Annotated in this window: 829 protein-coding genes, 13 tRNA genes, 6 rRNA genes, 2 other RNA genes, 9 pseudogenes and 7 riboswitches (2 of these 866 only partly in view); of the genes and pseudogenes, 589 read left to right on the top strand and 270 right to left on the bottom strand. The window is 68.2% G+C overall.

The window, feature by feature from the left end; all coding sequences use genetic code 11:
- From H7F30_RS06300 to H7F30_RS06325, 6 genes are all read left to right on the top strand, one after another.
- Positions 1-7, top strand: partial view of a serine/threonine-protein kinase gene (locus tag H7F30_RS06300; protein ID WP_187037442.1) — the end only. 1,976 nt of this gene lie to the left of the window's left edge; only the last 7 of its 1,983 coding nucleotides appear in the window; the start codon falls outside the window, past its left edge; its stop codon occupies positions 5-7.
- A gap of 86 nt (positions 8-93) precedes the next feature.
- Entirely contained in the window at positions 94-1,647 is a 1,554-nt protein-coding gene (locus H7F30_RS06305; RefSeq protein WP_187037444.1) for a threonine/serine exporter ThrE family protein, read from the top strand.
- 202 nt (positions 1,648-1,849) lie between these two features.
- Positions 1,850-2,021, top strand: a riboswitch (cyclic di-AMP (ydaO/yuaA leader).
- 8 nt (positions 2,022-2,029) lie between these two features.
- On the top strand, positions 2,030-2,746 hold the full coding sequence (locus H7F30_RS06310) for a transglycosylase family protein (RefSeq protein WP_118913477.1): 717 nt from the start codon (positions 2,030-2,032) through the stop codon (positions 2,744-2,746).
- 204 nt (positions 2,747-2,950) lie between these two features.
- A tRNA-Thr gene (locus H7F30_RS06315) sits at positions 2,951-3,023 on the top strand.
- A gap of 127 nt (positions 3,024-3,150) precedes the next feature.
- Positions 3,151-3,465 (top strand): hypothetical protein, encoded by a 315-nt coding sequence (locus tag H7F30_RS06320; RefSeq protein WP_047312313.1) that lies wholly within the window; start codon positions 3,151-3,153, stop codon positions 3,463-3,465.
- A 112-nt stretch (positions 3,466-3,577) separates the two neighbouring features.
- Entirely contained in the window at positions 3,578-4,519 is a 942-nt protein-coding gene (locus H7F30_RS06325; protein ID WP_187037446.1) for a phosphatase PAP2 family protein, read from the top strand.
- On the opposite strand, the gene H7F30_RS06330 is transcribed toward H7F30_RS06325, so the two are convergent.
- Genes H7F30_RS06330 through H7F30_RS06355 form a run of 6 tightly spaced genes read right to left on the bottom strand, consistent with a single transcriptional unit; the run spans position 4,479 to position 9,514 of the window.
- Positions 4,479-5,243: an SDR family NAD(P)-dependent oxidoreductase gene (locus H7F30_RS06330; protein WP_187037448.1), complete on the bottom strand. Its 765-nt coding sequence runs from the start codon at positions 5,241-5,243 to the stop codon at positions 4,479-4,481. The two genes, H7F30_RS06325 and H7F30_RS06330, sit on opposite strands and share 41 nt — an antisense overlap.
- 60 nt (positions 5,244-5,303) lie before the next feature.
- Positions 5,304-6,374, bottom strand: a complete 1,071-nt coding sequence (locus H7F30_RS06335) for an ABC transporter ATP-binding protein (protein ID WP_187037450.1) — start codon at positions 6,372-6,374, stop codon at positions 5,304-5,306.
- A complete protein-coding gene (gene modB / locus H7F30_RS06340; RefSeq protein ID WP_187037452.1) occupies positions 6,371-7,216 on the bottom strand; it encodes a molybdate ABC transporter permease subunit in 846 nt (281 codons plus the stop codon). Before modB ends, H7F30_RS06335 begins: the two co-directional genes overlap by 4 nt.
- 5 nt (positions 7,217-7,221) lie before the next feature.
- The gene (gene modA / locus H7F30_RS06345; RefSeq protein WP_187037454.1) at positions 7,222-7,974 is read right to left on the bottom strand and encodes a molybdate ABC transporter substrate-binding protein; all 753 of its coding nucleotides are present in this window, start codon (positions 7,972-7,974) and stop codon (positions 7,222-7,224) included.
- The gene (locus tag H7F30_RS06350; RefSeq protein ID WP_047312309.1) at positions 7,971-8,843 is read right to left on the bottom strand and encodes an SGNH/GDSL hydrolase family protein; all 873 of its coding nucleotides are present in this window, start codon (positions 8,841-8,843) and stop codon (positions 7,971-7,973) included. Before H7F30_RS06350 ends, modA begins: the two co-directional genes overlap by 4 nt.
- Positions 8,840-9,514 (bottom strand): uracil-DNA glycosylase, encoded by a 675-nt coding sequence (locus tag H7F30_RS06355; RefSeq protein ID WP_187037456.1) that lies wholly within the window; start codon positions 9,512-9,514, stop codon positions 8,840-8,842. Before H7F30_RS06355 ends, H7F30_RS06350 begins: the two co-directional genes overlap by 4 nt.
- Positions 9,515-9,716: 202 nt before the next feature.
- Between H7F30_RS06355 and H7F30_RS06360 the strand changes: the two genes are divergently transcribed.
- The 8 genes from H7F30_RS06360 (at position 9,717) to H7F30_RS06395 (ending at position 20,066) form a co-directional block, all read left to right on the top strand.
- Complete coding sequence (locus tag H7F30_RS06360; RefSeq protein WP_047312307.1) at positions 9,717-9,995, top strand: DUF3263 domain-containing protein; 279 nt, start codon at positions 9,717-9,719, stop codon at positions 9,993-9,995.
- A 244-nt stretch (positions 9,996-10,239) separates the two neighbouring features.
- Positions 10,240-11,877 carry a chaperonin GroEL gene (gene groL, locus H7F30_RS06365; protein WP_047312306.1) on the top strand — a complete coding sequence of 546 codons (1,638 nt, stop codon included), beginning with the start codon at positions 10,240-10,242 and terminating at the stop codon, positions 11,875-11,877.
- 397 nt (positions 11,878-12,274) lie between these two features.
- Positions 12,275-13,903 (top strand): ABC transporter substrate-binding protein, encoded by a 1,629-nt coding sequence (locus H7F30_RS06370; RefSeq protein WP_187037458.1) that lies wholly within the window; start codon positions 12,275-12,277, stop codon positions 13,901-13,903.
- Positions 13,904-13,907: 4 nt separating this feature from the next.
- Positions 13,908-14,912: an ABC transporter permease gene (locus H7F30_RS06375; RefSeq protein WP_129665613.1), complete on the top strand. Its 1,005-nt coding sequence runs from the start codon at positions 13,908-13,910 to the stop codon at positions 14,910-14,912.
- The gene (locus tag H7F30_RS06380) at positions 14,909-16,567 is read left to right on the top strand and encodes an ATP-binding cassette domain-containing protein (RefSeq protein WP_187037460.1); all 1,659 of its coding nucleotides are present in this window, start codon (positions 14,909-14,911) and stop codon (positions 16,565-16,567) included. Before H7F30_RS06375 ends, H7F30_RS06380 begins: the two co-directional genes overlap by 4 nt.
- On the top strand, positions 16,564-17,208 hold the full coding sequence (locus H7F30_RS06385; protein ID WP_187037462.1) for an ATP-binding cassette domain-containing protein: 645 nt from the start codon (positions 16,564-16,566) through the stop codon (positions 17,206-17,208). Before H7F30_RS06380 ends, H7F30_RS06385 begins: the two co-directional genes overlap by 4 nt.
- An 84-nt stretch (positions 17,209-17,292) precedes the next feature.
- Positions 17,293-17,919, top strand: coding sequence for a PadR family transcriptional regulator (locus tag H7F30_RS06390; protein ID WP_118913491.1), 627 nt, complete (start codon positions 17,293-17,295; stop codon positions 17,917-17,919).
- On the top strand, positions 17,916-20,066 hold the full coding sequence (locus H7F30_RS06395) for an NADPH-dependent 2,4-dienoyl-CoA reductase (RefSeq protein ID WP_187037464.1): 2,151 nt from the start codon (positions 17,916-17,918) through the stop codon (positions 20,064-20,066). The genes H7F30_RS06390 and H7F30_RS06395 overlap by 4 nt, the downstream gene beginning before the upstream one ends.
- Positions 20,067-20,152: 86 nt before the next feature.
- Here H7F30_RS06395 and H7F30_RS06400 read toward each other — a convergent pair whose 3' ends face one another.
- Positions 20,153-20,449, bottom strand: a complete 297-nt coding sequence (locus H7F30_RS06400) for a WXG100 family type VII secretion target (protein ID WP_047312300.1) — start codon at positions 20,447-20,449, stop codon at positions 20,153-20,155.
- 282 nt (positions 20,450-20,731) lie between these two features.
- Between H7F30_RS06400 and H7F30_RS06405 the strand changes: the two genes are divergently transcribed.
- The 3 genes from H7F30_RS06405 to H7F30_RS06415 are packed head-to-tail and all read left to right on the top strand — an operon-like array spanning position 20,732 to position 24,439.
- Positions 20,732-21,481: an ABC transporter ATP-binding protein gene (locus H7F30_RS06405; RefSeq protein WP_187037465.1), complete on the top strand. Its 750-nt coding sequence runs from the start codon at positions 20,732-20,734 to the stop codon at positions 21,479-21,481.
- 2 nt (positions 21,482-21,483) lie between these two features.
- On the top strand, positions 21,484-24,024 hold the full coding sequence (locus tag H7F30_RS06410) for an ABC transporter permease (protein ID WP_187037467.1): 2,541 nt from the start codon (positions 21,484-21,486) through the stop codon (positions 24,022-24,024).
- A gap of 19 nt (positions 24,025-24,043) precedes the next feature.
- Positions 24,044-24,439, top strand: coding sequence for a cupin domain-containing protein (locus tag H7F30_RS06415; protein ID WP_187037469.1), 396 nt, complete (start codon positions 24,044-24,046; stop codon positions 24,437-24,439).
- On the opposite strand, the gene H7F30_RS06420 is transcribed toward H7F30_RS06415, so the two are convergent.
- The 4 genes from H7F30_RS06420 to H7F30_RS06435 form a co-directional block, all read right to left on the bottom strand.
- A complete protein-coding gene (locus H7F30_RS06420) occupies positions 24,384-26,525 on the bottom strand; it encodes an AAA family ATPase (RefSeq protein WP_187037471.1) in 2,142 nt (713 codons plus the stop codon). The genes H7F30_RS06415 and H7F30_RS06420 overlap by 56 nt on opposite strands.
- 140 nt (positions 26,526-26,665) lie before the next feature.
- Positions 26,666-28,213 carry a S1C family serine protease gene (locus H7F30_RS06425; protein ID WP_255464981.1) on the bottom strand — a complete coding sequence of 516 codons (1,548 nt, stop codon included), beginning with the start codon at positions 28,211-28,213 and terminating at the stop codon, positions 26,666-26,668.
- 42 nt (positions 28,214-28,255) lie between these two features.
- Positions 28,256-29,707, bottom strand: a complete 1,452-nt coding sequence (locus H7F30_RS06430; protein ID WP_187037473.1) for a cell wall metabolism sensor histidine kinase WalK — start codon at positions 29,705-29,707, stop codon at positions 28,256-28,258.
- A 166-nt stretch (positions 29,708-29,873) separates the two neighbouring features.
- A complete protein-coding gene (locus H7F30_RS06435; protein ID WP_129665629.1) occupies positions 29,874-30,569 on the bottom strand; it encodes a response regulator transcription factor in 696 nt (231 codons plus the stop codon).
- Between the two features lie 132 nt (positions 30,570-30,701).
- Here H7F30_RS06435 and H7F30_RS06440 point away from each other — a divergent pair, with 132 nt between their 5' ends.
- Both H7F30_RS06440 and H7F30_RS06445 read left to right on the top strand, forming a co-directional pair.
- Complete coding sequence (locus H7F30_RS06440) at positions 30,702-31,577, top strand: hypothetical protein (protein ID WP_187037475.1); 876 nt, start codon at positions 30,702-30,704, stop codon at positions 31,575-31,577.
- Positions 31,578-31,672: 95 nt separating this feature from the next.
- The gene (locus tag H7F30_RS06445) at positions 31,673-33,013 is read left to right on the top strand and encodes an MFS transporter (RefSeq protein WP_187037477.1); all 1,341 of its coding nucleotides are present in this window, start codon (positions 31,673-31,675) and stop codon (positions 33,011-33,013) included.
- An 87-nt stretch (positions 33,014-33,100) separates the two neighbouring features.
- Here the strand turns inward: H7F30_RS06445 and pepN are convergent, their stop codons facing one another.
- Both pepN and serC read right to left on the bottom strand, forming a co-directional pair.
- Positions 33,101-35,683 (bottom strand): aminopeptidase N, encoded by a 2,583-nt coding sequence (pepN, locus tag H7F30_RS06450; protein WP_187037479.1) that lies wholly within the window; start codon positions 35,681-35,683, stop codon positions 33,101-33,103.
- Between the two features lie 74 nt (positions 35,684-35,757).
- Positions 35,758-36,894, bottom strand: coding sequence for a phosphoserine transaminase (gene serC, locus H7F30_RS06455; protein WP_255464982.1), 1,137 nt, complete (start codon positions 36,892-36,894; stop codon positions 35,758-35,760).
- A 37-nt stretch (positions 36,895-36,931) separates the two neighbouring features.
- On the opposite strand from serC, the gene pdxH reads away from it, so the two are divergent.
- A complete protein-coding gene (gene pdxH / locus H7F30_RS06460) occupies positions 36,932-37,609 on the top strand; it encodes a pyridoxamine 5'-phosphate oxidase (RefSeq protein ID WP_047312295.1) in 678 nt (225 codons plus the stop codon).
- Positions 37,610-37,850: 241 nt separating this feature from the next.
- Here pdxH and H7F30_RS06465 read toward each other — a convergent pair whose 3' ends face one another.
- Complete coding sequence (locus H7F30_RS06465; RefSeq protein WP_187037482.1) at positions 37,851-38,609, bottom strand: DUF305 domain-containing protein; 759 nt, start codon at positions 38,607-38,609, stop codon at positions 37,851-37,853.
- 14 nt (positions 38,610-38,623) lie between these two features.
- Positions 38,624-39,277: a DUF3105 domain-containing protein gene (locus tag H7F30_RS06470; RefSeq protein WP_187037484.1), complete on the bottom strand. Its 654-nt coding sequence runs from the start codon at positions 39,275-39,277 to the stop codon at positions 38,624-38,626.
- 107 nt (positions 39,278-39,384) lie between these two features.
- Between H7F30_RS06470 and H7F30_RS06475 the strand changes: the two genes are divergently transcribed.
- Positions 39,385-40,086: a metal-dependent transcriptional regulator gene (locus H7F30_RS06475; protein ID WP_129665643.1), complete on the top strand. Its 702-nt coding sequence runs from the start codon at positions 39,385-39,387 to the stop codon at positions 40,084-40,086.
- A gap of 216 nt (positions 40,087-40,302) precedes the next feature.
- Positions 40,303-40,474: riboswitch (cyclic di-AMP (ydaO/yuaA leader) on the top strand.
- A 3-nt stretch (positions 40,475-40,477) separates the two neighbouring features.
- Positions 40,478-41,524 (top strand): C40 family peptidase, encoded by a 1,047-nt coding sequence (locus H7F30_RS14895; RefSeq protein WP_187037487.1) that lies wholly within the window; start codon positions 40,478-40,480, stop codon positions 41,522-41,524.
- Between the two features lie 74 nt (positions 41,525-41,598).
- On the opposite strand, the gene H7F30_RS06485 is transcribed toward H7F30_RS14895, so the two are convergent.
- Positions 41,599-42,363 (bottom strand): hypothetical protein, encoded by a 765-nt coding sequence (locus tag H7F30_RS06485; RefSeq protein WP_187037489.1) that lies wholly within the window; start codon positions 42,361-42,363, stop codon positions 41,599-41,601.
- A 309-nt stretch (positions 42,364-42,672) separates the two neighbouring features.
- On the opposite strand from H7F30_RS06485, the gene H7F30_RS06490 reads away from it, so the two are divergent.
- Entirely contained in the window at positions 42,673-43,248 is a 576-nt protein-coding gene (locus tag H7F30_RS06490) for a hypothetical protein (RefSeq protein ID WP_118913507.1), read from the top strand.
- Here H7F30_RS06490 and H7F30_RS06495 read toward each other — a convergent pair.
- Both H7F30_RS06495 and H7F30_RS06500 read right to left on the bottom strand, forming a co-directional pair.
- Positions 43,232-44,437, bottom strand: coding sequence for an MFS transporter (locus tag H7F30_RS06495; protein ID WP_187037491.1), 1,206 nt, complete (start codon positions 44,435-44,437; stop codon positions 43,232-43,234). The genes H7F30_RS06490 and H7F30_RS06495 overlap by 17 nt on opposite strands.
- A gap of 270 nt (positions 44,438-44,707) precedes the next feature.
- Positions 44,708-45,217, bottom strand: a complete 510-nt coding sequence (locus H7F30_RS06500; protein ID WP_047312289.1) for an FBP domain-containing protein — start codon at positions 45,215-45,217, stop codon at positions 44,708-44,710.
- A 257-nt stretch (positions 45,218-45,474) separates the two neighbouring features.
- Here H7F30_RS06500 and H7F30_RS06505 point away from each other — a divergent pair.
- Positions 45,475-45,547 (top strand) — tRNA-Arg (locus tag H7F30_RS06505).
- A gap of 93 nt (positions 45,548-45,640) precedes the next feature.
- On the top strand, positions 45,641-46,618 hold the full coding sequence (locus H7F30_RS06510; protein WP_187037493.1) for a zinc-binding dehydrogenase: 978 nt from the start codon (positions 45,641-45,643) through the stop codon (positions 46,616-46,618).
- A gap of 22 nt (positions 46,619-46,640) precedes the next feature.
- Here the strand turns inward: H7F30_RS06510 and H7F30_RS06515 are convergent, their stop codons facing one another.
- Positions 46,641-47,207: a sugar O-acetyltransferase gene (locus H7F30_RS06515; protein ID WP_187037495.1), complete on the bottom strand. Its 567-nt coding sequence runs from the start codon at positions 47,205-47,207 to the stop codon at positions 46,641-46,643.
- A gap of 102 nt (positions 47,208-47,309) precedes the next feature.
- Here H7F30_RS06515 and H7F30_RS06520 point away from each other — a divergent pair, with 102 nt between their 5' ends.
- Positions 47,310-47,945 (top strand): endonuclease, encoded by a 636-nt coding sequence (locus tag H7F30_RS06520; RefSeq protein ID WP_187037497.1) that lies wholly within the window; start codon positions 47,310-47,312, stop codon positions 47,943-47,945.
- Between the two features lie 15 nt (positions 47,946-47,960).
- On the opposite strand, the gene H7F30_RS06525 is transcribed toward H7F30_RS06520, so the two are convergent.
- Positions 47,961-48,596, bottom strand: a complete 636-nt coding sequence (locus H7F30_RS06525; protein WP_187037498.1) for a hypothetical protein — start codon at positions 48,594-48,596, stop codon at positions 47,961-47,963.
- A 562-nt stretch (positions 48,597-49,158) separates the two neighbouring features.
- On the opposite strand from H7F30_RS06525, the gene H7F30_RS06530 reads away from it, so the two are divergent.
- From H7F30_RS06530 to H7F30_RS06580, 11 genes are all read left to right on the top strand, one after another.
- The gene (locus H7F30_RS06530; RefSeq protein ID WP_187037500.1) at positions 49,159-50,070 is read left to right on the top strand and encodes a hypothetical protein; all 912 of its coding nucleotides are present in this window, start codon (positions 49,159-49,161) and stop codon (positions 50,068-50,070) included.
- The gene (locus H7F30_RS06535) at positions 50,067-51,245 is read left to right on the top strand and encodes a GNAT family N-acetyltransferase (protein ID WP_187037502.1); all 1,179 of its coding nucleotides are present in this window, start codon (positions 50,067-50,069) and stop codon (positions 51,243-51,245) included. The genes H7F30_RS06530 and H7F30_RS06535 overlap by 4 nt, the downstream gene beginning before the upstream one ends.
- Before the next feature lie 248 nt (positions 51,246-51,493).
- Positions 51,494-52,897 carry a sugar transferase gene (locus H7F30_RS06540; RefSeq protein WP_222617863.1) on the top strand — a complete coding sequence of 468 codons (1,404 nt, stop codon included), beginning with the start codon at positions 51,494-51,496 and terminating at the stop codon, positions 52,895-52,897.
- Positions 52,872-54,998 carry a glycosyltransferase gene (locus H7F30_RS06545; RefSeq protein WP_187037506.1) on the top strand — a complete coding sequence of 709 codons (2,127 nt, stop codon included), beginning with the start codon at positions 52,872-52,874 and terminating at the stop codon, positions 54,996-54,998. Before H7F30_RS06540 ends, H7F30_RS06545 begins: the two co-directional genes overlap by 26 nt.
- Positions 54,995-56,440 carry an oligosaccharide flippase family protein gene (locus H7F30_RS06550; RefSeq protein ID WP_047312282.1) on the top strand — a complete coding sequence of 482 codons (1,446 nt, stop codon included), beginning with the start codon at positions 54,995-54,997 and terminating at the stop codon, positions 56,438-56,440. The genes H7F30_RS06545 and H7F30_RS06550 overlap by 4 nt, the downstream gene beginning before the upstream one ends.
- On the top strand, positions 56,437-57,702 hold the full coding sequence (locus H7F30_RS06555) for an O-antigen ligase (RefSeq protein WP_187037508.1): 1,266 nt from the start codon (positions 56,437-56,439) through the stop codon (positions 57,700-57,702). Before H7F30_RS06550 ends, H7F30_RS06555 begins: the two co-directional genes overlap by 4 nt.
- Positions 57,699-58,331: a hypothetical protein gene (locus H7F30_RS06560; protein ID WP_129665675.1), complete on the top strand. Its 633-nt coding sequence runs from the start codon at positions 57,699-57,701 to the stop codon at positions 58,329-58,331. The genes H7F30_RS06555 and H7F30_RS06560 overlap by 4 nt, the downstream gene beginning before the upstream one ends.
- Complete coding sequence (locus tag H7F30_RS06565; protein WP_129665677.1) at positions 58,328-59,107, top strand: polysaccharide deacetylase family protein; 780 nt, start codon at positions 58,328-58,330, stop codon at positions 59,105-59,107. The genes H7F30_RS06560 and H7F30_RS06565 overlap by 4 nt, the downstream gene beginning before the upstream one ends.
- Positions 59,104-60,135 (top strand): glycosyltransferase family 4 protein, encoded by a 1,032-nt coding sequence (locus H7F30_RS06570; protein ID WP_165357941.1) that lies wholly within the window; start codon positions 59,104-59,106, stop codon positions 60,133-60,135. The genes H7F30_RS06565 and H7F30_RS06570 overlap by 4 nt, the downstream gene beginning before the upstream one ends.
- A 62-nt stretch (positions 60,136-60,197) precedes the next feature.
- Positions 60,198-64,124: an AAA domain-containing protein gene (locus H7F30_RS06575; protein WP_187037510.1), complete on the top strand. Its 3,927-nt coding sequence runs from the start codon at positions 60,198-60,200 to the stop codon at positions 64,122-64,124.
- Between the two features lie 122 nt (positions 64,125-64,246).
- Positions 64,247-64,435 carry a hypothetical protein gene (locus H7F30_RS06580; RefSeq protein WP_118914367.1) on the top strand — a complete coding sequence of 63 codons (189 nt, stop codon included), beginning with the start codon at positions 64,247-64,249 and terminating at the stop codon, positions 64,433-64,435.
- 130 nt (positions 64,436-64,565) lie between these two features.
- On the opposite strand, the gene H7F30_RS06585 is transcribed toward H7F30_RS06580, so the two are convergent.
- From H7F30_RS06585 to H7F30_RS06605, 5 genes are all read right to left on the bottom strand, one after another.
- Positions 64,566-64,925 carry an MscL family protein gene (locus tag H7F30_RS06585; RefSeq protein WP_047312278.1) on the bottom strand — a complete coding sequence of 120 codons (360 nt, stop codon included), beginning with the start codon at positions 64,923-64,925 and terminating at the stop codon, positions 64,566-64,568.
- 119 nt (positions 64,926-65,044) lie between these two features.
- The gene (locus tag H7F30_RS06590; protein ID WP_047312277.1) at positions 65,045-65,545 is read right to left on the bottom strand and encodes a hypothetical protein; all 501 of its coding nucleotides are present in this window, start codon (positions 65,543-65,545) and stop codon (positions 65,045-65,047) included.
- Positions 65,546-65,637: 92 nt separating this feature from the next.
- Positions 65,638-65,856, bottom strand: coding sequence for an FmdB family zinc ribbon protein (locus H7F30_RS06595; protein WP_129665682.1), 219 nt, complete (start codon positions 65,854-65,856; stop codon positions 65,638-65,640).
- Between the two features lie 93 nt (positions 65,857-65,949).
- Positions 65,950-67,509: a potassium/proton antiporter gene (locus tag H7F30_RS06600; RefSeq protein WP_187037512.1), complete on the bottom strand. Its 1,560-nt coding sequence runs from the start codon at positions 67,507-67,509 to the stop codon at positions 65,950-65,952.
- A 44-nt stretch (positions 67,510-67,553) separates the two neighbouring features.
- On the bottom strand, positions 67,554-68,141 hold the full coding sequence (locus H7F30_RS06605) for a 5-formyltetrahydrofolate cyclo-ligase (RefSeq protein ID WP_187037514.1): 588 nt from the start codon (positions 68,139-68,141) through the stop codon (positions 67,554-67,556).
- 19 nt (positions 68,142-68,160) lie between these two features.
- Here H7F30_RS06605 and galU point away from each other — a divergent pair, with 19 nt between their 5' ends.
- The 7 genes from galU to H7F30_RS06640 all read left to right on the top strand — a co-directional run bounded on the left by galU (position 68,161) and on the right by H7F30_RS06640 (position 73,720).
- Entirely contained in the window at positions 68,161-69,108 is a 948-nt protein-coding gene (gene galU / locus H7F30_RS06610; RefSeq protein ID WP_129665688.1) for a UTP--glucose-1-phosphate uridylyltransferase GalU, read from the top strand.
- Positions 69,109-69,211: 103 nt separating this feature from the next.
- Positions 69,212-70,420: a gephyrin-like molybdotransferase Glp gene (gene glp / locus H7F30_RS06615; protein ID WP_187037515.1), complete on the top strand. Its 1,209-nt coding sequence runs from the start codon at positions 69,212-69,214 to the stop codon at positions 70,418-70,420.
- Position 70,421: 1 nt separating this feature from the next.
- Positions 70,422-70,889, top strand: coding sequence for a cyclic pyranopterin monophosphate synthase MoaC (gene moaC / locus H7F30_RS06620; protein ID WP_129665692.1), 468 nt, complete (start codon positions 70,422-70,424; stop codon positions 70,887-70,889).
- Positions 70,882-71,376 carry a molybdenum cofactor biosynthesis protein B gene (locus H7F30_RS06625; protein WP_187037517.1) on the top strand — a complete coding sequence of 165 codons (495 nt, stop codon included), beginning with the start codon at positions 70,882-70,884 and terminating at the stop codon, positions 71,374-71,376. The genes moaC and H7F30_RS06625 overlap by 8 nt, the downstream gene beginning before the upstream one ends.
- A gap of 17 nt (positions 71,377-71,393) precedes the next feature.
- Positions 71,394-71,975, top strand: a complete 582-nt coding sequence (locus H7F30_RS06630) for a GNAT family N-acetyltransferase (protein WP_255464983.1) — start codon at positions 71,394-71,396, stop codon at positions 71,973-71,975.
- 84 nt (positions 71,976-72,059) lie between these two features.
- On the top strand, positions 72,060-73,010 hold the full coding sequence (locus tag H7F30_RS06635; RefSeq protein WP_187037519.1) for a hypothetical protein: 951 nt from the start codon (positions 72,060-72,062) through the stop codon (positions 73,008-73,010).
- A 233-nt stretch (positions 73,011-73,243) separates the two neighbouring features.
- Complete coding sequence (locus H7F30_RS06640) at positions 73,244-73,720, top strand: hypothetical protein (RefSeq protein ID WP_187037521.1); 477 nt, start codon at positions 73,244-73,246, stop codon at positions 73,718-73,720.
- 387 nt (positions 73,721-74,107) lie between these two features.
- Here H7F30_RS06640 and H7F30_RS06645 read toward each other — a convergent pair.
- The 3 genes from H7F30_RS06645 to H7F30_RS06655 form a co-directional block, all read right to left on the bottom strand.
- Positions 74,108-74,180: transfer RNA gene (locus H7F30_RS06645), tRNA-Ala, on the bottom strand.
- A gap of 135 nt (positions 74,181-74,315) precedes the next feature.
- A complete protein-coding gene (locus H7F30_RS06650) occupies positions 74,316-75,773 on the bottom strand; it encodes an amino acid permease (RefSeq protein WP_187037523.1) in 1,458 nt (485 codons plus the stop codon).
- Between the two features lie 112 nt (positions 75,774-75,885).
- On the bottom strand, positions 75,886-77,577 hold the full coding sequence (locus H7F30_RS06655) for a dolichyl-phosphate-mannose--protein mannosyltransferase (RefSeq protein ID WP_082128857.1): 1,692 nt from the start codon (positions 77,575-77,577) through the stop codon (positions 75,886-75,888).
- 121 nt (positions 77,578-77,698) lie between these two features.
- Between H7F30_RS06655 and rsmI the strand changes: the two genes are divergently transcribed.
- The gene (rsmI, locus tag H7F30_RS06660; protein ID WP_231579605.1) at positions 77,699-78,535 is read left to right on the top strand and encodes a 16S rRNA (cytidine(1402)-2'-O)-methyltransferase; all 837 of its coding nucleotides are present in this window, start codon (positions 77,699-77,701) and stop codon (positions 78,533-78,535) included.
- Here the strand turns inward: rsmI and H7F30_RS06665 are convergent, their stop codons facing one another.
- The 3 genes from H7F30_RS06665 to H7F30_RS06675 all read right to left on the bottom strand — a co-directional run bounded on the left by H7F30_RS06665 (position 78,536) and on the right by H7F30_RS06675 (position 80,428).
- Entirely contained in the window at positions 78,536-78,940 is a 405-nt protein-coding gene (locus H7F30_RS06665; protein WP_187037526.1) for a hypothetical protein, read from the bottom strand.
- 2 nt (positions 78,941-78,942) lie between these two features.
- Positions 78,943-79,551: a DUF4126 domain-containing protein gene (locus H7F30_RS06670; RefSeq protein ID WP_047312263.1), complete on the bottom strand. Its 609-nt coding sequence runs from the start codon at positions 79,549-79,551 to the stop codon at positions 78,943-78,945.
- 106 nt (positions 79,552-79,657) lie between these two features.
- Positions 79,658-80,428 (bottom strand): hypothetical protein, encoded by a 771-nt coding sequence (locus tag H7F30_RS06675; RefSeq protein WP_187037528.1) that lies wholly within the window; start codon positions 80,426-80,428, stop codon positions 79,658-79,660.
- A gap of 360 nt (positions 80,429-80,788) precedes the next feature.
- Here H7F30_RS06675 and metG point away from each other — a divergent pair, with 360 nt between their 5' ends.
- The 8 genes from metG to H7F30_RS06715 all read left to right on the top strand — a co-directional run bounded on the left by metG (position 80,789) and on the right by H7F30_RS06715 (position 90,308).
- Positions 80,789-82,714 (top strand): methionine--tRNA ligase, encoded by a 1,926-nt coding sequence (gene metG, locus H7F30_RS06680; protein ID WP_187037530.1) that lies wholly within the window; start codon positions 80,789-80,791, stop codon positions 82,712-82,714.
- A 31-nt stretch (positions 82,715-82,745) separates the two neighbouring features.
- Positions 82,746-83,597, top strand: a complete 852-nt coding sequence (locus tag H7F30_RS06685) for a TatD family hydrolase (RefSeq protein ID WP_187037532.1) — start codon at positions 82,746-82,748, stop codon at positions 83,595-83,597.
- A gap of 325 nt (positions 83,598-83,922) precedes the next feature.
- The gene (locus H7F30_RS15005; protein WP_187037534.1) at positions 83,923-84,810 is read left to right on the top strand and encodes a resuscitation-promoting factor; all 888 of its coding nucleotides are present in this window, start codon (positions 83,923-83,925) and stop codon (positions 84,808-84,810) included.
- 77 nt (positions 84,811-84,887) lie between these two features.
- Positions 84,888-85,796, top strand: a complete 909-nt coding sequence (gene rsmA / locus H7F30_RS06695) for a 16S rRNA (adenine(1518)-N(6)/adenine(1519)-N(6))-dimethyltransferase RsmA (RefSeq protein WP_118914394.1) — start codon at positions 84,888-84,890, stop codon at positions 85,794-85,796.
- Positions 85,797-85,805: 9 nt separating this feature from the next.
- The gene (locus H7F30_RS06700) at positions 85,806-86,732 is read left to right on the top strand and encodes a 4-(cytidine 5'-diphospho)-2-C-methyl-D-erythritol kinase (protein ID WP_187037537.1); all 927 of its coding nucleotides are present in this window, start codon (positions 85,806-85,808) and stop codon (positions 86,730-86,732) included.
- 51 nt (positions 86,733-86,783) lie between these two features.
- On the top strand, positions 86,784-88,607 hold the full coding sequence (locus H7F30_RS06705) for an ABC-F family ATP-binding cassette domain-containing protein (RefSeq protein ID WP_187037539.1): 1,824 nt from the start codon (positions 86,784-86,786) through the stop codon (positions 88,605-88,607).
- 109 nt (positions 88,608-88,716) lie between these two features.
- Complete coding sequence (locus tag H7F30_RS06710; RefSeq protein WP_187037541.1) at positions 88,717-89,382, top strand: TetR/AcrR family transcriptional regulator; 666 nt, start codon at positions 88,717-88,719, stop codon at positions 89,380-89,382.
- Positions 89,379-90,308, top strand: coding sequence for a TIGR01777 family oxidoreductase (locus tag H7F30_RS06715; protein WP_187037543.1), 930 nt, complete (start codon positions 89,379-89,381; stop codon positions 90,306-90,308). The genes H7F30_RS06710 and H7F30_RS06715 overlap by 4 nt, the downstream gene beginning before the upstream one ends.
- 10 nt (positions 90,309-90,318) lie before the next feature.
- On the opposite strand, the gene H7F30_RS06720 is transcribed toward H7F30_RS06715, so the two are convergent.
- From H7F30_RS06720 to H7F30_RS06730, 3 genes are all read right to left on the bottom strand, one after another.
- Entirely contained in the window at positions 90,319-90,723 is a 405-nt protein-coding gene (locus H7F30_RS06720; protein ID WP_187037545.1) for an MmcQ/YjbR family DNA-binding protein, read from the bottom strand.
- A gap of 2 nt (positions 90,724-90,725) precedes the next feature.
- A complete protein-coding gene (locus tag H7F30_RS06725) occupies positions 90,726-91,247 on the bottom strand; it encodes a MarR family winged helix-turn-helix transcriptional regulator (RefSeq protein WP_047312254.1) in 522 nt (173 codons plus the stop codon).
- Between the two features lie 76 nt (positions 91,248-91,323).
- Positions 91,324-92,040: a TetR/AcrR family transcriptional regulator gene (locus tag H7F30_RS06730; RefSeq protein WP_255464984.1), complete on the bottom strand. Its 717-nt coding sequence runs from the start codon at positions 92,038-92,040 to the stop codon at positions 91,324-91,326.
- A 113-nt stretch (positions 92,041-92,153) separates the two neighbouring features.
- Here H7F30_RS06730 and H7F30_RS06735 point away from each other — a divergent pair.
- Positions 92,154-92,232: transfer RNA gene (locus H7F30_RS06735), tRNA-Gln, on the top strand.
- A gap of 227 nt (positions 92,233-92,459) precedes the next feature.
- Here the strand turns inward: H7F30_RS06735 and H7F30_RS06740 are convergent.
- Positions 92,460-92,882: a hypothetical protein gene (locus tag H7F30_RS06740; protein ID WP_187037547.1), complete on the bottom strand. Its 423-nt coding sequence runs from the start codon at positions 92,880-92,882 to the stop codon at positions 92,460-92,462.
- A 111-nt stretch (positions 92,883-92,993) separates the two neighbouring features.
- On the opposite strand from H7F30_RS06740, the gene H7F30_RS06745 reads away from it, so the two are divergent.
- The 7 genes and pseudogenes from H7F30_RS06745 to H7F30_RS06775 all read left to right on the top strand — a co-directional run bounded on the left by H7F30_RS06745 (position 92,994) and on the right by H7F30_RS06775 (position 99,124).
- The gene (locus H7F30_RS06745; protein ID WP_187037549.1) at positions 92,994-93,176 is read left to right on the top strand and encodes a hypothetical protein; all 183 of its coding nucleotides are present in this window, start codon (positions 92,994-92,996) and stop codon (positions 93,174-93,176) included.
- A 33-nt stretch (positions 93,177-93,209) separates the two neighbouring features.
- Positions 93,210-93,464 carry a hypothetical protein gene (locus H7F30_RS06750; protein WP_187037551.1) on the top strand — a complete coding sequence of 85 codons (255 nt, stop codon included), beginning with the start codon at positions 93,210-93,212 and terminating at the stop codon, positions 93,462-93,464.
- A 334-nt stretch (positions 93,465-93,798) separates the two neighbouring features.
- Positions 93,799-94,569, top strand: a complete 771-nt coding sequence (locus tag H7F30_RS06755) for a hypothetical protein (RefSeq protein WP_187037553.1) — start codon at positions 93,799-93,801, stop codon at positions 94,567-94,569.
- Between the two features lie 1,288 nt (positions 94,570-95,857).
- On the top strand, positions 95,858-96,550 hold the full coding sequence (locus tag H7F30_RS06760) for an IS30 family transposase (protein WP_187037555.1): 693 nt from the start codon (positions 95,858-95,860) through the stop codon (positions 96,548-96,550).
- Between the two features lie 96 nt (positions 96,551-96,646).
- The gene (locus tag H7F30_RS06765; RefSeq protein WP_074045819.1) at positions 96,647-97,954 is read left to right on the top strand and encodes an ISL3 family transposase; all 1,308 of its coding nucleotides are present in this window, start codon (positions 96,647-96,649) and stop codon (positions 97,952-97,954) included.
- Positions 97,955-97,972: 18 nt separating this feature from the next.
- A pseudogene (locus tag H7F30_RS06770) lies at positions 97,973-98,335 on the top strand (IS30 family transposase); the annotation flags it as partial.
- A gap of 303 nt (positions 98,336-98,638) precedes the next feature.
- Positions 98,639-99,124, top strand: coding sequence for a hypothetical protein (locus tag H7F30_RS06775; protein ID WP_187037557.1), 486 nt, complete (start codon positions 98,639-98,641; stop codon positions 99,122-99,124).
- A gap of 330 nt (positions 99,125-99,454) precedes the next feature.
- On the opposite strand, the gene H7F30_RS06780 is transcribed toward H7F30_RS06775, so the two are convergent.
- A complete protein-coding gene (locus H7F30_RS06780; protein ID WP_187037563.1) occupies positions 99,455-100,243 on the bottom strand; it encodes a hypothetical protein in 789 nt (262 codons plus the stop codon).
- Between the two features lie 860 nt (positions 100,244-101,103).
- Here H7F30_RS06780 and H7F30_RS06785 point away from each other — a divergent pair.
- The 4 genes from H7F30_RS06785 (at position 101,104) to H7F30_RS06800 (ending at position 105,506) form a co-directional block, all read left to right on the top strand.
- Entirely contained in the window at positions 101,104-101,322 is a 219-nt protein-coding gene (locus H7F30_RS06785; protein WP_187037564.1) for a hypothetical protein, read from the top strand.
- 188 nt (positions 101,323-101,510) lie between these two features.
- Positions 101,511-102,365: a hypothetical protein gene (locus H7F30_RS06790; protein WP_187037566.1), complete on the top strand. Its 855-nt coding sequence runs from the start codon at positions 101,511-101,513 to the stop codon at positions 102,363-102,365.
- Entirely contained in the window at positions 102,362-102,727 is a 366-nt protein-coding gene (locus H7F30_RS06795; RefSeq protein ID WP_187037568.1) for a GntR family transcriptional regulator, read from the top strand. Before H7F30_RS06790 ends, H7F30_RS06795 begins: the two co-directional genes overlap by 4 nt.
- 220 nt (positions 102,728-102,947) lie before the next feature.
- The gene (locus H7F30_RS06800) at positions 102,948-105,506 is read left to right on the top strand and encodes a glycogen/starch/alpha-glucan phosphorylase (RefSeq protein ID WP_187037570.1); all 2,559 of its coding nucleotides are present in this window, start codon (positions 102,948-102,950) and stop codon (positions 105,504-105,506) included.
- Between the two features lie 99 nt (positions 105,507-105,605).
- On the opposite strand, the gene H7F30_RS06805 is transcribed toward H7F30_RS06800, so the two are convergent.
- The 3 genes and pseudogenes from H7F30_RS06805 to H7F30_RS06820 all read right to left on the bottom strand — a co-directional run bounded on the left by H7F30_RS06805 (position 105,606) and on the right by H7F30_RS06820 (position 107,683).
- Positions 105,606-106,259 carry a response regulator transcription factor gene (locus H7F30_RS06805; RefSeq protein WP_187037571.1) on the bottom strand — a complete coding sequence of 218 codons (654 nt, stop codon included), beginning with the start codon at positions 106,257-106,259 and terminating at the stop codon, positions 105,606-105,608.
- A 147-nt stretch (positions 106,260-106,406) separates the two neighbouring features.
- A pseudogene (locus H7F30_RS15115) lies at positions 106,407-107,456 on the bottom strand (alpha/beta fold hydrolase).
- Between the two features lie 2 nt (positions 107,457-107,458).
- Complete coding sequence (locus H7F30_RS06820; RefSeq protein ID WP_187037576.1) at positions 107,459-107,683, bottom strand: hypothetical protein; 225 nt, start codon at positions 107,681-107,683, stop codon at positions 107,459-107,461.
- A gap of 353 nt (positions 107,684-108,036) precedes the next feature.
- On the opposite strand from H7F30_RS06820, the gene glmU reads away from it, so the two are divergent.
- The 15 genes from glmU to H7F30_RS06890 all read left to right on the top strand — a co-directional run bounded on the left by glmU (position 108,037) and on the right by H7F30_RS06890 (position 124,071).
- Positions 108,037-109,557, top strand: a complete 1,521-nt coding sequence (glmU, locus tag H7F30_RS06825; protein WP_187037577.1) for a bifunctional UDP-N-acetylglucosamine diphosphorylase/glucosamine-1-phosphate N-acetyltransferase GlmU — start codon at positions 108,037-108,039, stop codon at positions 109,555-109,557.
- An 8-nt stretch (positions 109,558-109,565) separates the two neighbouring features.
- The gene (locus H7F30_RS06830) at positions 109,566-110,537 is read left to right on the top strand and encodes a ribose-phosphate diphosphokinase (protein ID WP_047312561.1); all 972 of its coding nucleotides are present in this window, start codon (positions 109,566-109,568) and stop codon (positions 110,535-110,537) included.
- A gap of 320 nt (positions 110,538-110,857) precedes the next feature.
- The gene (locus H7F30_RS06835; protein ID WP_187037580.1) at positions 110,858-111,556 is read left to right on the top strand and encodes a 50S ribosomal protein L25/general stress protein Ctc; all 699 of its coding nucleotides are present in this window, start codon (positions 110,858-110,860) and stop codon (positions 111,554-111,556) included.
- A gap of 113 nt (positions 111,557-111,669) precedes the next feature.
- Positions 111,670-112,260: an aminoacyl-tRNA hydrolase gene (gene pth / locus H7F30_RS06840; RefSeq protein ID WP_187037581.1), complete on the top strand. Its 591-nt coding sequence runs from the start codon at positions 111,670-111,672 to the stop codon at positions 112,258-112,260.
- Complete coding sequence (locus H7F30_RS06845) at positions 112,250-113,830, top strand: hypothetical protein (protein WP_187037583.1); 1,581 nt, start codon at positions 112,250-112,252, stop codon at positions 113,828-113,830. The genes pth and H7F30_RS06845 overlap by 11 nt, the downstream gene beginning before the upstream one ends.
- A 137-nt stretch (positions 113,831-113,967) precedes the next feature.
- Positions 113,968-117,594: a transcription-repair coupling factor gene (gene mfd, locus H7F30_RS06850; RefSeq protein ID WP_187037585.1), complete on the top strand. Its 3,627-nt coding sequence runs from the start codon at positions 113,968-113,970 to the stop codon at positions 117,592-117,594.
- Positions 117,591-118,595, top strand: coding sequence for a MazG family protein (locus tag H7F30_RS06855; protein WP_255464985.1), 1,005 nt, complete (start codon positions 117,591-117,593; stop codon positions 118,593-118,595). The genes mfd and H7F30_RS06855 overlap by 4 nt, the downstream gene beginning before the upstream one ends.
- 131 nt (positions 118,596-118,726) lie before the next feature.
- The gene (eno, locus tag H7F30_RS06860) at positions 118,727-120,010 is read left to right on the top strand and encodes a phosphopyruvate hydratase (protein WP_187037587.1); all 1,284 of its coding nucleotides are present in this window, start codon (positions 118,727-118,729) and stop codon (positions 120,008-120,010) included.
- Between the two features lie 5 nt (positions 120,011-120,015).
- Complete coding sequence (locus H7F30_RS06865) at positions 120,016-120,597, top strand: septum formation initiator family protein (protein WP_187037588.1); 582 nt, start codon at positions 120,016-120,018, stop codon at positions 120,595-120,597.
- Positions 120,594-121,118: a DUF501 domain-containing protein gene (locus H7F30_RS06870; protein ID WP_187037590.1), complete on the top strand. Its 525-nt coding sequence runs from the start codon at positions 120,594-120,596 to the stop codon at positions 121,116-121,118. The genes H7F30_RS06865 and H7F30_RS06870 overlap by 4 nt, the downstream gene beginning before the upstream one ends.
- A 2-nt stretch (positions 121,119-121,120) precedes the next feature.
- Positions 121,121-122,059, top strand: coding sequence for a Ppx/GppA phosphatase family protein (locus tag H7F30_RS06875; protein WP_187037910.1), 939 nt, complete (start codon positions 121,121-121,123; stop codon positions 122,057-122,059).
- Positions 122,060-122,189: 130 nt separating this feature from the next.
- Positions 122,190-122,265, top strand: a tRNA-Leu gene (locus H7F30_RS06880).
- Between the two features lie 23 nt (positions 122,266-122,288).
- Positions 122,289-123,209: a Bax inhibitor-1/YccA family protein gene (locus H7F30_RS06885; RefSeq protein WP_187037592.1), complete on the top strand. Its 921-nt coding sequence runs from the start codon at positions 122,289-122,291 to the stop codon at positions 123,207-123,209.
- On the top strand, positions 123,202-123,525 hold the full coding sequence (locus H7F30_RS14790; RefSeq protein ID WP_222617864.1) for a hypothetical protein: 324 nt from the start codon (positions 123,202-123,204) through the stop codon (positions 123,523-123,525). Before H7F30_RS06885 ends, H7F30_RS14790 begins: the two co-directional genes overlap by 8 nt.
- A gap of 123 nt (positions 123,526-123,648) precedes the next feature.
- A complete protein-coding gene (locus tag H7F30_RS06890) occupies positions 123,649-124,071 on the top strand; it encodes a VOC family protein (RefSeq protein WP_187037594.1) in 423 nt (140 codons plus the stop codon).
- Positions 124,072-124,142: 71 nt separating this feature from the next.
- Here the strand turns inward: H7F30_RS06890 and H7F30_RS06895 are convergent, their stop codons facing one another.
- Complete coding sequence (locus H7F30_RS06895) at positions 124,143-125,366, bottom strand: acetyl-CoA C-acetyltransferase (protein WP_187037596.1); 1,224 nt, start codon at positions 125,364-125,366, stop codon at positions 124,143-124,145.
- A 610-nt stretch (positions 125,367-125,976) separates the two neighbouring features.
- Between H7F30_RS06895 and H7F30_RS06900 the strand changes: the two genes are divergently transcribed.
- From H7F30_RS06900 to lysX, 4 genes are all read left to right on the top strand, one after another.
- Positions 125,977-127,499: ribosomal RNA gene (locus tag H7F30_RS06900) — 16S ribosomal RNA — on the top strand.
- 385 nt (positions 127,500-127,884) lie between these two features.
- Positions 127,885-130,989, top strand: a 23S ribosomal RNA gene (locus H7F30_RS06905).
- An 87-nt stretch (positions 130,990-131,076) separates the two neighbouring features.
- Positions 131,077-131,194: ribosomal RNA gene (rrf, locus tag H7F30_RS06910) — 5S ribosomal RNA — on the top strand.
- The 16S, 23S and 5S rRNA genes sit together here, the layout of an rRNA operon.
- 199 nt (positions 131,195-131,393) lie before the next feature.
- Positions 131,394-134,789: a bifunctional lysylphosphatidylglycerol synthetase/lysine--tRNA ligase LysX gene (gene lysX / locus H7F30_RS06915; protein ID WP_255464986.1), complete on the top strand. Its 3,396-nt coding sequence runs from the start codon at positions 131,394-131,396 to the stop codon at positions 134,787-134,789.
- A 210-nt stretch (positions 134,790-134,999) separates the two neighbouring features.
- Here lysX and H7F30_RS06920 read toward each other — a convergent pair whose 3' ends face one another.
- Positions 135,000-136,307, bottom strand: coding sequence for an ISL3 family transposase (locus H7F30_RS06920; RefSeq protein WP_074045819.1), 1,308 nt, complete (start codon positions 136,305-136,307; stop codon positions 135,000-135,002).
- A 102-nt stretch (positions 136,308-136,409) separates the two neighbouring features.
- Here H7F30_RS06920 and H7F30_RS06925 point away from each other — a divergent pair, with 102 nt between their 5' ends.
- Positions 136,410-138,080, top strand: coding sequence for an alpha/beta fold hydrolase (locus tag H7F30_RS06925; protein ID WP_222617865.1), 1,671 nt, complete (start codon positions 136,410-136,412; stop codon positions 138,078-138,080).
- A 79-nt stretch (positions 138,081-138,159) separates the two neighbouring features.
- On the opposite strand, the gene H7F30_RS06930 is transcribed toward H7F30_RS06925, so the two are convergent.
- The 7 genes and pseudogenes from H7F30_RS06930 to H7F30_RS15130 form a co-directional block, all read right to left on the bottom strand.
- Positions 138,160-138,837, bottom strand: coding sequence for a methionine ABC transporter permease (locus H7F30_RS06930; RefSeq protein WP_187037598.1), 678 nt, complete (start codon positions 138,835-138,837; stop codon positions 138,160-138,162).
- A complete protein-coding gene (locus H7F30_RS06935) occupies positions 138,834-139,895 on the bottom strand; it encodes a methionine ABC transporter ATP-binding protein (protein WP_187037600.1) in 1,062 nt (353 codons plus the stop codon). Before H7F30_RS06935 ends, H7F30_RS06930 begins: the two co-directional genes overlap by 4 nt.
- Positions 139,892-140,857: a MetQ/NlpA family ABC transporter substrate-binding protein gene (locus H7F30_RS06940; protein WP_047311757.1), complete on the bottom strand. Its 966-nt coding sequence runs from the start codon at positions 140,855-140,857 to the stop codon at positions 139,892-139,894. Before H7F30_RS06940 ends, H7F30_RS06935 begins: the two co-directional genes overlap by 4 nt.
- Before the next feature lie 220 nt (positions 140,858-141,077).
- A riboswitch (SAM riboswitch) is annotated at positions 141,078-141,189 on the bottom strand.
- 229 nt (positions 141,190-141,418) lie between these two features.
- Positions 141,419-142,072 carry a peptide-methionine (S)-S-oxide reductase MsrA gene (gene msrA / locus H7F30_RS06945; RefSeq protein WP_187037602.1) on the bottom strand — a complete coding sequence of 218 codons (654 nt, stop codon included), beginning with the start codon at positions 142,070-142,072 and terminating at the stop codon, positions 141,419-141,421.
- A gap of 91 nt (positions 142,073-142,163) precedes the next feature.
- Positions 142,164-142,331, bottom strand: a complete 168-nt coding sequence (locus H7F30_RS15120) for a hypothetical protein (protein WP_322613496.1) — start codon at positions 142,329-142,331, stop codon at positions 142,164-142,166.
- Entirely contained in the window at positions 142,312-142,539 is a 228-nt protein-coding gene (locus tag H7F30_RS15125; protein WP_322613497.1) for a hotdog domain-containing protein, read from the bottom strand. Before H7F30_RS15125 ends, H7F30_RS15120 begins: the two co-directional genes overlap by 20 nt.
- Before the next feature lie 253 nt (positions 142,540-142,792).
- Positions 142,793-143,197: pseudogene (locus H7F30_RS15130) on the bottom strand (acyl-CoA thioesterase); the annotation flags it as partial.
- Here H7F30_RS15130 and H7F30_RS06955 point away from each other — a divergent pair.
- Positions 143,181-144,212, top strand: coding sequence for a GNAT family N-acetyltransferase (locus H7F30_RS06955; RefSeq protein WP_187037603.1), 1,032 nt, complete (start codon positions 143,181-143,183; stop codon positions 144,210-144,212). The pseudogene H7F30_RS15130 and the gene H7F30_RS06955 sit on opposite strands and share 17 nt — an antisense overlap.
- Before the next feature lie 71 nt (positions 144,213-144,283).
- Positions 144,284-147,343: a glycine--tRNA ligase gene (locus H7F30_RS06960; RefSeq protein ID WP_370563122.1), complete on the top strand. Its 3,060-nt coding sequence runs from the start codon at positions 144,284-144,286 to the stop codon at positions 147,341-147,343.
- Here H7F30_RS06960 and H7F30_RS06965 read toward each other — a convergent pair.
- A complete protein-coding gene (locus H7F30_RS06965) occupies positions 147,249-148,313 on the bottom strand; it encodes a ribokinase (RefSeq protein ID WP_222617866.1) in 1,065 nt (354 codons plus the stop codon). The genes H7F30_RS06960 and H7F30_RS06965 overlap by 95 nt on opposite strands.
- 95 nt (positions 148,314-148,408) lie before the next feature.
- Between H7F30_RS06965 and H7F30_RS06970 the strand changes: the two genes are divergently transcribed.
- The 4 genes from H7F30_RS06970 (at position 148,409) to H7F30_RS06985 (ending at position 151,854) form a co-directional block, all read left to right on the top strand.
- On the top strand, positions 148,409-149,599 hold the full coding sequence (locus H7F30_RS06970; protein WP_129666899.1) for a cystathionine gamma-synthase: 1,191 nt from the start codon (positions 148,409-148,411) through the stop codon (positions 149,597-149,599).
- The gene (locus H7F30_RS06975; RefSeq protein ID WP_187037606.1) at positions 149,596-149,940 is read left to right on the top strand and encodes a hypothetical protein; all 345 of its coding nucleotides are present in this window, start codon (positions 149,596-149,598) and stop codon (positions 149,938-149,940) included. The genes H7F30_RS06970 and H7F30_RS06975 overlap by 4 nt, the downstream gene beginning before the upstream one ends.
- Before the next feature lie 109 nt (positions 149,941-150,049).
- Positions 150,050-151,036: an ATP-binding cassette domain-containing protein gene (locus H7F30_RS06980; protein ID WP_255464987.1), complete on the top strand. Its 987-nt coding sequence runs from the start codon at positions 150,050-150,052 to the stop codon at positions 151,034-151,036.
- Positions 151,036-151,854 (top strand): ABC transporter permease, encoded by an 819-nt coding sequence (locus H7F30_RS06985; RefSeq protein ID WP_187037610.1) that lies wholly within the window; start codon positions 151,036-151,038, stop codon positions 151,852-151,854. The genes H7F30_RS06980 and H7F30_RS06985 overlap by 1 nt, the downstream gene beginning before the upstream one ends.
- Before the next feature lie 78 nt (positions 151,855-151,932).
- On the opposite strand, the gene greA is transcribed toward H7F30_RS06985, so the two are convergent.
- Both greA and H7F30_RS06995 read right to left on the bottom strand, forming a co-directional pair.
- Positions 151,933-152,427 carry a transcription elongation factor GreA gene (greA, locus tag H7F30_RS06990; RefSeq protein WP_047311771.1) on the bottom strand — a complete coding sequence of 165 codons (495 nt, stop codon included), beginning with the start codon at positions 152,425-152,427 and terminating at the stop codon, positions 151,933-151,935.
- Positions 152,428-152,606: 179 nt separating this feature from the next.
- A complete protein-coding gene (locus H7F30_RS06995; protein WP_129666906.1) occupies positions 152,607-152,996 on the bottom strand; it encodes a DUF4307 domain-containing protein in 390 nt (129 codons plus the stop codon).
- A 98-nt stretch (positions 152,997-153,094) separates the two neighbouring features.
- Here H7F30_RS06995 and mca point away from each other — a divergent pair, with 98 nt between their 5' ends.
- The 5 genes from mca to H7F30_RS07020 all read left to right on the top strand — a co-directional run bounded on the left by mca (position 153,095) and on the right by H7F30_RS07020 (position 157,333).
- A complete protein-coding gene (gene mca / locus H7F30_RS07000) occupies positions 153,095-154,039 on the top strand; it encodes a mycothiol conjugate amidase Mca (RefSeq protein ID WP_240730254.1) in 945 nt (314 codons plus the stop codon).
- The gene (locus tag H7F30_RS07005) at positions 154,039-154,272 is read left to right on the top strand and encodes a hypothetical protein (RefSeq protein ID WP_118913297.1); all 234 of its coding nucleotides are present in this window, start codon (positions 154,039-154,041) and stop codon (positions 154,270-154,272) included. The genes mca and H7F30_RS07005 overlap by 1 nt, the downstream gene beginning before the upstream one ends.
- Before the next feature lie 120 nt (positions 154,273-154,392).
- Positions 154,393-155,154 carry an isoprenyl transferase gene (locus H7F30_RS07010; protein WP_187037612.1) on the top strand — a complete coding sequence of 254 codons (762 nt, stop codon included), beginning with the start codon at positions 154,393-154,395 and terminating at the stop codon, positions 155,152-155,154.
- 154 nt (positions 155,155-155,308) lie between these two features.
- On the top strand, positions 155,309-156,736 hold the full coding sequence (locus H7F30_RS07015) for a PhoH family protein (RefSeq protein ID WP_187037614.1): 1,428 nt from the start codon (positions 155,309-155,311) through the stop codon (positions 156,734-156,736).
- 171 nt (positions 156,737-156,907) lie between these two features.
- Complete coding sequence (locus H7F30_RS07020; RefSeq protein WP_118913299.1) at positions 156,908-157,333, top strand: hypothetical protein; 426 nt, start codon at positions 156,908-156,910, stop codon at positions 157,331-157,333.
- An 81-nt stretch (positions 157,334-157,414) separates the two neighbouring features.
- On the opposite strand, the gene coaA is transcribed toward H7F30_RS07020, so the two are convergent.
- The gene (coaA, locus tag H7F30_RS07025) at positions 157,415-158,377 is read right to left on the bottom strand and encodes a type I pantothenate kinase (RefSeq protein ID WP_047311776.1); all 963 of its coding nucleotides are present in this window, start codon (positions 158,375-158,377) and stop codon (positions 157,415-157,417) included.
- A 124-nt stretch (positions 158,378-158,501) separates the two neighbouring features.
- Here coaA and glmS point away from each other — a divergent pair, with 124 nt between their 5' ends.
- The 10 genes from glmS (at position 158,502) to H7F30_RS07075 (ending at position 170,629) form a co-directional block, all read left to right on the top strand.
- On the top strand, positions 158,502-160,355 hold the full coding sequence (gene glmS / locus H7F30_RS07030; RefSeq protein ID WP_187037618.1) for a glutamine--fructose-6-phosphate transaminase (isomerizing): 1,854 nt from the start codon (positions 158,502-158,504) through the stop codon (positions 160,353-160,355).
- Between the two features lie 835 nt (positions 160,356-161,190).
- On the top strand, positions 161,191-162,726 hold the full coding sequence (locus tag H7F30_RS07035; protein WP_187037620.1) for an HNH endonuclease signature motif containing protein: 1,536 nt from the start codon (positions 161,191-161,193) through the stop codon (positions 162,724-162,726).
- Between the two features lie 99 nt (positions 162,727-162,825).
- Positions 162,826-163,176, top strand: coding sequence for a holo-ACP synthase (locus tag H7F30_RS07040; RefSeq protein ID WP_187037622.1), 351 nt, complete (start codon positions 162,826-162,828; stop codon positions 163,174-163,176).
- Between the two features lies 1 nt (position 163,177).
- Positions 163,178-164,860 carry a bifunctional ADP-dependent NAD(P)H-hydrate dehydratase/NAD(P)H-hydrate epimerase gene (locus H7F30_RS07045; protein WP_255464988.1) on the top strand — a complete coding sequence of 561 codons (1,683 nt, stop codon included), beginning with the start codon at positions 163,178-163,180 and terminating at the stop codon, positions 164,858-164,860.
- 17 nt (positions 164,861-164,877) lie between these two features.
- Entirely contained in the window at positions 164,878-166,092 is a 1,215-nt protein-coding gene (gene alr, locus H7F30_RS07050) for an alanine racemase (RefSeq protein ID WP_187037624.1), read from the top strand.
- Positions 166,089-166,574 carry a tRNA (adenosine(37)-N6)-threonylcarbamoyltransferase complex ATPase subunit type 1 TsaE gene (tsaE, locus tag H7F30_RS07055; protein WP_047311780.1) on the top strand — a complete coding sequence of 162 codons (486 nt, stop codon included), beginning with the start codon at positions 166,089-166,091 and terminating at the stop codon, positions 166,572-166,574. Before alr ends, tsaE begins: the two co-directional genes overlap by 4 nt.
- Positions 166,575-166,651: 77 nt before the next feature.
- Positions 166,652-167,335 carry a tRNA (adenosine(37)-N6)-threonylcarbamoyltransferase complex dimerization subunit type 1 TsaB gene (gene tsaB, locus H7F30_RS07060; RefSeq protein ID WP_187037626.1) on the top strand — a complete coding sequence of 228 codons (684 nt, stop codon included), beginning with the start codon at positions 166,652-166,654 and terminating at the stop codon, positions 167,333-167,335.
- On the top strand, positions 167,332-167,829 hold the full coding sequence (gene rimI, locus H7F30_RS07065; RefSeq protein WP_187037628.1) for a ribosomal protein S18-alanine N-acetyltransferase: 498 nt from the start codon (positions 167,332-167,334) through the stop codon (positions 167,827-167,829). The genes tsaB and rimI overlap by 4 nt, the downstream gene beginning before the upstream one ends.
- The gene (tsaD, locus tag H7F30_RS07070; protein ID WP_187037629.1) at positions 167,826-168,884 is read left to right on the top strand and encodes a tRNA (adenosine(37)-N6)-threonylcarbamoyltransferase complex transferase subunit TsaD; all 1,059 of its coding nucleotides are present in this window, start codon (positions 167,826-167,828) and stop codon (positions 168,882-168,884) included. The genes rimI and tsaD overlap by 4 nt, the downstream gene beginning before the upstream one ends.
- Entirely contained in the window at positions 168,881-170,629 is a 1,749-nt protein-coding gene (locus H7F30_RS07075; RefSeq protein ID WP_187037631.1) for a glycoside hydrolase family 3 protein, read from the top strand. The genes tsaD and H7F30_RS07075 overlap by 4 nt, the downstream gene beginning before the upstream one ends.
- A 99-nt stretch (positions 170,630-170,728) precedes the next feature.
- Here H7F30_RS07075 and H7F30_RS07080 read toward each other — a convergent pair whose 3' ends face one another.
- Positions 170,729-172,006 (bottom strand): class I SAM-dependent methyltransferase, encoded by a 1,278-nt coding sequence (locus H7F30_RS07080; protein ID WP_187037633.1) that lies wholly within the window; start codon positions 172,004-172,006, stop codon positions 170,729-170,731.
- A 287-nt stretch (positions 172,007-172,293) separates the two neighbouring features.
- Here H7F30_RS07080 and groES point away from each other — a divergent pair, with 287 nt between their 5' ends.
- Both groES and groL (H7F30_RS07090) read left to right on the top strand, forming a co-directional pair.
- Positions 172,294-172,587, top strand: a complete 294-nt coding sequence (gene groES, locus H7F30_RS07085; protein WP_047311785.1) for a co-chaperone GroES — start codon at positions 172,294-172,296, stop codon at positions 172,585-172,587.
- A gap of 144 nt (positions 172,588-172,731) precedes the next feature.
- Positions 172,732-174,342 carry a chaperonin GroEL gene (gene groL / locus H7F30_RS07090; RefSeq protein ID WP_129664772.1) on the top strand — a complete coding sequence of 537 codons (1,611 nt, stop codon included), beginning with the start codon at positions 172,732-172,734 and terminating at the stop codon, positions 174,340-174,342.
- 279 nt (positions 174,343-174,621) lie between these two features.
- On the opposite strand, the gene H7F30_RS07095 is transcribed toward groL (H7F30_RS07090), so the two are convergent.
- On the bottom strand, positions 174,622-174,843 hold the full coding sequence (locus H7F30_RS07095; RefSeq protein ID WP_118913313.1) for an RNA-binding S4 domain-containing protein: 222 nt from the start codon (positions 174,841-174,843) through the stop codon (positions 174,622-174,624).
- A gap of 194 nt (positions 174,844-175,037) precedes the next feature.
- Here H7F30_RS07095 and shbA point away from each other — a divergent pair, with 194 nt between their 5' ends.
- From shbA to H7F30_RS07160, 13 genes are all read left to right on the top strand, one after another.
- Complete coding sequence (gene shbA, locus H7F30_RS07100) at positions 175,038-175,613, top strand: RNA polymerase sigma factor ShbA (RefSeq protein ID WP_255464989.1); 576 nt, start codon at positions 175,038-175,040, stop codon at positions 175,611-175,613.
- 5 nt (positions 175,614-175,618) lie between these two features.
- The gene (locus tag H7F30_RS07105) at positions 175,619-176,854 is read left to right on the top strand and encodes a hypothetical protein (protein ID WP_187037637.1); all 1,236 of its coding nucleotides are present in this window, start codon (positions 175,619-175,621) and stop codon (positions 176,852-176,854) included.
- A gap of 66 nt (positions 176,855-176,920) precedes the next feature.
- Positions 176,921-178,444, top strand: coding sequence for an IMP dehydrogenase (guaB, locus tag H7F30_RS07110; RefSeq protein ID WP_187037638.1), 1,524 nt, complete (start codon positions 176,921-176,923; stop codon positions 178,442-178,444).
- A 184-nt stretch (positions 178,445-178,628) separates the two neighbouring features.
- Positions 178,629-179,750: a GuaB3 family IMP dehydrogenase-related protein gene (locus H7F30_RS07115; RefSeq protein WP_047311790.1), complete on the top strand. Its 1,122-nt coding sequence runs from the start codon at positions 178,629-178,631 to the stop codon at positions 179,748-179,750.
- Positions 179,751-179,888: 138 nt separating this feature from the next.
- Positions 179,889-181,463, top strand: a complete 1,575-nt coding sequence (locus tag H7F30_RS07120; protein ID WP_047311791.1) for a succinic semialdehyde dehydrogenase — start codon at positions 179,889-179,891, stop codon at positions 181,461-181,463.
- Positions 181,460-183,181, top strand: a complete 1,722-nt coding sequence (locus H7F30_RS07125; RefSeq protein WP_187037640.1) for a GMC family oxidoreductase — start codon at positions 181,460-181,462, stop codon at positions 183,179-183,181. The genes H7F30_RS07120 and H7F30_RS07125 overlap by 4 nt, the downstream gene beginning before the upstream one ends.
- A 30-nt stretch (positions 183,182-183,211) precedes the next feature.
- Complete coding sequence (locus tag H7F30_RS07130; protein ID WP_052946999.1) at positions 183,212-184,063, top strand: SURF1 family protein; 852 nt, start codon at positions 183,212-183,214, stop codon at positions 184,061-184,063.
- The gene (locus H7F30_RS07135; protein WP_047311793.1) at positions 184,060-184,416 is read left to right on the top strand and encodes a DUF3817 domain-containing protein; all 357 of its coding nucleotides are present in this window, start codon (positions 184,060-184,062) and stop codon (positions 184,414-184,416) included. The genes H7F30_RS07130 and H7F30_RS07135 overlap by 4 nt, the downstream gene beginning before the upstream one ends.
- Positions 184,417-184,465: 49 nt before the next feature.
- Positions 184,466-186,043 (top strand): glutamine-hydrolyzing GMP synthase, encoded by a 1,578-nt coding sequence (guaA, locus tag H7F30_RS07140; RefSeq protein WP_187037642.1) that lies wholly within the window; start codon positions 184,466-184,468, stop codon positions 186,041-186,043.
- 10 nt (positions 186,044-186,053) lie between these two features.
- On the top strand, positions 186,054-186,959 hold the full coding sequence (locus tag H7F30_RS07145) for a phosphatase PAP2 family protein (protein WP_187037644.1): 906 nt from the start codon (positions 186,054-186,056) through the stop codon (positions 186,957-186,959).
- 8 nt (positions 186,960-186,967) lie between these two features.
- Positions 186,968-187,819 carry a hypothetical protein gene (locus H7F30_RS07150; protein WP_187037646.1) on the top strand — a complete coding sequence of 284 codons (852 nt, stop codon included), beginning with the start codon at positions 186,968-186,970 and terminating at the stop codon, positions 187,817-187,819.
- Positions 187,820-187,828: 9 nt separating this feature from the next.
- Complete coding sequence (locus H7F30_RS07155) at positions 187,829-189,148, top strand: Mur ligase family protein (protein ID WP_187037648.1); 1,320 nt, start codon at positions 187,829-187,831, stop codon at positions 189,146-189,148.
- Positions 189,145-189,969, top strand: coding sequence for a type 1 glutamine amidotransferase (locus H7F30_RS07160; RefSeq protein ID WP_370563138.1), 825 nt, complete (start codon positions 189,145-189,147; stop codon positions 189,967-189,969). Before H7F30_RS07155 ends, H7F30_RS07160 begins: the two co-directional genes overlap by 4 nt.
- 87 nt (positions 189,970-190,056) lie before the next feature.
- Here H7F30_RS07160 and H7F30_RS07165 read toward each other — a convergent pair whose 3' ends face one another.
- Together H7F30_RS07165 and H7F30_RS07170 are read right to left on the bottom strand one after the other, a co-directional pair.
- Positions 190,057-191,175 carry a lysylphosphatidylglycerol synthase transmembrane domain-containing protein gene (locus H7F30_RS07165; protein WP_255464990.1) on the bottom strand — a complete coding sequence of 373 codons (1,119 nt, stop codon included), beginning with the start codon at positions 191,173-191,175 and terminating at the stop codon, positions 190,057-190,059.
- A gap of 2 nt (positions 191,176-191,177) precedes the next feature.
- Positions 191,178-192,056 (bottom strand): PIG-L deacetylase family protein, encoded by an 879-nt coding sequence (locus H7F30_RS07170; protein WP_255464991.1) that lies wholly within the window; start codon positions 192,054-192,056, stop codon positions 191,178-191,180.
- Positions 192,057-192,091: 35 nt separating this feature from the next.
- Here H7F30_RS07170 and H7F30_RS07175 point away from each other — a divergent pair, with 35 nt between their 5' ends.
- The 3 genes from H7F30_RS07175 (at position 192,092) to H7F30_RS07185 (ending at position 194,483) form a co-directional block, all read left to right on the top strand.
- Positions 192,092-193,210 carry a glycosyltransferase family 4 protein gene (locus H7F30_RS07175; RefSeq protein WP_187037652.1) on the top strand — a complete coding sequence of 373 codons (1,119 nt, stop codon included), beginning with the start codon at positions 192,092-192,094 and terminating at the stop codon, positions 193,208-193,210.
- 146 nt (positions 193,211-193,356) lie between these two features.
- Entirely contained in the window at positions 193,357-193,914 is a 558-nt protein-coding gene (locus tag H7F30_RS07180; protein WP_222617867.1) for an NUDIX hydrolase, read from the top strand.
- The gene (locus H7F30_RS07185) at positions 193,911-194,483 is read left to right on the top strand and encodes a hypothetical protein (RefSeq protein WP_187037656.1); all 573 of its coding nucleotides are present in this window, start codon (positions 193,911-193,913) and stop codon (positions 194,481-194,483) included. Before H7F30_RS07180 ends, H7F30_RS07185 begins: the two co-directional genes overlap by 4 nt.
- Here H7F30_RS07185 and H7F30_RS07190 read toward each other — a convergent pair.
- A complete protein-coding gene (locus H7F30_RS07190) occupies positions 194,465-194,770 on the bottom strand; it encodes a hypothetical protein (protein ID WP_129664746.1) in 306 nt (101 codons plus the stop codon). The genes H7F30_RS07185 and H7F30_RS07190 overlap by 19 nt on opposite strands.
- 67 nt (positions 194,771-194,837) lie before the next feature.
- Complete coding sequence (locus tag H7F30_RS07195) at positions 194,838-196,247, bottom strand: PspC domain-containing protein (RefSeq protein WP_187037658.1); 1,410 nt, start codon at positions 196,245-196,247, stop codon at positions 194,838-194,840.
- A gap of 125 nt (positions 196,248-196,372) precedes the next feature.
- Between H7F30_RS07195 and H7F30_RS07200 the strand changes: the two genes are divergently transcribed.
- Positions 196,373-197,596 (top strand): ATP-binding protein, encoded by a 1,224-nt coding sequence (locus H7F30_RS07200; protein WP_187037660.1) that lies wholly within the window; start codon positions 196,373-196,375, stop codon positions 197,594-197,596.
- The gene (locus H7F30_RS07205; RefSeq protein WP_187037661.1) at positions 197,593-198,288 is read left to right on the top strand and encodes a response regulator transcription factor; all 696 of its coding nucleotides are present in this window, start codon (positions 197,593-197,595) and stop codon (positions 198,286-198,288) included. The genes H7F30_RS07200 and H7F30_RS07205 overlap by 4 nt, the downstream gene beginning before the upstream one ends.
- A gap of 183 nt (positions 198,289-198,471) precedes the next feature.
- Here H7F30_RS07205 and H7F30_RS07210 read toward each other — a convergent pair whose 3' ends face one another.
- Both H7F30_RS07210 and H7F30_RS07215 read right to left on the bottom strand, forming a co-directional pair.
- Positions 198,472-198,819, bottom strand: a complete 348-nt coding sequence (locus tag H7F30_RS07210; RefSeq protein WP_047311801.1) for a hypothetical protein — start codon at positions 198,817-198,819, stop codon at positions 198,472-198,474.
- A gap of 73 nt (positions 198,820-198,892) precedes the next feature.
- A complete protein-coding gene (locus H7F30_RS07215; protein WP_129664736.1) occupies positions 198,893-199,561 on the bottom strand; it encodes a DedA family protein in 669 nt (222 codons plus the stop codon).
- A 147-nt stretch (positions 199,562-199,708) separates the two neighbouring features.
- On the opposite strand from H7F30_RS07215, the gene pcrA reads away from it, so the two are divergent.
- From pcrA to H7F30_RS07255, 8 genes are all read left to right on the top strand, one after another.
- Positions 199,709-202,351 carry a DNA helicase PcrA gene (pcrA, locus tag H7F30_RS07220; protein ID WP_222617868.1) on the top strand — a complete coding sequence of 881 codons (2,643 nt, stop codon included), beginning with the start codon at positions 199,709-199,711 and terminating at the stop codon, positions 202,349-202,351.
- Between the two features lie 134 nt (positions 202,352-202,485).
- Positions 202,486-202,917 (top strand): cobalamin B12-binding domain-containing protein, encoded by a 432-nt coding sequence (locus tag H7F30_RS07225; RefSeq protein WP_187037663.1) that lies wholly within the window; start codon positions 202,486-202,488, stop codon positions 202,915-202,917.
- A 101-nt stretch (positions 202,918-203,018) separates the two neighbouring features.
- Positions 203,019-204,203, top strand: a complete 1,185-nt coding sequence (sucC, locus tag H7F30_RS07230) for an ADP-forming succinate--CoA ligase subunit beta (RefSeq protein WP_187037664.1) — start codon at positions 203,019-203,021, stop codon at positions 204,201-204,203.
- 16 nt (positions 204,204-204,219) lie between these two features.
- Entirely contained in the window at positions 204,220-205,119 is a 900-nt protein-coding gene (gene sucD / locus H7F30_RS07235; protein WP_047311806.1) for a succinate--CoA ligase subunit alpha, read from the top strand.
- A gap of 217 nt (positions 205,120-205,336) precedes the next feature.
- Positions 205,337-206,026 carry a DUF4352 domain-containing protein gene (locus H7F30_RS07240; protein ID WP_187037666.1) on the top strand — a complete coding sequence of 230 codons (690 nt, stop codon included), beginning with the start codon at positions 205,337-205,339 and terminating at the stop codon, positions 206,024-206,026.
- A gap of 78 nt (positions 206,027-206,104) precedes the next feature.
- Positions 206,105-206,776, top strand: coding sequence for a DUF4352 domain-containing protein (locus tag H7F30_RS07245; RefSeq protein ID WP_187037668.1), 672 nt, complete (start codon positions 206,105-206,107; stop codon positions 206,774-206,776).
- 404 nt (positions 206,777-207,180) lie between these two features.
- Positions 207,181-208,314, top strand: a complete 1,134-nt coding sequence (locus H7F30_RS07250; RefSeq protein WP_187037671.1) for a DUF6350 family protein — start codon at positions 207,181-207,183, stop codon at positions 208,312-208,314.
- 52 nt (positions 208,315-208,366) lie between these two features.
- Positions 208,367-208,753: a hypothetical protein gene (locus tag H7F30_RS07255; protein WP_047311810.1), complete on the top strand. Its 387-nt coding sequence runs from the start codon at positions 208,367-208,369 to the stop codon at positions 208,751-208,753.
- Between the two features lie 68 nt (positions 208,754-208,821).
- Here H7F30_RS07255 and H7F30_RS07260 read toward each other — a convergent pair whose 3' ends face one another.
- Positions 208,822-209,706 carry an endonuclease domain-containing protein gene (locus H7F30_RS07260; protein ID WP_187037673.1) on the bottom strand — a complete coding sequence of 295 codons (885 nt, stop codon included), beginning with the start codon at positions 209,704-209,706 and terminating at the stop codon, positions 208,822-208,824.
- A 170-nt stretch (positions 209,707-209,876) separates the two neighbouring features.
- On the opposite strand from H7F30_RS07260, the gene H7F30_RS07265 reads away from it, so the two are divergent.
- From H7F30_RS07265 to H7F30_RS07275, 3 genes are all read left to right on the top strand, one after another.
- Positions 209,877-210,542, top strand: coding sequence for a phosphoribosylglycinamide formyltransferase (locus tag H7F30_RS07265; RefSeq protein WP_255464992.1), 666 nt, complete (start codon positions 209,877-209,879; stop codon positions 210,540-210,542).
- Positions 210,535-212,145 (top strand): bifunctional phosphoribosylaminoimidazolecarboxamide formyltransferase/IMP cyclohydrolase, encoded by a 1,611-nt coding sequence (gene purH, locus H7F30_RS07270; RefSeq protein ID WP_187037675.1) that lies wholly within the window; start codon positions 210,535-210,537, stop codon positions 212,143-212,145. The genes H7F30_RS07265 and purH overlap by 8 nt, the downstream gene beginning before the upstream one ends.
- A gap of 99 nt (positions 212,146-212,244) precedes the next feature.
- Positions 212,245-213,216, top strand: coding sequence for a DMT family transporter (locus tag H7F30_RS07275; protein ID WP_187037677.1), 972 nt, complete (start codon positions 212,245-212,247; stop codon positions 213,214-213,216).
- On the opposite strand, the gene H7F30_RS07280 is transcribed toward H7F30_RS07275, so the two are convergent.
- On the bottom strand, positions 213,194-213,895 hold the full coding sequence (locus H7F30_RS07280) for an SGNH/GDSL hydrolase family protein (protein ID WP_187037679.1): 702 nt from the start codon (positions 213,893-213,895) through the stop codon (positions 213,194-213,196). The two genes, H7F30_RS07275 and H7F30_RS07280, sit on opposite strands and share 23 nt — an antisense overlap.
- Positions 213,896-213,996: 101 nt before the next feature.
- Between H7F30_RS07280 and H7F30_RS07285 the strand changes: the two genes are divergently transcribed.
- The 6 genes from H7F30_RS07285 to H7F30_RS07310 all read left to right on the top strand — a co-directional run bounded on the left by H7F30_RS07285 (position 213,997) and on the right by H7F30_RS07310 (position 219,137).
- Complete coding sequence (locus tag H7F30_RS07285; protein ID WP_187037680.1) at positions 213,997-214,854, top strand: bifunctional methylenetetrahydrofolate dehydrogenase/methenyltetrahydrofolate cyclohydrolase; 858 nt, start codon at positions 213,997-213,999, stop codon at positions 214,852-214,854.
- The gene (locus H7F30_RS07290; RefSeq protein WP_187037682.1) at positions 214,851-215,114 is read left to right on the top strand and encodes a DUF3017 domain-containing protein; all 264 of its coding nucleotides are present in this window, start codon (positions 214,851-214,853) and stop codon (positions 215,112-215,114) included. The genes H7F30_RS07285 and H7F30_RS07290 overlap by 4 nt, the downstream gene beginning before the upstream one ends.
- Before the next feature lie 75 nt (positions 215,115-215,189).
- Entirely contained in the window at positions 215,190-216,527 is a 1,338-nt protein-coding gene (locus H7F30_RS07295; protein WP_187037684.1) for a UDP-glucose/GDP-mannose dehydrogenase family protein, read from the top strand.
- 85 nt (positions 216,528-216,612) lie between these two features.
- Positions 216,613-217,407, top strand: coding sequence for an exodeoxyribonuclease III (locus H7F30_RS07300; protein WP_187037686.1), 795 nt, complete (start codon positions 216,613-216,615; stop codon positions 217,405-217,407).
- Between the two features lie 72 nt (positions 217,408-217,479).
- Entirely contained in the window at positions 217,480-218,325 is an 846-nt protein-coding gene (locus tag H7F30_RS07305) for an HAD-IIA family hydrolase (protein ID WP_187037688.1), read from the top strand.
- A complete protein-coding gene (locus H7F30_RS07310) occupies positions 218,322-219,137 on the top strand; it encodes a hypothetical protein (protein WP_187037690.1) in 816 nt (271 codons plus the stop codon). Before H7F30_RS07305 ends, H7F30_RS07310 begins: the two co-directional genes overlap by 4 nt.
- On the opposite strand, the gene H7F30_RS07315 is transcribed toward H7F30_RS07310, so the two are convergent.
- The gene (locus H7F30_RS07315) at positions 219,103-219,567 is read right to left on the bottom strand and encodes a hypothetical protein (RefSeq protein WP_187037692.1); all 465 of its coding nucleotides are present in this window, start codon (positions 219,565-219,567) and stop codon (positions 219,103-219,105) included. The genes H7F30_RS07310 and H7F30_RS07315 overlap by 35 nt on opposite strands.
- A 335-nt stretch (positions 219,568-219,902) precedes the next feature.
- Here H7F30_RS07315 and H7F30_RS07320 point away from each other — a divergent pair, with 335 nt between their 5' ends.
- The gene (locus H7F30_RS07320; RefSeq protein ID WP_187037694.1) at positions 219,903-220,214 is read left to right on the top strand and encodes a hypothetical protein; all 312 of its coding nucleotides are present in this window, start codon (positions 219,903-219,905) and stop codon (positions 220,212-220,214) included.
- Between the two features lie 263 nt (positions 220,215-220,477).
- Entirely contained in the window at positions 220,478-221,665 is a 1,188-nt protein-coding gene (locus H7F30_RS07325; protein ID WP_187037697.1) for an O-antigen ligase, read from the top strand.
- An 84-nt stretch (positions 221,666-221,749) separates the two neighbouring features.
- Here the strand turns inward: H7F30_RS07325 and H7F30_RS07330 are convergent, their stop codons facing one another.
- The 8 genes from H7F30_RS07330 to H7F30_RS07365 form a co-directional block, all read right to left on the bottom strand.
- On the bottom strand, positions 221,750-222,994 hold the full coding sequence (locus H7F30_RS07330; RefSeq protein WP_187037699.1) for a hypothetical protein: 1,245 nt from the start codon (positions 222,992-222,994) through the stop codon (positions 221,750-221,752).
- Positions 222,994-223,863 carry a glycosyltransferase family 2 protein gene (locus H7F30_RS07335; protein WP_187037701.1) on the bottom strand — a complete coding sequence of 290 codons (870 nt, stop codon included), beginning with the start codon at positions 223,861-223,863 and terminating at the stop codon, positions 222,994-222,996. Before H7F30_RS07335 ends, H7F30_RS07330 begins: the two co-directional genes overlap by 1 nt.
- Complete coding sequence (locus tag H7F30_RS07340) at positions 223,860-226,031, bottom strand: glycosyltransferase (protein WP_187037703.1); 2,172 nt, start codon at positions 226,029-226,031, stop codon at positions 223,860-223,862. Before H7F30_RS07340 ends, H7F30_RS07335 begins: the two co-directional genes overlap by 4 nt.
- 150 nt (positions 226,032-226,181) lie before the next feature.
- Positions 226,182-226,817, bottom strand: coding sequence for an acetyltransferase (locus tag H7F30_RS07345; RefSeq protein ID WP_187037704.1), 636 nt, complete (start codon positions 226,815-226,817; stop codon positions 226,182-226,184).
- Positions 226,810-227,484, bottom strand: coding sequence for a sugar transferase (locus H7F30_RS07350; RefSeq protein WP_187037706.1), 675 nt, complete (start codon positions 227,482-227,484; stop codon positions 226,810-226,812). The genes H7F30_RS07345 and H7F30_RS07350 overlap by 8 nt, the downstream gene beginning before the upstream one ends.
- The gene (locus H7F30_RS07355; protein WP_187037708.1) at positions 227,484-228,620 is read right to left on the bottom strand and encodes a DegT/DnrJ/EryC1/StrS aminotransferase family protein; all 1,137 of its coding nucleotides are present in this window, start codon (positions 228,618-228,620) and stop codon (positions 227,484-227,486) included. The genes H7F30_RS07350 and H7F30_RS07355 overlap by 1 nt, the downstream gene beginning before the upstream one ends.
- Positions 228,617-230,554, bottom strand: coding sequence for a nucleoside-diphosphate sugar epimerase/dehydratase (locus H7F30_RS07360; RefSeq protein ID WP_187037710.1), 1,938 nt, complete (start codon positions 230,552-230,554; stop codon positions 228,617-228,619). Before H7F30_RS07360 ends, H7F30_RS07355 begins: the two co-directional genes overlap by 4 nt.
- A complete protein-coding gene (locus tag H7F30_RS07365) occupies positions 230,551-232,023 on the bottom strand; it encodes a polysaccharide biosynthesis tyrosine autokinase (RefSeq protein ID WP_187037712.1) in 1,473 nt (490 codons plus the stop codon). Before H7F30_RS07365 ends, H7F30_RS07360 begins: the two co-directional genes overlap by 4 nt.
- A 298-nt stretch (positions 232,024-232,321) precedes the next feature.
- Between H7F30_RS07365 and H7F30_RS07370 the strand changes: the two genes are divergently transcribed.
- Positions 232,322-233,545: an NADP-dependent isocitrate dehydrogenase gene (locus H7F30_RS07370; protein ID WP_187037715.1), complete on the top strand. Its 1,224-nt coding sequence runs from the start codon at positions 232,322-232,324 to the stop codon at positions 233,543-233,545.
- Positions 233,546-233,670: 125 nt separating this feature from the next.
- Here H7F30_RS07370 and H7F30_RS07375 read toward each other — a convergent pair whose 3' ends face one another.
- From H7F30_RS07375 to rfbB, 3 genes are all read right to left on the bottom strand, one after another.
- Positions 233,671-234,189: a hypothetical protein gene (locus tag H7F30_RS07375; RefSeq protein ID WP_187037717.1), complete on the bottom strand. Its 519-nt coding sequence runs from the start codon at positions 234,187-234,189 to the stop codon at positions 233,671-233,673.
- A 433-nt stretch (positions 234,190-234,622) separates the two neighbouring features.
- Entirely contained in the window at positions 234,623-235,468 is an 846-nt protein-coding gene (rfbD, locus tag H7F30_RS07380) for a dTDP-4-dehydrorhamnose reductase (protein ID WP_047311822.1), read from the bottom strand.
- The gene (gene rfbB, locus H7F30_RS07385) at positions 235,465-236,472 is read right to left on the bottom strand and encodes a dTDP-glucose 4,6-dehydratase (protein ID WP_047311823.1); all 1,008 of its coding nucleotides are present in this window, start codon (positions 236,470-236,472) and stop codon (positions 235,465-235,467) included. The genes rfbD and rfbB overlap by 4 nt, the downstream gene beginning before the upstream one ends.
- A gap of 77 nt (positions 236,473-236,549) precedes the next feature.
- On the opposite strand from rfbB, the gene rfbA reads away from it, so the two are divergent.
- From rfbA to H7F30_RS07435, 10 genes are all read left to right on the top strand, one after another.
- Positions 236,550-237,437, top strand: coding sequence for a glucose-1-phosphate thymidylyltransferase RfbA (gene rfbA / locus H7F30_RS07390; RefSeq protein ID WP_047312156.1), 888 nt, complete (start codon positions 236,550-236,552; stop codon positions 237,435-237,437).
- A 3-nt stretch (positions 237,438-237,440) separates the two neighbouring features.
- A complete protein-coding gene (locus H7F30_RS07395; RefSeq protein WP_129664681.1) occupies positions 237,441-238,043 on the top strand; it encodes a dTDP-4-dehydrorhamnose 3,5-epimerase family protein in 603 nt (200 codons plus the stop codon).
- Positions 238,044-238,113: 70 nt separating this feature from the next.
- A complete protein-coding gene (locus H7F30_RS07400) occupies positions 238,114-239,169 on the top strand; it encodes an NAD(P)-dependent oxidoreductase (RefSeq protein WP_187037719.1) in 1,056 nt (351 codons plus the stop codon).
- An 11-nt stretch (positions 239,170-239,180) separates the two neighbouring features.
- Positions 239,181-240,089, top strand: a complete 909-nt coding sequence (locus tag H7F30_RS07405; RefSeq protein ID WP_187037721.1) for a nucleotidyltransferase family protein — start codon at positions 239,181-239,183, stop codon at positions 240,087-240,089.
- Entirely contained in the window at positions 240,086-240,358 is a 273-nt protein-coding gene (locus tag H7F30_RS07410) for a PqqD family protein (protein WP_129664675.1), read from the top strand. The genes H7F30_RS07405 and H7F30_RS07410 overlap by 4 nt, the downstream gene beginning before the upstream one ends.
- Positions 240,359-240,450: 92 nt before the next feature.
- Positions 240,451-241,737 carry an O-antigen ligase gene (locus H7F30_RS07415; RefSeq protein ID WP_129664673.1) on the top strand — a complete coding sequence of 429 codons (1,287 nt, stop codon included), beginning with the start codon at positions 240,451-240,453 and terminating at the stop codon, positions 241,735-241,737.
- Entirely contained in the window at positions 241,734-242,636 is a 903-nt protein-coding gene (locus H7F30_RS07420; RefSeq protein ID WP_187037722.1) for a glycosyltransferase family 2 protein, read from the top strand. The genes H7F30_RS07415 and H7F30_RS07420 overlap by 4 nt, the downstream gene beginning before the upstream one ends.
- Before the next feature lie 17 nt (positions 242,637-242,653).
- Entirely contained in the window at positions 242,654-243,178 is a 525-nt protein-coding gene (locus H7F30_RS07425) for a DapH/DapD/GlmU-related protein (RefSeq protein WP_187037724.1), read from the top strand.
- A complete protein-coding gene (locus H7F30_RS07430) occupies positions 243,175-244,182 on the top strand; it encodes a glycosyltransferase (protein ID WP_187037726.1) in 1,008 nt (335 codons plus the stop codon). The genes H7F30_RS07425 and H7F30_RS07430 overlap by 4 nt, the downstream gene beginning before the upstream one ends.
- A 182-nt stretch (positions 244,183-244,364) precedes the next feature.
- Positions 244,365-245,045 carry an alpha-1,2-fucosyltransferase gene (locus tag H7F30_RS07435; protein ID WP_222617869.1) on the top strand — a complete coding sequence of 227 codons (681 nt, stop codon included), beginning with the start codon at positions 244,365-244,367 and terminating at the stop codon, positions 245,043-245,045.
- Here the strand turns inward: H7F30_RS07435 and H7F30_RS07440 are convergent.
- The 6 genes from H7F30_RS07440 to H7F30_RS07470 form a co-directional block, all read right to left on the bottom strand.
- The gene (locus H7F30_RS07440) at positions 245,001-246,899 is read right to left on the bottom strand and encodes an ABC transporter ATP-binding protein (protein WP_187037730.1); all 1,899 of its coding nucleotides are present in this window, start codon (positions 246,897-246,899) and stop codon (positions 245,001-245,003) included. The two genes, H7F30_RS07435 and H7F30_RS07440, sit on opposite strands and share 45 nt — an antisense overlap.
- Positions 246,896-247,819, bottom strand: coding sequence for a glycosyltransferase family 2 protein (locus H7F30_RS07445; protein WP_187037732.1), 924 nt, complete (start codon positions 247,817-247,819; stop codon positions 246,896-246,898). Before H7F30_RS07445 ends, H7F30_RS07440 begins: the two co-directional genes overlap by 4 nt.
- Positions 247,816-249,918, bottom strand: coding sequence for a glycosyltransferase family 4 protein (locus H7F30_RS14795; RefSeq protein WP_222617870.1), 2,103 nt, complete (start codon positions 249,916-249,918; stop codon positions 247,816-247,818). Before H7F30_RS14795 ends, H7F30_RS07445 begins: the two co-directional genes overlap by 4 nt.
- A gap of 67 nt (positions 249,919-249,985) precedes the next feature.
- On the bottom strand, positions 249,986-251,878 hold the full coding sequence (locus H7F30_RS07460) for a hypothetical protein (protein ID WP_187037734.1): 1,893 nt from the start codon (positions 251,876-251,878) through the stop codon (positions 249,986-249,988).
- Positions 251,869-254,142, bottom strand: a complete 2,274-nt coding sequence (locus H7F30_RS07465) for an N-acetylneuraminate synthase family protein (RefSeq protein ID WP_187037735.1) — start codon at positions 254,140-254,142, stop codon at positions 251,869-251,871. The genes H7F30_RS07460 and H7F30_RS07465 overlap by 10 nt, the downstream gene beginning before the upstream one ends.
- 131 nt (positions 254,143-254,273) lie before the next feature.
- A complete protein-coding gene (locus H7F30_RS07470; RefSeq protein WP_187037737.1) occupies positions 254,274-254,981 on the bottom strand; it encodes a cytidylyltransferase domain-containing protein in 708 nt (235 codons plus the stop codon).
- Positions 254,982-255,003: 22 nt separating this feature from the next.
- Here H7F30_RS07470 and H7F30_RS07475 point away from each other — a divergent pair, with 22 nt between their 5' ends.
- Positions 255,004-255,981: a glycosyltransferase family 2 protein gene (locus H7F30_RS07475; protein WP_187037739.1), complete on the top strand. Its 978-nt coding sequence runs from the start codon at positions 255,004-255,006 to the stop codon at positions 255,979-255,981.
- On the opposite strand, the gene H7F30_RS07480 is transcribed toward H7F30_RS07475, so the two are convergent.
- Positions 255,939-256,967 (bottom strand): hypothetical protein, encoded by a 1,029-nt coding sequence (locus H7F30_RS07480; RefSeq protein WP_187037741.1) that lies wholly within the window; start codon positions 256,965-256,967, stop codon positions 255,939-255,941. The two genes, H7F30_RS07475 and H7F30_RS07480, sit on opposite strands and share 43 nt — an antisense overlap.
- Before the next feature lie 229 nt (positions 256,968-257,196).
- On the opposite strand from H7F30_RS07480, the gene H7F30_RS07485 reads away from it, so the two are divergent.
- Positions 257,197-258,063, top strand: a complete 867-nt coding sequence (locus H7F30_RS07485) for a prephenate dehydrogenase (protein ID WP_187034314.1) — start codon at positions 257,197-257,199, stop codon at positions 258,061-258,063.
- Positions 258,060-259,175 (top strand): glycosyltransferase, encoded by a 1,116-nt coding sequence (locus H7F30_RS07490; protein ID WP_187034316.1) that lies wholly within the window; start codon positions 258,060-258,062, stop codon positions 259,173-259,175. Before H7F30_RS07485 ends, H7F30_RS07490 begins: the two co-directional genes overlap by 4 nt.
- 129 nt (positions 259,176-259,304) lie before the next feature.
- On the opposite strand, the gene H7F30_RS07495 is transcribed toward H7F30_RS07490, so the two are convergent.
- Both H7F30_RS07495 and H7F30_RS07500 read right to left on the bottom strand, forming a co-directional pair.
- Positions 259,305-260,993, bottom strand: coding sequence for a polysaccharide biosynthesis tyrosine autokinase (locus H7F30_RS07495; RefSeq protein WP_052947016.1), 1,689 nt, complete (start codon positions 260,991-260,993; stop codon positions 259,305-259,307).
- Positions 260,994-261,123: 130 nt separating this feature from the next.
- Positions 261,124-261,894: a DeoR/GlpR family DNA-binding transcription regulator gene (locus H7F30_RS07500; protein WP_047311836.1), complete on the bottom strand. Its 771-nt coding sequence runs from the start codon at positions 261,892-261,894 to the stop codon at positions 261,124-261,126.
- 137 nt (positions 261,895-262,031) lie between these two features.
- Between H7F30_RS07500 and trpS the strand changes: the two genes are divergently transcribed.
- The 6 genes from trpS (at position 262,032) to H7F30_RS07530 (ending at position 268,328) form a co-directional block, all read left to right on the top strand.
- A complete protein-coding gene (trpS, locus tag H7F30_RS07505) occupies positions 262,032-263,075 on the top strand; it encodes a tryptophan--tRNA ligase (protein ID WP_047311837.1) in 1,044 nt (347 codons plus the stop codon).
- A gap of 11 nt (positions 263,076-263,086) precedes the next feature.
- Positions 263,087-263,608 (top strand): 2'-5' RNA ligase family protein, encoded by a 522-nt coding sequence (locus H7F30_RS07510; RefSeq protein ID WP_187034318.1) that lies wholly within the window; start codon positions 263,087-263,089, stop codon positions 263,606-263,608.
- 125 nt (positions 263,609-263,733) lie between these two features.
- Positions 263,734-264,441: a succinate dehydrogenase cytochrome b subunit gene (locus H7F30_RS07515; RefSeq protein WP_047311839.1), complete on the top strand. Its 708-nt coding sequence runs from the start codon at positions 263,734-263,736 to the stop codon at positions 264,439-264,441.
- 33 nt (positions 264,442-264,474) lie between these two features.
- Complete coding sequence (locus tag H7F30_RS07520; RefSeq protein ID WP_047311840.1) at positions 264,475-266,520, top strand: fumarate reductase/succinate dehydrogenase flavoprotein subunit; 2,046 nt, start codon at positions 264,475-264,477, stop codon at positions 266,518-266,520.
- A complete protein-coding gene (locus H7F30_RS07525) occupies positions 266,517-267,257 on the top strand; it encodes a succinate dehydrogenase/fumarate reductase iron-sulfur subunit (RefSeq protein ID WP_047311841.1) in 741 nt (246 codons plus the stop codon). Before H7F30_RS07520 ends, H7F30_RS07525 begins: the two co-directional genes overlap by 4 nt.
- A gap of 162 nt (positions 267,258-267,419) precedes the next feature.
- Complete coding sequence (locus H7F30_RS07530; RefSeq protein WP_047311842.1) at positions 267,420-268,328, top strand: glycosyltransferase family 2 protein; 909 nt, start codon at positions 267,420-267,422, stop codon at positions 268,326-268,328.
- Positions 268,329-268,343: 15 nt separating this feature from the next.
- On the opposite strand, the gene H7F30_RS07535 is transcribed toward H7F30_RS07530, so the two are convergent.
- Positions 268,344-269,336, bottom strand: coding sequence for a glycosyltransferase family 1 protein (locus tag H7F30_RS07535; protein WP_187034319.1), 993 nt, complete (start codon positions 269,334-269,336; stop codon positions 268,344-268,346).
- Positions 269,337-269,574: 238 nt separating this feature from the next.
- Between H7F30_RS07535 and H7F30_RS07540 the strand changes: the two genes are divergently transcribed.
- Positions 269,575-270,429 carry an alpha-1,2-fucosyltransferase gene (locus H7F30_RS07540; RefSeq protein ID WP_187034321.1) on the top strand — a complete coding sequence of 285 codons (855 nt, stop codon included), beginning with the start codon at positions 269,575-269,577 and terminating at the stop codon, positions 270,427-270,429.
- A 419-nt stretch (positions 270,430-270,848) separates the two neighbouring features.
- Here the strand turns inward: H7F30_RS07540 and H7F30_RS07545 are convergent, their stop codons facing one another.
- The gene (locus H7F30_RS07545) at positions 270,849-271,979 is read right to left on the bottom strand and encodes a glycosyltransferase family 1 protein (RefSeq protein WP_187034323.1); all 1,131 of its coding nucleotides are present in this window, start codon (positions 271,977-271,979) and stop codon (positions 270,849-270,851) included.
- A 147-nt stretch (positions 271,980-272,126) separates the two neighbouring features.
- Between H7F30_RS07545 and H7F30_RS07550 the strand changes: the two genes are divergently transcribed.
- From H7F30_RS07550 to H7F30_RS07610, 13 genes are all read left to right on the top strand, one after another.
- Positions 272,127-273,233, top strand: coding sequence for a mannose-1-phosphate guanylyltransferase (locus tag H7F30_RS07550; RefSeq protein WP_129664634.1), 1,107 nt, complete (start codon positions 272,127-272,129; stop codon positions 273,231-273,233).
- Positions 273,234-273,278: 45 nt separating this feature from the next.
- Entirely contained in the window at positions 273,279-274,397 is a 1,119-nt protein-coding gene (locus H7F30_RS07555) for a quinone-dependent dihydroorotate dehydrogenase (protein ID WP_129664632.1), read from the top strand.
- A 62-nt stretch (positions 274,398-274,459) separates the two neighbouring features.
- Entirely contained in the window at positions 274,460-276,058 is a 1,599-nt protein-coding gene (locus tag H7F30_RS07560) for a methylmalonyl-CoA mutase (RefSeq protein ID WP_187034325.1), read from the top strand.
- A gap of 39 nt (positions 276,059-276,097) precedes the next feature.
- The gene (locus tag H7F30_RS07565) at positions 276,098-276,625 is read left to right on the top strand and encodes a ribonuclease domain-containing protein (RefSeq protein WP_240730152.1); all 528 of its coding nucleotides are present in this window, start codon (positions 276,098-276,100) and stop codon (positions 276,623-276,625) included.
- Entirely contained in the window at positions 276,622-277,101 is a 480-nt protein-coding gene (locus H7F30_RS07570; protein WP_052947017.1) for a barstar family protein, read from the top strand. The genes H7F30_RS07565 and H7F30_RS07570 overlap by 4 nt, the downstream gene beginning before the upstream one ends.
- A gap of 169 nt (positions 277,102-277,270) precedes the next feature.
- Positions 277,271-278,326, top strand: coding sequence for a BMP family protein (locus tag H7F30_RS07575; protein WP_187034327.1), 1,056 nt, complete (start codon positions 277,271-277,273; stop codon positions 278,324-278,326).
- 67 nt (positions 278,327-278,393) lie between these two features.
- Positions 278,394-280,028 carry an ABC transporter ATP-binding protein gene (locus tag H7F30_RS07580; RefSeq protein ID WP_187034329.1) on the top strand — a complete coding sequence of 545 codons (1,635 nt, stop codon included), beginning with the start codon at positions 278,394-278,396 and terminating at the stop codon, positions 280,026-280,028.
- Positions 280,025-281,119 (top strand): ABC transporter permease, encoded by a 1,095-nt coding sequence (locus tag H7F30_RS07585; protein WP_047311850.1) that lies wholly within the window; start codon positions 280,025-280,027, stop codon positions 281,117-281,119. Before H7F30_RS07580 ends, H7F30_RS07585 begins: the two co-directional genes overlap by 4 nt.
- Positions 281,116-282,363 carry an ABC transporter permease gene (locus H7F30_RS07590; protein WP_187034331.1) on the top strand — a complete coding sequence of 416 codons (1,248 nt, stop codon included), beginning with the start codon at positions 281,116-281,118 and terminating at the stop codon, positions 282,361-282,363. The genes H7F30_RS07585 and H7F30_RS07590 overlap by 4 nt, the downstream gene beginning before the upstream one ends.
- Positions 282,360-282,878 carry a cytidine deaminase gene (locus tag H7F30_RS07595; protein WP_255464704.1) on the top strand — a complete coding sequence of 173 codons (519 nt, stop codon included), beginning with the start codon at positions 282,360-282,362 and terminating at the stop codon, positions 282,876-282,878. The genes H7F30_RS07590 and H7F30_RS07595 overlap by 4 nt, the downstream gene beginning before the upstream one ends.
- Positions 282,875-284,188 (top strand): thymidine phosphorylase, encoded by a 1,314-nt coding sequence (locus tag H7F30_RS07600; RefSeq protein WP_187034333.1) that lies wholly within the window; start codon positions 282,875-282,877, stop codon positions 284,186-284,188. Before H7F30_RS07595 ends, H7F30_RS07600 begins: the two co-directional genes overlap by 4 nt.
- Before the next feature lie 151 nt (positions 284,189-284,339).
- The gene (locus H7F30_RS07605; protein WP_118913383.1) at positions 284,340-284,708 is read left to right on the top strand and encodes a cupin domain-containing protein; all 369 of its coding nucleotides are present in this window, start codon (positions 284,340-284,342) and stop codon (positions 284,706-284,708) included.
- Positions 284,705-285,877 carry an adenosine deaminase gene (locus H7F30_RS07610; protein WP_187034335.1) on the top strand — a complete coding sequence of 391 codons (1,173 nt, stop codon included), beginning with the start codon at positions 284,705-284,707 and terminating at the stop codon, positions 285,875-285,877. Before H7F30_RS07605 ends, H7F30_RS07610 begins: the two co-directional genes overlap by 4 nt.
- A 69-nt stretch (positions 285,878-285,946) precedes the next feature.
- Here H7F30_RS07610 and H7F30_RS07615 read toward each other — a convergent pair whose 3' ends face one another.
- Positions 285,947-286,774, bottom strand: a complete 828-nt coding sequence (locus H7F30_RS07615) for an RDD family protein (protein ID WP_187034338.1) — start codon at positions 286,772-286,774, stop codon at positions 285,947-285,949.
- A 42-nt stretch (positions 286,775-286,816) separates the two neighbouring features.
- On the opposite strand from H7F30_RS07615, the gene H7F30_RS07620 reads away from it, so the two are divergent.
- The gene (locus H7F30_RS07620; protein WP_047311857.1) at positions 286,817-287,809 is read left to right on the top strand and encodes a stage II sporulation protein M; all 993 of its coding nucleotides are present in this window, start codon (positions 286,817-286,819) and stop codon (positions 287,807-287,809) included.
- Positions 287,810-287,815: 6 nt separating this feature from the next.
- Here the strand turns inward: H7F30_RS07620 and H7F30_RS07625 are convergent, their stop codons facing one another.
- From H7F30_RS07625 to H7F30_RS07660, 8 genes are all read right to left on the bottom strand, one after another.
- The gene (locus tag H7F30_RS07625) at positions 287,816-289,111 is read right to left on the bottom strand and encodes a DUF58 domain-containing protein (protein WP_255464705.1); all 1,296 of its coding nucleotides are present in this window, start codon (positions 289,109-289,111) and stop codon (positions 287,816-287,818) included.
- Between the two features lie 64 nt (positions 289,112-289,175).
- Complete coding sequence (locus tag H7F30_RS07630) at positions 289,176-290,234, bottom strand: MoxR family ATPase (RefSeq protein ID WP_129664608.1); 1,059 nt, start codon at positions 290,232-290,234, stop codon at positions 289,176-289,178.
- Positions 290,231-291,250, bottom strand: a complete 1,020-nt coding sequence (locus H7F30_RS07635) for a DUF4350 domain-containing protein (protein ID WP_187034340.1) — start codon at positions 291,248-291,250, stop codon at positions 290,231-290,233. Before H7F30_RS07635 ends, H7F30_RS07630 begins: the two co-directional genes overlap by 4 nt.
- Entirely contained in the window at positions 291,247-291,897 is a 651-nt protein-coding gene (locus tag H7F30_RS07640) for a hypothetical protein (RefSeq protein ID WP_187034343.1), read from the bottom strand. Before H7F30_RS07640 ends, H7F30_RS07635 begins: the two co-directional genes overlap by 4 nt.
- 21 nt (positions 291,898-291,918) lie before the next feature.
- Positions 291,919-293,265, bottom strand: a complete 1,347-nt coding sequence (locus H7F30_RS07645; protein ID WP_187034345.1) for a glycerophosphoryl diester phosphodiesterase membrane domain-containing protein — start codon at positions 293,263-293,265, stop codon at positions 291,919-291,921.
- A 72-nt stretch (positions 293,266-293,337) separates the two neighbouring features.
- A complete protein-coding gene (locus H7F30_RS07650; protein ID WP_047311861.1) occupies positions 293,338-293,961 on the bottom strand; it encodes a uridine kinase in 624 nt (207 codons plus the stop codon).
- A complete protein-coding gene (locus tag H7F30_RS07655; protein ID WP_187034347.1) occupies positions 293,958-295,661 on the bottom strand; it encodes a phospho-sugar mutase in 1,704 nt (567 codons plus the stop codon). The genes H7F30_RS07650 and H7F30_RS07655 overlap by 4 nt, the downstream gene beginning before the upstream one ends.
- Before the next feature lie 31 nt (positions 295,662-295,692).
- The gene (locus tag H7F30_RS07660; protein ID WP_187034349.1) at positions 295,693-296,541 is read right to left on the bottom strand and encodes a purine-nucleoside phosphorylase; all 849 of its coding nucleotides are present in this window, start codon (positions 296,539-296,541) and stop codon (positions 295,693-295,695) included.
- Positions 296,542-296,670: 129 nt separating this feature from the next.
- Here H7F30_RS07660 and H7F30_RS07665 point away from each other — a divergent pair, with 129 nt between their 5' ends.
- Both H7F30_RS07665 and H7F30_RS07670 read left to right on the top strand, forming a co-directional pair.
- Positions 296,671-298,077, top strand: a complete 1,407-nt coding sequence (locus H7F30_RS07665) for an NAD(P)H-quinone dehydrogenase (RefSeq protein ID WP_118913394.1) — start codon at positions 296,671-296,673, stop codon at positions 298,075-298,077.
- Between the two features lie 6 nt (positions 298,078-298,083).
- A complete protein-coding gene (locus H7F30_RS07670; protein WP_187034351.1) occupies positions 298,084-298,689 on the top strand; it encodes a TetR/AcrR family transcriptional regulator in 606 nt (201 codons plus the stop codon).
- A 100-nt stretch (positions 298,690-298,789) separates the two neighbouring features.
- On the opposite strand, the gene H7F30_RS07675 is transcribed toward H7F30_RS07670, so the two are convergent.
- On the bottom strand, positions 298,790-300,574 hold the full coding sequence (locus H7F30_RS07675; RefSeq protein WP_187034352.1) for a biotin carboxylase N-terminal domain-containing protein: 1,785 nt from the start codon (positions 300,572-300,574) through the stop codon (positions 298,790-298,792).
- Between the two features lie 118 nt (positions 300,575-300,692).
- Here H7F30_RS07675 and H7F30_RS07680 point away from each other — a divergent pair, with 118 nt between their 5' ends.
- Positions 300,693-301,553, top strand: a complete 861-nt coding sequence (locus tag H7F30_RS07680; protein WP_047311866.1) for an aldo/keto reductase — start codon at positions 300,693-300,695, stop codon at positions 301,551-301,553.
- A gap of 271 nt (positions 301,554-301,824) precedes the next feature.
- Complete coding sequence (locus tag H7F30_RS07685; RefSeq protein WP_187034354.1) at positions 301,825-303,009, top strand: serine/threonine-protein kinase; 1,185 nt, start codon at positions 301,825-301,827, stop codon at positions 303,007-303,009.
- A gap of 78 nt (positions 303,010-303,087) precedes the next feature.
- Here H7F30_RS07685 and H7F30_RS07690 read toward each other — a convergent pair whose 3' ends face one another.
- From H7F30_RS07690 to H7F30_RS07710, 5 genes are all read right to left on the bottom strand, one after another.
- The gene (locus tag H7F30_RS07690; RefSeq protein ID WP_187034356.1) at positions 303,088-304,404 is read right to left on the bottom strand and encodes a hypothetical protein; all 1,317 of its coding nucleotides are present in this window, start codon (positions 304,402-304,404) and stop codon (positions 303,088-303,090) included.
- A 62-nt stretch (positions 304,405-304,466) separates the two neighbouring features.
- On the bottom strand, positions 304,467-305,129 hold the full coding sequence (locus H7F30_RS07695; RefSeq protein WP_187034358.1) for a nucleoside triphosphate pyrophosphatase: 663 nt from the start codon (positions 305,127-305,129) through the stop codon (positions 304,467-304,469).
- Positions 305,130-305,156: 27 nt separating this feature from the next.
- Positions 305,157-307,037 carry a Na+/H+ antiporter gene (locus H7F30_RS07700; protein ID WP_187034360.1) on the bottom strand — a complete coding sequence of 627 codons (1,881 nt, stop codon included), beginning with the start codon at positions 307,035-307,037 and terminating at the stop codon, positions 305,157-305,159.
- A 74-nt stretch (positions 307,038-307,111) separates the two neighbouring features.
- On the bottom strand, positions 307,112-308,491 hold the full coding sequence (locus tag H7F30_RS07705) for a hypothetical protein (RefSeq protein WP_052947023.1): 1,380 nt from the start codon (positions 308,489-308,491) through the stop codon (positions 307,112-307,114).
- Positions 308,492-308,645: 154 nt separating this feature from the next.
- Entirely contained in the window at positions 308,646-310,331 is a 1,686-nt protein-coding gene (locus tag H7F30_RS07710) for a DUF885 domain-containing protein (protein ID WP_187034362.1), read from the bottom strand.
- Between the two features lie 59 nt (positions 310,332-310,390).
- Between H7F30_RS07710 and H7F30_RS07715 the strand changes: the two genes are divergently transcribed.
- Complete coding sequence (locus H7F30_RS07715) at positions 310,391-311,077, top strand: MOSC domain-containing protein (RefSeq protein WP_187034364.1); 687 nt, start codon at positions 310,391-310,393, stop codon at positions 311,075-311,077.
- A gap of 47 nt (positions 311,078-311,124) precedes the next feature.
- Here the strand turns inward: H7F30_RS07715 and H7F30_RS07720 are convergent, their stop codons facing one another.
- Positions 311,125-311,400, bottom strand: coding sequence for an acyl-CoA carboxylase epsilon subunit (locus tag H7F30_RS07720; RefSeq protein ID WP_222617783.1), 276 nt, complete (start codon positions 311,398-311,400; stop codon positions 311,125-311,127).
- Positions 311,397-313,025 carry an acyl-CoA carboxylase subunit beta gene (locus H7F30_RS07725; RefSeq protein ID WP_222617784.1) on the bottom strand — a complete coding sequence of 543 codons (1,629 nt, stop codon included), beginning with the start codon at positions 313,023-313,025 and terminating at the stop codon, positions 311,397-311,399. Before H7F30_RS07725 ends, H7F30_RS07720 begins: the two co-directional genes overlap by 4 nt.
- A gap of 65 nt (positions 313,026-313,090) precedes the next feature.
- Here H7F30_RS07725 and H7F30_RS07730 point away from each other — a divergent pair, with 65 nt between their 5' ends.
- From H7F30_RS07730 to H7F30_RS07755, 6 genes are all read left to right on the top strand, one after another.
- Positions 313,091-313,915, top strand: a complete 825-nt coding sequence (locus tag H7F30_RS07730; protein WP_187034366.1) for a biotin--[acetyl-CoA-carboxylase] ligase — start codon at positions 313,091-313,093, stop codon at positions 313,913-313,915.
- Positions 313,915-314,916, top strand: a complete 1,002-nt coding sequence (locus H7F30_RS07735) for an adenylate/guanylate cyclase domain-containing protein (RefSeq protein ID WP_187034368.1) — start codon at positions 313,915-313,917, stop codon at positions 314,914-314,916. The genes H7F30_RS07730 and H7F30_RS07735 overlap by 1 nt, the downstream gene beginning before the upstream one ends.
- An 89-nt stretch (positions 314,917-315,005) precedes the next feature.
- Positions 315,006-315,776 (top strand): winged helix-turn-helix domain-containing protein, encoded by a 771-nt coding sequence (locus H7F30_RS07740; protein WP_052947026.1) that lies wholly within the window; start codon positions 315,006-315,008, stop codon positions 315,774-315,776.
- A gap of 38 nt (positions 315,777-315,814) precedes the next feature.
- Positions 315,815-317,011, top strand: coding sequence for a 5-(carboxyamino)imidazole ribonucleotide synthase (locus H7F30_RS07745; protein WP_047311873.1), 1,197 nt, complete (start codon positions 315,815-315,817; stop codon positions 317,009-317,011).
- An 8-nt stretch (positions 317,012-317,019) separates the two neighbouring features.
- The gene (purE, locus tag H7F30_RS07750) at positions 317,020-317,547 is read left to right on the top strand and encodes a 5-(carboxyamino)imidazole ribonucleotide mutase (protein WP_047312177.1); all 528 of its coding nucleotides are present in this window, start codon (positions 317,020-317,022) and stop codon (positions 317,545-317,547) included.
- A 137-nt stretch (positions 317,548-317,684) separates the two neighbouring features.
- Positions 317,685-318,854, top strand: a complete 1,170-nt coding sequence (locus H7F30_RS07755) for an acyl-CoA dehydrogenase family protein (protein WP_129664544.1) — start codon at positions 317,685-317,687, stop codon at positions 318,852-318,854.
- Between the two features lie 124 nt (positions 318,855-318,978).
- Here H7F30_RS07755 and H7F30_RS07760 read toward each other — a convergent pair whose 3' ends face one another.
- Positions 318,979-320,538 (bottom strand): LCP family protein, encoded by a 1,560-nt coding sequence (locus H7F30_RS07760; RefSeq protein WP_255464706.1) that lies wholly within the window; start codon positions 320,536-320,538, stop codon positions 318,979-318,981.
- 147 nt (positions 320,539-320,685) lie between these two features.
- Between H7F30_RS07760 and H7F30_RS07765 the strand changes: the two genes are divergently transcribed.
- The 3 genes from H7F30_RS07765 to H7F30_RS07775 all read left to right on the top strand — a co-directional run bounded on the left by H7F30_RS07765 (position 320,686) and on the right by H7F30_RS07775 (position 323,483).
- The gene (locus H7F30_RS07765) at positions 320,686-321,750 is read left to right on the top strand and encodes a glycosyltransferase family 2 protein (protein WP_370562223.1); all 1,065 of its coding nucleotides are present in this window, start codon (positions 320,686-320,688) and stop codon (positions 321,748-321,750) included.
- An 88-nt stretch (positions 321,751-321,838) separates the two neighbouring features.
- Complete coding sequence (locus tag H7F30_RS07770) at positions 321,839-322,705, top strand: ABC transporter permease (protein WP_047311877.1); 867 nt, start codon at positions 321,839-321,841, stop codon at positions 322,703-322,705.
- Between the two features lies 1 nt (position 322,706).
- Complete coding sequence (locus tag H7F30_RS07775) at positions 322,707-323,483, top strand: ABC transporter ATP-binding protein (RefSeq protein ID WP_047311878.1); 777 nt, start codon at positions 322,707-322,709, stop codon at positions 323,481-323,483.
- Positions 323,484-323,561: 78 nt separating this feature from the next.
- Here H7F30_RS07775 and H7F30_RS07780 read toward each other — a convergent pair whose 3' ends face one another.
- From H7F30_RS07780 to H7F30_RS07790, 3 genes are read right to left on the bottom strand one after another with little or no spacing between them, the layout of a single operon-like run.
- Positions 323,562-324,275 (bottom strand): TIGR03089 family protein, encoded by a 714-nt coding sequence (locus H7F30_RS07780; protein WP_187034370.1) that lies wholly within the window; start codon positions 324,273-324,275, stop codon positions 323,562-323,564.
- The gene (locus H7F30_RS07785) at positions 324,272-325,807 is read right to left on the bottom strand and encodes an aldo/keto reductase (protein ID WP_052947027.1); all 1,536 of its coding nucleotides are present in this window, start codon (positions 325,805-325,807) and stop codon (positions 324,272-324,274) included. The genes H7F30_RS07780 and H7F30_RS07785 overlap by 4 nt, the downstream gene beginning before the upstream one ends.
- Before the next feature lie 47 nt (positions 325,808-325,854).
- Positions 325,855-326,937 carry a PseG/SpsG family protein gene (locus tag H7F30_RS07790; RefSeq protein WP_187034372.1) on the bottom strand — a complete coding sequence of 361 codons (1,083 nt, stop codon included), beginning with the start codon at positions 326,935-326,937 and terminating at the stop codon, positions 325,855-325,857.
- Between the two features lie 172 nt (positions 326,938-327,109).
- Between H7F30_RS07790 and pseB the strand changes: the two genes are divergently transcribed.
- Genes pseB through H7F30_RS07805 form a run of 3 tightly spaced genes read left to right on the top strand, consistent with a single transcriptional unit; the run spans position 327,110 to position 330,133 of the window.
- Positions 327,110-328,099: a UDP-N-acetylglucosamine 4,6-dehydratase (inverting) gene (gene pseB, locus H7F30_RS07795; RefSeq protein ID WP_047311880.1), complete on the top strand. Its 990-nt coding sequence runs from the start codon at positions 327,110-327,112 to the stop codon at positions 328,097-328,099.
- Positions 328,100-328,107: 8 nt separating this feature from the next.
- A complete protein-coding gene (locus H7F30_RS07800; protein ID WP_187034374.1) occupies positions 328,108-329,241 on the top strand; it encodes a DegT/DnrJ/EryC1/StrS aminotransferase family protein in 1,134 nt (377 codons plus the stop codon).
- 1 nt (position 329,242) lies between these two features.
- Positions 329,243-330,133 carry a hypothetical protein gene (locus H7F30_RS07805; RefSeq protein WP_187034376.1) on the top strand — a complete coding sequence of 297 codons (891 nt, stop codon included), beginning with the start codon at positions 329,243-329,245 and terminating at the stop codon, positions 330,131-330,133.
- A 103-nt stretch (positions 330,134-330,236) separates the two neighbouring features.
- Here H7F30_RS07805 and H7F30_RS07810 read toward each other — a convergent pair whose 3' ends face one another.
- The 6 genes from H7F30_RS07810 to pseH form a co-directional block, all read right to left on the bottom strand.
- A complete protein-coding gene (locus H7F30_RS07810) occupies positions 330,237-331,259 on the bottom strand; it encodes a hypothetical protein (protein WP_187034378.1) in 1,023 nt (340 codons plus the stop codon).
- Positions 331,259-332,974, bottom strand: coding sequence for a hypothetical protein (locus H7F30_RS07815; protein ID WP_187034380.1), 1,716 nt, complete (start codon positions 332,972-332,974; stop codon positions 331,259-331,261). The genes H7F30_RS07810 and H7F30_RS07815 overlap by 1 nt, the downstream gene beginning before the upstream one ends.
- 104 nt (positions 332,975-333,078) lie before the next feature.
- Positions 333,079-334,110: a hypothetical protein gene (locus H7F30_RS07820; protein WP_187034382.1), complete on the bottom strand. Its 1,032-nt coding sequence runs from the start codon at positions 334,108-334,110 to the stop codon at positions 333,079-333,081.
- Complete coding sequence (locus H7F30_RS07825) at positions 334,022-334,876, bottom strand: hypothetical protein (RefSeq protein WP_187034384.1); 855 nt, start codon at positions 334,874-334,876, stop codon at positions 334,022-334,024. The genes H7F30_RS07820 and H7F30_RS07825 overlap by 89 nt, the downstream gene beginning before the upstream one ends.
- A gap of 2 nt (positions 334,877-334,878) precedes the next feature.
- Positions 334,879-335,943, bottom strand: a complete 1,065-nt coding sequence (gene pseI, locus H7F30_RS07830) for a pseudaminic acid synthase (RefSeq protein ID WP_187034386.1) — start codon at positions 335,941-335,943, stop codon at positions 334,879-334,881.
- Positions 335,944-335,990: 47 nt separating this feature from the next.
- On the bottom strand, positions 335,991-336,485 hold the full coding sequence (gene pseH / locus H7F30_RS07835; RefSeq protein ID WP_047311886.1) for a UDP-4-amino-4,6-dideoxy-N-acetyl-beta-L-altrosamine N-acetyltransferase: 495 nt from the start codon (positions 336,483-336,485) through the stop codon (positions 335,991-335,993).
- A 266-nt stretch (positions 336,486-336,751) separates the two neighbouring features.
- On the opposite strand from pseH, the gene H7F30_RS07840 reads away from it, so the two are divergent.
- The 7 genes from H7F30_RS07840 (at position 336,752) to H7F30_RS07870 (ending at position 342,797) form a co-directional block, all read left to right on the top strand.
- The gene (locus H7F30_RS07840; RefSeq protein WP_047311887.1) at positions 336,752-337,006 is read left to right on the top strand and encodes a phosphopantetheine-binding protein; all 255 of its coding nucleotides are present in this window, start codon (positions 336,752-336,754) and stop codon (positions 337,004-337,006) included.
- A gap of 2 nt (positions 337,007-337,008) precedes the next feature.
- Positions 337,009-338,295 carry an AMP-binding protein gene (locus H7F30_RS07845; protein WP_187034388.1) on the top strand — a complete coding sequence of 429 codons (1,287 nt, stop codon included), beginning with the start codon at positions 337,009-337,011 and terminating at the stop codon, positions 338,293-338,295.
- Positions 338,288-339,040 (top strand): SDR family NAD(P)-dependent oxidoreductase, encoded by a 753-nt coding sequence (locus H7F30_RS07850; RefSeq protein ID WP_047311889.1) that lies wholly within the window; start codon positions 338,288-338,290, stop codon positions 339,038-339,040. The genes H7F30_RS07845 and H7F30_RS07850 overlap by 8 nt, the downstream gene beginning before the upstream one ends.
- A 315-nt stretch (positions 339,041-339,355) precedes the next feature.
- Positions 339,356-339,841, top strand: coding sequence for a hypothetical protein (locus H7F30_RS07855; protein ID WP_129664523.1), 486 nt, complete (start codon positions 339,356-339,358; stop codon positions 339,839-339,841).
- Between the two features lie 70 nt (positions 339,842-339,911).
- Complete coding sequence (locus tag H7F30_RS07860; RefSeq protein WP_255464707.1) at positions 339,912-340,814, top strand: glycosyltransferase family 2 protein; 903 nt, start codon at positions 339,912-339,914, stop codon at positions 340,812-340,814.
- Between the two features lies 1 nt (position 340,815).
- Positions 340,816-341,820 (top strand): hypothetical protein, encoded by a 1,005-nt coding sequence (locus H7F30_RS07865; RefSeq protein ID WP_187034390.1) that lies wholly within the window; start codon positions 340,816-340,818, stop codon positions 341,818-341,820.
- A complete protein-coding gene (locus tag H7F30_RS07870) occupies positions 341,817-342,797 on the top strand; it encodes a DNA-3-methyladenine glycosylase (protein WP_187034392.1) in 981 nt (326 codons plus the stop codon). Before H7F30_RS07865 ends, H7F30_RS07870 begins: the two co-directional genes overlap by 4 nt.
- 61 nt (positions 342,798-342,858) lie before the next feature.
- Here the strand turns inward: H7F30_RS07870 and H7F30_RS07875 are convergent, their stop codons facing one another.
- Positions 342,859-343,701, bottom strand: a complete 843-nt coding sequence (locus tag H7F30_RS07875) for a 2-phospho-L-lactate transferase CofD family protein (protein WP_187034394.1) — start codon at positions 343,699-343,701, stop codon at positions 342,859-342,861.
- A gap of 338 nt (positions 343,702-344,039) precedes the next feature.
- Between H7F30_RS07875 and H7F30_RS07880 the strand changes: the two genes are divergently transcribed.
- The 3 genes from H7F30_RS07880 to H7F30_RS07890 are packed head-to-tail and all read left to right on the top strand — an operon-like array spanning position 344,040 to position 348,991.
- The gene (locus H7F30_RS07880; RefSeq protein WP_182434746.1) at positions 344,040-344,300 is read left to right on the top strand and encodes a WhiB family transcriptional regulator; all 261 of its coding nucleotides are present in this window, start codon (positions 344,040-344,042) and stop codon (positions 344,298-344,300) included.
- Positions 344,301-344,304: 4 nt separating this feature from the next.
- Entirely contained in the window at positions 344,305-347,577 is a 3,273-nt protein-coding gene (locus H7F30_RS07885; protein WP_187034396.1) for a glycosyltransferase, read from the top strand.
- Positions 347,578-347,590: 13 nt separating this feature from the next.
- Positions 347,591-348,991 carry a DUF5719 family protein gene (locus tag H7F30_RS07890; protein WP_187034398.1) on the top strand — a complete coding sequence of 467 codons (1,401 nt, stop codon included), beginning with the start codon at positions 347,591-347,593 and terminating at the stop codon, positions 348,989-348,991.
- Between the two features lie 52 nt (positions 348,992-349,043).
- Here H7F30_RS07890 and H7F30_RS07895 read toward each other — a convergent pair whose 3' ends face one another.
- Together H7F30_RS07895 and H7F30_RS07900 are read right to left on the bottom strand one after the other, a co-directional pair.
- On the bottom strand, positions 349,044-349,862 hold the full coding sequence (locus H7F30_RS07895) for an SDR family oxidoreductase (protein ID WP_187034400.1): 819 nt from the start codon (positions 349,860-349,862) through the stop codon (positions 349,044-349,046).
- Entirely contained in the window at positions 349,859-350,185 is a 327-nt protein-coding gene (locus H7F30_RS07900; protein ID WP_187034402.1) for a metallopeptidase family protein, read from the bottom strand. The genes H7F30_RS07895 and H7F30_RS07900 overlap by 4 nt, the downstream gene beginning before the upstream one ends.
- A 234-nt stretch (positions 350,186-350,419) precedes the next feature.
- On the opposite strand from H7F30_RS07900, the gene H7F30_RS07905 reads away from it, so the two are divergent.
- From H7F30_RS07905 to H7F30_RS07915, 3 genes are read left to right on the top strand one after another with little or no spacing between them, the layout of a single operon-like run.
- Positions 350,420-350,857 (top strand): DUF3499 domain-containing protein, encoded by a 438-nt coding sequence (locus H7F30_RS07905; protein WP_187034404.1) that lies wholly within the window; start codon positions 350,420-350,422, stop codon positions 350,855-350,857.
- 10 nt (positions 350,858-350,867) lie between these two features.
- Entirely contained in the window at positions 350,868-352,316 is a 1,449-nt protein-coding gene (locus tag H7F30_RS07910; protein WP_222617785.1) for a phosphomannomutase/phosphoglucomutase, read from the top strand.
- Positions 352,313-352,531, top strand: a complete 219-nt coding sequence (locus H7F30_RS07915; protein WP_047311899.1) for a Trm112 family protein — start codon at positions 352,313-352,315, stop codon at positions 352,529-352,531. The genes H7F30_RS07910 and H7F30_RS07915 overlap by 4 nt, the downstream gene beginning before the upstream one ends.
- Positions 352,532-352,618: 87 nt before the next feature.
- Here the strand turns inward: H7F30_RS07915 and H7F30_RS07920 are convergent, their stop codons facing one another.
- Positions 352,619-353,818, bottom strand: a complete 1,200-nt coding sequence (locus tag H7F30_RS07920) for a glutathionylspermidine synthase family protein (RefSeq protein ID WP_118913667.1) — start codon at positions 353,816-353,818, stop codon at positions 352,619-352,621.
- Positions 353,815-354,231, bottom strand: coding sequence for a hypothetical protein (locus tag H7F30_RS07925; RefSeq protein ID WP_052947033.1), 417 nt, complete (start codon positions 354,229-354,231; stop codon positions 353,815-353,817). The genes H7F30_RS07920 and H7F30_RS07925 overlap by 4 nt, the downstream gene beginning before the upstream one ends.
- Positions 354,232-354,336: 105 nt before the next feature.
- Between H7F30_RS07925 and H7F30_RS07930 the strand changes: the two genes are divergently transcribed.
- Positions 354,337-355,509 (top strand): SIS domain-containing protein, encoded by a 1,173-nt coding sequence (locus tag H7F30_RS07930; protein ID WP_047311901.1) that lies wholly within the window; start codon positions 354,337-354,339, stop codon positions 355,507-355,509.
- Positions 355,510-355,587: 78 nt separating this feature from the next.
- Positions 355,588-356,289: a deoxyribose-phosphate aldolase gene (deoC, locus tag H7F30_RS07935; protein ID WP_187034408.1), complete on the top strand. Its 702-nt coding sequence runs from the start codon at positions 355,588-355,590 to the stop codon at positions 356,287-356,289.
- A gap of 101 nt (positions 356,290-356,390) precedes the next feature.
- On the opposite strand, the gene H7F30_RS07940 is transcribed toward deoC, so the two are convergent.
- The gene (locus tag H7F30_RS07940) at positions 356,391-357,983 is read right to left on the bottom strand and encodes a GAF domain-containing sensor histidine kinase (RefSeq protein WP_187034410.1); all 1,593 of its coding nucleotides are present in this window, start codon (positions 357,981-357,983) and stop codon (positions 356,391-356,393) included.
- A gap of 96 nt (positions 357,984-358,079) precedes the next feature.
- Here H7F30_RS07940 and H7F30_RS07945 point away from each other — a divergent pair, with 96 nt between their 5' ends.
- A complete protein-coding gene (locus tag H7F30_RS07945) occupies positions 358,080-358,724 on the top strand; it encodes a response regulator transcription factor (RefSeq protein WP_047311904.1) in 645 nt (214 codons plus the stop codon).
- A gap of 95 nt (positions 358,725-358,819) precedes the next feature.
- The gene (gene mtr / locus H7F30_RS07950; RefSeq protein ID WP_129664501.1) at positions 358,820-360,205 is read left to right on the top strand and encodes a mycothione reductase; all 1,386 of its coding nucleotides are present in this window, start codon (positions 358,820-358,822) and stop codon (positions 360,203-360,205) included.
- A 267-nt stretch (positions 360,206-360,472) separates the two neighbouring features.
- On the opposite strand, the gene H7F30_RS14800 is transcribed toward mtr, so the two are convergent.
- Positions 360,473-360,712, bottom strand: a complete 240-nt coding sequence (locus H7F30_RS14800; RefSeq protein ID WP_222617786.1) for a hypothetical protein — start codon at positions 360,710-360,712, stop codon at positions 360,473-360,475.
- 240 nt (positions 360,713-360,952) lie between these two features.
- On the opposite strand from H7F30_RS14800, the gene H7F30_RS07955 reads away from it, so the two are divergent.
- The 11 genes from H7F30_RS07955 to secA all read left to right on the top strand — a co-directional run bounded on the left by H7F30_RS07955 (position 360,953) and on the right by secA (position 375,313).
- Positions 360,953-361,582, top strand: a complete 630-nt coding sequence (locus H7F30_RS07955; protein ID WP_187034411.1) for a TetR/AcrR family transcriptional regulator — start codon at positions 360,953-360,955, stop codon at positions 361,580-361,582.
- Positions 361,583-361,620: 38 nt separating this feature from the next.
- Entirely contained in the window at positions 361,621-362,661 is a 1,041-nt protein-coding gene (locus tag H7F30_RS07960) for a cation diffusion facilitator family transporter (protein ID WP_047311907.1), read from the top strand.
- Positions 362,662-362,766: 105 nt separating this feature from the next.
- Entirely contained in the window at positions 362,767-363,741 is a 975-nt protein-coding gene (locus tag H7F30_RS07965; RefSeq protein ID WP_187034414.1) for a DUF808 domain-containing protein, read from the top strand.
- A 184-nt stretch (positions 363,742-363,925) separates the two neighbouring features.
- A complete protein-coding gene (gene ahcY / locus H7F30_RS07970; RefSeq protein ID WP_129664493.1) occupies positions 363,926-365,389 on the top strand; it encodes an adenosylhomocysteinase in 1,464 nt (487 codons plus the stop codon).
- Positions 365,390-365,862: 473 nt separating this feature from the next.
- Positions 365,863-366,546 (top strand): MtrAB system response regulator MtrA, encoded by a 684-nt coding sequence (gene mtrA / locus H7F30_RS07975; RefSeq protein WP_187034416.1) that lies wholly within the window; start codon positions 365,863-365,865, stop codon positions 366,544-366,546.
- On the top strand, positions 366,527-368,305 hold the full coding sequence (gene mtrB, locus H7F30_RS07980) for an MtrAB system histidine kinase MtrB (RefSeq protein ID WP_255464708.1): 1,779 nt from the start codon (positions 366,527-366,529) through the stop codon (positions 368,303-368,305). The genes mtrA and mtrB overlap by 20 nt, the downstream gene beginning before the upstream one ends.
- Positions 368,302-370,101: an LpqB family beta-propeller domain-containing protein gene (locus tag H7F30_RS07985; protein WP_047311911.1), complete on the top strand. Its 1,800-nt coding sequence runs from the start codon at positions 368,302-368,304 to the stop codon at positions 370,099-370,101. The genes mtrB and H7F30_RS07985 overlap by 4 nt, the downstream gene beginning before the upstream one ends.
- A gap of 96 nt (positions 370,102-370,197) precedes the next feature.
- The gene (locus H7F30_RS07990; protein WP_187034418.1) at positions 370,198-370,959 is read left to right on the top strand and encodes a ComF family protein; all 762 of its coding nucleotides are present in this window, start codon (positions 370,198-370,200) and stop codon (positions 370,957-370,959) included.
- 203 nt (positions 370,960-371,162) lie between these two features.
- A complete protein-coding gene (hpf, locus tag H7F30_RS07995) occupies positions 371,163-371,807 on the top strand; it encodes a ribosome hibernation-promoting factor, HPF/YfiA family (RefSeq protein ID WP_187034420.1) in 645 nt (214 codons plus the stop codon).
- A 94-nt stretch (positions 371,808-371,901) separates the two neighbouring features.
- Positions 371,902-372,468, top strand: a complete 567-nt coding sequence (locus H7F30_RS08000; RefSeq protein ID WP_187034422.1) for a response regulator transcription factor — start codon at positions 371,902-371,904, stop codon at positions 372,466-372,468.
- 94 nt (positions 372,469-372,562) lie between these two features.
- Complete coding sequence (secA, locus tag H7F30_RS08005) at positions 372,563-375,313, top strand: preprotein translocase subunit SecA (RefSeq protein ID WP_187034424.1); 2,751 nt, start codon at positions 372,563-372,565, stop codon at positions 375,311-375,313.
- 17 nt (positions 375,314-375,330) lie between these two features.
- On the opposite strand, the gene H7F30_RS08010 is transcribed toward secA, so the two are convergent.
- Positions 375,331-375,867 (bottom strand): Rv3235 family protein, encoded by a 537-nt coding sequence (locus H7F30_RS08010; protein ID WP_187034426.1) that lies wholly within the window; start codon positions 375,865-375,867, stop codon positions 375,331-375,333.
- Positions 375,864-376,673: a LysM peptidoglycan-binding domain-containing protein gene (locus tag H7F30_RS08015; RefSeq protein ID WP_222617787.1), complete on the bottom strand. Its 810-nt coding sequence runs from the start codon at positions 376,671-376,673 to the stop codon at positions 375,864-375,866. The genes H7F30_RS08010 and H7F30_RS08015 overlap by 4 nt, the downstream gene beginning before the upstream one ends.
- A gap of 216 nt (positions 376,674-376,889) precedes the next feature.
- Here H7F30_RS08015 and H7F30_RS08020 point away from each other — a divergent pair, with 216 nt between their 5' ends.
- A complete protein-coding gene (locus tag H7F30_RS08020; RefSeq protein WP_052947038.1) occupies positions 376,890-377,465 on the top strand; it encodes a hypothetical protein in 576 nt (191 codons plus the stop codon).
- Positions 377,466-377,472: 7 nt separating this feature from the next.
- Here H7F30_RS08020 and H7F30_RS08025 read toward each other — a convergent pair whose 3' ends face one another.
- Positions 377,473-377,685, bottom strand: a complete 213-nt coding sequence (locus H7F30_RS08025) for a helix-turn-helix domain-containing protein (RefSeq protein ID WP_047311915.1) — start codon at positions 377,683-377,685, stop codon at positions 377,473-377,475.
- A 126-nt stretch (positions 377,686-377,811) separates the two neighbouring features.
- On the opposite strand from H7F30_RS08025, the gene H7F30_RS08030 reads away from it, so the two are divergent.
- The 3 genes from H7F30_RS08030 to H7F30_RS08040 are packed head-to-tail and all read left to right on the top strand — an operon-like array spanning position 377,812 to position 380,291.
- Positions 377,812-378,543: a hypothetical protein gene (locus tag H7F30_RS08030; protein WP_187034430.1), complete on the top strand. Its 732-nt coding sequence runs from the start codon at positions 377,812-377,814 to the stop codon at positions 378,541-378,543.
- Complete coding sequence (locus tag H7F30_RS08035; RefSeq protein ID WP_187034432.1) at positions 378,540-379,850, top strand: hypothetical protein; 1,311 nt, start codon at positions 378,540-378,542, stop codon at positions 379,848-379,850. The genes H7F30_RS08030 and H7F30_RS08035 overlap by 4 nt, the downstream gene beginning before the upstream one ends.
- Before the next feature lie 39 nt (positions 379,851-379,889).
- Complete coding sequence (locus H7F30_RS08040; protein ID WP_187034434.1) at positions 379,890-380,291, top strand: hypothetical protein; 402 nt, start codon at positions 379,890-379,892, stop codon at positions 380,289-380,291.
- A 34-nt stretch (positions 380,292-380,325) separates the two neighbouring features.
- Here the strand turns inward: H7F30_RS08040 and H7F30_RS08045 are convergent, their stop codons facing one another.
- Entirely contained in the window at positions 380,326-380,913 is a 588-nt protein-coding gene (locus H7F30_RS08045) for a hypothetical protein (RefSeq protein WP_187034436.1), read from the bottom strand.
- A gap of 184 nt (positions 380,914-381,097) precedes the next feature.
- Between H7F30_RS08045 and H7F30_RS08050 the strand changes: the two genes are divergently transcribed.
- Positions 381,098-386,026, top strand: a complete 4,929-nt coding sequence (locus H7F30_RS08050) for an NAD-glutamate dehydrogenase (protein ID WP_187034438.1) — start codon at positions 381,098-381,100, stop codon at positions 386,024-386,026.
- A 2-nt stretch (positions 386,027-386,028) separates the two neighbouring features.
- Positions 386,029-387,555: a sensor histidine kinase gene (locus H7F30_RS08055; protein ID WP_187034440.1), complete on the top strand. Its 1,527-nt coding sequence runs from the start codon at positions 386,029-386,031 to the stop codon at positions 387,553-387,555.
- A 6-nt stretch (positions 387,556-387,561) separates the two neighbouring features.
- Here the strand turns inward: H7F30_RS08055 and H7F30_RS08060 are convergent, their stop codons facing one another.
- Positions 387,562-387,810: a WhiB family transcriptional regulator gene (locus H7F30_RS08060; protein WP_006943843.1), complete on the bottom strand. Its 249-nt coding sequence runs from the start codon at positions 387,808-387,810 to the stop codon at positions 387,562-387,564.
- Positions 387,811-388,058: 248 nt separating this feature from the next.
- Between H7F30_RS08060 and H7F30_RS08065 the strand changes: the two genes are divergently transcribed.
- Entirely contained in the window at positions 388,059-388,514 is a 456-nt protein-coding gene (locus H7F30_RS08065) for a hypothetical protein (protein WP_187034442.1), read from the top strand.
- Positions 388,515-388,537: 23 nt separating this feature from the next.
- Here H7F30_RS08065 and H7F30_RS08070 read toward each other — a convergent pair whose 3' ends face one another.
- Both H7F30_RS08070 and H7F30_RS08075 read right to left on the bottom strand, forming a co-directional pair.
- Positions 388,538-389,326 (bottom strand): hypothetical protein, encoded by a 789-nt coding sequence (locus tag H7F30_RS08070; protein WP_187034444.1) that lies wholly within the window; start codon positions 389,324-389,326, stop codon positions 388,538-388,540.
- Entirely contained in the window at positions 389,323-392,706 is a 3,384-nt protein-coding gene (locus tag H7F30_RS08075) for an FtsK/SpoIIIE domain-containing protein (RefSeq protein ID WP_187034446.1), read from the bottom strand. Before H7F30_RS08075 ends, H7F30_RS08070 begins: the two co-directional genes overlap by 4 nt.
- Positions 392,707-392,896: 190 nt before the next feature.
- Between H7F30_RS08075 and H7F30_RS08080 the strand changes: the two genes are divergently transcribed.
- The gene (locus H7F30_RS08080) at positions 392,897-393,406 is read left to right on the top strand and encodes a hypothetical protein (protein WP_187034447.1); all 510 of its coding nucleotides are present in this window, start codon (positions 392,897-392,899) and stop codon (positions 393,404-393,406) included.
- A gap of 287 nt (positions 393,407-393,693) precedes the next feature.
- Complete coding sequence (locus tag H7F30_RS08085; RefSeq protein WP_187034449.1) at positions 393,694-394,494, top strand: hypothetical protein; 801 nt, start codon at positions 393,694-393,696, stop codon at positions 394,492-394,494.
- Between the two features lie 657 nt (positions 394,495-395,151).
- Here the strand turns inward: H7F30_RS08085 and H7F30_RS08090 are convergent.
- On the bottom strand, positions 395,152-396,582 hold the full coding sequence (locus tag H7F30_RS08090; protein ID WP_187034451.1) for a helix-turn-helix domain-containing protein: 1,431 nt from the start codon (positions 396,580-396,582) through the stop codon (positions 395,152-395,154).
- Between the two features lie 347 nt (positions 396,583-396,929).
- Here H7F30_RS08090 and H7F30_RS08095 point away from each other — a divergent pair, with 347 nt between their 5' ends.
- The gene (locus tag H7F30_RS08095; protein ID WP_187034453.1) at positions 396,930-397,988 is read left to right on the top strand and encodes a hypothetical protein; all 1,059 of its coding nucleotides are present in this window, start codon (positions 396,930-396,932) and stop codon (positions 397,986-397,988) included.
- A 159-nt stretch (positions 397,989-398,147) separates the two neighbouring features.
- Here H7F30_RS08095 and H7F30_RS08100 read toward each other — a convergent pair whose 3' ends face one another.
- The 3 genes from H7F30_RS08100 to H7F30_RS08110 form a co-directional block, all read right to left on the bottom strand.
- The gene (locus H7F30_RS08100; protein WP_187034455.1) at positions 398,148-398,876 is read right to left on the bottom strand and encodes a hypothetical protein; all 729 of its coding nucleotides are present in this window, start codon (positions 398,874-398,876) and stop codon (positions 398,148-398,150) included.
- Between the two features lie 74 nt (positions 398,877-398,950).
- On the bottom strand, positions 398,951-399,754 hold the full coding sequence (locus H7F30_RS08105) for a hypothetical protein (RefSeq protein ID WP_187034457.1): 804 nt from the start codon (positions 399,752-399,754) through the stop codon (positions 398,951-398,953).
- Between the two features lie 282 nt (positions 399,755-400,036).
- On the bottom strand, positions 400,037-400,972 hold the full coding sequence (locus H7F30_RS08110; RefSeq protein ID WP_255464709.1) for a YafY family protein: 936 nt from the start codon (positions 400,970-400,972) through the stop codon (positions 400,037-400,039).
- A gap of 111 nt (positions 400,973-401,083) precedes the next feature.
- On the opposite strand from H7F30_RS08110, the gene H7F30_RS08115 reads away from it, so the two are divergent.
- Together H7F30_RS08115 and H7F30_RS08120 are read left to right on the top strand one after the other, a co-directional pair.
- Entirely contained in the window at positions 401,084-401,455 is a 372-nt protein-coding gene (locus tag H7F30_RS08115; RefSeq protein ID WP_187034461.1) for a VOC family protein, read from the top strand.
- 384 nt (positions 401,456-401,839) lie between these two features.
- Positions 401,840-402,469 carry a LysE family translocator gene (locus H7F30_RS08120; protein WP_255464710.1) on the top strand — a complete coding sequence of 210 codons (630 nt, stop codon included), beginning with the start codon at positions 401,840-401,842 and terminating at the stop codon, positions 402,467-402,469.
- A 75-nt stretch (positions 402,470-402,544) separates the two neighbouring features.
- Here the strand turns inward: H7F30_RS08120 and H7F30_RS08125 are convergent, their stop codons facing one another.
- Positions 402,545-402,793: a hypothetical protein gene (locus H7F30_RS08125; RefSeq protein ID WP_187034465.1), complete on the bottom strand. Its 249-nt coding sequence runs from the start codon at positions 402,791-402,793 to the stop codon at positions 402,545-402,547.
- 129 nt (positions 402,794-402,922) lie between these two features.
- Positions 402,923-404,362, bottom strand: a complete 1,440-nt coding sequence (locus H7F30_RS08130; protein ID WP_187034467.1) for a PLP-dependent aminotransferase family protein — start codon at positions 404,360-404,362, stop codon at positions 402,923-402,925.
- A gap of 34 nt (positions 404,363-404,396) precedes the next feature.
- Here H7F30_RS08130 and H7F30_RS08135 point away from each other — a divergent pair, with 34 nt between their 5' ends.
- The gene (locus tag H7F30_RS08135) at positions 404,397-405,263 is read left to right on the top strand and encodes a DMT family transporter (protein WP_222617788.1); all 867 of its coding nucleotides are present in this window, start codon (positions 404,397-404,399) and stop codon (positions 405,261-405,263) included.
- 222 nt (positions 405,264-405,485) lie between these two features.
- Here H7F30_RS08135 and H7F30_RS08140 read toward each other — a convergent pair whose 3' ends face one another.
- Complete coding sequence (locus H7F30_RS08140; protein ID WP_187034471.1) at positions 405,486-405,803, bottom strand: hypothetical protein; 318 nt, start codon at positions 405,801-405,803, stop codon at positions 405,486-405,488.
- A 79-nt stretch (positions 405,804-405,882) separates the two neighbouring features.
- Positions 405,883-406,491 carry a CGNR zinc finger domain-containing protein gene (locus tag H7F30_RS08145; RefSeq protein WP_187034473.1) on the bottom strand — a complete coding sequence of 203 codons (609 nt, stop codon included), beginning with the start codon at positions 406,489-406,491 and terminating at the stop codon, positions 405,883-405,885.
- A 75-nt stretch (positions 406,492-406,566) separates the two neighbouring features.
- On the opposite strand from H7F30_RS08145, the gene H7F30_RS08150 reads away from it, so the two are divergent.
- Both H7F30_RS08150 and H7F30_RS08155 read left to right on the top strand, forming a co-directional pair.
- Entirely contained in the window at positions 406,567-407,853 is a 1,287-nt protein-coding gene (locus H7F30_RS08150; RefSeq protein WP_255465012.1) for an MFS transporter, read from the top strand.
- Between the two features lie 26 nt (positions 407,854-407,879).
- On the top strand, positions 407,880-408,239 hold the full coding sequence (locus H7F30_RS08155; protein WP_187034477.1) for a VOC family protein: 360 nt from the start codon (positions 407,880-407,882) through the stop codon (positions 408,237-408,239).
- A 364-nt stretch (positions 408,240-408,603) separates the two neighbouring features.
- On the opposite strand, the gene H7F30_RS08160 is transcribed toward H7F30_RS08155, so the two are convergent.
- The 4 genes from H7F30_RS08160 to H7F30_RS08175 form a co-directional block, all read right to left on the bottom strand.
- Positions 408,604-409,365: an SDR family oxidoreductase gene (locus tag H7F30_RS08160; protein WP_187034479.1), complete on the bottom strand. Its 762-nt coding sequence runs from the start codon at positions 409,363-409,365 to the stop codon at positions 408,604-408,606.
- Positions 409,366-409,460: 95 nt separating this feature from the next.
- Positions 409,461-410,603 carry an IS30 family transposase gene (locus H7F30_RS08165; protein ID WP_187034481.1) on the bottom strand — a complete coding sequence of 381 codons (1,143 nt, stop codon included), beginning with the start codon at positions 410,601-410,603 and terminating at the stop codon, positions 409,461-409,463.
- Between the two features lie 264 nt (positions 410,604-410,867).
- Positions 410,868-411,317 (bottom strand): hypothetical protein, encoded by a 450-nt coding sequence (locus H7F30_RS08170; protein ID WP_187034483.1) that lies wholly within the window; start codon positions 411,315-411,317, stop codon positions 410,868-410,870.
- A gap of 65 nt (positions 411,318-411,382) precedes the next feature.
- Positions 411,383-411,700 (bottom strand): hypothetical protein, encoded by a 318-nt coding sequence (locus H7F30_RS08175; protein WP_187034485.1) that lies wholly within the window; start codon positions 411,698-411,700, stop codon positions 411,383-411,385.
- Between the two features lie 120 nt (positions 411,701-411,820).
- Here H7F30_RS08175 and H7F30_RS08180 point away from each other — a divergent pair, with 120 nt between their 5' ends.
- Both H7F30_RS08180 and H7F30_RS15135 read left to right on the top strand, forming a co-directional pair.
- Positions 411,821-412,630: a hypothetical protein gene (locus H7F30_RS08180; protein ID WP_187034487.1), complete on the top strand. Its 810-nt coding sequence runs from the start codon at positions 411,821-411,823 to the stop codon at positions 412,628-412,630.
- Positions 412,631-412,716: 86 nt separating this feature from the next.
- Positions 412,717-413,316, top strand: coding sequence for a D-alanyl-D-alanine carboxypeptidase family protein (locus H7F30_RS15135; RefSeq protein ID WP_370563181.1), 600 nt, complete (start codon positions 412,717-412,719; stop codon positions 413,314-413,316).
- A gap of 135 nt (positions 413,317-413,451) precedes the next feature.
- Here the strand turns inward: H7F30_RS15135 and H7F30_RS08190 are convergent, their stop codons facing one another.
- The gene (locus tag H7F30_RS08190; protein ID WP_187034491.1) at positions 413,452-414,345 is read right to left on the bottom strand and encodes a serine hydrolase; all 894 of its coding nucleotides are present in this window, start codon (positions 414,343-414,345) and stop codon (positions 413,452-413,454) included.
- Complete coding sequence (locus tag H7F30_RS08195) at positions 414,338-415,162, bottom strand: LysR family transcriptional regulator (protein ID WP_187034493.1); 825 nt, start codon at positions 415,160-415,162, stop codon at positions 414,338-414,340. Before H7F30_RS08195 ends, H7F30_RS08190 begins: the two co-directional genes overlap by 8 nt.
- A gap of 124 nt (positions 415,163-415,286) precedes the next feature.
- Here H7F30_RS08195 and H7F30_RS08200 point away from each other — a divergent pair, with 124 nt between their 5' ends.
- Positions 415,287-417,182, top strand: a complete 1,896-nt coding sequence (locus H7F30_RS08200; protein ID WP_187034495.1) for a penicillin-binding transpeptidase domain-containing protein — start codon at positions 415,287-415,289, stop codon at positions 417,180-417,182.
- Between the two features lie 25 nt (positions 417,183-417,207).
- Here H7F30_RS08200 and H7F30_RS08205 read toward each other — a convergent pair whose 3' ends face one another.
- Positions 417,208-418,002, bottom strand: a complete 795-nt coding sequence (locus H7F30_RS08205) for a MerR family transcriptional regulator (RefSeq protein ID WP_255464711.1) — start codon at positions 418,000-418,002, stop codon at positions 417,208-417,210.
- Between the two features lie 38 nt (positions 418,003-418,040).
- On the opposite strand from H7F30_RS08205, the gene H7F30_RS08210 reads away from it, so the two are divergent.
- From H7F30_RS08210 to H7F30_RS14915, 3 genes are read left to right on the top strand one after another with little or no spacing between them, the layout of a single operon-like run.
- Positions 418,041-418,607: a putative immunity protein gene (locus H7F30_RS08210; RefSeq protein ID WP_187034499.1), complete on the top strand. Its 567-nt coding sequence runs from the start codon at positions 418,041-418,043 to the stop codon at positions 418,605-418,607.
- On the top strand, positions 418,604-419,149 hold the full coding sequence (locus H7F30_RS14910; protein ID WP_255464712.1) for a hypothetical protein: 546 nt from the start codon (positions 418,604-418,606) through the stop codon (positions 419,147-419,149). Before H7F30_RS08210 ends, H7F30_RS14910 begins: the two co-directional genes overlap by 4 nt.
- Positions 419,150-419,182: 33 nt before the next feature.
- Positions 419,183-419,488, top strand: a complete 306-nt coding sequence (locus H7F30_RS14915) for a hypothetical protein (RefSeq protein WP_255465013.1) — start codon at positions 419,183-419,185, stop codon at positions 419,486-419,488.
- Between the two features lie 273 nt (positions 419,489-419,761).
- Here H7F30_RS14915 and H7F30_RS08220 read toward each other — a convergent pair whose 3' ends face one another.
- The 3 genes from H7F30_RS08220 to H7F30_RS08230 form a co-directional block, all read right to left on the bottom strand.
- Positions 419,762-420,148: a VOC family protein gene (locus H7F30_RS08220; RefSeq protein WP_187034501.1), complete on the bottom strand. Its 387-nt coding sequence runs from the start codon at positions 420,146-420,148 to the stop codon at positions 419,762-419,764.
- Positions 420,149-420,158: 10 nt separating this feature from the next.
- Entirely contained in the window at positions 420,159-420,956 is a 798-nt protein-coding gene (locus tag H7F30_RS08225) for an AraC family transcriptional regulator (RefSeq protein ID WP_187034503.1), read from the bottom strand.
- 157 nt (positions 420,957-421,113) lie between these two features.
- Positions 421,114-421,350 carry a helix-turn-helix domain-containing protein gene (locus H7F30_RS08230; protein WP_255464713.1) on the bottom strand — a complete coding sequence of 79 codons (237 nt, stop codon included), beginning with the start codon at positions 421,348-421,350 and terminating at the stop codon, positions 421,114-421,116.
- Between the two features lie 99 nt (positions 421,351-421,449).
- Between H7F30_RS08230 and H7F30_RS08235 the strand changes: the two genes are divergently transcribed.
- From H7F30_RS08235 to H7F30_RS08245, 3 genes are all read left to right on the top strand, one after another.
- Entirely contained in the window at positions 421,450-421,944 is a 495-nt protein-coding gene (locus H7F30_RS08235) for a hypothetical protein (RefSeq protein WP_187034507.1), read from the top strand.
- Between the two features lie 857 nt (positions 421,945-422,801).
- A complete protein-coding gene (locus H7F30_RS08240; protein ID WP_370563183.1) occupies positions 422,802-423,131 on the top strand; it encodes an ArsR/SmtB family transcription factor in 330 nt (109 codons plus the stop codon).
- The gene (locus H7F30_RS08245) at positions 423,128-423,724 is read left to right on the top strand and encodes a cadmium resistance transporter (RefSeq protein ID WP_006947316.1); all 597 of its coding nucleotides are present in this window, start codon (positions 423,128-423,130) and stop codon (positions 423,722-423,724) included. Before H7F30_RS08240 ends, H7F30_RS08245 begins: the two co-directional genes overlap by 4 nt.
- A 2-nt stretch (positions 423,725-423,726) precedes the next feature.
- Here H7F30_RS08245 and H7F30_RS08250 read toward each other — a convergent pair whose 3' ends face one another.
- The 4 genes from H7F30_RS08250 to H7F30_RS08265 form a co-directional block, all read right to left on the bottom strand.
- The gene (locus tag H7F30_RS08250; RefSeq protein ID WP_187034511.1) at positions 423,727-424,785 is read right to left on the bottom strand and encodes an IS630 family transposase; all 1,059 of its coding nucleotides are present in this window, start codon (positions 424,783-424,785) and stop codon (positions 423,727-423,729) included.
- A gap of 62 nt (positions 424,786-424,847) precedes the next feature.
- Positions 424,848-425,288: a DUF6262 family protein gene (locus H7F30_RS08255; protein WP_187034513.1), complete on the bottom strand. Its 441-nt coding sequence runs from the start codon at positions 425,286-425,288 to the stop codon at positions 424,848-424,850.
- Positions 425,285-427,240, bottom strand: a complete 1,956-nt coding sequence (locus H7F30_RS08260) for a tyrosine-type recombinase/integrase (protein ID WP_187034515.1) — start codon at positions 427,238-427,240, stop codon at positions 425,285-425,287. Before H7F30_RS08260 ends, H7F30_RS08255 begins: the two co-directional genes overlap by 4 nt.
- 278 nt (positions 427,241-427,518) lie before the next feature.
- A complete protein-coding gene (locus H7F30_RS08265; RefSeq protein ID WP_187034517.1) occupies positions 427,519-428,739 on the bottom strand; it encodes a tyrosine-type recombinase/integrase in 1,221 nt (406 codons plus the stop codon).
- A gap of 905 nt (positions 428,740-429,644) precedes the next feature.
- Between H7F30_RS08265 and H7F30_RS08270 the strand changes: the two genes are divergently transcribed.
- Positions 429,645-430,802, top strand: a complete 1,158-nt coding sequence (locus tag H7F30_RS08270; protein ID WP_187034519.1) for an ImmA/IrrE family metallo-endopeptidase — start codon at positions 429,645-429,647, stop codon at positions 430,800-430,802.
- A 516-nt stretch (positions 430,803-431,318) separates the two neighbouring features.
- On the opposite strand, the gene H7F30_RS08275 is transcribed toward H7F30_RS08270, so the two are convergent.
- Positions 431,319-431,846, bottom strand: coding sequence for a TetR/AcrR family transcriptional regulator (locus H7F30_RS08275; RefSeq protein WP_187034521.1), 528 nt, complete (start codon positions 431,844-431,846; stop codon positions 431,319-431,321).
- A 53-nt stretch (positions 431,847-431,899) separates the two neighbouring features.
- Between H7F30_RS08275 and H7F30_RS08280 the strand changes: the two genes are divergently transcribed.
- Positions 431,900-432,727, top strand: coding sequence for an SDR family NAD(P)-dependent oxidoreductase (locus H7F30_RS08280; protein WP_187034523.1), 828 nt, complete (start codon positions 431,900-431,902; stop codon positions 432,725-432,727).
- Positions 432,728-432,879: 152 nt separating this feature from the next.
- A complete protein-coding gene (locus H7F30_RS08285; protein WP_187037941.1) occupies positions 432,880-433,917 on the top strand; it encodes an IS481 family transposase in 1,038 nt (345 codons plus the stop codon).
- Here the strand turns inward: H7F30_RS08285 and H7F30_RS08290 are convergent.
- Positions 433,851-434,552, bottom strand: a complete 702-nt coding sequence (locus tag H7F30_RS08290) for an AbiV family abortive infection protein (protein ID WP_187034525.1) — start codon at positions 434,550-434,552, stop codon at positions 433,851-433,853. The two genes, H7F30_RS08285 and H7F30_RS08290, sit on opposite strands and share 67 nt — an antisense overlap.
- A 472-nt stretch (positions 434,553-435,024) precedes the next feature.
- Here H7F30_RS08290 and H7F30_RS08295 point away from each other — a divergent pair.
- The 13 genes and pseudogenes from H7F30_RS08295 to H7F30_RS08355 all read left to right on the top strand — a co-directional run.
- Positions 435,025-435,840: pseudogene (locus tag H7F30_RS08295) on the top strand (CpaF family protein); the annotation flags it as partial.
- Positions 435,837-436,709 carry a type II secretion system F family protein gene (locus tag H7F30_RS08300; protein ID WP_187034527.1) on the top strand — a complete coding sequence of 291 codons (873 nt, stop codon included), beginning with the start codon at positions 435,837-435,839 and terminating at the stop codon, positions 436,707-436,709. The pseudogene H7F30_RS08295 and the gene H7F30_RS08300, both read left to right, overlap by 4 nt.
- On the top strand, positions 436,706-437,596 hold the full coding sequence (locus H7F30_RS08305; RefSeq protein WP_187034529.1) for a type II secretion system F family protein: 891 nt from the start codon (positions 436,706-436,708) through the stop codon (positions 437,594-437,596). Before H7F30_RS08300 ends, H7F30_RS08305 begins: the two co-directional genes overlap by 4 nt.
- A gap of 50 nt (positions 437,597-437,646) precedes the next feature.
- Positions 437,647-437,859: a hypothetical protein gene (locus tag H7F30_RS08310; RefSeq protein ID WP_047311926.1), complete on the top strand. Its 213-nt coding sequence runs from the start codon at positions 437,647-437,649 to the stop codon at positions 437,857-437,859.
- Positions 437,856-438,269, top strand: coding sequence for a TadE family protein (locus tag H7F30_RS08315; protein WP_129664459.1), 414 nt, complete (start codon positions 437,856-437,858; stop codon positions 438,267-438,269). The genes H7F30_RS08310 and H7F30_RS08315 overlap by 4 nt, the downstream gene beginning before the upstream one ends.
- Positions 438,266-438,727 (top strand): pilus assembly protein, encoded by a 462-nt coding sequence (locus tag H7F30_RS08320; RefSeq protein ID WP_118913694.1) that lies wholly within the window; start codon positions 438,266-438,268, stop codon positions 438,725-438,727. Before H7F30_RS08315 ends, H7F30_RS08320 begins: the two co-directional genes overlap by 4 nt.
- Positions 438,728-438,789: 62 nt before the next feature.
- Positions 438,790-439,224 (top strand): hypothetical protein, encoded by a 435-nt coding sequence (locus tag H7F30_RS08325; protein ID WP_222617790.1) that lies wholly within the window; start codon positions 438,790-438,792, stop codon positions 439,222-439,224.
- A gap of 50 nt (positions 439,225-439,274) precedes the next feature.
- Positions 439,275-440,387, top strand: coding sequence for a peptide chain release factor 2 (prfB, locus tag H7F30_RS08330; RefSeq protein WP_187034533.1), 1,113 nt, complete (start codon positions 439,275-439,277; stop codon positions 440,385-440,387).
- Positions 440,388-440,422: 35 nt separating this feature from the next.
- Positions 440,423-441,190 carry a cell division ATP-binding protein FtsE gene (gene ftsE / locus H7F30_RS08335; RefSeq protein ID WP_187034535.1) on the top strand — a complete coding sequence of 256 codons (768 nt, stop codon included), beginning with the start codon at positions 440,423-440,425 and terminating at the stop codon, positions 441,188-441,190.
- Complete coding sequence (gene ftsX, locus H7F30_RS08340; protein ID WP_047311932.1) at positions 441,187-442,098, top strand: permease-like cell division protein FtsX; 912 nt, start codon at positions 441,187-441,189, stop codon at positions 442,096-442,098. The genes ftsE and ftsX overlap by 4 nt, the downstream gene beginning before the upstream one ends.
- A 5-nt stretch (positions 442,099-442,103) precedes the next feature.
- Positions 442,104-443,333, top strand: a complete 1,230-nt coding sequence (locus H7F30_RS08345; protein WP_047311933.1) for a M23 family metallopeptidase — start codon at positions 442,104-442,106, stop codon at positions 443,331-443,333.
- A gap of 51 nt (positions 443,334-443,384) precedes the next feature.
- Entirely contained in the window at positions 443,385-443,861 is a 477-nt protein-coding gene (smpB, locus tag H7F30_RS08350; RefSeq protein ID WP_047311934.1) for an SsrA-binding protein SmpB, read from the top strand.
- Between the two features lie 52 nt (positions 443,862-443,913).
- Positions 443,914-445,779, top strand: a complete 1,866-nt coding sequence (locus H7F30_RS08355) for a DUF2207 domain-containing protein (protein ID WP_187034537.1) — start codon at positions 443,914-443,916, stop codon at positions 445,777-445,779.
- 85 nt (positions 445,780-445,864) lie between these two features.
- Here H7F30_RS08355 and H7F30_RS08360 read toward each other — a convergent pair whose 3' ends face one another.
- Complete coding sequence (locus H7F30_RS08360) at positions 445,865-449,245, bottom strand: pyruvate carboxylase (protein ID WP_187034539.1); 3,381 nt, start codon at positions 449,243-449,245, stop codon at positions 445,865-445,867.
- A gap of 371 nt (positions 449,246-449,616) precedes the next feature.
- Between H7F30_RS08360 and ssrA the strand changes: the two genes are divergently transcribed.
- Both ssrA and H7F30_RS08370 read left to right on the top strand, forming a co-directional pair.
- Positions 449,617-449,983, top strand: a transfer-messenger RNA (tmRNA) gene (ssrA, locus tag H7F30_RS08365).
- Between the two features lie 364 nt (positions 449,984-450,347).
- A complete protein-coding gene (locus H7F30_RS08370) occupies positions 450,348-450,701 on the top strand; it encodes a VanZ family protein (protein ID WP_129664445.1) in 354 nt (117 codons plus the stop codon).
- A gap of 289 nt (positions 450,702-450,990) precedes the next feature.
- On the opposite strand, the gene H7F30_RS15010 is transcribed toward H7F30_RS08370, so the two are convergent.
- The gene (locus H7F30_RS15010) at positions 450,991-451,872 is read right to left on the bottom strand and encodes a hypothetical protein (protein WP_304511088.1); all 882 of its coding nucleotides are present in this window, start codon (positions 451,870-451,872) and stop codon (positions 450,991-450,993) included.
- Between the two features lie 21 nt (positions 451,873-451,893).
- On the opposite strand from H7F30_RS15010, the gene H7F30_RS08375 reads away from it, so the two are divergent.
- From H7F30_RS08375 to H7F30_RS08400, 6 genes are all read left to right on the top strand, one after another.
- Positions 451,894-453,690, top strand: coding sequence for a DEAD/DEAH box helicase (locus tag H7F30_RS08375; protein WP_304511089.1), 1,797 nt, complete (start codon positions 451,894-451,896; stop codon positions 453,688-453,690).
- 117 nt (positions 453,691-453,807) lie between these two features.
- A complete protein-coding gene (locus tag H7F30_RS08380; RefSeq protein ID WP_240730148.1) occupies positions 453,808-454,371 on the top strand; it encodes a YqgE/AlgH family protein in 564 nt (187 codons plus the stop codon).
- A gap of 68 nt (positions 454,372-454,439) precedes the next feature.
- Positions 454,440-454,775, top strand: coding sequence for a DUF3039 domain-containing protein (locus H7F30_RS08385; RefSeq protein WP_047311938.1), 336 nt, complete (start codon positions 454,440-454,442; stop codon positions 454,773-454,775).
- A 154-nt stretch (positions 454,776-454,929) separates the two neighbouring features.
- Positions 454,930-456,090 (top strand): MFS transporter, encoded by a 1,161-nt coding sequence (locus tag H7F30_RS08390; protein WP_187034543.1) that lies wholly within the window; start codon positions 454,930-454,932, stop codon positions 456,088-456,090.
- Positions 456,091-456,175: 85 nt separating this feature from the next.
- Positions 456,176-457,945, top strand: coding sequence for a DEAD/DEAH box helicase (locus tag H7F30_RS08395; protein ID WP_187034544.1), 1,770 nt, complete (start codon positions 456,176-456,178; stop codon positions 457,943-457,945).
- Positions 457,946-457,989: 44 nt separating this feature from the next.
- The gene (locus H7F30_RS08400; protein ID WP_187034546.1) at positions 457,990-458,814 is read left to right on the top strand and encodes an RDD family protein; all 825 of its coding nucleotides are present in this window, start codon (positions 457,990-457,992) and stop codon (positions 458,812-458,814) included.
- A 70-nt stretch (positions 458,815-458,884) separates the two neighbouring features.
- Here the strand turns inward: H7F30_RS08400 and H7F30_RS08405 are convergent, their stop codons facing one another.
- Both H7F30_RS08405 and H7F30_RS08410 read right to left on the bottom strand, forming a co-directional pair.
- A complete protein-coding gene (locus H7F30_RS08405) occupies positions 458,885-459,481 on the bottom strand; it encodes a nicotinamidase (RefSeq protein ID WP_187034548.1) in 597 nt (198 codons plus the stop codon).
- The gene (locus tag H7F30_RS08410; RefSeq protein WP_187034550.1) at positions 459,478-460,791 is read right to left on the bottom strand and encodes a nicotinate phosphoribosyltransferase; all 1,314 of its coding nucleotides are present in this window, start codon (positions 460,789-460,791) and stop codon (positions 459,478-459,480) included. Before H7F30_RS08410 ends, H7F30_RS08405 begins: the two co-directional genes overlap by 4 nt.
- 24 nt (positions 460,792-460,815) lie before the next feature.
- On the opposite strand from H7F30_RS08410, the gene clpS reads away from it, so the two are divergent.
- The 5 genes from clpS to H7F30_RS08435 all read left to right on the top strand — a co-directional run bounded on the left by clpS (position 460,816) and on the right by H7F30_RS08435 (position 463,898).
- Positions 460,816-461,127 carry an ATP-dependent Clp protease adapter ClpS gene (gene clpS, locus H7F30_RS08415; protein WP_187034552.1) on the top strand — a complete coding sequence of 104 codons (312 nt, stop codon included), beginning with the start codon at positions 460,816-460,818 and terminating at the stop codon, positions 461,125-461,127.
- Positions 461,127-461,885, top strand: a complete 759-nt coding sequence (locus tag H7F30_RS08420; RefSeq protein WP_187034554.1) for a DUF2017 family protein — start codon at positions 461,127-461,129, stop codon at positions 461,883-461,885. The genes clpS and H7F30_RS08420 overlap by 1 nt, the downstream gene beginning before the upstream one ends.
- A gap of 30 nt (positions 461,886-461,915) precedes the next feature.
- Positions 461,916-463,460, top strand: coding sequence for a glutamate--tRNA ligase (gene gltX, locus H7F30_RS08425; RefSeq protein ID WP_187034556.1), 1,545 nt, complete (start codon positions 461,916-461,918; stop codon positions 463,458-463,460).
- 171 nt (positions 463,461-463,631) lie between these two features.
- A tRNA-Gln gene (locus H7F30_RS08430) sits at positions 463,632-463,703 on the top strand.
- Positions 463,704-463,825: 122 nt separating this feature from the next.
- Positions 463,826-463,898, top strand: a tRNA-Glu gene (locus tag H7F30_RS08435).
- A 146-nt stretch (positions 463,899-464,044) separates the two neighbouring features.
- Here H7F30_RS08435 and H7F30_RS08440 read toward each other — a convergent pair.
- Positions 464,045-464,803 (bottom strand): IclR family transcriptional regulator, encoded by a 759-nt coding sequence (locus H7F30_RS08440; RefSeq protein ID WP_187034558.1) that lies wholly within the window; start codon positions 464,801-464,803, stop codon positions 464,045-464,047.
- Between the two features lie 120 nt (positions 464,804-464,923).
- On the opposite strand from H7F30_RS08440, the gene leuC reads away from it, so the two are divergent.
- The 3 genes from leuC to H7F30_RS08455 all read left to right on the top strand — a co-directional run bounded on the left by leuC (position 464,924) and on the right by H7F30_RS08455 (position 467,546).
- Positions 464,924-466,315: a 3-isopropylmalate dehydratase large subunit gene (gene leuC, locus H7F30_RS08445; RefSeq protein WP_187034560.1), complete on the top strand. Its 1,392-nt coding sequence runs from the start codon at positions 464,924-464,926 to the stop codon at positions 466,313-466,315.
- A gap of 20 nt (positions 466,316-466,335) precedes the next feature.
- Entirely contained in the window at positions 466,336-466,929 is a 594-nt protein-coding gene (leuD, locus tag H7F30_RS08450; RefSeq protein WP_187034562.1) for a 3-isopropylmalate dehydratase small subunit, read from the top strand.
- A 290-nt stretch (positions 466,930-467,219) separates the two neighbouring features.
- Positions 467,220-467,546: an HU family DNA-binding protein gene (locus tag H7F30_RS08455; RefSeq protein ID WP_047311948.1), complete on the top strand. Its 327-nt coding sequence runs from the start codon at positions 467,220-467,222 to the stop codon at positions 467,544-467,546.
- Between the two features lie 79 nt (positions 467,547-467,625).
- On the opposite strand, the gene H7F30_RS08460 is transcribed toward H7F30_RS08455, so the two are convergent.
- Both H7F30_RS08460 and H7F30_RS08465 read right to left on the bottom strand, forming a co-directional pair.
- A complete protein-coding gene (locus H7F30_RS08460; protein WP_118912768.1) occupies positions 467,626-467,853 on the bottom strand; it encodes a cold-shock protein in 228 nt (75 codons plus the stop codon).
- Entirely contained in the window at positions 467,850-468,452 is a 603-nt protein-coding gene (locus H7F30_RS08465; protein ID WP_187034564.1) for a hypothetical protein, read from the bottom strand. The genes H7F30_RS08460 and H7F30_RS08465 overlap by 4 nt, the downstream gene beginning before the upstream one ends.
- Before the next feature lie 144 nt (positions 468,453-468,596).
- Here H7F30_RS08465 and H7F30_RS08470 point away from each other — a divergent pair, with 144 nt between their 5' ends.
- Both H7F30_RS08470 and H7F30_RS08475 read left to right on the top strand, forming a co-directional pair.
- Complete coding sequence (locus tag H7F30_RS08470; RefSeq protein ID WP_129664425.1) at positions 468,597-469,364, top strand: 1-acyl-sn-glycerol-3-phosphate acyltransferase; 768 nt, start codon at positions 468,597-468,599, stop codon at positions 469,362-469,364.
- Positions 469,361-470,362, top strand: coding sequence for an NAD(P)H-dependent glycerol-3-phosphate dehydrogenase (locus tag H7F30_RS08475; RefSeq protein WP_187034566.1), 1,002 nt, complete (start codon positions 469,361-469,363; stop codon positions 470,360-470,362). Before H7F30_RS08470 ends, H7F30_RS08475 begins: the two co-directional genes overlap by 4 nt.
- A 19-nt stretch (positions 470,363-470,381) precedes the next feature.
- Here H7F30_RS08475 and H7F30_RS08480 read toward each other — a convergent pair whose 3' ends face one another.
- Positions 470,382-471,473, bottom strand: a complete 1,092-nt coding sequence (locus H7F30_RS08480) for a PLP-dependent aspartate aminotransferase family protein (RefSeq protein WP_187034568.1) — start codon at positions 471,471-471,473, stop codon at positions 470,382-470,384.
- Positions 471,474-471,547: 74 nt separating this feature from the next.
- On the opposite strand from H7F30_RS08480, the gene H7F30_RS08485 reads away from it, so the two are divergent.
- Positions 471,548-472,669 carry a D-alanine--D-alanine ligase family protein gene (locus H7F30_RS08485; RefSeq protein ID WP_047311954.1) on the top strand — a complete coding sequence of 374 codons (1,122 nt, stop codon included), beginning with the start codon at positions 471,548-471,550 and terminating at the stop codon, positions 472,667-472,669.
- An 81-nt stretch (positions 472,670-472,750) separates the two neighbouring features.
- Positions 472,751-473,809, top strand: a complete 1,059-nt coding sequence (locus H7F30_RS08490; protein ID WP_187034570.1) for an IS630 family transposase — start codon at positions 472,751-472,753, stop codon at positions 473,807-473,809.
- Between the two features lie 2 nt (positions 473,810-473,811).
- On the opposite strand, the gene H7F30_RS08495 is transcribed toward H7F30_RS08490, so the two are convergent.
- From H7F30_RS08495 to H7F30_RS08505, 3 genes are all read right to left on the bottom strand, one after another.
- Complete coding sequence (locus H7F30_RS08495) at positions 473,812-474,408, bottom strand: cadmium resistance transporter (protein WP_006947316.1); 597 nt, start codon at positions 474,406-474,408, stop codon at positions 473,812-473,814.
- Positions 474,405-474,764 carry a helix-turn-helix transcriptional regulator gene (locus H7F30_RS08500; protein WP_006947315.1) on the bottom strand — a complete coding sequence of 120 codons (360 nt, stop codon included), beginning with the start codon at positions 474,762-474,764 and terminating at the stop codon, positions 474,405-474,407. Before H7F30_RS08500 ends, H7F30_RS08495 begins: the two co-directional genes overlap by 4 nt.
- 74 nt (positions 474,765-474,838) lie before the next feature.
- Positions 474,839-475,306: a DUF3515 domain-containing protein gene (locus H7F30_RS08505; RefSeq protein ID WP_165357925.1), complete on the bottom strand. Its 468-nt coding sequence runs from the start codon at positions 475,304-475,306 to the stop codon at positions 474,839-474,841.
- A gap of 82 nt (positions 475,307-475,388) precedes the next feature.
- On the opposite strand from H7F30_RS08505, the gene thiL reads away from it, so the two are divergent.
- The 3 genes from thiL (at position 475,389) to H7F30_RS08520 (ending at position 478,546) form a co-directional block, all read left to right on the top strand.
- Positions 475,389-476,384, top strand: coding sequence for a thiamine-phosphate kinase (gene thiL / locus H7F30_RS08510; protein ID WP_187034572.1), 996 nt, complete (start codon positions 475,389-475,391; stop codon positions 476,382-476,384).
- A 138-nt stretch (positions 476,385-476,522) separates the two neighbouring features.
- Positions 476,523-478,202 (top strand): sodium:solute symporter family protein, encoded by a 1,680-nt coding sequence (locus H7F30_RS08515; protein ID WP_047311957.1) that lies wholly within the window; start codon positions 476,523-476,525, stop codon positions 478,200-478,202.
- A gap of 11 nt (positions 478,203-478,213) precedes the next feature.
- Positions 478,214-478,546, top strand: coding sequence for a hypothetical protein (locus tag H7F30_RS08520; protein WP_187034574.1), 333 nt, complete (start codon positions 478,214-478,216; stop codon positions 478,544-478,546).
- Positions 478,547-478,723: 177 nt separating this feature from the next.
- On the opposite strand, the gene rpmB is transcribed toward H7F30_RS08520, so the two are convergent.
- Positions 478,724-478,918 carry a 50S ribosomal protein L28 gene (gene rpmB / locus H7F30_RS08525; protein WP_047311958.1) on the bottom strand — a complete coding sequence of 65 codons (195 nt, stop codon included), beginning with the start codon at positions 478,916-478,918 and terminating at the stop codon, positions 478,724-478,726.
- Between the two features lie 296 nt (positions 478,919-479,214).
- Between rpmB and H7F30_RS08530 the strand changes: the two genes are divergently transcribed.
- The 16 genes from H7F30_RS08530 to ffh all read left to right on the top strand — a co-directional run bounded on the left by H7F30_RS08530 (position 479,215) and on the right by ffh (position 499,365).
- Positions 479,215-480,660 carry a DAK2 domain-containing protein gene (locus H7F30_RS08530; protein WP_187034576.1) on the top strand — a complete coding sequence of 482 codons (1,446 nt, stop codon included), beginning with the start codon at positions 479,215-479,217 and terminating at the stop codon, positions 480,658-480,660.
- Entirely contained in the window at positions 480,653-482,833 is a 2,181-nt protein-coding gene (locus H7F30_RS08535; RefSeq protein ID WP_187034578.1) for an ATP-dependent DNA helicase RecG, read from the top strand. Before H7F30_RS08530 ends, H7F30_RS08535 begins: the two co-directional genes overlap by 8 nt.
- Positions 482,833-483,471: a 16S rRNA (guanine(966)-N(2))-methyltransferase RsmD gene (gene rsmD, locus H7F30_RS08540; RefSeq protein ID WP_187034580.1), complete on the top strand. Its 639-nt coding sequence runs from the start codon at positions 482,833-482,835 to the stop codon at positions 483,469-483,471. Before H7F30_RS08535 ends, rsmD begins: the two co-directional genes overlap by 1 nt.
- Entirely contained in the window at positions 483,471-483,956 is a 486-nt protein-coding gene (coaD, locus tag H7F30_RS08545) for a pantetheine-phosphate adenylyltransferase (RefSeq protein ID WP_047311961.1), read from the top strand. Before rsmD ends, coaD begins: the two co-directional genes overlap by 1 nt.
- Before the next feature lie 114 nt (positions 483,957-484,070).
- Positions 484,071-484,652 (top strand): DUF177 domain-containing protein, encoded by a 582-nt coding sequence (locus H7F30_RS08550; RefSeq protein WP_187037943.1) that lies wholly within the window; start codon positions 484,071-484,073, stop codon positions 484,650-484,652.
- Between the two features lies 1 nt (position 484,653).
- A complete protein-coding gene (rpmF, locus tag H7F30_RS08555; RefSeq protein WP_047311963.1) occupies positions 484,654-484,848 on the top strand; it encodes a 50S ribosomal protein L32 in 195 nt (64 codons plus the stop codon).
- A gap of 20 nt (positions 484,849-484,868) precedes the next feature.
- Positions 484,869-485,681 carry a ribonuclease III gene (rnc, locus tag H7F30_RS08560; RefSeq protein ID WP_187034582.1) on the top strand — a complete coding sequence of 271 codons (813 nt, stop codon included), beginning with the start codon at positions 484,869-484,871 and terminating at the stop codon, positions 485,679-485,681.
- The gene (mutM, locus tag H7F30_RS08565) at positions 485,674-486,546 is read left to right on the top strand and encodes a bifunctional DNA-formamidopyrimidine glycosylase/DNA-(apurinic or apyrimidinic site) lyase (protein WP_187034583.1); all 873 of its coding nucleotides are present in this window, start codon (positions 485,674-485,676) and stop codon (positions 486,544-486,546) included. The genes rnc and mutM overlap by 8 nt, the downstream gene beginning before the upstream one ends.
- 633 nt (positions 486,547-487,179) lie before the next feature.
- On the top strand, positions 487,180-487,947 hold the full coding sequence (map, locus tag H7F30_RS08570; RefSeq protein WP_187034585.1) for a type I methionyl aminopeptidase: 768 nt from the start codon (positions 487,180-487,182) through the stop codon (positions 487,945-487,947).
- 9 nt (positions 487,948-487,956) lie between these two features.
- Positions 487,957-491,499, top strand: coding sequence for a chromosome segregation protein SMC (gene smc, locus H7F30_RS08575; protein WP_187034587.1), 3,543 nt, complete (start codon positions 487,957-487,959; stop codon positions 491,497-491,499).
- A 100-nt stretch (positions 491,500-491,599) separates the two neighbouring features.
- Positions 491,600-491,878, top strand: a complete 279-nt coding sequence (locus H7F30_RS08580; protein WP_129665195.1) for a hypothetical protein — start codon at positions 491,600-491,602, stop codon at positions 491,876-491,878.
- A gap of 55 nt (positions 491,879-491,933) precedes the next feature.
- Positions 491,934-493,313, top strand: a complete 1,380-nt coding sequence (gene ftsY / locus H7F30_RS08585) for a signal recognition particle-docking protein FtsY (RefSeq protein WP_047311968.1) — start codon at positions 491,934-491,936, stop codon at positions 493,311-493,313.
- A gap of 203 nt (positions 493,314-493,516) precedes the next feature.
- Positions 493,517-494,938, top strand: a complete 1,422-nt coding sequence (locus H7F30_RS08590; protein ID WP_187034589.1) for an ammonium transporter — start codon at positions 493,517-493,519, stop codon at positions 494,936-494,938.
- On the top strand, positions 494,935-495,273 hold the full coding sequence (locus H7F30_RS08595) for a P-II family nitrogen regulator (protein WP_187034591.1): 339 nt from the start codon (positions 494,935-494,937) through the stop codon (positions 495,271-495,273). Before H7F30_RS08590 ends, H7F30_RS08595 begins: the two co-directional genes overlap by 4 nt.
- Before the next feature lie 34 nt (positions 495,274-495,307).
- Entirely contained in the window at positions 495,308-497,665 is a 2,358-nt protein-coding gene (locus H7F30_RS08600) for a [protein-PII] uridylyltransferase (RefSeq protein ID WP_187034593.1), read from the top strand.
- Positions 497,666-497,751: 86 nt separating this feature from the next.
- On the top strand, positions 497,752-499,365 hold the full coding sequence (gene ffh, locus H7F30_RS08605; RefSeq protein ID WP_187034595.1) for a signal recognition particle protein: 1,614 nt from the start codon (positions 497,752-497,754) through the stop codon (positions 499,363-499,365).
- Positions 499,366-499,465: 100 nt separating this feature from the next.
- Here the strand turns inward: ffh and H7F30_RS08610 are convergent, their stop codons facing one another.
- Complete coding sequence (locus tag H7F30_RS08610; protein WP_187034597.1) at positions 499,466-500,194, bottom strand: alpha/beta fold hydrolase; 729 nt, start codon at positions 500,192-500,194, stop codon at positions 499,466-499,468.
- Between the two features lie 133 nt (positions 500,195-500,327).
- On the opposite strand from H7F30_RS08610, the gene H7F30_RS08615 reads away from it, so the two are divergent.
- On the top strand, positions 500,328-501,419 hold the full coding sequence (locus H7F30_RS08615; RefSeq protein WP_187034600.1) for an amidohydrolase family protein: 1,092 nt from the start codon (positions 500,328-500,330) through the stop codon (positions 501,417-501,419).
- The gene (locus tag H7F30_RS08620; RefSeq protein WP_222617791.1) at positions 501,412-502,320 is read left to right on the top strand and encodes a GNAT family N-acetyltransferase; all 909 of its coding nucleotides are present in this window, start codon (positions 501,412-501,414) and stop codon (positions 502,318-502,320) included. The genes H7F30_RS08615 and H7F30_RS08620 overlap by 8 nt, the downstream gene beginning before the upstream one ends.
- 17 nt (positions 502,321-502,337) lie before the next feature.
- On the opposite strand, the gene H7F30_RS08625 is transcribed toward H7F30_RS08620, so the two are convergent.
- The 3 genes from H7F30_RS08625 to aceA form a co-directional block, all read right to left on the bottom strand.
- Entirely contained in the window at positions 502,338-502,658 is a 321-nt protein-coding gene (locus H7F30_RS08625) for a putative quinol monooxygenase (protein ID WP_187034601.1), read from the bottom strand.
- Between the two features lie 80 nt (positions 502,659-502,738).
- On the bottom strand, positions 502,739-504,379 hold the full coding sequence (gene aceB / locus H7F30_RS08630) for a malate synthase A (RefSeq protein ID WP_047311976.1): 1,641 nt from the start codon (positions 504,377-504,379) through the stop codon (positions 502,739-502,741).
- A 197-nt stretch (positions 504,380-504,576) separates the two neighbouring features.
- The gene (aceA, locus tag H7F30_RS08635) at positions 504,577-505,872 is read right to left on the bottom strand and encodes an isocitrate lyase (RefSeq protein ID WP_129665214.1); all 1,296 of its coding nucleotides are present in this window, start codon (positions 505,870-505,872) and stop codon (positions 504,577-504,579) included.
- Positions 505,873-506,068: 196 nt separating this feature from the next.
- Between aceA and H7F30_RS08640 the strand changes: the two genes are divergently transcribed.
- The 4 genes from H7F30_RS08640 (at position 506,069) to H7F30_RS08655 (ending at position 509,095) form a co-directional block, all read left to right on the top strand.
- Positions 506,069-507,580, top strand: a complete 1,512-nt coding sequence (locus H7F30_RS08640) for a helix-turn-helix transcriptional regulator (protein WP_047311978.1) — start codon at positions 506,069-506,071, stop codon at positions 507,578-507,580.
- 227 nt (positions 507,581-507,807) lie between these two features.
- On the top strand, positions 507,808-508,293 hold the full coding sequence (gene rpsP / locus H7F30_RS08645) for a 30S ribosomal protein S16 (RefSeq protein ID WP_047312203.1): 486 nt from the start codon (positions 507,808-507,810) through the stop codon (positions 508,291-508,293).
- Positions 508,294-508,298: 5 nt separating this feature from the next.
- Positions 508,299-508,541: an RNA-binding protein gene (locus H7F30_RS08650; protein WP_047311979.1), complete on the top strand. Its 243-nt coding sequence runs from the start codon at positions 508,299-508,301 to the stop codon at positions 508,539-508,541.
- Positions 508,542-508,657: 116 nt separating this feature from the next.
- Positions 508,658-509,095 (top strand): DUF2752 domain-containing protein, encoded by a 438-nt coding sequence (locus H7F30_RS08655; RefSeq protein ID WP_082128826.1) that lies wholly within the window; start codon positions 508,658-508,660, stop codon positions 509,093-509,095.
- A 61-nt stretch (positions 509,096-509,156) separates the two neighbouring features.
- Here the strand turns inward: H7F30_RS08655 and H7F30_RS08660 are convergent, their stop codons facing one another.
- Entirely contained in the window at positions 509,157-509,585 is a 429-nt protein-coding gene (locus H7F30_RS08660) for a DUF4190 domain-containing protein (protein WP_187034603.1), read from the bottom strand.
- Positions 509,586-509,683: 98 nt separating this feature from the next.
- On the opposite strand from H7F30_RS08660, the gene rimM reads away from it, so the two are divergent.
- From rimM to H7F30_RS08710, 10 genes are all read left to right on the top strand, one after another.
- Positions 509,684-510,229, top strand: a complete 546-nt coding sequence (rimM, locus tag H7F30_RS08665; RefSeq protein WP_047311981.1) for a ribosome maturation factor RimM — start codon at positions 509,684-509,686, stop codon at positions 510,227-510,229.
- Between the two features lie 3 nt (positions 510,230-510,232).
- On the top strand, positions 510,233-511,414 hold the full coding sequence (gene trmD / locus H7F30_RS08670; protein WP_187034605.1) for a tRNA (guanosine(37)-N1)-methyltransferase TrmD: 1,182 nt from the start codon (positions 510,233-510,235) through the stop codon (positions 511,412-511,414).
- 278 nt (positions 511,415-511,692) lie between these two features.
- Positions 511,693-512,058: a 50S ribosomal protein L19 gene (gene rplS, locus H7F30_RS08675; RefSeq protein ID WP_118912716.1), complete on the top strand. Its 366-nt coding sequence runs from the start codon at positions 511,693-511,695 to the stop codon at positions 512,056-512,058.
- Positions 512,059-512,087: 29 nt separating this feature from the next.
- Positions 512,088-512,735 carry a signal peptidase I gene (gene lepB, locus H7F30_RS08680; protein ID WP_187034606.1) on the top strand — a complete coding sequence of 216 codons (648 nt, stop codon included), beginning with the start codon at positions 512,088-512,090 and terminating at the stop codon, positions 512,733-512,735.
- A gap of 26 nt (positions 512,736-512,761) precedes the next feature.
- A complete protein-coding gene (locus H7F30_RS08685; RefSeq protein ID WP_255464715.1) occupies positions 512,762-513,505 on the top strand; it encodes a ribonuclease HII in 744 nt (247 codons plus the stop codon).
- A complete protein-coding gene (locus tag H7F30_RS08690; protein ID WP_047311985.1) occupies positions 513,502-513,822 on the top strand; it encodes a DUF2469 domain-containing protein in 321 nt (106 codons plus the stop codon). The genes H7F30_RS08685 and H7F30_RS08690 overlap by 4 nt, the downstream gene beginning before the upstream one ends.
- A gap of 127 nt (positions 513,823-513,949) precedes the next feature.
- The gene (locus H7F30_RS08695) at positions 513,950-514,348 is read left to right on the top strand and encodes a YraN family protein (RefSeq protein ID WP_118912713.1); all 399 of its coding nucleotides are present in this window, start codon (positions 513,950-513,952) and stop codon (positions 514,346-514,348) included.
- On the top strand, positions 514,345-515,877 hold the full coding sequence (locus H7F30_RS08700; protein ID WP_187034610.1) for a YifB family Mg chelatase-like AAA ATPase: 1,533 nt from the start codon (positions 514,345-514,347) through the stop codon (positions 515,875-515,877). The genes H7F30_RS08695 and H7F30_RS08700 overlap by 4 nt, the downstream gene beginning before the upstream one ends.
- On the top strand, positions 515,874-517,025 hold the full coding sequence (dprA, locus tag H7F30_RS08705; RefSeq protein ID WP_187034612.1) for a DNA-processing protein DprA: 1,152 nt from the start codon (positions 515,874-515,876) through the stop codon (positions 517,023-517,025). Before H7F30_RS08700 ends, dprA begins: the two co-directional genes overlap by 4 nt.
- Positions 517,026-517,073: 48 nt before the next feature.
- Positions 517,074-518,051: a tyrosine recombinase XerC gene (locus tag H7F30_RS08710; RefSeq protein ID WP_187034614.1), complete on the top strand. Its 978-nt coding sequence runs from the start codon at positions 517,074-517,076 to the stop codon at positions 518,049-518,051.
- 7 nt (positions 518,052-518,058) lie between these two features.
- Here H7F30_RS08710 and H7F30_RS08715 read toward each other — a convergent pair whose 3' ends face one another.
- On the bottom strand, positions 518,059-518,607 hold the full coding sequence (locus H7F30_RS08715) for a M23 family metallopeptidase (protein ID WP_187034616.1): 549 nt from the start codon (positions 518,605-518,607) through the stop codon (positions 518,059-518,061).
- An 81-nt stretch (positions 518,608-518,688) separates the two neighbouring features.
- On the bottom strand, positions 518,689-519,864 hold the full coding sequence (locus H7F30_RS08720) for an aminotransferase class I/II-fold pyridoxal phosphate-dependent enzyme (protein WP_187034618.1): 1,176 nt from the start codon (positions 519,862-519,864) through the stop codon (positions 518,689-518,691).
- A 333-nt stretch (positions 519,865-520,197) separates the two neighbouring features.
- Here H7F30_RS08720 and rpsB point away from each other — a divergent pair, with 333 nt between their 5' ends.
- The 8 genes from rpsB (at position 520,198) to purU (ending at position 527,661) form a co-directional block, all read left to right on the top strand.
- Positions 520,198-521,121: a 30S ribosomal protein S2 gene (gene rpsB, locus H7F30_RS08725; RefSeq protein ID WP_047311991.1), complete on the top strand. Its 924-nt coding sequence runs from the start codon at positions 520,198-520,200 to the stop codon at positions 521,119-521,121.
- 117 nt (positions 521,122-521,238) lie between these two features.
- Positions 521,239-522,063 carry a translation elongation factor Ts gene (gene tsf, locus H7F30_RS08730; protein ID WP_047311992.1) on the top strand — a complete coding sequence of 275 codons (825 nt, stop codon included), beginning with the start codon at positions 521,239-521,241 and terminating at the stop codon, positions 522,061-522,063.
- Positions 522,064-522,260: 197 nt separating this feature from the next.
- Positions 522,261-523,157, top strand: a complete 897-nt coding sequence (locus H7F30_RS08735) for a D-hexose-6-phosphate mutarotase (RefSeq protein WP_187034620.1) — start codon at positions 522,261-522,263, stop codon at positions 523,155-523,157.
- A gap of 74 nt (positions 523,158-523,231) precedes the next feature.
- Positions 523,232-523,987, top strand: a complete 756-nt coding sequence (pyrH, locus tag H7F30_RS08740; RefSeq protein WP_047311994.1) for a UMP kinase — start codon at positions 523,232-523,234, stop codon at positions 523,985-523,987.
- Between the two features lie 43 nt (positions 523,988-524,030).
- On the top strand, positions 524,031-524,591 hold the full coding sequence (gene frr, locus H7F30_RS08745) for a ribosome recycling factor (protein WP_047311995.1): 561 nt from the start codon (positions 524,031-524,033) through the stop codon (positions 524,589-524,591).
- A 24-nt stretch (positions 524,592-524,615) separates the two neighbouring features.
- Positions 524,616-525,494, top strand: a complete 879-nt coding sequence (locus tag H7F30_RS08750; protein ID WP_187034622.1) for a phosphatidate cytidylyltransferase — start codon at positions 524,616-524,618, stop codon at positions 525,492-525,494.
- A 21-nt stretch (positions 525,495-525,515) separates the two neighbouring features.
- Positions 525,516-526,679 carry a 23S rRNA (adenine(2503)-C(2))-methyltransferase RlmN gene (rlmN, locus tag H7F30_RS08755; RefSeq protein ID WP_187034624.1) on the top strand — a complete coding sequence of 388 codons (1,164 nt, stop codon included), beginning with the start codon at positions 525,516-525,518 and terminating at the stop codon, positions 526,677-526,679.
- 118 nt (positions 526,680-526,797) lie between these two features.
- Positions 526,798-527,661 carry a formyltetrahydrofolate deformylase gene (gene purU, locus H7F30_RS08760; RefSeq protein WP_187034626.1) on the top strand — a complete coding sequence of 288 codons (864 nt, stop codon included), beginning with the start codon at positions 526,798-526,800 and terminating at the stop codon, positions 527,659-527,661.
- A 12-nt stretch (positions 527,662-527,673) separates the two neighbouring features.
- On the opposite strand, the gene H7F30_RS08765 is transcribed toward purU, so the two are convergent.
- Complete coding sequence (locus H7F30_RS08765; RefSeq protein WP_187034628.1) at positions 527,674-528,771, bottom strand: LOG family protein; 1,098 nt, start codon at positions 528,769-528,771, stop codon at positions 527,674-527,676.
- Positions 528,772-528,840: 69 nt separating this feature from the next.
- Here H7F30_RS08765 and H7F30_RS08770 point away from each other — a divergent pair, with 69 nt between their 5' ends.
- Positions 528,841-530,751 carry a propionyl-CoA synthetase gene (locus H7F30_RS08770; protein WP_187034631.1) on the top strand — a complete coding sequence of 637 codons (1,911 nt, stop codon included), beginning with the start codon at positions 528,841-528,843 and terminating at the stop codon, positions 530,749-530,751.
- 5 nt (positions 530,752-530,756) lie between these two features.
- Here the strand turns inward: H7F30_RS08770 and H7F30_RS08775 are convergent, their stop codons facing one another.
- The gene (locus H7F30_RS08775) at positions 530,757-531,998 is read right to left on the bottom strand and encodes a trans-acting enoyl reductase family protein (RefSeq protein WP_187034632.1); all 1,242 of its coding nucleotides are present in this window, start codon (positions 531,996-531,998) and stop codon (positions 530,757-530,759) included.
- A gap of 112 nt (positions 531,999-532,110) precedes the next feature.
- On the opposite strand from H7F30_RS08775, the gene H7F30_RS08780 reads away from it, so the two are divergent.
- A complete protein-coding gene (locus H7F30_RS08780) occupies positions 532,111-533,490 on the top strand; it encodes an L-serine ammonia-lyase (protein ID WP_187034634.1) in 1,380 nt (459 codons plus the stop codon).
- Between the two features lie 229 nt (positions 533,491-533,719).
- On the opposite strand, the gene H7F30_RS08785 is transcribed toward H7F30_RS08780, so the two are convergent.
- On the bottom strand, positions 533,720-534,043 hold the full coding sequence (locus H7F30_RS08785) for a transcriptional regulator (protein ID WP_187037947.1): 324 nt from the start codon (positions 534,041-534,043) through the stop codon (positions 533,720-533,722).
- 5 nt (positions 534,044-534,048) lie between these two features.
- A complete protein-coding gene (locus H7F30_RS08790; protein WP_187034636.1) occupies positions 534,049-534,531 on the bottom strand; it encodes a hypothetical protein in 483 nt (160 codons plus the stop codon).
- Between the two features lie 116 nt (positions 534,532-534,647).
- On the opposite strand from H7F30_RS08790, the gene dxr reads away from it, so the two are divergent.
- Positions 534,648-535,844 (top strand): 1-deoxy-D-xylulose-5-phosphate reductoisomerase, encoded by a 1,197-nt coding sequence (dxr, locus tag H7F30_RS08795; RefSeq protein ID WP_187037949.1) that lies wholly within the window; start codon positions 534,648-534,650, stop codon positions 535,842-535,844.
- On the top strand, positions 535,844-537,166 hold the full coding sequence (locus H7F30_RS08800) for an RIP metalloprotease (protein WP_187034638.1): 1,323 nt from the start codon (positions 535,844-535,846) through the stop codon (positions 537,164-537,166). Before dxr ends, H7F30_RS08800 begins: the two co-directional genes overlap by 1 nt.
- Before the next feature lie 14 nt (positions 537,167-537,180).
- Here H7F30_RS08800 and H7F30_RS08805 read toward each other — a convergent pair whose 3' ends face one another.
- Positions 537,181-537,921, bottom strand: a complete 741-nt coding sequence (locus tag H7F30_RS08805; protein ID WP_187034640.1) for a pirin family protein — start codon at positions 537,919-537,921, stop codon at positions 537,181-537,183.
- Between the two features lie 103 nt (positions 537,922-538,024).
- Between H7F30_RS08805 and ispG the strand changes: the two genes are divergently transcribed.
- Genes ispG through H7F30_RS08820 form a run of 3 tightly spaced genes read left to right on the top strand, consistent with a single transcriptional unit; the run spans position 538,025 to position 540,450 of the window.
- Positions 538,025-539,176: a flavodoxin-dependent (E)-4-hydroxy-3-methylbut-2-enyl-diphosphate synthase gene (gene ispG / locus H7F30_RS08810; RefSeq protein WP_187034642.1), complete on the top strand. Its 1,152-nt coding sequence runs from the start codon at positions 538,025-538,027 to the stop codon at positions 539,174-539,176.
- 8 nt (positions 539,177-539,184) lie between these two features.
- The gene (locus H7F30_RS08815; RefSeq protein WP_187034644.1) at positions 539,185-540,024 is read left to right on the top strand and encodes a GNAT family N-acetyltransferase; all 840 of its coding nucleotides are present in this window, start codon (positions 539,185-539,187) and stop codon (positions 540,022-540,024) included.
- A gap of 9 nt (positions 540,025-540,033) precedes the next feature.
- On the top strand, positions 540,034-540,450 hold the full coding sequence (locus H7F30_RS08820) for a DoxX family protein (RefSeq protein WP_187034646.1): 417 nt from the start codon (positions 540,034-540,036) through the stop codon (positions 540,448-540,450).
- A 27-nt stretch (positions 540,451-540,477) separates the two neighbouring features.
- On the opposite strand, the gene folP is transcribed toward H7F30_RS08820, so the two are convergent.
- Positions 540,478-541,434, bottom strand: coding sequence for a dihydropteroate synthase (gene folP / locus H7F30_RS08825; protein ID WP_255464717.1), 957 nt, complete (start codon positions 541,432-541,434; stop codon positions 540,478-540,480).
- A 103-nt stretch (positions 541,435-541,537) separates the two neighbouring features.
- Positions 541,538-542,260: a TIGR00266 family protein gene (locus H7F30_RS08830; RefSeq protein WP_187034648.1), complete on the bottom strand. Its 723-nt coding sequence runs from the start codon at positions 542,258-542,260 to the stop codon at positions 541,538-541,540.
- Positions 542,261-542,375: 115 nt separating this feature from the next.
- Here H7F30_RS08830 and H7F30_RS08835 point away from each other — a divergent pair, with 115 nt between their 5' ends.
- Both H7F30_RS08835 and H7F30_RS08840 read left to right on the top strand, forming a co-directional pair.
- Entirely contained in the window at positions 542,376-544,136 is a 1,761-nt protein-coding gene (locus H7F30_RS08835) for a proline--tRNA ligase (protein WP_187034650.1), read from the top strand.
- Between the two features lie 128 nt (positions 544,137-544,264).
- A complete protein-coding gene (locus H7F30_RS08840; protein ID WP_118912799.1) occupies positions 544,265-545,056 on the top strand; it encodes a TSUP family transporter in 792 nt (263 codons plus the stop codon).
- A gap of 4 nt (positions 545,057-545,060) precedes the next feature.
- Here the strand turns inward: H7F30_RS08840 and H7F30_RS15140 are convergent.
- Both H7F30_RS15140 and H7F30_RS08855 read right to left on the bottom strand, forming a co-directional pair.
- Positions 545,061-546,295, bottom strand: a pseudogene (locus H7F30_RS15140) (CapA family protein).
- Entirely contained in the window at positions 546,295-547,290 is a 996-nt protein-coding gene (locus H7F30_RS08855; RefSeq protein WP_187034656.1) for a hypothetical protein, read from the bottom strand. Before H7F30_RS08855 ends, H7F30_RS15140 begins: the two are co-directional and overlap by 1 nt.
- Positions 547,291-547,406: 116 nt before the next feature.
- Between H7F30_RS08855 and H7F30_RS08860 the strand changes: the two genes are divergently transcribed.
- The 24 genes from H7F30_RS08860 (at position 547,407) to H7F30_RS08975 (ending at position 575,330) form a co-directional block, all read left to right on the top strand.
- Positions 547,407-549,089, top strand: a complete 1,683-nt coding sequence (locus H7F30_RS08860) for a nitrite/sulfite reductase (RefSeq protein WP_047312014.1) — start codon at positions 547,407-547,409, stop codon at positions 549,087-549,089.
- Entirely contained in the window at positions 549,086-549,787 is a 702-nt protein-coding gene (locus tag H7F30_RS08865) for a phosphoadenylyl-sulfate reductase (protein WP_047312015.1), read from the top strand. Before H7F30_RS08860 ends, H7F30_RS08865 begins: the two co-directional genes overlap by 4 nt.
- Positions 549,784-550,329 (top strand): adenylyl-sulfate kinase, encoded by a 546-nt coding sequence (cysC, locus tag H7F30_RS08870; RefSeq protein ID WP_255464718.1) that lies wholly within the window; start codon positions 549,784-549,786, stop codon positions 550,327-550,329. Before H7F30_RS08865 ends, cysC begins: the two co-directional genes overlap by 4 nt.
- Positions 550,326-551,252, top strand: a complete 927-nt coding sequence (cysD, locus tag H7F30_RS08875) for a sulfate adenylyltransferase subunit CysD (RefSeq protein ID WP_129665264.1) — start codon at positions 550,326-550,328, stop codon at positions 551,250-551,252. The genes cysC and cysD overlap by 4 nt, the downstream gene beginning before the upstream one ends.
- Complete coding sequence (locus tag H7F30_RS08880) at positions 551,252-552,676, top strand: sulfate adenylyltransferase subunit 1 (protein WP_187034659.1); 1,425 nt, start codon at positions 551,252-551,254, stop codon at positions 552,674-552,676. The genes cysD and H7F30_RS08880 overlap by 1 nt, the downstream gene beginning before the upstream one ends.
- 1 nt (position 552,677) lies before the next feature.
- Entirely contained in the window at positions 552,678-553,748 is a 1,071-nt protein-coding gene (locus H7F30_RS08885; protein ID WP_187034661.1) for an ABC transporter substrate-binding protein, read from the top strand.
- A 1-nt stretch (position 553,749) separates the two neighbouring features.
- The gene (locus H7F30_RS08890) at positions 553,750-554,559 is read left to right on the top strand and encodes an ABC transporter ATP-binding protein (protein ID WP_082128831.1); all 810 of its coding nucleotides are present in this window, start codon (positions 553,750-553,752) and stop codon (positions 554,557-554,559) included.
- The gene (locus H7F30_RS08895; RefSeq protein WP_187034663.1) at positions 554,546-555,490 is read left to right on the top strand and encodes an ABC transporter permease; all 945 of its coding nucleotides are present in this window, start codon (positions 554,546-554,548) and stop codon (positions 555,488-555,490) included. The genes H7F30_RS08890 and H7F30_RS08895 overlap by 14 nt, the downstream gene beginning before the upstream one ends.
- A gap of 136 nt (positions 555,491-555,626) precedes the next feature.
- Positions 555,627-556,178: a ribosome maturation factor RimP gene (gene rimP / locus H7F30_RS08900; RefSeq protein WP_129665272.1), complete on the top strand. Its 552-nt coding sequence runs from the start codon at positions 555,627-555,629 to the stop codon at positions 556,176-556,178.
- Positions 556,178-557,191, top strand: coding sequence for a transcription termination factor NusA (gene nusA, locus H7F30_RS08905; protein ID WP_187034665.1), 1,014 nt, complete (start codon positions 556,178-556,180; stop codon positions 557,189-557,191). The genes rimP and nusA overlap by 1 nt, the downstream gene beginning before the upstream one ends.
- 114 nt (positions 557,192-557,305) lie before the next feature.
- Positions 557,306-557,698, top strand: coding sequence for a YlxR family protein (locus tag H7F30_RS08910; protein ID WP_255464719.1), 393 nt, complete (start codon positions 557,306-557,308; stop codon positions 557,696-557,698).
- A gap of 81 nt (positions 557,699-557,779) precedes the next feature.
- On the top strand, positions 557,780-560,668 hold the full coding sequence (gene infB / locus H7F30_RS08915; protein ID WP_187034667.1) for a translation initiation factor IF-2: 2,889 nt from the start codon (positions 557,780-557,782) through the stop codon (positions 560,666-560,668).
- Between the two features lie 381 nt (positions 560,669-561,049).
- Positions 561,050-562,150 (top strand): TRM11 family methyltransferase, encoded by a 1,101-nt coding sequence (locus H7F30_RS08920; RefSeq protein WP_255464720.1) that lies wholly within the window; start codon positions 561,050-561,052, stop codon positions 562,148-562,150.
- Between the two features lie 165 nt (positions 562,151-562,315).
- Positions 562,316-562,750, top strand: coding sequence for a 30S ribosome-binding factor RbfA (gene rbfA, locus H7F30_RS08925; RefSeq protein ID WP_187034669.1), 435 nt, complete (start codon positions 562,316-562,318; stop codon positions 562,748-562,750).
- Positions 562,747-563,676 carry a tRNA pseudouridine(55) synthase TruB gene (truB, locus tag H7F30_RS08930; protein ID WP_129665278.1) on the top strand — a complete coding sequence of 310 codons (930 nt, stop codon included), beginning with the start codon at positions 562,747-562,749 and terminating at the stop codon, positions 563,674-563,676. The genes rbfA and truB overlap by 4 nt, the downstream gene beginning before the upstream one ends.
- A gap of 94 nt (positions 563,677-563,770) precedes the next feature.
- Entirely contained in the window at positions 563,771-564,871 is a 1,101-nt protein-coding gene (locus tag H7F30_RS08935) for a HoxN/HupN/NixA family nickel/cobalt transporter (RefSeq protein ID WP_205744884.1), read from the top strand.
- 9 nt (positions 564,872-564,880) lie between these two features.
- On the top strand, positions 564,881-565,831 hold the full coding sequence (locus H7F30_RS08940; protein ID WP_047312025.1) for a bifunctional riboflavin kinase/FAD synthetase: 951 nt from the start codon (positions 564,881-564,883) through the stop codon (positions 565,829-565,831).
- Positions 565,818-566,948, top strand: coding sequence for a rod shape-determining protein RodA (rodA, locus tag H7F30_RS08945; RefSeq protein ID WP_255464721.1), 1,131 nt, complete (start codon positions 565,818-565,820; stop codon positions 566,946-566,948). The genes H7F30_RS08940 and rodA overlap by 14 nt, the downstream gene beginning before the upstream one ends.
- A 65-nt stretch (positions 566,949-567,013) precedes the next feature.
- Positions 567,014-568,849, top strand: a complete 1,836-nt coding sequence (locus H7F30_RS08950) for a long-chain fatty acid--CoA ligase (RefSeq protein WP_370562314.1) — start codon at positions 567,014-567,016, stop codon at positions 568,847-568,849.
- Between the two features lie 162 nt (positions 568,850-569,011).
- A complete protein-coding gene (locus H7F30_RS08955) occupies positions 569,012-570,448 on the top strand; it encodes a DUF6421 family protein (RefSeq protein WP_187034672.1) in 1,437 nt (478 codons plus the stop codon).
- Positions 570,441-571,121, top strand: coding sequence for an SDR family oxidoreductase (locus tag H7F30_RS08960; protein ID WP_187034674.1), 681 nt, complete (start codon positions 570,441-570,443; stop codon positions 571,119-571,121). Before H7F30_RS08955 ends, H7F30_RS08960 begins: the two co-directional genes overlap by 8 nt.
- A complete protein-coding gene (locus tag H7F30_RS08965) occupies positions 571,118-572,185 on the top strand; it encodes a low specificity L-threonine aldolase (RefSeq protein WP_187034676.1) in 1,068 nt (355 codons plus the stop codon). Before H7F30_RS08960 ends, H7F30_RS08965 begins: the two co-directional genes overlap by 4 nt.
- Before the next feature lie 86 nt (positions 572,186-572,271).
- Positions 572,272-574,275 (top strand): TIGR03960 family B12-binding radical SAM protein, encoded by a 2,004-nt coding sequence (locus H7F30_RS08970; RefSeq protein ID WP_047312031.1) that lies wholly within the window; start codon positions 572,272-572,274, stop codon positions 574,273-574,275.
- Positions 574,275-575,330 (top strand): hypothetical protein, encoded by a 1,056-nt coding sequence (locus tag H7F30_RS08975; protein ID WP_129665293.1) that lies wholly within the window; start codon positions 574,275-574,277, stop codon positions 575,328-575,330. The genes H7F30_RS08970 and H7F30_RS08975 overlap by 1 nt, the downstream gene beginning before the upstream one ends.
- Before the next feature lie 22 nt (positions 575,331-575,352).
- On the opposite strand, the gene H7F30_RS08980 is transcribed toward H7F30_RS08975, so the two are convergent.
- Positions 575,353-576,648, bottom strand: coding sequence for an MFS transporter (locus tag H7F30_RS08980; protein WP_129665295.1), 1,296 nt, complete (start codon positions 576,646-576,648; stop codon positions 575,353-575,355).
- A 49-nt stretch (positions 576,649-576,697) separates the two neighbouring features.
- Between H7F30_RS08980 and H7F30_RS08985 the strand changes: the two genes are divergently transcribed.
- Together H7F30_RS08985 and H7F30_RS08990 are read left to right on the top strand one after the other, a co-directional pair.
- Positions 576,698-577,435, top strand: coding sequence for a TIGR03936 family radical SAM-associated protein (locus H7F30_RS08985; protein ID WP_082128832.1), 738 nt, complete (start codon positions 576,698-576,700; stop codon positions 577,433-577,435).
- 388 nt (positions 577,436-577,823) lie between these two features.
- Complete coding sequence (locus H7F30_RS08990) at positions 577,824-580,880, top strand: Rne/Rng family ribonuclease (RefSeq protein ID WP_129665296.1); 3,057 nt, start codon at positions 577,824-577,826, stop codon at positions 580,878-580,880.
- Positions 580,881-580,950: 70 nt separating this feature from the next.
- Here H7F30_RS08990 and H7F30_RS08995 read toward each other — a convergent pair whose 3' ends face one another.
- Complete coding sequence (locus H7F30_RS08995) at positions 580,951-581,487, bottom strand: DinB family protein (RefSeq protein WP_129665298.1); 537 nt, start codon at positions 581,485-581,487, stop codon at positions 580,951-580,953.
- Positions 581,488-581,675: 188 nt separating this feature from the next.
- Between H7F30_RS08995 and rplU the strand changes: the two genes are divergently transcribed.
- The 5 genes from rplU (at position 581,676) to H7F30_RS09020 (ending at position 586,766) form a co-directional block, all read left to right on the top strand.
- Entirely contained in the window at positions 581,676-581,981 is a 306-nt protein-coding gene (rplU, locus tag H7F30_RS09000) for a 50S ribosomal protein L21 (protein WP_047312036.1), read from the top strand.
- A 49-nt stretch (positions 581,982-582,030) separates the two neighbouring features.
- A complete protein-coding gene (rpmA, locus tag H7F30_RS09005; RefSeq protein WP_047312037.1) occupies positions 582,031-582,297 on the top strand; it encodes a 50S ribosomal protein L27 in 267 nt (88 codons plus the stop codon).
- Between the two features lie 148 nt (positions 582,298-582,445).
- Complete coding sequence (gene obgE / locus H7F30_RS09010; protein ID WP_118912672.1) at positions 582,446-583,966, top strand: GTPase ObgE; 1,521 nt, start codon at positions 582,446-582,448, stop codon at positions 583,964-583,966.
- A 41-nt stretch (positions 583,967-584,007) separates the two neighbouring features.
- On the top strand, positions 584,008-585,144 hold the full coding sequence (gene proB, locus H7F30_RS09015; RefSeq protein WP_047312039.1) for a glutamate 5-kinase: 1,137 nt from the start codon (positions 584,008-584,010) through the stop codon (positions 585,142-585,144).
- A gap of 350 nt (positions 585,145-585,494) precedes the next feature.
- Entirely contained in the window at positions 585,495-586,766 is a 1,272-nt protein-coding gene (locus tag H7F30_RS09020; protein ID WP_255464722.1) for a glutamate-5-semialdehyde dehydrogenase, read from the top strand.
- 44 nt (positions 586,767-586,810) lie between these two features.
- On the opposite strand, the gene H7F30_RS09025 is transcribed toward H7F30_RS09020, so the two are convergent.
- Positions 586,811-587,809, bottom strand: a complete 999-nt coding sequence (locus tag H7F30_RS09025) for a glycosyltransferase family 2 protein (RefSeq protein ID WP_129665302.1) — start codon at positions 587,807-587,809, stop codon at positions 586,811-586,813.
- A gap of 101 nt (positions 587,810-587,910) precedes the next feature.
- On the opposite strand from H7F30_RS09025, the gene H7F30_RS09030 reads away from it, so the two are divergent.
- The 7 genes from H7F30_RS09030 (at position 587,911) to H7F30_RS09060 (ending at position 591,024) form a co-directional block, all read left to right on the top strand.
- On the top strand, positions 587,911-588,144 hold the full coding sequence (locus H7F30_RS09030; protein ID WP_047312042.1) for a hypothetical protein: 234 nt from the start codon (positions 587,911-587,913) through the stop codon (positions 588,142-588,144).
- Positions 588,141-588,749 (top strand): nicotinate-nucleotide adenylyltransferase, encoded by a 609-nt coding sequence (nadD, locus tag H7F30_RS09035; protein ID WP_255352627.1) that lies wholly within the window; start codon positions 588,141-588,143, stop codon positions 588,747-588,749. Before H7F30_RS09030 ends, nadD begins: the two co-directional genes overlap by 4 nt.
- Entirely contained in the window at positions 588,750-589,121 is a 372-nt protein-coding gene (rsfS, locus tag H7F30_RS09040; RefSeq protein ID WP_129665304.1) for a ribosome silencing factor, read from the top strand.
- Positions 589,121-589,786: a histidine phosphatase family protein gene (locus H7F30_RS09045; protein WP_129665306.1), complete on the top strand. Its 666-nt coding sequence runs from the start codon at positions 589,121-589,123 to the stop codon at positions 589,784-589,786. Before rsfS ends, H7F30_RS09045 begins: the two co-directional genes overlap by 1 nt.
- 108 nt (positions 589,787-589,894) lie before the next feature.
- A complete protein-coding gene (locus H7F30_RS09050; protein ID WP_129665308.1) occupies positions 589,895-590,440 on the top strand; it encodes a DUF4442 domain-containing protein in 546 nt (181 codons plus the stop codon).
- 73 nt (positions 590,441-590,513) lie between these two features.
- Positions 590,514-590,586 (top strand) — tRNA-Ala (locus tag H7F30_RS09055).
- A 362-nt stretch (positions 590,587-590,948) separates the two neighbouring features.
- Positions 590,949-591,024: transfer RNA gene (locus tag H7F30_RS09060), tRNA-Ala, on the top strand.
- A 135-nt stretch (positions 591,025-591,159) separates the two neighbouring features.
- Here the strand turns inward: H7F30_RS09060 and H7F30_RS09065 are convergent.
- Positions 591,160-592,395: an acyl-CoA dehydrogenase family protein gene (locus H7F30_RS09065; RefSeq protein WP_187034680.1), complete on the bottom strand. Its 1,236-nt coding sequence runs from the start codon at positions 592,393-592,395 to the stop codon at positions 591,160-591,162.
- Between the two features lie 46 nt (positions 592,396-592,441).
- Positions 592,442-593,782 carry an acyl-CoA dehydrogenase family protein gene (locus H7F30_RS09070; protein WP_187034682.1) on the bottom strand — a complete coding sequence of 447 codons (1,341 nt, stop codon included), beginning with the start codon at positions 593,780-593,782 and terminating at the stop codon, positions 592,442-592,444.
- Between the two features lie 185 nt (positions 593,783-593,967).
- Here H7F30_RS09070 and H7F30_RS09075 point away from each other — a divergent pair, with 185 nt between their 5' ends.
- A complete protein-coding gene (locus H7F30_RS09075) occupies positions 593,968-594,450 on the top strand; it encodes a GNAT family N-acetyltransferase (protein WP_047312049.1) in 483 nt (160 codons plus the stop codon).
- A 67-nt stretch (positions 594,451-594,517) separates the two neighbouring features.
- Here the strand turns inward: H7F30_RS09075 and H7F30_RS09080 are convergent, their stop codons facing one another.
- Positions 594,518-595,138 carry a type II toxin-antitoxin system PemK/MazF family toxin gene (locus H7F30_RS09080; protein WP_240730187.1) on the bottom strand — a complete coding sequence of 207 codons (621 nt, stop codon included), beginning with the start codon at positions 595,136-595,138 and terminating at the stop codon, positions 594,518-594,520.
- Between the two features lie 102 nt (positions 595,139-595,240).
- On the opposite strand from H7F30_RS09080, the gene H7F30_RS09085 reads away from it, so the two are divergent.
- A complete protein-coding gene (locus H7F30_RS09085) occupies positions 595,241-596,488 on the top strand; it encodes an MFS transporter (RefSeq protein ID WP_240730188.1) in 1,248 nt (415 codons plus the stop codon).
- Positions 596,489-596,507: 19 nt separating this feature from the next.
- Here H7F30_RS09085 and H7F30_RS09090 read toward each other — a convergent pair whose 3' ends face one another.
- On the bottom strand, positions 596,508-597,104 hold the full coding sequence (locus tag H7F30_RS09090; RefSeq protein WP_187034684.1) for a rhomboid family intramembrane serine protease: 597 nt from the start codon (positions 597,102-597,104) through the stop codon (positions 596,508-596,510).
- Positions 597,105-597,257: 153 nt separating this feature from the next.
- Between H7F30_RS09090 and lepA the strand changes: the two genes are divergently transcribed.
- From lepA to H7F30_RS09110, 4 genes are read left to right on the top strand one after another with little or no spacing between them, the layout of a single operon-like run.
- Entirely contained in the window at positions 597,258-599,102 is a 1,845-nt protein-coding gene (gene lepA / locus H7F30_RS09095; RefSeq protein WP_047312050.1) for a translation elongation factor 4, read from the top strand.
- Positions 599,099-599,920: a tRNA (guanosine(46)-N7)-methyltransferase TrmB gene (trmB, locus tag H7F30_RS09100; protein ID WP_240730189.1), complete on the top strand. Its 822-nt coding sequence runs from the start codon at positions 599,099-599,101 to the stop codon at positions 599,918-599,920. Before lepA ends, trmB begins: the two co-directional genes overlap by 4 nt.
- Position 599,921: 1 nt before the next feature.
- Positions 599,922-600,671: an SDR family NAD(P)-dependent oxidoreductase gene (locus H7F30_RS09105; protein WP_129665316.1), complete on the top strand. Its 750-nt coding sequence runs from the start codon at positions 599,922-599,924 to the stop codon at positions 600,669-600,671.
- Between the two features lie 34 nt (positions 600,672-600,705).
- Positions 600,706-601,179 carry a hotdog fold domain-containing protein gene (locus H7F30_RS09110; RefSeq protein WP_187034686.1) on the top strand — a complete coding sequence of 158 codons (474 nt, stop codon included), beginning with the start codon at positions 600,706-600,708 and terminating at the stop codon, positions 601,177-601,179.
- Positions 601,180-601,190: 11 nt separating this feature from the next.
- On the opposite strand, the gene H7F30_RS09115 is transcribed toward H7F30_RS09110, so the two are convergent.
- A complete protein-coding gene (locus H7F30_RS09115) occupies positions 601,191-602,090 on the bottom strand; it encodes a LysR family transcriptional regulator (RefSeq protein ID WP_187034688.1) in 900 nt (299 codons plus the stop codon).
- A gap of 86 nt (positions 602,091-602,176) precedes the next feature.
- On the opposite strand from H7F30_RS09115, the gene H7F30_RS09120 reads away from it, so the two are divergent.
- Both H7F30_RS09120 and hemW read left to right on the top strand, forming a co-directional pair.
- Positions 602,177-603,208: a YeiH family protein gene (locus H7F30_RS09120; RefSeq protein ID WP_187034690.1), complete on the top strand. Its 1,032-nt coding sequence runs from the start codon at positions 602,177-602,179 to the stop codon at positions 603,206-603,208.
- A gap of 33 nt (positions 603,209-603,241) precedes the next feature.
- On the top strand, positions 603,242-604,474 hold the full coding sequence (gene hemW / locus H7F30_RS09125) for a radical SAM family heme chaperone HemW (protein ID WP_187034692.1): 1,233 nt from the start codon (positions 603,242-603,244) through the stop codon (positions 604,472-604,474).
- Positions 604,475-604,546: 72 nt separating this feature from the next.
- Here hemW and H7F30_RS09130 read toward each other — a convergent pair whose 3' ends face one another.
- The 4 genes from H7F30_RS09130 to H7F30_RS09145 form a co-directional block, all read right to left on the bottom strand.
- On the bottom strand, positions 604,547-605,005 hold the full coding sequence (locus tag H7F30_RS09130) for a DUF4870 domain-containing protein (RefSeq protein WP_118912656.1): 459 nt from the start codon (positions 605,003-605,005) through the stop codon (positions 604,547-604,549).
- A gap of 122 nt (positions 605,006-605,127) precedes the next feature.
- The gene (locus H7F30_RS09135; protein WP_129665326.1) at positions 605,128-606,009 is read right to left on the bottom strand and encodes a DUF3097 domain-containing protein; all 882 of its coding nucleotides are present in this window, start codon (positions 606,007-606,009) and stop codon (positions 605,128-605,130) included.
- A 77-nt stretch (positions 606,010-606,086) separates the two neighbouring features.
- Complete coding sequence (locus H7F30_RS09140; RefSeq protein ID WP_255464724.1) at positions 606,087-606,263, bottom strand: LuxR C-terminal-related transcriptional regulator; 177 nt, start codon at positions 606,261-606,263, stop codon at positions 606,087-606,089.
- A 17-nt stretch (positions 606,264-606,280) separates the two neighbouring features.
- The gene (locus tag H7F30_RS09145; protein ID WP_187034695.1) at positions 606,281-606,667 is read right to left on the bottom strand and encodes a sensor domain-containing protein; all 387 of its coding nucleotides are present in this window, start codon (positions 606,665-606,667) and stop codon (positions 606,281-606,283) included.
- A gap of 185 nt (positions 606,668-606,852) precedes the next feature.
- On the opposite strand from H7F30_RS09145, the gene hrcA reads away from it, so the two are divergent.
- The 9 genes from hrcA to leuA all read left to right on the top strand — a co-directional run bounded on the left by hrcA (position 606,853) and on the right by leuA (position 616,410).
- Positions 606,853-607,878 carry a heat-inducible transcriptional repressor HrcA gene (gene hrcA / locus H7F30_RS09150; protein WP_187034697.1) on the top strand — a complete coding sequence of 342 codons (1,026 nt, stop codon included), beginning with the start codon at positions 606,853-606,855 and terminating at the stop codon, positions 607,876-607,878.
- A gap of 45 nt (positions 607,879-607,923) precedes the next feature.
- Positions 607,924-609,057, top strand: a complete 1,134-nt coding sequence (dnaJ, locus tag H7F30_RS09155) for a molecular chaperone DnaJ (RefSeq protein WP_187034699.1) — start codon at positions 607,924-607,926, stop codon at positions 609,055-609,057.
- Between the two features lies 1 nt (position 609,058).
- The gene (locus tag H7F30_RS09160; protein ID WP_187034701.1) at positions 609,059-609,805 is read left to right on the top strand and encodes a 16S rRNA (uracil(1498)-N(3))-methyltransferase; all 747 of its coding nucleotides are present in this window, start codon (positions 609,059-609,061) and stop codon (positions 609,803-609,805) included.
- A 22-nt stretch (positions 609,806-609,827) separates the two neighbouring features.
- Positions 609,828-610,892, top strand: coding sequence for a PhoH family protein (locus H7F30_RS09165; protein WP_052947054.1), 1,065 nt, complete (start codon positions 609,828-609,830; stop codon positions 610,890-610,892).
- A complete protein-coding gene (ybeY, locus tag H7F30_RS09170) occupies positions 610,889-611,395 on the top strand; it encodes an rRNA maturation RNase YbeY (RefSeq protein ID WP_187034703.1) in 507 nt (168 codons plus the stop codon). Before H7F30_RS09165 ends, ybeY begins: the two co-directional genes overlap by 4 nt.
- 18 nt (positions 611,396-611,413) lie before the next feature.
- Positions 611,414-612,724, top strand: a complete 1,311-nt coding sequence (locus tag H7F30_RS09175; RefSeq protein WP_187034705.1) for a hemolysin family protein — start codon at positions 611,414-611,416, stop codon at positions 612,722-612,724.
- Positions 612,724-613,653: a GTPase Era gene (era, locus tag H7F30_RS09180; RefSeq protein WP_047312063.1), complete on the top strand. Its 930-nt coding sequence runs from the start codon at positions 612,724-612,726 to the stop codon at positions 613,651-613,653. The genes H7F30_RS09175 and era overlap by 1 nt, the downstream gene beginning before the upstream one ends.
- Positions 613,654-613,681: 28 nt before the next feature.
- Entirely contained in the window at positions 613,682-614,416 is a 735-nt protein-coding gene (locus tag H7F30_RS09185; RefSeq protein ID WP_187037959.1) for a class I SAM-dependent methyltransferase, read from the top strand.
- Positions 614,417-614,661: 245 nt separating this feature from the next.
- Positions 614,662-616,410 (top strand): 2-isopropylmalate synthase, encoded by a 1,749-nt coding sequence (gene leuA / locus H7F30_RS09190; RefSeq protein WP_129665344.1) that lies wholly within the window; start codon positions 614,662-614,664, stop codon positions 616,408-616,410.
- A 193-nt stretch (positions 616,411-616,603) separates the two neighbouring features.
- Here leuA and H7F30_RS09195 read toward each other — a convergent pair whose 3' ends face one another.
- The 3 genes from H7F30_RS09195 to H7F30_RS09205 are packed head-to-tail and all read right to left on the bottom strand — an operon-like array spanning position 616,604 to position 617,905.
- Positions 616,604-616,924: a hypothetical protein gene (locus tag H7F30_RS09195; RefSeq protein ID WP_187034707.1), complete on the bottom strand. Its 321-nt coding sequence runs from the start codon at positions 616,922-616,924 to the stop codon at positions 616,604-616,606.
- A complete protein-coding gene (locus tag H7F30_RS09200; protein ID WP_129665347.1) occupies positions 616,921-617,214 on the bottom strand; it encodes a hypothetical protein in 294 nt (97 codons plus the stop codon). The genes H7F30_RS09195 and H7F30_RS09200 overlap by 4 nt, the downstream gene beginning before the upstream one ends.
- Positions 617,215-617,263: 49 nt before the next feature.
- Entirely contained in the window at positions 617,264-617,905 is a 642-nt protein-coding gene (locus H7F30_RS09205) for an alpha-ketoglutarate-dependent dioxygenase AlkB (RefSeq protein ID WP_047312067.1), read from the bottom strand.
- 129 nt (positions 617,906-618,034) lie between these two features.
- Between H7F30_RS09205 and H7F30_RS15145 the strand changes: the two are divergent.
- The 3 genes and pseudogenes from H7F30_RS15145 to H7F30_RS09220 form a co-directional block, all read left to right on the top strand.
- Positions 618,035-618,154: pseudogene (locus H7F30_RS15145) on the top strand ((4Fe-4S)-binding protein); the annotation flags it as partial.
- Positions 618,155-618,308: 154 nt separating this feature from the next.
- A complete protein-coding gene (gene recO / locus H7F30_RS09215) occupies positions 618,309-619,106 on the top strand; it encodes a DNA repair protein RecO (RefSeq protein WP_129665351.1) in 798 nt (265 codons plus the stop codon).
- On the top strand, positions 619,103-619,999 hold the full coding sequence (locus H7F30_RS09220; RefSeq protein ID WP_187034709.1) for an isoprenyl transferase: 897 nt from the start codon (positions 619,103-619,105) through the stop codon (positions 619,997-619,999). The genes recO and H7F30_RS09220 overlap by 4 nt, the downstream gene beginning before the upstream one ends.
- A 35-nt stretch (positions 620,000-620,034) precedes the next feature.
- Here H7F30_RS09220 and H7F30_RS09225 read toward each other — a convergent pair whose 3' ends face one another.
- The 5 genes from H7F30_RS09225 to H7F30_RS09245 are packed head-to-tail and all read right to left on the bottom strand — an operon-like array spanning position 620,035 to position 623,609.
- Positions 620,035-620,445 carry a Fur family transcriptional regulator gene (locus H7F30_RS09225; protein WP_118912642.1) on the bottom strand — a complete coding sequence of 137 codons (411 nt, stop codon included), beginning with the start codon at positions 620,443-620,445 and terminating at the stop codon, positions 620,035-620,037.
- Positions 620,432-621,439: a metal ABC transporter permease gene (locus tag H7F30_RS09230; RefSeq protein ID WP_047312071.1), complete on the bottom strand. Its 1,008-nt coding sequence runs from the start codon at positions 621,437-621,439 to the stop codon at positions 620,432-620,434. Before H7F30_RS09230 ends, H7F30_RS09225 begins: the two co-directional genes overlap by 14 nt.
- Positions 621,432-622,277, bottom strand: a complete 846-nt coding sequence (locus H7F30_RS09235; RefSeq protein ID WP_129665359.1) for a metal ABC transporter ATP-binding protein — start codon at positions 622,275-622,277, stop codon at positions 621,432-621,434. The genes H7F30_RS09230 and H7F30_RS09235 overlap by 8 nt, the downstream gene beginning before the upstream one ends.
- The gene (locus H7F30_RS09240) at positions 622,274-623,236 is read right to left on the bottom strand and encodes a metal ABC transporter substrate-binding protein (RefSeq protein WP_255464725.1); all 963 of its coding nucleotides are present in this window, start codon (positions 623,234-623,236) and stop codon (positions 622,274-622,276) included. Before H7F30_RS09240 ends, H7F30_RS09235 begins: the two co-directional genes overlap by 4 nt.
- A 43-nt stretch (positions 623,237-623,279) precedes the next feature.
- Entirely contained in the window at positions 623,280-623,609 is a 330-nt protein-coding gene (locus H7F30_RS09245) for a DUF6703 family protein (protein WP_047312074.1), read from the bottom strand.
- A 71-nt stretch (positions 623,610-623,680) separates the two neighbouring features.
- On the opposite strand from H7F30_RS09245, the gene dusB reads away from it, so the two are divergent.
- Both dusB and mqo read left to right on the top strand, forming a co-directional pair.
- A complete protein-coding gene (dusB, locus tag H7F30_RS09250; protein WP_118912637.1) occupies positions 623,681-624,889 on the top strand; it encodes a tRNA dihydrouridine synthase DusB in 1,209 nt (402 codons plus the stop codon).
- A gap of 98 nt (positions 624,890-624,987) precedes the next feature.
- Positions 624,988-626,490 carry a malate dehydrogenase (quinone) gene (gene mqo / locus H7F30_RS09255; protein ID WP_255464726.1) on the top strand — a complete coding sequence of 501 codons (1,503 nt, stop codon included), beginning with the start codon at positions 624,988-624,990 and terminating at the stop codon, positions 626,488-626,490.
- Between the two features lie 82 nt (positions 626,491-626,572).
- Here the strand turns inward: mqo and H7F30_RS09260 are convergent, their stop codons facing one another.
- Entirely contained in the window at positions 626,573-627,436 is an 864-nt protein-coding gene (locus tag H7F30_RS09260) for a sulfurtransferase (RefSeq protein ID WP_047312077.1), read from the bottom strand.
- Between the two features lie 68 nt (positions 627,437-627,504).
- On the opposite strand from H7F30_RS09260, the gene H7F30_RS09265 reads away from it, so the two are divergent.
- The 5 genes from H7F30_RS09265 (at position 627,505) to H7F30_RS09285 (ending at position 631,616) form a co-directional block, all read left to right on the top strand.
- Positions 627,505-627,780: a DUF2277 domain-containing protein gene (locus tag H7F30_RS09265; protein ID WP_187034715.1), complete on the top strand. Its 276-nt coding sequence runs from the start codon at positions 627,505-627,507 to the stop codon at positions 627,778-627,780.
- On the top strand, positions 627,780-628,193 hold the full coding sequence (locus H7F30_RS09270) for a DUF3806 domain-containing protein (protein WP_187034717.1): 414 nt from the start codon (positions 627,780-627,782) through the stop codon (positions 628,191-628,193). The genes H7F30_RS09265 and H7F30_RS09270 overlap by 1 nt, the downstream gene beginning before the upstream one ends.
- Positions 628,190-629,413: a deoxyguanosinetriphosphate triphosphohydrolase gene (locus tag H7F30_RS09275; RefSeq protein WP_255465014.1), complete on the top strand. Its 1,224-nt coding sequence runs from the start codon at positions 628,190-628,192 to the stop codon at positions 629,411-629,413. The genes H7F30_RS09270 and H7F30_RS09275 overlap by 4 nt, the downstream gene beginning before the upstream one ends.
- A 62-nt stretch (positions 629,414-629,475) precedes the next feature.
- Positions 629,476-631,446 (top strand): DNA primase, encoded by a 1,971-nt coding sequence (dnaG, locus tag H7F30_RS09280; protein ID WP_187034719.1) that lies wholly within the window; start codon positions 629,476-629,478, stop codon positions 631,444-631,446.
- 97 nt (positions 631,447-631,543) lie between these two features.
- A tRNA-Asn gene (locus tag H7F30_RS09285) sits at positions 631,544-631,616 on the top strand.
- 116 nt (positions 631,617-631,732) lie between these two features.
- Here H7F30_RS09285 and H7F30_RS09290 read toward each other — a convergent pair.
- From H7F30_RS09290 to H7F30_RS09305, 4 genes are all read right to left on the bottom strand, one after another.
- Positions 631,733-632,650, bottom strand: a complete 918-nt coding sequence (locus tag H7F30_RS09290; RefSeq protein ID WP_187034721.1) for an amino acid ABC transporter permease — start codon at positions 632,648-632,650, stop codon at positions 631,733-631,735.
- Positions 632,647-633,327, bottom strand: a complete 681-nt coding sequence (locus tag H7F30_RS09295) for an amino acid ABC transporter permease (RefSeq protein WP_047312081.1) — start codon at positions 633,325-633,327, stop codon at positions 632,647-632,649. The genes H7F30_RS09290 and H7F30_RS09295 overlap by 4 nt, the downstream gene beginning before the upstream one ends.
- Before the next feature lie 75 nt (positions 633,328-633,402).
- Complete coding sequence (locus tag H7F30_RS09300; RefSeq protein WP_047312082.1) at positions 633,403-634,230, bottom strand: glutamate ABC transporter substrate-binding protein; 828 nt, start codon at positions 634,228-634,230, stop codon at positions 633,403-633,405.
- Between the two features lie 34 nt (positions 634,231-634,264).
- On the bottom strand, positions 634,265-635,053 hold the full coding sequence (locus H7F30_RS09305) for an amino acid ABC transporter ATP-binding protein (RefSeq protein WP_187034723.1): 789 nt from the start codon (positions 635,051-635,053) through the stop codon (positions 634,265-634,267).
- A 206-nt stretch (positions 635,054-635,259) separates the two neighbouring features.
- Between H7F30_RS09305 and H7F30_RS09310 the strand changes: the two genes are divergently transcribed.
- A tRNA-Ile gene (locus tag H7F30_RS09310) sits at positions 635,260-635,333 on the top strand.
- A 161-nt stretch (positions 635,334-635,494) separates the two neighbouring features.
- Positions 635,495-636,004 (top strand): DUF3145 domain-containing protein, encoded by a 510-nt coding sequence (locus tag H7F30_RS09315; RefSeq protein ID WP_370563187.1) that lies wholly within the window; start codon positions 635,495-635,497, stop codon positions 636,002-636,004.
- Between the two features lie 79 nt (positions 636,005-636,083).
- On the opposite strand, the gene H7F30_RS09320 is transcribed toward H7F30_RS09315, so the two are convergent.
- From H7F30_RS09320 to H7F30_RS09345, 6 genes are all read right to left on the bottom strand, one after another.
- Positions 636,084-637,499 (bottom strand): acyl-CoA carboxylase subunit beta, encoded by a 1,416-nt coding sequence (locus tag H7F30_RS09320; protein WP_047312084.1) that lies wholly within the window; start codon positions 637,497-637,499, stop codon positions 636,084-636,086.
- Positions 637,496-638,746, bottom strand: coding sequence for a beta-ketoacyl-ACP synthase II (fabF, locus tag H7F30_RS09325; protein ID WP_187034726.1), 1,251 nt, complete (start codon positions 638,744-638,746; stop codon positions 637,496-637,498). The genes H7F30_RS09320 and fabF overlap by 4 nt, the downstream gene beginning before the upstream one ends.
- A 94-nt stretch (positions 638,747-638,840) precedes the next feature.
- Positions 638,841-639,089, bottom strand: coding sequence for an acyl carrier protein (locus tag H7F30_RS09330; protein WP_047312086.1), 249 nt, complete (start codon positions 639,087-639,089; stop codon positions 638,841-638,843).
- A 93-nt stretch (positions 639,090-639,182) separates the two neighbouring features.
- Positions 639,183-640,163 (bottom strand): beta-ketoacyl-ACP synthase III, encoded by a 981-nt coding sequence (locus H7F30_RS09335; protein WP_187034728.1) that lies wholly within the window; start codon positions 640,161-640,163, stop codon positions 639,183-639,185.
- Positions 640,163-641,338: an acyltransferase domain-containing protein gene (locus H7F30_RS09340; RefSeq protein ID WP_129665379.1), complete on the bottom strand. Its 1,176-nt coding sequence runs from the start codon at positions 641,336-641,338 to the stop codon at positions 640,163-640,165. The genes H7F30_RS09335 and H7F30_RS09340 overlap by 1 nt, the downstream gene beginning before the upstream one ends.
- A 78-nt stretch (positions 641,339-641,416) precedes the next feature.
- On the bottom strand, positions 641,417-642,607 hold the full coding sequence (locus H7F30_RS09345; protein WP_187034730.1) for a CdaR family transcriptional regulator: 1,191 nt from the start codon (positions 642,605-642,607) through the stop codon (positions 641,417-641,419).
- A gap of 96 nt (positions 642,608-642,703) precedes the next feature.
- Between H7F30_RS09345 and H7F30_RS09350 the strand changes: the two genes are divergently transcribed.
- On the top strand, positions 642,704-643,837 hold the full coding sequence (locus tag H7F30_RS09350) for a glycerophosphodiester phosphodiesterase (RefSeq protein WP_255464727.1): 1,134 nt from the start codon (positions 642,704-642,706) through the stop codon (positions 643,835-643,837).
- An 85-nt stretch (positions 643,838-643,922) separates the two neighbouring features.
- On the opposite strand, the gene aceE is transcribed toward H7F30_RS09350, so the two are convergent.
- On the bottom strand, positions 643,923-646,685 hold the full coding sequence (gene aceE / locus H7F30_RS09355) for a pyruvate dehydrogenase (acetyl-transferring), homodimeric type (RefSeq protein ID WP_187034734.1): 2,763 nt from the start codon (positions 646,683-646,685) through the stop codon (positions 643,923-643,925).
- Between the two features lie 282 nt (positions 646,686-646,967).
- On the opposite strand from aceE, the gene H7F30_RS09360 reads away from it, so the two are divergent.
- The 7 genes from H7F30_RS09360 (at position 646,968) to H7F30_RS09390 (ending at position 652,254) form a co-directional block, all read left to right on the top strand.
- Complete coding sequence (locus H7F30_RS09360) at positions 646,968-647,387, top strand: DUF3052 domain-containing protein (RefSeq protein ID WP_082128838.1); 420 nt, start codon at positions 646,968-646,970, stop codon at positions 647,385-647,387.
- 26 nt (positions 647,388-647,413) lie between these two features.
- The gene (locus tag H7F30_RS09365) at positions 647,414-647,866 is read left to right on the top strand and encodes a peroxiredoxin (RefSeq protein WP_047312091.1); all 453 of its coding nucleotides are present in this window, start codon (positions 647,414-647,416) and stop codon (positions 647,864-647,866) included.
- A 75-nt stretch (positions 647,867-647,941) separates the two neighbouring features.
- Positions 647,942-648,014 (top strand) — tRNA-Val (locus H7F30_RS09370).
- Position 648,015: 1 nt separating this feature from the next.
- Positions 648,016-648,867, top strand: coding sequence for a Nif3-like dinuclear metal center hexameric protein (locus H7F30_RS09375; RefSeq protein ID WP_187034738.1), 852 nt, complete (start codon positions 648,016-648,018; stop codon positions 648,865-648,867).
- On the top strand, positions 648,864-649,601 hold the full coding sequence (locus tag H7F30_RS09380) for a zinc ribbon domain-containing protein (RefSeq protein WP_047312092.1): 738 nt from the start codon (positions 648,864-648,866) through the stop codon (positions 649,599-649,601). Before H7F30_RS09375 ends, H7F30_RS09380 begins: the two co-directional genes overlap by 4 nt.
- Positions 649,602-649,693: 92 nt before the next feature.
- On the top strand, positions 649,694-650,905 hold the full coding sequence (locus tag H7F30_RS09385) for a bifunctional RNase H/acid phosphatase (RefSeq protein ID WP_187034740.1): 1,212 nt from the start codon (positions 649,694-649,696) through the stop codon (positions 650,903-650,905).
- Between the two features lie 155 nt (positions 650,906-651,060).
- Positions 651,061-652,254, top strand: a complete 1,194-nt coding sequence (locus tag H7F30_RS09390) for an O-succinylhomoserine sulfhydrylase (RefSeq protein WP_187034742.1) — start codon at positions 651,061-651,063, stop codon at positions 652,252-652,254.
- Between the two features lie 13 nt (positions 652,255-652,267).
- Here the strand turns inward: H7F30_RS09390 and H7F30_RS09395 are convergent, their stop codons facing one another.
- Together H7F30_RS09395 and H7F30_RS09400 are read right to left on the bottom strand one after the other, a co-directional pair.
- Positions 652,268-653,401 (bottom strand): SLC13 family permease, encoded by a 1,134-nt coding sequence (locus tag H7F30_RS09395; protein ID WP_187034743.1) that lies wholly within the window; start codon positions 653,399-653,401, stop codon positions 652,268-652,270.
- Positions 653,362-654,120, bottom strand: coding sequence for a YaaA family protein (locus H7F30_RS09400; protein ID WP_187034745.1), 759 nt, complete (start codon positions 654,118-654,120; stop codon positions 653,362-653,364). The genes H7F30_RS09395 and H7F30_RS09400 overlap by 40 nt, the downstream gene beginning before the upstream one ends.
- Before the next feature lie 104 nt (positions 654,121-654,224).
- Between H7F30_RS09400 and H7F30_RS09405 the strand changes: the two genes are divergently transcribed.
- From H7F30_RS09405 to H7F30_RS09415, 3 genes are all read left to right on the top strand, one after another.
- Entirely contained in the window at positions 654,225-655,694 is a 1,470-nt protein-coding gene (locus tag H7F30_RS09405) for an RNB domain-containing ribonuclease (RefSeq protein WP_187034747.1), read from the top strand.
- A 24-nt stretch (positions 655,695-655,718) separates the two neighbouring features.
- Positions 655,719-656,088, top strand: an RNA gene (gene rnpB, locus H7F30_RS09410) — RNase P RNA component class A.
- A gap of 85 nt (positions 656,089-656,173) precedes the next feature.
- On the top strand, positions 656,174-657,388 hold the full coding sequence (locus tag H7F30_RS09415) for an MFS transporter (RefSeq protein WP_187034749.1): 1,215 nt from the start codon (positions 656,174-656,176) through the stop codon (positions 657,386-657,388).
- A gap of 102 nt (positions 657,389-657,490) precedes the next feature.
- On the opposite strand, the gene H7F30_RS09420 is transcribed toward H7F30_RS09415, so the two are convergent.
- The gene (locus H7F30_RS09420) at positions 657,491-658,948 is read right to left on the bottom strand and encodes a GuaB1 family IMP dehydrogenase-related protein (protein WP_187034751.1); all 1,458 of its coding nucleotides are present in this window, start codon (positions 658,946-658,948) and stop codon (positions 657,491-657,493) included.
- A 129-nt stretch (positions 658,949-659,077) separates the two neighbouring features.
- Here H7F30_RS09420 and H7F30_RS09425 point away from each other — a divergent pair, with 129 nt between their 5' ends.
- The 4 genes from H7F30_RS09425 (at position 659,078) to H7F30_RS09440 (ending at position 662,613) form a co-directional block, all read left to right on the top strand.
- Positions 659,078-659,731, top strand: coding sequence for an MBL fold metallo-hydrolase (locus H7F30_RS09425; RefSeq protein ID WP_187034753.1), 654 nt, complete (start codon positions 659,078-659,080; stop codon positions 659,729-659,731).
- A 63-nt stretch (positions 659,732-659,794) separates the two neighbouring features.
- A complete protein-coding gene (locus H7F30_RS09430) occupies positions 659,795-660,988 on the top strand; it encodes a peptidoglycan bridge formation glycyltransferase FemA/FemB family protein (RefSeq protein ID WP_187034755.1) in 1,194 nt (397 codons plus the stop codon).
- Positions 660,989-661,117: 129 nt separating this feature from the next.
- Complete coding sequence (locus H7F30_RS09435; protein ID WP_222617792.1) at positions 661,118-661,795, top strand: MerR family transcriptional regulator; 678 nt, start codon at positions 661,118-661,120, stop codon at positions 661,793-661,795.
- The gene (locus H7F30_RS09440) at positions 661,792-662,613 is read left to right on the top strand and encodes a hypothetical protein (protein ID WP_187034759.1); all 822 of its coding nucleotides are present in this window, start codon (positions 661,792-661,794) and stop codon (positions 662,611-662,613) included. The genes H7F30_RS09435 and H7F30_RS09440 overlap by 4 nt, the downstream gene beginning before the upstream one ends.
- A 4-nt stretch (positions 662,614-662,617) precedes the next feature.
- Here H7F30_RS09440 and H7F30_RS09445 read toward each other — a convergent pair whose 3' ends face one another.
- From H7F30_RS09445 to map (H7F30_RS09460), 4 genes are all read right to left on the bottom strand, one after another.
- Positions 662,618-663,292, bottom strand: a complete 675-nt coding sequence (locus H7F30_RS09445) for a 4a-hydroxytetrahydrobiopterin dehydratase (RefSeq protein ID WP_047312101.1) — start codon at positions 663,290-663,292, stop codon at positions 662,618-662,620.
- 86 nt (positions 663,293-663,378) lie between these two features.
- Positions 663,379-663,912, bottom strand: coding sequence for an Lrp/AsnC family transcriptional regulator (locus H7F30_RS09450; protein ID WP_370562349.1), 534 nt, complete (start codon positions 663,910-663,912; stop codon positions 663,379-663,381).
- A 296-nt stretch (positions 663,913-664,208) separates the two neighbouring features.
- Positions 664,209-664,973 carry a polyphosphate--glucose phosphotransferase gene (gene ppgK / locus H7F30_RS09455; protein WP_129665412.1) on the bottom strand — a complete coding sequence of 255 codons (765 nt, stop codon included), beginning with the start codon at positions 664,971-664,973 and terminating at the stop codon, positions 664,209-664,211.
- A gap of 113 nt (positions 664,974-665,086) precedes the next feature.
- Positions 665,087-665,959, bottom strand: coding sequence for a type I methionyl aminopeptidase (gene map, locus H7F30_RS09460; protein WP_187034761.1), 873 nt, complete (start codon positions 665,957-665,959; stop codon positions 665,087-665,089).
- Positions 665,960-666,036: 77 nt separating this feature from the next.
- On the opposite strand from map (H7F30_RS09460), the gene H7F30_RS09465 reads away from it, so the two are divergent.
- Positions 666,037-666,216 (top strand): methionine aminopeptidase, encoded by a 180-nt coding sequence (locus H7F30_RS09465; RefSeq protein WP_118912781.1) that lies wholly within the window; start codon positions 666,037-666,039, stop codon positions 666,214-666,216.
- Between the two features lie 138 nt (positions 666,217-666,354).
- Complete coding sequence (locus tag H7F30_RS09470; protein WP_187034763.1) at positions 666,355-667,593, top strand: MFS transporter; 1,239 nt, start codon at positions 666,355-666,357, stop codon at positions 667,591-667,593.
- 85 nt (positions 667,594-667,678) lie between these two features.
- Here the strand turns inward: H7F30_RS09470 and panB are convergent, their stop codons facing one another.
- Complete coding sequence (gene panB, locus H7F30_RS09475; protein WP_129665420.1) at positions 667,679-668,515, bottom strand: 3-methyl-2-oxobutanoate hydroxymethyltransferase; 837 nt, start codon at positions 668,513-668,515, stop codon at positions 667,679-667,681.
- A 270-nt stretch (positions 668,516-668,785) separates the two neighbouring features.
- On the opposite strand from panB, the gene H7F30_RS09480 reads away from it, so the two are divergent.
- The 10 genes from H7F30_RS09480 (at position 668,786) to H7F30_RS09525 (ending at position 681,489) form a co-directional block, all read left to right on the top strand.
- Positions 668,786-671,107 carry an immune inhibitor A domain-containing protein gene (locus H7F30_RS09480; protein ID WP_187034765.1) on the top strand — a complete coding sequence of 774 codons (2,322 nt, stop codon included), beginning with the start codon at positions 668,786-668,788 and terminating at the stop codon, positions 671,105-671,107.
- Between the two features lie 84 nt (positions 671,108-671,191).
- The gene (gene glnA / locus H7F30_RS09485; RefSeq protein WP_129665424.1) at positions 671,192-672,526 is read left to right on the top strand and encodes a type I glutamate--ammonia ligase; all 1,335 of its coding nucleotides are present in this window, start codon (positions 671,192-671,194) and stop codon (positions 672,524-672,526) included.
- Positions 672,523-675,513, top strand: coding sequence for a bifunctional [glutamine synthetase] adenylyltransferase/[glutamine synthetase]-adenylyl-L-tyrosine phosphorylase (locus H7F30_RS09490; protein WP_187034767.1), 2,991 nt, complete (start codon positions 672,523-672,525; stop codon positions 675,511-675,513). The genes glnA and H7F30_RS09490 overlap by 4 nt, the downstream gene beginning before the upstream one ends.
- Positions 675,514-675,571: 58 nt before the next feature.
- A complete protein-coding gene (hisD, locus tag H7F30_RS09495; RefSeq protein WP_187034769.1) occupies positions 675,572-676,930 on the top strand; it encodes a histidinol dehydrogenase in 1,359 nt (452 codons plus the stop codon).
- The gene (locus H7F30_RS09500; protein WP_047312110.1) at positions 676,927-678,042 is read left to right on the top strand and encodes a histidinol-phosphate transaminase; all 1,116 of its coding nucleotides are present in this window, start codon (positions 676,927-676,929) and stop codon (positions 678,040-678,042) included. The genes hisD and H7F30_RS09500 overlap by 4 nt, the downstream gene beginning before the upstream one ends.
- A 1-nt stretch (position 678,043) precedes the next feature.
- Positions 678,044-678,697 carry an imidazoleglycerol-phosphate dehydratase HisB gene (gene hisB, locus H7F30_RS09505; protein WP_047312111.1) on the top strand — a complete coding sequence of 218 codons (654 nt, stop codon included), beginning with the start codon at positions 678,044-678,046 and terminating at the stop codon, positions 678,695-678,697.
- Between the two features lie 4 nt (positions 678,698-678,701).
- Entirely contained in the window at positions 678,702-679,355 is a 654-nt protein-coding gene (locus H7F30_RS09510; protein WP_187034771.1) for a hypothetical protein, read from the top strand.
- Positions 679,352-679,963: an imidazole glycerol phosphate synthase subunit HisH gene (hisH, locus tag H7F30_RS09515; protein WP_047312113.1), complete on the top strand. Its 612-nt coding sequence runs from the start codon at positions 679,352-679,354 to the stop codon at positions 679,961-679,963. Before H7F30_RS09510 ends, hisH begins: the two co-directional genes overlap by 4 nt.
- Before the next feature lie 18 nt (positions 679,964-679,981).
- Complete coding sequence (gene priA / locus H7F30_RS09520; protein WP_118912595.1) at positions 679,982-680,722, top strand: bifunctional 1-(5-phosphoribosyl)-5-((5-phosphoribosylamino)methylideneamino)imidazole-4-carboxamide isomerase/phosphoribosylanthranilate isomerase PriA; 741 nt, start codon at positions 679,982-679,984, stop codon at positions 680,720-680,722.
- Entirely contained in the window at positions 680,722-681,489 is a 768-nt protein-coding gene (locus H7F30_RS09525; RefSeq protein WP_187034773.1) for an SseB family protein, read from the top strand. Before priA ends, H7F30_RS09525 begins: the two co-directional genes overlap by 1 nt.
- A gap of 84 nt (positions 681,490-681,573) precedes the next feature.
- Here H7F30_RS09525 and H7F30_RS09530 read toward each other — a convergent pair whose 3' ends face one another.
- The 5 genes from H7F30_RS09530 to H7F30_RS09550 form a co-directional block, all read right to left on the bottom strand.
- Complete coding sequence (locus H7F30_RS09530; protein ID WP_047312116.1) at positions 681,574-681,867, bottom strand: DUF3349 domain-containing protein; 294 nt, start codon at positions 681,865-681,867, stop codon at positions 681,574-681,576.
- A 7-nt stretch (positions 681,868-681,874) separates the two neighbouring features.
- The gene (locus tag H7F30_RS09535) at positions 681,875-682,168 is read right to left on the bottom strand and encodes a hypothetical protein (RefSeq protein WP_187034775.1); all 294 of its coding nucleotides are present in this window, start codon (positions 682,166-682,168) and stop codon (positions 681,875-681,877) included.
- A complete protein-coding gene (locus H7F30_RS09540; protein ID WP_187034777.1) occupies positions 682,165-683,430 on the bottom strand; it encodes an inorganic phosphate transporter in 1,266 nt (421 codons plus the stop codon). Before H7F30_RS09540 ends, H7F30_RS09535 begins: the two co-directional genes overlap by 4 nt.
- A 268-nt stretch (positions 683,431-683,698) precedes the next feature.
- Positions 683,699-685,099, bottom strand: coding sequence for a dihydrolipoyl dehydrogenase (lpdA, locus tag H7F30_RS09545; protein WP_129665440.1), 1,401 nt, complete (start codon positions 685,097-685,099; stop codon positions 683,699-683,701).
- Between the two features lie 47 nt (positions 685,100-685,146).
- On the bottom strand, positions 685,147-686,124 hold the full coding sequence (locus H7F30_RS09550; protein WP_047312120.1) for a sugar-binding transcriptional regulator: 978 nt from the start codon (positions 686,122-686,124) through the stop codon (positions 685,147-685,149).
- Positions 686,125-686,360: 236 nt separating this feature from the next.
- Here H7F30_RS09550 and H7F30_RS09555 point away from each other — a divergent pair, with 236 nt between their 5' ends.
- From H7F30_RS09555 to argH, 15 genes are all read left to right on the top strand, one after another.
- Positions 686,361-686,846 carry a hypothetical protein gene (locus tag H7F30_RS09555; RefSeq protein WP_370563189.1) on the top strand — a complete coding sequence of 162 codons (486 nt, stop codon included), beginning with the start codon at positions 686,361-686,363 and terminating at the stop codon, positions 686,844-686,846.
- A gap of 116 nt (positions 686,847-686,962) precedes the next feature.
- The gene (gene infC / locus H7F30_RS09560) at positions 686,963-687,619 is read left to right on the top strand and encodes a translation initiation factor IF-3 (protein ID WP_047312122.1); all 657 of its coding nucleotides are present in this window, start codon (positions 686,963-686,965) and stop codon (positions 687,617-687,619) included.
- Between the two features lie 105 nt (positions 687,620-687,724).
- A complete protein-coding gene (gene rpmI, locus H7F30_RS09565) occupies positions 687,725-687,919 on the top strand; it encodes a 50S ribosomal protein L35 (protein ID WP_047312123.1) in 195 nt (64 codons plus the stop codon).
- 72 nt (positions 687,920-687,991) lie between these two features.
- Positions 687,992-688,366 carry a 50S ribosomal protein L20 gene (rplT, locus tag H7F30_RS09570; RefSeq protein WP_047312124.1) on the top strand — a complete coding sequence of 125 codons (375 nt, stop codon included), beginning with the start codon at positions 687,992-687,994 and terminating at the stop codon, positions 688,364-688,366.
- Positions 688,367-688,408: 42 nt separating this feature from the next.
- The gene (locus H7F30_RS09575) at positions 688,409-689,221 is read left to right on the top strand and encodes an RNA methyltransferase (protein WP_187034779.1); all 813 of its coding nucleotides are present in this window, start codon (positions 688,409-688,411) and stop codon (positions 689,219-689,221) included.
- Positions 689,222-689,267: 46 nt separating this feature from the next.
- The gene (gene pheS / locus H7F30_RS09580) at positions 689,268-690,365 is read left to right on the top strand and encodes a phenylalanine--tRNA ligase subunit alpha (RefSeq protein ID WP_187034781.1); all 1,098 of its coding nucleotides are present in this window, start codon (positions 689,268-689,270) and stop codon (positions 690,363-690,365) included.
- A 4-nt stretch (positions 690,366-690,369) separates the two neighbouring features.
- Complete coding sequence (gene pheT, locus H7F30_RS09585; RefSeq protein ID WP_187034783.1) at positions 690,370-692,904, top strand: phenylalanine--tRNA ligase subunit beta; 2,535 nt, start codon at positions 690,370-690,372, stop codon at positions 692,902-692,904.
- Positions 692,905-692,994: 90 nt separating this feature from the next.
- Positions 692,995-694,044: an N-acetyl-gamma-glutamyl-phosphate reductase gene (gene argC / locus H7F30_RS09590; protein ID WP_187034785.1), complete on the top strand. Its 1,050-nt coding sequence runs from the start codon at positions 692,995-692,997 to the stop codon at positions 694,042-694,044.
- Positions 694,044-694,454 carry an ACT domain-containing protein gene (locus H7F30_RS09595; RefSeq protein WP_118912585.1) on the top strand — a complete coding sequence of 137 codons (411 nt, stop codon included), beginning with the start codon at positions 694,044-694,046 and terminating at the stop codon, positions 694,452-694,454. The genes argC and H7F30_RS09595 overlap by 1 nt, the downstream gene beginning before the upstream one ends.
- The gene (gene argJ, locus H7F30_RS09600; protein ID WP_187034787.1) at positions 694,451-695,602 is read left to right on the top strand and encodes a bifunctional glutamate N-acetyltransferase/amino-acid acetyltransferase ArgJ; all 1,152 of its coding nucleotides are present in this window, start codon (positions 694,451-694,453) and stop codon (positions 695,600-695,602) included. Before H7F30_RS09595 ends, argJ begins: the two co-directional genes overlap by 4 nt.
- Positions 695,599-696,540: an acetylglutamate kinase gene (gene argB, locus H7F30_RS09605; protein ID WP_187034789.1), complete on the top strand. Its 942-nt coding sequence runs from the start codon at positions 695,599-695,601 to the stop codon at positions 696,538-696,540. Before argJ ends, argB begins: the two co-directional genes overlap by 4 nt.
- Entirely contained in the window at positions 696,537-697,751 is a 1,215-nt protein-coding gene (locus tag H7F30_RS09610) for an acetylornithine transaminase (RefSeq protein WP_255464728.1), read from the top strand. Before argB ends, H7F30_RS09610 begins: the two co-directional genes overlap by 4 nt.
- On the top strand, positions 697,748-698,680 hold the full coding sequence (argF, locus tag H7F30_RS09615) for an ornithine carbamoyltransferase (protein WP_187034791.1): 933 nt from the start codon (positions 697,748-697,750) through the stop codon (positions 698,678-698,680). The genes H7F30_RS09610 and argF overlap by 4 nt, the downstream gene beginning before the upstream one ends.
- Positions 698,677-699,213, top strand: coding sequence for an arginine repressor (locus tag H7F30_RS09620; protein ID WP_187034793.1), 537 nt, complete (start codon positions 698,677-698,679; stop codon positions 699,211-699,213). The genes argF and H7F30_RS09620 overlap by 4 nt, the downstream gene beginning before the upstream one ends.
- Before the next feature lie 90 nt (positions 699,214-699,303).
- On the top strand, positions 699,304-700,737 hold the full coding sequence (argH, locus tag H7F30_RS09625; protein ID WP_047312134.1) for an argininosuccinate lyase: 1,434 nt from the start codon (positions 699,304-699,306) through the stop codon (positions 700,735-700,737).
- A gap of 85 nt (positions 700,738-700,822) precedes the next feature.
- Here the strand turns inward: argH and H7F30_RS09630 are convergent, their stop codons facing one another.
- Entirely contained in the window at positions 700,823-702,067 is a 1,245-nt protein-coding gene (locus tag H7F30_RS09630; protein WP_187034795.1) for a globin domain-containing protein, read from the bottom strand.
- A 176-nt stretch (positions 702,068-702,243) separates the two neighbouring features.
- Between H7F30_RS09630 and H7F30_RS09635 the strand changes: the two genes are divergently transcribed.
- The 19 genes from H7F30_RS09635 to mnhG all read left to right on the top strand — a co-directional run bounded on the left by H7F30_RS09635 (position 702,244) and on the right by mnhG (position 725,633).
- On the top strand, positions 702,244-702,891 hold the full coding sequence (locus H7F30_RS09635) for a DNA-3-methyladenine glycosylase (RefSeq protein ID WP_255464729.1): 648 nt from the start codon (positions 702,244-702,246) through the stop codon (positions 702,889-702,891).
- Between the two features lie 75 nt (positions 702,892-702,966).
- Positions 702,967-704,229, top strand: coding sequence for a tyrosine--tRNA ligase (tyrS, locus tag H7F30_RS09640; protein WP_187034799.1), 1,263 nt, complete (start codon positions 702,967-702,969; stop codon positions 704,227-704,229).
- A 483-nt stretch (positions 704,230-704,712) separates the two neighbouring features.
- Positions 704,713-706,235: ribosomal RNA gene (locus tag H7F30_RS09645) — 16S ribosomal RNA — on the top strand.
- A 385-nt stretch (positions 706,236-706,620) separates the two neighbouring features.
- Positions 706,621-709,725: ribosomal RNA gene (locus H7F30_RS09650) — 23S ribosomal RNA — on the top strand.
- Between the two features lie 87 nt (positions 709,726-709,812).
- A 5S ribosomal RNA gene (gene rrf / locus H7F30_RS09655) occupies positions 709,813-709,930 on the top strand.
- A gap of 238 nt (positions 709,931-710,168) precedes the next feature.
- Entirely contained in the window at positions 710,169-712,142 is a 1,974-nt protein-coding gene (locus H7F30_RS09660) for a tetratricopeptide repeat protein (protein WP_187034801.1), read from the top strand.
- The gene (locus H7F30_RS09665) at positions 712,135-713,106 is read left to right on the top strand and encodes an HAD-IIA family hydrolase (RefSeq protein ID WP_047312661.1); all 972 of its coding nucleotides are present in this window, start codon (positions 712,135-712,137) and stop codon (positions 713,104-713,106) included. Before H7F30_RS09660 ends, H7F30_RS09665 begins: the two co-directional genes overlap by 8 nt.
- Positions 713,103-713,324 carry a hypothetical protein gene (locus H7F30_RS09670; RefSeq protein WP_047312662.1) on the top strand — a complete coding sequence of 74 codons (222 nt, stop codon included), beginning with the start codon at positions 713,103-713,105 and terminating at the stop codon, positions 713,322-713,324. Before H7F30_RS09665 ends, H7F30_RS09670 begins: the two co-directional genes overlap by 4 nt.
- A complete protein-coding gene (locus tag H7F30_RS09675; protein ID WP_047312663.1) occupies positions 713,321-714,145 on the top strand; it encodes a TlyA family RNA methyltransferase in 825 nt (274 codons plus the stop codon). Before H7F30_RS09670 ends, H7F30_RS09675 begins: the two co-directional genes overlap by 4 nt.
- Positions 714,142-715,047 (top strand): NAD kinase, encoded by a 906-nt coding sequence (locus H7F30_RS09680; protein ID WP_129663251.1) that lies wholly within the window; start codon positions 714,142-714,144, stop codon positions 715,045-715,047. The genes H7F30_RS09675 and H7F30_RS09680 overlap by 4 nt, the downstream gene beginning before the upstream one ends.
- 80 nt (positions 715,048-715,127) lie before the next feature.
- The gene (recN, locus tag H7F30_RS09685; RefSeq protein ID WP_187034803.1) at positions 715,128-716,888 is read left to right on the top strand and encodes a DNA repair protein RecN; all 1,761 of its coding nucleotides are present in this window, start codon (positions 715,128-715,130) and stop codon (positions 716,886-716,888) included.
- Between the two features lie 19 nt (positions 716,889-716,907).
- Entirely contained in the window at positions 716,908-718,545 is a 1,638-nt protein-coding gene (locus tag H7F30_RS09690; protein ID WP_187037968.1) for a CTP synthase, read from the top strand.
- A gap of 76 nt (positions 718,546-718,621) precedes the next feature.
- Entirely contained in the window at positions 718,622-719,287 is a 666-nt protein-coding gene (locus H7F30_RS09695) for an NUDIX hydrolase (protein ID WP_118912543.1), read from the top strand.
- 117 nt (positions 719,288-719,404) lie between these two features.
- Entirely contained in the window at positions 719,405-722,275 is a 2,871-nt protein-coding gene (locus tag H7F30_RS09700) for a Na+/H+ antiporter subunit A (protein ID WP_187034805.1), read from the top strand.
- Complete coding sequence (locus H7F30_RS09705; RefSeq protein WP_047312668.1) at positions 722,272-722,709, top strand: Na(+)/H(+) antiporter subunit C; 438 nt, start codon at positions 722,272-722,274, stop codon at positions 722,707-722,709. Before H7F30_RS09700 ends, H7F30_RS09705 begins: the two co-directional genes overlap by 4 nt.
- Positions 722,706-724,397, top strand: a complete 1,692-nt coding sequence (locus tag H7F30_RS09710; RefSeq protein ID WP_187034807.1) for a Na+/H+ antiporter subunit D — start codon at positions 722,706-722,708, stop codon at positions 724,395-724,397. Before H7F30_RS09705 ends, H7F30_RS09710 begins: the two co-directional genes overlap by 4 nt.
- Entirely contained in the window at positions 724,394-724,981 is a 588-nt protein-coding gene (locus H7F30_RS09715; protein WP_187034809.1) for a Na+/H+ antiporter subunit E, read from the top strand. Before H7F30_RS09710 ends, H7F30_RS09715 begins: the two co-directional genes overlap by 4 nt.
- Entirely contained in the window at positions 724,978-725,262 is a 285-nt protein-coding gene (locus H7F30_RS09720) for a monovalent cation/H+ antiporter complex subunit F (RefSeq protein WP_047312671.1), read from the top strand. The genes H7F30_RS09715 and H7F30_RS09720 overlap by 4 nt, the downstream gene beginning before the upstream one ends.
- Entirely contained in the window at positions 725,259-725,633 is a 375-nt protein-coding gene (gene mnhG / locus H7F30_RS09725) for a monovalent cation/H(+) antiporter subunit G (RefSeq protein WP_187034811.1), read from the top strand. Before H7F30_RS09720 ends, mnhG begins: the two co-directional genes overlap by 4 nt.
- Here mnhG and H7F30_RS09730 read toward each other — a convergent pair.
- The gene (locus H7F30_RS09730) at positions 725,624-726,616 is read right to left on the bottom strand and encodes an asparaginase (protein WP_187034813.1); all 993 of its coding nucleotides are present in this window, start codon (positions 726,614-726,616) and stop codon (positions 725,624-725,626) included. The genes mnhG and H7F30_RS09730 overlap by 10 nt on opposite strands.
- A gap of 96 nt (positions 726,617-726,712) precedes the next feature.
- Between H7F30_RS09730 and H7F30_RS09735 the strand changes: the two genes are divergently transcribed.
- Positions 726,713-727,114 carry a YchJ family protein gene (locus H7F30_RS09735; protein WP_187034816.1) on the top strand — a complete coding sequence of 134 codons (402 nt, stop codon included), beginning with the start codon at positions 726,713-726,715 and terminating at the stop codon, positions 727,112-727,114.
- Here H7F30_RS09735 and H7F30_RS09740 read toward each other — a convergent pair.
- Entirely contained in the window at positions 727,087-727,896 is an 810-nt protein-coding gene (locus H7F30_RS09740) for a hypothetical protein (protein WP_187034818.1), read from the bottom strand. The genes H7F30_RS09735 and H7F30_RS09740 overlap by 28 nt on opposite strands.
- Before the next feature lie 300 nt (positions 727,897-728,196).
- Here H7F30_RS09740 and aspS point away from each other — a divergent pair, with 300 nt between their 5' ends.
- Both aspS and H7F30_RS09750 read left to right on the top strand, forming a co-directional pair.
- Entirely contained in the window at positions 728,197-730,020 is a 1,824-nt protein-coding gene (gene aspS, locus H7F30_RS09745; protein ID WP_187034820.1) for an aspartate--tRNA ligase, read from the top strand.
- Between the two features lie 76 nt (positions 730,021-730,096).
- Positions 730,097-730,696, top strand: coding sequence for an HAD-IA family hydrolase (locus H7F30_RS09750; protein ID WP_187034822.1), 600 nt, complete (start codon positions 730,097-730,099; stop codon positions 730,694-730,696).
- A 60-nt stretch (positions 730,697-730,756) separates the two neighbouring features.
- Here H7F30_RS09750 and H7F30_RS09755 read toward each other — a convergent pair whose 3' ends face one another.
- Entirely contained in the window at positions 730,757-732,934 is a 2,178-nt protein-coding gene (locus tag H7F30_RS09755; protein WP_187034824.1) for an MMPL family transporter, read from the bottom strand.
- On the bottom strand, positions 732,931-733,503 hold the full coding sequence (locus H7F30_RS09760) for a PH domain-containing protein (protein ID WP_187034826.1): 573 nt from the start codon (positions 733,501-733,503) through the stop codon (positions 732,931-732,933). The genes H7F30_RS09755 and H7F30_RS09760 overlap by 4 nt, the downstream gene beginning before the upstream one ends.
- Positions 733,504-733,578: 75 nt before the next feature.
- Here H7F30_RS09760 and H7F30_RS09765 point away from each other — a divergent pair, with 75 nt between their 5' ends.
- The 15 genes from H7F30_RS09765 (at position 733,579) to H7F30_RS09835 (ending at position 751,200) form a co-directional block, all read left to right on the top strand.
- On the top strand, positions 733,579-734,940 hold the full coding sequence (locus H7F30_RS09765) for a replication-associated recombination protein A (protein WP_187034828.1): 1,362 nt from the start codon (positions 733,579-733,581) through the stop codon (positions 734,938-734,940).
- A gap of 254 nt (positions 734,941-735,194) precedes the next feature.
- The gene (locus tag H7F30_RS09770) at positions 735,195-736,184 is read left to right on the top strand and encodes an ABC transporter permease (protein ID WP_187037970.1); all 990 of its coding nucleotides are present in this window, start codon (positions 735,195-735,197) and stop codon (positions 736,182-736,184) included.
- An 84-nt stretch (positions 736,185-736,268) separates the two neighbouring features.
- Positions 736,269-737,984, top strand: coding sequence for an ABC transporter substrate-binding protein (locus H7F30_RS09775; protein ID WP_227484882.1), 1,716 nt, complete (start codon positions 736,269-736,271; stop codon positions 737,982-737,984).
- Between the two features lie 125 nt (positions 737,985-738,109).
- Positions 738,110-739,126 carry an ABC transporter permease gene (locus H7F30_RS09780; protein WP_187034830.1) on the top strand — a complete coding sequence of 339 codons (1,017 nt, stop codon included), beginning with the start codon at positions 738,110-738,112 and terminating at the stop codon, positions 739,124-739,126.
- A gap of 11 nt (positions 739,127-739,137) precedes the next feature.
- Positions 739,138-740,466 (top strand): ABC transporter ATP-binding protein, encoded by a 1,329-nt coding sequence (locus H7F30_RS09785; RefSeq protein ID WP_231579607.1) that lies wholly within the window; start codon positions 739,138-739,140, stop codon positions 740,464-740,466.
- A complete protein-coding gene (locus H7F30_RS09790; RefSeq protein ID WP_047312683.1) occupies positions 740,463-741,509 on the top strand; it encodes an ABC transporter ATP-binding protein in 1,047 nt (348 codons plus the stop codon). The genes H7F30_RS09785 and H7F30_RS09790 overlap by 4 nt, the downstream gene beginning before the upstream one ends.
- Before the next feature lie 153 nt (positions 741,510-741,662).
- Complete coding sequence (locus H7F30_RS09795) at positions 741,663-742,040, top strand: DUF948 domain-containing protein (RefSeq protein ID WP_047312684.1); 378 nt, start codon at positions 741,663-741,665, stop codon at positions 742,038-742,040.
- A 106-nt stretch (positions 742,041-742,146) separates the two neighbouring features.
- Positions 742,147-744,861, top strand: a complete 2,715-nt coding sequence (alaS, locus tag H7F30_RS09800) for an alanine--tRNA ligase (protein ID WP_187034832.1) — start codon at positions 742,147-742,149, stop codon at positions 744,859-744,861.
- A 16-nt stretch (positions 744,862-744,877) separates the two neighbouring features.
- The gene (gene ruvX / locus H7F30_RS09805) at positions 744,878-745,390 is read left to right on the top strand and encodes a Holliday junction resolvase RuvX (protein ID WP_047312686.1); all 513 of its coding nucleotides are present in this window, start codon (positions 744,878-744,880) and stop codon (positions 745,388-745,390) included.
- Positions 745,383-746,651 (top strand): endolytic transglycosylase MltG, encoded by a 1,269-nt coding sequence (mltG, locus tag H7F30_RS09810; protein WP_129663277.1) that lies wholly within the window; start codon positions 745,383-745,385, stop codon positions 746,649-746,651. The genes ruvX and mltG overlap by 8 nt, the downstream gene beginning before the upstream one ends.
- Positions 746,651-747,490: a shikimate dehydrogenase gene (locus H7F30_RS09815; RefSeq protein WP_222617888.1), complete on the top strand. Its 840-nt coding sequence runs from the start codon at positions 746,651-746,653 to the stop codon at positions 747,488-747,490. Before mltG ends, H7F30_RS09815 begins: the two co-directional genes overlap by 1 nt.
- A gap of 8 nt (positions 747,491-747,498) precedes the next feature.
- Complete coding sequence (gene aroC, locus H7F30_RS09820; RefSeq protein WP_187034836.1) at positions 747,499-748,722, top strand: chorismate synthase; 1,224 nt, start codon at positions 747,499-747,501, stop codon at positions 748,720-748,722.
- Between the two features lie 5 nt (positions 748,723-748,727).
- Positions 748,728-749,360 (top strand): shikimate kinase, encoded by a 633-nt coding sequence (locus H7F30_RS09825; protein WP_187034838.1) that lies wholly within the window; start codon positions 748,728-748,730, stop codon positions 749,358-749,360.
- Positions 749,357-750,421: a 3-dehydroquinate synthase gene (gene aroB / locus H7F30_RS09830; protein ID WP_187034840.1), complete on the top strand. Its 1,065-nt coding sequence runs from the start codon at positions 749,357-749,359 to the stop codon at positions 750,419-750,421. The genes H7F30_RS09825 and aroB overlap by 4 nt, the downstream gene beginning before the upstream one ends.
- Positions 750,422-750,516: 95 nt before the next feature.
- On the top strand, positions 750,517-751,200 hold the full coding sequence (locus tag H7F30_RS09835) for a class I SAM-dependent methyltransferase (RefSeq protein WP_187034842.1): 684 nt from the start codon (positions 750,517-750,519) through the stop codon (positions 751,198-751,200).
- A 141-nt stretch (positions 751,201-751,341) separates the two neighbouring features.
- Here H7F30_RS09835 and H7F30_RS09840 read toward each other — a convergent pair whose 3' ends face one another.
- Positions 751,342-752,937: an FMN-binding glutamate synthase family protein gene (locus H7F30_RS09840; protein ID WP_187034844.1), complete on the bottom strand. Its 1,596-nt coding sequence runs from the start codon at positions 752,935-752,937 to the stop codon at positions 751,342-751,344.
- Positions 752,938-753,196: 259 nt separating this feature from the next.
- Here H7F30_RS09840 and efp point away from each other — a divergent pair, with 259 nt between their 5' ends.
- The 27 genes from efp to H7F30_RS09975 all read left to right on the top strand — a co-directional run bounded on the left by efp (position 753,197) and on the right by H7F30_RS09975 (position 780,715).
- A complete protein-coding gene (gene efp / locus H7F30_RS09845; protein ID WP_047312690.1) occupies positions 753,197-753,757 on the top strand; it encodes an elongation factor P in 561 nt (186 codons plus the stop codon).
- 3 nt (positions 753,758-753,760) lie between these two features.
- Complete coding sequence (gene nusB, locus H7F30_RS09850) at positions 753,761-754,177, top strand: transcription antitermination factor NusB (RefSeq protein WP_047312691.1); 417 nt, start codon at positions 753,761-753,763, stop codon at positions 754,175-754,177.
- A gap of 241 nt (positions 754,178-754,418) precedes the next feature.
- Entirely contained in the window at positions 754,419-755,054 is a 636-nt protein-coding gene (gene pyrR, locus H7F30_RS09855) for a bifunctional pyr operon transcriptional regulator/uracil phosphoribosyltransferase PyrR (protein WP_187034846.1), read from the top strand.
- A complete protein-coding gene (locus H7F30_RS09860; RefSeq protein ID WP_187034848.1) occupies positions 755,051-755,986 on the top strand; it encodes an aspartate carbamoyltransferase catalytic subunit in 936 nt (311 codons plus the stop codon). The genes pyrR and H7F30_RS09860 overlap by 4 nt, the downstream gene beginning before the upstream one ends.
- Positions 755,986-757,290: a dihydroorotase gene (locus H7F30_RS09865; protein ID WP_187034850.1), complete on the top strand. Its 1,305-nt coding sequence runs from the start codon at positions 755,986-755,988 to the stop codon at positions 757,288-757,290. Before H7F30_RS09860 ends, H7F30_RS09865 begins: the two co-directional genes overlap by 1 nt.
- Positions 757,287-758,477 (top strand): glutamine-hydrolyzing carbamoyl-phosphate synthase small subunit, encoded by a 1,191-nt coding sequence (carA, locus tag H7F30_RS09870; RefSeq protein ID WP_187034852.1) that lies wholly within the window; start codon positions 757,287-757,289, stop codon positions 758,475-758,477. Before H7F30_RS09865 ends, carA begins: the two co-directional genes overlap by 4 nt.
- Positions 758,477-761,782, top strand: coding sequence for a carbamoyl-phosphate synthase large subunit (gene carB, locus H7F30_RS09875; RefSeq protein ID WP_187034854.1), 3,306 nt, complete (start codon positions 758,477-758,479; stop codon positions 761,780-761,782). The genes carA and carB overlap by 1 nt, the downstream gene beginning before the upstream one ends.
- Positions 761,783-761,958: 176 nt before the next feature.
- On the top strand, positions 761,959-762,672 hold the full coding sequence (locus H7F30_RS09880; RefSeq protein WP_255464731.1) for a hypothetical protein: 714 nt from the start codon (positions 761,959-761,961) through the stop codon (positions 762,670-762,672).
- The gene (locus H7F30_RS09885) at positions 762,669-763,658 is read left to right on the top strand and encodes a nitronate monooxygenase (protein ID WP_187034856.1); all 990 of its coding nucleotides are present in this window, start codon (positions 762,669-762,671) and stop codon (positions 763,656-763,658) included. The genes H7F30_RS09880 and H7F30_RS09885 overlap by 4 nt, the downstream gene beginning before the upstream one ends.
- Positions 763,659-763,686: 28 nt before the next feature.
- Complete coding sequence (pyrF, locus tag H7F30_RS09890) at positions 763,687-764,556, top strand: orotidine-5'-phosphate decarboxylase (protein WP_187034858.1); 870 nt, start codon at positions 763,687-763,689, stop codon at positions 764,554-764,556.
- A gap of 108 nt (positions 764,557-764,664) precedes the next feature.
- Complete coding sequence (gene gmk / locus H7F30_RS09895) at positions 764,665-765,225, top strand: guanylate kinase (protein WP_047312697.1); 561 nt, start codon at positions 764,665-764,667, stop codon at positions 765,223-765,225.
- A gap of 17 nt (positions 765,226-765,242) precedes the next feature.
- Positions 765,243-765,506 carry a DNA-directed RNA polymerase subunit omega gene (gene rpoZ / locus H7F30_RS09900; protein ID WP_047312698.1) on the top strand — a complete coding sequence of 88 codons (264 nt, stop codon included), beginning with the start codon at positions 765,243-765,245 and terminating at the stop codon, positions 765,504-765,506.
- A 10-nt stretch (positions 765,507-765,516) separates the two neighbouring features.
- Complete coding sequence (gene coaBC, locus H7F30_RS09905) at positions 765,517-766,791, top strand: bifunctional phosphopantothenoylcysteine decarboxylase/phosphopantothenate--cysteine ligase CoaBC (RefSeq protein ID WP_187034860.1); 1,275 nt, start codon at positions 765,517-765,519, stop codon at positions 766,789-766,791.
- A gap of 62 nt (positions 766,792-766,853) precedes the next feature.
- Positions 766,854-768,071, top strand: a complete 1,218-nt coding sequence (gene metK, locus H7F30_RS09910; protein ID WP_047312700.1) for a methionine adenosyltransferase — start codon at positions 766,854-766,856, stop codon at positions 768,069-768,071.
- A gap of 116 nt (positions 768,072-768,187) precedes the next feature.
- A complete protein-coding gene (locus H7F30_RS09915; RefSeq protein ID WP_187034861.1) occupies positions 768,188-770,452 on the top strand; it encodes a primosome assembly protein PriA in 2,265 nt (754 codons plus the stop codon).
- A 25-nt stretch (positions 770,453-770,477) separates the two neighbouring features.
- Positions 770,478-771,212 (top strand): HAD-IA family hydrolase, encoded by a 735-nt coding sequence (locus tag H7F30_RS09920; protein ID WP_187034863.1) that lies wholly within the window; start codon positions 770,478-770,480, stop codon positions 771,210-771,212.
- Between the two features lie 79 nt (positions 771,213-771,291).
- Complete coding sequence (gene fmt / locus H7F30_RS09925; RefSeq protein WP_187034865.1) at positions 771,292-772,230, top strand: methionyl-tRNA formyltransferase; 939 nt, start codon at positions 771,292-771,294, stop codon at positions 772,228-772,230.
- Complete coding sequence (locus H7F30_RS09930; RefSeq protein ID WP_370562384.1) at positions 772,223-773,872, top strand: RsmB/NOP family class I SAM-dependent RNA methyltransferase; 1,650 nt, start codon at positions 772,223-772,225, stop codon at positions 773,870-773,872. Before fmt ends, H7F30_RS09930 begins: the two co-directional genes overlap by 8 nt.
- Positions 773,873-773,920: 48 nt before the next feature.
- Positions 773,921-774,577 (top strand): ribulose-phosphate 3-epimerase, encoded by a 657-nt coding sequence (gene rpe, locus H7F30_RS09935; protein WP_187037977.1) that lies wholly within the window; start codon positions 773,921-773,923, stop codon positions 774,575-774,577.
- Between the two features lie 57 nt (positions 774,578-774,634).
- Positions 774,635-774,764: riboswitch (FMN riboswitch) on the top strand.
- Between the two features lie 138 nt (positions 774,765-774,902).
- Positions 774,903-775,970 (top strand): bifunctional diaminohydroxyphosphoribosylaminopyrimidine deaminase/5-amino-6-(5-phosphoribosylamino)uracil reductase RibD, encoded by a 1,068-nt coding sequence (gene ribD / locus H7F30_RS09940; RefSeq protein ID WP_187034867.1) that lies wholly within the window; start codon positions 774,903-774,905, stop codon positions 775,968-775,970.
- 5 nt (positions 775,971-775,975) lie between these two features.
- The gene (locus H7F30_RS09945) at positions 775,976-776,608 is read left to right on the top strand and encodes a riboflavin synthase (RefSeq protein ID WP_187034869.1); all 633 of its coding nucleotides are present in this window, start codon (positions 775,976-775,978) and stop codon (positions 776,606-776,608) included.
- Entirely contained in the window at positions 776,605-777,297 is a 693-nt protein-coding gene (gene pnuC / locus H7F30_RS09950; RefSeq protein WP_129663317.1) for a nicotinamide riboside transporter PnuC, read from the top strand. The genes H7F30_RS09945 and pnuC overlap by 4 nt, the downstream gene beginning before the upstream one ends.
- Positions 777,297-778,550: a 3,4-dihydroxy-2-butanone-4-phosphate synthase gene (gene ribB, locus H7F30_RS09955; protein WP_187034871.1), complete on the top strand. Its 1,254-nt coding sequence runs from the start codon at positions 777,297-777,299 to the stop codon at positions 778,548-778,550. The genes pnuC and ribB overlap by 1 nt, the downstream gene beginning before the upstream one ends.
- Positions 778,547-779,023: a 6,7-dimethyl-8-ribityllumazine synthase gene (gene ribH, locus H7F30_RS09960; RefSeq protein WP_187034873.1), complete on the top strand. Its 477-nt coding sequence runs from the start codon at positions 778,547-778,549 to the stop codon at positions 779,021-779,023. Before ribB ends, ribH begins: the two co-directional genes overlap by 4 nt.
- 67 nt (positions 779,024-779,090) lie before the next feature.
- Complete coding sequence (locus H7F30_RS09965; protein ID WP_047312873.1) at positions 779,091-779,354, top strand: phosphoribosyl-ATP diphosphatase; 264 nt, start codon at positions 779,091-779,093, stop codon at positions 779,352-779,354.
- Between the two features lie 14 nt (positions 779,355-779,368).
- Positions 779,369-780,214 carry an ATP phosphoribosyltransferase gene (hisG, locus tag H7F30_RS09970; protein WP_047312706.1) on the top strand — a complete coding sequence of 282 codons (846 nt, stop codon included), beginning with the start codon at positions 779,369-779,371 and terminating at the stop codon, positions 780,212-780,214.
- 39 nt (positions 780,215-780,253) lie between these two features.
- Positions 780,254-780,715: a PH domain-containing protein gene (locus H7F30_RS09975; RefSeq protein WP_255464734.1), complete on the top strand. Its 462-nt coding sequence runs from the start codon at positions 780,254-780,256 to the stop codon at positions 780,713-780,715.
- Between the two features lie 34 nt (positions 780,716-780,749).
- On the opposite strand, the gene H7F30_RS09980 is transcribed toward H7F30_RS09975, so the two are convergent.
- Positions 780,750-781,361: a hypothetical protein gene (locus tag H7F30_RS09980; RefSeq protein WP_187034875.1), complete on the bottom strand. Its 612-nt coding sequence runs from the start codon at positions 781,359-781,361 to the stop codon at positions 780,750-780,752.
- A gap of 51 nt (positions 781,362-781,412) precedes the next feature.
- Between H7F30_RS09980 and hisF the strand changes: the two genes are divergently transcribed.
- Positions 781,413-782,165, top strand: coding sequence for an imidazole glycerol phosphate synthase subunit HisF (gene hisF / locus H7F30_RS09985; RefSeq protein ID WP_187034877.1), 753 nt, complete (start codon positions 781,413-781,415; stop codon positions 782,163-782,165).
- Between the two features lie 80 nt (positions 782,166-782,245).
- Here the strand turns inward: hisF and H7F30_RS09990 are convergent, their stop codons facing one another.
- Positions 782,246-782,890 (bottom strand): TIGR03085 family metal-binding protein, encoded by a 645-nt coding sequence (locus tag H7F30_RS09990; RefSeq protein ID WP_129663327.1) that lies wholly within the window; start codon positions 782,888-782,890, stop codon positions 782,246-782,248.
- 48 nt (positions 782,891-782,938) lie between these two features.
- Between H7F30_RS09990 and H7F30_RS09995 the strand changes: the two genes are divergently transcribed.
- Positions 782,939-784,789 carry an ABC transporter ATP-binding protein gene (locus H7F30_RS09995; RefSeq protein ID WP_187034879.1) on the top strand — a complete coding sequence of 617 codons (1,851 nt, stop codon included), beginning with the start codon at positions 782,939-782,941 and terminating at the stop codon, positions 784,787-784,789.
- Positions 784,786-786,561 (top strand): ABC transporter ATP-binding protein, encoded by a 1,776-nt coding sequence (locus tag H7F30_RS10000; protein WP_187034881.1) that lies wholly within the window; start codon positions 784,786-784,788, stop codon positions 786,559-786,561. Before H7F30_RS09995 ends, H7F30_RS10000 begins: the two co-directional genes overlap by 4 nt.
- Positions 786,562-786,565: 4 nt before the next feature.
- On the opposite strand, the gene H7F30_RS10005 is transcribed toward H7F30_RS10000, so the two are convergent.
- On the bottom strand, positions 786,566-787,177 hold the full coding sequence (locus H7F30_RS10005) for a CoA pyrophosphatase (protein WP_187034883.1): 612 nt from the start codon (positions 787,175-787,177) through the stop codon (positions 786,566-786,568).
- 269 nt (positions 787,178-787,446) lie between these two features.
- Between H7F30_RS10005 and H7F30_RS10010 the strand changes: the two genes are divergently transcribed.
- The 18 genes from H7F30_RS10010 to H7F30_RS10095 all read left to right on the top strand — a co-directional run bounded on the left by H7F30_RS10010 (position 787,447) and on the right by H7F30_RS10095 (position 806,846).
- Positions 787,447-788,481, top strand: coding sequence for an HNH endonuclease signature motif containing protein (locus H7F30_RS10010; protein ID WP_187034886.1), 1,035 nt, complete (start codon positions 787,447-787,449; stop codon positions 788,479-788,481).
- Positions 788,482-788,656: 175 nt separating this feature from the next.
- Positions 788,657-789,121 (top strand): phosphoribosyl-AMP cyclohydrolase, encoded by a 465-nt coding sequence (gene hisI, locus H7F30_RS10015; RefSeq protein WP_187034888.1) that lies wholly within the window; start codon positions 788,657-788,659, stop codon positions 789,119-789,121.
- Positions 789,118-790,665, top strand: coding sequence for an anthranilate synthase component I (locus H7F30_RS10020; RefSeq protein ID WP_187034890.1), 1,548 nt, complete (start codon positions 789,118-789,120; stop codon positions 790,663-790,665). The genes hisI and H7F30_RS10020 overlap by 4 nt, the downstream gene beginning before the upstream one ends.
- Positions 790,662-791,237 carry a Trp biosynthesis-associated membrane protein gene (locus H7F30_RS10025; protein ID WP_187034892.1) on the top strand — a complete coding sequence of 192 codons (576 nt, stop codon included), beginning with the start codon at positions 790,662-790,664 and terminating at the stop codon, positions 791,235-791,237. The genes H7F30_RS10020 and H7F30_RS10025 overlap by 4 nt, the downstream gene beginning before the upstream one ends.
- Before the next feature lie 135 nt (positions 791,238-791,372).
- Positions 791,373-791,597, top strand: a complete 225-nt coding sequence (locus tag H7F30_RS10030; protein WP_047312717.1) for an HGxxPAAW family protein — start codon at positions 791,373-791,375, stop codon at positions 791,595-791,597.
- A 55-nt stretch (positions 791,598-791,652) separates the two neighbouring features.
- Positions 791,653-792,462, top strand: a complete 810-nt coding sequence (trpC, locus tag H7F30_RS10035; RefSeq protein ID WP_187034894.1) for an indole-3-glycerol phosphate synthase TrpC — start codon at positions 791,653-791,655, stop codon at positions 792,460-792,462.
- Positions 792,459-793,730, top strand: a complete 1,272-nt coding sequence (gene trpB / locus H7F30_RS10040; RefSeq protein ID WP_187034896.1) for a tryptophan synthase subunit beta — start codon at positions 792,459-792,461, stop codon at positions 793,728-793,730. The genes trpC and trpB overlap by 4 nt, the downstream gene beginning before the upstream one ends.
- Positions 793,727-794,518 (top strand): tryptophan synthase subunit alpha, encoded by a 792-nt coding sequence (trpA, locus tag H7F30_RS10045; protein WP_187034898.1) that lies wholly within the window; start codon positions 793,727-793,729, stop codon positions 794,516-794,518. Before trpB ends, trpA begins: the two co-directional genes overlap by 4 nt.
- A complete protein-coding gene (locus tag H7F30_RS10050) occupies positions 794,515-794,994 on the top strand; it encodes a MauE/DoxX family redox-associated membrane protein (RefSeq protein ID WP_047312721.1) in 480 nt (159 codons plus the stop codon). The genes trpA and H7F30_RS10050 overlap by 4 nt, the downstream gene beginning before the upstream one ends.
- A gap of 37 nt (positions 794,995-795,031) precedes the next feature.
- Positions 795,032-795,790, top strand: coding sequence for a thioredoxin domain-containing protein (locus H7F30_RS10055; RefSeq protein ID WP_187034900.1), 759 nt, complete (start codon positions 795,032-795,034; stop codon positions 795,788-795,790).
- Positions 795,790-796,743, top strand: a complete 954-nt coding sequence (gene lgt, locus H7F30_RS10060; RefSeq protein ID WP_187034902.1) for a prolipoprotein diacylglyceryl transferase — start codon at positions 795,790-795,792, stop codon at positions 796,741-796,743. Before H7F30_RS10055 ends, lgt begins: the two co-directional genes overlap by 1 nt.
- A 199-nt stretch (positions 796,744-796,942) precedes the next feature.
- Positions 796,943-801,487 (top strand): glutamate synthase large subunit, encoded by a 4,545-nt coding sequence (gene gltB / locus H7F30_RS10065; protein WP_187034904.1) that lies wholly within the window; start codon positions 796,943-796,945, stop codon positions 801,485-801,487.
- A complete protein-coding gene (locus H7F30_RS10070; protein WP_187034906.1) occupies positions 801,480-802,937 on the top strand; it encodes a glutamate synthase subunit beta in 1,458 nt (485 codons plus the stop codon). The genes gltB and H7F30_RS10070 overlap by 8 nt, the downstream gene beginning before the upstream one ends.
- Positions 802,938-803,081: 144 nt before the next feature.
- On the top strand, positions 803,082-804,539 hold the full coding sequence (pyk, locus tag H7F30_RS10075; protein ID WP_187034908.1) for a pyruvate kinase: 1,458 nt from the start codon (positions 803,082-803,084) through the stop codon (positions 804,537-804,539).
- A gap of 135 nt (positions 804,540-804,674) precedes the next feature.
- Positions 804,675-804,755, top strand: a tRNA-Leu gene (locus H7F30_RS10080).
- Positions 804,756-804,840: 85 nt separating this feature from the next.
- On the top strand, positions 804,841-805,200 hold the full coding sequence (locus H7F30_RS10085) for a hypothetical protein (protein ID WP_187034910.1): 360 nt from the start codon (positions 804,841-804,843) through the stop codon (positions 805,198-805,200).
- A 182-nt stretch (positions 805,201-805,382) separates the two neighbouring features.
- The gene (locus tag H7F30_RS10090; protein WP_187034912.1) at positions 805,383-806,195 is read left to right on the top strand and encodes a shikimate 5-dehydrogenase; all 813 of its coding nucleotides are present in this window, start codon (positions 805,383-805,385) and stop codon (positions 806,193-806,195) included.
- A gap of 48 nt (positions 806,196-806,243) precedes the next feature.
- Positions 806,244-806,846 carry an ANTAR domain-containing response regulator gene (locus tag H7F30_RS10095; RefSeq protein ID WP_255464737.1) on the top strand — a complete coding sequence of 201 codons (603 nt, stop codon included), beginning with the start codon at positions 806,244-806,246 and terminating at the stop codon, positions 806,844-806,846.
- 13 nt (positions 806,847-806,859) lie between these two features.
- Here H7F30_RS10095 and H7F30_RS10100 read toward each other — a convergent pair whose 3' ends face one another.
- The gene (locus H7F30_RS10100) at positions 806,860-807,309 is read right to left on the bottom strand and encodes a PaaI family thioesterase (RefSeq protein WP_187034917.1); all 450 of its coding nucleotides are present in this window, start codon (positions 807,307-807,309) and stop codon (positions 806,860-806,862) included.
- A 47-nt stretch (positions 807,310-807,356) separates the two neighbouring features.
- On the opposite strand from H7F30_RS10100, the gene polA reads away from it, so the two are divergent.
- The gene (polA, locus tag H7F30_RS10105; RefSeq protein ID WP_187034919.1) at positions 807,357-810,026 is read left to right on the top strand and encodes a DNA polymerase I; all 2,670 of its coding nucleotides are present in this window, start codon (positions 807,357-807,359) and stop codon (positions 810,024-810,026) included.
- A 30-nt stretch (positions 810,027-810,056) separates the two neighbouring features.
- On the opposite strand, the gene H7F30_RS10110 is transcribed toward polA, so the two are convergent.
- Both H7F30_RS10110 and H7F30_RS10115 read right to left on the bottom strand, forming a co-directional pair.
- Complete coding sequence (locus tag H7F30_RS10110; protein WP_187034921.1) at positions 810,057-811,031, bottom strand: NDP-sugar synthase; 975 nt, start codon at positions 811,029-811,031, stop codon at positions 810,057-810,059.
- Positions 811,028-812,947: an acyltransferase gene (locus tag H7F30_RS10115; RefSeq protein ID WP_187034923.1), complete on the bottom strand. Its 1,920-nt coding sequence runs from the start codon at positions 812,945-812,947 to the stop codon at positions 811,028-811,030. The genes H7F30_RS10110 and H7F30_RS10115 overlap by 4 nt, the downstream gene beginning before the upstream one ends.
- A gap of 94 nt (positions 812,948-813,041) precedes the next feature.
- Between H7F30_RS10115 and H7F30_RS10120 the strand changes: the two genes are divergently transcribed.
- The 4 genes from H7F30_RS10120 to H7F30_RS10135 all read left to right on the top strand — a co-directional run bounded on the left by H7F30_RS10120 (position 813,042) and on the right by H7F30_RS10135 (position 818,653).
- Positions 813,042-813,626 (top strand): hypothetical protein, encoded by a 585-nt coding sequence (locus H7F30_RS10120; RefSeq protein WP_129663369.1) that lies wholly within the window; start codon positions 813,042-813,044, stop codon positions 813,624-813,626.
- 99 nt (positions 813,627-813,725) lie between these two features.
- Positions 813,726-815,729, top strand: a complete 2,004-nt coding sequence (locus H7F30_RS10125; RefSeq protein WP_187034925.1) for an acyltransferase family protein — start codon at positions 813,726-813,728, stop codon at positions 815,727-815,729.
- Positions 815,726-817,714: an acyltransferase family protein gene (locus tag H7F30_RS10130; RefSeq protein WP_165357852.1), complete on the top strand. Its 1,989-nt coding sequence runs from the start codon at positions 815,726-815,728 to the stop codon at positions 817,712-817,714. Before H7F30_RS10125 ends, H7F30_RS10130 begins: the two co-directional genes overlap by 4 nt.
- Positions 817,715-817,807: 93 nt before the next feature.
- Positions 817,808-818,653 carry a class I SAM-dependent methyltransferase gene (locus H7F30_RS10135; protein WP_187034927.1) on the top strand — a complete coding sequence of 282 codons (846 nt, stop codon included), beginning with the start codon at positions 817,808-817,810 and terminating at the stop codon, positions 818,651-818,653.
- Between the two features lie 55 nt (positions 818,654-818,708).
- On the opposite strand, the gene H7F30_RS10140 is transcribed toward H7F30_RS10135, so the two are convergent.
- Positions 818,709-819,995 carry a lipopolysaccharide biosynthesis protein gene (locus tag H7F30_RS10140; RefSeq protein WP_129663377.1) on the bottom strand — a complete coding sequence of 429 codons (1,287 nt, stop codon included), beginning with the start codon at positions 819,993-819,995 and terminating at the stop codon, positions 818,709-818,711.
- Between the two features lie 135 nt (positions 819,996-820,130).
- Here H7F30_RS10140 and H7F30_RS10145 point away from each other — a divergent pair, with 135 nt between their 5' ends.
- The 5 genes from H7F30_RS10145 to H7F30_RS10165 all read left to right on the top strand — a co-directional run bounded on the left by H7F30_RS10145 (position 820,131) and on the right by H7F30_RS10165 (position 828,452).
- Entirely contained in the window at positions 820,131-824,417 is a 4,287-nt protein-coding gene (locus H7F30_RS10145) for an alpha-(1->3)-arabinofuranosyltransferase family protein (RefSeq protein ID WP_129663379.1), read from the top strand.
- Complete coding sequence (locus tag H7F30_RS10150) at positions 824,410-825,297, top strand: glycosyltransferase family 2 protein (RefSeq protein WP_129663381.1); 888 nt, start codon at positions 824,410-824,412, stop codon at positions 825,295-825,297. The genes H7F30_RS10145 and H7F30_RS10150 overlap by 8 nt, the downstream gene beginning before the upstream one ends.
- Positions 825,294-826,385: a glycosyltransferase family 4 protein gene (locus H7F30_RS10155; RefSeq protein ID WP_240730105.1), complete on the top strand. Its 1,092-nt coding sequence runs from the start codon at positions 825,294-825,296 to the stop codon at positions 826,383-826,385. Before H7F30_RS10150 ends, H7F30_RS10155 begins: the two co-directional genes overlap by 4 nt.
- A 73-nt stretch (positions 826,386-826,458) precedes the next feature.
- A complete protein-coding gene (locus H7F30_RS10160; RefSeq protein ID WP_187034930.1) occupies positions 826,459-828,189 on the top strand; it encodes a hypothetical protein in 1,731 nt (576 codons plus the stop codon).
- A 110-nt stretch (positions 828,190-828,299) separates the two neighbouring features.
- Positions 828,300-828,452 (top strand): hypothetical protein, encoded by a 153-nt coding sequence (locus H7F30_RS10165; RefSeq protein WP_165357853.1) that lies wholly within the window; start codon positions 828,300-828,302, stop codon positions 828,450-828,452.
- A 122-nt stretch (positions 828,453-828,574) separates the two neighbouring features.
- On the opposite strand, the gene H7F30_RS10170 is transcribed toward H7F30_RS10165, so the two are convergent.
- Positions 828,575-829,822 carry a glycosyltransferase family 4 protein gene (locus tag H7F30_RS10170; protein WP_255464742.1) on the bottom strand — a complete coding sequence of 416 codons (1,248 nt, stop codon included), beginning with the start codon at positions 829,820-829,822 and terminating at the stop codon, positions 828,575-828,577.
- Between the two features lie 181 nt (positions 829,823-830,003).
- On the opposite strand from H7F30_RS10170, the gene H7F30_RS10175 reads away from it, so the two are divergent.
- Genes H7F30_RS10175 through H7F30_RS10185 form a run of 3 tightly spaced genes read left to right on the top strand, consistent with a single transcriptional unit; the run spans position 830,004 to position 835,032 of the window.
- The gene (locus tag H7F30_RS10175; protein WP_187034932.1) at positions 830,004-830,765 is read left to right on the top strand and encodes a class I SAM-dependent methyltransferase; all 762 of its coding nucleotides are present in this window, start codon (positions 830,004-830,006) and stop codon (positions 830,763-830,765) included.
- Positions 830,762-831,478 carry a class I SAM-dependent methyltransferase gene (locus H7F30_RS10180; RefSeq protein WP_187034934.1) on the top strand — a complete coding sequence of 239 codons (717 nt, stop codon included), beginning with the start codon at positions 830,762-830,764 and terminating at the stop codon, positions 831,476-831,478. The genes H7F30_RS10175 and H7F30_RS10180 overlap by 4 nt, the downstream gene beginning before the upstream one ends.
- Positions 831,475-835,032, top strand: a complete 3,558-nt coding sequence (locus H7F30_RS10185; protein ID WP_187034936.1) for an alpha-(1->3)-arabinofuranosyltransferase family protein — start codon at positions 831,475-831,477, stop codon at positions 835,030-835,032. Before H7F30_RS10180 ends, H7F30_RS10185 begins: the two co-directional genes overlap by 4 nt.
- Here H7F30_RS10185 and H7F30_RS10190 read toward each other — a convergent pair.
- Positions 834,941-836,020 (bottom strand): acyltransferase, encoded by a 1,080-nt coding sequence (locus H7F30_RS10190; protein ID WP_187034938.1) that lies wholly within the window; start codon positions 836,018-836,020, stop codon positions 834,941-834,943. The two genes, H7F30_RS10185 and H7F30_RS10190, sit on opposite strands and share 92 nt — an antisense overlap.
- 73 nt (positions 836,021-836,093) lie before the next feature.
- On the opposite strand from H7F30_RS10190, the gene H7F30_RS10195 reads away from it, so the two are divergent.
- The 5 genes from H7F30_RS10195 to H7F30_RS10215 all read left to right on the top strand — a co-directional run bounded on the left by H7F30_RS10195 (position 836,094) and on the right by H7F30_RS10215 (position 840,516).
- Positions 836,094-837,197: a GHMP kinase gene (locus H7F30_RS10195; RefSeq protein ID WP_187034940.1), complete on the top strand. Its 1,104-nt coding sequence runs from the start codon at positions 836,094-836,096 to the stop codon at positions 837,195-837,197.
- Positions 837,197-837,820, top strand: coding sequence for an SIS domain-containing protein (locus H7F30_RS10200; RefSeq protein ID WP_165357856.1), 624 nt, complete (start codon positions 837,197-837,199; stop codon positions 837,818-837,820). The genes H7F30_RS10195 and H7F30_RS10200 overlap by 1 nt, the downstream gene beginning before the upstream one ends.
- 2 nt (positions 837,821-837,822) lie before the next feature.
- A complete protein-coding gene (locus H7F30_RS10205; RefSeq protein WP_165357857.1) occupies positions 837,823-838,401 on the top strand; it encodes an HAD-IIIA family hydrolase in 579 nt (192 codons plus the stop codon).
- A gap of 88 nt (positions 838,402-838,489) precedes the next feature.
- Positions 838,490-839,527: a DUF3068 domain-containing protein gene (locus H7F30_RS10210; RefSeq protein WP_255464743.1), complete on the top strand. Its 1,038-nt coding sequence runs from the start codon at positions 838,490-838,492 to the stop codon at positions 839,525-839,527.
- Between the two features lie 2 nt (positions 839,528-839,529).
- Positions 839,530-840,516 (top strand): UDP-glucuronic acid decarboxylase family protein, encoded by a 987-nt coding sequence (locus H7F30_RS10215; RefSeq protein WP_129663399.1) that lies wholly within the window; start codon positions 839,530-839,532, stop codon positions 840,514-840,516.
- Between the two features lie 113 nt (positions 840,517-840,629).
- Here H7F30_RS10215 and H7F30_RS10220 read toward each other — a convergent pair whose 3' ends face one another.
- A complete protein-coding gene (locus H7F30_RS10220) occupies positions 840,630-841,466 on the bottom strand; it encodes a class I SAM-dependent methyltransferase (RefSeq protein WP_129663401.1) in 837 nt (278 codons plus the stop codon).
- Between the two features lie 389 nt (positions 841,467-841,855).
- Between H7F30_RS10220 and rpsA the strand changes: the two genes are divergently transcribed.
- On the top strand, positions 841,856-843,355 hold the full coding sequence (rpsA, locus tag H7F30_RS10225; protein WP_047312744.1) for a 30S ribosomal protein S1: 1,500 nt from the start codon (positions 841,856-841,858) through the stop codon (positions 843,353-843,355).
- Between the two features lie 110 nt (positions 843,356-843,465).
- Positions 843,466-844,209 carry a cobalt-precorrin-6A reductase gene (locus H7F30_RS10230; RefSeq protein WP_187034942.1) on the top strand — a complete coding sequence of 248 codons (744 nt, stop codon included), beginning with the start codon at positions 843,466-843,468 and terminating at the stop codon, positions 844,207-844,209.
- Between the two features lie 19 nt (positions 844,210-844,228).
- Here H7F30_RS10230 and cbiB read toward each other — a convergent pair whose 3' ends face one another.
- From cbiB to H7F30_RS10265, 7 genes are read right to left on the bottom strand one after another with little or no spacing between them, the layout of a single operon-like run.
- The gene (cbiB, locus tag H7F30_RS10235; RefSeq protein WP_129663406.1) at positions 844,229-845,167 is read right to left on the bottom strand and encodes an adenosylcobinamide-phosphate synthase CbiB; all 939 of its coding nucleotides are present in this window, start codon (positions 845,165-845,167) and stop codon (positions 844,229-844,231) included.
- Complete coding sequence (locus H7F30_RS10240) at positions 845,164-845,697, bottom strand: bifunctional adenosylcobinamide kinase/adenosylcobinamide-phosphate guanylyltransferase (protein WP_129663837.1); 534 nt, start codon at positions 845,695-845,697, stop codon at positions 845,164-845,166. The genes cbiB and H7F30_RS10240 overlap by 4 nt, the downstream gene beginning before the upstream one ends.
- Complete coding sequence (locus tag H7F30_RS10245; protein ID WP_255464744.1) at positions 845,694-846,458, bottom strand: adenosylcobinamide-GDP ribazoletransferase; 765 nt, start codon at positions 846,456-846,458, stop codon at positions 845,694-845,696. Before H7F30_RS10245 ends, H7F30_RS10240 begins: the two co-directional genes overlap by 4 nt.
- Positions 846,451-847,440: a uroporphyrinogen-III C-methyltransferase gene (gene cobA / locus H7F30_RS10250; protein WP_129663408.1), complete on the bottom strand. Its 990-nt coding sequence runs from the start codon at positions 847,438-847,440 to the stop codon at positions 846,451-846,453. Before cobA ends, H7F30_RS10245 begins: the two co-directional genes overlap by 8 nt.
- Positions 847,437-849,899, bottom strand: a complete 2,463-nt coding sequence (locus tag H7F30_RS10255; protein WP_240730108.1) for a cobyrinate a,c-diamide synthase — start codon at positions 849,897-849,899, stop codon at positions 847,437-847,439. The genes cobA and H7F30_RS10255 overlap by 4 nt, the downstream gene beginning before the upstream one ends.
- Before the next feature lie 26 nt (positions 849,900-849,925).
- On the bottom strand, positions 849,926-850,540 hold the full coding sequence (gene cobO, locus H7F30_RS10260) for a cob(I)yrinic acid a,c-diamide adenosyltransferase (RefSeq protein ID WP_129663412.1): 615 nt from the start codon (positions 850,538-850,540) through the stop codon (positions 849,926-849,928).
- Positions 850,540-852,651: a VWA domain-containing protein gene (locus H7F30_RS10265; RefSeq protein ID WP_129663413.1), complete on the bottom strand. Its 2,112-nt coding sequence runs from the start codon at positions 852,649-852,651 to the stop codon at positions 850,540-850,542. The genes cobO and H7F30_RS10265 overlap by 1 nt, the downstream gene beginning before the upstream one ends.
- 55 nt (positions 852,652-852,706) lie before the next feature.
- Positions 852,707-852,833: riboswitch (cobalamin riboswitch) on the bottom strand.
- A gap of 81 nt (positions 852,834-852,914) precedes the next feature.
- On the opposite strand from H7F30_RS10265, the gene cbiE reads away from it, so the two are divergent.
- Entirely contained in the window at positions 852,915-854,144 is a 1,230-nt protein-coding gene (cbiE, locus tag H7F30_RS10270) for a precorrin-6y C5,15-methyltransferase (decarboxylating) subunit CbiE (RefSeq protein ID WP_222617794.1), read from the top strand.
- Positions 854,141-854,893, top strand: coding sequence for a cobalt-precorrin-4/precorrin-4 C(11)-methyltransferase (locus tag H7F30_RS10275; RefSeq protein WP_129663417.1), 753 nt, complete (start codon positions 854,141-854,143; stop codon positions 854,891-854,893). The genes cbiE and H7F30_RS10275 overlap by 4 nt, the downstream gene beginning before the upstream one ends.
- Before the next feature lie 25 nt (positions 854,894-854,918).
- On the opposite strand, the gene cobJ is transcribed toward H7F30_RS10275, so the two are convergent.
- From cobJ to H7F30_RS10290, 3 genes are read right to left on the bottom strand one after another with little or no spacing between them, the layout of a single operon-like run.
- On the bottom strand, positions 854,919-856,460 hold the full coding sequence (gene cobJ, locus H7F30_RS10280; RefSeq protein WP_129663419.1) for a precorrin-3B C(17)-methyltransferase: 1,542 nt from the start codon (positions 856,458-856,460) through the stop codon (positions 854,919-854,921).
- Entirely contained in the window at positions 856,457-857,119 is a 663-nt protein-coding gene (locus tag H7F30_RS10285) for a precorrin-8X methylmutase (protein WP_129663421.1), read from the bottom strand. Before H7F30_RS10285 ends, cobJ begins: the two co-directional genes overlap by 4 nt.
- Positions 857,116-858,216: a cobalamin biosynthesis protein CobG gene (locus tag H7F30_RS10290; RefSeq protein ID WP_240730109.1), complete on the bottom strand. Its 1,101-nt coding sequence runs from the start codon at positions 858,214-858,216 to the stop codon at positions 857,116-857,118. The genes H7F30_RS10285 and H7F30_RS10290 overlap by 4 nt, the downstream gene beginning before the upstream one ends.
- Before the next feature lie 17 nt (positions 858,217-858,233).
- A riboswitch (cobalamin riboswitch) is annotated at positions 858,234-858,352 on the top strand.
- 56 nt (positions 858,353-858,408) lie between these two features.
- Here H7F30_RS10290 and cobN point away from each other — a divergent pair.
- Together cobN and bluB are read left to right on the top strand one after the other, a co-directional pair.
- A complete protein-coding gene (cobN, locus tag H7F30_RS10295) occupies positions 858,409-862,062 on the top strand; it encodes a cobaltochelatase subunit CobN (protein WP_129663425.1) in 3,654 nt (1,217 codons plus the stop codon).
- A gap of 89 nt (positions 862,063-862,151) precedes the next feature.
- A complete protein-coding gene (bluB, locus tag H7F30_RS10300) occupies positions 862,152-863,810 on the top strand; it encodes a 5,6-dimethylbenzimidazole synthase (RefSeq protein ID WP_129663427.1) in 1,659 nt (552 codons plus the stop codon).
- Positions 863,811-863,816: 6 nt separating this feature from the next.
- Here bluB and H7F30_RS10305 read toward each other — a convergent pair whose 3' ends face one another.
- Positions 863,817-864,374 carry a DUF664 domain-containing protein gene (locus H7F30_RS10305; RefSeq protein ID WP_129663429.1) on the bottom strand — a complete coding sequence of 186 codons (558 nt, stop codon included), beginning with the start codon at positions 864,372-864,374 and terminating at the stop codon, positions 863,817-863,819.
- Positions 864,375-864,467: 93 nt separating this feature from the next.
- Here H7F30_RS10305 and H7F30_RS14920 point away from each other — a divergent pair.
- Positions 864,468-864,641: pseudogene (locus H7F30_RS14920) on the top strand (HTH domain-containing protein); the annotation flags it as partial.
- A gap of 42 nt (positions 864,642-864,683) precedes the next feature.
- A complete protein-coding gene (locus H7F30_RS10310; RefSeq protein ID WP_240730124.1) occupies positions 864,684-865,514 on the top strand; it encodes a YafY family protein in 831 nt (276 codons plus the stop codon).
- Here H7F30_RS10310 and cobF read toward each other — a convergent pair.
- Together cobF and H7F30_RS10320 are read right to left on the bottom strand one after the other, a co-directional pair.
- Positions 865,469-866,260 (bottom strand): precorrin-6A synthase (deacetylating), encoded by a 792-nt coding sequence (cobF, locus tag H7F30_RS10315; RefSeq protein ID WP_129663432.1) that lies wholly within the window; start codon positions 866,258-866,260, stop codon positions 865,469-865,471. The two genes, H7F30_RS10310 and cobF, sit on opposite strands and share 46 nt — an antisense overlap.
- Entirely contained in the window at positions 866,257-867,699 is a 1,443-nt protein-coding gene (locus H7F30_RS10320) for a cobyric acid synthase (RefSeq protein ID WP_187034944.1), read from the bottom strand. The genes cobF and H7F30_RS10320 overlap by 4 nt, the downstream gene beginning before the upstream one ends.
- A gap of 101 nt (positions 867,700-867,800) precedes the next feature.
- Here H7F30_RS10320 and H7F30_RS10325 point away from each other — a divergent pair, with 101 nt between their 5' ends.
- The 6 genes and pseudogenes from H7F30_RS10325 to H7F30_RS10345 all read left to right on the top strand — a co-directional run bounded on the left by H7F30_RS10325 (position 867,801) and on the right by H7F30_RS10345 (position 874,685).
- A complete protein-coding gene (locus H7F30_RS10325) occupies positions 867,801-868,976 on the top strand; it encodes an aminotransferase class I/II-fold pyridoxal phosphate-dependent enzyme (RefSeq protein WP_129663436.1) in 1,176 nt (391 codons plus the stop codon).
- A gap of 126 nt (positions 868,977-869,102) precedes the next feature.
- A complete protein-coding gene (locus tag H7F30_RS10330) occupies positions 869,103-870,908 on the top strand; it encodes a BCCT family transporter (RefSeq protein WP_255464746.1) in 1,806 nt (601 codons plus the stop codon).
- 12 nt (positions 870,909-870,920) lie between these two features.
- Positions 870,921-871,469 (top strand): annotated as a pseudogene (locus tag H7F30_RS14925) (dephospho-CoA kinase); the annotation flags it as partial.
- A 16-nt stretch (positions 871,470-871,485) separates the two neighbouring features.
- Positions 871,486-872,121, top strand: coding sequence for a dephospho-CoA kinase (gene coaE / locus H7F30_RS10335; protein WP_129663440.1), 636 nt, complete (start codon positions 871,486-871,488; stop codon positions 872,119-872,121).
- 95 nt (positions 872,122-872,216) lie between these two features.
- On the top strand, positions 872,217-874,319 hold the full coding sequence (gene uvrB / locus H7F30_RS10340; RefSeq protein ID WP_047312764.1) for an excinuclease ABC subunit UvrB: 2,103 nt from the start codon (positions 872,217-872,219) through the stop codon (positions 874,317-874,319).
- 42 nt (positions 874,320-874,361) lie between these two features.
- Positions 874,362-874,685: a DUF3817 domain-containing protein gene (locus H7F30_RS10345; RefSeq protein WP_165357858.1), complete on the top strand. Its 324-nt coding sequence runs from the start codon at positions 874,362-874,364 to the stop codon at positions 874,683-874,685.
- Between the two features lie 87 nt (positions 874,686-874,772).
- Here H7F30_RS10345 and H7F30_RS10350 read toward each other — a convergent pair whose 3' ends face one another.
- Together H7F30_RS10350 and H7F30_RS10355 are read right to left on the bottom strand one after the other, a co-directional pair.
- On the bottom strand, positions 874,773-875,444 hold the full coding sequence (locus tag H7F30_RS10350; protein WP_129663444.1) for an MBL fold metallo-hydrolase: 672 nt from the start codon (positions 875,442-875,444) through the stop codon (positions 874,773-874,775).
- Positions 875,441-877,285, bottom strand: coding sequence for a glycoside hydrolase family 15 protein (locus tag H7F30_RS10355; protein WP_187034946.1), 1,845 nt, complete (start codon positions 877,283-877,285; stop codon positions 875,441-875,443). The genes H7F30_RS10350 and H7F30_RS10355 overlap by 4 nt, the downstream gene beginning before the upstream one ends.
- Before the next feature lie 128 nt (positions 877,286-877,413).
- On the opposite strand from H7F30_RS10355, the gene uvrA reads away from it, so the two are divergent.
- From uvrA to secG, 10 genes are all read left to right on the top strand, one after another.
- Entirely contained in the window at positions 877,414-880,461 is a 3,048-nt protein-coding gene (gene uvrA / locus H7F30_RS10360) for an excinuclease ABC subunit UvrA (protein WP_187037989.1), read from the top strand.
- Complete coding sequence (locus tag H7F30_RS10365; protein ID WP_047312769.1) at positions 880,458-880,868, top strand: Rieske (2Fe-2S) protein; 411 nt, start codon at positions 880,458-880,460, stop codon at positions 880,866-880,868. The genes uvrA and H7F30_RS10365 overlap by 4 nt, the downstream gene beginning before the upstream one ends.
- The gene (gene uvrC, locus H7F30_RS10370; protein WP_129663448.1) at positions 880,868-882,871 is read left to right on the top strand and encodes an excinuclease ABC subunit UvrC; all 2,004 of its coding nucleotides are present in this window, start codon (positions 880,868-880,870) and stop codon (positions 882,869-882,871) included. Before H7F30_RS10365 ends, uvrC begins: the two co-directional genes overlap by 1 nt.
- Positions 882,872-882,888: 17 nt before the next feature.
- On the top strand, positions 882,889-883,761 hold the full coding sequence (rapZ, locus tag H7F30_RS10375; protein ID WP_225910766.1) for an RNase adapter RapZ: 873 nt from the start codon (positions 882,889-882,891) through the stop codon (positions 883,759-883,761).
- Entirely contained in the window at positions 883,758-884,735 is a 978-nt protein-coding gene (yvcK, locus tag H7F30_RS10380; RefSeq protein WP_129663450.1) for a uridine diphosphate-N-acetylglucosamine-binding protein YvcK, read from the top strand. The genes rapZ and yvcK overlap by 4 nt, the downstream gene beginning before the upstream one ends.
- A 141-nt stretch (positions 884,736-884,876) precedes the next feature.
- Entirely contained in the window at positions 884,877-885,854 is a 978-nt protein-coding gene (gene whiA, locus H7F30_RS10385; protein WP_187034948.1) for a DNA-binding protein WhiA, read from the top strand.
- Between the two features lie 236 nt (positions 885,855-886,090).
- Positions 886,091-887,098, top strand: coding sequence for a type I glyceraldehyde-3-phosphate dehydrogenase (gene gap, locus H7F30_RS10390; RefSeq protein WP_047312774.1), 1,008 nt, complete (start codon positions 886,091-886,093; stop codon positions 887,096-887,098).
- A gap of 7 nt (positions 887,099-887,105) precedes the next feature.
- On the top strand, positions 887,106-888,302 hold the full coding sequence (gene pgk / locus H7F30_RS10395; RefSeq protein WP_187034950.1) for a phosphoglycerate kinase: 1,197 nt from the start codon (positions 887,106-887,108) through the stop codon (positions 888,300-888,302).
- Positions 888,303-888,404: 102 nt separating this feature from the next.
- The gene (tpiA, locus tag H7F30_RS10400) at positions 888,405-889,205 is read left to right on the top strand and encodes a triose-phosphate isomerase (RefSeq protein ID WP_187034952.1); all 801 of its coding nucleotides are present in this window, start codon (positions 888,405-888,407) and stop codon (positions 889,203-889,205) included.
- Between the two features lie 149 nt (positions 889,206-889,354).
- Complete coding sequence (gene secG / locus H7F30_RS10405) at positions 889,355-889,597, top strand: preprotein translocase subunit SecG (protein ID WP_047312777.1); 243 nt, start codon at positions 889,355-889,357, stop codon at positions 889,595-889,597.
- A 103-nt stretch (positions 889,598-889,700) separates the two neighbouring features.
- Here the strand turns inward: secG and pgl are convergent, their stop codons facing one another.
- From pgl to tkt, 6 genes are read right to left on the bottom strand one after another with little or no spacing between them, the layout of a single operon-like run.
- Positions 889,701-890,444 (bottom strand): 6-phosphogluconolactonase, encoded by a 744-nt coding sequence (gene pgl / locus H7F30_RS10410; protein WP_187034954.1) that lies wholly within the window; start codon positions 890,442-890,444, stop codon positions 889,701-889,703.
- On the bottom strand, positions 890,437-891,369 hold the full coding sequence (locus tag H7F30_RS10415) for a glucose-6-phosphate dehydrogenase assembly protein OpcA (protein ID WP_187034956.1): 933 nt from the start codon (positions 891,367-891,369) through the stop codon (positions 890,437-890,439). Before H7F30_RS10415 ends, pgl begins: the two co-directional genes overlap by 8 nt.
- Positions 891,366-892,913 carry a glucose-6-phosphate dehydrogenase gene (zwf, locus tag H7F30_RS10420; RefSeq protein ID WP_187034958.1) on the bottom strand — a complete coding sequence of 516 codons (1,548 nt, stop codon included), beginning with the start codon at positions 892,911-892,913 and terminating at the stop codon, positions 891,366-891,368. Before zwf ends, H7F30_RS10415 begins: the two co-directional genes overlap by 4 nt.
- Complete coding sequence (locus H7F30_RS10425) at positions 892,910-894,541, bottom strand: glucose-6-phosphate isomerase (protein WP_187034960.1); 1,632 nt, start codon at positions 894,539-894,541, stop codon at positions 892,910-892,912. Before H7F30_RS10425 ends, zwf begins: the two co-directional genes overlap by 4 nt.
- The gene (tal, locus tag H7F30_RS10430) at positions 894,538-895,659 is read right to left on the bottom strand and encodes a transaldolase (protein ID WP_187034962.1); all 1,122 of its coding nucleotides are present in this window, start codon (positions 895,657-895,659) and stop codon (positions 894,538-894,540) included. Before tal ends, H7F30_RS10425 begins: the two co-directional genes overlap by 4 nt.
- A gap of 8 nt (positions 895,660-895,667) precedes the next feature.
- A complete protein-coding gene (gene tkt / locus H7F30_RS10435; protein WP_187034964.1) occupies positions 895,668-897,818 on the bottom strand; it encodes a transketolase in 2,151 nt (716 codons plus the stop codon).
- Positions 897,819-897,953: 135 nt separating this feature from the next.
- Between tkt and H7F30_RS10440 the strand changes: the two genes are divergently transcribed.
- On the top strand, positions 897,954-898,916 hold the full coding sequence (locus H7F30_RS10440; RefSeq protein WP_255352633.1) for a heme o synthase: 963 nt from the start codon (positions 897,954-897,956) through the stop codon (positions 898,914-898,916).
- Positions 898,917-899,006: 90 nt separating this feature from the next.
- Here the strand turns inward: H7F30_RS10440 and H7F30_RS10445 are convergent, their stop codons facing one another.
- Positions 899,007-899,951, bottom strand: a complete 945-nt coding sequence (locus tag H7F30_RS10445; protein WP_187034966.1) for a heme A synthase — start codon at positions 899,949-899,951, stop codon at positions 899,007-899,009.
- A 170-nt stretch (positions 899,952-900,121) separates the two neighbouring features.
- On the opposite strand from H7F30_RS10445, the gene H7F30_RS10450 reads away from it, so the two are divergent.
- Positions 900,122-900,529 (top strand): FAD-dependent monooxygenase, encoded by a 408-nt coding sequence (locus H7F30_RS10450; RefSeq protein WP_187034968.1) that lies wholly within the window; start codon positions 900,122-900,124, stop codon positions 900,527-900,529.
- An 11-nt stretch (positions 900,530-900,540) separates the two neighbouring features.
- The gene (locus H7F30_RS10455) at positions 900,541-901,356 is read left to right on the top strand and encodes an FAD-dependent monooxygenase (RefSeq protein ID WP_187034970.1); all 816 of its coding nucleotides are present in this window, start codon (positions 900,541-900,543) and stop codon (positions 901,354-901,356) included.
- A gap of 99 nt (positions 901,357-901,455) precedes the next feature.
- Here H7F30_RS10455 and H7F30_RS10460 read toward each other — a convergent pair whose 3' ends face one another.
- The gene (locus tag H7F30_RS10460; protein ID WP_255464759.1) at positions 901,456-902,226 is read right to left on the bottom strand and encodes an ABC transporter permease; all 771 of its coding nucleotides are present in this window, start codon (positions 902,224-902,226) and stop codon (positions 901,456-901,458) included.
- A complete protein-coding gene (locus H7F30_RS10465; protein ID WP_255464760.1) occupies positions 902,223-902,975 on the bottom strand; it encodes an ABC transporter ATP-binding protein in 753 nt (250 codons plus the stop codon). The genes H7F30_RS10460 and H7F30_RS10465 overlap by 4 nt, the downstream gene beginning before the upstream one ends.
- Before the next feature lie 161 nt (positions 902,976-903,136).
- Here H7F30_RS10465 and H7F30_RS10470 point away from each other — a divergent pair, with 161 nt between their 5' ends.
- Genes H7F30_RS10470 through H7F30_RS10505 form a run of 8 tightly spaced genes read left to right on the top strand, consistent with a single transcriptional unit; the run spans position 903,137 to position 909,824 of the window.
- Positions 903,137-903,880, top strand: a complete 744-nt coding sequence (locus tag H7F30_RS10470) for a metalloregulator ArsR/SmtB family transcription factor (RefSeq protein WP_118912419.1) — start codon at positions 903,137-903,139, stop codon at positions 903,878-903,880.
- Positions 903,877-905,295 (top strand): Fe-S cluster assembly protein SufB, encoded by a 1,419-nt coding sequence (gene sufB, locus H7F30_RS10475; RefSeq protein WP_118912418.1) that lies wholly within the window; start codon positions 903,877-903,879, stop codon positions 905,293-905,295. Before H7F30_RS10470 ends, sufB begins: the two co-directional genes overlap by 4 nt.
- Complete coding sequence (gene sufD, locus H7F30_RS10480; protein ID WP_187034972.1) at positions 905,295-906,515, top strand: Fe-S cluster assembly protein SufD; 1,221 nt, start codon at positions 905,295-905,297, stop codon at positions 906,513-906,515. Before sufB ends, sufD begins: the two co-directional genes overlap by 1 nt.
- Positions 906,512-906,841, top strand: a complete 330-nt coding sequence (locus tag H7F30_RS10485) for a non-heme iron oxygenase ferredoxin subunit (RefSeq protein ID WP_187034974.1) — start codon at positions 906,512-906,514, stop codon at positions 906,839-906,841. Before sufD ends, H7F30_RS10485 begins: the two co-directional genes overlap by 4 nt.
- A 38-nt stretch (positions 906,842-906,879) precedes the next feature.
- Positions 906,880-907,650 carry a Fe-S cluster assembly ATPase SufC gene (gene sufC, locus H7F30_RS10490; protein WP_047312788.1) on the top strand — a complete coding sequence of 257 codons (771 nt, stop codon included), beginning with the start codon at positions 906,880-906,882 and terminating at the stop codon, positions 907,648-907,650.
- A 2-nt stretch (positions 907,651-907,652) separates the two neighbouring features.
- Positions 907,653-908,948, top strand: a complete 1,296-nt coding sequence (locus H7F30_RS10495; protein ID WP_187034976.1) for a cysteine desulfurase — start codon at positions 907,653-907,655, stop codon at positions 908,946-908,948.
- A 1-nt stretch (position 908,949) separates the two neighbouring features.
- Positions 908,950-909,432, top strand: a complete 483-nt coding sequence (gene sufU / locus H7F30_RS10500; RefSeq protein WP_187034979.1) for a Fe-S cluster assembly sulfur transfer protein SufU — start codon at positions 908,950-908,952, stop codon at positions 909,430-909,432.
- The gene (locus H7F30_RS10505; protein WP_255464761.1) at positions 909,429-909,824 is read left to right on the top strand and encodes a metal-sulfur cluster assembly factor; all 396 of its coding nucleotides are present in this window, start codon (positions 909,429-909,431) and stop codon (positions 909,822-909,824) included. Before sufU ends, H7F30_RS10505 begins: the two co-directional genes overlap by 4 nt.
- Positions 909,825-910,053: 229 nt before the next feature.
- Here the strand turns inward: H7F30_RS10505 and H7F30_RS10510 are convergent, their stop codons facing one another.
- Positions 910,054-910,527: a C40 family peptidase gene (locus tag H7F30_RS10510; protein WP_187034981.1), complete on the bottom strand. Its 474-nt coding sequence runs from the start codon at positions 910,525-910,527 to the stop codon at positions 910,054-910,056.
- Between the two features lie 4 nt (positions 910,528-910,531).
- Positions 910,532-910,719, bottom strand: a riboswitch (cyclic di-AMP (ydaO/yuaA leader).
- 113 nt (positions 910,720-910,832) lie between these two features.
- The gene (locus tag H7F30_RS10515; protein ID WP_187034983.1) at positions 910,833-911,801 is read right to left on the bottom strand and encodes a neutral zinc metallopeptidase; all 969 of its coding nucleotides are present in this window, start codon (positions 911,799-911,801) and stop codon (positions 910,833-910,835) included.
- 164 nt (positions 911,802-911,965) lie between these two features.
- Between H7F30_RS10515 and H7F30_RS10520 the strand changes: the two genes are divergently transcribed.
- Both H7F30_RS10520 and H7F30_RS10525 read left to right on the top strand, forming a co-directional pair.
- Positions 911,966-913,564 (top strand): ABC-F family ATP-binding cassette domain-containing protein, encoded by a 1,599-nt coding sequence (locus tag H7F30_RS10520; protein ID WP_187034985.1) that lies wholly within the window; start codon positions 911,966-911,968, stop codon positions 913,562-913,564.
- Between the two features lie 51 nt (positions 913,565-913,615).
- Positions 913,616-915,473, top strand: a pseudogene (locus tag H7F30_RS10525) (ABC transporter ATP-binding protein).
- Between the two features lie 149 nt (positions 915,474-915,622).
- Here the strand turns inward: H7F30_RS10525 and H7F30_RS10530 are convergent.
- The 4 genes from H7F30_RS10530 to H7F30_RS10545 form a co-directional block, all read right to left on the bottom strand.
- Positions 915,623-916,393, bottom strand: a complete 771-nt coding sequence (locus H7F30_RS10530) for an SDR family oxidoreductase (RefSeq protein ID WP_187034987.1) — start codon at positions 916,391-916,393, stop codon at positions 915,623-915,625.
- A gap of 12 nt (positions 916,394-916,405) precedes the next feature.
- Complete coding sequence (locus tag H7F30_RS10535) at positions 916,406-917,254, bottom strand: SURF1 family protein (protein WP_187034989.1); 849 nt, start codon at positions 917,252-917,254, stop codon at positions 916,406-916,408.
- Positions 917,255-917,327: 73 nt separating this feature from the next.
- Positions 917,328-917,567, bottom strand: a complete 240-nt coding sequence (locus H7F30_RS10540; RefSeq protein ID WP_187034991.1) for a hypothetical protein — start codon at positions 917,565-917,567, stop codon at positions 917,328-917,330.
- A complete protein-coding gene (locus tag H7F30_RS10545; RefSeq protein WP_187034993.1) occupies positions 917,545-917,880 on the bottom strand; it encodes a DUF3099 domain-containing protein in 336 nt (111 codons plus the stop codon). Before H7F30_RS10545 ends, H7F30_RS10540 begins: the two co-directional genes overlap by 23 nt.
- Positions 917,881-918,014: 134 nt before the next feature.
- Between H7F30_RS10545 and fabG the strand changes: the two genes are divergently transcribed.
- Genes fabG through H7F30_RS10560 form a run of 3 tightly spaced genes read left to right on the top strand, consistent with a single transcriptional unit; the run spans position 918,015 to position 921,497 of the window.
- Positions 918,015-918,725, top strand: a complete 711-nt coding sequence (gene fabG, locus H7F30_RS10550; protein WP_187034995.1) for a 3-oxoacyl-ACP reductase FabG — start codon at positions 918,015-918,017, stop codon at positions 918,723-918,725.
- Between the two features lie 56 nt (positions 918,726-918,781).
- Positions 918,782-919,543, top strand: coding sequence for an enoyl-ACP reductase FabI (gene fabI, locus H7F30_RS10555; protein ID WP_047312797.1), 762 nt, complete (start codon positions 918,782-918,784; stop codon positions 919,541-919,543).
- Positions 919,544-919,601: 58 nt separating this feature from the next.
- Entirely contained in the window at positions 919,602-921,497 is a 1,896-nt protein-coding gene (locus H7F30_RS10560) for a Mur ligase family protein (protein WP_255464763.1), read from the top strand.
- Between the two features lie 84 nt (positions 921,498-921,581).
- Here H7F30_RS10560 and cphA read toward each other — a convergent pair whose 3' ends face one another.
- Positions 921,582-922,746, bottom strand: the 3' end of a protein-coding gene (gene cphA / locus H7F30_RS10565; protein WP_187034997.1) for a cyanophycin synthetase. The gene runs 1,685 nt beyond the window's last position; 1,165 of the gene's 2,850 nt are visible here — the last part of the coding sequence; the start codon falls outside the window, past its right edge; the stop codon is at positions 921,582-921,584.

Below are 922,746 nucleotides of genomic sequence, written 5' to 3' on the forward strand. Positions count from 1 at the left end.
CAACTGATCCGTTGACGCTTCGGGCCCCGTTCCACAGCCCACCCACAGCGCGGGCCCACGGTCGGTCGAGGCCCACGAACTATTCTTCGAGGCATGGCGCAGTACGGACGGGATCAGTCGAGCACGGGGCCCAACCCCTCGAGGGACTCGTCCAGCACGCCGACCCCGGGGTTGCCGCCACGGATGCGCTTCCTGCGCAGCGAGCCGGTCACCGAGCCGCTGCCCATCGCCGACGCGCTCAAGCGCACGCCCTATCGCGACCCGAACGTCATGGGCGGGCCGGACGACGACACCGAGCAGCAGAAGGCGCTCGACATCGCCGCCCGTGTGGGCGAGTTGCTCCTCCGCTGTGGCGCGAGTACGCGTGACGTCGAGGCGAGTGTCCTCGCCGTCGCGGCATCCGCGGGTCTGCGCCGCCTCGAGGTCGACATCACGAACCAGTCCTTGTTGTTGCAGAGCCCGTCGACGAACGGCCGTCAGCCCCTCACGATGTTGCGTGTCGTGCGCTCCTCGACGCGCGATTTCTCTCGGCTCATGGCCGTGCACCAGTTCGTCGAGTCGCTCGTGTCCGGTGGCCTGGATCTCGACGAGGCGACGAAGGAACTGAAGCGCATCCAGAGGATGCCGCGCCTCTACCCGCGGTGGCTCGTCTCGGTAGCCTTCGGTGGTCTCGCGGCATCCGTCGCGACGATCCTCGGCGGCGGGTGGATGGCCGTCGTCGTCGCCTTGGTCTCGGCCGTGCTCGTCGACCGCGTGGGCCGCCGCCTGAGCAACGCCGGCGTTCCCGCGTTCTACGGCGCCGCCGCCGGCGGTCTCATCTCGACGGCGCTCGCGTGGTTCGCGTACATGTCGCACCAAAGCCGCGTCGTGGGGGAGTTCGTCGCCCACAACCTGCCCGGCACGATGTCGACGGCCGACTTCGCCTATGCCATCTCGGGCGGCATCGTCGCGCTCCTGCCCGGTCGTCAGATGGCCTCCGCGGTCGAGGACGCCGTCACCGGCTACCCCGTCACGGCGTCGGGTCGTGTTCTCACTGTCATCCTCGACTGCGCGGGAATCACCGTCGGCGTCGGTGCCGGTCTGGCGCTGACGCTGAACCTCGACCGGGCGCTCGACCTCAGCCTCCAATCGCCCGGCTCCCTGCGCTTCGACATGCCGCCCACGGTCCTGCTCCTGCAGGTGGCGTGCGGTGCCATCGGTGCGGCGTGTGCCGCCGTCACGATGCGCTCCCGCGTGCGGATGCTCCTGCCGACAGCTGCGGCGGGAGCCCTCGGCGTCGTCGGGGTTGCGCTGCTGACGCGTTATGTCGGGATCGGGGCGACGACGGCCACGGCGGTCGCTGCCGTCAGCGTCGGGTTCTCCGCGCGGCTCGTGGCGCTGCGCCTCGGTGCGCCCGCCCTCGTCATCGTCATGCCGGCGGTCTCGCCGCTGCTGCCGGGCCTGCGGATCTTCCGGGGCATGTACGAGTCGGTCTCCGGGTCGGTCATCGGCGCCACCAAGGTGGCCCAGTCCGGCGTGGGTGTGACGACGATGCTCGGCGCCGTCGGAGTGGCCCTCGCGATCAGCACCGGACTGGTGCTCGGCGACGTGCTCTCGGCCCCGCTCGACAAGCCGCTGGTACGCCGTCGACGAGCCCGCCGGCGCTGACATCACGCCGATTTTGTGTGATATGCATCACAGATCAGGCCCGAAAGGCCTGATCTGTCAAGAAGTTACCGCGACCTGATTGTTACGTAGGTCTCTCGTCCCGTAACGTTCCCTTCGCTGTGCACGATGTATTTCTCGTGTCGTCACGGCGACATGAGAACTCAACACCATTTATTCAGTGGGCGGTGCACACGCCAAACCTCGTCTGGCACCGCCGTTTCACCCGCAGATCGCGGGCTGAAGACGAGGGTGGGGGACCCACTTCCGACGCTCGCCGCACGGTGAGCGTCTCGGGGTGAAGCCGGTCCTCGCCGGCCGGGCACCTGACTGCCCGAACCCGACAGCTCACCTCACAGGCGTACGTCAGGAAAGGACACTCTCCATGGGTTACACCCCCAAGCACGTCGCTGCTTCCGAAAGCACCACCGGCCGCAAGGTCGCCGGCGTGGCTCTCGCCGGTGCCGCCACCGTCGGTGCCGGTCTCACCCAGGCCTCCTCGGCCTCCGCCGCCTCGGTCTGGGACCGCGTCGCTCACTGTGAGTCGACGGGCAACTGGCACATCAACACAGGTAACGGCTTCTACGGCGGCCTCCAGTTCACGCAGCAGACGTGGCGTGGCTTCGGCGGCGGTCAGTACGCCTCGTCCGCTCACCTCGCCACCCGCGAGCAGCAGATCGCGATCGCTCAGAAGGTTCTGCGCGTGCAGGGCCCGGGCGCATGGCCGGTCTGCTCGGTTCGCGCCGGTCTGACCCGCGCGACCGGTGGCGCATCGGCCGCTCCGGCCGTGACGCAGACGTCGCGCTCCACCGCCCGCTCCGCGGTCGTGTACTCGCAGGGTGGCAAGCTCGCCGTCGACGGTGTTCTCGGCCCGCGCACGGCCCGTGAGCTCCAGGCCTGGGTCGGCACGTTCCGCGACGGTGTCGTCGGCGTCCAGACGAAGAAGGCCCTGCAGCGCAAGGTCGGCGTGTACGCCGACGGCATCGTCGGCCCGCGCACCGTTGCTGCGCTCCAGACGAAGGTCGGCATCTCGCGCGACGGCGCCAGCTACCTCAACGCCCGCACGGTTCGCGCTCTGCAGGCTTACCTGAACAACCACTGATCGGTTGATTCAGGGCTGACGGGCCCCGCCGCTTTCGAGCGGCGGGGCCTGTCGGCGTTTCCTGATGCAGATCTGTCGATCTGGCCGCGATGTTTCGTCACCGGGACCACCGAATTGCACTGGAGAGCGGGCCTGGTCGTGGCCTGGCGGGCAGGCCCCGTGCAGGTTCGGTAGGATCGCGTGGTCGCCCGGCACGGGCGGCGTGCTGGAGTGGCGCAATTGGTAGCGCACCTGTCTTGTAAACAGGTGGTTGTGGGTTCGAGTCCCATCTCCAGCTCTGTGAATTCCGCTCGCAGTGTGCCCATCGGTGTGCCCATGTCCGCGAGATCCTCTGGGTGACGCGTGCCTTCTGGTGAGCTGGGGGCGTCAAGGCACGGTTCAGACTCGTTTCCTACGATGTCGTCATGAACCTCAAGCCCGCAGCAGACGTCCAGACCGCACCCCTCGCAGCGCTCGGCCTCCTCGGGGGCTACGTCACCGCCCGCGAGACGCAGATCCGCCCGCTCGGCGGCGTGGTCCTCGCCCTCGCCGGTGCTTACGCCGGACGCACCTGGGTCGCCAAGGCCGGTGCCGCCAAGGCCGCCGCCCTCGGCGCCGTGTACCTCGGCGGTTTCGGTGCGTCGCACCCCCTCGCCAAGAAGGTTGGCGCCTGGCCTTCCGTCCTCGGTGTTGCGGCGGCCTCCGCCGCTGCGTCGTACGCCCTCGTCGACCGCAGCTGATACCCGTGCGCACGCGCCGCCCGCACCGTCTGTTGACGCGATGCGGGCGGCTCGTCGTGACCCTGCCCGATAGACTCGGGCGATCCGTTCTCCGGCACGAGGAGGTGCCCACGTGAGTGCCGAGCGCCCCTCGTCGGAGGCATCCGCCTGCCCCCGCGAGCGCATCGGGGCCTCGGACGACGAACTGCTCGGCGAGGACACCGCCGCACCGCCACGCTGGGTGCGCAACCTCGCGAAGCCCGTCGGCGGGCGTCCTGCGCTGCTGCTCGAGCTGTTCATCTTCTGGATGTTCTTCCAGTACTTCAGCTACGCGCAGGAGCACATCCGCGGAGGCCCGATCGAGTCCGTGCGCCACGCGCACGAACTGTTCGATCTGGAGAAGACGCTCCACATCGACGTCGAACTCTGGCTCAACGCCGGCCTCGCCGCAGTGCCGCCGCTCGCCATCGCCGCGGGCTACTACTACGGCATGGTGCTCGCCACCGTGCCCATCACCCTGGCGCTCGTCTGGTGGTTCAACCCCCAGGGCTTCCGACGGCTACGCAGACTTCTCATCGCGACGACGCTGCCCAGCCTGCTCGTCTTCTGGCTCCTGCCCGTGGCGCCGCCGCGCTTCGCGGTGCCCGGCGTCGTCGACATCAACGCCGTCTACAACATCCTCGGGGGCGCGCTCGCGCGCGACCCGTCACGCTCGGCCAACCTCTACGCGGCCATGCCCAGCCTGCACTGCGCGTGGTCGACCTGGGTGGCCTACGCGCTGTGGGAGACGTGGCGTCACACCCGTCCGACGTGGGCGCGCCTCGCGTGGCTGTTCCCCGCCATGACCTACTGGAACGTCATGGCCACGGGCAACCACTTCGTGCTCGACATCGTCGGCGGCGTCGCGCTGTTCCTCATCGCCCTCGTCATCGTCCGTGTGGTCAAGGGCGCCGAGGAGCGGATCTGGCGCGACGACGCCGACAGTCGGGTTGGTGTCGTTGCGCCAGCAGTCACAGCTGACGCCGGCGGCGTCGCTACTTCGGCGGCATCCGCAGAGCCCCGTCGAGGCGGATGACCTCGCCGTTGAGCAGTCCGTTATCGACGATGTGGGCCACGAGCGAGGCGTACTCGTCCGGGCGGCCCAGACGCGACGGGTGCGGCACGGCCTGACCGAGCACCTCACGTGCAGCCTCTGGGAGTCCGGCGAGCATCGGCGTCTCCATCGTGCCGGGAGCGATCGTCATGACGCGCACGCCGAGATCGGCGAGGTCGCGCGCGGCCGGCAGCGTGAGGCCGACGACGCCGCCCTTGCTCGAGGCGTAGGCCGCCTGGCCGATCTGGCCGTCGTAGGCGGCGGCGCTGGCCGTCATGACGACGACGCCGCGGTCGCCGTCGACCGGCTCGTTCTTCGCCATCGCCTCGGCGGAGAGGCGAAGCACGTTGAACGTGCCGACGAGGTTGATGTCGATGACCGTCTTGTACTGCTCGAGTGCGTGCACGCCCTTGCGGCCCAGGATGCGGCCCGGCGTGGCCACGCCGGCGCAGGCCACGGTGATGCGCAGTTCACCGAGCTCGGTGGCGGCGGTGACGGCGGCCTGAACCTGGGCCTCGTCGCGGACGTCGGTGGCGACGAAGCGGGCGCGCTCGCCCAACTCTGCGGCGAGTGCTTCGCCCTTCGACGAGGGCAGGTCGACGATGACGACGCCCGCTCCGGCGTCGTGCAGGCGGCGGGCGGTGGCCTCCCCGAGGCCCGAGCCGCCACCGGTGACGAGGGCGACGGTGTTCTGCGTGATGTTCATGCCTCGAACCCTATCGACTGGCGAAGCGGCTTTGTGGGCTGCGTCACGCCCGCCCGAACCTCAGTGGTAGAGGGTCACCTCGGTGGCCTTCACCGTGGCGTGGACGGGTACTCCGGGTGCGAGTGAGAGGTCGGCGACGGCGTCGAGCGTCACGTCCGCGACGAGGTCCGCGTCCCCCGTGAGGTGCACGCGCGCCGAGGTGCCGGTGTGCTCGATCTGCGCGACGCGCACCGCCCACGTGTTGCGCGGGGAACCCTCGGGACGGCTCGGCCACAGAGACACGGAGCTCGGCGCGAATGCGGCGAGGTGCTCAAGATCGCCTGCCGGGGGGTGCTCGCCCCCGGCGGCCGTGATGCGTGCACCGTCAGCGGTGACGAGCGTCGCGCCGTCGACGACGCGCCCACGCCACAGGTTGAGCCCCACGAAGCGCGCAGCGAACGGGCTGCGCGGACGGCGCACGACCTCGCTCGGCGTGCCGCCGTCGCTGAGGTGACCGCCGTCGAGGAAGACGAGGCGATCGGCGAGGGTGAGCGCTTCGACGGCGTCGTGCGTGACGAGAAGGGTCACGACATCCTGTTGGTCGCGCAGGCGCTCGCCGAGGAGCGCCCGTAGGTCGTCGCGGCCCCATGGGTCGATGGCGGACAGCGGTTCGTCGAGCAGGAGGACGCTCGGGTCGAGCGCCAGAGCACGCGCGAGCGCGACTCGCTGGGCTTGGCCGGAGGAGAGTGCGTCCGGACGTCGCCCGGCGAGGTCAGCGGCAAGGCCTACGCGGCTGAGTTCTTCACGCGCTCTCGCTCGCGCAGCCTCTTTCGAGGCCCCGCGGGCCCGCAGCCCGAACGCGACGTTGTCGAGGGCGCTGAGGTGGGGGAACAGGTCACCGCGAGCCGTCATCATCCCGACGCGGCGGGCGCGTGGCGGAAGGTGCCGTGCGCCGTCGTCCCAACGCTCGCCGCCGACGTGGAGGGCGCCCTCGGCGAGGGGCGTGAGTCCGGCGAGCACCTCGAGCAGCGTCGTCTTGCCGCTGCCGTTCGGCCCGAGAACACCGATGACCTCACCGGGTGCGGCGTCGAGCGCAGCGTGGAGGACGAAGTTGCCGCGACGGGTGGTGCCGGCAAGCGAGAGGCCGGTCATCGGCGCTCACCTCCCGCGCCCACCCAGTGACCCCGCAGCAGGGCGAGCAGGACAACGCAGAGGGCGAGCATGAGCGCAGCGAGCGCCGTCGCGGCGTCCTGGCTGATGTCGAGGGCTTGGTAGACGGCGAGCGGCCCCGTCTGAGTGCGCCCGGGGTAACTGCCCGCAAACGTGATCGTGGCCCCGAACTCGCCGAACGCGCGCGCCCACGCGAGCGTCAGCCCGGCGAGGAGGCCGGGCAGCGTCATCGGCACGAGGACGTGGCGCAGCGTGAACCAGCGGGAGGCGCCGAGCACCTCGGCGGAGCGGCTCCAGCGCGCGTCGAGGCCGCGGAACGCGCCCTCGGCGGCGAGGACGAAGAACGGCATCGCGACGAACGTCTCCGCCATGACGACGCGGACCCACGAATAGGGCACCGGCTCGCCCGTCACAGCCGTCACGGCGCGCCCGAGCAGCCCCGAGCGCCCCCACGCATCGAGCAAAGCAACGCCCGCGACGACCGGCGGCAACACGAGGGGCACGGTGACGACGGCCCGCGTCCAGGCGGCGGCGCGACCACGCAGGCGGGAGAGCCACCAGGCGAGCGGAGTGCCGAAGAAGGAAGCGAGCAGCGCCGACGTCACGGTGGTGCGTAGCGAAAGCCACAAAGCCTCGCGGGCACCGGCAGTCGTGAGGTCGTCGAGGAGGCTGCCCCAACGCACCTGCGTGAGCAGCGCGACGAGGGGGAGGACGATCAAGAGCAGAGCGACGACGGCGAGTATCACGAGCACGATCCCGCCGCGGTCACCCGTGCCTGCGCTCCTGCGTGCAGGCGGGGGAGCGCTTGCCGTCTCGTCGCTCATCGTCGTCAGCCGGGCAGGCCGAAGCCGTTGCCCTGCAGGACTCGTCGCCCTTCGTCGCCGCGCACGAACTGCGCGAAACCCTTCGCGTCGGCAGTGTCGCTCCACGCCGTGATCGGCAGTGTCGTCGTGACGTTCGAGGCCGTCGGTACCTCGACGCCGCTCACCTTCGAGCGTGCGCTCGAGGCGTCGGTGGCGTACACGAGCGCCGCCTCCGCGTCACCGGCGACGACCTTGGCGAGCGTTGCCTTGACGTCCTTCTCGTAGCTGACGATGTGTGGCGCGACCTTCGCCTTGGTGAGGGCCTTGTGGGCAGCGCGCCCGCACGGCACCTCCTTGGCGCACAGAACGGTGTCGACCTTCGCGAGGTCGGCGAGACCCGTGACGTGCGCTGGGTTTGCGCGGGGCGTGACGATCTCGAGGCGGTTCGTGGCGAACGGCGTCCACGCCTTGCCCTCGGCCAGATCCTTCGGCAGCTTCTTCGGTGCCTCTGTGTCGGCGAGAGCCACCACGTCGGCCGGGGCGTCGTGGGAGAGCTGGGTGACGATCGTCGAACTGGCCGCGAAGCTCACCTCGACGTGGGTGCCGGGGTGAGCCTTCTCGTAGGCGCGCGCCAACGTCGTGAACGACTCCGTGAGCGACGCGGCGGCAAGCACCGTGACGGTCTTGTCGTCGCCCTCCGACGCACGGCAGCCGCCGGCACCCATGGCGAGCGCTGCTGCAACCGGCACACTCATGAGGCGCCATGCCCGTGCCGTCACGCCTCGTCGTCGACCATCAACGAGCGGGCCGTCAGAAGATCCACGGGCGTGAGTTCGGGACGCTTCGGGAGGCGACCGTCACCGGAACTCGTGCCCTTGATACGACGTTCCACCCACGGCGCGAGGTACTGACGCGCCCACTCGGCGTCCTCGGCGACGCGCTGGCGCACCGGCTTCGGAGCCTGCGCCGGCAGGTGGGCGAGCCACTCGCCGGTCGTCGGAAGCCCGAGCGTCCATGCCGCCTGCTGCGCGACGCGCTTGTGGCCTTCGGCGGAAAGGTGCAGACGGTCGACGGACCACATGCGCGGATCGCGCAGAGGGGTCATCGACCACAGATCGAGCACGTAGCAGTCGTGCCGCTGCGCGATACCCCACAGGTTCGCAAGGTGCCACGTGATGCGCGGGCGCAGGCGCGTCATGATCTTCGACGCGGCGGGGTTGACGAGCGTCGCCAGCAGGACGTCGGAGCCGGCCTCCTTGAGGCGGACGACGGCGTCCTCGATGCCGGCCGCGAGATCGTCGAGGTTGACCGACGGGCGCATGATGTCGTTGCCGCCACCCACCATGCTCACGAGGTCGGGCTTCATCGCGAGGGCTGCGTCGAGCTGGGGGCCGATGACGTCCGCGAGTAGTCTGCCGCGCACCGCGAGGTTGGCGTACTCGAGCTTCGCGCCCCGCTCCTCCTGCTGCATCGCGATGTCGACGGCGAGGCGATCAGCCCACCCGAGGTAGGCGTCGTCCTCGCGGGGGTCGTGGTCGCTCATGCCCTCGGTGAAGGAGTCACCGATGGCGACGTACCGGTGCCAGAGCAGACCGTGGTGCGTCTGTTCGGATGCCTGAGCCCCGGGCGCGGGGAGGTCGTTCGTCATGCAATACGCCAATCGATCGTGTGGGTTCCGAGCTGCTCCAACAGCTCGTTCGTGCGGCTGAAGGGCTTGCTGCCGAAGAAGCCGCTGCGCGCGGAAAGCGGTGAGGGATGCGCGGATTCGACGGTCGGGGTGTCGCCGAGGTGCGGGGCGAGCGAGCGGGCGTCGCGACCCCAGAGAATGGCGACGAGGGGCTGCTTGCGCTCGACGAGCGCCGTGATGGCCTGCCCCGTGACGTTCTCCCAGCCGTGACCGCGGTGGCTTGCGGGCTTGCCGGGCTGAACGGTGAGGCAGCGGTTGAGCAGGAGCACGCCCTGGTCGGTCCACGCGCTCAGGTCACCGTGTTCCGGCGGCTCGATGCCGAGGTCGTCCTTGAGTTCCGCGTAGATGTTCTGCAGGCTGCGCGGGATCGGGCGGACGTGCGCATCGACGGCGAAGCTGAGCCCGATCGGGTGCCCAGGCGTCGGGTACGGGTCCTGGCCGACGATGAGGACGCGCACGTCCTCGAACGGCTGGGTGAACGCTCGCAGGACGTTCTCGCCCGCCGGCAGGTACCCGCGCCCGGCGGCCACTTCGTCGCGCAGGAACTGCCCGGCAGTGGCGATGTGGTCGGCGACCGGCGCGAGGGGTTCCACCCAGCTGGGATGTACGAGTTCGTCATACGGCTGCGGCATGCCGCCAAATCTATCGCGAGTCGATTCACCGCGCGGCGTGCTCCGAACGGGCCGGAGGCTCGAGCGTCTTGCACGTGGATGGTCGGTTTGGGTGAAGATGCGCGCGACGTCGGCGTCATCTTCAGCCAAACCCGCCATCCACGCGCCTTTGTCCTGGCCCTGGTGTTCGGGCGGGCAGGAGGCGACGATCTACCCTGGTCGCATGCCCGTCATCGAGACCCCTGCAGGTGCCCGCGTCCCCGGTGACGACGAGGCGCCCGGGCTGAGTGAACGAGACCGCGCCATGCTCGCCTTCGAGCGCGAGTGGTGGAAGCTGCCCGGCGCCAAGGAAGCCGCCATCAAGGAGCGCTTCGGCATGAGCGCGACGCAGTACTACCAGCAACTCAACGCCCTCGCCGACACGGCCGAGGCGCTCGCGGCCGACCCTCTGCTCGTCAAGCGCATCCAGCGCCGTCGCGCCTCACGCCGTCGCACGAGCTGAGCGCCCACCCCGACGTGCGTCTGCCGCTGTGAGCGAACACGGCGGTCGCAGCCCCGTCGCCGTTTGCACTCGCAGGGGGCGAGTGCTAATCATGGCCTTAGCACTCTGAACATGAGAGTGACAAAGACCTGACTGCATGAGTGAGGGTTCGGGGCTCGCGCGACATGACCGCGCGAACGATCGGGCTCGTCCGTCGCGGGCGCTGGTGCGGTCACTACGTACGTCACGTGGAGGAGCCACGCACATGGCCAAGACCATTGCTTTCGACGAGGAGGCCCGTCGCGGCCTCGAGCGCGGCATGAACACCCTTGCCGACGCGGTGAAGGTGACGCTCGGCCCCAAGGGCCGCAACGTCGTCCTCGAGAAGAAGTGGGGCGCACCCACGATCACCAACGACGGTGTCTCCATCGCCAAGGAGATCGAGCTCGACGACCCGTACGAGAAGATCGGCGCGGAGCTGGTCAAGGAGGTCGCCAAGAAGACCGACGACGTCGCCGGTGACGGCACGACGACGGCCACCGTCCTCGCGCAGGCCATGGTGAAGGAGGGCCTGCGCAACGTTGCGGCCGGCGCCAACCCGATGGCGCTCAAGCGCGGCATCCAGCAGGCCGTCGACGCCGTGAGCAAGCAGCTGCTCGACCACGCCAAGGAGATCGAGACGAAGGAGCAGATCGCTGCTACCGCGTCCATCTCCGCCGCTGACCCGCAGATCGGTGAGCTCATCGCCGAGGCCATGGACAAGGTCGGCAAGGAAGGCGTCATCACCGTCGAGGAATCGAACACGTTCGGCCTCGACCTCGAGCTCACCGAGGGTATGCGCTTCGACAAGGGCTACATCTCGGGTTACTTCGTCACCGACACCGAGCGTATGGAGGCCGTACTCGACGACCCGTACATCCTCGTCGTCAACTCGAAGATCTCGAACATCAAGGACCTGCTGCCGGTTCTCGAGAAGGTCATGCAGTCGGGCAAGCCCCTCATGATCATCGCCGAGGACGTCGAGGGCGAGGCCCTGTCGACGCTCGTGGTCAACAAGATCCGCGGCACGTTCAAGGCCGTTGCCGTCAAGGCTCCGGGCTTCGGTGACCGCCGCAAGGCCATGCTCGGCGACATCGCCATCCTCACGGGCGGCCAGGTCATCTCCGAGGAGGTCGGCCTCAAGCTCGAGACCACCGAGCTCGACATGCTCGGCCGCGCCCGCAAGGTCGTCGTCACGAAGGACGAGACGACGATCGTCGAGGGCGCCGGCGACGACGAGCAGATCAAGGGCCGTGTTGCTCAGATCCGCGCCGAGATCGAGAACTCCGACTCCGACTACGACCGCGAGAAGCTCCAGGAGCGCCTCGCGAAGCTGGCCGGTGGCGTCGCCGTCATCAAGGCCGGTGCCGCGACGGAGGTTGAGCTCAAGGAGCGCAAGCACCGCATCGAGGACGCCGTTCGCAACGCGAAGGCCGCCGTCGAGGAGGGCATCGTCGCCGGTGGTGGCGTCGCGCTCATCCAGGCCACGAAGGACGCCGAGTCGGCCTTCGCCGGTCTCGAGGGTGACGAGGCCACGGGTGCGAACATCGTGCGCGTCGCCGCTGAGGCTCCGCTCAAGCAGATCTCGCTCAACGCGGGTCTCGAGCCGGGCGTCATCGTCGAGAAGGTGCGCGGTCTGACGCCGGGCCACGGTCTCAACGCCGCCACGGGCGAGTACGTCGACATGATCTCCTCGGGCATCATCGACCCCGCCAAGGTGACGCGTTCGGCTCTGGAGAACGCTGCGTCCATCGCGGCGCTGTTCCTGACGACCGAGGCCGTCATCGCCGACAAGCCCGAGAAGAACGCAGGCGGCGACGCTGCGGGTGCGGGTATGGACGGCATGGGTGGCATGGGCTTCTGACGAAGCGCGCATGCGTAGGTTGAGGGTCGTCCGAGCGAATGCGAGGGCGGCCCTCGGCCGTAGCGGAGTGCGAGGAAGAAGCCCAGATAGACATGGGCTTCTGACCCTGGGAGGCGAAGGTTGGGGGCTCGGCGAGCGAAGCGAGCTCAGCCTCCGGCCGTAGCCGAGCGGGTGTCAGAAGCCCGAGAAGGAATGGCTTCTGACACCTGCAGGGCTCATCTCTGACGAAGCGGGCGATCACCTTCGGGTGGTCGCCCGCTTCGCTGTGCGCGTCGACCGGCGTGGTGGCGGCACAGTGACGCGTGCCTCACGGCCTATGTGCGACGTCGTCGCACCAGGGCGTTAGGGTAGGCCTGCGCCTCGGCGCTGGGGATTCTGGATCACAAGGAGTACGCACATGGTTCGCACGGCGAACAGGACGACCATCGCTGCGGCAGCGGCTGCGCTCGGAGTGGCTCTGGCGGGGTGCTCGGCGCCCGGGGGCTCCGACGGTGACAAGGCGTCGTCGTCGACGAACCAGATCACGCTGGCAGATGCCGAGCCGGTCGGTCAGTACTACCCGGTAGCCGGTTACGGCGCGACGGGCGTTTCACCTGTGTTCGAGGGTCTCCTGCGTCCGTCGGCGCCGAACGACAAGGAGCTTCCCGACCTCGCGCCCGCGCTGGCCGAGTCGAAGCCGAAGGTGAGCGACGGCGGCAAGACGTGGACGGTGCGCCTCAAGAAGGGCGTGACGTTCCACGACGGCAGCGCCTTCGACTCCAAGGACGTTGCGGCCACCTACCGCGCGGTGCTCGACCCGAAGTCGGCGTCGCCGATCGCCGACGACTACCGCCTCATCGACAAGGTGGAGACGCCGGACGCCTCCTCGGTCGTGTTCCGCCTCAAGGCGCCGAACGGCGGCTTCGCCTCGCGCCTGCTCCTCGGCATCGCGCCGAGCGAGAAGGTCACCTCGGGTGACGCGGCGAACTCCGAGCTCAACACCAAGCCCGTCGGCACGGGCGCGTTCAAGCTCCAGAGGCTCGCGCCGAACGAGGCCACGTTCGTCGCCAACGACAAGTACCGCAGCGGCAAGCCCGAGGTGGACAAGGTCGTCATCCGTCACGTCGAGGACGACAACGCCCGCATGCAGCAGGTCGTCTCCGGGCAGGTCGACGGCTCCGCTCTGCCGCCGCGCCTGGCCAAGAGCGTCGAGGGGCGTGACGGCCTCAAGGTCACCGGTGTGCGCTCCGCCGACTGGCGTGGGGTTTCGCTGCCGGTGTCCGTGCCGATCACCTCCCAGCCCGAGACGCGCCGTGCGCTCAACATCGGGGTGGACCGCGAGGCGCTCGTCGAGAAGGTGCTCGCCGGGCGCGGCACCCCGGAGGTCTGCCCCATCACGAAGGTCTTCCCCCAGCACGCCGACGTCGACTTCACGAAGGCCAAGGGTGCAGCCCGCAAGGCCGAGGCCGAGAAACTCCTCGACGAGGCGGGGTGGAAGAAGGGCGCCGACGGTGTCCGCACGAAGGACGGCAAGCGCGCCGAGCTGACGCTCGCCTACCCCGCGTCCGACACCCTGCGCCGCGAACTGGCCTCCGCCTTCGCCGACCAGTTGCGCGGCCTCGGCGTCAACGTGAAGCTGTGGGGCGGCAGCTGGGACGACATCGAACCCAAGATGCGCACGACGGCCGTCATGCTCGGTGGTGGCGACAACCCGTACACCGTCGACACCCAGGCCCACCGCGCGCTGCACTCGCGCGGTTCCGCGTCCGGGCCGTTCGACAACCCCGGCAACTACAAGAACGCGAAGGTCGACGCAGCTCTGGAGGCGGCACAGTCGACCTCCGACGAGACCGAAGCGACGAAGCAGTACCGCGCCGCGCAGGACGAGTACGTCAAGGACCCGGCGTACGTCGTGCTCGCCACGCTGCACCACACGTACGCCTCGCGCGACAAGGGTTTCTCCGGCCCGGCGCCGATCGTCGAGCCGCACTCTCACGGCACGACGTGGGGCCCGTGGTGGTCGCTGGGCGCATGGAAGAAGAACTGATCGCGTGAAGGAACTTCGTCGTCGGTTCGGGGAACGGCGTCACGAGATCGGCGTGCTCACGGCACGCCGTGCCCTCGCGACGCTGTTCGTCGTGCCCGCGGTGACGCTGGCAACTTTCGCGCTCGCGGCGCTCTCGCCGCTCGACCCGCTCGTCACCTACCTCGGGGACGGCTTTGAGCACACGGGTCGCGCCGAGCGCGACGCGATCAGCGACTCGCTCGGGCTTGACGTGCCGTTCTGGCAGACGTGGTGGAACTGGATGGCGAACGCCTTCACCGGCGACTTCGGTGCGAGCCACAGCCTCAAACAGCCCGTGACGACGGTGTTCGCCGAGCGCTTGCCGTGGACGCTGGGCCTGTCGGTCGTCGCGCTCGTCATCGCGCTGCTCGTCGCGTTCGGCGTCGCCGCTGTCGCCGCGTTGCGCCCCGACGGTCTGCTCGATCGCGCGCTCGAACGGGTGACGCTCGCCCTCACCGGAATGCCTCCGTTCGTCATCGGTCTGCTCGCCGTCGCGCTGTTCGCGGTGACCCTGCGCTGGTTCCCGGTCGGCGGGCTCACCGAGCCCGGGCAGCCGGTGACGTTCGGCGGCGTGGTGCACCACATCGTCATGCCCGCGGTCGTGCTCGCCCTGAGCCAGGTGCCCTGGTTCGCCCTGGCCCTGCGCGAGTCCGTGCGTGAGGCGCTCGGGAGCGGCGCCGTACGTGAGGCCCAGGTGCGCGGCCTCTCGCGCGGTGAGGTGCTGCGCGGCCACATCGCCCCGGTCTCTGCGGCCGCTCTCATCGCCCTCATGGGGGCGCGGCTGCCCGAGCTCGTCGTCGGCGCCCTCGTCGTCGAGGAGGTCTTCAGCTGGCCCGGCCTCGCCGACGCCACCGTGGAGGCGGCCCTGACGGCCGACTTCGCGTTGCTCGCCGCGGTCACCGCTGCCACGACGCTCGTCATGATGCTCGGCTCGTGGCTCTCGGACTGTGCCCTGCTCGTCGTCGACCCGCGAGCGCAGGTGGAGCGATGAGCCCCCGAAGCGTCTCTGCTGGTTTGCGGCCACGGCGCGGCCCGGCGATCGTTCTCGCCCTCATCGCGGCCTACGCCGTGTTGTGGCCGCTGCTCGCGTCGTCGGGGATGCGCGAGTCGAACTACGACACCGCCCGCACGGCCCCCGGCTGGCCGCACGTCATGGGCACCGACACGCTCGGTTTCGACGTGTCGGTCCAGGTGGCCGAGGCGCTGCGGGTCTCGCTCGTCGTCGCGCTGGGTGCGGCGCTCGTCGCGACAGTGCTCGGTCTTGCCGTCGGGACGGCGGCGGCCAGCCTCGGCGGGCGGGCGGATCGTCTGCTCATGCGCGTCACCGACGCCGTGGCCTCCGTGCCGCACCTTCTTGCGGCGATCGTCGTCGTCGCCATGTTCCGTGGCTCCGTCACGGCCATCCTCATCGCGCTCGCGCTGACGCACTGGCCCACCGTCGCCCGCGTGGTGCGGGCCGAGACCCAGGCCGTGCTCGCGTCCGAATACGTCGCGTGCTCCCGCGTCGCCGGAGCATCGTCGACGCAGATCGTGCGCCACCACGTGCTCTCCGCGGTGGCCCCGCAGACGGCGCTCGCCGTGACGATGCTCGTGCCGCACGCGATCTGGCACGAGTCGACCCTGTCGTTCCTCGGCATCGGTCTGCGCCCCGAACAGGCCAGCCTCGGCACGCTCATCGCGACCTCGCGCGCGGGGCTGCTCACCGGGCAGTGGTGGCCGCTCGTCTTCCCGTCGATCTTCCTCGTCGTGCTGACGTTGGCGCTGTCGTCGTTGTACGCGAAGCGCACACGTGGGGCTTCTGCGCCGCCCGCTCTGGTCGAGGCCGAGCAGGCCGGGTCGGAAGAGCCTTCTGACGAGGCGTCCGGCGCTCGCGATTCAGGCCACCGCGCTGCGCTGCGCCTCGAGCACGTCAGCGTGCGTCGTAGCCGCGGCGAGCAGACGACGCTCGCGTGCGACGACATCAGCTTCGCGGTCGCGGCGGGGGAGGTGGCGGCCCTCGTCGGTGAGTCCGGTGCTGGCAAGTCGACGCTCGTGGCGGCCTGCTGCGGTTTGGTGCCGCGTGACGCGCGCGTCGAGGGGCGCATCGTCGCGGGTGATGTCGTCGACCCGCACCGTCCGGGTTCGGCCTCCGCGCAGGTGGGCCACGTTCCGCAGGACGTCTCGGATGCGTTCACCCCGACCCGGCGCCTTCGCGGGCAGATCGAGGAGGTGCACCGCCGTCATGACGGTGCACGCGCCCTGGCCGAGCTCTGCGAGCTCGTGCACCTCGACGAGAACCTGCTCGAACGCTTTCCGCACCAGCTCTCCGGCGGTCAGCTGGCCCGCGCGGCGCTCGTCGCAGCGCTCGCCTCCGAACCGCGGGTGCTCGTGGCCGACGAACCGACGGCCGGCCTCGACCCCGAACTCGCCTCGCAGTTGCTCGCCGTGCTGCGCGGCATTGCGGACGACGCCGGCGTCGCCGTCCTCGTCGTGACGCACGAGATCGACGCCGTGCTGAGCGGCGACCTCGTCGACGGCGTGGCGGTGCTGCGTGACGGCGTCCTCGTGGCGCACACCGAGCCTGCAGCGTTGGCCGCCGAGACGTCCGACGACTACCTGCGGGCACTCACGGCGACGGCGGCGCGCGTCGGGCAGGGGGAGCGATGAGTCTCGTGGCACGCCAGGTGGCGTACACCTACCCGGGCGCGAACGGCGCGCAGGTCGGTCCGCTCGACCTCGAGGTGCTCCCGAGCGCCGTCACGGCCCTCGTGGGCCCCTCGGGTAGCGGCAAGTCGACACTGACGCGACTGCTCGCCGGGCTCCTCGCCCCGAGTGTCGGTGAGGTGCGCTGCGACGACGAACCCGTGCGTGCCGGGGGGCGGTTGAGTGGCCACACCGCGCTGCTCACCCAACACCCGCTCGCGGCGGCCGATCCGCGCATGCGCCTTGGCGACGCGATCCAGCTGGCGGCCCGTCTGCGCGGTCGGCAGGTCGATGCCGTGGCGCTCGCGGAGGAGGTGGGCCTCGACGGCTCGGTGCTCGACCGGTTGCCTCGTGAGGTTTCCGGAGGGCAGCTCCAGCGGCTGCTTCTCGCCCGAGCCCTCGCTCAGGGGCCGCGCTACCTCCTCGCCGACGAGGCCACGGCCCACCTCGACCCGATCACGTCGACGGCCATCGCTGACGCTCTCCGGCGCCGCGCGGCTGACGGGTTGGGCATCCTGCTCGTCACGCACGATCACGCGCTCGCCGCGTCGCTCGCCGAGTACCGCTACGCCCTCGACGCAGGGGGCCGCACGCTCTCGGCGTGAGTCGCTGAACCCTTCAACCCAGCCCTTGGGTGGCTTCACGCTGCCCGCGTTGACATGCACCTGCGCGCATATGAAACTAAGTGCATGTCGTTGCAGCACGCGCTCCTCGTCTCCCTCGCGGAGCAGGAGGCCACCGGGTACGACCTGACGCGTCGCTTCGACCGCTCGCTCGGCTTCTTCTGGCGAGCCACGCACCAACAGATCTACCGCGTCCTGGGGCGCATGGCCGAGGACGGCCTGCTCGCCGTCCGCATCGAACCGGGGGAGGGGCGCCCGGATCGACGGGTTTACGCCGTCACCGATCTCGGTCGCGAAGAGTTGCTGCGCTGGACGCGGGAGCCCACCCCGAGCGAACAGCTGCGCTCGGAGTTCGCCGTCAAGATCCGCGGCATGGGCTTCGGTGACGAGGACGCCGTCGTCGCCGACATTCGACGCCGGCGCGCCGAGCACGCCGAACAGCTCGCCTACTTCGAGGCGAACCGTGCCAAGCACTACCCGGACGTCGAAGCGCTCACCGACGAGGAGCGCCCGCTCTACGCGGTGCTGCGCGGCGGCATCCTCACCGAGCAGTCCCTGCTCGCGTGGTGCGACGAGATGCTCGACCTGTTCGGAGCCTCCGACGTTCCCGTCGCAGACACCCCACCGACTGACATCCGACACGAGACCACCGAGGCGCCCGAGGCGTCACGTACATCGAGGAGAACCGCATGAGTTACGAGCACCTGCTCAGCCCGCTCGAGGTGAGCGGCGTGACGCTGAAGAACCGCGTCATGATGGGCTCGATGCACACCGGCTTCGAGGACAAGAAGCGTGACTTCCCGCAGCTGGCGCGCTACTTCGCCGCCCGCGCCGAAGGTGGCACCGCGCTCATGGTGACGGGTGGTTTCGCGCCGAACACAACCGGTCAGCTCAGCCCGTTCGGGTCGATGCTCACCGCGAAGCGTCAGGTCGATCGCCACAAGATCGTCACCGACGCGGTGCACGAGCACGACAGCCGCATCCTCATGCAGATCCTCCACGCGGGTCGTTACGGCTACACGCCCTGGAGCAAGAGCGCGTCGAACAAGAAGTCGCCGATCACGCCGTTCCGCCCCAAGGCGATGACGACCAAGGACGTCGAGCGTACGATCCGCGACTACGCGACGTCGGCGCGCCTGGCGAAGGAAGCCGGCTACGACGGCGTCGAGATCATGGGTTCCGAGGGCTACCTCATCAACCAGTTCCTCGCCGCGCGCACGAACGACCGCACGGACCGCTTCGGTGGCAGCGCCGAGGCGCGTATGACCCTGCCGCGCGAGATCGTCCGTGCCGTGCGTGACGCCGCGGGTGAGGACTTCATCGTGCTGTACCGCATCTCGGTGGCGGACCTCGTCGACAACTCGCAGACGTTCGAGGAGATCGCGACGCTCGCGCAGCACCTGCAGGCCGACGGCGCGTCGATGTTCAACTCGGGCATCGGCTGGCACGAGGCTCGCATCCCGACGATCGTGACGTCGGTGCCGCGCGCCGCGTTCGCGTGGGCCACCGGCAAGCTGCGCGCCGAGGTCGACATCCCCGTCATCGCGAGCAACCGCATCAACACGCCCGAGGTGGCCGAGCAGCTGCTCGCCGACGGCCTGGCCGACATGGTCTCGATGGCGCGCCCGCTGCTCGCCGACCCGGACTTCGTCAAGAAGACCGAGGCCGGGCGTACCGACCTCATCAACACCTGCATCGCTTGCAACCAGGCCTGCCTCGACCACACCTTCGGCGGCAAGAAGGTGAGCTGCCTCGTCAACCCGCAGGCCGGGCGCGAGGGTGAGCTCGTGCTTCTGCCGGTGCCGAAGCAGCGCACCAAGAGCGTTGCCGTCGTCGGCGCCGGCCCCGCCGGCCTCGCCGCAGCGACGAACCTCGCCGAGCGCGGCCACGCCGTCACGCTGTTCGAGTCGCGCGATCACCTCGGTGGCCAGTTCCGTCTTGCGATGAACATCCCCGGCAAGGAGGAGTTCGCCGAGACCCTGCGCTACTTCACGCGTCGCCTCGAGGAGCTCAAGGTCGAGGTGCGCCTCGGCACGAAGGCCGACGCCGACGTGCTGGCCGAGTTCGACCACGTCGTGCTCGCCACGGGCGTCGTGCCGCGTCGCCCGCAGATCGAGGGCCTCGACCACCCGAAGGTCATCATGTACGACGAACTGTTGCGCGGCGAGAAGACGGCCGGCGCGAGCGTCGCCGTGGTCGGCGCCGGAGGCATCGGTTTCGACGTGAGCGAGTTCCTCCTGCACGAGCCGCACGAGACGCTCAAGCACTGGATGGAGCGCTGGGGCGTCACCGACTCCGAAACGGTGCCGGGCAACATCACCGAGAAGGTGATGGAGGATCCGCGCCGCCAGGTCTACCTCGTGCAGCGCAAGCACACGGCGCTCGGCAAGGGCCTCGGCAAGACGACCGGTTGGGTGCACCGGCAGACGCTCAAGGACTCGAAGGTCGAGTTCATCGGCGGCGCCACGTACGACCGCATCGACGATGACGGCCTCCACCTGACGCTCACCGCCGCGCCGCCGCGCCCCGTGGGCCCGGTGACGAAGCTGTCGAAGAAAACCGGCCTGCCGCTCGGCATGGTGCCGCAGCTCAAGGCGCTCGACAAGCGTCTGGGCAAGGTGTCGAGCGAGGCGCAGGAGAAGTTCGACGCCAGCGAGCCGGTCACGCGGGTGCTCGACGTCGACACCGTCGTCATCTGCGCCGGCCAGGAGTCGGTGCGCGACCTCATCCCCGGCCTCGACGAGAGCAAGGTGACCGTCATCGGCGGCGCCGATGTGGCCGCCGAGCTCGACGCGAAGCGTGCCATCAAGCAGGCGACGGAGGTTGCCGCCGCCTTGTGAGCCTGCAGGTCCGAAGCGCGCCCGCACGTTCTTCCACGCTAGGTCGTGGAGGTTCGCGCGGGCGCGCTTCGTGCGTGAGTGGGCTGTCAGGCGCTGATCCAGCGACGCATGTTGGTGTCCTCGGCCGTCGAGTACTCGTTGCTCGTGAGGTGAAGCGTCGAGCTGATCGAGCTGAGGGTGCCCTTGAGCTTCGTCATGTCGGTGTGCCACGTCGTCATGAGGGACGAGAAGTTGGTCGACGCCGAGCCCTTCCACTGCGTCTGCAGGGTCGTCAGCTTCGTGTTGAGGTTCGTCAGGGACGTCTCGAGCTCGGTGACGAGGGTAGCCGTGTCGGTGCCGTGGGTGGAGATCGCGTCGGAATCGACGGTGTACTGCGATGCCATGGTGCTGCCTTTCGAACGGGGGAGGCGAGGGGGTTCGTCTCCTCGAGTTCGACGGTAGGCAGGACGCTTCGAGCGGTGCGTTCGGTCATCCACAGGCGCGCCCAGCCGTCACACCTGTGGACGGTTGCGCACCCCCGACACGTGACTGCCCCTACCTTCTCTTGCCCCGGGTATCCCGTTGATGCCGTAGCCCATTGCCTTGTCTGTGACCACCGCCGGCTCGTGGTCTCGACGGCGCGGCCGTTTCCACCCCTTGTCAGTGCGGCGCGCTAGGTTGGCGGCATGAGCGAACGCACGATCGCGGCGGAGGCCGACGGCCTGACGATGGCGTACGGCGAGGGCGACGCGCGTGTCCTCGCGCTCGACGGGGTGAGCCTCGATCTTTACGAGGGCGAGTTCACCGCCGTCATGGGCCCGAGCGGATCGGGCAAATCCACCCTCATGCACTGCCTCGCTGCGCTCGAGACGCCCACCGACGGCAAGGTCTACATCGGTGACGCCGAGGTCAGCGGCCTCGACGACAAGCGCCTCACCGCGCTGCGCCGCGACCGCATCGGCTTCATCTTCCAGTCGTTCAACCTCGTGCCGACGCTCACAGCGCGCGAGAACATCCTGCTGCCCGCCTCGATCGCCAGGCGCAAGGTCGACCAGGAGCTGTTCGACGACGTCATCCACGCCGTCGGGCTCGAATCGCGCCTCGGGCACCGCCCCAGCCAGCTCTCCGGTGGCCAGCAGCAACGCGTCGCATGTGCGCGTGCCCTCGTCACGCAGCCCGACATCATCTTCGCCGACGAACCCACCGGCAACCTCGACTCCCGCTCCGGCGAAGAGGTCCTGAGCTTCCTTCGTCGCAGCGTCGACCGGCTCGGGCAGACCATCGTCATGGTCACCCACGACGCCTTAGCTGCCGGTTTCACCGATCGTGTCGTCTTCCTCGCCGACGGCCGCGTCGTCGACGAGATGCGCGACCCCACGTCGGAGCGCGTGCTCGACCGCATGAAGCAATTCGAGTCCCGCGCCGGGCGGCGATAAGGATGCTCGCCACCTCGCTCAAGACGGTGTGGGCGCGCAAACTGCGCCTGCTCATGAGCACGTTCGCCATCGTGCTCGGCGTCGCCTTCGTCGCCGGCTCGCTCATGTTCACCGACTCCCTCGGCAAGGCCTTCACCGGCATCATGAACGGCACCGTCGGTGACGCCAACGTCCGCCTCGCCCAGGAGAGCGGCGGCCACGGCTCGCGCCTCGGCGCTCGCATCATCCCGCGGAGCGCGCTCGAGAAGGCCCGAGCCACCGACGGCGTCAAGCAGGTCGACGGAGTCGTCACCTCCATTTCGGCCACCGTCCTGGCCAAGGACGGCAAGGTCATCGGCGGGCAGGGGGCGCCTGCGTTCGGCGTCAACTTCCACACAGCCAAGGCCGCCGAGGGCGCCGAGGGCCTCCACATCACCGAGGGCCGGGCACCGACGAAGAACGGTGAGATCGCGCTCGATCCGAAAACGGCAGAGCGCGGCGGCTACCGAATCGGCGACACCGTGAGCATCCTCACCACCGGTGAGACGCCGCGCTACTCCGGCAAACTCGTCGGCTTCGCCTCCTACGCCAACGGCTCGATGGTCGGCACGACGCTCGCCGTCGTCGACACGAAGACCTCCCAGAAGCTCTTCCTCGACGGGCGCGACGGCTACACCTCGCTGTGGGTCGAGGCCGAGCCCGGCACGTCCCAGGACGACGTCGTCAAGGCCCTCAAACCCACCGTTCCGGAGGGCTTCGAGGTCGTCACCGGCAAGCAGGCCTCAGACGAGGCGGCCTCCGGAATCCAGGACGCGCTGTCGTTCATCACGACCTTCCTCCTCGTCTTCGCGGGCGTCGCGCTGCTCGTCGGCTCGTTCCTCATCGTCAACACGTTCGGCATCCTCGTCGCGCAGCGCAGCAAGGAATTGGCGCTCATGCGCGCGCTCGGCGCGTCGCGGCGTCAGGTCTTCGGCGGCGTCGTCATCGAAGCGCTCGTCGTCGGTTTCATCGGTTCGGTGCTCGGCATCGGCGTCGGCGTCCTGCTCGCCAAGGGCATCTCGGCCCTGCTCGCTCGTCTCGGCGCCGAGATCGACATCGGTGGCCTCACACTCGAGCCCCGCACCATTATCGTGTCGCTCGTCATCGGCCTCGGCGTCACGACGCTCGCGGCCTGGCTTCCGGCCCGCCGTGCCTCCCGCATCTCACCGATCGCTGCCATGCGCGACGACCAGGTCGAGCCCGAGCAGACGGTCTCCCGTCGCGCGTGGTTCGGTGCGCTCCTGTTCGTCATCGGCGTCGCGCTCGTCGTCGCACAGCTCGTCACCGACTCGAGCATTTGGGTGTTCGTCACCGGCATGGTGCTCATGCTCTTCGGCACCATCGCGGCCACACCCGTGCTCGCCCGCCCGGTGGTACGCGGCATCGGTGCCCTCGCCCGGCGTCAGGGCGTCGTGGCACGCCTCGCCGAGGAGAACTCGCTGCGTAACCCGCGCCGCACCGCGGCCACGACATCGGCGCTCATGATCGGGCTCGCGCTCGTGTCGATGATGACGGTGTTCGGCGCCTCGGCCTCGGGCAGCATCGATGCCCTCATCGCCAAGAGTTTCCGCGGCGACTTCGTCGTGAGCGGCCAGCGCTCGGAGCCGATGTCGCAGAGCATCGCGCCGTCGATGAAGAAGGTCGACGGCGTCCGTGAGGTCTCACGCCAGCGCTACGGCGACGGCACGGCCAACGACGCTCCCGCCACCTTCCTGGCCGTCGACGCGGCCACGCTCGACGACGTTGCACCGATCACGGTGACGCAGGGTTCGAACGCGCTGGACGACTCGAAGCTCCTCGTCTCGACGGACGTCGCGAAGGCCTTCAACTGGAAGCCGGGCACTCAGGTGCGCATCACGGTCGACGGCTCGCACACCCGCGCGGTCAACGTCGCGGGTGTCTTCGACAAGGAGGACAACGACCGTCAGGACGACTACGTCGTCACCATCCCGACGTTCGAAGCAATCGGCGGTGCGGAGAAGGACAACATGCTCCACGTCCTCGCAGCCGACAGCGCCGACCGGAAGAAGGTGCAGGCCGGGCTCGAAGGTGTCGTCAAGGACATCCCGACGATCACGGTGAAGGACCAGGAGGGCTACGCGGCCGAGCAGCGCGCGCCGATCGACTCGATGCTCACCCTCATCTACGGCCTGCTCGGTCTCGCCATCGTCATCGCCGTGCTCGGCATCATCAACACGCTCGCGCTGTCCGTCATCGAGCGCACCCGCGAGATCGGGCTGCTACGGGCGGTCGGTCTGAGCCGCCGTCAGCTGCGCTCGATGGTGCGCCTTGAGGCCGTGACGATCTCGCTCATCGGTGCTCTCATCGGCGTTGTCCTCGGCACGATCTTCGGGGTGCTGTTCCAGCGCACGCAGGCCGATTCGGGTGTTGACGTCCTCGTCATTCCGTACGGGCGCCTCGCGCTCTTCCTCGTGCTCGCGGCCCTCGTGGGTGTGCTCGCCGCGTGGTGGCCGGCCCGACGCGCGTCGAAGCTCAACATCCTGTCCGCCATCGCCACAGAGTGATCAATCGAAGGAGAAGGCCGTGAGCGACACCGACCCCAGGATCGATGTTCTGTCCCAAGCGAACGTCGAACACGTGCCCGGCCCCCCAGACGTGACGACGGTGCTCGTCACGCTCCCGCCCGGCAGCGCGGGCAGCCCGCCGCACCGCCACCCCGACCCCGTCTTCGGCTACCTCATCTCCGGTGAGATGCGCTTCGAGGTCGAGGGTGAACCCGAGCGCATCATCCGCGCGGGGGAGGCGTTCTGGGAGCCGGGCGGCGACCTCATCCACTACCAGGACGCGAATAACCTCGACGACGCCGAGACCGTCTTCACCGTCACGGCAGTGCTGCCGCCGGGCGCCGACCTGCTCGTTCCCGTCAGCGACGAAGAACTGGCCGAGCGGGCTCACCTGCGGGCGCCGCGCTCGAACTGAGCTGCGGCGGCAGCCCTTGGGCGTGCACGATCGTCAGGGCGCTGACGGCACGCGTCAGGACGACGTAGAGGCGCCGTAGCCCCGTCAGCTCGTCGGCTTCGGCAGCCACGATGTCGGCCGGCTCCACCACGACAACGCGGTCGAACTCGAGGCCCTTCGCCACGTCGGAGGGCACGAGTTCGATCTGGTGATCCTCAGCATCGCCGTGATCGCTGCCCAGTCGTCCGTAGGCCAGCCCTGCCTCACGCAGCGCTGATTCGAGTGCGTCGAGCGTCGATCCGACGGCGATGACGCCAACCGATCCCGGCTCATTGGCCGCGCTGCGGATCGCGTCCAGCGTTCCTGCGGGGAGGGCCTGCGCGCCGTCGACCTTGAGGTGCTCGAGGCGCCCACGGTTGGAACGCACCGACTCCGGCGCTGCGAGCCCCGTCGCGATCGTCGGCAGGAGGAGCGCTGCGAACTCGATGACGGCCGCCGGCACACGGAATCCCTGACGCAGTTCCTCGAGGTGGAACTCGGGCTTGCCGAGGTGACCCATCGAGGCGTCCCACGAGCCGGGCGCCCACGGCGTCGTCGCCTGCGCGATGTCGCCGAGCACGGTGGCCGAGCCCGTCGAACAGCGACGGCCGACGGCGCGCAACTGCATGGCCGAGAGGTCCTGGGCCTCGTCGACGATGACGTGCCCGAGGCTCGTCGTGCGCTCGATCGCGTCCGCGGCTTCGTCGAGCAGCCCGAGGTCCGCGACGCTCCACCGCGCCGAGCCCTTGGCCCGCGGCGGCTTCGCCCACAGGGCGAGAGCCTGCTCGTCGGCGTCGAGGTCCTCGCGCGCGCATTCGGTGAGGAAGTCGGCGTCGGACAGGAGCCGGTGGACGACGCCGGCCGCGTCGATCTTGGGCCACAGCGCCTTGATGTACGCCTTCACCGGGGCGCTGCGCGCGATGGCGTCCTGCACCCGGTCGTCCGGCGAATCGCCCGACGCTTCGAGCTTCACCATGACGGCGTGCGCCAGCCGCTGCGCCAGCATGGCGCGGGCCGCTTCGTAACGCACACCCCGCGTACGCAGTTCGTCGACGATCTCCGCCACCTCGTAGGCGGCCACGCGCCACCGACGGGAGCCGCGCGGTACGACGAGCGCTTCGGTCGGTTCGCCGACGTGTGCCCAGACGGCACGGTGGATCACGGGCGCCCAGCGCGCGTCCCCCTTGAGCACGGCGACAGCCACGTCATCGGTGCCACGCACGACCCAGCGGCGTTCCTTCGGGGTTTCGGGGTCGGCGTCGCCCGAGAGGAGGGTCGCGATCGTCGCGTGGCGTACCCGCGCCTCGCCGAGCGACGGGAGCACGGCGGAGATGTGGTCGAGGAACGCCGCGTTCGGGCCGACGACGAGGACGCCGGCGCGATCGAGCCGTGCCCGGAAGGTGTAGAGCAACCACGCGGCGCGGTGCAGACCGACGGCGGTCTTACCGGTGCCGGGCGCTCCCTGGATGCAGACGGTGGTCGTCACGTCCGCGCGCACGAGAGCGTCCTGCTCGGGCTGGATGGTCGAGACGATGTCGCGCATCGGGCCGGAGCGCGGTCGCTCGATCTCTTCGGCGAGGATCGCGCTGCGCAGGTCGCCGTCGACGCCGTCGCCTTCGTTGGGGCGGCTGAGGTGCTCGTCCTCGTAGGCGGTCAGTTCGCCGCGCTCGACGCCGAATCGTCGCCGCAGGCTGACGCCCATGGGCTCGGCGGGCGAGGCCCGGTAGAACGCCGTCGAAACCGGTGCGCGCCAGTCGATGACGAGCGGGTCGCCGTCCTCGTCGGAGACGTGTCGGCGCCCGACGTAGAGCTGTTCCTCGTGGGCCGTGGCCTGCGTCGGGTCGGTGTAGTCGATGCGACCGAAGAAGAGGGTTGTCGACGGGTCGTCGGTCAGGGCCGCCACGCGCCGGGCAAGCGTCGCTCCGAGGGCCTCACCGCTGACGGCGTCGCTCGCCTTCGACGCATCCAGGGCCAGTGTCGCCTCCCGCATCCGGGCGAGGTTGGCGCGCGCCCGGGCGAGGTGTTCGCGTTCGTGGGTGAGGACGGCGTCCGACGTGGGTGCGGGCATGGGTGACTCACCTCGGGTCGCGAGCGGCGGGGGAGAGCCAACAATAGCGGGCTCGGCCGCACTGCTCGGTGCCGCTGTCGACGCGCACGGCCCACCCCGATGTTGCCGGGATGGGCCCTGCGAACTGACGCGTCCTCAGGTCACTTCTTGGCGGGCTGGGCTCCGAGCGTGACCTGGACGTTCTGCTGCTTGCCGTCGCGGATGATCGTCAGTTTCACCGTGCTGCCCACCGTGCGTGAGCGCACCTGCGCGACGAGCGCGTTCGCCGACGTGATGGGCTGACCGTCGAGCTCGATGATGGCGTCGTTCTCACGCAGGCCGGCCTTTTCGGCGCCGCTGCCCTTGCTCACGGACGAGACCTTCGCCGCGGTGAGCGTGGCCTTTCCGTTGCTCACCTCTGTGGGCTGAGTGGAGATGCCGAGCAGTGCGTGCTCGGCCTCGCCCTTGTCGATGAGCTGGTCGGAGATGTTCTTCACGACGCTCATCGGGATGGCGAAGCCGATACCGATGTTGCCGCTCTGGCCGGAGCCGCCGCCGGAACTCAACGACGCGATCGAGGAGTTGATGCCGATGAGACGGCCGCTGCCGTCGACGAGCGCACCACCGGAGTTGCCCGGGTTGATGGCGGCCGAGGTCTGAATCGCGTTCGTCACGACGGTGTCGTTCGACGTCGACGACCCCCCGGAGTTTCCGCCGCTCGTCGTCACAGGACGGTTCATCGCGGAGACGATGCCCGTCGTCACGGTGCCCGCGAGGCCGAGGGGGTTACCGACGGCCATGACGGGCTGGCCGACGACGAGCTTCTTGTCGTCGCCGATCTCCACCGGGGTGAGCGACGGCACGTCCTTGATACGGATGACGGCGAGGTCGGTGGACGGGTCGGTGCCCACGATGTCGGCCTTGTAAGTGCGGTTGTTGTGCAGCGTCACCTGCACCTCGGCGTCGTCCCCGCGATCGCCGCCCGCGACGACGTGGTTGTTCGTGACGATGTTGCCCTGCTTGTCGAGGATGACGCCCGAGCCCTGCCCGCCGTTGTCGCCGGAACGGACCGAGATCGAGACGACGCTCGGGTTCACCTTCGCCGCCGTCGCCGACCAGTTGACGGTGCCCGCGTCGGCGAAGTCCTTCGGGTCGGCCTTGATGACGGTGGAGTTACCGCTCGTGTAGCCGGTGCCGTCGTCGCCTGCCTTCACGACGCCGTAGGTGCCTGCGGAGGCGAGCGCCGCTGCGAGGACGGCGGTGGCGCCGACCGCAGCGAACAGGCCCTTGCGACTCTTCGCCTTCTCCTGGTCGGTCGTCGAGAACGCCGAGGCCGCGGGGCCCTGTGCCGCCGGACCGCCGGGGTGGGCGTTCATCGCGGCGTACCCGCCCGCCGGAGCGCCCCAGGGCGCTTGCTGTTGGGGGTTCGGAGCCTGCGCCGGTTGCTGGCGTGGCTGCCCGGCCGTGCCCTGGTGGCCCGCTTCCTGGCTGTTCGGGTGGTCACCGGGGCCGTACGGACGTGCCGGTTCGGGACGGATCTCCTGCGTGGCGTCGACGGGGCGCGAGCCTCCCGAGGGAGTGGAGGTGTCACCCTGGCCGGGACGGCCCGAGTCGGAAGCGCCGGTGGCAGGAGCCTGATGCTGACCGGGCAGCGGGCGCCGCATCCCGCCGTCCGGGCGGTCTGGCGTGGCGTTCGGGTGGTCGGTCATGTCGAGACTCCTGCTGTCGCGTGGTCCTTCTTCGAACCGAGGTTAGTGGGTCGTGTGCGCTGGGTGCGCATCGGTTGAGCGGGCCTGGCCTGTCTGTGGATCCGCTGTGCGGCCGGAGGGCAGACGGAGAGTGAACGTGGCTCCGCCGCCAGGAGTTTCGTCGACCGACGCGGTGCCGTGGTGGGCCGCTGCGATGGCGGCCACGATGGACAGGCCGAGGCCGGTGCTGCCCTGGGTGCGGCTGCGGGCCGGGTCGGCGCGGTAGAAGCGGTCGAACACGCGCTCGCGCATCGACTCGGGGATGCCGGGGCCGTGGTCGACCACTTGGAGCACCGCATCGCGCCGTCCGTCCGGGCCGGGCAGGTACCCGACGCGGACGTCGACCTCGGTGCCCTCGGGCGTGTAGCGCTCGGCGTTCGTCACGAGGTTCGTCACGACCTGCCGCAGGCGCTGCTCGTCTCCGCGCACCGTGACGGGCCCGAGCGGTCCGTCGATGCCGCGCACTCGGAAGCGCTGTGAGGTGACGCGGGCCTCTGCGTCGGCGACGGCGTCCGCAGCGATGACGGTGAGATCCACGTCGGAGACGGGGCGTGCGGTCGCGGCCGAGTCGGAACCGACCGTCGCGGCGCGCTGTTCGGTCTCGAGGCGCGAGAGCAGGAGCAGGTCGTCGACCATGGCGCTCATCCGCTTGGCTTCGTTCTCGATGCGCCCGAATCCGGCGGACACGTCGGCCGGGTCGGTGACGGCGCCGACGCGGTACAACTCCGCATAACCGCGGACGGTCGCGAGGGGAGTGCGCAGCTCGTGGGAGGCATCTGCGACGAAGCGTCGCATGCTCTCCTCACTGCGATCCTTGACGGCCATCGAGCGCTCGATCTGGCTCAGCATGACGTTGAGGGAGTGCGCGAGGCTCTCTACCTCGTCGGTCGTTTCCGGGTCGGGCACGCGGCGCGTGAGGTCACCGGCTGCGATGGCCGCGGCTGTGTCCTCGATGTCGCGCAACGGGCGCAACGCGCGGCGCACGGCCCACAGGCCCGCGCCCGTCGCGATGAGCAGTGCGAGGGAGCTGACGGCGATCGTCATGATCTGCATGCGGCGTACGACAGTGCGCACGTTCGCCAGGCTGACGGCGACCGCATAGGGGCGGCCCGAGGCCTCGTCGATGCCTTGCACCATGCGCCACTTCGTCGTCGACGAGCCCTGGGAGCCGATCGTTTGCGGCGTGCCTTCCGACGTGCGGGCCGTTCGGGCCGAGACGACGGGGAAATCGGGGCGCGGGCCGGTGGCCGGAACGTAGTCGTGGGTGCGCCGGGAATCGACGATGCGGGCCGCGTAGACGTTGAGCGGCACCGCGCGCGTCATGTACGGCTCTTCGGATTCCTGCTGGATCGTTGAGGAGACGAGGGTCGGCGCGGCGGCCTGGAGGTCGGCGTCCTCTCGCTGCACGAGGTAGGTCTCGAGCTGCCAGGAGCCGGCGGTGCCGACGACGAACATCGCCGCACCGAGCAGGCTTGCGAGTACCGCGATGATGCGTGCACGAAGAGGCCAGCGGTGAATGCCGCCCCGCAACCTGGCGTACTGCTCGCGGGCCGTGCGGCCGGGAGTTGAGAGCGTCGACGGCGTCGGACGCGGCGACTGGGAGGTCAGAGCGTGGCCTCGTTCAGCGCGGTTCGCGCAGCACGTACCCGACGCCGCGCTTGGTGTGGATGAGCGGCTCGGAGAAGTCCGCGTCGATCTTGCGGCGCAGGTAGGAGATGTACGACTCGACGATGCCCGCCTCGCCGCGGAAGTCGTAGTCCCACACGTGGTCGAGGATCTGGCTCTTGCTCACGACGCGGCCCGCGTTGAGCATGAGGTAGCGCAACAGCTTGAACTCGGTGGGGGAGACATCGATGACGCGTCCGGCGCGGCGCACCTCGTGGCTGTCGTCGTCGAGTTCGAGGTCGGCGACGCGCACCGTGGGGCCGTCGGTGTCGTCGGCCTTCGTGCGACGCAGCACGGCGCGGATGCGGGCGACGACCTCCTCGAGGCTGAACGGCTTGGTGATGTAGTCGTCACCGCCGACGGTGAGGCCCTTGACCGTGTCGTCGACCGAGTCACGGGCGGTGAGGAACACGATCGGCAGCTCACGGCCGCCGTCACGCAGCTGTTTCGTCACGGTGAAGCCGTCCATGTCGGGCAACATGACGTCGAGCACGGCGAGGTCGAAATCCTGCGTGGCGGCGAGCCCGAGGCCTTCGCTGCCGCTGCCGGCAACCGCGACGTCGAAACCGGCGAACTTCATGCTCGTGGCGAGAAGGTCGCGGATGTTGGTGTCGTCCTCGACGATGAGGATGCGTGCCTCGGGTGTGCTCATACCGACCATTCTGATCGTCGAGTCTGGAAGTTTTCTGGATGTCTGCTGGATGGGTTTGCGTGCTGGACGCGGCGTCCTGCGGTGCAAGGCGTTCCTAGGATGGGGGACAGGACGAACGAAGGGGGAGGTGTCATGAGCCTGCGGTTCTACGCCGACGATTCGGCTCGGCGGACGCGTCAGCTCGTTGCGGACGCGCTGCTCGCGCTGTGGTGTCTGCTCGCCGTGTGGGCGGGCGTCATCGTGCACGGCCGTGTGCTCGTGGCCGAGGACGGCGCGACGAAGCTGGAAACCGGCAGCGGTTCGCTCGCTCAGAACATGACCGACGCTGCGAGCGCCGTCGCGAAGATCCCGTTCGTCGGCCAGGAGGTGCGCACCCCCTTCGACAACGCGGCGACGACGGGGCGCAACCTCTCCGCGTCGGGCCACGACCTCGCCGACGGTCTCGGCAGGCTCTCGTTGACGCTCGGAATCCTGACGGCGCTCGTGCCCATCCTGTTCGCACTCATTCCGTGGTGCTTCACCCGCCTTCGCTACGCCCTGCGGGCCGGGCGCGTCGCGCGCCTGCGCGCGATGCCGGGCGGTGAACGTCTCCTCGCGCTCGAAGGCCTGACGACGCTGCGTCCCAGCGTCCTCGCATCGCTCGATCCGGACCCCGCTGCCGCGTGGCAGGAGGGCGATCGCACCGTCACCCGGGAGCTCGCGGCGCTCGTTCTGGTCGCGTTCGGGCTGCGCGGGGGAGACGTGAGCCCAGAGAGAAGGCGCGGGGCTGCGCTGCCGACGACGCCGGGTCGCGATGAACCGTCCGACGCAGGGTCGCCGACCACTGAGTCGCTCGATGCTCGGGCGGCCGATGAGCCGGTCGACACCGACCCGCCCTACGACCAGTTGGGCGACGACGATCTCGACGACGACATCACCCTCGTCGACGGGCCTCAGGACGACAGGGACGACCACGGCGACGACGACGGTTTCGACCCCGAGGGCGAGACGCGCGTCACCAAAGCATAGGTACGGAATATTCCGCGGCATTCCGGCGTTGACGCACGTGATCGCCCGCCCGTCCCGCGAGCCGAGGAGGTACCACGAGCCCCACATTCGCCTCGTTGTCCATCCGTAACTACCGTCTGTACGCCGCCGGCGCACTCGTGTCGAACGTCGGCACATGGGTCGGACGCGTCGCCCAGGACTGGGTCGTTCTCACCGAGCTGACCGACCACGACGCCGCTGCCCTCGGCCTCGTCACTGCGCTGCAGTTCGCGCCCGTCGTCCTCCTCGCCCCGCTCGCCGGAGCGTTCGCCGACGCCTACCCGAAGCGTCGCCTCCTCATGCTCAGCCAGAGCGCGCTCGCGCTCACCTCGGCGCTGCTCGCCGTTCTGCTGCTCACCGACACCGCGAGCCTCGGCGCCGTCATGGCCATCGCCTTCGCCCAGGGCATCGCGACCGCGCTCGACAACCCGACGCGTCAGGCCTTCGTCTCCGAGATGGTTCCCGAGAGCCGCCTGACGAACGCCGTCGGTCTCAACTCGGCCTCGTTCAACGCGGCGCGCCTCATCGGCCCCGGCGTCGCCGGCCTGCTCATCGCCAGCATCGGCGCGGGGTGGTCGATGGTCGTCAACACGCTGTCGTTCGTCGCCGTTCTCGTGGCACTCGCCGCGATGAACCCCCGCGAACTACGTCCGGCGCCCCGGCGCAAGGGCCGCGGTGGAGTGCGCGAGGGGCTCGCCTATGTCCAGGGACGGCGCGACCTGCAGCTCATCATGGGGCTCGTCTTCGTGCTCGGCACGTTCGGTATGAACTTCCAGATCACGACGGCCCTCATGGCGACGACGGTCTTCCACGCCGACGCCCGCGCCTACGGCGTCATCTCGTCGGTCATGGCCGTCGGCTCGCTCGCAGCCGCTCTGCTCGCCGCACGCCGCAAGGCGCCGTCGCTGCGCCTTCTCATGCTCGCGCTCGTGTCGTTCACGGTGTTCTCGGCGCTCGCCGCGATCGCTCCGAACGTCTGGCTCTTCGGCATCTTCCTCGTGCCCGTCGGCCTCGCGTCGCTCACGGCGCTGACGACGGCGAACGCCACCGTTCAGCTGAGCGTCGCACCGGCGCTGCGAGGTCGCGTCATGGCGCTCTACATGGCGATCCTCATGGGCGGCACGCCAGTTGGCGCTCCGCTCATCGGCTGGATCGGCAACACGTTCGGCGCCCGCTGGACCATCCTCGTCGGCAGCATCGCCGTCGGCCTTGCAACCCTGGTCGCGGGGGTGGCGCTCATGCACGCCCGCCACTACGACTCGCGTGACGTCATGGCAATGCGTCCACGGCTGCACCGCAGCGAGCGCGACCTCGACAACACCGACGACGAGCGCGTCAGCGCTGTGGCGAGCGTCTTGGCCGGCCAGAGCGGCGACGCCGCGGTGCGCGAACCCGCAGTGAGAGAATCGGCGGCATGACCCCGAAGACCCGTCGCCTCATCGTTCTCGTCGCGCTCGCGGCTTTCGTGCTCGTGCCGATCCTCGCCCAGCTCGCGAGCCTCTGACTCAGACGGAGGCTGCGGCGCTCGCGTTCTCGCGGGCACGCTCGGCGCGGCGTAGCTGGTCGACCTCCTCGACGACGATGCGGCGCAACGCTCCCGGCGCCTCGATGTGCCCGTCGAGCCAGGCCTGAGCGGCCTCGGCATCGGTGACGACACCGAACAGCCCACGGGCGAGTTTCGAGGCGATGACCTGGCTGCGTCCGTTCCACCACCGCTCCAGCGAATCGAGGTAACGCGCCTGCAGGGCGACGCCCTGAGCGCAGTGCACTGACGCAGGGTGCGTGAGGCCGGCGACGAGGGAAGCCACCTCCTCGTTCGTCAGTGACTCGTCATCGGTGCGCTCCCACGCGGTGAGCTTCGCCTGGGGTGTCGCCAGCGCGGCGCGCACGGCAATGGCCTGTGCGATGCCGCGTTTCGTCGTATCGCGCTCGAGTTCGCGAGCCAATTCGGCCCGCACATCGTCGACCTCGTGCTCGCCGGCGTGTGCCGCGCGCGAGACGAGCAGGGCCCAGCGTTCGTCGGCGTCGGGGTGGAAGAGACCGTCGGGGCCGTCGAGCATCGCGCGCACTTCGTGCTGCGCCGTGGGCGCGATGCCGGCAGCCCACGTGAGGACGCGTCGCCACGCCAGCGCGAGATCGAGGCGTGCGGTCGGTTGTGCGAAGGCGTCGTACAGGTCACCGTCGAGGGCCGTGGTGTAGGCATCTCGCGCGACATGCCACAGCGCGTCGCCCCACTCGGTGCGCATCGTCGTCGGGAGGTACGCCGTGACGGCCGTGACGTACTTGAGGCACACGCCGTCGACGACGGCGGGGGAGCGCTCTGCCGGGATGTGCGCGAGCACCGTCCGGCAGAACGTCTGCGTCGGAAGGTGCGCGTCGCGGCACGCGTGCCACAGCTGACCCCACGCGACGGCACGCGAGTTCGTCGGCTCGAGCGCCGCGAGATGACCCGTCAACGCGTCGAACGTGGCGGCGTCGGGCACGATGCGCGCGTACGTCCAGTCGTGGTCGTCGACGAGCGTGACGGCGCCCGTGTTGGGCAGGGGAGTGCGTGCGTCGGTGACGTCGATCCACTCCGAATCGAGGGGCGTCCAGCCCTCGTCCGTGACGGAGAACGACGTCACCTGGAGGCGGTGCGGGCGTGCCGCCGGGGCGGCGGGCGGTTCGTCGGCGCTCCAGTCGAGGCTTTCGCGCACGAGCTCGCCACCGTCCACCGAGAGGGTGTCCGGGCCGGCCGTGCGCAACCACGCCTCGGCCCACGCGCTCATGTCACGTCCGCTCGCGGTCGACAGGGCGGTGAGGAAGTCGGTGAGCGAGGCGTTGTCGAACGCGTGGTCCGCGAAGTACGCCGAGACTCCTGCGTAGAAGGCGTCCTCGCCGACGTAGGCAACGAGCTGACGCAGCACGGAGGCGCCCTTGGCGTAGGTGATGCCGTCGAAGTTGGCCCGCGCGGCCTCGACGTCGGGGATGTCCGCGACGATCGGGTGCGTCGTCGGCAGTTGGTCGGCGGAGTAGGCCCACATCTTGCGGCCGAGCCCGAAGGTCACCCAGGCGTCGGCGAACTCGGTGACCTCTTCGCTCGCCTGGGTGCCGATGAAGTCGGCGAAGGACTCCTTGAGCCACAGGTCGTCCCACCACGGCATCGTGACGAGGTCGCCGAACCACATGTGCGCCATCTCGTGCAGAAGCGTGTTGGCGAGTGCCTCGCGCTCGCTGCGGGTGGCGTCGCCGCGCTTGAGGTAGCGCTCGTTGAACGTCACGAGGCCGGGGTTCTCCATGGCGCCGATGTTGTACTCGGGCACGAAGATCTGCTCGTACTTGCCCCAGGGGTACTCACGGCCGAACCGCTCCTCGCACCAGGGCAACCCGGCCTTCGTCCAGCGCAGCAGGTCGGCGCTCGGCAGACGTGACGCCATCGCGGGGCGGCACATGAGCGACAGCGGCACGCGGCGGCCGTCGTCACTCACCCACTCGTCCTCGACGAGGTGGTACGGGCCGGCGATGACGCACACGATGTACGTCGAGATCGGCAAAGTCGGGGCGAAGTCGGTCGTCGTGACGGCGCCCTCGCTCGCGCTGTGCTCGGCTTCGGCGTTGGAACGCACGAGCCACCCTGTCGGTGCGCTCACGCAGATGCGGAACGGAGCCTTGAGGTCGGGCTGGTCGAAGCACGCGAAGACCCGGCGGGCGTCAGTCGGCTCGAAGTGCGTGTAGAGGTAGGTCTCGCCGTCCTCGGGGTCGTGGTAGCGGTGCAGGCCCTCACCCGTGTGGCCGTACACGCACTGCGCGGTGATCGTAACGGTGTGTTCGCGCCCCGGCGTGAGCCCTTCGACGCGCACGCGCGAGTCCGCGTACGTCGCTCGGGCGCGCTCACCGTCGAGTTCGACCTGCGGTTCCCCTACCGCGACGAGGTCGATCTCGACACTCGACTCGCTCGAGACGAGCGTGATCGTCGAGGTCGACGTGAAGGTCGACTGCGTCGAATCCGGCGCCCCCGTCAGATCGAGGTGAATGGCGTGGTCGGCGAGTTCGACGGTCGCGGAACGGTGTTCGGCGACGGCGCGAGTGAGGTTCGCGGCCGAGGGCATGAGCGTCCTTCCTGGGAATGCAGCCTGGGAAATGCTAGCGGCGCGGGCTCGGCCCGCCCGCTTGAGCAGTGACGTCAGAGACGTTCGATGACGTGGTCGATGCAACGCGTCAGGGCCTCGACGTCCGAGGGGTCGACGGCCGGGTACATGCCGATGCGCAGCTGGTTGCGGCCCAACTTGCGGTAGGGCTCGACGTCGACGATGCCGTTCGCGCGCAGCGTCGCGGCCAGCTTGGCGGCGTCCACGGTGTCGGCGAAATCGATCGTGCCGATGACGAGTGAGCGGTGCTGGGCTTCGCTGACGAACGGGGAGGCCAGTTCGTGCGCGTCGGCCCAGGTGTAGAGCGCCTGCGACGACGCGGTCGTACGGCCCACTGCGAAGTCCATGCCGCCGCCTGCGAGGAGCCAGTCGAGCTGCTCCTTCATGAGCGCGTACGTCGCGAGGGCCGGCGTGTTGTACGTCTGGTGGGCGCGACTGTTCGTCACCGCGGTGTCGAGGTCGAGGAACGGAGGAATCCAACGTCCGCTCGCTTTGATGCGCGCGACGCGTTCGAGCGCAGCGGGGGACATGAAGGCGAACCACAGGCCGCCGTCGCTCGCGAACGACTTCTGGGGCGCGAAGTAGTAGACGTCGGTCTCGGTGAGATCGACGGGCAGGCCTCCGGCCGCCGACGTCGCATCGATGACGACGAGTGCGTCCTCGGCGATGCCGTCGGGGCGCTGCACGAGTGCCATCGCGCCGGTCGAGGTCTCGTTGTGCGCCCAGGCGTAGGTGTCGATTCCGGCCGTTGCGACGGGGGAAGCGACACTGCCCGCAGGTGCCTCGATGACATGCGGAGCCTCGAGGAAGGGTGCCGCCGCAGCAGTGGCGAACTTGGCGGTGAACTCGCCGAAGACGAGGTTCTGCTGACGCTTCTCGATGAGGGAGAACGTCGCGACGTCCCAGAACGCGTTCGAGCCTCCGACGCCCATGACGACCTCGTAGCCCTCGGGCAGGGAGTAGAGCTCGGTGAGGCCCGCCTGCACGTCGGCTACGAGGTTCTTCACCGGTGCCTGACGATGGCTGGTTCCCATGACGGGCGCCCAGCGCGAAGCGAGGGCCTGGAGGGCTTCCGGGCGGATCTTGCTCGGGCCGGAACCGAAACGTCCGTCGCTCGGCTTGAGCGAATCGGGGATGACGACGGTTTCCGCGGCAGAGGTCTCGGCACTCACTCGGAGCAGTCTAGGTGTGCGGGTGCAAGATGGGGGCATGACTGAGGTGCGAATCGACTACGACGGTGAAGGTCTCGACGAGTCGCAGGTGCCCCCGGCGCCCTACGACCTCGTGCGGCAATGGGTGGGCGACGCGCGCCGCCGCCAGGACGCTTCGGGTGACGTGCCGGAGCCGGAGGCCATCAGCATCGCGACGGCGAACGCTCAGGGCGCACCCCACGTGCGGACGGTGCTCATGCGCTACCTCGAGACCGACGGACCCGGTTTCTACACGAATCTCGAGTCGGCGAAGGCATCCGATCTTGCGGCCAACCCTCAGGTGGCGGGCGCGCTGACGTGGCCCATGATGTTCCGCGCGATCCGCTTCACCGGCACGGCTCGGGAGCTGCCGCGTGACGTCGTGCGCACATACTTCGACTCACGCCCGTGGGGTTCGCGCGTCGGTGCGTGGGTCTCGAAGCAGTCGCGCCCGCTCGACTCACGCGCCGAGCTCGAAGCGGCGAACGCCGAGATGGCTGCGCGCTACCCCGACACCGGCAGCCCCGACGACGTTCCGTTGCCCGACTTCTGGGGCGGCTACCGCATCGACTGCGATGAGATCGAGTTCTGGGCGGGTCGCCACTCGCGCCTTCACGACCGTCTTGTTTTCGTGCGAACCGCCGAGGGGAACCTCGACGACCCTTCGGCGTGGCGTCTCGAACGTCGTTGGCCGTGAACGAGATTCGCTGACGCGAAATCCCCTGCCGGGACGATGCGACCTACCTCACGCGCGGTGGGTGTTCCTTCGGGAACGAAGTCGACCCGTTGTAGCGTTGACCATGACGAAGCGCGCCGCGTTCCCTCCCCCTGGTGGCGTGCTTCGTTCTGTTCGGCCGCAGCGCCTTCGGGTGCGCGCCGAACGGCGAAGGGCCGGACTCCCACGTGGCGTCCGGCCCTTCGTTTTTGCGTGCTGATGGCTATTTCTGACCTGCTTCGGCATCGCTCCACGGTTTGGCGCCGCGCTTGGCGAGCATGCTCGTCATGAGGTTGATCTCGCTCTTCTGGCCCTCCACCATGGTTCTGGCCAGGCGGACGGTCTGTGAGTCGCTCGCCGCAGCCTGAGCGGCCTCTGCCATCTCCACGCCGGCGCGGTGGTGGACGATCATCAGCCGCAGGTAGAGGATCTCTGCTTGCTTGCCGCGGCTCTCGCGTAGCTTCGACAACTGCTCGCCGGACGCCATGCCCGGCATCCGGCCGTCCGCGAGGAGCATTTGTCCCTTCGGAAGACCAGCGTGCTGGTGGCCGGTCCGCGCCATCCACGCCATGCGCTCACCGGACACCGCGAGGGGCAGCTCCCATTCCTGCAGCCACGCCATCATCTGGCCGCGCTGGTTCTCCTGCGTCGTCGCGATGTCGTAGGACAGCGTCTGGATGTCGGCTGCGGTGCTGCGCGAGCGCACCGTCATCGACATGTCGACAGCCTGCGCGTGGTGCGCCGACATGTCGCGCGCGAACCCGGCGTCGACGCTGTCGGCTCCCGGGTGACGTGGCTGCGCCGACCACATGCCGACGAGTGCGGCGAGCGCGAGGGCCACGAGTGCGACCAGCGTGATGGCCGCCGGGCGGCGTACCTGTGCCCAGGTGAGGTCGTCGCGACGCTCGTCGTCCGACGCGGGCTCCGGGCTTCGATGACGCTCGGGGCCCCCACCGTCGTGCGGTTTCTTTTCGTCCGTCATGGAAGGTCCGAGCGTCACATCTGGCCGGCGAGCTTGCCCGTGTTCGGGTCGTACGCGCCGCTGCAGGCTGCGCCCGGCTCAGGCGTCTGGGGGCCCTGCAGGTAGGCGTCGATGAACTTCTTGATGCGCGGATCCGAAGCGTTGTCGACCTTGAGCTGGTGGCCCCAGGCCGTCAGGACGATCTTCGAGCCCTGACCCGGGTACTGACTCATGAGCATGTAGTCCTGGCCGGCCAGCTTCTTCAGCTTGGAGATGTCACCGCTGCTCGCCTTGTCGGTGGTGATCCACACGGCGCCGTGTTCGAGGCTGTGGACGGCGTACTTGTCCGGGATCTTCTTGTCGTAGACGCCGCAGTTGGCCCAGGCCTGGTTGTGGTTACCGCCTGCGGGCGGCGTCATGGGGAACGTGGGGTCGCCCTCCACGTGGTCGCGGCCCAGGTTGCTCCACGTCTTCATGCCCTTGATGTCGGAGCTGGCGGTGCCGCCGTCGCCTCCGTCGCCAGAGTCGCGCGTCGCGAGGAAACCCACACCTGCACCGAGCGCGACGACCGCGGCGACTCCGCCCGCGATCAGGGCCATGCGCTTCTTCTTCTCCGAGCGGCGCTGCTCGGCCTGCATCTGGGCGAGGCGCTCGCGTCCACTCGCCGTATCGCGATCGCTGCGTGCCATGGGGGTACTCCTCGTGGGGGTCGTGCTGTGCGGTCGGCGCTCATTATGGCCGTACAACCTTTGCGCACGGCTACGCAGGAGGCCGTGGAGGTGGCACTCTTGTCCTCGTGAGTGACCTCATCGATACCACCGAGATGTATCTGCGCACGATCTATGACCTCGAGGAAGAGGGCATCCCTCCGCTGCGCGCACGTATCGCCGAGCGCCTCGGCCACTCCGGCCCGACCGTCTCGCAGACGGTCGCGCGCATGGAGCGTGACGACCTGCTGCACGTCGGTGACGGTCGGCGGATCGAGCTGACGGATAAGGGGCGCACGCTGGCGACCCGCGTCATGCGCAAGCATCGCCTCGCCGAGCGCCTGCTCGTCGACGTCATCGGGCTCGAACTCGAGTTCGTGCACGACGAGGCATGCCGCTGGGAACACGTCATGAGTGAGCGCGTGGAGCGCAAGATTCTCGAACTCATCGCCGACAAGGGCCTGTCGCCCTACGGCAACCCCATTCCAGGTCTCGCAGAGCTGGGATGGGAAGGGGAGGCGATCGGCTTCCGTGACGGCGTGCAGTCGCTGGTCGAGGTCGCCGGCCAGGAGCCCGTCGAGGTCATCGTGCGGCGCATCGGTGAGCCGGCCCAGGCGGACGCCGAGTCGCTCGCTGTTCTGACGAGCGTCGGCCTCGCGCCGCAGGTGGCCCTGATCGTGCGCGCCGAGGGTGAGCGTGTGCACGCTGCGGTGCTCGACCGGCTGGACGACGCGGTGTCGCTTCCGCACGACCTCGCGTCCCACGTTTTCGTGGAGGTTCGTCAGGGCTGACGCGTGTGATGTTTGTCACATAATCGGCCTGTAACGGTTTTGCGGATTTCGGCGGTGGCGGGGAGCGTCATGCCCCCACGGGTGGAGTTCGCGTTTGCCGCGCCGTGACGCGGCGAACACCAACTCCACGTGCCCGTGATCTTTCCGTTACGGTCGGTTGCGGTTCGGTTCGAGAACACTCGTTCGCCCTTCGCGCCCAGCCCTGTCGGGGCGTACGAGTCTTATCCGCGAGATCGCAGTGACAGGGGCGGGGGACCCACTTTTCGTCCGAGGCCATGAGCCACGGACTTGGGGTGAAGTCACGCACGAGACCGCACAGGTCGGCGTGACCGGGCTGAGCAACTGGCCCGAACCCGACAGCTCACCTCGTAGGCGCTCGAGAGGTTGCACATTGTCCACTCAGAAGACCATCGGTCGTCACGCCCAGTCGAAGAACCCCCGTAGCCTGACCCGCGTCTCCGCGGCCGTCACTGTCACCGGTGGTCTCGTCGCAGGCCTCGCCGCGACGGGCTCGTCCGCAGGCGCTGCTCCGACGACGCCGCGTCAGGAGGCCGTGCGGGCCGCCACGACGCCGCTCGAGCTCAAGACGGTCACCCCCGCCAAGTCGCTCGTCGTGAAGCAGGCCAAAAAGGCTGCGGCTACCAAGAAGTCCACTGTCAAGAAGGCCTCGCGCACGCAGGTCCGTCAGGCCCTGACGCAGCGCAACGAGCGCGCCACGCAGGCCCTCGCCGCTCAGCGCAAGGCTGCGCAGGAGCGTCGTGAGGCTCGCGCCGCCGCGAAGGAGCGCGAGGAGCGTCAGCAGCTCAGCCGCACGCAGGTGCGCCGCACCGTCACGCAGCACCGCACGCCGAACCAGCAGAACGCCTACGGCCAGCAGCGTCAGCGTCCGGCCGCTACGGCGACCACGCAGCGTCAGCGTCCGGCCGCTACGGCGACCACGCAGCGCACGCGTCCGGCCGCTACGGCGACCACGCAGCGCACGCGTCCGGCCGCTACGGCGACCACGCAGCGCACGCGTCCGGCCGCTACGGCGACCACGCAGCGCACGCGTCAGTACACGGTCAACACGGCCGCGACGCGCATGACGAACCAGAAGGCCTCGGCTGCCACGCCGTCGCGCTCCGGTGTCGTCGCCATCGCGTCGCGCTACACGGGCATCCGTTACACGTGGGGCGGCAGCACGCCGGCCACGGGTCTCGACTGCTCCGGTTTCGTCGCCTACGTGTTCAAGCAGATCGGCGTCAACCTTCCGCACCAGTCCGGTGCCATCCGGGCCATGACGACGCCGGTCTCGAACCCGCGTCCGGGTGACCTCGTCTACTCGCCGGGCCACATCGGCATCTACGCCGGTAACGGCATGTCGTACGAAGCCCGCCAGGCGGGCATGCCGTCGGGTCTCTACCCGGTGGTTCGCGGATCCTCCTACGGCCGCCTCTGACAGAACCGGTCGCACGACAAAGGCGCCGCAAGCCCTCGGGCTTGCGGCGCCTTCGCGCGTTGGTGGACCCGGGCTTACTTGAACTCTCGGAAGAACATGGCCGCTGCGCCACCGACGCCGAGGAGGACGACGCCGAGTCCGATGGCGAGCGTGAGGTTGCTCGGGCCGTCGGAGTCGTCGAACGCGGGCGCGGCGAGGCTCGACGCGCTGCTGCTCGGCGTCCGTGACGACGTCTTCGAGCTCGAGGAGGACGTGGAGGACGACGACGAGGAGGACGCGCTGCTGCTCGGCGTGGAGGTGGCCGTCGGGCTCATCTCGTTGGAGCGGGTGGTGGAGGGCTTCGTCGGTGCCGGAACGTCGCTCGTCGCGCTCGGCAGGCCGGGTGCGGGCACGTTGTCCGTGGTCGGTGCGGGAGCACTGTGCGTTCGCGTCGGCGTGGAGGTCGGGGTGGACGTCGACGGCTCCGGCGCCGGAGCGCACTGGTCGAGCGGGAGCGAGCCGACGCCGACTCCGCCGGCATTGATGTAGACGGCGCCGGCGCCCGACGGGATGGACAACGTCACCGTCGTCGACGTGTACGGAGCCACGGTGGTAGCCGCCGGGGAGACGGGGGAGCCTCCCGCTGAGGCGGTGAACGTCTGGACGAGTTCGCTGCCGTTGGTCAACGTGACCGTGACGAGCGTTCCGTTCGCGCCGCAGGTCGGCGACTGGAAGATGGCGCTGCTGCCTCCCGGCGCCATGGGGAGCGCGGACGCGGCGGACGCGCCGGTGACAGCGATGACGCCGAGACCGGCGGCGCCGGCGAGAGCGCGGGCGGAGGAGAAGGGGCGTGCAAGCATCGGGAGCGACCTTCGGAAGACGTCGAGCGGCGTGGTGCCCGTCGATTCTTCCACGAACCGAGCCGAACAGCAGGACGATCGGTCTTCGATTGCCCGGCTGGGGTCGACGAATCAGATGAAACTCGAGTGCAACCAAATACTCGCCTCGTGCGTCTTTCCTCGTGAACGCTCGAAAACGGAGCGGTCCGTCACATTTGCGCCGCAGCGCACATGGGGCAGAACGCTCGCGGTAGCGGGGTCGGTGGGGTCTTGGGGGCTCGATCGCCCCCGCACCGGCGAGCGGGCGTTAGGTCTGATTGACTTGGCGCCGTGACGATCAACGCAGCTGCTGTGGCCTACCTGCGCCACCACCTGTGCGAATTTCTCCTCTTCGTCGTACTGGCCACGCCGGTGCTCGTCATGCGTCCGTTCCTCGGCAACGTTGTCGTCGTCGTCCTCTTTTTCGTCATGTACTTCGGTTTCTCGTACCAGAGTGAGCGCGCGGTTCGTCTGCGCGTGGACGACGACGGTGTGCAGTACCTCGCGGGCGGGCGGGATCGCTCGTTCATCGCCTGGAGCGAGATCGGAGCGATCGTGCCGCGTCGGTTCCGCGGATGGCCCGCCGAGGATGCTCTCGTCGTCCTCGATCACGCGGACAAGCCGCTTCTCGTGGCTGGTGTCGCGATGTTCGGTGATGCGGACCTGCGGCGGGTGAAGGCCTACGCCGGGCAGCGCGTCGAGGTGCGTGAGCCTGTTGTTCTGTCGGCGCTCACGGGTCGAGCGGGCGGACACCGTCGGCCCGATCTCGTGCCGGAGCGCACGTCGGAGCGGTTCCTCGCGTCGTCGATCGGCGGCATGGTACTCGCCGCGCTCGTGGCGGTGGCGCTGTTCAGCTTCGTGCGCTGAGGCGCTGTTCGCGTCGATCGGAGAGGACGACGACGGCGAGGCACGCGGCGGCCATCGCGGCGCCGAAGAGGAACATCACGGAGTAGTGGATGCCCGCCTGTTCCGCGACCAACGCCATGATGGCCGGCACCGCGAAGCCGAGGTAGGTCACGGAGTAGAAAACGGCGGTGAGGCCGGCGAGGTCGCGCGGGCCCGCGATGCGCTGCACCTCGAGCAGGCCGCTCACCATGGCGAGGCCGTAGCCGGCGCCGAGGACGAAGCTACCGAGAATCGCGGTGGCGATCGCCAGCTCTGACGCGGCGAGAGCGCCGAGCAGCATTCCGGCGACGAGAACGACGAGCGCCGCCGTCACGGCCCGCGCGGAGCCGGGGCGGTCGATTTTGCGCCCGAGGGATTGCACGAAGAAGCCGCACGTGAGGCCGACGACGCACAGGAGCGCGGAGAAGGCGATGGGTGCGTTCGTCACGCGGGAGCTCATGAGGGCGGGCAGGACGGCGTACGCGCAGGCGGCTGCGCCGAAGACCCAGGGCGCGACCGGCAGGACGACGGTGAGGAAGCGTCGGTGACCGAGCGCGGGGATGCGCAGGTCGTCGCGCAGGCGCCCGGTGTTGCGGTTCGTCAGGTCAATGGTTTCCGGGGTGCCGCGCAGGCGGATCGCTGCGCTCAGCGTGACGAGGATGTTGACGACGTACGCGAGTTCGTCGGGGTAGGGCGCCCACTGAGCGAGGCAGCCGGCGACGCCCGCACCGATGCCGAATCCGGCGGTGAGCGACATGGCGGCGCGCTTGGCGCCGGTGCCGTCGGGTACGTCGTCGTGGGGGCGGGAGGAGAGTTCTTTGACCCATGACGTGCCGACGGCCATGACGAGGCCGAGCGCGATGCCGGACAGGACGCGTCCGGCGAAAAGCGCCGCGACCTGACCGTGCGCGAGCGCGAGGGTGGCGCTGCCGGCCATCGCGATCCAGGGGGCCGGAGCGAGGAGCTTGGCTCGCCCGTACCGGTCGGAGAGCGGGCCGCCGATGAGCAGCGACGGGATGATGCCGAGCACGTAGGCGAAGAGCAGGATGTCGACGGTGACCGCCGGCAGGTGGTGCTGCGACTTATACATGACGAGCAGGGGAGTGAACTCGTTGCCACCCCAGGCCACGGCGAGCATGGCGTGGGCGGGGCGGGTCCACGGCTTCGTCATGGGGCTTCCTCCAGGTGCTCGGCTACTGGCAGGTACCCATGCAATCACGCGGCTGGCGCGGTGGTGCGGTGTGTTTCGGGGAGTGAGCGACGTCATCGTGAGCGGCGTGTGGTGAGGGGTGCGGGCCTCGCGCGGTCGGGCGTGTGTGGTGCCGAACTGACGCGGTGCCCCGTTGTGTTCCGACGGGGCCCGGTTCAGGTGCGAAGGCGGCGTGACGACGCGCTGAGTGCCGGGTGAGCGCGAGCCTGCTCGACCCGGTGAACCGGACGACTATGCCGTCTCGCTGATGAGGTCGAGAAAGTGTCGGGAGCGCTCGCGCAGTTGGGCGACGCGCAGTTCTTGCCAGGCGACGCGTTCGGCTTCGTCCTGAACCTCCATGGCGTTGGGGACGCGGCGGGCGTTCCTCGAGCAGGAGAAGTCGGTGCAGATGGACGTGCCGACGGTGTTGCCGACGCGGCCGCTCGCTCCGGCGCGCGGCGCGACGTAGAGGGTGACGTTGTCGGTGGCGGTGATGTCCTGACACCAGGAGCACAGCAGCTTGCGGCGCTCCTTGGGTGGGGTGGCGCGGCGCAGGAGGAGGGTGCGCACTGCGTCGCCGTCCTCGGTCTCGACGACGAAGGTGGCGTACGACTGCTGCTCGCGCTTGGGGTCGATCCAGCCGAAGTAGTCGCGACCGTCCCACTCGATGCCGTCGAGGTCGGGCAGGTTGGCGCGCTTCGCCTCGCCCTTGGAGGCGTTGACGAAGGACGCACGGATCTCTGCTTCGGTGACGGCTCGCATGGGTTCCATCCTCTCGGAGCGCTTCTGCGGGCCGCAAACGAATTCAGTCGGGGAGCAGCAGTCGCGCCCGCTCGGGCCAGAACGTGACGGGGCAGTGGCCGCACAAGGGGGCGCCGCGCAGGCGCGGCGCCCCGCGACTACAGCAGCCCGCCCGACAACAGTTAGGCTGACCGCTGCGCGTGCAACCCCTCGGGCGGAGCACGTCGCGACGTTCACGCGAGTGCGTCACCGCCTGGTCGGCGCGATGCGAGGACGACGCTCCCGTAGCTCAGGGGATAGAGCACCGCTCTCCTAAAGCGGGTGTCGCAGGTTCGAATCCTGCCGGGAGCACCGATCGGCCCTCGGGCAAGAATGTGTGGCGCCGGCCAACCTCGGCATCCGGTTCGGCCCACGTCGGGCGTTGGTGATGCCAGGATCGAAGGCATGATCGCTGCTGTTGCCGTGTCCCAGAACGCCGACGACCCGCTCGCGGGCCTCGAAGTGCGTGAGATGCCCAAGCCCGACGTCCCGCAGGGATGGTCGCTCGTCAAGGTCGTCACGAACTCCATCAACATGCACGACGTGTGGACCCTGCGCGGCGTCGGCCACCCGCCTGAGCTGCTGCCGCGCATCCTCGGTTGTGACGCCGCGGGCTACGACGAGGACGGCAACCGCGTCGTCGTCCACGGGATCATCGGCGACCTCGACCGCGGACGCGGCGACGAGACCCTCGACCCCAAGCGCTCCCTGCTCTCCGAACAGTACGAGGGCACCTTCGCGGAGTACGTCGCGGTGCCCGCCCGAAACCTCGTCCCCCTGCCCGACGGCATCTCCTTCGAGGACGCCGCCTGCCTGCCCGTCGCGTGGGGCACCGCCTACCGGATGCTTGCCACCCAGGCGAAGCTGCGCGCCGGCGACACCGTGCTCGTGCAGGGCTCCGCCGGGGGAGTGAACTCGGCCGCCATCAAACTCGCCGTCGCCATGGGCGCCACCGTGTACGCCACCTCGCGCACAGACGAGAAACTCGCCCTCGCCGAGAGCTGGGGCGCTCGCGGCATCGCCGACGGCGCGCGCCTGCCCGAGCAGGTCGACTACGTCATCGACAACGTCGGCGAAGCCACCTGGTCGCACTCCGTCAAGTCACTGCGACCCGGCGGCGCCATCGTCACGTGCGGCGCCACCACCGGCATGAACCCCTCGGCCGATCTCGGCCGCATCTTCTACCAGCAGAAGCGCGTGCTCGGCTCCACGATGTGCACGCTCACCGAACTCCAGCAGCTCGTGCGGGTCATGGAGAACACCGGCGTCCGCCCGCTCATCGACTCCACCGTTTCGCTCGAGAACATCCGCGACGGCTTCGAGACGATGCTCGGCGGCGACGTGCGCGGCAAGATCGTCGTGCGAGTCGCCGACGGCGACTGACGCGGCGGTCAGGGGAAGCGGCTCAGAGTTCCTTGATGACGCGTGCCGGCGAACCGACGGCGACGACGTTCGCGGGCAGGTCCTTCGTCACGACAGCCCCCGCACCGACGACGGTGTTCTCACCGATCGTCACGCCCGGGCAGACGACGACCCCGCCGCCGAGCCACACGTTGTTCTCCAGCGTGATCGGCTCGGCGGCCTCCCACTTGTCACGCCGCTGATCGGGGTCGAGCGGGTGCGTCGCCGTGAGCAACTGGACGTTCGGGCCGATCTGCACGTCGTCACCGATCGTGACGCGGGCGACGTCGAGCGACGTGAGGTTCCAGTTCGCGAACGTGCGCGCCCCGATCGTCGTGTTGTAGCCGTAGTCGCAATGGAACGGCGGGCGCACCTCGGAATCCTCGCCGAACGCGCCGAGCAGTTCCTCCATGACGGCGCGGCGCCCGGCAGAGTCCGTCGGGTCCATCGTGTTGTAGCGGTGTGACAGCGACTGGGCGCTCGCCGACTCCTCGCCGAGCACCGGATCGTCCGCGATGTACAGCTCGCCGGCGAGCATCCGCTCGCGCATGGTCTTCGTCGATTCCGTCATGGCGTCCAGGCTAGGGCGCCTCATCGATCGCACGTTGCCCCTGTCCATGCGCAGGGGTCGCCCGGCGGCTGCGCGCACCGGGAAGGGGCATAACGTCGAGCCATGAGCTCTACACAGCAGGAGACGGTACGGAAGCTCCTCGCGGAGCACGGCACGACCTTCGCGGCCGACGCCGACATCACACTGCGTGACGAACCTGCCTCCCTGTGGCAGCTCCTCGTCCTCGCTCAACTGCTCTCGACCCGGATCAGCTCCGACATCGCCGTGGCCACCGCGCGCGAACTATGGAAGGCCGAATGGCGCACGCCCGCGAATCTGCGCAGGAGTACCTGGCAGCAGCGCGTCAACGCCCTCGGACGTGGCGGGTACCGCCGTTACGACGAGTCGACGGCGACACGACTCGAGGCCAACGTCGTCCTGCTCGACGAACGGTGGAACGGAGACCTACGCGAGTTGCGCGACGAGGCGGACGGTGACGCCGCAGGCATCGAAGAGCTCCTTCAGACGTTCGACGGCATCGGTCCCACGGGAGCGGACATCTTCCTTCGCGAAGTTCAGGATGTGTGGCCGAGCGTCGCGCCGTACGCGGACAAACTGGTCGTGCGCGGAGCGAAGGCTGCAGGCCTCCCGACGACGCCGGACGAACTCTTCGCGCTCTGCCCGAGCGTCCGCGCAGCCCATCTCGCTGCAGCGCTCGTCCGCGTCGCCCGCAAGCCGAGCATCCTCGAGCGCTTGTAAGACAGGCGGGCGACGTCAGCTGACGCCGTCGTCGGGCCAGGTCCAGCGGATGCCGACGAGGCCCGGCCCGACGTCCTGCACCATGAGTTGGAGCAGTCGGTTCGGGCGGACGTCGAGGCGATAGCCGATCGCGCCCTCGCCGAGGTCGACGTACTCCTCGGCAGTGGCGGGCAGCTCGCCTGCGAACTCAACCTGGATGAGCACCTCGCGCGTACGCCGCGGGACGCTGTAGGTGGCCTCGACCGCGCGTAGCGCGCTCGGGGGCAACTGGATGCGGTGATCGACGACGGCGATGTCACCCCGACGTGCGTCCTCGGCCAAGATCAGTTCTGCGCCCATGAGCCCGTGCTCCGGCCACAGCACCGTCCGTCCGAGTTTGCACCCCGCGACCGCCTCGAAGTGATCCTCGATCGACGTCGAGAACGCGGCCGGGTCAACTTCGTCGACGACATGGATCGACGGCAGTCGGATCGGGCCGGGGGAGAGAGCGCGCACGATGTGACGAAACTCAAGCGTCCGCTCCACGCCGACGGCGTCGACGAGGAGCTTTTCGTGGACCGTCTGCTCGTACGGCAGTTCGTCGTGCTGCATGAACCCCAGCTCGCCCAAGGCCTTGGCCACGAGGCCGGTCTCCGGCATTGCCTGCGACACCGGAACCACCCGGGGATTGCGCCCACGCGGGCGCGGGGGCCCAACGAGATCGGTGAGCTCACCCGACCCCAGGCCCAGCAGGTCTTCGAGAATCGTGAGGGCCTCGATACTTCTGGCCTGCTCAGGCTGTCGCCTGCCCGAAGACCAATGGCTGAGCGCCGACACACTGACAGGAGTGCCGTTGGCGCTCAACTGATGTGACAAGGCCGAGAGCGTGATTCGTCGGGCCGAAATGGCCGATCGCAACGTAGTCGAGAACGGAGTTGCGGTCTCTCCATGGCTGGGCGCCACAATGTCCCCCTCCTTCCACCCCTTCATGCGGAAACACCGCCAGGCAGGCTAGGCAGTGGTTGTTTACGGATTTGATTTAAATACTGGAAAAGGCGGCTCCTATGGTCAAAAAGCTCCACATATCTGGGCACGGGCGTAAATGTCTGCCCCATTCGTCGCCGCAGAGTATTGGACGGTCGTCCGGTTTCTCGGGTGCCTTGGAATTCACCTCGTGCTGACGAATCGCGTGGAGCGAGACAGACATGATTCTTGCCGAAAGGGTGGGCCGACGATGGCACCTTCACTGATCAACTGGGGCGAGGGCGAGGCACGTGCCTGGGGGGAGCGCACCCACGTTGCCCGCCATGACCTCGACGGCCTCGACCTCTTCGCACGAAAGGGTATCGCCCGCATCATCGATGCGATGCCGCGTTCAGCGGTCCATGCCTACACCATGGGTGACGACCCCTGTGACGGCGCGACGTGGCGTCGTGGTGACGTGGCAGATCTCACGGGTCTCCAACTGCTCGACATAGTCGACCAAGGTCGCCTCTGGCTGAATATCGTCGGGGCGGGCCAGCATGTGCCAGAGCTCGGAGCAACTGTAGACGAACTCTACGGAGAAGTTTCGTCCACTGTCGGTGACGCCTGGAGCACGCTCAAGGCGACCCTCCTCGTGTCTTCTCCGTCCGCGCAGGTTTTCTATCACGCCGACAATCAGCCGAACGCTCTGTGGCATATCCGCGGTGAAAAAAAGGTATTCGTCTATCCCTGTCGCGAGCCGTATGTTTCTGTGCGCCAACTGGATTCAATCGCGGCCGGGTATGCGGACGAGCAACTGCCGTACGACCCTGCGTGGGATGCGTCCGCCGAGGTGATCGACCTGCAGCCGGGCGAGGTTGCGTGGTGGCCGCAGAACAGCCCGCACCGTGTCGTGAACGCGCCCGGCGAGCCGAGTGTCTCGCTCTCCGTCGAGCACCGGACCACTGCCTCCACGCGCACCGAGCGTCGCCAACGGGCCGACTTCCACCTTCGGCGAACCTTCGGGCTCACCCCGCCCCCCGGCAAGTGGCTGGATCCGGTGACTCTCGTGGCCGGCTCCGCCCTCGCGAAGGTGGCACCCAAGCAGCGGGCTCGCAACGAGCGTGCCGTCTCCTTCGTCGTCGATCCTGAGGCGGAAGGCGGGGTGAAGAGCCTCGCATGAGCACACTTCTCGCCGTCCGAGGCCATTACACGGCCCACCGTCTCGACCATGACGAACTCGGCTACACATCCCTGAGCGACGACGTCGACGCCGTTCTCAGGAGCGAAGCTCCCGTCACCCACCTGCCGATCGACGAACTCGCGAAGCAGGCGCGTGCTCGGCACGCGGACCTCGTGGTCATCGTCGTCGGTCGCCAAGGGGAAGAATCGTTCCCCCGGCCACTCGGTTTTGCGCTCCTCGAGCGCCGACCAGCCAGCCCGTGGCGACCGGTCGACATCCGCCTGGCGGGTGAGGGAAAGCTCGACCGTCAGAGTTTCCACCTCGTGGAACCCGAGGTCGCTGCCACGCTGGCACTCGGTGTCGCCACCTTTGTGCGCCGGCACCGCGTGTGGCGCCTGCACCTCGACCAGGTCTCGCCGAACGATCCGACCCTCGCCTACCTCGTGCGATGCCTACCGCGGCTGCGGGCGCAGGCCGGTGACCCGATCCCACTGCTCCGCTGGCCCGACGAGCGTCGGCCCGGCCGGTGGGCGTCGAAGAAAACCCGTGCCAAGCACCGCACCGCATGCCGGAGGCTCGACGAGTCCGGCTCTGCCTGGAGGGTACACCGGTTGCGGAACGCCGGCGAGATCCGCGCAGCTCTGCCCAGGACGCTCGAGGTGCGCGCAGCTCGCGAGCGTCAGCTCGCCCGGCGCGACGCGTTTGCCGATGCGGCAGGGCAGCGTCACGTGCAGCGCGTTCTCGATCTTGCCACCGAGGGCAATGCCGAGGTGTGGCTCCTCACTCTCGACGGCACGCTCGTCACCTATGTCGTCGTCGGGTGTGACGACGGCAAGCGCGTCCTCGTCGACAGCAGGATGCGACCGGGCTACGAGCGCCGCTCACCGGGGCTCGTGCTCTTCGGCCACATGCTCGCCACGTGGTACGTCGACGACGCCGTCCGGGTCGTCGACTTCGGACGTGGCATCAACGACTTCAAGCGCGGCCTGCGCAACGAGGTGGAGGAACGCCTGTGCGTGCGTGCGTGGTCGAACCCTGCCCTTGAGTACGCGGACCGCGGCCGGCACGTCGCCGACGCACGTCTTCGAGCGTGCGCCCGATCAGTGCGTGATCGATCACCGCTTGTCGCGGGGGTCGTGCGCCGCTGGCGCGCTCACCCCTTCACGCATCCCTGACCCCGAGGACGACCGGCCGAAGCGCCGTAGGAAAGCAGGAAAGCATGTCCACCCGAGCACCCGAGGAGACGACCACACGGTGCGTCGCCCACGTGTGCGACTCCGTCGCGGCCGCGGAGGAGTGCGCCTCGCGACGGGCGTGCCACGGGCGGAGTGCGCTTCCGGCCGGTCGCCCACCTGCGTCGCGGCGGGCCGCGCGTCGTGCCGCAGGCCGACACGACCGCGTCGAACCGAGGCGTCGACCCTCGATGTCGCGCGGCGCCGGCGCTGCAGCCGAGGACGCCCGTGCGGCCCGTGACCGCCGGGCGCGCACGCGCCGGGCCCGGGACGTCAGTGGATTGCTGGCCATCGACCTCGCCGTCCCCGCAGGCATGGGGTTCGCGACCCCGGTCAACCCGTTGGCCGTACTGGGTCTCGCATTCGGGATGGTCACCACCTACCGCTGGGCCGGGTTGTACCGACGCCGATTCAGTCAATCGGTGCTCGACGAACTGCCGTATCTCGTGCTCGGAATCCTCGTCGGTTTCGGCCTCGGTGCCCTCGCGCTTCTCGTCGACGACGCCCCGACGTGCGGCGAGTTGTTCGCGGGGCTCGTGCTGACCGTGACCGTCGTCATCGCCGGACGCACGCTCGTGTACCGCCTACGTCGCCGCCGCGCGCCCCGTCACGCCCAACGTGGCGGCACCCGGGTCCTCATCGTCGGTACGGGCGCCGGAGCCCGCGAGTTGGCCCGCCGCATCACCACAAGCGGTCAAGGCGCGGCGCTCGTGGGATTCCTCGGCGCCGAGCCGGACGGCGGTGCGCTCGTCGAGCAGACGATCACCGCTCCCGTCATCGGCGACTACGCCGACTTCGGCGAGGTCGTCGAGACGTTCGGCGTCAACATCGTCGTCTGCGCCTTTCCCGAACTGCAGGAGTGGCAGCTCGCACACCTGCTGCGCCGCGATGCGCCGCCCGACGTCGAGGTGTACACCGTGCCGAACGGGTACAGCATGCGTCGCTGGGGCGGGCCGTGGGCCGACCACATCCGCGGTATCCCGATCATCCCTGTCGCCCCGGCCCAGATGCGGTGGGTGGACGTCGTCAGCAAGCGGGTTCTCGACATCGTTCTGGCGCTCGTCGCGCTCGTTCTTCTCTCGCCGGTACTGCTGGCCGTGGCGCTCGCGGTGCGTATCGAGCTCGGACGCGGAGTCATCTTCCGCCAGGAGCGCATCGGCAAGGGCGGAGCAACGTTCACCATGCTCAAGTTCCGGTCCATGCACCCGGCGCGCGAGGGGGACTCGCAGACCCGCTGGAGCATCGCAGGCGATCAACGCATCGGTGCCGTCGGCCGTTTCATCCGCGCCACGTCGCTCGACGAACTGCCGCAACTGTTCAACATTCTGCGCGGCGACATGAGCTTCGTCGGCCCGCGTCCCGAGCGCCCCTACTTCGTGGAGCGCTACTCGCAGATCTACCCCGACTACGAGGACAGGCACCGCGCGCCGGCCGGGCTCACCGGCTACGCGGCGGTGCAGGGCTTGCGCGGCGACACCGACATCGCCGAGCGGGCGCACTTCGACAACCTCTACATCGACAACTGGTCGATGTGGCAGGACCTCAAGATCATCGTGAGGACGGTGGGCAGTGTTTTCGGACGCCACGGCAGTTGACGACGACGCGCGTTTCCCACGCCCCCTGCGGGTCGGCATCGTGTTGCCGACGCGCACCCGCGGCGGCGCCGAGGTGTGGCAGGAGCGGCTCGTCCGGGAAGAGGCGACGGCGGATGTCACGGTTCTCGCACCGCATGGCAGCGACGCCCTGCGCCGCTGGCAGGAACGTTCGGCGCGCACGCTCGACCTTCGCTCGGGGCGACGCTTCCGCGGTGCTGCGGCGAGCGTCGTCGACCTGCGTGAATACCTGCGCACCTCCCGTCCCGACGTCGTCGTCGCGCACGGCGTGAAGGCCGCGCTGCTCACCCTGACCGCGGCCGCCGGCGCCGGAGCGCGCGTCGCCTGGGTGCGCCACGACGACAGTTTCCCGCGCCTCTCGCGCATCGTGAACACGCTGGCGGACGCTCGGCTCCTGGGCTCCGAGGGGGCCCGGCTCGCAGGTGACACCCGTGCAGTTGCCATCCAGGGGCCGCTTCCCGGTGCGCCACTGACGCGGGCGGCCGCGCGGCGGACCCTCGGGTTCGACGAGGGCTCCAGCGGCATCAGGCGTGCCGTCATGGCCACGCGACTCGCGCCCTACAAGGGGGTCGATGTCGCCATCCGTGCCCTCGCGTGCCTGCCGACGTGGAAGCTGCACGTCTTCGGCGTCGTCGATCACGCCTACCCGCAGGAGGCCGAGCGACTCACCGCACTCGCGGAACAACTCGGCGTGGGGGAACGGTTCGTGCTTCACCCTGCCCGTGACGACGCCTGGTCCCTCCTCGGTGCCTTCGATGCTGCGCTGATGCTCACGCGCACCGACGCGGGAGCCCACCTCAGCCGCGAGGCGTTCGGGTTGACGGCGTACGAGGCGGTGCGCGCGGGAGTGCCGGTCGTCGCGGCGTCACCTGTCGCCGAACAGCTCGGCGCTGCAGGCATTCTCGTCGGCTCCGAGGACGTCGACGCCGTCGTTGCCGCCCTGCGTGACTGCGTGCGACCCGAGCGCCGCCGTGAACTGCTCGCCGCAGGCCCCGGTGTGCTCGCGACCACCGTTCTCGAACCCGACGAAGCCGCCGACCGCTTCACCCGCCTCCTCGCGGGGACCGCCCGCCGACCGGGGGCGGGCGTGCGAGGCGCCGAGCCGATGTCGGTCGTCACGACGGTGCTCGACGAGGCCGAGGCTCTCGCGCGCCTCCTCGACGACGTGGTGCCGCTGCTCGGTCCTGACGACGAACTCGTCGTCGTGGACGGCGGCTCACGCGACGGCACGTTCGAGGTGGCGCAGGCGGCCGGCCGCCGTGATTCACGGGTACACGTGTTGCGGGCCGAGGGCGCCGGAATCTCCGAGGGCAGGAATGCCGGGATCGCCGCCGCCGCCCACGAGCTCATCGCGTGTACCGATGTAGGGTGCACACCGGCCCCGACGTGGCTCGAGGCCTTCCGCAGCGCAGCGAGCGAGCACCCCGAGGCCTACCTCTTCACGGGTGTCTACACCGCGACGGCGAGGAATGCCGTCGATGACGCGTTCGCCGCCTGCGGCTACCCGGACGTCGCTGAACTGCACCACCCGAGCGCCGGTCAGCGCCTCTACGCGCGAGCGTTCGGCCGCGCGTTCCGCCCCGAGATGCCCACGGGGCGTTCCGTCGCCTTCAGGCGAGCCGCCTGGGCCGAGGTCGGCGGTTTCCCCGAGAACCTCCCGACGGGTGAGGACGTCACGTTCGGCATGCGGATCGCGGCCCGCCACCCGGCGCTGCTCGTCGCCGATGCCGCCGTCGAATGGGAGCAACGACCGAGCGTGCGCTCCACCCTGCGCATGTACTACCGGTACGGGCAGGGCTCGGCCGACTCGGGCAACACCCGGCTCGTCGTGCGTGACGGCCTGCGTCTGCTCGCCTACGGGGGTGGCGCCGTTCTCGTGACCAGAGGGCCCCTTGCCCGAACGGCACTCGCCGTCGGTGCGGTGGGCTATCTCGGCGTGCCGGTGCGGCGCGCGCTGCGGCGTCCGGGCGGCGTTCGCGCCGCAGCGCTCGTGCCCTTCGCGACGGCGGCTCGCGATGTCGCGAAGGTGGCCGGAGCACTCGAAGGCATGACGCGCCAGGCAAAGCGGGGCGCTCACTCGTGAATCGTGCACCCGCGACGCGCAGCTCGGCGCGGCGCCTCACCGTCGGAGCGCTCACCCTGAGCGTCGGCGAAGTCGTCGGCAAGCTCGGCACCCTCGGCATGCTCGGGCTGATGGCCCGGCAGCTGGGCGCGGCCGACTTCGGCCTCTTCAGCCTCGGCCTGGGCCTCGGACTGTTGCTCGCGTCGGTCGTGACGCTCGGCTTCGACCAGCGCCTCGTGCAACTCGTCGGCGCGGAACCGGAGTCGCTCGACGCCCGCCTGTCGGCCCTGCTGACACTGCGGATGGCGCTCGCGATCACCGTCGTCACCGTGTCTGCGATCGTCCTCATGACGCTCGACGAACCGGCCGCCTCCCGCGAGGTCATCGCCGTGCTTGTGGTCGCGGGATGTAGCGACACGCTCGTCGAGGCCTTCCGTACGGCTGCGAACGTGCGTGCCGTCCAGGTCGTGCCCGCCGCGGTGCTTGTCGTGCAACGGCTGCTGGCGCTGGGCCTCGTCGCCTGGGTCCTGGCCGAGGGACACGGGGTGGTCGCGGTCGCGTGGGCCTACTGCGCCGCGTCCCTCGGGAGTCTCGTCGTCATGGCGGGGGTGAGCCGTGTCGTGGCCGACGTCCGGCCGCGGGCGGCTCTCGTCACGCGTCACCACCTCGGCGACTTCCTCCGCGCCGTGCGGGTCACCGGGATCAATGACCTCGTCTCCATGACGCTCTTCCGCCTCGACGTCGTGTTGCTGGCCGTTCTGGCCGGTGAGGTCGCCGTCGGCCACTACACCGCGGCCTACCGGCTGCTCGAGACAGTGCTCTTCGTCAGCTGGTCGCTGTGCCGCGTCGTGCAGCCGAGCCTCGCCGACACCTCGGCCCCGATTGCGTCGCGCGCGGGCATCGTGCGCGCCTGCATCGTGCTGGTCGCAGCGGTCTACGTGCCTTACACCGCGCTCCTCGTGGTGCGCGGCGAAGACCTCATGCACCTGCTGTTCGGCGCCGAGTTCGCCTCGGCCCACGTGCTGTGGGGTCTGTGCCTCGCGCCCCTCGCATTCGGACTGGCACAGGTCGGTGCCACCGCGCTACTCGCCCTGCGTCCCGATCCCGCTGTGCTGTGGGCCAGCACCGCAGCCCTCGCGACCAACGTCGGGCTCAACCTCGCGCTCATTCCCGCGTTCGGCGCCGTGGCCGCCGCCGTGACGACGAGCCTGTCCTACGTCGTCCAGGCAGGCGTGACGGTGACGGCGCTGCGCCGTGTCATGCCGGTGCATAGCGCGAGTCGGCCCCTCGCAGTCGTCGCGCTCGCCGCGTTCGTGGCGGCCGCGGTCATGCTCGTCCCCATGGCGCCGCTCGTCGCGATGGCGTTCGGCGTGGGCGTCTACGTCCTCGTGTGGGGCGTCCTGACGTCGGTGTGGGATCGCCCCACGCTCGGTTTCCTCCGCTCTCTGGCGAGGCCGGCATGAGCGCCCAGCCACGAACCCGGCGCGAGGCACGCGAACACCGCACCGCAACCCGCCTGCGTAGCCTGCTTGCCGCGGCCGTCGCGACGACCGTCGCCGTCGCTCCCTGGTCGGAGCGGGCCGTGGCGCCCCTCATGGCTCTCGTCTGCGTTTTCGCCGGAGTCGTGGTGCTCTTCGAGCGTCACGTGCACGTGCCCATGACCCTGCGCGCGTGCGCACTCGTGCCGATCGGCCAAACGCTCACGCTGCCGCTCGCCCCCGACCTGCCGTGGTCCTGGCGTCTTGTGGCCATGAGCTGGATGGGGTGGATCTGCGCCCTCGGTGTCGCCCAACTCGACGCGCGTCGCCGTGCCTGGATGCTCGTCGCTGTGAGCGCGTCCGCCGCCGTCGTGGCACTCGGGTCGCTCGCAGATCTCGGCGCGCTCTCGAGCCACGAGGGCGGCGGCGTCATCAACGGCCGCCTCCAGGGGCCGCTCGCGCAGCCCAACGAATTCGGTTCGCTCATGCAGATGGCCTTGCCGTTCGTCCTCCTCACGACGTTCGCCGCCTGGGCCCCGCGTGACGGCCGCATTCGTGCCCGGACGTGGCGAGTCACGAGCGTCGTCGGCCTCGCCGGCGTCGTCGCGGCACTCGTCTTCAGCCTCTCGCGCGGTGCTTGGATCGGAACGCTCGTCACGCTCACCCTGGTGGCGCTCGTGCGTCCCGCCGCCCGCCGCGGACTCCTGACGTTCGGGCTCGCGCTCGTCCTCGTGGGGGCGCTCGCAGCCGCAGCGGGGGGATCGTTCGTCAGCGCCGTCAGCGCGCGGTTCGACTCCCTCACCTCGCCGACGCGCAGTGCGTCGGACGAGCGCCCGGCGATCTGGGCGTATGCCGGCGAGCTCGTCGACGGTCGTCCGTTCACCGGGGTCGGCGTCGGTGGCCTACCGGAAACCGCCGGCGACGCAACCTTCGGCATGACGAACGTCGCGCCGCTGCACGCGCACAGCATCGTGCTCACTGCGCTGGCCGAAGGCGGACTTCTCGCACTCGCGACCCTCAGCGTGCTGCTCGTCGTCGGCGTGCGCGTACTCGCGCGCATGAACGCGCGTGGTGCGCCGGTGGTCGAGGTGGCCGCCGCAGCCGCGCTCGCCGGCGCCTTCGTGCACGGCGTCATCGACTTCCCTTGGCGCGCACCGGCACTCACCGCCACCACCTGGCTTCTTGTCGGGCTTCTCCCGGTCGGCGTGACGCGCTCGCGCCGTTCCTCGACGAAAGGAAACCCATGACCGACCATCGCGACCCGACGGACCTGCCCGCTGCGGAAACCCGCGGCTCAGGTTCGTCACCGACCTCCACGGACACTGATGGCGCGTCCCGCACGGGCATCGGACGGTGGCGCCTGCCGCTCGCCATCGTCGTCCTCGGCACTCTGGTCGTCGCTCTGACGGCGCTGCTCCTACCGGGTCGCTACGACGCGACATCCGTCGTCGGGCTGCGCGCCGCATCCGAGGGCGGGAACCAGGCCGACATCGCGGCCAGCGCCGACAGCCTCAAGCAGGTGGCCCAGCAAGAAGCGGTGGCGAGCGGTGCGCCCGGACACGTCGAGAGCATCGGTCGCTCCATCCCCGTGTCGCGTGACGCGAAGGCCACGGCCAACCTCGACCCCGACTCGACGACGATCCGCATCGTCGCGCAGGGCGTGAGCGCGCGTGAGTCCTCGGCTCTGGCCAACGCGCTCGCCGATGACGCCGTCAAGCGCATCGGACGTGACGGCACGGCGCGCGCGGTGGTCCTCGAACGGGCTGATCCGACCTATGCCGAGAAGAAGCCGAACCGCCTGCTCGTGGCCGGGGCGGGGGAGGCGGCCGTCCTTGCAGCGGCCGCGCTCGCCGGTGCAGCGAGGGGGCGGCCATGACGGGCCCCACGCCGCTCGTGCTCATGTACCACGGCGTGGCCCAGGTGCCGCGCTCGCTGGATCCTGCGAACATCTTCGTGACGAAGGAAGCGATCTCCCACCAGATCGCACGCCTCACCGAGCGTCACGGGTTCCGTCCGCTGACCGAGGCGCAGTACCTCGCTGCGCTGGCCGGTGAGCGCAGCGTGCCCTCGAACAGCTGCCTCGTCACCTTCGACGACGGCTACGCCTCCGTGCTCGACGAGGCGGCGCCGTTGCTTGCCGCCGCGCGTGTCCCGGCCATCTGTTACGTCTCACCCGGGTTGCTCGGCGCGCAGCCCGACCGCAGTGAACCGGCCGCCTCGGCCCGCCTCGATCGCGACGGCGTGCAAGCACTGCGCGAGTACGGGATCGAGATCGGTTGCCACAGCGACCTGCACGCGTCCATGCGGGGGATGAGCGCCGAGCGGCTCCGTGCTGCGACGAGCGTCGCGCGTGAGGAGATGGAGGCGCTGTTCGGCCACACCCCGCGCACGTTCGCCTACCCCTACGGCGATCACGACGCGGCGGCGCGAGCTGCTGTGCGCGAAGCCGGCTTCGAGTGCGCCTTCGCGACCTACGAGGGATACGGACGTTTCGCCCTGCCACGGGTCGACATCAACGCCACCGACACCCCGTTCACCTTCGACCTCAAGCTGCGGCGGCTGTACCCGTTCGTCCGTCGTTCGCTGGGGCGCGTTCCCGTGGTGCGACGAGCGACGCACCACGTCGTCGGCTACGCCCCGAGGCAGCCGTGACCCGGATCCTTCACGTCACCGAATGCTTCAGCACCGGAGTTTCGCGCGCCATCCGCACGATCGCGCAACTCGCGCCGGAGCACGAACACCACCTGCTGTACACCGGCCTCGACGAGCCGGGCGAGTCCACGTTCGCCTCCTGCCGCGAGCTGCCGGACGGAACCTCGGCGCGCATTCGGGCGGTGCGTGAGGTTGCCGGCGCGCTCGGTGCCGATGTTGTTCACGCACATTCGAGTTGGGCCGGCGTCTACGCGCGGGCGCTGCCGTTGTCTGCCCGCGTCGTCTACCAGCCGCACGGGTACAAGCTCTCCGACACGAGTGCGTCACGGCCGGCGCGTTTCGCTGTGGCAGCCGCCGAGAGCCTGCTGGGGCTGAGGAGCGATGCCGTCGTCGTTCTCTCACCGCAGGAGGCACGGCTCGCCCGACGGCTGACGCCGAGGGCGCAGGTCGTCGTCGTGCCGAACGTGCCGACGCTGCCGGTTCGTGAAGAATCACCGGAGAGCTCGGAGGCCCCGCGGGGCGGTGGCGAGATGGCCCATCCGACGATTGTCATGAGTGGCCGGGTCAGCCGGCAGAAGGATCCGGAGTGGTTCGTCGCCGCCGTCGAGCTCGTGCGTCGAGAGCGTCCGGACGTGCGGGCGGTGTGGCTCGGCAGCGACGACGACAAGGGCTTGACCGAGCGCCTCATGGCCGCCGACGTGACGGTGACCGGTTGGGTCGACGCCGACGAGGTGCGGCGCTTGGTGGGTGCGGCGGGCGTCTATCTCCACACGGCGCGGTACGAGGGGTTCCCGCTCAGCGTTCTCGACGCGCTCGCGCTCGGTACGCCGACGCTCGTGCGTGACATCCCCGCGTTCGAGGGAACACCGCTGTGGGCCGTCGACTCACCGACGGCAGCCGCCGGTCGTGCCCTGGCCCTGCTCACCTCGCGTGAACAGCGGGAGGCCAACCGTCGTGCGGGAGCACAGCTGCTGACCACCATGTCGCCGGACGCCCAACAGGCGGCCCTGGCCCAGCTCTACGGGTGAAGTCGCACCCCGTCACGGCGAGGCGAGGCGAAACAGCCCCTTCGTCTCGATAGCCTTCCGGGGTGACGAACGACGACCGCAGCGCTCCCGAGGCCCACGCGAGCGTGCTCGACACCGAGCGCGCCCAGGCCGTGCGTGACGCTGCCGCCCTTTGGCAGCGTCACCTCGTCGACCTCGGCGGACGCAACTCGCTTCTGTGGCAGCGCACCGACGACACGGTCGAGCTCGACCTCACGACGGCGCACCCGGCCGGCGTCGCGAAGTTGCTCTCCGGTCGCAACGTGCTCTTGTCCGAGATCGTGCGCGAACCCAGCGCCTACCGTGCCGCGTACGAGCGGGCCATCGCCGTGCGCGATCTCTCGCGTGAGCTGCTCGAGGAGCGGGGCATCATCAGTTGCTTCCTCGCCCTTGGGCGTGCGACCTGGCAGCTCAGCGGTGACGCCGTCCCCGCCGCCCCGATCCTCCTGCGCCAGTGCGACATCCACTTCGGTGGTCGCGACGGTGACGACCTCGTGCTCGAGGTGTCGCGCACCGTCGAACTCAACTCGGCGCTGTCGACCTATTTCGCCTCGCGCGGCATCAACATCGACCAGGACTACCTGACGTCGCTCGCGTCCGGCCCCCACGGCTTCGACCCTGCTCCGACCTACGACATGATGCGCCGGGCCGGCGCGAGCATCCCCGGCTTCCGTGTCGACGAACGTCTCGTCGTCTCGACGTTCAGCTACGCCAAGCTCTCCATGGTCCGCGACGTCTCCGACCAGTCGGCGTGGTTGCACCAACACCCCGTCATCGCTGCCATGGCGGGTGACGAGCAGGCCACCTTCGACGTCGGCGCGCAGATGCCCGAACCCGGCCTCGACGCCGACCCGCGCGAGGAGTTCCTCGTCCTCGATGCCGACGCGCAGCAACAGGCGGCGATCGACGCCGTCATGGGCGGCCAGCACCTCGTGCTCATGGGCCCGCCCGGTACGGGCAAGAGCCAGACGATCGCCAACCTCGTCGCCACGCTCACCGCACACGGCCGCAGCGCTCTCTTCGTTGCGGAGAAGCGCGCCGCGATCGATGCGGTCATCGGCCGGCTCGAGGGTCCCGGGCTGCGTGACCTCATGCTCGACGCCCACGCGGGCTCCGGCACCGCAGCCGACCTCGTCGACGCTCTCGCGCGCCGCCTCGTCACAGCGCCTGCCTCGGGGGCACCGCACGTCGGTGATGCCCTTCGTTCGAGTCACGACACCGGCCCGGGCCAGGACGCTCCTGACGAGGCCGTCATCGAGACGCTCGAGGAGCACCGCTTCACCCTGCTCGAGCACGTGCGCGCGCTGCACCGCGTGCGTGACCCGTTCGGCGTCAGCGCCAACGACGCGCAGGATCGCATCGCCGAACTCAACGCCCTGCCGGTGGCGCCGCGTTCGCGCGTGCGCCTCGAGGGCGAGCCGTTGCGGCGCCTCGACGAACAGGGCCGTGACGAGGTGGGCCGCCTGCTGAGCGACCTCGCGCGCCGCAACGCCTGGCGTGACGACGGGCAGCCCGACCCCTGGTTCGGCTCGCGCGTGCGCGGGCGTGACCACATGGAGCGCGCGAAGGCACTCGTCACCCGCCTCGCCGGCGAGAACGGGAACGACGGCGATCTCGCCGCTCACCGATCCCAACTCGACGAACTCTTCACGAAGGCGGGCCTCCCGCTGCCGGAATCGGCCACGCGTGCGGCCGAGGTCCTGGATCTCATGGAACAGGTGAACAAGACGCTCGACGTCTTCACCCCCGAAATCTTCGGTGTTCCGCTCGACATCGCCATCAAGGCGAGCGCCACCCGCGCCCAGCGCAAGGAAACGGGCGAGGCTCCAGGTGTCCTCGAACGACGCCGTGTACTCAAGCAGGCCCGTGCCACGCTGCGGCCGGGACGGCCCCCGGCCGATCTGCACGCCGCGCTCGAGCGGGCGTGTGTGCAGCAGACCCGCTGGAAGGAGCTCGGTGGTACCGGGCGCCCCAACGTTCCCATCGGTACGGAGGAGGCCCGCAGCGCCCACGCCCGCCTCACCGAGGAGCTCGACTGGCTCGGTGTGCGGCTCGAGGGCACGGCGGGCGCCACCGAACTGCTCACCACACACTTCGACGAGCTCGCGGAGCGAGTTGCCGATCTTGCCGCCAATGTCGATCGACTCGAGATCGTGCCGACCGTCGGAGGCGATCTCGAGCGCCTGCGCGCCCAGGGTCTCGGCGCCGTCATCGACGACTTCGCCGCTCGCGGTCTCGGCCCTGACGCGGTCGGCCCCGAGTGGGAGTTCGTGTGGTGGACGAGCGTTCTCGGTCGTGTGCGCCGTCACGATCCGGCCTACGAGCAGCACCGCGGCAACGAACTGCGTGCGTCTGCGGTGAAGTTCGCCGACGCCGATCGCCAGCACCTTGCTGCAGCCCCCGAGCGTGTGCGCGCCCGCGCCTACCGACGCATCGACGCCGTCGCGGAACACTTCCCCGAGCAGGTCGAGGCGATGGAATCGGCCCTCGTCTTCGGTCATCACGCAGGCAGCGCCGACGCGCTGCGCCACGCGTTCGCCGGCGCCCCCGACCTCATGACGGCGCTCGCTCCCTGCTGGGCCATGAGCCCCCTCGTCGTTGCGCAGACACTCCCGCCGGGGCAGTGGTTCGACGTCGTCATCTTCGACGAGGCGAGCCAGATCCCGCCGGCCGAGGCGATCTCCGCCATCAGCCGTGGTGCACAGGTGGTCGTCGCCGGAGACACCCAGCAGCTTGCGCCGACGAGCTTCTTCCAGCGCACGGCCGCGGGTGAGGACACGGCACACACGGGGGAGTCTGTGCTCGACGTGCTCTCCGCACTCCTGCCGGTGCGCCACCTGCGTTGGCACTACCGCTCGCTCGACGAGCGCCTCATCGCGTTCTCCAACGACGCGGTCTACGACGGTGAACTCGTGACGTTCCCGCGGGCACGTACCGAGAACGTTCTACGCTTGCACGTCGTCGGCGCGAACGCCGTGGCCTCCGACGACCTCCCGGTCGCCGCAGCTCAGGCAGCCTCGGTCGACGAGAACGCACCGGAGGTCGCGGCCGTCGTCGATCTCGTCTCACAGCACGCCCGTCAGCGGCCCGAGGAAAGCCTCGGCGTCATCGCGCTCGGTCTCACGCACGCACGCCGCGTCGAGCGCGCCGTGGCGACGGCAGCCCGCACCGACGAGGCGCTCGCGGCCTACCTCGAGGCGCACGTCGACGAGCCGTTCTTCGTCAAGAACCTCGAACGCGTCCAGGGCGACGAGCGCGACGCGGTGGTCCTCACCCTGGGTATTACCCCGACGAGTGGCAGCCTCGTGCGCCGCTTCGGGGCGCTCAACCACGTGGGTGGCGAACGACGCCTCAACGTTGCCATCTCGCGCGCCCGTCGCCGCATGGATGTCGTGAGCACGTTCGCCGGCGAGGACCTGGAACCCACGACTCTGCGCTCGCGCGGGGCGACGCTGCTCCGCGATTTCCTGCTCTACGTCGCCGAGTGCGACGAACGCCTCGAACCTCGTGCCGAGGACGTCGACGGGGTCACCGTGGTCGGCGGCAAGCGTCGCCGTGCTGCAACGTCCGGATCCGTCGCGTTGCGCCGGGTCGGGGCCGACGCGGAGATCGTGCCCGTGCCGTTCGTCGTCGAGGATTTGGCGCGGCGCCTTCGCGCCGAGGGGCTCACGGTGCACACCGGCTACGGCCATTCGCGCATGCGCGTCGACCTCGCGATCGAGCATCCGCGCGAGCCGGGGCAGATGCTGCTCGCCGTCGAGAGCGACGGCGAGCACTACGCGGCGATGAACAGCGTGCGCGAACGCGACCGGCTCCGTCCCGACGCGCTGCAGCGTCTCGGCTGGGCGCACGACAGGGTGTGGACCGTCGACCTCTTCCGTGACCCGGCGCGCGACACCGCCCGCATCGTCGAGTTGGTTCACCGTCTCGCGGCGCAGGTCGACGTCGCAGGTGAAAGCGTGCCGCAGTGACCGACGTGTCAGGGCCCGACGGCGCTGACCGCCCGAAGGCTGCGGGAGGCGAGCGGCAGAGGAGTGGGCGGCCACCGCGTCGCGGTCCTCGTCGCGCCACGGCTGCCCAGACCGGATCGGTCATGCCCGCCGCCTCCGCCACGCCGGAGGCGGATTGGGCCGAGTGGCTCGCTCGCCGGGAACCCGAGACCCAGACGCCGCCTTCGCCCGTGAGCACGGACGAATCCGAGGCGAAGGGGGCAGCCGAGAAGCCGCGCCTGAACGAGCGGGATCGGTGGTTCCTCGAGCAGCGTCCACCGCACTGGGACTGAGTGGCCCGGGCGTCGCGAACGAGTCGCGAAACGATCCGAGCGCGCGGTCACGAGAAAGGGCGTCGACACCGTGATGGTGTCGACGCCCTTTCGCGTCAGAGGGTCAGTGACCTCGGGATGAGCGTGAAGCTCAGACGCGACGCTGCGCGCGCAGCTCGTCGCGGATCTCGGCGAGGACGGAGATCTCCGTGTCCTCGACGTCGGCCGGCTTCTCGAAGCGGGCCTTGGCAGCCTCGTACGGCTTGACCATGAAGAAGTACACGACGAAAGCGAGGATGAGGAAAGCGACGAGAACCGTGAGGAACGCGCCCACCGGAACGTCGCCCGGCTTCCAGTTGTTGAAGTCCGGCGTGCCGCCGAGCTTGCCGATGAGGCTCATGACGACGTTGACGAAGGCCTCGACGACCTTTGCGAAGGCGCCCGCCATAATGAACGCGACGGCAAGCTCGATGAGGTTGCCGCGCATGATGAAGTCCTTGAAGCCCTTCATGGCTTCTCCTTACTACTCAGTACCAGTGAAAAGGTGCGAGGTGAGCGTACCCATCCAGGTGAGACACAAAGAAACGCGGGAATCCCCCAGCGTGTCGGAATTCGTGATAACCGGGCGGGTCAAGGACTGACCGTGACGAACAGATCTGACCAGGACGAGTGTCCATCATTGGTATGACGCGCAATTTTCATCACGTCGGGCGGCGTGAGGGCCACGAGAACAGGTGCTCGATCGACTCGATTCGACACGTCCGCGCTGCGGGACTTTGTCTCGAATGGTGGTACGACTGGCGCCGCCGAGGTGAGGCGCGTGCCGTCCGGTGCCCAGACGTCGACGCGTGAGGTGCGAGTCAGTCGGTCCGCTAGTGCGGCGTCCGCGTCGATCGTCACGAACTGTCGGCCGCGCAGCTCAGGGCGTTCGGAGTTGTCGGTTGTCGACGCGCCGGACGAGGGGGACGAGGAGGCAGGGACGTCGTGGGTTCCACCGCCGGTGGCCACGAGGGCGGCAGCGGCGAGGCAGACGCAGGCGCCGAGTTTGCGGAGTCGACGTCGCCTCGTGGCGGCGGCTCGGGTGGGCGCATTGAGGCGGTGGACGACGTCGAGATCGCGCAGGCTGGGCATATGTCGACGCTAGGCGCGTGGCAGTTGCGGGTCACGCGGGACGCCCCGTGCCCTGTGGAAGAGGCTTACCGGCCGTCAGGGTTGGGGAAAAGTCAGTCGCTGGACGAACTCGACGAACTGCCCTCGCCCGAGCCGGAACGGCTGTCCGTGCGGTAGAAACCGCTGCCCTTGAACGTCACGCCGACGCCGTCGAACACCTTGCGCAGGTCGCCCGAGCACACCGGGCACGTCGTCAACGCCGGGTCGGAGAAGGACTGCCGCTCCTCGAAGCGGTGGCCACAGTTCTTGCAGGCGTAGACATAGGTGGGCATGGTCTCCTCCAACAGGGCGAACGGCGGGCGCTCGTTCTTTCGAGCGTCATCGTAGGGCAGGGGGCGGGGGTGGCCGCTCTCGCCCCGCGAAGCTCAGGAGTGACCGGTCCCGGCATGCTCGGTGTCCGGGCCGGTGTCGGTACGCCAACCGGCCAGGCGGCCACCCGCGCTCACTTCACGAATGCGCTGGGCGGCGAGACCACGCACCGACTCCTTCGTCACGACGAGGAGTTGGTCGCCGGCGCGCAGGACGCTGCGCTCGTTCGGGACGTATCCCTCGTCACCGTTGACGACGAGGGTGACGTTGGCTCCGACCGGCAGGCGCAGTTCGTAGACGCGCACGCCGATGAGGCGTGAGGTCGGGCCCACCTTGACCTGGAGCATGTCGGCACCGAGGTCCGTCAGGGGCGTGTTCTCGACCTCCAGCTCGACGGTGTGGGCCTGCTCGTCGATGCCGAGGCGTTTGGCGACGAACGGCAGGGTCGGGGCCTGCAACAGGGTGAAGACGATGACGAGCACGAAGACGAGGTCGAAGATCCATCGCGTGTCGGACGCGCCGAGCGTCAGCGGCACGGTCGCGAGAACGACGGGTACCGCGCCGCGCAGTCCGGCCCAGGACAGGAAGACCTGCTCGCGCCACGAGAAACCGAACGGCGTCATCGACACGAGAACAGACGCCGGGCGCGCGATGAGGAGGAGGACGAATCCGACGACGATTGCCGGCACGAGCTGGTCGGCGAGGCGTGACGGCGATGCGAGCAGCCCGAGGAGAACGAACAGACCGATCTGTGCGAGCCACCCGAGGGCCTGACCGAACCCGCGTACCGCCTGACGGTGTGGGATGTTCATGTTCCCCAGAACGAGCGCGGCGAGATAAGTGGCGATGAAGCCGCTCGTGTGGACCGTCGCGGCTGCGGCGTACGCGAAGACGCCACCCGCGACGACGCCGATGGCGAACAGGCCGGACGAGCCCGGCGCGATGCGTTGCGAGAGTGAGCCCAGCACCCAGCCGACGAGCAGGCCGACGAGCGCGCCGCCAGCAAGTTCGAAGACAGCCGTTCCGGCGAGTTCGAGAATGGTGTGGTGCTCGCCGCCGGGTACGACCTCGCTGGCCAGCGCCACCACGAGGAGGACGACGGGGGCGTCGTTGAAGCCCGACTCGGCTTCGAGCACGCCGGTGAGGCGGTGCGGGAGAGGGACCTTGCGCAGCACGGAGAAGACGGCCGCGGCGTCTGTGGAGCTGACGATGGTGCCGAGCAGGAGCGAGGTCGACCACCCCAGGTCGAGCAACCAGTGGGTGAGTGCGCCGACCACGCCGACGGACACGAGGACGCCGAGCGTCGACAGGAGCAGTGCCGGGGCCACGGACGAGCGGATGCTGCGCCATTCCGTCGTCAGGCCGCCCTCGATGAGAATGAGCACGAGTGCGGCGTAGCCGAGAACCTGAGTGAGGTTGTCGTTGGAGAAGTCGATGCCGAAGCCGCCCTCGCCGAGCACGACGCCGATCGCGAGGTAGATCAGCAGGGTCGGCAGCCCGGAGCGGTTGGCCAGGCGCACCGCGGCGACCGCGACGAGGAGAACCAGAGAACCGACGAGAAGAACGAAGGGAAGGTCGTCGGTACCGAAGCCCGTGCCGGCCGCTGATGCAATCATGCGCCGCCCCCTCCTACCCGCTCACCGTTCGTCGTCGCTCGGCATTATCTCAGGGGCTCGCGCAACCACGTGAGCCCGTTCACGGTGAGCACGGCGTCGACGCGCTCGTCGTGGGCCTGCGTGGGGAAGTCGACGCCGAACTCGTCCGGAAAGACGACGGCGATGACGGGCGTTCCCTCACGGCGCCGGGGGAGCGCTCGGTCGTAGCAGCCGCCTCCTTGCCCGAGCCGCTCCCCGCACGCTCCGATGGCAAGGGCGGGTGCCACGACGACGTCGGCGAGCGCAATGGCGTCCTTGCCGAGATCCTCACCGGTTGCGAGGTCGCGCCACGACAGATCGAGGTCCTCGAGGGTGATGGGGACGATGACTCGGCCGTTCTCCAACAGGCGCGCGTTGAGCGGTTCGAGATTCGACTCGGTGTCGAGCGGCTCGAAGGTGGCGACGCACGACGCGGCGCGCAACGCCGGTTCCGCGAGACGGAGCAATCGCCGCCCGTCGGCCTCACGCTCGGATGTCTCACCCATGTCACGGCGGGCCCGTCGCGCGGCGCGCAACGTGCGCCGGACGGCACGCTTAGCCTCCCGTGACGCCGCGTTCACCTCCGGTTTCGTGGAAGCGTCGTTGTCACCCATGACGAGTAGCCTAGGAGACATGACTGAATCGACGACGCCCGCCATCCGACGCCGTGCGCGCAAGGCCGTCATCCCGGCCGCCGGCCTCGGTACCCGCTTCCTGCCCGCCACGAAGGCCATCCCGAAGGAGATGCTGCCGGTGGTCGACAAGCCGGCCATCCAGTACGTGGTGGAAGAAGCCGTCCGTGCGGGCGTGCCCGACATCGTGACGATCACCGGCCGTTCCAAGGCCTCCCTGGAAGATCACTTCGACCGCCACTGGGAGCTCGAGCAGGCCCTCGAGCGCAAGGGCGACGAGAAGCGCCTCAAGCGCGTGCGCAAGTCCAACGATCTGGGCGACGTGCACTTCGTTCGTCAGGGCGAGCCGAAGGGGTTGGGCCATGCCGTGCTCATCGGCAAGAACCACGTGGGTGACGAGCCGTTCGCCGTGTTGCTCGGTGACGACCTCATCGACGAGGGTGATCACCTCCTCGAGGAGATGATCGAGGCGCAGCTCAAGCACGGCGGTTCCGTCGTGGCCCTCATGGAGGTTCCGGCCGAACAGATCAACCTCTACGGCTGTGCCGAGGTGGAGCAGATCGACGGTGAGACCTCGGGCGTCGTGCGCGTCAAGGGCCTCGTGGAGAAGCCCTCGCCCGAGGAGGCACCGAGCAACCTGGCCATCATCGGCCGGTACGTGCTCGACCCGTCGATCTTCGAGGTGCTCGAGCGCACCGAGCCGGGCCGCGGCGGCGAGATCCAGCTCACCGACGCTCTGCAGGAGCGTGCGAACGCCACGGGTGACGGCGCGGGCGTGGTCGGCGTCGTGTTCAAGGGCAACCGCTACGACACGGGTGACCGTCTCGACTACCTCAAGGCCGTCGTGCGACTCGGCGTTCGTCACCACGACTTCGGTGACGACTTCCGGTCGTGGCTGCAGGAGTGGGTCACCACGGACGAGGGCAAGGGCAACGAGAAGCGCGCCTGACCCCCTGCTTCGAGCCGCCCCGGCAGCGCCCCCCGCGAGGGACGCCGCCGGGGCGGATCTCTTCGTGTGGCCGGTTGTCGGTGATGAGCGGCACAATGTCGGGGTGATCTCCCACGACGACCATCGCGCGCGCATCCTCGCGGCGGCGCCTGCGCCGCGGGTGGAGCGTCTCGCTGTGTCCGGCGGATCGCTGCTCGGACGTGTGCTCGCTGCGGACGTGAGGAGTGCCGTCGAGCTCCCGGCGTTCACCAACTCGGCGATGGACGGCTACGCCGTGCACTCCGCCGACGTGAACGAGCCCTGTGAGCTACCCGTCGTCGGTGACATCGCTGCCGGAGACACTCGCTCCCTGAGCTGTGAGCCCGGTTCGACCTGGCGCATCATGACGGGCGCACCCATGCCCGAGGGAGCGGACGCCGTCGTGCCGGTGGAGCTGACCGACGGTGGCGTGGAGCGTGTGCGGTTCGAGGCGGCGGCCACGCCGGGCAACCACATCCGTCATGCCTGCGAGGACGTACGGGTGGGCGACCTGCTCCTGCCGCGGGGTACGCACGTGGCGCCGCACCACGTGGCGGTGCTCGCATCGAGCGGCGTCACGCAGGTAGATGTCGTCGCGCGGCCGCGCGTTGTCGTCGTCTCCACCGGTGACGAACTGCGGGCGGCCGGAAGCGAACTCGCCCACGGCCAGATCCACGACTCCAACGGCCCGATGCTCGCCGCGCTCGTCGAGGCCGCGGGGGCGCAACTCGTCGAACAGGCACACCTGCCCGACGATGCCCGGGCCGTCTCGGACCTGCTTGAGCGGGTCGTGGAGAGCGCCGACGTCGTCATCACGACAGGCGGCGTGAGCGCCGGCGCGTTCGACGTCGTCAAGGAGGCGCTCATCGAGGCCGGCGACGTGACGTTCGACAAGGTTGCGATGCAGCCGGGCAAGCCGCAGGGGTTCGGGCTGCTCGGCGAGCGCCGCGTGCCCGTCTTCACCCTGCCCGGCAACCCGATGAGCACGCTGGTCTCCTTCCACGTCTTCGTCCTTCCGACGCTCGACGCCATGGGTGGGCGCCCTCCCCGCGAGTGCGAGCGCGCCGTGGTCGAGCGCGGGTGGACGTCGCCGCCCGGGCGTGCGCAGTTCGCGCGGGTCGCGGTGCGTCGTGACGATTCGGGGCGCCTCGTCATCCACCCGAACTCACGCCAAGGCTCGCATCACCTCGGCGAACTGGCCGAGGCGAACGCGCTCGCCCTCGTACCTGCCGACGTCGACGTGGTTCAGGCGGACGACGAGCTCGACATCCAGATGCTGCTGACGAAGGAGTGACATGAGCGATCTCACGCACGTGCGGGCCGACGGCAGCGCGCACATGGTCAACGTGGCGGGCAAGGCCGTGACGCAGCGCTCTGCCTCGGCCGCCGGGCGGGTGCTCCTGCACCCCGACGCCATTGCCGCTCTGCGGGACGGCGCAGTGCCCAAGGGTGACGCCATCGCCGTCGCGCGCATCGCGGGCCTTCAGGCGGCCAAGCGCACGCCGGAGCTCATCCCGCTCGCGCACCCCATCGCTGTGCACGGCGTCGAGGTCGATCTGGACGTGGCCGACGACGGCGTCGACATCCGCGCCACCGTGGTCACCGCGGACCGCACCGGCATCGAGATGGAGGCGCTCACGTGCGTCAGCGTCGCGGCGCTCGCGCTCATCGACATGGTCAAGGCGGTCGACAAGCACGCGCGCATCACGGACGTGCGGGTCGTCGCGAAGTCGGGTGGCCGAAGCGGTGACTGGCATGAGTGACGCCCGCGCTGTCGTCGTGACGTGCTCCACGCGCGCCGCGGCTGGGCAGTACGAGGACGAGACGGGGCCGGCCATCGTGAGCTGGCTCGAGGGCCGGGGATTCGAGGTCGCCTCCCAGGTCGTTCCCGACGGCGACGCGGTGGGCACCGCGATCGGCGCGGCCCTCGGCGTGGGCGCCGACGTCGTCATCACCACGGGTGGCACCGGCGTCGCGCCGAGCGACGCCACCCCGGAGCAGACGCGCCCCCACCTGTTGGCCGACCTTCCCGGTCTCGCCGAGGCGGTGCGCGCTCGCGGTGTTGCGGCGGGCATCCCGACGGCGGTTCTGTCGCGCGGTCTCGCTGGCGTTGCCGCGTCGGCCAACGCGACGGGCCGGGCGCTCGTCGTCAATCTGCCCGGGTCGAAGGGCGGCGTGAAGGACGGTCTCGCCGTGCTCGACGGCGTCCTCGACCACGTTCTCGACCAGTTGCACGGCGGTGCGCATTGAGCCGACGTCCGTGGCCTGTGACGATCGGTGGCGCCTGGAGCGGTTCGCGCATCGAGTTGCGGCCCCTACATCCTCGTCGTGACCGCGAGGAGTGGAGCGCGTTGCGCCGCGAGAGCAGCGCGTGGACGGGGCCGTGGGATTCGACGAACCCCTACCCGCAGCAGGCGTTGAGCTACCGCAAGGCCATCGCCTTCCAGGATGCCGAAGGGCGCGCGGGACGTCTGCTGCCGTGGGTCCTCACCGTCGACGGGCGCCTGGCGGGTCAGGTGCACGTGTTCAGTATCGTGCGCGGCGCCCAGCAAGGCGGCACCATCGGGTACTGGATCGCCGAGCGATACGCGGGCAGAGGCATCACGCCGGCCGCGGTGGCCATGGCGATCGACCACTGCTTCGGCGTCGAACGGTTGCACCGCATCGAGATCAACGTGCGCCCCGAGAACGTGAATTCGCTTCGGGTGGTGGAGAAACTCGGACTCCGCGACGAGGGCGTGCGCCGTTCTTTCCTTCACATCGCGGGGGAGTGGCGTGATCACCGCACCTTCGCGGTGACGGCCGACGAGGTCGGTGCGGGCGGTCTCGTGGGGCGACTTTCGGGCTGATACCCGAAACCCGTCAGGAACGAGGCGCGACACGCCCGGCGTGTCTCACTCGTTGTGATGTGTTCGACCCATAGCCTTTGTGACGTGAGATCCAGCAGCCTGATTTTCTTCGTCATCTTTGCCGTGTGGGCTGCCTACATGCTCCAGCACTGGGTGCGGCGCCGCGAAGACCTCGCAACCGCCCGCACCGTCGACCGATTCTCGGAGGCGATGAGGATGCTCGAACGTCGAACGCCGGTGAAGGCGCAAGCGACTCGTCGCGACGAGGAGGCGAAGCCGACGCTGCTTCGCCCCCAGGTCTCGGTCAAGGGTGCCAAGCCCGCTGCTGACGCTGCTGGCACCGAATCGGTCGCTCCTGCTGCCGCTTCCACGTCGAAGGCGACGAAGCGCGTCGGTGGTCTTTCCCTCTCTTCCCCGGAGGTGAAGGCCGGCGCGCTCCTCGCCGCTCTGGCACTCCTCGTGCTCACCGTCGTGCTCGCGCCGTTCGGTGTCGTGCCGGCGTGGACGCCGCTGCTCGGTCTCGCTGCTGTCGGTGGCGTCGTCGTGTGGCTGCGCCGCAGCGCCATCGCGGCACGTCAGGCTCGCGCGGCCAAGCCGGCCGCTCGTCCGGTGCGCGCGCCCAAGGCGTCCGCCGAGGGTCCGACGAAGTCCGCCACCGCGGCGCCGACCGCGAAGGCTGCCGCTCCGGCTGCCACCTCGACGAAGCGTTCGCCGCTCGTTGCGCAGACGCCGGTCGAGCGTGAGGAAGCTGTCGAGGTCGTCGAGACCGAGACGCACACGGACGCCGTCGCGAAGGCCGAGGCCGAGGTGTTCGACGCACGCCAGTGGGCGCCGGTCGACGTCCCGCGTCCGACGTACACGATGAAGGCCAAGGCAGAGCGCGAGGAGGTTGCGCCTGCGGCCACGGTCGACGAGACCGACACCCGCCCGCTCGCCGCCCGCTACGAGAACGCACCCGTCGACGAGATTCCCTTCGATGGCATGGCCCTCGACGAGGACTACGACGAGCTGCCCGAGGTCTACCGCGCCGGCTGACCCCGGCGCAACGTCCTGACGAAGGCGCCCGTCGCTGTGAAGCGGTGGGCGCCTTCGTCTGTCGCGGGCTGGCTGCTGCGTGGGTCGCCCTGTGGCGGCGGAAAACTCCCAAGGTTGGGCCTTGTAGGCCTGCCGACGGCCATGCTCGGCGAACAAGGCCCAAGGTTGTGAGTTCTGCAGACGAGGGGTGCCTGAGTCGGGTGTCCGCGTCCAGGATTCGCACGATTTCGGCCATGTCATCGCGCACGACGACCGACCGACCGATGAAGCGATCGGCCGCAGTGTTCCTCATCGGGTTGCTCGCCGTCGCCACCGTGGCGTTCTGCGGCATCGGAGCGATGGCCTGGCGTCAGGCCGTGCAAGACCGCGCCACCGAGCCGGTGAAGGTGCACGGCGTGGTCACGGACCGGTTCTCGGGCGGCGGGGCAGGAAAGTCTCCGCGGCTGGCGATCTATTTCGATGATCGCCGGCTGGGGTTCATCGAGGGTGACAGGCGGATGGGGGAGGAAGTCGAGGTGTACCGCCTCGGCTCCGGCCAATACAGCTGGGACCGGCCGAGTGCGTACGGCCACCTGCTTCATCCCGCTGGCGCTACTCGCCTGGCTGATCCTCGTGACGTTCGCCGTGAGGAGCATCGTGCGCGGCCAGCGCGGGGCGGCGTCCACGCGAATGTGACGCGGGTGTCTCGGAGATGTCGACCGGGTGCCTGACGCTCGCCCTCGCAGCTCCTGCACAGGGCGGGAAGGATCCTTCCCTTGTGGTGTCCAAGGGGCCGGGTTGCGCGCAAGAAGGGAAGTTTCGGCCCTTCTTGCGGGAGGCGGCCACTGGGGTGGGTTCCCCTCCGCGAGCTATGGGGACTCCGTCGGGCTCGCTGGCGCTCGCCCTCCTCCTCGAATCACAGAGTTCGATAAACGTCAGAACGGCCAGGACGGCCAGGACGGCCAGGACGAGAAGCGTGTCCTGGCCGTTCTGACGTTGGTGGAGCTATGGGGACTCCGCCGACCTCGCTCCGCTGCGGCGGCTCCTCGAATCGCCATGTCGATGGGTACGCCGAAGGGGCCGGACGAAAAGCGTGTCCGGCCCCTTCGGCGTACCTGTGGAGCTATGGGGATTCGAACCCCAGACCTTCTCATTGCGAACGAGACGCGCTACCAACTGCGCCATAGCCCCTTGAAGCGAGTGACACGTTACCACCGAGGTGAACACTCGGCCAACCGGTGTCGGCGAGCCGAAACCTCGCGCACACAACGGGGCCCGCCCTCCGCGAACGAAGAGCGGGCACGCCCGCACGAGCAACCCCGAGCGTCAGACCCTCGGCGGCCCGGACGGCGCGACGTCGTCGGCCACATGGGCAGTATCGGCCGACTCGACGGCCCTGATGATCTCGTCCTCGCTGCCCCCACGGAAGCCGTGCTTCGCCACACCGACCCCGATGACGACAGCCGCGAGGCCGATCGTCAGGAACAGGTTGAGCTGCTGGTCCTCGCGCAGCGCCATCGCGCCCAGCGTGAACACGATGAACGCGATCGTCACGTACGTCAGCACAGGGAACGCCCACATGCGGACGGCCGGGCGCGCGCCCGCCTTGTCCATCGCCGCGCGTGCGCGCAGCTGCGTCACGGCGATGACGATGTAGACGAACAGTGCGATCGCGCCAGACGTCGACAGCAGGTACGTGAAGATCTTCTCGGGCAGCAGATAGTTGCCGAACACCGCGAGGAAGCCCACCGCCACGGACGCCAGGATGGCCACCTGCGGCACGCCGCGCTTGTTCGTCGAGGCGAAGGCCTTCGGTGCGTCGCCGCGCTGACCGAGGCTGTAGGCCATGCGGCTGGCCGTGTAGAGCGCCGAGTTCAGACACGACGCAACCGCCGTCAGGATGACGAACGCGAGCACCGTCGCCAACTTGCTCAACCCCATGTTGTTGAGCGCCTCCTGGTAGGAACCGTTCTCCTGCAGCGAAGCGCTGTTCCACTTCGTCAGCGCGATGACGACGAAGATCGAGCCCAGGTAGAACAGCGAAATACGCCAGATGACGGAGTTCACGGCCTTGCGGATGCCCTCGACGGGGTTGTTCGACTCCGCCGCGGCGATCGTCACGATCTCCGTGCCCATGAAGGTGAACATCGTTGTGAGCATGGCCGCGAGCACGCCGCTCCAGCCGTCGGCGAAGAAGCCGTAGTCGGTGAAGCCGCTCAAGCCGGATGTGTGTGAACCGGGGAGCAGGCCGAGGATCGCAAACACACCGAGGCCGATGAACCCGACGATGGCGAGCACCTTGACGAGCGCGAACCAGAACTCGAACTCGCCGTAGTTCGCGACGGAGAACAGGTTCGTCACCGTGAGCAACGCCGTGATGATGAACGCGAACACCCACTGGGGCCAGTCGATCCAGCCGGAGAGGATCTTCGCGCCGGCCGTGGCCTCGACCGGGATGACGAGCACCCAGAACCACCAGTACAGCCAGCCGATCGAGAACCCGGCCCAGCGCCCCAGCGCGCGGTCGGCGTAGACGGAGAAGGAACCCGAGTCGGGGTTCGCCGTCGCCATCTCGCCGAGCATGCGCATGACGAGGACGACGAGCGTCCCGGCGAGCGCGTAGGAGATGAGAACCGACGGGCCTGCCAGCTTGATCGCTGCGGCCGAACCGACGAAGAGGCCGGCGCCGATGACGCCCGCGATCGAGATCATCGTGACGTGCCGCGGCTTGAGGCCGCTGCTCAGGGCCGACGGACCGTCGGAGTCAGGCTGGGGTGCGTTCATGCGTCGCACTCTGCACCCGGCACCTGCCCCACGGCAATATGCACAATCGAAGTCTCGGCGATCGTGCCGGGATCGTGACCTGACGTGCTCGGGCCCCGAAGCCGAGGGCCCGTCAGATCCAGGACGGTAGCCACATCCGCCAGCTCCAGTGACTGTGCGGGATGACCTGGGCCGTGTAGATCGGCCAGAAGAAGATGAAGACGCCGACGGCCAGCACGACGTACGCGCCGACCACCCCCGCGCCGATACGTCGACGCTTGAGCGAGGCGTGCGCCGGGCCGAGGATGAGGCCGAGACAGTACGTCACCGCGAGGATGACGTAGGGCGCGAAAACGACGGCGTAGAACGTGAAGATCGTGCGCTCCTGGTAGCCGAACCAGGGCAGCCAGCCGGCCGCGATGAGGGCGAGCAGGACGCCGGGGCGCCAGTCGCGGCGCAACGCCCACATGAACAGGCACACGAGGATGGCGCCGATACCGGCCCACCAGATGCTCACGTTGCCGAGCGACGTGATGGCCTTCGAGCACTCGTTGACACCGCACCCCTCGACGCCCCTGGCCGGGCTCTCGTAGAAGAACGACGTGGGGCGCGTCTGCGCCATCCAGGTCCACGGGTTCGACTGGTAGGTGTGCGGCGAGGTGATGCTCTTCGCCGAGTCGTACATCTGGATGTGGTACTGCCACAGGCTCCGCAGGGCGTCCGGCATCCACCCGAAGAGGCTCGAGTCGGGCGAGAAGCCGGTGTCCTTCGTCGCAGGGTTCTGTTCGGCCCAGTGACGACCCCAACCGTCGGTGGAGCGCAGCCAGCCGGCCCAGGTGACCAGGTACGTCAGGCAGGCCACGGGCACCATGATGAGCGCGCCGGTGAAGCCGTCCTTGACGATCGTGCTCGAGAACCAGCGGCGCGCCCCGATGGCGCGGCGGGCGCCCAGATCCCAGAAGACGCTCACGAGCCCGAGGGCGACGAGGTAGAAGCCGTCCGACCACTTCGTCGCCATGCCGAGGCCCAGGCAGACGGCGGCGACCCAACGCCACGGACGCAGACCGAGCGACGGCCCGCCGAGGCGCAGCCGCTGGCCGATCTTGTCGTCGCCGTCCCACGTGCCGTCGTTCTTGAGCGTGGCGACCTTGTGGGCGAGCAGGCGACGGGTGCGGTCACGGTCGGCGAGGATCGCGACGAACGCGGCGAGCGCCCAGAAGCTGACGAGCCCGTCGAGCACCGACGTGCGCGACATGACGAACTCCATGCCCTCGAACGCGGTGAGGATCGCGGCGATCGTCGCGAGGGTGGCGGAACGGAACAGGTGCCAGGCGGCACGCCCGACGAGGAGCACCGCAAGCGTGCCGGCGAGCGCGACGGAGATGCGCCACCCGAACGAGGATGTGATGCCGAACAGGTGCTCACCGGCGCCGATGACCCACTTGCCGAACGGCGGGTGGACGATGAAGTCCGGCTCCGGCCCGTAGACGGTGGCGACCTGGTTGTGCGTGAAGAACGCGTCGGGCTCGGGCATGTTCTCGGGCACCTTGCGCTCGTGCCCGTAGAGCATCATCGACCAGCCCTGCTTGACGTAGTACGTCTCGTCGAACACGAGCTGGTGCGGTCGCCCGAGATCCCACAGGCGTAGGAACCCGGCCAGAACGGTGACGATCAGGGGGCCGATCCAGCCCCACAGCTTCGCCTTCGCGGTGAGCGGTTCGCCGAGCAGACGGCGGCGCAGATCGAGTTCTTCGCGCGAAACGTCGGTGGCGGGCTCGGCAGTCGCCGATTCGTCGTCGGGCTCGACGCTCGTGCTCGCATTCACCGTGGGCCGTCCTCAGAGGTCGTCCGGCGGCGTGCGCCGGGCCTGGAACCTTGCGCCCCGAGCCTAATCGGTGCGACCGGAGCGCGTGCACGAGCCGTGACACGATGGGCCGGTGAAGCAGATCTCGTTGTCCGAGGGCGCCCTCGTCTTGGCCGCCACCCCGATCGGTGACCCCGCAGACGCCGCGCCGCGCCTCGCGCAGGAACTCACCGATGCGCCGGTCGTCCTGGCCGAGGACACGCGCCGCACGAAGCGACTGTGCGACGCCCTCGGCGTCACGCCGAGCGGCACGATGCTGAGCTACCACGAGCACAACGAAGCCCGACGCACGCCGGAGATCGTCGAGCGCATCGCCGCCGGCGAGCGCGTCCTGCTCGTCACGGACGCCGGTATGCCGAGCGTCTCCGACCCGGGGTATCGCCTCGTCGCGGCGTGCGTCGAGCGCGACCTTGCGGTGACGTGTGTGCCCGGGCCGTCGGCCGTGCTCATGGCGCTCGCGGTGTCGGGCCTGCCCGTCGACCGGTTCTGCTTCGAGGGGTTCCCGCCGCGCAAGGCGGGGGAGCGTTCGCGCATGCTGGCGGGCCTCGCGGACGAGCAGCGCACGATGGTCTTCTTCGAGGCGCCGCACCGGTTGGCCGCGACGCTCGAGGCGATGGCGGAGGCGTTCGGCGGCGAGCGTCGCGCCGCCGTCTGCCGTGAGCTGACGAAGACGTACGAGGAGGTGCGCCGCGGCGCTCTCGCGGAACTCGCCGAATGGGCCGTCGAGGGGGCGCGGGGTGAGATCACCGTCGTCGTCGAAGGCGGTGCTGCGAAGGAGGTCTCGCTCGAGGACGGCGTCGCCACCGTGCTCGATCTCGCGAGTGGCGGCGTGCGCCTCAAGGACGCGTGTGCCCAGGTCGCGGAGGCCACGGGCCTGTCGAAGAAGGCGCTCTACGACGCGAGCATCGCGGCGCGCTGATCAGTCGAGGTTCTTGACGAAGTTCGTGCAGTCGGGGTCGAGCGGAGTGCGCAGTTCACCGCGGTCGGGGTCGCTCGGCGGGTAGCACGCCCACAGCACCTTCGTCAGGTTCCACGTCGACGCCGGCACGACGCCCTCGAGTTCGTGCGAGGTGCCCGCAGGTGACGGCGCGTCGAGGCGGGCGCGGACGTGAACGTCGTCGCCCTTGCGCTCGGCGGAGATGACGGTGACCGTCTTCGTCGCCACGTGCGCCGTCGACTTCTCGTGGGTGACGTTGCGCCACGTCTGCACGCCGGCAATGACGGTGACCGCCAGGACGGCTCCGATGAGGACGTTGCGGATACGCCGACGGCGTCGGATGCGACCTTCGATGTCCGGGTCGAGGTCGAGTCGGGGGAAGGCCATCGTCAGACCACCCCGGCGGCGCGGCGCCGATCGGCTCGTCGCTCACGCATGCGCACGACGCTGCGCCACGCGCGCCAGAGCATCCACGCGACGAGGAGCAGCAGGACGAGAGCCAGCACCGGCGCGAAGACGGCGGCGAGGCTCAGGGTGACGGCGGCGGCGTCCTCGGCGGTGGACAGGACAGGGGCGGCGAAGCCCGCCGTTCCGGCGTTCGCGACGGGTCGGGCCGCAGCCTTGCCGGTGTGGAAGATGCCCGCGACGATGGCGCCGCCGATGAGGCCGGCCCACGGGTGATCGGTCATCCAGGCGGAGCTGTCGAGGTCGGCGGCCGCGGCGGTGGCGGCGAACACGACCGCGCCGGACGCGGGACGCACGACGGTGCCGAGGGCATCATTGACGGAGTCGAGGGCCGGGATCTTGTCGACGACCACCTCGCCGATGAGAAGGACCGCCCCGATGACGATGGCCCACGTGCTCTCGACCCACTCGAACCCGGCCGGCAGGTTGACGACGTCCGTGAAGCGCGCGAGGAGCGCCACGAGGAGGAACGGGATGTAGGCGTTGAGGCCTGCCGCAGCGGAGAGTCCCGCACCGGTCAGTGCAGCGAACATGGGCGTCCCTTGTCGTCAAAGCGTCAAAACATTGCGACAACTGTGGCACATGCACCCCTATTCCCCGATTCTGTAGACGTTCGGCGTCATATATGACGCGCAACGTCTACAGAATCCCTCGGTCCGTGAGGATCCGTTCGATCTGGGCGAAGAACGGTTCGGGATTGACCCGGAGCGCCAGGCGCGGGATGCGTAGCACCGTGAGGTTCTGGAGCGTCACGTCGTTCTGACGCAGCGCGTCCGCAATCGGGGCGTCGCCGACGAAGTGGTGCGCGCCGTCCACCTCGACGACGAGACCGGCCTCCTCCCAGAGCACATCGAGGTAGATCCGGCCGCCGGCGCCGTGACGCGTGACCTGACGGCTCGGCACGGGCAACCGTCGGCGGCGGCATGCGCGGACGAAGTCGAGCTCACCCATCGATTCACTCCCGCCCGTGATGTCGGCAAGGACCCCCGTGATGAGCGCACGACGCGGCAGCTTCGGTAGGAGCGTGAGGGCGTTGACGAGCTGATCGGCGCGGACGATGCGCTGCTGCACCGTCATCGCGAGGAGCGTTGCGGCTTGCCGATCGCTCGCAGCCCACGCTGCAGCACGGAGTGCGGCAACGGACGGGTGCGCCCGGGCGACGGGGTGCGGCAGGAGTCGCGGAACGGCTGCCAGGCAGTGGTGGTGGATCGTCGCGCTGCGCGGCCCGCCGCGCGAGAACCCGGACTCGACATCCGGCGGAACAGCGCCCTCGGCGCGCCCTCGTGAGCCTCGCGGAAGCCCGACATCAATACGCGACGAGCGCCATCCCTCGAAGCCCGCGAGGACGAGGGCCGCCTCACCGTCGGCCCACGCCGAGGCGCCGGCATTGAGAACGCTGCTAATGATCACGCTCCGCACCGGGCACCACGGTGCGTCGTGGATTCGAAGGGCGTGGGCGCCGTGGGGTGCCCACCGCCCGGCACGAACCTGCGTCCGTATCGCGTGACGATCGATGCCGGCGGCGTTCAGTTGCCGCCGCGACACGACGCCGAACGGGGCATCGCCAACTCACGCGCGAGTTCGGCGACCAGCCGGGACGAGGACTCCATGCACCCCAGAGTGACCCGAGCAGCGGCCCGCCCGCAGAGCCCCTGTGGACAACCCGATTCTGTAGTCGTTGCGCGTCACCTATGACGCGCAACGACTACAGAATCGGCCTGTCGTGAACGCCACGGGGCTGATTTGTCGGCGCCTCCTAGACTGGCCCGCATGACCAAGGTGCTTTCCGCTGTTGCCTGGCCGTATGCCAACGGCCCCCGTCACATCGGGCACGTCGCCGGTTTCGGTGTGCCCTCCGATGTCTACAGCCGCTACATGCGGATGGCCGGCCACGACGTCCTCATGGTGTCGGGTACGGACGAGCACGGCACCCCGATCGTCATCATGGCGGAGAAGGCGGGCAAGACCCCGCAGGAGTTCGCGGACGAGAACGCGAGCATCATCGTCGACGACCTCGTCGGCCTCGGCCTGTCGTACGACCTGTTCACCCGCACGACGACGGCCAACCACTACGACGTCGTGCAGAAACTGTTCCTCGCCCTGCACGAGAACGGCTACATGGTCGAGCAGACGACGAGCGGCGCCATCAGCCCGTCGACCGGCCGCACGCTGCCCGACCGCTACATCGAGGGCACCTGCCCGATCTGCAAGTACCCCGAGGCGCGCGGCGATCAGTGCGACAACTGCGGTAACCAGCTCGACCCCACCGATCTCATCGACCCGAAGTCGAAGATCAACGGCGAGACGCCGGAGTTCATCGAGACGCAACACTTCTTCCTCGACCTTCCGGCCCTCGCCGACGCCCTCGCGGCATGGCTCGACGGCCGTGAGGCGGCGGGCTCGTGGCGCCCGAACGTCATCAAGTTCAGCCAGAACATCCTCAAGGAGATCCGTCCGCGCGCCATGACGCGCGACATCGACTGGGGCATCCCGGTGCCGCTCGACGGCTGGCGCGACCTGCCGACGAAGCGCCTCTACGTGTGGTTCGACGCCGTCGTCGGCTACCTGTCGGTGTCCATCGAGTGGGCGCGCCGCCTCGGCGAGCCCGACAAGTGGCGCGAGTGGTGGAACGCCGACGTGGCGCGCCAGCTCGTCGACCAGACCGCGGCCGCGAGCGAAGCGAGCACCGGTGACGCGGCGAGCGCAGCGAGGAGCGGCGCCCAGAAGACATCAGAAGTACTTCGCGATGATCGCGACGAAGGAGCGATCATCTCGAAGTACTTCATGGGGAAGGACAACATCACCTTCCACAGTCAGATCTGGCCTGCGGAGCTTCTCGGTGCGAACGGTGAGGGCTCGAAGGGCGGTTCGGTGAGCGAGTTCGGTCGCCTGGAGTTGCCCAGCGAGGTCGTGAGTTCCGAGTTCATGACGATGGAGGGCAAGCAGTTCTCCACGAGCCGCGGGCACGTCATCTACGTCAAGGACGTCGTGGAGCGTTACGGCCCGGATCCGCTGCGCTACTTCATCTGTGCGGCCGGGCCGGAGGCGCAGGACGCCGACTTCACGTGGGCGGAGTTCGTGCAGCGCAACAACTCCGAGCTCGTCGCGGGCTGGGGCAACCTCGTCAACCGCACGGCGAACATGATCCACAAGAACTTCGGTGAGATCCCGTCCCCGGGCGAGCTCGAGGGCGTCGATCGCGCCGTGCTCGAGCAGGTGCGCGGCGGCTTCGCCACCGTCGGATCGCTCATCGAGCGCAACCGACTCAAGGCGGCGCTCACGGAGACGATGCGCCTCGTCGGTGAGGCCAACCGCTACGTCACCGTGACGGAGCCGTTCAAGCTCAAGGGCGACGATCAGCGCGAACGTCTCGCGACGGTGCTGCACACGCTGGCTCAGTGTGTCGTCGACCTCAACACGATGATGGCGCCGTTCGTGCCGTTCTCGGCCAACCTCGTGCACGAGGTCATGGGCGGCGAGGGCGAGTTCATGCCGATGCCGGTGGCGAAGGAGGTCACCGACCTCGACGACGGCCGCCCGTACCGCATCATCACGGGCGAGTACTCGAACACGCCGTGCTGGCAGCCGCGCGACATCACGCCGGGCACGCCGGTCGCCAAGCCGAAGCCTGCGTTCAAGAAGTTCGACCCGTCGGTCGTCGACGAGGAACTCGAGCGGATGAACGCCTCGGCCTGAGCCGAGGGCGAACACCCCGCGAGGAGGGGCGATGAACGACGAGAACCGCACGTACCGCGACAAGCCGGAGGCGCCTCAACCGTTGCCGCTGGCCGTCGTCGACAACCACACGCACCTCGACATCAGCCGTGACGGGGCGCCGACGCCCGACGTTCGCCGCACGATCGACGAAGCGGTGGCGGTCGGCGTCGACCGCATGGTGCAGGTCGGGTGCGATCTCGACGGAGCGCGCTTCACCGAACGCGTCATCGACGAGCACCCCGAGCTTCTCGGCGCGGTCGCGCTGCACCCCAACGAGGTGCCGAAGCTCGCCGAGGCGGGCGAGTTGGACGCGGCGTACGTCGAGATCGAGCGCATCGCCCAGCACTCCCGTGTGCGCGCGGTGGGGGAGACGGGCCTCGACTACTTCCGCACCGGCCCCGACGGCATCGCCGTGCAGCAGAGCGGTTTCCGCTGGCACATCGCCCTCGCGAAGAAGCTCGGCAAGGCACTGCAGATCCACGACCGTGACGCGCACGACGACGTCATGCGCATCCTCGCCGAGGACGGCGCGCCGGACGTGACGGTGCTGCACTGCTTCAGCGGTGACGTCGAGATGGCGCGCGAGTGCGTCGAGCGCGGCTACTTCGTTTCGGTGGCGGGCGTCGTCACGTTCAAGAACGCGCGTGATCTGCGCGACGTCCTGGCCCAGGTTCCGCTCGAGAACCTGCTCGTCGAGACGGACGCTCCGTATCTGACGCCGTCGCCGCACCGTGGCGCGACGAACGCCCCCGCGCTCGTGCCCCTCACCGTCCGGGCCCTGGCCGAGGTCAAGAACGTCGACGTCTCAACGCTCTGCGCGGCCCTGAGCGAGAACTCGGAGCGCGTCTACGGACCGTGGTGAACGCCTCGTACCCCGGCAGGTCCGAGTCGCTCGAGGCATCGATAGGAGCCGATGATATGACGAACGCCACACGCACGGCTTTTCGCCTGCGATAGCGCGTGTTTCAGAGTGGCCCTGCCCGCCTCGCGTTACATTTTCGTTACCTTGGTTTGATCCGTGCCCGTGCTTTCGGCAAGGTGTATCGGGTTCGCCCGAGTCTGGATCACCGGACGCGCCGCCCCTCGAAGGGGGCTTCGGCCACGTTCTCATCAGGAACGTCAGCCTTCCCGCTGTTACCGCAGCGTGCGCGTGCGCCCAGTGCCGGGACCTACGACATCGGAGCATGATGACCAACCTCACCAGCCGCACCACGTCCCGCTCGCTCGCCGCCGTCGCTGCTGTTGCGGCAGCCTCGACGCTCGCTGCCTGCGGCACGTCCGACTCGAACACGGCGTCCGACGTTCCCACGATCAGCTCGAGCTCGTCGAGCACCTCCTCCTCCACGCCGTCCCCGAGCACGTCCTCGGCGAAGCCGTCGGAGAGCGCCACGTCCAAGCAGACGCAGGCCACCAAGAACGACTCCAAGCGCGCTTCGCGCTCGCAGGCCCGCCAGGCCGCCCCGGCTCTCACGTACGTGAACTGGACCCAGGTCGAGGCCGTCCCGAACAAGACGGTTTACGTCTACAGCAAGGACATGCCCAAGGGCACGTCCAAGGTGACGCAGGCCGGCCGCGACGGCGCCGCCACCGTCACGTACCGCTCCGCCAAGAAGGGCGAGCGTGTCGTCTCCTCGAAGGCGATCGACTCCAAGGTGACCAAGAGCGCCGTGCGCCGCGTCATCACGATCGGCACGGGTCAGGCCCAGGCCGCCCAGCCGCAGGCTCAGAAGCAGGTCTCGCGCTCGCAGGCCCGTCAGGCTGTGACGCAGCAGTCCGCACCGAAGAAGCAGCAGTCCGCACCCAAGAAGCAGCAGTCCGCGGCTCCCGGCGGCAGCTCGCGCTCCGGCTACTGGAACCGCATCGCCTCGTGCGAGTCGGGCAACAACTGGAGCATCAACACCGGTAACGGCTTCTACGGTGGTCTGCAGTTCACGCAGCAGACGTGGGCCGGCTTCGGCGGTACGGCGTACGCGCCGCGCGCCGACCTCGCCACCCCGGCGCAGCAGATGGCGATCGCCGACAAGGTCCTCGCCGTGCAGGGCCCGGGCGCTTGGCCGGTCTGCCACAAGCGCTGACCAACAGGTCGTTCGTGACGAAGCGGTCGTCTCCTTCGGGAGGCGGCCGCTTCTCGCATGCCCGATAGGGTGGGCGCATGGTTGACGACGCCGCGCAGGCTGCACGTACCGAGCCCGGCGAGACGCGGGGGTTGCTGTCGGCCGCTGACATTCGGGCGCTCGCCGAGCGTCTCGGGGTTCGCCCGACGAAGACGTGGGGGCAGAACTTCGTCATCGACCCGAACACGGTGCGCAAGATCGTGCGCCTCGCCGGGGTGGGCCCGGGCGACCACGTCGTCGAGGTCGGCCCGGGGCTCGGGTCCTTGACGCTCGCGTTGCTGCCGCAGGTCGCCGGCGTCACGGCCATCGAGGTGGATCCGAACCTCGCGGCGCAGCTACCCGCCACCGTCGAGACGTTCGCGCCGGCCGATGCCGACAAGCTCACCCTCGTCCAGGCCGACGCGCTCACCGTCACGTCGTTGCCGCACGAGCCGACGGCGCTCGTCGCGAACCTGCCGTACAACGTGTCGGTGCCGGTGGTGCTCAACTTCCTCGAGTTCTTCGCCTCCCTCGAGCGCGTGCTCGTCATGGTGCAGCTCGAGGTGGCGCAGCGCCTCGCGGCCGAGCCAGGCAGCAAGGTCTACGGTGTCCCGAGCGTCAAGGCGGCTTGGTACGCCGATGTCCGCCTCGCCGACCGTGTCGGGCGCAATGTCTTCTGGCCCGCTCCCAACGTCGACTCCGGTCTCGTCGCGATGGCGCGCCGCGAGCCGCCGACGACGAGCGCGTCGCGCGAGAGCGTCTTCGCCTGCATCGACGCGGCGTTCGCGCAGCGTCGCAAGACGCTGCGGGCCGCGCTGGCGGGGTGGGCCGGCGGTGCCGACAAGGCCGAGGCAGCGCTCGTCGCGGCCGGCATCGACCCGCGCACCCGCGGTGAACGCCTCGGCATCGAGGAGTTCGCGGCCATCGCCGCAGCGCGAGAGGCCATGGGCGACACGCCGCGTGCATAGGGTGGGGGCATGACCGCTGAGATCGCACGTGCCACCCGGGTCGTCGTTCGGGTTCCCGCCAAGGTGAATCTCGAGCTGCGGGTCGGTCCGTCGCGCGACGACGGTTTCCACGACCTCGCCACCACGTTCCACGCCGTCGACATCTTCGACGAGGTGACGGTGACGCCGGACGCCGAGTTCTCCGTCAGCGTCACGGGCGTCGGCGAGGACAAGGTGCCCACGGACGAGACCAACCTCGCCTACCGCGCGGCGGCGCTGCTCGCCGAGCGCTTCGACGTCGAGGAGCGGTGCGCGATCAGTATCGTCAAGGCCATCCCGGTGGCCGGCGGCATGGCTGGCGGTTCGGCCGACGCGGCCGCCACCCTCGTCGCGTGCGACACCCTGTGGGGGCTCGGCCTGCGCCGACACGAGCTCGAGGAGATCGCCGCCGAGCTCGGATCCGACGTGCCGTTCGCTCTCACCGGGGGTACTGCGCTCGGTACGGGACGCGGCGAGCAGATCGTCCCGGTGCTCGCCACGGGCACCTTCGAGTGGCTGTTCGCGCTCACACACGAGGGGCTCTCGACCCCGTCCGTGTACGCCGAGTGCGACCGGCTGCGCGAGGGTGAGGACGTGCCCGAGCCGCAGCCGTCCGACGGTTTGCTCGCGAGCCTGCGTTCGGGTGACGTGCACGGCGTCGCGCTCGCCATGCACAACGACCTCGAGTCGGCCGCCCTGTCGCTCATGCCGTCACTGCGCCCGCTCATGGAGATGGGCCTCGAGATGGGGGCGCTGTGCGCGCTCGTTTCCGGTTCGGGCCCCACGGTCGCGTTCCTGCTCAAGGATCGGCAGGACGCCGTCGCCCTGCGGCGCGTGCTGGAAGCCGGTGGCCTGGCGGACGACTTCGTCCACGCCAGTTCGACGCCCCACGGCGCCCAGGTGCTCGTCGTCGACTGACGCAGGCCCTCAGGTTTGGGCGGCCCGCCGCGGTGGGGGAGAATCGCGGCCATGGTCAACCTCGTCTCCGCTGAGAAGATCTCACTCGCCCTCGGCACCCAGCAGTTGCTCGACGACGTGTCGCTGGGCATCTCCGGCGGCGACCGCATCGGCATCGTGGGCCGCAACGGTGGGGGCAAGTCGACGCTGCTCAAGGTGCTCGCGGGCGTGCACGCCGTCGACGGCGGACGCCTCACCCGCACGAACGGCCTGACGCTCGGCATGCTGACGCAGACCGACACGATTCCACCGGAATCGACCGTCCTCGACGCCGTCGTCGGCGACCGCGCGGAGCACGAGTGGGCCGGTGACGCGCGCATCCGCGACGTCATCAACGGGCTCATCCCGGGCATGGAGCTCTCCGACGTCGTCGGCCCGAAGTCGGGTGGTGAGCGCCGCCGCATCGCGCTCGCGCGCCTCCTCGTCGACGACCCCGACCTCCTTCTGCTCGACGAGCCCACCAACCACCTCGACGTCGAGGGCGTCCAGTGGCTCGCCACGTTCCTCGCGACGCGCCGCAACCGGCCCGGTACGGCGCTCGTCACGATCACCCACGACCGGTGGTTCCTCGACGCCACGAGCACGAACACGTGGGAAGTCATCGACGGCCGCGTCGAGCAGTACGAGGGCGGGTACGCCGCCTTCGTCCTCGCGAAGGCCGAGCGGGCGCGCATCGCCGCCGTCACGGAGGAGCGTCGGCAGAACCTCCTGCGCAAGGAGCTCGCCTGGCTGCAGCGCGGGGCGCCGGCGCGCACGAGCAAGCCGAAGTTCCGCATCGACGCCGCGAACGAGCTCATCAAGAACGAGCCGGACCCGCGCAACGACGTCGAACTCGTGCGCTTCGCGACGACGCGCCTGGGCAAGGATGTCGTCGACCTCATCGACGCGTCGATCACCGTCGGCGGGCGGGAGCTGCTCGCCAAGCAGACGTGGCGCCTCGCTCCGGGTGAGCGCACGGGCATCGTCGGGGTGAACGGTGCGGGCAAGTCGACGCTGCTGCGCGCGATCGCCGGGCAGCAGGAGCTGTCGGCGGGCAAGCGCAAGGAGGGCAAGACCGTCAAGATCGCGTACCTCACGCAGGAGGTGCGCGAACTCGACGCGGTCGAGGGCTGGCGCGTCATCGAGGCCATCACCGACGTCGCGAGCTACATCGTGCTCGACGGCAAGGAGACCTCCGCCTCGCAGCTGGCGAAGCGGCTCGGGTTTTCGGGCGGGCGTCAGCAGTCGCGCGTCTCCGAGCTGTCGGGTGGTGAGCGTCGGCGTCTGCAGTTTCTGCGCCTGCTCATGGCCGAGCCGAACGTCCTGCTGCTCGACGAGCCGACGAACGATCTCGACATCGAGACGCTGACGTCGATGGAGGACGTGCTCGACGGCTGGGCGGGCACCCTGCTCGTCGTCTCGCACGACCGGTACCTCCTCGAGCGCATGTGTGACCGTCAGGTCGCGCTGCTCGGCGACGGCAAGATTCTTGACCTCGTCGGTGGCGTCGAGCAGTACCTCGAACTGCGCAAGCACCACCTCGAGGCGCAGGCGGCGTTCGAGCGTCAGGGCGCCGCGGCCAAGGGCGTCGACGCAACATCGCTGGCCGAGGGCGACGCCGCCCCGACGCGCCAGGTCTCGGCCGCCGAAGAGCGCGAGGCGCGCAAGACGGTGGCGCGCATCGAGCGTCAGCTCGCGAAGGTGGCCGATCGCGAGGCGAAGCTGCACGACGAACTCGCCGCCGCGGCGAGCGACTACGGCAAGGCCGCCGAGATCAACGTGAAGCTGCAGGCCGTGCTCGAGGAGAAGGAGGGCCTCGAGCTCGAGTGGCTCGAGGCGGCCGAACTCCTCAGCTGACGACGGCGCGTGAAGACGACGCCCGGTCGGACCCCACGGTCCGACCGGGCGTTCGCGTATCTGGCCACACTAGTTTTGAACACGTTCAAAAAGGCGTAGTGTTCCTCCCATGACGACGAAGTCGGAAGCCACACGGGAGGTGCTCGTCGAAACAGCGCTGCGCCTGTTCCGTGAACGGGGTTACGAGAAGACGACAATGCGCCTCATCGCCACCGAGGCGGGTGTCTCGCAGGGCAACGCGTACTACTACTTCGACGGCAAGGACGCCTTCGTCCAGGAGTTGTACCGGCGCATCCAGGTCGAGCACCGCCGCCTCGCGGAGCCGCGCCTGCGCGAAGGGGCGCCGCTGGCGCAGAACCTGCGGGTGCTGTGGGAGGCGGGCATCGAGGTCAACGCGCCGTACCACGACTTCGGTTCGACGATGCTGCACGTCGCGCTGCGCCCGGGCGCCGGCGTCAGTCCGTTCTCGGCCGAATCCGCGTCGCCGCGTGACGAGGCCATCGCCCTCGTGCGCCACGTGCTCGCCATCTCCTCGGAGGTGCCGAGGGGGCGGCTCGGCGAGCAGTTGCCGGTGCTGCTGTGGACGGCGTACCTCGGCGTGGTGCTCCATTGGGCCGTCGACGACTCGCCTGGTCTGCAGCGGACGCAGACCCTCGTCGAGGGCGCGCCGCCCATCGTGGGCAAGCTGCTGTCACTCGCGCGCTTGCCCTTCGCCCGTGGCGTGACGGGCGACCTCACCGATCTCATCGCCCGGTTGTCGAAGGAGCAGAAATGAACTCAGGTGTGATTGTCATGGCGGGGGCCTCGGGCTTCATGGGCCGACGGCTCCAGGAGGCATTCCGGCATGACGGGTTCGAGGTCCGCACGATCGGCCGCGGCGCGCAGAACGACGCGCAGTGGGACGACGACCTCGCGCCCGTGCTCGACGGCGCCGACGCGCTGCTCAACCTGGCCGGTCGCTCCGTCAGCTGTCGGTATACGAAGAAGACGGCCGACGAGATCTTCTCCTCGCGCACGGAGACGACGCGCAGCCTCGGTGAGGCGCTGGCGCGTTGCCCGAACCCGCCGAGCGTCTGGCTGAACGCCAGCACGGGCACGATCTACCGCGACGCCCGTGACCGGCCGCAGGACGAGGTCGACGGCGAGCTCGGCACGGGATTCTCGGTGTCGGTGGCCCGCGCCTGGGAGCGTGAACTCTTTGACGCCCCGACGTCGGTGCGCAAGGTGGCGCTGCGAACGTCGATCGTGCTCGGCGCGGACGGCGGTGCCCTCAGCCCGCTCATCAACCTCGCGCGGCTCGGGTTCAGCGGGCCGCAGGGTGACGGCGACCAGGTGTTCAGCTGGATCCATCTCGACGACGTGTACTGCGCGGTGCGGCACATCATGGCCGACGAGCGAATCGCCGGCCCGGTGAACCTGGCCTCGCCGCATCCGGTGAGGAACCGGACACTGACGGCGGCCGTGCGTCGTCACTTCGCGGGTCGACTTCCCGATCGTGGGGTGCCGCTGCCGCGGTGGTCGCTCGAGTTCGGCGGGCGCGTCATCCGCACGGAGCCCGAACTCGTGCTCAAGAGCCGGTGGGTGGAGCCCGGCGTTCTCACCGCGACGGGGTACGAGTTCGCGTTCCCGGGCCTTGATGAGGCGCTCGCCGACATCGCGAAGGAAACGCCAAGGGGGCTGTTACGGGTGCAGGTCGGCTGAAGCCGCCGGGTCAGCGGACGTCGAGCTGGGCGATGAGCCGCTTGCCGGCCGTCGCGCGGTGGGAGGAATCGATCAGCTCGTGCACCTCGCTCCAGTCGACCGGGCCGCCGAGGCGACCGCTGAGGTCGTAGGCCAGCCAGCCGCGGGTGCCGAGGTAGGCGGGGACGAGGAAGCGGCCGTCGGCGAGGAGGGGGTCGCGCTCGTCGGGGCTGGGCAGGAACGTGATGGCCTGCGCGAGGGCGTCGTCAGGGACGCCGCGGGCGCGGTCGTCGCGGTGGACGTGGCCGGCCCACCAGCAGAACGTCTTCGTCGTGTAGAAAACGGGCGATCCGTGGGAGGTCTTCTCCTGGGCGCCGGGAAACGAGAGGCAGATGTCGCGGACGCGGGCGAGGAGGTGCGCGGAGTCGGCGGTCATCGTCAGGTCTCGACGGCGGCGAGAAGGGCGCGCAGGGAGTCGGCGAGGTCGGCGCGGCCCCGTTCGTCCATGCCGGACAGGAGGCGCCGCTCGTGGGCGAGCAGGGCGTCGAAGGCGGCGTCGACGACGGTGAGGCCGTCGGGTGTGAGGCGCACGAGCACGCCGCGGCGGTCGCTGGGGGAGGGCTCGCGGGCGACGTAGCCGCGCTTCTCGAGGCGGTCGACGCGGTTCGTCATCGTGCCCGAGGTGACGAGGGTCTGCTGGACGAGGGCGCCGGGGGAGAGCTGGAAGGGCTCACCGGCGCGGCGCAGCGCGGACATGACGTCGAACTCCCAGCCTTCGAGCTTGTGCTCGGTGAAGACCGAGGAGCGGGCCTGATCGAGGCGACGTGCGATGCGGCTGATGCGCGAGAGGACGTCGAGCGGGGTGACGTCGAGATCGGGGCGCACCGTGTTCCAGGCTGTGACGATCGCGTCGACCTCGTCGCCGCGCGTCTCGGGCTGGGGTTCGCGGTGGCCTGTCATGCGTGCAGTCTACCGACGCATCAAGAAACTTGACGTCGAGAGACTTCGGCCCGGTGCCGGCCGAGCTCGCGCCGGTTCAGGCGTCGGCCGGCGGGACGCCGTCCGCGGCGTCGTCGAGACGCGTGACGAGCGACGAGTTGCCGCGCGGCGGTGCAGTGGCGTCGATGGCCGTGGTCTCGAGGCGCGGGGAGGCTTCGAGGCCGGTGAGGCCGTTCCAGCCGAGGTTGACCATGTGCGCGGCGATTTCTTCGGCGGTGAACTCGTGGCCGTGTTCGAGCCACCAGTCGCCGGTGAGGGCGACCATGCCGACGAACATCTGCGCGTAGATGGGGGCGAAGCGCTCGTCGATCTCGCGGCGGCGCATGACGCGGGCGAGGTAGGTCTCGATCTGCGTGGCGAGGTCGGACATGAGGCTCGACAGCGGGCCGGTGGAGTGCCAGGACGGGGCGTCGCGGATGAGGACGCGGAAGCCGTCGGGGCGCGTGCTGATGTAGTGCAGTTCGGCGACGGTGGCGCGTTCGAAGAACTCGCGCGGACTCATGTCCTCGGTGATGGCGTCGGCGATGGTGTCGAGCAGGGCGCGGGTCTCGCGGTCGACGACGACGGCGTAGAGGCCTTCCTTGCCGCCGAAGTGCTCGTAGACGACGGGCTTCGTGACGCCGGCCGCGGCCGCGATCTCCTCGACGGTGGCGTCGGCGACGCCGCGCTCGGCGAAGACGCGCCGCCCGACGCCGATGAGTTGCTCCCGACGCTCGGTGCCGGTCATGCGGATCTTCGGACGTGACGTCGTCATTCCCTCATTGTGCCCTGCTCGCAGGCGAGTTCGGCGCTCGCGGGCCGGGCCGTGCGCCGATGTGCCGCGGGTGCGGGCGGTGAACTACGCTAGGGCGGTCCGTTCGCGGACGTTCCCCGGTTGCTCTGCTGGCAGGGGCCGCCTGACTTTGAATCAGGATTAGCGACGTTGGTTCGATTCCAACCCGGGGAGCCCAGGCTAGTTTGCGAATAACTGGCCTCCACGTTTGCGAATCTCGGTTCAGACCGATTTTCGGCGGCTGATTTCTCCCCGGGCAGGTCGAGAAGGAGCCCAATCCTGCAGTTCGGGTCCCGTGTGGATGCCGCCCAGCCGTCGGTGTGGTGTTGGGGCGTGAAAAATGCCCCGCTCGGTGATGAGCGGGGCACGGCAGCCAGCGCGAGGGGTGCTCGCGCTGGCTGTTACTGCTGTGTGGTTGTCCTGTTGAGGGTGGGCGGTTGCATCGCGGCCGGGAGGGCGCTGCGGTCGTCGCGCTTCTTGGGTGCCGCGTTGGTGGTGCGCGGTTTCGGTTTGGTCTTGTAGCGGGCCTTGTACTTGAGGCGCGGGGGCGTCGGCGCGGGCAGGTCGGGGATGTTTTCGTCGGCGAGCCCGATGCTGTAGCGCTCGCGGATGACGCGCATGTTGATGATCGCGAGGATGATGCCGACGGCGAGGGTGATCTTGGCGCGGCCCATGAGGCGGATCGACTTGCGGTCGATCTTGGCGAACTGGCTCTTGACGTAGGAGTTGACGCTTTCGATGAAGGTGCGTCGGCTGTAGTCGGCTTCCCAGTCGCTCGTGCCCCACAGGTGGTGTTGGGCCAGGCGCGGGTCGAAGTCGCGCACGGTCGTGCGGGCGTTTCACCCCACCTTCGGCGGTGGAACGGCTGTCCGGTGGCGGTACACATCGGTAGGGTGGGGAAGACCGCACGCCCCAATCTTGAGGTAGGGATGATCATGACAGTCGCGACGGACGCGGTGTTCGAGATGCCGGACGACAAGGACAACGAGGGTCTCCGAAAGTCTACTGAAGACCCCTCGAACATCGCTGACCCCCACGACGTCGGCAACGCCGACACGGTCGACGAGCGCAACGTGCCGCATTCGTCGTTGGACTCCCAGGCCCTCCAGGACGACTGAATCGTCCTTTTCCTCAGACGAAAGCAGGCCACCATGAACCACACCTCCGAAGAACTCGACGCCGCCCGTGAAGCCGCCCAAGCCGCGGTCGACACCGCCACGTCGTGGGATTACAGCGCCGGTGAACCGAAGATCGAGGCCAAGCTCCGCGAGGGTCTCGCTGAGGCCGGCGTGACGATGGACGAATCCGAGGTCAGCCGAATCGTCGGCGAGATCGAGGCCCTCAAGAGCGACGAGGACGGCGGCACGCCGACGGTGCGCGACGCCCGTCCGGTAGAGCGAACCTGACGGGTAGCAAGTGATCAGGAGGGGGCGTGCCGGACGGCACGCCCCCTCCTGCGCTCCTGGTGGTGCGATCGTTCGCGCCTCATCTCGTGGGTCGCAGCGCACCGGCGGTGTGGGTCTCATTGGCGTGGTCCACGGTGTCGTCCTCTCAGGGTGAGCCCAGGAGCCCGCACGTCGAGCACTTAAACTTTGCAGGGTGATGCCCGCGCGCCCTGGACGCCCTCCACGATCCGCACGCCTGGCGGCTCTCTTCGTGGTGCTGGCGGCAGTCCTTTGTCTCGCTGGTTATGTGTCGGCTCGGCGCGCACCGGGCGCTTCGTTCTCGCGGCGTCATGCCATGATCAGCGACCTCGGGCGCGCCGTGTGTCGTGACTGGCACGGGCACTGGGTGTGCTCGCCCCGCGCCTTCCTCTTCAACGCCGCCGTCGGCGCGGCCGGGCTGCTGCTACTGCTCGCCGTCGTAATCGCGCACCGGCGCCTGCCCAAACTGTGGGGAGCCGCGCTCGGATGCCTCGCGCTCGGTCTGCTGTGGCTGGCCGTCTTTCCCGTCGACGGCTCCCCGGTTCACATGGTGGGCGGCGTCCTCGCACTGCCGGTCACCTCCGTGCTCCTCATGGTGCACCGCTGCCCAGGCGACCACCGGAAGGTGCCGCCCGTGGCCTCATGGAGCGTGACCGTCGTGGGCGCGCTCTCGGCAACGGTCAGTCCCAGCGGGCGCGTGCACCCGTCCCATGTGCTCGCAGCGGGTGAACGCAGCGCGCACTACAGCATCGTCGTACCCGACGATCGGCACCGTCCGCGCGGTGGGTGGCCCCTGATCCCACAGCGCGTTGTGCCCCGACGCCACAAGGTGTCGTTCGAGCCCAGAGCTCGGGCCGAACTGGGTAAGCGCGCCGGCGAGCGCATACGAGTCGGTGACGACGCCGACGCTCTGGCCGCCGCGCGTCCGGTTCACCTGTTCGGCCAGCGCCGGCCATCCTACTTGGTCGCGCTGGACGGAAATGCTGCAAATAATTGGATAACGAGTTATTATTCGCCCCCGAAGAGATCTCAATCTAACCGCAGAAAAATGTGGGTCAACAAGCCGCGTCCGAGTAGCCGGTGGTGAATCTAGAATGTCTATTCGGTCAAGAATGCGCTGCGCTGCCACGCTCCTTGTTTGGCTGGCATTCCTATTGTTGACTCTCTACGTCACTCTTTGCATCCCATTGGACGGTTCGTTTGCCGCGCCAGCCTTGCTCTTCTTTGCTGCATTTCTTGGTTCCATGTGCCTTGGGGCGCTGATTGGGCTCTGGCCCGCAAGTTGGCGCTACCGCGTGGACGTGGAGAATGGTGGTGTTGTTGGGGTTGGATCGTGGTGGTTGACGATCTCGGGGTGTGACCTCCGCAAAGTTGGCGATCTGAACATGGAGGTATCAGATCACGCTCTTCGCGCGCCGGCGGCTCTAGTTGACGAGCGAAGCGCTGATCGATGGATGGTGATCAACCCAGGTCGAGTTCACCAGAAGCATAGGCTCATGGCAGCTCTGTATAACATGGGTAAGGACGCCCCACGCGTTGTTTCCCCTTGGGGTAACATAAGCCCTCCTCGCGCAGGGGGGATATACCTATTGAATATTCCTGGAGTGGACGCCGAATCCTAGGTCGGGATATTTGTGTCGTGGTCGGCGCTTATCGGGCGGAAGCGGGGTAGCCAAACTTGACGGACACGCTCGATCCTTGACTTGAGGCGCGGAGTGTCGTCCCGTGCCAAGTGGGGCTCACATAGAAAATGTCGCCTGTGTGGTGTTGGTGTTGGTCCTGGCCTTCGCGGTCTCGGTCTACACTGTCTCCTTCATCCGCAAGTCGGCCAAGGCCTACGCGTCGGTGGCTCGAAACGATGGCGATCAACGGGCCGATGAGATTGCGGAGCGCGATCGTGGCGCAAGCGGCCGTGCGAGTTGTTCTCGCCGTCAAGGCGGCTGCGCTTCACAGAACAGCAACCCCGGTCTGGTCGAGACGAACAGCGCCGGTGGTGCCGCGCCAGGTCTCGTTGTTCGAGCTGGCGGGCCAGGCGTGCCTGGGCGGGGGCGTTCGGGAGCGGCGGCGACCTGGACCCAGAGGCCGGTGGCGCATCGCACCCGTTGGCACTGCGAACCTGAGGAGCTGGGAGGCCCGTGTCGAGGTAACTTGGATGGGATGAAAGCGCGGAGGCCGCGTGGAGATGCAGATTTCACTTCGGATGACGGCGTGTTCGCTGAGGCTGCCGGTGACACCCTGTACCAAATGCACCCTGCAGGCTGTACCAAGCCTGATTCGCGCCATCTGAACGCCGTTACGTCGCTAGGCGATTGGGTGGTGTCATAGCGTCGTAGCAACAGTGCGGGTGGCGTGCTGGTGGTGGTCGAGGAGTGCGGGTGGCGCGTCGGGTGTTGACGATCGCGGATCGGATCGAGATCTCGACAGGGGTGAAGCCCGGCTGGGAAGTGCGCAAGATCGCTCGGCATCTGGGGCGTGATCCAGGCGTCATCAGCCGCGAGATACGCCGCAACCGCAACGCTGATGGCACCTATCGTGCCGTCGGCGCCGACGTGAAGGCCGAGCGTCGCAGGACGCGCCCGCAAGATGCGAAGGTCGCCTCGTGTCCGGTGCTGCGTGCGCGCGTGTTGGCAGATCTACGCCAGTCACGCACCCCACGCCAGATCGCGGGCCGCTTGCGCCTCGAAGCAGCAGACGCGAGCGTTGAACGCATGCCGAACTCGCTACCAGCCGACGGGCACGTCGCCAGCCATGAGGCGATCTACCAGTTCATCTACGCCATGCCCCGCGCGGAGCTGGTCAAGCATGGCGTGTTCTTGCAGTCCAAACGCACGCGTCGCCACACACGCCCACAGCCGGGCTCGCGGACGAAGAAGGCCCCGATTGTCGGAATGACGCCCTTGAGTGAACGCGACCTGAGCGCGCTCGAACGGCGCGTCCCGGGCCACTGGGAAGGCGACCTCATCATCGGCAAGAACGGTGCCACGTGCGCGATCACCCTCGTCGAGCGCATGAGCCGCTACGTCACGATCCTGGCCTGCCCGATGGGCAAAGAGGCTCTTCACAGATGAGGGTGTAGTCGGCGCTGGCGCGTCGGTCCGGAGGTAGGTGTCGAGGTCTTCCGAAGATGGAGGTTCCTACACGCAGCCATCCGAAAGACCTCGACGTTGCCTGACGCTACCTTCACGTGCCCTGACCTGACCACCTTCACGCGCGTTGACGACCTTGGCCTGGAGATCACCGGGCAACTTCTCGAGCCGGATCGTGCGGTGCTGGCCTGCCGGGTCGTCGAACCGGACGACTGGTGCCGCCGGTGTGGCTGCCGAGGGGTATCCCGGGACACCGTGACCCGGGAGCTGGCGCACGAGCCGTTCGGGTGGCGCCCCACGACCTTGCTGGTCACCGTGCGCCGGTACCGGTGTGCCGAGTGCGCTCACGTGTGGCGTCAGGACACCACCGCCGCGGCCGAGCCGCGGGCGAAGATCTCCCGCGCCGGGCTGCGTTGGGGCCTGGTCGCGATCGTGGTCCAGCACCTGTCCATGGCCCGCGTCGCCGAAGGACTCGCGGTGTCGTGGAATACCGCCAACGACGCTGTTCTGGCCGAAGGTCAACGCCTGCTGATCGATAACCCGTCCCGCTTGGACGGCGTCCGCGTGGTCGGGGTCGACGAGCATGTCTGGCGGCACACGAGGAAGGGCGACAAGTACGTCACTGTGATCATCGACCTCACCCCGGTGCGCGACGGCACCGGCCCCTCCCGCCTGCTGGCGATGCTCGATGGCCGTTCGAAGAAGGCGTTCCAGGACTGGCTCGCCGAGCGGGACCAAGCCTGGCGGAGGGGTATCGAGGTCGTCGCGATGGATGGCTTCTTCGGGTTCAAGACCGCCACCACCGAAGAGCTGCCGGACGCCGTCTGCGTGATGGACCCCTTCCACGTGGTCCGCCTGGCCGGCGACGCCCTCGACGATTGCCGCCGCCGGGTCCAGCAAGAGCTCCACGGACACCGCGGACGCAAGGGCGACCCGCTCTACACCGCGCGGCGGACTCTGCACACCGGTGCCGACCTGGTCACCGGCCGCCAACACGAGCGCCTCGAGTCCCTCTTCGCCGACGAACGCCACATCCAGGTCGAGTGCACCTGGGGGATCTATCAGCGCATGATCTCCGCCTACCGTCACCACGACCGGAGCGTCGGCCGCGTCGAGATGAGCTCCGTGATCGACGCCCTCGCCGATGGTGTGCCCACGGCGTTGGTCGAGCTGCGCAAGCTGGGCCGCACCCTGGCCAGACGCGTCTGTGACGTCCTGGCCTACTTCGACCGGCCGCGCACCAGCAACGGACCCACCGAAGCCGTGAACGGACGCCTTGAGCACCTACGCGGGCTCGCCCTCGGCTTCCGCAACCTCACCCACTACATCGCCCGAGCACTCCTGGAAGCCGGGGGATTCAGACCCCAACTACACCCTCATCTGTGAAGAGCCGGCAAAGACAGCGCCAGCATCGCGGACATCCTCATCGAACACACCCGCGAACTGCCCGAGATGATGCGCGCGTCGCTGGCATGGGATCAAGGCAGTGAGATGGCCCGCCACGCCGCGCTCAGCCTGGCCACTGCTCTGCCGGTCTACTTCGCCGACCCCAGATCGCCGTGGCAGCGCCCGAGCAACGAGAACACGAACCGGCTGATCCGCGAGTACCTACCCAAGGGCGAGGCCATCCCCGCGCACCAGCCCTACCTACGCGCCATCAGCAGCGAACTCAACGAACGCCCCCGAGCCACGCTCGGCTACCTCACACCCCGAGAATCCTTCCAACGACTCCTCGTCGGACAACCCCACGTTGCTTCCACGCCTTGACACCGCCTTGAAGTTTCGCAAAATAGCCGCCCAGGCTAGTTTGCGAATAACTGGCCTCTACGTTTGCGAATCTGCGGTTCGCAGCGATTTCGGCGGCTGATTTCTCCCCGAGCGGGTCGAGATGAAGTGAAGGCAGGTCAAAGCCCCAACGCCCGATGCGAGGTGCGTCGACCTCCGCCGTCAGCAGGTGGAGTGCGCGGGCCTTCGGGCCTTCAGAGGTCCGGCTTGGGTTTCGCAATGCCCGGGTTTCCCGATGGGGCCTCAGTGGCGCAATTCGCGCTCCTGTTGTGCCACCATGCGCACATGGGAATCTTCGGCTTCGGCAAGCGTGACAGCGACAGTGACGATGCCGAGGGCGAAGGGGAAGCCTGGGGTATGGAGCCGGCGCACCCGCGATTCGCAGCACACTTCACTCATCCGATGTACAACGACCCGGCCGACGACTGGGCGCCGTTCGGCAGCGACGAAGCAGCCGACACCCTCGCGGAGTGGGAAGAACGGCGTGATGAGCTGACGCCCACCAGCAGGCTGCGAGACATGTACGACTCGGAAGAGGAATGGCAGGAGTCAGTCGCCGAAATCGGCACCTCGCCGCTTGATGCGGACGACGAGGCGACATGGGTGGTGGCGCGAGCCTTTACGTTGCTGAGGCTCACTGGCCAGATTGACGATGAGGGCAAGGCTGTTGTGCTGCGCGGCCTCGACCGCCTTCTCCAGGAGACCGGTAACGCGGAGGAATACCTCCAGCAGAAGCGCGACGTGGAAGCCTGGCGCAACGATCCCAGCTGACACCTGGCGTGTCCCGGACTGCCCCCCTGGTGGCCGGCTGCGTGGGCGAAGAGGCCGAGCGAGGAGCCGTTTCGTCGGTGATCGGACTGGCTGTGGGGGAGTAGGCCTCTCGCGATCAAAGCGGATACTGGCTCGCACTGTTCTTGGAGCATCGGATGGGAAGCCACAATCCGCCGGGAACCCGGAGCGAACGTCGCGCGAACTTACCCTGCAGTGTGGGTGACGGCGAACTGGCTACGTTCCCTGCGGTTGGCTGCGTTCCACCGTCACCAACCGCAGGAAACGTAGCCAGCTGAGGGGCTGTGCGTTCCTGCGCACCTGAAGGGTGCGTCAGCAGTAATCGCTGCTCGTGAACGTCATATCGCTCACGTAGATGGCCTGGGACCGATCGACGCGGGTGAAGCTCGTCTGGGCGTTCCAGTACGTCAGCGTGAACCCCGTGATCGGTCCCGCGTAGGTGACCGTGATGTTGCCGGACGATGACGAGTTCGGCAGGGGGTTGCTCGTGCCCGACTGCTTGGCAGGGTCGGCTTGAGTTGCAGAACCGATGACCGTCGAGCCGCGCGAGGTCACCGTGAAGGCCCCCGAGAGTTCGACGGCGTCCCAGAAGTCGCCGCCCTGACTGTCGATGTCCGTGATCGTGAACTTTAGGCCCTTCACAGCGACCGGTCGGCCGTTCGCGGTGAACGAGAAGGTGTAGGTGCCACGCGCATTGCGCTGGTAGCTGGAGTAGTCGCCCGTCTGCGACTGCAGGATGGTGAGGCCGCCCGTGTAGGAGCCGCCGACCACCCCGGCCTCGACCGTGAGGTTGCGGTTCTCGCCAGTCTCGGCGCCGGACTTCATGTTCCCCGTGTAGGCGGCGTCCACCGTCACGCTGATGGGCGGAGCCGAGCCGGCCGGGACGCTCGACGTGAGCTTTCCCTGGGTTCCCGCCGAGTTGCGGGTGTAGGAATTGACGCCCCAGTCGAGCGTGTAGGCGACGCTCGGGCAAGGGGAGGCAGCCAACGCTGGGGCGGCAGCGCCGACGACTAGCGTCGGAGCGGCCCACGCGGCGGCCGCAGCAACGCGGCGCCGGGAGAGGCCGTCGGTGGTCGCGGACTCGGGGGTCGTCTGAGTCATGGCAATGCCTTTCCGTCTGATGTTGACGGGTGGGTACCGGGGAGCCGTTGACGCGTGAGCCGCGCATTCAGGCGGGCCGCAGAAACCTTCCGTCCTTGTCGGCCAGGAGATTAGTCATGACGTGTTACAGATTTCCGGTTGATTCGGGTGGCTGCTCGAGGGGTCGTGAGGGCCGTCACGCCGCCATTTCTCTATGTCGGACGATATAGGAAGATTCAACTACCCTGGGGTAGGCCGAGATTGGCGCAAGGCGCTTCTCGCAGGTCTCGGCGGGCACTGCACGCCCAGTAGTTCGCGACGCCGAAGGTGCGTGAGGAGGTTCACAGATCTCACCCGCAGTTCATCTCAAGGGGTGAGACCTCGCTCGCGGCGCGAGAGGTGTGGGTGCGGCTAAGAATCAACACTCGCACCCTGCTGGAGTGGTATGCGGCCCTTCAGCAGGCCGAGCGACTCTTGAAGGTCATGTCTGTGATGTAGATGGCCTGTGCGCGATCCACGAGGAGGTCGAAGGTCTCGACAGCGTTCCAGTAGGTGAGAGTGAAGCTCGTAATCGGGCCGGCGTAGCTGACGGTGAGGTTGCCGTCCGCCGAGGAGTTCGGAAGCGGGGCGCCCGCCTGCTGCTGCCGGGCCGGGCTGGCCTGCGTGGCGGAGCCGCCGACACCCGGGCTGCTCGATATGTGACGGTGAATGCCCCGGAGAGCTCGACGACGTCGATGAAGCAGCCGCTGTCGGTGTCCAGGTCGGTAATCGTGAACGTCAGGCCTGTGACGGACGTGGGGGGCGCGGTTCGACGAGAACGAGAACGTGTACACGCCGCGAGCGGTTCGCTGGTGCGGGCCCAGCAATCCAGTCAAGGACTGATGGAGCGAGAGTCCGCCGACGTGCCGTCCGCCGATCGCCCGAACATCTGGCGACGAATGTCATCGCCGTCCGCGCCGCGTTCGCAGCCCCTCGCCGTCGGCGTCGTCACGGTGGCGCTCGCCGTGACGGAGGTGTCGCGCACCGCCACCACCATCGGGGCCATCCTTACGTCCGCCCTCCTTTCCCTCGTTCTGGTGACGCACGTGCGGCGCCCCTAATGCCCATGAGTACCTGGTGGCGCATCATGGTCACTCCCGCGCAGTCGCGGGCGCTGGGCTAGGGCCAATGTGGCGTCGAGGTGAGCGGCTTCGTGGTAGCAGCCTGACGCTTTTGTTCCAAAGTCTTGACACAAGAGCGGGTCGGTCGCACACTCCTTGTATCAATCACTTGAAACAAGGAGTTCGTGATGCCCATTCTGTTCATCGGTGCGGTCATGCTCGTTGTCGGGGCGCTCGTCGTCCTCCTGTCCACACGGCGTCGTGACGACGTGGGCACCCCGGTCGAGCGGCGCGCGCAGCAGCACCTTCGTGTGGCCCGCTTTGTCGCCCTCGGCTGTGGGGTCGCGGCCTTCGCCGGGAGCGTGGCCTTCGGCGGTTCGCTGGGGCGTGGCCTTGTCGTCGCTCCCGCCCTCGCGGGCGCGGTGGCCATCGTCGTCATGGCGGTCGGCGAAATGAGCGCGCCGCGCGAAGGAGCGGTCGAGCGTTCGGCGTCCCTGGCACGCCGAAACCCGTCCGACTTCGTCTCGCGTACGGCAGCCACAACAATGCTCGTCACGCTCGGGGCGCTGGTCGGGCTGCTCGTGCTCGCCGGCCTCACTGCGTCGGCGGACGACATGGGCCGCGATGGCCGCGCCGTCGAATGGGCGACAGCCCTCGGGGGCGAAGGCCGCAGCCCATGGCCGGGGGCTTACTACGGGGTGCCGCTCGGAGTCAGCCTGCTCGTCCTGTGCGTCGGCCTGCTCGTGGGACTCCGCGCCTCCGCTGCGCGTCCGCAACTCAACGCCGATCACGCCGAGGCCGTCAGCGACGACGCCCTGCGTCACCGCAGTGCTCGCTCGCTCCAGTGCGTTGCCCTCCTGGCGCTCGGCCTCAGCCTTGCCGGCGTCGCGCTCCTCGTGACGGGCGGCACCCGAACGACCCAGCCTGGTGCGCCGACCTGGGTCTCCGTGGCGCACTGGTGCGGCGTCGCAGGGCTCTTAATCGCGCTCGTCGCCTGCCTCGTGGGCGTGCGCACCCAGCTCGCTCGGGCGGCCACGCGATGAGTGCACTGCGCGTCGACGCTGCCGATCCCACCCCGCCCTACGAACAGATCCGGCGGCAGCTGGCCCTCCTCATCGACACGGGCGAACTCGGGCAGGGCGAGCGTCTGCCGACGGTGCGACAACTCGCCGGCGACTTGCAGGTGGCCCCCGGCACGGTCTCGCGGGCGTTCAAAGAGCTCGAGGCCGCGGGCTACGTCGAAACACGCCGCGCCGCAGGAACTCGAGTGAAGGCTCGACAACGTCCGAGTGACACGAGCGAACTCGACTCCCTCGCCGAAGGCTTCGTCGCTCGCGCGAGGACGCTGGGCGCCGACCCCGACGATGTGCGCGCCTCCCTCGAAAGGGCTCTGAGCAGGAGCTGATCGCCTGGCCCGGCGCGCCGGACGCAGCGATCCCGCGGCTCGACCCGTCCGCCCGCGATACGGACGAGTAGTTGTCCGTGGGAAGGGCTGCCGGAGAATCGATTTCGACGAATCGGCGCCGCCGCCGTCACGCGTGGATCCGGCACACAGCCGCCACGACCTAGGATCGGGGACGCCGCACGAGCGGGCCCGACCGACCTCGATTTCCCCCGGAGAGTTCATGTCCCACGACCCGTCCGATCGTCCCAGCGCAGGCTGGCTCGCCGACGAGACCCCGCGCCTCGACAGCTCCGTCAAGGGCTCCGCGTTCGAGCCCACGAGCCCCCGGGCCACCGAGCCCGTCGCGGGCCCCGAGCGCACGGTCGACGGCTTCGCCAAGGCGTTCCTCGACGAACTCAACTTCGAGGCCGGCGTCGCGCTCAAGCGCTCGACGACCACCGACCAGTACCTCGCGCTGGCCCGCACCATCCGCGGCTATCTCATGGCCGACTGGCTGCGCACCGCGGAGCGTCGTCGTCAGAACCCGACGAAGATGGTCGGCTACCTCTCGGCCGAGTACCTGCTGGGCCGCCAGATGGGTAACTCGCTGCTCGCCACCGACCTCGGAGACATCGCCGAGCAGGCCATGACGTCGCTCGGCCTCGACTTCAACCTCCTGCGTGCCCAGGAGATCGAGCCCGGCCTCGGCAACGGTGGTCTCGGCCGCCTCGCCGCCTGCTTTATCGACTCGCTCGCGTCGATGGACGTGCCGAGCATCGGCTACGGCATCCGCTACGAGTACGGCATCTTCCGTCAGACCTTCGAAGAGGGGCGCCAGGTCGAGGTGCCCGACGCGTGGCTCTCCCTCGGCGCCCCCTGGGAGTTCCCGCACCCCGACCGCGCCGTCCAGGTCAACTTCGGCGGCACGACCGAGCAGTACATCGACGGCGATGGCCGCACCCGCCGCCGCTGGCTGCCGGCCTGGAACGTGCAGGGAATCCCGTACCACTACATGGTTCCCGGCTACCAGAACGGCGTCGTCAACACGCTGCGCCTGTGGAGCGCCCGCGCCACGCAGGAGTTCGACCTCAAGATCTTCAACTCCGGCGACTACGCCGAGGCCGTGCGCGCCCAGACCTTCGCCGAGAACATCTCGAAGGTGCTCTACCCGGAGGACTCGACGCCGCAGGGGCGTGAACTGCGCCTGCAGCAGCAGTACTTCTTCGTTGCGTGCTCGCTCAAGGACTTCATCGACCGCACGCTCGAGGAGGACTTCGACCTCACGAAGCTCGACGAGCGCATCATCTTCCAGCTCAACGACACTCACCCCGTCATCGCCATTCCGGAGATGATGCGTCTGCTCATGGACGAGCACGACATGGAGTGGGCTGCCGCGTGGAAGGTCACGAGCAAGTGCTTCGCCTACACCTGCCACACGCTGCTGCCCGAGGCCCTCGAGGTGTGGCCCGTCGAGCTCATGACGCGCCTGCTGCCGCGCCACATGGAGATCATCTACCGCATCAACGAGGAGTTCCTCGACACCGTTCGCGAAGCCTTCCCCGGTGACGAACTGCGCGTTCGCCGCATGTCGGTCATCCAGGAGCACCCCGAGCGGGCCGTCCGCATGGCCAATCTCGCGACGGTCGCCGGCGTCAAGGTCAACGGCGTCGCCGCGCTCCACTCGGAACTGCTGCGCGACAAGCTGCTTCCCGACTTCGCGGCCCTGTGGCCGAACAAGTTCACCAACGTGACGAACGGCGTGACGCCGCGCCGCTTCATCCGCCTTGCGAACCAGCAGCTATCCACTCTCATCACCGACACGATCGGCCCCGGCTGGGAGACCGACCTCGAGCGTCTGCGCGAACTCGAGCCCTACGCCGACGACGCCGCGTTCACCGAGAGCTTCCGCCAGGTGAAGCAGGCCAACAAGGATCGCCTGCGCTCCATCCTGAGCCAGCGTGACGGCATCGAACTGCCCGAGCACGCGATGCTCGACGTCATGGTCAAGCGCCTGCACGAGTACAAGCGTCAGACGCTCAAGCTGCTGCACATCGTCTCGATGTACGACGACATCACGAGCGGGCGTGTGCGCCGCGAGGACGTCGTGCCGCGCACCTTCGTCTTCGGCGCCAAGGCGGCGCCGGGCTACTTCATGGCGAAGGAGATCATCTTCCTCATCAATTCGGTGGCGAAGACGATCGCGCAGGACCCGCGCGTCACCGACCTCATGGCCGTCGCGTTCCCCGCGAACTACAACGTGACGCTCGCGAACAAGCTCATCCCCGCCGCCGACCTCTCCGAGCAGATCTCCCTCGCCGGCAAGGAGGCCTCCGGCACGGGCAACATGAAGTTCGCCCTCAACGGCGCGCTGACGATCGGCACCGACGACGGCGCGAACGTCGAGATCCGCGAACTCGTCGGCGACGAGAACTTCTTCCTCTTCGGCATGCTCGAGCCCGAGGTGGCGGCGCTCGCGGACCGCGGCTACACGCCGTCGTCCTTCTACGAGTCGAACCCGGCACTCAAGCGCGCCATCGACCTGCTCGCGAGCGGCCACTTCACCGGGGGCGACCGCTCGCTCGCGGCGCCGGTGGTCGACGACCTGCTCTACAAGGACAGGTTCATGGCGCTCGCCGACTTCCAGTCCTACCTCGACGCGCAGGCCCGCGTGGACGCTGCCTACCGGGACGTCGACGGCTGGACCCGCTCGGCGGTGCTCAACGTCGCGCGCTCCGGCTTCTTCTCATCCGATCGCTCGATGCGCGACTACCTCGACCGCATCTGGATGCCGAAGAGCTGACGCCCGAAACGCGAACGCCCGCGTCACCTGGCCGTTTCGGCCGGTGACGCGGGCGTTCGCCCTGTGGGTGACGTTCTCGCTGCTCGGTGGGTCGCGGCGTCAGGCGGTCTGCGCGGACGTGTCCGGGGTGCTCGGCGGCGTCATGTGGAAGCCGTAACCGACGCCCCACAGCACGGCCTCCGAGCGCGTCGTGACGCCCATCTTGCGGTAGGCGGTGCGGATGTAGCTCTTGAGGGTGTTGAGTGTGAGGTGCAGGTGCACGGCGATGATGTCGTTCGGCATGCCCTGGCAGATGAGCGCGACGACTTCACTCTCACGCTCGGTGAGGCCCTGGCGGCGCCCCGGCCACGTGCCGCGCTCGAGCTCGATGGGGAGCGACTCCGACACGACGTGCTCGCCGGAGTCGATGGCGCGCAGGGACCGCACGAGTTCCTCGCCGCCCAGCGCCTTGGACAGGACGCCCGTCACCCCCATGTCGAGCATCCGGTCGACGAATGACTGCGGAATGCCCTTGGTGAACACGGCGATGCGCTTGACGTTCTCGTCGGCGCTCAGGACGTTGAGGGTCGACCAGCCGCGGTCGGCCATAGCGAAACAGTCGTACAACGCAATGTCGACGCCCTGGCTGATCTCGGTCTGCGGCACGAGCTCGACCTCGTCCGCGTACGGCTTGAGGAGAGCGTCGAGACCCTGGACGACAATCTCGAAGTCGTTGATGAGTGCAACGCGCAGTTTCTTGTGCTGGGTTGACACCTGTTGTCCTCCAACCCGATTCGCCCGAGGGCCCGACGATGGTTCTCGCGGGAGTCTATCCACGCGCCGACCGCTCGGGCGCAGGACCGGGTAGAACGTCGATTTCACGCTTGCCGCACGAGGGTGATCCCGGCCGGCGGAACGATGTCAGCCGGCAGGTGTCATCCGGCCCAGAAGGCCGTTGAGCGCGCGGACGAAGCCGTCCGGGTCGGCCACCATCGACAGGTGCCCGGCGTTCGCGACGGTCGCCGACGGCGGGCGGCCGAGGTTGCGCTCGGCGCCCTCGCGTGAGCCGCCACCGGTGGCGTCCTCCTCGCCCCACAGGACGGCGCGCGGCACCCGAATCGCGCGGACCTGCTCGGGCGTGAGGTGGAGCATCGGTCGATCCGCCGTGTCGAGCATCGCCTCCTCCGCGACGCGTTGCCGCAGCGGGCGGATCCACGCGTCGACGAGGGCATCGCGCTTCGCGCCCTGCAGGCCGTGGCAGACACTTCCGCACTGTGCGTCGAAGATGCGCCGAGGGAACCAGTTCCAGTGCGTGCCGAGGCGGTACAGCGACAGGGCGTACGGAGTGCGTGCGATGAACGACGCGACGGCCGGCGGTTCGCCCTCTCGTCCGTCGAACGGGAGGGCGTCACCGTCGGCGAAGACGATGCCGGAGATCCGATCGGGGTGCTCGAGGGCGACCGCCCCGACGACGGCGGCCCCGAGTGAGTGCCCGACGAGCGTCGGCTTGTCGAGCTGCAGCGCCTCGACGACGCCGAGGACGAGGTCGCTCTGGTCATCGAGCGAGTAGCGCCCCGAGTACTACGAGTACCCCGAGCCCGCGAGGTCGACGGCGACGACGGGCCGGTCCTTCGCCAGCTGCGGTGCGACGAGAGACCACGACACGGTCGACTCGGCGAAACCGTGAACGAGAACGAGCGGAGTCTGCGTCGAAGCTGCGTCGCCCCAGCGTTCGTAATGGACGCTGACGGTGCGCCCGTCGCGCAGCCGAACGTCGACGTCGGCACCCGTCGGGGCGCCGAGGCGTTTCGGGGGAGTGGTGAGTGCGTTGAACGTCAGCGACAACACCGTGACGACGAGAAACGTCGTGACCACGCCGCGCAGCACCCGGCGGCCGACGGCGCGCGCTCGCGTACGACGCTCGGGTTGCCCGGCCGACTCGGTCGACGAAGGGGCTGACGCGCTGCTCATGCTCAGCCGAGCTCGCCGTTGCCGACGCTCGGCTCTGTCGTGCGCTTGGCCGCCGCGCCCATCCGTTCCTCAAAGCCGCCCGATTCGACGAACGCCGTGATGCGCTTCGTGCCCATGGCCTGCAGAACGATGTTGGCGACAACGTCGGCGAACAGCGTCACGAGGACGATCCACGGCACCCAGTGGTCACCGAAGACCCAGACGACGGCCACGGGCACGTAGAACACGAGGGCCTGGGAGACACCGGCAATGGCCTGACCGATCGAGGGCTTGGCAGCTCGAGCCAGCCGACACGCTGGTGCAGGACGGCGGGCTTCGCGCCGGTGTCGTTCATTCCGCAAGTATGAAGGACGCCGAGTCCCCCTCTCGCGCTCCAACGAGCGCCGCCCGGATGCCGGAACGGCGCCGCACGACACGCTGGCGAAGACGCCCATGGCGCCTTGCGTCCAGGCCGGGACAAGCGTTCCCCGGGGCGAGGCGGGAAGTGGGGCGGTAGAGTCGCTGTGCTACTGCTGCCCGTTCGTGATCCGAGGCGGGCCGCAGCTTCCAGACATCACCGAATCGCAGGGGAGCTTCACACGTGAGCGCACCGCGTCCCGCAGCCGTCATCGTCCTCGCCGCAGGCGAGGGCACCCGCATGAAGTCAGACATCCCCAAGGTGCTGCACACGATCGGCGGACGTTCCCTCGTCGGGCACGCCGTCGCGGCCGCCCGGGGCACCGAGCCGTCGCACCTCGCCGTCGTCGTGCGTCACCAGCGTGAGCGGGTCGCGGCGCACATCGCCGAGATCGCTCCCGACGCGACGATCGCCGACCAGGACGAGGTCAAGGGCACCGGCCGCGCCGCGGAGTGTGCACTCGAGATGCTGCCGGGCGATCTCTCCGGCACCGTGCTCGTCACCTACGGCGACGTGCCGCTGCTCGCGACGCAGACCCTCACCGAGCTGACGACGGCGCACGAGCAGGGCGGCAACGCCGTCACCGTGCTCACCGCCGTCGTGCCGAACCCCACCGGCTACGGGCGCATCCTGCGTGACGCCGCGGGTTCCGTCGCGGGCATCATCGAGCACAAGGACGCGCTGAAGGCCCGCGAGGAGGGCACCGAGCACAAGGACGCCGTCGAGATCCGCGAGATCAACTCCGGCATCTACGCGTTCGACGCGGCGGTGCTGCGCGAGAGCCTCGCGAAGGTGACCACCGACAACGCCCAGGGCGAGAAGTACCTCACCGACGTCCTCGGCCTCGCTCGCGAGGCGGGCGGCCGTGTCGAGGCGCACACGATCGACGACCTCATGCAGACCGAGGGCGTCAACGACAAGGTGCAACTCGCCGCCATGGGCCGCGAGCTCAACAAGCGCATCGTCGAGCAGGCCATGCGTGACGGCGCCATCGTCATCGACCCGGCGACGACGTTCCTCGACGTCGAGGTGACGATCGGGCGCGACACCGTCGTCCACCCGAACACGCAGCTGCGCGGCGCCACGACGATCGGCGCGAACTGCGAGATCGGCCCCGACACGACGCTGGTCGACACCGAGGTCGGTGACGGCGCGAGCGTCGTGCGCACCCAGGCCCAGCTCGCCAAGGTCGGCGACGAGGCGACGGTCGGTCCGTTCAGCTTTCTGCGTCCCGGCACTGAGCTCGGCGCCAAGGGCAAGATCGGTGGCTTCGTCGAGACGAAGAACGCCCAGATCGGCGACGGCGCCAAGGTGCCGCACCTCACCTACTGCGGCGACGCCGTCATCGGTGAGGGCGCGAACATCGGCGCGGGCACGATCTTCGCCAACTACGACGGCGTCAACAAGCACGTGACGCACGTCGGCGCCCACAGCTTCGTCGGCTCCGACTCGGTGCTCATCGCACCCGTCACCATTGCGCCGGGCGCATACGTGGCCGCCGGTTCCGCCGTCGACGGCGACGTCAACTCCGGCCAGATCGCGGTCGCCCGCGGCCGGCAGCGCAACATCGACGGGTGGGTCGAGCGCCGCCGCTCCGGCACGAAGACGCACGAGGCCGCCCAGAACAACGCCCGGGACGCCACGAACGCCGACCCGTCAACTACTGTTGCTCCGGAATCCGCTGACGAAGGGACCTCGAAGTGAGCCTGTCCATGAAGCGCACGACCGAGAAGAACCTCATGGTCTTCTCCGGACGGGCCAACCCCGAACTCGCGCAGGCGGTGGCTGAGGGGCTCGGCACCCAGCTCGTGCCGACGCAGGCCTACGACTTCGCCAACTCGGAGACGTACGTGCGTTTCGACGAGTCGGTGCGCGGTTGTGACGCCTTCGTCATCCAGAGCCACACCGCTCCGGTGAACCAGTGGATCATGGAGCAGCTCATCATGGTCGACGCGCTCAAGCGCGCCTCGGCCAAGCGCATCACCGTCGTCGCGCCGTTCTACGGCTACGCACGTCAGGACAAGAAGTCGCGCGGCCGTGAGCCGATCTCGGCCCGCCTCGTCGCCGACATGTTCAAGACGGCCGGCGCCAACCGCCTCATGGCGGTCGACCTGCACACCGACCAGATCCAGGGCTTCTTCGACGGTCCCGTCGACCACCTGCAGGCCCTGCCGGTCATCACCGACTACGTCGCGAGCAAGTACGGCAACGAGAACCTCGCCGTCGTCTCGCCGGACGCCGGCCGCATCAAGGTCGCCGAGGCCTGGAGCAAGCGCCTCAACGGCGCACCGCTGGCCTTCATCCACAAGACGCGCGACGTGACGCGCCCCAACCAGTCGGTCGCCAACCGCGTCGTCGGCTCGGTCGAGGGCCGCACCTGCCTGCTCGTCGACGATATGATCGACTCGGGTGGCACCATCTGCCACGCGGCCGACGCGCTGATGAACGACGGCGCCGCGTCCGTCGTCATCGCCTCGACGCACGCGATCTTCTCCGACCCGGCCGTTCAGCGCCTGAACGACTCGGTGGCCCGCGAGGTCATCGTCACGGACACGCTGCCGATCACGCCGGAGAAGAAGTTCGACAAGCTGACGGTGCTGTCCATCGCGCCGCTGCTGTCGCAGGCCATCCGTGAGGTCTTCGAGGACGGCTCGGTCACGAGCATGTTCGACGAGGCGCAGTAAGCACTTCGCCCGACGACGGCCTCGAACCCCGCACGTGCGGCGGTTCGGGGCCGTTTCGCGTCCGTGGCGTCGCTCGTTTAGACTGGTCGACGTTGCCTCGGCGAGGGACGCTGCACGGGCGCGCGACGAAAGTCGCCGTTCGGATCCAGGGTCCGTGATCGACGCGGTGGTTCTCCGTTCGACGTCCGCTCTGTGTGAGCGTGTGACGAAGTGGCGTACCCGCGCGAACTCGTGCCCGTACATCGCCCCGCGTCGAGGCCACCGCACCCGATACGTCGGTTCGCGCGCAAGCGCGAGCCCCTTCCGCTTGGAGGCCAGCCATGGCACAGGAGAAGACCTACCTCGACGCCACCATCCGCACGGAGTTCGGCAAGGGCGCTGCCCGCCGCATCCGCCGTGAGGACAAGATCCCCGCCGTTCTCTACGGCCACGGTGAGAAGCCGGTTCACCTCGAGCTCGAGGGTCACGCCACGATGCTCGCAGTGAAGAACCCGAACAACCTGCTCACGATCCGCTACGACGGCAAGGAAGAGCTGGCGCTCGCCCGCGACGTCCAGCGCGAGATCCTGCGCCGCAACATCGAGCACGTCGACCTCGTCATCGTGAAGCGCGGCGAGAAGGTCGTCGTCGACGTCGCCGTCCACGTCGAGGGCGAGGCCGCTCCCGAGACCGTCGTCACGACGGAGAACGCGACGCTGTCCGTCGAGGCCCCGGCCACCGACATCCCCGAGTTCTTCACGGTTTCCGTCGAGGGCCTCGAGGCCGGCACGCAGATCCTCGCGAAGGACATCACGCTGCCCGAGGGCGTCACGCTCGACTCCGACGAGGAGCTGCTCGTCGTCAACATCACCGAGCAGATCTCCGCTGAGGCTCTCGAGGCCGAGCTCGCCGACGCCGAGGCCGAGGCCGGCATCGAGCACGACGAGTCCGACGAGGAGGCCGCCGAAGGTGCCGAGGGCGCTGAGGGCGAGTCCGCCGAGGGCGACGCAGCCGAGGGTGACGACTCCGAGCAGGAGTGATCCCCGGTCCGAACAGGACTTTCTGACGAGGCCCCTCGTCGCCGTCGCAGGCGGCGGGGGGCCTTCGTCGTCACCGCCCTGCGGCATACTGGTCGCTCGTGGAAAGGACGCCCATGGACCCCTGGCTCGTCGTCGGCCTCGGCAACCCCGGCCCGAAGTATGCGGGCAACCGCCACAACGTCGGCGCCATGGTGGTCGAACGCATGGCAGCTGACGCAGGCGTCACGCTGCGCGCCCACAAAGCACGGGCCGCCGCAGCCGAAATCCGCCTCGGCACCATGCCGGGCGGCATGCCCGGGCCCAAGGCCGTCATTGCGGTGCCGAGCAGCTACATGAACGAGTCGGGTGGACCCGTCAGCGCGCTCATGAAGTTCTTCAAGATCCCGCCGGAGCGTCTCGTCGTCCTACACGACGAACTCGACGTCGACTTCGGCGCGGTGCGCCTCAAACTCGGCGGCGGAGAGGGCGGCCACAACGGCCTGCGTTCCATCAGCAAGAGCATCGGCACGAAGGACTACCTGCGCGTGCGTCTCGGCATCGGTCGTCCGCCCGGGCGCATGGACGTGGCCGACTTCGTGCTCAAGGATTTCAACGCGAGCGAACGCAAGGAACTCGACTTTCTCGTTCCCGCAGGCGGCGACGCCGTCGAAGCTCTCGTCCACCGTGGGCTCACCGACGCGCAGAACATCGTGCATGCCCACTGAACGCGTCACCGAGCACGTCAGCCGACGTCTCGCGCTGCACGCCTGGTCCGCGACGGCCGTCGTTGCCGTCGGGGGCCTGCTCTTCGTCCTCATTGCGCCCGGAGTGGGCGACATGTGGGCCGCCCTCGCACGCGCCCAGGCCGCTCGTGACGGTGTGACGCTCGGGTACTGGTTCAGCTGGTACTCCGGAGCGCATCCGCCCGGCGGCTACTCGGTCATCGTGCCGTGGCTGTCGGCGCTGCTCGGTGCGCACCTCGTCGTCGCGCTCGCGGCCCTCGCGATTCCGTGGGCCGTGGCCCTCACTGTGACCCAGGTTCGCCGACCGATCGTCGCCGTCTGGGTGGCCACGATCAGCGCCCTCCTCACCCTCGGTGCCGGCCGGACGACGTTCCTCGTCGGTGCGGTCATCGCCATCGGAGCCCTCGACGCCGCCATCCGCGATCGGCGCTGGCTCGCGTCGTTCCTCGTCGTCCTCAGCGGCCTGGCGTCGCCAGTGGCCGTGGCGTTCGTGCTCGTCGGTCTGGGCGCGGGATTCCTCGGCAAACGCCTGTCGATCGTGCCGATCCTCGCGGGGCTGGCCTTCCTCGGTGTTTCGTCGTGGCTGTGGGGCAGCAGCGGCCCCGAGGGCTACGGCTGGGCTCGCGCGCTCATCTCCCTCGCCCTGCTCGCGGTCTTCCTCTTCGCGAACCCGGCGCGTCCGGTCAAGGTCGCCATCGTCATCGCGACGTTCGCCATCGTCGTGTTCTCGGCCGTGCCCAACGCGATGGGGTCGAACCTCGCGCGGCTCGTGTTCGCCGTCCTGCCCGTAGCCGTGGCCGCGACGGCCCGGCGCAGCAACCGCTTCACCGCGCTCGCCGTCGTCCCGGCACTCGTCTGGTCCGCCTACTTCACCGCGCACGATCTGGCCGATTCGCGCGCTTCGGCGTCGTCGGTCACGGTGTACCAACCGCTCGCGGACGCCCTGAAGCGCCAGCCCGGTATCGAGACGAGCCGCGTCGAGGTGGTCGCCGACGGCACGCACACCTCGGCCTTCGTCCTCGCCAAGGACTTCTGGCTTGCCCGCGGCTACGAGACGCAGGCCGACCGCAGCCTCTCCGATGCCTTCGTCGACCGGGAGGCGAGCATCTCGCCGGAGCACCTGAACGGCTGGTTGCGCGACTCGAGCGTCCGGTACGTCGCGCTCAACCGGCACCCGGTCAAGCGCACGGGGGAGTGGCGCACCGCCAACGCGCAGCCTGAGGGATGGCGCGAGGTCTGGTCGAACCGTGACTGGCGCCTGTTCGAGGTCTCGGGCACGAAACCGCTCATCGGTGACGGCGCCACGCTGCGCGGCAAGAGCGCCTCGCACCTCGTCCTCAACGTTCAGCCTGGGCGCGACGTCGTGGTACGCGTGCGCTGGTCGTCCTACTTGCACAGCCGCATCGTCGAGGAGAAGGGCCCGGGTGACGCGTCGGGTCACCCCGACGAGACGCCGCGCGTCATCCTCGAACCGTCGGGTGACGGATGGACGATGCTGCGCCTCGAAGGCTCCTCGGTCGCTCGTGACGTCGAACTGTTCGGCCGCCCCTGAGCGGGATGATTCCGCGCCGTTCCGGGGTTGTCGCAGAGCACACCTAGACTGAGGTCACGCCTTCGTCCGCCCCGGCGGCGCGCGAAGGTGTCACGGCTGCGCGCCCTGATCCAACCGCCCGCGAAGGAGTTCCGCGAATGCCCGAGGCCACCAATCTGCCGCTCATGCCGCTGCTCGAGCGGGTGTGCGCGGACGCCTCGGTCGGCAGGCTGCTCGCGTTGCGCGGCGAGGAGGGCCTCGTCGATGTCGCGGCCGCCTCCGGCCTGCGCGGACCGATCGCGGCGGCGCTCGCCGGCGCCTGCGCGCCCGGTGAGGGTGGCGTTCCGTTGCTCGTCGTCACGGCCACCGGTCGTGAGGCCGACGACGTCACGGCCGTCCTGCGCAGCTTCCTCGACTACGACGCCGTTGCCGACTTCCCGAGCTGGGAGACGCTCCCGCACGAGCGGATGTCGCCGCGCTCCGACACGGTCGGCAAGCGCCTGGCGGTGCTGCGGCGCCTCGCGCACCCCGAATCCGGCGGCACCTACGGGCCGATCGAGGTCGTCGTCGCCTCCGTGCGGGCGCTCATGCAGCCGCTCGCCAAGGGGCTCGGTGATCTCGAACCGGTCAGCCTCGCGGCCGGCGACGAGCGCCCGCTCGAAGACATCGTCCAAGCCCTCGTCGGTGCTGCGTACACGCGCGTCGACATGGTGGAGAAGCGCGGTGAGTTCGCCGTGCGCGGTGGCATCCTCGACGTCTTCCCGCCCACCGAGGACCACCCGGTGCGCCTCGAGTTCTGGGGCGACGTCGTCGAGGAGATCCGCTGGTTCAAGGTGGCCGACCAGCGTTCGCTCGAGGTCAACCCGCACGGGCTGTGGGCGCCGCCGTGCCGTGAGCTGCTGCTGACGCCCGAGGTCCGTGAGCGCGCCGCCGAGCTCGCCCCGACACTGCCCGGCGTCACCGACATGCTCTCCAAGGTGGCCGAAGGCATCGCCGTCGAGGGCATGGAATCCCTCATGCCGGCACTTCTTCCCGCGGGGATGGAGACGCTCGTCGACGTCGTGCGCCCGGGAACCCACGTCGTCCTGCTCGACCCGGAGCGTGTGCGCACCCGCGCCCACGACCTCGTCAACACCTCCCAGGAGTTCCTCGACGCAAGTTGGGCCAACGCGGCTGCTGGCAACGCCATTCCGGTCGACCTGCGCTCGATCCTCGACGGCGGTTCCTACTGGGCGCTGTCGGATCTGCGCGACAAGGCGCTCGCCGGCGAGCGCGCGTGGTGGTCGTTCAGCTCCTTCGCTGCCGACAACGACCTGCAGGAGTTCCTTGAGGACGAGTTGCCCGGCACCCGCGTCACCATCGCGTCGGAGGACGTGCCCAACTACCGCGGTGACACGGAGAAGGCCTCGGCCGACATCAAAGCCCACGTCGACGCCGGGCGATCCGTCGCCGTCGTCACGGACGGGCCCGGCTTCGCCAAGCGCGTAACGCAGGTGCTCGGCGAGCACGATGTGGCCTCGCGCCCGATGACGCAGGTGCAGGCCGGCGTCGAGGTGGCCACCGGCGCGCTCGGGCACGGCTTCGAGATGCCCGACCTCGGTCTCGTCGTCCTCACCGAGGCCGACCTCACCGGTTCGGCCGGGGCGAGCACGAAAGACATGCGACGCATGCCGTCGCGCCGCCGCAACGTCGTCGACCCGCTGCAGCTCAAGCCGGGCGACCACGTCGTCCACGAACAGCACGGTGTCGGCCGCTTCGTCGAGATGATGCAGCGCACCGTCGGCGGAGCCACCCGTGAGTACCTCGTGCTTGAGTACGCCTCGAGCAAGCGGGGGCAGCCGGGCGACCGACTCTTCGTCCCCACCGATCAGCTCGACCAGGTCACCCGGTACGTCGGCGGCGAGATGCCCACCCTGTCGAAGATGGGTGGTTCCGACTGGGCCGCCACGAAGTCGAAGGCGCGCCGTCACGTCAAGCAGATCGCGGGTGAACTGATCCGCCTCTACTCCGCGCGCCAGGCCACGCCCGGTCACGCGTTCGCACCGGACACCCCATGGCAGCGTGAGTTGGAGGACGCATTCGCCTACGTCGAGACGCCGGATCAGCTGAGCAGTATCGACGAGGTCAAGGCCGACATGGAGAAGACGGTTCCGATGGACCGCCTCGTCTGCGGTGACGTCGGCTACGGCAAGACCGAGATCGCCGTGCGCGCCGCGTTCAAGGCGATTCAGGATTCCAAGCAGGTCGCCGTTCTCGTGCCGACCACGCTGCTCGTCAAGCAGCACTTCTCCACCTTCTCCGAGCGGTACGCGGGCTTCCCCGTCACGGTGCGTGCGCTCTCGCGCTTCCAGAGCGACAAGGAGGCCCGCGAGGTGCTCGCGGGCCTGAAGGACGGCTCGATCGATCTCGTCATCGGTACTCACCGCCTGCTGAGCAAGGAGGTCCAGTTCAAAAATCTCGGCCTCGTCATCGTCGACGAAGAACAGCGATTCGGTGTGGAGCACAAGGAGCAGCTCAAGCAGCTGCGTACGGCCGTCGACGTGCTCGCGATGTCGGCCACGCCGATTCCGCGCACGCTCGAGATGGCGGTCACCGGCATCCGCGAGATGTCGACCCTGGCCACGCCGCCGGAGGAGCGCCACCCTGTCCTCACCTTCGTCGGTGCGTACGACGAGAAGCAGATCACGGCCGCCATCCGGCGCGAGCTGATGCGTGAGGGTCAGGTCTTCTACGTCCACAACAAGGTCGGCAGCATCGAGAAGCAGGCTGCTCGCATTCGCGAACTCGTGCCTGAGGCGCGTGTCGCCACGGCCCACGGAAAGATGGGCGAGGCCCGTCTCGAGGAGGTCGTCGTCGACTTCTGGGAGCGCAAGTTCGACGTGCTCATCTGTACGACGATCGTCGAGACCGGCCTCGACATCAGCAACGCCAACACGCTCATCGTCGAGCGGGCCGACCAGCTCGGCCTGAGCCAGCTGCACCAGCTGCGTGGACGTGTCGGCCGTGGCCGCGAACGTGCCTACGCGTACTTCATGTTCCCCGCGGAGAAGCCGCTCACGGAGACGGCGCACGACCGACTCCAGACGATCGCGAGCCACACGGACCTCGGGGCGGGCATGCAGATCGCGATGAAGGACCTCGAGATCCGCGGCGCCGGAAACCTCCTCGGCGGCGAACAGTCCGGTCACATCGCCGGCGTCGGGTTCGACCTCTACGTGCGCATGGTGGGCGAGGCCGTGGCCGACTACCGCGGCGACGAGGGCAACGCGATGCCGGTCGAGATCAAGATCGAACTGCCCGTCGACGCGCACCTGCCGCACGAGTACGTGCCGGGGGAGCGTCTGCGGCTCGAGGCGTACAAGAAGCTCGCGAGCGTCGAGGACGAGGCAGCTCTCGACGAGATCATCGCCGAGCTCAAGGACAGGTACGGCGAGCCGCCGCAGCCGGTGCTCAACCTCTTCGACGTGGCACGTCTGCGCACCGTCGCGCGCAAGGCGGGCATCAGCGATATCGGTGTGCAGGGCAAGTACGTGCGCTTCGGGCCGGTCACCGAGCTGCGCGAATCGCAGGAGCTGCGCCTCGAGCGGCTCTTCCCGGGCACCCTCGTCAAGAGTGCACAGGAGCGCCTGCTCGTGCCCACGCCCATGACGAAGCCCGTCGGCGGCAAGCCGCTGCGTGACGAGGCGATCCTGCAGTGGGCCACGCAGCTCGTTCAGGCGGTGCTGCTCGACGACATCGCGGCCGCCGCTGCGGCGCAGGAACTGTCCCGAGGAGGACGCCGATGAGTGCCGACATGAACGCCGGATCGATCGGCCTCGTCGTCGTCAGCCCACGCGTGCCGGCCGGGCTCATGACACGTGACGCTTGGAGCCGCATCGAGTCCGCGGGCCTCGTCCTCGGGCGTGACGCGGAGGAGCCGCTTGTCGAGGCCGTCACCGAGGCGGGCCTCGAGGTCGAACTCGTCGCAGACGTCACGGCGCCCGATCTGGCACGGCGCCTCGTCGACGTGGCCGACGAGCAGGACGTCGTATGGCTCGGATCGTCGGACGCCGACCCAGGGCTCACCGACGCGCTCGCCGGTGAGCTGACGCGCCTCGACTCGCCGCCGCCCGTCGAGGTCGTCGTCGGGTCGTGGGACGCTCCCGGCGCGCGGCTGCTCGACGCCGTTGCCGTCATGGACACGCTCCGCTCGCCGGGCGGGTGCCCGTGGGACGCGAAGCAGACGCACGCGAGCCTCGCGCCGTACCTCGTCGAGGAGGCCTTCGAGGTCGTCGAGGCGATCGGCGAGCAGGACAGTTCACACCTCGAGGAGGAGCTCGGTGACGTGCTCCTCCAAGTGCTCTTCCACGCGCGCGTTGCGTCCGAGCGCGCCGATGACGGCTTCGACATCGACGCCGTCGCGGGGCGCCTGGTGGACAAGCTCGTCCGCCGCCACCCGCACGTGTTCGCCGACGGCGCCGCGTCCTCGCCCGAGGAAGTCGAAGCGGAGTGGGCCCGCATCAAGGCCGACGAGAAGCCCGAGCGCGACTCCGACGACCCCTTGGCTGGTGTCCCGACCGGGTTGCCGCCGCTCGAGCGCGCCACGAAGTACGTGTCCCGCCTGACGAAGGCCGGCCACGGCGATCTCGTCGCGGACGTGACGAGCGGCGACTCCCTCGGTCCGGCACTGCTCGACCTCGTCGTTCAGGCTCGCGAACTCGGCGTCGATCCGAGCGTGGCCCTGGCCACGGCGTTGAGCGATCTCGACGCCCGTGTGTGCGCTCGACGCAGCGATCCGTCCACATGAGCTTCACCACGGCATTGCTACCGGCCAGTTCCTGCTCGGTTCGTTAGGCTCGGAGGTGAGCGGCCATCGCGTCGCACACAGCCTGCGGTCGAACGACGTGACCGTTCCCCTCACTGCATCGGAGAGATTCTGTGGCAACCATTGAAAGCATCGGCGCATTCGAGATTCTCGACTCGCGCGGCAACCCGACAGTGAGCACGGTCGTCGTGCTCGACGACGGCTCCGTCGGTGAGGCGGCCGTTCCCTCGGGCGCTTCCACCGGTCAGTTCGAGGCCGTCGAGCGTCGTGACGGCGACAAGGGCCGCTACCTCGGCAAGGGTGTCCAGGACGCGGTCAACTCGGTCATGGAGGAGATCCAGCCCGAGCTCCTCGGCACCGAGGCCGACGACCAGCGCCTCATTGACGCCGAGATGATCGCTCTCGACGGCACGGACAACAAGGGCAAGCTCGGCGCGAACGCCATCCTCGGCGTCTCGCTCGCCGTGGCCCGCGCGGCCTCCCAGTCGGCAGGCCTGTCGCTCTACCGCTACGTCGGTGGCCCGAACGCCCACGTCCTGCCGGTTCCGATGATGAACATCCTCAACGGTGGTTCGCACGCCGACACGAACGTCGACATCCAGGAGTTCATGATCGCCCCGATCGGCGCCGAGTCGTTCAGCGAGGCGCTGCGCATGGGCACCGAGGTCTACCACGCGCTCAAGGCCGTGCTCCACGACAAGAAGCTCAGCACCGGCCTGGGCGACGAGGGCGGCTTCGCTCCGGACCTCGACTCCAACCGCGCAGCGCTCGACCTCATCGTCGACGCCATCAAGAAGGCCGGCTACGTCCCGGGCAAGGACGTTGCGCTCGCGCTCGACGTCGCCGCGTCCGAGTTCTGCGAGAAGGGCAAGTACACCTTCGAGAAGAAGAAGCGCGACGCCAAGTGGATGACGGACTACTACGCCGACCTCGTGAAGTCCTACCCGCTCGTCTCCATCGAGGACCCGCTGGACGAGGAGGACTGGGAGGGCTGGGCCCACATCACCGAGACCCTCGGTGACAAGGTTCAGCTCGTCGGTGACGACCTCTTTGTCACGAACCCTGAGCGTCTCCAGCGCGGTATCGACACGAAGACCGGTAACGCGCTGCTCGTCAAGGTCAACCAGATCGGTTCGCTCACCGAGACGCTCGACGCCGTCACGCTCGCGCAGACGAACGGCTACCGCTGCATGATGTCGCACCGTTCCGGTGAGACGGAGGACACGACGATCGCAGACCTCGCCGTCGCCACGAACTGCGGCCAGATCAAGACGGGTGCGCCGGCTCGCTCCGAGCGCGTCGCGAAGTACAACCGTCTGCTGCGCATCGAGTGGGAACTCGACGACGCCGCGGTGTACGCCGGTCGCAGCGCCTTCCCGCGTTTCGCAGGTAACTGAGCGGTTTGAAGCCGAAGAAGTCCCGCCCCTCCCGTTCCGCCCCACGCGGTGGAACGGGAGGGGCGCGTCCTGCCCCGAACAGCCGCCCGGCACGCTCAGGGCGTGACCGTTCGCGCCCGAGCGGCTCGACGCGCCCCAGCCTGCGTCAGCAGTTCGATGCACCCATCGAGCGTCGGCGTCGGGCGAACCCGCGCACGGTCCGCCGTGCTCTTGCCCTGGGAGCGCTCTTCGCGCTCATGCTCGTCGTCCTGACGCCCACGCTGCGCAGCTACCTGCAGCAGCGCAGCGAGATCGCCGACCTGCGCCAGCAGAAGATCGATGGCCAGAAGCGGGTCGAGGCGCTCGAGGCGCAGAAGAAGCGCTGGGAGGATCCGGCGTACATCAAGAAGCAGGCGACGCAGCGCCTCGGCTACGCCATGCCGGGGCAGAAGGTGACGGTCTACGTCGACGACCGCAACAAGCCGCATGCGGTGACGAAGTCCACGGGCGTCGCGAACGCGACGACGTTGTCGAGTCACCCCTGGTACGGCCAGCTGTGGGGTTCGGTGAAGATGTCGTCCGACGAGAGTCAGCAGGGGAAGAAATGAGTGAGATCAGCTCGTCGGTGAGCGCCAGCGACACCGCGGCCATCGAGCGCCAGTTGGGGCGTGTGCCTCGCGGAACCGTCGAGGTCTCGGCGCGTTGTGCGTGCGGTTGCCCGACGGTGGTGCGCACCTTGCCGCGGCTGCCGGACGGAACCCCGTTCCCCACCTCCTTCTACGCCACGTGCCCGCGCCTGACCGGTGCCATCTCCACGCTCGAATCGCGGGGCGTCATGAAGGAGATGACCGACCGTCTTGCCGAGGACGAGGAACTTGCGGCCTCCTACCGCCGCGCGCACGAGGACTACCTGGCGCGCCGCGCCGAGCTCGGCGAGGTTCCCGAGATCGACGGCATCAGCGCTGGCGGTATGCCGACGCGCGTCAAGTGCCTCCACGTGCTCGTGGCGCACTCGCTCTCCGTCGGCCCCGGCATCAATCCGCTGGGTGACGAAGCCATCGCCTTGCTCGGCGACGACTGGTGGAAGAACGGCTGCTGCGGCGCAGTGCCCGCCGAAGAGGGGAAGTGACGATGCGCGTCGGTGCGATCGACTGCGGGACCAACTCGATCAGGCTTCTCGTCGCCGATCGTGACGGTGAGAACCTCACGTACCTCGCTCGCCGCACTGAGATCGTTCGCCTCGGCCAGGGTGTGGACGTGACCGGGCGTATCGCCGACGAAGCGATGGCGCGCACCCTGCTCGTCGCGCGTGAGTACGCCCAGATCTGCCGCGAGCACAACGTGGACGCCGTGCGCTTCGTCGCGACGTCGGCGTCGCGTGACGCCGAGAACGCCGGTGAGTTCGTCGACGGCGTTCGATCGGCGTTCGGTTCCTACGACGTCGTGCCCGAGGTCGTCTCGGGGCACGAGGAGGCGTCGCTCAGCTTCACCGGTGCCACGGGGCCGCTGCGCGCGCAAAACGCGGATGCGCCCTTCCTCGTCGTCGACCTCGGGGGCGGCTCGACGGAGCTGGTGCTCGGTACCGACGACGTCGCGCAGTCGATCTCGCTCGACATCGGCTCGGTGCGCATGACGGAGCGCCATCTGCGTTCCGACCCACCGACTGCCGCAGAGATCGAATCGGCGATGGTCGACATCGACGCCGCGCTCGACGAGGCCGAGAAGATCGTCGACCTGTCTGCGGCGAAGACGTTGGTCGGCCTTGCCGGGTCGATCACGACCGTCACAGCCCACGCGCTGGGCCTGTCGTCGTACGACTCGTCGCGAATCCACGGAGCGGAACTCACGCTTGAGCAGGCGCTCGCCTCGTGTGACGCCCTGCTCGGCGCCGGCCGCGACGAGCGGGCGGCGTACGGATTCATGCACCCTGGGCGCGTCGACGTCATCGGAGCGGGAGCTCTCATCTGGCGAGCCGTGGTGCAACGCGTCGCTGCACGCGCGGGGCTCACCGAGGTGCGCATGAGCGAGACCGACATCCTCGACGGCATCGCCCTCAGCATCACGGCCTGAGCGCTCATTCCTCGCACGGAACGGGAACAACCGATTCGCAGCGTTCGTTGACGCAGTCAAACATCTCGACGGCTAACTGCCCGACAGCTCTGCCCGACGGCCGGTGAGCACCCTCTCGCTACGATGGGGTGCCCTCGTAGCCCAACGGCAGAGGCAGGCGACTTAAAATCGCTGTGTTGCGGGTTCGACTCCCGTCGAGGGCACCAACCATTTCGTCCCTGGAGGGCACATGGCCGGTAATCCGGTTTTCAGCAACTTCGACAAGAACCTGCGTTCTGGTCAGTACGCCGGCTTCGGCTCCCAGCAGCAGGGTGCCCAGCCGGGTTACGGCCAGCAGCAGTTCGGCCAGCAGCCGGGTTACGGCCAGCCGGGCTTCCAGCAGCGGCCCCACGGTCAGCAGCCGTTCGGTCAGCAGGGCTTCGATCAGCAGTACGCGCCGCAGGCGCCGATGCAGCAGAGCAGCGGCCGCAGCATGACGATGGACGACGTCGTCATGAAGTCGATCGCCCTCTTCGGTCTGCTCATCGTCGTGGCAGGTGGCTCGTGGGTGTTCGCCCAGCGCGCCATCGACTCGCAGCAGAACACCACCGTGCTCGGCCTCTGGGCCGGCGGCGCCATCGTCAGCCTCGTCCTGTCGCTCATCATCGCCTTCCGCAAGACGATCTCGGTGCCTCTGATCATCGCCTTCACCCTCGCTGAGGGTGTGTTCGTCGGTGCCGTCAGTGCGTTCTTCAACACGGCTTACCCGGGCGTCGTCGTCCAGGCCGTTCTCGCCACGCTGTGTGTGTTCGCCGGTGTGCTTCTCGGCTACAAGACGGGCCTCATCCGCGTCACGGCTCGAAGCCGCCGCATCTTCATGTACATGCTCATCGGTTACATGCTCTTTGCGCTCGTCAACTTCGTGCTCGTCCTGACGGGCCTGCAGGAAGGCTTCGGCATCGGCGGCTCGGGACCGCTCGGCATCGCGATCTCGATCTTCGCCGTGGCTCTCGCGTCGTACTCGCTGGCCATCGACTTCGACTCCATCTCGGACGGTGTGCGCGCCGGCGTCCCGGAGAAGACCTCCTGGCTGCTGGCCTACGGCCTGCTCGTCAGTGTCGTCTGGCTCTACATCGAGATGCTGCGCCTCCTGGCGCGTCTGCGTGACTGACACCCAGGCTGTGAACGACCCGTTCGAGGTGGAACTCGAGCGGGTCGTTCGGCGTTTGCGCGCCCTCAGACCCGGTGACGAGGCTGGGCAGCGCAGCTCTTGGCGGAGCTCGCTGGGCTCGCTTGTCCAACGCCTGGGCGATGCCCACGCAGATGCGGCGGGCATCGAGCGTCGTGAGGTCCCAGGCGCTGGGGGAGCCGACGTGGCCCCTGCCCTCCTCGCCGAGATGCTGCGCGCCGTCTCGTTCGACGCTGCGCAGGTCACGGACATCCACGGCTTCGCAGCGGAGCTGGCCGCCGTCCGACGCTCGCTCTGACGCGAGTCCCCGATCGGCGGGCTCTCGTGGGCTCGCGAGGGCAAGGGGACCGAGGGTCGACACGCTTATGCTGTGGCCCATACGGCGCTCGCCGTTCCCTTTTGGCACTCTCGAGGAGTAACCATGGCTTCGCGCCTCAGCCCGTACCTGCAGTTCCGTGACACCGCCCGTCAGGCGCTGGAGTTCTACCACGGCGTCCTCGGTGGAGACCTCACGCTCTCCACCTTCGGCGACATGGGCGTCGAGGGCCAGGAGGCGCACAAGATCATGCACGGCATGCTGACGACGACGGACGAGTTCGTCCTCATGGGCTCCGACACCCCTGAGCAGATGGAGTACACGCCGGGCGGCAACATCTCGATCAGCCTCACCGGCGACGACGCCGAGTCGTTGCGACGCTACTTCGCCGGCCTCTCCGAAGGTGGCGACGTGACGATGCCGCTCGCCGTCCAGATGTGGGGCGACGAGTTCGGCATGTTCACCGACAAGTTCGGCACCCGCTGGATGGTCAACATCGCCACGTCCGAGCACCGCGACCAGGCCTGAGCCTCACGTCACGAGAGAAGCGGCCGGCGCCCCATCGGGGACGCCGGCCGCTTCTGTCGGTATCAGAGCGATCAGTTGAGGCGCTCGTAGATGATGGCCATGCCCTGGCCGCCACCGACGCACATCGTCTCGAGACCGAACTGGCCGTCGCGGGCCTGCAGGCCGTTGAGCAGCGTCGTCGTGATGCGTGCACCCGTCGAACCGAAGGGGTGACCGAGCGCGATGGCGCCACCGTTGACGTTGAGCTTGTCGAGGTCCATGCCGAGGTCCTGGGCGCTCGGCAGAACCTGGGCGGCGAAGGCCTCGTTGATCTCGTAGAGGTCGATGTCACCGATGCTCATACCGGCGCGGTCGAGTGCCTGCTTGCTCGCCTCGACCGGGCCGAGGCCCATGATCTCGGGGGAGAGGCCGGAGACGCCCGTGGAGACGACGCGGGCGAGCGGCTTGAGGCCGAGCTGCTGTGCCTTGACGTCGCTCATGACGACGAGGGCGGCAGCACCGTCGTTGAGGGGGCAGCAGTTGCCCGCGGTGACGGTGCCGTTCTCGCGGAAGACGGGGTTGAGGCCCTGGAGCGCCTCGAGCGTGACGCCGGCGCGGGGGCCGTCGTCCGTGGAGACGACCGTGCCGTCCGCCAGCGTGACGGGCGCGATCTCCCGAGCGAAGAAACCGTCGGCGATGGCCTTCTCCGCACGGTTCTGCGAGCGGACGCCCCACTCGTCCTGCTCCGCGCGGGAGACACCGCGGTAGGTGGCGACGTTCTCGGCCGTCTGGCCCATGGCGATGTAGACATCGGGCAGGAGACCCTGCTCGCGCGGGTCGCTCCAGGTTGCGTTCGTCTTCGCGGTCTCCGCCGTGCGGGCCATGGCGTCGGCGAACTTGGGGTTGAGGTCGCTTGAGTCCGACTCACCAGCGCCGGAGAAGTTCGTGTACTGCGAGACGCACTCGACACCGGCTGAGATGAAGACATCGCCCTCACCGGCACGGATGGCGTGTGCGGCCATGCGGGTCGTCTGAACCGAGGAGGCGCAGAAGCGGTTCACCGTGGCGCCGGGAACGTGGTCCATTCCGGCGAGAACGGAGACGACGCGCGCCATGTTGTTGCCCTGGCGGCCCGACGGCTCGGCGCAGCCGAGGTAGAGGTCCTCGATGAGTGCTCGGTCCAGTTCGGGAACCTTGGCCAGAGCAGCCTCGACGACCTGCGTGGCCAGGTCGTCCGGGCGGACGTCCTTGAGGGAGCCCTTGAAGGCTCGTCCGATCGGGGTGCGTGCGGCAGAGACGATCACTGCTTCGGGCATGAAAACTGCTCCTTTGCATGGCGCCCCACAGGGCGCGCTGACGGGCATGCGCTGTCTCCGCGATTGTAGGCATTGGCACCGCCGTAGGCGCCCGAACGAGGTGGACGGACGGTGCCGCGAGGGGTTGTGCCGACCCGATTTGCAGAGACGCGGCTCGGTCGCCTAATGTTTACGGAGTCAGCCCGGAAGGGCATCGCGGCAGGAGCCGCTCACACTGACTGTTCTGGTTGGTGGTTGAGCTGGTGGGTCGGGTGCTTGGGTTTGATGGATTTGTCTGGAGCCAAGTGCGCGAGATGAAGATCCTCACTGGTCACGGTTGTGGCGGTGGCGGGTTGGATTTGACGCCCAAGAGCCGGATGGATTAAGTTAGAGAAGTTGCCCCGGAAACGGGCCGCCACACAGTGTGTGGGGCTTGTTGATGGTGTGTGATGGTGTTTTGAGAACTCAACAGCGTGCCGATGTGATCATCGCCAAACAACAATATTTGCTGGCCTTATGGCTGGTGTTGTTCTGGCTGATGTTTGATGGATGGATACAAGACACACGATCACCTTTTTGTGGGTGGTGGTGTGGTGTCACCGTTTGATTTCGGCTGGGATACAGATTTTTTTTGACGGAGAGTTTGATCCTGGCTCAGGACGAACGCTGGCGGCGTGCTTAACACATGCAAGTCGAACGATGAAGCGCCAGCTTGCTGGTGTGGATTAGTGGCGAACGGGTGAGTAACACGTGAGTAACCTGCCCCCTACTCTGGGATAAGCCTGGGAAACTGGGTCTAATACTGGATATGACCAATCACTGCATGGTGTGTTGGTGGAAAGATTTTTTGGTGGGGGATGGACTCGCGGCCTATCAGCTTGTTGGTGGGGTAATGGCCTACCAAGGCGACGACGGGTAGCCGGCCTGAGAGGGCGACCGGCCACACTGGGACTGAGACACGGCCCAGACTCCTACGGGAGGCAGCAGTGGGGAATATTGCACAATGGGCGAAAGCCTGATGCAGCGACGCCGCGTGAGGGATGACGGCCTTCGGGTTGTAAACCTCTTTCACCAGGGACGAAGCTAACGTGACGGTACCTGGAGAAGAAGCACCGGCTAACTACGTGCCAGCAGCCGCGGTAATACGTAGGGTGCGAGCGTTGTCCGGAATTATTGGGCGTAAAGAGCTTGTAGGCGGTTTGTCGCGTCTGCTGTGAAAGACCGGGGCTTAACTCCGGTTCTGCAGTGGGTACGGGCAGACTAGAGTATGGTAGGGGAGACTGGAATTCCTGGTGTAGCGGTGAAATGCGCAGATATCAGGAGGAACACCGATGGCGAAGGCAGGTCTCTGGGCCATTACTGACGCTGAGAAGCGAAAGCATGGGGAGCGAACAGGATTAGATACCCTGGTAGTCCATGCCGTAAACGTTGGGCGCTAGGTGTGGGGCTCATTCCACGAGTTCCGTGCCGCAGCTAACGCATTAAGCGCCCCGCCTGGGGAGTACGGCCGCAAGGCTAAAACTCAAAGGAATTGACGGGGGCCCGCACAAGCGGCGGAGCATGCGGATTAATTCGATGCAACGCGAAGAACCTTACCAAGGCTTGACATACACCGGAATCATGCAGAGATGTGTGCGTCTTCGGACTGGTGTACAGGTGGTGCATGGTTGTCGTCAGCTCGTGTCGTGAGATGTTGGGTTAAGTCCCGCAACGAGCGCAACCCTCGTTCCATGTTGCCAGCACGTGATGGTGGGGACTCATGGGAGACTGCCGGGGTCAACTCGGAGGAAGGTGGGGATGACGTCAAATCATCATGCCCCTTATGTCTTGGGCTTCACGCATGCTACAATGGCCGGTACAGAGGGTTGCGAAACTGTGAGGTGGAGCTAATCCCAAAAAACCGGTCTCAGTTCGGATTGGGGTCTGCAACTCGACCCCATGAAGTCGGAGTCGCTAGTAATCGCAGATCAGCAACGCTGCGGTGAATACGTTCCCGGGCCTTGTACACACCGCCCGTCAAGTCACGAAAGTTGGTAACACCCGAAGCCGGTGGCCTAACCCTTGTGGGGGGAGCCGTCGAAGGTGGGACTGGCGATTGGGACTAAGTCGTAACAAGGTAGCCGTACCGGAAGGTGCGGCTGGATCACCTCCTTTCTAAGGAGCACATGAGCTCTTGCATCACCGCGTGTGTGATGGGAGTGTGCTGGGTGGAACGATGATCATGGTGCACGTACTGCTCGCTCGAGCAAGCTCAAGTACGACACATGCAACGAGGACTCCTTCGCGGGAGTGATCGCTGTGAGTGTGGGGAACGGGCTGGCCGAGGTGGGGTGGTGGGTGTGATTGGCGCGTTGTTGGGTTCTCAGGACATGCATCATGCGTGTTCTGGGGTTTGGCTGGCACTGACAGCCCGGCCACGAACGATCGGATCTGTAGGGACCAGGATTGGTTGCTGCGGGTGTGGTTGTGGTGGGTTGGTTGGTGTGTGGCGTGTTGTTTGAGAATTACACAGTGGACGCGAGCATCTAGTATCTGTGATCTTTAAGTTTTTAAGGGCACACGGTGGATGCCTTGGCACCAGGAACCGATGAAGGACGTTGTAATCTGCGATATGCCTCGGGGAGTCGATAAACAGGCTGTGATCCGGGGATTTCCGAATGGGGAAACCCGACCAGAATCATGTCTGGTCACCTGCACCTGAACACATAGGGTGTTGGGAGGGAACGTGGGGAATTGAAACATCTCAGTACCCACAGGAAGAGAAAACAAGAGTGATTCCGTGAGTAGTGGCGAGCGAAAGCGGATGAGGCTAAACCATGATCGTGTGAGACCTGTCAGGGGTTGCGGTTGTGGGGTTGTGGGACAGTGCTGACCTTGTCTGACAGCAGGGTGCGCAGTAAGAAACCAGTTGTGTAGTCGAACAGTTTTGAATGGCTGGGCGTAGAGGGTGCGACTCCCGTAGACGAAACATAGCTGGCTGTGTTGTGCTGTTTCCCAAGTAGCACGGGGCCCGTGAAATCTCGTGTGAATCTGGCAGGACCACCTGCTAAGCCTAAATATTCCCTGGTGACCGATAGCGGACTAGTACCGTGAGGGAAAGGTGAAAAGAACCCCGGGAGGGGAGTGAAATAGATCCTGAAACCGTGTGCTTACAATCCGTCGGAGCCTCTGTGTGGGGTGACGGCGTGCCTTTTGAAGAATGAGCCTGCGAGTTAGTGCTCAGTGGCGAGGTTAACCCGTGTGGGGTAGCCGTAGCGAAAGCGAGTCCGAACAGGGCGTTTGAGTCGCTGGGTCTAGACCCGAAGCGGAGTGATCTACCCATGGCCAGGTTGAAGCGCCGGTAAGACGGCGTGGAGGACCGAACCCACTTAGGTTGAAAACTGAGGGGATGAGCTGTGGGTAGGGGTGAAAGGCCAATCAAACTCCGTGATAGCTGGTTCTCCCCGAAATGCATTTAGGTGCAGCGTCGCGTGTTTCTTGCCGGAGGTAGAGCTACTGGATGGCTGATGGGCCCCACCGGGTTACTGACGTCAACCAAACTCCGAATGCCGGTAAGTGAGAGCGTGGCAGTGAGACTGCGGGGGATAAGCTTCGTAGTCGAGAGGGAAACAGCCCAGATCATCAGCTAAGGTCCCTAAGCGTGTGCTAAGTGGGAAAGGATGTGGAGTTGCTGTGACAACCAGGAGGTTGGCTTAGAAGCAGCCACCCTTTAAAGAGTGCGTAATAGCTCACTGGTCAAGTGATTCTGCGCCGACAATGTAGCGGGGCTCAAGCACATCACCGAAGCTGTGGCAATGACACACATACCCTTAACGGGGGTGTTGTTGGGTAGGGGAGCGTCGTGTGGCGAGTGAAGCGGCCGAGTGATCGAGTCGTGGATGCTACACGAGTGAGAATGCAGGCATGAGTAGCGAATGACGGGTGAGAAACCCGTCCGCCGAATAACCAAGGGTTCCAGGGTCAAGCTAATCTGCCCTGGGTAAGTCGGGACCTAAGGCGAGGCCGACAGGCGTAGTCGATGGACATCCGGTTGATATTCCGGAACCGGCGAAGAACCGCCCATACTGAACCACGGGATGCTAACCACCCGAACCATGAACGCCGAGCCTTCGGGCTCATTGTTCATGGGGAGCGTGGGACCCGATCGTGTAGTAGGTAAGCGATGGAGTGACGCAGGAAGGTAGCCTCCGCGGGGCGATGGTTGTCCCCGTTCAAGCATGTAGGCCGAACGTCTAGGCAAATCCGGACGTCGTATTGGCTGAGATGTGATGGTGACCACGTATGTGGGAAGTAGGGTGATCCTATGCTGTCGAGAAAAACTTCTAGCGAGGTTCGAGCCGCCCGTACCCCAAACCGACTCAGGTGGTTAGGTAGAGAATACTAAGGCGATCGAGTGAATCGTGGTTAAGGAATTCGGCAAAATGCCCCCGTAACTTCGGGAGAAGGGGGGCCCAAGCCTTGAAGCACTTGCGTGCTAGGGGTGAGGGTCGCAGAGACCAGGGAGAAGCGACTGTTTACTAAAAACACAGGTCCGTGCGAAGAAGTAATTCGATGTATACGGACTGACGCCTGCCCGGTGCTGGAAGGTTAAGAGGACTGGTTAGTCACTTTGTGTGGCGAAGCTGAGAATTTAAGCCCCAGTAAACGGCGGTGGTAACTATAACCATCCTAAGGTAGCGAAATTCCTTGTCGGGTAAGTTCCGACCTGCACGAATGGCGTAACGACTTCTCCACTGTCTCAACCACGAACTCGGCGAAATTGCAGTACGAGTAAAGATGCTCGTTACGCGCAGCAGGACGGAAAGACCCCGGGACCTTTACTACAGTTTGGTATTGGTGTTCGGTACGGCTTGTGTAGGATAGGTGGGAGACTGTGAAGCATTGGCGCCAGCTGGTGTGGAGTCATTGTTGAAATACCACTCTGGTCGTATTGAGCTCCTAACTTCGGTCCGTGATCCGGATCAGGGACAGTGCCTGATGGGTAGTTTAACTGGGGCGGTTGCCTCCCAAAGGGTAACGGAGGCGCCCAAAGGTTCCCTCAGCCTGGTTGGCAATCAGGTTTTGAGTGTAAGTGCACAAGGGAGCTTGACTGTGAGACAGACATGTCGAGCAGGCACGAAAGTGGGGACTAGTGACCCGACGGTGGCTTGTGGAAGCGCCGTCGCTCAACGGATAAAAGGTACCCCGGGGATAACAGGCTGATCTTGCCCAAGAGCTCATATCGACGGCATGGTTTGGCACCTCGATGTCGGCTCGTCGCATCCTGGGGCTGGAGTAGGTCCCAAGGGTTGGGCTGTTCGCCCATTAAAGCGGTACGCGAGCTGGGTTTAGAACGTCGTGAGACAGTTCGGTCCCTATCCGCTGTGCGCGTAGGAAACTTGAGAAGACCTGTCCCTAGTACGAGAGGACCGGGATGGACGAACCTCTGGTGTGTCAGTTGTTCTGCCAAGGGCACGGCTGATTGGCTACGTTCGGAAGTGATAACCGCTGAAAGCATCTAAGCGGGAAGCACGCTTCAAGATAAGGTTTCCATGACACTACGGTGTTGAGAGGTTCCCTAGAGACGATGGGGTTGATAGGCCGGATGTGGAAGCTCAGTAATGAGTGAAGCTGACCGGTACTAATAAACCGACAACTTAAAACATCACCAATTGTTCTGGTGCTCGCGTCCCTGTGTAATTCTGAAACAACAACCACATCTAGTCAGATGAGTTGGTTAGTTTCATAGTGTTACGGTGGTTATAGCGAAGTGGGAAACGCCCGGTCACATTCCGAACCCGGAAGCTAAGCCCTTCAGCGCCGATGGTACTGCACTCGCCAGGGTGTGGGAGAGTAGGACACCGCCGGACTCCTTCAAAAAGAGAAGGGGGGTTCTCGAACGATCTGAACGTGTCACGCGTGTGGCGGCCTTGTAGCCCAACGGCTCGGCCCACACCGACAACGGTTCAGGTTCGAGAACCCCCTTTTTCGCATACCCAAAACAATTCCTGCGACGCGTCTGGGACCGTCTCAGGCTTCTTGCATTGTGCGGCGGCTACCCTCACACGTGTGGCTGTGAAGCAGGGGGACAAGAGCAGCGTCAGATCCCGACGCGGTTGGCGCGACGAGGGTTGGCGGGACGAGGTTGCGACCTGGGCCGGCCGGCTGCTTCTCGTTGCCGCGCTCGTGTCCCTCGTGGCGATCCTGGTTCGCCGCAACACATTCCTCAACGTCGTCATGGACGTTCTCGGCTGGTTCGACATCCCCAGTGAGCCGTCACTCTTCGTGGTCTGCATGACACTCGTGCTCTCCGGTGGAGTACGACGTCGCTTCCGAGCCGCTCACACGGCGCTCGTGTTCATCATGGGCCTCGCCGTCTTCGACTCCGTCATGCGGATCTTCTTCCGCACAGAGTCGCTTCTCATGCTCGATCGGCTCCACGTTCACGGGGCCTATCGAGATTGGGCACGCTTCCAGGCATCGCCGATCGTCTCCAGCGTCACGCTGGCCATCTCGGTTGCGAGCTTCGCCCTCGTCTTGGCTTCTCGACGTGCGTTCAAGACTCGTCTCAGCGAAGGCGCGAAGCGGGCCTCTCTCGTCGCCCTGCTCAGTGGGTGGGCCTTCTCCGTTCTCGTGACGGTGGCACTCACGCTGTTCTTCCCTCGCAGCCTCGACACCGTGGGGCAACGAGTCGTGTGGGGAATCCGGAGTGCTTTCGGTGTTCGGACTCCTCCTGATACTCCGGGATTCGCCGGCCACCACGGTCATCAGTGGGTCTTCGGTATCGGCAGCGTCTTGTCCACGCTCGCGTTGTTGTTCGCCGTGCTCGTGCTGTGGCGCTCCGGGCGTGTGCGTGGCCTGACGGACGCGGACGACGAATTGCGTCTGCGTGCTCTGCTTCTCGAACACGGCGAGGACGACTCGCTCGGTTACTTCGCCACGCGTCGTGACAAGTCCGCGCTCTTCGCACCAGACGGGCGAGCCGCGCTGACGTTCCGCAACGAGGGAAGCGTCAGCGTTGCATCGGCCGACCCCGTGGGGCGACGCGAATCCTGGAACGGCGCGATCGAAGGCTGGCTGGAGCAGTGTGCTGAGCACGGGCTCTACCCGGCCGTCCTGTCGGCGAGCGCTTACGGCGCGCAGGCGTACGTCGACGCGGGTCTCAAGGCGTGGTCCTTGGGCGATGAGGCAATCATCGACGTCGACGCATTTACCCTTCAGGGGCGCACGATGCGTCCCGTGCGCCAGGCGGTCACCCGCGTCGAACGCGCCGGTTACTCGACACACGTGCGCCGGCACGAAGAGCTGTCCGGCCAGGAGCTCGATGAGATCTCGCGGCTGGCGGACGCCTGGCGCGGCAACGAGACCGAGCGTGGGTTCTCCATGGCGCTCAACCGTCTCGGCGATCGCGCTGACGGACGCTGCGTCGTCATCACGGCTCACGACGAGAGCGGGGCCGTTCGCGGGTTCCTGTCCTTCGTGCCGTGGGGTGCGCGTGGACTGTCCCTCGACGTCATGCGCCGTGACCGGGCCGCAGAGAACGGGCTCAACGAGTACATGGTCGCCCACCTCGTCGAAGCCGCGCCGGCGCTGGGCGTCCGGCGTATCTCGCTCAACTTCGCGGTTTTCCGCAACGTCTTCGCCGATGCCGATGAGGTCGGTGCCGGTCCCGTGACACGACTGAGCGACAAGGCGCTGTCGTTCGCGTCTCGCTTCTGGCAGCTCGAGACGCTCTACCGCTCGAACGACAAGTACCGCCCCGAGTGGGTGCCGCGTTATCTCTGTTACGACCCCGAGCTGACGGTGCCGCGCGCCGCCCTGGCCATGGGCGTGGCGGAGGGCTTCGTGCCCCTTCTCGGTCCGCGCCTGCTCGTGGGGCCGAAGCCGGCCGACCACCAGCCGCCGCGCCCGGAGGCCGACTTCGTCGAGCGGGTTCAGGCGCTCGAGGCCGAGAGCCTCACCCCGCGCGTTCCCGAGCCGCGGCGCAGTGAGCAGCAGCGCGTCCGGCGCGCGAAGCTGACGCAGATGGCCGAAGCCGGCGTGGAGGCCTACCCGCCCCGCGTTCCGCGGACGACGACCGTTGCCGACGTCGTGGCGCGCCACCCCGATCTGGCGCCCGACGCCGCAACGGGGGAGCGAGTCTCCGTCACGGGCCGAGTGCGCGCTCTGCGCGACCTCGGTGGGGTGAGCTTCGTCGTGCTCGAGGAGAACGGCGTTCGCCTTCAGGCGATGGCCACACGGGACGGCACCCCGGAGCCTGCCTTCGGCCGTTGGGGCCACTGGATCGATCTCGGCGACATCATTAGCGTCAGCGGCGAGGTGGTGACCTCGAAGCGCGGCGAGTTGTCGGTTCTCGTGGACTCGTGGCAGATGGCGGCCAAATGCCTCAGCCCGGTACCCGATCTGCACTCCGGCTTCCGCGACCCTGACGCTCGCGTGCGTCAGCGCTCGCTCGACCTCATCGTCAACGCCGACTCCATGGAGATGCTGCAAGCACGCTCACGTGGGGTGCGCGCGTTCCGTGACGCGTTCGACGACCTGGGCTACACCGAGGTGGAGACCCCGATGCTCCAGGCCGTGCACGGCGGAGCGTCCGCGCGGCCGTTCAAGACACACATCAACGCCTACGGCATGGATCTGTTCCTGCGCATCGCGCCGGAGCTCTATCTCAAGCGCCTCGCGGTCGGTGGCATGCAGAAGGTCTTCGAACTGAACCGAAACTTCCGCAACGAGGGCGCCGACGCGACGCACAACCCCGAGTTCACCTCGCTCGAGGCCTACGACGCGTACGGCGATTACACAACGATGCGTCACCTGACGCGCGAGGTCCTGCTCGCAGTGGCACGCGCGGTGCACGGTGAGGAGATCGCGCTGCGACCGATGTCGGACGGCAGCGTGGAGCGTGTCGATCTTTCTGGACCGTGGCCTGCCGTGCCCGTCCACGAGGCGGTGTCGAAGGCCTGCGGCGTGACGCTCACGTCCGCGTCGACAGGTGAGGAAGTCGCTGCGGTGTGCGAAGCCCACGGCATCGATGCTCCGCGGGAGAAGAGCGCCGGCGAACTCGTCGTCGAGCTGTACGACGAACTCGTCGAGGCACGAACGACCTTCCCGACGTTCTACACCGACTTTCCCGTCGAGACGTCGCCGCTCACGCGGGAGCACCGTGACGATCCGCGCCTCTCGGAACGCTGGGACCTCGTGGCCTTCGGCGCCGAGATCGGTACGGCGTACACCGAGCTGGTCGATCCGGTCGAGCAGCGTCGTCGCCTCACCGAGCAGTCGCTCAAGGCGGCGGCCGGTGACGTCGAGGCGATGTCGCTCGACGAGTCGTTCCTCGGCGCGCTCGAGTACGCGATGCCGCCCACGGGTGGCCTCGGCATCGGCGTCGACCGCACGATCATGATGCTGCTCGGGGCTCCGATCCGCGCCACGCTCGCGTTCCCGTTCGTCCGTCCGCAGGGCTGAGTGGACCCTCCTCCTCGGCGAAGGGAACCTGCTCTCCTCTCGACTGAGCTATGAGGTGGATGAGAATTCCTTGAGCTCTTTTCACCCATTGATGACCTATGAGCGGCAAGATCAGTGGGTGAGTGCGCGAACGAACGCGTCGCGCAAAGGGATTCAAGGGGAACCATGAAGAAGTCTCTCAGCGCAGCAGCCGCAGCCTTCGGTGGCTCTTCACAGATGAGGGTGTAGTTGGGGTCTGAATCCCCCGGCTTCCAGGAGTGCTCGGGCGATGTAGTGGGTGAGGTTGCGGAAGCCGAGGGCGAGCCCGCGTAGGTGCTCAAGGCGTCCGTTCACGGCTTCGGTGGGTCCGTTGCTGGTGCGCGGCCGGTCGAAGTAGGCCAGGACGTCACAGACGCGTCTGGCCAGGGTGCGGCCCAGCTTGCGCAGCTCGACCAACGCCGTGGGCACACCATCGGCGAGGGCGTCGATCACGGAGCTCATCTCGACGCGGCCGACGCTCCGGTCGTGGTGACGGTAGGCGGAGATCATGCGCTGATAGATCCCCCAGGTGCACTCGACCTGGATGTGGCGTTCGTCGGCGAAGAGCGACTCGAGGCGCTCGTGTTGGCGGCCGGTGACCAGGTCGGCACCGGTGTGCAGAGTCCGCCGCGCGGTGTAGAGCGGGTCGCCCTTGCGTCCGCGGTGTCCGTGGAGCTCTTGCTGGACCCGGCGGCGGCAATCGTCGAGGGCGTCGCCGGCCAGGCGGACCACGTGGAAGGGGTCCATCACGCAGACGGCGTCCGGCAGCTCTTCGGTGGTGGCGGTCTTGAACCCGAAGAAGCCATCCATCGCGACGACCTCGATACCCCTCCGCCAGGCTTGGTCCCGCTCGGCGAGCCAGTCCTGGAACGCCTTCTTCGAACGGCCATCGAGCATCGCCAGCAGGCGGGAGGGGCCGGTGCCGTCGCGCACCGGGGTGAGGTCGATGATCACAGTGACGTACTTGTCGCCCTTCCTCGTGTGCCGCCAGACATGCTCGTCGACCCCGACCACGCGGACGCCGTCCAAGCGGGACGGGTTATCGATCAGCAGGCGTTGACCTTCGGCCAGAACAGCGTCGTTGGCGGTATTCCACGACACCGCGAGTCCTTCGGCGACGCGGGCCATGGACAGGTGCTGGACCACGATCGCGACCAGGCCCCAACGCAGCCCGGCGCGGGAGATCTTCGCCCGCGGCTCGGCCGCGGCGGTGGTGTCCTGACGCCACACGTGAGCGCACTCGGCACACCGGTACCGGCGCACGGTGACCAGCAAGGTCGTGGGGCGCCACCCGAACGGCTCGTGCGCCAGCTCCCGGGTCACGGTGTCCCGGGATACCCCTCGGCAGCCACACCGGCGGCACCAGTCGTCCGGTTCGACGACCCGGCAGGCCAGCACCGCACGATCCGGCTCGAGAAGTTGCCCGGTGATCTCCAGGCCAAGGTCGTCAACGCGCGTGAAGGTGGTCAGGTCAGGGCACGTGAAGGTAGCGTCAGGCAACGTCGAGGTCTTTCGGATGGCTGCGTGTAGGAACCTCCATCTTCGGAAGACCTCGACACCTACCTCCGGACCGACGCGCCAGCGCCGACTACACCCTCATCTGTGAAGAGCCCCTTCGGTCTCGTCAGCATCGGCCTTGCACCTGCAGGTGCGAGCGCCCGGCAGGCCTCGTCCAAGGCGCCGACGTCCGGCGCGTCGTCGAGCTACACGCCACCGCCGGTGTCATGGGGAGCATGCAAGGCGCCGAGTCTCGTCAAGGCGGGTGCCCAGTGCGGCTACGTCACGGTTCCCCTCGACTACGCGAAGCCGAAGGGCGCGAAGATCAAGCTCGCCGTGTCCCGTATCAAGCACAAGACGCCCGACGCGAAGAAGCAGGGCATCATGCTCGTCAACCCGGGTGGCCCCGGCGGTTCCGGCCTGACGTTGGCACGCCTGGGTCAGTGGGTGCCGAACGGAGGCGGCGACCCTTACGACTGGATCGGATTCGACCCGCGAGGCGTCGGCGACAGCCTCCCGAGCCTCGCGTGCGACGGTAACTACTTCGGCTACAACCGCCCCGACTACCGCGTGACGAAGGCCGGCACGGAACGTCAGTGGCTACACAAGACCGCGGGCTACTCGAAGGCCTGCTCGAAGGCGGACGGCGCACGTCTGTTGCCGCACATGAAGACCGTCGACAACGTGCGTGACATGGACGCGATCCGCAAGGCCCTCGGTGAGAAGCAGATCAACTTCTACGGTTTCAGCTACGGCTCCTACCTCGGCCAGGTCTACGCGACGATGTATCCCAAGCAAACGCGCCGCATGGTGCTCGACGGCGTCGTCAACCCCAAGGACGTCTGGTACGACGCGAACCTCAACCAGGACGTCGCGTTCGACGCGAACATGGACACCTTCTTCGACTGGGTCGCCAAGAACGACGCCACCTACCACCTGGGTAAGAGCGGCAAGGCGATCAAGAATCGCTGGTACGCGATGCTCGACAAGCTCGCGAAAACGCCGGCCGACGGCAAGATCGGACCGAACGAGTGGACGGATGCCTTCCTCAACGCCGGTTACTACGTGTTCGGCTGGGAAGGTGACGCCGAGGCACTCGTCGCGGCGTTCAAGGGCGACTTCGGCCCGGTCACCGACCTCTACGACGAGGCGAACGGCTCCGGCCCGGGTTCGGACAACGGGTATGCGGTCTACCTCGGCACGCAGTGCTCGGATGTTGCCTGGCCCACGTCGTGGAACAAGTGGAAGGCCGACAACACGCGCGTCGCCAAGAAGGCGCCGTTCGAGACGTGGGCCAATGCGATGTTCAACCTTCCGTGCATGAGCTGGCCGGTGAAGGCGAGCAACCGCCAGGCGCCCCGCGTCGACGGTTCGAAGGTCGGGCCCATCCTGCTCATCTCGGAGACGAAGGACGGCGCGACGCCGTACGGCGGTGCGCTCGAGGTGCGTAAGCGCTTCCCGAAGAGCTCGCTCATCGAGGGCGTCGGCGGCACGACGCACTCGGGTTCGCTGAGCGGTATCGCGTGCACGGACGACAAGATCGCCACCTACCTGCTGTCCGGCAAGACGCCGCAGCGCACTCGCGGGCAGGGGCACTCGGACGTGAAGTGCGAGCCGGTGCCGCAGCCGGCGCCGGGCCCGGCGAACGCGCTGACGGAGTCGGCGTCCGACTCGGGGCGCGGCCACGGTCACGGCAAGGGCCACGGCAAGAAGCGTCACGGCATGCCGCAGGATCTGCGCGCCCAGTTGCAGCAGGCCGCTTCGTCGACCCGCTGACGGACTGACCCTTTGAACGCCCGAGCGGCCGGCACCCCCAGGGTTGCCGGCCGCTCGGGCGTTTCGCCGTGCGCGTCGATCAGTGACGCAGAGCCTTGCGGGCCAGTGCGTTACCGATGAACTGCGCGATCTGCACGAACACGATGATGATGACGACGGCTGCCCACGTCACGGCCCACTGGTAGCGCTGGTAGCCGTACGCCAGCGCGAAGTTGCCGAGACCGCCGCCGCCCATCGCGCCGACGACCGCGGTCATGTCGATGACGGCGACGAGCGCGAAGGTGTACCCGAGGATGAGCGGCGCGAGCGCCTCGGGGATGAGAACGGTGCGGATGATCCGCCACGGGCTCGCGCCCATCGCCTGAGCCGCCTCGATGACGCCCGGGTCGACACTCACGAGGTTCTGTTCGACGATGCGACTGATGCCGAACGTTGCGGCGAGCGTCAGCGGGAAGATCATCGACGCGGTACCGATCGTCGAGCCGGTGACCTTCAGCGTCAGCGGACCGAGCGCGGCCGCGAAGATGATGAACGGGATCGGCCGGATGATATTGACGAGCACGTTGAGGATCGTGTGAACCGTCGGGTTGGCCATGATGCCGCCGCGGCGCGTCGTGTTGAGCAGCACGCCGAGCACGAGCCCGAACAGACCGCCGAGGATGATGGTGGCGCTGACCATGAGGAGGGTCTGCCCGACCGACTCCCACAGCACGGGGCGCAGTGCGCTCCAGTCCGTGTCCGCAGTGATGACCTTCATGCCGTGGCCTCCTCGAGTTCGTGGACGGTGGCGACCTGGGCGAGGTCGGTCAGCACCTGCGTGACGGTGACGTCGTCACCGCGCAGGGCCAGGGTCAACGTCGTGAGGTTCGCTTCCTTGAGGGGCGTGAGGCCACCGTGGACGATCTCCGGTTCGACACCGCGGGCGCCGGTGGAGGCGAGAACCCTTCCGAATCCAGCGGAGTCGTGGACGGTTGCCGTGACGAGGCGTCCGCTCACCCTCTCGCGCAGCCGCGCGATCTCGCGGGCGTCGGGCACGTTGCGCAGCGTCGCGTCGACGAGCCGCCGCGTGGCTGACGATGTCGGTGCGCCGAGCACCTGCTCGGTCGGCCCGGACTCGACGAGGCGGCCGTGTTCGAGGACCACGACGTCGTCGGCCAGTTCACGCACGACGTCCATCTCGTGCGTGATGACGACGATCGTCACGCCGAGCTCATCGTTGACGCGGCGCAGGAGGGCCAGGACGTCCTTCGTCGTGTCGGGGTCGAGGGCGGAGGTCGACTCGTCGGCGAGCAGGATCTCCGGGTTCGTGGCGAGGGCGCGGGCGATGCCGACGCGCTGCTTCTGGCCGCCGGACAGCTCGTCAGGATAGGCCCAGGCCTTCTCCGTCAGACCGACGAAGTGGAGCAGTTCGGTGACTCGCGCCTCCTGCTTGTCCTTGTCCCAACCGGCGACCTCGAGCGGATAGGCGACGTTGGCGTACACCGTGCGCGAGCGGATGAGATTGAACTGCTGGAACACCATGCCGATGCGGGCCCGCAGAGCTCGGATCTGCTTTGCTCCCAGACCCGCCAGATCGACGCCGTCGATCTCGACGGAGCCGGTCGTCGGGGTCTCGAGCGCGTTGATGAGCCGCACGAGGGTGCTCTTGCCTGCACCGGAGAACCCGATGACGGCGAGGACGCGGCCGGTAGCGACGTCGAGGTCGATCTCCTGCAGCGCGGTGACGTTCTTCTTGCCGCGCACGAAGGTCTTGCTCACGCCGCGCAGCCGGACCGCCGGCGCGTTCTCGGGTCGGGCCGGGGGAGTGGGGGTCACTTCTTGGCCTTGATCTGCGACTCGATGCGGGTGAGGATGCCGCGCACGTCCGCGACGGAACGCTTCACCTCGTACTGGGTTCCCTTGGTGCGCTTGGAGATGAGGTCCTGCACCGACTTCTCGTGGTACGCCTGGACGAACTTCGCGTACGTCGGGTTGTCGGCGTCCTTCTTGCGGGCCACGATGACGTTGATGTACGGCTCCGAGGACTTCGCCTTGGGGTCGTCCTTGAACAGCGCCTTGCTCGGGTCGAGGTTCGCGTCGGCGGCGAAGTTGTTGTTGACCACGGCGCCCTCGACGGAGGGCAGGGCGGCTGCGGTCTGGGCAGCGTCGACGGGCGTGACGCCGACCTTCGACTTCGCGGCGTCGATCTCGGCGGGCGTCGACAGGGAGTTGCCCCCGCCCTTGAGCGTGAGCAGACCGGCGCTCTGCAGGAGCAGGAGGGCGCGTGCCTGGTTCGTCGCGTCATTCGGGATGGCGACCTTGCCGCCGTCGGCGAACTCGTTCACCGTGGTGTGCTTCTTCGAGTACAGCGACAGCGGCACGATGTAGGTGGAGCCGACCGGCGTCAGGGTGTCGTTCTTCGCGGCGTTGTAGTCGGCGAGGAACTGCAGGTGCTGGAACTGGTTGACGTCGACCTGGCCCTGGGAGAGCGCCGGGTTGGCCTGCGTGTAGTCGGTGAAGTTGACCGGCTGGATGTCGAGGCCGTACTTCTCCTTGCCGACCTTGACCAGTTCGGTCCAGTACGGGTCGGACGCTTCGGTGGTACCGACGGTGATCTTCGTCAGCTTCTCGTCGTCGCTACCCGTGAAGGCCTTGATGCCGAAGCCTGCGGCGAGCGCGACGACGAGGACGCCTGCGCCGATGGCCGCGTACTTGGGGCCGTTGCTCTTCGGCTTCTCGGGCAGGGCCTGGACGGCCGGGCTGGCTCCGGGGGTGGTGGAGTTGGTGTTCTCGGACATGGTGATGCCTTCCTCGAAGGGGCGTGCGAGGCGCCGGTGGGGTGGGCGGCGACGACCGCCCGACGATGGGTGCGGTCAGTGCTTGGGGCGCGCGAACGCGGCGTCGTGCGTGTGCGGTCGCGCGGTGGGGGCCTGGGTGGGGCGATGCGTGTGCTGCATGTGATCTCCCGGGATCGGGCGCACCGGTACGAAGCCCTCGAAAGGGATGTGTTCCTGGTGCGGAACGTGCTTGCCGCGCGGTTGACGCGGCCGGGTCATCACCTGGAGCACCCCGCCACGTTCGTGAGGGTTGCCGTCCGACCAGCCAGGGCTTTGCATCGGATCTCTTGACCGGCATTACATTAGAGGCGCCGCGAGAAGCCCGTCAAATCAAGTGATCTGGGCCACTCTGCGTCACCGCTGGGCCGAGTTTCCTGCGGTTGGGTAGTCGCCGCCTCGACCCAACGGCAGGAAAGTCTGCCCAGTGGAGAGATGCGCTGATGCCGTGCTCTCCCCGTGGGCTGGAGTCACTAGGGGCGGAGCGTGGACTCCACGGGGTCGAGGTACCCCCCGAGCTCGCGCTTATTTGCTCGGCGGAAGCACGTCGGTCTGCGCGGGGAGGTCGGCCACGCCGACCGGGCACGTCACGCCCTTGTAGCCGTGATTGCAGTACCCGCCTGGATTTTTCGCGAGGTACTGCTGGTGGTAGCCCTCGGCCGGCCAGAACTTTCCGGCTTCGTCGGCGGGCTTCATCTCCGTCGTGATGGCGCCGCGGCCCGCGTCGGTCAGCGCACCCCGGAACGCTTCTGCGGTGCGACGCGTAGCGGTCTCCTGCTCGGGCGTCGTCCAGTAGACCGCAGAGCGGTACTGCGTGCCGATGTCATTGCCCTGACGGTTGGCCGTCGTCGGGTCATGGTTCTCCCAGAACGCCTTGAGCAGCTGGGCCGGGGAGACCTTCTCCGGGTCGTACGCGATCTGGACGGCCTCGGTGTGGCCCGTCGTGCCCGTGCAGACGTCCTCGTACGAGGGGTTCTCACGGTCGCCACCCATGTAGCCGACGGCCGTCGAGACGACCCCCGGGATCTGCCAGAAGATGCGCTCCGCACCCCAGAAACATCCCATCGCGACGTACAGCGTCTCGGTCTTGTCCGGCCACCCGCCGAGCAGTGGCGTGCCGAGAACGTCGTGCACGGCAGCGACGTCGACCGGGGCGGAATCCTGACGGGTGAACCACATGGGGCGTTCCTTTCACTGGGGTCGCTGTGTTCAACGCAGGCGTGTCCGAGAGGATTCCGAACTCGCGGAGCAACCGCGTGAACGGCGCGCGTCAGTCGACGAGCGGCGGCACTTCGAGTGGGATGGGGCGCAGTAGCCTCGCGCGGATCTCGACCATCGTCTGCGCGTGCGTGTCGAGCGCGACGTCCTCGGAAAGCGTTGGCACCCAAGGCGGCACGGCCCGCTTGTGGCCGTTGTTGTCAAGGCCGACAAGCACCATCGTGCACTCGGTTGTGAGGTTCAGTTCGCCCGTGCGCGGGTTGCCCGAGCGCACTCGCGCCGGTGTGGATGAGCCACGCCTGCACCTCGACGAGGTCGCGGACGTGCAACGGCTGGTGGAAGCGCACACCGCCCGCGTACACGGCCACCGCCGAACCCTGGTTCCAGCGCTCCGCGACGAGGGTTGCCGCCTCGTCGATCCACTCCATGACGACGCCGCCGTGCACGTTGCCGCCCCAGTTGACGGTGGTCGGTGCCGCGAGGAAGCGCAGCGTCTCGCGACACGACTCCGTCGCGTCCCGTGTAACTCTGCTTCACCATGTCGGCTTCGATGCGGGTGCGCACGTCGGTGAGGGTGACGGCGCGCTCCTGCTGGTCGCGTTCCCACTCGTCCTGCGGCGTGAACGCCGGGACAGGTGCGGGCTTCCGGTCGTCGTCGACCGCGACGAAGATGAGCAGGCACTGTGTGTTGACGCGCAGCTCGCCCTGACGCGGGTCGCCGGACGAAACGGTCGCGACGATGTGCATCGACGTGCGTCCGGTGTGGACGACACGCGACTGCACCTCGACGATGTGGCCCACCTCGACGGGGCGGGTGAAGCGCACATTGCCGACGTAGGCCGTGACGCAGTAGTGCCCGCTCCACGCCGCGGCACAGGCGTACGCGGACTTGTCGATCCACTCGAGCATCCGGCCGGCACCGACGCGCCCGCGCACGTCGGCATCCATCGGTGCGGCCATGAAACGCAGGGTGATGTGGCGTCGGTTCCGGGCCTGCCGTCGATCGTAGGGCCGGTACCGCCGGAAATTCACTTGTCGGGCGCGCGGTTGCTGGCGTTCCATGACTGGCATGAACACGGTGCGCATCGAACGGATCACCCCTGAACACCCGCAGTTCGAGGAGTGGGCGACCGTCTTCGTCACGGCCGGGCGCCGCCAGTGGGGGCGCGACACGACTGCCTACCCGCCGAACGAACTCGCACAGATGTGGGAGTCCCTCGCCCACGCGAAGGTCTGGCTCGCCGCGATCGACGACGACGGCGACGTCGTCGGGTCCGCAGCCATCGGGATGCCGACGCAGGACAACCCACATCTCGCCGGGTTCGACGTCGCCTGCCTCGACGAGCGGGCTACGGCGCTCAAGCAACGTCTCGTCGACGAGGTCGAACGTGTCTGCCGAGAGGCCGGGCGCACCACGCTCATGATCGAAACGCAGACGCCGGTCGGTGCCGCCAACGACGAGGCCGCCTTCTTCGAAGCAGCGGGCTATGCGGAAGCGCAGACGTGCATGCGTAACGGGCAGCGGCTCCCCGTGAGCGCCGACATCGGGGCCGAGATGCGCCGCGTCATCGAGATGAACGACGGCTACCGCATCGAGACCGTCGTCGGTCGGCTTCCCGAAGACTGGCTGCCGGAACGGGCGCGCCTCGCCGGAATGATGTCGACCGACACACCTCTCGGCGACCTCGCCATCGAGCCGGAGAACTGGATCCCCGAGCGCGTCACCGCGATGTTCGACGAGGACGAACGTCGCGGGCGCGTCGTCGTCGAGGCCGTGGCCTGGCACGAGGAAACCGGTGAGATGGCCGCGTTCACGCACGTTTCGGTGCCCGCGGAAACACCGTGGATCGCCTACCAGGACGACACCCTCGTCGCGAAAGCCCACCGGGGCCATCGGCTCGGCTACCGCGTGAAGGCTGCCGTGTCCTTGGCTCTGCCCCAGGCCGCGCCCGGCGTCACCGTGCAACGCACCTGGAACGACGAGACCAACGAGCACATGCTGCGCATCAACCGTGAACTCGGCTACGAGCGAGAGGGGACGTTGGTCGAGTGGCAGAAGGTGCTCGATTTGGCTCCGGGTGACGCTGCACACGACGCCTGAGCGACAAGGCACCGGCCCCCGTGGACGAACGGTGGCGCGGGTGACACGCGGCACTCGGTAACCTTGGGCGTGTGACCGATGTACTGACGATGCAAGATGCCCTGTTGACGTTGCAGAAGTACTGGACCGACCGCGGTTGCATGGTGGTCCAGCCCTACAACACCGAGGTCGGGGCGGGAACGATGAACCCCGCCACGGTCATGCGCGTCCTCGGACCCGAGCCGTGGCACGTCGCGTACGTCGAACCCTCCGTGCGCCCCGACGACAGCCGCTACGGCGAGAACCCCAACCGTCTGCAGACGCACACGCAGTTCCAGGTCATCCTCAAGCCCGACCCGGGCAACCCGCAGGAGCTCTACCTCGGCTCCCTGCAGGCGCTCGGCATCGACCTCGACGCGCACGACGTGCGCTTCGTCGAGGACAACTGGCAGCAGCCCGCCATCGGCGCGTGGGGCCTCGGCTGGGAGGTCTGGCTCGACGGCATGGAGGTCACGCAGTTCACCTACTTCCAGCAGGTCGTGGGCCAGAACCTCGAGCCGATCTCCGTCGAACTCACCTACGGCATGGAGCGCATCCTCATGGCGCTCCAGGGCGTCACGCACTTCAAGGACATGGCGTACGCCGCGGGCATTTCCTACGGCGAGGTCTTCGCCCAGAACGAGTACGAGATGTCGCGCTACTACCTCGACGACGCCGACGTCGAGACCGCGCACACCTTCTTCAAGAACTACACGGACGAAGCGCAGCGCATGATCGACGCCCGCCTGCCCGTGCCGGCGTGGACGTACGTGCTCAAGAGCTCGCACGCGTTCAACATCCTCGACTCGCGTGGCGCTGTGTCGACCACCGAGCGCGCCCGTTCGTTCTCGCTCATGCGCCGCCTCGCCCGCGAGGCCGGCGCGCTGTGGACCGAACGCCGCGAGGAGCTCGGCTTCCCGCTGCTCAAGGAGGGCGTCGCAACGTCGCGCGTCAACGAGATCGCTGCTGCAGCGGAGACTGCCCCGAACGTGACGCAGCCGGTCCAGAAGGCCGAGTCGGCGGCGGACCTCGGCGACGACGCTCAGACGTTCGCGTTCGAGATCGGCGTCGAGGAGATGCCGCCGCACGTCGTCGACGCCACCCTCCCCGCGGTCAAGGACGCCGTCACGACGGCGCTCGCCACCACGCGGCTCGAGCACGGTGAGGTGAGCGTCGTCGGCACGCCGCGCCGCATCGTCGTCACGGTGCCCGGCGTCAGCGCGCACGAGCCAGACGCCGAGACTCTCGCCAAGGGCCCCAAGGTCGCGGCCGCCTACGACGCCGACGGCAAGCCCACGAAGGCGCTCGAGGGCTTCGCGCGCGGCAAGGGCGTCTCCGTCGATGACGTCGTCACCGCTGAGTTCGACGGTGCGGAGCACGTCGCCGTCAAGCAGACGCAGACCGGTCGCGGTGTGCTCGAGGTGCTCGGCGCGATCGTCACTGACGTCGTCGCGGGCCTGCGCAGCGACAAGAACATGAAGTGGAACGACCCCGAACTCACGTTCAGCCGCCCGATCCGTTGGCTCGTGGCGCTGTGGGGCACTGCTGTCGTCCCCGCGACGGCCGGTCTTCTCACGGCGGGTCGCACCACGTACCTGCAGCGCACCGCTGCGCAGCCGCACGTCGGCATCGCCTCGGCCGACGATCTCGTCAGCACGCTCGAGGGCGCCGGCTTCCTCCTCGCCATCGACGCGCGGCGCCAGGCCGTCGTCGACGGCGCGCTGGAACTCGCTCGCTCCGTGGGCGGCACGATCGACATCGAGGGCGAGGCCGGTCTCGTCGAGGAGATCACGAACCTCGTCGAGGAGCCGCGCGGCGTGCTCGGCACCTTCGAGGAGCGTTACCTCGACCTGCCCGAGCAGATCCTCACCACCGTCATGCGCAAGCACCAGCGGTACCTGCCGGTGCGCGACGAGTCGGGCAAGCTCATGCCGTACTTCGTCACGATGGCCAACGGGGCGATCGACGACGACGTCGTGCGCGCCGGCAACGAGTCGGTGCTGCGCGCCCGCTACGAGGACGCGGCCTTCTTCTGGGACGCCGACCTCAAGGTGGGCCCCGACGACTTCCGTCGGAACATCGACTCCCTGACGTTCGAGAACCGTCTCGGCTCCTTCGCCCAGCGCGCGGATCGCATCCGCGACGTGGCTCAGGCGCTCGCCGGCCATGTGGAGCTGTCGGGCGACGACAAGACGACGCTGACGCGCGCTGGCGAGCTCGCCAAGTTCGACCTGTCGACGCAGATGGTCGTCGAACTCTCGTCGCTCGCGGGCACGATGGCGCGCGAGTACGCGCTCAAGGCAGGGGAGACCCCGGCCGTCGCGGAGGCACTCTTCGAGATGGAGAAGCCCCGTTCGGCCGGTGACTCGCTGCCGGTCTCGACGCCGGGTGCACTGCTCGCCCTCGCCGACCGCTTCGACCTGCTCACTGCGATGTTCGCCATCGGCGCGAAGCCGACCGGTTCGTCCGACCCCTTCGCGCTACGTCGCGCCGCGCTCGGTGTCGTCTCGATCCTGCGCGGCGTGCCGACGGTGGCCACCGTGAGCGTGGCTTCCGGGCTCGAGGCCGCAGCGGCGCGCCTGCGCGAGCAGGGCGTCGAGGTCTCCGACGAAGCGCTCGCATCGGCAGCCGAGTTCGTCGAGGGCCGCTTCGGCCAGCAGCTGCGTGACGAGGGAGTCTCCGCGCCGCTCGTTGCAGCGGTGGCTCCGTCGGCCGGCACGCCGGGTGCGGCGGAGGCCTACCTCGCCGACATCCAGACGCTCTCGGGAGACGAGGCGTTCGCGGCTCTCGTGCAGGTGACGCAGCGCATCACGCGCATCGTTCCCGAGGGCACCGAGGCCTCCTTCGACGCGTCGGTTCTCACCGACGACGCCGAGAGGGTTGTCGCTCCGCTCGTGGCCGACCTGGCCGACAACTCCCGCGGTTCGCTCACCGAATGGTTCGCTGCGGCAAGCGGTCTCACCGACAAGCTGAACACGTTCTTCGACGAGGTGCTCGTCATGGCTGACGACGAGAAGCTCAAGGCTGCACGACTCGGCATGCTGCAGACGGTCGTCGCCAAAGCACCTGCCGGAATCGACTACAAGGAGCTCGACCGGGCGCTCGACGCCTGAGCGTTTCCTCCTGAACGCCGGAGCGTTCGACGGTGGCCGTCCCTCCTCGGGGCGGCCACCGTCGTTGTCCCCGGTGAGGGCGCTCAGCCTCGTCGGTAGGACTCCTGCGCTCCGGCGCGTGTGACGGTGTCGGCCGCGAAGGCGGCTGCGTAGCGGCAGCGTCACGCGTGTCGGCACCGTCTGCGAGCTTCGCGACGAGTGATCCGACGAACGCGTCGCCGGCCCCGGTGGTGTCGACGACGCCGACAGGGCAGGAGGCAATCTCGTCGACGCGGTCGGGGGTGGCCAGGAGCGTCGAGTCGGCTCCGCGGGTCAGGACGATGGACGGAACGTCGGCGGCCACCACGGCGCGGACCAGTTCGCTGTCGTCGTCGGCAGGTGCGATGCCCAGTGCGCCGGCAGCGAGTCGCGCCTCGTGCTGGTTGACGACGAGCGGGTCCGCGGAGGTCAGCGTCTCGCCGGACACGTCGATGACCGGCGCGAGGTTGAGGACGAACCGTGTCGACGCAGCCCGGCAAGCCGCGGCCACGGCGTCGACCACCTCCGCGGGGATCTCGCTCTGGCAGACAACGGCGTCGGCGTCGGCAATCGCTGACGCGAGCGTGCCCACGTCCTCCGGCCGCCAGGCACCGTTGGCTCCGGGGACGATGACGATGCTGTTCTCACCGCTGTCGTCGATCGTGATGAACGCCATTCCGGTCGGGTCGGCGACAACCAAAACGCGGGAGAGGTCCACCCCTGATGTGCGCAGGAGGCGCGGTGCCTCGTCGGCGTAGGCGCCGCGCCCCACCTTCGCAGCGAAGACGACGTCGGCACCGCTCAGGGCGGCAGCCAGGGCCTGGTTCGCCCCCTTGCCGCCGGGGGAGGTGTGCAGCGTCCGAGCGCTGAGCGTTTCACCCGGTGACGGGTGACGTTCAACGCGCACGGCGAGGTCGACGTTCGTCGAACCGATGACGAGGACGCGGGCCATGGGTCGGGCCTCTCAGGGAAGCGAATCGGGGGCTGTCAGCCTATGCGCGGAGTGCCTTTCGCGGGTTGTCAGAGGACGCCACTAGGCTTGCGATCATGACGCACGAGAACGAGCTTGAGTCCCTGGGGTTCACCACCCGCGCCATCCACGCAGGGCAGGAGCCCGACCCGCGCACCGGGGCCGTCGTCCCCGCGATCTACCAGACCTCTACGTACAAGCAGGACGGTGTCGGAGGTCTGCGTGAGGGCTACGAGTACAGCCGGTCGGCCAACCCCACCCGCACCGCGCTCGAGGAATGCATCGCGGCTCTCGAGGGCGGTACGCACGGCTACGCGTTCGCCTCGGGCCTCGCCGGCTCCGACGCCGTGCTGCGCGCTGTTCTGCGCCCCGGCGACCACATGGTCATCCCCACCGACGCCTACGGCGGCACGTTCCGCCTCGTCGACAAGGTGACGCAGCACTGGGGCGTCGACTACTCCACCGCTCCCATCGCCGACCCTCAGGCCGTCGCCGCCGCGATGACGGACAAGACGAAGCTCGTCTGGGTCGAGACGCCCACCAACCCGCTCCTCGGCATCGCCGACATCACAGCCATCGCCGCCGTCGCGCACGAGCGTGGTGCGCTGCTCGTCGTCGACAACACCTTCGCCTCGAGCTACCTCCAGCAGCCGCTCGCCCTCGGCGCCGACATCGTCGTCCACTCGACGACGAAGTACGCCGGTGGCCACTCCGACGTTGTCGGCGGCGCCGTCGTCGTCGGTGACAACGTCGCGGTCGAGGAGTACGCCGAGGTGGCGGCCATGATCCGCTTCAACCAGAACGCGCTCGGCGCCATCGCCGGCCCGTTCGACGCCTGGCTCACACTGCGTGGCCTCAAGACGCTCTCGGTGCGCATGGAGCGCCACTGCGACAACGCGGAGAAGGTCGTCGAGTTCCTCTCGGCACGCGACGACGTCACGAAGATCTATTACCCGGGCCTGGCCGAGCACCCCGGCCACGAGGTCGCCGCGAAGCAGATGAAGCGTTTCGGCGGCATGGTGAGCTTCGAGGTCGCCGGCGGCATGGAGCGTGCGCTCGAGGTGTGCGACGCGACGAAGATCTTCACCCTCGGCGAAAGCCTCGGCGGTGTCGAGTCGCTCATCGAGCACCCGGGCAAGATGACGCACGCGAGCGTTGCGGGCACCGCGCTCGAGGTGCCTCCGGCCCTCATCCGCCTGTCCGTCGGCATCGAAGACGCGGACGACCTCGTCGCCGACCTGCGTCAGGCGCTCGACAGCACGCGATGACCGGCGTCGTCATCCGCCTCGTCCTCCTGGCGATGGCCCTCTTTCTCGCCGTGCGACTGCTGCACCGTTCAGCGGTCGCACGGCGCGAGTGGGCCGTGCGCGACGCTGCGCTCACCCGCGCGGAGGAGTGGTGGGCGCGCACGCACGGCGGCCCGTTCGACCAGGAACGACCCGAGGTGCCAGGCGACATCGCGCCGTACCTCGGCCTGAACGGGCCTCGCTCGGAGCTTCGTGGCCCCAAGCCCGACCAGGCCGCATGGGTCTGGGGCTGGATCTGTGTGGTCATCGCGGCGTTCCTCGCCGTCAGTGTTGTCGCACAGTTGAGTTCGGGCAGCGTCTGACGTCGAACTGGATGCCCGTTCACCCAAAAGGGTTGGCCAGAAGGCTCGATGCCCTGAGACCATGGGGCAGGCGCTCGTATCCCGGGCGCCTCGACGAACGGAGACACCCGTGCCTCACGCGGTGGAGGCCGAGGGCCTCGTCAAGAAGTTCGGCCAGTCCGTAGCGGTGGCCGATGTCAGCCTCACGGTTCCCGAGGGCACCGTGCTCGGTGTCCTTGGCCCGAACGGTGCCGGTAAGACGACAACCGTGCGCATGCTCACGACGCTCATCCGCCCCGACGGCGGCCATGCGCGTGTTGCCGGAGCCGACGTCGTGAAGCAGGCCGACGAAGTGCGTCGCCGCATCGGCGTCTCCGGCCAGTACGCGGCCGTCGACGAATACCTCACCGGCTTCGAGAACCTCGACATGATCGGCCGCCTCTACCACCTCGGTGGGAAGGCGTCGAAGACCCGGGCCAAGGAGTTGCTCGCCCAATTCCGCCTGGAGGACGCGGCCAACCGCCCGGCCAAGACGTACTCGGGCGGCATGCGCCGCCGCCTCGACCTCGCCGGAGCGCTCGTCGCCCGCCCGCCGGTCATCTTCCTCGACGAGCCGACGACCGGCCTCGACCCGCGCAGTCGCGGCGAGATGTGGGAGGTCATCGAGGAACTCGTCTCCGGCGGCACGAGCCTGCTCCTGACGACCCAGTACCTCGAGGAAGCCGACCGTCTCGCGGACTCGATCGTCGTCGTCGACGGCGGGCACGTCATCGCGCGCGGAACGGCCGACGACCTCAAGAACGAGGTCGGGGGAGAGCGCCTCGAAGTGCACCTTCGCGAGAAGGGCGACGTCGCCCGCACCCGCGAGTTCATGGCGCGTCACGGCTCCGGTGAGGTGGCCGCTCCGGAAGGCGGCCGCGAGCTCGTCGTACCGGTCGAATCCGGCACTCGCGCCCTCGTCGCACTCGTGCGCGACCTCGACGAGGCCGGCATCGAGGTGGCCGACATCGCCGTGCGTCGCCCCACCCTCGACGACGCCTTCCTCTCGCTCACCGGCCACTCGGTCGCGGAGTCCGAGGACGAAGCCGACGACGCGAGCGAAGGGGGTGCGCACTGATGGGTCACCTCGTGTCCGACGCGCTCACCGTCATGCGTCGCAACCTCATCAAGATCAAGCGGGTTCCCGACCTGCTCGTGTTCTCGACGATGCAGCCGATCATGTTCGTGTTGCTCTTCGGTTACGTCTTCGGTTCGCTCGCCGGACCGAACGCCGGCGGCTACCGCGAGTTCATGATGGCCGGTATCTTCGCCCAGACCATCGTCTTCGGCGCCACGATCACCGGTGCCGGCCTCGCCGACGACATGCAGAAGGGCGTCATCGACCGCTTCCGGACGCTGCCGATGCACCCGTCGTCGGTGCTCGTGGGGCGCACCCTGAGCGACGTGGTCAACAACGTCATCGTGCTCGTCGTCATGTCCCTGACGGGCCTCGTCATCGGGTGGCGCATCCGCGGAAGCGTGCTCGACGCGCTCATCGCCTACGCGCTCATGCTCCTGTTCAGCTACGCGATCTCGTGGATCATGGCGTGCATCGGCCTCAAGGTGAAGGCGCCGGAGATCGTCAACAACGCCGCGTTCATGGTGATCTTCCCGCTCACCTTCATCGCCAACACGTTCGTGCCGGCTGAAAACATGCCGAGCGCACTCAAGTGGTTCGCTGGCTGGAACCCGGTCTCCACCATCACGCACGCCGCCCGTGAACGCTTCGGCAACCTCGGCGCCATGGGCGGTGACTCGCCGGCCATGCGCGAGAAGATCGAGTACACGTGGGCGCTGCAGCACGCAGAGATCTACACGCTGGCCTGGGTACTCGTGGTTCTCGCAATCTTCGTGCCACTCGCTACCCGCATCTACGCGCGGGCCGTGGCGAAGTAGGCAGCAGTACCGCCAAGACGACGAAGGAGGCGAGCACCCCGAACGGGTGCTCGCCTCCTTCGTTGCGGTGACGCAGTGTCAGCCGGCGTACGGCTTCGCGTCGATGATCTTGACGGCGATCGACTTGCCGTTCGGCGCGTCGTAGGTGACCTCGTCACCCTTCTTCTTGCCGTTGATCGCAGCGCCCATGGGCGACTGCTCGCTGTAGACGTCGATGTCGGCGGCGTCGCCGGCGATCTCGCGGCTGCCGAGGAGGAACGTCTCCTTGTCACCGAACATCTCGACCGTGACGACCATGCCCGGCTCGACGATGCCGTCGTCGGCGGGAGCCTCACCCACGGTGGCGTTGCGCAGCAGCGACTCGAGCTGGCGGATGCGGGCCTCCATCTTGCCCTGCTCCTCCTTCGCCGCGTGGTAGCCGCCGTTCTCCTTGAGGTCGCCCTCTTCGCGGGCAGCCTCGATGCGCTTGGCGATCTCGGAGCGGCCCGGGCCCGAAAGGTGCTCGAGCTCGGCCGACAGACGATCGAACGCGTCCTGCGTGAGGAAGCTCGACGACGTGGTGGTCTCGCTCACGGTGTACTCCTTGCTGTGTGCATCAGGTTCCACGCGCGCTCGGCGCGGCGTGAAATGAAGGCCGAGACGGCGGCTACCGCGTACTGCGGCGCGCGTCTCGGCCCGGGATCAAACCACCATTTTAACACCGCCCGCCGCGTGGCACGAGATGGCGCATCCGCGTGGCGGCGGCGCGAACGTCACTGCGCCGGCGGGCGTTCCCCCGTGTAGTGGCACTCCTTGACCGTTCCCGAGACGGCGCGCGACGTGGTGCGCAGGACGTCGGAGTATCGCGTCGAGCGGTAGGGGCTGGGCTTGAGCTCCACCTGCTTGGTACCCAGCACGTCGCGCTTGTCGTTGAGCGCAATGATCGTGCACGTGATGGCACGGTTGCGTTCGCTCGGGATGACGTCCCAACGCACCTCGATGCGGTCGTCGGAGATGACCTTGAACCCGGCCTGATTGGCCCTCACCGTGTTCGACGAGGAACTGATGCCGAACCAGGCCGCGAGAGCGGACATGAGGATCACACCGACGATCCCGATGATCCACCACTTGCGTTGTTCGGCCCGTGGGCGTGTAGGGGACACCGCTGCTCCTTTGCAACAATGGGCGACGCACGCTCCGTCCCGGCAGGTTGGCCGGGGCAGGCGAGCTCAGATGTCACCCACACGATACGAGGTACGACGTGACCAGCGGATTCCGCCTCATGGCGGTGCACGCTCACCCGGACGACGAGGCGAGCAAGGGCTCGGCGACGATGGCGCGCTACCTGGCCGAGGGAAACCGCGTCCACGTCGTCACCTGCACCGGGGGGGAGCGCGGCGACGTGCTCAACCCGCGCCTGGCCGACGACCCGCGGGTCAAGAGCGACCTCGTCGACCTGCGTCGCCAGGAGATGGCGGCCTCACGCGACGTCGTCGGGTACGAGCACACGTGGCTCGGCTTCGTCGACTCCGGTCTGCCCGAGGGCGACCCGCTGCCGCCGCTTCCGCCCGGATGCTTCGCTCTCGAGCCGCTCGACGTGACGACCGAGGCGCTCGTGCGCGTCATCCGTGAGTTCCGCCCGCACGTCGTCACGACGTACGACGAGAACGGCGGCTACCCGCACCCCGACCACATCATGACCCACCTCGTCACGATCTCGGCCGTGCGTGCCGCTGGTGACCCGGAGGCGTACCCGCACGCGGGAGAGCCGTGGCAGCCGCTCAAGGTCTACTACGACCGAACGTTCTCCCGCGCCAAACTCGAGGCCTACCACGACGTGCTCGTCACGGCGGGGCGCGAGTCGCCGTACCCCGCGTGGTTGGAGCGCCGCGCCGACCGCCCCGAGGGCCGCATCACGACGCGCGTCGACGCCTCGAAGTGGTTCGACGTGCGCACCAAGGCACTGCTCGCGCACGCCACGCAGATCGACCCCGACGGTCAGTTCTTCGCGCTCAGCGCAGACGAGCAGGCAACGGCATGGCCGATGGAGGACTGGGACATCGCCCTGTCGGCCGTGCCCGTGGCCGAGGACGAGAACGACCTGTTCGCCGGGCTCGGCACCCCTGAGGAGGCCGACGCGATGGCCACCGCAACCCCACCTGCGAAGATGGTCGTGGACGATGTCGTAGAGCGGAAGGAAAGCTGATGGGCGGCAACGAGAGCGTCGAGGTCACCGCAGGGATCTGGGGCTTCCTCGTCCTGTTCGGCCTGGCCCTGGCCTGCTGGTTCCTCTTCCGCAGCATGAATGCGCACCTGCGGAAGATGACGTTCCAACAGCGCGAGCAGGTGCCCGAGAACACGCGGACGGCGGGGGCGCGTTCCGAGGAGAGCCCCGTGCCGCCGGAGGACGACGACCCCATCGGTAGCGCGCGCCACTGACGCCTGCGTTCGTCGCGTGGGTTTCCCCGCCCGCATGGAACCGACGCGCGGGGAACACCCGTCAAACGTTGGTATGTTCGACCCGATTGCAGCCATGACGAGTCAACGGAGGTGAGCCCGGTGCGCGGTCCCGGTGACGTGCTCTACACCGCCTACGAACGTCAGCTCGTCAAGGGGCTTCCCGGTGAGCGCCTCCCGCGTCACGTCGGACTCATGCTCGACGGCAACCGTCGGTGGGCGAAACTGCGTGGCGAGAACACCGAGCACGGCCATCGCGCCGGTGCGGACAACATCGAGCCGTTGCTCACGTGGTGCGACGAACTCGGCATCGAGGTCGTGACGCTCTGGCTCCTGTCGACCGACAACCTCAAGCGCAGCGAGGTCGAACTCAAGCCGCTGCTCGAGATCATCGAGGACGTCGTCGACGGTCTCGCCGCGTCCGGGCGGCGCCTCAACCTCGTCGGTGCGCTCGGGCTGCTGCCCGACGCAACGCGTGCCCGGCTTCAGGCCGCCGTCGAGAAGACGTCCGACGCCGAAGGTCTCGTCGTCAACATCGCCGTCGGCTACGGCGGACGACAGGAGATCGTCGACGCGTTCCGCGCGATGCTCCTCGACGCCGCCGAGCGCGGGGAGTCGCTCGAGTCGCTCGCCGATCGCCTCACGATCGAGAACGTCGGCGACTACCTCTACACGAAGGGCCAGCCCGACCCCGACCTCGTCATCCGCACGTCCGGCGAGCAGCGCCTCGGCGGGTTCCTCCTGTGGCAGAGCGCCCATTCGGAGTTCTACTTCTGCGAGGCCTTCTGGCCCGATTTCCGCCGCGTCGACTTCCTGCGCGCGGTGCGCGCCTACGCCGAGCGCGAGCGTCGCTTCGGCGGCTGACCGGCGGCCCGGTTCATCCAAGGTTCACCCCTGCGACGGGTGACGAACACCCGGAACGACACCGGTGTCGTTAGCGTCGCAAGGGAGGGGCGAGAACGCCTCTTGCAGCCCTACCGACGGCGGGGCGCACCGACGAGGGACCCGAGGATCGACGATGACTCTGGCGTACTCCAGCACGAACGGGGGCGCCACGGGCGTCCTCGATGGCCAACTTCTCGATGGCCACCTTCTCGAGCGCGACATCACGACGAAGGACGCCGAAACGGCCCCGCGTGACGGCGACGGACGGGCCGATACGGCGACGAAGACGTACGTGCTCGACACCTCGGTGTTGCTCTCCGACCCGCGGGCCGTGCTGCGCTTCGAGGAACATCACGTCGTGCTGCCGGTCGTCGTCATCACCGAACTGGAGGCCAAGCGCCACCACCCCGAACTCGGCTACTACGCCCGCGAGTGCCTGCGGTTGCTCGACGACATGCGCGTGACGCACGGGCGCCTCGACCACCCGGTGCCCGTCGGCAACGGTGGCACGCTGCGCGTCGAGCTCAACCACACCGACCCGTCGGCGCTGCCTGCCGGCTTCCGCCTCGGCGACAACGACTCGCGCATCCTCGCGGTGGCGGCGAACTTCGCGGCCGAAGGCCACGATGTGACGGTCGTGAGCAAGGACCTGCCGATGCGCATCAAGGCCTCTGCCGTGGGGCTCGACGCCGACGAGTACCGCGCCGACGGCGTGCCCGACTCCGGCTGGACGGGCATCGTCGAGCGCACCGTGAGTGCCGACGACGTGGATCGCCTCTTCGAATCCGGTCGCCTCGCGCTCGAGGACATCGAGGACCTGCCGCTCAACACGGGCGTCGTGCTGACGAGCGCCGGCGGGTCATCGTCCGCGCTCGGCCGCGTCATGCCCGGCGGTGTGCTCAAGCTCGTGCGCGGTGACCGAGACCTGTTCGGCCTGCACGGCCGCTCGGCCGAGCAGCGCATCGCCATCGACGTTCTGGGCGACCTCGACGTCGGCATCGTCAGCCTCGGCGGCAAGGCCGGCACGGGTAAGAGCGCGCTCGCGCTGTGCGCCGCGCTGGAGGCCGTCATGGAGCGTCGCGCGCACCGCAAGATCATCGTGTTCCGCCCGCTGTTCGCCGTCGGCGGCCAGGAGCTCGGCTACCTGCCCGGCAGCGAGAACGAGAAGATGGGCCCGTGGGCGCAGGCCGTGTTCGACACTCTCGGCGCCGTCGTGAGCAAGGAGGTTCTCGACGAGGTCATCGCCCGCGACCTCCTCGAGGTGCTGCCGCTCACCCACATTCGTGGGCGCTCGTTGCACGACGCGTTCGTCATCGTCGACGAGGCTCAATCGCTCGAGCGGAACGTCTTGCTCACGGTCCTGTCGCGCATGGGGCAGAACTCGCGCGTCGTCCTGACGCACGACGTCGCGCAGCGCGACAACCTGCGCGTCGGCCGTCACGACGGGGTTGCGGCCGTCGTCGAGAAGCTCAAGGGGCACTCGCTGTTCGCGCACGTGACGCTGACACGTTCGGAGCGCAGCCCGATCGCCGCGCTGGTCACGGACGTCCTCGCCTCCTGACGGCCGGATGATGCACGTCCTGTGAGCCGCTCGAAGTCGGCGGTGTGGCAAATAGCATCCGACGGGATGGAATCTGTACCGTGAACTGCGTCGCGCGCCCTGGGGGTGTGTGGCCGGACGGTGCGTGACGGGGACGACGCGCCGCCGACTCGAGGTTGAGGAAGGCTCACTGTGCGTTTGATCCACCGCAAGGGATTCGCGGTCGTCTATTGGGTGGTCGCGTTCCTGGCCACCGTGCTCGCCATCATCGCCGGTGCTCGCTCGGGCGCCGGTGCTGCGCCCGAGTTCAGCGACGGATCGGGTACGAGCGTCGGCTCGCAGATTCTCTTCGGCCTCGGGGGCGCGGTGCTCGGTGGCCTCTTGGTCGCCGCGATCTTCGCCGGGGTCTGGATCGGCCTGTGGGCCCTCGACCGGCGCGCGAACCCCGAGTTCGACGACCGCGACGACTACGATACGCTCGACGACCTCGATGACGACTTCGACGAGGCCGAGCGCGACGCGCAAGACGAATCTGACGACGAGTTCGCCGAGGGAGACCGCAACTTCGTCGACGAACACGACCTCGACGGTGACGGACGCTCCGCCGTTCGCCGCTGACATCCCCCGACGAAGGCCCCGACTCGCGCGAGTCGGGGCCTTCGTCGTTGCCTGGCGCCGGCGCTCCGGAGCCAGGTTGTGTCAGAGCTTGCGCAGTTTGACGCTCTCGACGTGATGGTCGGCGCCCTTGCGCAGAATGGCGGTGGCGCGGTGCTTTGACGGCTGGACGTTGGCGAGGAGGTTGGGCAGGTTGATGCTCTCCCAGATCGCGGTGGCACGGTCGACGGCCTCTTCGTCGCTCAGCTCGGCGTAGCGGTGGAAGTAGGAGTCCGGGTCGGCGAAGGCCGTGCTGCGCAGACGCAGGAAGCGGTCGACGTACCACTGACGGATGTCGCTCTCGCGGGCATCGACGAAGACGCTGAAGTCGAAGAAGTCGGAGACCGTGAGCGTCGAACGCGACGGTTGTCCGGGCGTCGGGATCGGCGGCTGGAGAACGTTGAGGCCCTCGACGATGAGGATGTCGGGCTGACGGACGACGACCTTCTCGTCCGGCACGATGTCGTAGACGAGGTGGCTGTAGACCGGAGCCTCGACCTCGGCCTTGCCGCCCTTCACCTCGGCGACGAAGCGCACGAGCGCGCGGCGGTCGTAGCTCTCGGGAAAGCCCTTGCGATCCATGATGCCGCGGCGTTCCAGCTCGGCGTTGGGGAAGAGGAAACCGTCTGTCGTGAGGAGTTCGACGCGCGGGGTGTCGGGCCAGCGGGCGAGGAGTTCGCGCAGAACGCGCGCCGTCGTCGACTTGCCCACGGCCACCGAACCGGCCACGCCGATGATGAACGGCGTCTTGGCGGGGCGCTCGTCGAGGAAGTCGCTCGTGATGCGGTGCAGGCTCTTCGTCGCGCCGGCGTAAAAGTTCACGAGGCGGGAAAGGGGCAGGTAGACGTCCTCGACCTCCGCGAGGTCGATCCGCTCGCCGAGACCCGAGAGGCGACGCACGTCGTCGGACGTGAGGTCGATGGGGCGCGAGTCGTGCAGTCGGGCCCAGTCCTCACGGGTCAGTTCGACGTACGGGCTCGGAAGAGGAGGCAGGTGCGGGCGACTCACCCCGTCATTGTGCCGTAGCCGGGGCGTGTCGGGGAGCCGGTGCGGCACAACGCAGCCCGGCGGGCCGCGCCGCGCGTTCCCGCGTATTCGTGCCGGGGCCGACGCCCCGAGTAGGCTGTCGCCCATGTGTGGAATCGTTGGATACGTCGGCCCGCGCGTCGACGAGCGCGCCCAGACCGTCGTCATGGAGGGTCTCGCGCGCCTGGAGTACCGCGGATACGACTCGGCCGGCATCGCGCTCGTGACCGGTGACCACGTCTCGACGGCGAAGAAGGCCGGCAAGCTGGCCAACCTGCAGGCCGCACTCGAGGCGAACCCGCTGCCCGAGTCGTCGACCGGCATCGGGCACACGCGCTGGGCCACGCACGGTGGCCCCACGGACGCGAACGCCCACCCCCACCGCGGTGGCGCGGACGGCAAGCTCGCCCTCATCCACAACGGCATCATCGAGAACTTCCACCCCCTGCGTAACGAGCTGCTCGCCGACGGCGTCGAGTTCACGTCCGAGACGGACACCGAGGTCGTCGCGCACCTGCTCGCGAAGGCGTACAAGGGTGACCTGAAGGCCGCGATGCTCGAGGTCGTCAACCGCCTCGAGGGCGCCTTCACGCTCCTTGCCGTGCACGCCGACAACGCCGACCAGGTCGTCGCCGCGCGCCGCAACTCGCCGCTCGTCATCGGCCTCGGTGAGGGCGAGAACTTCCTCGGCTCCGACGTCGCCGCCTTCATCGGCTACACGAAGGAGGCCATGGAGGTCGACCAGGACCAGGTCGTCGTCATCACGCCGCAGAACGTCGAGGTCGTGAACTTCGACGGTTCCGCAGCTCAGGGCAACACCTTCCACGTCGACTGGGACGCCGCGTCCGCCGAGAAGGGCGGCTTCGACACCTTCATGGAGAAGGAGATCTTCGACCAGCCCGACGCCGTGCGCGACACGCTGCTCGGACGCACCGACTCCGAAGGTCGCCTCGCCCTCGACGAGATCCGCATCTCCGAGGACGAGCTCAAGAACATCGACCGCATCACCATCGTCGCCTGCGGCACCGCCGCGTACGCCGGCATGGTCGCCAAGTACGCCCTCGAGCACTGGACGCGCATCCCCGTCGAGGTCGCGCTCGCGCACGAGTTCCGCTACTGCGACCCGATCGTTTCCGAGCGCACGCTCGTCGTCTCGATCTCGCAGTCGGGCGAGACGATGGACACGCTCATGGCCGTCAAGCACGCCCGTGACCTAGGCGCGAACACGCTGAGCATCTGCAACACGCACGGTGCGACCATTCCGCGTGAGTCCGACGCCGTGCTCTACACGCACGCCGGCCCGGAGATCGCCGTCGCGTCGACGAAGGCCTTCCTCGCGCAGATCACCGCCTGCTACGTGCTCGGCCTGTACCTCGCGCAGCTGCGCGGCGGCACGTACGCCGACGACGCGAAGAAGGTCATGGCCGAACTGCAAGAGATGCCGGCCAAGATCGACGAGCTTCTCGGCCACCTCGACCGCGTGCGCGAGATCGCCCGCTTCATGGCCGACACCCGCTCGGTGCTCTTCCTCGGCCGCAACGTCGGCTACCCGATCGCCATGGAGGGCGCGCTCAAGCTCAAGGAGCTTGCCTACATCCACGCCGAAGGCTTCGCCGCCGGTGAGCTCAAGCACGGCCCGATCGCGCTGATCGACGCCGGCCAGCCCGTGTTCATCGTCGTGCCCGGCCCTGACACCCCGCACGGTCTGCACGGCAAGGTTGTCTCCAACATCCAGGAGATCCGCGCTCGCGGCGCTCGCACCCTCGTCATCGCCGAAGAGGGCGACGAGGCTGTCGTGCCGTTCGCCGACGAGGTCATCCGCATCCCGAAGTCGGCTCCGCTGCTCGCACCGCTGCTCGCCATCGTGCCGCTGCAGGTGTTCTCGCTGGAGCTCTCGACGGCCAAGGGCCTCGATGTCGACCAGCCGCGTAACCTCGCGAAGTCCGTCACCGTGGAGTGACCCTCTGTTTCGCTGGAAACCGCGTCGTCCCTGTGGGGCGGCGCGGTTTTCGTTTTGTGGGGTTTGGGTGTGGGGGATGGGCGGCGTGATCGCCTGCGATGCCCATGGGCGGGGCGGCGAAGTTGGCGAGATGGATGGTGCTGGCTTGGGTGCCTGGAGACGTGTCCGCTCGCCTTCTTGGGGCACGTCGCTGGTGCTTGGGTTGCCTGTCTTTTGGTCGCCGGCCGTGGGTGCTTGGTGCGCGCGTCGTCTTCGTTGGCCTGGTTCCTACTCGGGCGATTGGTCGCGCAAGTGGGGACGTATTCGGCTCGGGGGTACCCACTTGCGCGACGTTTCGCGCTTGTGGGGAACAGCTACTGTCGGGGGCGGCGCGGCCGGGCTACCGTCAGCGGACTTCTTCGGGCGTGGATGTGGTCGGCTGGGGTGCCTGGAGACGTGTCCGCTCGCCTTCTTGGGGCACGTCGCTGGTGCTTGGGTCGCCTGTCTTTTGGTTACCGTTCGTGGGCGTCTTTGTGGGGGCGGGGTGCGACGGCGGCGTGCTTTTCCGACATGGGCGGTTGGTCGCGAAAGTGGGGCGGCTTTTGGCTTAACTGTCCCCGCTCGCGCGATGTTTCGCGCATTTGGGGACGTCATTTGCTCCCCGCTGCTCTCGCTGAGTCCGCGCCCCGCGGTTGACGGCAACTCGGCGAACTGGCTGGGTGTCGAGGCCGCCGCGTGGCGCGGGGAGGGCGACCGCGTCGAAGGTGACCATTCGTGTCGCGGAAGTCGGGTCGCACCCGCGAAATCGAGCGTAGTGCCTCTACATTTATTCGAACAAGTGTACTAAAATGAGTTCATGGAACAGCACCTCGAGATAACCGCCGACGCGGTGTCTCGCATGCCTCGCGAGCAGTTGCTCGCTGCATGGACGGTGCTCACCGAAGCTGTCGTCGAGCAAGCCCTCGTGAGCGTTTCGCCGCTGCTCGATCTGCCCGAGATCGGCGCGTCGCTGGACGAGCGCATCACCGAGTCGGTGGAGACGGCTCGCCAGCTCGAAGGTGCGGCCGCCGCGGTCCTCACGATCTCTCGTTCCGCTGATGCACTCGTGCGCGTCATGGCCGCCGAGCACGCCGAAGCAGTGCGGCAGGTCGAGGCGCTGGAGTTCGAGCACCTGCGCGACGTGTCGTACCCGCTCGCTCCGGGGGAATTCGCCGGCGACAGCTTCGGACCGGCCCTCGGCATGAGTTCCGGTGCAGCAGGCGCCATGGCCGATGACGCCGCGCAGCTGCGTTGCAGGCACCCCGAACTGCTTCGATCGGCCCTTCGCGGTGAGGTTCGCTTCGCCTCGGTTGCCGCGATCGCGTCCGAGCTCGAACATGTCGAGGCTCCCGATCTCGACGAAGTGAACCGCCTTTTTGCGGCCGGCAGTATCCCGACGATGACGGTCGAAGGCGCCCGCCGGCAGACGAAGCGCCTCCTGCGGTCACTCGGTCTGGCGCGGCCCGTTGATCCCGTTGAACAGCGCCGCGAGATGGGCGTGTGGTTCTCCCCGCACCTCGAGTTCGACCAACTCACCGAAATGCGTGTCGTGCTCGACTCGGTCGATGCCGCAACGGTGCGAGCCGCCATCGACGCGAGGGCGCAGTTCCTGCGCGACAACGCGCCGAGAAGTGGTGACGGAGCCGGCCACGGGCTCTTCGCCGGTCCATCCCGCGCCGATGCCCTCGTCGACCTCCTCCTCGGTCAGGCCACCGTCACCACGACATTGCACCTGCGCGTCCCCGTGCGCCCACCGACGTCATCGCCCGCTGAACCTCTGTCGTCGCGGTCTGTTCTCGCTCGCGCGCACGGCTCTACCGGATGCTCCGGGGAGAACTCTGCCCGCAAGAACGCGGCAGCGTGGTTCGGCGACGACGTTCGCATGCCCTTCGGCGACGTGGAGGTGCCCGGAGTCGGAATCGTCGATGCGGCCACGGTTCGTGCGCTGGCCGGGGCAGTCGGCACGAAGTTCGTCTCTGAATTCGTGGCCGTCGACGGCGAGCGCGTCACAACGCTGGCGACGGTGACCGATTCGTACCGACCGACGACGCTGGTCGAGCGCACGGTGAAGACGCGTGACGGGCACTGCCGCTTCCCGTACTGCACCCGCCCGGCCGACGTCACGGACGTCGACCACGTGATTCCCTTCGCCGAAGGTGGCGCGACGAGCCCGGCCAACCTCCAGTGCCTGTGCCGTCACCACCACCGCGCCAAGACGTTCGGCGGCTTCGCGGTCGTCATGCAGGCGGACGGCGAGTGCCTGTGGGAGTCGCCCACCGGCCACCGTTGGCTGACTCTCCCCAGCGGCCCGACGCTGCCGCAGCCGGCAGTCTTCACCGCTCCAGCCGCCTGACTCAGACAAGCGCGCCCGTGGCTGGGATTCGGCTCCTTGGCCGCAGGCCGGTGACCCGCAGCTGAACCGGGAAGAAACGACGCGTGGTTGACTGGCCACATGATCGTTGGAGTGGGAATCGACGTCGTCGAAATTGACCGGTTCGCGCAGAAACTCGCAGACACCCCGGAGATGCGTGACCGGCTGTTCACGCCGAGCGAGCGCGACCTGCCGATCCGCTCATTGGCCGCCCGCTTCGCAGCGAAGGAAGCGCTCAGCAAGGCGCTCGGCGCGCCGCCCGGAATGAGCTGGCAGGACGCCGAGGTCGACAAGAACAGCGACGGTCAGCCCTACTTCCGCACCGGCGGCACCGTTCAAGCTCGCATGAGCGCGCTCGACGTCGACGCGCTTCACCTCTCGCTCACCCACGACGGTGGCATCGCCTCCGCCGTCTGCATCGCGGAGGGCTGACATGGCGGATGACGAGCTTCGCCACGAGAACACCCTCGCGTCTACGCCAGACGGATCGGGACGGCTGAGCCCGAACGGTGGCGGTCGGCGTGACGCCAGCGCGGGGGAGGTTCAGCACGCGGATGGTGGTGCTGCTGCCTGGCGGGACAACTCCGACGGCGGCATTCGAGCAGCATGGTCGGTTGACGCCGTACGCGCTGCTGAAGAAGCCACGGGTGACGACTTCACCGACGGTGCTCTGATGCAGCGCGCCGCAAGGGGACTCGCCGACATCGTGAGACGCGAGGTCGCTGAACTCGAGCGGCGGGGCGTGACGTCGCCGCGGGTCGTGGTCCTGGTTGGCCCCGGAAACAACGGTGGCGACGCGTTGTACGCCGCCCGCGATCTCGCAGTTGACGGTATCGAGTGTCTGGCTCTCCTTGTCGCCGACAAAGCACACGTCGAGGGCGTCGCCGCAGCGCGTGCAGCGGGCGTCGACGTGGCCCGATACGAGTCCGCCTCCCATAGCGGCGCGGAGCCCGAGGGCGGCGGCCGTGAGAACGCCCATGCGCTCGCGCACGCCGACCTCGTCGTCGACGGCATCCTCGGAATCGGCGCCGATCCCGGGCGCGCTTCGACCTGGCAGGAACTCGCCGACCTCATTCCGATCCAGGCATTCGTGGTGGCCGTCGACTGCCCCACCCCAGGATTCCGTGCCGACATCACCGTCACCTTCGGCGAGCCCAAGACCTCGCTCATGCTGGCACCCGCCGCGAACGGACGCGTTGAGGTGGTCGACATCGGCATCCACCTCCCTCTTGGCGAACAGGAAGCCATGCGACTGTCCGGTACGCACCTGGCGCACTTGTGGCCCGTACCCGGCCCGCGCGATCACAAATACACGCGCGGAGTGGTAGGTCTCGCGACGGGTAGTGACGCGTTCCCGGGAGCCGCGGTGCTCGGTGCCGTCGCGGCGGTAACGGCCGGAGCAGGCATGGTGCGCTACGTCGGCCCGCGTCGCGCAGAGGACGCCGTCACGGCAGCGGCGCCGGAGGTCGTGCATGGCAGTGGTCGCGTGCAGGCGTGGGTCGTGGGCTCCGGAATCGACGGGCCGAGTGAACGCGAGCACGAGAGCGACCGCTACGAGTCCGCCATGGCCGCTCTGCGCTCCGAGGAACCCGTCGTCATCGACGCGGGAGCGCTCACCTGGTTCGAGCCCGGTGTCCGCCCGGAAGGTGTCCAGACCGTCATCACCCCCCACGCCGGCGAGCTCGCGACGCTCCTGCAGTCGCGCGACATCGACGTCGAACGCTCGACAGTCGAAGCCGACCCCGTCACGTGGGCTCGCCGTGCCGCCAACGAGACGGGCGCGACCGTCCTGCTCAAGGGCGGCGTCACCGTCATCGCCTCGCCCGGCGAAGGCCCGGTCACCATCGAGAACCGCGCCCCGCACTGGCTCGCCACCGCCGGAACGGGCGACGTGCTCGCCGCGCTCCTCGGCGTCCTGCTCGCGGCCGGTCTCGAGCCCAGGAGCGCCGCCGCACTCGCCGCGTACACCCACGGACGGGCGGCGCACCTCGCCAACCCGGACGGCCCCGTCCGCGCCCTCGATGTCGCCACGTCGCTGGGACGCGTCGCCTCAGAACTGGTCGCCGAACAGCGGCGGGTGCACGAGGAACGCCGTGCGGGACGCTTCCCGCGCTAGTGAGAGACTGAGTCGCTATGAACGTCCCCGCCGCCGACGCCCCGACGCCGTCCGACCACCCCGCTTGGCTCGCCTTCGAAGGTGCGCAGGCCCGCGTCGTCGTCGACCTCGACGCCATCGTGCGCAACGCCACCACGCTCAAGGCGCGAGTGGGCGACGCCCAGCTCATGGCTGTCGTCAAGGGTGACGCCTACGGCCACGGGCTCGTGCCGACGGCCCGCGCCGCGCTGCGTGGGGGAGCGACCTGGCTGGGAGTGGCGCAACTCCACGAAGCCACCGCGCTACGCGACGCCGGCATCGACGCCCGCGTGCTGTGCTGGCTGCTCGCGCCCGGCTCCGACTTCGAAACGGCGATCCGCCGCGACATCGACCTCGGGGTCTCGTCGGCAGCCATGGTGCGCGACGTCGCGATAGCCGCCGAGGCCGCCGGGCGTGTGGCCCGTGTCCACCTCAAGGTCGACACCGGCATGGCCCGCAACGGCGCGTACGGCGACCAGTGGCCCGAGCTCGTGGCCGCCGCCCGCGAGGCGCGGGGGAGGGGCCTCGTCGAGGTGGTCGGTCTGTTCACCCACTTCGTCCGCTCCGACGAACCGCGCCACCCCGAGGTCGCCGCCCAGATCGACCGCTTCCGCGCCGCCGAAAAGGACTGTGACGACGCCGGATTTCACCTTGAGGTGCGGCACATGGCGAACTCCGCCGGCGCGATCTTCGTGCCCGAGTCGCGCTTCGACCTCGTGCGCGTCGGCCTCGCGCTCTACGGCCTCTCGCCCGCGCCGGACCTCGCCGCGCCCCAGGATCTCGGTCTTGACCCCGCAATGTCGGTGACGGCCCACGTCGCCGTGACGAAACGCGTCCCCGCAGGCCAGGGCGTCAGTTACGGCCACACCTACGTCACAGATGCGGAAACGACCCTTGCCGACATTCCCGCGGGGTACGCCGACGGCGTGCCGCGCCACGCGTCGAACAAGGCTCCGGTCATGGTGAACGGCACGATCGGCCACATCGCCGGCCGCGTGTGCATGGACCAGTTCGTCGTCGACATGGGTGACGCCGCAGTCCAAGCCGGCGACGAAGCCGTTCTCTTCGGACGTGCGGCCGACGGGACACCCGGGCCCACCGCGCAGGAATGGGCCGACGCCGCCGACACCATCAGCTACGAAATCGTCACGCGCATGAGCACCCGCCTGCCACGCATCTACTGCGGTGACCTGAGCGAGGAACTCACCCGATGAGCGACGACCTACGCCTGCGCGGCACCCGCTACCTGCCCGACGCCGAAGCCACCGCCGACCTCGGACGGGCGCTCGCCCGTATCGTGCGCCGCGGAGACGTCATCGTCATGACGGGCGACCTCGGGGCCGGGAAGACGACGACCACGCGCGCTCTCGGCGAAGCGCTCGGTGTGCGCGGTGACGTCACGAGCCCGACGTTCGTCATCGCCCGCGAACACCCCTCGCTCGGTGACGGCCCGGCCCTCGTCCACGTCGACGCCTACCGCCTCGGCGGCTTCGGCGAACTCGACGACCTCGACCTTGACACCTCGCTCGACGACGCCGTCACCGTCATCGAATGGGGCGCCGGCATGGCCGAGGCGCTCTCCGACGATCGCCTTCACCTCACGTTGACGGGCCTCGACGACCGCACCGCGACGATCGAGACGGCCGGGGAACGTTGGGCAGACATCGACCTCGCCTCCGAACTGGGACTCGACTGACGCACGCAACGCCGCACGGCACCGCCGTTGAGCCGCGCGTGATCGGCGCAGTTGCCGGGCCTCGATAAGCTGGGTCGATGCTTCTCGCGATCGACACCTCCACCTCGGCCGTCACGGCCGCGCTCCACGACGCCGAAAAGGTTGTGGCGCGCACCTCGACGATCGACGCGCGTCGGCACACCGAGATCCTCGCTCCGGCGATCGACGCCATGATGCGTGACGCCGGTGTCGCACCCGCCGACCTCTCCCGCGTCGCCGTCGGTGTCGGCCCCGGCCCGTTCACCGGTCTGCGCGTCGGCCTCATGACGGCCATGACGTTCGCGTACGCCCTCGACCTTCCGGTCGGCGGTCTGTGCTCCCACGACGCCCTCGCGTACCGCGCCCGACGTTCCGGCATGACGGGCCCGCTGCTCGTCGCCACGGACGCGCGCCGCAAGGAGGTCTACTGGGCCCGCTACGACCTCGACGCCGACCGCATCGCGCCGGGTGAACCGGCCGTCGACAAGGCAGCCGTCGTCGCCGAGCACGTCGGAGACATCCCCGCGATCGGTCGCGGAGCCCAGCTGTACAGCGACCACCTGCAGGACGCCACCGGCGGCCACGAGGACCTCCTCGACGTCGACGCCGCCGACATCGCCGCGCTCGCCATCGAACGCGTCATGGCGGGGGAGCGCCTACTGACCACCGAGCCGCTCTACCTGCGCCGCCCGGACGCCGTCCCCGCCGCGGCCGCGCCCAACGCTCGGGTGCTCAGCAAGTGAGCGCCACGACCACCGACGCCCCGGCGAGCGTCCGCCTGCGCGACGCGACCTGGCGGGACATCGAGACTATCGCGCGTCTCGACGCCGAACTCTTCGATCACGACGCGTGGAGCGAACCGACGTGGTGGGCCGAGTTCGCCGAGCGCCCGCGTCGCCAGTACGTCGTCGCCGTCGCAGGTAACGAGGACGCGAACGAGACCGTGCTGGGCTACGCCGGCCTCGACGCGGGCGGCAGCGCGGTCGACGTCATGACGATCGCCGTCACCCATGCGGCCCGCGGCACAGGCGTCGGAAAACGCTTGCTCACCCACCTTGTCGACGCCGCGGCGGCGACCGGCGCCGAGGCGCTCCTGCTCGAGGTGCGCGCCGACAACGAGCCCGCCCTCGGCCTCTACGAACGATCCGGCTTCGAGCGCCTCACTCTGCGCCGCCGCTACTACCAACCCGGTGACGTCGACGCCGTCATCATGCGCAAACTCCTGGAGACCTCATGAGCATCACCACGACTCGGGAGCCGCTGGTTCTCGGCATCGAGAGCTCGTGCGACGAGACGGGCATCGGCATCGTGCGCGGCACCACCCTGCTCGCCAACGAGGTGGCGAGCAGCATGGATCTGCACGTCCGCTTCGGCGGCGTCGTGCCCGAGATCGCGAGCCGCGCCCACCTTGAGGCGATGCTGCCCTCACTGCGTCGCGCGTGCGACACCGCCGGAGTGAAGCTCACCGACGTCGACGCCATCGCCGTCACCGTCGGGCCCGGCCTCGCCGGCGCGCTCATGGTCGGTGTCGCCGCCGCGAAGGCCCTCTCCGTTGCCCTCGACAAGCCGCTGTACGGCGTCAACCACCTCGCCGCGCACGTGGCCGTGGACATCCTCGACCACGGCCCGCTGCCCGAGCCGACCATGGGTCTGCTCGTCTCCGGCGGGCACACGAACCTGCTCTACGTGCCGGACATCGCCACCGACGTGCGCAGCCTCGGCAACACGATCGACGACGCGTGCGGCGAAGCGTTCGACAAGGTCGCCCGCGTGCTCGGCCTGCCCTACCCGGGCGGCCCGAACATCGACAAGGCAGCCCAGGGCGGAGACCGGCAGGCCATCGCGTTCCCACGCGGGCTCTCGACGAAGAAGGACCTCGAGAAGCACCGTTACGACTTCAGCTTCTCCGGCCTCAAGACGTCCGTGACGCGCTGGGTCGCCACCCGCGAAGCCGCCGGTGAACCGGTGCCCGTCGCCGACGTCGCCGCGTCCTTCCAGGAAGCCGTCGTCGACATCATCACGAAGAAGGCGGTCATGGCCTGCCGCGACTACGAGTGCAACAACCTCATGGTCGGCGGCGGCGTCTCGGCCAACTCCCGTCTGCGTGCGCTGCTCGAAGAACGCTGCGGCAAGGCCGGCATCGCCATCCGCGTGCCGAAACTCAGCCTGTGCACCGACAACGGCGCCATGGTGGCCACGCTCGGGGCACACCTCGTCGCGAAGGGCATCGAGCCGTCCGCGCTCGATGTGCCCGCTGACTCCTCGATGCCGATCGGACAGGTGATGGGATGACGACCACGATGTCTGCCACGACCACGCTTCGGGTGCGCTTGACGGCGCTCGCCGCCACCGGCGCGCTCGCTCTCGCCGGATGCAGCGGTGGCTCGCCCGACGGAGACAAGCCCTCGACCGGCGCATCGAGCTCCTCGAAGAGCGGGTCCGGCAGCTCCTCGCAGGGCCAAAATCGGACGAGCGCCGACGCCGGACTGCCGACGCAGGCCGAACTCGCCCAGGCGAAGAAGGACGTCGAGAAGCTCACGACGAAGCAACTCGCGGGGCAGGTCATCGTCGGGTACTACCCGGGTTCGCGGAGCGAGGCGGCTGCCGCGGCGATCCGCAAGGACGGCCTCGGCGGCGTCATCATCATGGGCGACAACGTGCCGCAGGACGTCACGGCCGGCCTGCCTGCCATCACCTCCGCCGCGCAGCAGGCGATGAAGGACACGGGACGCTCGTGGCCCGCCGTCATCGGCATCGACCAGGAGGGCGGCCCCGTCGCGCGCATCAAGGCGCCCGTCACGCAGCTGCCCGGCGGTATGGCGTACGGCGCCGCGGATGACGCCGAACTCGCCGCGAAGATCGCCAAGGGCCAGGGCCAGGAGTTACGAGCCCTCGGCGTGACGATGGTGTTCGCCCCCGACGCGGACGTCACGGTCGGCCCGCAGGATCCGACGATCGCCGTCCGCTCGCCGGGCAGCGACCCGCAGCGCGTCTCGCGCGCGGTGAACGGGCAGGTCAAGGGCTTCCAGGAGGCCGGTCTCGTGCCGGTCATCAAGCACTTCCCGGGCCACGGCTCGGTGACGACGGACACCCACGTCGACTACGCGGTGCAGTCGCAGCCGGTCTCGGCGCTCACCAAGCGCGACTGGGTGCCGTTTGCCAACGCCGTGAAGGCGGGGGCGCCCGCCGTCATGACGGCGCACATCGTGCTCAAGGACATCGACCCGAACGTGCCCTCGACCCTGTCGCACAAGGTGCTCACGGGCGAACTGCGCGACAAGCTCGGTTTCAAGGGCCTCGTCGTCACCGACGGCATGAACATGGGCGCCATCGTGAAGAAGTTCGACAAAGGCGGTGCCGCAGCCGTTTCCGCGCTCAAGGCGGGCGCCGACGTCGTGCTCATGCCGGCCAACGCCACCGCGTCGGTCGCCGCCATCGAGAAGGCCGTGGCCTCGGGTGAGCTGACGCGCGAACGGCTCGTGGAATCGGCTGCCCGTATCGTCGCGACGACGCGGCACCAGCAGGTCAAGGCTCCGGCGACCAACGTCGTCGGCGCGCACGGCAAGGACGCCGAGCAGTTCGCGCGAGAGTCGATCACCCAGCTCGGTGGCTCATGCGACAAGCCGCTCGTCGGCAAGAGCGTCCGCCTCGACGGCGGATCGACCTCCGACCGCGCGGAACTGACGAAGGCCCTCGCGGCCCGCGGCATCACGGTCGGCTCGTCCGGCACACGCGTCTCGCTCATCGCCGGTGGGTCGTACAACGCAGGTAAGGCGTCGGCCGACGGCGGCTCGGAAGCCGATTCCGCTGGTGGTTCGGGTGCCGGTTCCTCGACGAAGGCCGGCGTTCAGGTCGCGCTCGACACCCCGTACGTCCTCGCCTCGCGACCGGCCGGAGCCGTCGGTCTCGCGACGTACGGCAACACGCCGTCGACGTTTGCGGCGCTCGCGGACATCCTTGCGGGCAAGGCCAAGGCGGGCGGCACGCTGCCGGTTGCCGTCGGCGACAACAAGGTGGGCGACTCGGCCTGTTCGTGACTTCGCTCGCTGTTTGAAGCTCCAGCCCCTTGAGTCAGGGGGGCGGGTTCAGTTCGGGGGCAGCGGCGGTCGTCCAGGTGCGACCTGTGGCAGGTCAGGTCAGGCGGGTTCGACGACGAGGGCGGTGCGCTCGCCGTCGAGGTTGACGAGTACGACGGTCATGGGCTGGGAGCCCTTGAGCTTCAGCTGTCGACGCAGGGCGTCGGCGTCGAGGTCGACGTCGCGCTTCTTGATCGTGAGGCGTCCGACGTCGTGCGTGCGCAGGTAGGAGCGGAGTGTTTTGACGTGCAGCGGAACGGCGTCGAGCACCCGGTATGCGCGCCCGAGAAGACCGATGTCGGTGAGCGCGTCGGCGGTGACGTACCCGTACCCGGCCGTGAACTCGCGCCCGTCGACGGCGTTGAGCAACGCGCCGACGAGACCGCTACGCGTTAACGCTTTGTCGGCCTCGTAGAAGAAGGCGCCGAGGTCGGCGCGACGCGCGAGGGCCCCCGAGGCGTCGGCAGCGTCGGGCCTCGTGACGTGGCGAAGCTCGACGCTGTCGCCGCTGCTGTCTGCGTTGGCGGAACCGTCGGCGCGCTTGTCGGTCGGCCGCACGATCGTCGCCGTCGTGCCTTCGTCGCGAACGGCCTGGCCCCACCAAAGCGTCGCTTCGACGAGGTCGCCGGCGTACGAGACGAACTCCGCCTCGCAGTCGGGCGGGATGTCGCCGTGCGCGAGGCCGGGGGAGAGTTTGGCGCCGGCAGCCGGGGCATCAGCGGCGAGTTGCTGGACGAGTTCCCAGTCGGGCGAGAGCGCGGCCAGGGAGAAGGTTCGCTTGGTTCGGCCGTGGATGTCGGCAACGCCCGGGATGCGCCGGGCAGGGTCGAACCACCACGCGGCGTCCGGGGCTTCCCGGCGGAGTTCGGGTGCGAGGTCTTCGAGCAACCCCGTCTCCACGCGTGAGGCGGGGTAGGGCGCCAGGTTGTGGCGAGCGAGTTCGGCCGTCGTCGGGTCGGCTTCCACGGCAATGACGTCGAGGCCGGCACGAGCAAAACCGACGGCGTCCGCGCCGATGCCACACCCGCCGTCGACCACGCGTGAGGCGCCGGACGACCGCAGACGCTCGGCGTGCAGAGCCGCCACGGCCGAGCGAGTGGCCTGCTCGAGGGCGTCCGGGGTGAAGAACATCAGCTCGGCATTCGCGCCGAACTTCGTGACGGCCTTCGCCCGCAATCGGCTCTGCGTCAGCGCGGCGGCGACGAGTTCGGGGGAGTAGCCCCGATCCCGCAATCGGGAGGTGAGCGCGACGGCGTTCTTCTCGTCGTAGGGCGGCAGCGATGCGAGCAGTTCACGACCCTCGTCGGACATGAGAGCGTGCGCGGCGGCGGCATCCATGGGCTCATTCTTTCAGGCGAACTTCCAACCAAGAGCCGCCCCGCCTGTGCGCCCTGAGCGAACGCCGACCCTCCACCTGGCACTCGGCTTGACCGAGTGCTAAGCGAGCAATAAATTCGGAGTTAGCACTCACCCCTGGGTAAGTGCCAGCGAGCACGTCACCTCGACCCCCGCGACGGCGAGGCGGCACTGCGCGCTGTCATGCCACGCCACGTGGCGTGGGCAGGGGTGGACAAGCATCCGTCACGTCCGCTCGAGCGGACCGTCGCAACAAGGAAGGTGCCACCGTGTCGGTGAACATCAAGCCGCTGGAAGACCGCATCGTCGTCAAGTCCGTCGAGGCCGAGCAGACCACCGCGTCCGGCCTCGTCATCCCGGACACCGCCAAGGAGAAGCCCCAGGAGGGCGAGGTCATCGCCGTGGGCCCGGGTCGCGTGGACGACAACGGCAACCGCGTTCCGGTCGACGTCGCTGTGGGCGACAAGGTCATCTACTCGAAGTACGGCGGCACCGAGGTCAAGTTCGGTGGTGAGGAGTTCCTCATCCTCTCCGCCCGCGACGTGCTCGCCGTCGTCGCCTGACGATCCCACTCCGTGCGCGCATGCCCCGGCCGTGGCCCACGTCGGCCCGCCGGGGCATTGCGTTCCCTCCAGTCGCGCGTGAACTCACGCAGCAGGCTCCCGTTCCACGCCGCCTCGCGCGGCATCAACCAGAGAGGTTGAATCATGGCCAAGACCCTCGAATTCAACGACGACGCGCGTAAGTCGCTCGAGCGCGGTGTCGACGCGCTCGCCAACGCCGTCAAGGTGACCCTCGGCCCGAAGGGCCGCAACGTCGTCATCGACAAGTCCTGGGGCGCCCCCACCATCACGAACGACGGTGTCACCATCGCCCGTGAGGTCGAGCTCGAAGACCCGTACGAGAACCTCGGCGCGCAGCTCGCCAAGGAGGTCGCCACCAAGACGAACGACGTCGCCGGTGACGGCACGACGACCGCCACGGTTCTCGCCCAGGCCCTCGTCAAGGAAGGCCTGCGCAACGTTGCCGCCGGCGCGGCCCCGGCCGGTCTGAAGCGCGGTATCGACAAGGCCGTCACCGCCATCAACGACCAGCTGCTCGCCAACGCGCGCCCGGTCGACGGCAAGGACGACTACGCCAAGGTCGCTTCGCTCTCCGCCCAGGACGCCACCATCGGTGGCCTCATCGGTGAGGCGTTCGACAAGGTCGGCAAGGACGGCGTCATCACGGTCGAGGAGTCCTCCACCGCCGAGACGAAGCTCGAGTACACCGAGGGCATGCAGTTCGACAAGGGCTACCTCTCGCCGTACTTCGTCACCGACCCCGAGCGCATGGAAGCCGTCCTCGAGGACGCCTACATCCTCATCAACCAGGGCAAGATCTCGAACGTGCAGGACCTCCTGCCCGTCCTCGAGAAGGTCGTCCAGTCCGGCAAGCCGCTGCTCATCATCGCCGAGGACATCGAGGGCGAAGCCCTCTCGACGCTCGTCGTGAACAAGATCCGCGGCACGTTCAACGTCGTCGCCGTCAAGGCCCCCGGCTTCGGTGACCGCCGCAAGGCCATGCTGCAGGACATCGCCATCCTCACCGGCGGCCAGGTCATCGCCGAGGAGGTCGGCCTCAAGCTCGAGGCCGCCGACCTCGACGTCCTCGGCCAGGCCCGCCGCATCCAGGTGACGAAGGATTCCACGACGATCATCGACGGCGCCGGCCAGGGCGACGCAGTCGAGGGCCGCGTCAAGGAGCTCAAGGCCGAGATCGAGCGCACGGACTCCGACTGGGACCGCGAGAAGCTCCAGGAGCGTCTTGCGAAGCTCGCCGGCGGCGTCTGCGTCATCGGCGTCGGTGCCCACACCGAGGTCGAGATGAAGGAGAAGAAGCACCGCATCGAGGACGCCATCGCGGCCACGCGCGCGGCCATCGAGGAAGGTATCGTCGCCGGTGGTGGCTCCGCCGTCATCCACGCCGCCTCCGCGCTCGACTCCCTCCAGCTCGAAGGTGACGAGGCCACCGGCGCCACGCTCGTCGGCAAGGCCATCGCCGAGCCGCTGCGCTGGATCGCCGAGAACGCCGGCCTCGAGGGCTACGTCGCCGTCTCCAAGGTGCGCGAACTGCCCGTCGGCCAGGGCCTCGACGCCGCCACCGGCGACTACATCGACCTCGTCGAAGCCGGCATCATCGACCCGGTCAAGGTCACGCGCTCCGCACTGACCAACGCCGCCTCCATCGCCTCCATGGTTCTCACGACCGACACCCTCGTCGTCGAGAAGAAGGAAGACGAAGAGGCACCCGCGGCAGGTCACGGCCACACGCACTGATCTCCATCGCGTCGTCTTCCGGCGCGCGGGGTTCCGGGCTCGCAGGCTCGCCCGGAACCCCGCGCGCTCGGTGCGACAGCGCTTCGGGGCTTGAAAGACGCCCCTCCCACGAGCAAGCTCGCGGGAGGGGCGTCTTTCTGCGCGGTCTGCTTCCAGCGTGGGTGCGTTGAGCGAAAGGGTTGCGGCTTTGCGCGTGGCCCGGTTTCGTTGGGGGAGAGGGTCGCGGCTTTGCGAGTGGCCCTGGTTACATGGCGATGCGGAGGCGCCTGTGTTCGGCTGTCAGCGCCGGGTGACGCGCACGCACTCGTCCTCAAGGCACACCACGGCGCCGACCGGAATCTGGGCGCTACGGCGCGTGTCGACCTCGCCGTCGACCGTCACGAGGCCCTCAATGATGACGATGCGCGCCTCGGCGCCGTCCTCCACGAGGTTGGCCAACTTGAGCAGCTGACCGAGCTTGATGGCTTCGTCGCGAATCGGAACGTCTACGGGTGAGTTCATGGCCACATTCTCGCACCGAACTCGCCGTGCACCCCGTGGTGTGGTTACCGTGGGGGCCGCAACCGCTGACCGTGAACCGCGCACATCCGTGACGGGAGTAGGCCATGGCGCTCGAAGGTGGATACATGGGAGGGGCCTCCTGGCCCCAGGTGTCCCATGCCCGAGCGCGTGTAACGAACCTACCGTCCACCCCGATGTCATCCGAGGAAGCGCCGATGCGCGACCTCGTGGCTGCCGCTCAGGACAACGATCCGGCAGCACGACACCAACTCCTCGACGACGTTCACCGGATGGCGTTGCGCTACGCGTCAGCCCGTCTCGGCGCTTTCAGCGCCTCGCGTGAACTCGCCGCCGACGCCGCTCAGGAGGTGTGCGTGGCTGTCCTGCAGGCGCTTCCGCGCTACGTCGAGCGCGGCGTCCCCTTCGAGGCCTTCGTCTACTCCATCTGCTCGCGCAAGGTGGCCGACGTGCAGCGAGGCGCCTTCCGCGCGGCTGTGCCCACCGACGAGATCCCCGAGGACGTCGACCTGTCGACCGGCCCCGAGGAGATGGCCGTCAGCGGCGACACCGCCAAGCGCCTCTCGATGCTCATGGGCGGCCTGTCCGAACAGCACCGCGAAATCCTGACGCTCCGCGTCGCCGTCGGCCTCTCCGCCGAGGAGACCGCCCGCAGCCTCGGCATGACGGCCGGCGCCGTGCGCGTCGCCCAGCACCGCGCGCTCGCGAAGCTGCGCAAGCTGCACGACGCCTCCGGCCAGGAGTTGAGGTGAGCCACGTGAACGACGCATCCCGCGACACGAACCTCTTCGAGATCGCCCGCGACGACGAACTCCTCGACGTCCTCGGCGCACGCCTTTTCGACGCGGACGAGTCCAACGCCGACACGAACATCGACGCCAGCACCTACGAGTCGGACGATGTCGCTCACATGCTCGCCGCCTGGGCGCAGGACATCGACGATGAGGCCGAGGCCACGTTCACGGTCGAGCCCCGACGCGTCACGCGGGCAGCTCGCGCCGCCTACGCGGTGTCCAATGAGGCCGAGTCCGTCGAACCCGGACCTGTCACGGCCGCGCCGCGCCCTCGCGGCGGCACGTACAGCGCCTCGGGCGACGGCCGAGTGGCCGCTGCTCTCGGCCGCGGATGGTGGGGCCTGGCCCCGGCTGCCCGCGTGCGAACCGGCGCTACGGCCGCTGCAGCGGGTCTCGTGCTCTCCCTGTCCGGCGTCGCCGCCGCTGTCGGTGGGGGACGCCTACCGTCCCTCGACTCCTTAACGCTCAGTTCGACGAAGGCTCACAACCCCTCCGTGCTGGCCGATGAGGTGCCTCGCGCCACGGCGACCGACGCACCAGCAGCGCCGCAGAAGCCGGCGAAGAAGCGTGTCGAGGCGCTGCCGGATCGCACGGACGGCCACGCCGAGGGCGCTGCGCGGCCCCGCACGTCCGCCGCTCCGAAGGAAACGGCACCGAGCGACTCCTGGCCTCGGGTCGAGGAGCGCCGTACCGGTCTCGACCGCTCGGTCGTCGCCGCGCCCCGAATCGACCGTCAGCGCCCGGCGGTACCGACGTACCGGCCCAACACGGGCACCCGACCGACGCAGGCGCCGAGCACGACGCGTCCGCCGCGTCCGACGACGCCGCCCTCGCCGTCGTCCACGCAGCCGCCGACGACCACGAAGCCGAGCACGCCGTCCACCCCAGGTTCGTCGACGACGTCGCCGAGCACCGGTCCCTCGGGTTCGACAGGCACGTCGGGCTCCTCGAGTTCCTCGGGCTCGCCCTCCACGACGAAGCCGACCCCTCGCCCCACCTCGAGCGTTTCCCCGAGGTCGACACGCGGCTCACACAAGGCCTCCTCCGGAAGCGGTGCGCTGACGAAGGCGGAGAAGGAGACGCGCAACCGGTTCAGGTACCTCATGCCGAGGCCGTCGATCGAGGCGTCCTCAACGCCTCTCGAGCCGAGCGCTACGGCGGAGCCGGTGCCGAACGAAACCGCCACGCCGACGCGCTAGGTGAGAATGCGCACAACGCTGAGCGCGCGGCGCTGGGCACGCGTGCGCGTGACCTAGAATCGGTGAATGGCTTTCGGCTCTGACAACGGCACTGAGATTCCCCCGAAATTCGCGACGCTCGGCCTCACCTACGACGACGTCCTTCTCCTTCCCGGGGAGACCGATGTCATCCCCTCGGAGGTCGACACCACCGCGCAGCTGACGCGCGAGATCAAGCTCAACATCCCTCTCGTGTCTGCAGCGATGGACACCGTCACCGAAGCGCGCATGGCCATCGCCATGGCCCGCGAGGGCGGCATGGGCGTGCTGCACCGCAACCTGTCGATCGAGGATCAGGCCTACCAGGTCGACCTCGTCAAGCGCACTCAGACGGGCCGTATCACCAACCCCGTGACGATCGGCCCCGACGCCACGCTCGAAGAGCTCGACGCCATCTGCGGCGAGTACCGCGTCTCCGGTCTGCCGGTCGTCGAGGGCGACAACAAGCTCATCGGCATCATCACCAACCGCGACCTGCGCTTCACGCCCGTCGCCGAGTGGGCCGGCACGAAGGTGCGCGACGTCATGACGACGCAGCTCATCACCGCGCCCGTCGACATCTCGAACGAGGACGCCACGGCGCTGCTGCGTCAGCACAAGCGTGAGCGTCTGCCGCTCGTCGATCGCGACGGTCGCCTCGCCGCGCTCATCACGGTCAAGGACTTCGTGAAGTCCGAGCAGTTCCCGAACGCCTCGAAGGACGCCGACGGTCGCCTCATGGTCGGTGCCGCCGTCGGGTACTTCGGTGAGGCGTGGGAGCGCGCGACGACGCTCATCGACGCCGGCGTCGACGTGCTCATCGTCGACACGGCGCACGGCCACGCGGGCCTCCTGCTCGACATGATCCGCAAGCTCAAGGCCGACCCGGCCACGAAGAACGTCCAGATCATCGGCGGCAACGTTGCCACCCGCGCGGGCGCCCAGGCGCTCGTCGACGCCGGTGTCGACGCCGTCAAAGTGGGCGTCGGGCCGGGCTCGATCTGCACAACGCGCATCGTCGCGGGTGTCGGTGTTCCGCAGGTCACCGCGATCCACGAGGCCGCCCAGGCCTGCGGCCCCGCCGGTGTGCCGGTCATCGGTGACGGCGGCCTGCAGTACTCCGGTGACATCGCCAAGGCCCTCGTCGCCGGTGCGTCCTGCGTCATGGTCGGCTCGCTGCTCGCCGGGACGGAGGAGTCGCCGGGCGAGGTTGTGCTCATCAACGGCAAGCAGTTCAAGGCCTACCGCGGCATGGGTTCGCTCGGTGCGATGAGCTCGCGCGGCAAGAAGTCGTACTCCAAGGACCGCTACTTCCAGGCCGACGTCATCAGCGACGACCAGCTCGTGCCCGAGGGCATCGAGGGTCGCGTGTCGTACAAGGGTCCGGTGAGCAACGCGGTGCGTCAGCTCGTCGGTGGCCTCCACCAGTCGATGTTCTACGTCGGTGGCTCCACGATCCCCGAGCTGCAGGAGCGCGGCCAGTTCGTCCGCATCACCGCGGCCGGCCTCAAGGAGTCGCACCCCCACGACGTCCAGGGCATCGTCGAAGCGCCGAACTACTCGATCCGCTGACGACGCCTCGGCCCACTTTCGAGCGCCTCACCTTCACGACGAAGGTGCGGCGCTCGTGTGTTGAGGCGGGCATACCCACATGCGCGAGATCTCGCACGATGGGAAGAGACGTGCGCGGTTGGTCCCCACTTGCGCGACATTCCGCGCTTGTGGGGAAGCGGGCGCCCGCAGGTAGGCTGGGTGGGTGACTGAGATCGAGATCGGCAAGGGCAAGCGCGGCCGTCGCGCGTATTCACTCGACGACATCGCCGTCGTGCCGTCGCGCCGCACGCGTGACCCCCGCGAGGTGTCGACGTCGTGGCAGATCGACGCCTACCACTTCGACCTGCCCGTCATGGCAGCGCCGATGGACTCCGTGATGTCGCCCGCCACCGCCATCGAGTTCGGCCGCCTCGGCGGTCTGCCCGTGCTCGACCTCGAGGGCCTGTGGACGCGCTACGAGGACCCGGAGACGCAACTCGCCTCCATCGCCACGGTCGACCCGGCCGAAGCCGTCGCCCGCATGCGCGAGATCTACGACGAGCCGATCAAGCCCGAGCTCATCCGCGACCGCCTCAAGGAGATCCGTGACGCCGGCGTCACCGTCGCCGGCGCCCTCACGCCGCAGCGCACCCAGGAGCACTGGCGCACCGTCGTCGAGGCCGGCGTCGACGTCTTCGTCATCCGCGGCACCACGGTCTCCGCCGAGCACGTCTCCGGCGACGCCGAGCCGCTCAACCTCAAGCGCTTCATCTACGAACTCGACGTTCCCGTCATCGTCGGTGGCGCGGGCACGTACACCGCAGCGCTGCACCTCATGCGCACCGGTGCGGCCGGCGTGCTCGTCGGCTTCGGTGGCGGCGCTGCCCACACGACGCGTCGCACGCTCGGCATCCACGCGCCCATGGCCACGGCCCTCTCCGACGTCGCCGCAGCCCGTCGCGACTACCTCGACGAGTCCGGTGGCCGCTACGTCCACGTCATCGCCGACGGCGGTGTCGGCACCTCCGGTGACATCGTCAAGGCCGTCGCCTGCGGTGCGGACGCCGTGATGCTCGGCGCCGCGCTGGCTCGCGCCACCGAGGCGCCCGGTCGCGGATTCCACTGGGGCCCCGAGGCGCACCACAGCCAGCTGCCGCGCGGTGAGCGCGTCGAGGTGGGCACAGTGGCGAGCCTCGAGGAGATCCTCAACGGCCCCGGCCGCGGCGCCGACGGCACCACCAACATCGTCGGTGCCCTCAAGCGCGCCATGGCCACCACCGGCTACTCCGACCTCAAGGAGTTCCAGCGCGTCGAGGTCGTCGTCGCGCCGTACCAGCGTTCCTGAGGCACACTCACGACGGAGGGGCTCGACCGGCAGGTCGAGCCCCTCCGTCATGCCCGCGGTGCCTCGCATCCTGGGACGACAGCCACTGACTTACTTCAAAGTAAGGACGTTGTCGGTGGCCCGTCCTAGGGTGGATCCATGACTTCTCAGACCGCATCTTCGCCCGCCGTCCGCGTTGCGCAGGACGTGGCGAAGCGCATGAGCCACCGCGTCACTGCTGCCGCCGACGCGCCCCAGCGTGAGCGCACGACGCCTCTCACCGGTGAGGTTGTCGCGTCGCTGCCCGAGTCGAGCGTCGCCGACGTCGAGCGCGCCTACGAGGCGGCGCGTGCGGCTCAGCCCGCGTGGGCCGCGACGCCCGTCAAGGAGCGCGTGGAGTTCCTGGAACGCCTGCACGACCTCGTGCTCGAGCACCAGAGCGAGATGCTCGACCTCATCCAGCTCGACTCGGGCAAGGCCCGCATCCAGGCCTTCGAGGAGATTCTCGACACCGCCGGTGTGTGCCGCCACTACGCGAAGAAGGCACCGAGCTATCTCGCCGAGCGCAAGGGTGCGGGCGCCATGCCGGTGCTGACGCAGGCCCGCACGGGCTACCGCCCCAAGGGCGTCGTCGGCGTCGTCGCGCCGTGGAACTACCCGCTGTCGATGACGATCACCGACGCCCTGCCCGCCCTCGCTGCCGGCAACGCCGTCGTCCTTCGTCCTGACGAGAAGGCGTCTCTCACCTGCCTCAAGATCGTCGAGCTCATCGACGAGGCCGGTCTGCCCGAGGGGCTCCTCCAGATCGTTCTGGGCGACGGCCCCACCGTCGGCGGCGCGGTCCTCGAGCGTGCGGACTACGTCATGTACACGGGCTCGACGAACGTCGGGCGTCAGGTCGCACGCGACGCCGGTGAGCGCCTCATCGGGGCGTCGCTCGAGCTCGGCGGGAAGAACGCGATGTACGTCGCCGAGGACGCCGACCTCAAGCGCGCCGCCGAGGGCGCCCAGCGCGCGGTGTTCTCCAGCGCGGGCCAGCTGTGCATCTCGATCGAGCGCCTCGTGCTCCACGAGGCCATCGCCGACGAGTTCCTCCGCCTGTTCCTCGCCCGTGTCAAGGCGATGAAGCTCAGCACCGAGGTGGGCTGGGGAGCCGACATGGGCAGCCTCATCTCCGCGCAGCAGTTGGAGCGCGTCGAGGAGCACGTCGCGGATGCTGTCTCCAAGGGCGCCACGGTGCTCGCGGGCGGCAAGGCGCGCCCCGACGTCGGGCCCTTCGTCTACGAACCCACCGTGCTCGACGGCGTTGCCGAAGGCATGAGCTGCCGACGCGACGAGACCTTCGGCCCGCTCGTGTCGGTCTACCGGGTCGCGAACGACGACGAGGCCGTCGCCTTCGCCAACGACAGCGAGTACGGCCTCAACGCGTCCGTCTGGACCAAGGACGTCAAGCGTGGCCGCGCCATCGCCGCCCGTATCCAGTCCGGCACCGTCAACGTCAACGAGGGTTACGCGTCTGCGTACGCGAGCAACGGTGCGCCGATGGGCGGCATGAAGTCCTCCGGCGTCGGCCGCCGTCACGGGGCCGAGGGCATCCGCAAGTACACCGACATCCAGAACGTCACGGTGCAGCACGTCCAGGGCTTCGGGGTGCCGAAGGGCATGTCGCAGAAGCAGTTTGCCAAGGTGATGACGGTGGGCATGCGCCTCATGAAGCGAGGAGGTGTCGCATGAGCGGCTTCGATCACGACGTCGTCGTCATCGGCTCGGGGTTCGGCGGCTCCGTCGCCGCCCTGCGGTTGGCCGAGAAGAACTACGACGTCCTCGTCTACGAGGCCGGCCCGCGCCGTGAGGACGAGGACTTCGCCACCTCGAGCTGGGACGTGCGCAACTACCTGTGGGCGCCAGCGCTCAAGTGCTACGGCGTGCAGCGCATCCACAAGATCCCTGACGCCGTCATCCTCGCAGGAGCCGGCGTCGGTGGCGGAAGCCTCAACTACGCCAACACGCTCTACGTGCCACCGCAGCCGTTCTTCGCCGACAAGCAGTGGTCGCACATCACCGACTGGTCCGCGGAACTCATGCCGCACTACGAGACGGCGAAGAAGATGCTCGGCGTCGTCGAGTCCAACCCGTGCGAGGGTCCCGTCGAGCAGCTCATGCGCGGCGTCGCGGCAGACCTCGGCGTGAGTGAGACATTCCGCAAGACGCCCGTCGGCGTGTTCTTCGGGGAATCCGGAAAGCGCGTCGCCGACCCCTACTTCGGGGGAGAGGGCCCGGAGCGTACCGGTTGCACCGAGTGCGGCAACTGCATGGTCGGCTGCCGCGTCGGTGCGAAGAACACCCTCGCGAAGAACTACCTGCCCCTCGCCGAACGCTCCGGTGCGCGCATCGAGCCGATGCGTACAGTCGTCGACCTCGAGCCGCTCGGCCCGAACGGTGATGAGGGCTGGCGCATCACGACGGAGGCCACCGGCGCCTGGGTGCGCAAGAACCGTCGCACGGTGACGGCGCAGCACGTCGTCATGGCAGCCGGCACGTGGGGCACGCAGAGCCTCCTGCACTCGCTGCAGGCCGACGGCAAGCTTCCGCGCCTGTCGCGCACGCTCGGTCACCTCACCCGCACCAACTCCGAGGAGCTCGGCGGTGCCGCCGCCACGCAGCTGCCCGAGGGCGTCGACCTCACACACGGCGTGGCCATCACGTCGAGCTTCCACGTCGACGAAACCACCCACGTCGAGAACGTGCGCTACGGGCGCGGCTCGAACGCCATGGGCCTGTTCTCCACGCTGCTCATTCCCGGTGACGTGGGCAACCGCGTCGTCGAGTTCGTCAAGCAGTTCGCGCGCCGCCCGGTCATGCTCACCAAGGCCGTCGTCCCCAAGGGCTGGAGCGAGCGCACCATCATCGCGCTCGTTATGCAGACGGTCGACAACTCGCTCATCGTCTCCCCGAAGAAGACGCGCCGCGGGTGGAAGCTCACCTCCCGTCAGGGCCACGGTGAGCCGAACCCGACGTGGATTCCGGGCGGCCACAAGGCCATCCGCGGCATGGCGGACCGTCTCGAGCGGGTCAGCGGCAAGGAGGCCATCGCGGGTGGCACGTGGAACGAACTGTTCGACGTGCCCATGACGGCGCACTTCCTCGGCGGCGCCCCGATCAGCGACGGCCCGGAGACCGGCGTCATCGACGCCTACCAGCGCGTGCACGGCTACCCCACGATGTCGATCGTCGACGGTACGGCCGTCTCCGCGAACCTCGGCGTCAACCCGTCGCTCACCATCACGGCTCAGGCCGAGCGTGCCTTTTCGCTGTGGCCGGCCAAGGGCGAGCGCGACGAGCGTCCGGCTCAGGGCGAGGCGTACGTCCGGCTCGAACGCGAGCCGAACCGGGTGCCCGGCCAGCCCGTAGTCCTCGGCATGCCGACGGTGGCACGGACACCCGCGACGTAGGCACCGCGCGTCGGCGCGTACCCTGGTGGGGTGCTCCAGACCGCGATGAAACCCCGTTTCGTGCGGCTGTTCTCGCTCATGCTCGTGCTCGTTGCCGCGTTCATCTGGCTCGGCAAGTGGCAGTGGGGGACGGCCAACAACGAGGCCAACCAGAAGGTGCTCGAAGAGGCTTCGCAGCGCACGCGTGAGCCGCTCGACGCGGTGATCAAGCCGCAGACGCCGTTCGACAACTCGACGTCGTTGCAGCCCATCACCGTCACGGGCCGTTACGACGCGAGCAAGACCGAGCTCGTCGCGGGCCGTGTGCTCGAGGGCAAGCACGGCTGGTGGGTCATGACACCCCTCGTCGTCGACAGCACCGGAGCACGGCTGCCCATCGTGCGCGGCTTCGTCGACAAGACGACGAACATCCCGAAACCGCCGTCGGGCACCGTGACCGTCGAGGGCGCGCTGGCGCCCGGTGAGTCGGTGTCGACGATGGACGCTCTTCCGCCCGGCCAGATCGGCACGATCGACATGGGTCTGCTGCTCAACAAGTGGGACGGTCGCGTCTACAACGCCTTCATCTTCTCCACGGACCAACAGCCCGCGACGCGGGTGAAGGCGGGGGAAACCACCCCAGAGCACATCCCGCCGCCCGTGCCGCGCACGACGCACATCGAGTGGCGCAACGCAGCCTATGCCATCCAGTGGTGGGTGTTCGCCGTCTTCGCGGTCTTCATGTGGGTCAAGCTCGTGCGCGACGAGCACCACCTCGAGATCGCCGCCGACGAGAGCCGTGTTGACGAGAACAACGAGCAGCATCACACAACTCCCAGCGAAGACGACTCCCCTTCCGACGTGACGACGCCCCCTACGGGCGAGCGAAAGGACGACCGATGACCGACCAGAAGCCCGCTGCTGCAGGTAAGCCCACGATCGACGTGAACCAGGCCCGCTCGGCCCTGAAGTTCTTCAAGATCGCCGCGTTCATCGTCGGCATCGGCCTGCTCGTGCTCGTGCTCGAGATGGTGCTGCACTACGGGTTCCACAACGACGCGCTCGCGTGGTGGCCGCAGCCGCACGGTCTGCTCTTCCTCGTCTACGTCGCGGCGACGGCGAACCTCGGGTTCAAGATGCGCTGGGGTCTCGGCAAGATGGTCCTCGTCATCCTCGCCGGGTGCGTGCCGTTCCTGTCGTTCTGGGTCGAGCGCAAGATGAGCCGCGAGGTCGAGGCCGACCTCGCGGGCCGCTGACGAGCCGACGGCCGGAAGGCCTGTCGGTGGCGACGGATAGGATGAACGCGTGAGTGACAACCTGCAGGATCACCCCGTACTCGTCGTCGATTTCGGCGCCCAGTACGCCCAACTCATCGCGCGCCGCGTGCGCGAGTGCGCCCTCTATTCCGAGGTCGTGCCGCACACGATGAGCGCGAAGGAGATGCTGGCCAAGAACCCCGCCGCCATCGTGCTGTCGGGCGGGCCCTCGTCCGTCTACGCCGACGGTGCTCCGTCGCTCGACGTGGCACTGCTCGAAGCGGGCGTGCCGGTCTTCGGTATCTGCTATGGCTTCCAGGCCATGGCGCACGCCCTCGGCGGAAGCGTCGCCCACACCGGTGGCCGCGAGTACGGTCACACGATGGCCACGATCACCCACACCGACTCGATCCTCTTCGACGGTCAGCCCGCCGAGCAGGCCGTGTGGATGTCGCACGGTGACGGCGTGAGCGAGGCCCCCACGGGCATGACGGTGTGCGCTCGCACGCCCGGCGCCCCCGTCGCCGCGTTCGAGGACGCCGAGCGCAAGCTCTTCGGCGTGCAGTGGCACCCGGAGGTGCTCCACTCCACGCACGGCCAGGAAGTGCTGCGCAACTTCCTGCTCTACGGCGCCGGCCTCAAGGCCGAGTGGACGCCCGCCAACATGGCCGAGGAACTCGTCGCCCAGGTGCGCGAGCAGATCGGTGAGGGCCGCGCCATCTGTGGTCTCTCCGGTGGTGTCGACTCGTCCGTCGCCGCGGCCATGGTGCAGAAGGCCATCGGCGACCGGCTCACGTGTGTCTTCGTTGACCACGGCCTGCTGCGCGCCGGTGAGGCCGAGCAGGTCAAGGAGGACTTCGTCGCCGCTACCGGTGTCGACCTCGTCGTCGTCGACGCCTCCGAGCGGTTCCTCGAGGCGCTGGCCGGCCAGTCCGATCCCGAGACGAAGCGCAAGATCATCGGCCGCGAGTTCATCCGCGTCTTCGAGCAGGCGGCGCGCGACATCGTCGGTGCCGAATCGGACAGCGAACACCCCGTCGAGTTCCTCGTTCAGGGCACGCTCTACCCCGACGTCGTCGAATCCGGCGGCGGCACCGGCGCGGCCAACATCAAGAGCCACCACAACGTCGGCGGTCTGCCCGACGACCTGCAGTTCAAGCTCGTCGAACCGCTGCGCGCCCTCTTCAAGGACGAGGTGCGCCAGGTCGGCCTCGAACTCGGCGTGCCCGATTCCATCGTCTGGCGCCAGCCGTTCCCCGGCCCCGGCCTCGGCATCCGCATCATCGGCGAGGTGACGGCCGAGCGTCTCGAGATCCTGCGCGCGGCCGACAAGATTGCCCGCGAGGAGCTCACGGCCGCGGGCCTCGACCGCGACATCTGGCAGTGCCCCGTCGTCCTTCTGGCCGACGTGCGCTCGGTCGGTGTGCAGGGTGACGGCCGCACCTACGGTCACCCCATCGTGCTGCGCCCCGTCTCCAGCGAGGACGCCATGACGGCCGACTGGACGCGCCTGCCCTACGACGTCCTGGCCACGATCTCGAACCGCATCACGAACGAGGTCTCCGACGTCAACCGCGTCGTGCTCGACGTGACGAGCAAGCCCCCGGGCACCATCGAGTGGGAGTGAGCGCCCACCGATGAGCGAGCAGCAGCCCGCTCCCGACGCCGACGGCGCGGCCCACGTGGTCGCGCCGTCGGCGTGCCACGGGGCGACCCCGGTCGGTGAACCCAGCGACCTCACCGAACCCGTCCGCCGCTTCGTCTGCTCCGTGCGGACGATGACGTTCGCCTCACTGGCGTCGTTCGTCCTCGTCCTGTGGGTCTTCACCCGTACCGCGCGCGCCCAGGTGTGGGACGAGCGTGGGCGGATGAGCACAGGTGCGAGCGCGCGGGCGTGGGTTCACATCGTCGATCCGCTCACCTACATCACGATCGGCTCGGTCGCGACGCTGCTCGCCGCCTTCGTCGTCATCGCGCTCGCGCGGCAACGAGCGGGTCTCGCGCTGGCCGCGATCCTCGTGGTCGGGGGAGCGAACGTCACGACGCAACTGTTCAAGGGGTACTGGCCCACGAGCCCTCACCTGTGGGACAACTCCCTACCGAGCGGACACTCGACCGTTGCGATGAGCCTCAGCCTCGCGGCGATCCTCGTCGCGCCGTCCGGTGCCAGACGGTGGCTCGTGCCCTTCGCCGCCTTCGGAGCCACGTTCGTCGGCGCCGGAACGATCGTCGGGCACTGGCACCGCCCGGCCGACGTGTGGGCGGCCTTCCTCGTCTGCCTCCTGTGGTCGGCCGGAGCGATCGGTCTCGTGCTCAAACTCCAGTTGCGGCGCCACACCCGCGACGCGAAGTACGCGCTGCGCCCTGCCGCAGGCGTCGTCGGGAGCATGACGGCGGGGCTCATCTTCGTCGGGCTCGGAGTGCGGCCGCTCGACGCCGACCTCAAGCTGGCCGAGGCGATCGTCGCCCTCGGAGTCACCGGGTTGCTCGCGGCGTTCGTCGTCGCATGGGTGAGCGCTGCGGCGGACGACAACCTCGGATGAGGGACCCGGTGAAGCGAATCGAGCCACTCGTCCTGGCGGGGAGCCTGCTCGTTCTCGTGGCCCTCGTCGCGCTGCGCGCCACGGCGTCCGGCAAGCGCCTGGCTGCGGCCACCACGCACTGGCTCGGTGAAGCCGATCGCCCTGACGGCGGTCTGATCTGGCCGGCCTCCGGCCTCGTGACGCGTGCCTATCTGCCGTTCGTTGCGCTGACGCTCGTGGCGCTCGCGGTCGCACTGACGCGCCACTCGCTGCGGCGCCGAGCACTCGCAGGGGCGTTCGTCCTCGTTGTCAGCGGCGTGGGGGCGCAGGTGCTGGGGCGTCTCCTCGTGCCCGTGCTCGGACAGGAGTCCGCGACGCTCCCCAGCGGGCATGCGGCCCTCGTGCTCGGCGCCTGTGTGGCCTGGATCTGGATCGCACCCGCCCGGCATCGGCTCGCGGTCCTGTGCGCAGCCGGTGTCGTTGCGACGGCCGGGTCGCTCGGCATCGTCGTCGCGCAGTGGCACCGCCCGGGCGACGTGCTCGCGTCCCTCGCCCTCGTCACGGCCGTGACGGCGGTTGCTCGTCCTTTCGCCAGGACGGGCGCGACCACCCCGGCCGTCAGCGAGGCCGAGGGCAACCGGGCGCACACGTTTCGGGGTGGCTTCGGCTACAGCCCGTCGACCGATGCTCTCGTGGCCGTGCTGTGCGGCGCAGCCGGCTGCGTCGTGCTCTACCAGGGGTGGGGTTCGGCGCTCGTCGGCGAGAACGTCGCTGCCCTTGTCGGCGGCTTGGCCGTGCGATGGGGCCTCGCCCTCGCGGCGGGGCTGCTCGTGTGGTTCGCCGCGCGCGTCGACGAAAGCCCTGTCAGTCGCCTCCACTAGGCTGGGCGGGTGCTTCGAACTACAGCAGCTGTGCTCGCCGGGAAGTCGGCTCGCGTCGCAACGAGACTGCGCGGTGGCGGTAGCGCCCTGCCCGGTCTCGTCGTCGAGAAGGTCGACCCGAAGTTCCTCGCCACGGCTCTCGCGGACCTCCCGAAGGGGGTCGTCGTCGTCACCGGCACGAACGGCAAGACCACGACGACCAAGATGCTCGTCGCGCTCCTTCGCGCGCACGGTCTCAAGGTCTTCACCAACCCCACGGGCTCGAACTTCACGCGCGGCGTCATCTCCTCGGTGCTCGGTGAGGTGTCGCTGCGCGGCACCATCGACGCCGACATTGCCGTGCTCGAACTCGACGAGGCGCACGCCCTGCACTTCGCCAAGGTGGTCAAGCCGACGCACGCGCTGCTGCTCAACGTGGCACGAGACCAGCTCGACCGTTTCGCCGAGATCGACTACACCGCGAAGCTCCTACGTCAGCTCGCCGAGCAGACCACCGAGGGCGTCGTGCTCAACCGTGACGACTCGTTCGTCGCGCGCATCGAGAGCACGCTGAAGCCGAACGTCGAAGTCTCCTACTTCGGGGTCGACGAGACGATCGCGGAGCGTCTCGGTGAGCTCATGGAACAGGACGTGCGCAGCGACGACGACTTCGTCCAGCCGCTCGTGAGCTCCGGTGACGGACTCCTTCTGCCGATCGACGATCGCAAGTTCCTCGTCACGTTCGCCGACCGCGCCGACGGCAGCGCCAACGTCGGGCCGATGCAGATGCGTCAGCACGGTCTCGCGGCCATGATCAACGCCACGGCGGCCACGTCGATGGCGCGTCGGCTGCTCGGCGACGACTTCCTGCCGGCCACCGCCGTCAGCGCCCTCGAAGCGGTGCAGCCGCCGTTCGGGCGCGGCGAGGTCATCGACGTCGACGGTCAGGAACTCGAGCTCGTGCTCGTGAAGAACCCGGCCGGATTCACCGTGGCCCTCTCGACGTACGGCGGGCGCCCGGTGGCGAGCATGGTGGCCATCAACGACAACTACGCCGACGGGCGTGACGTGTCGTGGCTGTACGACGTCAACTTCGCCTCCTTGCGTGAGCGCGGCGTCGAGCTCACCTCCGGCGTGCGCGCCTACGACATGGCGTTGCGCCTCGCCTACGACGGCGTCGAGGTGCGTCACGTCGAGCCCGAACTCACGTCCGCGCTCGACACGTTCCTCGCCGAGCACCCGAACGAGCCGAAGCGCATCTTCTGCACCTACACGGCGATGATGGCGCTACGCCGCACGCTCGCCGAGCGCTACGACCTGCCCGACATCGGAGAGGACGCCCCCGAATGAGCCAACCCACTCCCGAGAACGTCGAGCCCGTCGTCAACGACGACCTCGCCGCCATGGACATCGTCCCGACGACGCTCGGCGACCCGACCGGGCCGAGCAAGGGACGCGTCACCGTCGTACACCTGTACCCGCGTGAGATGTCGATCTACGGCGACCTCGGCAACACGCGCTGCCTCGAGGCGCGCCTGCGTTGGCACGGGTACGAGCCGAACGTCATCAGCCACAACCCGGGCGACGATTTCCCCGACGACGTGCACCTCGTCGTCGGCGGCGGCGGCCAGGACTCCGGGCAGGTGCGTGTCGAGGCCGACCTCGAGAAGATCGGCCCCAAGCTCAAGGAGCTCGCCGAGGACGGCGTGCCGATGCTCATGATCTGCGGCATGTACCAGCTCTTCGGCAAGGCCTTCATCACGGTTGACGGCAAGACGCTGCCGGGCCTCGGCATCCTCGACGTCACGACGCGCGGCAACGAGAAGCGCATGATCGGTCCCGTCGTGCTCTCCACCGAGTTCGGTGACGTCGTCGGCTACGAGAACCACTCCGGTTCGACGGTGCTGGGGGAGGGGCAGGAGGCGTTCGGCTCCGTACGCTCCGGCTTCGGCAACAACGGCGAGGACGGCCACGAGGGAGCCCGTACGAACAACGTCGTCGGCTCCTACCTGCACGGCCCGATCCTGCCGGCCAACCCGCACCTCGCCGACTGGCTCATCGCCCGCGCCGTCGAGAAGGCGCTCGCCCAGCCGTTCGAACCGGGTGAGATCGACGACCGGTTCGCCGACCAGGCCCGCGAGCGTCAGGTTCGCCGCCTCACGAAGAGCTGACCGGCACTCGCTGATCTCAGGGACGAAGCCCCGTCGCCGCACACGTGCGGTGACGGGGCTTCGTCGCGTTCTGACGGCGTGTGGTGACTACGCGCGGGCGCCGGGCGCGCCGTCGGGCGTCAGGGGCACCTTGGGCATGACGAACCAGGCGAGCCAGCCCATGGCGCCGAGCGGTACCTCAAGCAGGTGCGTGAAGATCGCGAAGACGAGCACGCCGGCAGCGGCGGCGGGCTTGTCGGCGCCCCAGGCCACCATGACGGCGAGCGTGCCGGCTTCGGTGATGCCGAGCCCACCCGGCGTCACGCCCACCGCGGTGAGGAGGCGTCCGACGGCGTAGGCGGCGAAGAGCTTGCCGAGCGAAAGGTCGACGCCGACGACCTCCATCGTTCGCCAGAAGAGGAGGAAGTAGACGCCGAGGAACCCGACGACGCCGACCGTCATGGGCAACCACCCGGTGGCCGTCACCGTGGCGAGGCGGCGCCGCTGGTCGACGAGCACGTGACGCAGGTCGACGCGCGACTTGCCGCGCTGTTCTCGCCAGGCGCTGACGCGTCCGCCGAAGCGGCGGTGTACCCACGCGCCGAAGCGCTCGGTCTTGTGCGGCGAGATGAGAATGGCCACGAACACGGCGATGATGACGAGCCCGACGATGCCTCCCGTGAACGCCCCGCGGCGCACGCCCTTGGGCAGTGCGTCCGTGGAGGAGAGCAGGGCCACGCCGAGCAGCGGCATCGCCATGCGGGCGACGACGTTCCAGACGCCCGAGACGATGACCGATGTCGAGATCGCAGCGCGTGCGAAGCCCCACGAACGCAGCATGAGGTAGGTCGCGGCCACCCCGGCGGCACCGCCGCCCGGCAGCAGGTTGCCCGCTGCAGAGCCGGAGACGTTGACGATGAGCGCCTTGACGTGGCCCAAGCCGGGCAGCGAACCCGTCAGGGTGAAGGTGTAGAGCCACAGGCCCAGGACGACGAGACCGAAGAGTTCGAGGCCGTTGACCCACCCGAGTCGATCGAGGTGAGTGCCGATCTCGGTCCACGTCGTCTGACCGAACCACGGCAGACCGAAGACGAGGATCGCCGCGGCGAGGGCGAGGCCGAACACGGCCTGCAGCAGCTGCTTGCCGGTGGCCTTCGGAAACGCCGTGGGGTCGGCTTCCTGCGTCGCGCGCCCTTCGGCGTCGGTCGCGGCAGGTTGACGCCCCACACTCACTCCTTCGTGTCCGTTCGGGCGGCGCGCGGTGGCAAGCCCCCGAAGATGTCACGCGCGACCGGGCCCTTGTGGAGCGGGTCGCGGAACCATTCCCGACAGAAGACTACGTCGTAGAGCGGACGGGGAATTTTCAGGAATGCCGCCAGAGTTCGGTCGGCGTCGCCGTCGGCGCTGGCCTGCGAAGCGTGGGCGCGCATCGAGGCACGCTTCTGCGCGGCGAAGCGTCCCACCGAGATGCGGTGGGTGATGTCACGCCGGGCGCTGTAGGCGCGCTCGAAGGAGGCCATGTCGAAGTCGTCGGGGAAACGATAGAAGCGCGCGACGAGGTGCAGAGCCCGGACGAGCAGGTCGCGCGGAACGGTGGCTTCGAGGACGCGTGGCGTTCCGGCGAGCTCGGCGGCGCGGGCACCCACCTCGTGCACACGCACGTGATCCCGGTGGCCGTAGCCGCCGTTCTCGTCGTAGGAGAGCAGGACGTCGGCGTCCTCCTCGCGCAGAATCTCGGCGAGCGCCTCGGCCGCTTCGTCGACGTCGACCGTGATGAAGCGGCGCTTACCGGGCGGGTCGGGGAAGGTTTCGGGACCCATGCCGGAGTCGGCGTGGCCGAGCGTCTCGACGCGCGCGACGCCCAGGGCGCGGGCGCTCTCGAGGAGTTCGTTCCAGCGTTGGGCGGCGAGTTCGTCGGGGCCGCCGTAGCCGGAGTCGGCGAGGCCGAGGGCGCCGTCGGTGGCGACGACGAGGACGACGCGGTGTCCCTCTGCGGCAGCCTTCGCCATCGTGCCCGAGGTGAGCAGCGCCTCGTCGTCGGGGTGAGCGTGGAAGGCGACAAGCGTGCGCGGCATGGCATCGGGGGACATGGCATCTGGCGTGGTCATCGTGTGCCATCCTCGCGCATGACAGACTTCCATCCGTGAAGATCGCGCTGGTGTCGGACTGTTACCTGCCTCGCTTGGGCGGTATCGAGGTGCAGGTGCACGATCTCGCGCAGCGCCTCGTCGCCCAGGGCCACGAGGTCGTCGCCTACACGGTGACGCCGGCGCACGCGGAGCAGTACAGCGGCCTGGAGATCATCGACGGCATCCACGTCCACCGTTTCGCGCTCGGTCTGCCGTACGACGTCGCGCTCAACCCGATGGCCATCTCGCAGTTGCGCGTCGCCATCACGAACGGCGGATTCGACGTCGTCCACGCCCACATCGGCGTCATCAGCCCCTTCTCGATGGACGCGGTCCGGATGACGCTCGGCATGGGCATCCCGACCGCGGTCACGTGGCACTCGGTCATGAGCTGGGCGGGACCGTTGCTGCGTCCGCTGGGCTTCGTCAAGCGGTGGGCCGCCGACGGCGCGGCGCTCTCGGCGGTGTCGCGGGTGGCCGCGCGGCCGGTGGCGTCGATGGCCGGGGCCGGACACGAGGTCGTCGTCCTGCCGAACGGCATCGACACGGACGTCTGGACCCCCGGCGGCCCCCGGGTCGGTGACGAGGTGCGTGTCATCTCGGCGATGCGTCTGGCGCGGCGCAAGCGGCCTCTCGAGTTCTTCAAGGTGATGAAGGCCGTGCACCGCGAAGCGCCGAACGTGCGTCTCGAGATCGCCGGCGAGGGGGAGTTGCGCGCGAAGCTCGTACGCGCTGTCGACCTCGCCGACGCGCACGAGTGGGTGTCGCTGCCGGGGCGCATGACGCGTGCGCAACTGCACGAGCGCTACCTCGATTCCGACCTCTACGTTGCGCCTGCGCGCCTCGAGGCGTTCGGCATCGCGGCTCTCGAAGCGCGCTCGTCGGGTCTGCCGGTGCTCGCGCCCACGAGCAGCGGCGTGTGCGAGTTCGTCGAGAACGAGGTGAACGGCCTGCTCGTCGACGGTGACGAGGGGCTGGTCGCGGGCCTCACCCGGCTCGCACTCGACCGGGACCTGCGCGAGTCGATGGCCCACACGAACCGCACCGTGCGCCCGAAGCAGGCGTGGCCTGAGGTCGTACGCCTCGCCGAGGACGAGTACGCGCGGGCCGCCGACCTGCAGAGGCAACGATGAACGTCGGGGCGGGCATCACCGTCGTCGGACTCACCGCGGATGACGCGGGTGGCACTCGGGAGGTGTTCCGGGAAAGGCTGCGCCAGGGCGTCGCGCCCCGGCGCCAGTTGCGCGAGGCTGGATTCCGGGCCTCCAGGCTGCCCCACGTGACGAGCGACGCCGACGACGCCGTCCTCGCGTACGAGGTGACGCCGCTGCCGGCCTCTTCCCGCACACCCTGTGTGCATGCCACGGAGAAGGCGGACCTCGTGCGGCAGCGCCTCGCTGCCTACGCCGTCGTCACGAGCGAACGTGGCGTGCTGCTCACCCGCCTGTCCCAGACCACCGGACGACCGGGGTTGTGGATCCTGCCGGGCGGCGGTGTCGACGCGGGGGAGCACCCGGCGGATGCCGTCGTCCGAGAGGTCTGGGAGGAAGCCGGGCAGGACGTGGAGCTCGGTGAGCTCGTCGACGTCTCGTCCTCGCACCGGGTGGGCATCGGGCGCGGTGACGCCGTGGAGGACTTCCACGCGGTGCGCCTGCTGTTCACCGCCTCCTGTCCACAGCCGTCCGAACCCGTTGTCCACGACATCGGTGGTTCGACCGAGAGCGCGGCTTGGTTCTCGATCGCCGACGCCGTCGATCCCGAAGCGCCCGGTTACCCCGAGGGCGGCATGGCGTCGTGGGCCCTCGACGCGGTGCGGGCCTTCGCGGACGGGCCGTGAGCGCAGAGGACGGCGGCCTGAGGGCTCGCACCGTCTACGGGTGGTTCGCCTTCGGGCTCCTGGCGATCTGCCTGCTCTGGGTTCCGGCGATGCACGCCCTCGTCGTGCGTGAGCAAGCCAAGACACGCGCGCTCGCCGAGTCGGGCCGTGTCGTCACGGTGGAGAACGTCGAGGACGTGCGCGTCAGCGTCCAGAGCTCCAGGTCGCAGCGCTACGTCTCCAATGTGGGGGTGCGCATCGACGGCACATGGGTGTGGCTGTCGGGGTTTGACGAAGACCAGCCTGATTCCACCCGTCATTGGTACACGCGGGGTGGCCTGCAACCTCCGATGCCGGGTACCCGCGCCTATCCGCCGCTCGAAGTGCGTTACGTCCCTGGGGCGCCGAACGCTGCCACGGTGGCGGACCATGAGCAGCGGGTGGCGAACCTCGTGGACACGCGATGGTTCTGGCTGGCGGACGCTGTGGCCGCAGCCGTGGCGGTGCTCATGGTGCTGTTCGTCCGGCATCGTGTGCGTCGATGGAACCAGCGTCGTATCCAGGACACGAATCAGCGTCGGCGCCCGTAGACGAGCCCCAGCGCACCGGCCACGACGGCCGTGGCGCCGATGCCGAGCAGGATGCCGGGCACCGTGTAGCGCGAGTCCAGGCTGATGACGTCGCCGTACGCGAGCGCGCAGAGCACGGCTGTGACGAGTCCGATCGTGGCGAGGACGGCCCCGACGATGTTGGCTTCACGACGTTCGTCGTCGCGTCGCTCCTGTGCGCTCGCCGGTGCGGGTGTGGCCCCCTGCTCGTAGGACCAGGCCTGCGTGGGGGCGCTCGCGCCGTAGCTGAAGTCGTCGTAACTCGTCATCGCTCGTTCGCCTGCTCTCGTGAGGTGGGGTTGGTCATTAGTGCCGCGTCGGGGGTCGGTTCGCCGTTCACGAGCTCGACCCGGGGGTCTTCGACGGTGCCTGGCTGCGCACATGGACGAACACGTCGCCGATTCCGACGTCGGTCTTCAGACGGATCGTCTTGTTGCCCGAGCCGAGAGTCGTACGGGTCGGCTCCGTGCCGCTCGAACCGCCTGCCCCGTAGAACACCTGGCCGGCGCCGTCGGTATCGCCGATGTACCCGAGGTGCGTCACAGAGGTGAGTTCGACCTTGACGCCGCGCGGCACCTCGACGCGCAGGCGCCCGGCGGTGAGGCGGGCGTTGACGTCGACGACCTCGGGCATTGTCGCGACGTCGACGCGGGTGAGATCGATCGTGCTCGTGCCCATTCCGGCGTCGTACGACTGCGTGGCGGCCAACGTCGTCGGCTGGGCGGACAGGGAACTCGTGCGGCTCGAGTAGCCGGCCGAGTGCAACGACGCGAAGGTGATGCTGACGGCGATGAGCGGCACGACGAGCAGGCTCAACACACCGACGCGGTAGCCGCGCAGCGCGAAGAAGAGGGCTCCGAGGCTCACGACGGCAAGGCTCCCGGACACCAACCACGGCAATGCCGTTTCGCCGCCGGTCGTCACGCCGCCGACGAGGCCGAGTGCCGGCGGGACGATGGCAAGGCCGGCGAGCAGGAGTAAAGCGGCGAACGGCAACCGGGTGCGGCGCCGGCGGGCGCGGCGTTCGGCGTTGCGCGCGCGGCGGGCCTCCTGGGCGGCGAGGTTGTTCTGCTGGTGGTGAGCCCGAGCTGCCCGGAACTGCTCCCGGGCGCTTCGGCGCTCGTCGATGAACGGCACCGAGCTCGAGGTGGCGTTGCCGTCGAATCCGTAGCCCGTCACGGGTGGTTCTCCCACGGTTTCGCTCCCGCCGGGTGCGGGCGTCGGTGCGTAGGTCGCGGCATGGGGGAGAGGTTCGTTCTTGCGGCCGCGACGAATGACGACGAACGCCAACGCCCCGAGTGCAACGAGGGAGATCACGGGGCCGGTGTTGCCGAGGAACTCGAAACCGAAGCCCCACGGCATCGTGACGATGAGCGCCAGCGCGGTGAGCACGAGGACGACCATCGGCATACCGCTGTCGCCGCGGCGGGCCTCGTCGAGCACGACGCGGTCGGCGAGGTCGGGCACGAGACTCCACGCCAAGAGGTAGACCACCAGGCCGACACCTGACAGCACGAGCAGGATGGCCACCGCGCGCACGAGCAACGGCGCGACGCCGAGTCGCAGCCCGACGCCGGCGCAGACACCGCCGAGCCACCCGCCGCCGGTGTCACGGCGCAGGTCGATGTCGCGCAGCTTCTCGACGAAACGGTCGAAGCTGTCGCCTGTCGAGGCGCTCGTCGCGCTGCTCGCACTGCTTCCGGTGCGCTCGTCTTCCCGCGGGTTCGGGGTGGCCGTCTCGTTCATGCCCCCAGCCTGGCGCGTGCTCGCGGTCCACCGGCAGGGGGAGCAACCCTGACGCGACCCTGAACTTCCCCGAGGCGACCCCGGGAAAGGGGCGCTCGCGCTCGCGCGTGCGACACCATGGAGTCATGACGACGCAGCAGAGCACCTCGGCCCCCTCGGGGGCCGAACGCGTGCTGCCCGCGCACTGGCCGGACGTCAACGAACGGCCTCCGCTCGAGCGCCTGCCTCGAGCAGGCTGGCTCGGCGGGGTCTGCGCCGGTATCGCACGCCACCTCGGCGTCTCGGCGTGGGCCGTGCGGGGCGTCGTCATCGTCACGTCGCTCGTGTGGGTGGGGCTGCCGGTCTACCTCTTCCTGTGGTTCTCGATGCCGCGCGCCGAACAGGCCGGTCGGACGCCGCGTCCGCGCCTGCTGCTCGCGTCCGGATTCCTCATCGTCACGCTCGTCGGCGCACTGTTGGCCGACACCTCGGGCGTCAGCGTTCAGCTCGGCATTCCGTTGCTCGTGTCGTCGGCGGGCCTCGTCATTGCGTGGTCACGCCTGGCCGACCGCGACCGACGAGCCTGGGTGAGCAGTGACTTCGGTCGACGAGAGTCATTGCTGCGCCTGAGTTTCGGTGCGTTCCTCGTGCTCGTCGGTCTCGTCACGGCGGCCGCGACGGGTCGTGGCTTCGCCGGTCTGCGTGACGTGGGTATCGCCCTCGTCGTCCTGCTCGGCGGGCTGGCGGCCGTGCTCGCGCCGTTCGGGCTGCGCCTGTGGGACGACATGCGTCGCGACCAGGCGGAGAAGGCCATGGCCGACGCCCGAGCCGACGTCGCCTCGCACCTGCACGACTCCGTCCTGCAGACGCTCGCGCTCATCCAGCGCCGCACGAACGTACCGGAGATCGCCCAGCTCGCCCGCACGCAGGAGCGCGACTTGCGCTCGTGGCTCTTCGCCGACGACGAGAACGCCCCCGAGGTGGCCGACGCGCCGGAACTGCTGCGCGGCGTCGTCCACGCGGTCGAGGACGGCTTCGCCGTGCCGGTCGACGTCATCGTCACCGGGCAAGCACCCGTGACCCCGCGGATCGAAGCACTCGTGAGCGCGGTACGGGAGGCGACGACGAACGCGGCCAAGCACGGTGCGCCGCCCGTCTCCGTCTACGCCGAGTTCAACGCCGACGTGGCCGAGGTGTTCGTCCGCGACCACGGCGAGGGCTTCGATCCCGACGCCGTCGCGGAGGACCGCGCCGGGGTGCGGGAGTCGATCGTCGGGCGCATGGAACGTCACGGCGGCAGCGCCCGCATCCGTCGTCTCGACGACGGTCTCGAAGTCTCACTCACGATGCCCCTGGAGGAAAGGTCATGACTGCACCGTTGCGCGTCGTCCTCGTCGACGACCACCGGATGTTTCGCGCCGGCGTGCGCGCCGAACTGCTCGAGGCCGCGTCGGCGGGCACGCCCGTGGAGTTCGTCGGTGAAGCGGGCAGCGTCGAGGAGGCGGTCGAGGTCATCACCCGCGAGCGCCCCGACGTCGTCCTGCTCGACGTGCACCTGCCCGGCGGTGACGGACGTGGCGGAGCCGACGTGGCCCGCGCCTGTGCGGGCGTCGACTCGAACGCGGGGGAGCCGGTACGGATGCTCGCGCTCTCGGTCTCGGACGCGGCGGAGGACGTCGTCGCCGTCATCCGCGCGGGCGCTCGCGGTTACGTGACGAAGACGATCTCACCCGACGACCTGCTGCGCGCCCTCGAGCGCGTCGCCGCGGGTGACGCCGTCTTCTCGCCGCGGCTGGCCGGATTCGTCCTCGACGCGTTCGGCGCCGCAGCAGGGGAGGTGGCCGAGGTCGACGAGGAGCTCGACAAGCTCTCGGCCCGTGAGCGCGAAGTGATGCGCCTCATCGCGCGGGGGTATCAGTACAAGGAGGTCGCGAAGGAGCTGTTCATCTCCGTCAAGACCGTCAAGACCGTCGAGACCCATGTGAGCAACGTCCTGCGCAAGCTCCAGTTGTCAAACCGGCACGAGCTCACGTCGTGGGCGATGGCGCGGCGCCTTCTCTGACGTCCCGGCCTTGAGAGCCGCATGCGCCGTGACGGCAGGTCGGCACCTCAACCGGGCGAGTTCAGGATCCAAAGTGGCGTGACGACGAGTGCGCACTTCACGAGCAGCCCATCGCGGCCAGGCTCGGACGACGAAAGGTGCTCCCCGGCGAACCGGGGAGCACCTATCGCGTGAGCGAGTCGATCAGTGCCAGAAGACGGCCACGGCGACGTTGACGACGGCCAGCACCGCGGCACCGGTGACGAGCGGAGCAGCCACTTCGTTCTTCTTCTCCTTCGACTGGGCCACCTCGAGCAGGCCCACGACGACGAAGGCGATGAGGAGCTTGACCGCCACCCAGACGTGGTTGAGCTCCCAGCTCTGCGATGAAGCCACACCCACCATCGCGAGGCCGATGAGCAGCTGCGCGCGGGCGCCCCACACCATCGCGGGCACGGCACGCGGTGCCTTGGCGACGGCGGCGTACCCACCGATGATCGCGGCCATGCCGAGCAGGTGGGCGAACAGGAGCACGTTCTGCAGAGTCGTCATGACTCCAGGGTAGGTGCTCGCTGCAAATCGCTTGTGCGGCGGGGGTGTTCGCCGTGCGTTCGCTATCCGAGCGTCAGGCGACGGTCGTCGGGTTGATCTCTTCGCCGGCGGCCCGCTTGGCCTCGGCGTAGGCCGCGACGTTGGCGCTGATCCGCTTGCGCATCACGGTGGAGACGAAGACGCCGAACGCGAGGGCCACGATGAGGCCGACGAACGAGAAGTTGTGCATCCATTTCTCCGCGACCTTGCCGAGGAAGTGAACCCCGTAGGCCAGACCGCCGGCCCACGCGAAAGCGCCCGTGACGTTGGCTAGGAGAAAGCGCGGGTAGCTCATGCGCAGGGACCCCGCGAGCGGGCCCGCGAAGATGCGGAGCAGTGCCACGAAGCGGCCGAAGAACACGGCCCACACGCCGTGGCGGTGGAACGCGTGCTTGGCGTAGCCGATCGTCTCGTCGTTGACGTGGTGCGGGAAGCGTTCGCCGAGCCAGCCGAACAGGCGATCGCCGAAGTGGCGGCCCACGAAGTAGCCGATCGAGTCACCCACCGCAGCGCCGACGATGGCGGCGGCGGCCACGCCGTGAATGCTGATGCGCGGCTCCGGCCCCGACGCGAGAAGGGACGCAGTGACGAGCATGATCTCGCCGGGCAGGGGGATGCCGATGCTCTCCACGAGAATGATGAGGCCGGTCAGGGCATAGACGGCCTGAGCCGGTACCGCATCGAGGAGGGCATTGAAATCCACCCCTCCAGGGTAGGCGCCCTTTTCGGCAGTTTTGACCGTCATGACGCCGATGAGACGTGTCGTCGCCCACCTTGCGTGCAGCCCCCGCACGGCCTCTCGCGGGGAGGGCCGACGTTGTCGGTGCTCACTCCTAGACTGGGCACCATCATGAGTGGGCTTTTCGACGACCTTCCCCTGCCCGGTTTCGACGCCGGAAGCAACGGCGACGCGCGCCGGGCGAACCGCGCGGAACGCACGCCGAAGGGCGCGCAGACCTCTGCGGTCGACGATTCAGGAGTGCCGCTGTGGGCCCTCGAAGAGCCCTCGGCCGACGGCGACGTCCCGCCGGAGGAGTCCGACGCGCCGATGCTCGGGCGCGGTTCGCACTGGGGGCGCCCCGACACCTCAGCCGGGCCCGATTTCCGCTGGAACCCCGCGCGCCTGCTCGAGGGCATGAACCCGCAGCAGGCGCAGGCCGTCAAGCACTTCGGTTCGCCGCTGCTCATCGTGGCCGGTGCCGGTTCGGGCAAGACGCGGGTGCTCACCCACCGCATCGCCTACCTCATGGCCGAACGAGGAGCCCAGCCCGGGCAGATCCTCGCCATCACCTTCACGAACAAGGCCGCGGCCGAGATGCGTGAACGCGTCGAGCAGCTCGTCGGGCGCGCCGCGAACGCGATGTGGGTGAGCACGTTCCACTCGGCGTGCGTGCGCATCCTCCGCCGCGAGGCCAAGCACGTGGGCCTCAAGTCGACGTTCTCCATCTACGACGCCGCCGACAGCCAGCGCCTCATGGCGATGGTCACCCGAGATCTCGACCTCGACCCGAAGCGTTACCCGCCCAAGTCCTTCAGCTTCCAGGTGAGCAACCTCAAGAACGAGCTCATCGACGCCGAGGAGGCCGCGCGTCGCGCCGAGACCGATCAGGAACGCAAGGTCGCCGACGCCTACCGGCTTTACCAGCAGCGCCTCACGGCCGCGAACGCGCTCGACTTCGACGACATCATCATGACGACGGTGACGATCCTGCAGGCGTTCCCGCAGGTGGCCGAGTACTACCGGCGCCGCTTTCGCCACATCCTCGTCGACGAGTACCAGGACACGAACCACGCGCAGTACGTGCTCGTGCGTGAACTCGCCGGTGGTGAGAAGGCGTCGGGCGGCATCGAATCCGTCGATGCCGAGGGCGACTCACGCGCGGCTGAGGGCGTGCCGATGGCCGACCTGTGCGTCGTCGGTGACGCCGACCAGTCGATCTATGCGTTCCGCGGCGCGACGATCCGCAACATCGTCGAGTTCGAGGAGGACTACCCGAACGCCACGACGATCCTGCTCGAGCAGAACTACCGCTCGACGCAGAACATCCTCGGTGCGGCGAACGCCGTCATCGAGCGCAACCCGGAGCGGCGCAAGAAGAACCTGTGGTCCGATCAGGGCGCGGGGGAGAAGGTTGTCGGCTACGTCGCCGACAGCGAGCACGACGAGGCGGCCTTCGTCGCGCGCACCATCGACTCGTTGGGGGACAGCCGCGGCGTTAAGCCCAAGGACGTGGCCGTCTTCTACCGCACGAACGCTCAGTCGCGCGCGCTCGAAGAGGTGTTCGTGCGCGTGGGCCTGCCGTACAAGGTCGTCGGCGGCACGCGCTTCTACGAGCGCAAGGAGATCAAGGACGCGCTCGCCTACCTGCGCGTCATCTCCAACCCGGCCGACACGGTCAACCTGCGTCGCATCGTCAACACCCCCAAGCGCGGCATCGGCGATCGGGCGCAGGCGAGCATCGGGGCGTTGGCCGAAAGGGAGCGCATCACCTACATCCAGGCGCTCGCCCGCCCGGACGACGCACCGGGCATCGCCACGCGAAGCGTGAGCGCGATCCGCGGGTTCACCGAGTTGCTCGAGGGCCTGCGGGTCGTGCGCGAGAGCGGCAGCGGGGTCGGCCCGCTCATCGAGGCGATCCTCGAGCGCACCGGCTACCTCAAGGAGCTGCGCGAGAGCCGTGACCCGCAGGACGAGACGCGCATCGAGAACCTCGCCGAGCTCGTGGCCGTCGCGAACGAGTTCGACGACAACTACCCGGGGGCCACGCTCGAGGACTTCCTCGAGCAGGTCTCGCTCGTCGCCGACACCGACGAGATTCCCGAGGACGGTGAGGATCAGGGCGTCGTCACGCTCATGACGTTGCACACCGCCAAGGGCCTCGAGTTCCCCGTCGTCTTCCTCACCGGCATGGAGGACGGCACGTTCCCGCACATGCGCGCGCTGGGCGACACCAAGGAGCTCGAGGAGGAGCGGCGCCTCGCCTACGTCGGTCTGACGCGCGCTCGGCAGCGGCTCTACCTTTCGCGTGCTGCGGTGCGTTCGGCCTGGGGTGCGCCGCAGTACAACCCCCCGTCGCGCTTCCTCGGCGAGATCCCCGACGACCTGCTGCACTGGGAGCGCGAGGGCACGACGTTCGCCACGGGTCCGCGCGGCTACGGTTCCGGCTACGGCGGGGGCTCGCGCTCGGGCGGGTTCTCGCGGCGTGACGACGATGACGGCCCCGTCATCGGCCGCGGCGCCGCTCCCGTCGCGCGCCTGTCGAGTGGCGGACGCGCAGGCTCCTTCTCGGCGAACAAGAACTCGGCCGTGGGCCGTGGCAACCGCGCCATCCCGAACCTCGATGCCGGCGACAAGGTGACGCACGACAGCTTCGGCCTCGGCACGGTCATCCGCGTCGAGGGTCAGGGTGATCGCGCGATGGCCCACATCGACTTCGGCGACGGCCCACCCAAGCGCCTCCTGCTGCGCTACGCGCCGGTGACGAAGCTCTGAGCCGGCCGGAGCCCCCGTGCGGGCCCGAACAGATGGCGAGCGCAACACGATCGAAATCTCGGTTAACGACGCTTAACTGAATTTTGCCGTGTGGTGCGCGTTACAGTTCGGGTAACGAGCGAAGGGAGCCCACCATGTCCGAGAACACGCAAGGTGCCACCGAGCGGTTGCGCATCGTCGTCGCCAAGCCGGGCCTCGACGGCCACGACCGTGGCGCCAAGGTCATTGCCCGTGCCCTGCGTGACGCGGGCATGGAGGTCGTCTACACGGGCCTGCACCAGACGCCCGAGCAGATCGTCACCGCCGCCGTGCAGGAGGACGCCGACGCCATCGGCATGTCCGTTCTCTCCGGCGCTCACATGACGCAGTTCCGCAAGGTCACCGAGTTGCTCAAGGAGCAGGGCGTCGACGACATCGTCGTCTTCGGTGGCGGCATCATCCCGGAGGAGGACATCCCGCCGCTCAAGGAGATGGGTGTCGCGCAGATCTTCACTCCGGGTGCCCCGACGACCACGGTCGTCGACTGGGTGCGGGCCAACGTCGGTCAGCCCGCAGCCACAGCCTGACCTCCGTCGCGACGCTGGGAAGCCCCCGGTTACTACCCGCGTCGAAAGCGCGTTAAAGTCACAGACGGAACACTCCAGTTCAACGATGAGGATGGATTCGCGTGGATCTCTTCGAGTACCAGGCGCGCGACATGTTCGAGGCGCACGGCGTTCCGGTGCTGGCAGGCCAGACGGCCACCACCCCGGAAGAAGCCAAGGCTGCCGCCGAGCAGATCGGTGCGAAGTCGGGCGGCGTCACCGTCGTCAAGGCCCAGGTCAAGACCGGTGGCCGAGGCAAGGCCGGCGGCGTCAAGGTCGCCAAGAGCGCTGACGAGGCCGAGCAGCACGCCAGTGCGATTCTCGGCATGGACATCAAGGGCCACACGGTCGGCACCGTGATGATCGCCCAGGGCGCCAAGATCGCCGAAGAGTACTACTTCTCGATCCTGCTCGACCGAGCCAACCGCAGCTACCTCGCCATGTGCTCCAAGGAGGGCGGCATGGAGATCGAGCAGCTCGCCGTGGAGCGTCCCGAGGCTCTGGCACGCATCGAGGTCGACCCCAACGTCGGCATCGACGAGGCCAAGGCCAAGGAGATCGTCGAGGCCGCGAAGTTCGACGCCGAGACCGGCGCCAAGATCGTCCCCGTGCTGCAGAAGCTGTGGGAGGTCTACCGCGACGAGGACGCAACCCTCGTCGAGGTCAACCCGCTCGTGAAGACCGAGGACGGCGACATCGTCGCCCTCGACGGCAAGGTGTCGCTCGACGCGAACGCCGACTTCCGTCAGCCCGGTCACGAGGAGCTCGAGGACAAGGCCGCGGCCGACCCGCTGGAGGCCAAGGCCAAGGCACTCGACCTCAACTACGTCAAGCTCGACGGCAACGTCGGCATCATCGGTAACGGCGCGGGCCTCGTCATGAGCACGCTCGACGTCGTCGCCTACGCCGGTGAGGACTTCACCAGTGGCAAGGCGAAGCCGGCCAACTTCCTCGACATCGGTGGCGGTGCCTCGGCCGAGGTCATGGCCAACGGTCTCGACGTCATCCTCGGTGACGACCAGGTCAAGAGCGTCTTCGTCAACGTCTTCGGCGGCATCACCGCGTGTGACGCTGTCGCCGACGGCATCGTGGGCGCCCTCAAGAAGCTCGGAGACTCGGCCACGAAGCCGCTCGTCGTGCGTCTCGACGGCAACAACGTCGAAGAGGGCCGCAAGATCCTCGCCGACTTCAACCACCCGCTCGTGACGGTCGTGGACACCATGGACGGCGCAGCCCGCAAGGCTGCCGAGCTGGCCGCGGCCAACTGAAAGGGATCAGACTTCCATGTCGATTTTTCTCAACGCTGACTCCAAGGTCATCGTCCAGGGCATGACCGGCTCGGAGGGCATGAAGCACACCACGCGCATGCTCGCCTCCGGCACCAACATCGTCGGCGGTGTCAACCCGAAGAAGGCCGGCCAAACGGTCGACTTCGACGTGAACGGTGAGTCGAAGTCCGTTCCGGTGTTCGGCTCCGTCAAGGACGCCATGGCCGAGACCGGCGCCAACGTCTCCGTGATCTTCGTTCCGCCGGCGTTCGCCAAGAGCGCCGCGGTCGAGGCCATCGAGGCCGAGATGCCGCTCGCCGTCGTCATCACCGAGGGCATCCCGGTGAAGGACTCGGCCGAGTTCTACAACCTGAGCAAGGGCACGAAGACGCGCCTGCTCGGCCCGAACTGCCCCGGCATCATCAGCCCCGGACAGTCGAACGCCGGCATCATCCCGGCGAACATCGCCGGCCCGGGCCGCATCGGCCTCGTCTCGAAGTCGGGCACGCTGACGTACCAGATGATGTACGAACTGCGTGACTTCGGCTTCTCGACGGCCATCGGCATCGGCGGCGACCCGGTCATCGGCACCACGCACATCGACGCGCTGGAGGCCTTCCAGAACGACCCCGACACCGACGCCATCGTCATGATCGGTGAGATCGGTGGCGACGCCGAGGAGCGTGCCGCGGCCTACATCAAGGAGAACGTGACGAAGCCGGTCGTCGGTTACGTCGCGGGCTTCACGGCCCCCGAGGGCAAGACGATGGGCCACGCCGGTGCCATCGTCTCCGGCTCGTCGGGTACCGCGTCCGCCAAGAAGGAGGCCCTCGAGGCCGCCGGCGTCAAGGTCGGCAAGACGCCGTCCGAGACGGCTGCTCTCATGACGGAGATCATGAACAACCTCTCCAAGTGACGCACTGAATCACCGACGCCCGGCCGTCGTCCCGCAGGGGACGGCGGCCGGGCGTTGTCGTGTCCGAGCGCGAAAAACGTCCACATTCCGGCTGCTCGGACACGAATTGAGAACATTGATCACCGGCGGAACCGAACGAGCCTTCTTCGCGTCTCAGGTGCAGTTAGTTTTGTCCTGGGATCCCGAGCGATGGCGCCCGGGCGGGGGAGGAGAAGTCATGAAGGTCTCACGTTCCGCAATGCTCGCGGCCGCTGCCGCGGTGGTGCTGTCCGCTTCGGCTTGCACCAGCGTCGAAGGCGGGTCGGGCGCATCGTCCAACTCGTCATCGTCCTCGAGCGAGGCAGCGCCGCAGTCGAGTGAATCCTCGAGCGAGCAGGCACAGGCGAGCTCGTCCGCTCCCGAATCGAGTTCGCAGAGCGAGCCGAGTGAATCCAGCTCGTCGAGCGAGTCGAGCTCCGAAGACCCCGGTTCGGGCTCCGAGGGGCAGTCGGGCCTCGTGCGGGCGAAGGTCGGCGAGGAAGCCAAGACGGGCGACATGACGGTCAAGATCAGCAAGGTCGTCGACCCGGTTCCCGTCTCCTCCGACAGCTTCATGAAGCCCGACGCGGGCAAGCGCTGGGTGGCCGTCAACATGAGCGTGACGAACACGTCGTCGAAGCCGCTCAACTTCTCGACCTTGTTCTGCGTCGACGCGAAGACCGATCAGAACCAGACGGCTGACGACTCGCTCTTCTCCGACTACGGCACCAAGTTCAACTCGAGTGCTCTGCAGAAGGGCGACACCGCCGTCGGTGACATCACGTTCGAGGTGCCGACCGGTCAGAAGCTCAAGCAGGTCGACGTCAAGTGCTCGCTCAGTTCGCTGCAAGGCGACCAGCGCGCCATCCGCATCGATGTGAGCAAGTAAGCGCACACCATCCTCAATTTTTCGACAGCACCGTTCGGGCGCGAGTCCGAAATTCACTCAGAACAGGGAGAAGAGCACATGACCAAGTTGATGACGCGCAAGCTGAGCGTCGCCGCAATCGCAGGCACGATGGCTCTCGGCATGAGCGCCTGCACGCAGGTCGAAGGTTCCAGTGGTACCAGCTCGAGTTCCTCGTCCAGCTCCTCGAGCGAGGCGGCCCCGAGCGAGGACAGCCCGAGCAGCTCGGAATCGCCCGAGTCGTCGGAGTCCTCGTCCCCGAGTGAGGAGCCCAGCAGCTCGTCGTCGAGCCCGAGCTCCTCGGAGTCGAACGACGACTCCGGCGGCGACGACTCGTCGGGCCCCAAGGTCGGCAAGGTCGGCCAGGAGGTCAAGACCGACAAGATGTCGATCAAGGTCAGCAAGGTCACGGACGACGTGAAGTCCTCCAGCGACTACCAGAAGCCCGCGGCGGGCAAGCGCTGGGTGGCCATCAACATCTCGGCAACCAACCTCGACGACGACGAGCTGCGCTTCAGCAGCAGCTGCGTCAAGGTGCGCCTGAGCGACAACACGAGCCCGAGCGACAAGTACGTCGACTACGGTTCGCGTCTCGGCTACGGCTCGCTCTACAAGGGTGACACCACGACCGGTGACCTCGTGTACGAAGTCTCGCCCGGCCAGAAGATCAAGACGATCGACGTCGACTGCAGCTACGGCGACGACCGTCCGGTGCGTATCCAGGCCAACTGACGCCCGAGCGGTGTCTTGCCCCGAGCGGGCCGGTGAGAGCGTCTCACCGGCCCGCTCGCGTGTGTCCACGGCGTGGCAGCGTGAGGCTCCCAGGCGGGCCTGAGAGGATGACGGGCGAGATGACTTCACGACGCCCCGATCCCGCCGAACGTCCCTCCTCGAACCGTCCGCGACCCCCGCGTCCGAGTGACGGCCGAGGTGGGTCCGGTGCGCGTCCGCAGCGTGCAGCGCAGAGCAGCCAGGCCGGCAGGGGAGCGTCGCGTCCGGAGCTCGACCGAGGACGCAACGCGTCGAACCGCGGTGCGAAACCCCCTCGTGACGCGCAGAACCCTCGCGTTTCCCAGCGGCCCGGCCCCGGACGGCCGACGAGCGGCAAGGACGCCCGGCCCGAGGGACGCCCGCACGTGCCCCTCGCGTTCGGCTACGGAGCGCTGTCGGCCATCGGTGTCGTCATCGCGCTCATGGTGCCGGTCTTCGCAGCGTGGACGATCGATTCGCAGTCGAGCTCGTCGTGGAACGACACGCTCGGCGTGACGATCGACCTGTGGGCGCTCGCGCACCGCGGACACGTCAACGTCGACGGCACGAGCGTCGTCTTCAGCCCCCTTGTCCTCACCTTTCTCTGCGTTCTGGCAGCTCGCTTCGGCGCTCGCGCGGCGTTCCCCGACGAGCGCCTGCACGCGCGCGACCTGCGCCTCATCCTGCTCGCGTTCATCGGCGGTTACGTCGCTGCGGCTCAGGTGCTCGCCGTCGTTGCCTCGTTGGGTGCGAGCCACATCAGCTGGTGGTCCCTCCTGCTCGGACCGTTCGTCGTCGCGGCTGCCGGCGTGGCATGGACGGCCTGGCACGAGCGGGAGCACTCACCTGAGCTGAAGGCTCTCGACGATCTCGTCCTCGACGCCACACCGCTGTTGCTGCAGCGTTCGATCCGGTCCGGGCTACGCGGCCTGCGCTGGCTTGCCCTCGCCTCGCTCGTTCTCGTCGTCGCGCTCGTCGCCTGGCACGGCGGACGCGTCTGGACCGTCCACCAACAGCTGAACCCCGGTCTCGTCGGAGGTATCCTCCTCGTCGCGGCGCAGCTTCTGGCTCTGCCCAACCTCATGGCCCTCGGCGCCGGATGGTTCACCGGCTCGTCGGTGCACGTCGGTGCTGTCTCGATCGGGCACGGCGCGATGACGCCCGGCACTCTGCCGATGATTCCGGTGCTCGGCGCGCTGCCGGACGGGGTCGGGCCCTGGACGTGGATCTTCCTCCTCGTTCCGATCGCAGTGGGCGGCTGGATCGGCTGGGACGCTGTCGGCGCGCTGACGCGACTGTCGAGCCTTCGCGCGAAATGCACGGTGGCTCTGTGCGCCGCTGCGCTCGCCACGCTCGTCATGTGGCTCGTGTGGTGGTTCGCAACGGCCCGTGTCTCGACCGGGCTCCTCGACTATGTCGGCCCCGGGTGGAACGCATGGGTGCTGCTGCCCGTCCTTTTCGTGCCGCCGGCCGTCGCGGTGGCCGGCGTGCGGCACTGGGTGCTGAACCACACCCACTGAAAAACCCGCTGAGGTCGGGAGTAATCCCAGGCACTCGCTCGTTGGGAGAGACGTGAACGACACTCCGAAGGCGCCCGTCGGTGCGCGCAACAGCATGCTGTCGCTGCGCTACCTCATCCTCGGCTTCGCCCTGTCGTGGCTGCCCATGCCCGGCACGGCGCTTGCGGTGATCCCGCTCGTCGCGTCGTTCTACTACGGCGTGCGCTTCATCCAGGACCTCAAGAAGTCCGGCCAGAACAAGGCCGTTGCGCCCAACATGATCGGGCTCGGTCTCACGGCCCTGCTCATCGCCATGGTCGTTGCCCCGCTCGTTCAGTACGAGCGCACGATGGATTATCAGAAGTGCCTCTGGGGTGCGAACACCAACCAGGCGCGCGAGGCTTGCGAGAACCAGCACGACCAGCACCCGGGCACCGTCCAGCGCTTCTTCCTCGACTGACCACCCCCACCCCCGATGTTGAGCGGGCGCCGCGGCACCGGTCCCGCGATACCCAGGAAACATCGGCGTCACAGGAGCCCCGCGAGGCGCAGCCGATGTTCGATCTGCGCGAAGAACGGATCCGGATCGGTGCGCAGCGCCACCACGGGAATGCGCAGCACGGCGTCACCGCCCAGGGTGAGGTAGTTCTGACGCAGGGCGTCCTGAGTCGGGTTGTCGCCCAGGAAGTGGTGCATGCCGTCAATCTCGACGGTGAGCTTCGCAGCCTCCCAGCGCACGTCGAGGTAGTACGAGCCGTTCGGGTGACGTCGTCGAACCTGACGATCCGGCACCGGTAGACCGCGTCTGCGGCACAGCTGAACGAAATCGATCTCACCAATCGACTCGGACCCGGTGGTTATGTCCCCGAGAAGTTCGCGAATGAGTTTGCGGCGGTGCAGTTTGGGGAGGCATTCGAGGGCCTGCCAGTAGTCGTCTGCTCGCGCGAGTCGCTGCTGCACCGTCATGGCGAGCACCGTCGCAGCCTCCCGATCCGTTCGCGCGATGGCGGCGGCGCGCAACGACGCCCATGCGGGATGAGAGTGGGGAATCGGTGTCTGCGACAGCCGGGGTGGCCGGAACAGGAACATCCCTCGCGTGCCGGGCGGGAAGGACGTGCGCTGACCGTAGTGAGGCAGCGCCACGACGATCTGCTGCGCGCTCCAGCCTCGCAAACCGTGGAGAATCAGGGCACTCGAGGCCTCGGCCCAGGCCGGCCCCTGAGTTTCGAAGACGGCGACAGCGATGGGAGAGCGTTCAGGGCACCAAGCGTTTGTCGGCGGGCGAAAGGTGTTGTCACCCAACTGCATCCAACGTCCGGCGCGGACATGTGTGCGTACGTCCTCCCGTGTCACGCCGATTTGCCTAAGACGCGCGCGGTTCACAACGCCGTAGCTCGACTCTGCCAGCGCCACGGCTCGCTCATGGGTCTGCTTCCAACGGGGAGTCATGCTTCCAGCCTGCGTGCCGGCGGTGAGGATGCTCCCGATGAATGTGGGCCTGTGGAAAACCTCGCCGATGTTGCCTGGGTATCCGGGTACAGATGCCGCTGCGACCGCTCAACATCGGGGGATAGGGTGGGGGCGTGAGCGAGCAGTCGAAGCCCCTGCAGGTCGTCGTTCTCGTCTCCGGAAGCGGCTCGTTGCTGCAGGCTCTCATCGACGACGACGCCCACGGCAAGGTGTACGAGATCGTCGCGGTCGGTGCCGATCGGGAGTGCACCGGCCTCGAGCGCGCCACCCTCGCCGGCATCCCCACCTTCACCGTCGAGACGCGGCACTTCCCCGAGCGCAGCCAGTGGGACGCGGCGCTCGCCGACGCCATCGAGCGCGCGTTCAGCGATGCCGCCGACGACCTCGACCTCGCGGCGCTCACCGGCGGTGACGACGAAGCGCGTCAGCTCGTCGTCTCGGCCGGGTTCATGAAGATCCTCGGCGCGCAGACTCTCTCGCGCCACACCGTCATCAACACCCACCCGGCGCTGCTGCCGAGTTTCCCCGGGGCGCACGGCGTCCGGGACGCGCTCGCGCACGGCGTCAAGGTCACCGGTACGACGTGCCACGTCGTCGACGCCGGTGTCGACACAGGCCCCATCATCGATCAGCGCGTCGTCGACGTACGCGCCGACGATGACGAGGAATCGCTCCACGAACGCATCAAGGTCGAGGAGCGCACCATGCTCGTGGACGTGGTCCGCGGGTTCGCACGAGGTTGGTCCATCAACGGCAGGACGGTTTCGATCAATGAGTGACGGCATGCGCCCTATTCGGCGGGCTCTCGTCTCGGTGTACGACAAGCAGGGGCTCGAGGAGCTCGCCCGCGGCCTGCACGAGGCCGGGGTGGAGATCGTCTCGACGGGCGGTTCGAGCAAGCTCATCGCGGGTCTCGGCATCCCCGTCACGGCGGTCGAGGAGCTCACGGGCTTCCCCGAGTGCCTCGAGGGTCGCGTCAAGACGCTGCACCCGAAGGTGCACGCCGGCATCCTTGCCGACTCGCGCAAGAGCGATCACATGAAGCAGCTCGAGGACCTCGGTGTCGAGCAGTTCGACCTCGTCGTCGTGAACCTCTACCCGTTCAGTGAGACGGTCGCCTCGGGCGCGAGCATCGACGAGTGCGTCGAGCAGATCGACATCGGCGGCCCGACGATGGTGCGCGCGGCCGCGAAGAATCACCCGACGGTGGCCATCGTCACCGACCCGACGTCGTACGCCGACGTGCTCGACGCCGTGCGCGGCGGCGGCTTCACACTGCAGCAGCGCACCGCGCTGGCGCGTGACGCCTTCGTCCACACCGCGTCCTACGACGTCGCGGTTGCCACCTGGATGGGGGCGAACCTCGTCGGTTCGAACGACGCCACCACCGGCGACACCTTCCCCGACTGGACGGGTTCGACGTACACCAAGGCCGCGAGTCTGCGCTACGGCGAGAACCCGCACCAGGCAGCGGCGCTCTACACGACGGCCGACGCGAGCGGCCTCGCCCAGGGCGAGCAGCTGCACGGCAAGGAGATGTCGTACAACAACTACGTCGACGCCGACGCCGCCTACCGCGCCGCGTACGACCATGGTGACGTGCCGACGGTCGCCATCATCAAGCACGCCAACCCGTGCGGCATCGCCGTCGGCGCACCGGACGAGGACATCGCGGCCGTGCACCAGCGCGCCCACGAGTGCGACTCGACGAGCGCGTTCGGCGGCATCATCGCGACCAACCGACCGGTGACGAAGGCCATGGCGGACACGGTGAAGGACATCTTCACCGAGGTCGTCGTCGCGCCGGCGTTCGACGACGACGCCCTCGAGGTACTCACCGCGAAGAAGAACCTGCGCCTCGTCACCGTGCCCGCGCCCACTGCGGGTGGTTTCGACATGCGTCCGATCAGCGGCGGTCTGCTCGTGCAGGAGCGCGACATGATCGACGCCGAGGGCGAGGACAAGGACGGTCGCACCACGGGTGACGATCCCGAGCGCTGGCAGCTCGTCGCCGGCGAGGCCGCGGACGAGGCCACGATGCGTGACCTCGCGTTCGCGTGGCGTGCGGTGCGCGCCGTGAAGTCGAACGCGATTCTGCTCGCCAAGGACGGTGCGTCGGTCGGTATCGGCATGGGCCAGGTCAACCGCGTCGACTCGTGCAACCTCGCCGTGACGCGTGCGGGCGCCGAACGCGCTCGTGGCTCCGTCGCCTCGTCGGACGCGTTCTTCCCCTTCGCCGACGGCCTGCAGATCCTGCTCGACGCGGGCGTCAAGGCCGTCGTCGCGCCCGGTGGTTCGATCCGTGACGCCGAGGTCATCGAGGCTGCGCAGAAGGCCGGCGTCACCCTGTACTTCACCGGTACGCGTCATTTCTCCCACTGATCGCGGCCAGGCGAGTGCCGGATGGCGTGTTTGGTGGGGGATGGTCGCGACGTCGGCGCCATCTCCAGCCAAACACGCCATGTCCATAGGGGTGACGCGATGACGCGTGAACGACGCGCGTCCTCGGAGGCGCTCGCGCTCGCCGCGGCGTTCGTCGGTGGTGCCTGCCTGTCGCTCCAGGCTCGCTTCAACGGGACGCTCGGCGAACCTCTGTCGGAGCCGCTCGTCGCTGCCATCTGGAGTTTCGGCTCGGGTCTCGCACTGCTCGTGCTGGCGCTCGCGGTGCCGAGTTTGCGCCAAGGCGCCACGCGACTCGTCCTGTCGATCCGGGCCGGACGTCTGCGCTGGTGGGAGTGCCTCGGCGGCGTCCTGGGTGGCGCGTTCGTCGCCGTGCAGACGAGCGCGGTCGGGCTTCTCGGTGTTGCCGTCTTCATCGTCGCGAGCGTCGGTGGCCGCGCGCTCGGCGGGCTGCTCGCCGATCACGTCGGTGCCGGGCCCAAGGGACGCACGCCGATCACCCCCGCTCGCGCACTCGCCGGAGCGGTCGCCGTCGTGGGGGTCGCCATCACGGTGAGCGGGCAGCACGTCCCGGGTGGCATCGCGATCCTGCCGGCCCTCGCCGTCATCATCGCGGGCGTCATGACGCAGTTCCAGCAGGGTCTCAACGGGCGCGTCAGTGCGCGGGCAGGCAGTTCGTACGCGACGACACTGCAGAACTTCCTCGTCGGCGTGATCGCTCTCGTGGTGTTCGCCGGTGCGCGCGTGCTCCTCGGCTTCACGCAGTGGCAGTGGCCGCACGACGCTCCCTGGTGGGCGTGGCTCGGTGCGCCGCTGGGCATCGCGTTCATCGGGTTGTCGGCGTGGGCGACGGAGCACATCAGCGTGCTCGTGCTCGGGCTCATGGGCATCATGGGGCAGCTCGTCGCGGCGCTCGTCATCGACCTGCTCGACCCGGTGGCGCGCGAAGGTGTCGGTGTGCGCACCGTCGTCGGCATGGTCGTCACCGCTGCGGCGGCAGCCATGGCGGCACGCTCCGGTGGCCGACGGGCTACTTCAGACGCGCGTTCGTGAGCTCGGCGAGACGCTTGTAGCCCGCGTCGTTGGGGTGCAGGCCGTCAGGGCTGATCCACTCCCGGTGACCGGTGAGCGGGAAGTCGAGATCCAGCCACGTCGCACCTGAGCTGCGCACCACGGGTGCGGCGGCATCGCGCAGCCGTACGAGGTCGGGTGGGGGAGAACTCGCCGGTCCGATCGGTGCGATGACGACGACGCGCGCCTCGGGGACGTGCTTCTTCACCGCCGCGAGCGTCTCGCGCAGACCCTCGACGATGGTCGCCGTCGGCACGCCGCGGGCGACGTCGTTCCATCCGCCGGAGATAATGACCGTGCCCGGCTTCGACGCTGCGGCTCGTGCGACCTGGGAAGCGTAGTGCTGTGTCGGACGCCCCACGTCGTAGCCCATGCCAGGCACGGCGACGTTGATCTCGTTCCACCCGCGCTCAGCGCTCAGGACGGTGGTCCATCGCTTGTCCGGTGAGCTCGCCTCCGAGCCGGCGGAGTAACTGTCGCCGACGAAGGCCACCACGGGGCGTCCGCTCAGACTGGGTGAGGGCGCGTCGGCGACCGGGGCTGACGAACGGCGGTCGACGACGAGGAACAACGCCACGACGAGCACCCCGACGACGAGTGCCACGAGCGCGGGAACGCGCCACGCCACTCGCCGCTCGGCACGCTCGTTCGCTCGTGTCATACGACGACCGTACGCGCGAGCCCACGTCGATCACGAGCGTCCCGTCACACCCCGGTGTGAGCGCCGACCGCGCGCCCGGGGCGTCTGGCAGGATTGGGGCCATGACTGCGACGACGCTGGACGGCAAGGCCACCCTCGCGACGATCAAGGACGAGCTGCGTGAGCGCGTGGCCCGTCTCAAGGAGCGCGGCGTGACGCCGGGCCTCGGCACGGTGCTCGTGGGTGACGACCCGGGTTCGCACTGGTACGTCGGCGCGAAGCACAAGGACTGCGCGGAGATCGGCATCGTCTCGATCCGCAAGGACCTGCCCGCCAGCGCGACGCAGAAAGAGGTCGAAACCGTGATCGACGAGCTGAACGACAGCCCCGAGTGCACGGGCTTCCTCATCCAGCAACCGACGGGCCTCGACGAGGTGGCGCTCTTGTCGCGCGTCAAGCCCGAGAAGGACGTCGACGGGCTGCACCCGGTCAACCTCGGCAAGCTCGTGCTCGGCGAAGAGGGACCGCTGCCGTGTACGCCGATGGGCGTCATCGAGTTGCTGCGCCGCTACGACGTCCCGCTCAAGGGCGCGGAGGTCGTCGTCGTCGGCCGTGGCCTCACGGTCGGTCGCCCGCTCGGGCTCATCCTCACGCGCCGCAGCGAGAACGCAACGGCCACGCTGTGCCACACCGGCACCCGTGACCTCGCGGAGCACACGAAGAACGCGGACGTCGTCATCGCCGCCGCTGGAGTGCCCGACCTCATCACGAAGGACATGGTCAAGCCCGGCGCTGCGGTGCTCGATGTGGGTGTCTCGCGTGTCGAGGGCAAGGTCGCCGGTGACGTCGCCAAGGACGTCACGGAGGTCGCCGGGTACGTCTCCCCGAACCCGGGTGGCGTCGGTCCGATGACGCGAGCGCTGCTGCTCATGAACGTCGTCGAGGCAGCGGAGCGCGACGCCGACGCGCGAGGCCTGTGACGCGCTTCCGCCTCGGCATCCCCTGGCTCGTCGTCGTCGGTCTCGTCGTGGCGGGGCTGATCACCGTCATGGCCGGCCAGGTTCGTCCGGGCGGGGTCGTGATGTCGCTCGGTCTCTTCGCCGGCGCCGTGATGCGTGCCGTCCTCCCGGAGCGCTACGTACTCGACATCAAGGTTCGTTCGCGCAGCGTCGACATCACGGGGTACGCGCTCCTGGCCGTCATCACACTCGTCGCATTCGGCGTCGTGAAGTTGGGCTGAGACACCCGAGTGAATTTCCGGTGACTGCGGGCAAGTCGCCGCGTGAGCACTGACCCGGCGACCTAGACTGCCCGCATGAGTTTGCGGATCTCCGTCATCGGCACCGGTTACCTGGGCGCCGTGCACGCGGCCTGTATGGCCGAACTGGGCCACACCGTCGTCGGCATCGACGTCGACGCGAAGAAGATCGAGGCGCTGTCGCAGGGGCGCAGCCCGATCTACGAACCGGGCCTCACCGATCTGCTGACGCGCATGACGGAGACGGGCCGTCTCAGCTGGAGCACCGACATCAGCGCCGCCGCTGACGCCGACGTCCACTTCGTCTGCGTGGGCACCCCGCAGCGGGCGGGGGAGTACGCGGCCAACACGGATTACGTCTTCGCCGCGTTCACCGCACTTGCGCCCCACATGAAGGCAGGCTCGATCGCGGTCGGCAAGTCGACGGTGCCGGTCGGCACGGTTCCGCGCGTCCTCGAAGCGATCCGCGAGAACGTCACGGACGGCGTCGACGCACGTCTCGTGTGGAACCCGGAGTTTCTCCGTGAGGGTTTCGCGGTCAAGGACACGCTCACGCCCGACCGTTTCGTCTACGGCGTCGAGGGCGAGTTCGCCGATGCGGATGTCGAGAAGCTCGACGAGGTGTACGCCAAGGCGCTCGCGGCTGGCACGCCCCGCCTCGTGACCAACTACGCGACGGCGGAGCTCGTCAAGGTCAGCGCCAACGCGTTCCTCGCGACGAAGATCAGCTTCATCAATGCCATGGCGGAGATCTGCGAGGCCACGGGCGGCGACGTGCTCGCCCTCGCCGACGCGATCGGTCACGACGAGCGCATCGGCCGCAAGTTCCTCGGTGCGGGGGTCGGCTTCGGCGGGGGTTGCCTGCCCAAGGACATTCGCGCTTTCCTTGCCCGCGGCGAGGAGTTGGGCCTGCCCGACTCGGTCGCCTTCCTGCGCGGCGTCGACGCCACCAACCTGCGGCGCCGCGAACGCGTCGTCTCGCTCGTCGAGGGTGCCCTCGGCGACGTAACAGGCAAGCCGATCGCGGTGCTCGGTGCCGCGTTCAAGCCGAACTCCGACGACATCCGCGACAGCCCTGCGCTCGACGTCGCCGAACGACTCGTCGAACTCGGGGCCGACGTGCGCGTCCACGACCCCGAAGCGGTGCCGGTGGCCCGCGCCAACCGGCCGGGCCCGAACTACGTCGACAGCATCGACGAGGCGCTCGAGGGTGCGCAGATCGTCCTGCACCTCACGGAGTGGAAGCACTACCGCGAGCTCGACCCGGCCGACGTCGCCGCCAAGGTGGCGAACAAGGTCGTCATCGACGGTCGCAACGTGCTCGACGGTGCGAAGTGGGCCGACGCGGGCTTCACCGTCCATTCGCTCGGGCGCCCCGTCGTCGAGGGGCGTTGAACAGACCCCCGAGGAAGGCCCCACCGGTTTCGGTGGGGCCTTCGCGCGTTCGACACCCCTCGCGCACACCTGAAACGATGACGCTATGCGAGTCGTCACCGCCAACGTCAACGGAATCCGAGCAGCACAGCGTCGAGGCGGGCTCGAGTGGCTCGCGGAGCAGGACGCGGATGTCGTCGCCATGCAGGAGGTACGCGCGACGCCGAAGCAGTTCGCCACCGCGCTCGGCGGCTCGGCGCTCGAGGAGTACGCCTTGGCCCACGCCGAGTCGGCGACGGCCGGCCGTGAGGGCGTGGCCATCCTCACCCGCCACGCGATGGCGACGCCGGTCACCGTCATCGACGGGTTCGACGAGGTCGGCCGCTGGGTCGAGGCCGACGTCACGATCGACGGTCACACCGTGACGATCGCCAGTGTCTACGTCCACACCGGCGAGGTCGACACCGACAAGCAGGTGGCGAAGTACCGCTTCCTCGACGCCGTCGAGGCGCGCATGGCCCGGCTCGTCGAACGCCCGGCCCTCGTCATGGGCGACTTCAACGTGGCGCACGGGCAGAACGACCTCAAGAACTGGAAGGGCAACCGCGGCAAGGCGGGTTTCCTGCCCGACGAGCAGTCCTACCTCACGCGGTTCGGCGAGAGCGGCTGGGTGGACGTCGTCCGCCGCCATCACGGTGACGTGCCGGGGCCGTACACGTGGTGGTCGTGGCGCGGCAAGGCGTTCGACAACGACGCGGGATGGCGCATCGACTACCAGTTCGCCAGCCCGGCGCTCGCGGCCGTCGCGAGCGATCCGCGGGTGGGGCGGGCCGATGCCTACGACCAGCGGTGGAGCGACCACGCGGCCGTCATCGTCGACTACGACCTGACGACGCTGTGACGTGCTGGGCACCACGCCTCCTGGTCGTCGCGGCGACGGTTTCACGTCGCCTGCGCGTGACAGGATGACACCATGACGAACAAGAGTCCTGTGGAGTGCTGGCTGACCGACATGGACGGCGTGCTCGTTCATGAGGAGCACGCCATTCCCGGGGCGGCGGAGTTCCTCCAGGCGTTGCAGGAGACCGGCCGACGCTTCCTCGTCCTGACGAACAACTCGATCTACACCCCGCGCGATCTGCGTGCCCGCCTGCAGGGCAGCGGTATCGACATCCCCGAAGAGGCCATCTGGACGTCGGCGCTCGCGACGGCGCAGTTTCTCCACGATCAGCGTGAGGGCGGTTCGGCTTACGTCGTCGGCGAAGCCGGCCTGACGACGGCGCTCTACAACGTCGGGTACACGATGAGTGAGCGCAACCCCGACTACGTCGTGCTGGGGGAGACGCGGACGTACTCGTTCACCGCGATCACGCGGGCCATCCGGCTCATCGAGGGCGGCGCGCGCTTCATCGCGACGAACCCGGACGTCACGGGCCCGAGCGCCGAGGGGCCGCTGCCGGCGACGGGTTCGATCGCCGCCATGATCACGGCAGCCACGGGCGTCAAGCCGTACTACGTGGGCAAGCCCAACCCGCTCATGATGCGGAGCGCGCTCAACCGCATCGACGCGCACTCCGAATCAACCGTCATGATCGGCGACCGCCTCGACACCGACGTGCGCAGTGGCCTGGAGGCCGGATTGCGCAGCATCCTCGTGCTCACCGGCTCGACGAAGCCCAACCAGGTGGATCGCTACCCGTTCGTGCCGACGCGCGTGTGCGACTCGATCGCCGATGTCGTGCCGCTCGTGCACGAGTTCTCCCCAGAGCGCATGGCGGCTCAGAGTGAGGGCGTCGAGCCTCGGGAGGCCGACGCGTGAGCGACGACTTCGACCCGTTCGCCGACGAGCCGCGTTCGCGTCCGTCCCGGCGGGAGAACGAGCAGGAGCAGACACCGCATTCGTTCGACCCGTGGGCGGATCTGCCGACCCGGGCTTCGCGGCGCCGTCACGGTCTGGAGCTCCCGACCGACGCACCCGGTCTCGGTGGGATGTGGCAGGGCGACGACGCGTCGTTGACCTTGGATCGCGGAGCGGGGCAGGGGAGCGAGCCCTACCCGGCGCCGGGCGGTCGCATCCTCGTCGTCTGCACCGGCAACGTGTGTCGCTCGCCGTACATTCACCTGCGCCTCGCCGCCGAGCTGGACGGCTTGGGTATCGAGGTGACGAGTGCCGGAACCGGAGCCCTGGCAGGGTGGCCGGTTGACCCAGGTTCCGTGGCGCTCCTCGACGCAGCAGGCATCGACTCGACGGCATTCCGGGCGCGGCAGCTCACCGTGGACATGGTCGAGGACGCCGACCTCGTGCTGACCGCGACACGCGCGCACCGCCGCGCGGTGGTGCAGGAGGCGCCGTTGGGGTTGCGCAAGACGTTCGCGCTCACCGACTTCGCCGACCTCGTCGAAGGGCTGCAGCCCGACGATATCGAGCACGTGCGAGGCCGTTCGCTCGTGGCGCGCGTCGCCGCGGCCGCGGCAGACCGCCACCACCTCGTGCACGCCCGCACCGACGACGACGCTGACATCGTCGACCCGTTCCGTCGAAGCCCGGACGTGTTCGCCCAGATGGAACGTCAGACGCTACCGGCGTTGGAGACCGTCATCGCGGCTCTGCGTCACTCGGCTCAGGTCTGACGCGCGGGAGGGGGCGGGCCGGGTTGCCCACGACGACGGCCCCATCAGGTACGTCGTCAAGAACCACGGCGCCCATACCAATCGTTGCGTCGGATCCGATGGTCACCCCTTGTCGAATGCTCGCGCCCGTTCCGTTGAACGACCGCTTGCCCACCCGGACCGAGCCGGAGATGGACACGAGCGGCATGACCGAGACGTAGTCGGCGAGCACGCAGTCATGCGCGACGGAGCTGCCGCGACCGATGTGAGCGTGCCGGCCCAGACGTGCATTCGTCGTGACGACGGCTGCCGCGAACACGACCACGCCCTCGTCAAGAGAGACCCGTTCGCCGACCATGGCGAGCGGGTCCAGCGCTGGCGGGGCCGAGGTGACGAACGCGTCGATACGTTCGCGGGTATCGCTATCTCCGATCCCGTTGAGACACGGCATCGCTTCGGGGGGGGCACAGGGCGGAGGAGGGCAGAATCCAGGTCAGAAATGACGTCCGCAGGACGGACGTCGAAGTAGCCGCGGCATTGAACCGTGGACAGCGAGGGTCACGGCCATCAACCGCCGGGCCCTCTCGGCCGCCTCCCGGCCAGGCCCGCCTACGGCGACCGGCGGCTTCTATGAACAATGCCCTACCTCCACCGCGCGACTATTCTGGGCCGTGAGTTTCGTGATGTGGGGCTCGCCGTTTCGGTTCCGCGGGCACGATGAAGAGCCCTGGGGTTGGTACTATTCACGGCCGGGAAGCCCCTACTTTCAACGATCCAAGGACTCGCATGCGCTCGCTGATCAATGGAACGCGTCGGCCACGCACGAGGTCGTTCGTCGCGACGTCGTTCGTCGCGACGCGGCCTCTCCACGGTGTCGATGCCGCGTCCGAAACGCAGGGCGACGCGTACGCGTCGACTGCGGAGGCTGACGTCGTCGTGCTGCTTCAACAGCACGATGCCTACGCCGTGGACAGGATTGCGGCGGCCAGCATCCCGGTCCTCGCCACCCGAGGGGTCATGAACGTATCGGCACGCGGCGGCAGCGTGAGCCATGGCCGCAACGACGCGGCGGTGCAGGCGACCGTCGTCCGCCTGTGAGTGTGCACGGTGCTGCCCCCTCGATGGCCGCGGCGGAACAGAGAGACAGGCGCGCGCGCCTCAGAGCGGCGTCCGGGGCTGGACATACGAGCAAGCGGGTGGGCTCCATGAGTGTCGGGGCGCGGCGCAGGGTACGAACGCCTAGACTTGAGGTCTCCTCGCCCGTCCTGACCGATCAACGTGTCGGGCGACAAGCCGCGGGGAGCCCTCGCCAGTCTCAGGATGCTCTTGGGCCGTGGCAGTGGCCAGCCTTTCTCGGCGCCTTGGCCTTCGCCAGCATCGTGCTGCCGGCCGGCCTCGTCGACGGGTTGGGATCGCGGGTGCCATGGATCGTCGTAATGTCGCTACCTGTTCTGTTCGACGCGGCCCTCGGCTCCTTGGGAGCGAGCCGTCAGTTGAGATCCCTCTTCTCGGGCACCCTCGTGGTGTTCGCGGCGGTGGCTGCGATGATTGTCGCGCTGCTGCTAAACGCGCCGACGCCCCCCGGTGTCCTCGCAGCGGTCTCGTTCGCCCTGGCAACGCTCGCAGGATGGGTCACCGGACGGCGTTGGTGGAACGTCGCCGCGACGCTCTCGTGGTTCGACGTTGGTGTGCTCATTTTCTTGGGCATCTCGGTGCTGCATCTTGTCGTCCTGGGTCTCGGTGTCGGTTCGCTCTCGCGGTTCCATGTGTTGGCGGTTCTTCCCTGGGGCGGTTCGAACTACGTCGCCGGTGTCATGGTGGTCATGGCGTTCGTCCTGTGGAGTCGCCGCTCGCTTGTTCCAGGTGCTCGGTGGGCGGCGCTGGCGGCTGGCGCGGTCTCCGTTCTGACGCTCTCACGGGGCGCCTTCATCGCACTCGGCGCGGGGCTGCTCGTGTTGCTGTGGGATGCGGGACGCACCATGTTGACGCGCTTTCTCGTGCGTGTCTCCGCAATGGTGCTCGTGGGCGTGGGCGTTCTCGGTTTCTCGGAGGTGACACAGCAGCGCTCAGTTGGCGGCTATGACCCTGGCAGCAACGTCGATGCGCGGTTGTCCCTGTTCCATATGGCGTGGGAAGCTTTCGTGTCGAGCCCCTTCACCGGCACAGGATGGTTATCTCTGCGCGAACCGTCGAAGGAGATCCTAGGCGCGGACATCTCTTACGCTCATAACTTCTTCTTGTCGTTCCTGCAGATCGGCGGGCTGCTGGGCCTAGCCTTCATCGCCGTGTTCTGCCATTTCGCTCTTAGGTGCTGGCGCACTTGCGTGACATTGCGCCCGGCGCTCATCGCGGGATTCGCCATCTCGATGTCTGACCCGTTCGTGGAGAGCGCGGTGGCCGGCTTCGTCATGTGGACGATTCTGGCGTACGGCACAGGAACGACGACGGAGGTCTCGGCGGCCGAGGTAAACGCCTTTGGAACGAGGCGATCGCGCGCCCGCCGCGCCGAAAGTGTCACGCGCCGCGGCCCGCGGCGGCTGGCGCGCTAGGCAGAAGCCATCACGCCATCGCTCGTCACTGGAGAGAGGGGAGACGCACGAAACCTACCCGTCCTCGGTCATCTGCAGCTCACGTCACAGGGAGCGATGGCGTCCTCGCAAGTGAGGCGGGAACAGGTAGCTCCAGACCGACCAAAGTTGCCAGAAAACGACCACGCACTCGGCCAGTGCTGTGCCGATGAGCGCGCCAACCGCCCCATGGAGGCCCGCACCCATGGCGATCGCCGGTACCCCCACGAATGTTGCGGCGATGCGTGATGTGCTGATGACGCGTGAGCGCCCGAGCGGCGCCAGGACGTGGAAGCTCAGCGACGACGCCATCGCGTATGGGATGCACGCCGTGGCCGTGGCGACGCTCAGACCCCAGGAGATGTCGCTGACGTCGCCGAACAGCCAGTGCCCGACGAAGGGCAGGATGAGCGCCAGAACGAGGGCCGTGATCACTCCAATGGCCGATGTTGCGGCGAGAGCACGACGGCGGTGAGCGCGCTTCACTGCGTCGGACTCGCCCTCGGACGCCCAGCCCTGCAGACCCGTCGCCACCGCCGCCGTGCCCATCTGGGCCATGCTTCGGATGCGCGTTGCCGCGGCCAGGTTGGACAGTTCGAGGGTGCCAGGGTGCACCGAGCGCGCCACGGGCAGTACGAGCGAGGTGTAACCGGTGCCGATGAGCCCCGCCGCGGTCAACGAGGCGTGGTCGGCCAGGCCGGCTCGCCACGGCACGGCAGGCCGCTCGCTCGCGCGGGCCGCCTTCATGATGCGTCTGGTGGCGGCCATGAGTGAGCCGACGCTGGCGGCGAGCACTAATACCGGGTAGATCAGCGGCTGCCCGGTCATCGAGATCAGCGGAATCGCGGCAGCCGAGGAGATGAGCCGGGGGATGGTTTCGTAGCGCGCGACCGAACGCGCGTCACCCCGGCCCACGAAGAACCAGCTCGGTGTCATGCCCCAACTGGTGACGGCCACGGCCATGCTCACGGCCAGGACCCGATGCGAGCCCTCGACGAGCAGTGCGGCCGCCAGTGCACCTGCCACAGCTGCCACGAGCCACGCTGCGCACCGGGTGATGAGACTCTCCCAGTACACCCAGGCCGCTGCGCCCGGGTCGGCACCCGCCACCCGGTGCGGTCCGAGGACCGGCCATGAGTAGGCCGAGACGACGGCTGCCGCCGTGCCAACGCCGTAGCCGATGCTCAGTGCAACCCATCCTTGCGCTCCGACGATCGCGTTGATGGCAGGCAGCACCAGCAACGGGACGACGGCCGCCAGGCCTTGGAGGCCGACGAAGCTGACGAGCCGCCGGACGGGCAGGCCGGACATCAGAGGCTGTCGTACAACGGTAGGGCTGGCGCGGTGTCCGTCGCCAAAGCCTTGACGGCGGAGAGGACGCCGCGTACGTGTGAGCGCCGGTCGAGTGGGGCCACCAGTGTTATCGGAAGCCGAGCGACCAGCGCGAGCACGCAGGCTCCGCGCGCAATCGGGCGGGGCAGGTGCCACTTGGCGAGGTAGGACATGGCCGACCAGGCCGCCACCGGGAGTACGGTGTCGACGTGGCGCCTGCTCGTCGCCGACGCGGGGTGGCGCACACCGGTGAGCGTCGGGTAACGTACGTCGGCGCTGACCGCGCCGGCTCGCCGGGCGAAGTCCGCGTCCTCGAATGTGTACGGCAAGCTCTCGTCGAGCCCGCCGAGTCGCTCCCACAAGCCGCGTGAGATGAGCACGATGCTGAACGGCCTGAACTGCCCGCGCCGCTCCGCGCTGCCCGCGCCCGCGGGGAGGCGTTGCGCTACCGCCGACAGCAAGGAGACCTGCCCAAGGGTAGAGGCGAGGCCCGGAACGGACTTGGGCGCCACCGGGTCGAGATAGATCATCACCTCGTCATCGCCGCTGGGCAGGGACGACGTGACGCTCGACAGGGCGCCGGCGTCCAACTCGATGTCATCATTGATGATGAGCGCCCAGTCCCACGCGCCGACATGGGTGAGACCGTATGTGACGGCCGCACCGAAACCGGGGTTGGCCCCGATCGACACATTGGGCAGACCACTCGCGTCGACGCGCTGCTGGGCACCAGCCGAGGTAGGAACGGCCCACGGTTGGAAACCGCTCTCGCGCAGGCGATTGAACAACCCGTGTAGTGCGTCGATGTCCCCGCGGAGTGTCGGGCTGACGGCGACCATGGTGCTCATGCGCTCTCCTCGGCTTGGGTGTAGAGCTGTGACAGTAGGCGCACGGTGTTCTCACGGGAGAACATCGGTGCCCTGTCCCAGGCGGCGGAGGCGAGCGCGGCCCGCTTGGGCTCGTCCCCCATGAGGTCCTCCAACGCGGAGCGCGCGCTCTCGAGGTCTCCGGGCGGGTAGAGGATGCCGGTATCCGCGACGACCTCACGCAACCCGGGAAGATCCGGGCCGACGACAGGTGTTCCGGCGGACATCGCCTCGAGGGCGGCGATACCGAAACCCTCGTACGCGGAGGTGCTGAGGAAGACGTCAGCGTCTCGCACGAACGGACGGACGTCGCTTTGCAAGCCGGCGAACGTGACTCGACCGGGGGCGATCTCAGCCGCCATCTTCTCCAGCGCGCCGCGGTCGGGGCCGTCGCCGACGATCGTCAGGGTGACCAGCGGCAGGTTGCTCACCACGCGAATGGCGTCGTCGACACGCTTGCGAGCGTCCAGCCCCGCGATGGTGACGATGGAGAAGGCCTGCGAACGCCCACCGGGCTCGGAGGCGAACGAGGCGACGTCGATGCCGTTGTGGATGACCACGACATCATCCGCCTTGTCCGGCACGTAGGAGCGAAGTGAATCGGCGACGCCCTCGGAGATGGCCACGAGCTTGCGGTAGCGCCGGTAGACCACGCGCTCCGCGGTGGCCCAACCGGGGACCCCGCGCCGGGAGTTCTCGGTGCTGTGCTCGGTGAGGACCTTCATCGGGCTGGTGAGGGCCGCCGCCCAGAACGCGGGGAACAGATGCGAGTGTACGACGGAGTAGGACTTCGCCATTCGAACCAGGCGCCACCAGGCCCTCGGGTCGAAGCGGTGTGTACCGAGGACGTACGGGCTCACGCCGGCCCGCGTCGCGGTGTCGAACGCCGGGCCCCTAGCGGGGGCGAGGCACGCCAATTCGGCGTGCCAGCCGTCGGCACGCAGACCGGATACGAGTTCGGCCACTAGGCGTTCGGCGCCTCCGGTGGCGAGAGAGTTGATTACGTGCAGCACCGAACCGCGGGTTTCGATGCGCAGAGGGCGCAGCAGGGATGCGACGACGGGTGTGGGAGCGAAGTCTCGCGCCACCCATTCGCGCGCTGCGTCGCCCATCCGGACCTTGGCCTCAAGAGCGTCGCTCACCGCGTCAGCGAAACCTGTGACATCGCCGACCGCGTGGACGCGCCCGGTCGTGCCGTCCACCACGCTGTCGACGCATCCGGTGGCGTCCGTCGTGACAGTCGGCAGGCGCATGGCCGAAGCTTCGAGGACGACGTTGGGGAATCCTTCGCGGTGCGAGGGGAGCACGTGGACGTCCATCGCCGCGAAGTACGGGCGCACGTCCTGAGTCGCACCCACCACAGCGACAGGACACGCCAGCGCACGCAGCCGCTCGAGATAGGTCTGCGAGTCCGGCTCGTCCTGGGGGCCGACCACGAGCAACTGAACATGAACGCCGCATCGTTCCAATTCGGCCATGCCAGCGATAAGGGTGTCGATGCCCTTGTCGTGCGTGAGGCGGCCCACGAAGCCCAAGACAGGCTGTTCGGGGTCGAGCCCCAGTTCGACGAGAAGTTCGGTGTTGCGAGCTCGCGGCACGAAATGGTCGGAGTCCACTCCGTGCGACGAGCCCGGGACGGTGGCCGTCAGGCGGGTGCGCGGGAAGAGGCGCAGTTCGCGTGAACGCTGGGCAAGCGAGGGTGAATTGACGACCACGGCCGTCGCGCAGCGGCCGGTGATCCGTTCCATCGTGGCGAGGATGGCTCGGCGGACGCCGACGTCGCCTTCGAGACGCAGGCCACCGCACGAGTACAGGCGTCGCGGGACGCGCGTTGCCGCACCGCACATGTGGCCTAACAGGCTCGCCTTGGGCGTCGTGGTGACGAGGACGTCCGGCTTGACCTGTCGCAGCACCTTCAACCAGGTGATCAAGGCCCTGACATCGGACGCAGGCGCGATCTCGCGCGCCATGGGGATGGGGTGGGGGATGACGCCAGTCTCCTGGACCAACCGCTCGAGAGCGGCGCCGGGTGAGCACACGACGTGAACCTCGTGCGTCAGCGCCAGTTGCCGAATCAGTTCGCGGTGGAACGTGTCGATCGTCGTGGGGATCGTCGCGCTGACGATGGCGGCCTTGCGGGGTGATTCCATGGCGACGATGTACCTTCCACGGTCGCGGTTCTACGGAGTACGGATCAGAACACTCTGACTGGTGTCTTCTTCTGGGGGCTCGGGCAGCGGATGAGGCATCTTGCTTGATCGGCGGATGCGGGGTACCGACCACCTAGCGGTTTCGAATCACTATCTGGCCGGCACCCCCTTGACGACAACCCCCTCCGGCACGTCCCTGACGGCACACGCGCTCGCGCCGATCACGGAGCCGGCACCCACGCTGAGGTTCTGCAAGATCGCCGAATGGGTTCCGAACATGACGCCCTCGTGCGCTTCGACCCACCCGGAGATGGCCACGAGCGGGTTGACCGACACGTAGTCGTGCAGCGTGACGTCGTGGCCGACGGTGGAATTGAGGTTGAGATGCACCGAGCGTCCGAGAGTCACGTTGGTCGTCACGCGGACGCCGGCACAGATGATTGATCCCTCACCGATCCGAACGTCACCGCCGAAGGTCGCGCTCGGATGGACGAGGGTCGCTGGTCGCCACCCGGCCTCGACGAGCTTCGTATCGAGCGTCTTGCGAACCTGCGGACTGCCGATTCCAATGGCGAACTCGGCTGCGTCGTACTGGGCCAGTACAGCGTCGAGGCTACCCAGCACACGGCTACCACGACGCTCCACAAGGGCCGTGTTCCGCTCGGATGCGGCATCGTCCGCGTATCCGAGAAGGTTGTACCTCGGGGCCTGCGCGTTCAGCGCGTCGATGATGTCGTGCACCTCGCGGCCGAAACCGCCGCAGCCGATGATGACGATGTCACGCATTGCGCGTCTCCAGTCTATGTTGCTCCGCCACGGTCTCGCTCACATCCGGATCGTCCACTCCACCCGAGCCGCCCATGAACTCGTGCATCGTCACGACGCCATCGGCGGAGATGCCCTCGCGACGAATGACGCCCTTGAGGGTCTTGAGCAGGATGTCGAGATCCATGCGCCAGTCGTGGTCGTCGACGTATCGCACGTCGTAGGCGAACTTCTCTTCCCACGAGATCGCGTTCCGTCCGTTCACCTGGGCCAGGCCCGTCAGGCCGGGCCGCACCTCGTGGCGGCGCGCCTGCTCGGGGGAATAGCGCTCCAAATAGGCCATGAGCAGCGGGCGGGGGCCGACGAGCGACATGTCGCCCTTGACGATGTTCCACAACGTCGGGAGTTCGTCGAGGCTGGTCGAACGGAGGAAGGCGCCGAACGATGTCATTCGCTGCTCATCCGTCACCCACCCGCGCGACTCGTCGACGGGCAGCATCGTGCGGAACTTGATCATCGTGAACGGCTTGCCGTCACGCCCCGGGCGTTCCTGACGAAAGAGCACCGGGGAGCCGAGCTTCGCGCGCACTGCGAGCGCGATACCCGCCTGGACCGGCAACGACGCAGCGAATACCGGCACGGTCAAGGCCAGGTCCGTGGCGCGCTTGAGGAGGGGCTGACGGCGCATCAGCCGGCCACCAGTTCCCGGAAGGTGGCGATGACGCGGGCGACGTCGTCGTCGGAGAGGTCGACACCGGACGGCAGGTTCAGCCCCGAGTGGAACAGGCCTTCGCTCACCTGGCCACCGAAGGCGCGAGCGTCCGCGTACATGGGCTGCAGGTGCATCGGCTTCCACAGGTGGCGAGCCTCGATGTTGCGTGCATTGAACCCTTCGACGACACCGTCGATGAAGCCGGGCTCACGGCCCTCAACGACGGCGCCGGTCAGCCAGCAGTTGTCGTGGCTGTCGTCGAGACCCTCGCCGCGGCCGAGGAGACGCACGTTGTCGAGGTCGGAGAAGCCCTCCGAGTAGAGGTCACGGATCTCGCGGCGGCGCGCGATCATCGCGTCGAGCCGCTCGAGCTGGCCGATGCCCAACGCAGCGAGCAGGTTCGACATCCGGTAGTTGTAGCCCACCTCGGTGTGCTCGTACCAGGGCGCAGGCTGACGTGCCTGGGTCGAGAGATAGCGGGCCCGGGCGAGAAGGTCGGTGTCGTTGCTCAGCAACATTCCGCCGCCAGAGGTCGTCATGATCTTGTTGCCGTTGAACGAGACGGCCGCGCACGAGCCGAAGGCGCCGCACGAGGTGTCGTCGAGCGAAGCGCCGAGCGCCTCGGCGGCGTCCTCCACGAGCGGAATGCCTCGTTCGGCGAGGGCGGGGGAGAGCGTCGTGTAGTCGACCGAACGGCCATACAGATCCACCGTGACGACGGCCGAAACGTTCTCACCCTCGGCCCGGAGGGTATCGACAGCTTCGATCAGGCGAGCCACGTCGACGTTGGCGTCGCTCGCCTGGGCGTCGACGAAGACGGGCTCTGCGCCGGTGTACTTGATGGCGTTCGTGGTAGCGGCGAACGTCATGGTCGGGACGACAACAACCGTTCCGGGGGCGACGCCGTGGTGGAGCAGCGCCAGATGGAGTGCGGCGGTGCCCGACGAGAGCGCCAGTGCGCCTGCGACGCCGGTGTACTCGGCGATCTCGGCCTCGAAACGGTCGACCATCGGCCCGAGTGGGGCAACCCACCCCGAGCGCAGGGCCTCGACCACCAGTTCTTCTTCACGCGCCGTGACGGTGGCCTTCGACAGGTGGATGCGCTCGTTCATCGGATGCTCTCTTCGTGCTCGTTCGTCGCGGTGTCGGGGCCCAGATTGGGCCCCTCAGCGGTGATGTCGATGTCCGCACTCGGGTCGTGGTCGCGGTGGCCGCCCGACTGCTCGACCATCCAGGTGAGCGCCTGGGCCGGTGTGTCGAAGCGCTGGCCGCGCACGTCACCTGCGTCGATCGCAGGCACCTCGACGTGCGAGACGAGCGGGTGCTCGGAGGTCTGAATCTGCTCGCCCGGCGTGAACAACTGCTCCGAGAGCTTCTCGCCCGGGCGCAGCCCCGTGTACTGGATCTCCACGTCGTGCTTGCCCGACATCTCGATGAGAGTGCGGGCCACCTCGACGATCTTTACCGGCTTGCCCATGGCGAGCACCATGACCTCGCCGTCGGTGCCGATCGCCGAGGCCTGCAGCACGAGCTGGCACGCCTCGGGGATGAGCATGAAGAACCGCTCGACGTCGGGGTGCGTCACGGTCACCGGGCCGCCACGCTCGATCTGGGCTGTGAAGGCGGTGATGACTGAACCGCGCGAGCCGAGCACGTTGCCGAAGCGCACGCTCACGTACGTCTCCTCGTTCCCGGCAGAGGCGAACGATGCGGTCAGGCGCTCCGCCAGGCGCTTGGAGTAACCGAGCACGGACGAGGGCCAAGCCGCCTTGTCGGTGGAGACGTTGACGAAGGTCTCGACACCGACGGCGCGGGCCGCCTCGAGCACGTTGAGCGTGCCCAGCACGTTCGTCTTCCAGGCCTCGGCGGGGAACTGCTCGAGGAGCGTGAGGTGTTTGAGTGCGGCCGCGTGGAAGACGACCTGCGGCTTCTCCCGCTCGAAGATGACGCGTAGGGCGTCGGGGTCGCGGATGTCGCACAGCGCCAGGGTGCCGTCGTCGAGCAGTGCCCGGCCCGTCATCGACATCTGGGCCGCGTGCATGGCCGACTCGTCGCGATCGAGAAGGACGAGCTTCGCGGGTCCGTAGCGGTCGATCTGACGGCACAGCTCGGAACCGATGGAGCCACCTGCGCCCGTCACGAGGACGCGCTTTCCGGCGATGGAGTTGCGGATGGCCGTCTGGTCGAGCTCGATGCGTTGGCGGCCCAGGAGATCCTCGAGGTTGAGGTGACGCAGGTCGGCGCCTCGCGGCGCGTGGAAGAGTTCATTGACCGGGGGGAGGATGAGAACGTCGAGGCCGGCCAGGCGCCCGAGGTCACTGATCTCACGCAGGTCTTCACCGGGCATCGTCGTCGCCGCGATGATGAGGGCCTTCGCCTGGGTGCGCTCGGCTACATCGGTGATGTCGTCCCGCGTGCCGCTGACGCGAAGACCGTCGATGCTGAGGCGACGCTTGCCGGGGTCGTCGTCGAGCAGAGCGACAGGAACGTACCTGTCTCCCTCGCTCGTGTCGCGATGGAGATTGCGCACGAGTTGACGCCCCATGTGGCCCGCACCGAAGACGATGGCCCGCACGTCCTGCTCTCGCACGGTCTGACGCCCCCAACGCCACGAACGCACGAGGAAGCGCAGCGTGAACATGCCCAGCAGTGCGAACACCGGTGTGGTGAAAGGAAGGCTGCGTGGCACATCGGGTGCGCCGAACACGAGGCGCACCACGGCCAGAACGAGGGCGGTGACGAGGATCGCGCGGATGAGATCGGACGTCTCCTCGAACGAACCTCGCATGTGGCCGATACCGTACGGACCTATCACCATGCCGACGGCCGCATACACCACGACCGCCAGGAGACCGAAGAGAGCGATCTCTTGGGTCGTCGACGCGGTGGCGTCGAGGTCGTAGCGCACCCACGCGGCCATGAAGGCGGAAATGAGCACGACGACAAGGTCGACCGCGAACCAGCCGTACCGCACAGCACGATCGCGCTCGCGGTGGGTGCGGCCGTGAGCGCGCGCTGATGCTTTCGCGTCGGTGCTCTGGCTCATCGGCCCAGGCGCTCCCGACGGCGTAGCGGCGCGGGCTCACCGCCGGTGCGTCCTGCGCCGCTCCTGGTCGCCTCGACAACGGCCTTGGCCTCCGGGTCGGCTTGGGGACCTTCCTCGTTCTCGAACGACTCGTAGCGGTAGTCGTAGTAGTTGCCGCGGCTGCCGCGTTGCACGCGGTTGAGGACGATGCCGAGAACGTTCGCGTTGACTGCGTCAAGAGTGTCGAGAGCCTCCAGCATCTGGTCGCGATTGACGATGCCGGCGCCGGCAACGAGCACCGTGCCGTCCGTGCGGCGCGAGAGGACGGCGGCGTCCGTCACCGGAAGCAACGGCGGAGCGTCGATGACGACGTAGTCGAAGCGGCCCCGCAGGTCGTCGAGAACGGCCTTCATCGGTTCGGAGCCCAGCAGTTCGCTGGGGTTCGGGGGAGTGGCGCCGGAACCGATCACCATGAGGCGGTGTTCGCCGAAGCGCTGGGCGACGTCCTTGAGGGCCACTCGACCGATGAGGACGTCGGTGAGGCCGACACCGCCTTCGAGGCCGAGGTAGCTCAGCAGGCGGGGGCGGCGCAGGTCGCCCTCGATGAGGCAGACGCTCGAGCCGGAGTTGGCCAGCGCGAACGCCAGGTTGGCCGTCGTTGTCGTCTTGCCCTCACCGGCCAGTGAGGAGGTGACGGTGATCACCTGAGGGTGGTCGGTCGCGTCGACGAACTGCAGGTTGGTGCGCAACGAACGGAAGGCCTCCGCGCGCGAGGAGTGCGGGTTCGCCTGGAGGATGAGGGGGTGCTTGGGGGCGTCGCTGTCGTAGGGAATCGCGCCGAGCACGGTGACGTCCTCGGCTGCGGCCTCGACGTCGGCCTTGTTGCGGATCTTCGTGTCGAGACGGTCACGCAGGAGAGCCAGCGCCGTGCCGCCCAGGAGGCCGAGCAGCGCACCGAGGAGAAGGTTCATGGGCCAGCTCGGGCCCACCTTCACCCCCTTGGTGGGTGTCTGGACGAGGGAGACCTTGACCGGGCTGGGCTTGGACGCGGAGACGCGCTCGAGTTCGTCGACCGACTTCGGGAACTGCTTGCCGAGAGACGTCGCGATGGCGGTGGCGCGCTTGGCGTTCGTGTCCGTCACCGTCGTGTCGATGATGACGGTGTCGGGCGCGGCCTTCGCGGCGACCTTCGGCTCGATGCTGGATGCGCCGTCCTTGATGCCCACCTCCTTGGCCACCGGGCCGAGCACCTGCGGCGTCGTCATGAGCTGGGTGTAGCTCTTGACGCGCGCCTGGGTGAACGTGCCGCCCTGCGCGAGCTGGGAGTTGTCCGACGCATCGGCTGTGGAGACGAAGAACCGGATGCTCGAGCTGTAGGTCTTCGGCGTCAGGAGCGTCAAAAGAGCGGCCAATGACAAGGCGATGAGCGTGCAGCCCACAATGATGCGCCACCGCTTGCGCAGCGCGCGCAGGTAACTCTGAAGCTCCACCGAGGATTCCTTCGCAGTCGTTCCCTCCCGCGTCGAGACGTCCAAGCGGGCTGACAGTCGCATCAGAGGATACGGAAAGAGTCGATCGGTCACCAAAGTGTCGACGAACAAATCGGCGCGGGCTCTTTAGGTCAGACGTGCGACTTTCGTGCTCGGGGGTAGCGTCGGCCCGTTTGTGACCATGCCTCTGCGTGCTCCTCGCCCGCCGACGCCGCCTCGTCTTTCTGGCTCCCGCGGGGAAGGGATAGCCTGGACGCGGTATCACCATCCACGTCGCAGAGTCAGGAGCCAAACAGGCATGGAGAAGATCAAGGTCAAGAACCCCGTCGTCGAACTCGACGGTGACGAGATGACGCGCATCATCTGGCAGTTCATCAAGGACCGCCTGATCCACCCGTACCTCGACGTCGACCTCAAGTACTACGACCTCGGCATCGAGAACCGCGACGCCACGGACGACCAGGTCACCGTTGACGCGGCCAACGCCATCAAGGAGTACGGCGTGGGTGTCAAGTGCGCCACGATCACGCCCGACGAGGCGCGCGTCGAGGAGTTCGGCCTCAAGGAGATGTGGAAGAGTCCGAACGGCACGATCCGCAACATCCTCGGCGGTGTCATCTTCCGTGAGCCGATCATCATGAGCAACGTGCCGCGCCTCGTGCCGGGCTGGACGAAGCCGATCATCATCGGTCGCCACGCTCACGCCGATCAGTACAAGTCGCAGAACTTCAAGGTTCCCGGCGCCGGCACCGTCGAGATCTCCTACACGCCTGCCGACGGCGGCGAGAAGGTCGTCTACGAGGTCGCCGAGTTCCCCGCAGAGGGCGGCGTCGCGATGGGCATGTACAACTACAACAAGTCGATCGAGGACTTTGCCCGCGCGTCGTTCAACTACGGCCTCGAGCGGAACGTTCCGGTCTACCTGTCCACGAAGAACACCATCCTCAAGGCGTACGACGGTGCGTTCAAGGACATCTTCCAGGACGTGTTCGAGCGCGAGTTCAAGGACGAGTTCGACAAGCGCGGCCTCACCTACGAGCACCGCCTCATCGACGACATGGTCGCTGCGGCGCTCAAGTGGGAGGGCGGCTACGTCTGGGCCTGCAAGAACTACGACGGCGACGTCCAGTCCGACATCGTGGCCCAGGGCTTCGGCTCGCTCGGCCTCATGACGTCGGTCCTCATGACGCCGGACGGCAAAACCGTCGAGGCCGAGGCTGCGCACGGCACGGTGACGCGTCACTACCGTCAGCACCAGCAGGGCAAGGAGACGTCGACGAACCCGATCGCGTCGATCTTCGCCTGGACGCGTGGCCTCGCCAAGCGCGGTGAGCTCGACGAGACGCCCGAGGTGACGAAGTTCGCCGAGACGCTCGAGCGTGTGTGCATCGAGACCGTCGAGAGCGGCAAGATGACGAAGGACCTGGCCCTGCTCATCGGCAAGGACCAGCCCTACCTCAACACGCAGGACTTCCTCGCCGCCATCGACGAGAACCTGACGAAGGCCATGCAGCAGGCCTGACGCAGGATGCGCCATACGAGAAGGCGGCCCACTACCCGTGCAGGGTGGTGGGCCGCCTTCTCGTTCGCATTGCGGGGCGGCTATGCAGCCGAGCACCGAGTGAGGCACTCGATCCCCGAGGGGCGTCAGCAGTTGTTCGCGATGACGGAGAACCTCATGCCCGCGATGTAGATGCCCTGGCTGCGGTCGACGCGCGAGTACCTTTGCGCGTTGCTCCAGTAGGTGAGGGTCACGCTGCTCGTGGGTGCCTGGTATGTGACGTTGAGGTTACCGGCGCTCGACGTCGTGTCCGCGAAGGCGGTGTTGCTCGAGGCGGCCGTGGCTGGGGAGTCGGTAGTGCCCGTGCCAGTCACGCCAGAGGCGGCAGTGGAGGAGAAGGCGCCTGACAGCTCGACGACGTCCCAGAAATCCCCCTCCGTGCTATCGATGTCCGTCACGGTGAACGCCAGGTTGGACACGCTGACCGGTTTGCCGTCGGCTCCAGTGAACGCGAAGGTGTACGTACCGCGGGCCGCGCGCTTAGGCGTGGAATAATCCGGTGTGGTGACGGTCTGCTGGATCTTCAGGCCGCTGGTGAATGAGCCGCCGACCTGACCAACTGTGGTGAGGTTGGTGTCACCGGTAGTCTCGGTACCGGATTTCATCGCGCCTGTGTACGAGGCCGTGACCGTCAACGTGATTGGTGGCGCGGACGCATTCTGGCTCGTGGCCCGGATGCTCGCCTTTGTGCTTGACGTTCGCACGAAGCTCGAGTTCGACCAGTCGATCGTGTAGCTGACCGGCGGGCACGGGGATGCAGCCGCCCGTGGCGCGGCCGCGCCCACCACGATGGCCGGCGCAGCCCAGGCGCTGCCTCGTACCACCCTCCTGCGTGTGATGCCGTGGTGTGACGCGTTCATTTCTCTCCCTGCGGTAGTCGTAGCTGCGTCCCTATTGTAGGGCGCGTTAAGCATGACGTCCGACCAAATGGGCGACGCGGGGGGAGCTCCCGGCTCAAGTGGTCTCTCCTGGAACGTTTCCGGGAAGGATGTGTTTCTTGTCACATCCGGCCGGTAGGGGAGTCGATGGCGACCCTGCCTAACTTGCGCCGACTCGGCAGGTCGACCGGAGGTAGGCCGCGAGGGAAACGTGCCACTCCGGACGGGGCGGACCGCCTGAATGCGCCAGCACGCTGTTCGCAGGTCGATGCGCGGGCCGGGGGAATGCCTCGCTCGTCGTGGGGTTGACGCGCTCGGGGTCGAGGCCGCTCAGGCGGAAGATCTCGCGCGTGAACTCGTACCACGTCGTCGAGCCCTTGCTCGTGCCGTGGTAGTACCCGCCCGGGGCCTTCGCCTCGATCAGGTCGACGACGTAGTGCGCGAGGTCGCGGGTCCACGTCGGTTGACCGTGCTGATCATCGACAACGTTCAGCGTCTCGTGCGCCTGCGCAAGGCGGAGCATCGTCGCCACGAAGTTGGGGCCGTGTTCGCCGTAGAGCCACGCTGTGCGCACAACGAGGGCGTCCGGGTGCTCCGCTCGGACGGCCCACTCACCGGCGGCTTTGCTGCGTCCGTACACCGAGCGAGGTGCCTGCGGGGCATCCTCGGGGTAGGGCTCGCTGTCCCCGCCGTCGAAGACGTAGTCGGTCGAGATGTGCACGAGACGTGCCCCCGCCCCGCGGGCGGCACGGGCGACGTTGCGCGCACCGACGGCGTTCAGGGCGAAGGCCGCGGCTTCGTCGGACTCAGCGGCGTCGACGGCAGTGTAGGCGGCCGCATTGACGACGACATCAGCGCCGGCCGCGGCTGCTCGCGCGGCCTCGAGGTCACGGATGTCGCAGTCAGCCGAGCCCAAAGCCGTAACCTCGTGCCCGCTCTCGCGAACCACCGCGGCGAGGTCGGTGCCGAACATCCCCGTTCCGCCGGTGATGACCCAGCGGCTCAACGCTTCTCGATCTTCTGCGTCTTCGCGTACTTCGCCTCGGTCTCGTCCTTCATCGGACGCCACCAGGATTCGTTCTCGCGGTACCAGTCGATGGTTGCGGACAGTCCATCGCTGAACGTCGTGTACTTCGGCACCCAACCCAATTCGTCACGCAGCTTCGTCGGGTCGATCGCGTAGCGCCGGTCGTGACCAGGACGGTCGGTGACGTGGTCGTAGTCTCCGGCGTCCTTGCCCATCGTCGTCAGGATCGACTCGACGACGGTCTTGTTGTTCTCCTCGCCGTCGGCGCCGATGAGGTACGTCTCGCCGATACGACCGCGCTCGATGATGGCCCACACGGCCGAGTTGTGGTCGTCCACGTGAATCCAGTCGCGCACGTTGAGACCGTCGCCGTAGAGCTTCGGGCGCACGTCGTCGATGACGTTCGTGATCTGGCGGGGAATAAACTTCTCGACGTGCTGGCGAGGGCCGTAGTTGTTCGAGCAGTTCGAGATGGTGGCCTTGACCCCGAAAGACCGCACCCAGGCGCGCACGAGAAGGTCGCTCGCGCCCTTCGTCGAGGAGTAGGGGCTCGACGGGTTGTACGGCGTGGCCTCGGTGAAGCGCGCCGGGTCGTCGAGTTCGAGGTCGCCGTAGACCTCGTCGGTAGAGATGTGGTGGTAGCGCACCTCGTGCTTGCGCACCGCCTCGAGAAGCGAGACCGTGCCGAGCACGTTCGTGTCGACGAACGGCCACGGGTCGGCGAGCGAGTTGTCGTTGTGGCTCTCCGCCGCGAAGTGCACGACGACGTCGGAGTCAGCTACGAGGCGGTCGACGAGTTCGCGGTCGGCCACATCGCCCTCGACGAAGGTGATGTCGTCCTCCACACCGTCGAGTGAGCGCGTCGTACCCGCGTACGTGAGCTTGTCGAGCACCGTGATCTGCGCGTCGGGTCGCTCCCGGCGGGTGAGGTGGACGAAGTTGCTGCCGATGAATCCGGCTCCACCGGTGACGAGAACTCGCATGGCGGCAAGTATACGGGGGCGGGCGCCATCCCGATCTTCGAGGACTTCGGCATAGCCCGGCCAGTATGCTCAACCGCATGAAGGGCATCATTCTGGCCGGGGGCTCGGGCACACGGCTGCACCCCATCACCCGCGGCATCAGCAAGCAGCTCATGCCGGTCTACGACAAGCCGATGATCTACTACCCGCTCTCGACGCTCATGATGGCGGGCATCCGCGACATCCTCGTCATCACGACGCCGCATGACGCGGAGCAGTTCCAGCGGCTCCTGGGTGACGGAACCACCTGGGGAATGAACATCCAGTACACGGTGCAGCCTTCGCCGGACGGGCTGGCGCAGGCATTCATCCTCGGCGAGGAATTTCTCGACGGTGACAGTGCCGGCCTCGTGCTCGGCGACAACATTTTCCACGGTGCGGGAATGGGGACGGCGCTCCAGCGCCGTATCCCCTCCGAGGGGGGCCTCATCTTCGCCTACCACGTGACCAACCCGACCGCCTATGGCGTTGTCGAATTTGACGAGAGCGGTACAGCGATCTCTCTCGAGGAAAAGCCGAAGGAGCCCAAGTCGGACTTCGCCGTCCCGGGCCTCTACTTTTACGACAACACAGTCGTCGAGCGCGCGAAGGCGCTGGAGCCCAGCCCGCGAGGAGAGCTCGAGATCACGTCGCTCAACGAGGCCTACCTCGACGAGGGAACACTCACCGTCGAGGTGCTGCCGCGCGGTACGGCGTGGTTCGACACGGGTACGTTCGAGGGCCTCATGACCGCCTCACAGTTCGTCTCCGTCGTCGAGCAGCAACAGGGCCTCAAGATCGGTTGCATCGAGGAGGTCGCCTGGCGCAACGGGTGGATCACCACCGAGCAGCTGCTCGATCTCGCCGCGCCCTTGGAGAAGAGCGGGTACGGCACGTACCTCACCCGTATCGCGTCCGACCCCCGACCCATGCCGAAGGTGTACTGACCCGTGCAAATCACGCCGCTGCGAATCGAAGGCGCCTACCGCGTCGCTCCACGCCAGTTCCCCGATGACCGCGGTGTCTTCATGGAAGGCTTCCGCGGCGACAAGCTAGCCGAACACATCGGCCACGAGATGCGCGTCGTGCAGACGAACATCTCCGTCTCCTCCCGCGGGGCGGTGCGTGGAATCCACTTCGCCGACGTTCCCCCGTCACAGGCCAAGTACGTCACTGCGGTGAGTGGCTCTTTCCTGGACTTCGTCGTGGACATCCGCGTCGGCTCACCGACGTTCGGTGAATGGGAGAGCGTGAGACTCGACACGGACTCCCGTGTGGCGGTGTACCTGAGCGAGGGCCTCGGGCACTGCCTCGTCGCCCTTGAAGACAACTCGACGGCCGTGTACCTGTGCTCGCAGCCGTACAACCCGACGGGGGAACACGGCATCAACCCGCTCGATCCCCGCGTGGGCCTCGACCTCCCTGCCGACCTGGAGCCGGTTGTCTCGGCCAAGGACGCCGCGGCGCCGAATCTCGAGGAAGCTGCTGCTCAGGGCCTGCTCCCGAACTATGACGATTGCCTCGCGCTCGCGGAAAGCCTGCGCCGCGCTTGAGACCGTTGGTTTCGGAGTGGTTCGACGACGCCTAAACTGGACTCTCCCGTACGTCAGACCGGAAGGCACCATGGCGATTCTCATCACCGGAGGCACCGGTTTCATCGGGCAGTACCTCGCTCGGGCGCTCACCCCTGAGCACGACGTGGTTGCGCTCGATCTGCTCAGTGCACAGGTTCACGCGGACCCTGACGCGGCCGCGTCGCGCTTTCCCGGCGAAGTGATCCGCGCTGACGTGAGTGACCCGGATGCCTGGGGCCGGCTCGATCGCCCCGAGGCGGTCGTGCATCTCGCCGCTGAGACCGGTACCGGCCAGTCGATGTACGAGCAGGATCGTTACCGGCTCGTCAACGTCGAAGGCACCCGACGCGCAGCGGAGGCCGCGCGCGCCTGGGGCGTGCCCCTCGTTGCGATGTCCTCGCGAGCTGTCTACGGCAACGGACGCTTCTCCTGCCCGGAACACGGCGACTCCTATGCCGAGCCGTGTTGTGCGAAGGCGGTGCCGGCCGCGTCGCGTGAAAGCGACCCGCACCGCCCCGTCTCCGTCTACGGCGAGACGAAGTCGCTCGGCGAGCAGCTTCTCGGCGAGTACGCCCGCGAGATTCCTGTGGACGTCGTTCGCCCGCAGAACGTCGTGGGCTTCGGCCAGGCGCTGCACAACCCCTACACGGGGGTGCTTGCGGCCTTTCTCGCCCGGCTGCGAGAGGGGCGGCCCCTCTCGGTGTACGGCGACGGAACGGCGACACGTGACTTCGTGCACGTGAGCGACGTCGCAGCGCTCATCGCCTGGCTGGTCGAACATCCGACCGCGCCTGGCACGCCGCGCGTGCTGAACTCCGGCACGGGAGAACGGATGACCCTCACCCACCTGGCAAAGACGGCACGGCGTGCAGCGCCTCTGGAGAGTCCGCCTCCGGAACATGTGGACGTCCACCGCGCAGGAGACATCGACCACGCTGTCGCTGACCTCACGGCGCTGCGTTCCTCGGGTGCGCCCTTACCCTCCCTCTCGAGTGAGGACGCTGTCACCGACTTCATCACTCGTTCGTGGGAGGTGCCGGGGGCAGACTCGAGCGCCTGGGATTCTGCTCTCGACGAGCTCGGCCGCCGCGGCCTCACCTCTTGAGCTGGACCGGCATGGTTCAGATAGGTCACGGCAAGGTCGCAGAGGCCTGGGGCGCAGCAGTCGACGTGCCTGATCGGGTGCGCCTCGAGCTGCTGCACGGCTACGTCCAACTCGTGGCGCAGGAGTGCGGTGTCCGCGTGCTGCACCTCAAGGGCGCAGCGGTGCACGAGGGTCTTCGGCGTGGGCACGGAACGAGCTTCGACGTCGACGTCCTCGTTCATCCGGACGACGTAGCTCCGTTCCTCGACGCCCTTTCCACCCTGGGGTGGGAGAGGCTGACCGGTTTCGAGGAAGGCTCGGCGTTCGGGCACGCCACCAACATGCGCCACGAACTGGGGCTCATCGACCTGCACCGGCATTGGCCTGGTTTCGAGGTGTCGCCTGTCGAAGCCTTCGAAACCCTCTGGAGTCGGCACGAGGAGATGTCGATCGCCGAGGTTCCGTGTCCGGTGCCCTCCTTGGACGATCAGCGACTCATTCTCCTTCTTCACCACGCACGCAGCGGGTCTGGTTCGACACGTGACCTCGAGGCGGGTTGGGCCGACTCCGACGAGGCCACCCGTCGTCGTATCCGTGACCTCGCGAAGCAATTCGACGCCGAGCTCGCGCTCGCGGCTGCCCTGGGCCAGCTCGAGAACTTCCGCAGCCGACCAGGGTACGCACTGTGGCGCTACTTCGTCCGTGGCGAGCAGAGCCGCTGGGAGGAGTGGTGGGGCCGCTACGAAGCAGCCACAGGAGTGCGTGCCAAGATGCTCGTTCTTCGGGGTCTCGTCTCCGTCAACGCAGACCTGCTGCGCTTCGATCTGGGGCACGAACCGACGACCCGTGAGTACGCCCACGCTTACCGCCTCCGTCTGCGCACAGCCGTCGGCGACCTCGTCAGCTCCGCGCGACGACGACGCAAGCAGGGGCAACGATGACCTGGCGAATCCCTGGTGACGTCGCCGTCACCTACGACGAAACCCACGAGCGCTTCTGGGCCCTTCGCGTCGGAAGCCGCGAGCCGCACGGCCTGTCCGTCCACGGCTACGTCATCTGGCAGGCAGCCGATGGGGCGGCCTCGACGGAGCAGGTCGCGGACCGCATCGCAGGAGAACACGAAGTCGATGTCACCGCTGTCCGGTGCGATGTCGAGGCCTTCGTGCCGCATCTGCTCGATGTCCGCCTTCTCGACGAGGTGACGGCATGACCCGTTTCGAGCAGGAGTCTGCGTGGGGCCGCCTTCTCTCAGACGGAGGCGGTGCGAACGTCCGCGGCGGCGTCAGGGGTGATAGCCCAGGCGTGCGCGACCCAGCAGAGCCGGGCGCGATGGAGGAGCACAGGTCCGTCCACGACGCCCCATCCGGTGCCCTCGAGCGGCGTCTCCTGGCCGTCGGGCACAGCGTGCGCACCTTCGCCGGCCCCATCGTGCTGCTCGACTGCCTTCTCGGGTTCCTCTTCATGTGGGCGGGCTACCCGATCACCGCGACGCTGCCGGGCGGTGTGGCCGCGGCGGTGGCGGTCATCGCCGTGGGTGTCTTTCGGCCCTCGACGCTGAAGGTGAAATGGGGCAGCCTGCTCTTTCTCCTCGGCATGGCGCTGCTCGTGTTCCTCGTGGTCGTGTCGATGCTCAACGGCCAGCCCTGGACGCAGCGCATCGGCAAGTTCGCCCTGCTTCTGCTCCTGTGCTCCGTGTTGGCCACGGGGCGCATCAACGTGCGCTCGCTCGTCATCGGCGGGTGCCTGGGTGCCGTGGTCAACGTTCCGCTCTTCTACGCCGGCCTCACACCGAACAACTATCCCCCGTATCTCACCGGCTTCTACGGCGACAAGAACGTCGCGGGCCTGTACTACGTCGTCTGGGGCATTCTCGGGCTCCTGGCCTTGAGAGGTCGCTTCACGAGCCTCGCATGGATCGTCGTCTCCTTCGGGCTTCTGTTCGCCACGGGATCGCGCACGTCCATCGCTGCCTACCTGGGAGCACTTGCCTGGTTGGCGTTCCGCAATCGGGTGGGCGTCAGTTATCGGCTCATCTACGCGGCCCTCGGCCTCGTCACCCTGACGTGGGCGGTGAACAACCTGGCCGAGTCGAAGGTGTTCGGTGATCGCACGGGAAGTGACTGGTATCGCGAACAGGTCGAACTGGCGATGCAGTCAAAGGCTGACATCACTCCCTGGTACGGACTCGGGCTCAACGAGGGCCAGGTCGTCATCGGAACGCGACCGCAGTGGTTCCACGACTCCTACGTCCAGGCCTTCGTCGAGGGTGGCTATCCGAACCTGTGGATCGTCACAGGGGCGTTCCTCCTGCTCGGCGTCGGGCTCCTCGATCGTCGCCTGCACATCAGTCGCGAGTTGCTCGTCGCCGAGGGCGCGACGATCGCCATGATGGTCTGCGCGTGGAAGCTCGGTGAGACCCTCATGACTCCTGCTGCCTTCCTCATCCTCGGCATCGCCGTCGCGTACCGCCTCGGCACACCGATCGAGCGTGACGACGTGTGGGCCTGGCAGCATCTCGAGTTCGTCGATCCGGAGCAGACCTCACCCAAGAAGCACCAGCCGTCACCGAGCCGAGGAGCCACACTGTGAGACCGGCGCTCAGCATCGTCGTGCCGCACTACGGCGACCCGCAACCGACGCGTGATCTCCTCGCGCAGCTCGCTGCACAGCGTTACGAAGGAGCCGTTCAGGTGATCGTCAGTGATGACGCGTCCCCTGAGCCCTTCACAGCCGACGGGTGCGACGTCGTTCGTCGCGACCGCAACGGGGGTTTCGGCTCGGCGGTCAACTCCGGCGTCGCGGTTGCCGAGCACGATCTCCTGCTCGTACTCAACAGCGACATCACGATCGAGGAGAGCTTCCTCGCCGAGCTGGTCGACGGCGCGGAGCTATGGATGCCGGCCGTCGTCGCCACCCGCGTGGAGGAGCCGTTCGGTTCGCGCTGCGTTGGACGGCTCTGGCCGCGCGCACGCCACGTCGTCCTCGAGAACCTCGAGCCGCTTGCGCGCTTCCACGGTCGGCCGTGGTTCGAGAAGCAACTCGGTAACGACCTCAGTTCGTGGGACGCGCCAGTGGCCATGCCGACGGACTGGGCAACGGGCATTTGCCTGTTCATGCCGGCGGATGCCTTCCGCGCAGTCGGTGGCTTCGACGAGGACTTCTTCATGAACTGTGAAGAAGTCGACCTTCAGCGCCGCCTGCATCGTCGCGGCCTCCCAACCGTCATTCTGCCCGCCCCACTCATTCGCCACATCGGTGGCGGATCGTCCGATTCTGCTCGGCGCTCGCAGTGGCTCATGGACGCGCGTCTGCGCTACCACGAGAAGTGGCACGGCGGGCCCGGCCTCGCCCTCGGGCTCGGCTCCGCGGCCGTGGTCAACCTTGCGTGGAACTCGGCGCGTGCGCTCGCTGGGCGCGACGTGGACGCCCGCGGCGGCTATGAGCGTCAGATCTCTCTTGTACGTCATGCCTGGAGGAACCGTCGATGAACGTGGCACAACTTCTCGTGGAGAAGGGCGCCGGCCTGCGCTATCGCCGGGCTCAACTCCGGGCACCGATTCTGCGTCGAGCATTCGGCGGGCTCGGTGCGGGGAGCGTGATCATGGCACCCCTGTATCTCCGGGGCGTTGATCGCATCCACCTCGGCGACGGCGTGCTGGTGCGTGACGGTGCGTGGCTTGCCACGGAGAACGAGGTCTCGTCCTTGCGGATCGGAGACGACACTTACATCGGACACCGCGCACACCTGCATTCGATCGACCCCGTGGTCATCGGACGCGGCTGCGTCTTCGCCGACAACGTCATGGTCTCGACGACCGACCACGACCGCCGCGACCGACACCAGGTTCACGGGACGGGACCGATCACCATTGGTGACGACGTGTTCCTGGGCCAGAACGTCGTCGTGCTGGGCGGTGTCTCGATCGGGGACGGGGCCACGGTCGCCGCTGGTGCCGTGGTGAATAGTGACGTTGCTGCGGGCGCTGTTGTCGGGGGAGTGCCCGCGCGTGAATTGGGAGTGACCGCATGACGCGGCGAATGCTCATCGTGTCGCCGAGCTTCCACGGCTACCACGCAGCGATCGCGCGAGCGTTCGAGAAGCTCGGTTACGACGCCGTGACGTACTGCTACGACGCGGTTGACTCGACGGCCGAGAAGGTCTGGAACAAGCTGCGCTACGAGCTGCCGACGAAGCTCGTCGGGGGCGACGCGCACCAATCCGCGGACACCTCTTCACGGCGGGCGGCTGAGCGCGTCCGCGACGTGGCGCCGGACGTCGTCCTCGTCGTTCGCGGCGACACGCTCACGGAGGAGTTCTGGCAGGTCGCGTCCGCAGGTGGGCGACCCGTGGTCGTGTGGATGTACGACGAGATGCGGAGGACGGCGTTCGACGCTTCGCTCGTTTCGAAGTACGCGCGCATCGCGAGCTACAGCCCACTCGACGTGCAGGCTTTGGTGGCCGAGGGGATCGAGGCACTCCACGTTCCGCTCGGCTATGACGACACGGCCGAGCCCAATGCGAGCACCGAGGGAATCGGTGTCGTGAGCTTTCTCGGCGCGCCATCTCCCAAGCGTCACGGCGCGCTTCTTGCCCTGCACGAGGCAGGAATCCCGGTGCGTGCCTGGGGACGCGGGTGGTCGGACCATCCCTTCGATCGTGCTCGTACGTGGCGCCTTTCCTCCAGTGGTTTGCCGAACGGTCGTGACACGCCGGGACCCGTCGCACACGCGATCATGCGGAACTCGATTGCCACGCTCAACATTCACGGCGACCAGGACGGATTCACGATGCGCACGTTCGAGGCTGCCGGCAGCGGCGGCGTGCAGCTCGTGGACCGAGCCGACGTCAGCGAGGTTTACGTTACTGGTGAGGAAGTGTTGGTGTTCGAGAACGCCGAGGAACTCGTTGAGATCGCCCGCCGAGTGGAGGCAAGACCGGAAGGCTTCGTTGCATTGAGGGAAGCGGCACGTCGTCGCACCCTCGCCGAGCACACCCTTCGGCACCGTGCGCAGCAGCTGGAAGGGCTGTGGTGAGGGATCTTCCGAACGTGAGGCAGTGGCCGGGGGCGATGGTTCGCGCTGGGCTGGGCATTGCGCGTCGGCGCAGTTCGCGGCTCGTCAACATGCCGCCCGAGAGCGGCATCGGCGTGGGGAACATGTTGAGCTTCTGGCTGTGGGCCCACGCTGAGCGGAGAGCGGGGCGCGATGCGTGGACGATGCGGACGACCGCGATGGACCCTTGGCTCGCGCAGTTCCCTACCGTTCGCGACCTTCTCATCGATCGATCGGAGATCGGACTGCTCAGCGCGCGCACTCTGGTCTGGGGGCAGGAGTGGGATCTCCACCCGCGGGACGTCCTCGAGGACTTCGTAAGGCAGCGGATTCTCACCGCGCCGCGACTCGAAGGGGCACGCGCAGCAGATTCGGATAACCGCAGCCTCACGATCAACGTACGCCGAGGCGACTATTACTCCGACCCCAGATGGCACGCCCTGTACGGCTTCGACATCGATGCCTATGTGCGCGTGGCGTTCGACGGTGCCCGGCGACAAGGGCCGATCGAACGCATCAACGTCGTCAGTGATGATGCCGAGTGGTGTCGTCGAAACCTGAGCTGGCTGGCGGACAAAGGTCGAGACGTGGCCTGGCACGGGCCGAACGGCGATCCGATGGACCACTTTGTACGCCTCGCATCGGCGCGTCGGCTCATTCTCGGCAACTCGTCGTTCTCCTACTGGGGCGCCTACGTCAGCAATGTCCTGCACGGCGACAACCACGAACTCGTCTGGGCTCCGCGGTTCCATCGCCGCGACATCAATGACGGCGTCGCCTGGCAGCTCGACCCGACATGGTCAGTCGTGCGTCACATTCCCGGTGGTTGGGCGCTCGCCGACTGATCGATCCGTGGCTCCGTCCAACGTGCCCAGGGCCACGAGCCGAGCGAACTCGGGCGAGGCCTCGACGACCTCCGAGAACGTCCCCAGGGCCGCAACGCGACCTTCGCTGAGGAAGGCCAGGGCATCGACATCGCGCACCGTCGACAGGCGGTGCGCCACGAGGATCGTCGTGATGTGTCCGTGCAGAGCGGAAAGCGTGGCCGTGATCTGGTGTTCCGTTTCGTTGTCGAGTGCGGAGGTGGCTTCGTCTAGCACGAGGACCTGCGGGTCACGGTACAAGGCACGGGCGATGCCGATGCGCTGGCGCTGACCGCCCGAGAGGCGCGTACCGCGTTCGCCGACGAGCGTCTCCAAGCCCTCGGGCAAGCTGTCGAGCAGGCCACCGAGGGCCGCACGCTCGAGACACTCGCGCACCTTCGCCTCGTCACGTTCCTCCGCCGTTAGGCCGAAGGCCACGTTGCCCGCCAACGTCGAATCGGTGATGTAGACGTCCTGAGGGACATAAGCGACGATGTCGTGCCACGCGTCACCTGCCGTGTCGGTCGGCACGTCGTTGAACGTCACCGTCCCGGAGGTGGGGGTGATGAGGCCGAGGATGATGTCGACGAGAGTCGTCTTGCCCGAACCACTGATACCGCACAGGGCGAGGGACGAGCCGGAAGGCACTCGCAACGAGATGTGGGAAAGGACATCGGCGTCACCGTCGGGGTAGCGGAAGCTCACGTCATGCACCGCGATGGCTCCACCTCCCCGGGGCATGGCCGGGGCAGAGCCTTGACGTCGAGGAGCCCGCGCGACGCCGGCGTCGAGGCTCCGCAGAGAGTCGACGGTGATGGCGAGACCCTCTCTGCCCACACGGATGAAGCCGACAGTCGCGGTCAGAGCGACCATGAGCGGCAACATCTTGACCGTCGCCGCGACGAAGAGACTCATCGTCGGCATCGCCTGATCCGCAGAACCGGTGAGGATCGCAACCACGATGAAGGTTGTGAGTCCCACCATCGTCACGAGTTCGAGGACGTACTTCGGCAGCGTCGAGTAGTAGTTGGCCCGCATCGATGCCTCTGCGGTTCGGCGGTTCGCGACGTCGAACTTGTCGACGAAGTACCCGCGGGCGTTGTGGAGAACAGCCTCGCGGAAGCCGTGCATCGCATCGACGAGAGCGTGGCTGCTCACCCAGGAGGTGTGCTGGGCTTCCTTGCCCGCTCTGCGGTTCGCGGGTCCGAGAAGACGCTGAAGGAGGAGAACCGCGGTACCGAAGTAGAGCACGGCGACCAGCGTCGGCACAGGGGAGACCACGAGCAATAGCACCACGATGAGGACGACGGACAGCAACGAGCTCAGGGCGGACAGGAACCCGCCGAGAACACGCGCGTGAGCGTCGGTGACGGCGGTCCCGACGTTCCGGATGAGCTCACCCGTGTTGCGGCGACGGTGCGTGAGGAAGCTTTCCGACATGTAGGCACCGAGAAGCCGACGAGCAGTCTGTGTCTGCAGCCGGGCCACGTACCGCGCGCTCCACCACGTGAGCCAGAGGGCCAGCACGGCCTTCAGGACGAAGGTCGCGATCATCCCGCCGGCCAGGAGGAGCACGAAGGTGTGCTGGGAAGGCTTGCCGAGCAGCGAATGCAGGGCGCCGAGGGTTCCTTCGTCGAGGGGCGCTCCCATCATGATCTGCATGAGTGGGAGGATCGCCGCGACGCCGAGGAGGTCCATCGCTGCGAGCACGAACTGTACGAGGCCGGTGAGGACGAAGCGTCGTCGATCGGCAGGGGTGAACGTGCCGAGGAGGTAGCGAACGTCCTGGATCATCGAGCGCTTTGCCGGGGTTGCCGGGCCTGTTGCCGAGGTCATGTTCGGTCCTGACCCGAGCGGTAGCCGGACGCCCCGGCAGCCTCGACCGTCAGGGCGACCAGCTTGCGGCCGATGCTGTTCGGCAGCGGGCCGATGAGGCGGTCGACAGCCTCGGCGATGACGGGCGTGGTGGTGGGTGTCATCGTTCGCGACGCAGCGACGACGGCCGCGTTCCACGGCGAGGAGAGTGCCCGCAGGGACGAGCCGGACGACCCTTGCCCGTGAAGGCGGTCGAAGGTGTGGCGGGCCTTGCCCGACATCAGAGCACGGTTCGCGCGAGCGACGGTGTTCACCGACGCCATGTGGTGACGCACTTCTGCGTCGGGCACCAGTGCGATCGGAAGCCCGAGACGGTGGAGCCGGTAACCGAAGTCGACATCCTCCCAGCCATATCCGCGGTAGCGCGTGTCGAAGCCGCCGAGTTCGACAAAGGTCTCGCGCCGCACCGATGTGTTACCGCCCCACAGTTTCCAGCGCTCGTCCGGCTCGGTGGCGTAGGCGTCGCGTCGGCTGCGCTCGTCGGCGTCACGTCCGTAGACACGCATGTACGCATTCTCTGGCGCGATGTTGATGGGCAGGCCCACGGCGCCGCACAGCCGTTCGTCGTGGGCAGCCACGTGGGCGGCGACATGGCCGGGGGCCGGCTCGAAATCGTCGTCACACCGGATGAGCACATCACCTTCGGCTGCCTCGAAGCCGGCGTTGAGCGCGGAAACGCGTCCCCGGTTCTCCGGAAGCACGACGGCACGCAGCGGCAGGTCGCCGTAACGCTCGACGACGGCCGCCGAGTCGTCGATGTCGCCGTCGATGACGACGAGGGCCTCCCAATCGGTGTGGGTCTGGTGGCGAAGGGCGTCGAAGAGGACGGGGAGCCGCTCGGCTCCACCGCGTGTGGGCACGATGAGAGAGGCGCTGGTCATGAGTGGCTCACGTCCGCGAGAACGGAGTCCAAAAGCGCAGCGAGGCGTGCTCGTCCCGCCTCGGGGGAGAAGGTCTCGGACCACACCGAGTGGGAACGCTCGGTCACCGTGGACCAGTCCGCGTCCAGGGCGCGGACGAGTGTTTCCGCCAAGGCGTCGGGGTCCCCTGCGGGCGCAATGAACGGATACTCGGCACCGACAACTTCCGGGAGGGCACCTGCGTCGGAGACGACGAACGGGCACCGAGCGGACATGGCCTCGGCCGCGACCAGGCCAAACGACTCGGCGGCGACCGAGGGGAATACGGCAAGATCGACCTGGTCGAAGAAGTCACGACGGTCCACCCAGCCTCGTCGTTCGACCCTGTCACCCAGGCTTTCGAGGTCAGCTTCGATTCGGGCGGCGGTCGTGGCGTCGACGAAACGGGCCTCGCCGGCGATGAGCAAGCGGATGTCGTGGCCGTTGGCGATCATCCTGTTCACTGCTTCGGTGAGAACGCCGACTCCCTTGTCCTCGGACACGCGTCCGAGGAAGCCGATGACGTAGGGATTCCGCTGTGGCGTACGCGCCACCTCAAGGGGCGCGACCCAGTTCTCGAGGACCCTCGAGCCAGGCAGCAGTTCGGCGACGAAGCGAGACGGCACGATTGTCGCGAGTGCTCCGTGCCGCGCGGCACGGGCAGCCAACGCTGTCTTCCCTGCGGGCAGTTGGTGAAGGTGGACCACACGGCGGGGGAGGCCGGCCGTGGCGAACGCCGGTCGAAGGCCGTTGCACCAGAGGAGGTTCGCGTCATGCTGACGCGCCCACGAACGAAGATTTTGGGCGTATGAGCGGGCGCCCTCGCCCCTGATGGGCTCGACCACGAAGCCGGCCGCGCGGGCCGTGTCGGCGACCTTGGACGGAGTCGCGGGTGCGGCGACGGTGACGTCGTGACCCAACTCTCGGGCGGCTTCCGCGATGGCGAGGAGCATGACTTCGCCACCGCCGATCTCGCCCTGGTTGGACAGCAGCGCGATGCGGCGCCCGCCGGGAGGGGGATCGCTCGGAAGTTTCTTGCTCTGAAGGCCCGCGTAGACCTGCAGAACCTGATCCGCCATCTCTCGGACCGTCGGGATGGATTCCGGAAGACAGGGACGCCGCGACAGATCGAGACCCTGCTCGACGACGGCATCGACCATCGCCGTGTCGTCATCGAGGGAAGCGAGCGCGTGCCCGGGGAGGATCTCGGGATTGCCACCGATGTTGCTCGCCACGACGCCCATGCCTGCGGCCACGGCGTCGAGCAGCGTGTAGGAGAGATTGTCGGCTCGCGAAGGCTGGAGCAGAACGTCGTGCTCCGCCATCGCACGGTTCGCGTCGATGAATCCGGCGAAGGTCGTGGCGTGGTCGACGCCCAGCTTGCGGGCGCAAGCGCGAAGCTCGTTCTCGAGGGGCCCGGTACCGCCGATCGTCAGCGTCGCTTCGGGGTGCTTCGCGAGGACGCCGGCGAAGACTCGCAGAGTCATCTCGAGGTTCTTCTCCCGGTCGAGGCGGGTGAGCGACAGCAGGCGCAGGCCGGGCCCACGCTCCGGGGTGCCCTGGGGCCGGTCGACGCCGTTCTTGACGACGGTGATGGGCGCTGTCGGCTTCCAGAAGCGCAGCATGTCCCGCTTGGTCGATTCACTCACGGCGAGAAGGTGATCGAACCGTCGGATCCGCATGTGGTGTGCGGCCTGACGGCTGAGCGCCTTCGCTCGTGAGCTGTGCAGCGCGAGGGGTTCCTCGGGGATGTGGTGCTCGGTCGAGACGAGGGTGGTCGGCAGGCCGACGGTGGCCATCGTGGCGAGGAAGTCGGCCTTGGCCAGGTGCGAATGGACGATGGCCGGGGAGAGCTTCGTGACGATGTCGCGCAGCTCGGTGACCGCGCCAGGAACGGACTGATCGACGTTCAGCGGGACGACGGGGCAGCCCTGTCCACGCAGTTCGTCCAGGAGCGGGCCCTCCGGCGCCGCCACGACGAGACGCCAGCCAGGTAGACCGACACGCGCCGCATCGATGATGTGGCGGGCGACACCGGCCAGGTTCGAGACGGGGCAAACCCAGAGCGTCAGAGGACTCACCAAGCTCCTTCCGTAGACATCCGGCTCCCGTCGTATTGGACGGCCATAGATCGGCTGTGTCATCAAGTCACTCCTTAACCCAAACACGGGGGAACGCGGAATGAACCAACCGATACCCCGAGGATGGCCGAACATCGGCGTCGAACGGCGCCACGATTACATCGGCAGCGGCGTTGTGGTCCTGGTGAGAGATCGTGGTCCCGCCGGTGTGGGGGGAGAGTGCAGACCACCATACGTACTCAAGAGAGTATGAGTGCGGACCTACCAATGCCACCGACTCGGGGTTGCGCTCCCGAACGGTTCGGAGAGCCTGCATCCACTGAGCCCGTTCGGGCTCGGACAGTGACGCGGTCAGTTCGTGCATACGTGGTGTCGACACAACGCTTGTCGAGCCGACCAGCGGTCGCCACTTCTGAGCCACGAGCCAAGGAATGCTCTGTATGAGGACCAAGGCAGTCACCACCCAGGATGTCGGCCGGAGCCAAGACCTCTTCCACATCGCCCCAGCCACCACGGAGCCCAGCGTGATCCACGGCAGCATGAGACGCCCACCCCAAGTTTGATACTTGATGGCCGCGGCGAAGAGACTCCAACCTGCAATGAGGGTCATGGCTGCGCACGCGACCCTGGGGTTCTTACGGAAACCGACGAGAGCCACACCGATCGTGATGAGAACAAGAACTCCCTGCAGCGGATTTGCAGGCCGATCTTCGTTTCGTTCAGCGTCGACGGTGTAGGGAGCGCTGAAGGAGAAAGAGGGATCGTCGACGTCCCTTGAGGTTGCAGCGGCGGCGGCCACGCCAATGGTCTTGGATATCTGCTCGTTGACCTGCGCGGGCGCTGGAACAGCAAAGACGTGTCCGAAGTTCTTGATGCTGTTCATGATCAGAGCAGCGCCGTGGTGATCCGTGACGGTGAGACCCAGGTCGGGTCCGGTCAACTTCGCGTGGTGTTGCTGATTCCGCGCCATCCAGCCGATGTTCAAGGCAAGAACGAACGTGAGGGCCAGGGCCAGAGCCGGGACGGCGCCACGCGACGACCTTCGCGCCGCACGCCCAAGGGCCCAGACAGCAACGGGGGCACCGAATAGTGCCACAGGCGGCTTGACGGCCAGTGCAGCACCGACGAAGACCATTGGAGCCACGACTTGCGTCATGTCGGCCCGGGAAAGCGCGGCCAGTCGCACCGGAGTCGTGCAAAAGTAGAGCGCGCCGGTCACCAAGGCTGTGGCGATCAGGTCGTTCTGGGTGGTCGAAGCCTGCCCGATCAAGGCGGGCGCGAAGCCGGCACTGATGGCACCGAGAAGCGCCGTTTCGCGCGCCGCTCCGAGATTGCGCGCCGCGGCAAAGACCGTGATGACGATCGTCGCCCAGGCCCCCCACTGGGTGAGGAACAGGAATCGATCCGCGAGAGTCGCGCTCCAGATGGTGGCCGTCATCAACTCCGCGCCTGGTGCCAGGTAGTTCTGAGCCTCGTAGGGTGTGTCGAAGTGTTCCAGCGAACCCTGTTGAAGCCACTGGCGCATCCGCGGGAGATGGTAGGCCAAGGAATCGAGGTTGTTGGGGGCGGTGAGAAGTCCCGTGAGGCCTGTCAGGGCGCCACCCACCGCCAATGCCCCGACCCCCGTCATGGCGAATCGCGAGCTCAGGGCCAGGCTCCACACCTTCTTCTTGAAGGCCCGCGTTCCGGGGAAGCCGGTTCGCGTGAGCACCAATGCTGAGAGGGCGCCCGAGCTCCAGACCAGCCCGCGGACCACTGGGACATTGAACTGTCCCAAAGCCGACAGGGCCTCGCCCGCCAGGATGGTCAGCGCCACGGCCGAAACAAAGGTAAGAGCCAACGCAGCCTCAACCCGGAACGTGCGCCTCCACAACTCGAAGGCGCAGACCGTGGTCGCGACCAGCGACAGCATGCCCACGGTCGTGATGAAACTGGCCCACGAGGGCTCGATCAGAACCACGCTTCCAATCGATCGAGCGCCGTCCAAAAGCCCTCACCGTTGTTGACGTGACCCTGCCAGATCTCGGGGATGAACGGAACGCCGGGGGAGAGGCGGTCGAGCTGCTTCGCCGTTGTCGGCCAGTCGATCTCACCGTCGCCGATCTGCGGGCCCTCCCCGTCAACACCTTCGGCGTCGACGATGTGCAGGTGCTCGGTGAGCGGCGCCAGCTTCTCGACGTACTCGCTGAACGGCTTGCGCGTGAAGTTCGCGGCGAGCTTCGAGTGCGACAGGTCGAACGTGAGGCGTCGGCCGAACTGCTCGCAGAACCACACGGTGTCGTCGACGTCCATGAACAGGTTGTGATGCTGCTGGCCGCCCATGAGCCACGGGTATGGCGGCAGGGTCTGCGCGGTGAGGCGGACGCCGTCGTCGTCGATGCGCTCGAGCGCCTGCGCGATGCGCTCGTACTTCGCCGTGCGTGCTTCGGGAGCGTCGAAGGCGTCCCGCGTGAAGCCGCCCATCGTGCAGATGACGACCGGCTCGTCCGTGCCGTCGAACCAGCGGCCGAGGTCGCGGGTGATCCCGACGACCTTCTGCACCTCGTGGATCGAGCGCTCCCATACCTGATCGTCGCTGCTCGCGAGGTCGATGATGAAGTCGCCGGCATAGAGGTCGGGGCAGTGGACGGTGTGGAACATGCCCGTGAACTTCGAGCCGAACAGTTCGCCGATGGCCCGCTCGTCCATCTCGACGTCGCGGTAGGACAGGTGGAACTCGAGGAAGTCCGGGTTCGTCGCGCGCTCGCCAGTGCCGAGCAGCTTGCGCGCGTCGTGGTAGCGCACAGGCAGGCCCCACGGGCGGCTGAACGAGTACGCCCGGCCTTCGGCGACGGAGTCCGTCAGATCCGTGGCGTAGAAGAAGTCGCCTTCTTCGATCGGACGACGCAGGGTGCGCCCGACGAGCTCCTCGAGGCGGTTGGGCTGCAATCCGCGCCCCGGCGCCTTGATGCTCACCGCGTCACGCGTGATCTGTTCGCCGGCCGACAGCGGGCGCGTGGCGACGAGCGACTTCGCGAGGTTCGCGCGGTTCATCAGCTCGCCCGTCGAGACGGCGCGCGTCTCGCCGTTACCGAGCGCGAGCTCCACCTCGCGGATGCGCGCCACCATGTCGGCGAACTCATCAGGCAGCAGCGAGACCTGGTGGTCGTTGCCCTCGAGCGTCTTGTCGATCGTGAAGTGCTTCTCGATGACGTGTGCGCCGCGCGCCACCGCCGCGATCGGCACGTGGATGCCGCGCTCGTGACCCGAGTACCCGACCGGGCACTCACCGAGTTCGGCGAGGCGATCCATGTAGCGCAGGTGGACGTCCTTGTACGGCGCCGGGTAGGTCGACTGGCACTGCAGGAGCACGAACTGCGCGCCCGCGCGCTGCAGCACTGAGACGCTCGCGGCGATCTCGTCCTCGCTCGACATGCCTGTGGACACCAGCAAAGGCAGATGCTTCGCCGCGCAGGCGCGGAGCAAGGTGTGGTTCGTGAGGTCGGCGCTCGCGATCTTGAGTGCCGGCAGACCGTAGTCGGCGAGCACCTCGAGCGACGGCTCGTCCCAAGGCGTGCAGAACGCATCGATGTCGACGCTCTTGCAGTGATTGAGCACCTCGATCATCTGCTCGGGCGTGAGGGAGTACTTGGCCAGCAGGTTCATCGTGTACTGCGGGCCGAGATCCTCGCCGGCGCTGGAGGCGACGTCTCCCTGGCGATAGAGCGTGGCGAGGTCACGCAGTTGGAACTTCACCGCGTCGGCACCGGATTCCTTGGCGAGGTCGACGAGTCGCTTCGCCAGGTCCACTTCGCCCTGGTGGTTGTTGCCGATCTCGGCGATGACGAGCGAAGGGTGACCCTCGCCCACGACGTGCCGCCCGATACGCATCGGGCCGGCGTCCTCACGCGCCACCGCAATGACATGACCGCGCTCGTCGACCAGGGGAACGATCTCGACGCCCGGCCGGAAGGCCGCAGCGATGTGATCGGCTTCGGAACCGTGGGCGACCTTGACGCAGTCGGGGTTCATGGCGTCCGACACAGGACGCTGAAGGTCGATGGGGGAGGCCTGTGCCACCCACCGGCGGAAGTCACCGTCGGAGAAGGAGCCGATGAGGATGCCTCGGCTGTCGACACAGAAGACGATGCCCGCCTTGTTCTCGCCGATCTTGTTGAGCGACGCCAGGATGGTTTCCTGGCCCGCCACCACGAAGGGCCCGGTGAGGCGGTCGATCGTCGTCATACTTCTCCAAGCGTCGGGTTTCCTGCGCGCGATGCGCGACATTGATCCGCGAGCATCCCGAGGTCCATTCTACCGAGCGTCCTAGCGCTGCATGACCACGACGGCGGGGAGCCGAATCAGCCTCGCGCCGTTCAGAGTTCGGGAACGCTTCGTTCTTCCGCTGCGCGGCGGAGGAGCTGCTCGGCGACGACGAAGTCCTCCTCGGCATCGATGTCGATACCTTCGAGCGGATCCATGACGAACAACTCGATGCGGCCGCCGAGACGGTTGTGGTGGCGCTCGTAGATCTCTGTCCGTGTGAGATAGAGCGAGCCCGTTTCGCGGTACCGCATCTGCTCCGGCGTGATGTCCTGACGCCGGGGGCGAGCCTCGTACGGATAATGCGCCCGCACTGCCGGCGCGCCGCTCCACAGGAAGATCTCCGCCGGAACGACGCCCACCATCGAGTCGGCGCCTGAGGCCGCGAACTCCGTCAGGCAGCGCTCCAACGTTCCGGCCAGACGCAGGGGAGAGGTGGCCTGGAGGAACATCACCTGTTCCGGCTTGCGCCCCTCCTCGCGCGTCACGACGTCGATGGCGTGCTCGATGACGGGCTCGGAGGCGGTGTCGTCCTGTGCCAGCTCATCGGGACGCTCGATGATGCGCGCCCCAGCCGCCCGGGAGACCGCAGCGATCTCGTCATCCTCGGTGGAGACGTAGGGCACGACACCGGGCGTCGCGAGGGCCTGCTCGATCGTCCAGGCGATGAGCGGCTTGCCTTGAAGCGGCGCGACGTTCTTGCGCAGGACGCCCTTCGACCCTCCGCGAGCGGGGATGACGGCGGGGGTGAACTGAGGCATTTGCCAAGGATAAGTTAGGCGCATGGCCGACCCGAGCGAGAACGCAGCACGCGCCGACGTTTCGGTCGTCATCGCTTTCCACGAGGCGCACGCGACCCTTCCGCTGCAGCTCGAGGCACTGCTCGCGCAGGAGGAGGCGCCGCGCTTCGAGGTCGTCGTCGTCGACAACCGCTCGAGCCGCACGCCGGTCCCGATCGTGGAGGAGTGGCGAGCCCGGGGTCTCGACGTGCGCCTCGTCGACGCTCCCCGCGCGCAGGGAACGTCGTACGCGCGCAACGTCGGCGTCGCGTCGACCACCTCGAGCATGATCGTGTTCGTCGACGCGGATGACTGCGTCGGTCCGCGCTTCATCAGCTCGGCCGTCGACGCACTACGGCACGTCGATGTCGTGGATGGTGAAGTGCGCCCGGTCGCGGCCACCGAGTTCGACGACGGACGCGAGCACCTGTGGCGCCTCCTCGACGGCATCGCGGGAGGCTCGGTCGTCCGCGATGCGGCCGATCACGACTATCCGATTCTCATGGGTGGCGCGAGTGCCGTGCGTCGCGAGGTGTTCCTCGAACTCGGCGGCTTCGATCAGACGTTCTTCCCCGGTGCGGAGGACAACGACCTCGCACTGCGTCTTGTGCGAGGCGGTCGGACGATTGCGCGTCACCCGGGGATGGCTCTGGCCGAGCGCCTTCGTTCGTCCGACGGTGCGGCATTCAGACGTTCCTTCGAAGCGGGGCGCATGCACATCGCACTGTGCGCCCGCCACGACCTGTGGGCTGTCTCGCCACACCTCCACGATCCGAAATGGTTCGTGGATCTGGCCAAGGTGCCGCTGGTTGCTGTCAAAGCGCTCGTGACGCGGGCCGATTCCGACACGCGTCGTGCTGTTGCGTCGCGTGTCGGCCTGCGCCTCGGGCAGGGAGCCGGCATGGTCACCTACCGGCTCCTACGTCGCCCGGTGGTCCCTCAGCTCGGCGTCGGGCTCGACGAAGGTGTGAGCAGCCAGTAGCGCTCGCGGGTCGGCAGATGCCGGGCCGCGAGCAGGCGCCCGGCCGTGTCCATGACAGGCATCTGCGACGTGTAGTGGCGAAGGTGGGTGAACTTCAGGTCCGTGTCGATCTGTTCACTCCACCCGGTTGCCTTCATGCCGCGAGCCGCGCAGATCCGGGCGACGGCGGCATCCGCCGAACCGTGCCACAGGTAGGGCAGCTCTTCGTAGAGCACGACGGTCATGTCGGGGCGCTCGTCGGCGAGGTCGAGGACGAGGTCGCGCAACGCCAGATGATCCGGATTCGCCGCGAGGCGCCCGCCCTTGGCGGCGCGTCGGCGGCGGCCCACATGCTCGGCGTGGAGTGCCCGGCGCGCCAGTGCAAGGGGAACGCGAACTCCGCCCCGAATGGCCCGCTTGATCCGACCCGCGATGGCAGAACCATGAGAGTGGATCTTCGGCCCCTCCGAAGTGCCGGTGTCAACGACCGGTTCGTCCGCTGTGGCCTTCTCCGGGGGCGGCGTGCTTCCTGCCGACGATGTCGCGCGAAGACCGGCCAGTCGACGCTGCAAGGGAGCCCACGGGGCGTCCGGGACTTTGATCCCGGCGCCTGCCGGAGCCAGGACGAGGGTGTTCGCGCCGTTCTCGTCGAGCCACCGCTCGATTTCGGCCCGCACGTCGCGGAGTTGCTCGACGCGCACGTCGCGCTCGACGTACGGCCCCTCCAAAGCGTCGAGTCGTCGGACCCGTGCCGGGGTGTCGGCGAACGCAGCGGTGTCCTCGGCAACGCGCGCCGTCAGGGTCTCGTCGGAGTCGGCGAAGCCGCAGATCTCGTCCCAGCTCGTGGTGCGCGGCGGGTGCGGGCGTCCGGCGAAGACCGTCCAGACGTCACTGGGATCGGTGAGGACGAATGCCGTGGCGCTGAGCAGTGCGTCGTCGAGATGGGGGGAGAGGACGAGCGTGCGTGCTCCGTGGAGGGAAGCGGGTCTGGAGCGCAGGGAAGTCACGTCATCAGTATGACGATGCGGTCCGTGTCGCAACTTTCCGCGGCATGGTGGGGGCTCGCCGCCGCGGGCTTAACATGAGTCGGTGACCTTGCTGCACAACGATTTGCACGCTTGGCGCAGGTGGTCCGATTCCCAGCGCCGGGCCGAAGCGGGACTCCGTCACCTCAGGGCTACTGTTCGACCGTCCAACTCTGCTCCTGCTCGTCTGCGTGTCCCCGGAGGCGCGCGCGTGCTCGTCGTGCTCGACAAGTCGAGTCCCAGTTGTGACGCGGCCATTCTGGAGCCGCTGCGATTCCTCGATCCAGCCACCACTGCTGTCCTGGCACCTCCCGAGTTCACGCTGCCTGAGACGTTCGCCGGTGAAAGTGTGCCGTTCGAGTCCGTCTCTGTGCTTCCCGAAACCCTGCGCTTCGTCCTGTCGCTGGGCGCCTATCTCCCGCTGAGTGAAACAATCGCGCCGTGGGCGGCAGAGCGGGACATCCCGTTTTTCCTCGTCCAGCACGGGCTGCTCACCCCGTGGTCTCCGCCGGCCTCCGAAGGCGCTCGCGTCCTCGCGTGGTCGGACGCAGACGCCGACGTCTGGGCCCAGGGGCGTCCCGATGTCGACGTTCAGGTCGTCGGATCCCAGCTGCTCTGGTCGGCTGCCGCCGAGACCAAGCTCGAAGCCATCGACGAGCGTCCTGTCGTGCTCGGGCAGCTTCACGGCACCGAGCTCGGGCGGCGTGAAGCGCTCACGAGCTATCTGCGCTTTGCCCGTGACGTTCCCAGTGACTACCGCCCACACCCCAACGAGGCGGATCTCGTCTCGAGGGGGCTGCACCGGCTCATGCGCCAGCGTGGCGTGACGTTCGAGACGAGCGGCCGTCCGCTGCTCGACATGCGCCGCCCGGTGGTCTCGATCTTCTCGACAGGAACCCTCGAGGCAGCGACGCGCGGACTCCCGGCCTGGGTCACGCATCCCAATCCCCCGCCGTGGGTTCGTGACTTCTGGGCCCGATACGATCTTGCGCCGTGGGGGGAACCACCGACGAAGGGCTGGCCGCAGCCCGGAACCGAGCCTGCGGCCGCTGTTGCCGCTGCACTGGAGACTGCATGAGCACGCCGCGCATCGCGATCGCACACGACTACATCACTCAGCGCGGGGGAGCCGAACGGGTCGTGCTCGCTCTCACACGGATGTTTCCCGACGCGGTCCTCTACACGACGCTCTACAACGCCGAGACGACGTATCCGGAGTTTCGTGACGTCACGATCGTCACGTCGCCCCTGAACCGCATCCGGTTCCTGCGCACTCACCACCGCGCGGCGCTGCCGTTGCTCGCGTGGGCATCGAGTCGCGTCCGCGTCGACGCGGACGTCCTGGTGGCCTCCTCGAGCGGTTGGGCGCACGGCTTCCGGAACACGGGGCAGAAGCTGGTCTACTGCCACTCGCCGGCCCGTTGGCTCTACCGCAGCGACGAGTACCTCGGTGCCGACGCCCATCGCTCCCTCATCGGGTGGATCCTTGCGGCTCTCACCCCGGCGCTGTTGCGGTGGGACAAGCGCGCCGCTGCCGGCGCTGATCGGTACTTGGCGAACTCGACGGTCATCGCGGAGCGAATCAAGAATGCCTACGGCTTCGACGCCGAGGTGGTCTTCCCGCCCTTCGGCGTGAGCCCGGACGGGCTGCTGGAGCCGCTTCCTGACATCGAGGAGTGGGTGGCCGATGGGTATTACCTGGTTGTCTCGCGCCTCATGCACTACAAGAACGTCGACCAGGCCATCGAGGCCGTACGCGAACGTGACCACAAACTCCTCATCGTCGGCGCCGGGCCGCTCGACGCGCAGTTGCAGGCGCAGGCCCCCGACAACGTCCGCATCGTCTCCAACGTGGGAGACCGTCAGCTGCGCTGGGCCTACCGGCACGCGCGCGCGGTTATCGCGCCGTCCTTCGAGGACTTCGGGCTCACGCCCCTCGAAGCCGGGGTCTTCGGTAAGCCCGTCGCGGCGCTCCGCGCCGGCGGCTACCTCGACAGCGTCGTCGAAGGACGATCCGGGGTGTTCTTCGACGAAGCGCGTGCGGCCGACATCGCCAGAGCGCTCGACGAGATCGAGGCCCACGATTGGGACGCCGACGAGATCATCGACCATGCGGCCAGCTTCGGTGAGGCGCACTTCCACGCGAAGCTCGACGCCGTCATCGACGAGATGATGAACGAACGCGGGTAAGGCACGAGCTGAGACCAACATCCCGAGCCGGCACGGTGGGGCCGACAACAGGGGCCCTGAAACTGAAGGAGCGGACACCGGTTCGGTGTCCGCTCCCTCAATTCATGATGACGCTCGGCGCAGAACTGGTCACTCGCCGAGATCCGCTCGACGTCGGGCGCGGCGGGTGCGGGGCCCCTGGGGGCTGGGTGCCTCCCCGGACTGCCGACCATGCGGAGCGACATTCGGCCCGGACGCCTCGGAGGCTCCCGCTCGGGAAGGGGCGCTCGGAGCGCGAACCGCAGTCGCGGGTTCAGGTGGCGTCGGGGCCTGAGGGGCGGGCTGCCTCAGACGTGCAGCGTCCTCCTTGCCCGGCAGATCCGCGGACGATCGTCCCTCCGTCAGAGTCAGGTCGCGAACCTCGGGGGACGGGGTGGGCGCCGTGGCCGCCGAAGGATCCTCGCTGCTGCCGTAGCCGTAACCATAAGTGGCGCCGCCATAGTTGCCGGCGCCGTAGCCGTAGATCGTGCTGCCCATCTGCTTGGGCGGGGTCATGTTGAGGATGGAGCCGTAGTAGTGCGCGCCGACCTGCTCGAGAATCTTGGCGCACAGTCCGACCTGCTCGCGGTGCGTGCGGCCGTGCTGGTACACGACGGCGGCACCGTCGGCGGCGACGGCGAGGAGGCCGGCGTCGGTGACGGGTAGTAGCGGGGGAGCATCGAGCACGACGAAGTACTCCTCGCCCAGGGCTTCGATGACCGCGCTCATACGGCGCGAACCGAGCAGTTCCGAGGGGTTCGGGGGCACGCGGCCGGAGGTGATCACGGCGAGGTTCTTGTGGTCGCCCTGCTGGATCGCCGATGCGAGCGGCGCCTGGCCGGTGAGCACTTCGGTGAGACCGACCAGGTTCTCGAGGTCGAACGTCTCGTGGACGGTGGGACGACGAAGGTCGGTGTCGACGAGCACCACGCTCTGGCCGGCTGCGGAGAGCACACGTGCCAGGTTGGCCGCGACCGTCGATTTACCTTCGCTCTGCATCGCCGATGTGATGACGAGTGAGCGCGGTGGCCGTTCGGTGGAGATGTACCGCAGGTTCGTGCGCAGCATGCGGAATGCCTCGGCCGTCGTACCGAGTTCACCGAGCCCACCACGACGCCTCGACTGGAGCGTCGGCGCCTTCGGGATGACGCCGAGCACACCGGAGCCCGTGAGCTTTTCGACCTCGCTCGTGTGGCGGATGCGCGAGTCGAGTTGCTTACGCAGAACGACGAGGACGATCCCGGCAAGCAGACCGATGGCAGCGCCTGCCATGAGGTTGCGCATCCAGTTCGGTGACGACGGTGCAGACGGGCGAGCAGCCGCCGTCAGGGGGAAGACGCGGTAGACCGAAGTCTTGGCCTCCGTGCCGACCGTCTCGAGGTACTTGGCCTCGTCGGCGAGCGCTGTGCGGGCCAGGTCAGCGGCGCGTTGAGCCTTGGCGGGCGTCGCCGCGGACGCGGTCAAGGTGAGGGTCGCAGACCCCTCGCTGGAGGCTCCGACCACCGAGAACTCGCCGGCGCGCAGGCTGCCCTTCGACTCCTCGGCGATACGGTTCGCCACACCCGAACTGCTCGCGAGCTGTGCGTAGTAGCCGGCGCGGCCCGTCGACAGCTGCTGCGACAGCACGGCGGAATTGGCGTCGATCGAGTTTCCCGCGATGACCTGTGCCGTTGAGCTGGCGGAATAGAGCGTCGGGCGCGTCAGGGTGTAACCCGCAGCGAGCAGCGTGCCGATCAAGGCAGCGAGAACGAGCAGTTTGAGGTTGGCGCGCATGATGCGCACGAGATCAAGGGCAGTCACACGAGCTCCTGGTGCCGCGGGCGCTGCCGCCGGCGAGGTGAAGAGTCATACATACCCGCTCAGGATAAACGGGTTGGACCGCCGCTGAGGCCGCCGTCCAGCCGCACGAAGTGCGGCGCCACGTAGCGGATCACTGGGCGACGATGAGTTGCCCGACCTTGTCGCTCACGAGACGACGAGCCTCGACGTCCAACTCGGCGTCCGTGACGAGGACGTCCACCTGGTCGAGCGAACCGACGGTGCACAGGCCGATCACGCCCCACTTCGAGTGGTCGGCCACGACGATGATGCGCTTGGCCGCCGCGATGAGCAGGCGGTTCGTCTCGGCTTCGAGGAGGTTCGGGGTGGTGAGGCCGGCGTCGAGATCGATGCCGTGGATGCCGAGGATGAGGGTGTCGACGTGCATGTCCGCCAGCACTCGGTTGGCCACGGGGCCGGCGAGAGCATCCGAGGGAGTACGCACACCGCCGGTGAGAACGACGGTCTGGTCCTCACGCGAGGGGTCGTAGAGGAGCTCGGCGACCCGAGGCGAGTTCGTCACGACGGTGAGTCGTTTGACCGGGCGCAGCTCGACGGCGACGGCATAGGCGGTCGTTCCGGCGCTCACCGCGACGGTCTGCCCGTGGCCGATGAGGCTCGCCGCAGTGCGGGCGATCTCGGACTTCTGGACGGGATTCATCGCCGACTTCACGGAGAAGCCCGGTTCGTCGATCGTGTGGTCACCGATCGCGGTGGCGCCGCCGTGCACCTTGAGGACGAGGCCCTTGCCGGCGAGGAACTCGATGTCGCGGCGCACCGTCATGTCGGAGACGCCGAGCTTCTCGACGAGTTCACTAACGCGGACGCCACCGTCGTCCTCAATGCCGCGCAGGATGGCTTCTTGGCGTTGGCGTGCCAGCATGCGACCTCCTCGTGCCCCTGGAACCGGGGGTGACCCAACAGATCCCAACATAGTCGAACGCCCGGCGATCCGCCCGCACACCGTTGCCGACACTGCTCGGATGCGACAGCGCTCACGGCGAGTGTCAGAATGGCGCCATGTCCGAGAACACCTCGCCCCTCGTGGCGGGCCAGGAGCGCCCGCACATCCTGTCCGGAATGCAGCCGACGTCCGACTCTCTGCACCTCGGCAACTACCTCGGGGCGCAGGTCAACTGGGTGACGTTGCAGCAGAACTACACGCCGTACTTCTGTGTCGTCGATCTGCACGCCCTCACGGTCAACCCCGATCCGGCGCAGCTGCGTGAGCGCACCTACGCGACGGCGGCGCAGTACCTCGCCGGTGGAATCGACCCCGAACGTTCCGCCGTCTTCGTCCAGAGCCACGTCCGTGAGCACGCAGAGCTCGCCTGGGTGCTCAACTGCATCACCGGCTTCGGCGAAGCCGGGCGCATGACGCAGTTCAAGGACAAGGCCGGCAAGCGCGGCCAGGAGAACACGAGCGTCGGCCTGTTCACCTACCCCGTGCTCATGGCCGCCGACATCCTGCTCTACGACGCGCAGGCCGTGCCGGTGGGGGAGGACCAGCGTCAGCACCTCGAGCTCACGCGCAACCTGGCGCAGCGCTTCAACTCGCGCTTCGGTGAGACCTTCGTCGTGCCGGAGCCGTACATCCCCGAGGGCACGGCCAAGGTGATGTCGCTGCAGGATCCGACGAAGAAGATGAGCAAGTCGGACGAGGACCCCAAGGCCTCGATCAGCATGCTCGACGAGCCGAAGGTCAACCTCAAGAAGATCAAGTCCGCCGTCACGGACCTCGACAACAACGTCGCGTTCGACCCGGAGAACAAGCCGGGCATCGCCAACCTCCTGCGCATCCACTCGGCGCTCTCGGGCGAGAGCATCGACGTCCTCGTCGAGCGCTTCGCCGGTGAGAACAAGTACGGCGCACTCAAGGGTGAGGTCGCCGACGTGGTCACGTCGGTGCAGGGCCCGTTCCGCGAGCGTTACCTCACGTACATGGATGACCGCGCGGAGCTCGACCGTGTGCTCGCGCAGGGCGCCGAGCGCGCACGTGAGGTTGCCTCGGCCACGCTCGCCAGGGCGTACGACGCAGTCGGGCTCGCCCCGGCAGCCCGCTGAGGAGCGAGGTCGTGAAGACCGTCGGCGTCTCGATCGCCGTCCCGGAGCCCTACTTCTCGGCGCTGCAGCAGATGCGCCGGAACGTTGGCGACCCGCAGGCCGACGCAGTCCCGCCGCACGTCACGCTCATGCCCCCGACGGACCTGGGGGAGCAGGGCGAAACGACCCTCGAGGCGCTCTCGGCCCACCTGCGTGACGTGGCTGCGCGCACCGAGCCGTTCGAGATGATCCTTCGTGGCACGGGCACGTTCCGGCCCGTCTCCCCGGTGGTCTTCGTCCAACTCGCGCAGGGCGTCAGCAGTTGCGAGCTGCTCGAAGCCGCAGTGCGCGGCGGCCCTGTCGAGCGTCCACTCGAGTTCCGCTATCACCCGCACGTCACGATCGCCCACCACCTCGACGAGGACGCCCTGGACCGGGCGTTCGAGGAGAACAAGCACTTCGAAGCGAGCTTCGTCGTCGACGCTTTCCACCTCTACCTGCAGGACGATGACGGCGTGTGGGCCCCGGTGGAGCGATTCGCCCTCGAGGGCTGATCCACTCCCAGGGCTCTTTCAGCCTCTTCGTGGCTCACTCACCGATCAGTGGAATGGGTCACAATTTGCTTGCGGTGGGAACCCCGGCCGTCCCCGGCGTGTTTCAGGGGCGTAAAGTGCCCTGCGTGGCAACGAATACTCTCCCCGCGAAGCGGACCGGCAAGGCTGGGAGCACCATCTTCCTGAAGACCCTCATGGCGGGTTCGGGAATCTTCTTTGTGCTCTTCGTCCTCGGGCATATGTACGGCAACCTCAAGCTCCTCGTGGGCGAGAGCGCGTTCAACGAATACGCCCATCACCTGCGCACGATCGGTGAGCCGATGCTCCCGCACCGTGGCGCACTCATCCTCGCCGAGGTGCTCCTCGTGCTCGCGCTCGTCGCGCACGTGTACTCGGCTGTCAAGCTCTGGCAGCGCTCGGGCAAGGCCCGTTCGCAGCGGTACGCCGTGAAGAAGTCCGGCGTGGGCGGCATCGAGGGCATCTCCGCGCCGACGATGCGCTGGGGCGGGCTCTTCCTCCTGCTGTTCGTGGTCTTCCACCTCATCCAGTTCACCCTCCCCAAGGTGAACTTCGACGGTGGTACGACCGAGAACCCCTACCGACTCGTGCACGACAGCTTCCAGCTGTGGTGGGTCGCCCTCATCTACGTCCTCGCGATGGTGGCCCTCGGCATGCACCTCATGCACGGCATCTGGAGCGCCTCGCAGACGTTGGGCCTCACGGGCACCCCGTCGGCTCGCAAGAACGCGAAGCTCGTGTCGCACGCCGTTGCGGCGATCGTCGTCATCGGCTTCCTGATTCCGCCGCTTGCCATCCTCTTCGGCATCATCTGAGCTAGGAGAGACACGAGAAACATGAGTACTCCCATGGATGAGCAGACCACCACTTCGGCCAAGCGCAACGACGCTGCCGCCTTCTTCACCGAGGGCGCGCCGATCCGCGACACCAAGGCGCCGGACGTCGACATCGCGCAGATGTGGACGCAGCACAAGTTCTCGAACAAGCTCGTCAACCCGGCCAACCGCCGCAAGCTGAACGTCATCATCGTCGGCACCGGCCTCGCCGGTGCGTCGGCGGCCGCCACGATGGGTGAGGCCGGCTACAACATCAAGACGTTCTTCTACCAGGACTCGGCCCGTCGCGCGCACTCCATCGCCGCGCAGGGGGGCATCAACGCCGCGAAGAACTACAACGACGACGGTGACTCCACGTACCGCCTCTTCTACGACACGGTCAAGGGTGGCGACTACCGTAGCCGCGAGACCAACGTCTACCGCCTCGCCGAGGTGAGCACGAACATCATCGACCAGTGCGTCGCCCAGGGTGTTCCGTTCGCCCGCGAGTACGGCGGTCTGCTCGACAACCGTTCGTTCGGTGGTGTGCAGGTGGCGCGTACGTTCTACGCCGCGGGCCAGACCGGCCAGCAGCTGCTCATCGGTGCCTACCAGGCCATGGAGCGCCAGGTGGCCAAGGGCACGGTCAAGGAGTACAAGCGCCACGAGATGCTCGAGGTCATCATCAAGGACGGTCGTGCGCGCGGCATCGTGGCGCGCGACATGGTCACCGGTGAGATCGAGACGCACCTGGCTGACGTCGTCGTGCTCGCCACGGGCGGCTACGGCAACGTCTTCTTCCTGTCGACCAACGCGATGGGCTGCAACATCACGGCTCCGTGGCGCGCGCACCGCAAGGGCGCCTACTTCGGCAACCCCTGCTACACGCAGATCCACCCCACCTGCATCCCCGTCTCCGGCGACCACCAGTCGAAGCTGACGCTGATGTCGGAGTCGCTGCGTAACGACGGTCGCATCTGGGTGCCGAAGAACGAAGCCGACTGCGACAAGGACCCGCGCGACATCCCCGAGGACGCGCGCGACTACTACCTCGAGCGCATCTACCCGGCCTTCGGAAACCTCGTGCCGCGTGACATCGCCTCGCGCCAGGCCAAGAACATGTGCGACGAGGGCCGCGGCGTCGGCCCGCTCGTCGACGAGGTCGACGAGCACGGCAACAAGCGTCAGATGCGACGCGGTGTGTACCTCGACTTCACGGCTGCCATGGAGCGCATGGGCGAGGCCGCCGTCAAGGAGAAGTACGGCAACCTGTTCGACATGTACGCGCGGATCACGGGTGAGGACCCGTACAAGACGCCGATGCGTATCTACCCGGCCGTGCACTACACGATGGGTGGCCTGTGGGTCGACTACGACCTGCAGACGTCGATCACCGGCCTGTACTGCACGGGTGAGGCGAACTTCTCCGACCACGGTGCCAACCGTCTCGGTGCGAGCTCGCTCATGCAGTGCCTCGCGGACGGATACTTCGTCCTGCCGAACACGATCCGCAACTACCTCGCCGACGGCCCGTTCGAGCCGATTACGGACGACGACCCGGCCGTGCTCGAGGCCCGTCGCGCCGTCGAGGACCGCATCCAGAAGTTCCTCTCCATCAACGGTGAGCGCACGGTCGACAGCTTCCACAAGGAGCTCGGTCGCATCATGTGGGAGTACTGCGGCATGGAGCGCACGGAGGAGGGCCTGACGAAGGCCATCGGCCTCATCCGCGACCTCAAGAAGGAGTTCTGGAGCAACGTCAAGGTGCTCGGCACGGCCGACACCCTCAACCAGTCGCTCGAGAAGGCCGGCCGCGTGGCCGACTTCCTCGAGCTGGGCGAACTCATGTGCATCGACGCGCTGCACCGCCGCGAATCCTGTGGTGGTCACTTCCGCGCCGAGAGCCAGACCGAGGACGGAGAGGCACTGCGTCACGACGACGAGTTCGCCTACGTCGCGGCCTGGGAGTACGCGGGTATGGACGGGGACGACTCCGACGGAGCCCCCCAGCACCCCGTGCTGCACAAGGAAGACCTCGTCTACAAGTTCATCGAACTGAAGCAGCGGAGCTACAAGTGAACCTCACTCTCAAGATCTGGCGTCAGGACAACGCAGCTACCGCCGGGCGTTTCGAGACCTACAAGGTTTCGGACATCAGCGAGGACATGTCGTTCCTCGAGATGCTCGACGTGCTCAACGAGCAGCTGCAGGCCGAGGGCACGGAGCCGATCGCGTTCGACTCCGACTGCCGCGAAGGCATCTGTGGCATGTGCGGAATGATGATCTCGGGTATGGCCCACGGCCCCGAGGTCACCACGACGTGCCAGTTGCACATGCGCTCGTTCAGCGACGGCGAGGAAATCACCATCGAGCCGTGGCGCGCCGACGCGTTCCCGGTCGTGCGTGACCTCGTCGTCGACCGCAGCGCGTTCGACCGCATCATCCAGGCCGGTGGCTACATCTCGGTCAACACCGGTGCTGCCCCCGAGGCGCACTCGGTGCCCGTGCCGAAGCCGCAGGCGGACCGCGCGTTCGACACCGCGAAGTGCATCGGCTGTGGCGCGTGCGTCGCGGCCTGCCCGAACGCATCGGGAATGCTCTTCATGGGTGCCAAGATCACGCACCTGGGCGAGCTGCCGCAGGGCCAGCCCGAGCGCGACGCCCGCGTCGTGTCGATGGTCAACCAGCACGACCACGAGGGCTTCGGCGGTTGCACGAACATCGGAGAGTGCGCCGCGGCGTGCCCGAAGGAGATTCCGCTCGACGTCATCAGCCAGCTGAACAAGGACTTCCGTTCGGCCAAGGTTCGCCACTGACCTAGTCGTAGGAATCCTCGGCCCTGCGCCCGCATCGGTGGGCGCAGGGCCGACTTCTTTCCCTGTGGCGCCGACGAAGGCAAATAGCGCTCACGTGCCTCGATGTAGGGCTGAGGACTGATCTTGGAGGAAACTGTGTCCCACAGTTCGCACGAGGTTCCCGTGGAACTCACTGTCGTCATGTGCGTCTACAACGGTGCCGCAACGATCGAGGCGCAGTTGGACGCTCTGGCGCAGCAGGTAGTCGATTTCGCGTGGGAAGTCGTGGTGTCGGACAACGGCTCCACGGACCGCACTCGTTCGCTGGTCGAAGCGCGCACCGAGGGTTTCCCCGCTCCGCTAAGGGTGGTTGACTCCGGAGCGCGGCGCGGGCTTCCCGGCGCGCGTAACCTCGGAGTCATCGCCAGCCGCGGTCGGCTGATCGCCTTCTGCGACTGCGACGATGTTGTCGGCCCGAACTGGCTCCAAGGCGCCTTCGACGGTCTTCAGTCGTTCGATCTGGTGGGAGGTCCGACCCGTCGCTTGGATGACCCCTTCAGGGAAGATTCAGCATTCGTCAGTGCTACGGGCACCTATCCGAGTCAGCTGGGCCTGGCCATCCGAGGGTGCAACTTCGGTGTCACACGCCGTACGTACTTCGGATGCGGAGGTTTCGACGAAGCGCTACCCGCGTACGGAATGGACGACATCGAATTCAGCTACCGTGCCGCGAGAAGCGGCGCGTGCGTAGGTTCGGCGCCGGGGATGCTCCTGTACTTCCGCGAGACGGAAAACGCGCGGGATCAGCTGCGGAAGATGTATCGGTCGGCCATGGCTGAACTCCTCGTCTGGTACCGATTCCCAGAAGACTTCGCTGAGCGTCTGCCGTTGCGGAATCTGATGCGTGAGCTCGCACTGTTCGTCCCTGAGCACATCGCTCTGGCACGACGAGGCGAGCTTCCGGCGCCACGCGCACTGGTTCGAGAACTGGTCAATCGCGTGGGGCGCGTTGCGGCCCATGTGGCATGGGTGCGCGACGGCGAGGTGCCGCAACCACGTTTGCTCGACCCATCAGACGATCGGCCGTCCTAGTAGGACGTCGGGTAACTACCGAGCCTGCGCGAGCGCAGTCTCGATTCGCCGGGTGATGTCGTCCCAGGAGAACTTCTTCGACCGTTCGAGGCCAGCGCTCACCAAGCGGTGGTGAAGGCTCTTGTCGCGGACCACCTTGTCGAGGGCGGCAGCAATTGCTTCGGGGTCCAACGGGTCAACGAGGAGCCCCGCGTCGCCCACTACCTCGGGGAGCGAGGTAGTCTCCGACGCCACCACCGCGGTGCCACAGGCCATCGCTTCGATGGCAGGAATCCCGAACCCCTCGTAGAGGGACGGCAAGACCGCCACTAGAGCGCCACGGTAGTAGGACGCCAGTTCCTCGTCCTGGATACGTCCGGTGAACAGCACACGATCAGTGACGCCGAACGCGACGGCTGCGCGCACCGTGGCTTCGTCGGCCTCCCCGCTGAGGTACAGGTGAACGTCCCGCTCTTGCATGCGTGCGAGGGCCTCGACAAGCCGGGGCGAATTCTTGTGGGGCTTCGAGTTGCGCACGTAGAGGACGTAGGGGTGCCCGGCTGAGTGTGTAGGACCCTTCCTGCTGAAGGCGTCCGCGACGGCGTTCCCGGTCACCACTACGCGTTCAGGGTCAACACCGCTCCACTCCACGAGCCGCTCCTTGGAGAAGTGCGAAACGGTGAAGGTGACAGCGTTGCGGCGCACAGTCGGCTTCACGATGGACTCGTAGTACGCCCTCTTGGCGCTGCTGGATTCTTCGGCGATGTCCAGGTGAATGAGGTCGTGAACGGTCACAGCCTGAGGCCCCCGCCAGGAAACGGACGGGGTGAAGCTCGGTGACAGCAGGAACTCGTTTCTGCGTCGCAGGCCGGAGCACGCGGTCCGCGCTTCCCAGGCCGCGATTCCGGTAGCGCTGACGGGGTCCCCCGGTGCGCTCATGTCCTCGACCGGCTGGGCGAACCGAGATCTCGTTTCATGGGCGTACCGGCCGATTCCGAAGGCCCCTTTCCATCGGGAGTCGAAGTGCATCGGGGCTCCAAACGGTCGGTGCTCCACTGGGTGTGAGCGGCTGGGGTGCAGGCCGACCAGTCTAGTTCGTCTGGCGAGCGGCGGCGTGAAGGACGAAGCGGGCTAGTGCGCGCCGGTCAACTTTAGGTGATCGAGTGTTTCGTCTAACGTATCTTCTTGCGCCGCAACGTATTTGGGTACTACGTCCAAGATAGCAGCGCGGTCAGGACGTCGCCGACATGATTGTGGGGGTTGCCACATGCGAGACCGCATCCGGGCCAAAGCGCTCAAGACCGTTCGGAGGGGGCGCCCCGTGGCCTGGGTGCCGGACTGGATGAATCTGGGAAACCTGCTGTTCGTCGGGCTGTGGGCGTCCAAGGGGCCGGCTGCGGGGGAGGACCGGCACGTACTCCTGCACGAATCGCGTCGTCCCGCGCTCGATCTCTTCCCTGCATTGCGCGACGCGTACTTCATCGGTGAGAAGGACGTGCGGTTCACGGACCAGCGCGTGACGCCCTGGTGGCCCGCACCGAAGACCCAACCTCCGCACTTCGACGACGATGCACTGGCCCCCTACATCCGCGACCACCTGATGCCCGGATCGGGTCTCGACGCCCGGCCGCGGGGTCTGTCTGCGGGGGACTTCGTCGTCAACGTGCGGCGCGGTGACTACTTCTCGGTCGAAGCTCATCGCCGAGAGTTCGGTATGGACACGAGGAGCTACGTCCTGAAGGCGGTGACGGAATCCATCGAGCGCTTCGGTGCCCCTGATCGCTTCGTCTTCGTGTCGGACGATGTCGACTGGTGCTCCACGCACCTGAGTGCCTTGGCGGACATCGCCCCCACCACGGCCGGCGGTGGTGACGTCCAGCAGGACCTGCGCGCGATCGTTCACGCTCCCCGTCTGCTCATCACGAACTCGACGTTCTCTTACTGGGGCGGCTACATCGGTGACGCTCTGCATCCTGGTCGAGAAGTCGTGACGCCCTGGCTGTTCAGCCGTGCCACGAACGGCGGCCGTTCCTACCATCACCGGCCCCACTGGCACCTCGTGGAGGACATCCCCGGCGGGTGGGGTGTGCCCGCAACAGCTGCCGCGCCTACCGGCGTGTGATTCGCGCCCGAGCGGCCGGTGATCGGCGAGCGGGTTGGCGCTCTCTCTGCCCGGTAGGTCGTTCGGGGTGGTGACAGTTGGTGTGCCGATGCATTCTCGCCGCGGACCTCGATACGTTGCTTTCAGCGTCGGGCCCGCCCCGTGGGCCGGCTCGATCCGCCCGATTCAGCGCCTTCGCGACCGCGAAAGCCGACAGCCAAGGAGGAACCCATGGCCAGCGACAAGCAGATTCGTGACCCGCACGCCGACGACCTGATGACGCCCGAGAACTCGGCCGTCATCTTCGCAGGCATCCTGTTCGAGGACGGCGAGCCGGACGCCTGACGCCCGACTCCATGACTGCCGAAGGGCGCGCGAGGCGACACGTCTCGTCGCGCCCTTCGGCGTCGGTGGTGGGGCAGCGGAAACTCGGCGCGAGGTCAGGCCGCGCGGGCCCACGCGGGGCGGGTGACGTGGCCGTAGTAGTCGAGCAGCTTGTTCGTCATGCCAGCCCAGGAGCGGTCGGCCATCTTGCGGACTGCGGAGGCGCCCATGCGCTCGCGCATCGCCTCGTCGGCGACGAGCGAGCCGACGCTGCGGCGCAGCGCGCCGGGCGTGCTCGGGTCGAAGAGCAGGCCGGTCACGCCGGGCTTGACGATGTCGAGCGGCCCGCCGGCCGCTGGCGCCACGACGGGCAGCCCGCTCGCCATCGCCTCCTGCAGCGTCTGACCGAAGGTTTCCTTCGTGCCGGTGTGGACGAAGACGTCGAAGCTCGCGTAGCTGCGCGCCAACGTCGCACCCTCCTGGCGGCCGAGGAAGTGTGCGTTCGGCAGGAGCCGTTCGAGGTCGTCGCGATCCGGGCCCTCACCGACGATCGCGATGCTGATACCCGGCAGGCCGGCGATCTCCTCGAGACGGTGCAGTTCCTTCTCCGGTGCGAGTCGACCCACGTAACCCACGATCACCTCGCCGTTGGGCGCGAGTCGTTCACGCAGGGCGAGCACCTGGGGGTCGGTCTTGAGCGTGGCGTCGAACTGCGTCGTGTCGACCCCGCGACCCCACAGGGCAACGCGCGGTACGCCGTGTTCTGCCAACTCGGCAGTGGCTGCGCTGCTCGGCGCGAGCGTCAGATCCGCCAACGAGTGGAGGTGACGCACCCAGCGCCACGACGTGCGGTGCGCGAAGTCGCCCAGCACGCCACCGTGCTGGGCGACGTAGCTCGGCATGTCCGTCTGGTAGATCGCCACACTCGGGATCGCGAGGTTGCGTGCAGCGGCGAGCGCGCGGGCGCCGAGCCCGAACGGCGAGGCGGCGTGAACGACATCAGGTGCGAACTGCAGCAGGATCTGCTCGAGTTGCTTCGTCGGCAAGCCCACGCGGAACGCGCGGACGGTGACGCTCGGCACCGTCTTCACGGCGAACCCGAGATAGTTCGACGGCGCAGGGCCGGGGCACACGACGAGCACCTCGTGGCCACCCTGAGCAGCGAGGCAGTCGAGCACCCGGCAGACACTCGTGGTGACGCCGTTGAGGGTGGGAAGGAACGACTCGGTCACGATGGCGATGCGCACATGCTCATGACAGCCCTGTGACGTGGCGCGTGCTTGGCGAAGGGATGAACGATGAGCGCACCGGAAGGTGATCGGCACGTGAACCCGCCTGAGCTCATCGGTAGGCCTGAAGCGGGGTTCTATGCCGAGTCCATTACCGTTAGGCCCATGCACGAAGCGCAGCACGGTCCGATTCCAGGTTTCTGGGGCGTCATTCCTGCCGGGGGATCCGGCACGCGCCTGTGGCCCCTCTCGCGGGCCAACTCGCCCAAGTTCCTGCACGACCTCACGGGCTCGGGTCGCTCGCTCCTTCAGGGCACGGTCGACCGCCTCAAGCCGCTGTGCGGCAACAACCTGCTCATCGTGACCGGTGCGGCGCACGCCGAGGCCGTGCGCGAGCAACTCAGCGAACTCGGTGACGACGACCTGCTCGTCGAGCCCAGCCCGCGCGAATCGATGCCCGCCATCGGGCTCGCCGCGGCCATCCTCGCCCAGCGCGACCCCGACGCGGTTCTCGGCTCGTTCGCCGCCGACCAGGTCGTCGGCGGCACCGACATCTTCGAGGCCACCGTGCGCCAAGCCGTCGAGGTGGCGCGCCACGACTACCTCGTCACCGTCGCCATCAAGCCCACCTACCCGTCCACCGGATTTGGCTACATCCGGGCGGGCGCGAACCTGCGCATCGAAGGCGCCCCCGACGCGACGATCGTCAAGGCCTTCGTCGAGAAGCCCGACGGCCCCACGGCGCAGGCGTACGTCGCCGTCGGCGAGTACTCCTGGAACGCCGGCATGTTCGTCGTCAAGGCCGCAACGCTCATGCAGATGATCGAGGATTACCAGCCCCGCCTGGCCGAGTACCTGCGGATCATCGCCGCCAACCCCTTCCGTCTCGCCGAGCTGTGGCCGCGCCTGACGAAGATCGCCATCGACAACGCCATCGCCGAGCCCGCCGCCGTCGACGGTCGCGTTGCCACCGTTCCGGGAGATTTCTCCTGGGACGATGTCGGCGACTTCGCGTCCCTCGCGTCGCTGCTCGTCGAATCGGCGGATGCGCCCGGCGTCAAGGTGCTCGGTGAGAGCGAACTCGTCGTCATGCAGGACGCGACGGGCGTCGTGGCTCCACGCTCCGGTCGAACCGTCGTCGCCATGGGCCTCGAGGACGTCGTCGTCGTCGACACCGTCGACGCCGTGCTCGTCACCACCCGCGAGCGGGCGCAGGACGTCAAGCAGGTCGTCGAACAGCTCAAACTGACGGGCCGCGAAGACCTCACCTGATCCACCGAGTGGAGCCACACGCGGCCGTTCGGGGACAATGAACGTATGAACTTCGATCTCGACGCCGTCCGCCGAGCGACCCTCACCCACGGGTACGAGCGCGCCATGCGCCCGGCCCTGTTCCGCATCGGCGGGGGAGACGCCGAGGCCGCACACCACGCGACCCTCCAGGCGATGGCGCAGTTCGGTTCGCTGCCCGCCGCCGGGCTCATCGCCGACGTCGTCGGAGCAGCCCTCGGCGCACCCGACGACGCCGTGACGATCGCGGGGATCCGCTTCCCGGGCCGCGTCGGCCTCGCCGCCGGCGTCGACAAGGACGGCGTCGCCGTCACCTCCTGGGGCGCGCTGGGCTTCGGCCACGTCGAGGTCGGCACCGTCACCGCCGAGGCGCAACCAGGCAACCCGCAGCCGCGCCTGTTCCGCCTCAAGGCCAGTCACGGCCTCATCAACCGCATGGGGTTCAACAACGACGGCTCCCAGGCGCTCGCGGCCACACTGCGTCGCGCACGGTCGAGCGGCAACCTCTCCATTCCCGTCGGCGTCAGCCTCGGCAAGACGAAGACGACGCCCGTCGAGGAAGCCACACGCGACTACCTCACGTCGCTCGGGCGTCTCAGCGGCCTGGCCGACTACTTCGCCGTCAATGTCTCCAGCCCCAACACGCCCGGCCTGCGGACCCTGCAGGACAAGGCGCCGCTTCTCGAACTGCTCCAGTCGATCACCGCACGCGAGCGCAACCTCGCGGCCGAACGCGGCGCGCGTCCCACGCCCGTCTTCGTCAAGATCGCCCCCGACCTCACCGAGGACGCCCTCGAGGACGTGCTCGAGGTGGCCCACGGCTCGGGTGTCTCCGGCCTCATCGCCACGAACACGACGCTCGCGCGTGACGGCCTCGCCCGCGCCGACCTCACCCTTGCGTCCGAGGCCGGCGGTCTCTCGGGCGCCCCGCTGACGCGTCGCGCCCGCGAGGTCGTCGGGTTCCTCGCGAGCCGCACTCAGCTGCCCATCATCGGGGTCGGCGGCATCATGTCCGCCGACGACGGTCTCGCGCTCATGGACTCCGGTGCCGACCTGCTCCAGGTCTACAGCGGCTTCATCTACAAGGGGCCGGGCCTCGTGCGTGATCTCAACGAAGCCCTGCGCACGCGAGCCCGCCGCGGCTGAACCTTCCACAGGGCCAATCGCTTCGGCACCCTCGCGCCCGGTCCGCCGGATAAGGTGCGGCTATGAGTGGCGCAACGGATCGCAGTCGGATGACGGAGTCGGGGCTCGGGCTCAAGCCCGTGTACACGGCGAACGATCTTTCGGGGTTCAACGCCGACGAACGACTCGGCAATCCGGGGGAGTACCCGTTCACCCGCGGCGTGTACCCCTCGATGTACACCGGTCGCCCCTGGACGATGCGCCAGTACGCCGGCTTCGGCACCGCCCGGGAGAGCAACCAGCGCTACCACGAGCTCGTCGCCAACGGCACCGGCGGCCTCTCCGTCGCCTTCGACCTGCCGACCCAGATGGGCTACGACTCGGACGCCGCCCTCGCGCACGGTGAGGTCGGCAAGGTCGGCGTCGCCATCGACTCGCTTGACGATATGCTCGTTCTCTTCGACGGCCTGCCGCTCGACGAGGTCTCCACCTCGATGACGATCAACGCGCCCGCCTCGAGCCTGCTGCTCATGTACCAGCTCGCCGCAGAACGTCAGGGCATCCCGGGAGCCAAGCTCACCGGAACGATCCAGAACGACGTGCTCAAGGAGTACATCGCGCGCGGCACGTACATCTACCCGCCGGCCGAATCCCTGCGCCTCATCTCGAACATCTTCGAGTACTGCCACAAGGAGATTCCGCGCTGGAACACGATCTCCATCTCGGGCTACCACATGGCCGAGGCGGGAGCGACGCCCGCGCAGGAGATCGCCTTCACCCTGGCCAACGCCAAGGAGTACGTGCGCGCCGCGCTCGCGGCCGGCCTCGACGTCGACGACTTCGCCCCGCGCCTGTCGTTCTTCTTCGTCGCCCGCACGACGCTGCTCGAGGAGGTCGCCAAGTTCCGCGCGGCCAGGCGCCTGTGGGCGCGCATCATGCGCGAGGAGTTCGGTTCGAAGAACCCGAAGTCGCAGATGCTGCGCTTCCACACCCAAACGGCAGGCGTGCAGCTCACCGCGCAGCAGCCCGAGGTCAACCTCGTGCGCGTCGCGCTGCAGGGCCTCGGCGCCGTGCTCGGCGGTACGCAGAGCCTGCACACCAACTCCTACGACGAGGCCATCGCTCTGCCCACGGCCAAGGCGGCCCGCCTCGCCCTGCGCACCCAGCAGATCCTTGCGTTCGAGACCGACGTGACGAAGACCGTCGACCCGTTCGCAGGCAGTTACGTCGTCGAGTCGATGACGAACGACCTCGAGGAGGAGGCGCTCGCGCTCATCCAGGCCGTCGAGGACAAGGGCGGCGCCGTCAAGGCCATCGAAGAGGGCTTCCAGAAGACCGAGATCGAGAAGAGCGCCTACGACGTGGCGCTGCAGATCGACCACGGCGAGCGCGTCGTCGTCGGCGTCAACCGCTACCAGCTCGACGAGGAGGAGCCCTACGAGCCCCTTCGCGTCGACCCGGCCATCGAGGCCGAGCAGTGCGAGCGGCTTGCGCAGCTGCGCAAGAACCGTGACCAGAGCGTCGTCGACGCAGCCCTCGAGCAGATGCAGAAGGCCGCGCAGGGCAACGACAACGTCCTGTGGCCCATGCGTGACGCCCACGTTGCCGGCGCCACGGGTGGTGAGGTCAGCGATGCTCTGCGCGAGGTCTGGGGCAAGTACGTCCCGCAGGATGTGTTCTGAGCCGGTGCTGATCCGCTCGTTCGACGACACGAGGAGATGGTGGCGCTGAGTCGCCCGAAACTGCCACAGGCAGGGCTCGGTCAGCGCATCGCGACCATCGCGTTGTTGCTGCTTGCCCTCATTGCCGCCATCGCGTTGCTCTCGCGTGGCTCGGATGACGGCCGATCGTCCGGGCCCGCGCCCTCGCCGTTCACAGCGCAGAGCTACGGCAGCGACACTTCCGCCTCGGGCGGGTCGGACGGCTCGAGTTCTTCACCCTCGTCGTCGCAGGCGAGGGGTGGGGAGGACGGCCTCGCCACCGTGCGTCTGTCGCAACTGCCGCGTCAGGCTCGAGAAACGGTGGCGCTCATCGACGACGGTGGGCCCTACCCCTACCGCCGTGACGGCGTCGTCTTCGGCAATCGCGAACGGATCCTTCCGCGCCAGGCGTCCGGCTGGTATCACGAGTACACGGTGAGCACCCCGGGCTCGTCCGACCGCGGGGCGCGCAGGATCGTCACGGGCAAGGACGGCACGATGTATTACACGGACGATCATTACGAGACGTTCAGGAGGGTCGTGCGATGACGACCGCAGCGGTGCGAGACCTCGTGACGGCGGGGCGTGGCGGCTGGGTGCCGCGCGGTCTCGTGGGCCCGACGGCCGACGAACTGCGAACGATCTGCGCCGACTCCGGGTGGGCGTTCGCCGAGGTGACGTTGAACGGCGTCGTCGACAAGAAGGGGCTGATGCGCACCCTCGCCCAACAGCTCGGCCTTCCCGATCACTTCGGGCACAACTGGGACGCGCTCGCGGACTGCCTCGCGGATCTGGCCCCCGAAGCGCCCGGCGTCGTCCTGCGCCTGCGCGGGTTGTGGCGCATTCCCGAGCCGCTCGTCGAGCCGCTCGTCGAGGTTCTCGACGAGCGCGTGGGCGCTGCCATCCATCGCGACGACCTCGAGGCCGGGCGGCCGATTGCGGGGGAGGGGTCGGACGACGGAGTTCCGCACGCTTCCGCGCCGCTGCTCATCGTGGCCGACCCACCTCTTCCGGTGCGTCGCTGAGCACTTATCACACGAAGGAATCCGGGCGGTGGATAACGGTTAGGTCACCACTCGTCATCCGCCCTTATTGTCCCTGTGACTCGCGGGTACGCTTGGTGGGTTGGCAGTCGTGACTGCGACGCCCGATCTGCTCGACGGCCCTCGCGCCGCTTAACCCAAGGAGTGCCCCGTGAAGCGGGTTGTTTCCATCGCTGCCGCCGTCGCTATGACGGCCGGCCTCGCCGCCTGTGGTTCGAACGACAAGTCCGCCGGCGGTTCCGGCAACGGTTCCTCGGGTTCCGAGTTCAAGGCCGCCATCGCCTTCGACGTGGGCGGTCGTGGTGACCACTCCTTCAACGACGCCTCGTACGCGGGTATGGAAGCGGCGAAGAAGAAGATCCCGAACCTCAAGATCACGACCGCCGAGGCCGGCGAGGGTGAGAACGACCAGGCTCGCGAGAACCGTCTCAGCCAGCTCGCTGCGTCGGGCAACAAGGCGATCGTCGCGGTCGGCTTCGTCTACGCCAAGTCCATCGGCACCGTCGCCAAGAAGTACCCGAACGTGAAGTTCGCCATCATCGACGACGCGTCGCCCGACTCCAAGGGCACGAACGTCGAGCAGATCACCTTCAAGGAGCACGAGGCGTCCTACCTCGCCGGCGTCGCCGCCGCGAAGATGAGCAAGACGGGCCACATCGGCTTCGTCGGTGGCGTCAACGTTCCGCTGATCCAGAAGTTCGAAGCCGGTTACTTCGCGGGCGCCAAGCACGCCAACCCGAAGATCAAGATCGACAAGACGTACCTCACGCCGGCCGGTGACTTCAGCGGCTTCGCTGCTCCGGACAAGGGCAAGGCCTCGGCCAACTCGATGTTCCAGAAGGGCGCCGACGTCGTCTACGCCGCTGCCGGCAAGTCGGGTGACGGCGTCATCCAGGCCGCGCACTCCGCGGGCAAGTGGGCCATCGGTGTCGACTCCGACCAGGCCCTGACGGCCGACAAGTCCGTCGCCGGCTCGGTGCTCACCTCCGCCATGAAGAACTGCTCCGGCACGGTCGAGGACTTCGTCAACTCCGTCAAGGACGACAAGTTCTCCGGCGGCAACAAGGAGTTCGGCCTCAAGGAGGACGGCGTCTCGCTGGCCACGACGGGCAACCACCTGTCGGCCGAGGCGAAGAAGGCTGTCGACGACGCCAAGAAGGAGATCGTCGACGGCAAGGTCAAGGTTTCCCCGACCCCGTCCAAGTAGTTCCACACCGGCTCAAGGTCCGGCATGCGGGTATCCTGCGTGCCGGACCTTGACGGTTTGACCAGGAGTGTGCGTCATCGACACCACCGACACCCCCGAAGCGCCCACCGGCGTGAGCGGCATCGCCGTCGCCGATGTGACGGCGCCCCCGAGCGGGGCCCTCGCCGTCGACCTCGACGGCATCACGAAGCGATTCCCCGGCGTCGTCGCCAACAAGGACCTGCACCTGCAGGTCGAGCGCGGCACGATCCACGCCATCGTCGGCGAGAACGGTGCCGGTAAGTCGACGCTCATGAAGATCCTTTACGGCGTGCAGAAGCCGGACGAAGGCACGATCCGCATCAACGGCGACGAGGTCTCCTTCTCCTCGCCGAAGGACGCCATCAAGGCCGGCGTCGGCATGGTGTTCCAGCACTTCATGCTGGCCGACAACCTCACGGTGCTCGAGAACGTCGTCCTCGGCGCCGAGAAGCTGCACGGCATCGGCTCCAAGGCCCGTGACGAGATCAAGCGCATCTCCGACGCCTACGGCCTCGGCGTGCGCCCCGAGATGATGGTCGCCGACCTCGGCGTCGGCGCCCGCCAGCGCGTGGAGATCCTCAAGGTTCTCTACCGCGGCGCCAAGATCCTCATCCTCGACGAGCCCACGGCCGTGCTCGTGCCGCAGGAGGTCGACGAACTCTTCGGCAACCTCAAGGAGATGAAGTCCGAGGGCCTCACCGTCCTGTTCATCTCGCACAAGCTCGACGAGGTGCGCGGCGTCGCCGACGACATCACCGTCATCCGCCGCGGTACGACGATCGACCGCGTCAAGAGCTCGTCGGTGACGAGCAAACAGCTCGCCGAGCTCATGGTCGGTTCGCAGCTGCCGACGCCCGAGACGCAGGAGTCGACGGTCACCGACCGCGTCGTCATGCAGATCACCGACGTCACGCTCGCCGATCCGGCCGGTGGCCCCGCGCTGCTGTCCGACCTCGACCTCACGATCCACGCCGGTGAGGTGCTCGGTATTGCAGGTGTCGAGGGCAACGGCCAGGCCGAGCTCGTCGAGACGATCCTCGGCATGCGCCGCGCGGACGCCGGCACCGTCGTCGTCGAGAACGACGACATCACTGCGTGGCCCACGCGTCGCATCCGTGAGAACGGCATCGGCTACATCCCCGAGGACCGTCACCGCCACGCCCTGCTTCTCGGCGCGCCGCTGTGGGAGAACCGCATGCTCGGCCACCAGCGTCAGGAGCCGGCGAGCAAGGGCTGGCGTCTCACGCCCAAGGCCGCGAAGGACGACACGCAGCGCATCGTCGAGGCCTACGACGTGCGTACGCCGAGCATCAACGTCACCGCCGGTTCGCTCTCGGGTGGTAACCAGCAGAAGCTCATCTTCGGCCGCGAGATGTCGCACGCCCCGCGCGTGCTCGTCGCCGCCCACCCCACCCGTGGTGTCGACGTCGGCGCCCAGTCGGCGATCTGGGACCACATCAAGGACGCCCGCCGCGAGGGTCTCGCCGTGCTCCTCATCTCCGCGGACCTCGACGAGCTCATCGGTCTGTCCGACACGATCCGCGTCATCCTGCGCGGCAAGCTCTCGGGTGAGTTCGACCCGAAGACCGTCACCGCCGAGCAGCTCGGTGCCGCCATGACGGGCGCCAACACGCCCGAGAACGCCACCACCGTCGATGCGCAGGAGGAAGCTGCACGATGAACTCCACGCTCCGAAGGATCGGCGTGGCTGTCGCTGCGCCGTTGCTCGCCATCGCGATCGCGGTCGTTCTGACCTCGATCGTCCTGCTCGCCCTCGGCAACGCCGTCGGGCCGGTCTGGCAGGTCTTCCTGTCGACGCCGATGCAGGGCGTCGCCGAGGCCATCGTCAACGACGCCGCCGTCCTCTACCTCTCCGGTATCGCCGTGGCCATCGGCTTCCGGATGAACCTGTTCAACATCGGCGTCGACGGCCAGTACCGCGTCGCTGCCTTCGCGGCCGCGCTCTTCGCCGGTCAGGGCTGGCTGCCCGGCTTCCTCAACGTCATCGGTGCCCTCGTGCTCGCGATGCTCGTCGGTGCCGCCTGGGCCGGCATCATCGCGGTGCTCAAGGTGACGCGCGGCGTCTCCGAGGTCATCAGCTCGATCATGCTCAACTCGATCGCCACCGGCGTCGTCTCCTGGCTGCTGTTCAAGGTCGCCGACAAGCAGGAGGGCTCGAACGCGACGAACACGAAGAACATCCCGGAGAGCTCGCACGTTCCGGCGCTCGCGCAGACCGCCACGGGCCAGATCTTCGGTCTGACGATCCTGGCCGTGCTCGTCGGCATCGCCTACTGGTACGTCATCAACCACACGCGCTTCGGCTTCGACCTGCGCGCGACGGGCTCGTCCGAGTCGGCCGCCGTCGCCTCCGGTGTGAGCGTCAAGAAGATGACGATCACCGCGATGCTGCTCTCGGGCGCCGTTGCGGGCCTCGTGGGTATGCCGCAGCTGTTCGGTCAGGACTTCAACTACGGCTCCAACAGCCAGACGGGCCTCGGCTTCGCCGGCATCGCCGTCGCGCTCATCGGCCGTAACCACCCGATCGGCATCGGCTTCGGCGCGCTGCTGTGGGCCTACCTCAACGGTCAGTCGAACGCACTGCAGATCAACGCGGGCGTCAACGCCTCGCTCGTCAACATCATCCAGGGCGTCATGGTGCTCGCCGTCGTCATCGCGTACGAACTCGTGCGTCGTTGGGACAAGCGCATCGAGGCTCGACGTGTCGCCGCCGAACTCGCCGCAGGCAAGACCGCAGGAGCCACCGCATGAGCACCGTCGCTGCTACCGCAACCCAGCCGAAGCGGACGCTCGGGCTGCCGCGCAAGGCGCTCCTTCCGCTCGCGCTCGTCGCCGTCGTTCTCGGCCTGTCGATCCTTCGCGTCGCCACCGGCGTCAACGACATCGACTCCTCGAACGCCATCTCTGCGGCCCTCGTGGCCGCTGTGCCGCTGGCCCTCGCCGGTCTCGGTGGTCTGTGGTCCGAGCGGGCCGGTGTGGTCAACATCGGTCTCGAGGGCATGATGATCATGGGCTCGTGGAGCGCTGCCTTCGCGGCCTACCACTACGGCCCGTGGGCCGGCGTGCTCGGCGGCATCCTCGGCGGCATGCTCTTCGGCCTGCTCCACGCCATCGCCACCGTGTTCTTCGGCGTCGACCACATCGTCTCCGGTGTGGCCATCAACCTGCTCGGTGCGGGCCTGACGAAGTTCCTCGCCGAGCGCTTCTTCTCCGAACTGCCCGGCGGTGGCCCCACCCAGAGCCCGAGCCTGCCCGACGTCGCGAGCGTCACCCTTCCCGGGTCGAGCGCTCTCGTCGACATCGAGAAGAACCACTGGTTCCTCGTCTCCGATGTCGCCGGCATCCTCGCCGGTCTGACGAAGGACGTCTCGCTGCTCACGCTGCTCGCCATCGGCCTCGTCATCGGCACGATCTTCGTCCTGTGGAAGACCTCGTTCGGTCTGCGTCTGCGCAGCTGTGGTGAGGCGCCGCAGGCGGCCGAGACCCTCGGCGTCAACGTGTACCTCTACAAGACGATCGCCGTCGTCGTCTCCGGTGGTCTCGCCGGTCTCGGTGGTGGCTTCCTCGCGATGGTCGCCTCCGACGGGTTCCAGCAGGGCCAGACGGGTGGCCGCGGCTACATCGGTCTTGCCGCGATGATTTTCGGTAACTGGATGCCGATCGGTACCGCCCTCGGCGCACTGCTCTTCGGTTACACCCAGGCGCTCCAGCTGCGCGGTGGCGACCAGGTGCACGCGCTGCTGCTCCTCGTGGGTGCGGGCGTCCTCGTCGGTGCCGTGTGGATGGCGGTCAAGAAGCGCGTGCTCCACGCCGTCATCCTCGCCGTCGCCGGTGTGCTCGTGCTCATGTGGTACTTCGGATCGAACACGATCGATCCGAACCTCACGGCCACAGCGCCGTACGTCGTCACACTCCTCGTCATGGCGTTCGCCAGCCAACACCTGCGGATGCCGGCTGCTGACGGCGCCATCTACCGCAAGGGCGAAGCAGGGTGAGCGACAACGCTTCCGCGACGGCCTCGACCGGGCAGAGCCCCCGTCCCTCGGTGGACTGGGAGCTCCTGCGCGGCGAGGCCGTCGCCGTCTGCGCGAGGGCTTACGTGCCGTACTCCCGGTTCCCGGTCGGCGTGGCCGCGCTCACGACGCGCGGGCGCATCCTCACCGGCTGCAACGTCGAGAACGCCGCCTACGGCGTCGTCCTGTGCGCCGAGTGCGGGCTCGTCTCGTCGCTCTACGGCACGGGCGAGTCCCGCGGTGACGGCCCGGTGCTCGACCACGAAGCGGAGCGCGAACTGCTCGTCGCCCTCTCGTGCGTCGACGGCAACGGCACGCCCATCACGCCGTGCGGCCGATGCCGTCAGCTGCTCTTCGAGCACGCGAGCCCCGACATGCTCATCGAGATGGACGGTGGGCCGCCGCTGCCGCTCACCGACCTCCTTCCCCACGCGTTCGGCGCCCCCAACCTGGGTGCCGTCGCCACCGCAGCAGCGACCCTGAAAGGTGATTCATGACCCCCGCGAACTCCACGCACGAAGCGTTCGACGCCGTCGACCTCATCCGCACCAAGCGTGACTCCGGAACCCTCTCGAACGACGAGATCGACTGGATGATCGACGCCTACACGCGTGGTGCGGTCGCCGACGAGCAGATGGCCGCCATGGCGATGGCGATCCTGCTCAACGGCATGTCGCGCGAGGAGATCGCCCGCTGGACGAAGGCGATGATCGCCTCCGGTGAGCGCATGGACTTCTCGTCGCTGCCCGTGCCGACGGCCGACAAGCACTCCACCGGCGGCGTCGGTGACAAGATCACGTTGCCGCTGGCGCCGCTCGTCGCGGTCTTCGACGTCGCCGTCCCGCAGCTCTCGGGCCGCGGCCTCGGCCACACCGGCGGCACGCTCGACAAGATGGAGTCCATCGCCGGGTGGCGGGCCTCCCTGACGAACGCCGAGATGATGCGTCAGCTCGAGCGCGTCGGCGCCGTCGTCTGCGCAGCCGGTGACGGCCTCGCGCCGGCCGACAAGAAGCTCTACGCGCTGCGCGACGTCACCGGCACGGTGGAGGCGATCCCGCTCATCGCCAGCTCGATCATGAGCAAGAAGATCGCCGAGGGCACAGGTGCGCTCGTGCTCGACGTCAAGGTCGGCTCCGGTGCCTTCATGAAGAACGAGGAGAACGCGCGCGAGCTTGCGCGCACCATGGTGGGCCTCGGCACGGACGCGGGCGTCAACACCGTCGCGCTGCTCACCGACATGTCGACGCCGCTCGGCCTCACCGCAGGCAACGCCCTGGAGGTGCGCGAGTCGGTCGAGGTGCTCGCCGGTGGCGGCCCCAAGGATGTCGTCGACCTCACCGTGGCGCTCGCTGTCGAGATGCTCGCGGCGGCCGGTCGCCCACAGGACGAGGACGCGGTGCGCAAGGCGCTCACCGACGGCCGGGCCATGACGAAGTGGCGCGCGATGCTCGGCGCTCAGGGCGGTGACCCCGAGGCGACGCTGCCCACCGCGAAGGAAACGCACGTCATCACCGCGCCGTCGTCCGGTGTGCTGACGAAGCTCGACGCCCTCGCCGTCGGCATCAGCGCGTGGCGCCTCGGCGCCGGGCGTGCGCGCAAGGAGGACCCGGTGCAGGCGGGCGCCGGTATCGAGATGCACGCGAAGCCGGGCGACCACGTCACGGCGGGCCAGCCGCTGCTCACGCTCCACACCGACACTCCGGAGCGCTTCGACCGCGCCGTCGCTGCGCTCGAGGGCGGCTACGAGATCTCGGCGAACAGCGGTGACTTCACGCCGCGCGACATCGTGCTGGAGCGCATCAGCTGACGATGCTCGCCGGCTACGTTGGTTGCGGTTGGTGACGGTGCACCGTCACCAACCGCAGTAAACGCAGCCACTCAGGGGGACGCCGCTTCGCCCGTCTCCACGGTGGCGTCGCGTGGCAAGTGGGACCGCCGCGGAGCACTAGGCTGACCGCATGCCTGAACTCCTCACCACGCCGGTGCGCATTCCCGTACCCGGCGGCAAGATCATCGACGAACACGTGGGCGTCGCGTCCACCGGCGAGCGCGCGGTCTCCGTGGCCCACATGAAGGCGCCTGCCGGGTGGGACGAGCCGGCGCAGACGCCCCAGTTCGACGAGGTGACGCTCGTGCTCGCTGGTCAGGTGCGCGTCGAGCACGACGGCGGCACGCTCGAGGTCGAGGCCGGCCAGAGCGTCGTCACCCGCGCGGGGGAGCGCGTGCGCTACACGGTCGGCCCCGACGGTGCCGAGTACGTTGCCGTCTGCCTGCCGGCGTTCACGCCCGAAACGGTTGGCCGCGAGGACGAAGGAACGAACGCATGAGCGACGAGACCACGACGAGCACCCTGAGCGAGGACGTCATCGCGCGGCTGCCGAAGGTCGTTCTCCACGACCACCTCGACGGCGGCGTGCGCCCGGCCACGGTGCTCGAACTCGCCCGTGAGACCGATTACGACGCCCTGCCGGCCGACGACGAGGCCTCGCTCGCCGCGTGGTTCCGTGACAGCGCAGACTCCGGTTCGCTCGAGCGGTACCTTGAGACGTTCGCGCACACCGTCGGCGTCATGCAGACGCGCGAGGCCATCGAACGCGTGGCCCGCGAGTGCGCCCTCGACCACGCGAACGACGGCGTCGTCTACGCCGAGGTGCGCTTCGCGCCCGAACTGCACATCGAGCAGGGACTCGGTCTCGACGAGGTCGTCGACGCCGTGCTGGCCGGCTTCGAGGCCGGCGCCCGCGAGGCCGAGCGCCGGGGGCGCCCGATCGTCGTGCGCGCCCTGCTCACCGCGATGCGTCACGCGGCCAAGAGCGTCGAGATTGCCGAACTGGCCGTCGCCTACCGCGACAAGGGCGTCGTCGGCTTCGACATCGCCGGCGCCGAAGCCGGCTTCCCTCCCACACGCCACCTCGACGCGTTCGAGTACCTGCGCCGCGAGAACGCCCACTTTACGATTCACGCCGGTGAGGCGTTCGGTCTGCCGAGCATCTGGGAGGCCATTCAGTACTGCGGCGCCGAGCGGCTCGGCCACGGCGTGCGCATCACCGACGACATCACCGTCGACGGCGTGGAGTACGGCGAACTCGACGAACCGGCGCGTGCCGCGCTCCCGGCCCGCGTGCGCGCGGGGGAGGCCGATGTTCGCCTCGGCCGCCTCGCCGCGTTCGTGCGTGACCGCCGCATCGCGCTGGAGGTCTGCCCACTGTCGAACCTCCAGACGGGCGCTGCTTTCTCGTTGCGTTCGCACCCGATCTCTCTGCTGCTCGCCCTGGGCTTCCGCGTCGCACTGAGCACCGACAACCGCCTCATGAGCGACACGTCGATGACGAAGGAGATGACGGGCCTCGTCCGCGAGGCGGGCTGGACGCTGGCCGACCTCGAGAAGGTCACCGTCAACGCGATGAAGTCCGCGTTTGTGGGCTTCGACGAGCGACTCGACATCATCATGACCGTGATCAAGCCGGCCTACGCCGTGGCACGCGGCCAGGGCTGACGAACGCACGAACACGACGGCCCGTTTCCCCTCAAGGGGAAGCGGGCCGTCGTTCGCGTTTCGGACGGGTCAGCGTCCGAGGACGGAGCGCCTGATGCGCGCGTCGCGTTCGATGCGGCGGGCGTCGGCGTCGCGACGCAGGACGCTGATGGCGACGAGAACGGCGAAGGGGTCGTGGCCCGGCGGGGGAGGCGGCGTCACATGCGGGAGGACCTCGCGCAGCGTCTGCGTCACAACGGCGTTGAACGCCGGGGTACGCATGACGTGCTGTTGGCGCACGAGGAGGGCCATCCGTGCCGCGAGGTCCTGCGGTAGCGGGCTGACGACGGCGGGGGAGTCAGCCCACGCCGCGAGTTGCCTCGGCATCTGGGCGGGCGGCGGTAGCGTGAGTCCTCGGGTTTCACGCACGACGTAGGTACCGGCCGCGAGGTCGCCGAGTCGCCTCGCGCGGCTCGTCAGCGTGGCCGTGACGAGAGCGACCATGCCTGCGGTGCCGATGATCTCGACGAAGCCCACGAAGCTGCGGACGAGAGCGTGACGGAACGAGATGGCGCCGCCGTCGGTGCGCACGACCCGCATGCCGAGAATGAGTTTTCCGAGGCTCCGCCCGAGCGTGAGGGTCTCGACCACCGTCGGCAGGAGCACGAAGGACGTCACGAGGACGACGATGCTCCACCCTGCTCGGACCGCATCCGAGGCGGTGCCGGCCAGCTTCAGCGCGGCCCAGTTGAGGCAGAAGAAGGTCACCGCCCACACGATGAGGTCGATGATCACGCCGAGAATGCGCATGCCGACGCCGGCCGGGGGCAGGTCGAGAGCGACCGCCTCACCGGTGATCTGCGCCGGGCCGGTGAGATCCCGCAGCGGGCGCAGTTCCCGATCGTCGACGTGTGCCACGCGAACAGGTTACTGGCCGCAGCCGGTGCGTAGAGTACGAGCGTGGATGTGGAAGCCGTTGTCGCAGCGCACCGCGAGGAGTGGGCCCGTCTCGACGAACTCGGGCGCAAACGGCGCCTGACTGGCACCGAGGCCGAGGAGATGCTCGACCTCTACCAGCGCGCGGCGTCACACCTCTCGCTCGTGCAGTCCACGTCGGCCGATCCCGTTCTCACGCAGTACCTCTCGACGATCATCGCCCGTGCCCGGGTGAAGTCCTCGCGCGACTTCCGGGCCGATCCGGGAGCATTCGCCCGCTTCTTCCTCGAGACGTTTCCGGCCATCTGCTACCGCGCCTGGCGCTGGTGGGCCGGCGTCGGCGTCGCCTTCGTCGTGCTGACGGCGCTCGTGGCCTGGTGGACGGCAACGCACCCCGCGTTCGTCTCGAGCGTCCTCAGCCCGGAGGAGATCTCGCAGCTGACGCGGCACGACTTCGAGGACTACTACTCCTCCTACGCGGCCCAAGACTTCGCGTTCCGGGTCTGGACGAACAACGCCTGGGTCGCGGCCCTGTGCATCACCCTCGGCGCCCTCGGTTTTCCCATTCCGCTCCTGCTGTGGTCGAACATCGTCAACACGGGCGTCTCCGCTGGCCTCATGGCCTCCGACGACCGGCTCTCGCTGTTCTTCGGCCTCATCCTGCCCCACGGCATGCTCGAACTGACGTCGATCTTCGTCGCCGCCGGCATCGGTCTGCGCGGCTTCTGGTCGTGGATCGAACCGGGCCCCCGCTCGCGCGCCGACGCGTTCGCGGCGGAGATGCGCACGGCGTTCACTGCGGCGATGGGCCTCGTCGCCGTTCTGGCGCTGTGCGGCTTCATCGAGGCCTTCGTCACGCCGTCCGGGCTGCCCACGCCGGTGCGCCTGCTCATCGGCTTCACGGCGTGGTGTTCTTTCATCGCGTACGTCGTCATCCTCGGCCGCCGCGCGGTGGCGGCCGGTGTGACGGGTGACGTCGACGCCCGCCTGCGGGAGGACGAACTCGTCGCCGGCTGACCGGCGCTACAGGCGGCCCTCGCGCTTGAGGACGAGGTAGTGGTCGGCCAAGGCCGGCGCGAGGCGCTCGGGTGGTTCGTGCAGTACCGAGATGCCGTGACGTTCCAACGCCGCGCGCATCGTCGTCGTGCGGTGCCGGAGTCGTTCGGCGGCCGCGGCTCCGTAGACGTCGCGCACGTTGTCGCGCTTCGCCGCGATGGCGCCCACCTCCGGATCGGCCACGGAGGCGATGACGACCCGGGTCTCGCGGGCCAGCGCCGGAAGCAGCGGAACGAGGGATTCCTCGATGGCGGCGGGTTCGAACGGCGTGACGATGACGAGCAACGAGCCGCGGCGCGCGTCGGCGGTGGCTTTCTGCACGAGGCGTGACCAGTCGGGTTCGACGAGGCGTGACTCGAGCGGAGCCATGGCGAGCATCATGCGCCGCACCGCCTCATTGCGACCGCTCGTCGGCGGGACGTGCGCGAGAACAGCACGGTCGCCTGCCGTCCATTCGACGTTATCGCCGGCGTGACCGGCCAGAGCGGCCAGGAGGAGGCAGGCCTCCATGCCGGCGTCGAGGCGTGTGGTGTCGGCGAGGCGCCCTGCGCTGAGGCGTCCGGTGTCGAGCAGGATCGAGACGCGGCGATCGCGTTCGGGCCGCCACGTCCGGACGACGGGAGCGCGGCGTCGTGCCGTGGCCCTCCAGTCGATGCTGCGCACGTCGTCGCCGCGAACGTAGTCGCGCAGCGAGTCGAACTCGCTGCCGCTGCCGGGAGCGCGCACCAGCGAGCGTCCCTCGATCTCGCGAAGCTGCATGAGACGACTCGGCAGGTGGGCGCGTGAACCGAAGGCGGGCAGAACGCGCACCAGGCCCGGTTCGTCGAGGCGCGTCTGGCGACCGGCCAACCGGAGCGGACCGGCCGAGCGCACCGTGATGGCGTCGTTCGGGCGCATTCCGCGCCGCGTGGGGAGCAGGTGAACGACGTGGTCGACGCTCGCGCCGGGGGCGAGGTTCAACACGCCACGGTCGTCCTGGGCGCCGGCTCCGGGCGACCAGACGTCACGAACGGCGCCCCGGAACGTACGCGACGTGGGGTTGGTCACGACGAGGTGCGAGACGGTTTCCTCGCCGAGACGAACGCCGTCGGGCTGGCGGCGCTCGAACTGCAACGACGAGGGCCGCGGCGCCAGGAGGACGTCGAGGCCGACGACGAGCGCCACGACGACGAACCACACGAGGACGAGTTGCGTCGAGGGCACGACGAACACGACGAGGCAGGCCGCGGCCATCGCGGCGACTGCGGGCCATCTCAAGTACACGGCTACCTCCTCATGAGGGTCGTTGTGGTCAGTGGGACGTCGGGGTGTCAGGGCTTGCCGGGCGTCAGCGCGGGACGGCCACCGACCTCACGGCCTGGTCGAGCACCTGCGCGGCGTCGAGGCCGTCCATCTCGGCCTCGGAGCGCAGCACGATGCGGTGGGCGAGCGTCACCTGCGCGAGGCTGCGCACGTCGTCCGGGGTGACGAAGTCGCGGCCGCTCAGCCACGCCCAGGCCCGCGAGACGGCCATGAGGGCGGTGGAACCGCGTGGGCTCACGCCGAGCTGGACTGCGGCAGAGCCGCGCGTGGCCCGGGCCAGGTCGACGATGTACGCAGCCACGTCGGAGTCGACGCGGACCGACTCGACGGCGCGCGACGCGGCTTCGAGGTGAGCGGGGGTTGCCACGGCACGCAGATCGGCCGACTGCATGCGCCGCGGGTCGAAGCCCTGTGCATGACGGCGGACGATCTCGATCTCGGCGTCGCGCTCCGGCACGGGCAGCGTGATGCGCATGAGGAAGCGGTCGAGCTGGGCCTCGGGCAGCGTGTAGGTGCCCTCGAACTCGACGGGGTTCTGGGTTGCCGCGACGAGGAACGGCGTCGGCAGAGCGTACGTCCGCCCGTCGACCGAGACCTGACGCTCCGCCATCGCCTCGAGCAGCGCGGCCTGCGTCTTGGGAGGCGTGCGGTTGATCTCGTCGGCGAGCAGGAGGTTGGTGAAGACCGGGCCCTCGCGGAACTCGAAGGCCGACGTCCCCGCGTCGTAGAGCATCGAGCCGGTGATGTCGCCCGGCATGAGGTCGGGCGTGAACTGCACACGCTTGGAGTCGACCGACAGCGCCTCGGCGAGCGAACGCACGAGGAGCGTTTTCGCGACACCGGGCACGCCCTCGAGCAGTACGTGCCCCCGCGCCAGGAGCGCCACGAGCAGCGCCGACACCGCGGCGTCCTGCCCGACGACGGCCTTGGCCACCTCACGGCGCACCTCGTCGAGCGCGGCCCGGGCCTCCTGCGCCGACGGGAGGTCGGACGACGGGCTCGTCGAGCGCTGACTCTGATCGTCGTGCGAACGCGGCAGCACGTGACGGGCCTCGTCGTGGCTGGGACGGGGTGCTTCGCTCATCGCAGGATCTCCTTCTCGAGGCGGTCGAGTTCTCGGGCGAGCTCGACGAGGGCCTTGTCGTTCTCGGGCGGCGGCCCGGTGAGCCGCTCCGCCAGGTCGTGAGGGACGTTCGGGGTCTTTGCGCCGTCGTCGCCCTCCGTGGTGGTGCCTCCGCGAGCTCGCAGGGCGTCCGCGACGAGGTCGGGGGAGCGACGTCCCTGCGACAGACCGAGGCCGGCTCCGACGCGGGAGGCGGTGCCGTCGCGTAGGGCGCTCGCGGCCGAATCCCGTGCTGACGAGCGGCGGTAGAGGGAGGCAAGGGCCCGTGTCGATTCGACGGCCTTGACCGTCACCGGCATGGTCTCGAGCGCGAGTAGGCCGAAGCGTCGCCCGCGCAGGACGACGAGGAAGAGCACCGACAGCCCGATCGCCCACGTGAGCGGCGTCTTCCAGGCGGGCCAGTCGAGGCCGGTCTGCTCGCCGGTTGCACCGTTCCACGTCGAGATCCACACCATGCGCCGGCGCTCACCGAGGCTGGTCAGAGCCTGGCGGGCGTTGTCGCCGTCGTCGACGGACGCGTTCGTCAGCAGCGTGGGGTCGTTGAGGGCGACGATCTTCTTGCCGTCCCCGGCCGAGGCGGCGTAGACGGGCCCGTTCTCCGACTCGTCGGCCTCCTGGTCGAACAGCGACTCCCGCAGGCTGTCGCTGGGGTCGACGACGACGAGGGTGCCGGCCGTGCGGGCCGACGCGAGGAAGTCCTGCCGCTCGTCGTGCGGAATGAGGAACTCGTCGGTCAGCAAGACCGTCGTCTCGTCGCCGGTGTTGCCACGACGCAGCTCGTCGAGGTTCCCGGCTCGGTCGACGGCAACCCCGTGCTGCTCCAGGACGCGCGCAACGGCCTGAGCTCCGTGAGGCGAGGGGTTGTCCGGGTCGAGCGGGGTGTTCGTGTGCGGGCGCGCCGTCATGACGAGCAGGACGAGGAGAAGGACGCTCAGCGTGAGCACACCAACGATCAACCCGTTGGGCCGGCGCTTCATCGCGCGGCTCCGCTCGGACTGGGGGCTTCGCGTACGAGAGCCTCGAGAGCGAGGACGTCGTCGACCTGCGCGGTCGTCGGCGTGTGGTGGCCGTAGCGCACCGACTCGAATGCGTGGCTTGCCTCGGGCACCCCGAACGACGGCTCCTGAACGTCCCGACGGCGCAGCGCGTCGCGCAGGACGTGCGTGACGTCCCCGACCGTCGTCGCGTCGTCGAGAAGGAGCATGCCGCCGTCCTCGGCCCGCACGACGAGCGCACGGTAGGCAGCGAGCAGCGCCGCAGCGTCGTCACGCCCGCGCAGTTCGCGGGCCCGGGCGAGGTAGTCACCTGCCTCGAGGCGGGCCGCGTCGAAGACGGTGGCCGAACGCTTGTGCCTCGCGTCCTTCTCGACGCGCGCACTGGGGCGATGCCGACGCCACGACACGACGAAGAGCGTGACGAGGACGGCGAGGAGGACGACGGCGATCAGCCACGCGGGGATCGAGACACCACCGACATCGACGCCGCCTCCGAAGTGCTCGGACAGCCATTTCATGATGCGTTCGATGAGCGACGGGTTGTCCTGATACTCCGGCTTCGCCAACTCCTCGGACAGCCAGCGGCGCGCCGTCGGGCTGTCAGGGGTGAGGGGAGGCGAGTCGGCCATCGTGCACGTCCGCGCGAAAGGTCAGCGGTAGTCGATCGGACCCGTACCGGGAGCGCCGTACGGCGCCTGGCCGAATCCACCCGGGGCGCCGGCTCCCGGCAAGGGGAAGTCGAGCGCCCCGTCGGTGAGCTTCACCTTGGCGGCCATGGCGTTCGACGGCAGCTGCATCAGCTGGTTCGCCAGGCCTTCGTCACGCATGCGCGCGTCGACGTACAGGGCTCCCGTGACGTTCGTCGTGAACGGGTAGATGAGGGCATAGGACAGAAGGGTGAAGACGACGGCGAGCACACCAGCCGCGATCGCGGCGCCGACGCTCGTATCGGACACCTCCCCTCCGTTGGAGGCACCCGCGAGGCTCACGCCGAGGAAGATGAGCATGATCAGGGACACAATGAACTGCACCACCCAACTGATCGCCGAGACGATGAGCTGCGCGAGGATGGTGATGCCGAGAGTGCGCCAGAAGCGGCCCTTCGTCAGCTGCCACGACCGCCGCAGTGCCGTGGTGGGGCCGGCCTTCTCCATGACCACGATGTGCCCGGCGAAGCAGAGGCGAATGCCCACCCACACCACGGCGCAGATGGTTGCGATGCCGAGGAGGACGGCCAGGAAGATGGGGCCGCCGTTGTCCTGCGACGCAGCGAGGACGATCGCCAGGATCAGGGGCACCATGACGGCCACCATGATGAGAGCCATGAGCAAGCCCACGCCGAGCATCGACCACATGCGCCGCACTCCCACACGCAGCGATGCGCTGACGGTGGCGCGGCGGCCCATGACGGCCTGGGCGAACACGTGGACGAGACCGGCGGCTGACGCCATGGCGGCGAGCCCGGCGATCGGCGCAGCGAGACCGATGACGACCAGCGCGGCCGTGTCCGGAGTGCCGTCGGCGCTCGAGCTGTTCATTGCTCCCGTGATGATGAAAGCAGCCGAGAGGATGGCCGCGAGGAGCGCACCGACGATCACTGTGCCGACGGAACCGCCGGGGTTGCCGCGAATGGTCTGGAAGGCGGCGTCGAAGATGTCGCCGACGTTCTGAGGACGCAGCGACATGACGCCAGGCTTGGCCGCCTGCGGGACGAAGGCGGGGCCGGGGGGAACGAAGCCGCCCTGGCCGGGCCCGTACCCGGGCTGACCGTAGGGATTCTGAGGCGCGCCGTAACCACTCTGGTTATAACCGCCTTGGCCGTAGGCGCCCTGCCCGTAAGGCTGCTGCTGGGGCGCCCCCTGCCAACCAGGGTTCGCCGGGCCGTTCTGCCCGCCCCACGGTGTGTGGTTGTCCTGGCTGCCGTACTGGCCCGCGCCTCCGCCCGGCACCTGCCCGTCGTACGGGCCGGGTGGCGGCTGCTGACCCCAGTTGCTCACGGTGATGTTCCTCCCAGTTGATCGTGCGCGATCACCCTATCCGCCTGGACGGACACCGGCGGGCAACGGAGTTCAGCCGTTTTGGAGCGCGGACGCCCGTCGCAACGCCTGACGGAACGAGACGGGTTCGGCACCCAGGTTCATGTGAGCGGCGACGATGGAGGGCTCGTCACGGCACAGCCGCCATCCACGGCGCACGAGGACGCCCGGCGGCTTGCGTCGTTCGGAAAGGTCACGAGCGAAACGTCGAGCCGCCGTCACGTAGCGGTTACGACGCAGGCACCAGGCCTGTTCGAGGAGCCCGCGCTCACGCAGGCCGGCGATGACGTGCGGGGCGAAGATGCCCTCGGCGACGACGAAACGCGCACCGTCGAGGTGCACGGGGTGGGTGCCCTCGGCGCGGCTGTGCGAGATCGAGTACGTCGGTGCGTTCACGGTGCCCTCGCGGCACAACGTGTCGAGCGCTACGGCAGCAGCCTCTTCGTTCCACGTGCCCGGGTGGTCCCAGTCGATCTCGCCGTTCGCGAAGCGGGGTAGGTCGGGAGCGTCGTGGTCCTTGTAGAAGTCGTCGAGGTTGACGAAGGCCCACCCGTGAGTGGCCGCCAGGTGCCGGGCCAAGCGCGACTTGCCGCTGCCCGAAGGCCCCGACACGACGACGACGCGGGCGGGGGGAGAGGACGATCGAGCCTGCGTCACAGCGCCGTGAGAGCTTCCATCGCCGCACGCGTGGCCGCCAGGCGTTCGGCAGCCTGAGTGCGGGCGCCGGCGAGGTCGTCGCCGTCGACGTGAACGATGGCCTCCAGGTAGACCTTGACCTTGGGTTCGGTGCCGCTGGGGCGCACGATGACGCGGGTGCCGTCGGCCAGGAGGTAGCGCAGACCGTCCGTGGGCGGCAGGCCTCCGTCGCCCTTCGCGAGGTCGTGGAAGGCCGCGACGACGTTGTCGATCTGCGTTGCGGGCTGCTCGCGCAGGCGCCCCATGAGCGCGGGCATGAGGGCGAGGTCGCTCACGCGGATGCTGAACGAGTCGCTCGCGTGCACGCCGTGCTCGCGAGCCAGGTCGTCGAGCAGGTCGACGAGGGTGCGGCCGTCAGCCTTGAGCCCGGCGGCGAGCTCCGCGACCGCGAGGGCCGCGCTGATGCCGTCCTTGTCGCGGGCCACCGCCGGAGCGGTGCAGTAGCCGAGCGCCTCCTCGTAGCCGTAGGCGATGTCGCGAACGCGTGCGATCCACTTGAAGCCCGTGAGGGTCTCCTCGTGCGGAACGCCGGCGGCCCGGGCCATCGCGCCGAGCAGCCGCGAGCTGACGATGCTGTTCGCGACGACGCCCGGGCCGCCATCAGCACCAGTGGCGGCTCCGGTCGTGATGAGGCCGAGAGCACGGTGGCCGAGCAGCGCGCCGACCTCGTCGCCGCGCAGCATGCGCCAACCCTGCGGGTCGGCGTCGGTGGCCGCCTTGGGGTCGGGCACGGCGACGGCGCACCGGTCGGCGTCCGGGTCGCTGGCGATGACGAGGTCCGGGGAGGTCTCGCGAGCGAGGTCGAGCGCCGCGTCGATGGCGCCCGGCTCCTCCGGGTTGGGGAAGGCGACGGTCGGGAACTCCGGGTCGGGCTGCTCCTGCGAGGCGACCGGGCGCGGGCGGGCGTAGCCGGCCGCCTCGAAGGCCTCGAGAAGCGTGGCCGAACCGACGCCGTGCAGGGCGGTGTGCACGATCAAGAGCTCGGCGGCGGGTGCGCCGACCGACGCCCCGCAGGCCGCCACGTAGTCGGCGGCCAGTTCGTCGGTGAGCGTCTCCCAGCCGTCCTCGGCGCGAGCGACCGACGCGGCCGTGGGGAAGGTGTCGATCGCCGCGGCGATCTCGACGTCGGACGGCGGCACGATCTGGCTGCCGTCGCCGAGGTAGACCTTGTACCCGTTGTCCTGCGGCGGGTTGTGGCTGGCCGTCACCATGACGCCGGCGTCGGCGCCGAGGTGTCGGATCGCGAAGGCCAGAACGGGCGTCGGCAACGGACGGGGCAGAATGAGCGCTCGCCCACCCGCGGCCGTGACGACAGCTGCCGTGTCCGCGGCGAAGACGTCGCTGTTGTGGCGGGCGTCGAAGCCGATGACGACGGTGACGTCACGGCGTGCCAGCGAATCCTGCAGGTACCGCGTGAGCCCGGCCGCGGCGCGCAGCACGACGACGCGGTTCATGCGGTTCGGCCCCGCACCGAGGGCGCCACGCAGGCCCGCGGTGCCGAACTCGAGGAACGCGGCGAAGCGGTCGGCCAGGTCGGCGGCCGCCACGTCGTCGCCACCTTCGGCGCGCGCGACAACGGCCTCGAGCTCCGCGCGAGTGGCGGCGTCGGGGTCGTCGGTGATCCAGGATCGGGCCGAGGCGAGCAGGTTCTCGAGACTCATCGCGTGGTGCCTTTCGGGCGGGTCGAGGGGATCAGAGTGCGCGGACGATGCCGGAGAGCAGCTGGCCGCAACGCGCCGCGGCGGCCTGACCGGCCTCGATGACTTCCTCGTGGCTCAGGGGGTTCTCGCTGATGCCGGCGGCGGCGTTCGTCACGAGGGAGATGCCGAGCACCTCGAGGCCCGCGTGACGCGCGGCGATGGCTTCGAGCGTCGTCGACATGCCGACAAGGTCGGCGCCGAGCGTCTTGGCCATGCGCACCTCGGCGGGCGTCTCGTAGTGCGGCCCGGGGAACTGGGCATACACACCCTCGTCGAGGTCGGCGTCGACGCCGCGGGCGACGTCACGCAGGCGCGAGGAGTAGAGGTCGGTGAGGTCGACGAAGGTGGCGCCCTCGAGCGGCGACGTGGCCGTGAGGTTGATGTGGTCGCTGATGAGCACCGGCGTGCCCGGCGCCCACTCGGGGCGCAGTCCGCCGCAACCGTTCGTCAGGACGACCGTGTCGCAGCCGGCCGCCGCAGCCGTGCGCATGCCGTGGACGACGGCGCGCACGCCCTTGCCCTCGTAGTAGTGGGTGCGCGTACCGAAGACGAGAGCACGCTTGCCACTGCCCTCGATCTCGATGGAGCGCATCTGACCGGAGTGGCCGGCCACGGCGGCGGCTCCGAAACCGGGAACGTCAGTGTTGTCGACCGTGGCCTTGACCTCACCGATGAGATCGGCCGTCTGGCCCCATCCGGAGCCCAGCACGAGGGCGACGTCGTGCTTCTCGACGCCCGTGCGTTCGCGGATGACGCGGGCAGCGTCACGCGCGACCTCGAAGGGGCCGACGGAAGGGTCGGCAAGGGGGGAGAGGCTCGTCTGCTCGTTCTGCGCGTTCACGTCGTTCAGGGTAGTGCTCCCCACCGACGGCCGGGAACCGAACGCGGTGGCCGGAGTCTGCGAGAATGGGTCGTGAGAGTCCTCATCGGGGATTCGATTTATCTTGACGTCAAGTGATTTGATAGGTCTGTGAGCTCTCGGAAGAAGTCTGTCGTCGTCATCGGTGGTGGCCCGGGCGGTTATGAGTCCGCGCTCGTCGCCTCTCAGCTCGGTGCGCAGGTCACCGTCATCGATCGTGACGGTCTCGGTGGTGCCGCGGTGCTCACCGACTGCGTCCCCTCCAAGACCCTCATCGCCACGTCCGACTTCCTGTCGCGCTTCGAGGCGGCCGGCCGTCTGGGTGTCGGGTTCGACGCGTCGCAGGAGGACCAGCACGCGCACGCCAACCTGGGGCAGGTCAACGAGCGCATCATGAAGCTCGCGAAGGCCCAGTCGCGTGACATCCAGGCCCAGCTCGAGAGCGTGGGTGTGCGCATTCGCCGCGGCATCGGCCGCATCAAGGGCCACGGCTGGGTGGAGGCCGAGCTCGACAACGGCGAGACCGAGGACATCCGCGCCGACGTCATCCTGCTCGCCACCGGTACGAGCCCGCGCATCATGGATTCTGCCAAGCCGGACGGTGAGCGCATCCTCACGTGGCAGCACATCTACAACCTCACCGAGGTGCCCGAGAAGCTCATCGTCGTCGGTTCCGGTGTCACGGGTGCCGAGTTGGCGCACGCCTACCTGGGCCTCGGTTCGGACGTCACGCTCGTGTCGTCGCGAGACCGCGTGCTGCCCGGTCAGGACGCCGACGCCGCCACCGTCATCGAGAACGTCTTCCGCCGCCGTGGCATGACGGTTCTCAACCGCAGCCGTGCCATGGCCGCAACGCGCGAGGGCGACAAGGTCATCGTCACGCTCGAGGACGGGCGCAAGGTCGAGGGCAGCCACGCCATCCTCGCCGTCGGTTCGATCCCGCAGACGAAGGGCATCGGCCTCGAGGCCGCGGGCGTCGACCTCACCGAGTCGGGTCACATCGTCACCGACCGCGTCTCGCGCACGACGGCCCAGGCCATCTACGCCGCAGGTGACTGCACGGGCGTGTACCCGCTCGCGTCCGTCGCCGCCATGCAGGGCCGCGTTGCCATGCACCACGCGCTCGGCGACGCGGTGCAGCCGCTCAACCTGCGGGGTGTCACGGCCAACATCTTCACCGACCCCGAGATCGCCACCGTCGGCTACAGCCAGACGGACATCGAGGAGGGCAAGATCGAGGCGCGCACGGTCACGTTGCCGCTGTCGACGAACCCTCGCGCGAAGATGCGCAACATCACCGACGGCTTCGTCAAGCTGTTCGCGGTGCCGGGGTCGAACACGATCGTTGGCGGCGTCGTCGTCGCACCGCAGGCCTCGGAGCTCATCTACCCGATCGGTATGGCGGTGCAGAACCGCCTGACGGTCGACCAGGTCGCCAACACGTTCTCGGTGTACCCGTCGATGACGGGCTCGATCGCGGAGGCCGCACGTCGCCTGCACAGCAGCGACATCATCTGATCCCACATGACCTCGACTAACTCCGCCACGAGCGAGCCCCAGCCACGGCGCGAGGCATTGCTCGACGCTGCGACGGCGGTGCTCGCCACGTCGGGTCTGCGTGGACTCACGCACCGCGCCGTCGATCGTCAGGCCGGTTTTCCCGAGGGCACGTGTTCGGTGAGTTTTCGCACCCGCGCCGCGCTGCTCGCGGGGCTGACGGGGCACGTCGGGGCGCGCCTCGCCGGCGAGGTGCGTGCGCTCGGCGACTCGCTCCCGGACGTTTCCGGCGACCCGATGATCACCGCGCCGTTTGCCACCGCGCTGCTCGAACGCTGGGTGACCGACGACGGTGGTGCGCTCATGATCGCCATCCTCGAGCTGTCGCTCGAATCCCTGCGGTCACCGGAACTCGTTCCGGCCGTAGGGGAGTGGCGCGGTGAGCTCGTCACGATCGTCGAAGGCATCGTCAGCCGTGCGACGACGGACAACGCCCGCCTGCGCGCCGAGACCGCCGTGGCCAGCATCCAGGGCATCGTGCTGTCAGCGCTTGCCGTGCCCACCGAGGAACGTGGCGCCTACATCGACGCCACGCTGCGTACGGTGCTCCAGGGAACGGCCTCGCAGGACTGATCCGCACGCAGGCGCGTGCGCGTCTGTAGTGTCCGTCTTCTCCCTTGAATGTGTGTTGGCCCGAGCCGTAATGGCTCGTTCCAACACACGTTCAAGATGTTTACTCGGCGTCCTTGATCTCCGCGATGACGCTGCCCGCGGTGACGGTCTCGCCGACAGCGGTCTTGAGGCCGGTGACGACGCCGTCCTTGTGGGCGGTGATGGGCTGTTCCATCTTCATCGCCTCGACGACGACGATCGTGTCACCGGCGGAGACGGTGGCGCCGTCCTCGACACTGACCTTGACCACGGTGCCCTGCATCGGAGCGGTGAGCGAGTCGCCACTGGCGGCGGAGCCACCGCCGCTCTTGCGGGACGTACGGCGGCCCGCCGACTTGCCCTTGCCTCCGGCGGGCGCGACGGCGAGGTCACCCGGCAGCGAGACCTCGAGGCGCTTACCGCCAACCTCGACGACGACGTTCTGGCGCGCCGCCTGCTCGGCCGCAGCCTCCGGGGAGCCGTCGAACGGGGCGATCTGGTTGTCGAACTCTGTTTCGATCCAGCGCGTGTGAACGCTGAACGCGTCGTTCGGGGAGTCGGTGAACTCCGGTGCGAACGCAGGATCCTCGACGACGACCTGGTGGAAGGGGAGCACCGTCGGCATGCCCTCGATGACCGTCTCGGCAAGCGCGCGGCGGGAACGTTCGAGCGCTTCCTTGCGGGTGCGGCCGGTGACGATGATCTTGGCGAGCATCGAGTCGAAGGTGCCACCGATGACGTCACCGGAGACGACGCCGGAGTCGACGCGAACGCCGGGGCCGCTGGGAGCCTTGAAGGTCTCGACGGTGCCCGGTGCGGGGAGGAAGCCGCGGCCGGCGTCCTCACCGTTGAGACGGAACTCGATCGAGTGCGCGTGCGGCGTGGGGTCGTCGTAGCCGAGTTCCTCGCCGCGGGCGATGCGGAACTGCTCGCGCACGAGGTCGATGCCGGTGACCTCCTCCGAGACGGGGTGCTCCACCTGCAGGCGCGTGTTCACCTCGAGGAAGCTGATGACGCCGTCGGTGCCGATGAGGTACTCGCACGTTCCCGCGCCGGTGTACCCGGCCTCCGTGAGGATCGCCTTCGAGGCGCGCAGCAGTTCCGCGTGCTGTTCGTCCGTGACGAAGGGGGCGGGAGCCTCCTCGACGAGCTTCTGGTTGCGGCGCTGCAGCGAGCAGTCACGGGTGGAGACGACGACGACGTTGCCGTGGCTGTCGGCGAGGCACTGGGTCTCGACGTGGCGGGGGTTGTCGAGGAACCGCTCGACGAAGCACTCGCCGCGACCGAACGCGCTCACGGCTTCTCGGACGGCCGAGTCGTAGAGGTGGGGGATCTCCTCGATGCTGCGGGCCACTTTGAGGCCGCGGCCGCCACCGCCGTAGGCGGCCTTGATGGCGACGGGCAGGCCGTGTTCCTTCGCGAAGGCCACGACTTCGTCGGCGTCGGCCACCGGGTCCTTGGTGCCGGGAACGAGCGGGGCGCCGGCCTTGGTGGCGATGTGGCGGGCCTTGACCTTGTCGCCGAGGCCGTCGATGGCTTCGGGGGACGGACCGATCCACGTCAGGCCCGCGTCGATGACCGCCTGGGCGAAACTCGCGTTCTCGGCGAGGAAGCCGTAGCCGGGGTGGACGGCGTCGGCGCCGGAGGTCTTGGCGACCTCGAGGATCTTGTCGACGACGAGGTAGGAGTCACCGGGGGTGGAGCCGCCGAGGGAGTACGCCTCGTCGGCGACCTTGACGTGCAGAGCGTCACGGTCGGGCTCGGCGTAGACGGCGACGGAGGTGATTCCGTCGTCCTTGGCGGCGCGTGCGATGCGGACGGCGATCTCGCCGCGGTTGGCGATCAGAACCTTGGTGACAGAACCCATGGGGAGACCATATCGGGCGGCCCAAGGCCCGACGTGGCTACCCAACGGTAGAAATTCTCGTTGCGAATCGATGCCTCCGATGCGGAATAGCAAGGCGGTCCGTGGGGTTGGCGCGAACATGGCTGAAAACACGAATGTGCCCACCGTCTCCCTCTCGGCAGGCTCCGAAACGGTCGAGATGCCGCAGCTCGGTTTCGGCGTCTGGCAGGTCGAGGACGACCAGGCCGCCGACGCCGTGCGCGAGGCGATCAAGGTCGGTTACCGCAGCATCGACACCGCGAAGGTGTACGAGAACGAGGCCGGTACCGGCGCCGCTATCGCGAGTGCGGACGTGCCGCGCCGCGACATCTTCCTCACGACGAAGGTGTGGAACGAGGATCAGGGCTACGAGGCGACGAAGAAGGCGTTCGACGCCTCGATCGAGCGCCTGGGCGGCAAGGACGCCGTCGAACCGCTCGATCTGTATCTCATCCACTGGCCCACTCCGGAGAAGGACACCTACGTCGAGACGTTCAAGGCGATGCTCGAGCTGCGTGACGCCGGGCGCGTGCGCGCCGTCGGAGTGTGCAACTTCGAGCCCGAGCACCTGCAACGCCTCAAGGACGAGACGGGCGAGTTCCCGGCGATCAACCAGGTGGAGCTGCACCCGAAGTTCCAGCAGAAGGCCGTGCGCGATTTCTGCTCTGCCAACGGCATCGCGGTCGAGGCGTGGAGCCCGCTCGGTCAGGGCGGCGACATCCTCACCAACCCGGTGCTCGACGGCATCGCGGAGCGACTCGGCAAGACGGTCGCGCAGGTCATCATTCGGTGGCACCTGCAGATCGGCAACGTCGTCATTCCCAAGTCGGTGACGCCGAGCCGTATCGCCGAGAACTTCGACGTGTTCGACTTCGAGCTCACCGAGGACGACCTGTTCGCCATCAGTGACCTCGACAGCTCCGACGGTCGCATCGGCCCCCGCCCGAACGACTTCAACTGATGTCTTGGCAGGGCGGGCGAGCTCGCCCAGCCCGACACATCGGGTAGTGATGGTTGCGTTCTGCGGCCGGGCTCCTGGAGTCTGTCTCGCTGCGACACACAGCCCGATCGGCCCTGCCGACGCACCGAGCGTTGGCAGGGCCTTTGCCATACAGGGAACGAGCGGGCGAGAACGCACGTCGTAGGTCGAGAACTGCAAGGAGAGTCACGGCTGCGCTGCACGCCCGCGCCCGTGATCCGTATCCTTGACTCGACGCAGGGGAGGAGCAGGCATGGGTGAGATGTTCGCGGGCCGGTATGAGCTGGTCGACCAGATCGGCGAAGGCGGCATGGGGTCCGTCTGGCGCGTCCACGACCACAAGTCGCGTCGTCTCGTCGCCGCCAAACTGCTGCGCCAGTCGGACGCAGGCTCTCTCCTGCGCTTCATGCGCGAGCAGGGCATGCGCATCGAGCACAGCCACGTCGTCACGCCGCTCGGCTGGGCCGGTGAGGACGGGCGCGTCATCTTCACGATGCCCCTCATCGACGGCGGCTCCATCTCCGACCTCATCAAGGATCACGGCGCGCTGCCGTACCCGCTCGTCGCCGAACTCATGCGCCAAATGCTCGACGGCCTCGACGCCTGCCACAGCGCCGGCATCGTCCACCGCGACATCAAGCCGGCCAACATCCTGCTGGAAGCCACCGGAATGGGCGTGCCCTCGGCCTGGATCACCGACTTCGGCATCGCCGTCAGCGTCGACGCACCGCGCCTCACGAGCAACGAGATGGTTCTCGGAACGCCGGGCTACATGTCGCCCGAGCAGGCCAAGGGCGACGATCCCGACCCCCGCCAGGATCTGTACTCCGCCGGCATGATGGGCATCCACATGCTCACCGGCGTGCGCCCGGGCAACACCACGCGCACCCGACGCGACGACCTTCCGCCGCGCCCCGCCGACGTGCCGGACTCGCTGTGGAACGTCCTCGTCGCACTGGCCGACCCCGTCGCCAGCAGGCGTCCCGCCAACGCTCGCGACGCCATGTCCTGGCTCCTGCTCCCCGAGAACGCCTGGCACGACGCGGCCGCCCGCAACATCCCCGACCGTCTGCCCCCGATGGAGTCCTCGGGCGACTTCGTCCAGCTCCACGCCGGAGCCGCAGCCCGCGCCCTCGATGGCTTCACTGACTCCTCCGCCGCGCCGCAGACGCTCATCGACGGCGCGCCGGTGCCGCAGCGCCGCAAGGTCAAGACGTGGATGGCGGCGCCCGCCGGCCTGCTCGCCGCCCTCGTCGCCGGCTTCGCGCTCTGGCAGCCCTGGGGTGCCGGCGACGGCGCGTACGACGCCAACCACGCCAGCACCGGGGGCACCTGCTACTTCAGCGATGCCGGGTCCGTGGCCACGACGTCGAGCGGCAAGCAGCTCACCTGCACCTATCAGGACGACGGCAGCTACACATGGCAGAAGGCGGACTGATCACCCGCCCCTGGCGTACGACGCAGCGCCCGAGCCGAAACCGGATCGGGCGCTGCTTTCATGTGGGAAGCGTGGCGGTCAGGAGTTATCGCGGCGCCACAGAACGAAAGCCAACCCGGCCACCGCGCCCAGGCCGAGCACGAGCGCTCCACCCCAGAGCAGCGGGTTCGAACCCGAGGTGCCCTCGGTGCTCAGGGTGGCAGGGGCCGGCTGTGCGACGTCCATGGCGGGGCCCTCGTTGGCGTTGCCCTGCACGCGCACCGAAATGACCGACGGAATCGTCTTCGACTCGTCCAGCTTGTCCGAGGACGACGACGGCGTGACGTCGAGTGCCACGTAGTACCAGCCCGGCATCGCCTGCCACTGCACGCTGTCGTCGCCGCCCGTCTCGCGGTCGGCGTTGCCGTAGTCGATGGGAGCCGTGTAGGCGCCGAGCTGCTTCGGGTCGGTGCCCGAGGAGGTCGACGTGAACAGGTACCCGGTGTTCGAACCGGAGCCCGAGACCGTCACCTCGTTGAGCGCGGGGTTGTAGACCTGCAGATCGAGGTTCATGTCCTGCGTCGGGTTGTAGCCGCTGCCGTTCTTCGGCACTTCCCAGCCGACGGACATGCGCTGGCCCCAGCTGAGGTGGACGCGGAAGAACATGCGGCGTCCCGGTTGCGCCTCGACGGTGTACCCGCCTTCGGAGCTGGGAAGCGTCGTGGCGTTCGCGAAACCGGCACCCGGCTCCATCGTCTGCGACGCGTCGAGCGGCTGGGTGGAGAGGGCCTCGACGTCACCGCTCGGGGTCTTGACCTCGCCGTTCACCTTCGGAGTGCGCACGATCGCGATCTGCACGGGCATCGGCGTGGAGTTGTCACCGCTGTTGGTGCGCTTCACCTCGAGCCGGTAGGACGTGGCTTTGCGGCACGCGTCGGCGGAATCGCCCGAGTCCGTGATGCGCTTCGTGGCCTTGGGGTCGACGGCGACGTTCGTCTTGAGCAGCCCCGGCGCGCCCGTGGTGGAAAGGGAGTCGGTGGACGTGGCGCAGGTCGTCTCGCCGTCCGGCGTGGTCAGCTTGATCTCGAGGCCCTGCGAACCGTCGGAAACGCTCCACGCGTTGTTCTTCCAGGTGGCCGAGCCGAGCACGCCGATCTGGAGGCGCTCGCCCTCACCCCGGGAAATGGACGCGTAGCGGGAGGTCTCGTCGACGGGCAACGTCGTCTGATACATCCCCGGGTCGAGGGGAGTGCCGTCGCCGGAGGCCACTCGCAGGTCGATGCTCTTGCCGCCAGTGGCAAAGCCGTTGCCGTCGGCCAGCTTCGGCGCGCTCCACGCCGGTGCGGCGCTCGTCGTGGCGAGCCCGACGGTGACGGCGGTCGCTGCGAGCGCCTTCCTCGCGCGTGATGTCGTCATCCTCGTCCTCCCCGAATGTGCTGGTGACAGTGTGCCAAACCGGCGGGCCCGCCTGGGACGTTTCAGCCGCGCGGACGGTTCCACAGGGTGTGCCACTCGACACCGATCTCGGCGAACATCTCGCGCAGCAGCGGCAGACCGATCCCGACGACGGTGTGCGGGTCGCCTTCGATGCGCTCGACGTACGGGCCGGCCAGTCCGTCGATCGTGAAGGCGCCGGCGACGGCGAGCGGTTCGCCCGTGGCGACGTACGCCTCGATCTCGGCGTCGCTGATGTCGGCGAAGTGGACCTCGGTGCCCGAGACGGCCCCGAACGTGGCGCTCGTGCCGTCCTCGCGGTCGTCGATGACCCAGTGCCCCGTGAACAGCGTCGCGCTTCGACCGCGCATCTCCCGCCAGCGGGCCGCAGCGTCACCCGCGTCGACCGGCTTGCCAAGCGTCCGGCCCTCGAACTCGAGCACCGAGTCGCAGCCGAGCATGAGCGCGCTCTCGGGCGCGTCGTCGGGGACGTCGCCCTCGGCGAAGCGGGAGGCGACCGCCTGGCACTTCGCGTGCGCGAGCAGCAGGGCGACGTCCTCGGCGGCCAGCGGCCCGTGATCCGCGCCCGCGGAGTCGAGTGCGGCCTGCTCGTCGACGTGGGAGACGAGGACGAACGGCTCTATGCCGGCCGACCTCAACGTGGCGAGGCGGGCGGGCGACTGCGAGGCGAGGACGAGTTCGGTCATGCGACCCAGGCTATCGGGCGGGCCGGCTCAGCCCGGGAGGCCGTCGACGAAGCACCAACGCCATGCCTCGCCGGGCTCGAACGAGCGCATGACGGGGTGGGCAGTGTCGCGGAAGTGAGCGCTCGCGTGTGCACCCGGGGATGAGTCGCAGCACCCGACGAACCCGCACGCGGTGCACATGCGCAGGTGCAGCCACTTCATGCCCTGCTCGAGGCATGTCTGACATCCCTCGTGGGACTGCGGCGCGGCGCTGGAGTCAGCGGCTTCGACGAGGTGCTCGCAGTCGCCTCGGCGGCCCTCCGGCGTGAGGAGGGGTCTGGTCTCCCCGAGAACAGCGTCGCGATCCTCGGCCGTGAGGATCATCGACTCCTCGATGTCGAGCTGGAAGAGGATGTTGTCGATGACCTCGTGATCGACGAGGCCGTGATCACGCATCTCGAGCACCTTGTTGCGCTCCGCGGCGAGCATCTGCTGACGGATCTCGCGGTACTGCTGCGTCGGGCCGAGAACATCGCTGCTGCCCAGGCGCTCCCACATGAGGTTGGCGCGGCGCATGCCCTGCTTCTCGAGCGACTTCACGATCGGCTCAGGGGTGTCGGCGAGTCGCGGATCCTCGAGTGCCTTGTGCATCGCCACCTCACCGGCGTCGATGGAGGCCTGGACGACCTGGGCCGCGGCGAGGGCGTCCTCGCGAGGATCGGGGGCGTGCAGCTTCATGGCCTTCGCCACCGTGCCGAGCGTGAAGCCCTGGAGGACGAGGGTGCCGATCGTCACGGTGAGGGCGATGAAGATGAGCGTCTCGCGATGCGGGGTGGCGCCCTCGGGGAGCAGGAACGCGGCGGCGAGCGTCACGACGCCGCGCATGCCGGCCCAACCGGCGACCGCACCCTCACGCAGGGAGAGGGGACGCGAATCCCATCTCGCCACGCGGCCCAGCCACGCCGCGAAGATGATGAAGACCGGCCGGATGAACATGACCGTCGCGAGAACGGTGAGCGCGTAGGCGCTGGTACGGGCCAGGCCGATGTCGGACTCGATGACGTCGGTGATGATCGTCGCCGCCTGCAGACCGATGAGCAGGAAGACCATGTTCTCGAGGATGAACTGCACCGAATCCCAGTTCATCCGCTCGGAGACGCGAGCCTGCGCCGTCTGGATGTAGGGCGCCTTGTAGCCCAGCAGGACGGCCATGACGACGACGGCGATGACGCCGGAGCTGTGGATCTCCTCGGCGGGCAGGAAGGCCACCAACGGCGAGATGAAGCTCAGCGCGACGCTCGTCGGGGTGTCCTTGACGTGCTTTTGGATGAACGCCATGACGAGGAACGCGACGACGCCGATCGCGATGCCGCCCACCGTCGCGACGAGGAAGTCGACCCCGACGCTCAGCGGCGTGACGGACTGCTGCAGCGCGAGCGTGGCCGTGGACACGGTGACGAGGGCCGTCGCGTCGTTGAAGAGGGACTCACCCTCGAGGACGGCGACGAGCCTGCGTGGCAACCCGATGCGACGCGCGACGGCGGTGGCCGCGACGGCGTCCGGGGGAGCGACGACACCGCCCAGGGCCAGTGCCGCCGCGAAACCGATGGGCATGAGCCACCAGGAGACGAGTCCGACGACGATCGCGGTGAAGAGCACGAGCAGCACCGACAACTGGATGATCTGGTACACGTCGCGCCGCAGATCGACGAGCGAGATGCGCAGAGCCGTCGCGTACAGCAGCGGCGGCAGGAAACCGAGGAGAACGACCTCGGAGTCGAGGTGGACCTCGCCCACGCCGGGGGCGTAGGAGAGCGCGACCCCGACCGCCGTCAGCAGCAGAGGACCGGAGAGCCCGACCCGCCGAGCCACGAGGCTTCCGAGAATCGTCGTGGCGACGAGGAGGACGATGGGGAGGGCGACATGCACCCGGTTATTATGACGGCTGGACGCGACCCCTCCCGCCGGTGTCCGGCGGGGGAGTCACGCGCCGGTGCGGGCGGTCAGCCGCCGATGACGCGTGGCGCACCACGGTAAGCACGGGCGTGGTGCCAGGCCGCGGCGTGTGCATACGCCTTGTGCTTCGGGTTGCGCTCGCCGCCGTACTTGAGCGGGTCGGCCCAGTGGCCGGCCTTGACGAGACGCTCGACGAGGCTGCGGTCGCTGCCCTCGGGCAGCAGGCGCTGCAGAGCACGCGGCGGAAGCACGGTGTAGACGAGTTCGTTCTCGAGTGCGGGTGCGGCCATCGGTCGGCCCTCGACGAGATCGGTCACGAGCTGCTCGGCGATGTTCGCGCCCGATCCCGTGGCGTAGTAACAGTTGCGTCCGTAGCGCGGGTTGACCTCGAAGAACTTGACCGAGCCGTCACGTGGATCACGGATGGCGTCGAGGTTCGCGAAGCCGTAGTAGTCGGCCGTCTCGAGGATGCGAACGGAGGCGTCGACGACGTCGGGCATGTCCTGCACGACCTGGACGTCCGGGATTCCGAGGTACGCCGGACGCGGATCCTGCAGGAGCACCTTGGAGGTGCGCGCGAGCGTCACCTCACCGTTGCGTGCCCGATAGATCGTGACCGACAGGATGTCGTCACCGGGGATGCGATCCTGCGCCAGCATCTCGCCGGTGAAGCCGGCGGCGTGAAGCCGGTCGATGAGGTCCTCGAGGGCCGCGGAGTCGTCGATCTCGTAGAGCTTGCGCTTGCCCTGCATCGTCAGCTTGTTGTGCAGCGCGGAGTCAGCAGGCTTGACGATGATCGGGAACGGGAACGTCACCTCAGCTGCGCTGGGACGCCCAGCACCGAAGTCGAGCACAGCCGTGCCGGGGGTGAGGACGCCGGCCTCGGCGCAGACGGCGTTGAAGTGGTTCTTGTCCGAGATACGCACGAGCATCTCCGGGGACTCGTGCGGGACGACGACGTTCGCGCCGAGCGAGTCGCGCTGGGCGGAGAGCATCTGCACGTAGCTGTCGTTGTTCGTCAACGGGATGACGGTGAGGTTCGGGTGCGCTGCGGCCACACGAACGAGCTCGTCCATGACGAGCTGATGGTTCGTCAGAGCCTCGTGACCGAGCACCCGCACCTCGTGGAAGAGGCTCGAGTCACCGACAGCCGGGGTGTGGAGCGGCACGATGGCGACACTCGTCAGGTCGTAACGCTCGTGGAAGGCCCGCGCCAGCGCGTACCCCGAGAGCGTGAAGTCGAGCACCACCGGCAGGACGGGCGGTGTGCCACCTTCACCCGGGGTGCGTCCGCGCGCCGGGGCGACCTTCGCCGCAGCCGTCGAACTCACACGCTCTGCCATCGACATCGCCGAACGCAGACCACCCTTCACGAGGGAGGCGGGCGACGTCGACGAGGTCGAACCGGACGTGGGTGCAGGCGACATGCAGTCGTCCTCCTTGGCCGAATGGTGAGGGAAGCCGATTGACCGGCGCTTCTCGAGATCCGGTTCAGTTTACCCGCGGCGCTCCGCTTGGTATCGAGGGCGCGCGGGCGTGCTGAGCTCCGGGCGACGGTTGACGCAGCCGTGCGAACGAGCCTCAGGCAGGGGGCAGGAGCGCATCGCGCAGGACATCGAGGCCGACACTTCCGACGTCGAGCGCGCGACGGTGGAAGGCCCTGAGGTCGAAGTCGGCTCCCTCGTGTTCGCGGGTCTTCTCGCGCAGGTCGAACCACAGGCGCTCGCCGACCTTGTACGACGGCGCCTGCCCCGGCCAACCGAGGTAACGGTCCAGTTCGAAGCGCAGGAAGCCCTCGGCCATGTCCGCGTGGGCACTGAGGAAACTCCATGCCTTGTCGTAGGTCCACTCGCCGCCGCCGACCTCGGCCGGCGCCTCGAAACCGCAGTGCACACCGATGTCGAGCACGACGCGGGCCGCGCGCAACGACTGCCCGTCGAGCATGCCGAGACGGTTGCCGTCGTCGTCGAGGTAGCCGAGCTCGGCCATGAGGCGTTCGGCGTACAGCGCCCAGCCCTCGCCGTGCCCGGACGTCCAGGCGCCAAGGCGCCGCCAGCGGTTGAGCAGCCCCGAGCGGTACATCGTCTGCCCGATCTGCAGGTGATGGCCGGGTACGCCCTCGTGGTAGACCGTCGTCAGTTCGCGCCACGTGCCGAACTTCTCGACGTCTCGCGGTACGGCCCACCACATGCGGCCGGGGCGCGAGAAGTCCGCACTCGGACCCGTGTAGTAGATGCCGCCCGAGTTCGTCGGCGCGATCATGCATTCGATGCGGCGCACCGGATCCGGCACGTCGAAGTGGGTGTCGGCGAGGGCGGTGACGGCCTCGTCGGCCTTCTGCTGCATCCACTCCTGCAGCGCGTCGGTACCGTGCAGCGTGTAGGCGGCACTCTCGTCGAGCGCCGCGATGGCGCCCTTGACGCCGGCCCCCGGGGCGACGCGCTCTGCGACCTCCTTCATCTCCGCCGTGATGCGCGCCAGTTCCTCCTGGCCCCAGCGGTAGGTCTCTTCGAGGTCGATGCGCGCACCGAGGAACTGCCGGCTGTGCAGCGCGTATCGCTCGGCGCCGACGGCGTCGGCCTCCCGAGCGTCAACGAGCACCTCCTCGCGCAGCTTCTCGGCCGTCTCCTCATAAGCCCGGGCGGCCTCGTCGATGGCGTGACGCAGCTCGTCGGCGAGTGCCTCGTCCTCGGTTCCGTCGACGGCCTGCTGTGTCAGCGCGTGGAAGTAGCCCTCGGAGCTGATGTGGTCAGCGCACTGCTCGATGCAGCGCTCCACCTGACGGCGCGCGGGGCGGTTGCCGGCGTCGGCTGCGACGCGCAGCGACTGCAGCCACCCGGTGAGGGCCTCCGGCACCGCGCGCATGCGCGTGGCGATGACGGCCCAGTCCTCGTCAGTGTCGGTGGGCATGAGGTCGAACACGTCGCGAACGTTCTGCAGGGGCGAGGCGATGACGTTGAGGTCGGCCAGGTCGTACCCGGCCTCGTGGATCTCCTCGGCGAGCTCGAGCCGCTCCGTCATGGCGGCAATCGTGACCTCGTCGACGTCGTCCTCGGCCGTGACCGTGCGCAGCGCGGACAGCGTCGTGCGACGCAGTTCGCTGATGCGCTCATAGCCCTCGGGGGAGAAGTCGTCGAGCATTTCGTCCTGGCCCGGAACGCCCAAGCTGGTGGCTTCGATGGGAGAGAGCTCCACCGCGGAATCGAAGTACGAGTCGGCCAGTTCGTCGACACGGGTCGTGGCGCGAGGGGACGCGGAGGTGTTCATGCCACGACTGTAGGCGAGAGGTTCGCCTTGGGCCCGATCGCCTTCGGTAGTCTCGCGCCATGGCTGATGACGGGGTGCGTGAAACCTCAGCGGCGGGGCCGAACGTGCTCTCGGTGAACGTGGGGCGCCCGGAGGAGTGGGATCCGAAGCAGCACCGGACGGGCATCCACAAACAGCCCGTCGGGTACCTCGAGGTGAGCGACCCCGGCCCGCGCGAGGGCGGCGGGCGCAGTGGTGTCGCGGGCGATTTCGTCGGCGACGAGAAGCATCACGGAGGCAGCGACAAGGCCGTCTATCTCGTCGCACGTGAGGAACTCGAGCACTGGGAGCGCGAACTCGGCCGCTCCCTACCGAACGCCTCCTTCGGTGAGAAGGTCACCACCTCGGGCATCGACCTCGACGGGGCCCTCGTGGGCACGCGCTGGCGCGTCGGCACCGCAGTGCTCGAGGCGAGCCTGCCGCGTATTCCGTGCCGCACGTTCGCCTGGGCCATGGACGTTCCGGGGTGGCTCAAGCGCTTCACCCAGCGCGGGCGGGCGGGGACGTACGCGCGCGTCGTCGAACCCGGGCGCATCAGCGCCGGCGACGACATCGTCGAGGTGTACCGGCCTGCCCACGGCATCACGGTGGCCGACGTGTTCAGCGCCCGCACCACCGGTGGGCGAGACGTCCTTGCGCGGGTCGTCGAAGCCGGTGTTCTTCCGAGCGTCCATCAGCGTGACTACGAGGCCCGCCTGCGTAAGTGACGGTCCGCTCGACGCTCGTCCGGGCCGATGGCACTGTTGACGTGCGCTCAGCGCGTCAGCGTCGATTCGGCCCAACTGCGCGGACGGCCGTGACGCACGTGCGCCGGGCGACCCCAGTAGGCGACCTCGCGGGGTGGTTCGACGGAGGCTGCTGCAGCCGCGGCGCGAGCGGTGAGCACAGCGACCACGGCGGCCAACTCCTCATCCGTCGGTGCACCCGAGACGACGCGGATCGTCGGCGCGGCAGCAAGGGTTGCGTCCGGGGTTCCGGAGGCAGGAGCCTCGTCGGTGCCCGGCGTGGGTTCGGTGTTCTCGGCGCTCACAGCGGGATGTTCCCGTGCTTCTTGGGCGGCAGCTCCTCGCGCTTGTGGCGCAGGGCGCGGAGCGCCTTCGTCACCTGGACGCGCGTCTCGTGCGGCGGGATGACGGCATCGACGTACCCGCGGTCGGCCGAGATGTAGGGGTTGGCCAGGGTGTCCTCGTACTCGGTGATGAGCTCGGCGCGGCGTGCCTCGACGTCCTCGCTCGACCCCTTCTCCGCGACCTTCGCCAGCTCCTTGCGGTACAGGATGTTCGCCGCGCCCTGGGCGCCCATGACGGCGATCTGAGCCGTGGGCCACGCGAGGTTGATGTCGGCACCGAGGTGCTTGGACCCCATGACGTCGTACGCACCGCCGTACGCCTTGCGCGTGATGACGGTGACGAGCGGCACCGTCGCCTCCGCATAGGCGTAGAGCAGCTTCGCGCCGCGACGGATGATGCCGCCCCACTCCTGGTCCGTGCCGGGCAGGAAGCCGGGCACGTCGACGAGCGTGACGATCGGGATGTTGAACGAGTCGCAGAAGCGGATGAAGCGCGCGGCCTTCTCGCTCGCGTTGATGTCGAGCGTGCCGGCGAGCTGGGCCGGCTGGTTGGCGACGATGCCGACGCTGTGGCCCTCGACGCGGGCGAGGCCGCAGATGATGTTCGGCGCGAACAGCGGCTGCACCTCGAGGAAGTCGGGGCCGTCACCGGCGTCGTCGACGATGTGCGCGATGACGTCGTTCATGTCGTACGCGAGGTTGGCCGAGTCGGGCACGAGCGTGTCCATCGCGCGGTCGTCGTCGTTGATCTCGAGGTCGGACTCGGCGTCGAACGTGGGCGCCGCGTCCATGTTGTTGCTCGGCAGGTAGGACAGCATCGACTTCACGTACTCGATGGCGTCGTCCTCGTCGGTGGCCATGTAGTGCGAGACACCCGAGCGCGAGTTGTGGGTGTGCGCGCCGCCGAGTTCCTCAAAGCCGACGTCCTCACCGGTGACCGTCTTGATGACGTCCGGGCCGGTGATGAACATGTGTGAGGTCTGGTCGACCATGACGGTGAAGTCGGTGATGGCGGGGGAGTAGACCGCGCCGCCGGCGCACGGGCCCATGACGAGCGAGATCTGCGGGATGACACCGCTGGCGTGGACGTTGCGCCGGAAGATCTCGGCGTACATGCCGAGGGCGACGACACCCTCCTGGATGCGCGCGCCGCCGGAGTCGTTGATGCCGATGACGGGCGCACCCAGCTTCATCGCGAGGTCCATCACCTTGCAGATCTTCTCGCCGAAGACTTCGCCGAGGGAGCCGCCGAAGACGGTGAAGTCCTGGCTGAAGACGCAGACCGTACGGCCGTCGACGGTGCCGTACCCGGTGACGACGCCGTCACCGTAGGGGCGCGACTTGTCCTGACCGAACTGCGTCGAGCGGTGACGGGCGAGGGCGTCGAGTTCGACGAACGATCCCTCGTCGAGCAGCCGCTCCACGCGCTCACGCGCGGTGAGCTTTCCCTTGGCGTGCTGCTTCTCCACGGCGCGAGCAGAACCGGCGTGAACCGCCTCTTCCGTTCGGTTGGCCAGGTCCTGCAGACGGCCGGCCGTGGTGTGCAGGTCGATCGAGGTGTCCGGGGGCACGTCTTCCAAGGTCATGGGCCACACCCTAACCTGGGGTCGTGACCTCGGAAGTGAACTTGTCAGTAGGCTTTTCACCCCGCTTGGCGCGGAATTTGAGGCGTGCGGGGTGGGTCGTCGAGCTGCTCGACGAGGTCGACTCGACGAATGCCCGAGCCATGGGGAAGCCCCAGCCCTGGGCCCTCGTCGCGGCCCATCTGCAGACCTCCGGCCGGGGCCGTCTGACCCGTTCGTGGCAGGCGCCGGCGGGTTCCGCCGTCACGATGTCGATGACGCTGCCGCTCCCGGCCGACGGCGCCACCTGGGGGTGGGCTCCTTTGTTCGTCGGTGACGCCGTGCGCGGGGCCCTCGTCGACGTCCTGGGGGACAAGGGCGTCGGGCGCGTCGGAACGAAGTGGCCCAACGACCTGCTCGTGCGCGACCCCGACGGCACCTGGCGCAAAGTCGGCGGCATTCTGTGTCAGATGACGCGTTCGGCGGACGGTACGCCGCTCGTCGTCGCGGGCGTCGGACTCAACGTCAGCCAGGAGCGTGAGGAACTGCCCGTCGAGACGGCCACGTCGCTGCGCTGTGCCGGGTACGACATCGGGCGCGAAGCCGTCATCGAGGCCGTGGCCGCCCGCGTCATGGCGTCGGCTGTGACGTGGGGGAGGGCTTCTGGCCACGAAGTCGCCGCGCTGCGGAAGCGGATGCGGGATCACTGCCTCACCATCGGTGCCGACGTCGACATCCACACCCCCGACGGGGCGGTGCATCGCCGGTGCGCCACCGGCATCGACGACGAGGGCCGGCTCGAGGCCGTGCCGCTCGGCGAGCAGGCCGACTCGCCGAATAGGATGGCGTACTCGGTGGCCGACATCGTCCATGCGCGGCTGCACCGCAGCGACGATCTGAGAACGGGCCAGTGATGAGCGAGATCCCCCACCAGTTCACCGCCGATGACTCGACGTTCATCGACGGTATCGAGCGCATCCTCATGGGGAGCTCGCGTCGTTACCGACGTCGTGAACTCTCCGAACACGCGGGCGTCGACCCCGAGGAGACACGCCGCGTCTGGCGCGCCCTCGGCTTCGTCAACTCCCGCGAGGGTGACGTGGCCTTCAGCGACACCGACCTTCGCGCCTTGCGCGCCGCGATGTCCGTGACGGCGACGCATGACCTCGATGTCGACACGCTGCTCGGCTTGGCGCGGGCCCTCGGCCGCACGACCGATCGCCTCGCGATGTGGCAAACGCAGCTCGTCGCCGACATGATCTCCCAGCGTCAGGACGCCCCACCGGAGGGCAAGGAGCTGGCCAAGGCGACCGCGCGCACGATGGCCGACATCGCCGACGACCTCGAACCGATCATGAACTACGTGTGGCGGCGCAACCTCTCGGTGGCGCTGTCGCGACTGCTGGCCGACGCGCAGCCCGAGAGTCACCTCGGCGTCGTGCGCACCGTCGGGTTCGCGGACCTCGTGTCCTTCACCCGCTTGGCTCGCAGCCTGAGCGAGAGCGACCTCGCGGCCCTCGTGACGCGGTTCGAGGCCATGGCCTCCGACATCGTGAGCGAGCACTCCGGCGCCGTCGTCAAGATGGTCGGCGACGAGGTGCTCTTCTCGCACCAGGATCCGGCAGGTGCGTCCCGCATCGCCCGGGCGCTCAAGGAAGCCTCGGAAACCGACGACGTCATCCCGCGCATGCGCGTCGGCCTGTCGACCGGGCGCGTGCTCGCGCGCCTCGGCGACATCTACGGCACGACGGTCAACCGCGCCGCTCGCCTGACCAACGCCGCGGAGGCGGGGCAGATTCTCATCGACGAAACCACGGCGGACGCGTTGCGTCACGACCCCCAGTCGACGCTTCGGGCGCACGAGGCGCTCGACCTCGCAGGGATCGGAACGTCGCCGTCGTGGGTACTCCTGTAGCGCACAACTGAACCGGGCGCTTGGTTGTTGAGAAATCAACCGGTTTCTTTCACCCCGCTACGCCGAAAAGGTCCATATTCTCGGTCGACATGACCGATGTTCTCCTCGCGCGCGGCGGATTTGGCGACGACACGACGCTGTTACGGCTCCACCAGGCCGCCGACCTGTCGGTTCGGACGGTCGCCGGTTCGCTCGTCGACATCTGCTCCGACCACGTGGCGCCCACGCACCGCAGTGCTCCCGCGTGTGTGCTCTTCGCCGCAGGCCGCGCCGGTGAGCCCCTCGATGCCGACGTCCTCGAGGCTCTCTGCCGTCTCACCGAGCGGCACCCGAAGACGGCCTTCGTTGCCGCCGTCGCGTTCGGTGACGCTACGGCGCAACGCTCCGGTGTCGTGGCACAACTCCTGCTCGCGGGAGCCGACGACGTCGTCCTGCTCGACGGTGACCCAGCCGAACTCGGGGCACGCGTTGCCGCGCGGGTACGCCGTGTCACGCGTGAACGGGGCGAAGCGCTCACCGCCTCCTCGCGTCCGTGGGTCGACGTGCGGCGTCGGGAGGTCGTCGGAGGTCGCGGCCGCGTCGAGCTCACGGCCAAGGAGGCCATGGTCCTCGAGATGCTGACAGCGTCCGACGGCGTGGTCCTGCGCGACGACATCGGGGCGGCGCTGTGGACCGGGCACTGGAGCGGTACGCCGAAGGCCATCGACATGCACGTGGCAAACCTGCGCCGCAAGTTGCCGCAGGTATGTGGTGAGGCCTGGCGCATCGAGACCGTCAGGGGTGCGGGCTTCGTCCTGGCGCCCGGCGATGCCGACGCCGACCACGGCGGTGGCGCGACGGTGTGGTCCGTGACGGGCTGAAGGCTGATTCCTGCGAGCCGCCACGTACCCTTGGGGCCGTGACGCGCTCCAAGACCCAAGCCCCCACCGCGCCCGGCGGATTCCCCGTCGTCGGCATCATCGGAGCGGGCCAGTTGGCCCGCATGTGCACCGCTCCGGCGGTCGAGCTGGCCCTGACGCTCTCGATTTTCGCCGAGTCCGAGGACGCGGCCGCAGCCCTCGTCGTGCCGCACTCGCCGGTCGGCGACTACACCGACCCCGAGGCCGTGCGCGAGTGGGCCCGGGGCTGCGACGTCGTCACGTTCGATCACGAACACGTGCCGGCCGACGTCCTCTCGGCCCTCGAGGCGGACGGTGTGCCGATGCACCCCAAGCCCAGCGCCCTGCGCTTCGCCCAGGACAAGCTCGCGATGCGTGAGCGGCTCGAAGGTCTCGGCGTGCCGTGCCCGGCTTGGCGCGCGGTCGTCGACGTCGACGAGCTGGCAGCCTTCGGTGACGAGCACGGCTGGCCGGTCGTGCTCAAGACGCCGACGGGCGGCTACGACGGCAAGGGCGTTCGCGTCGTGAAAGCGGCCGAGGACGCCGCGGATTGGTTCGCCAAGGCCGAAGGCGCTCCGCTGCTCGTCGAGGAGGCGGTCGACTTCACCCGCGAACTGTCGGTCATGATCGGTCGCAGCCCCAGCGGCCAGGTGGCGGTTTGGCCCGTCGTCGAGACCGTGCAGACCGACGGCATCTGCACCGAGGTGCTGGCCCCCGCACCGAACCTCGACGACGCACTCGCCGGCCGCATCGCCGAAGCCGCGGTGACGATCGCCCGGGAGCTCGACGTCACCGGTGTCATGGCCGTCGAACTCTTCGAACGTGTCGCCGAGAACGGTTCGGGTCAGAGCGATTTCGTCGTCAACGAGCTGGCGATGCGTCCGCACAACTCGGGCCACTGGTCGATGGACGGTGCCGTCACCGGTCAGTTCGAACAGCACCTGCGCGCCGTGCTCGACCTGCCGCTCGGCGACGTCACCGCGCGGGCTCCGTGGACCGTCATGGGCAACGTTCTAGGCGGTTCCTACGAGGAGCTGTACCCCACGTACAAGCACCTCATGGCGCGCGACCCCGCACTCAAGATCCACCTGTACGGCAAGGGCGTGCGCCCCGGCCGCAAGATCGGGCACGTCAACGTCAGCGGCACCGATCTCGTCGGCCTGCGCGGGCGCGCCCGTCACGCATGCGACTACCTCGAGGGAGTGGTGACGGAATGAGCAACGACATGGACACGAAGCAGCCCGTCGTCGGGCTGGTCATGGGCAGCAACTCGGACTGGCCGACGATGTCGGCCGCCGCCGACGTGCTCGACGAATTCGGCATCGCCTACGAGGCCGACGTCGTCTCGGCGCACCGGATGGCCCACGAGATGGTGGAGTACGGCGCGAGCGCTGCGAAGCGCGGGCTCAAGGTCGTCATCGCCGGAGCCGGGGGAGCGGCGCACCTTCCGGGCATGCTGGCGTCGGTCACGACGCTGCCCGTCATCGGTGTTCCGGTGCCGCTGAAGTACCTCGACGGCATGGATTCACTGCTGTCCATCGTCCAGATGCCCGGCGGCGTGCCCGTGGCGACCGTGTCGATCGGCGGCGCCCGCAACGCCGGCCTGCTCGCCGTACGCATCCTCGCCTCCGGCGACGGGGAGGAAGCAACGCGCCTCGCGGAGGCGATGGAGCGTTTCCAGGTCAGCCTGCGCGACGAGGCCCACGCCAAGGGCGAGGCGCTGCGCGAGGACGTCGCCCGCCGTCAGGGCTGACGCTCAAAGGACGCCGGCAGCAGGGCAAGCGCCGCCCGCCTCGAGAATTCGCCTCGAGAACCCGAGTCCGCTCCCTTCGCCGCGGTAACTTCCGGCCGGGCCCACCTCGACGGCGTACCGACGCGTAGCATGCGGCTATGGCTGGTAACCCTGACTTCGACCTGTACACGATCTCCGAGGAGCACGAGGCTCTTCGTGAGGCGATCCGCCCGGTGTGCGAGAACAAGATCGCTCCGCACGCCGCCGACGTCGACGAGGAATCCCGTTTCCCGAGCGAGGCCCTCGACGCCCTCGTCGAGGCCGGTCTGGCCGCCCCGCACGTCCCCGAGGAGTACGGCGGCGCCGGCATCGACGCGCTCGGTACGTGCATCGTCATCGAGGAAGTGGCGCGCGTGTGCGCGAGCTCCTCGCTCATCCCCGCCGTGAACAAGCTCGGCTCACTGCCCGTCATCCTCGGCGGCGGCGAGGAGATCAAGAAGAAGTACCTGCCGCAGCTCGGCGCCGGCGAGGCGATGTTCTCCTACGGCCTGTCCGAGCGCGAGGCCGGCTCGGACACCGCGTCCATGCGTACCAAGGCCAAGAAGGACGGCGACAGCTACGTCCTCACGGGTCAGAAGTCGTGGATCACGAACGCCGGCGAGTCGGAGTTCTACACGGTTCTCGCCGTCACCGACCCCGACGGCGAGCGCGGCCGCAACATCTCGGCGTTCGTCGTCGAGAAGGGTGACGAGGGCTTCGACTTCGGCGAGAAGGAGCGCAAGCTCGGCATCAAGGGTTCGCCCACGCGTGAGCTCCACTTCGACAACTGCCGTATTCCCGCTGACCGCCTCATCGGCGCGGAGGGTGAGGGCCTCAAGATCGCCCTGCGCACGCTCGACCACACGCGCGTCACGATCGGGGCCCAGGCTGTCGGTATCGCCCAGGGCGCACTCGACTTCGCCGTCGGCTACGTCAAGGAGCGCAAGCAGTTCGGCAAGGCCATCGCCGACAACCAGGCGATCCAGTTCATGCTCGCCGACATGGCGATGAAGGTGGAGACGGCGCGTCAGATGGTCTACGTGGCCGCTGCCAAGTCCGAGCGCGAGGACAAGGACCTCACGTTCTTCGGCGCGGCAGCCAAGTGCTATGCCTCCGACATCGCGATGGAGGTCACGACCGACGCCGTCCAGCTGCTCGGCGGCGCCGGCTACGTGCGCGACTTCCCGGTCGAGCGCATGATGCGCGACGCCAAGATCACGCAGATCTACGAGGGCACCAACCAGATCCAGCGCCTCGTCATGGGGCGTCAGGTGCTCAAGGGCTACTGAGGTTCGAGGCAGACGAGAAAGGGCCCCGGCGTCATGCCGGGGCCCTTCGCCGTGTCCACGGGCAGGGCCGGGACGTCAGCTGCGGTGAGTGCGCTCGGGCACCTCGTCGCCGACCTGTTGTGGATCAGTTGGCCGCCGCGGGCGTCTTGACGACGAACTTCGATGTGTCGCCGTTCTCGCGGATCGCCTTGAACAGCTCCCGGGACTTTTGCTGATCCCACTCGACAGCCTCACCGACGGCAGTCGGCAGCGCGTTGTTGCTGATGGGCACGACCACCGAGTTCCCGCCGTCACCGGAGAGCTTCTTGAGCGTCAGCATGACGCGGGCCGCCGTGATCATCCCCATGTCCTTGTCGACGGCGAGCCCCTGCGCACTGGACTCTCCGAGACCCTTGAGGCGCCACGGCACGAGGATGTTCGCCGGCGAGGAAACCTTGCCCATGAGGGCCCCGAGGAACTGACGCTGACGCTTCGCGCGCCCGATGTCGCCCTCGGGGTCGGAGTAACGGGCTCGGACGTAACCGAGCGCCGTCGCGCCGTCCATGTCCTGGCAGCCCTTCTTGAGGTTGATGTGTGCCTTCGGGTCGTCCATGTCGTTCTTGACGCAGATGTTGACGCCACCGACGGTGTCGACGACCGACGCGAAGCCGCCGAAGCCGATCTCCATGTAGTTGTCGATGTGGATGCCCGTGTTCTGCTCGATCGTCTTGACGAGCAGCGGCGCGTCACCGAAGGAGAACGCCGCGTTGATCTTGTTCTTGCCGTAGCCGGGGATGTCGACGTAGCTGTCCCGGGGGATCGACATGAGGGTCGGCTTGTCGCCGCCCATGTGCAACACCATGATCGAGTCCGTGCGCTTGCCCTCGGCGGTGCCGGTGCCGAGCTTCTTGCGCTGCTCCGGCGTCAGACCTGTGCGGGCGTCGGAACCGACGAGCAGGATGTTCTTGCCCTTGCCGTCTTCCGCGAGATGCTGCGCGGGGACGGCGTCGAGCTTCTTCACCTTGCTCCAGGCCGAGTTGCCGGCCCAGACGAGAGTGCCGACCCAGAGGATGAGCAGGGCCAGGACACCGGCGAGAATCTTCTTCCCCCGACGCCGCGGGCGGTGCGGGGGCTGCCCTAAGCCGTCACCGTCGAACCGGTCACCCGGGCGCGGGCCGCGGGGCGGACGCCCGCCGTTGCCGTCGTGGGCGTCGAAACCGTCTCGCCCGGCGTCAGCGCCGTACCCACCCGCGGCGCCGGCGGACGCGTAGGCCGCGTCCGTGGAGCGGCCCCGGACGGGCCGCTCGGGGCGTCCCGAGGTGGGCATGACGCGTGTGCTGTCGTCACGCGGCGCGGCAGCCGTAGGTCGCGCCCCGTCCTGCGGTCGCTGAGGACGCCCGCCTTGCGGCGCGCCCTGGAGCGGACGAGACGTCCGACCGTCGCGCGGGGCGTCCGGAGGGACCTCGCCCTGCTGACGACGCTTGCCCTGGCGGGGAGCGTCCCCCTCGCCTCGAACCGGAATGGCCTGCGCGCTGCCCTCGTCGGGGCGGCGAGGACGCTGGGGCAGGGCCCGGCGGTTTCCCTTGGAGCGGCGGGTGTCGATGACGAACGCGTCATCGTCCGCGGGCACTCCGGACGGCCCGGCGCCACGGTCCTCGGGACGCGGCGTGCCGGACGGGCGGCGGGGGTCATTCGGGTGAGGCACCCTCCGAGGGTAGGGGGTCGCTTCCGGGATTGGGCTGACATCGCATTCGCGCGGCGTGTTAGCACGAGCGTCATGGAAGGGGCGTCGGCGTGACGCGCGTGAGGTGTCTTCTGCGCGCGGGTAGGCTGGGGCGACGTTCACGAGCCCATGACTTCAGGAGCGATCATCACCGTGACGAGCGAGCCCGTGACGAGCGCCCCGACGCCGCCGATCGACCCGAGCATGCGCCGCGGAATCTCGGTGTTCATGCCGATCCTCAACGAGGAGAAGCACCTCGAGGAAGCCGTCACCGCGATCCTGGCCCAACGCTACGACGGCCCCGTCGAGGTCGTGCTCGCCATCGGCCCCTGCACCGACCGCACCTGGGACGTGGCCCGTGCGCTCGCCGAACGTGACGAACGCATCACTCTCGTCGAGAACCCGACCGGACGAACCCCCGACGGACTCAACGCTGCCCTGGCCGCAACCCACCACGACGTCCTGGTCCGCGTGGACGGGCACGGCATCCTCTCGCCGGGGTACTTCGCCACCGTCGAGCGTCTTCTGCGCGAGACCGGCGCGGCCAACGTCGGCGGCATCATGGACGCCGAGGGCACGACGCCCTTCGAGGAGGCCGTCGAGTGCGCCATGAAGTCCAAGATCGGCGTCGGTGGAGTGAAGTTCAAGCAGGGCGGGGAGGCCGGCCCGGTCGAGAGCGTCTACCTCGGCAACTTCGCGCGGGAGTGGATCGAGAAGGTCGGCATGTACGACCCGCGCTACACCCGCGCCCAGGACTGGGAACTCAACTTTCGGATCCGCAAGGGCGGCGGAACGGTGTGGTTCACCCCCGACCTGCGCGTCACCTACCGCCCGCGCGCCACGCTCAAGGCGCTCGCCAAGCAGTACTTCGAATACGGCACCTGGCGGCGGGTCGTGGCTCGTCAACACAAGGGTTCGATCAACCTGCGCTATCTCGCCCCGCCGGTCGCCGTCGCGGGTGTCGTGGCGGGCAGCCTGATCGGTCTGAAGTGGCGGCCCGCGCTCGCTGCGCCGCTCGGTTACGCGGCCCTGGTCACAGCAGGCGGTGTCCGTGCGGCCTCGGGACGTTCGCCGCAGGTCATCGTCCGGATGCCTTTCGTCCTCGCCACGATGCACATGGCCTGGGGCACTGGGTTCATCACCTCGAACGTCGAGCTCGAAGCGGCCGAACCAGGCGAAGCGCCGCGAGCCTGACGGAACTCCCAGGATGTGCTCGCTAGGCTGAGGTGCCGCGTAGCGCGCGGCAAGGTTCGCGGGCGAACGCAGGAGCACGAAGGAAACCATGAACTCACACAACCGTCTTGCGCGGATCTGGGCGCATCGAGCCACGCTCGACACGCTCGTCCGACGTGATCTTCGCGTGCGGTACGCGCGTTCCGTGCTCGGCTATCTGTGGACGCTCATCGATCCGCTGGCCATGGCGCTCGTCTACGCGTTCGTCTTCGGCTTCATCTACGGCGGCCACGGCAAGCCCGGTCTGTCCTCGTCGTCCGACCAGAAGTGGGCGAGCACCGACGGTGTTCCGATCGTGCTGTTCCTCGTCGCGGGTCTGCTCGCCTACAACTGGTTCAGCAACGTGATCAACGAGAGTTCGCGCGCGCTCTACGCCGAACGCCTCCTCGTGCGCTCGACCAACCTGCCCCGCGAGCTGTGGGTCATGCGCGTCGTCATCTCGAAGGGCATCGAGCATCTGCTCTCCCTGCCGATCCTGTTGGGCTTCCTCGTCTTCTACATGCTCCGGGGGGAGGTGAGCCTGAGTTGGGAACTCGTGTTCTGGATCCCTGCCCTCATCGTCCAGTTCATCCTGCTCACGGGTATCGGCCTGGTCATGGCGCCCGTGACCGCGCTCGTCGACGACTTCGCCCGCATCACGCGCATCGGCCTGCGCGTGCTCTTCTACGTCACCCCGATCGTCTACTCGCTGCACTTCCTCGAGGCGAAGCTGCCGGCGGAGTGGACCTGGGCCAAGTTCCTCATTCAGCTCAACCCGCTCACGGGCATCACCGACATGTACCGCGCCGGGTTCATCAGTCAGTACGGCCCGGACTGGCACGCCTGGATCTATGCCCTCATCGTCTCGCTGGCGTGGCTCGCATTCGGCTCCTGGGTGTTCCGCAAGCTCGAACCGGCGATCCTCAAGGAGATCTGACATGGCACTGGAGTGGAACACCCCCGAGGGCGAGCCTGTCATCCAGGTCCACGACCTCGGCATCGAGTTCCTCAAGGGTCGCAAGCGCAACCTGTCGTTGCGCGAACTCGTCTACCGCCGACAGACCACGTACGCGAAGGAGACCTTCTGGGCCCTGCGCAACGTCTCGTTCGACGTGGGCAGGGCCGAGGCGGTCGGTCTCGTGGGAGCGAACGGTGGCGGCAAGTCCACCCTGCTCAAGATGATCGCGGGAACGCTCCTGCCGGACGAGGGCTACGCGAAGGTCACCGAGGGCGTCGCCCCGATGATCGAGCTCACCGGCGGGTTCATCGGAGAACTGTCGGCACGCGAGAACATCTACCTCATGGCCGGCCTGCACGGCATGAAGAAGGAAACGGTCGACGAACGCTTCGACGAGATCGTGAAGTTCGCCGGTCCGCAGGTCACGCGGGGGCTCGACCTGCCCTTCCGACACTTCAGCTCCGGCATGCAGGTGAGGCTGGGCTTCTCCGTCATCACTCAGCTCGACGAGCCGATCATCCTCGTCGACGAGGTGCTCGCCGTCGGTGACCGAGCCTTCCGAGAGCAGTGCTACACGCGGATGGAGGAGCTGCTCGCCGAGGGGCGGAGCATGTTCCTCGTGAGTCACTCCGAGGGCGACCTCAAGCGTTTCTGCACCCGAGGGCTCTATCTGTCCGGCGGCACGCTGGTCGACGACGGTCCGATGAAGGACGTGCTGGCGCACTACAACAAGGATCTCGACGCAGGCATCTCCTGAGGCTTGCGAGCCCCAGAAGGCCGAACGCCGCCGCCCCCCTCATGAAGACCAGGAAGGGGCGGCGGCGTTTGTTCGTCCTCAGTGGCGCTGGACGCCCTCCTGGGCGAGCAGGGTGTCGAGTTCGACCGGGTCAGCGTCGCCGCGGACGATGACGACGCTGCCACCACCCACCCAGCAGCGCAGCATCTGTGTGGGATCGGCGCCGGCGAGGAAACGCCGTTCGCCGGTTCCGTCGGGTGTCACGAGGTCACGGAAGGTGACCTGCTCGTCTCCGGCGACCCACGCGACGGCGCTTCCGGCAGGCTCGTCGAACGGGACGAACAGGTCGGCGTAGGTGCTCAGCTCGCGGGCCTCGTCGAGTGCCCCGGCCGGTACCTCCACGGCAGCGCCCCGTGCCAGCATCGCCAGGGTGACGACCACCTGGTCGCCACGGAAGTCCGGCGAGGGAACGCTCGTCACAAGGACATCGAGCCCGTCCTCGTCGGCGAAGGTTCCGGCGTCGCTGTCGGAGAACTCGACACAGGCACCCAATGACCAGGCCGCGAGACACCAGTACGCCGTGCGCCAGTGGGCGGCGGGGAGGTTGATGCCGACTCTCGTGTCGGCTTCCACGTCGAACTCCTCGGTGAGGAGGTTCGCCGCCTTGCTCACCCAGTTCGTCAGCACTTTCGCGGAGAGCTCGATTCGCTCGCCGCGGGTCGGCTCGTCGCTTCGGTCGTAGAACGTGAGACGCGGCGCCGTCGCGTCGCTGCGCGTCATGGCCTCGACGACCTGCCACGGTGTCGTCGTCACGACGTGAGCACCGAGGCGAGACGCTCGTCGACGAGGTCGACCTCGTCGGGCGTCAACGGGGAGTTGAGGCAGTAGGCGAGGTCGTCGATCATCTGCTGGTTGCTGCGGGTGCCGACGGCGATCGAGTCGACGAAGGGGTGGCCCAGGCTGTAGGCGACGCACAGATCTGCGACGTTCGCGCGCCCCAGCTCGTGGGCCAGGAGGACGAGCTGTCGGTTGAGTTCGGTGGGCTCGAAGACCGTGCCGCCCGCGAAGGTCGCGTGGGTGGTGACGACGACGTCGCGGTCCGTGAGGAGCTCGCGCGCGCCGCTCAGGGCGCGGTCGGCGACGCCGAGGGGGAACTGAACGTAACCGAGGTCGGTCAACTCCAGAGCACGGCGCAACTCGTCGAGGGATTCGACGTTGACGCCGATACGGCCCACCTCGCCGGACTCGCGGTAGTCGCGAAGGCGGTGCCAGCCCGTGCCGTCCGCGCTGTGCGCCTCGTCGACGTTCGCCATGAGCACCGCAGACGCCTTACGGCGGCCGAGCTCGGCGAACGAACGCTCGAGCTGGGCCTCGACCGTTGTCGCGGCCAGACGCGGGTCGTTCGTACGGATCTCGCGCAACCGCGAGATGAAGTGCAGACGCTGCGTCAGCTGCGGTTCACCGCACTTGTGCAGAATCTCCTCCGCGTTGTGGTCGCCGCGTCCCACCTCCACGTGGTTGACGCCGCGGTTGACGGCGGTGGCCAGCATCGCGCGGATCTCCGTCGACGAGGGTGCGAGGGGCCCGGCGAACGCCTGGCCGCCGAGGATCATGACGGACTGGTCGAGTTCGCTCCGGTCACGCCGCGGCACGCTGGGGCCCGCGGTGAACGCGCTGCCGCCGATCTCGTTGATGAGGTCGATCCAGGGCACGCTCACCGGATCGGTCTTGTCCGCGAAGAGGCGGCAGACGCGGTCGTAGTCCGACAGGACGTCGACGGTGCAGCGGAAGCGCTCGGGATCCCCGGGGTTGTCCTCGGGGACGTAGTCGAGCGTGCTGACGTTCCGCCGAAGCCAGGGCGTGACGTGTTCGCGGTCGTAGGGCGTGTCGGTCTCGGCCGCCGCGCGGCGCAGGTCGCGAACCCGGAAGACCTCACAGCCGAGGCCCTCCGGCATGCGGGAGACGTCGTTGCGGCCGTATGCGAAGCCGCCGGCGTCCATCGCCTCGATGAGTTCGTCGATGAGGCTCGAGTCGCCGACCGGGTTGTCACCGGTGAGACGAACGACGCGGTCGTCGTCGTCGAGGTCGCGCGTCGCGGCGACGAAGCGTCCGAGCACGTCGTCGAGGGAGCCCCTCATGGCGGGGATGCCGACGCGGTGCAGGTGATCGAAGATGCGCGTGTCGTACTGCTCCTCGCTCGTCGCGACGATGACCTCGTGCCCGTCACGTGACGCGCGCCGGGCCACGAGCTCGATGAGCGGCATGCCACCGATCGTCATGAGGGCCTTGCCCGGCAGACGACTCGAGTTGAGCCGGGACTGGACGACGACACGGGTGCGGGTCACGGGGACCTCCGGGAGAAAGCAGGGACGAGAGCACGTGCGCTCTCACCCTAGCGACGAAGCGCCTCGATGGCGTCAGCGACGCGGCGGCGGCCGTCACCGTCGAGCAACTCCCGCCCCCGCTGCGCGCGGGCCTCGCGGGCACGGGGGTCGCCGAGAGCACTCGCCAGTCGGCGTGTCGCGTCCTCACGGCTCGTGCCCACCGCGTGCAGTTCGTCGAGGTGGCCCACGCCGAGCGCGAGGTCGGCTTCGATCACCATGTCGTAACCGAGCCGCTGGTTGTCGATGACACACACGACCGCCGTGGGCACCCCCAGACACAGGAGTTCCCACACGGACGAGCCGCTGGCGGTGACGACGAGATCGCTGCGCGCAGCACGGGCCGCCAGATCGGTGACGGGGCCCGTTGTCGTCAACGTGACGTCGACGGGCAGGTCGTCCCGCAACGGCGCGGCCCAGGCGTCGTCGGGCGTGACGACGGTGAGATCCATCCCGACTCCGGCGGCCGCAGCGGCACGCAGGATGATCGGAGCGACGAGCGGAGCGGCGCCCATGGGGTCGCTTCCACCGAACACGGCGAGGACGCTGAGTCGCTCCTGCGCTCCGGGCCGTGCCCGCCCGGCGACCTCCTCGCGCAGGGCGAGGACGTCGTCGCGAAAGAGCGTGTAGGGCGCGCCGGCCAGGGCATGCCGCCCCGCCTCGACCTTCCTCGGAGTGGCCCCGGGATTCTGGTCGACGTACAGGTCGGCATCCTGATCGGCGCCGAAGCGACCGTCGACCATGGCCGTGACGGGCAGCCCGTGCCGCCTGAGATGAGCGCCCCACGAAGGGCCGAAGTCGTACCCGTCGATGACGACGAAGGACGCGGCGAGCCGGTCGGCGAGATCCCCCAGGGCCGCCGGATCGTCGGGCCGCGTGTGCAACGTCACCCCGGCGTCACGGTAGGAACGTTCGACCCAGTCCAGGGCCAGTTCGCCCGCGAGGTGGACGGATCGGCCGCGAGCGATGAACTCCTGCGCCAGCGCGAGCAACCGCATGGCGTGACCCACTCCGATGGACGCCGTGGCATCGGTGCGAAGGATGATGGCCGAGGTTGCCCGATCGGCGCCGGTGGGGGAGGGCTGCGTCGTCATGGCGCCATGGTGGCACGAGCGCCACGGGAGGTGACCCGCCGCGACGTGTCGAGTCCCTGGGGCCTCGCGCGCTGGTGCTAGCCTTGCGGGGAATGTCAAGAATCGGGCAGAGTTTCGCCGACGTGCCGAACGTCAGCCGCCCGATGCACGAACAACGCAATGGGAGCCCCGAGTGAGCATTCTTGAAGGATCGTCCATCCTCGTTACCGGTGGTACCGGTTCTTTCGGTAAGGCCTTCATCTCGAAGCTCCTCGCCGAGCACAACCCGAAGCGCGTCGTCATCTACTCGCGTGACGAGCTGAAGCAGTGGGAGTGCCGCGCTCTCTTCAAGGACGACCCGCGTCTTCGCTGGTTCATCGGTGACATCCGTGACCTCGACCGTCTGCGTCGTGCCATGCACGGCATCGACTACGTCGTTCACGCGGCCGCTCTCAAGCAGGTCGACACGGCCGAGTACAACCCGTACGAATTCGTCAAGACGAACGTCATCGGCTCCCAGAACGTCATCGAGGCCTCGATCGACGCCGGGGTCCAGAAGGTCGTCGCCCTGTCGACGGACAAGGCCTCCAGCCCGATCAACCTCTACGGTGCGACGAAGCTGACGGCCGACAAGCTGTTCATCCTCGGCAACCACTACGCCGCCGCCTACCCGACGCGCTTCGCCGTCGTGCGCTACGGCAACGTCATGGGCTCGCGCGGTTCGATCATCCCGAAGTTCAAGGCGATGCACGAGGCCGGCGAATCGCTGCCGATCACGGACCTGCGCTGCACCCGCTTCTTCATCACGCTGGACGACGCCTGCCAGATGGTGCTCGACACCTTCGAGCTGATGCAGGGCGGCGAACTGCTCGTGCCGCGTATCCCGTCGATGAAGGTCACCGACCTGGCCCAGGCCATCGCCCCCGGTGCCAAGATGCACGACGTGGGTCTGCGCCCCGGTGAGAAGCTCCACGAGGAGATGATCTCGCCGGAGGAAGGCCGCCGAGCGGTCATCGTTCACGACGGCAAGTACTTCGTCCTGCAGCCCGACTTCGCGACGTGGGGCTACGAGGCCCCTGCCGACGGCGTTCCGGTCGAGGACGGCTTCCACTACTCCTCGGGTGACAACGACCAGTGGTACACGATCGAGGAGCTCCAGCAGATCCTCTCGTCGGGTATCTGAGGCGCTCGATGGTTCTGCCGTACGGCCGACAGTCCATCAGCGCCGACGACGTCAAGGTCGTCGAGGAGGTCCTCACCGGTGACTGGCTGACCACGGGTCCCTACGTCACGCGCTTCGAGGAGGAGATCGCGCAGCTCGCGGGCAGCCCGAATCAGGCCGTTTCGGTCACCTCGGGCACGGCGGCGTTGCACGTCGCCTACGCGGCCGCGCAGGTGGGCCCCGGCGACGAGGTCATCACGACGCCGCTGACCTTCCTCGCCACCGCGACGACGGCCTCGATTCTCGGCGCCAAGATCGTCTTCGCCGACATCTGCGAGGACACGGGCAACCTCGACCCCGACGCTGTGGCTGCGGAGATCACGGGCGCGACCAAGGTCGTCGCGGGAGTCGACTACGGCGGCCACCCCATCGACGCCGAGGGCCTTTCCGCCGTGGCGAAGAAGGCCGGTGCCTACCTCCTCGAGGACGCGGCGCACTCCGTCGGCGGTTCGCTCGACGGCACGCCGGTGGGTTCGCTCGCGGACATCACGACGTTCAGCTTCTTCCCGACGAAGAACCTCACCACGGGTGAGGGCGGTGCCGTCGTGGCCAAGGACGCCGACGTCGTGGAGCGCGCTCGCCGCTTCAAGGGCATCGGCATGGTCCGCGAGCCCGAGCAGCTGCGAAGCAAGGACGAGGGCGCCTGGTGGTACGAGATGCCCGAGCTGGGGCTGAACTACCGCCTCAACGACCTGCAGGCCGCGCTCGGTTCGAGCCAGCTCACGCGTCTGGGACAGTTCAAGACGCGCCGCCAGGAGATCACCGATCGGTACAACGAGGGCCTTGCGGGCATCGAGCAGCTCACGCTGCCCGGTCACCGGGCGGGCGCTGACCCGGTGTGGCACCTGTACCCACTGCGCATCACCGACGGACGCCGCCGTGAGCTGTTCGAGCACCTGCGCGAGCAGGGTATCGGTGTGCAGGTGAACTACATCCCTGTCTACTGGCAGCCCTACTTCGCCGATCTGGGCTACCGGCGTGGCATGTGCCCCAAGGCGGAGGCCTACTACGAGCAGGAGATCAGCCTGCCGATGTTCCCCGACCTCACGGACGACGACGTCGATCGCGTCATCGAGCTCATCCGGGGCTTCGTCGGGGCCTGAGATGCACCACGCCAACCACTTCTACGGCCATGCCCACATCATGGCCGAGTACGCCGGGGTGCAGGGCGTGCCCCGCATCTGGGGCTTCCTGCAGCACGGCTGGAACATCCACGACGGTTTCGCGGTGGGTACGACGTTCGTCGCCGGCTACCCGAAGCTCGTGTGGTCGAACACCGTGGCGCGTCGTGGTTGGGCTCTCGGGCTGCACCCGTACGTCGTCGTGGGGGCACCTTGGGCATACCTGCTCGAACAGCACGACCAGCGCGGGTGGGAGGCCACCGACCCCGAGCGCGAGGGAACGATCGTCTACCCCTTCCACGGCTGGGAGGGGCAGCAGATCGTCGGCTCGCACGAGGAGTACATGCGTGAGATCCGCGAGGTGGAGGGCGACGTTCCCATCACCGTGAGTCTCTACATCAACGAGTACCGCGACGCGCGGGTGCGCCGTATCTACGAGAGCCTCGGCGCACGCGTGATCACGCACGGTGAGCGCGGATACATGTGGAAGAACACCGACGTGAACTTCCTGCGCAAGCAGCTCGCGGAGATCCGCCGTCATCGCCGGGTCGTGAGCAATCGGGCCTCGAGCGCGTTGTTCTACGGCGCCTCCGCCGGTGCCCAGATCGGCATCTACGGTGACCCGATGGAGATCCTGAACGACCACGCCATCCTCGGCGGGTCGCAGAAACCGCACCGTCTTCTGCCCGAGCTCTACCAGCCCTTCGTGCCTCTCGAGTTGGGGCGCCAGCTCGCCGCCGAGGAACTTGGTCAGGACGCGTTGCTCAACCCCGCCGAGGTCCGTGAGGCCTTCGGTTGGCAGCGTCAGCCGTTGCGCGACGACGGCGGCCTCGTCACACCGCTGCCCGAGTCGGCGGTCACCGTCGACTCCTGAATCCGGATAGGCCGGGCGAGATCCGGCTGACGAAACGGGCCGGGCACCGTCACCCCTCGAGATGTGCGGTGCCCGGCCCGTTTCGGCGTTGCCGTCAGGTGCGTCAGTGGACGCCGACGATGGCCCACTCGGTGGCGCCGAGGAAACCGGCCGAGCGGCGACCCTGCGGCTTGGTGTCGATGTGCACGAGCACCGGTTCGGTGACGGACTCCGCGAGCGTCACGACGAGACGCCCTGCGGGGCCGCGCGTGACGGAGACGCCCTCGGTCACTGGGCGGCCCTGGAGGTCGAGCACTTCCACGGCGCCGTCCGGCACCGAGAACGACGTGTTGACGACGCTCGAAACGGCCTGACGGGCCCGCGAACGCGCGATGCGCGTGCCCTTGCGCATCGCCTTGGCGCCGACACGGGTGTACCGGTTCTTCTTGGTCAGTGCTGCCAACTGGAGCGGGGCATCGACGGCTTCGAGTTCGACGCTCGTCACGCCTTCGCCAGGCACGACGCTCATCCAGCCGTGACGGGTGCGCGCCTTGATCGTGTGGCCACCCGAGACCTGAGCCGGAAGTCGGGGCTCGTCGGCGCCGCGCTCGGTGACGCGGACGGCGTCGTAACGAAGGCCGAGGGCCGGGCGCACGTCGAGCAGGTCGTCGCGCCCGAGCGAGACGCCGAGCACCTCGATCATGAGCAGTCCCTCGGGGTCGATCTCGTCCGCGTCCAGGTCGAACGAGACGGCGACACGGGTGAGGCCGGGGGAGTCCTCGGCGAGCTGCGTCACGAGGGCGGCACCCACGAGTCGAGCCTTCTGACCTGCGCGGATGCTGACGAGACGCGGCAGCGTGAGGTCGGCCTCACGGTGCTCCTCGGGCACGCGCACGCGCCACCACTTCTCGGTGGCCTCGTCGGCGGACAACTCGAGGTCGACGCGCACCGGGCGGCCGCCGTTGTCGAACTTGAGGCCCAGCATCGTGTCGTTCGAACGCGTGCGCCCGACGATGGCCTGGCCGCGCACGATGCCGTCCATCACCATGGCCTCGGGTACGGCGCCACCGGTAAGGTCCACCGGCAGGGTCAGCGGGGTGACGACGTCGTCGAACGTCGTCGTCATTCCGGGATTGCGCTCTGCCATCAGTGGCTCTCCTCAAGATCGGACACCAGGCCGAGGATGGCCGGAAGCTCTTCGGTCGGGGCGTGCAACTCGGCGCGCGTGAGGAACGGCTCGTGGCGATCCCACATGCGGCGGGTTGCGATGAGGACGTTGTCGCCGTCCGCCTCGATGTGCGACATCGCGAGGTTGACGCCCATGTACAGGCGGGCCGCCTGGCTGGACTCCCAGTGGGGCACGAGCGGGCTGGCGACGTCCGAGAGGGCGCGGTAGTAGACGAGCCACAGCCGGGCTCGCTCGATCTGCTCCTTGGTGATCATGCGGTCACCGCGGTTGAGACCGTCCATCGCCTCGCGAAGGTACTGCCAGTACTCCTCCTGCGTGTCGGCACGACGGCTGATACCGCAGTGGCTCCACTCCGACCACCCGGCCTGGAGGGCCGGGATGCCGTAGGCGGGGTACTCGTTGGAGACCGAGCCGCGCACGGTGACGGCGTAGTCGACGAGGCTCCAGATGACGTTCTTCGACAGGTCCATGCTGGGCGTGAATACCATGTGGTCGAGGTGGCCGTACTTCTCGGCCAGCTTCTCGAACATCTGCGTGCTGTCGTAGAACGCCTGAGCCGGGTGGTCGACGAAGAGCCAGTTCACGTCGGGGTTCTCGGCTGCGAACTCCACCGTCTCGCGGAACCAGTGCCCGAGGTTGTCGAAGATCTCCTTGTTCGAGCGCACGGCGTCGCTGACGGCGTGGTCGAAGACGGTGATGATCGGCTTGGCCGGGTCCCAACCGAAGCGGCGAGCCGCGAAGGTGCGCACACTGTCACGCTCTGCGCGGGTACGGAACTCCAGCTGCGAGACCGATCCGCCGCCACGCCACCAGGAGGGGCGACCCAGGTTGACCTTGGAACGCCACGTCGACAGCTCCGCCGAGCGTCGTAGCGCGTCACGGTGCTTCCAGACGCACTCCTCGAAGTACTCGGCGATGAGGCGGGTCATCTGCATGCGGTAGGTGCCCTCGCCCTCGATCTGGTCGGGGAAGAGGGCGTAGGCCTTGAGGGAGCCGGTGCTCTGGACGTGGATGACGGGAACGTCGAGGCGCATACCGGCCTCGACCGCGAGCCCCCACTGCGCGTAGTCGATGTGGCTCGTGACGAAGGCAGCCGTCGGGATCTGGGAGAACAAGGCGTCGTAGATGCGCGCGTAGTGCTTGGAGCGCTCGACGAGTCGCTTGTACGTCGGTTCGCTCGCGACCTGCTCGTCGACCTCGGGCACACGCATGATGCGAACCGCCGTGGCGGCGACGATGTCGTCGTACTCCTGCTGCGGGATGTCGGTGGCCTCCGGCAGGGTGATCGTGTGCCCGGCCACCTCGAAGGTGTTCACACCCTGTAGGGTGTCGGCGATCATCTGCCCGACGTCGATGACGTCGACCGCGCCCCAGGCCGTCGCCATCTTCGACAGCTGATCGGTGTCGTAGTACTGCCAGATCGTGTCGCGCCAGTCCGGGTCCGGCCCGACGAGAGCGACGATGCGCGCAGGGTGCATGCGACGGATCCCGTTGGCCAGGGTGAGGTTACGAAGCGCCACACGGACGTCCTGCATGAGCAGGTCGACGAAGATGACTTCCTCGCCCGAGGGCAGCACGCACCGTGGCCAGAACCGCCCGGCCGTGACGCACATGGCGTCGAAGTGCGAACCGTACGATTGGTGGACCTTCTCCACCGGCTTGGCGCGAGCCATGGGCAGTTTCCTTCGTCGATCAGTGGGCGTGCTTCGGGCGTGGCCGGGTCGTGCTTCGGAGCCGAGGGTCCCGACCGGGCCCACAGCACACGTAGGTTAACAACTCAGGTTGCGTCGTTCAGCATGCGTCGAACTGCCTTCTCCGCCTTGTCCTTGAATCCGGGAGGCAGCTGATCCATGACGAGCGCGCGGGCGCTCCTGACGGCCTTGCGCTTCGGAGCACCCAACGCGTCGGTGACCTTGTAGGCCGTCGTGGCAGTCACCGTGTTCATCCGCTTCTCGAGGCCGGCGAACTGTCGATCGCGCCACTCGAGATGCCGCTCCAGCCAGTCGATGCGCTCGCGGTTGACGGCGAGTTCCTCGCGAAGTTCCGCGTTGGCACGGACGGTTTCGCGCCAACTCGCCGAGCGCGGATCCTGGGCGTCCATCTCCCGCGCGCCGGGGGTGGTGAGGCGAGCGAAGCCGTTGTCGGCGGCCGATCCCAACGAGGCCTGAAGGCGTTCCTCGAGCGCGACCGACGATTCTCGGGTGCTCGTCCAGTCGACGCCCACCATGGCGCACAGCGAGTCGGTGATCTGGTCCGCGCCTGCGTCGGCCACCCAGGGGTGAGCGAACGAACGACGGAGCAGACGCTGCGCGAAGCGCCAGAGGTTGCGGGCGAGGGCTGCCTCGCTCGTGGTCTCGACGCTCACCGTCCAACTCGGGTCGAACAGGCCGAACGTGACCGAGTCACCGTCCGTGCGACAGACCGTGTTGTCGACGGTTGCGACGATCGCCTCCGGGGCGGGCAGGCTCAAGAGCCAGGCGCCGTATGCGGCGACGACGTGGCGCACACCGGTGAGATCCCGGACACGGCAGGCGTCCGTCAACATCGTCTCGACCAGGGTGCCGCGCTCACCGGCGTAGGCGCGCGAGAGGTCGCGTTCGACGACTCCCGAGGCGACGAGACCGCCCAGCGCGTGCCGGTCGTCGTCGTCGACGACCACCCGGGCGCGCCAACCCGCTGCGGCTTCGGGCTCCACGGCAACGGCGCGAGGAACCTGCAGGTCATCGGCGTCGCCGTGGGTCCACATGACGATCCACGCCGGTGCCAGTTCGGCCGCCAGACGCGCATCGAACATGCGCTCGGTGAGCATCGTCGGGTCGCTCAGTGTGCGCGGTCCGGGGCCCGGGTCGACCGCCACGGCGGAGGTGAACGTCTTCGCGAACTGGACGAGTTCCCTCGTCTGCGAGTGAGTCGTCGCGCACGAGGACGACGGGGTGGGTGGCACTGGGCACGGCGGCGAAGCAGCGCGCCAGGTTCAGGTCCGCGTGGTCGAGTGCTCCCGCGAGTTCGTGGCGGAACAGTCCGCCGGCGGCTTCGCCGGCCAGATGGTCGAAGTTGTCCCGCGCGAGGACGGACGGAGCAGTCTGCAGGTCGTTGATGCCGAGGGAATTGGAGACCTCCGCGACGAGCACCCCGGATTCCGCGGTGAAGCCGGCCATGAGCGCCAAGCTCTCCCGGCAGCTCAACGGACGCGAGTCAGGCGTGACGAGCACGCGCAGAGGATCGAGTGCGACGACGACCGCATGGTCGCTCGTGTCGAACCTGTCGAGGCTTCCGCAGTGAACCGAGAGGCCCTCGTGCAGGTCGCGCGAGTGCTGGAGGGAGCGAGCATCGACCGTGCCGCGCACGAGGACCGAGACCTCGCGCTCCGGGGACAGGTCCTCGAGGAGGAGACTCGCGGTCGGGCCGATGAGCAGCACCGGCCCCTCGGCGGCCTCCACCGCGCGGCGGGCGAGTTCCAGCCCCGCATGGTCCGCGCGGGCAGCCGCCCGATCGCTGTGGTCGAGCATCTCGCCGCCGGTCAGCGTGAAGCCGCTGACGGGCTCGACCTGACGCACGGTCTGCGGGTCCGTCATGCTCAGACCAGCTCCCACGACATGGGCGTGCCCTTCGCCGCGTCACGGGTGAAGGTGCGGCCCTCGAGGGTGGAGAACGTGTCGGGCGCCAGGCCGTTGGCGGGACGGATGGAGCGGACGTTCTCGGCCGTGACGACATCGCCGGCCCTGACGTCCTCGACGACGTAGAGGCTGCGGCGGAAGCGCAACCCCTCCTTCTCCTGGGCGCGCGCCCCGATACGCGGTTCGCCGAGGCACTGCCAGGCGACCTTGGACTGGGTCACGAGCTGGTTCAGCTCCTCCGGCTCGGAGGAGAACGCGGAGTCGACGCCGCCGCCCTCACGCGAGAGCGTCACGTGCTTCTCGACGAGGACCGCGCCCAGGGCGACGGAGGCGACGGCGGCGCCGATGCCCATCGTGTGGTCGGAGTAACCGATGAGGGTGCCGAGCGCGTCCCGCATGACGGGAATGCCACGCAGGTTGGACTCGCTCGGGTCGGCCGGGTAGTTCGCGGTGCACGCCAGCACGACGATCTTGTCGTTGCCGACGCTGCGGGCCGCCTCGACCGCGGCGTTGATCTCGCCGAGCGAGGCCATACCCGTGGAGATGATGATCGGCTTGCCCTTGCTCGCCGCGTGCCGGATGAGGGGGAGGTCGACGATCTCACTGCTCGCGATCTTGTACGCGGGCACGTCGAACTGCTCGAGGAAGTCGACCGCGGTCGGGTCGAAGGGGGAGGAGAAGGCATGGATGCCGAGCTCCTTGGCGAGCGCGAAGATCGGCGCGTGCCACTCCCACGGCGTGTGCGCCTCCTCGTACAGGTCGTACAGGTAGCGGTCGGCCCACAGTTCGTGACCGGAGGAGATCTTGAAGTCGTCGGTCTTGACGTCGATCGTGATCGTGTCGGCCGTGTACGTCTGCAGCTTGATGGCGTGGGCGCCCTGCTCAGCGGCCATGCGCACGATGTCGAGGGCCTTCTCGAGGCTGCCGTCGTGGTTGCCCGACATCTCGGCGATGATGTACGGCTCGGCGTTCGGGCCGACCTCGACGTCACCGATGCGGATGTTCTCGTGCGGGTTCTGGCTCATGCTGGGGGCTCCTCGCTCGTTTGCGATTGGCTGGGTGACGCTCTGCGTCAGGACGTGCGCTCGCGGCGCACGTGGATGACCTGCGTCGGCTTGCCGCCGATCTCGCGCGTCTCGGTCTCCATCTCGACGAAACCGTTGCGCTTGTTGAAGCGACGAACGCCCTCGTTCACCTCGAGCACCTCGGCGTCCAAGGTGTCGATATCGAGCTGCGCGTCAGCGTACTTGACCGCCTCACGCTGGATCTGGATCCACGCAGGCAGCAGCTCGCCTCGTTCCGTGAGGCCGTCGTTGTCGAGGTAGTAACCCCACCAGGAGGTCTTCGCCTCGGCGTCGTAGTCGAAGAACGTGACGACACCGGCGGGCACTCCGCCGCGCTCGTACATGAGCACGCGTCGGCTCGGGTTGTCCTTCGTGTTCGCCCACCACGCCGCATGCTCGTCGGGCGAGATGACGTGCTGGGTGAGAGAGACGGCGCGTACCTCGTCGTGATTGCGCCAGGTGCGCACGTTTTCCTGGTCGGCGTCCGTGGCGGGGCGAAGCATGCGAACTCCCGTTCTCAACTCGGTGACTCGGACCGTCGGGGCCCGACTCACCACGATACCGGCCGCAGGTGTGCCCACGCGACGCTGACGCGTTCCCGCGCGTCACGGCGACGAAGAGCGTGTGGGCGCACCGCAGCGCACCCTTCGTGCGTCGCGCGATCTCACAGGTGAGGCGAAGCCCTAGACTGTCGTCAGCACACGTGTCTGCGTCGACGGCGGTCGCCCCACCGAAGGCGCGGGTCATTTCGCACGATGAAGGAGAGTCCATGAGCACGCTCAGCCGCGAGCAGGTCCGCACGATGATGGGTGAGGTTCTCACCGCGCAGGGCAAGGAGCTGCCGTCCGACGACTCGGCTCGTCTCGACGCCATCGGCTTCCGCTCGCTCGACTTCTCCGAACTCGCCCTTCAGGTCGAGGACGAGCTCGACACCGAGCTCAACTTCGACGCGCCCGGCCTGCGTTCCATCGAGACCGTCGGCGACGTGCTCGACTTCATCGACGAACTGCAGAAGGCCTCCTGATCTTGGCGTCACAGGCCAACGGCGCTCCAGCGGGCGCGAACAACCGTGTCGTCGTCGGAGACTTCGACGGCACGTGGGCCGAGCTCGCCGAGTCGAGCTTCGGTGCGAGCAACGACACGCTCTCGGCACCTCTCGCCGCAGCGTTCCTCGTGAGCGGCCACCGCGGCGCAGCGCAGGCCGCGTGGCTCGCCGCCACGGAGGCGAACCGCGAGACCCTCATCGCCACCGCGGCACGCATCGACGACGAGCAGGCCGAGGGCTTCCGCGAGTTCGGTCTGTCCCTCGTGCGCGACGGCGCGGGGGGCGTGGACGTCGCTCCCGCCATCAACGAGCGCGACGCCGAGGACGGTCGCGTCTGGCTGCTGACGTCCGGTTCGACCGGGCGCCCCAAGCAGGTGGCGCACACCCTTGCCTCCCTCACGACCGTCGCCGGCGACCAGCCCGCGCGCACCTGGCTGTGCCCCTACACGCCGGGCGCCTACGCGTGGTGGCAGGTCGTCACCCTCTCGATCGCGCTGCCGGGTCAGGACATCGTCTTCGTCGACCCCGCGCAGCTCGCCGAATGGCCGGACCAGGCGCTCGCCGCCGGCGTCACCGCCGCCTCGGGTACGCCGACGTTCTGGCGTCAGGCCCTGTGGCGCAGCGGCGACGTGCTCGCGCAGCTGAAACTCGAGCAGGTCACCCTCGGCGGCGAACCCGTCGACCAGGCCATCCTCGACCGCCTGCGTGAGGTGTTCCCGAACGCCCGCATCTCGTGGATCTACGCGAGCTCCGAAGCGGGCGCCGCCATCGCCGTCCACGACGGCCTGGCCGGCTTCCCCGAAGCCTGGCTCGAACGTGACGTGCCCGGTCGTCCGCGCCTGTCCGTGGAGGACGGTGAGTTGCTCATCGCCTCGCCCAAGGCCGCCGAGGGCATGGACGCCGTCATCCGCACCGGCGACAACGTCGATATCTCGGGCGGCCGCGTCGTCATCACCGGCCGGGCCGCGAGCGACGAGATCAACGTCGGCGGGTCCAAGGCCTCCGCCGGCAAGGTGCGCGCCGCGCTCCTGGCTCACCCCGACGTCGCCTGGGCCGCCGTCCGCGGCCGCAAGGCGCCCCTCGTCGGCAACGTCGTCGCAGCCGACGTCGTCCTGCGTGACGGCCTCGACAAGGCCTCCGACGACGCACCCACCCAAGCCGATCTGCAGGCATGGTGCGGCGAACGACTCCCTGAATACGCGGTACCCCGCCGCATCCGATACCTCAGTGAAATCCCGATCAAGGAGAGCTTGAAGAGCGATGTCTGAAACCACCAAGACGCCGATCCCGGCCGCCACGTGCGTCCTCATCTCCGGCGGCTCGCGCGGCCTCGGCCTTGCCTTCGTCGAAGACGTGCTCGCCCAGGGCGCCAAGGTGGCCGCGTTCGCGCGCACCGTCACGCCTGAGCTGCAGAAGCTCATGGACGAGCAGCCCGAGCGCGTCTACGTCGGCTCCGTCGACATCACCGACCCCAAGGCCGTCACCACGTTCATCAAGGACGCCTCCAAGGTGCTCGGCCCCATCGACGCGCTCGTCAACAACGCCGCCATCGGGCAGGACTCGCTCCACCTCCACACGACGCCCGAGCGCATCGAAGACATCATCTCGACGAACCTCACCTCCACGCTGCTCGTGACGCGCGCCTTCATGCGCCACGCCATGGCCAAGGTCGGCAAGGGGCGCATCGTCAACGTCACCAGCGTCTGTGCCCAGCGCGGCTACGCCGGCCTCGTCGCCTACTCCGCCACCAAGGGCGGCCTCGACGCCGCCACCCGCTCCCTCGCTCGCGAAATGCACGGACGCTTCCTCGTCAACTCGATCGCGCCCGGCTTCTTCGCCTCCGAAATGAGCTCCGTGCTCGGCACCGAACAGCTCTCCACCATCACCCGACGCACGCCCACCGGCCAGCTCGTCGAACCGGAGAACATCACGCCCACCCTGCGCATGCTGCTCTTCGAAGACACCAACATCAACGGCATGGTGCTGACGATCGACGGTGGCGGGAGCATCTGAGTTCTCCCTTGCTGCGTCTTCCGGCGAAGGGCTCCGAGTCGCGAGCTCGCTCGCGACTCGGAGCCCTTCGCTCGGTGCGACACAGCTGCGGGGCGCTCGGCCTCTCATGACGCGCTCCACGGGCCTCGCACGCTCGGCCCGTGGAGCGCGTCATGCTCGGTCTCCCGCAGTCCGCTTCCAGCGTGGTCGCCTTGGTTCCTTCGGCGCGTCTTCTGGCGTGGTCGCGTTCCGGACGGGGGAGTCGTCCGACGGTGTGGCCGGCTCCAGCGCGCGGTGGCATGGAATGCTCTGTTGCCGGGAAAGAGGGTGGGTGACGTGGTGAACGCGGCTGAACTGCTCGCCGCCGCGGTGCGCGACGGGAGACTCGAGCGTTCTCGCGAGGTCACGCGTCAGGCGCGCCCCGACGCGGCGCGCAGCTACCTGTCCGACGGCACCGGGCTCGCGTGGCACGTTCCCTCCGCGCTGCGCAGCCACGGCACCTTCGTCCTCGACGCCGAAATCCCACGGCCCGTGCGTTCAACTCTCGTGCGGCGCTACGGCGTCGACGACCCCGACACCTTCGCCGAACGCTGGACCCGCGCAGAGGCTCTCGCCAAACTCGCCGACCTGCCCATCATCACCTGGCTCAGCCGCCACGGACTCACCGTGCCCGAACACGTCGGCGCACTGCGCGATGTCGGCGAGACCGATTGGAGCACTGAGCGGTTCGGCGACGTCATCGTGACCTTTGCCGTCACCGCACACGCTCAGCGGGCTGACACGAGCGAGGAGCGTTCTCCGGCTGTCGGTGGCACCGTCTAGCCTGGGACGCATTCAAAAACAATCGAGCAGTGCAGTCGAAGGCGCGGCAACGGACGACGAAGGAGAAGGCATGGCGCAGGAGCCGCAGACGGGTGCCACCCCGCCTCGCGTCGGCGTCGTCCTCATGACGATGGGTAACCGCCCCGACGATCTCGAACGGGCCATCTCGTCCCTGAACCAGCAGCGCGGAGTCGAACTCGACATCGTGCTGCTCGGCAACGGCTGGAACCCGGCCGAGAATCCGTGGCCGTTCCCGGCGAACGTGCGCACCATCCAGTCGCCGGAGAACCTCGGCATCCCCGAAGGCCGAAACGTCGGTGCGCGGGAAGCCCGCGGCGACTACCTGTTCTTCTACGACGACGACGCCACCCTCCCCACTGACCACGTCCTCGCCGACATGGTGGCCGAGATGGAGAAGCGGGCCGACAACGCCGTCATCGGCCCGCTCGGGCAGGACCCCACGGGAAAGCCGACGCCACGCCGCTGGATTCCGCGCCTCAACGTCAAGAACAACGGAAAGCCCGGCCCGGCCACCTGGTTCCTCGAAGGCATCCACCTCTCGCGCCGCACCGCATTCGATCAGGTCGGCGGCTGGCCTGGGCACTTCTTCTACGGTCACGAAGGCATCGACCTCGCCTGGCGACTCATCGATGCGGGCTGGGTCATCCAGTACGTACCCAGCATCACTGTGAACCACCCGGCCACGTCTCCGGCACGGCACGCCGTCTATTACCGGATGAACGCGCGAAACCGCGTGTGGGTGGCCAAGCGCAACCTACCGGCGCCCCTCGTGCCGCTGTACATCGGTAACTGGGCGGCCATCACCCTGCTTCGCGTCAAGGACAAGGCCGCACTCAAGGTCTGGTTCGCCGGCCTTGCCGAGGGCCTGCGCACCGACGCGGGGGAGCGGCACGTCATGTCGTGGCGCACGGTCGCGAAGCTCACCCGCCTCGGCCGGCCCCCGGTGATCTGACATGAGCGAAACCCACAACGACCACGTCCACGCCGTCGTCACCGGGGCCAAGAGTCGCTCGCACGTGCTCTACATCGCCTCCTACCTTCGCCGCGTCCTGCAGGATCTTTCGGACGCCGGCCGCCTGCGCGTCTCGTTCGTCCCGGCAGCCGCGTTCCTCACCGCGCCCGCGGTCGGTGTCGAGGACGCGCGAGCCCTGCTGCCGGACGACCCACGCCTCTCGCTCGAGGAGGGCATGGCGGGATGGCGTTTCGCCGAGGGCGCGCGGGCCCTCTACGTCAGCGTGGGAACGCCCGGCCTGAAGGCTCTCGTCGCGCTTCGTCGCGCGAACGGCGTGCGCCCCATCCACGTCGTCGTCACCGACGAAGGCATCGGCACCTACGGTTCGTGGACGACTCGCCGTGACGCCATCCGCCGGCAGGGCGCCGCGCCTGTCACGGCCACGCTCAAGGCAGGTCTCATCGCCGCGACGGGCAAGGCGTTGACGTCCGAGCGGTGGCCCGCGTATCGGCGCACCTCCCACGGCTGGGAGGTCACCGAGGCCGTGCGTGCGGAGTTCCGCGCCCACACCGAAGGTGCCTCCCGATCGGTGCGTCGCAGCGCCGTCATCCTCACTCAGCCCTTCGTCGATCTGGGGCTCATCGACGAGAAGCGGTACGTCGACTACGTCCGCGGCCTGGTCGCGAGTTGCGCGGACGTGGGACTCGAACCACTGGTGCGCGCGCACCCTGCTGAGGACGTGCGCCGCTACGACGAGTTCGAGGTCATGCGCTCGCGCGGCACCGCCGAGCTCGATCCGCTCGTCGTCGGCGCCGACGCCGTCCTCGGAGGCCCCAGCACGGCCCTCATCAACCTCAGCGCGATGTTCGGCGCCAACGTCGTCTGGGTGAGCGAACCCTCTCTCACCTTCCTCGACACCGATGTCTCCGAGGCTCAGCGGCAGATCTTCGCGGCGTTCCTCGGCCGACCCGTCCGTCCGGTCGACGTGGCAGCGCGACTCGCGTGAGTACCCGGCCCGACCTCGTCGAACAGTGGGAGCCCGGACGCAGCGTTCCGGTGGCTTCGATCCTCGGCGCTCTTCGTCGGGGATCGGGCGATCCGACGATGGTCGTGCGTCCCAACGCCGTGTGGTGGGGCGTGCACACGCCCGCAGGACCGGCGGCCACCTGGTGGCAGGTCAAGCCCGCGGAGGGGGGCGAGCGCGTCATCCTGCGGGCATACGGAGCGGGCGCGGCGTGGTTCGCGGGCCGTTTGCCCACCATCCTCGGTGAGGCGGACAGCCTCGACGGCTTCGCTGCCCATCACGAGCCCGTGAAGGTCGCCCTTCGCGTGCGTCAGCTCGCCGATTGGCGCATCCCGCGCACGGGCCTCGTCATCACCTCGCTCGTCCCGAGCATCCTCGAGCAGAAGGTCACCGGTCGTCAGGCCTTCGCAGGCTTCCGCCACCTCGTGCGCACGTACGGCACCCCTGTCACGTTAGACCCGGAGGCGCTGCGGGCGGCGGGCCCTCAGGCACCGGCCGTCGCTCGCCTCATGGCCGCACCCTCTGCTGCACAGTGGCGACGTATTCCGTCCTGGGAATGGCTGCAAGCCGGTGTCGAGCCGCCGCAGTCACGCACCGTCATGCGTGCCCTCGAGCACGCGGACCGTCTCGAGCAGACGAGCGAGCTGCCGATTGCGGAGGCCCACGCGAGGCTGCGCCTCGTGCCCGGAATCGGGGTCTGGACGGCGGCAAAAGTTGCACAGAGCGCGTGGGGCGACCCCGACGCCCCCACCTTCGCCGACTACCACGTGGCCAAGGAGATCGGGCACGCGCTGCTCGGGCGTGACATCGACGACGTGGGTATGGCCGGCCTTCTCGAGCCCTACCGCGGACACCGCTATCGAGCCGAGCGCCTCATCCTCGCCGCCGCTCCGCGGCGCGAACGTCATGGTGCCCGTATGACGTTGCCCTCACACCTGCCCCAGCGCGCGTGGCGTTGAGGCGCAGCGAGAGACCTGCACGGGTGTCCCCGGCGTCGGGTGGGAGCAGGTCGCCGATCGATCAGGCTCCGAGAACCGTGGTGCGTACCTCGCGCGCAGCTTCGACGTCGCCGACCAGCGCTCGTGCGAGCGGCGCACGCGTCACGGTGAGACGCCCGGGGTAGCTGCCCTGAGCCTCGTCCTCGTCGATGAGAAGCACGTCGGCGAAGTCCGCGTAGAGCTTGGCCACCTGCGCCGACGTCATCTCGAGGCCCGCCTGCGACCAGGCGCTGCGCTCGGCGTCACCGTCGCGGCTCGTCGGCAGGCCGACCGGACTCATGACGACGACGCGGGCCGCTGTGCCGCGCAGGGCGTCGCGCACGCCGGGCACCCCGAGCAGCCCCGGCCCGTCGAGCACGGGTGACATCGGGGTGAGCACGACGACGTCGCTGCTGCGCAGCGCGTCGAGCACGCCGGGGGAGGGCGTCGACTGTTCGAGCCCGGCGACTCCGAAGCCCTGCGGTTCGCCCCGGTCGGCATCCCCGAGCCACCGGGCGACGGGGCGGCTGCTGCGCTCTCCGGCCTCGTTCTCCTCAATGACGTGAAGTTCGACGGGCTCGTTCGTCGCGGGAATGACGCGAGCCTCCGCTGCGGGGCTCTGGAGCTGGGCACACGTGGCCGCGGTCTCACCTCGAGCGCGCCAGTAGTTGCGGGCGACGGCGAAGGCGACACTCTCGTCGTCGAGAATCGGCCACTCGCCGGGTGCCAGGCCCAGTTCTGCGAGCGTCGAGGAGACGGTCGACGTGGAGGGGCGCGCGGGTGAGGGCGTGAAAGCGCGCAGTGCGGCGTCCGTGTCCGGGGTGAAGCGCAGACCCGCAACACTGAGGTCCCCCGAGGTGTTTGTGATGCAGATCACATCACCCATCGGCGTGTCGATGGTCGACCCCGGCGCGAACAGCCCATGTAGTGCTGCAGCTGACTGGGGACCACTAGATAGGAGCGTGAGTTGCATATTGTCAGTGTGACAGGCGAGGTGGTGGAGGCGCCATTCACCCCCGGGGAGGGGGTTGCGAGCATTCCCGTTCGGCTTGACTCACTCGAATGACATCGATGTAATTGCCATGTCGCGCTTCGCCGTCCCCCTTGTTGTCGTCCCGCTCCGGTGGGGTTGTCACCGCCGGGTGGTATTGGGCCGAAGTTCGCCGAAGTACACCGACGCCTGACCATGGCACCGACGACGAAAGGACGGACATGCAGGAATTCATGCAGTTGATCAGCCTGCACGACGCCCTGGACGACACGGAGGAAATGTCGTGGCAGGAGCGCGCACTGTGCGCGCAGACCGACCCCGAAGCGTTCTTCCCCGAGAAGGGCGGCTCCACCCGCGAGGCCAAGCGTGTCTGCGTCGGGTGTGAGGTTCGCTCCGAGTGCCTCGAGTACGCGCTGGAGAACGACGAGCGCTTCGGCATCTGGGGTGGCCTTTCCGAGCGTGAGCGCCGCAAGCTGAAGAAGCGCGCGGTCTGATCAGGTGACGGCGAGCGCTCGACTCGGCGTCCACGAGCCCCGCGAGGGCACACCCGAGCATCCTTTCGTCACCGCCGTCCTCGTGGCGCGGGACGGACACCTACCGTGGCTTCGCGCCACGGTCGATGCATTTCTCGACCAGTCGCGACAGGCCGACCGCCTCGTCGTCGTCGACGGCACTCCCGATCAGGACATGCGCGAGGTCCTCGCGCGTGAGTTCCCGGAACTGCGCGCAGTCGACCTCACTGTCGTCAAGGCGAACCACGAGGAAGCCTTCGCCGGTCTCGTCGACCGGGCCGTGCAGGCCATTCCCGCGCGTGGCAGCGACCACGTCGTCGCGCTGCGCGATCGCCGCCGCGCCCGCCGACGCCCCACCCACCCGAGCGACCGCTACCACTGGTTGTGGCTGCTCCACGAGGACTCCGCTCCGAGGCCCGACTCCCTGAAGGCGCTCATGCGCTCGGTGGGTCGAAGCGAGCGCATCGGTATCGCGGGCTGCAAGATCAACGAGCTCGACCGTCCATCCCGTCTGATTAACATCGGTATCGACGTCACGCGCAGCGGGCGTCACGTCGCCCGCACCGTCGAGGGCGAACTCGACCAGGGCCAGCACGACGGGCGCCGTGACGTGCTCGCCGTGTCGAGTGCCGGCATGCTCGTGCGCCAGGACGTCTACCTCGACCTGGGCGGCTTCGATCCCGCGTTCGACGGCGACGGTGACGGTCTCGATCTGTGCTGGCGAGCCCACCTCGCCGACCACGCGGTCGTCGTCGTGCCCGAGGCCACCGCACACCAGGACATCGACTCCGCGCACCTGCTGCGCGTCATGGAGGGCCGCGGGACGCGTATGACGCGTCGCCAGCGCCGCAGCATGACGCGCCGCTCGGGTGACCCCGATCGTCCGGCCGCGCACTCGGGCAGCACACTGCGCCGCCACCGTCAGGTCGCCCTCGCGCGGACCTCCACGCTCCGTTTCCCCTTCGCGCTCGCGTGGGCAACGATCTCGTCTGCGCTGCTGGGTGTCGTGCTGCTCCTGCTCAAGCGCCCGCGCTCGGCCGCGTCGGAGTTCGGTCAGGCCAGTGCAGGTCTCGGACTCGGCCGCATCATGGGCGCGCGACGCCGCTTCCGTGGACGTGCCGGCGTGAGCAACGCCCAACTCTCGTCCCTCTTCGTCCCGGCCGAAGCGGGGCGTGCCGCGGCCTGGGACGCCGTGGTCGCCGCGCTGACACCTGGTGGCTCGAAGCCGGTGCACCAGCCGATCTCCACCGAGACGGGCCCGCAGTCCGAAGAGGCCGAGGAAATGCGGACCCGCGGCGGCGTGCTCAAGCGCATCGTGCGCCACCCCGGTCTCTGGGCCGTACTCGTGCTGTTCGGCATGAGCCTGTTCATCTTCCGTGACGCCTTGAGTGACGGCGCTCTTCGCGGCGGTCACGGCCTCGCGGGTGGCGAACTCCTGCCGTACTTCACCTCGCCCGGCGGTGTCTGGCACGCCTGGCGCGACGCCTGGCAGGGCCCCGGTTTCGGGCACGCCGCCTCGTCGGTGCCCTATCTGCCGTTCATCGCCATCGGTTCCTGGCTCGTCTCGCTCCTGCCGGGTGTGGCCGATTCCACCGCGACCGCGACAGCCATCACATGGCTCTTCCTGGCCGCTCCGGCACTCGCAGGGTGGTCGGCCTACCTCGCGGGGCGCGCGGCGACGAAGCTCGCGTGGCCACGAGCTCTGGCAGCCCTCGCGTGGGGCTCTCTCGCCCCGCTCACGACGGCGCTGCTCGGCGGGCGCCTCGGCCCCGTCATCGCGCACATCGTGCTCCCGCTGGCCCTGGCGGGCATTCTGCGGCTCGGCCGCTCCGGCGCCACCGTCGCCGGCACGGCAGCCACTGCGCTCGCCGTCACGGTGCTCGGGGCCTACACACCGATCCTCCTTCCCGTCCTGGCGATTGCCCTGCTCGTCGTCGCGGTGCTGGGGTCGAGCGCCGCGAAGATCCGCGCGCTCGCCGTGGTCGTGCTCGTACCGCTGTTGCTCGGGCACTGGAGCGTCGAGGCCTTCTCCGACCCGAGCAAGCTCGTCGGCGGCCCCGGGGTCCTGACGGACGGTGACGGCGGCGCGCCGCTGTCCGCGCTCCTGTTCCACCCGGGCGGCCCGGGCTCGACGCCGTTGCTCCTGGCGGTGCCTGTCCTCTTCTTCGGCCTGTGGGGTGCGCTGCGCGGCCGGGGTCACGAACTCGCGCGCTGGGCACTCGTGGTCCTCGCGCTCGTCGCTCTCGCTGCCGCGCTGCTCGCGCCGCGTCACTCCCTGGGCGCGCCCACCGGACTGCACGTGTGGACGGGTGTCCCGGAGCAGGTCGCGGCGCTGTCGATGCTCGCGCTCGCGCTCATCGGCGCAGATCGTGTCCACGGTTCTTCCGAACCCGGAACCCGTTCGGCCACCTCGCGCCTCGGGCGCCTCAGCGTCGTGACGATCGCGCTCGTCATGGGTGGGGTCATCGGTCTGACGGCGTGGAACGCCTCGGCCGGCAAGAACGGCGTCCAAGCCGTGCGCAACCCGGCTCCTGCCATCACCGTGCACGAGGCTGAGTCGGCGCGAGCCGGCATGCTGCTCGACCTCCAGCCACGTTCGGGGGCCGTGACGTTCACCGTTCGCAGCCGCGAGGCCGGCCTGCCCTCGGTCGACCCGACCCAGCCGGCGATGCAGACGCCGACGTCCGTGACCAAGGCCATTGCCGCGCTCGTCGACTCGGGCGCCGGTGAGCGGGCCCAGGCCGCCCAGACCCTGCGGGACGCCGGAATCGCCTTCGTCGCGCCCGACCGTCGCGCGCAGGAGTCCGACACGCTGCTCGCTGCCCTCGACTCCGCTGACGGACTCGTGCCGATGGCGACGGACTCGACGGCGTCCCTGTACCGCATCGACGGTGCCGGGGGCGGGCGTGCCGCACGGGTCGTCGTGCGTGACGGCGACGAGCGTCACATCGTCCCCGTGCGCGGCCCGCACGCGCGGGTCTCGACGACGTTGCCGAGCGGTGACGCGCAGCGCAGGCTCGTCGTGAGCGCCGGCAACGACTTCGCCCGTGAGGCCGAGGTGACCCTCGACGGACGCGCGCTCGAGGCGGTGGCCGGCACCCAGATGCCCACCTACAGAGTCGGCGCGGACGGCGGCAAACTCGTCATCGAACCCGGCACGGCGTGGCCGTCCTGGCGCGTGGCCCAGCTCGTGCTGCTCGGGCTCGTCGTGTTCCTGGCCGTTCCGTTCGGGTCCGCGCGCGGACGCGGGCGTCAGTGAGGCAGGGGAGGACATGAGCGCACAAGGAATCGCGCGCGGGGTCGTGCTCGCCGCCGCAGCAGCGGGCATGGTGTGGACGGCTCACGCGGCTCCGGTTCGCACGAGCACGGGCGAGCGCCTCGCGACGACGACGAGTGCCGTCGAAGCGGCCTCGCTCGTCTGCCCCGGGGGCGCCGGATCGAACGGCTCGACCGAGGTCAACGCGACGTCGTCGCCTGAGTCCCTCACGCCGTTCGCGCGGGAGGGCGGCGGAGCGAGTGCACGCCTCGAGTCGTCTTCCGACCCGAAGGCGATGTCGCTCGAGCGAGGCGGCGCGACCGTCACCGAGATGAAGGGTGGGCCCCTCGTCGTCGAGTCAACCGGCGGCATGGCTCCTGGTTTTGCCGCAGCGCAGATCAGCGGCGGCGACGGGAAATCGCCACTCGTCGCACGCACCTGTGCAGCTTCCCTCAACGAGGCGTGGATCCCGGTGGGGCAGAAGGGTTCCTCACGCCTGTCGACCCTCGTGCTCGTCAACAGCGGTTCGCACGGTGCCACGGTCGACATCGACGTCAGTTCACGCGACGGCGACGTAGCCGGTGCCGCCATCACGGACAAGGCTGTCCCCGCGCACTCGCGCGTCGAGGTCAACCTGCCGACCGAGGCCAAGAACCACGACGGTGTCGTCGTCCACGTGCGTAGCGAGAGCGGTGCCGTACAGGCCAGCGTGCGGGACAGCGCGAGCTCGGGTTCGACCAAGGGTGAGGAACTGACGGCCCAGTACGCCGTGCCCGGCACGACTCAGATCGTCCCTGCGGCGCCCGTGACGGACGGCAAGACCAGCGTTCGTCTGGCGGCCCCGGCCGGGCGCGGCGCCGTCGTCAAGCTGTCGGCTCTGTCGACCCAGGGCGAAGCGTCGAAGGACCGTGTCGTCTCCGTGCCGCGCGGCCGGACCCTCGACGTGTCGCTGGACGGTTTGAAGGGGTCGACCGTCGCGGTGCGAGCCACGTCTGAGGCTGAGATCGTCGCCGCAGCCACCGCTCCTGCGGCCTCGGGCTCCTCGGCGGACTTCGCGTGGGCCCAAGCCGCGCCGGACATCGGACCGGCGGCCGGCACGGCTCCTCGTGGCGCGGGAACCGGGGGAGATCTCGTGCTCGCAGCCAGCGCTCCGCAGGTGCGGGCGACCGTCGTCGTGACGACGAAGGACGGCAAGAGCACAACCCAGCACGTCGATGTGCGCGACAACGCGGCTCGACGTATCTCCGTCCCGAAGGACGCGAGCGTGTGGGTGACCGCGCCGACGAAGCAGGGCGAATCCCACCTTCATGCGGGAATCGTGCTCCGCACCGGCTCCAAGTCCTCGGATCGCATCACGACGCTCACCCTCACGGCTGCGCCGTGGATGCGCGAGCAAACCGCACTCGTCGCCCGCTGATCCGCTCATCCCACCCGGACGATCGCGGGTCGGACACCCGGGGGCTCGTGCGTCAGCGAGCTGCGAGCCACTGAGCGTAGGTACGTCCACCGCGCTGGACCTCTTCGCCCGGCAGATTCGTGCCACGGGCGAAGGAGCGCAGAACACCTCCGAGCGTTGGCACACGCACGGACCGAACGGGTCGGCGGCTCTCGAGGTGAGCTGTCAGTGTGGAGAGTTCACCGAGCGAGAAGGTCTCCGGTCCGGCCAACTCGAGCGGCGTCGCAAGACTCGTGCGAATGAGGGCGACGTCCACGAGCTTGCGCGCCACCCATTCGGGGTCCACCGGGCTGACCCGGACGCGGGATTCGGCTCCCGTGAGCCGTGCCGCGGCGCCGCTCACCACCTCGTGGGCGAGGGTGTGGAACTGGGTGGCGCGCACGATCGACGCGCGCCCCGACCAGGACTCGGCGAGGTTCTCGGTGTCTGCCTTCGTGCGGTAGTAGGCCAGCGGGTTGTTCCAGCACCCCACGATCGAGGGCAGGACGAGGTGGGCGCCGGGTGCCCAGGCGTCGAGGGAACGCAGGAGGTTGCGTGTTCCGTCGCGGTCGACTCGGGCATTCGACGGGTCCGTGGCGCAGTGGATGACCGCCCCCACGCCCGGAAGTGCCTCGTCGAGGCCCGCCCCTGTCAGGATGTCGCCGACCACGCTGGTCACGTCGGTGATCGGGGTGCGGTGGACGAGCGCTCGCACCGGGGTGGCCGATGCGCGTAGTTCCTCCACCACGGCGCGGCCGAGAACGCCCGAAGCACCCGTCACGAGAACCGGCGCGCGTCCGACGCCGAGCACGTCGGGAGGCAGGATCGGGGCAGCGGTGGGGGTCGTCGTCACAGGTCGTCCTCGTCGTCCAGGGGGCGGCCCAGCAGGCCCGCGAGTTGGGTGCGCACGACGTGTTCGATGAGGGCCTCACGCTCGACCCGGTCGCGTGCGCGTGTCTGAATGGGAAGGCGGTAGAGGACCATCCGCGCCCGATGGCGACCGTCGGCGGGGAAGGCGCGCCCGAGCGGCACTGAGTCCTCCCACGAGCTCGGGTCGGACGGCGGAACCTCTTCGACGCCGATCTCGATGTCGGCGACGCTGACCGACCAGCGCGATTCGCACACCTCGACAGCACGCAGGACGGCGTCGTCGAACGCGGCCGAACGCGATCTCATGGACGGAGTCGCGGGCCAGGCCAGAGGCCCCCGGTAGCGGCGCTCGTGCCGGTCGCGACGGGGCGCGCCCGGGGCGGAGGAAGCGTCGAGGCCGGTTTGTCGGCCAGGGCGCGCTGCTTTGTTCCTCACCGCGTCAGCGTATCGAAGGGCACCTGATCGCGGGCGGGGCCCGACCGGGCGTGTCCCGGTCGCGGCAGACGGGGGCAGCCACTCACTGGCGTAACCTTGTGCAACGTGACGTTGACCAGACAGTGCTCGCGATCCGCCTGCTCGAAGCCCGCCGTGGCGACGCTCACCTATGTCTACGCGGATTCGACGGTCGTCCTCGGCCCCCTGGCCACCTACGCCGAGCCGCACACGTACGACCTGTGCGCCGATCACGCTCAGCGTCTCACCGCGCCGCGAGGTTGGGACATCGTGCGCCTGGCCGTCGACATGACACCGCCGGAGCCCACACCGGACGACCTCGTGGCGCTCGCCGAGGCCGTGCGCCGCGCCGCGGCTCGCCCACCGGCCGAGCCCGAACCGGTGCCGGTGCGCAAGCCCGCCCGTGCCGCCCGGGCCGAGGACCCTGCCTTCCTCTCGACGGCCTCACGCCGTCGTCACCTGCGCGCGTTGCCCGATGCCACGGACGACGACGCGTCCACGGAAGCGGGCGACGACGGCCGGTAGGATCGTCGGCGTGAACGCCCCCGTACTCAACGACTTCATCAAGGCCTACGACGTTCGCGGCCTCGTGCCCGAGCAGCTCTCGCCGGCCGTCGCGCGCGAACTCGGCGCCGCGTTCGCGCAGATCGTGGCCCGCCCCGAAGGAGCCGAGGGCGTCGTCGTCGGCCACGACATGCGCCCGAGCTCGCCGGAACTGTCTCGAGCCTTCGCCGAGGGCGCCGCCTCGTACGGCATCGACGTCACTCTCATCGGCCTGTGCTCGACCGACGGCCTGTACTACGCCTCCGGTGCTCTCGGCATCCCCGGCGCGATGTTCACCGCGAGCCACAACCCCGCGCAGTACAACGGCATCAAGCTGTGCCGCGCCGGCGCGCGCCCCGTCTCGCTCGAGACCGGCCTCGCCGAAATGCGTGACCTCGCCCAGTGGGCACTCGATCGTGGCACGGCGGTTCCCTTCGACGGCGAACCCGGCACGATCGACGAGCGCGACATGCTCGGCGACTACGCCGCCTTCCTGCGTTCCCTCGTCGACCTGTCCGGCGGACGCTCGCTCAAGGTCGTCGTCGACGCCGGAAACGGCATGGGCGGCCACACCGTGCCCGCCGTCCTCGGCACGGATGCGGGGCTCGAGGAGCTTCCGCTCGAGATCGTCCCGCTCTACTTCGAACTCGACGGCACGTTCCCCAATCACGAGGCCAACCCGCTCGAGCCCGCCAACCTCGTCGACCTGCAGAAGGGCGTCGTCGAGCACGGCGCCGACATCGGTCTGGCTTTCGACGGTGACGCCGACCGATGCTTCGTCATCGACGAGAACGGTGACGCGGTGACGCCGTCGGCCGTCACGGCGCTTGTTGCCCAGCGTGAGATCGCGAAGGAGGTCGCCAAGGGCACCCGCGCTTCGGATGTCTCGGTCGTCGCGAACCTCATCAGCTCGCGCGCCGTCACCGAGGTCATCACCGAGAACGGGGCGAAGCCGGTGCGCACGCGTGTCGGCCACTCCTTCATCAAGGCGCAGATGGCCGAGCACGACGCCGTCTTCGGCGGGGAGCACAGCGCGCACTACTACTTCCGCGACTTCTGGTTCGCCGACACGGGCATGCTCGCGGCGATGCACGTGCTCGCCGCGCTCGGTGAGCAGGAGAGGACGCTCTCGCAGCTCGTCGCCGAGTACGCCCGCTACGAGGCCTCCGGCGAGATCAACTCGACCGTGAGTGACGCCACCGCCGCCACTGGCCGCGTTCGCGAGTGGGTGGCCTCCCACGGCGAGTACACCGAGGACGGCATGGACGGCGTCACCTTCGTCCACGAAGGCGGTGACAGCGATCCAATGTGGTGGCTCAACCTGCGCGCCTCGAACACAGAACCTCTGCTGCGCCTCAACGTCGAGGCAGCCGACCGTGCAACGATGGAGCGCGTGCGCGATGCCGCGCTCGCCGCCGTCCGAGAAGGAGAAGCACCGTGAACCGAGGCGTCACGATCGAACCGTGGCTGCGTGAGATCCTGCGCTGCCCGGTCACGCACAGTGAGCTCGTCGACGGCGTCGACGACGGCGGCGAGCCCGTGCTCGTCGCCACCGAAGCCGATGCCGAGCGCGGTGGCCGGTTGCAGTACCCGATCCGCGACGGTATCCCCGTGTTCCTCGTCGACGAGGCCACAGTTCTGCCCACCGAGGCCTGATCGGCCCACCTGGTACCTACGCCGAGGCCGCTTCCCGAATCGGGAAGCGGCCTCGCCGCGTGTTGTGCGTGGTGCCGGACGCCTGGCTCAGAGGCGGACGTCGTCCTCGGCGAGCCAGCGCTGCACGGTCGACTCCTCGGGTGCCGGAGCCTCGATGACGTGCGGGACGAAGCGCGCACCGCCGTCCGTGATCGGGCCGTCGGTCTCGCGGATGCCCATGCCGGCCGCGTGACCGTCGACCACCCAGGCTCCGATGACGGGCCGGTTGCCGTCGAAGTCGGGCAGCGGCCACCACTGCTGGTAGCAGAACGACTCGTCGTGTTCCTGGCCGCCGTGCGTCCAGTCGCGACCCTCCGCGTGGACGCGGATCGAGGCACCCTCACGGCCGAAGAACGGCTTCGCGACGTACTCGCGCAGGTCGCGCGGGGAGTCGAGGTAGGCCGGAAGCAGGTTGGGGTGACCCGGGTAGAGGTGCCACAGCGCCGCGAGCAGCGCCTTCGTCGAGAGGGCCGAACGCCACAGCGGCTCGATCCAGCGCACGCCGGAAGTCTCGATGTGGGCGCCGAAAGGCTCGACGAGCAGGTCCTCCCACGGGTACAGCGCGTAGCAGACGTCGATCGGGCGCGACTGACCGTCGACGAAGCGGCGCGAGTCGACGTCGAGGCCGACGTCGGACAGGTCGAACAGGCTCGTCGTCGCGCCGGCCTGATCTGCGGTGTCTGCGAGGTAGGCGAGCGTGGAAGCCTCTTCGACGAGGTGCAGAAGCCCCGCGAAGTGAAGGTCGTCCTGCCCGGCGGCCACGCGCTTTTTCCACGCACCGACGAGTCGCTCGTGGATCGAGTTCCACTGGTCGAGTTCGGGGAAGTTCGCCTCGTGCCAGGACCACTGGGAAACGGCCGACTCGACGAGCATCGTCGGGGTGTCGCCGTTGATCTCGAGCATCTTGGGGGTGCCGTCGCCGGCGAGGCACAGGTCGAAACGGGCGTGTGAGCCCGGATCACCCTCCTCGAGACTCGCCAGGAGCCGCCGGGTCGAGCCCTCGGGCAGGCACAGACGCCGGTCGTCGTACGTCGTGAGCATCCACGTCGCGGCGCTCAGGCACATGCCCCACAGTTCGTCCGTGGCCGCCTCGAGCCGGTCGATCTCGGCGGGGGAGAAGGAGTAATAGGCGCTGTCCGTCCAGTACGGCACGTCGTGGCCGTCGACGGTCTCGGACGCCCAGAGCATGCCCTCGGAATCGAGGATGTCGCGGAAGTTCGGGCGCGGCTCGCAGGCCAGGCGCCTCATCCGCCTCCGCCGCCGCCCTTGCCGAAGCCGCCACGCACGACGCTGCCCTTCGACGAGCCGTCGGCGCCCTTGATCTGAGTGCCCTCGCGGACGGAGGACTTCGTCACCTTGCCGCCCTGGGCGTCGAACCCACCGGCGGCGTAGGTGGCGTTCTTCGGAATCGACGTGGCGTAGCTGTCGAGCTTTCCGCCCACCGGGGCGACGCGCTGGCCCGAGCGGTAGAAGACCCATGCGGCGCCGGCGTGATGTCCGGAGCGGCACTCGCTGTCCGGCAGCCGTTCACCCGTGGCCTTGTCGCGGCACACCCCGGCGTAGTCGGCGCCCTTGGACGACGAACATCCGGTGAGGAAACCGGCGGCGAGAACGGTGGTCGTGCCGAGGGCGAGCCCACCCTTGCGTCTGGTCGTCGGCATCCGAATCCTCTCCTTCGAGTAGGACGTCAATGTATCGCGCGATCTAGGCTGTGACGCGCGGATCCCCTCGGGCGTTCCGTCCCCCCGAGCGACAGAAGGTGTGACATGCCCTACCTCGACGAGAGTTGGTTGGACGACGCCCGTCACCTCGAACGCTGCGACTCGCGCGACTCCCTGCGGGCGCTGGCCACAGCCGGCGCCCAGGTGCGCGAAGCGATGACGCTGGCCCGTGAGGCGGGCGTGGAGCGCACGGCCGACGGTGAGCGGCCCCGCGCCGTCCTCGTGGGCGCGCTCGGTGGCAGCGCCGTCGTCGCCGACGTCCTCGAGACGTTCGCCCAGCCGGGGGCGCCCGTTCCCGTCATCACCCGACGCGACGTGCCGCTGCCGGGATGGGTCGGCCCCCTCGACCTCGTCGTCGCGGTGAGCCTTTCCGGGCGGGCCGCCGGGCCGCTCGCGCTCGCCTCGGAAGCCGCACGCCGTGGAGCGTCCCTGCTCACCGTCGGGGCAGCGGACTCACCCCTGGCGGATGTGTGTGCGCGGGCCCGCGGTACGCACATCCCGGTCGGGCGCGGGCGCACGTCGAGCCGGACGGCGATGTGGTCGCTGCTCACCCCGGTGCTCATGGCGGCGGGGCACCTCGGCCTCATCGACGTCACGGACAGCCACCTCGAGCAGGCGATCACCCACCTCGACCGTGAGGCTGAGGTGTGCCGCCCCAGCTCCGAGCACTTCGTCAACCCCGCGAAGCTCGCGGCCCTGCAGCTCGCCGGCACAGTGCCCATGGCGCTCGCGGACGGGCCCGTCGCCGCTGTTGCGGCACGCCGCGCCGCGTCGATGTTCGCCCGCACCGCTCGGGTGCCGATGACCTGGGGTGAACTGCCGGATGCGGCCGCGTCTGTCGTTGCGACGCTCGACGGCCCCTTCACGGCCGGTGGCGGTAGTGGCGCGGCCTCGGCCCCTGACGACATTTTCGCCGACCCCTTCCTCGACGCGCCCCGACAGCCCGGGCTCGGGCTGCTCAGCCTCCACAGCGACCCCGAAGGTGCCGTTTCGGACTTGGCCGGCGTTGCTGCGGGCGTTCAGGACAGCGCGTTCGCGGCCGGCGCCACCGTCGTCGAGGTGCACCCCGGCGATGGCCCGCCCATCGCGCGACTGGCCGAACTCGTCCAGAGGGTCGACTTCACCGCCACCTACCTCGCGCTCGGCCAAGGTCTCGACCCGAATGTGTCGCGGCACGTGACGCAGCTGCGCGACCATCTCGGCGACCGTCGGGCATGACGCCCGCGGTCGGCACGGGGCGGCGGGCGTGTCGTCTGCGTGAGGACGGGAACGTCTTCGCTGGTTAGGCTTGGGCGCATGACGAACTTCTCCCGGGCCGAGGTCGCGGCTATGGTCGACCACACCCTGCTCAAGCCCGAAGCGACGGCTGACGACGTCGCGGCGGTGGCCCGCGAGGCCGAGGAGCTGGGCGCCTACTCGATCTGTGTGTCGCCGAACATGCTGCCCGTCGAGACGAGCGTCAAGGTCGCCACCGTCTGCGGCTTCCCGAGCGGCAAGCACACGAGCACGGTCAAGGCCGCCGAGGCCGCCGAGTCGGTCGAGCGCGGCGCTGACGAGGTCGACATGGTCATCGACGTGGGCGCGGCCAAGATGGGCGACTTCGAGGCGGTCAAGCTCGACATCCGCACGGTGCGCGACGCCATCCCGAACGCCGTTCTCAAGGTCATCATCGAGTCCGCTGCCCTCACCGACGACGAGATCCGCGGCGTGTGCGAGGCGGCCGTCGACGCGGGCGCCGACTTCGTCAAGACCTCCACGGGCTTCCACCCGAGCGGTGGCGCCAACGCCCACGCCGTGCGCCTCATGCGTGAGTGCGTCGGCCCGAACCTGGGCGTCAAGGCCAGCGGCGGCATCCGTGACGCCGCTGCGGCCCGCGAGATGATCGAGGCCGGCGCGTCGCGACTCGGGCTGTCCGGCACGCGCGCCGTGCTCGACGGTCTCGAGGGCGGCTCCGGCGACGCGTCGGCGGCTTCCGCCGAGGGCGCGGCGGGCTACTGATTTCGTATCTGAACGCAACGAAGGGCACCGGCTGAGTCGGTGCCCTTCGTCGTCGGTACGTCGTTGTCCCGGGGTGGACGTGGGGCGGACGCGGGCCGTGTTCAGGCCTCGGTCGGCCGGCGACGCGGCACCCGCCACTCGACGGCCGTGCCGCCGCGCGGCCTCACCCGCACCGTGCACGAGCCGCCCCACCGCTCGGCGCGCGCGACGAGGTGGTCGAGCCCCGAGCGGCGCTCGACGTGCTCGGGCAGCCCGACGCCGTCGTCCGTCACCTTGAGGCGGACGTCCTCGCCGACGTCGAGCGCCACCCGTACCGCCGACGCTCCGGCGTGCCGGGCGGCGTTGCTCAGTGCCTCGCGCACCACGGCGAGAATGTCCATGACGAGGGCGTCGTCGAGCGTCCAGTAGTCGCCGCCCACGGCTACTGAGGGCATGAACCCGAGCGCGTCGCTGCCCTGCTGAGCCAGCTGGTCGATGCTACGGGCCAGCGCGAGCGCGACGCCTCCCTGCTTGAGGTCGAAGATCGCGCGACGCACGTCCGTCACCGTCTCGTCGAGGTCGGTGACCACGGCGTCGAGCTTCTCGGAGGCCACGGTGTCGCCGACGAGCGGCATGACGCTCTGCACCCGCATGCCGGCGGCGAAGAGGCGTTGGATGACGTGGTCGTGCAGATCCTGGGCGATCCTGTCGCGGTCCTCGAGGATGGCCACGCGCTCGGACTCCGCGTGCTGGTGGGCGAGGAGCGTCGCGACGGACAGGCGGTCGGAGAGCATCTGGCCGACCGCCTCGAGCGGTTCCGGCGCGATCGAGAGAAGCGCCCGGTCCCACGCGATGAGCAGCAGACTGGGGGAGGCCTCCTCGGCAGTCACCGGCACGAGCAGCGCCGAGCGCTTGGCGTCGTCGACGAGCGCGGCTGCCTCGGCGCCGGAGAGGAAACGGGCATCCGGGCGCAGCGCCAAGTCGTCGGCCAGGTCTTGGCCGAGGCGCTCCGTCATGCGATGCACGGGAACGTACTCGACGTGGTCGGCGGTGAGGATGGAATCGAAGCGCTCGACGACAGCCGGCCACGCCTGCTTGGGCGGCAGCTTCGCAAGCAGGGCGACGGCCTCGGCCGCGGCCCTTTGCCAGCGTTCACGGGCCTCTGCCTCGGCGAGCGTGCGAGCGTGCGCGATCGCGGAAGCGGCCGCCGCGGCGAGGGCCTCGAGCACTCGCTCGTCGCGGTTGCTGAACTGGTTCGCCGAGCGCTTGTTCGTCAGGTAGATGTTGCCGTAGACCTGCCCACGGATGACGACGGGGCAGCCGAGAAAGGAACTCATCGGCGGGTGGTTGGGCGGAAGCCCGATGCTCTCGGGGTGACGGCTGATGTCGGCCACCCGAAGGGTGTGCGGCTCGTGGATGATCGCGCCGAGGACGCCCTTGCCGTGGGGCCCGTCGCCGATCAGCGCGGCCGTTTCGGCGTCGATGCCGTGGAGGACGAGGTCCTCGAAACCGCCGTCGGCGTCGAGGATGCCGAGCGCGCCGTACTCGGCGTCGGTGAGGCCGACCGCCGTTTCGACGAAACGGTGGAGCAACGGTCGCAGCGCGAGGTCCTTGCTCAGGTCGATGACGGCGGTGAGCAGCGCGTCGTCGGGGGAGGGGCTGCGATCGTCGTCGCGCGGGCTGCGGGGCGAGGCGGGCTGCGATGCAGTGACCATGCACGCGAGTCTAGGGGCGCCAGGTGTGACGAGCGGCTCCCCGCAGACTTCGCCGCACACGTCCCCTCCGGGGGGACGGGCGTCCACAATGGGGGCATGGCTGTTCGTGTCTATCTGCTCGACGATCACGAGATCGTGCGCCGGGGGCTCGCCGAGCTCCTTTCCACCTCCGGGCGTTGTGAGGTCGTCGGTGAGAGTGGGAGCGCCGCCGAGGCGATCCGTCGTATCCCCGCTGCGCGCCCGGACGTCGCGATCCTCGACGGCCGTCTGCCCGACGGCACGGGCATGGAGGTGTGCCGCGCGGTGCGCAGCGTGGACGAGAACATCCGCTGCCTCATCCTCACGTCCTACGACGACGACGAGGCCCTCCTCGCGGCGATCCTCGCGGGTGCGAGCGGCTATGTCCTCAAGCAGGTGCGCGGCGCCGACCTCGTCGAGACGATCGAACGCGTCGCCGCAGGTGAGTCGCTGCTCAAGGGGGAGGACGCTGACCGCATCCGCGCGCGCCTGACCGGCGAGGACGTCATGCTGCGCCCCGAGCTGGCCGCGCTCACCGACCAGGAGAAGCGTGTGCTCGACCTCATCACGCAGGGCTTCACGAACCGTCAGATCGCCGGGCGCCTGCACCTGGCGGAGAAGACGGTGAAGAACTACATCACGAGCCTCCTGTCCAAGTTGGGGCTCGAATCGCGCACCCAGGCCGCGGTGCTCATGGAGCGCCTGCGCCACCCGCACGACTGACCTGCGCGCGAGCCGGTGTGACGCCGGTCTCGCCAGTAACGACGCGAATTTTCGCGTGCTGCGGCCGATTGGCGTCGGGGTCTAAGGTTGACCTCATGGCCCACTACGACCTCGTCATCATCGGTACCGGTTCCGGTAACCCCCTCGTCACGCCGGACTTCGCGGACAAGAAGGTTGCCATCATCGAGAAGGGCGTCTTCGGGGGTACGTGCCTCAACGTCGGGTGCATCCCGACGAAGATGTTCGTCCAGGCCGCCGAGGTGGCCCGCAGCGCACGCGAGTCCTCGCGCCTCGGTGTCGACGCGTCCGTGCAGCACGTGCGCTGGAGCGACATCCGTGAGCGCGTGTTCGGGCGCATCGACCCGATCGCGCTCGGCGGACGCGAGTACCGCGAGCGCGGCTCCGAGGACGGCAACACCACCGTCTATTCAGGCCACGCACGCTTCACGGGCGACCACAGCCTGCGCGTCGACGGCTACGACGAGGAGGTCACCGGCGACCAGATCGTCATCGCCACAGGTGCCCGCCCGGTCATCCCCGCGGTCATCACCGATTCGGGCGTGCCGTACGAGACGAGCGACACCGTCATGCGGATCGCCGACCTGCCCTCGTCGTTGGTCATCGTCGGTGGCGGTTTCATCGCGCTCGAGTTCGCCCACGTCTTCAGCTCACTCGGTGTCGACGTGACGATGGTGCTGCGCGGCGAGCGCGTTCTGCGTCACGCGGACGACGACGTGAGCCAGACCCTGACGAACGCCGTCGAGAACCAGTGGACGCTCGTGCGCAACGCCGAGCTGACGTCGGCCGACCACGGAGCCGACGGCATCGAACTCGCGCTCTCGGACGGCCGCACCGTGAACGGCGATCTGCTTCTCGTCGCCACCGGCCGCCGACCGAACACCGACGACCTCGGCCTGGAGAACACCGGCGTCGAGGTGCGCCCCGACGGTCGCGTCCTCGTCGACGAGTACGGCCGCACCGGCGTGGACGGCGTGTGGTCGCTCGGTGACGCGAGCTCGCCGTTCCAGCTCAAGCACGTCGCCAACGCCGAGGAACGCTGCGTCGCGCACAACCTCGTCCACCCGAACGACCTCCGTCCGTTCCCGCACGACGTGGTGCCGAGCGCGGTCTTCACCCACCCGCAGGTCGCCACGGTCGGCATGAGTGAGGCGCAGGCGCGCGCCGCAGGCCACGACGTCACCGTCAAGGTGCAGGCCTACGGCGCGACGGCCTACGGCTGGGCGCTCGAGGACACCTCCAGCATCTGCAAGGTCATCGCCGACAAGGAGACGCGCAAGCTGCTCGGTGTCCACTTCGTCGGCCCCGACGCCTCGACGCTCATCCAGCCGGCGATCCAGGCGATGTCGTTCGGTCTGGCTGCCGACGAGATGGCGCGCGGCCAGTACTGGATTCACCCGGCCCTCACCGAGGTGCTGGAGAACGCCCTCCTGGGCTTGGAGTTCCCGCCCCACGACGCCTGATCCCGCTCACCGTCACGACGAGCGCTGCGAGGACGCCCGCGCAGCACAGAGCGGTTGTGGCCCACCACAGCTCCGGCAACCAGGTCATGAGTTGCCGACGATCGTGTCCGAGCGCGCGGGGTGCGTACCAGGCGGCGCTCGCCAGCAGCACGGAGGCGAGGGACAAACCCCAAGCCCAGGCGCGATTATGCCGACGTTCCCGCCCGCCGAGCCGCGTCAGTCGAGCCCACGTGGCTGCACCGAGGACGAGAAGGACCGCCAGCGCGCTCAGTGCCCACGGCGACCACCAGAGCAACGGGTCGGGCCCGCTCCGGTAGGCGTCGCGGCCGGCGAGCGTCCGGGCCACGTCGTAGCCGAGACCTGCCTGGCCGGGGCGAGCGCTCCGGAATAGCCACGTCCGAGGACGATGACCGCACGGTGCTGTTCCGGCAGCATGACGACGTGGGCGAACGTACCGGGCGTCGCTCCGGTGTGTTCGACGACCCGCGGGCCGTCGCCGTCGAGCAAGCCCGCGCGCCAACCGAATCCGTATGCCAGAGGTTCGCCTGTGGGGCTCGAGCCCTGCGCGCCAGTCGCCGTAGTTTCGCAGGCACCACGGCGTCCGAACGCGGGGCAGCCGGCAGAGCAGATGCCGCACCGGGCCGGAGCAAGCCCACGGTGAGTGCGAGGAGGGGGAAGGGGAGTGCCAGAAAACGCCATTTAAATATGCGCATATTGTTATTGTGCACGGGTCGCTACGCTGAGTCCATGCCGAGAACCGCCGACCACGACGCTCGTCGCACGCAGATCATCGATGCGGTGCGTGGCCTCGTCGCCAGTGACGGGCCCGAGGCCGCGACGATGAGCCGCATCGCGGCGAGTGCGGGTGTCTCGGTGGGCTCGGTGCAGCACTATTACGCCTCCAAGGACGTCCTGCTCGCCGACGCCTACGACCGAACCCTGCAGGTACAGCAGCGGCGGATCGAGACGCTCGTGGCGAGCGAGGAACAGGCGCGGGGGCGGATCGAACACATGGTGCTCGGCGCCCTGACACAGTTCCTTCCGCTCGACCCCGATCGCCGAGACGAGACGATCCTCTTCGACCACTTCAGTTCCGTAGCGCTTCGACAGCCGAGCCTGCGCGAGGCGTGGCAACGCACGGACGACGTCCTGCTCGCACGGCTGCGTGAGGCCGTCGTCAACGCCGAGGAGTGCGGGGAGGCGCGAGAGGGCGTCGACCCGGACGACGAAGCGCGGCGCCTGCTCGCGGTGACCCGAGGTCTCGCTCGAACGCTCCTTCTGCGTGACGACGCCCACGAGGTCGCCCGGGTGCGTCGAGTTCTGGCCCAGGAATGCGCTTCGACGTTCCCGAACCCTTGTCGGCAATACGGGAGCTGACGTTCGTGGGGGTGGCTTGTGGACCGTAGGCTGCTCGTATGAGTGACTCTTCGGGCGGCAACAAGGCGATCTTCGCGGCCCTGGCGGCCAACCTCGGCATCGCCGTGACGAAGTTCATCGCCTGGATGCTCACCGGCATGAGTTCGATGCTGGCCGAGGCCATCCACTCGGTGGCCGACTCGGGCAACCAGATCCTGCTGCTCGTCGGCGGCAAGCGGGCCCGCAAGGATGCCGACGAGTTCCACCCCTTCGGTTACGCGCGGGAGCGCTACGTCGCGGGCTTCGTCGTCAGCATCGTCATCTTCAGCGTCGGCGGCATGTTCTCGCTCTACGAGGCGTACGAGAAGTACCACGAGATGTCTCTGCCGGACGCGCCGCACCCGGGCACCCACGAGAAGTGGTGGTGGGTTCCCATCGTCGTGCTCGTCGCCTCGATCCTCATGGAGGGTCGCTCGCTCATGACAGCGGTGAGCGAGGCCAAGAAGGAGAAGGGCGATCAGTCCTGGGGCTCGTTCCTGCGCAACGCCAAGAGCCCCGAACTCCCGGTGCTCTTGTGCGAGGACTCGGCTGCCGTGGCCGGTTTGACGTTCGCGCTCTTCGGCGTCAGCCTGGCGGTGTTCACCGAGAACGGCATCTGGGACGCCGTGGGCGCCGGGCTCATCGGTCTGCTCCTCATCGCCGTCGCGGCGTTCCTCTTTCGCGAGACGCGTTCCCTGCTCCTCGGTGAGGCAGCCCGCCCGGAGACGGTGCGCGAGATCCGTAGTGCCATCGAATCCGCCGACGGAATCGAGCGTGTCATTCACCTCAAGACCTCCCACCTCGGCCCGAACGAGCTTATGGTGGCGGCCAAGATCGCCATCGACCCGCAGGCGCGCGGTGCGGAGATCGTGCGCTCCATCGACGCGGCGCAGCAGGCCGCCCGGCGCGTCGATCCCGACCTGCAGATGCTCGTCTACCTCGAGCCCGACGTCGATACCGGCGGGGACGCGAGCGGCGGCATCGGGCACGTCACGTCAGCCCAGCGCGAGAACGCTCCGGGGGAGTGGCACGTCGGCCCTTCGCGACCCGACGACCGATAGGTCTGCTCAGCGCATTCGCAGGGACGCATCGACGTTCTCTAAGGTTGGCTCCATGAATCGAGAGCACGTTCGCCCGGTCCGCGTCGAGACCCGAGGCGGTCACTGATGGCCGGCGGACTCTTCGCGCTGCTCGACGACGTCGCAGCGCTCGCCCGCCTCGCGGCGGCCTCCACCGACGACGTGGCCGCTGCCGCCGGTCGCGCCAGTGCCAAGGCAGCGGGCGTCGTCATCGATGACACCGCCGTCACGCCGCGCTATGTGCAGGGCCTCGCGGCCGAGCGAGAGCTGCCGATCATCAAGCGCATCGCGATCGGCTCGCTACGCAACAAGCTGCTCTTCATCCTCCCGATCGCGCTGGTGCTCTCGGAGTTCCTCCCGATCGCAGTGACGATCCTGCTCATGCTCGGCGGTACGTACCTGTGTTTCGAGGGCGCGGAGAAGATCATCCACGCCCTCAAGCACCGCCGCGAGCACGGGCACGAGAGTGCCGTGGAGCGCGAGGACGAGGACGTTGCCACCGAGAAGATCGACGAGGACGAGGTCGTGAGCGGGGCCGTGCGCACCGACTTCATCCTCTCCGGCGAGATCATGGTCATCGCCCTGAAGTCGGTCACCGATCAGCCGCTCGTCTCGCGCGCGATCATTCTGGCCGTGGTTGCCGTCCTCATCACGGTGCTCGTCTACGGCTTCGTGGCACTCATCGTGAAGATGGACGACGTCGGCCTCAGCCTCATCGAGGGCGGCAAGAGCGAGAAGTTCGGCCGTTTCCTCGTCAACCTCATGCCCAAGGTCATGGCGTTCCTGTCCACCGTCGGCGTCGTCGCGATGCTCTGGGTCGGTGGCCACATCCTTCTCGTCGGCACCGACGAACTCGGCTTCCACCCGCTGTACTCGGCCGTCCATCACGTCGAAGAAGCGGTGCACGAGGCCACTAGCGCACTCGGCGGCGTGCTCGGATGGCTCACGAACACCGTCGCGAGCGGCATCTTCGGGCTCATCGTCGGCACGATCGTCGCGCTGATCGTGACGCCGATCCTCGCCGCTCGTGCCAAGTCGAAGGGCGAGGCGCCCGCGCACTGAGCTGCCGCACCTCACCTCTCGAACGGCCGTCGCACGTCCCGTGCGGCGGCCGTTCGACGTGGCCGTGTCGGAGGTGGCCGGTAGACTCACGGCCAGTCGGCGCGGGCGATAACCCATGCACGAGAGCAGCCCAGAGGGGCACGCCGGAATCTCGAGTCACCGAATGCGAAGGAAACAGACCACCATGCCGTTCGACTACAAGATCCGCGACATCTCACTCGCCGAATCCGGCCGTCACCAGCTGCGCCTGGCCGAGCACGAGATGCCCGGTCTCATGTCATTGCGTGCTGAGTACGGCGAGAGCAAGCCGCTCGCCGGTGCGAAGATCGCCGGGTCGCTGCACATGACGGTGCAGACGGCCGTCCTCATCGAAACCCTCACCGCCCTCGGCGCCGAGGTGCGCTGGGCGTCGTGCAACATCTACTCCACCCAGGACGAGGCTGCCGCGGCCGTCGTCGTCGGCCCGAACGGCACCGTCGACGACCCGCAGGGTGTGCCCGTGTTCGCGTGGAAGGGCGAGACGCTCGAGGAGTACTGGGACTGCACGAACGAGATCCTCACGTGGCCCGGCAACGAGGGCCCGAACATGATTCTCGACGACGGCGGCGACGCCACGATGCTCGTGCACAAGGGCACGGAGTGGGAGAAGGCCGGCCAGGTGCCGCCCACCACCGAGGACGACTCCGAGGAGTTCAGCGTCTTCAAGGCCCTCGTGCGCAAGACCCTCGCCGAAGACCCCACGAAGTGGACGAAGATCGGTGAGCAGATCCAGGGCGTCACCGAGGAGACCACCACAGGCGTCCACCGCCTCTACGAACTCTCGCGCGCCGACGAACTGCTCTTCCCGGCCATCAACGTCAACGACTCCGTGACGAAGAGCAAGTTCGACAACAAGTACGGCACCCGCCACTCCGTGCTCGACGGCCTCAACCGTGCCACCGACGTCCTCGTCGGCGGCAAGGTCGCCGTCGTCGCCGGCTACGGAGACGTGGGCAAGGGCGTCGCCGCGGCGCTCGCAGGCCAGGGCGCCCGCGTCGTCGTCACCGAGATCGACCCCATCTGCGCGCTCCAGGCCGCGATGGAAGGCTTCCAGGTCACCACCATGGACAAGGCCTGCGAATACGGCGACATCTTCGTCACGACGACCGGCAACTTCGACATCATCACCGCCGACCACATGTCGCGCATGAAGAACAAGGCGATCGTCTCCAACATCGGCCACTTCGACAACGAGATCGACATGGCCGGCCTCGCCAAGATCCCCGGCATCGCCAAGGTCGAGATCAAGCCCCAGGTGCACGAGTGGACGTTCCCCGCCGACGGTGACGAGGAAGCCCGCTCCATCATCGTCCTGTCCGAAGGCCGCCTCATGAACCTCGGCAACGCCACCGGCCACCCGAGCTTCGTCATGTCCAACTCGTTCGCCAACCAGACGATCGCCCAGATCGAACTGTTCACCAACGGTGACGCCTACCGCGCCAACGGCAAGCCCCTCGTCAAGACGCTCCCCAAGCACCTCGACGAAAAGGTCGCCCGCGCCCACCTCGACGCCCTCGGCGTCGAACTCACCGAACTGCGCAAGGACCAGGCCGAATACATCGGCGTGGACGTCGCCGGCCCGTACAAGCCCGAGCACTACAGGTACTGACCACTTCGATCGTGCGGGCGCCCGGCGAGCAAGCTCGCTCGGCGCCCGCACGATCTTCGGGTCAGGTGTTGTTTGGCGCGTCTTCCGGCCAGGCCCTAGCGGGCCTGTCTCGGTGCGACACGCATCATGGCGCGTCTTCCGGCGGGACGAGTTCACAAGCTCACTCGTCCCGCTCGGTGCGACACGCGGCCGTCCACTTCTCGAGGTGGGCAGCTCTCGTGTGGCTGTCACCAGTTCGTGGTCGCCGAGGTGAGCACGGTTCCTTGTGGCAGGTTCGGTCCTGACGGATGGCAGTTCAGGTGCTCAAGGGGCGTCGATGCGGATTGTGTCCCGATCGGCCAAGCGGCCGCACCCCGACGCGGGGGAGGGTGGGCGCGCCGGGCTCGCGTGCAGCCGCCCACCGTTACCTGTGTGTGACAATGAGCCGGGCGACGCCCGGGCACACCGCCCGAGCATCTTGAAAGGGGCAGACAGTGACCTACCGTGTGCTGATTGTTGACGACGACCCGGCACTCGCCGAGATGCTCGGCATCGTCCTGCGCGGCGAAGGCTACGACGTCTCCCACGTCGCCGACGGCTCCGCAGCGCTCGGGTCCTTCCGCGACTTCAAGCCCGACCTCGTCCTGCTCGACGTCATGCTGCCCGGCATGAACGGAGTCGAGGTCTGCCGCAAGATCCGCGCCGAATCCGTCGTGCCCATCATCATGCTGACCGCGCGTACCGACACCCTCGACGTCGTGGGCGGCCTCGAAGCGGGCGCCGACGACTACGTCAGCAAGCCCTTCAAGCCCGCCGAACTCGTCGCCCGAGTCCGCGCCCGCCTGCGCCGTGGAGACAACGAGCCCGAGATCGTCACCATCGGTGACCTCGTCATCGACCTCGCCGCCCACTCTGTCACCCGCGACGGCGAAGCCATCTCCCTCACGCCGCTCGAGTTCGACCTCCTTCTCGCCCTCGCCCGCAAGCCCTGGCAGGTCTTCAGCCGCGAGGTGCTCCTCGAGCAGGTCTGGGGCTACCGCCACGCGGCCGACACGCGCCTCGTCAACGTTCACGTCCAGCGCCTGCGCTCCAAGGTCGAGAAGGACCCCGAGAACCCCGAGATCGTCCTGACCGTCCGCGGAGTCGGATACAAGGCCGGTGCCGCCCAGCAGTCCTGAGCGCCGCGGACCCGCCCGACGCGCGCTCTCCGCCGTCGTCTCCGGCGCCCGACGCTTCGCCGCGTTCCTCGGTCGCACGTGGCGGCGGTCGCTGCACTTCCGCGTCATCAGCCTCACGATGCTCATGGGGCTGACGGTGGTGCTCGCCGTCGGTGCCCTCATGTACCAAGGCATTGCCGACGGTCTCGTGCGGAGCAAGACCAGCTCCGCCCAGCAGGTCGCGCTGCGCGAGACGGCCGACGTCCAGAACGCCTTCGACGCCACGGACAAGACCGACCTCACCACCTTGTACAACCTGTCGCGCGACTCCGTGCGACGCATCTCCAGCCCCCTCGACGACACCTCGCGACTCGTCGTCCTCATGCGGGCCGGTGACAACGCACGCCCCGGTATCCCGCGCGTCAGCACCGCCGGTGCCGGCGAGATCACGCCCCCCGCCGACGTGCGAGGCGCGCTCGCCCGCGACCCTGCGCACCAGCAGACGAAGATCATCACCCTCCACCACGCCGACGGCGGTGACGTGCCCGCAGTCATGGTCGGCTCCCGCGTCAACATCCCGAACGCGGGCGCGTACGACCTCTACCTCGTCTTCCCGATGGACAAGGAAGCCCAGTCGCTCGGCATCGTGCGCAACTCGTTCGCCGCCGGCGGCTTGGGCCTCGTGCTCCTCATCGGTGCCTGTGCCTATCTCGCGACGAGGCTCGTCGTCACGCCCGTTCGGTCTGCGGCCCACGTCTCCGAACGCCTCGCCGCCGGCAATCTCGACGAGCGCATGCGCGTGCGCGGCGAGGACGACATCGCCCGTCTCGCGACGAGCTTCAACGCCATGGCCTCCAGCCTGCAGCGTCAGATCGGCCAGCTCGAAGACCTGTCGCACCTGCAACAGCGCTTCACCTCCGACGTGTCGCACGAACTGCGTACACCGCTGACGACGATCCGCATGGCCGCCGACATGATCCACGACTCCCGCGGTGACTTCGCCGCGCACGTGGCCCGCTCGTCGGAGCTCCTGTCGAAGGAACTGGACCGGTTCGAAGCGCTGCTGGCCGACCTGCTCGAGATCAGCCGCTTCGACGCCGGTGGCGCCGTCCTCAGCCGCACTCCCGTGTCGTTCACCGCCCTCGCCGCCGATGTCATCGACATGCACGAGCAACTGGCGCAGAAGCTGGGCGTCAAACTGGTGCTCGACGCGCCCACCGACGTCGAGGTGCCCATCGATCGCCGCCGTGTCGAGCGCATCCTGCGCAATCTCGTGTCGAACGCCATCGAGCACGGGCAGAACGCGCCTGTCGTCGTCATCGTCCGCTCGAACGTGACGGCGGTCTCCGTCAGCGTCCGCGACTACGGCATCGGTCTCAAGGAGGGCGAGGCGGACAAGGTCTTCGACCGATTCTGGCGGGCCGACCCGGCTCGCGCGCGCACGACCGGGGGCACCGGCCTGGGCCTTTCCATCTCCCTCGAGGACGCACGCCTGCACGACGGTTTCCTCGAAGCCTGGGGTGCGCCGGGGGAGGGCTCCTGTTTCCGCCTCACCCTGCCGCGCCACCCCGGCATCCCCATCGCCTCGAGCCCCGGGCCGTTGCAGCCTTCCAGCGTCACCGCGCCCAAGCAGATCGCCAGCGGCACGATGCGCACCTCCGACGGCGGTGCGCGCCTCGTCTCGGGTTACCCGAGCACGATCGGCACCAAGAAGGCCACGAACGCGTTGCCCCCGACCCTCGAGGGCGAAGCCGTCGCCCGGCCGAGGAGTGACGAATGAGCCGCCTCAGCCGTCCAGCGCGTCTGTCCGCGCTCACCCTCGCCGCAGTCATCACTCTCAGCGGGTGCATTGGCCTGCCCTCGACGACGGGGGTGCGCGCCGGTCAGGCCGTCGACGCCGGAGCCGTCGACGAGCCGCTCGCCGTGGAGCCGCTCACGGCGTCCTCCTTCGACGATCCGCGCTCCATCGCCACGGGGTTCGTGCGGGCACAGATGTCGTCGCAGGACAACCACGCAGCGGCTCGCACCTTCCTGACGGCCGAGGCCTCCACCGCGTGGAAGCCGGGTTCCGCCGTGACCGTTTTCAGTGGAGAGAGCGACATCGTCGCCACCCGACCGGAGACGGGCAAGGTTCGGCTGCGGATTCCCGTCGTCGCGACGATCTCTCCGGACGGTCACCTCGAGCGCTCCGATCAGTACGAGCGAACCCTCGAGTTCTCCGTCCGCGAGACCTCCGCAGGATGGCGCCTCACCGACCTGCCGCCGAACCTCGGCGTGTGGATGAGCGACTCGGATGTCACCCGTCTCTTCACGAGGGCGAACGTCTACTATCCGGCCCGCCACGGACGGGTCCTCATCGCCGACCCCCGCGTCCTGCCACGTCAGGGCCTTGCTACGGCGCTCGCCCGAGCGTCCTTGTCCGCGCCGCCCGCATGGCTCGAACCGGCCGTCGAACAGAGCGCTCCCGACGGCACACGTCTCGCCGTGGACGCCGTGCCCGTTCGCGAGGGCACCGCCCAGGTCGACCTGTCCAAGCAGGCCAGCGGGGCTGACAACGCCCAGCGCACGGCGTTGTGGGCCGCCATGACCGCCACTCTTCTTCAGGCACCCGAGGTGGGCACGCTGAACCTCACGGTGGGCGCCACCCGCTTGGAGGCCGAGAACCTTCCCAGCTCGGTCGACGAGGTCTCGGACGTGGGATATCGCCTCCCGACCGGCGGCGTCGACACCGTCATCTCCCGCAGCGGCACCTACCTCGCCTGGACGCAGGCGTCCGCGAACGACGCCGTCTCCGGCACGACGAAAGCAGCGGCGCGCGGACGACCGTCGCTTCCCGCCGTCGAGGCGAACTGGACGTTCCTGGCAGCGGGCCAAGGAGGACGTCAGATCGCGGCGGTCTCGAAGGACCGCACCTCGATCAGACGATGGGTCAACGGCAGCGCCGTCACGCTCGACTCGCTCGGTACCGATCTGGTACGCCCCGCGTTCGATGCCAGCGGCTGGCTGTGGACCGCCGGACACGCGTTCTCCAACGCGGAGTCGGGAAGGTCCGACTCGAAGGTGCGCGACGCGTCGGTGTGGGCCGTCGACACGTCCGCGAGTGAGGCCGGCGCGGCCCCGGTGCGGCTGCAGGTGCCGTGGCTCGGCGAAGGCGAGGTTGAGTCGCTGAGCATGTCCCCCGAGGGCCAACGTCTCGCCATGATCGTCAAGGACCCGAAGGGGCGCCGCGCCGTTCTGGCAGCGGTGGAACGTGACGCGAAGGGCCGCCCCGTCCGCCTCGGTCCGGCCCACGTCGCGGCCCGGGGCGTGAAGAACCCGACGAGCATCGTGTGGGCAGACGCGACGAGCCTCGCGGTCCTCGGCACGATCGACGGGACGAAGCGACCGGCGCTGCAGACGATCGACGACGTCGTCGAGCCGCTCGCCGTCGTGCGTCACGGCGACGGGCTCGCGAGCACGCTGCGTGGCTCCGACGGGCTGTTCGTCCGGACGTCGAACCAGACAGTTTTCACACGGCTGGGCTCGTCGTGGAGCAGCTTTCTCTCGCGTGGGGACGTCATCGTCCCCAACCCGTGACGGGAGATACGTCCCACCACGTCGTCGGACCGGCCTTTCCACAACACGTCGGTGTTCTCGGCTGCGCCTGGGGTCCCCAAGGCGCGACCGTGAGGCATGCGCCCCAGCCCGTTCGTGCACGAGGATTCCCGATCGCCGCTTCGTCGAGCGCTCGCGGAGCTCCTCGATCTCGCGTGGCCGGTCACCTGTGCCGGCTGCGAACGCTGGTCCACGCCGTGGTGTGAGGCATGCGCTCGGGCAACGCGGCTCGAACTCCTGCGAGTCCGTCCCAGCCTCGCGCCACACCTCGTCGTCCATGCGGCCACGCCGTTCGAAGGTGCGGTGCGTCGTGGGGTGACCGTGTTCAAGGACGAGGGCCGCAGTGACCTCGCGCCCGTTCTCGGCGTCCTGCTGCGCGCCGCTGTCGCGGCGGCACTCGCGGAGTACGTCGACGGTGAGCGGCCGATCCCGAGGAGGTGGTTGCTCACCCCCGTCCCGTCGTCGCCCGCCGCGACGCGCGTACGCGGCCGCTTCCCTCTCGGGGAGGTGGTGCGTGCATCGCTGCACAGCGATCGAGCAGGTGCCGAGCAGCGGACGCTCGTCGAAGCTTCTCTGCTGCGCGCTTCGCGACGCACGGTCGACCAGTCCCACCTCACCCGAGCCCAGCGCAGCGCCAACGTCGCCGGAGCCTTCGCATTGGCCAGCGCCCGCGAGGGCCATGCGCCGGAGGAGTGCGGCGTCGTCCTCGTCGATGACGTCGTCACCAGTGGCGCCACTCTCGCCTCGGCTCACGGTGTCCTCGTGCGCGGTGGGTACGACCCTGTCCTCCTCGCAGCGGTCGCCGCGACGCCCGACGCGGGTGTCCGGGGCGACGCGTGAGACGTCCGTGGTCGTGGGCACGTCACGCGCTGTTCATCGGATCGTCACGAAACCCTGGTGTGGGTCCCCTCACAGGTCTAGCGTGGAGTCACGATCCACTCCTGGCAGGAGGTGATGCACTCAGTTCCCTGGGCGGCGCCGTGAATGTGCCCGGCCCCGCCGACTCACGCAGCATCAGTTCTTGGCCTGAGGAGGTCATTCCCATGGAGATCACCGTTACCGGTCGCCACGTCGAGGTTCCCGCCCGCTTCCACCGCCACGCGGAGGAAAAGCTGGCAAAGGTTCCGCAGCTCGACCCGCGCGTCGTGCGCTGTGACGTCGTCGTCACACACGAACCGAACCCGCGACGTGCGAAAGAGGCGTACCGCATCGAGGTGACCTGCCGCGCCAAGCGCTCGGTCATCCGAGCTGAGGCAGCGGCGGACGAGGAGTACGCGGCACTCGATCTCGTCATGGCCAAGCTGGGTGAGCGTCTGCGTCGCCAGCACGACCGCAGGCGTGTGCACCGCGGCCACGCGCGCCCCACCTCCGTCGCCGAGGCAACGGCCGACCTCGGACTGCTCGAGGTCATGCCCGACCTCAGCGACAACGCGGACGAAGCACCCGCTGCGCTCGGACAGGACCCGGACTGCCCGGTCCAGCTGCGTGAGAAGGTTCACCAGAGTGCGCCCATGAACGTCGATGAAGCTCTGCGCGAAATGGAGCTCGTCGGCCACGACTTCTACCTCTACCAGGACAAGGAGACGGGGCGTCCCAGCCTCGTCTACCGCCGTCGCGGTTGGTCCTACGGCGTCATCCACCTCGACGTGACCGAGGAGGTCGCGGAGGACGACGAGGCCACCGCCTGAGACCGGCGGACTCGACCGCGGGGCCGTTCGCACACCGTGCGGGCGGTCCCGCGGCCGTTCGCCCCCAGGGTCGCTCCCGTGAGGATCGGTGACAATGGAGCGCATGTCAGGTGATGTCGTCGCGACCATCGTGGTCGAAGACCGGCAGATCGCGGTGCACGAGCCCTCGTCCATCGCTTCCCTTCGACGCCTTGTCGTACTCGCCCGTACGGAGGACGTCGCGGCGGTCGTCGATCCGGCCGACGAAGCAGTCCTGGAACGACTGGTCGGCGCCGGTGTTGCAGCCTTCTTCCCCTACGTGCCCTCGCACGACGAACTGACCGAGGCCGCCGGGGCGCTCGCGGTCGCGGGCAGTTATGCCCACCCTGACCTCACTCAGGCGTTGCTGCGTCTGGCGCGACGGGCTCTGCGGCCGGACAGCGTGCTCGACGTCCTGACCGCGCGTGAAGTCGAAGTCCTCCGCCTGCTCGCCGGTGGACAGGCCAACCGCGCCATCGCGGCGCGCCTGTTCATCTCGGAGCACACCGTGCGCAATCACCTCGCGCGCATCTACCGCAAGCTCGACGTCACGACGCGTCGGGAAGCGGTCGACCTGACCCGCGAGGCGTTGTCGGACGCCTCGCCGCGGGAGGAGCGCGAGGGGCGCCGCTGGAGCGACTAGGCTTAGGGAACTGTGCGTCCGTCTCGGGCGTACTACGTCAGTGTGAGGCCGCGGGCCGCTGCCCTCACCGACCATCGATCTACGGAGTTGTCGAGTGCCCAAGGTTGTCGAACGTGTTCTGCGTGCCGGCGAAGGCCGAACGCTGAAGAAGCTCGAAGCGATCGCCGCTCAGGTGAACGTCGTCGAGGAGGACTTCGAGAAGCTCACCGACGCCGAACTGCGCGAAGAGACCGACCGCTTCCGCGCCCGTCTCAAGGACGGTGCCACGCTCGACGACATCATGCCGGAGGCCTTCGCAGCCGTCCGTGAGGCGAGCCGTCGCACCATCGGCAAGCGTCACTTCGACGTCCAGCTCATGGGTGGCGCAGCCCTCCACATGGGCAACGTGGCCGAGATGCGCACCGGTGAGGGCAAGACCCTCGTCGCGACGCTGCCGAGCTACCTCAACGCACTCGAGGGCAAGGGCGTCCACGTCGTCACGGTCAACGACTACCTCGCCGAGTACCAGTCGGAGCTCATGGGCCGCGTGCACCGCGCCCTCGGCCTCGAGACCGGCTGCATCCTTTCCTCGATGACGCCGGCGCAGCGACGCGAGCAGTACGCCAAGGACATCACCTACGGCACGAACAACGAGTTCGGCTTCGACTACCTGCGTGACAACATGGCGTGGTCGCCCGAGGAGCTCGTGCAGCGCGGACACAACTTCGCCATCGTCGACGAGGTCGACTCGATCCTCATCGACGAGGCTCGCACGCCGCTCATCATCTCCGGCCCGGCCGACGCGGCCACGAAGTGGTACGTCGAGTTCGCCGGCATCGTCGAGCACCTGACGCGCGCCGAGAAGTCGAAGGAAGGCAAGATCGTCAAGGCCGGCGACTACGAGGTCGACGAGAAGAAGAAGACGGTCGGTCTGCTCGAGTCCGGCATCGAGAAGGTCGAGGACCTGCTCGGCATCGAGAACCTCTACGAGGCGGAGAACACGCCGCTCATCGGCTACCTCAACAACGCCATCAAGGCGAAGGAGCTGTTCAAGCGCGACAAGGACTACGTCGCGATGAACGGCGAGATCATGATCGTCGACGAGCACACCGGGCGTATGCTCGCGGGCCGTCGCTACAACGAGGGCGTCCACCAGGCCATCGAGGCCAAGGAGGGCGTGGAGATCCAGAACGAGAACCAGACTCTCGCGACGGTGACCCTGCAGAACTACTTCCGCATGTACGACAAGCTCTCGGGCATGACGGGTACAGCGCAGACCGAGGCCGCGGAGCTGTACCAGATCTACAAGTTGGGCGTCATCACGATCCCGACGAACAACCCGCCCCAGCGTGTCGACCAGGCCGACCGCATCTACCGCACCGAGGACGCGAAGTTCCGCGCCGTCGTCGACGACATCAGCGAGCGTCACCGCAAGGGCCAGCCCGTTCTCGTCGGTACGACGAGCGTCGAGAAGTCCGAGAAGCTGTCGGAGCTCCTGCGCCGCAAGGGCGTGGCGCACGAGGTTCTCAACGCCAAGCACCACGAGCGTGAGGCCGCCATCGTCGCGCAGGCGGGCCGCAAGGGCGGCGTCACCGTCGCCACGAACATGGCCGGTCGAGGCACCGACATCATGCTCGGTGGTAACCCCGAGTTCATGGCCGTGGCGGCGCTCAAGCAGCGCGGACTCGACCCGGAGGAGACTCCGGAGGAGTACGAGGCGAGCTGGGACGAGGCACTTGAGAAGGCCGAGAAGGCCGTCAAGGCCGAGCACGACGCCGTGACGGAACTCGGCGGCCTCTACGTGCTGGGCACCGAGCGTCACGAATCGCGACGTATCGACAACCAGCTGCGGGGACGATCCGGTCGTCAGGGTGACCCGGGGGAGTCGCGCTTCTACCTGTCGTTGCAGGACGACCTCATGCGTCTGTTCAACGCCGGCCTCGTCGACCGCTTCATGTCGACGTCGGGCATGGACGACGACCAGCCGATCGAGAACAAGATCGTCTCGCGTTCGATCCAGTCCGCTCAGGGCCAGGTCGAGAGCCAGAACTTCGAGATCCGCAAGAACGTTCTCAAGTACGACGACGTCCTCAACCGCCAGCGCGAGACGATCTATGCCGAGCGCAAGCGCGTCGTCGAGGGCGACATCGAAGGCCAGATGCGTCACTTCATCAACGACACGATCGACGCCTACATCGACGTCGCCACGGCCCCCGGTTTCTCCGAGGACTGGGATCTCGAGAAGCTCTGGGGAGCGCTCCAGGAGTTGTACCCGGTCTCGATCTCCCTCGACGAGCTCGAGTCGGAATTCGGTGGCCGCGCGGGTATCACCCCGGAGATCCTCGGTGAGGAACTTCGCTCCGACGCGCAGCACGCCTTCGACGACCGCACCGCCTACCTCGGCACGACGGTGGCGCGTGAGGTGGAACGTCGCGTCGTCCTCACGGTTCTCGACCGACAGTGGCGTGAGCACCTCTACGAGATGGACTACCTCAAGGAAGGTATCCACCTGCGTCAGATGGCGCAGCGCGACCCTCTCGTCGAGTACCAGCGTGAGGGCTACCAGATGTTCGACGCCATGACCGAGGCGGTCAAGGAGGAGTCGGTTCAGCTGTTCTTCAACGTGCAGGTGGATCCCGACGAGATCGAGGCTTCCACGCCGGGGCCGAAGCAGCAGGAGATGCACTTCACCGCCCCGAACGAGGAGGGGCTCGCCGAGGAGCACCGCGTTGCGGCCGACGGCCACGTTATGGACGAGGACGAGGAGAAGTCGCGTGAGCAGCGTCGCGCCGCCGATCGCTCCCGTAAGCAGAAGGGCTCCAAGGGCGGCAAGAACACCAAGGGCTCGAAGAAGCGCAAGCGCTGATCGCGATCGCGGCCACCTCAGAGCATTTCGAGCACCGTGACGACCCATCGGCCGTCGGTGCCGTTGAGGCGTAGAGCGATGGGCGTCGGACGACCGCCGATGCGTGCGACGACCGCTGCCTCGACCACCCCGTCGCACGGTTCGCAGACCCGTACTCGGCGCACCCGCGTCAGGCCGGCACGCGGGCCGCGCCGTAGGGCGGTGCGGTAGCGGCGCGTCAGACGGCCGAGCACGTCGCCGTCGACGTGCCGCGCCAGTTGCGTGGGCGGCCTTCGTCCGTCGAGGCATTCGACGAGTGGCAAGGCGAATCGTTGGACCCACACGCGTGCATCGGGGAGCGCGGCCGACGGCGTGTGCTGTGGTCCGAACATGGGGTCGACGTCCTCGTCGACGCCGCAACGTCGCGCGTAGTCCGTGGCCAGGCGTGCACGGAGCTCGCCGGCTGTGGGTGCGGCGAGTTCACCGCGCAGCACTGCACTCACCTCCTCCGAACTGAGCACCGGTGGCATCTGGTTGGGACGTCGCTCGCCGACCCGTTGCAACGTGGTGGTCATCGGAGCGCTCCCACGCTGGCGCCGGGCACGCGAAGCACGTCGCCGACCTGGATGACGTCCGGGTTTGCCCGGAGGTCCGGATTGGCCTCGATCCAGGTGCCCACGGCGTCGGCCACGAGTTCGGCCGGGGCTCCTTCCGGGAGGTGCGCCGCCGCGATGGACCACAGGTTCTGTCCTCGAAGGACCACGTGGGTACCGGTCTCGGCGGCGCGTCCTGCAGGTACGACGAGGCGACAGCTGTGAGCGTCCACGGCTCGTGACGACGGCACCCAGCCAGGCTCGGGCGCAGGCCGACACTCCTGCGGCACCGTGGGGGAATCCGACGTGGGTGGTATCGCAAAGTCAGGTGTGGCCGAGGGCGACCCGTCGGGCACCTGTGGCGCGAAGTCGGGGGAGGGAGCCTGCGTCGTCGCTGTGACCGAGACGCCCGCGACGGGTGTGGCGCTCGCTGCCGCTGCACCGGACCCGACGAATGCAGCCAGGGCGAGGAAGAGCGAAGCGGCTCGTGCCCTCGCCGGGTTGCGGTGAGCTCGCTCCGTCGAGCCGTGTGCACCCGGTTCGGGGCGTGAACGCGGAGTCGCGAGGATGTCCAGGGCGGCTGCGCCACACACCCAGGCCAGTCGGAGGAGACAGGCGCCGGCCAGCGCGACGAACACCGAAGCCACGGCCTCGTCCGTCGTCTGTTGTGCCCGAGTTCCGAGCAGGTGTACGGCCGCCCACACGGCGCCGCCGAAGCACACTGCGGAGGCGCCGCATGCGAACGTCGCCGCGAGCCGTCGCTCGCCGGCAGTGGTGTGAGTGGTCATCATGTCGCCTCTCTCGTGAATCGCGCCGGAGTCGTTCGAGGTGTTCCGACCGATCTTCTTCGCTGCTGATGAAGGTCACTCTATGGCGAACAGTGACAAATGATGTCGATTAATGACGAGCAATGTTTAGCGATGCCTGAGCGACGTGCGCGGTCAGCCCTCGATGCGGCACCGGAGAATCCCCGCTCGCCCGCGAGTCCGGGCTAGCGTTCAGCCATGCGCATGGACAGGTTGCTCGCCGATCTCGAGGCAGCGGAGGCTGCCCGACGCGCAGCACAGAGACGTGTCGAGATCGCTGAGGGCGTCCGCGCCGAACGGGCCGCCGTCACACTGGAGGACCGGCTGCGCGGCTCGCTCGGTTCCGACGTCGAGGTCGTTGCTGCGGCGCATCCGGTGCGGGGGCGACTCGTCGAGGTGGCCAGGGGGTGGATCGCGCTGGATCGCAGTACCAGGAAGGACGTGGTGCTCGGAGTCGACGACCTCGCGCGCCCGGGCTCCGTCGTGGTGGCCACCGCCGCGCTCGAGAGCGCTACCGGTCTGCGTGCCTCGCACCACAAGGACGATGCGCCGAGTGTGGGACGAACCTGGGGCTCGCTGCTCCGGGCGCTCGCCCGCTCACGAGTCACCGTCGTGTGGCGGACGACGAGTGGCAACGAGTTCACAGGTCTCGTCGATGCGGTCGGCGTCGATCACGCCGTGGTGAGACGCTCCGCAGGAACACCGGTCGTCCTGACGACACAGGCTGTGGCGTGCATCGAGGTGGGAGCCCGTCGGGGCGAGGACTATCGCTGAACGAGCGTCACAGGTCGTCGATGTGGCCCGAGGCCACCGCGTTGCGCGTTGCCTCGTACTGCCGCTCGATGTAGCGCTCGACCTCGTCGGCTTCGACGCGCCATTGGTTGTTGATCTTGATGGCGGGCAGCTCGCCGGACTTCACGAGGCCGTACACCTGGCGGGCCGAGACGTTGAGCGTCTCGGCGACATCGGCGATCTGAACGAAGCGCTGAGCCACGGGGCCTCCTCGGAGTCGAGCCTGCGGAATTCTTACCAAAATCTGACCATCATTCTAGGCCTGCGCCGAGACCCTCATCGCTGACGATGTCAGTGGCTGTGGACAACCGGTGAAGGGAGAGCGACGGTGCAGACACCGTGGGGCAAGAAGGTCGTGAGAACGACGGCGCGTGGTTCGAACGGTGAGGACGCGTCGGGCACGAGCAACGATTCGTCACGACGGGCCGGCGGATCCGGTGCGCGGTTCGTTCCTGCGAGCATCAAGGACGCTCGCTGGATCGTCGGGATCCTCCTGCTCGCTGTCGGTGTCATCGGCACTCTCCGTGTCATCTCCGGGCTCGACGACTCGGTCCAGGTCTGGACGGCGCGTACCAATCTCGTGCCGGGGCAGCGCCTTCAGGCGAGCGATGTCGTGCGCACTGCCGTGCGTCTCGACGAGGTCCAGTCGGTCTACCTCAGCGGTCCGGCGCCCTCGGGCGTCGTTCAGAGGCCCGTTGCGCGGGGTGAGCTCGTTCCGCGATCGGCGGTGGCCGACGCGAGCAGTGTCGACGTGCGCGCCGTCTCCGTGACGTTGGACCGCGGGCAGACCGACGTCGTGCGCGCGGGCACGGACGTCGAGGTCTGGGTTGCCGACAAGTCGAGCGAGACGACGTCGAACAGCTTCGAACGGCCGAGACAGGTCATCGACCGAGCTCTCGTCTCGCGCATCGGCTCCGGCTCGGGCGGGGTGGTCGCCGTTGCCGACGGTCAGCCTGTCGAGCTCGTCGTGCCGCGAGCATCGCTCGCCGAGATCATCGACGCGGTGAACTCGGGCTCGCGGATCACCCTCGTGCCTCTGGCCGGGAGTCGACGCTCATGACGAGCGTCGCCACAGCCATCTCCGCCCGGCTCGAAGCGCGGTTCGCCGCTGAACTCGAGGATGTCGAGGACGCGGAACTGGTGCGTCGTTGTGCCGACGTGGAGGAACTCCTCACCGTGGCCGAGGCCGGGAACGTCACCGTCGCCGCGATCAGCCCTGATTTCCCGGGAATGAACGGCAGTGTCGTCGCCGAACTCGCACTGCGCGGAACCTCCGTCCTCGGCGTCGTCGCTCCCACGTCCCCGACCGACGCCCGTCAGTGTGAGGCCTGGGCTCTGAGTCACGTTCATCTGGTCGGTTCGGGCGAGCTGGAGCAGCTCGTCCGGTCACTGGAGCGTTCGCCCGTGACGGTGGGCGGCGCGGGGCTCTCGGTCACCACCGAAGAGGTGGGTGAGGAGGCGGACACCCCGTCCACCTCCTCGCAGCGAGCCACTGTCGGACCCGCCTCGACCTCGCCCGATGCCGGGCACCGCGCGACCGTCGTGACCGTGTGGGGACCGGCCGGGTCTCCCGGTCGCACGACGTGCGCAACACACCTCGCACACGCACTCTCGCAGGACGGCCCCACCCTTCTCATCGACGCGGACACCGTGGCGCCGGCCTGTGCTCCGGTCCTCGGTCTCCTCGACGAAGCGCCCGGTCTGCTCGCCGCAGCGAGGCTCGTGGATGCAGGGACGCTGAACCTGTCGCAGCTGCGTACGCTCACGGTCACCCTCGACGAGGGCTTCGACGTCCTGACGGGCATCGGCCGCGCGTCACGCTGGCACGAGCTCAGTCGGTTTCATCTCGGCGCGGTTCTCGACCAGGCCGTCACGGGGTACCGGTGGATCGTCCTCGACATCGCGAGCGACCTCAGCGTCGACGAGTCACTGCTGTACGACACCGTGGCTCCGGTGCGCGCCGCGGCCGGCATCGAAGCGGTGGAGCGCAGTGACGTGTTGCTGGCCCTCGCGGCCTGCGACCCGATCGGGTTGCAGCGTTTCGTCGTCGAGTGGGAACAGATGGGGAGTTCGCATCCGGCCACGCGCGTCGTCATCTCGAAGGCCCGCGAGCAGGCTGTCGGCGGCGCACCCGAGAAGGTGGTGGCGAAGGCGCTTGCGCGGTTCGCCGACGTCGATCCGGTGGCGGTGCTGCCCGATGCGCGTGACGAATTGGACGGCGCCCTTCTGCTCGGGAAGCTGTTGTCGACCACACGACCTGACAGCGCGTACGTGGCGGCGGTTGCACGGGTCGCGGCGAGCCTCGGGGCGACCGCCGGGCCACCTGCGACCCGCCGCGGTCTGCGCCGGTTGCGGGCCCGTCGCTAGGGTGTGGCACGTACGCAAACCAGCGAGGAGCGCCCGCCCATGATCCGTGCCTACATGCCTGTCGACGCCGACGCACTCGACACCTTGTCCCGGGAGGGATCGGTTCCGGCCACCCATGTCGTGAGCGTGACGCCCGGAGTGCGAGCACTCGCACCGGACGGTGACGAGGAACTGCACGAGTACCTCGCCTGCCAGCTCGCCGCAGCCGCAGCCACCAGTGACCCCGTGGCGGTTCTCGCGTTCGATGTGCGGCCCGAGCGCGTGGAGGACGCGGAGGGCCACGTGGGTGCGATCTCGCTCCTGGGCGACGTCGGTCTGCGGGATGTCGCGTGCTTCCTCGTCGCGGACCCGGGCGCGCGTGTGCAGGAGGACGCCGAGCTCGAACTGAGCTGGTACGACGCAGGGGAGCGTGACAGCGTGCGTGCACTCCTGAGCAGCTGACCGCTCGGGGCGACGCGCCCACCCATGTGGTCGGTCAGCGCAGCATCCGGTCGTCACCGACACGGTCGAGACATCGGGTGAGGAAGCGCTCGAGACGTGTTGCCGAGTCGCCCAGGGCGTCGAACGACACCTCCTGGCCGGCCACGAGCGGGCCGAGACGAAGGTAACCGTGACGGTACGCGGCGAGAACGCGGCTGAGACGGTCGAGGGCGTCGGCCACCGACGTGACGAGCGCGCCGCAATGGTGGGGCCCGGTTGCACCGATCAGCAGAGCCCGCAGTTCGTCACGGATGTCGTCGATCGCTTCACCGGCCCGACGAACCGAAACCGCGTTGCCCGGCAGGCGGCCTGATTCGATCTGACGCCGTAGCCCGGCCTGGGCCCGTCGCGTCACGAGGGGAGGGAAAGGCCCCGTGCGAGGAGCGGTGAACGACGGTGCGGGTTGCCCGGCGAGTTCGGCGCCCGCGGCGTCACTCAGTTGTTCGCTCAGGGACTCGACGACGCGGTCGAACGCCTCACCGTTCAGTGCCGTCGCAGGGTCGAACGGGATGTCGAGCAGGCGCAGCGCACAACGCGTCAGGTGGGTGGCGACGTCACGACTCGTAAGGCTGGCAGCAGGCATACCCCCAGCGTATGAGCAGGGCGAATCTCGGCGTCGGCGTACTGGCCGCGCCTGGGGATAACCCCGGTGGGGCGAGGGCCCGGCAACACCGCTCGCCCTCGACTCGGACTCGGGTGTCCGCGCGCGTTAGAGTCGCCTAGGTGGCACAGCGTCGTGCCGCTTCTTCGTCCTGCCAGGAGAGGTCATGTCTGTCGAGGCTTCCACGCCCGTCCTGTCCGAAGTCGCCGAACGTGTCGGTGTCACGCTCGAGGTCGCTCAGGGGGTGTTGGGCGACATTCCGGCCGCGGAGCTGGAGGGCAAATCCCTCGAGCACCTCGCGTGGATCGTGCGAGGGCAGTGCAGGGCCGCGGCCGAGCGACGCCAGGGGGAGCCGGTCGTCGTCGTCGAGGAGGAACTGCCGCGCTCGCTCGTCGCGGACGCGGTGGAGCACGCGGGCGTCTCCAGCCTGACCTCGGGTGTCGTGGTCCGCGTCGTCACGGACGACACCGCTTTCGTCGTGGATTCACTCGTGGCAGCGTTCACGGCTCGAGGTGCGGGCATCGGGGATCTCGTCCACCCGCAGATGCGTGCCGTGCGTGACGATGCCGGTCGCCTCATCACGGCGACGCGAAATCGCAAGCGTCAGGGTGCGGTCCGTCTGCCCGGTCACAGCGATGAGCTTCCCGCGGGCGCGCATGAGGTCGCGGAGTCGTGGGTCTATCTCCACCTCTCGCCGGAGGGCGAGTTCGACGGCAGCCAAGACATGGTGGAGACCGTGCACAAGGTCCTTCGCGACGTGCGCCTGGCTTCCGAGGACTGGCAGAGCATGCGTGACATGGCCCTCCAGACGGCCGACGACCTCGAGAACGACCCGCCCGTGAGTGTTCCCGAGTTCGCCACGGCTGACGTGCGCCGCTTCCTGCACTGGCTGGCCGACGACAACTTCACCTTCCTCGGCTACCGGGAGTACGAGTTGGCCACCATGGACGAGGAGGACGTCCTGCGGCCCGTGGAGGGCACCGCCCTCGGCATCCTGCGCAGCGCATCGGGTTCGGCCACCGGGTTCGAGCGCATGACGCCGGAGAGCCGCGCCATGGCACGCTCCCCGCAGCTGCTCATGCTGACCAAGGCCAACTCGCGCTCACGTGTTCACCGTGATGCCTACCTCGATTACGTCGGCGTGAAGACCTTCGACGCGGAAGGCAACGTCACCGGGGAACGCCGCTTCCTCGGTCTGCACACGGCCCGCACCTACGCGGCACCGACGTCGACCGTTCCGGTCGTTGCCGAGCGGGTTGCGAAGGTCGTGCGTCGAGCCGGGCACTCGCCCGACTCCCACTCCGGACGTGACTTGCTCAACGTCCTCGAGAACTACCCGCGCGACGAACTGTTCCAGACGTCGTCCGCGCGCCTCTACGACATCGCCACCGAGGTCGTGCGCCTCCAGGAGCGCCGCCACGTCGGCGTCTTCACACGCAATGACGACTACGGGCGCTTCGTCGCCGTCATGGTGTACCTGCCGCGTGACCGGTACAACACCCGGGTGCGCGAAGCCATTGCCGAGTTCCTTCGCGAAACCTACGGCGCGCAGAACGTCGACTACACGGCTCGGGTGAGCTCCGAGGCGCTCGCCCGTATCTTCTACACGGTTCGCATGCCGCGCGGCGCCGCCATTCCCGACGTCACGCCCGAGCAGATTCGCGCTCACGTCCTGGAGACGACCAGGACGTGGACCGAGCGTGTCACGCATGCCGCGCAGACGGAGGGTGAGCTCGACGGTTCGACGGCCCGCGCTCTCGTCACGCAGTACGGCACGGGCTTCTCGACGGCCTACTCCGAGGCGTTCTCGCCACGCCAGGCGGTGGCGGACATGCAACGCCTGGAGAGGCTGGGTGACGACGACTCCGCGCTCACGCTCTACGGCACCAAGAACCTCGACACCCGCGAACGTCGGCTCAAGATCTTCCGCAACGAACCCCTCATGCTCACCGAGGTCTTCCCGATCTTCACCCACCTCGGCGTGCAGGTTTCCGACGAGCGCCCATACACGGTTCGACGCTCGGACGGTCGCACCTCGTACGTGTACGACTTCGGTCTGATCGCGGACCGCACGGCCATGTGGGGCAACACCCCGCAGGAGAGTTCGCGCCGCCGCACGAACGTGCAGGACACCGTTCTCGCGGCGTGGCGTGGGCAGGCCGAGAACGACGCCCTCAACCAGCTCGTTCTCGCTGCCGGGCTCACGTGGCGCCAGATCAGTCACCTGCGGGCCCTCGCTCGCTACATGCGCCAGATCGGCTTCTCGTTGAGCTACGAGTACGTCGTCGCGGCGCTGCTGGCCAACACCGACCTCACGTCGCTGCTCGTGCGTCTGTTCGAGGCGCGCTTCGACCCGACCCTCGACGACGCCGAGCGTGAGGCCCAGACGAAGGCGGTGCGTCAGCGCTTCTCCGACGGACTGGCCGACGTGGCGAGTCTCGACCACGACCGCATCCTGCGCACTCTCGAGGGTGTCATCATGGCGATCGTGCGCACCAACGCGTACACCCCGCGGGTCCTTTCCGGCGAGGTCGCCGAACTCGTCTTCAAGATCCGGTGCGCCGACGTGCCCGGCATCCCCGCACCGGCTCCGATGTTCGAACTGTGGGTCTACGGCCCGAAGGTCGAGGGTGTCCACCTGCGCTTCGGTCAGGTGGCGCGCGGCGGCCTGCGGTGGAGCGACCGGTTCGAGGACTTCCGCACCGAGGTGCTCGGCCTCGTCAAGGCGCAGATGGTCAAGAACGCCGTCATCGTGCCGACCGGATCGAAGGGCGGTTTCGTCGCGAAGCAGCTCCCGGACCCGAGCGACCGCGAAGCGTGGCTCGCCGCGGGCGCCGAGGCGTACGAGGCCTTCATCAGCGGCATGCTGTCGGTCACCGACAACCGTGACGGTGACGAGGTCATCCCCCCGAAGGACGTGGTGCGTTACGACAGCGACGACCCCTACCTCGTCGTCGCGGCCGACAAGGGCACCGCGGCCTTCTCCGACAAGGCCAACGCCGTGGCTCGTCGCGCAGGCTTCTGGCTGGACGACGCGTTCGCGTCCGGAGGCTCGAACGGGTACGACCACAAGGCCATGGGCATCACCGCCCGCGGTGCGTGGGAGTCGGTCAAGCGTCACTTCCGCGAGCTCGGGCACGACACCCAGAGCGAGGACTTCACGGTGGTCGGCGTCGGCGACATGAGCGGCGACGTGTTCGGCAACGGAATGCTCCTGTCGGAGCACATCCGCCTCGTCGCGGCGTTCGACCACCGCGACATCTTCATCGACCCGAACCCGGACGCGGCCACCTCCTACGCGGAGCGCAAGCGCCTGTTCGAGCTGCCGCGTTCGTCCTGGTCGGACTACTCACGTAACCTCATCTCCGAGGGCGGCGGAGTGTTCTCGCGCTCGGCCAAGCAGGTGCGCCTCACCCCGCAGATCCGCGAGGCCCTGGGTATCGAGGGCGACGTGGAGACGATGACGCCGAACGAGCTCATGCACGCCGTGCTGCTCGCTCCGGCCGACCTCTTCTGGAACGGTGGCATCGGCACGTACATCAAGGCTTCGAGCGAGACCAGCGAGCAGATCGGCGACCGCGCCAACGACGCCATCCGTGTCGACGGGCGTGACCTGCGCGTCCGCGTCATCGGTGAGGGCGGCAACCTCGGCGTCAGCCAGCTGGGGCGTATCGAGGCAGCGCAGAACGGCGTCAGTGTCAACACCGACGCCATCGACAACTCGGCGGGCGTCGACTCGAGCGACCACGAGGTCAACATCAAGATCCTCCTCGCCGATGTCGTACGCGACGGCGGGCTGACGATGGACCAACGCAACGAGCTTCTCGCGTCGATGACCGACGAGGTTGCCCACAAGGTGCTGCGTCACAACACCGACCAGAACACGCTGCTCGGCAATGCGCGCGTCCAGGCGCCGGCGATGCTGCACGTGCACCGTCGTCTCATCGACGCCCTCGAAGCGGACGGCTTCCTCGACCGCGAGCTCGAGTTCCTGCCGAACGACGTCGAGATCGACGAGCGGATCGAGGCCGGTGAGGGCCTGACCTCGCCGGAGTTCAGCGTGCTGCTCGCCTACGCGAAGCTGCGCCTGAAGGATCAGGTCCTCGCGAGCGACGTCGTCGACGACGAGTGGTTCGTGCGTGAACTGGCCGCCTACTTCCCGGACGCTTTGCGCACCAGGTACCCCGAGGCGATCGAGGCGCACGCACTGCGTCGCGAGATCATCACGAACTCGGTCGTCAACGGCCTCGTCAACCGCGGCGGCATCACGTTCGTCCACCGCGCGAGCGAGGAGACGGGGGCCCGCCCGGAGGAGATCGTGAAGGCGTTCGTCGTGGCCCGTGAGGTCTTCGACGCGCAGAGCTTCATCGACGAGGTCGAGGCACTCGACAACGTTGTGAGCACCGACGTCCAGTCCTCTCTGCTCCTGCGTCTGCGTCGGCTGCTCGACCGAGCCACCCGCTGGTTCGTCCATCACGAGGTGGAGCACACGTCGGTGTCGGCGCTCATCGAGCGTTACGAGCCGTCCGTCAGCCGTCTCGCGCCGAAGGTTCCGGAGCTCGTCATCGGCGTGGGCCGGGAGCAGTACGAGGACACGGCGGCGGGTCTCGTGGAACAGGGCGTTCCCGAGCAGTTGGCCCGACGGGCCGCCGCCCTGCTCGATCTGTTCGTCCTGCTCGACATCACGGATCTGGCGCACGAGATCGACGCCGACGTCGAAGCCGTGGCGAGCACGTACTTCCACGGTGCGGCGCAGATCGGTCTGGGACGCATGCTCGACGCCATCGCCGAGCTGCCGCGTGACGACCGGTGGGACGCACTGGCCCGCGGTGCGGTGCGTGACGACGCCTACGCGGTGCTCACCGACCTCACACGCGACGTCATGCTCGAGGCGCCGGAGGCCGGGTCCACCGAGGAGCGCTGGAACGCCTGGGCCGAGCGGCACGCGCTCGCGGTCGAGCGCGGCCGTGCGGCGATCGCCGGCGTCGAGCGGGCCGAATCGCGTCTCGCACCGATGTCGGTCGCGCTGCGCACGCTGCGCACGCTGACGCGTGGCACCTCCGGCGACGCAGGGCAGGCCGAGCCGACCGCGTGAGCGTGACGACGACCGACATTCTCGGGTCGGCCTCGTGGAGTGACGAGGCCGACCACGAGTGGCTGCACCAGCTCGTCGGCGACTGGCAGCTGCTCGCGGATCTGTCGTTCTCCGACCTCGTGTTGTGGGTCAGCACGGACGAGGGGTGGCGTGCCGCCGCTCACGTTCGGCCCACGACCGGTGTCAGCATCTTCGCCGAGGACCTCGTCGGCGTGGCGCCCTCTCAGGAGCTCGCCGCGCGGCTGACCCGCAGTTCTGTCTCCGGGCAACGGACGTCGGCCGATGAGGACGACGACGGGGAGCCTGTCACGGTCGAGACCATCCCGGTGCGACGGACGTTCACCACGGTGGCCGTCCTCAGTCGACACATGATCCGTGGCAACGTCGGACGCCGCGGGCGCTTGGAGAGCCGCTACCTGGGGCTGTCGGACGCGCTGCTGACGATGGTCGCTGACGGAACCTTCCCCGACGGAGGGGGCGCCTCCAGCGGCCGTGGCGGTGCACCCCGAGTCGGTGACGGTGTCATCGCGCTCGACGAGGGCGGTCACATCACCTACGCGAGCCCGAACGCCGTCTCGGCGCTGCGGCGCCTCGGCATCGAGACGAACGCCCTCGGCCTTCGGCTCGGCACGGCGTTCGAGGAGCGCGGCGTGACGTCGGCGGAAGCCCCTGTGGAGGGCGGCGTCGTGCTCGCCGGTCGGGCGCCGTGGCACGCCGAGTTCCGCAAGGGGTCGGCTGCGCTCATGGTGCGCGCCGTGCCACTCATCGCCGAGGGGCGCCGTTTCGGGGCGGCGCTGCTGCTGCGCGACATCACCGAGCTGCGTCGCCGCGATCGCGAGCTCATCACGAAGGACGCGACGATCCGTGAGATTCACCATCGGGTGAAGAACAACCTTCAGACGGTGGCGGCCGTCCTGCGGCTGCAGGCGCGGCGCCTGCCGGACATCGAGGCACAGCGGGCGCTCGCGGATGCCGGCCGTCGCGTCGCGGTCATTGCGGCGGTCCACGAGACGTTGAGCGCGGGATTCGGCGGAGCGGTCGACTTCGACGAGGTGGCCGAGCGAGGACTCACGACCGGTGTCGACGTGGCACGGTTGCCGGACGCTCCCGTCGAGGCGCGGCTCGTCGGTTCCTTCGGGGTGCTCTCGAGCGAGGACGCTACCTCGTTGGCCATGGTGCTCGGCGAGCTCGTACAGAACGCGGTGGAGCACGGCCTCGCGGAGCGCGGCGGACGGGTGACGGTGGAGGCGCGTCGTGACGGCGACGGCCTCGAGGTCAGCGTGGTGGACGACGGGTCCGGCCTCGTCGCCGGGGAAGGCGTGGCCGGGGGAGCGTCGGGTCTCGGTACTCAGATCGTGCGCACCTTCGTCCAGGACCTGCACGGAACGATCGAATGGGCTGCCGAACCGGGAGGCGGCACGAGGGCACGGTTCAGTGCACGGCTGCGTCCGCTCGATGCGTCATCGGTGGGAGGGGACGCGAAAACGGGCGGCCATCGTGATGATGGGCCGCCCGCTGAGACGCGATGAGAACGATCAGCTGGCGCGGCGCGCGCGAGCGTTGCGACGCTTGAGAGCGCGTCGCTCATCCTCCGAAAGGCCGCCCCAGACACCGGCGTCCTGACCGGACTCCAGTGCCCACTTCAGGCACGTGTCGATGACTTCACAACGACGGCAGACGGCCTTGGCGTCTTCGATCTGCTGCAGGGCCGGGCCGGTGTTGCCGATCGGGAAGAAAAGCTCCGGGTCCTCGTCCAGGCACGCAGCGCGATTGCGCCAATCCATGTGGCATTGCTCCTTGAGTCTCCGCTGAAACCGGCGGGGTCGGTGCGAACGATGTCGGGGTGCCGACGGTCCGATGCGCTGTGCGATGCATCGATTCGATGATCGTTCGGGGCGCGGGTGGGCGTTCCCCTATAGGTTCACACCTGGCCCGGCGTACGCACAAGGGGTTTCGACGAAATTTTTTGTTCGATTGTGTGAGTTTCTGATCACATGTCGGCTCGCGGAGGGTGCCACGTACAGTTTACGGCGTGACGCGAAAACCCCGTAATGCCTCAGAACTGCCCGACCGGACGCCATCCCGCACGCCGGCGCGATCGAGTGGTGCAGCCTGGCTCGTCAGTGCCGCCGGCACCGGCCTTGCCGCGCTCGCGATGCTCGTCATGGCGGCGATGTCGGCGTACGGCGTGATCAACGGGGAGGCCAGTACCACGACCCGCGCCCTCACGGAGGCCGCTGTTCTGGTCGTCCTGGCGGCGGGCGTGGCGTTGCTCGCGATCAACCTGCTGCGTCACAAGAGCCTGGCGAAGACCCCGACGTTGCTGTGGAACGGCATGCTCGTGCCGGTCTCGTTCAGCCTCATCAGCGGGGGAGCCAAGCTGTTCGGCGTGGCGACGCTCGTTGTTGCTGTCGTCTCGTTCGTTGCGGCGCTCACGCTGCCGCGCTTCGACCCGGACGAGGACGACGGGGCGGACGCCGTTCTCTGACGCCCGGTCGGCCGTGCAGCGTGTCAGGCAGAGGCGCTGCTCGGTGATGACGACGAACTGATCGCGGAGGGGCTCGCGCTCGACGACTTGGGCGTCTTGGCCGGCCCGCCGGCCTTCACCTTGTTGGCGAGCAGTTGAACGATCTTGGGCACAACCGTGTCGCGGTAAGCCTTGCGGGCGCTCGCGTGGTCGTCTCCGAGTGAGGAGAACCCGATGCCGGAGAACGAGATCTGGCCCGCGGCATCACCGTTGGTGAGCAGGACGTGTGTGGTCGTGCCATCGCTGAAGGAGTCGGCCACACCGTTCTTGCCAGGGCCGGCGAAGGTGTAGATACCGGGGTTCTTGGCGGCACGAGCCTGGTGAGCCTTCTTGTCCGCGTCCCAACCCTTCGTGACGTCGGCCTTCGTGCCGAAGCGATCGAACTCGATGACGATGCGGCTGCGGTTGTCGCTCTCCTCTCCCTTGACGGTGAGAGTGAGCGTGCCGTCCGAGAAGTCGGCCGACCGAAGACCCGGCACGATCGAGCGCAGTTCCTCGGTGGCCAGAAGGGTCGACTCCTTGGGGAGCGCGGACGTGTCGATCTTGCCCTTGCCGTCGAGGCGCAACGTGATGGCGCTCCCCTTGGGGGACTTCGGGGAGGACGAGGTACTGCTCGACGAGGACGAGCTGCTCGAGGTCGAGCTGGAGGACGTGCTCGAGGTACTGCTCGGCGTCGACGTGCCGGGCGTGCTCGTCTCGGCGGCGATGGCCGGCGCGGCGATGAGGGCGCCCGTGAGCGCGACGGCGGCGGTGATCTTGCGCGTACTCGTCATGGTGACAGGGTGTCACATTCACCCGGCTCGCCCGGGGACGCGAAGTGCAGGACGTGCGCGTGCGGAAGAACGAGTCCGCGTCCGGGCGGCATGGCTGCGGGCACCTGTGCCGGGCGGAGACCCGCGAGGGAGTACTCCGTTTGGTCGTTCTGACGCAGGACGATCTTCACCTCGAGGAGCGCCGCGAGCTTGGACGCGAGAACCAATCGCGCTCCCGTGATGACGAACACCCTGCGGAACTGGTGCGCGCGCTGCACGTGCCGCAACATCTCGTCCGCCGCGAGCCCGTGGTTGATGCGCATGAGGCTGTCGTTGAGGGCTTCCCAGCCGTCGACGACGATCGCGACGCGCTCTGCGACCGGGCTCGGCTCGTTGAGGGCGGTGAGCAGGCGCACGGCGTCGTCCGGATCGTCAGCGGCGAAGTGGTCGTCGACGGGGAAGCTCGGGACGTCGCCGACCCACCAGATGCGTTCGCCCGTCGACCGTCTGGCGCTCGCAATCGTCATGGCAGCGTGTGTGCGCCCGCTGCGAGGAGCCCCAGCGATGCCGATGTGTTCGGTGCCGGCTCCTGAGAGGACCGGTTGCGATTGATCGTGCGGGAGGTCGACGACGGCGATCGGCACGCTGTTTCGCGGGCGCTCGCCTGCTTGGGGGCGCGCGAGCAGGAGGTCGGGCCAGCGCACTTCGCCCATGGCGAGGTGGGCAACCGGCCTGGTGTTTTCGCACAGGGGCGGGAGCACCGGGCGGCGCGGAGCAGGTAGGTGCGTGGCGGCAGCCTTGGCTTCGGCGACGAACCTTTCCAGGTCGTTCGTCGTGGAATGGCCCGCCGGCCGGCATCCGGGGCACTCGGGCTCGGCAGCAAGGGGGCCCGGTGCGCGGAGATCGACCTCGTGAACGTGGAGTGGGGGTTCGTCGGTGTGGAGCATGCGTGGCGCGCCGGTGAAGGCCGTCTGCAGCTCGACAGGGGTCGACCCGCCATGGGCGAGGAACGCTCGCCCGGGATGCCGAGGCGAAATCGCTGCGGCGGCGGGGGAGTCGATGACGTCGATGCTGTCGGAGCGTTCGCGGACACGCAGTGCGACCCGTACGTCCAGGTTGGCGCGCATGTCTGCGGTGACGGCGCCACCGGGGCGCTGGGTGGCGAGGACGAGGTGCATGCCCAGCGACCGACCGACAGCCGCCAGCCGCACGAGGCCTGCAACGAATTCGGGCAGTTCCTCTGCGAGGACGCGGAACTCGTCGACGATGACGAAGAGACGCGGCAGCGCCGTGGCACTGTTCGGTGAAGTGGCTCGATATGCCGTGTAGGAGTTGTACCCGGCGGCAGCCAACGTGTGCTCGCGTCGTTTGATCTCGGCCTGGAGGGCGGACAGAGCCCGTTCCGCGAGTGAGTTGTCGAGGTCCGTCACGAGACCGACGACCTGGGGAGCGTCGACGAGCGGGCCGAAGGTGGCTCCGCCCTTGTAGTCGATGAGCAGTGCGGTGACGTCGCCAGGCCCGTTGAGTGTGAACAGGCCACGCAGGTAGGCGAGGAGGAACTCGGACTTGCCTGCACCCGTGGTGCCGGCCACGAGGGCGTGTGGCCCCGAACGGACGAGGTCGAGGTGGACGGGGCCGGTTGCCCCGAACCCGACCGGGACGGCGGTGGACGGTCCGGCCGCCCATGCCCGGGCGACGTCTGCAGGCAGGAGACTGTCGGCGGGCACCGTCGTCGGGATGGACGAACTCGTGCCTCGGCGTGAGGTGGTCGCCCACCGCCGCGCGAGCCTGGTCGTCGTGACGAACCACGAACTGATCGGCTCGTCGAAGGTGAATCGGTGCCCGGACGGCAGCAAGGAGGCGTTGTGGCCGTGGCGGACCGTGACGACGAGATCGGTCGGCCCGCTTGAGCCGCGCCTCTCGCGTTGCATTCCGGGCGCCGACGGTCCGACCCAGACGAGAACCCCCGAGGCCACGGGGAGCCAGCGTCTCAACGCCTCGCGTGCGCCCTCGCTGCGCGCGTCGAGGACGAAAACCGGAAGCTCGTCGCCGGTGTGACCGGGTTGGGCGACCCGCTCTGCCAGGTCCTGTTCTGTGTCCTCGGGTAGGGCTGCTCCCACCTCGAGGCGAGCTGTGCCGCGGCACCACGTCCACCGCGCACCCTCAGCCATGTCCGTGACGACGTGGAGGCCGCAGGCGCCGGGTACGCCTTCGACGAGAAGCCGGGCGACGACGTGTTCCATGCACGCACCCACCGAGGCGGCGTCACAGTCGAGATGGAGCAGGTCGCCAGAAGTGAGGGCCACCGCAACGGGCGCGTCGTCAAGGGTGAGGTGACGTGTGACGCCGTCATGAGTCACGGAATGGATCGACGGAGACGTTCCGTGTCCGAGACGCAGAACCAGGGGCCAGCTGCGTTCACCCGACGCGATGCCCGGCCGACGCCCCGCCGCGACGTCGGTGAGAACGTCCGGTGGCGGGAGCCGTGCGGTGCGCTCGAGGCGCTCGCGGTTCAGGAGGTCGTCGATTCGTCGCCCGGTATCCGCCTTGGATCGCGCGTACTCACGAGCGGCCGCTCGCCCTCCGAGCCGACCTCGCCGGCGGTCGTCGAGATACGTGAGGCCGATGGTCAGGGGCCCGATGAGCATGAACGCCAGCATGAGGGTGGAGTGCAGAACGACGGCCATGACGAGGGCCACCGGCACAGAAGCGAGTGCTGCCACCCACCGGAGCGGGCTGCGGGGCGGGGCCGTGGGACGTGAGGGCCACTCCAGCCGGGTGGGCGCCAGTTCGAGGCGGTTCGCCACCGGAGCGGGGATGCGCAGTGTGCCGTCCCCTCGGGCTTCCACCGCTACGGGCTCGAGCGTGGTGTCGAGCCGGATGCGCGTTCCCCCGAGGCGTAGATGTTGACCGATCCGCCACACGCAGGGCTCACGCGGATCCAATGCCCGGGCATCGAGTGAGGTTCCGTTGGAGCTGCCTTCGTCGCACACCTCGACCGAGCCGCGCCGCACGATGACGCGAGCGTGTGTTCGGGACACGAGCGGGTCGTCGGTGAGAAGCGGGTGGGCGCGGCCCAAGATGTGCTCACCCGGAGGAAGCGGGCACGAGCGTCCCTGACCCGGCCCGGCGGACACCACCAGTCGAAGCGGAGTGGGAACCGAGTTCGTGATGGTCGTGCGCTGCGGCTCGAGGGACGCGCCGTCGACGAGCGGAGGCTCGCCGAGGCGGAATCCGTCGTCGATGTCGATGTCGTCCACTCGAAGTCTCTTGCCGACGAGAGCCGGGCCGAGGTGTTCGCGCAGCGTCGTGAACTGTGTGCCCGCGGGGGCCTCGATGTCGAAGACGCGGGTGTGGGCTTGGTCGGGGTTCGCGAGCGCCAGACGCAGTTTCACCTTCATGGTGACCAGCGTGTGCCGAACCCGCGAGCCGGCAACAGAGCCAATTTCTTCCTGTGGATAACTCCGATAAAGCGAATGGTAAGAATTTGGTAAGAATTTCGGCTAAACCCCCGCTCGGTTCCGCCGGAGCCTTTGATGGCCGCCAGGAACGAATCGACTCGACGAGCGAGTCGGCGGGAGGTGACCATCCATGGCTGTCGGTCTCATCGAGGACGAGGTCCGTGAGCAATTGCGCTCGCGTGCCGTCGATCCGAGCACCGAACCGGAGAAGGTCCGCTCGATCATTGCGGAGATCGTGTCAGCCACCGAGCTCGCTCGCGCACGAGCCGGGCTCCCGGCGCTTCCGAGTGCGAAGGACGAGGCCAAGGCCGTGTTCGACGCGGTGGCGGGTTTCGGGCCTTTGCAGCCCTATCTCGACGACCCGTCCATCGAGGAGATCTGGCTCAACGAACCGGCCCGCGTGTTCGTGGCACGCTCGGGAATCCCCGAGCTGACGAACACGATTCTCACGCCCGAACAGGTGCGCACGCTGGTCGAACGAATGCTGCGTTCGTCCGGTCGTCGCTTGGACCTCAGCGCTCCGTTCGTCGACGCAGCTCTTCTGGACTTATCTGTAATGACGGACAGCGTCGTGCGGTCGATTAGCCGAATGGCGGCTCCCCCACGTCGTGGTCACTATGAACGACGTGTCACGGTGTAGTCACTGACAACGCCAGGCGTGTATGACGGAGGGGCGCGACGCTGTGAGCTCCACCTGGTGAGGTCACTTAGCGGGTGACGAAGTCAAACGTCGTTGTTCGCGACTCAGGCCTCCGGCGAGCACCCCAGGCGTTGCCGCTCCGTCCGCGACACTCATTGTCCCGGCGGCGCCCGGGGCGCTTGAATCGCTCGCTCTATCACCTACGCGTAGACTCGCTGGCGAACGGCCGACACTTAGGGTTGTCGGGATTCAACACGCGCGCGCCTGCTCTGTGACAATATGCAAGGATGAACCAGAGCTTCATGTCCATGACTTTTCCGTTAGCGCACAAACAGTATCTTAATAACATTATGCACGCGTATAACTTAGTTGCGGTCCATGAAAAGGCGGGCCTCGATGCAGAGGGGCATGCAAAGCGCGGAAAAAGAGGCGCCCCCATGTCCGTCAACCGGGCTATCGTGCTCATGGCAGTCGCAACGTGGCAGGCGACCATCGAAGACCTAACGTTGGCCGCCTTTGCATTAGGTCCGAATGTAGGAAATCAGAAGAAATCAAACGCGTTATTGACTGAAGTGGAGAAATTTAGCACGCCCGCGACACATCAAGTCAGGGGACTCTTTGCCCGCAACATATTCTCACCTGACCAACCCCAGACTCCGTTCGATCCTGCCAAAGCTTGGAATTGGCAACAGGCGGGTGGGAGGGGTGCTGGCCGGAGCACACATGATGCCGCCACGATAGCTAACACACTGGACTCCTGGACGCACATTCGTCATGCAGTTGCCCATGGCCACGATGATCTGTTCGGCCAGCTCGCAGGACAAAAGGTATGCGACGTCAGCGTTGGGTGGGAAAGCCACAGCGCCGGTTGCGCTAAGGGGGTGCCGCTGAAGGACCCCGCCCTAGCAGTTTCCAGACAGGCGCGCGCAGGAAAGAATCCTTCACTAACTCTTGCAGATGCGCGACAATGCTTGCACTTTTTTGAGCGACTCACCCGCGTGACGGCAAATTCTTTAATCGCGCACGTAGGGGCGCAACATCATGGAAATACAAAGTTGCCGTGGCGGTACTCTCCGCCGCGGAAATGACCCACCACCCCGATGCACAACCCATCGTCCAGAGAAGGCACGTCACCCTCAGCAAGCCCAAAAGTGCGCTTGAGTCAGGAGAAGGCCACCCGCTCCTCCATCCTGCGTAACAACGTCGCCGTGCCGAAGATGCATGTGCGAGCCGCGTCGGTTTGGAATTGCAGGACCGGGGCGACCGGCGCGCGCCGAGACAGCCATACGCTCCAGGAGCCACGAAACCCGATTCAGAAGCTATCCCGGGCTGGGATTCTGTGTGCGGGCGCTTTTGGTGGCGGCTCGCCACCAAAGGGCGGTCGTTCAGCGCGAGAGAGTCGCCCGAACGCGCTGTCTGTGGCTCGCTGATGCGTGGGAATGGCGCCATCCCGAGTTTCTTCAGGTTGGACCCATCATGGCGGGCAGTTCAGATTCGTGTGGCTCCCATTCGGCCTACTGCACGAACAGGTGACAGCGGTCAGGCAACCAAGGCGACCGTCGCGATCATGACGATTTCGAACTCGATGTGCGTCAACCGATGCAGGCGTTCCTGGCCGCGGCCACGGTGGTGGGCGCGTTCGATCCAGGCCACGAATCGGCGCGCGGACGGATCTGGTCGGCGCCGCGGCACTGGGGGCTAGCGTCAGTCACCTGTCTGAGAGGAGGTTCGGCGCCGCCTATGGATTAGTCGTTGGCCGCGCTCGTGACCTCTGGTGACTCTGCGAGTCGCGGGAGCGCGGTGGCCGTGCTGAACGACAGGTCTTGCCCGGTCTGGTGAACCACGTCGCGGATCAGCTCAAGGATGTCTGCGGCGGCCATTGTCGGAGTATCGGTTCCGATGGTTCCGGTAACGGTCCGGAAGTTTGGAACGCGGTCGGCCTCGTCCCAGGGCATAAATCCGCCCTTCAACATTTGCTCCGAGCGCCGGAAGATCTGTGTGCCCGGCTCGACCCCTACCCGCAGCGTGTAGTCGCCCGCGATGCCAAACACCGCGCGTGTCGCCGATAGAGCCACGGCGAGATCGAGCCCGAGCTGTTCGATGTCGCAGATGGCGACGTCACCGTCCAAAGAGACCATGCGCTCGCGGAAGCCGCCCTCCGAGCGGTGCACGGCCATGACGATCGTGCCGTCAGCGTGGACCTCCACACGTCCGCAAACATTCGAGTTCGCCGGTGTTGCTCGGTAGAACATCCGGAGTCCACGATGGAGCTCCCTGTGCTGGTTTACGTAAATTGCGCTGACGGGAGAGTCGCCGCCCAGTTCTGATAGCCCGACTTGGTTGCGGTCGCACCAGTCCAGGACCGTACGGGCTTGACTGCGCTGAATCGGGCGGCGATGCAACGGTGAGCGCTCCGGCTGGAGCACGCCGATGATCCACTGCTTATCGCGTACAGCACCGCAGGCCTTCATCGCTGATGACCAGATGGCCTCCATTTCCTGGTCCCGCTGATCGCGGCCGCGGTCTCGCTGCCGGTACTCATCGGCCAGCTGGCGTTCGCTCATAAACATGGTGTCCGGACCGTTGCGCCAGGGCGCCATGAACCAGTCGGGGCGACCCTTCGGGTGGATGAGATGCGGACGGCTGGCGCTGTCCGGTACTACAGCGGCCAAGACCGACTGCGCAGAGCCTGGGTCGCTCACCAGCACCATCTTGAGCCCGGCGACGGCCGGATAGATCAAGTTGTTGGCCGCCTGATACAGCTCCCGCATTTGCGTCTCGGTCACCTCGCCGACCGAGACGATTCGCTCGGCCACCGAGCGATCGTCAACTCGAGTCTCGTCGACGCCGTACACGATCGGCCCTCCGCCGGTATTGGCCATTGCGGCGATGTCCTTGGCAAACTCCTGCTGTTTCGCCTGCTTCTGCTCCGTCATCGCACCGGTCAGCGGCCAGTCCCGCTTCCAATCAAGGGATGCTGACTCGGGAATGTGCTCGGCGCACGCCTGTTGGACCAGATCAATGGTCAGCCGATCATCGGAGGCGGAGTGCCATGTGCAACGAAGTCCACACCACGCTCGAACTATATGCCGTCGCACCCATGCTCGTGCGAGCAACAAGAGAAACCGCGTCCACGCAATGGCGCTGAAGGAGCGATTGCTGCGCTGGTCGCTCAAGCGGACCAACACCGAGTCGATGCCCTCGGAGTTCTCCGAGAGTTCCCGGGCTCCATCGCCAGGCGCTGACGAACACTGCGCACGACGCGGCTCCCGACGACTTGCGCACGTGGTTGTTGCTCTCGCGCTCTTGAGGCGCCCCTCGACGAGTTGTTCGCACCCGCGAGGCAGCCAGGAAGGTGGACCCCAGAGGAACGTCCAGGGCGAAGCCGTAGTGGGTGCCGATGATCGGTATAGAGTTGAGGTCGTTCAACGTCAACGGCGCCTCTAACCAGCCGCCCGGGGACGCCACATGTTCGTGGACGCAACATGTTCATTGCCATCTTCTGTTCCGGGGGTCCTCTTCGATGGACTGGCTTCCCGACGAGTTGCTGTCCCTAGCTAGTCGGATAGTGCGTGCCGATCAGCTCGCCTACGAAGTCGGTGATGTCGCAACCGAATGGTCCCGAAGTGGACCAATTACGTTCGTCCAAGAACGCAAAGGCGACAAGTACCAAGTTGTACCAACCGGCATGCGTCCGATACCGCCCGAGATTCCGTTAAAGTTCGCCGAGGCCATTAACCACGCGCGGTCGGCTGTGGAAAATGCCGTCTGGCACCTCGTCATCAGCAACGAATCGGGTGAAATCTCTGAGAAGGCCCAGCGCCATATCTGCATGCCTGTGCATCTCAATGAGAAAGGTTTCGCCGACTGGTGCAAAAGGGGGCTGAAGCTCGGCCTCACGACGCTCGGCGAGGGCCACATGGTGCGAAAACGCATAGAGAGCCTGCAACCTTTCGCAGACACGCACAGCACCATTGACTCCTGCCCAATCCACCTAACTCAGCGTGCTGCGACCACGAATGAACAAGCGCAGGCGCTCCACCTGTTGCATCGCTACTGGAATGACGACAAGCACCGCGCTGCCACCGTGGTCGCTGGACTGACCCGTCAGGAGCAGGTGCCGGTTAGGTGGGATGGGCAGACGCTCACGGAGTTGGACCGACCAGTGGTCGGGGCGGCGTTTGAAGCGCTTCGATTGGGCTTTCCGGTCGAGCGCGGAACCTATGGGGTGCCGAGTCTCACAGAATCGGAGTCGTCGGTGCAGTTGCGGCGGCCTAGCCCCTACACGGCACATGTTGCGCCTGCGTCAGAACTGGCTCGCCTCGTGGACTACGTGGCGAATACTGCATTGCCGACGCTTATCGTCGGGATGACGATTGTAGGTGCGTTTCCCCGGGATGTGCCGTTAGGTGAGGGGCCGGAAGACTTGCGGACAAGACTCAGGTCGGGTTCCTCGGAGAACTCCTTCGAGCGGTTCCAACCCGTAGTCTTCCAGAAACTTTTGGCCGCGTGGGACTCGCCACCGAGCTTTCCTGAGACAGTGTGGGTGGATGAGTTTACGGGTGGTGATCTACCTGACTGATGCGGCGAGCGGGCAGCCACTCGGCCCACCTTCACCTCATGTGCGTGGGTCGCCACGCCCAGTGACCACCTGCGGTGTGGGCGATTGGTACGCCCGCAGCCTTCCCGTCGGACTCTCGCCGATTCAGCAACCCCGAGTCTACGTGTCCACTCAGAACGGTTAGAGGCGCTTGGCAAGAGCTTCCAGGCTGGGCGGCAGAGTGTCCCACTGGAGGCGAACCTCGGTGGATAACTGCCGCGCGGTGGGGCCGGCCAGGCCGTGCTGCCACACTCGGAATAGGAGATGCCACCAGCGAACAACCGTCCCAATAATCTCAGTACGGACTCGGCAGAGTGCGTCGCGCGATTCCGGCCCGGCGATAGCGGACGCGAGGCCGAGTCTCGCAATCGCCTTGTCGTCGAGGACCTGCCACATCTCGTGGATAGGTCTACCTAGCGGCCGAACTCCTCCCAGCGCAGACTCGTGAACGTAGCGGCCAGCCCTGGCGTCGGCGGCCGTGTCGAGTGCCTCACGGAGACCGGGCCAGAAGGGATCCACGTCCAAGGAGTGCTTGAGCCTGAGGATATCGGGCCTGCCATCTCCAGCAGCTCGCTGCTCGAGACGGTTTCCAAGGGAGCGAGTGAGTCCGTCGATGTTATGTCCCCACTCTTTTAGCGTCTTTGGGTCGGGGAAGGCTCCGGTGTCGAACTCGTCCATCATCCCGAGCGTGAGTTTCGCGAGTTTCTCGACGCCGGCTGCGATCGTTTGCAGGGCCGGTTGGCCCGCTCTGGCTTGCCAGCCGGGCGTGGCGATCCTCGCGATCCCCATCGCGAGGAGCTCCGTTGCATCCTCAGTGGCTTGCACGAGGTGTAGCGTCCTGACGTGGTGATGCGCGAGATTTTCGCCCAAGAGCTATTCCTTCTGGTTATCGCTGGCTACGGCGGGCGTGTGAGGCGTCGACGCACCGAAGAGCCGCGCTCTAATTAGCTGTAGATGGCGAGGTACTCCACCACCAACAGCGGCCCTTCTGCGTAGTTCGCCTGCGTGGCTGCGTCAGCTGGGCCTTCGCGTTCCATGCGCCGCCGCTCTTCTCGGCTAACGAGGTTCATGCCTGGCAAGGATATTAGGGGGTACCACTTCCCCTCCCCAACTACCTTCTTGACCTTACCGATGATGCGAACGCGGTCGTCCAAGGTTGCGCCCGGTCGGACCCACTGAGGAGTGAGTGATCCGACCACCCTCCAGGCAGTGTCGCTATCTTCGCCGACAACTACCGGCGGGACATCCAGATTCTCGAGGAAGGTTCCCATCGCCTGCATCTCGTCTTCGGCTGGCATGCCATTCATGTCCAGGCCCAAGGCCCGGGCGGCAGGTGCTAGGTCCTGGAACTGACGCAGAGTCTCGCGGAACCCGGATTGGTTCGACAATGCCGCGACTCCCTCGGGCATGAAGATGTCGCACTCCCACTCGATGAATTCTCCGAGACTAAGGCCCGCAAAGTCGGTATCCGGCTCCAGAACCTCGACCCATCCGAGGGCATCTGGGCTCTCACGGCCAGCCGCGATAAGTCGTTGAAGTCTCGATGCGTCGTGGTCGGTGGTTGTGAGCGTGTCCTCCGACTCTCGATCACCTCGCGCGTCCGCCTTGACCGGTCCGGCGCCCAGGGCGGCACCGACCCCTCGACTGCCCTTCGATCTGGAGACACCCGTTTGGCGGACTCCGCCCTCCAAACCTGCGATGTAATTGAGCAGAGCGTCACGGTCCACGTACTGAGCGCTGATGAGCATGTCAACACTGTGTCATGCAGGCGGTCTGCGCGGAGCCAGGACATCGCTCCTTTTCCCAGCGCAGGACCGGTGCAAGAAGTATGCGTGCACTTGTGGTTTGCGGGTACGCGTTCCTGCTGTGGACGCCGTTCGAGTGCGAGCCAGCCTGCGAGGCCAGCTGCGAGCCAACGTAGGAGTCGTCATGTTCGGCGAGACCGTCACAGGGGGAGCAAGCCCGGAGTCTCCCCGTGTCGATGCTCGTTCAGATCTCTAGATGTACTGACCGGAGACGTTGGTCGAGCCTTACTTCGGGTGATTCTGCGTGAGCTTGTCAGCCAAGCTATGGATCCGTTCGACTGCCTCGTTGGGGTGCAGGACGCGGATGTGGTCCGCGAACTGGAGGAGTTGCCGGACGGACTCGACGTCCGGGTACTGCACGACGATCGAGCTCCACTCTGCGTCGGCGGCAGTGGCGGCTACGAGGCGTGTACCGAGGATGCGACGCGCTAGATCCAGCCGGGTGGAGCGCAGCAGTGCTCGCACCTCGACCGCCGGGACCGGCTGGAAGTCGTCCAGCAGACCCGCCCAGACAGTGCGAAGGTCCTGACCCGGGCGCAGCACTGCAGTCTGCGGCAATGGCTGATGGTCCTGGATGCGGCCGGTATTGAACATTCGTGGCTCACCGTCGACATCGGCGACGAGGTACCAGGTGGCGGCCTTGGCGGCCATGCCGTACGGATCCACGACGAGCCAGTGGCCGGCCGACTGTCCGCTGCGGCGGTAGCGGATCCGCACGCGCTGCTTACGGCGCGCCGCGTCGAGCAGGGCAGACAAATCGAGCTCATAGCCTTCAGAGAACCAGCCCGCTGGATCGATGAGCAGGATGTCCGACAGAGGTGCCTGCGTAGTGGCCCCAGAGCTTCGGGCGGCCACGGCGGTGAGTTTCTCCTGAGCTCGGGCACCCACAGTGTGCAAGCCGACGTTCTCCAGTTGTTTGGGGTCAAGGCCGCCGAGCGTCAGCAGCTGAACCTCGGCCGGGTCCAGACGTGCGGGGTCGAGCCGGGCCCGGCGGTCGAGGACGATGGCGCCGTGTCGTCCACGTTCGGTGTGGACTGGGACGCCAGCGGCCGATAGCGCTTCCACGTCGCGGAGGATCGTGCGCTGCGAGACCTCGAAGCGACGCGCCAACTCCTTGCTGGTCATCCGTTCGTGGGTCTGCAGGAGCAACAGCAGCGACATCAGACGGACGGACCTCATGAACCCCAACCCTCGCAAACAAACATGACATCGGGTGTCTGGTTTGCCTGATCGGATGAAGTCATCTGTTCCGCCCGCTACATAGGAGACCTGATGCCGGCACCCAACCTGTTCATCGTCTACGTCACGGACGTCGCCGTCTCGAGCGCGTTCTACTCAAAACTGTTCGGGATGAACCCACGGTTCACCAGCCCCCGGTTCGTGGAGTTCGAGGTCGCAACTGGGGTGGGGCTTGCCTTGTGGTCTGGCAGGGCCGAATCCCTCACGTCCACGACCGGGCGTACGAGCGAGGTCTGTCTCAACCTCCCCGGAGGCCCCCAGGTCATCGATGGGCAGTACAAGCGCTGGTGCGACCTCGGGGTCACCATCGTCCAGAAACCCCACGACGATGTCTTCGGCCGCACCTTCATCGCCCAGGACCCCGATGGGAACCTGCTGCGCGTAGCTCCCGTCGACCCTGCCTGATCCAGGCGCCTCCAGGAGCCCACCCCGCCGGGGGTGGGTTCCTCTCACGTACGAGGACCCCCTGTCACACCCCAACGCTGGAAGGGGCTCTGGGTTGCGGATCGTCGAGGAAGAGTTCCAGGTGTCTGGCCGTCTTCATCATCGGTTTCGGGCTTCAAATCCGCGGACTACCGACGCAAGCCGGAGTAGGACAAGACCATGGCACTCGTGGGGCTGATCTGACTGCTCCCTCATTCGCACTGATCGTCGCAGGCAACATCCTGGGCTGATCTGCGTGTGGCTCACGCGAACGGTTTCGTGGAGCGTGGGAACCAGCGCCCCTGCCCTAGGGAGAAGACGCCATAGTGTGAGGGCGGCGCCACGAGGGCGTCGCCGGCGGAGAGGATGCTCGTGGTCGACCTGTCCGTACTACCGGGCTTCCTCGGTGTCATTCTGGTGTTTCTCATCCCACCCGGCCCAGACATGGCGTACATGCTCGCGGTCGGACTCGAGGGAGGGCGGAGAGCCGCGCTCAAAGCGATCCTTGGCATCGCTACCGGAATGAGCGTCTACGTCGCCGCAGTCGTTGTTGGCTTGGGTGAGGTCGCCAAAAGTCACCCTGATTTGCTGACCGGCCTGACGCTGCTTGGGGCTGCTTATCTGCTCTGGCTGTCGGTGACTACCGTGCGCCATGCTCGCGAGGTGGCCGCGATCGGCGACGTCGCCGCCGGGCGGTGGTACCTGCGGGGTCTGTCGGTCAGCCTGACGAACCCCAAGATCATCCTGTTCTTCCTCGCCGTCCTCCCGCGTTTCGCCGGCCACGCCACCAACACGACAGCGCAGATGGCCCTGCTCGGCACAGTCAACGTGTGCGCCGAGTTCGTGCTCTACGGCACCATCGGTGCTCTCGCGGGCACTTTTCATGAGCGATTCACTAGCAGTCCGCGAGCTAGCGCCGCGTTGAACTACCTTGCGGCCACGGTCTACGCCGTTCTTGCCTGCGTCATCATCGTCGAAGCCGTCCGACAGGTGTAGCTCAAACGAGGGGTTGTGCACCACGTCGGGCAGTACCTGGCACCGCCGTTTTAGCCGCGCTGCGGTGCCGAGTTGTCAGGCGGCTCGGGCCTTGGCGCGTTGGGCGATGTAGCTCGCCGTCGCGAGAGTGAGGTCAGGGCGAGCTTCACGGATCTGTTTGATCAGCGCCGGCTCGGTCACCTCGGCCAGTGGCTCGGTGGTGATGCTGTCAGCCCACTCAGCTGCAGCTGCTTCGTTCGCGAAGCCCGCCTCATGGATCGCGGTGGTCTTGTCCCTGTGGTCACCGAAGACCTTGTGCTTGAGGTTGGCGAGGTGCTCGCTCATGGGGTTGCTCCTGCCTGGTGGACATCGCTTCCACTTCCACCATGGCCCGGGTCGCTCGGCAATCTGCCATGGCGAACGCCTAGATGCGGCGGCCAGACAGCGAATCATGTGGCTCAAACGAACCTTGAGTTACACCCCTTGCTTCAGTCTGGTGAGCCGTATGAGGCCGCGCTCGAGTTCGGCCTCGTTCGGTGCTGCGACGTAGCTGATTCGGACATGGGAGGGAGTGGAGTGACCGAGGGGGTAGTAGTTGGCTCCAGGCGTGACCGCTACGCCGGCCGTGGTGGCTGCTTGCGCGAAGGAAATGCCGTCATGGGGTGCGGGCGGGGTGAACCAGAGGTGGTACCCACCTGTGGGATGTGAGTGGAGTGCATCGGATCCAAAGTGGCGCGTGAGAATGGCGATGGCGAGGTCGCGTCGGTGGGCCAGTTCTTGCGCCAGAGTGTGTTGGGAGCGTCGCCACCCTGGTGACGTGACGATGTCCACGGCGCTGTATTGCAGAACAGCTGGGACGAGCAGGGAATCGGTCGTCACCGCGTCACGCAGTCGTGCGGTCACGGGTCCGCGGGAAGCGATTGCCGCGATGCGCAGGTTGGGTGAAGTGGGTTTGGTCAGCGACCGTATGTGGATGGTGGTGCCGTCTTCGTCGTCGGCCATGAGAGGCGCGGGGGGTGGGGGCGCGTCGGCGTGCAGGAGGTAGCGCGCGAAGTCGTCCTCGACGATGAATGCGTGGTGCGATCTTGCGATCTCGCGAAGCTGCGTACGACGTGTTGGGCTCATGGTTGCGCCGGTTGGGTTCTGGTACAGGGGCTGGACGACGATGAGTCGGGCGCGGCTGCGCGAGAGTGCTTCGTCGAGGTGGTCTGGCTGTAGCCCTTGCGCATCCATGGGGAGTGGAACGAGCCGCAGACCTGCTGCGTGAGCGGCGGCCAGTGTTCCTGGGTATGTGGGTGATTCCACGATGATCGGATCACCGGGTTGGGTAACCGCGCGCAGCGTGGTGGCGAGGGCGGCTTGGCCACCGGCGGTGATGAGGATGTCGTTCAGTCCTAAGCCGGCGGCGATGTCCTGGGCGAACCAGTCTCGCAAACCGGTAATGCCCCCGATGGGCGGACGATCCCACGCACGGGTTTGCTTCGCCACGCGACTGAGGGTCGTGGTGAGGAGCTCGCTCGGGCGCAGGTTCGGGTGGAGATAGCCGCCGTTGAGATCGACCACGTCTACCGCGGGCTGGATGAGGGTGTCACTCAACGCCCCAGCCCAGTGGCCGCGCTCACCGGGACGGGTGCTCTCGAGGTGGTCGGTCAGTTCCAAAGATGCTTCCTGCCAGGTCGTATCGCCCCCGCTCAAGCTAGGTCGTGGCGTAGCCCGGAAGGCGCCCGACCCGGGGCGCGTTTCCACCAAGCCGCGTTGAACGAGCAGCGTCAGGGCATGCGCGATTGTGGTTGCGCTGGCCGCGTAGCGAGCTACCAGTGTGCGTTGGGGCGGCAGCTTCGCCCCTGGCACGAGCTGCTCGATCTCGGTCGCTAGCTCGTCGGCAATCCGTTGCGCACTGCTACTGTTACTCATGAAGATAGACAATAGCGCTACTGGCATTCGTAGGATGACGACACCTAGAGCGTCTGGGGTTGTCTTGGCGGCCCTGGGGGTGCTCGCATTCTCTTTCAGCTTCCCAGGCACCGTCTGGGCCCTCGACGGGTTCGGTCCATGGACGGCGACCGGGCTGCGAGGGTTGATCGCAGCCGCTCTGGCGGCGTTGGGGCTCACAATTGTGCGTGGCCCCCGACCACAGCGCAAAGACTGGCCGGCCCTTGGGGTTGTTGCAGCCGGGTGTGCTGTGGGGTTTCCACTGTTGACCACCTTGGCGCTGCAGACCTCCACGACGGCGCATTCTGCCGTTGTTATCGGCGCGCTTCCGATGGCCACTGCTTCGATTTCGGCGTGGCGCACCCGTCAGCACCTGCCCGCAGCATTTTGGGCGGCTGCAAGTCTCGGCGCTCTGGCCGTCATCGGGTTTACGCTGACCCAGAACCATGGGCGGGTGGGGCTGGCTGACCTCTACCTGTTTGCCGCATTGCTCGTATGCGCTGCCGGATACGCCGAAGGCGGCAGGCTCTCAAGCCGGATGCCAGGATGGCGCGTCATCGCATGGGGTGTGGTCCTCGCGGCACCGGTCAACCTGGTCGTCAGCGTGTGGGGGATCTCCCGCGAATCAGTGCACCTCAGCGCCACAGCGCTGCTGGGAATGGCGTACATCGCGGGAGTCTCACAGTTTTTCGGCTTCGTGGCTTGGTACCGAGGGATGGGTCTGATCGGGGTTGCCCGAGCCAGCCAAATTCAACTTGCTCAACCCCTACTCACGCTGGTGTGGGCCGTCTTGCTCATGGGAGAACACCTCACCATCGCGGCTGCCATCACAGCCGTGATCGTCCTCGCCTGCATCGTCACCACTCAACGCGCCCGCAACTAAGAGGGGCCGGCAGTGCTGCTGTGGTGTGGTCTGGTTTCGCCGCACTGTCTTCACTGGCGCACGAGTACGACGGGTATGCACTGACGCCGGTGTGGCGCGTGGCACCGTGGTTCTTGCCGGTGACGGCCACTGTTGTGGCCGTCAGGTCCCGGAGGGGGCGCCGGTAGCAAAACTCTTGGCGAGTTCACCCGATCGAGGCACCGAGAGCAGGTCGCCGGGAGGTCACTCCATGAGCCGTCGCAGCATGTCGGCGAGGAGTATGACTGCGTCGGCCGCGATACCGGCGCTGACCCGGTCAGCGCTGGGTGAATGCTTCACCTTGTGCGCCAGGGCTGGAGCCTTCTTCTCGAGCCCGCGTAGCTTTTCGTTCCCCTTACCCCCCGTGCGCCCAACGATATACGCACCGATGCGTAGATCCGTCTTGTCCACAGGCGGAGGTTTCTCACCCGCATCCCAGTGCTTGGTGGGGTCGAAGACCGTGGCGCTCAGCGCTTCAAGGACTGCAACGCAGCGGTTGCCGCAGTCGCGATAGTCCTGCATGACGGTGGCGGTGCGAAACCGCTGGCGCAGCTCAGCGATCTCGGCATCGACCCTAAAGGTTTTTGCACCGATCGGCTGGTCAAGGCGTGTTGGGATCTGACTGCGATCTCTTCGCCTTCTGCCGCGCGTAGTAGGCGCGCGAACGGTTGCGGTCACCGCAGTCGGCCGTGACGCACCACCGGCGGTTGCCCCGCGGTGAGGTGTCGAGGTAGACCCATCCGCAGGCTTCGTCTTCGCATTGGTGCAGGCGGTCGAGGTCATCGCGCGCCATGAACTCGATCAGTGCGATCGCGATGCGATGGCGCACCGTGGCGAGGGTGAGTTCGGTCGGCTGCCAAGACCACCGGGCGCCGCCGTGGGTAAGGCTGGCGTACTGGACGGCTTCGCGATACGCGGTGGCAAGATCGTCCGCAGCACCTTGGTCACCTCGGAAGATCGCTAGGTAGGCGTTCTCGCGTAGAGCGATGACGCGCTGCCGCTCGGCCTCGGCCGCACCTGCATCGTCACGAGCGAGTCGATCAGCCTGGGCGTATTCACTTTCGTTGAGGAAACCCGACTCGAGCCCCCACTGGGCTACGTGGATATAGGTGAGGAGATCCTCTTCGCGTTCGGTGGCGCTCAGGCGCCACTCGACGGTGTTGATCAGATCTAACACGGGCACGCCGGCAATGTGACTGAACTGGGCCATACCTCTCCTCACGGACAAACAGAGTCTTGCACGTGGGACAAGACTCAGACAGAATCTTCACAAGTGATCGGCTTAATGACTGTGAGGAATCTCGTGGACCCCAGCATCAGGTTGTTGCGTACGAATCGCTCCTACCGGCGTTACTGGGTTGGCCAGTCCATCAGTGTCACGGGCAGTCAGGTGACCGTCATGGCTCTGCCCCTCGTGAGTGCCGTTGCTCTGCACGCGGGGCCGCGCCAGGTTGGGATGGTTGCCACTGCTGCGACGCTGCCGTACCTTCTGTTCTCCCTCGTAGCCGGCCACGTTCTCGAAGGGCGCTCGAAGCGCGCGGTGATGATCGCGGCCGACCTGACCCAAGCGGCCGTCTTGGGACTCGTTCCCATCGCGTGGGCGGGCGGGTTCTTGAACGTGCCGCTCCTGGTCGCCGTCGCATTCATCTCGGGCGTCGCATCGCTGTGCTTCGGCGTCGTCGGGTTCTCCTACGTCCCCGACCTCGTCGACGACGACGATCTAGCTGCGGCCAACCGCGCACTCCAAGGCAGTCGAACAACAGCCGAAGTCGCGGGCCCTGGTCTCGCGGGCGCCCTGGTCGGCGCGCTAGGCGCCCCATTAGCCATCGCTGTCGATGCGATCAGCTATTTCGCCTCAGCTGCCGGCATCTCTGGGAGCCATCCACGGCGCACGGCGAATGCCACGTCAAAGGGAGGTGCGACTCGAATGAAAGACGAAACTGCCCGTTCCGACCTCACGAGTGGCCTCACGCTGCTGTTCAAGAACCCCTTCCTGCGCTCCCTCACCCTCCACGCTGCGTTGTATAACCTCGCCGAAGAAGTGTTCCTGCTCAATCTGGTTCTTTGGGCTGTCCAACACCAGCACCTCTCGCCAACGGCGTACGGCGTGGCCCTCGCCGGCGCGGGCGTTGGCGGACTTATCGGGACCGCGACAGCGCTGCGCGTCTCCGAGCGCGTTGGATTGGGTCGTGCCTTTGTTCTGTCCCTCGTCCTGTCCTGCGGCACACCTGTCCTGGCAGTCATGGTCGACACGACGGGCGCCACGTTGGCTGCCGCCATCGGTGTCGTCATGCTCATCGCGGGCATCGGCCTGGGCAACGCCAACGTCTACTCTCTGACCCTGCGCCAGAGCGCCATTCCCCGTGAGCAGCTCACCCGCTCGGCCGGGGCCTACACCCAGGTCATGTATGGCTCCATCCCGCTGGGGGGAATCCTTGCTGGCGCCCTCGGCAGCGCTCTGGGCGTGCGATGGGCGGCCGCCACCGGCGCGCTGCTGCTCATCGCATCGATCATCCCGATGTGCACTCGCCGCATCTGGGCACTTCCGACGCCCGCGGACGCGGCGAACTGAAATCCCCCTCACCTAAGGAGACGTGTATGTCCTTACGTCTTTCCCACACCACGTGGGACGCGCTCGACCCCTACACGACAGCTCAGTTCTGGAAACAGCTGCTGAGCTGGGACATCGAAGAACCGGACCTGTTCAAACCGGGCTCGGACGAGTGCTACCTCACCAGCCCCGACGGGTACACCATCCTGTTCTTCAAGGTTCCTGATGCCAAGAAGGTGAAGAACCGCGCACACATGGATCTCGTGCCGGACGGCTCCAGTCGCGACGAACAGGTCGAGCGCGCCCTGTGCCTCGGCGCCACTATGGCCGACGACCGACGCCACGACTTGGGCTGGGCTGTCATGGCCGACCCAGAAGGCAACGAGTTCTGCATCCTCGCCGGCTAAGCCCCTAACGGCGACAAGTTTTGCCCGACGCGGGCTGGCCGCCGAGCACGACCAGCTGCGGGGTGGAACTTGGACGCATCTCGCTCAACGCGCCCGGGGCGATGTGTGCCCTGAAGATCGCCTCGAGGTCTGCGTCGGGCAGCTGGTAGGCATAGCTCACGATTGGTCGATCCGTACGCGCAGCTGCGCGTGCAGATCACGCAGTGAAGCGCCCTGGGTTTCGTTCCGCGCTTATGTGGTGACGAGGTTTCTCGTCTGGTCTTGATCAGAGGCTGCTTCGACTGGAAGCGCGGGCAGCGGTGATTCTTGCTGCGACGCTCGTCCAGTGGTTCACCTCTGGCGTGGTCGTCGCGGTGTCTGGCAGCTAGCTCACTCCGAAGCCGCCATTGCTCTGTAGCACTTGCCCGGTAACCCAGCCACCCTGCTCAGACAGGAGGAATGCGACGAGGTTAGCCGTGTCTTCGGGGTTGCCGAGGCGTCCAGCCGGGGTCATGGCTGTGAGGTGGTCGCGAGTCTGTGAATCCATCCAGCCTGTGTCGATCGGTCCCGGATTGATTGCGTTCGCGCGCACGCCGAGCGATGCAAGTTCGATCGATGCTGCCGTCACGAGACGATCCAACGCGCCCTTGCTGGTTCCGTAGGGCAGGTTGAATGCGGAGTGATCGCTCGTCAGCGCGACGATACGCGCAGAATTGCTGTCCTTGACCTGGGCAGAAAGTGTCTCAGCGAACGCTTTGATCAGAAGCCATGCCGCACGAGCGTTGACGGCGTAGTGGCGATCCCAGCTCTCCACCGTGGTGTCCAAGATCGAGCTTTCCACACCTTCAGAGTGAGACAACACCAGGGCCGTGAGAGTGCCGTGCTCGTTGGCGCGTTCGACGAGTTGCTGGGGCACAGCAGGGTCGGCCAGATCGGCAGGCAGCAGGGTGACTGTTGCTCCGCGCGTCCTGCACTCCGCAGCAATGGCTTCAACGTCATCGGGGCTCGGGGGGAGACCAACACGCTCTTCATAGCCTGGAAGGTGGGCGAGAGCTAGGTCCCACCCGTCGCTGGCAAGGCGAGTCGCTATGGCTGCGCCTAGGCCGGATCGGCGGCCTACCCCCGTGATCAGTGCGGTTGGACGCATACGACAAAACCTCTCTCGTGGGGTCGCCCTGGCGAGGACGCAGCTGCCTGAGCAACATAGGCACCTTGAGCGGTGTAGCTCAAACGAAGGCGGATTCAACCGGTCAACGCACCATTGATGGTGTTCAGGCTATCGGTGAAGGCGTCGTGGGATGAGGCCCAGCCGAGGACCTTGCGGGGCCGTTCGTTGATGCGCGTCGCGATGGTGTCGAGGTCGGTCTGGGTGAAGGAGCGTAGGTCGGCGTTCTTCGCGAGGTACTGACGCAGCAACCGGTTCGTGTTTTCGTTCGTGCCGCGCTGCCATGGCGAACGGGCGTCACAGAAGAACACTTGCATGCCCAGGGCGTGCGTCACCTGGTCGTGGAAGGCCATTTCCCTGCCGCGATCCCACGTCAACGACCGACGAAACTGCGGCGGCACTTCGGCGAAATTCTCGATGAGAGCGTCCCTGACGGCGTCAGCCTTATACCCGTCGGGCAGGGCGACGACGCGCACCAGGCGGGTGGAGCGTTCGACGAGGGTGGCCACGGCGGACGGGCGCTGGCCCATGATGAGGTCACCTTCCCAATGGCCGACTTCGGCCCGGTCTTCGACGCTGGCGGGTCGATCGTGAATGGATGCCATGTTCCGCAACACGCCGCGGCGTTGTCGGGGCTTCGCGACGCGCGCATGGCGCAGGGATCGCCCTGATCGCAGGAGGCTTCCCTGTCGTGGCGCACGGATCTGGCCGGTGTACAGGGCGTGGTAGATCGACTCGTGCGACAACGAATCCTGCTGTTCGCGCCGTAGCCAGTGGGCGATCTGGGTGGGTGACCAACCCCGTTCCAGCTTCGCCGCGACTAGGCTCGACAGCGCCTGATCGCGGTGGAGGCGTGAGGGTTTCGGGCGGCGCGCGTTGCGCCACGCGCCCGCGTCAGCGATGGCCGCGCGATAGGTGCCGGGGCCGCCGTGGCGGGCGACTTCGCGGCTGATACTCGTGTGATGCCGTCCCAGCCGAGCGGCGATGACACGGCACGATAAGCCGGCAGCGAGGCCGCGGGAGATCTCTTCACGTTCACTCAGCGACAGGTGCCGCCGGTTCCGGGCACGCGGCGGCGGCTTCACTCCGCCATGGCGGCGCAACAGCGTCCGGACTGGGGTATGGCTGACGCCGATCGTGCGGGCGATGAGCCTGATCGACTCACCCTTCGCCCACAACGCCCAGACGTTCTCCTGCTGCTCGTTCGACAACCCGGCCATGACACCCACGATCCCCTATCGGTGGTGGTGCGTTGACCGGTTGAACTCGCCAAGTTTTTTGCAACAGCCGAGTACTGCGGCTGACCGATCGGTGTAGAGCCGCCGGCCCTAGCGCTCGAGTATGCCAATAGGGCCACCCCTAGATTCCGCATCTCCGAAAGTGTGCGTCTGAGGGTGTGAGTGCCAACGGTAATTGGCGCGGTTCTTGCAGTGCAGTATGACGGGGCTGCCTTCGACGGGGTGCCGCAGCAACGACCGTTTCAGCTACCTCTCCGCCTTCGTCGCCTCGACGCGCGCTTGGAGGCGACGAACACCGTCACGGATCATCGCGCCGTATCCCTGCTCGGGTAGTAGTGCGACAGACTGCTGTGCGCGTGCAACCTGATCTTTGGCGTCTTGGATGCGCCCAGCGCGCAGGTAATCGTCACCGAGGTTGAGGTGCAGGCTCGGAGCGAAGCCCGCTGTCGAGGAAACTCCGATGGCTGCGAGGTCATCGTCGCGGAGGTGTGCGAACTCTGTCAGGGCTTGTTCGTCCCAGCGGGTCTCACTCTCAAGATCCTCCTGCTGGTCGGCCAGGTAGTGCGCCAGCACGCACCGTTGGGCATGGTCTTGTTCGACCATCTCATCCCAGCACTTTTCGAGAGCCGCCTTAGCTGTCTCGCTCCGACCGTTGACCGCTTGACCGACTGCTTCGAGGACAGGTTCCCAGTTCATGCCTCCACGTTAGACGTGAGGGCGGACACGCCCAGGGGTGCTTGTAACTCAAACGAAGATTCTTGCTAGCGCATGGCCGAGCGCGCGAACGACAGCATCGCGAGGTCCTGCGTTTCCTTGAAGTACGCGATCATGCGGCCCTTGTAGAACAGGTTGTCGAGGGTGTCGTGCAGCGACTCTGCGTCGGGGCGTCGGTGGTAGACGGCTTCGTACTCGGGGGTTCCTTTCGGGAAGGGCTGGAGGTGTTCGGGCAGGTTGAACTTGGCGGTGACGTCTTCGAGGGTTTGGTCGAGCCGTTCGCGGTGGAGGAGGCCGCTGGGCAGGGCGTAATCCGCGTACCAGCGGAAGGTGGCGTCAGCGCGCTTATGATCGGAACCAGGCAAGATCACATGCCGCCGCGCATGCACGGAACGAACGTAGGGCGCGGAGGGTGGGGGCACGCGTTTTCAGAGACACCGTGGCCGGTGTCAGTGGGGCCACCGCCATCCACTCAGGAGGTCTGCATGGCGGTAACCGCAAGGCGGGCAGCAGCATGTGCCCTTACGTTGGCGCTGGCCGCCGGCTGCTCGTCCCAATCCGGCGACCAGCGCGTAGTCAGCCAGCGGTTGCTCAAAGACTTGACAGGTCAGGGCGGCGGCGTCGCCGGGTGGGCTACGGCTGACTTGAAGAAACTCTCCACGCCGAGCCAGCAAGTCCGCGAGACGCTGAAGAACAGCAACACTGTCTATCGGGTGATCGAGGTCACCCCCGACGCGGCCCTACTCGCCTTCTGGCGCACTGCGCCGCCCGGACCAGAGCCCTTCAGTCGCAACAAGGTCGCGCTGGGCAGGACATGTGTGCGTGTCCAGAAGACCAATGGCGAACCCACCGTCGTCGCAGCGGACTGCCCAGGCGAGCTGGCCGATGAAATACCTTCGAGTGACATCGGCGTATGGGGGCGGGACGCCGAGGCTGTGGAAGTCTGCGCGATAGTTGCCGCTGCAATATCGGACGAAGTACGGTGGACACTTTTCCGCAACGACGATGCCACAGAACCCCGCACACAGGTCCGCAACACAGGCTCGATCACTGCCGCCATCGAGAAAGCTAATCTGCCCTCTCCTCAGGGACCGACGTCAGCAAAGATCACTGTCGAGCGCGTTCAGAGGGTCGGGTCGATAGTCACGGTCCATGTCCGGGTTGACGGTACGGCTATCGATGCCACCGACACTGCTCGAACCGTCACGGCGATCCGGCGATATATCGTTCGCGCTGACCTCTCTATCCACTCGGCCAACGGTCATCAGAATTGGGTGCCTGTCAGCGAAGAGTAACCACCACCCGCACACGCCCCCGGCGCCCCACTCTTAACTTACTCGGAGAGTTGATCGTGAAATCCCTTGCTCAACGATTCATAGGGATGCCCCTGTGCTTAACTTCCGGAGTATTCACCCTGGGCGCGTGTCACACTGCGCCACCAGGGTCCCCACCAACCACCACTCCCTGGGCCACGTCCCATGTCACCGCGCCCAGCTCTCCGTCACCCCGTGAAAAGTCAACCCCGACACGCACACCAGCGTCCGCCGCACCCGGCTTCACATCCGAACTACGCTCAGCTTGGGCGAGAGCCTCACAGGATGCGCAGGCGGAGGGGTTCACCCTGCGGATCACTTCTGGCTATCGCACTTTTAATCAGCAGCAGAGCCTCTGGCAGGAGGCCATCAAGAGATACGGGAGTCCCGAGCGGGCTGCGGCTTGGGTTTTACCGCCTGCCAAGTCGCAGCATGTGCAAGGGATCGCCGTCGACGTCGATCACGCCACAGCTCAGTGGCTCAACATCCACGGGGCGCGTTACAAACTCTGCCAGTCCTATCTAAACGAGTGGTGGCACTTCGCCTACCGGAGCGACGCCGGAAGGACATGCCCCGTCCCGCAATCCAACGCGCTAACCTCGTCAAAATTCAATTCCACGCAAAGTCCGGGGCCTGCGAGATCAGGCACGAAAGATCGACGCGAGTGACACCTCAACGGGGATGTCAGCGCGGTCGCCTCTCCTGCCTGAGAAGAGAGCGTTGTACGTACCGGAATCCGGCTGCTACAGGCTGCGGGAGAATCCCACGTACAGGCCTGCCCGGTACTACGCACGCAAATCAGGCTATCCGCACGCCGGGCGTCGTAGGTGAGACACGGCCAGATGCGCAAGTTCTCCGATGGCTCGGTCAATGCGCGGTTGATGCACTTCGGGTCGCCATGCGCGCGTCATGATCGCCACTGCGACAGGGAGCTCGAACGGGTACTCAACCACCGCCATTTCATGCCTCAAGTGCCCGAGGCTTCCTGTCTTCCCTGCAACTAAAACGTCGTCGTGCGGGAACCCTGAGCCGATGCGGTGACGCCAGGCCTGCTGTGCCATGGCTTCACGCAGCAATTGATAGGACGGAAGAGTCCACACTTGCGCCAGCACAGCCGTGAGCGACCGCGCCGTGGCGGAGCCCGCAAGTGCCGGGTCGTACTCACTCGTTGCGACGTCACGATCAAAGGCAGCTAACTCGCTGAGGGCTGCATCTGGCGAATCTGCACCGAACTCGTTCATGATCCGGGTCAGGCTAGCCATGCTGCCACGGCGCACGACAACCAGGCCCAAGGACCGCTCGCGCAGCCAATCATTCACCCGCTCAATGCCAACCACGTCCAAGAGCGCGTCCGCGCAAGTGTTATCAGAGACATTGATGGCAAGTCTCGCGGCATCACGCTGGGAAAGAACCACATCGTCGACCAGCGTGGCCACCCCTGTGGGCCCCGCGAATCGGTCGCGACCTGCAAGGTGAAGGCACTCACGTGGGTCAACTTCCCCACTCGCAACGAGATCGCACCAGGCCGCGAGCAAGGGGACCTTGTACAAGGAGGCCATGGGGGTCGCCACGTCGCTGAACAGACCCACACTCACGGCGTCACCCCTCCCGTCAAGCACTCGGGCGTGTAGACGCAAGTCGATCCCCGCGTCGTCGGCGATGGCCTGCAGTCTGGCCGTGATGCCGTGCTCACTCATCGTTCCAACGATCCAACACAGCGACGAGCGGTTTACAGTCCACGCCGGCTCGCCTTCTCGCATCAAGTGGGATCAACACCCTGTACGTCGCTGGGATCACGAAGTCCCTGCCAGGCGCTGATGCATGGGGACGGAGGTGCAATTCCGGAGTCACAGCTCGCCCCGTGGCAAGCCAGGCTCGTCGCGAGGCTTCGTCGTCCACCATCAGGATCTCGCCGCAGAAACCTCGTCGGTGCAGGGCATCGATAAGTTGGTCGTGCGCCGGGGGGTGGTCATTGCGCGGGGGGAGAACGATGAGCGCCTCAGGATCGCGCAGGACTGAAGCCGGGAAGATCCAGTGTCCCAGGAGCAGACGGGGATCAGCGTTGAGACCGTCCGTTGACCCCGGATGGCGCACGATTGCCATGTCGATTTCGCCTGTTCGAAGGCGATCGACCAAATCGACGCTATTGGCAAGAATCGGGTGAATCGGCATTTCTTCACTCAGCAGTGAGACCCACCCTTGGATGTGCAAGCCAAGGTCACGAGCAAAGCCGACCCGCGCAACGAGACGCGATTCCCAGGCTCGTCCCGCCAGCTCGAAATCAGCGGCGTCCTTGAGTAGCTGGCGTGCGCCCGGCAGGAGGTCCCTCCCCGCCTCGGTCAGGTTCACACTCCGAGCATTCCGGTCGAACAGGCGCACACCCAAGTGGCGTTCGAGCCGCTTGATCCCAGCCGACAAGGGTGGTTGAGCGATGCCGAGGCTGTCAGCGGCGTGGCCAAAGTGCCGATGATCGGAGACAGCCACGTAGAAGGCCACATGCCGCAAAAAGTCCACACCCCCAGGATACCGAAAGAGTATCAATAGAGCGCTCCGAGACTCTTTGACGAATCGTTCAGCCGTTCGCGAGGCTGTCTCTGAGAAGTCCCCCTCCTATTCCCACTGGCACGAAGGAGCACTGATGATCACGCGGCGCACTGTCTTGACAGCCTTGGCGGCTGGAGTCACAGCCACAGCCGCAGCTGGTTGCCTCGGCGACTCCGCGGACTCCCCCGAGGGAGCAGGGCGTCTCATCGCACGCAACCTGAAGGCAGGAACGCCAAGCAAGGGTCCCATCACGGGGGCCGCCAGTGACGAAGCCTTCGCCCAGATCACCAAGGGCCTAGGGCAGCGCCCTTCCGTTTCCCTCGTATCAATCAGCAGCTCTGCTAACCAGGGGGCGCAGATCGCACACCTTCGATACACCTGGGACCTGGGCTCAGATGAGAAGTGGGAGTACGAAGTTGAGGCCCCGCTAGTGAAAGCAGGTGAGCGCTGGACGACCCAGTGGGCGCCAACTCTCGTCCATCCTGACCTGGCAGCTGACGATGAGCTTCACCTCTCCACAGGTACCGGCAACCGCGGGGAAATTCTCGACCGTGACGGCCAAGCATTGGTGACCGGTCGCCCTGTCGCCGTCATCGGGATTGATAAGGGAACTATCGACGAAGCCCGCATCGACTCTTCGGCGCGCGCACTCGCCCGCGCCCTTGGTTTGGCCCCGGACGCATACGCCAAGACCGTCGCCGCGTACGGCCCCAAGGCGTTCGTCGAGGCCCTCACCCTTCGCAGCGACGACCTGACTGACGACAAAAAGCGCAAGGTGATGGCCGTTCCCGGAGCCCGTGTACTTGACGAACAACGTGATCTGGCGCCCACGAAGGAGTTTGCCCGCGCGGTTCTTGGCACCGTCGCCCCAGTAACCGCCGAACAGATCAAGGCCAGCAAGGGCCGCCTGAAAGCTGGAGACACGTCCGGCACCGGAGGACTCCAGGAGCAGTACGATGCCCAGCTCCGCGGCCGCAGGGTCACAGCGATCCGCGCGATTCCGAACGGCAGCGACGCGGGCAGCACGACACGTCTCTTGTACAAGACACGCGAGGTTGATGGCCGCGCCCTGCGCACCACTTTGAGCTTGGACCTTCAAACACGCGCCGAAGAGCTGCTAGCGAGACATAAGGACAAGCCCAGCGCCCTCGTCGCGATCCAACCGTCAACGGGGGAACTTGTGGCTGTCGCTTCTGGCCCAGGATCAAAGGGGTACGACACGGCGAGGATGGGGCGATACGCGCCTGGCTCCACTTTCAAGATCGTGAGTTCGCTCGCGTTGCTTCGTGCAGGCCAGAGTGTCGATGGGATGGTCAACTGCACCCCGACGATCCAGGCGAACGGACGCAGTTACCACAACTTCCCTGACTACCCCGCCGACAAGCTCGGCGAGGTGCCATTCAAGACAGCACTGGCCAACTCGTGCAATACCGTCATGATTCGAGGAGCCGCGCAAGCCTCCGCTTCTGATCTTGCAACCGCCGCCGAGAGCTTAGGGATGACACAACCTCTCGGCGGCTTGGGCTACTCAGGTGCAGTACCGGCCGAGGACTCCGGGGCCGAGCACGACGCCAGCATGATCGGACAAGGACGACTCCTCGCATCCCCCCTGGGCATGGCCACGGTCATGGCATCAGTCGCTGCGAGCCATCGAATAACCCCAGTGCTCGTGTCCCAAGACAAACCCAAGCCCCCAGCCCCCGCGAAACCGCTCACCGACAGCGAAGCACAAGCCCTACGCACGCTCACGAGCGCCGTGGTCACCGAAGGAGGCGGACGCATACTGAAGGATATTGGCGGCCCGCCGGCACTGGCAAAGACCGGCACAGCTGAATACGGCACCGCGAACCCACCAAGCGTTCACTCATGGATGGTTGCCGCCCAAGGCGACATTGCGGTAGCCGTTCTCATTGAAGACGGTGGCTACGGAGCTGTCACGTGCGGCCCCGTTGTCCGCGACTTCCTGCTCAGCGCAAACCTGAGCGACTGATCGCGTCGGGCGTTCGCGGGAAGACCTAGGTGTACTGACCGGGGACATTGGTTGACGCTGGCGACAGGTCCCGACGGTCTCCCTCGCGTGGAAGACATCGGCTCAGATACGCGGATGCCATAAGGAGTCCCCTGGAGCTCGCGTCGAGATTCTGACGCCATTCGCCCAGTCGAGCGAGGGCGGCCGACGCGTCGCCATGGTGATGGATCTGGTCGATGGCTGAGGCGATCCTCGCCAAGGGGAAGCTTCCTCGGCGTAGCAGTACGGCCACACGGGCGTCGAGGACGTCATCCTTTGTGTATTCGCGGTGCCCGTTCGCGTGTCGGCGTGGGTGCATGATGCCGGCTTCTTCCCATCCCCGGAGCGTCGCCGTGGTGACGCCGACGTGTCGCGCGAGTTCGCCGACGGTATAGGTGGCGGTAGGTGTCGGAGACGTCAAATCAGAGGGGTTGGCAGCGTGGAGGACGGTCTCGAGTTCCCTCACCGTGTCGCGCCCTGCCGCGAGCTGCGCGTGGGCCTGGTCCAAGGCCTCGAGGGCATCGCTTGGACGGCCGCCTGTGACCGCAGTCATTATCGGAATCGCGCCCTTATGTCCGATGGCGCGAGCCAGGGTCGTGAACGCGAGCAGCTGATCAAGATGGCCCTGGTCATAGACGCGATACCCGGACGGTGTGCGTCGCGAGCCGGCGATGACCCCTTGCGCCTCGTAGTTGCGCACTGTCTGTGCCGAAAGTCCGGCCGCACGAGCGAGATCAACCGGCCTGAGGTCGCGACCAGCGTTTGAGGGTTCAGCGATTGATTCAGCGGACAACGGGACCACAACCTTAAACCGGTTCTTCAAAGTTACGATGAACGAGCATGACTACCAACTCAAGACCGATCGGTCGCGTTCAGCGCACCCCAAACTTTGACCTGTCCATCGAGGACCTGCGCGCGGTGGCTGCGTTCAACCTGGCATGTGCGCTGCAGGTCATTGACCTCTTTGAGGCCGTGAAGCCGCACGACGCGCGCCCACGTGACGCGTTGGTCGCGGCAGAGAACTTCGTGCGCGGTGGCCCGCGGTCCCGTGCGCAGCGCATCAGTGCTCCTGCTGCCCATCGAGCCTCCAAACAGGTCATCGGCGCTGCCTCGCACGCGGCTAAGGCAGCCGGTGATGCTGCGGCTTCTGCCTATCTACATCCGCTGGCCGACGCCGCCCAGGTCGGTCACATCCTCCGCGGTCCATCGCATTGTGTGTTAGCGCTGGAGATGCGAACTATCGAACCGCTCACGCGTGCGACTGCTGCTGCCGCAATTCTGGAACAGTCCACCCCTGCTGTGGTCGAGGTGCTGTGCCGCTACCCAAGCGCTGCAACGAGAGATCGAGCGACCGCTGACGTGATGTCGTTTCTGGATGTCCAGCTTCGGAAGTCGGTGCGCCGATGAGGACGCCTGACGAACAGCGCACGCACCAGCCCGACATCCCTGTGATCGCAGCTGGGCGGCGGCACTCCGTCGGGGTTCGCCGCGACGGCAGAGTGCTCGCCGCCGGGAGTCTTGACGCACCGGAGTGCGCTGTGAGCGATTGGCGCAACGTAGTCGCCGTGGCGACCGGCAACGTTCACGTTGCAAGGAACACTGGGCGCTCACACACTGTCGGCCTGCGCGCCGACGGTACGGCGGTAGCGACCGGATGGAACGGCGACGGGCAGTGCGACGTAGCCAGTTGGAACACTGTGGTGACCATCGCTGCCGGGTGGCGTCGCACCCTCGGGGTGCTGGCGGACGGAACTGTGAACGCCGTCGGGCGGCGTAGCGAAGGAGCATGCGAGGTCGGCCAGTGGCGCGACATCACCGCCGTGGCTGCCGGGGACTGGCACTCCGTCGGTCTTCATGCCAACGGAACCGTGGTGGCAACGGGGAACAACCGTCGCGGTCAATGCGATGTCGCGCACTGGCGGCACGTTCGAGGCATCGCCGCGGGCTAACTGCACACCACCGCCGTTACTCACGACGGAGTGGTGCTCACCACCGGCGACGTTCGTGGCGGCCTCGCCGAGGCCGCCCACTGGCAGGACATCCTCGCTACAGCCGCTGGTAGCCGACACACCCTCGGCGTCGACGCGCGCGACAGAGTCTGGGCTGCGGGAGATAACAGCCAAGGACAGTGCGACGTGTCGTCCTGGTACGACGTAGTCGCTGTTGCCGCCGGAGCTGAACACAGCCTTGGTCTGCGAAGCGACGGGACGGTTCTGTCCACGGGTCGCAGTATCGATGGCCAGTGCTCGGTCGAAGAATGGCAACTCGGCAACGGTGGTACCGCCTGATGCACCCGAATGCAGCACTCACGCCACGCCATCGCCTCAAAGCCGCTCGCTGATCGGCCAACCGTCGTCAACAACCATGCGAGCGACGATCAGGCGATGCCGTGGGGTGAGCGCCGCGTTGGCGTGGGACATGACTGAGCCTTCCTGGGGGCATGTGCCGCCCAGGAAGGCCAGATGCCGCCGCGGGCGGCGAGATTGTTTGGGTGAAGGGCAACGGGTGTGTGGGACCTCGTGGGCCTTGTCATCAGCCGCCGCCGAGGGCGGCTTCCCGGCTCAGGCTCCCGGGTAGGAATCGATGTTCCACCAGTGGCCATCGAAGTCGGCGACGCATGCGTTGCGGCCGCCGTGAAGTGCATAGTTTGGCTCGGTGACGGTCGATGCTCCGTGTTCCAAGGCCGTGGTGAAGAGGCTGTCGACGTCCTCGTCGCTGGCGACCACCAAGTTGCAGATCCCTGGCCCGTAATGCGGGTCACCGTCCTGAGTAGAGCCGAGCATGATGCCCCCATTGTCGCGCCAGGCAAGTTGCGCATGGGTCACCACGGTCGAGTCATCCGGGTCCCGCACGACCATCGCCGTGGTGAAGCCGATGGCTTGAAGGAAGTTGATGCCTCGATCGGCATCTGTGTAGCGCAGGCAGTGAAACAGCTGTGGTCTCGTCATGGCTACAGCCTTATCCTTGGAGCGCTTGAGCGTCTTGAAGCAATGGGAAATCAGCCCTCGACTGGCGCAGCGTCCATCCCGTCATCGACCTCCATTCTCGGGACAGGTGCGCCTGGTCGCTGTAACCAGCCGCTGCCGCAATGTCCGAAGGAAGGGCGCCGCTCTGGACAAGTTTCTTGGCGTGCTCGAAGCGAGCGATCCGCGCCACCTGCTTGGGCGAGAGACCGGTCTCGAGGTTGAACAGGCTGGAAAGTCGCCGTCTGGACAGACCAACGTCTTGAGCTAGGTCGGCGATGGGGATTGTGCCCCGGGCCTGATGGATCCGCGCCAGCGCTTCGACCATGTCTGCTCGCGGTGTGTCGGGATGCTGCTCGAGCCGTTTGGTGAGGAATGCCGCCAAGAGTTGGAACCGTCCTAGCCAAGTTGACTGCCGCAGCTGGTCGAGCAGGTGTGGGGGCCACTGGAGATCTGTCACATCAACCATCAACCCCGCCAAGGCCCCGGCTGGTAGTCCAAGAAGCCGGCGGGCCGAAAGGGGGTGAATCGACAGTTCGAGTCCCTGCTGGCGTCCCCTCGACTGGATCAAGGCCGGCGCGGTGTGAAGACCGGAAGCCAGTACGTCCAGTAACTGCCGTTCACCGCCATCAAGCCAGCCACAGTCGATGGGTTCTGCGAGCGACAGCACCACCGTGACGCCCATCGAGGGAACCCCGTGATGGACGGCTTCGGTACTGGCGAAGTCGTACCCCACCCAGGAAAGGAGATGGGGCTGCAACCTCTGCGGGATGGATGGCTGCCAGACGGGCATGCCACCAACCCTAGAGAAGCCCGGCTCAGAGAACCGACAGTGATCTGGCGCCCATGGTGGTGTCCGCTACACCCTCGCCAGCCACCCACTGCCATGCCCGTTGCGGCTCAATCAACGTCTCCGGTCAGTACATCTAGAACGAAGACGAATCGAGCGTCTACGTGGGCCGCTGGAACAGGGAGGCCGGCTCGACATCCAGCGCGTCAGCAATATCAAGAATGCGGTCGAGACCGACGGAATGTCGGCCATTCTCGACGTCTACGTAGAAGCTGCGGTCCAGGTCAGCGCGGTGGGCGACCTGTTCCTGCGTCATTTGAGCGTCTAATCGCAGCTGCCTGAGCCGGTTCGCGAAGACGACGCGTCCGGGGTGGGGGCGTCGAGGTTCGCGTGGCACACGGCGAAGCTAGGCGCGTCCATGTAACAAGTCTGTAGGGTATTTCCTACATTACGAGCGAGCGTTGCGGCGATGCGTCGCGGTAGGGAAGGCTGAACGATGACTCCGAACAGGAAAGTGGGCGTTTTGATCGCGGCGCTGATGGTCTCCATCACAGGCTGCTCCCAGGAGAAGCCACCGGAGTCTGTGAGTATTGGCAAGGCCGCGCAGAGAGACACCGAGGCCGGGAAGGCATGCGCGTCGTTGCTGGGCGACGGGACAGGAATCGCGAAAGACCTCATGTGGAGCCGAACCGAACCGGCCCAGTTGAGCGTCACGGCACACGCGGACACCAGCACCGAAGGCGTCATCACCTGCACCGTGGCAGACAAGGCCGACACCGACGTCCACGCCTCGCTGCGGTTCGCCAACACCATCACGGCGCTCAACGACCGCATTAATAGCGTCAGCTACCACGACTTCGAAACCGAGACCCACGTCACCGCAACCAACAACGACCAAGGAGTAGGCGTAGTGGCAGGCGAGATCCCCACTCAAGCCACTGAGGCACTCCAAAAGACCCTCGACACCATGGCCGGGCGACTACGCCGATGACTTCGCCCCGCTCCACGATCTACCCATGAACTCGCGTCGGCGTGTGCCAGGAGAGTTTCGCCAGCGAACCGAGGCTGCCCTTCCGTCGCTCACCGGGATCGCTCTCTTCCACCTTGAAATCAGATGGGCCGACACCGCTCCGCCGGCAGCGCCGCAGATGGCATGGCGCCTGACGGTGGCATCGCATCCCGAGGGAACCCATTACCAGGTAAGGGCGACGCTCACGCACGACGCTGCCTGGGGCCACCTCGAGGCAGGAGTCGCAGCCATCACCGAGGCACAGACCACCCACGCGGACCCTGCGATGCTTCTCCGCGAGTTGGACGCCAACCGTCTCAAAGCCCAGTGCTCCCCTGCGATGTGGGCGTTCGCGCGCGCGATCAGCCTCCCCCTGGTCGCGGCCATACCAGATGCGGGGGAGTCCATACTGCCTCTAGAGGCGCCGCCACTTTCGTAACGAGACTTGTTGGTCCGCCTTGCGGTCACACGGAAGTTCTTCGTCCGCAACCTCGACTTAGAGCTTCGGACGTTCACCCAGGCCCCAGAGCGCCGTCCGATGGTTGAAACGGCGTTTGCCTGGGATTCCTGCGTTTGAGGCAGCGTGATCTTTCGCTGTTGCGCATGATTTCCTTCGATTGCACGTGGTCGCACAGGGACCCGTGACGTCCGATGCAAAGGGACTCTGCCATGAGTTCCATGAGCGAGACCAGGGCCGCAACGGCGTCACCGCGCGGGAAGAGCGTCCGACGCTAGTGTCACGCCTCTGAACTTGTTTGACGAGTTGGGTGGGGCGATTGTAGTTCAGCGGTTACTGTATCGTTCAGTGCATGCTGACTCTTGCTTCCCGCTTGGACGCCATGCAGCGTCTGGGCCGGGCGATGGCCGACCCCACGCGTTCACGGATCCTTCTGTCGCTTCTGGCGTGCCCCGCGCATCCGGCAGAGCTCGCCAACGCGCTAGACCTGACGCGCTCGAATGTGTCGAACCACCTGGGTTGCCTGCGGGACTGCGGGATCGTGGTCGCCACCCATGAGGGCCGCCAGGCCCTTTACGAGATCGCTGACCCCCACCTCGCACGTACGCTCACCGAGCTGGTCGAGGTCAAGCTGGCCGTCGACGCGGACGCCCCCTGCCTCGACGTCGCCTGCGAGGTGCCTGGTTGCCACGACGGCAGGTCCGGCGCATGACGGCCGCGGCGCTGCTCCAAGCGATCGGGCTCTTCATCGCGACCAACATCGACGACATCATCGTGCTCTCGCTCTTCTTCGCCCGAGGTGCCGGACGCCCCGGGACGACCGCGAAGATCTTGGCCGGGCAATACCTTGGCTTCGTCGGGATCCTCGCCGCCGCACTCGTGGTGACCTTGGGGGCGGGGTGGGCGCTGCCAGAGGAGGCGATTCCCTACTTTGGGCTCATCCCCCTCGCGCTGGGTCTCTGGGCTGCGTGGGAGGTCTACCGCGGCGAGGGCGACGACGATGATGCCGCCGTGTCGGGTAAGAGCGTTGCCGTGGCGACCGTCGCCGGCGTCACCTTCGCCAACGGTGGGGACAACATCGGCGTTTACGTCCCGGTCTTCCTCAACATCAGTACTCCCGCTGTCATCACCTTCTGCATCGTTTTCCTCGTGCTCGTGGCAGTGCTGGTGGCCACCGCCAAGTTCGTCGCCACGCGTCGACCCATCGCCGAGGTCCTCGAACGGCGGGAGCACATCCTCTTCCCCATCGTCCTGATCGGACTGGGCGTCGCAATCCTCGTCGGCGGCGGCGCGTTCGGTCTCTGATGTCACGCGCCTGAACTGGTTTGACGGGTGGCGTGGGGCAGGATTTCCTCGGCGGTCTTGGTCCAGATGAATGGGTGGCAGCGCTCGTTCCAGGCGTCGATGAAGGTGCTGATCGCTGTGACGAGTTGCTTGACGCTGTCGAAGGAGCCGCGGCGGATGGCCTGTCGGGTGATGATCCCGAAGAAAACCTCGACGAGGTTGAGCCACGACCCGCTGGTCGGGGTGAAGTGCAACGTGATCCGCGGGTGCTTGGCCAGCCACTGCTTGATGTCCTCGTGCTTGTGGGTGTGGTAGTTGTCCAGGACCACGTGCAGCTCCCGGCGCGGGTAAGCCCTGGCGACCGTCTTGAGGAAGTCGAGGAACTCGGCCTTACCGTGCCGGTCGTAGCACTGGTCGGTCACCGCACCGGTGGCTACCTCGAGAGCGGCGAACAGCGTGGTGGTGCCATTGCGCTTGTAGTCGTGGGTCGCCTTCTCCGGCAAGCCTGGTCGCAGCGGCAGGATCGGCGCGGTCCGGTTCAAGGCCTGGATCTGGGACTTCTCATCCACGCACAGCACGACCGCCTTCTCCGGTGGGTTCAGGTACAGCCCGACCACGTCGCGGACCTTGGCCTCCAGCTCCGGGTCTGTGGAGAACTTGAACGTCTCCCGCCGCCATGGCTTGACCCCGTACTTGCGCCAGGCACGGGCGACGGTGGCATCCCCGATCCCCAAGTGCCTGCCCAGCAACCGCGAGGACCAATGCGTCACCCCGAGTTTGGCCGGTGGCGGCTCGAGCGTGGTGGCGATGATCACGGCATCATCGATGCGTTTCGGTCGGCCCGAACGCTCCTCGTCCTCGAGGCCAGCGAGCCCGTCGACGGCGAACCGGTCACGCCACTTGATCACAGTCGGACGCGAGACCCCGACATGCCGCGCCACTGCCGAGGTGCCCGTCCCCGCCGCGACGGCCAGCACGATCCGCGCACGCTGCGCACGTCCCGCCGGCAACGTCCGCGACCGTGTCCACGAGGTCAGGGTCGCACGGTCCTCTTCGCTGATCTCCAGCACAGGTGACGGCATATGCCATCATCCCATACTGTCAACGAATTAATGACGCGCGACACTAGAAGCTAACTGCTGTCTCACCCGAGCCTTCCGTAGAGGGCGGCAATTTGGTGCTCCAGTTCCCGGACACGCTCACGTAGCTGTCTCGCCTCCGCATCGTGCGCACTCTGTTGCTCGGCGATCTTGCGGCGAAGGGCGACGATGACGGCGCTTTCGCCAGTTGCATTGACGCATTGCTCGCGAGTGGTCTCCTTCTGGGCGCGGCTGAGGTCGCGGATTCGCGTGGATAGCTCGCGATGTCGGTGCAAGAACGCGGGCGTGACCCCGGCTACGCGCGCGACGGCGGTGAAGTTGATAGTTGCGCCGCGTTTAAACAAATCACGAATCGCCGCGTCAGCCGCCTTTTCCGCCCGTTCTGTCCGTGCGCGCGCGGCGCGTTGCAAACCGAGCGTCCGATGTCGGTCATCTGACGAGGGCCGAGTACCCTCTACCTCTTCCGGCGTGGGAGTGGCGTTCATCGTCGCGTGTCGGTGTTGAGGCGGTCAGTTAAGGCTTGGCGTGCGGCGTCGCGGGTGATGGGGTCGTCTGTGAGTGTGAGGGCCGTGGTCTTGCCAGCAGTGCCCGCGCCCTTCACACTGCCCTGCTCGGCCTCATTAGCTTCAAGGCGGACAATAATGGCATCGAGACTCGCGAGTTCGCGCAGCCGCCCTTGGAGCCACGTGTTCGTGTCAGGCATGCGGGTGCCGTGACGTTCCTCGAACTGTTTCTGGCGCACGCGGATGAGCGCAGCCGAGCGTTCCCGTTGCATCTTGTGTTCGTTGAGGTAGCTGGCATCTGTGGCGAAGCTACCGCAAGGCAAACACGCGTTGCCCTTGTCGCACGTTTTCGTTGGCGGAAGTAGGCACAGACCGTTGGGGAGCGCGCGGTCAGCTCGTCGGTCAAGTTGTTGCAGTTCCAAAAGGTCTAGCGGCGCGATGTTGATTTCACGGCCGTCAGCCCCGACTTGCTTGTGCTTGAGAAATGCCTCGCGCGCGGTCGAGTCGAGGGTTTGGGCGTACCGCATGCTCATTTCGGGTGAGCGGTGGCCAAGGTATCGCTGGAGGACGTGGACGGGTACGCCATCGTTGAGCAATCTCGTCGCTCTGGTGTGGCGTAGGCGGTGTGTTTCGGTGTACACGAGGGGTTTACCGGAGTCATCCGTGAGTGTGACGGCTCGGCTAAGACGTCTGAGCGCGTCTGCGTACGAGCGGTAGGAGCGCGGATTGAGACCACGCGTGTTGCCTCTGAGTTGTACGAACAGGTAGGGACCTTCGGCGGCCTCAGGGCGGTGCTCGGCCAGCCATGCTTGCTGTTCTTCAATGATGGTGACGACGTCTTGGGTCGCGAGGATCGTCGGGTCAACGTCGTCGACTTTCGTCTGTTGATATTGAAGGCGTGCGACGTACGCGTCTGGATCGTGCTCGCCGGCGGGCTGGTCGTCACCAAAAATCATTGTGAGGGGTTGGCGGTCGAGCATGCAGATCTCGGAGGCGCGCCGACCGGTCAGGGCTTGGAGTTGCCAGATCCGCGCTGCTTGTGGATCGCCGAGGCCCTGCAAGGCGCGGGTGGTTCCTTCGTGTTCGATCGTAACGAACTCGTGGGTGGGGGTAGCGAGGACCGGTAGGTGCGCGAGCAACCGGCCGATCTCGGTGTCGGTGTAGTAGCGCGCTTCATGCCGGCTGGTTTGACGTTTTGGGGTGTGCCCGGGCGCCCACAGGCGAGTGTGGTTGACGTTTAACTCGGCCCAGCGTGGGTCGCCGGTGAACGCCGCCGCAGCATCCGCATTGTCGGACATAAACGTGTAGAACGCTTGGACATGGGTTTTGCAGGCATTGGCTGCGATGGTGGTCATGGCTCGGCCAGACCGGGTTGATTGGGGTGAACGTAGGACTGCGAGGTAATCCATGAACGTAGCGCGAAGCGCAGGTAGGGTTTCAGCGATAGCAGGGTGAGTAATGCCGCGTGCTTCGGCGAACGCGCCGAAACGGATGCCGACGTTGGTCGCGCGCGCATACGCGGTCGTCCACGTGTACATGTCGAGGGTAAGCGTTTGGCTGAGCCAGTAGCGCACCCCTTCGCGAAGCCAGTTGGGTTCAATTCGGGCGAGGTGGATAATCCGGTCGGCGTGGGGTTCGTTGGGGCGCCGGGGAATGCGGGGGTCGAGGCGCAGGTTCCATGTGTCGCGTGCCCACCAGGGTGCGTCGGTACAGCGAGCGTTCACATGTTCAAACATCGAATGGGCAACGGATTCGAGGTTGCGGGTGTTGCCCGTAGACGGGTAGCGGCCGTTACGAGACCAGAACTCATGTAGGGCTTCGCGGACGACGAGCTTGGGATTGAAGTCGGCTACCGACAGGTTGGTGACCCCACCGGCAAAGGTCACGCGCTGGTCAGCCATCGCGGTGATGGCACGGCCCCACCAGGTGAGCATGGCGGGATCGACCTTGCGGGACCCGTCGGCCCAGATCGACCACAACCACCACGAGCATTCATCACGTATCCGAGCATACGCGGGTGACACGAACTCATAGTTTTTCTTCGAGCGGAGGTAATTCGTGTTCCTTACGAATACGTCTCTGAAGGGGCTTTGGTCGAGGCGGTAGCTTCCGCGGGCCCACTTGGGGGGTACACACTTCCACTGCATAGTCCACGCGTCGGGCGCCTGCGACTCTTCTGGTCTGTCCCGAAGCGTGCCGGATCGCGAGGTGGTCAGCTGGTCCATTGCAGTTGTTCCTTCCAACCATCTGCGAATCGACGCCAGTCGGCGACGGCCCGTAGTTCGGCGTCTTCAGTGACCCACCCGTAAACGCTGAGGGTGGTTTGCACGTCGAGGTGGCCGAGACGGCGCATTACCACGTGCGGTGGGCAGCCGGACAGGAGGAGCGCTGTAGCGTGGGTGTGACGGAACCAGTGGGGGGTCCACCGCTGAGTGAAGTTTGCCTCGTGTAGCCGTTTGATGGATCGCACTGCGGCGTAGATCGTTTCAATCCGCAGGGGGCGGAACGGTTCGCCGCGTGAGGTGTCAGAGTTGACGAACACGAACGAGTCAGTGAAATCGACAACGGCCATATCGGCGCCAGCATCGACTAGTCGCCATACGTATTCGGTGTACAGGCTTGCAAGGTCTTCCCCCACGTAGATGGTGCGAAAGTGGCCGGATTTGACGCGGGCGCCATGCGGGTGACCCTCGGCTGGGGTGAGTGTGATGCGTGGCTGCTCGCCCTGGCCGATGTGCATATGAGTGTGCCGCAGGGTAAGTGCTTCGCCGGGGCGCATGCCAGTCTCGGCGAGCACTGCAAAGTAGAGACGGTTGCGCAGGGCGGACAGGCTACCGGTCCAGGTGCCGTCGGCGCGTTGCGTGGTGCACGCGTCAAGGATCCCTTGAACATGTTGGGGCGTCAGCACCGGGGTACGCCCTTTCGGCCCGGCTTTCACCTTGTACATCGGTGATGGCTTCACCGGGCGACGGTTGGCGATTCCTTCCAGAAACGGTGAGTATGGGCGCCTGCCGCGCTTTGCGAGCGGTGAGTACAACACGTCGTGTGGCCCAGTCATAGCGTTCGCGGCGGCGTGGTATCGGTAGAACGCCAGCACGGCGGCGCTGCGCAGTTGGAGGGTCGCTGGGGCGAGCAACGACGGTGGTGCGCCGATGCGCAAGTCATCGGGCAGGTCCCCTGTGCGTAGCCATGCGATCCAGTAGCCGAAGTCGAGGCCTGTAAACGCATCCCAAGCGAGGCCCCGTCGTCCGAGGAAGTCAAACCACAGCGCGAGGCCACGAGCGTACGCGCGGATCGTATTTGGGGATGCGCCGTCCAGGCGCATGAAGTCCAGATACTCATGTGCGGGGGCGACCGGCAGGTAGTCGGCTCCGATGACCGTGTAGGTGGTGGTGCCGTCGTGGCGAATGACCCGTTGCGCCTTGGCTTTCACGCCCTCACCCCCTCCCTCGCGCGTCGCGGGGCGCTGTCACTTCCACGCTGCGACCTCCTCGCTGGATCGAATGACATACTAGTATAATTTACGTGCATAATCTACGTCTCGGATGGTGCGCTGCCATCCTGCACTCGAAGTTGGGACATACGTGCAATCTCCGCCCGCGCATCACCTGACCACTCTCGCTCGCGACGTCGCCGGGTTCACGGTCTCGGCCATGTACGCGACCGAGCGCGCCCTCGTTGCCATCCGGAGCGCAGACCACCTCCGAGTCCAACCACGCTCCACGTCCAGCTATCGTGACGCGCTGTTGCGTCCCATCTGGCAGGATCACCTTGAGGGGTTCGTCTGCGCCAACCCCGAGCGCGTACGCTTCGCGCGCATCCAAGGTTCCAGAGCGCAGGCCCTGATCGTCGACAACTCGGCTCTTCTGAGGATCCGCTGGGGGCCGGGGTTTGCTAGTACAACGCCAGCCTGGCTGCGTTACGGCCTTCCCCACCCCATCTACGCAGCCAACCCCGGGACGTTGACTGGTTTCGCCCCCTGGCAACCGCCTACCCGGACGCACGGTGAGTTAGTAGTCCTTCCCCATGCGTCACGCGAGTACGAGCCACTCATCGCCATAGACTCGCTCGTCGAGGGGGAACGTATTCCTCTCGTTCAGGTCACGATCACTGATGCGAAGCAGCATCGGCACAAGCCTCTAAACACAAGTGCTCTCTTCGTCGCACCGACCAGCCACGATGAGGCCGACCTTCCCTACCCGCCCTCTGCGTCCGCTGCCCCACCGCCCAGCACCCACTTCATCCACCACCATCGCTTTCAGGCTTAGGCCCTGAAGGTCGCAAGTACTCACCCACCCACTCCCACCCACACTCAGCACCGCCGATAGGACCAGCCTCATGCCAGACAACGTTCGTCACTTGTCGGGCGCTGTCACCCTGAACAGCGAAACGGACCCGAATACAATCGTCCTCCTCCGCGAGCGTCTTGACATGGCGCGTAGCACCCTCGGTGACCGCATCGGTCGAGCGCCCGCGTTCATGCGTGCTCTTGAACGGAAGACCCGAATCCTTACACCCCGCGACACAGCCGCACTGTGTCAAGTGCTAGGCGTTCCACCTGAAGCCCTCAGCATCACCCACACGCACGCCACTGAGCTTGGAGGTTCGTTTAACGCACAGGGCATTGGCGTCCGCCGGCGACGGCAGTGCGTGGCCTACGCAAATCTTGCTGGTGACGCCGCAAGCACATTGCTCACCATGCCCGAAGTCACCGTGGCGACCCCGCCGCTTTCGATACCGAACCTCGATGAGACGGACGCCATCGAGACGGCGATTCATGCGCGTCGTTCGCTCAAATTGGGCAACACGCAGATCGAACACCTGGGAGAGTTCCTTGAACGCCTGGGCTGCGTCATCCTTCCGCAACCAGTCGATGACCCCGACCTCACCGCGTTCACATTGCTAGACGCCACTCGGCGGAGTGGCGCGCCCTTCATTTTTCTTGACACCACAGCCGATGCGATCGACCAGCGCTTCGCGCTCGCCCGCGAGCTGGGACGCATCATGAATCCCTCCCTGACCGATGCCAGGCGCCTAAAAGACCACACCCGAGACATGCGGCTAGATTCCTTTGCGCTCGAGTTCCTCGCACCCGCTGCAGGCTTGGACGGGGTGCTTGATGCGGCCCAGCCGAGCCAAGACCTGAGCAGAGTTGTGGCTCTGCAAGACGTGTGGGGCGTGAGCGCAACCCGGCTCATCGCGCGCGCTCGGGACTTGGGAGTACTCACAGAGCGCTCTCGCGCGTCTTGGGCGCACGCATGTCGCGAACACGAACGCGTTCACGCCGCCTCGACACTCGCTGAGCGACCGCGCGTGCAGTTCCACTTGATCAGCACCGTTCTACAGGCACTGGGCGAGGCTGGGTGGACGCCCTTCATGCTTGCGGCTCGGCTGGCCCTGCATGAGTCCGAGCTGCGTCGACTCCTTCCCGGATGGTGGCCCTCGCAGCGCGAGAGCAGTCGCGAGGCAGCGCCCGCTCTACGAGCACTTCACTAACCCGCGGCAGGCTTAAGAAAGCACCGCGTTACCCGATATGGGGTGACGCGGTGCTGTGCTCGCGTCAGACAGGTGCCACGCCAGGCCGATCGCGGCCAAGAAGCCATGGTTGTTCAGGGCGTCGCCGGGAGCCCGCACGAGGAGTCCCGCGCCACCACCGTCGCCAACCTTTATTCCTGACATCCCCCTCGACGGTTGGCGGCGAATGCAGCCGCTAGCACATGTTGCCCCAATCGCTGCGCCTCCAAGGGCGCCAGCACAATGCCGCGCACGCGAGAGGCTTCGGCGTCAAGGGTGACGAGCCGAACGAGGCCGTCGCACGTCTCAACACTGAGGGCCGTTCCGTCCGAGAAACGCATCGGCTCGCCGAAAACTCTCACCTCGTCATCCATGCTCGTAGATTACGAGAGAGACGAGCTTCGGGCGTCCCGAGGCGCCTGGCACCTGCACCCGAAGCCCGACCGCTCATTCTGCGGTTTCGCGCCGTCCGCTAGGTGTACTGACCGGACACGTTGATCAATCGGGCCGGTGAAGGCGTCGAACGGATTCGACGTGGTCTGCCAGCTCGCCGTCGGTGAGAGGGGGCAGTCGGAGGAACCATCGGTACAGGAGGGGAGCCAGCAGAAGCTCTGTGGCTCGCTCGGGATTGTCGAGTCCGTCGGCAGCAACCACCCGCGCGAACTGCTGCTGCTGACGCTGAAGAAGGGCGGTGTGGAACTGCCGTGCGATCACCGCGTCGCTCTGGACTGCGGCGGCCAGCATCCGCAGCAGCGAGGCTCGCGGTTCTGACGCGAGTTCGGCGCTGGTCGCCTTCAGCGCCTCGAAGAGCTCGGGGTAGCTGCCCGCGGGTTCGGGCACAGCAGATTCCGTCGCCAGGGCGTCGAACAGGAGTGCATGGATCGATGGCCATGTGCGGTAGAGCGTTTGCTTGCCGACGCCGGCTTCGGCCGCGACGCCTTCCATGGTGAGTGCGTTCGGGCCGCCGCGTTCTGCGAGGCGCAGGACGGCGGAAAGAACGCGAGCGGCGGTGGCAGGGCGGGCCATGCCACCAGTATAGAAACGAGACGCACCGTCTCGTAACGTGCTTGAATGGGCCCATGACAACACCGAAGACCTGGTTCATCACCGGTGCGAGCAGCGGCCTCGGCCTTGCGTTGACCCGACGGGTGCTGGCTGTGGGTGATCGCGTCGTTGCAACGAGCCGGCGGGGCGTGCTCCCTGTGCAGCACCCGTCTCTGAGCGTGGTGCAGCTCAACCCGGCCGACCGGGATGAGTGCCGGCGGGCCATCCTGGAAGGTCACGAGACCGCGGGCTGTCTCGACGTCTTGGTGAACAACGCGGGCTATGGCCTCGTCGGTGCCACTGAGGAAGTCAGCGAGGAGGAAGCGAGGGCCATCTTCAACGTCGACCTTCTCGGCCCCTTGTGGCTCACGCAGGCTGCTCTTCCGCTGATGCGCGCCCAGGGCAGTGGTCACATCGTTCAGATCTCGTCGACCGGCGGAGTGGGTGCCATGCCCCTGCTCGGGCTCTACAACGCCGCGAAGTGGGGTCTCGAGGGGTTTACCGAATCCTTGGCGGGCGAGGTGAGCTCGATGGGTGTGCGAGTCACCCTCGTTGAGGTCGGCGCCATGAACACCCAGTGGGCGACCTCGGGGATGCAGTTCAGTGCACCAATTCCCGCGTATGACGAGCTGCGCGAACGACTCTTTGGAACCGCCGTCGTGCCATGGCCAAGCGAGCCTGGGGCCACGGGCGGCGGGTCGTCGCCGGAGGCCATCGCCGAGGGGATCCTTGCCCACGTCACAGCACCAGAAGGGCCCCTGCGGCTGGTCCTCGGCGAGGGAGCCGCCGACCAGATCCGCATGGCCCTCGATCAACGCCAGCAGGACTATGCAGGTCAGCCGGGATTCCAGGTCGACCACTGACCGGCGTCGAACAGTCGGCTGCGTTCATCGACTGGGCGGAGTCGTTCAGGCCGGCCCTCAGCGGCGGACCGCTCCACGTTCGCAGTCGCGTCATGAATTGCCCGGAAGGCAGGCCACTCGGGTGGTCTGCCTTCCCGCTCTGAGGAGGACTTATCAGCCACGCCAACGCGGCTCTGACACCACGTCACCGCCTGAAGGTCGCCCGTCTCGTTCTCGAGGACGGGTGGCCGATCAGCGAGGTCGCCGCCCGCTTCCAGGTGTCTTGGCCGACCGTGAAGCGATGGGTCGACCGCTACCGGGCCGGCGAGTCCATGCAGGACCGGTCGTCACGCCCAAGATCGTCGCCGAACAAGACCCCGAAGACGGTGTCAAAGCGGTGCGTGAGTCTTCGAATGCGACTGCGGGAAGGGCCCGTTCAGCTCGCTTCCCGACTCCACATCGCACCGTCCACCGTGCATCACATCCTCACCACCGCGCGCCTGAACCGGTTGTCCTACGTTGACCGCACCACCGGTGAGCCCGTCCGCCGGTACGAGCACCCTCACCCCGGGTCGCTGGTTCACGTGGACGTGAAGAAGGTCGGGAACATCCCGGACGGCGGCGGTTGGCGGTACGTCGGCCGCCGCCAAGGCGAGAAGAACCGCGCCGCCACGCCAGGCAAGCCGCGCAACCAGTACGGCGGCCCGAAACTCGGGTACGCGTTCGTCCACACCGTCATCGACGACCACTCCCGCGTCGCATACACCGAGGTCCACGACGACGGGACCGCCATCACTGCCGTCGCCGTCCTTCGCCGGGCGGTGCAGTGGTTCGCCGGCCATGGCGTCACCAACGAGCGGGTGCTGTCGGACAACGGTGGGGCGTACCGCTCGCACCTGTGGCGCGACACCTGCCATGGCCTGTCGATCACGCCGAAACGGACCCGCCCGTACCGCCCGCAGACCAATGGGAAGGTGGAGCGCTTCCACCGGACGATGGCCGACGGGTGGGCCTACGCCCGCTGCTACACCAGCGAGCAAGAACGCCGCGACGCGCTCGAGCCGTGGCTGGGGCACTACAACGAAGTGCGACCGCATAGCGCGTGCGATAACCCACCGCCACTCACCAAACTCAGAGCGGCTGGCTACTCTTCGGCGGCTTCAACGCCCACGCCAGGCGGCTCCTCGGTGAAGAACTCGGGGTCCGAGTAGGGAAGGATCGTCCAGTGGAGATCCTCCGCCGAGTCGATCCGGCTAGGAACGGAGGCGTCTTGTTGGCGGGTGTGGTCCTGGATCAGATGCATCTGAACTACCTTGGCCGCTCGACGAATTTGCTCCACGATCCCCCCGGCGGGTATGTCCAGCGGCGAGGAGATCTGGTCGGCTGCACGGTCGACATAGAAGCCAGCCTGCTTGTCGAGGTTCCGCTGCCGCGCCAACCCGTGGAACGTCTCCAAGTCCGGCAACTGGTAATACTCGATCCGACGCTCTGGGTCCCAAAATCCACCCAAGCCTGACGCAAACTGCTCCGCCACCTGCAGCTTTTCTGCATGTGGTGCGCGGGTGGTGCGTAGGCCGTCCGGAACCCGAACCAGGCCAGGTTCGCGAGGTTGCAGCCCGTAGAGGCCCAAAGGTGCACTCCACTCCCACTCGGCGGCCTCGTAAAGCCAGCGTGCCTTCGCCACTTCCTCCATCGCGAGCACCAGGAGCGCCTGAGCCCGGCCAGCACTGCCCCGGTCCGCCAGGGCGTGGGCATCCTCTACAAGCGCCACCGCGTTCGCCATCAGGGACTTCCACCATCGGCGCGCGAAGTCTGCGCCGACCTCTTCAACCTGCGGCTCGCCCATGCAGCGAGTATCTCGCGTCACCGGCCGATCCTCGATCAACGTCTCCGGTCAGTACAGCTAGGTCTGAGAGTTGTTCCGAGACTGAATCTTCTCGCATATGCCGAATGAGTGCTGCCGACCATTGAGTCTTTTGGCGCCCATCTTCCGGTCTCGGTGGTGCTAACAGAAGGAACTCACACCACTTGTGCCGTTCCACGGATGGGCGATCTGAACCAGGCCGAGCAATATCGCCAGCTTGGAAGGACCATCACCGCATCCCAGCCCTACGACTCACGGTCCACGATGAATTCGTTCGCGTCGAACCCGTACCTGGGCAGGTGTGCCACCCGCTTACACGCCGCACTGCCGCCGTACGCCAGACCGGGTGCACGTCGTCCACGAATTACAGATAACCCTCTATACGAACTGACCCTTGCCACACCCCTCATCACCCTGAGTCACGTCAGTTGCACCCCCATGTCATTACAGATAACCTGACGGATCACGTCTGCACGTCGTCATCCCCGATGTCACCCGCGAGTTCTGGGCGGTGAACATTCGCAAGTTCGTCGCCACGAGTCATTCGCTCGACGATCTCGTGCGTCGCGGCTCGTTACCGTCGGGGCTCGCGAAGATCCTGAGCGCATGTGTCCGCGCGGGTCTCAACGTGCTCGTTTCGGGGCAGACCCAGGCCGGCAAGACCACCATGCTCAACTGCCTGGCGAGTGCCATTCCGCCGACCGAGCGGGTCATCACCTGCGAGGAGGTCTTCGAGGTCCAACTCGCGGCGCGTGACTGGGTGGCGATGCAGTGTCGCCAACCCAACCTCGAGGGCAACGGCGAGGTCACGCTGCGCATGCTCGTCAAGGAAGCACTGCGCATGCGCCCCTCGCGTGTCGTCGTGGGGGAGGTGAGGCAGGCCGAGTCGCTCGATCTGTTGTTGGCGCTCAACAGCGGTCTGCCGGGCCTCGCCACTCTGCACGCCAACTCTGCCCGTGAAGCCCTGACGAAGCTGTGCACACTTCCGCTGTTGGCGGGCCCCAATATTTCTTCGTCGTTCGTTGTCCCGACGGTCGCCAACGCGGTGGACCTCGTCGTCCACCTCGGCCTCGATCGGCACGGGCGCCGCTCCACCCGCGAGGTGCTGCGCGTGACCGGCCGCGTCGAAGGAGACACCGTGGAGACGATCAGCCTTTACGAAGAGGGGCAGGACACCTACCCACGGCTGCTCGCGGCCTTTGACGGCGAACCCCGCTTCGCACGCGCGGGTATTGACCTGGCTGCACTGGCGCGGGAGCTGTCGTCATGACGGCGTTATTGTGCGCCGCGGCGGTCGGCACGGGTCTACTCCTCATGTGGAGTGCCTGGAGCGCGCCTCAGCCCGTGGCCCCGGTGGCGTCTCTACGCCGCTCACGTCAGTACGAGCGCGTGCGTGAGCAATTGACGCTCGCGGGATTTCGAGAGCAGGGGGTCGGAGCCGTCGTCGCGGCCTCAATGCTCAGTGCCCTCGTCGTAGGTGGCGTCGTTCTCGTCGCCACCGCAGTTCCGGCTCTGACGTTGCTCGGTGGTGCCGTAGGTCTCTACGCGCCGTGGATGTTCGTGCGTCACCGCGCCGTCGTCCATCTTCGGGCTCGGCGTGAAGCGTGGCCCGACCCTGTCGATCACGTCGCCTCCGCGGTACGCGCTGGCCTCTCCATTCCGGAAGCTCTGCGGCAACTCGCCCACCACGGTCCCGAGGTGTTGCGGGAGGACTTTGCCGCCTTCGCCCGGCACGATGCCGCGCACGGCCGCTTCGACGTGTCGCTCGACGTACTCAAGAGCTCCCTCGCGGATCCGGCCGCCGACCGGCTCATCGAGTCCTTGCGACTCGCCCGCAACGTCGGAGGATCCGACGTCGGACGTCTGCTTCGCACACTCAGCTCGTTCCTGCGCGAGGACGCCGCGACACGCACTGAGTTGGCTGCCAAACAGAGCTGGACGGTGAGTGCCGCTCGCCTGGCGCTCGCGGCGCCTTGGCTCGCTCTCGTCGTGGTCGGTTTCCGCAGTGGCGGACTCGACGCCTACCGCTCCAGCACGGGAGTGGCCGTTCTCGTGGTGGGCGGCATCGTCTCGTGGATTGCCTACCTCGCCATGCGCGCCATCGGTCGGCTGCCGACAGAGGAACGAGTCATGCGATGAGCACCTACGCAGCGTGGTGGCCGGCACTGTGCATCGGTGCCGGGCTACTGCTCATCGGTACATGGCTCGTGCGCCCGCGAACGTCACTTCTCGAGCAGCGCCTCACCGGCATTCTCACCGGTGACCGAGGTCCAGGATCACGCCGTAACGCACGAGCTCTGCTCGACTCCGTCGCTTCGGGGCTCGGGAGGGTCCTCGGAGGCGCTGACCACGTGCGCTCCCGACTCGAGCGAGCCGGGCTCGCCCCGGACGTTCAGATGTTCCGCACGAGCCAAGCGGTATGGGGCATGACCGGCTTCGCCGCCGCATGCTTCGTGTTGCTGGTGGGTGGGTCGTCTTCGCAGTCCGGGCCGGTGGGCGCTACGGCTCTCATTCTGTTTGCGACAGGGCTCGGTGTCGTGCTTCGCGACCAGGTGTTGACGCAGCAGGCGACCCGTCGCGAGGCGCGCATGCTCACCGAGTTCCCGTCCGTGGCCGACATGCTGGCGCTCGCGGTAGCGGCAGGGCAGGGGCCCCTGGGCGCCCTCGAGCACGTGACCCGCCTGTGCAGCGGCCCGCTGTCGGACGAACTGCGTCGCGCTCTCGACGAGACGCGGGCAGGAACGCCACTGGCGCGGTCGCTCACGGGGGTCGCTCGGCGAACCAACGTCATGGCGGTCAACCGCTTCATCGAGGGCGTCATCGTCGCTCTCGAGAGGGGGACCCCGCTTGCCGACGTTCTTCGGGCCCAGGCTCAGGACGCCCGTGAAGCCGCCCGCGGGGAACTCATCGAATCAGCTGGGCGCAAGGAGGTCCTCATGATGGCGCCCGTCGTCTTCCTAGTGCTGCCGATCACCATCCTCTTCGCCGTCTATCCGGGCATCGCCGCCCTGGACCTCAACCTCTGACCCCACCCTGTCGGAACTCCTCACCGACACCCCACCGGAAGGAACACACCATGTCTCATCTCGTCTCAGTCCAGCGCCGAGTCCGCCGAGCCGCCGGCAACGTCATGACACGGCTGACAGGCCAACCGGATCGCGGCGACGTGCCCGGTTGGGTGCTGGTCACCCTCATGACCGCGGGCCTCGTCACACTCCTGTGGCAGACGGCGGGGCCCCTGCTCAAGAACATGTTCACCGCCGCGATGAACAAGGTCTCCGGAGGATGAGTCGACGCCCGGAGCGTCGCGTCGCCGCGCTCTCCGGGGACGAAGGCTCGGCCGTGGCTGAGTACACGATGACGATGGCGCTCATCGTGGGCGTGTTCCTCGTCGTCTGCCAGTTCGCCTACGCCACCCACGTCCGTTCGACCCTCACCATGGCAGCAGCAGAGAGTGCCCGGTACGGCGCTCGGGTCGATGCCGGTCCCGGCGTGGCACAGGAGCGCGCCCGCGACCTCGTGTCCGATTCCCTCAGTCCGCGTTACGCAGGATCGATCTCAGCGCATCGCAGCAGTGCGGAGGGGCTCGACGTCATTCGGGTGGACATCGACGCGCCCGTTCCCGTGCTCGGGCCGTTCGGTGTCGGGCTCACGCTGCACACCAGCGGGCGCGCGATCGTCGAGGAGCGTTCCGCGTGAGCGTCGAAAGGACTGTCGGTCACGACGTCGTCGACCGCCACAGTGAAGAAGGTTCCGCTCTCATCGAAACCATCGTGGTCATCGCAGTCTTGCTCCTGCCGCTCGTGTGGGTCGCGACCGCGCTCCTGCGTGTGGAAGCGGCCTCGTACGCGGCACGTCAGGCCGCTCGCGAAGCGGCGCGCACCTACGTCACGTCATCCTCCAGCGCGGCAGGTGCTGCCCGCGCGAACACAGCAGCTCGGATCGCCTACGCCGACCAAGACGTGCCGGTCGGATCGACGGCCGTGACATGCACCCTCAGCCCTTGCCTGACGCCGGGTGCCTCGGTGCGGGCTTCCTCGCGAGCGACGGTGACGTTGCCGTTCGTGCCGAAGTGGCTCGCCGGGGCCGCGAACCTTCAGGTCACCGTGTCGTCGTCCCACGAACAGAAGGTCGAACAGTACGGGGGCCAACGATGACCCGTTTCCGCGCGCCATGGATGTGCTTGCGAGCGTTGTTGAGTCGCCGCACCAAGGCTGTTGTGGCCGACGAGACCGGAGGTATCGGCTTGCTCGGTCTCGGTCTCAGCGTGTGCGTGTGCATGCTGCTCGTCGGGGGAGTGAGCGTGGCATCCGCGCAGATGGCTCGCCTCGACGTGCTCGATGCAGCCGACCACGCAAGCGCAGCGGCCGCTGACCGCATCTCCCTGGCCGGCGCCTATACCGAGGGAGTCGACAACGCCACGCTCGATGCCGACGCGGCCTCGGCGGAGGCGGCACGCATCGTCGCGTCCACACCCTTGCCCAAGCACGTCACGTCGTGGCGCGTCAACGGCGTCGAGGTCGTCGGCGAGCAGGTCACTGTTCGAGTACGCGCCGTCGTGCGTCCGCCGGTCGTCGGATCGGCCATGGCGGCTCTCGGTGAACCCATGACCGTGGACGTCGTCTCACGTGCTGACGCCCATCTGGAGCGGTGAACAATCGGTTGGTTGGGGAGTCGGGCGTCATAACGGATACCCTGGAAAGCGTGGCTGTCGACTTTCCTACCGAAATCAAGAACCTGCGCTCGACCATGGCGTCCGTGCGCGAGGTGCTCGACCTCGAGAAGCTGAAGAAGCAGATCGCCGACCTCGAGGAGCAGTCTGCCGCCCCCGACCTGTGGGACGACGTCGAATCGGCCCAGAAGATCACCTCCGCCCTGTCTCGCGCGAACGCCGAGAAGGACCGCGTCGAGAACATGGACGCCGCGATCGACGACCTCGAGACCCTCGTCGAGATGGGTACCGAGGAGAACGACGATGACACGATGGCCGAAGCCGAGCGCGAGCTCACGAAGCTGACGAAGGCCGTCGGCGAACTCGAGGTTCGCACCCTGCTCAACGGCGAGTTCGACGAGCGCGAGGCCGTCGTCACCATCCGCGCCGGCGCCGGTGGCGTCGACGCCGCCGACTTCGCCGAGATGCTCATGCGCATGTACCTGCGCTGGGCCGAGCGTCACGGCTACCCGACGAAGGTCATGGACACCTCCTACGCCGAAGAGGCCGGTCTCAAGTCGGCCACGTTCGAAGTAAACGTGCCCTACGCCTTCGGGAATCTCTCGGTCGAGGCCGGCACTCACCGCCTCGTGCGCATCTCGCCGTTCGACAACCAGGGCCGCCGCCAGACGTCGTTCGCGGCCGTCGAGGTCGTGCCGCTCATCGAGACCACCGACACGATCGAGATCCCGGAGAACGAGCTCAAGGTCGACGTCTTCCGCTCGTCGGGCCCCGGCGGTCAGAGCGTCAACACGACCGACTCGGCCGTGCGCATGACGCACATCCCCACCGGCACGGTCGTCTCGATGCAGAACGAGAAGAGCCAGATCCAGAACCGTGCTGCCGCTCTGCGCGTCATGCAGTCGCGCCTGCTGCTCATCAAGAAGCAGGAGGAAGCCGCGCAGAAGAAGGAACTGGCCGGTGACGTCAAGGCCAGCTGGGGCGACCAGATGCGCTCCTACGTCCTGCACCCCTACCAGATGGTCAAGGACTTGCGCACCGAGCACGAGGTCGGCAACACGAGCGCCGTCTTCGACGGCGACATCGACGGCTTCGTCGAAGCAGGCATCCGCTGGAAGCGTGCTGCGGACCGCGACGACGGCTGACCTCACCGACGGGACCGAGAGCACTCCACACCACGATGATCCGATTCGACGACGTCTCCCTGACGTACGACAAGAACCAAGCCCCGGCGCTGGAGCACGTCAGCTTCAACATCGCGCGCGGTGAGTTCGTCTTCCTCGTCGGCGCCTCCGGTTCCGGCAAGAGTTCGCTCATGCGCCTCATGACGCACGAGGTCGCGCCCACCGACGGCGAGATCCACGTCGCCGGTCGCGAACTGCGCAACATGCCGCGACGCAAGGTCTCGAGCCTGCGACGCGACATCGGTGTCGTCTTCCAGGATTTCCGTCTCCTCGAGAACAAGACGGTCGAGGAGAACGTGGCCTTCGTCCTCGAGATCCTCGGACGTCGACGCGGCGCCATCCGCCGGGCCGTGCCCGAGTCGCTCGAACTCGTCGGGCTGGCGGAGAAGGCCAAGCGCTTCCCGCACGAGCTCTCCGGCGGTGAGCAGCAGCGCGTGGCGATCGCCCGCGCCGTCGTCAAGCAGCCCGCCATCCTGCTCGCCGACGAGCCCACCGGAAACCTCGACCCCGCGAACTCGGACGACGTCGTCGGGGTGCTCGATCGCATCAACCGCACGTCGACCACGCTCGTCATGGCCACGCACGACAACAGCCTCGTCGACCGCCTGCAGCGTCGCGTGCTCGAGATGAAGGACGGCCGCCTCGTGCGCGACTCCACCGGTGGTTACCGAGCCGAAGCCCTCGAACCGGACCTGGGTGAACTCGGTACGCGCAGCGCCTACCGCGCGGCGCACGGATCCCATCGTCTGGAGGAGACGCCGTGAGACTTCGTTTCCTCACCTCCGAGGTGTGGCAGGGCGTTCGACGCAACACCTCGATGATCGCGTCCGTCGTGCTCGTCTCGATGGTCTCGCTGTTCTTCGTCGGTTCCGGCCTGCTCGCCCAGCGTCAGGTGGACCAGGCCAAGGGCGACTGGTACGAGAAGGTCCACGCCTTCGTCTTCCTGTGTACCGACTCGGACACGAACGTCGCGTCGTGTGCCGGGGGAGAGGCGAGTACAGCCCAGACCGAGGCGGTCAAGAGCAACCTCGACAACCTGCGCCCACTCGTGACGAAGGTCGACTACAAGACGAGCGAACAAGCCGTCGCGATGTTCCGCGAGCAGTACAAGGACTCGCCGTACGTCAGCAGCGTCGACGCGAAGTCGATGCCGGCGTTCTACGAGGTTCGCCTGTCGGATCCGCAGCGCTTCGACGAGATCGCGAGTGGATTCCAGGGCATGCCCGGCGTCGCGCACGTGAGCAACCTGCATCAGGTGCTCGCGCCGTTCTTCTCCTTCCTCAACATGCTCGGTGTGGGTTCGGCGATCATCGCCGGTCTCATGGTGGTCTGTTCCATCCTGCTCATGGTCACGACCATCCGGCAGGTCGCGTTCACCCGCCGCCGCCAGGTCGGCATCATGCGACTCGTCGGTGCCTCGAGCGCCACCATCTATCTGCCGTTCGTCGCGGAGGTCCTCATCGCCTCCCTCGCCGGTGCGGTGCTCGCGTCCGGCCTGTTGTGGGCGATGGTGCACTTCGGCGTGAGTGGGCTCGCGAGTTCGGGCGGCGGCTTCGTCAATCTCATCGGTGACAGCGACGTCCTCGTCGTCGTCCCCTGGCTCTTCCTGGGAGCCTTCGTCCTCGCTGTCTCGACGTCGTGGGTGACGCTGCGTCGTTATCTCAAGGTCTGATGAACGTGGGTGCACTCTCCTCGCGACGCTCTCGCGCGGCTGCCTCGATGGCCGTCGTCGCGGCCCTGACGCTGGGCGCCGGCTCGGCGGCATTCGGCGACGACGTCGACGACAAGATCAAGGCGAGCAAGTCCGAGATCGACGACCTGTCGAAGGAACTGACGGCCGCGGACGCGAAGCTCAAGAAGACCGACGCCGCGGTCGCCGCCGCTCACAAGAAGGTCACGACGGCACGGTCCAAACTGACGAGCGCGCAGCAGAAGCAGACCGACGCCAAATCCGATTACGACCTTGCGAAGGCCGACGAGGACGCGTCACTCAAGGCGCTCGCCCGCAACCGCACCGATCAGGCGGCCGCTCGGACGCAGGTCGGTGGTCTCGCGCGCAACGCCTTCGAGTCCGGTGGCTTGGGTGACCTCACCTTCACCGTCCAGGTGCTCACCTCGAAGACCGACGTCACGGGCTCCATGGCGCTCGCCGACATCGTCATGCGACGCCAGCAGGGCGTCATCACGAACCTCAAGAGTTCCGCGGCCGCCGGGCAGAGCGAAGCCGCGCGTCTTGCCGAGGTCCGCCGCAAGGCGAGCCTGGCGAAGACGAAGCAGGACGCCGCCGTGGCTGCCGCGTCCGCGGCCAAGAAACAGGCCGACACCGCCGAATCTGACCTCAAGACGGTCCAGGCGACGCAACAGAGCGACCGAGCGTCACTGGCCAAGGAGAAGAAGAAGGAAGAGGCGAAGCTCGCGGCCCTCGAGGCGGAGAGCAACCGACTCAAGAACATCACCTCGACGAGCGACAACCTCGACCCGAGCGTCACGAAGCTGACGAACGAAGGCGGCTTCCTCGCCGCACCCGGACCGGCGTCCTCGATCGTGTCGCCGTACGGCTATCGGTTCCACCCGGTGCTGCGGATCCAGAAGCTGCACGAGGGCGACGACTACCCCTTCGCCTGTGGCACCCCCGTGTACGCGTCGGGTGACGGCACCGTCATCGAAGCGAACTACAACGGGATCTCGGGCAACCACGTCTACATCAGCCACGGAACCGTCAACGGCGTACAGCTCACCACGGCGTACATGCACTTCACGAGCCTTCGCGTCAGTGCCGGGCAGAAGGTCAAGAAGGGCCAGCAGATCGGTGTCTCCGGCATGACCGGGCGCGTCACCGGATGCCACCTCCACTTCGAGACCCGAGAAAATGGTGTCGCAGTCAGCCCGCGCAAGTGGGTAGGGTGACGCGCTGACGGGCGCAGTACGGGACGAACACGAGACGAGGAGGTGAGCCGAATGCCCAAGGAGAAGGGCACGAAGGTCATCGCGAACAACAAGAAGGCGCGCCACGACTTCCACATCGAGGACACGGTCGAGGCCGGCCTCTCCCTCATGGGCACCGAGGTGAAGAGCCTGCGCATGGGTCGGGCTTCGCTCGTCGACGGCTACGTCCTCGAACGTGACGGTGAGATGTGGCTCGAGAACGTCCACATCCCCGAGTACATGCAGGGCACGTGGACCAACCACTCGGCGCGTCGGCGGCGCAAGCTGCTCCTGCACAAGGCCGAGATCATCAAGTTGGCCGACAAGGCGCAGTCGAAGGGCTACACGATCGTGCCCTTGTCGCTGTACTTCAAGGACGGGCGCGCCAAGGTCGAGATCGCACTGGCCAAGGGCAAGCAGCTGCACGACAAGCGTCAGACGCTGCGTGAGCGTCAGGACAACCTCGAGGCCCAGCGCGAGATGCAGATCCGCCTCAAGCGCGGCGGGTGACCCGTTCGCCCCTTCGCTCATGCCCCTTCCTCGCTCATGGCAAGGTAGGGGCATGAGCCGTTTCTCGGGGATGTTGACGACGTTGGCCGCCGCCTCGACGCTCGCCGGGGTGAGCGTCCTGCCGGGGGCGCAGGCGGCAGTGGCCGCCGGCAACGAGAACATGCGCATCAGCGCGTACGACATCGACTACGACCTCAAGCGTGACGGCGCCGTCGACGTCACGGAGAACATCACGGTCCGCTTCGACGACAACTCCCACCACGGGCTCGACCGGTTCATCATCACGGCGCAGGGCTACAACGACGAGAAGCACCGTGTGTACCCGCTGACGAACGTCAAGGTCACCTCCAGCACGGGTGCGCCCTCAGACGTCGAGAAGTCGGCCGACGGGGGGGCGACGCGACTGCGCATCGGCGACGCCGACCGTACTGTCAGCGGGGTGCAGAAGTACACGATCACCTACCGCCTCGGCGGCGTCGTCAACAAGCAGCCGAACGGCTCCACCGAGTTCTACATCAACGCCATCGGCCAGCAATGGGGCATTCCGATCGACAAGGCGAACGTCACCCTCAAGGGCCCCGCCGCCGTCAACGACGCGAAGTGCTTCTACGGCGCGAAGGGCTCCAAGCAGACGTGCCAGGCCACGAGCGGTGAGCAGGCCACCTTCTCGGCGCGCTCCGTGGGCAACGGCGAGGGCATGTCCATCGTGTCCGCCATGCCGACGAGCGCCTTCACGAACACCGCGCCGATTCTCGAGGACGGCTCTGCGGTGGAGGCCTACGGTTCGGGTGGTCCGTTCTCCCAGAGCACGCGCAAGAACCTCAACCTCGTCGGCGGCGCAGGCACCGTGGGCGTGGCGGGCCTTGCCGGCGCTTGGATGCTCGCGCGGCGGCGCAAGACCGGCGATCAGCGCTTCGGTGGGGTGACGCCCGGTGAACTGCCCGCCGACGGACAGCGCTACGACGTCGTGCGTGGCCCGGAGCCGGAGGTCGCCGTCCGTTTCGACCCGCCGCGGGACACGACGCCCGGGCTCATGGGCACCATCATCGACCGCAGCGCGGACAACCGTGACGTCGCCGGCACGATCGTGGATCTGTCCGTGCGTGGCTACCTCACGATGACCGATCTCGGCGACAAGGACTGGCTTCTCACCGCCCAGAACCCGCCCGGCGGTGATTCGCTCCTGCCGTACGAGGCCACGTTGCTCAACGCCGTCTTCGCCGGCGGCACGGAGGTGAAGCTCTCGGATCTGCGCAACGAGTTCTCGGGCCACCTCGCCGAGGCCAAGGAGGGGATGTACCGCGAGACGCTCGAACGCGGGTGGTTCGACGAGTCGCCGGCCACCTCCCGCGCGAAGGCGATGGGACTCGTCGTCGGTTTCTTCGCACTAGCACTCGTCTCGTTCTTCGTGGCCAGTGCGCTCAACCTCAACGGTTTCCTCTTCGGTGCGGGCTTCGCCGCTGCGGGCGTTTTCGCGCTGTTCCTCTCGCGCAGTGCGGGTGCGCGAACTCCCGTGGGTTCTGCCGTCTACGACCAGTCACGCGGGTTCGAGCTGTACCTCAAGACCGCCGAGGCGAAGCAGTTCAAGTTCGAGGAAGCCGAGCAGATCTTCAGCCGCTACATGCCGTACGCCGTCGTGCTCGGGCTCGCGGAGCGCTGGGCCAAGGTCTTCGGTGAAGTGGCCGAGGCCGCTGCAGCTCAGGGCTATCCGTTGGCGATGCCGTACTGGTACATCCCGTACGGCGGCTACGGGGGTTTCAGCGGCTTCGACGATCTCGGTTCGGGCCTCGACTCCTTCGGCGAGGCCGCCTCGGCGGCTCTCAGTTCGACGCCCGGCTCCAGCGGGGGCAGCGGCTTCTCCGGCGGCGGAGGCTTCTCCGGTGGTGGTGTGAGCGGCGGCGGTGGCGGCGGCTGGTGACGTAGCCGACCGACCCGCCCCAGGCATGACGAAGGGGTGACCATCGAATCCGATGGTCACCCCTTCGTCATGCACTGTTCGGTCGTCACTCCAGGACGAGGACGAGGTCACCGCCTTCGACCTGCGTCTCGTGCTTGAGCGCCACGCGCTTCACCGTTCCGGCGACGGGCGCCGTGATGGACGCCTCCATCTTCATGGCCTCGATCGTCGCGAGGGTGTCGCCCGCCTCCACCTCGTCGCCCTCGGAGACCGTGACCGACACCATGCCCGCGAACGGCGCCGGCACGTGGCCCGAGTTCTTCGGGTCGGCCTTCTCCACCGCGTCGACGTCGACCTTGACCGACTCGTCGCGCACCTGAACGGGACGGAGCTGACCGTTGACGGTGGCCAGCACCGTGCGCATGCCCCGTTCGTCAGGTTCGGAGACGGACACCACGGACAGCAGGATGCGCTTGCCGGGCTCGAGGTCGACCTCGTGCTCCTGGCCCGGCGCGAGGCCGTGGAGGAACTCCTTCGTCGAAAGCACCGACAGGTCGCTGTAGAGCTCGCGGGCGCGCTCGAAGTCGCTCGTCGGGCCGGGGAAGAGAAGACGGTTGAGCGTCGAGCGCGGATCGCGAGCAAGCTCCTGCTCGTCCTCCTCGGACAGCTCTTCGACGCTCGGGCGCACCGTGCGGCCCTCGAGCGCCTTGGTGCGGAACGGCTCCGGCCAGCCGCCGGGCGGGTCGCCCAACTCGCCGCCGAGGAAGCCGATGACCGAGTCGGGGATGTCGTAGTTGCGCGGGTTCTCCTCGAAGTCCTTGGGGTCCGCGTCGGCGCTCACGAGCGCGAGCGCGAGGTCACCGACGACCTTCGAACTCGGGGTGACCTTGACGACGTTGCCGAGGATGTCGTTCGCCGCGGCGTACATGTCCTCGATCGCCTCGAACCGGTCGCCCAGACCGAGCGCGATGGCCTGCTGACGCAGGTTGGACAGCTGACCGCCGGGGATCTCGTGCTTGTAGACGCGGCCTGTCGGAGCGGGCAGGCCGGACTCGAACGGCTTGTAGAGCGTGCGCACGGCCTCCCAGTACGGCTCCAGATCGCACACGTTCTGCAGATCGAGGCCGGTGGCACGCTCGGTGCCGTCCGTGGCCGCGACGAATGCGGACATCGAGGGCTGGCTCGTCGTGCCTGACATCGAGGCACTTGCGACATCGACGGCGTCGACGCCGGCGTCAACGGCCGCGAGCAGTGTGGCGAGCTGACCTCCTGGCGTGTCGTGCGTGTGCAGGTGCACCGGCAGGTCGAAGCGCTCACGCAGTGCCGTGACGAGCGTGCGAGCGGCAGGCGCGCGCAGCAGCCCGGCCATGTCCTTGATCGCGAGAACGTGCGCGCCCGCGGCGACGATGCGCTCGGCGAGCTCGAGGTAGTAATCGAGCGTGTAGAGCTTCTCGCTCGGTGAGGTGAGGTCACCCGTGTAGCACAGGGCGACCTCCGCGACCGACGTTCCGGTGGCGCGCACGGCCTCAATGGCGGGACGCATCTGCTCGACGTCGTTGAGTGCGTCGAAGATGCGGAAAATGTCGACGCCGGTGCGCGCGGCTTCCTGGACGAAGGCGTCCGTCACCTTCGTCGGGTAGGGCGTGTAGCCGACGGTGTTGCGTCCGCGAAGCAGCATCTGCAGCGGAACGTTCGGCATCGTCTCGCGCAGCTTGGCGAGGCGCTCCCACGGGTCCTCCGACAGGAAGCGCAGGGCGACGTCGTACGTGGCGCCGCCCCAGGCCTCCATGGAGAGCAGTTCCGGCGTCATGCGAGCGACGTAGGGGGCGACGTGGACGAGGTCGCGGGTGCGGATGCGTGTGGCCAGGAGTGACTGGTGCGCGTCACGCATCGTCGTCTCGGTGACGGCGACCGCCGTCTGCTCACGCAGTTGGCGGGCGAACTCATCGGGGCCGGCTGTGAGAAGGCGGTCGCGCGTGCCCGGGGGCACCGGGGTGGTGACGTCGAATCTCGGCAGCTTCTCGCGGGCCGTGACGGTGAGCGCCGAACGCTCGCCGTACGGCTTGTTCACCGTGGTCTCGGCGAGGTAGGTGAGCAGCTTCGTGCCGCGGTCGCCCGGCGTGCGCGCGTTGAGCAGGTCGGGGCGCTGTTCGATGAACGACGTCGTGACGTGTCCTGTGATGAAGGCGGGGTCGTCGAGCAGGGCCTGGAGGAAGGGGATGTTCGTACTCACGCCGCGGACGCGGAACTCGGCGAGGGCGCGACGGGCCCGACGCACCGCGGTTGCGAAGTCGCGACCGCGGCACGTGAGTTTGACGAGCATCGAGTCGAAGTGGGCGCTCACCTCGGCGCCCATGTGGATCGTGCCGCCGTCGAGTCGGACGCCGGAGCCACCCGCCGAACGGTAGGCGGTGATGGTGCCGGTGTCGGGGCGGAAGCCGTTGGCCGGGTCCTCGGTCGTGATGCGGCACTGGAGGGCGGCTCCACGCAGGTGAATGTCCTCCTGGCGCAGGCCCAGGTCGTCGAGGGTGTCGCCGGAGGCAATCCGCATCTGGGCGGCAACGAGGTCGACGTCCGTGACCTCCTCGGTGACCGTGTGCTCGACCTGGATGCGCGGGTTCATCTCGATGAAGACGTAACGTCCGCTCGGGTCGAGGAGGAACTCCACCGTGCCCGCGCACGAGTAGTCGATTTCCTTCGCGAACGCGACGGCGTCGGCGCACATGCGTTCGCGCAGTTCGGGGGAGAGGTTGGGCGCCGGTGCCATCTCGACGACCTTCTGGTGGCGTCGCTGCACCGAGCAGTCGCGCTCGAAGAGGTGGACGACATCGCCGGACTGATCGGCGAGCACCTGCACTTCGATGTGACGTGGGTCGACAACGGCTTCCTCGATGAAACACGTTGCGTCGCCGAAGGCGGACTCGGCCTCGCGCATCGCGGCCTCGAGGTTCTCGCGCAGTGCTTCGGGCTTCTCGACGCGGCGCATACCTCGTCCGCCGCCGCCGGCGACGGCCTTGACGAAGACCGGGTACCCGAGTTCGTCGGCTCCGCGCACGAGTTCGTCGATGTCGGACGACGGTGGCACGCTGCGCAGCGTCGGCAGGCCGGCGCGCTTGGCGGCCGCGATGGCGGTGGCCTTGTTGCCGGTCATGTGCAGCACGTCCGGGTGCGGGCCGATGAACGTGATGCCGGCGTCGGCGCACGCCTCGGCGAGCAGTGGGTTCTCGGAGAGGAATCCGTACCCCGGGTAGACAGCATCGGCGCCCGATTCGCGCGCGACGCGGACGATCTCGTCGACATCGAGGTAAGCGCGCACGGGGTGGCCGACCTCGCCGATCTGGTAGGCCTCGTCGGCCTTGAGGCGGTGCTCGCTGCCACGGTCCTCGTGCGGGAACACAGCGACGGTGCTCGCACCGAGTTCGGTGGCGGCGCGGAACGCACGGACGGCGATCTCGCCTCGGTTGGCCACCAGGACCTTGCGGAACATCAGTAGTCTCCGTTCACGGGGATGTCGGACGGATCAACCCTACCGGCCGGGCACATCGCGTCTGCCCTGAATCTGCGCGCAATACCGACCAATACTGAACACATGCGCACAGCGCCTCACGCCCATGCGAAGGGCGCTCGCGGTCTGCCGCAGAGGTGCACTCCCGCCGCGGGCGGAGCGCGGGTCCCCAATCGCGGACAACGACGCTGCGCTGCTGTTCACCCTCGAGCTGTGAACCCAGGCGTGTGCGTCATTTGCGAGCCGGAGCCGGCGCTGCGGAATGAAGTCGCGACGTCGCTCGTTGATGGCTACAGTGGTGTTTCGCGGTGCGAGACGCCGCACACAACTCCACAGTGCGAACAGCTACTCATGGGGATGATCGGTTTCGACATCGGTCGCCGTCCCAGGGGAAGCGGGCCGAGGATGCAGAGTTATCTCGTTAACGCCCTCTGCAAACCAATAGGTGCCGATTCCAAGCGCACCGACTTCGCCCTCGCCGCCTGAGCGAGCCCGAAGTCTGTCAGCCTGAGCTAGTTCTCGACTCAGTGTCTGGCATCAGCTAGAGAACTTGCTGCAGCGTCATGTCGAGGGGCGCTGCGGGACTCTTACTCGACTGGGCCTGTCACGGAATGTGTGCGTACCAGCCGTGGGGCCGAGAAAATCCTCATACGCACTGCGCCCGGAGAAGCCCTGGATCGCCGTCGATGGACGGGGGTTCAATTCCCCCCATCTCCACCACCCCATCAGCTGTTCCGCTGTGCCTACGCCGCAGTCCGGTTCGTCCGGACTGCGGCGTCTTTCATGTGCGCGTCGGCTTCTCTTCTGCTCTATGGCCGTTCACGTCCGTCCCTGCGTGCAACCTTCCTGACCGGAGGAAGTTTCCGCACCGCAAGGATGAGAGTTGGAGGATCTCGGCGTCGTCCGTCCGGTATTGATTTCGCGGATCACAGGCACGGCAGCCTTCGCACGTTCGGCTTCGGCAGCGCCAGGGGGCAGTGACCCCGGATGGCGCGGCGGTGTACGTCGTGACCCGTGCGTCCGGTGCCGCTCCTGGGCGACACCGGACGCACGGGTCGGATCCCGCGTCACCCATACTGGTCCGATGCGAGCGCCCACGAGAGTCGTCCGCGCAACGGCAAGGGTGCTGTTGCCCGCAGCCGTCGCTCTTCAGAGTCTGTTGCTCTATCTGCCGGCTTCGGGTGAGGGATCGTTGCCCGTCGGCGTGGACAAGGTGGCACATGCGGGGATGTTCGGGGGAGTGGCGATCCTCGCCCTTGTCGCAGGCCTGCCGTGGCTCCCGGTGCTCCTCGCCGCCTACGCCCCGATCAGCGAACTGCTCCAGGGGCTTCCCGTGGTCGATCGCGACCCGGATTGGCGCGACATCGTGGCGGACATCACGGGAATCGTGGCCGCTGTGGGCCTCTTCGCGGTCTGGCGCGGCCGCGGCGTCCGGTAGACTTACTCCACCATTGATCTTGCGTTCAGTTGGTTTGCTTTCGGTTTGAGCGCGTTGCACAGCTACTCCCTGTGACGGCGCGTGGTGGTGAGAGTAGGCCCGTTTTACGAGCGTCGCACTTCGGGTGACGACGTGTGTGTGAGCGCCGAGATCCCACGAAACAGCGCCGACCCACCTGGCACGCAACAGATCGCGACACCCCCATTCTTAGACGGGGTGCGCCCGCGTGTTCATCTTCGGTGCTTTGCAACCGAGAGTGAGTGAACTCATGGCTCCCAAGCCCAACAATTCAGGTAACAAGAAGCCCCGCTGGTCGCACGCCGACAAGCAGGGAGCGCGCCGCACGAGCGCGCGCAACGAGTCCAACGGCCGCCGTGAGGGCGGCTTCAACCGCGACGATCGTGGCGGCCGTGACTTCGGTGGCCGCCGTGACGGTGGTTTCCAGGGTCGCGACGAGCGTCGTGGTGGTTTCAACCGTGATGACCGTGGTAGTCGTGACTTCGGTGGCCGTCGTGACGGTGGTTTCCAGCGCCGCGACGAGCGTGACGAGCGACGCGGTGGTTTCAACCGTGACGAGCGGGGCGGTCGCGATGGTGGCTTCGCGCGTCGTGATGACCGTGGTGGTCGTTCCGGTGGTTTCAACCGTGATGACCGTGGTGGTCGTGACTTCGGTGGCCGTCGTGACGGTGGTTTCCAGCGCCGCGACGAGCGTGACGAGCGACGCGGTGGTTTCAACCGTGACGACCGTGGTGGTCGTGACTTCGGTGGTCGCCGAGAGGGCGGTTTCCAGGGTCGCGACGAGCGTCGTGGTGGTTTCAACCGTGACGACCGTGGCGGTCGCGATGGCGGTTTCGCGCGTCGTGACGACCGTGGTGGTCGTTCCGGTGGTTTCAACCGTGACGACCGTGGTGGTCGTGACTTCGGTGGCCGTCGTGACGGCGGTTTCGAGGGCCGTGACGAGCGTCGTGGTGGTTTCAACCGTGACGAGCGGGGCGGTCGCGATGGCGGCTTCGCTCGCCGTGAAGACCGTGGCTTCAACCGTGATGACCGTGGTGGCCGTGACTTCGGTGGCCGCCGTGACGGTGGCTTCGCCCGCCGCGATGACCGCGGCGACCGCGGTTTCAACCGCCAGGGAGAGCGCCACGGGCGCCCCGACCGTCCCTTCCGCCACGAGACCCTTCGCGACGACGCCGTGAGCGAGAACGTGACGACCGGCGACGAGCTCGCGACGGCCAACATCGACGAGCAGGCTGCGTCGGCGCAGTTCGAGACCCCGGTGCGCGATGCCGGTGTCGTCGACTCCGAGGTGCCCGGCACCGAAGGCGAGCAGAACCACGCTGAGGCCGTCGACAACATCGACGCCACGGATGAGATGAACCCCGTCGGCGGCGAGCCCACCGACGAGGCGCCGATCGTCGTGCCGGGCGAGGACGCCGAGCCGACCGCTGAGGCAGACATCGACGCCGCTGCAGCCGACGCGGAGCCCGTCGACGAACGCACCTTCGCCGACCTCGGTCTGCCCAACGCTCTGGTGGAGCGCATGGCGCGCGCCGGCATCACGAAGCCGTTCCCGATCCAGGCCGCCACGATTCCGGACGCCCTCGCCGGCAAGGACGTGCTCGGCCGCGGCCGTACCGGTTCGGGCAAGACGCTCGGCTTCGGTCTGCCGATGCTGACGCGCCTCGCCGAGGGCGGCCCGGCCCGCGCCCACATGCCGCGCGCCGTTGTTCTCGTGCCGACGCGTGAACTCGCCATGCAGGTGAGCGACGCGCTGCAGCCGCTCGTTCACGTCGTGGGCCTCAAGCACAAGCTCGTTGCCGGCGGTATGCCGTACGAGCCGCAGCTGTCGGCCCTCGAGCGCGGTGTCGACGTTCTCATCGCCACCCCGGGTCGTCTCTCCGACCTCATCGAGCGCGGTGCGGCCGACCTCTCCCGCGTCGAGATCGCAGTGCTCGACGAGGCCGACCACATGGCCGAAATGGGCTTCCTCGAGGCCATCACCGAGATCCTCGACCTCGTGCCCGAAGGCGGTCAGCGTCTGCTGTTCTCCGCGACGCTCGACCGCGGCATCGACAAGATCGTCGACAAGTACCTCGTCGACCCGGTGACGCACTCGACCGACGACGGCACCGCCACCGTCACGACGATGGCGCACCATGCGCTCATCATCGAGCCGCGCGACAAGAAGGTCGTCACGGCCGAGGTGGCCAACCGCGAGGGACGCACCGTCGTCTTCGTCCGCACCAAGATGGGCGCCGACCGCGTCGCCGACGAACTGCGTGAGCAGGGCGTCATGGCGGCTGCGCTGCACGGTGGCCTCAACCAGGGCCAGCGCAACCGCGTACTGTCCGCCTTCAAGGACGGCCGCGTGCCGGTGCTCGTCGCCACGGACGTCGCAGCTCGCGGCATCCACGTCGACGAGGTGGGCGTCGTCCTCCAGGTCGACCCGCCGGCCGACCACAAGGACTACCTGCACCGTGCCGGTCGCACGGCGCGTGCGGGCGAGAAGGGCACCGTCGTGACCCTCGCCTTGCCGCACCAGCGTCGCTCGATGCAGCGTCTGCTCGACGAGGCCGGTGTCGACACCAGCCTCGTGAAGGCCCGCCCGGGTGACGACGTCATCGTCGCCGCCGGTGGTTCGACGCCCGAGGGTCGCTCGATCTCCGAGGACGACCTGCGTCGCGTGCTCTCGCCGCGCAACGACCGCGGTGGACGCGGTGGCCGTGGTGGCTACGACCGCGGTCGCCGCGGCGGATACGACCGCGGTGGCCGGGGCGGTTACGACCGCGGTGGTCGCGGCGGATATGACCGTGGTGGTCGTGGACGCTTCGGTGACCGTGACGGTCGTGGTGGCCGCGGTGGCTACCGAGGCGAGCGCGACGACCGTCGTGGCAGCTACCGTGACGACATCGATGGTGGCTTCGAGCGCCAGAACCGTCGTCAGAACTTCGGCGGCGACCGTGGTGGTTTCCGCGGAGGCCGCGACTGATCGCAGTCGTCAGTGCTGTTGCTCGACCCCGTCCGCTTCGTGCGGGCGGGGTCGAGCCCGTTCTCCGAGATGCGGGGCGGCTCGCCCCCGCCCACGTGCGTGGCCCACAATGGCCGCGTGAGTTCATTGACGGGGCGTCTGCTCGTCGCCGTGCCGCGTCCGCACGATGGTGACGAGGGCGACCTGTTCACGCGCAGCGTCGTCTTCGTCCTGCACCACGACGATGAGGGCGCGCAGGGACTCGTCCTCGACTTCCCGTTGGAAGCCGGCGTGGATTCGGTGCTTCCCGGATGGCAGGACGTCGTGTCTGCACCGGACCGTCTCTTCCAAGGCGGTCCTGTCGGTCTCGACCGGGCCATCGCCCTGGCCAATGTCCCGGGCCGCGACGAGGTGCTCGGCACGACCCGTCTGTTCGGTTCGCTCTCGCTCGTCGACCTCGACGCTCCACCGGCCCTCGTGGCAGCTCAGCTAGCTGGCATGCGCGTCTTCGCCGGTTCGGCCGGCTGGGAGGCGGGCCAGCTCGACGCCGAACTCGCCGATGAATGGTGGTTCGTGGCGGACTACGAGATCGGCGACCTCTTCGACGACGATCCGGACACGCTGTGGCAGCGGATCGTGAGGCGCCAGCCGTTCCCGCTCAACCTCATGGCCACGTTCCCGGACGATCCATCGCTCAACTGAGTTGGAGCCCCCGGGAGCCGGGACGCACTTCGCCGTGGTGCCTGTGTGCCAGGTCTACACTGGCGGCCATGAGCGCCCCAGTCACGAACTCCTCGATCGACGACCCGAACGCGCCGCAGAGCGACCCCGGAAACCCGGGCGGACTCGGCGGACCGGGCACGTCGACGGCCGTGCTCGAACGCGAAGAGACGCAGCACCAGCTCTCCGAGCCCGGCGACCACGAACGCTTCGCGCACTACGTGCGCAAGGAGAAGATCATGGAGTCGGCGCTTTCGGGTGAGCCGGTTGTCGCCTTGTGCGGCAAGGTCTGGGTGCCGGGGCGCGACCCCGAGAAGTTCCCGGTCTGCCCGACCTGTAAGGAGATCTACCAGGGACTTCGAGCACCGCAGGACGGCGGCGAGTAGACAACGCTTCCACCAGCGGACACCCACGCGGTGGCCGCTGGTGTTTTCTCTTCGACACTGACCTGACGAGTGAGCGCCGTCCGAGGCGTGGGCAGAGTCTCGAACATGCGACCAACTGCGCGCGAGTGCGGTGGCGGCGTGGCACCATCCGCGTATGAGTTCCGTCACCCGAGCCGATCTCGGTCGACGTCGCGCCGCGGTCGCGGCTGCCTTCGCCGGTCAGGGGTTCGTCTTCATCCTGCTCACGACGAAGCTGCCGCGGCTTCAGGAGCGGTTCGACCTCAGCCCGGGGGACTTCTCGCTCCTCATGTTGGCGCTCGTCCTCTGCGCAGGCGTGGGTTCCCTCCTCGGTGAGCGCATTGCACCGCGACGGGGAAGTGCTCTGGCGCTGCGTCTGGGCTTCGCGCTCGTCGTGCTCAGTGTCCCCGCGATGGCGGCGGCGCCATCCGTGGCGCTCCTGGCTGTCGGGATGAGTGCCTACGGCATCGCCCTCGGCCTCGCCGACGCGGGCACCAACATGCAGGGTGTCGGTCTCGAGCACTCCTACGGGCGCACGATCATGCCCACGTTCCACGCCGCGTGGACGTGCGGTGGCGTGGCAGCCACGGTGCTCGCGCTCCTCACGAAGAACTGGAGTTTCGAGGCCGTCGCGGTTGCCGGAGTTCTCGTGCCGCTCGCTCTGGTCGCTGCGCCGTACGTGCGCGGTGCCGGCCCCGTGACCCCGATCGGTGACGACGGCTCCAAGGTGCCGTGGCGTCGCATCCTGCCCGTCGGGATCGCGATGGTGCTCTTCTACATGGTCGACACCGCCGCCACGACCTGGGGCCCGAGCTACCTCCACCACGTCTTCGGTTCGGGCGCGGCGCTCGTGGCCGTGGCGACGTTGCCGTACCTCGTCGCGTCTCTCGTGGGGCGCGCCTCCGGTGACCGCCTCGCAGAACACTTCGGCGCCGCCAATCTCGTGCGCTCCGCGGCCTTCGTCGGTGCCGCCGGGTTGGGCGTGGTGGTCTTCGCGCCCCACCCGCTCATCGCCGTGCTCGGCTTCACCGTGGCCGGCCTGGGCCTCTCGACGGTGGCACCTCTCGCCTTCTCCGCAGCGGCCAAGATCGCGCGTGAGCAGACCTTGTCCGAGCCCGAGGCCGTGCGCGCCAAGGTGGACGCGATCATCGCCCGGTTCAACCAGTTCAACTACCTCGGTGGCATCCTCGGCGCCGTGATGACCGGTGCCGTCGGCAACGACTCGCTGCGCTACGGATTCGCCATCCCCATGGTGCTCGTCCTCTTCCTGGCACCGCTGGCTCGGTCCTTTCGCTGAGGGCTCGTTCGGGCTCGGCGGCGTGGTCGGAGCCACCCTCGGAGGCGTCCGGGCTGTCGGTGGTCGCCGGTAGACTTGGCGGCCTATGAGTACTTCGGCTGCAGAGCATCTGTCACCCGCCTTTCCGGAGCGGGCAGCCTGGGGTACGGCCGGGAAACTGCGTGCCTGGCAGGCCGGCGCGCTCCAGCGCTACCTCGAGACCAACCCGCGCGATTTCCTCGCCGTCGCAACGCCGGGCGCCGGTAAGACCACCTTCGCTCTGCGCCTCGCCACGGAGCTGCTCGGGCGTGGCATCGTCGACAGCGTCACCATCGTCGCGCCCACCGAGCACCTCAAGACGCAGTGGGCGGACGCCGCTGCCCGCGTCGGCATTCAGATCGACCCCAAGTTCACCAACCGCCAGGTCGACGAGGCCTCCGACTACCACGGTGTCGCGCTCACCTACCAGGGCGTGGCGAGCAACCCCGAGGTGCACCGCATCCGCACGCTGCGCACGCGCACGCTCGTCATCCTCGACGAGGTGCACCACGGCGGTGACAACAAGAGCTGGGGCGATGCTCTGCGTGTCGCCTTCGACGGCGCCACTCGACGCGTCTGCCTCACCGGAACACCGTTCCGCAGCGACACCAGCCCCATTCCCTTCGTGCGCTACGAACACGACGCTGCAGGTATTCGGCGCAGTGCGAGCGACTACGCCTACGGCTACGCGGAGGCACTCGCGGACGGCGTGGTGCGGCCGGTGCTCTTCCTCGCCTATGGCGGCAACATGCGGTGGCGAACGCGAGCGGGCGACGAGATCGCCGCGCGTCTCGGCACCCCCATGACGAAGGACGCCGTCGCCGGTGCGTGGCGCACGGCCCTTGACCCCAACGGCGCCTGGATCCCGTCGGTTCTCCAGGCTGCAGACAAACGCCTGTCAGAGGTGCGCCGCCATGTACCCGATGCTGGTGGGCTGGTCATCGCCTCCAACCAGACCGCGGCACGGGCGTACGCGCGAACCCTCGAGGCGATCACGGGCTCCAAGCCCACCGTCGTCCTGTCCGACGATCTCGGGGCCAGCTCCCGCATCGAGGACTTCGCGAAGAGCGACGACCGGTGGATGGTCGCGGTGCGCATGGTCTCCGAGGGTGTCGACGTTCCGCGTCTGTGCGTGGGGGTCTACGCCACCTCCACCTCGACGCCGCTGTTCTTTGCGCAGGCCGTCGGCCGCTTCGTGCGCGCTCGTAAGCGGGGCGAGACGGCGTCGGTCTTCCTGCCCACCGTGCCGATCATCCTCGAACACGCAGCACGTCTCGAGGAACAGCGCGATCACGCTCTCGACCGGCCGAGCAGGCCGGGGGAGAGCCCCGAGGACGCCATGTGGTCCGAGGAGGAGGGCCTGCTCGCCGCGGCCAACCGCGAGGAGAAGGCCTCCGGCGACCTGCTCGACGACGGCTCGTTCGAAGCCCTCGAATCCGAAGCGGAGTTCGATCACGTCCTCTTCGACGCCGAGCAGTTCGGCATGGGCTTCGAGGTCAGCACCGAGGACGAACAGGAGTACCTCGGTCTGCCGGGGCTTCTCGAGCCCGATCAGGTCTCCAAACTGCTGCGACAGCGTCAGGACAAGCTCGTGAAGTCCGGCCGCAAGCGCCGGGACGACGACGAGCCGGTGGCCGCCCACCGAGCCCTCGCCAACCAGCGCAAGGAGCTCAACGGGCTCGTCGCGCAGTACGCGCGCAAGAGCGGTCAGCCCCACGCCGTCATCCACAACGACCTGCGTCAGCAGTGCGGCGGGCCGACGCTCGACCGCGCCTCGTCGGAGCAGGTGAGCGCTCGGATCGAGCTCATCCGACGGTGGTTCGTCGGACGTCGCTAGACGGTGCGTCCGGCGCAGGCTCCTGCGACACCTAGGCTAGGGGCATGAACGAGCGCCCCTCCGGCTGGTACGACGACCCCGACGACGACACCCAGCTTCGCTACTGGGACGGCATTCTGTGGAGCGACCGCACCATGCCGAAGCTGCGCCCCGGTCTCGACCACGTCGGTGAGGCCCGGCCCGTTCAGCACGTCGAGGAGCCGCCACGCCGTGACGGTGAACCGCGCACCTACCCCGCGCACTGGGGCCCCGAGCAGTCGGGGCGCCGCGACGAGTTCCACGGCCCGCAGTTCCAGGGCTCCCAGCCGGGCACGGCGCCGTTCGGTAACACCGTCGGACAGCCCTCGGGGCTCATCCGCCGCATCCTCGCGACCTTCCTCGACAGGCTGATCGTCTCGCTGCCGGTGTCGCTCGTCGTCCTGCCGTTTCTCGGCGACTGGATGACGCAGATGCAGGAGTACGTCGACAGGTTCATGTCCGCGGCGTCCGCGGGCGATCAGATGCCGACCATCCCGGCCGACCTCATGACGCCGCCGCTCGCGCTCGCGGGTGCGCTCGTCGCGGCACTGTTCGTGTACGAGGTGCTCATGACGCACTTCGCCGGTGGCGCCACCGTCGGAAAGCGCGCGCTCGGCATCACCGTGGTCCCCGCGGGGACGGCCCAGGGGGCCAAGGAGCGTCTGCCGCTCGGACGGGCGGCTTTGCGCGCGCTCATGAAGTGGGGCCCGGACGCCCTCGCTCTCGTTGCGATCTTCTCCGGCGTCGCTGGATTCCTCCAGGCGCTCATCATCCTCTGGGCTCTGAGCAACGCCAAGCGTCAGGGGCTTCACGACCTCGCGGTCAAGAGCGAGGTTCGTCGCACTCGCTGACGACGTACACACCTCATTGACGAAGGGCGGCTCCCCACCGGGAAGCCGCCCTTCGTCAATGTTCCGACGGTCAGCCGTTGACCACGGGTGTGCCGACCAGTTCGACGCCGGCCGTGCGCAACTCCTCGAGCGCGGCGTGGGTGGTCTCCTGCGCGACGCCCGCCGTCATCCCGAGCAGGACGCGGGTGCGAAAACCTTCGCGCGCGGCGTCGAGCGCGGTTGCGCGCACGCAGTGATCCGTGGCGATGCCGACGATGTCGACCTCACCCACGCCTTCGCCCCGCAACCACGTGGCCAGGCCCTGGCCCTTGCCGTCGAGGTCGTCGTGGCCCTCGAAACCGGAGTAGGCAGCCTCGAACTGGCCCTTGCGGAAGCGAGCGTCGAAGCGATCCTCGACCGGTTCGAGCGCGGGGTGCAGTTCGGCGCCGGGCGTGCCGACCTCGCAGTGCACGGGCCAGGTGTCGCGGTAGTCGGGTGTCTCGCTCCAGTGAGAGCCCGGGTCGACGTGCCAGTCCTGCGTGGCGACGAGCGTGTCGTAGGACGAGAGCGCCACGTAATCCGCGATCGCCTCCGCCACACTGGCGCCGCCGGCCACGGCCAGAGAGCCGCCTTCGCAGAAGTCGTTCTGCACGTCGACGACGACGAGGGCGCGGCCGGTGTCGCTCATACGCCTCGCCCCTCGTAACGCGTCGGGATGACGGCTTCGCCACGCGACATCTGGTGCGCCGTGGCGGGCAGTTCCGCGCGGGAGCGCTCGTGGGTCTCGCGGGCCGTCTTCGCGTCGGTGGCAACGATGACCTCGCCGCCCTGGACGAGCTGCACGAGCATCTCGCGGTCGTCGCCGTCGTCCTGAGGCTTCTGGCCGATACCGATGACCTCGGCCTCGGCCACCCCTTCGGTGTTGCGGCGACGAAGTGCCCACTTGCGCCCGCCGACGGAGATCTTGTCCTTGCTCTTCTTCGCGACGTCGATCATCTCGCCGTTGTCGTCCGAGTGCTGGACCAGTTTGTAGACCATGCCGGCCGTCGGGGCGCCGGAGCCGGTGACCAGCGAGGTGCCCACGCCGTAAGCGTCGACCGGGCCGGCCGCCAGGGCGGCGATCGCGTACTCGTCGAGGTCGCTCGTCACGACGATCTTCGTGTTCTTCGCGCCGAATGAGTCGAGCTGGGCCCGCACCTCGCGCGCCTGGACGAGCAGATCGCCGGAGTCGAGTCGGACGCCTCCGAGTTCGGGACCGGCAACCTCGACCGCGATGTTCACGGCGTTCGTCACGTCGTAGGTGTCGACGAGCAGCGTCGTGTTCTTGCCGAGCGATTCGACCTGCGTGGTGAAGGCCTCCCTCTCGTCGTCGTGCAGCAACGTGAAGGCGTGAGCCGACGTGCCGGCGGTCGGTACGTCGAAGCGCCGCCCGGCCTCGAGGTTGGACGAGGTGGCGAAGCCCGCGACGTAGGCCGCACGCGCGGCGGCCACGGCGGCCTCCTCGTGGGTGCGCCGCGAGCCCATCTCGATGCAGGGGCGGCCCGCTGCGGCCGACGTCATGCGGGAGGCTGCTGCGGCAACGGCTGAGTCGTGGTTGAGGATCGACAGGGCGAGGGTCTCGAGCAGGACGCCCTCGGCGAACGTCGACTCCACGACGAGAAGGGGCGAACCGGGGAAGTAGCACTCGCCTTCGAGGTAGCCGTAGATGTCACCGGAGAAGCGGTAGTGGGCGAGCCATTCGAGCGTGCTCTCGTCGACGACGTCCCGCTCGCGCAGGTCGTCGATCTCCGCGTCGCTGAATCGGAAGTTCTTGAGGGCTTCGAGGAAGCGCCCTGTTCCGGCCACGACACCGTACCGGCGGCCGTCGGGCAGCCTGCGAGCGAAGACCTCGAAGACGCTGCGGCGCTCGGCCGCGCCGGAACGCAGCGCCGCCTGGAGCATCGTGAGCTCGTAGTGGTCGGTCAACAGGGCAGTCGAGGGCGAGATGTTGGAAGTCACGTGAAGAACTCTAGAGTGGAGGGCGTGTCGATCGCGCCCCCTGACATCGATTTCGACGAGCTGACCGAGCAGCTGACCCGTAGTGCGCCGCACGAGAGCGGCGAACGCGCCTGGGTCACGCTCGTGTGGAACGACCCCGTCAACCTCATGAGTTACGTCAGCTTCGTCTTCCAGGATTACTTCGGTTACTCCGAGGCCGAGGCCGAGCGGCTCATGATGCAGGTGCACACCGAGGGCCGCGCTGTGGTGAGCAAGGGCTCACGCGAGCGCATGGAGGCCGACACGATCGCCATGCACGGCTACAGCCTGTGGGCGACCTACCAGCAGGAGGGCTGATGGCTCAGGCGTTCACCCGCGACCCGGACGACGACGCGCGCATCATCGGGTTCCTCGAGGACGTCGAGCGTTCGCTCGTCATCGAGCTCATGTACCAGACGAGCGTGCTCCTGTCGGACGGCAGCGACGATGCGGGGGAGTCAGACGACACGGGCGCGCCGAGTGACGGTGACACCCACGACGACCTGTTCGCAGCCCTCAGCCGTTCGATGGCCGAGCGGGAGGCGCCGCAGGACCCGGCCCTGCGTCGACTGCTGCCCGACGGCGTCAAGAACGACGACGCCGCGGCATCGGAGTTTCGCCGCCTCACCGAATCGACGCTGCGCGACGGGAAGCTGCGCAATCTCGACATCGCCATGCGCGCCCTCGAGGAGGGCTTCGTCGACGAGCAACAGGCCGCGGCGATCGCGGACGACGTCTACGAGCGCGCGAACGACCCGGCCGCCCGGGATGAGCGGGACGATGCCGGGGAACGAGAGGGGAACGACGACAACCTGCAGGACGGGTTGAGCGACGGTTCCCGTGAGGTCGTCCTCGACGAAGCGTCGGCGCGCGCCATGATGATGGCTCTGACCGACGTCCGGCTGGTACTCGCCGAACGCCTCGGCCTGCGTACCGATGAGGACGCCGAGGCGCTGTCGCGCCAGGTGGAGCGTGAGGACGCACCGAACTCGCCCGAGGATCTCCTCGCCGCGTACTACGACTTCCTCACGTGGATGTCGGAATCGCTGACCCTGGCGGTCATGCGCAAGGCCTGACTCCGGGGCGACCACTACGATGGGAGCATCATGAGCGACAAGACTGCTGCAACCATCGAGCCCGCGACGCCCGACGAGGTCCGCCTCCGCGTCGCCCCGTCCCCGACCGGCGATCCGCACGTCGGCACCGCCTACATGGCGATGTTCGACCTGGCGTTCGCGCGCCAGCAGGGCGGCAAGTTCGTCCTGCGCATCGAGGACACCGACCGCGCCCGTTTCCAGGCCGACTCCGAGCAGCAGATCTTCGACACGCTCGAATGGCTCGGCCTGACGTGGGACGAGGGCCCGGACAAGGGCGGCCCGTATGCGCCCTACCGTCAGAGTGAGCGCCTCGACACGTACAAGCCGTACGTCCAGAAGCTGCTCGACGAGGGCAAGGCGTACTACTGCTACTGCACGAGCGAGCGCCTGGCGGAGATGCGCGAGTTCCAGCAGAAGCAGAAGCTGCCCACCGGATACGACCGCATGTGCTACGGCAAGACGCGCGAAGAGCGTTCCAAGGAGACGGGATTCAGCGACAACCCCGTCGTGCGCATGTTCGTGCCGGACGACGCCCCGCTCACCTTCACCGACCTCATCCGTGGTGAGGTCAAGGCTCCCCGCCCGGACGACCAGGTCATCCTCAAGGCAGACGGCTTCCCGACCTACCACCTCGCCGTCGTCGTCGACGACCACGAGATGGCCATCACCCACGTCGTGCGCGGCGAGGAGTGGATCAGTTCCACGCCGAAGCACATCCTGCTCTACCACGGCCTCGGCCTGGAGCCGCCGAAGTTCGCGCACATGCCGCTGCTGCGCGACGAGAAGAAGGCGAAGATCTCCAAGCGCAAGAGCCCCTGGGCACGCCTGACGTGGTTCAAGGAGCAGGGCTACCTCCCCGAAGCTCTGCTCAACTTCCTCGCCCTGCTTGGCTACCCACCCGTCATCGAGACGGGCGGTTCGGAGCGCGAGGTCTTCACGTTCGAGGAGTTCAGCAAGAACTTCGAGTGGAGCAAGGTCAACACCGTCGGGCCGATCTTCAACCTCGACAAGCTCAACTGGCTCAACGGCCACTACATCCGCGAGTTGCCGACGCGCGAGTTCGCCACGCGTCTGTTGCCGTTCCTCGTCAAGGACGGCGTGCTGTCGGAGCAGCCGTCGCTGCCGGAGCTCGGGCGTCTCAACCTCGTCGCCGAGCAGATCCAGACACGCATCAACCTGCTGTCGGAGGCCACGGCCCTCGTGGCGCCGTTCTTCTGCAAGGACGACGAGCTTCCCATCGCGGACGACGCCCGCGCGCAGCTCAAGGAGACGGCTCCGCAGGTCATCGACGCCGCCATCGAGGCGCTCGAGCCGATCTCCGGCTCGCTCGGCAAGCCCGACGGAAGCGACGTCGAGTGGACGCACGAGCGCATCGAGGCGGCGCTGCGTGAAGCGATCGTCGAGGGGCTCGGTATCAAGCCGAAGTTCGCGTTCGGTCCGCTGCGCACGGCGGTCTCCGGTCAGCGCATCTCGCCGCCGCTGTTCGAGTCCATGGAGATCCTGGGCAAGCACTCGACGATGGAGCGCCTCAAGGCTCTGCGCGCCACGCTCTGACGTTGCCGTAGCCCGCTCCGGCCCCGCCCCTCGATGGGTCGGGCCGGAGCGGGGGAGCGGCACCGGGCGCCGATTTGGCGCCTGGGCCAACGTTCGGTAAAGTTTTCACTCGGTTCGGGGAACGAAGGCCGAGGCCCACAAGGCCGGGGCGCGCGTTCGCTGAAACCCCCTTGGGGTATGGTGTAATTGGCAACACGGATGATTCTGGTTCATTTGTTCTAGGTTCGAGTCCTGGTACCCCAGCGCAAATCACTGGCGCAGAATGGCGATCTCGATCGCGCGCTCGTCGAGTGATTTCGGGAAATCGACAACTTCGGTTAGAGTTTTCCTCGCTGCTGAAAGCCGCAAGGCATCAGGCAGGCCATGGCCCCGTTGTGTAGTGGCCTAGCACGCCGCCCTCTCAAGGCGGTAGCGCGGGTTCGAATCCCGTCGGGGCTACATTGAGACAAAGAATCCTCGTCACGCAAGTGACGGGGATTCTTTGTCTGTAGGTGCAATTCTTTCTTCGCGCGAACAAAGGGCGCCTTTCTCATGATTTGTCGTGAGAAAGGTGCCCTTTGTCGTGCCCTATTGCAGGCTTGGGTTCAGGAGCGCGGAGCAGGTGGCGTGACTTGGCTCGTCTGCTGAGTGGCGGCGCGAGCCAAGACCTCCGTGAGCTTGTTGGCGCCGGCGACGACCGTGGCGGCGTGCAGGCGGCCGGGCTGGCGGGAGACGCGCTCCACGGGGCCGGAGATCGACACGGCCGCGATGACGTGGCCGCTGGGGGAGCGAACGGGCGCGGAGACCGACGCGACGCCCTGCTCACGCTCGCTCACCGACTGGGCCCAGCCGCGACGGCGGACGCCGGAGAGCATCGTGGCGGTGAACTTCGAGCCCTGGAGGCCGCGGTGCAGGCGGTCGGGCTCCTCCCACGCGAGAAGCACCTGGGCTGCCGAACCGGCCTGCATGGACAGGGTCGCGCCGACGGGAATCGAGTCGCGCAAACCCATGGGGCGGTCCGCGGCGGCGACGCAGATGCGCTGGTCGCCCTGACGGCGGAAGAGCTGCGCACTCTCGTTCGTGTGGTCACGCAGAGCCCCGAGAACCGGGCCGGCGGCGGCGAGGAGGCGATCCTCACCCGCCGCGGAAGCGAGTTCGACGAGGCGCGGGCCGAGCACGAAGCGACCCTGCATGTCGCGTGCGACGAGGCGGTGGTGTTCGAGAGCCACGGCCAGGCGGTGAGCGGTGGGGCGGGCCAGGCCGGTGGCCGCCACGAGCTGAGCCAGGGTGGACGGACCGGCTTCGAGCGCCGAAAGCACGATCGCAGCCTTGTCGAGAACGCCGACTCCACTAGAGTTGTCCATGTTCTGATATTGCAGTCTCATGACGCGAGACGCAAGTTCAAAGGCCTGCAGAAAGCGTAACGCTTGAGCAACGGCATTTGTCTCGCGGGTCGGACGGCCCGGTGATTCGAAGGAGGACGCGTGGGGAAAACGCTGGCCGAGAAGGTGTGGCAGCAGCACGTCGTGCGCAGCGCCGAAGGCGAACCCGATCTGCTTTTCATCGATCTTCACCTGCTTCACGAGGTGACGAGTCCGCAGGCGTTCGACGGCCTTCGTCTCGCGGGACGCGCCGTGCGGCGCACCGATCTGACGCTCGCGACGGAGGACCACAACGTCCCCACGACGCCGGGCCCCATCTCCGACCCGGTGAGTCGCACGCAGGTCGAAACGCTGCGCAAGAACTGTGAGGAGTTCGGCGTCCGCCTGTTCCCGATGGGTGACGCCCAGCAGGGCATCGTGCACATCATCGGCCCGCAGCTCGGCCTGACGCAGCCCGGCGCGACGATCGTGTGCGGCGACAGCCACACCTCCACTCACGGCGCGTTCGGCGCCCTGGCCTTCGGCATCGGCACGAGCGAGGTCGAGCACGTGCTCGCCACGCAGACGCTTCCGCTCAAGCCGTTCCGCACGATGGCGATCAACGTCGACGGTGCGCTGCCCGAGGGTGTGAGCGCGAAGGACATCATCCTCGCCGTCATCGCCGAGATCGGCACGGGGGGAGGCCAGGGTTATGTGCTCGAGTACCGCGGCGAGGCCATCGAGGGCCTGTCGATGGAAGCGCGGATGACGATCTGCAACATGTCAATCGAGGCCGGCGCCCGCGCAGGCATGATCGCTCCCGACGAGACGACGTTCGCCTACCTCGAGGGCCGCGAGTACGCGCCGGCCGCTGAGGAGTGGGACGCCGCCGTCGAGGAGTGGAAGAAGCTTCGCACCGATGACGACGCGCAGTTCGACGCCGAGGTGACGATCGACGCGGCCTCGCTGTCGCCGTACGTCACGTGGGGCACCAACCCCGGTCAGGGCCTCCCGCTCTCGGCTAACGTTCCCGACCCGGAGTCGTTCGGTGACGACTCGGCGAAGGCCGCCGCCTCCAGCGCCCTCGAGTACATGGGCCTGACGCCGGGGCAGCCGCTCAAGGAGATCAGCGTCGACACGGTGTTCCTCGGGTCGTGCACGAACGGCCGCATCGAGGATCTGCGCGCCGCCGCGGAGGTCATCAAGGGCCGCAAGGTGGCGGACTCCGTGACGATGCTCGTGGTGCCCGGCTCCGCGCGAGTGCGCCTCGACGCCGAGGCCGAGGGGCTCGACAAGGTCTTCACCGAGGCCGGTGCCGAGTGGCGTCTGGCCGGTTGCTCGATGTGTCTGGGGATGAACCCCGACCAACTGCAGCCGGGGGAGCGCAGCGCGTCGACCTCGAACCGCAACTTCGAAGGGCGTCAGGGCAAGGGCGGTCGTACGCACCTGGTCAGCCCCCAGGTCGCCGCCGCCACCGCCGTCGCGGGCACCCTCGCCGAGCCCGGCGATCTGTGAGCACCGAGGAGGAAACTGCCATGGAGCGATTCATCCACCACACGGGCGTCGGCGCCCCGCTGCGCCGGAGCAACGTCGACACCGACCAGATCATCCCCGCCGTGTACCTGAAGCGCGTGACGCGCACGGGCTTCGAGGACGGCCTGTTCTCGTCCTGGCGCAAGGACGAGTCGTTCGTCCTCAACCAGGACGCTTTCCGCGACGCGTCCGTTCTCGTGGCGGGCCCCGACTTCGGTACGGGCTCTTCGCGTGAGCACGCCGTGTGGGCACTCATGGACTACGGCTTCCGGGTCGTCATCAGTTCGCGCTTTGCCGACATTTTCCGAGGCAACTCGGGCAAGGCGGGCTTGCTCACGGCCCAGGTCGAGCAAGGGGATGTCGAACTGCTCTGGAAGTACCTCGAGAACGAGCCGGGCGCTCAGATCTCGGTCGATCTGGAGTCGCGAACCATCACAGCAGGCGAACTCGTCGTGCCGTTCGAGGTGGACGACTACATCCGCTGGCGCCTCATGGAGGGCCTCGACGACATCTCGCTGACCCTGCGTCACGAGGGCGACATCGAGCGGTTCGAAGCTCAGCGTCCGGCCTGGAAGCCGACGACGAGCGTCCGATAGGTGAGATCGAAGAATCCCGGTAGTAGCGGTCTACGACAAGGAAGTTGCGCGGCAAATCGAGTGTGAGGTCTTGCACAGTTTGCGAATCACGTTCACACTCAACGATGTCGGCGATTCTTCACCTTCTACCGCGGATGGTGCGGCAGTCCGGGTCTTTCGCGCTCGCGTGAAGCGGCGTTCGATTAGCACGCGTCGGATGGACGATGCTCCACCCTTGTGGGTAATTTGATCGATATATCTGCGCATTGCGAGGTTTCGCGGGGCAATGCACGCCAGTGAAGGGTGGAGGAATGAACAAGGCAGACCTTGTCGACCGTCTCGAGGAGCGACTCGGGAGCAAGAGGGCGGCACTGGAGGCTGTCGAGGCAGTCGTCGACGTCATCATCCGTGAGGTCGCAGCGGGGAACAAGGTCGGCATCACGGGGTTCGGAACGTTCGAGCGCGTCGATCGCGCCGCGCGCACCGGTCGCAATCCGCGTACGGGCGAGGCTGTCCACATCGACGCCACCGCCGTGCCGAAGTTCACCCCCGGCACCAATTTCAAGGTCGTCACTGCGGACCCGGACAAGCTTCCGCGTACCGGTAATGCGGGTGGACGTGCCAGCGCCTCGCGCTGAGCGTTGACAGCGAAGAAGGACCCCGAGACCGGCTTGGTCTCGGGGTCCTTCTTTCGTTCTCCCAGTACTCCGGTCGAGGTCAGCGGATGGTTTGTCCGGCGCCGATTCCATCGATCCACAGTCGGCGAATACCGTCGGGGCCCATGTCGACGTTGAGGCGTTGACCGACACGGAGCGTGCGCAGGCTGCTGCGCATGAACGCCTCGGTGGAGAAGGCCAGCACCCGGCCGTTGTCGGTGATGACCTCGCCGGTGAGTGTTTCGGGATCGAAGCGGTGGACGCTCGCCTGTTCCTGCACGATGCTCATGCTCCCTTCGTCGTCGAGCGTTCGAAAGCTGCGGTGCGTGAGCCGACGGGTTCACGACCCTCGACGACGTGGCGCGCGAGATCGTCCGTCAAGTGCGATCCGACACTCACGGCGACGCGTTGGTGACGTCCGGCGCTCGAGCCACCGAAACGGGGAGCCAGCCGTGCGGGGTCGTGGTGGCTGATGGCGACGGAGCCGCCGTCGTCGGAGACCACGACTGCGGACTCGGTAGCGGCACAAGCACGCAGCAGAGCGCTGATCGTGTCGCCGTCGGCGTAAGGGAGCGGGCCGAGCAACACGGCGCCGGAGCGTTCGGGATGGGACCTGACCCAGTCGGCGAGCGCCGCAGTCAGTGCGGCGTTGAGATCGCGGCCCTGTTCGCGTGCGTGAGCCCCTGCTTCCGTCGCGCCGGTTCGCACGGCCTCGTCATCGCTGAGGACGAGAATGTTGGCAGGTTCGACGGCAGCGCTCACGGCGTCGATCGTGTCGAGGGCGCTCGCTCGAGCCCACGCGACGGGGTCGACGGTGCGGGGCGCGGCGAGGCTTCGACCGTCGCTGAACGCGAGGACGATGCTCCAGGTGGACGATCGGTTCTGCACGGTTTGAATGCTCGCAGATTTCGCGGACGAATGCCCAGGAGGACCGTCCGGTGTGTTTCTGCGGTCGGTGGCCGACGACTCGGAGCTCCGGCCCGCCCTCGGACCGGCCCGCGGCTAGAGTTGCGCACGAGCCAGGAGGTGCCCATGTCCGACGTTTCGCTCGACGAGAGTGAACGCAACGGTGTCGTGCGATTCATCACGGGTGTCGTCGCGCCCGGGATCTCGCCGTGGTTGCGGGAGACCTGGCGCGGTGCCGAGCACGTGCCCGACCACGGCCCGGCTGTCATCGCGGGCAATCACCTGAGCTACTCCGACCCCTTCGTCCTGGGTCGTTTCCTCCTGCACGCAGGGCGTCTGCCGCACTTTCTCGGCAAGGCCGAGGTCTTCGCGACGCCCGTCCTGGGGCCGCTTCTCAAGCGTGCCGGCCAGATCCCCGTCCACCGAGGCACAGCGCGGGCCGCTGACAGCTTCTCCGCTGCCGTCGACGCCGTGGAGTCGGGCAAGATCGTCTGCCTCCTGCCCGAGGGAACGCTCACGCGCGACCCCGACCTGTGGCCCATGGCCGGAAAGTCAGGGGCCGCTCGCATTGCGCTGACGACCGGGTGTCCGCTGGTGCCCGTCGCCATGTGGGGTCCCGAGCGGATCCTGCCCCCAACGCGCAACGCCCTGAAGTCGCTGCCGAGCGCGGTGGTTCGCCGCCACGACGTCACGGTGAGTGCCGGGCCGCCCGTCGACCTCGACGACCTGCGAGCGCGGCCACTCGACGCCGAGGTTCTCACCGAGGCAACAGCTCGGGTCATGGCGGCCATCACGGAGCTTCTCGTCGAGATCCGGGGCGAGTCCCCGACGACGACACCACTGGACAACCCGCGCGTGCGATCGCGCTCGAGTCGAACGGAAGGCGCACGATGACCAAGGCCACGGTCATGGGATCGGGAAGTTGGGGAACGGCGTTCGCCGCGGTGATGGCGGACGCGGGCACTGACGTCACGATGTGGAGCAGACGCCCCGAACTCGCCGAAGCCATCGAGACGACCCGCGTCAATGACGACTACCTGCCGAGCCTGCGCCTGCCCGACCGTGTGCATGTCACGAGTGATGTCGCAGAGGCCATGGACGGCTCCGACATCCTCGTTCTCGCGGTGCCGTCGCAGACGTTGCGCGAGAACCTCGAGGGTTGGCGCGAACACCTCCCGGACGGCGCGCCGCTCGTGTCGCTGATGAAGGGCATCGAGCTCGGAACCCTCAAGCGGATGACCGAGGTCATGGAAGAGGTTGCGGAGGTGCCCGCCGACCGGGTGGTCGTCGTCTCGGGGCCGAACCTGGCCAAGGAGGTCGCCGACAAGCAGCCCGCGGCGGCCGTCGTCGCCGCGTCACGTCACGGAGTGCGTTCGAAGGTGGCGGAAGCCTGCGCGGCGCCGTACTTCCGGCCGTACACCAACGCCGACGTCGTGGGTACCGAGATCGCCGGCGCGGTGAAGAACGTCATCGCCCTGAGCGTGGGCATGGCGCACGGCCTGGGTATGGGGGAGAACTCGACGGCCACTCTGCTGACCCGCGGACTTGCCGAGACGGCGCGTCTCGGTGTCGCGCTGGGAGCCGACCCGCACACGTTCCTCGGTCTCGCCGGCGTGGGCGACATGATGGCCACCTGCAGCTCACGTCTGTCGCGAAACCACCAGTTCGGGCTCGCGCTGTCGGAGGGCAAGACGGTCGAGGAGATCACTGCCGCGACCAACCAGACTGCCGAAGGCGTCAAGTCGTGCCGCTCGATCCTCGAGCTGGCGCGTAGCGTCCACGTCGACATGCCGATCGTCGAAGGCGTCCACGCCATCCTCCACGAGGGTTGGACGCCCGACGAGATGGTCCGCGCCCTCATGTCGCGTTCGCGCAAGAGCGAGCGCGTCTGAGGCTCGAGGTTGGTCGGACTCAGGCGCTGGATCCCGTGAGGGCGGCGTCGAGGTCACGCCACAGGTCGTCGACGTCCTCGACACCGACGGAGAGCCGCAGGAGGTTCTCCGGCACGCTCTCGGGCTCGAGGGCGTGGCGACGGCGGCGCTCCAGCATCGACTCGACGCCGCCCAGGCTCGTTGCGGGCAGCCACACGTCGACGGCGTCCTCGACGGCGCTCGCTGCCGACTGGCCGCCGTCCACCTCGACGGCGATCATGGCTCCGGTGCCGGGGTAGCGGACGCGGACGACCTTCGGGTGCTGCTCCAGGCGCGCGGCCAGTTCGGCCGCGTTCGCGCAGGCCCGCTCCCAGCGCAGATGGAGCGTGCGCATGCCCCGCAGCGCGAGCCACGTCTCGGACGGCCCGGGGATCGCTCCACCGAGGGTGCGCGCCGTGAGCAGTCGTTCGGCGAGTGAGGAATCGTTCGTCACCGCCGCGCCGAGGAGGACATCGCTGTGTCCGGCGAGGTACTTCGTCACCGAGTGGACGACGACGTCGACCCCGTCGTCGAGCGGACGGCGGCCGAGCGGGGTGTTGAACGTGTTGTCCTCGACGACGAGAGCGCCCGCGGCGTGCGCGCACCTCGTCACGGCGGCGACGTCGCAGGTCTCGAGCGTCGGGTTCGCGGGGGACTCGATCCACACGACGTCGACGCCGTCCGTCAGGGCTCGTTCGACGGCCGAGGTGTCGGACAGATCGATGCGGACGAGGCGAGCGCGACCGCTTGCAACCCACGTCTCGAGCAGCCCTGAGGTGCCGTTGTAGAAGTGGCGCGGCGCGAGCACCGTTCCGCCGTGCGGCAGGAGGGACAGTGTGGCGCTGATGGCGCCCATCCCGCTGGCGAACGCGAGCGCGCGAGTGGAGTCGTCACCCTCGAGCGCTGCGAGCGTCTTCTCGAAGGCGCTCCAGGTCGGGTTGCCGACGCGCGCGTAGTTGACGTCGCCGCCCGCGACGTACGTCGACGTCATCGCCAGTTCGGGACTCACCGAGGCGCCGGGGGAGCGTGGGGGACGGCCCGAGCCGACGAGGCGGGTCGCAGGTGCGAGGGGTCGAGAAGGATCGCTTGTCATGACGTCGAGCCTGGCACGGCTCGTGGGTGCGAGGTTCGCAGGTTGCGGCATGTGGACGGCTAGAGTGACAGACGATGAGCACTTCCCAGACCCGTACCCGCGTCGCCGTCGTCTTCGGTGGACGCTCCTCCGAACACGCCATCTCGTGTGCCACGGCCGCAGGTGTCCTCGCGGCGATCGATCGCGACCGCTACGAGGTCGTGCCGATCGGCATCACGAAGACCGGTCAGTGGGTCCTCATGCCCGACGACGTCGAGGCGCTCGCCATCAAGGACAAGCAGCTTCCGGAGGTGAAGAGCGGCTCCGGCAAGGAGGTGCTCGTCGCGCCGTCGCCGGAGCAGCACGACATCCTCGTGCTCGAGCCGGGCGAGACCCCCGAGGCGCTCACCTCGGTCGACGTCGTCCTGCCGTTGCTGCACGGCCCGTTCGGTGAGGACGGCACCCTGCAGGGGCTGCTCGAACTGGCCGACCTGCACTACGTCGGCTCCGGCGTGACGGCGTCGGCCGTCATGATGGACAAGCACATGATGAAGGTCGTCTTCGCGGCCGCCGGTCTGCCGGTCGGGCCGTACACCGTCATCACCGACAAGGAGTGGCGCCGCGACAAGGCCGCAGCCATGGACGCCGTCGCGTCGCTGGGTTGGCCGGTCTTCGTCAAGCCCGCGCGTGCGGGCTCGTCGGTCGGAATCTCGAAGGTGAACGGCCCGGACGAGCTCGAGGCGGCCATCGAGATGGCACGCCGGAGCGACCCGAAGGTCGTCGTCGAGGCGGGCATCGTCGGCCGCGAGGTCGAGTGCGGCGTGCTCGAAGGCCACGGCAGCGACCTGCCGCGAGCGTCTGAACTCGGTGAGATCGAGGAGATCGGCGCGCACGACTTCTACGACTTCGAGGCCAAGTACCTCAACGACGACGGGCTGCGCCTGTCGTGCCCGGCCGACGTCCCGGCCGACGACGCCGCCCGCATCAAGGAACTGTCGATCACAGCGTTCGACGCCGCCGGTTGCGAGGGTCTCGCGCGCGTCGACTGGTTCTACACGCCCGAGGGCACGCTGTACCTCAACGAGATCAACACGCTGCCGGGCTTCACGCCGGTCTCGATGTTCCCGCAGGTGTGGAACGCCAGTGGTCTCGGCTACACCGAGCTCATCACCGACCTCATCGAGTTGGCGCGCGAGCGCCGCACGGGGCTGCGCTGACGTCGGCTGAGCCTCGAAACCCGCAGAAGATCGCCTAGTGTCGCGCGTCATTAATTCGTTGACAGTATGGGATGATGGCATATGCCGTCACCTGTGCTGGAGATCAGCGAAGAGGACCGTGCGACCCTGACCTCGTGGACACGGTCACGGACGTTGCCGGCGGGACGTGCGCAGCGTGCGCGGATCGTGCTGGCCGTCGCGGCGGGGACGGGCACCTCGGCAGTGGCGCGGCATGTCGGGGTCTCGCGTCCGACTGTGATCAAGTGGCGTGACCGGTTCGCCGTCGACGGGCTCGCTGGCCTCGAGGACGAGGAGCGTTCGGGCCGACCGAAACGCATCGATGATGCCGTGATCATCGCCACCACGCTCGAGCCGCCACCGGCCAAACTCGGGGTGACGCATTGGTCCTCGCGGTTGCTGGGCAGGCACTTGGGGATCGGGGATGCCACCGTCGCCCGTGCCTGGCGCAAGTACGGGGTCAAGCCATGGCGGCGGGAGACGTTCAAGTTCTCCACAGACCCGGAGCTGGAGGCCAAGGTCCGCGACGTGGTCGGGCTGTACCTGAACCCACCGGAGAAGGCGGTCGTGCTGTGCGTGGATGAGAAGTCCCAGATCCAGGCCTTGAACCGGACCGCGCCGATCCTGCCGCTGCGACCAGGCTTGCCGGAGAAGGCGACCCACGACTACAAGCGCAATGGCACCACCACGCTGTTCGCCGCTCTCGAGGTAGCCACCGGTGCGGTGACCGACCAGTGCTACGACCGGCACGGTAAGGCCGAGTTCCTCGACTTCCTCAAGACGGTCGCCAGGGCTTACCCGCGCCGGGAGCTGCACGTGGTCCTGGACAACTACCACACCCACAAGCACGAGGACATCAAGCAGTGGCTGGCCAAGCACCCGCGGATCACGTTGCACTTCACCCCGACCAGCGGGTCGTGGCTCAACCTCGTCGAGGTTTTCTTCGGGATCATCACCCGACAGGCCATCCGCCGCGGCTCCTTCGACAGCGTCAAGCAACTCGTCACAGCGATCAGCACCTTCATCGACGGCTGGAACGAGCGCTGCCACCCATTCATCTGGGCCAAGACCGCCGAGGAAATCCTGCCCCACGCCACCCGTCAAACCAGTTCAGGCGCGTGACATCAGAGACCGAACGCGCCGCCGCCGACGAGGATTGCGACGCCCAGTCCGATCAGGACGATGGGGAAGAGGATGTGCTCCCGCCGTTCGAGGACCTCGGCGATGGGTCGACGCGTGGCGACGAACTTGGCGGTGGCCACCAGCACTGCCACGAGCACGAGGAAAACGATGCAGAAGGTGATGACAGCGGGAGTACTGATGTTGAGGAAGACCGGGACGTAAACGCCGATGTTGTCCCCACCGTTGGCGAAGGTGACGCCGGCGACGGTCGCCACGGCAACGCTCTTACCTGACACGGCGGCATCATCGTCGTCGCCCTCGCCGCGGTAGACCTCCCACGCAGCCCAGAGACCCAGCGCGAGGGGGATGAGCCCAAAGTAGGGAATCGCCTCCTCTGGCAGCGCCCACCCCGCCCCCAAGGTCACCACGAGTGCGGCGGCGAGGATCCCGACGAAGCCAAGGTATTGCCCGGCCAAGATCTTCGCGGTCGTCCCGGGGCGTCCGGCACCTCGGGCGAAGAAGAGCGAGAGCACGATGATGTCGTCGATGTTGGTCGCGATGAAGAGCCCGATCGCTTGGAGCAGCGCCGCGGCCGTCATGCGCCGGACCTGCCGTCGTGGCAACCAGGCACCTCGCAGGCGACGTCGAGGCAGGGGGCGTCCGCGTCGACGGCCAGCTTGACCTCGACCAGCTCGGTGAGCGCACGTGCGAGGTGGGGGTCAGCGATCTCGTAAAGGGCCTGGCGGCCCTCATGGGTGGCGACCACGATCCCGCAGTCCCGCAGGCAACCCAGGTGGTTCGACACATTCGAGCGCGTCAGGTCTAGCGCGTTGGCGAGCTCTGCCGGATGCGCGGGGCACGCCAGAAGCGACAGAAGGATCCGTGAACGCGTGGGGTCGGCCATCGCCCGGCCCAGACGCTGCATGGCGTCCAAGCGGGAAGCAAGAGTCAGCATGCACTGAACGATACAGTAACCGCTGAACTACAATCGCCCCACCCAACTCGTCAAACAAGTTCAGACGCGTGACACTAGGAGCAGCGCCGCTCGCCCTGGGCGATCTTCTTCGCTGCGGGCGCGAAAGCCGCGAGCGTGGAGGCATCGGCCTTCGACTCCTTCGGCACGAGCACCTCGATGGCCGGTTCTCGGCCGTAGGTGGTGTAGCGACGCCCGTCCGACAGGTCGGACTGCACCCAGTCGACGCCGTTCGCCTCGAAGCACGTCTCCGTGGTGGGTCCGGGAGGGGTGAGGCCACAGCGCGCGATGACGGACGACTCGGGCCGTTCGCCCCAGGCGCGCACCGCGTCGGACGGCGTGGTGACGGGGTACGGCTCGAAACCGGCCACCTTCGCCGGCCAGGCGCTCGAGGCCGCCTTGCACTGCGGGGTGTCCGCGCGATCCGCGGGCTTGGCCTCCACCGGAGGTAGCGAGCACGCGGCGAGCGCCCACACGGCTGACGAACCGGCGACGAAGAGGCTGAGGGAACGGAGCGTCGTCATGGTGGACAACGCTACCGGCGGTGGCTGCGCGCTGCCTGATGCGGCGCGGATGCGGTCTGTTCCGGCCTGCTTGAATGGGGCCGTGACGAACGTGTGGACGCCGAGAGTGGGCGGCGACGCCCCGACCGTCGACGACGTCGGTGAATTGGGCGTGCTGAGGTCCGTCCTCGCCGTGGTCGAACCCGCGGCGGCCGATGTCGGGCCCGGTGACGACGCCGCCGTCCTCACAACGAGCACCGGCCGCACCGTCGTCACGACGGATTCCATGGTGCTCGGCCTCGACTGGCGTGACGACTGGTCGTCGCCCCAGGACGTCGGGGTCAAGGTCATCGCGCAGAACCTCGCCGACGTCGTTGCGATGGGCGCGCGTCCGACCGGCGTCGTCGTCGCATTGGCCGCTGAGGGGGCCACTCGAGTCGACTGGCTCGTCGACCTCACGCGCGGTATGGCCGACGAACTGCGGCGTGCCGGGGTCGGTTCGTTCGGCGGCGACCTCTCGGGAGCGCCCGACGGCACGGTCGCCATCGCGGTCACGGCCCTCGGTGATCTGCCCGCGGGGCGCGAGCCGCTGCTGCGTGCCAACGCGCGAGTGGGGGAGTCGATCATCGTCTCCGACGTCCTCGGGCGAAGTCACGCCGGTCTGCTCGTATTGCTCGGCGAAGCCGCGCCCTCGGAAGGAGCCGGTACAGCGACTCAGGAATGCGTGGGGTGGCATCGTGCCCCGCGCCCGCGATACGCGGGTGACGAGGCTGCTGCTGCGGGGGTGCGCTGCGCGATGGACGTTTCCGACGGGCTGATGCTCGACGCCGCACGGATCGCGCGGGCGTCGAGCGTGCGCCTCGACTTCGACGGCGAAGCGCTCCGTGCGATGGCGCGCCCCCTCGAACCGGTGGTGGGGGATCGGGCACTCGAGTGTGTGCTCTCCGGCGGTGAGGAACACGCCCTGCTCGCGACAAGCCCGGAGGGGCGCGTTCCGGCGGGATGGCACGTCGTCGGCCGTGTCGAGGACGGCCGGGGCGTCACGCTCGACGGCGAGCCGGCGCAGGCGGAGGGCTGGACGCACTTCGGCGCTCGCTGACGAGCGAACCGCTCCGATTGTTGCGAACGTATTGCAATCCTCTATGATGAGCCCGTCTGCATGGCTCTGAAGGGGGCCGGGGGGCTACCGTCAGGCGGTCAAACAGAATCTTCAGACCGGGAGCCAGCCTTGCTGCCTATGGATACCTCCGCACTGCGTCTCGACGCAGGGCCGGTCGACTACGTGCTCATCGCGTTGTACTTCGTCTTCGTTCTCGGCATCGGCCTGTTGGCCCGCCGTCAGGTGAGTTCGAGCATCGACTTCTTCATGTCCGGCCGATCGTTGCCCGCCTGGGTCACCGGCCTCGCCTTCATCTCGGCCAACCTCGGTGCCGTCGAGATCATGGGTATGTCCGCGTCCGGTGCCCAGATGGGTATGCCGACGTTCCACTACTACTGGATCGGCGCGATCCCGGCCATGCTGTTCCTGGCCATCGTGATGATGCCGTTCTACTACGGCTCGGGCGTGCGCTCGGTGCCGGAGTTCATGAAGCGCCGCTTCGGTACGGGCGCCCACCTCGTCAACGCGATCTCGTTCGCGCTCGCGCAGGTGCTCATCGCCGGTGTGAACCTCTACCTGCTGGCGAAGATCGTCAACATGCTGCTCGGCTGGGACATGACCGTCTCGACGATCGTGGCCGCCGTCATCGTCCTCAGCTACATCACCCTCGGTGGCCTCTCCGCTGCCATCTACAACGAGGTGCTGCAGTTCTTCGTCATCGTCGCCGCACTGCTGCCGCTGACGCTCGCCGCCCTGCACAAGGTCGGCGGCTGGGGCGGCCTGCAGGACAAGATGCAGGCCGCAGGTACCGATGGTGAACTCGCCTCGTGGCCGGGTAACTCCCTGACCGGCTTCACGAGCTCGGTCTGGTCCGTCATCGGCATCGTGTTCGGTCTCGGCTTCGTGCTCTCCTTCGGTTACTGGACGACGAACTTCGTCGAGGTTCAGCGCGTCATGGCCTCCAAGGACATGAACTCGGCTCGCCGTGCTCCGATCATCGGCACCTTCCCGAAGATGTTCATCCCGTTCATCATCATCATCCCCGGCATCATCGCCGGTGTGCTCGTGCCGGAGATCGCCAAGGCCAAGGCCTCGGGTGGCAGCGCCGACTACAACAACGCGCTGCTGTACCTCATGAGTGACCTGCTGCCGAACGGTCTGTTGGGCGTGGCCATCGCCGGTATGCTCGCCGCCTTCATGGCAGGTATGGCCGCCAACATCTCGGCATTCAACACGGTCTTCAGCTACGACATCTGGCAGGAGTACGTCGTCAAGGAGCGTGACGACGCGTACTACATCCGCATCGGCCGCATCATGACGGTCGTCGCCACGGTGGTCGCGATCTTCACCTCGTTCCTCGCCGCCAGCTACGAGAACGCGATGAGCTACCTGCAGACGCTCTTCGGCTTCTTCAACGCGCCGCTGTTCGCCACGTTCATCCTCGGTATGTTCTGGAAGCGCATGACGGCCACGGCCGGTTGGGCCGGTCTCGTCTCCGGTACCGTCGGCGCGGTCATCGTCGCGGTGCTCTCCGAGGACGCTCTCGGCGGGCTGTCCGTCGGCGTCATCCCGATCGGTGGCCAGGGCGCCTCGTTCGTGGCTGCCGGTACGGCGTTCGTCGTCGACGTCCTCGTCAGCTACGTCGTGAGCCTCGCGACGCAGCCGAAGCCGGCGGAGTCGCTGCGCGGCCTCGTCTACAGCGAGACGCCGAAGGAGGACTTCGAGGAGGACACCACCACGAGCTGGTGGCAGTCGCCGACGAAGCTCGCCGGAATCTCGCTGGCCCTCGTCATCCTGCTCAACATCGTCTTCCACTGAGGGGTTGAACCATGAGTACTCCCACGAACGACAAGGCCGGAGCAGGCACCGCGAAGGCGGCCAACTCCGCGCGTCACCGCGCGGGCCTGTTCGACATCCGCAACATCATCGGTGCCCTCATGGGCATCTACGGCGTCATCCTCGTCGGGATGAGCTTCACGACGAGCGAGGCCGACCGGGCCAAGGCCGACGGCGCGAACCTCAACCTGTGGACCGGCGTCGGTCTGCTCGTCCTGGCGGCAGCGCTCATCGGCTGGGCAGTCACTCGCCCGATCGTCGTCGATGAGCGTGAGCTCGCCGAGGACAAGGCCGCCGCGGAGCACGAGCAGCCCAGCGCCCACTGAGGTACTGACTGCGAACGACTGAGCCGGGCGTCCCCCTGAAGGGGGCGCCCGGCTCACGCGTACCCGCCGATGGTGAGCGGTTACCGCGGGAGGGGTGCCGCGTTTTCACGGCAACATCGTGAAGGCGGGCAACAAAAAACCCGGCCGGAGCCGGGTTTCTTGACGCAAGTGCTGAGATCAGCGCTTGACCTTACCTGCCTTGAGGCAGGAGGTGCAGACGTTGAGACGCTTCGGGGTCACGCCAGCCTCGCCGACCATCGCGCGAACGCGCTGGATGTTCGGGTTCCAACGACGCTTGGTGCGGCGGTTGGAGTGCGAGATGTTGTGACCGAAGCCCGGTCCCTTGCCGCAGACGTCGCAGGTGGCAGCCACGGTTTCTCCTGAAGTCGATGAACGTTCTTGGGTTTCGCCCCGGCAGGCACGTCAGGACGACGGGCGACACGGAGGCAACCTGGGAAGCATAGCCGAGGCCCACCGGGCGGAGCAAAACGAGGCGAGTGGGTCCCTTCGGGCGCACGCGCGGGGCGTCAGCCGTCAGGTGGGCAGCGATTCACCCACGATTCCATTGTCGGTGCCTTGTGCCAGAGTAGGGGCGAACGAGCGGTTCGTGGGTGCCTCAGCCCACGCGTCGCCCGTGAGTCACGGATGAGCGAGGACGGAGGAGCGCCATGACGACGACGCTCACGTTGGCCTCCCTCGCCCGCGTCCTCGTCGCGGCCCGAGCAGAGCTTGCCGCGTCGGAGACGATCCTCAACTCCCTCAACGTCTACCCGGTGCCCGACGGCGACACGGGCACGAACATGCGCGCCACCCTCGAGGCCGGCCTTCGCGCAGTCGAAGAACTCGATCCGGGTGCGCGCACCGCTCGCTCCGACCTGCGCCAGGTGCTCGGTGCCATCACGCGTGAGGCTCAGGGCAACTCGGGGGTCATCCTCTCGGAGTACGTGCGGGGGTTCGTCGGAGCGCTCGGAGCGTTGCCCGTCGACCCCGACGGCGTGGACGAGGCCGTTGCCCTCGGGCTGGACGGCGACGCTCTCGCGCGGGCCCTGCACTCCGGCGCATCCTCGGCGAGAGGAGCCGTCGACAACCCCGTCGAGGGAACCATGCTCAGCGTCGCCGAAGCGGCGGCCGTCGCGGCGAGCCACGCTCGTTCCGAGGCCGTGCACTCCGGCGAGACGCCCCAGGTCGACGACGTGGCGCAGGCGGCGTTCGACGGCGCGAAGCTCGCCCTGTCCCGATCTCCGCAACAACTCGCCGTCCTCGCCGAGGCGGGGGTCGTCGACGCCGGCGGAGCCGGCCTCGCCATCGTGCTCGAGTGCCTCAGCCGTGTTGCGAGCGGACGCCACGGGCTTCCTCGTGCCAGCGAACGCTCCTGGCTGCCCCGCGCCGAGGCGCGAAGCGTCCGTTCGGAGGGCGGCTGTCAGGTGACGAGCGACGGTCCGGCCTTCGAAGTCATGGGCGTGATCGAGGGGCTCACGGACGAGGTGGCTGCCTCGTTGCGCTCGCGCCTCACCGAGGTCGGTGACAGCGTCGTCGTCGCCGGTGGAGACGGTATCCACCGCCTCCACGTGCACACCGACCTTCCGCTCGTCGCGGTCTCCCATGCCCGTGACGCGGGGTCCGTGAACAACATCGCGGTCACGCGCTTCGCCGGCGGCCTCGACACAGTCAGCGACGTCGTCGTCGTTGCCCAGGACGAGGCCGTGCAGCGCTATGCGCGCAGCCTCGGGGCCGCCGTCAGCGAGCGCATCGCCGAACCGGACAACGGGTCGACTCTCGTCCTCGCCGACCGGGGAACTCCCGGTGACGGAGCCCGCAGTCACAGTCTCGTCACACTGCTCGCGGGCCTTGACGCCGTTGCCACGGGCTTCGATGCCGATGAGGAGATCGAGGTACTGCAGGCGGGCACGTGGCGTGCCGCGCGAGATCTTGTGCGCAGCCATTTCGAGGGAGCCGAGGTCGTCACCGCCTGCATCGCGCCGGACGCCGAACCGGCCGCGGCAGAGCAGTTCGTCACCTTCCTGGAAGCCGAGGCCGAACGCGTCGGAGCGGAGCTCGACCTCCTGCGTCTGCGATCGGGCTTCCTCGTCCAACTCGGAGTGATCCATGAGTGAGGTAACGCTCGAGACACCGCTCGTCAAGGTGCTCGGCACGAGCGCGAAGAAACTCGCGAAGGCGCGCAACCTCGAGACGGTAGGCGACCTCCTTCACTACTTCCCGCGCCGCTACATCGACGCCCACGCCGGCAGCAGCTTCTCGGAGTTCGAACTCGGCGAGCACGTCGTTCTCACCGCCGAGGTGGCGGAGATGACGCAGCGGCGCATGAAGAACCGGCGCGGTTCCATGGCCAACGCCGTCATCGTCGACGACGCGGGCCAGCGCGCGCTCGTCACGTTCTTCAGTGCGCACCCGCACTACGGCATTCTTCGGCCGGGTAAGAGAGCCCTCTTCAGCGGTCAGCTGGGGCTCTACGGAAAGCAATTGCAGCTCACCCACCCGCAGTACTCGCTCATGGACGACGCTGACATGAGCATCTACGAGAACGGCCTCGTGCCGGTCTACAAACAGGTCGAGAAGATCACGAACCTCAGTCTGACGCTGTCGATCAAGCAGGTGCTCGACGCGGTCGGCACCTTGCCCGACCCGCTCGACGACGACCTGCGTGAGCGCATGGGCGTGCCCGATCTCACGCGTGCCATGCGCGCCGCGCACCTGCCGCGCACCATGGCGGACGTGGGCGCGGCGAAGAAGCGTTTCCGCTTCGACGAGGCGTTCATCACTCAACTCGTGCTCGCGCAGCGCCGGGCCAAGGCTCGCTCGGTACCCGCGACGCCTCGCGTCCCGCGCCCGGACGGTCTGCTCGCGCGCTTCGACCGCGCTCTCCCGTTCGAGCTGACGTCGGGGCAGGTCGAGGTCGGTGCCGCCATCGCCGACGACCTCGCGCGTGAGGTGCCCATGCACCGACTGCTCCAGGGTGAGGTCGGCTCGGGTAAGACGATCGTGGCGCTGCGGGCGATGCTCGCCGTCGTCGACTCCGGCGCACAGGCAGCCCTCCTCGCGCCCACGGAGGTGCTCGCGGCGCAACACGCCACGTCGATGCGCGCCATGCTGGGCGACCTCGCGCAACGCGGGCAACTCGGCGGGGACGCCGACGGCACGCGCGTCGCGCTCCTCACGGGATCGATGTCGACCTCGGCGCGCTCGCAGGCACTGCTCGATATCGTCTCCGGCGAGGCCGGCATCGTAATCGGAACCCATGCCCTGCTGCAGAAGCACGTCGATTTCGCCGATCTCGGGCTCGTGGTGGTGGACGAGCAGCATCGTTTCGGAGTCGAGCAGCGTTCCGCGCTGAACTCGAAGGCAGCCACGCCGCCGCACGTGCTCGTCATGACGGCCACGCCGATACCCCGCACCGTGGCGATGACGGCGTTCGGCGACCTCGACGTCTCTACCCTGCGGCAACTGCCGCGGGGGAGGGCACCCATCGTCAGCCACGTCGTGCAGGCGCAGAACCCGGCGTGGATGAACCGCGTGTGGGAGCGCATCGCCGAGGAGTGCCGCGCAGGCCGACAGGTCTACGTCGTGGCCGGTCGGATCGGTGACGCGCAGGACGGCTCCGGGGCAATGCTCGTCGACCCGGGCACGCCTGCCGATGACGGTGAGGCGCTACGTCCGGTCGGTGTCGTGGAGCTCATCGAGCAGATGCGTCACCTGCCGGCACTCGGAGGCGTCTCGATCGATCTCATGCACGGCCGGTTGCCGGCCGACGATAAGGACGCCGTCATGCGGCGATTCGCCGGGGGAGAGGTCGACGTTCTCGTGGCCACCACCGTCATCGAGGTGGGGGTCGACGTGCCCAACGCCTCGATGATCGTCATCGTCGACGCCGATCGCTTCGGCCTGTCCCAGCTGCACCAGCTCCGCGGCCGCGTGGGCCGAGGGGAGCACGGCGGTCTGTGCCTGCTCGTCACACGCTCCGAGTCCCCGGAGGCCCTCGAACGCCTCGGCCGCGTCGCGGGGACGACCGACGGATTCGCCATCGCCGACCTGGATCTAGAATTACGACGAGAGGGTGACGTGCTCGGCGCCGCGCAGAGTGGTCGCCGTACGTCCCTCGACTGGTTGGAACTGACAAAGGCGTCAGATCTCGAGGTCATCGCCAAGGCCCGCGACGAAGCCGTAGCGCTCGTCGAACAAGACCCGACGATGGCCGATCACCCCCTGCTGGCCCAGGCTGCGCGCGAGCGTGTCGACGACCAACAGGCCGAGTTCCTGGAGAGAGGCTAATGACGCGCATCATCGCCGGAAAAGCAGGCGGCAGGCGGCTCGACACGCCAGCGGGCGTGGGCACGAGGCCCACCGCGGATCGTGTGCGTGAAGCACTCTTCTCACGACTTGAGCACCTCGGCGCCATGCTCGGAGCCGACGTCCTCGACCTCTACGCAGGATCGGGCGCCCTCGGACTCGAGGCCTTCAGTCGTGGTGCCGCGTCCGTCACCTTCGTCGAGGCCAACCGCAGCGTCGCCACCGTCATCCGCGCCAACGTGCGCAACCTCGGTTTCTCGCCGGTACGCGTCGTGACGCAGGCCGTCGAGCGATTCCTCGACCAGCCCGCCACTGTGCAGGCCGCCCTGGTCCTCATGGACCCGCCGTACTCGGTCAGTGAGGAGCAGCTGCGTCAGGCCATCAACTCGCTCGTCGAGGGCGGCTGGCTCGCACCGCGCGCCCTGGTCGTCATCGAGCGTTCGTCGCGCTCGCCCGAACCCACGTGGCACGAGCGGCTCGCACCGTGGGAGCCGCGCGTCTACGGCGAGACGACGATGTGGTTCGCCGAGCTCAGCGAAGGCCCTGACCCTGACGACGTCGACGCCGTCGTCGCCACGCTGGACGAAGTCGTTCCCGCGGCCGCGACCGAGGAGAAGTGATGACCCGCTGTGTCTGCCCCGGATCGTTCGATCCCTTGACCCTCGGCCACCTCGACGTTGTCGAGCGCAGCGCGCGCCTGTTCGACGAGGTCGTGGTTGCCGTCCTCTACAACCCGGACAAGCAGGGCACGTTCACGGCCGACGAACGCGTCGGCCTCATCGAGAAGTCGGTCGCGCACCTAGCCAACGTGCGCGCCGAGGCTTTCGCCGATGAACTGCTCGTCGAGGTCTGTGCGCGCCTCGAGGCGCCGATCGTCGTCAAGGGCCTGCGGGGTGAGACCGACTTCAGCTACGAGTTGCCGATGGCCACGATGAACCGTTCGCTCTCGGGGCTCGAGACGCTGTTCCTGCCGGGAAACCCCGGCATGGATCACCTGTCGAGCTCGCTCATCAAGCAGGTGGCCACGCTCGGGGGAGACATCTCCGGCATGGTTCCCGAGGCCGTTCACGGCCCGCTTCTCGAGCGACTCGGCGTCGCCGGCTGAGGTCGGCCGGACGATTTGGGTGGGCGTCACGCGCTGGCGTAGACTTGCACGTCGGCCCACGCCATCGCTGTGGCCGAAGCGATCGAAGACACGACTCACGAAGACGGCAGGGTAATGAACCAGGTTGATTCGCGCCGACCTCTGGTGATTGACACCAGGGAACTCGGTCGCCGACCCGGTAATTCTCTGCGTCTGCATCGTGATGTCGCGACTCCGGCCGACTTCGGCACCGACGTCATCGGCATCGAAGAAGGTCAGCACATGGGGCTCGACCTGCGTCTCGAAGCCGTGATGGAGGGCGTCCTCATCACCGGTGAGGTCGAAGCGACGGCGACCGGCGCCTGCGTGCGGTGCCTGGACGACGTCAGCATTCCTGTTGACGTTCACTTTCAGGAACTGTTCGCTTACGCCGAGCGTGCCGCGCACCACCGTGAGGTGGCCGGCGGCGATGACGAGGACGAACTGCCCGAGCTCGACGGCGACGACGCCGATATCGAGCCCGTGCTGAGGGATGCGGTAGTGCCTTCACTGCCGTTCCAACCGGTGTGTCGCGAGGACTGCCCCGGGTTGTGTGCCGAATGCGGCGCCCGGCTCGCGGACGATCCTGACCACCACCACGAAGCTATCGACCCCCGCTGGTCGGCACTGGCCAACCTGGCCGACGCCGATCCGGCACACGACGAGAAGAGGAACTGACGTGGCTGTCCCCAAGCGGAAGATGTCGCGCGCCAACACCCGCTCGCGCCGAGCCAACTGGAAGGCGACGCCGGTCGCTCTGCAGGCGTGCCCGTCGTGTGGCGCGAACAAGCAGGCGCACATGGCGTGCCCGTCGTGCGGCACGTACAACGGCCGTCACTACGGCGCCGCGGAGCGCACCGAGCACCAGGCCTGACCGGCCTCACTCGCCAGACCGTGGGCAAGAAAAGCTCGAAGCGGTCGGCGGCTGACGCTACGCAGCGGCCCGTCGGCGATCTGGCCCGAGAACTCAGTGAGATCTCGGGTACGGACGTCGATGAGCCGCTGCTTCGTCGTGCCCTGACCCATCGCTCGTTCGCGTACGAGAACGGCGGAATCCCGCACAACGAACGCCAGGAGTTCCTCGGCGACGCCGTGCTGGGTCTCGTCGTCACCGAGACGCTCTTCGGCGACCACCCCGACGCTCCCGAGGGGCAGTTGGCCAAGCAGCGGGCCGCCGTCGTCAATTCGCGGGCCCTCGCAGAGGTGGCGCGTGAGCTCGACCTCGGCGATTATCTGCTGCTCGGACGCGGTGAACTCGCCACGGGCGGCCGGACGAAGGACTCGATCCTCGCTGACACGACAGAGGCCGTCATCGGCACTGTGTTCCTGTGTGGCGGCATCGAGGCCGGACGGCGGATCGTGCATCACCTCATCGACCCGTTGATGTCACGGACGGCCAGCCTCGGCGCGGCGCTCGACTGGAAGACGTCGTTGCAGGAGGCCACTGCGGCCGCCGGCCTCGGCGCGCCCGCGTACGTCGTCGAGGGCGAAGGCCCCGATCACGACAAGGTGTTCACCGCGAAGGTCGTCGTCGACGAGCGGGTGCTCGGCATCGGCACCGGGCGGAACAAGAAGAGCGCAGAGATGCTCGCCGCCGAGAACGCATGGGTGAGCCTGCGAGAGGAGGCGGCGAAGAACTCCGGCGTCCCGACGGCAGAGGCGGTAGCCGATGCCGAAGCGGACGTCTCGCCGCGTTCCGATGCCTGAGCTCCCCGAAGTCGAAGTCGTACGTCGAGGCCTGGCCGACCACGTGGTCGGCCAGGCCTTCGTCACGTCTCGGGTCACCGGAGCACGGGTCGCGCGCCGGCACGTGCCGGGCCCAGATCACTTGGCCGACGTCCTGCGCGGACGCCGTGTGGAGTCGGCCGAGCGGCGCGGCAAGTACCTGTGGCTGACGTTCGCGGGGGAGGGCGACGCCCTCGTCGTCCACCTCGGCATGAGTGGTCAGATTCTCGTCGAGGCGGCGGATGCGCCGATGGAGAAGCACGCGCACGCCGTGTTCGACCTCGACGGCGACGCATCTGACGCTGCGCCGATGCAGATGCGCTTCGTCGACCAGCGAACCTTCGGTGGGCTCTATCTCGACGAGCTGACGGTGGCGCACGGACGTGAGGTGCCGAGCACAATCGCGCACATCGCACCAGATCCGCTCGAGGACGCCTTCGACGCCGAAGCGGTCGCGCGTCTCATGCGACGCAAGGACGTCGCCGTCAAGCGCATGTTTCTCGACCAGGGTGTGGTGAGCGGTATCGGCAACATCTATGCCGACGAAGCGCTGTGGCGCTCGGGCGTTCACGGCAGGCGGCTGGGCTCGAAGGTGACGAAGCGTCAGTTGGTCGACCTGTTGACGGGAGCGCAGGACGTCATGCGCGAAGCGCTCGCCCAAGGGGGCACGAGCTTCGATGCGCTGTACGTCAATGTGAACGGCGCGAGCGGCTACTTCGACCGCTCCCTCGACGCCTACGGCCAGCAGGGCAAGCCGTGCCGGCGGTGCGGAACGCTCATCGTGCGCGAGCAGTTCATGAACCGCTCGTCACACTTCTGCCCGACCTGTCAGAAGCCGCCCCGCTGATCCCCGCGGACGCGGGGTGTAGCGGTCTGCCTCGACGTAGGGGCAGGGGTCAGTGAGCCGTTCGTGAACGGAACCAGCAGCACGCGTGCTTGCGCCGGAAACGTCCCGCCCGAGCGTCGTTGCGGGGGACGTGGAGAGTTCGGGCCGCTCGGGGAAGGACACAGGCGGCGCCTCGCCGCGTGAAGGCCCCAACTCGTGGCGAGCAACGCGGCGGCCACCGACGTTGATGCTGCGAGAGCGAGGAATGTGACGAGGAGCGATTCTGCATGCTTGGGGTGCCAGCCGGGGATGACCGAGCGCCCGAATGCGGCCTCGAGGGCACGGTGAATGCCGACAATCACGAGGATGGGGCCGGCGAGAACGAGTGTGAGCGCGAGCATCGTCGATCCGATGCAGTGGAGCCCACACGAAACTTGCCGCAGCGCGCCGCTGAGCAGCAGGCGGGGCCGCAACGAGTCATTATTGGGCATGCGTCCAATCACGGATTGGATTGTGGCGCAAGCCACCTCATTATGGCCAGCACCTTGGATTTGACCGGAGGAGGAGTCGTTTTCCGTCGACTTGGTCGCGTTCTCGTCCTGACAACGTCTGCCGGTGGCGGAGGCTGTCGTCGCTCTCCACTACCGTTGGATCGTGATCGAACTGCGAACGCCCCGTGAACTCGACGAGATGAAGCCTGCCGGTCGGCTCGTCGCCTCCGTCCTCACCGCTCTGCGTGAGGCCGCGGACGTGGGCGTCAATCTGCTCGAGCTCGACGCGCTCGCTCACCGCATGATCAAGGATGCCGGAGCCGAGTCGTGCTACATCGACTATCACCCGAGTTTCGGCGCGAGCCCCTTCGGCAAGGTGTTGTGCACGAGCGTCAACGAAGCGGTTCTTCACGGCCTGCCGCACGACTACACCCTCGCCGACGGCGACCTCCTTTCGGTCGACTTCGCAGCCTCGTTGGACGGCTGGGTGAGTGATTCCGCGCTCTCGGTCGTTGTGGGCACGCCGCGCGACGAAGATCTGCGTCTCATCGAGACGACCGAGCGCGCCCTTGCCGCCGGCATCGAACAGGCCCGCCCCGGCGGCAAGCTCGGTGATATCTCGGCTGCCATTGCGGACGTGTGTCACGGTGCGGGATACAGCGTCAACACGCAGTTCGGTGGCCACGGCGTCGGCCGCACCATGCACGGCGAGCCGCATGTGCCCAACGACGGGCGCGCGGGGCGTGGGCTCAAGCTGCGAGAGGGTCTCGTCATCGCCATTGAGCCGTGGCTCATGGCCGGCACTGATCAACTCGTTCAGGATGCCGACGGCTGGACGTTGCGCAGCGTCGACGGCTCCCGCGGCGCTCACAGCGAGCACACCGTCGCCGTGACGGGCGACGGCCCGCTCGTGCTCACGGCTCGTTCGTGAGGTAGCCGCTTGTACGTCAAGTCGTTGACCCTGCGCGGGTTCAAGTCGTTCGCCTCGGCAACCGACCTCGTCCTCGAGCCGGGCATCACCTGCATCGTCGGCCCGAACGGATCGGGCAAGAGCAACGTCGTCGACGCTCTCGCCTGGGTCATGGGCGAGGGAAGTGCGCGCAGCTTGCGCGGAGGCAAGATGGACGACGTCATCTTCGCGGGAACCTCCGGGCGTCAGCCGCTCGGGCGCGCCCAGGTGACGATGACGATCGACAACTCCGACGGCGCGTTGCCCATCGACTACACCGAGGTGACGATCAGCCGCACGATGTTCCGTGGCGGCGGCTCGGAGTACGCGATCAACCGCACGCCTTGCCGGCTCCTCGACATCCAGGAGCTCCTCTCGGATTCGGGTATCGGCCGCGAGATGCACGTCATCGTCGGCCAGGGCCAGCTCGACGCCGTCCTGCGAGCTACCCCGGAGGAGCGGCGCGGCTTCATCGAGGAGGCCGCGGGCGTCCTCAAGCACCGCCGGCGCAAGGAGAAGGCGCTGCGCAAGCTCGAGGGGATGGAAGGAAACCTGACCCGCGTCGCCGATCTGACGGCCGAGGTGCGTCGTCAACTCGGGCCGCTCGGACGACAAGCGGAGACGGCGCGTCGGGCACGGTCTATCCAGATGACGGTGCGCGACGCTCGCCTTCGCCTCTTGGCGGACGATCTCGTCCAGCAGCGTGCGGGTCTCGAGGCCGACCTCGCCGACGAGAAGGCGCTCGTCGAACGTCGCACGCGGCTCGAGGCTTCCGTGGCCGAGGCGAAACGCGCTGTCTCCGAACTCGAGGACGACGCGGCCCGCAAGGCTCCCGCACTCGACGCGCTCCAGCAGCAGTGGTACTCGCTCACGTCCCTTGCGGAAAAACTCGATGCGACCGCCCGTTTGGCGAGCGAGCGCGTACGCCTCATGGCGGCCGACGACGAACCGTCGCATTCGGGTCGCGATCCCGAGCAGCTGCGACGGCAGGCCGAGCGTGTGCGAGGGGAGGAGCTCGAACTCCAGGCTCAGGCCGATGAAGCACAGAAGGCCGTCGACGAGGCCGTTCGCACCCGCGAGGAAGCCGAGCAGGCTCACCAGGGGGAGCAGCAGCGGATCGTGCGCCTCGCGCGCGCTGCCGCCGACCGCCGAGAGGGCCTCGCCAAGCTTCACGGTCAAGTGGAGGCTCGACGTTCTCGCGTCGAGGCAGGTGAGGCCGAGATCGGTCGATTGCGCGGCACTCTGGGCGGATCGTCGGAGCGCGTCGACGAAGCTCGACGTGAGGTCGAAACTCTGCAGGCACGCCTCGCGGAGCTCGAGTCGGGCGAGGAGGCCGTCAACGCGGCGGCCGAGGAAGCCACGTCGCGACTGGCGGAGCTCGACGAGCGACGCCGCGAACTGCGCGACGCGCGCAACACCGCGTCGCAACGAAGTGGCGCCGCCTCAGCCCGTGCCGAGGCCCTCGAGATGTCCCTGGGTTCGGCCGGGGCGTCCCGTGAGAACCTCCCCGACGACGCCGCAGGCCTCGGCGGTGAACTCGTCGAAGCTCTTCAGGTCGAACCGGGCCACGAAGCGGCCGTCTCCGTCGCGCTCGGGTGGGCGGCCGAGTCGTTCGTCATCGCGTCGCACGAGGACGCCGCGCGTCTCCTCGGGCATCTGCGTGATCACGAGGGGGGTCGGGTCGGCCTCGTCGTCGCCGGAGCGAGCGCCCCCGACTCCGGCGCCTGGCCGGAACTGCCCGACGGCGCGGTCTGGGTACGTGACGTGGTGACCGTGCCGGACCACCTCGCGGCCGCCGTCGCCGTCCTCGTGGACAGGCTCGCGCTCGTCCCCGACACTGAGGCGGCACTTGCCGTTGTGGCGAGCGGCGCGCGTGCGGTCACTGCGGACGGCGACGTCTATGCACCTACCTTCGTGCGCGGAGGGGGGCGTCCGGGGCGTTCAGCGCTCGAACTGCGCGCTGCATTGGACGACGCGCGGCGTGACAGCCAGGCACAAGCAGAGCGCGAACGTGACCTCGCCACGGAACTGGACGAGATCGCCGGGCCGCTTCGTGAGGCACAAGCGGCCGCCGACGCGACGGCGGACCGGCTCTCCGAGAGCGACGCCGAGATCGACTCGACCGCGGAGCAGCTGGCGCGTCATCACCAGACGATCGCCGCAGCCGATCACGAGCGAGAGCGTATCCGTAGTTCCATCGAGCAGGCTCGCGTGGCGCTCGAAGCGAACCGCGGCGAACTCGAAGAACTCGAGCTACGGCTTGCTCACGCCCAGGAAGAGCCGAGCGACGAGGAACCGTCGGTGGCCGAACGAGACCGCCTGGCGGCGCTCGCAGCATCCGCCCGAACGGCGGAGACCGAACACCGGTTGACGCTGCGCACCCGCCAGGAACGGGCACGGGCGCTCTCGGGTCGGGCGGAGTCGCTCGAAGCGGCCGCACGATCTGAGCTCGCGGCGCGCGAGCGGGCCGAGGTGAGGCGACGCAGGCGCGAGGAATCTGCGCGCGTGGCACGGACGGTGAGCTCGCACGCCGAGTCGGCCTCGGCCGACGTCCGTCGCGCCCTCGAACGGCTCGTGCACTTGCGTGACGCCGAGGCGCAGGCCAAGGGAGAACGCGAGGCGCAACTCAAGGCCGCCCGCCAGCGGGCTCAGGAGCAGGCGGACGCCCTGCGGGAGGTCACCGACTCGGTGCACCGCGACGAGGTGGCCCGTGCGCAGCAGGGACTGCGCATCGAGGCGCTCGAAACGAGAGCTGGCGACGAACTCGGCATCGACCCGGACGTGCTCGTCGAGGAGTACGGGCCGCATCAGCTTGTCCCGCACCTCGAACCAGTCGCCGAGGGGGAGGAGACGCCGGAGCCGGTGCCCTTCGAGCGAAACGTGCAGGAGAAGCGACTCAAGCGGGCCGAGCGCGACCTCAAGCAGTTGGGGAAGGTCAACCCGCTCGCGCTCGAGGAGTACGCCGCGCTCGAGGAGCGCCACACCTTTCTCACCGAGCAGCTCGCCGACCTGCGCGGTTCGAAGAAGGACCTGATGTCCATCGTGGACGAGGTCGATGCACGCGTCGAGCAGGTGTTCACCGAAGCCTTCCACGACGTGGCACGCGAGTTCGAAGGCGTCTTCTCGCGGCTGTTCCCGGGCGGTGAGGGGAGACTTGTCCTCACCGACCCGGACGACATGCTGACCACCGGCCTCGACGTCGAGGCCCGCCCGCCGGGCAAGAAGATCAAGCGCTTGTCGCTGCTGTCCGGTGGAGAGCGTTCGCTCGTGGCGGTGGCGTTGCTCGTGTCGATCTTCAAGGCGCGACCGAGCCCCTTCTACATCATGGACGAGGTCGAGGCCGCGCTCGATGACGCGAACCTCGGGCGACTCATCACCCTGTTCGAAGAGCTTCGCGACTCGAGCCAACTCATCGTCATCACGCACCAGAAGCGGACGATGGAGGTCGCGGACGCGCTCTACGGTGTGACGATGCGTGGCGACGGCGTGACGACCGTGGTCTCCCAGCGGCTGGGCGACGTCCGTGTTCCGTAGGAGAACGCGTGACAGCGCCTGAGCCGTCCGCGTGGCAACTGGCAATCGGTGAGTGCGCCGGTCACAATCGTGAGGCACCCCGCACACATGAGGAGACACGGTGTTCTGGCTCGTTCTTGGTATGACGCTTGCCGTCGCGCTCGCCCTCTTCGTCGTGGGCATCGTGGCGCTGCCGGCCCGCCGTGCGGGGCGGAGCATGTTCACGCCGCGCGGTGAACGTCTCTTCCGGCTCTCCGACGACGCGCCGGTTGGCCGGAGTCGAGGCCCCGTGAAGCGTGCGGCCGGCGAGGCCGGCGCGACCAAGAAGCCCGCGAAGTCCGGCGAGAGTGCTTCGGCCGGGGTGGCACGTTCCGAGCGTGCACGCCGACCCGAACGCTGAGTGAGCCGCTGCCTCCCGATGGCCGGTTGTCGGTGAGGTTTGCAATGATGGGGCCGTGGATCAGCTCTGGGAAATTCTTGCTGTCGTAGTCGTTGCCCTGCTCGCAGGGGTGGCGGGCGTCGTCGGTCTCGTCCGCGGTCGTTCGCGCAAGGCGCCGAAGGTGCCGCCGAAGACCGAGCAGACGCCGATCGAGCGGCCGGTCGCCAAGAAAACGCAGTACAAGCCGAGCAGCGGCATGCGGATCGACACGTCGAAGACGGCCGAACCCGCACCGGCGAAGAACCAGGCGCCGAAGCCCGAAAACGCAACGCATGCTCCTACCGCAACCGATACGGCCGACGTCGCAGAGCCGACGAAGCCGGCGGAAGCCGCACCCGCCACGGGTGAGACGGTCGATGAGGACCGCCCGCTCACCGAGGCGGAGGCCACGCAGACCAACCCGTTCGACGTCGAGGCCGACGAGGAAGCCGCGAGCTCGACGGCGGCCGAGACCCGTGAACTCGAGAAGCCCGAATCCGCCCGTGGTCGCATGGTGCGCCTGCGTGAGCGCCTCTCCCGTTCGAACACGGCCCTCGGCAAGGGCCTCCTCGGCCTGCTCTCCGGCGGGACGCTGGACGACGAGGCCTGGGAGGACGTCGAGGACACGCTGCTTCGTGCCGACCTGGGTGTCGAGGCGACGACGGAGATCGTCGACAACCTCAAGAAGCGCATCTCCGTGCACGGTGCCACCGACGAGGAGACCGTCTCGCAGTGGCTCCACGAGGAACTGCTCGCGCAGGTGGGCCCCGACATGGACCGTCGTATCGCGGCCAGCCGCGTCGGAGACCGCCCCGCGGTCGTGCTCGTCGTCGGCGTCAACGGCACAGGCAAGACGACCACGGTCGGCAAGCTCGCGCGTGTTCTCGTCGCCGAGGACAAGGACGTCATCCTCGGTGCCGCTGACACCTTCCGCGCCGCCGCTGCCGACCAGCTCGAGACCTGGGGTGGGCGCGTGGGCGTTCCCACGGTCCGTTCGGACAAGGAAGGCGCCGACCCGGCCGCCGTCGCGTTCGACGCCGTCAAGGCCGGCCAGGAGGGGGAGTGCGACGTCGTGCTCATCGACACCGCCGGCCGCCTGCACAACAAGGTCGGCCTCATGGACGAGCTGACGAAGGTCAAGCGCGTCGTCGAGAAGCGCAGCCCCATCGATGAGGTGCTCCTCGTCCTCGACGCGACGACGGGTCAGAACGGCATGCGTCAGGCGGAGGTCTTCGGTCAGGCCGTCGACGTCACCGGTGTCGTGCTGACGAAGCTGGACGGCACGGCCAAGGGTGGCATCGTCGTCAACGTCCAGCGGGCGCTGGGCGTGCCGGTCAAGCTCGTCGGTCTCGGTGAGGGCCCTGACGACCTGGCGCCCTTCGACCCGGAGGCGTACGTCAACGCGGTGCTCGACTGAGCAGGCCGGTCTCGAGCCCCGCAGCGCCCACCCGCAGTCACGGCCGGTGGGCGCTCGTGCGTCCACGCTTCGACACGAAACGTCTCGCATGGCGTGCATACCCTGAGGATGTGACCGCGATTTCACGTCAGCGCCGCATCCGAAACATGGGCGAAACATCGCGAGCCGCATGCTGAAACGTGGCGAGGGCAGGATCACTGAGCATGAACGCACACCTTCTGGCGGCAGAGACCGCCCCGAAACTCGACTATGCGGCCACCGCATTCGTCCTCTTGTGCGCATCGCTCGTGCTCATGATGACGCCCGCGCTGGCGTTGTTCTACGGCGGGATGACGCGCTCCAAGTCGGTGCTCAACATGATGATGATGTCGTTCGGCGCCCTCGGCGTCGTCGGCATCATCTATGTGCTCTACGGCTACTCGATGTCGTTCGGCACCCACGACATCGCCGGGCTGATCGCGAACCCGGGTGACAAGTTCGGTCTGCACAACGTCGCCGACGTGTTCAACTCGTTCGGGTACGAGGGCTACGGAAACATCCCCGAGCTCGCGTTCGTGGGCTTCCAGCTCACCTTCGCGGGCCTGACGGTCGCGCTCATCTCCGGCGCCATCGCCGACCGTGTGAAGTTCTCGACGTGGCTCGTCTTCTCCGCGATCTGGGCGACGATCGTGTACTTCCCGATCGCGCACATGGTGTGGGGCGGCGGGTTACTCGGCGGCACCGACCAGGGCGTCGCCGCGACGATGTTCGGTTCGACCGACGGCAAGGCCACGTTCGCACCGATCGACTTCGCGGGCGGCACCGTCGTCCACATCAACGCAGGCATGGCGGGCCTCGTCCTCGCCCTCATCGTCGGGCGCCGCGCCGGTTTTGGCCGCGTGCCCATGCGCCCCCACAACGTGCCGCTGACCATGCTCGGCGCCGGTCTGCTCTGGTTCGGCTGGTTCGGGTTCAACGCGGGTTCCGAGCTCGCCGCAGACGGTTCGGCCGCCCTCGTGTGGGTCAACACGACCGCCGCGACGTGTGCGGCGATGATCGGTTGGCTCGCCGTCGAGAAGATCAAGGACGGTGAGGCGACGTCCATCGGTGCCGCCTCCGGCGTCGTCGCCGGTCTCGTCGCGATCACCCCCGCCTGTGGTGCGCTCAGCCCCGTCGGCTCGCTCATCCTCGGCGCGGTCGCCGGCATCCTCAGCGCCCTGGCCGTCAGCCTGAAGTTCAAGTTCAACCTGGACGACTCGCTCGATGTCGTCGGCGTCCACCTCGTCTCCGGCCTGTGGGGCACGATCGGCGCCGGCCTGCTGTCGACGACGAACGGCCTGCTCTACGGCAAGGGCTACGAGCAGACGGTCGTGCAGATCGTCATCGCGCTCGGTTGCCTCGCGTTCACGGGCGTGCTCACCGCCGTCATCGGTTTCGCCCTCAAGGCGACGATGGGCTGGCGCATCGACCACGACGACGAGCTCGCGGGCATCGACTCCGCCGAGCACGCCGAATCCGCCTACGATTTCGGTGGGTTCGCCTCCGGTACCCGCGTCGGCCACGGCCTGCTGCCGTCCGGCCACGGCCCCCTCGGTGGCAGCACCACCGGCGCAGAACACAACGACCCGCGAGGAGTGCAGGCATGAAACTCGTCACCGCCATCATCAAGCCGTTCAAGCTCGACGACGTCAAGGAAGCCCTCGAGGCCTATGGCATCGCCGGGATGACGGTGAGCGAGGTCAGCGGCTACGGCCGCCAGCGCGGCCACAGCGAGGTTTACCGCGGCGCCGAGTACAGCGTCGACTTCGTGCCGAAGCTGCGCATCGAGGTCGTCATCGACGACGCCGACGCGCCCGCCGTCGTCGACGCCGTCGTGCGTGCCGCGCAGACGGGACGCATCGGCGACGGCAAGGTGTGGACCGTGCCGGTTGAGGACGTCGTGCGAGTTCGCACAGGTGAGACGGGTCCGGCGGCGCTGTGACCTCGGCCGGCTGCACGTCGTGGGCAGAGAACTGATGGTCCTGGCCTCCGCCCACTACACCGAGCGCCTCGAACTCGCCACGGCACTGGGATTCAGCAGTCCGGGCGCCGGGCGTGCTCGCCGGCTCCGTCTCGCCGAGCACGCCCAGGGCTACCTCGAGCAGGTATGGCAGGAGGCGATCTCGGCTGCGGGTTTCTCCTCCGGCACGACAGACGTTGCGCTTGCCGTGGTCGGCTCGCAGGCCAGGGGGGAGGCCGGCCCGCTCAGTGACGTGGACCTCGTCCTGGTGCACACCGGTCGAGTGGGAGCCGAGCGTCTCAGCCGGCTGGCCGACGGCCTCTGGTACCCGCTGTGGGACGCCGGTGTGCGTTTCGACCATTCGGTTCGCACGCTCGCCGAATGCCGAAAGGCCGCCTCAGGTGATCTTGCCGCTGCGGTGGGGATGCTCGATCTCGCGCCCGTGGCGGGCGACGCGACCCTTGTGGCAGGGGTGCGCCAGAGTGTTGGCGTGGACTGGCGCGCCGCAGCCCGCAAGCGACTTCCGGAGGTGCTCGAATCCCTCGAGGCGAGGCACGCGAGCTTCGCGGCTGTTTCGGGGACTTTGGAGCCTGATCTCAAGGAGTCCGGTGGTGGTCTGCGCGACCTCCTGCTCATCGATGCCTTGACGACGGCCTGGCTCGCAGATCCGCAGCGGGCGGCTCTTGATCCGGCTCGAACGACTTTGCTGGACGTTCGCGACGCGCTGCAGGTGGTGACCGAGCGGGGGCGCGCGACTCTGGGACTGCAGCACCAGGATGCCGTGGCCCAGCTCCTCGGTCTGCAGGATGCCGACGAACTGCTCACCCGGGTCGTTGACGCGGGGCGCGCCGTGGCGCATGTGCGCGATACCGCGGTTCGTTCTGCCTCGCAGGCACAGCGTGCGCGGGGTCTTCGGGTGGGGCCGCGTCGCCCGCGCCTGACGCCGCTGGGGTACGGCCTCTTCCTCCACGACGGGGAAGTCGTGCTCGGTGGCTCACCGCGTGAGCCGGGCGTCGTGCAGCTCCTTCGCGCGGCCACGCAGGCAGCGCGTCGAGGAATGCGTATCGCTCCGGCGACGGCCGCGAAGCTCGCCTCTGACCTTCCCCGCCTTCCCACGCCCTGGCCGGCGCCGGTGCGGGAGGCCTTCGTCGAGCTGCTCGCCTCCGGTGCGGGCCTCGTCGACGTGTGGGAGGACCTCGACCGCATCGGCGTGATCGACGCGTGGTTTCCGGAGTGGGCGTCGATCCGATCACGCCCCCAGCGAAACGCGCTTCACCGTTTCACCGTCGACCGCCACCTCATCGAGGCGTGCGCGGCCTGCGAGCCACTGCTCGTGAGGGTGGCTCGTCCGGATCTCCTCGTCGTCGCGGCGTTCCTTCACGACATCGGCAAGGTGTCTGGTCAGCGGGACCACAGTGTCGAGGGTGCCCCCGTCGCCCGGGCCATCTGCGAGCGGATGGGATTCGATGCGAACGACGCCGCGGTCGTCGAACGGCTCGTGCGCCACCACCTCACGTTGGACGAGTGCGCCACTCGACGCGACCCTGACGATCCGCGCACGGCTGATGTCGTCATCGAGGCCGTCGCCGGTCAGGAGCAGGTGCTCCAGCTTCTTGCCGCGCTCACCGAAGCCGACGCCGTGGCCACCGGTACCGGAGCGTGGACCTCGTGGCGTGCGGGTCTCGTGGCAGATCTCGTGCGGCGCGTGGAGGCACAGCTGACACACGAGGTCGCCACCTCGAATCCGTGGGTCGGCTGGGAGCCGACGGCACAGGACGCGCAGAGGGTTCGTGACGGGGATGTCGTGCTTCAGGTCGAGCGCACGGACGTGCGCTCAGCTGTTCTCACGGTCGTCGACATCGACCGGCCCGGACTCTTCGCCGACACGGCCGGGCTCCTGGCCCTGAGACGACTGAGGGTCGTCGCTGCTGCGATCACGACGCGAGAGGGGCTGGCCCTGGATCGGTGGTCGGTCGAGGCGCCGCACGGGGAGTTGCCAGACGTCACGGAGCTCGAAAGAGCCCTGCGCGCGCTCCGGTATGGAGAACGCACGCCTCTTCGTGCCCTGGACGTTCCCGCGAGCCGGGCTCACGCCGGGTCAGAGCGGCCGAGCGACGTTCTCGTGCGACGTATGTCGTCCGCAGAGGACGCGCAGCGGATCGAAGTGCGCGCGCCCGACCGCGTCGGGCTCCTCTTCGACGTGGGACGCGCCCTCGCGGCGTGCGGCGTGGCGCTCGTCGGTGCGAGCGTCATGACCAGCGCGGGCCGGGCGGTCGACGTCTTCACGGTGAGGGCAGCTGACGCTGGGACGCTGGATCCTCAGGCGCTCGATTGTGCGCTCGATGCCGTTCGAGGCGCCCTGCGCTCTCGGTGAACGAGCAGAACGCTCACGGTGCGCCGCAGGTGCGGTCCCACGGTGTCGATCTGACGGCGCCCGGGGCGAGCGGGTAACCTAAACCGGTGTTCAACAGCCTTTCCGACCGTCTGACAGCCACCTTCACGAATCTTCGTGGCAAGGGGCGCCTGACCGAGTCCGACATCAACTCGACCATCCGCGACATCCGGATGGCGCTGCTCGATGCGGACGTGGCCCTGCCGGTCGTCAAGCAGTTCACCCGTGGCGTGCGCGAGCGCGCGCTGGGCGCCGAGGTGAGCCAGGCGCTCAACCCGGGTCAGCAGGTCGTCAAGATCGTCAACGAGGAACTCGTGGAGATCCTCGGTGGCCAGACGCGGCGCCTCAACATGGCCAAGTCGGGCCCGACGGTCATCATGCTCGCTGGTCTGCAGGGTTCGGGTAAGACGACGTTCGCCGGCAAGCTGGCCCGCCGTCTGCGCGACGAGGGCCACTTCCCGGTGCTCGTGGCCGCCGACCTCCAGCGTCCGAACGCCGTGCGTCAGCTGGAGGTCGTCGGTGAGCGTGCCGGTGTACCGGTGTTCTCGCCGGAGCGCGGCAACGAGGGCGGCCACGACGCCGTTTCGGAGAACGCCGAGGGCACGCGCTCGTACGGCGACCCGGTGTGGGTCGCGCAGGCCGGCGTCAACCAGGCCAAGCTGCGTCAGTACGACGTCGTCATCGTCGACACCGCCGGCCGTCTGGCCGTCGACGAGAACCTCATGCAGCAGGCCGCCGACATCCGTGAGGCGATCAACCCGCACGAGGTGCTGTTCGTCATCGACGCGATGATCGGTCAAGCCGCCATCGAGACGGCGACGGCGTTCCAGGACGGCGTCGACTTCACCGGTGTCGTCCTGTCGAAGCTCGACGGTGACGCCCGTGGTGGTGCCGCGCTGTCGGTCGCCTCGATCACGGGTCGCCCGATCATGTACGCCTCCACGGGTGAAGGCGTCAAGGACATCGAGGTCTTCCACCCCGACCGCATGGCGTCGCGCATCCTCGACATGGGTGACGTCCTCACGCTCATCGAGCAGGCCGAGCGCGCGTTCGACAAGCGCCAAGCCGCCGAGATGGCGCGCAAGTTCTCCGGCGGCGAGGACTTCACGTTCGACGACTTCCTCCAGCAGATGTCGGCCATCAAGAAGATGGGCAACATCAAGGGCCTGCTCGGCATGATGCCGGGCATGGGCCAGATGCGTGACCAGCTCAACGCGCTCGACGAGCGCGAGTTCGACCGGGTCGAGGCCATCGTCCACTCGATGACGCCGTTCGAGCGCAACAACCCCAAGCAGATCAACGGTTCGCGCCGTGCGCGTATCGCGCGCGGTTCGGGCGTGAGCGTCTCCGAGGTCAACCAGCTGCTCGAGCGCTTCGGCCAGGCGCAGAAGATGATGCGTCAGCTGAAGAACGGCGGCGGCATGCCGGGAATGCCCGGGATGCCGGGCATGGGTGCCGGTGGCGGCAAGCGCGGCAAGAGCCAGCCCAAGAAGAAGGGCAAGAGCGGTAACCCGGCCAAGCGCGCGCAGCAGGAAGCGGAGGCAGCGAAGAAGGCCGATGCCGCCCGTAACCAGGCCATGGAGAACGCGTTCGGGCAGATGAAGGAAGAGCCCGACTACTCCAATATGAAGCTGCCCAAGGGCTTCGAGAAATTCCTCGGCCCGGGCGCTGACAAGGACTGATCGCGCGAAGAGCGCTGCATGACCGTGAAGGGCCGACCACACACGAAGTGGTCGGCCCTCGCCGTCCCAGCTCGGGGACAGCCGGTGAAGGAATTGTCGGCTACGCGACGACGAGGGGCGGGCGCTCGGCGCGCTCGAACGCCGCCCGCAGCTCCTTAGTGAAGCGCTTGGGCCGGTTGAGGTTCGAGATGTGACCGGCGTCGTCGAGCACGACGAGACGGGCCGCGTCGTTGGCCGCGAGGAAGCGACGCTCGTGGATGCGGAACTCGTCACGGCGGCCGTTGATGATCGTCACGGGCACGTCGATCGAGCCGATCGCCTCGAGAACGTCGAGGCGCCCCAGCGCGCGCATGACGGGCGCCACGACGTGAGCCTTCGCACGACCGCCGCCGTAGTAGTGGCGCGCGGCCTTGGGTGAGTTGGCCTTCGCGAAGGCGGCGAGAACGCTGTCGTCCGCGCTGCCGGGAAGCCGGTCCCGCCAGGAGAGGTAGGCGCCGAACGCCACCGCGAGGAAGCGGTTCGGGACGGCGGTGCACCCCGCCACCGTTACGGCGCGTAGGGGACGCTGCGTGGTGGCGGCGTACTGCAGCGACAGGTAGCCGCCGAGTGACAACCCGACGAGCATCGGCGGCTCGGGGCACGACGCGACGGCCTCGTCGATGGTGGCCAACGCCGCAGCGAGCGAGAACTCCTCGTCCTGACGCTCGCCGTGACCGGGAAGATCAGGCGCGACGACGTGGAAGCCTCGCTTCGTCAGGCGCTTGATCTGGGGTCGCCACATGGTGCGCGAAGAGCGCACACCATGCACGAGAACCACAGAACCGGACATCTCTTCAGAATACGGCTCACGCCTGGGAAGGCCCTCCACACGTCGCCGCCACTCGGCGAAAATGGGCGGACAACGTGAGGAACATCGCACCTACTCGCCCGTTGGGTCGGTGGCTCCCGTTAGGGTCACGAGCATGAGCGACACCGTCCTGCACCTGACCGGTCGCGTCCTGCGTGGCCCCGATGACGAAGTGGCCGAAGCGTGGGTGATCGACGGACGCATCACGTTCGAAACCCCTGAGAAGGCAGCCACCGCCGACGCGGCGCGGCTGGAAGGCATCTTCCTTCCCGGTCTCGTCGACGCCCACTGCCACGTGGGCCTCGAGGCGCACGGTGGGGCACCGGAGAACGCCGAGGCGCATGCTCTCGCGGACCGAGCGGCCGGCGCTCTCCTCCTGCGCGACTGCGGTTCACCGGTCGACACCCACTGGATCGACGATCGCGAGGACCTGCCGCGCATCGTGCGCGCCGGACGTCACATCGCGCGCACGAAGCGCTACATCAAGAACTTCGCCCACGAGATCGAGCCGGAGGACCTCGTCGCCTACGTGCGTCAGGAAGCCCGCCGCGGCGACGGCTGGGTGAAGCTCGTCGGCGACTGGATCGACCGCGACGCCGGCGACCTCGCGCCCTGCTGGCCCAAGGAGGCCCTCACACCGGCGATCGACGCAGCCCACGAGGAAGGCGCTCGCGTCACGGCCCACTGCTTCGGTGAGCAGTCGCTCGTCGACTTCGCCGAAGCCGGCATCGACTGCATCGAACACGCGAGCGGCCTCACCGAGGAGACCATCGCGATGTTCGCCGAGCGCGACATCGCGATCGTGCCCACGCTCATCAACCTCGACAACTTTCCGAGCTTCGCGCAGGCGGGGGAGAAGAAGTTCCCCGGTTACGCCGCTCACATGCGTGACCTGCACGCCCGCCGCTACGAGACCATCGGGGCGGCTCGTGATGCAGGCCTGCGTATTTTCGCGGGCACCGACGCCGGCGGGCAGTTGCCCCACGGTCTCGTCGCCCGCGAGGTGGAGGAGATGCTCAACGTCGGGATGAGCACGACCGAGGCCATCGGCACGGCGACGTGGGGCGCCCGCGAATGGCTGGGCCACGAAGCGCTCGTCGAGGGTGCTCCCGCTGACCTCGTGCAGTACGAGCGCGACCCGCGCGACGACGTTCGCGTGCTCGCCGCGCCCACGCACGTCATCCTGCGCGGACGCGTCGTTGAGTGAGGACGACGGGCGCCTCCTCGTCGCCGACGGTGAGCGTGTCCACGTCAGTGTGGCGACGGGTGGTGACATCGCGCCGTACCGGGAGGCGATGACACGGTCAGCGTCTCGGATCGGCCGCTGGAACCCGGTCAACCCGGACGACCTCGTCCACCACCTCGCGGCGCAGTCGGCCACGCACCGCACGTTTCTCATCCGCGCCAAGGACGCTGCCCGGGTGACAGGTGACGAGGCGGGGCTCGTGGGCTGCGTCAACGTGACGAATGTCGTCCACGGCCGTTTCATGAGCGCCACCATGGGCTACAACGCGTTCGATCCCTACGTCGGTACCGGTCTGTTCCGCGAGGGGATGGCCCTCGTCGTCGGCATCGTGCTACGTCAGGCGCCCCAAGGTATGGGGCTTCATCGCCTCGAGGCGAACGTGCGCATCGGCAACGACACGTCGGCCGGCCTCCTGCGCTCCCTGGGGTTCCGTCGCGAGCGCACGATTCGCCGGATGCTCTGGCTGGCCGACGGTCTCGGGGGTCGGAGCGCGTGGTTCGATCACGACTCGTTCGCCGTGACGCGCGAGGAATGGCCCGCGGCGCCGCACGCCGCGAACGATCTGCCGACGGGCGTCATCGTGTGCGGGCCGGGCACGCCGGCCGCTACGGTCTTCGCGGTCGCACGCGAACTCGGGGGAGTGGCCCTCGTCGACGTGCCGTTCGACGCCGCCCTCACGACGGCCCGGTACGCAGCGGCGCCCGTCGTGTGGTCGGCCGACGGCGACGCGGAGGCCGCCCACGACGCGCTGTTGCGTGCGGGCGCCACCGTCGCTCGCGGTGACGACATCGTCGCGAGCATCAGCGGCAACCCGGCAGACGTGACGCGGGCGGCTCTCCGGCTGCGCCCGCGTCTCGTCTGAGGGGTTGTCGAGGCCCGTCAGTCGACGCTGATCTCGCCCATCTCGTCCCAGCCCTCGCCGTCGATCTGGCGGCTGATGATGCGCGGCGTGGAGGTGAGCTTGTCGGGCGTCTCGGCGGTGAACGTCTTGAAGTGCTCGGAGTTCACGTGTGCCTCTGCGGCGTCGTCCTTGAACGCTTCCACGAGCACGTACTCGTTCGGGTTCTCGACGCTGCGGCTCCAGTCGAACCACAGGTTGCCGCTCTCGGCGCGGGTGGCCTCGGTGAACGCTGCGACGTGGTCCATCCACGTCTCGGCGTGCTCGGGGCGGACGTCGAACTTGACGACGATGAAGATCATCGGAAGGTGCCTTTCACTCGGGGCATAGACAAGGGGATGTGCCGACTTCTCGGCACATCCCCTTGTCTACCACCTGTCGATCAGGCCGCGTCGCCGGCAACCTTCTCCGACTGACGCAGGTCCTCGGCGTCGATGCCGCGCGGCATGCGCAGGCCTTCGTCGAGGAGGAACCGCACGTAGGCGTAGTTCGTGAAGAACCCGGGAAGTTCGTCGGTCAGGGCCGAACGCTCGAGCACCTCACGGGCCTCGTCGAGACGCAACTGAATGTCGGCGTCGGCGCCGCGCTTGAGCTTGATCATCTCCTCGTCGATGAGGCGCTCGAGCAGGGCACGCGAGACCTGCGGACCTTCGGCGAGCTGCGTCGAGTGGTGCATCCACTGCCACAGCTGCGCACGGCAGATCTCGGTCGTCGCGGCGTCCTCCATGTAGTTGCCGATGGCGACGGCGCCCTGGCCGTCGATCCACGCGGCGAGGTACTGCAGGGCGACGCTGACGTTGCTGCGCACACCGTGCAGGCTCGTGGTCTGCATCGTGCCTTCGAGGCTGACGAGCGCGTGCGCGTCGTGACGCGGCGTGCGCTTGACCTCGATCTGGTCGAGCTTGTCGCCGAGCACGTGCGTGAACGCCGACATCACGGTGTCGACCATGGCCGGGTGCGCCACCCAGGAGCCGTCGAATCCCTCCTCGGCCTCACGCTCCTTCTCGGCGTGCACGACGTTGAGCGCGCGGTGACGGCGCTCCTCGTCCTGAACCGTCGGGTTGTTCGCCGCCGGCGCCGCGATGGCGTGCGTGCCGCGCTTGTGGGCGGTGGCGACGAGCAGGTCGGTGAACGTGCGCATGAACGGTGTCGTCATCGTGATGCGCTCGCGGTCGGGCAGCACGTACTCGTCACCGCGGTGGGCGAAGGTGCGCACGTAGCTGAAGATGTAGTCCCAGCGGCCCGCGTTGAGGCCCGAGGCGTGCTCGCGCAGCTCGAAGAGGATCTCCTCCATCGCGAACGCTGCGGGCAGCGTCTCGATGAGGACGGTGGCGCGCACCGTGCCGCGCGGGATGTCGAGGGCGTCCTGGGCCGCGTTGAAGATGTCGTTCCACAGGCGCGCTTCGGCACCGGACTCGATCTTCGGCAGGTAGAAGTACGGGCCGTAGCCGGCTTCGATGAGCGCCTTCGCGTTGTGGAAGAAGTACAGGCCGAAGTCGACGAGCGTGGCCGAGATCGGGCGACCGTCGATCGTGATGTGCTTCTCGCACAGGTGCCAGGCACGCGGGCGCATGATGAGCGTCGGGCGCTTGATCTGCGGGCGGGCCGCGTAGGCGCGCACCGCGTCACGCAGGACGATCTGACCGTCGATGAGGTTGAACCAGGTGGGCGCCGTGGCGTCTTCGAGGTCGGCCAGCCAGGTGGACGCGTTCGAGGCCATGGCGTGCTCGACGTGGCTGCGCGTCACCGGCGCGACGAGTTCGACGCGGCGGTCCGCGAGGCCCGGAGCGATCGGTGCGACGCTCCACGAGTCGTCCTCACGCGCGGCGATCTCCTCGGGGGAGAAGTCGAGGTCGGCTCCCCGGTTGATGCGACGCGACTGCGCGCGACGCTGCGCGAGTAGGTCGGCGCGACGTCCGGCGAACTCGCCGTCGAGGCGTGCCAGGAACGCGAGGGCGTCGGGGGTGAGGATCTCGTCGAAGCCCGGGTGCATCCGGCCGCGGACGGTGGGTGAAGAGCTCATGGGGCCCTCCTTCGAAGAAGCGCGGGGGCAACGCCGTCGGGCGTCGCGGGTGGAACGGTGAAACCCATCATCCCCGATACGCAGGCCCTCGTGGAGCGGGTTCGGGTGCTGGACGGGGTGGAAAGTGAACCCCCGCCCGTGCGGTCGGAGCCAGGTGGCCGCACAGGCGGGGGTTGGTCTTACTCAGACGGTGGCGATCAGAACTGAGCGCTCTCCGTCGAGTCCTTGAGGGCGGTCGTCGACGACTCGGGGTTGAGAGTCGTGGAGACCAGGTCGAAGTAACCCGTGCCGACCTCGCGCTGGTGCTTCGTGGCCGTGTAGCCGCGGCTCTCCGAGGCGAACTCGCGCTCCTGCAGGTCGACGTACGCCGTCATCTGCTCGCGGGCGTAGCCGTGAGCCAGGTCGAACATCGAGTAGTTGAGGGCGTGGAAGCCGGCGAGGGTGATGAACTGGAACTTGAAGCCCATCGCGCCGAGCTCCTTCTGGAACTTCGCGATCGTCTCGTCGTCGAGGTGCTTGCGCCAGTTGAACGACGGCGAGCAGTTGTAGGCCAGCATCTGGTCCGGGTACTCGGCCTTGACGGCCTCGGCGAACTTCTTGGCCAGTTCGAGGTCCGGCGTACCCGTCTCCATCCAGATGAGGTCGGCGTAGGGCGCGTAGGCCTTGGCGCGCTCGATGCAGGGCTCGATGCCGTTGCGAACCTTGTAGAAGCCCTCGTTGGTGCGCTCACCGGTGAGGAACTGCTGGTCGCGCTCGTCGACGTCGGAGGTGATGAGCGTCGCGGCCTCGGCGTCCGTACGGGCGATGACGACCGACGGGACGTTCGAGACGTCGGCGGCGAGGCGGGCGGCGTTCAGCGTGCGAACGTGCTGCTTCGTCGGGATGAGCACCTTGCCACCGAGGTGACCGCACTTCTTCTCCGACGCGAGCTGGTCCTCCCAGTGCACACCCGCGGCACCGGCGTTGATCATGGACTTCATGAGCTCGTAGGCGTTGAGCGGGCCACCGAAGCCGGCCTCGGCGTCGGCGACGATCGGGACGATCCACTCGTCGACGGACTTGGTGCCCTCGGAGAACTCGATCTCGTCGGCGCGCATGAGCGCGTTGTTGATGCGGCGCACGACCTGCGGCACGGAGTTGGCCGGGTAGAGCGACTGGTCCGGGTAGGTCTGACCGGCGAGGTTCGCGTCACCGGCGACCTGCCAACCGGACAGGTAGATGGCCTTGAGGCCGGCCTTGACCTGCTGGACGGCCTGGTTACCCGTCAGCGCACCGAGGGCGTTGACGAAGTCCTCCGTGTGGAGCTTGTCCCACAGCTGCTCGGCACCGCGCTTGGCGAGGGTGAACTCCTCCTGCACGTTGCCCTGGAGGCGAGCGACGTCCTGGGCGGTGTACTCGCGCTCGACGTTCTTCCAGCGCTCGTTCGTGTCCCAGTCCTTCTGGATCGCGGCTGCGCGGTCGTCGATCGTCTTGATGATCTGCTCGGAGGTCATTGGCTCCAGTCCTTCCTCTATGGGCCCTGGTAGGTGCCCGGTGGGGATCGATGACTCAACTCTGACCGAGAAGAACGCACAAGTAGGTAGACTTTTCAAGTAAAGATCGACGAATATTTACGTTTTGAGCAAGTTTGAGCCGTCTTTCGTCGCGAAGCTGGCGTGACGGCCGTCACGCAGGCCGGAAAGTGGAGTCATGAACGAGAAGATGCGCGAAGGGCGGCTCGCCTCGGCCCGTGCTGCGGCCGAGGAGGCGGCGCCCGTGGAGCGGGCAGCCCCCGACGCCCTGACGATCGGCCGGCGCCTGCGTCACGTGCGTCAGCAGGCGGAGCGCACCCTCGGTGACGTGGCGGGGGCGATCGGCATGAGCCCGTCGGCGCTCTCGCTCATCGAGAACGGCAAGAGGGAGCCGAGGCTCTCGGTCCTCACGTCGCTGGCCGAGGCGCTCGACGTGCCGCTCGCCGACCTTCTCGCGACGGCGCCGCCGTCACGGCGAGCGGCCCTCGAGATCCGTCTGGAGCGTGCGCAGCGGGCGTCGACGTACGCCTCGCTCGGGCTGCCGAGCGTCCGCATCGGACCGCGGCTGCCCACCGAGGCGCTCGAGGCCCTCGTCGGAATGCACGAGGCGATGGCGGCGATGCGCAGCGAGCAGGCGGCGACGCCCGAGCACGCACGGCGCGCGAACGCCGAGCTGCGCACCCGGATGAGGCAGGCCGACAACTACTTCGCCGACATCGAGGGCGCGGCTGCGCAGTTGCTCTCCGACGTCGGGCACCGTGGTGGGCCCGTCTCGCGAGCCTCTGTGGACCGCATCGCCGAACACCTCGGCTACCAGCTCGTGCACACCTCGGATCTTCCCGGCTCAACCCGGACGGTGAGCGACCTCGCGAACCGGCGCATCTATCTGCCGCAGCCGGAGGCCGGCCAGCACGACGCACGGTCTCTCGCCCTGCAGGCCCTCGGTCATCTCGTGCTCGACCACGAGGTGCCGGCCGACTACGCGGAGTTCCTTTCCCAGCGCGTCGAGATCAACTACTTCGCCGCCGCCGTGCTCATGCCGGAGAAGGAGGTGGGGCGCCGCCTTCTCGACGCGAAGGAGGCCAAGGACATCTCCATCGAGGATCTGCGCGATGCCTACGGCGTCTCCTACGAGACGGCGGCGCACCGCTTCACGAACCTCGCGACGAAGGTGCTCGACATCCCCGTGCACTTCATGCGCATCAGCTCCGACGGCGTCATCTACAAGGCGTACGAGAACGACGGCATCCAGTTCCCGACCGACGCCACGGGCGCGATCGAGGGCCAGCGCGTGTGCAAGCACTGGACGGCGCGCGCCGTCTTCGATCAGCCCGACCTGTCGCGCTCCTACCAGCAGTACACGGACACGCGCTCGGGCACGTACTGGTGCTCGGCGTTCGTGGACCGCACGCCGAGTGGCTTGTTCTCCGTCAACGTCGGTACGCCCTACCAGCACGTCAAGTGGTTCCGCGGCCGGGAGACGACCGAGCGTTCGCTCTCGCGCTGCCCCGACCCGTCGTGCTGCACGCGCCCTCCACAGGAACTTGCGAGCCGATGGGACGGTCGCTCCTGGCCGAGCGCTCGCGTGCACTCGCACCTGCTCGCCGCCATGCCGCCCGGCACGTTCCCCGGCGTCGACGACACCGAGGTCTACCAGTTCCTCGAGCGGCACGCGCGCGAGGACGGCTGACGGAGGGGAGGGGATTCGGCGGGTGGGCTCGCTTCTGGCAGAATGAAGCTGTACCCGTGCGCCCGGCAATCGGCCGGATGCACGCCTACCCCGAATCACGGTTCCCCGTTCGGACGCCGGTCGACGTCGGTCATCCGCGAAATTTCCTTCGCGTCAGGCTGCGCTCGTGCCCGTTCGCTCGAGCGGTCTCGCCGTGGTTCACCTACACAGAAAGTGAGACCGCCACCATGGCAGTCAAGATCCGCCTCAAGCGCCTCGGCAAGATCCGTCAGCCCCAGTACCGCGTTGTCGTCATGGACAGCCGTACGAAGCGCGACGGCCGTGCCATCGAGGAGATCGGCAAGTACCACCCCAAGGAAGAGCCGAGCCTCATCGAGATCGACGGCGAGCGCGCGCAGTACTGGCTCTCCGTCGGCGCGCAGCCGACCGAGCAGGTCGCCGCGCTCCTCAAGATCACGGGTGACTGGCAGAAGTTCAAGGGCGAGCCGGGTGCCGAGGGCACGCTGAAGACGGCCGAGCCGAAGGCCGACAAGAAGGCCCTCTACGAAGCCGCTCTCAAGGCCGCTCAGAACGCCGACACCTCCAAGGGCGGCGCCACGACGGCCAAGAAGAAGGCCGACAAGGCCGAGGAGCCCAAGGCTGACGAGGCCAAGGCTGAGGAGAAGGCCGAAGAGGCTCCCGCAGCTGAGGCCGAGAAGACCGAAGAGGCCTGATCCTCGTGCTCGAAGAAGCACTGGAGCACCTCGTCAAGGGCATCGTCGACCATGACGGCGACGTCGTCGTGCGTCACAAGGACGGACGACGGGGTGAACTCCTCGAGGTTCGCGTCCACCCGGACGACCTCGGTCGCGTGATCGGCCGTTCCGGTCGAACGGCGTCCGCCCTTCGCACCGTGGTCTCCGCGCTGGCCGGTGGCCGTTCGGTTCGCGTCGACATCGTCGACACCGACCGTTCGCGCTGAGCCGGTGCACCGACGAAGCAGCCCTCCCACCTCGACGAGGTGGGAGGGCTGCTTCGTGTTTCTCCGGGTCTGGAGGGGATGCCGGGCCGCCGGCAGGTGAAAGGTAGCGTTGAGGGGTGACCGAAACAATGGTGGCTCGAGACCAGCGCCCTCGGGAGCGCCGTCTCTTGGGGCCGTTCGTCGTCGCCGGTTCCTTGGCGCTGGCCTCCGGCCTCCTGTACCTGCGTGATCCTCACGTCGATGCGTCGTGGGGACGCTGCCCGTCCATCGCGCTGTTCGGTCTTGCTTGCCCCTTCTGCGGCGGCCTGCGTGCCGTGAACGACCTCACCAACCTGCGTATCGTCGATGCCTTCTTCAGCAATCCGCTCCTCGTGAGTGCCGTGCCCTTGGTGCTCGCGTGGTGGATCAGCGTTGTTCGGGATCGATGGACCGGCAGCACGCGTCCGTGGATGTTCCCGGTGCAGCGGGGTGTCGTGGCGCCGGTGCTGATCGCGGTGTGCGTCGCCTTCTCGCTGTATCGGAACCTGCCGATCGGCGCGGCCTTCTATCCCTGATGTGAACATGACGAAGGGCTGCATCCGTTGCGGATGCAGCCCTTCGTCGCTCGTGCCGGGGTCAGCCCTGAGTGGCCACCCAGATACCGATACCCAGGTTGAGGATGGTGACGACGGCGCCGACGATGATGGCCAGCTTGGCCTTCTCAGCGCCCGTCTGCATGCCGTTGCTCTCGCGGATTTCCTTCTGGGCGATGACGCCGAGGACGATTCCGACGATCGAGAGGATGCCGCACAGGAGGCCGAGGAAGGAGCAGATGAGGGCCGGCAGGGCCTTCTTGTTCTCCATCGTCATGCCCTGGTACGGCGCGCCACCGGGCTGGCCGAAGCCGCCCTGCGCCTGCTGACCGTAGACATCCTGACCGGGCTGACCGTAGGGAGCCTGGCCGCCCTGGCCGTAGGGAGCCTGCGACTGGCCGTTCGCGTCGTAGTTCGGCTGGTTGCCGTAGTTCTGCTGCGGGTTGTTCTGGGGGTCCATGGGGTTGCTCATGTTCTCTCCTCCGTGTGAGTCCTGCCCCAACCGTAGTAGGAATCGCCCCTGCCCGCGGGGGCGACGAAGCGGTGGGCATGTCCTGACAGAATGGAGGCATGGATGAAGTTGTCGTCGCACGAATCGGAAAGGCCCACGGGCTCAAAGGTGAAGTGACGGTGCAGGTGCACACCGATTCGCCCGAGGAACGCTTCGTCGCCGGGGCAGCCTTCGTCACCGACCCCGCTCACCGCGGACCGCTGACGCTGCGGTCGACGCGCGTCCACAACGGCATCTACCTCCTCGCGTTCGAGGAGGCTCCCGACCGCACCGCTGCCGAGGGGCTACGCGGCATCAACCTGCTTGCGGCCGCGGACGAACTCGTCGAGGACGACGCCTGGTACGAGGAAGACCTGCTCGGCTTCGGCGTCGTCCTCGAGGACGGCACGGCCGTCGGAACGGTCAAGGGTCTCGAATCGCGGGAGGTGCAGGACCTGCTCGTCGTCGACGGGGTGGACGGCTACGACGTTCTCCTGCCGTTCGTCGAGGAGATCGTGCCGGAGGTCGACGAGGACGAGCGCCGCATCGTCGTCACACCGCCGCCCGGCCTGCTGGAACTGGGACGCCCCACCGATGCTCACTCCGACGACGTCGAAGAAGCCTGATTCGTGCGCTGCGACATCATCTCGATCTTTCCGGAGTACCTTGAACCGCTGAACCTCAGCCTGCCCGGGCAAGCCCAGCGCAAGGGGCTGCTCGAGGTTGCCGTGCACGACCTGCGCGACTTCGCCCACGACCGGCACCGCACCGTCGACGACACGCCCTACGGGGGCGGCGCCGGCATGGTGATGAAACCTCAGCCGTGGTGGGAGGCGCTCGAGCACGTGCGCGGCCTCGGCGAGGGCACGCCGACGCTCATCGTTCCCGGGCCCGGGGGAGAGGTGCTCACGCAGAAGGTGGCGCGTGAGCTCGCCGACGAGCCCTGGATGATCTTCGCCTGCGGCCGGTACGAGGGCATCGACGAACGCGTCTACGAAGCGGCCGCTGAGGTGATGCCTGTGCGCGTCATCTCCCTGGGTGACTACGTCCTCAACGGCGGTGAGGTCGCGGTGCTCGCCATGATCGAGGCAGCCGCACGGCTGCTGCCGGGCTTCATGGGGAACGCGGAGTCGCTCCTCGAGGAATCGCACGAGGACGGCCTGCTCGAGTACCCCGTCTACACGAAGCCGGCGTCATGGCGTGAGCGTGAGGTTCCGCCGGTCCTCCTCTCCGGCGACCACGCCAAGGTGGCGGCATGGCGGCACGAGCAGCGCCTCGAACGAACGGCCGCCCGGCGCCCCGACTTGCTTCACGCGTCGGCGGCGCTCGCGGGCACCGACGTCGTGCCGCAGGCGCTCGTGCCGGCCGACCTCGGCGAACTCATGACCCTGCAGCGCGCCTGCTGGGCCGGAGAAGTGGCCGGTGCCGAGCCGGAGCACGCCTGGTGGGAAGCGCCGGCCGAAACCGTCGATGATCTGCGTGACGCGCAAGCGAACTGGACGACGTGGGTGGTGCGCAGCGAGGGGCGTCTCGTCGCCTCGGTGCGCGCCCGCCGGCTGCCCGAGCGTCAGACCACGTGGGAGATCGGGCGGCTCATGGTTGCGCCCGACCTCTCCGGGCGTGGCCTGGGTCGCGCGCTGCTCGAGTACGCAGAGGCCGCGGCGCCCGCCGACATCACCCGCTTGCGCGTGAACGTAGACGTCGGACGTGAGCGCGTCCTGCGCCTCGCGAAGAAGGCCAAGTACAGGGTGATGCCGGGTGGGGGCACCCGTTCCGGCACGGTTGACCTGGAGAAGCGACGCCAGAGCTGACGCTCCACGCACGCCCGTGTCCAGGAGGTCGCGCGATTTCGTGAGAGCGCGCCCGCTCTGGCAAGATGAGTCCTTGCGTCTTGTCACGACGAGTCCCCGCCGCAGGGGGAGTGGCACGGCCGGTCGGTACCCCCGGGGTTTTGATCCAGATCATCTCGGGCATCACCGCACCGAACACGCCGGACCATGAGACTCGACGAGGCGCACAACCGACAGCAACTCGGCTCCGGCCGAGCCTGACCGTGGCAACCTGCGTGTGCCACAGATTTGAGTAGATCATGAAGAAGTTCGACGCGATCGACGCGGCGAGCCTGCGCTCCGACGTCCCCGACTTCCGCGCCGGTGACACGCTGAACGTCCACGTCAAGGTCATCGAGGGCACGCGCTCGCGTGTCCAGGTCTTCAAGGGTGTCGTCATCCGCCGTCACGGCGGCGGCGTCGGCGAGACCTTCACCGTCCGCAAGGTTTCCTTCGGTGTCGGCGTGGAGCGTACCTTCCCGGTGCACACCCCGGTCATCGACAAGATCGAGGTTCTGACGCGCGGTGACGTCCGTCGCGCCAAGCTGTACTACCTGCGCGACCTGCGCGGTAAGGCTGCCAAGATCAAGGAGAAGCGCGACGCCGTTCCGGCCAAGAAGGCCTGAACCTCGCGACGAACCGAAGCGACCCTGCGATGAAGCGTCATGCTGCGTCCGGTCGCTCACCCGAAGGCGCGACCTCACGACGAGGTCGCGCCTTCGGCGTTCCCTGGCGGCGGACGGCCATCGGCGTCCTCAGCGTCATCGTCGTCGGAATGCTCCTCGTCCACGCCTTCTGGTTCGAGACCTTCACCGTGCCGTCGCGCTCGATGGAACCGAACTATGGGGTCGGCGACCGCATCGTCGTCGACAAGCGCGCCGAGTTCGCCCGAGGCGACGTCATCGTCTTCTCCGGCGAGGGCTCGCTCTATCAGCCCGCCGAACGCGGGGGAGTACTCGCCGTCATCGACACCGCGGCCGGATGGCTCGGGTTCCGCCCGGACGAGCAGGACTACCTCAAGCGGATCGTCGGTGTCGGCGGCGATCACGTGGTCGTCGACCACAAGGGCGAGCTCACGGTGAACGGTCGACGTGTGGCCGAGCCGTACCTCGGGCGGGGCTCGAAGCGAGCCTCGGCGCAGCCGTTCTCCGTGCGCGTGCCCGAGGGAAAGCTGTTCGTCATGGGCGACAACCGAGACGACTCCGACGACTCCCGCAACCATCTCGGTGACCCCGGCGGGGGGTACGTGCCCGTGGACAAGGTGGTCGGTCGCGTGGCGTGGAAGTATTGGTCCGGCTCATGAGCACGGACGCCGAGAGGAGGCCCGACGTGGTGGTTCGTACCCCGTCGAAGACGCCCACCCTACGCCTCGAGCGGCAACTGCTGCGTGACGGGCGAACACTGATCGCCGGCATGGACGAGGTGGGCCGCGGCGCCCTCGCGGGGCCGGTGAGCGTGGGCGTCTGCGTCGTCTCCGCGACGACGGGCACCGTGCCGCAGGGCGTCAAGGATTCCAAGCTCGTGCCTGAACCCAAGCGTCCGGCGCTGGCTGCGAAGGTGCGCCGATGGGCCGTCGCAGGCGCCGTCGGGCACGCCAGCCCCGCCGAGATCGACGAGATGGGCATGACACGGGCACTCCGTCTCGCCGGCACCCGGGCGCTCGCGGCCCTCGAGGTGACGCCGGACGTCGTCATCCTCGACGGTAAGCACGACTGGCTCACCGAACCCGAGAGCGTCGGCCTGCTCGGACTACTCGACGCAGTGGACGTCGTCGGGGGTGCACCCGAGGTAGTCACCCAGATCAAGGCCGACATGCGGTGCTCGTCGGTGGCCGGGGCAAGTTTGCTCGCGAAGGTGGAGCGTGATGCCATGATGGCCGAGGCTGCCCCTGGCCACCCCGTCTACGGGTGGGAGATCAACAAGGGGTATTCGGCGCCCGGACACCTGGCGGCGATCGCCGAGCACGGGCCGTGTGAGTTGCACCGTCGCTCGTGGAAGACCTTCCGCGCGGCCGAGGCAGAAGACCAGCAGGTGCCCGAAGCACACCATGACGTGAGGAGCACGCAGGCATGAGCGCCGAGGACCTCGAACGGTACGAGAACGAGCAGGAACTGGCCCTCTACCGCGAATACCGCGACGTCGTCGGGCTCTTCCGCTACGTCGTGGAGACCGAGCGTCGCTTCTACCTGTGCAACGCCGTCGACATGAAGGTGCGTGGTGAGGGCGCCGACGTCTTCTTCGACGTCACGATGCAGGACGCGTGGGTGTGGGACATCTACCGCCCGGCGCGCTTCGTCAAGACCGTGCGCGTCGTGACGTTCAAGGACGTCAACGTCGAGGAACTGTCGAAGAACGACCTCGAGATCCCCGACGGCCCCGACTTCACCTGATTCGCCCACAGATGTGACGCTCACGGGGTGCTCGTCAGCACCCGAGCGGCCTTCTCCACAGGTCCGCTGCTTCCGAAGGTGACCAGTAGAACCTCCGAGACCTTTGCTAGTCCCGGAGGTGGTGGACATGGACCACGACACGAGGGCCGCGGCGTCGCGGTCTGCGGCGACCGAGGCGCGCCGAACCCTGGGCCGGGACGGCGAAGAGCTCGTTCGCGCGTACCTGGAGAACCGCGGCTACGAGGTCGTCGACACCAATTGGCGCTGCCGTGAGGGGGAGATCGACCTCGTCGCGATCGACGGTGGCGAACTCGTCGTCGTCGAGGTCAAGACGCGTCGTTCGCTGCGCTTCGGACGCGCGGTCGAGGCCGTCACCGAGGAGAAGCATCGGCGCCTGAGGCGGTTGGCCGGGCTCTGGGCCGCCGAACACGAGGTGCGGGCACGCGGTGTACGTGTTGACGTCATTGGCGTCGAATGGGCGGGGGAGAGGGCCCGCATCGATCACCGCAAGCGGGTGATCCTGTGAGCTTCGGCAAGACGAAGGCCGTCGTCGTCACCGGCATCGACGGTCTCGTCGTCGATGTCGAGGTGAGCGTCGGGCAAGGGCTGCCCAAGGTCGTCATCTCCGGGCTGCCGGACACGGCGGTGTCACAAGCGCCGAACCGTCTGCGTTCGGCGATGACGCAGTCGGAGCTGACGTTCCCCGACACCCGTCTCACGATCAACCTCGCTCCTGCCTCGGAACAGAAGTCCGGGGCCGGCCTCGATCTCGCCATGGCTGTCGCGATTCTCGCGGCAACCCGTTCCCTCGACCCGGCTGACGTCGCCCGCGTGGGGCACATCGGCGAACTCGGCATGGACGGCAGCGTCAGGGAGGTGCGCGGCGTCCTCCCGGCGTGTGTCGCCGCGCTTGCGGGCAACGTGCGTGAGTTGCTCGTGCCCGCCGCGAACGCAGCCGAGGCATCGCTCGTCAGCGGTATTCGGGTGCACCCCGTGCGTTCGCTGTCGGATGTCGTCGCCTTCCACCGCGTGCGCGCCCAGGGCAAGACGCTCGACCTGCCGTGGCCGGAACCCGGCGAGGAGGCCGAGCCGGAGGAGACCGGCGACCTGCGTGATGTCGTCGGACAGTACGAGGCACGGGCTGCCATCGAGGTGGCTGCCGCCGGTGGTCACAACGTGTCGATGATCGGTCCGCCCGGTGCGGGAAAGACCTTGCTCGCCAGCCGCCTGCCGAGCATCCTGCCGCCGCTTTCACGGGAGGAAGCTCTCGTCGTCACGAGCGTCCAGTCGGTGCTCGGCAAGGTCGACGGGCAGGCGCTCAAGGAGCGTGCGCCCTTCGTCGCGCCCCACCACAGCATCACGATGCCGGCGTTGGTCGGCGGTGGGACGGGGCGGCCCCGCCCCGGAGCCATTACCGAAGCGCACGCTGGCGTGCTGTTCCTCGACGAGGCGCCGGAGTTCAAACGGCCGGTGCTCGACGCGCTGCGTCAGCCCCTCGAGCGTGGCTTCGTCACGATCACCCGGGCCCAGCAATCGGTGCGGTTTCCCTCACGCTTCCAGCTCGTCGTCGCCAGCAATCCGTGCCCGTGCGGGCGCTACACCGGCTCAGGTGCGGGATGTTCGTGCGCAACTCGAGCCCGACGCGAATACCTCAAACGCCTCTCCGGGCCGCTACTCGACCGCATTGACGTCCACCTCCAGGTGCCTGCTGTGACGCGAGCCGATCTCGCGAGCGGGCCGGGGGAGAGCAGCGAGGAGGTGGCCGCGCGGGTGCGTGAGGTGCGCGAGCGCTCAGCGCGCCGTTGGGCGCCACTGGGGCTGGCGCTCAACGCGGAGGTGCCCGGTTCGATGCTGCGCTCCTCGCCGTGGTCGCTTACCCCGGCAGACACGGCAACGCTGGACGCCGCCCTCGACACCGGAAACCTCACCCTGCGCGGCTACGACCGCACACTGCGCCTGGCCTGGACCCTGTGCGACCTACGAGGCGCAGACAAACCCACGAAGGACGACGTCTACGCCGCCCTCACTCTGAGAGAAGGGCAGCAAGCAGCATGACCACGACGACCTCCCGCAACGACCTTCTGTCAGGAACGGGGCACGCCTGGCGTGACGCAGCCGAGCAGGACGAACAGCTCGCCCGCCTCGTGTGGGCGCACATCGCAGAACCGCGCGATGCCAAGGCCCAGCTGCTCATCGACGGCGTGGGGTACCCCGAGGCGCTCGCCGCGGTGCGTACGCACCCTGAGAAACTCACCAATTTCGCCGCCCGCCTGGAACAGCTCGACCTTCCCGAGCAACTGCGGCGCATCGAGACGTTCGGCGCTCGCATTCTCCTGCCCTCGGACGACGGCTGGCCCGAGCGACTCGACGATCTCCCTCAGCCGCCGCACGCCCTCTTCGTCGTCGGCGAGGCCGACGTGCGGTCGTTGTGCGAGCGCTCCGTCGCCCTCGTCGGGGCGAGGGCGGCCACCCACTACGGCCAGCGCGTTGCCGCCGAGATCGCTCTCGGGGTTGGCAGCCATGGCGTGGCCGTGGTGTCAGGCGGGGCCTTCGGCATCGATGCCGCGGCGCATCGTGGGGCCCTCGCCGGCGACGCCGGCACTGTCTGCGTTCTGCCCGGTGGGGTCGACCGCCTCTATCCGAGCGCTCATGACGCACTCTTCAGCGCCATCCGAGAGCGGGGAGCCATCGTGAGTGAGATGCCGCTCGGATTCGCTCCGATGAGGCAACGCTTCCTGCACCGCAACCGACTCATCGCCGCGCTGACGCCGGGCACGGTGGTCGTCGAGGCGGGGTTGCGTTCGGGGTCGCTCAGCACGGCCAGGCGCGCCGAGGAGATCCAACGCGTCGTCGGGGCCGTGCCAGGGCCGGTCACCTCGGCCGCCAGCGCCGGCTGCCACGAGCTCGTGCGCGACGGCGCGGCGGTGCTCGTCACCGGGGCCGACGACGTCATCGAGTTGATGGCCGGGTACGGGGCACAGCAGACGACGCGCGACACCCTCCCTGCGCTCGTCAAACCGGAGGATGCGGTGGGCGCCACGGCTCGCGCCGTCTGGGATGCCTTGCCGGTGCGCCGCGCTGCGAGCGTCGACCACGTCGCGACGAGTTGTGGCAGGACTCCCAGGGAGGTGCTGACGTCACTCGGCGAGCTTCTCGCTGCGGGGCTGGCCGAGAAGGTGGACGGTGCGTGGCGCAAGGCGTGACAGTGTCGGTGCAGCGAGGACGTGGAGGTCGCGCACTACCCTCGAACCATGTCCGGACCGGCCGCCAGCGTGATCGAACGCTTCCTCGATCACCTCAGCGCAGAACGTGAGCGTTCGCCCCACACAGTGCGTGCGTACGCGGGCGACTTGGAAAGCCTGCGCCATCACCTCGACGAGGTGGGCGTCGGCTCCTGGGGCGATCTCACACTCACCCACCTGCGCGGATGGCTCGCGGGCGTCAGTGAGAGCGGCGCATCACGCACGACGGTGGCCCGCCGGGTCTCGAGCGCGCGCACCTTCTGTCGGTGGGCGAAGAAGCAGGGCGTCATGGCGACGGATCCGTCGGTTCGGCTTACGGCGCCGAAGCGGCACGCGTCGCTGCCGGACGTGCTGCAGGCGTCGCAAGCCGCGCAGATCCTCGACGCCGCGCGCGACAGGACGAGTGCTGGAGGTACCGGGGAGACGCGCTCCGGCGATGCAGCCGAGAGGGCGGGCGGCGAGAGCGATCCGACGACGCGCGCCGTGGCGCTCCGTGACGCCGCCGTCCTCGAGCTCCTCTACGCCACGGGGATGCGCGTCGGTGAACTCGTGGCTCTCGACGAAGCAAGCCTCGACGAGACGAATCGACTCGTCCGTGTCATGGGCAAGGGTCGCAAGGAACGCATGGTGCCCTACGGCGCGCCGGCCGAAACGGCGTTGCGCCTCTGGCGATCGACGGGGCGTCCCACGCTCGCGCAAGCCGCCTCCGGCAAGGCTCTGTTTCTCGGCGTGCGCGGCGGGCGCATCGACCAGCGCCAGGTGCGCAGCATCGTCCACGCCGCCACGTCCGCCGTCGAGGGAGCACCCGATCTCGCGCCCCACGGTCTGCGCCACAGTGCCGCGACGCACCTCGTCGAGGGCGGCGCCGACCTGCGAACGGTGCAGGAGTATCTCGGGCACGCCTCATTGTCGACGACGCAGATCTACACCCACGTGTCGGCTGAGCGTCTGCGCGCGGGCTACGTCCAGGCGCACCCACGGGCCTGATCACCGCTCACAGCGGCGGCAGCAGTACGGGCCGAATGCCCGAGACCAGCGTCAGTGGGTCGCGGTAGGCGTCCTTGGCCACCTTGTACCCCCAGTGCAGGCAGCGTTCTTCGCAGTGACCGCCGGAAGTGATCTCGCCGATCACCTGGCCTCTGCTCACGTGGTCGCCACGCTCGACGTCCGCCGCCACCGGCTCGTACGTCGTGTCGAACCCCTCCGGATGGCGCAGCGTGATGACCGGACGTCCCGCGATCGTGCCGACGAACGTCACAGTGGCGTCCGAGGGCGCCTTGACCGACGTGCCTGGCGTCGTCGCAAGGTCGACGCCGCGGTGGCCCGCGCCCCACTTCACCTCGGGAGGGTCGAACCGCCGCGTCACAACGTGCGGGTCGACCGGCCAGGCAAACCGCTCGGACGGAGCAACTACGTCACTCGTCGAAGCGCTGCTCTGAGCCGCGGGCACCGGCGCCCGAGTGGGCGGTGACGCTGCTGCGTTGCTCGCGAGGAGCACGACGACGGCGCCGACCAGCGCAGGACGAAGGCGGGCAGGTGACATGCCCTCAGCTTCGATTGCCTGCCCTGCTCACGGGCAGCTGAGCAACTGGTGCCCTGTGGAAATGTCTGTTCGAGAGGCCCCTCAGGCGCGCCGGCCGTACGTGTCCACAAGCCGCGTCACGGCTTCGTCGATCGTGGAACGCTTCTTGCAGAACGCGAAACGCATGACACTCGCCATGCCGCTCGCCTCGGCGTCGTCACAGAACACGGACGCCGGAACAGCAACCACGCCCGCCGCCTCCGGCAGCTCCAGCGCGTATTGCTCAGCGTCCGTGACGCCGTGCGGAGCGGCATCAGCGAGGACGAAGTAGCCACCCTGCGGGAGGACGATGTCGAAGCCGGCAGCGCGCAGGCCGTCGGCGAGCACGTCACGTCGAAGCGCCATGTCCTCGCGCAAGCCGGTGAAGAAATGGTCGGACATCTCAAGACCCGACGCGATGCCGAGCTGCAGGGGAGTGCCGGTACCGAAGGTGACGTACTGCTTCGCCCCGTTGACGACGGCGACGAGGTCGGCCGGGCCGGTGACCCAGCCGATCTTCCAGCCCGTCGTGTTGAACGTCTTGCCGCCCGAGCCGAAGGTGAGGGTTCGCTCGGCCATGCCCGGCAGCGTCGCCATCGGCACGTGCTCGTGGGGCGCGAAGGCCAGGTGCTCGTACACCTCGTCGCACATGACGATCACGTCGTGACGCGTCGCGAGTTCGCCGATGAACGCGAGCTCCTCGCGGGTGAACACCTTGCCCGTCGGGTTGTGCGGCGTGTTGAGCAGCACGACGGCCGTGCGCTCGCTGAAGGCCGCTTCGAGGGCGGCCTCGTCGACGGCGAAGTCGGGGAAACGCAGCGGCACCGTTCGGCGCACACCGCCGGCGCGCTCCACCATGGCGGCGTACGAGTCGTAGTACGGCTCGAACATGACGACCTCGTCGCCGGGGGAGACAAGGCTTAGCACCGACGCCGCAATGGCCTCGGTGGCGCCGGTCGTCACGAGGATCTCGGACGCCGGGTCGAGCTCGATCCCGTACCACCGCTGCTGGTGCCGGGCGATGGCGGCGAGCAGTTCGCCAGTGCCCCGCGCCGGCGGATACTGGTTGTGGCCACCGTTGATCGCCTCGATCGCGGTGTCGCGCACAGTGGCGGGGCCGTCGGAGTCGGGGAAGCCCTGGCCGAGGTTGACCGCGCCGGTCTCGGTGGCCAACTGAGTCATCCGGGCGAAGATCGTTCCGCCCGCGGGAGCAGTGATGGAAGAGCGCTTTCCGGTCATCGCCTCACCGTAGCCGACCGGCACTCGGGCCGATTTCTTGGCGGGGCAACCCAACCGGTAAGCTGGAGGCACGTCTTGTGTGTCCACGTTCGGATGCGTTCACTCGCCCCGGTGGGTTGACGAAGAGGAGCGAGGCTCACGAGACGAATTCGCGTGACCTTCTTTGCGACGGCGCGACCCGGTAACGGGCCGCGCGTGAAGCGAGGTCGACGTCCAGCAGTCCGACACCGTGAACCTCTGCGAGGGGAATGGGGCCGGCGGCCGTCGATCGGGTCACCAGGGCAGCAATCCGGCTGCAAGAACTGAAACCTCTAAATGAAAGGGGACTTCGGCATGGCCGTCGTCACCATGCGCCAGCTCCTCGAGAGCGGCGTCCACTTCGGACACCAGACCCGTCGTTGGAACCCGAAGATGAAGCGCTTCATCATGACGGAGCGCAACGGCATCTACATCATCGACCTGCAGCAGTCGCTGACCTACATCAACGACGCCTACGAGTTCGTCAAGCAGACGGTCGCCCACGGCGGCACGATCCTGTTCGTCGGCACCAAGAAGCAGGCTCAGGAGTCCATTGCCGAGCAGGCCACCCGGGTCGGCATGCCGTACATCAACCACCGTTGGCTCGGCGGTATGCTCACCAACTTCCAGACGATCAGCAAGCGCCTGACGCGTCTGAAGGAGCTCGAGACCCTCGACTTCGACAACGTTGCCGGCTCCGGCTACACGAAGAAGGAGCTCCTGCTCCTCTCGCGTGAGAAGGCCAAGCTCGAGCTCGTCCTCGGCGGTATCCGTGAGATGAGCAAGGTTCCCTCCGCCGTGTGGATCGTCGACACGAAGAAGGAGCACCTCGCGGTTGACGAGGCCCGCAAGCTCGGCCTCCCCGTCATCGCGATCCTCGACACCAACTGTGACCCCGACGAGGTCGACTACAAGATCCCGGGCAACGACGACGCGATCCGCTCCGTCACGCTGCTGACGCGCGTCATCGCCGACGCCGTTGCCGACGGTCTCATGGCTCGCTCGCAGGGCAAGTCGGGCGACGCCGCCACGACCAACGAGCCGATGGCCGAGTGGGAGCGTGAGCTTCTCGCCTCCGAGGACGCCGCTGCGAAGACCGACACCGAGACGGGCCCCACGTCCGTCAAGGAAGCCGCTGACTCGACGGCCGCCGCCGCGACGAAGGACCCCGCCGAGGCCGCTGCTCTGGCCAAGGCCGAGGAGAAGCAGGCTCAGGCCATCGCCGACTCGCAGGCCTGATTTTCCAGACCTTCACCGCTTGGTCATCCGCCCGCCGTCGCTCTCGACCAGAGTGACGGCGGGCGGGTGACCGAGCACCACCACAGCATTCTTTCGACTCACCGAGGAGCGAAAAACATGGCGAACTACACCGCCGCTGACATCAAGGCGCTGCGCGAAGCAACCGGCGCCGGCATGATGGACGTCAAGAAGGCTCTCGACGAGGCCGAGGGCGACAAGGCCAAGGCCACCGAGATCCTTCGCGTGAAGGGCCTCAAGGGCGTCACGAAGCGTGAGGGCCGCTCGGCTTCCAACGGTCTCGTGACGGCCAAGGTCGAGGGTGGCGTCGGCACCCTCGTCGAGATCAACTGCGAGACGGACTTCGTCGCCAAGGGCGACAAGTTCATCACCCTCGCCGACCAGGTCCTCGCGCAGGCCGTTGCCGTCAAGGCGACGAACGCCGAGGAACTGCTCAAGTCGGACATGAACGGCCAGACCGTCGAGGACGTCCTCAACGAAGCCAACGCCACGATCGGCGAGAAGATCGTCGTCAACCGCGTCGGTCGCCTCGAGGGCGACGTCGTCGTCTCCTACCTGCACAAGACGAGCCCGGACCTCCCGGCTCAGATCGGTGTTCTGGTGGCCGGTTCCGGCGACGAGACGACGCTGCGTGACATCGCGATGCACACGGCCGCGTTCTCCCCCTCGGTTCTCACGCGTGACGAGATCGACGCTGACGTCGTCGAGAACGAGCGTCGCGTCGCGGAGGCCACGGCCAAGGAGGAGGGCAAGCCGGAGGCTGCTCTGCCGAAGATCATCGAAGGCCGTGTCAACGGTTACTTCAAGGAGAACGTGCTGCTCGAGCAGCCGTTCGCCAAGGACGCCAAGAAGTCGGTCGCCAAGGTGGCCGAGGAGGCCGGTGCAGAGGTGAAGGGCTTCCTTCGCTTCAAGGTCGGCGTCTGACAAGCAGGAGGCGAAGGTTGTCGACGTGGCGAGCGCTAGCGAGCTCGGTCGGCGGCCGAAGCCGAGTGCGCAGTCAGACGCCAGAAAAAAATAGCGTCTGACTGGTGACCGTACAGACTCAGCCCGCTCCCAGCCCACGCGGCAGGGAGCGGGCTTTGTCGTGCCCAGTACTCAACCCCACCCGCTACCGTGACCCCATGACCAACCTCACGGCTGAGCTCCCCGCTTGTGTCACCCGCATCGACGGCCTCGACGGCGGCGATGCTCTGCGGGTCGACGGCCTCCGCTCGTCGGGTGTGGTTCAGCTGCACGGAGCGCACGTCACGAGTTTCGTCCCGGTCGGTGGGGACGAGATGTTGTGGATGAGCCCTCTCGCGAAGGCGGGCGCGTCGGCGATCCGTGGTGGCGTGCCGGTCTGTTTCCCGTGGTTCGGGTCGGGTGTTTCGGGTGAGATGAAGCCGTCGCACGGTCCGGCGCGTGTGGTGCCGTGGCGTCTCGTGGAGGCGGCCGACGATGCGGAGACCGTGCGGTTGCACTTCGAGTTGTCGCATGCCGATGTCGCGGGTGCCCCGGGCGGTGACCACTGGCCGGAGGGGCTCGTGACACGCTACGTGGTCACCTTCGGGGAAGCCTTGGCCCTCGAGCTGGGCGCCGTCAACGAGGGCTCCGTGGACGTCACGGTCGAGGCGGCCCTGCACACCTACCTCAGGGTCGCCGACGTGCGGCAGGTCGCCGTCGAGGGCGCCGAGGGTGCCTCGGTGCTCGACCAGCTCACAGGGCGCACGCACACCCAGGACGGTGCCGTCGTGTTCGACGGTGAGGTCGACTCGATCGTCCACCTCGAGGACGCCCCGTTGCGCCTGGTGTCGCGTGACGACGCCGCACGCAGCCTGCTGACGTTGACCCGCGAGGGCAGCGGTGACGTCGTCGTCTGGAATCCGCACATCGAGAAGGCCTCGGCCATGGGCGACGTCCCCGATGACGCGTGGCCGGGCTTCGTCTGCCTCGAAACGGCGAATGTGCGCGACAACGCCGTCACCTTGGCGCCCGGAACCTCCCGCGCCATGCGGGCCACCTATGCGCCGGGGGAGTGACGCTCGTTTCCGCTGGCCGTGACGCGTGTGAAAGTATTGCTCGACGCATGTCCGAGAGCCTGCCAGGAGGCGAAATGAGCGACATTCCGAGCGGTCAGCCGGTCACCGGCGAGACGCGCACCCCCTACACGCGAGTGCTGCTCAAGCTCTCGGGCGAGGTCTTCGGCGGCGGAAGTGTCGGCGTCGACCCCGAGGTCGTGCGTGCGATCGCCCGTCAGATCGCTCCGGCCGTCCGCTCCGGCGTCCAGGTCGCGGTCGTCGTCGGTGGAGGCAACTTCTTCCGCGGTGCCGAACTGCAGCAGAAGGGCATGGACCGCAGCCGCGCCGACTACATCGGCATGCTCGGCACCGTGATGAACTGCCTCGCTCTTCAGGACTTCCTGGAGAAGGAGAACATCGAGACGCGCGTGCAGTCCGCCATCGAGATGACGCAGGTCGCGGAGCCGTATATCCCGCGCCGCGCGATCCGTCACATGGAGAAGGGCCGCGTCGTCATCTTCGGCGCGGGCGCAGGCATGCCGTTCTTCTCCACCGACACCGTCTCGGCCCAGCGTGCGCTCGAGACGCACTGTGACGCCGTGCTCGTCGCGAAGAACGGCGTCGACGGCGTCTACTCCGACGACCCGCGCAAGAACCCCGAGGCGGTCAAGCTCGACACCGTCACGCACGCGGACGCCCTGGCGCGCGGTCTCAAGATCGTCGACGCGGCCGCGTTCAGCCTGTGCATGGAGAACAAGCTGCCCATGGTCGTGTTCGGCATGGAAGGCGAAGGCAACATCACCCGCGCTCTGCAGGGTGAGAAGATCGGAACGTTGGTCGCTGCGTCCTGATTCGGGCGCGCGATCGAGAGAAACGACGAACGGAAGCGAAGCCATGGACATTGACGAGATCCTCCTCGAGGCCGAGGAGAAGATGGACAAGGCGATCGACGCCGCCAAGGAGGACTTCGCGTCCATCCGTACCGGCCGTGCGAACGCCGCCATGTTCAACCGACTGACGGTCGACTACTACGGCGCTCCGACGCCGCTGCAGCAGCTCGCGTCGTTCCAGACGCCCGAGGCGCGCACGATCCTCATCATTCCGTTCGACAAGTCGGCCATCTCCGAGATCGAGAAGACGCTGCGCGACTCCGACCTCGGCGTGAACCCGAGCAACGACGGCAACCAGATCCGCTGCATCCTGCCCGCCCTCACCGAGGAGCGCCGCAAGGACTACATCAAGATGGCCAAGGACAAGGCCGAGAACGGCCGCGTCAGCGTCCGCAACGTGCGCCGCAAGGCGAACCAGGACATCGACAAGCTGGTCAAGGACAAGGAGATCGGCGAGGACGAGGGCGCACGCGCCGAGAAGGACCTCGACGCTCTGACGAAGAAGCGGGTCGACACGATCGACGCGCTCCTCAAGGGCAAGGAATCCGAGCTTCTCGAGGTCTGACCTCGAGTTCGTCCTCGAAAGCCGATGCCTGCATCAGCAACACCACCGACCCCGCCCCCACCCGGCGCGGGGTCGGTTGCTGCGCCCGCATCGGCTCCGAAGAAGAACAAGGCCGGCCGTGACCTGCGGGCCGCAGTGCTGGCTGCGCTCGTTCTCGGCGGGCTCGTGCTCGTGTCGCTGTTCGTCCGCAAGGAGCTGTTCGTCGTCCTCGCGACGACGGCGTCGGTGATCGGCACGCACGAACTGCTGCGGGTCATGCCGTCGGGCCACTTCCGCCCCTCCTGGGCGCCGACGCTCGTCGCGGCGGCCGTCATTCCCGTGGCGGCCTACGTCATGGGTCCGTCGGCCATGCTGGCCGCGCTCGTCGGCAGCGTGCTCGTGTTCATCCTGTGGGGGGCGCTCGCCAACAAGGACGCCGCCGACACGGCGGCGGCCGCGTTCATCGCCCTCTACGTTCCGGCACTCGTGTCGTTCGCGATGATGCTCCTCCATGCTCCGGACGGCGTGAGCCGCATCATCGTTTTCATCCTCGTGACGATCAGCAGCGACATCGGCGGGTACGCCGCCGGCGTCATGTTCGGCAAGCACCCGATGGCACCTACCGTGAGCCCGAAGAAGTCCTGGGAGGGCTTCGCCGGGTCGTGGGCGAGCTGCGTCGTCGTGGGCGTGCTCTCGGTGACGCTCGTGCTCCACGCTCCCTTCTGGGTGGGCATCCTGCTCGGCTCGGCTGTCGTCGTGGCCGCGACGGCCGGCGACCTGTGCGAGTCGATGATCAAGCGCGACCTCGGCATCAAGGACATGAGCAACCTCATCCCCGGCCACGGCGGCCTCATGGACCGCCTCGACTCGCTCGTGCTCGCCGCGCCCGTGACGTGGGCCGTCCTCACCGCGTTCGCCGCGTGATCCCCGCGAAGGAGACCTTCGATGACCACTGACCTTCCCACCCCCACAACCCGGCCGGCGCCGGGGCAGCTGACGTTCACTGCTCCGCGGCGCGGCAAGCCGCCGCAGCACCTCGCGGACTTCGACCTCGCCGGTCGTCAGGCTTTCGCGAAGGAGCTCGGGCTTCCGGCCTTCCGCGCCAAGCAGGTCTCAACGCACTACTTCGAGCGGTTCGTCGCCGACCCGGCCGAGATGACCGATCTGCCGAAGGCCGGCCGCGAGGAGATCGTCTCGGGTCTCATGCCGCCACTGCTCACGAGCGTCAAGACGCTCGTCGCCGACGGCGGCAACACGCTCAAGCAGGTCCATCGCCTCCACGACGGTGCGCTCGTCGAGAGCGTCATCATGCGTTACCCGGGCCGCGTCACCATGTGCATCTCGAGCCAGGCCGGCTGCGGCATGAACTGCCCCTTCTGCGCCACGGGCCAGGAGGGCCTCACCCGCAACCTCTCGACGGCCGAGATCGTCGAGCAGGTCGTCGCCGGGGCCCGCCTCCTTCGTTCCGGCGAACTGCCCGGCCTCGAGGAGGAGGACCGCGAGCACCCGCTGCGCGTGAGCAACGTCGTGTTCATGGGCATGGGGGAGGCGCTCGCCAACTACCGCCGCGCCATCGACGCCATCAAGCGCCTCACGGCCCCGGCCCCCGAGGGCCTCGGCATGTCGGCGCGCGGCATCACGATGTCGACCGTTGGGCTGGCGCCGGCCATCGACAAGCTCGCCGCGGAAGGCATCCCGGTGACGTTGGCGCTCTCGCTCCATGCGCCCGACGACGAGCTGCGCAACGAGCTCGTGCCGATCAACACGCGCTGGAGCGTGGACGAGGCTCTGGATGCGGCCTACCGCTACTTCAAGGCCACCGGCCGGCGCGTCAGCATCGAGTACGCCCTCATCAAGGACATCAACGACCAGGGCTGGCGCGCCGACCTGCTCGCCAAGAAGCTCAACGCGCGCGGCAAGGGCTGGGTGCACGTCAACCCCATCCCGCTCAACCCGACGCCGGGGTCGAAGTGGACGGCGTCGCGCAAGGGCGTCGAGCAGAACTTCGTCGAGCGCCTGCGCGCCGGGGGTATCCCGACGACGGTGCGTGACACCCGCGGTTCCGACATCGACGGCGCGTGCGGTCAGCTGGCCGCGAGCACGGCCTGAGTCACGCGGATCATCCCGCGAGCCGCGCTGAGGAAGGCTCGCGAGACGCCTTCCCGGCCATAGCCGGGCCGAGGTTACGCTGACCCGCAACCTCGTCAGATCGATCGAAGAAGACCCCATGAGCGAAGCCGGACGCGAGTTCGTCCTCACCGTCAGCTGCCCCGACCGCACCGGCATCACGCATGCCGTCTCCGGGGTGGCGCTTGAGAACGACCTGTCGATCGCCGACAGCCAGCAGTTCGCCGACCCGACGTCGGGGGAGTTCCACCTGCGTATGCACCTCACGCGCCAGGGCGAGCCCACGGATGTCGAGACGGTGCGGGAGTCGTTCGCGCGCGTCGTCGAGGAGTTCGACATGACGCTCGGTCTGCACGACGCCAGCGAACGTCAGCGGGTCGTGCTCATGGTGAGCAGGCAGGGGCACTGCCTCAACGACCTGTTGTTCCGTGTCTCCACGGGTCAGCTGCCCATCGACGTCGTCGCCATCGTGAGCAACCACGAGGACTTCCGGGGCGTCGCCGAGTGGTACGGGCTGCCGTTCCACCACGTGCCGGTGACGAAGGAGATCAAGCCCCAGGCCGAGGCGGAGCTCCTGCGCATCATCGAGGAGACGAAGGCCGACACGGTCGTCCTCGCGCGGTACATGCAGGTGCTCTCGGAGGACCTGTGCGCGCGTCTGTCAGGGCGAGTCATCAACATCCACCACTCGCTCCTGCCGAGCTTCAAGGGCGCCAAGCCGTACACGCAGGCGCACGAGCGCGGCGTCAAGGTGATCGGTGCGACGGCGCACTACGTGACGGCAGACCTCGACGAGGGGCCGATCATCGAGCAGGACTTCCGCCGCGTCGACCACCGCATGACGCCCGCGCAGCTGTCGACCGCGGGTCAGGAACTCGAGGCGATGGCGCTCGCGCGTGCTCTCATGTGGCACGCCGAACACCGCGTGGTGCTGCGCGGGCGCCGCACCGTCGTCTTCGCCTGATCGCTCGTCACGTCAGGCGCGCGCGAGCACGATCTCGAGCGCCTCACCCGACGTCTCGACGAGGTGCAGGTGTTCGGCGAATCGCTTGCCTTCGCTCAGCGCTGTGAGCGCCGGCCACACCGGAACCATTTCGGTCCACTGCCGCTGCCCGACCAGGACGAGGTCGGGCAGCGGCGCGTCGTCGGGGGCGTAGTAGAGCGGAGTGACGCTCTGGAAGATCTCCTGCACCGTGCCGGCTGCGCCCTCGAGGACGACGACCGCGTCGTTCGAACCCGCGAGGAGGTCGTCCTCGCGCAGCGCGTTCGAGAAGTACTTGGCGATGGCATCACCGAACACGTTGGGCGGCTCGTGGCCGTAGAACCACGTCGGGATGCCGACGCTGCGCAGGTCGTCGCCCGAGCCGAGCAGCTCCTTCGCGCGGAATCCTGCGCTCGCCCACGCGCCGATGTCCGGGCGGAACGAGGGCACCTGCGCCACGACATCGAGGGCCTCGTCGAGTCGCCCCGTGCGATCCGCGGCGCCGAGGTTGGCCGCCTCCATCGCGCCCGGCCCGCCGCCGGTCAGAACGACGAGGCCTGCTTCCGCGAGACGCCGCGCAAGGTGCGCGATCTCCAGGAAGGCAGCCTCGTCACGTGACATCGCGTGCCCACCCATGATGCCGACCGTGCGCCGACCGTCGAGGGCCTCCTGGAGCGCGTCGCGCATCGAGTCGTCGTGGAGCGCTCGCAGCGCTGTCGCGTAGGCGTCGTGACGGGCCGCGCAGTCACCGAACCACGCGTAGGCGCGGGCGTCGGGAGTCGCCTCGTACCCGGACGGCTCCAGGCCGTCGTACAGCTCGGTGGGGGAGTAGAGCGCGTGACGATAGGCGTCCACCGGCGCGCCGGGGTCCGCCGGAAAGATGATGGCGCCCCGGCGCGTGAGATCCATGGCGAGATCGCCCGGTACCTGACCGCCCAGCACGACGAGGCCGTCGAAGCGGTCCGCCGCCTCGCGCAGGCGGGTGCCGGCCGAACCGCTCAGGTCGACGTTCTGCAGTCGGAAGCCGTCGAGGCTGACGGAACCGTCGAGGGCCTCGTCGAGCTCGGCCGCCGAATGGATTTCGCGAAGCATGCGCCAACCTTGGCACAAACGTCGGAATGAACTCACGCGTAACCCGTTGGCGGCGGGCAGGATGTGTCCATGGCCGACAACGATGTGACCTACGCCGAGGCGTACCAGCGCAGCATCGACGACCCCGAGGGTTTCTGGCTCGAGGCTGCCCGGGGCGTCGACTGGATCTCGCCGCCGAAGCAGGCGCTCGATTCGAGCAGCGCCCCGCTCTACCGCTGGTTCCCCGGGGCCCGGCTCAACACCTGTTACAACGCGCTCGACCGTCACGTCATCGCAGGACGTGCCGACGAGCTCGCGCTCATCCACGACAGCGCCGTCACCGGCGAGGTGCGCACCTTCACGTACGCGCAGCTCCTCGATGAGGTGGCCCGTGCGGCCGGTGTGCTCCAGGCCCTCGGCGTGGAGAAGGGCGACCGCGTCGTCATCTACATGCCGATGATCCCCGAGGCGGTCATCTCGATGCTCGCGTGCGCCCGCGTCGGCGCCGTGCACTCCGTGGTGTTCGGTGGCTTCGCGGCATCCGAGCTCGCTGCCCGCATCGACGACGCGCAGCCGAAGGTCGTCCTGTCGGCCAGCTGCGGCGTCGAGCGCACACGCATCGTCGAGTACAAGCCGATGCTGGACGCCGCCCTCGAGAAGGCGACGCACGAGGTGTCCCACTGCGTCATCGTCCAGCGCCCGCAGTACGAGGCCGAGATGGGCGAGCGCGACTTCGACTGGGAGAAGGTCATGGCGCCGGGCGCGGTGCAGCCCGCCGGGTGCGTCGCCGTCGAGGCCACCGATCCGCTCTACGTGCTCTACACCTCCGGAACCACCGGTCGCCCCAAGGGCATCGTGCGCGACAACGGCGGTCACGCCGTGGCGCTCACGTGGTCGATGGCGAACATCTACGGCATGCGCACCGGCGACGTCTGGTTCACGGCAAGCGACGTCGGCTGGGTCGTGGGGCACTCCTACATCGTCTACGCGCCGCTCTTCGCAGGCCTCGCCACAGTGCTCTACGAGGGCAAGCCGGTGGGCACGCCCGACGCCGGAGCTTTCTGGCGCGTCATCGAGCAACACAAGGTGGCGGGCCTGTTCACCGCCCCCACCGCCATTCGGGCCATCAAGAAGGAAGACCCGAACGCGGAGCTCCTTGCCGAACGAGACATCTCGACGCTTCGGACGCTGTTCCTTGCGGGCGAACGCCTCGACCCCGACACCTACACGTGGGCGCACGAGAAGCTCGGCGTTCCCGTCGTCGACAACTGGTGGCAGACCGAGACCGGCTGGCCGATCGTGGCGAACCCCACGGGCATCGAGACCTTCGAGGCCAAGCCCGGTTCGGCGACGAAGCCCAGCCCGGGATACGACGTCCAGGTGCTCTCCCCGGACGGAGCGGTGCTCGAGCCGAACACCGAGGGCGCCGTCTGCATCAAGCTGCCGCTTCCCCCGGGCACGCTGCCGACGCTGTGGCAGGACGACGAGCGCTACGTCAGTTCCTACCTGTCCGCCTTCGGCGGCTACTACCTCACCGGTGACGGCGGGTACATCGACGAGGACGGGTACGTGTGGATCATGGGCCGCACCGATGACGTGCTCAACGTCGCCGGTCACCGCCTCTCGACGGGTTCGCTCGAGGCGGCGCTCGCGGGGCACCCGGCCGTGGCCGAGTGCGCCGTCATCGGTGTGGCCGACCCGCTCAAGGGGCAGGTGCCGCGGGCCCTCGTCGTGCTCAAGTCGGGACGCGAGTTCAGCGACGCCGAGATCGAGACGCTCGTCGACGAACTGCGGACGCGGGTGCGTGACGAGGTGGGTGCACTCGCATCGCTGAGCGCGGTCGACGTCGTCCAGGCGCTGCCCAAGACCCGTTCGGGCAAGATCCTGCGCAAGACGATGCGCCAGATGGCCGACGGCGAGACGCCGCAGGTGCCGGGCACGATCGAGGACGCAGGCGTTCTCGACGCCCTGTCCGGTGTGCTCGGCACCCGCGGTGACTGAGGGCGTCAGGAAAGCTTCGTCGCCTCGAGCGTGAAGTCACGCGCGCGCAGGCGCTCGACGTACGGCATGCCGAGTGCGACCGCAGGAGTCAACACGCCGCCGTCGGCGCCGGTGGGCAGCTGCGGCAGGTCGCCCTCGGCCAGCGTGAGCGCGGCCTCGGCGAGCATGACGACGGTGGCGTTGTAGCCCGGGTCGCCCTGTGCCGCCACGATGCCGCGGTAGCGTGCGCCCGTCGTCGTGGTGGTGCGCAGGTCCATGCGGAAGAAGCCGTTGACGCGAGACTTCTCGTCCGGCCCACTGCCCGGCTTGGGCACGAGGCGTTCCACGATCGGGCGAGCCTTCTGGCTGCCCAGCGCCGCGAAACCGCCCGCCAGGGCACCCGCGATGGCGTAGGCGCGCAGGCGTCCCTTGAGGCCGGCTCCGGCCTTCATCACCTCGCGGTAGTGGAACGTCTTGCCGTATCCGTGGCCGAACAGGGCGTTGCTGCGGCGCACGATGCGCGTGTTGTACGAGGCCATGACGAACGGCGCAGTCCAGGCCTCGAGGTCCTCCGAGTAACCGACCTTGAGCGAGTCCTTGTACTCGCCCTCGGGCTCGGCGGCGCGATCGGGGGAGAGGGAGAACTTGTCGCCCGCGATCTTGCGGCGTTCGGGCTGCGAGGCCATGTCGTCGGCCTGCTGAATGGCCGAGGCGACGGTGCCGCCGCTCATCCCGCCCTTCATCGAGGCGTAGACCGTGGTGTCCCCGAGGTCGCCGTCGTCGGCGTCACGAACGGTCTGTGCGGTGAGGAAGGCCGCCAGGTCGGACGGCACCGAGTCGTAACCACACGAATTAACGATGCGGGCGCCCGAAGCCCGGGCCGCCTCGTCGTAGTGGTCGATGCAGTCGCGGGCGAAGAGCACCTCACCGGTGAGGTCGACGTAGTGCGTGCCCGCGGTGGCGCAGGCGCCGACGAGGGGCAAGCCGTAACGCGCGTACGGGCCGACGGTGGAGATGACGACACGGGTGCTCTCGGCGAGAGCTCGCAGCGACGCCTCGTCGTTCGAATCGGCCTCGACGATGCCCCATCCCGCGGCGTTCGCGCCGAGATTCTGACGAACCGTCTCAACTTTGGAGCGGGTGCGCCCGGCGAGGGCGATTCGGGTGCCGGCGGGTGCGTGGGCGGCCAGGTCTGCGGCTACGAGCTCCCCGACGAATCCTGTTGCGCCGAAAAGAATTACGTCGAATTCACGATCTGTTGAGGTCATGTCGTCGAGCCTACCGGCTCGCCTACGGCGAGGCCGATTGCCTCGTGATTCGTCTCAACTGGGAATCCGCCCGAGATGTGTGCCAATCTGTCCGCATGATGGATGGTGACGCATGGCACTGAGCGCATTCGAGCTCTATTCGATCGGAATCGGGCCCTCCTCCTCACACACCGTTGGCCCGATGAGGGCAGCCGCACGCTTCCTCGACGTCCTGCGAAGCGAAGGCCACTTCGACGACACGGCCCGAGTGCAGGTCGAACTCTGCGGCTCGCTCGGGCAGACGGGCCACGGCCACGGTTCCGACAAGGCCGTCGTCCTCGGACTCATGGGGGAGGACCCGGAGACGGTCGACACCGACACTGCGGACGACCGCTTCCATGAGGTCAAGGAGTCGCACCGCATCATGTTGGGCGGCACGCGCGAGCTTCCGCTCGACGACGAAGACCTCGTGCTGCACCGTCGCAAGACGTTGCCCGGCCACCCCAACGGCATGATCGCCCGCGCCCTCGACGACGCCGGCAACACCCTCGTCGAGCGCGTCTACTACTCCGTCGGTGGCGGCTTCGTCGTCGACGAGGACGCCCTCGGCGCCGACCGCGTCGTCCAGGACACAACGCAGGTCGAGCTCCCGTTCTCCACCGGCAAGGAACTGCTCGCCGTGTGTGAGCGCACGGGTCTGTCGATCAGCGACGTCATGCTGCGCAACGAACTCGCGTGGCGCTCCGCCGACGAGGTGCGCGCCGGCATGCTGCACCTGTGGTCCGTCATGGACCAGTGCATCGAGAACGGCTTCTCCACCGAGGGCACGCTGCCCGGCGGCCTCAAGGTCCCGCGCCGCGCCCCCGCGATCCGTCGCGCCCTCAACGCCCAGGTCGGCCCCGGCGACCACGTCGACCCGCTCGACATCATGGACTGGGTCAACCTGTTCGCCATGGCCGTCAACGAGGAGAACGCCGCCGGCGGCCGCGTCGTCACCGCGCCGACGAACGGCGCCGCGGGCGTCATCCCCGCGGTGCTGAAGTACTACACGACCTTCGTGCGTGGCGCTGACGACGACGGCATCGTGCGCTTCATGCTCACCGCCGCCGCCATCGGCATCCTCTTCAAGGAGAACGCCTCCATCTCCGGCGCCGAGGTCGGCTGCCAGGGCGAGGTCGGCTCCGCCTGCGCCATGGCCTCCGCAGCGCTCTGCGAAGTTCTCGGCGGAAACCCGGAACAGGTCGAGAACGCCGCCGAAATCGGCATCGAACACAACCTCGGCCTCACGTGCGACCCCGTCGGCGGCCTCGTGCAGATCCCCTGCATCGAGCGCAACGCCATCGCAGCGGTCAAAGCCATCAACGCCGCGCGCCTGTCCAAGCGCGGCGACGGCAAACACACCGTCAGCCTCGACCAGGCCATGAAGACGATGCGCGAAACCGGCCGCGACATGAGCATCAAGTACAAGGAGACGGCCCGCGGCGGGCTCGCGGTGAACGTCATCGAGTGCTGAGTCCTCCCTTGCGCCGTCTTCCGGCCAGGCCCTAGGGGGCCTGTCTCGGTGCGACGGCGCTTCGGGCGTCTTCGCGACTGAGTGAGCGACCTTCCGCCTCGCAAGCTCGGCGGTCGGTTCGCTCACTCAGTCGCTCGACGGGTCCGCTTCCAGCGTGGTGCTGTTTCCGAAGAGTGTTGCGGCTTCCGTTCTTTGGATGGCTATTTTGCCGTGGTCACCTTGTTCGTAGTCAGGGCGTTGACGATGTCGCGGATGTGCTTGTCGAGGCTTGGGCTGCCAGCTGCTCCAGGGCCGCGAGGTGGCCGTTCAGGGCCTGGTGGCCCGCCTTCGTCAGCGTCACCCACGTCGTCGGCCGCTTGCCCTTCGCACCCTCGCGGCGCAGCGAAACGTAGCCCGCCTCCGAGAGCGTCTTCAGGTGCTTGCTCAACACGCTGTCCGCCACGTCCAGATCCTCGCGCAGACCCTGGAACCCCGCGCTGGCGACCGGCGCCAACATGACGCAGATGCGCAACCGGATCGGCGCGTGAATCACCTCGTCGAACGCCGGCGTCACAGCGCTCAACGCGACGCCGCCTGCACGCCGCCCGAACGGATCCCGTCACGCAGAGCCTCGTCGACTCGTCGTCCCATGACGACCGTGGCAACGAACGCGACCGCCGCTGCGACGACGTTCACGCCGTAACTCCAGTCGAACGCGCCGCGCAAAACGGCTACAGCCATGCACGCGACGAGGACGACGACGTAGCCGATCCACCAGTGTCGCGCCGAGCCGCGTGCCTGGGCGGGACCGACCCACACGTTCGTTCGATCGCGGTAGGTCCGCACCAGAGCGCCCATGGTCGCTGCGGCGAGAAGGCACACCACGAGCATGACCGCCACGCCGGTGGGCGACGTGCCGAGACCCACGGCGAGGCACACGGCGGCAACGGCAAGGCCCAGCGTGGGGTGGTACCAGCGCGGCGTGACGAGACGATCGGCCGTGCGCTCACGCGTCAGCTGCACGTCCCGAGGGGATTCCTGAGCTTCCATGTGATTTTCCATGGTGGAAAGTTTACCCCTGACTTTCCGATATGGAAAGTGTGCGCCTCGAAATCGGTGGTGCGCGGACGGCAGGCGTCAGCATCGTCGGTGGGGGATTGTCGGAGCCGTCCGTCACAATGGACGACGTGACAACGCAGCGCACCGTCTCCCTCCTCGGTTCCACCGGCTCGATCGGCACTCAGGCGTGCCACATCGTCCGGGCCAACCCCGAGCGCTTCCGCATCGTCGCGCTCAGCGCGGGCGGACGCGACCTCGAGCTCGTCGCACAGCAGGCCGTCGAGTTCGACGTCGAACTCGTCGGCATCGCAGCGGGTGACCGGGCGAAGCTCGAGAGCCTCATCGCCGATGCCGCCCAGGCGACGGGCAAGCGCGCGGTCAGCCGTGTCGTCGTCGGCGACGACGCCTCCGTCCGCGCGGCCGGTGTCGGAGCCGACGTCGTCCTCAACGGCATCACCGGTTCGATCGGCCTGCGCCCCACCGTCGCCGCCCTCGAAGCGAGCAGCACGTTGGCGCTCGCGAACAAGGAGTCGCTCATCGTTGGCGGCCCGATCGTCAAGAAGCTCGAGAAGCCCGGACAGATCGTTCCGGTCGACTCCGAGCACTCGGCCATCGCACAGTCGCTCACCTCCGGCGCCGCGCACGAGGTGCGCAAGCTCGTCGTCACCGCCAGCGGCGGCCCCTTCCGCGGCATGACGCGCGAGCAACTCGGCGACGTCACGCCCGAGCAGGCGCTCAAGCACCCCAACTTCGCCATGGGCAGGGTCATCACGACCAACTCGGCCACCCTCGTCAACAAGGGCCTCGAGGTCATCGAGGCGCACCTGCTCTTCGACATCCCCATCGAGCGGGTCGAGACGGTCGTGCACGCCCAGCAGTACATCCACTCGATGGTCGAGTTCCACGACGGCGCGGTTGTCGCGCAACTCGGTCTGCCGACGATGCTCGTGCCCATCGCCATGGGGCTCGACTGGCCGCACCGCATCCCTGACGTCGAAACGCCGATCGACTGGACCAAGGCCATGAACTGGTCCTTCGAACCCCTCGACGACGAGGCGTTCCCCGCCGTGCGCCTCGCTCGTGAGGTCGGCGCCGCCGGGGCCACCTATCCGGCGGTCTACAACGCCGCGAACGAGGAGTGCGTCGAGGCCTTCCACGATCGGCGCATCGGGTTCCTCGACATCGTCGACACCGTGGAGAAGGTCGTCGGGCAACACACAGCAACGAGTGGTGAACTCGACGTCGACGGCGTCCTCGCCGCCGAGACGTGGGCACGAGCCGCAGCCCACGATGCAATCGACAAGGTGGCCCGCTGATGTTGTTCCTCGCCGGTGTGCTCTTCATGGTTGTGGGCGTCGCGCTCTCGATCGCCCTGCACGAATGCGGGCACATGCTGCCCGCGAAGAAGTTCGGCGTGCGCGTGCCGCAGTACATGATCGGCTTCGGCCCGACCATCTGGTCGCGCCACGGAAAGGAGACCGAGTACGGCATCAAGGGCATTCCGCTCGGTGGCTACGTGCGCATGATCGGCATGTATCCACCGAAGGCGGGCGATCCCGAAGGCACCGTGCGGGCTTCGTCGACCGGCCGCTTCACCCAACTCGCCGACGAGGTGCGTGAGCAGTCGTACGAGGAGATGCGCCCCGGCGACGAGAACCGGGTGTTCTACAAGCTCAAGACATGGCAGAAGGTCACGGTCATGTTCGGCGGGCCGTTCATGAACCTCGTCATCGCCGCCGTCGTGCTCGTCGTCATGGTCTCCGGCGTCGGCATGCCCAAGCTCGCCGGAACCAAGGTCACCTCGCTCACCACGTGTCTGACGAAGGTCGCCGACGGCGCGGAGTGCCCCGCCGGTCAGGAAGCACCGGCCGCCTCGAGCGGCATCAAGCTCGGGGACGAGATCGTCTCCATCGCCGGTCAGAAGGTCTCGAGCAATCGCGACGCCACGCGCGTCATTCGGGAAAATGGCGACAAGCCCATTCCGTTCGTCGTGGAGCGTGACGGCAAGAACGTCACGCTCACCGTCACCCCGAAGACGACGAAGGTCGTCAAGCTCGACGGAAAGGGCGACCCCGTCACCGACGCCACCGGCAAGGACGTCATGGTCGACGCCGGATTCGTCGGGCTGTCGATCGGGCAGGTCACCCTTCAGCGCGACAACCCGGCGGCCGCCGTGCCGATGCTCGGCGAGAGCCTCAAGCAGACCGCCGGCGTCGTGCTCAACATTCCCTCCAAGATGCAGGGCGTCGCCAAGGCGGCGTTCGGTGACGAGGCGCGCGACCCGAACGGGCCGATCTCCGTCGTCGGTGTCACGCGCATCGCCGGTGATGTGGCGGAGTCGAAGCAGGTGGAGCTCGGGCAAAAGGTGCTCTTGCTGCTCAATCTCCTGGCCTCGCTCAACCTGGCGCTCTTCGTCTTCAACCTCATCCCGCTCATGCCCCTCGACGGTGGCCACATCGCGGGTGCCCTGTGGGAGGCGATCAAGCGCCCCATCGCGCGTGCTCGTGGGATCACCGGGCCGGTCTACGCCGACGTGACGAAGGCTCTGCCCATCGCGTACGCCGTCTCGATCCTGCTCATCGGCATGTCGGTGCTGCTCATCTACGCCGACGTCGTCAAGCCGATCACGTTCAACTGATCGGGACGTACCGCTCAGAAGTTGGCGTGCATCCGCCAGACGAGCACCTCGGTGACGTCCTCGCTCGCCGAACGCGCCGTGAGGGCGCCGGTCCACGAGCCGCGCACGGCATCACCCTCGCCCGCCTCGATCGAGGTGTCGACGTCGTCGGCCCTCACCTCGAGTGCGCCTCGCGTGACGTAGAGGTGCGTGTGCGGCGCGGCAGCAAACGAGACCTCGCGACCCGGTAGAACTCTGGCGATGTCGAGGGCCACCCAGTGGTTGGCGATGCCGAGTCCCGGCTCCTCGCCCTCACGCCCGGACAGCGCGGTCACGGCACGGCCCTCCTGCGCGGCCTCGTCGAGCGCGTCACTCAGGTGGCGCTGCGCGTAGGCAGGGCGAAGGCGCGGGGTGTCCGGCGGCACCCACATCTGAACGACGCGCGCGGGGTCTGAGTCACTCGGGTTGAGTTCGGAGTGCAGGATGCCGGTGCCCGCGCTCATGCGCTGCATCGTGCCTGCGGTGAGGTGCGCGGTGTGCCCGGCGGTGTCGGTGTGGCGTACCTCGCCCTCGACGACCCACGTGACGATCTCCATCTCGCTGTGGCGGTGCGGGTCGACGCCACCGCCCGGATCAATGATGTCGTCGTTGTGCACGAGGAGTGCGCCGTGCGCGTACCTGGCGAGGTCGAAGTTGCCCGCGAACGGGAAGGAGAAGCGCCCGAGCATCCCGTCGACGCGCTGCTCCGAGCGCTCACTCGCCGGGTACAGACGCATCAGAGGCTGAGGGGTCGTCACGTTCGGGCCAACGTCCGCCGGGCAGAGGCGATTCCCAGCCGGCGGGGAGCGGGCATCCTGTCGGCAGGCTTAGGATTGGCGCATGCCGGTTTCTCTTGGGATGCCCTCGGCCCCCGCACCTGTCCTCGCGCCCCGCCGCAAGACCCGCAAGATCAAGGTCGGCAAGGTCGACGTCGGTGGTGACGCACCCATCTCCGTGCAGTCGATGACGACGACGCCGACGACGGACATCAACGCCACGCTCCAGCAGATCGCCGAGCTCACGGCGTCTGGTTGCGACATCGTGCGCGTGGCCTGCCCGAGCCAGGACGACGCGGAGGCGCTGCCCGCCATCGCTCGCAAGGCGCAGATCCCCGTCATCGCCGACATTCACTTCCAGCCCAAGTACGTCTACGCCGCCATCGAGGCGGGCTGTGCAGGTGTGCGCGTCAACCCGGGCAACATCCGCAAGTTCGACGACCAGGTCAAGCAGATCGCCAAGGAGGCGAAGGACGCGGGTGTCTCCATCCGCATCGGCGTCAACGCCGGCTCGCTCGACAAGCGACTTCTCGAGAAGTACGGCAAGCCGACCGCCGAGGCGCTCGTCGAGTCGGCCGTCTGGGAGGCGAGCCTCTTCGAGGAGCACGACTTCCACGACTTCAAGATCTCGGTCAAGCACAACGACCCCGTCGTCATGGTGCGCGCCTACGAGATGCTCGCCCAGCGCGGCGACTGGCCGCTCCACCTCGGCGTCACGGAGGCCGGCCCCGCCTTCCAGGGCACGATCAAGTCCGCCACCGCATTCGGCGCCCTGCTCTCGCGCGGCATCGGTGACACGATCCGCGTCAGCCTGTCGGCCCCGCCGGTCGAAGAGGTCAAGGTCGGCAACCAGATCCTGCAGTCGCTCAACCTCAAGCCGCGCAAGCTCGAGATCGTGAGCTGCCCCAGCTGTGGCCGTGCGCAGGTCGACGTCTACACGCTCGCGGAGCAGGTGACGAAGGGCCTCGAAGGCATGGAGGTGCCGCTGCGCGTCGCCGTCATGGGCTGCGTCGTCAACGGTCCGGGCGAGGCCCGTGAGGCCGACCTCGGCGTCGCCTCCGGTAACGGCAAGGGCCAGATCTTCGTCAAGGGTGAGGTCATCAAGACGGTGCCCGAGTCGCAGATCGTCGAAACCCTCATCGAAGAGGCCATGCGCATCGCCGAGGAGATGGGCGAGGACGCCGAGGGCGGCGCGCCCTCGGTCTCCGTCAGCTGACGCCCCTCATGCTGCGCACCTCCGGCGTTCGGACGCTCAGTGCGGCCGACGTCGACGACGCCCGTGCGCTGTGCGACCTCGACCGCGTCCACAACGTCTTCGTCGCCGCACGTCTCGACGAAGGCCTGCTCGGCGCCGGGGGAGTGGCCTTCGGTCTCGGCGGCTCGCCGTTGCGCTCGATGGTGTGGGCTTCGGCCAACGTCGTGCCGGTGAACCTCGCGTCCGAGGACGTCGCCCGGTACGCGAGTCGCCTTCGGCGCGGCAAGCGGCGCTTTGCCTCGCTCTTCGGTCCGGCCGACCAGACGCTTGCCCTGTGGAACCACCTGCGTGGCTCCTTCGGTGAGCCCATGTCCTACCGACCCGAGCAACCTCTCATGTTGACGTCGCGCTCGGCGCGAGAGAAGACCGGGGTCACTCCCGACCGGCGCGTCCGCCCGGCACGGCGTGACGACCTCGACGCTCTCGTTCCCGCTGCCGCTGCGATGTTCACCGAGGAGATCGGGTACCGCCCGTACGTCGGCAGCGACGCGGTGTACCGCGCCGGCATCGCACGTCTCGTCGAGCACGGGCGCACCTACGTCGTCACCGAAGGTGAGGAGATCGTGTTCAAGGCGGACGTAGGCTCGCTCGCGTCGGGCGTGGCGCAGATCCAGGGCGTCTGGGTGGCGCCGAGCCATCGAGGGCGCGGTCTCGCCGCACCGTGCATGGCCGCCGTCGCCGACCTCGTCGAGCAGGCTCATGCGGATACCGTGAGTCTCTACGTCAACGACTACAACCTCCCGGCGCTGCGTGCCTACCTCACGGCGGGCTTCGAGCGCGTGGGCACTTTCGCCACCGTCATCCTCTAGGAGATCGTCATGGAATTGCGAGCGAACATCACTCACCTCACGCCGGTGGCGCGGGGCCTTGTCGGCGCGTACGTCGTCTCCGGCGTCATCCACCTCGTCAAGCCTCAGGTGTTCGAGGGCATCGTGCCGAAGCAACTGCCGCGACGTCGTGAGCTCGTCTATGTGAGTGGTGTCGCCGAACTGGCCTGTGCAGCAGGGATGCTCACGCCGCGCACCCGTGAGGTTGCAGGCGCCGCGTCGGCTGCTCTGCTCGTGGCTGTGTTCCCCGCCAACGTCGAGATGGCGCGTCAGGCGCACTCGCGCATCACGCGCCGTGGCAGCACGCCGCAGCGTGAGGTGCAGCGCGCCCTGAGCGTGGCACGTCTTCCGCTGCAGTGGCCGCTCATCCGCTCGAGCGTCGCGATTGCTCGGGGCGGCCGCGGCTAGAGAGAGCCGCTCCTAGGGCTGCGTCGTTCAGCCCCGCGGGTGACGCAGCAGCGTTGCCTGCACGCCGTCGGGCGCTTCACCACGGACGGCGCGGGCAGGCGGTCTATCGCCGCGGATCGAGGCCACCATGTCCAGCACCCTTCGCGTCGCACGCACGTCGTGAGCACGAAAGACAGTCACACCGAGCCACGCCGCGACGGCGGTGGCCCCGAGCGACCCCTCGAGCCGCTCGTCGGCCGGCAGGTCGAGGCTCTCCCCGACGAAGTCCTTGCGTGAGATGGCCTGCATGACCGGCAGGCCGAGCGCGACGACGTCGGCGCTGTGGCATAGCACCGTGAGGGAGTGGCGGGTCGTCTTGCCGAAGTCGAGCGTCGGGTCGAGCAGGATGCGTTCGTCCGGCACACCCGCAGCGCGCACTCGGTCCGCCTCCACGGCGAGGCCTCGCACGACGTCATTCACGACGTCGAGCTCGTCGTCGCCGTAGGTGATGGCGACGGGGTCGGTGCGCGGGGGCAGCCCGCCCGTGTGACTGCACACGATGCCTGCCCCGATTCGGGCCGCGACGGTGGCGAGCTCACCGTCGTGCCCGGCCCAGGTGTCGTTGACGAGGTCGATCTGCGCGTCGGCGCAGGCGAGGACGACCTCGGAGCGCCACGTGTCGAGCGACAGCACCACGTCGGGATGACGCCGCCGGGCCTCGAGGAGGAAGGGCAGAACCCGGTCCGTTTCCTCCTCCGCACTCACCCACGCACCCTCGCCGCCTGCCCGTACTCCGCCGACGTCGATGATGTCCGCGCCCTCGGAGACCGCAGTCTCGAGCGCCGTCAGGGCGTCGTCGAGATCAGAGTGTCGGTTGCCGGCGTAGAAGGAGTCGGGGGTGCGGTTGACGATCGCCATGACGGCCGGGTGTCGCGCGTCGAAGCGTCGACCCCGCAGGACGAGGGGAGCCGGGGACGCGAGTCGGTCGTGCGGATTGTTGGGCACGCGGCGACTCTACTGGGGCGATGCGGGCGAGCGTGCTGTTCAGACCGAAGGGCGCGCACCGCCAGTAGGCGGTGCGCGCCCTCCTCGCGCGTCGGGGACGGCGTCAGTTGAAGGCGTTGAAGACGCCGCCGAGGCCGCCGGACTGGTTGCCGCTCGGGGCGATGCTGGACGCCCACGCGGCGAACGCCGACGGGTTACGTGACTGCAGGTAGACGCGGCCGGGGCCGACGAAGTCGAACACCAGACCCTCGCCGGACTTCATCGACTGGATCGACTTGCCCTCGACGGCGCGGCGGGTGCGGAACTGCATGTTGAGGTCGTACGCGACGACGTGGCCCGTGTCGATGACGACCTGCTCGCCGGGCTGCAGGTCAACGATGTCGATGGCACCGTAGACGGACAGGAGGACGAGACCCTCGCCGCTGGCCTGCAGACCGAAGCCGCCCTCACCACCGAAGAGGTTGCCCATGCCGCCGAACTTCGAGGAGATCTCCGTGCCGTAGCTGTTCGCCATCCAGTTGCCGCGAGCCACGAAGAACGGGCGGTCGGGGCGCATCTCGATCGGCAGGATGTCGCCGGGCAAGACGCCGGCAACGTCGACCCAACCCCCGTTCTGGGGCGCCGTGTAGGTGGTGGTGAAGAATGACTCACCGGCGAGAGCGGAGCGCTTCAGGCCCTGCATGACGCCGCCCGCTGCCTTGCTCGAGATCTGCACGCCGGGGGAGTGCGCCATCATCGCGCCGGACTCGACCTGGACGGGCTCTCCGGGCGCGAGGAACATGCGGGCCACGGCGAACGAAGGGTTGTGGCGGAGGTTGATCTGCATACCGCCATCATGGCAGCGGAGGCGGTGAGTTTCGGGGGTTCTGGCCGACTATCATTGGCCGGTATGACGATTGCCCCGTAGGTGGGCTCGTCACCCGAGATCGAGGAGAGCCAACGTGGCACAGCGCATGTCCAACCTGTTCCTGCGAACGCTTCGCGAGAACCCTTCGGACGCCGAGCTGCCGGGTCACCAGTTGCTCGTGCGCGCGGGCTACGTGCGTCGCGCCGCCCCCGGCATCTACACCTGGCTGCCGCTGGGCCTCAAGGTGCTGCGCAAGGTGGAGGCCATCGTCCGCGAGGAGATGGAGGCCATCGGTGGTCAGGAACTGAGCTTCCCCGCCCTCCTGCCGCGTGAGCCCTACGAGGCCACGGGTCGTTGGGAGGAGTACGGCCCGAACCTGTTCCGCCTCGCCGATCGCAAGGGCGTCGACATGCTGCTCGGCCCCACGCACGAGGAGATGTTCACGGTCACTGTGAAGGACATGTTCTCGAGCTACAAGGAACTGCCCACGATCCTGTTCCAGATCCAGACGAAGTACCGCGACGAGGCGCGTCCCCGCGCCGGTCTGCTGCGCGGACGCGAGTTCATCATGAAGGACTCCTACTCGTTCGACCACACGCCCGAGGGCCTCGAGGAGAACTACCTCAAGCACCGCGGTGCGTACGTCAAGATCTTCGACCGCCTCGGCTTCGAGTACGTCGCCGTCCACGCCGACTCCGGCGCCATGGGTGGCAGCGCCTCGGAGGAGTTCCTCGCCGTCAGCCCGCACGGTGAGGACACCTTCGTGCGCAGCCCCGGGGGATTCGCCGCCAACGTCGAGGCCGTCGTCGTGCCGCAGGCCGAGCCCATCGAGGTGACCGCCGGCGCCGCGCATGTCGAGGACACACCTGACACCCCGACGATCGACACGCTCGTCGCGGCCCTCAACGCGAACCATCCGCGCACGGACGGCCGTGAGTGGGCCGCCGCCGACACGCTCAAGAACGTCCTCGTCATGCTCGTCCACCCCGACGGCACGCGTGAACCCCTGGCCATCGGTGTGCCCGGTGACCGCGAGGTCGACGCCAAGCGTCTCGAGGCGCAGGTGTCGCCGGCTGACGTCGAGGCCTTCGAGGAGAAGGACTTCGCCACCTTCCCGATGCTGGCCAAGGGCTACATCGGCCCGGGCGTCCTGGGGGAGTCGAACAGCAGCGGCATCCGCTACCTGCTCGACCCGAGCATCGCCGAGGGTTCGGCGTGGGTGACCGGCGCGGACGAAGCCGGCAAGCACGTCATCGACCTCGTGCACGGCCGTGACTTCACCGCTGACGGCACGATCCAGGCCGCGCAGATCAAGGAAGGCGACCCGGCGCCCGACGGTTCCGGGCCGCTCACGCTCGCACGCGGTATCGAGATGGGGCACATCTTCCAGCTCGGCACGAAGTACGCCGAGGCCCTCGGTCTCAAGGTGCTCGACGAGAACGGCAAGCTCGTCACGGTGACGATGGGCTCCTACGGCATCGGCGTCTCGCGCGCGGTGGCCGCCATCGCCGAGAGCAACCTCGACGAGCTCGGCCTCATCTGGCCGCGCCACATCGCACCGTTCGACGTGCACGTCGTCGCCACGGGCAAGGACGCCTCCGTCTACGAGCAGGCCGAGAAGGTCGTCGCCGACCTCGAGGCACAGGGTCTCGACGTGCTCTACGACGACCGCCCGAAGGTGAGCCCCGGCGTGAAGTTCAAGGACGCCGAGCTCATCGGCGTGCCGACGATCGTCGTGCTCGGCCGCGGCCTGGCCGACGGCCTCGTCGAGGTGAAGGACCGCCGCAGCGGCGACAAGCGTGACGTCCCCCTTGCAGAGCTGACGCAGGCCGTCGTCACGGACGTCCGCGGCTGATCCGCGCTCTCCTTCTCGCCCACAAGGGCCCCGGCGCCGATGTCGGGGCCCTCGTGCGTGTGGAGACCCGGCCGCGTCGCACGTGAGACCGAGTTGCCGCAGCCGAGTGGCTGCACGACGATGTCGTGGTGAACGACCCGGAGCTGATGACCCTCGTCCTGCTCGGCCTGGCTGCTGCCTGCGCCGGCTGGATCGACGCCGTCGTCGGCGGTGGCGGGCTCGTGCAGTTGCCCGCTCTCATGGTCGCGTTTCCGCACGCTGCCCCGGCACAGTTGCTCGCGACGAACAAGCTGGGCTCGATCTGCGGCACGTCGGTGAGTTCCGCGACGTATCTGCGCCGAGTCAAACCTGACCTGCGCACAGCCCTACCGCTGGCGGGCTTCTCGTTTGCCGGTTCGGTGGCAGGCGCCGCCGTCGCGAGCCACATCCCGCGCTCGGCCTTCAACCCGATCATCCTCGTCGTGCTCGTCTGCGTGGGTGCCTACACCCTCCTCAAGCCGTCCATGGGTCAGCTCGAGAACCTGCGTCACGCCGGAACGCGCCGTCACTACGGCACGGCTGCGGCCATCGGGCTCGGCGTCGGTTTCTACGATGGCGCTCTCGGCCCCGGCACGGGCAGCTTCTTCGTCTTCGCCCTCGTGAGCCTGCTCGGATACCGCTTCCTCGAGGCGTCGGCCAAGGCGAAGCTCGCGAACTTCGCCACCAACCTGGCATCCCTCGTCGTCTTCATCCCCGCCGGAGCGGTGATGTGGAAGGTCGGGCTCGTGCTCGGGCTGGCCAACCTCGCCGGCGGCTACGTCGGCGCGCGCACGGCCGTGTCGAAGGGTGCCGGGTTCGTCCGCGTCGTCTTCGTGCTCGTCGTGGGCGCGTTCGTGGTCAAGATCGGCTACGACACAGCGCACCAGTTCGGGCTCGTCTGACGGCTCAGCTCGCCGGTTTCGCGTCGCAGCCCATGAGACCCATCGTCCTGACTGTCTTGCGGTAGGAGTCGGCGTTCGAGGTCGGGCTCGCCAGTTCCACGTGTCGCGTCGTCTGGTTCTGGTAGGTCGGCTGGAACGTCATCGACTGTTTCCACTTGCCGGCTGCGTCCCGCTCGAAGGTCACGGCGGCGAACGCTCCGTCGGCGGTTCCTGGCTTGATCGCCGCGATCTGCCCGCTGAAGAAGTTGCCGAGCGAGTAGGTCACATAGCGACCGTTCACCTTGTCGCAGGGTTGTACGACGTGCGGGTGGTTGCCGATGATCCAGTCGACCTGGCCAGAGCGCATCAGCTCCGCCGTCACCTGCTTCTGCTGAGCGTTGACCCCTTCGTACTCATAACCCCAGTGCATGGAGACGAGCACGAGGTCCGCGCCCTGGGCGCGCGCTGCGGCGGCATCCTTGACGACGCCCTTGGACGTGCGTGTGAACCACATGGCGTCCTTCAGCCAAGGCGCTTCCTTCGGCACGCTCGACTGGTCGCCGACAGCGTTGATGAGGCTGTAGCTGTACGACAGCTGCGCGACCTTCAGACCGTTGGCCTCGTAGAACACGGGCTGGCCTTCTCGCCCGCCTTCGTCCCGGGGCCGGAGGCTTTGAGATGGTTGGCCGCGAGGACTTCGCGCGTCTCCTCCATGCCCTTCTGGCCCCGGTCCCACGTGTGGTTGTTGGCCGTGCTGCACCCGTCGAAGCCCATTGATCGCGTCGCTGTAGCGAACTCGCGTGGCGCGTTGAAGCTGTACTCGACCGAAAGATCCGTGTTCGTGCGCGACAGCGGATTCTCCATCTGACAGATGGAGATCGTCGGGGCCCCGACCGTCGGCTTGAGGGCTGCGAAGAAGGGGGCGAAGGCGTAGCCCCGCCCTCCCGCGGCCGCTCGCGCCTGCGCGACGGTGCTCGCGTGGGCGATGAGGTCACCGGAGGCACCGATGGTGATCGTGGCGGGCCTGCCGGTGACCGGTTTCGGCGCGGGGATCGAGGAAGTGCCCGAACCGGAGGGAGCCTGCGAGTTCGGTGTGGTGCTCGACTCGGAGGAGGAGTGACTGCTCGCCGAGGTGGCCGACGGCGACGATGTCGACGAGCCCGAGGAGCATCCCGCGGGGAGAACGAGCGCGGCCGCGAGGACGGTGGCGTGGGCGCGGGTCCGCATGGGACGCATCGTAGGTCGTGGTGAACGACCCATCAGGCGGAGAGTCCGGGAAGCGGACGCAGCGGTTCGCCGAGCTGCTCGGCCACCGCAGCCGCCCCGGACCAGACCGAGAGCAACCCCGCAGCTTCGTGTGCGCTCTTCGTGGAGGACGAGACCTTGGCAGCGCCCGACACGACTCCCAACGCGGCCTTGCGGGCCACGTCGTGAGCCTGCGCGTGGGTGGAGTACGTGCGCCAGGGCGCGCGTTTGCCGGCGGCCTGCGCGGGCATGCCGGCTTGGGTGAGTGAGCGCGCAGCATAGGCCCACTCGAGCTGCGCGGTGATCTCCTCGCGCGCGGAGAGCTTGGTGCGAGCCGCCGACCACTCGAGGGCGTCGATGACTGCTTCGACGGACGCGAGGAGAGTGCCGTCGGTTCGGGGCATGGCGATGGTCGAGGGCCACCGGACGGTGATGTCGGCGGGTCGTAACGACGCGAGACTCGCGGCAGCGATCGCCAGGGCGACCGGCCGTGAGTTCCTGCTGACGCGCTGCAGGACGACTGCTGCCTGTGCTCCGGCCCAGACGCTCTCGGCCCTCGTCCACGACGTCGATTCGCCGGTGGGCGAGGCCGAGGGGGATGCCGACGGCGGGACCTGCTCGGGCGTCGAACTCGGCGTGCTCGCGGGGGTCGACGAACTCGAGCTCGTCGGCAGAGCACTCGGTGTGCCGGTTGCCGTCACCGACGGAAGCGTCGTGGCACCCAGGCCCTTCAGCGTCGCGTCGAGACGGTCGAGTTGGGCGTTGTGCAACTTCTGCGCAGTTCCGGCCTGGGCATGGTGGATGGTCTCGCGCTCCGCGGCCGTCATTGCTTCGACGAGCCAGGCGCGAACCTGCTCGAGCGGTTTCGTGTCAGGCGCGGGCTCCGCCTTGGGGCCGGGAACGGGGGCGTCACTCTCGAGCCGGAGCCCGCACCCGGCGAGCGGTGCGACGAGCGCGGCTGCGACGAAGGTGCGACGGGCGAGCGCGTGAGGGGGACGAGCAGACGGCATGCGCTCATCGTCCCACGGACGACGGGGGAGCGTTCACAGTGTGGACCGCTCGGAGTCATTAGTTGCAGTTGGGTGATGCAAAAGTAAGGGTTATGGGGCCGATGCGAGGAGTAGTGATGACGGCGACGACCCAGGCCCGCCCGAAGGGCCGTGCACGCAAGCCCGAAGGCCAGTGGGCCCTCGGGGAACGCGACCCCCTCAATCCGAACGAGGTCTTCAAGCAGGCCGACGCTCCGCTGAACGTTCGCCGCCGTATCCTCGAGGAGTACGCGGCCGGTGGATTCGACACGATCGAGGGCACCGACCTGCGTGGCCGCTTCCGCTGGATGGGTCTGTACACGCAGCGTCGCCCGGGTGTCGACGGTGGCAAGACGGCAACGCTGCCGCCCGAAGAACTCGACGACGAGTTCTTCATGATGCGCGTGCGCATCGACGGCGGCCAGCTCACCACCGAGCAGTTGCGAGTCCTCGCCGGCATCTCGACCGACTTCGCCCGCGACAGCGCCGACATCACGGACCGGCACAACATCCAGTACCACTGGATCGACGTCAAGGACGTGCCGGAGATCTGGGAGCGCCTCGAAGCCGTCGGTCTCGACACGATGGAAGCGTGCGGAGACTGCACCCGCACGGCCCTCGGTTCGCCCGTGGCCGGCGTGCACCCCGATGAGGTACTCGACGCCACCCCGGCGCTCGAATACATCAAGAAGCACTACGTCGGCGACCCCGAGCTGGCCAACCTTCCGCGCAAGTTCAAGACGGCGATCGCGTGGCTGCCCGACATGGCACCCGAGATCAACGACATCAGCTTCGTCGGCTCGATCCATCCCGAGCACGGACCGGGCTTCGACCTGCAGATCGGCGGGGGCCTCTCGACCAAGCCGTTCTTCGCCCTGCGCCTCGGTGCCTGGGTGCCCCTCGAGGAGGTGCCCGAGGTGTGGCTCGCCGTCGTCAAGCTCTTCCGCGACTACGGCTTCCGACGCCTGCGCAACCGCGCGCGCCTCAAGTACCTCGTCGAGGAATGGGGCGCCGAGCGCACCCGGCAGGTGCTCGAGGAGGAGTTCCTCGGTCGAAAGCTCGTCGACGGGCCGCCAGCGCCCACGCCGAAGCACACGATCGATCACATCGGTGTGCACCGCCAGAAGGACGGCGACAACTTCGTCGGCTTCGCCTCCGTCGCCGGTCGCACGAGCGGTACGGCGCTCGCGGCCGTCGCGGACGCCGTGGAAGCTGCGGGGTCGGCCAGGGTGCGACTCACGCCCTATCAGAAGCTCGTCGTGCTCGACGTGGCCGACGAGAACGTCGAGGCACTCGTCGACACGATGCGACCGCTGGGCTTCGAGGCCCGCCCGTCGCACTGGCGTCGCGCCACGATGGCGTGCACCGGCATCGAGTTCTGCAAGCTCGCCATCGTCGAGACGAAGAAGCGCGCGGCCGACCTCGTCGAGGAACTGGAGACGCGCCTGGCACACCTCAACGAGGTCTTGGAACACCCCATCGCGATCCACCTCAACGGTTGCCCCAACTCGTGCGCCCGCATCCAGGTGGCCGACATCGGCCTCAAGGGACAGATCGTCACGGACGAGAACGGCGAACAGGTGCCCGGCTACCAGGTGCACCTCGGAGGCGGTCTCGGGGAGGACCTCGTCGTCGGGCGCAAGCTGCGCGCGCACAAGGTGGTCGCCACCGAGCTGGGCGACTACGTCGAACGCGTCGTCACCCGGTTCGTCGAACAGCGTGAGGTGAGCGAGACCTTCGGCGACTGGGCTCGTCGCGCGGACGAGGAGGCTTTGCGATGAGCGCCGTCCGTGACGCCGAGACCCTGCGATCCGTGGCGGAGGCTGCTCGCCGCGATCTCGACGGAGCTCCGGCGATCCGCGTGCTCGACTGGGCGCGCGAGGAGTTCGGTGACAAGTTCGCCGTCGCGAGTTCGATGCAGGACGCCGTTCTGCCGCACCTGGCGTCACGTGTCATGCCGGGTGTGGACGTGCTCTTCCTCGACACGGGCTACCACTTCGCCGAGACCATCGCGACGCGTGACCGGGTCGCGCAGGAGTACGACATCACCCTGCGCAACCTCACGCCGACCCAGAGCGTGGCCGAACAGGACGCGAGCCACGGCAAGGACCTGTTCTCCCGTGACCCGGACCTGTGCTGCACTCTGCGCAAGACGCACCCGCTCGACGATGCACTCGACGGGTACGAGGCGTGGGCGACGGGGGTGCGGCGCAGCGAGGCCGTGACACGCCGGGACACCCCGGTGGTCAGCTTCGACGAGCGCCGCGAACGGATCAAGGTGGCGCCGATCGTCGCGTGGAGCGACACCGACGTCGAGGAGTACATCGAGGCGTACGGCGTCATCAGTAACCCCCTGCTCACCCAGGGCTACCCCTCGATCGGGTGCGCCACGTGTACCCGCCGGGTCGCACCCGGAGAGGATGCTCGCGCCGGCCGCTGGGCGGGCCAGGACAAGACCGAATGCGGGATCAACCTGTGAGCGGCGCAACGGTGTGGCTGACCGGGCTCTCCGGTGCCGGCAAGTCGACGATCGCCCACGAGCTCGTGGAGGCCCTGCGCGCCCGGGGCGAGCGGGTCGAACTTCTCGACGGCGACGAACTGCGCGAATCCCTGAGCAAGGGACTCGGCTTCTCGCGCGAGGACCGCACCACGCACGTCACGCGGGTCGGCTTCCTCGCCGACATGCTGGCACGCAACGGGGTCTGGGCCGTCGTGCCTGTCATCGCCCCGTATGCGGACGCCCGCGAGCAGAACCGAGCACGCCACGAGGCGAGCGGTGCCCGTTATGTCGAAGTCCACGTCGCAACCTCGCTCGAGGAGTGCGCACGACGCGATGTCAAGGGCCTCTACGCCAAGGCTCGCGCCGGCGAAATCCCTGCGATGACCGGGGTCGACGACCCCTACGAGATTCCCGAGGACCCTGATCTTCGCCTCGAGACCGAGGGCCGCAGCGTGCGTGATTCAGCGGCTGAAGTGCTCGCCCTCCTTCTGTCCGACGAGTCGGAAAGGAACCTGTCATGACCGTGCTCGAGCACACCCCGACGAACCCCGCCGAAGCCTCGACGCTCCGCGCTCTCGAAGCGGAGGCCATCGAGATCATCCGTGAAGTCGTCGCCGAGTTCGACCGTCCTGCACTGCTGTTCAGCGGTGGCAAGGACTCGGCCGTGTTGCTCCACGTGGCGCTCAAGGCGCTCGCGCCGGCGCCGCTGCCCATCACGCTGCTCCACGTCGACACGGGACACAACCTGCCCGAGGTGATCGCCTTCCGTGACGAGATCGTCGCTCGCCACGGCCTGCGGCTGCACGTCGCGGCAGTGGAGGACTGGATCGCCGACGGACGCCTCACCGAGCGTCCGGACGGCACGCGCAACCCGCTGCAGACGGTGCCGCTCGTCGACACGATCGCCGAGCAGAAGTTCGACGCGCTCCTCGGTGGCGCACGTCGTGACGAGGATCGGGCACGCGCCAAGGAACGCATCTTCTCCGTGCGCAACGCGCTCGGCGGATGGGATCCGCGCAACCAGCGACCCGAACTGTGGAACGTCTACAACGGGCGGCACGCGCCGGGGGAGAACACGCGCGTCTTCCCGCTGAGCAACTGGACCGAGCTCGACATCTGGCGCTACATCGAGGCCGAGAACGTCGCGCTCCCGCCGATCTACTTCGCCCACGATCGCGAGGTGTTCGAACGTGACGGAATGTGGCTCACGTCGGGCCCGTGGTTCGGTCCGCGCCCCGACGAGAAGGTCGTGACCAAGAGCGTCCGCTACCGGACTGTGGGTGACGGATCGTGCACCGGCGCAGTCGAATCCAGTGCCCGAACCACCGCCGAGATCATCGCCGAAGTGGCCGCCAGCCACCTCACCGAACGGGGCGCCACACGCGCCGACGACCGCCTCTCCGAGGCCGCGATGGAAGACCGCAAGCGAGAGGGGTACTTCTGATGACAACGACCCACGTGACACCCACGGGCCGACCGGAGACGGGACGCGAGGTCGCGGTGCCATCACAGCCGGCTGACGCGAGCGGTGCCACGGCGGCTCCGGAACAATTGCGCCTCGTCGTCGCGGGCAGCGTCGACGACGGCAAGTCCACCCTCGTCGGGCGCTTGCTGCACGACACGAAGAACATCCTGGCCGACACGTTCGACTCCATGGTCGCGGCGAGCACGTCGCGCGGAGCCGACACCGTCGACCTCGCGCTGCTGACCGACGGTCTGCGTGCGGAGCGGGAGCAAGGCATCACGATCGATGTGGCGTACCGCTACTTCTCCACGCCGCAGCGCACCTTCGTCCTTGCCGACACCCCGGGCCACGTCCAGTACACCCGCAACATGGTGACGGGCGCGTCGACGGCGGATGCGGCGGTGATTCTCGTCGACGTGCGGCACGGCGTCTCGGCGCAGACCCGGCGGCACGCGGCTCTCATGGCGTTGCTGCGCGTGCCGCACGTCGTGTTCGCGCTCAACAAGATGGATGCTGTGGACTGGTCCGAGGAGCGCTTCGACGAGGTTGCCCGCGACACCCGTGACCTCGTCGAGAAGGTGGGCTTGGCGGGCGACGTCGCCGTCGTCCCCCTGTCGGCCCTCACCGGAGAGGGTGTTGTCGCGCCGGCCCCTTCCTGGTACGAGGGCGAGCCTCTGCTCACGCTGCTGGAGAACCTTCCGGTGGCTCGCGACCTGCGGGTCGAGAACTTCCGGATGCCGGTGCAACTCGTCATCCGCCCGCGCACGAGCGACCACCCCGACTACCGGGGAATGGCCGGACGCATCACGTCCGGCGTCGTGCACGTCGGAGACGTCGTGCGTGCCTCCACCCTCGGGCTGGGATCACGGGTTATCGGCATCGACACACCCACGGGCTCGGCGCAGGAAGCGGGCGCCGGTGAATCCGTGACGATCCGCCTGGCCGACGAACTCGACGTCGCCCGCGGTGACGTCCTCGTCGTCGAGTCCGAGGCGGACGCACCCGACGTGACGAGCGAGCTCAAGGGTGTCGTGGCGTGGCTCGCCGAAGGTTCGACCACGCCGCGCCAGCGTGTTCTCGTCAAGGCGGGTACGAAGGTCGTGCGAGCGGTCCTCACCGACGTCACCCATCACTGGGACGTCGAGGAGAGCACGTGGCACCCGGCCGACGGAGCGCATTCCCTTGGCCTCAACGACATCGGGCAGGTCGTGCTCCACCTCGCGGAGCCGGTGGCCGTCGACGCCTACTCCCGTCACCGGGGCACGGGCGCCTTCCTCGTCATCGATCCTGCGAGCGGGGCCACGATCGGGGGTGGCATGGTCGGGGCCGACCTCGGCCTCGGGGCGCAGGCGGCCGGCGAGGAGCCGGAGGAAGAGTCCGAAGAGGATTGGCTGGCCGGCTGACATGACCACCCTCGATCGTCCCTCGCGACGCGCCGTTCTCGCGGCCGCTGTGGGGGCACCCTTCGCCTTGCCCGCCCTCACCGCGTGCGGCGCCGCTGAGGCGTCCCCGCACAGGCTTCGCCTCGGCTACTTCGCCAACGTGACGCACGGTGTGGCCGTGGCCGGCATGGCTCGGGGCACGTTCGCTGAGCGTCTGCCCGGTGTGCGTCTTGAGCCACAGATCTTTCCGAGCGGACCCTCGGCCGTTCAGGCGATGCTCGCCGGCGCGCTGGACGTCGCCTACCTCGGACCCAACCCGGCGATCACCGCGTGGGTGCGGACGAAGGGTCAGGGCGTGCGGCTCGTGGCCGGTGGTGCCTCAGGAGGCGCCGCGCTCGTGGCACGCAAGGGCATCGAGAGCGTCGAAGGCCTGCGCGGTCGTCGGGTCTCGACGCCGCAGCTCGGCGGCACTCAGGACGTTGCGCTCAAGACGCTGTTGCGGGAGAAGGGCATCTCCACCGGTTCCGGCAAGGACGCGGTCGAGGTGCTGTGGATGGCCAACAGCCAGACTCTCGACCAGTTCAAGCAGAACCGCCTCGATGCGTCGTACCAGGCCGAACCGTGGGTGTCGCGGCTCGTCGAGGAAGCGGGGGCGCACGTTCTCGTGGACGAGCGCACCCGGTGGCCGGGCGGGCGCTTCGCCACGACCTGCGTCGTCGTGTCCGAGGACTACCGCCGCCGCTGCCCCGAGCAGGTGGAGGCGCTGCTCGGCGCGCATGTCGACACGGTGCGATGGATCCGGGCGCACCGCGACGAGGCATCGACCCTGCTCAACTCCGAGATCGAGCGAATCGCCGGGAAGAAGCTCAAGCCCACCGTGATCGAACGCGCCATGAGGAGCGTCGAGTTCGGCTGGGATCCGATGCTCACCAACGTCGCCGAGGTGGCCGAGCACACCTGGGCCACGGGCGGTATCGAGGTGAAACCGAATCTGCACGGCATCGCGGATCTCGCGCCGCTCAACCGAGCGCTCGCCGCACGCAGTCTCGAGCGCGCCGACGACGGCGGTTACGGCGCACGAGGAAAGGCCTGACATGACCGACACACGACCACAGCTGCGCCGACCCGAGCCGACGAGCCCGGGGGAGCACGACGTGCGCCCGGCCGTCTCACTGCGCGCGCTGCGCAAGGTCTTCGGCCACGGCGAGGACGCCGTCGAAGCCATCGGTGGCATCGACCTCGACGTCGCGCCGGGTGAGTTCGTCTCCGTCCTCGGAGCCTCCGGCTGTGGCAAGTCGACACTCCTGTCGATCGTTGCGGGACTTGAACCCGCCACATCCGGAGTCGTGGAGGTCGACGGACCGCAGCCCGCGCTCATGTTCCAGGAGAGCGCACTGTTCCCGTGGCTCACGGCACGCGAGAACGTCGAGGCCCCGATGCGCTTCGGGGGAGTGGCGGCTCCAGAGCGCCGCGCACGAGCCGAAGAACTGCTCGAGACGGTACGCCTCGCCGGTGCCGGCGGCCGTCGCGTGCACGAGCTGTCCGGTGGTCAGCGCCAGCGCGTCGCGATGGCGAGGGCTCTGGCCCAGAACGCGCGGGTGCTGCTCATGGACGAACCGTTCGCGGCGCTCGACGCCATGACCCGTGACCTCCTGCACGGCGAGCTCACCGAGGTGTGGCAGCGCGAGCGGATGGCTGTCGTCTTCGTCACTCACAACGTGCGTGAGGCCGTGCGCCTCGGCCAGCGTGTCGTCCTGCTCTCCTCGCGCCCCGGCCGCGTGGCGCGGACGTGGGACGTCGACCTGCCGCACCCGCGCATCATCGAGGACTCGGGCGTGGGTGACCTCTCCCGGGAGATCACCGCCCGCCTGCGAGAGGAGATCAGCCGCCATGCCCACGCCTGATTCGAGCCGTAGCTACGCGGAGGACCCGTTCGAGGTCGATGCGCACCGACACCGTTCCGTCGTGCGCGCCACGCCGGCGATCAGCGACGCCGACGTGACCTCGGGCCTCGACCGTCTCGAGGTCCAGGCGCGACCCAAGCGTCGCCGCGTCGACCTCACGTCCGTCCTCGCGCCGCTCGGCGCGCTGGCCCTCGTCGCCCTCGGGTGGCAGTGCCTCGTCTGGTTGCAGGTGAAGCCGACGTGGGCCCTGCCGCCGCTAGGCGACATTGCTGCCGCGCTGTGGCGCTCGCTCACCTCGGGCGACGCGCTCTCGGCGATCTGGGTGAGCCTTCGCCGCGGGGTGATCGGGTTCCTCGTCGCCGTCGTGTTGGGCAGCGCGCTCGGCCTGCTCGTGGGGCGTCACCGGTTGGCGCGCAAGGCCTTCCGGCCCCTGCTGGCCGCCATCCAGTCCCTGCCGTCGGTGGCGTGGGTGCCGTTCGCGGTCATGATGTTCTACCTCACGGACACGACGATCTACGCCGTCATTCTGCTGTCCGCGGTGCCGTCGATCGCGATGGGCCTCATCGGCGGCCTCGACCAAGTGCCACCGCTGCTCGAACGGGCCGGCCGGACGCTCGGTGCGTCGCGCACGCAGCTGGTACGTCACGTCCTGCTTCCCGCCGCGATGCCGACCTACCTCGCCGGTATCAAGCAGGGGTGGGCCTTCGCGTGGCGTTCCCTCATGGCCGCCGAACTCATCGTCTCCTCGCCCGAACTGGGCTTCGGTCTCGGCTCGATGCTCAGCCAGGGACAGGCGAACTCCGACATGCCGACGGTCGTCGCCGCGATCGGTCTCGTCCTTGCTGTCGGTCTGGCCGTGGAACTGCTGCTCTTCAGCCCGATCGAGCGCAGCTTGCTGCGTCGTCGCGGCCTCACCGCGGGCGGGCTGTGACCTCAGGCAGAACCGACCCACCCCAAATGCGCGTGTCCCGTGGGGGTCAGGTTCGGTAAGGTGGACGCGCGCGGGCCGAGTGCTCGCGCATTTCGCACCCTCGCTCGGGTGCGTGACGACAACTCCAGGAGGTCCGGTGGCAGGCGCGGAACGAACGATCATCGAAACCCTCGCACCCAAGCTCGAACCCCTGGGAATACTCGTCGAGGACGTCACCGTCGTGCCCGCGGGCAAGCGTCGCCTCGTGCGCATCCTCCTCGACCGCATCGTGGCGATGGACACGGCCACGACGGAGCCGGTTGCGCCCGTCACGCTCGACGAGGTCGCCGAAGCCACCCGCGTCGTCAGCGACGAGCTCGACGCCACGAACGTCATGGGCGAGCAGCCCTACGTTCTGGAGGTCAGCTCCCCGGGCACCGACCGCCCGCTCACCGAACCCCGCCACTTCGCCCGCAACGTCGGACGACTCGTGGCGATCACCCTCGACGACGGCTCGAAGATCGCCGGACGCCTCACGTCCGCCGATGCCACCGAGATCGTCGTCACCCCCGAGCAGGGCGGCAAGAAGGCCGGCGGCCACGCCTCGGCCGAGCCGACCCGACTCGAGTACCCAACGATCACCAGCGCCAAGGTGCAGGTGGAATTCACGCACGGTGGCGACACCGACGGCGTGGGAGAGGACGTCTGATGGACATCGACATGGCAGCACTGCGCGCCCTGGAGCGGGAGCGCGAGATCCCCATGGACGTCATCGTCCCGGCGATCGAGCAGGCCCTCCTGCTCGCGTACCAGAAGGAGGAGGGCGCCTACCGCCGCTCCCGCGTCGAGCTCGACCGCAAGAGCGGACACGTCGTCGTCTGGGCGCGCGAGGACGGGCAGAAGCAGGAGGACGGCACCTGGAGCGAGCCGGGCCCCGAGTTCGACGACACCCCGAAGAACTTCGGCCGCGTCGCCGCGAGCACGGCGCGCCAGGTCATCGTGCAGCGCATGCGCGACGTCGAGGACGAGGCCATCCTCGGTGACTTCGTCGGCAAGGAAGGCGACATCGTCGCCGGCACGATCCAGCAGAGCAACGACTCGCGGTTCGTCAAGGTCGACTTCGGCACGATCGAAGGCATCCTCCCGGCCGCCGAACAGGTGCCGGGTGAGGTCTACCGCCACGGCGAGCGCATTCGCTGCTACGTCGTCTCCGTGCGACGCGGTCCGAAGGGCCCGCAGATCTCCCTCTCGCGTACCCACCCGAACCTCGTGCGCAAGCTCTTCGCGATGGAGGTGCCCGAGATCGCCGACGGCACCGTCGAGATCGCGGCCCTCGCCCGCGAGGCGGGACACCGCACGAAGATCGCCGTGCACGCGACGCAGCCCGGCGTCAACGCCAAGGGCTCCTGCATCGGCCCCATGGGTCAGCGCGTGCGCGCCGTCATGTCGGAGCTGCAGGGCGAGAAGATCGACATCGTCGACTTCTCCCGCCAGCCCGAGGAGTTCATCGCGGCTGCACTCTCGCCGTCGCGCGTGGAGTCCGTGGAGGTGACGGACCCGAAGGCGCGTGCTGCGCGCGTCATCGTGCCCGACTTCCAGCTCAGCCTCGCCATCGGCAAGGAGGGCCAGAACGCCCGCCTCGCGGCCAAGCTGACCGGCTGGCGCATCGACATCCGTCCGGACACGGCCGTGGGCGCTCCGGTGGTTGCCGACGAGCGCTGATCCGGGCCGGAAATCCTCCGGGTGCGAGGGCACCCGGAGGATTTCGCGTTTTCCCGCCCCGGGGGCGAACAGGTAGGCTAGGGGGCGAACGGTGACAGACAGAAGGTTGGTGACGTGATCAACGTGACCGACACGGATGTCGAGCTCTCCCGAAAGTCCGAACCGCAGCGCACCTGCATCGGATGCCGGGGCAAGGGCGGCCGTTCCGTTTTGCTGCGCATCGTGTGCGATGAGAATGCCGTCCTGGTACTCGACTCGCGCAAGGCGATGCCGGGCAGGGGAGCGTGGCTCCACGCCGACGAGACGTGCCTTTCCCAGGCCACGACCCGCCGCGCTTGGGGACGGGCACTTCGCCTGCGATCGGCGGTTTCCACCGGCGCGCTGGCGGAACAGGTGGAACGGGAGATTCGTTCCACGTCGTACGACGACGAAAACACCGGAAGGACCCGCAGGGGGACTTCCACGACAGTGACCGAAAGCGGGTTTGACGCTATGAGCACCCGATGAGTTCTCAGCGATGAGCACCCTCAACTGACGGTCTGCCGGGCTCGAAGCCTTGGCGGTCCGTCGAAAACCGACAGGAGAAACGTGGCCAAGGTTCGAGTCCACGAGCTCGCCAAAGAGCTCGGAGTCGAAAGCAAGGAACTCCTTGCGCATCTCAAGGCGCAAGGCGAGTTCGTGAAGTCCGCAAGTTCCACGATCGAGGCGCCCGTGGTGCGCAAGATCAAGGAGAACCCGCCGAAGCCGACGAAGGCAGGCGGCGAGTCCGCGGACGACAAGTCCAGCGCGCCCGCGAAGAAGGCAACGCCTTCCGCGGCGAAGCTGGGCGCCCCCAAGCCGGGCCCGAAGGCACCGGCATCCAAGCCTGCGCCGAAGGCCGAGACCCCGGCTGCCACGCCGTCGCCGGAGCCCAAGCGCGAGGCCCAGGCTCCCAAGCCCGCCGAGGCGAAGCCCGCGACGCCGAAGTCGGAGGCTGCAACGCCGGCGCCGGCACCCAAGGCTCCCGGTGCGAAGCCCGGCCCTGCAGCGCCGAAGCCGGCTCCGACCGCGCCCGCTCGCAACGAGCGTCCCGGTGCCGGCCGTCCCGGCCCGCGCCCCGGTGCTCCGCGTCCGGGTAACAACCCGTTCAGCTCGAGCCAGGGCATGGGCCGCAGCGAGCGTCCGCAGGGCGATCGTCGTGGCGGCGGCCGCGAAGGCGGCTCCCCGCGTCCGGGCAACAACCCGTTCGCGCCCAGCCAGGGCATGCCGCGTCCCGGCAACCGTGGTCAGGGTCAGGGCGGTCCGCGTCCGGCCGGTGCGGGCGGTCCCCGTCCCGCTGGTGCGGGCGGTCCGCGTCCGGCCGGTGCAGGTGGCCCCCGTCCCGCGGGTGGCTCCGGCGCACCGCGCCCGAACCCGGGCATGATGCCGTCGCAGGCTGCCGTTCCGCGTCCGGGCGAACGCCCGGCCCGCGGTGGTGGCGCAGGTCGCCCCGGTGGCGGCGGCCGTCCCGGCGGCTTCGCCGGTCGTCCCGGCGGTGGCGGTCGTGGCCCCGGTGGTCGCGGCGGCACCCAGGGTGCCTTCGGTCGCGGCGGCAGCAAGGTCCGCGGTCGTAAGTCGAAGCGCGCGAAGCGTCAGGAGTTCGAGCAGATGCAGGCTCCGTCGATCGGCGGCGTCAGCGTCCCGCGCGGCAACGGTTCGACCGTCATCCAGGTGCGCCGCGGTGCGTCCCTGACGGACTTCGCCGACAAGATCGACGCGAACCCGGCGAGCCTCGTCACCGTGCTGTTCCACCTCGGTGAGATGGCCACGGCGACGCAGTCGCTCGACGAGGACACGTTCCAGCTGCTCGGTGCCGAGCTCGGCTACGACATCCGTGTCGTCTCGCCGGAGGACGAGGAGAAGGAACTCTTCTCCCAGTTCAACATTGACCTCGAGGCAGAGGCCGAGGGCGAGGACGACGAGATGCTCGAGCAGCGTCCCCCGGTCGTCACCGTCATGGGTCACGTCGACCACGGTAAGACGCGCCTGCTCGACGCCATCCGCAACGCGGACGTCGGCAAGGGCGAGGCCGGTGGCATCACGCAGCACATCGGTGCCTACCAGGTCCACAAGGAGCACGAGGGCGTCGACCGTCCCATCACCTTCATCGACACCCCCGGTCACGAGGCATTCACCGCCATGCGTGCCCGTGGTGCGAAGGTCACGGACATCGCCATCCTCGTGGTCGCGGCCGACGACGGCGTCATGCCGCAGACGATCGAGGCGCTCAACCACGCCCAGGCGGCCGACGTACCGATCGTCGTGGCGGTCAACAAGATCGACGCCGACGGCGCGAACCCGGCCAAGGTGCGTCAGCAGCTGACCGAGTACAACCTCATCGCCGAGGAGTACGGCGGCGAGACGATGTTCGTCGACGTGTCGGCCAAGCAGGGGCAGAACATCGACAGCCTCCTCGAGGCCGTCCTGCTCACCGCCGACGCCGCGCTCGACCTGCGCGCCAACCCGGACAAGGACGCCCGCGGTGTCGCGATCGAGGCCAACCTCGACCGTGGTCGCGGTGCCGTCGCAACGGTTCTCGTGCAGTCCGGTACGTTGCGCGTCGGTGACGCCATCGTCACCGGCCAGGCCTACGGACGCGTTCGCGCCATGCTCGACGAGCACGGCGAGAACGTTCAGGAAGCCGGCCCGAGCCGTCCCGTGCTCGTCACGGGTCTGGCCTCCGTGCCGCGCGCCGGTGACACGTTCATCGTGGCCCCGGACGACCGCACGGCCCGTCAGATCGCCGAGAAGCGTGAAGCGGCAGACCGGCAGGCCTCGCTCGCCAAGGCTCGCAAGCGCATCAGCCTCGAGGACCTCAACGAGCAGCTCGCTGCCGGCAAGGTCGAAACCCTCAATCTCATCCTCAAGGGTGACGTGTCGGGTTCGGTCGAAGCACTCGAGGACGCGCTCTTGCAGATCGACGTCGGCGACGACGTGGACCTGCGGATCATCGACCGTGGTGTCGGCGCGATCACGATGAACAACATCAACCTCGCAGTCGCCTCCAACGCCATCATCGTCGGATTCAACGTTCGCGCCGAAGGCCAGAACGCCGAATACGCCGAGAAGGAAGGCGTCGAGATCCGCTACTACTCGGTCATCTACCAGGCGATCGACGAGATCGAGCAGGCCCTCAAGGGCATGCTCAAGCCGGAGTACGAGGAGCACGAGCTCGGTTCCGCCGAGATCCGCGAGATCTTCCGCTCGTCCAAGTTCGGCAACATCGCCGGATCCATGGTGCGCAGCGGTGAGATCAAGCGCGGCTCCAAGGCACGCATCACGCGTGACGGCGTCGTCATCACCGAAAGCCTCGAGATCGCCGGTCTGCGTCGCTTCAAGGACGACGTCACCGAGGTCCGCGAAGGCTTCGAGTGCGGTATCAACCTGGGCTCGCACAACGACGTCCAGGTCGGTGACCTCATCACGACGTACGAAATGCGGGAGAAGCCGAGGGATTAGCCGTTCCCTTGGGCCGTCTTCCGGTCTGAGTGCGTTCCCTTGGGCCGCCTTCCGGTCTGAATCCCTCGCAGGCTCGGGATTCAGCCTCGGTGCGACAGCCCTTCGGGCCGCATCACAAGCGAAAGCCCTCACGACCCCTCGCAAGCTCGGGGTTCGTGGGGGCTTTCGCTTGTTCTGCGGAGTCCGCTTCCAGCGTGGTTCGGTCATGGGGAGTGTTGGGCTTTCCGCATGTGGGCTTCTAAAGTCGCATCTCCGTTCGATGGTGGCCGCGTTCCGCACTCTCGACTTGGAGATCTGAGCTCCCGCAGCCTGGACCTTCGTCGCCTGGCTGGAACGCCGCGGATTCGGGGGAGGGGTTGTCACTGCGGCACACTGGAGCCCGTGATTTACGAGAACGCCGCCGACGAGACCCAGCCCGCGCTTCGCTCATCGCTCGACACCGCGCCCGACGGGCGCCTCCTGCTCCTCGCACCCTCGTCGAACCGCGTTTACGCCGGAGACGCCGCGCGCCTCAACGCCGCGGAGATCAGCGTCATGGCCGACGCTTTGGACCTGGACGCCCGCGTACGACCCGTCACCGTCGCCGGCGTCGATTACCTCAACATCGAAGGCGACGACGACCTGCTCACCCGCGTCGTGAGTGAGGCCAGCGGCGCCTTCGCCCTCTTCGGTTCGGCCGACGGGCTGCTGCGCCCGACGGCCCTCGAACGTCGTCGCCCCTACAGCGACGACCTCGTCACGATCCAGAAGTACCAGGGCAAGACGAACGAGCAGTTCACCCACCTTCTCCTCAACGTCACCGCTGCGCTCGCAAAGCGCCCGCAGGCGCTGCTCGACGGCTCCCTCCACGTGCTCGACCCCATGTGCGGTCGCGGCACCACCCTCAACACCTGCCTCCTGCGCGGTATCGACGTCACCGGTGTCGACCTCGACAAGAAGGACTTCGAGGCCTACCAGGCGTTCATCACGACGTGGCTTCGCTCCCACCGCCTCAAGCACGAGATCGAGGCCAGCCAGGTGCGTCGCGAAGGCCGGACGCTCGGGCGTGCCCTCGAACTCGAGACGGCACCGACGAAGGAAGACTGGAAGGCCGGACGCACCCAACAGGTCACCTACCTCAACGTCGACACCACCAGGCTCGGGCGTGTCATGCGCAGGACGAGCGTCGACGTCGTCGTCGCCGACACGCCCTACGGCGTCCAGCACGGCTCCCACGGCGACAAGCTGGACCGTTCCCCGGTGCAGCTCCTCGAGCGAGCGCTGCCGTCCTGGCACGACACCCTGCGCACGGGCGGCACGGTCGGCCTCGCCTACAACCGCCACGTCGTGAAGCCCGGCGAACTCGCCGACGTGCTCGACGCGCATGGTTTCTCGGTCGTCCACGGCCAAGGCGCGCCTGCCGCCGGCCTCGATGAGGACGCGTTCCGTCACCGCGTCGACGCCTCGATCGACCGCGACATCGTGGTCGCCCGCAAGGGCTGACGCACGCCGGGGCGACGGCGTGCGTCACAGCCCGCCGCGCCACGGCTGTTGCCCGGCGAAACGCCGGAGCAGGCAGCTGCCACACACGCGAAAACCACGGTGCTCACGCGCCGACACATCACATAGGGTTGGGGCGAAAACGTCGCCCGGCTCAAGGAGGATCCCATGGCCGACCAGGCTCGCGCCCGCAAGGTCGCTGACCGCATCAAGTCGCTCGTCGCCGAGTTCGTCGAGTTCCGTCTCAAGGACGAGCGGGTGGGCTTCCTCACGATCACCGACGTGCGTGTCACGGGCGACCTGCAGAACGCCTCGGTGTTCTACACCGTCTTCGGCTCGGACGCCGAGCGCGCCGCCACCGCCGAGGCGCTCGCCGACAACCGCGGTCGCATCCGCAGCCACGTCGGCAAGGGTCTCGGCATCCGCCTCACGCCGACGATCGAGTTCTTTCCCGACGCCCTGCCCGAGGGCGCCGCTCACCTCGAGGACGCGCTCGCCAAGGCGCGCGCCCGCGACGAGGAACTCGCGCGGTCCTCGCAGGGGGCTTCGTTCGCCGGCGAGGCCGACCCGTACAAGAAGCCCGAGGCCGCGGACGAGCAGTGAACGACGCGCGACCGCAGACACCCGACGGCATCCTCGTCGTCGACAAACCGGCCGGATGGACGTCGCACGACGTCGTCGGCCGGATGCGACGCCTCGCGAACACGCGCCGGGTCGGGCACGCCGGCACCCTCGACCCGATGGCCACCGGCGTGCTCGTCGTGGGCGTCAATCGCGCGACGAAGCTGCTCACCTTCCTCGTCGGCTGCGACAAGGAGTACACGGCCACGATCCGGCTCGGGCAGTCCACCGTCACCGACGACGCCGAAGGTGATGTCGTCGATGCGCCCGGTGCCACGCGCGAGGTCGTGACCGAGCAGGCCCTCAGCGCTGCTGTCGCCGAACTCACCGGCGACATCGACCAGGTGCCGAGCAGCGTGAGCGCCATCAAGGTCGACGGCAAGCGCTCCTACGCCCGGGTGCGTGGGGGAGAGGACGTCGAACTCGCCGCCCGCCCCGTCACGGTCGGCCGCTTCGATGTTCTCGAGGTGCGCGAAACGAGTGCCGATGGTGCCACGCGCGTCGTGGACGTCGATGTCGTCGTCGAGGTCTCCTCGGGCACGTATGTGCGTGCCCTCGCACGTGACCTCGGAGCCGCCCTCGGCGTGGGCGGCCACCTCACGGCCCTGCGCCGTACCCGCGTCGGCACCTTCACGCTCGACGCTGCCCGCACCCTCGACGACATCTCGGACGAAGTCGACACCGGCCGGGCCCCGAGCGTCATCCCGATGGCGGACGCCGCCGCAGACGCCTTCGCCGTTCATCACGTCACCGAGGACGAGGAGCGGGCGCTGACCTTCGGCCAGCGCATCGCCTCGGCACCGGAGCGCGCCGAGACCGTGGCCGCCATCGCCCCCGACGGGCGCCTCGCGGCGATCCTCGACGAGAGCACCCCGAAGGCGAAATCCCGGGTCACCTTCCCGAAGTAATCCACCGGCCAGCCGGTTTCTGCGACGCCGTCGCAACAGTCGGTGCTCCGGGCGTACGATGCTCAGGTTTCGCACCGTCACCCGAGAGGCCACCGTGTCCAAGCTCCCCACCTGGTGGAAAGGCTTCAATGCCGCCGAGCGGCGTTCGATCCTGGGGATGACGGCTTTCGTCGCCCTCCTGCACGTGCTCGGCTGGGGTGTGCTCGCGCTCATCGTGGCGCCCCAGAACCTCCATCTCGGCACCGACGGACGGGGCCAGGTCTTCGGCATCGGGCTCGGAATCACGGCCTACACGCTCGGGATGCGCCACGCCTTCGACGCCGACCACATCGCGGCCATCGACAACACGACACGCAAGCTCCTCAACGACGGGCGCGATCGCAAACCGGTGAGCGTCGGCTTCTGGTTCTCGCTCGGCCACTCGAGCGTCGTCTTCACGATGTGCCTCCTGCTCGCCCTCGGCGTCAAGGCCATTGCCGGACCGGTGGCCGACGACGATTCGAGCCTGCACCGGTGGCTCGGCATCTTCGGGCCCACCGTCTCCGGCAGCTTCCTGTGGCTCATCGGCATCCTCAACCTCGTGAGCCTCATCGGCATCGTGCGCGTCTGGCGTCGGGCCCGTCGTGGTCACCTCGACGAGGTCGCCCTCGAGGAATACCTCAACGGCCGTGGCTTCTTCGCGCGCTTCTTCCGCGGTGCGACGAAGTCGATCACCAAGCCGGCCCAGATGTACCCGCTCGGCTTCCTCTTCGGCCTCGGGTTCGACACGGCGACCGAGGTCTCGCTGCTCGTCCTCGCCGGCGGAGCGGCGGCCTTCGCCCTGCCCTGGTACGCCATCCTCACCCTGCCCGTCATCTTCGCCGCGGGCATGAGCCTGCTCGACGCCGCGGACGGCGTCTTCATGACGCGTGCTTACGACTGGGCCTTCGCCAAGCCGTTGCGGCGCCTGTACTACAACGTCACCGTCACCGGCCTCTCGGTCGTCGTCGCCCTCGTCATCGGCACGATCGAACTCGCCTCTGTCGTCAGCGACAAGTGGGGCATCACGAGCGGGCCGGTGGCGTGGCTCGGCGCGATCCCGCTCGACGAGGTCGGATACGTCATCGTCGGGCTCTTCGTCGTGACGTGGCTGCTCGCCGTGGCGGTGTGGCGCCTGGCACGTATCGATGAGCGCGAGCTCGGCGTCAACGGCTAAGGTGGGCGAGTGTTGCGCCTGAGTGATCCTTCCGACCTGCCGACCGATTTCGGTCCCACCGTCGTCACCCTGGGAAACTTCGACGGCGTCCACCGAGGGCACGCTGCGGTCATCGCCGAGCTCCACGAGCAGGCAGCCAAGCATGACGCCAAGACGGTTGCGGTGACGTTCGACCCGCACCCCCTCGCCGTCCTTCACCCGGATCGCGCACCTGAGTTGCTCACCGGGCTCGAGGACCGTCTCTACCTGCTCGAACAGCGCGGCCTCGACGCCGTCGTCGTCATGCCGTTCACCCGCGAACTGGCCGCCGAGACGCCCCGTGAGTTCGTCGAGGGCACCTTCGTCGACGCGCTCGGCGCCCGCGCCGTCGTCGTCGGGAAGGACACCCGCTTCGGCATCAAGAACTCCGGTGACATCGACACCCTGCGCGAACTCGGCCAGGAGTTCGGCTTCGACGTCGTCGCGCTCGACGACGTCGGCCCGGGCGTCCGCTGGTCGTCGACGCAGGTGCGTGAGTTGCTCGCAGCGGGCAAGGTCGACGAGGCCGCCGACGTGCTCGGGCGTCACCACTGCGTCGTCGGCGAGGTCGTCAAGGGGTTCCAACGGGGCCGCGAGCTCGGTTTCCCGACCGCCAATCTCGCCCGTGACGCCGACGGCGTCGTACCTGCCGACGGCGTGTACGCCGGGTGGCTCGTGCGTCGTGAACTGCCGCAGGACCACCCCGAGTACCGGCTGCCGGCCGCGATCTCCGTGGGCACCAACCCGACCTTCGACATTCCGGAGCGCACGGTGGAGGCCTACGTTCTGGACCGTGACGACCTTGAGCTGTACGGCGAGCGCGTGGCCATCGAGTTCGTCGACCGCCTGCGTGGCAACGTGAAGTTCGACTCCATCGACGAACTCATCGAGCAGATGCACGCCGACGTCGCCGCCTCACGCCCTGTCCTTGGCTGCTCGTGAACGACGCGGTCGGGGCTTGCGCGACCTCGCGCACCTCGACCTCGGCCTGCTCGTTGCCGCGGCGGGCCTGAGCCTCGTCGGCATCCTGCTCACATGGTCGGCAACGGCCACGACGAGCGGAAGCTCTTTTGCCGTCCGCGGAGCACTCAACGTCGCCGTCGGTATGGCCTTGGCGTTTGCCGTGTTGCGCCTCGACGCTCGCACGCTGCGGGCGGCCGTTCCGCTGGCCTACCTCGCCGGGGTTCTCGGACTCCTCGCCGTCCTCAGTCCACTGGGCAGCACGATCAACGGCTCGCGGTCGTGGATCGAGCTGCCGGGTTTCTCCGTCCAACCCGCCGAGATTGCCAAGGTGGCTCTCGGCCTTGCCCTCGCGTCAGCGCTCGCCGACACCGATCAGGTGAGGGGCGCGCTCGCCCGGCGTGACGTCCGTGTCGGCCTCGGTCTCGCGGCCGTTCCGCTCGCGCTCATCATGGCGCAGCCGGACCTCGGCTCGGCGCTCGTCGTCACCGCGACGGCGGTTTCCGCGTTCGCAGTCGCGGGGCTTCGTGCGCGGGTCTTCGCCTGGCTGTTCGCCGCCGCCGTGGCCGTGGCGGTCCTCGCCTTCACGACGCCGTTGCTCGCTCAGTACCAACGCGAGCGGCTCCTCGCGTTCTGGCGGCCCGAGGCCGACCCGTCGGGCATCGGTTATCAGGTCGCGCAGGTCAAGCTCGCCATCGGTTCGGGCGGCTGGTTCGGTCAGGGGCTGTTCGAGGGCCGCTCGACCCAGGGTGGATTCATCCCCTTCCAGTACACCGACTTCGTCTTCTCCGTCGCAGGGGAGGAGCTCGGCTTCGTCGGTGCGCTCGGCATCGTCGCCCTCGAGATGTTCGTCGTCGTGCGGACGCTCGTCATCGGCATCCGCTCGCGGGACGCCTTCGGCCGCATCCTGTGCGGAGCGATCGCGGGCTGGTTCCTCTTCCAGAGCGTCGAGAACATCGGGATGAACCTGGGGCTCATGCCCGTCACCGGTGTGCCGTTGCCGTTCGTGTCCTACGGCGGTTCGAGCATGTTCTCCTGTTGGATCGCGGTCGGGCTCGTCGGAAACGTCCATGCGGCATCGCGCCGTCGCATATCGTGAGGGAAACACGATGTGAACCCGCGGGTAACTGCCGGCGCCGCACCTCTGGAGGGCACACCATGGTCATGAACAAAGCTGACGAGACCTTCGATCGGAGCATCCTCGACAACCGGGCACGCTCCGTCGCTCACCTGTTCACGCAGCGCGTCGCGAAGACGCCGCACGAGGAGGGCTTCCGCTTCGCCAAGGACGGCGCCTGGAAGTCGATGACGTGGGCGCAGACCGACAAGGATGTGCGCGCGATCGCCGCCGGTCTCATCTCCCTGGGCATCGAAGGCCAGGAGCGTGTCGCCATTGCCTCGTCGACGCGCCTCGAGTGGGTGCTCGCCGACCTCGGCACCATGCTGGCCGGTGCCGCCACCACCACCGTCTACCCGACGTCGCAGCTCAAGGACGTCGTCCACATCCTCACCGACTCCGGCTCGCGCATCGTCTTCGCCGAGGACGCCGAGCAGGTCGACAAGCTGCGCCAGGGTCGTGACCAGATCGGTGAGATCGTCAAGGTCGTCACGTTCGACGGCGAGGGTGACGGCGACTGGGTCATCACCCTCGACGACCTGCAGAAGCTCGGTGAGGAACTGCTCGCCAAGGAGCCCAACGTCGTCGAGGAGCGCATGGAGGGCATCCAGCCCGAGCACCTCGCCACCCTCATCTACACGTCGGGAACGACCGGCCCGGCCAAGGGCGTGCGTCTGCCGCACTCCGCATGGGCGTACGAGGCGGCCGCCGTCGACTCGACCGGGCTGCTCAACTCCGACGACGTGCAGTACCTGTGGCTCCCGCTGGCCCACGTGTTCGGCAAGATGCTTCTGTGCCTGCCGATGCAGGTCGGCTTCCCGACGGTCGTCGACGGTCGCGTCGACAAGATCGTCGAGAACCTGCCCGAGACGAAGCCGACGTGGATGGGCGCTGCGCCGCGCATCTTCGAGAAGGTCTACGCCCGCATCAACGGCATGATGGAGGCCGACGGCGGCGTCAAGCTCAAGCTCTACAAGTGGTCGGTCGGTGTCGGCATGCAGGTGGCCGAGGCCCGCGCCCAGGGACACGAGCCGAGCGGCGCCCTTGCGGCGAAGTACAAGCTCGCGGACAAGCTCGTCCTCGCGAAGATCCGCGACCGCTTCGGTGGGCAGATCCGCTACTTCATCTCCGGTTCGGCGGCCCTCAACAAGGACGTCGCGCTGTGGTTCTCCGCCGTCGGCATGCCGGTGCTCGAGGGTTACGGCCTGTCGGAGTCGTCTGCTGCGGCCTCGGTCAACCGCCCCTACCTCGGCGCCAACCAGGCCGGCACCGTCGGATGGCCGCTGCCGGGCACCGAGTTCAAGCTGGGCGAGGACGACGAGCTTCTCGTCAAGGGCCCGGGCGTCATGCAGGGGTACTGGAACCTCGAGGAGGAGACGAGTCGCGTGCTCGTCGACGGCTGGTTCCACACCGGTGACATCGGTGCGATCGACGAGAGCGGCCACATCCGCATCACCGACCGCAAGAAGGACCTGTTCAAGACCTCGAACGGTAAGTACGTCTCGCCGGGTGCTATCGAGGCAATGTTCAAGGGCGTGTGCCCCTACGCCTCCAACCTCGTGGTCGAGGGTGACGGTCGCAAGTTCGTCTCCGCCCTCATCACGCTCGACGAGGAGGCCATCGCGGGCTGGGCCGAGAAGAACGGCATGGCCGGCAAGAGCTACCGCGACATCGTCACGAGCGACGCCTGCCGCGAGATGGTGCAGGGCTACGTCGACGAGATGAACCTGCAGCTCAACCGCTGGGAGCAGATCAAGCGCTTCATCATCCTGCCGCGCGACCTTTCCATCGAGGAGGGCGAGATCACGCCGAGCCTCAAGCTCAAGCGTCGCGTCGTCGTCGAGAAGTTCAAGAGCGATCTGGACGGCCTCTACACCGACTGATCAGCACCCTCAAGACGAACGACCCGGTCCGCATCGGACCGGGTCGTTCGTCTGTGTGAGGCGGCACACCTTCGGGTAATGTTAGAGCCGTCAGCTACGTTCGCCGCTTACATCGACCCGGGGTGGGTCCAACGGCCGCAACTCCTCGATTGGAGGTTTTCCATGTCCGTCGACACGACCTTCCGAAACCGTGAGCACAAGGAGATCGTTGGGGAGCCCGAGGTCGTCGAAGACGGCGCTGTGGAGAACAGTGCGGCCTGGAAGCGCCTTAAGGAGGCCGCGCGCAGCATCGCGAGCCTGCAGGTCAAGGACGGTTCGATTCCGGATGCGGCCCACCACGAGCAGGCTCGCCAGGACGTCACCGTCCTCGTCGATGCCGTCGAGACGCTGCGCCCGCGTTTCGCTCACGACGACGCGTACCTGCGTGCGCTCGTCGTCGACTTCGAGCGCTGGCGTGACGGCGGCTTCGGGGTGCCGGACTTCCTCGACTCGCTCGTCGAGTTCCAGCCGCAGCAAAACCGCGTCGACGGGCTGCAGCACCTCGTCGTCTTCCCGATGTACACCCAGAACGGCTCGCCGAACCGTCACATGGAGGCCGTCCTGACCGAGGTCATCTGGCCCGGCTTCATCGAGGACCTCGAGCGCGCGTACACGAACCGACTCTTCGTCTCGCTGCGCTTCCTCGACTTCACCGACGGCTACGACACCAACTCGGCCGTGCTCTTCCCGGAGACGGTGGCCATGCGCGAGGTGCCCACGTTCACGTGGGGGGCGATCTTCCAGGACCGCGAGGCAGCGCGCTTCCGCACGGTGCTCAAGGCTGCCGCGGAGGTGACGCGCCTCGAACTGCCGGAGGGCGCCGAGCGCCTGGCGCAGGACCAGGAGCTCACGGAGAAGACCTTCGTCATGTGGGATCTCATCCACGACCGCACCCACATGCGCGGTGACCTTCCGTTCGACCCGTTCATGATCAAGCAGCGCATGCCGTACTTCCTGTACTCCCTCGAGGAACTGCGCTGCGACCTCACGACCTACCGTGAGTCCGTCGCGCTGGAGAAGAAGCTCGCCGCTCGCCGTGACGAGGGCTTCGGCCTCTCCGACGATGAGCTGGAGATGCTCGACCACGCCGGACTCGTGCAGTACGCCGTGCTCTTCGACCGCATCTTCCGCTTCGCCATCACGGGGGACCGAACGCGCAACTACGACGGCCTCGGCGGGCAGCTGATCTTCGCGTGGCTGCACCAGAAGGGCGTCCTTCACTGGACCGACACGTCGCTCGCGTTCGACTGGGATGCCGTGCCGGCCGCCGTCGTCGAACTCGGTGACGCGATCGACGACCTCTACTGGCGTTCGATCGACCGCCCCAAGGTGACGCACTGGCTCGCCGCGTACGACCTCATTCGCGGCGTGCTTACGCCGCACCCGGCGTCCGCATGGGCCAAGGGTCTGCCGGACGAGGTGCTCGCCGGTCCGCCGAAGGGTTACACCGACACGGTGCTCGACGACGAGTTCCCGCTGTCGATGTTCTACGAGGCCTTCAACCGCAAGATGCAGCCGGTGATCCTCTCCACGAGCGGGATGACGGGCAAGGATGTCTGATCTGAATTCCCTGACGGTGCTCGTCGCGGGTGCCACGAGCACCAGCGGCGAGGTGATGGCGCGCGCCCTGGCCGGTGCCGGGGCGCGCGTTGTCGCCGTCGGCCGCAGTGATGACAAGCTCGCTGCGCTGCGCGAAGCCGTGCCGGGCACCGTGACGTTCGCCGCGGACCTCGCGAGCGAGGACGACGTCGCGAGCCTCACCGAGCGCGTGCACGCCGAGGTGGGCCCCATCGACGGACTCGTCCACCTCGTCGGTGGGTGGCGCGGCGGGGGAGGCCTCGCCGGTCAGAGTGAGGCCGACTACCGGTTCCTCGAGAACTCGTTCACCGCGTTGCGTTTCGTCTCCCGCGCGTTCGACGCCGACCTGCAGGCCTCGAGCCGGGGCCGGGTGGCCGTCGTGTCCAGCACGGCGCTCAAGCGCCCGCTCGCCGGTGGTGCCAACTACGCCGCGGTCAAGGCCGCGACGGAAGCCTGGACGCGGGCCCTCGCACATGGCTTCACCAAGGCAGCGCGTGACGAGGGACGTGACCTCTCCGGTGCCGCGGTGATCTACCGCGTCAAGGGGTTGGACGGTCTGGAAGAATCGCTCGCCGACGCCGTGGTCACCGACTTCGCGGGCGACGCGGCCGACGTGAACGACCAGATCATCGACCTCACCGGGAGTCAGGCGTGAAGACGGAGCACGACCTCAACGAGCGCGGTTTCGCCTCGGACAACTATGCCGGGGTGCACCCGGACGTCATGGCAGCCCTCGTGGCGGCGAACGGCGGACACCAGGTGGCTTACGGCGCCGACGTGTACACGGCGCGGCTACAGGAGGTCATGGCCCGTCACTTCGGTGACGACGTCGAGGCGTTCCCCGTCTTCAACGGCACCGGCGCGAACGTCGTCGGGTTGCAGGCCATGTTGCCGCGTTGGGGCGCGGTCATCGCTGCGACGACGGCGCACATCAACGTCGACGAGGGCGGTGCCCCGGAGCGCGTCGGGGGGTTCAAGATCCTCAACGTCGTCACGCCCGACGGAAAGCTGACGCCGGAACTCGTCGACACCGAGGCCTGGGGCTTCGGTGACGAGCACCGCGCGCAGCCCGGCGTCGTCTCGATCACGCAGTCGACCGAGCTGGGCACGCTCTACACGGTCAAGGAGATCAAGGCGCTCGCCGACCACGCCCACTCGCTCGGCCTCAAGCTGCACCTCGACGGCTCGCGGCTGTCGAACGCAGCGGCGGCCCTCGGCGTCAGTCTGCGCGAGATGACGACGGACGCCGGCGTCGACGTCCTCAGCCTCGGCGGCACCAAGAACGGTGCGATGCTCGCCGAGGCGGTCGTCGTCATCAACCCGGAGGCAGCCGAAGGCCTGCCGTACGTGCGCAAGTACACGATGCAGCTGTCGTCGAAGATGCGGTTCGTCGCGGCGCAGCTCATCGCCCTGTACGAGGGCGAGCTGTGGCTCGAGAACGCCCGTCACGCCAACGCGATGGCGCGTCGTCTGCGCGACGGCGTGGAGGCCGGCCTCGCGGACGGTTCCATCAACGGCGTGGAGTTCACCCAGCACACGTACGTCAACGGCAACTTCGCGGTGCTGCCCGAAGGTGTGGCCGACGTCCTGCGCGAGAAGTTCCGGTTCTACGACTGGGACGCGGCGCGCCGCGAGGTGCGCTGGATGTGCTCGTTCGACACGAGCGAGACCGACGTGGACGCGTTCGTCGCCGCCATCGCTGAGGCAACCACCGGCTGACCGTCCGGCAGGCCGTCACACTCACGCGACAGGCGCGCCCACGGCAACCTTTTGGGGTTGTCCGTGGGCGCACCTATTCTTGAAACATGCCTGGTGAGTCCCTCTTCCACGACCTTGAGCCCCTGCTGGAGCAGGTGAACAAGCCGATCCAGTACGTCGGCGGCGAGCTCAACGCCCAACTCAAGGACTGGAACTGCGGCGGCTACGGCCCCGACGGTGAGGAGCTGACCACCCGCTGGGCGCTCATGTACCCCGACGCCTACGAGGTGGGCGTGCCCAACCAGGGCGTCATGATCCTCTACGAAGTGCTCAACGAGCGCGACGACGCTCTCGCCGAGCGCACGTACTCGATGTGGCCGGACATGGAAACGCTCATGCGCGAATCCGGCGTTCCGCAGTTCACCGTCGACGGTCACCGCAGCGTGCGCGACTTCGACGTGCTGGGTGTCTCGTTCTCCACCGAGCTCGGCTACACGAACCTGCTGACGGCGCTCGATCTCGCGGGTATCCCGATGCACGCGAACGAGCGGGGTCTCGACGACCCCATCGTCCTCGCGGGCGGGCACTCGGCCTTCAACCCCGAGCCCATCGCGGACTTCATCGATGCCGCCGTCGTCGGTGACGGCGAGGAGGCCGTCCTCCTCATCACCGACATCATCAAGGAGTGGAAGAGCAGCGGTAAGCCCGGCGGACGCCGTGGCCTCCTGCTTGAGCTCGCGCGTACCGGCAGTGTCTACGTGCCGTCGATGTACCAGGTCGACTACCTGCCCGACGGGCGCATCCAGCGCGTCGTCCTCACCGAGGAGGCGCAGGGCGTGCCGTGGCGCGTCTCGAAGCACACGGTGATGGACCTCGACGAGTGGCCGTACCCGAAGCAGCCGCTCGTACCGATGGCCGAGTCGGTGCACGAGCGCATGAGCGTCGAGATCTTCCGCGGCTGCACCCGCGGCTGTCGCTTCTGCCAGGCAGGCATGATCACCCGCCCGGTGCGCGAGCGCTCCATCACCGGTATCGGCGAGATGGTCGAGAACGGCCTGGCCGCAACCGGTTTCGAGGAGGTCGGCCTGCTGTCCCTCAGCTCCGCCGACCACACCGAAATCGGTGATCTCGCCAAGGGCCTGGCCGACCGTTATGAGGGCACCCAGACGGGTCTGTCCCTGCCCTCGACCCGCGTCGACGCGTTCAACATCGACCTCGCCAACGAGCTCACCCGCAACGGTCGACGCTCCGGCCTGACGTTCGCGCCCGAGGGCGGCAGCGAGCGCATCCGCAAGGTCATCAACAAGATGGTCTCCGAGGACGACCTCATCAACACGGTTGCAGCGGCCTACGGCGCCGGCTGGCGTCAGGTGAAGCTGTACTTCATGTGCGGGCTTCCCACCGAGACGGACGAGGACGTCCTGCAGATCGCCGACATGGCCAAGCGCGTCATCGAGACGGGCCGCCAGGTTTCGGGTCGCAAGGACATCCGCTGCACCGTCTCCATCGGTGGCTTCGTCCCGAAGCCGCACACGCCGTTCCAGTGGTGCGGTCAGCTCTCCGCGGAGGAGACCGACGAGCGCCTCAAGAAGCTCAAGGACGCCATCCGCTCCGACAAGAAGTTCGGTTCGAGCATCGGCATGCGCTACCACGACGGCAAGCCCGGCATCGTCGAGGGGCTGCTCAGCCGCGGTGACCGACGCATCGGGTCGGTCATCGAGGCGGTCTGGCGTGACGGCGGCCGGTTCGACGGCTGGAGCGAACACTTCAGTTACGAGCGGTGGATGGAACAGGCCGCCCGCGTCTTCGCGGAGATGGACGACCCCATCGACGTCGACTGGTACACCACGCGCGAGCGCGGCGAACTCGAGGTGCTCCCGTGGGATCACCTCGACTCCGGCCTCGACAAGGAATGGCTCTGGCAGGACTGGCAGGACGCCCTCGACGAGGAAGAGGTCGACGACTGCCGCTGGACGCCGTGCTTCGACTGTGGCGTGTGCCCGCAGATGGACACCGACATCCAGATCGGCCCCACGGGCAAGACGTTGCTGCCACTCACCGTTCTCGGCTCGGGAGCCAAGAAGCTGGCGTCAGCCGAGCACTCGCACTGATGGCCACACGCTCCAGGGCGTCCCGGCGAGGACGCTCTGGACGCGCACGTCGAGCTCCGGCGAGCGTCAGGGGCCGTGACACCCGCGTCGACAGTCTGCGCGGACTCGTCCTCATCGCGATGTTCGTGGCGCACTGCGCTCCGAGCCCCGGGCCGCTGCGCCTGTTCAACCTGACGGAGTTCGCCACGGCGCCGCTGTTCGCTCTTCTCATCGGCATCGGCGCCGAACTGGGTGACCGAGGAAGCCGCGGGCTCCCGGCCGCGTTCGTGCGCGCCGGCATTCGCGCCGCCGTGCTGGTCGCTCTCGGTTTGTGGCTCGAGACGTGGGGAGCCCAGGTCGACATCGTCCTGCTCTACCTCGCGTTGCCGACCCTTCTGGCTCCGTTGCTCGCTCGGCTTCCCGTGACGGCGCTTGCCGGTGTCGCGACGGCGCTGTGGGCTTCGGCCCCGTACTTCATGGAGTCGTTCGGCTTGAAGGCGGCCGAGGCTGCCGTCCGGGGCGACCAGGTCGGTGCGCGTTTGTGGAATGTGGTCTTCACCGGCACCCACTATCGCCTGACGACGCTCCTCGTCTTCACGTGCATCGGCATCATCCTCTGGCGAGCGATGTCGTCGGTTCGCCTCAATTGGCACATCGCGGCAGCAGGCGCCTTCTCGCTCCTCCTGGCTGCAGGGCTGATGCTCGCCAAGGAGGCCGGCCGCATCGACTTCGAGCCCTACAGCGGCACGCACCTCGAGGTCGCCTTCTGCGCGCTGCTCGTCGTCGGTATCTCGGGCGTCTGGCTCGGGCTCGCTCCCGACCACGTCGACATCCCGCTGCTTTCTGTCGCGGGTGCCATGACGCTCAGCGTCTACGTGGTGCAGATCGGATACCTCGCCTGGTACGTACGCTCGTACGCGCCGGGGCAGCCCGACGACAGCTGGGCGAACGTCGCGATCCTCACGGCTCTCGGACTTGTCCTTCCTCTCCTGTGGCGCTCGGCCGTTCCGCGCGAACCGCTCACGAAGGGCCCGATCGAAGGTCCGACGGCGGTGCTCACCCGCGTCTTCCGCTGATGGCCGAGGGGGCTCACCCGGATCAGGCGGGGACCGTGACCTCGCTCGGCACCCGACCTCGACGCCTCATGCCCAGACATGCCATAGCAGCGAGTCCGCACAGCGCGGCCCCGACCATCCAGGCCCACGTGTAGGTGCCGAGTTCGTCGCGCACCATGCCCGCCGCCGTCGCGGCGATCGCCGCCCCGATCTGGTGGCTCGCGAAGACCCAGCCGAAGACGATGGCGCCTCGCTCCGGGCCGAAGTACGCGCGGCACAGGGCAATGGTGGGCGGCACGGTTGCCACCCAGTCGAGGCCGTAGAAGAGGATGAAGACGAACATGCTCGGCTTCACGTCGTCGGTGAAGAGCATGGGCAGCACGATGAGGCTCAGTCCCCGGCCCGCGTAGTAGATCGTGAGCAGCAGCGCTGGGTCGACGCGGTCGGTGAGCCATCCCGAGAAGACCGTGCCGATGATGTCGAACACCCCGACGAGCGCGAGAAGGCTCGCGGCGGCTGTGCCGGCCATGCCGTGATCCATGGCTGCCGGAATGAAGTGGGTGCCGACAAGGCCGTTCGTCGTCGCGCCGCACACGGCGAACGTGAAGGCCAGGGTCCAGAACGCCGGACGGGCGGCCGCGTCCTTGAGCGAGGAGAGCGCGAGTCGGGCCGCGCCCGTGGAAACCGGTGGGGGAGTGCGCACGGGCTCGTCGGCCGGTACGCCGTAGGCGTTGACGCCGAGGTCGGCGGGGTGATTGCGCATGCGCCAGAGCACAAGCGGGATCGCGACGAGCGCCAGTGCACCGATGGCGACGGTGGCCGAGCGCCAGCCCGACGCATCGGTGAGCTGGGCCAGGATCGGCAGGAAGATGAGCTGGCCCGTCGCCGCCCCGGCGGCCAGAACACCCGAAACGGTGGCGCGGCGCTTCTCGAACCACCGGTTGCTCACCGTCGCGACGAGCGACATCGACATGACGCCGGCACCGAGGCCGATGAGCACGCCCCAGCACGCGATGAGCTGCCACGGCTGCGTCATCCACACCGGCAGCACGGCGCCTGCGGCGATGAGGGCGAGCGCGGCAACCACGACCGCGCGGACGCCGAAACGCTCCATGGCTGCGGCGGAGAACGGCGCAGTGAGGCCGTAGAAGAGGAGATTGACCGACACGGCGGAGCCGATGAGGCCCATCGACCACCCGAACTCCTCGTGGAGCGGATGCATCATGACGCTCGGTGCCGAACGGAAACCGGCGGCGGAGATCGCTGTGATGAAAGTGATGCCCGCGACGATCCAAGCGGGGTGGAGCCGCGGTGCGCGCGGGCGCATCGGCTGCGTCATGAACGCATGGTAGAGGCGCTCGGCGCGAGCACGGGTAGGCTTCTCACTCGTGGCACGTCAGCGAGTTCCCGAAGGCCCACCTCCCGCACCGGCAGTGCAGAAGGTGTCCGTGCGCTACGCCAAGCGCGGGCGCCTGCGCTTCTCCTCGACACGCGACTTTCAGCGCGCGCTCGAGCGAGCGGTCCGTCGCGCGGGCGTGCCGATGGCCTTCTCCGCCGGCTTCCACCCTCATCCGCGTATTTCCTATGCCAACGCTGCCCCGACGGGAACGGCGTCCGAGTCGGAGTACTTCCAGCTCCAACTGACGCAGGTGTGTGACGTCGAGAAGCTTCGTGAGGCACTCGACGAGTCACTGCCGACGGATCTCGCGGTCCTGCGTGTCGTGGAAGCCGCACCGGGTGCGCTCGCGGATCTGCTCCAGGCCAGCGTCTGGCAACTCGACTTCGAGGGCATCCCGCTCGAGACCCTCACCGAAGCCGTCGACGCGTTCATGACTCGCACCGAACTGCTCGTCACGCGCATGACGAAGTCGGGCGTGCGCGAGTTCGACGTCCGCCAGGCCGTCCTCACCTCCGATGTCGTCGGGGTTCGTTCCGACGCCGGTGCCGAGATCGCCCGGTGGACGATGACGATCCAGCACACCACGCCCGCCGTGCGACCCAACGACGTGCTCAAGGGCATCGGTGAACTCACGGAACTCGTCGTTCCGCGCCCGCCGCTCATGACCCGCCTCGCGCAGGGCACTCTGGAGCCCGGCAACACGGTCGGAGACCCGTTCGAGCAATGATGTCCTCGCGTGGCGAGTGGGCCGCACGGCGACGACCTGTGCGATAATGCCTGTGGTTCGCGTGAGTCTCACAGAATTCGCGGCGAACCCGCAGAACCTTCCGACCGCGCCGACGGGACGTGGGGGACGACGGCGCGAGCCGCACCTCACCCGAAGCCGTCCGGAGCGAGGGTGGCCGACGCACACACTGCGAAGCTGCCGACCGCGAGGGGCTGCGGCGTGACGTTCGGTGCCGCGCGATGCGCGAGCCGACGATCCACGTAGAAGACGACTTCCGTCGTTGCGGGTCACGACCCGAGACGGCGATTTGCTTCATCCGCGCCGCGGCGCGTGCAAGGCCAAACGGGCCTTTCTGTGGCACACGCCGTGCCGACGAGAAGGAGGGCCCATGGCCCCCGAGAACAACGACGAGACCACCTTCGCGAGCCCCTTCTTCGCAGGTAGTCCTTTCGCCTCACAGCAGGCTCCCGAAACGCCGGAGGTCGACGAGACCGAGGAAACCGACACCACCGATGAGGCAGCTGCGGCTCCCGCGCCCGGCGCAGCCTTCGGTCTGCTCTTCCAGGCTCCGGACCCGCAGAAGCGCGCTCCCAAGCGTGAGCGTATGCGCCGCGAGGACGAGCGTGATGAGGTCTCCGGTTCGGACGACGACGCCGAGTCCCGCTCGGAGGACGGCGACGACGGGGACGACACCTCGCGTGGCAACCGCGGGCGAGGCGGTCGTCGCGGTTCGCGCGACGGGAACAACGATCGCAGCGACAGTTCGGCCAACTCCGTCGCCGCGGGGGACGGCGACGCCGACGACGTGAACGCCTCCGGCGACGACGACACCGATGACAACGACGACGACCAGACCCCGCGTCGCCGCCGGCGCGGTGGCCGCGGTCGCCGCTCGAACTCCTCCAAGAACTCGGGCGATTCCGGCGACTCGAACAACTCGGGCGACAAGAACTCGAACGAGTCGAACGGCTCGAACAACGGCAAGAACGCCGAGCGCGACGGCGACGCAAACGAGGACGACACCTCGGACAACGCCTCGAACGACTCCGACAACGGCGACGAGGACTCCAACGACTCGGGTTCGCGCAAGCGCACCCGCCGTCGTCGCCGCAGCGGTTCGGGCGGCTCGGACTCCGACGACCCGAACACCGTCACCCGCGTCCGCGAGCCCCGCAAGGCCAAGGACGAGGTCACCTCGATCAAGGGGTCGACGCGTCTCGAGGCGAAGAAGCAGCGCCGCCGCGAGGGCCGCGAGGCCGGTCGTCGCCGCACCGTCATCACCGAGGCCGAGTTCCTCGCTCGCCGCGAGAGCGTCGAGCGCGTCATGGTCGTGCGTGAGCGCGAGGGCCGCACGCAGATTGGTGTCCTCGAGGACGGCGTGCTCGCCGAGCACTACGTCTCGCGCCAGGAGCAGGCCTCGTCGATGGCCGGCAACGTCTACCTCGGTCGCGTCCAGAACGTCCTGCCCTCCATGGAGGCCGCGTTCATCGACATCGGTCGCGGCCGCAACGCCGTGCTGTACGCCGGTGAGGTCAACTGGGACGCCGCCGGCCTCGACAACCAGCCCAAGCGCATCGAGCACGCCCTCAAGGCGGGCGAGAGCGTCCTCGTCCAGGTGACGAAGGACCCGATCGGCCACAAGGGCGCCCGCCTGACCTCGCAGATCTCCCTTCCGGGGCGCTTCCTCGTCTACGTGCCGGGCAACTCGATGACGGGCATCAGCCGCAAACTGCCCGACGTGGAGCGCGCGCGCCTGAAGAAGATCCTCAAGGAGGTCGTGCCCGCCGACGCCGGCGTCATCGTGCGCACGGCTGCCGAGGGTGCCTCCGAGGAGGAGCTGCGCGCCGACGTCGAGCGCCTCACGAAGATGTGGGAGAAGATCCAGAAGAAGGCCGAGAGCGGCAACGCCCCGGTGCTCGTGCACGGCGAGCCGGACCTCACGGTCCGCGTCATCCGTGACGTCTTCAACGAGGACTTCGCCAAGATGGTCGTCTCCGGCGACCGCGCCTGGAACGAGGTGCACTCCTACATCTCCGAGGTGGCGCCCGACCTCACCGAGCGCCTCGAGAAGTGGACCGGCGAGAAGGACGTCTTCGCCAAGCACCGCATCGACGAGCAGCTCGCCAAGGCCATGGACCGCAAGGTCTGGCTGCCGAGCGGTGGTTCGCTCGTCATCGACCGCACCGAGGCCATGACGGTGGTCGACGTCAACACGGGCAAGTTCGTCGGCTCCGGCGGCAACCTCGAAGAGACGGTGACGAAGAACAACATCGAAGCTGCCGAGGAGATCGTGCGTCAGCTGCGACTGCGCGACATCGGCGGCATCATCGTCGTCGACTTCATCGACATGGTGCTCGAGAGCAACCGCGAGCTCGTCGTGCGCCGTCTCCTCGAGTGCCTTGGACGTGACCGGACGAAGCACCAGGTCGCCGAGGTGACGTCGCTCGGCCTCGTGCAGATGACGCGTAAGCGTGTCGGTTCGGGCCTCGTCGAGGTGTTCTCCGAGCAGTGCGAGTCGTGCCATGGGCGCGGCATCATCGTGCACGACCACCCGGTCGAGAACCGTGACATCAACGGCAACGACACGAACCGCAAGGGTCGTGGCTCGCGTCGCGGTGGCAACGGCAACGGTGGCTCCAACAACGGAGGCGGCAACGGCAACACCTCCGGCGGCTCGAACTCGAACTCCAACGACTCGTCCCACGACAAGAAGGGCGACGAGCGCGACAACGGGTTCGCCCAGATCGCGGCTGCGGCGCACGCTGCTGCCATCTCCGCGGGCGACAAGTCGGCCACGTCCGAGCCGGTCTCCACGGCCTCGTCCGAGGACGCAGTCGTGAGCGAGAAGGACGCCGCGACGAAGGCGGCCGCACCCGAGCGCACCACGGTGCGTGAGAACGTCGGGCACGTCGAGTCGTCGAGCACCTCGACGAAAAGCGCGCCGCAGGAGCAGGGCAAGGCCCCGGCTCGCCGTCGCGGCTCGCGTCGTGTCGCCACATCGACGGGTGCGCCCACGGCAGCCGGAGAGGCGACCGTCATGACGGTTCAGGCCTCCACGACCACGAGTGACGCTCCGGCAGCTGCCGCTGCGTCGCCCGAGACGCCCGCTGATGCTCCGAAGGTCGCCGCTGACTCGGCCCCGACTCAGGCGGAGGCGCCCGTCGTCACGCAGGAGGCGACGGCCGCCGCGAAGCGTCCGCGTCGTCGTGCGGCGTCGAGCTCGGGTGCGCCCGTGAGCCTGCAGGCCGTCGACCTGGCTGCCGCGCCGATGTCGAGCGCGCCGCTGACGAAGGTCGCCGGTGAGGCGAGCGACGCCGCCGGTTCCGCGCAGAGCGCTCCGACGCAGGCTGCGGTCACCTCCGAGGCGAAGGCCCCGGCCCGCAAGAAGCGCACGCGCGTCGTCGCCCCGGCCGGTGCGCCGGGCACGAAGGCCGACGAGTCCTGATCGCCGAACACCACGAGAGCGCCCCGCCTCCTGCCGTATCGCAGGTGGCGGGGCGCTTTCGACGAATGCGTCAGTAGCCGGTGCGGCCGTCCACGGCTTCGCGCAGGAGATCCATGTGCCCGAGGTGGCGGGCGTACTCCTCGACGAGGTGGACGAGGATCCAGCGCAGGTTGACCGGTTCGCCCCTACGCAGGCCGCGCACGGGGGAGTCGAGGTCGCTCCACGCGGCGGCCCGCGCTCGCGTCACGTCGAGTTCGTGCTCGTAGGCGGCGACGTTGTCGGCCGCGTCGGCGGCGTTCGCGAGGTCGAAGTCGCCGTCGGGCTCGTCAGCGGTGGAGTAGTAGTCCGGCACGTCCTGTTCGTCGTCGAGCACGACGCGCAGCCAGTACGCCTCGACCTCCGTGAGGTGGCGCACGACACCGATGAGACTGAGGGTGGACGGAGGAACGCTGCGGCGGGCGAGCTGCTCGGCGTCGAGGCCGGCGATCTTGAGCAGAACGGTGTCACGGTAGAGATCCAGCCAGCCGTCGAGCACGGCGCGTTCGCCGCTCACCTTCGGCGGATCGCCTCGTTCGTCGTCGCGCTCGGGCACGATGGGTGTGGTCATGCGTGCAGCCTGGTGGCTGCGCGCCGGCGGGGGCAAGCGAATTTCGGGGGCCTTCGCGGATTTGGGGCGAGCCACCGCGCACGGTACTCTTGTTCTTTGGTGCGCCCACCGCGCCCGGTGTCCTGCTCGCAGGGTAGCTACCGGCCGGTCAGACAGAGCGAGTGCGCCATGACGAAAGAGAGTCCCACGTGTACGCGATTGTTCGCGCAGGTGGCCGCCAGGAGAAGGTCTCCGTCGGCGACACCCTTCTGATCGACAAGGTGACGACGAAGCCGGGCGAGTCGTTCGAGCTCAAGCCGCTCATGCTTGTCGACGGTTCCGACATCACGGTCGACGCCGACGCGCTGGCCAAGGTCACCGTCACGGCCGAGGTCATCAAGGCCGCCAAGGGCCCGAAGATCACGATCATGAAGTACAAGAACAAGACGGGTTACCGTAAGCGCCAGGGCCACCGTCAGCCGCTGACGCAGATCAAGGTCACCAAGATCGGCTGAGCCACGGCTCAGAACTGATCTTCCACAGATTTTCGAAAGAGGCTTCGACATGGCACACAAGAAGGGTGCATCCTCGACCCGAAACGGTCGTGACTCCAACGCACAGCGACTCGGCGTGAAGCGCTTCGGCGGTCAGATCGTCGGCACCGGCGAGATCATCGTCCGCCAGCGCGGCACGCACTTCCACCCCGGTGAGAACGTCGGCCGTGGCGGCGACGACACGCTGTTCGCTCTCGCCCCCGGCGCGGTCAAGTTCGGCCAGCGCAAGGGCCGCAAGGTCGTCGACATCGTCGTCGAGCCGGAGATCACGGCCTGATCCTCGCGATCGCTTGTTGAAGGGGTGAGCCCAGCAATCGGGCTCACCCCTTCACGCATGTCTGCACGTCCCTAGAATCGAGGACGAGGGCTCTTCGCCGTTCGTCCACTGGCTGCGTCCGCTCGAGGCCGCACCGAAAGGAACCACCATGGCAACGAACTTCGTCGACCGCGTCGTCCTCAATGTGACGGCGGGCAACGGCGGCCACGGCGTGGCCTCCGTCAAGCGTGAGAAGTTCAAGCCGCTCGGTGGCCCCGACGGCGGCAACGGCGGCCACGGCGGCGACGTCGTGTTCGAGGTCGACCCCCAGGTGACGACGCTGCTCGAGTACCACCGCAACCCGCACCGCAGCGCCACGAACGGCAAGCCCGGCGCGGGCGACGAGCGCAACGGCGCCGACGGCGACGAGCTCGTCCTCCCGGTGCCCGAAGGCACGGTCGTCAAGGACCGTGAGGGCAACATCCTCGCCGACCTCGTCGGCTTCGGCAGCCGGTTCATCGCTGCCGCCGGCGGTCGCGGTGGACTCGGCAACAAGGCCCTCGCGAGCCGCCGCCGCAAGGCTCCCGGCTTCGCCCTCCTCGGCGAACCGGGGGAGACGGCCGACGTCGTGCTCGAGCTCAAGACGCTCGCCGACGTGGCCCTCATCGGCTTCCCCAGCGCAGGCAAGAGCTCGCTCGTCTCCGTCGTGAGCGCGGCCAAGCCGAAGATCGCCGACTACCCGTTCACGACGCTCGTGCCGAACCTGGGCGTCGTCAACGCGGGCAGTGAGCGCTTCACCATCGCCGACGTGCCCGGCCTCATCCCCGGCGCCAGCCAGGGCAAGGGCCTCGGCCTCGAGTTCCTGCGACACGTCGAGCGCTGCTCGGTGCTCGTGCACGTCATCGACTGCGCCACGCTCGAGCCGGGCCGCGACCCCATGAGTGACCTCGACCAGATCGAGCACGAGCTGTCGGAGTACGTCGCCGACGACTCGCTGGGCGGCAAGCCGCTGTCCGAGCGCACCCGCATCGTCGTGCTCAACAAGGCCGACGTTCCCGACGCACTCGAACTCGCCGAGATGGTCAAGCCGGACCTCGAGGCCCGCGGGCTCGAAGTCTTCATCGTCTCCGCCGTCGCCCACCTCGGACTCAAGGAGCTCACGTTCGCGCTTGCGCGTCACGTCGCCGAAGCCCGCAAGGAAGTCGAATCCGCCGTGCCCGCGCGCGTCATCGTCCGGCCCAAGGCCATGGACGACGCCGGGTTCAAGATCGTCAAGGAAGGCGGCACGGACGGCACGATGTTCCGCATCGTCGGCGAGCGACCCACCCGCTGGGTTCGCCAGACCGACTTTGCGAACGACGAAGCAGTTGGCTACCTTGCGGACAGGTTGAACCGCCTCGGAGTGGAAGAAGAACTGTTCAAGGCCGGCGCAGTGCCCGGCTCGACGGTTCTCATCGGCCCCGGCGACAACGCCGTCGTCTTCGATTGGGAGCCCACGCTGCAGGCGGGCGCGGAACTGCTCGGTGCACGCGGCACCGACCTGCGCCTCGAGGAGAACGCTCGCCCCACTCGCGCCGAGAAGCGCGACGAGTTCCACGGCCGCAAGGACGGCCAGCGTGTGGCTCGCGAAGAGATCGCCGCGGAACGGGAAGCCGGTATCTGGACCGAGCACGACGGCTACCGCCAGTAGTCACCTCGCCGTTCGACGAGTCGGAGAAGGGAATTCCCCCGTTGTCTGCAGCCCACACGAGCGAGAGCCTTCGCGAGCAGATTCGCGATGCCAAACGCGTCGTCGTCAAGGTCGGTTCGTCGTCCATCACATACACGAGTGGGGGCATCAACCACTCCGCGCTCACCGAGCTCGTCGGCATCCTCGCCGAACGTCGCCACGCGGGCAAGGAAGTGCTCCTCGTCTCCTCCGGCGCCATCTCCGCAGGCATGGCGCCGCTCGGGATGCAGATGCGGCCCACCGCGCTTCCCGAGGCGCAGGCCGCCGCCGCAGTCGGCCAGGGCCAGATCATGTCGGCCTACTCGCTGCTGTTCCAGGGCCTCGGCCTCACCGCCGGGCAGGTACTCCTCACGAGTGACGACGTCACCCGCCGCACCACCTACCTCAACGGCCGATCCACCCTCGAGACGCTCCTCGACCACGGCGCCGTGCCGATCATCAACGAGAACGACACCGTCGCCACCCAGGAGATCCGCTTCGGCGACAACGACCGCCTCGCCGCGCTCGTCAGCCACCTCATCGACGCCGACGCGCTCATCCTGCTCTCCGACGTCGACTCCCTCTACGACGGCCCGCCCAGCCGCGAAGGCACCAAGCGCATCCCGTTCGTCCCCAACGTCGAAGAGATGAAGGACGTCGAGATCGGCGGCACCGGATCCGGCGTCGGCACCGGCGGCATGCGCACCAAGATCGACGCAGCCCGCATCGCCACCGCCGCAGGTGTGCCCACGATGCTCACCTCCATGCCGCAGGCCCGCGAAGCCTTCGCCGGCGACGACATCGGCACCGCCTTCGCGCCCACCGGACGCCGCCGCGGAGCCCGCCGCCTCTGGCTCGCTCACGCCACCACGCCCGCCGGCCGCCTCGTCCTCGATGAAGGCGCCGTAAAGGCTGTGCGCGACCGAGGACGCTCCCTCCTGCACGCCGGAGTCGTCGCCACCGAAGGCCGCTTCCTCGCAGGCGACGCCGTCGACCTCGCCGACGAGAACGGCACCGTCTTCGCCCGCGGCCTCGTCAACTACGACGTCGCCGACGTCGAACGCGCCAAAGGCCGCTCCACCCGCGAACTCTCCGACAACATCGGCCCCGCCTTCGAGCGGAGCCTCGTGCACCGCGACCATTTGGTCGTGCTCCCGTAGCCCTGTCTTCCGGCCGGGCCCAGGGGCCCGTCTCGGTGCGACATGGCTTCGGGCCACTCGTCGGTCAGGGCGCGTGAGAACCCCTCGCAAGCTCGGGATTCTCACGCGCCCTGGTCTCCTCGTGGAGTCCGCTTCCAGCAGGGTTGGCTCTACGAAGAGTGTTTCGGCTTTGTCGGTGCTGGGCTTTGGCGGGCAGGGGCTGCCGCAGGCCCCCTCGGCCAGGCTCCGTCACGCCTTGAGTGGAGGGGCCCGGCGGGTGGTGCGTCCCGGGCCCGCCTCTCCGGCTTGGTATGTGACCCGGGCCGCATTCGCGTTTGGGTCGCTGTTGGCCCCTCCATAGGATGAAAAACATGAACAGCAACCTTGAGCAGTCCACCGCACGGGTCGCCGCAGCCGGAAAGGCCGCGCGCGTCGCCTCGAAGCGACTCGCCCTGCTGTCACGCGCCGAGAAAGACGCCGCCCTCGGCGTCCTCGCCGACGCCATCGAAGCCGCCGAAGCGAGCATCGTCGCCGGAAACGAACGCGACCTCGAACGCGGCCGCGACGCCGGCATCTCCGACAGCCTCGCCGACCGCCTCCGCATGACGCCCGAACGCGTCAGCGCCGTCGCGCAGGCCCTCCGCGATCTCGCCGCACTGCCCGACCCCGTGGGTGAGGTCGTGCGCGGCAACACCCTTGCCAACGGCCTGCAGATCAAGCAGGTTCGCGTACCCATGGGTGTCGTCGGCATGGTCTACGAAGCCCGCCCCAACGTCACGGTGGACGCGGCCGGCCTCGGCCTCAAGAGCGGCAACGCCATGATCCTGCGCGGTGGCTCCGCAGCCGCAGACACCAACGCCGCCATTGTCGCCGCGCTCCGCGAGAGCCTCGAACGCCAAGGCCTGCCCGCCGACGCCGTGCAGCTGCTCGACGGCGGCCACGAGGACGTCCAGGCACTCATCACCGCGCGCGGCCTCGTCGACCTCGTCATTCCGCGCGGGGGAGCGAAGCTCATCGAGACCGTCGTCACCGGCTCCACCGTGCCCGTCATCGAGACCGGCACCGGCAACGTCCACGTCTACGTGGACGCCGACGCCGACCTCGACATGGCGCTCGAGATTGCCGTGAACTCCAAGACGCACCGTCCGAGCGTCTGCAACGCCGCCGAATCGTTGCTCGTGCACCGCGACGTCGCTGACGAGTTCCTCCCGCGCGTGCTGCGCACGCTCGCCGACAAGGACGTGACCCTTCACGCCGACGAGCGCGCCACGGCCCTCGCCGGCGACGTCGAGACGAAGCCGGTCACGGACGAAGCCTGGAACACCGAGTTCCACGACCTCGAAATGTCCGTCGGCGTCGTCGACTCACTCGACGAGGCCATCGAGCACATCGACGGCTACTCGACGCACCACACCGACTGCATCGTCACCGAGAACCGTGCCGCCGCACGCACGTTCATCGCCCAGGTCGACTCGGCCGTCGTCATGGTCAACGCCTCGACGCGCTTCACCGACGGCGGCGAGTTCGGCTTCGGCGCCGAGATCGGCATCTCGACGCAGAAGCTGCACGCCCGCGGACCGATGGCGCTCGCCGAGCTCACGACGACCAAGTGGGTCGTCGACGGAGACGGTCAGATCCGCTGAGCGGCCTCGCCGATGCCGTGACGGACTGCCCGACCCGCCCTCCTTCACGACGCGTGCGCGATTACGGCGGGTTCCGAGGCGAGGTGCTCGATCGACGGCTGGCGGCCGAGCGCGGACTCCTCGAGCGAGTCGTAGGCGACGTAGTGCGTCGGGCGTGCCTGCACCGCGGCGAACATGCGGCCCACGTACTCGCCCAGGAGCCCGAGGCCGAGCAACTGTGCGGCCCCGAAGCCGCTGATGACGACGATCGTGGAGGCCCAGCCCGTCACGGAGTGGCCCATGACCTTGGCCCACAATGCGAACGCGCCGACGCCGAAGGCGACGAGCAATCCGAGCAGCCCGCACCACGTCGCGAGGCGAAGCGGTGCGCTCGATGCGCCGGTGACGGCGTCGAGCGACAGCCGCAACATCTTGCTCAGCGGATACTTGGAGCGGCCGGCGGCGCGTTCCTCGCGGCGGTAGCCGACCTCGGCGGAGGGGAAACCGAGCGTCGGCACGGCGAGGCGTAGCACGCGGTTCGTCTCCGGCAGGGCCAGAACGGCGTCGACGGTCGCGCGCGACATCATCCTGAAGTCGCCAGCGTTCATCGCGCCGCGTGCGCCGAGCCGGGCCATGACGGCGTAGAACCCCTCGGCGGTGACCCGCTTGAAGAACGTGTCGCTCGAGCGATCCGTGCGCACGCCGTAGACGACGTCGACGCCGCGCTCCGTGCCGACGCGCAGCATCTCGCTGATCACCTCGGGCGGATCCTGCAGGTCGGCGTCGATCGTCACCGCCCAGTCGCCACGTGCGCGGGCGAGGCCGGCGCTGATCGCGGCCTGGTGACCCGAGTTGGCGCGCAGCCGGACGACGCGTAGCTGCGGCCACGCGCGGCGGTAGCGCTCGAGCAGAGCGGGCGTCGCGTCACGGGAGCCGTCGTCGACGCACACGACCTCGTAGGACGCGCGCAGATCGTCAAGCACGGGGCGGAGTCGCTCGACGAAGAGAGGGAGGACGGACTCCTCGTCGAACATGGGGACGACGACGGAAAGGTGGGGATTCATGACGGCAGCTCTCGTGACGTGCGGTGCGCAACGGCCTGGCGTCAGCGACGTTAGGAGGGCCTGCTGTGCCGATGCTGTGTCGAGGCAGTATCCTTGCTTTCATGACGTCGCTTGTTTCGCTCGCCGCAGCCGTTGAGGTTCCGGAGCTCGAGGAGAACCACATCTTCATGCCGCCGTGGGGCTTCGGTCTCATGGCGTTCACCATCTTCTTGCTGCTGTTCGCGCTGCTGTGGGCCTTCCGTAACACGGCTGCCCGCTTCGGTGCGCCGCGCGGTCAGGCTCACCACGGTGGCCCGGCTCCCGACAACCACAAGAAGCACGGGGCTTCGCACTGACACCACGAATCGGGGTCATGGGCGGTACGTTCGACCCCATTCACCACGGTCACCTCGTCGCGGCGAGTGAGGTTCAAAGCCTCCTCGACCTCGACGAGGTCATTTTCGTGCCCACGGGGCAGCCGTGGCAGAAGGCCGGTCGTGACGTCGCGGCTGCGGAGCACCGCTACCTCATGACGGTCATCGCGACAGCCTCGAACCCGCGCTTCAGCGTCAGCCGTGTCGACATCGATCGTGCCGGCCCGACGTATACGCGCGACACGTTGAAGGATCTGCACGCGCAGCGTCCCGACGCGGAACTGTTCTTCATCACGGGCGCCGACGCCCTGGCACAGATCCTGTCGTGGAAGGGGGTCGAGGAGCTGTGGGATCTCGCCCACTTCATCGGCGTCACCCGGCCCGGGCACGAGTTGAGTGACCACGGGCTCCCGCGTGATCGCGTCACCCTGCAGGAGATTCCGGCCATGGCGATCAGTTCCACCGACTGCCGTGACCGCGTTCGCGGCGAAAAGCCGGTCTGGTATCTCGTGCCGGACGGCGTCGTGCAGTACATCCACAAGTATCAGCTTTACGGCCCCGAAGCGGGCCACCTCCAGGAGGACTAGGTGACGGCTACAGACCGTTCCATCGAACTGACGCAGGCGGCCGCCCAGGCCGCTGCGGACAAGCTTGCGACGTCCATCGTCGCCCTCGACGTGAGCGACCAGCTCGCGATCACCGACACGTTCATCATCGCCTCGGCGGAGAGCGAGCGTCAGGTCAACGCCATCGTCGACGCCGTCGAGGAGGCCTTGTTGCCGCTCGGCTCCAAGCCGGTGCGCCGCGAGGGCCGCGCGTCGGGCCGTTGGGTGCTCATCGACTTCGGTGACATCGTGCTGCAGGCCTTCCACGAGGAGGACCGGGAGTTCTACGACCTCGAGCGCCTCTGGCAGGACTGCCCCGTCATCGAGTTGGATCTCGAAGAAGCCGCTTCCTGATGATCGCACCGCTCGATGGCCCGCTTCGGCGGGCCATTTTGCTGCGCCACGGTCAAACGGCGTGGAATCTGGAGAAGCGCTGGCAGGGGCGAACGGACATCGCCCTCGATGCCACGGGACTCGCCCAGGCGGAGCGGGCGGCCGAGGTGCTCGTGCGGGACGCCTCCATCGTGTCCCTGACGTACTCACCGCTACGCCGCGCTGCGCAGACGGCGGCCGTGCTCAAGGGGGCTTTCGATCTTCGCGGACGTCCGCTGCGGCGTCGAAGCGACGAGCGCCTCGTCGAGATCGACACGGGCCAGTGGTCGACGATGCTGCACAGCGAGGTTCACGACGCCTACCCCGAGGAGAGCGCAGCCCTCGCGCGGGGGGAGGACATCCCGCGCGGCGTGCACGGTGAGTCGATGGCGGACGTAGCTGCACGCGTCCGTCCCGCGTTCGACGAGGCCACGGCGCCGCTCGCGGCGGGGGAGAGTGCCCTGCTCGTTCTGCACGGTGCCGCGATGCGCGCCCTGGCTGCTGACGCCGTGGGTCTTACTCACGGGCAGGTGGCGCACACTTTCACGGCCATCGGCAACTGCCGGTGGATCGTGCTCGTGGGCGACGACTCCGGCTCGTGGCGGGTGGAGCAGTGGAACGCGGGCGCCGGGGCTGCGGCGCCCTGATCGGTGACGATGTCCAGCGCTGAGTCAGTCACTGGGTCTCGCTGCGCCCTGTGACGTAGATATGGGAACCAAAGTTACTCACCCGTACACGAGGAGCGGACGAGCGAGATGAGCAAGCACGCAGGACGTGAGCGCAAGCGGATGTCACCGCAGCGCATGGCGCGACTGATGAACTTCTACCCGCCGTTGCTCGGCGCCGGCATCCGGGTGCGCGAGTTCAACGAGGACTGGACGCGTGCACGCGTCGAGCTTCGTCTCAACCGCTTCAACCGTAACCAGAACGGCACCGCGTTCGGCGGCTCGCTCAACGCGATGACTGACGCCTTTTACCCGCTGCTCGTCATGCACCAGATCGGCACGGACTATCTCGTGTGGGACAAGGCGTGCGAGATCGAGTTCAAGAAGCCGGGCACAGGCACCGTCTACGCGGAGTTCGAAGCGCCCAAGGAACTCGTCGCCGAGTTGAAGGCGAAGGCTGACGCCGAGGGCAAGGTGCTGCACACGTTCGAATGCGATCTTTACATGGCGGACGGCACCGTGGTGGCTCACGCGAAGCGCGTGGTCTACATCCGTAAGCGCTCGGATCGAGCCGCGGGCCAGGGGCAGGCGCAGTCGACCGGCGCGCCGGTTTCAGAGGCGTCGAACGTCGGCTGACCCCCGATTTGCGGGTGGCCGTGAAGGCTCGCTAAAGTATGCGAGTCGCGCAGCGTTGCTGAGTGATTCGCGCGGGGCTATGGCGCAGTTGGTAGCGCGCTTCCATGGCATGGAAGAGGTCTGGGGTTCGAATCCCCATAGCTCCACAGGTACGCCGAAGGGGCCGGACACGCTTTTCGTCCGGCCCCTTCGGCGTACCCACAGACGTGGTGATTCGAGGAGGAGGGCGAGCGCTAGCGAGCCCGACGGAGTCCCCATAGCTCGCGTCAGCGACCCCAGCCACCGAACCACAAGGCAACAAGGGACGAGATCTTCCCTTCTTGCGCGCAAGATGCACCCTTGGACACAAGAGGGGAAGAATCCGCACCTCGTTGCGTCATCCCGCCCGGAGCCGGCCGCCGGAGGTGCAGGCGTGGCCCTGCTCCGTAGGGCGGAGCCGAGCCCGGCCCAAGTTGGCGCGGAGGCGACCGGAGGGTAAAGTAACCGTGTTGCTCACCCCGGTGAGCGAGGGGCTATGGCGCAGTTGGTAGCGCGCTTCCATGGCATGGAAGAGGTCTGGGGTTCGAATCCCCATAGCTCCACCAATGGCAGAACGGCCAGGACACGCTTTTCGTCCTGGCCCTTCTGCTTTGCCCCAAGGATCGAACCCGGTTGGCGGTGCACACGCAGAAGGGGCGGGCGTCCGAAGACACCCGCCCCTTCTGGCACTCGTCAGTGCGTCACTTGAGCTGGCCGCTCGTCAGGCCGAGTAGGCGCCGGGCGACGACGAGCAGCTGGATCTGCTGCGTGCCTTCGAAGATGTCGAGGATCTTCGAGTCGCGCGCCCACTTCTCGAGCAGCTCGGTTTCGGCGTAGCCGTCGACACCGACGAGCTCGATGCACGACAGTGCGACGTCGACGCAGGTGCGGCCGGCCTTGGCCTTCGCCATCGACGCTTCCATCGAGTTGGGCTTGCCGTTGTCGGCCATCCACGCGGCGCGCAGCGTGAGCAGGAGCGCGGCCTCGTAGTCGGCCTCCATCTGCACGAGTCGGGCGCTCGCGTACGACTGCGCGGCGATCGGGGCGTCCCAGTCCTGACCGTGGCCGTCCTTCTCGAGCGCGGCGCGCGTGAAGTCGAGGCAGGCACGCGTCAGGCCCACGGCCATCGACGCGACGAGCGGACGCGTGTTGTCGAACGTCTGCATCGCACCACCGAAGCCGCCCTCGGTGCGGATCTCCGGGTCACCGAGCAGGTCGGAGGCCGGCACGCGGCAGTCGTCGAGCACGAACGCGGCGGTGTCGGAGGCGCGGATGCCGAGCTTGTGCTCGAGACGCACGAGCTTGAGGCCCGGGTTCGAGCGCTCCACGACGAACGACTTGATGGCCTTCTTGCCGAGCGACTTGTCGAGCGTCGCCCACACGACGACGAGCTCGGCGCGCTCACCGGAGGTGACGAAGATCTTCTCGCCGTTGAGGACGTACTCGTCGCCGTCCTTCGTGGCCGTCGTCCGGATGTTGCCGGAGTCCGAACCGGTGTCCGGCTCGGTGATCGCCATGGCGGCCCAACGGTTGCCGTAGCGCTCCTTCTGCTCGTCGTTCGCGACGGCGGCGATGGCGGCGTTACCGAGGCCCTGGCGGGGGATCGACAGCGTCAGGCCCACGTCGCCGCGGCACGTCTCCATGATGGACAGCGCCGAGCTCATGTTGGCGCCGTTCTTGTTGCCGCCCTTCTTGGCGGACTTGCTCGGCTTCTCCTCGTCCTCGGCGGCGCGCGTCGAGCCGGAGGCACCGGCGCCGTTTCCGGCGCCCGAGTCGGACATGCCGTCGATGAGGGCCGACACGAGGTCGAGCTCACGCGGGTACTCGTGCTCGGCGAGGTCGTACTTGCGGCTGACGGGGCGGAAGACCTCGTCGGCCATCGAACCGGCCTGCTTGACGAGGGGAACGAACTTCTTCGGGATTTCGAGATCGATCATGACGTTTCCTTTGCGCGAAATCTTCGGGGAGTGGGGGAGCGAGGCGTCAGACGCCCACGCCGCCCTCGAGGACGCCTGCGCCGCGCAGGTCGCGGTACCACCGCTCGTTGTCGAACTCCTTGACGAAGCCGTGGCCGCCGAGCAGCTGCACCGCGTCGCTACCGATCTGCGCGCCGTACTTCGTGACGAGCGCGCGAGCGTGCGCGATGGCCTCAGCGGCTGCTTCGGGCTTGCGGCCCGAGTCGAGACGAGCCGCCGCACGCAGCGTTGCCAGGCGCATGCCGTCGAGCTCGATCGCGATGTTCGCCACGGTGAACGCGACAGCCTGACGGTGGCCGATCGGCTCGCCGAACGCCTTGCGCTCCGTCACGTACTGGGAGACCTGGTCGAGCACGGCGCGGCCGGTGCCACACGCGAGAGCGGCCCACGCCAGGCGGGAGCGGCGGATCGCGTCGAGCGCGTCCTCGCTCGTGCCGAGCAGGTTGTCCGCCGAAACCTCGACGTTCTCCAGGTGCAGGCGGCCGGTGTGCGACGCGCGAATGCCCATGGCCGGGTCGTCGCTCACCTTGAGACCCTCGGTGCCGGCCTCGACGATGACGAGGCGCAGGTCGCCGTCGACCTCCGCCGTGACGACGAACAAATCCGCCGAGTCGGCGCACGGCACGAGGGCCTTCTCGCCGGTGAGAACGAGTTTGTCGCCGCGGCGCTCACCCTTCGTAGCGGGCTTGCGCGGGTCGGCCAGCGGGCCGGCCTCGGTGATCGCCAGCGACGCGACGGCGGGCTTCTTCTCGTCGGTGAACGCGGGCAGATACGTCTCCTGCTGCGCCGACGAACCATAGGAGGCAATCGCTCCGGCAACGGCGGCGGGCGCCATGACGCCGACCGCGAGACCCATGTCGCCGCGGGCGAGCTGCTCGAGCACGAGCACGTTCATGACGGCGGAGCGCTCCTCGGCGACACCGCCGAGCTCGGCGGGAACGGACAGGAGCGTCAGGCCCATCTCGGCCGCCTGGGCGCGGATCTCGTCGGGCACGGCGCGGGCACCGTCGGCGTCGGCCGCTGCGGGACGCAGAACCTCGTCGGCCAGTTCGGCAGCGACGCCGGCGATCATCGCCTGGTCCTCGGTGGGCGTGAGGTCGAACTCGCGACGCGGCTTCGTCGGGGCCGGACGTGCCGGCTCACCCGAACCGCTCTTCTTCACGAACGCACGGCCCGCGGCGGTCTGAACCTTGAAGCCCTGCTTGCTGCCGTTGTAGAGCGCGCGCTCGACCTTGGAGCGCACGGCGGGGTTCTTGAGCAGGTCGTGCCCGCCCGCCTTGGCCAACAGTCGAAGAGCGACCGCCTGGCCCTTGTCGGCGATCGACGCCTTCGAGTTCGTGGAAGTCATCTCGGCCTTTCCTCTGGATCGTTGAGCGGCCCCCTGGCGGGCCAACTTTCCCTGAGGTTACCTGATCGTAGGTACGCGCGGTATCGGAAACTGTGAGTATCGGTAACAACCTCTTCGGAGCGTGGCTCTGTGCGTTGGGGACGGGGCGCCACGACGCTGGGGAGGCCGGGGCGTAGCCTGGGCGCATGGTCACCGTCCGTCGCGCCGAACACTCCGACATCCCCGAGATCGTCCGACTTAAGGGCCTGCTCATGGAGGACGGTTGGCCATGGCACATCGAGCTCGACGACGCGTGGCGCGAGCGATGCGCGGCAGCCGCGGCGACCTTGCTCGACTCGCCGAACTACGCGTGCTTCGTCATCGACGCCGAGGAGGGTGCGGGCCCCGGCACACCGCTCGCATCGATCGTCTCGACGTCCGTGGAGCAGCACCTTCCCGGACCGGACGGATCGGGGCGTTCGGCGTACCTCGGTGACATGAGCACCGATCTGGTCTTCCGCGGTCGCGGCTACGGCAAGACCTTGCTCGACGCCGCGCTCGCCTGGTGTCGCGAACAAGACGCCGGGTGGGTGAGCTTGTTCTCCACCGAGAGTGGCCACTCGCTCTACCGCAAGGCCGGGTTCAGCCCGGTCGGGCCGTTCCAACACATGTCGATGGGCCTGGACTGACTCGTCTCGCGACCCGGCGCGGCATGACAGCGTCAGCGGCGTCGGTCAGACCTGTCGTCGTTCTCGGTCAGCGCCGTCCTGGAACGGCGGCGATGACCGACTCGAAGATCCCGCGATCCAGTGCCGTGCCCTCGCGGCGCACCGACGCCTCGTCGAGTTGGAGGATGCGGTCGAGGCGAACCTCGCTCGGACGCCCGGCGCGATCCCACGCGCCCGATCCGATGTCCATCCAGTGCCGACCGGCTCGTGCTTCCTGCGCGGCGTCGCGGTCGTGGTCCTTGCTCGTCAGGGGGAGCGCGAGCGTCACGCCGTCCTCCTGCGGGTGACGGGCGACGACGAGCACCGGCCTGTCCTTGCCCTGGGTGTGGTCCTCCTCGTACGGCACCCACGCCCAGACGATCTCGCCGGGGTCGGGACGGCCGTCGTCCTTCGCCTGCCAGCTCGTGGCGGGGAGGGCGCCATGCCAGTCGCCTCGATAGCCCGTGTCGGCGGGGGCGTTCGATACAGGCGAGCGCCGCCCGCCGCCCCGTGAGTGCTGTGGCGTCGCGACGGTGCCCGGGGTCTTCGGCGCCTTCGATCGCTTCGCAGCACCGGAGCGATCCGAGCGCGATCTCCCGTCGAGAAGAGCCCTCATGCCCTCGCGCGCGAGGGAGGTAGCGACACGACCGGCCATCTGCTTGAGGTTCACGCCACGAGCCTAACGAGCGGGCCCGCCCTCGTGACGAAACACACGCGTCGGCAGCCCCGCGGACGGTACGAGGCACTCCTCGGCGGCTGGAACAATCGATAGGTGACCGAACCGACCGCGCTCCGCGACATCGCCGACCCCTCCGTCGTCGACGAGGGCAACGGCGCACATCCGCGGGCCGGTCTCGCGATCGCGGCGCTCGCGCTCGGCGGCTTCGCCATCGGCACGACGGAGTTCGTCACGATGGGGCTGCTGCCCGACATCTCCCGCGGTCTCGGTATCTCGATCCCGCAGGCGGGCAACGCCGTCTCCGCGTACGCGCTCGGTGTCGTCATCGGCGCGCCGCTCGTCACGATGGTGTTCGCCAAGGTGCCGCGCAAGACGGTGCTCATCGGCCTCATGCTCGCGTTCTTCGTCGGCAACGTCGGGGCTGCTCTGGCTACGAACTACCACGTGCTCCTCGCTGCCCGTGTCGTCTCCGGCATGCCGCACGGTGCCTTCTTCGGCCTCGGTGCGGTTGTCGCTGCGTCGCTCGTTGCCCAACACCGGCGCACCTGGGCCGTCTCGATGACGCTCGGCGGCCTCAACGTCGCCAACGTCATCGGCGTGCCGATCGCGACGTGGATGGGGCAGCGCATGGGATGGCAGTGGCCCTACGCGCTCGTGGCCGTCATCGGTCTGCTCTCGGCGCTCGCCGTGTTGGCGTGGGTGCCTCACCAGGGGACGACGGGACTCGTCACGGCGAAGAAGGAACTCAAGGCGCTCACCCGACCGCAGGTGTGGTTCGCGCTCGCCATCGGCATCGTCGGGTTCGGCGGCATGTTCTCGACGTTCAGCTACATCGCCCCGACGATGACCGAGTTGACCGGCTTCTCCGAGGCCACCGTGCCGCTCATCCTCGTCGTGTACGGCGTCGGCATGACGTGTGGTGCGCTCGTCTCCGGACGCGTCGCGATGCACGGGCTCATGCGCGGCATCTTCGGTTGCCTCATCGCGATCGCCGTCATGCTCGCCCTGTTCGGGTACGCCGCGCACTACAAGCCGACGGCCGTGCTGTTCGTCTGGCTCCTCGGCTTCCTGCCGACGGTCATGGTGCCAATGATCCAGATCCGCCTCATGGACGTTGCCCACGAGGGTCAGTCGCTCGCCGCCGCGCTCAACCACGCGACGCTCAACTTCGCCAACGCCCTCGGGGCGTGGCTCGGCGGCGTCGTCCTCGACGCGGGGCTCGGCTACGAGTGGTGCTCGCGTGTCGGTGCGATTCTCGCCGTGTTCGGCGCCGTCGTGGCTGCGGCGTCAGCGTTCACCTCACGCCGTGAGGCGGCCTCGCAGCACGCGGCAGCTGCCTGACCTACCCTTCGGGGTTTGCTCAGAATCGACGACGCGAGCGCTTGTCGTTGATGAGCCAGGCAGACAGCAGCCCGCCGGCCGCGCCGCCGAGGTGCCCCTGCCACGACACGCCCTGTGCCCCGGGGAGAACACCCCACAGGACGTAGCCGAACACGGCGAGGAGCGCGAGGCCGAGTGCAGCCTCGGTCCAGCGCTTGCTCCACGCGCCGCGCACGATGAGGTAGGTCAGCCAGCCGAAGACGATGCCGGACGCTCCGGCCGTCGCAGAGTGCGGGGGAGTGAGGGCCCACGCCGCGAGACCCGAGCAGACCATGACGACGAGCGTCACCTGCACGGCCACCCGTCGTCCGCTGAGGCCGAGGAGGAAGCCGAAGGGCAGCAGCAGCGCCGTGTTGCCGATGAGGTGCGCCCACCCGTAGTGCGCGAAGGAGAACGTGAAGATCGACGGGAGGTCGGTGAACTCCCAGGCGCGCAACGACGCGAAGCGGTCGACGGCGTGACGCGTGATCACGTCGACGATCTCGACGACCCACAGCAGGGCCACGAAGAAAGCGGTGTCGACGGCGGAGGACCCTGCCCGTCCACCGGCCTGGCGCGTTCGCTCACGAAGGTCCATTCACCCATTCTGCCAACGCTGGGGAGCGAGTCGGGCACTGGAGCGACGGCGGTGATCCGGTTCGCGCAGGCATGGAAGAATGAATGGTCACGTACTGTGCCGTCCCCGACGTAGCGCTCCAGACGAAATCGACGAGGTATTCAGTTGTCACCCATGGCCCGCAAGGCACTCGAGCCGGCCGCGACCCCGCCGGAGATGATCCGCAACTTCTGCATCATCGCCCACATCGACCACGGCAAGTCGACGCTGGCCGACCGCATGCTCCAGTTGACGGGTGTCGTCGAGCAGCGGGCCATGCGCGCGCAGTACCTCGACCGCATGGACATCGAGCGTGAGCGCGGTATCACGATCAAGAGCCAGGCCGTGCGCATGCCGTGGGAGCTCGATGGTCAGACGTACGCGCTCAACATGATCGACACCCCCGGTCACGTCGACTTCACATACGAGGTCTCGCGTTCGCTCGCCGCGTGTGAGGGCGCGATCCTCCTCGTCGACGCCGCTCAGGGCATCGAGGCTCAGACCCTCGCGAACCTCTATCTCGCGATGGAGAACGACCTCGAGATCATCCCGGTGCTCAACAAGATCGACCTGCCGGCAGCGCAGCCGGAGAAGTACGCCGCCGAGATTGCGGGCCTCATCGGCGCCGACCCCGACGACGTTCTCAAGGTTTCCGGCAAGACCGGCGAGGGCGTCGAGGCGCTCCTCGACAAGATCGTCGGCACGCTGCCCCCGCCCGTCGGTGACGCAGACGCCCCGGCGCGCGCCATGATCTTCGACTCGGTCTACGACACCTACCGCGGCGTCGTCACCTACGTCCGTGTCGTCGACGGCAAGCTCAACCCGCGCGAGAAGATCGCCATGATGTCCACGGGTGCCACGCACGAACTCCTCGAGATCGGCGTCAGCTCGCCCGAGCCGACCGCGACGAAGGGCCTCGGCGTCGGCGAGGTGGGTTACCTCATCACCGGTGTGAAGGACGTGCGTCAGTCCAAGGTCGGTGACACCGTGACGAACGCGGCCAAGCCGGCCGACAAGGCCATCGGCGGGTACTCGGACCCGAAGCCCATGGTGTTCTCGGGGCTGTACCCGATCGACGGTTCGGACTACCCGCTGCTGCGTGACGCCCTCGACAAGCTCAAGCTCAACGACGCTGCGCTCGTCTACGAGCCCGAGACGTCGGCCGCGCTCGGCTTCGGTTTCCGCGTCGGCTTCCTCGGCATGCTGCACCTCGAGATCACGCGTGAGCGCCTCGAGAGCGAATTCGACCTCGACCTCATCTCCACGCTGCCGAACGTCGTCTACCAGGTGACGACCGACGACGGCCGCGTCACCGAGGTGACCAACCCGAGCGAGTTCCCCGACGGCAAGATCGCCGACATCACCGAGCCGGTCGTGAAGTCGACCATCCTCATCCCGAGCGAGTTCATCGGTGCCGTCATGGAGCTGTGCCAGAACAAGCGCGGCAACCTGCTCGGCATGGACTACCTCTCCGAGGAGCGCGTCGAGATGCGTTACACGCTGCCCCTCGCGGAGATCGTGTTCGACTTCTTCGACCAGCTGAAGTCGAAGACGCGCGGGTACGCCTCGCTCGACTACGAACCCGCCGGCGAGCAGAGTGCCAACCTCGTCAAGGTCGACATCCTGCTCCAGGGCGACAAGGTCGACGCGTTCAGCTCGATCGTCCACCGTGACAAGGCCTACGGCTACGGCACGATGATGGCGACGAAGCTCAAGGACCTCATTCCGCGCCAGCAGTTCGAGGTGCCGATCCAGGCCGCCATCGGCACGCGCGTCATCGCTCGTGAGAACATCCGCGCCATTCGCAAGGACGTGCTCGCCAAGTGCTACGGCGGTGACATCTCGCGTAAGCGCAAGCTGCTCGAGAAGCAGAAGGAAGGCAAGAAGCGCATGAAGATGGTCGGCTCGGTCGAGGTGCCGCAGGAAGCCTTCATCGCAGCGCTGAGCCAGGGCGACGAGAAGCCGAAGGACAAGAAGTGAGCAAGCCCGGCTTCGTCTCGGGTTCGGTGACGCCGCCCGGTGAAGAGGGTCAGGCGGCCGAACGCCCGCTCGCGCGGACCCGTTCGTTCACCCGCCGCGGCGGCCGCATGCCCGAACGTCACCACCGTGCGCTCGCCGACCACTCCGAGCAGTACGTCATCGACGTGCCGCGCAAGGAGGCCTCGACCGAACCGATCGACGGCTACCACGTCGACATGGAGCAGGTGTTCGGACGCACCGCGCCGCTCGTTGTCGAGATCGGTTCCGGCGCGGGCGATCAGGTCGTCCACGCGGCTGCCGAGAACCCGGGGACGGACTTCATCGCGCTCGAGGTGTGGCGCCCGGGCATCGCGCAGACGATCTCCAAAGCCGTCCACGCCGGCGTGACCAACGTCCGGCTCATCGAGATCGACGCGTCCGAGGCGCTCGACCGTCTCTTCGCGCCGGGCTCCGTTGCCGAGGTGTGGACGTTCTTCCCGGACCCGTGGCCCAAGAGCAAGCACCACAAGCGTCGCCTCGTGCAGCCCGGCTTCGCCGAGGTCGTCGCCGACGTTCTCGTGCCCGGTGGCACGTGGCGCCTCGCCACCGACTGGGCCGACTACGCGTGGCACATGCGCGACGTCGTCGAGGGCTCACCGCGTTTCGACAACCCGCACGTGGGACGCCTCGCCGACCCCGGTGACCCGGACGTCGACCCCGAGGGTGCGCGTGGCGGGTTCGCCCCGCGCTTCGAGGGACGCACGACCACGCGCTTCGAGAACAAGGGCCTCAAGGTCGAGCGCGTCGTGCGTGATCTCGCGGTGACTCGGGCGAACTGACGTGAGCTACCTCGACGACCTGTTCTCCCTTGAGGCGCTGAATGCCGTCGTCACGGGAGGGTCGTCGGGCATCGGGCGAGGTATCGCCACGGCCCTTGCGGGTGCCGGTGCGAGCGTTCACCTCGTGGCCCGGGACGCCGACAAGCTCGCCACAGTGGCCGCCGAGATCGGCGCGACGTGGGAAGTCTGCGACGTCGGTGATGCGAACGCGCTGGCGAACCTGGCTGTCGGTGCCGCGGTGCAGCACGCGGACATCCTCGTCACGTGTGCCGGCGTCAACCACCGACCGCCACTGGCGGACACGAGCGAAGAGCAGTACGCCGAGACGATGGCCGTCAACCTCGAAGCGCCCTACCGGCTCGGCCAGGCCGCAGGGCCACGCATGGCCGAGCGCGGGTACGGACGCATCCTCAACATCGGCTCGCAGCAGAGCTGGAGCGCCTTCGGCAACTCCGGCGTCTACGGCGTGACGAAGGCCGCCGTCACCGGGCTGTCACGCTCGCAAGCGGAGGCCTGGTCACGCTCGGGTGTCACGGCGAACACTATCGTTCCCGGATTCGTCGTCACCCCGATGACGTTGCCCACCGTCGCCGAACCGGGGCGCGAAGAAGCGCTCGCGACCCGCACCTTCGTCGGACGCAACGGCGTGCCCGAGGACTTCGCGGGCCTCGCGGTGTTCCTCGCGTCGCGGGCGAGTGGTTTCGTGACCGGCCAGACGATCGCGGCCGACGGCGGCTTCAGCGTCCACTGAGCGCTCGCTATTACTCGCGGGTAATCTGGTGGGTATGAACCAGACCCTCGCGCTCTACACGAAGCTCACGAAGAAGAACGAGAAGCTCGGTCGCGCAGCCTTCTCGGCCGCGTTCGCGCTCAAGGCGCCCTACTTCCGGACCATTGCGCCCGTCGTGAAGACCATGGAGCCGCACCGCGGCGTCGTGGCCATCAAGAAGTGGTGGGGTGTGCAGAACCACATCGGCACCGTCCACGCCATCGCGATCGCCAACGGCATGGAGATGGCCATGGGTCTGCTCGCCGAGGCCACGGTGCCCAAGGGCATGCGCTGGATCCCCAAGGGCATCCAGCTCGACTACGTCGCCAAGACCCCCGGCGATGTCGAGTGCGTCGCCGAGACGAGCCCCGAGGACTGGGCCAAGGAGCCTCCCTTCACGGTGGACGTGCGCATGACGGGACGCCTGGTCAAGGACGGCACGGTCGCCGTCCAGGGCATCATCCCGATCTACGTCTCCGCCAGGAAGTAACGCCTGCGCCGCTACGAGGCCGCCGCGATCGCAAGAAGCGACGTGGCGGCCTCGTTCGTCATCCGGCGCGGACCTGCCCACACGGCGCGCAGCTTCCGGCGCAGGTCGACGTCGCGGACGGTGATCTCGATGAGGGTGCCCGCGGCCAGGGCATCACCGATCGCGAGTCGGCTGAGGACGGCCGGCCCGGTGCCGGCCGACACGGAGACCTTGACCGCGGCGTTGCTCGACAGCTCCAGCAGTGGCGGAGCGCAGGTGCGCGGGCGCATCGCGCGGTCGAGCGCCACGCGGGTTCCGGAGCCCGGCTCGCGCGTGACGAGGGCCGTCGCGGCGAGTTCGTCCGCGTCAATACTGCGAGTTCGGGCCCAGGGGTGGTGTGCGGCGACGGCAAGGACGAGGTCGTCCGTGGCGACGACCGTCGAGTTGAGGCCGCGAGGGGCACCCGGGCCCTCGATGAACCCGAGATCGATCTCACCGGAGCGAGCGGCGCTGAGCACGTCGGTCGTGTTGCCGACGGCGACGGAGAGGCCCGGCGTGGCCTCACCGGAATGGGCTTCGTGCCAGCGCGCGATCCAGCCCGGCAGGAGGTGCTCGGCCACGGTCTGGCTGGCCATCACGGTGAGCGGTGCATCCACGCCGCTCACCAGGGCGGTGACGCCGGCGTCGAGATCGCGCGCGGCCTCCAGCACGCCGCGAGCCCACTCGACGACCATGAGGCCCTGCGTCGTCAGGGTGGCGCCGGTTGTGGCGCGGTGGAGAAGGGGCACGCCGACCGAGCGCTCGAGCCGCGCCATGCTCCGGCTGGCGTTGGGCTGCGCCGAGCCACAGGCACGTGCGCCGGCGCTGAGGGAGCCGTGGTCGGCCACGGCCACGAGCAGCTCCAGGGCTGCGAGATCCGGCCAGCTCTTCATCGGGCCAGCGTAACCGGCGTCCATATCCGCCGCATATACCAGCATGCTGAACATGGCGCTACCGGCCAGGTCGTAGACGTTCGAGGATGGGGAGCGTGACCCGACCCGAGCAACGCCGCGCAGAAACAGCGGCCCGAACTGCATCCCACCCAGTGGCCGGCGGTCTGGCACTGGCGTTCTCAGCGGCGCTCGTCGGGTTCGTCGTGTCACGCATCAGCCCGCTGCTCAGCCCGGTGCTCGTGGCGATTCTGCTCGGCGTCGTCGCCGCCAACGCCGTGCGGCTCGACGCGTGGCGCCCTGGCCTCGACCTGGCCGGGAAGCGCGTTCTGCGCATCGGCATCGTGCTGCTCGGCCTCCAGCTCTCGCTCGGCGCCATCGCCTCGCTCGGCTTCGGTGTCATCGTCCTGGCCGTTGCTGTGGTGGCGCTCGGAGTGCCCTTCGGGCTGTGGTGCGGCAAGCGGCTCGGTATTGAGCCCACGCAGAGTCTGCTCACGGCGTGCGGGTTCTCGATCTGCGGCGCCGCAGCCGTCGCCGCAGCAGCAGGGGTGAGCGACGCCCGCGACGAGGAGGTCGCAACGTCGGTCGCGCTCGTCGTCGTCTTCGGCACGCTCATGATCCCGCTCGTCGCGCTGTCCGCCGCCTTGGGGCTCGACGATCACACCGCAGGCGTTTTCGCGGGTGCGAGCGTGCACGAGGTGGCCCAGGTCGTCGCTGCCGGGGGCCTCGTCGGGCAGGGGGCGCTCGCGGTGGCCGTCGTCGTGAAGCTCGCCCGCGTGCTCATGCTGGCGCCGTTGATCACCGTCATCGCCGTGCATCGACGTCGGACCATGGGCGGGGCCGAGTCCGGGTCGGTCACCCTGCCGCCCTTCGTGCCGCTGTTCGTCGTCGGCTTCGTCGCCGCGGTCGTCGTGCGGAGCGTGGTTCCGATTCCGAATTCGGTGTTGGACGGAGCGAAGGTGCTCCAGACGCTGCTGCTCGCCGCCGCGATGTTCGCTCTCGGCGCAGGAGTGACGGCCAAGGCCATGCGTGCTGCCGGCGCGGCGCCCTTCGCGCAGGCAGCGCTCTGCACTGTCTGCGTCACTGCCCTCGGCCTGGGCGGAGCCCTGCTCGTCGGTTAGAGACGCTCCGCAGGCGGTGGGAGAATGCCACCCATGCCGCAGATGCCCGACGGAGAGCCCGCACCGAGCGACGGAGCGCTGCCCGCCGACGCCCTCGCGAGTGTGCCGGGCAGCGCCTTCGCGATGTACCTGCACGTGCCGTTCTGCGTGACGCGCTGTGGGTACTGCGACTTCAACACCTACACGCTCACCGAACTCGGCGTCCCCGGCGCGAGCCTCGACACGTACGCGGGCGCTGTCGAACGGGAACTCGACCTCGCCGCGCGCGAGATGGGAAAGGCGCCCGGCGGCGTGCCGACAGTGCAGACCGTCTTCGTCGGTGGAGGAACGCCGACGATGCTCGCAGCGACCGACCTCGTGCGGATGCTCGACGCGGCGCGCGAGCGGTTCGGCCTCGTCGACGACGCCGAGGTGACGACCGAGGCCAACCCGGACTCGGTCGACGAAACGTACCTGCGCGTGCTCGCCGAGGGCGGCTTCACGCGCGTCTCCGTCGGGATGCAGTCGTCGGTGCCGCACGTCCTCGCGACGCTGGAGCGCACCCACGATCCGGCCAACGTCGAGCGCGCCGTCCGCGCCGCCAAGGCTGCCGGCCTGCAGGTGAGTCTCGACCTCATCTACGGTGCGCCGGGGGAGTCGCTCGACGACTGGCGGGCCTCGTTGGAGGCGGCGATCGCGCTCGATCCCGACCACATCAGCGCCTACGCGCTCGTCGTCGAGGAGGGCACGAAGATGGGCGCCCAGGTGCGCCGCGGCGAACTGCCGCTTCCCGATGACGACGACGAAGCGGACAAGTACGAACTGGCCGACGAACTCCTCGAGGCCGCGGGGTACCGCTGGTACGAGGTGTCGAACTGGGCGAAGGAACCGCGCTTCCAGTGTCGTCACAACCTGGCCTACTGGCGTGACGAACCGTGGTGGGGCGCGGGCCCCGGAGCCCACAGCCACGTCGGCGGGGTGCGCTGGTGGAACGTCAAACACCCGCGCGCCTACGCCCAGCGGGTCGGTGAAGGAACCTCACCTGCGCTCGCGCGCGAGATCCTCGACGAGCGTCAGCGGTACGAGGAGAAGGTGCTCCTGCGCGTGCGTCTCGCCGAGGGGTTGCCGCTCGACCTGCTCGACGACGCAGGGCGCCGCGCGGTGGCGGGACTCGTCGCGGACGGTCTGCTCGAGGGAACGTCTGCCGTCCGTGACCGTCGGGCCGTGCTCACACTGCGCGGGCGGCTGCTCACCGACACCGTCGTCCGGCGCCTGCTCGACTACTGACCGCCGAACGCGAAGGGCCGGAACGCCACCCCAGAGATGTGACGTTCCGGCCCTTCGCGTTGTCGGCCCGAGTCAGCTGAGCACGCGCAGCTGGAACGGGTAGCGGTAGGGGCGGCCGCTGCTCGCGTTGAGCGCGCCACGGATGTGGCACCACAGGGCAACCACCGTGATGACGAACCACAGCGGGATCGCGACGACGATGCCGATGAACGTGATGGCGAACAGCCAGCCGACCCAGTAGAGCAACCACCAGGAGAGGTTGAAGTTGAACGCCCCGGCGGCGGCTTCACGCACGGCGGGTGACTTGTCCTTGTAGATGAACCACACGATGAGCGGGCCGAGCAGGCTGAGCGAACCGGCCGACACGACGGCCGCGACGAGGGCCGAAAGGTGGGCGACGACGGCGGCGCCCGTCTCGTCGGAGCTCAACTGGCGGGGCGTGACGCCCGCCTCGGTGGGCCGACCGTTGGGGTAGGCGTCGCCGTTGTGGCTCCACTGGGGGTCGGGGGTGGGGTAGGGCTGCTGGCTCATGGTGTCCTCACGACCTCGGCTGCGTTGGTGAACATCGTTCCAACCTCAACGATGCCCTCCTCATTCCGTCGGCGCCATCCTGGGTGACCCTGGTTCGCCCCTGAGGCTGGGGGCTCAGCCCGTCACTGCTGCTCGGGGTCGGTGACGAAGTCGATGAGTTCCTCGACACGTCCGAGCAGTTCCGGCTGCAGGTCGGCGTAGGTGCGCACTGTGCCGAGGATCTGCTTCCAGCCGCGCGCGACGTCGGCCTGGCTCTGGTGCGGCCACCCCAGCTCGGCGAGGATGCCGTGCTTCCACGACTGACCCTTGGGGATCGTCGGCCACTTGGACCATCCGAGGCGCTCGGGGCGCACCGACTGCCACACGTCGACGTAGGGGTGACCGACGATGAGCACGTGATCGCGGGCCTGCGGAAGAGCCTGGGCCTCGGCGACGATGCGGGCCTCCTTCGTGCCGGGCACGAGGTGGTCGACGAGTATGCCGAGACGGCGCCCCTTCTCAGGGCGGAAGTCGCGGATGACGGCGGCGAGGTCGTCGACGCCCTCGAGGTACTCGACGACGACGCCCTCGATGCGCAGGTCGTCACCCCAGACCTTCTCGACAAGTTCGGCGTCGTGGCGGCCCTCGACGAAGATGCGCGAACCGAGGGCCACGCGCGCCTTGGCGTTCGGGACGGCGACCGAACCCGATGCCGTGCGTCCGGCCTGCACCTTGCGCTCGGCGAGTGCGGCAGCGTCTGCGGGACGCGGGGGAGTGAGGATGACGGGTTCACCGTCGATGAGGAAGCCGCCCCCGAGCGCGAAGCCGCGGGTCTTGCCGAAGCGGTCCTCGAGGAAGACGACGTGGGTTCCACCGGACTTCTCGACGCGAACGACGGCACCCACGTAACCGCTCTGGGCGTCCTCGACGACGACATCCCGCTCGGCCGGAACCTCACGGGATCGGCCGCGCTTGGGCGCGCGCCAGTCACCGGAGAGGACGTCGGAGCCGTAGCGGTCGTTCATGGCAGTCAGGGTAGGCAAGCCCGACGCGGCACGGGCGGAGGCGCGCTGGACCGGCGCAGAAGCGGCGCCGCCCACGGTCAGGACGAGCGGAGGAAGGTGAGCACCGCCGCCACTCGACGGTGCTCGTCGCCGTCGGTGTCCAGATCGAGCTTGGTGAAGATGCGTTGCACGTGCTTCGCCACGGCGCCCTCCGTGACGACGAGGCGCTTCGCGATGCCTCGGTTCGTCAGACCCTCGGCGATGAGTGAAAACACCTCGTGCTCCCGCGGCGTCAAGGTGTCGAGAACCGATTCCGCCGCGGGTCCTTGAGTGCCTCCCACACGCGCTTGATCGACCATCCGGTCTCCACCGCCGTCGGGGCATCGGGGAGGGCACGGTCCAGAAGACGGCGCTGCATGGAGCGTTCGGCGTCCGTCATGACGTGAGCGACTCCGAGGCCGCCGAGGACGAGCGGAATGCCGACGAGCACGAACAGCATGCCCAGCCCGCCGGACATGAGGACGGCGAACGCGACGAAGCCCAGCAGGTGGACCCACCAGCCTGCGAACAGGTAGGCGCTGTCGCGCAGTGCCTGGCGTGGGGACCAGCGGAACTCGCGGTCCGTCGCCGAGCCGGCGGCGTTCCTGGGGACAGGGGCTGTGACGTCTGGAGTGCTCATGTCTTCGACGCTGTGGAGAGGCACGGGGGCACAACCATCCTGCCTGCAGGTCTCCTGACGGTGGGGAAAACCCGACATTCCGGCCGGACGCGGCCGCGACGCCCTGAGCGAACACGCTCGGAAAGATTTGGCACTCGATACCCGTGAGTGCCAACCTTGGAGGAGGTCAAAGGAGGTGTGAAGGCATGAGCAACGAGCGCCGTCTCGAAGTGTTGCGCGCGATCGTGCACGATTATGTCTCCACGTCCGAGCCGGTCGGCTCCAAGGCCCTCCTCGAACGTCACCAGCTCGGTGTCTCGGCGGCCACGATTCGCAACGACATGGCGGCTCTCGAGGACGAGGGCCTCATCGCTGCGCCGCACACCTCCGCCGGGCGTGTTCCGACCGATGCCGGCTACCGCGTCTTCGTCGACCGCCTCTCTCAGGTGCGTCCGCTCACGCCGAGCCAGCGCCGCGCCATCCAGGCCTTCCTCGCGGAGAGCATCGACCTCGACGACATCGTCGAGCGCACCGCGCGTCTGCTCGCTTCGCTCACCCAGCAGGCCGCCGTCATGCAGTACCCGTCGCTGCGGCGCTCGCGGGTGCGCCACATCGAGTGCCTCGCGATGACGCCGACCCGCGCCATGCTCGTCGTCATCCTCGACTCGGGCCGCATTGAACAGCGCACCGTCGAGTTCGCCCACCCCGTGGCCGAGAGTGACGACTTCGTCGCACGGCTGCGCGGGCGACTCAACGCCGAGACCGACGGCCTTCTTCTCGCGGAGGCGGCCCGCGGCCTGTCGTTGCTGCGCGAAGCGTTCGAGCCCGAGCGGCGCGCTGACGTCGACGCCGTCGTCGAGACGATCACCGCCGTGTTCGGGGAGGAACGTGAGGAGCGTGTCGTGCTCGCCGGTACGGCCAACCTCGCGCGCGCCGGAACGGACGGGCTGCACGTGCAGCCGGTGCTCGACGCACTCGAGGAGCACCTCGTCATCCTGCGCCTCATGAGCAACCTCGCCGAGGATGCCGAAGCCCACGACCAGGTGACGGTCCGCATCGGCGCGGAGAATCCCCACGAGGGCCTGCACTCGACGTCGCTCGTCACCACCTCCTACGGCCCCGATGCCGTGGCGGCCCTCGGCGTGCTCGGCCCCACCCGCATGGACTACCCCCAGACGATGGCGAACGTGCGGGCCGTGGCCCGCTACGTCTCACAGCTCATCGAGAGCTGACGCCCCGCACACATCCCTTTCCACCCGCTGACGACAAGGACGTTCGTGAACGACTACTACGCCGAACTCGGCCTCTCCCGCGATGCCTCGAGCGAGGAGATCAAGCGCGCCTACCGCAAGATGGCGCGCAAGCTCCACCCGGACGTCAACCCGTCCGACGAGGCGGCGGATCAGTTCAAGCGCGTCGGTCAGGCCTACGCGGTGCTCGGCGACCCCGAGAAGAAGGCCTCCTACGACCAGGGAGTCGACCCGTACGCGCCCGGCGGCGGTGCGGGTGCCGGCTTCGGCGGCGCCGGTTTCAGCTTCAGCGACATCATGGACGCGTTCTTCACCGGTGGCGCAGCGGGCGCCTCGGGTGGCCCGCGCAGCCGCGTACAACACGGCCAGGACGCCCTCCTGCCGCTCGACATCGAGCTGTCCGACGCCGTCTTCGGCGGCGAGGTCGACCTGACGTTCGACACCGCCGTCGTCTGCACGACGTGCCACGGCGAGGGCTCGCGCCCCGGCACCGGTAAGCACACGTGTGACGTGTGTGGTGGGGCAGGCCAGACCCAGCAGGTGCAGCGCAGCTTCCTCGGCCAGGTGCTCACCTCGCGTCCGTGCACGGCGTGCGACGGCTACGGCGACATCATCGACAGCCCCTGCTTCGAGTGCGACGGCAACGGCCGCAAGCGCGACACTCGCACCATCAGCATCAAGGTGCCCGCGGGCGTCGACACCGGCACGCGCATCCAGCTGCGCGGCGAGGGCGAGGTCGGCCACGGCGGCGGCCCCGCCGGCGACCTCTACGTCGAGGTGCGCGTCGCGAAGCACCCCATGTTCCAGCGTCAGGGTGACGACCTGCACTGCTCGCTCGAACTGCCGATGTCGGCCGCGGCACTCGGCGCGTCCCTTCCGCTCGAGACGCTCGACGGCCCGCGCGACATCGACATCCAGGCCGGCACCCAGCCGGGCGACGTCGTCACGCTCAAGGGCCTCGGCGTCACGCGCCTGCGTACCGAGAGCCGCGGCGACCTGCTCGTGCACGCCAACGTGCGCACGCCGAGCAAGCTGACGAGCGAGCAGGCCGACCTGCTGCGTCAGTTCGCGGCGTCGCGCGGCGAGGAAACGCCTGCTCCCAAGTTCCAGCCCGTCAACCAGGGCCTGCTCGGCAAGCTGCGTCAGGCCTGGAAGGGCTGACGTGACCGCACATCTGTACTTCGTCGCGCCGGGCACGCTGCGTGAGCAAATGCGGCCCGAGGAGCCGGTCGTGCTCGGCGGTGACGAGGGACGCCACGCGGTCACCGTGAAGCGCATGGCCGTGGGGGAGGAGATCCTCCTCGCCGACGGCGAAGGGCTCCTGGCCCACTGCGTCGTCGCGTCCACGGCCAAGTCGGAACTGACGGCGCTCGTGCAGACGGTTGAGCGCGAGGAGCGCCCGGCCGTCACGTTCACCCTCGTCCAGGCACTCGCCAAGGGCGACCGCGATCTCCAGGCGCTCGAAGCCGCCACCGAGCTAGGTGTCGACCGCGTCGTGCCCTGGCAGGCTGAGCGCTCGATCGTGCAGTGGAAGGGCGAGCGGGCCGCCAAGGCGCACCGTAAATGGGTGGCGCAGGCCGAGGCCGCCACGAAACAATCGCGTCAGGCCACGCCGCCCGTCGTTGACGAGCTCGCGGCGAAGCAGGCCGTTGTCCGCCTCGTCGAGGAATCGGCCCTCACACTCGTCCTTCACGAGGACGCCGAGGTCGGACTGAGCGACGTGACGTTGCCCGACGCGGGCGATGTCGTGCTCGTCGTCGGCCCCGAGGGCGGCATCACGCCCGGCGAACTCGACGCGTTCGCCGCTGCGGGCGCCACGAGCGTCCGGATGGGTCGCACGGTGCTGCGCTCGTCGTCGGCCGGCCCCGCGGCACTGGCCGCGCTCTTCGCGCGCTCGCGCTGGAGCTGACGCGCCCTAGACTGGAGGCACGATGACAGACGTTCCCGCCACCCAGGCCACCCCCGAGACGTCCAGCCAGACCCGTATCGTCGTCCCGCCGGACGTGTCGATGGTTCAGCTGCTCGGGCCCACCGACCAGCTCCTTCGCACGATCGAGCGCGCCTTCCCGCGCCTCTTCGTCTTCGCGCGGGGCAACGAGCTGACGATCGACGGCCCGGCCGAGGACGCGGCCATCGTCGAGACCCTCGTCGGTGAGTTGCTCACGATGATCGACGCGGGGCACGCGGTGAACCGCGACAACGTCGAGCGTTCCATCGCCATGCTGCGCAGCAAGAACGCGCAGCGCCCCGCCGACGTGCTCACGACGAACATCATCTCCAGCCGTGGCCGGACGATTCGTCCCAAGACGCTGGGCCAGAAGGAGTACGTCGACGCGATCGACAAGAACACGATCGTCTTCGGCATCGGCCCCGCCGGTACGGGCAAGACGTACCTCGCCATGGCAAAGGCCGTGGCGGCGCTGCAGAGCAAGCAGGTCAACCGCATCATCCTGACGCGCCCCGCCGTCGAGGCCGGCGAGCGACTCGGTTTCCTGCCGGGCACACTCAACGACAAGATCGACCCGTACCTGCGCCCCCTCTACGACGCGCTGCACGACATGATCGATCCCGACTCGATCCCCAAGCTCATGGCCGCCGGCACCATCGAGGTGGCGCCGCTCGCGTACATGCGTGGACGCACGCTCAACGACTCGTTCATCATTCTCGACGAGGCCCAGAACACGAGCAGCGAGCAGATGCGCATGTTCCTCACGCGACTCGGCTTCGGTTCGAAGATCGTCGTCACCGGTGACGTCACGCAGGTCGACCTTCCGGGTGGCACGACGTCCGGCCTGCGCGTCATCGAGGACGTGCTCACGGGTGTGGGCGACGTGCACTTCGCACACCTGAGCAGCGGCGACGTCGTGCGTCACCGCCTCGTGTCCGACATCGTCGACGCCTACGGTCGCTACGACGCCGCTGCCGAGCGTCGTAAGGCGCAGGCCAAGAAGCGCCGCGAGGCACGTGCGAACGACGAGCAGGGAGAACGCGAGTGACGATCGACCTCGCCAACGAGACCGACGTCGCCGTCGATCTCGACGAGATTCACGACTGCGCCCGCTACGCGATGGACGCGATGTTCGTCCACCCCAACGTGGAGCTGTCGATCCGCATCATCGACGAGGCGGCCATGGAGACCCTCCACGTGCAGTGGATGGATCTCGAGGGCCCCACCGACGTCATGAGCTTCCCCATGGACGAGCTGACACCCGGTCGTGAGGGCGCGCTGAGTGACGAGGGCATGCTCGGCGACATCGTTCTGTGCCCGACGGTGGCCGCCGCCCAGGCGTCCGCGGCAGGGCACGACGCGATGGAGGAGTTGCTCCTTCTCACCGTTCACGGCGTGCTGCACCTGCTCGGCTACGACCACGCCGAGGCCGAGGAGCGCCTCGAGATGTTCGAACTGCAGCGCACGATCCTGCTCACCTACCTCGCGAGCCGTGGCCGCAGCGTCGAGGCGGGCACGATCCGCATCGCGCCGCCGAGCGGCCGCGAGTAGTCAGGGAGTGGAACGCACGTGACGATCGTGCTGATCGCCGCGCTCGTCAGCGTGGTTCTGGGCTTCGGGTTCGCCCTCGTGGAATCCGCCGTCAGCCGCATGACGCGCCTGCGCGTCGCGTCGCTCGCCGAGGACGGCCACGCCGCCGCGCCGGCGCTCGGAGCCGTCGTCGAACGACACAGCACCGCGCTCATGGTGCTCACCTTCATGCGCGTCGGTGCCGAGATGACGGCGGCCGTGCTCGTCACCGTCGCGGCCACCCGCATCTTCGACGACTTCTGGCCCGCGCTCATCACGGCGGTGGCCGTCATGGCGGTCGTCTCGTTCGTGCTCGTCGGCGTCTCGCCGCGCACGCTCGGCCACCAGCACGCCGACGCCGTGGCGCTCGCCGCGTCGCGTCCGCTGCTCGTCGCGCTCAAGGTCCTCTCGCCGTTGGCACGGATGCTCGTGGCGCTCGGCAACGCCGTCACCCCGGGCGAGGGCTACCGCGAGGGCCCGTTCGACTCCGAGGCCGAATTGCGCGAGTTCGTCGACCTGGCCGAGGATTCCGACCTCATCGAGGCCGACGAGCGGCGCATGATCCACTCGGTCTTCGAACTCGGCGACACCATCGTGCGCGAGGTCATGGTGCCGCGCACCGACATGATCGTCATCGACGGCCACAAGAGCCTGCGCCAGGCGATGAACCTCTTCGTGCGTTCCGGCTTCTCCCGCGTGCCCGTCGTCGGCGAGAACACCGACGACATCGTCGGCCTGCTCTACTTCAAGGACGTCGTGCGTCGTCACCTCACGGGTGAGGCCGAGGAGATCCGCATCAGCGAGGTCATGCGCGACATGGCGTTCGTGCCCGAGTCGAAGCCGGTCGACGCCCTGCTCAAGGAGATGCAGCGCGACCGCGTCCACTTCGCCATCGTCGTCGACGAGTACGGCGGCACCGCGGGCCTCGTGACGATGGAGGACATCGTCGAGGAGATCGTCGGCGAGATTGACGACGAGTACGACCGCGTCACGCCGGGCGTCGAGGATCTCGGTGACGGACGCACCCGCGTGCCCGCGCGCATGTCCATCGACGACCTGGGCGAGCTGTTCGGCGTCACGATCGAAGAGGACGACATCGACACCGTGGGCGGCCTGCTCGCCAAGATCGACGGACGGATGCCACTGCCCGGCGCCACCGGTGAGATTGCGGGTCTGCGCCTCACGGCTGAGAAGATGGCCGGACGACGCCACCAGCTGGCCACCCTCGTGGTCGAGCGCGTCGGAGACGAAGATCCCGCCGAGCGCGGGGATGAACACGCCGCCAACAGCGGCGCGGAGGAGATGGTGTGATGAACACTGACGAGAGCACGTACCGGGCAGGGTTCGCCTGCCTCGTGGGCCGGCCCAACGCCGGCAAGTCGACGCTGACGAACGCCCTCGTGGGCGAGAAGGTCGCCATCACGTCGAGCAAGCCGCAGACGACGCGTCACACGATCCGCGGCATTCTCACGCAGGACGACGGGCAGATCGTCCTCGTCGACACCCCCGGGCTGCACAAGCCCCGCACGCTCCTCGGGGAGCGACTCAACGACGTCGTGCGCGAGACGCTGCTGGACGTCGACGTCATCGGTTTCTGCCTGCCCGCCGATCAGAAGGTCGGCCCGGGCGACCAGTACATCGCGAAGGACCTCGCCGAGCTGCAGCGCGTGCGCCGCAAGCCGGTCGTCGCCATCGTGACGAAGACCGACAAGGTCGATCGTGAACGCCTCGCCGAGCACCTCATCGAGGTCGACCGACTGGGGGAGTGGGCGGAGATCGTGCCGTGCTCCGCCGTCTCCGGGCGTCAGGTCGAGGACGTCGCGAAGGTGCTCACGAGCTACCTGCCGCCGTCGCCGAAGCTGTATCCGGAGGACGTGCTCACCGACGAGCCGCAGATCGTCATGATCGCCGAACTCATCCGCGAGGCCGCGCTCGAGGGTGTGCGCGACGAACTGCCGCACTCGCTCGCCGTCGTCGTCGAGGAGATGGTGCCGCGCGAGGGGCGCCCCGAGGACAAGCCGCTCATGGACGTGCGCGTCAACGTGTTCGTCGAGCGCTCGAGCCAGAAGGCGATCATCATCGGGCGCGGTGGTTCGCGGCTGCGCGAGGTGGGCACGACGGCGCGTGAGGGCATCGAGAAGCTCCTCGGCCAGAAGGTCTACCTCGACCTGCACGTCAAGGTCGCGAAGGACTGGCAGCGCGACCCCAAGCAGCTGGGCAAGCTGGGATTCAATTTCTGAGGGTGTGAACGACACGATGGCTGGCAACATGAAGGATCACGAGGCGTGGGCCGAATTCGGTGACACGCTGCGTCTGCCGATCGATCCGGCGACGGACTACGTCGGCGGAATCCCGTGGGAGGCAGCAGGCTTCAAGCCGGACCTGCCGCTCGTCGACATCGGCCCGGGATCGGGCCTGACGACGCTGGCCCTCGCCGAGCAGTTCCCCGACTCCGAGCTCATCGCCGTCGAGCCCGACGCCTGGATGCGCTCGATGCTCATGATGCGTGTGGCCGAGCGCCCCGAACTGCGTGAGCGCACGACCGTCGTGCCGAACTCGATCCTCGACGCGTGGATGCCCGAGCAGATCGGCGGTGCGCTGCTGTTCAACGTCATCTACTTCCTCGGCGGACGGGCCCGTCAGGCGTTCTGGGACCGCATGGCCCAGGTGCTGCCGGAGGGCGCCCCGATCCTCATGAGCCGCGCGTACGGCGTCGTCGAGACCGGTGAGGAGATGGTGAAGTCGGCCAGCGCCACGATGGGCCGCAACACCTACGAGCGCTGGCGTCAGACCGTGCCGGTCAAGGACGGGCGCGTCGAGATCACGAACACCTACCGCACCGTGCGTGACGGCGAGATCGTGCGCGAGGTGACGACGCGCATCGTGCCGTTCTCGCTCGACGAGGAACTCGTCGTCTCCGAGGTGCCGATCGGCAAGTACTCCATCGAGGAGATCGACGAGAAGTACCTCGCCATTCGGCGCGCGAGCGACATCCGGCGCTGAGGGCGCGCTCAAGGGTGAGGCTCACAGGCGAGCAATGCGTGGCGACGTCCGCGTGCTGGGACGCTCGTCTCGAACGGTGGCGCTGTGCGCCGCGTCACGCCTACGGTGAGGGCGTGCGCTTTTCGCAGGGAGTGAGCCTCCTTCTTCGATGCCGCGGTGGGGCCAGTTAGTCGGCCATCCTCACCGCGGAGTTGAATGGTGCTCGGCCGGCACCCGCAACGAAACGCAGTGAGGCGAAAACCCAAATGCACGCACAGCAGCCGACGACGATGCCGATCGGCAAGTACGTCCCCTTCCACGAGCAGATCAAGGTCGACCTGCCCGATCGCACGTGGCCCGACAAGGTCATCGACAAGGCCCCGCGCTGGTGCGCGGTCGACCTGCGTGACGGCAACCAGGCGCTCATCGATCCGATGAACTCCGAGCGCAAGATGCGCATGTTCAAGCTGCTCGTCGACATGGGCTACAAGGACATCGAGGTCGGTTTCCCCTCGGCGTCCGACACCGACTTCAACTTCGTGCGTGAACTGATCGACGGCGGGCACATCCCGGACGACGTGACGATCCAGGTGCTGACGCAGTGCCGCGACCACCTCATCGAGAAGACGTTCGACGCCATCAAGGGTGCTCCGCAGGCGATCGTGCACTTCTACAACTCGACGTCGGTGCTGCAGCGCCGCGTCGTGTTCAACCTCGACCAGGACGGCATCGTCGACATCGCGCTGCAGGGCGCGCGCCTGTGCAAGAAGCTCGAGGAGACGATCCCCGAGACGAAGGTGTACTACGAGTACTCACCGGAGTCCTACACGGGCACCGAGCTGGAGTTCGCGGCGCGCATCTGCAACGAGGTCATCGACGTCATCGACCCGACGCCGGACCACAAGATGATCATCAACCTGCCGGCGACGGTGGAGATGGCGACGCCGAACGTCTACGCCGACTCGATCGAGTGGATGTCGCGCAACCTCAACCGTCGTGAGTCTGTCATCCTGTCGCTGCACCCACACAACGACCGCGGCGAGGGCGTCGCGGCGGCCGAGCTGGGTTACATGGCCGGCGCCGACCGCATCGAGGGCTGCCTGTTCGGCAACGGTGAGCGCACCGGAAACGTGTGCCTCGTGACGCTGGGCCTCAACCTGTTCGGCCAGGGCGTCGACCCCCAGATCGACTTCTCCGACATCCAGACGATCCGTTCGACGGTGGAGTACTGCAACCAGATGCCCGTGCCCGAGCGCCACCCCTATGGCGGTGACCTCGTCTTCACGGCCTTCTCCGGCTCGCACCAGGACGCCATCAAGAAGGGCTTCGACGACATGGATCGTCAGTCCAAGGAGACGGGCAAGCCGATCAACGAGCTCGTCTGGGGCGTGCCGTACCTGCCGGTCGACCCGCACGACGTGGGCCGCTCGTACGAGGCGGTCGTGCGCGTCAACAGCCAGTCGGGCAAGGGCGGCGTCGCGTACCTGCTCAAGAGCGAGCACAACCTCGACCTGCCGCGTCGTCTGCAGATCGAGTTCGCGGGCGTCGTCCAGAAGTGGACGGACTCCGCGGGTGGCGAGGTGACGCCGCAGTGGCTGTGGGAGACGTTCTCCGACGAGTACCTGCCGGGTACGGGCACGGGTGACTCCGCGTGGGGCCGCTTCTCGCCGGTCGGTCACTCGCTCGAGTCGACGGACGACGGCCAGGACCACATCGTCGCGCGCCTCACGGACGCGGGGGAGCCGCTCACGATCACGGGTACCGGTAACGGCCCGATCGACGCGTTCTTCGACGCGCTGAGCAGCATCGACGTCGACGTGCGCCTGCTCGACTACTCGGAGCACACGTTGAGCTCGGGCGAGGCCTCGCGCGCTGCGGCGTACGTCGAGGTGGCCATCGGCGACCGCGTGCTGTGGGGCGTCGGCATCCACGAGTCGACGGTCAAGGCCTCGCTCATGGCGATCCTGTCGGCGGTCAACCGCGCGGAGCGTGACGCTGCGAAGGTGAACGCCTGAGCGGTCGTGTGATCGCGCAAGTGCGCATCAGCGCACGATTGACGGCATAATCATGTGGGCGGGTGGAACCCAGTAACCGGGGAAGGTACTGGGCTCCACCCGCTTCGTCATGTCTGTCGGCGGCCCGTCGTGTGTCGCAGGAGACCGGCGCTGGGCGGGGGAGCCTGCCGTGAGGCCGGGGGCCGGTTCGAGATCAGGGACGACGTTCGCGCGTCTGCAGTTCGGTGGCAACACGCAGGAGTTCGCGCAGGGCGTCGAGGTAGTCGTTGAGGGCGTCCCAGGGGTAGTCCTCGCCGGTGACGGCCAGGTTGGGGGCGTCCTCGTCGTCACGATCGGTGCTCCAGGCGCCGCGGTAGTACGCGTCGAACTCGCTGAAGCGGGCGTCCATCGTGCGCAGCTCGCTCGTGAACCGGGCGATGCGCGCGGTGTCGTGCTCGACGGCGTCGAGGGTGCTCTGATCGCGACCAGTCTTCAGAGGCTCACTCGCTGAAGTGTTCGTTGCGTCGGTGCTCACGCGTCACGCTCCTGGGTGTGCAGGTCGGCGGCGGTGCGCACGAGGTGACGCAGCGCGTTGCTGCGGGCCGTCGCGATGTCCCACGGGTAGTCGTCGCTGATGACGGGCATCGAGACCGCGCCCGGGTCGTCCGGGTTCTCGCTCCACGTCTCGTGGTGGGCGGCGTCGACGGCGTCGAAGCGCTCGCCCATGGCGGGCAGGTCGCGCGTGAGCGCGCGGATGGCCTCGGTGTCGGCGATGACGGCGTCCATGAGCTCCTGGCCCCGGATCAGTCTCTGTGCAGCGTCCATGCGTGGACTCTATGCGGCGACGCTGGACGTTCGCCCAGCACGAGTGCCTTCAGCGGACGTTGTACGGCCGGAACTGGATGCTGATGCGTGGGCCGACGGGCTTCGTCGTCTTCGGCACCGCGTGTTCCCAGGTCCGTTGGCAACTGCCGCCCATGACGAGCAGGTCGCCGTGCCCGATCTGGAAGCGCAGGCTGTTGCCGCCTCCGACCGGACGCAGCGCGAGCGTGCGCGGTGAGCCGATCGAGACGATGGCGATCATCGTGTCCTGCGTGCTCGAGCGGCCCTCCTTGTCACCGTGCCAGGCGACAGAGTCTCGGCCGTCGCGGTACAGGCACATTCCCGCCGTGGTGAAGGGCTCACCGAGTTCCGGGAAGTAGTGACGGCTCAGAGCATCCTGTGCTTCACGCATCACCGGATCGGGCCACGTCTCGTCGCCGCGATAGAAGCGCAGGAGGCGTGGCGTGTCCACTTCCTTCTCCCACATGACGCGACGTTCACCCTGCCAGTCGACTCCGGCGCTACCGCCGAGATTGAGGCGCGTGAACAGTTCGTCAGCGCCGGTGATGAAGCCCGGGCGCAGATCGACCCACGCACCACGCGACAACTCGGTGCGACGTACGGCGCCGGCGAGCGGGCGGACGCCGACCTCGTCGACCTGGTCGAGCAGTGAACCCTGCAAACCTCCGAACATGCGTTCGATTATGGCATGGGAGAGCTGCGACGGAGGTCAGCTGGTGAGGTTTGCTGCGGTTGGTGACGTTGCAACGTCACCAACCGCAGCAAACCTCACCAGCTGGAGCGCTGAACGCCGAGCGTCTTCAACACGTCCGAGCGTCCCTGGATCAACCCCGAGCACGCTCCCGACGAAGCCTCCGCCGATCACCTGCGCGAGGTCGTGGGGCGCTGCCCTTCCGGGGCTCTGCACATCGAGGAGCACTGAGCGCGCACCTGGTGGTCGGCAGGTGGTGACGGTTGGGGTAGATGGTGACGGACAACCGTCACCACCTGCCCCAACTGCCACCAAGAAGCGGAACCCCAACCCGGCAACGGCGCGCCCACGCGCCCCGTGTTGACGCCCGCGAGACAATGGAGTCATGGCCCTCTACCGCGACGCAGCGATCGTGCTGCGTACCCACAAGCTGGGGGAGGCCGATCGCATCATCACGATGCTCACCCGCAACCACGGCAAGAAGCGTGCCGTCGCGAAGGGCGTGCGTAAGACGAAGTCGAAGTTCGGGGCGCGCCTCGAACCGGGCATGGTCATCGACGTGCAGATGTACGAGGGGCGCAACCTCGACACCGTGACCCAGGTCGACATCCTCGCTCCGTACGGCGACGCCATCTCCAAGGACTACTCGGCCTATACCGCCTGCGCCGCCATGCTCGAGACGGCCGACCGGCTCTGTGAGGATTCCGACCGCGTCCTCGCCCACTTCAACCTCCTCGCGGGAGCCCTGGCGGCCCTTGCGCAGAACGAGATTCCGGCCTACCTCGTGCTCGACGCCTACCTCGTGCGCGCCGTCGCCACGGCCGGCTGGACGCCGAGCTTCCGCGACTGCGCCGGCTGCGGCGACCCGGGTCCGCACCGCTCGTTCAACGTCGCGTCCGGGGGAGCGGTGTGTCCGCAGTGCCGGCCACCGGGTTCAAGCGCGCCCGCGCCGGAGACCTTCGTCCTCATGGACGCCCTCATGCGAGGCGACTGGATCGGCGTCGCCGCCACCGATGATCGCGTGCGCCGCCAGTCGAGTGCCCTCATCGCCTCGTACGTACAGTGGCACCTTGAACACGGCGTACGCTCGCTGCGCCACGTCGACCGCGGAGACCACGAGATCGCCGCGGCACCCGCTCGTCCGGCTGCTCCCGCGACCGCCTCGGAAGGACACCATTCGTGACGCCGATCAAGCCCGAACCGCACCCGAGTGGAGCAACGCCCCCGACGATCCGGGCCGAGCTGATTCCTCAGCACATCGCCATGGTGATGGACGGCAACGGCCGCTGGGCGAACGAGCGAGGCCTGCCGCGCACCAAGGGCCACGAGGCGGGCGAGGCGATGCTCATCGACGTCGTCGCCGGCTGCATCGACATCGGCGTCAAGAACATCTCCGCCTACGCCTTCTCGACGGAGAACTGGCGCCGCTCGCCCGAGGAAGTGCGCTTTCTCATGGGCTTCAACCGCGACACGATCCGTCGCCGCGTCGACCTGCTCGACTCGTGGGGCGTGCGCGTCATCTGGAGCGGCCGCAAGCCTCGCCTGTGGCGCTCTGTCGTGCGCGAACTCGAGCGCGCTGAGGAGCGCACGAAGAACAACACCGTCTGCACCCTGCAGATGTGCGTCAACTACGGCGGTCGTGCCGAACTCGTCGACGCCACTCGCGCCATGGCCGAGGACGTCGCCGCCGGTCGTCTGTCGCCGAAGAAGATCACCGAGAAGACGATCCAGAGCTACCTCTACGCGCCCGAGCTTCCGGACGTCGACCTCTTCGTGCGCAGCTCCGGCGAGCAGCGCACGAGCAACTTCCAGCTCTGGCAGAGCACCTACGCGGAGATGGTCTTCCTCGACACCCTGTGGCCCGACTTCGACCGCCGGATGCTCTGGGAAGCCGTCGACACCTACGCCCGCCGCGACCGTCGCTACGGCGGCGCCGTCGACGCGGTGACTGCGGCTGAGAGCCAAGCGGCCGCGGCGCCGGCGGCCAAGCCGAAGGCCGGCTACGACCCGCAGCTCATGGCCGACCCCGACGCCCCTGACGGTGGCATCTACGACGACGACGGCCTCATCGACTGACGAGCGCGCGCCGACGAGGCGCAGGCTGTGCGATGTCAGAGCGAGACGTGCGTCTTCCGCGTCGAGCACTGCGCGCACAATCCGAAGATCTCGATCTGGTGTGTCGCCTCGGTGAAGCCGTGGTGCGCGGCCACCGAATCGGCCCACTGCTCGACGGTCGGGCCCTCCACCTCGACCGTGTGTCCGCAGTTACGGCACACGAGGTGGTGGTGATGCTTCGACGTCGCGCAGCTGCGGTAGATCGCCTCGCCGTCATCGGTACGCAGCACGTCAACGGTGCCGTCGCCCGCGAGGTTCTGCAGCGTGCGGTAGACGGTGGCGAGGCCGACCGTCTCGCCGGAAGCACGCAGCTGTGCGTGCAACTCCTGCGCTGAGGTGAAGTCGTCAAGTTCGTCGAGCTTGGCGCTGACGGCGGCCTGCTGGCGGGTGGGCTTACGCGTCGACATCGTGCCTCCTCGGGCTCGGCGCAGCATCGGCGGGCGCGTGAGCGTCCCAGTGGTCCTTGTGCGGTGCGTGGTACTCGCCGTCGTGAAGGTAGTCGACGTGGTCGCCGTGGCGCACCGTCGGGTGACCGCAACCCTCTCGGTGCTCGTGCGCGTGATGCGTGACCCGACGCGCATGCCGCGCCCGAGTGGAACGCACGACGGCGCTCGCGAAGGACGCGGCCAGGAAGATGCCGACGGCCACGAGCACGACCGTTCCGCCGGGCGGGGTGTCGAGGTAGTAGGCCGACACGACGCCGCTGAGGCCGCTGAGGCATCCGATGATCACGGCGATCGCCGTCGTCAGGCGGAAGCTGCGGGCGAGGATCTGGCCGGTCGCGTTCGGCAGGATCATCAGCGCCGAGATGAGCAGCAGGCCGATGACGCGCATCGAGAGCACCACCGTCACCGACGTGAGGATCGACAGCAGGAGGTTGAGCGGCACGACGGGGAGGCCGACCGCACGCGCGTACTCCTCGTCGTTCGCGACGGCGAAAAGGCGCTTGCGCAGCACCGTCGTGGCGCCGACGGCGACGAGCGCCAGGGCGCCGAACTGCCACAGCTGGTCGCTGGCCGTCGTGAGGATCGAACCGAAGAGGTACTGGTTGATCGACGTCTGACCCGCGTTGTCCGCGCGCGCCAGCAGCACGACGCCGGCCGCGATGCCGCCGTAGAACATGACGGCCAGCGCCACGTCGGCGTTCGTCGTGCCGCGCAGGCGAATGAACTCGATGGCGCACGCCGCCAGGACGGCGGCGATGAGGGCCGTCAGGATGGGTGACGTCGAGAAGAGCACACCGACGGCCACGCCCGCTAGGGCGACGTGGCCGATGCCGTCACCGATGAGCGACAGGCGGCGCTGGACGAGGAAGACGCCGACCGCCGGCGCCGCAGCGCCGACGAGCAGCGCCGCGACGAGCGCGTGACGCATCGCGTCGAGGGCGAACAGTTCAGCCACGTCGGCCTCCTTCGTGGCGTGGGGACGGATCGAGCGGTCCGACGGCGTAACTCGGGCCGGGCACGTGGTGCTCGGCGTCGTGGTGTGCGTCGTGAGCGCCGGGAACGTGCAGGTGGTCGTCGGAGATGGTGCGGGCGAACCGCTGCCCGTACTCGCCGGGCGTGCCGTCGAAGGAGATGTGCCCATGGGTCACCTCGACGACGCGGGTGATGACGCCGCGCAGCGCTTCGATCTCGTGGGTGACGATCACCATGGTGACACCGGTCGCGGCGAGGCTCTGGAGCACCTCGGCGAGCACCTCCTGGCTGGCCGTGTCGACGCCCGCCGTCGGCTCGTCCATGACGAGGACGTCCGGCTGTGCGGCGAGCGCTCGAGCGATGAGGACGCGACGGTGCTGACCGCCCGAGAGCGTGGAGACGTCGGCGAGCGCACGGTCGGCGAGGCCTACCTCGGAAAGGGCCTCGGCGACGAGACGACGATCCTCGGCGCTCGCGCGCTGGTACCAGCGTCGGTGCGGCAGCCGGCCGACTTCGACGATCTCCTCGACCGTCGCCCGAACGGACCCCGAGAGCGTGTGGCGCTGCGGCACGTAGCCGATGCGCGTGCGCTCCTTGAACTCGGCCGCGGGCGTGCCGAAGAGCTCCACCTCGCCGCTCACGTGGTCGTTGAGGCCGAGCACGCCGCGCATCAGCGTCGACTTACCGGAACCGTTCGGCCCGAGCACCGCGATGATCTCGCCGTGATTGATGTCGAGGTCGACGTCACTGACGACGGCCCGCCCCTCGTAGCCGAACGCGGCCGAGCGCAGCCGGATCACCGGCTCACTGTCGTCCTTCACTTGCACCCTTGCCCCTGCTTCAGCGTTGTGAGGTTGGACTTCATGACCTCGAAGTAGTTCTTGCCCTTGCTCGCGTCGGTCAGGCCTTCGAGCGGGTCGAGCACGGCGACCTTCGCGCCGGTCTGCTTGGCCACCGTTTCGGCGGTCTTCGGTGAGACGAGGGTCTCCGAGTAGATCGTCGTCGTGGCGTGCTTCTTCGCGAACGCGGCCACGGCCTTGAGGCGCTGCGGCGTGGGCTCGGCCTCGGGGGAGACGCCGCTGACGCCGACCTGCGTGAAACCGTACCGGCTCGCGAGGTAGCCGAACGCCGCGTGGCCCGTGACGAGGGTCTTGTTCGTGCAGTTCGCCAAGCCGCTCTTGAACTCGGTGTTCAGCGCGTCGAGGTCGGCCACCATCTTCTTCGTGTTCGCCTCGTACGTGGCCTTGCCCTCCGGATCGGCCTTGGCCAGGCGCGCACCGACGGTCTGAACGACGGCCTTGTAGCGCACCGGGTCGAGCCAGAAGTGCGGGTCCGTGTCCCCGCTGTGGTCGTGCCCGTCGCCCTCGCTGTGCTCGTGGGCCTCGCCGCCGACACTCTCGGTCGACGACAGCTTGAGCGTCATGTCCGCATCGGGTGCGACGTCGAGCGTCTTGTCCTTCTTCGCGTTCGAGGAGACGGCCGCGTCGACGCTCGGCTGGAACCCCTTGAGGTAGACCGCGAGGTCGGCGTCGGCCAGCGAGGCGATCTGTTTGGGCGAGGGGTCGATGTCGTGCGGCTCCTGCCCGGGCTTCGTCAGCGAGGAGACCTCCACACGGTCGCCGCCGATGCGCTCGAGCGCGTACTGCAGGGCGTAGAAGCTCGCGACCGTCTCGACCTTGTCGCCCGAACCCGAATTCGACGATCCCGAACCACAGGCCGTGAGGGCCGTGGTGGCGACGAGGGCGGATGCGGCGAGGCTGAGGCGTGAGGTGCGAAGCATGACAACCATTCTCACCTCAAGTGAGAATCATTGTCAAAATCGCTCACTTGGGAACGGCGAGGACGACGGTGACGGCCACCGTCAGACACAGGACGGCGGCGCGCGCCAGTCGGTCGACGGGGCGCAGTTGGTTCCACGACAGGTAGAGCAGCCAGCCCAGCACGAGCGAGACGAGGCCGAAGCAGATCGCGCCGATGACGCCCCGGAAGACGATGCCGATCACCATGACGACGACGAACGCCGTGACGACGGCGCCCTGGGGGAGGCGGGCCATCGCGCCGACGGCGGGGTCGGACGCGTGCATCACCTTCGCGCGCGTCGTGCTGACGGAGACTTCGGGGCGCTGGTCGTTCGTGGACTCGTTCTCGGGCACCGAACAAGCGTAGTGGACGCCCGCGCTCGCGCTTTCGGGGCACTCGCTGCGAGGTGGGAGAATGGGACGCGATGACTGTTCTCGACCGCCCCGCCACGCCCGTTCTCGCGCCCCTGCAGATCGGGCGCCACACGATCGACTCCCCGGTTGTGCTCGCGCCGATGGCGGGCATCACGAACCGGGCCTTCCGACGCCTGTGTCGTCAGTACGGCACCGAGGGCGCCGTGGCCGGTGGGGCGAGCGGTGCGACGTCGCTCTACGTCAGCGAGATGATCACCTCGCGCGCCCTCGTCGAGCGCACCCCCATCACGATGAAGCTCATCGAAACCGACCCGGACGAGAACCCTCGCTCGATCCAGCTGTACTGCACCGATCCGGTCAACGCCGGACGCGCGGCCCGCATCCTCGCGAGCGAGGGACGCGCCGACCACATCGACCTCAACTTCGGCTGCCCGGTACCCAAGGTGACGCGCAAGGGCGGCGGCTCGGCCCTGCCGTGGAAGACGGAGCTGTTCCGCGGCATCGTCAGCTCGGTCATCCGTGAAGCGGCGCCGTATGACATTCCCGTCACCGTCAAGATGCGCAAGGGCATCGACGCCGACCACCTGACCTTCCTCGAGGCCGGCCGCATCGCCGAGGGCGAGGGCGCGGCCGCCGTCGCGCTCCACGCGCGCACCGCGTCGCAGGCCTATTCGGGTCACGCCGACTGGAGCGCCATCCGCGACCTCAAGCAGACGGTGACGAGCATCCCCGTGCTCGGCAACGGCGACATCTGGTCCGCAGACGACGCGCTGCGCATGGTCACCGAGACCGGGTGCGACGGCGTCGTCGTCGGACGCGGCTGCCTCGGTCGTCCGTGGCTCTTCACCGAACTCGCTGCTGCCTTCGCCGGCTCCGACGCCCGCGTCGACCCCGGCCTCGGGGAGGTGTGCGCCACGCTGCGTCGTCACGCCGAGTACCTCGTCGAGTTCTACGACGACGAGGTCAAGGGCTGCCGCGACATTCGCAAGCACATCGCCTGGTACTTCAAGGGCTTCCCCGTCGGCTCGCAGCTTCGCCACCAGTTGGCGCTCGTCGATTCGCTCGCCTCGCTCGACGACCTCATCGCGAGCCTCGACCTCGACCAGCCGTGGCCCGGAGCCCCCGCAGAGGGGCCGCGCGGTCGCGCCGGAAGCGAGCGACGCGTCGTCCTGCCCGAGGGGTGGCTGGACACGCAGGACCTCACCGCGCAGCAGGCGGCGTGGGTCGCCGAGGCCGAGGCGGAGAACTCCGGCGGCTGAGCAACGCGTCACAGCGTGCACACCGAGTGGCCGCGGGTCGTGACCGCCGAGTATCGTCGTCGGGAGAGCCTGAATACGCGATGTGAAGGGGTATGTGGGTGAACAACGAGGGCGCGAAGAGCGCATCCGAGTCCGTGGACGTCGTTCTCGTCGGAGGCGGCATCGTCAGCGCGACGCTGGCGGCCATGATCCAGCGAGTCCACCCCGAGTGGAAACTGAGCGTCTACGAGCGTCTGGACGCCGTGGCGAAGGAGTCGTCGAACGGCTGGAACAACGCGGGCACCGGCCACGCGGCGCTGTGCGAGCTCAACTACACGCCTGAGATGCCCGACGGCAGCGTCGACATCACGAAGGCCATCGGCATCCACTCGCAGTTCATGACGACGAAGACCTTCTGGGGTTCGCTCGTGCGCGAGGGCGCTCTGCGTGAGCCGTCGACGTTCATCAACAACACGCCGCACATGTCGTTCGTCAAGGGCGACGCGAACCAGAAGTTCCTGCGTGAGCGTCACCGTCTTCTCTCGGCGCACCCGTTCTTCCACGACATGGAGCACTCGGAGGACTACGGCCAGATCGAGCAGTGGTCGCCGATGCTCATCGAGGGCCGCCCTGCTGGTGAGAAGATCGCCGCCACCTATGCCCCGAGCGGTACCGACGTCGACTTCGGTGCCGTGACGCGACAGCTCTTCACCGACTTCACGGCCCGCGGTGGTTCGCTGGAGCTCGAGCACGACGTCACCGACATCTCGCGCAACTCCGACGGCATGTGGAACGTCGCGGTCAAGAACCTGCGTGACGGTGCCGCCAAGACGGTGCGCACGAAGCTCGTGCTCGTCGGCGCCGGCGGCTACACGCTGAAGCTGCTGCGCAAGGCGGGCGTTCCCGAGGTCAAGGGTTACGGCTTGTTCCCGGTCTCCGGCACGTTCCTGTCAACGGAGAACACGGCGCTCACCTCGAAGCACAACACGAAGGTGTACGGCAAGGCCGCCGAGGGTGCTCCGCCCATGTCGATGCCGCACCTCGACGCCCGCATCATCGACGGCCAGCGCACCGCGCTGTTCGGCCCGTTCGCGGGCCTCGTGCCGAAGTTCCTCAAGGAGGGCTCGGTTCTCGACCTCTTCGCGTCGCTGCGCGGTGACAACCTCCTGCCGATCGCGACGGCCGGTCTCGACAACCTCGGCCTGACGAAGGTGCTGGCGCAGGACCTCATCGCCAACCAGGCCAAGCGCATCGAGGCGCTGCGTGACTTCGCCCCGACGGCCAAGAGCGAGGACTGGAAGCTCTTCGTCGCCGGTCAGCGCGCGCAGATCATCAAGCCCGCTTCGGGCACGAAGGGCACGCTCCAGTTCGGTACCGAGGTCATCAGCTCGGCGAACGGCTCGATCGCCGGCGTGCTCGGCGCCTCGCCGGGTGCGTCCACCGCAGTGCCGATCGCGCTCGACATCCTGCGCACGTCGTTCAAGGACGAGTGGAGCACGTGGGAGAACGAGCTGCGCTCGGTCATGCCGACGCTCGGCACCGACATGAAGGCCGAGCCGGAGAAGGCGCTCGAGCTCGAGGCCGAGGCCGACGTCACCCTGGGCCTGCCCAAGCGCGTCTGAGCCACACCGCACGCCGAACGGCCGTGGCCGCTCCCGATCAGTCGGGGAGCGGCCACGGCCGTTTCGTCGGTGGAACGGGGGCTCAGGTCCAGGCGTCGCTCTCGACCGGACGATCGGGATCGGTGATCCAGTCCGACCACGATCCGACGTAGACGGCCGGGTCCGGGAAGACGCCGCTCACCTCGAGGGCGAGAGCCAGGTGCATGGCCTGCACACCGGAGCCGCAGTACACGCCGACGCGCTGGTGCGTGGGCAGGCCCTTGGCGGTGAACCGCATGGCGAGGTCGTCGGTCGACAGGAAGCGCCCGTCTGGGCCGACGTTCGACAGGGCGGGGATGTTGACGGCGCCGGGGATGCGTCCGGCGACGGCGTCGACCGGTTCGTTCTGGCCGGCAAAACGTTCGGGGGATCGGGCGTCGATGAGCAGGTGGCGGTCTGCGAGGTCGGCTGCGCCTTCGGCGTCGACGGCGGTGAGATGGCGCGGTGTGGCGACGAAGTCGCCTTCCTCGGCGGCGGAGTCCTCGCCGGGCACGACGTCGCCACCCGCGGCGACCCAGGCGTCGAACCCTCCGTCGAGGACCTGGACGTCGAGCTTGCCGAAGTAGCGCAGAAGCCACCACGCACGGGCGGCCGCCAGGGAGTTGGAGGCGTCGTAGACGACGACCGGAACGTCGTTCATCACGCCGGCGGCGCGCATGGCCGACTGAAAGCTCTTCCGGTTCGGCATGGGGTGACGGCCACCTTCTCCGCCGTCGCCCGGCGTTCCGGTGAGGGCGTCCTCGAACTCCACCCAGCGTGCGCCGGGAAGGTGAGCTTCTGCGTAGGCAGGACGCTGCGATTCGCCACCGAGCACCCACCGCGCGTCGAGCAGCGTGATGGGTTCACCGGCGTCGAGGCGCTGCTTCAGGCGCGTGGCCGAGACCAGGGGGTGCGGGAGGCGAGTCATGCTCTCAGCGTAGTGGGCGGGGCCGCTCGACTGCCGTCGTAGTGGGCGGAATGTGCAACGCTATGCGCATGTGCCGCAACATCCGTCCGTTGAACAACTTCGAGCCTCCGGCCACCGACGACGAGGTGCGCGCCGCAGCGTTGCAGTACGTGCGCAAGATCGGTGGATCCACCAAGCCCTCCGCCGCCAACGAGGCCGCGTACGAGGCGGCCGTCGAGGCGATCACCGCCGCGTCGCGCGAACTCATCGACTCCCTGGTCACCTACGCGCCGCCGAAGGACCGAGAGGTCGAAGCGATCAAGGCACGCGAGCGCGCTCGCGTGCGTTACGGGAGGGCCAGCTGATGAGCGAGATCACCATCGAACCCGTGGGGCCGGCCGAGCAGGAGGTGCTCGACAAGTGGCTCGACGATGCTGCGCGCTGGAACATCGACGTCACGGATGTCCGCTCCATCGATCGCGCGTACGAGAGCTACGTCGACGACGTCCTTGACCAGGACGAGGACGAGCGTGAGGATCCGACGCCGTTCGTCGCCATGCTCGGCTTCGCGCTCGGCCAGTGGCTGACGCTGGAGTCCGTCCTCGAGTGGCGCGTCATCACCGATGCGGACGGCCGCGACCTGGGTCTTTCCCTGCCGGACGAGTCGAGCATCATGTTCCCCAGCGACTTCATCGCAGACGCCTGGAACGAGATGCGCCGCGACTGGCTCAACGGCTGGGCCACCGACCTTCGCAACCAGCTCGAGGCCCTTCGCTGAACGCCTACACCGCCGCCGACCGCGAGCGTTACGTCGTCGAGGATCTGACACGTAAGCGCTCCGATCGTGATGACTTCGCGCGCGACAGGGCGCGCATCGTCCACTCGGCGGCCTTGCGCCGGTTGTCGACGAAAACGCAGGTGTGGCAGGCAGGTACGGACGATTTCGTTCGCAACCGGTTGACACATTCACTCGAGGTGGCGCAGATCGGGCGCGAACTGGCAGACGCTCTCGGGTGCAACAGCGACGTCGTCGACGCCGCATGTTTGGCCCACGATCTGGGGCACCCACCGTTCGGGCACTTCGGTGAGCAGGTCCTTGACGCTCTGTGCGACGACATCGGTGGTTTCGAGGGCAACGCCCAGACGTTCCGACTCCTCACACGCCTCGAGGCGAAGCGTCAGACCCCGAAGGGGCGCCCTGCCGGGCTCAACCTCACGCGGGCGACGCTCGACGCGTCGACGAAGTACCCCTGGCGGCGCGGCCATGGCCCCGAGGGCTCCCGCAAGTTCGGGGTGTACGAGGACGATCGCGACGTCTTCGACTTCGTGCGTGACGGTGTGGAAGGCGGCACGTGTCTCGAGGCGCAGATCATGGACTGGGCCGACGACGTGGCCTACAGCGTGCACGACGTCGAGGACGCCATCGCGGCCGAGGCCCTGGACCTGAAGGCGCTCGGCGGCACGGCGGAGCGGACGGCTGTCGTCGAGGTGGCCGCACGGATGTATGCGCCCGACCTGCCGGCGGCAGTCCTCGACGAAGCGCTGGAACGGGTTCTGCGTGACGACCTTCCAGCGACGTACGACGGCACCCGCCGCGATCTCGCGGCTCTCAAGGACATGACGAGCACCCTCGTCGGACGCTTCGCGGCAGCGCCCGAGGACGCCACGCGGGAGCGCTACGGCAGTGCCCCGCTCGTGCGCTACGAGGCACGCCTCGTCATCCCGGACGACGTGCGCGCTCAGGTGGCCGTGCTCAAGGGAATCTCGGCGCACTTCGTCATGTTCACTCCGATGCGCGACGAACAGCACACACGGCAGCGTGAGGTCGTGGAGGCGCTCGTGGCGCACTTCGCCGAGCATCCGGACGACATGGACCCCATGTTCCTCGACGACATCGAACACGCCACGTCGGACGCGGAGGCGCTGCGCGTCGTCGTGGACCAAGTGGCGAGCCTGACGGACGCCCGGGCCGTGCGCCTCGGCGTCCACAGTCACTGAGCCAGGCGAACACCCCTCGCGCCTAAACTGAGGGGACGCGTGAAGATCCCGGAAGGAGCGACGTGGCCGGTCTCATCAAGGCGGAGGACATCGCTGCTGTCAAGGACCGCGTGGACATCGAGGACGTCGTCTCCGAGCACGTCACGCTGCGTCGGGCCGGTGCCGGTTCGCTCAAGGGTCTGTGCCCGTTCCACGACGAGAAGACGCCGAGTTTCACCGTGCGCCCCGCTGTCGGCGTTTACCACTGCTTCGGGTGTGGCCAGTCGGGCGACGTCATCTCCTTCGTCATGGAGCTCGAGCACCTCACGTTCACGGACGCCGTCGAGCGTCTGGCCGCGAAGGTCGGCTTGGAGCTGCGCTACGAGGAGGGCGAGCGGCCCGACCGCGAGCCGGCCGGGCGCCGCATGCGTCTCGTCGAGGCCCACCGGGTGGCCGAGGAGTTCTACCTCGAGCGGCTCATCGGCGACAAGGGCGAGCATGCCCGCGCCGGGCGTGACTTCCTGCGGGCCAAGGGCTTCAACGGCACCCACGCCAAGCACTTCGGCGTCGGCTTTGCGCCGCGTTCCGGTGACGCTCTTGTCGCGCACCTCCAGGCCAAGGGCTTCAACCCCGACGAGATGACGGCCTCTGGTCTGGCGGGGCAGTCCTCGCGCGGGCTCTACGACCGCTTCCGCGGGCGAGTGGTGTGGCCGATCCGTGACATCACGGGCGACACCGTCGGCTTCGGCGCGCGCCGGATCTTCGACGACGACCGCATCGAGGCGAAGTACCTCAACACGAGCGAGACGCCGATCTACAAGAAGACCCACATGCTTTACGGCCTCGACCTCGCGAAGAAGACGATCTCGCGTGAGCGCCGCGCTGTCGTCGTCGAGGGGTACACCGATGTCATGGCCGCGCACCTGGCCGGCGTCGACAACGCCGTCGCGACCTGTGGCACGGCCTTCGGCGTCGACCACATCAAGTCGTTGCGCCGCATCATGCGGGACGAGGCCGGTGGTACGCCGGCCCGTGTCATCTTCACCTTCGACGGCGACGCAGCCGGCCAGAAGGCAGCGATGAAGGCGTTCGAGGAGGATCAGCGCTGGGCGTCCCAGTCGTTCGTGGCCGTCGCGAAGGACGGTATGGACCCGTGCGACCTGCGGCTGCGCCACGGCGACGAGGCGGTCAAGGCCCTCATCGACGACGCGGTGCCCATGTTCGAGTTCGCGGTGCGTACGACGATCTCCGGGTTCGATCTCGACCACGCCGAGGGCCGCGTATCGGCGATGAAGGCTGTTGCGCCGATCATCGCGGGTATCCGCGACACGACGTTGCGTCCGGAGTACGTGCGCACGGTGGCGGGCTGGATCGGTGTCGAGATCGAACAGCTCAACGCCGCCGTTCGCACCGCGCCCAAGGGCGGTACGGCTCGACGCTACGAGAACCGGCGTGCCACGGCCCAGCGTCCACCTGAGGGGCAGCAGCAGAACGAGACAGCCAGTCGCCCCGACGCGGGCATCCCGGTCGCGCCGGAGCGTCCGCGTATCCCCAAGCCGGATCCTCGTGATCCGACGATCGCGGGGGAGCGGCAGTTGCTCCAGGTGATGCTTCAGTACCCCGAGTCGTTGAAGGGCACCGTCTTCGAGCAACTGCGCCCCGGCGACCTTCGCGCACCGGCGCACCGGTTCATCCTGGATGCTGCGATCAAGGCGGGCGGGCCGTCACGTGTGACGTCCATCGGGGCGTGGAACGAGGCCATCCGCTCGAGCACCGACCCGCAGTTGCACGACGTGCTCACCGAACTTGTGGTGCGCGACCTGCCGACGAAGCTCGACCCGACGACGGGGCGCCCCGACGAGCGCTACGTCGGGGCGCTCATCCAGAACGTGCAGGAGGGCGCGCTCAACGCGGCGATCGCCGACGCTCTGGGCCGCCTGCGCCGTCTGGACCCGGGCGCGAGCGGTTACGCCGACGACTCCCGCGCGGCCAGCGCGAGGCTGTTCGAACTGCAGACTCAGCTCAACCGACTGCGTGAGGCCGGCATGCGCTGAACCGGTGGCAAGGCGATTATGAACGGCTGAGAAACCTTTGCTACAGTTACGGCGCGCCAAACGTTCGGGTGAGAGCCCGGGCCGCTGGGTCAAGCATTCCCCTATAGCTCAATTGGCAGAGCATTCGACTGTTAATCGGAGGGTTCTTGGTTCGAGTCCAAGTGGGGGAGCACAACGAGAAGGGCCGCGAAAGCGGCCCTTTTTCGTTGCCCTTCTCCGGGCAGGTGAACAGGTACGAAACGAGGCCCCCGCGATCAGATCGTGGGGGCCTCGTCGAGGGATCGACCTACACCTGTTTGTTGTGTACGGCGAGGTCGACGCCGGGGGCCCCGACCGTTGCGACACCGGCTGTGACGCCGCCCGCCGGGCCGCCGCCCTGAGCGCCGTCCTCGGCTGCGCGGCCGCGGTTCTGCAGCCACTTCTCAGCGAGCACGGCGACCTTGGAGATCGCGTAGTTGAGCAGGATGTAGATCGTGCCGATGACGATGAGCGTCGGCACGATGTTGGCGAAGATCGTCGAGGCGTTCTTGCCCTTGTAGAGCATCTCGCCGTACTGAACCTGGTAACCCAGCGCCGTGTCCTTGAGGATGACGACGAGCTGGCTGATCAGGGTCGGCAGCATCGCGGTGACAGCCTGGGGGAGCAGGATCGAACGCAGCGTCTGCGAGTCGGTCAGACCGATCGCGACACCCGCCTCGCGCTGGCCCTTGGGCAGCTGGTCGACGCCGGAGCGGATGACCTCGGCGACCACGGAACCGTTGTAGATGACGAGGGCCGTGACGGTCGCGATGAAGGCGTGGATGTCCTCGGCGCCGCCGCGGGTGAGTGCGCCGTAGAGAAACAGCATCATGAGCAGGACGGGGACGGCGCGCCCGAACTCGACGATGACACCCGCGGCCCAGCTCAGGGGCTTGATCTGCGACATGCGAGCCATCGCGAAGATGACACCGAAGATCGTCGCGCCGATCATGCCGGCGAAGGCCGCCTTCAGCGTGCCCACGAGGCCGGGGAGGATGTACTCCTTCCACAGCTCAGGGTCCGTGAACGGCTTCCACATGGCGGCCGTGAACTGTCCCTTGTCGTCAAGTCGCTTGTAGACGACCCAGAGGACGGCTGCCAACAGCAGGACACCGAACCCGGTCAGGATCATGTGACGACGGCGGGCCTTGGGGCCCGGCGCGTCGAAGAGAACTCCGGCGCTCATCGCTTCACCGCCAACTTCTTGCCGAGGTGGCCGACGAGAAGTCCGGTCGGCAGGGTCAGGAGGACGAAGGCGATCGCCGAGGCCACGAAGGCCTGGTTGAGCAGACCCGGGTCGTCCTCGGTGACCTTCGCGAGCATCGCCGCCATTTCAGCCACGCCGATGACGACGGCGACCGTCGTGTTCTTCGTGAGGGCGATGAGGGCGTTGCCCAACGGAACAATCGAGCCGCGGAAGGCCTGGGGGAGGATGACCTCGCGCAGCGACTGCCCGAACGTCAGACCGATCGAGCGAGCGGCCTCGGCCTGCCCGAGCGGAATGGTGTTCACACCGGAACGCAGCGACTCGCAGACGTACGACGCGTGATAGAGCACGAGACCGACGACCGCGAGGCGGAAGTTGTTCGTGTCGAAGAAGTCGGGGCTCTTGCTGTCCGCAAGGTTTATACCCAGCTTTGCCCACAGCACGAGGTTGCACGACAGGATGATGAGCGTCAGCGGCGTGTTGCGGAAGATGTTGACGTACGAGGTGCCCAGGAAACGCAGCATCGGCACCGGCGACATGCGCAGAACGGCGACCAGGGTGCCCACGACGAGGGAACCGATAGCCGCAGCAATCGTCAGCTTGATCGTCATCCACAGCGCGGACAGCAGATCATAATCGCTGAAAAGCGTTGACATGCAATGCCTTTCGGAACGTGCGAGGCGGGTGGGGCTGGTGAAAGTTCACCGGCCCCACCCGCCGCGTCAGATAGATCAGGAGCAGGCTTCGAACGACTTCGGCGGGTTCACCTTGGTGTCGTACTTGAAGTCGGCGCCGAGGTTGGCCTCGACGGCCTTCTTCCACTCGCCGGAGTCGACCATCTTCTTGATCGCGGCGTTGACCTTCTCGCAGGTGGCCTTGTCGCCCTTCTTCAAGCCGACGCCGTACTTCTCCTCGGTGAACGGGTCACCGACGAGCTTGAACTTGCCCTTGTAGGCATCCTGGTTGGCGTAGCCGGCGAGGATCGTGTTGTCCGTCGTCATGGCCTCGATGGCGCCCGAGGCGAGAGCGTCAGCACACTCGGAGTACTTGTCGTACTTCTGGGGCACGAGGTTCGGCTGCTTCTCCTTGAGGTTGTCGACCGACGTCGAACCGGTGACGGAGCAGACCTTCTTGCCCGACAGGTCGGAGACGCTCTTGATCGAGCTGTCCGACTTCACGAGGACCGACTGGCCGGCGATGAAGTAGGGGCCGCCGAAGGAGACGACCTTCTTGCGCTTGTCGGTGATCGAGTAGGTCGCGAAGATCATCTTCACGGAGCCGTTCTCGAGCATCTTCTCGCGCTGCTTGGACGGCGTTTCGACGAACTCGATCTTGTCCGCCTCGTAGCCCATTTCCTTGGCGACGTACTTGGCGACGTCGACGTCGAGACCCTTGTAGTCGGAACCGGCCTTGAGGCCGAGACCCGGCTGGTCGAACTTGATGCCGATCTTGACCTTGTCGCCCGAGCCGGAGCTCGACTCGTCGTCACTGCCGCCACAGGCGCTGAGGCCGAGGGCGAGGGACGCGACGCCGACCGTGGCGATTGCGCGCTTCATCATGGATTTCCTCCTGGTAAAAGACCTGACCCGAGGGTCAGTGGGTGAGGATCTTGCCGAGGAAATCCTTGGCGCGATCGGACTTGGGGTTGGTGAAGAACTCTTCGGGCTCAGCCTGCTCGAGGATCTCGCCGTCGGCCATGAAGATGACGCGGTCGGCAGCGCGACGGGCGAAGCCCATCTCGTGCGTGACGACGATCATCGTCATGCCCTCCTTGGCCAGCTGCGCCATGACGTCGAGGACCTCGTTGATCATCTCGGGGTCGAGGGCGGAGGTGGGCTCGTCGAAGAGCATGACCTTCGGCTCCATGGCGAGAGAGCGCGCGATGGCCACACGCTGCTGCTGACCGCCGGAGAGCTGGGCCGGGAACTTCTTGGCCTGGTGGTCGACGCCCACGCGCTTGAGCAGTTCCATGGCGCGCGACTCGGCGTCGCCCTTGGACTTCTTGCGCACCTTGATCGGGCCGAGGGTCACGTTGTCGAGAATCGTCTTGTGGGCGAAGAGGTTGAACGACTGGAAGACCATCCCGACGTCGGCGCGCAGCTTCGCGAGGCCCGCTCCCTCGGCGGGAAGCTCCTTGCCGTCGATCTGGATCGTGCCGTTCTCGATCGTCTCGAGGCGGTTGATCGTGCGGCACAGCGTCGACTTACCCGAACCCGACGGGCCGAGGATGACGACGACCTCGCCGCGGTTGATCGTGAGGTTGATGTCCTTCAGGACATGCAGGTCACCGTAGTGCTTGTTGACACCCTCGAGAACGACGAGCGGCTCGCCGCGCTTCGCCCGGATGTCGGACTGCTCGGTGGCAGTGGTGGCTCCAGTCATGGATGTGAGCGTAGTAACGCCTGCACGGATGAGCGCTACCGGATGCTCACCTGTGACCTAATCGGTACAAACACACAAGCATAGGTATGACGGGGTTTTGGAGGTTCGCGGCCACGTGGGCGCTGCACCCGGTGTTGGCTGCGGACTCGTCCTTGGGGGCGAGCGGCTACACTTCCGCGAGTGCCGGGCGCCTGAGCGCCGGGCTCGGGGCGGTAGCTCAGCCGGTCAGAGCAGAGGACTCATAATCCTTGGGTCGTGGGTTCAAGCCCCACCCGCCCTACTCCGAAGTCCAGTTTTCGACCGCGCCCGCCCGCGTGGCGTTCTCGCCTTCGCCGTGCCCGTGAGGCATGATGGGGCCACAACCGCACAGTTCGAACACCTGAAATCGCATGAGGTCGTTGGGGAAGACGTCCCTCGCGCACACAGGAGGTTCGGATGTCGATGACGTCGACACGCGTCATGACCCGCGGGGTGGTGTTCGTTCACTCCACCCCAGCGGCGCTGTGCCCGCACATCGAATGGGCCCTGGAGAGCATCCTGGGCCTCGACGTGTCCCTCGAGTGGACCGATCAGCCCGTCGCGCCCGGCCTCGTGCGCACCGAGTTCAGCTGGGCCGGTGACGCCGGTACCGGCGCGCGGCTCGCCAGCGCCCTGCGCGGCTGGGATCACGTGCGCTACGAGGTCACCGAAGAGCCCTCGGCCGGCACGGACGGCTCGCGTTGGTCGCACACGCCCAGCCTGGGCATCCATCACACCTGGACCTCCGCCAGCGGCGACGCCGTCGTCAGCGAGGACCGACTGCGCAGCGCACTCATGGCGAGCGGCGGCGACCCGCAGGAGTTCCGCGCCGAGATGGCCGAACTGCTCGGCACGGCCTGGGACCAGGAACTGGAGCCCTTCCGGTACGCCGGTGACGGTGCGCCCGTGCGCTGGCTCCACCGCGTCGGCTGACCTGACGCCCACACACCAAAGGGCGGTGCCTTCCTCTGGGGGAGGCACCGCCCTTTCGCGTGCAGTCAGTGAGCGAACGTCACAGCGGAATGTTGCCGTGCTCGCCTCGGCGAGCCGGAGCCTCGGCGAGCGCAGCCACGAGTGCTCCGCGCGTCTTCGTCGGCTCGACGACCTCGTCGACGACACCGATCTCCTGCGCACGCTCCAAGCCACCGGCGAGCACTGCGTGCTCCGCTGCCAGTTCCTCCTCGACGCGCGCACGGTCGTCGATCTCGACCTCGGCCAGACGACGGCGGTGCAGGATGCGCACGGCCGCGACGTGACCCATGACGGCCACCTCCGCGCTCGGCCACGCGAACACCTTCGTCGCGCCGAGCGAACGGCTGTTCATCGCGATGTACGCGCCGCCGTACGTCTTGCGCGTCACGAGCGTCACGCGCGGGACCACCGACTCGCCGAACGCGTGCAGCAGCTTCGCGCCGCGGCGCACGACACCGTCCCACTCCTGCCCGACGCCCGGCAGGTAACCCGGAACGTCGACGAGGACGACGAGCGGGATGCCGAACGCGTCGCACATACGCACGAAGCGGGCCGTCTTCTCGGCGGCGGGGGAGTCGAGGCAGCCACCGAGGCGCATCGGGTTGTTCGCGATGACGCCGACCGTGCGTCCGCCGAAACGCCCCAGAGCCGTGACGATGTTCGGCGCCCACTTCGCGTGGAGCTCGATGATCTCGGCCGCGTCGTCGAAGAGGTTGTCGACGAGCGGGTGCACGTCGTAGGCACGCTTCGCGTTCTCCGGGAACGTCTCGCCCAGGTCGCGCTCCTCGGTGCCCGCGACATCGAACTCACGCTGATCGGCCATGAGGGAGGCGAGCAGGCGTCCGCGCTCGAACGCCTCGTCCTCGGTCTCCGTCACGACGTGGACCACACCCGAACGACGCCCGTGTGGCTCCGGGCCACCCAGACGCGCGGCGTCGACGTTCTCGCCGGTGACGCTGCGCACGACGTCAGGACCGGTGACGAAGATGCGGCCCTTCTCGGCCATGATGACGACGTCCGTGAGGGCCGGGCCGTACGCCGCGCCGCCCGCGGCCGCGCCGATGACGACGGAGATCTGCGGGATCTTGCCCGAGGCGCGCGTCATGATGGCGAACACCTCACCCACGGCGTGGAGGCTGACCACGCCCTCCGCGAGGCGGGCACCACCCGAGTGCCACAGGCCGATGATCGGCGTGCCTTCGGCGAGAGCGATGTCGTACGCCTCGACGATGGCCTTGCAGCCCTCGACGCCCATGGCACCGCCCTGGACGCGAGCGTCGGAGCAGAACACGACGACGGGTGCGCCGTTCGCGCGGCCACGCGCCGAGACGAAGCCCGACTTCTCGACCTCGTTGATGATCTCCACCGTGCCGTCGTCGAGGAAGTTCTCCAGACGCAGGTTCGGGTCGCGCGGGTCGGCGGCAGGCGCCTCCGGCGCAGCGGTGAGGGCGTTCATGAAGCACTCCTGAGGGTTACGGCGACGTTGTGGCCGCCGAAGCCGAACGAGTTGTTGAGAACGGCGACGTCGCCGTCGGGCAGCTTGCGCGCCTCGCCGCGCACGAGGTCGAGGTCGGCGAACGGCTCGTCCACCTCGTCGACGTTGATCGTGGCCGGCACGAGGCGGTGATGGACGGTGAGCGCCGCGATGAGCGTCTCGAGTGCACCTGCGGCACCGAGGAGGTGGCCCGTCATCGACTTCGTGCCGGTGACCGCGATGCCACCGGCAGCGTCACCGAACGCACGGCGGATCGCGGTGGCTTCCGCGACGTCACCGACCGGCGTCGAGGTGGCGTGGGCGTTGATGTGCACGATGTCGGCGGGCGTCAGCCCGGCGCTCGTGATGGCCTCGGTCATGGCGCGAGCGGCACCTGCACCCTCCGGGTCGCCGGCGGTGATGTGGTAGGAGTCAGCGGACATTCCCAGCCCCGCGAACTCGGCGTAGATCGTGGCGCCACGGGCCTTGGCGTGCTCGTACTCCTCGAGCACGACGACAGCCGCGCCCTCGCCGAGCACGAAGCCGTCACGGTCGGGAGCCCACGGACGCGAAGCAGTCTCGGGGGAGTCGTTGCGCGTCGACATGGCGCGCGCAGCAGCGAAACCGGCGATCGGCAGCGGGTGCATCGGTGCTTCGCTACCGCCGGCGATGGCCATGTCGGCTCGACCGGAGGCGATCATCTGGGCCGCGAAGCCCATCGACTCCGCACCCGAGGAACACGCGGAAACCGACGTGTGAGCGCCCGCCTTGGCGCCGAACTCCATCGACACGTTGCCGGAGGCAGCGTTCGGCATGAGCATCGGCACAGTGAGGGGGTAGATGCGACGCGCACCCTTCTCCTTGAGCACGTCGTACTGGTCGAGCAGCGACTGCACGCCGCCGATACCCGTACCGATGGCGGAGGCGAGACGCTCCGGCTCGACCTCGGGGGAGCCGGCGTCGGCCCACGCCTCACGGGCCGCCACCATGGCGTACTGCGTGAACGGGTCCATGCGCTTGAGCTCGACCTTCGCCAGCGTCGAGGCAGGGCTCTCGGCGAGCGTGGCGGCGAAGGTGACGGGCAGCTCGTACTCGCTCACCCAGCTCTCCTCAAGGGTGCGGGCGCCGCTCTTGCCGGCCAGCAGAGCTTCCCAGGTGGCGGGCGCGGTGGCGCCCAGCGGAGTGGTGGCTCCAAGGCCGGTGATGACGACTCGGCGGTTCTCGCTCATGAGGCGAACTCCTCGGTGCGGGGTGTGACGGAAGCGGGTGGGACGCGGTGGCTCACCGAGCGGGTGAGCCACCGTCGTCCGGCCTGGTGAAGGTTCAGGCCTGGGCGTTCTTGATGTAGTTGACGGCGTCGCCGACGGTGACGAGGTTCTTGACCTCTTCGTCCGGGATGCGCACGCCGAACTTCTCCTCGGCGTTGACGACGATCGTCATCATCGACAGCGAGTCGATGTCGAGGTCGTCGGTGAAGGACTTGTCCGACTGGACCGACGAGGCGTCGATGCCCGTCTCCTCGTTGACGATCTCGGCGAGGCCGGCGAGGATCTCCTGCTCGGAAGCAGCCATGGTGTCTCTCCTTGTGGTTGCTCGATCGGCATTCGATCGAGGTCGGTATCTGACTCACCTCGGGTTACCCGCCGAGGCGCGGGAACTGGTGGGTTACGGAATCTCGATGACCTGCGCGGCGTACGCGAGGCCGGCACCGAAGCCGATCTGCAGCGCGATGTCGCCGCTCTTGGCCTGGCCCTCACGGATCATCCGCTCGGCGGCCAGCGGCACCGACGCCGCGGAGGTGTTGGCCATGTCGACGATGTCGCGGGCGACCTTGACGTGCTCGGGCAGCTTCATCTGCTTGACCATCGCGTCGATGATGCGCGTGTTGGCCTGGTGGGGGATGAACACGTCGATGTCGTCCGGTGTCAGCCCTGCGGCCTCCACGGCCTGCAGTGCAACCGGAGCCATGCTCCACACGGCCCAGCGGAAGACGGACTGGCCGGCCATCGTGATCCTGGGGTCGGCCTGGTGGCCTTCGCCTACCTGACGAATCGACTCCCAGCCGGAGCCGTCGCTGCCCCAGATCGTCGGGCCGATGCCGACGTGGTCGCTCGGGCCGACGACGGCCGCTCCGGCGCCGTCACCGAAGATGAAAGCCGAACCGCGATCGGTGAGGTCGAGAACGTCCGTCAGTTTCTCCGCGCCGATGACGAGCACGTGGCTCGCATCGCCGGAGCGGATCATGTCCGAGGCCAGGCCGATGCCGAAGCAGTAGCCGGCGCACGCCGCGGCGATGTCGATGGCTGCCGGCTTGTCGAGCCCGAGGCGGTCGGCGAGCATCGGTGCAGCTGCGGGGGTGAACAGGTGGTGGGTGACCGAACCGACGAGGACACCGTCGATGAGTGACGGGTCGATGCCGGAGTTCGCGATCGCCTCACGGGCGGCGGCCTCGGCCATGTCGAGCATCGTCTCTTCGGGACGCGCAAAACGGCGGGTCTTGATGCCCGATCGCTCCTGGATCCACTCGTCGGAGGAATCGATCGGACCGACGATCTCGTCGTTCGTCACGAGGCGTTCCGGGCGGTAGGCACCCACGCCGAGCACGCGGGTGAACTCGGCTCCGGTGCGCTGGGTGATCGTCGCCATCACGCACCTGCCGGGTGCAGGCGGACGAGCGGCTGGCCGGGCGACACCGGGTCCTCGTCCTCGACGAGCCACTCGATGATGCGTCCGCCGTGCGGCGCCACGGCGTTATAGGCGTCACGTGCGGTGACGACCTGGCCGATCGTCTCGCCGGGGCGGATCGTGTCGCCCTCGGCCAGCGGCGCGCGGGTGATCGTGCCCTTGGCCGGCGCGATGACGAGACGCCAAGCCGGTTCGATGTCGTCCTCGAGCACGCCGTGCTCCCGCACCATGCGGTGCGCATCGTCGAGGTCGTCCGGGGTCTTGACGGCGAGCGTCTCGACGCCGGGCATCGCCCGCTTGGCCAGGCCGACGAGCGTGCCCGCCGGGGGAATCTCGATGAGACCCGTGACGCCCATGGCCTTGAACGTCTCCATCGTGAGATCCCAGCGAACCGGGTTGCGCACCTGGGTGACGAGACGCTTGAGCACCTTCGTGCCGTCGTGGACGACGAGACCGTCCTTGTTCGACACGAGCGGGATGCGCGGGTCGTGCGTCGAGATGGCGCCGGCAAAGGCAGAGAGGCGGTCCAGCGCGGGCGCCATGTGCTCGGTGTGGAACGCTCCGGCGACCGGCAGCGGCACGACGCGGGCCTTGGCCGGCGGTTCGGCCTTGAGGTCCTCGAGCTGCTCGAGCGTGCCCGCGGCGACGATCTGGCCGGCGCCGTTCATGTTGGCGGGGGTGAGGCCCTTGGCCTCGAGGTGGGCGACGACCTCGCTCTGCTCGCCGCCCATGACGGCGCTCATGCCGGTGGGGGTGACGGCGGCTGAGTCGGCCATTCCGGCGCCGCGCTCACGCACAAACACCATGGCCTGCTCGGCCGTGAGGACGCCCGCGGCGGCAGCTGCGGTGATCTCACCGACGCTGTGGCCCGCACCGGCGCTGACCGAACGGAAGCCCTCGACGGGGTGCTCGAACAGCGCGAGAAGCGAGACGAGCCCGCTCGCGACGATGAGGGGCTGCGCGACGGCCGTGTCTTTGATGGTGGGCGCGTCGGCCTCGGTGCCGTAGTGCACGAGGTCCATACCCGCGCAGGCCGACAGCCAGGTCATGCGGGAGCGGAAATCCGGCAGCTCAAGCCACGGGCGAAGGAAACCGGGGGTCTGGGAGCCCTGTCCAGGGCACACGATCGCAAGCACGGTTCCACTCTGCCCGGCCTGGCACCTGCACTGCGACCGGGCGGGCGACGAACTTCGCGAGTGTGATTTGTAGGGTTCCTACAAGCCGACGTCCCCGCGGGGGCGTCGTGCGCGGCGCCCGGCCTCGAGGTCGGCGAACATGATCGCGAGCCGCAGAGCGAACGCGTCATGGGTGTCCGTGAGGTCGAGGTCGGTGGCGTCGAGGATGCGTCCGAGCCGGTATCGCACAGTGTTGGCGTGGACGAACAGCTCGCGCGCGGTGCCTTCGAGCGAACCCGTGCGCAGGTACGTGCGGGCCGTGTCGCCCAGTGGCGAACCCACGTCGAGCGTGCCGGTCGCGATGGAGGCCAACGCGCGGCGCGCCTTGTCGTCTCCCGCAACGGCCCTGGCCGCGAGCAGGTCGTCGCTTCGGGTCGGGCGAGGCAGCTGTGGTGCCGCCGGCGCCGCCTCGTAACCGCGGATGGCGTCGCGGGCGGAACGCCCGGCAGCGTAGAGGTGGGGCACCTTGGGGCCACAGACGACGGGGCCCGGTCCGAAATGATCTGCGAGGGTCGTCGCGGCTTCGATCGGATCCGTCACCGGCCCGATGATGGCGATCATGCGTCGCCCTTCGACCGAGACGAGCACCTCGAGGCCGGCATGACGAGCGGCGCGCCGCAGCGGGTCGACGACGCTCGACTCCCCGCCCGCGGGGCTGGAGCCGACGACCACCGTCACGCCGCGCACCTCGGCCCACCCGAGAGCGTTGACACGCGAGCCGAGGGATTCGTCCGGCTCACCGCGGACGACGGCGTCGACGACGAGGGATTCGAGTCGGGCGTCCCACGCGCCGCGTGACTCCGCGGCTCGGGCATAGACGTGCGCGGCCCCGAACGCCACTTCGCGCGCGTATCTCAGGACGGCCTCGCGCACCGTGGCGCGCTCCTCGGCCCGCGCATGCTGCGGCGCTTCCTCCTCGACCACCTCGATGACGGTGCGCAGCAGGTCGAGGGTCTGTTCCAGGGTGATGCGCCGCGCCAGCTCGCGCGGGGCGTTGGCGAAGATGTCGATGGCGTGCGAGTCGTCGACGGAGGGGTCTCGTAGCCAGCCGAGGAAGGAGCGGATGCCGTCCTGCGCGATGACGCCGATCCAGCTGCGATCGTCGGCCGCGAGGTCGGAGAACCACGCGTGACGGCTCTCGACGCGGGCGCTCGCGTGGGTGGCCATGGCTGAACTCGCCCGGTGGATCGCCGTCATCGATGCGTCGGAGACGGGGGAGTGCGCAACCATGCGCCACACCGTACCGTCACGGCCGCCGAGGCCGGGTTCCCCGGTTCGTTCCCTGTTCACTTCCCCGACGCGCCATGATCACACCGAGGCGGTCTCATGGCCTTCATGAAGCGACGATCACTCCTGTCACTCACCACCGCCTCGGCGGCGACGTTCGCTCTGGACGGTGCCGCACAGGCCTCCACGACCTCCGGTCATCGACGTCATGGACACGGTGCGCGTTACCGCAAGCCCTACGTCGTCGGACACCGCGGAGCGAGCGGCTACCGCCCCGAGCACACACTCGAGGCCTACCGTCTGGCGGCACGCATGGGTGCCGACATCATCGAACCGGACCTCGTCATCACGAAGGACGGCGTGCTCGTCGTACGCCACGAGCCGGAGATCTCGGGCACGACGGATGTCGCGAAGCGCCCCGAGTTCGCCTCGCGCAAGACGACGAAGTCGCTCGACGGCAAACCGGTCACCGGATGGTTCACGGAGGACTTCACGCTCGCCGAGCTCCGGACGCTGCGCGCTGTGGAGAGGTTGCCCGAGCTGCGTCAGCACAACACGATCTACGACGGGCTGTGGCAGGTGCCGACGTTCGAGGAGGTGCTCAAGCTGCGCCGCGAACTGGAGCGCGAGCTCGGGCGCACGATCGGCGTCTACCCCGAGACGAAGCACTCCACGTACTTTCGCGCGCAGGGCAAGCCACTCGAGGAGAAGCTCGTCCCGCTCATCCGCACCTACGGGCTCGACCGGCCCGGTGCCCCGATCTTCATCCAGTCGTTCGAACTGCAGAACCTGCTCGACCTGCGCACTCGCTTCAAGGTAAAGGCACCACTCGTCTTCCTCACTGACGCGAAGGGCGGCCCCTTCGCCGACCCGAAGAAGCGCTCCTACGCCCACCTGACGTCACCGGCCGGGCTGCGGGAGTGGGCACACCTGCTCGACGGTCTGGGGCCGTCGGTCAAGCAGGTCATCGCCTGGAACGCGGACAACACCCTCGGTGCTCCGACGTCTCTCGTTCGCGATGCCCACGCGGTCGGCCTCCAGGTGTGCCCGTGGACGGTGCGGGCCGAGAACGACTTCCTGCCCGCGGACCTGCGCAACGGAAGCAACCCCGGCGATTTCGGTCGGGTCGTCGACTATCTCGAGAAGCTGTACGCCACCGGCATCGACGGGATCTTCTCGGACATGCCGGACTTCGCCGTTCTCGCACGCGAGAGGTACCTCAGCCGGCGTTGACGCGCGTCCGCCTCGGTGCACGAAGGGGCCGGTCACCGCAGTTCAGCGGTGACCGGCCCCTCGCTATTGCTCTGGCGGTGTCGGTCTACGACTCGCCGCCGGCGTTGCCGGAGGTTCCGGCACGCACGTCGAGCAGCTGGTACTTATCGGCGGCCTGCTTCGGCACGTCCTTGTCGACCTCACCGCGGTCGGCCAGCGACTGCAGTGCGCGCACGGCCATGGACGGACCGTCGATGTGGAAGAAGCGACGAGCCGCAGCGCGGGTGTCGGAGAAACCGAACCCGTCGGCGCCGAGGGAGTGGTACTCGCCCGGCACGTACTGACGGATCTGGTCGTGCACCTGACGCATCGAGTCGGACGTCGCGATGACCGGCCCGGGGGCGTCCTGCAGCTTCTGCGTGACGTACGGGACGCGACGCTCCTCGTCCGGGTGGAGGAAGTTGTGCTCGTCGGCCTCGAGACCGTCACGACGCAGCTCGTTCCACGACGTCACCGACCACACGTCGGCGACGACGCCCCAGTCGTCCTTGAGCAGCTCCTGCGCCTCGAGAGCCCACGGCACACCGACGCCCGAAGCGAGCAGCTGCGTGCGCGGAGCGTTCTCGCCGACACCGTCGAACGAGCCGTCCTTGAGCTTGTAGATGCCACGCAGGATGCCCTCGGCGTCCACGTTCTCCGGCTCGGCCCGCTGCACGAGCGGCTCGTTGTAGACCGTGAGGTAGTAGATGACGTTCTCGGCGTTCGGGCCGTACATCTTGTTCAGGCCGTCCTGGACGATGTGCGCGATCTCGTACCCGTAAGCCGGGTCGTAGGCGCGAATCGCCGGGTTGGACGCCGCGAGAAGCAGGCCGTGACCGTCCGCGTGCTGCAGACCCTCACCCGTCAGCGTCGTGCGACCGGCGGTGGCTCCGATGAGGAAGCCGCGAGCCATCTGGTCGGCAGCCGCCCAGATCGAGTCACCCGTGCGCTGGAAACCGAACATCGAGTAGAAGACGTAGACGGGCACCATCGGCACGTCGTTCGTCTCGTACGCCGAACCGACGGCGGTGAACGCCGCCACCGAACCGGCCTCGTTGATGCCCAGGTGAAGCAGCTGACCCTGCGGCGACTCCTTGTAGGCGAGCATGAGCTCGGCGTCGACGGAGCGGTAGTGCTGACCGTGCGGGTTGTAGATCTTCGCCGTCGGGAAGAACGCGTCCATGCCGAACGTGCGCGCCTCGTCGGGGATGATCGGCACGATGTGCTTGCCGAACTCCTTGTCGCGCATGAGTTCCTTGAGGATGCGCACGAAGGCCATCGTCGTGGCCACTTCCTGCTTGCCCGAGCCCTTCTTCGCGATCTTGTAGGCCTCGTCGCCCGGCAGCGTCAGCTCACCGGAGCGGCCCTTGCGCGACGGCAGTCCGCCACCGAGCTTGGCGCGGCGTTCCATGAGGTACTGGATCGCCGGGTCGTCCTCACCCGGGTGGTAGTACGGCGGACGGTACGGGTCCTTCTCGAGCTCCTCGTCGCTGATCGGGATCTGCAGCGAGTCGCGGAACATCTTGAGGTCCTCGAGCGTCATCTTCTTCATCTGGTGCGTCGCGTTACGTCCCGCGAAGTGCGTGCCGAGCGAGTAGCCCTTGATGGTGTGCGCGAGGATGACGGTGGGCTGGCCCGTGTGCTCCGTGGCGGCCTTGTAGGCGGCGTACACCTTGCGGTAGTCGTGGCCACCGCGCTTGAGCTTCCACCACAGGTCGTCGTCCGACCAGCTCTCGACCATCTTGCGCGTGCGCGGGTCCTGACCGAAGAAGTGCTCACGCACGAACGCGCCGTCGTTGGCGCGGATGGTCTGGTAGTCGCCGTCACGCGTCTTGTTCATGATGTTGACGAGCGCGCCATCGCGGTCCTGGGCCAGTAGCGGGTCCCACCCGCGGCCCCACAGCACCTTGATGACGTTCCAGCCCGCGCCGCGGAAGAACGCCTCGAGCTCCTGGACGATCTTGCCGTTACCGCGCACCGGACCGTCGAGGCGCTGCAGGTTGCAATTGACGACGAACGTGAGGTTGTCGAGCTCCTCGTTGGCTGCCCACTGCAGGGCGCCGCGGCTCTCGACCTCGTCCATCTCGCCGTCACCGAGGAAGGCCCACACGTGCTGCTCGGACGTGTCCTTGAGGCCACGGTTGTGCAGGTACTTGTTGACCATGGCCTGATAGATGGCATTCATCGGGCCGATGCCCATGGACACCGTCGGGAACTCCCAGAACTCCGGCATGTTGCGCGGGTGCGGGTAGCTCGGCAGACCGGCGGGCTCACCGTCGATGAAGTGGCTCTTCTCCTGACGGAAGCCGTCGAGCTGCTCCTCGCTCAGGCGACCCTCGAGGTAGGCGCGCGAGTAAATACCGGGGGAGGCGTGGCCCTGGATGAAGATCTGGTCACCGCCGCCCGGGTGGTCCTTGCCGCGGAAGAAGTGGTTGAAGCCGACTTCGTAGAGCGTCGCGGCCGAGGCGTACGTGGAGATGTGGCCGCCGACGCCGATGTCGGGGCGCTGCGCGCGGTGCACCATGACCGCAGCGTTCCAGCGGATCCAGGCGCGGTACTTGCGCTCCATGTCCTCGTCGCCCGGGAACCACGGCTCGGACTCGGGGCCGATCGTGTTGATGTAGTCCGTCGCGGTCAGCGACGGCACGCCGATCTGCTGGCCGCGGGCACGCTCGAGGAGCTTGAGCATGACGTAGCGGGCGCGGTTACGGCCCTGCTCGTCGATGACACCGTCGAGAGAGTCGAGCCATTCCTGGGTCTCCTCCGGATCGACGTCCGGCAACTGGCTCGGGATGCCATTGAGAATCGGGCCGGCTTCATCAAGGGACACGGTGCGTCCTTTCAGTTTCTTCGTCGGCGCTACCTGGCACGCGCCACTGCCCCCATCCTGCCCCCGAAAGGCGCGTCGTGGGAAACCGGGGAGGGCTACTGATCGGTACGAATTCCCTTGCGAGTTGGGCGTGCGACAACTCCGGAAACGGCACACCACCTTGCAATGTGCGTCGCGACCTTGTGGACTAACCTGAAAGCACCTTCGGGCGAACTGCCCGAGGGAACATCGTCGAGGGGTACGCGCGCACGCGCCCCCGGAGCAAGAAAGAGGACGCACCACGTGAACCAGACCGCAGGGGCACATCCGGCGGCCAAGATCGGTTTTTCCGCTGACGACGTCGTCATGGAGATCGGCTGGGACGACGACGTCGAGGAATCGTGGCGAGATGCGATTGCCGAGATCGTCGGTTCGGAGATCGAGGACGAGGACTACGACGGCAGCGTCGACTCCGTTCTGCTGTGGTTCCGCGACGGTGACGGCGACCTCACCGACGACATCGTCGACTCGCTCGCGACCCTCGAGGAGAAGGGCTTCGTCCTGCTCATCGTTCCCAAGGTCGGCAGCCCCGAGAACGTCGACGCCGCCGACATCCAGGAAGCGGCCACGACGGCCGGCCTCAAGGCCAGTTCGACGTTCAAGGTCGGCGAGGACTGGATCGGCACGAAGCTCGTGCAGGGCGGCACGGCCAAACAGCGCTGATCGCGCACCGACGAAAGGGACGAACCATGACGACAGTGACCGAGGGTTCCAAGGCTCCTGACTTCACGCTCAAGAACCAATTCGGTGAGGACGTGACGCTGTCGCAGATCGTCACCGAGCGGCCCACGCTGATCGTGTTCTACCCCTTTGCCTTCTCGGGCATCTGCACGGGTGAGCTGTGCACCATCCGCGACACGATGCCGAGCTTCGACGACGCCTCCGTGCGCGTGGTCGGCATCAGCTGCGACCCGATGTTCACCCAGCGCGCGTGGGCCGAGGACCAGGGTTACGACTTCTCGCTGCTCTCGGACTTCTGGCCGCACGGCGAGGTTGCGAAGGCGTACGGGGTCTTCGACGAGAACGCCGGATTCGCCATTCGTGGAACGTTCCTCGTCGATGCCGACATGACGGTGCGCTGGTCGCTCGTCAACGGCCCCGGTGAGGCGCGTGACTTCACGGGCGCGCTCGAAGCGCTCTGACGAGCAGGCCCGAGGGTGGGGCGGCACGCGACGGGTAAGCTTGCCGTCCGTGCCCGCAGCACCCAACCGGGCTCGGGGCCTCTAGCTCAGCTGGTAGAGCAACGCGTTTACACCGCGTCGGTCGTCGGTTCGATCCCGGCGGGGCCCACATGAACAACTCCACCACGACGCTGGCTCAGGTCACGCGAATCCTCGACGGGTTCTATCCGCCGTCGACCGCTCAGTCGTGGGATGCCGTCGGCCTGGTCACGGGCGACCCGGCGCAGGCGATCGAGCGAGTGCTCTTCGCTGTCGACCCTGCCCTCGACGTCATCGACGAGGCCGTGAACGGCGGGTACGACCTGCTCGTCACGCACCATCCTCTGCTCATGCGCGGCGTGAAGTCCGTTGCCACGACGAGCGGCAAGGGCCGCGCTGTGACGGCTCTCGTCGTCGGCGATGTCGCGCTGTACGCCGCGCACACGAACGCCGACGTGGCGACGCCCGGCGTCAACGACGCGCTCGCCGTCGCGTGCGGCCTGAGAGGCGTGGAGCCGCTCGTCGAGACCGAGGGCCAGCCGCTCGGCCGGGTCGGCGACCTGGAGTCACCGATGACGCTGCGTGCCTTCTGCGAACGCCTCGCGTCAAAACTGCCGCCCGCTCCTGTGGGCCTGCGGGTTTCGGGTGACCCGGACGCCGAAGTCGCCCGCGTCGCCGTGCTCGGTGGCGCAGGTGACGGTGAGTTCGGCGCCGCCCGTGCGGCCGGAGCCGATGTCTACGTGACGGCGGACCTGCGTCACCACCCCGCCATCGAATCGCGCGAGGAGGACGCGGCCGAGAAGCCGCTCTTCCTCGTCGACGCCGGGCACTGGGCCAGTGAGTGGCTGTGGCTCGAGCACGCGAGTGAACGCCTGCGTGACGCCGTTGCCGCCGAAGGCGCCGACCTCGAGGTGGCCGTCTCGCGCCGCCGCACCGACCCTTGGGACTTCTTGGTCTCGACAAGCGAAGGAGAACAGCAGTGAAGGCAGAACTTCAGCAGCAGTGGAAGCTGCTCGACCTGCAGAAGCTCGACACGCGTCTGGACCAGATCGACCACCGTCTGGCCAACCTGCCGCAGGCCAAGGAGCTCGCCGAGGCGAAGGCCACCGCTGACTCCGCGACGGAGGAGATGGTTCTCGCTCAGACCGCCGTGTCGGACGTAGAACGCGAGATCAGCCGCAGCGAGGCCGACGTCGAGCAGGTGCGTGAGCGTGCTGCGCGCAACCGAAAGCGTCTCGACGCGGGTCAGGGCACGGCGAAGGACCTTCAGGCTCTCCAGCACGAGCTCGACACCCTGGCCCGTCGCCAGAGCGTTCTCGAGGACACCGAACTCGAGATCATGGAGCGTGCCGAGGAACTGCGTGAGCGCCTCGACGGTTTCACCAAGGCCGCCGACGCCGCTGAGGTGAAGGTCAAGGAACTCAAGGACGCGATGGCCGCGGACTCGAAGGAGCTCGACGCGGAGCGGGCCCAGGTCGCGAGCAAGCGCGCCGACATGGCACCCACGATCAACGCCGAACTGCTGACCGAGTACGACCGCATCCGGGCGCGTAGCGGTGTGGCCGCCGCCGCGCTGCACGGACGTCGCTGCATGGGCTGTGGCCTCGAGCTCAACGCGAGTGACCTCGCCCGGATCAAGGCGGCCTCGGCCGACACGGTCGTCAACTGTGACGAGTGTGGCCGCATTCTCGTGCGCACGGCCGAATCCGACGTCTGACGAACGTCGGAAGGGGCGCCCCCTCGACCCGACCCTGTCTCTGACCGACGCCTCGCGTCGCTGAACAACGCTGACCCCGAAGGGATCTCGCCATGACACGACGCCTCATTGTCGAAGCTGACGGAGGGTCGCGCGGTAATCCTGGTGTTGCCGGGTACGGCGCGTTGGTTCGGGACGGCGAGACGCGGGAGGTGCTTGCCGAGCGGGCTGCGCCGCTCGGCAAGGAGTCGAACAACGTCGCCGAGTACACCGGCCTCGTCGAGGGGCTTCGGGCCGTACGCGACCACGAACCGTCCGCGGCAGTGACGGTGCGCATGGACAGCAAGCTCGTCGTCGAGCAGATGTCGGGTCGCTGGAAGATCAAGCACGAAGACATGAAGCGTCTCGCCGCCGAAGCGCGCACCATCTCGTCCGAGATCGCCAGTGCCGGCGGGGCCGTCACCTACGAATGGATCCCGCGCGAGAAGAACAAGGCTGCCGACAAGCTGTCGAACGACGGCATGGACGGCGTGACCGTGCGTCGCGACGCGTGGCAGTCCGACGATTCGACGAGTGAGACCGACGATGAGGGCACGCCTGGCGGAGCAACGAAGGACGAGGCCCCGGGCGGCACGAGCGAACCGGACACGACCGAGCGCGAAGCCGAGACCGTCGCCCCGGTGACGTCGAAACCCGACCTCGGCAAGCCGACCCGCATCGTTCTCGTGCGTCACGGCGTCACCGACTTCACGACGGGCGGAAAGCTCGACGGCCGTGGCGGCGCCGACCCCGCGCTCAACGCGGCCGGTCGCGACCAGGCGGAGCGCGTGGCGCGGGCCGTCGGCGCGCTCGTCTCAGGCGCCGAGACCGTGAGCGTCGTGACGTCGTCGCTCGCGCGGGCCATCGAAACCGGAGCGCCGGTCGCGAAGGCGCTGGGCGTGCAGGCGCAGGTCGACGAGAATTGGGACGAGCAGGCCTTCGGCGAGTGGGACGGCCTGAGCTTCAAGGAGATCCACGCTCGGGACGCGGCCGGGCTGTCGAGTCTGCGCCATGACGCCACGTACAGCGCCCCCGGCGGTGAGACGCGCGCACAGCTCGACGCGCGGATCTCCGACGCGCTCGAGCGCGCCGTGGAGCGCGGGGGAGCGGTCGTCGTCGTGACGCACCGGATCGCCATCATGTCGGTGCTCTCGGCGGTGCTCGGGCTCGACATCGATGCGGCGTGGAGGCTCGCGGCAGCACCGGGCTCGCTCACCGGCATCGAGGTGTGGCGCGACGGGAACGCGCAGGTCGCGTTCACCAACGACACGCACCACCTGCGCTGAGCCCCCCGCCATCGTCCACCGGTTGGACATCGAAGCGGGCGAGATAGCGAAGCAGACACTTCTTCATAAGGTTGCGTTATGGAAACAGCCGGGTCCGCCCGGCTTCCCCGACGCACCACGCGCAGTAAACCTGCCCGTGGGAAGGAGAGCATCCGGTGAGTGAGCCCACCCTTCGCCCCGACACCCTCGCTGTCCGAGCAGGTTTGGCCCGCAGCGGCTTCGAGGAGACGGCCGAGGCCATGTACCTCACCTCCGGCTTCGTCTACGACAGCGCCGAAGCCGCCGAGGCCGCTTTCGCCGGGGAGAGCGAGCGGTTCGTCTACAGCCGGTACGGCAACCCGACGACAGCGATGCTCGAACAGCGCCTCGCGGCCCTCGAAGGGGCTGAGGCGTGCTCCGCCACTGCATCGGGCATGTCGGCGGTGTTCACGGCCCTCGCCGCGCTGCTGGGCGCCGGCGACCGCGTCGTCGCCTCGCGGGGGCTCTTCGGCTCGTGCTTCGTCATCCTCGACGAGATCCTGCCGCGGTGGGGCGTCGAGACGGTCTTCGTCGACGGACCTGACCTCCGGCAGTGGCGCAAGGCGCTGGCCGAGCCGACCACCGCCGTGTTCTTCGAATCGCCGAGCAACCCGATGCAGGAGCTCGTCGACATGCGAGCGGTCTGCGACCTCGCGCACGGCGCCGGTGCGCAGGTCGTCGTCGACAACGTCTTCGGAACGCCCGTGTTCAGCAAGCCGCTCGCACACGGCGCCGACATTGTCGTCTACTCGGCCACCAAGCACATCGACGGCCAGGGCCGCGTGCTCGGCGGGGCGATCCTCGGGCCGAAGGAGTTCATCGACGGGCCCGTGCAGAACCTGGTGCGTCACACCGGGCCGACACTCTCGGCGTTCAACGCCTGGGTGCTGCTCAAGGGGCTCGAGACGATGCGTCTGCGCGTCGAGGCGCAGGCCGCGGCGGCGCTGCGTCTGGCCGAACAGCTCGAAGCACACCCCCGAGTGCGCACCGTGCTCTACCCCTTCCTCCCCTCACATCCCCAGCACGAGCTGGCGAAGCGGCAGATGGGTGGCGGCGGCACGGTCGTGACGTTCGAGATCGACGGCGGCAAGGCCGAGGCCTTCGCCCTGATGAACGCTCTCGAGATCGTCGACATCTCCAACAACCTCGGCGATTCCAAGTCGATGGCCACCCACCCCGCCACGACGACCCATCGCCGCATGGGCGAGGAGGCGCGCGCTGCCATCGGCATCACCGACGGCACGGTGCGCCTGTCCGTGGGCCTCGAGGACGCGGGCGACCTCGCCGCAGATCTCGAGCGAGCCCTCACGGTGGCGTTCGGTCCGAACTGACGCACGCTGTAGCTCAGCGGCTGACGAGCTCGAGCACTCCGGCTGCAGCGAGCGTCGTGACGAGCGTGGCCAGGCCGGCCAGCCGAAGGTGGGTTCCCCACCTGATCCGGACACCGGCACGGCGAAGACGGTCACGCCACAGGAGCGTGGCCACCGAACCCCACCAGGTGATGCCACTCGCCACGTTGACGCCCACGAGGAGCGCGAGCACCCGATCCGTCTCACCGTGGGCGGCGGGCTCGAGCGCGAGGTAGGCCGGAAGGTTGTTCAGCCCGTTCGCGACGAGCGCTCCGGCGGCCGTGAGCGTCCACGCGGGAGCGTCGCCCAACGAACCCAGTGCGGGACGCAGGACCCCGGAACCGTGAACGAGCGCCACGGTGACGAACAGGGCCGATATAATGGCGAGGCTGCGCCACGGGATCTCGATCTCGGCGAGGGTGCTTCGGCGCCTCATGGCGATGACGGCGACACACAAGAGCGCCGCGACGGATGCAGCCACGGCGGGTTCGACGAGAAGGATCGACACGCACATGCAAGCAACGAGCGTGCCGACTGCGGGAAGCACGCCGTCTTGGGCAGGCTGTGGGGGCGCCGATTCCGCAGGGGCCACCGCGGTGCCGCGCAGTGAGGACCGCCAGACGACGGCCGCCACGAGAAGGGGCACGAGCGTCGTCGTCAGCGCGACGGGCCACGCCTCCTCCAGGAACCCGAGCGCATTGGGGTGAGGCAGGACGTCCCGGGCGAGCAGGTTCGTCAGGTTCGACACGGGCAGCCAGAGCGAGGCCATGTTCGCGATCCAGAGCGTCGGAAAGGCAAACAATGCGACGGGGCGGTCGAGACGCCGCGCGACCACGACGGCGGCCGTCGTCATGAGAACCGCCGTCGTGTCGAGGCTGAGGAAGGCCGTCACGAGAACTGCCGTCGTCATGAACAGCACCCACACGAGGGCGATCCGCCCGCGGGCGAGGGCCACCACCTTCGTGCCGAGCAGGTCGAAGAGGCCAGCGATCGACGCGCACTCCGCCACGACCGTCAGGGCGGCGAGAAAGACGAGAACGCTCGGGACCCGAGCGAGCAGCTCCAGTGCGGCGTCGACGTCCACGCCGGTCAGGCCGTGACTTCGCGCACGCTCACGTCGAGGATCCACGGCTTCGACGGTGACGTCGCTTCGTGGAGGTCGACGTCGAACGTCTCGGCCAGCTGGGCAGCGAGCGCCTTGGGGGTGCGTGGGTCGCGCGCATCCGTGACGAGGGCTCGGGTCACGAGTCCGCGGGTGTGCTTCGCCATGTGCGTGGCGCCGGGAACGCGGATGTGAACCCAGCGGCGCGCGAGCTCGCCACTCGGGTTCCACGAGGCGGCGTACGTCGAGGATCGACAGTCCACGACGACGCCCTTGCCTGCGGCCTCGCTCAGCGGCGCGTCGAGCACCGAGCGCCAGTGAGCGGCGAGGGCACCGAGCGGAGGAAGATTGACCCCCATCGACAGGCGGTAGGGCGCGAGGCGGTCTCCGAGACGGACCGCGCCGTAGAGCGACGAGGAGATGACGACGCGCCGCGTCGCCCGCGCCTTGTCGGCGCCTTCGAGGTCGGACAACCCGAGCGCGTCGTAGAGCACGCCGGTGTAGAGCTGCCCGGCGGGCAACGTCGGAGCATCGAAGAGTCGGGTGTTGCGCGCGATCTCGTCGGCAAGGTTGGGGGAGACCCCGAGCACCTCGGGCGCTTCGTCGCGCGCGCTCACCTCGCTGACCGCTGCGGCGACCTGCTGTCGGGCTTCGGTCAGCTCGGGGAACGACAGCTTCGCGAGGTCGAGGCGCGCGCCACGCCTGCGCGTGGCCTTCGATTCCGACGGCGGCAGGAGGACGATCACGCGGGCCAGCGTAGCCCGATCCTCGCTCGGCGCAGCAGTCGTTCCGGGCCGGACAACGCGCGTGGAGCGTGCCTCTCGTCGACGTGCGCTTGTAGGCTCGGGCCATGCCGAAGACCCGCATCCTCTGGCCGTGCCGTGACACCGGCGGCGACCTCGCTCGCTCCTTCGACGCCCTGCGCGCGGAGTACGAACTGAGCCTCGGCTACCCCGAGGCCGCCGTCGGGGAGGCCCGCGAGGCGATGGCTGCGGTCCAAATGCCCGAACGCGACGAAACGGCCGTGCCGTTCTTCACGATCGACCCCGTCGGGTCGATGGACCTCGACCAGGCGATGCATCTCGAGGAGGCCGGTGATGGGTTCCGGGTGCGCTACGCCATCGCCGATGTGCCCCTGTACGTGCGTCCCGGCGGTAACCTCGATGCCGAGACCCGCCGTCGCGGCCAGACGATCTACATGCCCGACGTGCGCATCCCGCTGCACCCGAGCCAGTTGAGCGAGGGCGCCGCGAGCCTTCTGCCCGATCAGGTGTGCTCGGCGTTCGTGTGGGACATGACGCTCGACGCCCGCGGTGAGGTCACCGACGCGACGCTCTACCGCGCCCAGGTGCGCAGCGTCGAACGTCTCGACTACCGGGGCGTTCAGGGCGCGGTCGACTCCGGCAGCGACGACCCGCGTCTTGCCCTGCTCAAGCGCATCGGAGAGCTGCGCGCCACGCTCGAACTCGAGCGCGGCGGAGCCTCGCTGCCGATGCCCGACCAGGAAGTCAGCGAGCCCGAGCCCGGCCGGTACGAGGTGCACTTCCGTCCGCCCGTGCCCAGCGAGGACTGGAACGCGCAGATCTCACTCATGACCGGCATGGTGGCGGCACGCATGATGCTCGACGGCGGCGTCGGCATCCTGCGCACCATGCCTAAGCCCGATCCTCGCGACGTCGAACGCTTCCGCCTCCAGGCCAAGGGCCTCGGGCTCGTGTGGGTGAAGGACGAGACCTACGGCGCATTCCTGCGCCGTCTCGACCGGGACGACCCGCGTCACCTCGCGCTCATCCACGAGGCGGTCACGTTGTTCCGCGGGGCGGCCTACACGCCGTTCGACGGCACGACCCCCGAGATCACCGAGCAGGCCGCCGTCGCCGCGCCGTACGCCCACGTGACGGCGCCGCTTCGTCGCCTCGTCGACCGATTCGGGCTCGTCATCTGTGAGGCGCTCGCAAACGGACGAGAGGTGCCCGCCTGGGCCCGCGAGGCACTGCCCGACCTGCCCGAGATCATGCGTTCGAGCGACCAGGTCGCCGGAAAGATCGACCGCGCCTGCGTCGACCGCGTGGAGGCAGCTGCCCTGTCGTCCTCCGTCGGCGAGACATTCGGCGCGCTCGTTGTCGAGGGCCCCGACAAGGAGGGCAAGGGTGGCGGACGTCTGACGGTCCAACTCGTCGACCACGCTGTCGTCGCACCAGCCCGTGCCGCCGAGGGCGCTACCGCGCCGCCCGCAGGGGAGACCTGCACGGTGCGCCTCACGGACGCCGACATCATGGGCGGCAAGCTCACGTTCGAGGTGGTCGAGGCCGCCTCCTGACCGGCGGTAGAGTTGCCCCTTGGATGAGTCGGCCGGGCGGTCGCGTCGAAGATTCGTCTTCGCCGAGGAAAGTCCGGGCTCCGAAGGGCAGGGTGGTGGCTAACGGCCACCCGGGGTGACCCGCGGGACAGTGCCACAGAAAACAGACCGCCGCGCTTCGTGCGCGGTAAGGGTGAAACGGTGGTGTAAGAGACCACCAGCGCTCCAGGTGACTGGAGCGGCTCGGTAAACCCCACCCGGAGCAAGATCGAACAGTGCGCGTCGAAGCTGCCCGCTGAGCGCACGGGTAGATTGCTCGAGCCACGCAGCAATGCGCGGCCTAGATGGATGATCGCCGAAGCGACACCGGTGACGGTGCGCGGAACACAACCCGGCTTACAGGCCGGCTCATCCCACCATCTCCCCGCAGCGCACTGTCGAACTGTCGGTGACTTCCTTGCAGACCCGCCTGGTCGGCGCGCATGCGGCACACTTCGTGGGTGGAGAGACGGACGCAGGGCGTGTTGGCCGGCCAGGTGGCGAGCTGGCTGGGCGACGCCTTCCAGGTGGTCGCGTTGCCGGTAGCCATCGTTCTCGCCCACGGAAGTGCGGGCCAGATGGCCGCCGCCATCACGGCCACCACCGTCGCACGCTTGGTGTTCACGCTCTTCGGCGGAGTGTGGGCCGACCGGGTGCAGCCGCGGCTCATCATGGCTCTCACCGACGTCGTGAGGGCCATCTCGGCGGCGGTGCTCGCCGCGGCCTTTGTTTTCGGCGCCTGGTCGACGCCGCTCGTCATCGTGTGCGCCTTCGTCAGTGCAGCGGCGGGCGCCTTCTTCGGGCCAGCCTTCATGACGTGGCGACGAGCCGTCATTCCCGCCGATCAGCGTCAACGCACGAACGGCACGCTGACCAGCCTGCGTCAGCTCATGCTCATGCTCGGACCCGTGACAGGCGGCGCGGCCGTGGGATTCGCCGGGCCGGCCTTCGGGTTCACCCTCAACGCTGTGACGTTCGTGGTCTCCCTCGCCGCGGTGCTGGCCTGGGCGCGCCCGGTCGACATCGTGCGGACGGAAGGATCCGAGGCGTTCACAGCGCAGCTCGTGGCGGGCTGGCGCGCCGTGCGCTCGCGCTCGTGGCTGCTCTGGGGCCTGTTGGCCGCGGGTTTCTACCACATCGGCAACGGCGCGGTGCTCGTGCTCGCCCCGCTGCTCGTCGCGTCGGAACTCGGGGGCGCACACGCCGTCGGCATCGTCGCTGCTGCCGAGGGGCTCGGCGGTTTTCTCGGCGCTGCGCTCGGGGCGCGCATTCATCTCAAACGTCCGCTGTTCACCGGCTGGGCACCGCTCATCCTCATGCCGCTGTGGGCGTTCAGTTTCGCGGTGTTCCACTCGGTATGGCCTATCGCGGTACTCGCTGCCATCGGCTACGCGGGACTGCTGTTCTACGACGTGCACTGGGAAACGGCGATCCAACATGCCGTGCCGGGTGAGCTCCAAGGCCGCGTGCACTCGTGGGACATCCTCATGTCCTTCGTCGCGCTGCCGCTCGGCTCGATGCTGGCGGCGCCCCTGGCCGCCGCCTACGGAGCCCGTCCGGTCATCGCCGTGGGAGCGTGCTTCCTGCTCGTCGCGTCCGTCGTACCTCTCGTCATCCGCAGCATGCGGACCTTCGAGGTGCCGAGCAGCGCGGAGAGCAAGGCTCCTGCCGGGTGAGAACCGGGTCAGACAGCGTCAGTAGGTTCGCTCGGCGAGTTGAACAACAGCTGCCCCCGCCCGAATCGTCTCGGGTGGGGGCAGCACAGCGTCAGGGCCAGGTCACCAGCTCGTGTGACGCGGGCGCCCCTCGTCGTAGCCGGACGCGCTCTGAACACCGATGCGAGCCTTCGCGCGGAACTCCTCGATGTTCTTGGCGCCCGCGTACGTGAACGAACTGCGCACGCCCGCGATGATCGAGTCGAGAAGATCCTCGACTCCGGGTCGCTGATCGTCGAGGTACATACGCGAGCTCGAGATGCCCTCCTCGAACAGGGCCGAACGAGCACGGTCGAACGCACCCTGGGCGGACGTGCGGTTGCGCACCGCACGGGCCGAGGCCATGCCGAACGACTCCTTGTAGAGGCGCCCGTCGGCGTCCCGGTTGAGGTCGCCGGGAGACTCCCAAGTGCCGGCGAACCAGGAACCGATCATCACGGACGCGCCGCCGGCGGCCAGCGCGAGCGCGACGTCACGCGGGTACTTCACGCCGCCGTCGGCCCACACGTGAGCGCCGAGTTCACGGGCTGCTGCGGCGCACTCGAGCACCGCGGAGAACTGGGGACGGCCCACGCCGGTCATCATGCGCGTCGTGCACATGGCGCCCGGCCCGACGCCCACCTTGATGATGTCGGCGCCTGCCTCGACGAGGTCACGCGCGCCGTCAGCCGTCACGACGTTGCCCGCCGCGATCGGTACGCGACGCCCGTTCGCGGCCTCGAACTCGTCACGCACGCGACGCACCGTGCCGAGCGCCTCGATCATCTTCTCCTGGTGACCGTGCGCGGTGTCCACGACGAGCACGTCGGCGTGGGACTCCAGCATCGTGCGGGCCTTCGTCTCGACGTCACCGTTGATGCCGATGGCCACACCGATGGCGAGGCGCCCCTGTGGGTCGAGAGCCGGGGAGTAGATCGTCGAACGCAGAATGCCCCGTTTGGTGAGCACACCGACGAGCGCGTCGTTCTCCACGACGACCGCGAGATCGCGGTGTTCGCGTTCGAGCAGATCGAATGTGTCCTGCAGGTCGCCGCCCGCCTCGACGACCGTGATGTCCTTCGACATGACGTCGGCGATGACGGAGAACCGGTCGACCTCGAGGCAGTGCTTCTCGCTCACGAGGCCGAGCGGCGTGTTCTCGTCGTCGACGACGACAGCCATGCGGTGAGCACGCTTGCCGAGCAGGGCGAGGACGTCGGAGACCGGAGCGGTGGGGGCGATCGTCACCGGCGTCTCGTAGACCGTGTGGCTCGCCTTGACGTCCCGGATCGTTTCCTGGACGGCTGCGATCGGAATGTCCTGGGGAAGGACGGCGATGCCGCCGCGGCGCGCGATCGTCTCCGCCATGCGTCGGCCGGAGATCGCGGTCATGTTGGCCACGACGAGCGGGATCGTGGTGCCCACGCCGTCGGGCGTCGTGAGGTCGACGTCGAGGCGGCTCGTCACGTGCGAGCGCGACGGCACCATGAAGACGTCGTTGTACGTGAGGTCGTACGGGGGCTGATCGGTGATGAAGTCCACGTCCGTCAGCCTATCCGCAGCCACCGACAACGCCCTGGAGACGTTGGGGTCCAGGCGAATCGGCATTCGCTTCGCGCGACGGTCACGCCCTCCTTCCCACACCGCGGCGTGTGTGCCTACCGTGAGGACATGAAGCTCACGCACCACGGACATTCGTGCATCGAACTCTCCGTCGCCGACGCGGCCGTTCTGTTCGACCCGGGCACGTTCAGCTCCTTCGACGACGTTGCGGGCGTCGACGCGATCGTCGTGACGCACCAACACCCGGATCACCTCGACCCCGACCGCCTCGACGCCCTGCGCGAGGCCAACCCCGACGCCGCGTGGTTCGCCGACCCACAGACCGCCGAGCAGCTGCGCGACAAAGGCCTCGACGTCACGGCGACGAAGGCGGGGGAGACCTTCTCCGTCAAGGGCGCGCGCTTCGAAGGCGTTGGTGCGACGCACGCCGAGATCCACCCGTACATCGAGCGGATCAGCAATGTCGGCATCGTGGCGAGCGGCGACGGGGAGCCGCGCCTGTTCCACCCCGGCGACTCCCTCGAGGGGCGCCCCGAGAACGTCGACTATCTCTGTCTTCCCCTGGTGGCGCCGTGGTCCGCCGTGCGCGAGACGATTGCGTTCGTGCGAGCCGTCGAGCCGAAGCACGTCATTCCGATCCACGACAAGGTGACGGCGGACCGAGCACGCGGCATCTACCTGGGGCACGTGCGCGACTACGGTCTCGACGGTGGCGTCGATGTCATCGAGGTTCCCGAGGGAGAGAGCGCCGCGCTCTCCTGAACGGAGCGGCCGCCCGGCGTGGACGTTTCGAGCGGGTCGCCGTGAGCCGATAGCCTGACTCACATGACGCTCACGGTGACCCCCTGCCACGACCGCGACGAGTGGGACGATCTCGTCAACTCCTCCGGCGGACACCCCCTGCAGCTGTGGGGATGGGGCGAGTTGAAGTCGCAGTACGAGTGGAGTGCCGACCGGGTCGTCGTGCGTGACGGCGCACGGATCGTCGGCTCCGCGCAGGTGCTGCTTCGCACGCTGCCCCAGCCGTTCAAGTCACTCGCGTACGTCCCGCGTGGCCCGCAGGCCCAGGAGGGCGACCGTGGCCGCGTCGTCGAGGCACTCGCCGACTACGTCAAGCGCACCCACGGGCCGATCGGCATCACGATCGAACCCGATTGGGAGGCCCCCTTCTCCCCGCTGGAGAAGGGCGTTTCGGACGAAGACCTCGCCGAGAGGATTGCGGCACCGTCCTCGGACTGGCTGGCCGATGTCGAAGCTGCGGGCTACAAGCGCAGCGAGAACACGGGGCTCATCCCGCGCACTCTCATCGTGGACGTGACGCGTGACGAGGACACCATCATGAAGGAGCTGTCGAGCTCCACCCGCCAGAACGTGCGCAAGTCGTTCAAGGCCGAGAACGTGCGCTTCGGCCTCGTCACCGAGCAGTCCGACCTCGACCAGGTGCTGGCCATCAACAAGGAGACAGCGAAGCGCGCCAACTTCGCCGTCCACTCCGACCTCTACCACGAGCAGATCCGCGATTTCATGGGGCCGGCTTCGCAGCTCATCGCGGCCTGGGAGGGTGACGAGGTTGTCGCCTTCGTCTGGCTCGTTGTCTCGGGCAAGACGGCGTTCGAGCTCTACGGCGGCGTCAACCCGCGCGGCATGAAGCTGCGCCTCAACTACGGCCTCAAGTTCTGGGCGATGAAGCACGTCAAAGAACAGGGCGTCGAGCGCTACGACTTCAACGGGCTGCTCAACGACGGTATCTCCGACTTCAAGCGTCAGTTCGCCAAGCACGAGGACATGCTCGTCGGCACCTACGACAAGGCTCTCTCGCCGCTCTTCCCCGTCTTCGCGACGGCGCTTCCGGTGGTCCGCTCGACCCTCAAGCGCGGCGTTCCCGCCGCGAAGAAAACGGTCGCCAATCTCAAGAGCGACCCCAGGGCCACTCTCGCCGGCGCAGCGTCGGGCGCCCGCTCGAAGGCGAGCGATGTGAAGGCCAGGCGCTCCGCGGCGAAGTGGAACAAGCTCGGCTGACGCCAGGGCATCATCGAAGGCCGGTCCGGGGCGGGCTCGCGTCTTGGACGGCCTCTTCATGGGCGTTCGAGCTCGCGAACTTCGTTGCCTTCTTGACCTTGACGTGGCGACAACGTCGAGGATGAACCCATGAGCGACATGCCGGGCTTCTTCTGGATCGGTGAGCTGGCCGCCCTCGCCGGAGTCAGCCCGCGGGCTATCCGTCACTACCACCGGGTCGGCGTGCTGCCCGAGCCCGCACGATCACCGAACGGGTATCGGCTCTATGACTGTGACGACGTGGACCGGTTGCTCGCGCTGCGGGCGCTCGCGGATGTGGGAGTTTCGCTCAAGGACGTGGCCCATTCGGGCCGGGACACGAAAGATCGCCTGCAGGTCGCACTGAACAAGGCCATGGTGGAACGCGCGGCGATCGAAGTGCGCATCTCCAAGCTGGAGGCGATGCTGGCCCATGAGCACGAGTTCGCCGCGGTCTACGACCAGGCCGTAACGGCGATGGAGGATGCCGCGGCCCGGATCGGGCTTCCGGAGAGCCTCGTCCGCGCCGAACGACGCGCCCTGGATCTTGTGAGGCGGCGGGACGGCGACGGGCGGGTGCTCGCGGCACTCACCTCGGCGTACGAGACGGCTGCTCGCCTCGGGCGAGTTCCACCACCAGCCCAATGGCCGCACGAACTGCGTGTCCTCGTGCGTACTGCGAAGCTGGGCCCGGCCTTCGAGGTGTGGCTTCGCTTCCTCGGAGTGAGCCCGGCGGATCGGACGAGGATTCGTCAGGTCGTGCTCGATGCGCGCAACGGGACGCCGTGAGGCGCCGATGGGTATCGGTCGCGCTCGGCCTCGTATTGCTCGCCGAGGTCCTGCTCGCGGTCACGGGCGGAAGCGGGCTTCGCCATCTCATCGTTGCCGTCATCGTCGTCGAGCTGGCCCTAGCCGTCTGGGCCGTGTTCGCTGCCGTTCGTGCCTATGCGAGCCTGAGTGCCCTGTGGTCGCAACGGATCGAAGCGGCGCTTGCGGGGCCGCTGCCGCGCCGAATTGCACGTCTCATCACGCTCGAGCTCTCACTCGCGCGAGGTGTGTGGCTGCGATGGGGTGGCCGCCCTGATCTACCGATCGGGGCCACTGGTCTGCACGCACCCGACGGAGAGGCGCCTGTGATGGGTGTTCTCATCGCCGTGATGGCCGTGGAAGCGGCAGCGGTTCACACTGCCGTTCCTTGGCATCGAGTCGCTGCATTCGCGGGGGTTAGGTGGCTCGTCCTCGCCCTATCCCTGTACGGGATCTGGTGGACGATCGGCTGGGTGGCCACGCGAAGGGCCTACCCCCACGTGCTGACGGCCGACATGCTGCATCTGCGAGTCGGACCGCTCACCGTGGCCGAGGTGCCCTGGGGCCTCGTGAGTTCCGTGACACCGATCGGGGCGCTTGCAGACCCACCGCGCTCATGCCTCGTGATCGAGCGTCCTATGGCCCCGCCGAACGTCCGGATCGAACTCGCCGAACCGGTGCGAGCCGTCAGCTTGCTCGGAGCTGAGCGTCAAGTCACTGGCATCGCGTTGGCACTCGAACACCCGAGCGATGCTGTCGCCGTGCTCAAGTCGCACGCCGAGCAAGCGGCTGCGACGTGAGTCGTCAGCGGCCCTCGGGCGTACAGATGCAGTGACGGTTGCCGTCGGCGTCCTCGACGACCCAGTACGCAGGTGCCGCGGCATCGCTGACGAGGCGCCCGCCGGCGTCGAGGACGGCCGCGAGACGCTGTTCCGCAGCGTCGGCCGCGACCCATACGTCGATGTGCCAGCGCTGCTCGACCTCGGACGGCGGAAGCTGGGGGCCGCCCTCGTCCTCGTCCGGGTTCTGCCACCACACCGTCGGAACCTGACCTGTGGAGTCCACCGGCTCGCCGTTCTTCAGTGACGAGCCGAGCAGCGCCGCGTAGAACGGGCCGAGGTCATCGTGACGGCGCGTGTCCAAACCAAGGTCGGGCTGGGTGAGACCCGCGACGTCAGCCTCGACGCCGAGATCGCGTGCGTGGTCGCCGACGGTCTTCGCCAGAGCCAGATCGCGACTCGTGAGCCCGCCGACGTCGTGGCTGACGAGCGACACCACGACATCGGTGTACGTGAGCGTGATGTCGGGGTGGTGATCCATCTCCTCCGCGGACGCACCGATGCGATCGACGAGGGCGAGGCCCGTGGCGAAGTCCTTCGTCGCGTAGCGCGCCTTGAGGGAACCCATGATCTGCGCCCAGCCGGCCGGGGCAGTCTCACGGACCTCGGCGGCGCTGAGCTTCTTCTTCGGGTCGGTCATCGTCGTGTCCTCTCGGTCGGGTTCGACACAACCTGCTTCCTCGAGACTAGGCCGACAGTGCCTCTGCCGACACCCGTCGGCCCGGTTCAACTCTTCTTCGAAACCCTGTTCTTCGGCAGGCCCTCGCGCAGCAACGGCCCGACGCGGTAGGGGATGACTCGACGCAGGTACACGCTCGTGCGGGTCCGAGTGACACCCGGACACAGGCGCACATCCTCACTCACCCGGTAGAGGTCGTCCGGGTCGCGTGCGACAACGCGCACGAGGAGGTCGGTCTCGCCTGCGGGCGCGAAGCACTCGAGCACCTCGGGTACCCGGGAGAGGGCGGCGATCGCACCGTCGATGTCGTGCTGGTCGAGCTCGACAGCAACCATGGCGCTGAGCGGACGCCCGAGCCTGGCGGGATCGACGCGGGCGCTGTTGAGGCGCAGGACGCCGGCCTCGCGGAAGCGTTCGAGACGCGCGTGCACCGTGCCGCGGGCCAGTCCGCACCGCTGCGCGAGGGCCATCGTCGTCATCCGGGGATCCTCGTCCAGAGCGAGCAACAGTGCGCGGTCGGTGTCGTCGAACTGGACGTCGGGGTGCTGCTCGCGAACGTCCTTGGCCGGTTCCATGGGCATCTTCCTGATCATGATGGGCGGTATGAGCAGAGCATACCCGTCCGCTTTGAACAGAATGATCAATCAAGAATGAGGTTGTTGCGCACCCTGCGCGGTGTGGTGTTGAGTACTTCTCAACGAGCTTCGCGGGCCACCACCCCGGCAGTCGAAGCGGGCACGGTGGCAGAACTCACGAGGTGACGTCATCGATGCGGGCCGCACCCCGGCCACGCACGCCGAACGGACGAGAAGGCCGGAATCCCGAGATGATCGGGAATCCGGCCTTCTGTCATGTCACGCCCGCGAGGGCGCAGCGGTCAGTTGGTGTGCGCCTCGTGCGCGAGACGCGCGGCGCCGACGATGCCCGCGGCGTTCTGCAGCCTCGCGGGCACGATCTCCGTGCGGATCTCGAGCAGGGGCAAGAACTTGTCCGCCTTCTTCGACACCCCGCCACCGACGACGAGGAGGTCGGGCCACAGGAGGTTCTCGAGCGTCGTGTAGTACTTCGTGAGGCGCTTGGCCCACTTCTCGTAGCTGAGCTCCTCGCGCTCCTTCGCCGAGTGCGCCGCCTTCTTCTCGGCGTCCTTGCCGTCGATCTCGAGGTGACCGAACTCGGAGTTGGGCACCAACTGCCCGTCGTTGATGACGGCCGAACCGATGCCGGTGCCGAGCGTCGTCACGACGACGAGCCCGTCACGATCCTTGGCGGCGCCGTAGTGGATCTCCGCGTAACCCGCGGCATCCGCGTCGTTGACGACGGTGACGCGGCGGCCGAGGCGCGCCGCGATGAGCTCCTCGGCGTTCGTGTCGATCCACGCCGGGTCGATGTTCGCCGCCGTGCGCACGACGCCGTGCTGGACGACGCCCGGGATCGTCACCCCGATCGGTTCGTCACCGACGAGGTCGGAGAAGTGCTCGACGATCTCGGCGATGACATCCGCGACGGCACCGGGCGTAGCGCCTTCGGGGGTGTCGATCCGGAGGCGGTCGGCGACGAACTCGCCCGTGTCGAGGTCGACGGGAGCGCCTTTGATGCCGGTACCGCCTACGTCGATGCCCAGGGGGTAGGACTTCTTCGTCATGCTCTCTCCTCGTCGCGGCCCGGTGCGGGCTCGCGGGGGTCGATGAAGTATTCCGGTCAGACTAGTGCCGGTTCACCGGGACGCTGCAACCCGCGCGCCGTCGGGAACGAGCGTCAGGCCTCGGTGCTCGTGAGGATCTCGTAGCCGTCCTCGGTGATGACGACGGTGTTCTCGAACTGTGCGGAGCGGGAGCCGTCACGGCTCACGACGGTCCACCCGTCGCTCCACACTGCTGCGGCGTCGCCGGAGCCCAGGTTGAGCATCGGCTCGACGGTGAACACCATGCCCACCTCGATGACGTCGTCGTGGTGAGGTGCCGCGTCGTAGTGCGGAATGATGAGCCCGTTGTGGAACTCGGTGCCGATGCCGTGGCCGGTGTAGTCGCGCACGACGCCGTACCCGAAGCGCTTGGCGTACTGCTCGATGACGCGGCCGATGACGTTGACCTGGCGTCCCGGCTTGGCGGCCTTGATGCCGCGCATCATGGCTTCCTTCGTCCGCTCGGCGAGCAGCCGTGATTCCTCGTCCACGTCCCCGCAGAGGTAGGTGGCGCAGTTGTCGCCGTGCACCCCGTCCTTGTACGCCGTGACATCCAGCTTCACGAGGTCACCGTCCTCCAGAACCGTGGAGTCGGGGATGCCGTGGCAGATGACCTCGTTGACGCTCGTGCACAGCGACTTGGGGAATCCGAGGTAGTCGAGGGTCGAGGGGTATGCGCCGTGGTCGCACATGTACTCGTGGGCGATGCGGTCGAGTTCGTCGGTCGTGACACCGGGGGCGACGGCCTTGCCGGCCTCCTCCATGGCGCCGGCGGCGATGCGTCCTGCCGCCCGGATGCGCTCGATCGTCTCCGCGTCCTTGACGTAACTCTCGTGGCCCTCGCGGGCTTCGCTGCGCCCGACGTACTCGGGGCGCGCGATGGATGAGGGGACGGAGCGCTTCGGGCCGATGTGTCCAGGGGTGATCTTCGCGCGCGTACTCGTCATAGGGTGAGTCTAGAGGTCGGGTCACACGCGACTCGACGAGCCAACGAGGCGCGCACGCGCCAGTGGAGGTGAGCCGCATGGCCTACTGGTACAACGTCGACACGAACTCCGTTGAGCAGGGCGACGAGACGAACTCGAAGTCCTACCTGCTCGGCCCGTACGCCACCGAGGCGGAGGCTCGCAACGCTCTCGACACGGCCCACGCCAAGAGCGAGAAGTGGGACGAGGAAGACCGCGAGTTCGAGGGCGACAACTGACGCAGCCCGTCGCGACCCGCAACGGCACCTACCGCGTCCGGTGGGTGCCGTTGCGCGTGGGCGAGGGCGCACGGGGATAGATAGATCATCGAAGTACGATGCTCGACGGGTCGTCGGCGCTTTGCGGGAGGAGGCGGGATGAGCGCGGAACTCGGATTCGATCTGCGCCGCCTCGCTGTACCCGCCTACGGCCCGTCGCTGTTGTTCGGAGCGGCCGAGGGGGCACTGCTGCCGATCATTCCGGCCGAAGCCACGAGCAGGGGAGCGGGCGTGGCGCTCGCAGCCTTCATCGCGATGCTCTTCGGGCTGGGCTCCTTCGTGTCGAACATCCCCGCTTCCGGGCTCACCGATCGCTTCGGGGAGCGCCGAGCCCTCGTGTTCGCCGGTCTGGTGGCGGCCCTCGGGTGCGTCCTCGCCATGCTGCCGAGTCTCGTGAGCCTCATCGCCGGCGTCTTCGTCATCGGCATGTCATCGGCGGTCTTTCTCCTCGCACGCCAGAAGTACCTCACCGAAGCCGTACCGATCACCCACCGCGCGCGAGCCCTGTCGCTCCTCGGCGGCGTCATGCGCATCGGCTTCTTCATCGGCCCCCTCATCGGAGCCGCGCTCATCGGCATTTTCGGGGTGCCGGCCGCGTGGATTCTGGCCATCGCCTGCCTCCTCCTCGCGGGATGGTGTGCCACCCGCATGGAGGACCTACCCGGTGCTCTTGATGCCGGCGGCGCCACTCCGGCGCGCGTCACGCCGCGTGACGTGCTGCGCACCCACCTGCCGGTTTTCGCAACGGTCGGGCTCGGGATCCTGCTCGTGCAGGCGGTGCGTGGTTCGCGCCAGGTTGTCATCCCGCTGTGGTCGGCGCACGTCGGCCTCGACGAGCAGACGACGAGCCTCGTCTACGCCATCTCGGCCGGCATCGACATGCTCGTGTTCTATCCGGCCGGACGCGTCATGGACCTACGCGGACGGCGTGCGGTGGCCGTCCCGTCCATGCTGCTCATGGCCGCGGCACTCGCCGTCATGCCGTTCACCCACACGGCCGCGACAGTGCTCGCGGTCAGCTGCGTCCTCGGGTTCGGCAACGGAATCGGCTCGGGCCTCGTCATGACGCTGGGGGCCGACTTCTCACCGGATGTCGGGCGCGCGGCGTTCCTCGGCATCTGGCGCCAACTGAGCGACACCGGCAACACGCTCGGACCGCTCACGCTCTCGGGTGTGACGGCCCTCGTGGGCCTGGCGCCGGCGGTGGCCGTCAACGCACTTCTCGGCTTGGCGGCTGCGGGGGTACTTGCGTACTGGCCGGCGCGCCTCGTGCGCGAAGGGTGGGGGCCGCACGGCCGGCCGCAGGACGGCACCGAGAGCGCGACCCGCGGTTCGTGACGGCCGGTAGGTCGGGGACGCGACACGCAGTGGCAGAACACGGCGCCACTCACCTCATGAGGTGAGTGGCGCCGTGGTGCGGAATTCAGTTCTCGAAACTGTGCTCAGTGGCGGGAAAAGCACCCGAGGAGACGTCCTCATGGTAGGCGCGAGCGGCGTCGAGCAAAACGGTGCGGACATCGGCGAACTTCTTGGCAAAGCGCGGGTAGCGACCGTCGCGCAAACCGGCGAAGTCCTGCCACACGAGCACCTGCCCGTCGCAGTCCGGGCCCGCGCCGATGCCGATCGTCGGGACCCGAAGCGCCTCCGTCACGGCTTTGGCCGCCGGGGCGGGCACCATCTCCATGAGGACGCAGAACGCGCCCGCCCGCTCGAGGGTCTTGGCCTCCTCGACGAGTCGTGCGGCAGCGTCACCGCGACCCTGCACGCGGTAACCGCCGAGAGCGTGCTCGCTTTGCGGAGTGAATCCGATGTGCGCCACGACCGGAATACCGTTCTTCGCCAGGTGCTCGACGGTGGGGGCCATGTGGGCGCCGCCCTCGAGCTTGACCGCGTGCGCGCGTCCCTCCTTCATGAGGCGAGCGGCGCTCGCGAAGGCCTGGGCAGGCGATTCCTGGTAGCTGCCGAACGGCAGGTCGGCGACGACGAGGGCATGCTTGGCGGCGCCGGCGACGGCGCGCACGAGCGGGATCATCTCGTCGAGCGTGATGGGCAGCGTCGTCTCGTAGCCGTAGACGTTGTTTCCGGCCGAGTCGCCGATGAGGAGGGTCTCGATGCCCGCTTCGTCGAAGATCTCGGCGGTGTACATGTCGTAGGACGTCAGCATCGTGAAGCGCTCGCCGCGCTCCTTCATCTGCTGCAGGGTCACCGTGCGCACACGTTTGCGTTCCGGCGTGCGGTAGGGGGCTGCCTCTTCAGTCATGCCCCAAGGGTAGTCACGCCGGGCGGGAAGGGGAGGCGTGCACCGTCGTGGGCGCCCGTGCGGGGGCCGAAAAACGAGTCTCGAGGGTGCGTAATTTTGTTCTGGTGGGGTTCGGTGGGACGGGCTGAACTGGACTGGGAGAGAACGGGACCCGAACGAGGCGTTACCAAACCGTTGCCACGTCGAGCACGAGAATCTGAGTGAAACCTGGGTAGGTTTTCCGTGGTTGCGCGTCGGGCGCAGCCGCGTGTGGAACACCATGGAGAACACATGACACAGCGACGTATCGCATCCACAGTCATCGGCACCATGACGGTCTTCGGGCTCGTCGTGGCGCCGAGCGCCGTCTCGGCCGAGTCGCCGCCTCAGGGCGACGCCAACCAGCGCCAGGCTCGCTCCGACAACCGTCCGAACCCCCTCGCCGAGCAGCAGAACGAACTGCGCAAGGCTGCCGTCGACGCCCTGCTCAAGGGCGAGGCGACGACGAAGACGGTCAACGGCAAGCGCGTCATCGCCCTCAAGGGCAACGAACACGGCAAGGGCAAGGGCCAGAAGGGTAAGAAGGAGCGCTACGTCCAGTACGACGTCAACCGTGAGGCCAGCATCCTGAGCTTCCTCGTCGAGTTCGGTGACCAGACGAAGCCTGCCGCGGGCGGCGCCGCCGGCCCGCTGCACAACCAGATCGCACAGCCGGACGAGAAGCTCGACGGCGGTGCCACGGACGACAACACGACGCTGTGGAAGGCCGATTTCAACCGCTCCCACTACCTCGACATGATGTTCGGCGTGGGCGAGTCCTTCAAGGACTTCTACGCCAAGCAGTCCAACGGCCGTTTCGCGGTCAAGGGTGACGTGAGCGACTGGGTCAAGGTGCCCTTCAACGAGGCGCGCTACGGCCACAACCCGGTCGAGGGTGATGGCACGAGCGAGGCTGAAGGCTCCTGGTCGTTCATCCGCGACAGTGCCACGGCGTGGGTCGAGGCGCAGAAGAAGGCCGGCAAGACCGACGCCCAGATCAAGGCCTACCTCGCCGACTACGACAAGTGGGACCGCTACGACTACGACGGCGACGGCAACTTCGACGAGCCGGACGGCTACATCGACCACTTCCAGGCCATCCACGCCGGTGAGGGCGAGGAAGCAGGCGGCGGCGCACAGGGCGAGGACGCCATCTGGTCGCACCGCTGGTACGCCTACTCGAACAACGCAGGCAAGACCGGCCCCGCGGAGAACAAGCTCGGCGGTGTGCCCCTGGGTAACACGGGGCTGTGGATCGGTGACTACACCACCGAGCCGGAGAACGGTGGCCTCGGCGTGTTCACCCACGAGTTCGGCCACGACCTGGGCCTGCCGGACCTCTACGACACGACCAACCGCGCGCAGAACGACGTCTCCTACTGGTCGCTCATGAGCGCCGGTTCGTGGCTGGGCGACGGCAAGACCGACATCGGCTCCCGCCCCGGCTACATGGGCCCGTGGGAGAAGCTGCAGCTCGGCTGGCTCGACGCGACGAGCGTCCCGTACGGCAAGAGCCAGAAGGTCGCTGTCGGCCCGAGTGATCGCGACTCGGCCAAGCTTCCGCAGGCGGTCGTCGTCGGCCTTCCCGACAAGACGATCACGACGACGTACAACACGCCGCAGTCCGGCAAGAGCGAGTGGTGGGGCGGCAGCGCCGACAACCTCAACTCGACGTTGACCCGCTCGATCGACCTCTCGGGCAAGAAGTCGGCCACCCTCACCACGGGTGCCTGGTACGAGATCGAGGAGGGCTACGACTTCCTCTACGGGGAGGTCAGCACCGACGGCGGCTCGACGTGGACGCAGGTCGGCAAGGAGGTGACCGGTGAGAACAAGAACTGGTCGCAGCTGTCCTTCGACCTGTCGGCTTACGCGGGTAAGAAGATCGACTTCCGTTTCCGCTACCAGACCGACGGCGGCGTCCACATGGCCGGGCCGTTCCTCGACGACATCAAGGTGGTCGCCGACGGCGCCACGCTGCTGTCGGACGACGTCGAGTCCGGCGACAACGGCTGGGTCGCCAAGGGCTTCTCGCGCACGAGTGGTTCGACGAGCGAGAAGAAGAGCCATTACTACATGGCGGAGAACCGTCAGTACAACGGCTACGACCGCTACCTCAAGACGGGGCCGTACAACTTCGGGTTCCTCTCGACGCAGCCGAACCTCGTCGAGCACTTCGCGTTCCAGACGGGCATGCTCGTCTGGTACGTCGACAACGAGTACGAGGACAACAACGTCTCCACGCACCCCGGCCACGGCCTCGTCCTCCCGGTCGACAGCCACGCCAAGGCGATGAAGTGGTCCGACGGGACGAACGTCTCGAACAAGCTGCAGCCGTGGGACGCGCCGTTCTCGCGTCAGAAGACGCCGTCGCTCACGCTGCACCGCAACGACGTGCCCACCACGTGGGCCGGCCAGCGCGGTGTCGAGACGTTCGACGACCGCAAGGCGACGAACTACTACGACGCGTCCAACCCGACGGGTTCGACCCTGACGGCGGGCAGCGGTGTCACGCTGACGGTCTCGGGTGAGACGAAGGACCGGATGAACATCCACGTGAAGTACTCCAAGTGAACTGAGTCCGGCATGTGAGCGGCCCCGGGGAGTCTCCCCGGGGCCGCTCCGCGTTCGCGGGCCGAGTGAGGCAGGATGAGTTCCATGAACCGACAGCAGGAGTTCGTGCTGCGCACGATCGAAGAACGTGACATCCGATTCGTCCGTCTGTGGTTCACGGATGTGCTCGGCACCCTCAAGTCGGTGGCCGTCGCGCCCGCTGAACTGGAAGGCGCGTTCTCCGAGGGCATCGGCTTCGACGGCTCGTCGATCGACGGGTTCGCCCGCGTCTACGAGGCCGACATGCTCCTTCGCCCCGACGCCTCGACGTTCCAGGTGCTCCCGTGGCGCGGTGAGAACCCCGGTACGGCCCGGATGTTCGCCGACATCCTCCTGCCGAACGGCAGCCCGAGCCTGGCCGATCCGCGTGACGTCCTGCGCCGAGCGCTGACGAAGGCCGGTGACCTCGGCTTCACCTTCTACACCCACCCCGAGATCGAGTTCTATCTCTTCGAGAAAGAACTGCGTCGCGGTCGCCCGGTGCCGGTCGACTCGGCGGGCTTCTTCGACCACGTGCCGCACGGCACGGCCCACGACTTCCGTCGCGCGGCCATCACGATGCTCGAGAACATGGGCATCTCCGTCGAGTTCAGCCACCACGAGGGCGGGCCCGGCCAGAACGAGATCGACCTGCGCTACGCCGACGCCCTCTCGATGGCCGACAACATCCAGACGTTCAAGGCCGTCGTCAAGGAGGTCGCTCTCGAACAGGGCTACTTCGCGAGCTTCATGGCCAAGCCGATGGCGGGGGAGCCCGGTAGCGGCATGCACACCCACCTCTCGCTCTTCGAGGGAGACACGAACGCCTTCCACGAGCCAGGAGCGCCCTACCAGCTCTCGCGCACCGGCCGTCACTTCATCGCGGGACTGCTGCGCTACGCGCCGGAGTTCACCGCCATCACGAACCAGTACGTCAACAGCTACAAGCGCCTGTGGGGCGGCGCCGAGGCGCCCGCGCACATCTGCTGGGGGCACAACAACCGCAGCGCCATGGTGCGCGTGCCCATGTACAAGCCGTCGAAGGGGCAGAGCACCCGCGTCGAGGTGCGTTCGCTCGACGCCGCAGCCAACCCCTACCTCGCGTACTCGGTTCTCCTCGGCGCCGGGCTCAAGGGCATCGAGGACGAGCTCGACCTGCCGCCCGAGGCCGAGGACGACGTGTGGAACCTCACCGAGCGTGAGCGTCACGCCATGGGCATCGAGCCTCTGCCGGCCTCGCTCGACGAAGCGATCCGCACGATGGAGGAGAGCGACTTCGTCGCCGAGGTGCTCGGTGAACACGTCTTCGACTTCGTGCTGCGCAACAAGCGCGCCGAGTGGGCCGCCTACCGCGACCAGGTCACGGAGTTCGAGATCAAGCAGGACCTGCGTCGGCTGTGAACGCCAACGCCGCCCGAGCAGGCTCGTCGCCCTGGCGGCGCGCCGGATTCCTCGACACGACGCGCGCCCAGAGCCTCGCCGCGGAGGTGTCGGACCTGCTCGATCAGGGCTCGCTGTTGGCCACGGTCACGGCGGTAGCCGACCCGGATCAGGCGTTGCTCCTCCTGGCTCGCCTGCGGGAGGTCCTCGACGACGGTGAGCGTGAGGCGCTCGCCGACGCGTTGAGTGACACCGAGGCCCGCGCACGCCTTCTCGGCGTCATGGGTGCGTCGAGCGCGCTGGGTGACCACCTCGTCGCCAAGCCGGACCAGTGGCGTGACGTCGTCGCCGCACAGCGGCGGGATCAGGACACGCTGGCCCGTCTGCTCATCGCGGAGATCGACGGTCGGGACGAGAAGGTCACGGCCTACGACGCCCTGCGCGTCGCCTACCGCCGTCAGCTCGTGCAGATCGCGGCGCTCGACGTCACCGAGATCGCGGTCAACGTCCTGCCTGCCACCGCGGCCTCGCTTGCGGACCTTGCGGGCGCTGCCCTCGAGGCGGGTCTGCACATCGCCACGACGAGGATCGACGGGGCCGATCAGGCGCGTCTGGCCGTCATCGGCATGGGCAAGACCGGCGGTCGCGAGCTCAACTACATCTCCGACGTCGACGTTGTCTTCGTCGCCGAACCAGCCGAGGGTGCTGACGAGGACGTGGCACTGCGGGTGGCCACCGAACTCGCCACCGAGGTGATGCGCGCCTGTTCCGCAAGCACCGGTGAGGGTTCGCTGTGGCAGGTCGACGCGGCACTGCGCCCCGAAGGCAAGCAGGGTCCGCTCGTGCGCACCCTCGAGAGCCACAAGGCGTACTACGAGCGCTGGGCCAAGGGCTGGGAGTTCCAGGCGCTGCTCAAAGCACGGCCTGTCGCGGGCGACGTGGCCCTCGGCGAGGCGTACACCGAGCTCATCCGCCCGATGGTGTGGCAGGCGAGCAAGCGGGAGAACTTCGTCGAGGACGCCCAGGCGATGCGTCGACGCGTCGAGGCGCACGTTCCCTCGCACGAGCAGGAGCGACAGATCAAGCTCGGCCAGGGTGGTCTGCGCGACATCGAGTTCTCCGTGCAGCTGCTCCAGCTCGTGCACGGACGCACCGACGATCGGGTGCGCGCACGCTCGACGCTCGACGCTCTCATGACCTTGAGTTCGTGGGGCTATGTCGGGCGCACGGATGCCGCGGCGCTCGACACGTCCTATCGCCAGTTGCGCGTGCTCGAACACCGCATCCAGCTGAGCAAGATGCGCCGCACGCACCTCATGCCGACGAATGACGCCGACCTGCGTCGTCTCGGTCGCGCCGTGGGCTTCACGAGCGACCCCGCCGAATCGGTGACGCGCCACTGGCGCGATCTGTCGCGTTCCGTGCGCCGCCTGCACGAGAAGCTCTTCTACCGGCCTCTTCTCTCGGCCGTCGCGCGCCTGGACGACGACGATGCGCGCCTGTCCGACGAAGGCGCTCGCGACCGCCTCTCGGCGCTCGGGTACGCGGATCCGGCGGGCGCTCTGCGTCACCTCGAAGCGCTCACCGCGGGCCTCACGCGTCGCGCGCAGATCCAGCGCACCCTCATGCCGGTCATCCTGCAGTGGCTCGCCGACGGCCCGACTCCCGACGCGGGACTTCTGGCCTACCGGCGCATCAGTGACGAGCTGGGCACGTCGCACTGGTACCTCAACACCCTGCGCGAGGGCAGCACCGCCGAACTGTTCGCCGAGGTGCTCTCGCGCTCGCGCTACGTGGCCGACCTTCTCGAACGCGCACCCGAGAGCGTCAAACTGTTCGCGGAGTCCTCTCGCCGCGTGCCGCGCTCACGCACGGCCATCGCCTCGACGATGGCGTCTGTCGTCAGCCGCCAGCAGGACGTCGAGAAGGCGATGCTCGCGGCGCGCTCGGTGCGCCGCAACGAACTCACTCGCGTGGCCATCGCCGACGTGCTCCACGAGATCGACCTCGACGGCGTCTCGGGCGCACTCACCGACATCATGTCCGCCACGCTCCAGGTCGGCCTCGACCTCGCCTGGCGCGAGGTGCTCGGCAGCGAGAAGGAACAGATCACCGACATCGCCGTCATCGGCATGGGCCGTTACGGCGGAGGCGAACTCGGCTACAGCTCGGACGCCGACGTCATCTTCGTCCACCGCCCGCGCGAGGGAGCTGACGCCTCGGCTGCCCAGGACCAGGCGCTCGCCGTCGTCACGCAGTTGCGTCGCCTCGTGCACCTGCCCGGCTCGGACCCGAAGCTCGAGATCGACGCCGACCTGCGCCCTGAAGGCAAGAGCGGGCCGCTCGTGCGCTCCATCGATTCGTACGCGAGCTACTACGAACGCTGGTCGGAGGGTTGGGAGGCCCAGGCGCTGCTGCGGGCCGCCTTCGTCGTCGGTGATCCCTCCCTCGGGCGTGACTTCGAGGCCCTCATCGATCCGCTTCGCTGGCCCGACGGCGGTATCTCGGAGAAGTCCATCCGTCAGATCCGGACGCTCAAGGCGCGCATGGAGGCCGAGCGCATCCCGCGCGGAGCCGACCCTCGCACCCACTTCAAGCTGGGCCGCGGCGGACTCTCCGACGTCGAATGGTGCGTGCAGCTCTACCAGCTCGAGCACGCCCACGACCACGAGGAACTGCGCGGGACGAGCACCGTTTCCACCCTCCGGGCGCTGGCCGAACTCGACCTGCTCGACGAGCACGACGCCGGGGTGCTCGCCGAGGCGTGGATCATGGCCTCGCGCGTGCGCAATGCGTCGGTGCTGTGGCGGGGTCGCCCCGTCGAGTCGTTGCCTTCGGACCTGCGTGACAGCGAGGGCATCGCCACGCTGCTCGGCATGCCGCGCGGGGACGGGCGTGAACTCGGTGAGGAGTACCGAAAGCTCGCACGCCGTGCGCGCCTCGTCGTCGATCGTGTCTTCTACGGCGAGTCCGAGGAGACCAGGCGGGGCCCGAGCTTCCGCCGCTGAGTTTCTGGCACGTGAGACGTGCGCGAGGGCACTTTCGCCGCCCGCCTAGACTGGACGGGTGATTTCTCGCCGTGATCTTCGTGGTTCAGCGCTCAGCGCCCTGGACGCTCGTGGCCTGCGCGATGCGCTGCCGCGCGCCCAGTTCGACATCGAGGCCGCACTCGAGGTGGTGCGACCGATCTGTGAGCAGGTGCGCCATGACGGCGCCGACGCCCTGCGGGAGCTGGGGGAGCGCTTCGACCGTGTGCGTCCCACGCACCTTCGCGTACCCGCCGAGGTCCTGAAGGCTGCCGAGGAACAGCTCGACCCGGCGGTGCGTGGCGCCCTCGTCGAGGCGATTCGCCGCGTGCGCATCGTCCACGCCGACCAGGCCCGAACCGACGTCACGACGACCGTCTCCGAGGGCGGCACCGTCACAGAACGCTGGATCCCGGTCGAGCGGGTGGGCCTCTACGTGCCCGGCGGACTGGCGGTCTACCCGAGTTCCGTCGTCATGAACGTCGTGCCCGCGCAGGTGGCGAACGTCGGTTCCATCGCCGTTGCGAGCCCGCTCCAGGAGCACAACACGGGCGACTTCGTCGGCTACCCGCACCCCACCATCCTCGCCGCGTGCTCGTTGCTCGGCGTCGACGAGGTCTACGCCGTCGGTGGTGCGCAGGCCGTCGCGATGTTCGCCTACGGCGCGCGCGAGAAGGACGGCGCCACCGTGTGTGAGCCCGTCAACCTCGTCACCGGTCCGGGCAACATCTACGTCGCGGCTGCCAAGCGTCTGCTCAAGGGGCTCATCGGCATCGACGCCGAGGCCGGCCCCACCGAGATCGCCGTCCTCGCCGACGACACGGCCGACGCCGACCACGTGGCCGCCGACCTCATCAGCCAGGCCGAACACGACAACCTCGCTGCGTCGGTTCTCGTCACCGACTCCGAGCGTCTGGCGAGCGACGTCGAGGCTGCTCTCGAGCGCCGCGTCGCCGCGACGAAGCACACCGAGCGCGTGACCACGGCCCTCGGCGGTCCGCAGTCGGCCATCGTGCTCGTCGACGACGTGACAGCCGGTCTGCGCGTCGTCGACGCCTACGGCGCTGAGCACCTCGAGATCCACACGGCGAACAGCCGCGAGGACGCGATGCGGGTGCGCAACGCCGGTGCCATCTTCGTCGGCACCTACTCGCCGGTGAGCCTCGGCGACTACGCCGCCGGCTCCAACCACGTGCTGCCCACGGGCGGCTGTGCCTGCCACTCGAGCGGTCTGTCGGTGCAGTCGTTCCTCAAGGGCGTCCACATCGTCGAGTACTCGCGTGACGCCCTCGCCGAGGTCGCCGACGTCGTCGTCACCCTGGCGAACGCCGAGGACCTTCCAGCCCACGGCGAGGCCGTCACGGCGCGCTTCGAGCAGGACGTGGAAGGGCGCGCATGAGCGAGCAGTCCCTCGAATCGCTGCTGCGCCCCGAACTGCAGGGGAAGAGCCCGTACGGCGCTCCGCAGCTCGACGTGCCCGTCGCGCTCAACACGAACGAGTCGTCCTACGACGTACCCGAGAGCGTTGTCGCGAGCATCGTCGAGCGTGTCGAGAAGGCCGCCGGCGGGCTCAACCGCTACCCGGACCGCGAGTTCACCGAGCTGCGTGCCGCCCTCGCCGAGTACCTGGCACGCGTCACCGGTGTTCGCCTTCCGATCGAGCAGATCTGGGCCGCGAACGGCTCCAACGAGGTGCTCAGCCACATCGTGCAGGCCTTCGGGGGCCCGGGGCGCACGGCGCTCGGTTTCACGCCGAGCTACTCGATGCACCCCATCATCAGCCGAGGCGCGGGAACGACGTGGATCGACGGTCTGCGCGATCGCCACGAGGGTGTCTACGACCTCGACGCCGACCTCGCCGTCGAGCAGGTGCGTGAGCACCAGCCGAACGTCGTGTTCGTCTGCACGCCGAACAACCCGACGGGCACCGCCGTGACGAACGACGTCGTCGAGGCGATCTACGATGCCACCGACCACGCCGTTGTCATCGTCGACGAGGCCTACGTCGAGTTCGCACGCCCCGGAACGGCCAGCGCTGTCGAGCTCCTCGACGGCCGCCCGCGCCTCGTCGTCAGCCGCACGATGAGCAAGGCCTTCGCGTTCGCCGGCGCCCGCGTCGGCTACCTCGCCGCCTCGCAGGAGTTCTGCGACGCGATGCGTCTCGTGCGCCTGCCCTACCACCTGTCGTCGGTGACGCAGGCCGTCGCGCTCGCCGCGCTCGACCACGCCGACGAGATGCTGGGCATGGTGGACGCGATCAAGCACGAACGCGACCGCATCGTGGCGACGTGCACCGAGCTGGGTTTCACCCCCACGCCGAGCGACGCCAACTTCGTCCTCGTGGGCGGCTTCGCCGACGAGAAGCAGACCTGGCAGGCGCTGCTCGATCGCGGCATCCTCGTGCGTGACGTCGGCATCTCCCATCACCTGCGCATCACGGCCGGCACGCCGCGCGAGACCGACGCCGTGCTCGCCGCCCTCACCGACCTCGCTCCGACCCACAAGGGATGACATGAACGACCAGAACGTGACCGCCGACGGGTTCGACGTACCCGAGGTCCCTGCAGACCACCGCACCGCCTTCATCGAGCGCACGACGAAGGAGGCGAGCATCCGCCTGTGGCTCGACCTCGACGGCACCGGCACGTCCGACGTACGCACAGGCGTGCGCTTCTACGACCACATGCTCGACTCGCTGAGCAAGCACAGCCTCATCGATCTGCGTATCCGCGCCACGGGCGACCTCGACGTCGACGCACACCACACGGTGGAGGACACCGCCATCGTGTTGGGTCAGGCCCTGCGCGAAGCGCTCGGCGACAAGGCGGGCATCTCCCGGTTCGGCGACGCCATGGTGCCGCTGGACGAGGCGCTCGTCCAGGCCGTCGTCGACGTCGCGGGGCGCCCCTACGTCGTGCACACCGGTGAGCCCGAGGGGCAGATTTACGCCGTCATCGGTGGCAACTACATCGGTTCGCTCACGCAGCACGTCATCGAGTCGCTCGGTTACAACGCGGGCATCGCGCTGCACGTCAACGTCATCTCCGGGCGCGACCCTCACCACATCGTCGAGGCCCAGTTCAAGGCCATCGCCCGTGCACTGCGTGCGGCCGTCGCCAAGGATCCCCGCGTTCAGGGCATCCCGAGCGCGAAGGGCGCTCTGTGATCTGATGCCCAAGGTCGCCCAGAACACCGGCTTCACCGCAGCCGTCGACGCCGTCGTCGTCGTGCACGGTGAGGTCTCGCGCGTTACCTCGTGGGTCGAGCGAGGCACGGTTCCTGCCTACGTCATCGACATCGACGGGCCGTGGTGCGCTGTCGTCCCGGCCGGACCTGGACACGCACAGGCTCCGTACGACGACCCTGCGCAGATGATCGCGGCGCGCCCGGTGCCGATGGCGCTGCGTCCGTCGCTCGCCTTCGTCCCCACCGAGAAGCAGGCGATCACCGTCGTCCAGCCGCGCGCGTGGCGTTCACTGCCGCGGTGGTTTGTCGTGCAGCAGGGCATCGGCCCGGTGCGGGCAGCCTTGCCGCAGGCCTCCCTCGGCGACCTGCTCTCGGCCGGTCACGACGCCCACCCCGAAGCGCTCGAGCGTGTGCTGGCCCAGCCGGACGCAGCACCGGCCGACCTTCTGCGCGGCATCATGGCTGCGCTTGGCGTGAACGCCGGGCACCTGCTCGGCCTCGCGCGAACGGCGAAGATCGACGCCGTCCTCGTCGAGCCCACCGCGAAGGCCGTTCGCCGCTTCGACAAGCACGTCACGGACGAGCGCGAGGAGCGCGCCGAGATCGAAGGCCGCGTCAACGCGGGGGAGAAGTCATGAAGCGCGTCGTCGTCCTCGACTACGGCAGCGGCAACATCCGCTCTGCCGTGCGCATGCTCGAACGGATCGGAGCGAACGTCGAACTGACGGCCGACCCGAAGCTCGTCGCGGCAGCCGACGGCCTGTTCGTGCCCGGTGTGGGCAACTTCCACGCCTGCATGGCGGGATTGGAGGCGGCCGGCGGGCGCCGACTCATTGACGATCGTCTCGCGGCCGGTGCGCCGGTGCTCGGCGTCTGTGTCGGCATGCAGGTGATGTTCGACGGCTCGAGCGAACCCTCCACGTCCCCGCAGCCCGGCCTCGGGCGATGGCCCGGTCAGGTCGAGCGTCTCGCGGCCCCCGTCGTCCCGCACATGGGATGGTCGCGCGTCGAGCCGCCGGTCACGACGACGCTCTTCGCGGGCATCGAGGGGGAGCGCTTCTACTTCGTCCACTCCTTCGCTGCCTCGGCTCAGCTCGGCGAGGGCCGAGAGGCGACCTACGCCGCGCACGGCGAACGCTTCGTGGCCGCCATCGAAGACGGGGTTCTCGCCGCGACTCAGTTCCACCCCGAGAAGTCCGGCGACGCCGGCGCTCACCTGCTGACCAACTGGCTTCGCAGCCTGTAATCGACCGAAAGGTTCGTCATGTCGACCAGCCCCCGCCTCGAACTCCTGCCCGCCGTCGACGTCTCGGAGGGCCAGGCCGTCCAGCTCGTCCAGGGCGTCTCCGGCACCGGCGGCCAGTTCGGTGACCCGATCGCCGCTGCAAAGGCTTGGCAGGAGGCCGGTGCCGAGTGGCTCCACCTCGTCGACCTCGACGCTGCGTTCGGACGCGGGACGAACCGTGAACTCCTCGCGCGCATCGTCGGTGAGCTCGACATCAAGGTGGAGATGAGCGGCGGCATCCGCGACGCGGAGTCGCTCGAGGCAGCGCTCGCCACGGGCTGTCGCCGCGTGAACCTCGGCACGGCTGCCCTCGAGAACCCCGAGTGGACGGCTGCCGCCATCGCCGAACACGGCGACCGCATCGCCGTCGGTCTCGACGTGCGCGGTACGACGCTCGCGGCGCGCGGTTGGACCCGCGAGGGCGGTGACCTGTGGGAGACGCTGGCGCGTCTCGACAGCGAGGGCTGTGCCCGCTACGTCGTCACCGACGTCGCGAAGGACGGCATGCTCGCCGGCCCGAACACGCAGCTCCTGTCCGAGGTCTGCGCCCGCACGGACCGTCCGGTGGTCGCCTCCGGCGGCGTCACGACGCTCGACGACGTGCGCGCCCTGCGCGAGCTCGTGCCCTCCGGCGTCGAAGGCGCCATCATCGGTTCCGCGCTCTACAAGGGCACCATCACGCTCGCCGACGCGCTCGACGCCGCCGGCCGCCCCGAGTGATGAGCGGCGCACACAACCCGAACATCGACCCTGCGGGGGAGTCGGCCGACACCGCCGGCATTCCGTTCACCGGCCGCCAGGTGACGAGCACCGGCTTCGACGACGACACCGGCGCCGCAGACCCTGCCCTGGTCGCAGCATTGGAGAGCGGGAACGAGAGCGACTGGGTGGCCGCACTGGCCGAGTCGCGTCTGCTCGTGCCGATCGTCGCCGCGCCCACCGAGGTCGACGAATCCGGGACGCTCGCGGTGGAGAAGTCCACCGACATGGCCGTCGTGACGCTCACCGCGCCGGACGGAACGAAGGGGCTCCCGGTCTTCTCCAGCCTCGACGACCTCGCGCGCTGGGACCCGAAAGCGCGGCCCTCACCGGTGCGCGCCGCGTTCGCCGCTCAGGCAGCCATATCGGAGCAGTGTGAGGTACTCCTGCTCGACATGGCTTCGTCGCACCGCGTCGTGGTACGCGCGAGCATGCTGTGGTCGCTCGCGCAGCAGCAGGCGTGGCTACCCGCTCACGAGGACCCGTTCGTGGCCAAAGCCGTCGATGCGGCGCTCGTGCCCGAGGGGAACGCGGTTCTCGGCCGCCGGCTCGAGGACGCCGGGGAGGGCGTTCTTCGACTGCGTCTGCAGCTGACTCCCGGTCTGGCCCAGGAAGAGCTGCAGGCTCTCGCAACCCGCGTGGGGGAGCGCCTGGCCGGCGACGGTGAAACCCGAGCCAGGATCGAAGGGCTCGCGTTCGCGTTCACGGCTGAGGAGCTCGAGGTCTGAAACAGCCGCGCCACCACACGAGAGTGGGGCTGCACAACCGATCGGTTGTGCAGCCCCACTGTCATGTCGTGAAGGGCGGGCCCCTCAGCGCCAGTCGTCGTTGACGGGAAAGCCGTAGGCCTCCAAGTGGTGGACGACCCGGTCGATCTCATCGGGTGCCGGAAGATCCTGCGTCACCTTCGTGATGCCGACGCCGACATCGATGCGGTCAGCCGGAACGAGTCCGTCGGCCACGAGACGATCACCGAGCTCGTGGACCTCGTCCTCGCTGAGGCGGCGGCGCATGAGGGCGAGCAACGGCTGAAAGTCTCGCTCGGGTACGCCGGCAGGATAGCTGTGGCGCAGCCACCCCACGATGCGCTCGAGTGCGGGGTTCACGTCGTTCTTACTTCTTCTCGACCAGCGTCGGGTAGATGTGCTCGAAGGAGACCTTCATGCCGAAGCCGGAGCTGACGATGATCGTCAGACCGAGCGCGATGGCAGCACACACGAGAAGGAAGCACACCGCAGCGACCGGCTTTCCCCACGCACGAGGCGTGGAGTCGTCGGTCATCTGGCCCGACGAAGCCGCGAGGCCGCGGATTCCGAAGGCGAAGAGCGCGGGGACGCCGGCGCCGAGCACGACGCCGACGGCCAGAACGTGCCACGCACTGTTGAACGCGAGGGAGAGCGTCTTCATCGGGTACCTGCCTTGGACGTGGAGGACTTGTCCGAGTTCGTCTCGTTGACGACCGGCGGGATGTGCGTAGCAGCGATCTCCTCGGGCTCCCAGGAGTCGTTGACGTTGTTGTGGTCGACGGGGGCCTTGCGCGAGCGCATCCACATGTAGAGCGAGGCGGCGCACAGGATGGCGAAGATGACGATGCCACCGGCGACGCCGCCGATGAGGTCACCGACGTACCACATGAGCGCACCCACGAGTGCGGCCGACGGGAGCGTGATGAGCCAGGCGGCGACCATGCGAACGGCCACGCTCCAGCGCACCTCGGCGCCGCGCTTGCCGATGCCGGTGCCGAGGATGGAACCGGTGGCGACGTGCGTCGTGGAGAGCGCGAAGCCCATGTGGCTCGAGACGAGGATGACGGCCGAACTCGAGGACTCGGCAGCCATGCCCTGGGGGGACTCGATCTCGACGAGGCCCTTGCCGAGGGTGCGGATGATGCGCCAGCCACCGAGGTAGGTGCCGAGCGCGATGGCCAGGGCACAGGACAGCTTGACCCAGAACGGGACCGACTCGGTGTCGGTCCAGGAGCCGTAGCCGATGAGGGCGAGGGTGATGACACCCATCGTCTTCTGGGCGTCGTTCGTGCCGTGTGCCAGGGAGACGAGCGAGGCGCTGAAGATCTGGCCCCAGCGGAAGCCGCGCTCTGCCTCCTTGTGCTGGACCTTCTTCGTGATGGCGTAGATCAACTTCGTGCCGATCGCCGCGACGACGACGGCGATGACGGGCGACAGGAGCGCCGGGGCGATGACCTTGCCGACCACGCCGTCGAGCTTCGTACCGTCACCGACCCACTTGACGCCGCCGAAGCCGATGGCGGCGATCGCGGCACCGATGAGGCCACCGAACAGGGCGTGGCTCGAGCTGCTCGGGATGCCGAGGAGCCACGTGAGGAGGTTCCAGACGATGCCGCCGACGAGGCCCGCGAGGACGATGAGCAACAAAGCCTGGCCGTGATCGGCGAGGAACTCCGGCTTGGGTGAGCCGTCCTTGCTCTGGATCTTGATGACGGCGTTCGTGACGGTGAGCGCGACCTCGACGGAGAGGAACGCTCCGACGAGGTTGAGGATGCCCGAAAGGGCGACGGCCACCTTCGGCTTCAGCGCACCCGTGGCGATGGACGTGGCCATCGCGTTACCGGTGTCGTGGAAGCCGTTGGTGAAATCGAAGGCAAGGGCCGTGACGACGACGAGCCCGAGGAGGATGAGGGAAAGGTCCACGTCTCCCAGTGTGAGGCCGTGACGGCGTTTGTCCATCCCCCATCGCGAGAATTTCGCGCGATGACGGGCAATTCGACAGGTTCGACCGTGCGATGTTCACCTGGAATTCACCTACTGACGCTCGTGCGGGGCGTGGCGCCGCCCGCCGTGGCGTGAAGATCGGTTGACCGTGCGTCCATCTGTGCCCTTCTGCGGCCGAGGGCTGACGCAGAACGGGGCGGCACTCCGTCATGGAGTGCCGCCCCGTGGAGCGCTGCGCGGTGCGCGATCAGAGGTTGATCATGTGCCCCGCGATGCCGTGAACGGCTTCCTTGACAGCCTCGCCGAGCGTCGGGTGCGCGAAGATGTTGCGCGACACCTCGTCGGCCGTCAGGTCCCACTGCTGAGCCAGGTTGAGTACCGGCAGAAGCTCCGTGACGTCCGGGCCGATCATCGCGGCGCCGATCAGTTCGTTGTGCTTGGCGTCCGCGATCACCTTGACGAAGCCGACGGCCTCGCCGAGGCCCATGGCCTTGCCGTTGGCCGTGAAGGGGAACGTTGCCGTCTTGACGTCGTAGCCCTTCTCCTTGGCCTGAGCCTCGGAGTAGCCGAACGAGGCCACCTGCGGCTGGCAGTACGTGGCGCGCGGGATCATGTCGAAGTTGATCTCCATGGTCTCGGCGCCGGCGATCGTCTCCGCGGCGACGATGCCCATCGCCTCGGCCGTGTGGGCGAGCATGAGCTTGGCGGTGACGTCACCGATGGCGTAGACGCCCTCGACGTTCGTGCGGCCGCGGCCGTCGATCGCGATGGCACCGCGGTCGGTGAGCTCGACGCCGAGGTCTTCGAGGCCGTAGCCCTCGGTGCGCGGCTTGAAGCCGAACGCGGAGAGCATCTTGTCGGCTTCGAGTACCTGACTGTCGCCACCCTTCGCGGGGGAGACGGTGACCTTGACGCCGGAGCCGGTGTCCTCGGCCTTCTCGACCTTCGTGCCGGTCATGACCTTGACGCCGAGCTTCTTGTAGTGCTTGAGCAGCTCCTTGGACACGTCGGCGTCCTCGGTGGGCACCATGCGGTCGGCGAACTCGACGATCGTGACGTCGACGCCGAAGTTCTTCATGACGTAGGCGAACTCGACGCCGATGGCGCCCGAACCGCCGATGATGATCGACTTCGGCAGCTCGTCGGTGAGGATCTGCTCCTCGTAGCTGACGATGTTCTCGCTGAGGTCGACGCCCGGCATCGTGCGCACGGTGGCGCCCGTGGCGATGATGAGGTTGTCGTAGGTGACGTCCTCGCTGCCGCCGTCGTTGAGTTCCACCGAGACCGTCTTGTCGGACTTGAGCGTGCCCCAGCCGTCGATCTCGGTGATCTTATTCTTCTTCATGAGGTAGTGGACACCCTTGACGATGCCCGCGGAGACCTGGCGGGAACGCTTGTGCGTCGGGCCGTACTCCATCGAGGCATCACCGGTGATGCCGAACTTGTCCTTCTCGTGCGTGAGCACGTGCGCGAGTTCCGCGTTCTTCAGAAGGGCCTTCGACGGGATACACCCGACGTTGAGGCAGACACCTCCCCAGTACTTCTTCTCGATAACGGCGACGCTCAGCCCGAGCTGGGAGGCGCGGATTGCCGCGACGTACCCACCGGGACCGGCGCCGAGGACGACGACATCAAAGTGCTTAGCCACGAGTGCGAGCCTAAACCCCCGGGGCCGGTTAGCGGGAGTCGACGCCTCTACCGGCCGGTAGAACTTGCCGAGGCGTCCGCGGGTGCGCCGAGCAATGCGCGGGCGAGCTCGGTGTCGACGACGGCCGACGTGACGTAGCCGCCCTTGATCCCGGCGCGCAGCGCCTCCGCTCGAGCCGCTCCGTGGGAGACAGCGACGACCTCGGTGATGAGCCGCAGATCGCGGGGGCTCATGCTGACCAGGCGTGCGCTCAGCCCCGATTCGACCGGTTCGCCGTCGGTGTTGAACAGCGATCCGGCGATCTCCCCGACGACCTCGAGCCGCTCGAGTTCGTCTCGCTCGTCCTCGGTGGCGAGGTCGTACAGCGTGCTCTCGCCTTCGCTCCACCCCCCGATGCCGACGAGGGCGAGCGAGCAGTGACGTGCCTCGTCGAGGGTGCCCGCCACGGCTGTCTGTGCCCGGATGACGCGCGCGGCCTCGGCGTCCGTCGCGACGAGCGGCGCGTAGAACACGCGTGGCTCGCCGCCGGTGAGGCGGGCGGCGTCACGCACGACGTCAACGGGGGAGGCCTCGTGTGCCGGGAGGTCGAGGGCTCCCGACAGCTGGACGATCGGCACCGGAGGCAGTCCTTCGAAGAACGGAACGGTCTGCGCCACCATGCGGCTCCACGGCAGGCCTATGACGTCCGTGGGCTGTGCGATGCGTTGCATGAGGGATGCGGCAGCGCGGCCGAGTTCAGCCAGCTTCTCGCCACCGGCGAGGGCCTCGACGTCGACGACGAGCGCATGACGCAGCCCGAAACGCTCGCGTAGGTCCTGGGACAACTGGTCCTTGACGGCGCCGGGGTCCAGGATCTCGATGCGCACGACTCCACTGTCGCGAGCGGCCTCGAGCAGGCGAGCCACCTTGAACCGGCTGATGCCGAGTTCCTCGGCGATCTGCACCTTGGAGGCGTCGTCGAGGTAATAGCGGCGCGCCGCCTGGACCATGTGCAGCTGAGTCAGCGGCAGGTTCACGTCGACCATGAGGCCTCCTGAGACGAGGGTTGACACTGTGCGTCACATCACACTTTACTCATGTGTGCTCCCTATTGCTCAACTGAGCAGAAATTGGGTGCGACATGAGAAAGAGGTCGTCGTGGGACGACGAAGGGCAGGCGTCGCCATCCTGGCAGCCACAGCACTCGCGGGCAGCGGCCACCGTGCCGATCGGACTCGCCTCGAGCATGCTCACCCTGGCACTCGGTGCCTTCCTCGCCGGCATGTTCTGCGCGCCCACGATGACGGCTTCCGTCGACGCCGTTGCTCGCGTCGTTCCGGAGCGAGTGCGCGGTGAGGCGATGGGCTGGCACGGCTCCTTCCTCACGACGGGCGGCGCGCTGGGCGGACCGATCGCCGGATGGGCCATCGACAGTCACGGCTTCGCCGGCGGTTTCGCCGCCGTGGCGGGCTTGGAGCCCTCATCTGCGTGGCCGGGGTGCTCATCGTCGGTGGACGGCGGGCGCAGCGCTCCCGCAGCGTGCGACGGGCGTCCGCGTGAGTGGGGAAGGGTCCCCTTCGCCGGGTTTGGAGGGCGCTCGCCGGACTGTTACTCTGGGTACTACCAGCCGTACGTGTGGTGCTCTCCCGGAGTGATCCGCGAAAATCACACCACGAACGGTGCGCAAGAGGGACTTCGGTCTCCACCCTCGGTTCTCCTCAGGGAGGCAGGGTCGTGGTCATGGTTCGTACAAGGTTCACCCCGGTGAGCCTGTTCTCGGGGAATACCTGAGAGCGTGCGAAACGTTGAGACGAAGGCTTCTTGCGTAGGCAAGAAGCCTTTTCGCGTTTCTCCGCCTCGGCGGTGGAACGAATCGTCACAACAGTGAAGGAGTCGGCCATCAGCGCTGAGCCACGCATCAACGATCGGATCCGTGTACCCGAGGTCCGGTTGGTTGGCCCCAACGGTGAGCAGGTGGGCATCGTCCGAGTCGAGGACGCGCTGCGCCTCGCGGCGGAAGCGGATCTCGATCTCGTGGAGGTCGCGCCGCAGGCCAAGCCCCCGGTCGCCAAGCTCATGGACTTCGGCAAGTTCAAGTACGAAGCCGCCATGAAGGCCCGCGAGTCTCGCAAGAACCAGGTCAACACGGTCATCAAGGAGATCAAGCTCCGACCGAAGATCGACCAGCACGACTACGACACCAAGAAGGGTCACGTCGTTCGGTTCCTGTCGGCCGGTGACAAGGTCAAGGTCACCATCATGTTCCGCGGTCGCGAGCAGTCGCGCCCGGAGCTCGGTTTCCGACTGCTCCAGAAGCTCGCCGAGGACGTCGCCGAGCTGGCGTTCATCGAGAGCGCGCCGAAGCAGGACGGCCGCAACATGGTCATGGTTCTCGGCCCGACGAAGAAGAAGGCCGAGGCTCGCGCCGAGGACCGTCGTCGTCGCGAGGCTGCGAAGGCGAGCAAGGCTGCTCCCGCGACGCAGGCCGCCGAGACCGAGGCTCCCGCTGCGGAGCCGGCTGCCGACGAGGCAGCCAACTGAAATCGTCCTTCACCCTCGGGTGAAGACCCCCGCGCCGGGAGACCGGTGGCGGGCCGTCAGACAGCCGGCGTGCACGAGCGCGCCGAGTGAGCGAAGGAGTCGGCTATGCCGAAGATGAAGACGCACAGCGGTGCTAAGAAGCGTTTCCGTGTCACCGGTAAGGGCAAGGTCATGCGCCAGCGCGCCCGCCACGTCCACAAGTTCGAAGAGCGCGCCAAGCGTCAGTCGCGTCGCCTCGTGAACGACGTCGTCGTTGCGCCGTCCGACGAGAAGAAGATCAAGAAGCTTCTCGGTAAGTAAGCCGAAGCTTTCCCTCAACCAGCTTTTGCGGCAGGCGCCCGGCGCCGCCGCCCATGAACAAGGAGTACTCACGTGGCACGCGTGAAGCGGGCAGTGAACGCCCAGAAGAAGCGTCGTACCGTTCTCGAGCAGGCCAGCGGCTACCGCGGCCAGCGCTCGCGCCTTTACCGCAAGGCGAAGGAGCAGGTGACGCACAGCCTCGGTTACGCCTACCGTGACCGTCGCGCCAAGAAGGGTGACTTCCGTCGCCTGTGGATCCAGCGCATCAACGCTGCGGCTCGCCTCAACGGCATGACGTACAACCGCTTCATCCAGGGCCTCAAGGCCGCTGGCATCGAGGTCGACCGTCGCATGCTCGCCGAGCTGGCCGTCAACGACGCCCCGGCCTTCGCCGCGCTCGTCGAGATCGCCAAGAAGAACGTCCCGGCCCAGACGCCGGCTGCCTGATCCTCCTAGGCACCTCTTTCGCATCGAACGCCGCTCCACGCCATGATCACGAACACCCGCTCCGATCGGGTCAAGCAGGTCAGGGCACTGGGGCGGCGTTCTGCGCGTGAGAAGGCCGGACTGTTCCTCGTCGAGGGACGCCAGGCCGTGCGCGAACTGATCCGTTTCGCGCCCGAGACGATCCGCGACCTCTACCTCGACGCCGAGGCCACCGAACGTCACCCGGACCTGCGGGAGATGGCGCTTTCCTGGCAGCGCGACGCGGAGCCTGACGAGCGTCGATTCATCCACGACTGCTCTGCCCAGGTGCTCGCCGAGATGTGCGACACCGAGCAGCCGCAGGGGATCATCGCCGTCGCGCGACCCGTCGACCGCACCCTCGACGAGGTGCTCGCCGGTTCGCCGAAGTTCGTCGTGGTCCTCACGAACGTGAGGGACCCCGGTAACGCGGGCACCGTCATCCGCGGCGCCGACGCGACGGGTGCTGACGCCGTCATCGTCAGCGACTCGAGTGTCGACATCTACAACCCCAAGGTCGTGCGCTCGACCGTGGGTTCGCTGTGGCACCTGCCGATCTGTCGCGGTGCCGCCATCGAGGACATCTTCGCCCGCTGCCGCGACGCCGGGCTGACGCTGCACGCCGCGGACGGTGTCGGCACGACGCTGCTTCCGGACGTCGAGCTCTCCACGCCGCACGCGTGGGTCATGGGCAACGAGGCCTGGGGCCTCGAACCCGAAGTCCGCGAGGCCTGCGACGACGTCGTGCGCGTGCCGATCTACGGCGCTGCCGAGTCGCTCAACCTGGCCATGGCGGCCACCGTCTGCCTCTACGCCTCGGCGGGCGCGCAGCACTGACACGGCGCGTCATTCCGGTTTGCGCGCACTCGATAGACTCGGGCCCATGTCTGGCCCCAACACCAACTACGACCCGGTCGAGGTGTCCGCACTGGACCCCGAGGTCGTGGAGTCGAACGTCACCGACGCCCTCAGCGCCATTGCGGCCGCGAACTCGCTCGAGGAGTTGAAGGACGCACGCCTCGCCCACGCCGGCGACAAGTCGCCCCTCGCTCTCGCCAACCGTGAGATCGGTGCGCTGCCGCCGACGGCCAAGGCCGAGGCGGGCAAGCGAGTCGGCCAGGCGCGCGGACGCGTGAGTCAGGCGATCAAGGAGCGTCAGGCCGAGCTCGAGGCAGAGCGCGACGAGCGCATCCTCACCGAGGAGGCCGTCGACGTCACGACGGCGACGACGTTGCGCCGCCCGGTCGGTGGCCGTCACCCCGTCGAGATGATGCAGCAGCTCATGGTCGACCTCATGGTCGGCATGGGCTGGGAGGTGGCCGAGGGCCCCGAGGTCGAGGCCGAGTGGTTCGTCTTCGACGCGCTCAACTTCGACGAGGACCACCCTGCCCGCCAGATGCAGGACACCTACTACCTCGACCCGGCCGACGGTGGGCTAGTCATGCGTACGCACACGTCGCCCGTCCAGGCTCGCTCGATGCTCGAGCGCGGTGTGCCGCTCTACATCGTCGCGCCGGGGAAGGCCTACCGCACGGACGAACTCGACGCCACGCACCTGCCGGTCTTCCACCAGCTCGAGGGCCTCGCCGTCGACAAGGGCATCACGATGGCCCACCTCAAGGGAACGCTCGACCATCTCGCCACGCAGCTGTTCGGCGAAGGCATCACGACGCGTCTGCGTCCCAACTACTTCCCGTTCACCGAGCCGAGCGCCGAGATGGATCTGCGCTGCTTCGTCTGCCGCGGGGAAGACCCGGCCTGTCGCACGTGCGGCGGCACCGGCTGGATCGAGTGGGGTGGCTGCGGCATGGTCAACGAGAACGTCCTGCGCGCCTGCGGCGTCGACCCGAGCGAGTACAGCGGATTCGCGTTCGGCATGGGCGTCGAGCGAGCGCTCATGTTCCGCACCGGCGCATCCGACATGCGCGAGATGATCGAGGGCGACGTGCGCTTCGACGCCCAGTTCGGCTTGGAGGTCTGAGGCAATGCGAGTTCCCATCGAATGGCTGCGTGAGTACGTCGACGTCCCGGCCGGAGCAACAGGTCTCCAGGTGGCGGCCGACCTCGTCAAGATCGGTCTCGAGGAGGAGGCGATCCACGGCGGCGGCATCACCGGCCCGCTCGTCGTCGGGCGCGTTCTGACGAAGGAGCCCGAGGAGCAGAAGAACGGCAAGGTCATCAACTGGTGCTCCGTCGACGTCGGCGACGCCAACGGAACCGGTGAGCCCCAGGGCATCGTGTGCGGCGCGCACAACTTCGACGCCGGCGACACCGTCGTCGTCGTCCTGCCCGGTGCCGTTCTGCCCGGTGGCTTCGCCATCAGCGCCCGCAAGACCTACGGTCACCTCTCGGCCGGCATGATCTGTGCAGCCGACGAACTCGGCCTGCCCGACGACGGTTCGCACGGCATCATCCTGCTCCCGCAGCGTCTCGGCGTCGAGGCGAGCGACCTCACGCCCGGCCAGGACGCCCTGCCGCTGCTGGGTCTCGACCGCGAGACGGTCGAGGTCAACGTCACCCCGGACCGCGGCTACTGCTTCTCCATCCGTGGCGTCGCGCGCGAGTACGGCCACTCGACGGGGGCCCGCTTCACCGACCCGGTGCTCGAACTCAACTCGCGTGCCCCGGAGGCCAACGCCTCGGGTTACCCCGTGCGGGTCGACGACGATGCGCCCCTGCGCGGAAACGTCGGGTGCGACCGCTACGTGGCCCGCATCGTGCGCGGCGTCGACCCGGCGGCGCCCGTGCCGGCCTGGCTGTCCCAGGCCGTGACGGAGGCGGGGATGCGCTCGATCTCCCTGCCCGTCGACATCACGAACTACGTCATGCTGGGTCTCGGCCAGCCGCTGCACGCCTTCGACCTGGCCACGCTCGGTGAGGAAATCGTCGTGCGTCGCGCGCGGGCGGGGGAGAAGATCACGACCCTCGACGACGTGGGGCGCACGCTCTTCGCCGAGGACCTCCTCATCACCGACGGCGGTGAGCGTCCGCTCGCCATCGCCGGCGTCATGGGCGGCGCCGAGAGCGAGGTGAGCGACACGACGAGCGACATCCTCATCGAGGCCGCACACTTCGACCCGGTCAGCATCGCCCGAAGCGCCCGTCGTCACCGACTGAGCAGCGAGGCGTCCAAGCGCTTCGAGCGCGGTGTCGACCCGGCGATCGCCGCCGCGGCAGCGCAGCTGGCCGTCGATCTTCTCGTCGAGTACGGCGGCGGCCGCGTCGACGACGGCGTCACCGACCTCGACACCGTCGTGCCTGCCGCTCCGATCGCGTTCGACCCGCAGCAGCCCACGCGCCTCGTCGGCGTCTCGTACACCGACGACGAGGTGGAGGCGACTCTCACCGCGGTCGGCTGCGTCGTCGAGCGAGTCGAGGGGGCACGGTGGAACGTCACGGCTCCGTCGTGGCGCCCCGACCTCACGACGGGGCCCGACCTCGTCGAGGAGGTTGCCCGCCTGCGCGGTTACGACCAGATCCCGTCGGTCCTGGCTCGCCCCGTCGCCGGGCGCGGCCTCACGGCGTCGCAGCGCTACCGCCGCACCGTGGCCAACGCGCTCGCCGCTCAGGGGCTCTCGGAGATCATCTCGCTGCCCTTCGTCAGCGACGAGTTGCACACGAAGCTGCGCTACGGGGCAGACGACACGCGACGCTCCACCGTCCGCCTGAGCAACCCGTTGTCGGACGAGGCGCCGCTGCTGCGCACCAGCGTCCTGTCGACGATGCTCGAGTCGCTCAAGCGCAACATCGCGCGCGGCTTCAAGGACGTGGGCCTGTTCGAGCTCGGTCTCGTCGTGTCCGGCCCCGCGGGAACGGCGCCGACCGAGCGGGTCGGAGTGCACCCGACGCCCGAGGTGCTCGCCGCCATCCGTGACGCCGTCCCGGCTCAGCCGCGCCACGTCGCCTGGGTGATGACCGGTGACGGTGAACGCAAGGGCTGGTGGGGTGCAGGCCGCTCGAGCGACTGGAGCGACGCCGTCGCCACCGCGCTCGGCATCGGTCGCGTGCTCGGCGTGCAGCTCGAGGTGGCGCAGGCCGACGTGGCCCCGTTCCACCCGGGCCGCTGTGCCCAGATCATGCTGCCTGACGGCAGCGTCATCGGTCACGCGGGTGAGCTTCACCCGAAGGTGCTCACGACCCTCGGCCTCCCGCCGCGCGTGGTGGCCGGCGAACTCGACCTCGACGCCCTCTCGGCGTTCGCCGAGAGGACCGGGGTCGCGGAGCCGATCGCCACGTACCCGCAGGCGCATTCCGACGTCGCGCTCGTCGTCGATTCGGGCGTCACCGCGGCGGTCGTCGAGGACGCACTGCACCGCGGCGGTGGGGAGAACCTCGAGTCGCTGGCGCTGTTCGACATCTACGAGGGCGAGCAGGTCGGCGAGGGCAAGAAGTCGCTCGCCTACCGGCTCTTCTTCCGCTCGCCGGAGCGTACGCTCACGACGGAGGAGGTCAACGTCGCCCGCGATGCGGCCGTCCGTGAGGTCGACAAGGCCGTCGGAGCCAGCCTGCGAGGCGCCTGACCCTGACATGCACCCCTGTGGCCCGCCCATGGGGGTGCATGACTTTTCTCTCTTGTGCATGAGTATGCGTATTCGTGTAGCCTGAACGACATGGTTCAGGTCGCAGTCGCCGGTGCGAGCGGATACGCCGGAGGAGAGCTCCTCCGCTTGCTGCTCGCTCACCCCAACGTCGAGATCGGAGCGTTGACGGCCGGGGGCTCCGCGGGTTCGCGACTGGGTGAGCACCACCCGCACCTCATGCCGCTGGCCGATGTCGTTCTCGAGGAGACGACGCCGGAGGTCCTCGCAGGACACGACGTCGTGTTCCTCGCACTTCCCCACGGTCAGAGCGCTGCCTTGGCCGCCGCGCTCGCCGAGGACGTGCTCGTCGTCGACTGCGGTGCCGACTTCCGCCTCGAGAACGAGAACGACTGGACTGCGTTCTACGACACCCCGTACGCAGGTTCGTGGGCCTACGGTATGCCCGAACTGGCCCTCGGGACCGCAGCCAAGCAGCGGGACAACCTGGCCGGGGAGCGCCGCATTGCCGTCCCGGGCTGCTATCCGACCGCGGTCTCGCTCGCCCTCGCGCCCCTGTTTGCCCACGACCTCGTGGAGCACGATGACGTCGTCGTCGTGGCCTCCTCCGGAACCTCGGGGGCCGGCAAGGGCCTCAAGCCGCACCTGCTCGGATCCGAGGTCATGGGATCGATGAGCCCGTACGGTGTCGGCGGCGGCCACCGTCACACCCCTGAGATCGTGCAGAACCTCCGCCGCGCCGCGCAGGGAGCGGACGACGTGTCCCTGTCGTTCACCCCCACGCTCGCGCCGATGCCGCGCGGCATCCTGGCCACGTGTACCGCGCGCGTGCGTGACGGCGTGGACGCCGCGGCGATTCGCGCGGCCTTCGAGGCGGCCTACGGCGGCGAGACGTTCGTCCACCTGCTTGCGGACGGCTCGTGGCCCTCGACAGGGATGGTCGTTGCGTCCAACGCCGTCGCGGTTCAGTTCGCCCTCGATGCAAGCTCCGGCCGCGTCGTCGTCGTCTCCGCCGTCGACAACCTCACGAAGGGCACGGCAGGAGCTGCCGTGCAGTCGATGAACCTCGCGTTGGGCTTCGACGAAGCCGCGGGCCTGCCCGCGGTGGGGGTGGCTCCCTGATGGTCGCCTTCGGAGCGCAGTTCACCCTCATCGCCCACCCCGAGGAACTGTCGTACGTGCGCCTCGGGCCGCACGAGGTGGTGCCAGACTGGGCCCTCACGGACGCCCCGCTCGTCTCGGTGAGCGCCACCGCATCGGAGACCTCGGTGCTGTGTCTGTCGTCCGCCATCCCGCGTGACGCGGTGGTGCGCCAGCAGGGGCCGTTCAACGTCTTCGAGGTCGACGGTCCGCTCGACTTCGCCCTCACGGGTCTCCTGTCGGCGATCGTGACGCCGCTCGGTGAGGCCGAGCTGACGGTTTTCACCGTTTCCACGTTCGACACCGACTGGATCATGGTTCCCACCTTCGAGTCCGACCGCGCCCGCGCGCTGTGGAAGCGTGCCGGCCACATCATCAAGGAGAAGGAATGAGCGTCACTGCCGCATCAGGCTTCCGGGCCGCCGGTGTCACGGCCGGCCTCAAGCCCAGCGGAAAGCCCGATCTCGCGCTCGTGGTCAACGACGGCCCCGAGCACGTCGGTGCCGCGGTGTTCACGAGCAACCGGGTCGAGGCGGCCCCCGTGACGTGGTCACGCCAGGTCGTCACCGACGGCCGCGTCGATGCTGTGGTCCTCAACTCGGGTGGTGCGAATGCCTGCACGGGCGCCCAGGGCTTCCTCGACACTCACCGCACGGCCGAACTCGTGGCCGAGGCCGCCGGCGTGAGTGCGGGCGATGTCATGGTGTGCTCCACGGGGCTCATCGGTGAACTCCTGCCGATGGACCGCATCGAGAATGGTGTGACGCAGGTGTCCGGCGCCGTGAGCGCCGACGGTGGCGCCGACGCGGCCGAGGCCATCATGACGACCGACACCGTGGCCAAGGAGTGCGAAGGCATCGGCTCGGGGTACGTCGTCGGTGGCATGGCGAAGGGAGCGGGCATGCTCGCACCTTCACTGGCCACGATGCTGGTCGTCGTGACGACAGATGCCGTCCTCACCTCGGAGCAGGCTGACGAAGCCCTGCGCACGGCGACGCGCTTGTCGTTCGACCGCATCGACTCCGACGGCTGCCAGTCGACGAACGACACCGTGCTCCTCATGGCGTCCGGCGCCTCCGGCGTCGCGCCCGAGATGGGGGAGTTCACGAGCATCCTGACGGAGGTCTGCCAGGATCTTGCGCTGCAGCTCATCACCGACGCCGAGGGTGCTGCCCACGACATCGAGATCGTCGTCAACGGAGCTGTAAACATTAACGATGGACTTGAAGTTGCACGCGCGGTCGCCCGTAACAACCTCTTCAAGTGCGCGGTTTTCGGGGGAGACCCCAACTGGGGTCGCGTCCTCGCGGCCGTCGGCACGACGAAGGCGGCGTTCGACGCTCGTACGCTCGACGTTGCGATCAACGGCGTCATGGTCTGTCGCGACGGCGGCGTCGGCGACGACCGATCCGGCGTTGACCTGTCGAACCGTGAAGTGAAGGTCGAGGTCTTCCTCAAGGCGGGCGAGGAGTCCGTGACAATCTTCACCAACGACCTCACGCACGACTACGTTCACGAGAACTCGGCCTACAGCACATGAGCACCTCCGAGCACGACCACGGGCTGGCCGGCGAGCGCCGTGACCTGAGTTCGATCGCTTCTGCGGCACTCAAGGCGGGCACCCTCGTCGAGGCGCTGCCGTGGCTCGAGCGCTACCAGGACGCGCTCGTCGTCGTGAAGTACGGCGGCAACGCGATGACCGACCCGGCACTGAAGAAGGCCTTCGCCGAGGACATCGCCTTCCTGCGCTATGCGGGGTTGCGCCCCGTCGTCGTTCACGGGGGCGGACCTCAGATCGCCTCAATGCTGGAACGCATGGGCCTCAAGAGCGAGTTCCGCGGCGGGCTGCGCGTCACGACCCCCGAGGCGATGGAGGTCGTGCGCATGGTGCTCACCGGCCAGGTCTCGCGTGAACTCGTCGGCCTCATCAACCAGCACGGCCCGATGGCCTTCGGGCTGTCGGGGGAGGACGCCCGCCTGTTCGGCGCCCGCCGTCGGCCGGCGTACGTTGACGGGCAAGCTGTCGACATCGGTCTCGTCGGCGATGTCGAGATGGTCGATCCGCAGATCGTGCGCGACCTGACGCACTCCGGGCGCATCCCCGTCATCTCGTCGGTGGCTCCCGACCTCGACAACGAAGGTCAGGTCCTGAACGTCAACGCCGACACGGCAGCGAGCGCGCTGGCCGTGGCACTCGGTGCCCACAAGCTCGTCGTGCTCACCGACGTCGAGGGCGTCTACGCCAACTGGCCCGACCCGGAGTCGCTGCTGTCGACCCTGCCCGTCGAGGATGCCGAAGCGATGCTCGCGACCGTCGAGACCGGCATGGTGCCCAAGCTCGAGGCCTGCATTCGCGCGGTGCGCGGAGGGGTGCCGCACACGCACGTCGTCAACGGCACCCGCCCGCACTCGATCCTTCTCGAGATCTTCACCGACGAAGGCATCGGCACGATGATCACGTCAGGAGGACGCTGGTGAGTACCCAGCACGAGAGCCAGACGTACCTCGAGCGGTACGGCACGGCGATGATGGGTGTCTTCGGCGAGCCCGGCCTCGTCCTCACCGAGGGTGACGGCTGCTACGTCACGGACGCCGACGGCCGGCATTACCTCGATCTGCTCGGCGGCATCGCCGTCAACTCCCTGGGTCACGGCCACCCGGCGCTCGTCGCCGCGGTACAGGAGCAGGCTGCACGGCTCATCCACACCTCGAACCTGTTCACGACGCCCGGTCAGGTGGCCCTGGGTGAGCGGTTGATCGAGATCGCCGGAGCGCCGGAGGGCTCACGCGTCTTCCTCTGCAACACCGGCAGTGAGGCGAACGAGGCCGCGTTCAAGCTCGCGCGTCGCACCGGTCGACCCGATGTCGTTGTCCTCGACGGGGGCTTCCACGGGCGCACGATGGGGGCCATCTCGCTCACGTCGAAGGAGGCCTACCGCGCCCCGTTCGAGCCGCTCGTGCCCGGCGTCCGGCGAGTGCCGTACGACGACGTCGAGGCGTTGCGTGACGCTGTCGACGAGTCCGTGGGTGCTGTCCTCGTCGAGCCGATCCAGGGTGAGGCCGGCGTCGTCGTGCCGAGTGAGGGCTACCTCGAGGCGGCGCGCCGGATCACGCGTGACGCCGGTGCGCTGCTCATCCTCGACGAGGTCCAGACGGGCATCGCGCGCACCGGCGAGTGGTTCGGTTTCCAGACGCTCGCGCCGGGGCTCGTGCCCGACGCGGTGACGGTGGCCAAGGGCCTCGGTGGCGGCGTTCCTGTCGGCGGGCTCATCACGTTCGGGCCGGAAGTCTCCGGCCTCCTCACGGCGGGCCAGCACGGCACGACGTTCGGCGGTAACCCACTGGCCTGCGCTGCTGCGCTCGCGGTGCTCGACACGATCGCCGGGGACGGGCTTCTCACCCACGTCGTACGACGGGGAGAGCACCTCGCCGCTCGCATCGACGCCCTCGGCGACGCCCGCGTCACCGGATCACGCGGCCGTGGCCTGCTGCGCGCCGTCCTCCTGCGGGACGCCGTGGCGCCGCAGCTCGTCGTCGCCGCGCGCGAGGCCGGCTTCGTCGTCAACGCGCCGACGCCGAACGCCGTTCGCCTCGCGCCCCCGCTCGTCATCTCTGACGCCGAGCTCGACACGTTCGTGGACGCCCTGCCGACCCTGCTCGACCGAGCAGGAGAGAAGGAGACATCGTGACCCGCCACTTCCTGCGCGACGACGACCTGTCGCCCGCCGAGCAGCGTGAGGTGCTCGACCTTGCCGCACGCCTCAAGGCCGATCGACACTGTGTCCGCCCGCTCGAGGGGCCCCGCGGCGTCGCCGTCATCTTCGACAAGCCGACGCTGCGCACCCAGCTCAGTTTTTCGGTGGGCATCGCCGAACTCGGCGGCCACCCGATGATCGTCGACGGCAACCTCGCCCAGGTGGGCACGCGGGAGTCGATCCACGACGTGGCCAAGGTGTTGGGCCGCCAGGTGAGCGCCATCGTCTGGCGGACGTTCGCCCAGAAGTCGCTCGCAGAGATGGCCGAGCATTCGGGAGTTCCGGTCGTCAACGCGCTCACCGACGACTTCCACCCGTGCCAGATCCTCGCCGACCTCCTCACTGTCACGGAGCACAAGGGAAGCGTGGCCGGGCTCAAGGTCGCCTACGTCGGCGACGCAGCCAACAACATGGCGCACAGCTACCTGCTCGGCTTCGCCACTGCGGGGGCGAACATCGTCGTCGCCGGACCGGAGAGCTACCAGCCGAACCCCCAGATCCTCGAGGACGCTCAGCGCATCGCGGCGCAAACGGGTGGGAGCGCCACGGCCTCCACCGACGCCGTGGTCGCGGTCAGCGATGCGGACGTCGTCATCACCGACACCTGGGTGTCGATGGGGCAGGAGGGCGAGAAGGCCGAACGCCAGGGCGAGACGAACCCGTTCCGGTCGTTCGCCGTGACCGCGGACCTCATGGCCCACGCCAAGGCCGATGCCATCGTCATGCACTGCCTGCCCGCATACCGGGGGTACGAGATCGCCGCCGATGTCATCGACGGGCCGCAGTCGGTCGTCTGGGACGAAGCGGAGAACCGTCTGCACGCGCAGAAGGCTCTGCTCGCCTTCCTTCTGGAGCGCTCGTGATCGCGCCGACGAAGGGCGCGCGACATCAGCGCATCCGCGAGATCCTCGGCCGGGAGTCCATCCGCTCGCAGACCGATCTCGCCGAACGTCTGCTCGAGGACGGCGTCGACGTCACCCAGGCGACGCTGTCGCGTGACCTCGTCGAGCTGGGCGCTGTCAAGGTGCGCCAGGGGCGAACACTCGTCTACGCCGTGCCTGGCGAGGGCGGCGATCGAACGCCGCGTGCCGGCGCCGCTCGTACCGAAGCCGTGCAGCGCCTTCGCCGGCTCTCCGGCGAACTGCTCGTCACGGCCGAGTCCTCGGGCAACCTCGTCGTGCTGCGCACGCCTCCGGGCGCTGCGAACTTCCTCGCCTCGGCGATCGACCACGCGGAGTTCGAGGAGGTGCTCGGCACCATCGCCGGCGACGACACGATCCTGGTCATCGCCCAGGCGGACGCCGAGTCGTCAGCTCTGGGGCAGCGCTTCCTCGACCTCGCCGGGCGTACTGACGACGCCGGAACCGACGAGGACCTTCCCGCCGACGATGCGTGAGAATCCACGTGAGCACCCTGAGATCTTCCTGCTACCCCTGCACTTCGGTGGCCCGTTCGAGCCGGGCCACTCCTCGATGAAAGGTTCGTCATGACCCAGGCCGATTCGCGCCTCAGCCTCTGGGGCGGACGCTTCGCCGGCGGCCCCTCCGACGCACTCGCGGCCCTGAGCAAGTCCACCGACTTCGACTGGCGCCTCGCGCCGTACGACATCGCCGGGTCCCGGGCACACGCCCGCGTCCTGCACCGTGCTGGCCTCCTCGCCGAGGACGACCTCGAGGCCATGCTCTCGGCTCTCGAGAAGCTGCGCGGTGACGTGGAATCGGGCGTCTTCGTCCCGGCCCAGGACGACGAGGACGTTCACACCGCGCTCGAGCGCGGCCTCATCGAACGTGCCGGTGCAGACGTGGGCGGGCGCCTGCGCGCCGGGCGCTCGCGCAACGACCAGGTGGCCACCCTGTTCCGCATGTACCTGCGTGATCACGCGCGGGTCGTCTCAGGGCTGCTGCTCGACGTCGTCGACGCCCTCGTGGCTCAGGCCCGAACCCACATGGGCGTCGCGATGCCCGGCCGCACGCACCTGCAGCACGCCCAGCCGGTGCTCCTCAGCCACCACCTTCTCGCCCACGCCTGGGCCCTGTTGCGCGACGCCGAGCGCCTCGTCGACTGGGACAAGCGCACGGATGCCTCGCCGTACGGCTCGGGGGCGCTCGCGGGCTCGTCTCTCGGCCTGGACCCGGCTCGGGTGGCCGAGGACCTCGGCTTCAGCCGCCCGACGCAGAACAGCATCGACGGCACCGCCTCGCGTGACTTCGTCGCCGAGTTCGCCTTCGTCTCCGCGATGGCTGCGGTCGACATCTCGCGTATCGCCGAGGAGGTCGTTCTCTGGGCGACGAAGGAGTTCAGCTTCGTCACCCTCGACGACGCCTTCTCGACCGGTTCCAGCATCATGCCGCAGAAGAAGAACCCCGACGTCGCCGAGCTGGCGCGAGGCAAGGCGGGCCGTCTCGTCGGTGACCTGGCGGGTCTGCTCACGACCCTCAAGGCGCTCCCCCTCGCCTACAACCGCGACCTGCAGGAGGACAAGGAGCCGGTCTTCGACGCAGTCGACACCCTCGAACTGCTCCTGCCGGCCTTTGCCGGGATGACCGCGACGCTGACGTTCCACCCGGAGCGCCTCGAGTCGCTGGCCCCGCAGGGCTTCTCGCTCGCCACCGACATCGCGGAATGGCTCGTGCGCGAGGGCGTGCCGTTCCGTGTGGCTCACGAGGTCGCCGGAGCCTGCGTTCGGGAGTGCGAGAAGCGCGACATCGAGCTGTGGGATCTCTCGGACGACGACCTGGCCGACATCAGCGAGCACCTCACCCCGGGCGTGCGTGAGGTGCTCAGCGTTCCGGGATCGCTCGCGTCGCGCAACGCCACGGGCGGCACGGCCCCGGAGCGAGTCGGTGAGCAGCTCGAAGCTGCCGCCGCTCGAGCCGGCGAGCTTCGCGAGTTCGCTGACTCGCGCATCGAGCTGCGCTGATCTGCGCGCTTTCCCCGTCGCATGACGACAGCGGCACCCGCGAACGGGTGCCGCTGTCGTCGTCCGTGCTGACGGCTGACGCTGATCAGGCCAGTCGCTGCTCCTCGGCGACGAGCTCTTCGGGGGAGGCCTGGCTGGAGGCCGAGCCACCGAGCCACAGGTCGGGCCCGAAGATCTCGTAGCTGATGTCGGCCGCGTCCACGCCGCGGTCGAGCAGGCCCGAGCGCACGTGCTGCATGAACGGAACCGAGCCGCAGAGGTAGTACTCGGCGTTGTCCGGCAGGTCGAGCTCGTCGACGGCGACGAGACCCTCGCGCGCGTCGTCGCCGCCCTTCTCGTAGTACGTGATGGCGGTGGCGCCGGCGTCGGCCGCGGTGCGGGCGACCTGCTCGCGCAGCGGGTGGGTGTCTGCATCGATGTCGGCGTGGACGACGACGAGTTCACGACCGTTCGTGCGGCCCTGAGCGGCGGCGTCGAGGATCGAGGCCATCGGCGTGATGCCGATGCCGGCGGAGAACATGACGAGCGGGCGCGTGTGGTCGTCCTTCGCCACCTCGATGTCGCCCACCGGTGCGCTCACGGGCAGAACGTCGCCCTCGGAGCGCTCGAAGAGGTATCCCGAGACGGCACCGTCGGGGGTGCCGTTCGCGCCGAGCACCTTCTTGACCGTGATCTGGAGGGCGGCGTCCCCGGGTGCGCTCGAGATCGTGTACTGGCGGGGCTGACGGTAGTCGTCCTCGAGCTGAGCGATGACGGAGACGTACTGGCCCGGAACGTAGTCGGGAATCGCCGAACCGTCGACGGGCTCGAGAGTGAACGTGCGGGCGTTGCCGCCGGCGTCCTCGATGCGCGTGATGCGGTGGTCCTTCATGAGGGAGTCCGGTGTGCGGTCGATCTGCTGGTACAGCTTCGCCTCGGCGCTCACGAGGTCCATGGCGAACAGCCAGTACACCTCTTCCCAGGCGCGTGCCACCTCGGGCGTGACGGCGTCGCCGAGCACCTCGCCGATGGCCTCCATGAGGTTGCGGCCGACGATGGTGTAGTCGCCGGGCTTGATGGCGAGGGCAACGTGCTTGTTCGCGATGCGCGACAGGACGTGGTCGAAGTCGATGTCGGAGTCGCCCAGCAGGTGGTGGGCATACGCGACGATGCTCGACGCCAGCGCGATCGGCTGCTCGCCGATGGCCTGGTTCGCCTGGTTGAACACGTTGAGCAGGTCCGGGTTGCGCTCGAACATCTTGGGGTAGAAGACCTTGGTGATCTGCGTGATGTTCTCGATGACCGGTCCGGCAGTCGCCTTGACGATCTCGGCGTTGTCGGCGTGCAGCATGCGTCCTCCAGGGTGACGTCGTCAGGTTGCCGTAGACGGTTGTCCCGTTGCGGCCGTCGTGACGCTACGGCGCGGGCCTGGCTCGAGGGCAGGGACGAATGTCACCGATCCCCAGGAACCGAGGGGTGCGGGACCGCGACGGCGGAACCCATCGGCAGCGTTGGCACAATGACGGCGTGCACCCCGTCAATCCAGATCTCTTCGCCGCAGCGCCCGAGGTGGTGGCTCCGCGGCTGCTCGGCCTGGTCGTGCACCACGACGGCGTCGGTGTGCGAATCAGCGAGGTGGAGGCGTACGCGGGGGAGCGCGACCCGGGGTCGCACGGCTTCCGTGGTCGCACTCCGCGCAACGCGGCGCTCTTCGGACCTCCCGGCACCGTGTACGTCTACATCAGTTACGGCATCCATCGAGCCTTCAACCTGGTCTGTGGCCCCGACGGAGAGTCCGGAGGAGTGCTCGTGCGCGCCGGTGAGGTCGTCGAGGGGGAGGCGATCGCTCGGCGGCGCCGCGGGGGAGACCGGCGCGAGGTCGCGTTACGGCTGCTGGCGCGGGGGCCGGGAAACCTCGGGCAGGCGCTCGGCGTGGATCTCGACCTCAACGGAACGCCGGTCACCGGAAGGGAGGCGCAGGTGCGACTCACCGGGCCGGACGGGCGTACCCGGCTCGAATACCGCAGCGGCCCACGGGTCGGGGTGAGCGGCCCCGGCGGCGACGGCACGCTGTACCCCTGGCGCTTCTGGCTGCCCGACGACCCGACAGTCTCCGCCTACCGGCCCGCCGTGGCGCGCCGACGAGCCGCGACGAGTCAGCACCAACCGAAGTGACGCGGGCGCACCCGATGGGGCACCCTTGGAACGGCGCCGGAGCCAGACACCGGCCATGACGACGAAAGGCACATCGTGACCCACATCCTCGACGAGCTGCAGTGGCGCGGAGCGGTGGCACAGACCACCGCTGAAGCCGAGCTGCGTGAAGCACTCGCGAACGGACCCATCACGGTGTATTGCGGTTTCGACCCGACTGCCCCGTCGTTGCACTTCGGCAACCTCGTTCAGCTCATCCAGCTCCGTCGCCTGCAGAGGGCCGGCCACCGAGTGATCGCCCTCGTCGGCGGCTCGACGGGACTCATCGGCGACCCCCGTCCGAGTTCGGAGCGAGTGCTCAAGACGAAGGACCAGACGGCGGAGTGGGTCGACAAGATCCGCTCGCAGGTGCGCCCCTTCCTCGACTTCGCGGGTGAGAACCCGGCGCGCGTGGTGAACAACCTCGACTGGACCTCACAGATTTCGGCTCTCGACTTCCTGCGCGACGTCGGCAAGTACTTCCGCGTCAACGCGATGATGAAGAAGGACGCCGTAGCGGCTCGCCTGAACTCCGAGGAGGGCATCAGCTACACGGAGTTCAGCTACCAGATCCTTCAGGCGCTCGACTACCTCCACCTGTACCGCGAGTACGGCTGCACCTTGCAGACCGGTGGTTCGGACCAGTGGGGCAACCTCATTGCCGGGGCCGACCTCATCCGTTCGGTCGAGGGCAAGAGCGTTCACGTGCTCACTTCGCCGCTGCTGACCGACGCGAGCGGGCAGAAGTACGGCAAGTCGGAAGGCAACGCCATCTGGCTCGACGCGACGATGACGAGCCCCTACGCCTTCTACCAGTACTTCCTCAACGTCGAGGACTCCGAGGTCATCAAGCTTCTGAAGTTCATGACCGACAGGACGCCGGAGGAGATCGCCGAGCTGGAGAAGGCCGTTGCCGAGGCACCCTTCCGCCGTGAGGCGCAGCGGACGTTGGCCGCCGACGTCACGACGCTCGTCCACGGCGAGGCTGCGACGGCCGGCGCCGTGGCCGCGAGTGAGGCTCTCTTCGGCAAGGGAGACGTGACGGCGCTTGACGCGTCCACGCTCCGTGACGCAGCGCAGGAACTGCCGGGAGCCGACGTCGCCGAGGGCACCAGCCTGACGGACGCCGTGGTCGCGGTCGGCATCGCGGACTCACGAAACGCGGCCCGGCGCCTCATCGGTGACGGCGGGGTTTCGCTGAACAACGTGAAGATGAACGACGCCGAGTACGCCCTGACGGCGGACGACTTCCTCCACGGCGAGGTGGCAATCCTCAAGCGCGGCCGCAAGTTCCAGGCCGCGGCACGTCGGGCCGGGTGACCCGACGTCCGGTGCAGGGGAGGGGCTCTCGAGGCACCTCTCCCGCACCGAACCCCCTGGCACATCTCCGCGTTTGTGCCCAGGGTGAGAAGCGTGTAATATTTTCCGAGTCGCCGCGAGCAGCGGAGGGCCGAACGCCCGCCGCGAGCCGCACCTGACACTCTCGGACTGCCTACAGGCACAACGAATTACAGCGATGTAGTTCGAAGCGGCCAGGTTGGTGCTAAGCCGAGGAAGTGCTAGGATAGACGAGTTACCCCAGACGGGTGAGAGGTTCCACCTCAAACCCTGACGGTGTGTGATTGTGTTTTGAGAACTCAACAGCGTGCCGATGTGATCATCGCCAAACAACAATATTTGCTGGCCTTATGGCTGGTGTTGTTCTGGCTGATGTTTGATGGATGGATACAAGACACACGATCACCTTTTTGTGGGTGGTGGTGTGGTGTCACCGTTTGATTTCGGCTGGGATACAGATTTTTTTTGACGGAGAGTTTGATCCTGGCTCAGGACGAACGCTGGCGGCGTGCTTAACACATGCAAGTCGAACGATGAAGCGCCAGCTTGCTGGTGTGGATTAGTGGCGAACGGGTGAGTAACACGTGAGTAACCTGCCCCCTACTCTGGGATAAGCCTGGGAAACTGGGTCTAATACTGGATATGACCAATCACTGCATGGTGTGTTGGTGGAAAGATTTTTTGGTGGGGGATGGACTCGCGGCCTATCAGCTTGTTGGTGGGGTAATGGCCTACCAAGGCGACGACGGGTAGCCGGCCTGAGAGGGCGACCGGCCACACTGGGACTGAGACACGGCCCAGACTCCTACGGGAGGCAGCAGTGGGGAATATTGCACAATGGGCGAAAGCCTGATGCAGCGACGCCGCGTGAGGGATGACGGCCTTCGGGTTGTAAACCTCTTTCACCAGGGACGAAGCTAACGTGACGGTACCTGGAGAAGAAGCACCGGCTAACTACGTGCCAGCAGCCGCGGTAATACGTAGGGTGCGAGCGTTGTCCGGAATTATTGGGCGTAAAGAGCTTGTAGGCGGTTTGTCGCGTCTGCTGTGAAAGACCGGGGCTTAACTCCGGTTCTGCAGTGGGTACGGGCAGACTAGAGTATGGTAGGGGAGACTGGAATTCCTGGTGTAGCGGTGAAATGCGCAGATATCAGGAGGAACACCGATGGCGAAGGCAGGTCTCTGGGCCATTACTGACGCTGAGAAGCGAAAGCATGGGGAGCGAACAGGATTAGATACCCTGGTAGTCCATGCCGTAAACGTTGGGCGCTAGGTGTGGGGCTCATTCCACGAGTTCCGTGCCGCAGCTAACGCATTAAGCGCCCCGCCTGGGGAGTACGGCCGCAAGGCTAAAACTCAAAGGAATTGACGGGGGCCCGCACAAGCGGCGGAGCATGCGGATTAATTCGATGCAACGCGAAGAACCTTACCAAGGCTTGACATACACCGGAATCATGCAGAGATGTGTGCGTCTTCGGACTGGTGTACAGGTGGTGCATGGTTGTCGTCAGCTCGTGTCGTGAGATGTTGGGTTAAGTCCCGCAACGAGCGCAACCCTCGTTCCATGTTGCCAGCACGTGATGGTGGGGACTCATGGGAGACTGCCGGGGTCAACTCGGAGGAAGGTGGGGATGACGTCAAATCATCATGCCCCTTATGTCTTGGGCTTCACGCATGCTACAATGGCCGGTACAGAGGGTTGCGAAACTGTGAGGTGGAGCTAATCCCAAAAAACCGGTCTCAGTTCGGATTGGGGTCTGCAACTCGACCCCATGAAGTCGGAGTCGCTAGTAATCGCAGATCAGCAACGCTGCGGTGAATACGTTCCCGGGCCTTGTACACACCGCCCGTCAAGTCACGAAAGTTGGTAACACCCGAAGCCGGTGGCCTAACCCTTGTGGGGGGAGCCGTCGAAGGTGGGACTGGCGATTGGGACTAAGTCGTAACAAGGTAGCCGTACCGGAAGGTGCGGCTGGATCACCTCCTTTCTAAGGAGCACATGAGCTCTTGCATCACCGCGTGTGTGATGGGAGTGTGCTGGGTGGAACGATGATCATGGTGCACGCACTGCTCGCTCGAGCAAGCTCAAGTACGACACATGCAACGAGGACTCCTTCGCGGGAGTGATCGCTGTGAGTGTGGGGAACGGGCTGGCCGAGGTGGGGTGGTGGGTGTGATTGGCGCGTTGTTGGGTTCTCAGGACATGCATCATGCGTGTTCTGGGGTTTGGCTGGCACTGACAGCCCGGCCACGAACGATCGGATCTGTAGGGACCAGGATTGGTTGCTGCGGGTGTGGTTGTGGTGGGTTGGTTGGTGTGTGGCGTGTTGTTTGAGAATTACACAGTGGACGCGAGCATCTAGTATCTGTGATCTTTAAGTTTTTAAGGGCACACGGTGGATGCCTTGGCACCAGGAACCGATGAAGGACGTTGTAATCTGCGATATGCCTCGGGGAGTCGATAAACAGGCTGTGATCCGGGGATTTCCGAATGGGGAAACCCGACCAGAATCATGTCTGGTCACCTGCACCTGAACACATAGGGTGTTGGGAGGGAACGTGGGGAAGTGAAACATCTCAGTACCCACAGGAAGAGAAAACAAGAGTGATTCCGTGAGTAGTGGCGAGCGAAAGCGGATGAGGCTAAACCATGATCGTGTGAGACCTGTCAGGGGTTGCGGTTGTGGGGTTGTGGGACAGTGCTGACCTTGTCTGACAGCAGGGTGCGCAGTAAGAAACCAGTTGTGTAGTCGAACAGTTTTGAATGGCTGGGCGTAGAGGGTGCGACTCCCGTAGACGAAACATAGCTGGCTGTGTTGTGCTGTTTCCCAAGTAGCACGGGGCCCGTGAAATCTCGTGTGAATCTGGCAGGACCACCTGCTAAGCCTAAATATTCCCTGGTGACCGATAGCGGACTAGTACCGTGAGGGAAAGGTGAAAAGAACCCCGGGAGGGGAGTGAAATAGATCCTGAAACCGTGTGCTTACAATCCGTCGGAGCCTCTGTGTGGGGTGACGGCGTGCCTTTTGAAGAATGAGCCTGCGAGTTAGTGCTCAGTGGCGAGGTTAACCCGTGTGGGGTAGCCGTAGCGAAAGCGAGTCCGAACAGGGCGTTTGAGTCGCTGGGTCTAGACCCGAAGCGGAGTGATCTACCCATGGCCAGGTTGAAGCGCCGGTAAGACGGCGTGGAGGACCGAACCCACTTAGGTTGAAAACTGAGGGGATGAGCTGTGGGTAGGGGTGAAAGGCCAATCAAACTCCGTGATAGCTGGTTCTCCCCGAAATGCATTTAGGTGCAGCGTCGCGTGTTTCTTGCCGGAGGTAGAGCTACTGGATGGCTGATGGGCCCCACCGGGTTACTGACGTCAACCAAACTCCGAATGCCGGTAAGTGAGAGCGTGGCAGTGAGACTGCGGGGGATAAGCTTCGTAGTCGAGAGGGAAACAGCCCAGATCATCAGCTAAGGTCCCTAAGCGTGTGCTAAGTGGGAAAGGATGTGGAGTTGCTGTGACAACCAGGAGGTTGGCTTAGAAGCAGCCACCCTTTAAAGAGTGCGTAATAGCTCACTGGTCAAGTGATTCTGCGCCGACAATGTAGCGGGGCTCAAGCACATCACCGAAGCTGTGGCAATGACACACATACCCTTAACGGGGGTGTTGTTGGGTAGGGGAGCGTCGTGTGGCGAGTGAAGCGGCCGAGTGATCGAGTCGTGGATGCTACACGAGTGAGAATGCAGGCATGAGTAGCGAATGACGGGTGAGAAACCCGTCCGCCGAATAACCAAGGGTTCCAGGGTCAAGCTAATCTGCCCTGGGTAAGTCGGGACCTAAGGCGAGGCCGACAGGCGTAGTCGATGGACATCCGGTTGATATTCCGGAACCGGCGAAGAACCGCCCATACTGAACCACGGGATGCTAACCACCCGAACCATGAACGCCGAGCCTTCGGGCTCATTGTTCATGGGGAGCGTGGGACCCGATCGTGTAGTAGGTAAGCGATGGAGTGACGCAGGAAGGTAGCCTCCGCGGGGCGATGGTTGTCCCCGTTCAAGCATGTAGGCCGAACGTCTAGGCAAATCCGGACGTCGTATTGGCTGAGATGTGATGGTGACCACGTATGTGGGAAGTAGGGTGATCCTATGCTGTCGAGAAAAACTTCTAGCGAGGTTCGAGCCGCCCGTACCCCAAACCGACTCAGGTGGTTAGGTAGAGAATACTAAGGCGATCGAGTGAATCGTGGTTAAGGAATTCGGCAAAATGCCCCCGTAACTTCGGGAGAAGGGGGGCCCAAGCCTTGAAGCACTTGCGTGCTAGGGGTGAGGGTCGCAGAGACCAGGGAGAAGCGACTGTTTACTAAAAACACAGGTCCGTGCGAAGAAGTAATTCGATGTATACGGACTGACGCCTGCCCGGTGCTGGAAGGTTAAGAGGACTGGTTAGTCACTTTGTGTGGCGAAGCTGAGAATTTAAGCCCCAGTAAACGGCGGTGGTAACTATAACCATCCTAAGGTAGCGAAATTCCTTGTCGGGTAAGTTCCGACCTGCACGAATGGCGTAACGACTTCTCCACTGTCTCAACCACGAACTCGGCGAAATTGCAGTACGAGTAAAGATGCTCGTTACGCGCAGCAGGACGGAAAGACCCCGGGACCTTTACTACAGTTTGGTATTGGTGTTCGGTACGGCTTGTGTAGGATAGGTGGGAGACTGTGAAGCATTGGCGCCAGCTGGTGTGGAGTCATTGTTGAAATACCACTCTGGTCGTATTGAGCTCCTAACTTCGGTCCGTGATCCGGATCAGGGACAGTGCCTGATGGGTAGTTTAACTGGGGCGGTTGCCTCCCAAAGGGTAACGGAGGCGCCCAAAGGTTCCCTCAGCCTGGTTGGCAATCAGGTTTTGAGTGTAAGTGCACAAGGGAGCTTGACTGTGAGACAGACATGTCGAGCAGGCACGAAAGTGGGGACTAGTGACCCGACGGTGGCTTGTGGAAGCGCCGTCGCTCAACGGATAAAAGGTACCCCGGGGATAACAGGCTGATCTTGCCCAAGAGCTCATATCGACGGCATGGTTTGGCACCTCGATGTCGGCTCGTCGCATCCTGGGGCTGGAGTAGGTCCCAAGGGTTGGGCTGTTCGCCCATTAAAGCGGTACGCGAGCTGGGTTTAGAACGTCGTGAGACAGTTCGGTCCCTATCCGCTGTGCGCGTAGGAAACTTGAGAAGACCTGTCCCTAGTACGAGAGGACCGGGATGGACGAACCTCTGGTGTGTCAGTTGTTCTGCCAAGGGCACGGCTGATTGGCTACGTTCGGAAGTGATAACCGCTGAAAGCATCTAAGCGGGAAGCACGCTTCAAGATAAGGTTTCCATGACACTACGGTGTTGAGAGGTTCCCTAGAGACGATGGGGTTGATAGGCCGGATGTGGAAGCTCAGTAATGAGTGAAGCTGACCGGTACTAATAAACCGACAACTTAAAACATCACCAATTGTTCTGGTGCTCGCGTCCCTGTGTAATTCTGAAACAACAACCACATCTCGTCAGATGAGTTGGTTAGTTTCATAGTGTTACGGTGGTTATAGCGAAGTGGGAAACGCCCGGTCACATTCCGAACCCGGAAGCTAAGCCCTTCAGCGCCGATGGTACTGCACTCGCCAGGGTGTGGGAGAGTAGGACACCGCCGGACTCCTTCAAAAAGAGAAGGGGGGTTCTCGAACGATCTGAACGTGTCACGCGTGTGGCGGCCTTGTAGCCCAACGGCTCGGCCCACACCGACAACGGTTCAGGTTCGAGAACCCCCTTTTTCGCATACCCAAAAGTCATTTACTTCGACGCGTTGTGGTGTTCGGCTCCGTAGCAAGCCGGGCCGCGGTTGTCGGAGGCCTGTGCGACGATGAAGTCGTCGTACCAACCGAGAGGAAACCATGTCCGAAGAGCGCAACGACAACGCATCCTCAGAGGGCGCCGAGCGCCAGCGAAGCCAGCGTTGGTCCAGCGCTCGTTCGGATCGTCGTGACTCTCCGCGGCGCGACGGTTCTCGTGATCAGCGTCGGGGTGACGACACCTACCGTTCGGATCGCCGCGACGAATCGCGTGGTGAAGGTCAGCGACGCGGGGACGGCTTCCGTGAGTCGTCGCGCGGTGCCTCCCGAGACGACCAGCGCCGGGGCGGTTATGGCGATCGTGGGGGCTACGGTCGATCCGATGAGCGTGCCTACCGCGGTTCCCGGGATGACAACGGACGCCGAGGTGGTTTTGATCGACGTGATGACCGAGGCGGTGCACGTCGCGAGGACTCTCGGGGCGAGCGGGGTGGTTACCGCGGGCCGGACTCCCGTGACGGGGAGCGTCGCTTCGATCGCCGGGAGGGTGAATTCTCCCGCGGGACGCAGGGCGAACGCGGAGGCTACGGGCGCCGTGAAGATCGTGAGCTCCAGGGGCGTCGTGACGATCGTCCGCAGCGCGGGGGCTACGGCAACCGCGACGAGCGCACTGGTCGTGGCGGCTTCGGCGGCCGCGACGATCGTGGGGGCTACGGCCGGCGCGACGAGCGCTCTGAGCGCGGTGGATACCGCGGACGCGAGGACCGCGGTGGCTATGGCCGTCGTGACGAACGCGGTGGTTTCCGTGAGCGCGGCGACCGCGGTGGCTTCCGCGGACGTGACGAGCGGGGCGGGGCCGGACGTGTCGGAGAGCGCCGGGGCTTCGGAGACCGCGACGGCGCGCGCTCGGGTGGGCGCAGCGTTGGTTCCTCCGACCGCGGGCGTGGTTTCGATTCCCGCGACCGACGGGACGGCTTCGAGCGTGGGGGACGCGACGGCGGACGTGATCGCGGCCGCGGGTTCGAGCGTCGCGGCGGGTTCGACGGTCGCGGTGACCGCGGCGCCGGCTGGTCGGACGAGCAGAGCCAGATCCGCGGCCCGCGCAGCTGGGACGCGAAGGCGACCGGTGACGAGCGTCCCCGTCGTCGTCCCGAGCCGATGCTTCCGGAGGAGATCACGGGCTACGAGCTCGACAAGTCGGTGCGTCAGCAGTTGCGCACGCTGAGCAAGGACAACGCAGAAGGCGTGGCGCGCCACCTCGTGGCCGCAGCCGAACTGCTCGAGGAGAACCCGGAGAAGGCTCTGGACCACGCGCAGCACGCGGTGTCGCGTGCCGGCCGAGTTCCGGCGGCCCGCGAGGCCCTCGGTCTCGTGCTCTACCGCACGGGTGAGTACGCCGAGGCGTTGCGGGAGTTCCGCACGGCTCGCCGTCTGTCGGGTTCGGATCACCTGCTGCCGTACATGGTCGATTGTGAGCGCGGCCTCGGCCGCTACGAGCGAGCCCTCGAACTCGCCAACTCTCCGGAGGCCCAGCGCCTGCCGGAGGCGGACAACATCGAACTGGCCATCGTCGTGTCGGGTGTCCGTCGCGACATGGGCCAGGCGCGTGCGGCGGTCGTCGGCCTGCGTCTTCCGGCGCTACAGAAGGCCACGACCCAGCCGTGGGCAGCCCGTCTGTTCTACGCGTACGCCGATGCCCTCATGGACCTCGGCGAGTCGGACGAGGCGCGCGAGTGGTTCGTCAAGGCCGACGAGGCCGACCGGGACGGTGAGACGGACGCGGGTGACCGCATCGACCAGATCGACGGCTTCGAGCTGACCGACCTCACGCCCGACGACGAGGACGAGCAGGACCCGCGCCTTGCCGAGATCGACCTGTCCGAGTACGGGGCGGTGCAGCCGCAGCGCCCGGAGGCCACATCTGCTGAGCCGACGACCGAGGCATACGCAGATGCTGCGGCCAACGAGCATGCGGTGAGCGACAACATCGTCGAGTCTGACGCCCCGGAGGCGGAGTCCTCCGGAGAGCGCAGCGTTCCTCGCGCGACGTTCGACGACGGCAGCTCTCGTGGCTGATGCGTTGATCGCTCGGTACGCGGCGATCGTCTGCGATCTCGACGGGGTCGTGTACGCCGGTCCCGAGCCGATCGAGCACGCTGTCGAGGCGTTGACGGCGGCATCAGACAACGGTGCCCACGTCGTCTATGCGACGAACAACGCGTCGCGTACCCCGGCCGAGGTCGCGGGGCACCTGCGTGAGTTCGGCCTCGTGGTTGACGACGCCGACGTCGTCAACTCCTCGGCAGCGGGTGCCTACCTACTGGCGGGGTCGCTCACGGCGAAAGCTCGGGTGCTCGCCGTCGGGGGCGCCGGTGTGGGTGTCGCGCTCACCGAGGCGGGCTTGACGCCGGTGTCGCCCCAGGAGGCCCGGGACGGCACGCCGGTCGAGGCTGTGCTCCAGGGGTACGGCGCGGACGTGCGTGCGAGTGACCTCGCGGAGGCGGGTTTCGCCGTCGCCGGCGGGGCACGCTGGATGGCGACGAACACCGATCTCACCCTCCCCACCGACCGTGGAGTCGCGCCGGGCAACGGTTCGCTCGTGGGCGCGGTACGCAACGCCGTCGGCGTGGACCCGGAGGTGGCAGGCAAGCCGATGCCCACGATGTACGAGATGGCAGCGCGACGCAGCGGCATCGACGCGCACCAGGTACTGGCCATCGGCGACCGGCTTGAGACCGACATCGAGGGCGCCGTGCGTGCGGGTATGGATTCCGTGCTCGTCCTCACCGGCGTGCACGATCTTGCCGATGCGGCGGCTGCGGCCCCAGAGCGTCGGCCCACGTTCGTCGTCGAAGACCTGCGGTCCCTGGCGCAGCCCTACGACGAGGACCCTTCCGCCCCCAGCACCTCGCACGACGACCTGACCTGGTCCCAGGCGCGCGCGCTGCTGCGCGCGACGTGGGCCGAGGTCGACGCCGGCGAGCTCGACGCGGACGGCGCCCGTCATCGGTTCACGGACCTCACGGTGCGCTCGGCATGACGGCCGTTCCTTCCCCGCGCGACCTCAATCGCGCAGGCGGTCCCGCGGGCGGTGGGGAAACTCAGCACGACGGGGCTGTCGATGCGGCGCTCGAGACGCTGTCGAAGTCCACCGAGGAGTTCGTCGACGGTGCGCGCGAGGACGCCGGCGGCGTCATCGAGGCCGCCGAGGCGGTGCACGAACAGTTGCAGCGTCGCCTGCAGGAGGCCGGATCGTGAGCGGCCAGACCCGGCTCGACGCGGCGCTCGTCGAGCGGGGTCTCGTGCGTTCGCGGGCCCAGGCCAAGGAGGCTCTCGCACGCGGCAGTGTCGCCGTCAACGGGCAGATCGAACGCAAGGCCTCCACCAAGGTCGCAGATGCGGACGTCGTCACGACGAGCGAGGAGCGTGACCCCTACGTCGGGCGCGCAGCGCGGAAGCTCCTCGCCGCGCTCGAGGCCTTCCCGGACTTCGCGGGCGCCGTTTCCGGTGCACGTGCCGTGGACGTCGGTGCCTCGACGGGTGGCTTCACCCAGGTGCTGCTCGAGCGTGGTGCGACGCATGTCGTGGCGCTCGACGTGGGCCACGGACAACTGGCCGAACCAGTCAAGAGCGACCCTCGCGTCACCGATCTCGAGGGCCTCAACATCCGCGACGTCGTCTCGCGCGACAAGGTGGACGGCTCTCCTTTCGATCTTGTCGTGAGTGACCTGTCCTTCATCTCGCTCACTTTGGCGCTACCGCACATGAACTTCCTCCTGGCGGAGGCCGGGCATCTCGTCGTGCTCGTCAAGCCGCAGTTCGAGGTCGGCCGCGAACGTCTGGGGCGCACCGGCGTCGTCACGTCGCGCGATCAGCGCCGTGAGAGTCTCGAACGCGTTCTCGCCACGGCCACCGGGCTTTCGCTCGTCGTCCATGGCATAGCGTGGAGCCCCATGGTGGGTACGCACGGCAACCACGAATACCTCGTGTGGTTGCGCCGTGAGAACCAAGGCAGCGGCCTCGACGACGAGACCCTGCGCGCCACCATCGATCAGCTCACCGGGAGGGACGACACATGAGCCGCCGCATCCTGCTCATCGGCCATTCGCGACGTCCTGAGGCCTTCGACGTGGCCGAGCGGCTCGTGTCCGCTCTCACCGAGCAGGGCATCACCGTCGTCGGATTCGCCGACGAGTTGACGGCCTTCGGCATCCGAGAGCGTGACCACGTCGTCACGCTCGCCGAAGGTACGTTGCCGCAGGGGTGCGAGTTGGCCGTCGTCCTCGGTGGCGACGGAACGATCCTTCGTGCAGCAGAGATCTGCCGTGACACCGGCATGCCGCTGCTCGGCATCAACCTCGGCCACGTCGGCTTTCTCGCAGAAGCCGAGATGGAGGACGTCGACCGCATCGCCGGCGGCATCATCGAACGCAGCTGGAGCGTGGAGGAGCGGGCGACGCTCGAGGTCGTCGCCTCGTCCGGCGGGAACGACCCCACCGAGCTGTACCGCGGCTGGGCTCTCAACGAAGCCAGTGTGGAGAAAGCCGAACGCGAGCGAATGCTCGAACTGACGGTCGAGATCGACGGCCGGCCGCTGTCGACATGGGGAGCGGACGGCGTCGTCATCGCGACCCCCACGGGCTCGACTGCCTATGCCTTCAGCGCCGGGGGGCCCGTTGTGTGGCCCGACACCGAGGCCATCCTGCTCGTGCCGATCTCCGCCCACGCGCTCTTCGCGCGCCCCCTCGTGCTCAGCCCGGCCGCTCGGCTCGCGGTCGAACTGGTGCCGGGGGCGCAGGGGAAGGCAGTGTTGTGGTGTGACGGGCGACGTTCGTTCGATCTGCCCGACGGTGCGCGGATCGACGTCGTGGCGAGTGCCAAGCCGGTACGCCTGGCGCGTCTCAGCTCCGCTCCGTTCACGGATCGTCTCGTGCGCAAGTTCGACCTCTCGGTCTCGGGGTGGCGCGGCTCGCGCGCCTGAGACCGTTCGCCAGGAGCGAAATCTCCAATCGAATGCGTGTTCGAACGACGATCGGTCGGTCGGCTCCCTAGAGTGTTCTCGTGCTCAAGGAGATCCGCATTCGCAACATGGGTGTCATCGCCGATGCCACGTTGGAGCTGAGCCCGGGCCTCAACGTCGTCACCGGTGAGACCGGCGCAGGCAAGACGATGGTCGTCTCCGGCCTGGGGTTGCTCCTCGGCGAGCGCGCCGACGCCGATCGTGTACGCACGGGGGAGAAGCGTGCCGTGGTCGAGGGCTTCCTCGACCTGCCTGACGACCACGCTGCCCTCGCGACGCTGCGCGACGAGTTCGAGTTCGACGGCGACGAGGAACTCATCCTCTCGCGCACGGTGGCTGCGGGAGGCCGGTCCAGAGCTCATGTCGCCGGGCGCAGCGTGCCGGCGTCGGTGTTGGCCCAGGTCGGCCACGACCTCGTTGCCGTGCACGGTCAGGCCGATCAGTGGCGTCTCAAGCGTCCCGAGGAACACCGTGAGGTGCTCGACTCGTTCGCGGGTGCCGAGTTGGCCGCTCTCGCCGAGCAGTACCGCGAAGGCTTCGTCCGGTTGAAGGCTCTTCGGGCCGAACGGCGTGAACTGACGCAGAAGGCTCAAGAGCGCGCGCAGCGCCTCACGATGCTCGAGGCCGGCATCGCACGGATCGACGAGCTCGAGCCCGTGGAGGGGGAAGACGTCGAACTCGCCGCGGAGAGCGAGCGGCTCACCCACGCCGAGGATCTCCTCGCGGCGGGCACGGGGGCCGCCGGCGCACTTGCCGGTGACGAGACGGACCCTGACCAGCCCAACGCTCTTGTGCTGCTCGCGCACGCACGAAGTGTGCTCGACTCGGCGGTGTCGCTGGACGCCTCACTGGGTGAGTACGTCACCCGGCTCAAGGAGATCCAGACGTTGACCGCCGACCTCGCGGCCGACGTCTCGGGGTACGCCTCCGGTATTGACATGGATCCGGCGCGGCTTGCCGACGTGCACCAGCGTCGCGCGGCCCTCACGGCCCTCATGAAGGCGTTCGGTCCCGAGCTCTCCGATGTCGTCGCCTGGCGCACGGCAGCGGGAGTCGAGGCCGAGGCGTTAGCAGGCTCCGACGACCGTGTCTCGGCCATCGACGCCGAGATCGCCTCACTCACGCCGAAGGTGGCCGACCTCGCGCTTCGTCTGCACGATGCGCGCGTTGAGGCCGCTACCAAGCTCGCCCAAGATGTCACCGCCGAGCTTGCCCACCTTGCCATGGGCTCGGCGCGCCTCGAAGTCGCCGTCACGCTCAACGAGGCCGAAGCCGGCCTCGAGCTGGGGGACGGGCGCATCGTGAAGCCCACCGAACACGGCATCGACGACGTCGCGCTCCTGCTCGCGGCGAACAAGGGCATGGCTCCGAAGCCGGTGACGAAGGCTGCCTCCGGTGGTGAGCTCTCCCGCGTCATGCTCGCGCTCGAGGTCGTGAGCAGCACGGGCGAGGTGCCGACGTTCGTCTTCGACGAGGTCGATGCCGGTGTCGGCGGTGAGGCGGCGGTCGACATCGGCGCGCGTCTGGCCAAACTGTCCGAACAGGCACAGGTCATCGTCGTCACGCACCTCGCCCAGGTCGCGGCGTTCGCCGACAACCACCTCGTCGTGCACAAGTCGCACGACGGCGCCGTGACGGAAAGTGGTGTCACGAGCGTCACAGGTGAGGCCCGGCACGAAGAGCTGGCGCGAATGCTGGGCGGCGACGCCTCCAGCGCGGTTGCGGTGGAGCACGCGAAGCAACTCCTTGCCTCCTCCGACGCGATTCGTCGCGAGGCGATGTCGCCCGCCCCCGTTCGATGACGTAGGCTGGCATTCCGTGGTGGATCAGACGACGAAGCAGATTTTTGTCACCGGAGGCGTTGCCTCTTCCCTCGGAAAAGGCCTGACGGCATCGAGCCTCGGCCGACTCCTTCGCGCACGTGGCCTCAGCGTCACGATGCAGAAGCTCGACCCGTACCTCAACGTCGACCCGGGAACGATGAACCCGTTCCAGCACGGTGAGGTGTTCGTCACCGAAGACGGTGCGGAGACCGACCTCGACATCGGGCACTACGAGCGGTTCCTCGACGTCAACCTGCACGGTCGCGCCAATGTGACGACCGGCCAGGTGTACTCCGACGTCATCGCCAAGGAGCGTCGCGGCGAGTACCTCGGCGACACCGTGCAGGTGATCCCGCACATCACTAACGAGATCATGGACCGCATGCGCGCCGAGGCCAACGGCCCCGACGCTCCGGACATCATCATCACCGAGATCGGCGGCACCGTCGGCGACATCGAGTCGCTGCCGTTCCTCGAGGCCGCTCGCCAGGTCCGCCACGCCGTGGGCCGCGACAACGTCTTCTTCCTCCACGTCTCCCTCGTGCCCTACATCGGACCGAGCGGCGAGCTCAAGACGAAGCCCACGCAGCACTCCGTCGCGGCACTGCGTCAGGTCGGTATCCAGCCCGACGGCCTCGTGCTGCGCGCGGACCGCGACATTCCCGAGGGCATCAAGCGCAAGATCTCCCTCATGTGCGACGTCGACTCCGAGGCAGTCGCCGCTGCCGTCGACGCGCCGAGCATCTACGACATCCCGAAGGTCGTGCACGCCGAGGGCCTCGACGCCTACGTCATCCGCCGTCTCGGCCTGCCGTTCCGGGATGTCGACTGGGCCCAGTGGGACACGCTGCTCGGCCACGTTCACTCGCCGGCCCACGAGGTGGAGCTCGCGCTCGTCGGCAAGTACATCGACCTGCCCGACGCCTACCTGTCGGTGACCGAGGCCATGCGTGCCGGTGGCTTCCACCACGACACCAAGGTGAAGATCCGCTGGGTCGCCTCCGACACCTGCCAGACCGAGGCCGGCGCGCAGAAGGCGCTCGGGGGAGTGGACGGCATCCTCGTCCCCGGCGGCTTCGGCGTGCGCGGCATCGAGGGCAAGCTCGGCGCTCTGCGCTGGGCACGTGAGAACAAGGTGCCCACCCTGGGCATCTGCCTCGGTTTGCAGTGCATGGTCATCGAGTACGCCCGCAACGTCGCCGGTATCGCGGACGCCTCGTCGTCGGAGTTCGACCCGAACACGAGCCACCCCGTCATCGCGACGATGGAGGAGCAGAAGTCCTACGTCCAGGGCGAGGGCGACCTCGGCGGCACGATGCGTCTCGGTGCCTACCCCGCGAAGCTCGCGGAGGGTTCTATCGTAGCCACGGCCTATGGCGCCACGGACGTCAGCGAGCGTCACCGTCACCGTTTCGAGGTCAACAACGACTACCGCGACGACATCGCGCAGGCGGGTCTCGTCTTCTCCGGCACCTCGCCCGAGGGCACCCTCGTCGAGTTCGTGGAGCTGCCGAAGGACGTCCACCCGTACTACGTGTCGACGCAGGCGCACCCCGAGTTCAAGTCGCGCCCGCACCGGGCGCACCCGCTTTTCGCCGGTCTCGTGGAGGCGGCGCTCGAGCGCAAGAAGGGCTGAGCCGCAAGCGAACCGGTCGGTGCCTGCCCCTGGACACATGGGGCGGGCACCGACCGTTCTGTGAGAAAATCCCCTCATGACGAGCGAGCACGGACGGATGACCCGCGACGACCTCGTCGACGAGTACGCCAAGGCGCCCGTCACGCATAGCGAGTGCGTCTACGAAGGCCGGGTCTGGAACGTCCTGTCCGAGGAGGCCGACCTCGGCGACGCCGGTCGCGTCACCCGCGACTTCGTCGACCACCCTGGCGCCGTCGCTGTTCTCGCCCTGCGTGGTGAAGCCGGCGCCGAAGAGGTGCTCGTCATTCAGCAGTACCGCCACCCGATCGGTGCCCGCGAGTGGGAGATTCCTGCGGGTCTGCTCGACGTCGACGGCGAACCTCCGCACGAAGCGGCACTGCGCGAACTCTACGAAGAGGCCGACCTGCGAGCCGGGCGCCTCGACCTGCTCATCGACTACGCCTCCTCGCCGGGCGGTCTGTCGGAGCAGTTGCGTATCTACCTCGCCCGGGACGTGAGCGAGGTCGCTGCCGACGACCGTTTCGAGCGCGAGGACGAAGAGCTCGACATGCCGACGGCCTGGGTGTCGCTCGACGATGTCGTCGCCGCGGCCATGGCGGGCCGCATCCACAATCCGACCCTCCTCATGGGAGCGTTCGCCGCGAATGTCGCACGCGCGAACGGGTGGAACGACCTGCGACCCGCCGACTCACCGTGGGAGGTCCACCCGAAGGTCTCCTGACGCCGCGGGTGCCTGAGTGCGGCCCGCATGGCCGCGGTTCCTCGCATCCCGACCCAAGAAGTCCCTTCCGCTCCACCCACCCGCCGGCCCTCCCGAACGTCGTCTCGAGGTTCTCGCGTGATCCTTCTCATCTCCGTTTATCTCCTGGCTGCGCTCGCCGCGCCGGCGATGGCGCGTGCCCTCGGGCGCAAGGTCTTCGTGGCCCTTGCGATCGTGCCGCTCGCCACCTTCGTCTGGGCCGTGCTCAATGCGCCGGGCGCCGCCCCCGTCACCCAGTCCGTCTCGTGGATTCCCTCACTCGGAACCGATCTGGCGTTCCGGATGGGTGCCCTGCAGTGGCTGCTGACCCTCGTTGTGGCCGGCGTGGGCGCCCTCGTGCTCTTCTACTGCGCCTCCTACTTCCATGACGACGACCGTGTCGGCTCGTTCGCGGCCACCTTCATCGCGTTCGCCGGTTCGATGCTCGGCCTCGTCCTGGCCGACGACCTTCTCATGGTCTACGTCCTCTGGGAGATGACGACGGTTTTCTCCTACCTGCTCATCGGTTACGACATGACCAAGCGCTCGGCGCGCCTGGCAGCCATGCAAGCGCTGATCGTCACGACGTTCGGCGGGCTCGCGATGCTGGTCGGCATGCTCATGCTCGGTCACCTCGCCGGCACGATGCGTATCTCCGAGATCCTCGCCGACCCGCCGGCTGCCAGCGGCCTGCTGACGGCGGCCGTGATGCTCGTGCTCGTCGGCGCTCTGAGCAAGTCGGCCATCGTGCCGTTCCACTTCTGGTTGCCCGGTGCCATGTCGGCCCCGACCCCGGTGAGTGCCTACCTGCACGCCGCCTCGATGGTGAAGGCGGGCGTCTACCTCGTGGCCCTGCTCGCCCCGGCGTTCGCGGGTGTGCCCGGTTGGCGCGCCGGCATCCTCACCCTCGGTGTGCTCACCATGCTCGTCGGCGGCTGGCGTTCACTCGTGCAGTGCGACGTCAAGCTGATCCTCGCCTACGGCACCGTGAGCCAGTTGGGGTTCCTCCTCGTCGTCCTCAGTGTCGGCACCCGCGCGGCGGCTCTGGCCGGTGTGGCGTTGCTCCTGGCCCACGCGCTGTTCAAGTCCTGCTTGTTCCTCGTCGTCGGCATCATCGATCACAACGCTGGAAACCGTGACCTGCGCACCCTCTCGGGCCTCGGGCGCCGTTCGCCGGTGCTGTTCGCCACGGCCGCGATCGCCGGCGCATCGATGGTCGGCTTCCCGCCCCTGCTGGGCTTCGTGGCCAAGGAGAGCGTTCTCACCGCCCTCGTCGACGTGACGGCCGGTGGCGACGGAACCGGCCTCGGACCGGTGGCGGCCTGGACCGTGCTCGCCGGAGTCGTCCTGGGTTCGATCATCACCACGGCCTACACGTTGCGATTCCTGTGGGGCGCTTTCGCCGACAAGCCTGGCGTCGAGGCCACGGACTTCAAGACTCCCAGCCCCGCTTTCCTCGCCTCACCCGTCGTCCTCGCCGTCCTCAGCCTCGGTGTCGCGTTCTTCGGCGGGCCGCTGACAAAGTCGCTCGAGGGGTACACCCACCAGTTCCCGCCGGGGGCCCACGAGGCGAAGCTGGCTCTCTGGCACGGGCTCGGCCTTCCGCTCGCACTGTCGGTCCTCGCCCTGGTCGGTGGTGCGCTCATGTTCGTCGCGCGCCGCCCCATCGCTTATGCGCAGGCGAAGGTCGCCCAGCCGTGGAGTGCGCAGCGCGCCTACCTCTCGCTCATGCACGGCGTCGACCGCCTCTCCGTCGAGGTCACCGGTTTCATGCAGCGTGGTTCGGTGAGCGCCTACCTCGCGGTGACGCTGGTCGTCCTTCTCGCGTTCCCCGGTGTCGCCATGCTCATGGCGTGGACGCCGGACGTCCAGGTCCACGTGTGGGACACGCCGGCCCAGGCGGCGGCCGGACTCGTCGTCGTCCTCGCGGCCATCATGACCGCCCGCGCGCGTCGGCGCCTTCGCGCTGCGCTGCTCGTCGGTGTGACGGGGTACGGCTGCGCCGTCCTCTTCGTCCTGCAGGGCGCACCCGACCTCGCCCTCACCCAAGTGCTCGTCGAGACGGCCAGCGTCATCGCCTTCGTGCTCGTCCTGCGCCGTCTGCCCACCTACTTCACCGATCGGCCGCTGTCGGCACAGCGCTACGTGCGCGCCCTGCTCGGCCTCGCCGTCGGTGCCGCGGTCGCAGGCATCATGATCGTCGCGACGAACGCCCGCACCGCGCAGCCCGTCTCCGTCGGCTTCCCCGAGGCGAGCGTCGACTTCGGCGGCGGCAAGAACATCGTCAGCGTCACCCTCGTCGACATCCGTGCGTGGGACACGATGGGGGAGATCTCCGTGCTCGTGGCAGCGGCCACCGGTGTGGCGAGCCTGCTCTTCATCGGAACGCGCCGCTCAACGATTCGCCGCGTCGGGGACCTGCCCCAGCACCACGCGGCGGAACCGAAGACGAGCGGCTCGTGGCTCTCCGGGCCGAGCACACTCGCGCCGGAGAAGCGTTCCATCATCTTCGAGGTCGTCACGCGTCTCGTGTTCCCGGCCATGGTCATGGTCGGTGTGTACCTGCTGTTCGCAGGCCACAACTTCACCGGTGGCGGATTCGCCGGCGGCATCGTCACGGGGCTCGCCCTCGTCGTGCGCTACCTCGCGGGAGGCCGCTACGAGCTCGACGAGGCTGCGCCGATCGACGCGGGCACACTCCTGGGCGTTGGTCTCGTCATCGCGGCGGGCTCGGGCCTCGCGCCGCTGGCGTTCGGCGGCGCTGTGCTGGAGAGCTACCAGTACGACGTCCACCTGCCGCTCCTCGGTGACCACCACCTCGTGACGTCGCTGTTCTTCGACATCGGTGTCTACCTCGTCGTCGTCGGGCTCATCCTCGATCTGCTGCGCACATTCGGTTCGCGGATCGACCGTCAGATCATCTCCGAGGAACGCGACAACGACGCCACGAACGCGGAGGTGGCTCGATGAGCGCGAACCTGACCCTCATCATCACGGCGGCGAGCCTCATCGGCGTCAGTGTCTACCTGCTGCTCGAGCGCAGCCTGACGCGCGTCCTCGTCGGGCTGCTCATGCTCGGCAACGGGGTGAACCTTCTGTTCATGGTCGCTGCGGGGCCCTCGGGGCATCCGCCGGTCGCCGGCAAGGTGTCGGCCGAGGACATGACCGACCCGCTTCCGCAGGCACTCGTCCTCACCGCCATCGTCATCGCTCTCGGTACGACGGCGTTCGCCCTGGCCATGGCCTACCGCAGTTGGCAGCTCAACGGGCACGACGACGTCCAGGACGACGTCGAGGACGCCGCGATCCGTCGTCGCGCCCTGCGTGACGAGGCCTCCGACAGCTACGACCTCACGACCGGTGGTCCGGACGACGACGACTCCGCACCCGAGGAGAAGGCATGAATTACGTCGTCCCCCTTCCCGTTCTGCTGCCGCTGTTCGGCTGCGGCGCCGCACTGATGTTCTCGCGTCGCCCCCGGGTACAGCGCGCCATCACGGTGAGCGTCCTCGTCGCCGTCGTGGCCATCGCCTCGATGCTCCTCGTCGCCGCCGACCGGCACGGACCGCAGGTCGCGTGGCTCGGTTCGTGGCCGCGGCCCCTCGGCCTGGCACTCGTGGCCGACCGCGTGTCGGCGCTCATGCTGCTCGTGTCGGCCATCGTCACCCTCGCGGTCCTCGTGTACTCGTTGGCCCAGGGCGGCGCGAGCGAGGACGACGAGAGCACTCCGGTCTCGATCTATCACCCGACGTTCATGGTGCTCGTCGCCGGCGTCTCGAACGCCTTCCTCGCGGGTGACCTGTTCAACCTGTTCGTCAGCTTCGAGATGCTGCTCTTCGCGAGCTATGTCCTGCTCACCCTCGGTGGTACCGAGAGCCGGATCCGGGCGGGCACGATCTACGTCGTCATCAACATGGTGTCGTCGGCGTTGTTCCTCATCGCCATCGCAGCGGTTTACGCCGCGACGGGGTCGCTCAACTTCGCGCAGCTCTCCGAGCGCCTCGGCGACCTGCCGGACGGCGTGGCCCTCACGTTGCAACTGCTGCTGCTCACGGTATTCGCCATCAAGGCCGCTGTGTTCCCGCTGTCGTTCTGGCTCCCGGACAGCTACCCGACGGCGCCCGCGCCGGTGACGGCCGTCTTCGCCGGCCTGCTGACGAAGGTGGGTGTCTACGCCATCCTGCGCACCCAGACACTGCTGTTCCCCGACAGCCCGCTGTCGAACCTGCTGCTGTGGACGGCGTTCGCCACGATGCTCGTCGGCATCCTCGGCGCGGTCGCGCAGTCGGACGTCAAGCGAATGCTCTCGTTCACGCTCGTCAGTCACATCGGCTACATGATCCTGGGCATCGCTCTCGGTTCGGCCGAGGGCCTCGCAGGGGCCACGTTCTACGTCGTGCACCACATCACGATCCAGACCGTGCTGTTCCTCGTCGTGGGGCTCATCGAATACCGCACGGGAACAACGAGCCTGCTGCGCCTCGGCGGCTTGGCGAAGACCGCGCCGTTCATCGCGATCCTCTTCTTCATTCCGGCGATGAACCTCGCGGGCATCCCGCCGCTGTCGGGCTACCTCGGCAAGATCGGACTCCTGCAGGCGGCCGTCGCAGACGGCTCGACCACGGCCTACGTCCTCGTCGGCGGCGCCGTCGTGACGAGCCTTCTCACGCTCTACGCTATGGCGAAGGCGTGGGCGCTCGCCTTCTGGCGCAGTGAGGAACAGGCGCGCGAAATGTCCAAGGCGCTCAACGAGGCAGCGGCCGAACACGACGAGCCGTCCCTTCGACACATCACGAAGCGGGCCGTCGAGAAGAACGCCAGTGAGGCGGACCGGGTCATGCCGACGGACGTCGCGCTCGCTGCCGGCGCGACGGAGGAGGACGAAGAGGTGGACGACCTCTACGACAAACCGCTCCACGCCCGTGAAGGCGCGACTCCGCGCACGCTCATGTGGCCGACGACGGCGCTCGTCGCCTTCTCGATCGCGGTCACCGTCGTGGCTGGACCGCTTTTCGGCCTCACCGAACGTGCCTCTGTCGACATGAAGGCGCGTACGCCGTACGTCAACGCGGTGTTGGGAGACGACCGATGAGTGATCGACAGTCGCCGTCCGGGCGTCGTCGCCGAGTGCGCTCGGTCTGGCCCTCCATGGTGCCGCTGGCCGTCGTGTGGTGTCTGCTCTGGGGCGAGTTCAGCCTGTTCAACATCCTCGCGGGCGCGCTCGTAGGTGCCGTCGTCGTCATCGCTTTCCCGATGCCGCCGTTGCACCTGCATCTGCGGCCGCGCCCCGTGGCTCTGGCCGTGCTCGTGGGAAAGTTCGTCGTCGACGTCGTCGTCTCGAGCGTGCGGGTCGCGTGGACGACCCTTCGCCCCGGGGCGTCCTCGCTGACGAACGCCATCGTGCGGGTGGAACTCGCGACGCCGTCGGACTTCGTCCTCACGGTGGTCGCGCAGATGACCTCGCTCATCCCCGGAAGCATCGTCGTCGACGTCCACCGCGCGCGGCACACGCTCTACCTGCACGTCCTCGACGTGAACAGCGCCGAGGAAGCGGACGAGTTCCGTCAGCGGGTGCTCGAGCAGGAAGAGCGCGTGGTCGCGGCCATCGGTGGGTACGCCCACGACATCGACGAACGGAGCGACCGACCGGTCCGTGAGGGAGGAACCGAGCGATGAACGCCGTCTACCTGGTGTGCGTGGTCGTCCTCACGGCTGCAGCCGTGCTCACGCTCGCCCGCGTCACGATGGGCCCGACGATGCTCGACCGCAGCGTCGCGCTCGACGTGCTCATCTCGATCGTCATCTGTGGCCTCGCGGTTGAAGCCGCCTGGAACCAGCATCTGTTCACCCTGCCAACCCTCCTCGTGCTCGCGCTGCTCGGTTTCACCGGTTCGGTTTCCGTGGCGCGCTACATCCGAGGGTTCGACGACATCGAGGACGAGGAGGACGGAGCATGACCACGTTCTTCGACGTCGTTGCCGCCGTCTGCATGATCACGGGCTCGCTGCTGGCGCTCGTGGCCGCGATCGGGCAGGTCCGGATGCCGGATCTGCTCAGCCGCACTCACCCCGCGACGAAGCCTCAGGTGCTGGGGCTCGGCCTCGTTCTGCTCGGCGTCGCGCTGCGGCTGCGTGAGCCGGAAGCTTTCGGGCTGCTCGCCCTCGTCATCATCTTCCAGCTCGTCACCTCACCGGTCGCGAGCCACATGGTCGGGCGTGCCGCGGTGCGTACCGACAACCGCGGGGAAGAACGCCTCGTCGTGGACGAGCTGTCCGAGGACCGCCCGCAGGGGCGAGCCGACGAAGGGGACGTTCCGGATCAGCGGTAGCCGCCGTGCCGACGCACGGCTGCTTCGATCTGCTCACGGTGTGTGCCCGCGGCCAGTAGCACGCTGACGAGCAGGCGCGCCTTGAGTGCATCGAGATAGCCGCCCATGACGACGCCGCGCTGCTGGAGATCGACCTCCGCCCCGACGGCGCCGTACGTCTCGACGAGGGCCGGGCCGGAGTGCGTACGGCTCGTCATGATGACGGGCATGCGCTCGGCGATGGCGCCGACCGCCTCGGCCCACCACCCCGGAACGTGGCCCGCGCCGAAGCCGGCCAGGACGAGGGCATCGGCACCGTCAGCGACGGCCTCCAGCGTGCGGACCGACTGCCCGAAGCCGGTGACGAGGACGGGAACCTCGACGTCCACCGTCGTCACGTTCGACACGTCGGCGCCGAGCGCAGAGCGCGCGCCCGGCGGAGAGAAGAAGTGGACATGCCCCTCGAGCACGCGACCGGCGGGGCCGGTGTTGGGGGAGCGGAAGGTCGAGATGGAGGCGGTGTCCGACTTGGTGACATGGCGCGCTGCGTGGATCTCGTCGGCGAAGACGACGCAGGCGCCTCGCTCGCGTGCCGTGGGGGAAGCGGCGACGCGCACCGCCGTGAGGAGGTTGGCCGCGCCGTCGGCCCCCGCCATCGTCGGGTTGCGCATGGCACCCGTGGCGACGAAGGGGCGCGGGTCGTCCCAGAGAAGGTCGAGCAGGTAGGCCGACTCTTCGAGGGTGTCGGTTCCCTGGACGAGGACGAAGCCGTCCGAATCGCTCGATCGTGCGCTCTCGAGAACGGCGAGCAGGTGGGCGTAGGTGAGTGAGCCGCTCTGTTCGCGAGCGACCTGCTCGGCCGTCACCTCGGCGTCAACCTCCTCGAGACCCGGCACCGCGGCGAGCAGGTCGTCGCCGCTCAGCGTCGGCCGTACCGAATGACCGTCCGCGGAGGACATGCTGATCGTGCCGCCGAGGAAGTACATCGTCACCCGTGCCGTCATGGGCGTCAGGCTACCGGCCCGTGCCGCGGCCCATCGATGGGGCCGGGTCAGCCGGCCCGAACAACACGACCGGGCAGGACAACTAGGCTCGAACGCATGAATGCCGAGGAGCTATGCCCCTGCGGTGGGTTCGCCGCCGAGACCTCGTACGCGCGTTGCTGCGCACCCTTCGTCGACGACGGCGAGCCCGCCCCGACGTGCGAGCAGCTCATGCGCTCCCGGTACACGGCGTTCGCCCGTCGGAACGCCGACCACCTGTGGCGGACATGGCACCCGCGTACCCGCCCGCAGCAGGTGGCCGACCTCGACGGCGTGACGTGGTTGGGTCTCGAGGTGCTGGGCACCGAAGCCGGAGAGCCTGACGACAGCGAAGGCACTGTCGACTTCGCCGCCCACTTCCGCACCGACGCTGGGGAGCGTGGCGCCGTTCGTGAACACTCACGCTTCGCTCGCCGCGCCGGGCGCTGGTTCTACGTCGACGGCGACGAACTCGCCTGAACGTCGAGAGCGACAACTCGCTCCTGGCCGAGGTCGACGAACCCGACCCGCGTGAGGATCGGGGCGCTCGTCGTCACCCGCCCCTTGACGACGGCATGTGCATACCCGAGTTCGTGTGCGCGCCGAAGACGGGCGAGAAGGTTCGCGCGGTAGGCCCCGCGCCCGCGCGCCGCCTTCGTCGACGATCCTCCCCACAGGAGAACGAGGCGATCGTCGGGGTGGAACGTCATGCCGCCGGAGGCAGCCGGTCGGCCGTCGAGCACCGTGACGAAGACGCCGCCGCGCCCCTGGTCGTACTCCTCCTGGCACGCCCGAGCCCTCACGTCGGGGTCCTCGTCGTTCGGGGTCTCGTTCTCGAACGCCTCATCGCTCACGGCATCCCAGGCCTGCACGAGGTCTGGTGTGGTGACGGGCTCGGTGGACACGTCGTCCGGCACCGGTACGTCCGGCACGCCCTCGCTCAGATCGAGTGCGAGCACGGACAACGTCTCGGCCACGTGCCCGCCCCGCTCGAGGAGCCTGGGCTCGAGTGAAGGGTTCGGGGTGGCGCTGCTCAGGCCGCAGAACCACACCGTGTCGCGGCTCCACGAGCACGCCTGCGCCAGGGCGGCGTCGATGACGTCGTCGGCGGGGGAGCGCGAGGTGAGGCGGTGGGCCTGGCAGTGCTGCTGCAGCCACATCGGGTACTTCACCAGGGTGAAGGCGTCGGTGCGAACCACCTCCGCGAAGTCGGGCTCCCACACGATGGCCGCAGCGGCCCGGCGCACTACGTCGACGTCCATGACGCCAGACTAGGCCGGGCGGAATCACGGGTGCGGCCATCGCCGCGCGTCACCTAGAATGGGAAGCGTTGTTCGTGGTGGCGTGACGACCCACCGGAGCCTCTTCGAAAGCTCGGCGAACAGCACGCGCGTCCGGCGACACCGACGAGAGGCCGAAGCTCTTTCGGCGAAGGTGTGGTGGCACCGCGACCTGGCCCCCGCCCACACCTCCCGGGCTGCCCCCACGTGGGCGCACCCAGTCGCAGCTATCGCGAACATCTTTCGGGTGAACCCGTCGTGGACCGACCCGAAAGGAAGATCATGCTTCGAACCCATGAAGCCGGAACCCTGCGCCAGTCGAACGTCGGTGACACCGTCACCCTCACCGGCTGGGTGGCCAAGCGACGCGACCACGGTGGCGTGGCCTTCGTCGACCTGCGTGACGCCTCGGGCGTCGTCCAGGTCGTCGCGCGCGACGAGGTGCTCACCGGCGCCGCGCACGGCCTGCGCTCCGAGTACTGCATCAAGGTGACCGGCAAGGTCACCGCCCGCGAGGCGAAGGACGTCAACCCGAACCTGCCGACCGGTGAGGTCGACGTCGTTGCCGACGAGATCGAGGTTCTCTCCGAGGCCGCGGCTTTGCCGTTCCAGATCGACGAGCGCATCACCGTCGGCGAAGAGGCCCGCCTCAAGTACCGCTACCTCGACCTGCGCCGTCAGGCTCCTGGCGACGCGATCCGTCTGCGCTCGAAGGTGTCGCAGGCCGCGCGTTCCGTGCTCGGCGAGCGCGACTTCGTCGAGATCGAGACCCCGACGCTCACCCGTTCCACGCCCGAGGGCGCTCGCGACTTCCTCGTGCCCGCACGCCTCGCGCCGGGCAGCTGGTACGCCCTGCCGCAGAGCCCGCAGCTGTTCAAGCAGCTGCTCATGGTGGCCGGCATGGAGCGCTACTACCAGATCGCGCGTTGTTACCGCGACGAGGACTTCCGCGCCGACCGTCAGCCCGAGTTCACGCAGCTCGACATCGAGATGAGCTTCGTCGAGCAGGACGACGTCATCGAGCTGGGTGAGTCGATCGCCAAGGCGGTGTGGAAGACGATCGGTGTCGACCTGCCGACGCCGTTCCCGCGCATGACGTACGCCGACGCCATGGCGAAGTACGGCTCGGACAAGCCCGACCTGCGCTTCGGCAATGAGCTCACCGACTGCACCGAGTTCTTCTCCGACACGACGTTCCGTGTGTTTCAGGCCGAGTACGTCGGCGCCGTCGTCATGCCGGGTGGCGCGAGCCAGCCGCGTCGACAGCTCGACGCGTGGCAGGAGTGGGCCAAGCAGCGCGGCGCCAAGGGTCTTGCGTATGTCCTCGTCGCCGAGGACGGTTCGCTCACCGGCCCCGTGGCGAAGAACCTCTCCGAGACCGAGACGTCCGGCTTGGCCGAGCACGTCGGCGCGAGGCCGGGCGACTGCATCTTCTTCGCCGCCGGCGCCACGAAGGCCTCGCGGGCTCTGCTCGGTGCGGCGCGCCTCGAGATCGGCAAGCGCTGCGAGCTCATCGACGAGAACGCGTGGAGCTTCCTGTGGGTCGTCGACGCGCCTCTCTTCGAGCCGGCCGCGGACGCCGTCGCCTCGGGTGACGTGGCCGTCGGTGCGGGTAAGTGGACCGCCGTGCACCACGCCTTCACCATGCCGAAGACCGAGTACCTCGACACGTTCGACACGAACCCGGGCGAGGCGCTCGCCTACGCCTATGACATGGTGTGCAACGGCAACGAGATCGGCGGCGGGTCGATCCGTATCCACCGCAGCGACATCCAGGAGCGCGTGTTCAAGGTCATGGGCCTGTCGCAGGAGGACGCACAGGAGAAGTTCGGCTTCCTCCTCGAGGCCTTCAGCTTCGGCGCCCCGCCGCACGGCGGTATCGCGTTCGGCTGGGACCGCATCGTGTCGCTGCTCGCGGGTGTCGACTCGATCCGTGAGGTCATCGCCTTCCCGAAGAGCGGTGGCGGTTACGACCCGCTGACGGCCGCGCCCGCCCCGATCACTGCGCAGCAGCGCAAGGAGGCCGGCATCGACGCGAAGCCCGAGCCGAAGAAGGACGCAGCTTCCCCGGCCGCACCGGACGAGGTTTCGCCCACGCAGTCCTGATCGACGGCCGCTCGTGCCCCGTCATCCCCTGTGGGTGGCGGGGCACGCCCCTTTTCCGGCCGATAGTTTGGGTCGTATGACTTCATCCCCGCGAGCTGTCCTTCTCGACGCCGACGGCGTGCTGCAGCACCCGTCCCACGACTGGGAGGCCGCCTTGGCCGACGTCGGGGGAGCGGCCTTCCCCGCGGCCGTCTTCGAGCACGAGCGGCCCGCCATGCGCGGGGAGATGACGATGCGTGAGGCGCTCCTCGCCGCGGCGCAGGCGGTCGGCAGCGACATCGATGTCGACGACACCCTGACGCTGTGGGGACGCTTCGACCTCGACGAGGATGCTCTGTCCGTGGTCGACGAGCTACGCGCGCTCGGGTACCGGTGTCACCTCACGACCAACCAGCAGGACGTCCGGGTTGCGGCAATGCGTGAACGCTACGCGAACCGCCGCGACGGCTACTTCTTCTCCTGCGAGGTGGGAGAAGCCAAACCGGCGGGGCAGTACTTCGTCCGCGTCCTCGAGACCCTCGGCCTGCAGCCGGGTGACTGCGTCTTCGTCGACGACTCACCGGCCAACGTCCGCTCCGCGTCCGGCGTGGGTCTGCGCTCGCACCTCGTGGACGCGAGTGACAACGTCGCGAGCCTTCGAGCTGCGCTGCGCAATGAAGGGCTCCTGCCCGACTGATTTCCGCCAACGCACCACCCGATGAGTCCGCATCGCGACTCATCTGGTGGTTTCCGTCGGTCAGTGAGTGAAGCCGAACCTGGCGTGCCAGCGCTTGAGGAACGCCGGCGCCCACCAGTTCCACCGGCCCATGAGCGTCATCGTCGCGGGGACGAGGATCATGCGCACGAGCGTCGCATCGAGCGCGATCGACAGCGCGAGTCCGACGCCGAGCTGCTTGACGACGATCATCCTGGCCGCGGCGAAGCCGAGCATGACGATGATCATGAGCAGAGCGGCGCTCGTCACGATCCGGCCGCATCGCTGGATGCCGACGGCCACGGCTCGCGCGTCGTCGTCGCCCTGTTCGTGCGCCTCGACGATGCGTGACAGGAGGAAGACCTCGTAGTCCATGGCGAGGCCGAACCCGAACGCCAAGAGAATGACGGGCACGGTGGATTCGACGGCGTCGTTGCTCGTGTAGCCGAGCAGGGTTTCGAAGTGCCCGTTCTGGAAGATCCACGTCATGGCGCCGAGGCTCGCTGCCAGTGACAGCGCGTTGAAGATCAACGCCTTGAGCGGGAGCACGAGCGAACCGGTCATGAGGAAGAGCAGGACGAGCGTCGCGAGTGCGACGACGAGTGCCACGAGAGGAGCGCGGGCGGTGATGGCCTTGCTGTAGTCGTCGAGTTTCGCCTGTTGACCCGTCACCCAGGTGTCGAACTCAGGGCGGTCTGAGCGCAGGGCATCGACGACTTGGCCGGTTCGCCCGTTGGACGGCGTCGCACCGGCGACGCGAACACCGACTGCGACATAGCCGTCGCCGAGATCGCGCGTCGGGTTGATCCCGCTCACGTGCTCAACCTTCGCAACGTCCCGTGTGGCCCAGGCGCTCGCGGTCGCGACGTCGGTCTTCGCGACGACGGTGACCGCGGGCTCGGCGAGTGCGGGAAAGTCCTGGCGCAGATCGGCGAGGAGCACCCGCTGCGTGTCCTCCTTGGGCAGCATGGCGCCGGTGGAACTGACCTGACGCAGGCCGGCGAGGGGAGTGGCGAGCAGCACGAGCACGGCCACGACAGCGGCGATGGAGACCCAGATGTGACGTTGCACCCCGTGGGCGAGCGAGGCGAAACGACCCGTGTCCGCGTCCGGCGCGACACGCTTGCGAGCGAGTCGGCGTGCCGCGAGGCGGGCGCATGCGAGGACGAGGGTGAGGGAAGCAAGACACGCGACGACAACGACGGACAGGCCCGCGAGCCCGACCGCCTTCGTCACCGAGGCCGGGAAGAGGAGCAGACCCGACACGGAGATGGCGACTGTCAGGCCACTGAACAGGACGGTACGTCCCGCTGTGGAGAGCGTGCGAGCCGTCGCGAGATCGAGCTCCGCGTCGCTCAGGTTCCGAGCCTCACGGTCGTCACCACGCAGGCGTGACAGTTCCTCGCGGAATCGCCCGACGATGAGCAGGCCGTAGTCGATGGACAGGCCGAGGCCCAGGATCGTCACGATGTTGACGACGGTGGCGTCGAGTTCGGTGAACTGGGCGAATCCGAAGAGGGCGAGCAGGCCGCCACCGATGGAGGAGATCGCACCCGCGAGAGGCAGGCCCGCTGCGATGAAGCCGCCGAAGACAATGACCATGACGACGAGTGTCAGCGGGAAGGCGATTCCCTCCCCGGTGCGCAGATCCTCCTGGACCTGGTCGGTGATGCGCTTGAGCACCTCGACCGAACCACCGGTGCGAACGGTGCCGGCACCGCCGACGACGGCCTTCGCGCGGCGAGTGACTTCGCTGGAGGCCTTCTCCTGATCGGCCTTGGCCAAACCCGGCTCGAGGTTCGCGACGAAAACGACCGATTGTGGGGCGGACTTCGAGGTGTACACCGCGGCCACGCGCGGATCCCGAGCCGCGGGGGTGAAGGCCGACTCGACGGACCTCGTGCGCGGGGCAGCGTCGATCTCCGTCTGCAGGCGCGGGCCGAGGGAGCGTTGCTCGGATCGGTCGAGACCGTCGATGCGCACGAGGACGCTGCCGCCGGCCTTGTCACCGGTGAGGAGCTTCTCGTTGCCGAAGTGGGACTCACCGGGGACGTACGGCTCCTTCTGCTGCAGTTGCCCGAAGAGTCCGCCCCCGCCGAAGGCTCCGCTCGTGCCGGCGAAAGCGAGCACGACGCCGACGAGCCACGCGAGTGCGATCCACTTCGCGCGACGGGCGACGAAGTGTCCGTAGCGCCCGCCCTGGGAGGTTCGGGTGGTCACGCAAGAATCCCGACGACGACGCAGACAACGGCAAGAACCATGAGTGCGGTCGGGAACGGGAGGAAACGCACGGACTTGCCCGACGGGGTGCCGGTGGGGTTGTCGACGGTCTCTGCATTGATGGCCTCGCGCAACGCACGTGACGATGTCGGCAATTCCACCAGGGATCCGGGTTCGGGGCGCCACGAGCCCGCGGCGCCGGAGGTCTGCATGTCACGGTCACTGCGTGCCTTCTGGGAGCCGATTGCCCAGACGGTCGTGCGGCCACCGTCGTTGTCGTGGATGACGAGGCTTCCCCGCGAATCCGTGTGGGAGATGCCCTCCCACGGAAGAGTGACCTCACGCACGACGTTGCTCACGATCACGGCGTCCGCGGTGAAGCGCAGGCTCGGACGCGCCATGACACAGAACGAGAGCGCGGCGAACACGGCGCCGAAGTACAGCATCGGGCGTCCGCTGTGGGAGAAGGCCCCGGCCACGGCAAGGAGCGCGCCGATGACGACCCCGATCCAGCCGATGTAGACGTTGAAGCGCTGCCTGGTCGCCTTGACCCCGCTCGGTTGGGACATGGTGCATCTCCGCTCTCGTTCTGGCGGCCCAACTCTAGCGGGGGTGCTGCCGGGTCCACCTGATTGACTGGGCGCATGAGCGATGACCTGTTCTCGAACCAACTCGACGGTGAACGTCGCGACGGTACGGCAGCCAGCGGGGCCATGGCGCCCTTGGCCGTTCGAATGCGTCCGCGGACGCTCGAGGAAGTGCGTGGGCAGGGTGACGTCCTCAAGCCCGGTTCGCCGCTCCGTCGACTCATCGAAGGTCAATCGGGGGCTGCCGGTCCGATGAGCGCGATCCTCTGGGGTCCTCCGGGAACAGGGAAAACGACGCTGGCGCACCTGGCCGCGGGCACCGCCGACCGACGCTTCGTCGAGCTCTCCGCGATTACCGCCGGCGTGAAGGACGTGAGGCAGGCGATGGAGGAGGCTGGCCGTCACCTCGCGATGTACGGACGCTCGACCGTGCTGTTCCTCGACGAGATCCACCGCTTCTCCAAGGCACAGCAGGACGCGCTCCTGCCGGGAGTGGAGAACCGCACCGTCATCCTCGTCGCTGCGACGACCGAGAACCCCAGCTTCAGCGTCATCGCCCCGCTGTTGTCTCGTTCCGTGCTCGTCACGCTGAAGTCCCTCGACGACGAGCAGGTCGTCGACGTCCTCGCCAACGCGCTCGCCGACGAACGGGGCTTCGGAGGCGAGTTCACCCTCGACGAGGAAGCGCGCGACCACCTCGTCCGCATGGCCGGCGGGGACGCCCGCCGAGCACTGACGGCGCTGGAGGCGGCCGCCGGTGTGACGACGGATGCGGGGGAGAGCGTCATCTCGCTGGCCTCCGTCGAACAGGCGATGGCCGCTGCGGCGGTGCGCTACGACCGCGCGGGCGACCAGCACTACGACGTCGCATCGGCGCTCATCAAGTCGATGCGCGGTTCCGACGTCGATGCGGCTCTGCACTACCTCGCGCGCATGCTCGAAGCGGGTGAGGACCCCCGATTCGTCGCGCGACGCATCGTCATCGCGGCCAGTGAGGACGTGGGCATGGCCGACCCCACGGCGTTGCAGACCGCCGTCGCGGCCATGCATGCCGTGGCCCAGATCGGGATGCCCGAGGCGCGGATCATCCTCGGTCAGGCCGTGGTCCACAACTGCCTCGCCCCGAAGTCCAACGCGTCGTACGTGGCGATCAACGCCGCCATCGCAGACGTTCGCGCCGGCCGCGGGGGAGCGGTACCCGCGCATCTGCGCGGTACCGGCTACGCGGGAGCGACGCAGCTCGGTCACGGCGCCGGATACCGATACACCCACGACGAACCGGGCGGCGTCGGTCCGCAGCAGTTCCTACCGGACGATCTGGTGGCGGACGCGGACTACTACGCGCCGACGGCACGCGGCTGGGAGGAACGGCTGGGCGAGCGGTGGCGCTCGCTGCGCGCGACAATTCGCGGCCGTTGAGCGTGCAAGGTGATGCACCGCGCTGAGAAACGTTGCGAGAGTTTCCGCCCCTGGCCATGTTTTGTTAACCCCTCGTCTCATGGGCTGAGAAAGGTAACGATCTGGTGACCGTGCCTCGATAAGGCTTGCATCACACCTTCGCTGAGGCATGATCTGTGGGTGCGCACAGCGGGACACCTTCCCGCAACAGGTTTTTCGCGCGCGGACCGAAGCGCCCCACAGGGCGTCGCTACCGAAAGGGCAGAGCCTTGACGATGGTCACCGGCGATCCGAACGTCGAGAACTTCTCTGCCGACGGCGCGGAGTCCGAGAGCCCCAAGAAGATCGAAGGACGTTCGCTTCGGCAGATCGCCCTCGGTCGCCTGAAGAAGGACAAGGGCACCCTCGCCGCCATGATGATCGCGGCTCTGTTCATCCTGTGCGCGATCGCCTCGCCGATCCTCGACAAGATGGGCGTCATCGACCCCTTCACGAACCACCGCGAGTTGATCGACTCCTCGGGTAACCCGAAGGTCGGCATCAGTGGAAGCCACCTGCTGGGGGTTGTTCCCGGTAGCGGCACAGATCTGCTCAGCCGCCTCATGCTGGGTGTGACGTTCTCCGTCATCGTCGGTCTGTGCGCCACGATCGTGGCGATCAGCATCGGTCTCGTGATCGGTCTCATCGCGGGCTTCTCCGGCGGCAAGGTCGACTTCCTGTGCAGCCGTTTGATCGACCTCGTCTTGTGTTTCCCGCAGACGCTCATGTTGCTCGCTCTTTCGGGAACACTGGTCGCGCGCCTCGAAGACATCGGAGTTCCGAAGGGCAATGTCGCGATGGGCCTTTACGTCATTCTCGTCCTGGGCCTGTTCGGATGGCCGACCTTCGCGCGAATCATCCGTGGTCAGGTCATGACCCTGCGCAACCGCGAGTTCGTCGAAGCCGCTCGAAGCCTCGGCGCCTCGAACAAGCGCCTGTACTTCACCGAGCTGCTGCCCAACCTGTGGGCCCCGCTGCTCGTGTACTCCACGCTGCTGTTCCCGGTCTTCGTCTCGGCCGAGGCGGCCCTCGGGTTCCTCGGGGTCGGCATCAAGGCGCCCACCCCGACGCTGGGAAACATCATCAACGACTCGGTTGCCTACGCGCAGACCAACGCTCTCTACTTCTTCGCCCCGACCCTGTCTGTTGCTCTGCTGGTGCTGAGCTTCAACCTTGTCGGTGACGGCCTCCGCGACGCCTTGGACCCCAAGGCCGACCGCCACTGACACGTGGCACCTCGTACTCCTGACCAGCAACGGTCAGGCCAGTTGGATCGCCTCGGCGGATCCTGCTTCATCAAGGAGATGACGATGAACAAGAAGTCGTATTCCATCCTCGCCGTGGCGGTGGCTGGTTCGATGGGCCTCGCTGCATGTGGCGGCGGCTCGAGTGACAACAAGTCCGGGGGTTCGGGCGCCGAGGGGTCGGGTGGCACGCTCTACTACCTGACGAAGCGCCCCGCGGAGCACCTCGACCCGCAGCGCATGTACATCGGTCGTGACCTGTCCAACCTGGGTCGCCTGACGTACCGCTCGCTCGTGCAGTTCCCGGTCACGGAGGACAAGGCCAAGGCCGACAAGCCCGTCGCCGACCTCGCCACCGACACGGGCAAGATGTCGGACGGCGGCAAGACGTGGAAGTTCACGATCAAGGACGGCGTCAAGTGGGAGGACGGCAAGGACATCACCTGCGCCGACTTCAAGTACGGCCTGAGCCGCACGTTCGCCACCGACGTCATCACGGGTGGCCCGAACTACGCGATCGGCTTCCTCGACATCCCGAAGAAGGGTGACGCCCCCGCGTACAACGGCCCCTACAAGAAGGAAGGCCAGGCGGAGTTCGACAAGGCCGTCACGTGTGAGGGCAAGACGATCACGTACAAGTTCAACAAGGCGTGGCCGGACTTCAACCTGGCCGTCGCGTCGCTGCGTGCGTTCGACCCGTACCGCAAGGACAAGGACAAGGGCGACAAGAGCAACTACGCCATCTTCTCCAACGGCCCGTACAAGCTGCAGGGCACCTGGAAGAAGGGCACGGGCGGTACGTTCGTGCGCAACGAGCACTACGACGCCAAGACGGACGGCGTCCGCAAGGCCCTCCCGGACAAGATCGAGTTCAAGGAAGGTCTGACGAACGAGATCATCAACCAGCGTCTGATCGCCGACGGTGGCAAGGACAAGTCCGCCATCACGGACCGCGCGATCCCGCCGTCGATGTACGGCCAGATCAAGGGTGACTCGCAGAAGCGCTCGGTCAACGTCGAGTCGCCGTACGTCGACTACCTCGTCCCGAACTTCAACAAGATGAAGAACCTGAAGGTCCGTCAGGCCCTCCTCGCGGCGACGAACCAGGACGCCTGGATCACCGCTGGCGGTGGCGACAAGGCCTACGCACCCTCGTACTCGATCATCAACCCCGCGCTGACCACCGCCTACGCCAAGAACCCGGCGTTCACGGACGTTCCGAAGGGCAACATCGAGAAGGCGAAGAAGCTCCTCGAGGGCGTTCCGGCGTCCGAGAAGAACATCAAGTTCACCTACTCCGGTGGTACGCCGACCGCCGACAAGCAGGCCGGCGCCATGAAGGACAACTGGGAGAAGGCCGGCTTCAAGGTCACGCTCAACGGTCTGACCGACACGTACTACGACGTCATCCAGAACCCGAAGGCCGACGGCGACGTGTTCTGGGGCGGCTGGGGTTCGGACTGGCCGTCGGCCAGCACCGTCATCCCGGCACTCTTCGACAGCCGCCTCAACCTGACCGAGAAGTCGAACGGCCAGGACTACGGCAACTACAAGTCGGACGAGGTCAACAAGATGATCGACGAGGCGGCCAAGAAGACGTCCGTCGACGAGGCCGGTGAGGTCTACAAGCAGATCGACAAGAAGCTCGGTGAGGACGTTGCGTACATCCCGCTCGAGATCCAGAAGTTCTACTACCTGCGTGGCTCGAAGGTGACGAACTACATCAACAACCCGGCGACCTCGATGTACCCCGACCTGGGTGCCGTCGGCGTCTCCAAGTGATCGCCTGATCACCACCTGACCGGCGGGGCATCCACCGATGCCCCGCCGGTTCGCCGGTCGCAGACCGGCTTTCGAACTCATCCTGTTCCCCGTTCGAGAGGACAGCCCGCGAGGGCCGGAAGCTCATGGTTGCCTACGTCATCCGCCGAATCTTCTCGGGTCTGATCATGCTCCTCATGGTCACGCTCGTGACGTTCGTGCTCTTCTTCGCCGCCGGCAAGGACCCGGCCCGTCAGACCTGCGGCAAGAACTGCACGCCGCAGCTCATCGAGCAGAACCGCAAGGCCCTCGGGTACGACAAGCCGGTTCTCGTTCAGTGGGGTGACTTCGTCAAGGGCACAGTCGCCGGGCGCGAGTTCCCCGACGACCCCGAACTGAAGGCGAAGGCGCCGGAGACGATCGCCGAGTGCGAGGCTCCTTGCCTCGGGTACTCCCCGTTGGCAAGTCAGAGCGTGACGGACGCGGTGAAGGAAGCGTTCCCCATCTCGTTCTCCATCGCCATCGTCGCGTTCACTTTGGTGATAGTCCTGGGGGTCGGACTCGGCATCGTCGCGGCTTTGACGAACGGGACGTTCGTCGACAAATCCGTCGTCGGTACCGCTCTGTTCTTCTACTCCTTCCCGACCTTCGCGATGGGGCTTCTGCTCTACCAGTTCGTCGCACTCAAGTGGGGCCTGGTCGAAGTGCCCGAGTACGTCACGATCGAAGAAGGCGGGCTCTTGGGCTGGTTCAAGGGTTTGCTGCTACCGGCGCTCACCCTGGCGCTGTTCACGGCCGCCGGATATGTCCGTATGACGCGTGCCTATGTACTCGAGACCATGAGCGAGGACTACTTGCGTACGGCCAAGGCCAAGGGTCTGGCCAAGGGCAAGATCCTGTGGAAGCACACGATGCGTGCTGCCGTCACCCCGATCATGACGATGGCGGGTATCGACTTCGCCGTCCTGGTCGGTGGTGCGCCGATCACCGAGACCGTCTTCAACTACGACGGTCTCGGCAAGCTGGTCGTCAACTCGACGCTCGTTCCGGACCTGCCCATGAACGTCGGTATTGTCGTCGTCCTGTCGGCGCTCGTCATCGTGATGAACATCGTCGTCGACGTGCTCTACGCGGTCGTCGACCCGCGCGTGAAGCTGGGATGAGGGAGAACCGCATGTTTGACAAGCTCAAGAAGAACTCCGGCGGTTCGACGCCCAACTCGAACGCCCGTCACCTCGGCAGTGACTCACGGAGCGTCACCGACAAGGTCGGGGACGCGGCCGAGGCCGCAGTGTCGAAGGCCGGGGACGCTGTCGCCACCGCCGCTGCCAAGGTGGGCGCCGGTGACGCCAAGCACGCACAGGAGCGCTTCACCGCTTCGGCTGAGAAGCCCGGTAAGAAGGTCGTCGACAAGTCCGGACGTCCGCTGCTGTCGGTGCGCGACCTCAAGGTCCACTGGCCGACCGACGACGGTGTCGTCAAGTCGGTCGACGGTGTGAGCTTCGACCTCTACGAGGGCCAGACCCTTGGCATCGTCGGTGAGTCCGGTTCGGGCAAGTCGGTCACGAGTACGACAATCCTCGGTCTGAACCGCGGAACCAACGCGCAGATCAGTGGCCAGATCGACTTCGACGGTGACGACCTGCTCACCATCAAGGAAGACCGCCTTCGCGAACTGCGCGGCCAGAAGATGTCGATGATCTTCCAGGACCCGCTCTCGGCGCTGCACCCGTACTACACGGTCGGCGCGCAGATCATCGAGGCCTACAAGGTTCACCACCCGAAGGCCTCGAAGAAGGAAGCTCGCGAGCACACCATCGAGATGCTCGCCCGTGTCGGCATCCCGTCCCCGCAGAAGCGCGTCGACCAGTACCCGCACGAGTTCTCCGGCGGTATGCGTCAGCGCGCGATGACGGCCATGGCGCTCGTCAACGACCCCAAGCTGCTCATCGCGGACGAGCCCACCACGGCGCTCGACGTGACGGTCCAGGCGCAGATTCTGGACCTCATGCTGGACCTCCAGCAGGAGTTCAAGTCGGCGATCATCATCATCACGCACGACCTCGGCGTCGTTGCCGACGTCGCCGACGACCTGCTCGTCATGTACGCGGGCCGCCCGGTCGAGCGCGGAGATGTCTACGACACCTTCGCTAAGCCGCAGCACCCGTACACCGTTGGGCTGCTCAACTCGATGCCGCGCCTCGACGAGGCCCGCCGCGAGAAGCTCGACCCGATCCCCGGAAACCCGCCGTCGCTCATCAGCCTGCCCAAGGGATGCTCGTTCGCTCCCCGCTGCGCGTTCAGGCACCTGGTGCCGGGCAGCCGGTGCGACACCGAGATGCCGGATCTCTACACGTTCGGTGATCAGCAGGCCCGCTGCTTCCTCACCGAGGAGCAGAAGGCCGAGCACATGAAGCCGGCGCAGGCCCGCACCATGGACACCCCCGCCGCCGCTGGACCCGTCGAGGCCCACGGCTCCACCAAGCTGGGAGACGACGCATGACCACCCCCGCACAGGAGAACACCGTCGAGGGCGCCAAGCAGGTCGCCGTCGGTGAAGAGGTGCTGCGTGTCCGCGGCCTTCAGAAGCACTTCCCGCAGAAGAAAGCGGGCCTCATCCGTCGCCCCGACAACCCCGTCAAGGCTGTCGACGGCATCGACCTCGTCCTCCGCCGCGGCGAGACGGTCGGGCTGGTGGGGGAGTCGGGTTGTGGCAAGTCGACCGCCGGGCGCACGATGCTCAAGCTCCTCGAACCCACGGGCGGCACCATCGAGTTCGCCGGTGAGGACATCACCAACTTCAAGGGCGGCGACCTGCGTCGCATCCGTCGTGAGTTGCAGATGGTCTTCCAGGACCCGCACGGCTCGCTCAACCCGCGTCACACGGTCGGCAAGATCATCGCGGCGCCGTTCGACATCCAGGGCGTCAAGCCCGAGGGGGGTGTGAAGAACGCGGTTCAGGAACTCATGGAGCGCGTCGGCCTCAACCCCGAGCACTACAACCGTTACCCGCACGAGTTCTCGGGTGGTCAGCGTCAGCGCATCGGTGTGGCCCGAGCCATCGCGCTCAAGCCGCAGGTCATCGTCTGTGACGAGCCGGTGTCGGCGCTCGACGTGTCGATCCAGGCTCAGGTCGTCAACCTGCTGGAGGAGATCCAGGAGAGCGACAAGATGGCGTACGTCTTCGTCGCACACGACCTGTCCGTCGTGCGTCACATCTCCGACCGCGTCATCGTCATGTACCTGGGCAAGGTGATGGAGGACGCGGATCGCGACACGCTCTACGAGCGGCCGCAGCACCCGTACACGCACGCGTTGCTCTCGGCGGTGCCGATTCCGGACCCGACGCTCAAGGGCAAGCGTGAGCGCATCCTGCTCAAGGGCGACCTGCCCAGCCCGCAGAACCCGCCGTCGGGTTGCGTGTTCCGCACGCGTTGCCCCAAGGCTCAGGACCTGTGCGCCCAGGTCGAGCCCGAGGCCACCGAGGTGGCGCCGGGCCACCGCGTCGCCTGCCACTTCCCGGAGGTTCGCACCGACGTCGTGTGACGTGGGGTCGATCGGTCAGTGCCGCGCGGCCACATCGGTGGCCGACTCAGCTCAATAGGTTTGCGCACTGTGCGCGTCCAGCCCTCCCGCTCCCGCGCGGGAGGGCTGTGACGTGTGCGGTCATAATGGGCGCGGAAGAAGGGGTGTGACGAGATGAGCGTTTCCGTGGGTGAGATCGCCGGTTTCATTGCGGCGGTGGCGTTCGCCGTACTCGTGTGGCGCCTCGGCGGCGTCATCAACAAGGCCGGCGCCGTTCTCGACGAGGCCAGCGCCGCTGTGCGGAAGGTGAGCGACGAGACCCTGCCGCTCATCACCGAGATGACGAACACCGTTTCCGCGACGAACGGCCAGATCGAACGACTCGACGCCATCACCGCCAACCTTGCGACCATGTCCAACAACCTCAACGCGCTGACCTCGCTCACCGTGGCAACCGTCGGTCGGCCGATGCTCAAGGTCGCTTCGGTGGGCTACGGCATCAAGCAGGCGATGAGCGGGAAGACCTCAGGGAGCGTGACGAGGCAGCGTTGACCCGCTGCGCCTCGCGACCCGCGCCGGTGGGGGCACTCGAACTCCCGTCGCGCATGGGATGATGGCGGACGCACACCCGTACGACACCTACCAGTGAGGGCGATTGATGGAAACCGCCGAGATCCGGCGCCGTTGGCTGCAGTTCTTCGAGAGCAAGGGCCACACGGTCGTGCCGAGCGCCCCGCTCATCCACGACGATCCGAACCTGTTGTTCGTCAACGCGGGCATGGTGCCCTTCAAGCCGTACTTCCTCGGCCAGCAGACGCCCACGTTCACGCGTGCCACGAGCGTCCAGAAGTGTGTTCGCACCGGTGACATCGAAGAGGTCGGCAAGACGAGCCGTCACGGCACGTTCTTCCAGATGAACGGCAACTTCAGTTTCGGCGACTACTTCAAGGAAGACGCCGTCAAGTTCGCCTGGGAACTGCTGACGACCGACCAGAGCGCCGGCGGCTACGGACTCGATGCCGACCGCCTGTGGCCGACGGTGTACGAGACCGACGACGAGGCCTTCGAGATCTGGAAGAACGTCGTGGGCGTCGACGAGAAGCGCATCACGCGTCGTGACGCCAACGACAACTACTGGAGCATGGGCGTGCCCGGGCCCGGTGGCCCCTGCTCGGAGATCTTCTTCGACCGCGGCGCCGAGTACGGCACCGAGGGCGGCCCGGCGGTCGACGAGGACCGCTACATGGAGATCTGGAACCTCGTCTTCATGCAGTACGAACTGTCGCAGGTGCGCAGCAAGGCTGACTTCGACGTCGCCGGCGAACTGCCGAAGCGCAACATCGACACGGGCATGGGTCTGGAGCGCATGGCGTCGCTGCTGCAGGGCGTCGACAACCTCTACGAGATCGACGAGGTCTACCCCGTCCTCGACATGGCGGCCGAGATGACCGGCAAGCGCTACGGTGCGCACTCGGGCCAGTCGTCGGCCAGCAGCCACCCCGACGACGTGCACCTGCGGGTGGTCGCCGACCACGTGCGCAGTTCGCTCATGCTCATCGGTGACGGCGTCACGCCCGGCAACGAAGGGCGCGGCTACGTGCTGCGCCGCATGCTGCGCCGCGCCGTGCGCGCGATGCGCCTGCTCGGCTACGCCGACCCGGCCCTGCCGCACCTGTTCCCGATCTCGATGGAGCGCATGTCGCAGTCGTACCCGGAACTGAAGACGGACTTCGCGCGCATCTCACAGATCGCCTACGCCGAGGAAGAGGCGTTCCGCCGCACGCTCGTACAGGGCACGACGATCCTCGACACCGCGGTGAACAAGGCCAAGCAGGCGACGTCGAGCGAAGGCTCCGGTGCTGCGCCGGTGCTGTCGGGGGAGAAGGCCTTCAGCCTCCACGACACGTACGGCTTCCCGATCGACCTCACGCTCGAGATGGCGGCCGAACAGGGCGTCAGCGTCGACGAGCAGGGCTTCCGTCGCCTCATGACCGAGCAGCGCGAGCGTGCCAAGGCCGATGCCAAGGCGAAGAAGACCGGTCACGGTGACGTCGCCGTGTGGACGCAGCTGCGCGAGCAGGGCGCGACGGAGTTCCTCGCCTACCAGGGCCTCGAGGCCGAGGCGACCGTGCGCGGTCTCGTCTCCGGCGGTACGGCTGTCGAGGAGCTCGAGCCGGGCCAGAACGGTCAGATCGTGCTCGACCGCACGTCGTTCTACGCCGAGTCCGGTGGTCAGATCGCCGACGAGGGCATCATCGTCACACCCGGTGGCCGACTCAAGGTCATCGACGTGCAGCGCCCGGTCAAGGGCCTCATCGCGCACACCGTCGAGGTGCTCGACGGCCCCGTGCGCGTCGGCGAGGGTGTGCAGACGAAGGTCGACCCCGAGTGGCGAATCTCCGCGTGCCAGGCGCACTCGGGCACGCACGTCGTGCACGCTGCCCTGCGCGAGGTGCTCGGCCCGTCCGCGCTCCAGAGCGGCTCGTACAACAAGCCCGGCTACCTGCGTCTGGACTTCGCGTGGAACTCGGCGCTCTCGCCCGAGACCCGCAGCGAGATCGAAGAGGTGGCGAACCTCGCGGTGCGCCGCGACCTGCCGGTTTCCGCGCAGTACATGACGCTGCCCGAGGCCAAGAAGCGGGGCGCGCTGGCCCTCTTCGGCGAGACCTACGACGAGCAGGTGCGCGTCGTCGAGATCGGCGGCCCCTGGTCGCGTGAACTCTGCGGTGGTACGCACGTCGCGCACAGCTCGCAGGTGGGTGCACTGTCCCTCACGGGCGAGTCGTCGGTCGGTTCCGGAGTGCGGCGCCTCGAGGCCTTCGTCGGCATCGACGCCCTGCGTTACCTCGCCAAGGAGCGCGCCCTCGTCGCCGACCTCACGTCGATGACGAAGGCGCAGCCAGGTGAGCTCAAGGAGAAGATCTCCGAGATGCTCACCCGCATCAAGGACGCCGAGCGCGAGATCAGCCGCCTCAAGCAGCAGCAGATGGCCGCCGCGGCCGGTTCGCTCGTCGAGAACGCGAAGGACGTCTTCGGCGTCCGTTTCGTCTCGCATCACGACGAGTCGCTCGACGGTGACTCGGCTCGCACCCTCGCCATGGACCTGCGCTCGAAGCTCGGTGACTCGTCGCCGGCCGTCGTCGCCGTCGGTGGTGTGAGCAAGGGCCGTCCGGTCGTCGTCGTGGCGACGAACGCCCCTGCACGCGAGTGGCGCGTCAAGGCCGGTGACCTCGTCAAGGTCGCGGCCGGTGTCCTCGGCGGCGGTGGCGGCGGCAAGCCGGACCTCGCCCAGGGCGGTGGTCAGGATGCCTCCAAGCTCGGCGAGGCGCTCGCCGAGGTCGAGCACACCGTCGGCCGCACGGTCACGAACTGATACGGGCGGGGTGGCCATGAGAACCGGAGTGCGACTGGGCGTCGACGTCGGCACGGTACGTGTCGGCCTGGCGGCCAGTGACCCCTCCGGCATCATGGCCACCCCGATCCGCACGCTCGCTCGAGCGGAGTCGACGAACAAGGACGTCGTCGCCGTCGCGGAAGCGGCCGACGAGGCTCAGGCGCTCGAGGTCGTCGTCGGGCTGCCCCTCAACATGAAGGGCGAGGACACTGCGTCCACGGCGGCGGCCCGGGCGTGGGCCAACACGCTGAAGGGCCTTCGGCCGCAGCTTCGCGTGGTTCTCGTCGACGAACGTCTAACATCGGTGACCGCACACCGTGCCCTGCACGAGAGCGGGGTGGCGGGACGTAAGCACCGCACGCACGTCGACCAACAGGCGGCGGTGCTCATCCTGCAAGCTGCGCTCGACACCGAGCGCGGAACCGGCCGGCCCCCCGGGGCCGAGGTCGGTGGGCGCAAACCCCGCGCCCGGCGCACGACGAAAGAAGGTGGCTCGCACCATGGGTAGTTCGCCCCGAGATCGACTCTTCGGCCGCGCCGAGGACGAGGTCGACCCGAGCCAGGCCGTGCGTCGTGAGGGTGAGCGTGGAGCGCAGACTCGCGCCGCGTTGCCCAAGGCCCGCAAGAATCCGGCCATGACGCGTCGTGAGCGACGCGACCGCGACGAGGCACTGCGCGAAGCGGAGCGTCGTCGTGAGGCGGGGGAGACGTCGGTCGACTACAACCCGAACCGTCGCCGCGGCATGGTGCCGCTCGTTCTCGCCCTTGTCCTCGTCCTGGTCGGCGGAACGTTCGCCTGGCGGACTCTCGGCCTCGGCCTGCCCTCGTTCCAGAGCCAGGGCGGCGACTACGACGGCGCCGGTGAGGACGAAACCGTCGAGGTGAAGATCAACAAGGGCGACGCCGGCAGCACGATCGGTTCCTCCCTGGTCGAGGCCGGCGTCACGAAGTCGACGTCCGCGTTCGTCGAGGCCATGGCTGCCAACCCGAAGGTCAACCTCACCCCGGGTACCTACAAGCTGCGCAAGAAGCAGAGCGCCGAGTCCGCCTTGACGGCCCTGCAGGACCCGAAGAACCGCGTCGGCGGCGGCATCGTCATTCAGGAAGGTCTGTGGCAGAGCGAGATCTTCGCCAAGCTCTCCAAGGGCAGCGGTCGTCCGGTGAGTGAGTACGAGAAGGTCACCGCCAACCAGCTCGGCCTGCCCAAGTCGATGAACGGCAAGCTCGAGGGCTGGCTGTTCCCCTCGACCTACGACTTCGACAAGTCGATGACGGCCAAGGAGCAACTGCAGGCCATGGTGAAGAACACCAAGGACCAGCTCAACTCGCTCGACGTTCGCGCCGACCAGCTCCAGGAAGTGCTGACCAAGGCCAGCATCGTGCAGGCCGAGTCGCCGGCCGGCGCTGACGACGGCAAGGTCGCCCGCGTCATCGAGAACCGCCTCGACGAGGACATGCCCCTGCAGATGGACTCGAGCGTGCACTACATCATTCACAAGCGCGGCACGGTGACGACGAGTAACGAAGACCGTCAGAGCGACAGCCCGTACAACACGTACAAGCACAAGGGTCTGCCGCCGACGCCGTACAACAGCCCCGGTGCCGCGGCGATCAAGGCGGCAGCCAACCCGACGCCCGGCCCGTGGAAGTACTTCGTCACGGTCAACCAGGAGACGGGCGAGACGCTCTTCTCGGAGACCTACGACCAGCAGCTCGAGAACGAGAAGAAGTTCCGCGAGTGGTGCCAGAAGAACCCCGGTAAGTGCTGATGCCTCGGGCGCTCGTCATCGGTTCGCCGATCGGTCACTCGCGCTCGCCTGTCATCCACGAGGCGGGCTACCGGGTGGCCGGCCTCACCGACTGGTCGTACGACCGCGCCGAGGTGACGGCTGACGAGGTGCCCGAGTTCCTCGCCGGACTCGACGCCGATGTCCACGGCCTCTCGGTGACGATGCCGTGTAAGGAGGCCGCCCTGGCGGCCGCCGCGACGGCCACGCCGCTCGCCAGGGGCGTCGGCGCGGCGAACACGCTCGTGCGTACGGACGACGGCTGGCATGCCGACAACACGGACGTCGCCGGAGTCGTCGGTGCCCTGCGCGGTGCGGGGTGCGAGGGCACCCAGCACGCGGTCGTTCTCGGCTCGGGCGCCACGGCTCGCGCCGTCATCGCGGCTCTGGCCGAGCTCGGTGTCAGCGACGTGACGTTCGTCGTGCGGACCACGGCACGTCCCGAAACCCTGGCCCTCGCCGACAAGCTCGGGATCGACGCACGGGTCGTCCGCCAGGACGCGGACGAGATGCCGGCCCTCGTCGGTCGCTGTCTGCTCGTCGTCTCCACGCTTCCGCAGGGCGGGGCCGACGTCGTCGCCGACCGCCTCGTCGACGCGCCTTCGCTGCGCATCGGGCCGGCGGCCGGGCCCTACGTGCTCGACGTCGTGTACGCCGACTGGCCGACGCGCCTCGCGCAGGTCATGCAGGAGCGCGGTGCCACGGTCGTCAACGGACTCGACATGCTCGTCCATCAGGCCGCCGCACAGTTCGAACTCTTCACGGCAACGCCCGCCCCCATTGCGGACATGATGCAGGCGGCCTCCGACGCCGTGAAATGATGACCGGCATGCTTCGTTGGTTGACCGCAGGTGAGTCGCACGGCCCGTCCCTCATGGGCGTCATCGAGGGCCTTCCGGCCGGTGTCGAGGTCACGAGCCAGAACATCGCCGACGCCCTTGCCCGCCGCCGCCTCGGCTACGGGCGCGGCGCGCGCATGAAGTTCGAGCAGGACGTCGTGACGTTCATCGGCGGCCTGCGCCACGGGGTGTCGCTCGGTTCTCCGCTCGCCCTGCAGATCGGCAACAGCGAATGGCCCAAGTGGGAGACCGTCATGGCTCCCGACCCCGTCGAGGCCGAGGCCTACGCGGCGTCCAACGATGTCAACGCCGAGAAGGAGATCGCCCGCAACCGGCCGCTCACGCGTCCGCGCCCCGGGCACGCGGATCTCGTCGGCATGCAGAAGTACGGCTTCGACGACGCCCGCCCCGTGCTCGAGCGCGCCTCGGCCCGTGAGACGGCGGCCCGCGTCGCCCTCGGCGAGATCGCAGCGCGCTTCCTCGAGCAGGCCTACGGCATTCGCCTCGTCAGCCACACCGTTGCGGTCGGCACGGCGGCCGTCAGCGATGACGCTGCGTTGCCCGGCCCCGATGACGTGGCCCGCCTCGACGCCGACCCGGTGCGCACCCTCGACGAGGACGGTTCCGCGGCGATGGTCGCGGAGATCGACTCGGCGAAGAAGTCGGGCGACACCCTCGGCGGCGTCGTCGAGGTCTGCGCGTACAACCTCCCGCCTGGCCTCGGTTCGCACGTTCACTGGGACCGCCGCCTCGACTCGCGTCTCGCGGGTGCCCTCATGGGCATCCAGGCCATCAAGGGAGTCGAGGTCGGTGACGGCTTCACCACCGCGCGCCGTCGTGGTTCCGAGGCCCACGACGAGATGGAGCGCACCGACGGCGTCATCCGCCGTCGCACGAACCGTGCCGGTGGCACCGAGGGTGGCATGTCCACCGGTGACGTGCTGCGGGTTCGTGCCGCGATGAAGCCCATCTCGACGGTGCCGCGCGCCCTGGCCACGGTCGATCTCGCCACCGGTGAGGCCGCAACGGCCATCCACCAGCGCTCCGACGTGTGCGCGGTGCCCGCTGCCGGCGTCGTGGCCGAGGCCATGGTCGCCCTCGTCCTGGCCGAGGCCTGCGTCGAGAAGTTCGGTGGCGACAGCGTCGCCGAGACGCGCCGCAACTACGAGAGCTACCTGGCGAACATCCCTGAGCTCCTCACGACGTGGGAGTGACGGACGTGACGCCGCCGCGCCGTCGACCGCGGGCTGTGCTCGTCGGGCCGATGGCGTCCGGCAAGACGTCCGTCGGTCGCAGTCTCGCCGCCCGGTGGGGCGTGGAACTGCGCGACAGCGATTACGTCATCGTCGAGCGCGCGGGACGACCCATCTCGGATATCTTCGCGTCCGACGGTGAGCAGGCCTTCCGTGACCTCGAGCGTGAGGTGATCCTCGGCGAACTCGGGTCGTTCGACGGAGTTCTGGCCCTCGGCGGCGGGGCGGTGCTCGACCCCTTGACACGAGAGGCGCTGGCCGATCACGTCGTCGTCTCCCTGACGGTGGACGAGCGAAACGCCGGATTCCGCATCCGCGGGGACACGTCGCGTCCCGTGTTGGCGGGCGGTGGTCTGGAGACCTGGCGCCGCATCTACGCCGAGCGCCGCCACCTGTATGCCGAGGTCGGCACCGTCGAGGTCGACACCTCACGTGGCACGACCGGCGCGTCCGCCACCCGCATCATCGAAGCCCTCATCGAGGCAGGGTACGAACGGGCCGCATCGACCGGCGGAAAGCGGCCGCTGCCGTCGTCGGTGCCCGTTCGCGCCGCGCCGAGCGACGCCTCCGACCGCACCACGTCAGGGAGCCCCACATGAGCGTCATCTCCGTTGCCGGTCGTTACGACGTGACGATCGGACGCGGCGTCCTCGAGCGCGCCGCGGCTGCGGTGCCGGACACCGCCGCCCGCGTGCTCGTCATCGAACAGGCCGCCGTGGCCGCGGTGGCCGAGCGCGTCGCCGCTGATCTCACCGCGCGCGGGATCGAGGTGCTGCGTGAGGCCGTGCCCGACGGCGAGGCCGCAAAGACCGTCGAGGTCAGCGCGCACCTGTGGGGCGTCATGGCTCGGGCCGGATTCACGCGGACCGACGTGGTCGTCGGTGTCGGCGGGGGAGCGGTGACCGACCTCGCGGGCTGGGTGGCTGCGTCCTGGCTAAGGGGTGTCGGCGTCGTTCAGGTGCCGACGACGGTGCTCGCCATGGTCGACGCCGCGGTCGGCGGCAAGACCGGCATCAACATCGCGGAGGGCAAGAATCTCGTGGGCGCCTTCCACGAGCCGCTCGCCGTCGTCGCTGACCTCGAGACCGTCGAGACACTGCCGGCGCGCGACGTCGCCGCCGGCCTCGCGGAGGTCGTCAAGTGCGGGTTCATCCGCGACGAGCGCATCCTCGAGATCGTCGAGGCGTCTCCCGAAGCGGCACTCGACGTGCGTGGCGCGGCGCTGACCGAGCTCGTCGAGCGAGCAGTGCAGGTCAAGGCCGATGTCGTCGCAGCCGACCTCAAGGAGTCGAGCCTGCGCGAGATCCTCAACTACGGCCACACGTTCGCCCACGCCATCGAGCAGCGCGAGAACTACACCTGGCGTCACGGCGACGCCGTCGCGGTGGGGTGCCTGTTCGCGGCCGAACTGGCTCGCGCTGCGGGCGTTCTCGATGACGCTTCGGTGGCGCGCCAGCGCGCCGTTGTCACAGCACTGGGACTGCCGACCACGTACAGCGGGGGCGACTTCGACGAGATGCTCACTGTGATGGGGCGCGACAAGAAGACCCGAGGAAACCTGCTGCGCTTCGTCGTGCTGCACGCCATCGGCGACACGCATCGCCTCGAGGGGCCCAGCCGCGACGAGCTGCGCGCGGCCTTCGACGCCGTCACCGCCTGAGCCCGCCGCGAGCCGACGCCGTGACGAGCGCTTGCACCTGGTCGAACCTCAGTGAGGGCTACCGCAGATCCTTTGCGACGCTCTGCGCCGGGCCCGTGCCCACACTGCTCGACCACGTCGCCCCGGCCATGGAGCGGCGTTCGGCGGTTCTGCTCGATGTCGGCTCCGGCACGGGAACGGTGGCTCGAGCCGCCGCTGGGCGCAGTTGGCTGGTTATCGCTCTCGATCCCGAAGCGGACATGGCGTCGATGACAGGCGACGCCATGGACGCTCCGGCCGAGGCGGCCCGGGTGGTGCGCGCGGCGTTGCCGAACCTGCCGTTAACCTCCGCCGGTGTCGACGCCGTCGTGGCGAACTTCGTCGTCAACCACGTCGCCGATCCACGCGCGGCGTTGGCAGAGGCTGCCCGGGTGTTACGGCCCGGCGGACGGCTGGCAGTGACGATCTGGACGCGCGCCGGCGCCGGATGGGCCGACCTCGTCGGCGCTGCCTTCGAGGCCGCCGACGCGACATCGCCGCCGTCTGCCCAGCTGCCCGAGCATCTCGACTTCGAGCGGAGCCCGGAAGGTCTGGCGGACATCACGCGCGCGGCCGGTCTGTCCGTCGTGGTGAAGGAGCGGACGACGTGGCGGTGGCGCGTGAGCCCCGACGATCTGTGGGCCGGGATCTCGTCGGGCGTGGCGGCCGCCGGCGCACGCTACCTCGCTCAGACGCCGGACGTGCGGTGCAGGAGCACTTCGTCCGTCTCGCGGCGACTGAGGCACACGACGGGCTGCTGAACTTCGCCAGTGAGGCCGCACTCGTCGTCGCGACGAAGCCGTCCGCACCCCTGACGAGCACCTGACGGCCGACACGACGAAGGCCGGAGGCCCACCGAGCGGTGAGGGCCCCGGCCCTTGTCGGCGTTCGTGGGAGAGCCGTCAGCGCGTGGGCTGCTCCGTGGCAGCAGTCTCCCGGTTGTCCTCGTTCTCACCGCCGAGGTGCACGAAGTCGCCCTCGACCATGATGCGCTCGATCTCGGCTGCGAGGTCGAGGCCGAGGCGTCCGTAACCCTCCGGGTAGCCGAAGACCTCGTCGAGCGCTACGCCGCGGCGCACACCGTCCATGAGTTCGAGGTCCTCCGGGCCGATGAGGGCCGGATGTGCCACACCGATCGCGTCGCTGATCTTGAGCAGGTCCTTGCGCAGGGTCAGGACGTAGTTCGCCATGCGGTGCTTCTTCTGCTGCGGGTCGAGGCCGTGAGCGAGCCACTTGTTCTGCGTGGCCACACCGGTGGGGCATGTGTCCTCGTGGCACTTCTGCGTCTGCAGACACCCGATGGCGAGCATCGCTTCACGGGCCACGTTGATCATGTCGGCGCCCATGGCGAAGGCCTGCGTCGCCGTCAACGGGAGGCCGAGCTTGCCGGAGGCGATGAACACGATGTCATCGCTCAACCCGGCCTCGTAGAAGGTCTTGTAGACGCGCGAGAACCCGACGGCCCAGGGGAGAGCGACGGAGTCGGAGAAGACGATGGGCGCGGCACCCGTGCCGCCCTCACCGCCGTCGATCGTGATGAAGTCGACTCCCCGGCGGGGACCGTCGGTGCTCGACATGAGGTCCGCGAGACGGTGCCAGAACGCCATCTCGCCGACGGCGGACTTGATGCCGACCGGCAGACCCGTCCTCGTCGCGATGCGCTCGACGAAGTCGAGCATCGAGTCCTCGTCGTGGAACGCGGTGTGACGGCTGGGGGAGACAACCGTCTTGCCCTCGACGACACCACGGATCTCCGCGATCTCCTTCGTCACCTTCGTTCCGGGCAGGACGCCACCGAGGCCGGGCTTGGCGCCTTGGGAGAGCTTGATCTCGATCGCCTTGACCGGCGCCGACTCGACGACGGCCACGAGACGCTCGAGGTCGAACTCGCCGTTCTCGTCACGGCACCCGAAGTAGCCGGTGCCGATCTGGAGAATGAGCTCGCCGCCCTGACGGTGATAGGTGGACAGGCCGCCCTCGCCCGTGTTGTGCATCGCGCCCGCGAGGTGCACGCCAGCGTTGATGGCCATGATGGCGTTGCCCGACAGCGAGCCGAAACTCATCGCCGAGACGTTGACGACGGAGCGGGGGCGGAACGCCTTGGCGCGCCCGCGGGCGCCGCCCAGGACCTTCGCGCAAGGGATGGCGTGATCCTCCGTCTCGGCCGCCATCGACCGCGGGAAGGTGCGGTGCTTGATGATCGGGTAACCCTGCAGCGTCTCCATGTCGTTGTCGGTGCCGAAGCCGACGTAGTTGTTGACGCCCTTGGCGGAGCGGTAGATCCAGGCGCGCTGGTCGCGGCTGAACGGACGCTCCTCGTCGTTGCTCGCGACGATGTACTGGCGCAACTCCGGGCCGATCAACTCCAGGCCGTAGCGGGCGTGACCCAGGACGGGGAAGTTGCGCAGGAGCGAATGGTCCTTCTGCGTGAGGTCACGCGCGGCCACACCGGCCGTTGCGACGAAAGGGAGGGACGCGGCGATTCGAGACCACTTCATGGCCCCCATCTGAGCACACCGACGCGTGAAACGCATCACCCCGGCCGTGCCTGATCCGGGGTTGCGCGCGTACGCGATTCGGGCCGGTGCGCCGCGCCCCCTAGACTGACGGGGATGCCCGTGCGTCTCGTGCGGGTGACAACGACAGAATCAGCAACGACAAGCGCTGTTCGCCGCCTCCTGGGCGGCATCACAGCGACGACGTGACGTGGCAGACCGGGCCAGGCCCGTGCCGCGCGAGCAACGAAGGCGGAAATCCGTGGCGAGCACGAACGACCTCAAGAACGGCATGGTTCTCAAGATCGACAACGGGCTGTGGTCCGTCGTCGAGTTCCAGCACGTGAAGCCGGGCAAGGGCCCCGCCTTCGTCCGCACGAAGCTCAAGAACGTCCTCTCGGGCAAGATCGTCGACAAGACCTTCAACGCAGGCGTCAAGGTCGAGACCGCCAACGTCGACCGCTCCGACATGCAGTACCTGTACCAGGACGGCGGCGACTACGTCTTCATGGACACGAAGACGTACGACCAGATCAACATCCCCGCGGAGACCGTCGGTGACGCGGCGAACTTCCTCCTCGAGAACCAGGAAGCGATCGTCGCGACGAACGAGGGCACCGTCCTCTACGTCGAGCTGCCGGCCTCCGTCGTCCTCGAGATCACGCACACCGAGCCGGGCCTGCAGGGCGACCGCTCCACCGGTGGCACGAAGCCTGCAACGCTGGAGACCGGCGCCGAGATCCAGGTCCCGCTGTTCCTCGAGCAGGGCACCAAGGTCAAGGTCGACACGCGTGACGGTTCCTACCTGGGCCGCGTCAACTGATTCATGGGCGCTCGCACCAAGGCGCGCAAGCGCGCCCTCGACCTGCTCTTCGAAGCCGAACAGCGCGGCGTCAACGCCCGTGACCTGCTCGACGAGCGCGTCCTCGCCCCCGTGACCCCGGCGCCGCTGCCGGAGTACACCGCCGTGCTCGTGCGTGGTGTCGTCGACAACTGGCGATCCATCAACGAGGCGCTCGAGACCTACGCCAAGGGCTGGTCGCTCGAGCGCATGCCGGCTGTCGACCGCGCCCTGCTGCGCGTCTCGGCGTACGAGGTGCTCTACGTCGAGGACGTTCCGGACGGCGTCGCCGTCTCCGAGGCGAAGAACCTCGCCACCGAGCTGTCGACCGACAACTCGCCGCAGTTCATCGGCGGCCTGTTGACGAAGCTTTCCGAGGTCAAGTCCTCGCTCGTCGACTGAAACTCGCCGACTGCAGTTCCGCCGAAGCGCCCGCACCCCATGGAGGGGTTGCGGGCGTTTCGACGTCCGATCAGCTCGCGACCTGCTGGAGGAGGCGAGCGCCGCTGCGTTCGAGCCTGCGGGCTGGGGTGTCGCTCGGGTCGGTCACGGCCGTCATCCTGCCAGAGGAAGGGCATGTAAACTCGGGCGCGGAATCATCCTTTAACGATCCGTCCCGTGAGGCGGCGAAGGAGGCCTGCGCATGACGCGCGACGACATGGGCGTAACCGGGAACGGGCACCCCGCCGACACCGAATCGGGCCGCGAGGCGGCCGGTTCACCGCCCGATGTGGGGAGGGTGGTGCTGTCGGCTCCCGAGATCGCGCGAGCTCTGCGCCGCATCTCCCACGAGATCCTCGAACGCAACAAGGGCGCCGACGATCTCGTCCTCCTCGGCATCCCGACGCGCGGAGCGCACCTCGCCCGCCGCCTCGGTGACGCCCTCAAGGCCGTCGAGGGCGTCGACATCCCCGTCGGCACGCTCGACGTCACGATGTACCGCGACGATCTGCGCAAGAACCCGGCTCGCGTAGCCCACCACAGTGACATCCCCGCCATTGGCATCGACGAGCGCACCGTCGTCCTCGTCGACGACGTGCTCTTCTCCGGACGCACGGTGCGCGCCGCTCTCGACGCCCTCGGCGATCTCGGCCGTCCGAAGGCCGTGCGCCTCGCCGTCCTCGTCGACCGCGGGCACCGCGAACTTCCGATCCGTGCCGACCACGTGGGCAAGAACCTGCCGACCGCCACGAGCGAGCACGTGCGGGTTTCCATCACCGAGATCGACGGCGCCGACGAGGTTCGCATCTCAGGTTCCGCCGCAAGGAGCGACGCATGAAGCACCTTCTCTCGGCAGCCGACCTGAGCCGTGACATGGCCGGGCAGATCCTCGAGACCGCAGGTGCGATGCACGACGTGCAGAACCGCGAGGTCAAGAAGCTCCCCGCGCTACGCGGACGCACCGTCGTCAATCTCTTCTTCGAGGACTCGACCCGCACCCGCAGTTCCTTCGAGATCGCGGGCAAGTGGCTCTCGGCCGACGTCATCAACGTCAGCGCCAAGGGCTCGAGCGTGAGCAAGGGCGAGTCGCTGCGCGACACCGTGCTCACGGTCGCCGCCATGGGCGTCGACGGTCTCGTCATCCGCCACATGCGCTCCGGCGCTCCGCTGCAGGTGAGCCAGTGGGTCGAATGCATGGTGGTCAACGCCGGTGACGGCACCCACGAGCACCCCACACAGGCCCTGCTCGACGCCTACACGATGCAGGCGCAGCTCGGCACGCTCCAGGGCAAGCACGTCGTCATCGTCGGCGATCTGACGCACAGCCGTGTCGTGCGTTCGAACCTCATCCTGCTCAAGACGCTCGGCGCGCACGTCACGCTCGTCGCGCCGCCGACGCTCATGCCCAGCGGTATCGCCGCGTGGGCTGGGGCCGACGGATTCGAGACGAGCTACGACCTCGACGCCGTGCTCCCGCACGCCGACGCCGTCATGATGCTGCGCGTGCAACGTGAGCGGATGTCGGGCGGTTACTTCCCGACGCCCCGCGAGTACACGGTCGGGTACGGACTCACGCGCGACCGCCTCGGCCTCCTGCCGGCGCACGCCGTCATCTGCCATCCGGGGCCCATGAACCGCGGCCTCGAGATCAGCCCCGACGCCGCCGACGAAGCGCGTTCCAAGGTGCTCGACCAGGTCAGCGCAGGTGTTGCCGTGCGCATGAGCGTTCTCTACCACCTGCTCGCCTCGAACGAAGGAGCCGGCGCCTGATGGCCAGCACGACCGACTACCTCATCACCGGCGCCGACGTCGTCGGCAGCGGGGCCGCCGACATCCTCGTGCGCGACGGGCGTATCGCCGAAATCGGTACGGGGCTCGATGTTCCGTCCGGCATCGAGCGCGTCGACGCCGACGGCCTCGTCGCTCTTCCCGGCCTCGTCGACCTGCACACGCACCTGCGGGAGCCGGGCCGTGAGGACGCCGAGACGATCCGCACCGGATCGGCCGCCGCCGCAGCCGGTGGCTTCACGGCCGTCTTCGCGATGGCCAACACGAACCCCGTCACCGACACCGCGGAGGCCGCCGAGCGGATCGCCGAACTGGGGGAGCGCGTCGGTCTCGTCGACGTCCACCCCGTCGGTGCCGTGACGAAGAGCCTCGCCGGTGAGGAGCTCGCCGAGCTCGGTCTCATGGCGCGCAGCCGCGCCCAGGTGCGCGTGTTCTCCGACGACGGCAAGTGCGTCCACGACGCCCGCCTCATGCGCCGCGCGCTCGAGTACGTCAAGGCGTTCGACGGCGTCGTCAGCCAGCACGCCCAGGATCCGTTGCTCGCCGACGGCTCCGCGTGCTGCCACGAGGGCGAGGTCTCCGGACGCCTCGGGTTGCCCGGCTGGCCGGGTGTCGCCGAGGAGGTCATCGTCGCGCGCGACGTGATGCTGGCCCGCCACACGGGCAGCCGCGTGCACATCGCGCACGCCTCCACCGCGGGCACCGTCGAGGTGCTGCGCTGGGCCAAGTCGCTCGGCATCGACGTCACCGCGGAGGTCACGCCGCACCACCTCATGCTCGAGACCGACCTGCTCGCCGGGTACGACCCGGTGTTCAAGGTCAACCCGCCGCTGCGTCCCGCGGAGGACATCGAGGCCGTGCGCGAGGCGCTCGCCGACGGCACGATCGACGCCGTCGCCACCGACCACGCCCCGCACGCCCGCCACGACAAGGAGCACGCCTTCGCCGACGCCGCGTTCGGCATGCTCGGGCTCGAGCAGGCGCTCGCGGTGCTCCACACGACGATGGTCGAACCGGGCCGCATGACGTGGGCGCAGGTTGCCGAGGCCACCTCAGCGCGGCCAGCGCGCATCGCCCGCCTGACGTCGCAGGGCGGCGGCCTCGTGGCCGGTGCCCCCGCGAACATCACCCTCTTCGATCCCGCGGTGACGAACGTCGTCGACCGCGAGGAATCGAAGTCGCTTTCCCGCAACAACCCCTGGCACGGACGCACGCTCAAGGGCGCCGTCGCCGCGACGTTCCTGCGCGGACGCCGCACCTTCGCCAACGGAGAGGTTCACCAGTGACCACTAACGATCAGACCGGCGTTCTCGCCCGGCGTTCCGACGCCGTGCTCGTCCTCGAGGACGGGCGCGTCTTCCGCGGTCGCAGCTACGGCGCCGAGGGTACGACGTTCGGTGAGGCCGTCTTCTCCACCGGGATGTCCGGCTACCAGGAGACGCTGACCGACCCGAGCTATCACAAGCAGGTCGTCGTCATGACGGCGCCGCACGTCGGCAACACCGGCATGAACGACGAGGACGAGGAGTCGCGCCGCATCTGGGTGGCCGGTTACGTCGTGCGCGACCCTGCCATCCGCCCGTCGAACTGGCGCAGCGTGCGCACGCTCGAGGACGACCTCGTCGAGCAGGGCATCGTCGGGATCTGCGAGATCGACACGCGCGCCCTCACGCGTCACCTGCGCGAGCGCGGCGCCATGCGTGTTGGCGTCTTCTCCGGCGCGGACGCGGACAAGCTGGACTCCGAACTCCTCGCGGCCGTGAAGAACGCGCCGACGATGGAGGGCAGCGAGCTCGCCTCCGAGGTCGCGACGAAGGAGACCTACGTCGTCCCGGCCCAGGGCGAGAAGAAGTTCACCGTGGCCGCGGTCGACCTCGGCATCAAGTCGAACACCCCGCGCATGATGAGCGAGCGCGGCATCGAGGTGCACGTCATGCCGGCCACGGCGACGCTCGAGGAGGTGCAGGCGATCAACCCCGACGGTGTCTTCTTCTCGAACGGCCCGGGCGACCCGGCCACCGCGCCTCAGGTCGGCCTCCTGCGTGACGTACTCGGCGCCAACATTCCGTACTTCGGCATCTGCTTCGGCAACCAGCTGCTCGGACGCGCCCTCGGCTTCGGCACGTACAAGCTGAAGTACGGCCACCGCGGCATCAACGTGCCCGTGCTCGACAAGGAGAGCGGCACCGTCGAGATCACCGCCCAGAACCACGGCTTCGCCGTCGACGCACCCATCGAGGGGCACACCAACGCCCCTGCGGACGCCGAGCACGGCACGAACTTCGGGCGCGTCGAGGTCTCGCACGTGTGCCTCAACGACGACGTCGTCGAGGGGCTTCGCTGCCTCGACATCCCCGCCTTCTCGGTGCAGTACCACCCGGAGGCCGCAGCCGGGCCGCACGACGCGGCCTACCTGTTCGACCGCTTCGTCGCCATGATGAGCGACCACAACGACGCGAAGGTGAGCGCCTGATGCCCAAGAACACCGACATCAAGAGCGTCCTGGTCATCGGCTCCGGCCCGATCGTCATCGGCCAGGCCGCGGAGTTCGACTACTCGGGTACGCAGGCCTGCCGCGTGCTGCGAGAGGAGGGCCTTCGCGTCATCCTCGTCAACTCCAACCCGGCGACGATCATGACCGACCCGGAGACCGCAGACGTCACCTACGTCGAGCCGATCACGCCCGAGATCGTCGCCTCCATCATCGAGAAGGAGCGCCCGGACGCCGTCCTCGCCACCCTCGGTGGTCAGACGGCGCTCAACACGGCCATCGCCCTGCACAAGGACGGCGTGCTCGAGAAGTACGGCTGCCCGCTCATCGGCGCCAACGTCGAAGCCATCGAGCTCGGCGAGGACCGCGAGAAGTTCAAGGGCGTCGTCGAGCGCTGTGGCGCCGAGTCGGCCCGTTCCTACATCTGCCACTCCATGGACGACGTGCTCGCCGGCGCCGAGGAGCTCGGCTACCCGGTCGTCGTGCGCCCCTCGTTCACCATGGGTGGCCTCGGCTCCGGTTTCGCTTACGACGAGACCGACCTGCGCCGCATGGCCGGCGCGGGCCTGCAGGCCAGCCCGACCACCGAGGTGCTCCTCGAGGAGTCGATCCTCGGGTGGAAGGAGTACGAGCTCGAGGTGATGAGGGACAACGTCGACAATGTCGTTGTTGTCTGTTCCATCGAGAACTTCGACCCCATGGGTGTTCACACCGGTGACTCCATCACCGTGGCCCCGTCGCTGACGCTCACCGACCGCGAGTACCAGCGCATGCGTGACGTCGGCATCGCCGTCATCCGCGAGGTCGGCGTCGACACCGGCGGCTGCAACATCCAGTTCGCCATCAACCCGGCCGACGGCCGCATGATCGTCATCGAGATGAACCCGCGCGTCTCGCGTTCGTCGGCGCTCGCGTCGAAGGCCACCGGCTTCCCGATCGCCAAGATCGCGGCGAAGATGGCCATCGGCTACACCCTCGACGAGGTGCCGAACGACATCACGGCCGAGACGCCGGCGAGCTTCGAGCCGACGCTCGACTACATCGTCGTCAAGGTGCCGCGCTTCGCGTTCGAGAAGTTCCCGGCCGCCGACCCGACCCTCACGACGACGATGAAGTCGGTCGGCGAGGCCATGGCGCTGGGCCGCAACTTCACCGAGGCGCTGCAGAAGGCGCTGCGTTCCATCGAGCGCAAGGAGGCGCAGTTCCACTGGCGCGCCGACGACCTGCCGACGCCCGAGATGGCGCGCGAGCTGCTCGAGCAGGCCAAGCGCCCGACCGACGGACGCATCCTGCTCGTCCAGCAGGCGCTGCGTGGCGGCCTCAGCGTCGAAGAGGTGCACGAGGCCACGAAGATCGACCCGTGGTTCCTCGACCAGCTGCAGCTCATCAACGAGGTGGCCGAGGAGATCTCGCGCGCACCCCAGCTGACGCCGGAACTGCTGCGCCTGGCGAAGAAGCACGGCTTCTCCGACGCCCAGCTCGCACAGCTGACGGACATGAAGGAGGACGTCGTGCGCGGCGTCCGCCACGCGCTCGGTGTGCGCCCGGTCTACAAGACGGTCGACACCTGTGCAGCCGAGTTCGCTGCGCAGACGCCGTACTACTACTCCTCCTACGACGAGGAGAGCGAGGTGCTGCCGCGCGAGAAGCCCGCCGTCATCATCCTCGGCTCGGGCCCCAACCGCATCGGTCAGGGCATCGAGTTCGACTACTCGTGCGTGCACGCCTCGTTCGCGCTGCGTGACGCCGGCTTCGACACCGTCATGGTCAACTGCAACCCCGAGACGGTCTCCACCGACTACGACACGAGCTCGCGCCTCTACTTCGAGCCGCTGACGCTCGAGGACGTGCTCGAGGTCGTCCACGCCGAGCGTGAGGCCGGTCCGCTCGCGGGCGTCATCGTCCAGCTCGGTGGCCAGACGCCGCTCGGCCTGGCGCGCGCCCTCAAGGCCGAGGGCGTGCCGATCGTCGGCACGTCTCCCGAGGCCATCGACCTGGCCGAGGACCGCGGAGCGTTCGGCCGCGTGCTCGCCGAGGCGAACCTGCCCGCGCCGCGCCACGGCATCGCCTACTCGGCCGACGAGGCCGTCGAGGTGGCCCGTGAGATCGGCTTCCCGGTGCTCGTGCGCCCGAGCTACGTGCTCGGTGGCCGCGGCATGGAGATCGTCTACGACGACGACACGCTGCGTGGGTACGTCACGCGTGCGACGACGGCGTCGCCCGAGCACCCCGTGCTCGTCGACCGCTTCCTCGACGAAGCCATCGAGATCGACGTCGACTGCCTCTACGACGGCAAGGAGATGTACCTCGGCGGCATCATGGAGCACGTCGAGGAGGCCGGCATCCACTCCGGTGACTCGGCCTGCGTCCTGCCGCCGGCAACGCTCGGCACCGAGGAGCTCGACCGCGTTCGCGCCTCGACGCTCGCCCTCGCCGAGGGCATCGGTGTGCGCGGCCTCATGAACGTGCAGTTCGCGCTCGCTCAGGACGTGCTCTACGTTCTCGAGGCCAACCCGCGCGCTAGCCGTACGGTGCCGTTCGTCGCCAAGGCAACGTCCGTGCCGCTCGCCAAGGCCGCCGCCCGCGTCATGCTCGGCTTCTCGATCGCCGACCTGCGCGCCGAGGGCATGCTGCCGCCCACCGGGGACGGTTCGCACCTGCCCCTCGACGCTCCGGTCTCGGTCAAGGAGGCCGTGCTGCCGTTCCAGCGCTTTCGCACCGCCGAGGGAGAGGTCGTCGACTCACTCCTCGGCCCGGAGATGCGCTCCACCGGTGAGGTCATGGGCATCGACGCCGACTTCGCCACCTCGTTCGCCAAGGCGATGCTCGGTTCGGGCCAGGGGCTGCCGCGCTCGGGCAACATCTTCGTTTCGTGCGCCAACCGCGACAAGCGCGCCATGTTGTTCCCCGTCAAGCGCCTCGTCGACCTCGGCTTCACGGTGCTCGCGACGAGCGGAACGTCGGACGTGCTGCGCCGCAACGGCATCGCCTCGACCACGGTGCGCAAGCACTCGCAGGGCCAGGGCGAGGACGGCGAGAAGACCATCGTTCAGCGCATCCTCGACGGCGAGGTCGGCATGATCGTCAACACGCCGTCCGGCCAGGATGCGCGCGCCGACGGTTACGCGATCCGCGCGGCGGGAACGTCGATGAACGCGCCCGTCATCACGACGGTTCAGGAGCTCGCCGCAGCCGTGCAGGCCATCGAGGCCGGCATGCAGGGCGAGTTCTCGGTGAAGTCGCTGCAGGAGCACGCGGCCGACCTCAACCTGTTCGCGGCGCGCTGAGGCCCGCCCTGAACGCACGCACGACACCGGACGCGCAGGCGTCGCCGTCGAACGCCGACGGCGTCGTCTCCGTCACGGGTGAGCTCATCGCGACGCGACGCGTCGGTGCCTTCGTCGCGCACACCTTCGTCGCGCCCGGCATCGCCGAGGCGGCGCGGCCGGGACAGCTCGTTTCGGTGGCGATCGGTGACGAGGCGTCGGCGATCATCACCCGACGCGCGCTGCCGCTGCGGGCCGTCACTCCCACGGGCACGTTCGGCGGCACCGTCGAGGTCGTCATCGACCCCGACGCCGACGAGGCCAGTGCCTGGCTCGCCGGGCGACGCCTCCACGACGAGGTGAGCATCCTCGGCCCGCTCGGGCGTGGCTTCCCGCTGCCGTCGCAGCCGGTGCGTGCGGTCGTCGCGGGCGTCGGTGCCAGCGCGGCGTCGCTCGTGTGGCTCATCACCGAACTGCGTCGAGCGGGGAGCCAGGTGCCGCGCGTCGTCATCGGCGGTCGCGACGACCGTCACCTGCTCGGTGTCATCGAAGCACGCCGTCTCGTGGGTGACGTCGTCACCGTGGTGCCGGAAGCGGGGGGAGTGACGTCGCTCGAATACCTCGTGCAGGTCGCGCTCGATGCCGCGCTCCGAGTAAGTGACGCACCGGTGGTGTACGCCGCCGGCGACGTGTCGGCTCTTGCGGCGATGACGGCGGCCTCCCAGGGTCGAGGGGCAGTGCTGCAGGGTGCGTTCGACATGCCCATGCCGTGCGGCACCGGCCTGTGCGGTGCGTGCATCGTGCCGGTCGCCGGGGCGTCCGGCGACGTTCGCAGTGTTCGATGCTGCAGCGAGGGCCCGGTGCTGCCCGGTAACCGCGTCGTCTGGCACGACCTGTTGGAGCAGCGATGAGTCCGCAGACGCCGAAGGGCGCTGAGCCGCAGACGAACACGCCTCCCGAAGACATCGACGTGTCGGTCACGCTCGGCAACCACCGCCTCGCCTCGCCGCTTCTCGCGGCGTCCGGCTGTGGCGGGTTCGGGCACGAACTCGTGCGCTGGGGTGGACTCGGCGGGTTCGGGGCCCTCGTCACGCCGACGCTGACGAGTGAAGCCCGGGAGAGCAGCGAACGCCGCGTCCTCGTCGAGACGCCCTCGGGGGTGGTGCACCCGCACGACGTGCCGAACATCGGCGCCAACGCCTTGAGCGCCACGCGGCTGCCGTGGGAGATCTGCGGCGAGACGCCGGTCGTCGCGTCGATCGCGGGGGACACGAGCGGCGACTTCGCCGAGGCTGCTGCGGCCGTGCGTCGTCGCACCGCAGCGCGCGGTCTGCTCGGTGTCGAGATGAACCTGTCCGTGCCGAACGAGGCGAACAGCGGGCGCCCCTTCGCGCGTGACGAGTACGCCGTGACGAAGGTCGTTGCCCGTGTGCGCGAACACCTCCCACGCAACCTGCTCCTCTTCGCCAAGCTCACGGTGGGCACGGATGTCGTCGAGTTGGCCCGCGCCGCACTGAAGTCGGGTGCCGACGTCATCGTCGTCGGTCACCCGCCGGCAGCGACGAGCATCGACCCGACGACGCTGAGACCCCGCACGCGCGGCGCGGCGACGATGGCCGGGCCGGCACTGCTGCCCATGACGCTCGGCGCCGTCTTCGAACTCAAGGCCGCGATGATCGCCGGCCGACTCCCGAGCGCGCCGATCGTCGCCGGGGGCGGCATCGCGCGGGCTGAGGACGTCGTCGCAGCCCTCGCAGCGGGAGCGAGCGCGGTGCAGATGGGAACCGCGCTCATCCGCGACCCACGCGCCGGCGTCACGACCCTCGACGCACTGCGCCGCCACTGCTCAGAGCTCTCCAAGCCCCCGTCGTCCATGACCGCCGTCGCGCACCGCTGACACCGACCGTTCGACCAGGAGAACCGCCATGACCACCACGTCACCCGAAGCCGGTTTCGGTGCTCGACTGAAGGCCGCGCACGAGCGCTTCGGCCCGGCCTGTGTCGGCATCGACCCCCACCGTGGCCTCGTCGAGGGGTGGGGGCTGCCCTACAGCTACGAGGGTGTCGAGCGGTTCGCGCTGACGTGCGTCGAGGCGTTCGGCGGACGCGTCGCCTCCGTCAAGCCGCAGTCAGCCTTCTTCGAGGTGTTCGGCTCGCGCGGTGTGGCACTGCTCGAGCGCGTGACGAAGGAACTGCGCGAAGCAGGCACGCTTGTCGTGCTCGACGTGAAGCGCGGCGACATCGGCACGACGATGACGGCCTACGGGGAGGCGTTTCTCGGCAAGGACGCGCCCGAGCCGGCCGACGCGATCACGCTCAGCCCGTACCTCGGGTACGAGTCGCTGCGCCCGGCGCTCGACCTCGCGCGGGACACCGGACGCGGCGTGTTCGTGCTCGCACTGACCTCGAACCCGGAGGGGGCTGGAGTCCAGCACGCGAGCACGCCGGACGGCAGCGTCGCGGGCGACATCGTCGCGTCGGCAACCCGCGACAACGCCGAGGCCGCGGACCGGGGAGAGTGGGGCCACGTCGGCTTCGTCATGGGCGCAACGATCGGCTCGGCGCTCGACGACCTCGGCCTGCAGGACGCGCTCGCCGCGTCGAACGCGCCGGTCCTCGCGCCGGGCTTCGGCGCGCAGGGCGGCACGGTCGAGACGATCAAGGAAGTCTTCGGCGCCTCCGTCGAGCGCGTCATCCCGACGACGTCGCGCGACGTGCTCAAGGCCGGCCCGGACGTCAGCTCGCTCATCGAGGCTGTGGAGCGCACGTGCGAGAGTGTGGCTCGCTTGGCGTGAGTCGCTCGGCCTGAACAGGGGCCGGGCGGCCAACTGTCGGCCTGTGAAAGGATGAGCGACACGCCCTCGCGGGCGTCTCGCACCAGTTCGCCGTGGAAGGAATCCTCGATGAGTGGACGCCTCGTCGTCCTGGCCGGCCCCACCGCGGTCGGCAAGGGCACCGTCGCCGCCTACATCCGCGAGCACTACCCGGAGGTGTGGCTCTCGGTCTCCGCGACGACGCGCCCGCCGCGCCCGGGTGAGATCGACGGAGTCCACTACCGCTTCCTCAGCGACGAGGAGTTCGCCCGGACGGCGCGCGAGGACGGCTTCCTCGAACACGCCATCGTCCACGGTCGTGCCTCGTACGGCACGCCGAAGGCCCCCGTCGAGGAGGCGATGGCCGAGGGCAAGCTGCCGCTGCTCGAGATCGACCTCCAGGGTGCGCGCCAGGTCAAGCAGAACGCGCCCGACGCGTTCTTCGTCTTCCTCGAGCCTCCGAGCTGGGACGAGCTGGTGCGCCGGCTCGTCGGGCGCGGCACCGAGACCGAGGAGGAACGCGAGCGACGCCTCCAGACCGCGAAGGTCGAACTGGCCGCGAAATCCGAGTTCGACCACGTCATCGTCAACGACGACGTTCGGCGTGCAGCCGAAGAACTCGTATCATTGATGAGAACCCCCGAAAACTGACGACGAAACGAGTGATTGTGTCCGGCACCAAGGCCGAGCCCATCGGCATCACGAACCCGCCCATCGACGACCTCCTCGAGATCGCGGACAGCAAGTACGCGCTCGTGACGTACGCCTCGAAGCGCGCGCGTCAGATCAACGGCTACTACAGCCAGCTCGCTGACGGCCTGCTCGACAACGTCGGTCCGCTCGTCGAGGCCCAGCCCAACGACAAGCCGCTGTCCATCGCGCTGCGCGAGATGAACGAGGGTCTGCTCTCGATCGAGAAGCTCGAAGCCTGAGTCTCGCGAGATGCGCATCGTTCTCGGTGTGACGGGGGGCATCGCCGGCTACAAAGCGGCGTTGCTCCTTCGTCTTTTCACGGAGAGTGGGCACGACGTCACGGTCGTGCCCACTTCTGCTGCACTCGAATTCGTCGGCGCTCCCACGTGGGAGGCGCTCTCGGGCAAGCCGGTGCAGACGGGTGTCTTCGAGAACGTGCACGCGGTGCCGCACGTCAAGCTCGGCCAGAGCGCCGATCTCGTCGTCGTGGCACCGGCAACGGCAGACCTGCTCGCCAAGGCCGCGTGTGGCATGGCGAACGACCTGCTGACGAACACGCTGCTCACGGCGCGCTGCCCGGTTGTCATGGCTCCGGCCATGCACACCGAGATGTGGCTTCACCCGGCCACGCAGGCCAACGTCGCCACGCTGCGTGAGCGCGGCGTGACGATCGTCGAGCCCGCGTTGGGTCGGCTCACGGGCGCCGACACCGGCCCCGGCCGTCTGCCCGACCCCGACGTCATCTACGAAGCCGCTTTGGCTGCGGCCGCGAGCGGTACACGCCGTGACGGTGCCGAGAAGGTTCCTGTCGCCCGCGAACAGGGGCCCTTGGTCGGGCGCACCGTGCTGGTCACCGCCGGCGGCACGCGTGAGGCCATCGACCCCGTGCGCTACCTCGGCAACCGCAGCAGCGGGAAGATGGGCTTCGCCATCGCAGCAGCTGCCGCCGACCTGGGCGCCAAGGTCACCCTCGTCACGACGGCCACGCCGCCCGCTGACGTTGCGTCCCGCGTCGACGTCGTCATGGTCGAGAGCGCCCGGGCGATGCGTGAGAAGGTGCTCGAGGCCGAGCCCGACCTGCTCGTCATGGCGGCCGCCGTGGCCGATTTCCGCCCGAGTGAGGTGGCCACGTCGAAGATCAAGAAGACGCACGGCCCGGGCGACGACTCGGCGCCCGTCATCACACTCGTGCGCAACCCCGACATCCTCGCCGAAGCCGTCGCGCAGCGTGACGCGAAGGCCGACTCGGAGGCGCGTCGTCGCGTCATCGTCGGGTTCGCCGCCGAGACGGGCGACGCCGACGGCGACGTCCTGTTCCACGCCCGCGCCAAGCTCGCTCGCAAGGGGTGCGACGTTCTCGTGGCCAACGAGGTCGGCGACGGCGTCACGTTCGGTCAGGACGAGTCGACCGCCCACCTGCTGCGTGCCGACTCCGACGAGGTCGTCACCGTCGGGCCCGCCCCGAAGTCTCACATCGCGGCAGCGGTCGTCGACCTCGCCGCGTCTATCTTCACTACTCAGTAACATGCTGTGACGGGGTGGTTCGCGCCCCAGTCAGCAGCCGCTGCCCACGTCAGGAGTCCGCTTTGACCCGTCTGTTCACCTCCGAGTCCGTCACCGAAGGTCACCCCGACAAGATCTGTGACCAGATCAGTGACGCGATCCTCGACGACATGCTCAAGAAGGACCCGAAGTCGCGCGTCGCGGTCGAGACGATGGTGACGACGGGCCTCGTGCACGTGGCGGGCGAGGTGCGCACCGAGGGCTACACGGACATCGCGACGCTCGTGCGCAACGTCATCACCGAGGTCGGCTACGACTCCTCGCTCAAGGGCTTCGACGGGCACAGCTGCGGCATTTCCGTCTCGATCGGCCAGCAGTCGGTCGACATCGCGCAGGGCGTCGACCAGGCGCACGAACACCGCGTCGACGGTGGCGTCGACCCGCTCGATCTGCAGGGCGCCGGCGACCAGGGCCTCATGTTCGGTTACGCCTGCGACGACACCCCCGAACTCATGCCGCTGCCGATCTTCCTCGCGCACCGCCTCTCCGAGCGCCTCACCCGCGTGCGCAAGGACGGCACGCTCGAGTACCTGCGCCCGGACGGCAAGACCCAGGTCACCATCGCCTACGACGGTGACAAGGCTGTCGGCCTCGAGACCGTCGTGCTCTCGACCCAGCACGACGAAGGCATCGACCTGGGCGGTCAGCTCGCGCCCGACATCGAGCGCCACGTCATCGACCCGGTCATCGCCGAACTCGCGGCCAGCGGCGTCGCGCTCGACACCACGAACGTGCGCCAGCTCATCAACCCCACGGGCAAGTTCGTCATCGGCGGCCCCATGGGTGACGCCGGCCTCACCGGGCGCAAGATCATCGTCGACACCTACGGCGGCATGGCCCGCCACGGCGGCGGCGCCTTCTCCGGCAAGGACCCGTCGAAGGTCGACCGCTCGGCCGCCTACGCCATGCGCTGGGTGGCCAAGAACGTCGTCGCCGCAGGGCTCGCGAAGCGCTGCGAGGTGCAGGTCGCCTACGCCATCGGCAAGGCTCAGCCGGTCGGCCTCTACGTCGAGTGCTTCGGCACCGAGACCAAGCCTCTCGACGTCATCCAGAAGGCCATCGACACGACGTTCGACCTGCGCCCCGCCGCGCTCGTCGAGCAGCTCGACCTCCTGCGCCCGATCTACCAGCCCACCGCGGCCTACGGCCACTTCGGTCGCACCGAGGCACCCGGCCTGGAGAACGGGTTCACGTGGGAGCGCACCAACCGCGTCGAGGAACTGCAGCGCGCTGCCGGCTGATCACCGACCTCACAGAGCGAAGGGCGCCGCCTGTCCACACCGGACGGGGCGGCGCCCTTCGGCGTCCACGCGGGGAGGTTCGACGGTTGTCGGAGGTGTGCCGTATACATGGGGCCATGAGCGAGCCGCACGCACCGACCAGCGAACAGCTGGCCCTGCTGCGTGAGGCCGCGCGTCCTCAGCGCAAGGAGCCGGGAGACGCCAGCACGGACGCCGCCGACGCAGCGCCCGCGTCGTCCGGGTCGAAACCCGACCTGGTCGCCGTCGTCTGGCCCATGCTCGAAGTGCCTCACCTCGACCGCGAGTTCGAGTACACGGTGCCCGAGGAGATGCGTGCCGACATTGCGGTCGGTGTCGCCGTCAAGGTGAGGTTCAAGGCGCAACAGATCACCGGCTACGTCGTGGCTCTGCGCGAGCAGGCCGAGTTCTCGGGCACCCTGCGGCCCATCCAACGCGTCATCTCGTCCCAAGTCGTGCTCACGCCGCACGTGTGGGAGCTGGCTCGCGCCGTAGCCGCTCGTGACGCGGGGAACGTCAGCGACGTCCTGCGCCTGGCGATCCCGCCCCGGCACGCCCGCGCCGAGGCGGCGCTCGACGCTCGGGAGGAGAAGACCGCGGCGCCAGAGGGGGATGTCGACGCCGCCGGGGAGACCGCTGACGCATCGAACCCGACGGCGGCGGACGGATCGCCGGGTGCGCCGAGCGACGGCGAGCGGTCCGAGAGCGAGCCGGCCGAGCCTGCCGGGGCAGCGGTCGACGAAGCATCGAGCGCCTGGCGTTACTACGGCGGCGGGTTGTCGCTGCTCAAGCACATCGCCGACGGCGAAGGGCCACGTGCGTCGTGGAACGTGGCACCCGGGCTGTTCGGTGACGACGCCTGGCCGGCGGCAGTCGCAGAGCTCGCCGACGCGGCTCGACGTTCGAAGCGGGGGAGCCTCGTCGTCGTGCCGGACGCGCGCGACGTCGAGCGCGTGCTCGAGGCGTGCACCGCACTGCTCGGGCGAGACAAAGTCGTGCGCCTCAGTGCCGATCAAGGGCCGCAGGCGCGCTACACCTCGTTCCTCAAGACGGTGCGCGGTGAGGCCGACGTCGTTGTCGGCACGAGGGCCGCGATGTTCGCCCCAGTGAAGGACCTGGGGCTCGTCGTGTGGTGGGACGACACGGACTCGCTGCACGCCGAGCCCCACGCTCCCTACCCGCACGTGCGCGACGTCCTGCGCGAGCGAGCCCGCCTCAGTGGTGCGTCGCTCGTCTCAGCCGGACCCACGCGATCGGCGGCGGTCGAGGCCTGGGTGGAGAGCGGGGATCTCGTCGCCGTCGATGCCGTGGCTCGTACCGGGCCGGCCGTCGTCGTGACGGGGGATGACCGGGCGGTCGAACGTCACGGCCCGGCCGCCCGGGCACGCATTCCCGCCCAGGCCTGGCGCGGAGCCACGGACGCACTCGCACACGGCCCCGTCCTCGTTCAGGTGCCGCGGCGTGGCTACGTTCCGGCTCTCGCCTGTGCGCGCTGCCGCACGAAGGCTGCGTGCCCCGTTTGCCACGGGCCGCTGGGGTTGGCCGACGAAGGGGCCACGCCCGCGTGTCGCTGGTGCGGCCACGTCGCCCACGTCATCACCTGCCCGGAGTGCGGTGCGCACGACCTGAGGTCACTCGTCGTCGGTGCCGGTCGCACCGCGGAGGAACTGGGGCGTGCCTTCCCCGGCGTGCCGGTGCGCCGATCGGGTGCACCGGACGTTCTGGCCACGGTGCCCGACACCCCCGCGCTCGTCATCGCAACGCCCGGTGCAGAGCCGGTCGCCGAAAACGGCTACAGCGCAGCCATCCTGCTCGACGCGTGGGCACTGCTCGATCGCGCCGGGCTCGACTCGTCCGAGCGGGCGCTCACGCATTGGTCGACCGCCGCGGGCCTCGTGCGGGGCGCCGCTGACGGGGGAGCGGTCTACCTGTGCGGCGTGCCGCGCCACGTGCCGTTCCCGAGCGTGGAAGCGCTCGTGCGTGCGGCGCCGCGGTGGTTCGCCGAGCGCGAGCTGGCCGAACGCGCCGAGGTCGGTCTACCCCCGGTCGTCCGGATGGCCGCCCTCGAGGGGCCGAGACGTGCGGCGCAGGACGTGGCCGACGAGGTCTCGCGCCGCGCGAACGACGACGGCGTGCCGCTCGACGTGCTCGGACCACTGCCGTTGGGACGACGCCACATGTTCGATCGCGCGACGGGCCGCTCGAACGACGACGACCCGAAGGTGCGCTACCTCGTGCGCTGGAACGACCCCGGTGCGCCCGAGCCCCCGAAGCTGCTGCGTGGCGTGCAGGCCGCCCGCTCGGCGGCACGCGAACCGGTCGTCACGCTGCGGCTCGACCCGATGCTCGACGGCCTGGCATGAGAACCATTCCGTTACGGTGGGCGCCATGACTTCGACGCCTGACCTGAGCAGACTCGACGACATCGACGGCCCCGATCTCGAGGAACTCGGGGGCTTCACGGACGACACGGCCCCCAACCCGGTCGACTTCGTCGTCTTCGACATCGGCAACGTGCTCATCCGCTGGGAGCCGTTGCTCGCCCTCGAACCCGTCGTCGGGCGCGAGCGCGCCGAGGCCTTTCTCGCCGAGGCCGCCATCGACTTCCACGGGCGCAACTTGCGCGCGGACGGGGGCACGCCGTGGTCCGAGATCGTCGCCGAACTCACCGAACACGACGCAGCCGTCGGAGAGGTGGGCCAGGCCTACGTCGACCACTACGCCGACGCCATCCGCGAGCCCATCGACGGCACCGTCGCCATCCTGCGGGAACTACACGAAGCGCAGGTGCCGCTGTTCGCCGTGACGAACTTCTCGGCCGAGCTGTTCCCGATCGCCCGAGAACTGCACGACTTCCTCGAGCTGTTCGAGGAGATCATCGTCTCCGGCGAGGAGGGCGTGACGAAGCCCGATCCGGAGATGTGGGTAATCCTCGAGGAGGTGACCCGTCACATCGGGGGCCTCGAGGACGCGGTGTTCATCGACGACTCGAGCGCCAACGTCATGAGCGCCGAGCAGGCGGGGCTCGACGCGTTGCTGTTCACCGACCCGGACACGCTGCGCGACGAACTGCTCCTGAGGGGTCTGCCGTTGGCGCCGATCGTGCGTGACTGTCGGCGCTAGCGCGCCCACTAGACTTGGCCGGACGTCGGCCGAGGCCGATACCCCGACCCCGCTCCACTCGACGAAGGGACGTGCTCCCATGCGCGTTGTGTTCGCCGGCACTCCCGAGGCCGCGGTTCCCTCGCTGAGCGCACTGCTCGACTCGGCCCACGACGTCGTGGGTGTCATCACCCGCCCCGACGCCCGCTCTGGGCGCGGTCGCAAGACGTCCGCTTCGCCGGTGCGTCGCGTCGCCGAGGACGCCGGCGTCGAGGTACTCACGCCGACCAAGCCGTCCGACCCCGAGTTCGTCGCACGTCTGCGCGAACTGGCACCCGATGCCTGCCCCGTCGTCGCGTATGGCGCGCTCATCCCACGTGACGTCCTCGACGTGCCTCGTCTGGGCTGGATCAATCTGCACTTCTCGCTCCTGCCCGCGTGGCGTGGCGCTGCGCCCGTGCAGCACGCCCTCATGGCCGGCGACGATGTCACGGGTGCCTCGACCTTCCTCCTCGAGGAGGGCCTCGACACCGGGCCAGTCTTCGGCACGATGACAGAGGCCGTCCGCGCCACGGACACGGCCGGCGACCTGCTGGGACGCCTCGCCGAGGGCGGAGCGTCGCTGCTCGTCAAGACCCTCGATGCCCTTGAAGCGGGAGAGGTCACGCCCGTCGCCCAGTCGGGCGACGGTGTCTCCCTCGCGCCGAAGATCCTCGTCGAGGACGTGCAGATCGACTGGAAGTCGCCCGCCTTCGCTGTCGACCGCCGCATTCGCGGCGCGTCCCCGGCGCCAGGGGCCTGGACGACGTTCCGTGGTGAGCGCCTCAAGGTGCTGCGCAGCACCCTCGCGGTGACCGATGAGGCGAACCCGCCCCTGGCGGCCGGTGCGCTGCGCGCGACGAAGAAGCAAGTTTTCGTGGGCGCCGTCGGAGGCACCCTGGAATTGCTCGAGGTGCAGCCTCAGGGCAAGAAGAGCATGGTCGCGGCCGATTGGGCACGCGGCGTACGAATCGACGAAGGAGAACGCCTCGGTGGCTGACGCGCGCGAAGGATCGGGTGGCTACGGCCGCGGCTCGAACCCCCGACGGGACGACCGCGGTGACGGTCGCGGCTCTCGCGGTGGCCACGACGCCTCGCGTCGTGACGCCAAGGGCCGAGAGCGATCGGATGCCCGGCTGCGCAGTGCGGGCCACCGCAGCGCGGCCGCCCCGTCCGAGCGACGCCGCAGCGGCGACCCGGCGCGTACCGCGGCTCTTGCCGTTCTGCGCGCGGTAGACGACGGCGCGTACGCCAACCTCGAGATGCCCAAGGTGTTGCGTCGCCACGACCTCAGCGGTCGCGACGCGGCCTTCGCCACCGAACTGGCCCTCGGCACCATCCGGCGTCAGGGCCTCTACGACCGGGTCATCGAGGTCGGAGCAGGCCGCGCGCCGGCCGACATCGACCCGATCGTGCTCGACATCCTGCGCCTCGGGGTTCACCAACTGCTCTCGATGCGCGTGCCCACGCATGCGGCGACGTCCGAGACCGTCGCGCTCGCTCGTGAGCATGCGGGCGCCGGTGCGTCCGGCTTCGTCAACGCCGTTCTGCGCCGCGCTGGGGAACGTGACCGCGACACCTGGATCGCCGCCCTCACCCGTGGCGTCGAGGACGCCGACGACGTGCGCGCCATCGCGACGTCGCACCCGGCCTGGGTCGTCTCGGCCCTGCGTCAGGCACTGCGCGGTCACGAAGCGGCCGGCGGTGAAGGTCAGCCGAGCCTCGACGACGCGCTCGACGCGTTGCTCGCCGCGGACAACGAGGCACCCCGCGTCGCGCTCGTGGCACGTCCGGGCCTCGCGGACGTCGACGAACTCGTCGAGGCCGGTGCCGAACTCAGCGATCTGTCGCCCATCGCGGCCACCCTGCCGTTCGGCGACCCGGCGAACATCCCGGCCGTCCGCGAGACGCGCGCTGCTGTGCAGGACGAAGGCTCTCAGCTGCTCGCCATCGCCCTGGCCGAAGCGCCCGTCGAGCCTGCGAAGCCGATCGAGGCCGACAACGAGATGGCCGAGGCCTCGGCCCGCCCCACGACCGGCGAGCAGTGGCTCGACATGTGCGCCGGCCCGGGTGGCAAGGCGGCGGTACTCGGTTCCATCGCGCACCTGCGCGGACACGTCCTGTTCTGCAACGAGTCGAGCGAGCACCGCACCGAGCTCGTTCGCCGCACGCTGCGCGCTCTGCTCGACGACGGCGCCGAGATCTACGTCGGCACCGGTGACGGCCGTGAGCTCGGCGCCGAGGAACCCGCGACGTACGAGCGCGTCCTGCTCGACGCTCCCTGCACCGGCCTCGGTGCGATGCGTCGCCGACCCGAGTCGCGCTGGCGCCGGCGTCCCTTCGACGTCGCAGAGCTCGCCGCCCTGCAGGTGGAACTGCTCAACTCCGCGCTCGACGCCACGCGTCCGGGCGGCATCGTCGGCTACGCGACGTGCTCGCCGCACCCGGCCGAGACGCTCGCTGTCGTCGGTGAGGTGCTCGGCGCGCGCGACGACGTCGTGCAGGAGGACGCTTGGCCGTACTTCCTCGACGCCTACGACGAGCCGCTCGAGCGCATCGGCACCTTGCCGTCGGTCCAGCTGTGGCCGCACCTTCACGGCACCGACGCCATGTTCTTCGCCCTCCTGCGCAAGACGCGCTGACCACCGGAAAGGCCCGAGATGACCGACACCACCCGCGTCGAACCCACCATGCGCATCGCGCCGAGCATCCTCTCGGCCGACTTCGCCAACCTGCAGAGGGAACTCGACGCGATCAAGAATGCCGACTGGGCACACGTCGACGTCATGGACAACCACTTCGTGCCCAACCTGACGCTCGGGCTTCCCGTCGTCGAGTCGCTGCTCAAGGTGGCACCCATGCCGCTCGATGCGCACCTCATGATCGACGACCCCGACCGCTGGGCCCCGCAGTACGCGGAAGCGGGCTGCAAGAGCGTCACCTTCCACGTCGAGGCCGCCGCCGACCCGAAGAAGATCGCGCGTGACATCCGCGCTGCCGGTGCCCGCGCGTCGATGGCCATCAAGCCCGGCACCCCGTGGGAGCCGTACGAGGAACTGCTGCCCGAACTCGACATGGTGCTCGTCATGACGGTCGAGCCCGGATTCGGTGGGCAGTCCTTCATGGCCGAGCAGATGCCGAAGGTGCGCGCTGTGCGCGAGAGCGTGAAGAAGCACGGCGGTGACATCTGGATCCAGGTGGACGGCGGCGTCTCCGCGAAGACGATCGAGCAGTGCGCCGAAGCCGGTGCGGACACGTTCGTCGCCGGTTCCGCCGTGTACGGCGCGGCCTCGGCGGCCGACGCCGTCGAGGATCTGCGACGTCTCGCAGCCGGCCACGCTCACTGACGTTCCGATCGTTGACACCCGGGGTCGCAGGCGCGCACCCCGGGTGTAGCATGAGCGGCGTGCTCCGGGGTAGGTGAAATTCCTAGCCGGCGGTTAAAGTCCGCGACCCGGCCCGCTTCGTCAGGGGTCGGTTGACTCGGTGAGATTCCGAGACCGACGGTTAAAGTCCGGATGGGAGGCAGCATGAGGGCGGTCGCGTGAGCGAGCGCCGGTGTTCGGCATCGCCCAAGATGCCGTGCACTGCTCGTCGTGTGACGAGCCTCCATTTCGTGCGATCTCGCACCACCCCGGTGAACGGTGATGTTCCGAACCGGAGGTGACAACGATGAAGCTCGACCGCTCAGGCGCCGTGCGTCGTGCCGTCGCGCTCGCGGCTCTTTCGCCGCTTCCGGACGCGAACCCGCGCGTCGGCTGCGTCATCGTCTCGACCGACGGCTCGGTGCTCGCCGAGGGCTACCACCGAGGCGCCGGAACGCCGCACGCCGAAGCGGCGGCCATCGCCCAGGCGAACGCCGATGGCGTGGACCTGCGTGGAGCCACCGCTTACGTCACCCTCGAACCCTGTGCCCACCAGGGCCGTACGCCGTCCTGCGCCCGCGCGCTCGTCGCAGCCGGTGTGGCCCGTGTGGTCTACGGCCAGGGCGACCCGAACGGCGCAGCCGCCGGGGGAGCGGGCATCCTCGCCGACGCGGGCATCGCCGTCGACCAGGACGCCGAGCTTGCGCGCCAGGGGGCCGCACTCAACGAGGACTGGACGTTCTCCGTGACCCACGCTCGGCCCGTCGTCCGGTGGAAGTTCGCCGCCACGCTCGACGGATTCAGCGCCGCCGCCGACGGCACCTCCCGATGGATCACCGGTTCCACGGCCCGCGCAGATGTCCACCGGCTGCGCGCGGAGCACGGCGCCGTCGTCGTCGGCACGGGAACGGCGCTCGCCGACGACCCGCAGCTCACCGTCCGCGACACCGACGGCACGAACCTCCCGACGCAGCCCCTGCGCGTCGTCGTCGGTGACCGCGACCTGCCCGCCGACGCTCGCGTCCTCGACGACGCCGCCGAGACCCTCCAGCTGCGCACCCACGACGTCGACGCCGTTCTCGAGGTCCTGCACGAGCGCGGCATCCACGCGGTGTGGCTCGAGGGCGGGCCGACACTCGCCGCCGCCTTCCTCGCGGCCGAGCGCGTCGACGAGGTACTCGCCTACGTCGCCCCCGCGATGCTCGGCGCCGGCAGGCCCGCAGCGGCAGACTTCGGCGCCGCGTCCATGACCGACCTGCGGCGTTTCGACCTCGTCGACGTGACGAGCCTCGTCACGCCCGCTGATGCCACCACCCCAGCGCAGACCGACCTGCGCCTGACCCTGCGCCCGCTTGCGACGCGTGAGGAGAGCTGAACACCGTGTTCACCGGAATCGTCGAAGCCAAAGGCCGGGTTGCCTCGATCGAGCACACCGCCGACGCCGTCGTCCTGGCCGTCGAAGGGGCCGAGGTGCTCACCGACGCGCACCACGGCGACAGCATCGCGGTCAACGGCGTCTGCCTCACGGTGACGACGTTCGACACCCTCACCTTCACGCTCGACGTCATGAAGGAAACCCTCGACCGCACGAGCCTCGGTGCTCTGCAGCCCGGATCGCCGGTCAACCTGGAACGCGCCATGCGGGCGGACGCCCGGTTCGGCGGCCACGTCGTGCAGGGTCACGTCGATGGCACGACGCGCATCGTCGCCATCGAGCCGGGGGAGCGCTGGAGCGTCGTGCGCTTCGACCTGCCGGTCGAGCTCGCGCCCTACGTGGTGGAGAAGGGTTCGATCACGCTCAACGGCGTCTCGCTCACGGTGGCCTCACGCGAGACCGACGCCTTCACCGTCAGCCTCATTCCGACGACCCTCGACCTCACGACGTTCGGTGACGCGAGCGTCGGCGACGCCGTCAACGTCGAGGTCGATGTGCTTGCCAAGTACGTCGAGCACCTCGTCGGCCCGCGCCTTGCGGCCCTCGAGGAACGCCTGGCGAAGGCGGAGAGCGCATGAGCGTCTGGGAGCAGATCTACACGGCGCACCTCACGATCGGCGGCTCGCAGATCACGTGGCGCGAGATCATCGGCAATGGCTTCGGCATGGCCTCGGCGATCGGCGGCATGCGCCGCAAGGTGTGGGCATGGCCGGTCGGCATCGTCGGTAACGTGCTGCTCTTCACCGTGTTCGCGGGCCTCGTCTTCGGCATGGACGACCGGGCGCCGATGCTCGGGCAGGCCGGGCGTCAGATCTTCTTCATCGTTACCTCGCTCTACGGCTGGTACGTGTGGCGCGAGAGCAAGAACAAGGGCAGCACCGGCGAGGCCGTCATCCCGCACTGGGCGAGCGCGAAACAGCGTCTCGGCTACGTCATCGCCTGGGGCGCGGGCGTCGTCGTCATGCACTGGGTGTTCGAGATCATCGGTGCCGGGTGGCCCGCCCCTTGGTGGTACTTCTGGTGCGACGCCTGGATCTTCGTCGGCTCGCTACTCGCGACGTACGCCATGGCCCGGGGCTGGAACGACTTCTGGCTCATGTGGCTGGCCGTCGACCTCGTCGGCGTGCCTGAACTCATCTATTCCAAGTACTACCCGAGTGCTGCGCTCTATGCGCTGTACGCCCTGCTCGTCGCCTACGGCTTCACCCAGTGGCTGCGTGCCTCACGCAGCCGGGACGTGGCGGCCCGTGAGATGGAGGCATCGTGATGACCACCCCGAACGCATCCGAGGAGGCACTGCGGCTGTCGAGCGTCGAGGACGCCCTCGCGCAGCTGCGTGCCGGACGCCCCGTGCTCGTTGCCGACGACGAGAACCGCGAGAACGAGGCCGACATCGTCATGGCCGGCGAGACGATGACCGCCGAATGGATGGCGTGGGCGATCCGTCACAGCTCGGGCGTCATCTGCTCACCGATGCCGGACGACGTGGCCGACCGGCTCCTCCTTCCGCCGATGGTCTCGCGCAACGAAGACCCGAAGGGCACCGCGTACACGATCTCCGTTGATGCGAAGGACGGCGTGCACACCGGCATCTCGGCCGCCGACCGCGCACTGACGCTGCGTCTGCTCGCCGACCCGACGACGCCTCCCGCGGCGCTGACGCGCCCCGGTCACGTCTTCCCGCTGCGCGCCCGACCGGGCGGCGTGCTCGAGCGTGACGGCCACACCGAGGCGTCGGTCGACCTGTGCCGACTCGCGGGCCTCTCCCCGGTCGCGATGATCGTCGAACTCGTCCACGACGACGGCGCGATGATGCGCCTGCCGGGTGCCGTGGAGCTCGCCGAGGCCGAGGGGCTCGCCGTGATCACGATCGAGCAGCTCATCGAGTGGCGCCGGCGCCACGACCGCGTCGAGCACATCGCCTCCGCCAACCTGCCGACGGAGTACGGCACGTTTACGGCGTGGGGTTTCGAGGACCGCGAGAGCGGCGCCGAGCACCTGGCCCTCGTGAGCGAGCGCGAGCCGGGGGAGGTACCGCTCGTGCGCCTGCACTCCGAGTGCCTCACCGGTGACGCGCTCGGTTCGCTGCGCTGCGACTGCGGCCCGCAGCTGCGGGAGGCGCAGCGCCTCGTCTCGCGCGAGGGCGGCGTCGTGCTGTACCTGCGCGGCCAGGAGGGGCGCGGCGTCGGGCTGCTCAACAAGATGCGCGCGTACGGCCTGCAGGACGCGGGCTTCGACACCGTCGACGCTCAGGTCGAGCTCGGGCTGCCCATCGACGGACGCGAGTACGGTGCGGCGGCCGCCATGTTGCGCGCGCTCGGTCACACCCGCGTGCGGCTGCTGACGAACAACCCCGACAAGGCAGCGCAGCTCGCGCGCTTCGGCATCGAGGTCGTCGAGCGGGTTCCGCTCGTGGCCGGTATGGGCCCGGACAATGCGACGTACGTGCGCACCAAGATCGAACGCCTCGGTCACACCTTCGACCGTGGCGACGAACCTCAGGTAGGAGAAGCATCATGAGTGGACACGGTTCCCCCGATCTCAACGTCGACGGCTTGGGTCTGCGCGTCGCGATCGTCGCGGCCAGCTGGCACGACGTCGTGATGAACGGCCTCATCGACGGCGCTCGCCGCGGCCTGGCCGACGCCGGCGTCGGCGAGTCCGACGTCACGCTCGTGCGCGTGCCCGGCACCTTCGAACTGACAGCGGCCTGCGCGCGTCTCGCGGACAAGTTCGACGTCCTCGTCGCGCTCGGCGTCGTCATCCGTGGCGGAACGCCGCACTTCGACTACGTCTGCAGCGCTGCCACGGACGGCCTCACCCAGATCGGCGTCACGACGGGCAAGGCCATCGGCTTCGGTGTGCTCACGTGCGACAACGACGAGCAGGCGCTCGACCGTGCAGGCCTGGAGAACTCCTCGGAGGACAAGGGCCACGAGGCCGCGACCGCGGCCGTCGCCACCGAGGTGACGCTGCGCGCGCTCGGTGCATGAACGTCGTCCGGCTTCCATGCCGGACGGCGCGCGGGCCGAGGGCGTGCGACCGGTAACCTTGCACCCTGTGAAGACGTTCGAAGAGCTGTGGGCCGAACTCAATGAGAAGGCGCAGACGCGCCCGGAGGGTTCCGGCACCGTCGCCGAACTCGACCGGGGCGTGCACTTCATCGGCAAGAAGATCGTCGAGGAGGCCGCCGAGGTGTGGATGGCCGCCGAGCACGAGGGCAACGCCGCCGCGGCCGAGGAGATCAGTCAACTCCTGTACCACCTGCAGGTGCTCATGATCGAGCGCGGTATCACGCTCGACGACGTCTACTCCCACCTCTGAGCCGGAAGGACACCATGCTGCGCGTCGCAGTCCCCAACAAGGGCGCCCTTTCCGAATCCGCCGCCTCGATGCTCAAGGAGGCCGGCTACCGCGGGCGCCGCGACTCGAAGGAACTCGTCGTCGTGGACGCCGACAACGAGGTCGAGTTCTTCTTCCTGCGCCCCAAGGACATCGCCGTCTACGTCGGCTCGGGAACCCTCGACCTGGGTATCACCGGGCGCGACCTCATGCTCGACTCCGGTTCGAAGGCCGTCGAGCACCTGCAGCTCGGCTTTGGGGCGTCCACGTTCCGCTACGCCGGGCGTCCGGGCGTCGCGTCGAGCGTTGCCGACCTCGAAGGTCGACGCATCGCGACGTCGTTCGCCGGCCTCGTCAGGGCCGACCTCGAGAAGAACGGTGTGAACGCTGAGGTCGTTCGCCTCGACGGTGCGGTCGAGACGGCTGTGACGCTCGGCGTCGCCGACGTCATCGCCGACGTCGTCGAGACCGGTACGACCCTGCGGAACGCCGGACTCGAGGTCTTCGGTGACCCGATCCTCACGAGCGAGGCCCTGCTCATCCGTCCCTCCGACCGCGAGCTGTCCGGTCAGGCCGCGACGCTCGTGCGCCGTCTCGAGGGCGTTCTCACCGCGCGCCACTACGTCATGATGGATTACGACATCGACGCCGCACTCGTCGAGGAGGCCGCCGCGCTGACGCCCGGCAGCGAGTCGCCCACCGTGTCGCCGCTTCACGACCCGAACCAGGTCGCCGTGCGCGTCATGGTGCACCGCCGTTCGCTCAACCGCGTCATGGACGAGTTGTACGACCTCGGGGCGCGCGCCATCCTCGTCACTGACATCGCCGCCTGCCGGCTCTGATCCACGCCTCGCGCCCGAGCACCCGAGAGGAGTCATCACATGGCCAAGAACGAGGACGCCTACCGTCCGTTCATTCCGCGTCGCGGCCGCGCGGTGGCCTTCGCAGCCGCCGTGGCGATGGTCGTGACCTTCGGTGTTGTCGCCTTCGTCGTCCTGCCCACCGGCGGGGCAACCGGTTGGACGATGCTCGACAAGTGGGCCGTGTTCTTCTTCGGCTGCTTCCTCGGCTGGGGTCTGAGCCGGTGGGGGCTCGTCAAGGCCGAGCCGTCGCCCGAGGGCGTCTCGGTGCGCAACCTGCTGACGAAGCGATTCGTGCCGTGGGCCGAGATCGCCGGCGTGCAGTTCGGCGGCGGGCGCCCGTGGTGCCTGCTCGACCTGGCCGACACCGAGCAGCTCGCCGTCATGGCGATCCAGCGCGCGGACGGCCCGTCCGCCGAGGCGGAGGCCTCACGGCTGGCCGCTCTCGTCCACGTCAATCAGGGCGAGATCCCGAACGACTGAACGGTCACGTTCTGGTTGAGGCAGGTCGGCGGCCTCAGTGCGCAGCGGAGCGTTCTTCGTCCGTGAGGTCGCTCGCGTCGACGACGACGTCCGCCCGGGGCGGATGCGCGGTGAACCAGGACCGTTCCTGCGCCTCCCAGCTCACCCAGTACGGCGCGAACATCTCACCGTCCCGGCGCAGTGCGCGGATGCGCCGCTGCTCGCGCGAGGCTTCCAGCCACGCCGAGCCCTCCGCGATGTTCTGTCCCACCCATCCGGCGCCGACGCCCTCGACGATGAGGGAGCGGGTGGCGTGGATGGGCTCACGCTCGCGCGGTGGCATACCGGCCCACTGCGTCGGCTTGTAGCTCGGAGAGCGGCCGGCGCGCCAGTGTTCGACGAGCTGGCGGGCGCGCAACACGCCGCTGGGCAGGCTGTCCCAATCGCGGTAGAGGTCGTCGAGGTGAAGCACCTGGGCGTGCGGGTAGTGCTGAGCGAGGCGGTCCGAGAGCTGGGTCTTACCTGCTCCGGAGCGCCCGTCGAGTGTGAACAGCCAACGCTCGTTCAGAGACGCGCGGGTGTCGAACCACGCGAGCACGGCGTCCGGTGACAACGTCGGCGCCGCGGCGAGACCCGGCGATCGGACGGCGATGGGCGGCGTGTTCACGGAGCAAACGTACCGGCCGGGCGCGGGGCCTGAGGGCTTAGGCTCGGTGCCATGTCGGTTGCGGTACGTGTCATTCCCTGTCTCGACGTCGACGCAGGACGCGTCGTCAAGGGCGTCAACTTCGAGAACCTTCGTGACGCGGGCGACCCCGTCGAACTCGCGGCACGCTACGAGCGTCAGGGCGCTGACGAACTCACCTTCCTCGACGTCACCGCGAGCTCGGCGGACCGATCGACGACGTACGACCTCGTCGCGCGCACGGCCGAGCAGGTCTTCATTCCCCTCACCGTCGGGGGAGGCGTGCGCACTGTCGGCGACGTCGACCGACTGTTGCGTTCAGGCGCGGACAAGGTGGGTATCAACACCGGTGCCATCGCCCGCCCCGAAGTCATCGCCGAGATCGCCGACCGCTTCGGCGCCCAGGTTCTCGTGCTGTCCGCGGACGTGCGGCGCATCGACGGGCGCTACGAGGTGACGACGCACGGCGGCCGCACGAGCTCCGGCCTGGAGGCCGTCGAGTGGTGTGCGCGCTCGGAGGAGTTGGGGGCAGGGGAGATCCTGCTCAACTCGATGGACGCCGACGGCACGAAGCGCGGATTCGACCTCGAACTCATCGAGGCAGTGCGCCGCGAGGTCACCGTGCCTCTCATCGCGAGTGGTGGCGCGGGCGCCGTCGAGCACTTCCCGGACGCGGTCGAAGCCGGCGCCGACGCCGTGCTCGCAGCCTCCGTCTTCCACTACGGCGAGATGACGATCGGCGACGTCAAGCAGGCCCTGGCAGCCACCGGTGCGCCGGTGCGCTGAACGCGCCACTCGATTTCGGGCCTCACCTTCAACTCGAAGGTGAGGCCCGAATTCGTTGAACTAGCAAGGAAGGACGCTGGTCAGATGCCCTTCGGCGCCGACGCGAAGCGGTTGATGTCGTCCGGCTCGCCCGCGAACTGAACGAAGCTCATGCGGCCCGCCAGGTGGAGGAGAACCTCGCTGGGCAGGCCCTCGATGACCACTTCACCGAGCGGCTCGTCGGGGCTGGTGAGGGCAACCGGCGTGCGTCCCGGGCAGAGGGCGGCAACGCGCATCCGCGAGTGGCGCAGCATCATCGTGCCGGCGGCCGGCAGGGCGGCGTAAAGCGAGTTCTGCAGGCGCTCACCGACGGTGCGCACCTGCGACTCGTCGGCGTAAGGCAGCTGGGCGCGCAGGATGTCCTCGTGGTGGATGAAGTACTCCTGCAGGTTCGCGCGCGCGTCGACCGCGGGGATGCGGAAGGGCGAGAACTCGTGCGGGCCGCGGCGCACCATGTCGACGAGGTCCTCGAAGGGACGCAGCGCGTAGCGCGCGCGGGTACGCTCGGCGAGGTCGCGTGCCTGGGGCAGAAGGATGCCGACGGCCTCCGGGCGACGCTCACGCATCGCGAGGTGGGCCAGGAGGTCCTTCACGGTCCAGCCGTCGCAGAGCGTCGGAGCGTCCGGTCCGATCCGTAGGGCGGTGTCGCAGAGAGCCTGTCGTTCGGCTTGGGCATAGTTCGGCATGGCGCAATGTTGTCACCCCCGCGACCGAGCGAGCAAAGGAACCCCCGCGTGAGTGCAGCCGACCTGGCCCCCGACGCGTCACCCGTTCGCGTCACCCTGGCAGGGTGCCGTGAGGAGTGGCGCTGGTTCGTCTTCTCCGTCCTCGGGGCGACCGGTTACGGCGTGCTCACCGTGCTCACCGCGTCCGTGATCGGCGGGCTCGTGGCGGACGTCGTCACGCCTGCCGTGCGCGAGGGCGAACTCACCGGCGCGATGGCCTGGCAGGTGGCCTGGCAACTCGGCGGCGTCGTGTTCCTCAACGTCATCGCCGTCATCGTGCGACGTATCGCCGCCGGCATCACGTACAACAACCTCATCGCCTCGACGCGGCGTCGGGTGACGCGCGCCTACCAGGACCTGCCGATGCGTTGGCACCAGGTACATCCCTCGGGACGTCTGCTCTCGCACGTGAACTCGGACGTCGAGACGATCTGGAACATCTTCCAGCCACTGCCCATGGCGCTCGGCGTCGCCATCATGCTGCTCTTCGGCTTCGTCTCGATCTTCCTCGTCGACGTCGTCCTGGGCTTCGTCGCGCTCGTCGTGTTCCCGCTGCTCATCGTCATCAACTACTGGTTCCAGATCGTCATGCGCCGTCGTGTCGAAGCATCGCAGGCGGCCCGCGCGCAGGTGAGCACCGTGGCCGACGAGAGCTTCGACGGCGCGCTCGTCGTCAAGGCGCTCGGTCGCGCCGACTCGGAGACCGCGCGACTCACGCGCTCGGCCGAGGAACTGCGTGATGCCAACATCCGTCTCGGACGGACCGAGGGCATCTTCGACCCGATGACGAATGCGTTGCCGACGCTCGGGTCGCTCGCCGTCGTCGTGGTCGGTGCCGAACGCGTGGCCTCGGGCTCGATCACGGCCGCTGACGTCGTTCAGGTCGCCTACCTCTTCAGCCTGCTCGCGTGGCCGGTGCGCGCCTTCGGTTGGATCCTGTTCAGCCTCCCACAGGTGGCCATCGGGTGGAAGCGCGTCAAGCCGATCCTCGACGACGCAGCCGATCTGCCGCCGCGCCGCCGGGAGGCGTCCCTGCCCGAAGGGCCGTTGGAGCTGCGGGCGCGCGGTGTCTCGTTCACGTACGAGGACGCCGACGCTCCCGCGCTCACCGGCGTCGACCTCGAGGTTCCCGCCGGCGGCTCGCTCGCCGTCGTCGGTGCGACGGGCTCGGGCAAGAGCACGCTCGCTCAGGTGCTCGTCGGGCTCACCCCGCCGACGGCCGGCGTCGTCGAGGTGGGTGGTCACGACATCGGTGGCGTGGCGAACCGTGAGGAGCGGGTGGCGCTCGCGACGCAGGACGCGTTCGTGTTCAACGAGTCGAGCGAGGAGAACGTGGCGCTGGGGCGCTCGGATCTCGGTCGCGGCGAGGTCGATCACGCACTCGACGTCGCGCACGCGGCGACGTTCGTCGAGGCCCTGCCGCACGGTCGGGACGAGGCGCTCGGTGAGCGTGGTTCGCGCCTGTCGGGCGGTCAGCGTCAGCGCATCGCGCTCGCACGAGTGATCGCCGGTAAGCCCGGTCTCGTCGTGCTCGATGACTCGACGAGCGCGATCGACCCCGCCGTCGAAGGCGACATCCTCACGTCGCTGCGTTCTGCGACCGAGGGCAGCACCACCGTCATCGTCGCGCACCGCCGCTCAAGCATCCTGCTCGCGGACCGCGTCGTGTACCTCGAGAACGGACGGGTGGCCGCCAGCGGCCGTCACGACGAACTCATGGCCGGCCACCCCGGGTACGCGGCGCTGCTCAGCGCGTACGAGGTGGAGGAAGCCGAGGGTGCTGCCCCTGATGCAGCCGACGCCGATGACGGGGACGATGCCGACGCATCCCACGCCGAGGCTGAAGGGGGCCGGGCATGAGCGCCGGCGCAACCAAGGTGACGAGCGACCGCGGCACCCTGCGGCGCGGGCTATCGCTCGCTCCGGAGATGACGAAGGGCTTCGGCTGGACGCTGTTGCTCGCGCTCGTGGCCACGTCGAGCCAGGTCATCGTGCCGTTGACGCTCCAGCGCGCCATCGACCACGGCATCCTCGCGCCGGGCGGGGTCGATCTCGGCGTCGTGCGGTGGACGTGTGCCCTCGCGGCCCTCGGCGTCGTCGTGGCGGGTGTCTGCTCCTACGTCATGAACGTCAGGCTCTTCCGCGCGTCCGAGCGGGGGTTGGCGACGCTGCGCCGCAAGGCGTTCGCCCACGTGCACGCCCTGTCGACGCTGACGCTCAACGCGTCCCGCCGCGGTTCGATGGTTTCGCGCGTGACGAGCGACGTCGACCAGATCTCGATGTTCGTCCAGCGCGGCGGCATGATGCTCATCGTCTCCATCGGGCAACTGCTCGTCGCGACGATCCTCATGCTCTGGTACTCGTGGCCGCTCGCCATCTTCGTGTGGATCTGCTTCCTGCCGCTGTTCTTCCTCCTGCGCTACTTCCAGCGGCTCGTCGGGCGCGCGTACGCCGTCGTCCGCGAGCGGGTGGCCGACATGCTGAGCACGATCTCGGAGTCCGTGGCCGGGGCAGCGACCGTCCGCCTGTTCGGTATTCAGCCGCGCACCCAGGAGCGCATGGACGATGCGATCGAGGCGCAGCGCAAGGCCGCCATCGGGGCGCAGATCCGTGCCGTGGGTGCGTTCGTGTCGGGCCAGGGCGTCTCCGGCGCCGCGCTCATCCTCGTCATCATCGCGGGTGCGTGGATGGGCGCCAACGGACACATGACGATCGGTGAGATCACCGCCTTCGTGTTCCTCACCAACCTCTTCACGCAGCCCGTTCAGACGGCCACCGAGGTCCTCAACGACCTGCAGAACGCTCTCGCCGGCTGGCGACGCGTCATCGAGTTGCTCGACACGCCCCTCGAGGTCGTGCCGCCGGCGCAACCGCAGACGTTGAACGCGGGCGCCAAGTCGGTGCAGCTCGACCACGTCGACTTCGCCTACTCGCCCGACGCCGACCTCGTGCTGCGCGACGTCGACGCGACGATCGCGCCGGGTACGAGTGTCGCCGTCGTCGGTGAGACCGGTTCGGGCAAGAGCACGCTCGCAAAACTGCTGACCCGCCTGGTCGACCCCACGTCGGGTGTCGTGCGCGTCGGTGGACTCGACCTTCGGGACGTCGATGATGCGTCGCTGCGCGAGGCCGTGGCGTACCTGCCGCAGGAGGGTTTCCTCTTCACCGGCACGATCGTCGACAACGTGCGCTTCGCGCGCCCGGACCTCGACGACGCGGGCGTCGAGCGCGCCTTCGTCGGGATCGGGTGCGAGGACTGGCTCGTCCGTCAGCCCGAGGGCGTGCGCACCGAGGTGGGCGCTCGCGGATCGCGGCTCAGCGCGGGGGAGCGGCAGATCGTCGCGCTCGCGCGCACGTATGTGACGGACCCGGACGTGCTCATCCTCGACGAGGCCACCTCGAGTGTCGACCCGTCGACCGATGTTGCCGTCGGCCAGGCACTCGACGAGCTGATGCGCGGCCGGACGAGCGTCGTCATCGCGCACCGCCTCGCGACGGCCGAGAAGGCCGACGAGATCTGGGTCATGGACGCCGGACGACTCGTCCAGCGCGGCTCGCACGTTGAACTCGTCGGCGCTGACGGACCCTACCGGCGGCTGCACGAAGGCTGGGTGGCCTCCCACGCGGAGTAGCGCGCTACTTCCAGGCGAACTTGGGCTGCTCGAAGTGGGCCACGCGCGTGCTGCGGCCCTGGAGAACGACTTCCCGGAACTGATGGAGGATCGCCGCCGTCGGCGCGTGGATCCAGTAGTCCTCGAAGGGCCACTGGAACACCGGCTCGCCCAGCCCACGCTGCTCGACGAACCGCGGTTCCGCGTCCAGTTGGGGGAGCGTGATCTCGTGGAGCACCGCAACCTCGGCCGGATTGAGCACCACCTCGTCGAGCACATCGCCGGCCCAGACGACGAACGGGCGGATGAGATAGCCCGAGCGGGTCGCGAAGTCATCGAGCCTGCCCAAGACTGCGTCGGCCGAAGCCGCAATGCCGAGTTCCTCGTGCAGTTCGCGGAGGGCAGCTTCCTGGGGCGTTTCGCCCGCGTCGATCCGGCCGCCCGGTAGCGCGAACTGACCGGCGTGGGCGCGGAGGCTGGGTGCTCGCTTCTCCATGAGAACGACCGGCTCGTCCGCCCTGTGGGCGATGACGACGCAAACCGCGGCCTCGCGCAGGGGGTTACCGGTGGCTTCACGAGGCTCGAAGGAGGAGAGCTGCTGCGCAATGTGCTGACGCAGGTCGTCGTCACGGGGCATGCGGGCGGCTCCTCTTCGGGTGACTCTGCTGGGTTCGGGCAGAACCCATCGTGGCGCATCGGGCGCTGGTTCGGGGCGCGCCATCGCCAGTGCGTCAGACACGCGCTTGGCCACTCCGGGAAACCGTTCACTAGTCCGCGGAACAGCGAGGCTCTGCGGCTAAAGGATGGGCGCTTGCGGGCGATGATCCTGTAGTCAGCGGCACGTGGGTCAGGGCGTTGGGTGCGCACTGACCTGACATGATTCGAACAAGTGTGCGATAATAGAGCATGGATCTGAGGTCGGTGACCGGTCGAGCGCGCTTCGCGACGGCCACGATCAACTCGGACGAACTCGACCACATCGTCGAACCGGAAGCCCTGGCCCGCGTCACTGACCTGGTGGAGAAGTTCGGTGCGCGCCGCATGGGCGGCAGTGCCGCGCGGCGGCACGTGCGGAAGCTCCTGCGTGCCCTGGGGCTCGCTCGGGAGGCTGACGAAGTGCTGGCCGACCGCGAGAAGGGTGTGTGGTTCGAACCGCACCTCGACATCGACTCACTCACCGAGATGCGTGTCGTCCTCGACACGGGCGACGCGCTGGCGCTGCACGCCGTCATCGAGGCCCGCGCCGAACACCTGCACGCCGGCTGGGGCGGAGGAGGGCTGCCGCCGTCGCGGGGTCGCTGTCGTGTCGATGCGCTGGTCGACCTGATGGTCGAGAACAGTTCGGTGCATGCTGCTTTCACGCTGCAAGTGCCGTTGGCCGCTGACTCGCCGCTCACTCAGTCCCTCCGGCGCGAGCAGTGCTCCACCATGCGTTTCGTCAGAGCGCTGCGTTCCTCACCAGGGGAGAGCTCTGCCTTCGCTGACGTCGACGTGCCAGGAATGGGTGTCGTGACAGGTGAGGCGCTCGCTCGGCTAGCCGCATCGATCGGAACGACGTTCGCGGTTCGCCTCACCCGCGATCTGGCTAACGGTCGCGTCGTGACAACCGGCACGCTGTCGCAGACGTACCGACCGCACGCCACAATGGCGGCCCTCGTCACCGATCGCGACGAGGTGTGCCGCTTCCCGTACGGCACGCGGCCCGGGGCATCTGCAGACCTCGACCACGTCATCCCGTTCGCCGAGGGCGGCGCAACCAGCGGGTCGAACCTCCAGAGCCTGTGCCGTCATCACCACCGCGCCAAGACGTTCGGCGGATACGCGGTGAGCATGGATGCCGAAGCCACATGCGAGTGGGAGTCGCCCACCGGCCGCCGCTGGCTGACCCGCCCCGGCGGAGCCACGGTGCCGCTGGAACCGCGCGCGGGCCGCGTCGCCTGAGCGTCGCTGTGGCGCAGCTGACGCAGTTCGGTTCACCTGACGCGTTTTGCGCCTGCTCAGACTGCGTCACGTGAACTAAATCGCATCATCTGCCCGCGTCGGCGCGGCGCCCTCACGCCCGCCCGGTGCCGCCAAGCACAGACGGGTTCTCGCTCCGGCACGTGCGGTTGGCACAATGGCACCCATGACTTCGACGCCCCTGCCCACCGAGATCGCCCAGCGGCTCAAGCGCGACGACTCGGGTCTCGTGGCCGCCATCGTCCAGGATGAGGCGAGTGGCGAGGTGCTCATGCTGGGCTGGATGGACGACGAGGCGCTGCGGCGCACGCTGAACGACGGGCGCGTCACCTTCTGGTCGCGCAGCCGTGGTGAGTACTGGCGCAAGGGCGACACGTCGGGGCATGCGCAGTACGTGAAGTCCGTCGCGCTCGACTGCGACGGTGACGCACTCCTCGTCCGCGTGGAGCAGATCGGTGCCGCCTGCCACACCGGCGCGCGCACCTGCTTCTTCACCGATCTGGACGCCACCGTCGGAGCTCCGACACACGCCACTGGCCCCGCCGCGGGCGCGATGTCGGAGATCGACCAGCACGACCTCAAGCCGACCCACGAGCAGCACCCCACGGAGGATCCCGCATGACGACGACGCCCAGCCTGGCCGCCGACCTCACCTGGGGCGCCACGTGGCCGAGCGCCGACGTCTTCACTCACCTCGCAACGGAACGCCGCGTCATTCCCGTCGTCCGACGCCTGCTCGCCGACGCCGAAACCCCGATCGGCGTCTACCGCAAGCTCGCGCGCGACGAGCCCGGCACGTTCCTCCTCGAATCCGCCGAGCACGGCGGCGTGTGGTCACGCTACTCGTTCATCGGCGCCGCGAGCCGCGCCACGCTCACCGAGCGTGACGGCGAGGTCGTCTGGCTCGGCGATGTGCCTACCGGCCTTCCGACGAGCGGCCTCGCCGTCGACGCCCTGCGCGAGAGCCTCGAACTACTCCACACCGAACGCATCCCCGGCCTGCCGCCCCTGACGAGTGGCCTCGTGGGCGCCATCGGCTACGACGCCGTGCGCCGCTGGGAGAAAATCGGCGACGATGCCGAGGACGCGCTGGGCATCCCCGAGGTGACGATGCTGCTCGCCACCGACCTGGCCGTCATGGACCACCAGGACGGCTCGCTCCTGCTCATCGCCAACGCGGTCAACTTCGACGGCCTCGACACCGGCGTCGAGGGCGCCTACGCGGACGCCGTTGCGCGCCTCGACGCCATGCAGCAGCGCCTCGGCGGCTCGGCACCCTCCACGGTCGCCGTGCCGCACACGCCCGAGCAGGACGTGCGCAGCACGCACACGCGCGAGCAGTTCCACGACATGGTCGAGGCCTGCAAGGAGGACATCCGCGCCGGCGAGGCGTTCCAGATCGTCGTCTCCCAGCGCTTCAGCGTCGACACCGACGCCGACGCGCTCGACGTCTACCGCGCCCTGCGTGCGAGCAACCCCAGCCCATACATGTACCTGCTGCGCCTGCCCCTGCCCGACGGCGGCGTCTACGACGTCGTCGGCTCGTCGCCCGAGGCTCTCGTCAAGGTGACTGGCGAGCGGGTCATCACCCACCCCATCGCCGGCTCGCGCCCGCGCGGCAAGACGCCGGAACACGACCGGGAGCTGGGCGACGACCTGCTGAACGACCCGAAGGAACGCAGCGAGCACCTCATGCTCGTCGACCTCTCGCGCAACGACCTGCAACGCGTCTGCGGCGCCGGAACCGTGGAGACGGTCGAGTTCATGAACATCCGCAACTACAGCCACGTCATCCACCTCGAGTCCACCGTCGTCGGCACGAAGCGCGAGGACGCCAGCGCGTACGACGTGCTCGAGGCCACCTTCCCGGCCGGGACGCTCTCGGGTGCCCCGAAGCCGCGCGCCATGCAGATCATCGAGTCGCGCGAAGGCTCACGCCGCGGCGTGTACGGGGGAGTGATCGGCTACTTCGACTTCGCCGGTGACGCGGACGCGGCCATCGCCATCCGCACGGCGGTGCTCAAGGACGGCGTGGCCCACGTTCAGGCGGGAGCCGGCGTCGTGGCCGACTCGGTGCCCGAGAGCGAATACCAAGAGACGATCAACAAGGCGGCGGCCGCCCTGCGAGCAGTTGCGACCGCCACCGGGATGGAGCCCATCCGATGAGGGACATCTCCTCGAAGCGCAGCGTCATCCTCCTATCGCTCATCGCGGGCGTCCTCGCGCTCATCGCCTCCGGACGCGCGTGGATCAACGGCACCCTCAACGACGGGGTCCTCTCGACGAACGCGGTCGACGTGACGGGCAACCAGGCGATCCCGGGGTACTTCGGAATCGCCCTCGTCGCGTGCGCGGGCCTGCTGGCCGCCGCGACCGCCGGTCGCATTGCGCGCTGGCCCGCCGGCGTCATCTCCTTGCTCGGTTCGATTGCCATGGTCGCTCTGACGCTGCGGACACTGCTCGACCCTGCCTCGGCCGTGAAGAGCCGCATGTCCTCCGTCACCGGCCACACCGGTGAAGCGGTGGCCCGCGGCGAATTCACCGTCTGGTTCTGGGTGGCCGTGTTCGCGGCGCTCCTCGCGCTGTTGTCCTCGGTGCTCGGCCTGCTCGGTCTGCGCCGCTGGCACGGTCTGTCGAGTCGTTACGAGGCGCCCGTCGACGGTGAGGCGCCCACGCGCTCCGAGGAGAGCGACTGGGATCTCATGTCGCGCGGCGTCGACCCGACCGATCGCACCTGAGCGACACGCGCCACACCCCGGGCTCGCACGAGCCGTGTGAGCCTGACAGAATGACCTGGAACACCTCGCCGCGCCCGTCGGATCCGGTACGAATCGGAACGACTCAGCGCGCCCTCATCAAGGAGAAGCCTGACGATGTCCGGAGACAGCCCCTACCTCGACCACGGTCACAGCGTCGCCGCGTGGACGGGCGTCACCATCTGCCTGATCGCCTCGCTCATCATCGCGGCCGGCGTCTTTTTCGGTAACGACATGCTTGCCATCGTCGGTGGCATCGTCTTCATCGCCGGCGGCCTCGTCGGCTGGGCCATGGGCAAGGCGAACAAGGGCAAGAAGAAGGGCCAGGCGAGCCACGCCTGACCCGTCCCGTGGACAACCCGTGAGGCCGTGGGCCTCACGATGATTGGATAAGACAGTGACCACTGTTCTCGACTCGATCATCGCCGGGGTCCGCGAAGATCTCGCTGAGCGCGTCCGCGTCAGGTCCCTCGCCAGCGTCGAAGCCGACGCTCGTGCGCAGGCACCGGCACGTGACGCGCTCGCGGCCTTTCGCGCCTCCAGCGAGCAAGGCCGCATCGGCGTCATCTCCGAGGTGAAGCGCTCCAGCCCGAGCAAGGGCGCGCTCGCCGAGATCCCGGACCCGGCGCACCTCGCGAGCGCATACGCCGACGGTGGCGCGACGGCCATCTCCGTTCTCACCGAGCAGCGGCGCTTCGGTGGGAGCCTCGCCGACCTCGACGCCGTTCGCGCGGCGGTCGACATCCCGGTTCTGCGCAAGGACTTCATGGTCGAGCCGTACCAGTTCTTCGAGGCCCGGGCGCACGGTGCCGACCTCGTCCTGCTCATCGTCGCCGCGCTCGACGACGCCCAGCTGCGCGACTTCCACGACATCACGCGCGAGCTCGGCATGACCGCCCTCGTCGAGGTCCACGACGCCGATGAGGCCGAGCGGGCTCTCGCGCTCGACGCGAAGCTCATCGGCGTCAACGCGCGCAACCTCAAGACGCTGGAGGTCCACCCCGAGGTCTTCGGCCCCATTGCGAAGACGTTGCCGTCGGACGTCGTCAAGGTCGCCGAATCCGGCATCTCCGGCCCGGACGACGCCCGTCGCTACGCCGAGGAGGACGCCCAGGCGCTCCTCATCGGCGAGGCGCTCGTCAAGAACGGCACCCCGCGTGAGGGGCTGGCCGACATCATCCGCGCCTGCGAAGGAGCCCTGGCATGAGCGAGAAGCAGGTTCGCCCCTCCGGTGAAGGGCTGGCCCCGGCGGGCCTCGGCCGTTTCGGCGCCTACGGCGGCCGCTACGTTCCCGAAGCGCTCGTCGCGGCGCTCGAGGAACTCGACGAGCACCGCCGCGCCGCGATGCAGGACGAGGCGTTCACCGCCGAACTCGCCGAACTGCAGCGCAGCTACACGGGCCGCCCCAGCATCCTCACCGAGGTGCCGCGGTTCGCCGAGCACTGTGGCGGTGCGCGGATCTTCCTCAAGCGTGAGGACCTCAACCACACGGGCTCGCACAAGATCAACAACGTCCTCGGCCAGACGCTGCTCGCCAAGCGCATGGGCAAGACGCGCGTCATCGCCGAGACGGGGGCGGGCCAGCACGGCGTCGCGACGGCCACGGCCGCGGCTCTCATGGGGCTCGAGTGCGTCGTCTACATGGGCAAGGTCGACACGGAGCGCCAGGCGCTCAACGTCGCGCGCATGCAGTTGCTCGGCGCCAAGGTCGTGCCTGTCGAACACGGCAGTCAGACGCTCAAGGACGCCGTCAACGAGGCGTTCCGCGACTGGGTGGCGAACGTCGAGCACACCCACTACGTGCTCGGTACGGTGACGGGCCCGTACCCGTTCCCCGAGATGGTGCGTGACTTCCACAAGGTCATCGGCGAGGAAGCCCGTGAGCAGATCCTCGCGGAGACCGGACGCCTGCCCGACGCCATCTGCGCGTGCGTCGGCGGCGGCTCGAACGCCATGGGCATCTTCCACCGCTTCATCGGCGACGAGGACGTGCGCCTCATCGGCCTCGAGGGCGGCGGCGAGGGCGTCGAGACGGGCAAGCACGCCTCGCGTTTCACCGGCGAGGGGTCGCCCGGCGTGCTCCACGGCGCCTACACCTACGTCATCCAGGACGACGAGGGTCAGACCATCGAGACGTACTCGGTCTCGGCCGGTCTCGACTACCCGAGCGTCGGCCCGGAGCACAGCTACCTCAAGGATTCTGGCCGGGCGGAGTACCACCCCATCACCGACGCCGAGGCGATGGAGGCCTTCAAGCTCCTGTCGCAGACCGAGGGCATCCTCCCGGCCATCGAGTCGGCGCACGCCCTCGCCGGCGCGATGAAGGTCGGTCGCGAACTCGGCCCGGACGGGCTCGTGCTCGTCAGCCTGTCCGGGCGCGGTGACAAGGACGTCCACACCGCCGGACGCTGGTTCGGCCTCATCGACGAGGACGAGGTCGTCGTCGCGGGCGACGAAGAGGAGACGCAGGTATGACGAAGCTGGACGAGGTTCTCGCGGCGACGCGCAGCGAGGGCCGTGCGGCCCTCGTGGGGTACCTGCCCGCCGGATTCCCGTCGCGCGAGGGCTGCCTGCGGGCCGTGCGCACGATGGTCGAGGCGGGCTGCGACATCGTCGAGGTCGGCCTTCCCTACACCGACCCGCTCATGGACGGTCCGGTCATCCAGACGGCTGCCACGCAGGCGCTCGAGCAGGGCATGCACGTGCCCGACGTCTTCGCCGCGGTGCGCGAGGTCTCGGACGCCGGGGGAGCGGCCGTCGTCATGACGTACTGGAACCCCGTGCTGCGTCACGGCGTGCGCGAGTTCGCCCAGGACCTCGCCGCCGCAGGCGGTAGCGGTCTCATCACGCCCGACCTCGTGCCCGACGAGGGCGCCGATTGGATCGAGGTCGCCGACGAACTCGGCCTGGCCAAGATCTTCCTCGTGGCGCCGAGTTCGACGCCCGCTCGCATCGCAGCGACGACGAACGTCACCTCCGGCTTCGTGTACGCCGCGTCCGTCATGGGTGTGACAGGTGCTCGCACGTCGGTGGGCGAGGCCGCCAAGGGCCTCGTCGAGAAGGTGCGCGCCACCACCGATCTGCCCGTGTGCGTCGGCCTCGGTGTCTCCAGCGGCGAGCAGGCCCGCGAGATCGGCCAGTACGCGGACGGCGTCATCGTCGGCTCGGCCCTCGTCAAGTGCCTGCTCGACGTCGACCTCGACGAAGGTCTCGAGCGACTTGCGGAGAAAACGCGCGAACTCGCGGCGGGCGTCCGCGGATGACGGACAGGGCGCGTCTCGAGGGCACCCGCATGCCGTGGGTGTCGCTCGTGCTCCGCCTCGCACTGGCCGCGGTGTTCCTCTTCGCCGGTGTGCCGAAGCTGACGAACTTCCCCGCATCGCGCCGTTCGGTGCGCGCCTACGAACTGTTCTCCTACGACGTGTCGAACCTCATCGGCACGTTGTTGCCCATGGTCGAGGTCGCCCTCGGCGTGCTCCTGCTCGTGGGGCTCTTCACCCGCTTCTCGGCGCTTTGCGCAGCGCTTCTTCTCGTCGTGTTCATCGCAGGAATCGCCTCGGCGTGGGCCCGGGGGCTCTCCATCGACTGCGGCTGCTTCAGCGAAGGTGGAGCAGTCTCCGAGAACGCCACGAAGTATCCGCTCGAGATCGCCCGCGACCTCGTTTTCCTCGTCATGGCGGGGGCACTCAGCCTGCGCCCACGCAGCCGGTTTAGTGTGGATCAGGCCCTCTGGGGCTGAACGACACACTCAGGTCTTCTTCGAAAGGTTCGTGCGCATGCGTCCCGACGCTTCCGACAAGTTGGCCTCCGTCGGCCCCAGGAAGGGGCCGAGCAAGGCCGTCATCGCGTCGGTGGTGGGGCTCGTGGCCGTCCTCGCGATCGGCCTCGTCGCCTTCATGAGCCTTCGCAAGGACGAGACGCCCCAGGCGACAAGTGCCAAGTCGCTGCCACAGGGCGCCATGGCGGGCGGCAAGGGCATGCCGGTCTTCGCCGACAAGGCCAAGGACAGCGCGAAGACCGTGGACGTCTACCTCGACTTCCAGTGCCCGTTCTGCGGGAAGTTCGAAACGGCGCAGGGGGAGAAGCTCACCGAACTGGCCAAGTCCGGTGACATCAAGCTGAACTACCACGTCAAGACGTTCCTCGACGAGAACATCCCGGGTGACAACTCGGCCCGCGCAGCCAACGCCGCGTTCTGCTCGGCCAACGCCGGCAAGTTCGCCGAGTTCACGCGCGAGACGTTCGAGAACCAGCCGGAGGAGGGCAAGGGCTACACGCAGGACGACCTGCTCGAGTTCGGCAAGAACGTGGGCATCAGCGACGGTGCCGAGTCCGCCTTCGCCTCCTGCGTGAAGAACAACACGTACGGCTCCTACGTCGAGCAGACCGAGGAGCAGACGAACAAGGACGGCGTGAACTCCACCCCTGTCGTCAAGATCAACGGCAAGGACGTCGAGAACGCCGACATGGCCGGAATGATGAACATCGAGGGTTCCACCCCGACGACGATCGACAAGGTTCTGGCGAAGTCCTGATGCTCGCAACGATCCCTTCGCCCACCGAGGGCGTCCTGTGGCTGGGGCCGATCCCGCTGCGCGGTTACGCCCTGTGCATCCTCGCGGGCGTCGTTGTGGCCACGATCATCGCCGGTCGTCGCCTCGAGACCCGCGGGTACGCGCGTGACGCCGCCGTAGGCGTCGTGCTGTGGATCGTTCCGTTCGGCATCGTCGGCGGCAGGCTCTATCACGTCATCACGACACCGCAGCCGTACTTCGGCCAGAACGGCAACCCCGTCGACGCCCTCAAGGTGTGGCAGGGCGGCCTCGGTATTTGGGGCGCGGTCGCCCTCGGTGCTCTGGGCGCGTGGATCGGCGCACGCCGTGAGGGCGTGCCCTTCGCCGTTCTGGCCGATGCCATCGCCCCCGGCCTGCCGCTCGCCCAGGCCATCGGCCGCTTCGGCAACTACTTTAACAACGAGCTCTACGGCCGCCGCACCGACGTGCCGTGGGCCCTGGAGATCCACCAGTGGGACAGTGGAGCCGGCAAGGCCGTCGTCGACTCCACGGGTCAGCCGGTCGTGCTCGGCACGTTCCACCCGACGTTCCTCTACGAGGCGCTGTGGTGCCTGCTCATCGCGTTCGTCATCTGGCGTATCTCGGACAGCGGACGTCTGCGTCGCGGACAGGCCTTCGGCCTCTACGTCATGCTCTACCCGATGGGCCGCATCATCGTGGAGCTCATGCGAAGCGACTTCGCCAACCGCATCCTCGGGCTGCGGGTGAACGTCTGGGTCTCGATCCTCGTCTTCCTCCTGGGCCTGGGAGTCTTCCTGGCGCGCAGGAAGGCCGATCCGGATGTGCGGCTGGCACGGGCTGACGACGACAGCGACCGGGGCGCCGACGACGGCGTGTCCACTGCGTCGTCGGACACGTCCGAGACCGCCACCTCCGACGAGGCGACCTCCACGACGAAGGACTCCACGGACTGAGACGCCGTTCGCACGATGACGCCCTCATTTCATTCAGTGAGATGAGGGTGTCCGCTTTCTGAGCGAAAACGCCCGACAGGCGATAGTCTTCTCGGGCCCGCAGGCCAACGCCGTCCCGCGGTTTGTTCCGAACACTGCTCGACGCACGTGCCGTCTCACGACGATGCGTGCGTCCCGACGACGAACAGGACGGTGAGCCATGTCAGCGCATGCTTTCTCCGCCCAACCATCCGCCCAGGGGCTGTACGACCCCACCTTCGAGCACGACGCCTGCGGTGTCGCTCTCGTCGCGACGATGCGCGGCCACGGCGGCCACGACATCGTCGATGCGGCCCTTCTGGCCCTGACGAACCTCGAGCACCGCGGCGCCACCGGCGCCGACCCGCTCGTCGGTGACGGCGCCGGCATCCTCACCCAGATTCCCGACGAGTTCCTGCGCGCCGTCGTCGACTTCGACCTGCCGGCCAAGGGCGAGTACGCCGTCGGTATCGCGTTCCTGCCGCAGGATGCGGACGGTCAGTGGGCCGTCGGCGAGAAGTTCGACGCCATCGCCGAGGAGGAGGGCCTCACGGTTCTCGGCTGGCGCGACGTTCCGGTCGACCCGAGCGTCGTCGGTGAGTCGGCCCGCGAGACGATGCCCGTCTTCCGCCAGGTCTTCCTCGCGGCTGCCGACGGGAGCGTCAGCGGCCTCGAACTCGATCGCCGTGCCTTCTGCGCCCGCAAGCGTGCCGAGCACGACCTCGACGTGTACTTCGCGTCCCTGTCGGCGCGCACCGTGGTCTACAAGGGCATGCTCACCACCGCGCAGCTGGAGCAGTTCTACCCGGACCTGTCCGACGAGCGTTTCGCGACGGCCCTCGCCCTCGTGCACAGCCGCTTCTCGACGAACACATTCCCGAGCTGGCCGCTGGCGCACCCGTTCCGCTTCATCGCGCACAACGGTGAGATCAACACCGTCCGCGGTAACCGCAACTGGATGAGCGCGCGTGAGTCGCAGCTCGAGAGCGACGTCCTGCCGGGCGACATCTCGCGTCTGCTGCCGATCTGCACGCCGGACGCCTCCGACTCGGCCACGTTCGACGAGACGCTCGAACTGCTCCACCTGTCGGGCCGCAGCCTGCCGCACGCCGTGCTCATGATGATCCCCGAGGCGTGGGAGAACCACGCCGAGATGGACGCCGCTCGCCGCGCGTTCTACGAGTACCACGCAGCGTTCATGGAGCCGTGGGACGGCCCTGCGTGTGTCACGTTCACCGACGGCAGCCTCATCGGTGCCGTTCTCGACCGCAACGGCCTTCGCCCCGGCCGCTACTCGGTGACCAAGGACGGCCTCGTCGTCCTCGCCTCCGAGGCCGGCGTGCTCGACCTGCCGCCCGAGGACGTCGTCGAACGCGGCCGCTTGCAGCCGGGCCGCATGTTCCTCATCGACACCGAGGCCGGGCGCATCGTTCCCGACGACGAGATCAAGTCCCAGCTCGCCGCGGAGCGCCCGTACCAGCAGTGGCTCGACGAGGGCATCGTCAAGCTGGAGAACCTGCCGGACCGCGAGCACGTCATGTACTCGCAGAGCTCGGTCGAGCGCCGCCAGCAGACGTTCGGCTACACGCACGAGGAACTCAAGATCCTCCTGTCGCCCATGGCTCAGACGGGCGCCGAGGCGCTCGGCTCGATGGGCACCGACACGCCCGTGGCCGTGCTCAGCTCCCGGCCGCGGCTCCTGTTCGACTACTTCACGCAGCTCTTCGCGCAGGTCACCAACCCGCCGCTCGATGCCATCCGTGAGGAGCTCGTCACGAGCCTCGGCACGACGATGGGTCCGGAGGCGAACCTTCTCGGCGACGGTCCGGAGCATGCGCGTCAGGTCGAGCTGGGCTTCCCGGTCATCGACAACGACGAGCTCGCGAAGATCGTCCACATCAACGCCGACGGCGACCAGGAGGGCTTCGCGGCCTACGTCATCCGCGGCACCTACCGGGTCGACGGGGGAGCGAGCGCCCTCAAGGCACGCCTCCAGGGCATCTTCGCGGAGGTGAGCCAGGCGATTGCCGACGGCCACCGCTTCGTCGTGCTCTCGGACCGTGACAGCAACGCCGAGTTCGCACCGATTCCGTCGCTGCTGCTCACCGCAGCCGTCCACCACCACCTCATCCGCGAGAAGACGCGCATGCAGGTCGGCCTCATCGTCGAGGCCGGCGACGTGCGCGAGGTCCACCACGTGGCCCTCCTCGTCGGCTACGGCGCGGCCCTCGTCAACCCCTACCTCGCGATGGAGTCCGTCGAGCAGCTCGCCCGTGACAGCGCGCTCGGTGACATCACGCCCGAGCAGGCCGTGAAGAACCTCATCAAGGCGCTCGGTAAGGGTCTGCTCAAGGTGATGTCGAAGATGGGCATCTCCACGGTGGCCTCCTACCGCGGTGCTCAGGTCTTCGAGGCGCTGGGCCTCAGCCAGGAACTCGTCGACGCGTACTTCACGGCCACGACCTCCCGCCTCGGCGGTGTCGGTCTCGACGTCGTCGCGGCCGAGGTCGCGGCGCGTCACGCGAAGGCGTACCCGAGCGACCACCAGGGACCGAGCCACCGCACGCTCGAGGTCGGCGGCGAGTACAAGTGGCGTCGCGAGGGCGCACCGCACCTGTTCAACCCGACGACGGTGTTCCGCCTCCAGCACTCGACGCGCTCGCGCCGCTACGACATCTTCAAGCAGTACACGCAGGCCGTCGACGACCAGTCGGCGGAGCTCATGACGCTCCGTGGCCTGTTCAAGTTCGCCTCCGACCGCCCGTCGATCTCGATCGACGAGGTCGAGCCGGTGAGCGAGATCGTCAAGCGCTTCTCGACGGGTGCCATGTCGTACGGCTCCATCTCGCGTGAGGCCCACGAGACGCTCGCCGTGGCGATGAACCGCCTCGGCGGCAAGTCGAACACCGGTGAGGGCGGTGAGGACGTCGAGCGCCTGCTCGACCCGACGCGCCGCAGCGCCATCAAGCAGGTGGCCTCCGGCCGCTTCGGCGTGACGTCGCTCTACCTCACCGAGGCCGACGACATCCAGATCAAGATGGCCCAGGGCGCCAAGCCCGGTGAGGGTGGTCAGCTGCCCGGCCCGAAGGTCTACCCGTGGGTGGCGCGCACGCGTCACGCGACGCCGGGCGTCGGCCTCATCTCGCCGCCGCCGCACCACGACATCTACTCGATCGAGGACCTGGCCCAGCTGATCCACGACCTCAAGAACGCCAACCCGAGCGCGCGCATCCACGTGAAGCTCGTCTCCGAGGTCGGCGTCGGCACGGTCGCCGCGGGTGTCTCCAAGGCCCACGCGGACGTCGTGCTCATCTCCGGTCACGACGGCGGGACGGGCGCCTCGCCGCTCACGTCGCTCAAGCACGCGGGTGGCCCGTGGGAGCTCGGCCTCGCCGAGGCCCAGCAGACGCTGCTGCTCAACGGCCTGCGCGACCGCATCGTCGTCCAGACGGACGGCCAGCTCAAGACCGGCCGTGACGTCGTCATCGCGGCCCTGCTCGGTGCCGAGGAGTTCGGTTTCGCCACGGCTCCGCTCGTCGTCTCCGGCTGCATCATGATGCGCGTGTGTCATCTCGACACCTGCCCCGTCGGCATCGCGACGCAGAACCCGGAGCTGCGCGAGCGCTACTCCGGCAAACCCGAGTTCGTCGAGACGTTCTTCGAATACATCGCCGAAGAGGTGCGCGAATTGCTCGCCGAGCTCGGTTTCCGTTCGATCGCCGAGGCCGTGGGACACGTCGAGGCCCTCGACACCGACGAGGCCGTCGAGCACTGGAAGGCCAGCGGCATGGATCTGTCGCCGATCTTCGCCAAGGCGGAGATGCCCTTCGGTGGCGACCTGTACAACTCCCAGGGCCAGGACCACCACCTCGACGTTGCACTCGACAACGAGCTCATCGAAAAGGCCAAGGCCGCGATCGAGAACAAGGAAGCAGTCGCGTTCGAGACGAAGGTGTCCAACGTCAACCGCACCGTCGGTACGATGCTCGGCCACACGCTGACGAAGCGCTACCGCGACGAGCAACTGCCCGACAACCTCGTCGACATCACCCTGCGCGGTGCTGCGGGGCAGAGCTTCGGCGCCTTCGTGCCGAAGGGGCTCACGCTGCGCCTCGTCGGTGAGGGCAACGACTACGTCGGCAAGGGCCTGTCGGGTGGACGCATCATCGTGCGCCCCGACACCGGGACGGCCCTCGTCGCGGAGGAGAACGCCATCGCCGGCAACGTCATCGCCTACGGTGCGACGAGCGGCGAACTGTTCCTGCGCGGGAAGGTCGGCGAACGCTTCTGCGTGCGTAACTCCGGTGCCACCGCCGTTGTCGAAGGCGTCGGTGACCACGGGTGCGAGTACATGACGGGCGGTCGCGTCCTCATCCTCGGCCCGACGGGACGCAACTTCGCGGCCGGCATGTCCGGCGGCGAGGCCTACGTCCTCGACCTGCGCGAGGAACTCGTCAACGCCGAACTCGTCGACATCACCGGCCTGCGGGAGAGCGACGAGGAGATCGTCAAGGAACTGCTCACCCAGCACGCCGAGGAGACCGGTTCGGCCGTCGCCACGTCACTGCTCGAGGACTGGCCCGCCAGCCTCGTGCGCTTCTCGCTCGTCACGCCGCGTGAGTACCAGCGCGTGCTGAGCATCCGAAAGGACGCCGAAGGCATGGGCGTCGACCCCGACAGTGCCCAGGTGTGGAACCAGATCATGGAGGTGTCGTCTCGTGGCTGACCCCCGCGGATTCCTCAAGACCCGTGAGCGCGAGCTCCCGGCCCGTCGCCCCGTTCCCGTTCGTATCCGTGACTGGAAGGAGGTGTACGAGGAGCAGCAGCTCGGCACCCTGCAGCGTCAGGCCGGCCGATGCATGGACTGCGGCATCCCGTTCTGTCACTCGGGCTGCCCCCTCGGAAACCTCATTCCGGAGTGGAACGACCTCGCGTGGAAGGGGGAGTGGGAGGAGGCCATCGAGCGCCTTCACGCCACGAACAACTTCCCCGAGTTCACCGGGCGCCTGTGCCCGGCGCCGTGCGAGACGGCGTGCGTGCTCGGCATCAGCCAGCCCGCGGTGACGATCAAGCAGATCGAGAAGACCACCGTGGACGAGGCGTTCGAGCGCGGCCACGTCGCGCCGCAGGTGCCCACGCGCCTGACGGGCAAGACGGTCGCCGTCGTCGGCTCCGGCCCTGCCGGTCTCGCAGCGGCCCAGCAGCTCACGCGCGCCGGTCACACCGTGGCCGTCTACGAGCGTGACGACGCGCCCGGTGGCCTCATGCGCTACGGAATTCCCGAGTTCAAGATGGAGAAGGCCGTCCTCGACCGCCGCATCGACCAGATGAAGGCCGAGGGCACCCGGTTCCGCTGCAACAGCGAGATCGGCGTGACGATGACGGCGGAGTCGCTGCGTGCGCGCTACGACGCGGTCGTCCTCGCCATGGGCGCCACCGTGCGTCGCGACCTGCCGGTCGAGGGTCGCGAGTTCAAGGGCACCTACCAGGCCATGGAGTACCTGCCCCAGGCCAACCGTGTCTCGCTCGGCGGCGAGGTGGAGGACCAGATCCTCGCCACCGGTAAGGACGTCGTCGTCATCGGTGGCGGTGACACCGGCGCCGACTGCATCGGCACCGCACTGCGTCAGGGCGCGAAGTCAGTGACGAGCCTCGAGATCATGGCGCGTCCGGGTGAGGACCGCCCGACGCACCAGCCCTGGCCGACCTACCCGATGATCTTCCGTGTCGCCTCGGCGCACGAGGAGGGCGGCGAGCGTGTCTACTCGGCGTCGACGAAGGAGATCATGGGCGACGCCGACGGCAACGTCACGGGCCTCAAAATCGTCGAGGTGACGTTCGAGAATGGAAAGTTCAACGAGGTCGAGGGCAGCGAGCGGGTCATCCCTGCGCAGCTGGTACTCCTCGCCATGGGCTTCCTCGGCCCGCAGGGCGACGGTCTGCTCGAGCAGCTCGGCGTCGAGAAGGACGAGCGCAGCAACGTCAGCCGTGACGCGAACTTCATGTCGAGCGTGCCCGGCGTGTTCGTTGCAGGTGACTGCGGCCGAGGTCAGTCGCTTATCGTGTGGGCCATCGCCGAGGGCCGTTCGGCGGCCCACGGCGTGGACACCTGGCTCATGGGCGACTCGACGCTCCCGGCGCCGATCGCGCCCACGGATCGTCCGCTGACGGTCTGATCGCAGCCTCGAAGGCCCTCGTTCGCAGCACGCGGACGGGGGCCTTCGGCGTCCCCGAGCGGGTACTCACCAGTAGGGCAAATCCGGGGTCTCAGCGCGCGATACCGCGTGATGTGTGCCTTCGACGGGGGCTAGGGTTGAGGCATGCGTCGCGCAAAGATCGTAGGAACTCTAGGTCCCGCATCCGAAACCCCCGAACGTATCCGTGAACTCGTCGAGGCCGGCCTCGACGTGGCCCGCTTCAACCTTTCGCACGGCTCGTACGACGAGCACCAGACGCGACTCGACAACGTCCGCGCTGCCGCCGAGGCAACCGGTCGCGCTGTCGGCGTCCTGGCCGACCTGCAGGGCCCGAAGATCCGCACGGCTCGTTTCTCGGGTGGCCCGGTCGAACTCGCCAAGGGCGACCGCTTCACCATCACGATCGAGGACGTCGACGGCAACGCCGAGCGCGTCGGTACGACGTACAAGGGCCTGCCGGGTGACGTGAAGGTCGGCGACGACCTGCTCATCGACGACGGCAAGGTCGCACTGCGTGCCGTCGAGGTGACCGACACCGACGTCATCACCGAGGTCGTCGTGCCAGGCACTGTGTCGAACAACAAGGGCATCAACCTGCCCGGCGTGGCCGTCAGCGTGCCGGCCCTGTCCGAGAAGGACGAGGCCGACCTGCGCTGGGCGCTCAAGGCCGGTGCGGACCTCATCGCCCTGTCGTTCGTTCGTGACGCCGCCGACATCGTGCGCTGCCACGAGATCATGGACGAGGAGGGCATTCGTCGTCCCGTCATCGCCAAGGTCGAGAAGCCGCAGGCCGTCGACAACCTCGAGGAGATCGTCGAGGCGTTCGACGGCATCATGGTGGCCCGCGGTGACCTCGGTGTGGAGCTCCCGCTCGAAGACGTCCCGCTCGTGCAGAAGCGGGCCGTCGAGCTCGCCCGTCGTGCGGCGAAACCCGTCATCGTCGCCACGCAGGTGCTCGAGTCGATGATCGAGAACCCGCGCCCGACGCGCGCCGAGGCCTCCGACTGCGCCAACGCGGTGCTCGACGGCGCCGACGCCGTCATGCTCTCCGGGGAGACCTCGGTCGGCGCGTGGCCGGTCGAGACGGTCCGCACGATGGCGCGCATCATCGCCTCCACCGAGGATCACGGTCTCGACCGCGTTCCGGTGCTCGGCACGAAGCCGAACACCAAGGGCGGCGTCGTGACGAAGGCAGCCGTCGTCGTGGCCACCGAGCTCGACTGCAAGTACCTCATCAACTTCACGACCACCGGTGACTCCGCGCAGCGCATGTCGCGTCTGCGCCCGAGCACGCCGATCGTCGCGTTCACGCCCGACCCGGTCGTGCGCGCCCAGTTGGCGCTCGTGTGGGGCATCGAGACGATCTGCCGCCCGAAGGTGCGTCACACCGACGAGATGGCGCAGCAGGTCGACGAGATCTTCCTCGGCGACGGTCGCGTGTCCGAGGGCGACCTCGTCGTCATCGTGGCCGGCTCTCCGCCCGGAATCCCCGGCTCGACGAATGCGCTCCGCGTCCACAAGATGGGTGACGCGAAGAACCGGGTGGCTCCTGCGTACAACGCGGTGGGCACCGAGGCCTGATCGGGCGACCGGTCTCGAAACACCCCTGACAAGCCCGCGTTTCCGTGCGCTGTCGGGGGTTTTTCACGTCTGTGGCCATGGGCTGTCCCGATGACGGCGACGGGCCCGGCGTCGGCTAGCATGTCCGGGTCACGCGCCGACGTGGTGGAACGGCAGACACGGAGCACTCAAAATGCTTTGCCTTCGGGCGTGGGGGTTCGAATCCCCCCGTCGGCACACCGGGGTCCGTCCGGAATGGCGGACCCGCAAGGCCCTCGTCCAGCACCGGACGAGGGCCTTCGTCCTCTCACTGGAGGCATGAATGACCGAGATCGACTCGCACCTGCGTTTCGAGGACGCACCGCGCGAGCTGGAGGCGATCTCGTTCGCCCTCGACTCCTCCGGGTGGATGGACTGCACGTTCGCGGCGAGCGACGGGGTCCCACTCACGGTTCGGGCAAGCTACGTCTCGGACGTTCTGGCCGACTTTCTCGATGCTGCCTGGACCCTGGCGACGGAGTCGTCGCGCGCTGCGAGCTTCGTTCTTCACCGCGAACCTGACGCGACGATCGTCGGATGCCTCGCTACCGAGAACCACATCCTGCTGTTGATCACCTCGAGCGACGACCGTCGTGCGTATCGCTTCACGTCGACGTCCGAGCTTGGCGCGGTTGATCTATGACGGCGTCGCAGCCGTCGATCGGGGCGCGTACCTTGACACCTGGTCGACGCATCCGTTCCCCGAAGAGCGGCTCAGCAACCTCGGTGAGCTCTTGGGCGCTCAGCAGGGTGTGTCGCCCAGTGGGCCGCGTACCCGTAGAGCGCCGGGGTGAAGCCCTCGCGGCGCCTCAGTAGGGTTGAGCCATGCTCTCGAAGGACACTCAGCTGTGCATCTCGATGTCGGGCAACCCGAGCAACATCGGCACGCGCTTCCACAACCGCCTCTACGACGAACTCGGGCTCGACTACGTCTACAAGGCGTTCTCGCCCACTGACCTCGCGCAGGCCGTGGCGGGCATCAGGGGCCTTCCGATCCGTGGCGCCGCGGTGAGCATGCCGTTCAAGGAGCAGGTCATCCCGATGCTCGACCGCCTCGACGAGTCGGCGAAGGCCATCGATTCGGTCAACACGATCGTCAACGACGACGGAGTCCTCACCGGGTACAACACCGACTACTCGGCCGTCGCCTCACTCCTGGCGAGCCACGGCGTGCCGACCGACCTGACGATCGCCGTGCGGGGGAGCGGCGGCATGGGCAAGGCCGTCGTCGCAGCCTGTCGGGACACGGGATTCACCCACGGAACCGTCGTCGCGCGCAACGCGGACACGGGCCGTGCCCTCGCCGAACAGTACGGCTGGGAGCACTCGCGCGAGGTGCCGGAGGGAACTCGCGTCCTCGTCAACGTCACGCCGCTCGGCATGGCCGGGGGCGAAGGGGAGGGCCAACTCAGCTTCACCGAAGAGGAGATCGACGCCGCGGACTGGATCGTCGACGTCGTCGCCAAGCCGAGTGAGACCCCACTCATCGCGGCGGCCCGTGAGCGCGGCAAGAGCGTCATCACCGGGGCAGAGGTCATCGCACTCCAAGCCGCCGAGCAGTTCGTCCTCTACACGGGCGTGCGTCCCACCGACGAGCAGATTCGCGCGGCGTCGGAGTTCTCCCGCTCCAAAGCATGATTGGCTGCGTGATCGAGTCGTGTTCGACGCGGGCTTAGGATGCTCCGGGTGACGACGAACAGCCCTGAACCGACGAACACCCTTCCCCGCGTCGTGGTGGCCGAGGACGAGGCCCTCATCCGCCTCGACCTCGTCGAGATGCTAGAGGCGGGCGGCTACGACGTCGTCGCGGCGGTTTCCGACGGCGAGGCAGCACTCGCCGCCGTTCGCGAGCATCGCCCCGACCTGGCCGTGTTCGACGTCAAGATGCCGGCCAAGGACGGCATCAGCGCCGCAGAGGAGATCGGCCGCGAGCACCTCGCGCCCGTCGTGTTGCTCACGGCGTTCAGCGACAAGCACCTCGTCGACCGTGCCGGCGACGCGGGCGTCATGGGCTACGTGGTCAAGCCGTTCACCTGGAACGACCTCGGCCCGGCGCTCACCGTCGCGCTGCGTCGCTGGAGTGACACCCGGTCGCTCAGCGACGAACTCGAGGAGATGAAGACGCGCTTCGAGGCGCGCAAGTCGCTCGATCGTGCCAAGGGGCTGCTCACGACGAAGCTCGGCCTCGACGAGCAGGCCGCCTTCCGGTGGATCCAGAAGACGGCCATGGATCGGCGCCTGTCGATGCAGCAGGTCTGCGACGGTGTCATCGCCGAGTTCGGCGACTGACCCTGCACTCAGTTCACTGGTCGCGCAGCATGCACGTGATGCGTGCCGTGCAGGTGCGTCGCCCCTGGTCGTCGGTGATGACGACGTCGTAGGCCGCGAGAGTGCGACCGAGCGACAAGGCGGTCGCCGTCGCCGTCACGATGCCCGAACGCGCCGAGCGGTGGTGCGTGGCGTTGATGTCGAGGCCGACCGCGTAGCGGCCCGGGCCCGCGGCGAGTGCCGCACCGATCGAACCCACGCTTTCGGCGATGACGACGTTCGCGCCGCCGTGGAGGAGACCGTAGGGCTGGGTGTTTCCCTCCACCGGCATCGTCGCGACGACGCGCTCGGCGCTGGCCTCGACGATCTCGATGCCCATGCGCTCGTCGAGCGTTCCCCTGCTCATCTCGCGCAGCATCGCGAGTTCCTCGTCGGTGGCGGGGCGGTTCTCCGCGGCGGAGGAGGGGCGGGAAGCGTCGGTCATGTCGGTCGCCTTTCTGGTTGTCAGTGTCGGGACATAGGCTGCCATGTGTGAAGCGCTTGTTGTTGCTGGACGGTCATTCCCTCGCCTACCGGGCGTTCTTCGCGCTGCCCGCGGAGAACTTCTCCACCTCCACGGGGCAGCACACGAACGCCGTGTACGGCTTCACCTCGATGCTCATCAACGTCCTGCGCGACACCGAACCCACCCACCTCGGTGTGGCCTTCGACGTGTCGCGTCAGACGTTCCGCACCGAGGAGTACGCCGAGTACAAGGCGGGGCGCGCCACGACGCCGAACGAGTTCAAGGGGCAGGTCAGCCTCGTCAAGGAGGTGCTCGACGCCATGGGCGTCGCGCACATCGAACTCGACGGCTACGAGGCCGACGACATCCTCGCCACCCTGACCACGCAGGCCGTCGATCAGGGCTTCGACGAGGTGCTCCTGTGCTCCGGTGACCGAGACGCCCTGCAGCTTGTGGGGGACAAGGTCACCGTCCTGTACCCGGTCAAGGGCGTCTCCGAGCTCACGCGCATGACGCCGGCCGCCGTCGAGGAGAAGTACGGCGTTCCGCCCGAGCGCTACAGCGACCTCGCGGCCCTCGTCGGTGAGAAGTCCGACAACCTGCCCGGCGTGCCCGGCGTCGGCCCGAAGACGGCCGCCAAGTGGCTCACGACCTACGGCGACCTCACCGGTCTCGTCGCCTCCGTCGACCAGATCAAGGGCAAGGCCGGCGAGTCCGTGCGTGCCCATCTCGACGGTGTGCTGCGCAACCGCCGCCTCAACCAGCTGCTCACCGACGTCCCGCTCGACCTCGGACCGGACGACCTCGTGCGAGCGGACTGGAACCGTGACGAGGTGCACCGCGTCTTCGACGGTCTCGAGTTCAAGGTGCTGCGCGACCGCCTCTTCGCCACGCTCGGTACGAGCGAGCCGGAGGCCGAGGGCAACGTCGACGTCGACGGCGAGGTCGTTGCCGAGGGCGGCGCCGAGAAAGCCCTGGCCCCACTCACCGGACGCACCGGCGTCCACGTCCTCGGCACCTGGGCTCGCGGCACCGGTGACGCTGCCGGCATCGGTCTCGCAGGTGACGACGGTCGCGCGCTCTACATCGACCTCACCGCGCTCACACCGGACGACGAGAAGGCCCTCGCCACCTGGCTCGCCGACGAGTCCAAGCCGAAGGCGATGCACGACGCCAAGGGCCCGATGCACGCCCTCGACGCGCGCGGCCTCACGCTGCGCGGCCTGACGAGCGACACCGCGATCGCCGCCTACATCGTGCGACCCGACCAGCGCTCGTACGGCTTCGACGACCTCCTGTTGCGCTACTGCCACATCGAGCTCCCGCAGGCGGGTGACGCTGCCACCGGTCAGGGCATGCTCGACCTGGGTGGCAGCGCGGCGGCGGAATCCGATGACGTCATGGCTCGCGCGGCGGCGGTGGCGCAGCTCGCCACCGCGCTGGACGAGGCCGTCGCCGAGGTCGGGGGCACCGAGCTCATGGCCGAGCTCGAGATGCCCGTCGTCGACGTCCTCGCCGGCATGGAGAAGGCCGGGATCGCCGTGGATCTCGACGAGCTGCAGAGCCTCGAGAGCGACTACGACGCTCTCGTCGTCCAGGCTCAGCACGACGCGTGGGACGCGATCGGCGGCGAGCAGGTCAACCTCGGTTCGCCCAAGCAGCTGCAGACAGTGCTCTTCGAGACGCTCGGTATGCCGAAGACGAAGAAGACGAAGACCGGCTACACGACGGACGCCGAGGCTCTCGCCGACCTCTACGAGAAGGAGCCGCACCCCTTTCTCGAGGCGCTCCTGCGCCACCGCGACTCCTCGAAGCTGCGTTCCACCGTTTCCGGTCTCATCAAGTCGGTCGCGGACGACGGGCGCATCCACACCACCTATCAGCAGACGATCGCGGCCACCGGCCGGCTCAGTTCCACCGACCCGAACCTGCAGAACATCCCGATCCGAACCGAATCCGGCCGTCGTATCCGCCGCGTGTTCGTCGTGGGTGAGGGCTATGAGTGCCTCATGTCGGCCGACTACTCGCAGATCGAGATGCGCGTCATGGCGCACCTTTCGGGTGACGAGGGCCTCATCCAGGCGTTCAACGAGGGTGAGGACCTGCACCGCTTCGTCGGTTCCCGAGTCTTCGGGGTGGAGCCGGAGGGTGTCACGCCCGAGATGCGCGCCAAGGTGAAGGCCATGTCCTACGGGCTCGCCTACGGCCTGTCCGCCTTCGGTCTGAGCAAGCAGCTGCGCATCTCCACCGCCGAGGCCCAGCGCCTCATGGACGGCTACTTCGAACGCTTCGGTGGGGTGCGTGACTACCTGCGCCACGTCGTCGACGAAGCGCGCGCCGTTGGATACACCGAGACGATGATGGGACGCCGGCGCTACCTGCCGGATCTCGCGAGCGACAACCGTCAGCGCCGCGACATGGCCGAGCGCATGGCGCTCAACGCGCCCATCCAGGGCAGCGCGGCCGACATCATGAAGAAGGCGATGCTCGGCGTCGACGAGGCATTGCGCGACGGCGAGTACGCCTCGCGCGTCCTGCTCCAGGTGCACGACGAACTCATCCTCGAGATCGCCGAGGGTGAACGCGAGGCCGTCGAGAACCTCGTGCGTGAACAGATGGGATCGGCCGCCGATCTCGACGTTCCGCTCGACGTCAACGTCGGCACCGGCGCGAGCTGGCAGGACGCCGAGCACTGATATCGGGTCGCCCGGCTGAGTGAGACTCGTTCAGCGGCGCTCGTCGACCCCCAGTACGGCGTCGGCGAGTCGCAGCCCGGGGCTCACCCGAGCCCCGTCGCCCAGAACACAACCCTCGAGGTGCGTGCCGTCACCGATGACGCAGCCCGGCCCGAGCACGCTGTCGGTGAGCACCGCATCGGCGCCGATCTGGGCACCCGGCATGACGAGGCAGCGCTCGACGCGAGCCGTGGGGGCGACCTGGGCGCCGAGCAGAACACTCGTGGCGTTCGGGCGGTCGCTCGGGACGTGATCCCGGGCCCACGCCAGGTTTGCCGCGAGCAGCGCGGCGGGTGTTCCGATGTCGGCGAAGCGCGCGTCTTCGCGGTAGACCCGCACACCCTCGTCGAGCGCCACAGCTCGGGGGAACACGTCCCGCTCGAGCGAGACCACCTCGCCGGCCGGGATGAGATCGAGCAATGACGGGCTGACGACGTACGTGCCGGCGTTGACGAAACCGGCAGGTGCGCCGGCGGGCTTCTCTTCGAACCGGGTGATGCGGTCACCGTCGAGATGGAGCAGGCCGAAGGCACTCGCGTCATCGACCGGTCGCGCGTGGATCGTCGCCAGGGGTGCGCCGGCGTGGACATGCGCGCGCACGTGCGCGGCGAGGTCGTGGTCGCTCACGAGGTCGCCGTTGATGACGACGAGCGCGTCGTCCGGGTGAAGCGTGAGCCCGGCGCACGCGTGTTTCAGCGCGCCACCGGTGCCCCGCGGCTCGGGCTCACGGGTGTAGCGCAGGTGGAGCCCGACGCGCTCACCGTGGCCGAGCGCCGGCAGGAAGGCCTCGGCGTGGTGGGCGGTCGCCAACGTCACGGAGTCCACTCCCGCGGCGGCGAGGCGACGAAGCTGGTGAGCGATGACGGGCTCGTCACCGATCGGGAGAAGATGCTTCGGCGTGCGTGTCGTCAGCGGCATCATCCGTGAGCCGTAGCCGCCCGCGAGGATGACGGCGTGAAGGCTCACTTCGCGGTGTCCTTGCGGATCTGCGGTGCGATCCACGACCACATGATGGGTCCGGAGACGGATGTGTAGTGCAGGGCGTCCTCGTAGAGCTCCTGGCCGTTGAGTTTGCCGTGGTACGTGCCGCCGGGGCACAGCCGGTCGAACTGCGACAGGAACTGCACCTTGTTCTGCGCAGCCCAATGCTTGGCGACCCCGTTGAGGTGACGCACCTTCGCGGTGTCGTTGAGGGACGGCGGATTCTGGCCGAACGTCGGCATCTCGTGGCAGGCGAGGTCGAGCAGCACCGGGCGCTTCACCCGGGATTCCTTGGACTTGGCGAGCATCGAGTCGAGCGAGGAACGGATGAAGGCGTCGTGCTCGGCGCTGCCCGCCTTCAGCCGTCGGCCGTCGACCTCGTAGTCGTCGAGCAGGTTCTGCGGCAGGAAGTACAGCATCGTGTCTGCCTCGAAGAGCCCGAGGTGCCAGTTGTTCCAGAACGTGCGGCAGGCCGCGGGGATGGGGGCAGGTTTGCCGTTGAGGATCTGCTGACCGGGGAATGTGGTGCAGCCGAAGCTCGTCGACTCCGAGACGTCGAGGTCGGTGAACCGTGTGGACGGGAAGTTCACCATGAGGCTGTGCGGAATGGAGTTACCCACGACGACGACGCGCTGCGAGGCGCCCGGCTGGTACGACGGCACCGCGTACGTGAGTTCGCCGCCTCCCGCACCGGTCTCCTCGGTCGGGATACCGCTGGTGACCCTCGGGAGCGCAACCGTACCCACGGCGACGGCAGCACAGGCCGTCACCGCGACCAGGCGGGAGATCCTGGGCGAGCGGGGCACCAGACCGCGCAGTCCACCCGCCCGGATCGGCGCCTCGAGGTAGCGGTAGGTCAGCGTCGCGAAGACGATCGACAGCACGGCCTGCACGAGCGCGGCGGCAGCGGTGCTCATGCCCAGACGCTCAGGCGAGAGGAAGACGTGTACGGGCCAGTGCCACAGGTACAACGCGTAACTGATGAGGCCGATCTGCCGCAGCGGCTCGAACGAGAACGCCCGCTGAAAGGCGTTCGCGTGCGGTGACGCCGCGGCGAGGATCGCGGGCAGCGTCAGAAGACAGACGACGACGAGGCCGCCGCGGAAGACGAGCGGCGAATCCTCGGAGAGGGCGACGAACGCAACGAGCAGCGCCGCGAGGCTCGGCCAGGCGAGCTTCGAGATGGTCTCGACCCAGCGCGACGGGCGTTCGTGCCCCCATTGGCTCGGACCGACCCACGCGCCGATCGCAGCGCCGATGAGCAGTTCGAAGGCGCGGGTGTCGGTGCCGTAGTAGACGCGCGTCGGGTCGACGTCCGGCACGTAGAGGTAGGCCATCCAGGCAGCACTGGCGGCGGCAGCGACGGCGAAGACGAGCGCGAGCGTCCAGCGGCGGTGGACATACCGCGCGAGGAAGAGGAACAGCAGCGGGAAGAGGAGGTAGTACTGCTCCTCGATGGCCAGCGACCAGGCGTGGCGCAGCGGAGAGGGAACGCCGTTGGCGTCGAAGTAGGCCTCGTTGCTCGCGAGGAGGCGCCAGTTCTGGACGTAGAAGAGCGTCGCGAGAGTGTCGAGCGCCACCGAGCTGCGTCGTCCCGGGGGTGTCCAGAAAGCTGCCGCCGCCAGCACCGCGATGAGCACGGTGATGAGGCTGGGCAGCAGGCGTCGGGCGCGGGCAGTCCAGAAGCGGCGCAGGTCGATGCGGCCCGAACGGGCGTACTCGCGCACGAGCAGACTCGTGATGAGGTAACCCGACAGGACGAAGAAGAGGTCGACACCGAGCCAGCCGCCCTGAACCCCCGCCGGCCAGAGGTGAAAAACGAGAACGGCGAGGACGGCGACGCCACGAAGTCCGTCGAGCGCCGGGCGGTAACCCGACGAAGTGGGTGCGCGACGTGGCACGGGGTGGGCCTCTCGACGGGAACAGGACAACGGGCGCGAGTCTATTTGCCCAATGGCCGGGCCGCAGGCGGTTCCACTTCGCTAGCATGCGGGCATGTCGAACCAGTCAGACACTCGTACAGTGACGTCGCTGCGCCCCGGAACGAAGGTCGCGCTCATCGTCGCCACCGGATTCCTCGCGGTGGCCGCGTACTTCTTCCTCACGCCGACCAGCTTCATGGGCAAGGACGGCGGCCTCTTCCGTTGCGGTAGCCCGATGTCACCTAACACGAACGGTCTGGCCAAGGGCCAGTGCGGCATCATCGAGGACGTCGCACGCAACCAGAGCCTCCTCTTCCTCGCCCTCGCCATCATCACCGCCGCCCTCGGCTTCCTCCTCTTCGGCTCGGAGTCGGCAGCGCAGACGCGCGGCGCCCGCACCCGCCTCGAGGACGAGGCCGTGGAGGACGACGACGTCGACGACGCCGATCGCCGCCCGGGCCTCCTCGCCGGTCGCACGGAGCGCCAGAGCGAGCGCACCACGGAGCCGCGCCGTCGTTCCCGTTTGGGAGACGAGGACGACGCCCCTCGCAAGGTCCGCCGCACGCGCCTGGTCGACGACGAGGACGACGACGATGTGCGTCCGGCCCGCCGTCGCACGCGCTTCGACGACGACGAGCCCGACACGGTTCGCGACTGACTGCCGCTGACGGCAACGGGCTCACCCGCTCCGATTCGTCGGTGGGTGAGCCCGTCGCCGTGAGCGGAAGCTCGCACGCGTTTGATCGGAGAGGAACTCATGGCCGCACGGCTCTTCGCCCACCGTCCTGGCCTGGACGGCATCCGCGGCTACGGCATGGTCGTCTTCATGCTGTGGCACGTGGGGGCACTCACGGTTCTGCCGGGGCTGTGGGTGTTCATGAACGTCTTCTTCATCCTCTCCGCCTTCCTCATCACGCGTCTGCTCCTCGCCGAGCGGCGTAGCTACGGCGACATCAGCGTTCGCGATTTCTACGTCCGACGGGTGCGGCGCCTCGGCCCGGCACTGCTCGTCATGCTCGGCGCGGTGACGCTCGATGGGCTGTTCTTGGCCCCCGATGAGGAGAAGGCGTACCTCAAGGGCGACATCCTCGCCACCCTCACCTACGTCATGAACTGGCGTCTCGTGGCCCGTGACGATCAGTACTTCGAGGCTTTCAGCCACCCGAGCATCACGCGGCACGCGTGGAGTCTGTCAGTCGAGGAGCAGTTCTATCTCGTCGTGCCGTGGCTCGTCGTGGCCGTACTGGCCCTGGGGCGTACGCGCCTGGCGAGGACCCTTCCGTTCGTGCTGCTCGCCGGACTCAGTGCCCTGTGGGCCACGCGGTTGGACCTCGTCGGGCTGGGTGGTCAGTCACACGCCTACTACGGCACGGACATCCGCGTTCAGGCCTTGGCGCTCGGCGTCGCGGCGGGCGTGTGGAGTGGGCACCGGTGGAGCGGCGGGGCGCTGCTCAAACCTCGCGACCCGCGTGATCCCCTCGACGGCGGCCGCCCGTGGATCGAGATCGTCGGGTGGCTCGGGCTGGCGGCCACGCTCGTCGCGTTCGTCACGATCGAGCCGCTCGCACCGTGGATGTTCTCGCGCGGCGGGATGCTGCTGACCTCCATCGCGGCGACGGCGTGGATCATCGGCTGTGCGCAGAGGCGCGCCACACCCCTCGTTCGCGTGTTCTCCCTGCCACCCGCGGTCTACACGGGCAAGATCTCGTACGGCCTCTACCTGTACCACTGGCCGATCTTCATCTGGCTCTCGCGCTACCTCACCGGCGTCAACGTCTGGGTTCTCGCGGTGCTGACGCTCGCCCTGTCCTACGCGGCGGCCGCCGTGAGCTACCGCTTCCTCGAACAGCCGATCATGAAGCACGGACTCGGCGCGTTCGGTCGCCGTCGGACGGGGGCCGCAGGCTTCGCAGGGCTGGCCGCGGTCGTCGTCGGCGCGCTCTTCGTCTCGGGAGGTACGGCGCAGGCCACCGCACCCGTGCGCGACGAGAGCGTCCCGCAGAAGGTGGCGAACATCCCCCAGCTCGTCGAGGGGCAGCCGACGTTCACGGCGCCGAAGCCGCCGACGAAGGTCGCGCTGTTCGGTGACTCGGTGCCGTTCCACCTCGTCTCCCGTTTCCCCAGCGGCAACTTCCCGGGCCTTGAGGTCGTCAACCTCGGCACACCCGGTTGCGACATCGTCGACGCCCCTGTGCAGTGGACACCGACGGTGGCGCTCGGCGCCGACGCCGCGTGCCGGCAGAACAAGGCGACCTACGAGGAGAAGGTGCGTACCTCGGGCGCCGAGACGTTTGTCATCATGCCCAGTCTCCAGCTCGCGCTGCGCCACCAACTCAGAGGGCGCACGGTGTGGCTCGACGACCCGGCGTACGTTGCTGCCGTGCGCTCGAAGCTCTCCGAACTCACGACGAAAGCCGAGGCGGCCGGGGCTCGTTCGGTGCAGATCACCACCGTTCCGTGCCGACGGATGAGCGAACTCAACCTTCCGCCCCAGTACCGTACGGAGCTGAGCCGCTCCCCCGAACTCGTGGCCGAGGCCCAGAACCCCAAGCGCCTCAACGCCCTCATCAGTACCTGGGCGAAGGAGGAGAACGTGCCTGTCGTCGACCTCGCCTCCGCCGTGTGCGGTGACGGTTACCAGCCGACGCTGCACGGCAAGAAGGTCTACGAGGACGGCATTCACTTCTCGCCCGAGGCAACCCCGATGATATGGGGCTGGCTCGCCCCGCAGGTTCTGCGCAAGGCAGGTGGACGTCCGTGACGGGCAGCACGCGCGCACAGCGACGCAACGGCAAGGGCGTGCGCACGCCGTCGCGCTATGCGGCGCTCGACGGTTACCGCGGCCTGTTCGTCGTTCTCGTCATCGCCTACCACTTCGGCGTGACGGCGCTCGTCGGCGGCTGGGTCGGCATCAACCACTTCTTCGTCTTCTCCGGCTTCCTCATCACGCGTCTGCTCCTCAAGGAGCGCCAGAAGACGGGGCGCATCGACGTCCGCCGCTTCTACGTCCGCCGGGCCCGCCGCGTTCTCCCCGCGATGTTCGTGCTCGTCGCCGCGGTGCTCGTTCACACGGCCTTCTTCGCCGACGCGGAGCAGCGCAAGGAGTACGCCGGCGACGCTTTCGCGACGCTCGGGTTCTTCCTCAACTGGCGCCTCATCAGCCGTGGCGACGCCTACTTCGACCAGTTCGTCGACCCGTCGCCGCTGCGTCACGCGTGGACGCTCTCGGTCGAGGAACAGTTCTACGTCATCGTCCCGTTCCTCGTGCTCGCCCTCGTCGCCCTCGCCCGTCGCCGGGGCGCGAAGGCCGGCATCGCTCTCGCTCTTGCGGCGGTGAGCGCCTGCTGGACGGCGCAGCTCGGCTTCGAGACGCCGCAGGACCAGACGCGCCTCTACTACGGCACCGACACCCGCGTGCAGGCTCTGCTCGTCGGTGTCGCGCTGGGCTGTCTGCTTGGACTCGGCAACGACAAACGGGGCCCGGTGCTCCCTCCACGCGCCGTGACGCAGGCGCTCGGCGTCATCGGCTTCGGCGTCTCGGTCTCGGCGGTCTTCCTCCTCGACCCGAGCACCACGTGGGTCTACGACCGCGGTGGCATCCTGCTCTTCGCCGTCGGCGCCGCCCTCATGGGGTGGTCGAGCGTCGACCCGCGCAACCTGCTCATTAACCGCATCTTCGGGTGGGAGCCCCTGGCGTTCCTGGGCCGCATCTCGTACGGGCTCTACCTCTACCACTGGCCCATCAACCTGTGGGTCGACGTGCCGGGCCTCCCCGACATCGCCGAGGCCGTGCTCAAGGGTGCGCTCACGTTCGCCGCTGCGTACCTCAGCTTCCGCTACATCGAAGTGCCCGTCCTGCAGAACGGCGTCAAGGGTCTGCTGCCGAAATCCACTTCCGGCACGCGGCAGTTCGTCGCCGTCGGTTCGGCACTGGCCCTCGTCCTCGGTTCAGGCCTCATGTGGACGATGACCCGAGTCAGCGGCCCGCCGCAGTACGTGGCGAACGTTCCCGACCTCGTGCCGGGGCAGAAGGCCTACCCCATGACCTCGAGCCGGACCACGGTGGCCATGGTGGGCGACTCGGTGCCCCTCAAGCTCGTCGAGAACTACCCGTCGCTCAACTTCCCGGGGCTCCACCCCGTGGCCCTGGCTGTGCCGGGCTGCGACATGCTCGACATCCCGATCGTCGATTCCAAGAGCAAGATCGTGCCCAACCCGAAGGACTGTGCCTCCCTCAAGCGCGACCTGACGTCGAAGGTTCGCGGCTCGGGTGCGGAGGCCGCCGTCCTCATGCCCGGCGTGCACCTCGCCTCGCGGCACATGCTCGACGGCCGAAAGGTGTGGATCGACGACGCCGCCTACCGCGACCTCGCGAAGAAGCGTCTCACCGAGACCGTCGGGAAGATCCGCGCCGGGGGAGCGCAGCGTGTCTACGTGACGACGGTGCCGTGCCGTCAGGCCGATCTGTCCGTCCTCCCGCCCGAGGACGCCGCCGCGATGCGCGCCGACGGCCCTGCGCTCGCCGAGTCGCAGCGACCCGACCAGGTCAACGCCCTGATCCGGGAGTGGGCGTCCGAGGAGCACGTGCCGCTGCTCGACCTCGCGAGGACGGTGTGCAGCAATCCCTTCCAGCCCGAGGTGAGCGGTAAGCGGCTGTACACCGACAGCGTCCACTTCTCCGAGGAGGCCACACCGATGATCTGGAAGTGGCTGGCGCCCCAGGTTCTGGCGACTGCCCAGCGCTGAGGCGCATGAGGTGGCATTCTTGTGCCGCCCGAGTTCGCCGACACCGTCCGTGGTCCGCCGTGTGCGTTCGGGCCTCACCCACGTAAGGAACCCATGAAAACGTCTGCCTTCTTCGAAGCCCTTCCGGCGCTGTTCACCCCCGACGTCCAAAGTGGCGACCCGGTCGACGGCTCGTGGAAGGGCCTCGCGTCCCAGGTGGCCGGCTACACGGCGGTCAACGAACTCGCGGTGCTCAACGAGGCCGCGCGTCACCTGCCCGAGGGCGAGGCCTACCTCGAGGTCGGCACGTTCAAGGGCCGCTCGATCTGCGCTGCGGTGCGGGGCAACGCCGGCAAGAAGTTCGTCGTCATGGAGAACTTCATGGAGTTCGGCATGGCCGGCGAGATGGCGCGCAAGGAGCTCATGACGAACCTCGCCCAGCACGCGAGTGACGCCGACGTCGAACTGCTCGAGGGCGACTGCTTCAAGCTCATGGTCGAGCCAGGCGCGCTCGATCGGCCGGTCGGCGTCTACTTCTACGACGGCGAGCACACGCTGCTGTCGCACTACCTCGCCCTGGCTGTCGTCGAGCCGTTGCTCGCGGACGAGGCGCTCGTGCTCATCGACGACGCGTCGTGGCCGGTCGTGCAGAAGGCCCACAAGCTCTTCCTCCAGCGGCACAAGGGCTGGGAGATCGTCGAGACGTGGGACGCTGCGCACGCCGACGACCCGCGCTGGGCCAACGGCCTGCACGCCCTCACATTCCGCCGTGTGCCCGGTACAACCCGCAAACTCTCGGGCACGGACGAGGCCCTGCGCCGCTACCAGGTGACGGTGCAGGACCGCGTCAACGCCGTGATGTGGAAGGCCGTGGGCATCGTGCCCGGCCCGATCACCGCGGTCGCGAAGGTGCTGCTCGGACGCTCGCGCAAGATCGGTGACGACGACAGCGCGAAGTGACCCACCGTTGCCTCGGGCCGAGCTGACCACGTGTGTCGGCTCGGCCCGATGCGTGTCACGTGCGGTCGGTGACGAGGAGGTCCTCCTCGGACTCGAGCTGCGTCACGGCGTGACGGCGGGTGCGCACCACGCCGACGAGGACGACGAGCGCCGCGCAGCCGGCGGCGAGGCCGATGATCTGCTCGGCGCTGTCGTGCCACCACAGCCACCCGACGACGAGCTCGACGGCAACGGCCAGCCAAGCCACCTTGCCGAGAGTCGTGTCGTCGTCGGCCATCTGGGAGAAGAGCCACAGCTGCGCCAGGGCCCACAGCGTGCCGAGCGCGATGCAGGCCAGGACGAGCGTTCCGAAACCGTCGAAGGCCGTGCCGCCGATGAGCCGCACGAGAGCGTCGGCGTCAATCGCGACAACCGCGGCCGCGATCGCGCCGATTCCGACGACGAGCGCCGCCGCCCGCCAGATCATCGACGACCCCTGACGCGACAGGCGCGGCACGACGAGCAGCGCGATGAACTGGGTGCCCCAGCACATCGCCCGCCCGAAGGTCGACGCGAGCCCGTAGCCGCCGGAGGTGTGTTCGTCGAGGAAGTGGCGCACGAGGAGCACGTCGACGTTCGTCAGGGCGGTGAAGGCCGCGAGCGTCGAGTTGGATCGCGCCATCTCGGCCAGGAGCGAGGGGGAGTGGCGCCGCGTGGTGGCGGCCAGATCGCGACAGGCCCACCAGCCGTACGCCGCGGTGAGCCAGGCCGCGATCGCCATGGCGACGAAGACCTGCGTGACGTTCGCATCGATCGCGAGGCACACGAACGCGCCGAGCAGACGGGTGGCCGCGGTGAGGACGTAGAGCGTCGACAGGCGCCCGAGGCGTTCGGCCCCCAGCAACATGCCCTGAAACGCTCCCGTGAGCGTCATCGGAAGGAGCATGAGCGACATCGCGACGGTCGCGGCCACACCGTCGAGGTGGAAGATATCGCCGATCGGTGCGGCGAGCAGGCACGTGAGCCCGGTGAGAGCGATGCCCGTCCCGGCCGCGGCGACGAGCCCGGACGTGCGTGCTTCCTCGTCCGCCCAGCGCCGCGCGATGATGACCTGGAAGGCGCCGGCCGGGATGACGAGCACGATGCCGAGCGTGATGAGCGCCGAGTAGGCGCCGAACCCCGCGGTACCGAGGGCGCGCGTCAGCACGAGAACGAAGACGTAGCTCAGGGCGTTGCCGACGCCCATGGCGACTCCGAGGAGGGCGCCCGAACCGATGCCCGCCGTGCGCTCGGTCCGGTTGCCAGGAGCCTCGGACGGTTCGTCGGCGGAGTCAGTGGAGACGTCGGTGCTTCCAGCGTTCAACGTCTCCACCTTCTCGGGTTGGTCCTCTCGGGGGTTACTTCCCAGTTATATTAGGCAGTCACCGCCGGGGCGCCGACGGGAAGCGCGCTCGGCGCGCGGTGCAGTGACGAAGTCGACGATCCGGAGGCCAACGACGTGAGACGCTTCGCCGCGCGGGTCAGCCCGTACGCGCTCACGACCGGCGGGCTCGTTCTCTTTCTCGCGATCATCGTCTTCGGCAACTCGCTCGGTCACTTCCACACCGACATCAAGCCAGAGGTCTACCTCGCGCCGTGGACGATGGTCGAGCGCTACCTCTCGTCGTGGACGAGCTCTCCCTACCTCGGGTCGGCCAACTTCAACGTCGGCCTCGTCCCCGTGCTGCTTCTGCTGTCGGCGCTGCGCGGGCTCGGTCTGTCACCGGAGTGGACCTTCAAGGTCTTCCACTTCGCTCTCTGGCTCGTCGCTGCATGGGGAGCGAACCGTCTCGTGCGGGCAGCCACCGTCCGCGCGACGAAGTGGGTCGGCCTGTTCGCGGGGGTCTTCTACCTCGCCAACCCCTACACGATCGCCGCCGGAAACACGCTCGCAATCGCCCTGCCGATGGCGTTGTTGCCCTGGATGCTCCTGGCCTACTTGAGGGGTCTGCAGCAGCCTCGCAGCTGGGTCTGGCCGGCCGCGTTCGGCCTTGCGTTCTTCGCGATGAGCGGCATGAACGTGGCCGTCGTGCCGCTGTACCAGCTGCTCGCGCTCGTGCCGATCGCCGCCGTCGCGCTGTGGCACCGCCGCGCTACGTGGCGTCAGGTGCTCGCCGTGACGGCCAAGTGCGGCCTCTTCGTCGTCGCCGTCTCGGTCTACTGGCTCGTGCCCGCCACCGCAGCGCTTGGCACAGGCGCGCAGATCGTCGACATGTCCGAGACGCTCACCGGTATTCACAAGGTGTCGTCCTTCACCGAGGTGCTGCGCGGCCTCGGTCTGTGGCCGCTCTACGGCCACAGTGACACGGGGCCGTGGGTGCCTCAGAACGCCACCTACATCACGAGCCCGGTCGTCATCGTCCTCACCGCGCTGTGGCCGACGCTTGCGCTCGTCTCCCTCGCCTTTGCGCGAACTGCTCTTCGCCGCACTCTCGTGTTGCTCGCCGCCCTGGCTGCCGTCGTCATGGTCGGGCTGTTCCCGGGTGAGGGACGCGCCCAGAGCCCCGTCGGGTGGGTGCTGGAGAAGGTGCTCGGCCTCGGCCCGCTCGCCGCGTTCCGCACGACGAACAAGATCGGAGCGCTTCTCGCGCTGGCCTTCGCGCTGGCGCTGGCTTTCGGCGCGGTGCAACTCGTGCGCCTCGTCCAACGACGCAGCGCGCTCGCCCCCGTGGCCGGTTCGTTGGCCACGGTTCTCGTGGCCGGTTGGATCCTGCCGGCCCTGTCCAACGGGCTCTACATCTCCGAGATGGACGTGCCGAACTACTGGCGCGAGGCGGCCAAGACGGCCGACGGGGGAGACCCGAACGCGCGTACTCTCATGCTTCCCGGCCAGACCAGGCCGACCTATCGCTGGACCGTTCAACGGCCGGACGACCTCACGAACTCGCTTCTCAAGCGCGAGGCCGTGCTGCCCGAGACGACGCCGAACGCGAGTGCACCCGGCGCCAACCTCCTCGCGGCCATGGACGACACGGTGCAGTCGGATCGCTCGAACGGCGACATCGCCTCGACGTTCGCGCGTTACCTCGGGGCCGACAACGTGCTCGTGCGTCACGACACCGTCTGGGAGAACGACGGCGGTGCGCGGCCAGCTGCCATGTCGCGCCTCATCGACGGCGACAGTGGTCTGTACGGCGTCGCGAACTTCGGCCGTCCCGGTCAGAACGTCCTGTCGCCCACGAACCAGCCCGAGAGCATGGACGAGGCCCTGCTCACGCCGGTGCAGCTCTACGGGGTCAAGGACTCCCGACGTGCGGTCCGGGCCCAGAGCCTCGCGGGTCAGATGATCGTCGCCGGCGACGGCTGGGCGTTCCCCCAGCTCGCCGCCGCCGGCCTGCTTCGCTCGAGCCCCACCGTGCGCTACGCGCAGGACCTCGACGAGACGAGCCTCAAAGCCGCGCTCAAGGACGGCGCACGACTCGCGCAAACCGACACGAACGCCCGTCGCAACACCATCCCTCAGCGCCTCACCGCCGGCCAGGGCTCGCTCCTTGCCGCGAACGAGGCACTGAAGAACAGCCGCACACTGGGCACCGATCCGAAGAACCAGACCGTCCTGGAACGTTCCGGGGCGCACGTCACCGCGAGCTCGGCCGGTGGAACGTTCTTCGACCTGCCCTTCGCCGCCGCCGAGAACGCTTTCGACGGTGACGATGCGACGTCGTGGCGGTTCGGTGACTTCCAGCGAGCCGCAGGCCAGAGCCTGAACGTGAAGCTCGACAAGCCCGCCCGCCTCGGTGACGTGTCGGTCGCTCAGGCCGATCTCGGTCCCGTCAAGATCGATCGCGCCACCCTCATCGCAGGCGGCAAGTCTGTCTCCGTGCGCGTGCCAGACACCGGCCGTGCCACGTTCCGCATGGGCGGCGTGAACGCCGAGTCCGTCCGCCTGCGGATCGACTCGACCCGCGGCGACGGCTACAACCTCGTCGGTGTTTCCGAAGTGGGGCTACCCGGGGCGAAGGCAGAGCGTGCGGCGCGCACGCCGTCGACTCTGAAGGACCTGTACGACAGCCTCGACGCCGAGGGCCGCACGGCCTTCGAGAAGGCACCGCTCGACATCCTCTTCCAGCGCGTGCAGAACTCGTCCTCCCCGAACGACGACTCCGAGACCTCGCTCAACCGCATCTTCACGATGCCCGACGCCCGTCGCTACGACGCCTCCGCCACGGTGCGCCTCGCGAAGGCCGACCAGGAGCGCTTCTACGACCGCAGCGCGGGCTACAGCGATGCCGTCACGGCGTCGTCGTCGGAGTTCTGGTTCGACCGCCCCGAATACCGTGCGTCCCAGGCCGCCGACGACAACGACAAGACGGCCTGGGTTCCCGGTGGCGCAAGCCCGCAGGGTGCCTGGTGGCAGATGCGCGGGCCCGAGCGCGAGATCAGCTCTGTCTCCGTCACCCAGGCCCCCGGTGAGGGCGGTGCATCACGCACCCAGTGGGCGACGCGGGCCACGGTCAGCGTCGACGGCCGCGTCGTCGGCTCCGGAGTTCTCAAGCCGAACGGCACGGCGTCGATCGACATCGCGGCGACGCGGGGCAAGGTCGTGCGGGTGCAGCTCGACGCCTCGAGCGGGCCGCGTAACGGCGCCCCGGCGAAGTTCACGTCGATCGATACGAAACAAGTGCTGCGCAAGGCTCCTCTCGGTGCGTTCGACGAGCCTGGTAAGAACCGGTGCTTCGCCGTCTCGACGATCAACGGTACGGCGCTGCCGATGCGTCTGTCGGGCGACCGTGTGGCCGGGCCCAAGGACGCCGGCACCCGCTGGACGGCGTGCAACCCGGTTGTCCTCAAGGCCCGCGAACAGCACCTCGAGCCGGTGCGCGACTTCGTCGTCGACTCGCTCGTGCTGCGCGACACCGTGTCGGAGAAGGCGGGGGCCGGCGTCTCGCCTGCCCCGGTCGACTTCGCCGTGACGAAGAACTCGCCGAGCGTGAAGTCCGTGCGCGTGGCGAAGAGCTCCACGCCGAAGGCCGTCGTGCTGGGTCAGAGCTATGACGAGCGCTGGAGCGCCACGCTGGGCGACAAGGATCTGGGACGCCCCGTCCTGCTCGACGGCTACTCCTCCGGGTGGGTTCTGCCGGCCGGCGCCGAGGGCACCGTCGAGATGCGCTTCACGCCTCAGCGTTACGCCAACTGGGCCATCCTCCTCTCGCTTGCGGCACTGTTGCTCGCGGCAGCGCTCGTGGTGCGTGCGTGGCTGACGGGTGCGCTTGTCGGTGGTCGAGACGAGAGCGCCGACGAGGACCTGCCGGCTCATCGCGCGCACCGGTCCGCGACACAGGAGCGGATGACCGGTGGCGGCGGGTCCCCGGGTCGCTCGGGTCGTCAGGTCCTGCTCCAAGCCGGCTTCGTCGCGGCCGCCGCGCTCGCTGTGGGGCTTCCGGGACTCGTGGCGGGTCTCGCCGTCGTGGCGGGCCTGCGCTGGGGACGCGTGACATCACGGGCACTCGTCGTCACCGGCTCTGCCCTGGTGTTCGTGGCGATTCTCCTGTTCCTCGTCCTCAGCCCCGACCTCGGCGAGGTGAGCGCGGATGCGATCTCGGCGAGCCTGTGGCCGCATCGCGTTGCCGGCGCCGGTTTCGTCGTCGCCATCGCAGGCCTCCTGCGCCGTGAAGGCCTGGCCGGGGGATCCCGCGGTGCCGCAACGGCCGAGCCGGCCGCTGACGCCACCGACTCCGCCGACCGCACCGAGGACGAGGGACGCACGCGCGACAGCGACAGCGACGGAGGATCCGAGGATGAGTGACAGCCACGTGAGCGCAGGGACGCCTGCCGGGCGCGATGTGGAGGGCGGTGTTGCGCGCGCGGTGAGCGTCATCGTGCCGACGCGCAACAACGAGCGCACGATCGAGGCGACGCTCGCGTCCGTCGTTGCGCAGACCGAGCCGAACGTGACGCTCATCGTCGTCGACAACGCGAGTAACGACGCGACGCCCGAGATCGCCCAGCGGTATGCCGACGTCTACCTCGAGGCAGGCCCCGAGCGTTCCGCCCAGCGCAACCGCGGCATTCAGGCTGCCGAGACGCCGTGGATCGTGTGGCTCGACAGCGACATGATCCTGCCGCCGCGTGCTCTCGAAGTCGCCCTCGACACCGCCGAGCAAACAGGCGCGGCCGGCGTCGCCCTGCCCGAGCGCACGATCGGCACGGGGTTCTGGACAGCCTGCCGGGCCCTCGAGCGTGAGTGCTACCTCGACCAGCCGTGGCTGCACAACCCACGCCTGCTGCGCCGTGAGTTCATGGTCGGCGACGGCGAGTTCCACCTCGCGATGTCCGGACCGGAGGACGCCGACCTTCGCATGAAAATGCGCCGTGCGGGACACCGCATCGAACTCGCTCCCATCGTCATCGACCACGACGAGGGTCACCTCACCCTGCGCGACGTCTTCGACAAACGGCGCTACTACGGCCGAAGCATCCCGGCCCTCGAAGCCGAGCACGACGGTGCCGTCAGCGACCAAGGGCGGGCGGTGCTCGGCGCGTACTGGAGCCACCGCGGCGACCTGGCCCGACGCCCCGTGCACGCCGCCGGCATGATCGCGATGCGTGCCATGGAGGCGGTCGGCTACGGCTACGGCGCCTGGAGCGCGCGCCGTGAGGCGGCCTCCGGAGGAAAGACGTCGTGACCCACGGTGACGCGTCGCGCCGGCGTGAGCTCCTGTGGCTCTCCCTGCCCGATCAGCGTCCCCGCCGTGAGCTCTACTGGATGTCGCGCATGCCCAACACCCACGTCACAGCGCTGGCCGCCGACGAGCCGGTGGGGGAGATGAGCTGGGTCCCGACGACCTACCGCCGCCCGGTGAAGCGCTTCATCGAGGCCGGCGCTTTCGCTTGGGCCGAGAACCTCGACGACGAACTCGCGCGCGTTCGCCCCGACTGGGCGGTCAGCCTCGAGCTGTGTTCGCTCGTCACCGGGCAACTTTCCAGGCGCCGCCGATCCGGAGGCTTCAGGCAGGCCGTCGTGACGTGGGAGAACATGCCGCGTCAGCCCCTGTACGCCCTGCCGCCGTACCGCCAGGCCGTCGAATCCGCACGCAGCGCCGACCTCGTGCTCTGCATGGTCGACGCCGCCCTCGATCACCTTGACCTCAACGGCTTCGACCTCGTGCGGGCGCGCGTCGTCAAGCCCGGTGTCGACACGGAACTGTTCTCCCCGGCAGCCGAACTCACCGACCGCCCGCGCGTTGTCTTCACTTCGCCGCTGGCGCCGAACAAGGGCATCGACACCGTGCTCGACGCGATGGCTCACGTGCGCCGACACCTGCCGGAGGCGCAGCTCGTCGTGGCCGGACGCGGCCCGTTGCTTCCGCTCGTCGAGGAAGCCGCCCGTCGCATGCCGGATTCGGTCGTCCTCGCGGGCTCGCTCGATGCGTCGGGGGTGGCCGATCTCCTGCGCTCGGCTCGGGTGTTCACGACGGCACCCCGCCCGACGTGGAAGTGGACCGAGCAACTCGGTCTCGCCTACCTCGAGGCGCAGGCGTGCGGCCTTCCCGTCGTCACGACCGCCTGCGGGACGAACGACGAGGCCGTGCGCCCACCGAACCTCGTCGTCGAGGACGACGCCGCAGCACTGGCCGACGGGCTCCTGCACTTTCTCGAGAACGACGCGGCAGCCCGCGAGACGGGCCGAGCCAACCGCGAGCGGATGGTCGCGGAGCACGACATCGTCACGCAGACCCGTCGCCTCGGCGAGGCTTTCGCCGAGTTCGAGTGAGGCCCGCGTGAGCGTCAGGGGCGAGGGGGAGCGGTCGAGCGCTGTCTCATGGCCCACACGGCATGCAGGCCTGTTGACGGCGACTGCCGTCGCGCTCGTCGTGCTGTCCCCGGCGCTGTGGCGTCCCGGCTTCCTGCTCCACTACGACATGGTGTTCGTGCCCGACCTCCCGCTTTCGGCGGGCACGCTCGGGATGGACGGCGGGGTTCCCCGCGCCGTGCCGAACGACACCGTCGTCGCACTGCTCGACCTCGTGCTGCCCGGCTGGATCACGCAACGGCTCGTCCTCGTCGGGGCGTTCTTCGCCATCGGCGCCGGTCTCGACCGCTGGCGACGCGGCGTCGTCACCACCGTTGTCGCAACCGTCGCCGCGACGTGGAGCCCGTGGATGGCCGAGCGTCTCGCCATCGGTCACTGGGGCTACCTCTGGGGGTACGCAGCGCTCGTGTGGGCCGTCGTCGGTGCACTCGAACTGCGCGCAGCGCGGAGCGACGGCGATGACACGCGCCATCACCGGGCCGTGACGAGCACCGCGGTGGGCCTGGGCATGAGCGCTCTGTCGGGCTCGACGGGCGCCGTGCTCGTCGCCATCGCGTTGGTCGTCATCCTCCTTGCGCCCGGCGCGGGTCGGCCCCGCGCGGGAAGCATCGCCGTCGGAGCAGCCGCGTGGCTCCTGCTCAACGCCGCGTGGTGGTTCCCTTTCCTCACGAGCTCGTCATCGTCCGCGGCCGACGCCACCGGCGTTCGGGCCTTTGCCGCCGGAGCCGACACGCCGCTGGGCGTTCTCGGGTCACTCCTCGGGGGCGGCGGAATCTGGCACGAGCCGTCGTGGTTCCCCGAGCGCCACGCCGTGGTCTTCGCTTTTCTCGCCGCTGCGCTCGTCGTCGTCGGCTTCGTGACGCTCCTGAGGCATCTGCCGGCGCTGCGCTGGGGGATCGGGGCGCTCGGAATCCTCGCGCTCGTCCTTTCGAGCCTCGGAAGCCTCGCCGTCACGGCGCCACTGCTTGTGTGGTTCGTCGAGACCGTTCCCGGCGGCGGGCTGCTGCGCGACGGACAGAAGTTCGTCGCGTTGCTCGTCGTGCCCGCAGCGCTCGGGTGGGGCGTGCTCGCGGCACGTGTCGTGTCACGCGCCCGAGGAACCGCGCTCGCCCCTGTCGCGCTCGTCACGGCCGCCGTGCTACCGGTCGTTCTTCTGCCGGGGCTTGCGTTCGCCCGCGGTGGCCAATGGATCTCGTCGAGCTATCCGAACGAGTACGGAGCCGTCGCGCAGCGGTTGTCTGCGTCGTCGGACGCGGCCGCCGTCCTGCCGTGGCGCCTGTACCGGCAGTACGGCTGGAACGGCGACATCACCGTGCTCGACGCGTGGCAGCGCCTGTCGTCCTCTCCGGTGCTCGTCAACGACGACCTGCCACTGCGTGACAGCACGGTACGGGGTGAGAGTGCGGCTGCCGACCGGGTGTCGAGGGCCCTCGCGAGCGGGGACGCGGCGCAGGTCAAGGCTGCGCTGAGCCGGGCCGGCGTGCGCTACGTCGTCGTCGAGAAGTCCCAACCCGGGGCCGACGACGACATTCGGACGCTCAACCCGATCGGCTCCGTCGTGCACTCGGGACGAGACCTGACGCTCTACGACATCGGCCGTCCCAGCGGCCACGACGGCCCGCAGAGCCTGGGGAACGCGCCCTGGTGGGGCGCGACGGGCCTGGCTCTCGCCGGGGTCACCCTGGCTGCGGGTACGGCGTGGCTCGTGCGGCGCAGGCAGTTCGAACGCGGCGCGGAAGGACACGCTTCGGGTACCAGACAGTAGTTCGCCTGCGCAGAACGTCACATTCGGGCTACACTCGATGAAAATGCGTCGTACGGGCGACGCGTCTCACCGGCGAAGTGAGAGCTGGACACAGCGAAAGGCGGTTCACCATGAGCGCGTCCACGAACAAGGCGGCGTACAACGTCGGCGGTGCCATCGTCGGCATCCTTCTCGCCCTTCTGGCGATCTTCGGTCTCATCCAGACCCAGGGCAACCAGGAGCAGTCGCAGAAGTACCAGTCCAAGATCAGCTACGACGGCTGATCCGTTCGGCCGCACGGCCGAACATGCGCGAGGGCGAGGCATCGAAATGCCTCGCCCTCGCGCTGTTGTGTGTGTGGCCCGCACCGGCTGCCGTCGACGACCGGGGCACCGTGTGCCTGAGATCAGGAGACGCTGACGACGTGTGGCCGCTCGTCCGAAGCGAACGCGTCGCGCTCGACGAGGGCACGCAGGCGCTCGACGTGCAGGGGAGTGTCCGGCGGCTGGGGCGCACGCGTCGCGCGCCCGAGGACGTTCTCGAGCGTGTGGTGCAAGTTCCGGCCGGCGCTGCTCCAGCTGAACGAGCGGGCGTAGCGGCGCGCATTGCGTCCGAGTTCCTCCCGGACATCCGCTCGTTCGAGGAGGACGCGCACGTCGTCGATGAGTTCCTCGGTCGTCGAGGCCAGAGCGCCGGTGCTCGCGTGCTGGATGGACTCACTGGGGCCACCGGCCTGGATGAACGCCAGCGAGGGGGTGCCGTGCAGCCCGGCCTCCACGATCGTCAAGCCCCAGCCCTCCTTGTACGAGGGCATCATGACGAGCCACGACGAGGCGAGCAGCGTGTGCTTGGTCTTCTCGTCGACGAATCCGTGGAAACGGACGGCGTCCTCTACTCCGAGATCGCGGGCGTGCTGGGCGATGTTCTCCTGCCAGTACCCGGAACCGACGACGTTGAGCACGAGCCCGGGGAACTGGGGGCGCAGTCGTGCCACGGTGTCCACAGCGATCTCCACCTGCTTGTGCGGCACGAGGCGGCCCAGCACGGTGATGGACGGCTCGGACGTGCGAGGCACGTCCGCGTAGGAGTCGAGATCGCGCGGGTGGTCGTTGCCGCTGTAGACGAGATCGATGCGTTCGGCGTCGACGCCGAGTTCCACGAGTTCGGCCCGCGTTGCCTTCGAGACGGTGACGTAGCGGCTCTTGCGGTAGACGAACGGCGCGGCCTTCGACTCGAGGAACCAGCCGAACCTCGCGAGGCGCTCACCGAAGATGCTCGACCACTGGTCGCGGTGCACGTGGTGGACGACGGCGACGACGGGGACGCGGGAGACGATGGGTGACCAGAACGGCACACCGTTCTGCACGTCGATGACGACGTCGTAATCGCGGGAGTGGCGCAGCAGGTGCCACAGCCCCGCCGCGTAGCAGGTGAAGCGGTTGCCGGCGCGCAGAACGCGGACATCACCGTGCATCGTGCGTCGGGCTGCGCCCGGGAAGCGGGCGGTGTGGATCGTCACCTCGTCCCCGAGAGCGCTCATCACCTCGCTCGTGCGCTCGACGAACACCTCGGAGCCGCCAGCTTCGGGGTTCTCGCGGTCGCGCCACGACAGGTACAGCACCCGCATCGGGGCACCTGCGTGCTCGCCGTTCATCCCTGCTCGTCTCCTCGTGCCATTCGTCCGCGACCGTTTCGGGTCGCCCGTTAGAGTAACCGGGAGCCGAACAGGAGGTGTCCCGATTCCCAGGTCTCGATGCGAGGCGTGCGGCCATGCCGTGCAGCCTTGGACGCTCGGCTCATCCGTGCTCGGGCGGTGCACTCACTGCGGGCACCTCATGCGCTCCCTCCACGACGCGCCCGCGCGTCACCGTGAGCACGCTTACGGCGGTGACCCGACGCTCGACTCGGCGCGTCTCGCCCTGACCTACCGCACGCTCGTCGCGGACGGCGTACCCGAGTCGGTGTTCGAGATCGGCTTCGGCACCGGTGCTCTGCTGCGTCGCTTCCTCGACGGCGGAGCCAGTGTCGCGGGAGCCGATCCCGACCAGCTCGAACTCGCCGTCGATGACCGTGTGGCCCGCGAGGGATCGCTGCACGCCTGCGGCATCGAGGACGTCACGCCCGACGCCCTGCCCGCCGGCGCCGTCGACATGGCCTACGGCATCCACGTGCTCGAGCACGTCGTCGATCCAGCCCTGACGTTGCAACGCACCCGCGACCTGTTGCGCCCCGGCGGCAGCGCGCACTTCCTCACGCCGGCCGGTGACTGGGCGGGTCTCGGCCTCGTCAAGGACGGCTGGTGGATGCTCGAGGATCCGACACACATCCGCTTCTTCACGGCGAAGTCTCTGAGCACGATGGCGCGGGACGTCGGCTTCGACTCGGTGGAGATCCGCCGCCCCGTCCTCGACTCGCTCGTCCACGGCGCCGCGAGCACGGTTCGCGTGGTGCGCCCGACCGATCGCCCGCGTGGCGTGCTCGCGCAACGCTCGACGATGGCGCTGGCCGCACTCGGTCTGCCCTGGACACTTGCAGCGCGCGCCGCCGTGCCGCGCCTGCGTCCCACGCTCCACCTCGTGGCCAGGGTTGCCTCATGAGCCGCGACCTTCGCCGAAGCGTTCACCTGTTCCGCGCCTTCCTCGTGGAACAGAGCGACCCGGGGCACTTCTACGGTGAGCTGGCCCGTGACTCCGTCGCAGGAATCGCCGAGCACCTCGACCTGGACGGGGCTCACGTCCTCGACGTCGGCGCCGGACCGGCGGAGTTCGCCGAGGCCTTCCGCGAGTCCGGTGCCACCTACGTTCCCCTCGACGCCGACCCCGACGTCGACTCGGTTCGCCACGGTGGCGTCGTCGGGGACGCGGGGCACCTGCCGTTCGCGGACGGCTCGTTCGACGTCGTCTTCAGCTCGAACCTGTGGGAACACGTGCGCACACCGGAGGCCGTCGCCGACGAGATGCTGCGCGTCGTCGCACCCGGCGGGTTGCTCTACATCGCATACACGAACTGGCTCAGCCCGTGGGGAGGCCACGAGACGTCGCCCTGGCACTGGCTCGGCGGAGAACGTGCCGCTCGGCGGTACGAGCGCAAGCACGGACACCGGCCGAAGAACCTCATCGACGACAGCCTGTTCCGGGTGAGCGTCCGGCAGGGACTCGACTGGGCCGAGGCCGCCCGTGAATCCCGCCGGGCCGATGTTCTCGCCCTGCGTCCGCGCTACTGGCCCGATTGGGCCCGCCCGATCCTGCGGGTGCCGGGCCTTCGGGAGATCGTGACGTGGAACCTGCTCGTCCTCGTGCGCAAGCGGTGAGCGACTCCGCCGTCACGCCCGCCCGGGGAGGACGCCTGCGCCGTTTCCTCGCCGACCCGCTGACGAGCGTCATCGCGGCACTCGGAGTGTTGCCGTGGTTGGTGCAGCCCGGCGTCATCCAACCGGACACGAAGATCGACCTCGTTGCCGCACCGGCCCGCTACCTCGCCCGCTCGCTCGACGCCTGGTCCGGGCATTCGGGGTTCGGCGAACTGCAGAACCAGGCGTACGGCTACCTGTTTCCCATGGGGGCGTTCTTCGCCCTCGCGGACGCGGTGAGCCTGCCCGGGTGGGCTGCGCAACGAGCCTGGTGGACGCTCATGCTCATCGTCGGTGCCTCCGGGGCCGCCCTCTTCGCGCGTCGCGTGCTGGGTGTCGGGACGGCGGCTGCGGCGCTCGCGGGAGTGCTGTACGCGCTGAGTCCGCGGGTACTCAGTCTGCTCGCTCAACTGTCCGTCGAGACGTGGCCCGGGATGGTGATGCCTTGGCTGCTGCTTGCCGTTCACGCCCGCCGTCGTCCGGGCGGACTCTCTTGGCGCCTCTACGTCGGTGTCGTCGGCATGCTGTCCGCCGCCCTCGGCGGGGTCAACGCGACGGCGTCGCTCGTCGCCGTGCTCGGTGCGTTCGTGTTCGCCCTGGTCGTCGGTGGACAGCGGCTGCGTGAGGATCGGAGCGTCGGTCGTCGCGATCTCGTCGGCGGACTCGTCCTGGGCGCCTTTCTCGGCTGCGCCTGGTGGCTCGGCCCGCTCGTCGTGCTCGGCCGCTACGCCTACCCGTTCCTCGATTACATCGAGACCTCTCGCATCACGACGGCCGTGACGTCCGTGCCGGGCATCCTGCGCGGCGCTTCGGACTGGGTGGCCTACATCATCGACGCCGAAGGCCACCCGGTCTGGCAGAGCGGCTGGGTCGTGGCGCAGGGCACCGCGTCGATCGTCGCGGGCTGCCTGCTCGCCGGGGTCGGCCTTGCAGGGTTGCTCACGGCACGCACCGGAGCGGGTGCTCACCGACCGGTCGTGCCCCGAGGTCTCGGTGCCATGGTGCTCGTCGGTGTCTTCGGTATGGGGGTTGCCTACGTCGGCGCCGTGCACGGCCCGTTCGCGTCCACGGCGCGCGACCTCCTCGACGGTCCACTCGCCGCTGCACGCAACGTGCACAAGCTCGACCCTCTCGTGCGACTGCCGCTCGTCATGGGCATCGCCGTCGTGGCCGAGCGGCTGCTCGCGCACCTGCGGGACCGGGGGGCCTCCACCACCGACAGTGTTGGTGGAGCCGCGCTGCCGGCGCCCGCGGTTCGTTGGGGTGCCACAGCCCTCGCGGTGGCCGTGCTCGCCTCGATGGCACCGTTCTGGCAGGGACGTCTCGGGCACGAACGCGGCGTCACGGCATGGCCGGCCTCGCTGCGCGCCGCGGCGAAGGACATCGACGCCGCGGCCGCGCGCGACGGCGGGTCGACGCTCGTCCTGCCGAGCGCGCGCGCCGCGACCTACTCGTGGGGCACGAGTTCCGACGAACCGCTCGTCGCATTCGCTCAGAGCCCGGTGGCTGTGCGTGCCTCCGCACCGCTCGTTCACCCCGGTGCCCAACGGCTCATGGACGCCGTCGATGCTCGTGTGGCGTCGGGCGACACGGCCGGCGTCGCGAAGGCCCTGCGGCGTGCTGGCGTTGCGCGGATCGTCGTGCGCCACGGCGTCACGCCGGCGCAGCAAACAACCTCGGCGGCCCGATACGTCACGGCCCTGCAGGGATCGCCGGACTTCACCGGCCACCGGGTTCACGGATCGGGGGAAACTCGCTTCGATGTGTTCGACATCGACGCGTCAACCTCGAGCGAGCGGGGCACAAAGGCCATCTCCGTCCTCGGTGGCCCCGAGTCGACTCTCTCGTTGGCCGCCGCGGGTGTCCTGCCCTCGTCGCCGCTCGTGACGGGACGCGGGGGTGGGTGGATCACCGACGACGTCCGCAAGCGCGTTTACAACAACGGTCGCCCGCCGGCGCTCGCCTTCGGGCCGACGTTGACGGCCGGCTCGACGAGAGACGCGCGTCCCGGCAGCAGAGACCTCGACTTCGAGGGGCGAACGGCTTCCCTCACGACGTTGGCTCTCGACGGCGTCACCGCGGTCGCGTCCGAAGGTGACGCCTCCGACCCGTTCGGCGACGTGTACCTCGGCCCGGGCACAGGGCCCGCATCAGCACTCGATGCCTCGGACGCCACGGCATGGCTCACGCCCGCCCACGAGGCGACACCGCTCGTTCTGCGGTGGGCGCGCGGCACCTCCGGTGGCACCGTCACCGTGCACGGCACGAGTACCGGCAAGGCCACACTGCGCGGCTTCGAGGTCGTTGCGAACGGCCGCGCCGTCGAAGCCCGGGCGGCGGGCGAACGGGCCTGGAACGTCACCGTGCCGCGCGGCACGACACAACTCGAACTGCGCCCGAAGGCGTCGGCGCGCGACGCGTCATCGACCGTCGGCATCAGTTCGATCGATTCCGGAGGAGCAGGGTGGCGGGCCGTCCAGGCCCTGCCGGGGCAGGTCGACACGGAGCGCAACGGCGTCCTTCTCACACGTACCCAGCCCTTCGCCGAAGGCAGAGCTCTGCGCTCCGAAGATGACGGCCAGTGGACCCGTCGGCTCACCGTGGCACGTGCTGGAACCATGGGGGTCAACCTCACCTTGAGTGAGGGCGGCCATCGCGACGCCGGGAATGTCCTCTCCGTGCGTCAGCGCGACGGCAGTTGGAAGGCCGCCTCGCTCAACGGTTCGTCGGGCTCATTAGCCCTGCCGAAGGGGAAGGTCGACCTCAAGCTTTCACCTGACGTCGAGAGTCTGCGTCTGACGCCCACCGGCGCCGACGCGCGCGCGGCGCTCGGACTGAGGGACACCGGCGGCAGCAGCACGACTCCGCCTGCGACGACGCACGAGTCCTCCGTGGTGACTCTCGCCTCGACCCAGGGCGCGAACGCGGGATGGAGCTGCGTGGGCGAGGGGACGAGCCCCCTGACCCTCGACGGCTGGCGTCAGGGGTGTGCGGTGTCGTCGACGCCCTCCGCTGCGCAGGTGCCCGAGCTCGCGTTCGCCCCTCAGATGTGGCACCGCGGTGCCCTCCTCGCCGGGGGTTTGGGTGTCCTGATTGCGGCCGTGCTCGCCGGCTGGCCGCGCCGCACCCGTCCTGCTCCTGAGAACACCCAACCGGACGCCGCTGCGATGACCACCGCGGCGGCAGGCCGCACCCGCCTCGGCGTTGCGGCCGGTTGTCTCGTCGTCGGAGCGCTCGCCGTGGCTCTCGCGGGTTGGTGGGCCGTGCCCGCTCTCCTTCTGGCCTTCGGTCTGCCCCGCAGGTGGCGGCCGACGACCGTCGTGGTCGCGCTCGCGTTGACAGGGCCGGTCATGGCGACCCTCGGCGTCGTCGACCGCGCGTCGTCCGGAGCGCTCGTCGGTCAGGTGCTCGGTGTGACAGCGCTCAGCGTGTTCGCCGCGGAGCTCCTCGGTGCCCCCAGCGGATGGCGGGCCGTTCGACGAAGCGGCGACTCGCGTCAGCAAGGAACCACGTGACGACGAGCGTCACCGTGAGGACGAGGACGAACGGGGCGTGGAAGATCCGCAGGCCCAGCGAGGCGAAGAGCGCCTGGAGCACGACGAGGTGCCAGAGGAAGACGCCGTAGCTCGTCTCGCCGGACGCGAGTGCGAGGCCGGTTGACGAGCGGCGCTGCACCTCGCGAGGCGCGTTCGTGGCCGCCACGAGCAAGGCGCCGGCGACAATCCCGTACAGAATCTCCTTGGCCGCCGCCGCGAGAACCGTCGGTGTCTCCAGCCCGATCGGCCCACCGAGCGGGGTGGCGGCCAACACGTAGGCCAGCATGGCGACGAGCACCGCGTGGCCTGCGGTGAGGCGCGACGCAATCCCTGGTCGCTGTTCGAGCATCCAAGCCCACCCGATGCCGACGCAGAACCACGCAGCGTGGCCGAGGGCGCTCGTGCCGAGCCACCCCCACGTCGGTGTGCCCTGCGAACTGGCGAACGCCTGGACGAGAACCCCGAAGGCCGCCAAGAGCACCAACACGACAGGGACGGTGCGCCCTGCAGCGCGACGAGGCAGGAGCCACGCGCCGATCACCGGAACGAGGACGTAGAAGGTCACCTCGGTCGTCAGGCTCCACGTCTGGGTGAACGCGCGGTAGCTTTCATGGGTGAAACCCTGCAGCAGGAACACGTGCGTGAGCACCTGACGAAGCGAGCCGACCGTGCCGTCGATGACGACGGCAGCGCCGAGAACGGCCACCAGGGCGAGCCAGTACGCGGGCATGATGCGCGCGACGCGGCGCCGGGCGTAGTCCGGGGGAGTCGCACGTCCGGCGCAGTAACCGCGGGTGAGCAGGTAGGCGGAGATCGCGAAGAACACGGCGACGCCGCTGTCGCCTCGCGCCAGCAGGCGCCCAGCACCGTCCACGTTCGCCGCGCCGGTCCAGAAGGCGACGTGGGAGAGCAGGACGAGCAGCGCCGCGACGGCCCGCAGTGGGCCGATGGCGGGAATGCGGCGCATGTCGATCTCCCTCGCACTTACCATCGGGTAACGTGCGGCGCGCACGCATCGGTCGAATGGAGGCTAGCCGCAGATGAAGGCTCATGAGGGGGCAACCCCCACAGGCGACGCCGCACCGGCCGGTCGTGACTGTCTCGATTACCGCAAACCCGTTCTGCGGGCGCGTGCTCCGCTGCGGGTGAGTTTCGCCGGCGGCGGCACGGACGTCGCGCCGTTCCCCCAGCGTGAGGGCGGCTGCGTCCTGTCGGGCACCATCAGCCAGTTCGCCTATTCGACGCTGCGCCCGCGCACCGACGGCCGGATCACTGTCCAGTCGCTCGACTTCGGGTATTCGATCGGATTCGGCGTCGACGACCCCGTGGAGTACAACGGTCAGCTCGACCTGCCCAAGGCCGCCATCGCGCGCATCCGGACGATTCCGGGCGCCCACGCCGTCACGGGCTTCGACCTGTTCCTCCACACCGCAGCGCCGCCCGGGTCGGGTCTCGGCAGCTCGAGCGCCGTCATGGTCTCCGTCATCGGTCTCGTCGCGCAGCACTGCGGCCTCGACCTCACCGAGTACGAGATCGCCGAACTCGCCTACCGCCTCGAGCGTGAGGACCTCGGCATCCCCGGTGGTTCGCAGGACCAGTACGCCGCAGCGTTCGGCGGCTTCAACTTCATCGAGTTCACCGGCGACCAGGTCGTCGTCAATCCGTTGCGCGTGCGCGAATCGACGGTGCACGAGCTCGAGCACAACATGCTGCTCGCCTTCACGGGTCAGACGCGCGTGAGCGACCACATCATCGAGGACCAGCGCAGCCGGTACGAGACGGGCAACGCGACCGCGCTCGAAGGCCTGCGGGCTCAGAAGGAGCTCGCGGCGCAGATGAAGATCGCGCTCGTGCGCGGTGAGGTCGACACGATCGGCCACCTCCTCGGCGAAGCGTGGCGTGAGAAGCAGAAGATGTCGGAGCGCATCACGACGCCGCTCATCGACGAGGCGATGAAGCGTGCCCTCGCGAGCGGTGCCCTCGGAGGCAAGGTCACCGGCGCCGGCGGAGGCGGCCACATGGTCTTCGTCTGCGAGTTCGAGCGTCGCCACCTCGTCGCCCAGGAACTCATCGACCTCGGCCTCACCGTCTCCGAGCCGATCTTCAGCCGCGACGGCGTCACGACCTGGAGAGGACAGAACTGATGGCTCACCCGATCGAGGACGTCGCGCCCGACGCCATTGGCGCCGCGACGACCGCGCAGCTCGACGCCGGCATCGACGCCTGGCTGCACCTCGCCGAGGCGCTGCGGGAGCCCGACCTCTCGGCCCAAGTGCGCGCCGCCGGCGAGGCCCTCGTCAGTTCGCTCGCCGCAGGCGGCAAGGTGCTCGTCGCCGGCAACGGAGGGTCTGCAGCGATCGCGTCCCACGTCGCGGCCGAGTTCATCGGCAAGTGCATCCACGACCGGGCGCCGCTTCCGGCGGTCAACCTGGCCGAAAGCCTGTCGTCGATCACTGCCATCGGCAACGACTACGGCTACGAGCACGTCTTCGACCGCGGTGTTCGCGCGCTCGCGCGCCCCGGTGACGTCTACCTCGCAATGTCGACGAGCGGTCGCAGCGCCAACATCGTGCAGTCCGTCGCGACGGCGCGGGAGATGGGCGTGACGACGATCGCGATGACCGGGCTCGGCGGTGAGCACCTGCGCGACGCCGTCGACCACCTCCTCGTCGTGCCGAGCGTGGAGACGCCCCGCATCCAGGAGGTCCACATGCTGTGGGCCCACGCCTGGTGCGAGGCCGTTGACGTCCTCAGCCAGCGCACCTGACCGTGACGCCGACGCGGGAGTGGCTCTGCGGCCTGGCCCACGAGCCGTTGCCTCGACCGACCACCGCGGGTGGCCTCGACGCCGTCCTGCTCGACCGTGACGGCACGCTCAACATCCTCAAGCCCGGCTATCGCACACTCGGCGACTTCGAGTTGCTCCCCGGCGCTGCCGAGTCCGTGGCACGGCTCAACGCCCTCGGGGTGCCGGTGGTCCTCGTGACGAACCAGCGCGGGATATCGACAGGCGCGCTCACCTGGGACGCCCTGGCAACCGTCCACGCGCACCTCGTCGAGCAGTTGGCAGCCGAGGGCGCTCACCTCGACGACATCCGCCTGTGCCCGCATGCCTCAGGGGAGTGCACCTGCCGTAAGCCGTCACCCGGCCTCATCGACGCCGTGGTGGCCGAGAACGGCTGGATCGGGCGGAAGCGAACCCTCTTCGTCGGCGATGCGGAGTCCGACGAAGAGGCTGCGAAAGCCGCCGGTGTCCACTTTCTCGGCGTGGCGAGTGACGTGGGTCTCATCGACGTGGTGGACTCTGTTCTGACGCTGTGGGAACGTCCGAGGTCATCTACTTCGTGAATCGGGTCACACGAGGGGCTCCGAAGGTGTTACCGTCGCGTAAGTTTTCTCGTTCCCCTAGGAGGATCCAGTGCGCAAGGCTGCTGTGATGATCGGATTCGGGGCGTTCTTCCTCACGATGGCGCTCCTCATGCGGTTCTACGCCTACCCCAAACTCGCGGTCGTTCCGCTCAACCAGAACACGCAGCAGACCGTGGCTGACGACAACGCGAAGTACTTCGACGCCGACAAGGTGAAGGCCGGCAGCGGCAAGATCCTCACCAAGGCAACCGTCGTGGCCGACAAGGCCGCGAGCGAGAAGGTTTCGAAGGAGCTCGGTCGCGACGTCGTCGTCATCGACCAGTGGCAGTCCACCGACAACTTCGACGACAAGGGCCAGATGAAGGCCCCGCCGATGAGTGCCACGACGCAGCGGGTCGCCATCGACCGCTCCACGGGCGAAGCCGTCAAGTGGGACGGTAACGAGCTCAACGGCAAGCCGGTCGACATCAAGGGCCAGACGATCAAGTTCCCCTTCCAGGTCGACAAGGACGCCAAGTACGAGTACTGGGACACGACGCTTGCCAAGGCCATCCCCGTGAAGTTCGCGGGCGAGGACAAGATCAACGGCATGAAGACGTACAAGTTCACGCAGTCGGTCCCGAAGACGACGTTCACCAAGATGGACGTCCCCGGCGAGATCTTCGGTCTCGAAAAGGGCAAGCAGACGGCCGACCGCACGTACGCCAACGAGCGCACCATCTGGGTCGACCCGGTGACCGGCGTCATGATGAAGCTTCAGGAGAAGCAGAAGCAGACGCTTGAGGTGGAGGGCCAGGAGCCCGTCAACGCGATGGACACGACCTCCACGATGACGCCGGAGACGGTGGCCAAGAACGTCGACGAGTACAAGTCGAAGGGCAGCCAGCTCAACATTCTGCGTAACTGGGCGCCGCTCGTGCTCGGCCTGCTGGGTCTGCTCGCGCTGGTCCTGGGTCTCATCGTGTCGATGCGTGCGCGCCGCTCGGTCGGTGCCCACGCCGAGGAGCGTCGCGACGACTACCGCGACGACTACCGTGACGGCAACGGGAACGACAACGCCAACATGGTGTTCGGTGACCGCCGCGACGACGGGGTTCAGTACTGACCATGCGCGTCGTCATCACCGGCGGGGCAGGGTTTCTCGGCTCACACCTGGGCGAGACCCTGCTCCGCCGGGGTCATTCAGTGGTGGCCGTCGACAACTTCGTCACCGGCCGCGCCACCAACGTCGCCCACCTCGTGGGTGATCGCTTCGCTCTTGTCGAGCACGACGTGACGGAACCGTTCGACATCGACGGCGACGTCGACGGCGTCCTGCACTTCGCCTCGCCCGCCTCTCCGGTCGACTATCTCAAGATGCCGATCGAGACGCTGCGCGTCGGGTCGATGGGTACGCAGAACGCGCTCGAGCTGGCTCAACGCAAGGGCGCGAGGCTCGTTCTCGCGTCGACGTCCGAGGTCTACGGTGACCCGCAGGTTCACCCGCAGCCCGAGACGTACTGGGGGCACGTCAACCCGGTGGGTCCGCGCGGCGTCTACGACGAGGCCAAGCGGTACGCCGAGGCTCTCGTTCTCGCTTACCGCGACAACCGTGGGGTCGATGCGTCGATCGTTCGCATCTTCAACACGTTCGGTCCGCGGATGCGCCCCAACGACGGTCGAGCCATCCCGAACTTCGTGCGTCAGGCGCTGGCCGGTGAACCGGTGACGGTGAGCGGCGACGGTAGCCAGACCCGTTCGATCTGCTACGTGGACGACCTCGTCGACGGCATCCTTGCGATGCTGCTCGAGACGCACGACCCGGGCCCGGTCAACATCGGCAACCCGCACGAGATCTCGATGCGTGACCTCGCGCAGTGGATCATCGACCTCACGGGTACCTCGTCCGAGATTCAGTACATCGCCCGCCCGACGGACGACCCGACGGTGCGCCGTCCGGACACGACGAAGGCGCAGGCGCTCCTCGGCTGGTCGCCGAAGGTGAGCGTCGAGACGGGCCTGGAGCGCACCATCGCCTGGTTCCGCGAGCACCCCGAGGCCGACGAAGGGCACGTCCTCACGGCGGGGGAGACCGAGCACATCCTCAACCGCTGAGAACACGAACGAGAGGGCCGATCACGTGAGCACGTGGTCGGCCCTCTCGTTATCCGTCGGCCTTGCGGACGTCTCCAGGGGCCTGTGGCCGCCCTTGTTCGAGGCGAGCATCTTCAGGTGCGGGGCTTTCGCCCGGTGAGGACGAGCGTGCCGGGCACGAGATTTCCTCGGAGGGGGCTCCAGCCGCCCCACGTCTGGTTGTTCGCCTCCTTCCACGGCAACTCGCGCAGCTGTTCGAGGACGAGCCCGGCGCCGAGCAGCTCCGCCACGCGGGCTTCGAGGGTGCGGTGGTGCTCGGCGTACAGCACTCGCTCGCCGCGCGCCTCGGCGTAGGGCGTCGTGTCGAAGTAGGAGTACGTGACCAGAAGGCCGCTCTCGTCGGGCACGTCGGGAAGCGTCCAGCGAAGAGGGTGCGTCGTGGAGAAGGCGACGAGGCCGCCGGGCTTCGTCACGCGGGCGAGTTCGCGCATGAGGGCAGCCGTGTCGGCGATGAACGGAACGGCGCCGAAGGCGGAGAACACGACGTCGAACGCGTTGTCGGCGAAGGGCAGGCACGACGCGTCACACTGCGCGAGAGCCGGCCCGGCGTGCTTCGGCACGGACGCCGATTGCCGGGCGTCATCGATGTGTGCGCCCTGGCGCAGCATGCCCAGGGACAGGTCGGTGGCGACGACCCGCGCTCCCTGGCCCGCGCACCAGCGCCCGGCCTGTGCTGCGCCCGAGCCGAACTCGAGCACGTCCCGCCCGTCGAGGGAGCCCTCCGGTCCCAGAATGCGCAGCTCCGCCTCGGTCCACCCCTCCGGACCCCAGACGAGCTCGGCGTCACCGAGGAAGGCGCCGTGCTCGGCCATGTACTCGTCGGCCTCGCCGTCCCACCAGGCGCGATTGGCCCGGGTGCTCTCTGGCCCCGATACGGTGAAGCGACCGGCGCGGTCGGGCGTCTCGTTCATGGCCCCGACGCTACGGGAGGGGGAGGCCGTCCGTCGTCGCGGCCCCGCGGAATGACGCGGCGACGAGCGTCCAGCGCGTTCCCAGGCCCGGTTTGGGTGACGGTGCGCCGTTCGATAGGATGAAGGCGCGTATCGCTGTGGTTTCGTGCCCGATCACTTCGGATCCGACCCGTTCTGCGCTCACAAGGCTGTCACAGGCCGAGGGGGCACGCAGTGGGAACGACCAGGTGACCGAAGGCGAGACGCTCGAGAATCACAACGCGCGGGTGCATTCTGCAGCCGTGCACCGTGAATTCGAGTGCGATACCTAGCTTGTCCTGTCCGCTCAGGGCGTGCGCCTCCCGGCTGTGCGTCCTCCCGAATTGCCCACCGAAAGTTACTTCTTACACATGACTTCCACTACGACCTCCCAGATCGCTGTCAACGACATCGGTTCGGAGGAAGAGCTGCTCGCCGCCATCGACGCGACGATCAAGCACTTCAACGACGGTGACATCGTCGAAGGTGTCATCGTCAAGGTTGACCGCGACGAGGTTCTCCTCGACATCGGTTACAAGACCGAGGGTGTCATCCCCTCGCGCGAGCTCTCGATCAAGCACGACGTCGACCCCGGTGAGGTCGTCAACGTCGGTGACGAGGTCGAAGCCCTCGTTCTCCAGAAGGAGGACAAGGAAGGCCGCCTCATCCTGTCCAAGAAGCGTGCGCAGTACGAGCGCGCCTGGGGCACGATCGAGAAGATCAAGGAAGACGACGGCGTCGTCACCGGTACGGTCATCGAGGTCGTCAAGGGTGGTCTCATCCTCGACATCGGCCTGCGCGGCTTCCTCCCGGCTTCGCTCGTGGAGATGCGTCGCGTCCGCGACCTCCAGCCGTACGTCGGCAAGGAGATCGAGGCCAAGATCATCGAGCTCGACAAGAACCGCAACAACGTCGTTCTGTCGCGTCGCGCGTGGCTCGAGCAGACCCAGTCCGAGGTCCGCACCACGTTCCTCAAGGAGCTGCAGAAGGGCCAGGTGCGCTCCGGCGTCGTCTCGTCCATCGTCAACTTCGGTGCGTTCGTCGACCTCGGTGGCGTCGACGGTCTCGTTCACGTCTCCGAGCTGTCCTGGAAGCACATTGACCACCCGTCCGAGGTCGTCGAGGTCGGTCAGGAAGTCACCGTCGAGGTTCTCGACGTCGACATGGACCGCGAGCGCGTCTCCCTCTCGCTCAAGGCGACGCAGGAAGACCCGTGGCAGCACTTCGCTCGCACGCACGCCATCGGCCAGGTCGTGCCGGGCAAGGTCACGAAGCTCGTTCCGTTCGGCGCGTTCGTTCGCGTCGAGGACGGCATCGAGGGCCTCGTCCACATCTCCGAGCTCGCTGAGCGTCACGTGGAGCTGCCGGAGCAGGTCGTTACGGTCGGTTCCGACATCTTCGTCAAGGTGATCGACATCGACCTCGAGCGTCGTCGCATCTCGCTGTCCCTCAAGCAGGCCAACGAGGACGGCGCCGCGGCTGCCGAGTTCGACCCGACGCTGTACGGCATGGCTGCCGAGTACGACGAGCAGGGTAACTACAAGTACCCCGAGGGCTTCGACCCGGAGACCAACGAGTGGCTCGAGGGCTACGAGGCTCAGCGCGAGAAGTGGGAGAAGCAGTACGCGGACGCCCACGCTCGCTGGGAGGCTCACCAGGCTCAGATCGAGCAGGCGCGCAAGGACGACGCCGAGGCTGCTGCCTCCGGCGAGACGGCCCCGACGTCCTACAGCTCCAGCGCTTCCTCCTCGTCCTCGACGTCTTCGTCGTCCTCCTCGTCCAGCTCGTCCTCGAGCTCGACGCCGGCCGAGGGCACGCTGGCTTCCGACGAGGCTCTCGCCGCTCTGCGCGAGAAGCTCACGGGCAACTGATCCCACCGGTGACGCGCAGTCGCGTCACCACGGATCATCCGAGAAGGCCCCGTTCGACCTCACGGTCGGGCGGGGCCTTCCGCATGCCCGTGGGGTCGTAGGGTTGCGGGGTGAACGAACCGAAGGTGCTCGTGCTCGGGGGCACGGCCGAAGCGCGCGACCTGGCGTCCTCGCTCACCGAGGCAGGTGTGGGCGTGCTCTCCTCGCTTGCGGGCCGGGTGTCACGGCCACGGTTGCCCGTGGGCCCGGTGCGGATCGGCGGTTTCGGCGGAGCTGACGGGCTGGCGGCCTTCCTGCGCGACGGCGGGTTCACCCACCTGGTCGTGGCCACACATCCGTTCGCAACACGGATGGCGGAGAACGCTCGCGAGGCTGCCGCTCCGGTCGCGGTGCCCGTTGTCAGGCTCGCCCGACCGGGGTGGGAGGGGCACCCTGATGCCGGAACGTGGACGTGGGCGGACGGCTACGCCGCCGCCCGCACCGCGGCAGAAGGCTTGGGCGAACGTCCGTTCCTCACGACGGGGCGTCAGACGCTCACTCACTTCGCGCCATGGGCGGATCGCGACGTCCTCGTGCGGGTCGTCGAACCGCTCGCAGCGCCCCCGCCCCGGTGGACGGTCGTGCTCGACCGTGGGCCGTACGACGTCGAGGGCGAACGCGCCCTCATGCGCGAGCACGGCATCGACGTCCTGTTGACCAAGGATTCTGGCGGCCGGTACACCGAGGCCAAGCTGACGGCCGCGCGGGAGCTGGGCGTTCGGGTCGTCGTCGTCAGGCGACCCCCATCACCGGCCGGAATGCGCGAACTCGACGACGCAGCAGCGGTCGTGCGGTGGGTGAACGACCAGGGCTAGCTTGCTCGTGCCCGAGGGTCTACCGGCGTCGAAGCCGTCCACCCATGGCGGTCGCGGTCACTGCGGCCCCGAGGACGACGAGGCCGACCTGTCGCGTCAGCGTTGCCGCGCGCCGGATATCACGGACGGACACGGGACGGCCGTCGCCCAGCTGACCGCGGTCTTCCACGCGGTCGCCATAGGTGGTGAGCCCCCCGAGCTGCACACCGAGGGCGTACCCCGCAGCCGCTTCCACGGGGCCGGCGTTGGGGCTGGGGTGCCGTGCGCCGTCGCGGGAGGCGCCGGTGAGCACGCGCCGCGCCGCACTCGTGCCGTCGGTCGCACCTACGACGGCAGCCGTTGCGAGCAAGCTGACCCGCGCCGGCGTCCAGTTGAGGACGTCGTCGAGGCGGGCGGCGGCCCAGCCGAAGTCCGCGTAGCGCTCGGACCGGTGTCCGACCATCGCGTCGAGGGTGTTGACGCAGCGGTGGAGCACGATCCCAGGAGCGCCCGCGAGAGCACCCCAGACGAGCGTGGCTGCCACGGCGTCGGACTGGTTCTCGGCGAGCGATTCGACGACGGCGCGGGCGACGTCGGGGGCCTCCAGCGCGCTCCTGTCCCGGCCCACGAGTGACCGGATCCGCTGGCGGGCGCCTTCGAGTTCGCCCTCGAAGAGCAACTCGTGCACCGCGAGTGCCTCGCGCTCGAGACTGCGGCCTCCGAGGGCGGCCCATGTGACCGCGGCGGTGACGAGCGTGCGCGAGGCGGGGCCGTGCGTCGCGAGCACCGCCAGCCCCACCCACGGGGCCGTCGTCACGACGACGAAGCAGGTGCCGCGCGTCCGGCTGGGTGCGTAGAGCTGCCGCTCACACGCCAGAGCCCACGTCCCGAAGCCCGCCACAGGGTGGCCACGCTGTGGGTCGCCGAGCAGGCGGTCGGCACCGTAACCGAGGAGAAGTCCGAGCGCGCGTGCGTTCATCGGTGTGCGTCCTTGATGACGAGGGGGCAGCCCGCGACCACGAGGACGACCTCGTCACAGGCAGTGGCGATGCGTTGGTTGAGCCGGCCGAGTTCGTCGGTGAACAGTCGGCCGGAGGCGTACGGAGAGACGAGGCCGAAGCCGACTTCGCTCGTCACGATGACGAGGTCGTCCTCGTAGTTCGCGATGGCGCCGACGAGAGACTCACTCGCGTCGCGGTACGCCGTCTGCCATCCGCGCCGCGGGTTCTCGTCGTTCCAGGCTTCGAGGGCGTCGAGCGTGCGCGAGAGCCAGTTGCCGACGTCATCGAGCAAGATCGGGCCGGTTGTCGCGGTGAGGGCTGCCGCAACGTCGAGGGTTTCGAGCGTCCGCCACGAAGCCGGCCGCCGCTCCTGGTGGAGCCGTACCCGCTCCTGCCAGTCGGCGTCGTCGCGGGGTGCGCCGGTGGCCACGTACGTTGCGTCGGCGAGGAGGCCCTCGGCGTAGGTCGACTTGCCCGAGCGAACGCCTCCCGTGACGAGGGTCTTCATCGCCACGCTCCGGAAGCGAGCACGACGAGGAGGGCCGCGGTGGCGAGTTCGACGGCGGCGCCGAACACGTCGCCGGTGATACCACCGAAGCTGCGACGACACACGAGGACCAGAGCGCACACCACGACGACGGCGACGGCGGCCGCGACGCACGCTCCGATCGGCTGCAGGCCGGACAGAGCCGCGACCCCAGCCAGAGCGAGGCCGACGAGCGCGACGACAAGCGCGGCGATCGTGGGGGAGACGGTGCGCGTCATGAGGGCGCCCATTCCTCCGGTTGTCGCGGGGGATGGGCCGGCTGCCAGGGCGGGACAGGCGGCCCGGCCGGCGCACCACGCGGCTGAGACGAGGAGGGGGTGATCGACGAGGGCCGCCACCCCGGCCGCTTCCAGACCCAGCACCACGACGAGGGCGACCGCGCCCATGGGGCCGATGTCGCCTCGCTTCATGACGGCGAGCGCCCGCTCGCGATTCCATCCGGCGCCGAGACCGTCGGCAGTGTCGGCGAGTCCGTCGAGGTGCATGCAGCGGGTGAGCAAAGCGGAGACAGCCACAGCGAGGAACCCGAGGACGAGCGGACTGAGTTGCGCGAGATCGGCGGCCCACACCGTGAGGCCGACGCCCACCGCCACCGGGAGAGCCGCCACCGGTGCGAGCGTCATGGCGACGCGTGCTGTGGAACGGGAGGTGTCGACCTCCCCGACCGGAACGACGCTCAGGGTGCCCATGGCCAGTCGCAAACCCGCGAGGAGGCTAGCCATCAGCGCCTCCCAAAGCCGTGACAACATCGCCGATCACCGTGATGGCCGGCGGCTCGAGCCCGCCTCGCGCCACGGCGTCGGCAAGGTCGGCGAGCGGTGTGACGACGTGTCGTTGCGTCGGTGTCGCACCGTCGGCGATGCAGGCCGCCGGCGTGGTTGGTGCCAGGCCGTGGCGTTGGAGCTCGCCGGCGATCGCTCGCAGGTTGGCCACGCCCATGAGCACGACGATCGTCAGCCCGCCGGTGGCGAGTGAGCGCCAGTCGACGGTGCAGCGCGGGTCGCCGGGCGGCACGTGGCCGCTGACGACGCTGAAGCCCTGCGTGAGGCTGCGATGGGTGAGCGGGATGCCTGCGAGCGCCGGAACCGCGACCGCGGAGGTCACGCCGGGGACGAGCGTCACCGGGACGCCGGCGTCGGCGCAGGCGAGCCACTCCTCGCCGCCGCGGCCGAAGACGAAGTTGTCGCCGCCCTTGAGGCGGACGACGTGCTTGCCTTCGCGGGCGCGCTCGACGAGGAGGGCGTTGATCGTCTCCTGCGGCGTGAATTCCCCGCGCGGGATCTTGCCGACGTTGACGAGTTCGGCGTCCGGCCGCGCTTGCGCGAGTGAGGCCAAGGGCGCGAGCCGGTCGTAGACGACGACGTCGGCCTGCTTGACGGCCTCGAGCCCAGCCACGGTGAGCAGCCCGGGGTCGCCTGGGCCGCCTCCGACGAGGACCACCGCCCCCGTTGCCTTCCGCGCGGAACTGCCCGAACTTCGGGCGTCGGGCGCAACACCCTTCAGGTGCGCGGACGCGTCGACGACCAGGGCATACGCGAAGGGGTCCGGCTCCTCGACATGGGTGAGCTGGCCCCGCGCAGCCAGATCCTCCGTGACGGCGGACCGTTCCTGCGCGGGAACGTCGACCCGAAAGCCCCGTTCTGCGAGGTCGGCGACGACAACCCCGACGCGCTCGTCGGTGCGATGGACAAGAGCTTGCTTCATGACCTGGGCTCCCTCGGGTCCGCCTCGCCGGTTCGCTGGAGGACTCGCCCGAGGGCGGCGAGGAGGGCGTCCGTCGTCAGCGGGTCACGCACAGCGAGTCGGATCCATTCGGGCCCGAGGCCGGGAAAGGTCTCGCAACGCCGTGTGGCGAAGCCCTCCTCTCGCAGTCGTGCGTGGACGCCCGTTCCCACCTCGACCGTGACGAACGGTGCGCGGGACGGCAAGGGGTCCAGACCGAGCGCGCGTAGTCGGTCGACGAGGTGTTCGCGCCACTGCTCGGTCTCGACAGCCCACTCAGCCACCTGGCGCAGGGCGCTTGGTGAGGTCGTGAAGATCGCGGCCTCGGCCGCGAGCGTGTTGACCGACCAGTGCGGTTGGGCGTGAGAACACAGGGCGACGAGCTCGGTGTCGCCGACGAGGTAGCCGGCGCGCAGGCCGGCGATCGACCAGGTCTTCGTCAGCGAGCGGACGACAAGCAGGCCCTCGACGTCGTCGACGGGTCCGTTGACGAGCGAGGCGTGCTCGCCGGGCACGAGGTCCATGAACGCCTCGTCGACGACGAGGATCCGGCCCGGTCGGCGCAGGGCGAGAAGCTCGGCCCGGGAGTGAAGCGCACCCGTGGGGTTCGTCGGGTTCCCGACGACGACGAGGTCGGCGTCATCCGGAACGCTGTCGAGGCTCTCGCCGAGCCACGTTCGCACGATGTGAGGTCTCGGCCGATGGCCTGCGCGCTTCAGGGCGGCGTCGGGCTCGCTGAACTGGGGGTGAACCACGAGGGGCGTGTCGAACTCGAGACCGCGCGAGATGAGGGTGAAGGCCTCCGCCGCACCGTTCGTCAGCAGCACCTGATGCGGCGCGACCCCGTGACGCGCTGCGACGGCGTCCCGGGCGGCATCGGCACGGGGGTACGCCGCGAGGCCGGAGAGATTGGAGGCGAGGTGCCGCGTGAGGTCGGCGGGTGGCTGCGCGGCGCGGACGTTGACGGCGAAGTCGATCAGTGCCTCGTCCAGCTCGTCGTCGCCGTGGAAGAGCGTGGGGTTGCCGACCGGCGTTTCCCCGGAGAAGAAGCTTCGTCCGTGGGCGCCGGGCGCAGACGGAGCCTGCGGGCCGGCGTGAACGGCGTCCGCGAACGTGACGGCCCGCTCCGGCGCTCCGGCCCAGTGCGTGTGGAGGTAGGACGCGTGAACGGTGGGGTGCCCGGCGCCCGCGGGGTCGAGCGCGAATCCCTCGGCAGCACCGTCGAACTCCCAGGCGGGCTGCCCGCCCGTACGGGGCTCGGTGACGGTGCGGTGGAACTCGTGGCCGCGCACGGGCGGGTTGTCCGGGAAGGCTGGGTCGATCGCCTCGCGGTAGCCGAGGGTGAGGCGCGGGCTCATCGTCGCGCGCGCGTCGATGACGTCGGCGAAGCGGTGTCCGTCGACCTCGGCGAGGAGGTAGAGCATGCCCGCGCACTCAGCGACGGTCGGTACCCCCGCGCGGACAGCCGCGGCAACGTGATTGAGCAGCGATCGGTTCTTCGCGAGCGCCGCAGCGTGTACCTCCGGGAAGCCGCCGCCGAGGTAGAGGCCACGCGTGCCCTCGGGCAGAGCCTCGTCCGTCACGGGATCGAAGACGACGGGTTCGAGGCCCTGGGCGCGCAGCAGCTCGTCGGTCTCGGCGTAGCGGAATGTGAAGGCGCGGCCGCCGGCGACGGCCACCCTGGGTCGTTCGTCACCGGGCGCGAGCTGACGCGCGGGTGGCGTCCACGGTGTCGCCTCAAGCGGCGCCGCGGCGCGGGCCACCTCGAGCAGCGCATCGAGGTCAATGTGCTCTGCGGTGGCACGCGCGAGGTGGTCGAGCGTGGCGCGGGCGTCCGCGCTCTCCTCGGCGGGCACGAGTCCGAGATGGCGGGACGGAACGCTGACGCCTGCGTCGCGCGGCATGGAACCGAGCACACGGATGTCGGCCTCGGCGCAGGCCCGGCGCACTTCGTCGGCGTGCCGCGGCGACCCGGCCTTGTTGAGGATGACGCCCGCGACGTCGAGGCGCGGGTCGAACGAGCGCAGCCCGTGAACGACAGCCGCAACGCTCCGGCTCGCCGAGGAGATGTCGACGACGAGGACGACAGGCGACTGTGTGAGCCGAGCGACGTGAGCCGTCGAGGCGAAACCGTCCGTGCCGAGTCGACCGTCGAAAAGGCCCATGACACCTTCGATGACGGCAACGTCCGCAGGGTCCGGCTGGTGGGCCCCGGCGAGCAGAAGCGGCGCGATGCGTTCCTCACCCTGCATCCACGGATCGAGGTTGCGCCCGACGCGCCCCGTGGCGAGCGCGTGGTAGCCGGGGTCGATGAAGTCCGGGCCGACCTTGGCCGGCGCCACATTCAACCCGCGCGCGGCCAGCGCGGCCATGACACCGACGCTGACCGTCGTCTTGCCCTGCCCCGACGAGGGCGCAGCGAGGACGACGCGAGGGAGCACGTGTGAGTCGCGCGCCCCTGATCCACTCACCATTCGATGCCCCGCTGGCCCTTCTGGCCGGAATCGAACGGGTGCTTCACCTTCGTCATCTCCGTCACGAGATCGGCGACCTCGATGAGCGCGGGGTGCGGGTCACGTCCGGTGATGACGACGTGCTGGTGGCCGGGGCGCGAGGACAGGGTCTCGGCCACCTCGTGCGGGTCGATCCAACCCCACTTGATGGGGTAGGTGAATTCGTCGAGGACGTAGAAGCCGTGTGTATCGGCGGCCAGTCGTCGCTGGATCTCGCGCCACCCCTCGAGCGCATCGGCAGCGTGGTCCTCCTCGGAGCCGGCGCGGCGCGACCACGACCAGCCGGAGCCCATCTTGTGCCACTCGACCGGGCCACCCTGGCCCGTGCTCGTGTGGACTTCACCGAGCGCTTCGAGCGCGGCCTGCTCACCGATGCGCCACTTGGCGGACTTCACGAATTGGAAGACGCCGATCGACCAGCCCTGGTTCCAGGCGCGCAGCGCGAGCCCGAAGGCGGCCGTCGACTTGCCCTTGCCCGCGCCGTGGTGGACGACGACGAGGGGGCGGTTGCGGCGCTGACGGGTCGTGAGGCCGTCGTCCGGAGTGCTGGGGGTCTGTCCCTGGGGCATCAGGCTGCCTTCCCGTTCGAGGTGCGCGGCGTCGCCGCGGGAGCGATGGCGTCGATGAGGCCGGTGGCCGAGACCTGCTCGAGGGGTACGTGACGGGCCAGCATCCGCTGGGCGAGCTGCCCCGCGAGGCCGAGTCGGAAGCGTCCCGATTCGCAGTCGACGACGATCGTCTCGACGTCGAGGGAGTGCCACCTATCGGCCACGTCGAAGGCTCGCTCGAGGGCGCGCTCGCCGCTCGTCGCGCGGCCGTCGGTGACGAGCACGAGCAGGGGACGTCGGTTCGGGTCGCGCAGCCGCTCGATGCGCAGCACGTCCGCCGCTTCGAGCAGGCCCTCCGCGACAGGGGTGCGCCCGCCGTGCGGAACGTCGGCGAGCAGGGTCGCGGCTCGGTCGACGGAGGAGGTCGGCGGCAGGACGAGGCGGGCACCGTCGCCGGCGAACGTCACGAGGCCAACCTTGTCGCGACGCTCGTAGGCGTCGAGCAAGAGCGAGAGCACGGCGGTCTTGACCTCGCTCATCCGCTTGCGTGCGGCCATCGAGCCCGAGGCATCCACGCAGAAGAGGACGAGGTTGGATTCACGGCCCATGATCCGCGCATGGCGCAGGTCCGCCGGTTCGACGAGGAGCCCCGAGCCGGGCTCGGCCTTCCGTGCTACTTGCCGCACGGCCGCTTCGCGGACCGTCGCGAGGAGGTGGACCTTGCCCTCACGATCGGGGCGTACACCGACGACGCGGCCCGTCGTCGTTTCGGCGCGGCTGCGTCGTCCGGCCTCACCTCGACCGATGCTCGACAGTTCGAAGCGCTGTGGGCGGTAGGGGGCGCCGACCGATGCCGTCGCGACGGGTGCGGCCGCGTTCTGCGGTTCGTCCTGTGTATCGGCAGGGCTCTGATCCGCCTCTGTCTCGGCGTGCGTGTCGTGCGAGGACGTGGGTGACTGCTCGTCACGCGGGCTGTCGTCCTGGGCAGGCGGCGATTGAGGAGAATCGGCGCTTGGCCCGTCAGTCGCTTCGCTCCCGTCGGCGGCCTCGGAGTTGGACGGCTCCTCGTCGTCGGGCTCCTGCGGCTCGTCGCCGGGATCGTCGCCGCCCTCGGGCGGCGGGGGCGGTTCCTCGTCGAGCAGCCGATCGAGAAGGTCTTCGTCCAGGCCGGGCGGGTCGAAGGGGCCGCGGCGTCGGCGGTGTGCGAGCGCAAGGACGGCCGCTGCGCGGATGTCCTCACGCTCGACGGCGTCGGCGCCACGCCACGCGGCGTGCGCACTGGCCGTTCGCGCGATGACGATATCGGCACGCATCCCGTCGACGTCGAAGCCGGCACACACGCGGGCGATGGTGCGCAGCGCCCACGGGGAAAGGACAACCCCTCCGACACGCTCCTGGGCCGCGGCGATGCGCTCTCGCAGGCGAGCCTGATGGCCCGCGAATCGTTCGAGGAACGCATCGGGGTTCGCGTCGAAGGCGAGGCGACGCGTGACGACTTCGGCGCGGACCTCGGGGTCACGCGAGGCTGCGACGTCGACGGAGAGGCCGAAGCGGTCGAGCAGCTGGGGGCGGAGTTCGCCCTCCTCGGGGTTCATCGTGCCGACGAGGACGAAACGGGCTGCGTGCGTCACCGACATGCCGTCACGCTCGACGGTGTTGCTGCCCATCGCGGACGCGTCGAGCAGGAGGTCGACGAGGTGGTCGTGCAGGAGGTTGACCTCGTCGACGTAGAGCAACCCACGGTTGGCCTCGGCGAGCAGGCCGGGGCGGAACTCGGCGCTGCCGGCGCCCAAGGCCCGGGCCAGATCGAGCGAGCCACTGACTCGGTCGTCGCCGGCGCCGACGGGAAGTTCGACAAGACGGACCGGGCGACTCGTGGCGTCACCGTCGGCGTCGTGAGGGCCGTCGGGGCAGTTCGGCTCCGGGGTCCGCGGGTCGCAGCTGTAGCGGCATCCGGCGACGACGTCGATCCGGGGGAGCACGTCGACGAGCCCGCGCACGATGGTCGACTTGGCCGTGCCCTTCTCGCCGCGAACGAGCACACCACCGATGGCCGGTGAGATTGTCGTCAGCACGAGAGCCAGTTCGAGGTCGTCTGCGCCGACGACGGCCGTGAAGGGGTAACGGGACATCACGAATCCTCCTGGCAAGTGACCACGCTTGCCGTACGAGATGCCACGGCTCGTGCACGTGGCAGGTGATGACGACGTCCTGGCTCGCTTCGAAGGGAAGCTCACAGTGGCGGGACCGCTCCGGATTCTCACCGGTATTCCTCGTCATGCAACCGGGAGACATCATGGCAGACGCGCGCGCCGTGGTGGTGTCCGGGCCGATCCGAGGTTTCGCGTCCCTCAGGGCCGCCGTCGGTGCTCAGCGTTGTCGTAGGGTGTCGGCCATGATCGAGGTCGTGGGCATCGGGGACGACGGGTGGAGTGGTCTCTCTGAAGCCTCACGACACCTCGTGGAACGGGCTGACACCGTCATCGGAAGCCCACGTCAGCTCGACCTGCTGCCGTCGATGGGACAGCAGGAACGGCGACCCCTGCCGTCGCCGCTGCGCGACAACCTGCAGTCGCTTGTCGGCGAATCAGGCAGGCACACAGTTGTTCTCGCATCCGGAGACCCGTTTTTGTCGGGCATCGGAACGACGCTGATCAAGGCAGTTGGTCGGGAGGCGGTGCGTGTCCACCCGGCGCTCTCGTCGGAGGCGCTGGCCCGCGCTCGGATGGGGTGGTCGGCGGAGTCCGTCGACGTCGTCACCCTCGTCGGCCGCTCCACGGACCGTTTCCTTCCGTTCGTCACCCCTGGTGCCCGTCTCGTCCTGCTCTGTTCGGACGGTGACAACCCCGCGGAGGTTGCACGCCTCGCCGTGGAGGCAGGCGCCGGAACTGCACAGCTCACCGCGTGGTGGCACCTCGGTGGCCAGAACGAGGGCTCGCACAGCACCACCTGCGCTGCGTGGGGTGACGAACGCACCCCTGACCTCGTCGTCGTGTGCCTCGAGGTCGGTGTTCTCGACGCCGAGCCACAAGCCCTCGGGCCCGCCCCCGGTCGTGCCGACGACGCTTTCGAGCACGACGGACTCATCACGAAGCGAGACGTGCGTGCCACCGCCCTCGCCCGGCTGCGCCCGTGGCCCGGTCAGGTCCTGTGGGACCTCGGCGCCGGCTCGGGGGCCGTGGGGATCGAGTGGTGCCTCGCTGCCCCGCGGGCCCGCACGGTCGCCATCGAGCGCGATCCCGACCGTGCCGATCGGGTGACGCAGAACGCCGCCCGCTTCGGCGTCTCCTCCCGCGTGGACGTCCACGTCACCAGCACGAGCGCCGCCGTGCGCGACGACGACCTGCCTCGACCGGATGCCGTCTTCCTCGGCGGTGGACTGGATCGTGACGTCCTGGACGCCGCGATTGCAGCGTTGCGGCCCGGTGGTCGTCTCGTCGCCCACGCCGTGACGAGAGAGAGCGAAGCGCTGCTTCACGAGGTACACCGCACGCACGGCGGCTCACTCACCCGCCTTGCCGTCGAACATCTCGAGCCTCTCGGGCGCTTCAACGGCTGGAAGCCTGCCCGTAGCGTCGTTCAGTGGTGCCTGACGCGGCCCCCCAGGTCGAAGGAGTCCGCATGACCGTCCACTTCATCGGTGCCGGTCCGGGAGCGGCCGATCTCCTCACGCTGCGCGCCGTGAACCTGCTCGAGCGCTCGTCGGTGTGCCTGTTCGCCGGCACCTACCTCGACGCGGCCGTGCTCGCTCACCTGCCCGCCGACGCCGAACGTATCGACACGCAACGTCTCGACCTCGACGACATCACGCGCCTCATGGCCGAGGCTCACGCCCGCGGAGCGGACGTCGCGCGGCTGTGCTCGGGCGACCCGTCGATCTACTCGGCTCTCGCCGAGCAGACCCGACGACTCGACGCTCTCGGGGTGCCGTGGGAGGTCTGCCCGGGCGTGCCCGCCTACGCGGCCACAGCCGCCGTCATCGGACGAGAGCTCACGGCCCCTGAGGTGACGCAGTCGCTCGTCCTCACCCGCGCCCAGCGCGATTCGACGAAGATGCCGCCGGGGGAGGAGCTTGCGAACTTCGCCCGCACGGGTGCGACCCTCGCGCTGCACCTGGCAATCCGTCACACGGACCGGTTGTGCGTCGAACTCGCGGAGCACTACGGCCCGGAATGCCCTGTTGTCGTCGGGTACCGCGTGAGTACGCCCGAGCAGCTCGTCCTGCGCGGAACGCTGACCTCGATGCCTGCCCTGGTGGCAGATGCCGCGCTGCGTCAGGCCGCTGTCATCCTCGTCGGCCCTGCCCTCGCGAACGACAACTTCGTCGAGTCGCACCTCTACAGCGCGTGTCGCGAGCGTCCGACCGGCGACTGACGCTCGGCGCCCATCAGGCGGTACCTCAGCTGACGAAGCGCGGCGTCCAGACGCGGCCGTCCTCGGTCATCCGCGTCGAACTCGCGCCGACGATGACGAGGCACCCCATGTCGATCGTCTCCGGATCCAACTCGCCGAGCGTCGTCGTGCGCAGTTCCTCGGCGTCGCGACCGACGTGGCGAGCCACGGCCACCACCCGGTCGTGGGGCAGCTCCTCGCGCAGGACGGTGAGCGCGTCGCCGAACTGGTGCGGCCGGCTCGCCGATCGGGGGTTGTAGAAGGCCATGGCCAGATCGGCTTGGGCGCAGGCTCGCAGTCGCGCGTCGATGACATCCCACGGCTTGAGGCGGTCCGACAGCGAGATGAGCGCGTGATCGGCACCGAGGGCCGCGCCCGCGAGGGCCGACGCGGCATGAGCTGCCGTGATGCCAGGAACGACGTGCACGGTGACGTGGCGCAGACCGGCGTCGGCGTTCGCGCGCGCCTCGAACACCGCTGACGCCATGCCGAACACGCCCGCGTCGCCACCCGAGACCACTGCGACGTCCTCGCCGTCGGCGGCAAGGCGCAGCGCGAGGGCCCCTCGGTCGACTTCGACGGTGTTGCCGCTCGCGTGACGCGTCAGCCCGGGGCGCTGCGGCACGCGCTCGACGTACGGCGCGTACCCGATGACGTGGGCGACTCGACCCAGGACCTCGGTCGCTTCGGGGCTCAGCCAGCGGTCGGGACCGGGCCCGAGGCCGACGACGTGAACCGTCCCTACCGCGCCCGACGGGCTGGTTGACGGAGCCGGTGCGGATCCCTCCGCGCGGCCGGCAGCGTCAGCCCGCCTGTCGAGGCCGGGAACGACGACGAGCGCCATGTACGGCACGGTCTCGGGATCGACGTCGGCGACCGGCAGCACCCGTTCGCCGTCGCGGCTGGCCCGCTCGACGTACACGGCACGCTCGAGCAGGTTCGCCTGACGCAGTGCCTCATGCACATTGGCGAACGTGCGCCCGAGCTTCATGATGACGGCGGCGTCGGTGTCGGCGAGGCGACGCGCGAGTTCCGGCACGGGCAAGGTGCCCGGCAGAACCGTGAGCACGTCCTCGTGACGGCACAACCCTGAACCGATGGCCGCCGTCGCGCCGGAGACGGACGTGACGCCGGGAACCCGATGCGTCTCGAACTCCTCGGCGAGCAGGTCGTGGACGTACATCGACGAGCCGTAGAAGAAGGGGTCACCCTCCGCGAGGAGGACGACGGTGCGTCCCGCGCGCAGGTGCGCACCAAGCCGGGCGGCGCAGTCCAGGTAGAAGTCCGCCAGAGCGCCGTGATATCCGCGCGGATGGGCAGCCTCCCCGGTCGTCACGGGGTAGACGAGTTCCTCCTCGACGGCGGGCACCGCACGCTCGGCGAGGAGTTCGGCAACGATGGAACGCGCGATGCTCGATCGCTTCGGGCCCCGGTGGTAGGCGACGACATCCGCCGACTCCACGAGGCGGGCCGCTTTGAGGGTGAGGAGGTCGGGATCACCCGGCCCGAGCCCCACGACGTGCAGAGCTGCTGGTGCCGGTGCGCTCATGCCAGTTCGTCCCGCGTCGCGAGAGCGTTGATCGTGGCAGCAGCCATGGCCGAGCCGCCCCGACGTCCGTGCACCGTGAGCCACGGCACCGGCCCGCCCTCGGGTGCGAAGGTGCTCAACGCGATCTTGGATTCGGCTGACCCGACGAAACCGACCGGCATGCCGATGATCGCCGCGGGGCGCGGGCCGCCGTCGGCGATGACCTCGAGGAGGTGGAACAGCGCCGTCGGAGCATTGCCGATCGCGACCACTGCGCCGTCGAGCCATGGCTCCCAGAGCGAGACAGCCGCCGCGGAGCGCGTCGTACGCCACTGGCGCGCGAGGTCGGGCACCGCCGGGTCACGCAAGGTGCAGCGCACCTCGTTGTCGGCCGGAAGGCGTCGGCGCGTCACGCCGTTCGCGAGCATGAACGAGTCGGTGAGAATGCTCGCGCCTGCGCTGAGGGCGTCATGGACGGCGTCGGCTACGTCGGGGCTTCCCTCGATCTCCCTGACGATGTCGACGTCTCCTGCCGCGTGGATGATGCGTACGGCCGCCGTGTGCAGCGATGCAGGCAGGGCCGACAGGTCAGCCTCGCGGCGGATCGTCGCGAACGACTCTCGGTAGATCGCCTGCCCGTCCCGTTCGTAAGGGTAGCGGCGGGTGGGGAGCCTCGTCATCGGTCACCTCGTGCGTCGGCCACGTCGTCGGCGCTGCGCGGCGCCACGACGAGGGTGTGGGTGGAAGTCGGTCGGCCGCAGGCTCGTTCGCAGCCCACGATGTGAAGGCGTCCGTCGGCCTCGGGGGCGGGGGTTGTGCGGGCGATTTCGACGGTGGGGGAGTCGGTGCGGCGGCAGAAGGGCGCGCCGATGCAGGCCGTCACGCGGCGTCGCGGATCCGTCGCGCAGTGGAATCCGGCCCCGATCAGTTCGTCGATCGCCTCGGGCGACGTGTCGGCGGGTAGGACGAGGCTCCGGTGCGGCGTCACGACGATCCGTGCCGACGAGCCGAGGGTCGCGACCAGTGCTGCGACGAGGGTGGGCGTGAGGAAGCCCAGCGGTACGCCGAGTTCCGTCAGCTCCACGACGTTCGCGCCGATCGGCCCCGATCCGGCAGCGCGCCGAGACACGGTCGGGGCACTGTCGAAGGTCTCGAAGCCGACGAACAACGGTGAGTCGGAAGGCAGGTCACGCACGTTCCACACGGCGTCCGAGTCACGGAGGGTGAGGAAGCGGTTCGCCACGCCGAGCAGAGCGCTCACGGCCTCGGCGGGGGAGCAGGGGCGCGACTGTCGCCCGGCGAGGAGGCGACCGGATGTGGGCGAGAACTGTTGGAACGCCACGTCGTACGGCGCGTCCAGCGAAGGGCCCGTCTCGTCGGAGAGTGCGAAGAGCCACCGTCCCGGAAGCGTGGCGAGGGCGTCGTCCCGCTGCAGTCGGTCATCGAGTTCGCTGACCAGCCAGTCTAGTTCGGGCGACGGGTCGGCAACAATGTTGCGAACGCGCTCGTGGGTGGCCGAGGGGAGCAACCCCAGTCGCTCCACCGTCCGGACGAAGGGCTCCGGCAGCGGCTCGGGCAAGCCGCGGAGTTGAAGGTTGCCGCGTGACGTCAGCTGGACGAAGGGTGCCCCGAACTCCTCGGCGAGAGCGGAGATGTCGACCAATTCCGTTGTGTCGGTGCGTCCCCCAGGAAGTCGCAGCCGGACGATGGCGCCGTCGTCGGCTGCGAACGGTCGCAGCACTCCGGGGCAGCGATCGTGAATCTGGCGGGACGGCACGGCGCCAAGCATAGGCGTAAGCCAGGTAGGGTCGGGGCTGGTCGTGAGCTGCGGAACCCGGTGTGAATCCGGGACGGTCCCGCCACTGTGAGCCCTCGTGCAAGTCAGGAACGCCGCCGCGACCGGCTCGCCGGGAACCCGGGAGAGTCCACGACGTCGACGTGAGCGCGGATACTCACGAAGGAGCGCCTGATGGCTCGTATTGCCCTGATCTCAACCTCCGACACGGACCTGCGCAGCGCGCGCTCCAGCGGTGCGGACTACGCCATCGCCAACCCGGCCCGGCCGCGCCCGATCGGCGAGGTCACCGACGGAGCTGACATCGTCGTCGTGCGCCTTCTCGGCGGACCACAGGACCTCTTCGACGGCTTCGACGCCCTCGCTGCGTCAGGTGTCCCGGTCGTCGTCCTCGGCGGCGAGCAGGAGCCGAATGCGGCGCTCATCGAGTGCTCGACCACCCCGCCCGGCGTTGCCCGCCAGGCCCACGACTACCTCGCTCAGGGTGGCGCGACGAACCTCGCGTCACTGCACGCCTTTCTCAGCGACACCCTTCTGCTCACCGGTGAGGGCTTCGACCCGCCGGTCACGACCCCGTCGTGGGGTGTCCTCGAGCGCCCGGAAGCTCCCACGCCTGAGGGGCCCCGGGTCGGAGTGCTCTTCTACCGAGCCCAGTACGTCGCGGACAACGTCGCCTACGTCCACGCCCTGGCCGACGCTCTCGATGCCGCGGGTGGTGTCGGCGAACCGGTTTTCGTGTCGTCGCTGCGCGACCCCGAAGCCGAGTTGCTCGAGCACCTGCGTCGCTACGACGCCCTCGTCACCACGGTGCTCGCCGCGGGCGGCACGCGTCCGGCAAGTGCCGGCGCCGGTGAGGACGACGAGAGTTGGGACGTTCAGGCGTTGGCCGCGCTCGACGTGCCGATCGTCCAGGGGCTGTGCCTCACCTGGGGGCGTGAGGACTGGCTCGACTCCGACGACGGCATGACGCCGCTCGACGTGGCGACCCAGGTCGCCGTGCCCGAGTTCGACGGGCGCATCATCTCGGTGCCGTTCTCGTTCAAGGAGTTCGACGAGGACGGTCTCGCCACCTACGTGGCCGACCCCGAACGTTGTGCACGTGTCGCCGGCATCGTGCTCGGCCACGCCCGCCTGCGTCGGCTCGCGCCGTCCGAGCGCCGCATCGCCGTCGTGCTGTCGGCGTACCCGACGAAGCACTCCCGCATCGGTAACGCCGTGGGCCTCGACACGCCTGTCTCGACCATTCGGTTGCTGCGCGCCATGCGTGACGCGGGCTACGACCTCGGCGAGCCCGGTGCCATTCCCGGGCTCGACGGTGTCGGCGGGGAGCACGGCGTCGCACCCGTCGACGACGAGCACCCGGACACCACAGCAGGCAACGCGCTCATCCACGCCCTCATCGCCGCTGGCGGGCAGGATCCGGACTGGCTGACGGATGCTCAGCTCGGCGACGCCCACGTCCGTATCCCTGCCGCGACCTACCGCCGTTGGTTCGACGCGCTACCGAGCGACCTCACCGACGCGATGCGCGAGCACTGGGGTGAAGCGCCCGGTGAACTCTTCGTCGACCGCCAGGAGAACCCCGACGGTGACATCGTCGCGGCGGCCATGCGCAGCGGCAACCTCGTCATCCTCGTCCAGCCGCCGCGCGGGTTCGGCGAGAACCCAATCGCCATCTACCACGACCCCGACCTTCCGCCCACCCACCACTACCTCGCCACGTACCGCTGGCTCGAGGAGGAGTTCGGCGCGCACGCCGTCGTCCACATGGGCAAGCACGGCAACCTCGAATGGATGCCGGGCAAGAGCCTCGGGATGTCGGCCTCCTGCGGCACGGACGCGGCCCTCGGCAGCCTGCCGCTCATCTACCCGTTCCTCGTCAACGATCCGGGTGAGGGCACCGAGGCCAAGCGCCGAGCGCACGCGACGATCGTCGATCACCTCGTGCCGCCGATGGCCCGCGCCGAGGGGTACGGCGACATCGCGCGCCTCGAGCAGCTGCTCGACGAGTACGGGAACGTCTCGGTCATGGACCCGGCGAAGGCGCCCGCGCTTCGCGGTGAGATCTGGACCCTCATTCGGGCAGCGGAGCTGCACCACGACCTCGGTCTCGACGAGCAGCCGGACGAGGACGACTTCGACGAGTTCGTCATGCACGTCGACGGGTGGCTGTGTGAGATCAAGGACGTCCAGATCCGTGACGGTCTGCACGTTCTCGGGCGCGCGCCGGAGGGCGACGAACTCGTCAACCTCGTCGTGGCGATGCTCCAGTCCCGCCAGCTGTTCGGCGGCGGTGGTGACGGTGTTCCCGGCTTGCGGACCTCCCTCGGACTCGAGGTGACGAGCACCGATCGCACCGCGACGGACGCCGCGCAGGAGCGGGCACACGCCCTCGTCAGTGCCTTGGCGCAGGCGGGATGGTCAGCCGACGCGGTGTCCTCCATCGTCGCGGAGCAACTCGACGGTCTGGCCGACGTCGACCGCTCGGGCGTCGAGGCCTCGCTGACGTTCGCTGCAACCCAGGTCGTGCCCCGCCTCGCCCAGACGCCTGACGAGCTGACGGCCGTCCTCCATGCCCTCGACGGTGGGTACACGCCGGCCGGCCCCAGCGGCTCGCCGCTGCGCGGCCTCGTCAACGTGTTGCCGACGGGCCGCAACTTCTACTCGGTCGACCCCAAGGCCATTCCGAGCCGTCTCGCGTACGAGACGGGCACGGCCATGGCCGACTCGCTGCTCGCGAAGTACCGCGACGAGCACGGCGAGTGGCCCGAGTCCGTGGGCTTGTCCGCGTGGGGCACCTCGGCGATGCGGACGAGCGGCGACGACATCGGCGAGATCCTCGCCCTGCTGGGCGTCACGCCGACCTGGGACGAGCAGTCCCGCCGCGTCGTCGGCCTCGAGCCGATCCCGCTCGACGACCTCGGCCGGCCCCGCATCGACGTCACGGTGCGCATCTCGGGCTTCTTCCGTGACGCGTTCCCGCACGTCATCGCGATGCTGGACGACGCCGTCCGCCTCGTCGTCGACCTCGACGAACCCGACGACATGAACTTCGTGCGCGCCCACGCCCGCGCCGACGTCGTGGCCCACGGCGACGAGCGCCGTGCTCGCACGCGCGTGTTCGGTTCGAAGCCGGGCTCCTACGGGGCCGGTCTGCTGCAGGTCATGGACTCGGGCAACTGGCGCAGCGACGCCGACCTCGCCGAGGTGTACACGACCTGGGGCGGCTACGCGTACGGCCGCGACCTCGACGGCGCTCCGGCCCGCGACGACATGGAGCGCAACTACCGCCGCATCAAGGTGGCGGCGAAGAACGTCGACAACCGCGAGTCGGACATCCTCGATTCGGACGACTACTTCCAGTACCACGGCGGCATGGTGGCCACGGTCAAGGCACTCACGGGCGAGGAGCCGGAGGCGTACGTCGGCGACTCGACGACGCCCGACGCCATCAGGACCCGCACGCTCACGGAGGAGACCTCGCGCATCTTCCGTGCGCGCGTCGTCAACCCGCGCTGGATCGCCGCGATGCGACGTCACGGATACAAGGGTGCCTTCGAACTGGCCGCCACCGTCGACTACCTCTTCGGCTTCGACGCGACGAGCCACGTCGTGCCCGACTGGATGTACGAGCAGATCGCCCAGTCTTACGTGCTCGACGAGCAGACGCAGGAGTTCATGCGCCACGCGAACCCGTGGGCGTTGCACGGCATCGTCGAGAAGCTCGGGGAGGCCGCCGACCGTGGCCTGTGGGAGAACCCGAACCCGGAGACGATGGCCGCGATGCAGCAGGTCTACCTCGACGTCGAAGGGGAGCTGGAGCAGTGACGCCGTCGGGCGCGCCCCAACGACCGCGACCGACGGTCGGGGACGCCTCCTCCGCACGGGAACGCCGGGAGGATCCGCGCGGCTGGGCCATGGGTGAGCAGGTCACCGAGGCGCTCGGGCGGGTCATCGCCGGGCGACGTGACATCCGGCGGTACCGGCCGGATGCGATCGAGCCCGAGTTGCTCGAGCGGGTGCTCGAGGCGGGTCACAGCGCGCCGTCGGTTGGCCACAGCCAGCCGTGGCGGTTCGTCGTCGTTCGTTCACCCGAGACGCGCGAGCGCGCGGCGCACCTCGCGGACACGGCGCGGCTGCGTCAGGCACGCGACCTGCTGCCGGAGCGCGCGGCACGCCTCCTCGACCTCAAGCTCGAGGGCCTGCGCGAAGCGCCCATCGGCATCGTCGTGGCCTGCGATCGGCGGACGCCGGCGAACGGAGTTCTCGGTCGGGCCACGTTCACCGAGACCGACGTCTGGTCGTGCGCGTGCGCCATTCAGAACATGTGGCTCACGGCGCGCTCGCTCGGTCTGGGGATGGGGTGGGTGACGCTCTTCGAGCCGTCCGACCTGGCCGGCCTCATCGGGGCGCCCGAGGGAGTCGAGACGCTGGGGTGGATGTGCCTGGGCTGGCCGGACGAGCGCCCGCCGGGGCCCGGCCTGCAGCGCGCGTCCTGGTCGACGAAGCTGCCGCTCGAGGACGTCGTGCTCGAGGAGCGGTGGCCCGAGGGCGACGGGGCGCCGGCGCAACCGCTGTCGCACCTGCGCGCGCCCGACGGCGACGCACTCGTCGAGGCAGGGGACGGTGCGGACACGCTCCTCGCACCGCCGGAGTCACTGGGCATCCTCGACCGGGCCCTCAACCGTGTCGTGGCGACGTCCGGTCCGCAGACCGCCGGAGGGCGCCTGATCCTGGCGGGTGCCGACCACCCCGTCGTCGAGCTCGGCGTCAGCGCCTACGAGCCGCACGTGACGGCCGACGTTCTCGGCCATGCCCTGGCCGACCCGAGCTCGCTCGGAGCAGCACACGCTCGTGCGGCAGGTCTTGCCGTGGACGTCGTGGACGCCGGCGTGAGTGAGCTCGTCACCGGGGCGATCGATGCCCGACCCGGTGGAAACCGAGGCAACCTTCGGGACGCCGACGCCCTCACCGACGACGATCTGGAGCGCTGCGTCACCGTCGGTGAGAACGTCGGGCGGCGGGCCGCCGCCGACGGACTGGTCGTCCTCGGCGAGGTGGGTGTCGGCAACACGACCGTGGCGGCCGCACTGACGTGCGCGCTGCTCGGCGTCGACGCCGACGACGTCGTCGGGCTCGGTTCGGGAGCCGATGCTGCGATGTCGAAGCGCAAGCTCGAGGTCGTCAGCGCCGCCTTGGAGCGTTCGAAAACCTTCGGCTCGGACGCCGACGCCGCCCGGCGAGCCCTGCGTTGTCTCGGAGGACCCGAGATCGCCGTTCTCACGGGAGTCTGCCTCGCAGCGGCGGACGCCGGCACGACGATCGTGCTCGACGGACTCGCGACCTCCGTGGCCGCGCTCGTCGCGTGCCGACTCGAGCCGGCGGTGCAGGGTTACCTCGTCGCTGGCCAGCGTAGCAGGGAGAAGGGGCACGCACTCGTCCTCACGGAACTCGGACTTGAGCCCTTGCTCGATCTGCGTCTGCGTGCCGGTGAAGGTGTCGGCGGAGTGCTCGCCGCCGGGATGCTCCTGCGCGGGCTCGAAGCGCGCCGCACGAGCGTCAGGACGACCGACTGAGGCGTGTCACGACCGCCAGGGCGTGATGTAGTCGTTCGCCGGCCAGCCCTCCACAGCTGCCAGCAGCTCACCGGCCGTTGCACCGTCCAACTCCTCACGGATGATGTCCGCGTGGCCCGCGTGCCGAGCGAACTCCTCGACGTGGTGGACGTAGAGGTAGCGCAGCTTCGCCGGGCGCGCCTCGTCCATCCCGAACCACGGCATGGGCCCCACGGGCAGTTCTGCTTCCACATCACCCTCTCGACACATCTGCGTGTACTCGGTGCGAACGTCGTCGAAGACACCGAGAAGCACGTCGAGCGTCTCTTCGGGGGTGGGCGTGAAGCTCGCGGCGAACGCCTCGAACGGCTGGTCGTGTTCGTGGTGTCCGGCGCCGGACAAGGACTGCTTCATGCAGTAGACGATGTGCTTGACGATGCCGCTGATGCTGAGCGCACTGCGCAGCGGCGTCCGCCGGGCCTGCTCGTCGTCGAGGCCGTACGCGCTCGCACGGATCGCGTCGAGTTGGACGTCGAGGTAGTTGCACAACGTGGTGCGTTCGTCGTCGATCTGGGGTAGGTACATGGCGGTTCCCTTTCGTCATTGGCTTGTGCCGTACACCCATCAGAGCGCAACTTCCGGACAGGTTCGGTCCGCTGTGTCGGGCAGGATGAGCACATGGCGGAAACGACACACCGCGTCCTGCGCCTGCTCGGCCTCCTGGAATCGCGCACGTCCTGGCAGGGGCCGGAACTCGCGGAACGCCTCGGGGTGACCGAGCGCACGGTACGACGCGACGTGGTGCGTCTTCGTGAGCTCGGGTACCCGGTCGAGGGCGAACGTGGACTTGACGGCGGATACCGCCTCGGGGCTGGTCGCGGTTTACCGCCGCTCGTGCTCGACGACGACGAGGCCGTGGCGATGGTCGCGTGTCTACGAATGGCGGCGCTTTCGGGCACCGATGAGATCGGTGAGGCGGCCCTTCGCGCGCTGACGAAACTGGATCAAGTCCTCCCTCCGAGGCTGCGCGCTGTCGCCTCGGCTCTGGACGATGCCACGCGCGCACTGCCACGAACGCGGCCCGCGGTAGATCTGCGCGTGCTGCAACAGTTGGCCACGGCACAGCGCGACCGGACGCTGGTGCGGTTCAGCTACCGCAAGGCCGACGGCGAGACGTCCTCGCGTGAAGTGGAACCTGGGCGACTCATCACCCAGGGAGAGCGCTGGTATCTCCAGGCGTATGACCGAGGGCGTCAGGATTGGCGCGTGTTCCGACTCGATCGGATGGACGAGCTTCGCGTGACGTCCTGGTCGTTCGAGCCGAGGAAGGTGCCGCCGCATGATCATCACCGTGATCTGGAGGAGAGATTCGAGTGCGTCCTGCGCTTCGAGATGGCCGTCGACGTTTCGCGGGTGGCTCGCAGGATCCCCGCGGCCTTCCGCGAAGGACTCGAGGCCACGGCCACAGGCTGCCGCTTTCGGGTGGGCGCGCTCAGTTGGAATGTTCTCGCGTGGGAGATGCTGGGCGTCGCCCGGGATCTCGAGAGTCCGGTTCGGGTTCCCGCGCAACCACACGCCGGGGCCTTCCGCTCGGCCTGTGACCGCATCAGCCGCCAGATGCAGACGCTGGTGGTGGCGGGGGATTCGTCGGCGCCGCCGGTTGCCGTGGACGTGAGGCGTCAGGCTTCGGCAGCCGAGGCCGACGACACGGCACCGAGGGCGTAGACGTCCATGATCCATCCGTGCTCGGCGCGCAGCCGCGCGCGCAGGTCGACGAGGTCGTCGATGACCTCGTCGAGCGGCCCGGAGCGCAACTCCTGTTGAGGTAGCCCGAGGTAGGCACCCCAGTGGAGGACGAGGTCGGGTGCCCGCTCCCGCAGGGCCGCACAGTGCAGCGAGCCGTCGAGCATGACGACGAACGCAGCGTCCGGGCTCCAGTCGGCTTCGAGTCGACGTCCGGTCGTGATGTGGATCGGCTTGCCGATCTCGTGCAGGACGATGCCGTGCTCGGCCGCGAGGGCCTGGAACGCCGATATGCCGGGTAGGACGTGGACGTCGAAGTCGCGGGTAGCGCGCATCCGCTCGACGACGCGGATCGTCGAGTCGTAGAACGCCGGGTCACCCCAGACGAGGAAGCCAACGCTCACCTCGGGATCGAGGGCGTCGATCGTTTCGCCCCACAGCTGCGCGCGCGCCTCGTGCCAGTCGTCGACGCCTCGGCGGTACTGGCCGCCGTCGCGCTGCGCGTCCGGCCCGCGCTCGGGGTCGGGCAGCGTGACGAAGCGGTAGCTGCCCGGCTCGAGGTGGCGCCGGCACAGCTCTTCACGGACGGCCACGAGTTGGGCCCTGTCCTCGCCCTTGCCCGCGACGAGGAAGACGTCGACCTCGCGCATCGCGGCGATCGCGCCGAGCGTGAGGTGATGGGGCGCGCCGGCACCGATGCCGATGACGTTGACTCTTCTGCCGGTCACGGTGCCTCCTGGGCGAGTTCGAGAAGGTGATCGAGGTCGAGCGACGCCTCACACGCGTCAGCGAGGGCGTCGATCATCGCGCTGCGTCGCGCGCGGAAGCCTGGCGCCGTGAGGTCGGGCGTCCACGCGGAGCCGACCGCCGCTGCGACCTCGGCGAGCCAGGCGCGTCGGAAGCCGTCGTTCTCGAAGGTGCCGTGCCAGATCGTGCCCCACACCGAGCCCGAGGCCGAGCCGCCGGGGAACGTCGGTTCCGCGTCGACGACGCCGTGATGGATCTCGTACCCGTCGACGTCCTGGCCCTTCCACCGTTCATTCGGGCGGGCGAGCACCTTCTCGTCGTGGAACGTCACGCGGCCGGCGAGCACGCTCAACCCCGTGACGATGCCTGCGGACGATTCGACGGCGTCCTCGATCGTCTCGACGAGCATTTCGTACCCACCGCAGATGCCGAGCACCGGCCGACCCGCTGCTGCACGCTCGGTGACGACGGCGTCGAGGCCCTGGCCACGCAGCCATGCCAGGTCGTCGACGGTGGCACGGCTGCCGGGCAGGACGAGGAGGTCGGCTTCTCGGCAGCGATCGAGGTCGGTCGTGATGTGGACGTCGATGCCCGGTTCGGCGGCCAGCGCGTCGACGTCCGTCGCGTTCGACGTGCGCGGAAACCGCACGACAGCAACCGAAAGGCGCTCGGACATCGCGTCGTCGTCGGGTCGCCAGCGGCCGATCGACAGGGCGTCCTCCGAGTCGAGCCAGACGTCCGTGAGCCAGGGGAGCACCCCCGCGCACGAGAGGCCGGTTCGTCGACGGATCTCGTCGAGGCCAGGCGTGAGCACTGACGCGTCACCGCGGAACTTGTTGATGACGAACGTGCGAAGGAGCGCACGGTCCTCGTCGTCGAGCAACGCCCAGGTGCCGTAAAGCGCTGCGAGCACGCCGCCCCGGTCGATGTCGCCCACGAGGGCCACAGGTAGGCCGAAGCGCCTGGCCAGACCCATGTTGACGTAGTCACCCGCCCGAAGATTGATCTCCGCCGGGGAGCCTGCACCCTCGGTGACGACGAGGTCGACGCTCGCCCGGAGTTCCTCGTACGCGGCGAAGGCTGCTTCGGCCAGGTGGGTGCGGCCCGTCGCGTACTCACCGGCCTCGAGCCGCCCGGCGGGCTTGCCGCGCACGACGACGAACGCCTGCCGGTCGCTGCCCGGCTTGAGGAGCACAGGGTTGTGCACCCCGCTCGCCTCGACACCGGCCGCCTCGCACTGCAGGTACTGAGCGCGCCCGATCTCCGCGCCGTCGGCGCACACCATCGAGTTGTTCGACATGTTCTGCGCCTTGAACGGCGCGACGCGGACCCCCTGGCGCGCCCACGCGCGGCACAGGCCCGTGACGACGAGCGACTTGCCTGCGTCCGAGGACGTACCGGTCACGAGAAGGCCACTCACGAGCGTCCACCCTAACGGTCACGACGGCGTCTTCGGGGGCATGATGGTGCCGCCCGCGCCTGATCGGTGCGGCTCGTTGCGCGATAAGGGGCTCTCGAACGATGGCACGTTTCATTTCCTCCCGATACCAGGGCGATTCGTTGACGCAGATGTCGGTCATCGCCGACCGCGCCCGCGAGTTCGACGACGTCATCAACTTCAGCCTCGGTGACCCCGACCTCACCACCAACGAGGGCGTCATCGACGCTGCCGCAGCCGACGCGAAGGCCGGGCACACGCACTACACCTCCAGCCTCGGCGACCCCGAACTGCGTGAGGCGATCGTCGAGATGTACCGCACCGATCACGCCCTCGAGCGCCCCGTCGACGACGTCATGGTGACGACGTCCGGTTGCCACGCGATGTGGCTCGTCATGGAGACGCTGCTCGACGACGGCGACGAGGTGCTCGTCATCGAGCCGTACTTCACGCCGTACCCGCACCAGGTCCGTCTCGCCCGCGGCGTGCCCGTCTTCGTGCCCACGCGCAAGGAGAACGGCTTCCAGGTGACCCGTGAGGATCTCGAGGCCGCCGTCACGCCGCGCACGCGGGCCCTCATCGTCAACACGCCCTGCAACCCGACGGGCGTCTCGTGGTCGCGCGCCGCGCTCGAGACCGTGGCCGAGGTGGCGAAGGAACACGACCTCGTCGTCATCGCCGATGACATCTACACGTCGTTCACGTACACCGAGCCCTTCGTGCCCTTTACCTCGCTGCCGGGCATGGGGGAGCGCACCATCACCGTGGGCTCCTTCAGCAAGGACTTCATGATGACGGGGTGGCGCGTCGGCTGGATCATGGCCCCGGCCGAGTTCGTCTCCACCGCGCGCGACGTCAACGAGAACAACGTCTTCACCGCGCCGTCGGTGAGCCAGCGTGCGGCTCTGCACGCCCTGGAGCGCCGTCACGAGTTGCAGCCCCCGGTCAAGGAGCTCTACCGCCGCCGTCTCGAGCGGGCGTACGAGCGCGTCCGGGCCCTTGCGAACATGGATGCCCTCGCGCCGGAGGGGGCGATCTATCTGTGGGCGGACATCCGCGCGACGGGCCTCACGTCCGTCGAGTGCGCCGCGCGCATCGTCGAGGAGGCGCACATCCTCACCATTCCGGGAACGGCTTTCGGTGAGTCCGGTGAGGGCTTCCTACGGCTCGCTGTGACGGTTGGGGAGCAGCGCATCGACGAGGCCTTCGACCGGCTCGCCCGGATGAGCATATTCACCGATTCCGCTGCCGGAGAGTGACGTACCGCCAGCGCTGAGACGGGGGATTGACTACCATGGCGGATCGTGCCGTCCGGGCACAGGTTCGCCGAGGCTCCGGGGTCGTTGGGAGTTCGGCGAATTTCGACCAACCCCTCTGAGACTCTCGTGAACTCGATCTCCACACGTGCCCACGACCGCCTCGGTCTGCGTACGTCGCCCATCATCTTTTTCGGCTCGGCCTTCCTCATCGTCCTGTTCAGCGCAGGGATGGGGCTGTTTCCAGGGCCGGTTCAGACGTTCTTCGGTTCCATCGCGCACTGGTTGCGCTACGACATCGGCTGGTTCTACACGGCCGGCGCCACGCTCCTCGTCGTCTTCTCCGTCGGGCTCGCCATGAGCCGCTACGGCCGCATCAAGATCGGTGCGGACGACGCCGAACCCGAGTACTCGGGGCTCGCGTGGTTCGGCATGATGTTCGCCGCCGGCGTCGGCGCCGTCCTCATGTTCTGGGGCATCGCCGAGCCGATGAACCACTACGCGAACCCGCCGATGGGCGACAAGGCGTTCACCGACGCCGCCGCCTGGCAGGCCATCAACATCGCCAACTTCCACTTCGGCATCCACATGTGGGCCGTGCTCATCGTGCCCGGCCTGTCGTTCGGCTACTTCACCTACAAGCGCAACCTGCCGCCACGTGTCTCCTCGGCGTTCCACCCGGTCCTGGGTGACCGCATCCACGGCCCGATCGGACGCACGATCGACATCATCTCGATCGTCGCCACCGTCTTCGGTCTTGCCGTGTCGACGGGTCTCGGTGCGCTGCAGATCAACTCCGGTATGAAGTACGTCTTCGGCGTGCCGATCTCCGGCATGGTGCAGGCTGCGATCCTCGCGGTGATCACCGCTGCAGCGCTGACGTCCGTGCTCGCGGGTATGGACAAGGGCGTCAAGCGCCTGTCGTACGCGAACATCATCCTCGCGATCGCGCTCATGCTCTTCATCCTCATGAACGCGGCGTCGACGTCCGACCTCATGCGCAGCATCATCGAGGCGTCCGGTCGCTACCTCAGTGCCCTGCCGGTGCTCAGCACCTTCAACGACAGCTTCGGTCACGGCCAGTGGTCGGGTGACTGGACCGTCTTCTACTGGGCCTGGACGGTGACCTGGGCGCCCTTCGTCGGCATGTTCGTCGCGAAGATCTCCCGCGGCCGGAGCATCCGTGCCTTCGTGGCCGCGTCCCTCGGCCTGCCGACCGCGTTTGTCGTCGTCTGGATGTCGATCTACGGCTTCTCGGCCATCACCTCCGATCGCGCGAGCGCGGACAAGCCGGGTACCGGTGGCGAGCTGACGAAGACGATCGTCGATGACGGCCGCGTGCAGGACGCCCTGTTCCAGTTCCTCAAGGACATGCCGCTCTACGGCGTCACGGCGACCCTGGCACTCATCGTCATCGTCGTCTTCTTCGTCACCTCGATCGACTCGGGTGCCCTCGTGCTCGACGCCATGGCGAACGGCCACGAGGACATGGGGACGCGCCGTCAGCGCGTGTTCTGGTCGTTGTCGGTCGGAGCCGTCTGTGCGGCGATCATCCTCACCGCCGGCGACAACGGCCTCAACGCGCTGCAGGAGGTCATCATCGTCATCGGCTTCCCGGTCATGATCCTGACGATCCTTCAGGCGTTCCTCCTGCTGCAGGCGCTGCGCGAGGACGCGGGCGCGGCGAAGCCGATCCGCACACGACAGTGGAAGAAGGTTCTCCCGCAGGAGGAGTACGAGCGCCGCGCGGCCGAGAACAGCGAGGACATGGACGAGTACGTCGTCCTGCCCGAGTTCGAGATCGGCACCGAGCCCGAGTACGAGACGCACACCCCGACGACGTCGCACACGCAGGCTCTCGCGGCCAGTCGCGCGGCCGTGTCGATCGGTCTCACGGGCGCCGTGGCCTCCGGAAAGTCCGTCGTCGCCGACTAGTTCGAGCGTCGTGGCGCAGTGGTCGTCGAGTTCGACGAGCTCATGCGCGAGGTGCTCACACCGGGTCACGAGACGCTCGAGGACCTGCGCGCGGTCTTCTCCGAGGAGATCGTCCACCCCGACGGCACGATCGACTGGGAAACGCTCGACGGCCTGACGACGGAGAGCCACTCCGCCCGTCGGCGCCTGTACGACGTGGTCGGGCCTGCCGTCCGCGAGGTGGCCGACGCTCGGGCCAAGGCGGTCGGCGAGGATTCCGTTCTCGTACTCGACCTCGCGCTGCTCACCGAGTCGACGCCGCGCGACTTCGACCAGGTCGTCGTCGTGTCGGCTCCGGTCGAGCTGCGCGTGGGGCGCCTCATGGAGGAGCGCGGTCTCACCCGCGAGCAGGCATGGGCGGAGATCGACGCCGACACCCAGCAGAGCGAGCGCGAGGACGCTGCGGACTTCGTCATGGAGAATGCAGGAACACGCGACGAACTGCGTGAGCTCGTCGACGCCCACTGGGACGAGCACGTGCAGCCGGTGCTCGACGAGACGAGCGCTCACGCGGGTAGCTGACGATCGAGGAGAGACGATGAGTGGCACCGAGCAGTACGCGTTCGAGCGAGGCCTGCGGGTCGGACTGACCGGCGGTATCGGCTCCGGAAAGTCCACCGTGGCGCGCACGTTCGCGCAGCTCGGTGCCCTCGTCGTCGATTCGGACGCGATCCAGCGCCTCGTCGTGGCGCCCGGCTCCGACGGCCTCCGCGCGATCGTCGAGGAGTTCGGGGAAGCGATGCTGACCGCCGGCGGTGAGTTGAACCGCCCTGCGATGGCGGAGCTCGTCTTCGCCGACGAGACGGCCCGGCGGCGACTCGAAGGCATCACGCACCCCCTCATTGCGCAGGAGACGGCGCGACAGATGGGCAAGGCCGCGTCGGGGCAGGTCGTGGTCCACGACATTCCGTTGCTCGTCGAGTTGGGGTACGCGGACAAGTACGACCTCGTCGTCATCGTCGATGCGCCGGAAGAGGTGCGCCTCGAGCGCCTCGTCGCCGACCGGGGCATGACGAAGGAAGCGGCGCTCTCACGCATCCGCTCACAGGCCACAACGGAGCAGCGCCGCGCCGTGGCCGACGTGTGGATCGACAACACGGGCACCCCCGAGGAGCTGCGCGAGCAGGCATCGGAGGTCTGGACGACGCACGTCGAGCCGTCGGTTCATCACTGACCCACGGATGGCGCCCCCAGCCGTGCGGGTGGCCTCGAGTGGCATCAGGACCCCGTGATTCCGGGGTTGTCGGTGCCCGGACGTAGGGTTTGACCATGCGTCCAGTGACTGACATCCAGCGCCGCGTTGCGCCGTTCAAGGTCGAGTCGGAGTATCAGCCCGCCGGCGACCAGCCGAAGGCCATCGCCGAGCTCTCCCAGCGCGTCAACGCGGGGGAGAAGGACATCGTCCTCCTGGGCGCCACCGGTACCGGTAAGTCCGCGACGACGGCCTGGCTCATCGAGCAGGTGCAACGCCCGACCCTCGTGCTCGCGCCGAACAAGACACTGGCCGCGCAGCTTGCCAACGAGTTCCGCGAGCTGCTGCCGCACAACGCCGTCGAGTACTTCGTCAGTTACTACGACTACTACCAGCCAGAGGCGTACGTACCGCAGACGGACACGTACATCGAGAAGGACTCCTCGATCAACGAGGAGGTCGAGCGACTGCGTCACTCGGCCACGAACTCGCTGCTCACCCGCCGTGACGTCGTCGTCGTCGCGTCGGTGTCGTGCATCTACGGTCTCGGTACCCCGCAGGAGTACGTCGACCGAATGGCCCGGCTGAAGGTCGGCCAGGAGATCAACCGTGACGAGTTGCTGCGCCGCTTCGTCACCATGCAGTACACGCGCAACGACATGGCCTTCACGCGCGGCACGTTCCGGGTGCGCGGCGACACGGTGGAGATCATCCCCGTGTACGAGGAACTGGCCATTCGCATCGAGTTCTTCGGCGACGAGATCGACCGGCTCTACACCCTCCACCCGTTGACGGGCGAGATCGTCAACGACGAGGAGGAGATGTACGTTTTCCCGGCCACGCACTACGTGGCCGGCCCCGAGCGCATGGAACGCGCCATCAAGGGCATCGAGGTCGAACTCGGTGACCAACTCCAGCGGTTCGAGACCGAGGGCAAGATGCTCGAGGCGCAGCGCCTGCGGATGCGCACGACGTACGACATCGAGATGATGCGTCAGGTCGGCTCGTGTGCGGGCATCGAGAACTACAGCCGCCACATGGACGGCCGTGAGTCGGGCTCGGCCCCGAACACACTGCTCGACTACTTCCCCGAGGACTTCCTGCTCGTCATCGACGAGTCGCACCAGACGGTGCCGCAGATCGGCGCGATGTACGAGGGCGACATGTCGCGCAAGCGCACCCTCGTCGACCACGGTTTCCGCCTGCCGAGCGCGATGGACAACCGTCCCCTCAAGTGGGAGGAGTTCCTCGAGCGCATCGGCCAGACCGTCTACCTGTCGGCCACGCCGGGCGACTACGAGATGGCCAAGAGCGACGGTTACGTCGAGCAGGTCATTCGCCCCACCGGCCTCGTCGACCCGGAGATCGTCCTCAAGCCGACGAAGGGCCAGATCGACGACCTGCTCGGCGAGATCCGCACGCGTACCGAGAAGAACGAACGCGTCCTCGTCACCACCCTGACGAAGAAGATGGCCGAGGACCTCACCGACTATCTCCTCGACAAGGGCGTTCGAGTTCGGTACCTGCACTCCGAGGTCGACACCCTGCGCCGCGTCGAACTCCTGCGCGAACTGCGCATGGGTGAGTACGACGTGCTCGTCGGCATCAACCTGCTCCGCGAGGGCCTCGACCTGCCCGAGGTCTCGCTCGTGTCGATCCTCGACGCCGACAAGGAGGGCTTCCTGCGTTCGGCGAGAAGCCTCATCCAGACCGTCGGCCGTGCCGCCCGAAACGTCTCGGGTCAGGTGCACATGTACGCCGACAAGATCACCCCGTCGATGCAGGAGGCGATCGACGAGACCACGCGTCGTCGCGAGAAGCAGGTCGCATACAACACCGAGCACGGGGTCGACCCGCAGCCGCTGCGCAAGAAGATCGCCGACATCACCGACATGCTGCAGCGTGAGGACGCCGACACGGACGCCCTGCTCGGTTCCGGCCGTTCGATGAGCCGCGGCAAGGGCCGCGGTGGCACAGGAGCCGCCACGGCCGACGCCGACGTCGCCACGGGCGGTCGCAAGGGCTCGAGCAGCGCCGACCTGGCGGGGCTCATCCAGGAACTCACGGCACAGATGCACGAGGCCGCAGCGGAGCTTCAGTTCGAACTCGCAGCTCGCCTGCGCGACGAGTTGCGTGACCTCAAGAAGGAGCTGCGCCAGATGACGGAGGGCCAGAAGTAGGCGCCCACGCTGCGCTCAGGGGGCATCGGTATTATTGAACGCATGACGATCACGCGTTTGTTCAAGGGTTTCGCGCTGGCCGAAGCCATCTCCTGGGGTCTGCTGCTCATCGGCATGTTCTTCAAGTGGATCCTGAAGACCACCGAGATGGGTGTGCAGATCGCCGGCCCCATCCACGGCGTCATGTTCATCGGCTACGTGCTGTGTGCGCTCAAGCTGTGGCAGGAGAAGAGCTGGCCGGGCAAGACGATCGGGCTCGCCCTCGTCAGCGCCGTCATCCCGTTCATGACGATCTGGTTCGAGAAGCGCGCCGAGCGTGCCGGCGAACTGGACACCCCGGCCGCCGGCCCGCGCGTCACGGCCTGACGCCCCCGCCGCCGACGAGACAGCGCCCGGTCCAGGCAGCCTTGAGCTGCCGGACCGGGCGCTTCGTCGTTCTCGCCGGTCGTCCGTTCACCAGCCTCGTTCGCGCCATTCGTCGAGGTGCGGACGTTCGGTGGCGAGGCTCGTGTCGTCACCGTGGCCGGGGTGGACGACGGCGTCGTCGAAACGGCCGAAGATCCGATCCCTGACAGAGGCGAACAGTTCGTCGAAGGACTGCTCGTCGCTGTGGTTCGTGGCACCCACGCCGCCGGGAAACAGGGTGTCTCCGGTCCAGACGTGCGGCGTCGAACCGTCCTCGGACGACCAGCTGAGGACGACGCTGCCCGGCGTGTGTCCGGGCACGTGGTGCGCCGTGAGCGTCTGTTCGCCGAGCGTGACGGTGTCCCCATCGGCGAGCGTGCGGCTCGGCTCGACGGGCAGTTCCGGTCCGTCGAGTTCGCCGGCCATCGTCTCGCGGGCCAGAAGTGCGATCTCCGGCAGGGCCCGGTGGTGATCCCAGTGCTTGTGTGTCGTCACGACGCCGACGAGGGCTTCGTCCTCGACCTGCGCCTCGGCGAGCAGCTCACGGATAGCCGCGGCGTCGTCGGCGGCGTCCACGAGCAACGCCTCACCGGTGGCGGCGTCCTTGAGCAGGTAGACGTTGTTGTGCATGTCCGAGACCGACAGCTTCCACATCGTGAGGCCGGGAAGGTCGAGGCGCGACGGCGCCTGGCCGGGCTGGACGTCTGAAACGTAGCTCATGCGATCTCCTCGTCGGGGTAGTCGTTCGACGCGATGCGTGCCTCGTGGAGGTCGTAGGCCGCACCGATGAGCGTGAGGTGGCTGAACGCCTGCGGGAAGTTGCCCACCTGACGCATTTCCTCGGGGTCGTACTCCTCGGCGAGCAGGCCCACGTCGTTCGGCAGGTCGCACAGGCGGTCGAACAGCTCGCAGGCCTTGTCGAGCTCGCCGATCTTCGCGTAGGCCGAGACGAGCCAGAACGAGCACGCGAGGAACGGGTGCTCGTCGCCCGCGAGGCCGTCGACGCCCGACTGGGTGCGGTAGCGCAGGAGGAACCCGCCGCGCATGAGGTCGTTCTCGATGGCGCGCACGGTGCCGATGACGCGGGGGTCGTCACCGGGCAGGAACCCGATGAGAGGGATGAGCAGCAGGGAGGCGTCCACCTCGTCGGTGTTGTAGTGCTGCGTGAAGGTGTTCTTGTCCGTGTTGAAGCCCTTCGTCAGCACCTCCTCACGCACGAGGTCGCGGATCTCGCGCCAGCGCTCGACGTCACCGGGCAGGTCGTGCTCCTCGACGGCCTGGATCGCGCGGTCGAAGGCCGCCCACACCATGACGCGCGAGTGCGTGAAGTGCTGCAGGGGCCCGCGGATCTCCCACAGGCCGTTGTCCGGCTCGTCCCAGTGATCCGCGAGCTCGTTGACGAGCGCAGCCTGGATCGCCCAACTCTGTTGGCTCTCCTGCCCGCCGAGGTCGCGAGCGGACTCGAAGGCGATCATGACCTCGCCGAGGACATCCGTCTGCTTCTGGTCGACGGCGCCGTTGCCCACGCGGACCGGTCGGCTGTTCGCGTACCCGGGCAGGTGGTCGAGTTCGCGTTCGGCGAGTTCACGCCCACCGTCGATCGTGTACATGATCTGCATGTCCTCGGGATCACCGGCGAGGGCGCGCACGAGCCACTCACGCCACTTCAGCGTGGCCTCGATGTAGCCGGCACGGAGCAGGGACTCGAGGCCCAGCGAGGCGTCGCGCAGCCAGCAGTAGCGGTAGTCCCAGTTCCGTTCGCCGCCGATGTGCTCGGGAAGCGACGTCGTGGGAGCTGCGACGATGCCGCCGCGCCGGCTGTCGGTGAGCAGGTCGAGCACGAGCAGGCTGCGCTTGACGACCTCGGCGTGCGGGCCGTTGTACGTGCAGTGGCTCACCCAGTTCTCCCAGCGATCGAGGGAGGCTGCGATGCGACGGTCGGTGTCGAGGGGAACGGGGATCGGCTTGTAGCTGGGCACCCAGGTGACGCTGAAGTCGTAGCGTTCACCGGCCTTGACCTCGAAGTGGTCACGGTGACGGCCCTCGTCACCGACGGGCAGTCGGTCGCCGCGGAAGATGAGCATGTCGGGCCCGGCGATCGCGACGAGCACCTCCTCGTCCTCGCTGTGACCGGGGTGGTGGCTGACCCACGGCTTCACCTTGCCGTAGCCGAAGCGGACGATGAGCTCCTGCTCCATCGCCACGGTGCCCTCGAGACCCTCGACGCGGCGCAGCACGTCGGCGCGGCCGTCGCTCACGGGCATGAGGTCGGTGACGCGCACCTTGCCGGTCGGCGTCTCGTGGATGGTCTCGAGGACGAAGCTGTTGCCCCGGTAGCTGCGCGTGGTCATTGCCTCGTCGGAAGGACCCAGCAGCCAACGGCCGTGGTCGGGGGTACCGAGAAGGGCGGTGAAGCAACTCGAGGAATCGAACCGGGGGAGGCACAACCAGTCGACGGAACCCCGGAGGCTGATGAGGGCCGCTGTCTCGGTGTCGCCGATAAGCGCGTAGTCCTCGATCGGGGTGTGGTTCGCCTCGGAAAGGGTGGTGTCGGCAGGCATGAGGGCCAGCCTAGTCCGCGGTTGTCGGTGGTCGCACCTAGCATGGAGCCGTGCCGAATTCTCAGAACTCCCAGGCCGCCGAGCGACGTTCGAGCGCTTCCGCCGTCGCGCGTCGCGGCCACGATCACCTGCTCGTGCGTGGTGCACGTGAGCACAACCTCAAGAACGTCTCGATCGAGATCCCGCGTGACGCGCTCGTCGTCTTTACGGGCCTGTCCGGTTCGGGCAAGTCGTCGCTCGCGTTCGACACGATTTTCGCCGAGGGCCAGCGTCGCTACGTCGAGTCGCTGTCAGCGTACGCGCGTCAGTTCCTCGGGCAGATGGACAAGCCCGACGTCGACTTCATCGAAGGTCTGAGCCCGGCCGTCTCGATCGACCAGAAGAGCACGAACCGCAACCCGCGCTCCACCGTGGGCACCATCACGGAGGTCTACGACTACTTCCGTCTGCTCTTCGCGCGCGCCGGTCGTCCGCACTGCCCCGTCTGTGGCGAGCCGGTCGGCAGCCAGACTCCTCAGCAGATCGTCGACAGCATCCAGGAGCTGCCCGAGCGCACCCGCTACCAGGTGCTCGCCCCCGTGGTCCGGGCACGCAAGGGTGAGTACGTCGACCTGTTCGCCGAACTGCAGACGAAGGGCTTCTCGCGCGCCCGCGTCGACGGCGAGATCGTGTCGCTCACCGAACCGCCGGTGCTCGAGAAGCAGAAGAAGCACACCATCGACGTCGTGGTCGACCGCCTCGTCGCGAAGGGCCCCGACGACACGAGCGGACGCCAGCGCCTCACCGACTCCGTCGAGACAGCTCTCGGCCTTGCCGACGGACTCGTCGTCGTCGAAAAGGTCGTGCGTGAGGGCGAGGAGGTCGAGGGGCCGCTCGAGCGCCGCTACTCGGAGAAGCTCGCGTGCCCCAACGACCACCCGCTGTCGATGGACGCCATCGAGCCTCGCTCGTTCTCCTTCAACAGCCCGTTCGGTGCCTGCCCCGAATGCACCGGCCTCGGCACGGAACTCCAGGTCGACCCCGACCTCGTCGTGCCCGACGAGGAGAAGACGCTGCGAGACGGTGCCATCCTCCCGTGGGCGCAGGGCTCGGGTGCGGCCGACTACTTCATCCGCGTGATGAAGGCGCTCGGCGACGAGCAGGGCTTCGACCTCGACACACCCTGGCGTGCCCTGCCCACCCGCGCCCGCACCATGCTGCTCGAGGGCAAGAACCACAAGGTTCACGTGCGTTACCGCAACCGCTACGGGCGTGAGCGCTCGTACTCGACGGGCTTCGAGGGCGTCATCCCGTTCGTCAAGCGTCGCCACTCCGAGACCGAGTCCGAGTGGAGTCGTGAGCGCTACGAGGGCTACATGCGTGAGGTTCCGTGCCCGGTGTGCAAGGGCGCCCGACTCAAGCCGGAGTCGCTCGCCGTCACCATCGGTGGCAAGTCGATCGCCGAGGTCTGCGCCCTGCCCATCTCGGAGTCCGCGTACTTCCTCGACGGGGTCGACTTCGACTCGCGTGAGCGTCAGATCGCCGAGCGCGTCATCAAGGAGATCGGAGCTCGCCTGGGCTTCCTGCTCGACGTCGGCCTCGACTACCTCTCGCTCGACCGGCCGGCCGGCACCCTCTCGGGTGGCGAGGCTCAGCGCATCCGCCTGGCCACGCAGATCGGTTCCGGCCTCGTCGGCGTGCTCTACGTGCTCGACGAGCCGTCCATCGGTCTCCACCAGCGCGACAACCACCGCCTCATCGAGACGCTGACCCGGCTGCGCGACCTCGGCAACACCCTCATCGTCGTTGAGCACGACGAGGACACCATCGAGACGGCCGACTGGATCGTCGACATCGGCCCCGGCGCCGGCGAGCACGGGGGTGAGGTCGTCTACTCCGGCCCCGTCGACGGGCTCGTCAAAGAGAAGCGCTCGATCACGGGTGGCTACCTCTCCGGCCGCCTGTCGATTCCCGTTCCCCCGACGCGTCGCGGACAGGACGGGCGGCAGGTCGTCGTCGAGGGGGCTCGCGAGCACACGCTGAAGAACGTCGACGTTGCCTTCCCGCTGGGCAACCTCGTTGTCGTCACCGGGGTCTCCGGCTCCGGAAAGTCGACCCTCGTCAACGACATCCTCTACACATCGCTCGCCAACGAGCTCAACGGCGCCCGGCAGGTCGCGGGGCGACACAAGCGCGTCACCGGCATGCAGCAGCTCGACAAGGTCGTCCACGTCGATCAGAGCCCCATCGGGCGTACCCCGCGAAGCAACCCGGCCACCTACACGGGTGTGTTCGACAACATCCGCAAGCTCTTCGCCGAGACGCAGGAGGCGAAGGTGCGCGGCTACCAGCCTGGCCGCTTCTCCTTCAACGTCAAGGGCGGACGCTGCGAGGCCTGCTCGGGTGACGGCACGCTCAAGATCGAGATGAACTTCCTGCCCGACGTGTACGTGCCCTGCGAGGTGTGCCACGGTGCGCGCTACAACCGCGAGACGCTCGAGGTGCACTTCAAGGGCAAGACGATCGCCGAGGTCCTCGACATGCCGATCGAGGAGGCCGCCGACTTCTTCGAAGCGGTGCCGGCCATCGCGCGTCACATGCGCACCCTCGTCGACGTGGGGCTCGGCTACGTCCGCCTCGGTCAGCCCGCGCCGACGCTCTCGGGTGGTGAGGCCCAGCGCGTCAAGCTCGCGAGCGAGTTGCAGAAGCGATCCGCCGGACGCACCATCTACGTGCTCGACGAGCCGACCACGGGCCTGCACTTCGAGGACATCCGTAAGCTGCTCGACGTCATCCAGGGTCTGGCCGACAAGGGCAACACGGTCGTCGTCATCGAGCACAACCTCGACGTCATCAAGTGCGCCGACTGGGTCATCGACATGGGTCCCGAGGGCGGCTTCCGCGGTGGCACGGTCGTTGCCGAGGGAACTCCGGAGCAAATCGCGCAGGTTGCCGAGAGCCACACCGGTCGCTTCCTCGCGCCGGTGCTCGAGAAGGCGGGCGTGACGCCGCAGATCGTGCCGCAGAAGGCCGTCGAGCCGATTGCGCGCGGTCCGCGGGCCGCCAAGAAGGCGGCGGAGAAGAAGGCCGCAGCGGCCACCACGAGCGCCACGAAGAGCAGTTCGTCGACGAAGACCACCACCAAGAGGACGGCGAAGAAGGCGGCACCCGCCGCCGGGAAGGCGAAGAAGTCATGACGTCATTGAGCAACGAGATCTCCCGCCGCAGCGCGCTCACTGCCACGACGGCCGTCGTCGGCACGGGGCTTCTCGCTGCCTGCGGCGGTGGTGACGACGCTCCGGCGGCCAAGAAGGTCGATATCAGCGTTGATGCATCGAACGTTCCGGTCGGTGGCGGCTTCATCGACCGCACCAACAGCGTCGTCGTCACCCAGCCGACCAAGGGCTCCTACAAGGCGTTCTCGTCGGTCTGCCCCCACCAGGGTTGCCAGGTCGGCCAGGTCACCGAAGAAGCCATCGTCTGCACCTGCCACGGCAGCCGTTTCGACCCCAAGACGGGTGACGTCACCGCCGGCCCGGCGGAGAAGGGGCTTCCCGCCAAGCAAGTCGCCGTGCAGGGCGCGAAGCTGCACGTCACCGGCTGATGGCCGATCCCCGCACCTACCGCCCGAAGACGGGCGACATCCCCACGGACGCCGGCGTCTACCGCTTCCGCGACCGTGACGGACGTGTCATCTACGTCGGCAAGGCGAAGTCCCTGCGTTCGCGCCTCACGAGCTACTTTCAGGACCTGCGTCTGCTTCACCCGCGGACGCGCACGATGGTGACCACGGCAGCATCCGTCGAGTGGACGGTCGTGCGCAACGAGGTCGAGGCACTTCAGCTCGAGTACGCGTGGATCAAGGAGTACGACCCGCGCTTCAACGTGAAGTACCGCGACGACAAGTCGTACCCGTACCTCGCGGTGACGATGTCCGACGAGGTGCCGCGGGCGCAGGTCATGCGCGGACGCAAGAAGCCGGGCACCCGCTACTTCGGACCGTTCACCCACGCGTGGGCCATCCGCGACACCCTCGACCAGCTCATGCGCGTGTTTCCCATGCGCACGTGCAGCGCGGGCGTCTACCGCCGCGCCGAGGTCTCCGGACGCCCATGCCTGCTCGGCTACATCGACAAGTGCAGTGCTCCGTGTGTCGGCAACGTGACGCACGAGGAGCACCGCGCCATCGCCGAGGACTTCTGCGCGTTCATGGCGGGGGATTCGGCGCGGTTCACGCGCGACATCGAGCGTCGCATGAAGGCGGCGTCGGCCGAACTCGACTTCGAGCAGGCCGCGCGCTTGCGTGACGATCTCGGTGCCCTCGAGAAGGTGCTGCAGAAGTCGGCCATCGTCTTCGACGACGCCACGGACGCCGACGTCTTCGGTCTCGTCGAGGACGAGCTCGAGGCCGCAGTCCAGGTCTTCCACGTCCGAGGTGGGCGCATTCGAGGACAGCGCGGCTGGGTCACCGACAAGGCCAGCGAGGCGGGCGTCGGAACCCCGGAACTCATCGAGCGGATCCTGCTCGAGGTGTACGGAGAACGCGAGGGCAAGGACGACGTTCCCCGCGAAGTGCTCGTGCCCGTCCTACCGGGCGAACCCGACGACGTGCGTGACTGGCTGCGCCAGCGTCGCGGCGGCGTGGTCGACCTGCGCGTCCCGCAGCGTGGTGACAAGCGAAAACTCGCCGCCACCGTGACGAAGAACGCCGAGCAGGCCCTCGCCCGACACAAGGTCAGCCGGGCCGGCGATCTCACTGCTCGCTCGCAGGCCCTCGAGGAGTTGCAGGAGAACCTCGGACTGCCCGAGGCGCCGCTACGCATCGAGTGTTTCGACATCTCGCACGTGCAGGGCACGAACGTCGTGGGCTCGATGGTCGTCTTCGAGGACGGCCTGCCGCGCAAGTCCGAGTACCGCCGCTTCATCGTGGCCGGCACCGAGGATGCGGACGGCACCCTGCGCAACGACGACGTGGCCGCCATGCACGAGGTGCTCACGCGCCGCTTCGCCCGTCTGGCCCGCGAGACCGCGAACGGCGACGAAACCACCCCGGTCAGTGGCGAGGTGGACGCCGACGACAGGGCCGGTTCCCTCCGTGACGAGGACGGGCGTCTCAAGAAGTTCGCCTACCGTCCGCAGCTTCTCGTCGTCGACGGTGGACGCCCGCAGGTGGACGCTGCGGCGCGTGCTCTGGCCGAGGTCGGGTTCGCCGACATCCCTGTCGTCGGTCTCGCCAAACGCCTCGAGGAGGTGTGGCTCGCGGACGACGACTTCCCCGTCATCCTGCCGCGCACGAGCGAGGCGCTCTACCTGCTGCAGCGGGTGCGTGACGAGGCCCACCGCTTCGCCATCACGTTCCACCGGGAACGGCGCTCGAAAGCCATGACGGTCTCCGCCCTCGACGGGATCGCGGGCCTCGGGCCGGCCAAGCAGAAGGCGTTGCTCCAGCACTTCGGAACGGTCAAGGCCATCCGTGCGGCCGACGCCGAAGCGCTCCAGGAGGTCAAGGGTGTCGGCCCGGCCCTGGCCGAGTCCGTCGTCCGGGCGCTCTCGTCGAACGAGGGGTCGCCAGCGGTTAACGTGATGACCGGAGAAGTACTGGAATGAGAGAACGAGAGGCCACGATGACCGACTCTGCGCACTCGGAGATGATGATCGTCACGGGTATGAGCGGGGCGGGTCGCACCACTGCGGCCAACGTTCTCGAGGACCAGGGCTGGTACGTCGTCGACAACCTGCCGCCGCAGTTACTCACGCAGCTGGCTGACCTCGTCGACAAGAGCGGCGAGTCCGACGTTCGCGTCGCCGCCGTCGTCGACGTGCGCAGCCGTGCCTTCTTCACCGACTTCCGCGCAGGCCTCGAGCAGCTGCGCGACAACGGCTGGCGTCCCTCCGTCGTCTTCGTCGACGCCACGGACGAATCGCTCGTGCGCCGTTTCGAATCCGTGCGTCGCCCTCACCCGCTGCAGGGGGAGGGGCGCATGCTCGACGGCATCACGCGCGAGCGTGAGCTGCTACGTGATCTTCGCTCGAACGCGGACATCCTCATCGACACGAGTGGCCTCAACGTCCACCAGCTCTCGGCCAAGGTGCAGGAGCTCGTCGGTGACAAGGGAGGCCCGGATCTTCGGATCGCCGTCATGAGTTTCGGCTTCAAGTACGGCATCCCGCTGGACGCCGACCTCGTTTTCGACATGCGCTTCCTGCCCAACCCTTTCTGGAATCCGGAGTTGCGTCCGTTCAGCGGTAAGGACGAGGTCGTGAGCGACTTCGTGCTCGGCCAGCCGGGTGCGAAGGAGTTCCTCGACGGCGTCCTGTCACTCCTCAAACCGATGACCGAGGGCTACCTGCGTGAGGGCCGTAGCTACGTGACGCTGGCCGTCGGGTGCACGGGGGGCAAGCACCGGAGCGTCGCCATGGCCGAGGCCCTTGCGAAGCAGCTTCGTTCCGAACGTCTCGGCACACTCGTGGTGCACCGCGACCTGGGGCGCGAGTGAAGAGGCCCGCTGTCGCGGCACTCGGGGGAGGGCACGGTCTCTTCGCCTCCCTCGAAGCCCTGCGGCTCGTCACCGACCAGATCACGGCCATCGTCACGGTCGCCGATGACGGGGGATCGTCGGGACGCCTCCGGGAGGAGTACGACATCCTTCCGCCTGGTGACCTGCGCATGGCCCTGGCGGCGTTGTGTGACAACTCCGAGTGGGGCATCGCCTGGCGTGACGCCCTGCAGCACCGGTTCCCCGGTGAGGGTCCGATGGGCGGCCACGCGCTCGGCAATCTCATCATCGCGGGTTTGTGGGATTCGCTCGGCGACCCGATCAAGGGTCTCGACATGGTGGGGCGCCTGCTGAGCGCGCGCGGTCGCGTCCTGCCGATGTCGATGCAACCGTTGCGCATCGACGCCACGGTGCGCGGCGCCGACCCCGAGAAGCCGGAGGAAGTGCAGGAGGTATCCGGTCAGGTCGCCGTCGCGCAGACGCCCGGGCAGGTGCTCAACCTGCGCTTGTTCCCGGACCCTCCTCAGCCGTGCAAGGAGGCCGTCGACGCCGTTCTCGACGCCGACTGGGTCATTCTCGGACCGGGCTCGTGGTTCACGTCCGTCATGCCCCACCTTCTCGTGCCCGATCTGCTGGACGCCCTTGTCATGACCAAGGCGAAGCGCATGCTCGCCCTCAACGTGCAGATGGACACGGGCGAGACCGCGGGCTTCTCGGCAAGCGACCACTTGGAGGTGCTACGCGCCCACGCGCCTGCACTGCATCTCGATGCGGTCCTCGCGGACCCCGGTGTCATCGGTGACGACGAGCGGGCCCTCCACGCACTCGAGACGTCCGCTGCCGCCCTCGGCGCGGAGGTCGTCTACAAGCACGTGGCCGACCCGGACACGGCCGGGGTGCACGACACGTTGCGCCTCGCCACGGCCTATCGAGACGTCATGGAGCGTTCCTCCCGTGGTCCGCGGCATCAATGAGTCAGGGGGCGTACGCACGCCTGCAGGTCACTATTTCGCACCAACAGCGTTTGGGTTCTCGCGTTGGAGCAGGCAAAATGAGAACTCCGCTTCACGGCAGCCAAGCCTTGGAGCGGTCGTTTCTGGAGAGGACATGGCGCCATGGCGATGACCGCAACGGTCAAGGACGAGCTCAGCCGGGTCGTCGTCACGACGAACGCGACGCGCAAGGCCGAGGTGGCCGCGATGCTGCGTTTCGCAGGGGGATTGCACCTCGTCGGCGGCCGCGTGAGCGTCGAGGCGGAGCTCGACACGGGGGTTGCCGCGCGACGCCTGCGCACCGCCATCACCGAGCTTTACGGCCACTCGAGCGAACTCGTCGTCATGCGCCCGGGTGGCATTCGTCGCTCCACGTCCTACGTCGTGCGTGTTCCGAAGGCCGAGCTCGCCGTTCAGGCGGGTCTCGTCGACGCCAAGGGACGTCCTGTACGCGGGCTTCCCCCGAAGATCGTCAACGGCACCCTCGACGACGCCGCCGCCGCGTGGCGCGGAGCCTTCATCGTTCACGGATCGCTCACCGAACCCGGACGTTCGTCGTCGATGGAGATCACGTGCCCCGGCTCCGAGGTGGCTCTCGCCCTCGTCGGAGCGGCCCGCCGCCTCGGCATCGCCGCGAAGGCACGTGAGGTGCGTGGGGTCGACCGCGTCGTCATCCGTGACGGGGAGGCCATCGGGGCCTTGCTCACGCACATGGGCGCCACGGACGCGCGCCTCGTGTGGGAGGAGCGCCGTATGCGCCGAGAGGTGCGTGCCACCGCCAACCGCCTCGCGAACTTCGACGATGCCAACCTGCGCCGTTCGGCCCGCGCGGCCGTCGCGGCCGGTTCGCGCGTTGCTCGCGCCATGGAAATCCTCGGCGACGAGGTGCCCGGTCACCTGCGTCAGGCCGGTGAACTGCGCATCGAGCACAAGCAGGCCAGCCTCGAGGAGCTGGGCGCTCTCGCCGACCCGCCCATGACGAAGGACGCGGTTGCCGGGCGCATCCGTCGTCTGCTCGCCATGGCGGACAAGCGTGCGGCGGAACTCGGCATTCCTGGCACGGAGGCCAACCTCACGCCGGACATGCTCGAGGACGACTGACCCTCGCCACACTTCGCCGACGCCCACCGCACCCCCGCGGTGGGCGTCGATCTGTGCTCGACGAAGGCGCCACACAGGCCCACCGTGCGGCTCTGCGGGTCTCATGCACTGGCCGGTAACCTCCCACCGCTTCGCCACGCGTGGGGCCCCTTGTCATAGGGTGGACGTGTGAAAGACCGCGTGCCCGCCAGCGGGTACGCGAGCACTCGATTCCTAGGGAAGGGCAGGGTCCAAAAGTGACCGTCCGCGTTGGTATCAATGGCTTTGGCCGCATCGGCCGCAACTTCTTCCGCGCCGTCAAGGCGTCGGGCGCAGATGTCGAGATCGTGGCGGTGAACGACCTCACCGACAACAAGACGCTGGCCCACCTGCTCAAGTACGACTCGATCCTCGGCCGCTTCGACGGCGACGTCACCTTCGACGACACCTCCATCACGGTCGACGGCGCCAAGATCGCCGCCTTCGCCGAGAAGGACCCGGCCAAGCTCGACTGGGCCTCCGTCGGCGCCGACATCGTCGTCGAGTCCACCGGCTTCTTCACCGAGGCCGAGGCTGCCAAGGCCCACCTGGCCGGCGGGGCGAAGAAGGTCATCATCTCCGCCCCGGCGAAGAACGAGGACATCACCATCGTCATGGGCGTCAACGACGACCTGTACGACCCGGAGAAGCACACGATCATCTCCAACGCGTCGTGCACGACGAACTGCCTCGCCCCGATGGCCAAGGCCCTCAACGACGGCCTCGGCATCGAGAAGGGCCTCATGACGACGGTTCACGCCTACACGGGTGACCAGCGCCTTCACGACGCCCCGCACAAGGACGCGCGCCGCGCCCGCGCCGCCGCCATCAACATCGTTCCCACGTCGACGGGTGCGGCCAAGGCCGTCTCTCTCGTCCTGCCGGAGCTCAAGGGCAAGCTCGACGGTTACGCGCTGCGCGTGCCTGTTCCCACGGGTTCGGCCACGGACCTGACGTTCACCGCCTCCCGCGAGACGACCGTCGAAGAGGTCAACGAGATCGTCAAGAAGGCCGCTTCCGAGGGCCCGCTCAAGGACGTCCTCAACTACTCCGAGGCCGACCTCGTCTCCACTGACATCGTCACCGACCCGGCGTCCTGCATCTTCGACTCCGGCCTGACGAAGGTCATCGGCAACCAGGTCAAGGTCGTCGGCTGGTACGACAACGAGTGGGGTTACTCCAACCGCCTCGTCGACCTCACCGCCCTCGTCGGCTCCAAGCTCTGAGGCGTCGATGAAGTCGATCTCCGACCTCGGTGATCTGAGGGGCAAGGAGGTTCTGCTGCGCAGTGACCTCAACGTGCCGCTCGACGGTTCCCGGATCACGGACGACGGCCGTGTGCGCGCGTCCGTCCCCACGATCCAGGAGCTGACGAAGGCAGGCGCCCGCGTCGTTGTCGTGGCCCACCTCGGCCGTCCCAAGGGTGAGCCGGAGGCGAAGTACTCGCTCGAGCCGGTCGTCTCCCGTCTGTCGGAGTTGCTCGGTCAGGACGTGAAGTTCGCCTCCGACACCGTCGGCGACTCGGCCCGTGAGGTCGTGGAGTCCCTCGGTGACGGCGACGTCGCCCTGCTCGAGAACCTGCGCTTCAACGCGGGGGAGACGAGCAAGGACGACGCCGAGCGCCGCGAGTTCGCCCAGCAGCTGGCCGATCTCGCCGACGTCTTCGTCTCCGACGGCTTCGGTGTCGTGCACCGCAAGCAGGCGTCCGTGTACGACGTCGCCGAACTCCTGCCGTCGGCCATGGGTGGTCTCGTGCAGGCCGAGGTCGACGTGTTGCAGCGCCTCACGGACGAGCCGCAGCGTCCCTACGCCGTCGTGCTCGGCGGCGCCAAGGTCGCTGACAAGCTCGCCGTCATCGAGAACCTCATGAAGACCGCGGACCGTCTCCTCATCGGTGGCGGCATGGTCTTCACCTTCCTCAAGGCCGAAGGCCACGAGGTCGGCAAGAGCCTTCTCGACGACGAGCAGCTCGAGACCGTCAAGGGCTACATCGCCAAGGCCAAGGAGGCCGGCGTCGAGATCGTCCTGCCGGTCGATGTCGTCGTGGCGCCCGAGTTCGCTGCCGACAAGGGCAGCGAGGTCGTCGCGGTCGACGCCATCCCGGCCGACCAGATGGGTCTCGACATCGGTCCCGAGTCTGCGAAGCTCTACGCGTCGAAGCTCACCGACTGCAAGACGGTGTTCTGGAACGGCCCGATGGGCGCGTTCGAGATGGAGCCGTTCGCCGCGGGCACGAAGGCCGTCGCCCAGGCGCTCGTCGAAGCCACCGAGAACGGTGCTCTCACCGTGGTCGGTGGCGGCGACTCGGCTGCCGCAGTGCGTCAGCTGGGTTTCGCAGACGAGCAGTTCGGTCACATCTCCACCGGCGGAGGCGCCAGCCTCGAGTACCTCGAGGGCAAGAACCTGCCCGGCATCGAGGTGCTCGGCTGACGCCGGCGTCCCGCACGTCACGAGCCCCGCTTCCGTCGTCCGGCGGGAGCGGGGCTCGTTCTCGTTCCACCACCTCGAACCTTCAAGGGAAAGGGGAGCCTGATGGCTTCGACCACCACCCGCACGCCGCTCATGGCGGGCAACTGGAAGATGAATCTCGACCACCTGCAGGGCACGCACCTCGTGCAGAAGCTCACGTGGACCCTCGAGGACAAGCGCCACGACTTCGCCGACGTGGAGGTGGCCGTGCTGCCGCCGTTCACCGACCTGCGTTCGGTGCAGACGCTCGTCGACGGCGACAAGCTGAAGCTCGTCTACGGCGCCCAGGACCTCTCGCAGCACGACGAGGGCGCCTACACCGGTGAGGTCTCAGGTGCCTTCCTCGCAAAGCTCGGCTGCACGTACGTGTGCGTCGGCCACAGCGAGCGTCGCGAGTACCACCACGAGACGGACGAGATCGTGCGCGCCAAGGTCGAGGCGGCCTATCGCCACGGCATGACGCCGATCTTGTGCGTTGGCGAGCCGCTCGAGGTCCGCAAGGCCGCTCAGCACGTCGAGCACACGGTCGCTCAGCTCGAGGCGGCCGTCGCCGGTCTCTCGCGGGAGCAGGCGGAGAGCCTCGTCGTGGCGTACGAGCCCGTGTGGGCCATCGGTACGGGTGAGGTCGCCACGCCGGCGGACGCGCAGGAGGTCTGCGGCGCGCTGCGCGAGGCCCTCGCCCGCGTGTTCGACGGCGATGTCGCCGCGAAGGTCCGCGTTCTCTACGGCGGTTCGGTCAAGCCGGGCAACGTCGCGGAAATCATGGCCGGTGACGACGTCGACGGCGCCCTTGTCGGTGGTGCGTCGCTCGTCGTCGACGACTTCGCCGGCATCTGCCGTTACAAGGAGCACGCCGGGCAGTGATCCTGCGCGTCGCACGCCGGACCCACCGGCCACCGAGGTCGTGCCGCTCGGCGCGCGTCGGGGGCTGACATGGGCACGGTGTCCGACGCGATAGGCTTGGGCGAATTGTGCGGGCGTCAGCTCGCGTCGTCGTGAGGTGAGATTTCTACGTGGACATTCTGAAGATCGCTCTGCAGGTTCTGCTCGTGCTGAGCAGTCTGTTCCTGACCATGCTCATCCTCATGCACAAGGGCAGTGGCGGCGGACTCTCCGACATGTTCGGTGGTGGCTCCGGAGCCACGATGGGTGGCTCCTCGATGGCCGAACGCAACCTCAACCGCATCACGGTCGGCGCGGCTGGCCTCTGGTTCGCGGCCATCATCGGACTCGGTCTCGTCGAGCGGTTCAACTAACACCTCGTCGCGAGCCGAACACAGGCTTCGACATTGAAAGAGCCCCTCACCGGTAGCGGTGAGGGGCTCTTTCGTCGTTCCAGGGAAGGGCTTCGGGGTTCGCTCAGCCGGCGGCGGCCTCGTCGAGCCACCACACCGTGGCGACCTGCCCGTGGACTCCACAAGCCGGATGAGCCACCCGGTCGTCGGAGCCGGACGCTGCACGTACGGCATCCCGTTTGTCCTCGCCTGCGACCATGAGCCAGACCTCACGGGCGCTGTTCAAGGTGGGGAACGTCATCGTGATGCGCTCGGGCGGCGGCTTGGGGGAGTTCGTCACCGAGGCGACGCTCACGGCGTGGGCGCGCGTCTGCTCGTGACCGGGGAACAACGACGCGACGTGCGTGTCAGGCCCCATGCCGAGCATGACGACGTCGAACGCGGGAACCTCGCCCTGGAGGAGCGCGTCACCGAACGCTTCGTGGAGCTCGGCGGCATAGGCAGAGGCACCCGCGGCAACGTCCCCGGCGGCTGCCCCGTCGGAGGCCGCCATGACGTGGACCCCGGCAGGGGCCACGGTGAGGTTGTCGAGAAGGGCATCGCGCGCGTGCGTGACGTTCCGCTCGCCGTCGCCCTCGGGCAGGAATCGCTCGTCACCCCACCACAGGTGGAGCGAGGCCCACGGCACCTCGTTCGGCGAGCGTCCGAGCGCTTCGAGAAACGCCGTGCCCATCGACCCGCCGGTGAGGACGACGTGCGCCACACCGCGCTTCTCGACGGCCTCGGTGACGACGGCGAGGAAGCGCTCGGCGACGGCGTCGGCGAGTGTCGCCTTGTCGGGGCGTACCCGACGCTCGACGTCACTCATCGTGTTCGTCGTCCGCGACGATCTTGGGCAGCCCTCGCACGAGTGCGTCCCGGTAGATCTCGTCCTTGTCGAGACGACGCAGTTCTTCCGCCAACGACGCGACGGCGTCGGGACGGGGCAGCGCCATCTGACGATCCGGCTGATCGGGCTGACGAAGGATCGCCTGCTCGCCGTCCCGGAGCAGCGAGATGACGCCGCTCTCGCGGTGGAGCTCGACGGCCACGAGGCCGCGCCCGGGTTCGGTCAGCTCGCGCTGCACCGGGCACCCCAGCTCGACCGACAGCCAGCCACCGAGGAGGTCGGTGGACGCGGAGTCGGACGCGCCCTTGACGACGATGCGCTGCACCGGCTCGTACGGCGGCAGGTCGAGCGCGCCGGCGAGCAGCCCGCGCCAGCGCGTCGTGCGTGCCCACGCCATGTCGGTGTCACCGGCCGTGTAGTACATCGCCCGGCGCAGGATCTCGCCGCGCGGGTCGTCGGACAGGGAGACGTCCGTGATCCGACGCTGCGCCATCCGGCCGATCTGCGTCTCGCCGATGTTCTCGTCGGCCTGCATCGGCCACCACGCGACCACGGGGGAGTCCGGCAGGAGCAGCGGAGTGATCGCCGCCGCACCGTGCTCGGCCAACTCACCACGCAGCCCGAGAACGATGATCTCGCTCGCGCCCGCATCCCCGCCGAGGCGGATCTGGGCGTTGAGGTCGTCGTCGCCGGCATCGGGTTCGTCGACGACGGCGATGATGCGGCTCGGGTGCAGACGCGTGGCCTCCGAGGCCACCCGCAGCGACTCGTCCACGTGCTCACGAAAGCTGACGACAACGAGGGTCATCACGCGACCCAACGTCATCGAACCGACCTCGTTGCGAAGCTGCACGAGCTTCTTCGAGATGTCGGCGCTCGAGGTCTTCTCCAGGTCGACGATCACGGCATTCTCCAGACTCGTCCGTCGCGGGCCATCATGTCGTCCGAGGTACGCGGACCCCACGTGCCCGACTCGTACTGCTCGGGCTGGCACTCCTGCTCGGCCCAGAACTGCTCGATCGGGTCGAGGATGCGCCAGGACAGCTCGACCTCCTCGTGCCGGGGGAAGAGCGGCGGATCGCCGAGAAGCACATCGAGGATGAGACGTTCGTAGGCCTCAGGGCTCGAATCGGTGAAGGCCGACCCGTAACCGAAGTCCATCGTCACGTCGCGCACCTCGAAGGAGTTCGAACCCGGCACCTTGGAGCCGAAGCGCATCGTGACGCCCTCGTCCGGCTGAACACGGATGACGACGGCGTTGCGGCCGAGCTCCTCGGTCTGGTTGGCGTCGAAGGGCGTCGCAGCGTTCTTGAACACCACGGCGATCTCCGTGACGCGCTTGCCGAGACGCTTGCCCGTACGCAGGTAGAACGGCACCCCGGCCCAGCGACGGGTGTTGATACCGAGCTTCACGGCCGCGTACGTCTCCGTCTGCGACTGCGGGTCGATGCCCTCCTCGGCGAGGAAGCCGGGCACCTTCTGCGCGCCCTGCCAACCCTCGGCGTACTGTCCACGAGCCGTCGCCGCGGCGAGGTCGCCCGGCAGCTTCACCGCGGCGAGCACCTTCTCCTTCTCCGCCCGCAGATCCTTCGCGTCGAAGGAGAGCGGCTGCTCCATCGCCGTGAGGGCGAGAAGCTGCAGGAGGTGGTTCTGGATGACGTCGCGTGCTGCGCCGATGCCGTCGTAGTACCCCGCGCGACCACCGATGCCGATGTCCTCGGCCATGGTGATCTGCACGTGGTCGACGTGGTTGGCGTTCCAGATCGGCTCGAACATCTCGTTGGCGAAACGGAACGCCAGGATGTTCTGCACCGTCTCCTTGCCGAGGTAGTGATCGATGCGGAAGATCGAGTCGGCCGGGAAGACGCCCTCGACGATGTCGTTGAGTTCGCGTGCGCTCTCGAGGTCGTGCCCGAACGGCTTCTCGATGACGACGCGACGCCAGGCGTCACCCTTCGGCTCGGTCAGGCCGGCGGCTTCCAGCTGCTCGCACACCTGGGCGAACGAACCCGGTGGGATCGACAGGTAGAACGCCGCGTTGCCCTCGGTGCCGCGCGTCTCCTCGAGCTCCTTGAGCGTCGTCGCGAGAAGCTCGAAGGCCTTGGGGTCATCGAAGGTGCCGGGCACGAACCGGATGCCGTCGGCGAGGTTGGTCCAGACCTTCTCGTCGAACCCGGTGCGAGCACGCTCGCGCACGGCGTCCTTGACGATCTGCATGAAGTCCTGGTCCTCCCAGTCGCGTCGGGCGAACCCGACGAGCGAGAAGCCGGGCGGCAGCAGACCGCGGTGGAACAGGTCGTAGATCGCCGGCATGAGCTTCTTGCGCGCGAGGTCACCGGTGACGCCGAACAGCACGACGCTGCACGGTCCGGCGATGCGCGGAAGACGCTTGTCCAGGGGCGAACGCAGGGGGTTGTGGTCCTTGGTGATGTCGACCGGTGGCGTCACCGAGCGTCGCCTCCTGCAAGCTTGTTGAGGGCCGACGTGACCTGGGCCAAGCCGGCATCGTGCTCACGCAGGTGCAGGCGCAGGACCGGACGGTCGTGGTCGGCGAGGACGGCGGCGTCACCGCCGGCCTGAGCCGCGCAGAACTGGCCGAAGGTGAAGTCGCGACCCGGCACGGCCAGATCTTCCTTCGCCTCGGTCGTGATCTGCAGGTAGACCCCGATCGCGGGCCCACCCTTGTGGTACTGGCCGGTCGAGTGGAGGAAACGGGGCCCCCAGCCGAAGGTGACCGGACGATCGAGCGTGCGCTCCAGCGGAGCACGGACGTCGGCGAGCGACGCATCGCGCAACCGGTCGAGGTAGGCCATGACCGCCAGGTAACCCTGCGGACCGAGCTGGTCGACGAGGGCCCTCAGCGCGTCGTCGAGCGTCGAGGCGTCACCGAGGAAGTCGGGGCCCTCGGCACGGACCTCGACGGCGCCGTCGGTGAAGGCCGGAGCCGCACCGGCGTCCATGCCCTTGTCGAGCAGGTCACGAGCGGCCGACTTCGCCGACTCGACATCCGGCTGGTCGAACGGGTTGATGCCGATGAGGCGGCCGGCGACGGCGGTCGCGACCTCCCACAGGAGCATCTGAGCCCCGAGCGAACCGGAGACCGACGAGACGGCTTCACCCTCGGGGGCACGCTCGTCGTCCTCGGCCGTGAGGAGGACGAGGTTCTCGTCAGCGGCGAGTTCGTCGGGCTCGGAGTCACCGACGACGACCGGGAGCAGACCCTTGCCGTCCTTACCGGTGGACTCGGCGATGAGCTGCTCGGCCCAGTCGCCGAAGCCCTTGATCTGCGTACCGGCATCGGCGAGCAGGATCTTGTCGCGCAGCGGCTGCGTGCCACCGAGCACCGCGCCGAGACGCAGGCCGGGGTTGGCCTCGTCGTCCGCAGCCAGCAGGTCCGTGACCGACTCGGCCTCGTCGAGGAGCGCCTCGATATCGGCGCCGGCCAGGCCGGACGGCACGAGACCGAACGCCGTGAGCGCCGAGTAGCGTCCGCCGACGTTGGGGTCGGCGTTGACGACGGTGAAGCCGCCCTCGCGCGAACTCTTGTCGAGCGGGGAACCCGGGTCGGTGACGATGACGATGCGCTCACGTGGGTCGATACCGGCGTCCTCGAACGCCTTCTCGTAGGCGCGGCGCTGGCTGTCGGTCTCCACGGTCGAACCTGACTTGGAGGAGACGACGACGACCGTGTGCTCGAGGTCCTCGGCGAGGGCGTCGCGCACCATGTCGGGCTGCGAGGAGTCGAGCACGACGAGCGGAACGCCCGCCGTCGCGCAGATGACCTCGGGAGCCAGGGACGAGCCGCCCATGCCGCACAGGACGACACGGTTGAGGCCGGCCTCGGCGAACTTCTCACGCAGCGCGGAGACCTCGCCGACGAGCGGACGCGACGAACGCGCCAGCGTCACCCAGGACAGGCGCTTGGCGGATTCGGGCTCGGCCGCGGTGCCCCACAGCGTCGGGTCCTGGTCGAAAAGACGGCTTGCGAACTTCTCGGCAACGAGCGCCGGGACGGCAGTGTCGATCGCTGCCGTCCCGGCACCCACGGTGCCGAGGCTGACACCGGAGGAGGTCACTTGTTGTCGCCCGCCTTCTCCAGCTCGGAGCGGACGGAGCCGAGGAGCTCTTCCCAGGAGGCCTCGAACTTCTCGAGACCCTCGGTCTCGAGCTGCTCGACGACGTCGGCGTACGAGACGCCGACCTGCTCGAGGGCATCCATCGTGGCCTTGGCCTCGCCGTATGAGCCGCTCACGCGGTCACCCGCGATCTCGCCGTGGTCGGCGAGCGCGTCGAGCGTCTTCGGCGGCATGGTGTTGACCGTGTTCGGCGCAGCGAGCTCGACGACGTACAGCGTGTCGGACAGGTTCGGGTCCTTGACGCCCGTGGAGGCCCAGAGCGGACGCTGCACGTGGGCGCCGTCGTCCGCGAGGGTCTGCCAACGCGGCGTGCCGAAGACCTCTTCGAACGCCTGGTAGGCGAGGCGGGCGTTCGCGATGCCCGCCTTGCTCTTGAGTTCCTTCACGGCGTCGGAGCCGATGGCGTCGAGGCGCTTGTCGAACTCGGTGTCGACGCGGCTGACGAAGAACGAGGCGACCGAACGGATGGTCGACAGGTCCTTGCCGTTCTCACGGGCCTGCTCGAGGCCCGTGAGAAAGGCGTTCATGACGCCGCGGTAGCGGTCGAGCGAGAAGATCAGCGTGACGTTGACGCTGATGCCCTCGGCGAGCGTGGCGCTGATCGCGGGCAGGCCCTCGACCGTGGCCGGGATCTTGATCATGCAGTTGGGGCGGTCGATCGTCTCCCACAGCTGCTTGGCCATCTTGATCGTGCCGTCGGTGTCTCGCGCCATGCGCGGGTCGACCTCGATCGAGACGCGGCCGTTCTCGCCGTTCGTGGCGTCGTACACCGGGCGCAGGATGTCGCACGCGGAGATGACGTCCTCGGTGGTGATGGTGAAGACGGCCTCGTCGACGCCCTTGCCGGAGGCGGCGAGCTCGGCGACCTGCTCGTTGTAGGCCGAGCCGTTCGACAGCGCCGAGGCGAAGATCGTCGGGTTCGAGGTCACACCGACGACGTTCTTCGTCTCGACGAGCGTCTTGAGCTCGTCACCGGTGACCATCGGACGGTTCAGGTCGTCGAGCCAGATCGAGACGCCGACGTCGGAGAGGGCCTGGGTGTTCGTGTTCTGAGTCATGGAAGTACTCACTTTCCTTCGACTGCTGCGATGGAGGCTTCAGCGGCTTCGACAACCTTCTCGGGCGTGAAGCCGAACTCCTTGAAGAGGGTCTTGGCGTCGGCCGAGGCACCGTAGTGGTCGATACCGACGACACGACCGTGCGTGCCGACGATGTCGTACCAGCTCATCGGGTGCCCCGCCTCGACGGCGACGCGGGCCGTGACGTTCTTCGGCAGGACGCTCTCCTTGTAGGCGTCGTCCTGCTCGTCGAACCACTCACGGCACGGCATCGAGACCACACGGGTGGCAACGCCCTTGGCCTCGAGTTCCTTCCGGGCCGCGACGGCGAGGCCGAGCTCGGAGCCGGTGGCCACGAGGATGACCTTGGGCTCGCCCTCGGAGTCGGCGAGGACGTAACCGCCCTTGGCTACGCCGTCGGCCGAGGCGTACTCGGAGCGGTCCAGCGTCGGCATCTCCTGACGGCTCAGGATGAGGCCGGTCGGGCGGTCGGTGGTCTCGAGAATCTTCTTCCACGCCTGCGCCGTCTCGTTCGCGTCGCCCGGACGGACGACGGCGAGGTTCGGGATGGCGCGCAGCGCAGTGAGGTGCTCGATCGGCTGGTGCGTCGGGCCGTCCTCGCCGACACCGACGGAGTCGTGCGTCCACACGAAGATCGACGGGAGCTGCTGGATGGCTGCGAGACGCACCGCGGGGCGCATGTAGTCGGAGAACACGAGGAACGTGCCGCCGTAGGCGCGCGTGAGGCCCTCGAGCTCGATGCCGTTGAGGATCATGCCCATGGCGTTCTCACGGATGCCGAAGTGCAGCGTGCGGCCGTACGGGTTACCCGTCCACGTGTCCGTCGAGCGGTCCGAGGGGATGAACGACGGCTGGTTGTCCATCGTCGTGTTGTTCGATCCGGCGAGGTCGGCGCTTCCGCCCCACAGCTCGGGCACGACATCGGCGAGGGCATTGAGCACCTTGCCGGAGGCAGCGCGGGTGGCGATGCCCTTCTCGTCGGCGTCGAACACCGGCAGGGACTCGGCGAGGTTGTCCGGAAGCTTCTTCGCGACGACGCGCTCGAGCAGCGCTGCGGCGTCGGCGTTGGCCGACTTCCACGCGTCGAACTTCTCCTGCCAGGCGGCGTGCGCCCTCTGGCCACGCTCGACGGCCTTGCGGGTGTGCGCGATGACCTCCTCGTCGACCTGGAAGGTCTGTTCCGGGTCGAAGCCGAGCAGCTTCTTCGTGGCGGCGATCTCCTCGTCACCGAGGGCCGAACCGTGGGCCTTGCCGGAGTTCTGCTTCGTCGGAGCCGGGTAGGCGATGATCGTGCGCAGCACGACGATGGACGGCTTGTCCGTCACCTTCTTGCCGGCCTCGATCGCCTCGAAGAGGGCGTCGACGTCCTCGGTGTAGGGGCCGTTCTTGGCCGAGCCACGCCAGTCGACGATGCGCACGTCCCAGCCGTAGGCCTCGTAGCGCTTCGCGACGTCCTCGGAGAAGGAGACGTTCGTGTCGTCCTCGATCGAGATGTAGTTCTCGTCGTAGATGAGGGTGAGGTTGCCGAGCTCCTGGTGGCCGGCAAGCGAACTGGCCTCGGAGGCGACGCCCTCCATGATGTCGCCGTCGGAGGCGATGACGTAGACGTGGTGGTCGAAGGGCGACTCGCCAGCCGGCGCCTTCGGGTCGTACAGGCCCCGCTGACGACGCTGTGCCATGGCCATACCGACGGCGGAGGACAGGCCGGAACCGAGCGGGCCGGTGGTGATGTCGACACCCTTGGTGTGGTGGACCTCCGGGTGACCCGGCGTCTTCGAGCCCCAGGTGCGAAGCGCCTTGAGGTCGTCGAGCTCGAGGCCGGAGCCCGAGAGGAAGAGCTGCGTGTACTGCGTCAGCGAGGAGTGGCCGCACGAGAGGACGAAACGGTCACGACCCATCCACTCGGTGTCGGACGGGTCGTAGGTCATGACGTTCTGGTAGAGCAGGTATGCGACGGGCGCGAGGCTCATGGCCGTACCCGGGTGGCCGTTGCCGACCTTCTGAACGGCGTCGGCTGCCAGCAGGCGCGCGGTGTCGACCGCTCGCTGGTCGACGTCGGACCAGCCGACCTTGTCGGCCTTGGGGGACGCGAGCGACTCGTCGCGCTGCCACGTGGTGGTGGGCTGTTCCGTCGTCACGGGGAATGCTCCTTAGCATCGGATTCGTTCTCGACCCCGACACTAGTCCTCTTCGAGGGGCGCAGTCACGCTGAGTAGACTGGCCCCAAGACGGGGTCTTGCCCGTCACCCCCGAGAGCATTCGTGAAGGACGTCGTGACAGCGCTCGAACCAGACACCGACACCTCGCGCCCTGATGGCGCCGCTGGTGGAAAGCGTCCCCTCAAGACGGTCATCGGTGACTACGTCTCGCTCACCAAGCCGCGCATCATCGAGCTTTTGCTCATCACGACCTTCCCGGTCATGTTTCTCGCGGAGCGCGGCATTCCGAACGCGTGGCTCATCATCGCCACCTTGATCGGTGGCACGCTTTCGGCGTCGTCGGCGAACGTGCTCAACTGCTACCTCGACCGTGACATCGACAAGCTCATGCACCGCACCGAGGGTCGCCCCCTCGTGACGGGTGCCATCTCGCCGCGCAACGCCTTGATCTTCGGCATCGTGCTCGGTGTGGCCGCAACGCTGTGGCTCGGTCTGCTCGTCAATTGGCTCAGCTCGCTGCTGTCTCTCGCGGCGATCGCCCTGTACGTGGGCTTCTACACGGTCCTGCTCAAGCGCCGCACGTCGCAGAACATCGTCTGGGGCGGTGTCGCCGGCTGCATGCCCGTCTTCATCGGCTGGGCCGCCGTGACGGACTCGCTGTCCTGGGCCGCCGTCGTCCTGTTCCTCGTCGTCTTCTTCTGGACGCCGCCGCACTACTGGCCGCTGTCGATGCGCTTCAAGGACGACTACGCCAACGCCGGCGTGCCGATGCTGCCGGTCGTCGCCGAGGACCTCGCCGTCGGCAAGCAGATCGTCGCCTACTCGTGGGTGACCGTCCTGACGTCGTTCGCCCTCATCCCGATCGCACCGATGGGTTGGATCTACACGGCCATCGCCGTCATCTCGGGTGGCGTCTTCCTCTTCGAGGCTCACATGCTGCTCAAGCGTGCCAAGGAGGGTGCGCCGTACTCGGTGCTCAAGCCGATGCGCCTGTTCCACTACTCGATCAGCTACCTCACGCTGCTGTTCATCGGTGTGGCCCTCGACCCGCTGTGGTACTTCGCGGTGACCGGCTGAGTCGCTGTCCGCTTCGGCGGACAACGACGAAACGCCCGCCCTGCTTCGTGCAGGGCGGGCGTTCGCGTTTGTGTTTGTGTTTGCGAAGCGTCAGATGCGCTCGCGCAGTGAGCACATCGCCCACGTCATGTAGGTGACGAGCAGTGCCGCACCGAACATGTGGACGAGCACGATGACCCAGGGCAGCCCGGTGAAGTACTGGACGTATCCGATAGCGCCTTGCGCGAGCGTGACGACGAGGAGGCCCGTCCACATCTTCACGGACTGATGCGATGCCTTCGTCACCTTCTGCGCGAGGAGAACGGCGATGACGAGGCCGACGAAGAGCATGACGGCGTCCGCGTGCAGCCAGGAGACCGAACGCGGGTCGAATCCAGTGCGGGCCGGCGCGACGGCGTCACCCGAGTGCGGGCCCGAACCCGTGACGATCGTGCCCAGCACGAGAACGACGAAGGCGACGGCCGTCGTCAGCCACGCGGTGATCTCGATGGGTCGCACGACGAGGAGGCGACGCTCGCCGTCGCCCTCGCGGCCGCGCCAGATGAGCCAGGCCGAAGCGGAGACGAGCAGCATCGAGATGAGGAAGTGCAGCGCCACGATGAAGGGGTTGAGCTCCATGTGCACCGTGATGCCACCGACGATCGCTTGCAGGGCGATGCCACCGAGCACACCCGCGACAGGGGCGCGCAGCCCCTTGCGCTGAGGCGCCCACTTGATGATGCCGATGAGGAGAGCGAGTGCGACCACCGAGACGAGACCGGTCAGCGTGCGGTTCCCGAACTCGATGTACTTGTGGTAGCTCTGCTCCTGGTGCTCGACGGGCGTGAACGAGCCGGGCACGCACTGCGGCCAGGTGGGGCATCCCAACCCGGAGCCTGTGAGGCGGACGAGACCACCCGTGATGACGATGCCGATCTCGACCGCGAGGTTGAGCCAGAACAGACGGCGCAGCCACGGGTGAACCGGTGCCTTGTCGGCTCGGACACCCTCGCGAGGCTCGGCCGGAGGTGGGACGAAAGCGGGGGAGGTGGTCACCTCTCCAGGGTAGTAGGACGCCGTCACGCCCCCGCCACCGGTCGGACGCCAGTGCGTCACATGCGCAGCGGCAATGTGAACGAACGTTCAACGGTTGCCGCGGATAGCGACGCTATGGAACTCCGGGCGTCACCCGTACTTTCCGAACGTGCCCGACGGAAAGGATCGAAGTGTCCACTTCACCCGAAACCACCTCCGACGTTGTCATCGCGGGAGCGGGCATAGCCGGCCTCACCGCGGCGCTCACAATGAACGCCCAGGGCATCCGGCCCGTCATCCTCGAGAGCACCCGCGAGATCGAGCCTCTCGGCGTCGGTATCAACCTTCAGCCGCCGGCCGTCGAGGTGTTGACGAGGCTGAGGTTGCGCGAGCGCCTGGAGAAGCTCGGCGTCCCGACGTCGTCGGCGCGCTACCTTGCCCGCGAGGGAGCGCTGCTCGCCGAGCGCACCTTCTCGCCGGAAGAGCAGCAGATCGCTGTGCACCGCGGCGAACTGCAGAACATGCTGCTCGACACCGTTCTGGAGCGCCTCGGATCCGACGCGGTGCGCACCGGTCAGCGCGTCGAGGGTTCGAGCTGAGCGACGGTGTCGTGAACGTCACAGTGACCGACCGCGACTCGGAACAGGCGGAGAAGGTCACAGCGCGCGTCCTCCTCGCCGCCGACGGTGTCCACTCATCAGTGCGTCAGCAACTGCACCCCGACACGTCCTTCCACTGGGAGGGCACGCGCATGTTCCGCGGCACCGCAGTGCGGGAGCCATTCCTCGACGGCGCGACCATGACGCTCATCTACGGCGAGGAGGGGAAGCGTTTCCTCGCCTACCCGATCTCCCGCGACGTGGAGAACGAGGGTGAGGAACTCATCAACTGGGTGGCCATGGTGCCCGAGGCTGACTCCCGGACGATCTCGGTCGACGACACGAAGAACGATCCGACCGACCCGAAGGACGTCGTCCCGACGTTCCGGGGCTGGGGATTCGACTGGCTCGACATCGAGGGTCTCGTCGCCGAGTCGACCGACGTGTTGCGCTATCCGATGACGGATCGTGAGCCGCTGGGCTCGTGGGGCGAAGGCGGCGTGACGTTCATGGGCGACGCCGGCCACCCGATGTACCCCATCGGTGCGAACGGGGGCTCACAGGCCATTCTCGACGGCCAGGCGATCGCCGAGCACCTCACCGGCGTCGACCTCAGGGACGGTGCGGCCGTGGACACCGCGCTGCGGGCCTACGAGGACGAGCGACGCCCCGTCACCAACGACGTGGTGATGGCCAACCGCAAGCTCAACAAGACCGAGCGCAGCATCGCGAACAAGACCCAGGACGAGCTCAAGGAGTTCGCCGAGTCGGGGGAGTTCGAAGAGATGCAGAAGAAGTACGCGAAGGGCGAGTTGGACGAGCTCTGAGGCTCGGGGGGCCGACCCACACGCGTCGGGCGCCTCACCCTTGTGGTGGGGCGCCAGACCCGTGTCCAGGCCCGAGAGGGCTCACCCTCACGGTGAGGTTCAGTCGCTCCAGCGGAAGGCCTTCGCGGCCACGAACGTCAGGAGGGCGCCCCAGACCACGAGGACGAGCATCGGCACCACGGTGTTTCCCTGGCCGGTCAACGCGCCGCGCAGACCGTCACCCAGCGCGCCCGTCGGGAGGTACTTCACGACAGCTGCCCAGGCGTCGGGGTAGCGCGAGGTGGGCATGAGCAGGCCGCCGCCGACGGCGAACAGCACCCACAGAAGGTTGGCGACGACGAGAACGCCCTCGGCGCGGATCCGACCGGCCACCGTGAGGGCGAGGGCCACGAACACCCAGCACCCGAGAGCCAACAAGAGGACGGCCGGAAGAACACCGTCCATGCGCGGCTGCCAGCCCAGGGCGAAGCCGAGGCCACCGAGCAGGATGGTCTGCACGAGAACGACACCGGCCACGGCGACAGCCTTGGCGATCATCAGACCGCGGCTGCCCAAGGGCGTCACGCCCAGCAGGCGCAGAACCCCGTAGCGACGATCGAAGCCCGTCGCGATCGCCTGGCCGGTGAATGCCGTCGAGACCACCGCGAGGGCCAGCACGCCGGGAACCGCGAGGTTGATGCGTCGTCCCGGCCCGAGGTCCGGCGTGGAGCTGAAGTGCAGCCCGAGCAACGCCATCGCCGGAAGCAGGACGGAGACCATGAGCTGCTCGCCGTGGGAGAGCAGCGTGCACCCCTCGAAGAGTGCCTGTGCGCGAACCCGAGCCGGGGCGGGTGCGGCCGGATTCGCGTTTCGTTCCACGGCAGCGTTCACGGCGTTCCCTTCCCGGTGAGGTCGAAGTAGACGTCCTCGAGCGAACGGCCGTCCGTGACGTCCGCGAGGGAACCCTGCGCGACGCACCGGCCCTCGTTCATGACGACGACGTGGGCGGCGAGGCGCTCCGCCTCCTCGAACGAGTGGGTCGTGACGACAACACTCGCGCCGCGCTCCCGTTCGGCTTCGACGAGATCCCAGACGTCGCGGCGAGCGTGCGGATCGAGGCCGGCACTCGGTTCGTCGAGGAAGAGCACCTCGGGTCGTCCGATCATGGCGGCCGCGAGAGCCACGCGCTGGCGCTGACCGCCCGAGAGGCGCCGCACGGAGGTGCGGTTGAACGTGGGGATGTCGAGCGCACCGGCGAGTTCGTCAATGTCACGGGGCTCGGCGTAGAACGACGCGAGATGGCGAAGGAGCGCGAGGGGCTTCGTCCCCATTGGCAGGCCGCCGTCCTGCAGCATGACGCCCACACGCGCACGGTGGGCGGCGTCCGCGTTCCACGGCTCGGCTCCCAACACGCGGATGGAGCCGGAGTCCGGTCGGCGAAGTCCCTCGGCCATCTCGACGACGCTCGTCTTGCCCGCGCCGTTGCGCCCGAGAAGCGCCGTGATGGCTCCGGCCGGCGCGTGCCACGACAGGTCGCGCAATGCCTCCACACCGCCGTAAGCGTGCGACACACCGTCGACGACAACGGCGTGTTCGGCCGGTTCGGGTCGTTTCACTGCGGGCGACGGGGGATGAGGCACCGAAACAGCGTACTCGGGGGCCACACGGCGTCTCCCGGCGGTCGAAGTGAGGTAAACCTCAGTTTCGCGAGGGAATCGATTTACGCAACATGGGTGTTGTTAATTTCGATGGAGAGTTGACGTGGCCACGTCGACGAAGCGATCGAAGGAGGTGCGAGGCGATGACGCCGGAGCCTGTGAACCCAGGAGCCGCTGCGAGTCCTGCTGCACCCCAGAGTGTGCCGACGCGCGAACGCGTCCGGCTCGCCGTTTCCGAACACGGCCCTGTCACCGCCGCCGAACTCGGCGAGCGCATGGGCCTCACTCCGGCCGCCATGCGCCGTCACCTCGACGCACTCGTCGCGGACGGTCTCATCGCCGAGCGGGAGGCCCCGTCGTCCGGAGCCAAGCGCCGCGGCCGGCCGGCACGCGCCTACGTCCTCACCGACGCCGGCCACGCCGCCATGACGGCCGGGTACGACACGCTCGCCAACCAGGTTCTCGAGCACCTCGTGCGCGTCGGGGGAGACGAGGCCGTCGAGGCTGTCGCTCGTGAGCGCGCCCGTGAGATCGCCCACTCGGTCAAGCCCCTCGTGGACGCCGCCGGTGACGACCCGAACGCCCGCGCCCGCGCCCTGGCAGGCGCGTTGAGCAGCCAGGGTTTCGCAGCGTCGACACGCCCGGTGGCGCAGGGCACGCCGCTCGCGGGCGTCCAGTTGTGCCAGGGTCACTGCCCGGTACAGCATGTGGCGGCCAACCACCCCCAGTTCTGCGAAGCGGAAGCCGAGGTGTTCTCCGAGGTTCTCGGCGTCCACGTCCAGCGGCTCGCGTCGCTCGCGCACGGCGACCACGTGTGCACCACATTCATCCCCACCATCACCACCGACCGAAACAATGCCGCCCCACATGAGGAGGAGCAGCGATGAGCACGATCGAGGAGCTCAACCCAGGTCTCGCCGACCTCGGCCGCTACGAGTACGGATGGGCGGACTCCGACACCGCCGGCGCATCCGCCAAGCGCGGCCTGTCGCCGGATGTCGTCACCGACATCTCGGACCGCAAGAGCGAGCCGGAGTGGATGAAGAAGCTTCGCCTGAAGTCGCTCAACCTCTTCGAGAAGAAGCCCATGCCGAACTGGGGCAGCGACCTCACGGGCATCGACTTCCAGAACATCAAGTACTTCGTGAAGTCCACGGAGAAGCAGGCCACCACGTGGGACGAGCTTCCCGAGGACATCAAGGCCACCTACGACAAGCTCGGCATCCCGGAGGCCGAGAAGCAGCGCCTCATCGCTGGTGTCGCCGCGCAGTACGAGTCGGAGGTCGTCTACCACCAGATCCGCGAGGACCTGGAGGAGAAGGGTGTCATCTTCGTCGACACCGACTCCGGTCTGCGTGAGCACGAGGACCTGTTCAAGGAGTACTTCGGCTCCGTCATCCCCGCCGGTGACAACAAGTTCGCCGCGCTCAACACGGCCGTGTGGTCGGGTGGCTCCTTCATCTACGTGCCGCCGGGCGTCCACGTCGACATCCCGCTGCAGGCCTACTTCCGTATCAACACGGAGAACATGGGCCAATTCGAGCGCACGCTGATCATCGCCGACGAGGGCAGCTACGTTCACTACGTCGAGGGCTGCACCGCCCCCATCTACAAGACCGACTCCCTGCACTCGGCCGTCGTCGAGATCGTCGTCAAGAAGAACGCCCGCGTTCGCTACACGACGATCCAGAACTGGTCGAACAACGTCTACAACCTCGTGACGAAGCGCGCCACCTGCGAAGAGGGCGCCACGATGGAGTGGATCGACGGCAACATCGGCTCCAAGGTGACGATGAAGTACCCGGCCGTCTTCCTCATGGGCGAGCACGCCAAGGGCGAGACGCTGTCGATCGCGTTCGCGGGCGAGGGCCAGCACCAGGACGCCGGCGCGAAGATGGTCCACGCCGCGCCGAACACGAGCTCGACCATCGTGTCGAAGTCCGTGGCCCGTGGCGGCGGCCGTACCTCCTACCGCGGTCTCGTGCAGGTGCTCGAGGGCGCCGAGCACTCGAAGAGCTCCGTCGTCTGTGACGCCCTGCTCGTCGACCAGATCTCGCGTTCGGACACCTACCCCTACGTCGACGTCCGCGAGGACGACGTGCAGATGGGTCACGAGGCCACCGTCTCCAAGGTCTCCGAGGACCAACTGTTCTACCTGCGCAGCCGCGGCCTGAGCGAAGAGGAGGCCATGGCGATGATCGTGCGTGGCTTCGTCGAGCCCATCGCGCGTGAGCTGCCGATGGAGTACGCACTCGAACTCAACCGCCTCATCGAACTCCAGATGGAAGGAGCCGTCGGCTGATGACCGCCGTCACGCCAGAAATGGGCAAGGCAGACAAGGCCACTCTCGCGGGTGACCACAGCCACGGGGCCACGATCCCGGACCAGTCGCGCGCCGAGCGCCGCAAGTCCTTCGACCTGGGTGCCTTCGGTGTCCCGAGCGGCCGCGAGGAGGAGTGGCGTTTCACGCCCGTCGACCGCCTCTCGCCGCTGTTCGCCGAGAAGCAGACCGACCCCGAGGCCGTCACGGTCACCGTGACGGGCGAGGGCTTCGAGTCCGGCACGCTCGCCGAGGGTGAGGCTCCGCGCGGCACCGTACTCGTGCCGAGCGACCGCGGTTCGGTTCTCGCGTCGTCCCTGACGCCGAACGCCGACCACGTCGTCATCCCGGCCGAGGCCGAGCTCGCCACACCGGTGCGCATCGCGGTCGACGGCAAGGGTGGCGACAAGCGGGCCAACGCTCACCTCGTCATCGAGGCCAAGCAGCACAGCAAGGCGCTCGTCATCCTCGAGCACACCGGCTCGGCCCAGGTCACGGCCAACGTCGAGATCGTCACCGGCGACGGCGCCGACCTCACGGTCGTCACCGTGCAGCGCTGGGAGGACGACGCTCTCCACCTCGCCGAGCACGACGCACTCGTCGGCCGTGACGCGCGCTACCGCCACATCGCGGTGACGCTCGGCGGCGACATCGTGCGCATGAACTCGAACGTCCGCTACGCCGGGCCCGGGGGAGAGGCGACGCTCCTCGGCGTGTACTTCGCCGACTCCGGTCAGCACCTCGAGCACCGCTCGTTCATCGACCACAACGCGCCGAACTGCACATCCCTCGTCGCCTACAAGGGTGCCCTGCAGGGTGAGACGGCCCGCACCGTCTGGGTGGGCGACGTGCTCATCCGCGCCGAGGCCGAGGGCATCGAGACCTACGAGCTCAACCGCAACCTCGTGCTCACCGACGGCGCCCGTGCCGACTCCGTGCCGAACCTCGAGATCGAGACCGGCGAGATCGAGGGTGCGGGTCACGCCTCCTCGACCGGCCGCTTCGACGACGAGCAGCTGTTCTACCTGCAGGCTCGTGGCATCCCCGAGGACGAGGCACGTCGTCTCGTCGTGCGCGGCTTCTTCGCCGACATCGTGAACAAGATCGGTGTCGCCGAGGTCGTCGAGCCCCTCATGGAGGCCATCGACGAGGAGCTCGCCGCCACGGCCGAGCTCGTGGAGAGCGCAGGAGCCGAGGCATGAGCGACGCGAACATCGAGTGGGTCAAGCTGGCGCAGCTGAGCGACATCGGTACGCCGGGTGCGGTCAAGGTCGACATCGACGACCTGCAGATCTGCATCGCGCGCGACTCCGCCGGTGACGTTCACGCGCTCGACGACACGTGCTCGCACGCCGCAGTCTCCCTCTCCGAGGGCGAGGTGGAGGACGACGGCATCGAGTGCTGGCTGCACGGCTCGAAGTTCGCCTACGCCACCGGCGAGCCGATGAGCCTGCCGGCCACGCAGCCGGTCAACGTCTATCCGACCAAGCTCGAGGGCGACGACATCCTCGTCGGCATCCCCGCCTGAGCACCCCCGAAACTTTCCTGACAGAAGGACGAACAAGCATGTCAACGCTGGAAATCCGCGATCTTCACGTGACCGTCGAGACGGAGAACGGCACGAAGGAGATCCTCAAGGGCGTCAACCTGACGATCAACTCGGGCGAGACGCACGCCATCATGGGCCCCAACGGCTCCGGCAAGTCGACGCTGGCCTACTCCATCGCCGGCCACCCCAAGTACACGGTCACGTCGGGCACCGTCACGCTGGACGGTGAGGACGTCCTCGCGATGGAGGTCGACGAGCGCGCCCGTGCGGGCCTCTTCCTCGCCATGCAGTACCCCGTCGAGGTTCCGGGCGTCACCGTCTCGAACTTCCTGCGCACGGCCAAGACGGCCATCGACGGCGAAGCACCGAAGGTGCGTACGTGGGTCAAGGACGTCAAGGGCGCCATGGGCAACCTCAAGATGGACCCGGCCTTCGCCGAGCGCAACGTCAACGAGGGCTTCTCCGGCGGCGAGAAGAAGCGCCACGAGATCCTGCAGATGGAGCTTCTCAAGCCGAAGATGGCGATCCTCGACGAGACCGACTCCGGCCTCGACGTCGACGCGCTGCGCATCGTCTCCGAGGGCGTCAACCGCGCCAAGGACGAGACGAACTGCGGCGTCCTGCTCATCACGCACTACACGCGCATCCTGCGCTACATCAAGCCCGACCACGTCCACGTGTTCGTCAACGGCAAGGTGGCCGAGGAGGGTGGCCCCGAGCTGGCCGACCGCCTCGAGGCCGAGGGCTACGACCGCTACGTCAACGCCGCTGCGGAGGCGAAGGCCTGATCATGGCTCACGCATCGTTCGACGCGGCGCGCGTGCGCGAGGACTTCCCGCTACTCGCGCGCCGCGTCCGCGACGACAAGCCGCTGGTCTACCTCGACTCCGGTGCGACGTCGCAGAGCCCCGAGTCGGTCATCACCGCCGAGGGCGACTTCTACCGCACCGTGAACGCTGCGGTGCACCGAGGAGCCCACCAGCTCTCCGAGGAAGCCACCGACGCCTACGAAGGCGCGCGCGAAACCATCGCCCGTTTCATCGGTGGGCGAGCCGACGACATCGTGTTCACCAAGAACGCCACCGAGGCTCTCAACCTCGTCGCGTACGCCTTCAGCAACGCCGGCGCGCCCGGCGCGATGGACGGCGTCGACGAGGCGATCGCCTCGAAGTTCGCGCTGGGCCCCGGTGACGAGATCGTCGTCACGGCGATGGAGCACCACGCGAACCTCGTGCCGTGGCAGGAACTCGCACGTCGTACCGGCGCCACGTTCCGTTGGATCGAGATCACCGACGACGGTTTCGTCGACCTCGATTCGGCGCGTGAGGTCATCACCAAGCGGGCCAAGGTCGTCGCCTTCACCCACGTCTCCAACGTGCTGGGCACGATCAACCCCGTCAATGACCTCGCAAGAATCGCTCGCGAGGCCGGGGCACTCGTCGTTCTCGACGCGTGCCAGTCGGTGCCGCACATGCCCGTCGACGTGGCACAGCTCGATGTCGACTTCCTCGCCTTCTCCGGCCACAAGATGCTCGGTCCCACCGGCATCGGTGTGTTGTGGGGCAAACACGAACTCCTCGAGGCGATGCCTCCCTTCCTCACCGGCGGATCGATGATCGAGATCGTGAAGCTCGAAGGCACGACGTTCGCGCCCCCGCCCCAGCGCTTCGAGGCGGGCACGCCGAACGCCGCCCAGGCCGTCGGTCTCGCCGCCGCGTGCGACTACCTCGAGGCGCTCGGCATGGACAACGTGCTGCGTCACGAGCAGGATCTGATCCAACTCACGCTCGACGGCCTCGCCGAGCGTCCCTGGGTCAGCGTGCTCGGCCCCCAGGACGCAGGTGCCCGACTCGGTGCGGTCGCGTTCGTCGTCGACGGGGTGCACCCGCACGACGTCGGGCAGATTCTCGACGACGCCGGTGTTGCCATTCGTACCGGTCACCACTGCGCGTGGCCGTTGCACCGACGTCTTCGCGCCGTGGCGAGCAGCCGTGTCAGTTTCAACGTCTACTCCACGGCCGACGACGTCGAGGCGTTCCTCACGGCGCTCGACCGGGTGCCGAACATCTTCGGTCTGGAGGTCTGAGATGGATCTGTACCAGGAGCTCATTCTCGAGCACTCCAAGCGCCCGCAGCACGCGGGCCTGCGCGAGCCGTTCGGCGCCGAGAGCCACCACGTCAACACCTCCTGCGGTGACGAGATCACCCTGCGTGTCGACGTCGAAGGCGAGGGCGACGACGCCGTCATCAAGGACGTCAGCTACGACTCGATCGGTTGCTCGATCTCCGTGGCGTCGGCGTCAATGCTTGCCGAGAACCTCATCGGGCTCACGCTGCGTGAAGCCCAGGAGGTCTTCGGTGCCACCCGCACGATGCTCACGAGCAAGGGCCAGTCTGCCGGTGACGAGGAAGTCATCGGCGACGCCATCGCCCTCGCCGGAGTCTCGAAGTACCCCGCGCGCGTCAAGTGCGCCCTGCTGTCGTGGTCCGCACTGCAGGACTCGCTCGGCAAACTCGGTCTCGACCTGACCGGGGGCGCCGCATCCACCACGGAGGAGACCAAGGCATGACCGACAACGAGATCACCGCCGACGTGACCGCCAACGAGGCCGAGGCGCCCGAGCGCGCCCAGGCGCAGGGAGTCAGCGACTCCGGCGTCGAGGTCGAGGAGGTCAAGGAGGCCCTGCGTGACGTCGTCGACCCAGAGCTCGGCATCAACGTCGTCGACCTCGGCCTCGTCTACGGCATCACCGTCGACGAGAGCAAGCACGCCGTCATCGACATGACGCTGACGTCTGCGGCCTGCCCGCTCACGGACGTCATCGAGGAGCAGGTCGCCACGTCCCTGGTTGATGTCGTCACGGGCCACACGCTCAACTGGGTGTGGATGCCGCCGTGGGGCCCGGACAAGATCACCGACGACGGCCGCGAGCAACTTCGCGCGCTCGGCTTCAACGTCTGACAAGAGGTGGGCGAAAGCGGCTCCGGTCCTCCTGAGTCGCGTCGACCCTGACGACGAAGGCACTCACCACTGTGGTGAGGGCCTTCGTCGTGTCGTTATCTCGCGTGACGTCCGCGAGAAAACGCAACCCGTGTGGAAGCCGGTCGATTGCCCACAGTGGAGAGACGCGAAACGGCCCCTCGTCCCGGAGGACGAGGGGCCGTTTCGAAACGTCGCAGAGGCTCGCGGATCAGACGCGACCGAAGCGGTAGCTGGCACCGGCGCGCGAGAGCGACACGCGCGTACCCGGACGCATAGCGTGCCACACCATGCCGTTACCGGCGTAGATACCCGTGTGGTAGGCGTAACCACCAGAGGTGAGGAACGCCAGGTCGCCCGGACGGGCGTACGCGCGGGAAACGCGGTAGGAGGAGCGGTACTGCTGGTTGGCCGTACGCGGCAGGTAGCGGCCGACCTGGCGGTAGGACCAGCTCGTCAGACCCGAGCAGTCGAAGCGCCACGGGCCGGAAGCGCCGTACACGTAGGGCGCACCACGACGGCTCGAAGCCTTGGCCACGGCGCGGCGCGCGGACGCGGAGGTCACGGCGCTGGCGTTCGAGGCGCTGGCGACCGAAACGGCGCCGAGGGCGGTGGAGGCCAGAGCGGTGCCGACGGCAACCTTGGAGGTGTTGGCCATGAAGGAGCGGCGGGACATGTTCTTCATGTCGAGTCATTTCCAGGAGCGCTTACGAGGCATGACCTGTCGGGTTCGAGATCCTAGATTCTCGGCCCACCGAAGTGAGCTTTACCCCAAGAACCACCGAGGTGGTCCGGATGCTGGGTGCACCGTTCCCGTCGCTCCGCGTGATGCGAAGTTTTACCTGACCTTCGTGACGGGACTCAGCGACGAAGCAGGGCCGCACCGTTTCGGTGCGACCCTGCAAGATTACAGACTGATCACGAGCGACACAAATCGAGCGTTCATCAACTGGTCAGGAAAACCCCATCTTCGCGGTTTTCCGGCGTTTTTCAGCCCAGATCCTGTGCGTTGAACGTGTCGCAGGAGTTGAGTTCACCGCTCTGGAAACCGGTGAGGAACCACTTCTGACGCTGCTGCGACGAACCGTGCGTCCACGACTCCGGCGTCACCCGGCCCTGGGCCTTCTGCTGGATGCGGTCGTCACCGACCGCGGATGCGGCGGACAGCGCCGACTTGATGTCGGACTCGGTCACGGGCTTGAGGAGGGTGTTGCCGTTCTTGTCCTTGGCCTCGGTGGCGTGGTTGACCCAGATGCCGGCGTAGCAGTCGGCCTGCAGCTCGAGGCGGACCGATCCGGACTCGGGCCCCTTCGGGTCCTGCTGGGCGCGACCCAGGGCGCCGAGAAGGTCCTGGATGTGGTGGCCGTACTCGTGCGCGACGACGTACATCTGAGCGAGGTTGCCGCCGTCGGCGCCGTAGGTGCTCGACAGCTCCTGGAAGAAGCTCGTGTCGATGTAGACCTTCCGGTCGTTCGGGCAGTAGAACGGCCCCATCTGCGAGCTCGCGGTGCCGCAACCGGAGGACGTCTGGCCGCTGTAGAGCTTGGTGGGCGCGTACTCGTACTCGGTGCGACCGCCGGTGAAGTCCGGGAGCGCCTGGTCCCAGTAGGCCTGAACGGCATTGACCGTTCCGATCACGCGGCAGGTGTCGTCCTCGTTGGCGTCAGCACCCGTCTTGCAGGCCTGGATCTGCTGGGAGACCCGGTCGTTCGAGCCGGAGACGTCCTGCGTGTCCTGGCTGTACTGGTTGAGGCCGCTCGCGCCGCCGGGGTAGCTGCTCCCGCCACCGCTGCCGGTGATGTCGATGCCGAAGAACGCAAAGATGAGCATGAGGATGAGACCGCCGATACCGCCGACGGCCGTACCTCCGCCCATCCCGCCGCGGCCACCGCCGAAGCCTCCGGAACCACCGGATTCGACCTGCGACGTGTCCAGCTGCGCGTTGTCGTTGAACGTCAAGAGAACCTCCGTTGTGAAGGCGGACGGCGTCGTCCACCCCGATTCATCTCTCGTAGACTACTGGGGCTTCACGCGCCTCGCCGTATGTCACGCGAGCCGAGCGCTCCCGTCCGGCGTGTCGGAGCCGTACACCCCTTCACCGTTCTTTCGAGGAGCCCTGCCCTGTGATCACCGCCGAAGGCATCGAACTGCGCGCCGGCTCGCGCATCCTGCTCGAGAGCGCCACGTTCCGGGTGGCCGCCGGTGACCGTGTCGGACTCGTCGGGCGCAACGGTGCCGGTAAGACCACCCTGACGAAGGTGCTCGCCGGTGAGGGTCTGCCCGCTGCCGGCAAGGTGGTCAGCTCCGGGGCAGTGGGATACCTGCCGCAGGATCCCCGCACCGGTGACCTCGATGTCCTCGCGCGCGACCGTATCCTGTCGGCGCGCGGCCTCGACGCCATCGTCGCCGACCTGCGCAAGGCCGAAGCATCCATGGCCAGTGAGAACGACGACGTCCGCGAACGGGCGATGCGTCGCTACAGCCGTCTCGATGCCGAGTTCGACGCCCAGGGCGGGTACGCCGCCGAGTCGGAGGCGTCGTCGATCGCCTCGAGCCTCGGGCTCGAACAGCGCATCCTCGAGCAGCCCCTGCGCACGCTGTCCGGTGGTCAGCGCCGCCGGATCGAATTGGCACGCATCCTCTTCTCGGGCGCTCAGACCCTGCTTCTCGACGAACCGACCAACCACCTCGATGCCGATTCCATCATCTGGCTGCGCGATTACCTCAAGAGCTACCGAGGTGGGCTCATCGTCATCAGTCACGACGTCGAACTGCTCGACGCCGTCGTGACGAAGGTGTTCCACCTCGACGCCAACCGGGCCGAGATCGACCAGTACAACGTCGGGTGGAAGGCATACCTCCAGGCCCGCGAACTCGACGAGAAGCGTCGCAAGCGCGAGCGACTCAACGCCGAGAAGAAGGCCGGCGTCCTGCTGGCCCAGGCCGACAAGATGCGGGCGAAGGCGACGAAGGCCGTGGCGGCCCAGAACATGGCGCGGCGCGCCGAGAAGATGCTCGCCGGCATCGAGGGCGAACGCGTGCAGGACAAGGTCGCCAAGCTGCGCTTCCCGAAGCCTGCGCCGTGCGGCAAGACGCCGCTCATGGCGGAGGGGCTCTCGCGCTCCTACGGTTCGCTCGAGATCTTCACCGATGTCGACCTCGCCATCGACCGTGGCTCGAAGGTCGTCGTCCTCGGACTCAACGGTGCCGGTAAGACGACGCTCCTGAGGATGCTCGCGGGCGTCGATGCACCGGACACGGGCCGCATCCTGCCTGGCCACGGACTCAAGATCGGTTACTACGCCCAGGAGCACGAGAACCTCGACGTCGACCGCAGCGTCCTGGAGAACATGAAGTCAGCAGCGCCCGAGCTCGGGGAGACCGAGGTCCGCAAGGTGCTCGGCTCGTTCCTCTTCTCCGGTGACGACGTCGACAAGCCCGCCGGCGTTCTCTCCGGCGGGGAGAAGACGCGACTCTCGCTGGCGCTGCTCGTCGTCTCGAGCGCCAACGTGCTGCTGCTCGACGAACCGACGAACAACCTCGACCCGGCCAGCCGCGAGGAGATCCTCGGCGCACTCAACAACTACGAGGGTGCCGTCGTGCTCGTCAGCCACGACGACGGCGCCGTGGAGGCCCTCAACCCCGAACGCATCCTGCTCCTGCCGGACGGTGTCGAGGACCTGTGGGGTCCGGACTACGCCGACCTCGTCTCCCTCGCCTGATCGACGTGAGACCGTTCGCATGCTGAGGTCAGGAGCCGCGCCGTGTCGATGATGGGCCCGGGCTGGCAGATGATGCGCTCGATGTCGAAGGACGCCACGGTCAAGGACCAGCGCCTGGCTCCGGGCACGGTGCGTCGCGTCGGCGGATACGCCACGCGATACACCTCGACCATCGCGGTCTTCCTCGTTCTCGTCGTCGTCGACGCGGTGATGATCGTCGCGACGCCACTGCTGCTCAAGCACATCGTCGACGACGGTGTCGTGCCGCGCGATCCGCAGGTCGTCGTCACCCTCTCGCTCGCCGTGGCGGCCGGTCGCAGTCCTCGGCGCGGGAGTGACCGTCGTGCAGCGATGGTTGTCCGCGCGCCTGGGCGAAGGACTCATCTTCGACCTGCGCGCCGACGTCTTCCGGCACGTGCTCGCCCAGCCCATCGCCTTCTTCACGCGCGCCCAGACGGGTGCGCTCGTCACGCGCATCAACAGTGACGTCGTGGGCGCTCAGCAGGCGTTCACGACGACGCTGTCGACGGTCGTGAGCAACGTCGTCAGCCTCGCCGTGCTCCTCGTCGCCATGACGTCCCTGTCGTGGCAGCTCACGGTGGCGGCGCTCGTGCTCGTGCCGCTGTTCCTCCTCCCGACGCGCCTGTTGGGCCGTCGTCTCGCCGGTCTGACCCGCGAACAGATGACTCTCAACGCCGAACTGGGCGCACGGATGACGGAGCGCTTCAACGTCGCCGGCGCCCTGCTCGTCAAGCTCTTCGGCCGGCGCAGCGACGAATCGGCGCAGTACGACGCCCGCGCCGCCCGCGTGCGCGACATCGGCGTGTCCATCGCGACGCAGCGCAGCATGTTCCTCGTCGCCCTCACGCTCATGGCGTCGCTCGCCACCGCACTCGTCTACGGCGTCGGCGGTCTGCTCGCTGTGGACGGCACCATGACGGTCGGCACGCTGCTCGCCATGGCCGCCCTGCTCGGACGGCTGTACGGCCCGCTCACCGCTCTGTCGAACGTGCGCGTCGACGTCATGGCGGCCATGGTCTCCTTCGAGCGGATCTTCGAGGTGCTCGACCTGCCTCCGCTCGTCCGTGAGGCGGATGACGCGGTCGCCCTCGGGCCGGGCCCGCTCGGCGTCCGCTTCGACGGTGTCTCGTTCGGTTACCCCAGCGCCGATGACGTGTCGCTCGCATCGCTCGAGACGACCTCGAGCGGTGATCGCGACGCCGGTGAGCTCGTTCTGCGCGACATCGACCTCGACGTCGCACCGGGCAGCGTCGTGGCGCTCGTGGGTCGCAGCGGTGCCGGAAAGACGACGCTCACCTCGCTCGTACCCCGGCTGTACGACCCGACGAAGGGGCGCGTCCTGGTCGGGGACCTCGACCTCACCGGGGTGAGCCTCGAGTCGGTCGCCCAGCGCATCGGCGTCGTGACTCAGGAAGCGCACATGTTCCACGACACCGTGCGGGCCAACCTCCTGTACGCACGCCCCGACGCCACCGACCGCGATCTCGAGCAAGCCCTTCGCGCGGCGCACGTCTGGGCCCTCGTCGAACGTCTGCCGCACGGTCTCGACACCGTCGTCGGCGATCGCGGACACCGGCTGTCCGGGGGAGAGAAGCAGCGGTTCGCCATCGCCCGGCTGCTGCTCAAGGCCCCCGACGTGGTCGTGCTCGACGAGGCGACGGCCCACCTCGACAGCGAGTCCGAGCGCGCGGTGCAGGCGGCGCTGGCGAACGCGCTCGTGGGGCGCACGGCGCTCGTCATCGCCCACCGCCTCTCCACCATTCGCCGCGCCGACAGCATCGTCGTGCTCGACGGCGGGCGCATCGTGCAGCAGGGAACGCACGCCGAACTGCTCGCCGCGGGCGGCCTGTACGCCGACCTGCACGCCACGCAGTTCAGCGACGACTGAACGCCGGTCGCCGACGCCCGGGCATCTTGCCGCGTACGCGTTCACCCGGTGGTGACGGGGCCGTCATGACCACCGCCCATGAGCAACGAGGGTTCGCGGCTCGCCAACGACCCGCCATGGGGGCGCCGGCCCCAGGCGGGGAAGCGCCGTCAGAGGGTGCGCAGAGATCCGCCGTCCACCGGTAGGGCGATGCCGGACAGGTACGACGCCGCCGGGCTGGTGACGAAGGCGGCGACGCGGCCGAACTCCTCCGGCGTGCCGTAGCGACCCAGCGGAATCGCAACCTCGTTCTTCGCACGCGTGGCCTCGGCGTCACCGCTGCCTGCGTCGAGCGAACGGACACGGTCGGTGTCGATACGCCCCGGGAGCAGGACGTTGACGCGGCCACCGCGCGGGCCGTATTCGTCAGCCAGCGTCTTCGCAGCCATGGCGAGGCCGGGACGCAGACCATTGGAGATGGCGAGCCCCGGAATCGGCGACTTCACCGAGGACGACAGCACCATCGTCACGGCCATCTGAGCCTCCGGCTCGAAGGGTTCGTCCAGCACCGCGCGTGCCATGCGCAGACCGCCGAGGAACACGCTGTCGAAGGCTGCGCGCCACTGCTCCTCGGTCGTGTCACCGAGCTTGCCCGCGGGCGGTCCACCCACGGAGACGACGGCGCCGTCGAGGCGGCCGAAGCTCTCCTTGGCCACGGCGATGAGGCGAGCGGGGGTCTGCGGGTCGGCGAGGTCAGCCGCGACCGCGCGCACGTTCGCGCCCGTCGGGAGCTGCTCGGCCGCCGCGTCGATCCGCTCCTGATCGCGTGAGGCGATGACGAGGTCAGCGCCGTCCGCCGCGAGCACCTTCGCCGTCGCGAGGCCCAGGCCGCCGGAGGCGCCGGTGACGATGTACGTCCGTCCGTTCAGTCCACAGTCCATGGCTTCATCCTGTCACTCGTCCTCTTCGTCCCAGATCCGCTGCTTGCGCTTCTTCTCGCGCCTCGGACGCGCGGCAGTCGCGCCGTCGTGTGCCTGCACCTCGCCGGCGGACGCGGGATCGGCCGTCTCGAGGCCGTCGAGGTACTCACGCCGGGCGCGCATCAGGACGAAGGCGTATCCGGCGACAATGCCGAGCCACCACTGGATGGCGTAGCTCAGATTGATGCCGGCCGCCATGCCCTGCGACGGCCGCTCCAGGGCCTGCGGTCGCGGGGGAGTCGTCCCGTCGGGCATCGACTCGGTGCGCATGCGGACGTAGCCGTCGACGAGTTGCTCACCCGTGGCCTTCTCGGCGTCGGCCGTCGAGATCGAGGAGAGCTGGCCTTCGACCGGCGGCCGGCCGAGGCTCTTCTCGCTCGGCCGCACCCAACCGGTCACCGTCACCTGGCCACGCGGCGACGCGGGAACAGAACTCGGCTTCGCCGCGCTCGAGCCGTTGGTCACCCACCCGCGGTCGACGAGCACCTTGATGCCGTCGACGGCGAAGACGTCCACGGTCTCGTAGCCGAAATCGCCGCCGGGGCCGGGCCGGTTGCGCACCATGCGGACATCACCGAGATAGGTGCCGGTTCCGCGAACCTGCTTCCACTCGTCATCCTTGGCGGGGGCCCGGCCATCCTCGAGAACGTCACCGAACGGGACGGGTCGGGCGTCGTAGTTCGTGTCGATCCGCTCCTGGATCGTCGACTTCTCCTGCCAGCGATTCCACTGCCAGCGCCCTGCGACGAGGCAGATCGTGGCCCACAGCGTCGCGACGAGCAACCACGTGAGCCAGCGTTTGGTGGAGAGCAGTCGAAGCACCCCACCAGCCTAGTAGGGCTGTTCGCCGCCCTGACGCCGGGCATCAGGGACGAGCAGGTTCCCGCGAGGCGCCTCAGCCGTCGTGCGGATCCAGGGCGTCGGGGCGGACGCTGTCCCGGTAGAAGCCGCGCAGAGACAGGAAGTCGCGCAGCGTCACCTCGTGCTCGTCGCACGCGAGCCAGACCTTGCGTCGTTGCGCGTCGTGCAGCTTCGGGTTGTTCCACCGCAGAGCCCAGGTCGCGTGGCGTCGGCACCCCTTCGCGCTGCAGATCAGCTCGGCGGGGTCATCGCTAAGAGCGGTCCGCAGATCCATGGATCTCCTTGGGAGGCACCGGAGGGGGAGTGACGGCACCCATGCGGTCGATGCGCCGCTTGCCCGTCGCGTTGGCGTACACGACGGCCGCGTAGGGCAGTACGGCAGCGAGAGCGAAGCACACGACACTGAGCGGGCGGCTGACCTGCCAGGTGGCGACGGCCGCGATGAAGCAGACCGTCCGGATGGCCATCGAGATGAGGTAGCCACGCATTCGGCGGTTCTGGTCGTCCTCGGCCGACTCGGGCAGGCTCGTCGCCGAGAGGCGGGGCTGTTCACCCTTGCCCGTCCGCGAGGAAGCTGCTCGTGCCATGGCTCCAGCTTACGACTCACCACGATTCGTCCCAATTGGAGTACCCGGGGGTAGTGGATACGTTGCTGAACAAGGTTGATTCCGGCGCGCCCGCGCCCGACCACACGACATGCTGCGAACGAAGGACAGGGTGAATGACGAGCCGCAACGTACTGGTGACCGGAGGCAACCGAGGTATCGGTCTGGCCATCGCCGAGAGGTTCCGTGACCAGGGGGACGCCGTCGTCATCCTTTCGCGCGCCGGTGAGGACGTCGCGGGCATGCCCGCGGTTGCGGGCGACGTCAGCGACTCCGACTCGGTGAAGAAGGCGTTCAAGGAGGCCGAGGAGAAGCTCGGCGGCCCCATGGACGTCGTCGTCGCGAACGCCGGAATCACCGACGACGGTTTGCTCATGCGCATGAGCGACGAGTCGTTCGACCGTGTCATCGACACCAACCTCGCCGGCGCGTTCCGCTGCGCCCGCGCCGCGACGACCGGCATGATCCGCCGCAAGGGCGGGCGCCTCATCTTCGTCTCGAGCGTCGTCGGACTCTACGGGTCTCCGGGCCAGGCCAACTATGCGGCGAGCAAGGCCGGTCTCGTCGGTCTCGCCCGCTCCGTTGCTCGCGAACTCGGGGGCCGTGGCATCACGGCCAACGTCGTCGCGCCCGGCTTCATCGAGACCGAAATGACGTCCTCGCTGCCGGAGGACCGGCAGAAGGCCTACAAGGACGCCATCCCCGCCGGGCGCTTCGCCCGCCCCGAGGAGGTGGCAGCCGCCGTCACGTTCCTCGCCTCGCCGGAGGCCGCCTACATCAACGGTGCTGTCGTACCCGTCGACGGCGGCCTCGGCATGGGCCACTGACCACTGACCCAGCCCGCATCCTCCACTCCGCTCCGCCCCGCACGAAAGGCACCACCATGGGTCTGCTCGAAGGTAAGAAGCTCCTCGTCACCGGCGTCCTCATGGACTCCTCGATCGCCTTTCACGTGGCGCGCCTGGCCCAGGAGGAGGGCGCCGAGGTCGTTCTCACGAGCTTCGGCCGCACGATGAAGATCACGCAGACGATCAGCCGTCGGCTGCCCGAGCCCGTCGAGGTGGTCGAACTGGACGTGACGAACACCGAGCACCTCGAGACCCTCGCCGAGCGCCTCAAGCCGATCATCGGTTCGCTCGACGGCGTCGTGCACTCGATCGGCTTCGCACCGCAGGGCGCGTTCACCTTCATGGACGCCACGTGGGAGGACGTCTCGACGGCACTGCACGCCTCGGCGTATTCCCTCAAAGCCCTCGCGAAGGCTGCCGAGCCCCTCATGAAGGACGGCGGCGCCGTTGTCGGGCTGACGTTCGACGCGAAGTTCGCCTGGCCCGTCTACGACTGGATGGGCGTGGCCAAGGCTGCGTTCGAATCGACGAACCGCTACCTCGCACGTGACCTCGGCCCGCAGGGGATCCGCTGCAACCTCGTCGCCGCCGGCCCGATCCGCACCACGGCGGCCAAGTCGATCCCGGGCTTCGAGCAGTTCGAGGAGACCTGGAACAACCGTGCTCCGCTGGGTTGGGACGTCTCCGACGCGGTTCCCGCCGCGCGCGCCTGCGCGGCACTGCTGTCCGACTGGTTCCCGGCGACGACGGGCGAGATCGTCCACGTCGACGGCGGCGTCCACGCGATGGGTCAGTAGGCGTCCAGCCCGTGTCGGGCGGATGCAGGTGAAGCACACCCGTTCTAGGGTGAATTTCATGACTGCAGACGGCACGCAGGCCGCAGGTGTCCGCCTGCTCGGCAACCGCGTTCTCGAGGGCCCGAACCTCTACTTCCCGCGCCCCGCGATCAAGACGACGATCGACGTCTCGGGGTGGCTGAGCAGTGAACCGGAACAGCTGAGCGAAGCGTTCGCCCTGCTTCGCGCGCGCCGCCCGCGACTCGGCGACGAGGGTTCGGCCGTCCGCGACCGCGCCGTCATGCGCCTCGTCGAGGTCGTCACGCGTCGTGTTGCCGCTGCGAGCGGCACGGGTCAGCTCGGTGTCCGGGTTCGCCACGGCGAGGAACCCTCGGAGTACGTCGTGGCCTTCCCCTGGAAGCACCTCGAACGCGGCCGCGCGTTGGGCCGCGCCGTGGCTGCGGCTCTAACCGATCTGCTCGACCCGGTGTCCTCCTCCGACGCCGTTCGACGTGCCGCCGACGCGGTTCTCGCCTCCGAACCGGGCCCCGCCGGAACCATGTCCAAGCCGAAGGTTCCGGTCATCTCGATCACCGGAACGAACGGCAAGACGACGACCACGCGCCTCGTCTCGCACATCTCGATGACCGCGGGGCGCAAGACGGCGTGGAGCTCCACCGACGGTGTGCTCGTCATGGGCGAACACGTCGAGAGGGGCGACTACTCGGGACCCTCGGGTGCTCGCACCGTGCTCGCCACCCCCGGCCTCGAAATCGCCGTCCTCGAAACCGCGCGAGGCGGCTTGCTCAACCGCGGTATGGGTGTGCCGTACAACGACGTCAGCGTCGTGACGAACGTGTCGCCCGACCACCTCGGTACCGGCGGCATCGACACCGTCGACCAGCTCGCCGAGGTCAAGGCCATCATCACCAAGGTGACCCGACCGAGTGGTTGGTGCGTGCTCAACGGTGACGACCCCCGTGTCTGGGCGATGCGGGTCGGTACGCCCGCGCAGATCATCACCTTCACACTCGACCCGGAGGCGCCCTGCATCCGTGAGGCACGGGCCGCACACGGCAAGGCGTTCACCGTCATCGACAACGACATCGTGTGTATCGACGACTCGGGCGTGGACTCACTCGTCTCCCTCGACGACGTGCCCATGACGATGGCCGGGCTTTCCGCCCACAACATCGCGAACGCTCTCGCCGGGGCGGCCGGTGCCCTGGCGCTCGGACTTCCGCGCAGCGCCGTCGTCGAGGGGCTACGCACGTTCTCCCCGGACGCGAACCTCAACCCGGGCCGCATGAACGTCTACACCGTGCCCAAGCCGAGCAGCCCCGACGAGTCGGTCACCGTCATCATCGACATGGCCCACAACGAGGGAGGTTTGGAGGCTCTCCTCGCCGTCGGTCGTGGTCTCGTCGCGCCCGGGGGGCGACTCCTGCTCGGCCTCGGAACCGGCGGGGACCGCAGCGACGAGATCCTCGCCAACCTCGGCGAGCTCGCAGGCCGTGGCGCAGATCTCGTCCACGTGGTGCACAAGGAGCACTACCTTCGCGGTCGCTCGATGGAGAACCTCGAAAGCCACTTCCGTGACGGTCTCGCGCGCGTCGGGGTGAGCCCGGAGGCGAGCCACCGCACCGAACTCGACGGCGTGCAGGGCCTCCTCGACGCGGCACACGGGGGCGACGTCGTGGCGGTCATGACCCACAGCCACCAGGCGGAGATCCACTCCTGGTTGACCGAGACGGGCGCGTCGATGGACGACGCACGAACCATCGCCCGCAAGGCACGCACCGCTCGCGGTGTACCGAACGAGGAGATCGAGAGCACCGGCTTGCCCGACGACGTTCAGGGCCACATCGGTGACGCCGTCGCGTCATTGCGTCGGGTGACCGCCTCCGGCCACGCACCCGCAGCACTCGTCGACGCTCTGGACCTGCTCACCTCACTGCCGCACCGCGAGTCCTGACACGCTCGCCGATCCGGCCTCGTCCCGACGACCAGTTGGCCCCTTCCCACCGCAGCGGTGGGAAGGGGCCAACGCGTTCGTTCCTCAGCCCTGAGTGTCAGCCGGGTTCGGCGTGACCGCCTCGGCCGCGGCGTCGTCCTCCTCGGCGCTGGCGAACCGCTCGTCCGGGCTGAAGTCGGGGTCGCCCGGCTGTTCCTCGTGGGTGTGCGCGCCCGGCGTCGCGAGGTGGGTGCGCTCCTCGACCGTGGCCATGACCCGGGCGTGCTTGTCGGCGCAGATGACGATGACGTCGTTGGGCCGCGCCCGATCGAGTGCCTTCGTCGTCGCCTCGAGCTCGTCGAGGACGGTGACGATCTTCGTCGCGCGGCCGCCGTCGGCAGCCACGGCTCGCGCACCCTCCTCGATGATCCTGGCCGCTTCGCCGACCTCGCGGCGGCGCAGGTTCTCGTCCTCACGGATGATGACGGTGTCGAACCACTTGGCCGCCAGTTCACCCATCTCACGGATGTCCTGGTCACGACGGTCGCCGGCAGCTCCGACGACGACGGTACGGCGCACCCTCTGGGCACGGTTCTTTCCCGCGACATATCGGTCGACGAACTCGCCGAGCAGGTCGAGGCCCGCCGGGTTGTGGCAGTAGTCGACGAACACCTCGGCGTGGTCGACCTCGATGCGGTTGAGGCGACCGGGGGAGAGGTAGTAGCTCGTCGTGAAGGTGCGCAGGCCCTGACGGATGTCGTGCAGCGGCACACCGGCGGCGAAGGCCGCTCCCGCCGCGGCGAGCGAGTTGGCGACGTTCATGCGTGCGGCGCCGTTGAACGTGCTCGGCAGCAGGTGGGTCCAGGCGAGCTGCATCGAACGGCGGCCCTGCTTGAGGACGATCATCTCGCCCTTCTCCGTCGGCTCGAGGACGACGGCGCGGTCACCGCGAACGCAGCGCTCGTCGATGAACTGCCTGACGCGGCTGTCCGGGGCGTCCATCGAGAACCACACGATGGTTCCACGGCACACGTGGCGCATACGGCGCACGTACGGGTCGTCGGCGTTGAGGACGGCGAAACCGTCACGCGGCACGGCCTCGACGACGACCTGCTTGACGTCCGCGAGGTCCTTGAGGGACTTCACACCGCGCATGCCGAGGTGGTCGTTCTGGATGTTCGTGACGATCGCGATGTCGTTGCGGTCGTAGCCCAGGCCCTCGCGCAGGATGCCGCCGCGGGCGACTTCGAGGATCGCGAAGTCGACTCGC

It is taken from the genome of Dermacoccus sp. PAMC28757 (assembly GCF_014302635.1).
GTDB lineage: Bacteria > Actinomycetota > Actinomycetes > Actinomycetales > Dermatophilaceae > Dermacoccus > Dermacoccus abyssi.

Bases quoted from the DNA above. Each gene is read 5' to 3' on its own strand.
- H7F30_RS06305 (WP_187037444.1), top strand. From the start codon at position 94: ATGGCGCAGTACGGACGGGATCAGTCGAGCACGGGGCCCAACCCCTCG.
- H7F30_RS06310 (WP_118913477.1), top strand. From the start codon at position 2,030: ATGGGTTACACCCCCAAGCACGTCGCTGCTTCCGAAAGCACCACCGGC.
- H7F30_RS06320 (WP_047312313.1), top strand. From the start codon at position 3,151: ATGAACCTCAAGCCCGCAGCAGACGTCCAGACCGCACCCCTCGCAGCG.
- H7F30_RS06330 (WP_187037448.1), bottom strand. From the start codon at position 5,243: ATGAACATCACGCAGAACACCGTCGCCCTCGTCACCGGTGGCGGCTCG.
- H7F30_RS06335 (WP_187037450.1), bottom strand. From the start codon at position 6,374: ATGACCGGCCTCTCGCTTGCCGGCACCACCCGTCGCGGCAACTTCGTC.
- modB (WP_187037452.1), bottom strand. From the start codon at position 7,216: ATGAGCGACGAGACGGCAAGCGCTCCCCCGCCTGCACGCAGGAGCGCA.
- H7F30_RS06350 (WP_047312309.1), bottom strand. From the start codon at position 8,843: ATGACGAACGACCTCCCCGCGCCCGGGGCTCAGGCATCCGAACAGACG.
- H7F30_RS06355 (WP_187037456.1), bottom strand. From the start codon at position 9,514: ATGCCGCAGCCGTATGACGAACTCGTACATCCCAGCTGGGTGGAACCC.
- H7F30_RS06360 (WP_047312307.1), top strand. From the start codon at position 9,717: ATGCCCGTCATCGAGACCCCTGCAGGTGCCCGCGTCCCCGGTGACGAC.
- groL (WP_047312306.1), top strand. From the start codon at position 10,240: ATGGCCAAGACCATTGCTTTCGACGAGGAGGCCCGTCGCGGCCTCGAG.
- H7F30_RS06370 (WP_187037458.1), top strand. From the start codon at position 12,275: ATGGTTCGCACGGCGAACAGGACGACCATCGCTGCGGCAGCGGCTGCG.
- H7F30_RS06380 (WP_187037460.1), top strand. From the start codon at position 14,909: ATGAGCCCCCGAAGCGTCTCTGCTGGTTTGCGGCCACGGCGCGGCCCG.
- H7F30_RS06385 (WP_187037462.1), top strand. From the start codon at position 16,564: ATGAGTCTCGTGGCACGCCAGGTGGCGTACACCTACCCGGGCGCGAAC.
- H7F30_RS06390 (WP_118913491.1), top strand. From the start codon at position 17,293: ATGTCGTTGCAGCACGCGCTCCTCGTCTCCCTCGCGGAGCAGGAGGCC.
- H7F30_RS06395 (WP_187037464.1), top strand. From the start codon at position 17,916: ATGAGTTACGAGCACCTGCTCAGCCCGCTCGAGGTGAGCGGCGTGACG.
- H7F30_RS06400 (WP_047312300.1), bottom strand. From the start codon at position 20,449: ATGGCATCGCAGTACACCGTCGATTCCGACGCGATCTCCACCCACGGC.
- H7F30_RS06405 (WP_187037465.1), top strand. From the start codon at position 20,732: ATGAGCGAACGCACGATCGCGGCGGAGGCCGACGGCCTGACGATGGCG.
- H7F30_RS06410 (WP_187037467.1), top strand. From the start codon at position 21,484: ATGCTCGCCACCTCGCTCAAGACGGTGTGGGCGCGCAAACTGCGCCTG.
- H7F30_RS06420 (WP_187037471.1), bottom strand. From the start codon at position 26,525: ATGCCCGCACCCACGTCGGACGCCGTCCTCACCCACGAACGCGAACAC.
- H7F30_RS06425 (WP_255464981.1), bottom strand. From the start codon at position 28,213: ATGACCGACCACCCGAACGCCACGCCAGACCGCCCGGACGGCGGGATG.
- H7F30_RS06430 (WP_187037473.1), bottom strand. From the start codon at position 29,707: ATGTTCGTCGTCGGCACCGCCGGCTCCTGGCAGCTCGAGACCTACCTC.
- H7F30_RS06435 (WP_129665629.1), bottom strand. From the start codon at position 30,569: ATGAGCACACCCGAGGCACGCATCCTCATCGTCGAGGACGACACCAAC.
- H7F30_RS06440 (WP_187037475.1), top strand. From the start codon at position 30,702: ATGAGCCTGCGGTTCTACGCCGACGATTCGGCTCGGCGGACGCGTCAG.
- pepN (WP_187037479.1), bottom strand. From the start codon at position 35,683: ATGCCCTCGGCCGCGAACCTCACTCGCGCCGTCGCCGAACACCGTTCC.
- pdxH (WP_047312295.1), top strand. From the start codon at position 36,932: ATGACTGAGGTGCGAATCGACTACGACGGTGAAGGTCTCGACGAGTCG.
- H7F30_RS06465 (WP_187037482.1), bottom strand. From the start codon at position 38,609: ATGACGGACGAAAAGAAACCGCACGACGGTGGGGGCCCCGAGCGTCAT.
- H7F30_RS06470 (WP_187037484.1), bottom strand. From the start codon at position 39,277: ATGGCACGCAGCGATCGCGATACGGCGAGTGGACGCGAGCGCCTCGCC.
- H7F30_RS06485 (WP_187037489.1), bottom strand. From the start codon at position 42,363: ATGCTTGCACGCCCCTTCTCCTCCGCCCGCGCTCTCGCCGGCGCCGCC.
- H7F30_RS06495 (WP_187037491.1), bottom strand. From the start codon at position 44,437: ATGACGAAGCCGTGGACCCGCCCCGCCCACGCCATGCTCGCCGTGGCC.
- H7F30_RS06500 (WP_047312289.1), bottom strand. From the start codon at position 45,217: ATGCGAGCCGTCACCGAAGCAGAGATCCGTGCGTCCTTCGTCAACGCC.
- H7F30_RS06510 (WP_187037493.1), top strand. From the start codon at position 45,641: ATGATCGCTGCTGTTGCCGTGTCCCAGAACGCCGACGACCCGCTCGCG.
- H7F30_RS06515 (WP_187037495.1), bottom strand. From the start codon at position 47,207: ATGACGGAATCGACGAAGACCATGCGCGAGCGGATGCTCGCCGGCGAG.
- H7F30_RS06520 (WP_187037497.1), top strand. From the start codon at position 47,310: ATGAGCTCTACACAGCAGGAGACGGTACGGAAGCTCCTCGCGGAGCAC.
- H7F30_RS06530 (WP_187037500.1), top strand. From the start codon at position 49,159: ATGGCACCTTCACTGATCAACTGGGGCGAGGGCGAGGCACGTGCCTGG.
- H7F30_RS06535 (WP_187037502.1), top strand. From the start codon at position 50,067: ATGAGCACACTTCTCGCCGTCCGAGGCCATTACACGGCCCACCGTCTC.
- H7F30_RS06540 (WP_222617863.1), top strand. From the start codon at position 51,494: ATGTCGCGCGGCGCCGGCGCTGCAGCCGAGGACGCCCGTGCGGCCCGT.
- H7F30_RS06555 (WP_187037508.1), top strand. From the start codon at position 56,437: ATGAGCGCCCAGCCACGAACCCGGCGCGAGGCACGCGAACACCGCACC.
- H7F30_RS06560 (WP_129665675.1), top strand. From the start codon at position 57,699: ATGACCGACCATCGCGACCCGACGGACCTGCCCGCTGCGGAAACCCGC.
- H7F30_RS06565 (WP_129665677.1), top strand. From the start codon at position 58,328: ATGACGGGCCCCACGCCGCTCGTGCTCATGTACCACGGCGTGGCCCAG.
- H7F30_RS06580 (WP_118914367.1), top strand. From the start codon at position 64,247: ATGCCCGCCGCCTCCGCCACGCCGGAGGCGGATTGGGCCGAGTGGCTC.
- H7F30_RS06585 (WP_047312278.1), bottom strand. From the start codon at position 64,925: ATGAAGGGCTTCAAGGACTTCATCATGCGCGGCAACCTCATCGAGCTT.
- H7F30_RS06590 (WP_047312277.1), bottom strand. From the start codon at position 65,545: ATGCCCAGCCTGCGCGATCTCGACGTCGTCCACCGCCTCAATGCGCCC.
- H7F30_RS06595 (WP_129665682.1), bottom strand. From the start codon at position 65,856: ATGCCCACCTATGTCTACGCCTGCAAGAACTGTGGCCACCGCTTCGAG.
- H7F30_RS06600 (WP_187037512.1), bottom strand. From the start codon at position 67,509: ATGATTGCATCAGCGGCCGGCACGGGCTTCGGTACCGACGACCTTCCC.
- H7F30_RS06605 (WP_187037514.1), bottom strand. From the start codon at position 68,141: ATGGGTGACAACGACGCTTCCACGAAACCGGAGGTGAACGCGGCGTCA.
- galU (WP_129665688.1), top strand. From the start codon at position 68,161: ATGACTGAATCGACGACGCCCGCCATCCGACGCCGTGCGCGCAAGGCC.
- moaC (WP_129665692.1), top strand. From the start codon at position 70,422: ATGAGCGATCTCACGCACGTGCGGGCCGACGGCAGCGCGCACATGGTC.
- H7F30_RS06625 (WP_187037517.1), top strand. From the start codon at position 70,882: ATGAGTGACGCCCGCGCTGTCGTCGTGACGTGCTCCACGCGCGCCGCG.
- H7F30_RS06640 (WP_187037521.1), top strand. From the start codon at position 73,244: ATGTCATCGCGCACGACGACCGACCGACCGATGAAGCGATCGGCCGCA.
- H7F30_RS06650 (WP_187037523.1), bottom strand. From the start codon at position 75,773: ATGAACGCACCCCAGCCTGACTCCGACGGTCCGTCGGCCCTGAGCAGC.
- H7F30_RS06665 (WP_187037526.1), bottom strand. From the start codon at position 78,940: ATGGCCTTCCCCCGACTCGACCTCGACCCGGACATCGAAGGTCGCATC.
- H7F30_RS06670 (WP_047312263.1), bottom strand. From the start codon at position 79,551: ATGTTCGCTGCACTGACCGGTGCGGGACTCTCCGCTGCGGCAGGCCTC.
- metG (WP_187037530.1), top strand. From the start codon at position 80,789: ATGACCAAGGTGCTTTCCGCTGTTGCCTGGCCGTATGCCAACGGCCCC.
- H7F30_RS06685 (WP_187037532.1), top strand. From the start codon at position 82,746: ATGAACGACGAGAACCGCACGTACCGCGACAAGCCGGAGGCGCCTCAA.
- H7F30_RS15005 (WP_187037534.1), top strand. From the start codon at position 83,923: ATGACCAACCTCACCAGCCGCACCACGTCCCGCTCGCTCGCCGCCGTC.
- rsmA (WP_118914394.1), top strand. From the start codon at position 84,888: ATGGTTGACGACGCCGCGCAGGCTGCACGTACCGAGCCCGGCGAGACG.
- H7F30_RS06700 (WP_187037537.1), top strand. From the start codon at position 85,806: ATGACCGCTGAGATCGCACGTGCCACCCGGGTCGTCGTTCGGGTTCCC.
- H7F30_RS06705 (WP_187037539.1), top strand. From the start codon at position 86,784: ATGGTCAACCTCGTCTCCGCTGAGAAGATCTCACTCGCCCTCGGCACC.
- H7F30_RS06710 (WP_187037541.1), top strand. From the start codon at position 88,717: ATGACGACGAAGTCGGAAGCCACACGGGAGGTGCTCGTCGAAACAGCG.
- H7F30_RS06715 (WP_187037543.1), top strand. From the start codon at position 89,379: ATGAACTCAGGTGTGATTGTCATGGCGGGGGCCTCGGGCTTCATGGGC.
- H7F30_RS06720 (WP_187037545.1), bottom strand. From the start codon at position 90,723: ATGACCGCCGACTCCGCGCACCTCCTCGCCCGCGTCCGCGACATCTGC.
- H7F30_RS06725 (WP_047312254.1), bottom strand. From the start codon at position 91,247: ATGACAGGCCACCGCGAACCCCAGCCCGAGACGCGCGGCGACGAGGTC.
- H7F30_RS06730 (WP_255464984.1), bottom strand. From the start codon at position 92,040: ATGACGACGTCACGTCCGAAGATCCGCATGACCGGCACCGAGCGTCGG.
- H7F30_RS06745 (WP_187037549.1), top strand. From the start codon at position 92,994: ATGACAGTCGCGACGGACGCGGTGTTCGAGATGCCGGACGACAAGGAC.
- H7F30_RS06750 (WP_187037551.1), top strand. From the start codon at position 93,210: ATGAACCACACCTCCGAAGAACTCGACGCCGCCCGTGAAGCCGCCCAA.
- H7F30_RS06755 (WP_187037553.1), top strand. From the start codon at position 93,799: ATGATCAGCGACCTCGGGCGCGCCGTGTGTCGTGACTGGCACGGGCAC.
- H7F30_RS06775 (WP_187037557.1), top strand. From the start codon at position 98,639: ATGGGAATCTTCGGCTTCGGCAAGCGTGACAGCGACAGTGACGATGCC.
- H7F30_RS06780 (WP_187037563.1), bottom strand. From the start codon at position 100,243: ATGACTCAGACGACCCCCGAGTCCGCGACCACCGACGGCCTCTCCCGG.
- H7F30_RS06785 (WP_187037564.1), top strand. From the start codon at position 101,104: ATGGAGCGAGAGTCCGCCGACGTGCCGTCCGCCGATCGCCCGAACATC.
- H7F30_RS06790 (WP_187037566.1), top strand. From the start codon at position 101,511: ATGCCCATTCTGTTCATCGGTGCGGTCATGCTCGTTGTCGGGGCGCTC.
- H7F30_RS06795 (WP_187037568.1), top strand. From the start codon at position 102,362: ATGAGTGCACTGCGCGTCGACGCTGCCGATCCCACCCCGCCCTACGAA.
- H7F30_RS06800 (WP_187037570.1), top strand. From the start codon at position 102,948: ATGTCCCACGACCCGTCCGATCGTCCCAGCGCAGGCTGGCTCGCCGAC.
- H7F30_RS06830 (WP_047312561.1), top strand. From the start codon at position 109,566: ATGAAGCGCACGACCGAGAAGAACCTCATGGTCTTCTCCGGACGGGCC.
- H7F30_RS06835 (WP_187037580.1), top strand. From the start codon at position 110,858: ATGGCACAGGAGAAGACCTACCTCGACGCCACCATCCGCACGGAGTTC.
- pth (WP_187037581.1), top strand. From the start codon at position 111,670: ATGGACCCCTGGCTCGTCGTCGGCCTCGGCAACCCCGGCCCGAAGTAT.
- H7F30_RS06845 (WP_187037583.1), top strand. From the start codon at position 112,250: ATGCCCACTGAACGCGTCACCGAGCACGTCAGCCGACGTCTCGCGCTG.
- mfd (WP_187037585.1), top strand. From the start codon at position 113,968: ATGCCCGAGGCCACCAATCTGCCGCTCATGCCGCTGCTCGAGCGGGTG.
- H7F30_RS06855 (WP_255464985.1), top strand. From the start codon at position 117,591: ATGAGTGCCGACATGAACGCCGGATCGATCGGCCTCGTCGTCGTCAGC.
- H7F30_RS06870 (WP_187037590.1), top strand. From the start codon at position 120,594: ATGAGTGAGATCAGCTCGTCGGTGAGCGCCAGCGACACCGCGGCCATC.
- H7F30_RS06875 (WP_187037910.1), top strand. From the start codon at position 121,121: ATGCGCGTCGGTGCGATCGACTGCGGGACCAACTCGATCAGGCTTCTC.
- H7F30_RS06885 (WP_187037592.1), top strand. From the start codon at position 122,289: ATGGCCGGTAATCCGGTTTTCAGCAACTTCGACAAGAACCTGCGTTCT.
- H7F30_RS06890 (WP_187037594.1), top strand. From the start codon at position 123,649: ATGGCTTCGCGCCTCAGCCCGTACCTGCAGTTCCGTGACACCGCCCGT.
- H7F30_RS06895 (WP_187037596.1), bottom strand. From the start codon at position 125,366: ATGCCCGAAGCAGTGATCGTCTCTGCCGCACGCACCCCGATCGGACGA.
- H7F30_RS06930 (WP_187037598.1), bottom strand. From the start codon at position 138,837: ATGAAGGTCATCACTGCGGACACGGACTGGAGCGCACTGCGCCCCGTG.
- H7F30_RS06940 (WP_047311757.1), bottom strand. From the start codon at position 140,857: ATGTCCGAGAACACCAACTCCACCACCCCCGGAGCCAGCCCGGCCGTC.
- msrA (WP_187037602.1), bottom strand. From the start codon at position 142,072: ATGTGGTTCACCCGTCAGGATTCCGCCCCGGTCGACGTCGCTGCCGTG.
- H7F30_RS15120 (WP_322613496.1), bottom strand. From the start codon at position 142,331: ATGGTGCTTGTCGGCCTTGACAACAACGGCCACAAGCGGGCCGTGCCG.
- H7F30_RS15125 (WP_322613497.1), bottom strand. From the start codon at position 142,539: ATGGAGTGGATCGACGAGGCGGCAACCCTCGTCGCGGAGCGCTGGAAC.
- H7F30_RS06955 (WP_187037603.1), top strand. From the start codon at position 143,181: ATGAACACGGTGCGCATCGAACGGATCACCCCTGAACACCCGCAGTTC.
- H7F30_RS06965 (WP_222617866.1), bottom strand. From the start codon at position 148,313: ATGGCCCGCGTCCTCGTCATCGGTTCGACGAACGTCGACCTCGCCGTG.
- H7F30_RS06970 (WP_129666899.1), top strand. From the start codon at position 148,409: ATGACGCACGAGAACGAGCTTGAGTCCCTGGGGTTCACCACCCGCGCC.
- H7F30_RS06975 (WP_187037606.1), top strand. From the start codon at position 149,596: ATGACCGGCGTCGTCATCCGCCTCGTCCTCCTGGCGATGGCCCTCTTT.
- H7F30_RS06985 (WP_187037610.1), top strand. From the start codon at position 151,036: ATGGGTCACCTCGTGTCCGACGCGCTCACCGTCATGCGTCGCAACCTC.
- H7F30_RS07005 (WP_118913297.1), top strand. From the start codon at position 154,039: ATGGGCGGCAACGAGAGCGTCGAGGTCACCGCAGGGATCTGGGGCTTC.
- H7F30_RS07015 (WP_187037614.1), top strand. From the start codon at position 155,309: ATGACTCTGGCGTACTCCAGCACGAACGGGGGCGCCACGGGCGTCCTC.
- glmS (WP_187037618.1), top strand. From the start codon at position 158,502: ATGTGTGGAATCGTTGGATACGTCGGCCCGCGCGTCGACGAGCGCGCC.
- H7F30_RS07035 (WP_187037620.1), top strand. From the start codon at position 161,191: ATGGAACAGCACCTCGAGATAACCGCCGACGCGGTGTCTCGCATGCCT.
- H7F30_RS07040 (WP_187037622.1), top strand. From the start codon at position 162,826: ATGATCGTTGGAGTGGGAATCGACGTCGTCGAAATTGACCGGTTCGCG.
- H7F30_RS07045 (WP_255464988.1), top strand. From the start codon at position 163,178: ATGGCGGATGACGAGCTTCGCCACGAGAACACCCTCGCGTCTACGCCA.
- alr (WP_187037624.1), top strand. From the start codon at position 164,878: ATGAACGTCCCCGCCGCCGACGCCCCGACGCCGTCCGACCACCCCGCT.
- tsaE (WP_047311780.1), top strand. From the start codon at position 166,089: ATGAGCGACGACCTACGCCTGCGCGGCACCCGCTACCTGCCCGACGCC.
- tsaB (WP_187037626.1), top strand. From the start codon at position 166,652: ATGCTTCTCGCGATCGACACCTCCACCTCGGCCGTCACGGCCGCGCTC.
- tsaD (WP_187037629.1), top strand. From the start codon at position 167,826: ATGAGCATCACCACGACTCGGGAGCCGCTGGTTCTCGGCATCGAGAGC.
- H7F30_RS07075 (WP_187037631.1), top strand. From the start codon at position 168,881: ATGACGACCACGATGTCTGCCACGACCACGCTTCGGGTGCGCTTGACG.
- H7F30_RS07080 (WP_187037633.1), bottom strand. From the start codon at position 172,006: ATGGATGCCGCCGCCGCGCACGCTCTCATGTCCGACGAGGGTCGTGAA.
- groL (WP_129664772.1), top strand. From the start codon at position 172,732: ATGGCCAAGACCCTCGAATTCAACGACGACGCGCGTAAGTCGCTCGAG.
- H7F30_RS07095 (WP_118913313.1), bottom strand. From the start codon at position 174,843: ATGAACTCACCCGTAGACGTTCCGATTCGCGACGAAGCCATCAAGCTC.
- shbA (WP_255464989.1), top strand. From the start codon at position 175,038: ATGTCATCCGAGGAAGCGCCGATGCGCGACCTCGTGGCTGCCGCTCAG.
- guaB (WP_187037638.1), top strand. From the start codon at position 176,921: ATGGCTTTCGGCTCTGACAACGGCACTGAGATTCCCCCGAAATTCGCG.
- H7F30_RS07120 (WP_047311791.1), top strand. From the start codon at position 179,889: ATGACTTCTCAGACCGCATCTTCGCCCGCCGTCCGCGTTGCGCAGGAC.
- H7F30_RS07125 (WP_187037640.1), top strand. From the start codon at position 181,460: ATGAGCGGCTTCGATCACGACGTCGTCGTCATCGGCTCGGGGTTCGGC.
- H7F30_RS07135 (WP_047311793.1), top strand. From the start codon at position 184,060: ATGACCGACCAGAAGCCCGCTGCTGCAGGTAAGCCCACGATCGACGTG.
- H7F30_RS07145 (WP_187037644.1), top strand. From the start codon at position 186,054: ATGAGCGAGCAGCAGCCCGCTCCCGACGCCGACGGCGCGGCCCACGTG.
- H7F30_RS07160 (WP_370563138.1), top strand. From the start codon at position 189,145: ATGAGCCAACCCACTCCCGAGAACGTCGAGCCCGTCGTCAACGACGAC.
- H7F30_RS07170 (WP_255464991.1), bottom strand. From the start codon at position 192,056: ATGACCACGCCAGATGCCATGTCCCCCGATGCCATGCCGCGCACGCTT.
- H7F30_RS07190 (WP_129664746.1), bottom strand. From the start codon at position 194,770: ATGACGAGTTACGACGACTTCAGCTACGGCGCGAGCGCCCCCACGCAG.
- H7F30_RS07195 (WP_187037658.1), bottom strand. From the start codon at position 196,247: ATGAACGAGACGGCCACCCCGAACCCGCGGGAAGACGAGCGCACCGGA.
- H7F30_RS07200 (WP_187037660.1), top strand. From the start codon at position 196,373: ATGACGACGCAGCAGAGCACCTCGGCCCCCTCGGGGGCCGAACGCGTG.
- H7F30_RS07205 (WP_187037661.1), top strand. From the start codon at position 197,593: ATGACTGCACCGTTGCGCGTCGTCCTCGTCGACGACCACCGGATGTTT.
- H7F30_RS07210 (WP_047311801.1), bottom strand. From the start codon at position 198,819: ATGACGACTCTGCAGAACGTGCTCCTGTTCGCCCACCTGCTCGGCATG.
- pcrA (WP_222617868.1), top strand. From the start codon at position 199,709: ATGAGTGGGCTTTTCGACGACCTTCCCCTGCCCGGTTTCGACGCCGGA.
- H7F30_RS07225 (WP_187037663.1), top strand. From the start codon at position 202,486: ATGTCCGAGAACACGCAAGGTGCCACCGAGCGGTTGCGCATCGTCGTC.
- sucD (WP_047311806.1), top strand. From the start codon at position 204,220: ATGTCGATTTTTCTCAACGCTGACTCCAAGGTCATCGTCCAGGGCATG.
- H7F30_RS07240 (WP_187037666.1), top strand. From the start codon at position 205,337: ATGAAGGTCTCACGTTCCGCAATGCTCGCGGCCGCTGCCGCGGTGGTG.
- H7F30_RS07245 (WP_187037668.1), top strand. From the start codon at position 206,105: ATGACCAAGTTGATGACGCGCAAGCTGAGCGTCGCCGCAATCGCAGGC.
- purH (WP_187037675.1), top strand. From the start codon at position 210,535: ATGAGTGACGGCATGCGCCCTATTCGGCGGGCTCTCGTCTCGGTGTAC.
- H7F30_RS07275 (WP_187037677.1), top strand. From the start codon at position 212,245: ATGACGCGTGAACGACGCGCGTCCTCGGAGGCGCTCGCGCTCGCCGCG.
- H7F30_RS07280 (WP_187037679.1), bottom strand. From the start codon at position 213,895: ATGACACGAGCGAACGAGCGTGCCGAGCGGCGAGTGGCGTGGCGCGTT.
- H7F30_RS07285 (WP_187037680.1), top strand. From the start codon at position 213,997: ATGACTGCGACGACGCTGGACGGCAAGGCCACCCTCGCGACGATCAAG.
- H7F30_RS07295 (WP_187037684.1), top strand. From the start codon at position 215,190: ATGAGTTTGCGGATCTCCGTCATCGGCACCGGTTACCTGGGCGCCGTG.
- H7F30_RS07300 (WP_187037686.1), top strand. From the start codon at position 216,613: ATGCGAGTCGTCACCGCCAACGTCAACGGAATCCGAGCAGCACAGCGT.
- H7F30_RS07305 (WP_187037688.1), top strand. From the start codon at position 217,480: ATGACGAACAAGAGTCCTGTGGAGTGCTGGCTGACCGACATGGACGGC.
- H7F30_RS07315 (WP_187037692.1), bottom strand. From the start codon at position 219,567: ATGCCGTGTCTCAACGGGATCGGAGATAGCGATACCCGCGAACGTATC.
- H7F30_RS07320 (WP_187037694.1), top strand. From the start codon at position 219,903: ATGCGCTCGCTGATCAATGGAACGCGTCGGCCACGCACGAGGTCGTTC.
- H7F30_RS07330 (WP_187037699.1), bottom strand. From the start codon at position 222,994: ATGTCCGGCCTGCCCGTCCGGCGGCTCGTCAGCTTCGTCGGCCTCCAA.
- H7F30_RS07335 (WP_187037701.1), bottom strand. From the start codon at position 223,863: ATGAGCACCATGGTCGCCGTCAGCCCGACACTCCGCGGGGACATCGAC.
- H7F30_RS07340 (WP_187037703.1), bottom strand. From the start codon at position 226,031: ATGGAATCACCCCGCAAGGCCGCCATCGTCAGCGCGACGATCCCCACG.
- H7F30_RS07345 (WP_187037704.1), bottom strand. From the start codon at position 226,817: ATGCGTGACATCGTCATCATCGGCTGCGGCGGTTTCGGCCGCGAGGTG.
- H7F30_RS07350 (WP_187037706.1), bottom strand. From the start codon at position 227,484: ATGCGCCGTCAGCCCCTCCTCAAGCGCGCCACGGACCTGGCCTTGACC.
- H7F30_RS07355 (WP_187037708.1), bottom strand. From the start codon at position 228,620: ATGAACGAGCGCATCCACCTGTCGAAGGCCACCGTCACGGCGCGTGAA.
- H7F30_RS07360 (WP_187037710.1), bottom strand. From the start codon at position 230,554: ATGAGCCAGAGCACCGACGCGAAAGCATCAGCGCGCGCTCACGGCCGC.
- H7F30_RS07370 (WP_187037715.1), top strand. From the start codon at position 232,322: ATGGAGAAGATCAAGGTCAAGAACCCCGTCGTCGAACTCGACGGTGAC.
- H7F30_RS07375 (WP_187037717.1), bottom strand. From the start codon at position 234,189: ATGAAATCCGGTACCGAGACTACCGGTGACACCAACCTCACCACAGTT.
- rfbB (WP_047311823.1), bottom strand. From the start codon at position 236,472: ATGCGAGTTCTCGTCACCGGTGGAGCCGGATTCATCGGCAGCAACTTC.
- rfbA (WP_047312156.1), top strand. From the start codon at position 236,550: ATGAAGGGCATCATTCTGGCCGGGGGCTCGGGCACACGGCTGCACCCC.
- H7F30_RS07400 (WP_187037719.1), top strand. From the start codon at position 238,114: ATGGCGATTCTCATCACCGGAGGCACCGGTTTCATCGGGCAGTACCTC.
- H7F30_RS07405 (WP_187037721.1), top strand. From the start codon at position 239,181: ATGGTTCAGATAGGTCACGGCAAGGTCGCAGAGGCCTGGGGCGCAGCA.
- H7F30_RS07410 (WP_129664675.1), top strand. From the start codon at position 240,086: ATGACCTGGCGAATCCCTGGTGACGTCGCCGTCACCTACGACGAAACC.
- H7F30_RS07430 (WP_187037726.1), top strand. From the start codon at position 243,175: ATGACGCGGCGAATGCTCATCGTGTCGCCGAGCTTCCACGGCTACCAC.
- H7F30_RS07435 (WP_222617869.1), top strand. From the start codon at position 244,365: ATGCGGACGACCGCGATGGACCCTTGGCTCGCGCAGTTCCCTACCGTT.
- H7F30_RS07440 (WP_187037730.1), bottom strand. From the start codon at position 246,899: ATGACCTCGGCAACAGGCCCGGCAACCCCGGCAAAGCGCTCGATGATC.
- H7F30_RS07445 (WP_187037732.1), bottom strand. From the start codon at position 247,819: ATGACCAGCGCCTCTCTCATCGTGCCCACACGCGGTGGAGCCGAGCGG.
- H7F30_RS07465 (WP_187037735.1), bottom strand. From the start codon at position 254,142: ATGACGACGATCGACCGCCTCACCGGGCCCTTCGTGGTGGCGGGCCAG.
- H7F30_RS07470 (WP_187037737.1), bottom strand. From the start codon at position 254,981: ATGCCTCAGTTCACCCCCGCCGTCATCCCCGCTCGCGGAGGGTCGAAG.
- H7F30_RS07475 (WP_187037739.1), top strand. From the start codon at position 255,004: ATGGCCGACCCGAGCGAGAACGCAGCACGCGCCGACGTTTCGGTCGTC.
- H7F30_RS07490 (WP_187034316.1), top strand. From the start codon at position 258,060: ATGAGCACGCCGCGCATCGCGATCGCACACGACTACATCACTCAGCGC.
- H7F30_RS07500 (WP_047311836.1), bottom strand. From the start codon at position 261,894: ATGCTGGCACGCCAACGCCAAGAAGCCATCCTGCGCGGCATTGAGGAC.
- trpS (WP_047311837.1), top strand. From the start codon at position 262,032: ATGTCCGAGAACACCTCGCCCCTCGTGGCGGGCCAGGAGCGCCCGCAC.
- H7F30_RS07520 (WP_047311840.1), top strand. From the start codon at position 264,475: ATGGATGAGCAGACCACCACTTCGGCCAAGCGCAACGACGCTGCCGCC.
- H7F30_RS07535 (WP_187034319.1), bottom strand. From the start codon at position 269,336: ATGCACTTCGACTCCCGATGGAAAGGGGCCTTCGGAATCGGCCGGTAC.
- H7F30_RS07540 (WP_187034321.1), top strand. From the start codon at position 269,575: ATGCGAGACCGCATCCGGGCCAAAGCGCTCAAGACCGTTCGGAGGGGG.
- H7F30_RS07550 (WP_129664634.1), top strand. From the start codon at position 272,127: ATGCACGAAGCGCAGCACGGTCCGATTCCAGGTTTCTGGGGCGTCATT.
- H7F30_RS07555 (WP_129664632.1), top strand. From the start codon at position 273,279: ATGAACTTCGATCTCGACGCCGTCCGCCGAGCGACCCTCACCCACGGG.
- H7F30_RS07560 (WP_187034325.1), top strand. From the start codon at position 274,460: ATGAGTGGCGCAACGGATCGCAGTCGGATGACGGAGTCGGGGCTCGGG.
- H7F30_RS07570 (WP_052947017.1), top strand. From the start codon at position 276,622: ATGACGACCGCAGCGGTGCGAGACCTCGTGACGGCGGGGCGTGGCGGC.
- H7F30_RS07585 (WP_047311850.1), top strand. From the start codon at position 280,025: ATGAACTCCACGCTCCGAAGGATCGGCGTGGCTGTCGCTGCGCCGTTG.
- H7F30_RS07590 (WP_187034331.1), top strand. From the start codon at position 281,116: ATGAGCACCGTCGCTGCTACCGCAACCCAGCCGAAGCGGACGCTCGGG.
- H7F30_RS07600 (WP_187034333.1), top strand. From the start codon at position 282,875: ATGACCCCCGCGAACTCCACGCACGAAGCGTTCGACGCCGTCGACCTC.
- H7F30_RS07605 (WP_118913383.1), top strand. From the start codon at position 284,340: ATGCCTGAACTCCTCACCACGCCGGTGCGCATTCCCGTACCCGGCGGC.
- H7F30_RS07610 (WP_187034335.1), top strand. From the start codon at position 284,705: ATGAGCGACGAGACCACGACGAGCACCCTGAGCGAGGACGTCATCGCG.
- H7F30_RS07630 (WP_129664608.1), bottom strand. From the start codon at position 290,234: ATGAGCGAAGCACCCCGTCCCAGCCACGACGAGGCCCGTCACGTGCTG.
- H7F30_RS07635 (WP_187034340.1), bottom strand. From the start codon at position 291,250: ATGAAGCGCCGGCCCAACGGGTTGATCGTTGGTGTGCTCACGCTGAGC.
- H7F30_RS07640 (WP_187034343.1), bottom strand. From the start codon at position 291,897: ATGGCCGACTCGCCTCCCCTCACCCCTGACAGCCCGACGGCGCGCCGC.
- H7F30_RS07655 (WP_187034347.1), bottom strand. From the start codon at position 295,661: ATGAGTCTCGAGAACCTGCTCGCCTCGGCCCGATCCTGGATCACCGAC.
- H7F30_RS07670 (WP_187034351.1), top strand. From the start codon at position 298,084: ATGACCTCGACTAACTCCGCCACGAGCGAGCCCCAGCCACGGCGCGAG.
- H7F30_RS07675 (WP_187034352.1), bottom strand. From the start codon at position 300,574: ATGGGTTCTGTCACCAAGGTTCTGATCGCCAACCGCGGCGAGATCGCC.
- H7F30_RS07680 (WP_047311866.1), top strand. From the start codon at position 300,693: ATGGCTGAAAACACGAATGTGCCCACCGTCTCCCTCTCGGCAGGCTCC.
- H7F30_RS07685 (WP_187034354.1), top strand. From the start codon at position 301,825: ATGGGTGAGATGTTCGCGGGCCGGTATGAGCTGGTCGACCAGATCGGC.
- H7F30_RS07690 (WP_187034356.1), bottom strand. From the start codon at position 304,404: ATGACGACATCACGCGCGAGGAAGGCGCTCGCAGCGACCGCCGTCACC.
- H7F30_RS07695 (WP_187034358.1), bottom strand. From the start codon at position 305,129: ATGACCGAACTCGTCCTCGCCTCGCAGTCGCCCGCCCGCCTCGCCACG.
- H7F30_RS07705 (WP_052947023.1), bottom strand. From the start codon at position 308,491: ATGTCGCCTGCACCCACGTCCGGTTCGACCTCGTCGACGTCGCCCGCC.
- H7F30_RS07710 (WP_187034362.1), bottom strand. From the start codon at position 310,331: ATGAACACCTCCGCGTCCCCTCGCGCCACGACCCGTGTCGACGAACTG.
- H7F30_RS07715 (WP_187034364.1), top strand. From the start codon at position 310,391: ATGGCTGATGACGGGGTGCGTGAAACCTCAGCGGCGGGGCCGAACGTG.
- H7F30_RS07725 (WP_222617784.1), bottom strand. From the start codon at position 313,025: ATGACCTTGGAAGACGTGCCCCCGGACACCTCGATCGACCTGCACACC.
- H7F30_RS07735 (WP_187034368.1), top strand. From the start codon at position 313,915: ATGAGCGAGATCCCCCACCAGTTCACCGCCGATGACTCGACGTTCATC.
- H7F30_RS07740 (WP_052947026.1), top strand. From the start codon at position 315,006: ATGACCGATGTTCTCCTCGCGCGCGGCGGATTTGGCGACGACACGACG.
- purE (WP_047312177.1), top strand. From the start codon at position 317,020: ATGGACACGAAGCAGCCCGTCGTCGGGCTGGTCATGGGCAGCAACTCG.
- H7F30_RS07755 (WP_129664544.1), top strand. From the start codon at position 317,685: ATGGCTGGTAACCCTGACTTCGACCTGTACACGATCTCCGAGGAGCAC.
- H7F30_RS07765 (WP_370562223.1), top strand. From the start codon at position 320,686: ATGACTTCAGGAGCGATCATCACCGTGACGAGCGAGCCCGTGACGAGC.
- H7F30_RS07770 (WP_047311877.1), top strand. From the start codon at position 321,839: ATGAACTCACACAACCGTCTTGCGCGGATCTGGGCGCATCGAGCCACG.
- H7F30_RS07775 (WP_047311878.1), top strand. From the start codon at position 322,707: ATGGCACTGGAGTGGAACACCCCCGAGGGCGAGCCTGTCATCCAGGTC.
- H7F30_RS07790 (WP_187034372.1), bottom strand. From the start codon at position 326,937: ATGACGACGCAGCCCTCCCCCACCGGCGCCGATCGGGCAACCTCGGCC.
- H7F30_RS07800 (WP_187034374.1), top strand. From the start codon at position 328,108: ATGGTTCTGCCGTACGGCCGACAGTCCATCAGCGCCGACGACGTCAAG.
- H7F30_RS07805 (WP_187034376.1), top strand. From the start codon at position 329,243: ATGCACCACGCCAACCACTTCTACGGCCATGCCCACATCATGGCCGAG.
- H7F30_RS07810 (WP_187034378.1), bottom strand. From the start codon at position 331,259: ATGGCAGAGCGCAATCCCGGAATGACGACGACGTTCGACGACGTCGTC.
- H7F30_RS07815 (WP_187034380.1), bottom strand. From the start codon at position 332,974: ATGGCTCGCGCCAAGCCGGTGGAGAAGGTCCACCAATCGTACGGTTCG.
- H7F30_RS07820 (WP_187034382.1), bottom strand. From the start codon at position 334,110: ATGCTCACCGAGCGCATGTTCGATGCGCGTCTGGCGGCCGAACTGGCA.
- H7F30_RS07825 (WP_187034384.1), bottom strand. From the start codon at position 334,876: ATGACGGACCCGCAGACCGTGCGTCAGGTCGAGCCCGTCAGCGGCTTC.
- pseI (WP_187034386.1), bottom strand. From the start codon at position 335,943: ATGAGCCAGAACCCGCACGAGAACATCCGCATCGGTGACGTCGAGGTC.
- pseH (WP_047311886.1), bottom strand. From the start codon at position 336,485: ATGCTTCGCCCCGCCACGGACGCCGACCAGGAAAACGTGCGCACCTGG.
- H7F30_RS07840 (WP_047311887.1), top strand. From the start codon at position 336,752: ATGAGCACGCTCAGCCGCGAGCAGGTCCGCACGATGATGGGTGAGGTT.
- H7F30_RS07850 (WP_047311889.1), top strand. From the start codon at position 338,288: ATGTCTGAAACCACCAAGACGCCGATCCCGGCCGCCACGTGCGTCCTC.
- H7F30_RS07860 (WP_255464707.1), top strand. From the start codon at position 339,912: ATGGCGCAGGAGCCGCAGACGGGTGCCACCCCGCCTCGCGTCGGCGTC.
- H7F30_RS07865 (WP_187034390.1), top strand. From the start codon at position 340,816: ATGAGCGAAACCCACAACGACCACGTCCACGCCGTCGTCACCGGGGCC.
- H7F30_RS07875 (WP_187034394.1), bottom strand. From the start codon at position 343,701: ATGGGTGATGTGATCTGCATCACAAACACCTCGGGGGACCTCAGTGTT.
- H7F30_RS07880 (WP_182434746.1), top strand. From the start codon at position 344,040: ATGCAGTTGATCAGCCTGCACGACGCCCTGGACGACACGGAGGAAATG.
- H7F30_RS07890 (WP_187034398.1), top strand. From the start codon at position 347,591: ATGAGCGCACAAGGAATCGCGCGCGGGGTCGTGCTCGCCGCCGCAGCA.
- H7F30_RS07900 (WP_187034402.1), bottom strand. From the start codon at position 350,185: ATGAGATCGCGTTCGGCCGCGTTCGACGACGCCGTCCTGCGTGCTGTC.
- H7F30_RS07920 (WP_118913667.1), bottom strand. From the start codon at position 353,818: ATGAGGCGCCTGGCCTGCGAGCCGCGCCCGAACTTCCGCGACATCCTC.
- H7F30_RS07925 (WP_052947033.1), bottom strand. From the start codon at position 354,231: ATGCCGACGACCAGACGCAAGGGTGGGCTCGCCCTCGGCACGACCACC.
- H7F30_RS07930 (WP_047311901.1), top strand. From the start codon at position 354,337: ATGCCCTACCTCGACGAGAGTTGGTTGGACGACGCCCGTCACCTCGAA.
- deoC (WP_187034408.1), top strand. From the start codon at position 355,588: ATGACGAACTTCTCCCGGGCCGAGGTCGCGGCTATGGTCGACCACACC.
- H7F30_RS07940 (WP_187034410.1), bottom strand. From the start codon at position 357,983: ATGGTCACTGCATCGCAGCCCGCCTCGCCCCGCAGCCCGCGCGACGAC.
- H7F30_RS07945 (WP_047311904.1), top strand. From the start codon at position 358,080: ATGGCTGTTCGTGTCTATCTGCTCGACGATCACGAGATCGTGCGCCGG.
- mtr (WP_129664501.1), top strand. From the start codon at position 358,820: ATGGCCCACTACGACCTCGTCATCATCGGTACCGGTTCCGGTAACCCC.
- H7F30_RS07955 (WP_187034411.1), top strand. From the start codon at position 360,953: ATGCCGAGAACCGCCGACCACGACGCTCGTCGCACGCAGATCATCGAT.
- H7F30_RS07960 (WP_047311907.1), top strand. From the start codon at position 361,621: ATGAGTGACTCTTCGGGCGGCAACAAGGCGATCTTCGCGGCCCTGGCG.
- H7F30_RS07965 (WP_187034414.1), top strand. From the start codon at position 362,767: ATGGCCGGCGGACTCTTCGCGCTGCTCGACGACGTCGCAGCGCTCGCC.
- ahcY (WP_129664493.1), top strand. From the start codon at position 363,926: ATGCCGTTCGACTACAAGATCCGCGACATCTCACTCGCCGAATCCGGC.
- H7F30_RS07985 (WP_047311911.1), top strand. From the start codon at position 368,302: ATGAGCCGCCTCAGCCGTCCAGCGCGTCTGTCCGCGCTCACCCTCGCC.
- H7F30_RS07990 (WP_187034418.1), top strand. From the start codon at position 370,198: ATGCGCCCCAGCCCGTTCGTGCACGAGGATTCCCGATCGCCGCTTCGT.
- hpf (WP_187034420.1), top strand. From the start codon at position 371,163: ATGGAGATCACCGTTACCGGTCGCCACGTCGAGGTTCCCGCCCGCTTC.
- H7F30_RS08000 (WP_187034422.1), top strand. From the start codon at position 371,902: ATGGAGCGCATGTCAGGTGATGTCGTCGCGACCATCGTGGTCGAAGAC.
- H7F30_RS08010 (WP_187034426.1), bottom strand. From the start codon at position 375,867: ATGACCACCACGTTGCAACGGGTCGGCGAGCGACGTCCCAACCAGATG.
- H7F30_RS08015 (WP_222617787.1), bottom strand. From the start codon at position 376,673: ATGACCACTCACACCACTGCCGGCGAGCGACGGCTCGCGGCGACGTTC.
- H7F30_RS08020 (WP_052947038.1), top strand. From the start codon at position 376,890: ATGCGCATGGACAGGTTGCTCGCCGATCTCGAGGCAGCGGAGGCTGCC.
- H7F30_RS08035 (WP_187034432.1), top strand. From the start codon at position 378,540: ATGACGAGCGTCGCCACAGCCATCTCCGCCCGGCTCGAAGCGCGGTTC.
- H7F30_RS08040 (WP_187034434.1), top strand. From the start codon at position 379,890: ATGATCCGTGCCTACATGCCTGTCGACGCCGACGCACTCGACACCTTG.
- H7F30_RS08045 (WP_187034436.1), bottom strand. From the start codon at position 380,913: ATGCCTGCTGCCAGCCTTACGAGTCGTGACGTCGCCACCCACCTGACG.
- H7F30_RS08050 (WP_187034438.1), top strand. From the start codon at position 381,098: ATGTCTGTCGAGGCTTCCACGCCCGTCCTGTCCGAAGTCGCCGAACGT.
- H7F30_RS08060 (WP_006943843.1), bottom strand. From the start codon at position 387,810: ATGGATTGGCGCAATCGCGCTGCGTGCCTGGACGAGGACCCGGAGCTT.
- H7F30_RS08070 (WP_187034444.1), bottom strand. From the start codon at position 389,326: ATGACGAGTACGCGCAAGATCACCGCCGCCGTCGCGCTCACGGGCGCC.
- H7F30_RS08075 (WP_187034446.1), bottom strand. From the start codon at position 392,706: ATGAAGGTGAAACTGCGTCTGGCGCTCGCGAACCCCGACCAAGCCCAC.
- H7F30_RS08080 (WP_187034447.1), top strand. From the start codon at position 392,897: ATGGCTGTCGGTCTCATCGAGGACGAGGTCCGTGAGCAATTGCGCTCG.
- H7F30_RS08085 (WP_187034449.1), top strand. From the start codon at position 393,694: ATGAACCAGAGCTTCATGTCCATGACTTTTCCGTTAGCGCACAAACAG.
- H7F30_RS08095 (WP_187034453.1), top strand. From the start codon at position 396,930: ATGGACTGGCTTCCCGACGAGTTGCTGTCCCTAGCTAGTCGGATAGTG.
- H7F30_RS08105 (WP_187034457.1), bottom strand. From the start codon at position 399,754: ATGCTCATCAGCGCTCAGTACGTGGACCGTGACGCTCTGCTCAATTAC.
- H7F30_RS08110 (WP_255464709.1), bottom strand. From the start codon at position 400,972: ATGTCGCTGCTGTTGCTCCTGCAGACCCACGAACGGATGACCAGCAAG.
- H7F30_RS08115 (WP_187034461.1), top strand. From the start codon at position 401,084: ATGCCGGCACCCAACCTGTTCATCGTCTACGTCACGGACGTCGCCGTC.
- H7F30_RS08120 (WP_255464710.1), top strand. From the start codon at position 401,840: ATGCTCGTGGTCGACCTGTCCGTACTACCGGGCTTCCTCGGTGTCATT.
- H7F30_RS08125 (WP_187034465.1), bottom strand. From the start codon at position 402,793: ATGAGCGAGCACCTCGCCAACCTCAAGCACAAGGTCTTCGGTGACCAC.
- H7F30_RS08130 (WP_187034467.1), bottom strand. From the start codon at position 404,362: ATGAGTAACAGTAGCAGTGCGCAACGGATTGCCGACGAGCTAGCGACC.
- H7F30_RS08135 (WP_222617788.1), top strand. From the start codon at position 404,397: ATGACGACACCTAGAGCGTCTGGGGTTGTCTTGGCGGCCCTGGGGGTG.
- H7F30_RS08140 (WP_187034471.1), bottom strand. From the start codon at position 405,803: ATGCAGGACTATCGCGACTGCGGCAACCGCTGCGTTGCAGTCCTTGAA.
- H7F30_RS08145 (WP_187034473.1), bottom strand. From the start codon at position 406,491: ATGGCCCAGTTCAGTCACATTGCCGGCGTGCCCGTGTTAGATCTGATC.
- H7F30_RS08150 (WP_255465012.1), top strand. From the start codon at position 406,567: ATGACTGTGAGGAATCTCGTGGACCCCAGCATCAGGTTGTTGCGTACG.
- H7F30_RS08155 (WP_187034477.1), top strand. From the start codon at position 407,880: ATGTCCTTACGTCTTTCCCACACCACGTGGGACGCGCTCGACCCCTAC.
- H7F30_RS08160 (WP_187034479.1), bottom strand. From the start codon at position 409,365: ATGCGTCCAACCGCACTGATCACGGGGGTAGGCCGCCGATCCGGCCTA.
- H7F30_RS08165 (WP_187034481.1), bottom strand. From the start codon at position 410,603: ATGGCCGGGTTGTCGAACGAGCAGCAGGAGAACGTCTGGGCGTTGTGG.
- H7F30_RS08170 (WP_187034483.1), bottom strand. From the start codon at position 411,317: ATGAACTGGGAACCTGTCCTCGAAGCAGTCGGTCAAGCGGTCAACGGT.
- H7F30_RS08180 (WP_187034487.1), top strand. From the start codon at position 411,821: ATGGCGGTAACCGCAAGGCGGGCAGCAGCATGTGCCCTTACGTTGGCG.
- H7F30_RS15135 (WP_370563181.1), top strand. From the start codon at position 412,717: ATGCCCCTGTGCTTAACTTCCGGAGTATTCACCCTGGGCGCGTGTCAC.
- H7F30_RS08190 (WP_187034491.1), bottom strand. From the start codon at position 414,345: ATGAGTGAGCACGGCATCACGGCCAGACTGCAGGCCATCGCCGACGAC.
- H7F30_RS08200 (WP_187034495.1), top strand. From the start codon at position 415,287: ATGATCACGCGGCGCACTGTCTTGACAGCCTTGGCGGCTGGAGTCACA.
- H7F30_RS08210 (WP_187034499.1), top strand. From the start codon at position 418,041: ATGACTACCAACTCAAGACCGATCGGTCGCGTTCAGCGCACCCCAAAC.
- H7F30_RS14910 (WP_255464712.1), top strand. From the start codon at position 418,604: ATGAGGACGCCTGACGAACAGCGCACGCACCAGCCCGACATCCCTGTG.
- H7F30_RS08220 (WP_187034501.1), bottom strand. From the start codon at position 420,148: ATGACGAGACCACAGCTGTTTCACTGCCTGCGCTACACAGATGCCGAT.
- H7F30_RS08225 (WP_187034503.1), bottom strand. From the start codon at position 420,956: ATGCCCGTCTGGCAGCCATCCATCCCGCAGAGGTTGCAGCCCCATCTC.
- H7F30_RS08235 (WP_187034507.1), top strand. From the start codon at position 421,450: ATGACTCCGAACAGGAAAGTGGGCGTTTTGATCGCGGCGCTGATGGTC.
- H7F30_RS08240 (WP_370563183.1), top strand. From the start codon at position 422,802: ATGCAGCGTCTGGGCCGGGCGATGGCCGACCCCACGCGTTCACGGATC.
- H7F30_RS08245 (WP_006947316.1), top strand. From the start codon at position 423,128: ATGACGGCCGCGGCGCTGCTCCAAGCGATCGGGCTCTTCATCGCGACC.
- H7F30_RS08250 (WP_187034511.1), bottom strand. From the start codon at position 424,785: ATGCCGTCACCTGTGCTGGAGATCAGCGAAGAGGACCGTGCGACCCTG.
- H7F30_RS08255 (WP_187034513.1), bottom strand. From the start codon at position 425,288: ATGAACGCCACTCCCACGCCGGAAGAGGTAGAGGGTACTCGGCCCTCG.
- H7F30_RS08260 (WP_187034515.1), bottom strand. From the start codon at position 427,240: ATGCTCACCTGGTGGGGCCGTGCCATCACCGCGATGGCTGACCAGCGC.
- H7F30_RS08270 (WP_187034519.1), top strand. From the start codon at position 429,645: ATGCCAGACAACGTTCGTCACTTGTCGGGCGCTGTCACCCTGAACAGC.
- H7F30_RS08275 (WP_187034521.1), bottom strand. From the start codon at position 431,846: ATGGCCCGCCCTGCCACCGCCGCTCGCGTTCTTTCCGCCGTCCTGCGC.
- H7F30_RS08280 (WP_187034523.1), top strand. From the start codon at position 431,900: ATGACAACACCGAAGACCTGGTTCATCACCGGTGCGAGCAGCGGCCTC.
- H7F30_RS08290 (WP_187034525.1), bottom strand. From the start codon at position 434,552: ATGGGCGAGCCGCAGGTTGAAGAGGTCGGCGCAGACTTCGCGCGCCGA.
- H7F30_RS08300 (WP_187034527.1), top strand. From the start codon at position 435,837: ATGACGGCGTTATTGTGCGCCGCGGCGGTCGGCACGGGTCTACTCCTC.
- H7F30_RS08305 (WP_187034529.1), top strand. From the start codon at position 436,706: ATGAGCACCTACGCAGCGTGGTGGCCGGCACTGTGCATCGGTGCCGGG.
- H7F30_RS08310 (WP_047311926.1), top strand. From the start codon at position 437,647: ATGTCTCATCTCGTCTCAGTCCAGCGCCGAGTCCGCCGAGCCGCCGGC.
- H7F30_RS08315 (WP_129664459.1), top strand. From the start codon at position 437,856: ATGAGTCGACGCCCGGAGCGTCGCGTCGCCGCGCTCTCCGGGGACGAA.
- ftsE (WP_187034535.1), top strand. From the start codon at position 440,423: ATGATCCGATTCGACGACGTCTCCCTGACGTACGACAAGAACCAAGCC.
- smpB (WP_047311934.1), top strand. From the start codon at position 443,385: ATGCCCAAGGAGAAGGGCACGAAGGTCATCGCGAACAACAAGAAGGCG.
- H7F30_RS08355 (WP_187034537.1), top strand. From the start codon at position 443,914: ATGAGCCGTTTCTCGGGGATGTTGACGACGTTGGCCGCCGCCTCGACG.
- H7F30_RS08360 (WP_187034539.1), bottom strand. From the start codon at position 449,245: ATGTTCCGCAAGGTCCTGGTGGCCAACCGAGGCGAGATCGCCGTCCGT.
- H7F30_RS08370 (WP_129664445.1), top strand. From the start codon at position 450,348: ATGCGAGCGCCCACGAGAGTCGTCCGCGCAACGGCAAGGGTGCTGTTG.
- H7F30_RS08385 (WP_047311938.1), top strand. From the start codon at position 454,440: ATGAGCGCCCCAGTCACGAACTCCTCGATCGACGACCCGAACGCGCCG.
- H7F30_RS08390 (WP_187034543.1), top strand. From the start codon at position 454,930: ATGAGTTCCGTCACCCGAGCCGATCTCGGTCGACGTCGCGCCGCGGTC.
- H7F30_RS08395 (WP_187034544.1), top strand. From the start codon at position 456,176: ATGAGTACTTCGGCTGCAGAGCATCTGTCACCCGCCTTTCCGGAGCGG.
- H7F30_RS08400 (WP_187034546.1), top strand. From the start codon at position 457,990: ATGAACGAGCGCCCCTCCGGCTGGTACGACGACCCCGACGACGACACC.
- H7F30_RS08405 (WP_187034548.1), bottom strand. From the start codon at position 459,481: ATGAGCGACACCGGCCGCGCCCTCGTCGTCGTCGACGTGCAGAACGAC.
- H7F30_RS08420 (WP_187034554.1), top strand. From the start codon at position 461,127: ATGGCTCAGGCGTTCACCCGCGACCCGGACGACGACGCGCGCATCATC.
- gltX (WP_187034556.1), top strand. From the start codon at position 461,916: ATGAGCGACAAGACTGCTGCAACCATCGAGCCCGCGACGCCCGACGAG.
- H7F30_RS08440 (WP_187034558.1), bottom strand. From the start codon at position 464,803: ATGGACAACTCTAGTGGAGTCGGCGTTCTCGACAAGGCTGCGATCGTG.
- leuD (WP_187034562.1), top strand. From the start codon at position 466,336: ATGGAGCGATTCATCCACCACACGGGCGTCGGCGCCCCGCTGCGCCGG.
- H7F30_RS08455 (WP_047311948.1), top strand. From the start codon at position 467,220: ATGAACAAGGCAGACCTTGTCGACCGTCTCGAGGAGCGACTCGGGAGC.
- H7F30_RS08460 (WP_118912768.1), bottom strand. From the start codon at position 467,853: ATGAGCATCGTGCAGGAACAGGCGAGCGTCCACCGCTTCGATCCCGAA.
- H7F30_RS08470 (WP_129664425.1), top strand. From the start codon at position 468,597: ATGTCCGACGTTTCGCTCGACGAGAGTGAACGCAACGGTGTCGTGCGA.
- H7F30_RS08475 (WP_187034566.1), top strand. From the start codon at position 469,361: ATGACCAAGGCCACGGTCATGGGATCGGGAAGTTGGGGAACGGCGTTC.
- H7F30_RS08480 (WP_187034568.1), bottom strand. From the start codon at position 471,473: ATGACAAGCGATCCTTCTCGACCCCTCGCACCTGCGACCCGCCTCGTC.
- H7F30_RS08485 (WP_047311954.1), top strand. From the start codon at position 471,548: ATGAGCACTTCCCAGACCCGTACCCGCGTCGCCGTCGTCTTCGGTGGA.
- H7F30_RS08490 (WP_187034570.1), top strand. From the start codon at position 472,751: ATGCCGTCACCTGTGCTGGAGATCAGCGAAGAGGACCGTGCGACCCTG.
- H7F30_RS08495 (WP_006947316.1), bottom strand. From the start codon at position 474,408: ATGACGGCCGCGGCGCTGCTCCAAGCGATCGGGCTCTTCATCGCGACC.
- H7F30_RS08500 (WP_006947315.1), bottom strand. From the start codon at position 474,764: ATGCTGACTCTTGCTTCCCGCTTGGACGCCATGCAGCGTCTGGGCCGG.
- H7F30_RS08505 (WP_165357925.1), bottom strand. From the start codon at position 475,306: ATGACGACGCTCCGTTCCCTCAGCCTCTTCGTCGCCGGTTCGTCAGCC.
- H7F30_RS08515 (WP_047311957.1), top strand. From the start codon at position 476,523: ATGGATACCTCCGCACTGCGTCTCGACGCAGGGCCGGTCGACTACGTG.
- H7F30_RS08520 (WP_187034574.1), top strand. From the start codon at position 478,214: ATGAGTACTCCCACGAACGACAAGGCCGGAGCAGGCACCGCGAAGGCG.
- H7F30_RS08530 (WP_187034576.1), top strand. From the start codon at position 479,215: ATGACGACGACGCTCACGTTGGCCTCCCTCGCCCGCGTCCTCGTCGCG.
- H7F30_RS08535 (WP_187034578.1), top strand. From the start codon at position 480,653: ATGAGTGAGGTAACGCTCGAGACACCGCTCGTCAAGGTGCTCGGCACG.
- rsmD (WP_187034580.1), top strand. From the start codon at position 482,833: ATGACGCGCATCATCGCCGGAAAAGCAGGCGGCAGGCGGCTCGACACG.
- coaD (WP_047311961.1), top strand. From the start codon at position 483,471: ATGACCCGCTGTGTCTGCCCCGGATCGTTCGATCCCTTGACCCTCGGC.
- H7F30_RS08550 (WP_187037943.1), top strand. From the start codon at position 484,071: ATGAACCAGGTTGATTCGCGCCGACCTCTGGTGATTGACACCAGGGAA.
- mutM (WP_187034583.1), top strand. From the start codon at position 485,674: ATGCCTGAGCTCCCCGAAGTCGAAGTCGTACGTCGAGGCCTGGCCGAC.
- H7F30_RS08590 (WP_187034589.1), top strand. From the start codon at position 493,517: ATGAACGCACACCTTCTGGCGGCAGAGACCGCCCCGAAACTCGACTAT.
- H7F30_RS08595 (WP_187034591.1), top strand. From the start codon at position 494,935: ATGAAACTCGTCACCGCCATCATCAAGCCGTTCAAGCTCGACGACGTC.
- H7F30_RS08600 (WP_187034593.1), top strand. From the start codon at position 495,308: ATGGTCCTGGCCTCCGCCCACTACACCGAGCGCCTCGAACTCGCCACG.
- H7F30_RS08610 (WP_187034597.1), bottom strand. From the start codon at position 500,194: ATGTCCGGTTCTGTGGTTCTCGTGCATGGTGTGCGCTCTTCGCGCACC.
- H7F30_RS08615 (WP_187034600.1), top strand. From the start codon at position 500,328: ATGAGCGACACCGTCCTGCACCTGACCGGTCGCGTCCTGCGTGGCCCC.
- H7F30_RS08625 (WP_187034601.1), bottom strand. From the start codon at position 502,658: ATGATCTTCATCGTCGTCAAGTTCGACGTCCGCCCCGAGCACGCCGAG.
- aceB (WP_047311976.1), bottom strand. From the start codon at position 504,379: ATGAGCTCTTCACCCACCGTCCGCGGCCGGATGCACCCGGGCTTCGAC.
- aceA (WP_129665214.1), bottom strand. From the start codon at position 505,872: ATGACCTCCGAGCAGATCATCAAGACGATCGACGACCGCGCAGCCGCG.
- H7F30_RS08640 (WP_047311978.1), top strand. From the start codon at position 506,069: ATGAACGAGAAGATGCGCGAAGGGCGGCTCGCCTCGGCCCGTGCTGCG.
- rpsP (WP_047312203.1), top strand. From the start codon at position 507,808: ATGGCAGTCAAGATCCGCCTCAAGCGCCTCGGCAAGATCCGTCAGCCC.
- H7F30_RS08660 (WP_187034603.1), bottom strand. From the start codon at position 509,585: ATGAGCAACCCCATGGACCCCCAGAACAACCCGCAGCAGAACTACGGC.
- rimM (WP_047311981.1), top strand. From the start codon at position 509,684: ATGGATGAAGTTGTCGTCGCACGAATCGGAAAGGCCCACGGGCTCAAA.
- rplS (WP_118912716.1), top strand. From the start codon at position 511,693: ATGAAGAAGTTCGACGCGATCGACGCGGCGAGCCTGCGCTCCGACGTC.
- lepB (WP_187034606.1), top strand. From the start codon at position 512,088: ATGAAGCGTCATGCTGCGTCCGGTCGCTCACCCGAAGGCGCGACCTCA.
- H7F30_RS08690 (WP_047311985.1), top strand. From the start codon at position 513,502: ATGAGCGCCGAGGACCTCGAACGGTACGAGAACGAGCAGGAACTGGCC.
- H7F30_RS08695 (WP_118912713.1), top strand. From the start codon at position 513,950: ATGGACCACGACACGAGGGCCGCGGCGTCGCGGTCTGCGGCGACCGAG.
- dprA (WP_187034612.1), top strand. From the start codon at position 515,874: ATGACCACGACGACCTCCCGCAACGACCTTCTGTCAGGAACGGGGCAC.
- H7F30_RS08710 (WP_187034614.1), top strand. From the start codon at position 517,074: ATGTCCGGACCGGCCGCCAGCGTGATCGAACGCTTCCTCGATCACCTC.
- H7F30_RS08715 (WP_187034616.1), bottom strand. From the start codon at position 518,607: ATGTCACCTGCCCGCCTTCGTCCTGCGCTGGTCGGCGCCGTCGTCGTG.
- H7F30_RS08720 (WP_187034618.1), bottom strand. From the start codon at position 519,864: ATGACCGGAAAGCGCTCTTCCATCACTGCTCCCGCGGGCGGAACGATC.
- rpsB (WP_047311991.1), top strand. From the start codon at position 520,198: ATGGCCGTCGTCACCATGCGCCAGCTCCTCGAGAGCGGCGTCCACTTC.
- tsf (WP_047311992.1), top strand. From the start codon at position 521,239: ATGGCGAACTACACCGCCGCTGACATCAAGGCGCTGCGCGAAGCAACC.
- H7F30_RS08735 (WP_187034620.1), top strand. From the start codon at position 522,261: ATGACCAACCTCACGGCTGAGCTCCCCGCTTGTGTCACCCGCATCGAC.
- pyrH (WP_047311994.1), top strand. From the start codon at position 523,232: ATGAGCGACATTCCGAGCGGTCAGCCGGTCACCGGCGAGACGCGCACC.
- frr (WP_047311995.1), top strand. From the start codon at position 524,031: ATGGACATTGACGAGATCCTCCTCGAGGCCGAGGAGAAGATGGACAAG.
- H7F30_RS08750 (WP_187034622.1), top strand. From the start codon at position 524,616: ATGCCTGCATCAGCAACACCACCGACCCCGCCCCCACCCGGCGCGGGG.
- rlmN (WP_187034624.1), top strand. From the start codon at position 525,516: ATGACCACTGACCTTCCCACCCCCACAACCCGGCCGGCGCCGGGGCAG.
- purU (WP_187034626.1), top strand. From the start codon at position 526,798: ATGAGCGAAGCCGGACGCGAGTTCGTCCTCACCGTCAGCTGCCCCGAC.
- H7F30_RS08765 (WP_187034628.1), bottom strand. From the start codon at position 528,771: ATGCTTCGCGAAATCCATTCGGCGGCCGAGCTCGACGAGGCCCTCGAC.
- H7F30_RS08770 (WP_187034631.1), top strand. From the start codon at position 528,841: ATGGCCGACAACGATGTGACCTACGCCGAGGCGTACCAGCGCAGCATC.
- H7F30_RS08775 (WP_187034632.1), bottom strand. From the start codon at position 531,998: ATGACCTCAACAGATCGTGAATTCGACGTAATTCTTTTCGGCGCAACA.
- H7F30_RS08780 (WP_187034634.1), top strand. From the start codon at position 532,111: ATGGCACTGAGCGCATTCGAGCTCTATTCGATCGGAATCGGGCCCTCC.
- H7F30_RS08790 (WP_187034636.1), bottom strand. From the start codon at position 534,531: ATGGAAAATCACATGGAAGCTCAGGAATCCCCTCGGGACGTGCAGCTG.
- dxr (WP_187037949.1), top strand. From the start codon at position 534,648: ATGGACGACGTGACAACGCAGCGCACCGTCTCCCTCCTCGGTTCCACC.
- H7F30_RS08800 (WP_187034638.1), top strand. From the start codon at position 535,844: ATGTTGTTCCTCGCCGGTGTGCTCTTCATGGTTGTGGGCGTCGCGCTC.
- H7F30_RS08805 (WP_187034640.1), bottom strand. From the start codon at position 537,921: ATGCGTCTGTACCCGGCGAGTGAGCGCTCGGAGCAGCGCGTCGACGGG.
- ispG (WP_187034642.1), top strand. From the start codon at position 538,025: ATGCCGGTTTCTCTTGGGATGCCCTCGGCCCCCGCACCTGTCCTCGCG.
- H7F30_RS08815 (WP_187034644.1), top strand. From the start codon at position 539,185: ATGCTGCGCACCTCCGGCGTTCGGACGCTCAGTGCGGCCGACGTCGAC.
- H7F30_RS08820 (WP_187034646.1), top strand. From the start codon at position 540,034: ATGGAATTGCGAGCGAACATCACTCACCTCACGCCGGTGGCGCGGGGC.
- H7F30_RS08830 (WP_187034648.1), bottom strand. From the start codon at position 542,260: ATGCAGATCAACCTCCGCCACAACCCTTCGTTCGCCGTGGCCCGCATG.
- H7F30_RS08855 (WP_187034656.1), bottom strand. From the start codon at position 547,290: ATGCCGTCTGCTCGTCCCCCTCACGCGCTCGCCCGTCGCACCTTCGTC.
- H7F30_RS08860 (WP_047312014.1), top strand. From the start codon at position 547,407: ATGACGGCGACGACCCAGGCCCGCCCGAAGGGCCGTGCACGCAAGCCC.
- H7F30_RS08865 (WP_047312015.1), top strand. From the start codon at position 549,086: ATGAGCGCCGTCCGTGACGCCGAGACCCTGCGATCCGTGGCGGAGGCT.
- cysD (WP_129665264.1), top strand. From the start codon at position 550,326: ATGACCGTGCTCGAGCACACCCCGACGAACCCCGCCGAAGCCTCGACG.
- H7F30_RS08880 (WP_187034659.1), top strand. From the start codon at position 551,252: ATGACAACGACCCACGTGACACCCACGGGCCGACCGGAGACGGGACGC.
- H7F30_RS08885 (WP_187034661.1), top strand. From the start codon at position 552,678: ATGACCACCCTCGATCGTCCCTCGCGACGCGCCGTTCTCGCGGCCGCT.
- H7F30_RS08890 (WP_082128831.1), top strand. From the start codon at position 553,750: ATGACCGACACACGACCACAGCTGCGCCGACCCGAGCCGACGAGCCCG.
- H7F30_RS08895 (WP_187034663.1), top strand. From the start codon at position 554,546: ATGCCCACGCCTGATTCGAGCCGTAGCTACGCGGAGGACCCGTTCGAG.
- nusA (WP_187034665.1), top strand. From the start codon at position 556,178: ATGGACATCGACATGGCAGCACTGCGCGCCCTGGAGCGGGAGCGCGAG.
- rbfA (WP_187034669.1), top strand. From the start codon at position 562,316: ATGGCCGACCAGGCTCGCGCCCGCAAGGTCGCTGACCGCATCAAGTCG.
- H7F30_RS08950 (WP_370562314.1), top strand. From the start codon at position 567,014: ATGAACAAAGCTGACGAGACCTTCGATCGGAGCATCCTCGACAACCGG.
- H7F30_RS08955 (WP_187034672.1), top strand. From the start codon at position 569,012: ATGTCCGTCGACACGACCTTCCGAAACCGTGAGCACAAGGAGATCGTT.
- H7F30_RS08960 (WP_187034674.1), top strand. From the start codon at position 570,441: ATGTCTGATCTGAATTCCCTGACGGTGCTCGTCGCGGGTGCCACGAGC.
- H7F30_RS08970 (WP_047312031.1), top strand. From the start codon at position 572,272: ATGCCTGGTGAGTCCCTCTTCCACGACCTTGAGCCCCTGCTGGAGCAG.
- H7F30_RS08975 (WP_129665293.1), top strand. From the start codon at position 574,275: ATGGCCACACGCTCCAGGGCGTCCCGGCGAGGACGCTCTGGACGCGCA.
- H7F30_RS08980 (WP_129665295.1), bottom strand. From the start codon at position 576,648: ATGACGCAGCCGATGCGCCCGCGCGCACCGCGGCTCCACCCCGCTTGG.
- H7F30_RS08990 (WP_129665296.1), top strand. From the start codon at position 577,824: ATGGCCCCCGAGAACAACGACGAGACCACCTTCGCGAGCCCCTTCTTC.
- H7F30_RS08995 (WP_129665298.1), bottom strand. From the start codon at position 581,487: ATGACCACACCCATCGTGCCCGAGCGCGACGACGAACGAGGCGATCCG.
- rpmA (WP_047312037.1), top strand. From the start codon at position 582,031: ATGGCACACAAGAAGGGTGCATCCTCGACCCGAAACGGTCGTGACTCC.
- obgE (WP_118912672.1), top strand. From the start codon at position 582,446: ATGGCAACGAACTTCGTCGACCGCGTCGTCCTCAATGTGACGGCGGGC.
- H7F30_RS09020 (WP_255464722.1), top strand. From the start codon at position 585,495: ATGAACAGCAACCTTGAGCAGTCCACCGCACGGGTCGCCGCAGCCGGA.
- H7F30_RS09025 (WP_129665302.1), bottom strand. From the start codon at position 587,809: ATGAATCCCCACCTTTCCGTCGTCGTCCCCATGTTCGACGAGGAGTCC.
- H7F30_RS09030 (WP_047312042.1), top strand. From the start codon at position 587,911: ATGACGTCGCTTGTTTCGCTCGCCGCAGCCGTTGAGGTTCCGGAGCTC.
- H7F30_RS09045 (WP_129665306.1), top strand. From the start codon at position 589,121: ATGATCGCACCGCTCGATGGCCCGCTTCGGCGGGCCATTTTGCTGCGC.
- H7F30_RS09050 (WP_129665308.1), top strand. From the start codon at position 589,895: ATGAGCAAGCACGCAGGACGTGAGCGCAAGCGGATGTCACCGCAGCGC.
- H7F30_RS09065 (WP_187034680.1), bottom strand. From the start codon at position 592,395: ATGATCGATCTCGAAATCCCGAAGAAGTTCGTTCCCCTCGTCAAGCAG.
- H7F30_RS09070 (WP_187034682.1), bottom strand. From the start codon at position 593,782: ATGACTTCCACGAACTCGAAGGCGTCGATCGCCGACAAGGGCCAGGCG.
- H7F30_RS09075 (WP_047312049.1), top strand. From the start codon at position 593,968: ATGGTCACCGTCCGTCGCGCCGAACACTCCGACATCCCCGAGATCGTC.
- H7F30_RS09090 (WP_187034684.1), bottom strand. From the start codon at position 597,104: ATGGACCTTCGTGAGCGAACGCGCCAGGCCGGTGGACGGGCAGGGTCC.
- lepA (WP_047312050.1), top strand. From the start codon at position 597,258: ATGGCCCGCAAGGCACTCGAGCCGGCCGCGACCCCGCCGGAGATGATC.
- H7F30_RS09110 (WP_187034686.1), top strand. From the start codon at position 600,706: ATGAACCAGACCCTCGCGCTCTACACGAAGCTCACGAAGAAGAACGAG.
- H7F30_RS09115 (WP_187034688.1), bottom strand. From the start codon at position 602,090: ATGAAGAGCTGGCCGGATCTCGCAGCCCTGGAGCTGCTCGTGGCCGTG.
- H7F30_RS09120 (WP_187034690.1), top strand. From the start codon at position 602,177: ATGGGGAGCGTGACCCGACCCGAGCAACGCCGCGCAGAAACAGCGGCC.
- hemW (WP_187034692.1), top strand. From the start codon at position 603,242: ATGCCGCAGATGCCCGACGGAGAGCCCGCACCGAGCGACGGAGCGCTG.
- H7F30_RS09130 (WP_118912656.1), bottom strand. From the start codon at position 605,005: ATGAGCCAGCAGCCCTACCCCACCCCCGACCCCCAGTGGAGCCACAAC.
- H7F30_RS09135 (WP_129665326.1), bottom strand. From the start codon at position 606,009: ATGAACGACCGCTACGGCTCCGACGTCCTCTCCGGTGACTGGCGCGCG.
- H7F30_RS09145 (WP_187034695.1), bottom strand. From the start codon at position 606,667: ATGAGCACTCCAGACGTCACAGCCCCTGTCCCCAGGAACGCCGCCGGC.
- hrcA (WP_187034697.1), top strand. From the start codon at position 606,853: ATGAGCAACGAGCGCCGTCTCGAAGTGTTGCGCGCGATCGTGCACGAT.
- H7F30_RS09165 (WP_052947054.1), top strand. From the start codon at position 609,828: ATGACAGACGTTCCCGCCACCCAGGCCACCCCCGAGACGTCCAGCCAG.
- era (WP_047312063.1), top strand. From the start codon at position 612,724: ATGAACACTGACGAGAGCACGTACCGGGCAGGGTTCGCCTGCCTCGTG.
- H7F30_RS09185 (WP_187037959.1), top strand. From the start codon at position 613,682: ATGAAGGATCACGAGGCGTGGGCCGAATTCGGTGACACGCTGCGTCTG.
- leuA (WP_129665344.1), top strand. From the start codon at position 614,662: ATGCACGCACAGCAGCCGACGACGATGCCGATCGGCAAGTACGTCCCC.
- H7F30_RS09200 (WP_129665347.1), bottom strand. From the start codon at position 617,214: ATGGACGCTGCACAGAGACTGATCCGGGGCCAGGAGCTCATGGACGCC.
- H7F30_RS09205 (WP_047312067.1), bottom strand. From the start codon at position 617,905: ATGTTCGGAGGTTTGCAGGGTTCACTGCTCGACCAGGTCGACGAGGTC.
- recO (WP_129665351.1), top strand. From the start codon at position 618,309: ATGGCCCTCTACCGCGACGCAGCGATCGTGCTGCGTACCCACAAGCTG.
- H7F30_RS09225 (WP_118912642.1), bottom strand. From the start codon at position 620,445: ATGTCGACGCGTAAGCCCACCCGCCAGCAGGCCGCCGTCAGCGCCAAG.
- H7F30_RS09240 (WP_255464725.1), bottom strand. From the start codon at position 623,236: ATGCTTCGCACCTCACGCCTCAGCCTCGCCGCATCCGCCCTCGTCGCC.
- dusB (WP_118912637.1), top strand. From the start codon at position 623,681: ATGACTGTTCTCGACCGCCCCGCCACGCCCGTTCTCGCGCCCCTGCAG.
- H7F30_RS09260 (WP_047312077.1), bottom strand. From the start codon at position 627,436: ATGACTCGCCTCCCGCACCCCCTGGTCTCGGCCACGCGCCTGAAGCAG.
- H7F30_RS09265 (WP_187034715.1), top strand. From the start codon at position 627,505: ATGTGCCGCAACATCCGTCCGTTGAACAACTTCGAGCCTCCGGCCACC.
- H7F30_RS09270 (WP_187034717.1), top strand. From the start codon at position 627,780: ATGAGCGAGATCACCATCGAACCCGTGGGGCCGGCCGAGCAGGAGGTG.
- H7F30_RS09290 (WP_187034721.1), bottom strand. From the start codon at position 632,650: ATGAGCGCCGGAGTTCTCTTCGACGCGCCGGGCCCCAAGGCCCGCCGT.
- H7F30_RS09295 (WP_047312081.1), bottom strand. From the start codon at position 633,327: ATGTCAACGCTTTTCAGCGATTATGATCTGCTGTCCGCGCTGTGGATG.
- H7F30_RS09300 (WP_047312082.1), bottom strand. From the start codon at position 634,230: ATGATGAAGCGCGCAATCGCCACGGTCGGCGTCGCGTCCCTCGCCCTC.
- H7F30_RS09305 (WP_187034723.1), bottom strand. From the start codon at position 635,053: ATGACTGGAGCCACCACTGCCACCGAGCAGTCCGACATCCGGGCGAAG.
- H7F30_RS09315 (WP_370563187.1), top strand. From the start codon at position 635,495: ATGACGTCGACACGCGTCATGACCCGCGGGGTGGTGTTCGTTCACTCC.
- H7F30_RS09320 (WP_047312084.1), bottom strand. From the start codon at position 637,499: ATGAACGCCCTCACCGCTGCGCCGGAGGCGCCTGCCGCCGACCCGCGC.
- fabF (WP_187034726.1), bottom strand. From the start codon at position 638,746: ATGAGCGAGAACCGCCGAGTCGTCATCACCGGCCTTGGAGCCACCACT.
- H7F30_RS09330 (WP_047312086.1), bottom strand. From the start codon at position 639,089: ATGGCTGCTTCCGAGCAGGAGATCCTCGCCGGCCTCGCCGAGATCGTC.
- H7F30_RS09335 (WP_187034728.1), bottom strand. From the start codon at position 640,163: ATGGCGACGATCACCCAGCGCACCGGAGCCGAGTTCACCCGCGTGCTC.
- H7F30_RS09345 (WP_187034730.1), bottom strand. From the start codon at position 642,607: ATGGTTGCGCACTCCCCCGTCTCCGACGCATCGATGACGGCGATCCAC.
- H7F30_RS09350 (WP_255464727.1), top strand. From the start codon at position 642,704: ATGGCCTTCATGAAGCGACGATCACTCCTGTCACTCACCACCGCCTCG.
- H7F30_RS09365 (WP_047312091.1), top strand. From the start codon at position 647,414: ATGACGACAGTGACCGAGGGTTCCAAGGCTCCTGACTTCACGCTCAAG.
- H7F30_RS09375 (WP_187034738.1), top strand. From the start codon at position 648,016: ATGAACAACTCCACCACGACGCTGGCTCAGGTCACGCGAATCCTCGAC.
- H7F30_RS09385 (WP_187034740.1), top strand. From the start codon at position 649,694: ATGACACGACGCCTCATTGTCGAAGCTGACGGAGGGTCGCGCGGTAAT.
- H7F30_RS09405 (WP_187034747.1), top strand. From the start codon at position 654,225: ATGCCGAAGACCCGCATCCTCTGGCCGTGCCGTGACACCGGCGGCGAC.
- H7F30_RS09425 (WP_187034753.1), top strand. From the start codon at position 659,078: ATGAAGCTCACGCACCACGGACATTCGTGCATCGAACTCTCCGTCGCC.
- H7F30_RS09430 (WP_187034755.1), top strand. From the start codon at position 659,795: ATGACGCTCACGGTGACCCCCTGCCACGACCGCGACGAGTGGGACGAT.
- H7F30_RS09435 (WP_222617792.1), top strand. From the start codon at position 661,118: ATGAGCGACATGCCGGGCTTCTTCTGGATCGGTGAGCTGGCCGCCCTC.
- H7F30_RS09445 (WP_047312101.1), bottom strand. From the start codon at position 663,292: ATGACCGACCCGAAGAAGAAGCTCAGCGCCGCCGAGGTCCGTGAGACT.
- H7F30_RS09450 (WP_370562349.1), bottom strand. From the start codon at position 663,912: ATGCCCATGGAACCGGCCAAGGACGTTCGCGAGCAGCACCCCGACGTC.
- ppgK (WP_129665412.1), bottom strand. From the start codon at position 664,973: ATGACGAAGAAGTCCTACCCCCTGGGCATCGACGTAGGCGGTACCGGC.
- map (WP_187034761.1), bottom strand. From the start codon at position 665,959: ATGACGAGTACGCGCGCGAAGATCACCCCTGGACACATCGGCCCGAAG.
- H7F30_RS09465 (WP_118912781.1), top strand. From the start codon at position 666,037: ATGGCCTACTGGTACAACGTCGACACGAACTCCGTTGAGCAGGGCGAC.
- H7F30_RS09470 (WP_187034763.1), top strand. From the start codon at position 666,355: ATGAGCGCGGAACTCGGATTCGATCTGCGCCGCCTCGCTGTACCCGCC.
- panB (WP_129665420.1), bottom strand. From the start codon at position 668,515: ATGACTGAAGAGGCAGCCCCCTACCGCACGCCGGAACGCAAACGTGTG.
- H7F30_RS09480 (WP_187034765.1), top strand. From the start codon at position 668,786: ATGACACAGCGACGTATCGCATCCACAGTCATCGGCACCATGACGGTC.
- glnA (WP_129665424.1), top strand. From the start codon at position 671,192: ATGAACCGACAGCAGGAGTTCGTGCTGCGCACGATCGAAGAACGTGAC.
- H7F30_RS09500 (WP_047312110.1), top strand. From the start codon at position 676,927: ATGAGCGAGCAGTCCCTCGAATCGCTGCTGCGCCCCGAACTGCAGGGG.
- hisB (WP_047312111.1), top strand. From the start codon at position 678,044: ATGAACGACCAGAACGTGACCGCCGACGGGTTCGACGTACCCGAGGTC.
- H7F30_RS09510 (WP_187034771.1), top strand. From the start codon at position 678,702: ATGCCCAAGGTCGCCCAGAACACCGGCTTCACCGCAGCCGTCGACGCC.
- hisH (WP_047312113.1), top strand. From the start codon at position 679,352: ATGAAGCGCGTCGTCGTCCTCGACTACGGCAGCGGCAACATCCGCTCT.
- priA (WP_118912595.1), top strand. From the start codon at position 679,982: ATGTCGACCAGCCCCCGCCTCGAACTCCTGCCCGCCGTCGACGTCTCG.
- H7F30_RS09525 (WP_187034773.1), top strand. From the start codon at position 680,722: ATGAGCGGCGCACACAACCCGAACATCGACCCTGCGGGGGAGTCGGCC.
- H7F30_RS09535 (WP_187034775.1), bottom strand. From the start codon at position 682,168: ATGAAGACGCTCTCCCTCGCGTTCAACAGTGCGTGGCACGTTCTGGCC.
- H7F30_RS09550 (WP_047312120.1), bottom strand. From the start codon at position 686,124: ATGGTCGACGTGAACCTGCCGCTGACTCAGCTGCACATGGTCCAGGCG.
- H7F30_RS09555 (WP_370563189.1), top strand. From the start codon at position 686,361: ATGTTCTGCGCGCCCACGATGACGGCTTCCGTCGACGCCGTTGCTCGC.
- rpmI (WP_047312123.1), top strand. From the start codon at position 687,725: ATGCCGAAGATGAAGACGCACAGCGGTGCTAAGAAGCGTTTCCGTGTC.
- H7F30_RS09575 (WP_187034779.1), top strand. From the start codon at position 688,409: ATGATCACGAACACCCGCTCCGATCGGGTCAAGCAGGTCAGGGCACTG.
- pheS (WP_187034781.1), top strand. From the start codon at position 689,268: ATGTCTGGCCCCAACACCAACTACGACCCGGTCGAGGTGTCCGCACTG.
- pheT (WP_187034783.1), top strand. From the start codon at position 690,370: ATGCGAGTTCCCATCGAATGGCTGCGTGAGTACGTCGACGTCCCGGCC.
- argC (WP_187034785.1), top strand. From the start codon at position 692,995: ATGGTTCAGGTCGCAGTCGCCGGTGCGAGCGGATACGCCGGAGGAGAG.
- H7F30_RS09595 (WP_118912585.1), top strand. From the start codon at position 694,044: ATGGTCGCCTTCGGAGCGCAGTTCACCCTCATCGCCCACCCCGAGGAA.
- argJ (WP_187034787.1), top strand. From the start codon at position 694,451: ATGAGCGTCACTGCCGCATCAGGCTTCCGGGCCGCCGGTGTCACGGCC.
- argB (WP_187034789.1), top strand. From the start codon at position 695,599: ATGAGCACCTCCGAGCACGACCACGGGCTGGCCGGCGAGCGCCGTGAC.
- argH (WP_047312134.1), top strand. From the start codon at position 699,304: ATGACCCAGGCCGATTCGCGCCTCAGCCTCTGGGGCGGACGCTTCGCC.
- H7F30_RS09630 (WP_187034795.1), bottom strand. From the start codon at position 702,067: ATGCTGCACGCCGACAACGCCGAGATCGTCAAGGCGACTGCCGGACCG.
- H7F30_RS09660 (WP_187034801.1), top strand. From the start codon at position 710,169: ATGTCCGAAGAGCGCAACGACAACGCATCCTCAGAGGGCGCCGAGCGC.
- H7F30_RS09670 (WP_047312662.1), top strand. From the start codon at position 713,103: ATGACGGCCGTTCCTTCCCCGCGCGACCTCAATCGCGCAGGCGGTCCC.
- H7F30_RS09680 (WP_129663251.1), top strand. From the start codon at position 714,142: ATGAGCCGCCGCATCCTGCTCATCGGCCATTCGCGACGTCCTGAGGCC.
- H7F30_RS09695 (WP_118912543.1), top strand. From the start codon at position 718,622: ATGACGAGCGAGCACGGACGGATGACCCGCGACGACCTCGTCGACGAG.
- H7F30_RS09705 (WP_047312668.1), top strand. From the start codon at position 722,272: ATGAGCGCGAACCTGACCCTCATCATCACGGCGGCGAGCCTCATCGGC.
- H7F30_RS09710 (WP_187034807.1), top strand. From the start codon at position 722,706: ATGAATTACGTCGTCCCCCTTCCCGTTCTGCTGCCGCTGTTCGGCTGC.
- H7F30_RS09715 (WP_187034809.1), top strand. From the start codon at position 724,394: ATGAGTGATCGACAGTCGCCGTCCGGGCGTCGTCGCCGAGTGCGCTCG.
- H7F30_RS09720 (WP_047312671.1), top strand. From the start codon at position 724,978: ATGAACGCCGTCTACCTGGTGTGCGTGGTCGTCCTCACGGCTGCAGCC.
- mnhG (WP_187034811.1), top strand. From the start codon at position 725,259: ATGACCACGTTCTTCGACGTCGTTGCCGCCGTCTGCATGATCACGGGC.
- H7F30_RS09730 (WP_187034813.1), bottom strand. From the start codon at position 726,616: ATGACGGCACGGGTGACGATGTACTTCCTCGGCGGCACGATCAGCATG.
- H7F30_RS09735 (WP_187034816.1), top strand. From the start codon at position 726,713: ATGAATGCCGAGGAGCTATGCCCCTGCGGTGGGTTCGCCGCCGAGACC.
- H7F30_RS09740 (WP_187034818.1), bottom strand. From the start codon at position 727,896: ATGGACGTCGACGTAGTGCGCCGGGCCGCTGCGGCCATCGTGTGGGAG.
- aspS (WP_187034820.1), top strand. From the start codon at position 728,197: ATGCTTCGAACCCATGAAGCCGGAACCCTGCGCCAGTCGAACGTCGGT.
- H7F30_RS09750 (WP_187034822.1), top strand. From the start codon at position 730,097: ATGACTTCATCCCCGCGAGCTGTCCTTCTCGACGCCGACGGCGTGCTG.
- H7F30_RS09760 (WP_187034826.1), bottom strand. From the start codon at position 733,503: ATGTCCCAACCGAGCGGGGTCAAGGCGACCAGGCAGCGCTTCAACGTC.
- H7F30_RS09765 (WP_187034828.1), top strand. From the start codon at position 733,579: ATGAGCGATGACCTGTTCTCGAACCAACTCGACGGTGAACGTCGCGAC.
- H7F30_RS09770 (WP_187037970.1), top strand. From the start codon at position 735,195: ATGGTCACCGGCGATCCGAACGTCGAGAACTTCTCTGCCGACGGCGCG.
- H7F30_RS09775 (WP_227484882.1), top strand. From the start codon at position 736,269: ATGAACAAGAAGTCGTATTCCATCCTCGCCGTGGCGGTGGCTGGTTCG.
- H7F30_RS09780 (WP_187034830.1), top strand. From the start codon at position 738,110: ATGGTTGCCTACGTCATCCGCCGAATCTTCTCGGGTCTGATCATGCTC.
- H7F30_RS09785 (WP_231579607.1), top strand. From the start codon at position 739,138: ATGTTTGACAAGCTCAAGAAGAACTCCGGCGGTTCGACGCCCAACTCG.
- H7F30_RS09790 (WP_047312683.1), top strand. From the start codon at position 740,463: ATGACCACCCCCGCACAGGAGAACACCGTCGAGGGCGCCAAGCAGGTC.
- H7F30_RS09795 (WP_047312684.1), top strand. From the start codon at position 741,663: ATGAGCGTTTCCGTGGGTGAGATCGCCGGTTTCATTGCGGCGGTGGCG.
- alaS (WP_187034832.1), top strand. From the start codon at position 742,147: ATGGAAACCGCCGAGATCCGGCGCCGTTGGCTGCAGTTCTTCGAGAGC.
- ruvX (WP_047312686.1), top strand. From the start codon at position 744,878: ATGAGAACCGGAGTGCGACTGGGCGTCGACGTCGGCACGGTACGTGTC.
- mltG (WP_129663277.1), top strand. From the start codon at position 745,383: ATGGGTAGTTCGCCCCGAGATCGACTCTTCGGCCGCGCCGAGGACGAG.
- H7F30_RS09815 (WP_222617888.1), top strand. From the start codon at position 746,651: ATGCCTCGGGCGCTCGTCATCGGTTCGCCGATCGGTCACTCGCGCTCG.
- aroC (WP_187034836.1), top strand. From the start codon at position 747,499: ATGCTTCGTTGGTTGACCGCAGGTGAGTCGCACGGCCCGTCCCTCATG.
- aroB (WP_187034840.1), top strand. From the start codon at position 749,357: ATGAGCGTCATCTCCGTTGCCGGTCGTTACGACGTGACGATCGGACGC.
- H7F30_RS09840 (WP_187034844.1), bottom strand. From the start codon at position 752,937: ATGAAGTGGTCTCGAATCGCCGCGTCCCTCCCTTTCGTCGCAACGGCC.
- nusB (WP_047312691.1), top strand. From the start codon at position 753,761: ATGGGCGCTCGCACCAAGGCGCGCAAGCGCGCCCTCGACCTGCTCTTC.
- pyrR (WP_187034846.1), top strand. From the start codon at position 754,419: ATGACGCGCGACGACATGGGCGTAACCGGGAACGGGCACCCCGCCGAC.
- H7F30_RS09860 (WP_187034848.1), top strand. From the start codon at position 755,051: ATGAAGCACCTTCTCTCGGCAGCCGACCTGAGCCGTGACATGGCCGGG.
- H7F30_RS09865 (WP_187034850.1), top strand. From the start codon at position 755,986: ATGGCCAGCACGACCGACTACCTCATCACCGGCGCCGACGTCGTCGGC.
- carB (WP_187034854.1), top strand. From the start codon at position 758,477: ATGCCCAAGAACACCGACATCAAGAGCGTCCTGGTCATCGGCTCCGGC.
- H7F30_RS09885 (WP_187034856.1), top strand. From the start codon at position 762,669: ATGAGTCCGCAGACGCCGAAGGGCGCTGAGCCGCAGACGAACACGCCT.
- pyrF (WP_187034858.1), top strand. From the start codon at position 763,687: ATGACCACCACGTCACCCGAAGCCGGTTTCGGTGCTCGACTGAAGGCC.
- gmk (WP_047312697.1), top strand. From the start codon at position 764,665: ATGAGTGGACGCCTCGTCGTCCTGGCCGGCCCCACCGCGGTCGGCAAG.
- coaBC (WP_187034860.1), top strand. From the start codon at position 765,517: ATGCGCATCGTTCTCGGTGTGACGGGGGGCATCGCCGGCTACAAAGCG.
- H7F30_RS09915 (WP_187034861.1), top strand. From the start codon at position 768,188: ATGAGCGAGCCGCACGCACCGACCAGCGAACAGCTGGCCCTGCTGCGT.
- H7F30_RS09920 (WP_187034863.1), top strand. From the start codon at position 770,478: ATGACTTCGACGCCTGACCTGAGCAGACTCGACGACATCGACGGCCCC.
- fmt (WP_187034865.1), top strand. From the start codon at position 771,292: ATGCGCGTTGTGTTCGCCGGCACTCCCGAGGCCGCGGTTCCCTCGCTG.
- rpe (WP_187037977.1), top strand. From the start codon at position 773,921: ATGCGCATCGCGCCGAGCATCCTCTCGGCCGACTTCGCCAACCTGCAG.
- ribD (WP_187034867.1), top strand. From the start codon at position 774,903: ATGAAGCTCGACCGCTCAGGCGCCGTGCGTCGTGCCGTCGCGCTCGCG.
- pnuC (WP_129663317.1), top strand. From the start codon at position 776,605: ATGAGCGTCTGGGAGCAGATCTACACGGCGCACCTCACGATCGGCGGC.
- ribB (WP_187034871.1), top strand. From the start codon at position 777,297: ATGACCACCCCGAACGCATCCGAGGAGGCACTGCGGCTGTCGAGCGTC.
- ribH (WP_187034873.1), top strand. From the start codon at position 778,547: ATGAGTGGACACGGTTCCCCCGATCTCAACGTCGACGGCTTGGGTCTG.
- hisG (WP_047312706.1), top strand. From the start codon at position 779,369: ATGCTGCGCGTCGCAGTCCCCAACAAGGGCGCCCTTTCCGAATCCGCC.
- H7F30_RS09975 (WP_255464734.1), top strand. From the start codon at position 780,254: ATGGCCAAGAACGAGGACGCCTACCGTCCGTTCATTCCGCGTCGCGGC.
- hisF (WP_187034877.1), top strand. From the start codon at position 781,413: ATGTCGGTTGCGGTACGTGTCATTCCCTGTCTCGACGTCGACGCAGGA.
- H7F30_RS09990 (WP_129663327.1), bottom strand. From the start codon at position 782,890: ATGCCGAACTATGCCCAAGCCGAACGACAGGCTCTCTGCGACACCGCC.
- H7F30_RS10000 (WP_187034881.1), top strand. From the start codon at position 784,786: ATGAGCGCCGGCGCAACCAAGGTGACGAGCGACCGCGGCACCCTGCGG.
- H7F30_RS10005 (WP_187034883.1), bottom strand. From the start codon at position 787,177: ATGCCCCGTGACGACGACCTGCGTCAGCACATTGCGCAGCAGCTCTCC.
- H7F30_RS10010 (WP_187034886.1), top strand. From the start codon at position 787,447: ATGGATCTGAGGTCGGTGACCGGTCGAGCGCGCTTCGCGACGGCCACG.
- hisI (WP_187034888.1), top strand. From the start codon at position 788,657: ATGGCACCCATGACTTCGACGCCCCTGCCCACCGAGATCGCCCAGCGG.
- H7F30_RS10020 (WP_187034890.1), top strand. From the start codon at position 789,118: ATGACGACGACGCCCAGCCTGGCCGCCGACCTCACCTGGGGCGCCACG.
- H7F30_RS10025 (WP_187034892.1), top strand. From the start codon at position 790,662: ATGAGGGACATCTCCTCGAAGCGCAGCGTCATCCTCCTATCGCTCATC.
- H7F30_RS10030 (WP_047312717.1), top strand. From the start codon at position 791,373: ATGTCCGGAGACAGCCCCTACCTCGACCACGGTCACAGCGTCGCCGCG.
- trpB (WP_187034896.1), top strand. From the start codon at position 792,459: ATGAGCGAGAAGCAGGTTCGCCCCTCCGGTGAAGGGCTGGCCCCGGCG.
- trpA (WP_187034898.1), top strand. From the start codon at position 793,727: ATGACGAAGCTGGACGAGGTTCTCGCGGCGACGCGCAGCGAGGGCCGT.
- H7F30_RS10050 (WP_047312721.1), top strand. From the start codon at position 794,515: ATGACGGACAGGGCGCGTCTCGAGGGCACCCGCATGCCGTGGGTGTCG.
- H7F30_RS10055 (WP_187034900.1), top strand. From the start codon at position 795,032: ATGCGTCCCGACGCTTCCGACAAGTTGGCCTCCGTCGGCCCCAGGAAG.
- lgt (WP_187034902.1), top strand. From the start codon at position 795,790: ATGCTCGCAACGATCCCTTCGCCCACCGAGGGCGTCCTGTGGCTGGGG.
- gltB (WP_187034904.1), top strand. From the start codon at position 796,943: ATGTCAGCGCATGCTTTCTCCGCCCAACCATCCGCCCAGGGGCTGTAC.
- pyk (WP_187034908.1), top strand. From the start codon at position 803,082: ATGCGTCGCGCAAAGATCGTAGGAACTCTAGGTCCCGCATCCGAAACC.
- H7F30_RS10085 (WP_187034910.1), top strand. From the start codon at position 804,841: ATGACCGAGATCGACTCGCACCTGCGTTTCGAGGACGCACCGCGCGAG.
- H7F30_RS10090 (WP_187034912.1), top strand. From the start codon at position 805,383: ATGCTCTCGAAGGACACTCAGCTGTGCATCTCGATGTCGGGCAACCCG.
- H7F30_RS10100 (WP_187034917.1), bottom strand. From the start codon at position 807,309: ATGACCGACGCTTCCCGCCCCTCCTCCGCCGCGGAGAACCGCCCCGCC.
- H7F30_RS10120 (WP_129663369.1), top strand. From the start codon at position 813,042: ATGTCGAACCAGTCAGACACTCGTACAGTGACGTCGCTGCGCCCCGGA.
- H7F30_RS10125 (WP_187034925.1), top strand. From the start codon at position 813,726: ATGGCCGCACGGCTCTTCGCCCACCGTCCTGGCCTGGACGGCATCCGC.
- H7F30_RS10135 (WP_187034927.1), top strand. From the start codon at position 817,808: ATGAAAACGTCTGCCTTCTTCGAAGCCCTTCCGGCGCTGTTCACCCCC.
- H7F30_RS10150 (WP_129663381.1), top strand. From the start codon at position 824,410: ATGAGTGACAGCCACGTGAGCGCAGGGACGCCTGCCGGGCGCGATGTG.
- H7F30_RS10165 (WP_165357853.1), top strand. From the start codon at position 828,300: ATGAGCGCGTCCACGAACAAGGCGGCGTACAACGTCGGCGGTGCCATC.
- H7F30_RS10170 (WP_255464742.1), bottom strand. From the start codon at position 829,822: ATGAACGGCGAGCACGCAGGTGCCCCGATGCGGGTGCTGTACCTGTCG.
- H7F30_RS10175 (WP_187034932.1), top strand. From the start codon at position 830,004: ATGCGCTCCCTCCACGACGCGCCCGCGCGTCACCGTGAGCACGCTTAC.
- H7F30_RS10180 (WP_187034934.1), top strand. From the start codon at position 830,762: ATGAGCCGCGACCTTCGCCGAAGCGTTCACCTGTTCCGCGCCTTCCTC.
- H7F30_RS10190 (WP_187034938.1), bottom strand. From the start codon at position 836,020: ATGCGCCGCATTCCCGCCATCGGCCCACTGCGGGCCGTCGCGGCGCTG.
- H7F30_RS10195 (WP_187034940.1), top strand. From the start codon at position 836,094: ATGAAGGCTCATGAGGGGGCAACCCCCACAGGCGACGCCGCACCGGCC.
- H7F30_RS10200 (WP_165357856.1), top strand. From the start codon at position 837,197: ATGGCTCACCCGATCGAGGACGTCGCGCCCGACGCCATTGGCGCCGCG.
- H7F30_RS10210 (WP_255464743.1), top strand. From the start codon at position 838,490: ATGATCGGATTCGGGGCGTTCTTCCTCACGATGGCGCTCCTCATGCGG.
- H7F30_RS10215 (WP_129663399.1), top strand. From the start codon at position 839,530: ATGCGCGTCGTCATCACCGGCGGGGCAGGGTTTCTCGGCTCACACCTG.
- H7F30_RS10220 (WP_129663401.1), bottom strand. From the start codon at position 841,466: ATGAACGAGACGCCCGACCGCGCCGGTCGCTTCACCGTATCGGGGCCA.
- rpsA (WP_047312744.1), top strand. From the start codon at position 841,856: ATGACTTCCACTACGACCTCCCAGATCGCTGTCAACGACATCGGTTCG.
- cbiB (WP_129663406.1), bottom strand. From the start codon at position 845,167: ATGAACGCACGCGCGCTCGGACTTCTCCTCGGTTACGGTGCCGACCGC.
- H7F30_RS10240 (WP_129663837.1), bottom strand. From the start codon at position 845,697: ATGAAGACCCTCGTCACGGGAGGCGTTCGCTCGGGCAAGTCGACCTAC.
- H7F30_RS10245 (WP_255464744.1), bottom strand. From the start codon at position 846,458: ATGGCTAGCCTCCTCGCGGGTTTGCGACTGGCCATGGGCACCCTGAGC.
- cobA (WP_129663408.1), bottom strand. From the start codon at position 847,440: ATGAAGCAAGCTCTTGTCCATCGCACCGACGAGCGCGTCGGGGTTGTC.
- cobO (WP_129663412.1), bottom strand. From the start codon at position 850,540: ATGCCCCAGGGACAGACCCCCAGCACTCCGGACGACGGCCTCACGACC.
- H7F30_RS10265 (WP_129663413.1), bottom strand. From the start codon at position 852,651: ATGTCCCGTTACCCCTTCACGGCCGTCGTCGGCGCAGACGACCTCGAA.
- cbiE (WP_222617794.1), top strand. From the start codon at position 852,915: ATGATCGAGGTCGTGGGCATCGGGGACGACGGGTGGAGTGGTCTCTCT.
- H7F30_RS10275 (WP_129663417.1), top strand. From the start codon at position 854,141: ATGACCGTCCACTTCATCGGTGCCGGTCCGGGAGCGGCCGATCTCCTC.
- cobJ (WP_129663419.1), bottom strand. From the start codon at position 856,460: ATGAGCGCACCGGCACCAGCAGCTCTGCACGTCGTGGGGCTCGGGCCG.
- H7F30_RS10285 (WP_129663421.1), bottom strand. From the start codon at position 857,119: ATGACGAGGCTCCCCACCCGCCGCTACCCTTACGAACGGGACGGGCAG.
- cobN (WP_129663425.1), top strand. From the start codon at position 858,409: ATGGCTCGTATTGCCCTGATCTCAACCTCCGACACGGACCTGCGCAGC.
- bluB (WP_129663427.1), top strand. From the start codon at position 862,152: ATGGGTGAGCAGGTCACCGAGGCGCTCGGGCGGGTCATCGCCGGGCGA.
- H7F30_RS10305 (WP_129663429.1), bottom strand. From the start codon at position 864,374: ATGTACCTACCCCAGATCGACGACGAACGCACCACGTTGTGCAACTAC.
- H7F30_RS10325 (WP_129663436.1), top strand. From the start codon at position 867,801: ATGGCACGTTTCATTTCCTCCCGATACCAGGGCGATTCGTTGACGCAG.
- coaE (WP_129663440.1), top strand. From the start codon at position 871,486: ATGAGTGGCACCGAGCAGTACGCGTTCGAGCGAGGCCTGCGGGTCGGA.
- uvrB (WP_047312764.1), top strand. From the start codon at position 872,217: ATGCGTCCAGTGACTGACATCCAGCGCCGCGTTGCGCCGTTCAAGGTC.
- H7F30_RS10345 (WP_165357858.1), top strand. From the start codon at position 874,362: ATGACGATCACGCGTTTGTTCAAGGGTTTCGCGCTGGCCGAAGCCATC.
- H7F30_RS10350 (WP_129663444.1), bottom strand. From the start codon at position 875,444: ATGAGCTACGTTTCAGACGTCCAGCCCGGCCAGGCGCCGTCGCGCCTC.
- H7F30_RS10355 (WP_187034946.1), bottom strand. From the start codon at position 877,285: ATGCCTGCCGACACCACCCTTTCCGAGGCGAACCACACCCCGATCGAG.
- H7F30_RS10365 (WP_047312769.1), top strand. From the start codon at position 880,458: ATGACGTCATTGAGCAACGAGATCTCCCGCCGCAGCGCGCTCACTGCC.
- uvrC (WP_129663448.1), top strand. From the start codon at position 880,868: ATGGCCGATCCCCGCACCTACCGCCCGAAGACGGGCGACATCCCCACG.
- rapZ (WP_225910766.1), top strand. From the start codon at position 882,889: ATGACCGACTCTGCGCACTCGGAGATGATGATCGTCACGGGTATGAGC.
- whiA (WP_187034948.1), top strand. From the start codon at position 884,877: ATGGCGATGACCGCAACGGTCAAGGACGAGCTCAGCCGGGTCGTCGTC.
- pgk (WP_187034950.1), top strand. From the start codon at position 887,106: ATGAAGTCGATCTCCGACCTCGGTGATCTGAGGGGCAAGGAGGTTCTG.
- tpiA (WP_187034952.1), top strand. From the start codon at position 888,405: ATGGCTTCGACCACCACCCGCACGCCGCTCATGGCGGGCAACTGGAAG.
- pgl (WP_187034954.1), bottom strand. From the start codon at position 890,444: ATGAGTGACGTCGAGCGTCGGGTACGCCCCGACAAGGCGACACTCGCC.
- tal (WP_187034962.1), bottom strand. From the start codon at position 895,659: ATGACTCAGAACACGAACACCCAGGCCCTCTCCGACGTCGGCGTCTCG.
- H7F30_RS10470 (WP_118912419.1), top strand. From the start codon at position 903,137: ATGACGCCGGAGCCTGTGAACCCAGGAGCCGCTGCGAGTCCTGCTGCA.
- sufB (WP_118912418.1), top strand. From the start codon at position 903,877: ATGAGCACGATCGAGGAGCTCAACCCAGGTCTCGCCGACCTCGGCCGC.
- sufD (WP_187034972.1), top strand. From the start codon at position 905,295: ATGACCGCCGTCACGCCAGAAATGGGCAAGGCAGACAAGGCCACTCTC.
- H7F30_RS10485 (WP_187034974.1), top strand. From the start codon at position 906,512: ATGAGCGACGCGAACATCGAGTGGGTCAAGCTGGCGCAGCTGAGCGAC.
- sufC (WP_047312788.1), top strand. From the start codon at position 906,880: ATGTCAACGCTGGAAATCCGCGATCTTCACGTGACCGTCGAGACGGAG.
- H7F30_RS10495 (WP_187034976.1), top strand. From the start codon at position 907,653: ATGGCTCACGCATCGTTCGACGCGGCGCGCGTGCGCGAGGACTTCCCG.
- sufU (WP_187034979.1), top strand. From the start codon at position 908,950: ATGGATCTGTACCAGGAGCTCATTCTCGAGCACTCCAAGCGCCCGCAG.
- H7F30_RS10505 (WP_255464761.1), top strand. From the start codon at position 909,429: ATGACCGACAACGAGATCACCGCCGACGTGACCGCCAACGAGGCCGAG.
- H7F30_RS10510 (WP_187034981.1), bottom strand. From the start codon at position 910,527: ATGAAGAACATGTCCCGCCGCTCCTTCATGGCCAACACCTCCAAGGTT.
- H7F30_RS10530 (WP_187034987.1), bottom strand. From the start codon at position 916,393: ATGGACTGTGGACTGAACGGACGGACGTACATCGTCACCGGCGCCTCC.
- H7F30_RS10540 (WP_187034991.1), bottom strand. From the start codon at position 917,567: ATGGATCTGCGGACCGCTCTTAGCGATGACCCCGCCGAGCTGATCTGC.
- H7F30_RS10545 (WP_187034993.1), bottom strand. From the start codon at position 917,880: ATGGCACGAGCAGCTTCCTCGCGGACGGGCAAGGGTGAACAGCCCCGC.
- fabG (WP_187034995.1), top strand. From the start codon at position 918,015: ATGACGAGCCGCAACGTACTGGTGACCGGAGGCAACCGAGGTATCGGT.
- fabI (WP_047312797.1), top strand. From the start codon at position 918,782: ATGGGTCTGCTCGAAGGTAAGAAGCTCCTCGTCACCGGCGTCCTCATG.
- H7F30_RS10560 (WP_255464763.1), top strand. From the start codon at position 919,602: ATGACTGCAGACGGCACGCAGGCCGCAGGTGTCCGCCTGCTCGGCAAC.